Annotated in this window: 865 protein-coding genes, 9 tRNA genes, 1 other RNA gene, 5 pseudogenes and 2 riboswitches (2 of these 882 cut by a window edge); of the genes and pseudogenes, 360 read left to right on the top strand and 520 right to left on the bottom strand. The window is 67.1% G+C overall.

What is annotated here, in order from left to right; translation table 11 throughout:
• Nucleotides 1-894: the 5' portion of an MFS transporter gene (locus tag ACV7NN_RS18660; RefSeq protein WP_463351048.1), read on the bottom strand. 666 nt of this gene lie to the left of the window's left edge; only the first 894 of its 1,560 coding nucleotides appear in the window; the start codon lies at nt 892-894; its stop codon lies beyond the left edge, outside the window.
• Between the two features lie 91 nt (nt 895-985).
• On the opposite strand from ACV7NN_RS18660, the gene ACV7NN_RS18655 reads away from it, so the two are divergent.
• Nucleotides 986-1,534: a TetR/AcrR family transcriptional regulator gene (locus ACV7NN_RS18655; RefSeq protein WP_463351047.1), complete on the top strand. Its 549-nt coding sequence runs from the start codon at nt 986-988 to the stop codon at nt 1,532-1,534.
• A 1-nt stretch (nt 1,535) separates the two neighbouring features.
• Here the strand turns inward: ACV7NN_RS18655 and ACV7NN_RS18650 are convergent, their stop codons facing one another.
• From ACV7NN_RS18650 to ilvD, 8 genes are all read right to left on the bottom strand, one after another.
• Nucleotides 1,536-2,771, bottom strand: coding sequence for an RNA polymerase sigma factor (locus tag ACV7NN_RS18650; protein ID WP_463351046.1), 1,236 nt, complete (start codon nt 2,769-2,771; stop codon nt 1,536-1,538).
• 55 nt (nt 2,772-2,826) lie between these two features.
• The gene (locus ACV7NN_RS18645; RefSeq protein ID WP_463351045.1) at nt 2,827-3,195 is read right to left on the bottom strand and encodes a YciI family protein; all 369 of its coding nucleotides are present in this window, start codon (nt 3,193-3,195) and stop codon (nt 2,827-2,829) included.
• Nucleotides 3,196-3,379: 184 nt separating this feature from the next.
• Nucleotides 3,380-4,972 (bottom strand): phosphoglycerate dehydrogenase, encoded by a 1,593-nt coding sequence (gene serA, locus ACV7NN_RS18640; RefSeq protein WP_463351044.1) that lies wholly within the window; start codon nt 4,970-4,972, stop codon nt 3,380-3,382.
• Nucleotides 4,973-5,095: 123 nt separating this feature from the next.
• Entirely contained in the window at nt 5,096-5,848 is a 753-nt protein-coding gene (locus tag ACV7NN_RS18635; RefSeq protein WP_463351043.1) for a copper homeostasis protein CutC, read from the bottom strand.
• A gap of 79 nt (nt 5,849-5,927) precedes the next feature.
• Nucleotides 5,928-6,956 (bottom strand): ketol-acid reductoisomerase, encoded by a 1,029-nt coding sequence (ilvC, locus tag ACV7NN_RS18630; RefSeq protein ID WP_463351042.1) that lies wholly within the window; start codon nt 6,954-6,956, stop codon nt 5,928-5,930.
• Between the two features lie 34 nt (nt 6,957-6,990).
• Entirely contained in the window at nt 6,991-7,500 is a 510-nt protein-coding gene (gene ilvN / locus ACV7NN_RS18625; protein WP_463351041.1) for an acetolactate synthase small subunit, read from the bottom strand.
• Between the two features lie 3 nt (nt 7,501-7,503).
• Nucleotides 7,504-9,309 (bottom strand): acetolactate synthase large subunit, encoded by a 1,806-nt coding sequence (locus tag ACV7NN_RS18620; RefSeq protein ID WP_463351040.1) that lies wholly within the window; start codon nt 9,307-9,309, stop codon nt 7,504-7,506.
• A 45-nt stretch (nt 9,310-9,354) separates the two neighbouring features.
• Nucleotides 9,355-11,049, bottom strand: coding sequence for a dihydroxy-acid dehydratase (gene ilvD, locus ACV7NN_RS18615; RefSeq protein ID WP_463351039.1), 1,695 nt, complete (start codon nt 11,047-11,049; stop codon nt 9,355-9,357).
• 111 nt (nt 11,050-11,160) lie between these two features.
• Here ilvD and ACV7NN_RS18610 point away from each other — a divergent pair, with 111 nt between their 5' ends.
• Nucleotides 11,161-12,129 (top strand): magnesium transporter CorA family protein, encoded by a 969-nt coding sequence (locus tag ACV7NN_RS18610; protein ID WP_463351038.1) that lies wholly within the window; start codon nt 11,161-11,163, stop codon nt 12,127-12,129.
• Nucleotides 12,130-12,139: 10 nt separating this feature from the next.
• Here the strand turns inward: ACV7NN_RS18610 and otsB are convergent, their stop codons facing one another.
• Nucleotides 12,140-12,964 carry a trehalose-phosphatase gene (gene otsB / locus ACV7NN_RS18605; protein WP_463351037.1) on the bottom strand — a complete coding sequence of 275 codons (825 nt, stop codon included), beginning with the start codon at nt 12,962-12,964 and terminating at the stop codon, nt 12,140-12,142.
• Between the two features lie 11 nt (nt 12,965-12,975).
• Entirely contained in the window at nt 12,976-14,508 is a 1,533-nt protein-coding gene (gene otsA, locus ACV7NN_RS18600; protein ID WP_463351325.1) for an alpha,alpha-trehalose-phosphate synthase (UDP-forming), read from the bottom strand.
• A 131-nt stretch (nt 14,509-14,639) separates the two neighbouring features.
• On the opposite strand from otsA, the gene ACV7NN_RS18595 reads away from it, so the two are divergent.
• Entirely contained in the window at nt 14,640-15,494 is an 855-nt protein-coding gene (locus ACV7NN_RS18595) for a sugar phosphate isomerase/epimerase family protein (RefSeq protein ID WP_463351036.1), read from the top strand.
• Between the two features lie 24 nt (nt 15,495-15,518).
• Here ACV7NN_RS18595 and ACV7NN_RS18590 read toward each other — a convergent pair whose 3' ends face one another.
• Both ACV7NN_RS18590 and ACV7NN_RS18585 read right to left on the bottom strand, forming a co-directional pair.
• Nucleotides 15,519-16,412 carry an SGNH/GDSL hydrolase family protein gene (locus tag ACV7NN_RS18590; RefSeq protein WP_463351035.1) on the bottom strand — a complete coding sequence of 298 codons (894 nt, stop codon included), beginning with the start codon at nt 16,410-16,412 and terminating at the stop codon, nt 15,519-15,521.
• Between the two features lie 46 nt (nt 16,413-16,458).
• Entirely contained in the window at nt 16,459-17,127 is a 669-nt protein-coding gene (locus tag ACV7NN_RS18585) for a TetR/AcrR family transcriptional regulator (protein WP_463351034.1), read from the bottom strand.
• Between the two features lie 110 nt (nt 17,128-17,237).
• Here ACV7NN_RS18585 and ACV7NN_RS18580 point away from each other — a divergent pair, with 110 nt between their 5' ends.
• Both ACV7NN_RS18580 and ACV7NN_RS18575 read left to right on the top strand, forming a co-directional pair.
• Nucleotides 17,238-20,192 carry an MMPL family transporter gene (locus ACV7NN_RS18580; protein ID WP_463351033.1) on the top strand — a complete coding sequence of 985 codons (2,955 nt, stop codon included), beginning with the start codon at nt 17,238-17,240 and terminating at the stop codon, nt 20,190-20,192.
• A 2-nt stretch (nt 20,193-20,194) separates the two neighbouring features.
• On the top strand, nt 20,195-22,060 hold the full coding sequence (locus ACV7NN_RS18575) for a YhgE/Pip domain-containing protein (RefSeq protein WP_463351032.1): 1,866 nt from the start codon (nt 20,195-20,197) through the stop codon (nt 22,058-22,060).
• Nucleotides 22,061-22,081: 21 nt separating this feature from the next.
• On the opposite strand, the gene ACV7NN_RS18570 is transcribed toward ACV7NN_RS18575, so the two are convergent.
• A complete protein-coding gene (locus ACV7NN_RS18570) occupies nt 22,082-23,236 on the bottom strand; it encodes an SLC13 family permease (RefSeq protein WP_463351031.1) in 1,155 nt (384 codons plus the stop codon).
• Between the two features lie 99 nt (nt 23,237-23,335).
• On the opposite strand from ACV7NN_RS18570, the gene ACV7NN_RS18565 reads away from it, so the two are divergent.
• Both ACV7NN_RS18565 and ACV7NN_RS18560 read left to right on the top strand, forming a co-directional pair.
• Nucleotides 23,336-23,527, top strand: a complete 192-nt coding sequence (locus ACV7NN_RS18565) for a hypothetical protein (RefSeq protein ID WP_463351030.1) — start codon at nt 23,336-23,338, stop codon at nt 23,525-23,527.
• Between the two features lie 143 nt (nt 23,528-23,670).
• Nucleotides 23,671-24,093 (top strand): hypothetical protein, encoded by a 423-nt coding sequence (locus tag ACV7NN_RS18560; protein WP_463351029.1) that lies wholly within the window; start codon nt 23,671-23,673, stop codon nt 24,091-24,093.
• A 91-nt stretch (nt 24,094-24,184) separates the two neighbouring features.
• On the opposite strand, the gene ACV7NN_RS18555 is transcribed toward ACV7NN_RS18560, so the two are convergent.
• Nucleotides 24,185-25,561 carry a glucose-6-phosphate dehydrogenase gene (locus tag ACV7NN_RS18555; RefSeq protein ID WP_463351028.1) on the bottom strand — a complete coding sequence of 459 codons (1,377 nt, stop codon included), beginning with the start codon at nt 25,559-25,561 and terminating at the stop codon, nt 24,185-24,187.
• Nucleotides 25,562-25,590: 29 nt separating this feature from the next.
• Between ACV7NN_RS18555 and ACV7NN_RS18550 the strand changes: the two genes are divergently transcribed.
• The 4 genes from ACV7NN_RS18550 to ACV7NN_RS18535 are packed head-to-tail and all read left to right on the top strand — an operon-like array spanning nt 25,591 to nt 29,365.
• On the top strand, nt 25,591-27,369 hold the full coding sequence (locus ACV7NN_RS18550; protein WP_463351027.1) for a glycoside hydrolase family 15 protein: 1,779 nt from the start codon (nt 25,591-25,593) through the stop codon (nt 27,367-27,369).
• Between the two features lie 18 nt (nt 27,370-27,387).
• Nucleotides 27,388-27,699, top strand: a complete 312-nt coding sequence (gene clpS, locus ACV7NN_RS18545) for an ATP-dependent Clp protease adapter ClpS (protein WP_463351026.1) — start codon at nt 27,388-27,390, stop codon at nt 27,697-27,699.
• Nucleotides 27,696-28,208, top strand: coding sequence for a DUF2017 family protein (locus ACV7NN_RS18540; protein ID WP_463351025.1), 513 nt, complete (start codon nt 27,696-27,698; stop codon nt 28,206-28,208). Before clpS ends, ACV7NN_RS18540 begins: the two co-directional genes overlap by 4 nt.
• A complete protein-coding gene (locus tag ACV7NN_RS18535; RefSeq protein ID WP_463351024.1) occupies nt 28,205-29,365 on the top strand; it encodes a cation:proton antiporter in 1,161 nt (386 codons plus the stop codon). Before ACV7NN_RS18540 ends, ACV7NN_RS18535 begins: the two co-directional genes overlap by 4 nt.
• A 19-nt stretch (nt 29,366-29,384) precedes the next feature.
• On the opposite strand, the gene ACV7NN_RS18530 is transcribed toward ACV7NN_RS18535, so the two are convergent.
• The 3 genes from ACV7NN_RS18530 to ACV7NN_RS18520 all read right to left on the bottom strand — a co-directional run bounded on the left by ACV7NN_RS18530 (nt 29,385) and on the right by ACV7NN_RS18520 (nt 32,855).
• The gene (locus tag ACV7NN_RS18530; protein WP_463351023.1) at nt 29,385-30,512 is read right to left on the bottom strand and encodes a baeRF11 domain-containing protein; all 1,128 of its coding nucleotides are present in this window, start codon (nt 30,510-30,512) and stop codon (nt 29,385-29,387) included.
• A 391-nt stretch (nt 30,513-30,903) separates the two neighbouring features.
• Complete coding sequence (locus ACV7NN_RS18525) at nt 30,904-32,067, bottom strand: DUF222 domain-containing protein (RefSeq protein ID WP_463351022.1); 1,164 nt, start codon at nt 32,065-32,067, stop codon at nt 30,904-30,906.
• A 23-nt stretch (nt 32,068-32,090) separates the two neighbouring features.
• The gene (locus ACV7NN_RS18520; protein ID WP_463351021.1) at nt 32,091-32,855 is read right to left on the bottom strand and encodes a hypothetical protein; all 765 of its coding nucleotides are present in this window, start codon (nt 32,853-32,855) and stop codon (nt 32,091-32,093) included.
• Nucleotides 32,856-33,067: 212 nt separating this feature from the next.
• On the opposite strand from ACV7NN_RS18520, the gene ACV7NN_RS18515 reads away from it, so the two are divergent.
• The 4 genes from ACV7NN_RS18515 (at nt 33,068) to ACV7NN_RS18500 (ending at nt 36,358) form a co-directional block, all read left to right on the top strand.
• Nucleotides 33,068-33,862, top strand: a complete 795-nt coding sequence (locus ACV7NN_RS18515; protein ID WP_463351020.1) for an oxidoreductase — start codon at nt 33,068-33,070, stop codon at nt 33,860-33,862.
• 103 nt (nt 33,863-33,965) lie between these two features.
• Entirely contained in the window at nt 33,966-34,313 is a 348-nt protein-coding gene (locus ACV7NN_RS18510; protein ID WP_463351019.1) for a YciI family protein, read from the top strand.
• A gap of 23 nt (nt 34,314-34,336) precedes the next feature.
• Nucleotides 34,337-35,617: an RNA polymerase sigma factor gene (locus tag ACV7NN_RS18505; RefSeq protein ID WP_463351018.1), complete on the top strand. Its 1,281-nt coding sequence runs from the start codon at nt 34,337-34,339 to the stop codon at nt 35,615-35,617.
• A gap of 51 nt (nt 35,618-35,668) precedes the next feature.
• Complete coding sequence (locus ACV7NN_RS18500) at nt 35,669-36,358, top strand: YoaK family protein (RefSeq protein WP_463351017.1); 690 nt, start codon at nt 35,669-35,671, stop codon at nt 36,356-36,358.
• Nucleotides 36,359-36,457: 99 nt separating this feature from the next.
• On the opposite strand, the gene ACV7NN_RS18495 is transcribed toward ACV7NN_RS18500, so the two are convergent.
• Nucleotides 36,458-36,533 (bottom strand) — tRNA-Lys (locus ACV7NN_RS18495).
• 180 nt (nt 36,534-36,713) lie between these two features.
• Here ACV7NN_RS18495 and hisN point away from each other — a divergent pair.
• The 5 genes from hisN to ACV7NN_RS18470 all read left to right on the top strand — a co-directional run bounded on the left by hisN (nt 36,714) and on the right by ACV7NN_RS18470 (nt 41,328).
• Complete coding sequence (gene hisN / locus ACV7NN_RS18490; protein WP_463351016.1) at nt 36,714-37,502, top strand: histidinol-phosphatase; 789 nt, start codon at nt 36,714-36,716, stop codon at nt 37,500-37,502.
• Nucleotides 37,499-38,083: a septum formation family protein gene (locus ACV7NN_RS18485; RefSeq protein WP_463351015.1), complete on the top strand. Its 585-nt coding sequence runs from the start codon at nt 37,499-37,501 to the stop codon at nt 38,081-38,083. Before hisN ends, ACV7NN_RS18485 begins: the two co-directional genes overlap by 4 nt.
• Before the next feature lie 92 nt (nt 38,084-38,175).
• On the top strand, nt 38,176-39,054 hold the full coding sequence (locus ACV7NN_RS18480) for an ABC transporter ATP-binding protein (RefSeq protein WP_463351324.1): 879 nt from the start codon (nt 38,176-38,178) through the stop codon (nt 39,052-39,054).
• Nucleotides 39,054-40,298, top strand: coding sequence for an ABC transporter permease (locus tag ACV7NN_RS18475; RefSeq protein ID WP_463351014.1), 1,245 nt, complete (start codon nt 39,054-39,056; stop codon nt 40,296-40,298). Before ACV7NN_RS18480 ends, ACV7NN_RS18475 begins: the two co-directional genes overlap by 1 nt.
• Before the next feature lie 52 nt (nt 40,299-40,350).
• On the top strand, nt 40,351-41,328 hold the full coding sequence (locus ACV7NN_RS18470) for an NAD(P)H-quinone oxidoreductase (protein ID WP_463351013.1): 978 nt from the start codon (nt 40,351-40,353) through the stop codon (nt 41,326-41,328).
• 9 nt (nt 41,329-41,337) lie between these two features.
• Here ACV7NN_RS18470 and ACV7NN_RS18465 read toward each other — a convergent pair whose 3' ends face one another.
• A complete protein-coding gene (locus ACV7NN_RS18465) occupies nt 41,338-41,817 on the bottom strand; it encodes an ATP-dependent zinc protease family protein (RefSeq protein WP_463351012.1) in 480 nt (159 codons plus the stop codon).
• A 25-nt stretch (nt 41,818-41,842) separates the two neighbouring features.
• On the opposite strand from ACV7NN_RS18465, the gene rimK reads away from it, so the two are divergent.
• Nucleotides 41,843-43,051 (top strand): 30S ribosomal protein S6--L-glutamate ligase, encoded by a 1,209-nt coding sequence (rimK, locus tag ACV7NN_RS18460; RefSeq protein WP_463351011.1) that lies wholly within the window; start codon nt 41,843-41,845, stop codon nt 43,049-43,051.
• A gap of 18 nt (nt 43,052-43,069) precedes the next feature.
• On the opposite strand, the gene ACV7NN_RS18455 is transcribed toward rimK, so the two are convergent.
• Nucleotides 43,070-43,957 (bottom strand): SDR family oxidoreductase, encoded by an 888-nt coding sequence (locus ACV7NN_RS18455; RefSeq protein ID WP_463351010.1) that lies wholly within the window; start codon nt 43,955-43,957, stop codon nt 43,070-43,072.
• Between the two features lie 87 nt (nt 43,958-44,044).
• On the opposite strand from ACV7NN_RS18455, the gene ACV7NN_RS18450 reads away from it, so the two are divergent.
• Nucleotides 44,045-44,656 (top strand): TetR family transcriptional regulator, encoded by a 612-nt coding sequence (locus ACV7NN_RS18450; protein ID WP_463351009.1) that lies wholly within the window; start codon nt 44,045-44,047, stop codon nt 44,654-44,656.
• A 6-nt stretch (nt 44,657-44,662) separates the two neighbouring features.
• Here ACV7NN_RS18450 and ACV7NN_RS18445 read toward each other — a convergent pair whose 3' ends face one another.
• The gene (locus ACV7NN_RS18445; protein ID WP_463351008.1) at nt 44,663-45,325 is read right to left on the bottom strand and encodes an NAD(P)-dependent oxidoreductase; all 663 of its coding nucleotides are present in this window, start codon (nt 45,323-45,325) and stop codon (nt 44,663-44,665) included.
• 3 nt (nt 45,326-45,328) lie between these two features.
• Nucleotides 45,329-45,784, bottom strand: a complete 456-nt coding sequence (locus tag ACV7NN_RS18440; protein ID WP_463351007.1) for a MarR family winged helix-turn-helix transcriptional regulator — start codon at nt 45,782-45,784, stop codon at nt 45,329-45,331.
• A gap of 65 nt (nt 45,785-45,849) precedes the next feature.
• On the opposite strand from ACV7NN_RS18440, the gene ACV7NN_RS18435 reads away from it, so the two are divergent.
• Nucleotides 45,850-46,662, top strand: coding sequence for an alpha/beta fold hydrolase (locus tag ACV7NN_RS18435; RefSeq protein WP_463351006.1), 813 nt, complete (start codon nt 45,850-45,852; stop codon nt 46,660-46,662).
• A 49-nt stretch (nt 46,663-46,711) separates the two neighbouring features.
• Here the strand turns inward: ACV7NN_RS18435 and ACV7NN_RS18430 are convergent, their stop codons facing one another.
• The 4 genes from ACV7NN_RS18430 to ACV7NN_RS18415 all read right to left on the bottom strand — a co-directional run bounded on the left by ACV7NN_RS18430 (nt 46,712) and on the right by ACV7NN_RS18415 (nt 50,066).
• Nucleotides 46,712-46,999 carry a putative quinol monooxygenase gene (locus ACV7NN_RS18430; protein WP_463351005.1) on the bottom strand — a complete coding sequence of 96 codons (288 nt, stop codon included), beginning with the start codon at nt 46,997-46,999 and terminating at the stop codon, nt 46,712-46,714.
• Between the two features lie 3 nt (nt 47,000-47,002).
• Entirely contained in the window at nt 47,003-47,818 is an 816-nt protein-coding gene (locus tag ACV7NN_RS18425; RefSeq protein WP_463351004.1) for an ATP-binding cassette domain-containing protein, read from the bottom strand.
• Complete coding sequence (locus ACV7NN_RS18420) at nt 47,815-48,861, bottom strand: ABC transporter permease (RefSeq protein WP_463351003.1); 1,047 nt, start codon at nt 48,859-48,861, stop codon at nt 47,815-47,817. Before ACV7NN_RS18420 ends, ACV7NN_RS18425 begins: the two co-directional genes overlap by 4 nt.
• A gap of 119 nt (nt 48,862-48,980) precedes the next feature.
• A complete protein-coding gene (locus ACV7NN_RS18415) occupies nt 48,981-50,066 on the bottom strand; it encodes a substrate-binding domain-containing protein (protein ID WP_463351002.1) in 1,086 nt (361 codons plus the stop codon).
• A gap of 163 nt (nt 50,067-50,229) precedes the next feature.
• On the opposite strand from ACV7NN_RS18415, the gene ACV7NN_RS18410 reads away from it, so the two are divergent.
• Nucleotides 50,230-51,228 carry a LacI family DNA-binding transcriptional regulator gene (locus tag ACV7NN_RS18410; protein ID WP_463351001.1) on the top strand — a complete coding sequence of 333 codons (999 nt, stop codon included), beginning with the start codon at nt 50,230-50,232 and terminating at the stop codon, nt 51,226-51,228.
• The gene (locus tag ACV7NN_RS18405; protein ID WP_463351000.1) at nt 51,215-52,114 is read left to right on the top strand and encodes a PfkB family carbohydrate kinase; all 900 of its coding nucleotides are present in this window, start codon (nt 51,215-51,217) and stop codon (nt 52,112-52,114) included. Before ACV7NN_RS18410 ends, ACV7NN_RS18405 begins: the two co-directional genes overlap by 14 nt.
• Before the next feature lie 311 nt (nt 52,115-52,425).
• On the opposite strand, the gene ACV7NN_RS18400 is transcribed toward ACV7NN_RS18405, so the two are convergent.
• A complete protein-coding gene (locus ACV7NN_RS18400) occupies nt 52,426-52,872 on the bottom strand; it encodes a hypothetical protein (RefSeq protein ID WP_463350999.1) in 447 nt (148 codons plus the stop codon).
• Nucleotides 52,873-53,248: 376 nt separating this feature from the next.
• Here ACV7NN_RS18400 and ACV7NN_RS18395 point away from each other — a divergent pair, with 376 nt between their 5' ends.
• Together ACV7NN_RS18395 and ACV7NN_RS18390 are read left to right on the top strand one after the other, a co-directional pair.
• Nucleotides 53,249-53,650: a hypothetical protein gene (locus ACV7NN_RS18395; RefSeq protein WP_463350998.1), complete on the top strand. Its 402-nt coding sequence runs from the start codon at nt 53,249-53,251 to the stop codon at nt 53,648-53,650.
• A 223-nt stretch (nt 53,651-53,873) separates the two neighbouring features.
• Nucleotides 53,874-55,052: a tyrosine-type recombinase/integrase gene (locus ACV7NN_RS18390; RefSeq protein ID WP_463350997.1), complete on the top strand. Its 1,179-nt coding sequence runs from the start codon at nt 53,874-53,876 to the stop codon at nt 55,050-55,052.
• Between the two features lie 187 nt (nt 55,053-55,239).
• Here ACV7NN_RS18390 and ssrA read toward each other — a convergent pair.
• Nucleotides 55,240-55,635: a transfer-messenger RNA gene (gene ssrA, locus ACV7NN_RS18385) on the bottom strand.
• 124 nt (nt 55,636-55,759) lie between these two features.
• Between ssrA and ACV7NN_RS18380 the strand changes: the two genes are divergently transcribed.
• A complete protein-coding gene (locus ACV7NN_RS18380; protein WP_463350996.1) occupies nt 55,760-56,425 on the top strand; it encodes an SIMPL domain-containing protein in 666 nt (221 codons plus the stop codon).
• A 78-nt stretch (nt 56,426-56,503) separates the two neighbouring features.
• On the opposite strand, the gene ACV7NN_RS18375 is transcribed toward ACV7NN_RS18380, so the two are convergent.
• Entirely contained in the window at nt 56,504-57,115 is a 612-nt protein-coding gene (locus tag ACV7NN_RS18375; RefSeq protein ID WP_463350995.1) for a hypothetical protein, read from the bottom strand.
• A gap of 269 nt (nt 57,116-57,384) precedes the next feature.
• Entirely contained in the window at nt 57,385-57,570 is a 186-nt protein-coding gene (locus ACV7NN_RS18370; RefSeq protein ID WP_463350994.1) for a hypothetical protein, read from the bottom strand.
• On the opposite strand from ACV7NN_RS18370, the gene ACV7NN_RS18365 reads away from it, so the two are divergent.
• Nucleotides 57,554-58,273 (top strand): DUF1996 domain-containing protein, encoded by a 720-nt coding sequence (locus tag ACV7NN_RS18365; protein WP_463350993.1) that lies wholly within the window; start codon nt 57,554-57,556, stop codon nt 58,271-58,273. The two genes, ACV7NN_RS18370 and ACV7NN_RS18365, sit on opposite strands and share 17 nt — an antisense overlap.
• A gap of 1 nt (nt 58,274) precedes the next feature.
• On the opposite strand, the gene ACV7NN_RS18360 is transcribed toward ACV7NN_RS18365, so the two are convergent.
• From ACV7NN_RS18360 to prfB, 5 genes are all read right to left on the bottom strand, one after another.
• On the bottom strand, nt 58,275-59,012 hold the full coding sequence (locus ACV7NN_RS18360; protein WP_463350992.1) for a tyrosine-protein phosphatase: 738 nt from the start codon (nt 59,010-59,012) through the stop codon (nt 58,275-58,277).
• Between the two features lie 39 nt (nt 59,013-59,051).
• On the bottom strand, nt 59,052-59,528 hold the full coding sequence (gene smpB, locus ACV7NN_RS18355; protein WP_463350991.1) for an SsrA-binding protein SmpB: 477 nt from the start codon (nt 59,526-59,528) through the stop codon (nt 59,052-59,054).
• Nucleotides 59,529-59,593: 65 nt separating this feature from the next.
• Nucleotides 59,594-60,499, bottom strand: coding sequence for a permease-like cell division protein FtsX (gene ftsX, locus ACV7NN_RS18350; protein WP_463350990.1), 906 nt, complete (start codon nt 60,497-60,499; stop codon nt 59,594-59,596).
• Nucleotides 60,496-61,611 carry a cell division ATP-binding protein FtsE gene (gene ftsE, locus ACV7NN_RS18345; RefSeq protein ID WP_463350989.1) on the bottom strand — a complete coding sequence of 372 codons (1,116 nt, stop codon included), beginning with the start codon at nt 61,609-61,611 and terminating at the stop codon, nt 60,496-60,498. Before ftsE ends, ftsX begins: the two co-directional genes overlap by 4 nt.
• Before the next feature lie 66 nt (nt 61,612-61,677).
• Complete coding sequence (gene prfB / locus ACV7NN_RS18340) at nt 61,678-62,793, bottom strand: peptide chain release factor 2 (protein WP_463350988.1); 1,116 nt, start codon at nt 62,791-62,793, stop codon at nt 61,678-61,680.
• 76 nt (nt 62,794-62,869) lie between these two features.
• Between prfB and ACV7NN_RS18335 the strand changes: the two genes are divergently transcribed.
• From ACV7NN_RS18335 to ACV7NN_RS18320, 4 genes are all read left to right on the top strand, one after another.
• On the top strand, nt 62,870-64,141 hold the full coding sequence (locus ACV7NN_RS18335) for an MFS transporter (RefSeq protein ID WP_463350987.1): 1,272 nt from the start codon (nt 62,870-62,872) through the stop codon (nt 64,139-64,141).
• 71 nt (nt 64,142-64,212) lie between these two features.
• Complete coding sequence (locus ACV7NN_RS18330; RefSeq protein ID WP_463351323.1) at nt 64,213-65,250, top strand: LLM class flavin-dependent oxidoreductase; 1,038 nt, start codon at nt 64,213-64,215, stop codon at nt 65,248-65,250.
• 23 nt (nt 65,251-65,273) lie between these two features.
• Nucleotides 65,274-65,355: transfer RNA gene (locus tag ACV7NN_RS18325), tRNA-Leu, on the top strand.
• A gap of 1,332 nt (nt 65,356-66,687) precedes the next feature.
• On the top strand, nt 66,688-67,434 hold the full coding sequence (locus tag ACV7NN_RS18320; RefSeq protein WP_463350986.1) for a DedA family protein: 747 nt from the start codon (nt 66,688-66,690) through the stop codon (nt 67,432-67,434).
• A gap of 19 nt (nt 67,435-67,453) precedes the next feature.
• Here the strand turns inward: ACV7NN_RS18320 and ACV7NN_RS18315 are convergent, their stop codons facing one another.
• From ACV7NN_RS18315 to murI, 4 genes are all read right to left on the bottom strand, one after another.
• Nucleotides 67,454-68,359, bottom strand: a complete 906-nt coding sequence (locus ACV7NN_RS18315; protein WP_463350985.1) for a cation diffusion facilitator family transporter — start codon at nt 68,357-68,359, stop codon at nt 67,454-67,456.
• Between the two features lie 74 nt (nt 68,360-68,433).
• Entirely contained in the window at nt 68,434-69,030 is a 597-nt protein-coding gene (gene rdgB, locus ACV7NN_RS18310) for an RdgB/HAM1 family non-canonical purine NTP pyrophosphatase (protein ID WP_463350984.1), read from the bottom strand.
• Nucleotides 69,027-69,767, bottom strand: coding sequence for a ribonuclease PH (gene rph, locus ACV7NN_RS18305; protein ID WP_463350983.1), 741 nt, complete (start codon nt 69,765-69,767; stop codon nt 69,027-69,029). Before rph ends, rdgB begins: the two co-directional genes overlap by 4 nt.
• A gap of 4 nt (nt 69,768-69,771) precedes the next feature.
• On the bottom strand, nt 69,772-70,620 hold the full coding sequence (gene murI / locus ACV7NN_RS18300; protein ID WP_463350982.1) for a glutamate racemase: 849 nt from the start codon (nt 70,618-70,620) through the stop codon (nt 69,772-69,774).
• Nucleotides 70,621-70,664: 44 nt separating this feature from the next.
• Between murI and ACV7NN_RS18295 the strand changes: the two genes are divergently transcribed.
• Nucleotides 70,665-71,975, top strand: coding sequence for a nicotinate phosphoribosyltransferase (locus tag ACV7NN_RS18295; RefSeq protein WP_463350981.1), 1,311 nt, complete (start codon nt 70,665-70,667; stop codon nt 71,973-71,975).
• Nucleotides 71,976-71,985: 10 nt separating this feature from the next.
• Here ACV7NN_RS18295 and ACV7NN_RS18290 read toward each other — a convergent pair whose 3' ends face one another.
• From ACV7NN_RS18290 to ACV7NN_RS18280, 3 genes are read right to left on the bottom strand one after another with little or no spacing between them, the layout of a single operon-like run.
• Nucleotides 71,986-72,270: a DUF3039 domain-containing protein gene (locus tag ACV7NN_RS18290; RefSeq protein WP_463350980.1), complete on the bottom strand. Its 285-nt coding sequence runs from the start codon at nt 72,268-72,270 to the stop codon at nt 71,986-71,988.
• A 25-nt stretch (nt 72,271-72,295) separates the two neighbouring features.
• Nucleotides 72,296-73,837, bottom strand: coding sequence for a hypothetical protein (locus ACV7NN_RS18285; RefSeq protein ID WP_463350979.1), 1,542 nt, complete (start codon nt 73,835-73,837; stop codon nt 72,296-72,298).
• 11 nt (nt 73,838-73,848) lie between these two features.
• Nucleotides 73,849-75,609, bottom strand: coding sequence for an ABC transporter ATP-binding protein (locus ACV7NN_RS18280; protein ID WP_463350978.1), 1,761 nt, complete (start codon nt 75,607-75,609; stop codon nt 73,849-73,851).
• A 367-nt stretch (nt 75,610-75,976) separates the two neighbouring features.
• Between ACV7NN_RS18280 and ACV7NN_RS18275 the strand changes: the two genes are divergently transcribed.
• The 4 genes from ACV7NN_RS18275 to ACV7NN_RS18260 all read left to right on the top strand — a co-directional run bounded on the left by ACV7NN_RS18275 (nt 75,977) and on the right by ACV7NN_RS18260 (nt 78,775).
• On the top strand, nt 75,977-76,669 hold the full coding sequence (locus ACV7NN_RS18275) for a phosphocholine cytidylyltransferase family protein (RefSeq protein WP_463350977.1): 693 nt from the start codon (nt 75,977-75,979) through the stop codon (nt 76,667-76,669).
• Nucleotides 76,670-76,733: 64 nt separating this feature from the next.
• A complete protein-coding gene (locus ACV7NN_RS18270; RefSeq protein WP_463350976.1) occupies nt 76,734-77,603 on the top strand; it encodes an ABC transporter permease in 870 nt (289 codons plus the stop codon).
• Entirely contained in the window at nt 77,603-78,340 is a 738-nt protein-coding gene (locus ACV7NN_RS18265) for an ABC transporter ATP-binding protein (protein WP_463350975.1), read from the top strand. The genes ACV7NN_RS18270 and ACV7NN_RS18265 overlap by 1 nt, the downstream gene beginning before the upstream one ends.
• 120 nt (nt 78,341-78,460) lie before the next feature.
• Complete coding sequence (locus tag ACV7NN_RS18260; protein WP_463350974.1) at nt 78,461-78,775, top strand: hypothetical protein; 315 nt, start codon at nt 78,461-78,463, stop codon at nt 78,773-78,775.
• A gap of 7 nt (nt 78,776-78,782) precedes the next feature.
• Here ACV7NN_RS18260 and ACV7NN_RS18255 read toward each other — a convergent pair whose 3' ends face one another.
• Complete coding sequence (locus ACV7NN_RS18255) at nt 78,783-79,094, bottom strand: helix-turn-helix domain-containing protein (protein WP_463350973.1); 312 nt, start codon at nt 79,092-79,094, stop codon at nt 78,783-78,785.
• 120 nt (nt 79,095-79,214) lie between these two features.
• On the opposite strand from ACV7NN_RS18255, the gene ACV7NN_RS18250 reads away from it, so the two are divergent.
• Entirely contained in the window at nt 79,215-80,120 is a 906-nt protein-coding gene (locus tag ACV7NN_RS18250) for a hypothetical protein (protein WP_463350972.1), read from the top strand.
• A 9-nt stretch (nt 80,121-80,129) separates the two neighbouring features.
• On the opposite strand, the gene ACV7NN_RS18245 is transcribed toward ACV7NN_RS18250, so the two are convergent.
• The 4 genes from ACV7NN_RS18245 to ACV7NN_RS18230 form a co-directional block, all read right to left on the bottom strand.
• The gene (locus tag ACV7NN_RS18245) at nt 80,130-81,020 is read right to left on the bottom strand and encodes a glycosyltransferase family 2 protein (protein ID WP_463350971.1); all 891 of its coding nucleotides are present in this window, start codon (nt 81,018-81,020) and stop codon (nt 80,130-80,132) included.
• Complete coding sequence (locus ACV7NN_RS18240; protein ID WP_463350970.1) at nt 81,007-81,825, bottom strand: CDP-alcohol phosphatidyltransferase family protein; 819 nt, start codon at nt 81,823-81,825, stop codon at nt 81,007-81,009. The genes ACV7NN_RS18245 and ACV7NN_RS18240 overlap by 14 nt, the downstream gene beginning before the upstream one ends.
• Before the next feature lie 2 nt (nt 81,826-81,827).
• Nucleotides 81,828-82,874 (bottom strand): glycosyltransferase family 2 protein, encoded by a 1,047-nt coding sequence (locus tag ACV7NN_RS18235; RefSeq protein ID WP_463350969.1) that lies wholly within the window; start codon nt 82,872-82,874, stop codon nt 81,828-81,830.
• 125 nt (nt 82,875-82,999) lie between these two features.
• Nucleotides 83,000-84,634, bottom strand: coding sequence for a S1C family serine protease (locus tag ACV7NN_RS18230; RefSeq protein WP_463350968.1), 1,635 nt, complete (start codon nt 84,632-84,634; stop codon nt 83,000-83,002).
• A gap of 181 nt (nt 84,635-84,815) precedes the next feature.
• Between ACV7NN_RS18230 and ACV7NN_RS18225 the strand changes: the two genes are divergently transcribed.
• Nucleotides 84,816-86,027, top strand: coding sequence for an aminotransferase class I/II-fold pyridoxal phosphate-dependent enzyme (locus ACV7NN_RS18225; protein ID WP_463350967.1), 1,212 nt, complete (start codon nt 84,816-84,818; stop codon nt 86,025-86,027).
• Here ACV7NN_RS18225 and ACV7NN_RS18220 read toward each other — a convergent pair.
• From ACV7NN_RS18220 to ACV7NN_RS18185, 8 genes are read right to left on the bottom strand one after another with little or no spacing between them, the layout of a single operon-like run.
• The gene (locus ACV7NN_RS18220) at nt 86,006-86,812 is read right to left on the bottom strand and encodes a carbon-nitrogen hydrolase family protein (RefSeq protein ID WP_463350966.1); all 807 of its coding nucleotides are present in this window, start codon (nt 86,810-86,812) and stop codon (nt 86,006-86,008) included. The two genes, ACV7NN_RS18225 and ACV7NN_RS18220, sit on opposite strands and share 22 nt — an antisense overlap.
• Nucleotides 86,802-88,556 carry an ATP-binding protein gene (locus tag ACV7NN_RS18215; RefSeq protein ID WP_463350965.1) on the bottom strand — a complete coding sequence of 585 codons (1,755 nt, stop codon included), beginning with the start codon at nt 88,554-88,556 and terminating at the stop codon, nt 86,802-86,804. Before ACV7NN_RS18215 ends, ACV7NN_RS18220 begins: the two co-directional genes overlap by 11 nt.
• Complete coding sequence (locus ACV7NN_RS18210) at nt 88,553-88,951, bottom strand: response regulator (RefSeq protein WP_463350964.1); 399 nt, start codon at nt 88,949-88,951, stop codon at nt 88,553-88,555. Before ACV7NN_RS18210 ends, ACV7NN_RS18215 begins: the two co-directional genes overlap by 4 nt.
• Nucleotides 88,948-89,088, bottom strand: a complete 141-nt coding sequence (locus ACV7NN_RS18205; RefSeq protein WP_463350963.1) for a hypothetical protein — start codon at nt 89,086-89,088, stop codon at nt 88,948-88,950. Before ACV7NN_RS18205 ends, ACV7NN_RS18210 begins: the two co-directional genes overlap by 4 nt.
• Nucleotides 89,085-90,569, bottom strand: coding sequence for a glycosyltransferase family 2 protein (locus ACV7NN_RS18200; protein ID WP_463350962.1), 1,485 nt, complete (start codon nt 90,567-90,569; stop codon nt 89,085-89,087). The genes ACV7NN_RS18205 and ACV7NN_RS18200 overlap by 4 nt, the downstream gene beginning before the upstream one ends.
• Complete coding sequence (locus ACV7NN_RS18195) at nt 90,566-91,297, bottom strand: PHP domain-containing protein (protein WP_463350961.1); 732 nt, start codon at nt 91,295-91,297, stop codon at nt 90,566-90,568. The genes ACV7NN_RS18200 and ACV7NN_RS18195 overlap by 4 nt, the downstream gene beginning before the upstream one ends.
• Entirely contained in the window at nt 91,297-92,295 is a 999-nt protein-coding gene (locus tag ACV7NN_RS18190) for an ATP-grasp domain-containing protein (RefSeq protein WP_463350960.1), read from the bottom strand. The genes ACV7NN_RS18195 and ACV7NN_RS18190 overlap by 1 nt, the downstream gene beginning before the upstream one ends.
• Complete coding sequence (locus ACV7NN_RS18185; RefSeq protein WP_463350959.1) at nt 92,292-93,359, bottom strand: PIG-L deacetylase family protein; 1,068 nt, start codon at nt 93,357-93,359, stop codon at nt 92,292-92,294. The genes ACV7NN_RS18190 and ACV7NN_RS18185 overlap by 4 nt, the downstream gene beginning before the upstream one ends.
• A 138-nt stretch (nt 93,360-93,497) precedes the next feature.
• Between ACV7NN_RS18185 and ACV7NN_RS18180 the strand changes: the two genes are divergently transcribed.
• Nucleotides 93,498-93,571: transfer RNA gene (locus ACV7NN_RS18180), tRNA-Met, on the top strand.
• Between the two features lie 91 nt (nt 93,572-93,662).
• Nucleotides 93,663-94,328 carry an NUDIX domain-containing protein gene (locus ACV7NN_RS18175; protein WP_463350958.1) on the top strand — a complete coding sequence of 222 codons (666 nt, stop codon included), beginning with the start codon at nt 93,663-93,665 and terminating at the stop codon, nt 94,326-94,328.
• On the opposite strand, the gene ACV7NN_RS18170 is transcribed toward ACV7NN_RS18175, so the two are convergent.
• A complete protein-coding gene (locus ACV7NN_RS18170; protein ID WP_463350957.1) occupies nt 94,312-94,884 on the bottom strand; it encodes a PASTA domain-containing protein in 573 nt (190 codons plus the stop codon). The two genes, ACV7NN_RS18175 and ACV7NN_RS18170, sit on opposite strands and share 17 nt — an antisense overlap.
• A gap of 207 nt (nt 94,885-95,091) precedes the next feature.
• Between ACV7NN_RS18170 and ACV7NN_RS18165 the strand changes: the two genes are divergently transcribed.
• The gene (locus ACV7NN_RS18165) at nt 95,092-95,496 is read left to right on the top strand and encodes an SHOCT domain-containing protein (RefSeq protein WP_463350956.1); all 405 of its coding nucleotides are present in this window, start codon (nt 95,092-95,094) and stop codon (nt 95,494-95,496) included.
• 158 nt (nt 95,497-95,654) lie between these two features.
• A complete protein-coding gene (locus ACV7NN_RS18160; RefSeq protein ID WP_463350955.1) occupies nt 95,655-96,797 on the top strand; it encodes an ROK family transcriptional regulator in 1,143 nt (380 codons plus the stop codon).
• Nucleotides 96,798-96,846: 49 nt separating this feature from the next.
• On the opposite strand, the gene ACV7NN_RS18155 is transcribed toward ACV7NN_RS18160, so the two are convergent.
• The 4 genes from ACV7NN_RS18155 to ACV7NN_RS18140 form a co-directional block, all read right to left on the bottom strand.
• Nucleotides 96,847-97,377 carry a hypothetical protein gene (locus ACV7NN_RS18155; protein WP_463350954.1) on the bottom strand — a complete coding sequence of 177 codons (531 nt, stop codon included), beginning with the start codon at nt 97,375-97,377 and terminating at the stop codon, nt 96,847-96,849.
• Entirely contained in the window at nt 97,377-98,507 is a 1,131-nt protein-coding gene (locus ACV7NN_RS18150) for an ROK family transcriptional regulator (protein ID WP_463350953.1), read from the bottom strand. Before ACV7NN_RS18150 ends, ACV7NN_RS18155 begins: the two co-directional genes overlap by 1 nt.
• 308 nt (nt 98,508-98,815) lie before the next feature.
• Nucleotides 98,816-101,755: a UPF0182 family membrane protein gene (locus tag ACV7NN_RS18145; RefSeq protein WP_463350952.1), complete on the bottom strand. Its 2,940-nt coding sequence runs from the start codon at nt 101,753-101,755 to the stop codon at nt 98,816-98,818.
• Nucleotides 101,756-101,850: 95 nt separating this feature from the next.
• Nucleotides 101,851-102,990, bottom strand: coding sequence for a YlbL family protein (locus ACV7NN_RS18140; RefSeq protein ID WP_463350951.1), 1,140 nt, complete (start codon nt 102,988-102,990; stop codon nt 101,851-101,853).
• Between the two features lie 135 nt (nt 102,991-103,125).
• On the opposite strand from ACV7NN_RS18140, the gene ACV7NN_RS18135 reads away from it, so the two are divergent.
• Nucleotides 103,126-104,469: a zinc-dependent metalloprotease gene (locus ACV7NN_RS18135; protein ID WP_463350950.1), complete on the top strand. Its 1,344-nt coding sequence runs from the start codon at nt 103,126-103,128 to the stop codon at nt 104,467-104,469.
• A 61-nt stretch (nt 104,470-104,530) separates the two neighbouring features.
• Nucleotides 104,531-105,367, top strand: a complete 837-nt coding sequence (locus ACV7NN_RS18130) for a TOMM precursor leader peptide-binding protein (protein ID WP_463350949.1) — start codon at nt 104,531-104,533, stop codon at nt 105,365-105,367.
• Here ACV7NN_RS18130 and ACV7NN_RS18125 read toward each other — a convergent pair.
• Nucleotides 105,258-106,997, bottom strand: a complete 1,740-nt coding sequence (locus tag ACV7NN_RS18125) for an ATP-dependent helicase (RefSeq protein ID WP_463350948.1) — start codon at nt 106,995-106,997, stop codon at nt 105,258-105,260. The two genes, ACV7NN_RS18130 and ACV7NN_RS18125, sit on opposite strands and share 110 nt — an antisense overlap.
• Nucleotides 106,994-108,019, bottom strand: a complete 1,026-nt coding sequence (nudC, locus tag ACV7NN_RS18120; RefSeq protein WP_463350947.1) for an NAD(+) diphosphatase — start codon at nt 108,017-108,019, stop codon at nt 106,994-106,996. Before nudC ends, ACV7NN_RS18125 begins: the two co-directional genes overlap by 4 nt.
• A gap of 104 nt (nt 108,020-108,123) precedes the next feature.
• Here nudC and ACV7NN_RS18115 point away from each other — a divergent pair, with 104 nt between their 5' ends.
• Nucleotides 108,124-109,200 carry a phosphotransferase gene (locus ACV7NN_RS18115; protein ID WP_463350946.1) on the top strand — a complete coding sequence of 359 codons (1,077 nt, stop codon included), beginning with the start codon at nt 108,124-108,126 and terminating at the stop codon, nt 109,198-109,200.
• Here the strand turns inward: ACV7NN_RS18115 and ACV7NN_RS18110 are convergent.
• Together ACV7NN_RS18110 and ACV7NN_RS18105 are read right to left on the bottom strand one after the other, a co-directional pair.
• Complete coding sequence (locus ACV7NN_RS18110) at nt 109,137-112,400, bottom strand: UvrD-helicase domain-containing protein (RefSeq protein ID WP_463351322.1); 3,264 nt, start codon at nt 112,398-112,400, stop codon at nt 109,137-109,139. The two genes, ACV7NN_RS18115 and ACV7NN_RS18110, sit on opposite strands and share 64 nt — an antisense overlap.
• A gap of 59 nt (nt 112,401-112,459) precedes the next feature.
• Nucleotides 112,460-115,573, bottom strand: coding sequence for an ATP-dependent helicase (locus ACV7NN_RS18105; protein ID WP_463350945.1), 3,114 nt, complete (start codon nt 115,571-115,573; stop codon nt 112,460-112,462).
• Nucleotides 115,574-115,681: 108 nt separating this feature from the next.
• Here ACV7NN_RS18105 and ACV7NN_RS18100 point away from each other — a divergent pair, with 108 nt between their 5' ends.
• Together ACV7NN_RS18100 and ACV7NN_RS18095 are read left to right on the top strand one after the other, a co-directional pair.
• On the top strand, nt 115,682-115,906 hold the full coding sequence (locus ACV7NN_RS18100; RefSeq protein WP_463350944.1) for a DUF3107 domain-containing protein: 225 nt from the start codon (nt 115,682-115,684) through the stop codon (nt 115,904-115,906).
• Between the two features lie 16 nt (nt 115,907-115,922).
• The gene (locus ACV7NN_RS18095) at nt 115,923-116,231 is read left to right on the top strand and encodes a hypothetical protein (RefSeq protein WP_463350943.1); all 309 of its coding nucleotides are present in this window, start codon (nt 115,923-115,925) and stop codon (nt 116,229-116,231) included.
• A 43-nt stretch (nt 116,232-116,274) separates the two neighbouring features.
• Here ACV7NN_RS18095 and ACV7NN_RS18090 read toward each other — a convergent pair whose 3' ends face one another.
• Entirely contained in the window at nt 116,275-116,991 is a 717-nt protein-coding gene (locus ACV7NN_RS18090; RefSeq protein ID WP_463350942.1) for a ferritin-like fold-containing protein, read from the bottom strand.
• A gap of 179 nt (nt 116,992-117,170) precedes the next feature.
• Here ACV7NN_RS18090 and ACV7NN_RS18085 point away from each other — a divergent pair, with 179 nt between their 5' ends.
• A complete protein-coding gene (locus ACV7NN_RS18085; protein ID WP_463350941.1) occupies nt 117,171-118,670 on the top strand; it encodes a DEAD/DEAH box helicase in 1,500 nt (499 codons plus the stop codon).
• 97 nt (nt 118,671-118,767) lie between these two features.
• Here ACV7NN_RS18085 and ACV7NN_RS18080 read toward each other — a convergent pair whose 3' ends face one another.
• Entirely contained in the window at nt 118,768-119,898 is a 1,131-nt protein-coding gene (locus tag ACV7NN_RS18080; protein ID WP_463350940.1) for an aggregation-promoting factor C-terminal-like domain-containing protein, read from the bottom strand.
• Between the two features lie 47 nt (nt 119,899-119,945).
• Entirely contained in the window at nt 119,946-120,818 is an 873-nt protein-coding gene (locus ACV7NN_RS18075; RefSeq protein WP_463350939.1) for a PHP domain-containing protein, read from the bottom strand.
• Between the two features lie 69 nt (nt 120,819-120,887).
• Here ACV7NN_RS18075 and ACV7NN_RS18070 point away from each other — a divergent pair, with 69 nt between their 5' ends.
• Nucleotides 120,888-122,408: an aminopeptidase P family protein gene (locus tag ACV7NN_RS18070; protein ID WP_463350938.1), complete on the top strand. Its 1,521-nt coding sequence runs from the start codon at nt 120,888-120,890 to the stop codon at nt 122,406-122,408.
• Nucleotides 122,409-122,411: 3 nt separating this feature from the next.
• On the opposite strand, the gene ACV7NN_RS18065 is transcribed toward ACV7NN_RS18070, so the two are convergent.
• Nucleotides 122,412-123,053 carry a YflT domain-containing protein gene (locus ACV7NN_RS18065; protein ID WP_463350937.1) on the bottom strand — a complete coding sequence of 214 codons (642 nt, stop codon included), beginning with the start codon at nt 123,051-123,053 and terminating at the stop codon, nt 122,412-122,414.
• Between the two features lie 57 nt (nt 123,054-123,110).
• Here ACV7NN_RS18065 and ACV7NN_RS18060 point away from each other — a divergent pair, with 57 nt between their 5' ends.
• From ACV7NN_RS18060 to ACV7NN_RS18050, 3 genes are read left to right on the top strand one after another with little or no spacing between them, the layout of a single operon-like run.
• Complete coding sequence (locus ACV7NN_RS18060) at nt 123,111-124,436, top strand: magnesium transporter MgtE N-terminal domain-containing protein (protein ID WP_463350936.1); 1,326 nt, start codon at nt 123,111-123,113, stop codon at nt 124,434-124,436.
• A complete protein-coding gene (locus tag ACV7NN_RS18055; protein ID WP_463350935.1) occupies nt 124,423-124,947 on the top strand; it encodes a DUF1003 domain-containing protein in 525 nt (174 codons plus the stop codon). The genes ACV7NN_RS18060 and ACV7NN_RS18055 overlap by 14 nt, the downstream gene beginning before the upstream one ends.
• Complete coding sequence (locus tag ACV7NN_RS18050; protein ID WP_463350934.1) at nt 124,940-126,106, top strand: Mrp/NBP35 family ATP-binding protein; 1,167 nt, start codon at nt 124,940-124,942, stop codon at nt 126,104-126,106. The genes ACV7NN_RS18055 and ACV7NN_RS18050 overlap by 8 nt, the downstream gene beginning before the upstream one ends.
• Before the next feature lie 21 nt (nt 126,107-126,127).
• Here the strand turns inward: ACV7NN_RS18050 and ACV7NN_RS18045 are convergent, their stop codons facing one another.
• Genes ACV7NN_RS18045 through ACV7NN_RS18035 form a run of 3 tightly spaced genes read right to left on the bottom strand, consistent with a single transcriptional unit; the run spans nt 126,128 to nt 129,387 of the window.
• The gene (locus ACV7NN_RS18045) at nt 126,128-127,621 is read right to left on the bottom strand and encodes a pyridoxal phosphate-dependent decarboxylase family protein (protein ID WP_463350933.1); all 1,494 of its coding nucleotides are present in this window, start codon (nt 127,619-127,621) and stop codon (nt 126,128-126,130) included.
• On the bottom strand, nt 127,608-128,987 hold the full coding sequence (locus ACV7NN_RS18040) for an MFS transporter (protein ID WP_463350932.1): 1,380 nt from the start codon (nt 128,985-128,987) through the stop codon (nt 127,608-127,610). Before ACV7NN_RS18040 ends, ACV7NN_RS18045 begins: the two co-directional genes overlap by 14 nt.
• A 43-nt stretch (nt 128,988-129,030) precedes the next feature.
• Nucleotides 129,031-129,387 carry a sec-independent translocase gene (locus tag ACV7NN_RS18035; protein ID WP_463350931.1) on the bottom strand — a complete coding sequence of 119 codons (357 nt, stop codon included), beginning with the start codon at nt 129,385-129,387 and terminating at the stop codon, nt 129,031-129,033.
• Between the two features lie 82 nt (nt 129,388-129,469).
• On the opposite strand from ACV7NN_RS18035, the gene ACV7NN_RS18030 reads away from it, so the two are divergent.
• Entirely contained in the window at nt 129,470-130,102 is a 633-nt protein-coding gene (locus ACV7NN_RS18030) for an O-methyltransferase (RefSeq protein WP_463350930.1), read from the top strand.
• A gap of 25 nt (nt 130,103-130,127) precedes the next feature.
• Here the strand turns inward: ACV7NN_RS18030 and ACV7NN_RS18025 are convergent, their stop codons facing one another.
• The 3 genes from ACV7NN_RS18025 to dapE form a co-directional block, all read right to left on the bottom strand.
• Nucleotides 130,128-130,301: a DUF3117 domain-containing protein gene (locus tag ACV7NN_RS18025; RefSeq protein ID WP_271178167.1), complete on the bottom strand. Its 174-nt coding sequence runs from the start codon at nt 130,299-130,301 to the stop codon at nt 130,128-130,130.
• Between the two features lie 81 nt (nt 130,302-130,382).
• A complete protein-coding gene (locus ACV7NN_RS18020; RefSeq protein WP_463350929.1) occupies nt 130,383-131,648 on the bottom strand; it encodes a hypothetical protein in 1,266 nt (421 codons plus the stop codon).
• Nucleotides 131,614-132,699, bottom strand: a complete 1,086-nt coding sequence (dapE, locus tag ACV7NN_RS18015; protein ID WP_463350928.1) for a succinyl-diaminopimelate desuccinylase — start codon at nt 132,697-132,699, stop codon at nt 131,614-131,616. The genes ACV7NN_RS18020 and dapE overlap by 35 nt, the downstream gene beginning before the upstream one ends.
• A 17-nt stretch (nt 132,700-132,716) precedes the next feature.
• Here dapE and dapD point away from each other — a divergent pair, with 17 nt between their 5' ends.
• Nucleotides 132,717-133,712, top strand: coding sequence for a 2,3,4,5-tetrahydropyridine-2,6-dicarboxylate N-succinyltransferase (dapD, locus tag ACV7NN_RS18010; protein WP_463350927.1), 996 nt, complete (start codon nt 132,717-132,719; stop codon nt 133,710-133,712).
• Between the two features lie 57 nt (nt 133,713-133,769).
• Nucleotides 133,770-136,346, top strand: a complete 2,577-nt coding sequence (locus ACV7NN_RS18005; RefSeq protein WP_463350926.1) for a penicillin acylase family protein — start codon at nt 133,770-133,772, stop codon at nt 136,344-136,346.
• A gap of 24 nt (nt 136,347-136,370) precedes the next feature.
• Here the strand turns inward: ACV7NN_RS18005 and ACV7NN_RS18000 are convergent, their stop codons facing one another.
• The 4 genes from ACV7NN_RS18000 to ACV7NN_RS17985 all read right to left on the bottom strand — a co-directional run bounded on the left by ACV7NN_RS18000 (nt 136,371) and on the right by ACV7NN_RS17985 (nt 139,683).
• The gene (locus ACV7NN_RS18000; protein WP_463350925.1) at nt 136,371-137,684 is read right to left on the bottom strand and encodes a citrate synthase; all 1,314 of its coding nucleotides are present in this window, start codon (nt 137,682-137,684) and stop codon (nt 136,371-136,373) included.
• A 129-nt stretch (nt 137,685-137,813) separates the two neighbouring features.
• Entirely contained in the window at nt 137,814-138,932 is a 1,119-nt protein-coding gene (dapC, locus tag ACV7NN_RS17995) for a succinyldiaminopimelate transaminase (protein WP_463350924.1), read from the bottom strand.
• Between the two features lie 6 nt (nt 138,933-138,938).
• Nucleotides 138,939-139,262, bottom strand: coding sequence for a ferredoxin (gene fdxA, locus ACV7NN_RS17990; RefSeq protein WP_345764088.1), 324 nt, complete (start codon nt 139,260-139,262; stop codon nt 138,939-138,941).
• Between the two features lie 34 nt (nt 139,263-139,296).
• A complete protein-coding gene (locus ACV7NN_RS17985; protein WP_463350923.1) occupies nt 139,297-139,683 on the bottom strand; it encodes a hypothetical protein in 387 nt (128 codons plus the stop codon).
• 101 nt (nt 139,684-139,784) lie between these two features.
• Between ACV7NN_RS17985 and efeU the strand changes: the two genes are divergently transcribed.
• Genes efeU through efeB form a run of 3 tightly spaced genes read left to right on the top strand, consistent with a single transcriptional unit; the run spans nt 139,785 to nt 143,134 of the window.
• On the top strand, nt 139,785-140,642 hold the full coding sequence (gene efeU / locus ACV7NN_RS17980) for an iron uptake transporter permease EfeU (RefSeq protein ID WP_463350922.1): 858 nt from the start codon (nt 139,785-139,787) through the stop codon (nt 140,640-140,642).
• A 17-nt stretch (nt 140,643-140,659) separates the two neighbouring features.
• On the top strand, nt 140,660-141,826 hold the full coding sequence (efeO, locus tag ACV7NN_RS17975) for an iron uptake system protein EfeO (protein ID WP_463350921.1): 1,167 nt from the start codon (nt 140,660-140,662) through the stop codon (nt 141,824-141,826).
• A 9-nt stretch (nt 141,827-141,835) separates the two neighbouring features.
• A complete protein-coding gene (gene efeB, locus ACV7NN_RS17970) occupies nt 141,836-143,134 on the top strand; it encodes an iron uptake transporter deferrochelatase/peroxidase subunit (RefSeq protein ID WP_463350920.1) in 1,299 nt (432 codons plus the stop codon).
• Nucleotides 143,135-143,278: 144 nt separating this feature from the next.
• Here the strand turns inward: efeB and ACV7NN_RS17965 are convergent, their stop codons facing one another.
• From ACV7NN_RS17965 to ACV7NN_RS17955, 3 genes are all read right to left on the bottom strand, one after another.
• Complete coding sequence (locus ACV7NN_RS17965) at nt 143,279-143,749, bottom strand: hypothetical protein (RefSeq protein ID WP_463350919.1); 471 nt, start codon at nt 143,747-143,749, stop codon at nt 143,279-143,281.
• Between the two features lie 93 nt (nt 143,750-143,842).
• Complete coding sequence (gene typA, locus ACV7NN_RS17960) at nt 143,843-145,765, bottom strand: translational GTPase TypA (RefSeq protein ID WP_463350918.1); 1,923 nt, start codon at nt 145,763-145,765, stop codon at nt 143,843-143,845.
• A 94-nt stretch (nt 145,766-145,859) separates the two neighbouring features.
• Entirely contained in the window at nt 145,860-147,704 is a 1,845-nt protein-coding gene (locus ACV7NN_RS17955) for an ABC transporter ATP-binding protein (RefSeq protein WP_463350917.1), read from the bottom strand.
• 89 nt (nt 147,705-147,793) lie between these two features.
• Between ACV7NN_RS17955 and ACV7NN_RS17950 the strand changes: the two genes are divergently transcribed.
• Nucleotides 147,794-148,420: a PH domain-containing protein gene (locus ACV7NN_RS17950; RefSeq protein WP_463350916.1), complete on the top strand. Its 627-nt coding sequence runs from the start codon at nt 147,794-147,796 to the stop codon at nt 148,418-148,420.
• A gap of 29 nt (nt 148,421-148,449) precedes the next feature.
• On the opposite strand, the gene ACV7NN_RS17945 is transcribed toward ACV7NN_RS17950, so the two are convergent.
• The 3 genes from ACV7NN_RS17945 to ACV7NN_RS17935 all read right to left on the bottom strand — a co-directional run bounded on the left by ACV7NN_RS17945 (nt 148,450) and on the right by ACV7NN_RS17935 (nt 152,954).
• The gene (locus ACV7NN_RS17945; protein WP_463350915.1) at nt 148,450-149,424 is read right to left on the bottom strand and encodes an ABC transporter permease; all 975 of its coding nucleotides are present in this window, start codon (nt 149,422-149,424) and stop codon (nt 148,450-148,452) included.
• Nucleotides 149,424-150,956 (bottom strand): ABC transporter permease, encoded by a 1,533-nt coding sequence (locus ACV7NN_RS17940; RefSeq protein WP_463350914.1) that lies wholly within the window; start codon nt 150,954-150,956, stop codon nt 149,424-149,426. The genes ACV7NN_RS17945 and ACV7NN_RS17940 overlap by 1 nt, the downstream gene beginning before the upstream one ends.
• Nucleotides 150,957-151,157: 201 nt before the next feature.
• Entirely contained in the window at nt 151,158-152,954 is a 1,797-nt protein-coding gene (locus ACV7NN_RS17935; RefSeq protein WP_463350913.1) for an ABC transporter family substrate-binding protein, read from the bottom strand.
• A gap of 251 nt (nt 152,955-153,205) precedes the next feature.
• Between ACV7NN_RS17935 and ACV7NN_RS17930 the strand changes: the two genes are divergently transcribed.
• Nucleotides 153,206-154,009 carry a CPBP family intramembrane glutamic endopeptidase gene (locus tag ACV7NN_RS17930; RefSeq protein ID WP_463350912.1) on the top strand — a complete coding sequence of 268 codons (804 nt, stop codon included), beginning with the start codon at nt 153,206-153,208 and terminating at the stop codon, nt 154,007-154,009.
• Nucleotides 154,010-154,036: 27 nt separating this feature from the next.
• On the opposite strand, the gene gcvP is transcribed toward ACV7NN_RS17930, so the two are convergent.
• From gcvP to gcvT, 3 genes are read right to left on the bottom strand one after another with little or no spacing between them, the layout of a single operon-like run.
• Nucleotides 154,037-156,931 carry an aminomethyl-transferring glycine dehydrogenase gene (gcvP, locus tag ACV7NN_RS17925; protein ID WP_463350911.1) on the bottom strand — a complete coding sequence of 965 codons (2,895 nt, stop codon included), beginning with the start codon at nt 156,929-156,931 and terminating at the stop codon, nt 154,037-154,039.
• Nucleotides 156,932-156,945: 14 nt separating this feature from the next.
• On the bottom strand, nt 156,946-157,317 hold the full coding sequence (gcvH, locus tag ACV7NN_RS17920; protein ID WP_463350910.1) for a glycine cleavage system protein GcvH: 372 nt from the start codon (nt 157,315-157,317) through the stop codon (nt 156,946-156,948).
• A 2-nt stretch (nt 157,318-157,319) separates the two neighbouring features.
• On the bottom strand, nt 157,320-158,534 hold the full coding sequence (gene gcvT / locus ACV7NN_RS17915; RefSeq protein WP_463350909.1) for a glycine cleavage system aminomethyltransferase GcvT: 1,215 nt from the start codon (nt 158,532-158,534) through the stop codon (nt 157,320-157,322).
• 187 nt (nt 158,535-158,721) lie between these two features.
• Nucleotides 158,722-158,822, bottom strand: a riboswitch (glycine riboswitch).
• 288 nt (nt 158,823-159,110) lie between these two features.
• Between gcvT and ACV7NN_RS17910 the strand changes: the two genes are divergently transcribed.
• From ACV7NN_RS17910 to ACV7NN_RS17880, 7 genes are all read left to right on the top strand, one after another.
• On the top strand, nt 159,111-159,881 hold the full coding sequence (locus tag ACV7NN_RS17910) for an NUDIX hydrolase (RefSeq protein WP_463350908.1): 771 nt from the start codon (nt 159,111-159,113) through the stop codon (nt 159,879-159,881).
• A 5-nt stretch (nt 159,882-159,886) separates the two neighbouring features.
• Complete coding sequence (gene nadA / locus ACV7NN_RS17905; RefSeq protein ID WP_463351321.1) at nt 159,887-161,176, top strand: quinolinate synthase NadA; 1,290 nt, start codon at nt 159,887-159,889, stop codon at nt 161,174-161,176.
• A gap of 1 nt (nt 161,177) precedes the next feature.
• Nucleotides 161,178-162,785, top strand: coding sequence for an L-aspartate oxidase (nadB, locus tag ACV7NN_RS17900; RefSeq protein ID WP_463350907.1), 1,608 nt, complete (start codon nt 161,178-161,180; stop codon nt 162,783-162,785).
• Nucleotides 162,779-163,636: a carboxylating nicotinate-nucleotide diphosphorylase gene (gene nadC, locus ACV7NN_RS17895; protein ID WP_463350906.1), complete on the top strand. Its 858-nt coding sequence runs from the start codon at nt 162,779-162,781 to the stop codon at nt 163,634-163,636. Before nadB ends, nadC begins: the two co-directional genes overlap by 7 nt.
• The gene (locus ACV7NN_RS17890; protein ID WP_463350905.1) at nt 163,633-164,775 is read left to right on the top strand and encodes a cysteine desulfurase family protein; all 1,143 of its coding nucleotides are present in this window, start codon (nt 163,633-163,635) and stop codon (nt 164,773-164,775) included. Before nadC ends, ACV7NN_RS17890 begins: the two co-directional genes overlap by 4 nt.
• Before the next feature lie 67 nt (nt 164,776-164,842).
• Nucleotides 164,843-166,342 carry a DHA2 family efflux MFS transporter permease subunit gene (locus ACV7NN_RS17885; RefSeq protein ID WP_463350904.1) on the top strand — a complete coding sequence of 500 codons (1,500 nt, stop codon included), beginning with the start codon at nt 164,843-164,845 and terminating at the stop codon, nt 166,340-166,342.
• 33 nt (nt 166,343-166,375) lie between these two features.
• Nucleotides 166,376-166,753 carry an iron chaperone gene (locus ACV7NN_RS17880; protein WP_463350903.1) on the top strand — a complete coding sequence of 126 codons (378 nt, stop codon included), beginning with the start codon at nt 166,376-166,378 and terminating at the stop codon, nt 166,751-166,753.
• Nucleotides 166,754-166,881: 128 nt separating this feature from the next.
• Here ACV7NN_RS17880 and ACV7NN_RS17875 read toward each other — a convergent pair whose 3' ends face one another.
• The 7 genes from ACV7NN_RS17875 to ACV7NN_RS17845 all read right to left on the bottom strand — a co-directional run bounded on the left by ACV7NN_RS17875 (nt 166,882) and on the right by ACV7NN_RS17845 (nt 175,425).
• Nucleotides 166,882-169,134: a glycoside hydrolase family 31 protein gene (locus ACV7NN_RS17875; protein WP_463350902.1), complete on the bottom strand. Its 2,253-nt coding sequence runs from the start codon at nt 169,132-169,134 to the stop codon at nt 166,882-166,884.
• Nucleotides 169,131-170,366 (bottom strand): glycoside hydrolase family 15 protein, encoded by a 1,236-nt coding sequence (locus ACV7NN_RS17870; protein WP_463350901.1) that lies wholly within the window; start codon nt 170,364-170,366, stop codon nt 169,131-169,133. The genes ACV7NN_RS17875 and ACV7NN_RS17870 overlap by 4 nt, the downstream gene beginning before the upstream one ends.
• 86 nt (nt 170,367-170,452) lie before the next feature.
• Nucleotides 170,453-171,694: an ABC transporter substrate-binding protein gene (locus ACV7NN_RS17865; RefSeq protein ID WP_463350900.1), complete on the bottom strand. Its 1,242-nt coding sequence runs from the start codon at nt 171,692-171,694 to the stop codon at nt 170,453-170,455.
• A gap of 58 nt (nt 171,695-171,752) precedes the next feature.
• Complete coding sequence (locus tag ACV7NN_RS17860; protein WP_463350899.1) at nt 171,753-172,565, bottom strand: carbohydrate ABC transporter permease; 813 nt, start codon at nt 172,563-172,565, stop codon at nt 171,753-171,755.
• Complete coding sequence (locus tag ACV7NN_RS17855; RefSeq protein ID WP_463350898.1) at nt 172,558-173,523, bottom strand: carbohydrate ABC transporter permease; 966 nt, start codon at nt 173,521-173,523, stop codon at nt 172,558-172,560. Before ACV7NN_RS17855 ends, ACV7NN_RS17860 begins: the two co-directional genes overlap by 8 nt.
• Entirely contained in the window at nt 173,520-174,743 is a 1,224-nt protein-coding gene (locus ACV7NN_RS17850; protein WP_463350897.1) for an ROK family protein, read from the bottom strand. Before ACV7NN_RS17850 ends, ACV7NN_RS17855 begins: the two co-directional genes overlap by 4 nt.
• 190 nt (nt 174,744-174,933) lie before the next feature.
• The gene (locus ACV7NN_RS17845; RefSeq protein ID WP_463350896.1) at nt 174,934-175,425 is read right to left on the bottom strand and encodes a nucleoside deaminase; all 492 of its coding nucleotides are present in this window, start codon (nt 175,423-175,425) and stop codon (nt 174,934-174,936) included.
• 177 nt (nt 175,426-175,602) lie between these two features.
• Here ACV7NN_RS17845 and ACV7NN_RS17840 point away from each other — a divergent pair, with 177 nt between their 5' ends.
• Nucleotides 175,603-176,172, top strand: coding sequence for a carboxymuconolactone decarboxylase family protein (locus tag ACV7NN_RS17840; protein ID WP_463350895.1), 570 nt, complete (start codon nt 175,603-175,605; stop codon nt 176,170-176,172).
• Nucleotides 176,173-176,231: 59 nt separating this feature from the next.
• Here the strand turns inward: ACV7NN_RS17840 and ACV7NN_RS17835 are convergent, their stop codons facing one another.
• The gene (locus ACV7NN_RS17835; RefSeq protein WP_463350894.1) at nt 176,232-178,394 is read right to left on the bottom strand and encodes an alkaline phosphatase family protein; all 2,163 of its coding nucleotides are present in this window, start codon (nt 178,392-178,394) and stop codon (nt 176,232-176,234) included.
• 77 nt (nt 178,395-178,471) lie between these two features.
• Between ACV7NN_RS17835 and ACV7NN_RS17830 the strand changes: the two genes are divergently transcribed.
• Both ACV7NN_RS17830 and ACV7NN_RS17825 read left to right on the top strand, forming a co-directional pair.
• The gene (locus ACV7NN_RS17830; protein WP_463350893.1) at nt 178,472-179,194 is read left to right on the top strand and encodes an alpha/beta hydrolase family protein; all 723 of its coding nucleotides are present in this window, start codon (nt 178,472-178,474) and stop codon (nt 179,192-179,194) included.
• 59 nt (nt 179,195-179,253) lie between these two features.
• Nucleotides 179,254-179,796, top strand: a complete 543-nt coding sequence (locus ACV7NN_RS17825) for a sugar O-acetyltransferase (protein WP_463350892.1) — start codon at nt 179,254-179,256, stop codon at nt 179,794-179,796.
• On the opposite strand, the gene ACV7NN_RS17820 is transcribed toward ACV7NN_RS17825, so the two are convergent.
• Nucleotides 179,797-180,261, bottom strand: coding sequence for a phage tail protein (locus tag ACV7NN_RS17820; RefSeq protein WP_463350891.1), 465 nt, complete (start codon nt 180,259-180,261; stop codon nt 179,797-179,799).
• Between the two features lie 130 nt (nt 180,262-180,391).
• Here ACV7NN_RS17820 and ACV7NN_RS17815 point away from each other — a divergent pair, with 130 nt between their 5' ends.
• From ACV7NN_RS17815 to ACV7NN_RS17800, 4 genes are all read left to right on the top strand, one after another.
• Nucleotides 180,392-180,826 (top strand): hypothetical protein, encoded by a 435-nt coding sequence (locus ACV7NN_RS17815; protein ID WP_463350890.1) that lies wholly within the window; start codon nt 180,392-180,394, stop codon nt 180,824-180,826.
• Between the two features lie 9 nt (nt 180,827-180,835).
• Nucleotides 180,836-181,939: a sensor histidine kinase gene (locus ACV7NN_RS17810; protein WP_463350889.1), complete on the top strand. Its 1,104-nt coding sequence runs from the start codon at nt 180,836-180,838 to the stop codon at nt 181,937-181,939.
• Complete coding sequence (locus ACV7NN_RS17805) at nt 181,936-182,562, top strand: response regulator (protein WP_463350888.1); 627 nt, start codon at nt 181,936-181,938, stop codon at nt 182,560-182,562. Before ACV7NN_RS17810 ends, ACV7NN_RS17805 begins: the two co-directional genes overlap by 4 nt.
• Before the next feature lie 91 nt (nt 182,563-182,653).
• The gene (locus tag ACV7NN_RS17800) at nt 182,654-183,439 is read left to right on the top strand and encodes a patatin-like phospholipase family protein (RefSeq protein ID WP_463350887.1); all 786 of its coding nucleotides are present in this window, start codon (nt 182,654-182,656) and stop codon (nt 183,437-183,439) included.
• Between the two features lie 21 nt (nt 183,440-183,460).
• On the opposite strand, the gene ychF is transcribed toward ACV7NN_RS17800, so the two are convergent.
• The 3 genes from ychF to ACV7NN_RS17785 all read right to left on the bottom strand — a co-directional run bounded on the left by ychF (nt 183,461) and on the right by ACV7NN_RS17785 (nt 185,768).
• Nucleotides 183,461-184,534 (bottom strand): redox-regulated ATPase YchF, encoded by a 1,074-nt coding sequence (gene ychF, locus ACV7NN_RS17795; protein ID WP_463350886.1) that lies wholly within the window; start codon nt 184,532-184,534, stop codon nt 183,461-183,463.
• Between the two features lie 63 nt (nt 184,535-184,597).
• Nucleotides 184,598-184,987 carry a VOC family protein gene (locus ACV7NN_RS17790; protein ID WP_463350885.1) on the bottom strand — a complete coding sequence of 130 codons (390 nt, stop codon included), beginning with the start codon at nt 184,985-184,987 and terminating at the stop codon, nt 184,598-184,600.
• A gap of 25 nt (nt 184,988-185,012) precedes the next feature.
• Nucleotides 185,013-185,768 carry a class I SAM-dependent methyltransferase gene (locus tag ACV7NN_RS17785; RefSeq protein WP_463350884.1) on the bottom strand — a complete coding sequence of 252 codons (756 nt, stop codon included), beginning with the start codon at nt 185,766-185,768 and terminating at the stop codon, nt 185,013-185,015.
• 113 nt (nt 185,769-185,881) lie between these two features.
• Between ACV7NN_RS17785 and ACV7NN_RS17780 the strand changes: the two genes are divergently transcribed.
• Together ACV7NN_RS17780 and ACV7NN_RS17775 are read left to right on the top strand one after the other, a co-directional pair.
• Nucleotides 185,882-186,463: an exonuclease domain-containing protein gene (locus ACV7NN_RS17780; RefSeq protein WP_463350883.1), complete on the top strand. Its 582-nt coding sequence runs from the start codon at nt 185,882-185,884 to the stop codon at nt 186,461-186,463.
• Nucleotides 186,464-186,543: 80 nt separating this feature from the next.
• Nucleotides 186,544-187,890 (top strand): DNA recombination protein RmuC, encoded by a 1,347-nt coding sequence (locus tag ACV7NN_RS17775; RefSeq protein ID WP_463350882.1) that lies wholly within the window; start codon nt 186,544-186,546, stop codon nt 187,888-187,890.
• A gap of 9 nt (nt 187,891-187,899) precedes the next feature.
• Here ACV7NN_RS17775 and glpX read toward each other — a convergent pair whose 3' ends face one another.
• Nucleotides 187,900-188,856 carry a class II fructose-bisphosphatase gene (gene glpX / locus ACV7NN_RS17770; protein WP_463351320.1) on the bottom strand — a complete coding sequence of 319 codons (957 nt, stop codon included), beginning with the start codon at nt 188,854-188,856 and terminating at the stop codon, nt 187,900-187,902.
• A 202-nt stretch (nt 188,857-189,058) separates the two neighbouring features.
• Here glpX and fbaA point away from each other — a divergent pair, with 202 nt between their 5' ends.
• Complete coding sequence (gene fbaA, locus ACV7NN_RS17765; RefSeq protein WP_463350881.1) at nt 189,059-190,084, top strand: class II fructose-bisphosphate aldolase; 1,026 nt, start codon at nt 189,059-189,061, stop codon at nt 190,082-190,084.
• Nucleotides 190,085-190,103: 19 nt separating this feature from the next.
• Nucleotides 190,104-190,679 (top strand): DUF6264 family protein, encoded by a 576-nt coding sequence (locus ACV7NN_RS17760; RefSeq protein WP_463350880.1) that lies wholly within the window; start codon nt 190,104-190,106, stop codon nt 190,677-190,679.
• 32 nt (nt 190,680-190,711) lie between these two features.
• Here the strand turns inward: ACV7NN_RS17760 and ACV7NN_RS17755 are convergent, their stop codons facing one another.
• Nucleotides 190,712-191,569, bottom strand: coding sequence for an SDR family oxidoreductase (locus ACV7NN_RS17755; RefSeq protein ID WP_463350879.1), 858 nt, complete (start codon nt 191,567-191,569; stop codon nt 190,712-190,714).
• Nucleotides 191,570-191,640: 71 nt separating this feature from the next.
• On the bottom strand, nt 191,641-192,672 hold the full coding sequence (locus tag ACV7NN_RS17750) for a 4-hydroxy-3-methylbut-2-enyl diphosphate reductase (protein WP_463351319.1): 1,032 nt from the start codon (nt 192,670-192,672) through the stop codon (nt 191,641-191,643).
• Nucleotides 192,673-192,741: 69 nt separating this feature from the next.
• On the opposite strand from ACV7NN_RS17750, the gene xseA reads away from it, so the two are divergent.
• Nucleotides 192,742-193,998, top strand: a complete 1,257-nt coding sequence (gene xseA, locus ACV7NN_RS17745) for an exodeoxyribonuclease VII large subunit (protein ID WP_463350878.1) — start codon at nt 192,742-192,744, stop codon at nt 193,996-193,998.
• A gap of 66 nt (nt 193,999-194,064) precedes the next feature.
• Here the strand turns inward: xseA and ACV7NN_RS17740 are convergent, their stop codons facing one another.
• Nucleotides 194,065-194,703, bottom strand: coding sequence for a class I SAM-dependent methyltransferase (locus tag ACV7NN_RS17740; RefSeq protein ID WP_463350877.1), 639 nt, complete (start codon nt 194,701-194,703; stop codon nt 194,065-194,067).
• 104 nt (nt 194,704-194,807) lie between these two features.
• On the opposite strand from ACV7NN_RS17740, the gene ACV7NN_RS17735 reads away from it, so the two are divergent.
• The 4 genes from ACV7NN_RS17735 (at nt 194,808) to ACV7NN_RS17720 (ending at nt 197,822) form a co-directional block, all read left to right on the top strand.
• A complete protein-coding gene (locus ACV7NN_RS17735) occupies nt 194,808-195,050 on the top strand; it encodes an exodeoxyribonuclease VII small subunit (RefSeq protein WP_463350876.1) in 243 nt (80 codons plus the stop codon).
• Nucleotides 195,047-195,703: a DUF4245 domain-containing protein gene (locus ACV7NN_RS17730; RefSeq protein ID WP_463350875.1), complete on the top strand. Its 657-nt coding sequence runs from the start codon at nt 195,047-195,049 to the stop codon at nt 195,701-195,703. The genes ACV7NN_RS17735 and ACV7NN_RS17730 overlap by 4 nt, the downstream gene beginning before the upstream one ends.
• Nucleotides 195,700-196,338 (top strand): carbonic anhydrase, encoded by a 639-nt coding sequence (locus ACV7NN_RS17725; RefSeq protein ID WP_463350874.1) that lies wholly within the window; start codon nt 195,700-195,702, stop codon nt 196,336-196,338. Before ACV7NN_RS17730 ends, ACV7NN_RS17725 begins: the two co-directional genes overlap by 4 nt.
• A gap of 77 nt (nt 196,339-196,415) precedes the next feature.
• The gene (locus ACV7NN_RS17720; RefSeq protein ID WP_463350873.1) at nt 196,416-197,822 is read left to right on the top strand and encodes a class II fumarate hydratase; all 1,407 of its coding nucleotides are present in this window, start codon (nt 196,416-196,418) and stop codon (nt 197,820-197,822) included.
• Nucleotides 197,823-197,915: 93 nt separating this feature from the next.
• Here the strand turns inward: ACV7NN_RS17720 and ACV7NN_RS17715 are convergent, their stop codons facing one another.
• The 4 genes from ACV7NN_RS17715 to ACV7NN_RS17700 form a co-directional block, all read right to left on the bottom strand.
• Nucleotides 197,916-198,446 (bottom strand): prepilin peptidase, encoded by a 531-nt coding sequence (locus ACV7NN_RS17715; protein ID WP_463350872.1) that lies wholly within the window; start codon nt 198,444-198,446, stop codon nt 197,916-197,918.
• A gap of 248 nt (nt 198,447-198,694) precedes the next feature.
• Entirely contained in the window at nt 198,695-199,993 is a 1,299-nt protein-coding gene (locus tag ACV7NN_RS17710) for a PhoH family protein (RefSeq protein WP_463351318.1), read from the bottom strand.
• A gap of 316 nt (nt 199,994-200,309) precedes the next feature.
• Nucleotides 200,310-201,425, bottom strand: a complete 1,116-nt coding sequence (locus tag ACV7NN_RS17705; protein WP_463350871.1) for an aminotransferase class V-fold PLP-dependent enzyme — start codon at nt 201,423-201,425, stop codon at nt 200,310-200,312.
• A 60-nt stretch (nt 201,426-201,485) separates the two neighbouring features.
• Nucleotides 201,486-202,271 carry an isoprenyl transferase gene (locus ACV7NN_RS17700; RefSeq protein WP_463350870.1) on the bottom strand — a complete coding sequence of 262 codons (786 nt, stop codon included), beginning with the start codon at nt 202,269-202,271 and terminating at the stop codon, nt 201,486-201,488.
• Nucleotides 202,272-202,346: 75 nt separating this feature from the next.
• On the opposite strand from ACV7NN_RS17700, the gene trhA reads away from it, so the two are divergent.
• Entirely contained in the window at nt 202,347-203,153 is an 807-nt protein-coding gene (trhA, locus tag ACV7NN_RS17695; RefSeq protein ID WP_463350869.1) for a PAQR family membrane homeostasis protein TrhA, read from the top strand.
• An 83-nt stretch (nt 203,154-203,236) separates the two neighbouring features.
• On the opposite strand, the gene ACV7NN_RS17690 is transcribed toward trhA, so the two are convergent.
• Nucleotides 203,237-203,539, bottom strand: coding sequence for a hypothetical protein (locus ACV7NN_RS17690; RefSeq protein ID WP_463350868.1), 303 nt, complete (start codon nt 203,537-203,539; stop codon nt 203,237-203,239).
• A 179-nt stretch (nt 203,540-203,718) separates the two neighbouring features.
• Between ACV7NN_RS17690 and ACV7NN_RS17685 the strand changes: the two genes are divergently transcribed.
• Nucleotides 203,719-204,114, top strand: coding sequence for a DUF4307 domain-containing protein (locus ACV7NN_RS17685; protein ID WP_463350867.1), 396 nt, complete (start codon nt 203,719-203,721; stop codon nt 204,112-204,114).
• Nucleotides 204,115-204,229: 115 nt separating this feature from the next.
• Nucleotides 204,230-204,721 (top strand): transcription elongation factor GreA, encoded by a 492-nt coding sequence (greA, locus tag ACV7NN_RS17680; RefSeq protein WP_463350866.1) that lies wholly within the window; start codon nt 204,230-204,232, stop codon nt 204,719-204,721.
• Between the two features lie 57 nt (nt 204,722-204,778).
• On the opposite strand, the gene ilvA is transcribed toward greA, so the two are convergent.
• From ilvA to ACV7NN_RS17665, 3 genes are read right to left on the bottom strand one after another with little or no spacing between them, the layout of a single operon-like run.
• Complete coding sequence (gene ilvA / locus ACV7NN_RS17675; RefSeq protein ID WP_463350865.1) at nt 204,779-206,038, bottom strand: threonine ammonia-lyase; 1,260 nt, start codon at nt 206,036-206,038, stop codon at nt 204,779-204,781.
• A gap of 50 nt (nt 206,039-206,088) precedes the next feature.
• Nucleotides 206,089-207,327 (bottom strand): AI-2E family transporter, encoded by a 1,239-nt coding sequence (locus tag ACV7NN_RS17670; RefSeq protein ID WP_463350864.1) that lies wholly within the window; start codon nt 207,325-207,327, stop codon nt 206,089-206,091.
• A 39-nt stretch (nt 207,328-207,366) separates the two neighbouring features.
• Nucleotides 207,367-207,957 carry a hypothetical protein gene (locus ACV7NN_RS17665; protein WP_463350863.1) on the bottom strand — a complete coding sequence of 197 codons (591 nt, stop codon included), beginning with the start codon at nt 207,955-207,957 and terminating at the stop codon, nt 207,367-207,369.
• Nucleotides 207,958-208,030: 73 nt separating this feature from the next.
• On the opposite strand from ACV7NN_RS17665, the gene ACV7NN_RS17660 reads away from it, so the two are divergent.
• Nucleotides 208,031-209,236 (top strand): winged helix-turn-helix domain-containing protein, encoded by a 1,206-nt coding sequence (locus ACV7NN_RS17660; RefSeq protein WP_463350862.1) that lies wholly within the window; start codon nt 208,031-208,033, stop codon nt 209,234-209,236.
• 76 nt (nt 209,237-209,312) lie between these two features.
• Here the strand turns inward: ACV7NN_RS17660 and ACV7NN_RS17655 are convergent, their stop codons facing one another.
• Together ACV7NN_RS17655 and ACV7NN_RS17650 are read right to left on the bottom strand one after the other, a co-directional pair.
• Nucleotides 209,313-210,206: a M48 family metalloprotease gene (locus tag ACV7NN_RS17655; RefSeq protein ID WP_463350861.1), complete on the bottom strand. Its 894-nt coding sequence runs from the start codon at nt 210,204-210,206 to the stop codon at nt 209,313-209,315.
• Between the two features lie 12 nt (nt 210,207-210,218).
• Complete coding sequence (locus ACV7NN_RS17650) at nt 210,219-210,785, bottom strand: LemA family protein (RefSeq protein WP_463350860.1); 567 nt, start codon at nt 210,783-210,785, stop codon at nt 210,219-210,221.
• Between the two features lie 172 nt (nt 210,786-210,957).
• Between ACV7NN_RS17650 and ACV7NN_RS17645 the strand changes: the two genes are divergently transcribed.
• Complete coding sequence (locus ACV7NN_RS17645; protein ID WP_463350859.1) at nt 210,958-211,707, top strand: ABC transporter ATP-binding protein; 750 nt, start codon at nt 210,958-210,960, stop codon at nt 211,705-211,707.
• Complete coding sequence (locus tag ACV7NN_RS17640; protein ID WP_463350858.1) at nt 211,704-212,438, top strand: ABC transporter permease; 735 nt, start codon at nt 211,704-211,706, stop codon at nt 212,436-212,438. The genes ACV7NN_RS17645 and ACV7NN_RS17640 overlap by 4 nt, the downstream gene beginning before the upstream one ends.
• 201 nt (nt 212,439-212,639) lie before the next feature.
• On the opposite strand, the gene ACV7NN_RS17635 is transcribed toward ACV7NN_RS17640, so the two are convergent.
• From ACV7NN_RS17635 to ACV7NN_RS17610, 6 genes are all read right to left on the bottom strand, one after another.
• The gene (locus ACV7NN_RS17635; protein ID WP_463350857.1) at nt 212,640-213,341 is read right to left on the bottom strand and encodes a hypothetical protein; all 702 of its coding nucleotides are present in this window, start codon (nt 213,339-213,341) and stop codon (nt 212,640-212,642) included.
• A gap of 294 nt (nt 213,342-213,635) precedes the next feature.
• Nucleotides 213,636-215,081 carry a GH1 family beta-glucosidase gene (locus ACV7NN_RS17630; RefSeq protein ID WP_463350856.1) on the bottom strand — a complete coding sequence of 482 codons (1,446 nt, stop codon included), beginning with the start codon at nt 215,079-215,081 and terminating at the stop codon, nt 213,636-213,638.
• Nucleotides 215,078-216,391: a D-arabinono-1,4-lactone oxidase gene (locus tag ACV7NN_RS17625; RefSeq protein WP_463350855.1), complete on the bottom strand. Its 1,314-nt coding sequence runs from the start codon at nt 216,389-216,391 to the stop codon at nt 215,078-215,080. Before ACV7NN_RS17625 ends, ACV7NN_RS17630 begins: the two co-directional genes overlap by 4 nt.
• A complete protein-coding gene (locus tag ACV7NN_RS17620) occupies nt 216,388-217,647 on the bottom strand; it encodes an alanine racemase (RefSeq protein ID WP_463350854.1) in 1,260 nt (419 codons plus the stop codon). Before ACV7NN_RS17620 ends, ACV7NN_RS17625 begins: the two co-directional genes overlap by 4 nt.
• On the bottom strand, nt 217,647-218,903 hold the full coding sequence (locus ACV7NN_RS17615; protein WP_463350853.1) for an MFS transporter: 1,257 nt from the start codon (nt 218,901-218,903) through the stop codon (nt 217,647-217,649). The genes ACV7NN_RS17620 and ACV7NN_RS17615 overlap by 1 nt, the downstream gene beginning before the upstream one ends.
• The gene (locus ACV7NN_RS17610) at nt 218,900-219,523 is read right to left on the bottom strand and encodes a TetR/AcrR family transcriptional regulator (protein ID WP_463350852.1); all 624 of its coding nucleotides are present in this window, start codon (nt 219,521-219,523) and stop codon (nt 218,900-218,902) included. The genes ACV7NN_RS17615 and ACV7NN_RS17610 overlap by 4 nt, the downstream gene beginning before the upstream one ends.
• Nucleotides 219,524-219,774: 251 nt before the next feature.
• On the opposite strand from ACV7NN_RS17610, the gene ACV7NN_RS17605 reads away from it, so the two are divergent.
• Nucleotides 219,775-221,829: an Ig-like domain-containing protein gene (locus ACV7NN_RS17605; protein WP_463350851.1), complete on the top strand. Its 2,055-nt coding sequence runs from the start codon at nt 219,775-219,777 to the stop codon at nt 221,827-221,829.
• Here ACV7NN_RS17605 and ACV7NN_RS17600 read toward each other — a convergent pair.
• Both ACV7NN_RS17600 and ACV7NN_RS17595 read right to left on the bottom strand, forming a co-directional pair.
• The gene (locus tag ACV7NN_RS17600) at nt 221,826-222,221 is read right to left on the bottom strand and encodes a YchJ family protein (protein ID WP_463351317.1); all 396 of its coding nucleotides are present in this window, start codon (nt 222,219-222,221) and stop codon (nt 221,826-221,828) included. The two genes, ACV7NN_RS17605 and ACV7NN_RS17600, sit on opposite strands and share 4 nt — an antisense overlap.
• Before the next feature lie 357 nt (nt 222,222-222,578).
• Nucleotides 222,579-223,196 carry a hypothetical protein gene (locus ACV7NN_RS17595; protein WP_463350850.1) on the bottom strand — a complete coding sequence of 206 codons (618 nt, stop codon included), beginning with the start codon at nt 223,194-223,196 and terminating at the stop codon, nt 222,579-222,581.
• A 65-nt stretch (nt 223,197-223,261) separates the two neighbouring features.
• On the opposite strand from ACV7NN_RS17595, the gene ACV7NN_RS17590 reads away from it, so the two are divergent.
• Nucleotides 223,262-223,561, top strand: coding sequence for a hypothetical protein (locus tag ACV7NN_RS17590; protein ID WP_463350849.1), 300 nt, complete (start codon nt 223,262-223,264; stop codon nt 223,559-223,561).
• A 24-nt stretch (nt 223,562-223,585) separates the two neighbouring features.
• Here the strand turns inward: ACV7NN_RS17590 and ACV7NN_RS17585 are convergent, their stop codons facing one another.
• The 3 genes and pseudogenes from ACV7NN_RS17585 to ACV7NN_RS17575 form a co-directional block, all read right to left on the bottom strand.
• Nucleotides 223,586-223,945, bottom strand: coding sequence for a peptidoglycan-binding domain-containing protein (locus ACV7NN_RS17585; protein WP_463351316.1), 360 nt, complete (start codon nt 223,943-223,945; stop codon nt 223,586-223,588).
• Between the two features lie 51 nt (nt 223,946-223,996).
• A pseudogene (locus ACV7NN_RS17580) lies at nt 223,997-224,083 on the bottom strand (hypothetical protein); the annotation flags it as partial.
• Between the two features lie 100 nt (nt 224,084-224,183).
• Nucleotides 224,184-225,161 (bottom strand): alpha/beta hydrolase family protein, encoded by a 978-nt coding sequence (locus tag ACV7NN_RS17575; RefSeq protein ID WP_463350848.1) that lies wholly within the window; start codon nt 225,159-225,161, stop codon nt 224,184-224,186.
• A 109-nt stretch (nt 225,162-225,270) separates the two neighbouring features.
• On the opposite strand from ACV7NN_RS17575, the gene ACV7NN_RS17570 reads away from it, so the two are divergent.
• Nucleotides 225,271-225,741: an SRPBCC family protein gene (locus ACV7NN_RS17570; RefSeq protein WP_463350847.1), complete on the top strand. Its 471-nt coding sequence runs from the start codon at nt 225,271-225,273 to the stop codon at nt 225,739-225,741.
• On the top strand, nt 225,738-226,433 hold the full coding sequence (locus tag ACV7NN_RS17565) for a class I SAM-dependent methyltransferase (protein WP_463350846.1): 696 nt from the start codon (nt 225,738-225,740) through the stop codon (nt 226,431-226,433). Before ACV7NN_RS17570 ends, ACV7NN_RS17565 begins: the two co-directional genes overlap by 4 nt.
• 58 nt (nt 226,434-226,491) lie before the next feature.
• Here ACV7NN_RS17565 and ACV7NN_RS17560 read toward each other — a convergent pair.
• The 7 genes from ACV7NN_RS17560 to hisS all read right to left on the bottom strand — a co-directional run bounded on the left by ACV7NN_RS17560 (nt 226,492) and on the right by hisS (nt 233,344).
• Nucleotides 226,492-226,565 (bottom strand) — tRNA-Leu (locus tag ACV7NN_RS17560).
• 97 nt (nt 226,566-226,662) lie between these two features.
• Nucleotides 226,663-228,081, bottom strand: coding sequence for an NAD(P)/FAD-dependent oxidoreductase (locus ACV7NN_RS17555; protein WP_463350845.1), 1,419 nt, complete (start codon nt 228,079-228,081; stop codon nt 226,663-226,665).
• A gap of 38 nt (nt 228,082-228,119) precedes the next feature.
• Nucleotides 228,120-229,376: a S8 family serine peptidase gene (locus ACV7NN_RS17550; RefSeq protein WP_463350844.1), complete on the bottom strand. Its 1,257-nt coding sequence runs from the start codon at nt 229,374-229,376 to the stop codon at nt 228,120-228,122.
• Nucleotides 229,376-229,888 carry a DUF501 domain-containing protein gene (locus tag ACV7NN_RS17545; protein WP_463350843.1) on the bottom strand — a complete coding sequence of 171 codons (513 nt, stop codon included), beginning with the start codon at nt 229,886-229,888 and terminating at the stop codon, nt 229,376-229,378. Before ACV7NN_RS17545 ends, ACV7NN_RS17550 begins: the two co-directional genes overlap by 1 nt.
• A gap of 3 nt (nt 229,889-229,891) precedes the next feature.
• Nucleotides 229,892-230,422, bottom strand: coding sequence for an FtsB family cell division protein (locus tag ACV7NN_RS17540; protein WP_463350842.1), 531 nt, complete (start codon nt 230,420-230,422; stop codon nt 229,892-229,894).
• Between the two features lie 249 nt (nt 230,423-230,671).
• Nucleotides 230,672-231,952, bottom strand: a complete 1,281-nt coding sequence (gene eno, locus ACV7NN_RS17535) for a phosphopyruvate hydratase (RefSeq protein ID WP_463350841.1) — start codon at nt 231,950-231,952, stop codon at nt 230,672-230,674.
• Nucleotides 231,953-232,051: 99 nt separating this feature from the next.
• The gene (gene hisS / locus ACV7NN_RS17530; RefSeq protein ID WP_463350840.1) at nt 232,052-233,344 is read right to left on the bottom strand and encodes a histidine--tRNA ligase; all 1,293 of its coding nucleotides are present in this window, start codon (nt 233,342-233,344) and stop codon (nt 232,052-232,054) included.
• A 37-nt stretch (nt 233,345-233,381) separates the two neighbouring features.
• Between hisS and ACV7NN_RS17525 the strand changes: the two genes are divergently transcribed.
• Together ACV7NN_RS17525 and ACV7NN_RS17520 are read left to right on the top strand one after the other, a co-directional pair.
• On the top strand, nt 233,382-234,128 hold the full coding sequence (locus ACV7NN_RS17525; protein ID WP_463350839.1) for an epoxide hydrolase family protein: 747 nt from the start codon (nt 233,382-233,384) through the stop codon (nt 234,126-234,128).
• A gap of 51 nt (nt 234,129-234,179) precedes the next feature.
• Nucleotides 234,180-234,509, top strand: a complete 330-nt coding sequence (locus ACV7NN_RS17520) for an alpha/beta fold hydrolase (RefSeq protein WP_463350838.1) — start codon at nt 234,180-234,182, stop codon at nt 234,507-234,509.
• Between the two features lie 260 nt (nt 234,510-234,769).
• On the opposite strand, the gene ACV7NN_RS17515 is transcribed toward ACV7NN_RS17520, so the two are convergent.
• Nucleotides 234,770-235,492, bottom strand: a complete 723-nt coding sequence (locus tag ACV7NN_RS17515) for a nucleoside triphosphate pyrophosphohydrolase (protein ID WP_463350837.1) — start codon at nt 235,490-235,492, stop codon at nt 234,770-234,772.
• A 70-nt stretch (nt 235,493-235,562) separates the two neighbouring features.
• Between ACV7NN_RS17515 and ACV7NN_RS17510 the strand changes: the two genes are divergently transcribed.
• The 4 genes from ACV7NN_RS17510 (at nt 235,563) to ACV7NN_RS17495 (ending at nt 238,730) form a co-directional block, all read left to right on the top strand.
• Nucleotides 235,563-235,925 (top strand): VOC family protein, encoded by a 363-nt coding sequence (locus tag ACV7NN_RS17510; protein WP_463350836.1) that lies wholly within the window; start codon nt 235,563-235,565, stop codon nt 235,923-235,925.
• A complete protein-coding gene (gene nhaA, locus ACV7NN_RS17505; RefSeq protein WP_463350835.1) occupies nt 235,922-237,079 on the top strand; it encodes a Na+/H+ antiporter NhaA in 1,158 nt (385 codons plus the stop codon). The genes ACV7NN_RS17510 and nhaA overlap by 4 nt, the downstream gene beginning before the upstream one ends.
• 80 nt (nt 237,080-237,159) lie before the next feature.
• Nucleotides 237,160-237,582 (top strand): GntR family transcriptional regulator, encoded by a 423-nt coding sequence (locus tag ACV7NN_RS17500; RefSeq protein WP_463350834.1) that lies wholly within the window; start codon nt 237,160-237,162, stop codon nt 237,580-237,582.
• A complete protein-coding gene (locus tag ACV7NN_RS17495) occupies nt 237,579-238,730 on the top strand; it encodes a DUF1648 domain-containing protein (protein ID WP_463350833.1) in 1,152 nt (383 codons plus the stop codon). The genes ACV7NN_RS17500 and ACV7NN_RS17495 overlap by 4 nt, the downstream gene beginning before the upstream one ends.
• Before the next feature lie 75 nt (nt 238,731-238,805).
• Here the strand turns inward: ACV7NN_RS17495 and mfd are convergent, their stop codons facing one another.
• Both mfd and ACV7NN_RS17485 read right to left on the bottom strand, forming a co-directional pair.
• Nucleotides 238,806-242,438: a transcription-repair coupling factor gene (gene mfd, locus ACV7NN_RS17490; protein ID WP_463350832.1), complete on the bottom strand. Its 3,633-nt coding sequence runs from the start codon at nt 242,436-242,438 to the stop codon at nt 238,806-238,808.
• A gap of 43 nt (nt 242,439-242,481) precedes the next feature.
• Nucleotides 242,482-243,183: an alpha/beta fold hydrolase gene (locus ACV7NN_RS17485; protein WP_463350831.1), complete on the bottom strand. Its 702-nt coding sequence runs from the start codon at nt 243,181-243,183 to the stop codon at nt 242,482-242,484.
• A gap of 169 nt (nt 243,184-243,352) precedes the next feature.
• On the opposite strand from ACV7NN_RS17485, the gene ACV7NN_RS17480 reads away from it, so the two are divergent.
• Nucleotides 243,353-244,045: a hypothetical protein gene (locus ACV7NN_RS17480; RefSeq protein ID WP_463350830.1), complete on the top strand. Its 693-nt coding sequence runs from the start codon at nt 243,353-243,355 to the stop codon at nt 244,043-244,045.
• Between the two features lie 57 nt (nt 244,046-244,102).
• On the opposite strand, the gene pth is transcribed toward ACV7NN_RS17480, so the two are convergent.
• The 11 genes and pseudogenes from pth to ACV7NN_RS17425 all read right to left on the bottom strand — a co-directional run bounded on the left by pth (nt 244,103) and on the right by ACV7NN_RS17425 (nt 254,795).
• Nucleotides 244,103-244,693, bottom strand: coding sequence for an aminoacyl-tRNA hydrolase (pth, locus tag ACV7NN_RS17475; RefSeq protein ID WP_463350829.1), 591 nt, complete (start codon nt 244,691-244,693; stop codon nt 244,103-244,105).
• Between the two features lie 53 nt (nt 244,694-244,746).
• Entirely contained in the window at nt 244,747-245,367 is a 621-nt protein-coding gene (locus ACV7NN_RS17470) for a 50S ribosomal protein L25/general stress protein Ctc (protein ID WP_463350828.1), read from the bottom strand.
• Nucleotides 245,368-245,562: 195 nt separating this feature from the next.
• Nucleotides 245,563-246,081 carry a gluconokinase gene (locus ACV7NN_RS17465; protein WP_463350827.1) on the bottom strand — a complete coding sequence of 173 codons (519 nt, stop codon included), beginning with the start codon at nt 246,079-246,081 and terminating at the stop codon, nt 245,563-245,565.
• An 18-nt stretch (nt 246,082-246,099) separates the two neighbouring features.
• A complete protein-coding gene (gene manD, locus ACV7NN_RS17460; RefSeq protein ID WP_463350826.1) occupies nt 246,100-247,350 on the bottom strand; it encodes a D-mannonate dehydratase ManD in 1,251 nt (416 codons plus the stop codon).
• A gap of 1 nt (nt 247,351) precedes the next feature.
• Complete coding sequence (locus ACV7NN_RS17455) at nt 247,352-248,704, bottom strand: mannitol dehydrogenase family protein (RefSeq protein WP_463350825.1); 1,353 nt, start codon at nt 248,702-248,704, stop codon at nt 247,352-247,354.
• Nucleotides 248,701-249,576 (bottom strand): sugar phosphate isomerase/epimerase family protein, encoded by an 876-nt coding sequence (locus tag ACV7NN_RS17450; protein WP_463350824.1) that lies wholly within the window; start codon nt 249,574-249,576, stop codon nt 248,701-248,703. The genes ACV7NN_RS17455 and ACV7NN_RS17450 overlap by 4 nt, the downstream gene beginning before the upstream one ends.
• The gene (locus ACV7NN_RS17445; RefSeq protein ID WP_463350823.1) at nt 249,573-250,754 is read right to left on the bottom strand and encodes a Gfo/Idh/MocA family protein; all 1,182 of its coding nucleotides are present in this window, start codon (nt 250,752-250,754) and stop codon (nt 249,573-249,575) included. Before ACV7NN_RS17445 ends, ACV7NN_RS17450 begins: the two co-directional genes overlap by 4 nt.
• Nucleotides 250,751-251,593, bottom strand: a complete 843-nt coding sequence (locus ACV7NN_RS17440; RefSeq protein WP_463350822.1) for a sugar phosphate isomerase/epimerase family protein — start codon at nt 251,591-251,593, stop codon at nt 250,751-250,753. The genes ACV7NN_RS17445 and ACV7NN_RS17440 overlap by 4 nt, the downstream gene beginning before the upstream one ends.
• A pseudogene (locus tag ACV7NN_RS17435) lies at nt 251,590-252,434 on the bottom strand (carbohydrate ABC transporter permease). The gene ACV7NN_RS17440 and the pseudogene ACV7NN_RS17435 overlap by 4 nt, the downstream one beginning before the upstream one ends.
• Complete coding sequence (locus ACV7NN_RS17430) at nt 252,431-253,426, bottom strand: carbohydrate ABC transporter permease (RefSeq protein WP_463350821.1); 996 nt, start codon at nt 253,424-253,426, stop codon at nt 252,431-252,433. Before ACV7NN_RS17430 ends, ACV7NN_RS17435 begins: the two are co-directional and overlap by 4 nt.
• A gap of 13 nt (nt 253,427-253,439) precedes the next feature.
• Nucleotides 253,440-254,795 (bottom strand): ABC transporter substrate-binding protein, encoded by a 1,356-nt coding sequence (locus tag ACV7NN_RS17425; protein WP_463350820.1) that lies wholly within the window; start codon nt 254,793-254,795, stop codon nt 253,440-253,442.
• A 143-nt stretch (nt 254,796-254,938) separates the two neighbouring features.
• On the opposite strand from ACV7NN_RS17425, the gene ACV7NN_RS17420 reads away from it, so the two are divergent.
• From ACV7NN_RS17420 to ACV7NN_RS17395, 6 genes are all read left to right on the top strand, one after another.
• Nucleotides 254,939-255,973: a LacI family DNA-binding transcriptional regulator gene (locus ACV7NN_RS17420; RefSeq protein ID WP_463350819.1), complete on the top strand. Its 1,035-nt coding sequence runs from the start codon at nt 254,939-254,941 to the stop codon at nt 255,971-255,973.
• On the top strand, nt 255,970-257,385 hold the full coding sequence (gene uxaC, locus ACV7NN_RS17415; RefSeq protein WP_463350818.1) for a glucuronate isomerase: 1,416 nt from the start codon (nt 255,970-255,972) through the stop codon (nt 257,383-257,385). Before ACV7NN_RS17420 ends, uxaC begins: the two co-directional genes overlap by 4 nt.
• Nucleotides 257,386-257,490: 105 nt before the next feature.
• Entirely contained in the window at nt 257,491-258,948 is a 1,458-nt protein-coding gene (gene gndA / locus ACV7NN_RS17410; protein ID WP_463350817.1) for an NADP-dependent phosphogluconate dehydrogenase, read from the top strand.
• Entirely contained in the window at nt 258,948-259,301 is a 354-nt protein-coding gene (locus ACV7NN_RS17405; protein ID WP_463350816.1) for a YidH family protein, read from the top strand. Before gndA ends, ACV7NN_RS17405 begins: the two co-directional genes overlap by 1 nt.
• A 2-nt stretch (nt 259,302-259,303) precedes the next feature.
• Nucleotides 259,304-259,651: a DUF202 domain-containing protein gene (locus tag ACV7NN_RS17400; protein WP_463350815.1), complete on the top strand. Its 348-nt coding sequence runs from the start codon at nt 259,304-259,306 to the stop codon at nt 259,649-259,651.
• Nucleotides 259,652-259,661: 10 nt separating this feature from the next.
• Nucleotides 259,662-260,024, top strand: coding sequence for a hypothetical protein (locus ACV7NN_RS17395; RefSeq protein WP_463350814.1), 363 nt, complete (start codon nt 259,662-259,664; stop codon nt 260,022-260,024).
• A gap of 173 nt (nt 260,025-260,197) precedes the next feature.
• On the opposite strand, the gene ACV7NN_RS17390 is transcribed toward ACV7NN_RS17395, so the two are convergent.
• The 3 genes from ACV7NN_RS17390 to ACV7NN_RS17380 form a co-directional block, all read right to left on the bottom strand.
• Nucleotides 260,198-261,175, bottom strand: a complete 978-nt coding sequence (locus tag ACV7NN_RS17390; RefSeq protein WP_463350813.1) for a ribose-phosphate diphosphokinase — start codon at nt 261,173-261,175, stop codon at nt 260,198-260,200.
• Entirely contained in the window at nt 261,176-262,600 is a 1,425-nt protein-coding gene (gene glmU, locus ACV7NN_RS17385) for a bifunctional UDP-N-acetylglucosamine diphosphorylase/glucosamine-1-phosphate N-acetyltransferase GlmU (protein WP_463350812.1), read from the bottom strand.
• A gap of 52 nt (nt 262,601-262,652) precedes the next feature.
• Nucleotides 262,653-262,724: transfer RNA gene (locus ACV7NN_RS17380), tRNA-Gln, on the bottom strand.
• Nucleotides 262,725-262,846: 122 nt separating this feature from the next.
• Between ACV7NN_RS17380 and ACV7NN_RS17375 the strand changes: the two genes are divergently transcribed.
• Nucleotides 262,847-263,341, top strand: coding sequence for a MarR family winged helix-turn-helix transcriptional regulator (locus ACV7NN_RS17375; RefSeq protein ID WP_463350811.1), 495 nt, complete (start codon nt 262,847-262,849; stop codon nt 263,339-263,341).
• A 28-nt stretch (nt 263,342-263,369) separates the two neighbouring features.
• Here the strand turns inward: ACV7NN_RS17375 and ACV7NN_RS17370 are convergent, their stop codons facing one another.
• Complete coding sequence (locus ACV7NN_RS17370) at nt 263,370-264,950, bottom strand: delta-60 repeat domain-containing protein (protein WP_463350810.1); 1,581 nt, start codon at nt 264,948-264,950, stop codon at nt 263,370-263,372.
• Between the two features lie 165 nt (nt 264,951-265,115).
• Between ACV7NN_RS17370 and ACV7NN_RS17365 the strand changes: the two genes are divergently transcribed.
• On the top strand, nt 265,116-267,629 hold the full coding sequence (locus tag ACV7NN_RS17365; protein WP_463350809.1) for a CDP-glycerol glycerophosphotransferase family protein: 2,514 nt from the start codon (nt 265,116-265,118) through the stop codon (nt 267,627-267,629).
• A gap of 96 nt (nt 267,630-267,725) precedes the next feature.
• Here the strand turns inward: ACV7NN_RS17365 and ACV7NN_RS17360 are convergent, their stop codons facing one another.
• The gene (locus tag ACV7NN_RS17360) at nt 267,726-269,342 is read right to left on the bottom strand and encodes an acyl-CoA dehydrogenase family protein (RefSeq protein ID WP_463350808.1); all 1,617 of its coding nucleotides are present in this window, start codon (nt 269,340-269,342) and stop codon (nt 267,726-267,728) included.
• An 11-nt stretch (nt 269,343-269,353) separates the two neighbouring features.
• Nucleotides 269,354-271,159, bottom strand: a complete 1,806-nt coding sequence (locus ACV7NN_RS17355) for an ABC-F family ATP-binding cassette domain-containing protein (protein ID WP_463350807.1) — start codon at nt 271,157-271,159, stop codon at nt 269,354-269,356.
• Between the two features lie 133 nt (nt 271,160-271,292).
• Between ACV7NN_RS17355 and ACV7NN_RS17350 the strand changes: the two genes are divergently transcribed.
• The gene (locus ACV7NN_RS17350) at nt 271,293-274,136 is read left to right on the top strand and encodes a helix-turn-helix transcriptional regulator (RefSeq protein WP_463350806.1); all 2,844 of its coding nucleotides are present in this window, start codon (nt 271,293-271,295) and stop codon (nt 274,134-274,136) included.
• A 174-nt stretch (nt 274,137-274,310) separates the two neighbouring features.
• On the opposite strand, the gene ACV7NN_RS17345 is transcribed toward ACV7NN_RS17350, so the two are convergent.
• Together ACV7NN_RS17345 and ACV7NN_RS17340 are read right to left on the bottom strand one after the other, a co-directional pair.
• Nucleotides 274,311-275,537, bottom strand: coding sequence for an RNA polymerase sigma factor (locus ACV7NN_RS17345; RefSeq protein ID WP_463350805.1), 1,227 nt, complete (start codon nt 275,535-275,537; stop codon nt 274,311-274,313).
• Complete coding sequence (locus ACV7NN_RS17340) at nt 275,534-275,905, bottom strand: YciI family protein (RefSeq protein WP_463350804.1); 372 nt, start codon at nt 275,903-275,905, stop codon at nt 275,534-275,536. Before ACV7NN_RS17340 ends, ACV7NN_RS17345 begins: the two co-directional genes overlap by 4 nt.
• Nucleotides 275,906-276,014: 109 nt before the next feature.
• Between ACV7NN_RS17340 and ACV7NN_RS17335 the strand changes: the two genes are divergently transcribed.
• Nucleotides 276,015-276,461: a YybH family protein gene (locus tag ACV7NN_RS17335; protein ID WP_463350803.1), complete on the top strand. Its 447-nt coding sequence runs from the start codon at nt 276,015-276,017 to the stop codon at nt 276,459-276,461.
• 160 nt (nt 276,462-276,621) lie between these two features.
• Nucleotides 276,622-277,809: a metallophosphoesterase family protein gene (locus tag ACV7NN_RS17330; RefSeq protein ID WP_463350802.1), complete on the top strand. Its 1,188-nt coding sequence runs from the start codon at nt 276,622-276,624 to the stop codon at nt 277,807-277,809.
• A gap of 40 nt (nt 277,810-277,849) precedes the next feature.
• On the opposite strand, the gene ACV7NN_RS17325 is transcribed toward ACV7NN_RS17330, so the two are convergent.
• The 5 genes from ACV7NN_RS17325 to rsmI are packed head-to-tail and all read right to left on the bottom strand — an operon-like array spanning nt 277,850 to nt 283,012.
• Nucleotides 277,850-278,785, bottom strand: a complete 936-nt coding sequence (locus ACV7NN_RS17325; RefSeq protein WP_463350801.1) for a 4-(cytidine 5'-diphospho)-2-C-methyl-D-erythritol kinase — start codon at nt 278,783-278,785, stop codon at nt 277,850-277,852.
• A 20-nt stretch (nt 278,786-278,805) separates the two neighbouring features.
• Nucleotides 278,806-279,657: a 16S rRNA (adenine(1518)-N(6)/adenine(1519)-N(6))-dimethyltransferase RsmA gene (rsmA, locus tag ACV7NN_RS17320; RefSeq protein WP_463350800.1), complete on the bottom strand. Its 852-nt coding sequence runs from the start codon at nt 279,655-279,657 to the stop codon at nt 278,806-278,808.
• On the bottom strand, nt 279,654-280,580 hold the full coding sequence (locus tag ACV7NN_RS17315; protein WP_463350799.1) for a TatD family hydrolase: 927 nt from the start codon (nt 280,578-280,580) through the stop codon (nt 279,654-279,656). Before ACV7NN_RS17315 ends, rsmA begins: the two co-directional genes overlap by 4 nt.
• Complete coding sequence (gene metG / locus ACV7NN_RS17310; RefSeq protein ID WP_463350798.1) at nt 280,573-282,153, bottom strand: methionine--tRNA ligase; 1,581 nt, start codon at nt 282,151-282,153, stop codon at nt 280,573-280,575. Before metG ends, ACV7NN_RS17315 begins: the two co-directional genes overlap by 8 nt.
• 10 nt (nt 282,154-282,163) lie before the next feature.
• On the bottom strand, nt 282,164-283,012 hold the full coding sequence (rsmI, locus tag ACV7NN_RS17305) for a 16S rRNA (cytidine(1402)-2'-O)-methyltransferase (RefSeq protein ID WP_463350797.1): 849 nt from the start codon (nt 283,010-283,012) through the stop codon (nt 282,164-282,166).
• Between the two features lie 39 nt (nt 283,013-283,051).
• On the opposite strand from rsmI, the gene ACV7NN_RS17300 reads away from it, so the two are divergent.
• The 5 genes from ACV7NN_RS17300 (at nt 283,052) to ACV7NN_RS17280 (ending at nt 289,363) form a co-directional block, all read left to right on the top strand.
• The gene (locus ACV7NN_RS17300; RefSeq protein ID WP_463350796.1) at nt 283,052-284,659 is read left to right on the top strand and encodes a dolichyl-phosphate-mannose--protein mannosyltransferase; all 1,608 of its coding nucleotides are present in this window, start codon (nt 283,052-283,054) and stop codon (nt 284,657-284,659) included.
• Between the two features lie 47 nt (nt 284,660-284,706).
• Nucleotides 284,707-286,275 carry a S53 family peptidase gene (locus ACV7NN_RS17295; RefSeq protein WP_463350795.1) on the top strand — a complete coding sequence of 523 codons (1,569 nt, stop codon included), beginning with the start codon at nt 284,707-284,709 and terminating at the stop codon, nt 286,273-286,275.
• 110 nt (nt 286,276-286,385) lie between these two features.
• The gene (locus ACV7NN_RS17290; protein ID WP_463350794.1) at nt 286,386-287,393 is read left to right on the top strand and encodes a YeiH family protein; all 1,008 of its coding nucleotides are present in this window, start codon (nt 286,386-286,388) and stop codon (nt 287,391-287,393) included.
• An 81-nt stretch (nt 287,394-287,474) separates the two neighbouring features.
• Entirely contained in the window at nt 287,475-288,767 is a 1,293-nt protein-coding gene (locus tag ACV7NN_RS17285) for an O-acetylhomoserine aminocarboxypropyltransferase/cysteine synthase family protein (RefSeq protein WP_463350793.1), read from the top strand.
• Nucleotides 288,767-289,363, top strand: coding sequence for a CoA-binding protein (locus ACV7NN_RS17280; protein ID WP_463350792.1), 597 nt, complete (start codon nt 288,767-288,769; stop codon nt 289,361-289,363). The genes ACV7NN_RS17285 and ACV7NN_RS17280 overlap by 1 nt, the downstream gene beginning before the upstream one ends.
• 63 nt (nt 289,364-289,426) lie before the next feature.
• Here the strand turns inward: ACV7NN_RS17280 and ACV7NN_RS17275 are convergent, their stop codons facing one another.
• Complete coding sequence (locus tag ACV7NN_RS17275; RefSeq protein WP_463350791.1) at nt 289,427-290,056, bottom strand: class I SAM-dependent methyltransferase; 630 nt, start codon at nt 290,054-290,056, stop codon at nt 289,427-289,429.
• An 88-nt stretch (nt 290,057-290,144) separates the two neighbouring features.
• Here ACV7NN_RS17275 and ACV7NN_RS17270 point away from each other — a divergent pair, with 88 nt between their 5' ends.
• Nucleotides 290,145-293,429: an ATP-binding protein gene (locus ACV7NN_RS17270; protein WP_463350790.1), complete on the top strand. Its 3,285-nt coding sequence runs from the start codon at nt 290,145-290,147 to the stop codon at nt 293,427-293,429.
• Between the two features lie 51 nt (nt 293,430-293,480).
• On the opposite strand, the gene ACV7NN_RS17265 is transcribed toward ACV7NN_RS17270, so the two are convergent.
• The 4 genes from ACV7NN_RS17265 to ACV7NN_RS17250 all read right to left on the bottom strand — a co-directional run bounded on the left by ACV7NN_RS17265 (nt 293,481) and on the right by ACV7NN_RS17250 (nt 296,123).
• Complete coding sequence (locus ACV7NN_RS17265; RefSeq protein ID WP_463350789.1) at nt 293,481-294,296, bottom strand: ABC transporter permease; 816 nt, start codon at nt 294,294-294,296, stop codon at nt 293,481-293,483.
• The gene (locus ACV7NN_RS17260; RefSeq protein WP_463350788.1) at nt 294,293-295,297 is read right to left on the bottom strand and encodes an ATP-binding cassette domain-containing protein; all 1,005 of its coding nucleotides are present in this window, start codon (nt 295,295-295,297) and stop codon (nt 294,293-294,295) included. Before ACV7NN_RS17260 ends, ACV7NN_RS17265 begins: the two co-directional genes overlap by 4 nt.
• Nucleotides 295,298-295,420: 123 nt before the next feature.
• A complete protein-coding gene (locus ACV7NN_RS17255) occupies nt 295,421-295,894 on the bottom strand; it encodes a Clp protease N-terminal domain-containing protein (RefSeq protein ID WP_463350787.1) in 474 nt (157 codons plus the stop codon).
• On the bottom strand, nt 295,887-296,123 hold the full coding sequence (locus ACV7NN_RS17250; RefSeq protein ID WP_463350786.1) for a helix-turn-helix domain-containing protein: 237 nt from the start codon (nt 296,121-296,123) through the stop codon (nt 295,887-295,889). The genes ACV7NN_RS17255 and ACV7NN_RS17250 overlap by 8 nt, the downstream gene beginning before the upstream one ends.
• Before the next feature lie 127 nt (nt 296,124-296,250).
• Between ACV7NN_RS17250 and ACV7NN_RS17245 the strand changes: the two genes are divergently transcribed.
• Nucleotides 296,251-297,636 carry an L-serine ammonia-lyase gene (locus tag ACV7NN_RS17245; protein ID WP_463350785.1) on the top strand — a complete coding sequence of 462 codons (1,386 nt, stop codon included), beginning with the start codon at nt 296,251-296,253 and terminating at the stop codon, nt 297,634-297,636.
• Between the two features lie 71 nt (nt 297,637-297,707).
• Nucleotides 297,708-298,631, top strand: a complete 924-nt coding sequence (locus tag ACV7NN_RS17240) for a sulfurtransferase (RefSeq protein ID WP_463350784.1) — start codon at nt 297,708-297,710, stop codon at nt 298,629-298,631.
• Between the two features lie 10 nt (nt 298,632-298,641).
• Here ACV7NN_RS17240 and ACV7NN_RS17235 read toward each other — a convergent pair whose 3' ends face one another.
• Nucleotides 298,642-299,688 (bottom strand): NADP-dependent oxidoreductase, encoded by a 1,047-nt coding sequence (locus tag ACV7NN_RS17235; protein WP_463350783.1) that lies wholly within the window; start codon nt 299,686-299,688, stop codon nt 298,642-298,644.
• A gap of 186 nt (nt 299,689-299,874) precedes the next feature.
• Between ACV7NN_RS17235 and ACV7NN_RS17230 the strand changes: the two genes are divergently transcribed.
• The 6 genes from ACV7NN_RS17230 (at nt 299,875) to ACV7NN_RS17205 (ending at nt 303,453) form a co-directional block, all read left to right on the top strand.
• Nucleotides 299,875-300,702, top strand: a complete 828-nt coding sequence (locus tag ACV7NN_RS17230) for a hypothetical protein (protein WP_463350782.1) — start codon at nt 299,875-299,877, stop codon at nt 300,700-300,702.
• Between the two features lie 97 nt (nt 300,703-300,799).
• On the top strand, nt 300,800-301,276 hold the full coding sequence (locus tag ACV7NN_RS17225; protein ID WP_463350781.1) for a hypothetical protein: 477 nt from the start codon (nt 300,800-300,802) through the stop codon (nt 301,274-301,276).
• Complete coding sequence (locus tag ACV7NN_RS17220) at nt 301,264-301,656, top strand: L,D-transpeptidase (RefSeq protein WP_463350780.1); 393 nt, start codon at nt 301,264-301,266, stop codon at nt 301,654-301,656. The genes ACV7NN_RS17225 and ACV7NN_RS17220 overlap by 13 nt, the downstream gene beginning before the upstream one ends.
• Before the next feature lie 91 nt (nt 301,657-301,747).
• Nucleotides 301,748-302,233 carry a glutathione peroxidase gene (locus tag ACV7NN_RS17215; protein WP_463350779.1) on the top strand — a complete coding sequence of 162 codons (486 nt, stop codon included), beginning with the start codon at nt 301,748-301,750 and terminating at the stop codon, nt 302,231-302,233.
• Between the two features lie 84 nt (nt 302,234-302,317).
• Nucleotides 302,318-302,392, top strand: coding sequence for a TraR/DksA C4-type zinc finger protein (locus ACV7NN_RS17210; protein WP_463351315.1), 75 nt, complete (start codon nt 302,318-302,320; stop codon nt 302,390-302,392).
• Nucleotides 302,393-302,553: 161 nt separating this feature from the next.
• Nucleotides 302,554-303,453, top strand: coding sequence for a DUF2510 domain-containing protein (locus tag ACV7NN_RS17205; protein WP_463350778.1), 900 nt, complete (start codon nt 302,554-302,556; stop codon nt 303,451-303,453).
• Between the two features lie 25 nt (nt 303,454-303,478).
• On the opposite strand, the gene ACV7NN_RS17200 is transcribed toward ACV7NN_RS17205, so the two are convergent.
• Together ACV7NN_RS17200 and ACV7NN_RS17195 are read right to left on the bottom strand one after the other, a co-directional pair.
• Nucleotides 303,479-306,373: a helix-turn-helix transcriptional regulator gene (locus tag ACV7NN_RS17200; protein WP_463350777.1), complete on the bottom strand. Its 2,895-nt coding sequence runs from the start codon at nt 306,371-306,373 to the stop codon at nt 303,479-303,481.
• A gap of 74 nt (nt 306,374-306,447) precedes the next feature.
• Nucleotides 306,448-306,723, bottom strand: coding sequence for a hypothetical protein (locus tag ACV7NN_RS17195; RefSeq protein WP_463350776.1), 276 nt, complete (start codon nt 306,721-306,723; stop codon nt 306,448-306,450).
• A 123-nt stretch (nt 306,724-306,846) separates the two neighbouring features.
• On the opposite strand from ACV7NN_RS17195, the gene ACV7NN_RS17190 reads away from it, so the two are divergent.
• Nucleotides 306,847-307,446 carry an NADPH-dependent FMN reductase gene (locus ACV7NN_RS17190; protein WP_463350775.1) on the top strand — a complete coding sequence of 200 codons (600 nt, stop codon included), beginning with the start codon at nt 306,847-306,849 and terminating at the stop codon, nt 307,444-307,446.
• A gap of 36 nt (nt 307,447-307,482) precedes the next feature.
• On the opposite strand, the gene ACV7NN_RS17185 is transcribed toward ACV7NN_RS17190, so the two are convergent.
• Complete coding sequence (locus ACV7NN_RS17185; protein WP_463350774.1) at nt 307,483-308,514, bottom strand: aldo/keto reductase; 1,032 nt, start codon at nt 308,512-308,514, stop codon at nt 307,483-307,485.
• A 162-nt stretch (nt 308,515-308,676) separates the two neighbouring features.
• On the opposite strand from ACV7NN_RS17185, the gene ACV7NN_RS17180 reads away from it, so the two are divergent.
• Entirely contained in the window at nt 308,677-309,189 is a 513-nt protein-coding gene (locus ACV7NN_RS17180) for a metallophosphoesterase family protein (RefSeq protein ID WP_463350773.1), read from the top strand.
• 32 nt (nt 309,190-309,221) lie between these two features.
• On the opposite strand, the gene ACV7NN_RS17175 is transcribed toward ACV7NN_RS17180, so the two are convergent.
• Nucleotides 309,222-310,754 (bottom strand): DUF7059 domain-containing protein, encoded by a 1,533-nt coding sequence (locus ACV7NN_RS17175; RefSeq protein ID WP_463350772.1) that lies wholly within the window; start codon nt 310,752-310,754, stop codon nt 309,222-309,224.
• Between the two features lie 62 nt (nt 310,755-310,816).
• Between ACV7NN_RS17175 and ACV7NN_RS17170 the strand changes: the two genes are divergently transcribed.
• From ACV7NN_RS17170 to ACV7NN_RS17160, 3 genes are all read left to right on the top strand, one after another.
• A complete protein-coding gene (locus tag ACV7NN_RS17170; RefSeq protein ID WP_463350771.1) occupies nt 310,817-311,092 on the top strand; it encodes an acylphosphatase in 276 nt (91 codons plus the stop codon).
• Nucleotides 311,093-311,096: 4 nt separating this feature from the next.
• On the top strand, nt 311,097-311,990 hold the full coding sequence (locus tag ACV7NN_RS17165) for an aminodeoxychorismate lyase (RefSeq protein WP_463350770.1): 894 nt from the start codon (nt 311,097-311,099) through the stop codon (nt 311,988-311,990).
• Nucleotides 311,991-312,098: 108 nt separating this feature from the next.
• On the top strand, nt 312,099-312,434 hold the full coding sequence (locus ACV7NN_RS17160; protein WP_463350769.1) for a hypothetical protein: 336 nt from the start codon (nt 312,099-312,101) through the stop codon (nt 312,432-312,434).
• Nucleotides 312,435-312,443: 9 nt separating this feature from the next.
• Here the strand turns inward: ACV7NN_RS17160 and ACV7NN_RS17155 are convergent, their stop codons facing one another.
• From ACV7NN_RS17155 to msuE, 3 genes are read right to left on the bottom strand one after another with little or no spacing between them, the layout of a single operon-like run.
• Nucleotides 312,444-314,300, bottom strand: a complete 1,857-nt coding sequence (locus ACV7NN_RS17155; protein WP_463350768.1) for a thioredoxin domain-containing protein — start codon at nt 314,298-314,300, stop codon at nt 312,444-312,446.
• 13 nt (nt 314,301-314,313) lie between these two features.
• Nucleotides 314,314-315,636: an aminotransferase class V-fold PLP-dependent enzyme gene (locus ACV7NN_RS17150; RefSeq protein WP_463350767.1), complete on the bottom strand. Its 1,323-nt coding sequence runs from the start codon at nt 315,634-315,636 to the stop codon at nt 314,314-314,316.
• On the bottom strand, nt 315,633-316,229 hold the full coding sequence (msuE, locus tag ACV7NN_RS17145) for an FMN reductase (RefSeq protein ID WP_463350766.1): 597 nt from the start codon (nt 316,227-316,229) through the stop codon (nt 315,633-315,635). Before msuE ends, ACV7NN_RS17150 begins: the two co-directional genes overlap by 4 nt.
• Nucleotides 316,230-316,461: 232 nt before the next feature.
• Here msuE and ACV7NN_RS17140 point away from each other — a divergent pair, with 232 nt between their 5' ends.
• Nucleotides 316,462-317,454, top strand: a complete 993-nt coding sequence (locus ACV7NN_RS17140; protein WP_463350765.1) for a type IV toxin-antitoxin system AbiEi family antitoxin domain-containing protein — start codon at nt 316,462-316,464, stop codon at nt 317,452-317,454.
• 88 nt (nt 317,455-317,542) lie between these two features.
• Here ACV7NN_RS17140 and ACV7NN_RS17135 read toward each other — a convergent pair whose 3' ends face one another.
• From ACV7NN_RS17135 to ACV7NN_RS17125, 3 genes are read right to left on the bottom strand one after another with little or no spacing between them, the layout of a single operon-like run.
• The gene (locus ACV7NN_RS17135; RefSeq protein ID WP_463350764.1) at nt 317,543-317,953 is read right to left on the bottom strand and encodes a hypothetical protein; all 411 of its coding nucleotides are present in this window, start codon (nt 317,951-317,953) and stop codon (nt 317,543-317,545) included.
• A gap of 58 nt (nt 317,954-318,011) precedes the next feature.
• On the bottom strand, nt 318,012-318,854 hold the full coding sequence (locus ACV7NN_RS17130) for an aldo/keto reductase (protein WP_463350763.1): 843 nt from the start codon (nt 318,852-318,854) through the stop codon (nt 318,012-318,014).
• Nucleotides 318,855-318,863: 9 nt separating this feature from the next.
• Nucleotides 318,864-320,423, bottom strand: coding sequence for a long-chain-fatty-acid--CoA ligase (locus ACV7NN_RS17125; RefSeq protein ID WP_463350762.1), 1,560 nt, complete (start codon nt 320,421-320,423; stop codon nt 318,864-318,866).
• 124 nt (nt 320,424-320,547) lie between these two features.
• Between ACV7NN_RS17125 and hrpA the strand changes: the two genes are divergently transcribed.
• Complete coding sequence (gene hrpA / locus ACV7NN_RS17120; RefSeq protein ID WP_463350761.1) at nt 320,548-324,423, top strand: ATP-dependent RNA helicase HrpA; 3,876 nt, start codon at nt 320,548-320,550, stop codon at nt 324,421-324,423.
• 126 nt (nt 324,424-324,549) lie between these two features.
• On the opposite strand, the gene ACV7NN_RS17115 is transcribed toward hrpA, so the two are convergent.
• From ACV7NN_RS17115 to ACV7NN_RS17105, 3 genes are read right to left on the bottom strand one after another with little or no spacing between them, the layout of a single operon-like run.
• Nucleotides 324,550-325,317 (bottom strand): amino acid ABC transporter ATP-binding protein, encoded by a 768-nt coding sequence (locus ACV7NN_RS17115; protein WP_463350760.1) that lies wholly within the window; start codon nt 325,315-325,317, stop codon nt 324,550-324,552.
• The gene (locus ACV7NN_RS17110; protein ID WP_463350759.1) at nt 325,314-326,291 is read right to left on the bottom strand and encodes an amino acid ABC transporter permease; all 978 of its coding nucleotides are present in this window, start codon (nt 326,289-326,291) and stop codon (nt 325,314-325,316) included. Before ACV7NN_RS17110 ends, ACV7NN_RS17115 begins: the two co-directional genes overlap by 4 nt.
• Nucleotides 326,292-326,297: 6 nt before the next feature.
• Entirely contained in the window at nt 326,298-327,200 is a 903-nt protein-coding gene (locus ACV7NN_RS17105) for an ABC transporter substrate-binding protein (RefSeq protein ID WP_463350758.1), read from the bottom strand.
• Nucleotides 327,201-327,423: 223 nt separating this feature from the next.
• Between ACV7NN_RS17105 and ACV7NN_RS17100 the strand changes: the two genes are divergently transcribed.
• Nucleotides 327,424-327,945, top strand: a complete 522-nt coding sequence (locus ACV7NN_RS17100) for a GNAT family N-acetyltransferase (protein ID WP_463350757.1) — start codon at nt 327,424-327,426, stop codon at nt 327,943-327,945.
• A 28-nt stretch (nt 327,946-327,973) separates the two neighbouring features.
• On the opposite strand, the gene ACV7NN_RS17095 is transcribed toward ACV7NN_RS17100, so the two are convergent.
• Genes ACV7NN_RS17095 through ACV7NN_RS17080 form a run of 4 tightly spaced genes read right to left on the bottom strand, consistent with a single transcriptional unit; the run spans nt 327,974 to nt 332,740 of the window.
• Nucleotides 327,974-329,455 (bottom strand): aromatic amino acid ammonia-lyase, encoded by a 1,482-nt coding sequence (locus ACV7NN_RS17095; protein ID WP_463350756.1) that lies wholly within the window; start codon nt 329,453-329,455, stop codon nt 327,974-327,976.
• Nucleotides 329,456-329,457: 2 nt separating this feature from the next.
• Nucleotides 329,458-330,759 carry an NtaA/DmoA family FMN-dependent monooxygenase gene (locus ACV7NN_RS17090; protein ID WP_463350755.1) on the bottom strand — a complete coding sequence of 434 codons (1,302 nt, stop codon included), beginning with the start codon at nt 330,757-330,759 and terminating at the stop codon, nt 329,458-329,460.
• A gap of 19 nt (nt 330,760-330,778) precedes the next feature.
• Complete coding sequence (locus tag ACV7NN_RS17085; RefSeq protein WP_463350754.1) at nt 330,779-331,846, bottom strand: PLP-dependent cysteine synthase family protein; 1,068 nt, start codon at nt 331,844-331,846, stop codon at nt 330,779-330,781.
• A 51-nt stretch (nt 331,847-331,897) separates the two neighbouring features.
• Complete coding sequence (locus tag ACV7NN_RS17080; protein ID WP_463350753.1) at nt 331,898-332,740, bottom strand: sulfurtransferase; 843 nt, start codon at nt 332,738-332,740, stop codon at nt 331,898-331,900.
• A gap of 153 nt (nt 332,741-332,893) precedes the next feature.
• Between ACV7NN_RS17080 and ACV7NN_RS17075 the strand changes: the two genes are divergently transcribed.
• Together ACV7NN_RS17075 and ACV7NN_RS17070 are read left to right on the top strand one after the other, a co-directional pair.
• Complete coding sequence (locus ACV7NN_RS17075) at nt 332,894-333,472, top strand: TetR/AcrR family transcriptional regulator (RefSeq protein WP_463350752.1); 579 nt, start codon at nt 332,894-332,896, stop codon at nt 333,470-333,472.
• Nucleotides 333,473-333,565: 93 nt separating this feature from the next.
• Nucleotides 333,566-335,116: an MFS transporter gene (locus ACV7NN_RS17070; RefSeq protein WP_463350751.1), complete on the top strand. Its 1,551-nt coding sequence runs from the start codon at nt 333,566-333,568 to the stop codon at nt 335,114-335,116.
• Between the two features lie 103 nt (nt 335,117-335,219).
• Here the strand turns inward: ACV7NN_RS17070 and ACV7NN_RS17065 are convergent, their stop codons facing one another.
• Nucleotides 335,220-336,212 (bottom strand): ribonucleotide-diphosphate reductase subunit beta, encoded by a 993-nt coding sequence (locus ACV7NN_RS17065; protein WP_463350750.1) that lies wholly within the window; start codon nt 336,210-336,212, stop codon nt 335,220-335,222.
• 127 nt (nt 336,213-336,339) lie between these two features.
• Nucleotides 336,340-338,811: a ribonucleoside-diphosphate reductase subunit alpha gene (locus tag ACV7NN_RS17060; RefSeq protein ID WP_463350749.1), complete on the bottom strand. Its 2,472-nt coding sequence runs from the start codon at nt 338,809-338,811 to the stop codon at nt 336,340-336,342.
• Between the two features lie 285 nt (nt 338,812-339,096).
• Here ACV7NN_RS17060 and ACV7NN_RS17055 point away from each other — a divergent pair, with 285 nt between their 5' ends.
• Both ACV7NN_RS17055 and ACV7NN_RS17050 read left to right on the top strand, forming a co-directional pair.
• Nucleotides 339,097-340,308 carry an MFS transporter gene (locus tag ACV7NN_RS17055; protein ID WP_463350748.1) on the top strand — a complete coding sequence of 404 codons (1,212 nt, stop codon included), beginning with the start codon at nt 339,097-339,099 and terminating at the stop codon, nt 340,306-340,308.
• Nucleotides 340,309-340,432: 124 nt separating this feature from the next.
• Nucleotides 340,433-341,338: a hypothetical protein gene (locus ACV7NN_RS17050; RefSeq protein ID WP_463350747.1), complete on the top strand. Its 906-nt coding sequence runs from the start codon at nt 340,433-340,435 to the stop codon at nt 341,336-341,338.
• 61 nt (nt 341,339-341,399) lie between these two features.
• On the opposite strand, the gene ACV7NN_RS17045 is transcribed toward ACV7NN_RS17050, so the two are convergent.
• Nucleotides 341,400-342,383: an aldo/keto reductase gene (locus tag ACV7NN_RS17045; RefSeq protein WP_463350746.1), complete on the bottom strand. Its 984-nt coding sequence runs from the start codon at nt 342,381-342,383 to the stop codon at nt 341,400-341,402.
• 9 nt (nt 342,384-342,392) lie between these two features.
• A complete protein-coding gene (locus ACV7NN_RS17040; protein WP_463350745.1) occupies nt 342,393-343,502 on the bottom strand; it encodes an ABC transporter permease in 1,110 nt (369 codons plus the stop codon).
• Between the two features lie 93 nt (nt 343,503-343,595).
• Between ACV7NN_RS17040 and ACV7NN_RS17035 the strand changes: the two genes are divergently transcribed.
• Complete coding sequence (locus ACV7NN_RS17035; protein ID WP_463350744.1) at nt 343,596-344,225, top strand: TetR/AcrR family transcriptional regulator; 630 nt, start codon at nt 343,596-343,598, stop codon at nt 344,223-344,225.
• Between the two features lie 9 nt (nt 344,226-344,234).
• Here the strand turns inward: ACV7NN_RS17035 and ACV7NN_RS17030 are convergent, their stop codons facing one another.
• Nucleotides 344,235-345,029: an alpha/beta fold hydrolase gene (locus ACV7NN_RS17030; protein ID WP_463350743.1), complete on the bottom strand. Its 795-nt coding sequence runs from the start codon at nt 345,027-345,029 to the stop codon at nt 344,235-344,237.
• A gap of 96 nt (nt 345,030-345,125) precedes the next feature.
• On the opposite strand from ACV7NN_RS17030, the gene ACV7NN_RS17025 reads away from it, so the two are divergent.
• From ACV7NN_RS17025 to ACV7NN_RS17015, 3 genes are read left to right on the top strand one after another with little or no spacing between them, the layout of a single operon-like run.
• The gene (locus tag ACV7NN_RS17025) at nt 345,126-345,992 is read left to right on the top strand and encodes a DUF4349 domain-containing protein (protein ID WP_463350742.1); all 867 of its coding nucleotides are present in this window, start codon (nt 345,126-345,128) and stop codon (nt 345,990-345,992) included.
• Nucleotides 345,993-346,001: 9 nt separating this feature from the next.
• A complete protein-coding gene (locus ACV7NN_RS17020; RefSeq protein ID WP_463350741.1) occupies nt 346,002-347,183 on the top strand; it encodes an acyl-CoA dehydrogenase family protein in 1,182 nt (393 codons plus the stop codon).
• Between the two features lie 34 nt (nt 347,184-347,217).
• On the top strand, nt 347,218-348,330 hold the full coding sequence (locus tag ACV7NN_RS17015) for a M24 family metallopeptidase (protein ID WP_463350740.1): 1,113 nt from the start codon (nt 347,218-347,220) through the stop codon (nt 348,328-348,330).
• A 30-nt stretch (nt 348,331-348,360) separates the two neighbouring features.
• Here ACV7NN_RS17015 and ACV7NN_RS17010 read toward each other — a convergent pair whose 3' ends face one another.
• Nucleotides 348,361-348,732 carry a DUF3054 domain-containing protein gene (locus ACV7NN_RS17010; protein WP_463350739.1) on the bottom strand — a complete coding sequence of 124 codons (372 nt, stop codon included), beginning with the start codon at nt 348,730-348,732 and terminating at the stop codon, nt 348,361-348,363.
• Nucleotides 348,733-348,805: 73 nt separating this feature from the next.
• Nucleotides 348,806-349,699, bottom strand: coding sequence for an SDR family oxidoreductase (locus ACV7NN_RS17005; RefSeq protein ID WP_463350738.1), 894 nt, complete (start codon nt 349,697-349,699; stop codon nt 348,806-348,808).
• A gap of 95 nt (nt 349,700-349,794) precedes the next feature.
• Between ACV7NN_RS17005 and ACV7NN_RS17000 the strand changes: the two genes are divergently transcribed.
• Entirely contained in the window at nt 349,795-352,707 is a 2,913-nt protein-coding gene (locus tag ACV7NN_RS17000; RefSeq protein ID WP_463350737.1) for an aminotransferase, read from the top strand.
• A 21-nt stretch (nt 352,708-352,728) separates the two neighbouring features.
• Nucleotides 352,729-353,352, top strand: a complete 624-nt coding sequence (locus ACV7NN_RS16995; protein ID WP_463350736.1) for a LysE/ArgO family amino acid transporter — start codon at nt 352,729-352,731, stop codon at nt 353,350-353,352.
• A gap of 47 nt (nt 353,353-353,399) precedes the next feature.
• Here ACV7NN_RS16995 and ACV7NN_RS16990 read toward each other — a convergent pair whose 3' ends face one another.
• Entirely contained in the window at nt 353,400-356,270 is a 2,871-nt protein-coding gene (locus tag ACV7NN_RS16990; RefSeq protein ID WP_463350735.1) for an ATP-binding protein, read from the bottom strand.
• Between the two features lie 129 nt (nt 356,271-356,399).
• On the opposite strand from ACV7NN_RS16990, the gene ACV7NN_RS16985 reads away from it, so the two are divergent.
• From ACV7NN_RS16985 to ACV7NN_RS16975, 3 genes are read left to right on the top strand one after another with little or no spacing between them, the layout of a single operon-like run.
• A complete protein-coding gene (locus ACV7NN_RS16985) occupies nt 356,400-356,648 on the top strand; it encodes an SCO4226 family nickel-binding protein (RefSeq protein WP_463350734.1) in 249 nt (82 codons plus the stop codon).
• 42 nt (nt 356,649-356,690) lie between these two features.
• Nucleotides 356,691-357,551, top strand: a complete 861-nt coding sequence (locus ACV7NN_RS16980; protein ID WP_463350733.1) for a DNA-formamidopyrimidine glycosylase family protein — start codon at nt 356,691-356,693, stop codon at nt 357,549-357,551.
• 58 nt (nt 357,552-357,609) lie between these two features.
• Nucleotides 357,610-358,737, top strand: coding sequence for a glycosyltransferase family protein (locus ACV7NN_RS16975; RefSeq protein WP_463350732.1), 1,128 nt, complete (start codon nt 357,610-357,612; stop codon nt 358,735-358,737).
• A gap of 27 nt (nt 358,738-358,764) precedes the next feature.
• On the opposite strand, the gene ACV7NN_RS16970 is transcribed toward ACV7NN_RS16975, so the two are convergent.
• From ACV7NN_RS16970 to galU, 9 genes are all read right to left on the bottom strand, one after another.
• Nucleotides 358,765-359,847 (bottom strand): glycosyltransferase family 2 protein, encoded by a 1,083-nt coding sequence (locus ACV7NN_RS16970; protein WP_463350731.1) that lies wholly within the window; start codon nt 359,845-359,847, stop codon nt 358,765-358,767.
• A gap of 5 nt (nt 359,848-359,852) precedes the next feature.
• On the bottom strand, nt 359,853-361,640 hold the full coding sequence (locus ACV7NN_RS16965; RefSeq protein WP_463350730.1) for an ABC transporter ATP-binding protein: 1,788 nt from the start codon (nt 361,638-361,640) through the stop codon (nt 359,853-359,855).
• A gap of 102 nt (nt 361,641-361,742) precedes the next feature.
• A complete protein-coding gene (locus tag ACV7NN_RS16960; RefSeq protein WP_463350729.1) occupies nt 361,743-362,915 on the bottom strand; it encodes a TDP-N-acetylfucosamine:lipid II N-acetylfucosaminyltransferase family protein in 1,173 nt (390 codons plus the stop codon).
• Between the two features lies 1 nt (nt 362,916).
• Nucleotides 362,917-363,576 carry an acetyltransferase gene (locus tag ACV7NN_RS16955; RefSeq protein WP_463350728.1) on the bottom strand — a complete coding sequence of 220 codons (660 nt, stop codon included), beginning with the start codon at nt 363,574-363,576 and terminating at the stop codon, nt 362,917-362,919.
• The gene (locus ACV7NN_RS16950; RefSeq protein WP_463350727.1) at nt 363,566-364,744 is read right to left on the bottom strand and encodes a DegT/DnrJ/EryC1/StrS family aminotransferase; all 1,179 of its coding nucleotides are present in this window, start codon (nt 364,742-364,744) and stop codon (nt 363,566-363,568) included. Before ACV7NN_RS16950 ends, ACV7NN_RS16955 begins: the two co-directional genes overlap by 11 nt.
• A gap of 145 nt (nt 364,745-364,889) precedes the next feature.
• Nucleotides 364,890-364,965: transfer RNA gene (locus ACV7NN_RS16945), tRNA-Ala, on the bottom strand.
• A 55-nt stretch (nt 364,966-365,020) separates the two neighbouring features.
• Nucleotides 365,021-366,073 carry a hypothetical protein gene (locus ACV7NN_RS16940; RefSeq protein WP_463350726.1) on the bottom strand — a complete coding sequence of 351 codons (1,053 nt, stop codon included), beginning with the start codon at nt 366,071-366,073 and terminating at the stop codon, nt 365,021-365,023.
• A gap of 52 nt (nt 366,074-366,125) precedes the next feature.
• Nucleotides 366,126-366,788: a GNAT family N-acetyltransferase gene (locus tag ACV7NN_RS16935; protein ID WP_463350725.1), complete on the bottom strand. Its 663-nt coding sequence runs from the start codon at nt 366,786-366,788 to the stop codon at nt 366,126-366,128.
• A gap of 28 nt (nt 366,789-366,816) precedes the next feature.
• The gene (gene galU / locus ACV7NN_RS16930) at nt 366,817-367,782 is read right to left on the bottom strand and encodes a UTP--glucose-1-phosphate uridylyltransferase GalU (protein WP_463350724.1); all 966 of its coding nucleotides are present in this window, start codon (nt 367,780-367,782) and stop codon (nt 366,817-366,819) included.
• Between the two features lie 34 nt (nt 367,783-367,816).
• Between galU and ACV7NN_RS16925 the strand changes: the two genes are divergently transcribed.
• The 3 genes from ACV7NN_RS16925 to mscL are packed head-to-tail and all read left to right on the top strand — an operon-like array spanning nt 367,817 to nt 369,262.
• A complete protein-coding gene (locus tag ACV7NN_RS16925) occupies nt 367,817-368,398 on the top strand; it encodes a 5-formyltetrahydrofolate cyclo-ligase (protein ID WP_463350723.1) in 582 nt (193 codons plus the stop codon).
• Nucleotides 368,399-368,457: 59 nt separating this feature from the next.
• Entirely contained in the window at nt 368,458-368,814 is a 357-nt protein-coding gene (locus ACV7NN_RS16920) for an FmdB family zinc ribbon protein (protein ID WP_463350722.1), read from the top strand.
• Between the two features lie 19 nt (nt 368,815-368,833).
• The gene (mscL, locus tag ACV7NN_RS16915; RefSeq protein ID WP_463350721.1) at nt 368,834-369,262 is read left to right on the top strand and encodes a large conductance mechanosensitive channel protein MscL; all 429 of its coding nucleotides are present in this window, start codon (nt 368,834-368,836) and stop codon (nt 369,260-369,262) included.
• 86 nt (nt 369,263-369,348) lie between these two features.
• Here mscL and ACV7NN_RS16910 read toward each other — a convergent pair whose 3' ends face one another.
• The 4 genes from ACV7NN_RS16910 to ACV7NN_RS16895 all read right to left on the bottom strand — a co-directional run bounded on the left by ACV7NN_RS16910 (nt 369,349) and on the right by ACV7NN_RS16895 (nt 375,547).
• The gene (locus ACV7NN_RS16910; protein ID WP_463350720.1) at nt 369,349-369,546 is read right to left on the bottom strand and encodes a hypothetical protein; all 198 of its coding nucleotides are present in this window, start codon (nt 369,544-369,546) and stop codon (nt 369,349-369,351) included.
• A 248-nt stretch (nt 369,547-369,794) separates the two neighbouring features.
• Complete coding sequence (locus ACV7NN_RS16905) at nt 369,795-373,547, bottom strand: AAA family ATPase (protein ID WP_463350719.1); 3,753 nt, start codon at nt 373,545-373,547, stop codon at nt 369,795-369,797.
• A gap of 57 nt (nt 373,548-373,604) precedes the next feature.
• Entirely contained in the window at nt 373,605-374,882 is a 1,278-nt protein-coding gene (locus tag ACV7NN_RS16900; protein WP_463350718.1) for an MFS transporter, read from the bottom strand.
• On the bottom strand, nt 374,879-375,547 hold the full coding sequence (locus tag ACV7NN_RS16895; protein ID WP_463350717.1) for an ArsR/SmtB family transcription factor: 669 nt from the start codon (nt 375,545-375,547) through the stop codon (nt 374,879-374,881). The genes ACV7NN_RS16900 and ACV7NN_RS16895 overlap by 4 nt, the downstream gene beginning before the upstream one ends.
• 190 nt (nt 375,548-375,737) lie before the next feature.
• On the opposite strand from ACV7NN_RS16895, the gene ACV7NN_RS16890 reads away from it, so the two are divergent.
• The 6 genes and pseudogenes from ACV7NN_RS16890 to ACV7NN_RS16865 all read left to right on the top strand — a co-directional run bounded on the left by ACV7NN_RS16890 (nt 375,738) and on the right by ACV7NN_RS16865 (nt 383,572).
• Nucleotides 375,738-377,195 carry an MDR family MFS transporter gene (locus ACV7NN_RS16890; protein ID WP_463350716.1) on the top strand — a complete coding sequence of 486 codons (1,458 nt, stop codon included), beginning with the start codon at nt 375,738-375,740 and terminating at the stop codon, nt 377,193-377,195.
• Between the two features lie 125 nt (nt 377,196-377,320).
• Nucleotides 377,321-378,094 carry a FadR/GntR family transcriptional regulator gene (locus tag ACV7NN_RS16885; RefSeq protein ID WP_463350715.1) on the top strand — a complete coding sequence of 258 codons (774 nt, stop codon included), beginning with the start codon at nt 377,321-377,323 and terminating at the stop codon, nt 378,092-378,094.
• A pseudogene (locus ACV7NN_RS16880) lies at nt 378,087-379,328 on the top strand (alpha-hydroxy acid oxidase); the annotation flags it as partial. The gene ACV7NN_RS16885 and the pseudogene ACV7NN_RS16880, both read left to right, overlap by 8 nt.
• 319 nt (nt 379,329-379,647) lie before the next feature.
• A complete protein-coding gene (locus ACV7NN_RS16875) occupies nt 379,648-380,595 on the top strand; it encodes a GlxA family transcriptional regulator (RefSeq protein WP_463350714.1) in 948 nt (315 codons plus the stop codon).
• 173 nt (nt 380,596-380,768) lie between these two features.
• On the top strand, nt 380,769-381,764 hold the full coding sequence (gene gap, locus ACV7NN_RS16870) for a type I glyceraldehyde-3-phosphate dehydrogenase (RefSeq protein ID WP_463350713.1): 996 nt from the start codon (nt 380,769-380,771) through the stop codon (nt 381,762-381,764).
• A 146-nt stretch (nt 381,765-381,910) separates the two neighbouring features.
• The gene (locus ACV7NN_RS16865) at nt 381,911-383,572 is read left to right on the top strand and encodes a DUF222 domain-containing protein (protein ID WP_463350712.1); all 1,662 of its coding nucleotides are present in this window, start codon (nt 381,911-381,913) and stop codon (nt 383,570-383,572) included.
• Between the two features lie 68 nt (nt 383,573-383,640).
• Here ACV7NN_RS16865 and ACV7NN_RS16860 read toward each other — a convergent pair whose 3' ends face one another.
• Both ACV7NN_RS16860 and ACV7NN_RS16855 read right to left on the bottom strand, forming a co-directional pair.
• Nucleotides 383,641-384,612 (bottom strand): Dyp-type peroxidase, encoded by a 972-nt coding sequence (locus ACV7NN_RS16860; protein WP_463350711.1) that lies wholly within the window; start codon nt 384,610-384,612, stop codon nt 383,641-383,643.
• Between the two features lie 59 nt (nt 384,613-384,671).
• Nucleotides 384,672-386,537 carry a gamma-glutamyltransferase family protein gene (locus ACV7NN_RS16855; RefSeq protein ID WP_463350710.1) on the bottom strand — a complete coding sequence of 622 codons (1,866 nt, stop codon included), beginning with the start codon at nt 386,535-386,537 and terminating at the stop codon, nt 384,672-384,674.
• A gap of 124 nt (nt 386,538-386,661) precedes the next feature.
• Here ACV7NN_RS16855 and ACV7NN_RS16850 point away from each other — a divergent pair, with 124 nt between their 5' ends.
• The 5 genes from ACV7NN_RS16850 to ACV7NN_RS16830 all read left to right on the top strand — a co-directional run bounded on the left by ACV7NN_RS16850 (nt 386,662) and on the right by ACV7NN_RS16830 (nt 390,767).
• Complete coding sequence (locus tag ACV7NN_RS16850) at nt 386,662-387,594, top strand: alpha/beta fold hydrolase (protein WP_463350709.1); 933 nt, start codon at nt 386,662-386,664, stop codon at nt 387,592-387,594.
• Between the two features lie 88 nt (nt 387,595-387,682).
• Entirely contained in the window at nt 387,683-388,042 is a 360-nt protein-coding gene (locus ACV7NN_RS16845; RefSeq protein WP_463350708.1) for a YciI family protein, read from the top strand.
• Nucleotides 388,043-388,051: 9 nt separating this feature from the next.
• Nucleotides 388,052-389,272: an RNA polymerase sigma factor gene (locus ACV7NN_RS16840; protein ID WP_463350707.1), complete on the top strand. Its 1,221-nt coding sequence runs from the start codon at nt 388,052-388,054 to the stop codon at nt 389,270-389,272.
• Between the two features lie 131 nt (nt 389,273-389,403).
• A complete protein-coding gene (locus ACV7NN_RS16835; RefSeq protein ID WP_463350706.1) occupies nt 389,404-390,315 on the top strand; it encodes a DsbA family protein in 912 nt (303 codons plus the stop codon).
• Between the two features lie 155 nt (nt 390,316-390,470).
• On the top strand, nt 390,471-390,767 hold the full coding sequence (locus tag ACV7NN_RS16830; protein ID WP_463350705.1) for a hypothetical protein: 297 nt from the start codon (nt 390,471-390,473) through the stop codon (nt 390,765-390,767).
• Between the two features lies 1 nt (nt 390,768).
• On the opposite strand, the gene ACV7NN_RS16825 is transcribed toward ACV7NN_RS16830, so the two are convergent.
• The 5 genes from ACV7NN_RS16825 to ACV7NN_RS16805 all read right to left on the bottom strand — a co-directional run bounded on the left by ACV7NN_RS16825 (nt 390,769) and on the right by ACV7NN_RS16805 (nt 393,204).
• Nucleotides 390,769-390,813 carry a hypothetical protein gene (locus ACV7NN_RS16825; protein ID WP_463351314.1) on the bottom strand — a complete coding sequence of 15 codons (45 nt, stop codon included), beginning with the start codon at nt 390,811-390,813 and terminating at the stop codon, nt 390,769-390,771.
• Nucleotides 390,814-390,829: 16 nt separating this feature from the next.
• Nucleotides 390,830-391,237 carry a VOC family protein gene (locus ACV7NN_RS16820; protein ID WP_463350704.1) on the bottom strand — a complete coding sequence of 136 codons (408 nt, stop codon included), beginning with the start codon at nt 391,235-391,237 and terminating at the stop codon, nt 390,830-390,832.
• A gap of 10 nt (nt 391,238-391,247) precedes the next feature.
• Complete coding sequence (locus ACV7NN_RS16815; protein WP_463350703.1) at nt 391,248-391,688, bottom strand: helix-turn-helix transcriptional regulator; 441 nt, start codon at nt 391,686-391,688, stop codon at nt 391,248-391,250.
• Nucleotides 391,689-391,762: 74 nt separating this feature from the next.
• The gene (locus tag ACV7NN_RS16810; protein WP_463350702.1) at nt 391,763-392,461 is read right to left on the bottom strand and encodes a hypothetical protein; all 699 of its coding nucleotides are present in this window, start codon (nt 392,459-392,461) and stop codon (nt 391,763-391,765) included.
• A gap of 29 nt (nt 392,462-392,490) precedes the next feature.
• A complete protein-coding gene (locus ACV7NN_RS16805; RefSeq protein ID WP_463350701.1) occupies nt 392,491-393,204 on the bottom strand; it encodes a group II truncated hemoglobin in 714 nt (237 codons plus the stop codon).
• 11 nt (nt 393,205-393,215) lie between these two features.
• Here ACV7NN_RS16805 and ACV7NN_RS16800 point away from each other — a divergent pair, with 11 nt between their 5' ends.
• Entirely contained in the window at nt 393,216-395,297 is a 2,082-nt protein-coding gene (locus tag ACV7NN_RS16800) for a hypothetical protein (RefSeq protein ID WP_463350700.1), read from the top strand.
• Between the two features lie 95 nt (nt 395,298-395,392).
• Here ACV7NN_RS16800 and ACV7NN_RS16795 read toward each other — a convergent pair whose 3' ends face one another.
• The 8 genes from ACV7NN_RS16795 to ACV7NN_RS16760 all read right to left on the bottom strand — a co-directional run bounded on the left by ACV7NN_RS16795 (nt 395,393) and on the right by ACV7NN_RS16760 (nt 399,596).
• Nucleotides 395,393-395,929, bottom strand: a complete 537-nt coding sequence (locus tag ACV7NN_RS16795) for a DUF6036 family nucleotidyltransferase (RefSeq protein ID WP_463350699.1) — start codon at nt 395,927-395,929, stop codon at nt 395,393-395,395.
• A 35-nt stretch (nt 395,930-395,964) separates the two neighbouring features.
• A complete protein-coding gene (locus tag ACV7NN_RS16790; RefSeq protein WP_463350698.1) occupies nt 395,965-396,546 on the bottom strand; it encodes a helix-turn-helix domain-containing protein in 582 nt (193 codons plus the stop codon).
• Nucleotides 396,547-396,621: 75 nt separating this feature from the next.
• A complete protein-coding gene (locus ACV7NN_RS16785; RefSeq protein WP_463350697.1) occupies nt 396,622-397,011 on the bottom strand; it encodes a hypothetical protein in 390 nt (129 codons plus the stop codon).
• A gap of 84 nt (nt 397,012-397,095) precedes the next feature.
• Nucleotides 397,096-397,512 carry a hypothetical protein gene (locus ACV7NN_RS16780; RefSeq protein WP_463350696.1) on the bottom strand — a complete coding sequence of 139 codons (417 nt, stop codon included), beginning with the start codon at nt 397,510-397,512 and terminating at the stop codon, nt 397,096-397,098.
• 72 nt (nt 397,513-397,584) lie between these two features.
• Nucleotides 397,585-398,007 (bottom strand): (deoxy)nucleoside triphosphate pyrophosphohydrolase, encoded by a 423-nt coding sequence (locus ACV7NN_RS16775; protein WP_463350695.1) that lies wholly within the window; start codon nt 398,005-398,007, stop codon nt 397,585-397,587.
• A gap of 20 nt (nt 398,008-398,027) precedes the next feature.
• Nucleotides 398,028-398,417 (bottom strand): nitroreductase/quinone reductase family protein, encoded by a 390-nt coding sequence (locus ACV7NN_RS16770; protein WP_463350694.1) that lies wholly within the window; start codon nt 398,415-398,417, stop codon nt 398,028-398,030.
• 83 nt (nt 398,418-398,500) lie between these two features.
• Complete coding sequence (locus ACV7NN_RS16765; protein WP_463350693.1) at nt 398,501-398,923, bottom strand: nitroreductase/quinone reductase family protein; 423 nt, start codon at nt 398,921-398,923, stop codon at nt 398,501-398,503.
• 67 nt (nt 398,924-398,990) lie between these two features.
• On the bottom strand, nt 398,991-399,596 hold the full coding sequence (locus ACV7NN_RS16760) for a TetR/AcrR family transcriptional regulator (RefSeq protein WP_463350692.1): 606 nt from the start codon (nt 399,594-399,596) through the stop codon (nt 398,991-398,993).
• A 154-nt stretch (nt 399,597-399,750) separates the two neighbouring features.
• Here ACV7NN_RS16760 and ACV7NN_RS16755 point away from each other — a divergent pair, with 154 nt between their 5' ends.
• The 5 genes from ACV7NN_RS16755 to ACV7NN_RS16735 all read left to right on the top strand — a co-directional run bounded on the left by ACV7NN_RS16755 (nt 399,751) and on the right by ACV7NN_RS16735 (nt 402,584).
• On the top strand, nt 399,751-400,347 hold the full coding sequence (locus ACV7NN_RS16755) for a DUF6230 family protein (RefSeq protein ID WP_463350691.1): 597 nt from the start codon (nt 399,751-399,753) through the stop codon (nt 400,345-400,347).
• Between the two features lie 29 nt (nt 400,348-400,376).
• Nucleotides 400,377-400,835 carry a DUF6114 domain-containing protein gene (locus tag ACV7NN_RS16750; protein WP_463350690.1) on the top strand — a complete coding sequence of 153 codons (459 nt, stop codon included), beginning with the start codon at nt 400,377-400,379 and terminating at the stop codon, nt 400,833-400,835.
• A 68-nt stretch (nt 400,836-400,903) separates the two neighbouring features.
• Entirely contained in the window at nt 400,904-401,560 is a 657-nt protein-coding gene (locus ACV7NN_RS16745) for a hypothetical protein (RefSeq protein ID WP_463350689.1), read from the top strand.
• A gap of 130 nt (nt 401,561-401,690) precedes the next feature.
• Nucleotides 401,691-402,104, top strand: a complete 414-nt coding sequence (locus ACV7NN_RS16740) for a hypothetical protein (RefSeq protein WP_463350688.1) — start codon at nt 401,691-401,693, stop codon at nt 402,102-402,104.
• Between the two features lie 42 nt (nt 402,105-402,146).
• Entirely contained in the window at nt 402,147-402,584 is a 438-nt protein-coding gene (locus ACV7NN_RS16735; RefSeq protein ID WP_463350687.1) for a VOC family protein, read from the top strand.
• A 130-nt stretch (nt 402,585-402,714) separates the two neighbouring features.
• Here ACV7NN_RS16735 and ACV7NN_RS16730 read toward each other — a convergent pair whose 3' ends face one another.
• On the bottom strand, nt 402,715-404,550 hold the full coding sequence (locus tag ACV7NN_RS16730) for a cytochrome c biogenesis protein DipZ (protein ID WP_463350686.1): 1,836 nt from the start codon (nt 404,548-404,550) through the stop codon (nt 402,715-402,717).
• A 146-nt stretch (nt 404,551-404,696) separates the two neighbouring features.
• On the opposite strand from ACV7NN_RS16730, the gene ACV7NN_RS16725 reads away from it, so the two are divergent.
• The gene (locus ACV7NN_RS16725) at nt 404,697-405,353 is read left to right on the top strand and encodes a fasciclin domain-containing protein (protein ID WP_463350685.1); all 657 of its coding nucleotides are present in this window, start codon (nt 404,697-404,699) and stop codon (nt 405,351-405,353) included.
• Nucleotides 405,354-406,372: 1,019 nt separating this feature from the next.
• Nucleotides 406,373-407,491, top strand: a complete 1,119-nt coding sequence (locus ACV7NN_RS16720; RefSeq protein WP_463350684.1) for a chitinase — start codon at nt 406,373-406,375, stop codon at nt 407,489-407,491.
• 44 nt (nt 407,492-407,535) lie between these two features.
• On the opposite strand, the gene ACV7NN_RS16715 is transcribed toward ACV7NN_RS16720, so the two are convergent.
• From ACV7NN_RS16715 to ACV7NN_RS16705, 3 genes are all read right to left on the bottom strand, one after another.
• Nucleotides 407,536-409,071: a glycosyltransferase family 39 protein gene (locus tag ACV7NN_RS16715; RefSeq protein WP_463350683.1), complete on the bottom strand. Its 1,536-nt coding sequence runs from the start codon at nt 409,069-409,071 to the stop codon at nt 407,536-407,538.
• Nucleotides 409,072-409,143: 72 nt separating this feature from the next.
• On the bottom strand, nt 409,144-409,941 hold the full coding sequence (locus ACV7NN_RS16710) for a lysostaphin resistance A-like protein (RefSeq protein ID WP_463350682.1): 798 nt from the start codon (nt 409,939-409,941) through the stop codon (nt 409,144-409,146).
• A 77-nt stretch (nt 409,942-410,018) separates the two neighbouring features.
• Complete coding sequence (locus ACV7NN_RS16705) at nt 410,019-410,657, bottom strand: LysE family translocator (RefSeq protein ID WP_463350681.1); 639 nt, start codon at nt 410,655-410,657, stop codon at nt 410,019-410,021.
• Nucleotides 410,658-410,754: 97 nt separating this feature from the next.
• Between ACV7NN_RS16705 and ACV7NN_RS16700 the strand changes: the two genes are divergently transcribed.
• On the top strand, nt 410,755-411,213 hold the full coding sequence (locus tag ACV7NN_RS16700; protein ID WP_463350680.1) for an Lrp/AsnC family transcriptional regulator: 459 nt from the start codon (nt 410,755-410,757) through the stop codon (nt 411,211-411,213).
• A 58-nt stretch (nt 411,214-411,271) separates the two neighbouring features.
• Nucleotides 411,272-411,703: a VOC family protein gene (locus ACV7NN_RS16695; protein WP_463350679.1), complete on the top strand. Its 432-nt coding sequence runs from the start codon at nt 411,272-411,274 to the stop codon at nt 411,701-411,703.
• Between the two features lie 35 nt (nt 411,704-411,738).
• Here the strand turns inward: ACV7NN_RS16695 and ACV7NN_RS16690 are convergent, their stop codons facing one another.
• Entirely contained in the window at nt 411,739-413,112 is a 1,374-nt protein-coding gene (locus tag ACV7NN_RS16690; RefSeq protein ID WP_463350678.1) for an FAD-binding oxidoreductase, read from the bottom strand.
• Nucleotides 413,113-413,334: 222 nt separating this feature from the next.
• Entirely contained in the window at nt 413,335-414,276 is a 942-nt protein-coding gene (locus tag ACV7NN_RS16685; protein ID WP_463350677.1) for an NADP-dependent oxidoreductase, read from the bottom strand.
• A 228-nt stretch (nt 414,277-414,504) separates the two neighbouring features.
• On the opposite strand from ACV7NN_RS16685, the gene ACV7NN_RS16680 reads away from it, so the two are divergent.
• Nucleotides 414,505-416,325, top strand: coding sequence for an alkaline phosphatase family protein (locus ACV7NN_RS16680; protein ID WP_463350676.1), 1,821 nt, complete (start codon nt 414,505-414,507; stop codon nt 416,323-416,325).
• A gap of 179 nt (nt 416,326-416,504) precedes the next feature.
• Here ACV7NN_RS16680 and ACV7NN_RS16675 read toward each other — a convergent pair whose 3' ends face one another.
• The gene (locus ACV7NN_RS16675; protein WP_463350675.1) at nt 416,505-416,906 is read right to left on the bottom strand and encodes a nuclear transport factor 2 family protein; all 402 of its coding nucleotides are present in this window, start codon (nt 416,904-416,906) and stop codon (nt 416,505-416,507) included.
• Nucleotides 416,907-417,093: 187 nt separating this feature from the next.
• Nucleotides 417,094-418,044 carry an NAD(P)-dependent alcohol dehydrogenase gene (locus ACV7NN_RS16670; protein ID WP_463350674.1) on the bottom strand — a complete coding sequence of 317 codons (951 nt, stop codon included), beginning with the start codon at nt 418,042-418,044 and terminating at the stop codon, nt 417,094-417,096.
• Between the two features lie 321 nt (nt 418,045-418,365).
• Between ACV7NN_RS16670 and ACV7NN_RS16665 the strand changes: the two genes are divergently transcribed.
• From ACV7NN_RS16665 to ACV7NN_RS16655, 3 genes are all read left to right on the top strand, one after another.
• Nucleotides 418,366-419,631 carry an acyltransferase family protein gene (locus tag ACV7NN_RS16665; RefSeq protein ID WP_463350673.1) on the top strand — a complete coding sequence of 422 codons (1,266 nt, stop codon included), beginning with the start codon at nt 418,366-418,368 and terminating at the stop codon, nt 419,629-419,631.
• 119 nt (nt 419,632-419,750) lie between these two features.
• Nucleotides 419,751-420,620, top strand: coding sequence for an alpha/beta fold hydrolase (locus ACV7NN_RS16660; protein ID WP_463350672.1), 870 nt, complete (start codon nt 419,751-419,753; stop codon nt 420,618-420,620).
• A 48-nt stretch (nt 420,621-420,668) separates the two neighbouring features.
• On the top strand, nt 420,669-421,241 hold the full coding sequence (locus ACV7NN_RS16655) for a putative immunity protein (RefSeq protein ID WP_463350671.1): 573 nt from the start codon (nt 420,669-420,671) through the stop codon (nt 421,239-421,241).
• Nucleotides 421,242-421,248: 7 nt separating this feature from the next.
• On the opposite strand, the gene ACV7NN_RS16650 is transcribed toward ACV7NN_RS16655, so the two are convergent.
• A complete protein-coding gene (locus ACV7NN_RS16650; protein ID WP_463350670.1) occupies nt 421,249-421,788 on the bottom strand; it encodes a hypothetical protein in 540 nt (179 codons plus the stop codon).
• Between the two features lie 190 nt (nt 421,789-421,978).
• Between ACV7NN_RS16650 and ACV7NN_RS16645 the strand changes: the two genes are divergently transcribed.
• Nucleotides 421,979-422,197 (top strand): dodecin, encoded by a 219-nt coding sequence (locus ACV7NN_RS16645; protein ID WP_463350669.1) that lies wholly within the window; start codon nt 421,979-421,981, stop codon nt 422,195-422,197.
• Nucleotides 422,198-422,225: 28 nt separating this feature from the next.
• On the opposite strand, the gene ACV7NN_RS16640 is transcribed toward ACV7NN_RS16645, so the two are convergent.
• The gene (locus tag ACV7NN_RS16640; RefSeq protein WP_463350668.1) at nt 422,226-422,465 is read right to left on the bottom strand and encodes a hypothetical protein; all 240 of its coding nucleotides are present in this window, start codon (nt 422,463-422,465) and stop codon (nt 422,226-422,228) included.
• A gap of 133 nt (nt 422,466-422,598) precedes the next feature.
• Nucleotides 422,599-423,585, bottom strand: a complete 987-nt coding sequence (locus ACV7NN_RS16635) for an endo-1,4-beta-xylanase (RefSeq protein WP_463351313.1) — start codon at nt 423,583-423,585, stop codon at nt 422,599-422,601.
• On the opposite strand from ACV7NN_RS16635, the gene ACV7NN_RS16630 reads away from it, so the two are divergent.
• On the top strand, nt 423,512-423,667 hold the full coding sequence (locus ACV7NN_RS16630) for a hypothetical protein (protein ID WP_463351339.1): 156 nt from the start codon (nt 423,512-423,514) through the stop codon (nt 423,665-423,667). The genes ACV7NN_RS16635 and ACV7NN_RS16630 overlap by 74 nt on opposite strands.
• A gap of 280 nt (nt 423,668-423,947) precedes the next feature.
• Here the strand turns inward: ACV7NN_RS16630 and ACV7NN_RS16625 are convergent, their stop codons facing one another.
• The 3 genes from ACV7NN_RS16625 to ACV7NN_RS16615 all read right to left on the bottom strand — a co-directional run bounded on the left by ACV7NN_RS16625 (nt 423,948) and on the right by ACV7NN_RS16615 (nt 425,570).
• Nucleotides 423,948-424,349 (bottom strand): MarR family winged helix-turn-helix transcriptional regulator, encoded by a 402-nt coding sequence (locus ACV7NN_RS16625; protein WP_463350667.1) that lies wholly within the window; start codon nt 424,347-424,349, stop codon nt 423,948-423,950.
• Nucleotides 424,350-424,411: 62 nt separating this feature from the next.
• Nucleotides 424,412-425,284 carry an N-acyl homoserine lactonase family protein gene (locus tag ACV7NN_RS16620; RefSeq protein ID WP_463350666.1) on the bottom strand — a complete coding sequence of 291 codons (873 nt, stop codon included), beginning with the start codon at nt 425,282-425,284 and terminating at the stop codon, nt 424,412-424,414.
• Nucleotides 425,285-425,411: 127 nt separating this feature from the next.
• Nucleotides 425,412-425,570: a hypothetical protein gene (locus ACV7NN_RS16615; RefSeq protein WP_463351338.1), complete on the bottom strand. Its 159-nt coding sequence runs from the start codon at nt 425,568-425,570 to the stop codon at nt 425,412-425,414.
• On the opposite strand from ACV7NN_RS16615, the gene ACV7NN_RS16610 reads away from it, so the two are divergent.
• The gene (locus ACV7NN_RS16610; protein ID WP_463351312.1) at nt 425,508-426,494 is read left to right on the top strand and encodes a DNA glycosylase AlkZ-like family protein; all 987 of its coding nucleotides are present in this window, start codon (nt 425,508-425,510) and stop codon (nt 426,492-426,494) included. The genes ACV7NN_RS16615 and ACV7NN_RS16610 overlap by 63 nt on opposite strands.
• 30 nt (nt 426,495-426,524) lie before the next feature.
• On the opposite strand, the gene ACV7NN_RS16605 is transcribed toward ACV7NN_RS16610, so the two are convergent.
• Nucleotides 426,525-427,433 carry a hypothetical protein gene (locus tag ACV7NN_RS16605; RefSeq protein ID WP_463350665.1) on the bottom strand — a complete coding sequence of 303 codons (909 nt, stop codon included), beginning with the start codon at nt 427,431-427,433 and terminating at the stop codon, nt 426,525-426,527.
• A 171-nt stretch (nt 427,434-427,604) separates the two neighbouring features.
• On the opposite strand from ACV7NN_RS16605, the gene dinB reads away from it, so the two are divergent.
• Nucleotides 427,605-428,801, top strand: coding sequence for a DNA polymerase IV (gene dinB, locus ACV7NN_RS16600; RefSeq protein ID WP_463350664.1), 1,197 nt, complete (start codon nt 427,605-427,607; stop codon nt 428,799-428,801).
• A 33-nt stretch (nt 428,802-428,834) separates the two neighbouring features.
• On the opposite strand, the gene ACV7NN_RS16595 is transcribed toward dinB, so the two are convergent.
• Nucleotides 428,835-429,332, bottom strand: coding sequence for a hypothetical protein (locus ACV7NN_RS16595; RefSeq protein ID WP_463350663.1), 498 nt, complete (start codon nt 429,330-429,332; stop codon nt 428,835-428,837).
• 56 nt (nt 429,333-429,388) lie between these two features.
• Complete coding sequence (locus tag ACV7NN_RS16590; RefSeq protein ID WP_463350662.1) at nt 429,389-429,820, bottom strand: pyridoxamine 5'-phosphate oxidase family protein; 432 nt, start codon at nt 429,818-429,820, stop codon at nt 429,389-429,391.
• A gap of 212 nt (nt 429,821-430,032) precedes the next feature.
• Here ACV7NN_RS16590 and ACV7NN_RS16585 point away from each other — a divergent pair, with 212 nt between their 5' ends.
• From ACV7NN_RS16585 to ACV7NN_RS16575, 3 genes are all read left to right on the top strand, one after another.
• Nucleotides 430,033-431,673 (top strand): MFS transporter, encoded by a 1,641-nt coding sequence (locus ACV7NN_RS16585; RefSeq protein ID WP_463350661.1) that lies wholly within the window; start codon nt 430,033-430,035, stop codon nt 431,671-431,673.
• A gap of 116 nt (nt 431,674-431,789) precedes the next feature.
• Nucleotides 431,790-432,143: an SPW repeat protein gene (locus ACV7NN_RS16580; RefSeq protein WP_463350660.1), complete on the top strand. Its 354-nt coding sequence runs from the start codon at nt 431,790-431,792 to the stop codon at nt 432,141-432,143.
• A gap of 45 nt (nt 432,144-432,188) precedes the next feature.
• Complete coding sequence (locus tag ACV7NN_RS16575) at nt 432,189-432,800, top strand: TetR/AcrR family transcriptional regulator (protein WP_463350659.1); 612 nt, start codon at nt 432,189-432,191, stop codon at nt 432,798-432,800.
• 17 nt (nt 432,801-432,817) lie between these two features.
• On the opposite strand, the gene ACV7NN_RS16570 is transcribed toward ACV7NN_RS16575, so the two are convergent.
• Nucleotides 432,818-433,423: a dihydrofolate reductase family protein gene (locus ACV7NN_RS16570; protein WP_463350658.1), complete on the bottom strand. Its 606-nt coding sequence runs from the start codon at nt 433,421-433,423 to the stop codon at nt 432,818-432,820.
• A 10-nt stretch (nt 433,424-433,433) separates the two neighbouring features.
• Nucleotides 433,434-434,951 carry a hypothetical protein gene (locus ACV7NN_RS16565; RefSeq protein ID WP_463350657.1) on the bottom strand — a complete coding sequence of 506 codons (1,518 nt, stop codon included), beginning with the start codon at nt 434,949-434,951 and terminating at the stop codon, nt 433,434-433,436.
• Nucleotides 434,952-435,126: 175 nt separating this feature from the next.
• Here ACV7NN_RS16565 and ACV7NN_RS16560 point away from each other — a divergent pair, with 175 nt between their 5' ends.
• Nucleotides 435,127-436,038, top strand: a complete 912-nt coding sequence (locus ACV7NN_RS16560; RefSeq protein ID WP_463350656.1) for an aldo/keto reductase — start codon at nt 435,127-435,129, stop codon at nt 436,036-436,038.
• Between the two features lie 30 nt (nt 436,039-436,068).
• On the opposite strand, the gene ACV7NN_RS16555 is transcribed toward ACV7NN_RS16560, so the two are convergent.
• Nucleotides 436,069-437,055, bottom strand: coding sequence for an aldo/keto reductase (locus ACV7NN_RS16555; RefSeq protein ID WP_463350655.1), 987 nt, complete (start codon nt 437,053-437,055; stop codon nt 436,069-436,071).
• Nucleotides 437,056-437,058: 3 nt separating this feature from the next.
• The gene (locus tag ACV7NN_RS16550) at nt 437,059-437,400 is read right to left on the bottom strand and encodes a carboxymuconolactone decarboxylase family protein (protein ID WP_463350654.1); all 342 of its coding nucleotides are present in this window, start codon (nt 437,398-437,400) and stop codon (nt 437,059-437,061) included.
• A gap of 114 nt (nt 437,401-437,514) precedes the next feature.
• Here ACV7NN_RS16550 and ACV7NN_RS16545 point away from each other — a divergent pair, with 114 nt between their 5' ends.
• The gene (locus ACV7NN_RS16545) at nt 437,515-437,937 is read left to right on the top strand and encodes a (R)-mandelonitrile lyase (RefSeq protein ID WP_463350653.1); all 423 of its coding nucleotides are present in this window, start codon (nt 437,515-437,517) and stop codon (nt 437,935-437,937) included.
• A gap of 11 nt (nt 437,938-437,948) precedes the next feature.
• On the opposite strand, the gene ACV7NN_RS16540 is transcribed toward ACV7NN_RS16545, so the two are convergent.
• The 4 genes from ACV7NN_RS16540 to ACV7NN_RS16525 form a co-directional block, all read right to left on the bottom strand.
• The gene (locus ACV7NN_RS16540; protein ID WP_463350652.1) at nt 437,949-438,293 is read right to left on the bottom strand and encodes a LysR family transcriptional regulator; all 345 of its coding nucleotides are present in this window, start codon (nt 438,291-438,293) and stop codon (nt 437,949-437,951) included.
• A complete protein-coding gene (locus ACV7NN_RS16535) occupies nt 438,290-439,195 on the bottom strand; it encodes an arylamine N-acetyltransferase family protein (protein ID WP_463350651.1) in 906 nt (301 codons plus the stop codon). The genes ACV7NN_RS16540 and ACV7NN_RS16535 overlap by 4 nt, the downstream gene beginning before the upstream one ends.
• 94 nt (nt 439,196-439,289) lie before the next feature.
• Entirely contained in the window at nt 439,290-439,520 is a 231-nt protein-coding gene (locus ACV7NN_RS16530; protein ID WP_463350650.1) for a Fic family protein, read from the bottom strand.
• Between the two features lie 24 nt (nt 439,521-439,544).
• A complete protein-coding gene (locus tag ACV7NN_RS16525) occupies nt 439,545-439,748 on the bottom strand; it encodes a hypothetical protein (protein ID WP_463350649.1) in 204 nt (67 codons plus the stop codon).
• Between the two features lie 148 nt (nt 439,749-439,896).
• Between ACV7NN_RS16525 and ACV7NN_RS16520 the strand changes: the two genes are divergently transcribed.
• The gene (locus tag ACV7NN_RS16520; RefSeq protein WP_463350648.1) at nt 439,897-440,223 is read left to right on the top strand and encodes a hypothetical protein; all 327 of its coding nucleotides are present in this window, start codon (nt 439,897-439,899) and stop codon (nt 440,221-440,223) included.
• A gap of 67 nt (nt 440,224-440,290) precedes the next feature.
• On the opposite strand, the gene ACV7NN_RS16515 is transcribed toward ACV7NN_RS16520, so the two are convergent.
• Entirely contained in the window at nt 440,291-441,049 is a 759-nt protein-coding gene (locus ACV7NN_RS16515; protein WP_463350647.1) for an SDR family NAD(P)-dependent oxidoreductase, read from the bottom strand.
• Nucleotides 441,050-441,132: 83 nt separating this feature from the next.
• On the opposite strand from ACV7NN_RS16515, the gene ACV7NN_RS16510 reads away from it, so the two are divergent.
• Nucleotides 441,133-441,735, top strand: a complete 603-nt coding sequence (locus tag ACV7NN_RS16510) for a TetR family transcriptional regulator (protein WP_463350646.1) — start codon at nt 441,133-441,135, stop codon at nt 441,733-441,735.
• Nucleotides 441,736-441,780: 45 nt separating this feature from the next.
• Here the strand turns inward: ACV7NN_RS16510 and ACV7NN_RS16505 are convergent, their stop codons facing one another.
• Complete coding sequence (locus ACV7NN_RS16505; RefSeq protein ID WP_463350645.1) at nt 441,781-442,557, bottom strand: alpha/beta fold hydrolase; 777 nt, start codon at nt 442,555-442,557, stop codon at nt 441,781-441,783.
• Nucleotides 442,558-442,608: 51 nt separating this feature from the next.
• Here ACV7NN_RS16505 and ACV7NN_RS16500 point away from each other — a divergent pair, with 51 nt between their 5' ends.
• Together ACV7NN_RS16500 and ACV7NN_RS16495 are read left to right on the top strand one after the other, a co-directional pair.
• A complete protein-coding gene (locus ACV7NN_RS16500) occupies nt 442,609-443,031 on the top strand; it encodes a MarR family winged helix-turn-helix transcriptional regulator (protein WP_463350644.1) in 423 nt (140 codons plus the stop codon).
• Entirely contained in the window at nt 443,028-443,927 is a 900-nt protein-coding gene (locus tag ACV7NN_RS16495) for an aminoglycoside phosphotransferase family protein (RefSeq protein WP_463350643.1), read from the top strand. The genes ACV7NN_RS16500 and ACV7NN_RS16495 overlap by 4 nt, the downstream gene beginning before the upstream one ends.
• Nucleotides 443,928-443,938: 11 nt before the next feature.
• On the opposite strand, the gene rox is transcribed toward ACV7NN_RS16495, so the two are convergent.
• Nucleotides 443,939-445,369 carry a rifampin monooxygenase gene (rox, locus tag ACV7NN_RS16490; RefSeq protein ID WP_463350642.1) on the bottom strand — a complete coding sequence of 477 codons (1,431 nt, stop codon included), beginning with the start codon at nt 445,367-445,369 and terminating at the stop codon, nt 443,939-443,941.
• Nucleotides 445,370-445,468: 99 nt separating this feature from the next.
• Here rox and ACV7NN_RS16485 point away from each other — a divergent pair, with 99 nt between their 5' ends.
• The 3 genes from ACV7NN_RS16485 (at nt 445,469) to ACV7NN_RS16475 (ending at nt 448,439) form a co-directional block, all read left to right on the top strand.
• On the top strand, nt 445,469-447,013 hold the full coding sequence (locus ACV7NN_RS16485; RefSeq protein ID WP_463350641.1) for an alpha/beta hydrolase: 1,545 nt from the start codon (nt 445,469-445,471) through the stop codon (nt 447,011-447,013).
• A gap of 41 nt (nt 447,014-447,054) precedes the next feature.
• On the top strand, nt 447,055-447,876 hold the full coding sequence (locus ACV7NN_RS16480) for a phosphotransferase (RefSeq protein ID WP_463350640.1): 822 nt from the start codon (nt 447,055-447,057) through the stop codon (nt 447,874-447,876).
• Nucleotides 447,877-447,938: 62 nt separating this feature from the next.
• Nucleotides 447,939-448,439 (top strand): SixA phosphatase family protein, encoded by a 501-nt coding sequence (locus ACV7NN_RS16475; RefSeq protein WP_463350639.1) that lies wholly within the window; start codon nt 447,939-447,941, stop codon nt 448,437-448,439.
• A 52-nt stretch (nt 448,440-448,491) separates the two neighbouring features.
• On the opposite strand, the gene ACV7NN_RS16470 is transcribed toward ACV7NN_RS16475, so the two are convergent.
• The 5 genes from ACV7NN_RS16470 to ACV7NN_RS16450 form a co-directional block, all read right to left on the bottom strand.
• Complete coding sequence (locus tag ACV7NN_RS16470; RefSeq protein ID WP_463350638.1) at nt 448,492-448,848, bottom strand: PRC-barrel domain-containing protein; 357 nt, start codon at nt 448,846-448,848, stop codon at nt 448,492-448,494.
• Between the two features lie 182 nt (nt 448,849-449,030).
• Entirely contained in the window at nt 449,031-449,417 is a 387-nt protein-coding gene (locus ACV7NN_RS16465) for a toxin-antitoxin system YwqK family antitoxin (protein WP_463350637.1), read from the bottom strand.
• Nucleotides 449,414-449,806, bottom strand: coding sequence for a VOC family protein (locus ACV7NN_RS16460; protein ID WP_463350636.1), 393 nt, complete (start codon nt 449,804-449,806; stop codon nt 449,414-449,416). Before ACV7NN_RS16460 ends, ACV7NN_RS16465 begins: the two co-directional genes overlap by 4 nt.
• On the bottom strand, nt 449,803-450,084 hold the full coding sequence (locus ACV7NN_RS16455) for an ArsR/SmtB family transcription factor (RefSeq protein ID WP_463350635.1): 282 nt from the start codon (nt 450,082-450,084) through the stop codon (nt 449,803-449,805). Before ACV7NN_RS16455 ends, ACV7NN_RS16460 begins: the two co-directional genes overlap by 4 nt.
• Before the next feature lie 95 nt (nt 450,085-450,179).
• A complete protein-coding gene (locus ACV7NN_RS16450) occupies nt 450,180-450,407 on the bottom strand; it encodes an RNA-binding S4 domain-containing protein (protein ID WP_463350634.1) in 228 nt (75 codons plus the stop codon).
• 68 nt (nt 450,408-450,475) lie between these two features.
• On the opposite strand from ACV7NN_RS16450, the gene arfB reads away from it, so the two are divergent.
• Complete coding sequence (gene arfB / locus ACV7NN_RS16445; RefSeq protein WP_463350633.1) at nt 450,476-450,913, top strand: alternative ribosome rescue aminoacyl-tRNA hydrolase ArfB; 438 nt, start codon at nt 450,476-450,478, stop codon at nt 450,911-450,913.
• A 52-nt stretch (nt 450,914-450,965) separates the two neighbouring features.
• A complete protein-coding gene (locus ACV7NN_RS16440) occupies nt 450,966-451,526 on the top strand; it encodes a dihydrofolate reductase family protein (protein ID WP_463350632.1) in 561 nt (186 codons plus the stop codon).
• A gap of 411 nt (nt 451,527-451,937) precedes the next feature.
• On the opposite strand, the gene ACV7NN_RS16435 is transcribed toward ACV7NN_RS16440, so the two are convergent.
• The 9 genes from ACV7NN_RS16435 to ACV7NN_RS16395 form a co-directional block, all read right to left on the bottom strand.
• On the bottom strand, nt 451,938-453,149 hold the full coding sequence (locus tag ACV7NN_RS16435) for an integrase core domain-containing protein (protein WP_463350631.1): 1,212 nt from the start codon (nt 453,147-453,149) through the stop codon (nt 451,938-451,940).
• A gap of 1,209 nt (nt 453,150-454,358) precedes the next feature.
• Nucleotides 454,359-455,117: a DISARM system phospholipase D-like protein DrmC gene (drmC, locus tag ACV7NN_RS16430; protein ID WP_463350630.1), complete on the bottom strand. Its 759-nt coding sequence runs from the start codon at nt 455,115-455,117 to the stop codon at nt 454,359-454,361.
• The gene (gene drmB / locus ACV7NN_RS16425; protein ID WP_463350629.1) at nt 455,101-457,128 is read right to left on the bottom strand and encodes a DrmB family protein; all 2,028 of its coding nucleotides are present in this window, start codon (nt 457,126-457,128) and stop codon (nt 455,101-455,103) included. Before drmB ends, drmC begins: the two co-directional genes overlap by 17 nt.
• Nucleotides 457,121-460,891 (bottom strand): DISARM system helicase DrmA, encoded by a 3,771-nt coding sequence (drmA, locus tag ACV7NN_RS16420; protein WP_463350628.1) that lies wholly within the window; start codon nt 460,889-460,891, stop codon nt 457,121-457,123. The genes drmB and drmA overlap by 8 nt, the downstream gene beginning before the upstream one ends.
• A complete protein-coding gene (locus ACV7NN_RS16415) occupies nt 460,888-464,808 on the bottom strand; it encodes an Eco57I restriction-modification methylase domain-containing protein (RefSeq protein ID WP_463350627.1) in 3,921 nt (1,306 codons plus the stop codon). The genes drmA and ACV7NN_RS16415 overlap by 4 nt, the downstream gene beginning before the upstream one ends.
• 137 nt (nt 464,809-464,945) lie before the next feature.
• On the bottom strand, nt 464,946-468,143 hold the full coding sequence (gene drmD / locus ACV7NN_RS16410; RefSeq protein ID WP_463350626.1) for a DISARM system SNF2-like helicase DrmD: 3,198 nt from the start codon (nt 468,141-468,143) through the stop codon (nt 464,946-464,948).
• Between the two features lie 324 nt (nt 468,144-468,467).
• Nucleotides 468,468-469,340, bottom strand: coding sequence for a hypothetical protein (locus ACV7NN_RS16405; RefSeq protein WP_463350625.1), 873 nt, complete (start codon nt 469,338-469,340; stop codon nt 468,468-468,470).
• A 4-nt stretch (nt 469,341-469,344) separates the two neighbouring features.
• Nucleotides 469,345-470,763 (bottom strand): AAA family ATPase, encoded by a 1,419-nt coding sequence (locus tag ACV7NN_RS16400; RefSeq protein ID WP_463350624.1) that lies wholly within the window; start codon nt 470,761-470,763, stop codon nt 469,345-469,347.
• Between the two features lie 239 nt (nt 470,764-471,002).
• Nucleotides 471,003-472,004 (bottom strand): hypothetical protein, encoded by a 1,002-nt coding sequence (locus tag ACV7NN_RS16395; protein ID WP_463350623.1) that lies wholly within the window; start codon nt 472,002-472,004, stop codon nt 471,003-471,005.
• Between the two features lie 442 nt (nt 472,005-472,446).
• Between ACV7NN_RS16395 and ACV7NN_RS16390 the strand changes: the two genes are divergently transcribed.
• The 4 genes from ACV7NN_RS16390 (at nt 472,447) to ACV7NN_RS16375 (ending at nt 477,270) form a co-directional block, all read left to right on the top strand.
• Nucleotides 472,447-475,128, top strand: coding sequence for an AAA family ATPase (locus tag ACV7NN_RS16390; RefSeq protein WP_463350622.1), 2,682 nt, complete (start codon nt 472,447-472,449; stop codon nt 475,126-475,128).
• A 691-nt stretch (nt 475,129-475,819) separates the two neighbouring features.
• Entirely contained in the window at nt 475,820-476,116 is a 297-nt protein-coding gene (locus ACV7NN_RS16385) for a hypothetical protein (protein WP_463350621.1), read from the top strand.
• Nucleotides 476,103-476,678 carry a helix-turn-helix domain-containing protein gene (locus tag ACV7NN_RS16380; RefSeq protein WP_463350620.1) on the top strand — a complete coding sequence of 192 codons (576 nt, stop codon included), beginning with the start codon at nt 476,103-476,105 and terminating at the stop codon, nt 476,676-476,678. Before ACV7NN_RS16385 ends, ACV7NN_RS16380 begins: the two co-directional genes overlap by 14 nt.
• Nucleotides 476,671-477,270, top strand: a complete 600-nt coding sequence (locus ACV7NN_RS16375) for a hypothetical protein (RefSeq protein ID WP_463350619.1) — start codon at nt 476,671-476,673, stop codon at nt 477,268-477,270. The genes ACV7NN_RS16380 and ACV7NN_RS16375 overlap by 8 nt, the downstream gene beginning before the upstream one ends.
• A 50-nt stretch (nt 477,271-477,320) precedes the next feature.
• On the opposite strand, the gene ACV7NN_RS16370 is transcribed toward ACV7NN_RS16375, so the two are convergent.
• A complete protein-coding gene (locus ACV7NN_RS16370) occupies nt 477,321-477,629 on the bottom strand; it encodes a DUF2399 domain-containing protein (RefSeq protein WP_463350618.1) in 309 nt (102 codons plus the stop codon).
• A gap of 166 nt (nt 477,630-477,795) precedes the next feature.
• On the opposite strand from ACV7NN_RS16370, the gene ACV7NN_RS16365 reads away from it, so the two are divergent.
• Together ACV7NN_RS16365 and ACV7NN_RS16360 are read left to right on the top strand one after the other, a co-directional pair.
• On the top strand, nt 477,796-478,203 hold the full coding sequence (locus tag ACV7NN_RS16365; protein WP_463350617.1) for a VOC family protein: 408 nt from the start codon (nt 477,796-477,798) through the stop codon (nt 478,201-478,203).
• 165 nt (nt 478,204-478,368) lie between these two features.
• On the top strand, nt 478,369-478,584 hold the full coding sequence (locus tag ACV7NN_RS16360) for a hypothetical protein (protein WP_463350616.1): 216 nt from the start codon (nt 478,369-478,371) through the stop codon (nt 478,582-478,584).
• Between the two features lie 8 nt (nt 478,585-478,592).
• Here the strand turns inward: ACV7NN_RS16360 and ACV7NN_RS16355 are convergent, their stop codons facing one another.
• Entirely contained in the window at nt 478,593-479,147 is a 555-nt protein-coding gene (locus ACV7NN_RS16355; protein WP_463350615.1) for a nuclease-related domain-containing protein, read from the bottom strand.
• Between the two features lie 500 nt (nt 479,148-479,647).
• Between ACV7NN_RS16355 and ACV7NN_RS16350 the strand changes: the two genes are divergently transcribed.
• The 3 genes from ACV7NN_RS16350 (at nt 479,648) to ACV7NN_RS16340 (ending at nt 482,482) form a co-directional block, all read left to right on the top strand.
• Nucleotides 479,648-480,547 carry a hypothetical protein gene (locus ACV7NN_RS16350; RefSeq protein WP_463350614.1) on the top strand — a complete coding sequence of 300 codons (900 nt, stop codon included), beginning with the start codon at nt 479,648-479,650 and terminating at the stop codon, nt 480,545-480,547.
• Between the two features lie 349 nt (nt 480,548-480,896).
• Nucleotides 480,897-481,727, top strand: coding sequence for a potassium channel family protein (locus ACV7NN_RS16345; RefSeq protein WP_463350613.1), 831 nt, complete (start codon nt 480,897-480,899; stop codon nt 481,725-481,727).
• Between the two features lie 50 nt (nt 481,728-481,777).
• Nucleotides 481,778-482,482, top strand: a complete 705-nt coding sequence (locus ACV7NN_RS16340; protein WP_463350612.1) for a hypothetical protein — start codon at nt 481,778-481,780, stop codon at nt 482,480-482,482.
• Nucleotides 482,483-482,649: 167 nt separating this feature from the next.
• On the opposite strand, the gene ACV7NN_RS16335 is transcribed toward ACV7NN_RS16340, so the two are convergent.
• Nucleotides 482,650-483,477 carry a hypothetical protein gene (locus ACV7NN_RS16335; RefSeq protein WP_463350611.1) on the bottom strand — a complete coding sequence of 276 codons (828 nt, stop codon included), beginning with the start codon at nt 483,475-483,477 and terminating at the stop codon, nt 482,650-482,652.
• Between the two features lie 1,402 nt (nt 483,478-484,879).
• Between ACV7NN_RS16335 and ACV7NN_RS16330 the strand changes: the two genes are divergently transcribed.
• Nucleotides 484,880-485,881 (top strand): hypothetical protein, encoded by a 1,002-nt coding sequence (locus tag ACV7NN_RS16330; RefSeq protein ID WP_463350610.1) that lies wholly within the window; start codon nt 484,880-484,882, stop codon nt 485,879-485,881.
• A 208-nt stretch (nt 485,882-486,089) separates the two neighbouring features.
• A complete protein-coding gene (locus ACV7NN_RS16325; RefSeq protein ID WP_463350609.1) occupies nt 486,090-487,292 on the top strand; it encodes a tyrosine-type recombinase/integrase in 1,203 nt (400 codons plus the stop codon).
• A gap of 26 nt (nt 487,293-487,318) precedes the next feature.
• Here the strand turns inward: ACV7NN_RS16325 and ACV7NN_RS16320 are convergent.
• Nucleotides 487,319-487,390 (bottom strand) — tRNA-Arg (locus tag ACV7NN_RS16320).
• Between the two features lie 57 nt (nt 487,391-487,447).
• On the opposite strand from ACV7NN_RS16320, the gene ACV7NN_RS16315 reads away from it, so the two are divergent.
• The gene (locus ACV7NN_RS16315) at nt 487,448-487,624 is read left to right on the top strand and encodes a hypothetical protein (RefSeq protein WP_463350608.1); all 177 of its coding nucleotides are present in this window, start codon (nt 487,448-487,450) and stop codon (nt 487,622-487,624) included.
• Here the strand turns inward: ACV7NN_RS16315 and ACV7NN_RS16310 are convergent.
• Nucleotides 487,600-487,851: a hypothetical protein gene (locus ACV7NN_RS16310; protein WP_463350607.1), complete on the bottom strand. Its 252-nt coding sequence runs from the start codon at nt 487,849-487,851 to the stop codon at nt 487,600-487,602. The two genes, ACV7NN_RS16315 and ACV7NN_RS16310, sit on opposite strands and share 25 nt — an antisense overlap.
• Before the next feature lie 20 nt (nt 487,852-487,871).
• Between ACV7NN_RS16310 and ACV7NN_RS16305 the strand changes: the two genes are divergently transcribed.
• A complete protein-coding gene (locus ACV7NN_RS16305; RefSeq protein WP_463350606.1) occupies nt 487,872-488,276 on the top strand; it encodes a hypothetical protein in 405 nt (134 codons plus the stop codon).
• 12 nt (nt 488,277-488,288) lie between these two features.
• Here ACV7NN_RS16305 and ACV7NN_RS16300 read toward each other — a convergent pair whose 3' ends face one another.
• From ACV7NN_RS16300 to ACV7NN_RS16290, 3 genes are all read right to left on the bottom strand, one after another.
• Nucleotides 488,289-488,786, bottom strand: coding sequence for an HNH endonuclease (locus ACV7NN_RS16300; protein WP_463350605.1), 498 nt, complete (start codon nt 488,784-488,786; stop codon nt 488,289-488,291).
• 362 nt (nt 488,787-489,148) lie between these two features.
• Entirely contained in the window at nt 489,149-489,808 is a 660-nt protein-coding gene (locus ACV7NN_RS16295) for a C40 family peptidase (protein ID WP_463350604.1), read from the bottom strand.
• A 508-nt stretch (nt 489,809-490,316) separates the two neighbouring features.
• On the bottom strand, nt 490,317-491,012 hold the full coding sequence (locus tag ACV7NN_RS16290; RefSeq protein WP_463350603.1) for a metal-dependent transcriptional regulator: 696 nt from the start codon (nt 491,010-491,012) through the stop codon (nt 490,317-490,319).
• A 112-nt stretch (nt 491,013-491,124) separates the two neighbouring features.
• Between ACV7NN_RS16290 and serC the strand changes: the two genes are divergently transcribed.
• A complete protein-coding gene (serC, locus tag ACV7NN_RS16285; RefSeq protein ID WP_463350602.1) occupies nt 491,125-492,240 on the top strand; it encodes a phosphoserine transaminase in 1,116 nt (371 codons plus the stop codon).
• A gap of 30 nt (nt 492,241-492,270) precedes the next feature.
• A pseudogene (locus ACV7NN_RS16280) lies at nt 492,271-492,441 on the top strand (DUF2530 domain-containing protein); the annotation flags it as partial.
• Here the strand turns inward: ACV7NN_RS16280 and ACV7NN_RS16275 are convergent.
• The gene (locus ACV7NN_RS16275) at nt 492,382-493,242 is read right to left on the bottom strand and encodes a DUF3027 domain-containing protein (RefSeq protein WP_463350601.1); all 861 of its coding nucleotides are present in this window, start codon (nt 493,240-493,242) and stop codon (nt 492,382-492,384) included. The pseudogene ACV7NN_RS16280 and the gene ACV7NN_RS16275 sit on opposite strands and share 60 nt — an antisense overlap.
• On the bottom strand, nt 493,235-493,615 hold the full coding sequence (locus ACV7NN_RS16270; RefSeq protein WP_345761711.1) for a cold-shock protein: 381 nt from the start codon (nt 493,613-493,615) through the stop codon (nt 493,235-493,237). The genes ACV7NN_RS16275 and ACV7NN_RS16270 overlap by 8 nt, the downstream gene beginning before the upstream one ends.
• A gap of 55 nt (nt 493,616-493,670) precedes the next feature.
• On the opposite strand from ACV7NN_RS16270, the gene ACV7NN_RS16265 reads away from it, so the two are divergent.
• The 3 genes from ACV7NN_RS16265 (at nt 493,671) to ACV7NN_RS16255 (ending at nt 497,666) form a co-directional block, all read left to right on the top strand.
• Entirely contained in the window at nt 493,671-493,946 is a 276-nt protein-coding gene (locus ACV7NN_RS16265; RefSeq protein ID WP_463350600.1) for a hypothetical protein, read from the top strand.
• Nucleotides 493,947-493,985: 39 nt separating this feature from the next.
• Complete coding sequence (locus tag ACV7NN_RS16260; protein WP_463350599.1) at nt 493,986-495,884, top strand: helicase-associated domain-containing protein; 1,899 nt, start codon at nt 493,986-493,988, stop codon at nt 495,882-495,884.
• Between the two features lie 141 nt (nt 495,885-496,025).
• Nucleotides 496,026-497,666, top strand: coding sequence for a DNA repair helicase XPB (locus tag ACV7NN_RS16255; RefSeq protein WP_463350598.1), 1,641 nt, complete (start codon nt 496,026-496,028; stop codon nt 497,664-497,666).
• Nucleotides 497,667-497,679: 13 nt separating this feature from the next.
• Here the strand turns inward: ACV7NN_RS16255 and ACV7NN_RS16250 are convergent, their stop codons facing one another.
• Genes ACV7NN_RS16250 through ACV7NN_RS16240 form a run of 3 tightly spaced genes read right to left on the bottom strand, consistent with a single transcriptional unit; the run spans nt 497,680 to nt 500,588 of the window.
• Nucleotides 497,680-498,432, bottom strand: coding sequence for a pyrimidine reductase family protein (locus tag ACV7NN_RS16250; protein ID WP_463350597.1), 753 nt, complete (start codon nt 498,430-498,432; stop codon nt 497,680-497,682).
• Complete coding sequence (gene folP / locus ACV7NN_RS16245) at nt 498,425-499,378, bottom strand: dihydropteroate synthase (protein WP_463350596.1); 954 nt, start codon at nt 499,376-499,378, stop codon at nt 498,425-498,427. The genes ACV7NN_RS16250 and folP overlap by 8 nt, the downstream gene beginning before the upstream one ends.
• Nucleotides 499,365-500,588 carry an NAD(P)/FAD-dependent oxidoreductase gene (locus tag ACV7NN_RS16240; protein ID WP_463350595.1) on the bottom strand — a complete coding sequence of 408 codons (1,224 nt, stop codon included), beginning with the start codon at nt 500,586-500,588 and terminating at the stop codon, nt 499,365-499,367. Before ACV7NN_RS16240 ends, folP begins: the two co-directional genes overlap by 14 nt.
• A gap of 213 nt (nt 500,589-500,801) precedes the next feature.
• Between ACV7NN_RS16240 and ACV7NN_RS16235 the strand changes: the two genes are divergently transcribed.
• Together ACV7NN_RS16235 and ACV7NN_RS16230 are read left to right on the top strand one after the other, a co-directional pair.
• The gene (locus tag ACV7NN_RS16235) at nt 500,802-501,494 is read left to right on the top strand and encodes a response regulator transcription factor (RefSeq protein ID WP_055895214.1); all 693 of its coding nucleotides are present in this window, start codon (nt 500,802-500,804) and stop codon (nt 501,492-501,494) included.
• Between the two features lie 46 nt (nt 501,495-501,540).
• Nucleotides 501,541-503,250 (top strand): sensor histidine kinase, encoded by a 1,710-nt coding sequence (locus ACV7NN_RS16230; protein WP_463350594.1) that lies wholly within the window; start codon nt 501,541-501,543, stop codon nt 503,248-503,250.
• 90 nt (nt 503,251-503,340) lie between these two features.
• Here ACV7NN_RS16230 and ACV7NN_RS16225 read toward each other — a convergent pair whose 3' ends face one another.
• The 7 genes from ACV7NN_RS16225 to ACV7NN_RS16195 all read right to left on the bottom strand — a co-directional run bounded on the left by ACV7NN_RS16225 (nt 503,341) and on the right by ACV7NN_RS16195 (nt 508,348).
• Complete coding sequence (locus tag ACV7NN_RS16225) at nt 503,341-503,505, bottom strand: hypothetical protein (protein WP_463350593.1); 165 nt, start codon at nt 503,503-503,505, stop codon at nt 503,341-503,343.
• An 11-nt stretch (nt 503,506-503,516) separates the two neighbouring features.
• The gene (locus ACV7NN_RS16220; RefSeq protein ID WP_463350592.1) at nt 503,517-504,635 is read right to left on the bottom strand and encodes a hypothetical protein; all 1,119 of its coding nucleotides are present in this window, start codon (nt 504,633-504,635) and stop codon (nt 503,517-503,519) included.
• 258 nt (nt 504,636-504,893) lie between these two features.
• Nucleotides 504,894-505,058, bottom strand: coding sequence for a hypothetical protein (locus ACV7NN_RS16215; protein ID WP_463350591.1), 165 nt, complete (start codon nt 505,056-505,058; stop codon nt 504,894-504,896).
• A 191-nt stretch (nt 505,059-505,249) separates the two neighbouring features.
• Nucleotides 505,250-506,869, bottom strand: a complete 1,620-nt coding sequence (gene groL / locus ACV7NN_RS16210) for a chaperonin GroEL (RefSeq protein ID WP_463350590.1) — start codon at nt 506,867-506,869, stop codon at nt 505,250-505,252.
• A gap of 222 nt (nt 506,870-507,091) precedes the next feature.
• Nucleotides 507,092-507,295 carry a cold-shock protein gene (locus ACV7NN_RS16205; RefSeq protein ID WP_463350589.1) on the bottom strand — a complete coding sequence of 68 codons (204 nt, stop codon included), beginning with the start codon at nt 507,293-507,295 and terminating at the stop codon, nt 507,092-507,094.
• Nucleotides 507,296-507,480: 185 nt separating this feature from the next.
• Nucleotides 507,481-508,035, bottom strand: a complete 555-nt coding sequence (locus ACV7NN_RS16200) for a LytR C-terminal domain-containing protein (protein ID WP_463350588.1) — start codon at nt 508,033-508,035, stop codon at nt 507,481-507,483.
• 16 nt (nt 508,036-508,051) lie between these two features.
• Nucleotides 508,052-508,348 (bottom strand): DUF3263 domain-containing protein, encoded by a 297-nt coding sequence (locus ACV7NN_RS16195; protein ID WP_463350587.1) that lies wholly within the window; start codon nt 508,346-508,348, stop codon nt 508,052-508,054.
• Nucleotides 508,349-508,502: 154 nt separating this feature from the next.
• On the opposite strand from ACV7NN_RS16195, the gene msrB (ACV7NN_RS16190) reads away from it, so the two are divergent.
• Nucleotides 508,503-508,904, top strand: coding sequence for a peptide-methionine (R)-S-oxide reductase MsrB (gene msrB / locus ACV7NN_RS16190; protein WP_463350586.1), 402 nt, complete (start codon nt 508,503-508,505; stop codon nt 508,902-508,904).
• 4 nt (nt 508,905-508,908) lie between these two features.
• Complete coding sequence (locus ACV7NN_RS16185; RefSeq protein ID WP_463350585.1) at nt 508,909-509,460, top strand: nitroreductase family protein; 552 nt, start codon at nt 508,909-508,911, stop codon at nt 509,458-509,460.
• On the opposite strand, the gene ACV7NN_RS16180 is transcribed toward ACV7NN_RS16185, so the two are convergent.
• The 4 genes from ACV7NN_RS16180 to pdhA all read right to left on the bottom strand — a co-directional run bounded on the left by ACV7NN_RS16180 (nt 509,444) and on the right by pdhA (nt 514,339).
• The gene (locus ACV7NN_RS16180) at nt 509,444-510,421 is read right to left on the bottom strand and encodes a DMT family transporter (RefSeq protein WP_463350584.1); all 978 of its coding nucleotides are present in this window, start codon (nt 510,419-510,421) and stop codon (nt 509,444-509,446) included. The two genes, ACV7NN_RS16185 and ACV7NN_RS16180, sit on opposite strands and share 17 nt — an antisense overlap.
• A 251-nt stretch (nt 510,422-510,672) precedes the next feature.
• Nucleotides 510,673-512,190, bottom strand: a complete 1,518-nt coding sequence (locus ACV7NN_RS16175; RefSeq protein WP_463350583.1) for a dihydrolipoamide acetyltransferase family protein — start codon at nt 512,188-512,190, stop codon at nt 510,673-510,675.
• The gene (locus ACV7NN_RS16170) at nt 512,187-513,224 is read right to left on the bottom strand and encodes an alpha-ketoacid dehydrogenase subunit beta (RefSeq protein ID WP_463350582.1); all 1,038 of its coding nucleotides are present in this window, start codon (nt 513,222-513,224) and stop codon (nt 512,187-512,189) included. Before ACV7NN_RS16170 ends, ACV7NN_RS16175 begins: the two co-directional genes overlap by 4 nt.
• Entirely contained in the window at nt 513,221-514,339 is a 1,119-nt protein-coding gene (gene pdhA / locus ACV7NN_RS16165) for a pyruvate dehydrogenase (acetyl-transferring) E1 component subunit alpha (RefSeq protein WP_463350581.1), read from the bottom strand. Before pdhA ends, ACV7NN_RS16170 begins: the two co-directional genes overlap by 4 nt.
• A gap of 124 nt (nt 514,340-514,463) precedes the next feature.
• Between pdhA and ACV7NN_RS16160 the strand changes: the two genes are divergently transcribed.
• From ACV7NN_RS16160 to ACV7NN_RS16145, 4 genes are all read left to right on the top strand, one after another.
• Nucleotides 514,464-514,937, top strand: coding sequence for an Lrp/AsnC family transcriptional regulator (locus ACV7NN_RS16160; RefSeq protein WP_463350580.1), 474 nt, complete (start codon nt 514,464-514,466; stop codon nt 514,935-514,937).
• A gap of 134 nt (nt 514,938-515,071) precedes the next feature.
• Nucleotides 515,072-516,259, top strand: a complete 1,188-nt coding sequence (locus ACV7NN_RS16155) for a thiolase family protein (RefSeq protein WP_463350579.1) — start codon at nt 515,072-515,074, stop codon at nt 516,257-516,259.
• Nucleotides 516,256-516,990, top strand: coding sequence for an enoyl-CoA hydratase/isomerase family protein (locus ACV7NN_RS16150; RefSeq protein WP_463350578.1), 735 nt, complete (start codon nt 516,256-516,258; stop codon nt 516,988-516,990). Before ACV7NN_RS16155 ends, ACV7NN_RS16150 begins: the two co-directional genes overlap by 4 nt.
• On the top strand, nt 516,987-517,844 hold the full coding sequence (locus ACV7NN_RS16145; RefSeq protein WP_463350577.1) for a 3-hydroxyacyl-CoA dehydrogenase family protein: 858 nt from the start codon (nt 516,987-516,989) through the stop codon (nt 517,842-517,844). The genes ACV7NN_RS16150 and ACV7NN_RS16145 overlap by 4 nt, the downstream gene beginning before the upstream one ends.
• An 11-nt stretch (nt 517,845-517,855) precedes the next feature.
• Here the strand turns inward: ACV7NN_RS16145 and ACV7NN_RS16140 are convergent, their stop codons facing one another.
• Nucleotides 517,856-518,257: a hotdog fold thioesterase gene (locus ACV7NN_RS16140; RefSeq protein WP_463350576.1), complete on the bottom strand. Its 402-nt coding sequence runs from the start codon at nt 518,255-518,257 to the stop codon at nt 517,856-517,858.
• An 83-nt stretch (nt 518,258-518,340) separates the two neighbouring features.
• Between ACV7NN_RS16140 and paaZ the strand changes: the two genes are divergently transcribed.
• The gene (gene paaZ / locus ACV7NN_RS16135) at nt 518,341-520,416 is read left to right on the top strand and encodes a phenylacetic acid degradation bifunctional protein PaaZ (protein ID WP_463350575.1); all 2,076 of its coding nucleotides are present in this window, start codon (nt 518,341-518,343) and stop codon (nt 520,414-520,416) included.
• Between the two features lie 105 nt (nt 520,417-520,521).
• Here paaZ and ACV7NN_RS16130 read toward each other — a convergent pair whose 3' ends face one another.
• The 3 genes from ACV7NN_RS16130 to paaI form a co-directional block, all read right to left on the bottom strand.
• Nucleotides 520,522-521,115, bottom strand: coding sequence for a TetR/AcrR family transcriptional regulator (locus ACV7NN_RS16130; protein WP_463350574.1), 594 nt, complete (start codon nt 521,113-521,115; stop codon nt 520,522-520,524).
• A gap of 87 nt (nt 521,116-521,202) precedes the next feature.
• Complete coding sequence (gene paaK, locus ACV7NN_RS16125; protein ID WP_463350573.1) at nt 521,203-522,519, bottom strand: phenylacetate--CoA ligase PaaK; 1,317 nt, start codon at nt 522,517-522,519, stop codon at nt 521,203-521,205.
• Nucleotides 522,516-522,926, bottom strand: coding sequence for a hydroxyphenylacetyl-CoA thioesterase PaaI (gene paaI / locus ACV7NN_RS16120; RefSeq protein ID WP_463350572.1), 411 nt, complete (start codon nt 522,924-522,926; stop codon nt 522,516-522,518). The genes paaK and paaI overlap by 4 nt, the downstream gene beginning before the upstream one ends.
• A 134-nt stretch (nt 522,927-523,060) precedes the next feature.
• On the opposite strand from paaI, the gene paaA reads away from it, so the two are divergent.
• Genes paaA through ACV7NN_RS16090 form a run of 6 tightly spaced genes read left to right on the top strand, consistent with a single transcriptional unit; the run spans nt 523,061 to nt 527,664 of the window.
• Entirely contained in the window at nt 523,061-524,053 is a 993-nt protein-coding gene (gene paaA, locus ACV7NN_RS16115) for a 1,2-phenylacetyl-CoA epoxidase subunit PaaA (RefSeq protein WP_463350571.1), read from the top strand.
• Nucleotides 524,050-524,388 carry a 1,2-phenylacetyl-CoA epoxidase subunit PaaB gene (gene paaB / locus ACV7NN_RS16110; protein WP_463350570.1) on the top strand — a complete coding sequence of 113 codons (339 nt, stop codon included), beginning with the start codon at nt 524,050-524,052 and terminating at the stop codon, nt 524,386-524,388. The genes paaA and paaB overlap by 4 nt, the downstream gene beginning before the upstream one ends.
• On the top strand, nt 524,385-525,191 hold the full coding sequence (paaC, locus tag ACV7NN_RS16105) for a 1,2-phenylacetyl-CoA epoxidase subunit PaaC (protein ID WP_463350569.1): 807 nt from the start codon (nt 524,385-524,387) through the stop codon (nt 525,189-525,191). Before paaB ends, paaC begins: the two co-directional genes overlap by 4 nt.
• 11 nt (nt 525,192-525,202) lie before the next feature.
• On the top strand, nt 525,203-525,757 hold the full coding sequence (gene paaD / locus ACV7NN_RS16100; RefSeq protein WP_463350568.1) for a 1,2-phenylacetyl-CoA epoxidase subunit PaaD: 555 nt from the start codon (nt 525,203-525,205) through the stop codon (nt 525,755-525,757).
• A gap of 1 nt (nt 525,758) precedes the next feature.
• The gene (gene paaE / locus ACV7NN_RS16095) at nt 525,759-526,871 is read left to right on the top strand and encodes a 1,2-phenylacetyl-CoA epoxidase subunit PaaE (protein WP_463350567.1); all 1,113 of its coding nucleotides are present in this window, start codon (nt 525,759-525,761) and stop codon (nt 526,869-526,871) included.
• Nucleotides 526,872-526,893: 22 nt separating this feature from the next.
• Nucleotides 526,894-527,664: an enoyl-CoA hydratase/isomerase family protein gene (locus ACV7NN_RS16090; protein WP_463350566.1), complete on the top strand. Its 771-nt coding sequence runs from the start codon at nt 526,894-526,896 to the stop codon at nt 527,662-527,664.
• 11 nt (nt 527,665-527,675) lie between these two features.
• On the opposite strand, the gene ACV7NN_RS16085 is transcribed toward ACV7NN_RS16090, so the two are convergent.
• The 3 genes from ACV7NN_RS16085 to ACV7NN_RS16075 all read right to left on the bottom strand — a co-directional run bounded on the left by ACV7NN_RS16085 (nt 527,676) and on the right by ACV7NN_RS16075 (nt 529,690).
• On the bottom strand, nt 527,676-528,011 hold the full coding sequence (locus ACV7NN_RS16085) for an SHOCT domain-containing protein (RefSeq protein ID WP_463350565.1): 336 nt from the start codon (nt 528,009-528,011) through the stop codon (nt 527,676-527,678).
• A 3-nt stretch (nt 528,012-528,014) separates the two neighbouring features.
• On the bottom strand, nt 528,015-528,467 hold the full coding sequence (locus ACV7NN_RS16080) for a hypothetical protein (RefSeq protein ID WP_463350564.1): 453 nt from the start codon (nt 528,465-528,467) through the stop codon (nt 528,015-528,017).
• 86 nt (nt 528,468-528,553) lie between these two features.
• Nucleotides 528,554-529,690 (bottom strand): DUF998 domain-containing protein, encoded by a 1,137-nt coding sequence (locus ACV7NN_RS16075; RefSeq protein ID WP_463350563.1) that lies wholly within the window; start codon nt 529,688-529,690, stop codon nt 528,554-528,556.
• A gap of 165 nt (nt 529,691-529,855) precedes the next feature.
• Between ACV7NN_RS16075 and ACV7NN_RS16070 the strand changes: the two genes are divergently transcribed.
• Both ACV7NN_RS16070 and ACV7NN_RS16065 read left to right on the top strand, forming a co-directional pair.
• Nucleotides 529,856-530,239 (top strand): SHOCT domain-containing protein, encoded by a 384-nt coding sequence (locus ACV7NN_RS16070; protein ID WP_463350562.1) that lies wholly within the window; start codon nt 529,856-529,858, stop codon nt 530,237-530,239.
• A gap of 44 nt (nt 530,240-530,283) precedes the next feature.
• On the top strand, nt 530,284-530,655 hold the full coding sequence (locus ACV7NN_RS16065) for a PLDc N-terminal domain-containing protein (RefSeq protein ID WP_463350561.1): 372 nt from the start codon (nt 530,284-530,286) through the stop codon (nt 530,653-530,655).
• Between the two features lie 60 nt (nt 530,656-530,715).
• Here the strand turns inward: ACV7NN_RS16065 and ACV7NN_RS16060 are convergent, their stop codons facing one another.
• Nucleotides 530,716-531,240 carry a hypothetical protein gene (locus tag ACV7NN_RS16060; RefSeq protein ID WP_463350560.1) on the bottom strand — a complete coding sequence of 175 codons (525 nt, stop codon included), beginning with the start codon at nt 531,238-531,240 and terminating at the stop codon, nt 530,716-530,718.
• Between the two features lie 65 nt (nt 531,241-531,305).
• On the opposite strand from ACV7NN_RS16060, the gene ACV7NN_RS16055 reads away from it, so the two are divergent.
• The 4 genes from ACV7NN_RS16055 (at nt 531,306) to ACV7NN_RS16040 (ending at nt 534,978) form a co-directional block, all read left to right on the top strand.
• The gene (locus ACV7NN_RS16055; protein WP_463350559.1) at nt 531,306-533,153 is read left to right on the top strand and encodes a glycoside hydrolase family 15 protein; all 1,848 of its coding nucleotides are present in this window, start codon (nt 531,306-531,308) and stop codon (nt 533,151-533,153) included.
• 64 nt (nt 533,154-533,217) lie between these two features.
• Entirely contained in the window at nt 533,218-533,619 is a 402-nt protein-coding gene (locus tag ACV7NN_RS16050; RefSeq protein WP_463350558.1) for a DUF7144 family membrane protein, read from the top strand.
• A gap of 117 nt (nt 533,620-533,736) precedes the next feature.
• Entirely contained in the window at nt 533,737-534,570 is an 834-nt protein-coding gene (ppk2, locus tag ACV7NN_RS16045) for a polyphosphate kinase 2 (RefSeq protein ID WP_463350557.1), read from the top strand.
• A gap of 36 nt (nt 534,571-534,606) precedes the next feature.
• A complete protein-coding gene (locus tag ACV7NN_RS16040) occupies nt 534,607-534,978 on the top strand; it encodes a VOC family protein (protein ID WP_463350556.1) in 372 nt (123 codons plus the stop codon).
• 74 nt (nt 534,979-535,052) lie between these two features.
• Here ACV7NN_RS16040 and ACV7NN_RS16035 read toward each other — a convergent pair whose 3' ends face one another.
• The 4 genes from ACV7NN_RS16035 to ACV7NN_RS16020 all read right to left on the bottom strand — a co-directional run bounded on the left by ACV7NN_RS16035 (nt 535,053) and on the right by ACV7NN_RS16020 (nt 537,871).
• Entirely contained in the window at nt 535,053-535,826 is a 774-nt protein-coding gene (locus ACV7NN_RS16035) for a hypothetical protein (RefSeq protein WP_463350555.1), read from the bottom strand.
• 212 nt (nt 535,827-536,038) lie between these two features.
• Nucleotides 536,039-536,455, bottom strand: coding sequence for a hypothetical protein (locus ACV7NN_RS16030; RefSeq protein WP_463350554.1), 417 nt, complete (start codon nt 536,453-536,455; stop codon nt 536,039-536,041).
• 379 nt (nt 536,456-536,834) lie between these two features.
• A tRNA-Thr gene (locus ACV7NN_RS16025) sits at nt 536,835-536,907 on the bottom strand.
• A 58-nt stretch (nt 536,908-536,965) separates the two neighbouring features.
• Entirely contained in the window at nt 536,966-537,871 is a 906-nt protein-coding gene (locus ACV7NN_RS16020) for a DsbA family protein (RefSeq protein WP_463350553.1), read from the bottom strand.
• Between the two features lie 256 nt (nt 537,872-538,127).
• Here ACV7NN_RS16020 and ACV7NN_RS16015 point away from each other — a divergent pair, with 256 nt between their 5' ends.
• Together ACV7NN_RS16015 and ACV7NN_RS16010 are read left to right on the top strand one after the other, a co-directional pair.
• Nucleotides 538,128-539,222, top strand: coding sequence for an ABC transporter ATP-binding protein (locus tag ACV7NN_RS16015; protein ID WP_463350552.1), 1,095 nt, complete (start codon nt 538,128-538,130; stop codon nt 539,220-539,222).
• Between the two features lie 100 nt (nt 539,223-539,322).
• The gene (locus tag ACV7NN_RS16010; protein ID WP_463350551.1) at nt 539,323-540,624 is read left to right on the top strand and encodes a DUF4032 domain-containing protein; all 1,302 of its coding nucleotides are present in this window, start codon (nt 539,323-539,325) and stop codon (nt 540,622-540,624) included.
• A gap of 8 nt (nt 540,625-540,632) precedes the next feature.
• On the opposite strand, the gene rlmB is transcribed toward ACV7NN_RS16010, so the two are convergent.
• From rlmB to ACV7NN_RS15990, 4 genes are all read right to left on the bottom strand, one after another.
• The gene (gene rlmB, locus ACV7NN_RS16005; protein WP_463350550.1) at nt 540,633-541,661 is read right to left on the bottom strand and encodes a 23S rRNA (guanosine(2251)-2'-O)-methyltransferase RlmB; all 1,029 of its coding nucleotides are present in this window, start codon (nt 541,659-541,661) and stop codon (nt 540,633-540,635) included.
• Complete coding sequence (gene cysS, locus ACV7NN_RS16000) at nt 541,658-543,091, bottom strand: cysteine--tRNA ligase (protein WP_463350549.1); 1,434 nt, start codon at nt 543,089-543,091, stop codon at nt 541,658-541,660. The genes rlmB and cysS overlap by 4 nt, the downstream gene beginning before the upstream one ends.
• A gap of 68 nt (nt 543,092-543,159) precedes the next feature.
• Nucleotides 543,160-544,335 (bottom strand): 2-C-methyl-D-erythritol 4-phosphate cytidylyltransferase, encoded by a 1,176-nt coding sequence (gene ispD, locus ACV7NN_RS15995; RefSeq protein ID WP_463350548.1) that lies wholly within the window; start codon nt 544,333-544,335, stop codon nt 543,160-543,162.
• A gap of 129 nt (nt 544,336-544,464) precedes the next feature.
• On the bottom strand, nt 544,465-544,947 hold the full coding sequence (locus ACV7NN_RS15990; protein ID WP_163287471.1) for a CarD family transcriptional regulator: 483 nt from the start codon (nt 544,945-544,947) through the stop codon (nt 544,465-544,467).
• A 161-nt stretch (nt 544,948-545,108) separates the two neighbouring features.
• Here ACV7NN_RS15990 and ACV7NN_RS15985 point away from each other — a divergent pair, with 161 nt between their 5' ends.
• On the top strand, nt 545,109-545,639 hold the full coding sequence (locus tag ACV7NN_RS15985) for a hypothetical protein (RefSeq protein WP_463350547.1): 531 nt from the start codon (nt 545,109-545,111) through the stop codon (nt 545,637-545,639).
• Between the two features lie 31 nt (nt 545,640-545,670).
• Here ACV7NN_RS15985 and ACV7NN_RS15980 read toward each other — a convergent pair whose 3' ends face one another.
• Nucleotides 545,671-546,354 carry a winged helix-turn-helix domain-containing protein gene (locus ACV7NN_RS15980; protein ID WP_463350546.1) on the bottom strand — a complete coding sequence of 228 codons (684 nt, stop codon included), beginning with the start codon at nt 546,352-546,354 and terminating at the stop codon, nt 545,671-545,673.
• Entirely contained in the window at nt 546,351-547,511 is a 1,161-nt protein-coding gene (locus tag ACV7NN_RS15975) for a sensor histidine kinase (RefSeq protein ID WP_463350545.1), read from the bottom strand. Before ACV7NN_RS15975 ends, ACV7NN_RS15980 begins: the two co-directional genes overlap by 4 nt.
• A gap of 181 nt (nt 547,512-547,692) precedes the next feature.
• Here ACV7NN_RS15975 and phoU point away from each other — a divergent pair, with 181 nt between their 5' ends.
• The gene (gene phoU, locus ACV7NN_RS15970; RefSeq protein ID WP_463350544.1) at nt 547,693-548,349 is read left to right on the top strand and encodes a phosphate signaling complex protein PhoU; all 657 of its coding nucleotides are present in this window, start codon (nt 547,693-547,695) and stop codon (nt 548,347-548,349) included.
• Between the two features lie 104 nt (nt 548,350-548,453).
• Nucleotides 548,454-549,551, top strand: a complete 1,098-nt coding sequence (locus ACV7NN_RS15965) for a PrsW family glutamic-type intramembrane protease (protein WP_463350543.1) — start codon at nt 548,454-548,456, stop codon at nt 549,549-549,551.
• A 160-nt stretch (nt 549,552-549,711) separates the two neighbouring features.
• Here ACV7NN_RS15965 and ACV7NN_RS15960 read toward each other — a convergent pair whose 3' ends face one another.
• On the bottom strand, nt 549,712-550,461 hold the full coding sequence (locus tag ACV7NN_RS15960; protein ID WP_463350542.1) for a phosphoglyceromutase: 750 nt from the start codon (nt 550,459-550,461) through the stop codon (nt 549,712-549,714).
• Between the two features lie 153 nt (nt 550,462-550,614).
• Between ACV7NN_RS15960 and ACV7NN_RS15955 the strand changes: the two genes are divergently transcribed.
• Nucleotides 550,615-551,457 (top strand): class I SAM-dependent methyltransferase, encoded by an 843-nt coding sequence (locus ACV7NN_RS15955; RefSeq protein ID WP_463350541.1) that lies wholly within the window; start codon nt 550,615-550,617, stop codon nt 551,455-551,457.
• Between the two features lie 21 nt (nt 551,458-551,478).
• Here ACV7NN_RS15955 and ygfZ read toward each other — a convergent pair whose 3' ends face one another.
• The 3 genes from ygfZ to ACV7NN_RS15940 form a co-directional block, all read right to left on the bottom strand.
• Entirely contained in the window at nt 551,479-552,609 is a 1,131-nt protein-coding gene (ygfZ, locus tag ACV7NN_RS15950; RefSeq protein ID WP_463351311.1) for a CAF17-like 4Fe-4S cluster assembly/insertion protein YgfZ, read from the bottom strand.
• A 5-nt stretch (nt 552,610-552,614) separates the two neighbouring features.
• Nucleotides 552,615-553,211: a nitrobindin family protein gene (locus tag ACV7NN_RS15945; RefSeq protein ID WP_463350540.1), complete on the bottom strand. Its 597-nt coding sequence runs from the start codon at nt 553,209-553,211 to the stop codon at nt 552,615-552,617.
• A gap of 155 nt (nt 553,212-553,366) precedes the next feature.
• Nucleotides 553,367-553,657 (bottom strand): hypothetical protein, encoded by a 291-nt coding sequence (locus ACV7NN_RS15940; RefSeq protein ID WP_463350539.1) that lies wholly within the window; start codon nt 553,655-553,657, stop codon nt 553,367-553,369.
• A 127-nt stretch (nt 553,658-553,784) separates the two neighbouring features.
• Between ACV7NN_RS15940 and ACV7NN_RS15935 the strand changes: the two genes are divergently transcribed.
• The 8 genes from ACV7NN_RS15935 (at nt 553,785) to pstB (ending at nt 562,715) form a co-directional block, all read left to right on the top strand.
• A complete protein-coding gene (locus ACV7NN_RS15935; protein WP_463350538.1) occupies nt 553,785-554,477 on the top strand; it encodes a response regulator transcription factor in 693 nt (230 codons plus the stop codon).
• Nucleotides 554,446-555,378, top strand: coding sequence for a mycothiol synthase (gene mshD / locus ACV7NN_RS15930; protein WP_463350537.1), 933 nt, complete (start codon nt 554,446-554,448; stop codon nt 555,376-555,378). The genes ACV7NN_RS15935 and mshD overlap by 32 nt, the downstream gene beginning before the upstream one ends.
• Before the next feature lie 45 nt (nt 555,379-555,423).
• Nucleotides 555,424-557,601, top strand: coding sequence for an RNA degradosome polyphosphate kinase (locus ACV7NN_RS15925; protein ID WP_463350536.1), 2,178 nt, complete (start codon nt 555,424-555,426; stop codon nt 557,599-557,601).
• Nucleotides 557,598-558,533 carry an NUDIX hydrolase gene (locus tag ACV7NN_RS15920; protein ID WP_463350535.1) on the top strand — a complete coding sequence of 312 codons (936 nt, stop codon included), beginning with the start codon at nt 557,598-557,600 and terminating at the stop codon, nt 558,531-558,533. Before ACV7NN_RS15925 ends, ACV7NN_RS15920 begins: the two co-directional genes overlap by 4 nt.
• 157 nt (nt 558,534-558,690) lie before the next feature.
• Nucleotides 558,691-559,788: a phosphate ABC transporter substrate-binding protein PstS gene (gene pstS, locus ACV7NN_RS15915; protein WP_463350534.1), complete on the top strand. Its 1,098-nt coding sequence runs from the start codon at nt 558,691-558,693 to the stop codon at nt 559,786-559,788.
• A gap of 94 nt (nt 559,789-559,882) precedes the next feature.
• The gene (gene pstC / locus ACV7NN_RS15910) at nt 559,883-560,824 is read left to right on the top strand and encodes a phosphate ABC transporter permease subunit PstC (RefSeq protein ID WP_463350533.1); all 942 of its coding nucleotides are present in this window, start codon (nt 559,883-559,885) and stop codon (nt 560,822-560,824) included.
• On the top strand, nt 560,824-561,909 hold the full coding sequence (gene pstA, locus ACV7NN_RS15905; protein WP_463350532.1) for a phosphate ABC transporter permease PstA: 1,086 nt from the start codon (nt 560,824-560,826) through the stop codon (nt 561,907-561,909). Before pstC ends, pstA begins: the two co-directional genes overlap by 1 nt.
• A 26-nt stretch (nt 561,910-561,935) precedes the next feature.
• A complete protein-coding gene (pstB, locus tag ACV7NN_RS15900) occupies nt 561,936-562,715 on the top strand; it encodes a phosphate ABC transporter ATP-binding protein PstB (RefSeq protein WP_463350531.1) in 780 nt (259 codons plus the stop codon).
• 51 nt (nt 562,716-562,766) lie between these two features.
• Here pstB and ACV7NN_RS15895 read toward each other — a convergent pair whose 3' ends face one another.
• The 3 genes from ACV7NN_RS15895 to ACV7NN_RS15885 form a co-directional block, all read right to left on the bottom strand.
• Nucleotides 562,767-563,531, bottom strand: a complete 765-nt coding sequence (locus ACV7NN_RS15895) for an anti-sigma factor (protein ID WP_463350530.1) — start codon at nt 563,529-563,531, stop codon at nt 562,767-562,769.
• Nucleotides 563,528-564,127, bottom strand: coding sequence for an ECF RNA polymerase sigma factor SigK (gene sigK / locus ACV7NN_RS15890; RefSeq protein ID WP_463350529.1), 600 nt, complete (start codon nt 564,125-564,127; stop codon nt 563,528-563,530). Before sigK ends, ACV7NN_RS15895 begins: the two co-directional genes overlap by 4 nt.
• A gap of 188 nt (nt 564,128-564,315) precedes the next feature.
• Nucleotides 564,316-564,945 carry a DNA-directed RNA polymerase subunit beta gene (locus ACV7NN_RS15885; protein WP_463350528.1) on the bottom strand — a complete coding sequence of 210 codons (630 nt, stop codon included), beginning with the start codon at nt 564,943-564,945 and terminating at the stop codon, nt 564,316-564,318.
• Between the two features lie 80 nt (nt 564,946-565,025).
• Here ACV7NN_RS15885 and ACV7NN_RS15880 point away from each other — a divergent pair.
• Nucleotides 565,026-565,098, top strand: a tRNA-Lys gene (locus ACV7NN_RS15880).
• Nucleotides 565,099-565,285: 187 nt separating this feature from the next.
• Here the strand turns inward: ACV7NN_RS15880 and ACV7NN_RS15875 are convergent.
• From ACV7NN_RS15875 to ACV7NN_RS15860, 4 genes are all read right to left on the bottom strand, one after another.
• Complete coding sequence (locus ACV7NN_RS15875; protein ID WP_463350527.1) at nt 565,286-565,768, bottom strand: FBP domain-containing protein; 483 nt, start codon at nt 565,766-565,768, stop codon at nt 565,286-565,288.
• 1,457 nt (nt 565,769-567,225) lie between these two features.
• The gene (locus ACV7NN_RS15870; RefSeq protein ID WP_463350526.1) at nt 567,226-567,822 is read right to left on the bottom strand and encodes a hypothetical protein; all 597 of its coding nucleotides are present in this window, start codon (nt 567,820-567,822) and stop codon (nt 567,226-567,228) included.
• A gap of 148 nt (nt 567,823-567,970) precedes the next feature.
• Nucleotides 567,971-568,783 (bottom strand): polyphosphate kinase 2, encoded by an 813-nt coding sequence (gene ppk2 / locus ACV7NN_RS15865; protein WP_463350525.1) that lies wholly within the window; start codon nt 568,781-568,783, stop codon nt 567,971-567,973.
• A 92-nt stretch (nt 568,784-568,875) separates the two neighbouring features.
• Complete coding sequence (locus tag ACV7NN_RS15860) at nt 568,876-569,844, bottom strand: diacylglycerol/lipid kinase family protein (protein WP_463350524.1); 969 nt, start codon at nt 569,842-569,844, stop codon at nt 568,876-568,878.
• Nucleotides 569,845-569,902: 58 nt separating this feature from the next.
• Between ACV7NN_RS15860 and ACV7NN_RS15855 the strand changes: the two genes are divergently transcribed.
• Entirely contained in the window at nt 569,903-570,715 is an 813-nt protein-coding gene (locus ACV7NN_RS15855) for a DUF1206 domain-containing protein (protein WP_463350523.1), read from the top strand.
• A 63-nt stretch (nt 570,716-570,778) separates the two neighbouring features.
• Here the strand turns inward: ACV7NN_RS15855 and ACV7NN_RS15850 are convergent, their stop codons facing one another.
• Both ACV7NN_RS15850 and ACV7NN_RS15845 read right to left on the bottom strand, forming a co-directional pair.
• Complete coding sequence (locus ACV7NN_RS15850) at nt 570,779-572,098, bottom strand: S1C family serine protease (RefSeq protein ID WP_463350522.1); 1,320 nt, start codon at nt 572,096-572,098, stop codon at nt 570,779-570,781.
• A 166-nt stretch (nt 572,099-572,264) separates the two neighbouring features.
• A complete protein-coding gene (locus tag ACV7NN_RS15845) occupies nt 572,265-572,993 on the bottom strand; it encodes a CDP-alcohol phosphatidyltransferase family protein (protein WP_463350521.1) in 729 nt (242 codons plus the stop codon).
• An 81-nt stretch (nt 572,994-573,074) separates the two neighbouring features.
• Between ACV7NN_RS15845 and ACV7NN_RS15840 the strand changes: the two genes are divergently transcribed.
• The 7 genes from ACV7NN_RS15840 to ACV7NN_RS15810 are packed head-to-tail and all read left to right on the top strand — an operon-like array spanning nt 573,075 to nt 579,671.
• On the top strand, nt 573,075-574,052 hold the full coding sequence (locus tag ACV7NN_RS15840; protein ID WP_463350520.1) for a zinc-dependent alcohol dehydrogenase: 978 nt from the start codon (nt 573,075-573,077) through the stop codon (nt 574,050-574,052).
• Nucleotides 574,052-574,450, top strand: a complete 399-nt coding sequence (locus tag ACV7NN_RS15835; RefSeq protein ID WP_463350519.1) for a 6-pyruvoyl trahydropterin synthase family protein — start codon at nt 574,052-574,054, stop codon at nt 574,448-574,450. The genes ACV7NN_RS15840 and ACV7NN_RS15835 overlap by 1 nt, the downstream gene beginning before the upstream one ends.
• Nucleotides 574,447-575,508 carry a glycosyltransferase family 4 protein gene (locus ACV7NN_RS15830; protein ID WP_463350518.1) on the top strand — a complete coding sequence of 354 codons (1,062 nt, stop codon included), beginning with the start codon at nt 574,447-574,449 and terminating at the stop codon, nt 575,506-575,508. The genes ACV7NN_RS15835 and ACV7NN_RS15830 overlap by 4 nt, the downstream gene beginning before the upstream one ends.
• Nucleotides 575,505-576,323: an SAM-dependent methyltransferase gene (locus ACV7NN_RS15825; protein WP_463350517.1), complete on the top strand. Its 819-nt coding sequence runs from the start codon at nt 575,505-575,507 to the stop codon at nt 576,321-576,323. The genes ACV7NN_RS15830 and ACV7NN_RS15825 overlap by 4 nt, the downstream gene beginning before the upstream one ends.
• Nucleotides 576,320-577,273: a lysylphosphatidylglycerol synthase transmembrane domain-containing protein gene (locus ACV7NN_RS15820; protein WP_463350516.1), complete on the top strand. Its 954-nt coding sequence runs from the start codon at nt 576,320-576,322 to the stop codon at nt 577,271-577,273. Before ACV7NN_RS15825 ends, ACV7NN_RS15820 begins: the two co-directional genes overlap by 4 nt.
• Nucleotides 577,270-578,049, top strand: a complete 780-nt coding sequence (locus ACV7NN_RS15815; protein ID WP_463350515.1) for a RibD family protein — start codon at nt 577,270-577,272, stop codon at nt 578,047-578,049. The genes ACV7NN_RS15820 and ACV7NN_RS15815 overlap by 4 nt, the downstream gene beginning before the upstream one ends.
• Nucleotides 578,037-579,671 (top strand): alkaline phosphatase family protein, encoded by a 1,635-nt coding sequence (locus ACV7NN_RS15810; RefSeq protein WP_463350514.1) that lies wholly within the window; start codon nt 578,037-578,039, stop codon nt 579,669-579,671. The genes ACV7NN_RS15815 and ACV7NN_RS15810 overlap by 13 nt, the downstream gene beginning before the upstream one ends.
• An 18-nt stretch (nt 579,672-579,689) precedes the next feature.
• On the opposite strand, the gene ACV7NN_RS15805 is transcribed toward ACV7NN_RS15810, so the two are convergent.
• The gene (locus tag ACV7NN_RS15805) at nt 579,690-580,355 is read right to left on the bottom strand and encodes a M23 family metallopeptidase (RefSeq protein WP_463350513.1); all 666 of its coding nucleotides are present in this window, start codon (nt 580,353-580,355) and stop codon (nt 579,690-579,692) included.
• Between the two features lie 171 nt (nt 580,356-580,526).
• Here ACV7NN_RS15805 and ACV7NN_RS15800 point away from each other — a divergent pair, with 171 nt between their 5' ends.
• Complete coding sequence (locus ACV7NN_RS15800; RefSeq protein ID WP_463350512.1) at nt 580,527-581,558, top strand: SDR family oxidoreductase; 1,032 nt, start codon at nt 580,527-580,529, stop codon at nt 581,556-581,558.
• An 87-nt stretch (nt 581,559-581,645) separates the two neighbouring features.
• The gene (locus ACV7NN_RS15795; RefSeq protein WP_463350511.1) at nt 581,646-581,792 is read left to right on the top strand and encodes a hypothetical protein; all 147 of its coding nucleotides are present in this window, start codon (nt 581,646-581,648) and stop codon (nt 581,790-581,792) included.
• Nucleotides 581,793-581,819: 27 nt separating this feature from the next.
• On the opposite strand, the gene ACV7NN_RS15790 is transcribed toward ACV7NN_RS15795, so the two are convergent.
• Genes ACV7NN_RS15790 through ACV7NN_RS15765 form a run of 6 tightly spaced genes read right to left on the bottom strand, consistent with a single transcriptional unit; the run spans nt 581,820 to nt 591,166 of the window.
• Nucleotides 581,820-582,566: an ABC transporter ATP-binding protein gene (locus ACV7NN_RS15790; protein WP_463350510.1), complete on the bottom strand. Its 747-nt coding sequence runs from the start codon at nt 582,564-582,566 to the stop codon at nt 581,820-581,822.
• Nucleotides 582,563-583,510, bottom strand: a complete 948-nt coding sequence (locus tag ACV7NN_RS15785; RefSeq protein ID WP_463350509.1) for an ABC transporter ATP-binding protein — start codon at nt 583,508-583,510, stop codon at nt 582,563-582,565. The genes ACV7NN_RS15790 and ACV7NN_RS15785 overlap by 4 nt, the downstream gene beginning before the upstream one ends.
• On the bottom strand, nt 583,510-586,212 hold the full coding sequence (locus ACV7NN_RS15780; RefSeq protein WP_463350508.1) for an FtsX-like permease family protein: 2,703 nt from the start codon (nt 586,210-586,212) through the stop codon (nt 583,510-583,512). Before ACV7NN_RS15780 ends, ACV7NN_RS15785 begins: the two co-directional genes overlap by 1 nt.
• Nucleotides 586,209-589,376, bottom strand: coding sequence for an FtsX-like permease family protein (locus ACV7NN_RS15775; RefSeq protein WP_463350507.1), 3,168 nt, complete (start codon nt 589,374-589,376; stop codon nt 586,209-586,211). Before ACV7NN_RS15775 ends, ACV7NN_RS15780 begins: the two co-directional genes overlap by 4 nt.
• Nucleotides 589,377-589,430: 54 nt before the next feature.
• On the bottom strand, nt 589,431-590,357 hold the full coding sequence (locus ACV7NN_RS15770; protein WP_463350506.1) for an aldose 1-epimerase family protein: 927 nt from the start codon (nt 590,355-590,357) through the stop codon (nt 589,431-589,433).
• Between the two features lie 5 nt (nt 590,358-590,362).
• Nucleotides 590,363-591,166, bottom strand: a complete 804-nt coding sequence (locus ACV7NN_RS15765; protein WP_463350505.1) for a DeoR/GlpR family DNA-binding transcription regulator — start codon at nt 591,164-591,166, stop codon at nt 590,363-590,365.
• 115 nt (nt 591,167-591,281) lie between these two features.
• Here ACV7NN_RS15765 and galT point away from each other — a divergent pair, with 115 nt between their 5' ends.
• The 5 genes from galT to ACV7NN_RS15740 are packed head-to-tail and all read left to right on the top strand — an operon-like array spanning nt 591,282 to nt 594,936.
• On the top strand, nt 591,282-592,430 hold the full coding sequence (gene galT, locus ACV7NN_RS15760) for a galactose-1-phosphate uridylyltransferase (protein WP_463350504.1): 1,149 nt from the start codon (nt 591,282-591,284) through the stop codon (nt 592,428-592,430).
• Complete coding sequence (gene galK / locus ACV7NN_RS15755) at nt 592,427-593,587, top strand: galactokinase (RefSeq protein ID WP_463350503.1); 1,161 nt, start codon at nt 592,427-592,429, stop codon at nt 593,585-593,587. The genes galT and galK overlap by 4 nt, the downstream gene beginning before the upstream one ends.
• Before the next feature lie 7 nt (nt 593,588-593,594).
• Nucleotides 593,595-594,185: an MBL fold metallo-hydrolase gene (locus tag ACV7NN_RS15750; protein WP_463350502.1), complete on the top strand. Its 591-nt coding sequence runs from the start codon at nt 593,595-593,597 to the stop codon at nt 594,183-594,185.
• Between the two features lie 26 nt (nt 594,186-594,211).
• On the top strand, nt 594,212-594,385 hold the full coding sequence (locus ACV7NN_RS15745; RefSeq protein ID WP_463350501.1) for a hypothetical protein: 174 nt from the start codon (nt 594,212-594,214) through the stop codon (nt 594,383-594,385).
• 20 nt (nt 594,386-594,405) lie between these two features.
• Entirely contained in the window at nt 594,406-594,936 is a 531-nt protein-coding gene (locus tag ACV7NN_RS15740; protein ID WP_463350500.1) for a gamma carbonic anhydrase family protein, read from the top strand.
• Between the two features lie 82 nt (nt 594,937-595,018).
• Here the strand turns inward: ACV7NN_RS15740 and ACV7NN_RS15735 are convergent, their stop codons facing one another.
• From ACV7NN_RS15735 to glyA, 4 genes are all read right to left on the bottom strand, one after another.
• The gene (locus ACV7NN_RS15735; RefSeq protein WP_463350499.1) at nt 595,019-595,516 is read right to left on the bottom strand and encodes a GNAT family N-acetyltransferase; all 498 of its coding nucleotides are present in this window, start codon (nt 595,514-595,516) and stop codon (nt 595,019-595,021) included.
• A 134-nt stretch (nt 595,517-595,650) separates the two neighbouring features.
• Nucleotides 595,651-596,130, bottom strand: a complete 480-nt coding sequence (locus ACV7NN_RS15730) for a YbaK/EbsC family protein (RefSeq protein ID WP_463350498.1) — start codon at nt 596,128-596,130, stop codon at nt 595,651-595,653.
• Complete coding sequence (locus ACV7NN_RS15725; RefSeq protein WP_463350497.1) at nt 596,127-597,017, bottom strand: bifunctional methylenetetrahydrofolate dehydrogenase/methenyltetrahydrofolate cyclohydrolase; 891 nt, start codon at nt 597,015-597,017, stop codon at nt 596,127-596,129. Before ACV7NN_RS15725 ends, ACV7NN_RS15730 begins: the two co-directional genes overlap by 4 nt.
• A gap of 166 nt (nt 597,018-597,183) precedes the next feature.
• A complete protein-coding gene (gene glyA, locus ACV7NN_RS15720) occupies nt 597,184-598,524 on the bottom strand; it encodes a serine hydroxymethyltransferase (protein WP_463350496.1) in 1,341 nt (446 codons plus the stop codon).
• A gap of 24 nt (nt 598,525-598,548) precedes the next feature.
• Nucleotides 598,549-598,645, bottom strand: a riboswitch (ZMP/ZTP riboswitch).
• 121 nt (nt 598,646-598,766) lie between these two features.
• On the opposite strand from glyA, the gene ACV7NN_RS15715 reads away from it, so the two are divergent.
• Nucleotides 598,767-600,332: a family 20 glycosylhydrolase gene (locus ACV7NN_RS15715; protein WP_463350495.1), complete on the top strand. Its 1,566-nt coding sequence runs from the start codon at nt 598,767-598,769 to the stop codon at nt 600,330-600,332.
• A 30-nt stretch (nt 600,333-600,362) separates the two neighbouring features.
• Here the strand turns inward: ACV7NN_RS15715 and ACV7NN_RS15710 are convergent, their stop codons facing one another.
• The 4 genes from ACV7NN_RS15710 to ACV7NN_RS15695 all read right to left on the bottom strand — a co-directional run bounded on the left by ACV7NN_RS15710 (nt 600,363) and on the right by ACV7NN_RS15695 (nt 604,835).
• Nucleotides 600,363-601,601 (bottom strand): mannosyltransferase family protein, encoded by a 1,239-nt coding sequence (locus ACV7NN_RS15710; RefSeq protein WP_463350494.1) that lies wholly within the window; start codon nt 601,599-601,601, stop codon nt 600,363-600,365.
• A 96-nt stretch (nt 601,602-601,697) separates the two neighbouring features.
• Entirely contained in the window at nt 601,698-602,600 is a 903-nt protein-coding gene (locus ACV7NN_RS15705) for a carbohydrate ABC transporter permease (protein ID WP_463350493.1), read from the bottom strand.
• Nucleotides 602,597-603,583: a carbohydrate ABC transporter permease gene (locus tag ACV7NN_RS15700; protein ID WP_463350492.1), complete on the bottom strand. Its 987-nt coding sequence runs from the start codon at nt 603,581-603,583 to the stop codon at nt 602,597-602,599. Before ACV7NN_RS15700 ends, ACV7NN_RS15705 begins: the two co-directional genes overlap by 4 nt.
• Before the next feature lie 10 nt (nt 603,584-603,593).
• Nucleotides 603,594-604,835: an extracellular solute-binding protein gene (locus ACV7NN_RS15695; protein WP_463350491.1), complete on the bottom strand. Its 1,242-nt coding sequence runs from the start codon at nt 604,833-604,835 to the stop codon at nt 603,594-603,596.
• A 268-nt stretch (nt 604,836-605,103) separates the two neighbouring features.
• Here ACV7NN_RS15695 and ACV7NN_RS15690 point away from each other — a divergent pair, with 268 nt between their 5' ends.
• Genes ACV7NN_RS15690 through nagA (ACV7NN_RS15665) form a run of 6 tightly spaced genes read left to right on the top strand, consistent with a single transcriptional unit; the run spans nt 605,104 to nt 610,805 of the window.
• The gene (locus tag ACV7NN_RS15690; protein WP_463350490.1) at nt 605,104-606,021 is read left to right on the top strand and encodes an SIS domain-containing protein; all 918 of its coding nucleotides are present in this window, start codon (nt 605,104-605,106) and stop codon (nt 606,019-606,021) included.
• The gene (locus ACV7NN_RS15685; protein ID WP_463350489.1) at nt 606,018-606,998 is read left to right on the top strand and encodes an ROK family protein; all 981 of its coding nucleotides are present in this window, start codon (nt 606,018-606,020) and stop codon (nt 606,996-606,998) included. The genes ACV7NN_RS15690 and ACV7NN_RS15685 overlap by 4 nt, the downstream gene beginning before the upstream one ends.
• Nucleotides 606,995-607,918: a 1-phosphofructokinase family hexose kinase gene (locus tag ACV7NN_RS15680; RefSeq protein WP_463350488.1), complete on the top strand. Its 924-nt coding sequence runs from the start codon at nt 606,995-606,997 to the stop codon at nt 607,916-607,918. Before ACV7NN_RS15685 ends, ACV7NN_RS15680 begins: the two co-directional genes overlap by 4 nt.
• Before the next feature lie 24 nt (nt 607,919-607,942).
• Entirely contained in the window at nt 607,943-608,812 is an 870-nt protein-coding gene (locus tag ACV7NN_RS15675; RefSeq protein WP_463350487.1) for a class II fructose-bisphosphate aldolase, read from the top strand.
• Nucleotides 608,809-609,594 (top strand): DeoR/GlpR family DNA-binding transcription regulator, encoded by a 786-nt coding sequence (locus ACV7NN_RS15670; protein ID WP_463350486.1) that lies wholly within the window; start codon nt 608,809-608,811, stop codon nt 609,592-609,594. The genes ACV7NN_RS15675 and ACV7NN_RS15670 overlap by 4 nt, the downstream gene beginning before the upstream one ends.
• The gene (gene nagA, locus ACV7NN_RS15665; protein ID WP_463350485.1) at nt 609,594-610,805 is read left to right on the top strand and encodes an N-acetylglucosamine-6-phosphate deacetylase; all 1,212 of its coding nucleotides are present in this window, start codon (nt 609,594-609,596) and stop codon (nt 610,803-610,805) included. Before ACV7NN_RS15670 ends, nagA (ACV7NN_RS15665) begins: the two co-directional genes overlap by 1 nt.
• A gap of 146 nt (nt 610,806-610,951) precedes the next feature.
• Here the strand turns inward: nagA (ACV7NN_RS15665) and ACV7NN_RS15660 are convergent.
• Both ACV7NN_RS15660 and ACV7NN_RS15655 read right to left on the bottom strand, forming a co-directional pair.
• Nucleotides 610,952-611,941, bottom strand: a pseudogene (locus ACV7NN_RS15660) (MFS transporter); the annotation flags it as partial.
• Between the two features lie 148 nt (nt 611,942-612,089).
• Complete coding sequence (locus ACV7NN_RS15655; protein ID WP_463350484.1) at nt 612,090-613,631, bottom strand: purine-cytosine permease family protein; 1,542 nt, start codon at nt 613,629-613,631, stop codon at nt 612,090-612,092.
• 113 nt (nt 613,632-613,744) lie between these two features.
• On the opposite strand from ACV7NN_RS15655, the gene purU reads away from it, so the two are divergent.
• Genes purU through nagA (ACV7NN_RS15640) form a run of 3 tightly spaced genes read left to right on the top strand, consistent with a single transcriptional unit; the run spans nt 613,745 to nt 616,182 of the window.
• Entirely contained in the window at nt 613,745-614,617 is an 873-nt protein-coding gene (purU, locus tag ACV7NN_RS15650) for a formyltetrahydrofolate deformylase (RefSeq protein ID WP_463350483.1), read from the top strand.
• A 54-nt stretch (nt 614,618-614,671) separates the two neighbouring features.
• Nucleotides 614,672-615,025: a YrdB family protein gene (locus ACV7NN_RS15645; RefSeq protein WP_463350482.1), complete on the top strand. Its 354-nt coding sequence runs from the start codon at nt 614,672-614,674 to the stop codon at nt 615,023-615,025.
• Nucleotides 615,022-616,182 carry an N-acetylglucosamine-6-phosphate deacetylase gene (gene nagA / locus ACV7NN_RS15640; RefSeq protein WP_463350481.1) on the top strand — a complete coding sequence of 387 codons (1,161 nt, stop codon included), beginning with the start codon at nt 615,022-615,024 and terminating at the stop codon, nt 616,180-616,182. The genes ACV7NN_RS15645 and nagA (ACV7NN_RS15640) overlap by 4 nt, the downstream gene beginning before the upstream one ends.
• Before the next feature lie 72 nt (nt 616,183-616,254).
• Here the strand turns inward: nagA (ACV7NN_RS15640) and nagB are convergent, their stop codons facing one another.
• From nagB to ACV7NN_RS15600, 8 genes are all read right to left on the bottom strand, one after another.
• On the bottom strand, nt 616,255-617,040 hold the full coding sequence (gene nagB / locus ACV7NN_RS15635; RefSeq protein WP_463350480.1) for a glucosamine-6-phosphate deaminase: 786 nt from the start codon (nt 617,038-617,040) through the stop codon (nt 616,255-616,257).
• Entirely contained in the window at nt 617,041-617,937 is an 897-nt protein-coding gene (locus ACV7NN_RS15630; protein WP_463350479.1) for an ROK family protein, read from the bottom strand.
• The gene (gene nagZ, locus ACV7NN_RS15625; RefSeq protein ID WP_463350478.1) at nt 617,934-619,490 is read right to left on the bottom strand and encodes a beta-N-acetylhexosaminidase; all 1,557 of its coding nucleotides are present in this window, start codon (nt 619,488-619,490) and stop codon (nt 617,934-617,936) included. Before nagZ ends, ACV7NN_RS15630 begins: the two co-directional genes overlap by 4 nt.
• Nucleotides 619,487-620,410, bottom strand: coding sequence for a carbohydrate ABC transporter permease (locus ACV7NN_RS15620; protein ID WP_463350477.1), 924 nt, complete (start codon nt 620,408-620,410; stop codon nt 619,487-619,489). Before ACV7NN_RS15620 ends, nagZ begins: the two co-directional genes overlap by 4 nt.
• A complete protein-coding gene (locus ACV7NN_RS15615) occupies nt 620,407-621,354 on the bottom strand; it encodes a carbohydrate ABC transporter permease (protein WP_463350476.1) in 948 nt (315 codons plus the stop codon). Before ACV7NN_RS15615 ends, ACV7NN_RS15620 begins: the two co-directional genes overlap by 4 nt.
• 95 nt (nt 621,355-621,449) lie before the next feature.
• Nucleotides 621,450-622,790 (bottom strand): extracellular solute-binding protein, encoded by a 1,341-nt coding sequence (locus ACV7NN_RS15610; RefSeq protein ID WP_463350475.1) that lies wholly within the window; start codon nt 622,788-622,790, stop codon nt 621,450-621,452.
• Nucleotides 622,791-622,887: 97 nt separating this feature from the next.
• Nucleotides 622,888-624,078 carry an ROK family protein gene (locus ACV7NN_RS15605; RefSeq protein ID WP_463350474.1) on the bottom strand — a complete coding sequence of 397 codons (1,191 nt, stop codon included), beginning with the start codon at nt 624,076-624,078 and terminating at the stop codon, nt 622,888-622,890.
• Nucleotides 624,079-624,247: 169 nt separating this feature from the next.
• The gene (locus ACV7NN_RS15600; RefSeq protein ID WP_463350473.1) at nt 624,248-625,462 is read right to left on the bottom strand and encodes an NADP-dependent isocitrate dehydrogenase; all 1,215 of its coding nucleotides are present in this window, start codon (nt 625,460-625,462) and stop codon (nt 624,248-624,250) included.
• A 180-nt stretch (nt 625,463-625,642) separates the two neighbouring features.
• On the opposite strand from ACV7NN_RS15600, the gene ACV7NN_RS15595 reads away from it, so the two are divergent.
• The 3 genes from ACV7NN_RS15595 (at nt 625,643) to ACV7NN_RS15585 (ending at nt 626,951) form a co-directional block, all read left to right on the top strand.
• Entirely contained in the window at nt 625,643-626,095 is a 453-nt protein-coding gene (locus tag ACV7NN_RS15595) for a GNAT family N-acetyltransferase (protein ID WP_463350472.1), read from the top strand.
• A 20-nt stretch (nt 626,096-626,115) separates the two neighbouring features.
• On the top strand, nt 626,116-626,430 hold the full coding sequence (locus ACV7NN_RS15590) for an MGMT family protein (RefSeq protein WP_463350471.1): 315 nt from the start codon (nt 626,116-626,118) through the stop codon (nt 626,428-626,430).
• A gap of 98 nt (nt 626,431-626,528) precedes the next feature.
• Nucleotides 626,529-626,951, top strand: a complete 423-nt coding sequence (locus ACV7NN_RS15585; protein ID WP_463350470.1) for a hypothetical protein — start codon at nt 626,529-626,531, stop codon at nt 626,949-626,951.
• Nucleotides 626,952-626,960: 9 nt separating this feature from the next.
• Here the strand turns inward: ACV7NN_RS15585 and ACV7NN_RS15580 are convergent, their stop codons facing one another.
• Genes ACV7NN_RS15580 through ACV7NN_RS15570 form a run of 3 tightly spaced genes read right to left on the bottom strand, consistent with a single transcriptional unit; the run spans nt 626,961 to nt 629,801 of the window.
• The gene (locus ACV7NN_RS15580; protein ID WP_463350469.1) at nt 626,961-628,751 is read right to left on the bottom strand and encodes a sensor histidine kinase; all 1,791 of its coding nucleotides are present in this window, start codon (nt 628,749-628,751) and stop codon (nt 626,961-626,963) included.
• Between the two features lie 10 nt (nt 628,752-628,761).
• Complete coding sequence (locus ACV7NN_RS15575; RefSeq protein ID WP_463350468.1) at nt 628,762-629,424, bottom strand: LuxR C-terminal-related transcriptional regulator; 663 nt, start codon at nt 629,422-629,424, stop codon at nt 628,762-628,764.
• A gap of 29 nt (nt 629,425-629,453) precedes the next feature.
• Nucleotides 629,454-629,801, bottom strand: coding sequence for a response regulator (locus ACV7NN_RS15570; RefSeq protein ID WP_463350467.1), 348 nt, complete (start codon nt 629,799-629,801; stop codon nt 629,454-629,456).
• Between the two features lie 196 nt (nt 629,802-629,997).
• Here ACV7NN_RS15570 and ACV7NN_RS15565 point away from each other — a divergent pair, with 196 nt between their 5' ends.
• On the top strand, nt 629,998-631,020 hold the full coding sequence (locus ACV7NN_RS15565; protein WP_463350466.1) for a type III PLP-dependent enzyme domain-containing protein: 1,023 nt from the start codon (nt 629,998-630,000) through the stop codon (nt 631,018-631,020).
• A 165-nt stretch (nt 631,021-631,185) separates the two neighbouring features.
• Here the strand turns inward: ACV7NN_RS15565 and ACV7NN_RS15560 are convergent, their stop codons facing one another.
• From ACV7NN_RS15560 to ACV7NN_RS15545, 4 genes are all read right to left on the bottom strand, one after another.
• The gene (locus ACV7NN_RS15560; protein WP_463350465.1) at nt 631,186-632,994 is read right to left on the bottom strand and encodes an ABC transporter ATP-binding protein; all 1,809 of its coding nucleotides are present in this window, start codon (nt 632,992-632,994) and stop codon (nt 631,186-631,188) included.
• Nucleotides 632,991-634,832, bottom strand: coding sequence for an ABC transporter ATP-binding protein (locus tag ACV7NN_RS15555; RefSeq protein WP_463350464.1), 1,842 nt, complete (start codon nt 634,830-634,832; stop codon nt 632,991-632,993). The genes ACV7NN_RS15560 and ACV7NN_RS15555 overlap by 4 nt, the downstream gene beginning before the upstream one ends.
• A 407-nt stretch (nt 634,833-635,239) precedes the next feature.
• The gene (gene ddaH, locus ACV7NN_RS15550) at nt 635,240-636,466 is read right to left on the bottom strand and encodes a dimethylargininase (RefSeq protein WP_463350463.1); all 1,227 of its coding nucleotides are present in this window, start codon (nt 636,464-636,466) and stop codon (nt 635,240-635,242) included.
• Nucleotides 636,467-636,491: 25 nt separating this feature from the next.
• Complete coding sequence (locus tag ACV7NN_RS15545) at nt 636,492-637,571, bottom strand: Glu/Leu/Phe/Val dehydrogenase family protein (RefSeq protein WP_463350462.1); 1,080 nt, start codon at nt 637,569-637,571, stop codon at nt 636,492-636,494.
• A gap of 195 nt (nt 637,572-637,766) precedes the next feature.
• Here ACV7NN_RS15545 and ACV7NN_RS15540 point away from each other — a divergent pair, with 195 nt between their 5' ends.
• Nucleotides 637,767-638,906: a glycosyltransferase family 4 protein gene (locus ACV7NN_RS15540; RefSeq protein ID WP_463350461.1), complete on the top strand. Its 1,140-nt coding sequence runs from the start codon at nt 637,767-637,769 to the stop codon at nt 638,904-638,906.
• 24 nt (nt 638,907-638,930) lie between these two features.
• The gene (locus ACV7NN_RS15535) at nt 638,931-640,253 is read left to right on the top strand and encodes a rhamnosyltransferase WsaF family glycosyltransferase (RefSeq protein WP_463350460.1); all 1,323 of its coding nucleotides are present in this window, start codon (nt 638,931-638,933) and stop codon (nt 640,251-640,253) included.
• On the opposite strand, the gene ACV7NN_RS15530 is transcribed toward ACV7NN_RS15535, so the two are convergent.
• A complete protein-coding gene (locus tag ACV7NN_RS15530) occupies nt 640,250-641,074 on the bottom strand; it encodes an ABC transporter ATP-binding protein (protein WP_463350459.1) in 825 nt (274 codons plus the stop codon). The two genes, ACV7NN_RS15535 and ACV7NN_RS15530, sit on opposite strands and share 4 nt — an antisense overlap.
• Complete coding sequence (locus ACV7NN_RS15525; protein WP_463350458.1) at nt 640,987-641,754, bottom strand: ABC transporter permease; 768 nt, start codon at nt 641,752-641,754, stop codon at nt 640,987-640,989. Before ACV7NN_RS15525 ends, ACV7NN_RS15530 begins: the two co-directional genes overlap by 88 nt.
• Nucleotides 641,755-641,925: 171 nt before the next feature.
• Here ACV7NN_RS15525 and ACV7NN_RS15520 point away from each other — a divergent pair, with 171 nt between their 5' ends.
• Together ACV7NN_RS15520 and ACV7NN_RS15515 are read left to right on the top strand one after the other, a co-directional pair.
• Nucleotides 641,926-643,281 carry a glycosyltransferase family 4 protein gene (locus ACV7NN_RS15520; protein WP_463350457.1) on the top strand — a complete coding sequence of 452 codons (1,356 nt, stop codon included), beginning with the start codon at nt 641,926-641,928 and terminating at the stop codon, nt 643,279-643,281.
• Nucleotides 643,278-644,666 (top strand): glycosyltransferase family 2 protein, encoded by a 1,389-nt coding sequence (locus ACV7NN_RS15515; protein WP_463350456.1) that lies wholly within the window; start codon nt 643,278-643,280, stop codon nt 644,664-644,666. Before ACV7NN_RS15520 ends, ACV7NN_RS15515 begins: the two co-directional genes overlap by 4 nt.
• Here ACV7NN_RS15515 and ACV7NN_RS15510 read toward each other — a convergent pair.
• Nucleotides 644,663-645,715: a glycosyltransferase family 2 protein gene (locus ACV7NN_RS15510; protein ID WP_463350455.1), complete on the bottom strand. Its 1,053-nt coding sequence runs from the start codon at nt 645,713-645,715 to the stop codon at nt 644,663-644,665. The genes ACV7NN_RS15515 and ACV7NN_RS15510 overlap by 4 nt on opposite strands.
• Before the next feature lie 55 nt (nt 645,716-645,770).
• Nucleotides 645,771-647,255: a glycosyltransferase family 2 protein gene (locus ACV7NN_RS15505; RefSeq protein WP_463350454.1), complete on the bottom strand. Its 1,485-nt coding sequence runs from the start codon at nt 647,253-647,255 to the stop codon at nt 645,771-645,773.
• A 98-nt stretch (nt 647,256-647,353) separates the two neighbouring features.
• Here ACV7NN_RS15505 and ACV7NN_RS15500 point away from each other — a divergent pair, with 98 nt between their 5' ends.
• Entirely contained in the window at nt 647,354-650,563 is a 3,210-nt protein-coding gene (locus ACV7NN_RS15500) for a glycosyltransferase (protein ID WP_463350453.1), read from the top strand.
• Entirely contained in the window at nt 650,560-652,668 is a 2,109-nt protein-coding gene (locus ACV7NN_RS15495) for an acyltransferase family protein (RefSeq protein ID WP_463350452.1), read from the top strand. The genes ACV7NN_RS15500 and ACV7NN_RS15495 overlap by 4 nt, the downstream gene beginning before the upstream one ends.
• A 16-nt stretch (nt 652,669-652,684) precedes the next feature.
• On the opposite strand, the gene purH is transcribed toward ACV7NN_RS15495, so the two are convergent.
• The 6 genes from purH to sucC all read right to left on the bottom strand — a co-directional run bounded on the left by purH (nt 652,685) and on the right by sucC (nt 659,811).
• Nucleotides 652,685-654,265 carry a bifunctional phosphoribosylaminoimidazolecarboxamide formyltransferase/IMP cyclohydrolase gene (gene purH / locus ACV7NN_RS15490; protein ID WP_463350451.1) on the bottom strand — a complete coding sequence of 527 codons (1,581 nt, stop codon included), beginning with the start codon at nt 654,263-654,265 and terminating at the stop codon, nt 652,685-652,687.
• A complete protein-coding gene (gene purN, locus ACV7NN_RS15485) occupies nt 654,262-654,855 on the bottom strand; it encodes a phosphoribosylglycinamide formyltransferase (RefSeq protein WP_463350450.1) in 594 nt (197 codons plus the stop codon). The genes purH and purN overlap by 4 nt, the downstream gene beginning before the upstream one ends.
• 42 nt (nt 654,856-654,897) lie before the next feature.
• Nucleotides 654,898-656,151 carry a cell division protein PerM gene (locus ACV7NN_RS15480; RefSeq protein ID WP_463350449.1) on the bottom strand — a complete coding sequence of 418 codons (1,254 nt, stop codon included), beginning with the start codon at nt 656,149-656,151 and terminating at the stop codon, nt 654,898-654,900.
• Nucleotides 656,152-656,256: 105 nt separating this feature from the next.
• Nucleotides 656,257-657,639 (bottom strand): hypothetical protein, encoded by a 1,383-nt coding sequence (locus ACV7NN_RS15475; RefSeq protein WP_463350448.1) that lies wholly within the window; start codon nt 657,637-657,639, stop codon nt 656,257-656,259.
• Nucleotides 657,640-657,747: 108 nt separating this feature from the next.
• Nucleotides 657,748-658,635, bottom strand: a complete 888-nt coding sequence (gene sucD / locus ACV7NN_RS15470) for a succinate--CoA ligase subunit alpha (RefSeq protein WP_463350447.1) — start codon at nt 658,633-658,635, stop codon at nt 657,748-657,750.
• A gap of 12 nt (nt 658,636-658,647) precedes the next feature.
• Complete coding sequence (sucC, locus tag ACV7NN_RS15465) at nt 658,648-659,811, bottom strand: ADP-forming succinate--CoA ligase subunit beta (RefSeq protein WP_463350446.1); 1,164 nt, start codon at nt 659,809-659,811, stop codon at nt 658,648-658,650.
• Nucleotides 659,812-660,058: 247 nt separating this feature from the next.
• On the opposite strand from sucC, the gene ACV7NN_RS15460 reads away from it, so the two are divergent.
• Nucleotides 660,059-661,516, top strand: a complete 1,458-nt coding sequence (locus tag ACV7NN_RS15460; protein WP_463350445.1) for a hypothetical protein — start codon at nt 660,059-660,061, stop codon at nt 661,514-661,516.
• 42 nt (nt 661,517-661,558) lie between these two features.
• Entirely contained in the window at nt 661,559-662,356 is a 798-nt protein-coding gene (locus tag ACV7NN_RS15455; protein ID WP_463350444.1) for an oxygenase MpaB family protein, read from the top strand.
• A gap of 27 nt (nt 662,357-662,383) precedes the next feature.
• Here ACV7NN_RS15455 and ACV7NN_RS15450 read toward each other — a convergent pair whose 3' ends face one another.
• Complete coding sequence (locus tag ACV7NN_RS15450; protein WP_463350443.1) at nt 662,384-664,828, bottom strand: ATP-dependent helicase; 2,445 nt, start codon at nt 664,826-664,828, stop codon at nt 662,384-662,386.
• A 67-nt stretch (nt 664,829-664,895) separates the two neighbouring features.
• On the bottom strand, nt 664,896-665,927 hold the full coding sequence (locus tag ACV7NN_RS15445) for a glycerophosphodiester phosphodiesterase family protein (RefSeq protein ID WP_463350442.1): 1,032 nt from the start codon (nt 665,925-665,927) through the stop codon (nt 664,896-664,898).
• A gap of 62 nt (nt 665,928-665,989) precedes the next feature.
• Here ACV7NN_RS15445 and ACV7NN_RS15440 point away from each other — a divergent pair, with 62 nt between their 5' ends.
• Entirely contained in the window at nt 665,990-666,553 is a 564-nt protein-coding gene (locus ACV7NN_RS15440; protein ID WP_463350441.1) for a hypothetical protein, read from the top strand.
• Between the two features lie 58 nt (nt 666,554-666,611).
• Nucleotides 666,612-667,415 carry a Bax inhibitor-1/YccA family protein gene (locus ACV7NN_RS15435; RefSeq protein ID WP_463350440.1) on the top strand — a complete coding sequence of 268 codons (804 nt, stop codon included), beginning with the start codon at nt 666,612-666,614 and terminating at the stop codon, nt 667,413-667,415.
• A 68-nt stretch (nt 667,416-667,483) separates the two neighbouring features.
• Here the strand turns inward: ACV7NN_RS15435 and guaA are convergent, their stop codons facing one another.
• From guaA to groES, 10 genes are all read right to left on the bottom strand, one after another.
• The gene (guaA, locus tag ACV7NN_RS15430) at nt 667,484-669,070 is read right to left on the bottom strand and encodes a glutamine-hydrolyzing GMP synthase (RefSeq protein ID WP_463350439.1); all 1,587 of its coding nucleotides are present in this window, start codon (nt 669,068-669,070) and stop codon (nt 667,484-667,486) included.
• 22 nt (nt 669,071-669,092) lie between these two features.
• Nucleotides 669,093-669,551, bottom strand: coding sequence for a DUF3817 domain-containing protein (locus tag ACV7NN_RS15425; RefSeq protein ID WP_345761880.1), 459 nt, complete (start codon nt 669,549-669,551; stop codon nt 669,093-669,095).
• 4 nt (nt 669,552-669,555) lie between these two features.
• A complete protein-coding gene (locus ACV7NN_RS15420) occupies nt 669,556-670,416 on the bottom strand; it encodes an SURF1 family cytochrome oxidase biogenesis protein (RefSeq protein ID WP_463350438.1) in 861 nt (286 codons plus the stop codon).
• Nucleotides 670,413-671,765, bottom strand: coding sequence for a cation:proton antiporter (locus ACV7NN_RS15415; RefSeq protein WP_463350437.1), 1,353 nt, complete (start codon nt 671,763-671,765; stop codon nt 670,413-670,415). The genes ACV7NN_RS15420 and ACV7NN_RS15415 overlap by 4 nt, the downstream gene beginning before the upstream one ends.
• A 3-nt stretch (nt 671,766-671,768) precedes the next feature.
• Nucleotides 671,769-672,305, bottom strand: a complete 537-nt coding sequence (locus ACV7NN_RS15410; protein WP_463350436.1) for a cation:proton antiporter regulatory subunit — start codon at nt 672,303-672,305, stop codon at nt 671,769-671,771.
• Nucleotides 672,306-672,358: 53 nt separating this feature from the next.
• Entirely contained in the window at nt 672,359-674,098 is a 1,740-nt protein-coding gene (locus ACV7NN_RS15405) for a glycerol-3-phosphate dehydrogenase/oxidase (RefSeq protein WP_463350435.1), read from the bottom strand.
• A 33-nt stretch (nt 674,099-674,131) separates the two neighbouring features.
• Complete coding sequence (locus tag ACV7NN_RS15400; RefSeq protein WP_463351310.1) at nt 674,132-675,250, bottom strand: GuaB3 family IMP dehydrogenase-related protein; 1,119 nt, start codon at nt 675,248-675,250, stop codon at nt 674,132-674,134.
• Nucleotides 675,251-675,353: 103 nt separating this feature from the next.
• Complete coding sequence (gene guaB / locus ACV7NN_RS15395; protein WP_463350434.1) at nt 675,354-676,856, bottom strand: IMP dehydrogenase; 1,503 nt, start codon at nt 676,854-676,856, stop codon at nt 675,354-675,356.
• Between the two features lie 91 nt (nt 676,857-676,947).
• Nucleotides 676,948-677,862, bottom strand: coding sequence for an EamA family transporter RarD (gene rarD, locus ACV7NN_RS15390; protein WP_463351309.1), 915 nt, complete (start codon nt 677,860-677,862; stop codon nt 676,948-676,950).
• A 128-nt stretch (nt 677,863-677,990) separates the two neighbouring features.
• Nucleotides 677,991-678,287, bottom strand: a complete 297-nt coding sequence (groES, locus tag ACV7NN_RS15385) for a co-chaperone GroES (protein WP_345761888.1) — start codon at nt 678,285-678,287, stop codon at nt 677,991-677,993.
• A gap of 131 nt (nt 678,288-678,418) precedes the next feature.
• Here groES and ACV7NN_RS15380 point away from each other — a divergent pair, with 131 nt between their 5' ends.
• The gene (locus tag ACV7NN_RS15380; protein WP_463350433.1) at nt 678,419-679,609 is read left to right on the top strand and encodes a class I SAM-dependent methyltransferase; all 1,191 of its coding nucleotides are present in this window, start codon (nt 678,419-678,421) and stop codon (nt 679,607-679,609) included.
• A gap of 175 nt (nt 679,610-679,784) precedes the next feature.
• On the opposite strand, the gene ACV7NN_RS15375 is transcribed toward ACV7NN_RS15380, so the two are convergent.
• The 9 genes from ACV7NN_RS15375 to glmS form a co-directional block, all read right to left on the bottom strand.
• Complete coding sequence (locus tag ACV7NN_RS15375; RefSeq protein WP_463350432.1) at nt 679,785-680,375, bottom strand: DUF4190 domain-containing protein; 591 nt, start codon at nt 680,373-680,375, stop codon at nt 679,785-679,787.
• A 54-nt stretch (nt 680,376-680,429) separates the two neighbouring features.
• Nucleotides 680,430-680,792 (bottom strand): DUF4190 domain-containing protein, encoded by a 363-nt coding sequence (locus tag ACV7NN_RS15370; protein WP_463350431.1) that lies wholly within the window; start codon nt 680,790-680,792, stop codon nt 680,430-680,432.
• Between the two features lie 78 nt (nt 680,793-680,870).
• Complete coding sequence (gene tsaD, locus ACV7NN_RS15365) at nt 680,871-681,941, bottom strand: tRNA (adenosine(37)-N6)-threonylcarbamoyltransferase complex transferase subunit TsaD (protein WP_463350430.1); 1,071 nt, start codon at nt 681,939-681,941, stop codon at nt 680,871-680,873.
• Complete coding sequence (rimI, locus tag ACV7NN_RS15360; RefSeq protein ID WP_463350429.1) at nt 681,938-682,456, bottom strand: ribosomal protein S18-alanine N-acetyltransferase; 519 nt, start codon at nt 682,454-682,456, stop codon at nt 681,938-681,940. Before rimI ends, tsaD begins: the two co-directional genes overlap by 4 nt.
• Nucleotides 682,456-683,076 carry a tRNA (adenosine(37)-N6)-threonylcarbamoyltransferase complex dimerization subunit type 1 TsaB gene (gene tsaB, locus ACV7NN_RS15355; RefSeq protein WP_463350428.1) on the bottom strand — a complete coding sequence of 207 codons (621 nt, stop codon included), beginning with the start codon at nt 683,074-683,076 and terminating at the stop codon, nt 682,456-682,458. The genes rimI and tsaB overlap by 1 nt, the downstream gene beginning before the upstream one ends.
• A gap of 9 nt (nt 683,077-683,085) precedes the next feature.
• Nucleotides 683,086-683,589: a tRNA (adenosine(37)-N6)-threonylcarbamoyltransferase complex ATPase subunit type 1 TsaE gene (tsaE, locus tag ACV7NN_RS15350; protein ID WP_463351308.1), complete on the bottom strand. Its 504-nt coding sequence runs from the start codon at nt 683,587-683,589 to the stop codon at nt 683,086-683,088.
• A 60-nt stretch (nt 683,590-683,649) separates the two neighbouring features.
• Entirely contained in the window at nt 683,650-684,792 is a 1,143-nt protein-coding gene (alr, locus tag ACV7NN_RS15345; RefSeq protein WP_463350427.1) for an alanine racemase, read from the bottom strand.
• A complete protein-coding gene (locus tag ACV7NN_RS15340; protein WP_463350426.1) occupies nt 684,789-685,145 on the bottom strand; it encodes a holo-ACP synthase in 357 nt (118 codons plus the stop codon). Before ACV7NN_RS15340 ends, alr begins: the two co-directional genes overlap by 4 nt.
• Nucleotides 685,146-685,152: 7 nt before the next feature.
• Nucleotides 685,153-687,003, bottom strand: a complete 1,851-nt coding sequence (glmS, locus tag ACV7NN_RS15335; protein WP_463350425.1) for a glutamine--fructose-6-phosphate transaminase (isomerizing) — start codon at nt 687,001-687,003, stop codon at nt 685,153-685,155.
• Between the two features lie 43 nt (nt 687,004-687,046).
• On the opposite strand from glmS, the gene coaA reads away from it, so the two are divergent.
• Complete coding sequence (gene coaA, locus ACV7NN_RS15330; RefSeq protein WP_463350424.1) at nt 687,047-688,000, top strand: type I pantothenate kinase; 954 nt, start codon at nt 687,047-687,049, stop codon at nt 687,998-688,000.
• A 39-nt stretch (nt 688,001-688,039) separates the two neighbouring features.
• On the opposite strand, the gene ACV7NN_RS15325 is transcribed toward coaA, so the two are convergent.
• From ACV7NN_RS15325 to ACV7NN_RS15290, 8 genes are all read right to left on the bottom strand, one after another.
• Complete coding sequence (locus ACV7NN_RS15325; protein WP_463350423.1) at nt 688,040-689,005, bottom strand: hypothetical protein; 966 nt, start codon at nt 689,003-689,005, stop codon at nt 688,040-688,042.
• A gap of 280 nt (nt 689,006-689,285) precedes the next feature.
• Nucleotides 689,286-690,101 (bottom strand): peptidoglycan-binding domain-containing protein, encoded by an 816-nt coding sequence (locus ACV7NN_RS15320; RefSeq protein ID WP_463350422.1) that lies wholly within the window; start codon nt 690,099-690,101, stop codon nt 689,286-689,288.
• A gap of 278 nt (nt 690,102-690,379) precedes the next feature.
• Nucleotides 690,380-690,970 carry a hypothetical protein gene (locus ACV7NN_RS15315; RefSeq protein WP_463350421.1) on the bottom strand — a complete coding sequence of 197 codons (591 nt, stop codon included), beginning with the start codon at nt 690,968-690,970 and terminating at the stop codon, nt 690,380-690,382.
• On the bottom strand, nt 690,955-691,281 hold the full coding sequence (locus tag ACV7NN_RS15310) for a lactococcin 972 family bacteriocin (RefSeq protein WP_463350420.1): 327 nt from the start codon (nt 691,279-691,281) through the stop codon (nt 690,955-690,957). The genes ACV7NN_RS15315 and ACV7NN_RS15310 overlap by 16 nt, the downstream gene beginning before the upstream one ends.
• 255 nt (nt 691,282-691,536) lie before the next feature.
• Nucleotides 691,537-692,901 carry a phosphoglucosamine mutase gene (glmM, locus tag ACV7NN_RS15305; RefSeq protein WP_463350419.1) on the bottom strand — a complete coding sequence of 455 codons (1,365 nt, stop codon included), beginning with the start codon at nt 692,899-692,901 and terminating at the stop codon, nt 691,537-691,539.
• A 27-nt stretch (nt 692,902-692,928) separates the two neighbouring features.
• Nucleotides 692,929-693,426, bottom strand: coding sequence for a 30S ribosomal protein S9 (gene rpsI / locus ACV7NN_RS15300; protein WP_163287578.1), 498 nt, complete (start codon nt 693,424-693,426; stop codon nt 692,929-692,931).
• Nucleotides 693,427-693,475: 49 nt separating this feature from the next.
• The gene (gene rplM / locus ACV7NN_RS15295) at nt 693,476-693,922 is read right to left on the bottom strand and encodes a 50S ribosomal protein L13 (protein ID WP_463350418.1); all 447 of its coding nucleotides are present in this window, start codon (nt 693,920-693,922) and stop codon (nt 693,476-693,478) included.
• Nucleotides 693,923-694,138: 216 nt separating this feature from the next.
• Complete coding sequence (locus ACV7NN_RS15290) at nt 694,139-695,026, bottom strand: tRNA pseudouridine synthase A (protein ID WP_463350417.1); 888 nt, start codon at nt 695,024-695,026, stop codon at nt 694,139-694,141.
• Between the two features lie 66 nt (nt 695,027-695,092).
• On the opposite strand from ACV7NN_RS15290, the gene ACV7NN_RS15285 reads away from it, so the two are divergent.
• Nucleotides 695,093-697,042 carry an acyltransferase family protein gene (locus tag ACV7NN_RS15285; RefSeq protein ID WP_463350416.1) on the top strand — a complete coding sequence of 650 codons (1,950 nt, stop codon included), beginning with the start codon at nt 695,093-695,095 and terminating at the stop codon, nt 697,040-697,042.
• Between the two features lie 30 nt (nt 697,043-697,072).
• Here ACV7NN_RS15285 and ACV7NN_RS15280 read toward each other — a convergent pair whose 3' ends face one another.
• The 31 genes from ACV7NN_RS15280 to ACV7NN_RS15130 all read right to left on the bottom strand — a co-directional run bounded on the left by ACV7NN_RS15280 (nt 697,073) and on the right by ACV7NN_RS15130 (nt 717,201).
• Nucleotides 697,073-698,122: a GNAT family N-acetyltransferase gene (locus ACV7NN_RS15280; protein WP_463350415.1), complete on the bottom strand. Its 1,050-nt coding sequence runs from the start codon at nt 698,120-698,122 to the stop codon at nt 697,073-697,075.
• Between the two features lie 119 nt (nt 698,123-698,241).
• Entirely contained in the window at nt 698,242-698,814 is a 573-nt protein-coding gene (rplQ, locus tag ACV7NN_RS15275; protein WP_463350414.1) for a 50S ribosomal protein L17, read from the bottom strand.
• A gap of 53 nt (nt 698,815-698,867) precedes the next feature.
• Entirely contained in the window at nt 698,868-699,860 is a 993-nt protein-coding gene (locus tag ACV7NN_RS15270) for a DNA-directed RNA polymerase subunit alpha (RefSeq protein WP_163287584.1), read from the bottom strand.
• Between the two features lie 118 nt (nt 699,861-699,978).
• Nucleotides 699,979-700,377 carry a 30S ribosomal protein S11 gene (gene rpsK / locus ACV7NN_RS15265; protein ID WP_055821293.1) on the bottom strand — a complete coding sequence of 133 codons (399 nt, stop codon included), beginning with the start codon at nt 700,375-700,377 and terminating at the stop codon, nt 699,979-699,981.
• Nucleotides 700,378-700,421: 44 nt separating this feature from the next.
• Nucleotides 700,422-700,796, bottom strand: a complete 375-nt coding sequence (rpsM, locus tag ACV7NN_RS15260; RefSeq protein WP_463350413.1) for a 30S ribosomal protein S13 — start codon at nt 700,794-700,796, stop codon at nt 700,422-700,424.
• 144 nt (nt 700,797-700,940) lie between these two features.
• Nucleotides 700,941-701,054, bottom strand: coding sequence for a 50S ribosomal protein L36 (gene rpmJ, locus ACV7NN_RS15255; RefSeq protein WP_018191946.1), 114 nt, complete (start codon nt 701,052-701,054; stop codon nt 700,941-700,943).
• 79 nt (nt 701,055-701,133) lie between these two features.
• Nucleotides 701,134-701,355 (bottom strand): translation initiation factor IF-1, encoded by a 222-nt coding sequence (gene infA / locus ACV7NN_RS15250; RefSeq protein ID WP_021759551.1) that lies wholly within the window; start codon nt 701,353-701,355, stop codon nt 701,134-701,136.
• Nucleotides 701,356-701,538: 183 nt separating this feature from the next.
• Nucleotides 701,539-702,369, bottom strand: coding sequence for a type I methionyl aminopeptidase (gene map / locus ACV7NN_RS15245; protein WP_463350412.1), 831 nt, complete (start codon nt 702,367-702,369; stop codon nt 701,539-701,541).
• Between the two features lie 12 nt (nt 702,370-702,381).
• Complete coding sequence (locus ACV7NN_RS15240) at nt 702,382-703,029, bottom strand: adenylate kinase (RefSeq protein WP_463350411.1); 648 nt, start codon at nt 703,027-703,029, stop codon at nt 702,382-702,384.
• Nucleotides 703,026-704,348, bottom strand: coding sequence for a preprotein translocase subunit SecY (gene secY / locus ACV7NN_RS15235; protein WP_463350410.1), 1,323 nt, complete (start codon nt 704,346-704,348; stop codon nt 703,026-703,028). Before secY ends, ACV7NN_RS15240 begins: the two co-directional genes overlap by 4 nt.
• A 112-nt stretch (nt 704,349-704,460) precedes the next feature.
• Nucleotides 704,461-705,186, bottom strand: a complete 726-nt coding sequence (gene rplO / locus ACV7NN_RS15230; RefSeq protein WP_463350409.1) for a 50S ribosomal protein L15 — start codon at nt 705,184-705,186, stop codon at nt 704,461-704,463.
• Nucleotides 705,186-705,371 carry a 50S ribosomal protein L30 gene (gene rpmD, locus ACV7NN_RS15225; protein WP_163289005.1) on the bottom strand — a complete coding sequence of 62 codons (186 nt, stop codon included), beginning with the start codon at nt 705,369-705,371 and terminating at the stop codon, nt 705,186-705,188. Before rpmD ends, rplO begins: the two co-directional genes overlap by 1 nt.
• Nucleotides 705,371-706,072, bottom strand: a complete 702-nt coding sequence (gene rpsE, locus ACV7NN_RS15220) for a 30S ribosomal protein S5 (RefSeq protein ID WP_463350408.1) — start codon at nt 706,070-706,072, stop codon at nt 705,371-705,373. Before rpsE ends, rpmD begins: the two co-directional genes overlap by 1 nt.
• A complete protein-coding gene (gene rplR, locus ACV7NN_RS15215) occupies nt 706,069-706,440 on the bottom strand; it encodes a 50S ribosomal protein L18 (RefSeq protein ID WP_463350407.1) in 372 nt (123 codons plus the stop codon). Before rplR ends, rpsE begins: the two co-directional genes overlap by 4 nt.
• 2 nt (nt 706,441-706,442) lie before the next feature.
• Nucleotides 706,443-706,979: a 50S ribosomal protein L6 gene (gene rplF / locus ACV7NN_RS15210; protein WP_463350406.1), complete on the bottom strand. Its 537-nt coding sequence runs from the start codon at nt 706,977-706,979 to the stop codon at nt 706,443-706,445.
• A gap of 6 nt (nt 706,980-706,985) precedes the next feature.
• Complete coding sequence (gene rpsH / locus ACV7NN_RS15205; RefSeq protein WP_345761917.1) at nt 706,986-707,384, bottom strand: 30S ribosomal protein S8; 399 nt, start codon at nt 707,382-707,384, stop codon at nt 706,986-706,988.
• A gap of 101 nt (nt 707,385-707,485) precedes the next feature.
• Entirely contained in the window at nt 707,486-708,073 is a 588-nt protein-coding gene (gene rplE / locus ACV7NN_RS15200) for a 50S ribosomal protein L5 (protein ID WP_463350405.1), read from the bottom strand.
• On the bottom strand, nt 708,073-708,435 hold the full coding sequence (gene rplX, locus ACV7NN_RS15195) for a 50S ribosomal protein L24 (protein WP_463350404.1): 363 nt from the start codon (nt 708,433-708,435) through the stop codon (nt 708,073-708,075). The genes rplE and rplX overlap by 1 nt, the downstream gene beginning before the upstream one ends.
• Nucleotides 708,436-708,438: 3 nt before the next feature.
• On the bottom strand, nt 708,439-708,807 hold the full coding sequence (gene rplN / locus ACV7NN_RS15190; RefSeq protein WP_163287596.1) for a 50S ribosomal protein L14: 369 nt from the start codon (nt 708,805-708,807) through the stop codon (nt 708,439-708,441).
• Nucleotides 708,804-709,109, bottom strand: coding sequence for a 30S ribosomal protein S17 (gene rpsQ, locus ACV7NN_RS15185; protein WP_463350403.1), 306 nt, complete (start codon nt 709,107-709,109; stop codon nt 708,804-708,806). Before rpsQ ends, rplN begins: the two co-directional genes overlap by 4 nt.
• Nucleotides 709,109-709,435 (bottom strand): 50S ribosomal protein L29, encoded by a 327-nt coding sequence (gene rpmC / locus ACV7NN_RS15180; protein WP_463350402.1) that lies wholly within the window; start codon nt 709,433-709,435, stop codon nt 709,109-709,111. Before rpmC ends, rpsQ begins: the two co-directional genes overlap by 1 nt.
• On the bottom strand, nt 709,435-709,854 hold the full coding sequence (rplP, locus tag ACV7NN_RS15175; protein ID WP_022897965.1) for a 50S ribosomal protein L16: 420 nt from the start codon (nt 709,852-709,854) through the stop codon (nt 709,435-709,437). The genes rpmC and rplP overlap by 1 nt, the downstream gene beginning before the upstream one ends.
• 2 nt (nt 709,855-709,856) lie before the next feature.
• Nucleotides 709,857-710,624 carry a 30S ribosomal protein S3 gene (rpsC, locus tag ACV7NN_RS15170; RefSeq protein WP_463350401.1) on the bottom strand — a complete coding sequence of 256 codons (768 nt, stop codon included), beginning with the start codon at nt 710,622-710,624 and terminating at the stop codon, nt 709,857-709,859.
• Nucleotides 710,624-711,034, bottom strand: coding sequence for a 50S ribosomal protein L22 (gene rplV, locus ACV7NN_RS15165; protein WP_463350400.1), 411 nt, complete (start codon nt 711,032-711,034; stop codon nt 710,624-710,626). The genes rpsC and rplV overlap by 1 nt, the downstream gene beginning before the upstream one ends.
• Nucleotides 711,035-711,058: 24 nt before the next feature.
• Nucleotides 711,059-711,340, bottom strand: coding sequence for a 30S ribosomal protein S19 (gene rpsS, locus ACV7NN_RS15160; protein ID WP_163287602.1), 282 nt, complete (start codon nt 711,338-711,340; stop codon nt 711,059-711,061).
• Nucleotides 711,341-711,352: 12 nt separating this feature from the next.
• Entirely contained in the window at nt 711,353-712,192 is an 840-nt protein-coding gene (gene rplB, locus ACV7NN_RS15155) for a 50S ribosomal protein L2 (protein WP_463350399.1), read from the bottom strand.
• A gap of 26 nt (nt 712,193-712,218) precedes the next feature.
• Nucleotides 712,219-712,518 carry a 50S ribosomal protein L23 gene (gene rplW / locus ACV7NN_RS15150; RefSeq protein ID WP_463350398.1) on the bottom strand — a complete coding sequence of 100 codons (300 nt, stop codon included), beginning with the start codon at nt 712,516-712,518 and terminating at the stop codon, nt 712,219-712,221.
• The gene (rplD, locus tag ACV7NN_RS15145; RefSeq protein WP_463350397.1) at nt 712,515-713,201 is read right to left on the bottom strand and encodes a 50S ribosomal protein L4; all 687 of its coding nucleotides are present in this window, start codon (nt 713,199-713,201) and stop codon (nt 712,515-712,517) included. The genes rplW and rplD overlap by 4 nt, the downstream gene beginning before the upstream one ends.
• A gap of 4 nt (nt 713,202-713,205) precedes the next feature.
• Nucleotides 713,206-713,865: a 50S ribosomal protein L3 gene (gene rplC, locus ACV7NN_RS15140; RefSeq protein ID WP_463350396.1), complete on the bottom strand. Its 660-nt coding sequence runs from the start codon at nt 713,863-713,865 to the stop codon at nt 713,206-713,208.
• Nucleotides 713,866-713,888: 23 nt separating this feature from the next.
• Nucleotides 713,889-714,197, bottom strand: a complete 309-nt coding sequence (rpsJ, locus tag ACV7NN_RS15135; RefSeq protein WP_005050520.1) for a 30S ribosomal protein S10 — start codon at nt 714,195-714,197, stop codon at nt 713,889-713,891.
• 838 nt (nt 714,198-715,035) lie between these two features.
• Nucleotides 715,036-717,201 carry a DUF7927 domain-containing protein gene (locus ACV7NN_RS15130; protein WP_463350395.1) on the bottom strand — a complete coding sequence of 722 codons (2,166 nt, stop codon included), beginning with the start codon at nt 717,199-717,201 and terminating at the stop codon, nt 715,036-715,038.
• Here ACV7NN_RS15130 and ACV7NN_RS15125 point away from each other — a divergent pair.
• Nucleotides 717,182-717,763, top strand: coding sequence for a hypothetical protein (locus ACV7NN_RS15125; protein WP_463350394.1), 582 nt, complete (start codon nt 717,182-717,184; stop codon nt 717,761-717,763). The two genes, ACV7NN_RS15130 and ACV7NN_RS15125, sit on opposite strands and share 20 nt — an antisense overlap.
• Nucleotides 717,764-717,981: 218 nt before the next feature.
• On the opposite strand, the gene tuf is transcribed toward ACV7NN_RS15125, so the two are convergent.
• The 23 genes from tuf to ACV7NN_RS15010 form a co-directional block, all read right to left on the bottom strand.
• The gene (gene tuf / locus ACV7NN_RS15120) at nt 717,982-719,175 is read right to left on the bottom strand and encodes an elongation factor Tu (protein WP_463350393.1); all 1,194 of its coding nucleotides are present in this window, start codon (nt 719,173-719,175) and stop codon (nt 717,982-717,984) included.
• 145 nt (nt 719,176-719,320) lie between these two features.
• Entirely contained in the window at nt 719,321-721,435 is a 2,115-nt protein-coding gene (gene fusA / locus ACV7NN_RS15115) for an elongation factor G (RefSeq protein WP_463350392.1), read from the bottom strand.
• 87 nt (nt 721,436-721,522) lie between these two features.
• A complete protein-coding gene (gene rpsG / locus ACV7NN_RS15110; RefSeq protein ID WP_163287610.1) occupies nt 721,523-721,993 on the bottom strand; it encodes a 30S ribosomal protein S7 in 471 nt (156 codons plus the stop codon).
• Nucleotides 721,993-722,367 carry a 30S ribosomal protein S12 gene (gene rpsL / locus ACV7NN_RS15105; RefSeq protein ID WP_055811472.1) on the bottom strand — a complete coding sequence of 125 codons (375 nt, stop codon included), beginning with the start codon at nt 722,365-722,367 and terminating at the stop codon, nt 721,993-721,995. The genes rpsG and rpsL overlap by 1 nt, the downstream gene beginning before the upstream one ends.
• A 353-nt stretch (nt 722,368-722,720) precedes the next feature.
• Nucleotides 722,721-723,212 carry a DUF6121 family protein gene (locus ACV7NN_RS15100; protein ID WP_463350391.1) on the bottom strand — a complete coding sequence of 164 codons (492 nt, stop codon included), beginning with the start codon at nt 723,210-723,212 and terminating at the stop codon, nt 722,721-722,723.
• Between the two features lie 20 nt (nt 723,213-723,232).
• A complete protein-coding gene (locus tag ACV7NN_RS15095; RefSeq protein ID WP_463350390.1) occupies nt 723,233-724,324 on the bottom strand; it encodes an Asp23/Gls24 family envelope stress response protein in 1,092 nt (363 codons plus the stop codon).
• Between the two features lie 107 nt (nt 724,325-724,431).
• On the bottom strand, nt 724,432-725,151 hold the full coding sequence (locus ACV7NN_RS15090; protein ID WP_463350389.1) for a hypothetical protein: 720 nt from the start codon (nt 725,149-725,151) through the stop codon (nt 724,432-724,434).
• Between the two features lie 2 nt (nt 725,152-725,153).
• Nucleotides 725,154-725,930 (bottom strand): hypothetical protein, encoded by a 777-nt coding sequence (locus ACV7NN_RS15085; protein WP_463350388.1) that lies wholly within the window; start codon nt 725,928-725,930, stop codon nt 725,154-725,156.
• The gene (pilM, locus tag ACV7NN_RS15080; RefSeq protein ID WP_463350387.1) at nt 725,927-726,976 is read right to left on the bottom strand and encodes a type IV pilus assembly protein PilM; all 1,050 of its coding nucleotides are present in this window, start codon (nt 726,974-726,976) and stop codon (nt 725,927-725,929) included. The genes ACV7NN_RS15085 and pilM overlap by 4 nt, the downstream gene beginning before the upstream one ends.
• Before the next feature lie 29 nt (nt 726,977-727,005).
• Complete coding sequence (locus ACV7NN_RS15075) at nt 727,006-727,809, bottom strand: prepilin peptidase (protein WP_463351307.1); 804 nt, start codon at nt 727,807-727,809, stop codon at nt 727,006-727,008.
• Between the two features lie 23 nt (nt 727,810-727,832).
• Complete coding sequence (locus ACV7NN_RS15070; RefSeq protein WP_463350386.1) at nt 727,833-729,590, bottom strand: hypothetical protein; 1,758 nt, start codon at nt 729,588-729,590, stop codon at nt 727,833-727,835.
• Complete coding sequence (locus ACV7NN_RS15065) at nt 729,590-730,312, bottom strand: PilW family protein (RefSeq protein ID WP_463350385.1); 723 nt, start codon at nt 730,310-730,312, stop codon at nt 729,590-729,592. The genes ACV7NN_RS15070 and ACV7NN_RS15065 overlap by 1 nt, the downstream gene beginning before the upstream one ends.
• Nucleotides 730,312-731,736 carry a prepilin-type N-terminal cleavage/methylation domain-containing protein gene (locus ACV7NN_RS15060; RefSeq protein ID WP_463350384.1) on the bottom strand — a complete coding sequence of 475 codons (1,425 nt, stop codon included), beginning with the start codon at nt 731,734-731,736 and terminating at the stop codon, nt 730,312-730,314. The genes ACV7NN_RS15065 and ACV7NN_RS15060 overlap by 1 nt, the downstream gene beginning before the upstream one ends.
• Before the next feature lie 122 nt (nt 731,737-731,858).
• Nucleotides 731,859-732,320: a type II secretion system protein gene (locus ACV7NN_RS15055; RefSeq protein WP_463350383.1), complete on the bottom strand. Its 462-nt coding sequence runs from the start codon at nt 732,318-732,320 to the stop codon at nt 731,859-731,861.
• 182 nt (nt 732,321-732,502) lie between these two features.
• Entirely contained in the window at nt 732,503-733,729 is a 1,227-nt protein-coding gene (locus ACV7NN_RS15050; protein ID WP_463350382.1) for a type II secretion system F family protein, read from the bottom strand.
• Complete coding sequence (locus ACV7NN_RS15045; protein WP_463350381.1) at nt 733,729-735,741, bottom strand: type IV pilus twitching motility protein PilT; 2,013 nt, start codon at nt 735,739-735,741, stop codon at nt 733,729-733,731. The genes ACV7NN_RS15050 and ACV7NN_RS15045 overlap by 1 nt, the downstream gene beginning before the upstream one ends.
• Nucleotides 735,742-735,790: 49 nt before the next feature.
• Nucleotides 735,791-737,461, bottom strand: a complete 1,671-nt coding sequence (locus ACV7NN_RS15040; RefSeq protein ID WP_463350380.1) for a GspE/PulE family protein — start codon at nt 737,459-737,461, stop codon at nt 735,791-735,793.
• Nucleotides 737,462-737,681: 220 nt separating this feature from the next.
• Nucleotides 737,682-737,912 (bottom strand): hypothetical protein, encoded by a 231-nt coding sequence (locus ACV7NN_RS15035; protein ID WP_463350379.1) that lies wholly within the window; start codon nt 737,910-737,912, stop codon nt 737,682-737,684.
• Nucleotides 737,913-738,072: 160 nt separating this feature from the next.
• Nucleotides 738,073-741,948 (bottom strand): DNA-directed RNA polymerase subunit beta', encoded by a 3,876-nt coding sequence (locus ACV7NN_RS15030; protein ID WP_463350378.1) that lies wholly within the window; start codon nt 741,946-741,948, stop codon nt 738,073-738,075.
• A 52-nt stretch (nt 741,949-742,000) separates the two neighbouring features.
• Entirely contained in the window at nt 742,001-745,498 is a 3,498-nt protein-coding gene (gene rpoB, locus ACV7NN_RS15025) for a DNA-directed RNA polymerase subunit beta (RefSeq protein WP_463350377.1), read from the bottom strand.
• 323 nt (nt 745,499-745,821) lie between these two features.
• Complete coding sequence (locus tag ACV7NN_RS15020; protein ID WP_463350376.1) at nt 745,822-746,511, bottom strand: response regulator; 690 nt, start codon at nt 746,509-746,511, stop codon at nt 745,822-745,824.
• Nucleotides 746,508-747,716: a sensor histidine kinase gene (locus ACV7NN_RS15015; RefSeq protein WP_463350375.1), complete on the bottom strand. Its 1,209-nt coding sequence runs from the start codon at nt 747,714-747,716 to the stop codon at nt 746,508-746,510. Before ACV7NN_RS15015 ends, ACV7NN_RS15020 begins: the two co-directional genes overlap by 4 nt.
• A 7-nt stretch (nt 747,717-747,723) precedes the next feature.
• Nucleotides 747,724-748,284 carry a hypothetical protein gene (locus tag ACV7NN_RS15010; protein WP_463350374.1) on the bottom strand — a complete coding sequence of 187 codons (561 nt, stop codon included), beginning with the start codon at nt 748,282-748,284 and terminating at the stop codon, nt 747,724-747,726.
• Between the two features lie 171 nt (nt 748,285-748,455).
• Here ACV7NN_RS15010 and ACV7NN_RS15005 point away from each other — a divergent pair, with 171 nt between their 5' ends.
• The gene (locus ACV7NN_RS15005; RefSeq protein ID WP_463350373.1) at nt 748,456-749,322 is read left to right on the top strand and encodes a spermidine synthase; all 867 of its coding nucleotides are present in this window, start codon (nt 748,456-748,458) and stop codon (nt 749,320-749,322) included.
• Nucleotides 749,323-749,409: 87 nt separating this feature from the next.
• Here ACV7NN_RS15005 and ACV7NN_RS15000 read toward each other — a convergent pair whose 3' ends face one another.
• The 3 genes from ACV7NN_RS15000 to ACV7NN_RS14990 are packed head-to-tail and all read right to left on the bottom strand — an operon-like array spanning nt 749,410 to nt 751,711.
• A complete protein-coding gene (locus ACV7NN_RS15000) occupies nt 749,410-750,309 on the bottom strand; it encodes a 5-oxoprolinase subunit C family protein (protein WP_463351306.1) in 900 nt (299 codons plus the stop codon).
• Nucleotides 750,310-750,314: 5 nt separating this feature from the next.
• A complete protein-coding gene (gene pxpB, locus ACV7NN_RS14995) occupies nt 750,315-750,962 on the bottom strand; it encodes a 5-oxoprolinase subunit PxpB (RefSeq protein ID WP_463350372.1) in 648 nt (215 codons plus the stop codon).
• Nucleotides 750,959-751,711: a LamB/YcsF family protein gene (locus tag ACV7NN_RS14990; protein ID WP_463351305.1), complete on the bottom strand. Its 753-nt coding sequence runs from the start codon at nt 751,709-751,711 to the stop codon at nt 750,959-750,961. The genes pxpB and ACV7NN_RS14990 overlap by 4 nt, the downstream gene beginning before the upstream one ends.
• A gap of 84 nt (nt 751,712-751,795) precedes the next feature.
• Here ACV7NN_RS14990 and ACV7NN_RS14985 point away from each other — a divergent pair, with 84 nt between their 5' ends.
• From ACV7NN_RS14985 to ACV7NN_RS14970, 4 genes are all read left to right on the top strand, one after another.
• Nucleotides 751,796-753,031, top strand: a complete 1,236-nt coding sequence (locus ACV7NN_RS14985; RefSeq protein WP_463350371.1) for a PQQ-dependent sugar dehydrogenase — start codon at nt 751,796-751,798, stop codon at nt 753,029-753,031.
• A gap of 197 nt (nt 753,032-753,228) precedes the next feature.
• Entirely contained in the window at nt 753,229-753,657 is a 429-nt protein-coding gene (locus ACV7NN_RS14980) for a hypothetical protein (protein WP_463350370.1), read from the top strand.
• A 173-nt stretch (nt 753,658-753,830) separates the two neighbouring features.
• Nucleotides 753,831-754,337 carry a SprT-like domain-containing protein gene (locus ACV7NN_RS14975; protein ID WP_463350369.1) on the top strand — a complete coding sequence of 169 codons (507 nt, stop codon included), beginning with the start codon at nt 753,831-753,833 and terminating at the stop codon, nt 754,335-754,337.
• Nucleotides 754,338-754,575: 238 nt separating this feature from the next.
• Nucleotides 754,576-755,175: a CGNR zinc finger domain-containing protein gene (locus ACV7NN_RS14970; RefSeq protein ID WP_463350368.1), complete on the top strand. Its 600-nt coding sequence runs from the start codon at nt 754,576-754,578 to the stop codon at nt 755,173-755,175.
• 117 nt (nt 755,176-755,292) lie between these two features.
• Here the strand turns inward: ACV7NN_RS14970 and ACV7NN_RS14965 are convergent, their stop codons facing one another.
• Genes ACV7NN_RS14965 through ACV7NN_RS14955 form a run of 3 tightly spaced genes read right to left on the bottom strand, consistent with a single transcriptional unit; the run spans nt 755,293 to nt 756,722 of the window.
• Nucleotides 755,293-755,598 (bottom strand): DUF427 domain-containing protein, encoded by a 306-nt coding sequence (locus tag ACV7NN_RS14965; RefSeq protein WP_463350367.1) that lies wholly within the window; start codon nt 755,596-755,598, stop codon nt 755,293-755,295.
• Nucleotides 755,599-755,640: 42 nt separating this feature from the next.
• Nucleotides 755,641-756,237, bottom strand: coding sequence for a 2-phosphosulfolactate phosphatase (locus ACV7NN_RS14960; protein ID WP_463350366.1), 597 nt, complete (start codon nt 756,235-756,237; stop codon nt 755,641-755,643).
• Nucleotides 756,234-756,722 (bottom strand): EVE domain-containing protein, encoded by a 489-nt coding sequence (locus ACV7NN_RS14955; RefSeq protein WP_463350365.1) that lies wholly within the window; start codon nt 756,720-756,722, stop codon nt 756,234-756,236. Before ACV7NN_RS14955 ends, ACV7NN_RS14960 begins: the two co-directional genes overlap by 4 nt.
• Before the next feature lie 158 nt (nt 756,723-756,880).
• On the opposite strand from ACV7NN_RS14955, the gene ACV7NN_RS14950 reads away from it, so the two are divergent.
• The 4 genes from ACV7NN_RS14950 to ACV7NN_RS14935 all read left to right on the top strand — a co-directional run bounded on the left by ACV7NN_RS14950 (nt 756,881) and on the right by ACV7NN_RS14935 (nt 759,856).
• The gene (locus tag ACV7NN_RS14950) at nt 756,881-757,297 is read left to right on the top strand and encodes a YciI family protein (protein WP_463350364.1); all 417 of its coding nucleotides are present in this window, start codon (nt 756,881-756,883) and stop codon (nt 757,295-757,297) included.
• Nucleotides 757,298-757,307: 10 nt separating this feature from the next.
• On the top strand, nt 757,308-758,579 hold the full coding sequence (locus tag ACV7NN_RS14945) for an RNA polymerase sigma factor (protein WP_463350363.1): 1,272 nt from the start codon (nt 757,308-757,310) through the stop codon (nt 758,577-758,579).
• An 84-nt stretch (nt 758,580-758,663) separates the two neighbouring features.
• Nucleotides 758,664-759,173: a hypothetical protein gene (locus tag ACV7NN_RS14940; RefSeq protein WP_463350362.1), complete on the top strand. Its 510-nt coding sequence runs from the start codon at nt 758,664-758,666 to the stop codon at nt 759,171-759,173.
• Nucleotides 759,170-759,856, top strand: coding sequence for a DUF1684 domain-containing protein (locus ACV7NN_RS14935; protein ID WP_463350361.1), 687 nt, complete (start codon nt 759,170-759,172; stop codon nt 759,854-759,856). The genes ACV7NN_RS14940 and ACV7NN_RS14935 overlap by 4 nt, the downstream gene beginning before the upstream one ends.
• Before the next feature lie 18 nt (nt 759,857-759,874).
• On the opposite strand, the gene ACV7NN_RS14930 is transcribed toward ACV7NN_RS14935, so the two are convergent.
• The gene (locus ACV7NN_RS14930) at nt 759,875-762,154 is read right to left on the bottom strand and encodes a HelD family protein (protein WP_463350360.1); all 2,280 of its coding nucleotides are present in this window, start codon (nt 762,152-762,154) and stop codon (nt 759,875-759,877) included.
• Between the two features lie 121 nt (nt 762,155-762,275).
• Here ACV7NN_RS14930 and ACV7NN_RS14925 point away from each other — a divergent pair, with 121 nt between their 5' ends.
• Both ACV7NN_RS14925 and ACV7NN_RS14920 read left to right on the top strand, forming a co-directional pair.
• The gene (locus ACV7NN_RS14925; protein WP_463350359.1) at nt 762,276-763,118 is read left to right on the top strand and encodes an SDR family NAD(P)-dependent oxidoreductase; all 843 of its coding nucleotides are present in this window, start codon (nt 762,276-762,278) and stop codon (nt 763,116-763,118) included.
• Nucleotides 763,119-763,344: 226 nt separating this feature from the next.
• Nucleotides 763,345-765,012: a DEAD/DEAH box helicase gene (locus ACV7NN_RS14920; protein WP_463350358.1), complete on the top strand. Its 1,668-nt coding sequence runs from the start codon at nt 763,345-763,347 to the stop codon at nt 765,010-765,012.
• A 9-nt stretch (nt 765,013-765,021) separates the two neighbouring features.
• Here ACV7NN_RS14920 and ACV7NN_RS14915 read toward each other — a convergent pair whose 3' ends face one another.
• On the bottom strand, nt 765,022-765,678 hold the full coding sequence (locus ACV7NN_RS14915; RefSeq protein WP_463350357.1) for a TetR/AcrR family transcriptional regulator: 657 nt from the start codon (nt 765,676-765,678) through the stop codon (nt 765,022-765,024).
• A complete protein-coding gene (locus ACV7NN_RS14910) occupies nt 765,671-766,588 on the bottom strand; it encodes an alpha/beta fold hydrolase (protein ID WP_463350356.1) in 918 nt (305 codons plus the stop codon). Before ACV7NN_RS14910 ends, ACV7NN_RS14915 begins: the two co-directional genes overlap by 8 nt.
• Nucleotides 766,589-766,765: 177 nt before the next feature.
• Here ACV7NN_RS14910 and ACV7NN_RS14905 point away from each other — a divergent pair, with 177 nt between their 5' ends.
• Nucleotides 766,766-767,764, top strand: a complete 999-nt coding sequence (locus ACV7NN_RS14905) for an acyl-CoA thioesterase (protein ID WP_463350355.1) — start codon at nt 766,766-766,768, stop codon at nt 767,762-767,764.
• Between the two features lie 34 nt (nt 767,765-767,798).
• Nucleotides 767,799-768,080 carry a DUF6457 domain-containing protein gene (locus tag ACV7NN_RS14900; RefSeq protein ID WP_463350354.1) on the top strand — a complete coding sequence of 94 codons (282 nt, stop codon included), beginning with the start codon at nt 767,799-767,801 and terminating at the stop codon, nt 768,078-768,080.
• A gap of 7 nt (nt 768,081-768,087) precedes the next feature.
• On the opposite strand, the gene ACV7NN_RS14895 is transcribed toward ACV7NN_RS14900, so the two are convergent.
• The 3 genes from ACV7NN_RS14895 to ACV7NN_RS14885 form a co-directional block, all read right to left on the bottom strand.
• Nucleotides 768,088-770,427, bottom strand: a complete 2,340-nt coding sequence (locus ACV7NN_RS14895; protein ID WP_463350353.1) for an FdhF/YdeP family oxidoreductase — start codon at nt 770,425-770,427, stop codon at nt 768,088-768,090.
• Nucleotides 770,424-771,335, bottom strand: a complete 912-nt coding sequence (gene fdhD / locus ACV7NN_RS14890; RefSeq protein WP_463350352.1) for a formate dehydrogenase accessory sulfurtransferase FdhD — start codon at nt 771,333-771,335, stop codon at nt 770,424-770,426. Before fdhD ends, ACV7NN_RS14895 begins: the two co-directional genes overlap by 4 nt.
• A 93-nt stretch (nt 771,336-771,428) precedes the next feature.
• Complete coding sequence (locus ACV7NN_RS14885) at nt 771,429-772,001, bottom strand: NUDIX hydrolase family protein (protein WP_463350351.1); 573 nt, start codon at nt 771,999-772,001, stop codon at nt 771,429-771,431.
• A gap of 138 nt (nt 772,002-772,139) precedes the next feature.
• Here ACV7NN_RS14885 and ACV7NN_RS14880 point away from each other — a divergent pair, with 138 nt between their 5' ends.
• The 3 genes from ACV7NN_RS14880 to ACV7NN_RS14870 all read left to right on the top strand — a co-directional run bounded on the left by ACV7NN_RS14880 (nt 772,140) and on the right by ACV7NN_RS14870 (nt 778,498).
• The gene (locus ACV7NN_RS14880) at nt 772,140-772,787 is read left to right on the top strand and encodes an alpha/beta hydrolase (RefSeq protein ID WP_463350350.1); all 648 of its coding nucleotides are present in this window, start codon (nt 772,140-772,142) and stop codon (nt 772,785-772,787) included.
• Nucleotides 772,788-772,852: 65 nt separating this feature from the next.
• Nucleotides 772,853-777,523, top strand: coding sequence for an ATP-dependent helicase (locus tag ACV7NN_RS14875; RefSeq protein ID WP_463350349.1), 4,671 nt, complete (start codon nt 772,853-772,855; stop codon nt 777,521-777,523).
• Nucleotides 777,524-777,721: 198 nt separating this feature from the next.
• On the top strand, nt 777,722-778,498 hold the full coding sequence (locus ACV7NN_RS14870; RefSeq protein ID WP_463350348.1) for a DNA-formamidopyrimidine glycosylase family protein: 777 nt from the start codon (nt 777,722-777,724) through the stop codon (nt 778,496-778,498).
• A gap of 217 nt (nt 778,499-778,715) precedes the next feature.
• Here ACV7NN_RS14870 and ACV7NN_RS14865 read toward each other — a convergent pair whose 3' ends face one another.
• The 10 genes from ACV7NN_RS14865 to ACV7NN_RS14820 all read right to left on the bottom strand — a co-directional run bounded on the left by ACV7NN_RS14865 (nt 778,716) and on the right by ACV7NN_RS14820 (nt 786,807).
• Nucleotides 778,716-780,662: a DUF222 domain-containing protein gene (locus tag ACV7NN_RS14865; RefSeq protein ID WP_463350347.1), complete on the bottom strand. Its 1,947-nt coding sequence runs from the start codon at nt 780,660-780,662 to the stop codon at nt 778,716-778,718.
• A gap of 131 nt (nt 780,663-780,793) precedes the next feature.
• Nucleotides 780,794-781,447, bottom strand: coding sequence for an SDR family oxidoreductase (locus ACV7NN_RS14860; protein ID WP_463350346.1), 654 nt, complete (start codon nt 781,445-781,447; stop codon nt 780,794-780,796).
• Complete coding sequence (locus ACV7NN_RS14855; RefSeq protein WP_463350345.1) at nt 781,441-781,698, bottom strand: hypothetical protein; 258 nt, start codon at nt 781,696-781,698, stop codon at nt 781,441-781,443. The genes ACV7NN_RS14860 and ACV7NN_RS14855 overlap by 7 nt, the downstream gene beginning before the upstream one ends.
• 27 nt (nt 781,699-781,725) lie before the next feature.
• On the bottom strand, nt 781,726-782,670 hold the full coding sequence (locus ACV7NN_RS14850; RefSeq protein ID WP_463350344.1) for a sigma factor-like helix-turn-helix DNA-binding protein: 945 nt from the start codon (nt 782,668-782,670) through the stop codon (nt 781,726-781,728).
• 129 nt (nt 782,671-782,799) lie between these two features.
• On the bottom strand, nt 782,800-783,096 hold the full coding sequence (locus tag ACV7NN_RS14845) for a hypothetical protein (protein ID WP_463350343.1): 297 nt from the start codon (nt 783,094-783,096) through the stop codon (nt 782,800-782,802).
• 114 nt (nt 783,097-783,210) lie between these two features.
• A complete protein-coding gene (locus tag ACV7NN_RS14840; protein ID WP_463350342.1) occupies nt 783,211-784,395 on the bottom strand; it encodes a cation:proton antiporter in 1,185 nt (394 codons plus the stop codon).
• A gap of 13 nt (nt 784,396-784,408) precedes the next feature.
• Nucleotides 784,409-784,903 carry a cation:proton antiporter regulatory subunit gene (locus ACV7NN_RS14835; RefSeq protein ID WP_463350341.1) on the bottom strand — a complete coding sequence of 165 codons (495 nt, stop codon included), beginning with the start codon at nt 784,901-784,903 and terminating at the stop codon, nt 784,409-784,411.
• Between the two features lie 126 nt (nt 784,904-785,029).
• On the bottom strand, nt 785,030-785,551 hold the full coding sequence (gene msrA, locus ACV7NN_RS14830; protein WP_463350340.1) for a peptide-methionine (S)-S-oxide reductase MsrA: 522 nt from the start codon (nt 785,549-785,551) through the stop codon (nt 785,030-785,032).
• On the bottom strand, nt 785,548-786,027 hold the full coding sequence (msrB, locus tag ACV7NN_RS14825; RefSeq protein WP_463350339.1) for a peptide-methionine (R)-S-oxide reductase MsrB: 480 nt from the start codon (nt 786,025-786,027) through the stop codon (nt 785,548-785,550). Before msrB (ACV7NN_RS14825) ends, msrA begins: the two co-directional genes overlap by 4 nt.
• Nucleotides 786,028-786,093: 66 nt before the next feature.
• A complete protein-coding gene (locus ACV7NN_RS14820) occupies nt 786,094-786,807 on the bottom strand; it encodes a DNA-3-methyladenine glycosylase family protein (protein WP_463350338.1) in 714 nt (237 codons plus the stop codon).
• 91 nt (nt 786,808-786,898) lie between these two features.
• On the opposite strand from ACV7NN_RS14820, the gene ACV7NN_RS14815 reads away from it, so the two are divergent.
• The 3 genes from ACV7NN_RS14815 to ACV7NN_RS14805 all read left to right on the top strand — a co-directional run bounded on the left by ACV7NN_RS14815 (nt 786,899) and on the right by ACV7NN_RS14805 (nt 789,659).
• The gene (locus ACV7NN_RS14815) at nt 786,899-787,291 is read left to right on the top strand and encodes a DUF1801 domain-containing protein (RefSeq protein ID WP_463350337.1); all 393 of its coding nucleotides are present in this window, start codon (nt 786,899-786,901) and stop codon (nt 787,289-787,291) included.
• A gap of 170 nt (nt 787,292-787,461) precedes the next feature.
• The gene (locus ACV7NN_RS14810) at nt 787,462-788,961 is read left to right on the top strand and encodes an APC family permease (protein WP_463350336.1); all 1,500 of its coding nucleotides are present in this window, start codon (nt 787,462-787,464) and stop codon (nt 788,959-788,961) included.
• Nucleotides 788,962-789,098: 137 nt separating this feature from the next.
• Entirely contained in the window at nt 789,099-789,659 is a 561-nt protein-coding gene (locus tag ACV7NN_RS14805) for a cysteine hydrolase family protein (RefSeq protein ID WP_463350335.1), read from the top strand.
• Between the two features lie 177 nt (nt 789,660-789,836).
• On the opposite strand, the gene ACV7NN_RS14800 is transcribed toward ACV7NN_RS14805, so the two are convergent.
• Complete coding sequence (locus ACV7NN_RS14800) at nt 789,837-790,400, bottom strand: ArsR/SmtB family transcription factor (protein WP_463350334.1); 564 nt, start codon at nt 790,398-790,400, stop codon at nt 789,837-789,839.
• Nucleotides 790,401-790,471: 71 nt separating this feature from the next.
• Here ACV7NN_RS14800 and ACV7NN_RS14795 point away from each other — a divergent pair, with 71 nt between their 5' ends.
• Nucleotides 790,472-791,851, top strand: a complete 1,380-nt coding sequence (locus ACV7NN_RS14795) for an MFS transporter (protein WP_463350333.1) — start codon at nt 790,472-790,474, stop codon at nt 791,849-791,851.
• A gap of 18 nt (nt 791,852-791,869) precedes the next feature.
• On the opposite strand, the gene ACV7NN_RS14790 is transcribed toward ACV7NN_RS14795, so the two are convergent.
• From ACV7NN_RS14790 to ACV7NN_RS14765, 6 genes are all read right to left on the bottom strand, one after another.
• A complete protein-coding gene (locus tag ACV7NN_RS14790; RefSeq protein WP_463350332.1) occupies nt 791,870-792,397 on the bottom strand; it encodes a DUF4231 domain-containing protein in 528 nt (175 codons plus the stop codon).
• Nucleotides 792,398-792,682: 285 nt separating this feature from the next.
• Entirely contained in the window at nt 792,683-794,104 is a 1,422-nt protein-coding gene (locus ACV7NN_RS14785) for a protein kinase domain-containing protein (protein ID WP_463350331.1), read from the bottom strand.
• Nucleotides 794,105-794,182: 78 nt separating this feature from the next.
• The gene (locus ACV7NN_RS14780; RefSeq protein WP_463350330.1) at nt 794,183-794,941 is read right to left on the bottom strand and encodes a DUF899 domain-containing protein; all 759 of its coding nucleotides are present in this window, start codon (nt 794,939-794,941) and stop codon (nt 794,183-794,185) included.
• 25 nt (nt 794,942-794,966) lie between these two features.
• Nucleotides 794,967-795,617 carry a copper chaperone gene (locus tag ACV7NN_RS14775; protein WP_463350329.1) on the bottom strand — a complete coding sequence of 217 codons (651 nt, stop codon included), beginning with the start codon at nt 795,615-795,617 and terminating at the stop codon, nt 794,967-794,969.
• Nucleotides 795,618-795,636: 19 nt separating this feature from the next.
• The gene (locus ACV7NN_RS14770) at nt 795,637-796,095 is read right to left on the bottom strand and encodes an SRPBCC family protein (protein WP_463350328.1); all 459 of its coding nucleotides are present in this window, start codon (nt 796,093-796,095) and stop codon (nt 795,637-795,639) included.
• Entirely contained in the window at nt 796,092-796,580 is a 489-nt protein-coding gene (locus ACV7NN_RS14765; protein WP_463350327.1) for an ArsR/SmtB family transcription factor, read from the bottom strand. The genes ACV7NN_RS14770 and ACV7NN_RS14765 overlap by 4 nt, the downstream gene beginning before the upstream one ends.
• Before the next feature lie 62 nt (nt 796,581-796,642).
• Between ACV7NN_RS14765 and ACV7NN_RS14760 the strand changes: the two genes are divergently transcribed.
• A complete protein-coding gene (locus ACV7NN_RS14760; protein WP_463350326.1) occupies nt 796,643-796,888 on the top strand; it encodes a TM2 domain-containing protein in 246 nt (81 codons plus the stop codon).
• Nucleotides 796,889-796,985: 97 nt separating this feature from the next.
• Here ACV7NN_RS14760 and ACV7NN_RS14755 read toward each other — a convergent pair whose 3' ends face one another.
• Nucleotides 796,986-797,684: an ABC transporter ATP-binding protein gene (locus ACV7NN_RS14755; RefSeq protein WP_463350325.1), complete on the bottom strand. Its 699-nt coding sequence runs from the start codon at nt 797,682-797,684 to the stop codon at nt 796,986-796,988.
• Nucleotides 797,681-798,787 carry an FtsX-like permease family protein gene (locus ACV7NN_RS14750; protein ID WP_463350324.1) on the bottom strand — a complete coding sequence of 369 codons (1,107 nt, stop codon included), beginning with the start codon at nt 798,785-798,787 and terminating at the stop codon, nt 797,681-797,683. The genes ACV7NN_RS14755 and ACV7NN_RS14750 overlap by 4 nt, the downstream gene beginning before the upstream one ends.
• Nucleotides 798,788-798,950: 163 nt before the next feature.
• Between ACV7NN_RS14750 and ACV7NN_RS14745 the strand changes: the two genes are divergently transcribed.
• From ACV7NN_RS14745 to ACV7NN_RS14675, 15 genes are all read left to right on the top strand, one after another.
• On the top strand, nt 798,951-800,132 hold the full coding sequence (locus tag ACV7NN_RS14745) for a sensor histidine kinase (protein WP_463350323.1): 1,182 nt from the start codon (nt 798,951-798,953) through the stop codon (nt 800,130-800,132).
• Nucleotides 800,129-800,749 carry a response regulator gene (locus ACV7NN_RS14740; protein WP_463350322.1) on the top strand — a complete coding sequence of 207 codons (621 nt, stop codon included), beginning with the start codon at nt 800,129-800,131 and terminating at the stop codon, nt 800,747-800,749. The genes ACV7NN_RS14745 and ACV7NN_RS14740 overlap by 4 nt, the downstream gene beginning before the upstream one ends.
• Before the next feature lie 135 nt (nt 800,750-800,884).
• Nucleotides 800,885-801,322, top strand: coding sequence for an SRPBCC family protein (locus ACV7NN_RS14735; RefSeq protein WP_463350321.1), 438 nt, complete (start codon nt 800,885-800,887; stop codon nt 801,320-801,322).
• A gap of 279 nt (nt 801,323-801,601) precedes the next feature.
• Nucleotides 801,602-803,323: a nitrite/sulfite reductase gene (locus ACV7NN_RS14730; protein WP_463350320.1), complete on the top strand. Its 1,722-nt coding sequence runs from the start codon at nt 801,602-801,604 to the stop codon at nt 803,321-803,323.
• The gene (locus ACV7NN_RS14725) at nt 803,320-804,042 is read left to right on the top strand and encodes a phosphoadenylyl-sulfate reductase (protein WP_463350319.1); all 723 of its coding nucleotides are present in this window, start codon (nt 803,320-803,322) and stop codon (nt 804,040-804,042) included. Before ACV7NN_RS14730 ends, ACV7NN_RS14725 begins: the two co-directional genes overlap by 4 nt.
• On the top strand, nt 804,039-804,965 hold the full coding sequence (gene cysD / locus ACV7NN_RS14720; RefSeq protein WP_463350318.1) for a sulfate adenylyltransferase subunit CysD: 927 nt from the start codon (nt 804,039-804,041) through the stop codon (nt 804,963-804,965). Before ACV7NN_RS14725 ends, cysD begins: the two co-directional genes overlap by 4 nt.
• Nucleotides 804,965-806,320, top strand: a complete 1,356-nt coding sequence (locus tag ACV7NN_RS14715) for a sulfate adenylyltransferase subunit 1 (RefSeq protein ID WP_463350317.1) — start codon at nt 804,965-804,967, stop codon at nt 806,318-806,320. The genes cysD and ACV7NN_RS14715 overlap by 1 nt, the downstream gene beginning before the upstream one ends.
• Nucleotides 806,317-807,429 (top strand): ABC transporter substrate-binding protein, encoded by a 1,113-nt coding sequence (locus tag ACV7NN_RS14710; protein ID WP_463350316.1) that lies wholly within the window; start codon nt 806,317-806,319, stop codon nt 807,427-807,429. The genes ACV7NN_RS14715 and ACV7NN_RS14710 overlap by 4 nt, the downstream gene beginning before the upstream one ends.
• A gap of 3 nt (nt 807,430-807,432) precedes the next feature.
• Entirely contained in the window at nt 807,433-808,179 is a 747-nt protein-coding gene (locus tag ACV7NN_RS14705; protein ID WP_463350315.1) for an ABC transporter ATP-binding protein, read from the top strand.
• The gene (locus ACV7NN_RS14700) at nt 808,169-809,095 is read left to right on the top strand and encodes an ABC transporter permease (protein ID WP_463350314.1); all 927 of its coding nucleotides are present in this window, start codon (nt 808,169-808,171) and stop codon (nt 809,093-809,095) included. The genes ACV7NN_RS14705 and ACV7NN_RS14700 overlap by 11 nt, the downstream gene beginning before the upstream one ends.
• Nucleotides 809,092-810,405 (top strand): uroporphyrinogen-III C-methyltransferase, encoded by a 1,314-nt coding sequence (cobA, locus tag ACV7NN_RS14695; protein ID WP_463350313.1) that lies wholly within the window; start codon nt 809,092-809,094, stop codon nt 810,403-810,405. The genes ACV7NN_RS14700 and cobA overlap by 4 nt, the downstream gene beginning before the upstream one ends.
• On the top strand, nt 810,406-811,785 hold the full coding sequence (locus tag ACV7NN_RS14690; RefSeq protein ID WP_463350312.1) for an FAD-dependent oxidoreductase: 1,380 nt from the start codon (nt 810,406-810,408) through the stop codon (nt 811,783-811,785).
• Nucleotides 811,782-812,111: a ferredoxin gene (fdxA, locus tag ACV7NN_RS14685; RefSeq protein ID WP_463350311.1), complete on the top strand. Its 330-nt coding sequence runs from the start codon at nt 811,782-811,784 to the stop codon at nt 812,109-812,111. The genes ACV7NN_RS14690 and fdxA (ACV7NN_RS14685) overlap by 4 nt, the downstream gene beginning before the upstream one ends.
• Complete coding sequence (locus tag ACV7NN_RS14680) at nt 812,104-813,264, top strand: NAD(P)/FAD-dependent oxidoreductase (RefSeq protein WP_463350310.1); 1,161 nt, start codon at nt 812,104-812,106, stop codon at nt 813,262-813,264. Before fdxA (ACV7NN_RS14685) ends, ACV7NN_RS14680 begins: the two co-directional genes overlap by 8 nt.
• Nucleotides 813,261-814,004, top strand: coding sequence for a sirohydrochlorin chelatase (locus ACV7NN_RS14675; RefSeq protein ID WP_463350309.1), 744 nt, complete (start codon nt 813,261-813,263; stop codon nt 814,002-814,004). The genes ACV7NN_RS14680 and ACV7NN_RS14675 overlap by 4 nt, the downstream gene beginning before the upstream one ends.
• Here the strand turns inward: ACV7NN_RS14675 and ACV7NN_RS14670 are convergent.
• Complete coding sequence (locus ACV7NN_RS14670) at nt 813,937-814,542, bottom strand: hypothetical protein (protein WP_463350308.1); 606 nt, start codon at nt 814,540-814,542, stop codon at nt 813,937-813,939. The two genes, ACV7NN_RS14675 and ACV7NN_RS14670, sit on opposite strands and share 68 nt — an antisense overlap.
• A gap of 211 nt (nt 814,543-814,753) precedes the next feature.
• The gene (locus tag ACV7NN_RS14665) at nt 814,754-815,689 is read right to left on the bottom strand and encodes a ribokinase (protein WP_463350307.1); all 936 of its coding nucleotides are present in this window, start codon (nt 815,687-815,689) and stop codon (nt 814,754-814,756) included.
• Nucleotides 815,690-815,948: 259 nt separating this feature from the next.
• Between ACV7NN_RS14665 and ACV7NN_RS14660 the strand changes: the two genes are divergently transcribed.
• The 6 genes from ACV7NN_RS14660 to ACV7NN_RS14635 all read left to right on the top strand — a co-directional run bounded on the left by ACV7NN_RS14660 (nt 815,949) and on the right by ACV7NN_RS14635 (nt 822,678).
• On the top strand, nt 815,949-816,683 hold the full coding sequence (locus tag ACV7NN_RS14660; RefSeq protein ID WP_463350306.1) for a cation:proton antiporter domain-containing protein: 735 nt from the start codon (nt 815,949-815,951) through the stop codon (nt 816,681-816,683).
• Nucleotides 816,647-817,558: a hypothetical protein gene (locus tag ACV7NN_RS14655; RefSeq protein ID WP_463350305.1), complete on the top strand. Its 912-nt coding sequence runs from the start codon at nt 816,647-816,649 to the stop codon at nt 817,556-817,558. The genes ACV7NN_RS14660 and ACV7NN_RS14655 overlap by 37 nt, the downstream gene beginning before the upstream one ends.
• Nucleotides 817,559-817,657: 99 nt before the next feature.
• The gene (locus ACV7NN_RS14650; RefSeq protein ID WP_463350304.1) at nt 817,658-819,673 is read left to right on the top strand and encodes a cell wall-binding repeat-containing protein; all 2,016 of its coding nucleotides are present in this window, start codon (nt 817,658-817,660) and stop codon (nt 819,671-819,673) included.
• Between the two features lie 58 nt (nt 819,674-819,731).
• The gene (locus ACV7NN_RS14645) at nt 819,732-820,949 is read left to right on the top strand and encodes an NAD(P) transhydrogenase subunit alpha (RefSeq protein ID WP_463350303.1); all 1,218 of its coding nucleotides are present in this window, start codon (nt 819,732-819,734) and stop codon (nt 820,947-820,949) included.
• Entirely contained in the window at nt 820,946-821,266 is a 321-nt protein-coding gene (locus ACV7NN_RS14640; RefSeq protein ID WP_463350302.1) for an NAD(P) transhydrogenase subunit alpha part 2, read from the top strand. The genes ACV7NN_RS14645 and ACV7NN_RS14640 overlap by 4 nt, the downstream gene beginning before the upstream one ends.
• Nucleotides 821,263-822,678: an NAD(P)(+) transhydrogenase (Re/Si-specific) subunit beta gene (locus ACV7NN_RS14635; protein WP_463350301.1), complete on the top strand. Its 1,416-nt coding sequence runs from the start codon at nt 821,263-821,265 to the stop codon at nt 822,676-822,678. Before ACV7NN_RS14640 ends, ACV7NN_RS14635 begins: the two co-directional genes overlap by 4 nt.
• 102 nt (nt 822,679-822,780) lie before the next feature.
• On the opposite strand, the gene ACV7NN_RS14630 is transcribed toward ACV7NN_RS14635, so the two are convergent.
• The 3 genes from ACV7NN_RS14630 to ACV7NN_RS14620 all read right to left on the bottom strand — a co-directional run bounded on the left by ACV7NN_RS14630 (nt 822,781) and on the right by ACV7NN_RS14620 (nt 825,847).
• Nucleotides 822,781-824,598, bottom strand: a complete 1,818-nt coding sequence (locus ACV7NN_RS14630) for a molybdopterin-binding protein (protein WP_463350300.1) — start codon at nt 824,596-824,598, stop codon at nt 822,781-822,783.
• A gap of 90 nt (nt 824,599-824,688) precedes the next feature.
• Nucleotides 824,689-825,030 (bottom strand): DUF488 domain-containing protein, encoded by a 342-nt coding sequence (locus tag ACV7NN_RS14625; protein ID WP_463350299.1) that lies wholly within the window; start codon nt 825,028-825,030, stop codon nt 824,689-824,691.
• A 37-nt stretch (nt 825,031-825,067) separates the two neighbouring features.
• On the bottom strand, nt 825,068-825,847 hold the full coding sequence (locus tag ACV7NN_RS14620) for a phosphatase PAP2 family protein (RefSeq protein WP_463350298.1): 780 nt from the start codon (nt 825,845-825,847) through the stop codon (nt 825,068-825,070).
• An 81-nt stretch (nt 825,848-825,928) separates the two neighbouring features.
• Between ACV7NN_RS14620 and ACV7NN_RS14615 the strand changes: the two genes are divergently transcribed.
• Both ACV7NN_RS14615 and ACV7NN_RS14610 read left to right on the top strand, forming a co-directional pair.
• Nucleotides 825,929-826,735 (top strand): TIGR02569 family protein, encoded by an 807-nt coding sequence (locus ACV7NN_RS14615; protein ID WP_463350297.1) that lies wholly within the window; start codon nt 825,929-825,931, stop codon nt 826,733-826,735.
• The gene (locus tag ACV7NN_RS14610; RefSeq protein WP_463350296.1) at nt 826,719-826,973 is read left to right on the top strand and encodes a Smr/MutS family protein; all 255 of its coding nucleotides are present in this window, start codon (nt 826,719-826,721) and stop codon (nt 826,971-826,973) included. The genes ACV7NN_RS14615 and ACV7NN_RS14610 overlap by 17 nt, the downstream gene beginning before the upstream one ends.
• Nucleotides 826,974-826,993: 20 nt before the next feature.
• Here ACV7NN_RS14610 and ACV7NN_RS14605 read toward each other — a convergent pair whose 3' ends face one another.
• Nucleotides 826,994-828,175 carry an MFS transporter gene (locus ACV7NN_RS14605; RefSeq protein WP_463350295.1) on the bottom strand — a complete coding sequence of 394 codons (1,182 nt, stop codon included), beginning with the start codon at nt 828,173-828,175 and terminating at the stop codon, nt 826,994-826,996.
• Between the two features lie 178 nt (nt 828,176-828,353).
• Here ACV7NN_RS14605 and ACV7NN_RS14600 point away from each other — a divergent pair, with 178 nt between their 5' ends.
• The 3 genes from ACV7NN_RS14600 to glsA all read left to right on the top strand — a co-directional run bounded on the left by ACV7NN_RS14600 (nt 828,354) and on the right by glsA (nt 830,914).
• Nucleotides 828,354-828,734 (top strand): ArsR/SmtB family transcription factor, encoded by a 381-nt coding sequence (locus tag ACV7NN_RS14600; RefSeq protein WP_463350294.1) that lies wholly within the window; start codon nt 828,354-828,356, stop codon nt 828,732-828,734.
• A gap of 62 nt (nt 828,735-828,796) precedes the next feature.
• The gene (locus ACV7NN_RS14595; RefSeq protein ID WP_463351304.1) at nt 828,797-829,789 is read left to right on the top strand and encodes a cation diffusion facilitator family transporter; all 993 of its coding nucleotides are present in this window, start codon (nt 828,797-828,799) and stop codon (nt 829,787-829,789) included.
• Nucleotides 829,790-829,906: 117 nt separating this feature from the next.
• A complete protein-coding gene (gene glsA / locus ACV7NN_RS14590; protein WP_463351303.1) occupies nt 829,907-830,914 on the top strand; it encodes a glutaminase A in 1,008 nt (335 codons plus the stop codon).
• 11 nt (nt 830,915-830,925) lie between these two features.
• Here the strand turns inward: glsA and ACV7NN_RS14585 are convergent, their stop codons facing one another.
• Genes ACV7NN_RS14585 through ACV7NN_RS14575 form a run of 3 tightly spaced genes read right to left on the bottom strand, consistent with a single transcriptional unit; the run spans nt 830,926 to nt 832,650 of the window.
• Nucleotides 830,926-831,441 carry a VOC family protein gene (locus tag ACV7NN_RS14585; RefSeq protein ID WP_463350293.1) on the bottom strand — a complete coding sequence of 172 codons (516 nt, stop codon included), beginning with the start codon at nt 831,439-831,441 and terminating at the stop codon, nt 830,926-830,928.
• Nucleotides 831,442-831,484: 43 nt separating this feature from the next.
• Nucleotides 831,485-832,135 (bottom strand): dihydrofolate reductase family protein, encoded by a 651-nt coding sequence (locus ACV7NN_RS14580; protein ID WP_463350292.1) that lies wholly within the window; start codon nt 832,133-832,135, stop codon nt 831,485-831,487.
• Complete coding sequence (locus ACV7NN_RS14575) at nt 832,135-832,650, bottom strand: DUF1801 domain-containing protein (RefSeq protein ID WP_463350291.1); 516 nt, start codon at nt 832,648-832,650, stop codon at nt 832,135-832,137. Before ACV7NN_RS14575 ends, ACV7NN_RS14580 begins: the two co-directional genes overlap by 1 nt.
• Before the next feature lie 135 nt (nt 832,651-832,785).
• On the opposite strand from ACV7NN_RS14575, the gene ACV7NN_RS14570 reads away from it, so the two are divergent.
• A complete protein-coding gene (locus tag ACV7NN_RS14570; RefSeq protein ID WP_463350290.1) occupies nt 832,786-833,607 on the top strand; it encodes a MerR family transcriptional regulator in 822 nt (273 codons plus the stop codon).
• Nucleotides 833,608-833,627: 20 nt separating this feature from the next.
• Here the strand turns inward: ACV7NN_RS14570 and ACV7NN_RS14565 are convergent, their stop codons facing one another.
• Nucleotides 833,628-834,509 (bottom strand): helix-turn-helix transcriptional regulator, encoded by an 882-nt coding sequence (locus ACV7NN_RS14565; RefSeq protein WP_463350289.1) that lies wholly within the window; start codon nt 834,507-834,509, stop codon nt 833,628-833,630.
• A gap of 100 nt (nt 834,510-834,609) precedes the next feature.
• Here ACV7NN_RS14565 and ACV7NN_RS14560 point away from each other — a divergent pair, with 100 nt between their 5' ends.
• Nucleotides 834,610-835,869 carry a multidrug effflux MFS transporter gene (locus ACV7NN_RS14560; protein ID WP_463350288.1) on the top strand — a complete coding sequence of 420 codons (1,260 nt, stop codon included), beginning with the start codon at nt 834,610-834,612 and terminating at the stop codon, nt 835,867-835,869.
• A gap of 14 nt (nt 835,870-835,883) precedes the next feature.
• Nucleotides 835,884-836,903 (top strand): zinc-dependent alcohol dehydrogenase family protein, encoded by a 1,020-nt coding sequence (locus ACV7NN_RS14555; protein WP_463350287.1) that lies wholly within the window; start codon nt 835,884-835,886, stop codon nt 836,901-836,903.
• On the opposite strand, the gene ACV7NN_RS14550 is transcribed toward ACV7NN_RS14555, so the two are convergent.
• The 6 genes from ACV7NN_RS14550 to chvE form a co-directional block, all read right to left on the bottom strand.
• Nucleotides 836,893-838,782 carry a heavy metal translocating P-type ATPase gene (locus tag ACV7NN_RS14550; protein WP_463350286.1) on the bottom strand — a complete coding sequence of 630 codons (1,890 nt, stop codon included), beginning with the start codon at nt 838,780-838,782 and terminating at the stop codon, nt 836,893-836,895. The two genes, ACV7NN_RS14555 and ACV7NN_RS14550, sit on opposite strands and share 11 nt — an antisense overlap.
• 198 nt (nt 838,783-838,980) lie before the next feature.
• Complete coding sequence (locus ACV7NN_RS14545; protein ID WP_463351302.1) at nt 838,981-839,313, bottom strand: alpha/beta hydrolase; 333 nt, start codon at nt 839,311-839,313, stop codon at nt 838,981-838,983.
• Between the two features lie 14 nt (nt 839,314-839,327).
• The gene (locus tag ACV7NN_RS14540) at nt 839,328-839,501 is read right to left on the bottom strand and encodes a hypothetical protein (RefSeq protein ID WP_463350285.1); all 174 of its coding nucleotides are present in this window, start codon (nt 839,499-839,501) and stop codon (nt 839,328-839,330) included.
• A 67-nt stretch (nt 839,502-839,568) separates the two neighbouring features.
• Nucleotides 839,569-840,744: a multiple monosaccharide ABC transporter permease gene (gene mmsB, locus ACV7NN_RS14535; RefSeq protein WP_463350284.1), complete on the bottom strand. Its 1,176-nt coding sequence runs from the start codon at nt 840,742-840,744 to the stop codon at nt 839,569-839,571.
• Nucleotides 840,741-842,285, bottom strand: coding sequence for a multiple monosaccharide ABC transporter ATP-binding protein (mmsA, locus tag ACV7NN_RS14530; RefSeq protein WP_463350283.1), 1,545 nt, complete (start codon nt 842,283-842,285; stop codon nt 840,741-840,743). Before mmsA ends, mmsB begins: the two co-directional genes overlap by 4 nt.
• A 75-nt stretch (nt 842,286-842,360) precedes the next feature.
• Nucleotides 842,361-843,488 carry a multiple monosaccharide ABC transporter substrate-binding protein gene (gene chvE / locus ACV7NN_RS14525; RefSeq protein WP_463350281.1) on the bottom strand — a complete coding sequence of 376 codons (1,128 nt, stop codon included), beginning with the start codon at nt 843,486-843,488 and terminating at the stop codon, nt 842,361-842,363.
• Between the two features lie 350 nt (nt 843,489-843,838).
• On the opposite strand from chvE, the gene ACV7NN_RS14520 reads away from it, so the two are divergent.
• A complete protein-coding gene (locus ACV7NN_RS14520) occupies nt 843,839-844,909 on the top strand; it encodes a LacI family DNA-binding transcriptional regulator (RefSeq protein ID WP_463350280.1) in 1,071 nt (356 codons plus the stop codon).
• Between the two features lie 632 nt (nt 844,910-845,541).
• Entirely contained in the window at nt 845,542-846,810 is a 1,269-nt protein-coding gene (locus ACV7NN_RS14515; RefSeq protein ID WP_463350279.1) for an alpha-galactosidase, read from the top strand.
• Between the two features lie 404 nt (nt 846,811-847,214).
• Here the strand turns inward: ACV7NN_RS14515 and ACV7NN_RS14510 are convergent, their stop codons facing one another.
• Together ACV7NN_RS14510 and ACV7NN_RS14505 are read right to left on the bottom strand one after the other, a co-directional pair.
• Entirely contained in the window at nt 847,215-848,156 is a 942-nt protein-coding gene (locus ACV7NN_RS14510) for a glycoside hydrolase family 43 protein (protein ID WP_463350278.1), read from the bottom strand.
• Nucleotides 848,153-849,127: a family 43 glycosylhydrolase gene (locus ACV7NN_RS14505; protein WP_463350277.1), complete on the bottom strand. Its 975-nt coding sequence runs from the start codon at nt 849,125-849,127 to the stop codon at nt 848,153-848,155. Before ACV7NN_RS14505 ends, ACV7NN_RS14510 begins: the two co-directional genes overlap by 4 nt.
• A 110-nt stretch (nt 849,128-849,237) precedes the next feature.
• Between ACV7NN_RS14505 and ACV7NN_RS14500 the strand changes: the two genes are divergently transcribed.
• Nucleotides 849,238-850,242, top strand: coding sequence for a LacI family DNA-binding transcriptional regulator (locus tag ACV7NN_RS14500; RefSeq protein ID WP_463350276.1), 1,005 nt, complete (start codon nt 849,238-849,240; stop codon nt 850,240-850,242).
• Nucleotides 850,243-850,271: 29 nt separating this feature from the next.
• Here the strand turns inward: ACV7NN_RS14500 and ACV7NN_RS14495 are convergent, their stop codons facing one another.
• The 7 genes from ACV7NN_RS14495 to ACV7NN_RS14465 all read right to left on the bottom strand — a co-directional run bounded on the left by ACV7NN_RS14495 (nt 850,272) and on the right by ACV7NN_RS14465 (nt 857,322).
• Nucleotides 850,272-851,090, bottom strand: a complete 819-nt coding sequence (locus tag ACV7NN_RS14495; protein ID WP_463350275.1) for a carbohydrate ABC transporter permease — start codon at nt 851,088-851,090, stop codon at nt 850,272-850,274.
• A complete protein-coding gene (locus ACV7NN_RS14490; protein ID WP_463350274.1) occupies nt 851,087-852,043 on the bottom strand; it encodes a carbohydrate ABC transporter permease in 957 nt (318 codons plus the stop codon). Before ACV7NN_RS14490 ends, ACV7NN_RS14495 begins: the two co-directional genes overlap by 4 nt.
• Nucleotides 852,044-852,110: 67 nt before the next feature.
• Nucleotides 852,111-853,343, bottom strand: a complete 1,233-nt coding sequence (locus tag ACV7NN_RS14485) for an ABC transporter substrate-binding protein (protein ID WP_463350273.1) — start codon at nt 853,341-853,343, stop codon at nt 852,111-852,113.
• A 55-nt stretch (nt 853,344-853,398) separates the two neighbouring features.
• Nucleotides 853,399-854,295, bottom strand: a complete 897-nt coding sequence (locus ACV7NN_RS14480) for a family 43 glycosylhydrolase (protein ID WP_463350272.1) — start codon at nt 854,293-854,295, stop codon at nt 853,399-853,401.
• Nucleotides 854,296-854,588: 293 nt separating this feature from the next.
• A complete protein-coding gene (locus tag ACV7NN_RS14475) occupies nt 854,589-855,602 on the bottom strand; it encodes a zinc-dependent alcohol dehydrogenase (protein ID WP_463350271.1) in 1,014 nt (337 codons plus the stop codon).
• A gap of 5 nt (nt 855,603-855,607) precedes the next feature.
• Nucleotides 855,608-856,468, bottom strand: a complete 861-nt coding sequence (locus tag ACV7NN_RS14470) for a fumarylacetoacetate hydrolase family protein (RefSeq protein WP_463350270.1) — start codon at nt 856,466-856,468, stop codon at nt 855,608-855,610.
• A gap of 59 nt (nt 856,469-856,527) precedes the next feature.
• Complete coding sequence (locus tag ACV7NN_RS14465) at nt 856,528-857,322, bottom strand: IclR family transcriptional regulator (RefSeq protein ID WP_463350269.1); 795 nt, start codon at nt 857,320-857,322, stop codon at nt 856,528-856,530.
• A gap of 45 nt (nt 857,323-857,367) precedes the next feature.
• On the opposite strand from ACV7NN_RS14465, the gene ACV7NN_RS14460 reads away from it, so the two are divergent.
• The 3 genes from ACV7NN_RS14460 to ACV7NN_RS14450 are packed head-to-tail and all read left to right on the top strand — an operon-like array spanning nt 857,368 to nt 862,614.
• Nucleotides 857,368-859,086 carry a dihydroxy-acid dehydratase gene (locus ACV7NN_RS14460; protein WP_463350268.1) on the top strand — a complete coding sequence of 573 codons (1,719 nt, stop codon included), beginning with the start codon at nt 857,368-857,370 and terminating at the stop codon, nt 859,084-859,086.
• Nucleotides 859,073-861,943, top strand: a complete 2,871-nt coding sequence (locus tag ACV7NN_RS14455) for an FAD-binding and (Fe-S)-binding domain-containing protein (protein WP_463350267.1) — start codon at nt 859,073-859,075, stop codon at nt 861,941-861,943. The genes ACV7NN_RS14460 and ACV7NN_RS14455 overlap by 14 nt, the downstream gene beginning before the upstream one ends.
• Nucleotides 861,940-862,614 (top strand): SDR family NAD(P)-dependent oxidoreductase, encoded by a 675-nt coding sequence (locus ACV7NN_RS14450; RefSeq protein ID WP_463350266.1) that lies wholly within the window; start codon nt 861,940-861,942, stop codon nt 862,612-862,614. Before ACV7NN_RS14455 ends, ACV7NN_RS14450 begins: the two co-directional genes overlap by 4 nt.
• Before the next feature lie 15 nt (nt 862,615-862,629).
• Here the strand turns inward: ACV7NN_RS14450 and ACV7NN_RS14445 are convergent, their stop codons facing one another.
• The 8 genes from ACV7NN_RS14445 to ACV7NN_RS14410 form a co-directional block, all read right to left on the bottom strand.
• Nucleotides 862,630-865,110: a glycoside hydrolase family 3 N-terminal domain-containing protein gene (locus tag ACV7NN_RS14445; RefSeq protein ID WP_463350265.1), complete on the bottom strand. Its 2,481-nt coding sequence runs from the start codon at nt 865,108-865,110 to the stop codon at nt 862,630-862,632.
• A 217-nt stretch (nt 865,111-865,327) separates the two neighbouring features.
• Nucleotides 865,328-868,021, bottom strand: coding sequence for a GH116 family glycosyl-hydrolase (locus ACV7NN_RS14440; RefSeq protein ID WP_463350264.1), 2,694 nt, complete (start codon nt 868,019-868,021; stop codon nt 865,328-865,330).
• A 208-nt stretch (nt 868,022-868,229) separates the two neighbouring features.
• Nucleotides 868,230-870,659, bottom strand: coding sequence for a glycoside hydrolase family 2 TIM barrel-domain containing protein (locus tag ACV7NN_RS14435; protein ID WP_463350263.1), 2,430 nt, complete (start codon nt 870,657-870,659; stop codon nt 868,230-868,232).
• A 45-nt stretch (nt 870,660-870,704) separates the two neighbouring features.
• Nucleotides 870,705-871,550: an ATP-binding cassette domain-containing protein gene (locus tag ACV7NN_RS14430; protein ID WP_463350262.1), complete on the bottom strand. Its 846-nt coding sequence runs from the start codon at nt 871,548-871,550 to the stop codon at nt 870,705-870,707.
• Entirely contained in the window at nt 871,550-873,319 is a 1,770-nt protein-coding gene (locus tag ACV7NN_RS14425) for a dipeptide/oligopeptide/nickel ABC transporter permease/ATP-binding protein (protein ID WP_463350261.1), read from the bottom strand. The genes ACV7NN_RS14430 and ACV7NN_RS14425 overlap by 1 nt, the downstream gene beginning before the upstream one ends.
• Nucleotides 873,316-874,257: an ABC transporter permease gene (locus tag ACV7NN_RS14420; protein ID WP_463350260.1), complete on the bottom strand. Its 942-nt coding sequence runs from the start codon at nt 874,255-874,257 to the stop codon at nt 873,316-873,318. Before ACV7NN_RS14420 ends, ACV7NN_RS14425 begins: the two co-directional genes overlap by 4 nt.
• Nucleotides 874,258-874,270: 13 nt before the next feature.
• The gene (locus ACV7NN_RS14415) at nt 874,271-875,803 is read right to left on the bottom strand and encodes an ABC transporter substrate-binding protein (protein WP_463350259.1); all 1,533 of its coding nucleotides are present in this window, start codon (nt 875,801-875,803) and stop codon (nt 874,271-874,273) included.
• A gap of 120 nt (nt 875,804-875,923) precedes the next feature.
• Complete coding sequence (locus ACV7NN_RS14410; protein WP_463350258.1) at nt 875,924-877,435, bottom strand: glycoside hydrolase family 43 protein; 1,512 nt, start codon at nt 877,433-877,435, stop codon at nt 875,924-875,926.
• 228 nt (nt 877,436-877,663) lie between these two features.
• On the opposite strand from ACV7NN_RS14410, the gene ACV7NN_RS14405 reads away from it, so the two are divergent.
• The gene (locus ACV7NN_RS14405; protein WP_463350257.1) at nt 877,664-878,710 is read left to right on the top strand and encodes a LacI family DNA-binding transcriptional regulator; all 1,047 of its coding nucleotides are present in this window, start codon (nt 877,664-877,666) and stop codon (nt 878,708-878,710) included.
• A 61-nt stretch (nt 878,711-878,771) separates the two neighbouring features.
• On the opposite strand, the gene ACV7NN_RS14400 is transcribed toward ACV7NN_RS14405, so the two are convergent.
• Entirely contained in the window at nt 878,772-880,343 is a 1,572-nt protein-coding gene (locus ACV7NN_RS14400) for an apiosidase-like domain-containing protein (protein WP_463350256.1), read from the bottom strand.
• 163 nt (nt 880,344-880,506) lie between these two features.
• Between ACV7NN_RS14400 and ACV7NN_RS14395 the strand changes: the two genes are divergently transcribed.
• The 6 genes from ACV7NN_RS14395 to ACV7NN_RS14370 all read left to right on the top strand — a co-directional run bounded on the left by ACV7NN_RS14395 (nt 880,507) and on the right by ACV7NN_RS14370 (nt 889,137).
• Nucleotides 880,507-882,246 carry a DUF5605 domain-containing protein gene (locus ACV7NN_RS14395; RefSeq protein ID WP_463350255.1) on the top strand — a complete coding sequence of 580 codons (1,740 nt, stop codon included), beginning with the start codon at nt 880,507-880,509 and terminating at the stop codon, nt 882,244-882,246.
• Nucleotides 882,247-882,306: 60 nt separating this feature from the next.
• Nucleotides 882,307-882,648 (top strand): Dabb family protein, encoded by a 342-nt coding sequence (locus ACV7NN_RS14390; RefSeq protein WP_463350254.1) that lies wholly within the window; start codon nt 882,307-882,309, stop codon nt 882,646-882,648.
• Between the two features lie 225 nt (nt 882,649-882,873).
• Nucleotides 882,874-885,207, top strand: a complete 2,334-nt coding sequence (locus tag ACV7NN_RS14385; protein WP_463350253.1) for a beta-glucosidase — start codon at nt 882,874-882,876, stop codon at nt 885,205-885,207.
• Between the two features lie 34 nt (nt 885,208-885,241).
• On the top strand, nt 885,242-887,224 hold the full coding sequence (locus ACV7NN_RS14380; protein ID WP_463350252.1) for a beta-galactosidase: 1,983 nt from the start codon (nt 885,242-885,244) through the stop codon (nt 887,222-887,224).
• 137 nt (nt 887,225-887,361) lie between these two features.
• A complete protein-coding gene (locus tag ACV7NN_RS14375; RefSeq protein ID WP_463350251.1) occupies nt 887,362-888,132 on the top strand; it encodes an IS30 family transposase in 771 nt (256 codons plus the stop codon).
• Nucleotides 888,133-888,585: 453 nt separating this feature from the next.
• Nucleotides 888,586-889,137: an SHOCT domain-containing protein gene (locus ACV7NN_RS14370; RefSeq protein ID WP_463350250.1), complete on the top strand. Its 552-nt coding sequence runs from the start codon at nt 888,586-888,588 to the stop codon at nt 889,135-889,137.
• Between the two features lie 164 nt (nt 889,138-889,301).
• On the opposite strand, the gene ACV7NN_RS14365 is transcribed toward ACV7NN_RS14370, so the two are convergent.
• From ACV7NN_RS14365 to ACV7NN_RS14350, 4 genes are all read right to left on the bottom strand, one after another.
• The gene (locus tag ACV7NN_RS14365) at nt 889,302-889,601 is read right to left on the bottom strand and encodes a hypothetical protein (RefSeq protein WP_463350249.1); all 300 of its coding nucleotides are present in this window, start codon (nt 889,599-889,601) and stop codon (nt 889,302-889,304) included.
• 503 nt (nt 889,602-890,104) lie between these two features.
• Nucleotides 890,105-890,422 (bottom strand): hypothetical protein, encoded by a 318-nt coding sequence (locus ACV7NN_RS14360; protein WP_463350248.1) that lies wholly within the window; start codon nt 890,420-890,422, stop codon nt 890,105-890,107.
• 80 nt (nt 890,423-890,502) lie between these two features.
• Entirely contained in the window at nt 890,503-890,844 is a 342-nt protein-coding gene (locus ACV7NN_RS14355; protein ID WP_463350247.1) for a hypothetical protein, read from the bottom strand.
• A 207-nt stretch (nt 890,845-891,051) separates the two neighbouring features.
• Nucleotides 891,052-892,032 (bottom strand): helix-turn-helix transcriptional regulator, encoded by a 981-nt coding sequence (locus tag ACV7NN_RS14350; protein ID WP_463350246.1) that lies wholly within the window; start codon nt 892,030-892,032, stop codon nt 891,052-891,054.
• A 64-nt stretch (nt 892,033-892,096) separates the two neighbouring features.
• Between ACV7NN_RS14350 and ACV7NN_RS14345 the strand changes: the two genes are divergently transcribed.
• Together ACV7NN_RS14345 and ACV7NN_RS14340 are read left to right on the top strand one after the other, a co-directional pair.
• Nucleotides 892,097-893,239 (top strand): epoxide hydrolase family protein, encoded by a 1,143-nt coding sequence (locus ACV7NN_RS14345; protein ID WP_463350245.1) that lies wholly within the window; start codon nt 892,097-892,099, stop codon nt 893,237-893,239.
• Nucleotides 893,240-893,273: 34 nt separating this feature from the next.
• Nucleotides 893,274-894,398: a saccharopine dehydrogenase NADP-binding domain-containing protein gene (locus ACV7NN_RS14340; protein ID WP_463350244.1), complete on the top strand. Its 1,125-nt coding sequence runs from the start codon at nt 893,274-893,276 to the stop codon at nt 894,396-894,398.
• Here ACV7NN_RS14340 and ACV7NN_RS14335 read toward each other — a convergent pair.
• The 6 genes from ACV7NN_RS14335 to ACV7NN_RS14310 form a co-directional block, all read right to left on the bottom strand.
• Nucleotides 894,395-895,276, bottom strand: coding sequence for a hypothetical protein (locus ACV7NN_RS14335; protein ID WP_463350243.1), 882 nt, complete (start codon nt 895,274-895,276; stop codon nt 894,395-894,397). The two genes, ACV7NN_RS14340 and ACV7NN_RS14335, sit on opposite strands and share 4 nt — an antisense overlap.
• Before the next feature lie 262 nt (nt 895,277-895,538).
• The gene (locus tag ACV7NN_RS14330; protein ID WP_463350242.1) at nt 895,539-896,192 is read right to left on the bottom strand and encodes a GNAT family N-acetyltransferase; all 654 of its coding nucleotides are present in this window, start codon (nt 896,190-896,192) and stop codon (nt 895,539-895,541) included.
• Between the two features lie 161 nt (nt 896,193-896,353).
• Nucleotides 896,354-896,827: an NUDIX domain-containing protein gene (locus tag ACV7NN_RS14325; RefSeq protein WP_463350241.1), complete on the bottom strand. Its 474-nt coding sequence runs from the start codon at nt 896,825-896,827 to the stop codon at nt 896,354-896,356.
• A 26-nt stretch (nt 896,828-896,853) separates the two neighbouring features.
• Nucleotides 896,854-897,372 carry a P-loop nucleotide/nucleoside kinase family protein gene (locus tag ACV7NN_RS14320; protein ID WP_463350240.1) on the bottom strand — a complete coding sequence of 173 codons (519 nt, stop codon included), beginning with the start codon at nt 897,370-897,372 and terminating at the stop codon, nt 896,854-896,856.
• Between the two features lie 505 nt (nt 897,373-897,877).
• Nucleotides 897,878-898,699: a phosphotransferase family protein gene (locus tag ACV7NN_RS14315; RefSeq protein WP_463350239.1), complete on the bottom strand. Its 822-nt coding sequence runs from the start codon at nt 898,697-898,699 to the stop codon at nt 897,878-897,880.
• Between the two features lie 134 nt (nt 898,700-898,833).
• A complete protein-coding gene (locus ACV7NN_RS14310; protein WP_463350238.1) occupies nt 898,834-899,346 on the bottom strand; it encodes an ATP-binding protein in 513 nt (170 codons plus the stop codon).
• 696 nt (nt 899,347-900,042) lie between these two features.
• Between ACV7NN_RS14310 and ACV7NN_RS14305 the strand changes: the two genes are divergently transcribed.
• The 4 genes from ACV7NN_RS14305 to ACV7NN_RS14290 all read left to right on the top strand — a co-directional run bounded on the left by ACV7NN_RS14305 (nt 900,043) and on the right by ACV7NN_RS14290 (nt 904,900).
• On the top strand, nt 900,043-900,318 hold the full coding sequence (locus ACV7NN_RS14305; protein WP_463350237.1) for a hypothetical protein: 276 nt from the start codon (nt 900,043-900,045) through the stop codon (nt 900,316-900,318).
• A 278-nt stretch (nt 900,319-900,596) separates the two neighbouring features.
• Nucleotides 900,597-903,242 carry an AAA family ATPase gene (locus ACV7NN_RS14300; RefSeq protein ID WP_463350236.1) on the top strand — a complete coding sequence of 882 codons (2,646 nt, stop codon included), beginning with the start codon at nt 900,597-900,599 and terminating at the stop codon, nt 903,240-903,242.
• Nucleotides 903,239-903,790: a hypothetical protein gene (locus ACV7NN_RS14295; RefSeq protein ID WP_463350235.1), complete on the top strand. Its 552-nt coding sequence runs from the start codon at nt 903,239-903,241 to the stop codon at nt 903,788-903,790. Before ACV7NN_RS14300 ends, ACV7NN_RS14295 begins: the two co-directional genes overlap by 4 nt.
• 3 nt (nt 903,791-903,793) lie before the next feature.
• Nucleotides 903,794-904,900: a tyrosine-type recombinase/integrase gene (locus ACV7NN_RS14290; RefSeq protein WP_463350234.1), complete on the top strand. Its 1,107-nt coding sequence runs from the start codon at nt 903,794-903,796 to the stop codon at nt 904,898-904,900.
• A 509-nt stretch (nt 904,901-905,409) separates the two neighbouring features.
• On the opposite strand, the gene ACV7NN_RS14285 is transcribed toward ACV7NN_RS14290, so the two are convergent.
• The 5 genes from ACV7NN_RS14285 to ACV7NN_RS14265 all read right to left on the bottom strand — a co-directional run.
• Nucleotides 905,410-906,105 carry a hypothetical protein gene (locus ACV7NN_RS14285; protein ID WP_463350233.1) on the bottom strand — a complete coding sequence of 232 codons (696 nt, stop codon included), beginning with the start codon at nt 906,103-906,105 and terminating at the stop codon, nt 905,410-905,412.
• Between the two features lie 241 nt (nt 906,106-906,346).
• Complete coding sequence (locus ACV7NN_RS14280; protein ID WP_463350232.1) at nt 906,347-906,598, bottom strand: hypothetical protein; 252 nt, start codon at nt 906,596-906,598, stop codon at nt 906,347-906,349.
• Between the two features lie 448 nt (nt 906,599-907,046).
• Nucleotides 907,047-907,613 carry a hypothetical protein gene (locus tag ACV7NN_RS14275; protein WP_463350231.1) on the bottom strand — a complete coding sequence of 189 codons (567 nt, stop codon included), beginning with the start codon at nt 907,611-907,613 and terminating at the stop codon, nt 907,047-907,049.
• Nucleotides 907,614-907,671: 58 nt separating this feature from the next.
• The gene (locus ACV7NN_RS14270) at nt 907,672-908,247 is read right to left on the bottom strand and encodes an HK97 family phage prohead protease (protein WP_463350230.1); all 576 of its coding nucleotides are present in this window, start codon (nt 908,245-908,247) and stop codon (nt 907,672-907,674) included.
• Nucleotides 908,244-908,506 carry the 3' portion of a phage major capsid protein gene (locus ACV7NN_RS14265; RefSeq protein WP_463350229.1) on the bottom strand. 871 nt of this gene lie beyond the right edge of the window, so 263 of the gene's 1,134 nt are visible here — the last part of the coding sequence; its start codon lies off the right edge, out of view; the stop codon is at nt 908,244-908,246. The genes ACV7NN_RS14270 and ACV7NN_RS14265 overlap by 4 nt, the downstream gene beginning before the upstream one ends.

The following is a 908,506-nucleotide window of genomic DNA, read 5'->3' as shown; positions in this document are numbered from 1 at the left end:
GATGACGCTCAGGAGGTTCACGACGACCGCGCCGCTGAACGCCCGGTTGTGGAACAGGCGCATGTCGAGCATCGGGATCGGTCGCCGCAGTTGGCGCCGAACGAAGAGGAGACCTGAGCCGACACCGACCACGATGGCGACCACCGCGATCGCGTTCGCCCCGTCGGCAGCGATCGACTTGATTCCGTAGACGATCGGCGCCATGGTCGCGAGCGACAGCAGGATGCTCACGAGATCGACAGGACCCGGGTGCGGATCGCGCGACTCGGGGATCAGGATCGGCGCGAACACCAGCAGCGGGATGAGCACGGGTACGGCCAGCAGGAAGACAGCGCCCCACCAGTAGTGCTCGATGAGCACTGCCCCGACGATCGGCCCGAGCGCTGCACCGGCGGCGAAGCCGGAAGCCCAGACCGCGATCGCCAGGCGGCGCTGGTCGCGGTCGACGAAGACGCTGCGCAGCAGCGACAGCGTGGACGGCATCAGCATCGCCCCGAAGAAGCCGAGCGCCGCACGGGATGCGATCAGCCACTCGGTCGTCGGGGCGAAAGCCGCGACGACGGACACGGCCGCGAACCCGACCGAGCCGGTGAGGAGGAGGCGTCGACGTCCGATCCGGTCACCGAGGCTGCCCATCGCCACCAGCAGTCCGGCGAGGACGAGTGGGTACGCGTCGATGATCCAGAGCATTCCGGTGCCGCTCGGCTCGAGCGCTTTCGAGATGGAGGGCAAAGCGAAGCTCAGGACGGTGTTGTCCACCGACACCAGGAGCACCGGCAGCATGAGCACGACGAGGGCGGCCCACCGACGCACCCCGGCCCGTTGCGGGACCGAAGTCGTCACACGCGTGCGAACCGCGTCGACAGACGTGGATGCGCTGGTCGGGCCGGTCATGAGCTCGCTCTTCCGTTCGCGGTGTGCGGGATGATTCCACTATACCGTCCAGCCGGTACAGTATCCAGCCCGCGACCGCTACGATTGCCCCATGGCCGCAACCCCGTCCGCGCGCGATCGCATCCTCGACGCCTTCGAGGAACTCCTGATCGAGCACGGCGAGCGTGCGTCGACCCTCGACGCCGTCGCCCGCGGTGCCGGCGTTTCCAAGGGCGGCCTCCTCTATCATTTCGCGTCGAAGGACGCCCTTGTCGAAGGCGTCCTCAGCAGGCTCGACGCACAGGTCGCCGTCGACCTCGAGCGCATGCGCACATCCCCCGCCGGACCGGTCGACTACTTCATCCGGACCTCCGTGTCGGCCCAGAGCCCACTCGACCGCACCATCATCGCTGTGGCGCGCCTCGCCCAGGGCGCGAACCCGCGTGCGAGGCAATCCCTCCAGCGCATGCAGGCCGACTGGCTCGCGATCATCGAAGAGACCGTCCACGACCCGGCGGTCGCCCGGGCAGTGATGCTGCTCGGGGACGGCATGTACTACAACTCGGCGTTGTTGCCCAGCGCCGGCGCGGTGATCGCCTCCGACGAGGACATGAACCAGCTCCTGGCCGTCGTCGCCGATCTGATCGAACGCCGATCCTGACTCACGCGTCCAGTTCGTCGACTCGCCGTTCGAGGAATCGGCGAACCCGATCGTTCGGCTCGAGTTCGATGGCCTCCCGGTAGGCGGAGGCGGCTGCGCTCCGCGAGCCGGAACGCCGCAGAAGGTCTCCCCGGACGGCTGCGGCCTGACCGCGCAAGGCCGGGCCGAGTTCAGTGCCGAGCGCGTCGAGTTCCGCCAGCGCCACCTCCGGTCCGACGTCGTCCGAGTAGCCCCTGGCGACGATGCGGCTGAGCTGGGCCGACGGCGACGGCCAGACCTCCACGAGCCTGTCGTACAGTCGCGCGACCATCGTCCAGTCCGTCGAGCGCCACGTCGGTGCGAGTGCATGCAGGCCTGCAATGCCCGCCTGGAGTGCGAAGCGTCCGCGCCCCGGAAGCGAGCGCGTCGCCAGTTCCACTCCCTCGTCGATCGCAGGCCTGTCCCACTGAGTGCGGTCGGCCTCCTCCAGCGACCGGAGTTCGCCATCGGCATCGAACCGCGTGCCCTGGCGCGCCTCGGTGAGAAGCAGCAGCGCGAGAAGGCCCGATGCCTCCGGGTCGGACGGGGCGAGTCGGACCAGATCGCGCGCCAGGGCGATCGCATCCCGCCGGAACTCGATCGTCGCCAGCGGACTCCCCGCCGGCGCGGCGTGACCGACCGTGTACAGCAGGTAAAGCGTTGTGAGGGCATCCGGGACGCGAGCGGCGACCGCCGCCTCGTCGTCGAAGGCGAAGCGGCTCTGCGAGTCGTGGATGCGCTTCTTCGCGCGCGTGAGCCGGGCGGCCATCGTGGGCTCCGAGACGAGGAACGCTGCTGCGATGTCGTGGGTGCTCAGTCCGCAGACGAACCGGAGCGCCATCGCGACGCGCGCCTCCTCGGCGAGGTCGGGATGGCAGACGAGCAGGATCAGTTCCAGTCGCTCGTCGCCGGTGAAGGTGAACGGTTCGTCGGGCATGGTGGTGTCGTTCGCTCGCATTGCGTCCGCAGCGAGGGCTGGCAGCGTACGCGCCAGCGTCTGCCCTTTGCGGATGCTGTCGATCGCGATGCGGCGCGCCACAGTGGTGATCCAGGCCGACGGATTCGTGACCGCCGCTCCCTCGGCATCCGACGCCAGAGCGCGGACGAACGCCTCCTGCACGGAGTCCTCTGCCAGCTGAAGGTCGCCGGTATAGCGGACCACAGCGCCGAGGATGATCGGCCAATCCTGGCGGAACGCGATCTCGAGCGGGGTGGTCACACCTCATTCAACCGCGAAACACGCAGTGAAGCGGGTGCGACCACCACGCGCTGAGTCACTGCATCGCGTTGGTGTCCATGACGGGGACCAGTTCCACCCAGCCCCCGGTCGGCACCAGTGCCGCCAGCTCGCGCGCCTGTGCCGCATCCCGGACACCGATCTTGTAGTACCCGGTGACGACCTCGCGCGTCTCGCCGAACGGACCATCCGTGAAGACGGCCGGCGCACCGTCGCGCCCCGGCGTGATCTTGACGGCTGTCGCCTGCGGCATCAGCGCATCGCCGCCCAGGATCTGGGCACCCGCCTCCGCCACGGCCTGGGCGAACGCCGCATGGGCCGCTGTTTCGGCCTTCCAGTCCTCTTCTGACACCTTCGACGGGTCCCACTCCGGTTCACGGATCAGGACAATGTACTCCTCGGCCATCATCACTCCTCGGTCTTGGTCGGTTGACATCCATACGACGTGCGAGACCCCGCGAAATCGACAGGAAGCAACGGATTCCCTGTCCAGAGTGCGCAGTTCGTACGCTACCGCGACGTGACCGCGACGGCTACGGCCCGACCAGGGCCGATCCATGCTTCCGAGTGACCGCTACTGCTCGGTGACCCTACTGCTCGGTGATGTCGATCTCGTGCATGAGGTCGGCGTCGATCGCAATGCGCACGGTCTCGAGCAGACCCTCCGGCACGCGCGAGTCGACGGTCAGCACGCTGAGCGCCTTGCCGCCGGCGGACGTGCGGGCGATCTGCATGCCGGCGATGTTGATGTTCGCCTGGCCGAACTCATGCCCGTAGATCGCGACGATTCCGGGACGGTCGTCGTAGATCATGACGATCAGGTGCTCGGCGAGCGGGACCTCGACGTCGTAGCCGTTGATCTCGGTGAGCTTCTCCGTCTGCTTGGTGCCGGTCAGCGTGCCGGAGACCGAGATCTGCGAGCCGTCGCTCAGCGCGCCACGGAGCGTGAGCAGGTTGCGGTACTCCTCGCTGACCGAGTCGGTGATGAGGCGCACCTCGATCCCGCGCTGCTCGGCGAGGATCGGCGCGTTCACATAGGAGACGTTCTCGCTGACGATGTTGGTGAAGATGCCTTTGAGCGCGGCCAGCTTGAGCACGCTCACGTCGAACTCCACGAGCTCGCCGCGCACCTCCACGTCCACGCTGGTGAGCGGGCTGTGCGCGAGGCCGGAGAAGACCTGGCCGAGCTTCTCGATCAGGGGGATGCCGGGGCGCACGTACGGGTCGATGACCCCGCCGGCGACGTTCACCGCATCCGGTACCAGCTCGCCGGAGAGCGCCAGTCGCACGGACTTGGCGACAGAGACTCCCGCCTTCTCCTGCGCTTCGTCGGTGGAGGCACCGAGGTGCGGGGTCACGACGACGTTCGGAAGGTCGAGGAGCGGCGACTCCGCGGGAGGCTCGCTCACGAACACGTCCAGCCCGGCACCCGCGATGGCCTTGGCCGTGAGCGCGCGATAGAGAGCGTCTTCGTCGATGAGGCCGCCACGGGCGACGTTCACGATGAACGCAGTGGGCTTCATCAGAGCGAACTGGTCGTCGCTGATCATGCCTGTCGTCTCCGGCGTCTTCGGCATGTGGATGGTGATGAAGTCCGCCTGAGCGAGCAACTCGTCGAGGGTCACCAGCTGGACCCCCAGCTGCTGCGCGCGCGCCGAGGTCACATACGGGTCGTATGCGATCACGGTGACACCGAACGCCTGGAGACGGGCCGTGATGAGCGCGCCGATCCGGCCGAGGCCGATGATGCCGACCGTCTTCTCGTAGAGCTCGACGCCGGTGTACTTCGAGCGCTTCCACTGGCCCTGGGCGAGCGAGCTGTGGGCAGCAGGGATGTGGCGTGCGAGGCTCAGGATGTGACCGACGGTCAGCTCGGCGGCCGAGATGATGTTCGAGGTAGGCGCGTTCACGACCATGACGCCGGCGTTGGTCGCCGCCTTGATGTCCACGTTGTCGAGACCGACACCGGCGCGGGCGATGACACGCAGCTTCGGAGCGGCCGCGATGGCTTCTTCGTCGACCTTCGTCGCAGAGCGCACCAGCACCGCTTCCGCGTCTGCGAGCGCTGCCAGCAGCGCCGGCCGGTCCGTACCGTCGACGGACCGGATCTCGAAGTCCGGCCCGAGGGCATCGACGGTGGCGGGCGAAAGTTCTTCGGCGATCAGGACGACCGGCTTTGTCACGTGGCAGTTCCTTCGATTGGAGCAGGCTTGGGATGCTGGCGCCACAGTCATCGGGGCGCGGTCACCATAACTTTACCGGCAGGCGCATGGCCGGTTTCGCCCCGTTACGCCGGTGCGGAGATGTCAGAGGGCGCGCACTGCAGCGACCGCAGCACGCGCGAGCCCGGCGTCCGTCACGTCATAGGACGACTCGCCTCCGCCGGGCCCGGTTGGCGGTCCGGTGACTGTCATACGCGCAGAGAGGTGCACGGCGTCGACACCCGCAGCGGCCAGTGCGGGGATGTCGGCGACGGACACGCCACCGCCCGCCATCACCTGGATGCGGCCAGAGGCTCGCTTAACGAGTGCGGCGAGGGTCTGGGCGCCGTCGACGCTGCGGGGAGCAGCCCCGGAAGTCAGGACACGTGCCACCCCCAACTCGATGAGCGCGTCGAGCGTCGTGAGCGGGTCGACGGCGGCGTCCACCGCGCGGTGGAAGGTCACCTCCAGAGGACCGGCGACAGCGACGAGTGCTTCGACGGCCGCACGATCGACTCCGCCCGAGGCGTCGAGCGCACCGACAACGACTCCGGCGGCCCCTGCCTCGCGGGCGGCGATGACGTCCGCGACGGTGAGTCCGAGCTCGTCGTCGTCGTAGACGAATCCCCCTCCTCTCGGTCGCACGAGCACGTGCACGAAACGCTCACGCCCTGCCGCACGCGCTGCGGCGACGGCGGTGGCGATCATCCCGGCCGACGGCGTCAGCCCTCCGACGCTCAATGCCGAGCACAGTTCGATCCGATCGGCTCCGGCGGCGATGGCGATGCGCACACCAGCCGGATCCTGCACCGCGATCTCTACGGCGACATCACGCACCGTGCTCTCCCTCCCGGACATGAGTCGAGTCGTCACCAACTCCCCGACCCTGCCATGCGGAGGCAGTGGGGCGTTCGTGACGACTCGACGGAGATTCAGCTCAGCGAGCGACTTCGCCGTCGACGTAGTCGTCGTCGTTCGACGCGTTCCACGCGAACAGCTTGCGGAGCTCGCGCCCGGTCGCCTCGATCGGGTGAGCCTCGCCCTTGGCGCGGAGTTCGAAGAACTCGGGGGCCCCGGCGTCCTGGTCGGCGATGAAGCGCTTCGCGAACGTGCCGTCCTGGATGTCGGCGAGCACGGCCTGCATGTTCTCCTTGACGTGCGGGTCGATCACGCGCGGGCCGGAGACGTAGTCGCCGTACTCGGCCGTGTCGGAGACGCTCCAGCGCTGCTTGGCGATGCCGCCCTCCCACATGAGGTCGACGATGAGCTTGAGCTCGTGCAGCACCTCGAAGTAGGCCACCTGCGGCTGGTAGCCGGCCTCGGTGAGGGTCTCGAAGCCATACTGGACCAGCTGCGAGACGCCGCCGCAGAGCACGGCCTGCTCGCCGAAGAGGTCGGTCTCGGTCTCTTCGGTGAAGGTCGTCTTGATGCCGCCGGCGCGGAGGCCGCCGATGCCCTTGGCGTAGCTCAGCACGAGCGGCCACGCGTTGCCGGTCGCGTCCTTCTCGACCGCGACGATCACGGGAACACCGCGACCGGCCTCGTACTCACGGCGAACCGTGTGGCCCGGGCCCTTCGGTGCGACCATGATGACGTCGACGCCCTCGGGTGCCTCGATGTAGCCGAACCGGATGTTGAAGCCGTGACCGAAGACGAGCGCGTTGCCCTCGGACAGGTTCGGCTGGATGTCGTCGGCGTACAGGTGCCGCTGCACCTGGTCGGGTGCGAGGATGACGATGACGTCCGCCCACTTGGCGGCGTCGGCCGCGCTCAGGACCTGGAAGCCGGCCTCCTCGGCCTTGGGCTTCGACTTCGAGCCCTCCTTCAGGCCGATGACGACCTCGACGCCCGAGTCGCGAAGGTTCTGCGCGTGCGCGTGTCCCTGCGAGCCGTAGCCGATGACGGCGACCTTCTTGCCCTGGATGATCGACAGATCGGCGTCGTTGTCGTAATAGATCTCAGCCACGAGTGGTTTCTCCTTAGTGATGTGGTTCGGTGAGCTAGTTCTTGAAAACGCGTTCGGTGATGGACTTCGAGCCGCGGCCGATCGCGAGGAGCCCGGACTGGGCCATCTCTTTGATCCCGTACGGCTCGAGCACTTTCAGCAGCGCCTGGGTCTTCCCGCTGTCGCCGGTCACCTCGATCACCAGCGCGTCCGTGGCCACGTCGACGACGCGGGCACGGAACAGGTTGACGGCCTCCAGCACCTGCGATCGCGTCGAGTTGTCGACGCGCACCTTGATGAGCAGATGCTCGCGCTGCACGGACTGCGCCGGGTCGAGTTCGACGATCTTGATCACGTTGATCAGCTTGTTGAGCTGCTTGGTCACCTGCTCGAGGGGAAGGTCCTCGACATCGACCACGACGGTGATGCGGGAGAGGCCCTCGACCTCGCTCGTGCCGACCGCGAGGCTCTCGATGTTGAACCCACGACGGGCGAACAGCCCGGCGACACGGGTCAGCAGACCCGGTTTGTCCTCGACGAGGAGTGACAGGACGTGTGTGCTCATGGGTTACGCCTCCTCGTCGAACGCGGGGCTGTGCTCTCGTGCGTACTGCACGTAGCTGTTGCTGACGCCCTGCGGCACCATCGGCCACACCATCGCATCCGCACTGACGACGAAGTCGATGACGACGGGCCGGTCGTTGGTCTCGAGCGCGAGCTTCACCGCCGCATCCACGTCCTCCTCTTTCGTGACCCGGATGCCGAGGGCGCCGTACGCCTCGGCGAGCTTGACGAAGTCGGGGATGCGCATGGTGTCGTGCCCGGTGTTGAGGTCGGTGTTCGAGTAGCGGCCGTTGTAGAAGAGCGTCTGCCACTGCCGCACCATGCCGAGTGACGAGTTGTTGATGATCGCCACCTTGATCGGGATGTTGTTGATCGTGCAGGTGGCGAGCTCCTGGTTGGTCATCTGGAAACAGCCGTCGCCGTCGATCGCCCAGACGACACGCTCGGGTTCGGCGACCTTCGCACCCATCGCTGCGGGGACCGAGTAGCCCATCGTGCCGGCTCCCCCGGAGTTCAGCCAGGAATTCGGACGCTGGTACTTGATGAACTGCGCGGCCCACATCTGGTGCTGGCCCACGCCAGCCGCGAAGATGCCTTCCGGCCCCGTCAGCTCGCCGATGCGCTTGATGACATACTGCGGCGCCATCAGCCCGTCGGTCGTCGGCGCGTACCCGAGCGGGAATTCCTCGCGGAGCCCGTTCAGGTACGTCCACCACTCGACCAGGTCGGGCGCATTGTCTTTCGTCGCGTCGCGGAACGCGGACGTGAGATCGACGATGACGTCCTTGGCATCGCCGACGATCGGGACGTCGGCCGTGCGGATCTTGGAGATCTCCGCGGGGTCGACGTCGACATGGACGATCTTCGCGTTCGGTGCGAAGAGCGCGGTCTTGCCCGTGACGCGGTCGTCGAACCGCGCTCCGAGGGACACGATGAGGTCGGCCTCCTGCAGGCCGAGGACGGCGGGCACCGTTCCGTGCATGCCCGGCATGCCGAGGTGCTGCGCGTGGGAGTCCGGGAACGCACCGCGCGCCATCAGCGTCGTGGTGACGGGGGCCCCCGTCGCCTCTGCGAGTGCCAGGAGCTCCTCGGATGCACGGGCACGGATCACGCCGCCGCCCACGTAGAGGATCGGCTTCTTCGCTTCGGCGAGGAGCTGGGCGGCGGCGAGGATCTGCTTGCCGTGCGCCTTCGTCACCGGCCGGTAGCCCGGCAGGTCGATCTTCGGCGGCCAGACGAACGGGACCGTCTCCTGCTGGGCATCTTTGGTGATGTCGACGAGCACGGGTCCCGGGCGCCCCGTCCCTGCGATGTGGTAGGCGGCGGCGATCGTCGATGGGATGTCCGCTGCGCTCTTCACGAGGAAGGAGTGCTTGGTGATCGGCATCGTGATGCCGACGATGTCGGCCTCCTGGAACGCGTCCGTGCCCATCAGCGTGGAGAAGACCTGGCCGGTGATGAACAGGGTCGGGACCGAGTCCATGTGCGCGTCCATGATCGCGGTGACCAGGTTGGTCGCTCCGGGGCCGCTCGTCGCCATCGCGACGCCGACCTTGCCGGTCGCGGCGGCGTAGCCTTCTGCGGCGTGGCCGCCGCCCTGTTCGTGGCGGACCAGGATGTGGCGTATCTTCTTCGAATCCATGAGCGGGTCATAGATGGGAAGGATGGCGCCGCCCGGGAGGCCGAAGACGACATCGATTCCGAGCAGCTCGAGAGTGCGCACGACCGACTCGGCTCCGGTGAGCTGCTCGGGTGCGGCCCTGCCGAGCTGCGGTGTGGGTAACACGGTCGTTGGTGGTTCCGTGGACATGAGTGAGCGAATCCCTACGTACGAAACGGATGATGAGAGCGCAAGCTACCCGGTGATCGCGCCCTCCGCGGCGGAGTGCACGAGCTTCGAATACTTTGCGAGAACGCCACGGGTATAGCGCGGAGGAAGCGGTGCCCAGCCTTCACGGCGGGCGGCAAGCTCGGAATCGTCGACAAGTAGGTCGAGGGAGCGAGCTGCGATATCGACCCGTATCAGATCACCATCGCGCACGAATGCGATCGGACCTGCGTCCACCGCTTCGGGTGCTATGTGGCCGATACACAGTCCGGTTGTGCCGCCTGAGAATCGTCCGTCTGTCAATAGTAGTACATCCTTGCCGAGCCCTGCGCCCTTGATGGCCGCGGTGATGGCCAGCATCTCGCGCATCCCCGGACCGCCCTTCGGGCCCTCGTAGCGGATGATGACCACGTCGCCCGCGTTGATCGAGCCCTCGGTGAGCGCATCCATCGCCGCGCGCTCGCGTTCGAACACGCGGGCCGGCCCCTCGAACACGTCGGCGTCGAAGCCGGCCGTCTTGACGACGGCGCCCTCCGGTGCGAACGAGCCTTTGAGGATGGTGATGCCACCGGTCTTGTGAATCGGGTTGTCGAGTGTGCGCATCACCTCGCCGTCCGGGGCAGGAGGGTTGATCTCGGCCAGGTTCTCGGCGACCGTCTTGCCGGTCACGGTCAGGCAGTCCCCGTGGATCAGCCCCGCGTCCAGGAGCGCCTTCATGACGACGGGCACGCCGCCGTGGCGGTCGACGTCGTTCATCACATACTTGCCGAACGGCTTCAGGTCGCCGATGTGCGGGATCTTGTCGCCGATGCGGTTGAAGTCGTCGATGGTGAGGTCGACCTCCGCCTCGCGGGCGATGGCGAGCAGGTGGAGGACGACGTTGGTCGATCCGCCGAACGCCATGGCGACGGCGATGGCGTTCTCGAACGCCTCCTTGGTGAGGATGTCGCGTGCGGTGATGCCGAGCTTGAGAAGGTTGACGACGGCCTCACCGCTGCGGTGCGCGAAGTAGTCGCGGCGGCGGTCCGCCGAGGGCGGCGCTGCCGAGCCGGGAAGGCTCATACCGAGCGCTTCGGCGACGGAGGCCATGGTGTTCGCCGTGTACATCCCACCGCACGCGCCTTCGCCCGGCGCGATCGCGCACTCGATGCGCTTGAGGTCTTCCTCGCTCATCTTGCCCGCCTTGCAGGCTCCGACCGCCTCGAACGAGTCGATGATGGTCACGTCTTTCTCCGTGCCGTCGGAGAGCTTGACCCAGCCGGGAGCGATCGATCCCGCGTAGAGGAACACGGCTGCCAGGTCGAGGCGTGCCGCGGCCATCAGCATGCCGGGCAGCGACTTGTCGCAGCCGGCGAGGAGGACGGTGCCGTCGAGTCGTTCGGCCATCATGACCGTCTCGACCGAGTCGGCGATCACTTCACGCGAGACGAGCGAGAAGTGCATGCCCTCGTGGCCCATCGAGATGCCGTCGGAGACGGAGATCGTGCCGAACTGGAGCGGATAGCCTCCACCGGAGTGCACGCCCTCCTTCGCGCCCTGGGCGAGCCTGTCGAGGGAGAGGTTGCAGGGGGTGATCTCGTTCCACGAGCTCGCAATACCGATCTGGGGCTTCTCCCAGTCGGCGTCGCCCATCCCGACCGCACGGAGCATTCCGCGGCTGGTGGTGGCTTCGATCCCGTCAGTGACGACCCGCGAACGCGGTTTCCAGTCGATTTCAGGCATGTGACGAGTCTAGAACGACCGTGGCCCCGGATTTTCACACAGCGCCCGTCCCCGGAGACGACACGAGCCGGGCGCGGCGGGCGGCCGCGCGGGCAGGCCTAGCATGAGCGCATGATCCGCACGCGCCTCTATCGCAACGGCATCGTCGAGCTCGAGGACTTCCCGCTCGCCGACGTCTCCGACCACATCGTCGACCCGACGGCGACCGTCTGGGTCGACTTCACGAACCCCACGAGGAAGGACCTCATGGCGCTCGAGGAAGAGCTGGGCCTGCACCGGCTGGCCGTCGAGGACGCCATCAACGATTTCGAACGGCCGAAGCTCGACCGGTACGAGACGCACCTCTTCCTCGCTGCATACGCGGTCGGCCTCGACAAGAAGTCCGGAACCCTCTCGACCCATGCGATCAAAGCGTTCATCACGCAGCGGGCGCTGGTCACGGTCCATAAGCAGTCATTCGACATCTCGGATGTCGTCCAGCGCTGGGACGACGAGCCCGACCTCGCCGTCCACGGTGTCACCTTCCTGCTGTGGGGTCTCCTCGACTCCGTCGTCGACGGTCACTTCGAAGCCGTTCAGGACCTCGATGCGGAGATCGAAGGCCTCGAGGATTCGCTGTTCGACCCGAAGCCGAGATCGCCGGAAGTGCAGCGCCGGTCGTTCGAACTCCGCAAGAGCCTCGTGCTGCTCAGGCGTGTCATCCTGCCGATGCGCGAAGTGGTCAACACGCTGATGCGGCGCGACCTCGAAGCGATCGACACCTCCATGGCACCGTACTTCCAGGACGTCTACGACCACGTACTGCGGGCGACCGAGTGGACGGAGTCGTTGCGCGACCTCGTGAACACCATCCTCGAGACGAACATCAGCCTCCAGGGGAACCGCATGAACCTGATCATGAAGAAGGTGACGAGCTGGGCCGCGATCATCGCGGTGCCGACGGCTATCACCGGCTTCTACGGCCAGAACCTCCCCTACCCTGGGTTCGCCACCGAGGCCGGGTTCATCGTCTCGAGCGCGCTCATCGTCGTCATCTCAGTCGGCCTCTACTTCGCGTTCAAACGCAACGACTGGCTCTAGCGCCAACGGTTCAGCTACGCGTTGAGCGCTGGGCGGCCCAGGCTTCGCGTGCGTCTGCGAGCATCCCCAGAAGGATCGCGATGGTCTCCGGATCAGCGACGCGAAACTGTGCGGCCGTGTCGCCTTCGCCGACCTTGATTCCGACGTCGCCCTTCTGAAGCACCGCGAAGCCGTCTTCATCGGTCACGTCGTCGCCGGCGAACAGCACCGTCGTCGCTCCCACGTGGTCGCGCAGCCGAGCGATGCCGTCGCCCTTGTCCGCTCCGCGTACGGAGAACTCGAGGATGTCCTTGCCGTCGCGGACCGTCAGCTCGCCACCGACCTGTGCGGCGGCCGCGTAGGCTGCGGCGTTGGTGCCGGCAGCGGCCTCCGCGTCGAGGTTGCGGGTGTGGACGCCGAAACCGACGGGCTTGACCTCGAGCCTCGTGCCGGGTGTCGCATCCACGATGTCACCGAGGAGTTCGCCGAGGCGCGCGAGCGTCGCCTTCTCTGTGTCCGTCAGATCGAGCGAGTCGCCGTCGCGGCCGAACCGCAGCTCGACGCCGTGGGACCCGATCAGCAGCGCATCCGCATCCGCTTCGGTCACCTCTTCCAGGCTCGCGAGCGGTCGCCCCGACACGTAGGCCACCCACGTGTCCGGCACACGCTCGAGCCGGTCGAGGGCGGCCTTCGCCGCAGGCAGGGCCCTGGCGCTGCGGGGCTTGTCGACGAACGGTGCGAGCGTTCCGTCGAAGTCCAGAGCGAGCAGGAGCCGTTCGGTCGCGGCGGCCCGCTTCAGTGCTTCGGCGAGCGCGAGAGCGGAGTCGGCGCGGCTGGGTGGTGCTGTGTTCGTCATCGTGGTTCGGTTCATCCCCGGTTGGTGGGCGGATTCTGCAGCGGGTGGTCGCCGTGGGCACTGCGGGTCAGTGCGTCGAGGAACGAGGCAGACCACCGGGCGACATCGTTCGTGATCACGCGCTTGCGGAGCGCGCGCATGCGGCGGGCGCGCTCGCGTCGCGGCATGGCGATCGCGGCCATCATCGTCTCTTTGAGTCCCTCGATGTCGTGCGGATTGATCAGCAGCGCCTGACGCAGCTCGTCGCTCGCTCCGGCGAACTCGCTGAGCACGAGCACTCCGTCTTCATCGACGCGGCTCGCGACGTACTCCTTCGCGACCAGGTTCATCCCGTCGCGAAGGGCTGTGACGAGCATCACGTCGGCCGCGAGATACAGAGCGACCATCTCTTCGCGCGGGTACCCGTGGTGCAGGTAGGCGATCGCCGTGTGGCTGATGCTGCTGTAGTCGCCGTTGATCCGCCCGACGGTCAGCTCGATCTCGTCGCGCAACAGGCGGTATGTCTCCACGCGCTCGCGGCTCGGGCTGGCGACCTGGACGAGCGTGACGTCATCCACCTGGATCCTGCCCTCGGCGAGCAGTTCGCCGAATGCCTTAAGGCGGTGCCCGATGCCCTTCGTGTAGTCGAGCCGGTCGACGCCGAGCATGATCGTGGTCGGGTTGCCGAGATCCTCGCGGATCTGTCGCGCCCGCTCCTGGATCTCGGGACGGTTCGCGAGATCCTGGTACTTCTGGGTGTCGATCGAGATCGGGAACTGGCGGGCGAGCACCGTGCGCACGAGGGCGCCGTGGCGGTTCGTGGTCACGTGGCGATGCGACCCGGAGGACGGATCATCCGACTCGATCGGCACCTCGATGATCGGGCCGCGGGTCTCGAAGCCCTTGAGCCTGCGCACAGCGCGCGAGAAGTTGCCCGCGTCGGCCAGCCGCTGGAAGCCGATCACGTCGGCGCCCAGCAGGCCGTCGATGATCTGGCGCCGCCACGGAAGCTGCGAGTAGATCCCATAAGGAGGGAACGGGATGTGGTTGAAGAATCCGATCACCAGGTCGGGTCGTGCCTCGCGGAGCATCGCCGGTACGAGCTGGAGCTGGTAGTCGTGGACCCACACGACGGCGCCCGGTGCGGAAACCCGGGCCGCTGCATCCGCGAACCGGTGGTTGACGCGCAGGTACGCATCCCACCACTCCCGATGGAAGCTCGGCGGGGCGATGACGTCATGGTAGAGCGGCCACAGGGTGTCGTTGGAGAAGCCCTCGTAGTACTCCTCGATCTCCTGGTCGCTCAGGGGAATCGGGATGATGCTGATGCCGTCGGCCTCGAAGGGTTCGATCACCTCGTCGGCCACGCCGGCCCAGCCGATCCAGACGCCGTCCTCCTGCCGCATCACGGGCTCGAGTGCCGCCACGAGGCCGCCGGGCGACGGCCTCCATGACGCCGATCCGTCGTCACCGGTCACACGGTCGACAGGCAGGCGGTTCGAGACGATGACCAGGTCATAGGTCGGGTCCGTATGACTGTCGTCGTGTCCGTTGTGAGCTGAGATGGTGAGTCCTGTCCGTCGTCGTCCGCCGGTTTACGCACTCCATTTAGGCTACCAGCGTGCCGGCGAGGAGGTCCCCGGCGGTTCGTCAGAAGGACATCCGGTGTTCAGGTCGGCTGGCTAAACTGCCCGTGATGCTACGAATCGGCATGAGCACCTCCTGCGTGTATCCGTTATCGACGGAGCACGGCTTCCGCTTCGCGCGGCTTGCCGGATACGACGGCGTCGAAGTCATGGTCACGAACGACGAGACCACCCAGTACGCCGGCCCGCTGCTGGCCCTGTCGGCCAAATACGACATGCCCATCCTGTCGATCCACGCGCCGGTGCTGCTGCTCACCCACTTCGTGTGGGGTCGCGACCCCATGGTGAAGCTCGAGCGCTCGGCCCACCTCGCGCGGTCCGTCGGCGCTTCGACCGTGGTCGTGCATCCGCCGTTCCGCTGGCAGGCAGGGTACGCCGACAACTTCCTGCAGATCGTGCGCGAAACACAGGAGCACTACGGGGTGGACATCGCGGTCGAGAACATGTTCCCGTGGAAGGTCGCGGGCAGGAGCCTCAAGGCGTATTCGCCGGGCTGGGATCCGCGCACGATGGACTGCGACTCCGTCACGCTCGACTTCTCGCATGCGGCACTCAGCGGACAGGACGGGCTGCAGCTCGCGCGCGAGTTCGGCGAGCGCCTGCGCCACGTGCACCTGTGCGATGGCTCCGGGGCACTCGACGAAGGTCGTGTCTTCGATGAGCACCTGCTGCCTGGCTACGGGAGCCAGCCGGTCGCCGAAGTGCTCGAACTGCTCGGTTCGCAGCGGTGGACGGGCAACATCGTCGCCGAGGTCAACACCCGCAAAGCGCGCACCGACCAGGAGCGGCTCGACCTGCTCGTGGAGACACTCGACTTCGCCCGCCTGCATGGGACGGTGCCGCGTCGGCCGCGCTTCTCCCGATCTCGCAAGGCGCTCGCCGCGATGATGCCGGGGGCGCGCTGAGCGATCGCGTGTCCGTGATCGCGGTCAGTGCCGGCCGGCCAGCGCCGCCTCGAAGGCGTGTGCATACGCGCGGTAGCCGGCCGCGGTCGGGTGGTATGCAGCGGGGCCTTTCGTGTTGACCCAGGGCTTGGCGCTTCCGACTCCGTGATTCGTGAAGCTCACGGGCACGTACCAGATCTTCACCCCGCGCCCCTGCTGGCGGACTACCGCTGATTCGGCATCCGCGTTGAGGGCCGCGGTCGCCGTGTTCACCGCAGCGGTCGTCGCGAACTCCGGATTGCTGGTCGCCGGCAGTTCGAACAGCAACGGATAGCCCGTGACGACGATCCGCGCGTTCGGCGCGGCCTCGGCGATGGCCTGGTACGTCGTCTCCAGACGATCGGTCAGCTTTCCGATGAGGTCGACGGCGGCGGCGAAGTCGTTCTTGCAGTCCGCGCTCGGGCCCGCGGAGCAGGCCGCGGCCAGCGCGGCGACGCCGAGGTCGTTTCCGCCGATGCTGACGGTGACCAGGTCGACGTCGCCGTTGAGCGCCCAGAGCTGCCTGTTCACCAGATCGTCCGTCGTGGCGCCACTGCAGGCCGCATTGTGCAGCAGGCGGACTCCCGTGTCCTCGGCGAAAACGGCGGGGTAGCTCGACTCAGCACTCCGCACGCAGCCGCCGTGCTCATCCCCCGCTCCCATCCCGGCGGCGAACGAGTCGCCGAGCGCGACGTACCGCGTGTCGCCGGTGAGGGTCATGGGCGGCATGTTCTCCGCCTTGGGGATGGGTGTCGCCACCGGGCTCTTCACGGCGATCGCGTGACCCGGGACCGGCCCGGTGACCGGGGTCGTCGACGCGCCGATCGCCCACGCGCCCGCGCCGAGCGCAAGCACCCCCGCCACTGCTGCAGTGGTGATCAGGAGAGTACGTCGACGCATCCGATCGACGCTACCCGTCCGGGAGAACGTCGGCAAAACTCTTCAGCTACTTCGAGGAAATCTTCTCGGTCAAAGCCAGCACGACGGCGGGCATGGTCTCCGACACGCGCTCGGACAGCGGCCGCTGGTCCCCGGCCAGGATGGCGTTCTGCTCGGCGCTCGCACAGAGCTCGGCGATGATCCGGACCGCTTCGAGCGGGTCGATCACGAAGCGCCGCGAGACCGAGTCCAGAGCGTCGACCACGATGGTGGTCAGTTCGACGAAGAAGCTGTTCTGGAAGTCGAGATAGGAGCGCGCCACTTCTTCGTCGCGCATCGCGAGCAGCAGGAATTCGTTCTGGACCAGGCACCAGCGACGGTCGTCGGACTGCAGTTCGAGCACCTTCGCGATGACCGTGCCGACAAGCTCGTCCCGGATGCCCTCGCCCTGCTCCGCGAACGGCCCGAGGAACTCGCTGACACCCACCTGGAGCTGCTCGATCCTGAGGGCGTTCTCACGTTCCATGAGGGCGAAGAAGAGCTCTTCCTTCGTCGAGAAATTGGAGTAGAACGCACCGCGGGTGAACCCCGCGGCCTCGGTGATCATCTCGACCGACGAGGCGTGCACGCCCTTCTCGGCGAAGATCTCGAAGGCCGCGTCGAGCAGCCGGGCGCGCGTCTTCTGTCGCCGCGCCGACTCGGAGGGCGCGTCATCGATCAGTGCTGAAGAGACCAAGCTGAAACCTTCCTGAATCCGCTTTTGAATACACGAGTGTATTCGATACATTCAAGTATCGGATACGTCGCTGTATCGAACTTCACAATACCTTCTGCGTAGGAGAACGCGTGTCCTCTCTGCTTTATTCGATCGGCCGCTGGGCGTTCCGCAGCCGAAAGCTCGTGGTCTCCCTGTGGCTCATCCTTCTTGTGGCGATCGGCGGCGGCGCGGTCCTCCTCAACCAGGGCACCGACAACTCCTTCAGTATCCCCGGCACCGAATCGCAGCAAGCCCTCGACACCCTCAGCCGCAACTTCCCCCAGGTGAGCGGCACCTCCGCCCAGGTGGTGGTGGTCGCACCCGACGGCAGCACCGTCCGCGCATCCGACATCACGACACCGGTCACCGACGCGGTGAAATCGATCGAGGGCATCTCCGGGGTCGCCGGCGTCACCTCTCCCTACAGCGACCTCGTGAAGAACACGATCTCCTCCGACGGTTCGGCCGCCGTGATCACCGTGCAGCTGAAGGGCCAGCAGAGCACGGTCGGCGCGGACACGAAGAGCGCAATCCAGGCCGCCGGGAAAGACCTCAAGGCCGCGCTTCCGGCCGGCTCGCAGGTCGCCGTGGGCGGGCAGGTCTTCTCGCAGAGCCTGCCGACGATCAGCGCCACCGAGCTCATCGGCGTCGGCGTGGCTCTCGTCGTGCTCATCCTGACGTTCGGCTCGTTCATCGCCGCCGGCATGCCGCTGCTCACCGCGCTTCTCGGCGTCCTGCTGTCTGTCTCGCTGATCTTCATCGCGACCCTGTTCGGGCCGATCTCGTCGACGACTCCCCTGCTGGCGCTGATGCTGGGTCTGGCGGTCGGAATCGACTACTCGCTGTTCGTCATCTCCCGACATCAGAGCCAGCTGAAGATGGGGGTGGACCCGGAGGAGTCGACGGCCCGGGCCGTGGCGACCGCCGGTTCCGCTGTGCTGTTCGCCGGGATCACCGTCATCATCGCGCTGGTCGGGCTCTCCGTCGCCGGCATCCCCTTCCTGACGACGATGGGCATCGCCGCCTCCGTGGCCGTCGCCATCGCTGTGCTGATCTCGCTGACGCTGACGCCTGCCCTGGTCGGATTCGCAGGAAAGCGGATCACGCCCGGCTACCGTGCGGCGCGCCGTCGCGAGCGGGCAGCCGCCCGCGCGGCGGTGACGAATGCCTCGGCATCGGATGCGGGTGCCGGTGCGGCGAGCGCGCGCGGTCTCGCCGGCGACGCATCCACCATTCCGTCGCGCGGCACGCTCGCTCCTGCTCCTGCCCCGGCCCAGGGCACCTCGCTCGCCCACGCGGCGAAAGCGGAGGTTCCGCCCGGGTTCTTCCGCGGCTGGGTCCGCTCGGTCACGAGGTACCCGATCGTGACCATCGTCGCCGTGATCGTCGCGCTCGGGATCGCCGCGATCCCCGCGGCCCAGCTGCGCCTCGCCCTGCCCGACGCAGGATCGCATGCCGCCGGTGATCCCGCGCGCGTGACCTACGACCTCGTCTCGGAGCATTTCGGTCCCGGCTACAACGGACCGCTCATCGTCACCGGGTCGATCGTCTCGAGCACCGACCCGGTCGGCCTGATGACGAAGATCGGCGACGAGATCGCCGCGATGCCCGGCGTCGCGGCCGTGCCCGTCGCGACCCCGAACCAGACGGCGGACACCGGGATCATCCAGGTCATCCCCACCACCGCCCCCGACTCGCCCGCGACCGCGCAACTCGTCGCGGACATCCGCGCGAAGCACCAGCACTTCCTCGACACCTACCATGTCGACCTCGCGGTGACCGGCGCGACTGCGGTGCAGATCGACGTGTCCGATCGGCTCGGCGGCGCGCTGCTGCCGTTCGGCATCCTCGTCGTCGGCCTGTCGCTCGTGCTGCTGACGATGGTCTTCCGTTCGATCGCCGTGCCGATCAAGGCGGCCCTCGGCTACCTCCTCTCCGTGGGCGCCGCCTTCGGTGCGGTCGCCGCCGTCTTCGGATGGGGATGGTTCGGCAACATCCTCAACGTCGCCAAAGAGGGTCCGGTGATCAGCTTCATGCCGATCATCCTGATGGGCGTGCTCTTCGGGCTCGCGATGGACTACGAGGTCTTCCTGGTCAGCCGGATCCGCGAAGACTACGTGCACGGCGGCGACGCGCGCCGGGCCGTGCAGAGCGGCTTCGTCGGCTCCGCGAAGGTCGTCACGGCAGCGGCGATCATCATGATCTCCGTGTTCGCCGCCTTCGTGCCGGAGGGCGACGCCTCGATCAAGCCGATCGCGCTCGGCCTCGCGGTCGGCGTGTTCGTCGACGCCTTCATCGTGAGGATGACGCTGGTGCCCGCCGTGCTCCAACTCCTCGGCGACAAAGCCTGGTGGATGCCGCGCTGGCTCGACCGGGTGCTCCCCTCGTTCGACATCGAGGGCGACGGCCTGCAGAAGGAGATCGAGTTGGCCGACTGGCCGGAACCCGGCTCGACGGCGCTGGCAGCAGCGGAGGGGCTCCGCGTCTCGCTCCGCGACGAGCCCGTGTTCTCGGATGTGTCGTTCCGCGTGGACGACGGGGCCATTCTCGTCGTCGGCGGCGGCCACCACGCCGGCAAGTCCGCCCTGCTGCTCACCATCGCCGGTCGTCTCGCGTCCGACGGCGGCAAGCTCAAGGTGGCCGGCTTCGTCCTGCCGACGCGGCGCTCCGCCGTGCGTTCGCGAGTGGCCGTCGCGCGGCTCGCCGTCAGCACGACCCCCGTCGACGATGTGCGACGCGCGCTGGAGGGTTCGCCGCAGATCCTCGCCATCGACGACATCGACCGCGTCGACGACCCGGCCGAGCGACGCCGCCTGCGATTCGAGCTGAGCGACGCATTCTCCCGCGCCCGCATCGACGGACGCCCGTTCGCCCTCGTCGTGAGCGCGGCCGACCTCGCCGCCGTCGACGATGTGCTCCCGACCGACGCGCACGCCGAATCCATCACCCTCGACCGCGCGGCGACCGACCACGCAGAAGCGCACGAGTCCGGCCCGACCGGCGCGCCCCGCCACACCGCCGACCGCATCCCACAGAAAGCCTGACCATGTCGTTCTTCACCATCGAACGCGCCCGCAGCCGCAAGCGCGTCACCTGGCTCACCGTGGTCGGCATCCTGCTCGTCCCGCTCGCCATCGGCGGTCTGCTCGTCTGGGCGCTCTGGAACCCCACCGAACGTCTCGGGGACGTGAAAGCTGCGGTCGTCAATCTCGACCAGCCGGTGAAGATCAACGGCCAGCTCATCCCGCTCGGACGCGAGCTCTCGGCCGGGCTCGTCGACGGCAAGACCACGCAGAACTACAGCTGGGTCCTGACGGACCGGAAGGATGCCGCAGCCGGGCTGGCGAACGGAAGCTACGTCACCGTCGTCACCATTCCGAAGGGCTTCTCCAAAGCAGCCACCTCGTACTCCGGCGCGGCAGGCGATGCCCGGCAGGCGACGATCGACGTCCAGACGAGCGCGAAGTCGAAACTGGTGGACTCGGCGATCAGCCAGGCGGTGACCACGACGGCGACATCCGTGCTCAACAAGCAGCTGACCTCGACGTACCTGGAGAACATCTACGTCGGGTTCAACACGGTCCACGACCAGCTGTCGAAGGCAGCAGATGGCGCGGGTTCCCTCGCATCCGGTGTCTCGAAGCTCGCAAGCGGTACGCATTCGCTCGCCTCAGCATCCGCGTCGATCGCCGGCGGCGTGTCGACCATGAGTGCGGGCCTGCAGAACCTGTCGGCAGCCACCTCGGGGCTCGCCGGAGGGCTCGGCCAGCTCCAGTCCAACACGGCCCAGCTGCCGGCGCAGGCATCGCAGCTCGCCGGCGGGGTGCAGGGCATCGCCGATGGCACCAAGAAGCTGGGAACGGCGCTGACCGGACTCGCCGCCATGTGCGCCAGCCACGGCGGCGACGCTGTCCTCTGCGGGTCCCTGGACGGCGTGGCCGCCTCGGTCACCACCGGTTCGGCCACGGCCCCCGGGCTGGCTCCGTCCGCCCAGAAGGTCGCCGACGGCGCGAAAGGGTTCGCCGGGGGGATGCCAGCGCTCAGTTCCGGGATCGCGCAGAGCGCATCCGGTGCCTCGCAACTCGCCGGGGGTGTCGCGCAGACGGCATCCGGTGCCGACTCGCTCGCCAGCGGCGCCGTCACCGTCAGTGACGGGATCACAGGGCTCGCGGCCGGCGCGGACAAGACCAGTGCGGGTGCCGCGTCGCTCGCGACCGGCCTCTCCACCGCCGTCTCGAAGCTACCGACCTATTCGTCGTCGGACCGGTCGAACCTCGCGACCGTCGTCGCCCAGCCGGTCGCGACGAAGGCCGGTACGGGCTCGCTGTTCGGCACCTCGAGCATTCCCCTCTTCGCCGTCGTTGCGCTCTGGCTCGGCGCCCTCGCCACTTTCCTCGTGCTCCAGGCCGTGTCGGCCAGAGCGCTGCTCACCACGCGCTCCTCCACGCGGATCGCACTCGGCGGCTTCCTGCCTGCCGTGGCGATCGGTGTCGCCCAAGGGCTCCTCGTAGCCGGGATCATGCAAGTAGCCCTCCAGCTCGACGCCGGCCACTGGTTCGCCTTCGCAGGCGTAGCCGCCCTCACCGGCATCGCGTTCGCCGCCGTGAACCAGGGCCTCACGGCGCTGCTCGGCGGGATCGGGCGCTTCATCTCGATGCTGGTCGTCGTGATCACTCTCGCCTCGGGGATCATCTCCACCGTGCCCGGCTTCTTCGACGCGTCCGTCACCTGGCTGCCGACGTCGGCCGCGATCAGTGCCATGCAGGGCGTCATCGACGGTACCGCCGGCGGGTGGCGCGGTGTCGGCGCGCTCCTGCTCTGGACGGTTCTCGGTCTCGGGATGGCCGTGGTGGCGGTGGGGCGACGGCGAACGGTTCGCATCGGCCAGCTCGCCGCACTCGACCAGGCGTAGCCGGAAGCTACGGAACGTGCGCTAGACGGTCGCCGCCAGCGCGAGCGTCGCCAGTACCACCGTCACCGGCGCGACCACGAGCCCCAGCAGCACGTAGCGCCGCCACGGGATCTCCACCTCCAGCGCAGTCAGCCGCTGGTGCCAGAGGAGAGTGGCCAGCGACGCCCACGGCGTGATGAGCGGACCCGCGTTGACACCGATCAGGAGAGCGACCAACCGCACCGGCGACCCCGCGGCCGGCTCGAGCACGAGATACGCGGGGAGGTTGTCGAGAACGTTCGCCGCGAGCATCCCGCTGACCGAGATCCGGAGGAGCTCCAGGGGCGACTCGCCGGAGCCGGAGACGGCGGTCAGCGCCGAACTCAGCCCGATGGACTGCAGCACCCCGATGAACAGGAACAGCCCGGATGCGAGTGTCACGAGCTGCCACGGCAGGATCGAGAAACGGATGGCCGACCGGCGCCTGAACAGGAAGACGACGAGCAGGACCACGGCGCCGGCCGATGCCGGGATCCACACGGCGATGCCGGAGACAAGGGCAGGGATGAGAGCACCGACCACGGCGGCGGAGAACCAGAACAGGACCTTGTCCTCGATCGGTTCCCGATCATCCGGCTGATAGGCCTGGAACAGGAACTTTCGCGCAACGACGAAGACCGCGACCGTCGGCACCACGATCGCGACCACCGCTGGAGCGGCGGTCAGGGCGGCGAACTCGATCGGACTCGGGCTGCCCATCGAATGCTGGGCGAGAAGGTTCGTCAGGTTCGACACCGGCAGCAGCAGCGAGGCCGTGTTCGCCAGCCAGACCGTGGTCAGTGCGAACGGCAGCGGACTCAGCCCGACATGACGGGCCAGCACGACGACGACGGGCGTGAGAAGGACGGCCGTTGTGTCAAGGGACAGGAAGATCGTGCTCACCGTCGCCAGCAGGACCACCAGGAGCCACAGCACCCACGCGCGCCCTCTCCCCCACCGTGCAGCCTGCTCGGCGATCGCGCGGAAGAGCCCTGCGCGCGCTGCGAGCTCTGTGACGACCGTTATCGCGATGACGAAGAGCAGGATTGGCCACACCCGCTCCCACAACACGCTCACCTCGCTGGGCGGAACGATCCCGTACACGATCGCATCGATGCCGAGGAAGAGGAGGACTCCACCGACGATCGCTGTTGTCACCGGGCCTCCTGAGCGCGCTCCGCCTGCAGGGAGCGGACGCCGCACCACTGTACCCCGCGGTCCACTGCGACTAGCGTTGGGGCGAACGGAGAGGGCCGCATGCGCAAGTACATGTTCAACGGGGCCGTGCTGAGCGCGGCACTCAGCATCTGGACGACCGTCCGCCGCACCAAGGACGGCGCACACGACTGGAAAGTCATCCTCCTCTGGATCAGTTCCGCGATCTCCCTCGCGATCGCCATCGGAACCGTCATCGAGGAGTCCCGCGAACTCAGGGGCGATCGCGAGTGATGGCATCCGCCATCAGACCGGGTGCAAAGTAGCGCAGACCAGCCGAAATCGGTGACGCGCCGCGCGGCGTGTCCGCCGGATACCGGGTCGGGATTCGGGGACACTTATACCAGTTGATTTGCTGACCTGGAAGGGGTTCCGCGATGTTCGGTCGCAGGCGTCATGTCGCTGCAGTCCCGGCTGCCCCCGTTCCGCAGTTGAGCGAGGCGCAGATCCTCGAGCTCGTCCACGAGAAACTGGCCGAATTCGTCGGCGAGCACGGTGAATGGACCGTGAGCCGTCGCGCCGACTCCGACACGGACGCCATCTTCCACACGATCCTCGCCCGCTCCGTCGCTGTCGGGATCACCGCAGCGATCATGGATGCGAAGCGCAAGCTCGAAGCCGGCGAACCTACGGAGCAGGCCGAGTCCGGGCTTCACGTCGCCGAGGAGCCTGCCGCAGAAGAGTGGGTCGAGGAGCCCGCGGCCTTCGGCTGGGAGCCCGCACCGATCACCGTGTGGACCGACCTGCGCAAGCCCGTCACCGGCGAGATCCCCGCGATCACCGAGCGCACCGCGGCCTGACCGCAGCGCATCCCCGTTCCGACGAGGGTCAGCCGACCGGGCCGTCAGCCGACCGGGCCGCGAGCCGACCGAACCTTCGGCGCCCGGAACCTCAGCCGATCGGTAGCCAGCCGGACGGGCCCTTCGAGCCTGCGCGGTATGCGTCGAGCGGCACCTTGTCCTCCGCCCACTCCTTCAGCACCGGGGCGACGATGCGCCAGCACTGCACCGCGGTGTCATCCCGGACGGACAGCGACGGGTCGCCGTCGAGCACCCCGGCGAGCACCTCACCGTAGGCGAGCAGCTGGCCCGGGCCGAATTGCGCGCTCAACGCAGCCCGGTCTATGACGTGCGGATCGCCCGGTCCGTTCACGTTCAGTTCGAGCGACATGCCATCAGGAGCGAGAAGGATTCGCAGCTTCGTCGGCTCGTGCGATCCGTGGAGCCCCTTCGGTACGTGCTGCGCAGGACGGAACGCGATGACGATCTCCCGTCGGCGCTCCCCGAGCGCTTTGCCCGAGCGCAGCGTGAACGGCACGCCCGCCCAGCGCCACGTGTCGATCTGGAACGTCGCCTCCGCGAGCGTCTCGGTCCCCCGCGTGGCGTCGACACCCGGCTCGTCGACATACGACGGGACCTTCGCATCGCCGACCGTTCCGGCCGTGTACCTGGCCCGCCGGCTCGACTCGAGCGGGCTGTCGCCCCATACCCGCGTCGCCCGCAGCACGGCACCCTTCGCATCCCTCAGATCCCGTGCGTCGAGCGTCGACGGAGCGTCCATCGCGAGGATCGCGAGCACCTGCAGAAGATGGCTCTGGATCATGTCGGTCAGCGCGCCCGCCTTGTCGTAGTAGCGCGCACGTCCCTCGAGGGCCAGCGTCTCGTCATAGATCACGTCCACACGGGCGATATGGTCCGAGTTCCACAGCGGTTCGAAGATCCGGTTCGCGAAACGCAGCCCGAGCAGGTTGAACACGGTCGAATTGCCCAGGAAATGGTCGACCCGGTGCACTTGGTCCTCGGGGACGAGCTTCGCGAGCTGCGCGTTCAGCGCGATCGCCGAACGACGGTCCGTACCGAACGGCTTCTCCAAGGCGAGCGTCGTCTTCGGCGGCAACTGCACCTTCTCGAGCGCACGGCAGGCCGCCGCTGCGATGGCAGGCGGCAGGGCGAAATAGATCGCCGGCGTCCCCTCGCACGCGTCGAGCAGACGTGCCAGGTCGTCTGCTTTCGTCACATCAGCGCTGACGTAGTGCGTGTTCTTCAGCAGGTCGTCGACCGCCGCGCCCTTCGCCTTCATCGTCGAGAACGACGCACGCACGACACGGCGCCAGTGCGCATCCGTCCAGTCCTCGCTGCCCGCGCCCACCAGCTTCAGCCGCCGGTCGGGCTCGTTCGTGAGCAGTTGCCCCAGTGCCGGGAGGAGGAGTCTGGACGCGAGGTCTCCGCTCGCCCCCAGAATCAGAAGAGTCGTCACAGACTGGGCCATGCCTTTCACAGTACGGCCATACTGAAGATATGTCCCTCCCCATCGAGGATTACGCCCTGATCAGCGATTGCTACACCGGAGCACTGGTGGGGCGCGACGGCAGCATCGACTGGCTGTGCCTCCCTCGCTTCGACTCCCCCTCCATGTTCGGGGCACTCCTCGGCTCCGAGGATCACGGGCGCTGGCTCGTCGCACCCGTCGACGCGACCGCGCGTTCGACCCGCCATTACGAGGGCGACACGATGATCCTGATCACCCGTTGGGTCACCCCGGACGGCGAAGTCGAAGTCACCGACTTCATGCCATACGGCGACCACCGGGCGGACGTTCTGAGGCGTGTCCGCGGTGTGCGCGGGACGGTCAAGATGCGGCAGGATGTGCGCATCCGGCTCGGCTACGCGTCGACAGTGCCGTGGGTGCGTCAGGAGACTTCGGAGCGTCCGAGTGCGCTGGTCGCCGTGTCCGGTCCCGATGGCCTCGTCATCCGGGGCACGACGCTGCGCGCATCCGGCCACAGTCACGTCGGACAGTTCGACGTCAAAGCCGGACAGGTCGTGGACCTCAGCCTCACCTGGTTCAAGTCGTACAAATCGACTCCGCCGCCGCCGGATGTCGAAGCCGCCCTCGACCAGGCGCGCCAGTGGTGGCTGGACTGGGCGAATGGATGCAGCCACGACGGCCCGTACCGCAAGGAAGTCGTACGCTCGCTCCTGCTGCTGCGGGCGCTGACGCACCTGCGCACGGGCGGCATCGTCGCTGCGGCGACCACCTCCCTTCCCGAGAGCTTCGGCGGGGACCGCAACTGGGATTACCGGTACGTCTGGCTGCGGGATGCGTCGCTGACCATCTCCGTTCTTCTCGCGCACGGCTACAGCGACTTCATCGACCACTGGCGTGACTGGCTGCTGCGCGCCGTCGCGGGCGACCCGGCCGACGTGCAGATCATGTACGGGTTGTCCGGCGAGCGCAACCTCGAGGAGCGCGTCCTGACCTCGCTGCCCGGGTATCAGGGCGCCTCGCCGGTCCGGGTCGGCAATGCCGCATCCTCGCAGTTCCAGGCGGATGTGATCGGCGAAGTGATGCTGGCGCTCGACAAAGGCCGACGCGCCGGCGTCCAGGAGACCCGCTTCTCCTGGGCGCTGCAGCGCGCGCTGCTCGGCTACCTCGAAGAGCACTGGCGACGGCCGGACCATGGGATCTGGGAGATCCGCGGCGAACCCCGCCACTTCACGCACTCCCGTGTCATGGTCTGGGCGGCGTTCGACCGCGCCATCACGGCCGTCGAGGAGTTCGGACTCGACGGGCCCGTCAAGCGGTGGCGCACCATCCGCGACGAGGTCAGGGCCGACATCGAAGCGAATGGGTACGACAGGCAACGCCGCACCTATGTCCAGTACTTCGGCTCCACCGAGGTCGACGCCTCGCTGCTGCAACTCGCCCAGACGGGCTACTGCGACTACGACGACCCGCGGATGCTCGGAACCGTCGCAGCGATCGAGAGCGACCTCATGATCCACGGTCTGCCTTTACGCTACCGGACCGAGACCGGCGTCGACGGTCTCGCGCCGGGTGAGCATCCGTTCCTCGCCTGCTCGTTCTGGCTCGTCGAGCAGTACGCCAACTCAGCCAGGCTTCCGGATGCCCGCGCGCTCATGAACCGTCTCCTCGGGTTCGCGAACGATGTCGGCATGCTCAGCGAGGAATACGACGTGGTCGGCCGTTCACAGGCCGGCAACACCCCGCAGGCGCTCAGCCATCTCGCACTCGTCCGTGCTGCGGATGCGATAACAGCCGCCGAACGGGCCTGAAGCTGGGATGATGCAGGGATGACCTCTGCATCGGGTGCGACGATCGCACCGGGAACCCGGGAGGACCTCGGCACGGACAGCGTGACCGAGCTCGGCTCCCCCTGGGTCACCATCGTCTGGAACGACCCCGTCAACCTGATGTCCTACGTCACGTACGTCTTCCAGACTTATTTCGGGTTTCCGCGAACGGAGGCCGAACGCCTCATGCTCCTCGTGCACAACGAAGGTCGGGCCGTCGTATCCACCGGCCCGCGGGAAGAGATGGAACGTCACGTCGAGGCCATGCACGACTACGGCCTGTGGGCGACGCTGACGAAGGCGGATGCATGAACGGATTCCACGCCGGCGCGGACGGCTGCGCGATCGCCTCATTCGCACCGGAAGAGGCCGCACTGCTCGTCCAGCTCGCCGGAGAGAGTGCCGAACTGGTCGACCGCGCGCGTCACAGCGACGAAGCGCGCACCGATCCCGCCGTCATCAGGTTGCTGCCGGATGCGTACCCTGACGACCCGGCCGCCTCCGCCGAGTTCCGCCGGTTCACCACCGATGGTCTCGCCCAGCGGAAGATCCTGAACGCGCGGATCGTCGTGGAGATGCTCGCCGGCTCCGACGGCAGCGACCCCATCGTCGTCCGTGTCGACGACGTCGCCGCGCCGGCGTGGCTGCGAACCATCACCGACATCCGTCTCATCCTCGGTGCCAGGCTCGGAATCGTCCAGGACGACGACGAGGGCGATATCCACGACGACGAGACCGCGTTGCTGAGGGCGCTCTTCGACTGGCTGGCGTTCCTCCAGGAGACGCTCATCGACGTGCTCGACGCGTCGCTGGGACAATGACCTTCGTCACGCTCGCGATTGTCTCGGTCGCAGCGCTCGCCGGTCCGCTCCTGGCCCTGAAGAAGAACTGGCACATCCCCATCGTCGTCGGGGAACTGTTCGTGGGCATCCTGCTCGGCGCCACCGGGTTCCACGTCATCGATGCCCACGACCCGATACTGAAGTTCCTCGCAGAACTCGGTTTCGCACTGGTCATGTTCGTGGCAGGGTCACGTGTGCCCGTACGGGATGCTGCAGTGCGTTCCGCTGTCGGTTCCGGTCTCATCCGGCTCGTCGTCGTCGCCGGCATCTCCACAGCCATCGGTGTGCTCGTCGCGACCGTGTTCGGGAACTCGCACGCACCGTTGTACGCCGTCCTCATGGCCTCCTCGTCGGCCGCCCTGATCCTGCCGATCGTCGGAGGTCTCGGACTCGGCGGGCGACGTGTCCTGCAGATGACCGCTCAAGTCGCCATCGCCGATGTCGCCTGCATCGTCGCCGTCCCGCTCGTCGTCGATCCCGCGCATGCCGGACGGGCCGCTGTCGGCTCACTCGCGGTGATCGTCTGCTCCGTCGCGCTCTTCGTCGTTCTCAACGCGGCTGAGCGCTCCGGATTGCGTCATCGACTTCACAAACTCTCCGAGCAGCGACAATTCGCGCTCGAACTGCGGATCGACCTGATCATCCTTTTCGCCCTCGCCGCACTGGCGGTCTTCGCGGGCATCTCCGTGATGCTCGCCGGGTTCGCTCTCGGTCTGGTCATCGCCGGCGTCGGTGTGCCACGACGTCTGGCACGCCAGGTCTTCGCCATCACCGAAGGTTTCCTCGGCCCGCTGTTCTTCGTCTGGCTGGGTGCCTCGCTGGATCTGACCGGGCTGTGGGCGGAGCCGCGTTACCTGCTGCTCGGATTCGTGCTGGGCGCCGGCGCCCTGATCGCGCATCTGGCGACCCGGTTGGTGCGTCAGCCGGTGTCGCTCGGGTTGCTGTCTGGCGCGCAACTGGGCGTTCCGGTCGCCGCTGTGACGGTCGGAACGCAGACCGGGATGCTCTCCTCTGCGGAAGCGGGCGCCGTGATCGTCGGGGCACTCGTGACTGTCGTCGTTGCGACGATTGCGGGCGGTTCCGCCTCGCGCGCAGGATTCGTCGCGAAGCCCGCGGAGGAGGTCGAGAAGGCCTGACGCGGGCGACCGATGCCGGTCAGATCGGGAAGCGCACCGCGGCGGCCGACGCGCCCCCGCCCGGAACGTCCTCCGCGCGGACGGCGAAGACTTTCGCTTTCGAGGTCAGCGACCGGCGCAGAATCTCGTCGATCACGCCATAGTTCGATGTCTCGTTCCCATCATCTTCGTCGAACGTGATCACCCCGGTCTCATCGTCGATCGTTCCCGGGACCCGGCTGTCGATGTCGAAGACCAGTGTTTCGACCGCCCCGTATGTGGCCGCTCGCGCGATGTCGCTCAGGTCTCCCGTGGCCGTTCCAGCAGCCATCCTCGCCTCGAAGTCATCTTTGAGTTCAGCCGTCTTCGCTGCGTACACATCGTCGAGGATCGCTCGGGCCGCCGTCGCCAGTTCTTCATCACTTCGCTCTTCCGGGTTGCCCGTTATCGCGGCCTCGATCAGTCTCGGGTAGTCGCAGACACCGCGATAGATGCCGAGCAGCGGCTCAGCGGCGGCGATGATCAGCGGTTCGGTCGAGTTCGCGAGCATCGGGCGCAAGGCTCGGTCGATCGCTTGCGAGTATTCGAGCATCCGGACTTTCTGTCCCTCGGATCCGCGCACACGTCCAGCGGAGCTGCGGTCGTCGATCGTGGTTCGTCCGACCAGGCTCGCCAGGTCGCGGGGCAGACCTTCGACCTCGACGACTTCGGCTGGCGCCTCCGGCGAGATCTTCACCAGACGGACGGAGTTCTGGGCGAGGGCGAGGATGTAGCCGGACTGCGGGAACGTCACCGTTCGCAGAAGTGGTTTGATGTAGAACCGGTCGGCGACGTCGCACGACGACGAAAGCCGGTTAGGCAGTCGGAACGTCTCGCTGACCTCGCCGTTGAGGAACACTGCCAGGCTGCGGGACTGGTACCGCCAGAAGTCCCTGTTCTCGACGATAACGTTGCCCTCGGCCGCGATTGCGGCGATCTGGGCTTTGGGCGTCTTGTTCGCTTCGAGTTCGCGGATCGCCTGTGCGAGATGGTTCTTGAGTTCGATTCGCGCCACGTCGGCGTCTGCGGGAAGCGGTCCAGAGCGAAGGTAGATCGACACGCTTCCGGGTTCCCGGATGGCTGCGATTCGTTCGATGTCGGCTCTGGTCGGGATGTCTTTGTAGTCCATGCGAACGTCCCCCTCTAGGTCGTGCACTGGTTCGACCCGGGTTGTCGCGGACAGCCGCGACGTCGGGCCTGCACTGGTCGCCAGTCTAGAAGCGGGCACCCGTGGGCGAAAGGGCGGGGTTGGTATTTGGTGAGCAGAGGGTGAGTCGCTGGATGTTTGCAGGGTCGTGTCACTCCCACGAGCGGACGCGGCCGGAGGCCGTCTCGGCGCAGTCGATCGTGATGCTGCGGCCGATCGTGGTCCTGCAGTCGATCGTGGTGGCGCTCGTGGTGCTGCGGCTGGTCGTCGTGCGCTCATTCTGCTGCAGTCGATCGTGGTGGCGCTCATGGTGCTGTGGCTGGTCGTGGTGGCGTGCGTGGTCGTGGTGGCGCTCATGGTTCTGGGGTTGGGTTCATTGTGGTGGTTCGGGGAGTTGTATTCGTCCGCCGCGGCGGGGGGTTTGGGTGGGGTCGTGGTGTTGGGGTGGGGTGAACCAGGGGACGTTGTCGTGGATGTGAATGTTCCAGCCGTCGTCGTGGATCCGGTGGTGGTGGTGGGAGCAGAGGAGGATGCCGTTGGTGAGGTTGGTGGGGCCGGTGTCGCGGTCCCACCAGTGCAGGTGGTGGGCGTGGGTGTAGGCGGGTGGGTGTGGGCAGCCGGTCCAGGCGCAGCCGCCGTCGCGTTCGGCGAGGGCGTGTTTTTGGGCGGTGCTGAACAGGCGTTGGCTGCGGCCGAGGTCGAGGACTTGACTGTGGCCGCCGAGGATGGCGGGGATCAGGTGGGCGTCGGCGGCGAGTCGGCGGGCGGTGGCTGCGCTGACCGGGGTGGGGGTGCCGTCGATCTCGGCGGCCCCGGTGCCGGTGCGGAGGGCGGCCAGGGGGATCCGGATGATCATCGTCACCGGTGGCCGGGTGGCCGCGTGGGTGCAGCCGGCGCGGTGCCGGAACACCTCGACCGCCCCGTCCGACCGCAGCTGCGCCAGCGTCCGGGTCTCCGGCATGGTGGGGTCCGGCCCGGACGGGTCGGCTCCGGACTCGTCGGCTCCGGACTCGTCGGCTCCGGTGGGGTCGGCTCCGGACTGGTCGGATCCGGACTGGTCGGATCCGGACCGGTCGGGGCTGGAGTGGTGGGATCCGGTTGGGTCGGGGCCGGCTGGGGCGGACTGCGCTGGGAACCGGACCCGGCCGGCCGGGTCCGTGGCTGAGACGGTAGCGTCGATCCCCGGATGGTCTGGGTCACCGGGATCGGCGCTCGTGCGCTGCTCGGCGCGGGCGCCGTGCTGGTCGCCTGGGCGGGTCCCGGCGGGGCCGCCGTGGCGGTCGCGGTTGCCGTGACCGTCGGAGTCGTGGTGGTGGTTGTGGGTGGTGTGGTAGTCCTGGGTGACGTAGGCGTGGATCTGGGGCAGGACGTGGCCGGCGGATTCGGCATCCAACCACCAGTCGATGTGGGTCATCCCGTCCGGGCTGGTGGTGATGCGCAACGACCGGCGCCGCCGGTGCAGCTGTTCGCGGGGTTCGATCCCGTCCGCATCCAACCGGTCCCGCACCTGGATCGCGAGCCGGCGTAACTGTTCCACGGTCAGGGCGGGGGCGTGCTGGATCAGCGCCCGCTCCCCGCACCCCGGTTCTCCAGGGTGCAGCCGGGACCGGTCTTGCCCAGTTCCCGGATGATCACCGCCGCCTGCTCCACCGACACCACCGCCCCCGACGCTGGTCCATCGTCGCCGGAACCGCCAGGATCGTGTTCGGTGTCAGGGCCGGCAGCCGGATCGGGGTCGTCGCCGCCCGGCACCGGACCAAGCAGAGCGTGGGCGAGGTCGGGGAACTCGGCCGGCAGTTCCTCGCCGAGCAGGCTGTGCCGGGGCGCCACCGCGGTGGCGACCGCACACAACTGCCGGGCCGCCGGCAACGCCGTCTTCCACAGTTCAGCCAGCAACGACCCGATGTCCCGGTGCCCGGCCGCCCGGACCGGATCCGAATCCGGGTCCGGGTCCACCCGGCAGGCCCGGTCCAGGGCGCCGATCCGGGACAGAGCCACCCGGTCCACCGCCGCCCGCACCGCACCGAGCGCCGCCAACGACCGCACCAGCACCTGCGCCTCCGACAAGCCCTGCGTGTCGGTTGCAGCATTCGGGCATCGGCCACCGAAGTCACCGACCGGATCCGCGAACGCGCCGACCCCACGGCCGGGATCTGCGCCCGAATTCGCATCCGCACCCGCAGCATCCGCGCCCGCAACAGGCGCGCCCGCAGCAACCGGACCCGCGACCGCACCGGCGTCCGGCACCGCATCCGTCTCGAGCACGCGCAGCGCGTCGAGCGCGGCAGCGACCGCGTCGAGGTCGGACACCGGTGGGAAGGTCATGTTCCCACCCTGCCAGACACCACCGACATCCGAACGGTTATAAACAGCCTCTGATCAGGAACTTACCTGTGGACAACTCTCGAAGTCCATCGTCTGTGGAGGGATCGATGATCTTGCTCCGACCGGGACTTTCGCCCCGCTATGAGAACGGCGAGCATGTGCGGCGACCCGAATCCTTGACACTGCGACAACGCGCCGCATACGGTCGGCCCATGGATCTGAACCTGACAGGAAAAGTCGCAGTCGTCACAGGCGCGAGCAAGGGCATCGGCTTGGCGATCACGCGCGCTCTCGTCGATGAGGGGGCATCCGTGGTCGCAGGTGCGCGAGACGTCGGAGGCGAACTGACCGACCTCGAGGCGACAGCGAAGGTCCTCGCGGTTCCGGTGGACCTGTCGACGCCGACTGGCCCGTCGGAGTTGATCGCGCGAAGTGCCCATTTCGGCGGTCTCGACATCCTGGTCAACAACGTCGGGGCCCTCAGTCCACGAATCGACGGTTTCCTCTCGATCGGCGATGAGGACTGGCTCGCGTCACTCAATCTGACCCTCCTCGCAGCCGTCCGCACGACACGCGCTGCGATCCCGCTCCTTCTGGAACGGGGAGGCGGAAATGTTGTGACCGTCGCATCCGTGAATGCCTATCTTCCCGACCCGGGCGTCCTCGACTACTCCGCCGCGAAGGCAGCACTGTGGAACGTCTCGAAATCCTTGTCGAAGGAGTACGGCCCTCAGGGGCTCCGTTTCAATACGGTCAGTCCGGGTCCGGTGGAGACACCTCTGTGGCTGGGCGAGCACGGAGTGGCCGCGACCATCGCTGCGGCGACGGGCACGGACTTCGAGACCGCGAAGGCGAACACGGTAGCGGCGCAGGGTGGATTCACCACGGGGCGTTTCACGAGGCCGGAGGAGGTCGCCGATCTCGTGATCCTGCTCGCAAGCGACCGCGCCGGAAACGTGAACGGTTCCGATTTCATGATCGACGGAGGACTGGTCAAAGGACTGTAGTCATCGGATGCGGTCTACTTCGTCGATCGTGTCGATTTCGGCGCGCCTGGCTCGTATAGAGGGTGACAGTCGGCACCGTGCCGACGACGAATCTGGAGGAATCATGACCCAGTACCTGCTCAGCGTCTACTACCCCGAAGGCGGCACAATGCCCGACCCCGAGACGCTCTCCCAGATCACTGCGAACCTCGAAGCGGTGAACTCCGACCTTCGCGAGGCCGGCGCGTGGGTGTTCGCCGGAGGTCTCTACCCACCGAGCACGGCGACAGTCCTCACACCGAAAGCGGGTGACGTGCTCGTGACCGACGGTCCCTACGTCGAGAGCAAGGAAGTGCTCGGAGGCTTTTCGATCATCGAGGCGCCCGACCTCGATGCAGCCCTCGGCTGGGGCCGCCGGATGGCCGAAGCGATCGGAGTGCCGATCGAGGTACGACCAGTCCAGAGCGAGTGATCCCGCGAGGAGCGACGAGAAACATGCCGGCCCAGACCCCAGCTCCGATCCCGACTCCGGCGACCGAGACGGCGATCGGGTCGGTGTTCCGCACCGAGTACGGGCGATCAGTGGCCATCCTCTGCCGCGTCTTCGGCGACATCGACATCGCCGAAGACGCGGTGCAGGATGCGTTCGAGATCGCGGTGAAGCGGTGGCCTGCCTCGGGCATCCCGCCCAGCCCCGCAGGCTGGATCATCACCACAGCACGCAACCGGGCGATCGACCGGCTCCGTCGCGACGCGACGCGAAATGACCGCCATGCGGAAGCGGCCTTGATCCACGCGCAATCCGCACCGATCGAGGAGGGTCCTGTGCACGACGAACGCCTTCGTCTGATCTTCGCGTGCTGCCATCCTGCACTGGGACGACAGGCACAGGTCGCACTGACCCTCCGCCTTCTCGGAGGACTCACGACACCGGAGATCGCCAGCGCTTTCCTGGTCTCCGAGGCGACCATGGCACAGCGCCTCGTCCGGGCGAAGGGAAAGATCCGGGACGCCCGGATCCCGTTCCGCATCCCACGCGATGCCGATCTGCCCGACCGGCTGGCCGCGGTCCTCGCCGTGATCTACCTCATCTTCAACGAGGGGTACTCCGCGCATTCCGGTGACGACCTGACCCGCGACGAACTCTGCAGCGAGGCGATCCGCCTCGGAAGGCTCCTGGCAGAACTGATGCCCGACGAACCGGAAGTCCTCGGGCTGCTCGCTCTCATGCTGCTCATCCAGGCCCGCCGACCGGCACGCGTGACGGCCGATGGCGATCTCGTCCTCCTACCGGAGCAGGACCGTTCGACCTGGGACGCGGCGCTGATCGTCGAGGGCCACGAACTCGTGCGGCGGTGCCTGCGCCGCAACCGGCCAGGCCCCTATCAACTCCAGGCAGCGATCAACGCCGTGCACACCGACGCCGGTTCGCCCGCCGACACGGACTGGCTCCAGATCCTGCGACTGTACGACCAGCTCCTCGAGGTCTCGCCCACACCGATCGTCGCTCTGAATCGCGCCGTCGCGGTCGCGCAGGTCGACGGTCCGGATGCTGCCCTCAGAGCGATCGAAAGCCTCGACCTCACCGACGTCACGGCTTTCCATCTTGTGAAGGCCGATCTGCTCCGCAGAACGGGCCGGATCCGCGAGGCACGCGCGGAATACACCGCCGCGATCGCTGTCGCAGCGAACACTGCCGAACGGACGCACTTCGAACGCACCCGGGATGCACTCCCGGAAGACCCGCCAGATGGGCTCGATGGCCCGACCGGATAAGATTTCGCGGTCGGGTTCAGCACGCTGCGCTCCCGCACGACGAGGAGAACCATGACGTCCGCCACCCCTGCAGACCACGAAAGACTCCACCTGATCCTCATGCTGGCGCTCACGTTCTCGACCGGCATGATCGACGCGGTCGGCTACCTCGGGCTCGATCGCGTCTTCACCGGGAACATGACCGGAAACGTGGTCATCCTCGGAATGGGCCTTCTCGGCGCGGATCATCTCCCCGTACTCGGGCCCGTCGTCGCGCTGGTCCTGTTCATGGGCGGTGCGGCGATCGCGGGCCGCGTGCTGCGACCGATTCCGTCCGGCTGGACACATCGTTCCACGACCTTGTTCGCGGTCGTCGGCGGCATCCTCGCAGCGGCCGCGATCGTTCTCGCCCCGTTCGGCGGTGCAGTCCCGATCTCACTCCAGTACATCGCGACCGGTGCGCTTGGCCTGGCGATGGGGATGCAGGCGGCAGCCGCACGCCACATCGCCGTCAAAGACGTCACCACCGTCGTCGTCACTTCCACGCTCACAGGCCTCGCGGCGGATTCCGTCCTCGGCGCGAAGACGGGTCAGGCGTGGAAACGCCGTGCCGGCGCTGTCGTCCTGATCGGTCTGGGAGCCCTCGTCGGCGCGGCAGCGCTCCACGTGCAGATCGCCCTGGGGCTGGCCGTCGCCGCGCTCATCGTGATCTCGGTCGCAACGATCGGCCACGTGAGAAAGCCGTCACCCGAGCTGTCCTGAGGGTTGCGTGCGCTACGCGACCGGCCAGCACGAGACGGCCGCGATCGTTTGGTCGCCCGACAAAGATATCCCCGGCCAGACGAATCTGACCGGGGATGGTGGTGCACCCCCAGGGACTTGAACCCTGAACCCACTGATTAAGAGTCAGTTGCTCTGCCGATTGAGCTAGAGGTGCAGTCGGTGTCGAATCGGAACCCGAACCGAGGGATAACACTAGCATCCGTCGCGGGCCGGATGCCAACTGAGCATCGCTCGGCGTCCGACTCGCGGCCGGGAGCCGGGTCGGGATGCGGATACGCGAGCCGAACCGACAGGGAGCCCACCGCATCCGCCACTCCCTCACTATCCTGAGACGGTGACCACGGATGCTTCGTTCGACGACGACCTCGCCCTCGCCCTCCGCCTGGCAGACGCTGCGGATCGCATCTCGAGCGATCGCTTCCGTTCGCTCGATCTGAAGATCACGACCAAGCCGGACCGCACTCCGGTGACGGATGCCGACCAGAGCGTCGAGCGCGCGATCCGCGAGCTCGTCGCCGCCGAGCGACCGGCCGACGGCATCCTCGGCGAGGAATACGGAACGGAAGGCGACTCGAGTCGCCGGTGGATCATCGACCCGATCGACGGCACGGCGAACTTCCTCCGGGGCGTCCCGGTGTGGGGCACACTGATCGCGCTGGTCGTCGACGGAGTCCCGCAGATCGGCGTCGTGAGCTCCCCCGCCCTCGGGAAACGCTGGTGGGCGGCCCGGGACCGGGGTGCGTGGCTCGCCGAAGACGGCGGGGCGCCCCGACGAATCCGCGTGTCCGGCGTTACCGAACTGGCCGACGCATCCATCAGCTTCCAGAGCATCGCGCAATGGGATGGTGCCGGCTACCTCGACCGTCTGATCGCTCTCACGCGCCGCGTGTGGCGCGACCGCGCCTACGGCGACATGTGGTCGTACATGCTCCTGGCGGAAGGTCTCATCGACGCAGCAGGCGAGTTCGGCGTGAAGTCGTACGATGTGGCCGCACTGATCCCGATCGTCGAAGAGGCTGGCGGCCGCTTCACCACGGTCACCGGCGGCCGCGACCTCGACGAGGGCAGCTCCCTCGCCAGCAACGGTCACCTGCACGATGCGCTCCTGGAGGCCCTCGCGTGACCGTGAGCGCATCGACGCGCCGCCTCCTCCGTCCGATCATCCTCACCGTGATCCTGGCGATCGCGGCACCCGCTCTCACCGCCTGCGTGCCGCCACCGGTGGCCGACGAATTCCGCAGGGTCGCGCAGCATTTCCTGGGCAAGGCCCAGTCGACGCCGACGCCCACGTCGACCGATCGCGTCTATCGCGGCAACACCGACTTCGCCGATCTGCAGGTCGGTGACTGCGTGAACGACCTGGTGGCCCTCGACTACACAGTCATCCTCGGACTGAACGTAGTGAGTTGCGCATCCGCCCACGACAGCGAGATCTACGCACTCCCGTCCCTGTCGGGCGCGGCGGTCTACCCGGGCGACGACACGGTTCAGAGCCTCGCCGACGACGCCTGCCACGCTGCGTTCGCGCCGTATGTCGGCATCGCGGTCGAGAAGTCTGACCTCCATTTCGACTTCTACACGCCGACCGAAACGGGGTGGAACCGCGATGGCGACCGCACTGCGACGTGCGTCGTGTTCCACGACGACGTCCAGACCACAGGCAGCGTGAAAGGTACCGCCGAGACGAGTGTCAGCTCGTCGTAGCGAATACCGCGCGGATGTCGCAGGGCGCAGATAGGTTAGATCCAGTGAGCACATCTTCAGGCGCACCCCTCGTGCACATCGATCGATTCCGAATGGACTTCGGCAAGACGACGGTCATCCGTGATCTCTCGTTCGACATCCAGCGTGGGGAGACCTTCGGTTTCCTCGGCAGTAACGGCTCGGGCAAGACGACGACGATTCGCGCGCTCCTCGGCATCTACCAGCCGACGGCCGGCGTACTGCACATCGACGGTCGGCCGTTCAGCCCCGACACCGGCGAACGGCTGGGCTACCTGCCCGAGGAGCGCGGACTCTACAAGAAGGAGTCCGTCATCGACGTGATGGTCTACTTCGGCAAGCTCAAGGGGCTCGGCCGCGACGAGGCGCGTCGCTGGTCCCAGAACTACCTCGAGCGGGTCGGAATCGCCGATAAAGAGAAGGTGCGGCTCGACAGGTTGTCCGGCGGGCAGCAGCAGAAGGTGCAGCTGGGCGTGACCATCATGAACGATCCCGAGCTCCTCATCCTCGACGAACCCACCAAGGGTTTCGACCCGGTCAACCGGCGCCTGCTCATGGACATCATCGACGACCAGAAGAAGGCCGGCTCGACGGTGATGATGGTGACGCACCAGATGGAGGAGGTCGAACGGCTCTGCGATCGCGTCATCCTGTTGAAGGACGGGGTCTCGCGGGCCTACGGCACCGTCGAGCAGGTGCAGGACCAGTTCGGCGGAACCGTGGTCCACGTCGATCATGACGGCGCGATCCCGCCCTCACCGCACTACGTCGTCGCCTCGGATGAGGACGGCCACGCCCAACTCGAAGTCACCGACGGCGCGGATCCTAGCGAGATTCTGCGGACGATCGTCGATTCCGGCATCAGCGTGCGCCGGTTCGCACCCACCCGGAAATCCCTCGACGACATCTTCGTCGAGGTCTACGGCGCTGAGAACGCAGGAGTGATCGACTGATGGCGCGACACAACCTCGGCACGGTGGTGCGGTTCGAGTTCATCCGCACGATCGCGAAGCGCCGCTTCTGGGTGGCGACGCTGTTCGTACCCGTACTCCTCATCATCGTGTTCGTGCTCGTGTTCGTGTCGAACAGCTCGACCCAGACGTCCGCAGAGGCGCAGAAGAACGCCCACTTCTCGTTCCAGTACACGGACGATTCCGGACTGGTGAGTCCGGCGATCGTCAGCAGTGCGGGCGGCACTCTGGCATCCAGTCCGGAAGCCGGGCTCGCGGCCGTGAAGGCGGGTGACGTGGAGGCATACTTCCACTACCCCGAGGACCCGGCGAAGCAGACCATCCAGGTGTTCGGGCAGGACAACGGGATCTTCGCGAACGGCAAGTACGCGTCGGTCGCACAGTCGATCCTGCAGTCGAGCGTGGAGCAGAAGGTCGATTCGCCGCAGACGACCGCGATCCTGCAGGGATCGGTGAACACGAACACGATCACCTTCAAAGACGGCTCAGTCTCCGGCGGGTTCAATGCGGTGCTGCCGGCGCTGTTCTTCCTGGTGATCTTCTACATCGTGATCCTGCTGCTCGGCAACCAGATGCTGAACTCCACTCTCGAAGAGAAGGAGAACCGGGTCACCGAGATGATCCTGACGACGATCAACCCGACCAGCCTGATCATCGGCAAGGTGATCTCGCTGTTCATGATCGGACTCGTCCAGATGCTCGTCTTCGCGATACCGACGGTGCTGGCCTACCTGTTCTTCCGCCAGCAGCTCGACATCCCCGAACTCGACCTCTCGCAGTTCGTCTTCGATCCGCAGACGATGATCATCGGGGTGCTGATCCTCCTCGGCGGGTTCTCCCTGTTCACCGGTACTCTCGTGGCGCTCGGTGCTGTGATGCCGACCGCCAAGGACGCCGGGCCGATCTTCGGGGCCCTGATGATCCTGATCTTCATCCCCTTCTACACGGTCACCCTGGTCGTCAGCGACCCGAACGCGTTCATCGTCCAGGTCTTCACGTTCTTCCCGTACTCGGCGCCCGTCACGGCCCTCCTGCGCAACGCGTTCGGCACCCTCCCGCTGTGGCAGGCGATCTTCGTGATCGTCGAACTGTTCGTGCTCTCGGCCATCGTTCTGCGGCTGGCGGTTCGTCTGTTCCGCTACGGATCGATCGAATACACCCGCAAGGTGTCGATCCGCGACGTTCTCGCACGGCGCCCGATCACAGAGACGGAACCCAGCCGTTGAGGCGGCAACACGAGTCACACGCGGCGGCCGGCTGGTCGACGGAGGCCGGCGGATGCGCGCGATAACCGTTCCGGCTCCGGGCGGACCCGATGCGATGGTCCTCGCCGACGTGGCCGAGCCGAGCGTCGGCGACCGCGACGTCCTGATCAGGATCACGGCGGCCGGCGTGAACGGCGCCGATCTGTCCCAGCGACGCGGCCACTACAACCCACCACCGGGAGCGCCCGAATGGCTGGGCCTCGAGGTCTCCGGCGAGGTCGCCGCGGTCGGATCCGCCGTGTTCGAGTGGACGCCCGGTGACCGGGTCTGTGCGCTCCTGGCGGGCGGCGGCTACGCGGAGTTCGTCGCGGTCGACGCGGGCCTCGTGCTCCCGGTGCCGCCCGATGTCGACCTCGTCGAAGCCGCCGGTCTTCCCGAAGTCGCAGCCACGGTCTGGTCCAATGTCTACGGACACGCCCATCTCGGCGCCGGGGAGGTTCTCCTCGTCCACGGCGGTTCCAGCGGCATCGGATCGATGGCCATCCAGCTCGGCGTCGCCACCGGCGCCCGGGTGATCACCACCGTCGGCTCGTCCGAGAAAGCGGCGTTCTGTCGTCGTCTCGGCGCCGAGGTCGCCGTCGACTACACCCAGCAGGACTTCGTGCAGGCGGTGGTCGACGCGACCGACGGACACGGGGCGGATGTCGTTCTCGACATCATCGGCGGCGACTATCTCGAGCGCAACATCCACGCGCTCGCTCGCGAGGGCCGCATCATGGAGATCGCGAGCCGCCGCGGCCCGTCGACGTTCGACATCAACCACCTGATGATGAAGCGCGGTCTCATCTGGGCGACGACCCTGCGCGCCAGGCCTCTCGCGGAGAAGGTCGCGATCATCGCCGAGGTCCGCGAACACGTGTGGCCGTTGCTCGAGTCCGGCCAGATCCGTCCGATCGTGGACTCCGTGTTTCCGCTCGAAGATGCGGTCCAGGCCCACATCCGCATGGAGTCGTCGAAGCACATCGGCAAGATCCTGCTCCAGGTACGGTGACCGGCGGCCTTACTCCCTCCCGCGGTTGCGGCGACGGACGAGGCGGGGAGCCCGGCCTCCGAGGAACGACTCCCCCGGGTCGACGACGAAGCCCTGCCGGAGCGCCTCGCGCCCGATGAGCATGCGGAACCCCATCTGGTCGCGATTGCTCAGCGTGGTCTCTGCGACAACCGTGCGTCCGAAGAGTTCCACCTCGATGAGGACCACGATGCGTTCCTCGCTGTGGCCGGACGAACTCCGCACCAGCCGGCGGTCGTGCACGGGGCATTCGACCTCGACGGAGTCGCGCTCCGATTTCTGCCATGGCCGCACGTGGAACCGCACACGGTCGCCGTCCTCTCCGGCGATCTCTTCGATGTCGAACGCGTGCAGGGCCGAGCTGCGGGCACCGGTGTCGAGTTTCGCTTTGATCCACGGAACTCCGATGCCGGGCAGGCTCACCCATTCGCGCCAGCCCGCGATGGTGCTTGAATGGAAGTCTGTTTGCACTCCACCATCTTTGCAGGGGCACACGATGAAACTGGCGATCCTCTCGCGCGCCCCGCAGGCGTATTCCACTCAGCGACTCCGAGCGGCCGCGCAGCAACGCGGCCATCAGGTCAAGGTGCTCGACACCTTGCGTTTCGCGATCGACCTGTCCGGGCACGAGCCCGACCTCCAGTACCGGGGTCGCCTGCTGTCGGATTACGACGCCGTCCTGCCTCGCATCGGCAACTCGATCACCTACTTCGGCACCGCTGTCGTGCGCCAGTTCGAGCAGATGGATGTCTATACGCCGAACACCGCGAACGGCATCACGAACTCCCGGGACAAGCTGCGCGCGACGCAGATCCTGTCGCGGCACAACATCGGGATGCCGGCGACAGCATTCGTGCACAGCAGGGCGGATGTGCGACTCGCCATCGAGCGCGTCGGGGGCGCCCCTGTGGTGATCAAGCTCCTCGAGGGCACCCAGGGGATCGGCGTCATCCTCGCCCCCGAGGTGAAGATCGCCGAAGCGATCATCGAGACGTTGCACTCGACCAAGCAGAACGTCCTCATCCAGAGCTTCATCTCGGAGAGCCGCGGGCGCGACATCCGCGCGCTGGTCGTCGGTGACCGCGTGGTCGCCGCAATGCGCCGCGTCGCGAGCGGTGACGAATTCCGATCCAACGTGCACCGTGGCGGCACCGTCGAGCCCGTCGAGCTGACTCCGGCCTATGAGCAGGCCGCCGTGCGTTCGGCGCAGATCATGGGCCTGCGGGTCGCCGGTGTCGACATGCTCGAAGGCAACGACGGCCCGCTCGTCATGGAGGTCAACTCGTCGCCCGGCCTCGAAGGAATCGAGCGGGCGACCAGCCTCGACGTCGCCGGAGCGATCATCGACTTCATCGCGAACCAGGTGGCCTTCCCCGAGATCGACGTGCGCCAGCGACTGAGCGTCTCGACCGGCTACGGCGTCGCCGAACTGCTCGTGCACGGCAACGCCGACCTGGTCGGCAAGACGATCCGCGATTCCGGGCTGGGCGACCGGGACATCACTGTCCTGACCCTGCATCGCGGCGCCACCGTCATACCGAACCCGCGCGGCGGCGTCGAACTCGAGGCCGGCGATCGGCTGCTCTGCTTCGGCAAACTCGAGGAGATGCGGTCGATGATCCCTGAGCGGCGCCGTCGGCGGGCGAAGGTGCGCAAGCTCCCGAAGGAGCCGATCCCCGAGGTCGCAACCGTCAGCGCACCCTAGCGAACCGGTCGGCGCACCTCAGCGGGCTTGGAAGTAGTGCCCCTGCTCGAGGTCCGCAAGAAGTTTCGGATGCGTCGGAGTCCAGCCGAGCAGGTCCCGCGTGATCGCGCTGGATGCGGGGCTGTCGATCCCGAGCGGCCTGCCGAGCCAGCCGAAGTGCTCCACCGCGTCATCCGGTGCCACGCTGACGAGGGGCACGTCGAGGTGACGCCCGATCACTTCGGCGATGTCGCGCATCCGCACGCCCTCATCGTCGATCGCGTGGAGCACCGAGCCGGCCTGCGCCTTGTCGAGTGCGAGGCAGAACAGGTGCGCCGCGTCGAGGCGGTGCACGGCGGGCCAGCGGTTGCTCCCGTCCCCGATGTACCCCGAGCTGCCCTTCTGCCGATCGACCCCGATCAGTACCGCCAGAAATCCGTGGTCACTGTCGCCGTGGACGGTCGGAGCGAGCCTCACGGCAGCCGAGCGGATACCCCGGTCCGCGAAACGAAGCAGGGTCTCTTCGGTCGCGCGGCGCGGCGAACCGGCGGTCGCGGGGTCGGGCCGGTCGGTTTCCACCGAACCCCCGCCCAGCACGCCTGAGGCGATCACCAGGGGGCGATCAGTGCCCTCGAGCAGGTCCCCGAACAGCTGGACCGCGGCGAAGTCGACCGCGGCCGCGTTCTCGTGGGCGGTGAAGTCGTGGATGAACGCCGTGTGGATGACGCCGTCGACGCCTTCCATGCCCGCACGCAGGCTGTCGAGGTCGGTGATGTCGCCCCGCCTGATCTCGGCTCCCGCCGCCGCGATCTTCTCCGCGGACGCGTCCGACCGCGCGAGGCCCACGACCTGGTGGCCGGTTGCCAGGAGTTCGGCTGTCACGGCTGAACCGATCCAGCCGGATGCACCGGTGACGAAAACACGCATGAGGAGTCCTCCGAGTTCGAGTGATGTCAGTTGCTGTCATCAACGCTACACCCGATGTCAGCCGCTGTCATCGGCTACCATCGGAACATGAGCAGATGGCAGCCCGACGCCCGCGGACGCCTCGTGCTCGCCGCGATGGAACTCTTCCTCGAGCGGGGCTTCGACCAGACGACCGTCGCAGACATCTCCGAGCGTGCGGGCCTCACCGAACGCACCTTCTTCCGTCACTTCGCCGATAAGCGCGAAGTGCTCTTCCAGGGTCAGGACGACCTCCTCGACCTGTTCGTGTCGGCCGTCGCGGGCGCCCCGGCCGACGCATCCCCCCTCGACGCGGTCTCCGCCGCGCTCCAGGTCGTCGCCGCGGACTTCGAACCACGGCACGAGTTCGCGCAGCGGCGCGGCCGCGTCATCCGGGCCAATCCGCCGCTTCAGGAGCGCGAATTGATCAAACTCGCGCGGATGTCCACGGCGATCGCCGACGCGCTGCGGGGGCGCGGCGTGAGCGAACCGTCAGCGAGCCTCGCCGCGCAATCCGGCATCGCCGTCTTCCACGTCGGCTTCGCCGAATGGATCGACGAGAGCAACACGCACACGTTCGCTGCGATCATCGCGGACGCACTGAGCGCGTTGAAGGCCGTCACCGCCGAGAGTGAGACTCCTGCATCCTGCGGCTCCTGCGAAGCGAGTGTTCTGCCATAGCGGCCATCACGCCCGCTCTGAAGCACTCACGAACGGTAGAGCACGAACGTACCGGGTGTCGTCTACCTGGGCGATGATGAAGTCGGCAACGTCATCCCGGCTGATCTGATTCCCCGCATCGACGCCGACCCAGCCGACACGATACGAACCTGTGCCCTGCCGCTCGGTCAGCCGAGCGGCACGCACGAGCGTCCAGTCACGGTCGCTGGCACGGAGTGCGACGAAGTGCGTCCGCGCATCGGTAAGAACCGCCCCGTCCAACACCTTCAGCAGGCGCGTGAAGAGGCGATCCATCGTCTTCGGCCGATCGTGAGGATCCCCGACCCCGGCGCCCGCCAGACTGATGACCCGTCGAACGTCGTTGGCGACCATCTGCTCGATGATGATGCGGATGGCATCGGTCTGCAGGGTGGGCGGCGAGCCGTTGACGTGCCCCAGCGTCGTCACGACCGCATCCGCACCGGCGATCGTCGCCCTGACGGCGAGGGGGTCGAGGGCGTCTCCCTCGATGACCGTCAGGCGCGGATGACTGGTGGCGAGCTTAGCCGGAGTCCGAGTCAGCGCGCACACGCTGAAGCCGTGCGCGAGCGCGCGGTCCAGAACCCTGCGTCCCGTCCGGCCACTCGCCCCGAACAGCGCGATCGTCCGCACCTCGTCATGCGCTTCCACGACCTATGCCTCCCCACTCGTCGCGGTGAGGATGTCCTGAAGGGTAGAGCAGGCCGCTTCGAACCGCTCGGCGCCCACGAGCTCGCCCCACGCCTGCTCGATCTCCGCGACCCTGTTTCTCGCGTCGGCGAGCAGGCGTCTGCCTCGCTCGGTCGGAGCGATCAGCTTGGCGCGCCCATCATGCGGATCCGGTTTGCGCTCGACGTATCCAAGGCTGGCGATGTTGTCGACCATCTCGGAGGTCGCTGCCAGGCTCAGTTGGCTGCGCGAGGCGAGGTCGGTCAGCCGCACGCCCCGGAACGGAATGTTCCCAAGGATCAAGAGGTGCGATTGGCGCAGGTCCGGGTAGCCTGCCTGCGCGGCGGGTTCGAACAGTTCGGAGCGGAACTCGCCGAGGAGCCGTCCGAGGAGCTGACCGATCGGCAGACGGTCGTGGGGAAGATCGCTTGCAGTCGCCATAATTGAAGAGCATACTTCGGATACCGAAGCATTTCATTCGGGATCCGAAGAAATGGAATGTTGTGATGAGTTTGACATCGAGCAGCGTGGAAAGGGCAGCCACTCGCGTCGGAAGGATCGCGTACCGGCGATACGGAAATGGGCCGCATGCGGTGCTCTGGCACTCGCTCTTCGTCGACGGGCACAGCTGGGACCGCACGATCGAAGCGCTCTCCAAGGATCGTACGTTGATCGTCGTTGACGGCCCAGGCTACGGAGACAGTGATGCGTTGCATCACCGCAGTTCGATAGCCGAAGCAACAGGCGCTGCCGCCGACCTCATCGACGCGATCACGCACGAACCCGTCGACTTCGTCGGCAACGCGTGGGGTGGGTCGATCGGAACAGCGCTCGCTGCAACACATCCGGCGAAGGTGAGGAGTCTTGTCACGGTCTGCTCACCTACCAGACCTATCTCTCCCCAGACGCGGCGGGAGGTCAACTCCCTCCTGCCTGTGCTCCTGCTCCTCGGCGCGGTTGCTCCCATCCGGGCCGCGGTCCTCAAAGGACTTCTCACCGACGCGAACCGTACCAAGACCGACATTGTGGCCAACGTCGAGAACGCGCTGCGCAAGCCAGGGCGACGGAGCCTGGCAAACACGCTCCGCTCCTTCATGCTCGACCGGACCGACAGCGCGCACGTTCTGCCCGGGGTCTCGTGTCCCGCCCTGCTCATCTCCGGCGACGACTGGGCAGAATGCACTCCCGAGGGCATGTTCGAGGCGGCGCGCACGATGCCGGATGCCCGGAGCGTTGTCGTACCCGGCACCCGCGCCCTGGCGCCACTCGAGCAGCCGGATGCCGTCGTCGAGGCTGTCCGCGCGTTCTGGTCCCGCTGAACCACCGTCTGGCCCCGTTCAGGGTGTCGGCGCGAAGGTTCGCTCGACCTCACACAGGTGTCAGCCGGGTCAACTGCGAGCCGTCTTCCACGATCAGCTCGGCGAGCGCGGCGTTGAAGTCGCGACCCGGCTGAGCGGTCAGGTGTGCGTGAAACGCTGCCTCGTCTTCGTAGATCTCATAGACGAAGAAGGCCTTGGCGTTGTCCTGTTTCTGATGGGGGTTGAAAAGGACGTTCCCGGGCTCGGCGCGCACTTGTTTCGCGAAGTCGGTCAGGAGGGCTGCTAGCGCACCCTCCTGGCCGACTCGTGCGGTGAATTCGGCGTACAGGCTGACCATCGTTCACGCTTCAGAGGAGCCGACACGTTGGGCGCCGGTCATGATTGCGACCGCCTCCGTCATCGTGTGTGACTTCGGGGTGATGGTGGCCGCACGCTTGCCGAGGCGCTGGATGTGGATGCGGTCGGCCACCTCGAAGACGTGCGGCATGTTGTGGCTGATCAGAATCACCGGAATGCCGCGGTCTCGCAGGTTCTTGATGAGTTCGAGGACCTGGTTCGATTCGCGGACCCCGAGCGCAGCCGTCGGCTCGTCAAGGACAACCACTTTTGAGCCGAATGCAGCCGCGCGGGCCACTGCGACGGCCTGCCGCTGTCCACCGGAGAGGTTCTCGACCGGCACCGTCACATCCTGAAGGGTGGTGATGCCCAATGCGGTGAGCTCTGCCTTGGCCTTCTTGCGCATGCCCTTCGTGTCCATGATCCTGAACACCGACCCGAGGATGCCCTTCCTGCGTTCTTCGCGCCCCAGGAAGAGGTTGGAGGCAACGTCGAGGGCGGGTGAGACAGCGAGGTTCTGGTAGACAGTTTCGATACCTGCCACGCGGGCATCCTGTGGCCGCTTGAAATGTGTCGGCTTCTCGTCGAGGAAGATCTCGCCCTCGTCAGGGGTCTCGGCGCCCGTCAGGCATTTGATCAGGGTCGACTTGCCTGCACCATTGTCGCCGATGATGGCGAGCACTTCGCCGGGATAGAGTTCGAGGCTCACCCCGTCGAGGCCGACCACCCGGCCGAAGGTTTTCACGAGGCGACGGGCCCGGAGCACCGGGGTGCGGGTCTCGACCGGCTCGGGTACCGGGTTTTCAGTCGTGAGTGTCATTTGCGTACCTTTCGAATCCACTGGTCGACGGCAACGGCGACGATGACGAGGATGCCGACGGCGAGCACCTGGTAGAGCACGTCAAGGCCGGCGACAGCGAGGCCTTCTTCGAAGACGCCGACGATGAGGGCGCCGAGCAGGGTTCCCCAGACGGTGCCGCGCCCGCCGAACAGGCTCGTCCCGCCGATCACGACGGCGGTTATCGACTCGAGGTTGATGGTGGTTCCGTCGTTGGGTCCGATTCCGTCGACGCGGCCGATCAGCACCCAGGCGCCGACCGCGAGGATTGCGCCGGCCGCGAGATAGACGCTGAGGAGCACGCGCTGCACTCGGATGCCCGCAAGGCGCGCAGCCTCGGGGTCATCGCCGACCGCGTACACGTGACGGCCCCACGCGGTGCGGCCGAGAATCGCGGCCACGATTGCGTAGAGGACGATCATCACCACAACGCCGTAGGTGATCTGGATCCCGAACACGTTGAAGGTGTTGCCGAGGGAGGTGATGAGTGGCGGGAGGTCCTGCCCCTGCACCGAGGCGCTGTTCGAGTAGAGCAAGAGGATCGCGGTGAAGATGCTGAGTGTACCGAGGGTCACGATGAACGGGGGCAGTTTCAACCGGGTGACCAGGAGCCCGTTGAGTAGTCCTGTGGCGAGTCCGACGACGAGGCCGAGCAGCAGGCTCAGCAGAGGCGGAACGTGGTTGTGCTCCGCGGTCTGGGCGATCACGAGACCCGCGAGCGTCGCCGCGGCACCCACGGAGAGGTCGATCCCCCCGGTGAGGACGATCAGCGTCTGCGCGATGCCGATGGTTCCAACGACGGCGACCTGCTGAGTGATCAGCGACAGGTTCGCCGGGTTGAGGAATCGTGGATTGATGATGCCGAAGACGATGATCGAGATCAGCAGGACGATAGCCGGGCTGAGTGCGGGATACCGATGGAGGAGGCTCCGAAGCCTGCTGAGCGGCGTTGTCTTCTGCAGGAATTCCTGCGCGAGGTCGATCTCCGCGGTGGGCGGGCTCGATTGTGTTGCTGGTTGAGTCACGATTGCTACTCCTGAACTTCTCTGTTCGATGACGCGAGGGCGTTCGATGGTGGTGTCGATCGGATGTTCCCGGGCCGGTCAGGCCGGTAGTGGAAAACCGGCCCGGGTCCGATCGATGCTTACTTGCCCCAGCAGATCTTCAAGCCTTGATCCGGGGTGATGCTTGTCACACCGGCGACAGGCGTCTTGGTGATCAGGCGCGATCCCGTGTTATAGAAGTCGAGGCCCGGAGTGACCTTCGGCTTCGCGCCCGTCTTCGCGAGCTTCACGATCGACTCCATACCGAGGGCCGCCATCTTCGAAGGATACTGCTGGCTGGTGGCCCCGATGATGCCGGATTGGACCTGGCCGACGCCGGTGCAGCCGCCGTCGATCGAGACGAGGATGGTCGACTTGTCTTTGCCCGCGGCCTTGAGCGCCTGGTACGCACCGTATGCTGCCGGTTCGTTGATCGTGTAGACAACGTTCACGTTCGGGTCCTTGGCGAGGATGGTCTCCATCGCCGTGCGTCCATCGGCCGCGTCACCGTTCGTGGCCTGGTGACCGGCGATGGTATAGGTGCCGCCCTTGCCGCCGGTGTAGTTGCCGCTCTTCGCCTCGCTTCCATTCTTGGCCGAGTCGGGAACGGTGATCCCCATGCCTTTCAGGAAGCCCTGGTCCCGGTTGAGGTCGACCGAGACGACCTGCGTGTTGAAGAGGTCGAGCATGGCGATGTCGGCCGACTTGCCGTCGAGTTGCGATGCAGCCCACTTCCCGATGTCTTCGCCGGCGGTGAAGTTGTCGGTGGCGAAAGTGATGTCGACGGATGACGGCGGTGTGGGGACCGTGTCGAGTGCGATCACGAAGAGACCGGCCTTGCGCGCCTTGTCGATCTCGTTCTGTACTCCCGGGCCGTTCGGCGTGATCAGAATTCCTTTGTCACCACGGGCGATGGATGCCTCGATCGCCTGGACCTGGGTGGCGACGTCGCCGTCCTGTTTGCCTGCCGCGAGGGTGAGATTGACGCCCGCTTTGGCCGCGTCGGCCTTGGCGGCATCTTCCATGGCGACGAAGTACGGGTTCGTCGTCGTCTTCACGATGAGCGCTACACCGACTTTGTCTGAGCCGGAGGATCCGGAACAGCCGGTGAAAGCGAGTCCTGCGATTGCCGCGAGAGATCCCGCGGCCAGGAGGCGCTTAGTGCGTGAGGTGCTGCGATTCAACATTGAACTTCCTCTGGTTTGGGGGATGCTGTATCCCTTGACAACGATGTCACATACTAGGTCTAGATCAAGAATGCTATATAGTCAAGCGCAATCGAACATTTGGAGCCCAACCGTGACATCGGTGTCAAACGGAATGCAACCCCCTCCCGGCCGGCGGTCGACCATGCGAGACGTGGCCACACTTGCTGGTGTCGGCATCAAGACGGTGTCCCGCGTCATCAACCGTGAGCCCAATGTCTCGAGTGCGACGATCGAACGTGTGCAGGCGGCCGCCGCGCGACTGGACTACCATCCCGACATCCAGGCAGGCAACCTCCGCCGCAGCGATCGAAGGACCCAGACCCTCGGACTCCTCGTCGGCAGTGTGGCCAACCCCTTCTCCGGGGCCGTGCATCGCGCCGTCGAAGACGCCGCGATGGCCCGCGGCGTGGCCGTCTTCGCGTCGAGTCTCGACGACGACCCCGCCCGGGAGCGGGTCGCCGTATCGGCGTTCCTGCGCCGCCGGGTGGACGGCCTGATCCTCACCACGGTGACCAAGAGTCAGGGCTATCTCCTTCCCGAACAGGAACGAGGTACACCCCTGGTCTTCGTCGACCGTGAGCCGGCCGGCATCGACGCGGATGCGATCGTCAGCGACAACGCGAAGGGCGCCGCGCTCGCAACGCGCCACCTTCTCGAACGCGGACATCGTCGACTCGCCTTCCTCGGCGACCGTCATCACATCCAGACGGCCCGCGAACGTCGGCGCGGATTCCTCGAAGAGCTCGGCAGGGCGGGAATACCGACGGGCGACGCCTGGGTCATCGAAGACCTCCACGACGAGAATGCCGCGCGTGCAGCCATCGCAGCGCTGTTCGAGAATGACGCGAGGCCCACAGCGATCTTCAGCGCGCAGAACCTCATCACGATGGGCGCCATCCGGGGTCTTCGCGAGCGCGAGCTCCAGCACTCGGTGGCGCTCGTCGGCTTCGACGACGTCCAGCTGGGCGACCTGCTCGACCCCGGGGTCACGGTAATCGCGCAGAATCCCGACCGCATCGGCCATCTCGCTGCGGAACGGATCTTCGCGCGCCTCGACGGCGATTCGACCCCGGTGGCGACCCAGGTCGTCTCCACGACGCTGATCGAACGCGGTTCAGGAGAGATTCATGCCAGCACCTGAGCCTCTCGTCGCGGTGATCGGTGACGCTCTCATCGACGAGCTGCAATCGCCAATCGCCGACGAGGAGCATGTCGGCGGTGCTGGTCTCAACGTCGCCGTCGGTCTTCGCGTTCTCGGCGTCGATACGACCCTCGTGGCGATGGTCGGAGCGGACGAAGCCGGCGAACAGATCACCCGATACCTGAGCACATGGGGAGTCGGACTCTGCGCGACTGTGACACCTGTTTCGTCCCGCGCGATCTCCGACCGCACCGAAGGAGAGCCCCGGTACCGTTTCAACGAGGCGGCCCGGAACCGGCACCTCGACTTCGATGCACGCCAATGTGCTCTTTTGACCGACGCCGACCTCATCGTTGTCAGTTGCTTTCCGTTCGACGACCAGGAACAGTTCGATCTTCTCGTTGAGGCGATAGGGACCGGCGGGCGCGTGCTTGTGGACCCGAACCCCCGAGCAGGGATGATGAAGGATCCCGCGCTCTTCGTGCGCAACTTCGAGATTCTGGCTTCGGTCAGCATGCTGACCAAGATCGGAGACGAGGACTCCGAGCTGCTCTATGGCCAACCGCTCGCTACCGTCGCCGAGCACATCCTCGAACTGGGGGCCTCAGCTGTTCTCGCCACCGCCGGCGCGCGCGGCGCCTCCTTGGCCACGTCGGAGCTGAGTTGCGCTGTCGACATCGCCACCATGGCGGGACCGATCGTCGACACGATGGGAGCAGGTGACGCCACCCTGGCATCGGTCGCCGCATCCATCGCCTTCAGAGGAATTCCCGACAGCGTGGCCCGCGCCGAGAAGATGCTCCGCGATGCCATGGGGATAGCCGCAGCGACCTGCCGCCACCCCGGCGCCCTGCTGCACGTGCCCGAGCCAAACGCCACCGTCTGATCACAGCGCCGGCACTTTGCCCTGGACTCTCCCGAACCCGGAAGAGTGCCCAACGTCAGCGTGCCCCAGCGGATCTCAAACAACGTGTGACCGCGACCTGATGGTGGAGATGGGGGGAATTGAACCCCCGCCGACGGCCTTTACTGACGCCAAATGGCGTCCAGATCCGCGTAATTCCGGGGCTTTTGCCTTCCATGTGATCACAGTAATTTCGTGCCATCTCAGAAAAGTGTGGGCAAAGTGTGGGCACGGGCATCAGGCGCCGAGGCTTCAGTTGCGGGATGTCTCAAGACATCGGTAACGAAACTGCCTCAGGCCTGATCAGCCATTCGCATCGACTGGGCGCGACGAAATTGCACGAAATACGCGATTCCGTAAAACCCTCCTGTTATGAGCGAAAACGTCAGTATCGAGAACGACAGTGGGAAGAGCGAGAGAAGTCCGCACAGAGCTGCCGTCGAGACGACAAAGGCTGTAAGCCCGTAACTGACGCTCTGAGTGGCAACATCGGTTCGAAAACGGAGCATCCACCAGACCAGAACAACCAAGCCGAACACGAGCGCGCCAAAAGCAACACCCACGGGGAGCCCGACAGCGACGAACTCTCCCAAAGCGAACGGGACCTGCCATGGCTGCGCGTAGTCGACCCCAGTGCTGAATACCGCAAGCATTGCGGCCGCTCCAAGTCCAAGGCTTGGCCAAAGCCAGCCCAGCAACAGACGTTTAGGCGCGGCCTTGCCGTGTGATTCTCGGGCCACAGTCCTCGTGCCTTTCCGGTGTTGGTCTTCTCTGCGAGAGCCTAGCGGCCCCTTGAGCACGCCGCCCGCACCGAATGACAGCGCAAATAGCTGCGCCGCTCCAGCTACCGCGACTCCTCGACAAAGCACCGGCGGCCAGACGCCGTGAAACGTGGTTGTGTCGGCGGCAAGACGCGATGGCAAAGCCAACAAGCCAAGGCATGGAGTAAAGGAACCAGAAATGGGATGAAGCAGAGAGAACAGGACTCCAGTGATGGGCAAGGACAAACAGACGGGGACAAGGGTATGAACGGCTAAGAGCAATGCACGTAGGCACTTTAAGTGGACCGCTCTCGCCGCCCAATGAATGACAGGGGTTCGGTGTAAACCTGGTTGCATGGCAAATCGGGGGATTTCGAGCAAGACCGGACGACGTGAAGCGGCGTACTCAAGGCAACGTGAAGCGCACGATTCGGCCACGATCCGTCACGCTGAGCAGCGCGCACGCGAACTAGAACAGCGGCACGCCGACGACGCGTTGTTGGATCTCGAGGCTAAATGGGGCACGCGCGTCGACGCCCTCAAACGACTGGCCCAGCTATCGCAAACCCTTGAACAGCTCCGGCACGAACAGGACGTCTCGCTCGACCAACGCGACGAGCTGATCACCCGGCTCCGAAGCGCGGGCGAGAGTTGGAACTCACTTGCCGCCCGACTTGGGCTGAGCCGTCAGGCCCTCGCCAAGAGAACTCAAGCGGCAACCGATCGGTACGAACCATCGAAACTCGATCCACAATGACGCAGATCCCTGTTCGTTGTCGGTCACCATTGGCTGGCCGTCCCCATTGAGGCATTCTCGCGCGTTCAGAGGCCATCCTCTGTGATCGGGACGGTCAGAGAAACTGCGGAGCTATCCTGCTGGGATCTGAGGTCCGCGTTTGCGCGCTTTTAACTCACAAATTCGGCAACTTGTAAGTGAAGGGCGTTGAAGAGCACAGCCCTGGCCGACAGAGGAGGTCACGATGGGGAGCATCACTCCGTACGAGACAGTTGCGGGCCGCCGATGGCGCGTTCGCTACCGCACACCCGAGCACGCGCAGACGGACAAGCGCGGCTTCACAACGAAACGTGAAGCCGAGCTGTACCTCGCCAATATCGAGATCTCGAAGGCGACTGGTGCGTTCGTTTCCGCCGCTGCCGCGCGAGTGACGGTCGGCGAGTTGGCCGTCGAATGGCTGGCGAACAAGCAGCAAGCGCTCAAGCCCTCGAGCTACCACTCCATCGCTGTCTCCTGGCGCGTCTACGTTGGCCCACGTTGGGCTTCGACGTCTGTAGGGGCCATCCGCCCGAGTGCCGTCGAGCAGTGGATCCGAGAACTCGGCCAAGGAACTGCGATCACCCACAAGAGTGGCGGAAAAAGCATTCCTGCTGCGGACGCTCGACCGCGGTCCGCCACTGTTGTCCTTCGTTCACTCGGCGTCCTAGCCGGAATTCTCGATATGGCGCTCAAGGACGGCCGCGTGCCCAAGAATGTCGCACGACGCACCGAGGGCGCACCTCGCAAGGTCTCGAACAAGCCGCGTCGCTATCTGAGCCACGCCGAGGTTGCTCGTTTTGCGTCAGCGGCATCAACCCCCACACAACGCACGATGATCGTCCTGCTGGCCTACTGCGGGCTGCGTTGGGGAGAAGCCGTTGGGCTGCGTGTGCGCGATCTGAACATGCTGAGGAGCCGGCTTCAGATCAGCCACACCGCCACAGAGGTCGACGGCAAGATCGTCGTCGGCGCGCCCAAATCATGGGAGAAGCGCGCAGTCCCGTTCCCCAGCGTCTTGAAAGAGCCGCTGGCGCGACTTTGCGAAGGCAAGTCCCCAGATGATCTGGTCTTCGCTGACCGCTTCGGGCAGTTCCTCCGCCGGCCGAAGACGAGCGCCGGCACCTCGTCGTGGTTCCTCGACGCCTTGACATGGTCCGGCACCGAACGGCTCACCCCCCACGACCTGCGACACACCGCGGCAAGCCTGGCGGTCAGCTCAGGCGCGAATGTGAAAGCGGTGCAACGCATGCTCGGCCACAAGTCGGCCGCGATGACGCTCGACACCTACGCGGACCTGTTTGAGGATGACCTCGACCAGGTCGCCGAGAGGCTCGACCAGGGGGCTCGCGGTGCCAACATTCAGGACGTTTGGTCCCAGCTCTGAGGGGAGTCTCGTTCAAGCCAGCGTGATCACAATCGCGCCTGTTGGGCACTTCTAAATCACTCTGAGCTCAAAAAAGTGTGGGCAAAGTGTGGGCACGAAACAAAACTGGGGCCTCCTCCGAAACCGGAAGAGGCCCCAACTTCCGCGTGATTCCGCGGATCTCAAGCAACGCGTGACAGCGACCGAATGGTGGAGATGGGGGGAATTGAACCCCCGTCCACTGCTGTGGTCATGTGCCTTCTACGGGTGTATCCAATGGAAGCGTTCTACTCGGCTCTGGAATTTGCCATTGGCAGCTAAACCAACGAGCCCAGTCTCAGTTGAAGTCCCTCTGTGCCCTCAGACGAAACACAGAAGCAATCTCTCTAGCTAACGCCAGGGTCCGGGTAGAGAGCATTCCCGGTCTGACGGTCTCTATAAGTTGCCGGAGGGAAACTTACGCCGCGAGGGCGAAGTCTGCCTTGGCAGAGACAGTGCTGTTTGAATTGGCACTTATTTTTTGCAGAGATCGTTTACGAGATAACCCTGCATCCTCGACCCGCTTCTCACAATTGCGCAGGCAATGTCGAAACCGATCATCCCCATGCGTCGGCTTGTTCAAGCCGGGTCACTGTCACGCGCTGTTGAGTTGTCGAACTGCGATCGCCTTCAGGCGAGCTCATCAGCATACAACATTCCGCGGGCCCGTTCTATGCCACGATCGCTTCATGACGGAGACGATCATCACGGTGCAGGGCGAATACGAACTGAAGCACGCGGCCGAACGGGGTTGCGTGCGCCTCACCATCGGCTACGACGGGCCCGATCGCGATGAAGTACTCGCCCACACGACAGAACGGCAGACGTCGCTGACGACTGAACTGCGGGAGCTGCACAACCCGCAGACCGGTCCCGTCACCTCGTGGAGTTCGGACAACCTGCGCGTCTGGGGCGATCGCCCGTGGAGCCAGACCGGCGAACAGTTGCCGATCGTGTTCCACGCCGAGCTTGGCCTCGAGGTCACCTTCAGTGATCTCGCCGCTCTCTCCGACTGGGTCGGGACGGTCTCGCTCCTCGGCGGCGTGACAGTTTCCGGAGTGACGTGGAGCCTCACGGATGCCCGCCGCCAGACACTGGTACAGGAGGCCCGCAGGCGCGCGGTCGAGAACGCGGTGGCCAAGGCGACCGTCTACGCGACCAGTCTCGGCCTCAGCACGGTTCGCCCGGTCGCTCTCAGCGATCCGGGGATGCTCGGTGACGGCTCTGCCCCAGTCCAGCCGCCGCAGCCCCTGTTCGCGCGCGCCGCATCGGATACGTCGAACGTATCTCTCACCCTCAAACCCGAGGAGATCGTCATCCAGGTCCAGGTTCACGCGCGCTTCGCCGCGTCGTGAGGCTCGTCACCTGGCTGTCCGCCTGATCGGGCCGCTGGACCGCTAGGCCCGGCGGGCCGCTTGGCCGCTTGGCCAGCGCTACGCGCCGGCCGACGGCATCGGGCTCATCGTCGGCCCGGGAGTCGGCTCCGACCTTCCCTTGGCCGCCGCGATGCGCGTCGCATGGATGCCATCAGCAGCGCGGCTCCCCGCGACCACGATCGTCTCGCCCACGGAGAAATCGCTCGCGCCCGCAGGCGCCTGACGCGTTCCGTACCTCGTCGCAGAGCAGACGATCACCTGCACGCTTCGTCCATGCTGGGTCGCGATCGTCCACGTCGAGCCCGCGATTCCGGTGATCCGGCCCTTCGCCGCTCGCATCGTCCGGGCCGTCCCGTGGCGCAGCGAACTGCCGCTGCCCTTGCCGTGACCGTTGCCGCTCAGCGGAGCGGATGCAGCCCCCTGCCCGGATGCGCTCGTCGCGGCCGTCACAGCGAAGGCGGTCAACCCCGAGACCAGCACGGCCGCGAGAACGGCGGCGGCAATCGCAAACGCGACACCGTGCCTCCGGATCCACGCACCGGAACCCTCGCGAGGGGCGCGTTCGGATCCGGGATACCCGCTTTCGGCTCCGACATCGCCTCCGAGCTCCGCCAAAGGCTCCGTCGCGCCGGACGGGATGGGCTGCGTCGGGTTCAGATCTTCACTCATGACCGCGAGTCCACCATCCGTTTGTCAGCGAGCCGCACGGATCGTGTTCGGACAATGTAAGGGCACGGTCCGGACGTGTCGGATGCGCATACGCTGCTCCTGCCGCCGCCCGTACCGCGGCAGATCGGAGCCGACATGTCCTTGCATCCTGCGCATCCTGGAAAGCCCCGATCGCGCCGGGGCTGGTGGATAGCCCTCGGCGCTGTCAGCGTCGCCGCGCTGTGTGCCGGTACGGCTGCCGCGACCGCAGCTATCACGACGGTAGTCACTCATCCGGTCCCATCATCGGCCGCCGGGAAGTCCTCGACGTCCTCCGCGGACACCGTCGACGGCGTCTCGATCGCGGGCTTCCCGTCGGGCGGTCGCAATCCCGGCATCTTCACCGACACGTGCGCCCGGACCCGCACGGCAGACGACGACCCGATCATGATGCCGGGGATGACCGGGATGTCCATGGGCCACGACTTCTTCGGCAACGAGCGGCCGACCGCGTCGAGCACCACAGCTTCACTCGTCGGCGGCAGCACATCCTGTTCCACCTCCGCGGACGCATCCGCTTACTGGACACCGGTGCTTCGCCAGAACGGAGCCGTGCTCACACCGGACCGCGCGCTGATCTATTGGAGGGCGCCCGCGGCCACCGCCCGCGGCGTCCACACGATGCCCGCCGGTCTCACGATGATCGCAGGCGACGAACTCGCTACCGCTCCACAGGACCCGAAGCACATCGACTGGACCTGTACCGGCGCGGCGGGTCAGCGCGGCGCGAAGGCGAGCGCCCTCCCCCACGACTGCGCGACGGGCCGGCTGCGGCTGATCGCGACGTTCCCCAACTGCTGGGATGGCCGCACGCTCGACGGCCACGCTCGGACGAACGTGGTCTACACGGATGCGTCGGGCGCGTGCCCGGCGTCGCATCCGGTGCAGATCCCGCAGATCGTGTTCCATGTCGCGTACCCGACCAGCACGGCGGCCGGCCTCACGTTGTCGACCGGTCCGTCGACGACAGGCCCGATGGTCACCGGTCACGTCGATTTCATGAACGGCTGGACGCAGTCCGTGATCGACAGGGACGTCGCTGCCTGCATCGACACCCAGACGCGCTGCGGACCGACCTCGGGCGCGCAGGCGACGCCACGCGGCGGGCGGCAGCGCTGACTCAGCTGGGCTCGACGAGCACGGAGCGGAGGGATGCGAGGTCTAGCTCGCTGAGACCCGTCTCCAGCAGGTACTGGCGCACGCTGCCGTGCTCCTTCACGATCGCGGTGATCGCGCTGCGGAGTGCCTCCGGAGGGCTGCCGCCGAGGAGGACCCGCAGCGACGGCGTGACCTCGACGTCGTGGCTCCGGATCAGCTCGACCATGGACTCCAGCCAGGGACCGCTGAGATTCGCCTCCGATTCGGCGTAGTCGGCGATGACCGTCTCGCGGTCGACTCCCACCGCGAGGAGGGCGAGCGCGACGACGATGCCGGTGCGGTCCTTGCCCGCGGTGCAGTGGACCAGAACGGCGTCGTCGCCCGAGTGGGCGATCTCGCGCAGGGCCGTGATCACCGAATCCGCGTGGAGTGTGAGGATGCGCTCGTACAGCGCCTCCAGACTGATGCCGACGGTCTCCTGAGACGCGCCCGAGCCTTCGAAGACCGGAAGCCGCACCAGCTGCACGTCGAGTCCGCCGAGATCATCGGGCATCGCCTCGGCTTCGAAATCGTCGCGGAGGTCGATGACGACGCCGATCCCGAACTCGCGAAGCACCTGCTTGCCCGATTCGCCGAGGGCGTGGATTCCGTCGGAGCGGAACAGCTTGCCTGATCGGATGGTGCCACCGCTCACCGGATAGCCGCCGACATCGCGGAAATTGTAGGTGCCGGGAACGGGGATGCGTCGTGCCGTCTTCATCCCGTCCACTCTGGCGTGGATTCCGTCGGCGGGCAACGCCTACTCCCCCAGGTGGCGCCTGCTGGACATCGCGCGGTCCGCTTCGCGCTTGTCCTGGCGCTCCCGCAGTGCCTGTCGCTTGTCGTATTCGCGCTTGCCCTTCGCGACAGCGATCTCGACTTTCGCACGGCCGTCGCTGAAATAGATCGACAGCGGAACCAGGGTGTAGCCGCCCTCTTTGATCTTGTTGTGGATCTTGAGGATCTGCGCCTTGTGCAGGAGCAGCTTGCGCTTACGGCGGGGCGCGTGGTTGTTCCAGGTGCCGTCGGCGTACTCGGGGATGTGCACGGCATCGAGCCACGCTTCACCGCCGTCGACGAACGCGTAGCCGTCCACCAGAGATGCACGACCGGCCCGCAACGACTTCACCTCGGTTCCCGTAAGGACCAGGCCGGCCTCATAGGTGTCTTCGATGGTGTAGTCGTGGCGGGCTTTGCGATTGGTGGCCACGACCTTCTGGCCACGCTCTCTGGGCACAGCTCACTCCTGAACGAACTCGATGGGTGCTCGCGTATTTTCGCGAGCCAGACAGTCTATCGCGTCTAGACCTTGAGGTAGCGCGTGATGGCGAAGTTGGCGGAGACCGCTGCGAGCACGACTCCCACGAGCAGCAGAATCGGCACGACGACCAGCGCATCGTTGTCGCCCACGAAGTTGATCGAGATGATGCGCTGCGCGAGGAAGCCGCGGACGAAGAAGTGCACGATCGCGAACACCGCCCCTGCGGCCAGCACCGATCCGATGAGGGCGGCGAACACCCCCTCGAGCACGAATGGCGTCTGGATGAACCGGTTGGAGGCGCCGACGAGCCGCATGATCCCGAGTTCCCTGCGTCTCGAGAAGGCGGAGAGACGGATGGTCGTGGCTATCAGCAGGGCGGCCGCGACCAGCATCAGTGCTGCTATTCCGATCGCCGTGTAACTGGCGGCGCTGAGGATGGAGAAGATCTGGTCCAGATAGCTGCGTTGATCGACGACGCTCTGCACTCCCGCGAGCGACGACAGGGTCTCGGTGAGCACGTCGGATTGCGACGGGTTCTTGAGGTTCACCCAGAATGTCTGCGGAATCAGGTCAGGGGTTACGAAGTCGGCGACGGGGTTGCCTTTGAACTGTTGTTTGAACTGCTCGTAGCCGGCCTGGTGGTCTTGGAAGTAGAACTTCTGGATGTACGGGGTCAGAGTGGCGGACCGGAGCTGCGTCTTGACGGCCGCGATCTGTTCGGCGGACGCCTCGCCGCCCGGACACGCGTCCGTCGCCGTGCACATGTAGACCGCGACCTGCGCCCGGTCGTACCAGTACGTCTTCATCTGGCCGATCTGCATCTGCAGCAGCACGGCTGCGCCGACGAAGGTCAGCGAGATGAACGTCACGAGGATGACCGAGATCACCATCGACATGTTGCGCCGGAGGCCGCTCACGACCTCGGACCAGATCAGTCCGAACCTCATTTGGTCGGCCCCACATTCTGCTCGCCGGGATCGTCATCGCCGCCGGGTGCTCTCAGGCCGAGCTTCTCGGCAAGGCTCAGCTGCTCGGGGAGCTCGTGGTCGGTGAGCCGCGGCCGGATGATCGGCTGGGTGGGAGGAGCCGCGAAATGTGCGCTCACCTGCCCGGTGTTCGTCGCGGCGGCGGATGCTGTGGCCGGCTCGAACTCGGGCGCCGGCGCGAACGCCGGGGCCGGCTCCTGCTCGGCGACGGGCTCGCTCGGCGCTTCCTCGTAGCGGGGCACGGGGTCGATGAAGGTCTGCGCCGCGGCGACCGGCGGCTCCACGGATTCGGGCGCCTGGTGGGCGGGGATGCGCGTCGGAGCCGTGTTGCGGGTGACAGCGTCGGCCGGCTCGTCCGGGACGGCGATGTGAGCCGTCGGGATGGCGGCTGTGAAGCCGTAGCCGCCGTGCCGCTCGTCACGGACGATCTGACCGTTCACGAGCTCGATCACGCGACGCTTCATCTGGTCGACGATCCCGGCTTCGTGGGTCGCCATGAGCACGGTCGTGCCGCCGGCGTTGATCCGCTCGAGCACCGCCATGATGCCGGCGCTCGTCGCGGGGTCGAGGTTTCCGGTCGGCTCGTCGGCGAGGAGCACCTGGGGCTTGTTCACGACCGCGCGCGCGATCGCGACGCGCTGCTGCTCACCACCCGAGAGCTCGTGCGGGCGACGGGCGGCCTTCCCGTCGAGACCGACCATCTTGAGCACGTCGGGCACAGCCTCCTGGATGAAACCACGGGACTTGCCGATGACCTGGAGCGTGAAGGCGACGTTCTCGAAGACCGTCTTGTTCGGCAGCAGCCGGAAATCCTGGAAGACGACGCCGATGTTGCGCCGGAAGTACGGCACCTTGCGGTTGGAGATCGTTCCCAGGTCCTGACCGAGGACATGGATCTTGCCCTTTGTCGGTTTCTCCTCTTTGAGGATCAGCCGCAGGCAACTCGATTTGCCCGAGCCGGACGCACCGACGAGGAAGACGAACTCTCCGCGCAGCACTTCGAGGTTGATGGCATTGAGCGCAGGGCGCGTTGTGCCCGAGTACTGCTTGGATACGTGATCGAACCGAATCATGACCCCTTGAGCCTAAGCAGAGCCGGCTCCAAATGCAGCAGCGACACACAAACTGCGAAGGCTGTTCTAAGCGACGGCCTTCGCTCCTGCGCGCCACCTGATCCCGGCGGCGATGAACCCGTCCAGGTCGCCGTCGAAGACGTTCGAGGGGTTGTTGACCTCGAACTCGGTGCGCAGGTCTTTGACCATCTGGTAGGGCGCGAGCACGTAGCTGCGCATCTGGTCGCCCCAGCTCGCCGTGATCACACCGGCGAGCTCCTTCTTCGTCGCGGCCTCCTGCTCCCGCTGGAGCAGCAGCAGGCGCGACTGGAGCACGCGCATCGCCGCGGCCCGGTTCTGGATCTGGCTCTTCTCGTTCTGGCAGCTCACGACGATGCCGGTCGGCAGGTGGGTGATGCGCACAGCGGAGTCGGTCGTGTTGACCGACTGTCCGCCGGGGCCCGACGAGCGGAAGACGTCGACACGGATGTCGTTGTCGGGGATGTCGATGGACTCCGTCTGCTCGATCAGCGGAACGACCTCTACGGCGGCGAAGCTCGTCTGCCGTTTGCCCGCAGAGTTGAACGGGCTCATCCGCACCAGCCGGTGGGTGCCTGCCTCGACGGACATCGTGCCGAACGCGTACGGCGCGTCCACTTCGAAGGTCGCCGACTTGATTCCCGCCTCTTCGGCGTAGCTGGTGTCGAGCACCGTCGTCGGGTAGTTGTGGTGCTCCGCCCATCGCAAGTACATCCGCAGGAGCATCTCGGCGAAGTCGGCAGCATCCACGCCTCCGGCACCTGCGCGGATGGTGACCACGGCGGCGCGCGGATCGTACTCACCGCTCAGCAGCGTCTGCACTTCGAGGTCGCCGAGCGTCTTCTGCAGCGACTCCAGCTCCGCGCGTGCCTCGTCGGCCGACTCGGCGTCGCCTTCGCCCTCGGTCGCCAGTTCGACGAGGACCTCGAGGTCGTCGAGGCGCTGCTCGATGCTCGTGATCCGGGCCAGCTCGGTCTGGCGGTGGCTGAGTGCGCTGGTCACCTGCTGGGCGTGCTCGGTGTCGTCCCACAGGTCGGGTGCGCCTGCTTCTTCGCTCAGGCGGGCGATCTCGGCGGTGAGCTTGTCGACATCGACGACGGCTCGGATGTCGCCGAAGGTGGAGCGCAGCTCGGCGATCTGCTGCGAGAGATCAAGTTCAATCATGGCGGTCCCAGCCTACCGTTCCGCGTCCGGCGGCCGACCCGTGGCGGAGCGCTCGATAGTTGTAGTCTGATAAGCAATGGCTACCGAAGAGCGCGCGTTCAGCTTCCGATCCGTCGCTCTGGCCGCCTTCCTGCCGACGCTGCTCTTCTCGATCGGCGAAGGCGCGATCATTCCGATCATCCCCATCGCCGCGAACAACCTCGGTGCTAGCCTCGCGCTCGCCGGCTTCATCGCCTCGATGATCATGGTGGGCGAACTGGTCGGCGACATCCCGAGCGGGTGGGTGGTCAGCCGCTTCGGCGAGCGCACATCCATGATCTGGGCAGCCATGCTGGCGATCGCCGGCGTGATCGTGTGCCTGGTCGCACCCGACCCGCTGGTCCTCACCGTCGGAATCTTCGTCGTCGGCCTCGCGACCGCGGTGTTCGCGCTGGCCCGCCACGCGTTCATGACCACCTACGTGCCGGTGCGCTACCGTGCGCGGGCGCTGTCCACCCTCGGCGGCATCTTCCGGGCCGGCTGGTTCGTGGGTCCCCTCATCGCGTCCGTCGTCATCCAGCTGACCGGGAGCACCCAGTCCGTCTTCTGGATCTTCATCGTCAGCTGCCTCGGTTCGGTCATCGTGCTCATCGCGCTCCCCGACCCGGAGACCATGTTCGGCCCTCCGGCGACGGAGGTCGGCGCCGACGGCGTGCGCAGGAGCGAAGGAGAAGAGGATGCGGCGGAGCGCACGCAGGGACTCTTCCGCACCATCTGGTCGTTCCGCGCTGTGTTGGCACGGATGGGCACGGGCATCGCTCTGATCGCCGCGCTCCGCTCCGCACGTACGGTGCTCATGCCGCTCTGGGCGGTCAGCATCGGCATCAGCGAGAGCAACACCGCACTCATCATCGGGATCGCGGGGGCGATCGACTTCGCCCTCTTCTACTCGAGCGGTCAGATCATGGACCGGTTCGGGCGGATGTGGAGCGCGATCCCGTCGATGGTCGGGCTCGGCCTCGGCTTCTTCGTCCTCGCCTTCACCCACGACCTGCCCACGAACGTCGGCTGGTACATCGCGGTCTCGATGTTCCTCTCCCTCGCCAACGGCGTCGGCAGCGGCATCCTCATGACACTCGGCGCCGACCTCGCACCCAAGGAGCAGCCGGCTCCGTTCCTCGGAGCCTGGCGCTTCTCGGGCGATGCTGGATCGGCCGTCGCGCCCCTCGTCGTATCGCTGCTCACGGCCGTCGTCTCGATCGCGTTCGCGAGCGGGGTCCTGGGGATCGTCGGGCTCGCAGGCGCCGTCCTGCTCACCCGCTACATCCCCCGCTACGTGCCGAAAGCCCGCCACCCGCGCACCGAATAGCCTGAGCGGAATAGTCGCGCATCCACACCGGTTGTGATGCATGCAAACGCATACATAGAGACGGGACTGCGATCATGGCCACACTCGAACTCGGCATCGACACCTTCGGCGACGTGACCGAAGGATCCGACAGTCAGCCGCTCAGCTACGGGCAGGTGCTGCGCAACGTGGTCGACGAGGGGGTGCTGGCCGACCAGGTAGGACTCGACTTCATCGGGATCGGCGAACACCACCGCAAAGACTTCGCGGTGTCCGCGCCGGAGGTGGTGCTCGGCGCGATCGCCGGGCGCACGACGAACATCCACCTCGGCACGGCAGTCACCGTGCTCAGCTCCGACGACCCGGTCCGTGTGTTCGAACGCTTCGCGACGCTCGACGGTGTCTCCGGCGGACGCGCGGAGGTCATCCTCGGTCGCGGCTCCTTCATCGAGTCGTTCCCGCTCTTCGGATACGACCTCGCGCAATACGAAGAGCTGTTCGAAGAGAAGCTGAACCTGTTCGCGGAGCTGCGCAAGGAAGAGCCTGTCACCTGGACCGGTGGGCTGCGTGCCTCACTCGACAACCAGTCCATCTATCCGAAACTCGAACACGGTCCCCTCACGACGTGGGTCGGTGTCGGCGGCAGCCCGGAGTCCGTGGTCAGGGCTGCGCACTACGGCCTTCCGCTCATGCTCGCCATCATCGGCGGCGGGCCCATGCGCTTCCAGCCGCTCACCGAGCTCTACCAGCGCGCACTCGAGCAGTTCGGTCGCGAACCCGGCCTGCCGATCGGCGTGCACTCCCCCGGCTTCATCGCCGAGACGGACGACGAGGCCAAGGAGATCCTGTGGCCGCACTACGAGGCCATGACGAACCGGATCGGTCGCGAGCGCGGCTGGCCGCCGGCGACGCGAGCCCGTTTCGAGCACGAGGCCGGCGAAGACGGCGCACTGGTCGTCGGCTCACCGGAGACGGTCGCCCGCAAGATCGCATACGCAGCCAAGGGACTCGGACTGTCGCGATTCGATCTCAAGATCAGCAACGGAACGCTCAGCCACGACCACCTGATGAAGGCGATCGAGCTCTACGGAACCCGCGTACGGCCCATCGTCGAAGACCTGCTGGCGTGACACGGTAACCTGTTACCGCGTCAGCGGGAGTGGTGAAATTGGCAGACACGCAGGATTTAGGTTCCTGTGCTTTCGAGCGTGAGGGTTCAAGTCCCTTCTCCCGCACTTTCTAGACTCCGAGGGTTCACGTCCCTTCTCCCGCACTTTCTAGACTCCGAGGGTTCACGTCCCTTCTCCCGCACTTTCTAGACTCCGAGGGTTCACGTCCCTTCTCCCGCACTTTCTAGACTCCGAGGGTTCACGTCCCTTCTCCCGCACTTTCTAGACTCCGAGGGTTCACGTCCCTTCTCCCGCACTTTCTAGACTCCGAGGGTTCACGTCCCTTCTCCCGCACTTTCTAGACTCCGAGGGTTCACGTCCCTTCTCCCGCACTTTCTAGACTCCGAGGGTTCACGTCCCTTCTCCCGCACTTTCTAGACTCCGAGGGTTCACGTCCCTTCTCCCGCACTTTCTAGACTCCGAGGGTTCACGTCCCTTCTCCCGCACTTTCTAGACTCCGAGGGTTCACGTCCCTTCTCCCGCACTTTCTAGACTCCGAGGGTTCACGTCCCTTCTCCCGCACTTTCTAGACTCCGAGGGTTCACGTCCCTTCTCCCGCACTTTCTAGACTCCGAGGGTTCACGTCCCTTCTCCCGCACTTTCTAGACTCCGAGGGTTCACGTCCCTTCTCCCGCACTTTCTAGACTCCGAGGGTTCACGTCCCTTCTCCCGCACTTTCTAGACTCCGAGGGTTCACGTCCCTTCTCCCGCACTTTCTAGACTCCGAGGGTTCACGTCCCTTCTCCCGCACTTTCTAGACTCCGAGGGTTCACGTCCCTTCTCCCGCACTTTCTAGACTCCGAGGGTTCACGTCCCTTCTCCCGCACTTTCTAGACTCCGAGGGTTCACGTCCCTTCTCCCGCACTTTCTAGACTCCGAGGGTTCACGTCCCTTCTCCCGCACTTTCTAGACTCCGAGGGTTCACGTCCCTTCTCCCGCACTTTCTAGACTCCGAGGGTTCACGTCCCTTCTCCCGCACTTTCTAGACTCCGAGGGTTCACGTCCCTTCTCCCGCACTTTCTAGACTCCGAGGGTTCACGTCCCTTCTCCCGCACTTTCTAGACTCCGAGGGTTCACGTCCCTTCTCCCGCACTTTCTAGACTCCGAGGGTTCACGTCCCTTCTCCCGCACCCCGTCTCCAGCGCCGGTGCTTCAGCAATTCAGGAGACATCCGTCGCTGATGCGGTACGCGCGAGCTGTCACAGGACCAAACTCCTGGTCGGATGCGCCACCAGCACCCCGGCCCTCCCTGCTTTCCTGAATTCTTCGAGGCCTTCCGTCGCAGTGCGACCTCAGGATGATCTTTCGGGCGCCGCATAGGATTCGCATCGATTCCGCAGGTGCGCGCAGCTAAACTCTGAGCATTCCCTCGACCCGAGAAATCACCCCTGGAGAATTTTGATCCATCACGCTGCACTCATTCCGTGGCTGGACCCGAATGTGATCATCCACTCGGCCGGCCCATGGGCGCTGGTCGTGGTCTCCGCGATCGTCTTCGCTGAGACGGGTCTTCTGGTCGGGTTCCTGCTTCCCGGCGACACGCTGCTGGTGATCTCCGGCCTGCTCACCCACACGTCGCTCGTCTTCGGTGTCGACATCTGGTGGGTGGGACTCGCCATCGCCGTCGGGGCGTTCCTCGGCGGTGAAGTCGGCTACCTGATCGGGCACAAGTTCGGTCCGAGCGTCTTCGAACGCAAAGAGACCGGACTGTTCAGCATGGAGAACGTGCGCCGCACCAACGCGTTCTTCGAACGGTTCGGCGCACTCGCCGTCATCCTCGCCCGTTTCGTCCCGATCGTTCGCACCTTCGCACCCGTGGCCGCCGGTGTCGGGCACATGAACTACAAGAAGTACTCGATCTACAACGCGATCGGCGCCGTCCTGTGGGGCGCAGGCCTCACCTACTTCGGTTTCGCCATCGGATACATCCCACCGGTCGCGGATTTCGTGCAGAAGTACATCGACGTCATCCTGCTCGGCGCCGTCGTCGCCACCCTGGTTCCGACCCTGTGGCACTACATCCAGTCCACGCGCAAAGCCAAGAAGGCGGCCCTCCAGAAGGCCGCCGACGCACAAGCGCTCCCCACGGACGCCGACGTCACCCTCGACCCGGCCGTCTTCGAGAAGAAGCCGTCCGAACGCTGACCTGCCCCCGAGCGGACTGTCAGCGGTGCAGTTCGTCCTCGTGGGCGGCGTGCTCGGCGGGTTCCAGCTGGAACGTCGAATGCTCCACATCGAAATGACTCGACAGGCACTCTGACAGATCGTCGAGCAGTTTTCCGGTCGCACCCGAACGGAACACCTGCGCGTCGACCACCACGTGGGCCGTGAACACCGGTGCTCCTGAGGTGATCGCCCAGACGTGCACGTCGTGAACATCCACCACGCCCGCTGTGCCGAGGATGTGCTCGCGGATCTGGGCGACATCCGTGTCCGCTGGGGCCGACTCGCTGAGCACGCGAACGACATCGCGCAACAAGACGAAAGCGCGGGGAAGGATGAGCGCGGCGATCACCAGCGACGCGATCGCATCCGCCGGGACGAAGCCCGTGAACATGATGACGAGCGCCGCCACGATCACGAGGAGCGACCCGACCAGGTCGCCGAAGACCTCCAGGTACGCGCCGCGCATGTTGATCGAGTGGCCTGCCGCCGGGCGGAGCAGCACCAGTGCGACGGAGTTCGCCACCAGCCCGATGATCGCGACGATGAGCATCGGGGTGCTCTGCACCTCCGGATGGCCCGCCGCGAGCAGGCGCCCGATCGCGCCGATCGTCACGAAGACCGCGACCCCCACGAGGATCAGCCCGTTGATGAGTGCGCCGAAGACCTCAGCGCGCCGGTAGCCGAACGTCTGCCGATCGCTCGCGGGCCGTGCGGCGACGATCGTCGCCATGAGGGCGATGATCAGGCCGGTGAGATCGCTGAGCATGTGACCGGCGTCGGCGAGCAGGGCGAGCGAGCCGCTGATCCAGGCACCGACGGCCTGGACGACCAGCACGAAACCGACGATCCCGATCGCGATCAGGAGTCGGTTGCGGTTGGCGGAATGCCCGTGATCATGACCCATGGTGATTCAACGGTATGCGCGCGGCGGCCCCGCCACCAGAGGCTGAGCACAGTTGGGAATGAGTGCCGTTCTCATCAGGAATTCAGGAGGGCGCGGATGACCGGCACCAGCTTCGCGAACGCCCGTGCCCGGTGGCTCTCCGCGTTCTTCACCGCCGGTGCGAGCTCCGCCACGGTGAGGTCGTAGCCCTCCGGGATGAACACGGGATCGTAACCGAACCCATGCTCGCCGCTCTCGCTCATGGCGAGCGCTCCCGGCCACACGCCCTCCACCACGGTCTCCACGCCGGAGGGCAGGACGAGAGCGATCGTCGCCGTGAAATGCGCTGCCCGCTTGCCCTCACCGAGGTCGGAGAGCTGATCGAGCAGCAGCCTCCTGTTGGCGACCGCGTCGCCGTGTCGTCCGGCCCAGCGCGCAGAGAAGATGCCGGGTGCGCCACCCATGACATCGACGCAGATCCCGGAGTCGTCGGCGAGCGCCGCAAGGCCCGTGTCCGCAGAAGCGACGCGCGCCTTGATGAGCGCGTTCTCGGCGAACGTCACACCGTCTTCGACCGGCTCAGGGCCGCCGTACGCGACGATCTCGAGCTCAGGAGCCGATGCCCCGAGAATGTGCTGGAATTCTTCGACCTTGTGGGCGTTGTGGGTCGCCAGCACCACCCGCAGGGTCAACGCGTCTCGGCGATCGCTGCGGCCTGGATGCCCGCAAGCGTCGTGGTGCCGGAGAGCGCGAGGTCGAGGAGCGAATCGAGTTCGCGGCGATCGAACGGCGCGCCCTCGGCGGTGCCCTGCACCTCGACGAAGAGTCCGCGCCCGGTCACGACCACATTCATGTCGGTCTCGGCGCGCACATCCTCCACGTACGCGAGGTCGAGCATCGGTTCGCCGTCGATGATGCCGACCGACACCGCCGCCACCGAGTCGAGAAGCGGCGTCGCCTTCTGCCCGATGAAGCGGTGTTCACGGCCCCACTCGAGCGCGTCGGCGAGCGCGACATAGGCACCGGTGATCGCTGCGGTGCGGGTTCCGCCGTCGGCCTGGAGCACGTCGCAGTCGAGGACGATCGTGTTCTCGCCGAGGGCTTTCATGTCGACGACGGCACGCAGGCTCCGCCCGATGAGGCGGCTGATCTCGTGGGTCCGGCCGCCGATCCTGCCTTTGACCGATTCACGGTCCATGCGGTCGTTCGTCGAGCGCGGGAGCATGGCGTATTCCGCGGTGACCCAGCCCTTGCCCTTGCCGGCCATCCACCGCGGCACGCCGTTCGTGAACGAGGCGGTGCAGAGGACGCGCGTGTCCCCGAACGAGATGAGGGCCGAGCCTTCGGCCTGGCGGCTCCATCCGCGTTCGATGGTGATCGGGCGCAACTGGTCGGTGGTGCGCCCGTCGGCGCGGATGATTTCGTTCACCGGGTCAGACTATCTTCCCGCTGGAGTGCGCGGCGATCGCGCCGAGGTCGAGCGTGCCGGTGCGCACCAGGTCGACACTCGCCACCTCCGGTCCGATGAACCGGTGCGCGAGGCGGAGGAAGTCTTCCGCATCCACTCCAGTCGCTTCGTAGCGGATGCTCGGAGTACCGGGCGCAGTCCGCTCCAGCCCCCGCCCCACCAGGATGCGGTAGACGTCGTTGGCCGTCTCCGTGTCGCTCGAGACCAGCGTCACGCCCTCGCCCATGACATAGGAGATCGCTCCCTTGAGGAACGGATAGTGGGTGCAGCCGAGCACGAGCGTGTCGACCTGCGCATCCCGGAGAGGCTGCAGGTACTCGGCCGTGACCGCGAGCAGTTCGTTCCCGCTGGTCACCCCCGCTTCGACGAATTCGACGAATCGCGGGCACGCCTGGCTGAAGAGCTGGAGGTCGGGGGCGGCGGCGAAGGCGTCCTCGTAGGCGCGCGAGTTGATGGTCCCCGTGGTTCCGATCACACCGACCCTGCCGGTCTTCGTCGCGGCGACCGCGCGTCGCACTGCAGGCTGGATCACCTCGACGACGGGCACGTCGTACCGCTCGCGGGCATCCCGCAGCATGGCGGACGAGGCGGTGTTGCACGCGATGACGAGGAGCTTGACGCCCTGATCGACGAGGAAGTCGAGGACTTCGAGCGAGTATCGCCGCACCTCGGCGATCGGCTTGGGCCCGTACGGCGAGTGGGCCGTGTCACCGACGTAGAGGATGGACTCCCCCGGGAGCTGGTCGCGAACTGCGCGGGCGACGGTCAGCCCGCCCACACCGGAGTCGAAGATTCCAATCGGTGCATCGGTCACAAGAAGCCAGCCTATTGGATCGACCCGCTCGCTAGGCTTGCCCCGTGTCCGGTTCATCCGCCCTCCTCACCGACCGCTATGAACTCACGATGCTGGATGCCGCGCTGCTGGCCGGAACCCACGATCGCGAGTGCGTGTTCGAAGCCTTCACCCGACACCTGCCGCCCGGCCGCCGGTACGGCATCATCGGCGGAACGGGTCGCCTGCTCGAGCTCATCGAACAGTTCCGCTTCGGCGACGAAGAGCTGGAGTGGCTGCGGAGCGCGCGGGTGGTCAGGGATGCGACGATCGACTGGCTCGCCGACTACCGCTTCACCGGTTCGATCAGCGGTTACCGTGAGGGCGAGGTCTACTTTCCCGGTTCACCGTTCCTCGTGGTCGACGCGCCTTTCGCCGAGGGGGTGATCCTCGAGACCCTGATCCTCAGCGTCTTCAACTTCGATTCGGCCGTTGCGAGTGCCGCCGCGAGGATGGTGACGGCGGCGGCGGGCCGGCCGATCGCGGAGATGGGCTCGCGCCGCGCGAACGAACGCGCGGCCGTTGCCGCTGCGCGCGCCGCCTTCATCGCCGGGTTCAGCGCGACCTCGAACCTGGAAGCCGGGCGCACGTGGGGCGTTCCGACGATGGGAACGGCGGCGCATGCATTCACCCTCCTCCATGATTCGGAAGAGGATGCTTTCCGTGCCCAGGTGGCGGCGCTGGGCCCCGGCACGACTCTGCTCGTCGACACGTTCGATGTCGAGCGGGCCATCGAACGCGCGGTGCGTGTCGCCGGTCCCGAACTCGGTGCCGTGAGGCTCGACTCCGGCGACCTGCCCTCGCTGGTCCGCAAGGTCCGCGCTCAGCTGGACGCGCTCGGCGCGACCGGGACCCGGATCACCGTCACGAACGATCTCGACGAATTCACGATCGCGGCGCTTTCATCCGCCCCCGTCGATTCGTACGGCGTCGGAACGTCCGTCGTCACCGGCTCCGGTTTCCCCGCTTCGGGAATGGTCTACAAACTGGTGGCCCATCGTCCGCGCGGACACGTCGGCGACTGGATTCCTGTCGCCAAGAAGTCTGAAGGCAAAGTGAGCGTCGCGGGGCGGAAGCATCCGGTGCGCAGGCTCGACGAGTCGGGCCGTGCTGTCGCCGAGGCGATCCATATCATCGGTGACGGTGACGAGGTGTCCGATCGCGGCCGCGACCTCCTGGTTCCGTTGATCGCGGATGGCGTCATCGATCGCCGCTATGTCGGTGCGGACGGCGTCTCACGCGCGCGGGAGCATCGTGCTGCTGCGATGGCGGAACTCCCCGAGCAGGCTTTCCGGCTCGGACGGGGCGACCCGGTGCTGCCGACGATCTTCGTCTAGCGGCAGGCTGTCAAGCGTCGTTCAGCTTCTCGTAGATCTCTTTGCAGGTCGGGCAGACCGGAAACTTCTGCGGGTCGCGACCGGGCGTCCACATCTTTCCGCACAGCGCTTTGACGGGCTTGCCTGTCATCGCCGACTCGAGGATCTGCTCCTTCTTCACGTAGTGCGAGAACCGCTCGTGGTCTCCGGGCTCGATGTTCTCCTGCTGGATCAGTTCCTCGAGCTCGCGGTCGAGGGTGGTCGTACCGCCCCCGTCGGGGATGCCACCGGGTTCGGAAATGCTCGCGTCGTACATGCTTCCAGTGTAGGTCGGCCCGCGCTCAGTCGTTCCGGGTGGCGAACGCCATCAGCTCGGTGCCTCGACGGTCGAAGATCCTTCCGCCGGCGTAGAGCCCTCCGAAGAGTGCCCCGAAACCGATGAGCACGGCCACGACCGGCGACACCATGATCCAGAACTGCGCAACGACCAGGCCGAGCACGAACGTCGCGATGATCGGTGCCGCCAGGAGGATGATCGCGAAGAAGCTGAGCGACTGGACCAGGGCGGCTGAGGCGCCGGAGGTCTGAGGCTGTGCGAAAGCGCTGTCGCCGGGCTTTGTGGCCGGGTACGGGAACATCGCGGAGGCGACGCTGGAGAGACCGATTCCGATCAGGAGCAGGGCGCCGCTCAACGCGGCTACCGCGGGCAGCACCACCCAGTCTCCGAAGACGGCCGCTGTCACCACGGAACCGATCGCGATCAGGGGGATGCCGATGAGCACGACAGGGAAGATCCGCCCGACCCGATCGGCGAGCCCGCGGGTGCCGGAGACGATGTGCAGCCAGATCGCCGTGTTGTCGAAGGCGATGTCGTTGTGGATCGTCCAGCCGAGGAAGAGGCACATGATCGGCAGTGGCAGGAGCGCTGTGTAGTGCGGCGGGATACCGGCGACGGTCAGCGCGACGACGATGAAGACAGGGAAGATCGGGATCATCACGAGAGCGATCCAGTACCGCGCGTCACGGCCCCAATAGGTGATCGAGCGTGCCGCGATGGCGGCGGTCGGTCCCCCGGGGAGGCGATCGAACCATCCGAGCCCTGCGTAGGCCTTGGCCTGGGCCTCGCGCTGCGGGGTCACGAGCATCCGCGCCACCAGTGCCGCCCAGGCGAGCCAGAGGAGACCGAGCGTCGCGGCTGCGATGAGCACCTGGAGCACCGCTGCGCCCCAGTCGCCCTGGGCCGCAGCCCCCGGCGCCGACCAGACCGCGCCGAGCGGCGTCCAGGCGAGCCAGCCGGCGAACCCGTTGAGCACGCGCATGCCGTCGCGGCCCCAGTCGATCGTCAGGAGCAGGATGACAACGGGCGAGATGAGGACGACGATCAGGACGCCGACGAGGCCGCCGAATTCACGCGATCTCCTCGTCGCGAGAAGGAACGATGCGACCGAGGTCGAGATCCGTGACGCCAGCACGCAGGTGAGGACGGCGAGCGCCGCACAGACCAGCGCCACGAACGCCGAGCCGGGATCGCGCGACCAGGTGATCACTGTGGAAAACGAGCAGATCGTGAGCACGAGTGACGGGATGCCGATGAGAGCCGCGAGCGCGAGCCCGGTTGCGAGCTGCCGGCTCTGGATGCCGAACAGCGAGAACTTGCGGGGGTCGAGCGTGTCGTCGACTCCGAAGACGAGCGGAAGCAGGATGAATCCCACGACCACGACCGATCCGATCACTGTCAGCACGGTGTGCACGATTGCGACGTCCGACGACAGCCGCGCACCTGCCAGCGAGAGCACGACCACGATGGTGATGATCAGGCCATAGGTCAGTCCGATCACGAGGCCGAAGACCTGCCACGGGCTGCGCCGGAAAGCGTTCGCCATCAGGCGGAGCTTCAATCCGAGAAACTGTGCAACCACTCCATGCCTTCCGCAGCTTTGCGCCCGCCCGCCAACTCGACGAAGCGCTCTTCGAGCGTCTCCTCACCGCGGACCTCGTCGACCGTCCCTGCGGCGAGCACCCGGCCCCGCACGATGATCGCCACGCTGTCACAGACCCGCTGGATGAGGTCCATGCCGTGGCTGGAGAGCACCACGGTTCCACCGGCGGAGACATAACGCTGGAGGATGTCGATCACGTTCGCCGCCGACACGGGGTCGACCGATTCGAACGGCTCGTCGAGCACGAGGAGCCGCGGCGAGTGGATCATGGCGGCCGCGAGAGCGATCTTCTTCGTCATGCCGGCTGAGTAGTCGGCGACGAGCCGGTTGAGCGCATCCTCGATGCCGAGCGCTCTCGCGAGGTCGGCGGAGCGTGACCGGACGACGTCGTTCTTGAGCCCGCGCAGCGTCCCTGAGTAGTAGAGGAGCTGCGCTCCGGTGAGCCGGTCGAAGAGCCTGAGCTTGTCCGGCAGCACTCCGATCGTGCGCTTGGCCTTGACCGGGTCGGCCCAGGCGTCGACACCGTGAACGAGAACGCGGCCGGCGTCGGGCCGGAGCAGTCCGGTGACCATGGAGAGCGTGGTCGTCTTGCCCGCGCCGTTCGGTCCGACGATTCCGTAGAAGGAACCACGACGCACATCGAGGGAGACTCCGTCGACCGCGACGTTGTCCCCGAACCGCTTCACAAGGCCGGACAACGAGAGCACGATCGGGGCGGTGGTCGCATCGGGAGCGACCGGGGTCTCGGTCGTCGCGGCGACGACAGCAGACGATGAAGCGAGCTCGGCGAGCTCCTCGTCGACCGTCGATTCACCCTCCACCAGGACAGTGCCCTCGTCGACCGCCGGAGCCTCGTCCACGACCGGGGACGCGTCGACGCGCGCGGGCTCGACAGCGACGACGGCGTCCTCGACGATCGGCACGTCCTCGACGATCGGCACGTCCGCTACGACCGGCACGTCCGCTACAACCAGCGCCTCGCCGGACGGTGCCGCCACGACAGCCGGTGCTTCGACAACCGGCGCCTCGGCGACAGCCGCCTCCTCGACGACCGGAGTCCTCTCGACGACCGGAGTCCTCTCGACGACCGGAGTCTCCTCGACGCGAGCAGTCTCGACGACAGCCGCCTCCGCCGGCTCCTCCCGGACGACCGGCACCACCGCGGGCGCCATGTCGACAGCCGGTTCGACGCTCATCGCCGGAGCGGGGGCGGCCTCCACGGGCTTGGTGGTTCGTGTGCGGGACGCGGCCGGCTTCTGCTGGGACGCCGGGGCGGCGGCGCGGGTCCGCGAGGCGGCCGGCTTGCGAACGGGTGTCTTCACCGGTGGCTGCTCGGCAGCTTCGGACGTCGTGGATCGGGCGGCCGGCGCCCCTGCGTTCGTCGTTCGCGTCGTCGACCGCGCAGCGGGCTTGCGAGTCGCCGGCTTGCGCGATCGAGCCGCCGGCGCAGCAGGCGACTCCGCGACGTTCGCGGCGGCGTCGGCCTGCGCGGCCGGCTCCGCGGATTTCGGCGATGACTCGGCGACGACCGTCGATTCGACTGCGGCCTCGTCGGATTCATCCCGCTTCCGGTCCGCGGGAGTACGGGTGGATGTGCGTCGAGCGGCCGGGGTCGCACGCTTCGACGGAGTGGTTGCGGGAGCCTTCGCCGGCGTGCTCGTCGATCGGGACGAACTCGCCCGGCGTGTGGACGCCCGCGGAGCGCTCGCCTTCATTTCCGGCGTCTCGGAGGACTCGGGGCTGTCAGAAGGTGGGCGCTCGAAACTCACTCCGCTAACGTACCAAGCCGGTCTCCCATCCGCGTCCCATACGCACGAAGTTGTGCAGTTCTGCACCCCCGGAAATGCGTCGTTACCCGCGAAATGGCACCTAGGAAAGTCCTGTGAGGAATATCACGAGTGCGCAACGACCTCGACTACCCCTGCCCCTCGAAGGGGTGCATCGGTAAACTGGCGACGGCATAAAGGGGTGTCGATACGCGTAAGTGCGGATTAACGCCGGGTGAACGCTCCTCTGGGGGATGCGGTTCGCGTGGCCGACGCTGGCGAAGCCAGGGGTCGCACGGAACACAAGGAGACGATTATGACCACGCAGGTAGTGATTCTGGCGGCCGGAATGGGCAGCCGGCTCGGCCGAACCCTCCCGAAGCCCCTCACCGAGCTGAGTGATGGCCGCACGATCATGCAGCAGCAGTTCGACAACATCCACCACGCCTTCGGCAAGGCCGCCAAGGTGACGATCGTCGTCGGCTACAAGCTCGAGCACATCATCGAGGCGTTCCCCGACGCATCCTTCGTCTACAACGAGATGTACGACCAGACCAACACCTCCAAGAGCCTCATGCGCGCCCTCCAGGCATCGACCGCCGGCGGCGTGCTCTGGATGAACGGCGACGTCGTCTTCGACCCCACCGTGCTCGACCGCGCGGCCGCGATGGTCGCACGAGACCAGACTTTCGTGACGGTCAACACCTCGTCCGTTGCTGACGAAGAGGTCAAGTACACGACCGGCGCTGAGGGCTACATCGAAGAGCTCTCGAAGACCGTCAAGAACGGACTGGGCGAGGCCGTCGGCATCAACTACGTGTCGAGCGGCGACAAGGCAGCCCTCCTCCGCCAGCTCCAGCGCGTCGGAGACCAGGACTACTTCGAGCGCGGCATCGAGCTCGCGATCGAGCAGGACCGCATGCTCGTCGAGCCGGTCGATATCTCCGACCTGTACGCGGTCGAGGTCGACTTCGCGGAAGACCTCGAGAGGGCGAATCTGTTCGTATAGTCGTATGGTCGCCGATGCGTGCTGCGCCCTTCCTTGCGCAGCCTGACCAATACGATGGGTTTTCGTGAGTACATACGCTGAAGTGCGCCCCGGCCAGCGGACGCGTTCTGCTCGCTATCGCCACTCGCTGTGGCTCCTGACCAAGCGCGATCTTCGTGTCCGCTACTCGACGAGCGCTCTCGGCTACTTCTGGTCGATCCTCGATCCCCTGGTGATGAGCGCGATCTACTGGTTCGTCTTCACCCAGATCTTCAAACGCTCCGTCGGCGAGGACCCGTACATCGTGTTCCTCCTGGCAGCGCTCCTGCCCTGGATGTGGTTCAACGGTGCCATCTCGGACTGCACGAGAGCCTTCCTGCGGGAGGCGAAGCTGATCCGCTCGACGACGATCCCTCGTACCATCTGGGTCAATCGCCTCGTGCTGTCGAAGGGGATCGAGTTCCTCGCGTCGCTGCCCGTGATCGCACTTTTCGCGATCGTGAGTCACGCATCCCTCAACTGGAACATCCTGTTCTTCCCGCTCGCCGTGCTGATCCAGACGATCCTGACGGTCGGGGTGGGCATGATCGTGGCACCGCTCGTCGTGTTCTTCCGCGACCTCGAACGGGCGGTGAAGCTGTTCCTCCGGTTCCTCTTCTATGCCTCCCCGATCATCTACAGCGCGCGGGATCTCCCGGGCGGCTGCACCACGGCCGTGGCCGCGAAACACTGCGCATCCTCCGTCGGCCAGCAGGCGGACACGCTGTTCAGCTGGCACTTCTGGGCCGCGTTCAATCCCCTCACCGGAATCTTCAGCCTGTACCGGTCCGCGTTCTTCCCCCAGGAGCTCGACTGGTTCCTCGTCGGGGTGGCGGCCTTCGTGTCGCTGCTCCTCCTCGCCCTCGGCTTCTTCGTCTTCAAGCGCTGCGAACGCGCTGTGCTGAAGGAGATCTGATGAGTGCACCGGTGATCGAGGCGCGATCGATCGGCATCCGCTTCCGTCGCAATCGCGGCGGGCGACGACTGTTCAAGGACCTCTTCTCGTCGAGCAACCGCCGCAGCAAGCCCGATGAGTTCTGGGCGCTGCGCAACCTGAGCTTCACGGTGCAGGCCGGTGAGGCGATCGGCGTGGTCGGCCGCAACGGTCAGGGCAAGTCGACGCTGCTGAAGCTCGTGGCAGGCGTCGTCCTTCCCGACGAAGGCGCAGTCGTCGTGGCCGAGGGCGTCGCCCCGTTGATCGAGATCACCGGTGGATTCGTCGACGACCTCACGGTCCGCGACAACGTCTACCTGACCGCCGGCCTCCACGGGATGACCCGGAGCCAGATCGACGACCGTTTCGCGGACATCATCGGGTTCGCTGAGATCGAGGATTTCGTCGACACGCCGTACAAGCACCTGTCGAGCGGAATGAAGGTGCGGATCGCCTTCTCGGTGATCTCGCGGCTCGAGGAGCCGATCATCCTGGTCGACGAGGTGCTCGCGGTTGGCGACCGCGGGTTCAGGGAGAAGTGCTACGCCCGTATCGAAGAGCTTCTCGAGGGCGGCCGCACGCTGTTCTTCGTCTCGCACAACGAGAAGGACCTGCGCCGGTTCTGCTCTCGCGGCCTCTATCTCGACAAAGGCAAGCTGGTGCTCGACGGTCCGATCGACGACGTCCTCGCGCTGTACAACACCGACTACGGCGTCTGAGCCGGCTTTCTCGTCGTCGTCTCCTCCACAGCGGACGAGTTCTTCGCCGTGTCCCCAGAAATCGTCGACGGCGACGGCGCGACCGGTGAGATGGTCGGATGCCGGACATAGCGTGGCCGCATGATCCGACGCAGAACTCCGCGCATCCCCACACCGTTCCGACACCGACCGGCCGCCTACCGCGTCCCCTGGCAAGTGGAACGAGAGGCCACACCCCACTACCGCATCCGGAACATCGCCGACCACGCGCTCCGGGGTGTGACGGTCAGCGTCTGCGGGAGGTCGCGGCTGAAGGTCGCGGCACCCTCTGTCGTGCATCCGGGTGGCGTGATCCGAGCGACGGTCGGCGGTCCCGACCCGGCCCATGACACGATCGTCGTCATCCGCTGGTTCGCTCCCGACGGCGGTGAGTACCTGTGGCAGGTGAGCTTCTGACGGACTGTCAGCCCGCAGTGCCCGCCCGGAGGTTCCGTTCGCGCATGTACTCGGCGGCGGTGAGCGCGTGCATCCGCACGGGCAGGTCACCCTGACCGAGACCGCCGACGAGGGTCGCGGGGTCCACGCCCAGCACCGCCGCGATCCGCACGATCGTGTGGAGGCTGGGGTTGGCGACACCGCGTTCGATCTTGCCGAAATTGGTGACGTGCATCTCGGCGAGGTCGGCGATGCTCTCCTGGCTGAGGCCGAGCGCCAGCCGGGCGTCTCGGACACGTTCACCGAACAGGCGGGCGGCTTGCGAATGTGGTTCAGGCATACATCATGACTATTCGTCCCAAGCCTGGGAGACCAGAGCGCATCCGCCTCTACTGTTCATGCCACAAGTACACAATGCTGACAATACATGTATTCGGGGTGCGACGTAGACTCGGGTTCGATGGCACGCACACCGAAACCGATCGTCTCGTCCACAGGGGGAACGCCGCGCGGGGGTCAGACGCCCCCCGTACTCAACCGCGGAATCGATCGGTTCCTCGCGATCCAGCGCCCCGTCGTGCTCGCACACTTGAGATCGATTCGTCGCCGGAACCCCGGAGCCACGCCGGCACACCTCGCCACGATCCTCGAGCGCCGCTACCTGGCGGCGGTCACCACCGGTGGAGCCGCCGTCGGCGTGACCGCCGTTGTCCCCAGCATCGGCACCGGCATCACGTTGGCCCTGTCCGGACTCGAGACCGCCGGGTTCCTCGAAGCGACTGCCCTGTACGCCCAATCGCTCAGCGAGCTCCACGGGATTGCGGTCGACGAACCCGACAGGGCCCGAGCGCTCGTGCTCACGATGATGCTCGGGCGCGAAGGCTCAGAGCTCGTGCGCCAGCTCGCCGGGCAACTCGACGGCACGGCTGCGCCACGAACCGCATACTGGGGCGAACTCATCGCCTCCAATCTCCCCCGCTCCGTCGTCGGCCCGCTCGCCGACCGACTCAAGCGGGTGTTCGTCCGCCAGTTCGCCGCGCGCGGCGGAGCGAGCATCATAGGCCGGGCGATTCCGTTCGGCATCGGTGCTGTCGTCGGTGGCACCGGCAACAACCTGCTCGGCCGGCGTATCGTGCAGAACTCCCGTCTCGCGTTCGGACCGGCCCCGGCAGACTACGTCGCAGCGCTCGACCTTCCCCCACTCGTCATCCGCTCGCGTCCGACGATCCTGACGTCGACGGGCACCGGACTGAGACGTGTCGGGAGTGCCGCAAACGGGGCGGCCATTGGAGCAGGTCGTATGGCGCGTCGAGCACTGCCGTGGCCCCGGTCCGGGGCACGACCCGAACCCACGCACGAGGACTGAGGTCCGGTCTCAGACGACCGGCGGCCGTCCGCCGCGCGTCATGCGCCAGACGGTTCGCCAGGACACGGGTCTGCGCTCGCCCGGATCCGTCTTCCAGCCCTCCACCCATCCCTCGAACCATGCCGCGAGCGCGGCCGGCCGGCGGAACCAGCGGAGAAGCTGGATGCCCGTCCAGGCGCCCACGTAGATCGGGATGAGCACCGCCGGCAGGTTGCGCCGCGCGAGCCACACTCGGTTGCGTGCGTTGAGCCGGTAGTAGTACGAGTGCCGGGTGGGCTCGATCGCCGGATGGTTCGCGACGAGATCGCCGGCGTACCAGGCGCACCTGCCCTGGTCCCAGACACGCCAGGCGAGCTCGATCCCTTCATGCGCGTAGAAGAACGGGTCCGCCCAGCCCCCGGTCGCCTCGAAGACATCACGAGGGATGACGACGGCACCCTCCCAGACGGAGAACACGACGCTCGACTGGTCGGCCTCACCCTTGCGGATTCGCGGCACCCAGCGCCGCGGTGCCGTCGTCCCGGAAGGGTCGACGACGCGAGGCTGGATCATCCCGATCGCCGGGTCCCGGATGAGGTGGGCCGCGGCGTCGGCAAGGAAGTCGGGCGACGGGACGCACGCGTCGTCGTCGAGAAAGAAGAGCAGCTCGCCCGACACGCACGGCACGCCGCGGTTCCGACCGGCGGGGATCCCCAGGTTCTCGTCGAGCGCGAGCGTAGCGACGCCATCGGGAAGCGGTGGTTCCGCGGTCGCGGGATCCCAGCCGTTTCCGACGACGACGATGTCGAGGCTCACACCGCGCTGCGCGAGGACGGATTCGATACCGCGCCTCAGGTCATCAGGTCGCTTGCCCTGGGTCAGGACGACGATTCCGAAGGTCGTCGCCTTAGGAGCGGACACGCTTCGACGCCATGATCGCAACGAAATGCCCGATGAGCGCGAGCAGCGACAGCGGCACCAGGACGACGACGAGGATGCGGTTCGCGAGCTCGTCGCCGATGAAGAGGCCGACGACAGCGGCCAGCAGAGCGAGCATCGTGAGTTCGACCGAGTGGTAGAGGCGGTGGAACGGTACGAAGCGTGCTGCACGCCGAAGGGTCGAGACGAGCCCGTGGGTTGGGGCGGACTCGCCGTGCGTGTCCGCGAGCTTCGCAAGCCCGGCGTTGGCGCGGGCGACATGCACCATGTCGTTGAGTGCCTTGTTCAGCACGATGATCAGGGCGAGCGTCACGCCGAGGGTCGTCCAGAGATAGTCTTCCGGCGCCTGGAACGGGAAGCCGGCGGCGCGGATGCCCAGCACGACGGGGATAAGCGCCTCCGTCGTGTAGTGCCCGACCTTGTCGAGGAAGACGCCGGCGGGCGACGACGTTCCCCGCCACCGCGCGACCTCCCCGTCGCAGCAGTCGACCAGCATCTGGAGCTGCCCCAGGATGAGCGCGAGGACGGCCCCCCAGATCCCGGGGATCAGAAGGGCGGCGGCCGTCGACCATCCGACCAGGATCATGAGCCCGGTCACGCCGTTCGCCGAGATGCTCGTCTTCAGCAGGAGCCACGTGAGGTACGGGGAGAGATTGCGAAGGTAGAGCGAGGCGGTCCAGTGTTCAGCGTTCCGGCGGCCGCGCACTTCGGGCGGCTGCGCCACGGCGCGGAGTTCGGCGATCGAAGTCGGATGGGCGCCGTGGGACCCGGTTGCAGAGGCGTCCATGCCTACCTTCCCGTGTGTGCTGTGATGTTGCGGGTGAGCGAGAGGAAGCCCAGCACGAAGCCGATCCCCCAGCAGAAGTGGATGCAGGGCAAGACTACGAGAAACCAGAGTGTGGCGCGAAAGCCGTCGGAGCGCGTGAGCGCGACCGCAGCGACGATGACACTGAGCAGGTAGACGGCTGGGATCGCGAAGCCGAGAAGCAGCCACGGGGTCGCCCCGACGGCCACCTGGACGATCCCGGCGATGCCGAGAAGGAAGCCGAGCGTCACAGCGACCACCATCGCAGGAGGGACGAAATACCGGATGCCGTTGGCGGCCGGAAAGCGTCGGGCGAGCTCGCCGCGCCACACGCCGGTCGAGACGAACTGGCGCGCGAGCCTGTCCAGGTTCGGCCGTGGCCGATAGGTCACCTTGAGGCGCGGGGTGAACCAGACCGTGCCGCCGGATGCCCGCAGGCGCCGGTTGAGCTCCCAGTCCTGACCCCGTTTGATGCCCTCGTCGAAGAGGCCGACGTCGAGCAGCCGCTGCCGTTGGAAGACACCGAGATAGACGGTCTCCGCCGGACCTTCGTCGCCGCCGACATGGAGTTTGGTGCCGCCGAGACCGATCCTGCTGCCGTAGGCGCGCGCGACCGCACGCTCGAACGGCGTGATGCCCTGCGCATCCATGATGCCGCCGACGTTGTCGGCACCGGTCGCCTGGATGGTCTCGACCGCGATCCTCGTGTACTCGACGGGGAGCACGGAGTGCGCGTCGACGCGCACGACGATCGGGTAGATCGATGCCTCGATCGCCAGGTTCAGCCCGGACGGCGTCGAGCCGATCTCGTTGCCGACGATCTTGATGCGCGGGTCAGCCGCTGAGAGCTCAGCGACGAGCTCGGTCGTGCCGTCGATGCTCGGTCCGAGCGCGAGGGTGACCTCGAACGGCCCTGCGTAATCCTGGGCGAGCAGACTGTCGACCGCGGCCCTGACGTGGGTTACCTCGTTGAGCACGGGCATGACGTAGGACACACCTGGGAGGGTGCGCTCTGGTGCCTGTTCCGCCATCTGTTCCATTCGCCGTTCGGGTCGGTTGAGCTTATCAGCAGTGGTGAATCGCTCTCTGGCGGCGCACACAGGAAGCCGCCCCCGTGGCTAGTACACGGGGGCGGCCGGACGATCGCGGAGGCGATCTATTTGGTGCTGAGGGTTCCGAGGGTCACGGTCGTGGTCTTCGTCGCGCCACCGCGCACGTAGGTGACGTCCACCTTCGAGCCGCCGGCCACCGCTCGCACCTGAGCGGTCAGGTCCGTCGCGCTCGTGATGGGGAGCCCGTTGAAGTTGGTGATGATGTCACCGGACTGGAGGCCGCCCTTGTCGGCTGCGCCACCGCTGGTGACGTCCTTGATCTCCGCGCCGACGGTCGTGCTCTTCGTGTCGTCCGTCGCGGACGACACGGACGCCCCGAGGAGGCCGTGGCTTGCCTTTCCGTCCTTGATGAGCTCCTCGGCGATGCGGTGGGCCAGGTTCGCCGGGATGGCGAAGCCGACACCGATGCTGCCCGACTGGCCGCCGGTGCCCGAGGTGCTGCTCGCGCTGGCGATCGCAACGTTGACACCGATGATCTCGGCCTTGTCGTTGAGGAGCGCACCACCCGAGTTGCCGGGGTTGATCGCCGCGTCGGTCTGGATCACCGGGAGCGAGATGGTCGCGGTAGCCGTCGTCTGGCCCTGGCTTCCGCTGCCGCTTCCGCCCTGGCCGGGGAGGTCGAAGTTCCACAGGTTGAAGGGACCGCCGCTGCCGTTGCCGTTGCCCTGCGTGCTGTCGCCGCTGCTGGGCGCCGCCGACGACGCGATGCTGATGCTGCGGTTGAGCGCGGAGACGATGCCGTTGGTGACGGTTCCCGAGAGGCCGAGCGGTGCGCCGATGGCCACCGCGGTGTCGCCGACGTTCAGCTTGGCGGAGTCGGCGAAGGTCGCCGGGGTGAGCCCGCTCGCGCCGTTGAGCTTGATGACCGCCAGGTCGGTGGTCGGGTCGGTGCCGATGATCTTGGCGCTGTACAGCTTGCCGTCGTTGTCCTGCACCTGGACCGTCACGTTGGAGGCCTGGCCGTCGAGGGTGACGACGTGCGTGTTGGTGAGCACGTAGCCGTCGGACGAAAGGATGATGCCCGATCCGGTTCCGCCTGAGCTTCCGCCGGTCACCGAGATGGTGACGACGCTGGGCGATGCCTTGGCGGCGACCGCCGTGACGACCGTCGCGTCGTTCGGATTGTTGACCGTGATATTGGTCGCGCCGGCTGCGTTGCTCGACTTGACCGTGGTGTTCTGCGATGCAGCGTAGATTCCTACGACGCCGCCACCGGCGACACCGCCGATCAGAGCGCCGATGGCGAGGGCGGCGACGATCAGCCCGGTGTTGCGCTTCTTGGCCGGCTTCGCGGCTCCGGGAGCAAGCGGAGCGGTCGGCTGGGTCGCGTAGCCCTGGGGCGCCCCGTAGGGGGCGTAGACGGGCGCGGCGGGCTGGCCGAAGGCGCCGTGTCCGTAGTTCGGCTGCGGGACGGTCGGCTGCGGGACAGTCGGCTGCGCGGCCGCCGGCGCTGCGATCGGCGTCTGCGGCACGGTCGGCTGCGTGTCGGCAGCAGTCGCCGCGGGAGCAGGAACCTCGGCTGCAGGCGCGGCCTGAACCTCAGCGGTCGCGGGCGTCTCGGCGCCGGAAATCTCAGGTGTGGATGCAGCGGGCTCGACGACCGACTCGGTGCGGTCGATTTCAGGCTGCGCCTTGGCGGACTCCGGTGTGATCTCAGAGCCGTTCGTGTTGTCGGTCATGGTGTTGCTCCTTCCAAGCACTCACAGCATCCGCCTCGTACCTGAGCATTCTATTTGGACGCCCTGTGAGCGACCTTCCGCCTGTCGATGACTCTCCCGAGGCCCAACCACCCCGGCGAACCTGTGAAGCCGTAGGTTGGAGTCGGATGCCCCGCACACGTTCGGGCACGAAGGGAGCAGCATGGTCGTTGCAGGATCGTGGCAGCGTGCTGCACGCGGCGCGGGCCTCCTCTCCCCCGACGGACGAAGCGCGCCGACCATCTTCGCTGAGATGAGCGCGCTCGCGAGCAGGACCGGCGCCATCAACCTCGGACAGGGCTTCCCCGACGAGGACGGTCCGGCCGCCGTCCTCGATGCCGCGGTCGACGCGATCCGCTCCGGGCAGAACCAGTACCCACCGGGGATCGGGATCGCCGACCTGCGCCTGGCGATCACCGAGCATCAGGAGCGCTTCTACGGCATCCGCCTCGACCCGGACAGGGAGGTGCTGGTCACGGCCGGCGCGACGGAGGCGATCGCCGCGACGCTCCTGGCCCTCCTCGAGCCCGGTGACGAGGTCGTGACCTTCGAGCCCTTCTACGATGCCTACGGCGCGCTCATCGCGCTCGCCGACGGAATCCACCGCACCGTCCCTCTGATCGGACCGGACTTCCTTCCCGACCCGGACGCGCTCCGGTCGGCGGTGACCGATCGCACCAGGGTCATCCTCGTGAACAGCCCGCACAACCCGACCGGCTCGGTCCTGCCGCTTGAGATCCTCGAACTGATCGTCGATTTGGCGCACCGCCACGACGCAGTGATCGTGACGGACGAGGTGTACGAGCACCTGACCTTCGGCGTCGACCACATCCCGATCGCATCGCTGCCCGGCGCGCGGGAGCGCACGGTCAGCATCTCGTCAGGAGGAAAGACGTTCAGCACAACGGGCTGGAAGGTCGGCTGGGTCATGGCGCCGGCCGAACTGGTGACGGCGATCCTGGCCGTCAAGCAGTTCCTCACGTACGTCAACGCCGCGCCGCTCCAGCCGGCGATCGCGACGGGCCTGCGCCTCGGCGACGCGTACTTCACTGGCATCGCCACCGAGCTCCGGGCGAAACGCGACGTGCTCTCCGCCGGCTTGCGCAGCGCCGGATTCGAGGTCTCCGAGCCGCGCGGCACGTATTTCGTCGTGGCAGATGCAGCGCCCCTCGGCTTTCCCGATGCCGTCGAATTCTGTCGCAGGCTCCCGGAGCTCGCCGGTGTGGTCGCGATCCCGCTCTCGGCCTTCTGCCGCGGCGATTACGCGGCCGGCACGGCGTCGCTTGTGCGATTCGCCTTCTGCAAACGAGTCGACGTACTCGAGCGCGCCGCCGCCCAGCTCGCCGGGCTGCGTCAGCGTTCGACGACGCGGTAACGACGGAGCGAGAGCGACGGATTCGCACGACGCACGGCGTCGAGCCGTTCGCGGGAGAGGGTGGCGGTGGCCAGACCGGACGTCTCGCCGAGTGCCGCGAGCGTGACGCCCATCGGATCGAGGATCGCGCTTGCGCCGACACCGATCGGGGGGGTCTGGTCTGCCGCGGCGACGAACACCGTGTTCTCGATCGCCCTGGCTGCGAGCAGCGTCGACCAGTGCTGCTCTTTGAGCGGGCCGCGCACCCATTCAGCAGGAACGAGCACGATGTCGGCACCGGCGTCGACGAGACGCCGCGTCACCTCGGGGAACCGGATGTCGTAGCAGGTCTGCATCCCGACCCGGAAGCCGTCCAGGTCGAACGTCTGTGGCTCCTCGAGGCCGCCGGGGACGACCCAGGTCGACTCCGACGCTCCGAAAGCGTCATAGAGGTGCTGCTTGCGGTATGTCGCCTCCAGCGCACCATCCGGCCCGACGGCGACGAGGGTGTTGGAGAAGCGCTGCGGGTCGTCGACCCGTTCGACCAGGCCGGCGACGATGTGGATGCGGTGCGCCGCGGCAAGGCGCTCCAGGTGGGCGACGAACGGCCCGTTCAGCGGCTCGGCCGCCTCGACGAAGGAGTGCCCCAGCGGATGCACGAAGTACGACGAATATTCGGGGAACAGCACGAGCCGGGAACCGCCGCCCGCGGCACGCTGCACGAAGGCGGCGATCGTCTCGCGATTCGCGACGACATCGTCGCCCGGTGCGAACTGCGCGACCGAGACCTGCGTGTCAGGAGACATCGTCGCCCCGTCCTTCGAGCGGAATCCGCACGGTGAACGACGTGCCGAGACCCTCTTCGCTCGCGATGCTCATCCTGCCGCCGTGGGCGGTCACGATCGCTTTGGTGATGGTGAGGCCGAGGCCTACGCCGGGAACTGCGTTGCGCGTGGCAGTGGATGCGCGGAAGAACCGCGTGGAGAGCTGTCCGAGCTCGACCGCGGGAATCCCCATCCCGGTGTCGCTGACGGTGATGCACGCATCCGCACCGTCGCGCCCCAGGCCGACGGTGACCGTTCCGCCGGGCGGCGTGAACTTGATCGCGTTCGAGATCAGATTGTCCACGGCCTGCCCGACCCGCTGCGCGTCGCCCCTGACCAGCAGAGGACCGTCGTCGATGCGCGCGACGAGCGCGATCGCCGCAGTGGAGGCCGCGGGGCGTGCGGATTCGATCGACGTGCCGATCACTTCGGAGAGGTCGAGTTCGCGCAGGTCGAGCGGGAACTGCCCGGACTCGACCTGGGCTGTGAAGAGGAGGTCGCCGACGAGCCGGAGGAGGCGGTGGGCGTTGCGCTCCGCGACGCCCAGGTACTGCAGCTGCTCGGCCGAGAGCGGGGACTCCTCGTCGTCGCGCATCAGCTCCAGGTAGCCGAGGATCGAGCTCAGCGGCGTGCGGAGCTCGTGCGAGATCAGCCCGACGAACTCGTCCTTCAAGCGCGAGAACTCCCTGGCCTTCGTCATGTCCGTCGCGACGAAGATGAAACCGATGCGGTGACCGTTCTCGTCGAGGCGTGGCGTGGCCGTGACCTGGACGGGAACATGCTTTCCGTCGGCCCGGACATAGGTCCAGTCGCGCGCATCGGCGTAACCCGCCCGCACGGCGTCGACGAGCGCCGAGAAGTCGTCCGGACTCGAGATGGTCACGTTGCGTGCATCCAGCTCGTGCAGGCGCTCTTCGAGTTCCGAGTGCAGATGGAAATCGACGACGTGCCTGCCCGCGGAGGTCACCTGGTCCGCTGTCAGGCCGAGCATCTTCTCAGCGCCGGGGTTCCAGACGTCGATCAGGCCGTCGAGGTCGGTCCCGATCACCGACTGCTCGGTGACCGCGTTCCAGATGCTGAGGATGAGACGGTTGGCCGTCTTGAGTCGCGCTTCATTCAGTTTCAACTCATCGCTCGCACGCACGGCACTGTCGAGGAGCTCCATGCGTTGTTCAGCGGCCGCCTTCGCTGCGGCGAGCTGCTGCCGCACCCGGTGTGCGATCTCGTTGATCACGAATGCCACGACGAGGTAGATGATCGGCGCGTAGAAGGCGCGGACCAGGTCAGTGGCCGTCGACACCCGGCCGTCGAAGAGGATGGGCGCCAGCAGCACCAGGAACGTACCGACGGCCGCGATCAGCGCGTTGATCCTGCCCTCTTCGGTCGCGATCCATACGAACGGCAGAAGCAGGATGGACCCGAACGGCGAGATGACCCCGCCCGTTCCCAACCGGAAGAAGCCGACGGCGATGAGCGAGGCCGCGGGAACGAGGATCGCCGCCTCTGTCGAGAAGCGCGACCAGGGCATGATGGCAGCGAGCACGCTCGCCAGCGCCACCAGCACGACGCCGATGACGAAAGCCGTGAAGTTGGTGATCACAGCGACGGGACCAGGCACGAAGAGCAGCACGATCGCGACGGCGAACGCGAAGATCGTCGGCAGCTGCTTGATCAGCGGTGACGGCGAATCGAGGGAGATCCTCGCCAGAAGGCGGTCGAAGGTCACGCGGCGTCCGATCCGTCGAGCATCTCGGTGATGGTGGCCGCCAATTGGCGCGGACTGAACGGCTTGACGATGAACCGGTCGGATCGGACTTCGACCGAAGCCTGATCGGTGAGCATCTGCACGGAGGCGGAGACGATCAGGATGAGCGTGGAGTCGTACCGCGCGTCGGCGCGCATGTGGTCGGCGACCTCGATGCCGCTCATCACCGGCATGGATATGTCGAGCACGATCAGGTCGACTCCTCCCCCGTCGATGGCGTCGAGTGCGGACCGCCCGTTGTCGACGGCCGCGACGATCTCGACGCCGGCGCGTTCGGCGGCGATGACCATCAGGCGGCGGATGTCCGGGTCGTCGTCGGCGATGACCACACGCCGAACGGCGTCGCTCGCGCTCATGAGAAGAACACCACCCGGATGACCACCAGCACGGCGACGACCAGAAGTGCGATCAGCGCCTTCGGTATCAGCGCGAACTCGGCCCGCCGGTCGGCGTCGATCTCGGCCTGGAGTGCGGCCTCCTCATCGTGGTTCATCCGAGAACCCTCCCCGTCTTCTCCGTCTTGTCCCAGGTCCGAGCGGCTCCGCGCCATTCCTTGATGTATGAATCGACCGTCACAGCGCACAGGATGGGTCCGTAGCCGACGATGTAGGTCAGCAGCGGCGAGAAGATCCGTCCGATCCTGGTGGAGTCTGCGAGCTTGACCAGCCAGGCCGCGACCATCGACAGTGTGATCCACGCATACACGAACAGCGTCCATGCCGCCTCGGCCTCCGGCGAGAGGTGAACACCGAACCACCCGAGGAGGACCATGTCGAGCAGTCCGGGGAAGAATGCCGAGACGAGCACGACGATCGAGATGAGTCCAGGGAAGAGGATCGCTTCGCGCCAGCTGCTCCGGCCCGTCCGCGGGTCGAGTTGGACGCCGAAGACCATCGCGAAGACATAGGTGCAGGTCGCCAGTGCCCAGGTCGATCGGAAGACGGCAGCGGCCAGGTCGCTCTGCAGCAGGAAGAGCCCCACGAGCCCGACCGTCGAGAGCACCATCGCGACCGGAAGGAGGAAGATGCTGAACCAGAACACCCCGAACGAGATGCTCCCCAGTCGGTGCGTGCGCGATGGGCGGAACCAGAGCTTGCGGTACATCTTCGTGACCTGAACATTGCCGCGCGCCCAGCGGAGCCGCTGCTTCCAGAGCGCGGCGATGCGATGCGGTTCCTCCGCGAGCACGACCGCGTGCGGCTCGAAGACCACCCGGCGGCCGCCGACCTGCGTGCGGAACGTGGTGACCGTGTCCTCGGCGAGCGTCGTCGTGTCGATCGCTCCACCGATCGCCTCGAGGTTCTCGCGCGAATGCAGCTGCGCTCCCCCGGCGAGGCAGGCGATCGCGCCGAGAACATTCTGGGCGCGTCGCGAGGCGGACTGCGCGAGCACGTATTCGAGTCCGACGAACCGGGTGAGGAAGTTGCGGTCGGAGCTGCCTTCCCTGATGTAGGCCGTGACGGCTCCGACCTCGTCGTCGGCGAGATGGCGCGTCATGCGGCGCAGTGAATCCGGGAGGTAGATGACGTCGGCGTCCATGATCAGGAGCGCCTCCATCCAGTCCTCGGCCAGAACGGCGCGGATGCCGTGGTTCAGCGTGTGCGCCTTGCCCTCGCCGCCCTTCTCCCGTCGCAGGTGGAACACCCGCCCGGGGTGACGGGCCGCCATACCGAGCACGACATCCGCCGTGTCGTCGGTGCTGGCGTCGTCGACGACATAGACACGCAGCGCGTCCTGGGGGTAGTCGAGGGCCAGGAGGCGCTGGATCGATGCACCGATCACAGCGCCTTCGTTCCAGGCGGGGACGATGACCGCGACCCGCGGAAGGTACGGGGCGGCGCGACCGTAGTGGTTGATGAACGCGTGGAACGGAATGATGATGAACTGGTAGGCCATCGCGACGATCGGAACCGCACCGATCGCGACGAAGATCAGCAGGATCGTCGTGAGGACGACCAGCCAGAAATCGCTCACGGGTGCTCCTCGGAGCTCGCGTCCGTGAGGATGGAGGCAACCCGTTCGTAGCGGCCCACCGTGTCGGCAGAATGGCTGTCGGTCGACGCCACGATCCGGGCTCCGGCGTTCAGGGCGGCCCGGACCGCTCGCGGCCCCGGGCATCCCCATTTCTCATTGATCTCGATGATCGTCCCGGTGCGAGCGGCAGTGAGCGCCCATTCCCGGAGATGGTCGGCGCCCAGCTGGTCCTCGGAGAGCCCCACTTTGGGCAGGATCGAGAACCAGTGCGCGAGCTGCGCGTTCGCCGTCGCTTCCATCGCCCGATTGCCGGCGGCGATGAAGAGATCGAGCGCATCGGAGGCGGCGAGCCCGTTCTCCAGCCGCTCCCGCGTCTGCGAGGGAGACCATGGGCCGCCGATGCCAGGGAACTGGTGGTCGCCGATGACGATGGCATCGAGTCCGCCCGTCCCCGCCACGAGGCCCGGAGGGACATCGACCGCGCCCGAAGCGTCCAGCAGTTTCGCTTCGACGCCCGTCAGGACCGTGAGCGACGGATCGTGCGCTTCGGCCCCCACCGCCGCAAGGAACTCCGGAACCCAGGTCGTCGACTGCCGCACGTGATCGGTCAGCCGGATCTCGCGCAACCCGACCGCTGCCGCCGCCGCAAGGTTCTGGGCCAGCGAGCTTTCGGCGTCGTCCGAGAAAGTCGAGTGGACGTGATGGTCGCCGAGGAGCACGTCCGCCACTACTCGCCCGGCCCCTCTGCGTGGGCCGCATTCTCGGAGACGAGAACGGTCGAGGGATCGAGGAACACGTCTTCGAGGAAGCGCACGTTCGCGAGCTCGACGAAATCGACGCGCTGCGGAACCTCCCGCCCGATCACCAGATCGTGGAGCAGTGACGGCATGTCGACACCGGAGGCGATCGTGAGCGGCATCGCTCCCGGGAATCGCGGGTTCACCTCGAGAAGCGCGGGAACGCCGTCGGATCGGTATCGCAGCTGCACATTGGCCACTCCGGACAGCCCGATCGCGCGAGCGACCGCAGCGGCCGTGTCGGATAGTTCGGCCCTGCGCACGGTGCGGCCGGCGATCGAGACGCCGGAGTCGACGCGTTCCCGTGACCGTGGCACCGCGGCGATCACCGAGCCGTCGAGCCCGGCGAGCACATCGACCGAGAACTCCTCGCCGGGCAGGTGCTCCTGGATGATATTGCTCTCGTCGTCGCCGAGTGCATCGAGTGCAGCACGATCGGCGACGAGCCGGACCCCGCGCGACCCTGCGCCACTGCGCGGTTTGACGATCACAGGGAACGTCCAGTCGAAGGCGCGGCCGTGCTCGTTGAGCAACCGGGTCACCGGAACCGGAACCGTCGGGCTGCACCGCTCGGCGAGCAGGAACTTGTCGAGACAGACGGCGAGGGTCTCCGCGCTGGGAGCTGCCAAGCGTGCTCCGACCGCGAGCAGATCATCCCGGCGCGCTGCCAGCCCGGGCAGCTCGACATCGACAGTGGAGAAGAGCACGTCGATCCCGTCGGCCCGGCACAGATCGATCACATCGTCGACGAACCTGTCGGCACGCCCTGGAGGAACGATCCTCCGACGGTCTGCTCCGACGAGGTAGAGCCCGCTCGCCCAGCCGTCCATGTCGGCGGCGAAGACCTCGACGTCTTCGCGCTTGAGGAGCGAGCGGAGCACGGCGACGCCTGCGGGTCCGCCGACACCGGTCACGAGAACGCGGGTCATGAGGTCTCACTCTCCCGCCGCGCAGCGGTCGAAATCGAGGATGCCGGCACGGAGATGTCGGCCGTGTCCTTGACGACCTCGAGCGGTTCGCAGCTCGTCCCGCCTCCGAACCGCGACCAGTAACGTGCCGTCGCGAGCACGAAATCGGGTTCGAGGTACGTGCGCACCTCGGTCTGGGACTGGAAGCAGCTGATGAGCGCGAGCTTGGCCTCGGTGAAGCCGTCGATGGGTACGAAACGCGTCGGGCGGAAATCGATGGTCGCCGACGGGCTCTGATAGCAGCAGACCGTGCGCACGGACCTGGTCGCGACGAGCGTCGCCGCGTGGACGGCCCGATGGTCCTGGTGGCGCTCGTGCGCGCTGTGCGTGTAGACGATGTCGGGCCGCACTTCTGCGACCACCCGCTCGATGATGCCCACGGTGGGATCGGCCGCCGAGATCTGCGTGTCCTCGAGGTCCTCCATGAAAAGTCGCGCCCCGAGCAGCTCTGCCGCAGCGAGGGACTCGTGCTGGCGGTCGTCGGCGTCGCCGCCCCTCGCACCGCGTGACATGGTCAGGATGACCACGCGATTGCCCGCGGCCCGGTGCGCCGCCAGGATCCCGCCGACACCGATCTCCACATCGTCGGGATGCGCGCCGATCGCGAGCACGACCTGCGGTTCCTGCGCCGTCTTCGTGAGTCGCCCCTTCGACGCCAGGCGCGTGACGATGGAGACGAGGTCGGCCGAGGCGATGGGCTTCGTCAGGAATTCGTCGGCCTGGCTCCGCAATGCGGAGACGGCATACTCGATCGAGACGTGAGCGGTCATCACGACGACGGGCATCCCGGGATATTTCCGGCGCAGCTCCTTGAGCAGGTCGAGGCCGCTGATCCCCGGCATCTCGATGTCCGTGATGACCATGTCGGGTTCGAAATCCGCGATGCCGTCGAGCGCGAGAGCAGGATTCGTGATGGCCAGGACGACGGCGTCCGCACGCTTCTCGAGCACGGTCTTCATGAAGAGCGCGACGTCCGGATCGTCTTCGATCACGCAGACCCGGTACTTCTGCAGCACGTTCGCCATCGGCTCCCCCTCTAGGGGTCAACTCTATTGGCCGACGCACGAAATTCCATGACACCCGGCGGTGGACGCGCGACGATGGTGCTGCCACCACCCGGGTTCGGAGAGCTCGCGATGTCGTGCTAGAGTAAATTCTTGTGCCGCGGGGTGGAGCAGCTCGGTAGCTCGCTGGGCTCATAACCCAGAGGTCGCAGGTTCAAATCCTGTCCCCGCAACAAAAACGCAGGTTCTGCTGCGAGAGAAAGCCCGGATTCTTCGGAATCCGGGCTTTCTGCTTTCTCGCATTCCGATCGAAAGGGGCACCGGATGCGCGGCACCGACGAACCGGATGCGCGCGGCCGCGTCCAACTGGACCGCACCGGCCTCGACCTCAGCCGCAATCCGCGCGTGGTCGTCACTGAGGTGCGACTCCTCGCCTCCGACTGGCACGTGCTCCGGACGACGACCCTGCAGTATCAACATGCGGACGGCCACTGGTCGACCGAGCATCGCGAGACGTACGACCGCGGGAACGGCGCGACCGTGCTCCTCTACGACCTCGACAAACGGACCGTTCTTCTCACACGGCAGTTCCGGTACCCGGCATACGTCAACGACCATCCGGACGGCATGCTCGTGGAGACCGCGGCCGGCCTTCTGGACGACGACGACCCAGACACCGCGATCCGGCGCGAGGCGATGGAGGAGACGGGCTACGACATCGGCGATCCAGAGCGCGTCTTCGACGTGTACATGAGCCCGGGATCAGTGACCGAGAAGCTGCATTTCTATGCGGCGCCGTACCGCGCATCCGACCGCGTCTCGGCCGGCGGCGGCATAGCCGACGAGGGCGAGGACATCGATGTCGTCGAGTTGTCCTTCGACGCAGCACTCGCGGCGATCGGAGACACCATCGTGGACGCGAAGACGATCATGCTTCTTCAGTGGGCCGCACTGACCGGGCCGTTCGCGCCGGTCACGAACCGAGCGTGACGGTGACGGTCTTGTCCTTCACGGTGGACGGCCCGGGCAGCGGGACCTGACCCACGATGTTGCCCAGCGTGCCCTGGGTGATCGCCGTGGGGTCGACGACCAGCCTCAACTCGAGGCTGCCCAGCGCGAGGAGTGCGTCGGTGACCGACTTGCCCAGAAGGTCCGGGACGACGACCGGGCGGCCCGGCGCTCCCCCCGTGGCTGTCGTCAGTTTCTCCTGGGCCTGCTCGGAGGCCTTCGTCGAGAAGTAGTAGGCGATCGCGCTTCCGACCGAGGCGGTGAGGCCACCGATCAGGGCGCTCGTGGTCGTCGCGTTGTTTCCCGCGATCTCTGCAGCGGTGAGCACGAGCAACCCGACCACGAGGCTGACGGCGATCCAGCTGCGGACCACGCTGCGGTCCGCGCTGTTCGATGCGGTGGCAGCTCTGGGCCAGCCGTTGACAACGAGGAGCACACCGACCACGACCACCACCAGGATGATCGCGCCCGTAAGTGCCCAGGGCGGCAGGCTCCCGAGTGTCGTCGAGGCGGTGGATTCCGCCGCTGTTCCTTTCATGGCCCCTCCCAGGTGGTGCACTCCAGAGCATCGTCCCGTCAGCGGGTCCGCGCATCGGAGTGCTCTCCGATTTCGGGTGCGTGGCCGCACGGACCCCGTCAGCGGCAGGCGGAGGTCCGCGAAGCGCGAATGCTGGCCGTCACTGGCGTCTGGCCGCTAGATTCTGAACTGGGGCACGGAGCCCCACCAGAAAGGGGCACACGAAACATGGACTTTTGGAACAACTTCTGGAACATCATCTGGATCTTCTTCTGGAGCTTCGCGTTCATCGCGTACCTGTTCGCACTCTTCGCGATCATCGGCGACCTGTTCCGCGACCACAAGCTGAACGGATGGTGGAAGGCGGTCTGGATCATCTTCCTGGTCTTCGTTCCGTTCCTGACCGCGCTGGTCTACCTGATCGCGCGCGGGGCCGGCATGGCCCAGCGCAGCCAGAGGGAGGCGCAGGAGGTCCAGGTGGCTACCGACACCTACATCCAGCAGGTCGCAGGCTCCGGCTCCAGCCCGGCGGACGAGATCGCGAAGGCGAAGGCCCTCCTCGACGCCGGCACGATCACACAGGCGGAGTTCGACCACCTCAAGGCGCGGGCGCTGACCCAGACCGGCGCATAGCGTTTCACCCGGGAGGCCGCGGGATCGACTGTCGGTCCCGCGGCTTTCCGCGTGCTCGCCGCACCGTGCGCCGCGTGTCCGGGGCGACCGGCCGACATTCGAATCGGCATTCGCTAGGGTCGAGTGCGGGATGATCGCCCCGCATCGAGGAGCAGACAGTGGCAGAGGATCACGGCAAGGCGACGCAGGCCGCCGTTCGTGAACGGAATCTCACGAGCGCGCTGCAGTTGGTGCTGTCCGGTAACGGGTCGGCCACTCGGGCGGGCATCGCCAGACGCACGGGCCTGACATCGGCCACCGTCTCATCCTTGCTGAACGGGCTGATCTCCGAGGGCCTCGTCATCGAAGGGAACCGCGCCGAGAGTACGGGCGGCAAGCGGGCGACGACGCTCCAGATCGATGCGGTCCGTCACGTGCTCCTGTCGGTCATCGTCCAGCCCGGTCTCGTCCGGGGGGCGGTCGTCAACCTGCTCGGCGACGAGGTCTCCACCGTCTCCGAGCGTACGCACACCGCGGGTGAGATCTCGGATGTCCAGACAGTGGTGCGAAAGCTCGTCGCGTCGACGACACACGCGAGCGTTGTCGCCATCGGCGTGCAGGTCCCCGGCATCGCCGACGGTCCTCTGATCCGCGAGAGCGTGCAGCTGAACTGGACGGACGTCAATCTGGGCGATGCCCTCGCCGGGATCATCGACGCTCCGGTCTTCCTGATCAACGACGCCGACGCCGAGGCGCTGGCCGACTACTCGAACTCCGACCAGTTCGGCGCCAACCAGATGTTCGTCTCCCTGAGCACCGGGGTGGGCGCCGCCTTCATCATCGACGGCACGCTGCTGCGCGGCGCCGCACACCGTGCGGGAGAGATCGGGCACGTTCCCGTTCTTTTCGGTCCGGATGCCCCACCATGCGCCTGCGGAAATCGCGGCTGTCTCGAGGAGGTCGTCTCTGTGACGTCGCTGCTCGGCCTGCCGCACGGAGCCGACCTCGAATCATTCGATCTGGGCGCGCTGGCCCAGCAACCGGAGTCGCGCGACCGGATCGCTTTCGGGGCACGGGTGCTGGCACGCGCACTCCTCCTCGTCGGTGCGGCCCTCGACGTGCCCAACGTCGTGCTGGGCGGCGCGTCCCCGCGACTGGGCGACGAATTCATCAGCCACGTCCGGGCGGAGGCCGCCCGCCACACCGTACGAGCAGCGATGCCGCTCAGCTTCCGCTACGCCAGGACAGGGGCGACCCAGCCGTTCCGGGGTGCGGCGCAGCATGCGCTACACAGTGCGCTCGGCATCTCGTGGGCGATCTGAACGGATCCTGAACGCTGCCGCGCTGCCCGGCCTGACGGGTCGGCGCGGGTCACGCCGCAGGGGTTCCGCCCAGCAGAAAGTCGACGAGCGCCGCACCGCGTGCCTGGTCGTGCCCGAACGTCGCGATGTCCGCGTACCGGAGGTCCGGCAGCGTCAGGCCCATGTCGACCACAAGTACTCTCCCGCAGGTCGAACGCACGTGATCGATCACCGCACGTGCGAAGGCGTGCCGGTGGTTGTCGATGCCGAAGATCACAACCGGAGCGCCCGTGGCGAGCACGAGACGAGGGTCATCATCCTCCCCGACCTGGATCACCGGGTTGTCCTGCCACGGCCGCGCCGACGGCATCCCCGGGCGCGCCCACACCTCGGTGAAGGATACCCAGCGCGCGACACCGAGCGCGTCGTTGTCGATCGTGTCCAGTTGGATGACGGTACAGCGACACCGGAACACGGAGGTCTGCCGCTTCGCTTCGGATGTGTACGCGAACGAACGGGCGAGCTCCGTGCCGCCGCCACCGTCCGGCGGGATGCGGTCTGGGATGGTGGCCCGCTCCCGGGAGCCCAGAACCAAGGTCATCAGGACACCCCGAGCTGACCGGACAGGACCAGGACAGCCGAGCCGCGCACCACGATGTCCCGGCCGAGCGCTGTCATGCGCAGCGTCGCATCCGAGTGGAAGCCGGCCATCGTGCGGTTCCGGATCGTCTCGCCGACCGCCTCGATCAACGGACCGTCGAGCAGTTCGGTCGGGCCGCTCAGCACGACTTCCGAGAGGTTGAGGGCGCCGATGATGGGGGCGAGTGCGACGCCGAGCCGCTGCCCCGCCTCGCGGAGCACGGGGGCGATGGGCTCCCCCGCGACGGCGGCAGCCGCGATGCGCGACTCGAGACGCGGCACGGCGAGCCAGGCCTCCAGGCATTTCTCGCGGTCGTAGGGAGCCTCCGCGCCGTCGTCCGTTCCGACCATGACCTGGCCGATCTCACCCGCAGCGAAGCGGCTGCCGAAGACGAGGGCGCCGGCGACGAGCAACCCTGAACCCACACCGTGCCCGACCTTGACGAGCATCATGTCGCCGTCGGCGTTGCCGAATCCGTGCTCAGCGAGCACAGCGACGTTCGCGTCGTTGGCGACGAACACCGGGAGCCCTGTGCGTTCGGCGATCATGCGCTGCAACTCGAGCTCGATCCACCCGAGGTTGGGGGCTGTGATCACGACACCGTTGGGGTCGACGATGCCCGGAGAGCCGAGGCCGATTCCGAGAACCGGCGCGGTTGCACGAGCTACGAGACGGTCGACCAGCTCGAGCACTTTCGCGGCCGCTTCGTCTCCGCGGCTTCCGGCGAGCGGCACCTCGGCGCTGGCCAGGATCACCCCGTCGATGTCGAGGACCGCGCCCCGGAACACCGTGTGCTCGCTGAGGTCCACCCCGATGATCTGGGTGGCGGCGCGATTCATGTCGAGGAGGACGGCAGGCTTTCCCGGGCGGGCATCGTCGCGCTGACCGAGCTCGACGACGAGTCCTTCGGCGATCAGGCCGGCAACGAGATCTGAGATCGTGACGCGTGTCAGCCCCGTCTCACGGGCGATGTCGGCACGGCTCACCCGGCCGGTCCGGTACAGGGTCTGGAGCACGAGGGACCGATTATGGGTACGCGCGTGTTCCGGGAGCACTTTGGTCTTCGGGCGCAGGGCCCGCCCAGGGGCCATTCCGCGATCCAGGGGGATGGGGCCTGTGTCGTTCAGCGACGAACGTTGTCCGTGATCGACCAACTGCATGTTTGTTAGTAAAGTCGACAACTAAAGTTTTTGCAAGCATTTCTTTTGGGGTCTTCCTGCGAGGCTGCGCCACCTCGCCGACATCCCGCTGGTGTGGCGCCTGAGCGAGGAAGTATGGACGTTTTCAGGGGTCCCCGGCTCGTACGGGCCTGTCGAGCGCCGGCGCCCACTTTGTACAGGCGGTGAACGAAAGCGGGGCGCAGCGCTTCGCGCTGGCCCCGCTTCTCGTCGCGTTCCCGCTACTTCGACGGCGTGGGGGTCGGTGTCGGAGTAGAGGTCGGCGCCGGTTTCGGTGCCGTCTGGGCTTCGGCAGCGAGCGCCTGCGCGATCGCCTTCTTCAGGTTGGCGTCGGCGATGCCGTAGGCCGCCCAGTTCCCCGCCTTCAGGGCTGCGTCGCGATCGAGCAGCGCCTGGCGCGCATCGACCAGTGCAGCCTCCAGGGCGGCGTTTCCCGTCGTCCCGGTGCCGGGCGTCGTCGTGCTCGTTCCACCTCCGCCTCCGGCGTTGGTGTCCCCTGCGGTCGCGCCGGAGTTGCCTCCGAACAGGACGTCGAGGGCACCGTCAAGCGTGTCCTGGAAGGCGATCTTGTCGCCGAACGCAACGAGCACCTTCTGCAGCAGCGGATAACTCGTCTCGCCGGTGGACTTGACGTAGACCGGTTGCACGTACAGCAGTCCCCCGCCGACCGGAAGCGTCAGCAGGTTGCCGCTGATGACGTCGGTCTTGCCCTGCCGCAACAGGTTCAGCTGTTGCGAGACTCCTGGATCGGAGTTGAAATTGTTCTGCACCTGGCCTGGCCCTGGCACAGTGTCGCTCGACGGCAGCGTGAGCAACCGGAGTTTGCCGTAGCCGGACGCCTTCTGACCCGTCGTACCGCCCGCGTCCGCATCGACCGCGAGGTAGCCCTTGAGGACGGACCTGCTCGATTCCGTCGTCGCCAGGGGCACGAAGGTGGAGTAGAGCGAGAAGGACGGCGTGGTCTGGCCCGGCATCTGCATCGTCAGGTAGTACGGCGGCTGCAGCGTGGGGTTGCTCGCCGGCGACACGGGGTCGTTCGGTGTCGTCCAGGCGTCGTCGCGGGAGTAGAAGGAACCCGCGTCCGTCACGTGGTACTGGCCGAGAACCGAGCGCTGCACCTTGAAGAGGTCGGCCGGGTAGCGCACGTGGCTCAGGAGCGCGCCGCTCATGTCGCTCATCGGCTTCACCGTGGCCGGGAAGATCTTCTCCCACGTCTTGAGGATCGGATCGCTCGAGTCCCACGCGTAGAGGGTGACCTTTCCGTCGTACGCGTCGACAGTCGCCTTGACCGAGTTGCGGATGTAGTTGATGTTGTCGAACGGGTAGGCCGGCTTCGGGGTCTCCGTGTCGGCGATGGCGTCGCTCAGGCTGCCCACGTGCGAGTACGGGTACTGGTCGCTCGTCGTGTACCCGTCGATGATCCACTTGACGCGCCCGTCGATGACCGCCGGGTATGCCTGGGAGTCGAGGGTCAGGTAGGGCGCGACCTTCTGCACGCGCTGGATCGGGTCGCGGTCGTAGAGGATCTGCGAGTTGCTGTTGACAGCGTCCGAAAGGACGATCTGCTCGTCCTGGAACTTGAGCGCATAGATCAGCCGCTTGAAGACGTTGTCGAGCTTCGGACCGGCGTTGCCGGTGAACGTGGTATACGTCTGCTGGACGTTGTTCGAACCGCCCGGATAGTCGAGCTCGACCGACTTCTGGCTGCTCGGCGCACCGACGATCGAGTACTTCGGCGACTGCTGGCCGAAGTAGATGCGCGGCTCATAGGTGCCGAGCGATCCGGTGGTCGGGATGCCCGATTCGAGGAACACGGGCTGGCCGTCGGTCGACCGCTGGTTTCCGTAGGCGGCGACGACACCGTAGCCGTGGGTGTAGACGATCGTGTCGTTGTACCAGTTCTGCGCGGAGCCCAGGCCGGACTGCTGGAGCTCGCGAACGGCGACCACCGCATCCTGCTCCTTGCCGTCGATCGTGTAGCGATCGACCGCGAGGTTGTCGGGGAACGCGTAGTACTGGCGGAACTGCTCGAGCTGACGGAAGGACGGGCTCACCTGTGCAGGGTCGATGATGCGGATCTGGGCCGTCGTCTGGGCGTCCTCGCGGAGCTGGCCCTGCTCGGCCGTCGTCTTGGCGTTGTACGGGATCACGTCGATGTTCGACAACCCGTACGCATCACGCGTGCTGTCGATGCTGCGTTGGATGTACGGCGTCTCGAGCGTCTTCTGGCTCGGGTCGACCTGGAACCGCTGCACGATCCACGGGTAGATCGCACCCACGACCAGGGCCGCGATGATGAGCAGCGCTGTGCCGACGAGCGGGAACCGCCAGCGTCCGATGAACGCCGTCACGATGAAGAGGGCCGCGACGAAGATGGCGATGCCGGCCAGGATGGCGCGGCCGGGAATGGTCGCGTTCACGTCGGTGTATGCAGCGCCGTTGACCATGTCGTTGACGTTGGAGTCCGTCACCGTCGCGTACCGGTCGAGCCAGATGCTCACGCCCTGCAGGAGCAGGTAGAGCGCCGAGATTACTGAGATCTGGATGCGCGCGGCCTTCGAGATGCGCACCTCTCGCCCGCTGACGCGCAGCGATCCATAGAGGTAGCAGGTCGCCAGCGTGGCGAAGAGCGAGATGATGACGACCGCGGACGCGAAGCCGACCAGGCCCCGGTAGAACGGCAGATCGAACAGGTAGAAGGAGATGTCGAGGTGGAACTGCGGATCGGTCTTGCCGGAGGCCGTTCCATTGACCCACATCAGCGCCGTCTGCCAACGGCTACCCGTGGAGACGCCCGCGAAGATGCCGAAGACGACAGGGATTCCGTACATCGCCAGACGGCGCAGCGGTTCGATCACCTGCTGGTAGCGGTCGAGTTGGCTGTTCAGCTTCGCGTAGACCGGCCGCAGGCGGTATGCAAGCTGGATCGACAGCCAGAGCGGAACGGCCATACCGAGGAAGCCGATGAAGAAGAGGACCGCCGCGGCGAGCCACTGGGTCGTCAGGACGTTGAGGAATCCCAGCTGCTGGTACCAGAGGATGTCGGCGTACAGCCCGGCGAACACGAAGAACGCGATGACGAGGGCGACGACCACCCCCAGCGTGATCCAGATCGCTGCCCGTCGGCGCCCGGCCGGTCGCCCTGCTGCTGTTGAACTCACGTGCGGCCCTCTTGCTCTGCGTTGAAAGGTCAGAAGCCCATCCTAGGCGCGGGACGCTTGGAGAAAGCTGCGCCTCGCGCGGCCTGTGGAGAGGGCTAGGATGCCGGGCAGGTGGGGAGGCTTGCCGTGCTGGAATGGGTGCTGAGCGCCTTCATCACGGCGAGCGAGTCGTCGAGCGTCTTCACCGAGAACACCTTCAGCCCGGACGGAATGTGACCGGTCACCTCGTCGCAGTTCGACCGGGGCGCGAGGAACCAGCTGCTTCCGGCATCCTTGGCCGCGAACATCTTCTGCCGGATGCCGCCGATCGGGCCGACGTTCCCCTCGTTGTCGATCGTTCCGGTGCCTGCGACATGCGCACCCCCGTTGAGCTTTCCCGGGGTGAGCTTGTCCATGATGCCGAGCGCGAACATCTGCCCGGCGCTCGGGCCACCGACGTTGTTCAGCTGGATGTTCACGTCGAACGGGAATGTGTAGTGCATCCCTGCTCCGATGCCGACGATGACGGTCGGGCCACTCTTCTCCGGGGTGATCTCGACCGTGCTGGCGGCGCCGTCGCGGACGATGCCGATCTTCGCCGGCTTCCCCGCACCGTTGGCCTTCAGCAGGTCGCGGAGCGTCTGCACGCCGGTGACGTGCACACCGTTGACCGTGATGATCTCATCGTGGACCTTGAGCACGCCGTCGGCCGGCGAGCCCTTGATGATCTGCTTGACGACGACTTCCTGCGGGTAGGTGTAGCCGAGCTCGTTGAGTGCGGCCGCGATCGCGTCCTGCTGCGAGTCGACCATCAACTGCGTGTTCTCCTTGTCGCTCTGCTGCGTCGTCGTGCCAGGCGGGAACACGTCGTCGACCGGCAGCACGGCCTTGCTCGGGGTGAACCAGGCGGAGGCGACCTCGATCCAGCTGGGAAGCGAATCGGGGTTTCCGACGAGCGAGACGGTGAGCAGGTTGAGCGAACCCGCGGTCGGGTACGTGGTCTCGCTCGGGATGGTGATGAGCGGCCTCGCATCCTTCGACGGTGCGCTGCCGACCGGCTGGTCGGTTCCGAGCGTGTTGAAGACCGGTCCGGGCTGCTCGATCACATACGGCGCGGGGACCAGGGCGAGGACGAGGGTGAGCACGAGCGCCGCGCCGACGAACGACCAGCCGATGATGACGCTGCGCTTCGGCCGGATGCGCTCCGGCTGATCGCCCGGCTCCGGCCTGAGATCGTCGTCGGTGAAGAGTGCCACGCCTGTGCCTTCCTGATGTTCGCGACGGGCGGACACCCAACCCCTGAGCCTAGGCCAATTCCCATCCTGCTCCGAAGAATCACGGGCTAGCGTAGATTCTGCGCCTGAAAGGTTGCCAATACGAAAGGCGAGACGATGGCCGATGATCCCGACAAGGACCAGGACGACGAATTCCGCGACATGCTGCGCGAATTCCTTTCCGGCAACTCGTCGATCGACCCCAGCCAGCTCGCGGGCGCGGCGGGGCTTCCGAACGATCCGGCCAGCATGGCGCAGCTGCTCGGGCAGCTCCAGAACGCCATCCGCAGCAACGGAGACGGCATCAACTGGGACCTTGCGCTCGAGCAGGCACGAACGCTCGCCGGTGCGGATGCGCGGGCGACGGAGCCTGCGGAACGCGCAGCCCTGGAGCAGGCGTTCCACGTCGCCGCCCTGTGGCTAGACGGCGTCACCAGCGTGTCGGAGCTGACGACGCAGCCGCAACTCATCGGGCGCGTGGAGTGGACCCGGCAGACCATGCCGTTGTGGACCCAATTGGCCGAGCCGGTGGCTCTCAGCATCTCGGATGCGCTCACCCGCGTGCTCAAGGAGCAGGCACCGGAGGAGATGCAGGGGATGCTCGCGAACGCCGGCCAGATCATGCGCTCGATCGGCGGCGCGCTCTTCGCGATGCAGCTCGGCCAGGTGGTCGGCCAGCTCGCGAAGGAGGTCGTATCGGGGGGCGACATCGGTATCCCTCTGCTCGAGGACGGTCATGCCGCACTCCTGCCGCAGAACGTCGCTGAATTCGGTGAGGGTCTCGACATCCCCGACGACCAAGTGCAGCTGTATCTGGCCGTCCGCGAACTCGCCCACGCTCGGTTGTTCCGTCACGCGAAATGGCTTCGCCTCCAGCTGATCACCTCGATCACGGAGTTCGCGAAAGGCATCACCATCGACACCGGCCGGCTCGAGGAGCTCGCCGAGAGCTTCGACCCCTCGAACCCGGAAGAACTCCGCGAAGCGATGGTCAGCGGTGCACTGATTCCGCCCAAATCAGAAGCGCAGCAGGCCGCGCTCGCCCGCCTCGAGACCGTCCTCGCACTCGTCGAGGGCTGGGTCGATGTCGTCACTGCGGAGGCGACGAAACTGCTTCCGAAGGCCGATGCCATCGCCGAGACGGTGCGCAGGCGTCGCGCATCCGGTGGTCCTGCCGAGTCGGCATTCGCCACCCTCGTCGGCCTGGAACTGAGGCCGCGGCGCCTGCGGGAGGCCGCTGCGATGTGGAAGGCGGTGAGCGAGGCGGCAGGCCCCGACGGGCGCGACCGGCTGTGGTCGCATCCCGACCTGATGCCGACCGGGGCCGACCTCGACGACCCGTCGGCACTGGTCGCGCGTCTCACCGCGGAAGCGAGTGGCGAGGAACCGGAGTACGACGCGGTCGACCAGGCACTGGAGGACTTGCTGCGCGGCGACACCGAGCGCCCGACAGAGGAGTAGTCGTCCGCCACCCTGTGGACAGATTCTGCGGCGTACCTGGCGCGCGCGGAATGATTCAGGGGTGACCTTCCAGCTCGATCCCCGGATCCCCCGGGTGTGGCGCACGCCTACGGACATCCAGTTCGGCATCGACCGGTGTCTGCTGTTACTTCGCAACGTGACGGCGGACGAAGAGCGGATGCTCGCCGACCTCGAACGCGGCGTGACGCGTGACGGGCTCATCGCGCTCGCGCGGTCGGCCCGCGCATCCGCCGAGGTCGAGTCCCTTCTGGCGCGCCTGCGGCCCGTGCTCCGCCCACCCGCACCGTCGACTCCCCCGGCGTGCCGCAGCGTCGCCGTCGACGGAGGCGGGTCCACAGCGGGCCGCATCACGAACATCCTCCGCAGTTCCGGCTTCGCGGTGACCCACGACATCGCTGATGTCGACCGCGTCGAAGCCGCGGTGATCGTCGGCCATTTCGCGATCGCCCCCGAGCGTCACGCCCGCTGGCTGAGGCGGGACGTCCCGCACCTCGCCGTCGTCTTCGGAGATCGCTCCGTCACGGTCGGTCCGCTCGTGGAGCCCGGGCGGGGACCGTGCCTGACGTGTCAGGAACGACGGCGCCTGGACGACGACCCTGCGTGGGCGGCACTGGCGACGCAGCTGGCCGTGCGCACGTCAGCACTCGAGAACGAGCTGGTCGGCACCGCCGTCGCCGCGTTGGCCTCACGGATCGTCCTGGCCCGGCTGACACGCGGCTCGCGCCGATTCGCGGCCGCGAGCATCCGCTACGACGGGTCGACCGGTGCTACGGACGTCGTCCCGGCACTGCCGCACGCGGAGTGCGGGTGCCGAGCTCTGCCAGGAAGCGGGAGGGCTGACGCGGCCCGCGTTGCTGGCCGCCCTCCGCCCAGCTGAGGTGCAGCCGGCGCCGCGCCCTGGTGATCCCCACGTAGAGCAGCCGCCGCTCCTCGTCGATCTGCTCGAAGGTCTTCGCATAGCTGATCGGAACCAGTCCTTCGCTGAGGCCGACCAGGTAGACCGTATCCCACTCGAGACCCTTCGCCGAATGCAGCGTCGCGAGCGTCACCGCAGCGACCGTCGGCTCGTGCTGACCGGCCTGGCGTTCCATCAGCTCGTCGGTGAACGCCCGGAACGTGGTGCCCTCCGGTTGCTGGTCGACGAGGCCCATGATCGCATTGAGGGACTCCCAGCGGTCCCGGACCGCTCCGCGCGCTTCCGGGGCGTCCTGGCTCCAGCCGAGCGACCGCAGCACATCGCTCACCGACTTGAACAGCGGTTCGCCGGTGACCGAGACGGAAGCCGCACGCAGGGACATCACGGCCTGGCGCACCTCGGGAAGGTCGAAGAACCGTTTCGCTCCCCTGATCTGATAGCTGACGCCCGCGTCGGCGAGCGCGGTTTCGAGCACTGCCGCCTGGACGTTCACCCGGTAGAGCACAGCAATGTCCTCTGGGCGGCCGCCTGCTTCGAGCTGCGCCGCGATCGCCTGCGCGACGCCGCGCGCCTCGGCGAGGTCGGATGGGTAGGCCGTCGGATCCGGCGTGCCGGGTTCTCCACCCCCGCGGTTCGCGCCGCCGGCCCCGTGCTCGGTGGCAGCATGAAGGGTGAGCGCGCCGGGGCGGCCTCGCATCAGCCGGTTGGCAGCGTCGACGACGTCGGGCGTCGAGCGGTAGTTCTGTTCGAGGCGCACCACCGTCGCGTCGTCGTACCGTCGTTCGAAGTCGAGCAGGAACTCGCTGCGTGCGCCCGCGAACGAGTAGATCGTCTGGCTCGCGTCCCCGACGACGCAGAGGTCGCGGCGGCCTCCCAGCCACAGGTCGAGGAGCTGCTGCTGCAGCGGGGAGACGTCCTGGTACTCGTCGACGACGAAGAAGCGGTACTGCTCCCGCACCTGCATCGCCACGGAAGGTTCGCTCTCGATCATCCCGGCGCACGCAAGCAGCACGTCTTCGAAATCGAACTGGCGTCGTTCGTCTTTGAGGTCCTCATACGCCTGCTGCACGAGGACGGACTGCTCCGCGGTCAGGCTGCCCGGGAGCGGGCGCGAGGCGATCCGGTGGGCGTACTGGTCGATGCTGAGACCCGAGACCTTGCGCCACTCGATCTCCGCAGCGACATCGCGCAGCGTCGCGGTGTCGAGCTTGAGCCGCAACCGCTCGGCGGCGTGGCCGAGAAGCCGGGCCTTGCCCTCCAGCAGGGACGGCAGCTGCCCGCCGACCACCTGCGGCCAGAAGAAGTTGAGCTGGCTGAGCGCCGAGGAGTGGAAAGTCCTCGCCGAGACGCCCCCGGCACCGAGCTGCCGAAGCCTGCCGCGCAGTTCGGAGGCTGCACGATTGGTGAAGGTGAGCGCCATCACCCGGTTGGGTGCGTAGGCGCCGGTCGCGACCCCGTACGCGATCCGGTGGGTGATGGCCCGCGTCTTGCCCGTGCCCGCGCCGGCGAGGATGCAGACCGGACCGAGGAGCGCCTCGGCGGCGACGCGCTGCTGGTCGTCGAGCCCCGCGAGCACCTGCTCGGGCGTCATCGTTCCTCGGCGCCTCGGGGAACCGGAGGTTCGCCGAGGGGGCCGCCGTACCAGTCCTCGATGATCGCGCGCGCGATCGACGTGCGGCCGGGAAGAATGACGACCTCGTTGTTCGTCCAGACCTCGTCGCGGGTGAACCACCGCAGTTCGAGGATCTCGGTCCCGTCTGGGTTGAGCGCCGCGGGGTCCTGGTCGTCGGCGAGCCGCGCCGTGAATCCCACCATCACCGAGGCGGGGAACGGCCATGGCTGCGATCCCAGGTACACGGGATCGACCACACGGACGCCGGCCTCTTCGAAGATCTCGCGCTCCACGGCCGCCTCGAACGACTCACCCGGCTCGACGAATCCGGCGAGCAGCGAGTAGCGGTTGTGCTCCCACATCGCATTGGAGCCGAGCAGCAGGCGGCCGTCCCGGTCCACGACACTGACGATCACCGCAGGGTCGGTGCGCGGAAAGATCTCGGTCTCGTCTGCCAGGCAGCGACGGACCCAGCCGCCCTGCTCGACGACGGTCGGTTCGCCGCACCGCGGGCAGTGCAGGTGCGAGTCGTGCCAGTTCGCAATTCCGAGGGCTTCCGTGAACAGACCGCTGTCGCGGTCGCTGAGGGCGGTTCCGACCGTGCGTAGGTTCGCCCACCTCGAGTCATCGGGTTCGAGTTCGGTGGCCGCGGCGTCGGTGAGAACGCTCAGTACGATCGCCGACCCGATCGGTACATCGGGGGTGGCGACGAGGGTGCGACCCAGGTAGACGCGAACGAGGGCCGAGGTCACCTGTGCCGCAGGGAGGAGTTCGAGAGCGGCAGACGTATCGTCTCGCCCGGCGCCCCAGCCATCCGACCCTGGCGTTGCGGCCGGGATACTTGCCGCTGTTACGAGCGCACGTCCTTTCCACAGCGGAAGAATCCGCGTGTCAGGCTCGGCCAGGAGCTCGTCGAAGAGAGCGGGGCGCGACCTGGCCTCGTGATCGCGGTCGACGGCACTGCGCGACAAGGGAAGGTCGCGAAGGGCGGAGCGCGACATCGGGGTCCTCTCACGGTTGTCTGATCGCTGTCGTTTTCGACGCGAACGGCTGGGAAGGCGTGGCGATCAACGGGTGCCGGGGATGTCCACTTAACCTAGGTGCTATGGCCAGATCCCATCTCACTCTAGCCGCGCTGGCCACCTCGGCCGTTCCCGGGCTGGAGGTGTCGGGCGCCCGCAGTTACACGGCCGGTGGCGCGGGCGACTTCGATTCTGCACTCCTGAGCGGACGCGACGGCAGCACCAGCATCATCCGTGTCCCGACGTCGCAGACAGCCGAATCGGAGCAGAGCGCCGATCTCGTCGCCCTCCGCGCCCTCACGACGGGAATCCGGAGCAGACTGCCGTTCGACGTTCCCACCTTCCTCGGCCAGACCCCGGTCGGAGGAACCCGCGCGATCGTCTACGGGTTCCTCCCCGGCAGCCACATCGACGTGGACGACGTGCCGCCCGGAGACGGCCTGGCCGGCGCGATCGGCCACGCCATCGCAGCCATCCACACCCTTCCGACCGCCTTCGTCGGCGAGGCCGGCCTGCCGGTGCTCAGCGCACCGGAATGCCACACGTCGACGACATCGCTGATCGAGTCGGCGGCCGCCACCGGGCTCCTTCCGAGCGCTCTGCGCGACCGGTGGCGCGATGCATCGGCCGACAGCGCCCTCTGGCAGTTCCAGCCCACGGTCATCAACGGCGCCATGACCGCCGACTCGTTCCTCGTCGATGGCGAGTCGATCTCGGCCGTCCTCGGCTGGTCGGCCCTCCGGGTCGGCGACCCCGCCCGCGACCTGCACTGGCTGCTCGCGATGAATCCGGATGCGGCGGAGAGCGCCCTGGGCGCTTACGGTGCGGCGCGCCAGGTCACGACCGACCGGCAGTTCACGCAGCGGGCGATGCTGTACGCGGAACTCGAGGTGGCGCGCTGGCTGCTTCACGGTCGTGAGGTGCGCAACCAGTCGATCGTCGACGATGCCGTGGAGATGCTCGACGGTCTGGTCGACCGCGTTCACACGAACGCCGCGAACCCGCTGTCGACCGCGACCGGGCCGATCATGGCCATCTCCGACGTAGAGGCGATGCTCGATCGCACACCGGGTGACCGGTCAGCCGATGACTATGGTCACGCTGGCGGGATGAAACCGGTGACCGACGACCAGAGCGACCGCAGCTCCTCCTCGGAGTAGAGGCGCTCGGGCCGGATGACGGCGTCGTCTGCGACGAAGTAGAACACGGCGTCGATCCGCTCAGGAGCGATGCCCTTCCATCGGGCGAAGGCGAGACGGTACAGCGCGAGCTGCAACTGCTTGCGTTCGAGGTCGCCGGCATCGCGGGGAGCCCTGCCGGTCTTCCAGTCGACGATCTGGTAGTCGTGGATTCCGTCGTCGGCACGGTAGACCGCGTCGAGCTTGCAGACGACCACCTGGCCGGCGAGCACCACGTGGAGCTCGATCTCGACCTCCTCCGGGCGCCGATCGGCCCAGGTGCTGGCCGCGAAAGTTCGCTGCAGCTCGTCGAGTTTCGCAGCATCGACGGCCTCGCCTCCCGGATCGTCCAGCTCCAGTGCCGACGCGTCGATGACCTCCGACGCACCGGCGGTGGTGCCGTAGCGCTGCTCGACCCAGCCGTGGAAGAGCGTGCCGAGACGCGTCTGACGGTACGGGCGTTCCGGCATCGGTCGACGGAGCGCTGCAGCCACCGCGGCCGGGTCGGTGACGAAGTCTTTGAAACGCGAGGCGGGGATGCGGGCCGGGAGCTCGACCCTTTCGCCGCGGGACCGGTTCGCCCGCTCGGCGAGCAGCAGGTCGATGTCCTCTGCGTACACGCCGCCGCGTCCGCCGCCGCGGGCGAGGCTGTCGCGCACCGCCTCGGCTGCGTGGAAGACGCGCGGCCGACGCGCCCCCAGCGGGTCCAGCGGCCACGTGACGGCCTGGGTGGCGAGCGCGTACGGATTCTCGTCGGCTTCGTCGATGTCGGGGAAGGCGTCGGCGGCCAGCAGTCCTGCGTTCTGGAGTTCGCGGAGGAACAGTCCTGGCCCGCGCGGACGCGTCTGCGTCGACCAGTACGAGCCTGTGAGCAGCAGACTGTCGCGTGCGCGTGTGACGGCGACGTAGGCCAGACGGCGCTGTTCGGCGGCGTGACGACGGGCGTTCTCGTCCTCGAACGCGCCGAGGGCGTCGTCGAACTCCTTCTGCGTCTGCGCGGACCGCCAGCCGAGCACCGGCAGTTCGCTCGAGTCCCCACGGAACTCGTACGGCAGCGCACCGAACTCCAGCCAGCCCTTCTTGCTGCGCGGGGCACCCGGGAGCTCGCCGTCGACCATTCGCGGCACCGCCACGATGTCCCACTCGAGCCCTTTGGATCCGTGGATCGTCAGGATCTGGACCGTGCCGGGCTCGGGCTCCTCACTGCGCGGCGCCAGGTTGTCGCGCTGCTCGGCCTCGGCGAGCCACGCCAGGAACGAGCCGAGGGTCGCCTGTTCGTCGCTGGCCAGGTACGAGGCGACTTGTTCCGCGAACGCGTCGAGGCTCGCCTGCCCGAGGTGCGCCGTCTCGTTGGCCGCGACTTCGATGTCGAGCATCAGTTCCTGCTGCACGAGTGTCACCAGGTCGAGGAGGTCGAGACCCGACCGGGAACGCAGGTAGGCGAGCTCGCGCCCGGCCTCGCGCATCCGCTCGAGGCCGGTGGGGCTGAAGCCTGACAGCTGGGAGTGGGACTCCGGCGCTTCGACGACGAAGTCGAGGGCGTCGACGAGGGATGCCGATTCCTCGCCCGCCACGGACTGGCGAAGACGCTCGCGAACGGGCGCATCGAGTTCGCGGAACCGGTGGTCGCGCGCCGCGAGCCACGAAGCGACAGAGCGGAGCACGGCGATGTCCTTGGGTGCGATACGCCAACGCGCCCCGGTCAGCACACGGATGAGCTCGGAACCCGCGGTCGGATCGTGCATCACCCGCATAGCGCTGAGCAGGTCGGCGATCACCGGTTGCTCGAGGAGGCCGCCGAGGCCGAGCACGTGGTACGGCACGCCGCGACGGTCGAGGGCACCGGTGAAGACGTCGATCTTCTTCAGCGACCGGCAGAGCATCGCGGCGCTCGGCGGACGGCCCTGGTCGTCGCGCCGGGTCAGCCGGCTGGCCAGCCACTCCGCCACCGTTTCCGCCTCGTCGGCGACGGTCTGCTCGAACCGCACATCCAGTTCGCCCGCCTCGGCGCCCGGCCGCGCCGCGAGCCTCTGGACCTGGACGGGAGAGTCGGCGGTCAGCGGTTCGACGAGTACATTGGCGGCATCGAGCACGCGGGTGGGATTGCGCCACGACGTCGAGAGCGCATACTCGGCCGCGCCACCGCGCGCGATCCCGGGCTTGTTGCCGGTGAAATCGAGGGAGAACCGACCCAGGTTCGCGGCGCTCGCACCACGCCATCCGTAGATCGACTGGTGGGGGTCGCCGACCGCCATCACGGCCTGGCCTCCGAACAGTCGCGACAGGAGTCGGGTCTGCACGACCGAGGTGTCCTGGTACTCATCGAGCAGCACGACCCGGTAGCGCATCCGGTAGTCCTCGACGACCGAGGGAAGCCGATCGCAGACCTGGAGGGCCAGCGAGACCTGGTCCGAGTACTCGACGAAGCCCCGCCGCGTCTTCTCCTCCGCGAAGCGTGCGGCGAGATCCAGGATCGGGGGCAGCGCGCCGACGACGCCGATCGCTGTGCGGACCGACGCATACATGTCCTTGACCCGCCCGCTCCCGGTCGGGAGCTCGGCCACCGCAGCGAACTTCGCCGTCATCGCCTCGACGTCGGCGCCGTCCACCACGTTCTCGCTGATGGCACGGCTCAGCGCGATGACCGCACTGGTGACGACATCGACGCTCCGCTCGAGTTCGACGAGCCGGTCATCGGTGCTGGTGACGACGAGGCGGCGTGCGAGCTGCCATGCCGACGCTTCGCTCAGGACGGCAGACTCCGGCTCTCGTCCGATGAGCAGGGCGTTCTCGCGGAAGATCGCATTCGCGAACGAGTTGTAGGTGGCGACCATGGGCGCCTCGAACGGGTCCGCGTCGATCTCGACGAGTCCGGACGACGACAGCTGGTCGATGCGACGCCGGATGCGCAGGGCGAGTTCGCCTGCCGCCTTGCGGGTGAAGGTGAGCCCCAGGATCTCGGGCACCCGGACGTGGCCGTTCGCGAGGAGCCAGACCACGCGGTTCGCCATGGTCTCGGTCTTGCCGCTGCCCGCGCCGGCAACCACGATCGCCGGCGCGAGCGGCGCCTCGATCACCGCCTGCTGCTGCGGGGTCGGGGTCGGCAGCCCGAGCGCCTCTGCGATCTCGGCAGAGCTCAGGCGGCGGCGGGATCGCGCATCCTCGACGAGGGCGAGCTCCACGAGGTCGAGGGGCGAATCGTCGACCTCCCAGTCGAGCAGCCCGTCGAGATTCTCGTCGTTCACGCGCTCACCGCCGGGACGAGGTGGATGCGGTACTCGAAGCGGGCGTGCGGGTCCCGTTCGTCGAGGTTGACGACGCCGACGAAGGAGCCCGCCGCCATCCCGTCCGCCGCCGCCGCGATCCGTTCACGGAGGTGGTCGAGCGCCTCGGCGTCGGGCGGACCCTGGACGGCCTCGCGATAGCTGCTGCCGCGGACGCCGGTCGCCACATAGACGAGTTTGGCACCTCCGGACGGCAGTCCTGCGGCCTGTTCGATGACACCCTGCTCCTGCGCGAGCTGGTACGCCCCGAGCTGGGCGTGCTCGGCGACCTTCGCGGCGCTCGGCACGGTCTTGCCGGTCTTCAGGTCGACGATGACGATCGTTCCCTCCGGGGTCTGTTCGATGCGGTCGATGGTGCCGCTGACGACCGCGCGGCCGACGGCGAGTTCGAACGACCCCTCCGATCCCAGAAGCGTGCCGCCGTTCCGTTCGAAGTCGCGCAGGTAACCGGCGAGGCCGTCGGCGAGGCGACGGGTCCGCCGCCTCTCCTTCTCTTCCAGCCAGGGCGATTCGAACTGCAGTTCGGACCAGCGTTCCTCGATACCGGCCCAGATGCGCTCGACGCTCACATCGCCGGACCCGTCGGTGCTCACCTGTTCCATGACTGCGTGCACCACAGTTCCGATGCCCGCAGCGAGACCGCTCGGAGACGACGCCATCGCGTCGACGAACCACGCGAGCGGCGATTTCTCGAACGTCTCCAGTCGTGACGGAGAAACGCGCACGTGCGCTTCAGGATCCGAGAGGTCGACCAGGGGTGCATCCGTCGACGGCTCGCGCAAGCCGTACCAGTCGACCGGGTCGGCACCGGGCACATCGGCCGCTGCGAGCCGCGCCAAGGCGTCGACGGCATCCGGCGTTCCGCTGGTCGCAGCACGACGGCGAAGTCTCCCGACCATCCCGCGCAGCGAGAGCGGATGCGTCGCATCGTCGTCGGCGTCGTGGGCCAGGTCGCCGGCCAGCCGGAGAAGAGGCGACGGCTGCTCCTCGTCGTTCGCCGTCGCCGTGAGGATGACCTGGCGGCGTGCCCGCGAGACCGCGAGCGCGAACATCCGCAGCTCGTCTCCCATGACCTGGGCGCGTTCGTCGACCGTCGTCGACTCGATTCCGGCGACGGCGTCCGCGAGCTTCTGCGGGTGCAGCAGCGAACCGCGCAGTCGCAGGTTCGGCCAGACGCTCTCCTGGAGGCCCGCGACCGCGACGACCTCGTATTCGGCGCCGATCGTCGCGCTCGGGGTTCCGACGAGTACAGCATCCGCAGTGGTCTGCGCCGCGAGCGTGTCCTCCGGCACCTCCGCTCCGAGCAGCTCTTCGACGAAGACCGAAGCCGGGCTCTCCGGGTAGCGCTCCACGAACCTCCGCGCGGCGGTGAAGAGAGCGACGATGCCGTCGAGGTGCCGGTTCGCCTCGTCGGCGACGATCCCGCTGCGCTCGGACTGCTCGAGCCAGCGTTTTGCTAGCCCGCTCCGCTCCCACGCATGCCAGAGCAGCTCTTCGATCGTGGCGCCGTCGCCGGCGCGGAGGCGGCCGGCCGCGATCGTCTCGGCGAGCCGGGCCGCCCTGCGCGCCGGGGCCGAGTCGATGGTGGCGAAGCGGCCGGGTGCGCTCAGCGCCTCGACGAGGAGCTCGTCGCCCGGGCGGTTGCCCTCACCCGCGAGCTCCTCCTGACGCAGCGCGAGGCGGAGCCGCCGCAGGCTCACACCGTCGAGACCGCCGAATGGCCCGAGCAGCAGTTCCGTGGCCACCGGGGCGGTCAGCTCGAGGGAGCCCAGCTCGACGCCGGCCACGGTGAGCAGTTGTCGTGCCGCGAACTCGTCGCGCAGGGCGCGACCGGCCACAGACGTGCGGGTCGGCACCTCCGCGACGGCCAGCGCGCGTGCCAGCGCTGGGACGAGCGCGCCGGAACGCACCACGACCGCCATCTGGTTCCACGGCACGCCGTCGAACAGGTGATGCTCGCGCAGCCTGCGCGCGAGGCGAGCGGCCTCGGCGGGCGCCGACGACGCCTCGATCCGGACGATCGCCGACGCGGTGCCCGCCGGCCGGCCGGAGCCCGCGAGCCGCTGGATGCCCGCCGCCGCCGTACCGATGCGCTCGGTGATCCTCGACGTCAGTTCGCGCAGAGCTGGAGGCTGGCGGTGCGCGGTCGTCAGGACGAGCCGGGTGACCGGGATGCCGAGGGTGGCATCCAGGCGCCCGAGCGCCGACGGCTCGGCTCCGCGGAAGGTCGTCGAGGCGACATCGGGGTCCCCGAAGGCCACGATCGCCACGCCACGGGCTGCGAACGCGCGCAGCAGCGACAGGGTGGCGACGGTCGCCTCCTGGAGGTCGTCGACGAGGATCAGCCGAAGCGCCGCGAGCGCGCCGCCCTCGGCGACGACGGAGACCGCTTCGGCGATGAGCTCGGCCGAGTCGACGAAGTTGCCCCGGTAGCTGTCGACCACCTGCTGGTACTCGACGATGAACTCTGCAGCGGCCCGCCATTCGTCGCGACCCGTTTCGGCCGCCAGCCGGACGAGCCGCTCCGGGCTCACCCCGTGTTCGACGCAGCGCGCCATCAGCTCCCGGAGCTCGGTGCGGAAGCCGCGAAGCGCGCGCACGTCGTCGACGAGCGGCTCGGGCCACGCCGGCCCCGCGCCGTCTTCGAGATGGCCGGCGAGGAGCTCGGCGATGATCTGGTCCTGCTCGCCGCCGGTGAGCAGGCGGGGAGGGTCGACGGCGGCCAGCCTGGCGCGGTCGCCGACGAGCTGGAAGGCGAGGGAGGTCGCTGTGCGGGCGAGCGGGCCGTTGGTGGGCACGTCGAGCCGGAGGGCGATGCGATCGCGAAGCCGGGTCGCGGAAGCGCGCGATGCCGTGAGGGCGAGTACTTCCCCCGGCGCGTAACCGCGCCCGAGCACCCGGTCGGCCACCGCCTCGACCAGCGTCAGGGTCTTCCCCGTGCCCGGAGCGCCGAGCACGGCTGCCGATTCGCCGTCCGCGAGTGCCATCACCGCGGCCTGGGAATCGTCGAGCAGGAGATCGCCGATTCCGGTGCCCAGGGGGGCCGTCGATCGGAAACCTCGTGTCGCCATGCCATGAACGGTACCGGCGTCCGCCGACAGAGAACGTGACGCAGCGCCGTCTTCCGAGTGTCGTAGTCTGAACTCACATCCGCCGGTCAGATTCGAAAGGCACCACTCGTGGAAATCCGCATCGGAATCCTCAACGCCCCCCGCGAACTCAGCTTCGAGTCCTCGCACACGGCCGACGAGATCGCAGAGCAGGTCTCGTCCGCACTGACCAGCGGCACCGGGTTCCTTCGGCTCAGCGACGACAAGGGCAAGGTCTACCTGATCCCGACATCGGGCATCGCCTACGTCGAGATCGGCACGGAAGAGTCCCGTCGCATCGGCTTCGTGGGCTGAGGCGGAGGCTGTAGCGATGGAGCTGCTGTTCATCACGCTCGCCGGGGCGATCATCGGCCTGGCCGGGCGCTACCTTCTCCCCAATCGTCACACGCACGGGGCGGCTCTCATGCCGGCCATCGGCGTCATCGTCTCGGCGATCCTCTGGGTGGGCCTCACCTGGGCGGGCCTCAAGTGGGACGGCGGCTGGATCTGGGTGATCACCCTGCTCGGCACTGGGGCGATCGTCGTGGTCGTCGACCTCATCATCGGCCGGGTGCGTACGACGCACGACGCCAACCTGCTCGCGACCCTGTCGAAGGCGTCGCCGGTTCCCGCGCGCTGACCACCGTCACCCAGCCGCCTCGGCTCACGCCGAGGTAAAACCGTCAGGCGGTGAGTCCCAGTGCGTCCATGCGCCGGGTGTGTGCTGCGATCAGTTCGGTGAAGATGGGCTCGGTGCGCTCGTCGTCAGTCCTGGCATTGCCGGACAGGTGAAGCGCCGACCGGCACACCAGGAGCGTGTCTCCCACGAGTCGCCTCCCCCACATCGCCAGCCGCGAGGCCAGCTGAGGGTCCGCAGCGATCTCGGCCCGGAGGATGCGCACCACCTGGTCCTGTCCGGAGTCCTGTCCGAGCAGCTGCGCCGCCCGCGGACCGAAATCGCCGGGCAGACCGGCGGACAGGCGGATGAAGAAGTCGTCCAGGAGCCCTGCCGTCAGGTGCGCGCCGAGGAGCGTCTCCTGCCAGTCGGCGCCGGTCGTGATCAGACTGAACCCGTCGATGGCGTCCGCGAACGGCTGCATCGCGTACGACGGGTCGTCGCCGCGCCTCCGGATCTCGGCCACGAGGCCCTGGTGCTTCGCGAGAGCGAACCCGGCAGCCTTGCCGATGCTCTCCTTCGCCTCGAGGTCAGGCACCTCGCCGACCACGCGCGAGAGGGTCTGGAACGACTCGAGCTGCAGGTAGGCCGCCTGACCGAGGTAGGGCAGGAGCTCCGGTGCGATCTCGTGCAGGTCCACCCGAGTCGCGGGCGGCTGCGCCGAGCGCGGCTTGAGCCGAGGGAGCTCGACCAGGGGCCGGCGACGGGAGAACCAGGTTGACACGTACGCCAGTGTAGCGAGGGCGGATGCGCGACCTGGCTGCCCTCCGACGACGTCCGCTTAAGGCCGTCTGTTCAGGAGCATCAAGTAGGCTGTGAGCGCCGTCGGCATGGGATCGACGGCCCTACGCCTGTGAAAAAGACGGCGTAGACCTTCGTGACCTAACCGACAGGCATCATTTCGTGACTTTCTCCGAACTCAATATCGACCAGGACATGGTCGACGCGCTGGCAGAGAAGGGGATCATCGAACCGTTCCCCATCCAGGCCCAGACCATCCCCCTCGCTCTCGACGGGCAGGACATCATCGGCCAGGCCAAGACGGGCACTGGCAAGACGTTCGGCTTCGGCCTCCCCCTCATCCAGCGCCTCGGGCTCGACCCTGCCCCTGGCGTCCAGGCACTCGTCGTCGTCCCCACTCGCGAACTCTGCGTCCAGGTGTTCGAAGACCTGTCGCAGGCCGCGGAGAACCGCGCGACCCAGGTCGTGGCGATCTACGGCGGCAAGGCCTATGAGGGCCAGATCGAGCAGCTCAAGGCCGGCGCGCAGATTGTGGTCGGCACCCCCGGCCGCCTCCTCGACCTCGCCAGCCAGCGGCTCCTCAGCCTCGCCAACGTGCGCGAGATGGTGCTCGACGAGGCGGACAAGATGCTCGACCTCGGCTTCCTCGCCGACATCGAGAAGCTGTTCGCGCAGACGCCGGCCACCCGCCACACCATGCTGTTCTCGGCGACCATGCCCGGCCCGATCGTGGCCCTCGCCCGTCGTTTCATGACGCGCCCCATCCACATCCGTGCCACCGACCCCGACGAGGGCCAGGTCCAGGCGAACATCAAGCACCTCATCTACCGGGCCCACTCCCTCGACAAGGACGAGGTGGTCGCTCGCATCCTCCAGGCCGAGGGGCGTGGCAAGACGGTGGTCTTCACACGCACGAAGCGTGCTGCGGCGAAACTGGTCGAGGAGCTGGGCGACCGCGGGTTCAACGCCGCAGCCGTCCACGGCGACCTCAACCAGGAGCAGCGCGAGCGAGCCATGGCTGCCTTCAAGGCGGGCAAGAAGGACATCCTCATCGCCACGGACGTCGCAGCGCGCGGAATCGATGTCGACGATGTGACGCACGTGATCAACCACACGATCCCCGAAGACGAGAAGACGTATCTCCACCGTGCCGGCCGCACTGGTCGTGCAGGCAAGACCGGCATCGCGGTTACCTTCGTCGACTGGGACGACCTGCACAAATGGGCACTGATCAACCGCGCGCTCGAGTTCGGTCAGCCGGAGCCCGTCGAGACCTACTCGTCCTCGCCGCACCTCTACTCCGACCTCGACATCCCGGCCGGAGCGAAGGGACGACTGAAGTCGACCCCCGCGGTCAAGACTGAATCGACCGGTCCGTCACGCGGTGGCCGTGAGTCGGACAGCGCACGCGGCGGCCGCGAGTCCGACGGCGCACGCACCGAGGGCGGTGCGAGCCGGAGCCGGTCGCGTTCGCGCACCCGTGGTGGCCGTCCCGCGTCCGCGGCCTCCTCGCACGACGGCCAGGCGCCGTCGGAGCACGCGGCATCGGGCACGCACGACGGCGGCGGTTCCCAGCACCATGACGGCAACAGCGCCCCGCGCCGCCGGAACAGAACGCGTCGTCGCAGCGGAGGCTCCGCCCCCGCGACGCCCGCGAGCTAGACCACGGGTTCGTCGAGTCCGGGAGAAGTCCGCTCGATTCGGAAGAATCGGCGGCTTTTTCCCGGACTCGACTCGTGTGGAAGGCAAGCCGCGCGGGTCAGTACCAGTTGTAGCCGACCTCGTGGCTCCAGGCTCCGCACGGTGAGCCGTAGGACCGGGAGATGTACGCAAGGCCCCAATTGATCTGGGTTCGAGCGTTGGTCTGCCAGTCCGGGCCCGCTGTCGACATCTTGCTGGCGGGCAGCGACTGCGGGATCCCGTACGCCCCGCTCGACGTGTTGTAGGCGTCGGCGCGCCATCCGGACTCCTGGTTCCAGAGGCGAACCAGGCAGGACATCTGGTCGCCGCCCCATCCGTAGGACGGCAGGACGCTCTGGGCGTAGGCCTGCGCGCCGGCCGGATCCACGACGACTCCGCCGAGTGGGGGCGCGAAACCATCCGCCCCTCCGCCCGCACTTGCCTGCTGCTGGGCGAGTGCAGCACGGGCGGCCACACCGGCCGCGTATTTCTGCTCGACCTGCGCGGTCGTGCGCTTGAGGGATGCGAGCTGCGCGTACATCACCTTCGCGCGCGCCTGCTGCGCGGCGAGCGCAGCGTTCGCGGCCTCCTGCGCCGCTTTGGCGGCGGCGAGTGCTTTCTGCGCCTGCACGGCGAGAGCTGCCCGCGCGTCCTCCGCCGACTTCGCATCCGTGCTCAGCGACACCGCGAGATTCTGCTGCTGCTGGGCTTTGGTGAAAAGGTCGCCGGCGCGGCTCGTGAGGCCGGCCATCGCGCCGAGCTGGTACAGCAGGTCGGTGGAGCCCGAGGGGCGGGACCCGTCGAGGAAGAGGTGGATCGTAAGGTCGGCTCCGCTCATCCGCGACAGCTGCTCGGTGAGCGCCCCGCTCTCGGTCTTGAGGGTGCGGGCGGATGCTGCCGCGGCCGCCGCGCTCGTGGCGAGCTTCGACGCCTTGTCGGTGGCGGCGGCGAGATCGGCCTGCGCCTTGGCGTACAGCGCCGCGCGTCGGATCGCGAGGTCCGCAGCGGCGTTGGCCGCCTGCTGCAGGCCCCCGAGGAGTGTGTCGATCTTGGTGACCTCGGCCTGCGTCGCCGCCTGGCTCGCTTTGGCCGCCTGCACGTCGCCCCAGGTCGGGTAGCTCGTGTCCGCGGTGGCAGCGGGCACGGCGCCACCGACGGCGAGAAGGGCAGCGACGAGAAGACCGACGGCAACCCGGGATCGTCCCTTCACCTGTGTCCTCCGCTCGCTCGCACCCCGTTCAGGGTACGACGCGTTTCTCAGGACGCGTAGAAGGGCGCCGCGCCTGTCGCTTGTTCGATGATGAGATCGAGAACCCGGGGGTCGGTGGTGTTCTCGCCGAACCGGTTCGGCTTGCCGGAGCCGTGGTAGTCGCTCGATCCCGTGATCTGGAGGCCGAACTTCTTCGCCAGCTCGTGCAGACGCTCCCTGCCGTCCGCGGTGTTCTCGCGGTGGTCGATCTCGAGCCCGAAGAGCCCCGCATCCACGAGCCGCGCGAGTCGGTGCGACGGAACGACCCGCTCGCGACCGCGCGTCCCCGGATGCGCGAGCACAGGAACACCGCCCGCCTCCCGGATGAGACGCACCCCGGTGAGCGGGTCCGGAGCGTAGTGCGGCTGGTAGTAGCCGGCGCGCCAGTGGAGGATGCCCGCGAACGCCGCACTGCGGTCCGGTGCGAGCCCGCGGGCGACGAGCGCATCCGCGATGTGGGGGCGCCCGACCGTCGCGCCCTCGGTGGTCTGCGCCACGACGTCGGCCCAGGTGATCTCGTAGTCCTCGGAGATGCGCTGGACCATCTCCTCCGCACGGCGACGGCGGCCGACGCGGATGCGTTCCGTCTCGGCGGCGAGCGCCTCGTCGAGCGGATCGAACAGGTAGCCGAGCATGTGGACGCTCGCGAACTCGATGCGCGTGCTCAGCTCCATGCCCGGGATGAGGGTGACCCCGGCTTCGGGGACGGCGGAAGCCGCATCCGCCCATCCTGCCGTCGAGTCGTGGTCGGTCAGCGCGACCGTCCCCAGCCCTGCCGTCGCAGCAGCGCGCACGAGTTCGGCGGGGGTCTCGGTCCCGTCGGAGACGCTCGAGTGGGTATGGAGGTCGATGGGACCACGGAAGCGTCGCACATCACCCATGCACTCATCGTACGGGCGCGGAGATGTCCGGCGCCGACAGCAGCCCGCGGTCGGTGGAAGAATGGTGCAATGTCGTCTTCCACCGAATCGTCCCAGCAGACCGCGACCAGCGAGCCGAAGCCCCGCGCCACGTCGAATCGTTCGACGACGCCGGGCTCCGACGGGTTCAAGGAGTACATCGGCAGCGGATGGGGGGATCGGCCGGATGTGCTTCCCGGCGCCCGCGAGCAGGCCGCGTTCGCCGCCGAGCGCCGCACACGCGTGTCGCGCCTGCACCCTGGCAAGCGCATCGTCATCCCCGCCGGCCGCCTCAAGCAGCGTTCGAACGACACGGACTTCGCCTTCCGCGCGCACTCGGCCTTCGCACACCTCACCGGATGGGGTTCCGATTCCGAGCCCGGAAGCGTGCTGGTCCTGGAACCCACTGCCGACGGCCACGAAGCGACCCTCTTTTTCCGCGAGCGCGCTGGTCGCGATTCCGACGAGTTCTATGCGAACCCCGAGATCGGCGAGTTCTGGATCGGCCCCCGGCCGTCGCTCGCACAGGTCGCGAGCGATCTGGCTCTTGCCACCCGCGGAATCGCGGAGCTCGACGCCGTCCTCGAGGCGACGGACGAGAACACCCTGGTCGTGCGCGAAGCCGACCCCGCGCTCACCGACCAGATCGACGGCCTGCGGCTGCTCAACCTCGACGACCGCATCGCTGACGTCGAGGCGCACGAAGGCGATGACGAGCTCGCGCGCGACCTTTCAGAGCTCCGCCTCGTGAAGGACGCCTACGAGATCGGCGAGCTGCGTGCGGCCGTCGACGCCACCGGGCGCGGTTTCGACGATGTGATCGCCGACCTCCCGCGGATCACCGCCCATCACCGCGGCGAGCGCCTGGTCGAAGGTGTCTTCAACGGGCGGGCTCGCGCGGACGGGAACGCGGTGGGATACGACACCATCGCTGCGAGCGGACCGCACGCCTGCATCCTGCACTGGACCCGCAACGACGGGCCCGTGGTCCCCGGCGACCTCATCCTGCTCGACGCGGGCGTCGAGGTCGACAGCTACTACACCGCCGACATCACCCGCACCTTCCCGATCAGCGGACGTTTCAGCGACACGCAGCGCCTCGTCTACGAAGCGGTGCGCGAAGCCGCAGATGCCGCCTTCGCGATCGTGCGCCCCGGCATCCGGTTCCGGGAGATCCACCAGACGGCGATGGCCGTGATCGCCAGGCGCACTGCGGAATGGGGTCTCCTGCCGGTCAGTGCCGAGGAGGCGCTCGAAGCCGACAACCAGCACCACCGTCGCTACATGGTGCACGGGACGAGCCATCACCTCGGCCTGGACGTGCACGACTGCGCCCAGGCGCGCCGCGACCTGTATCTCGACGGCGTGCTCGAGGCCGGCATGGTCTTCACGATCGAGCCCGGACTCTACTTCCAGCCGGACGACCTGACCGTCCCTGAGCATTTCCGGGGCATCGGCGTGCGCATCGAGGACAACATCCTCGTGACGGCGGATGGCGCGGAGAACCTGTCGATCGCGATCCCGCGGACGGCCGATGACGTCGAAGCCTGGGTTCAGGGCGCCGCGAGCTAACGGCTATCCCGCTGTCGGCGGGCCCTGCGGCGGATCCGACGGACGTGCGGGCGGCCCATCGACGGGCGGCCCGGGCGGCGCCGGCTCCACGGGCGGCGCGGGCGGCGGGTCCGACGGGTGCTGGGCGGCCGGGAACGGCGGCGCCGCGGGCTCCGGCTGGAAGCCGCCGGAGATCAGGTTGCGGGCGCGGTTGACCAGCTCCGGGTCGACGATGACGGAATAGCTCGACGCGATGATCTGGGCGACCGACGTGTAGTCACGACGACGGCGGTTCACCGCGTACGAGACGATGCCGAAGAGCATTCCGAACCCGGCGCCGATCAACACGGCTGCGATCACGAACCCGTAGCTGGTGGCCGGGCTGAAGATCACCAGCAGCAGCCCGATGAAGATGCCGAACCAGGCTCCGGACGCGGCGCCGGCGATCGCGACACGGCCCCAGCTCAGCTTGCCGGTCACCCGCTCGACACTCTTCAGGTCGCTGCCCACGATGAACAGTTTGTCGACCGGGAAGTCGGCCCGCGCGAGGAGATCGACGGCCTGCTGCGCCTCCGGATAGGTCTCGTAGGTCGCAATGGTCTCGCCGCGCGGCAGGGTCGGGAAGACGATCCTGCTACGGCCTCCGAACGGGCTCTGATTGGTCACCGGACCATTCTTTCACCCAGCGCCGTTGAGCCGCTTCGAGGGCATAAGTTATTACCTGTGAGTGCCTCCAGAGTTTTCGTCGCCCGCCTCGCCGGGTGCACGGTCTTCGACCCCGCGGGCGACCGCGTGGGCAAGGTGCGCGACGTCCTGGTGGTCTACCGCAAAAGCGATCCGCCGCGCGTGGTCGGGCTCATCGTCGAGATCCCCGGCAAGCGCAGGGTCTTCGTCTCGATCGGCCGTGTCACCAGCATCGGCAGCGGCCAGATCATCACGACCGGACTGATCAACGTCCGCCGGTTCGAGCAGCGCGGCGGCGAGGTCCGCGTGATCGCCGAAATGCTCGGGCGTCGCGTGGTCTTCTCCGACGGCTCAGGCGAGGCGACCATCGAAGATGTCGCCATCGAATCGTCCGGACAGGGCGACTGGGCGATCGGGCAACTCTTCGTCCGGCGCCCGAAGACCGGTTCGTCGCCGTTCGGCAAAGGGCCGACGGCCTTCGTCTCCTGGTCGGAGGTGCTCGAGAAGACGAGCGCCGGCCAGGCCCAGTCGGCCGAACAGCTCATCGCCACCTATTCCGAATTGAAGCCCGCCGACCTCGCGAACACGCTCCTCGACCTGCCGCAGCAACGGATGCTCGAAGTCGCGGGAGAGCTGCCTGACGACCGCCTCGCCGATGTCCTCGAGGAGATGCCGGAGAGCGAGCAGGTGCAGATCCTCGGCCAGCTCGACGACGACCGTGCCGCCGACGTCCTCGACCAGATGGAGCCGGACGATGCTGCCGACCTCATCGCGCAGTTGTCCGACGAACGCGGTGAGCACCTCCTCGAGCTGATGCAGCCGGAGGAGGCGGAGGACGTGCGCATGCTGCTGACCTACGCGCCCGACACGGCCGGTGGCCTGATGACCACCGAGCCCATCATCGTCTCGGCTGATGCAACGGTGGCCGAGGGCCTCGCCCTGATCCGCCGTCACGAGCTCGCTCCCGCCCTGGGAGCCGCGGTGTGCGTCACCCTCCCGCCCTACGAAGCACCCACCGGCCGCTTCCTCGGAATGGTGCATTTCCAGCGCATGCTGCGCTACCCGCCGCATGTGCGCCTCGGCACCCTGCTCGACCCGAGCCTCGAGCCGGTGACCGCCGACACGTCGGCCGCCGAGGTCTCGCGCATCCTCGCCAGCTACAACCTGGTCTCCGTACCGGTCGTGGACGAGAACCATCGCCTGGTCGGGGTGGTGACCATTGACGACATCCTCGACTTCCTGCTCCCCGACGACTGGCGAAGTCGCGACGACGAAGACGACGTGCTGAAACGCCCGGCGCCCTCGGACAGCACAGGCAGTATCCCCATCGCGAACGGAAGGAGGGTCGGAAATGGCACGAGCTAGCCGGTCGGATTCCCGCCTGGACGCCCCGAAGGGGCTGCGCACGACCGTCCTCCCCCGCCGGCCCGTCAACGACCGGGACCGGTTCGGTCGGTTCACCGAGTGGATCGCCCGCAACATGGGTACCCCGTGGTTCATCGTCGGACTCACGATCTTCGTCGTGTTCTGGATGGGCTGGAACATCTTCGCCCCGTCCGCGCTGCGCTTCGACTCCTCAGCACTCGGTTTCATCGCGCTGACGCTCGTCCTCTCGCTCCAGGCCTCGTACGCCGCCCCTCTCATCCTGCTCGCCCAGAACCGGCAGGATGACCGCGACCGGGTCCAGATCGAGCAGGACCGGCAGCGCGCCGAGCGCAATCTCGCCGACACCGAGTACCTCGCCCGCGAGGTCGTCGCGCTCCGTCTCGCCGTGCGCGACATGGCCACGAAGGACTTCATCCGTGCGGAGCTGCGCTCCCTGCTCGAAGACCTGGACAGCCGCGCGGAGGCGGAAGCCGAGCAGTCCGGTGCCTGACCAGACGGACGGCCCCAACGCCGGGCTCGCGGATGCGGTGCGCTCAGCGCTTTCGCACGTTCTGGACCCGGAGATCCGCCGGCCGATCACCGAGCTCGACATGGTCGGTGACGTCTCGGTCGATGCGGCGGGCGTCGCGACCGTCGGCATCAAGCTGACGATCGTCGGATGCCCGGCCGCGGACACCATCGAACGCGACGTCCGCGCCGCCACGGCCGCCGTCTCCGGCGTCACCGGCGCGGTCATCGACGTGTCGGTGATGACCCCCGCCGAACGCGCGGCGCTGACGGAACGGCTCCGCGGATCGCGGGCCGCACGCAGGCCGCAGTTCGGTCCGGATTCGCTCACCCAGGTCTATGCGGTCACCAGCGGCAAGGGCGGGGTCGGCAAGTCCACGCTCACCGCCAACCTCGCGGTCGCGCTCGCCCGCCGCGGGCTCGCCGTCGGTATCCTCGACGCCGACGTCTACGGCTTCTCGATCCCCGGCATCCTCGGGCTGGTCGACGCCTCCGGTTCTGCGCCGCGCCCGACCAGGGTCGACGACATGATCCTGCCGCCGGTCGCGCACGACGTGAAGGTCATCTCGATCGGGATGTTCGTCGATTCGCCGTCGGCGGCCGTCGCGTGGCGGGGGCCGATGCTCCACCGCACGATCCAGCAGTTCCTGACCGACGTCTACTGGGGCGACCTCGACGTTCTGCTGCTCGACCTTCCGCCGGGGACCGGAGATGTCGCCATCACCGTCGGCCAGCTCCTCTCGCACGCGGAGGTCATCGTCGTGACCACACCGCAGCCCGCCGCGGCCGACGTCGCCGAGCGCAGCGGAACGGTGGCCCGCCAGACCGGGCAGCGCGTCATCGGGGTGATCGAGAACATGGCAGGGCTCGTCCAGCCCGACGGCACCATCCTCGAACTCTTCGGGAGCGGCGGCGGCGCAGAGGTGGCTGAGCGGCTCTCTGCCGGCCAGGACGACGTCGTCCCCCTGCTCGCCTCCATCCCGTTGAGCGTCGCCCTGCGTGCGGGCGGCGACGCGGGCATGCCGATCGTCCTGAGTCAGCCGGAGGACCCGGCCGCACAAGCGATCACCGGCGTCGCGGCCCGGCTCGCAACGCGCGGGCGGTCGCTTGCGGGGCGCAGGCTCGGCGTCACGATCGCCTAGCCCCGGCGCCGACCGGTCGGCTCAGCGCGGTTCGACGATCCTCGCCAGCAGCTCGACCAGCAGCCGTTCGGTGAGCTCGTGCGGGAGTGCCTCGATCAGTGCCAGGAAGGGCGCCATCCGCTCGGGCAGCCGCGCGGACGCAGCCCCGTCATCGGCCTCGATTCCGACGAGCCCGATCTGCTTGAGCACCTGAAGTGCTCCATCCGAGTCGAGCGGTCCCTGACCCACGCCGTCGGGCAGCGCCGCGAGCAGGTCTGCCGGCGCGACCGCGGGAACCCCGCGCACCTCGGCGGCGGATCCGCGCAGCGCGGCCTCGAGCTCGTCGATCCGTTCCTCCGTCACCGGCGTCACCGTGAGGTGTGTGGTGTGCGGCAGGCGCGTCCCGTCCGGCTGCACGAGACCTGGCTGGAGCTGCAGCAGCCATCCCCTGGCGCGAGCCTGGTCGGCCCAGTGGTGGGGGTCGACCTGCGTGGCCGTGGGAACCGACGTGTCCGTCGCGACGGCGAGCAGTGGGCCGACGGGGTCGCCGACCACGCGCAGGCCCTCGATATCCCCGATGACATCGACGAGTGCACGCGTCGCCCGGAGGCAGGACAGGGCGAGCTCGGAGAACCCATCGGTGCCCAGCGCCTCGACGATGGCCCAGGAAGCCGCAAGCGCCCCCGCGGATTTCGAACCCAGGATCGTCGGGTTGACCACAGGATACCCGGGCCACCGTGTCGTGGCGAAGTACTGCTGGCGCTGGCGGTCGCGGTCGCGGTGGAGGAGCACGCTGGCGCCCTTCGGCGCGTAGCCGAACTTGTGCAGGTCTGCCGAGATGCTCGTCACGCCGCGCGCGGCGAAGTCCCAGGGCGGAACCGGAGCGCCATCGGGCCCGCTCCAGAACGGGAGGACCAGGCCGCCGATGCACGCGTCGACGTGGCAGGCGATCCCGGCGTCGTCGCACTGGGCGGCCACCTCGGAGACGGGATCGAGCGAGGCGAACGGATACGACGGAGCCGACACCACGACGAGCGCGACATCCGATCCCAGGCGCTGCGCCATCCGGTCGGCGTCGACCCTGCCGGTTTCGAGATCGACCGGCACGAGGTCGAGCACGAGGTCGAAGTAGTGCGCCGCCTTCTGGAAGGCGGCGTGCACCGTCGTCGGGGCGACGAGCCGCGCACGGCCCGTGCCTCCGGCCGCCCGCCAGCCATCCCGCGCCGTCTTCACGGCGAGGAGGCACGACTCGGTGCCGCCGGTCGTGACCGAACCGACGACGTCGTCGTCGCCGTGCAGAAGGCCACGCGTGAAGGCGATGAGGTCGCGCTCCATGACCGCGACCGAGGTGAAGGTCGTCGGGTCGAGGCCGTTGACCGGCTGCACCATCCGGATGGCGTCCGCGGCGAGAAGGTCGATCTCTGGCACACCCGAGTCGTAGACGTACGAGAGCACACGGCCGCCGTGCGTCGGAGCATCCCCTTCGCGGAGAGCGGCGAGGCGGCCCAGGATCTCCGCCGAGTCAAACTGCACCATCGATGTCCTCCTTGCGAAGACGGTAGCGTCCGAGCGGGATCAGGCTGAACGCGATGATCGCCGCCGGAACGACACTGAAGCTGAGAACGATGCCGACCACCGCACTCGCCGGCTGGGTCTCGCCTGCTGCTGCTGCCAACGTGGCCGTGTGGGCGACATAGCCGGTGAGCGCGAGGACAACGGTCAGCACGGTCGCACCGAGCGCCATCCCTGTGGTCTCCCCCGCGGTCCACATTCCGCCGAAGGTTCCCGCACGCCCCGGACCGTTGCGTTTCGCGTCGTGCGAGATCACGTCGGGCAGCATCGCCATCGGCAGCGACTGCATGCCCGCGTAGCCGGCACCGACGAGCGCGACCGGGAGATAGACCCAGGTGCCGGGAAACCACACCAGCATGATCATCGACAGCGCGGCGAGACCGAACAGGATGCTCGCCGCCAGGAAGCCGCGCTCCTTGCCGATCCGGCGCGACACGACCGCCCACAGGGGTGTCACCACAAGTGCCGGCCCGATGAGGGCGACGAAGAGGAACGTGACCGCATCCTCCGAGTGCAGCACCCAGGTCGCGACATAGTTGGCGCCCGCCAGCATGGCCCCGGTCGCGAGTCCCTGGAGGAGGAAGGTGAGCAGGAGCGCGCGGAACGGCTGGCTGTCGCGCAGCGCACCGATTCCGTGCGCATAGTTGGTGCGGATCGTGGTGAGGACCCCGGCCGTGCGCTCACCGACGGTTTCGGACGGGACGCCCTTCGGTGCCACGAAACTCGACACGAGCATCCCCCCGCCGATCACCAGACCGGCGACGACCGCCATCAGAAGGTAGCCGGCGTGCTTGTCGGCGCCGCCGAGGGCCCGGAGAGCCGGCCCGCCCGCACCGAAGAGCAGGATGGCGAACGTCAGCACCACGACGCGCCAGGTCAGCAGGCGCGTGCGCTGGTCGTACCCGGATGCGAGCTCCGCCGGCAGCGCGATATACGGCACCTGGAAGAGACTGAACGAGGTCGCTGTGAGCAGGAAGGCGATCAACACCCACACAGCGGCGGGAACGGCAGCGACCCCGGCGGGGACCGCGAACGTGACGATGAAGAAGATCGGGAGGGTCACGGCGCCGAGGATCATCATTCCGCGCCGGGTGCCACGATGCGCGAGCATGCGGTCGCTGCGCGAACCGAGCACGGGATCGATGATCACATCCCACACTTTGGCGAGCGTGACGACGAGGCCGGCGGCGATCGCAGCAACGCCGAGCGTGTCCGTGAGGTAGTAGACGAGCACGAGGCCGGGCAGCGTCGCGAACCCGCCGGTGCCCAGGGAACCGATGGCGTAGCGCGCGATCGTGCGCCGTTCGAGCAACTGCTCTGTTGCGATCATTCGAGAATGATATAGCCCCGCGAACAGGCGGAATGACAGCCGGTCAGGTGGCCTCTGTGTCGAACGGCGGAACCGATCCGGCCTGGAGCTTGCGCTGCCGCTGCGCGTAGGCGGACTCCGTCACCGGCTTGATGGTCGGAGCCGGCTCCTCCTCGAGAAGAGCCTCGCGGATGATCCGCCTCGGGTCGTACTGGCGGGGATCGAGCTTCTTCCAGTCGACCTCTTCGAACTCGGGGCCCATCTCCTCGCGCATGCGGTCCTTGGCACCGTTGGCCATATCGCGGAGGGTGCGCGTGAACTGGCCGAGCTTGGCCGCATACGTCGGGAGGCGCTCCGGACCGAGCAGGAAGACAGCGATCACCCCGATGATGAGCAGCTTCTCGAAGGTCAATCCGAACACCAGATCAGACTAACGCGTGCGGCCTGCACGAATGCTGCCAGTACGGGCCGTATTCTGGTGCCGGTAGACCCCTGGGAGCGCTGTGTCAGACAAAGAATCCAACTGGAAGTTCGCCGACGAGATCATCGTCGAGCCCGACGTGATCGCACGGGCGCGCCAGCTGTCCCTCGAACTCGGGATCGAGCCGATCGCCGCATCGGTCGGAGCCCAGACGGCGGTTGTCGCCGCGGCGACCGATGCAGCGAGCATCGTCGAGATCGGCACGGGCGTCGGCGTCTCCGGCCTGTGGCTGCTCACCGGCGGCACGCATGCGACCCTGACCTCGATCGACTCGGAACTCGACCACCAGCAGCATGCGCGCACCTTCTTCACCGAGGCGGGCATCCCGTCGAACCGCGTGCGCCTCATCACCGGGCGCGCGCTCGACGTTCTGCCCCGCATGAACGAGAGCTCCTACGACATCGTCTTCATCGACGCCGACCCGCAGTCGGTCATCGAGTATGTCGAGCACGGCCTCCGGCTGGCGCGACCGGGAGGCACGGTCCTGGTCGCTCACGCGCTCTGGAAGGGGCGGGTCTCCGACCCGGCTCAGCGCGACGACATAGCGACCGGATTCCGCACCCTCGTCACCGAGACCGCGGCATCCGGTGCTGTCGTCAGTGCGCTCTCACCGGTCGGTGACGGTCTGCTTCAGATCACCAAACTGAGCGAATAGGGCTCCCTTTCGGGAGCCCCGTTCGTCAGGACGGTGCGACGACGCTCGCAAGCGCGTCGTGAAGCTCCTTGGCTTCCGCGTCGTTGACTGAGACGACAAGACGGCCGCCACCCTCGAGCGGAACACGCACGATGATGAGCCGACCCTCCTTTACAGCCTCCATTGGCCCGTCTCCGGTCCTCGGCTTCATGGCCGCCATGCAGCTCCCCTTTCGTGGATGTCCTTCTATTATCTGTCATTCGAGAGGCCGGAGAAAATCGCGCGTCTACCCCAGTCACGGTTACGGCGGCGTCCAGTCGAGCCCGTCGACGTCCCAGCAGATCAGCAACCAACCCCATTGGAGGGCCAGGAAGACGACGATGAGGGCGATGCGGTAGACCCGGCTCCGCGGCAGGGCGAGCGCGCCGAGGAGGGGGAACATCGGCATCAGGATGCGGAACGTGCTCGACTGCGGGAAGAACACCGCGAGAACGTAGACGCCGTAGGCGGCCAGCCAGAAGCGCAGATCGACGCCGAGCCGCTTCACGGGAGGGCTGAAGAGGAGGAGCGCGTAGACGGCGATGAGCAGCACGACGGTGACGTTTCCGAGCCAGGCGGGGAGCCCAAGCGCAAAGGTGAACCACCAGTCGGCGCCCTCGAACCACGACGAGAAGGGCACCAGGTGGGTGAATCCGATGTACTGGGCGCGCCAGGACAGCTCCGTATCCGTGTACGCGGTCAGTGATCCGGTCGCGATCGCCGCGATCGCAGGCCACGCGAGGCCGGCCAGTCCGCTGTACACGGTCACGGCGACGGAGGCCACCCGGTCGGCGGGCAAGAACGGGTCGCGTGCCCTGACCACGAACCGGTGGATGACATGCATCCCCAGTGCGAGCGCGAACGCCAGACCGCTCGGCCGCGTGAACGCCATGACGGTGACCACCGGTATCAGCCACCAGTAGCGGCGCAGCATCAGCAGGTAGAGGGCGAGCGCCAGGAGGAAGATGTACATCGACTCGGCGTACGCCACCTGGAACAACGGCGACACGGGGGCTACGCAGAACAGCGCGACGGCGTACAGGCTGGTCGAGACCGACAGCCGCAGCCGCAGGAGGCGGTAGAAGACCAGGGATGCGCCCAGGCCGAACGCGACGGAGGCGACGACGGCCGCGACGGGCCAGGGTGTCCTGGTGACGAAGGCGATGACATCCACGACCGCCGGATAACCCGGCATGAACGCCCACGCGTTCTGGTTCACATGGCCGTCGAGCAGCGGCAGCGACGACGGGTAGCCGGCGATCGAGACGATGTTGTACCAGCGGCCGTCCCAGATCGCGGCGAAATCGAAGTATCCCGGGTGCGCCCCGGTCCACGGGTTGGGGCCCTGCACGCTCGCGAGCACGAGGAGCATGACCGTCGTGACGACGCGGCTCACGATGAAGATCAGGATGACGTTCAGCCACCACGGAAAGCGCCGCCACCGTCCCGCGACTGTGTCGGCGCCGGCGTGCGGCTCGACCGCGGGTACGGCGTCAGTGGACGGCGACGGCGCCGGTGAGCCAGGCACGCAATCCCGTTTCGCACGAACTGATCTGGTCGACGGCGACGCGCTCGTCGTCGGCATGGGCCTTCAACGGATCGCCCGGACCGAAGTTGACCGCCGGGATGCCGAGAGCCGAGAACCGAGCCACATCGGTCCATCCGTACTTCGGCTTCGCCTCTGCACCGACAGCGGCCAGGAACTCCTGTGCGAGTGGGGCGTCGAGGCCCGGACGCGCGCCGTCGGCGCGGTCGACAACGGTGACCTGGTAGTCGCCGAAGAGCTCGCGCATGTGCTCGATCGCCTCGTCGGAGCTGCGGCTGGGCGCGAAACGGTAGTTGATGTGCACCATGCACTCGTCGGGGATGATGTTGCCGGCGACCCCGCCGCTGATCCCGACAGCGTTCAGTCCCTCCCGATACACGAGCCCGTCGACCTCGACGTTGCGCGCCTCGTAGCCGGCGAGGATATCGAGGATCGGTGCCGCCTTGTGGATGGCGTTGTCGCCGACCCAGCCGCGTGCCGAATGGGCGCGCAGCCCGAACGTGCGCACTTCGACGCGGAGGTTGCCGTTGCAGCCGCCCTCGACCACGCCGTTGCTCGGCTCCCCCAGGATGGCGAAGTCACCGACGAACAGGTCGGGGCGGTGGCGGGCGAGCCGGCCCAGACCGTTCAGTTCGTTCGAGACCTCCTCGTGGTCGTACCACATCCACGTCACGTCGATCGCAGGGTCGGTGAGCTCGGCGGCCAGCTTCAGTTGAACCGCCGTGCCACCCTTCATGTCGACGGTCCCCCGCCCCCAGAGGTACTCCACGCCGTCGATCGTCTCGTACCGCGTGGGCAGATTGTCGTTCAGCGGGACCGTGTCGATGTGGCCGGCGATGATGACCCGACGGGGGCGGCCGAGGTCCGTGCGCGCGACGATCGTGTCCCCGTCGCGGATGATCTCCAGATGGTCGAGCCCGGAGAGCGCAGCCTCCATCTCGTCGGCGAGCGTCTTCTCGTTCCCGGAGACGGATTCGATGTCGCAGAGCTGCCGGGTGAGGTCGGTCGAGGTCGCAGTCAGGTCGAGGGGCACCCTACTAATCTAGAGCCATGCCCTCTGACGTCGCCCACGAAACAGCTGTGCCCGCATCCGGTTCCTCCCGGCTCGCCTGGGGCTACGGTCTCGCGACCATCGCCGGCGACGGCACCGTGCTCGACACCTGGTTCCCCGAGCCGATGCTCGGGGCGCTGCCCGCCGGGCGCGATCGCTGGATCGCCCCCGCCGAACTCGAGGCTCTCGCCGGTGACGACCCGCGCAGGAACGTCCGCGTCGACATCGTCACGGTCGACATCGACCTCGACGCCCCTCCGTCGACCACCCCGGACGCCTACCTGCGCCTGCACCTCCTCTCCCACCTTCTCGTGAAGCCGAACACGATCAATCTCGACGGCATCTTCGCGCAGCTCCCGATCGTCGCGTGGACGAACGCAGGCCCCGTTCTCCCCGACGACCTCACGCGGCTGCGTCCGAGGCTGCAGCGAGCGGGCATCCACGTCACCGGGATCGACAAGTTCCCGCCACTGCTCGACTACGTGACACCCGACCGTGTCCGCATCGCCGATGCGTCCAGGGTCAGGCTCGGCGCACACCTGGCGCCCGGGACCACCGTGATGCACGAAGGGTTCGTCAACTTCAACGCGGGAACCCTCGGATCGTCGATGGTCGAAGGCCGGATCTCCCAGGGGGTCGTCGTCGGGGACGGGTCCGACATCGGGGGCGGCGCCTCGATCATGGGCACGCTCTCGGGCGGCGGAACGCAGCGCGTCTCGATCGGCGAACGCGCGCTCCTCGGCGCCAACTCGGGCATCGGCATCTCGATCGGCGACAACTCGGTGGTCGAGGCCGGGCTCTACGTCACGGCCGGAACGAAGGTCGTGCTGGCCGGGGCCGCACCGACGGCGGACGGGAAGCCGCAGACCGTCAAGGCCGTCGAACTGTCCGGCGTGGCCGACCTGCTCTTCCGCCGCAACTCGATCAGCGGGGCCGTCGAGGTGCTCCAGCGGGGTGGCAGTGGCATCGAACTGAACGCGGCTCTGCACGCCTGAGATTCCGCCGGGATGGGTTAGTGTCTGAAGACGGCAACCCGACCCGAAGGAGTAGCGGTGGGGGACGATCTGCCGCGCCTGAAGCGGCGCCATCCGATACTGAGGGTCCTCGGTGTGATCCTCGCCGTCGTGGTCGCCCTTGCGATCATCGTCGCCGGGATCGGGATCTGGACCGTCACCCGATCGTTCCCGCAGACCTCCGGCACGATCGAGCTCCCCGGCCTGTCCGCACCGGTCTCGGTGTCCCGCGACGACGCGGGCATTCCCCAGATCGTGGCGACGACGGCGGACGACCTGTTCGAGGCACAAGGCTACGTGCACGCGCAGGACCGGTTCTGGGAGATGGATTTCCGTCGCCATGTCACCGCCGGCCGGCTCTCGGAGATGTTCGGTGCGAGCCAGGTCGCGACCGACACGTTCATCCGCACGCTCGGCTGGCGGACGGTCGCCGAACAGGAGGTCAAAGCTCTGGACCCGACGTCGCTGCGCTACTACCAGGACTACGCAGACGGTGTGAACGCCTACCTCCGCGGGCACTCGGGAGCCGCCCTCTCGCTCGAGTACGCCGTGCTCGGCCTCCAGAATCCGGGCTACTCCCCCGAACCCTGGACCCCGGCCGACTCGATCTCGTGGCTGAAAGCGATGGCCTGGGACCTCCGTTCCAACCTCGACGACGAGATCGACCGCGCGCTCCTGCTGACCAGGCTGACACCGCAGCAGGTCGCACAGTTGCACCCGACCTATCCGTTCGCGAAGCATCCGACGATCACCGCCCTCGGCGACGGAGACACGTCGCGGACCGAACCGGCCGTCGCCCCGGCCTCGACGAGCGCCCCGCCGGCCACTCCGGGAGTCGTCGAGGCGTTGCAGCAGCTCCAGGGCTCCCTCTCCGGCATGCCGACATTGATGGGTCCGGCGGGCACCGACATCGGGTCGAACTCCTGGGTGGTCTCCGGCGCCCACACGACCACCGGCAAGCCCCTGCTCGCCAACGACCCCCACCTCGGCGCAGTCGAGCCGTCCGTCTGGTACCAGGTCGGGCTGCACTGTCGCACCATCACCGCTGCATGCCCCTTCGACGTCGCGGGATTCAGTTTCTCCGGCCTGCCCGGCGTGATCATCGGGCACAACGACCGCATTGGCTGGGGTTTCACCAACCTCGGGCCCGACGTTGCGGACCTGTACGAAGAGAAGGTCACCGGGAACACGTTCGAATACGACGGAAAGCAACTCCCGCTGGCAACCAGGAAGGAGACGATCAAGGTCGCCGGAGGCGATCCTGTGACGATCACGGTGCGCTCGACCCTTCACGGACCGATCGTGACCGGCCTGACGCCCGCCTACGCTGCGATCGCCAAGGACCAGGCGAAGCGGATGGGCGTCCCGACCACCAAATACCAGCTCTCGCTGCAGTGGACAGCCCTGCAACCGGGGCGTACCGCGTCGGCGATCTTCGCCCTGGACGCCGCACGCGGATGGGCGGACTTCCGCGCGGCCGCGGCGAAGTTCGACGTCCCCGCGCAGAACCTCCTCTACGCGGACGTGGACGGCAACATCGGATACCAGGCCCCCGGCCGCATCCCGGTCCGGGCCACCGGCGACGGAACGCTGCCGGTGCCCGGTTGGTCGAGCCACTACCGCTGGACGGGATACATCCCCTTCGACCAGCTCCCGTCGGTCTTCAATCCGCCCAGCGGCTTCATCGTCACCGCGAACAACTCGGCGGTCGGTCCGAACTATCCGTCGATGATCACCCGCGACTGGGACTACGGCTATCGTGCAGACGAGATCACAGACCGGCTCGGAAAACTGCTGACGAGCGGAAAGAAACTGACCGCGGCTGATTTCGCGGCGATCCAGGCCGACACGTACGACGCGAACGCGGCGCAGCTCTCGCCGATCCTGACCTCGGGCACGCTTCGATCGACGCTGACGGCCGGCGCGGCGAAGGGCGTCGCACTCCTGGCGAACTGGAACTTCCACGACGACGCCGACAGCGCTGCCGCCGCCTACTTCAACATCTTCTGGCGCAACCTGCTCGCCGACGCGTTCGGCCGCAAACTGCCTCCGAGCGCGCCGCCGGTCGGTGGTGACCGCTGGTTCGCGGTCGTCGGCGATCTCGTGACGCAGCCGGACTCACCGTGGTGGACGGACAAGAAGCTGGGCGTCTCCGGACGGGACGAGATGCTCGCGCACGCGGCCGATCAGGCATGGGATGAGGCGGTCGGCCTGATGGGAAACGATCCGTCCACCTGGCGGTGGGACCGCATCCACTCGTTGGAACTCACCAACGCGAGCCTCGGAAAATCAGGGGTCGCTCCGATCGAGTGGCTCTTCAACCGCGGGCCGTACCCCGTCGCCGGGTCGTCGTCGGTCGTGGACGCCGTCGGCTGGGATGCGTCGGTCGGCTATCAGGTCGACCGCGTGCCCTCGATGAGGCTGGTACTCGACCTGTCGGACTTCGACAAGTCGACCTGGGTGAATCTGACCGGCGAATCCGGCCACGCCTTCCATCCGAATTACGTCGACCAGACGCCGCTCTGGCAGGACCACAAGACGCGGCCCTGGCCGTTCACGCCGGCCGCCGTACGCAAGGCGGCCACGCAGACGCTGACCCTCGAGCCGTCCGCCTGAGTTGCCGGACGCCGGCGTGGCGGGTCAGCGGGCCTCGGGCCAGGAGCGCTCTGGCGAGCCCACGTAGAGTTGCTGCGGGCGGCCGATCTTCGTCGCCGGGTCGGAGTTCATCTCGCGCCAGTGCGCGATCCAGCCAGGGAGACGCCCGATGGCGAACAGCACGGTGAACATGCGCGTCGGGAAGCCCATCGCCTTGTAGATGACGCCGGTGTAGAAGTCGACGTTGGGATACAGTTTGCGCTCGATGAAGTAGTCGTCCGCGAGGGCGACCTCTTCGAGCTCCTTGGCGATGTCGAGCAGCGGATCGTGCACGCCGAGCGCGGCGAGCACCTCATCGGCGCTCTCCTTGACCAGGCGGGCACGCGGGTCGAAGTTCTTGTAGACGCGGTGCCCGAAGCCCATGAGCTTCACGCCCTCGTCTTTGCGCTTCACGCGTTCGACGTACGTCTGCACGCTCTCACCGGAGTCCCTGATCGACCCGAGCATGTCGAGCACTGCTTCGTTCGCGCCGCCGTGGAGCGGCCCGTAGAGGGCGTTGATGCCTGCCGACACCGAGGCGAAGAGGTTCGCCTGGGTCGAGCCGACGAGACGGACGGTCGATGTCGACGCGTTCTGCTCGTGGTCCTCGTGCAGGATGAGCAGGCGTTCGAGCGCCTTGCTCACGACCGGGTTCACCTCGTACGGCTCGGCGAGCGTTCCGAAGTTGAGGCGGAGGAAGTTGTCGACGAAGCTCAGCGAGTTGTCGGGGTACAGGAAGGCCTGCCCGACGCTCTTCTTGTGCGCGTACGCCGCGATGACCGGCAGCTTCGCGAGCAGGCGGATGGTCGACAGCTCGATCTGCTCGGGGTCGTGCACGCTGAGCGAGTCCTGGTAGAAGGTCGACAGCGCTGAGACGGCGCTCGAAAGCACCGACATGGGGTGCGCGTCGTGCGGGAGGGCGCTGAAGAAGCGCTTCAGGTCTTCGTGGAGCAGGGTGTGCCTGCGGATCTTCTCGTCGAAGTCGGACAGTTCGCTCGCAGACGGCAACTCGCCGTGGATGAGCAGCCATGCGACCTCGAGGAATGTCGAGTTCTGCGCGACCTGCTCGATCGGGTAGCCGCGATAGCGGAGAATTCCGGCGTCGCCGTCGATGTAGGTGATCGCCGAGCGCGTCGCAGCGGTGTTGACGAAGCCGTAGTCGAGCGAGGTGTGACCGGTCGCGCGGGTGAGGCTGGAGAAGTCGATGCTCGAGGCGCCGCTCGCGCTCGGCAGGATCGGGAAGTCGGCCGTTCCGCTGGGGGTGCTCAGGGTGGCTTTCTGCGCCTGGCCCCCTGCCTGTCCGGTGCCGATTCCGCTCACAACGCCTCCTGGGTCTGCCTGCTTAAGAGCGCGGTCGCCGGTCGTGGCAGCGCCGCAAAGAGTCCTGCGATTACAGCCTATTGGCAAAGCGGGACAACTGTTACATCGTCCAAGCGGGGCCGAATCTGATTAGAGGGAGTCTCCAAAAGCGCGCAGTCTGGCCGCTGCCGAGGCGATTCTTTCATCCGTCGCCGTCAGCGAGAGACGCACGTGCTCCGGGAAATGGTCGCCGTAGAAGACGCCGGGACCGGCGAGGATTCCGATGTCGGCCAGGCGTCCGATGCTCTCCCAGGCGCCCCGTCCCTCCGTCGCCCAGAGGTAAAGGCCGGCCTCGCTCCTGTCGATCCGGAAGCCCGCGCTCTCGAGTGCCGGCTTGAGCACATCGCGTCGACCGCGGTATCGTTCGCGCTGCTCGTTCACGTGCTCGTCGTCGCCGAGCGCGACCGCCATCGCGGCCTGCAGAGGCGCCGGAACCATGAGTCCCGCGTGTTTGCGGACGGTGACGAGCCGTTCGACCAGAGTGCTGCATCCCGCCACGAACGCGGCGCGGTACCCAGCGAGGTTCGACTGCTTGCTGAGCGAGTAGACCGCGAGCACGTCGCGTCGGTCGCCGCCGGTCACGCGAGGGTCGAGGATGCTCGGGATGCGCTCGTGATGCCACGGCTCGTCCCACCCGAGCTCGGCGTAGCATTCGTCGCTGGCGATGACCGCGCCCAGTTCGCGGGCACGAGCGACCATCCTGCGCAGCTCGTCGACACCGAGCACCCGACCATCGGGATTGCCCGGAGAGTTGACCCAGACGAGGCGTGTCGTCTCCGGCCACTCGTCGGGGTCGTCGGATGCGAACGCTGCGGCACCGGCGAACGCGGCGCCGATGGCATACGTCGGATACGCGGCTCGCGGGTGCACCACGACATCGCCCTCGCCGAGCCCCAGCATGAACGGCAGGAAGGCGACGAGTTCCTTCGACCCGATGGTCGGAAGCACGTTGGCGACGGACAGGTCGGTCACACCGCGCCGGCGGGCGAACCACGCGACGATCGCCTCGCGCAGTGCAGGGGTTCCGATCGTCTGAGGGTACGCGTGTGCGTCGGTGGCTCGCGAGAGCGCGTTCCGGATGAGCGCAGGTGTCGGATCGACCGGGGAGCCGATCGAGAGGTCGACGATTCCCTCAGCGTGCGCGCAAGCGCGAGCCGCGAACGGAACCATCTGGTCCCACGGGTAGTCGGGAAGCGGACCGAGTGCCACGACGGATCAGGCGTGGGCCTGCGGCGGGAGCGCCGAGATGAGCGGGTGATCCTTGGCGATCACACCCACCTTCGCAGCTCCCCCTGGCGAGCCGATGTCGTCGAAGAACTCGACGTTGGCCTTGTAGTAGTCGGACCACTGCTCGGGCAGGTCGTCTTCGTAGTAGATGGCCTCGACGGGGCAGACCGGCTCGCAGGCACCGCAGTCGACGCACTCGTCGGGGTGGATGTAGAGGGACCGTTCGCCTTCGTAGATGCAGTCGACCGGGCACTCGTCGATGCAGGCGCGGTCTTTGACGTCCACGCAGGGCAAGGCGATGACGTAGGTCACAGTGGTCGGAGTCCCTTCACGCTTCAGTTGCCTTCTAGCTTAGGCCGTTTTGCGGAGCCGCTCGGCGCTGCGGCAACCGCGGCCAGGCGATCACGACGGCCGCGATGAGGATCGGTGCGACGACCCAGATCTTGCCGAGGAGGTTGTCGGGAATGAGGACGGAGCCGCCGATGCCCTTGATCGAGAACACGAAGGTCATCGCGATGGTACCGAGCGCGGCGGCGAGCGCAGGGGCTCGTCCGGCGTTCAGCAGGCGCAGCCCGACGAGGAGGAGCGTGTAGGCGAGGAGCGCGACGGTGATCCCCCACGGGACGGGGACGCCGGCGACGGTCGCCGTCGACTGGTGCGCGACCGTTCCGACAGCGCCCAGCAGGGCCCCCGCGATGAAGAGCAGGACGAGATTCAGGATCCGAACGGCCATGCCGCAATCCTAACTAGACAGTTCCGGCCACGGCCGTCTAGAGTCGAATGAGTAAGGTTAGCCTTACCAACATTTCCCCTACTCGATCCGAGAAGACAGCTGTGCTCGCAAACTACCTGATCGGCCTTCGCGAAGGCCTCGAAGCCGCCCTCGTCGTCGGCATCCTCGTCGCCTACATCGTGAAAGTCGAACGCAGGGATGTGCTGCGCAACCTCTGGTTCGGCGTCGGAATCGCCATCGTCGTCCCCCTCGGCATCGGAGCACTGCTCACCTGGGGCCCGTACGGAATGAGCTTTCAGGCACAAGAGATCGTCGGCGGCAGCCTCTCGATCGTCGCGGTCGGGTTCGTCACCTGGATGGTCTTCTGGATGGGCAAGACCGCTCGCACCCTCAAGAGCACCCTGCACTCCCGCCTCGACAGCGCCCTCCTCGGGGCCGGCTGGGGCATCATCATCCTCGCCGCGCTCAGTGTCGGGCGGGAGGGAGTCGAGACATCGCTCTTCGTCTGGGCGACCGTCGCATCCGTCGGCGGCAGCTGGATCCCTGCGGCGGGAGCCCTCCTCGGCATCCTCACCGCAGTGGTCATCGAGATCTTCATCTACCGGGGCTTCGTCAAGATCAACCTCGGAAAGTTCTTCACCTGGACCGGCGTCTTTCTCATCGTCGTCGCGGCCGGAGTCCTCGCCTACGGCGTCGGCGACCTGCAGGAGGCGGGCGTGCTGCCCGGCGCGAGCCACCACGCCTACGACATCAGCTCGGTCATCCCGGCGAGCAGCTGGTACGGCACCGTGCTGCAGGGCATCGTGAACTTCAATCCCTCCCCGACCTGGCTGCAGGTGGGCGTCTGGCTCGCCTACCTGGCCGTCGTCGGAACCTTCTACTACCGCCAGCACCGAGCCGCCACACCAAGCACGGCGACATCGTCAGCACGCGTTGCGACGCAGACCGCCGCGTCCTAAGAGGAGAAGCACGACACATGAAGACCCGATACTTCGGCGCGCTCGCGGGCGCCGCCGCCGTCGCGATCGCACTGACGGGATGCGTACCCAATCGCGCATCCGCCGACGCGGAAGCCATCGCCGTCGCCATGACCGACGACACCTGCACGGTGTCGGCGAACACGGCCCCTGCCGGCCCGGTGACGTTCCAGGTGACCAACGACGGCAACGACGTCAACGAGTTCGAGATCCTCGCCTCCGACAAGTTGCGGATCGCCGGCGAGAAGGAGAACATCGGGCCGGGGACGACGGTCAACTATGTGATCCAGCTCGCCGAGGGCAGCTACTACACGGCGTGCAAGAAAGGCATGGTCGGCGATCCGAGCGGCCTGAAGAAGTTCACCGTCACGACGGGCACGAAGGCCGCGACGAGCCAGAGCCAGAGCAAGCAGATCGCAGGGGCCGTCACCAACTACATCTCGTACATCAAGGACCAGAGCGGCCGGCTCCTCGCTGCGACGCAGGCGTTCGCCGCAGCCTACGAGGCCGGAGACGACGCGGCCGCCCGCTCCCAGTACGCGGCTGCGCGCATGTGCTACGAGCGGATCGAGCCCACCGCCGAGCAGTTCGGCGACATCGACCCCGCGCTCGACCTCCGCGAGGCCGACCTGGAGCCCGGCCAGACCTGGACCGGCTGGCACCGCATCGAAAAGGACCTCTGGGCTCCGGCCGGCTACACCGCCGCGACGGCCGCCGAACGCACCCAGCTGGCCGCGCGGCTCATCGCGGACACGCAGCGTCTCCACGATCTGGTCTCGGCGACGACCTTCACCCTGACGATCGACCAGATCTCGAACGGCGCCATCGGGCTGATGGAAGAAGTGTCCCGCAGCAAGATCACCGGCGAAGAGGAGATCTTCTCCCACACCGACCTGTGGGACTTCCAGGCGAACGTCGAAGGCGCCAACGTGGCCTACGGGATCGTCCGCGACATCGCGGCTGCGAAGGGAGTCGACGGCAAGAACGTCGTGAAGCAGCTCGACACCGAGTTCGCAGCGATCACGGCGCTGCTCGACAAGCACAAGAGCGGCAGCGGCTACGTCTCGTACACGACGCTCTCCACCGCGCAGGTCAAAGAGCTCTCCGACGAGGTGAACGCCCTGAGCGAGCCGCTCAGCAAACTCACCTCCGTCATCGTCAAATAGGGGCGCCGCGTGGCTGACAACACCAGCGAACCCGTCGAGCCCGGGCTGTCCCGTCGTGGACTTCTCGGGCTCGCGGGTGCGACCGTGGGCGCAGGACTCCTCGGGGTCGGCGCCGGGATCGCACTCGACCGCACCGTCCTCGCCACCGCGGGAGCAGGCTCCGGCTCGACGGCGGTGTACGCCTTCCACGGCGACCACCAGGCCGGGATCACCACCGCCGCCCAGGACCGCCTCCATTTCGCATCCTTCGATACGGCCCCCGGCCTCGACCGCGCAGGCCTGATCGAACTGCTCAAGGACTGGACCGTCGCTGCTGCGCGCATGACACAGGGAAAATCTGCGGGCGCCCATGACCCCGCCGGCGGGCCGCTCGACGCGCCACCCGACGACACCGGTGAGGCCCTCGATCTCCCGGCAGCCGGGCTGACGCTGACCTTCGGCTTCGGCCCGACGCTGTTCCGCACGAGTGCCGGCGTCGACCGGTTCGGCCTGGCGTCCCGTCGTCCGGCCGCCCTCGTCGACCTCCCCCACTTCCCGGGCGATGCGCTCGTCGACTCACTCAGCGGCGGAGACCTCTGCATCCAGGCGTGCAGTGACGACCCGCAGGTGGCGGTGCACGCCATACGCAACCTGTCGAGGATCGCGTTCGGACGCGCATCCATCCGCTGGTCCCAGCTCGGGTTCGGGCGCACGTCGGCGACGACCCGCACGCAGGTCACGCCGCGCAACCTGTTCGGGTTCAAGGACGGAACGGCGAACGTCAAGGCGGAGGACACGAAGGCCGTCAACGACCAGGTGTGGGCTGCAGGCGCCGACGGTGCGAGCTGGATGGCCGGTGGGTCCTACCTGGTCACCCGCAAGATCCGGATGGTCATCGAGACCTGGGACCGCCAGCAGCTCGGCGAGCAGCAGCGCATCATCGGCCGGGACAAGGGCGAAGGTGCCCCGCTGTCAGGCGGAACGGAGTTCACGGAGCCGAACTTCCTCGCGGTCTCTGCCGACGGGGGAACCAAGATCGACCCGGATTCGCACGTTCGGCTCGCGCATCCCAGCACCAACAACGGGGCGCAACTGCTGCGCCGCGGCTACAACTTCGTCGACGGGAACGACGAACTCGGGCGGCTGAACGCCGGCCTGTTCTTCATCGCGTTCCAGCGGGATCCTCGCACGCAGTTCATCCCGATCCAGCAGCAGCTGGCGCGCAGCGACGCGATGAACGAGTACCTCAAGCACGTCGGGTCGGCGATCTTCGCCGTTCCCCCGGGCGTGCGACCGGGCAGCTATGTCGGGGCCGGGCTCTTCGTGTAATTCCGCTGTCACTTATTCAGGAATGCGTGGGGCTGGAGTGACAGGTGTCCAGCGGATGTGCATCCCCGGCGCCGCAGCCGTCGCATCTGTCACAGAGGTTCCCGAATTCCTGACGCCGTAGCCAGGCGAATGCGGGTCGGAGCGCTACGGAGTGGGTGTCGGACTCGGGCTGGCCACGTCGCTCGTCACTGTGTAGTTGGCGACCCAGCCGTTCTTGCCTGCGCTCGTGACGACGACGAGGACCCCGTAAGCATCCGAGGAGAAGGTGCCGGTGACGGCGTCGCCGTCCGACCCCTTGAATCCCCCGGTGAAACCGGCATCCGTGAGCTGCTTCGCGATATCGTCCGACGCCTTCGCATCCGGGACCTTGACGGTGACGTTCCAGACCTTCTTGCCGTCGCCGCCGGCCGAAGCCGCGAAGACGACGTCGTCCTTGTAGAGAGGAACGGCCGACGGGAAGTCGCTCGGAACTTTGTTGCCGCCGATGTCGACGTGACCACCGGTCACATTCTTCACGATGCCTTCGACGTTCGCGCAGCCGCTCATCGCGGGTGCAAGACCGAGCGCGACCAGGATCGCAAGCGGCACCGCGAGGCGCCTCCGGACGGTGTACATGATGCACGCTCCCCAGGCCGGCTCACTCGGGAACCCGCCTAGGGCGTAGCGTACTCCGGCGCCGATGCGCGTTCAACGAACGCAGATCGGCGGTCAGGCGTTCTGGTCCTGTTTCTTCAAACGGGAGGTCGCACGGGCGCGCGCCGACTGGTCGAGCTCCACCTTGCGGATGCGCACAGCGGCCGGGGTGACCTCGACGCACTCGTCTTCGCGAGCGAATTCGAGGCACTCCTCCAAGGTCAGCTGACGCGACGGAGTCATCGACTCGAAGTTGTCGGCCGTCGACTGACGCATGTTCGTCAGTTTCTTCTCCTTGGTGATGTTGACATCCATGTCGTCGGCGCGCGAGTTCTCGCCGATCACCATGCCCTCGTAGACCTCTTCGGTCGGATTGACGAAGAACGTCATACGCTCCTGCAGAGCGATGATGGCGAACGGAGTGACGACGCCGGCGCGGTCGGCGACGATCGAGCCGTTGCTGCGCGTGACGATCTGGCCCGCCCACTCGTCATAGCCGTGCGAGATGGCGTTGGCGATACCGGTACCGCGGGTGATCGTGAGGAACTCGGTGCGGAAACCGATGAGGCCGCGCGACGGCACGATGAACTCCATGCGGACCCAGCCGGTGCCGTGGTTCGACATGTTCTCCATGCGACCCTTGCGGGCTGCGAGCAGCTGGGTGATCGCACCGAGGTACTCCTCGGGCACGTCGATCGTCAGGTGCTCGAACGGCTCGTGCGTCTTGCCGTCGACCTTCTTCGTGACCACCTGCGGCTTGCCGACGGTGAGCTCGTAGCCTTCGCGACGCATCTGCTCGACGAGGATGGCGAGCGCGAGCTCACCGCGGCCCTGGACCTCCCAGGCGTCGGGCCGGCCGATGTCGAGCACGCGCAGCGAGACGTTGCCGACGAGTTCGCGATCGAGGCGGTCCTTGACCATGCGCGCCGTGAGCTTGTGGCCCTTGACCTTGCCGACGAGCGGCGAGGTGTTCGTGCCGATCGTCATCGAGATCGCTGGGTCGTCGACGTGGATGAGCGGAAGCGGACGGATGTCATCGGGGTCGGCCAGCGTGTCGCCGATCATGATGTCGGCGAAGCCCGCGACGGCGACGATGTCACCCGGTCCGGCGCTCTCCGCCGGGTAGCGGTCGAGCGCCTTCGTGATCATCAGCTCGGTGACTCGTACATTGTGGACGTCACCGTCGTGACGCACCCAGGCCACGGTCTGGCCCTTCTTGAGCGTGCCGTTGAAGATGCGGAGCAGCGCGAGGCGGCCGAGGAACGGCGAGGCGTCGAGGTTGGTGACGTGCGCCTGCAGCGGCGCCTCCGGGTCGTAGGTCGGAGCCGGGATGTGCTCGAGGATCGCCTCGAACAGAGGTTCCAGGTCTGCGTTGTCTGGCAGCTCGCCGTTCTCAGGCTTGTTGAGGCTCGCGGCCCCGTTGCGGCCGGACGCGTAGACGACGGGCACATCGAGGATGGCGTCGAGGTCGAGGTCGGGGACGTCGTCGGCGAGGTCGCTCGCGAGGCCGAGGAGGAGGTCCTGGCTCTCGTGGACGACGGCGTCGATGCGCGCATCCGGGCGGTCGGTCTTGTTGACGAGCAGGATGACGGGCAGCTTGGCCTCGAGCGCCTTGCGCAGCACGAAGCGGGTCTGCGGGAGCGGGCCCTCGCTCGCGTCGACCAGCAGCACGACGCCGTCGACCATGGACAGACCGCGCTCGACCTCGCCACCGAAGTCGGCATGGCCGGGGGTGTCGATCACGTTGATGGTGATCGGACCGTCGGTGGCGTGCTTGCCTGCATACGAGATCGCCGTGTTCTTGGCGAGGATCGTGATGCCCTTCTCACGCTCGAGCTCGTTCGAGTCCATGGCGCGCTCTTCGACGTGCTCGTGCGAAGAGAACGAGTTCGTCTGCCGGAGCATGGCGTCGACAAGGGTGGTCTTGCCGTGGTCGACGTGGGCGACGATCGCGACGTTTCGCAGATCGCCGCGGTGTGCGACGGCGGTTTCAGACATGCGTGCAGGCTCGACTCTCGGTCAGAAGATTTGGGGGGTAACGGTCAATTTTACCCCACAAACGCCGTGACCCGTCGCGCCTGCACGCAACCTGTCAGAACTGGGCCGACGGCGGGACGTTCGGCTCCGGGTCCTCCAGCGGTGCCGCGACGTGCGGGCCTTCGTCGGAGCCGGCCGCCAGGATCTCCCTGCGGAGGTCGCGACGCTCGCGCTGCAGCTTCGGATCAGGGAGCGGAACGGCCGCGAGGAGGCGCTGCGTGTACGCCTCCTTGGGGTAGCGCAGGATCTCGTCGCGCGTGCCCGTCTCCACCAGGTTGCCGTGGTGCATGACCGCGATGCGCTCGGCGAGCACGTCGATGACCGCCAGGTCGTGCGTGACGAACAGGCAGGCGAAGTTCATCTCCTTCTGCAGCTGCTGCATCAGCTCGAGCACCCGGGCCTGGACGGACACGTCGAGCGCGCTCGTCGGCTCGTCGGCGATCAGCACCTGCGGCTTGAGCGAGAGTGCGCGGGCGATGCCGACGCGCTGCTTCTGGCCGCCGGAGAGTTCGTGCGGGTACCGGGTCCGGTACGAGCGCGGGAGTTCGACGCTGTCGAGCAGCCGCTCCACCTCTTTGTTGAGGGCTGCGCCCTTCAGTCCCTTGGCCAGCAGCAACGGTTCACCGATGCTGTCGCCGATGGGAAGGCGCGGGTTGAGCGACGACGCCGGGTCCTGGAACACGATTCCGACGTTCTTGTGCAGCGAGCGGATCTCGTCGCGCGCCGCGTGGGAGATGTCCTGGCCGGCGACGACGAGCTTGCCCTCGGCGATCGGCAGGAGTCCGATCGCGGCCCGCCCCAGCGTCGTCTTGCCCGAGCCGGACTCACCCACGAGGCCGAGCACTTCGCCCTCACGGATCTGGAGGTTGATCTTGTCCGCGGCACGGAACGCCGGCACACGCCCGCGCTTCGGGTACTCGATCGCGACGTTCTCGAAGTCGACGACCACCTTGCGGGTGTCGCGCTCGGCGAGCAGCGCGGCTTCCTCTGCGAGACGTTCGTTGACCGCGATGCGCTCGGCGAACTCCGCGGCCTGCGCACTCTCGGACCCGGTCGCGAGCGCCGCGGTCGTGTCGATCTCTTCGTCGCCGCGCTGGCCGAGGTGCGGAACCGCCTCGAGCAGAGCGATCGTGTATGGATGCCGCGGGTTGGCGAAGACCTCTTCGACGGTTCCCGTCTCGACGATGTCGCCCTTGCGCATGACGGCGATGTTGTCGGCGAGGTCGGCGACGACACCCATGTCGTGGGTGATCAGCAGGATGGCGCTGTCGAGCCGGTCGCGCAGGCTGCGCAGCAGGTCGAGGATCTCGGCCTGGACGGTGACGTCGAGCGCGGTGGTCGGCTCATCGGCGATGAGGAGCTTCGGGTCGCACGAGATCGACTGCGCGATCATGGCGCGCTGACGCTGGCCGCCGGACAGCTGGTGCGGGTACGAGTTGTACGCCTTCAGCGGGTCGGGCAACTCCACCATTTCAAGCAGTTCGAGTGCGCGCTCCCGGGCCTCGTGCGGCGACATGCCGTAGTGGATGCGCAGCGTCTCCACGATCTGGGATCCGATCGTGTAGACGGGGTTGAGGGCGGTCATCGGCTCCTGGAAGATCACCGCGATCTGCGCGCCGCGGACCTTGCGCATCTGCTGCGGCTTGAGGCCGGTGAGCTCGCGCCCGTCGAGCTTGATGCTTCCCCGGATCCGGCTGTTCTCCGGCAGGAGGTCGAGGATCGCCATCGAACTCGCACTCTTGCCGGAGCCGGACTCGCCCACCAGGGCGAGGACTTCGCCCGGCTTGATCGCGTAGTTCAGCTTCTTGGCCGCGGGAACCCACATTCCCTCGACACCGAAGTCGACGCTGAGGTCGGTGACCTCGAGAACGGGGGTCTGCCCGGTCATCGTGTCGGTCATGAAATCCTGTTTCCTTCCAGGGCGACTGTGGTCGCCGTCGAGTTCGTGTTGCGTTGGACGGCCGATGCGGATGCTGTCAGCATGGACCCATGCCCACCGAAGCTCCCTCCGGACGCGACGTCTACGCGTCGCGTTTCAACCGCATCCTCGCCGTCGTCATCTGGGTGCTCGCCGCCTTCATGACGGGGAGCCTGCTGTTCGTCGCGCCGGGCATCCGACTGCTGTACGTGATGCCCGCGGCGTTCGTCGCCCTGTTCGCGTGGGAGGCCCTGTGGAGACCGAGCGTCGAGGTCGACGACGAGGGCGTTCGCCTGCGCAACGTGCTGCGCACGGTGTTCGTGCCGTGGCCGGCCCTGATCCACGTGGACACCAAGTACGCGCTGACCCTCTACACGCCCGGGCACAACTACGCCGCGTGGGCTGCACCCGCTCCCGGCCGTGCCTCCAGCTACCGCGCCACCAAGTCGAGGAACGAGAACTCCGGCAGCCGTGCGCCGCTCCATGGCGACGCAGCGCGACCCGGCGACCTGCTCGGCACGGAGTCGGGCGAAGCGGCGTACCTCGTGCGCAGTCGCTGGGACAGCCTGCGCGAGCGCGGAGCGTTCGAGACGGGCGTCGCCGACACGACGAAGGTCACGGTGTCGACGCACTGGGCGACCGCCATCGCACTCGTCGTCCTCGCGGCGGGTTCTGTCGTCGCGATCCTCGTCGGCTAGTACCCCGCCGGCCGGGCTCACGAGGAGCGTCATGCCCGATCGTCCGCGGATTCGGGAATTTCTTCCTGCATCTGGCGCAGCTTGAACCGGCGGTGGCGCGGGTCGAACGCATCCCGCAGTCCGTCGCCGATGAAGTTCACCAGCAGGGCCAGAGAGACGATGAAGAGCCCGGGCCACCAGAACAGCCACGGGCGGGTCTGGAAGGCCGACTCGTTCTGGCTGATCAGCAGGCCGAGGGACACATCGGGGGCCTTGATGCCGTAGCCGAGGAAGCTCAGCGCGGTCTCCAGCAGGATGGCGGACGCCATGATGAGGGTCGACGAGACGATCACGACACCCGCGGCGTTCGGCAGGATGTGCTTGAAGATGATGCGACGGTCCGATGCGCCGGCGACACGCGCCGCCTCGACGAACTCGCGCTCACGCAGCGAGAGGAACTCGCCGCGGACCAGTCGGGCGATACCCATCCACGAGAAGAACCCGAGCATGATCGCCAGCAGCGGGGCGCCGAGCCCACCGGCCCAGTGTCCCACCACGGAACCGATGACGAGAGCCGGGATGACGATGAAGACGTCCGTGATGCGCATCAGGATCGCGTCGGTGATCCCGCGGTAGTAGCCCGCGATCGCGCCGACGACGACGCCGACGACGCTGGCGATTCCGCCGAGCACGATCATCACGATGAACGAGTTCTGGATGCCGCGCATGACCAGTGCGAAATAGTCCTTGCCGATGCGGTCCTGGCCGAACGGGTGCTCGAGCGACGGAGCGCCCTGGTTCACCTGGGGGTTCAGCTCCTGGTAGGTGTACTTCCACCAGCCGTGGATCGGTCCGACGCCGATGGCCGAGATCGAGAACAGGATGATGAAGACGACGAGGATGATGCTCGTCACGGCCATCCGGTTGCCCACGAAGCGGCGGAAGATGATCCGCCCCTGGCTCTCCGGAGCCTTGGACTCGACGGTCGGTTCGTCGGTGAGGACTGGTTCGTTGTTGATGGTCATTATCGGACCCTCACCCTCGGGTCGAGGCTTGCATAGGCCAGGTCGGCCAGGAAATTGAACAGGATGGCCATGATCGCGATCACGACGAAGTAGCCCATCACCGGGTTGAGGTCACCACTACTGAGACCCGCGCTGAAGAGGAAGCCCATGCCGGGGATGGCGAAGACCCTCTCCGTGATGATCGCGCCACCGAGGAGCGCGCCGACGTCGAATGCGACCAGGGTCGTGATCGGGATGAGCACGTTTCGGAAGGCGTGGCGGACGATCACCGTGCGCTCGGGGAGCCCCTTGGCGCGTGCGGTGCGGATGTAGTCCTGGTTGAGCACTTCGAGCATCCCGGCGCGCGAATACCGCGTGTAGCTCGCGAACGAGATCAGCAGCAGCGCGATCGTCGGCAGCAGCAGGTGCGTGAAGGTGTCCAGACCGGTGACCCAGATGTCGCCGTCGAGGTTCGGAGTGGAGGAGCCAACCGTCGCGATCGGGCGGCCGTTCGTGTCCTGGAGGTACTGCGGCCACGCCTGCATGAAGCGGTCGACCAGGATGAGCGCCGCCGACAGCACGGCCGTCACAGCTCCCACCCGCATGTTCTGGCCGCGGTCGTAACCGCCGACCAGCCATCCGCTGACGAGCCCGACTGCGAGGGTGACGATCGCCAGGATCGCGATGGTGGCGACACTGGAGATGTTCAGCAGCGGCTGGATCGCGAAGTAGGCGACGATGCCGATCGCACCGTTGATGCCGGCCGTGATCAGCGCCTTGCGGTTCTGAAGACCCGCCATCAGCGCCGTCGCGCCGAGCGCGATGCCCGCGATGAGGATGATCATCGCCACCGGACCGAGCCCGGGAGTGAGGAACCAGCCGGTCGCCGACATCAGCCAGAGCAGGAGGAAGGTTGCACCACCCACCGCTGCGAACACGATTAGTCTCCGTCGACGATCGCCTCCCACCAGTGATTGGAAGACCGCGCCCATGACAACACCGATGATCACGAGCCAGTACCAGCTGATCACGGGGTCTTGAAGGAAGTTGTTGAAGCCGAGTGCGATGAACTCCTTGAGGAGAACCGCAACGAGGAACGCCGGCAACGAGTACAGGAAGAAGCTGATGAACGTCATCGTGTTATCGAGGCCGCTGTACTGGCGGAGCGCGGTGATGATACCGATCGAGATACCCAGCACGACCGCGAGGACAAGCGCGAGCGTCACGAGCTGGATTGTAGATCCGAGTGCCTGCGGCAGAATGTCGGTCACCTGCGCGTTGGAGATCGTCGAACCGAGGTCGCAGGCGTTCGCGAAGGGGATGAGGCACTTCGCCGCGCCGCCGAGCCACAGTGCCCACCGCAGGGGTGGGGCGACATCGAGGTGGAGTAGCTGGATACGCGCTGTGATCAGCGCTGCCTTGTTCGGGTTGTTGCTGGAGCGGAGATCCGCGAGCGGATCGACCGAATACGCCACAAGCATGTACATCAGGAACGATGCGGCGATGAGGATGAGAATCGAGACGAGAATTCGTCTCAGAATAAAGCTCACCATTGAATGACTACCTATCTGGAACGGCACCACGATCCGCTGAATGGACCTGACCATCCCGGGGTCGGGGACGGGCACCTGACATTGTATTCGCGGGTCACGCGAACGTATTCATGGTACGGGGCGCTGAAGCTTTTCGCTTCAGCGCCCCGAGTGGAGTTTGGTCCCCGGAGCCGAGGCCCCGGGGACCGGATCAGGCGAAGGCTACTTCTTGGAAGCCTTGACCGACCACTGCCAGAAGTTCCAGAACGGACCGCTCTGGCCACCGTTGTACTTCACGCCGTCCACGCGGGTGCTGACACCGAAGATGCCAGGCAGCTGGAACAGCGGCAGACCGTAAGCGTCGCTGAAGGTCTGCTTGTCGATCTTGTTCTCGGTCTGGACCAGTTCGTTCTTGTCCGTCATGGTCTGGGTCGAGTTGGCAAGGTCGCCCGTGCCGGCGTAGTTGTTGTAGTTACCACCCGAGCCGACAGGACCGAATACCTGGGTCAGCTGCTGGGTGCCTGCACCGGGCGAGATCCAGCCGAACAGCACGGCGTCATACGAGCCGTCGCCCAGCTTAGTGGACCAGTTGGGATTGCCCGCGTCGACGATCTTGAATCCGGCCTTCGTGGCAGATGCCTGGATGGCCTGGAACTCGTCGACACGGTTCGGGTTGTTGGTGTTGTACATGATGCTCACGGTGGGGGTCTTGCCCGCGAGGAGCGTCTTGGCGCCTGCGATGTCGACCTTGCTGTAAGCGTCAGAACCGTTCTGCTTGACCGAATCCGCGTACTCCGACTGGTTGGGGAGGAAGATCTGCGAGTTCAGGACCTTGGCCTTCGGGTTCACCGGGGTGACGATCGAGTCCAGGATCTGCTGGCGCGGGATCGTCAGCAAGAACGCCTTGCGGACATTCGGATCCGAGAAGACTCCGGACTTGCTGAAGGTCAGGTCGAGGTGGTCGTACGACGCCTGGTCGCCTGCGAGCACCTTTGCCGTGGTGTTCTTCAGGGCGGTCAGAGTGTCAGCCGACGCCTGCGGGTTGATGACGTCGACCTCACCGTTCTGGAGAGCGGTGACCTGGGCGCTTGCGTCGCCGATGAAGCGGAACACGATCTTGTCCACGTTCGGCTTGAGGCCGCCCGCGTAGTACTTGTTCTGCACCATGGTGAGCGACTGGCCGGGGGTCCACGACGAGACGACGAACGGGCCGCTGGAGACCAGCAGGTCCTTGTCGGTCGGGAAGGCGGTGACGTCATAGCCGGTGTTGACGAAGTCAGCAGCCTTCTTGAGCGTCGCATCCGGAGCGGCCGGGTTGGCGGTGTCGCCGTGGGGCAGGTTCTTCAGCAGCTTCGTCAGGTCAGCAGCGGAGCTGAGTCCGGCCTTCTTGGCGACGATGTGAGCGGGCTGCGCCATCGGGTCGACGAGTTCCCAGTCCACGTACGGCTTCGCGTACGTGAGGGTGATCGACGTGTTGTTGTCACCGATCGTCGGGAACGCGGTCTGGTCGAGGCCGACGGTGCTGCCCGCGTACTGGAAGTACCGGGTGCCCTTGGTGACCTTGCCACTGGCCTGGTCGATCGTGGCGGAGTCGTAGTAGCCGGACTGGATCGCCCAGCCCAGCACCATGTCGTCAGCCGTCACAGGCTGTCCGTCGGACCACTTGTCGTCCTTGTTCAGGGTGTACTTGACGGTCAGCGGGTCGTTCTTGACCTTCTCGAACTTGCCGAACTTGTCGTCGTGGACGATCTTGAAGTTGTTGTCGATGTACTGGAAGCCCGTGCCGTACGAACCATCCAGATACCCGACCTGACCGTTCGTGTCCACGTTGCCCTGCGGCGTCTGGGAGTTGAACGACGTGAACGGGTTCACGACCGCAACGGTTACGGTGCCACCCTGTGCGGCTGACGACTGCCCTGAACTGCCCGACGTGGTGCAAGCCGTGAGCGCAACTGCTGCGACGCCGACAATGGCGATGGCGCTGGCTGCGTGCCTGACCTTTCTTCCTTGGATCTGCAATGTTCCTCCTGTGCGAAGTGTGCGACGGCATGGGCGCGCGAGTCACCCGCACCGCGCTGGATAAGATTGACCATAGGTACGGTTGGCTGGGAATGCAAAACCGGGCACGAAAACGTTACACAGTGGTAACTCAGTCGCCGGTTTCTTGCATCGGGCACACGAAACCTGCACAAGGCCTGCGCATCATGCAAGAAATTGCACTTGCGCAGGGTGTTCCCAGTGGTATGTGCCGAACTGGCAGTATTCAGATCATGGAAGTAGCGAAGACGCCGACACCCTGGCGGTCGGAGACGGTCGTGGGACGGGAGGACCGGCCCCGCCTGTGGTGGGAGGTCGCGATCGTCCTCGGGCTCTCGCTCGGGGCATCCGCCGTCTACTCCGTCGTCAACATCATCGCCCGGCTGACCGCAGGCACCCCGCTGTCCGACCAGTCGGCAACGATCAACGGCTCCCAGTCCACCCGCGAGTGGCTCGACTTCACATACCAGTTCCTGGCGATCTTCTTCGACCTCTTCGCCGTAGCGCTGGTCATCTACCTGCTCTGGCGCCCGGGCCGCAGCACCTTCACGCGGATCGGACTCGACTTCACCCGCCCAGGAAGGGATGTGCTGGGCGGTCTCGCCCTCGTCGCCGTGATCGGTGTCCCCGGCCTCGTCCTCTATTTCGTCGGTCGGGCACTCGGGCTGACGGTGAACGTCATCCCGGCGCCCATCGACAGTCACTGGTGGACGGTGCCCATCCTCATCCTCGCCGCGCTCCGGGCAGCGCTCCAGGAGGAGGTCATCGTCGTCGGCTACCTGTTCACCCGGCTCCGGCAGCTCGGATGGTCGCGCTGGGCGATCATCCTCGGCGCGGCGACGCTGCGTGGCAGCTATCACCTCTACCAGGGCATCGGGCCGTTCTTCGGCAACTTCGCCATGGGGGTGGTGTTCGGGTGGTGCTACACCCGCTGGGGCCGCGTGATGCCGCTGGTGATCGCACACTGGATCATCGACATCGCGTCGTTCGTCGGCTATCCACTCGCCGTCACCTGGTGGCCAGCGCTGTTCCGCTGACCACCGAGCGTCGGCGTCCGCCGCGAACTAGGCGAACGCCTCGGGGGGCGGGCAGGCGCAGAAGAGGTTGCGGTCCCCCCAGGCCTGGTCGATCCGGCGCACCGGCGGCCAGTACTTCGAGCGCACGAGCCCGGGAACGGGGTACACCGCCTGCTCGCGGCTGTACGGGTGCTCCCACTCGCCGACGACGACGGACTCGGCGGTGTGCGGCGCGCCGCGGAGCGGGTTGTCGTCCACCGGCCAGGCGCCGGCCTTCACCGCGTCCGCTTCGGCCTTGATCGAGATCATGGCCGTCACGAAGCGGTCGAGCTCGGCCAGGTCTTCGCTCTCGGTCGGCTCCACCATGAGCGTGCCCGCGACGGGGAAGCTCATGGTGGGAGCGTGGAAACCGTAGTCGATCAGGCGTTTCGCAACATCGTCGACGGTTACGCCCGTCGCTTCCGTGAGCGGGCGCAGGTCGAGGATGCACTCGTGGGCGACCAGGCCGTTGTCGCCGGAGTACAGCACCGGGTAGTGGTCGCGCAGGCGCGCAGCGATGTAGTTCGCCGCGAGCACGGCGGCTCCCGTCGCCTGGGTGAGCCCCTGCTCCCCCATCATCCGGACGTACGCCCAGCTGATCGGCAGGATGCTCGGGCTGCCGTACGGCGCCGACGAGACCGGGCCGCCGGCGTGCACGGCGCGGTCGCCGCCACCGAGGTAGTGGTCGGCGCGCTGGGCGAGCGGGTGTCCGGGCAGGAACGGTGCGAGGTGCGCCTTCGCGGCGACCGGACCGACACCGGGTCCACCGCCGCCGTGCGGGATGCAGAAGGTCTTGTGCAGGTTCAGGTGACTGACGTCCCCGCCGAAGTCGCCGAACCGGGCGAAACCGAGGAGCGCGTTGAGGTTCGCACCGTCGACGTAGACCTGTCCCCCCGCGTCGTGGACCGCCTGCGTGATGGCTGCGATCTCGTGCTCGTACACCCCGTGCGTCGACGGGTACGTCACCATGAGGGCGGCGAGCGCATCGGCGTTCGCGTCGATCTTCGCGCGCAGATCGTCGAGGTCGACGTTGCCCAGTTCGTCGCATGCGACGACGACGACAGACATCCCGGCGAGGACCGCGGATGCGGCGTTCGTGCCGTGCGCGCTCTGCGGGATCAGGCAGACGGTGCGGTCCAGGTCGCCGCGCGAACGGTGGTAGCCACGGATCGCCAGCAGTCCGGCGAGCTCGCCCTGGCTGCCCGCGTTCGGCTGCAGCGAGACCGAGTCGTAGCCGGTGACGTCGGCGAGCCAGGTCTCCAGCTGGTCGATCAGCTCGAGGTAGCCCTCGACGTCGGATGCGGGCGCGAACGGATGGACGGCCGCGAACTCCGGCCAGGTGACCGCCTCCATCTCGGTGGCCGCGTTGAGCTTCATCGTGCACGAACCGAGCGGGATCATGCCGCGGTCGAGCGCGTAGTCCTTGTCGGCCAGGTACTTGAGATAGCGCATCATCGCCGTCTCGGAGTGGTGCGTGTTGAAGACCGGATGCGTCAGGTAGGCGGATGCGCGCTCGAGCGAGCCGTCGAAGGAACGGAGGCCCGCATCCACCGACGTGCCGGAGACCGTCGCACCGGGAGCGAACACCTCGACGAGGTCGGCGAGCAGCGATCCTTCGCGGATGTCGTCGGCGGACGGCTCGTCGATGCTGAACCAGACCGTGGATGCATCGACGGCGTGGAGAAGGATGCCCGCCTCGTGTGCGCGGCGGACCGTCGCTTCCGCATCGCCGACCGCTACTTCGAGCGTGTCGAAGTACGACTCGGAGCGCACGTCGACGCCGACGGCGCGCAGGGCTGCGGCCACGGCGCCGGTCGCGGAGTGCACGGATCGTCCGATCGCCTTGAGCCCGCGCGGGCCGTGGTACACACCGTACATTCCGGCCATGACGGCGAGGAGGACCTGCGCAGTGCAGATGTTCGAGGTGGCCTTCTCGCGACGGATGTGCTGCTCGCGCGTCTGCAGGGTGAGCCGGTAGGCGGGCTTGCCCACCGCATCCTGCGAGACGCCGACGAGGCGACCGGGCAGCTGGCGCTCGAGCCCCGAACGCACGGCCATGTAGCCGGCGTGCGGACCGCCGAAGCCGAGCGGGACGCCGAAGCGCTGGCTGGTGCCGACGGCCACATCCACGCCCAGTTCGCCCGGCGAGGTCAGTAGGGTCAGGGCGAGCAGGTCGGCGGCTGCGACGGCCACTGCACCGGAGGACTTCGCCGTCGCGATCACGGCGGCGGGGTTCCAGACCCGGCCGGAGGCGCCGGGATACTGGATGAAGATGCCGAACGCGTCCGCCAGTTCGGGCGACGCGGCGTCGATGCTGCGCAGGTCGAGGACGGCGAGGTCGATGCCCACCGCATCCGCCCGGTTGCGCAGCAGCGCGAGTGTCTGCGGGAACGTGTCGGAGTCGACGATGAAGCGCTTGGACGCGGCCTTGGATGCGCGGCGTGCCAGCAGCATCCCCTCGACGACCGCGGTTCCCTCATCGAGCATCGAGGCGTTCGCCGTGTCGAGGCCGGTCAGGTCGGCGACCATCGTCTGGAAGTTGATCAGCGCCTCGAGACGGCCCTGGGAGATCTCCGGCTGGTACGGGGTGTAAGCGGTGTACCAGCTCGGGTTCTCGAGGACGTTCCGCTTGATGACGGCCGGCGTGACCGTGCCGTAGTAGCCGAGGCCGATCAGCGGTCGGTTGACCGTGTTGCGGGCTGCGATCGCGCGCAGCTCGCGGAGGGCCGACCGCTCGCTCGCCGGCGCCGGGAGGGCCGAGACCCGCGACTCGTCGAGCTGGATCGAGGTCGGAACGGCGGCTTTGACGAGCTCGTCGACGTTGTCGTAACCGAGCAGGTCGAGCATGGTCGACTGCGCGTCGTCATCCGTTCCGATGTGACGCGTGGAGAACAGTTCTGTCATTGGGGTGGTGAGCCTCACTCGCCGATGATGGCGGAGTATTCCGAGTAGCTGAGGAGTTCGGGCAGGGCGGAGAAGGTGACCTTGACCAGCCATCCCTCGCCGAAAGGATCGCTGTTGACGAGCTCGGGGGCTGCGACGACGGCGTCGTTGACGGCAGCGACCGTGCCGTTCACGGGCGCGAACAGCTCGCCGACCGACTTGGTGGACTCGATCTCGCCCACGACCTTGCCCTCGGCGATGTCGCTGCCGACGGCGGGAAGCTCGACGAACACGACGTCGCCCAGCTTCTCGGCCGCATAGGCGGTGATACCCACGGTCGCGGTGTCGCCGTCGACGAGGATCCACTCATGCTCGGCGGTGTACTGGAGGTCCTGCGGAGCGGCCATGGTCAGTTCTTCTTTCTGCTGTAGAAGGGGAGGGCGGTGACGGTGAACCCGAGGCGGGTGCCGCGGATGTCGACGTGGAGTTCGGTGCCGGGTCGTGCGAACGCGGGGGCGACATACGCCATCGCGATCGGCACGCCGATGGTCGGGGACAGCGCACCGCTCGTGACGACGCCGACGGTCTCGTCCGCGTCGGTCGCTGCATCCGTGGCGTAGACGGGGTAGCCGGCGCGGGCTGCACGCTTGCCGTGACCCATCAGGCCGACGAGAACCGGCGCGGTCGCATCCGGACCGACCTCGCTTGCGGCGCGACCGACGAAATCGGTCTCCTTGGCCAGGTTGACCACACGGCCGAGGCCCGCCTGCGCAGGGAAGGTGCCGAGGTCGAGCTCGTGGCCGTAGAGCGGCATGCCCGCCTCCAGGCGGAGCGTGTCGCGGCTGGCGAGACCTGCGGGAACGAGACCCTGCTCGGAGCCTGCTTCGAGCAGCGCATCCCAAACCGTACGGGCGATATCGGGCGAGACGTAGAGCTCGAAGCCGTCCTCGCCGGTGTAGCCGGTGCGTGCGATGAGCACGGGATGCTGGTCGAACGTGGCAGGGAACGACCAGTAGTACTTGAGGGTGTCGAGCTTCTCGGCGAAACCGCCGCCGTCGAGCGCGCCTCCCTCGACCGCGAATTCGCGCACCGCGGCGAGGATCGACAGGGCAGCAGGACCCTGCACGGCGATGAGGGCGATCTCGTCGCTCTCATCGAACACGTCCGCTTCGAAGGGGGCGGTGCGGTCACGGAGCTCCTCGGCGACGATCGCGCGATTCGACGCGTTCGCGACGACCATGTACCGGTCGTCACCGGTGCGGTAGACGACGAGATCGTCGACGATCCCGCCGGAGCGGGAGAGCAGGAGGCTGTACTTCGCCTGGTCGACCGCGATGGCGGAGAGCTTGCCGGCTAGCGCATAGTCGAGGGCGGCCGCGGCCTCCGGGCCGACGACGTAGATCTCCCCCATGTGCGACAGGTCGAAGAGGCCCGCGGCCGTGCGGACCGCGTGATGCTCGGCCAGGTCGCTCGAATACCGGACCGGCATCTGCCAGCCCGCGAAATCGGTGAACGAGGCGCCTGCGTCGACGTGCGCGTCATGGAGAGGGGACAGACGGTCGGCGTCGGTGCCCCCGGCGTCGGTGTCGTTGGCGTCGGTGTCGTTGGCGTCGTGCGAGGTCATGAGTTCTCCGGTCTTCGCCGGCCGGGGCCGAATCGAGAGTGCGGCAGCCCGGGGTCGCGGGACTGCATAAGAACTCCCCCTCTGTCATCCGGCCTGAGAGTTTCACCGCGCCCTCGCGGGTCGCGACTTTCACCGTGGGCGAGGACTGTCGCGCCCGCGGGCGCGCAGTTCTGCTTTTCAGAGTGGCCAGTCCGATGCGGTACGCGTACCTGAGAGATTGTCGGGGAGGATTGCTCCTTCGGTGCCGGTCGCGCACTCGCGTGCATCCGGCTCTCCCGCATCGACCTCGATGGCCCAGTGTTCAGTTTTCGCAACGCCCGCGCTCATTCGCGCAGACGCCCTGCCAGCATACCGCGCGGTGTTGCCCTCATCCGCATCCTCGCGTCGCGCATCCCTCGCCCACGCTCAGTCGACTTGGCAGAAGTTGCCACTATCCGCGCGCGGATAACAGCAATTACCGCCAGGTGACGCATTCCTACGGACTCGATTCGCACTTCGGGTCAGGTTGACACTAAGATGAAGCAACACTTAGAGTCAGTATGACTCTTACGTGGAACCTACGGCGAAGGACCCGACATGGTCTCGAACGAGCAGCGGATGCCCGGGCACGCGAGCGCGACGATCGCGGTCTCGACGGTGATCTTCGCGCTCCGGCGCGAGGACGAATCCGACCTCGCGACGGTGTGGCTGCCGCTGGTGCGCCGCATCCGCGAGCCCTACAAGGGCAGCTGGGCGCTGCCCGGCGGTCCCCTGCGCAGCGATGAGGACCTCGCCGTCGCCGCCGCGCGCACGCTGAACGAGACCACCGGGCTCACCCCGCGCTACCTCGAGCAGCTGTACGCGTTCGGCGACGTCGGGCGTTCAGCCGGTGGCCGCGTCGTCTCGATCGTCTACTGGGCGCTCGTGCGCAGCGATGAGGCCGAGCAGGCCAGCGTCGGCGAGAACGTCCAGTGGTTCCCCGCGGACGATCTGCCGCCCCTCGCCTTCGACCACAACCTGATCGTCGAGTACGCCCTCTGGCGCCTGCGCAACAAGATGGAGTACAGCCGCATCGCCCACGCTTTCCTCGGCGAGACGTTCACCCTTGCACAGCTGCGCGAAGTGCACGAAGCGGTGCTCGGCCGCGCTCTCGACCCGGCGAACTTCCGGCGCGGGATCGAGGCGTCGAACGCCGTCGTGGCCACAGACGAGGTGCTGATGGGCACCCGCCACCGGCCGCCGCGGCTCTACCGCTACAACTCCGCGATCGACCTCGCCGACCAGGGACCGCTCCCCCGGCTGAACGAACGCCCCCTGGTCCCAGCAGAGATTTCCGAGAATCAGAACGACGAAGGACAGTACGCATGAGCACCATCGCATCGGTCGACACGACCATCCAGCTGATCACGCGCGGCGCGGCCGAGGGCGAGACATGCAGCCCCGACCTCGCGGACGGCCCGTGGGTGTTCGACCTGCAGGCACCGGGCTACGGTCCGGGCGCGTCGATGGCCGACCCCATCCCCGCCGCTGCTCCCCGGCAGGGCGAGCTGCCCGAGGAGTACCGCACGGCGACCGCCGACGAGCTGCACCAGCGCATCCTCGCCGCCAAAGCGACGCTCGGCGACCGCGTCGTGACGCTCGGCCACTTCTACCAGCGCGACGAGGTCGTGCAGTACGCGGACTTCGTCGGCGACTCGTTCCAGCTCGCGAACGCGGCGAAATCGAAGCCGGACGCCGAGGCGATCGTGTTCTGCGGCGTGCATTTCATGGCCGAGACCGCCGACATGCTCTCGCGCCCCGACCAGTCCGTCATCCTTCCCAACCTCGCGGCAGGATGCTCGATGGCCGACATGGCCGACATCGATTCGGTCGCCGAATGCTGGGAGCAGCTGGAGGAGCTGTACGGAACCGAACCGGATGCGGACGGCCGCGTGCCGGTCATCCCGGTCACCTACATGAACTCGTCGGCCGCGCTCAAGGGGTTCTGCGGCGAGCACGGCGGGATCGTCTGCACCTCGTCGAACGCCGACACCGTCCTGAAGTGGGCGTTCGAGCGCGGCCAGCGCGTGCTGTTCTTCCCCGACCAGCACCTGGGGCGCAACACCGCCAAGGCGATGGGCGTTCCGCTCGAGCAGATGCCGCTGTGGAATCCGCGCAAGGCGCTCGGCGGAAACGATGCGGAGTCGATGCAGGATGCGCGGGTCATCCTCTGGCACGGCTTCTGCTCGGTGCACAAGCGCTTCACCGTCGGCCAGATCGAAGCAGCCAGGGCGCAGTATCCGGATGTGCGGGTCATCGTGCACCCGGAGTGCCCGATGCCCGTCGTGGATGCGGCCGACGAGTACGGTTCGACCGATTACATCGTGAAGGCGATCGCGGCGGCCCCGGCCGGCTCGACGTTCGCGATCGGCACCGAGATCAACCTCGTACAGCGCCTTGCCGCCGAGTACCCGCAGCACACGATCTTCTGCCTGGACTCGGTCGTCTGCCCGTGCTCGACGATGTACCGCATCCACCCCGGCTACCTCGCCTGGGTGCTCGAAGGCCTCGTTCGCGGGGAGGTCCTCAACCGGATCACCGTCACCGACGAGGTGGCGGTTCCGGCCCGCGTGGCGCTCGAGCGGATGCTCGCCGCCAAGCCGAACACGACGATGGCGGCCTGACATGTCCCGCGTGGTCGTCGTCGGAAGCGGCGTCGCGGGGCTGATCGCAGCCCTCGAAGCGAGCCGGTTCCACGAGGTGATCGTCGTGACGAAGGCGGAGCTCGCCGAGAGCAACACGGCGTACGCCCAGGGCGGTATCGCGGCCGTTGTCTTCCCCGACGACACGGTCGCCGAGCACGTCGCAGACACCCTCGCGGCCGGCGCCGGTCTCGGGAATGCAGAAGCAGTCGAGGTGCTGTGCGGTGAGGCACCCGCGCGCATCCGCGACCTGCTCGAGCTCGGCGTGCGGTTCGACACCGACGGGGCGTCCCTCGCCCGCGGTCTCGAAGCCGCCCACTCGCACGCCCGGGTGCTCCACGCGGGCGGCGACGCGACCGGCGCCGAGATCGAGCGGGCGCTCGTGCGGGCGGTGCGCGCATCCGCCGCCCGGGTGCTCGAGCACACGTTCCTGACCGACATCCTCGTCGACGACGGCCGCGCGGCGGGCGTCGCCGTACTGCTCGAAGACGGGACGGCGCTGACCATCGAAGCGGATGCCGTGGTGCTCGCCAGCGGAGGGGCCGGGCAGCTCTTCCTCCACACGACGAACCCTGCCGTGACGACCGGGGACGGCGTCGCGGCCGCCTGGCGGGCGGGCGCCGAGCTCGCCGATCTGGAGTTCTACCAGTTCCACCCGACCGCACTGGCGACCGGGGGCTCCTTCCTCGTGTCCGAGGCAGTGCGGGGCGAGGGCGCCGTGCTGCGGAACGCCGCCGGCGAGCGGTTCATGCTCGACGTGCACCCCGCAGCAGAACTCGCGCCGCGCGACGTGGTCGCCAGGGGCATCGCCGTCGAGATGGCGGCCCAGCACGGCGAGCCGGTACTGCTGGACGCGACGGGACTCGGGGCGGACTTCCTGGCCCGGCGCTTCCCCACGATCGATGCAGCGTGCCGCCGGGCCGGATTCGATTGGTCCCGGACGCCGATCCCCGTCACTCCAGCGGCGCACTACTGGATGGGCGGAGTCGCGACGGACACGCGCGGCCGCTCGACCGTGCCAGGCCTGTATGCGGTCGGCGAAGTGGCCTGCACGGGGGCGCACGGCGCCAACCGGCTCGCGTCGAACTCCCTGCTGGAGAGCATCGTGTTCGCCCATCGCGCGGCGCGCGACCTGGCGGGAGGCGTACCGGCCGCGTGGGAGTGGCGGAGCGAGCGCGGCGATCGTGCGAGCGGGACCGCGGTGACCGCGCATCGTCTGGGCGACGACGAGCCGGATCGCGCGTGGGCGACCACGGTCGTCGACCGCGAGCAGCTGCAATCACTTCTGTGGTCGGCGGCCGGGGTCCACCGTTCGCGCGAAGGCCTCGAAGCCGCAGCTCACATCCTCGCCGGCTGGCGCGCGAGCGACGCGGCCACGCCCTCCCGGCGCGAACGCGAGGATGCGAACCTGCTGCAGCTCGCGCGCATCCTCGTCTCAGCCGCCCTCGAGCGCGAAGAGTCGCGGGGCGCCCACTTCCGCTCGGACTTCCCCGCGCCCTCCGACGCTTCCACCCACCAGCTCGTCCACCAGTCCGTCCCCCAGCTCGTCCACCAGTTCGCCAACGCCGGAGAGGTGACCGTCCCGTGCTGACCCCCCAGATCATCGACACCGTCGTCAGGGCCGCCCTGCTCGAGGACGCCCCGTGGGGCGACCTCACCTCGGAGCTGCTCATTCCCGCAACGGCCCACGCGACGGCCAGGCTGGTCGCCCGCGAGGCCGGGGTGTTCAGCGGCGGCGCCGTGTTCGAAGCGACGATGACGGCGACCGATCCGAGCATCCGTACCGAGCTGCACGTGGCGGACGGCGAGCGGTTCGGGGCCGGAGCGGTCCTCGCGACCGTCTCCGGCTCCGCCCGGGCGGTGCTGCAGGCCGAGCGCGTTGCCCTCAACCTCGTGCAGCGGATGAGCGGGATCGCGACCCTGACCGCCCAGTACGTGAGCGAGGTGGCACACACCAGCGCCCGCATCGTGGACACCCGCAAGACGACTCCCGGCCTGCGCGCGTTCGAACGGCACGCTGTGCGTTCCGGCGGGGGGCACAACCACCGTTTCTCGCTCTCGGACGCCGTGATGGCCAAGGACAACCACCTGGCCGTTCTGACCTCGCAGAGCGGGCTCAGCGTGACGGATGCACTCCGTGCGGTGCGCGCGCAGCTCTCGCACACGACGCATCTCGAAGTCGAGGTGGATCGCATCGACCAGATCGAGCCTGTGCTGGACGCCGGGGTCGACACGATCATGCTCGACAACTTCAGCGTCGACGAACTGCGGGAGGGCGTCGCGATCGTCGCAGGGCGCGCGATCGTCGAGGCGAGCGGCAATGTCAATCTCACGACCGTCCGCGCGATCGCGGAGACCGGCGTGGATGTCATCTCTGTCGGGGCGCTCACCCACAGCGTGCGGTCGCTGGACCTCGGTCTGGACGTCGCGGTGAAGCCATGATGTACCTGGATGCGGCGGCGACCTCCGCTGTGCGGCGTGAGGTCCTCGAAGCGATGTGGCCGTACCTGACCGGCGACTTCGGCAATCCGTCGAGCCACCACACCGTGGGCGAGTCGGCCGCGCGGGCGCTGGCGGACGCGCGCGCGACCGTCGCAGCCGGCCTCGGCTCCCGGCCGTCGGACATCGTCTTCACGTCGGGCGGCACCGAGGCCGACAATCTGGCCGTGAAGGGGATCGCACTGGCTGCGCCGCGCGGTCGGCACATCGTCACGACCCCGATCGAGCACGAGGCAGTGCTCGAATCGGTCGACTACCTGACGCGCATCCACGGGTTCGCGGTGACCTTCGTCGACGTGGACTCGACCGGCCTCGTGGACCCGGCCGAGTTCGCCTCCGCACTCCGCGACGACACGACACTCGCGACCGTGATGCTCGCCAACAACGAGGTGGGAACGGTTCAGCCGGTCGCCGAGCTGGCCGCACTCGCGCGCGGGCGCGGCATCCCCTTCCACACGGACGCGGTGCAGGCGGCAGGGTGGCTCGACCTCGATGTGTCGACGCTCGGGATCGACGCGCTCAGCATCTCGGGTCACAAGCTGGGTGCCCCGAAAGGCATCGGCGCGCTGTTCGTGCGGGGGCGCATCCCGTTGGAGCCGGTCATCTCGGGCGGCGGCCAGGAGCGCGGTCGGCGCTCGGGCACCGAGAACGTGGCCGGCGCGGTCGGGCTGGCCACGGCCATCCGTCTGGGCGAGTCGGGCCGGCAGGCTCGATCCGATGCGGCCGCGATGGCCAGGGACGGGTTCGTCGCCGCTGTGCTCGCCCAGGTTCCGGATGCCAGGCTGACCGGACATCCTGTCCGTCGGCTTCCGGCTTCGGCATCGTTCGTCTTTCCGGGCACCAGCGGCGAGAGCGTCCTGCTGGAGCTGGAGCGGCGCGGGATCGTCAGTTCGAGCGGGTCCGCCTGCGCGGCGGGGAGCGACGAGGCGTCGCACGTGCTGCTCGCGCTCGGCTACGAGGAGGAGATCGCGCAGACGGCGGTGCGGTTCTCGTGGGGTCCCGAGGTCGGCGCGCCGGAGCTCGCCGCGGTGGCGGATGCCGTGGCCGAGGCCGTGGAGACCGTCGCGTCGATTACGCAGTGAGTGAACACGGCGAGAGTTAACCTGCAGGCAACGATCGGTGTCGGCGGCTCTCGATACTGTGGAACGCGTGACTGAGAAAGAGGCTCCCCCCGTCGATGTCATCGACGACGTGCAGGCTGCGGCACCCGATCACACAGCGCGAAACTCCCGAGTGATCTGGCTGCTGCTCGCCGCGACGTTCGTGGTCATCCTCAACGAGACGATCATGAGCGTCGCCATCCGCAAGCTGATGGTCGACCTGCAGATCACGGCGATCGCGGCACAATGGCTGTCCACGGCGTTCATGCTGACGATGGCGGTGGTGATCCCGATCACCGGGTTCCTGCTGCAGCGGTTCAACACGCGGCCGATCTTCATCGCCGCGATGTCGCTTTTCTCCCTCGGCACCCTGACGGCGGCGCTGGCGCCGGGCTTCGGTATCCTGCTCGTCGCTCGCGTGATCCAGGCGTCGGGCACCGCCATCATGCTGCCGCTCCTGATGACGACGCTGATGACGCTCGTCCCGGCCGCCCAGCGGGGGCGCACGATGGGCAACGTCTCGATCGTCATCTCGGTGGCTCCGGCGATCGGCCCGACCATCGCCGGTCTCATCCTCAACTCGCTGTCGTGGCGCTGGATCTTCATCATCGTCCTGCCGATCGCGCTCGTCATGCTGCTCATCGGCATCCGCCGGGTCGAGAACGTCAGCGAACCCAGGAAAGTGCCGATCGACGTCTTCTCGGTCATCCTCTCCGCCTTCGGATTCGGCGGACTCGTCTACGGACTGACCCAGATCGGCCAGGTCGGGGCCGTTCCCGGCGAGATCGGTGGCGTCAACGTGCCGATGTGGGTCTCGCTCGGCGTCGGCGTGATCGCACTCGCCTCCTTCATCGCCCGGCAAATCCTCCTCCAGCGCAAGGATCGTGCTCTTCTCGACCTCCGCACCTTCCGTTTCCCGATCTTCACGGTGGCGATCGTGCTGATGGCGATCAGCACGGCTTCGCTCTTCGGCACGATCATCATCCTGCCGATCTACCTCCAGGAGGTCCTGCACCTCGAGCCGCTCGCGACGGGCCTGCTCCTTCTCCCCGGCGGACTCATCATGGGCCTGCTCGCGCCGTTCGTCGGCCGCATGTACGACCGGTTCGGACCGACGGTACTCGTGGTGCCGGGTTCGATCCTGGTGAGCGCCGTGATGTGGACGCTCACGATGGTGACCGAGAACACTTCGCCGTTCCTGCTGCTCGCTGCGCACATCGTCCTCAGCATCGGGCTCGCCCTGATGTTCACTCCGCTGTTCACCGCCGGGCTCGGCGCGGTCACACCGCACCTGTACTCGCACGCGAGCGCGCTCGTCGGTACGATCCAGCAGGTCGCCGGTGCCGCGGGGACGGCGCTCTTCGTTGCGATCATGTCGGCGCAGACGGCTGCGCTCGTCGCTGGGGGCGCATCCGCGGACGCGGCCGCTGCTGGCGGGGTCCGGATGGCGTTCCTGGCCGGCGCGATCATCTCAGTGTTCGGAGTGGTGGGCTCGTTCTTCATCCGCAAGCCGGCGGACGTGCCCGTGGACCTGGCGTTCGCTCACTAGCCCTATCCAGTGCGGTCGGGCCAGACTGGTGCGATGGCGCACGGAGTCGAAGCAGCAACCGTCGATGAGTATCTCGAGCGGATGCCCGAACCGTTCAGCGCCGCGCTGCGGATCGTTCGCCGCCGTCTTGTGTCGGCCATCCCTGACGTCGAGCAGGTGATCAGCTACCGCGTCCCGATCTTCAAATACCGGGGAAAGGGACTCGTCGGGCTGAGCGCCACCTCGAAGGAGTGCAGCCTGCTGCTCATGAGCCCTCCGGCCGCCAAGGCTCTCGCGGGGACCCTGGCCGAGGGCTCCGTGACCGGAGCAACCCTCCATTTCGACCCCGCGCGTCCGCTCAGCGAAGCGACAATCCGCCGCATCGTCGACCTGCGCATCCGGGAGGTCGACGCCGCGCTCGGCGCCAGCTGACGGTCGGCGCGGGGTCGCCGCGTCGATCACTTGCCAAAAGATCGCGAACCCGCGCACTTGGTTGCCAATCTTTTGGCAAGCAATCGTTCTCTCGGCAGCCAATCGACCACCGAACCGTGGGTCAGCGGTCAGCGGCCGAAGACGGCGCGCAACCGGGATGCGGCCTCCGCCCGGATGAACACGGGTATGCGGTCGATCGGCGTCTCGACGTCGACCGGTACGCCACCCTCGACAACCTCGCCGGTCCAGGCGTCCACCCACGTACCGGGCGGAACGAACACCGGCCATGACGACGCACCCGCCTCCAGGACGGGGGCGACAAGCAGGTCATCGCCGAGCATCCACTGCGGCTGCGTCTCCCAGACCTCGGCGAGCGCCGGGTGATCGAAGTACAGCGGCCGCATCAGTGGCCGAGCCGTGGCGATCGTGTTCGCCGCCTGCTCGGCCAGGTACGGGACGAGCCGCTCGCGCAGTTCCGCGAAGACCCGGAAGACGTCCAGCACACGAGGATCGCCACTGCGCTCCGCGATGTTCCACGGGGTGCGGTCACGCGACGGCAGCCGATGGTGGTTGAACTCCGAGTGGTACTGCATGATCGGGACGAACGCGGACGCCGCGGCCGCGCGCAGGTACAGCTCGGCATCGGGGACATCGCCGGAGAAGCCTGCAAGGTCCCAGCCCCAGTAGACGATCCCGCTAGCCGCAGCGGACAGCCCGGCCAGCATCGACCAGCGGAATGCCTCCCACGTCGAGTTCTCGTCGCCTGCCCAGAACGCTCCGTGCGCCTGGGACCCGGTGAAGCCCGCGCGGCTGAAGGTCACCGGAGCTTTGCCCGCCGACTCGAGGAGGTCGCCGTACGCCTTCGCATACGCGACGGGGAAGGTGTTGTTCTTCTCGTCTCCGCGACGACCGTCGAGGTAGACCAGGTCGCTCCCCCACGCGTGTTCTCCGCCATCGGTCTTGAAGCCGTCGATCCCGACCTCGTCGACGAGGTAGCGACGCTTGTCCGTCCACCAGCGTGCCGCACGCTCATCCGTGAGGTCCGGCATGAGCCCGAGCGGGAACCACCAGCCCCGGTTGCGGTACGGTCGCAGTCCTCCGTCCGGTGCGAGTTCCCTGATCAGCGCGTTCTCGCGAATCGCACCCTTCGCGTCCGCCTTCGCCTGCCCCACCGGGTGCGGCCGCATCTTGATCAGGGGGATCTGCCAGAGGTGGACCCGGATGTCGCGATCGTGCAGCGCGTCGACCATCGCCTTCGGGTCCGGCCATGCGCCGTCGACCGGGAAGTCGAAGTCACCGAGCTGGTGCGGGGTGCCGTCCTCATTCACGGCGTAGCGCGCATCGCGGAAGGCGGTGAACGTGGTCTCGTCGCTCCACGCCTCGATCACCACGGAACCCACAGGGATGCGGTGCTCGCGATGCAGATCCATCTGGCGGAGGACCTCGGTCTGCGTGTTCCACTCGTTGCCACTCGCCCACAGCCGGAACACCCAGTCGGGCAGCTCCTGCGGCGAGCCCGCATCGGCGAGGAAACCCTTCAGCACCGTCGTCGGATCGCCGTCGAAGAAGCGCACCCCGATCAGGTCGTCGCAGTGTTCGCGATCGACCGCTGAGTCGAGTTCTGCTTCGACGACGATCACATCGGCGTCCGACTGCCCGAAATCGAACCAGACCCGGCGCGAGGTCTGCACGTGGAAACCCCAGCCGTCGCCGCCCACCACGTGCGCGAACGGCATCGGGAGGTAGGTCTTGCGTTCGGCGCCCTGGTTCTTGTACTGCTCGAAGACGACGGAGTCGACCTGCGCACCCCTATGATCGAGCGCATCGAAGCGTTCACCGAGTCCGGTGATGTGCTCGGCCGCGTCGAGCGGCATCCTGAATCGAACGCGTACCGCACGCTCGCCGTCGTGCAGGACGGAGACCGAGCCGGGGATGACGCGCGAGCGTCCGACCGGGGTGACCGCAGCATCCGCCGCGTGCCACTGCGCCGTACGGACCGTGAACCATCGTGTCCGCTCCGCACCACCGTCGGCGCGAACGGCGCTGAAGCGGTAGCGATAGCGACCGTTCGCCCGAGCATCCGGCACCGTCACCTGCCAGCCCCCAGCGGCGCGGGCGAGCCGGGCCTGTGCGGAGGCCAGATGACCGCCGTCCACGGTCTGGCCGCGTGATGAGCGCACGACGGGATCGAGATCGAGCGTCTCGACGATTTCGAGGCCGTCGTCGCCGAGCCAGCGAAGCTCGCACGATACGGAAGCGATCGCTCCTCCGGTGCGCACGCCGAGGGTGAACCCTGCTCCCACTTCCGGTACGGCGGGCGAACGCTGCTCCGTGTCGGTCGAGTACGGGTGGCCGGAGCCGTGCGGGCGGTGGCGGATCATCGTGCGGTTCCTTCGTTGGTCTCGTCGTGGGGGGCGTACGGGTCGTGCGGGTGAAGCGGGTCGAGTGCGTCGAGCGCGTCCAGGTCGTCACCGGGGCGATCGGCGGCCAGTTCGACCCCCAGGCGGATGATCATCGCGTGGCTCCAGAGGAGCGGTGTGGCGACGGGACCCCAGCGGTCGATCCACTCCTGGCGCATTCCCGGTGCGATGAGGTGATGGTCGACCTGCTCCGGCACCTCGGACCGCTCGTTCGCGGTCGCCGCCGCCCAGGCGAGCAGCTCCCCCGCACGTCCGCGATCGCCGGCGGCCGCGTGCGCGAGCCCCAGCAAGCAGCTCAGCAGCGGCCACTGGCCTCCGCCGAAGAACGTGTCGCCGAGGTAGCGGTGCACGCCGCCGTCGACGGTGAGCCGGCGTTCGATCGCATCGATGGTGCGAGTCGCGAGTCCCGACCTCGCGTCGATCACCGCGAGCGGTGCGATGGCGGACGCGAGGCTTCCGTCGACCGTCTCGACGTCGAGCCATTTGACGAGGTGGCCGTCGCGGACGCCCCGCGTGCCGATCAGGTCGCGGATGTCGTGGACGGCCTTCGCGATCGCCGCGACCCGGGAGCCATCCGTGAGCCCCGCATCCGCCACCGCCTGAAGTCCGGCAGCGATGCAGGCGAGCGTGGACACATGCACGGCCTCGCTGTGCTCCTCCCACCAGTCGTAGCAGGGCCGGGACCACGAAGCGAGAAGGTAGTCGACGGTGAGCTCCACCGCCATGCGCCACCTCGACGGGTCGACCTCGTGGCGTCGCAGGTGCTGCTCGAGCGCCCACAGCCAGGTTCCGTACCCGTCCAGCTGGAAGTCCCACCACTCGTCGGTCCCGTCTCCACCCGCGAAAGTGAAGCGCGCAGGAAGCATGTGCTCGCCGGCTGGCGGCTGTCCCGCTCGGGTCTCGTCCACAATCCAGAGGATGTGGTCCCGGCGTCCGACGATCGCCCGGGAGCACCAGTCGAAGAACGCGTCCGCCGATCCGACGTCGCCGTAGGCGGAGACCGCATCCGCGATGAACGACCCGTCCCGGAACCAGCAGTAGCCCTCGTACGCCGAGAACGTCGGGCTCGCCGGATACGCGCCCTCCGGTGTCTGGAGGCGGACGATCAGGCTGTGGCCGGCGTGGACGAGGCCGGCGACGTCGGGATGGAGCGCCGTCAGGTCGGGCGCCCGCGAGGTGGAGACGGAGGACATCGGGGTCTTTCTTGAAGAGGGGGAAGGTGCCCGTGGCCCGGCGGGAAGGCCGGGCCACGGACGGATTCGGATGCGGGACCGCTGTACTACTTGAGCAGTCCGTCCACTGTCGAGGACGACGACTTCAGCGCGTCGTCGGCGGACTGGCGTCCGGCAGCGACCTCACCGAGAGCGTTGGTGATCGTGTCCTGGATCTTCTGCGAGTTCGGGCCGAGCTGCGGTGCGGTGGCGACCTGCTTGAGCGAGTCGAACACTGCCTGCCGGTTCGCCGGCGCGCCTGCGGTCAGGTACGGCTTGAGCTGTGCATCGTCAGCGACGGTGGGCAGTTCCCAGCCCGCCTTGAGCCGGACATCGACCGTGGTCTTCGAGCTCGCCAGGTAGTCGGCGAACTTCTGGGCTGCAGCCTTCTGCTTGGAGTCGTTCGACACGACGACGGCGTTCGAGAACGTCGCGCTCGCCTTCTGCGTGTCACCGGGCTCGACTGCGACGTCCCAGCCGAACGGCAGCGTGCCGAGCGAGCTGAACATCCAGATTCCGGTGTGCCACATCGCGAGCTTGCCCGCCTTGAAGAGGCCCGAGTCGAAGTCCGGGGTGTTCGCGCCCGCAGCGGCGGTCGGCATCGTGACGCCGCTCTTGCCCGCCAGCCAGTCGACTGCACGCTTGCCGGCGTCGTCGTTGAACGCGGACTTCTTTCCGTCCTTGGTGAGGAACGAGCCGCCTGTCTGCTGGATCACCTTCGAGAATTCGTTGTAGGTGATCGGCTGGAAATCACCCCAGACGCCCGCCGCTTTGTCGGTGAGCTTCTTCGCCGCGGCTTCCTCATCGGCCCAGGTCCACGAATCGGTCGGGTAGGAGACGCCCGCCTTGTCGAACAGCGCCTTGTTGTAGAACAGGACGACGTTCGAGAACGAGGTCGGCAGACCGTACTGCTTGCCGTCCGTCTTGTAGGTGTCGAGCAGCGATGCCCGGTACTTCGCGGCGTCGACGCCCGAGAGCGGGGCGAGCACGCCATCCGCCTGGAGGTTCGCGTAGCTGCCGGTGTCGACATCGAAGACGTCCGCCTGTGTCCCGGCCGCGAGGTCTGTCTGGAGCTTCGTGAAGTAGTTCGCGTAGTCCGACGTGGTCACCTTCACGGTGATGTTCGGGTTGGCCTTCTCGAACGCGTCGACGATCGTCGTCAGGTTCTTCTCGTTGCCCCCGTTCGAGATGAAGTTGGAGTAGGTGATGGTGGCCTTGCCGCCGTCCGATCCTGAGGACGAACTGCAGCCGGTCATCCCGATTGCTGCGAATGCCGCGACGGCTACTGCCGCGACGAGCTGCTTCTTCATGTGAGTGCTATCTCCTTCGATATGTGGTGCTGGGTGGTGTTGGGGAACGGCTCGGTCATCATTTGAGACCGGTGCCTGCGACGCCTTGGACGATGTATTTCTGGGCGAAGACGTAGAGGGCGAACATCGGGATGATGCTGACGACGGATCCCGCCATGAGCACGTCCCATTGCGTCGAGTACTGGCCCTGCAGGCTCGAGAGCGCGACGGGCAGCGTCTGCATCACGGGGTCGCGCAGGATGATGAGCGGCCAGAGGAAGCTGTTCCAGGTGTTGAGGAATGCGAAGACGGCGAGGGTCGCAAGGGCGGGCCGGATGAGCGGAAGCATGATCTGGAAGAACACCCGGAAATGCCCGGCGCCGTCGAGCGTCGCCGCCTGGTCGAGCTCGTACGGCACGGTACTCATCGCCTGACGGAGCAGGAAGACGCCGAACGCCGACGCGATCGTCGGGAGGATCGCACCCGCGTACGTATTGATCAGTCCGAGCGTCTTCATCTCGACGAACAACGGGACGATCAGCACCTGGAACGGGATCATCATCGTGGCCAGGTAGACCACGAAGATCCCTCCCCTGCCCCGGAAGGGCATCCGGGCGAAGACGTAGGCGGCGAGCGCGCTGGTCACCAGCTGCAGCACGGTACCCGCGACCGCGATGATGATGCTGTTCACGATCACCTGGCCGAACGGAACGCGCTGGAAGAGCTCGGCGTAGGGCGAGAGCGAAGGATGCGCGGGCAGCTGCGGCGTGGTCGTCAGGCTGGCGCCCGGGCTGACCGAGGTGATGACGGTCCACACGAACGGGAAGAGCATGAACAGCGCCCCGACCGTGATGACGACGTACAGGCTGATCCTGCCGAAACGCTTACGCATAGTTCACCCACTTCTTCTGCCCGCGGAACTGGATGAGCGTGATGATCAGGATGACGATGAACAGCAGCCAGGACAGTGCGGATGCCATGCCCGCCTGGCCGTAGCGGAACGTCAGGTCGTAGACCTCCTGGACGACCACCCGGCTCGAGTTGTTCGGGCCCCCGCCCGTCATCACGTACACCTGGTCGAAGACCTGGAACCCGTTGATCAGGGACAGGACGATGACGAAGAACGTGGACGGCGAGAGCATCGGCAGCGTGATGCTGAAGAGCCGGCGCCACCAGCCCGCGCCGTCGATCTCGGCCGCTTCGTAGAGGTCGGGGTTGATCGTCTGCAGGCCCGCCAGCAGGATGACCATGACGAAGCCGAGGTCCTTCCACGCGGAGGCGAGGATGATCGACGGCATCGACCACGCCGGGTCGGTGTACCAGCCGGGACCGTGAATGCCGATCAGGCTCAGCGCCCAGTTGACGACGCCGACGCTGGGGTTCAGGAGCCAGCGCCAGACGAGGGCGACCACGACCCAGCTCGTCACCACCGGGAGGAAGTACACGCCCCGCAGGAGCGCTCGTCCTTTGAGGCGCGTGTTCAGTGCCAGCGCCAGAGCGAGGCCGCCGATGTACACGAGCGGCAGGTAGCCGACGATGTAGTACACGGTGTGCAGGAACGCCTGCTGCGTGCCCGGGTCGGTGACCAGGGTCGCGTAGTTGTCGAGCCCGACCCATTTCATCGGACCGATCAGGTTCCACGAGTGCAGGCTGGTCCAGGCCGCCGCGATCATGGGCCCGATGATGAACGCGAGCAGCGGGATGAGGCTCGGCAGCAGGAACAGGGCGATCGTGAGGGCGTATGTGACGCGCTGCTTCGTCGAGCGCTTGCGCGGCGATCGCGCGACAGCCTTCTCGGTCGGCGACGGCGCCTCTTCGGATGCCGCGACTCGAGCGGCTGACAGTGTCATCGCGACGCACCCTGGGGGATGCGCGAATTCGCGACCAGTCGTTCGCGGACGAGGCGGCCCTGCTCGCCGGCGACACCGTCGGAGTCGAACGGGGTCGCCAGCACGAGGGCGGCCGCCCCTTGAGCCCAACGATCGTCCTGCCAGGTCTCGACGGCGATCTCGACACCGCGCTTGCCGGGGACGAGGGATGCACGCAGCGCCGATTCGAAGGCCGGCGCCCAGAACTGCCACGCGGCGACACCCTCACCGAGTACCACGACGAGTTCTGGATCGAGGACGTTGACGACTCCCGCGAGCGTGCGGCCCAGCAGGTGGCCGGCCTCAGCGAAGATCTCGCGGGCGCGTGCATCCCCGTCGACCGCTGCGCGCGTGACCGCGGCGATCGACGCATCCGGTGCGACCACGCCGAGCTCGGCGGCACGGGCGATGAGGGCGCTCTCGCCGACGAACGCTTCGAGGCATCCGTGGTTGCCGCACTGGCAGAGCGGGCCGCCGTCGGTCACGGGGATGTGACCGACATCGCCGGCCCCACCCGAGCGACCCCGCAGAACCGATCCGCCGGAGATGATGCCGGCGCCGACGCCGGTTCCGATGGTGACGACGAGGAAATCGGGGCACGAGCGGCCCTGGCCGAACAGGCGCTCCGCCATGCTCAACGCGTTGACGTTGTTGTCGACGACAACGGGAAGGCCGAGCGATCGACGGAGGGCCGCACCGAGTGGAACCTGGTTCCAGCCGAGCTGGGTCGAGTCGATGACGCCGATGCCCTGCTCGTCGACGGTTCCGGGGATGCCGACACCGATCCCGAGGACCGGCCGGTCGCCGCCACCCTCGATGAACTTGCGTGCGAGGTCGACGAGAGTGCTCGTGGCCAGCGACGAGAGTGCGTCGAACGGCTCGGTTGCGCTGCGGATCACTCCGCCATCGATGCCTACCTCGACGAAGGCGACATGATCGGAGACGACCTTGACACCGATGGCGCGGGCCGTGTCGGCGGTCACTCCGAGCATCCGGGCCGGCCGGCCTCCCTGCGACGGCGAGTGGTCGAGCTCCTGGATGAGGCCATCGGCGAGCAGGTCCTTGGTCAGCTGCGTCACCAGGGCCGGCGAGACGCCGAGCATGCGCGCGAGGTCTGCACGGGACGCGGGACCCTGGGCACCGAGGTGCGCGAGGATCGCCGACCGGTTGACGTCTGTACGAGACGGGGATGTGAGCGCCATTGCCTACCTTTTGTTTAGGACTAAATAAACCATAAAAGATAGTTCTGACATTCGTCAAGTGCGGAAGTCGCGCGCGGGCTCGATTGGTTGCCAAAAGTTCGCGAACCAACGCGCTTCGTCGCCAAAGTTTTGGCAAGCAATCACAGATCGGGCACGGCGATCGTGCCCACGACGAACAGGGCGGGGCTTGCTACCCCTGGCGCAGGGCGCGGACCGCCTGCTGCTCGAAGAGATCGCGCAGCACGGCCTCGAACTGCGGGACGGGCCCGTCGACCGGTATGCCCGGCGCGACGACAGAGATCGGCAGACTCTCGACCGGACCTGCCGGGAGTCCGCGGGCGGCACGCCATCCGCTGGTCTGCGCCGCCGAGGCGGCGTACACGATGCGCCCGAGTCCCACCCACGCGTGCGCCGCCGAGCACATCGGGCAATGCTCGCCCGAGGTGTAGACCGTCGCCAGCGCGCGATCGTCCGCTGTCATGTGCCGCGCCGCCCAGCGCGCCAGCTGGAACTCCGGATGCAGCGTCTCGTCGCCGTTGCCGACGCGGTTGCGGTCCTCGCGAAGCACGCGACCCCCAGCGTCGACGAGTACAGAGCCGAACGGCTCATCGCCGGCGTCGAGCGCTTCCCGCGCCAGGTCGACCGTGCGGGCAAGGAAACTCAGGTCGTTTTCGTCGATCATGGTCGGTAATCGCGGGCCGGCGTCGGCTTCGGCCCCTCCTGCGCCGACTCTACGCCGCGCGCTGGGTCCAGTCGTCAGTAGGTCACCGAAAATCGCCGGTTGTGTCGGGCGGTGACGGCTCGACTCACGGCGTCGGCGGTGAGACGATGAATCACCCAATAGATCCGAGGTATTCTCATGTCGATCATCGCAGTCGTGCCCGAGGACGAAGTCGACGAACGCGTCGCCGAGTTCTACGCCGGCGACATCCGTGAGCAGGGATACGTGGCCAGCCACACCCGGGTACTCACGGTGAATCCCGAGGCTTTCGCGGCCTGGAAGGACCTGATGCGCGCCATCGGCGGTCCGATGGACAAACGGAGGTTCGAACTCGCAACGCTGGCCGCGGCGCTCGGCACGCGCTCCGTCCACTGCAGGCTCGCCCACGGCAGGAAGTCGCTGGCCTACATCGATGAGGACGAGCTCGAGCGCATCGCCCGCGACTACCACGACGCCGGCCTGTCCGAGCAGGAGGTCGCGATCATGGAGTTCTCCGAGAAGGTGAGCCGAGCATCCGACACTATGACGGACGCAGACAGCCAGCGCCTCCGCGATCTCGGCCTGAGCGACCGGGAGATCGTCGATGTGGCCCTCGCCGCCGCCGCTCGCAACTACTACAGCCGCGCCATCCAGGCCCTCGCCATCCCGGTCGACGACTTCCCTGAACTCAGCGACAGCCTGAAGGATGCGCTCCTCGCGCCACTCTGAACGAGCGCGCCTGGGCTGTCGGGCCGGCGATCGAGACCGCCGGCCCGACAGCATCAACCTCAGAGAGCCCGGGCTTCCGCCAGAAGCAGCCGAGCCGCGACGAGCTGCACGGCAGCCGCACGCTCGTCGACCGCGGTGTGCCCGAAGGCTGCGCCGAGCAGTTGCGAACGGATGGCGTCAGCGAGCCTGTCGCGCTGCGCATCGAGCCGCACCAGCGAATTCTCGATTCGCGTGTAGGTGCGGTCGTCTGCCGAACTCCCGCTGGCAAGCGCCCGCGTCGAGGCTGCGAGAGTCGCGGCGGCGAACTGTCCGTTCGTGGCCAGGATCTGCTTGTACGCCTGCCCCAGCCTGGCAACGGTCTCGTGGTGAGCGCGCAGGGACGATGGCAGCGCAGACGGTGACGCGATCTCCACGAGCACGCGCCCATCGACCGGGTAGTCGTCGTGAAGTCCGGTCAGCGCCAGCAGCGTCGGCCGGGCGTCGACCTGGTCGGTCCAGGTCGACGCATCCACACCTCGCGCCTTGACGCCGGGTCCGGCGTAGGCGGCCCAGATGTCCTGCATGTCGGGAAGCAGGCCACCGTGGTTGTACGCGAAGCGCGACGAGGTGAAGCTGCACGGACTCGAGCAGTTCGTCGGTCCGCTCGTGATGAAGTCGTCCTCACCGGAGAACGCGGTAAAGGTCGGTGTCCGCGCCGGGTCCGAACTCACGAAGTGCAGGATCTTCTCCTCCACAGGATCGGCGAGCTGGTTGGCAACCTTGTCTGTGCCGCCCGCCAGGGGGTTCGTGAAGCTCAGCGACGAGAGATCACGTCCGAGCTGGCGCACCGAGGCGCTCGTCCGCGACGGGTTGCCGGTGACCCAGATCGCCGGGGCAGGATCGCTGTGGATGGCGAACGGTGTCGTATTGCCGGTCTGCGTGGCCAGCAGTCCGGGCAGGTTCACGTTCACTTCGGACTTGGTCGCGTAGGAGCAGTAGTTGCCCGCAGCGCCGGTGCATCCGGCGGGTACCGGCTGGCTTCCCGAGAAATGGTCACCCTCATCCGTCGTCACCACGAACTCGGTGTTGGACGCGTTGATTTCGTCCTTCGCCAGACGATCGAAGAACTGCCCGAACGCCTTGTCATACGCCTGGAGCTGTTGCTCGTAGGTCTGCTCGCCCGGGCCGAGGTCACCGGTGTTGGCGCTGGTGTGGTCCGTGTGCGCATCCGATACGTAGATATTCGTGATCGGCACGCCGTTCTCGAGCATCTGGGCCGCGTAGCCGAGCGAGTTCGTGGGTGTCTCGGAATCGAATCCGGGGAATCCCGCGTTGCCTTTCGCATCCGCAATGACGGAGCCGTCGAGCGCTCTCACCGCTCCCGACGGGCTGATGGCGGGCTGGATCTCGGCATTCCCGAAGAGCGCCTTGTATCCCGCATAGCCGCCGGGCTCGTCGGGCAGTGCGTCGGTCTGCCCGGTGGCGCATAAGGATGCTCCGCTGGCACAGTGGACCGCGAAGCCGACATAGTCTGCCGCGGCCTTCGTCGGGTTCGCGGCGGCCTGCGTCGCCTGAGGTGAGCCCGCGCCGAAGACGGTCGTGATGTCCAGGCCTGTGTTCTCGAGGACGGTGTTCGACATCCCGACTTCGCCGACATTGCAGCCGGCTCGCGTGTACGGCACCCAGGGAGCCGGAGCGTTGACATCCGTGGCGTTCGGAACGTCCTGGCGATCTGCGGCGTACTGCACGTTGTAGTTAGCGTCGGCCGGATGTCCGCTCGCGTCCACGAGGCGATCGGTCCAATACGAGAACGAGAGTCCCGTGTGGGTTCCGCCCGCCTGGTCGTAGTAGCTGAAGCTGTTGGACTGGGTGATCGCATTGCGGTCCGGGTACAGGCCGGTCTGGTTGGCGACGAAGTTGGTCGCGGTGTGCGACAGAACGTCGTGTGTGTTGGTCAGCAGCACGCCGTTGGTGGTGAGGAAATTCCTCAGCGTGGGCAGCTGCTCGAGGTCGCTCGGAACGTTCGGCTGGTTGCGCAGCCGGTCGACGTTGTCGAACTGGATCTGCACGACGTGTTTGACGTTGTTGGCCAGCTGACAGGTTGCAGCGGACTGCGACGCCCCGGCGCGCGCGGGGTTGGCTGTCGCAGCAGACGCCGGTCCAACGGTTCCGGCCAACGCCCCGGCCACTGCGAGCAGGCCGACCACGAAGGCGCCTGTGGCGCGCTTCAGATTGTTACTCATGTTCCCCTCCTGAGTTGAAGTCCTTCGTCCTTCACAGCCATCGGACTCCCCGATTCCAACCATTGGGTGAACACAGAGTGACCGTCGGCGATCGCGACGGCGATCTTCGCGAACGGTACGCCTGGGCGGCCGGCGGCGGTACCGTCGGACACATGGATGTCGATGTGCCCACCTCGCTCGGCCCCGGCCGTCTGGTCGTAGATGCGGCGGAGACCCCGCGGGCGGTGCTGTGGTTGGGTCACGGGGCCGGAGGTGGAATCGGTGCCGTTGACCTTGTGGCACTGGCACGGACCTTGCCGGGTTTGGGAATCACGATTGCTCGCTACGAACAGCCCTGGCGTGTCGCCGGTCGGAGTGTGGCCGCCCGGCCGCCCACGCTGGACGTCGCCTGGCTCGAAACAGCCCCGGCTCTGAGGCAGCTCGCCTCGGGTCTTCCTGTGCTGGTCGGCGGGCGCAGCGCGGGAGCGCGCGTAGCCTGCAGGACCGCCGCCGAGGTCGGCGCCGTGGGAGTCGTGTGCCTCGCGTTTCCGCTCCATCCGCCGGGCAGCCCGGACAAGTCACGGCTCAGCGAACTGCTCACGCCGACCGTGCCCGTTCTGGTGCTGCAGGGCGAGCGTGACACGTTCGGAACAGCGGCGACACTCGCATCCGAGGTGGGCGACAGCTCAAACATCCGGATCGTCCCTGTCCCTGCAGCGGACCATGGGATGAGGGTGGCCGCCTCCGCGCAGCTCAACGCACGCGGGGTCGCGGAGCTGGTAACCGCATCCGTTGCCGCGTTCGTCGACGAGGTCATCTGACGGGTGCTCGTCGCGCGTGTCTGCTGTGCCACCCCGTCGGCCGGTGTGAGGATCGTGAGGTGCCCAGCGAACTTCTCATCCGCATCCACAGTCCGGAGTTCCAGGCCATGTCCGAGCGGGTCCTGGAGGCGACCCAACTCACGTCCCGGCTGAACGTACTCCCCTTCGACGACGAAGCCAGCAAGGCGGAGTTGTTCGAACGCATCCTCGGCCGGCCCCTGCCGCAGCGCGTCACGATCTACCCGCCGTTCTACACCGACCACGGCCTGCACCTGGACCTCGCCGAGCGAGTGTTCATCAACCAGAACTGCACGTTCCTCGACTACGCGGGCATCCGGCTCCGTGAGCGCGTCATGGTCGGCCCCAAGGTCACGTTCATCACCGTCGGGCATCCGGTCGACACCGACGACCGGCGGATCTGGCTGACGGGCGGACCGATCGATGTCGCCGAGAACGTCTGGATCGGCGCAGGGGCGACGATCCTGCCCGGGGTCAGCATCGGGCGGGATGCGGTCATCGCGGCCGGTTCGATCGTCGCCGACGATGTGCCGGCCGGAACCCTCGTCGCCGGGCCGAAAGCGACTGCGCGCCGCCAGTGGTGACTAGTACTCGCCCTTGATCACGAAGAACGAACCGCGGATCACGCCGGCCAGCTTCGACTTCTGGCGAGCGAACTTGAAGCGGGACGCAAGCTCCTCGGGAATCTCCATCCCCTCGGAGAGCTTGAACCCGACGGCCCGCTTCCCCGCGTCGTCGATCGTGTACATCGCGTTGATCGAGAGTCCCGACTCGTAGAACACATAGGCCATACGGATGCCAACGACCTCGAACGCGGTCACCTCGAGAGGGCGGGACTCGATCACGAGATCGCGTTCCTCCTTGAGGATGCGGGTGATCCAGTCGAGCGCTTCCGGCGCCTCGCTCGCCGGGCTGACCGTGAAGTCGTGGTCGTACTTGTTCTTGAAGTAGCGCGCTTCGTTGGCGCGCAAGCCTGCGAGGGCCTCGGCCACCGGCGACGATTCCAGTCCGACGGTGGAAACGTTCACGAAGTCGACGGTGTACGGCATGGGCCTCCATGATCAGGAACGTTGCACCCCACCGTAGCGCGAGTGCGCCTGAGCGGAAGTCCACCGTTCGGTTGGGAACTCCGGCCGACCGGTGGATTCGCGACGGGACCGGGTTCGCGACGCTTGAGCTATGACAAACAGATTCGCTTCCGCCGCCCAGGCAAGCACCGACGACGCACGCCGCGCGGCCTTCCGCCCTTCCCTTCTCCTGCTCGCCGGATTCCTCATCCTCAGCACGGCGATGCTGGCCCTGCTCCTCGCCTTGTCCCTGACCGGCACCTCGGTGGCGATCGCGATCTGGATCCGATGCTCGCTCGTGCTAGGCAGCGCGGTCATCCTGTTCCTGATCGGACTCAGCGCGGCCCGCGGTTCGCGGCAGGCCTGGGTGCGCCTCCGGATCATCAGCCCCATCGTCGTCGCAGCCGTCATCGTCATCGTCTCGATCCCCGGCTTCCTCCCCGACTGGGTGCGCATCGAGCAGGCTGTCTGCGGGCTTCTCGTGCTGCCGGTGGCGATCATGGTCAACCGCCCCCGCATGCGGGCGATCTTCCCGAAGGGCGTGTAGGGTCGCCTCGTGATCCATCCGCGCTGGCGGACCGTGCTCACGGTCACGCCCTATCTGGTGCTCGCGATGCTGACGGTGTTCGCCGTCGTCTCGGGCTGGGGCGACTGGGCGCGGCTCGTCCCTGAGCTGCTGCTCTGCGCTGCGTACGGGGCGTGGGTGCCGGTGATGCGTCGCCTGCTCCGTCGGCGCGAGAGCCCGGTAGCGGTCGCCGTCTTTATGACCGGCCTGATCGCGATCAACCTGCTCCTCGTCTTCCTCGACAGCTGGTTCGCCTTCCTCACGATCGCCACCTTCACCTTCGCCTATTCGATCGTTCCGTGGCCGTGGGAGCTGCTGGCGGTCGGCGCGACCGCCGTCGTGGCGGGGCTTGCCCAGGCCTCCGCGCTCAGCACGGGAGCGACGGGCACGGGTGAGAGGATCGTCGTGGTGGCGCTCAACGTCATCGTCATGTGCGGGCTGTCCTGGGGCCTGCGTCTCGCGGAGCAGCAGCTTCAACGGGGGGCCACCGAGGCCGAGCGTGCGCGGCTCGCCCGCGAGATCCACGACACCCTGGCGCAGGGTTTCGCCGGAATCGTGACGCAATTGCAGGCGGCGAAAGAGGCGCCGACCGCGCCGGCCCGCGATCGGCACACCGAGGCCGCGCTCACTCTTGCGCGCGACGGGCTCGCGGAGGCACGGCGCTCGGTGCAGGCCTTGCGCCCGGCCGCCCTCGAAGCGGATCGGCTGCCGGAGGCGATCGCGCAGACAGCGCGCCGCTGGTCGGAACGGACCGGCATTCCTGTCGATGTGCGCGCATCCGCCGTCGGCCCGACCCTGTCGACGGATGCCGAAGTAGCGCTCCTGCGTGCGGCGCAGGAAGCGCTCGCAAACGTCGAAAGACATGCGGACGCGCACCAGGTCACGCTGATCTTCCGTCGCGATGCCCGGGGTGCACACCTCGAAGTGCGGGACGACGGACGCGGGTTCGACCCCGGGTCGCAGCCTGGCGCGACCACCGCTGGAGGTTTCGGCCTCGTTGCCATGCGGGAACGGATCGCCGCGCTCGCCGGCGATCTCGTGGTCGAATCCAGTCCCGGAAGGGGAACAGCCGTTCGCGTCGAGGTGCCCGGATGAGCCCCGTACGCCTGCTCGTCGTCGACGACCATCCCGTCGTCCGCGACGGAATCGTCGGGATGGTCTCTTCCGACCCGGACATCGAAGTGGTGGGCGAAGCATCGGATGGGGCCGCGGCGGTCAGCCTCGCGAGAGCGCTCAATCCGGATGTCGTGCTCATGGATCTGCGGATGCCCGGCACCGACGGCGTCACCGCGATCCGCGAACTCGTCCGTCTCGGACTGCCCACCCGGGTCGTCGTTCTGACCACCTACGACGCGGACTCCGATGTCCTGCCGGCCATCGAGGCCGGCGCCACCGGCTACCTGCTCAAGGATGCGCCGCGCGACGACCTGCTGCGCGCCGTGCACGACGCCGCGAAGGGGCGCACCTCCCTCGCGCCGTCCGTGGCGTCGCGGCTCGTGGATCGGGTGCGCACACCGGAAACCAGCCTGCTCAGTCCGCGCGAACTCCAGGTACTGGCGCTGCTCGCGGACGGTGCGACCAACCGCGACGCCGGTGCGCGTCTGCACGTCAGCGAAGGGACTGTGAAGACCCACCTGCTCAGAATCTACGCGAAGCTCGGCGTCGGCGACCGGGCGGCGGCTGTCGCCGAGGGATTCCGTCGCGGGCTCCTGGGATAGCGGACACCCAGTTCTCATCCGGCCTACGCACAGAAATCTCCCACCCGTCCGATGGTAAATTTCTCCGACCACTCAAGGACTGGAGGACGCCGTGCGCGATGATCGCACCCTGGGTCTGACGCTCGGCGGCGGCGGTGCGTTCGGCGCGGCTCACGTGGGCGTTCTTCAGGTGCTCGAGGAGCGCGGCATCCGCCCGGGGATCGTCACCGGCACCAGCTCTGGCGCCCTGGTGGCCGCAGCCTATGCGGCCGGCTTCGAGCCGTCGGCGATCGAGCGAGCAGCACGCTCGTTCCGCTGGAGCGCGATCGCGCGGTGGTCGCTGACGCCGCGGTGGGGCCTGCTCGACACGACCGCGGTCACCGAGTCCGTTCGCCGCGTACTTGGCGCCGATCCACTGATCGAGCACCTTCCCCGCAGGTTCGCTGCCGTCGCCACGGACCTCCGGACCCGCCGGGCCGTGACGATCGCCAAGGGCCCATTGGGCGCCGCACTGCGGTCGACCATCGCCGTGCCCGGGCTGCTCCCGCCGGTGCGCGACGGCGTGATGCTGCTGGCGGATGGCGGCATCATCGACAACGTTCCGGTCGAGGCCACGCGGGCGCTCGGCGCATCCCGCGTCATCGTGGTGCGGTTGCACGCGAAGTGGGAGAACGTGCGGATGATGCGCATGGTCACACGCACCGCAGACCTCGCTCAGGACCCGTCCGTGGTGCTCATCCAGCCCGAGATGGAGGGCATGGCGCAGTGGCGGATGTCCGACGTGCCGCGACTCATCGCCGAGGGACGGCGGGTCGCGGTCGCGGCCCTCGACGCGGCAGGCCTCACCGGGCCGATCGAGACGTCAGTAACCGACCGAAAAGCCGACGCTATCGGGTAGTTAGCGCCGACTCGACATCACCTAGACATTGAAGCGGAACTCGACCACGTCGCCGTCCTGCATGACGTAGTCCTTGCCCTCCATGCGCGCCTTGCCCTTCGCGCGCGCCTCGTGCACCGAGCCCGTCTCGACCAGGTCGTCGAATGAGATGACCTCCGCCTTGATGAACCCTTTTTCGAAGTCGGTGTGGATGACGCCGGCGGCCTGTGGAGCCTTCCAGCCCTTGTGGATGGTCCACGCGCGCGACTCCTTGGGGCCGGCCGTGAGGTAGGTCTGCAGGCCGAGGGTGTCGAAGCCGATTCGGGCGAGCTGGTCGAGGCCGCTCTCCTCCTGGCCGGTCGACGCCAGCAACTCGGCGGCGTCCTCGGCATCGAGGTCGATCAGTTCGGACTCGAGCTTGGCATCGAGGAACACCGCCTGGGCGGGCGCGACGAGTTCGGCGAGCCCTGCGCGCTTCGCGTCGTCGGTCAGCACGGCCTCGTCCACGTTGAAGACATAGATGAACGGCTTCGCCGTCAGCAGGCCAAGTTCGCGGATCGGGGTCAGGTCGAGGGATGCGCTCGAGAGCGGCTTGCCCTCATCGAGGATCGCCCGGGCAGCGCGAGCAGTCTCGAGCACGATCGGCTCCAGCTTGCGGCCCTTGACCTCCTTCTCGTAGCGCGCCTCGGCCTTCTCGAGGGTCTGGAGGTCGGCGAGGATGAGCTCGGTGTTGATGGTCTCCATGTCGCTCGCCGCGTCGACCTTTCCGTCGACGTGCACGACATCCGGGTCGTCGAAGCCGCGCACGACCTGGGCGATCGCGTCGGCCTCGCGGATGTTCGCCAGGAACTTGTTGCCGAGCCCTTCGCCCTCGCTCGCGCCTTTGACGATGCCGGCGATGTCGACGAACGACACCGGTGCCGGCAGGATGCGCTCGCTGTTGAAGATCTCGGCCAGCGTGTTCAGGCGCGAGTCAGGCAGGCTGACGACACCGACGTTGGGCTCGATCGTGGCGAAGGGATAGTTCGCTGCGAGGACCGTGTTCTTGGTGAGGGCGTTGAAAAGGGTCGATTTGCCCACATTGGGGAGTCCGACGATCGCGATAGTGAGAGCCACGGGGGTCCAGTCTACCGGCGGTCCCGGAGCGCGCCGCCCGCGTCCGCCGACCCTCCCCCGACTTCAGCGCCCGGTGCCGCCTCCGGCCTCGACGGGTGGAGGCGTCGCTTCGAACACCGGGTTCTCGATCAGCCCGATGAGGTCGCCTGCCGGGCTGCGGAACATGCCCAACTTAATGCCTTCACCGACCTCGGTGACGGGTTCGACGACGACCGCGCCGGCAGCGACGAGCTTTGCGGCCTCGGCCTCGACGTCGCGGACGCCCCAGTACGTTCGCGGCCCGATCGACGGATCAGCCGCCGGGTCGAGTCCCAGTTCGTAGCCGCCGGGATTGAAACCGACGTAGAACGGCTCGTCGAAGTAAGGGGGCACCCCGAGCACCCCCGACCACCAGGTTCTGCTGGCGTCGAGGTCAGGGGCGGGATAGACAATGGTGCGGAGTCCGAGAAACACGATGATCCTTTCATTCCGTGCTGCTTCAGCCGGCGTCGAGCGGCAGGCGGGTTCGGTAGCACTCTGTGATGTACGGCATGACGATGGTGTCGCGACCGGCGAGCGCGGGATGCTCCGCGGCCAGCCGCCGCACGGAGTCGAGAACCGCCGCCTGCTCCTCGGGCGTCTTGACGATGAGGTAGCTGCGCGACCGCACGAGGTCGAGCAGGCCGTCGATCGTGAGCTCCTGCGTCCAGTGCATCGTGGCGGTCTCGAGCGGGCCGAACGGCGGTCCGACACGTGGCGGAGTGTTCGCGGGGGCGTAGACGACGTCGCCTCCGATGAGGCTGCCCAATTCGGCGACCCAGTCGACCGTCTCATCGCGCGAGTTCCAGACGAGTCCAAGCGTTCCCCCGGGCCTCAGCACACGGGCGACCTCCGGGACGGCGCGCACTGGATCGACCCAGTGCCAGGCCTGCCCGGACACCACGGCGTCCATGCTCGAGTCGCCGAGCGGGATGTCCTCCCCCGTGCCGATGTGCGTCGGGATGCCGTGGAGCGACCGCTCGAGCACGCCCAGCATCTGTGCGGACGGGTCGACGGCGACGATGTCGAGACCCCTGTCGAGGAGCAGCCTGGTCAGCTTGCCCGTTCCCGCCCCGAGGTCGAGCACCCGCTTCGCCTCCGGCGGCACGAGCCAGTCGACAGCCTCGCGCGGATAGCTCGGCCGCGACGCCTCGTAAACGTCGGCCGCCCGATCGAAGGCCCGAGCGTGTGCGGTCACGTCGTTTCTTTCGCGCATGCTTCGAGTCTAGGCAGGGCCGCCGACGTCGTCGCGGCCGATTGTGGAGAGCGGATATGCGGCACACGGCGATCCTCCGCAGCGACGTCGGCCGTGCGTGCGACCATGACACCGTGCCACTGGATTTCACCGCAATCGACTTCGAAACCGCGAACTCCAGCAGTGCGTCCGCTTGTTCGGTCGGGCTGATCAAGGTCCGCGCAGGTCGCGTCGTGGATCGCACCGGATGGCTGATCCAGCCCCCGCTCGGGCACGACGAATTCCTCGAATGGAATACGCGCATCCATGGTCTCCGTGCATCGGATGTGGTGGGGGCCGCAGGCTGGGCCGACCAGCTGCCCGACCTGGTCGACTTCGCCGAGGGCGACCACCTCGTCGCACACAATGCCGGCTTCGACATGGGTGTGATCCGCGGCGCGTGCGCAGCGACAGGGCTGGCCTGCCCCGATTTCTCCTACCTCTGCAGCCTCCAGGTCGCACGCAAGACCTACAACCTCGACTCGTACCGGCTGCCGGTCGCGGCCATGGCCGCGGGCTTCGAAGACTTCCACCACCACGATGCTCTGGCCGACGCGGAGGCGTGCGCGGCGATCATCATCCACGCCGCCCGGCGGCACGACGCATCCTCGATCTCCGAACTGGCTGCGGCAACCGCCGCACGGGTGGGGCGCATCGGCACACCCGTCGCCGCGTAGAGCCGCGCGATCAGAACCCGATTTCGCGGTTCACGGCGCTTGAGACGGGCGCTGTCGGGGGCCGCTGTCACACTGGTGCCATGGACCCCATTCTCGCGTTGATCCTCGGACTCGTCGGCGGAGCAATCCTCGGCGGGTTCGCCACCATGCTCGTGCTGCGCAACCGCGCGGAGGCCGCTCCGGCGGCGCCCGTCGACGCCCCGGCGGTGCTGGTCGCGCGTCACGAGGTGGAGCTCGCGCAGGTCCGGGCGTCCGAGGCGGAGATCCAGGCTGAGATCCGTTCCGACCTGGCTGCGGCCGAGGCGCGGGTGGATGCGCTCCGCGAGCAGGTGGGCGGCCTGCAGGACCAGTATCGCGAGCTCGTCGAGCGCCACCGCACAGAGCAGCAGGCGCGCGAAGAGCGTGAACGGTCCGAGAGCAAGGTGCTCCAGGCGCTCGCCCCTGTGCGCGAGAGTCTCCAGGACATGCAGAAGAAGGTCACCGAGCTCGAAGCCCAGCGGAGCCACCAGCACGGCGAGCTGACACAGCAGTTGAAGTCGGCGACGGAGAGCGAGGAGCGTCTGCGGAGCACGGCGGAAGCGCTCGCGTCCGCCCTGCGGTCGAACAGCACCCGCGGAGTGTGGGGCGAGACGCAGCTCCGCAGCGTGGTCGAGGCCGCGGGCCTGCTCGAGCGTGTCGATTTCTCGGTGCAGTCGAGCATCCACTCCGATTCTGGCGCGGGCCGGCCCGACATGATCGTGCACCTTCCGGGTGGAAAGAGCATCGCGCTCGACGCCAAGGTGCCGTTCAACGCCTACCTGGAGGCCAGCCAGATCCCGGCGACTGCGACAGGCGTCGAGGCGGCGCAGCGCGAGGCGCTCCTCAAGCAGCATGTTAAGGCTGTCCGCGACCACATCACGACGCTCGGCAGCAAGACGTACTGGGCGGGGCTGGAGGCCTCCCCCGAACTCGTCATCGCCTTCATCCCGAGTGAGTCGCTCGTGTCGTCCGCGATGGAAGCCGACCCGACGATCATGGAGTTCGCGTTCAGCAAGCGCGTTGCCCTCGCGTCCCCGGTCACGCTCTGGTCGGTGCTCAAGACGGTCGCGTTCAGCTGGCAGCAGGATGTGCTCACCCACGACGCGAAGGTGCTCTTCGACCTGAGCCGCGAGCTGTATTCGCGGCTGTCGACGACCGCCTCGCACATCGAAAAGCTCGGCCGGTCGATCGAACGCACGGTCAAGGACTACAACGGCTTCGTCGGCTCCCTCGAGCGCCAGGTGCTGCCGACCGCCCGCAAGCTCAACGCGCTCGACGAGTCCAAAGTGATCGGCGTGCTCGACGGCATCGAGGAGGCTCCGCGCGAACTCACCGCCTTCGAGCTCGTGAGTGAACTCGCTCCGCTCGAGCTCGCCGGTCGCGACGAGCACGAGCGCAAGAGCGCGTAGCGAGGCGCGCTACAGCCACTTCTCTGCAAGGTGGTCGGCGACGATCCGACGGATGGTGCCGGAGCGGCTCCGCAGCACGATCGACTCTGTGCGGATGATCGGTCCCTTGCGTCGTACGCCCTCGACGAGCCCACCGTCGGTGACACCGGTCGCCACGAAGAACGTGTTGTCGCCCTTGACCATCTCGTCCGCCTCCATGATCACGCCGTAGTCGAGGCCCGCTGCGCGCGCCTTCTCCCGTTCCGCGTCATCCCGCGGGGCCAGCTGCCCCTGCATGAAACCGCCGATCGCCTTGATCGCGCACGCCGTCGTGATCCCTTCCGGGCTCCCACCGATCCCCACGCACATGTCGATCCGCGACTCGTAGCGCGCAGCATTGATGCCGCCCGCGACATCGCCGTCGAGCATCAGCCGGGTACCGGCGCCCGCCGACCGGATCTCGTCGATCAGACCCTCGTGGCGCGGCCGATCGAGCACGGCGACCCGGATCTCGCCGACATCCTTCTTCTTGACCTTCGCCAGCTCTCGGATGTTGTCCCCGATCGACTGTGACAGGTCCACGACACCGCGGCCCTCGGCCCCGGTGACGATCTTGTTCATGTAGAAGACGCTCGACGCGTCGAGCATCGTGCCCCGATCGGACACCGCGATCACCGACAGGGCGTTCTGACGGCCCGCTGCGGTCAGCGAGGTTCCGTCGATCGGGTCGACCGCGATGTCGCAGGCAGGACCTCGACCGTTCCCGACGTGCTCGCCATTGAACAGCATCGGTGCGTTGTCCTTTTCGCCCTCGCCGATGACGATGACGCCGTCGAAGTTGACGGTGCCCAGGAAGGCGCGCATCGCATCCACTGCGGCGCCGTCGGCGGCGTTCTTGTCTCCGCGCCCGATGAACGGCGTCGCACGGATCGCCGCCGCTTCCGTCGCCCTCACCAGCTCGAGCGCGAGGTTCCGATCGGGGTGCATGTAGAGCGTTGCGGTGTCGGTGCTGTTCACGGTGGGTCCTCCCGGACGGATTGTTCGACGACGATGGCGACCGCCCCGACCGGTGCCTTCGCACGTTCCGGGCGACCCTGCCAGTTTATCGAGCGGCCGAACAGCATTCGGCGCAAATGCTGCTCGGTATGATGTGAACAACCCGCCAAAACACCACCGTCGAGGAGACGCAATGCCCATCGCCACACCGGATCAGTACGCCGAGATGCTCGACAAGGCGAAGGCCGGCGGATTCGCCTACCCCGCTTTCAACGTCTCCTCGTCGCAGACGATCAACGCGGTGCTGCAGGGTCTCACCGAGGCGGGCAGCGACGGCATCATCCAGGTGACCACCGGTGGCGCCGACTACTTCGCCGGCCAGACCGTGAAGAACCGTGCCGCGGGCGCCATCGCTTTCGCCAAGTTCGCCACTGAGGTCGCCAAGAACTACCCGATCACGGTCGCCCTGCACACCGACCACTGCCCGAAGGACGCCCTCGACGGCTTCGTCCTTCCCCTCATCGCTGCGAGCGAAGAAGAGGTCAAGGCCGGTCGCAACCCGATCTTCCAGTCCCACATGTGGGACGGCTCGGCGGTTCCCCTCACGGAGAACCTCGACATGGCGAAGGACATGATCAAGCGCACCAAGGCGATCAACGCGATCCTCGAGGTCGAGATCGGCGTCGTCGGCGGGGAAGAAGACGGCGTCAGTCACGACATCAACGAGCACCTCTACACGACTCTCGACGACGCGATCGCCACGGTGGAGGCCCTCGGTCTCGGCGAGAACGGCCGCTACATGGCCGCCCTCACGTTCGGCAACGTCCACGGCGTCTACAAGCCCGGAAACGTGAAGCTGCGCCCGGAGCTGCTGAAGACCATCCAGGACGGCCTCGCCGCGAAATACGGCACCGGTCCGAAGCCGCTCGACCTGGTCTTCCACGGCGGTTCCGGCTCGACCGACGCTGAGATCGCGGAAGCGGTCGCCAACGGCGTCGTGAAGATGAACATCGACACGGACACGCAGTATGCGTTCACCCGCTCGATCGCCGGCTACATGTTCTCGAACTACGACGGCGTGCTGAAGATCGACGGCGAAGTCGGAAACAAGAAGGCGTACGACCCGCGCGCCTGGGGCAAGGTCGCCGAGACCGCGATGGCGGCGCGCGTCGTCGAGGCGACCCAGCAGCTCGGCTCCGCGGGCCACTCCGGCAAGTAACAGGAGGGGCGGCCGCGCCATGGCCGACGACAAGAAGGACCCGGACGAGCGCCCTCGCCCGCAGTTCGGCGAGCTCGCCCCGGAAGGCTGGGTGTGGCATCCACCGAAGGATGCGGACCGGCTCGACACCGCGCACCCAGCGCCGGATGCTCACCCTGAACGTTCGGCGACCCCGGCGCGCTCCCACGAAGAGGAGCTGCTCGCGCAAGCCGCGGGCGAGCATCCGGTGCCCGCGTGGAACCAGCCGGTGACGATCCTGCTTCTGATCGCAGGAATCTTCGGCATGTTCCTGTCGATCGGGACGATCGCAGCCGCGCCCACGTCGATTCAGCAGTTCTACGCGACCGAGAGCCTGGGAACCTACAAGCCGGCCGCGTCGGTCTCGTTGATCATGCTCGTGGGCGAGATCTCGATGGTGGGAATCTGGGTGCTCTCAGCGGTGCTCTCGGTCCTGCGGCTGACCCGGCACAAGCTCGCGTTCTACATCCCCATCATCGGCGGGGTCCTCGCCTTCATCGCACTGTTCGTGTGCTTCACCGCGATCATCGCGAGCGACCCCACCCTGCTCGACTTCTACAGTCACCTCTCGGGCTGACCCCGCCTCTCGGGCTGAGCCCCGGCCATCTGCTACGCGACGGCGGCGCGCAGGCCGTCGACGAGCGTGGTCGTCGGGCGGCCGATGAGTGCGCGCAGGTCGCCCGTCACGTCGGCGAGCGCACCGTTGCGGATGTTCTGGTCGAGAGCGACGACGAATCCGGCTGTTCCTTCATCCAGCCCCGCGGCCAGGAGGATGCCCACGTACTCGTCGGGTTCGACGGGGGTGTAGACCACATCCGATCCGATGATCTCGCCGATCGCCTCTGCCAGGTCAGCGAACGACCACGCGGTGTCACCGCTGAGTTCATAGATCTTTCCCTCGTGCCCCGGTGTCGACAGCACGACGGCGGCAGCATCCGCGTAGTCGTTGCGGGTCGCGCTGGCGACCCGGCCGTCGCCGACGCTCGCCACGACCTTCCCGGTCCCGCGCGCCTGCTCGAGCGTGACGACGTAGTTCTCGGTGTACCAGTTGTTGCGTAGGAAGGTGAACGGAAGACCGGATGCTTGGATCAGCTCCTCGGTCGCCTTGTGCTCAGGCGCGACGGCGAGCTCCGTCGCGTCCGCGCGCGGTGCACTCGTGTAGACGATCCGCCCGACACCGGCCGCGGCCGCCGCATCGATGGCGTTCGTGTGCTGCGGCATCCGCTTTCCGACCTCGCTCCCGGAGACCAGCAGGAGCGCATCCGCACCCGTGAACGCCGGGATGAGCGTGGCCGGGTCCTCGAAGTCGATGACAGCGGTCGAGACGCCAAGCCCCGCCAGCGCCTCGAGTTTCGCGGCATTGCGGCCGGCGGCGCGGATCTCGGACGGATCCACCCCGCGAGCGAGGAGATTGTCGATGACGAGGCGGCCCAGGTGGCCGGTTGCTCCGGTGACGACGATGGTCATGAGGAGGTTCCTTTCGGTTGACTGTCGTGGTCAACCGAGAGTGCGGTCGGATGCTTCCATCCGGCGCCGAATCAGTTGCTGCGGCCCCCGAGTGCACGCGCATCCGCCTTGCCGGAGAGGTCTTTGCGGAGCTCCTTCGGCAGCGAGAACATCAGGTCTTCTTCGGCGGTCTTGACCTCCTGGACGTCGCCGTAGCCTGCGCCCGCCAGGTCGTCGAGCACTTCCTGTACGAGGACTTCCGGAACCGACGCGCCACTGGTGACGCCGACGGTCTCGACACCGTCGAGCCATTCCTGTTTGATCTCGCTGGCGTAGTCGACGCGGTAGGCCGCTTTCGCGCCGTACTCGAGCGCCACCTCGACAAGACGGACCGAGTTCGACGAGTTCGCCGAACCGACGACGATCACCAGGTCGGCATTTTCGGCGACCTTCTTGATCGCGACCTGGCGGTTCTGGGTGGCGTAGCAGATGTCGTCGCTGGGCGGGTCCTGCAGGTTCGGGAACCGCTCGCGGAGCCGGCGCACGGTCTCCATCGTCTCGTCGACCGAGAGCGTGGTCTGCGAGAGCCACACGACCTTGTTCGGGTCCTTGACCTGGATGTTCGGAACGTCGTCCGGACTGTTCACCAGCGTGACGTGCTCCGGGGCCTCGCCCGCGGTGCCCTCGACTTCTTCGTGTCCTTCGTGGCCGATCAGGAGGATTTCGAAATCGTCGCGAGCGAAGCGCACCGCCTCCCGATGCACTTTGGTGACGAGCGGGCAGGTGGCGTCGATCGCCTGCAGACCGCGATCGGATGCTGCACGCACCACGGCGGGCGACACACCGTGCGCGCTGAAGACGACGTGCGCTCCTTCAGGGACTTCGTCGACCTCGTCGACGAAGATCGCGCCCTGCTGTTCGAGGGTCGATACGACGTGCACGTTGTGGACGATCTGCTTGCGGACGTACACCGGGGCGCCGTAATGCTCCAGCGCCTTCTCGACGGCGATCACCGCTCTGTCCACACCCGCGCAGTATCCACGGGGTGCCGCCAGGAGGACCCGCTTGTGTCCGACGACCGGGGTATCCTTGAGCCTGCCGCGCACGCCGGGGATTCTCGGCATGGGCAGGCTGATCGTTGCGTCGCTCACCCGTCAAGTCTAGGTGAGGGCGCTGGAGACCGGATGGGAAGGATGGACGTGACAGACGCCCCTCCTGCGGCGACGAGCGCGCCGGCGCCGGCCGGGCTTCCGACCGCTGACGAACCGTGGCCGGTCGCGACGCTGTCGGCCAAGATCCGCGGGTACATCGAGCGGCTCGGAACCGCATGGGTCGAGGGTGAGATCACCCAGTGGGGAATCTCGGGCGGCAACGTCTACGGCAAGCTCAAAGACCTCAGCGAAGACGCGACCGTCAGCTTCACGATCTGGTCGTCGGTGCGCACGCGCATCCCAGCCGACCTGAAGCAGGGCGATCACGTGGTCGCCCTCATCAAGCCCAACTACTGGGTCAAGGGCGGCACCCTGACCATGCAGGTGTTCGACATGAAGCATGTCGGGCTCGGCGACCTCCTCGAACGCCTCGAACGACTTCGGCGGCAGCTCGCGGGCGAGGGGCTCTTCGACGCCGACCGCAAGAAGAAGCTGCCGTTCCTGCCGCACTGCATCGGCCTGATCACCGGCCGTGACTCCGACGCCGAGAAGGATGTGCTGCGCAACGCGCAACTGCGCTGGCCGGCGGTGCGGTTCCGCACCATCCACACCGCTGTACAGGGTGAACGCGTCGTGCCCGACGTGTCCGCCGCGATCCGCGCCCTCGACGCCGACCCCGAGGTGGATGTGATCATCGTCGCGCGCGGCGGCGGAGACTTCCAGAACCTCCTCGGCTTCAGCGACGAGCGCGTGGTGCGGGCTGCAGCGGAATGCTCGACACCCTTGGTGAGTGCGATCGGCCACGAGGCGGACCGGCCGCTCCTCGACGAGGTGGCCGACCTGCGCGCATCCACGCCGACGGATGCGGCGAAGCGCGTCGTGCCCGACGTCGCCGAAGAGATCGTGCGTGTGCACCAGGCCCGCGCTCGGCTCAGCATGCGGCTCACTCACCTCGTGACGGCGGAGATCGACCGCATCGGGCATCTTCGCTCCCGGCCGTCGATGGTGTCGCCGTCGTGGATCGTCGACACGCGAGCCGAGGAGCTCACCCGCTACGTCGCCCGCGGCGCCGAACTCGCGCTGAGGCTCGTCGACCGCGAGACCACACGCACGGGCGAGCTGCGCTCGCAGCTGCGCGCGCTCTCTCCCCAGGGGACCCTCGATCGCGGCTATGCGATCGTGCAACTCCCGGACGGCTCGGTCGCCCGCGCCGCCGACGAGGCACCGCCCGGCACCGAACTCGCGATCACGCTGGCGGAGGGACGTATCGGCGCCGTCTCATCCGGTCACGGCGGGTAACGGCCAAAGACCCGGAGACGCGCGCCTACTGGGACCGGCGAGTGGCTGAGGGCATGACGCCGCGCTCTATGTGGCTGCGTGCGCGAGGAGTATGAGCGACGGCGCCTTCGATGCTGGATCGAGTGTTGCTTGCACATCGATTACGAGGCCGTGCGCCTCGATGAGTTCGGCGAAGGTTTCTAGCGGACGCTTCGCCATGTGGACGTTCATCGGCAGACCTCCGTAGCCCTCGGTCTTCGTATGCGTCGATGTGCCGAGATGGCCGCCGATAAGCAGATAACCGCCCGGCTGCAGCTTCTCGGCGAACTGTGTCAGCACGGTGCCGAGGTCGGCATCCGGAACATGATGCAGTACCCACCAACAGATGATTCCAGCAAGGCTCTGGGCTGCGACCGGAAGGTCGGTGATCGACCCGACCTTGAACTCGATATCGGTGTGATTGGCCCGGGCGATTTCGATGAGCCGTGGTGACAGGTCGATGCCGCTGATCTCGAGACCCTTGTTCCGCAAATACGCGGTTACCCACCCTGGGCCACACCCGGCATCCAGGACTTGCCCTTGCGCGGCTACCAGCCTCGAGAAGAGATCCAGAAACGATTCAGCGATGGGCAAGTGGCCTACCGCGTTCCCGGTGAACTCGGTGTAGTTCTCTGCAACCGTGTCGTACGACTCCCGAGTGCTCTCGATCCAATCAATGTCGGTCACAGCAGCTACGTTATCGGGCGCACCCGACCGCGTGCCCCGCGATTCCGGCCGTGGCTGTGGAAACTCGCAGCGGACCGATCGTGGCTCGAACTAGACTGGATGACATGGCGCAATCCCCCACCGAAGTCGCGACGCTCAGCTATGAAGAGGCCCGCGACGAACTGGTCAGGGTCGTCTCCGAGCTCGAGCAGGGCTCGACCTCGCTCGAGGATTCGATCGCGCTCTGGGAGCGCGGCGAAGCGCTCGCCCGGCGTTGCGAGGAATGGCTGATCGGCGCGAAGGCCCGGCTCGACGCCGCCCGCGCTGGCGCCACCCCGACCACGACAGGAGTCGTTGACGACGAATGAGTCCGTCGAAACGGCCCCCCGCAGTCGTGGCAGAGCTCGGGCGACCGGAAACACCCGAAGAGACCGCTGAGCGCAAAGCCCAGAACTCACGCAACCACCGCAACCGGCAGACGGTGAACAACCTCGTCCTGTCGTTGGTCGCGACCGTTGCTGTCGTTGCGCTGATCGTCCTGTTCGTCCCGCGCGGGCAGGCGCCCACCTCGCCCGCCGTCGACTACGCCTCGATCGCCGCCCAGGCGAAGGGCGCGGAGCCCGATTCACTGCTCACGCCGAAACTCCCCAGCGGCTGGACGTCCAACTCCGCCGAACTGCGCACGAAGACGCCCGACGGCGTCGACGCCTGGTACATCGGACTCATCACCCCCTCGAAGGAGTACATCGGTATCATGCAGGGCTTCAATGCCAACGACAGTTGGCTCGCCACACAGGTGAACCGCACGCTCGTCTCGTCGACGAAGACCAGCTGCGGCCACCAGTGGGACGTCTACGACAACCGCAATTCCGGCCAGGACAACGGCAACGTCGACTATGCGCTCGCGACCAAGGCGGGTGCGAGCACCGTCGTCGTGTTCGGCACCGCGCAGGACGCGGAGTTCGGCACGGTGACCGACGCCCTGTGCGGCCAGCTCAGCGCGCTCGGAGCAGCCAAATGACCCCGCCGAGACCGTCGCGGGTCTGGGAAGCCATGCTGCGCGGCAACGAGCGGTTCGTCACCGGCGAGCCCGAGCATCCGAGGCAGGACGTCGAGCGACGCGAGACCCTCGCTGCGTCCCAGTCCCCTCTTGCCGCGATCTTCGGCTGCAGCGATTCGAGGCTGGCAGCAGAGATCATCTTCGACCTCGGCCTCGGCGACGCGTTCGTCGTGCGCAACGCCGGCCAGGTCATGTCGGAATCGGTGCTCGGCTCCCTCGAATACGCGGTCGAGGTGCTCCACGTTCCGCTCATCCTCGTGCTCGGGCACGATGAATGCGGTGCCGTACGGGCCGCGATCGAGTCCCAGTCGACGGATGCGCAGCCGCTTCCCCCGCACATCGCCAACCTGATCGCACCGATCGTTCCGGCGGTGCGGCGCGTCACGCACGCGACGCCCGAGCACCCGATCGAGGTCGCAGACGTCGACGCGAGCGAGGTGGGCCGCGAGCATCTGCGCGACACGGTCGCCGAACTCCTGCAGAGCTCCGAGCTGATCAGCTCTGCCGTCGCGGAGGGAAGGTTGGCTATCGTTGGTGCCAACTACCGCCTCCAGGAAGGTCGGGCCGTTCCCGACATCGTCGTCGGACTGGCCTGAGACCAGCCGGCTCAAAACACGCGCCTCGCGCTGGCGAACCCGCACAGCGCGCGACGCCCCAGAAAGGAAAACACACCGTGGTGGACACCCCGGCTCATGCCGAGTACCGCATCGAACACGACACGATGGGCGAGGTCCGCGTTCCGGCCGAAGCCCTCTACGGCGCCCAGACGCAGCGTGCAGTCGAGAACTTCCCGATCTCCGGGTCCGTTCTCGAGCCCGCCCAGATCGCCGCACTCGCCCGCATCAAGAAGTCGGCCGCCCTGGCCAACGCCCGCCTCGGCGTGCTCGACCAGGCGATCGCCGATGCGATCGCGGCCTCCGCTGACGAAGTGGTCACCGGAGCGCACGACAGCGAATTCCCGATCGACGTGTACCAGACCGGTAGCGGCACGTCGTCGAACATGAACATGAACGAGGTACTCGCGACGCTGGCGAGCCGACGACTCGGCAGCCCCGTGCATCCGAACGACCACGTGAACGCGTCGCAGTCGTCCAACGACGTCTTCCCGACATCGGTGCACGTCGCCGTGACGGGCGCGCTCATCGACGACCTCATCCCGGCGCTCGACCACCTCGCGGTGGCCCTCGAGGAGAAAGCCACGCTCTGGGCGACGGTCGTGAAGTCGGGTCGCACCCATCTGATGGATGCGACACCCGTCACCCTCGGGCAGGAATTCGGCGGATACGCGGCGCAGGTCCGCCTCGGCATCGAACGCATCCAGTCGGCACTTCACCGTGTCGCCGAAGTCCCCCTCGGTGGCACCGCCGTCGGAACGGGCATCAACACGCCGCTCGGCTTCCCGCAGCTCGTGATCGAACTGCTCACTCAGGAGACCGAGCTTCCGATCACCGAAGCGCGCAACCACTTCGAGGCGCAGGCCAACCGCGACGCCCTCGTCGAGACGTCCGGCGCGCTGCGTGTCATCGCCGTCAGTCTCACGAAGATCTGCAACGACCTGCGCTGGATGGGGTCCGGCCCGAACACCGGACTCGGCGAGCTCAGCATCCCCGACCTTCAGCCCGGCTCGTCCATCATGCCCGGCAAGGTCAACCCGGTAATCCCCGAAGCCGTGCTCATGGTCTGCTCGCGCGTCATCGGCAACGACGCCTCCATCGCCTGGAGCGGCGCATCGGGCAGCTTCGAGCTCAACGTCGCCATCCCGGTGATGGGCACCGCGCTGCTCGAGTCCATCCGCCTGCTCTCGCAAGGGTCCCGCGTGCTCGCCGACAAGACCATCATCGGGCTCGAGGCCAACGTCGACCGCGCCCGGGCGTTCGCCGAGTCGTCGCCGTCGATCGTCACCCCGTTGAACCGTGTGATCGGCTACGAGGCCGCCGCCAAGGTCGCCAAGCACGCGGTCGCGAAAGGCATGACCATCCGCGAAGCCGTCATCGACCTCGGCTTCGTGGAGCGCGGAGAGGTGACACTCGAACAGCTCGACACCGCTCTCGATGTGCTGAGCATGACGCACCCGGGCTGACCCCGGTCGCCCTTCGCTTCATCCGCGGCGGCTCGGTACGTGTACGCACGTCCCGGGCCGCCGCAGCCTTGACACGCAGCAGCCGGCCGTTCGTCACAGGACCGGCGCGAGCGCCAGTGCGCCCCAGAACCCGCCGAGCATGAACGGCCCGAAGGCCAGCTCGTCGCCGCGTCGCGCGCCTCCGACGACGACCGTCACGAGAGCGACGCCACCTGCGGTGACGAATGCCGCGAGCGCCCCGAGCACAGCGACTGCGGGACCGATCGAACCGAGCGCCACGCCGAGCAGGGCGGCCAGCTTCACATCGCCCATCCCGGCCCCTCCGAACAGCGCGGGCATCAGCAGCACGGTCGCGTAGCCGGCCCCCCAGGCCAGCGACGCAGACGGATCACGACCCGTCACCGCAGCCCAGACGACGCCGACGCCCGCACAAGCGAGGCCGGGCACCACGAGCGCGTTCGGCAAGCGCAGCTCCGCAAGGTCGATGCGGCACAACTCGCCGGTCACAGCAGCGAGATACGCGAGCGGCACCATGGCCGGCAGCTGTCCCTCCGCCGCGCGCCAGCCCACGACGAGCAGACAGGCTGCGAGCTCGACCTGCACGGCCGCGTCGACCCCATCCATCGCATGCGCCGTCCGACCCCGCGGCGTAGCCCGCCGCCCCCGCATCCCCCAGATCCCCCAGATCGCCCGCATCCCCCAGTTCGCCCTCATCCCCCAAATGCCCCGCATCCCCCAACTCGCCCGCATCCCGAAACGCTATCCGCAAGCCTCCGCGCTCCGCAGAATCCGTCCACAGGCACGACCTAGCGAACCGCCCCCGGTCCCGGGGGAACGAGGGCGGTTCGCTGCAACAGCCGCAGGCGGCGGGCTCAGGCCAGTTCGTTGCCCTCCAGCATCTCGGTGACCAGCGCTGCGATCGCCGAGCGCTCCGACCGGGTCAGCGTGATGTGGGCGAACAGCGGATGCCCCTTGAGCGTCTCGATGACGGATGCGACACCGTCGTGCCGGCCGACCCGCAGGTTGTCGCGCTGGGCCACATCGTGGGTGAGGACGACCCGCGAGTTCGTACCGACACGGCTCAGCACGGTCAGAAGGACGTTGCGCTCCAGCGACTGGGCCTCGTCGACGATCACGAAGGCGTCGTGCAGCGAGCGGCCGCGGATGTGCGTGAGCGGGAGCACTTCGAGGATCCCGCGGTCCAGCACCTCGTCGAGGACGTTCTGCGAGACCAGGGCGCCCAACGTGTCGAACACCGCCTGCCCCCACGGGTTCATCTTCTCGCCCTGGTCTCCGGGCAGGTAGCCGAGTTCCTGCCCGCCGACCGCGTAGAGCGGCCTGAACACCATGATCTTCTTGTGCTGGTTGCGTTCGAGCACCGCCTCGAGGCCTGCACAGAGAGCGAGCGCGGACTTCCCCGTTCCGGCTCGACCTCCCAGCGAAAGGATCCCGATCTCGGGGTCGAGCAGCATGTCGATCGCGAGCCGCTGTTCCGCCGACCGTCCGTGCAGCCCGAACACGTCACGGTCGCCACGGACCAACTTGAACGTGCGCTCCCCCGTCACCCGGCCGAGCGCGGACCCACGATCCGAGTGGATGATGAGCCCGGTGTTCACCGGCAGCTCGGCGACGAGAGGCGAGCGGGCCGTCTCCTGGTCGTAGAGGTCGGCCATCGCGTCCGAACCCAGCGTGATCTCGGCCAGCCCCGTCCATCCGGAGTCGACCGCGAGTTCGGCGCGATATTCCTCCGCCGCGAGGCCGATCGAGGCGGCCTTCACGCGCAGCGGGAGGTCTTTCGAGACCACCGTCACGGCCAGCCCGTCGTTCGACAGGTTGAGGGCGACAGCGAGGATGCGCGAATCGTTGTCCCCCAGCTGCAGACCGCTCGGCAGGACCGACATGTTGGAGTGGTTCAGCTCGACCCGCAGGGAGCCGCCGTCGCCGACCGGGATCGGGAAGTCGAGCCGCTCGTGCTTGATTCGGAGTTCGTCGAGGTTGCGCAGAGCCTGGCGGGCGAAATAGCCGATCTCAGGGTCGTTGCGTTTGCCCTCCAGCTCGCTGATCACCACAACCGGAATGACGACGGCGTGCTCGGCGAACCGGAAGATCGCCTTCGGGTCAGACAGCAAGACCGAGGTATCCAGGACATAGGTACGCTCGGTCTGATCGATCTGTTCAGTCGTCTCTTTCGAGTCCCGCCGTTCTGTTCCGTTCTCCTGGTTTCCAGCTGGCTGTCGGGTTTCTAGTTCGGCCACAACCACTCCCACCCCGACCGCCGCGAGTGCGATCGGATTCAGTTGGCGAGTCGGCCGGTCTGTTTCGAAACGAACGTGCGTGGCCGTCTCGATCGGGCGCCGTGCCCGATAGTCAGAAGGTACGTCCGGTCGGCGCAACGGCGGGTCAGACACGCCTGATCTTCACGTTACGAGCAGATGAAATGTGACCCCAGTTGAGGGCCTTGTGCGGCTTCCCGCAACGTGGGCCGACCTAGTAGGCGCTCGCGTACGAGGTGAACGCAGCGCGCAGCATCTCGAGGGTCTCCTCGCCGGTGCCCGCATGGATGCTGAGGCGGATGCTCTGCCCGCGGCCCGTCGCGGTGATGCCGTGGTTGAAAAGTGAGGCGGCGAGCACGGTCAGCTGCTCCGGCTGCGGTTCCAGCACGACGATTCCGGCCCGCTCGTCTGCGCTCCGCGATGACCCGACGGGGATCGCGAAGTCGTCCGCAAGGTCGAGCACGCTCTCCACCCGATCCGAGATCGCCGCGTTGATGGCCGGTACTCCGATGTCGGCGATCTCTTCGAGTCCCGCCGCGAACCGGGCCTCCGCGATCGGGTCCGGATTGCTGACACTGAACGCCTTCGCGGTGGCGCTGGGATCGACCACCTCGTCCCACGACTCGGTCACGTCCGTACCGGTGAAGCCGCTGAAGACCGGGGTGAGGTGGTCGAGGGCGCGCTCGCTCAGCGCGAGAAAACCGGTTCCCCATCCCGCACGCACCCATTTCTGGCCGCCGGAGACGACAACATCGGCCACTTCGTACGGCGCATCGACGACCCCGAAACCTTGGATCGCATCCACGATCAGCAGGCGATCGCCGATGACCTGACGGATGCCGTCGATGTCGGTCAGGTAGCCGGTGCGCGAGTCCACAAGACTCACGGCGACGGCAGCGACGCCCGGCGTGAGCTGCTCTTTGATCTGGCCGGGGGTGACCCGCCCGTGATCGGTCTCCAGCCAGGTCGGGCTCACCACGTGCAGTGCCTGCGACGCGCGAACGGCGGCGAACGTGACACTCGGGAACTCGCCGGCCGAGAGGAGAACACGCCCGGTCATCCCGAACATCGCGTGCATGAGCCCTGTGCTCGTGTTCGGCTGGAAGACCACTTGTTCGGCGTCGAACCCGGTCAGGGCCGACACGGCGTCGCGCAGGCGCTGGTCCTCCCGGCGCATCCCTTCGACGCTGCCGAACCGTGCTTTGGCGAGGATCTCGTTCTGCCCGGTCGCCTCGGCCAGTACGGACGCAGACAGCGGCCCGACCCGGCCGTAGTCCAGGTAGCCGGGCTCCTCGCGGAACCCCGCGGCGAACTCTTCCACAGTGGTCATCGTTTCCTCCGCGCCCCATTCTGGCAGTCCTGCGGCGCGAGGGATGCTCAATCGAGCCGGTCAGCCACCATAACGGCGCTGCCTGCGCGAGTAGTCGCGCACGGCGCGCAGGAAGTCGACCTCGCGCAGGTCGGGCCCGAGCGCCTCCACGAAGTAGAACTCGCTGTGCGCACTCTGCCACAGCATGAAGTCGCTCAGCCGCTGCTCACCGGACGTGCGGATGACGAGGTCGGGGTCGGGCTGGCCGCCGGTGTAGAGGTGCTCACCGATCAGGTCCGGGGTGAGCAGATCGGCGAGGGTCTCCAGACTGCCTCCCTCGGCGTGGTGGGCCGCGACGATGCTGCGCATCGCATCAGTGATCTCCTTGCGGCCGCCGTAGCCGACCGCAAGGTTGATGTGGAGCCCGGTGTTGTTCGCGGAGCGCTTCTCCGCCGCGGCCAGCGCCTGCACGAGCTGTTCCGGGAGGCCGGCGGTCGAGCCGACGTGCTGCACCCGCCAGTTGCGATAGTGCGACAGGTCCTCGGCCAGCTGGGAGATGATCACGATCAGGTCGGAGAGCTCTTCGGTCTCGCGATTGGTGAGGTTGTCCGACGACAGGAGGTACAGGGTGACGACGGAGATGCCCAGATCGTCGCACCATTCGAGGAATTCGCGCATCTTCGCGGCACCCGCACGATGCCCGTGCGCGACCGTCTCATGCCCTGCGAGGCGGGCCCAGCGCCGATTGCCGTCGATGATCATCGCGACGTGGCCCGGAACGACATCCTTGGTGAGTCCTCTGCGCAGCCGATTCTGGTAGAGACCGTAGAGCAGGCCGCGCCCCAGGGATGTCCGCTGCTTCGTCACACCTGTACGTTACCGCGAGCGAGCGCTCCGCCGACTCACAGGGTCGGAGGCGCGGGCGTCCCGTATTCTTGCACCATGAATCCCCGCAAGGCCAACGAGTCCGAGGACGTCGCCGAGCTCCTTTCCGAGCCGGCCTCCGCTCTCGGGCCGGCCGATGCCGCGGTCAAAGAAGACGAGGAGCACGGGCCGGATCTTCCGAACATCCCGCTCCTCGACGCGTCGGTCGCGAACGTCGCCGACATCAAACCGACCTGGCGTGGCTGGATCCACGCGGTGACCTTCCCGGTCGCCGTTGCGGCCGGAATCGTGCTCATCACGCTGGCCCACGGCGCACCTGCGAAATGGTCCTCGGCCGTGTTCGTGCTGACGTCGATGCTGCTCTTCGGGAACTCGGCCCTCTACCATCGCTTCGACTGGAAACCGCGCACCAAGATCATCCTGAAGCGCATCGACCACGCGAACATCTTCCTGCTGATCGCGGGGACGTACACGCCTCTCGCCGTCCTCGCGCTTCCGCCCTCGAAGGGCGTCCTGCTGCTCACACTCGTGTGGGCCGGCGCTCTCCTCGGCATCGGATTCCGCGTGTTCTGGATCACCGCCCCGCGCTGGTTGTACGTGCCGATCTACCTCGCCCTCGGCTGGGCGGCCATGATGTACATCGTCGACCTGCTCGACGCGAACGTGGCGATGATGGTGCTGGTGATCGTCGGCGGTCTGCTCTACACGGCCGGAGCGATCATCTACGGGCTCAAGAAGCCCAACCCGTGGCCGGGCGTCTTCGGGTTCCACGAGATCTTCCACTCGCTCACGGTGCTGGCGTTCCTCTGCCACTGGACCGCCGTGCTGCTGATCGCGATGCACCCCGTCTACAACGTCGGCTGAGCGGCCCGGGCTTCGAGCACAGGAAAAGGCACCTCCTCCGCACGGAATGAGGTGCCTTTTCCTGTGCTCGACGGGGCGATGCCTCAGCGCTTGGGCGCGTCGGGGCCCTGGTCGGGGTCGGTCTCGTCCTTGGGCTCCGGGTCGACGTCCTGGTCGAGCTCGCGCAGCTGCTCCTTGTCGAGGAGCTGACGGATCTCGTCGCGGTAACGCACGCGACGGATGCGACGGACCATGTCGATGATGAGCAGCACGACGACGACCGCGATCAGGAACGTGATGATGAAGCCCACGAAGCCGGGTGTGACCGTGTCCGGGTTGAAGTCGGCGGGCGTCGTCGGCGTGGGGGACGGCGTCGACGCTGCCGTCCGCAGAAAGGCTGCGATCACGCGATGTTCTCGATTCCGGCGAACGGGTCGGTCTCAGGCATTTCCGTCTTCACTTCTCGCGGGCCCTTCGTGGAGCGGCCGTGGTTCTCAGGAATCTCTCCTAGTCTTGAACTCAAGCCTAACCGTTCGGAACGGCGCACCATTTTCACGGGAGTATCAGTGCTGGGAGAAGCATGGCTGTGACTGAGCAGCTTGCCGAACGGTATGGCCGTACACGCAATCGATCGCGGCGTGACCGCTGGTGGATCGTCGGCATCGCACTCGCCTTCGTCGCCGTCTTCACGGCCTGGGTCCTCTGGGCCGGGCTGGACGGCTCGTCCGGAAACCTCGAGGCGACCGACACCGCCCACACGATCGTCGATGACCACACGATCAGTGTGACCTTCGCCATCAACACCCCGCCGGGGACGCCGGTGACCTGCGCGGTTCAGGCGCTCGACCAGAACTTCGCCATCGTCGGGTGGCGAATCATCTCCTACCCGGCCGCCTCGCAGCGTGTTACGAGTCATACTGAGATCATCAGGACGACCGAGTTGAGCAACACCGGTTTGATTTCGAGCTGCTGGCTGACTTAAGCTCTTCTGAACGCCCTGACGGATACGTCGGGGCGTCGACTTTATGTCGGAAGCTACAACCCGACCGTCCATCACATCCGGGAGAGATCCGCGGATGGCGCAAAAGGAGTTCAGCATGTCTCAGGAGACTCAGGTCACCTTCTTGACCCAGGATGCTTACGACCGCCTCGCGGCCGAGCTCGAGGAGCTGAGCATCAACGGCCGAAACGAGATCGCCAAACGTATCGAGGCCGCTCGCGAAGAGGGAGACCTCAAGGAGAACGGCGGGTACCACGCCGCGAAGGACGAGCAGGGCAAGATCGAGGCCCGCATCGTGACACTCACCCAGCTGCTGCGCCACGCGACGGTCGGGGCTGCGCCGGAGAGTCACGGCGTGGTGGAGCCGGGCACGGTCATCACCGCCGACATCGCGGGCGACGAGAGCGTGTTCCTCATCGGCAACCGCGAGATGGCCTCGGGAAGCGACCTCTCCGTCTACAGCGAGCAGAGCCCGCTGGGCGCGGCCATTCTCGGACTCAAGGTCGGCGACTCGACGAGCTACACCGCGCCCAACGGACGGGTGATCGCGGTGACGATCACCAAGGTGGAGACGTACACGGGCCAGTAGCCGGCCGCGATGCGCGGCCTGCCCGCTGCGGCGGGTCGGCCGGGCTATTCGTACGCGCTATTCGTAGTCGACGACCGGGTCGTATCCGGCGGTGCGCAGCGCCTCGATGACGAGTTGCCTGTGCTCGGTACCGCGGGTCTCGACGCTCACGTCGAGTTCGACCTGGGTGAGCTGCAGGTCGTGCCCATGCCGGGTGTGCAGCACCTCCACGACGTTGGCGTTCGCCTCGGCGAGGAGCTCGGCGATGCGCGCGAGCTGGCCGGGACGGTCCGGAAGCATGATCGTGAGCTTCAGGTAGCGATCGGATGCGGCGAGCCCGTGACCGATGACGCGCTGCATGAGCAGAGGGTCGATGTTGCCGCCGCTGAGGATCGCGACGGTCGGCCCGGTGGGCGCGATCTTGCCCGCGAGGATCGCGGCGACCGACACCGCTCCCGCCGGCTCGACGACCATCTTGGCGCGCTCCAGCAGCACGAGCATCGCCCGGGCGATGTCGTCCTCGCTGACTGTCACGACCTCGTCGACCGTGTCGCGGATGATCTCGAAGTTCAGGACTCCCGGCTTGCTGACCGCGATGCCGTCGGCGATGGTCGCGACCGACGAGATCTCGGTGGGCTCCCCTGCCGCCAGTGACGGCGGATATGCGGCCGCGTTGGCCGCCTGCACTCCGATCACGCGGATCTCCCGACCCTCCTTGGCCGCACGCAGCTTGACCGCGGTCGCGACACCGGAGATGAGTCCGCCCCCGCCGATGGGCACGACGACCGTCGCCACGTCCGGAACGTCGTCGAGGATCTCGAGGCCCAGCGTGCCCTGTCCGGTCACGACGTCTTTGTGGTCGAACGGCGGGATGAGCACGGCGCCGGTCTCGGAGGCGAATTGCGCGGCAGCACGCAGCGGCTCCTCCACCGTGTCGCCGCGGAGCACGACATCCGCCCCGTAGTCCCGGGTGGCCTGCAGCTTCGGGATGGCGACTCCGCGCGGCATGAAGATCGTGGCGGCGATCCCGAGGTTGCGCGCGGCGAAGGCAACGCCCTGGGCGTGGTTGCCGGCGGAAGCCGCCACCACGCCGCGCTCGCGCTCCTCGGGGGAGAGCTGCGCCAGCCGGTTGTAGGCGCCGCGGATCTTGTAGGACCCGGTGCGCTGCAGGTTCTCGCATTTGAGGTGGACGGGCGCTCCGAGGACCTCCGCGAGGTAGCGCGACGTCTCCATCGGAGTGTGTTCGGCGACTCGTGAGACGACGTCACGAGCGGCCTCGATCTCATCGAGAGTCGGGCCTGCGAATGGTGTGCGCGTCGTTCCGGTCAGGGTAGCCACCGGTTCAGTCTATTGGCGTTCATATTCCTGGGAAGGCATGGCGAAACGGGTCAGCGCGGCCTGCGCGCCGGTCGCGGAACGGTCTCCCAGAGCACAGGGATGGGCTGGATGAGGGATGGGTCACTGGGCGGTCCGGTGCGCCAGACACCACTCGAGACGTACTGCACCATGACGTTGAGCACCGCGGCGAGCGGAACCGCGAACAGCGCACCGGGGATCCCCGCGAGGAGCGAGCCGGCCGCCACCACCAGGACGACGGCGAGCGGGTGCACCTTGACGGCGGTACCCATGATGAACGGCTGCAGCACGTGCCCTTCGAGTTGCTGGACGCCGAGGACGATCAGCAGCATGATCAGGGCGAACACCCATCCCTTGAAGATCAGGGCGATGAAGACGGCGAGAGCGCCGGTCAGCACGGCGCCGACGATCGGGATGAACGAGCCGAGGAACACGAGCACGGTGATCGGGATGACCAGTGGGAGCCCGAGGATGAACGCGCCGAGACCGATACCGACGGCATCGATCGTCGCCACGAGGATCTGGACCTTCGCGAAGCTCGTGAGCGTGAGCCAGCCCGCTCGCCCGGCCCCGTCGACGGCCGCGCGCGCCGTGCGCGGGAAGATGTGCACGATCCAGTTCCAGATGCCCTTGCCGTCGATCAGGATGAAGATCAGGCTGAACGCCGTCAGGAGAACGCCGGTGAGCACGTGGCCGAGTGTGGACCCGATCGAGAGCGCGCCCGAGATGAAGATCTGGCTGTCCTGCTGGATGGCGTCGCCCAGTTGCTTCAGGTAGCCGTCGATCTGGGAGGGGGTCAGGCCGAGCGGTCCGGTGGTGAGCCAGTCGCGGAACTGGTGGTACGCAGCGACACTCTGGACGCTCAACGACGAGGCTTCGCGCGTGACCTGCCAGATCGCGAGGTAGAACAGTCCCCCGACGACGACGATCAGGGTGAGCATCGCCGTCACGATGGCGACCCAGCGGGGCCAGTGATGCCGGTGGAGGAACGCCGAGAACGGCACGAGGAGGGCGGCGATCAGCACGGCGATCAGGAGCGGGATGACGATGAGCCGCAGCTGGACGATCAGGAAGATCGCGACGGCGATCACGGCTCCGATCACCAGCAGCCGCCACGACCATGCCCCGGCGACGCGGACGCCGCGAGGCAGCGACTCCTCGATCGGTGCGGGCACCGCCACGGTCGGCGCCCCCCGCCTGAGTCCGGCGAAGAGCCCCCCGCGCGGCCTATCCGGTGTGCGTCCTGCGTCAGTTCCGTCTGTCGTAGCCACCCGGCAAGTCTACGGGGAGGCGCGTCCCAGGGGCCGGGTTCAGGGCTCCAGACCGCCGATCTGGATGATGAGCGGCGGGTATTCGATGCTTGTCGAGTACCAGGTCCAGGAGCCGCCCGGGCTCGACTGCTGGATGTACGCGTTGACCTGTCCGTTCGCGGGCACGTCGCTGAGAACGACGGAGAACGCCCTCTTGCCGACGAGGGTCTTGGCGCCGGTTCCCCCGAGCGTCCCGCCCGCCGCATAGCCGCCTGCCACCAGCGAGACCGCGCTCGAGGATTCGAGGAGGAACGCGATGACATACGTCGCCGGGGTGGTGATGCCGTAGGCGGCCGGTTCGAAATGGACGGAGACGAACGGGCCGCCCGCCGGCGTCTGGCGGTAGCTGAGGCTCGCATACGGCGTCGCCGCATCGGTCTGCAGGATGTCCGGCGCACCGAGGGTGAGGTTGGTCCGGCCCTTGCCGATGGTCTTGATCGGACTGATGACGTCGATGGGCGGAGGGAACCAGGGGTGGATCCGGCGAATCCTCGTCCAGTCCTCGAGGGTCAGATCCTTTTCGAAGGCGGTGAGATCGACCCTCGTGTCATCGAACCGGGCAGCCGCGATCTCATAGCTTTCCTCAGACATGAGGAAAATTCTACTCCCGGCTGTCCACCCCCTCGCTGAGCCGGTGTCGGACGCGGCCACTAGGGTCGAGTCGATGGTTGAGAAGATTTCGTCCGCGAGCGCCCGACGCATCGCCCTCGCCGCCCAGGGATTCGGGCGGCCGCGCCCGGCGATCGTCGGCACCCGGCAGCTCAACGGCCTGATGGACCGGTTGAACCTGCTTCAGATCGACTCGGTGAACGTCTTCGAGCGCAGCCACTACCTGCCCGTCTTCGCGCGGGTCGGCGCCTACGACAAAGCACTCCTCGACAGGCTCACGTTCGAGGCCAAAGCGCCGCACACCGAGTACTGGGCGCACGAGGCCGCCCTGATCCGGCGCGAGGACTGGTCGCTGTTCCGCTGGAGGATGGCCGACTACCGCCGAAAGCTCGGAGACCCCGCAGACGGCTGGTTCCAGAGCAACCGGTCGACGGTCGACTGGCTGCGGGCCGAACTCGCGGCCAGCGGACCGCTCGCTGCCGGGGAGATCGAGCATGACGCCAACAAGCGCAACGGGCCGTGGTGGGGCTGGTCCGATGTGAAACGGGCGCTCGAGCTCATGTTCTACTTCGGTGAGGTGGCGATCGCGGGGCGCACACGGTTCCAGCGGCGATACGCCCTCGTCCAGAACGTGATCCCCTCCGAGATCCTCGCTCGGGAAGTCGACGAGGCCGACGCGGTCCGCGAACTCGTGCGACGCTCGGCCGTCGCCCACGGAATCGGCACCCTCGGCGACCTCGCCGACTACTACCGCATCAAGCGTGCCCCCGCAGCTGTCGCGGTCCGCGAGCTGGAGGAGGCCGGCGAGCTGGTGCCCGTCACAGTGCACGGGTGGGAACGCAACGGCAGGCCCGAGCAGGCGTGGGTGCACCGGGACGCACGTCGACCGAGGCGACTCGAGGCGAGCGCGTTCCTCTCCCCCTTCGACCCCGTCGTCTGGTATCGCGACCGGGGCCTGCGCATGTTCGACTTCCACTACCGCATCGAGATCTACACGCCGGAGCCCAAGCGGGTCTACGGCTACTACGTGCTGCCGATCCTGCTCGACGACAGGATCGTCGGCCGCATCGACCTCAAGAACGACCGGCAGGCGGGCGTCCTGCGCGTGCAGGCGGCGTGGACGGAACCGGATGCGCCCGCCGACACCGCCGAGCGAGTCGCGGCCCTGCTCCAGGAGACAGCGGCCTGGCAGGGCCTCGGCGAGGTGGTCGTCGCCGGTCGCGGCGACCTTGCTCCTGCGCTCGCGAGCGCGCTCGGGTGACCGAGAATCGCCGGTCGCGCCGAGTCTCGCCGCCGTGCGGGGTCAGCTCGGCCCCAGGGGCGACTCTCGGGCAGCCCTAGAAGCTGCTGCCCATCTTCTCGAGGCGGTCGACGCGCTCAGGGATCGGCGGATGAGTGCTGAACAAGCGACTCATCAGGCTCGGCTTCAGAGGCTCCGCGATCCACAGATGTGCCATCGACGAATTCTGGCGGCGCATCGGCCGGCCGTAGTCCTGCAGCTTCAGCAGGGCGCTCGCCAGCGCATCCGGGTGCCGCGTCGTCATAGCGCCCGTCGCATCCGCCAGGTATTCCCGCTGGCGTGACACGGCGAGCTGCACGAGCGTGGCGACCAGCGGCGCGATGATCATCGCGACCAGGCCGAAGATGAACACGACCGGGTTTCCGCCTCCCCCGCCGCTGTTGTTGTTGTTGCGGCCGCCACCGAAGAAGGCCATCCGCAGGAACATGTCCGCGATGAACCCGACGGCGACGGTGAGACCGAACACGATCATCGACAGGCGGATGTCGTAGTTTCGCACGTGCCCGAGCTCGTGGGCCATGACCCCCTCGAGTTCCGGGTCGGTCATGATGTCCAGGAGCCCGGTGGTCGCCGCGACAGCAGCGTGCTGCGGGTCACGGCCCGTCGCGAAAGCGTTCGGGGCCGGGTCGTTGACGATGTAGACCTTGGGCATGGGGGTGCCCGTGGTGATCGAGAGGTTCTCGACCACGTTCCACAGGCGCGGGTTGTCGGCCTTCTGGATCTCGATCGCGCCGGCCATGCTCAGTGCCTGGCTGCTGGCCAGGTAGTACTGGAAGACCGCGTAGAGAGTCGCCACCACCAGCGTGATGATGACGATCGTCGTGTTCTGGTAGATGTATGCCGCGAGCCAGCCGAGACCGCCGATGATCAACAGGAACAGCAAGATGGTGATGACCGTGTTGCGCTTGTTCCTGGCAATTGCTCTATACATTGCCGCCCGCCGCTAGAACTGCACGCGGGGCGGTTCGGCGATCGCCGCGAGGTCTCCGACTTCGAAGAAGTCGCGCGCGCTGAAGCCGAGTCGCTTGGCGAAGATGCTGTTCGGGAACACCTTGATCTTGGTGTTCAGTTCACGGACACCACCGTTGTAGAACCGGCGCGACGCCTGGATCTTGTCCTCGGTGTCGACCAGGTCGGCCTGCAGTCGCAGGAAGTTCTGACTCGCCTGGAGTTGCGGATAGGCCTCCGCGACCGCGAAGATGCTGCGCAGCGCCGCCTGGATGTGGTTCTCCGCCACGGACGCCTCGGCCGGCCCCGTAGCCGAAAGCGTCTCCGCACGCGCCTTGGTCACGGATTCGAAGACCCCCCGCTCGTGAGCGGCATAGCCCTTGACCGTCTCGATCAGGTTCGGGATGAGGTCGGCACGCCGTTTCAGCTGCACCGTGATGTCACTCCACGCCTCGTCGACGCGAACGTTCAGGGTGACGAGGGAGTTGTACGTCGCCCAGAGGTAGATCCCGATGATCGCGACTATTACGACGACGATGATGACCGGGATAAGCCAATCCATGGCACGAACTCCTTGACTGTGGGGGCGCATTCAGCACGCGAACTCATCATATCTTCGGTGCACCGGGCTCCCACGGGCTTCCCACCACACTCAAAGCAAGTGCTGCGTGAACCGGCGGTACTACGCTCTGTCTCATGGACGTCGTTCCGTCGCAGCCGATCGGACCCACCTCATGGTGAATCTGTCGGAGGCGGCCGTGGTCATCGAGAACCTCCGCGTTCGACGCGGCAGGCAGATGGTGCTCGACGGACTTTCTCTCACCATCCCGCGCGGGCAGGTCATCGGCCTCCTCGGGCCGAGCGGTTGCGGCAAGACCACCCTGATGCGATCGATCGTGGGCGTCCAGAAGATCTCCAGCGGAACGGTGACGGTGCTCGGCGATGTGGCCGGGTCCCCATCCCTTCGCCACCGCGTCGGCTACGTCACACAGTCGGCGAGCGTCTACGACGACCTCACCGTCAGGCAGAACCTGCACTACTTCAGGAGCGTCCTCGGCGCACCGAAGGACGACGTCGAGCGTGTCATCGACGCGACCGACCTCGGAGCGAGCGCATCCCAGCTCGTATCGACGCTGTCGGGAGGCCAGCTCAGCCGTGTCTCGCTCGCGGCGGCGCTCCTCGGCTCGCCCGAGGTGCTCATCCTGGACGAGCCGACCGTCGGCCTCGACCCCCTGCTGCGCGTCGACCTGTGGAACTTGTTCCACCGGCTCGCAAGCGTCGGGACGAGCCTGCTCGTCTCCAGCCACGTGATGGACGAGGCGACGCGGTGCGACCGGCTCCTCCTGATGCGGGAGGGCGAGATCCTGGCGGACGAGACGCCGGCCGGCCTGCTTGCACGGACGGGCGCCGGGGACGCCGAGAACGCGTTCCTCGCGCTGATCCGGCACCATCCGAAGCACCTCGAAGAGGGAGGGGAACGATGACCTTCTCGCGCACGTTCGCCACCGCAGGCCGTGTCCTCTCGCAGATCCGCCACGACCCGCGGACGATCGGGTTGCTCATCGTCGTCCCCAGCCTTCTCATCGGGCTGGTCGCCTGGATCTTCACCGACACGGACACGTTCCAGACGATCGGCCCGGCCATGCTCGCGCTGTTCCCCTTCATCGTGATGTTCCTCGTCACGAGCATCACGACGCTGCGGGAGCGCCGCACCGGCACACTCGAACGGCTGCTGTCGATGCCGATGGGAAAAGGCGACTTCATCCTCGGATACACCCTGGCGTTCGGTTCGCTCGCCATCGTCCAGTCGGTCGTCGCCGTGGGGTTCGCGGTGTGGGTCTGCGGTCTCACGATCAAGGGCAGCGTCTGGCTGCTCCTCGCCGTCGCCCTCGCGGATGCCATTCTCGGGACCACTCTCGGCCTGTTCGCGAGCGCGTTCGCCCGCACTGAGTTCCAGGTCGTGCAGTTCATGCCGCTCATCGTGTTCCCGCAGATCCTGCTCGGCGGGATCTTCATCCCGCGCGACCAGCTGCCGCAGGGACTGGAGATCATCAGTGACTGGCTGCCGCTGTCGCACGCGATCGATGCGCTCAACGCAGTGGCGACCGATTCGCACGATGCCGCCTACATCGGGGGCGAGCTTCTCATCATCGGCGCATTCGCGGTGGCCGCGATCATCGTGGGCTCGCTGACGCTGCAGCGCCGCACGGCCTGACCCGCCTGCGCGCGGCGGCCGAACGCCGTTCGGTCGCCAGAATGCCCGCACCCAGCACGATTGCCCGCCAAACTTTTGGCGAGCTGAACCCCGAGAACGACGCTGTGGCGTCGACCTCCTGAGTGCCCGACACCAGGAGGCTCGACGCCACAGTCGTTCGCTGCTGTCACCCGCGGTCGGTCGGATGGCAGCAGAGCTTCGCTACGGGCAGCCCCAGTATCCCGACGGGGTGAGCACGAGCGTTGCGCCGGGGCAGGGTCCGCACCCGGAGTTGTCCGGTCGTGTCGAGGACACTCCGGGCGCATAGTGAGCGACGGTGACGGCGTGCGTCGTCACGCCACCGCCACCGCCCGCAGAGTCAGCACTCGCCGTGTCGCGGCGTGCAGAGTATTCGGCAGCCGCGAGGACGGCCGACTGTGCAGCCGCTGCCGCCGCGAGTCGCTTCTGTTCGGCGCGCTCCCACGCCGCGACCGAATCGGTCACGGCCTTTTCGGCTTCGCGCAGGTGCATGACGGCGCCGGTCAGCAGGTAGGCGTTCGAACCGCTGAGCGCGGTGACGGATGCAATGGCGGCAGCGAGCGCGGTACGTCCGGCCGGTGCGGCTTTGCCCGCACTCGCGGCGAGGATGTGCCTCGCCCGGACGACGTCGGACTGGGCGACGCCGACGGCGTCCGCGAGCCGCGTCTCGGCGACTGCCGAGCGCAGGCCGGCAGCGGTCTGGATGTGCACCGTTCCAAGGGAGGTGATGGCTGCGGACCGGGCCGCATCCCGAGCGTCGACGACGCGAGACGAGATCGCTCCGGACGTCGCGGTCACCACCAGCGCGGCCACCACGGTCGCGGCGAGCACTGCGACGGCGCGCCGTGCCGGCGTTGCCAGTTGGTGCATCGTGCGGTCGGTCATCCGGCCCTCTCCCAAAGTTGAAGAAACCTCGAATTATTCCCAGTCGGTTCACAGCTAGTGGGGAGTGTTCCAGCCGAACTGAGCAGTTGTCAAGATTCACACGAGTCACACTGATCCCACCCGATGGGCGGAAATCCGCAGAATTCCGCGGATTTCCGAGGGTTTCTCAGCGAATCCGGGCACGCCCGTCTCACCCGGATTGGGGGTGGATTGCAGGGCTGCAGAGACGCGGATTCGCGCGCTCCGCGCATCCGGAACAACCGGAACTCGCTCCGTGGCGAGCCGGAAACGCGGTCAGCCGCGCGAGGCGAGCACCTCGCGAAGCCAGCCGAAGGAGCGCTTGGGCGTCCGGTCCTGGGTGTCGAAATCGACGTGGACGATGCCGAATCGCTGCGTATAGCCGGCAGCCCATTCGAAGTTGTCGAGCAGCGACCACACGTGGTAGCCCTGCAGGTCGACACCGTTCGCCACCCCATCCGGAGCCACTGCTTCGAGCACTGCAGCGAGGTGGTCGCCGAGGTACTCGATGCGGGCTTCGTCGTCGACGGGCTCGCTCGCACGGGCATCCGCAACAGCAGTCGGGAAACTCGCTCCGCCCTCCGTGATCACGACGGGAGGCAGCGCATCCGCGTACCGGTCACGCAGCTCGGCGAGCGCGACCCCGAGGTACCGGGGCGCGATCGGCCAGCCGAACCCTGTGCGATCGAACTCCGGCCACTCTTCGAGGTGGAACGGAAGCGATCGCATCGCTGCGGCCTCGCCGTCCGGCGAAGCGCCCGCCCCGGCGCCGGCCGCGATCCGGGAGGGGAAATAATAGTTGAGACCGTAGAAGTCGAGCGGCGCCGAGATGATCGCAAGGTCGTCGGAGTCGACCGCGTCGAACACGCCGAACAGCTCCCGGAACGGCTCCGGTGCTTCGGGGTAGCGTCCGAGCAGCACGGGGTCGGCGAAGATCCGGTTGTGGATGACGTCGAAGAGAGCTGCGAAGGCCGCGTCCTCCTCGCCGTCGCTCGCCGGCTCGACCGGGGAATGCACGTTGGTGATGCCGATGCGCCCGGCGACACCCGCGTCCCGCAGCGCGCCGACCGCCAGTCCGTGACCGAGGAGCTGGTGATGAGCAGCCGGAAGGGCGTCGAACAGCAGAGCGTGTCCGGGCGCGTGCAGGCCGAGCGCGTAGCCGTTGAGCGTGACAGTGGCAGGCTCGTTGATGGTCACCCAGGAGTCGACGCGGTCGCCGAACGCTTCGGCTGCGAGGAACGCATAATCGGCGAAGCGCCGCGCCGTGTCGCGGGACAACCATCCTTCGCGCAGTTCGAGAGGCGTGTCCCAGTGGTAGAGGGTGGCCATCGGGCGGATGCCCGCGGCCAGCAGCTGGTCGATCAGCCGGTCGTAGAACGCGATCCCTTCACGGTTGCCGCCTCCGCGGCCGCCCGGCTGGATGCGCGGCCACGAGAGCGAGAACCGGTACGAGTCGACGCCCAGGTCGGCCATGAGCCGGACATCCTCGGTCAGCCGGTGGTAGTGGTCGCACGCAACATCGGCGGTCGTGCCGTCGAGGATGCGGCCCGGCTGGTGCGTGAACGCATCCCAGACCGACTCTCCCCGGCCGCCTTCATGCGTGGCTCCCTCGATCTGGAACGCTGCCGTGGCGACGCCGACCCGGAAATCGGCGGGTATGAGCTCCCCGAGCTCGCGGGCACGCTCGCGCCAGCGCGCGTCGGCCGACCTGCGCGCGCTCACGCGCCGAGCACCCGCGCGAGGTAGGCGTTCGCGAACCTGCGCTCCGGGTCGAGCCGGTCGCGCACGGCGAGGAAGTCGTCGAAACGCGGATACGTGGCCCGCAGCGAGTCGGCATCGCGGTAGTGCATCTTTCCCCAGTGGGGGCGGCCGTCGTGCGCCATCATGATCTCCTCGACTGAGCGGAAGTACTGCTCCGGATTCTCCCGGAAGTAACGGTGCACCGCGATGTAGCCGGTCTCACGACCGTGCGCCGTGGACAGCCAGTTCTCGTCCGCCGCCGCCGAGCGCACTTCGATCGGGAACGAGATCCGCCATCCGCGGCGTTCGATGAGCGCTTTGACCTCGCTCAACGCGTCCGGCACGGCCTCGCGCGGAATCGCGTACTCCATCTCGCGGAACCGCACGGTGCGGTTGGTGACGAACACCCGCGGCGAGTGGTCGGTGAAGTCACGGTTGCCGGTGAGCCGCTGGGCCAGGCGGCTGAACGGAGGGACGATTGCGGGCATCGCGGTGCCGACCGCGCAGACACCTCGGTAGAGGCCGTTCGCGAGCAGTTCGTCGTCGACCCAGCGGCCGACGGCGCCGAGCGGCTTGCGCCCCGCCTCCACCGGGAGCCGCGTGTTCGTCTTCGTCAGGGCGGTCTCCGTGTGCGGGAACCAGTAGAACTCGAAGTGGTCAGCCGACGCCGACCGGTCCAGGTACGAGTCGAGGGTCGCTTCGAGCGGCTCAGGCCGCTCAACCGCCTCGAGGAGGAACGCAGGGACGCACTGGATGGTGATCTCGACGATCACGCCGAGGGCACCGAGCCCGAGGCGGGCGGCCGGGAGCAGTTCGGCGTTCTCGGTCTCGCTGATGGTGAGCACATCGCCGGTGCCGGTCACCAGTGTGAGCGCGACGATCTGGGTCGCAAGTCCCCCGAAGCCGCCGCCGGTGCCGTGGGTTCCGGTCGAGGTGGCACCGGCGATGGTCTGCCGGTCGATATCGCCCATGTTCTGGAGCGCGAGCCCGTACGGCCGCAGCAGCTCGGGAAGCTGGTACAGGTTGGTGCCGGCGGCGAGCGTGACGCGTCCCCGCGCCTCATCGACGGCGATCACGCCGCGCAGGTCGCCGAGATCGAGCTGCACACCGGGCGCGACGGCGATGCCGGTGAAACTGTGACCGGCGCCGACGGCCTTGATGCGCATCCCCTGCTGTGCGGCCGCCGCGACAGCGCGCTGGACCGCCTCCGCAGTCGCGGGACGCTCCACCCGTGCAGGCCGGACTTTCTCGCTCCTGCCCCAGTTCTGCCAGGTGGCTCCCGTCGCTGTCACAGGAAGGCCTTCCCTTCGCCGCGGTAGGTGAGGGACGTTCCGACGACGGTGTCGCCTTCCACGAGGTGGAATTCGTTGACGTGCTCGCTGAGTTCGCCCGACTTGGTGTGACGCAGCCAGACCCGATCGCCGGCCCGGAGGAGCGCCGCTGCCGCTCCGGTCACGGGCGTCTGCACTTCACCGGCCATCTCCCTCGGAACCATCTCGAGTCCGGTGGGCCAGGTGATGCGGGGCAGCCGGTCGTCGCCTGCGGGCCCGGATGCGACCCATCCGCCGCCGAGGAGTGTCGCCGTCTCCGGCGTGGGCTTGCGCACGACCGAGAGTGCGAACGCCGCCGCCGGTGCCGGGTGGAACGACCGGTAGTTGTCGAACAGGTGACCGCCGAAGAGACCACTGCCTGCCGCGATCTCGGTGACCGACGCATCCGACGATGTGAACTCGAGCGATCCGGTGCCGCCGCCGTTCACGAACTCGAGGTCGGCGAGCTCGCGCACCGCCGCCACGGCGGCCGCCCGTCGTTCTGCGAGTTCGGCCTTCGAGTTCTTCTGCATCCACCGCACCGTGGCACCCCACGCTGCGCGACCGGCCGGCTTGTCGCCCTGACCGGCGATCTGCGCCTCATAACCCATGATCCCGACGAGCGTGAATCCCGGGCGGCTGGCGACCTTCGCAGCGAGCCCGCGGGCATCCGCGGCGGTGTAGACCGGCGACCGCCAGACGCCGATGTGACCGAGAAGCGAGTTCTGCCACGACGAGTCGAGCTCGATGCACACACGGATCGTCTCGCGCACCGACGCAGGGAAGACACTGTCAATGAGCTCGAGCTGCGCGACCGAGTCGACCATGATCGTGACCCGCGCTGCCAGCTCCGGCGACTGCGCGAGCTCGGCGATCGCCGCGCGGTCGGCCGTCGGATACCCGACGACGACATCCTCGATCGGCGGATGCCCGTCACCGCCCTTGGCCAGCCACAGCGCCTCCGCGAGCGTGTACGCGAGCACGCCGTGATAGCCGGGCAGCGCCAGTACGGCGTCGAGCACGTCGCGCACGCGCACCGACTTGGACGCGACACGGATCGGCTTGCCCGCGGCACGCCGCAGCATGTCGTGGGTGTTGTGGCGGAGCGCATCCAGCTGCAGGACGGCGAGCGCCGGGTCGAGCTGCGAGGTCGCCGCCGAGAGCGCGGGCCAGTAGACGCCGGGACGGGTCCACGTGCGGGCGGATGCGGCGGGCGCGACGGACAGGTCGATGGTCACTAGCGGACTGCTTTCACTCGGGCGACCGCGAGAGCGCCCGCGAACGCGAAGACACCGGACATGATGAACAGGCCCATGAACCCGCCCATCATCGCGACGACGGCGGCGCCGATCAGTGGTGCGATCGCCTGCGGAACGGCGGTCGCGATGTTCATGATGCCGAGATCCTTGCCCCGCGACTCGGGGTCCGGGAGCACCTGGGTGGCCAGCGCCTGGTCGACGGACAGGAAGCATCCGTAGCCGAGCCCGAGCAGGCCGGCGGCGACCATCGCGACGGTGAGGTCGGGGAAGAAGGCGAGCAGGAGCGCCGCGACGCCCTGCAACGCCGACGAGACGAAGACGAACGCCTTGCGCCTGCCGAGCCGGTCGGAGAGACGGCCGAGCACCAGCGACGCGATGATCACGAAGATCATGTAGATCAGGATGAGGGTGAGCAGGTCGTCGTCGGCGTGCTTGTCGTTCAGGCCGAACTGCAGGAAGTAGAGCAGCATCGTCGTGCCGAACGCGTTGCCGAAGTTGACCAGCACGCGGCTGAGCAGGGTCCAGCCGAAGTCGGGGTGCTCGCGCGGGCTGATCCACAGGCTCTGCACCACCCCGCGTGCCGTCATCTTCTCTTTGAGCTCGACGGGAAGCACCTCGTCGGGAAGGAAGAGGAACGGCGTCACGAGAACCACGAGGAACACCGCCATCGCCGTGTAGCCGAGGAGCGTCCCGACGAAGACGTAGGTCACGAGCATGACGCCGAGGATGATGCCGATCGCCTGCGGAGCGCTCAGCCAGCCGGACACATACCCCCGCTGGTTGACCGGGACCTGGTCGCTGATCGTGGCGGTGAGCGCGGCCGTGAGGATGCAGAACCCGGTGAGCGCCAGCGACCAGAACACGCCGATGCCGACGATCGTGGTCTGAGCGCCGAGCAGGATGAGCGAGACCGCGAACACGATGGTCCCGATCAGGATCCACGGCCGGCGTCGCCCGAAACGGCTCGTCGTGCGGTCGGAGAGCGCGCCGGTAAGCGGGTAGGCGATGATCGCGCACACGCCGGAGATGCCCGAGATGATGCCGAAGGCGACCACGTTGTCGACCCAGTAGGTCGTCTTGAGCTGTTCGGTGATCTGCTCGGGCAGAAGCTTCTGGATGGGGGCGAGCTGCGCCATCCAGATCCCGAGCCACGCGATCGCGAAGAAGGCGATCCAGCGGCCGGTGACCTTGCGTGTGGGTTCGGCGAAGACGGCCGTCGTCTGGGTTTCGGTCATGATGTCCTCGCGGTGGTAGGGAGTGTTGCAAGGCGCGCGATGGTGTCGGCGGCGAAATCCAGGATGGATTCGGCCGCCGCGTCATCGCGGTTGACGAGCCAGGAGATGGTGAGGCCGTCCGTGAGGACGACCAGGAGGGTGGCGATCTCGCGGATCGGCCGGTCCCAGCGCGCGCCAGTCAGGTCGGACGCGACGGACAGGGCGCTCTCGGCGAGCGCGTAGTAGCTGGCGTACTGCAGTTGCGCGAGGCGCTCCAGCTCGGGCGAGCGCATCGCGTAGTGCGTGAGCTCGAACATCGCCTTCTCGCGCTGGGGGTCGGAGCGCACGACGTCGAAGTAGGTCTGCAGGCCGGCCCTGACGGCGGCGCGCAGTTCGACGGGAGCTTGGTCGGGCATCAGGACGGGCGCGAGGGCGCGTTCCTGCTGGTCGACGACGTAGGTCACGAGTTCGCTCATCAGTTCGTCGCGCGAAGTGAAGACGTAGTGGAAGCTGGCGAGCGACATGCCCGCCTCGGCGACGATCGCCCGCGTGGTCGCGGCCTGGACGCCGTGCTGCGCGACAACGCGGAGGGCCGCTTGGATGAGGGCCGCGCGTCGGTCGGTGGCCGCGATGCGCGTCATAAAACGTCACCTTTGCAAGGCGCGGCGGAGGTCGCTTCTGTCGGGTGAAGCGACGTCGGATGCTGCACTGGCGGTTCTCCTGCTCGGCGCTGGGCAAGAACTGGGACGATTGACCCACTCGCAAGTATGCACGAAAGACCGCCCGTCGGTTTGACAACGGGATTGTTGACACCTGAAATGGGGGTAGAGTGCGCAGGTTTCCAAGTATTTCTTCTCCACCCGTCCGGTCGGCACTGGCGACCGGACTCGTTGTGAGCGCCGTGATCCTCGGAGTCCTCGCCGGCCGTGCCGCTCCCGCCTCCGCTGCTCCCGCATCCGCCGAGACCGCACCCGCCACCTCCACCCCCACCCCCACGCCGGCCGCACCGACGATCACGTCGCCGGCCGCAGGCACCCTCGTGACGACCGGAAGCATCGACGTCGGGGGCGCTGGAAGCCCCGGCGACCGCATCCAGGTCTTCGTGGATGCGCACGGACCCGTCTGCCAGGCCACGGTCGACGCCGCCTCCGCCTGGTCGTGCACCATTCCGTCGCTTCCCGACGGCCCCGACGTCATCATCAGCGCTGTCGTGGCAGGCGATTCCGACCTCGCCGACAGCGTGCGTGTGTCCGCCCTGTCTCCACCGACCGTCGCCGGCGGCTCGAACGGCTTCCTCTCGAGCGGAGGAGTTCACGGCACCGGGTACCCCGGCGCGACGGTGACCGTCACCGCCTCGGGAGGCGCGACCTGCTCGTTCCCCGTCGACTCGAGCGGATCGTGGGCGTGCGTGCTGAGCGGACCGCCCGCCTCAGGAACCTACGCGGTCTCGGCGACCCAGACCGCACCCTTCGCGACAGCGACCTCCCGGTCGAGTACACCGGTCGACCTCACCATCGACACCTCCGCGCCGGCACGACCGGGACTCTTCGTGTCGGCACCGGGTGACTCTGTGCCGCGTGGAGCCGCGGGGATGTTCCGCGGAACCGGAGAGGACGGCGCCCAGGTCACCGTCTACGGTGCCGACGACGCGGGCTCGGCCGTGATCTGTCGCGCTGTCGTCGCGCACGGCGCGTGGACCTGCAGCGGGATGCTCGCTCCGGGCCGCTACACCGTCTCAGCGCTGCAGAGCGATCCGGCGGGGAACGTCAGCCCGGCGAGCGAAGCGATCACGATGACGTTCGCCGCCGCTGCACCGCCGTCGCCGAGCACACAGCCGTCGCCCTCGCATTCGACATCGGGCGCCGCCGGTCCCGCTGTTCCGCCTGCGCCCGCGCCGTCGACCTCGACGCCTACACCATCCACTCGTGCACCCCACGCCACCCACGGCGGGGTCGAGACCTGGTCGGGCTCCTCCCAGTTCACCAGCGCCGCTCCCCCAGCGATCTCACCCGACGCGGTCCCCGGCTGGCTCCGCTCCCTCCTGCTGGCGGCGGCAGCCCTGCTCCTGCTCGCCCTGCCCGCCCGCCTGCTCGGCAGCACGCTCGCGCGGGCACGCGCCGAGCATCCCGGCGCGTCGCACCTCCGCATCTTCGGCCGGAACGCACCCCACGCCGTGGTCGACGCGGACGATGCGGATGCGCATCCCGCCGGCCTCGCCCAGCGCCGGCTGCTCGCGGGCGCGGCCTCCCTCGCGGCTGCCGCGCTCGTCACTCTCTCCAGCCCGATCGGCGACGTGGGCACGTATCTGCGCGTGCTTCTCGCTGTAGTGATCGCGCTGGTCGTCGTGAACGGCGCCTGGATCGTCGTGCCGTGGATCGCATCCGGACATCTGACAGGCGCCCGCCCACGGCTCGAGCTGTTGCCGCGGAACCTTCTCCTCGTCGCCGCAACCGCGATCGGCTCCCGCCTGCTCGGGCTGCATCCGGCACTGCTTTTCGGGCTGCTCGTCGGGGCTGTCGTCGCGCCGGGGCTGTCACGGATCGCGAACGGGCGACTGGCCGCCGCCCAGGTGGCCGGGCTCGCCGGAGTCGGAGTGCTCGCATGGCTCGCGCTCGGGCCACTCCCCGATCCGTCGAACCCGCTCACCGCCTTCGGCACCGAGTTGGCCGAGGCCATAACCCTGCTGGGCATCGGCTCCGCCGCGATCAGCCTGCTCCCCATCGGCAGCCTGGCCGGGCGCGCGATCTTCCTCTGGTCCCGGCGCGTCTGGGGAGCACTCAGCCTCGCCGTCTACACGGTGCTCTTCGCGCTCCTGCTCCCCGTCGCATCCCTCTGGAACGCGGGGACGGCATCGCTCCTGCTGATCGGCGGGGTTGTCGCGTTCGCTGCTCTGAGCGTCGCCGTCTGGCTGTGGGAGCGTTTCGTCGAGCCGGCCCGCCAGTCCTAGCCGTCCGCCCGGACGCCGTCGAGATAGAACCAGCGTCGCCCTTCACGGACGAACCGGCTGTCCTCCTCCTGGACGCCGACCGCATCCCCCTTGTAGTAGGCGCGGAATCGAACCGTGCCGACCGTGTCGAGCATGCCGCCGCCGGTCGTCCCGACGATGTCGAGCCGGTACCAGCGGAGGCCCGTGTCCAGTTCGAGCGTCGCCGGCCGTGTCGAGGGATGCCAGGAGTCGAGCAGATAACCGGCGTCACCGAGCGCGAACGCCGAGAACCGCGACCGCATCAGGCGCTCAGCAGTGGGCGCCTCGGCCGTCCGCCGATGGATGGGGCCGCAGCAGGCGTCGTAGGTGTCGCCGCTGAGGCACGGGCACTGCGGAGGTCTGGCGTCGGGCATGGTCACCAGACGACCCTAGCCCTGGCGGACGTGGCCCGTCGCCCGACATGGAACACCCCGGTCGCGACGACCGTCGGGGGATCGTTGGGGGTCGCGACCGGGGCTGTGGACACCGCTGCATTCTGGCGTCAGAAAAGTTGTACCGCGCGCGTGTGAGAGCCGGCTTCGGCCTTGCTGAACAAGCTCACAGACGGTTCTCGAGACAGCGGCACCGCCGGGTGTACGTTGTGCACATGGAAGGTTGGCTGGAAGCGTTCATCTGGTTGGTTATCCTGGGCGGCGGAACCCTCGCGATCGCCTGCCTCGTCGCGCTCATCAGGGCCCCCTACCGCAAGTAGGCGCATCGGCGTTCGAGGGTCAGTCGCGGTCGGGAAGCAGGAAGACCGTCTTGGCGATCGGCGATGCCAGGCGCTCCGGAGTGTAATACCGATCGAGCAGCGCGGTGTCGAGCAGGTCGGGATTCGCGTCGATGAACGCGTCGAAGTCGGTCTGCGGATGCGCGGCAAGGCGCTCGGCGATCACCGCGAGGAAAGCGCCGGTGACCGTCTGGCTGAACTTCTCCGGTCGACCCGCGTGCACCGCGAGCCGCCGGATGCCCTCGGAGAAGCGTTCGAACGCGACAGCGAAAGAATCCCTGTTCAGCGACAGGAACGCCATGCGCAGATGATCGCGGTGCGGAAAGCCGGACGTGCGGATGCGGCCCGCGTAGAACTCCTCCACCTCATCGTCCGTGGTCGTCTCGTCGAGGTGGTGCGCGTCGGCGCTCGTGAGGTCGAGGTCGTAGACAGATTTCAGCGCTGCGATCTTGACGATGGTGGCGTCGCTGAACGGCGTCTTGCCCTCGAAGGAATGCAGCAGCACGCCCTCGAGCAGTTCGCCGAGTGGAATGTCGAGCGCCTCGGCGAGAGCCTTCGCGGTCTTGAGGATCCTGCGCTCGATGCGCACACCCGTCTGGACACGATCGATTGTTACCATGTTACCAAGGTACCCCTGTGCGCAACCGTCTGGCACGACTGGTCGCTGGCCCTAAACTGTGTTCTATGGCCGCAACGACGACTGACCTGCACCCGACCGACGCATCCGAAACCGATGCCGTTCCCGCGGCACCCGCGGGGCCGCTCACCGGCGGGCTCAGCACGGCCAGCACCCTCATGGCCATCCTCAGCGTCTTCGTTCCGCTGTTCGGCATGATCGGGGCTGCCCTGGTCGCCAAGCGCGCACGCGCGATCGGCAGCTCGACCCGGTTCCCCGACCTCGTCATCTTCTGGGCAGGGGTCCTCTTCTACTTCGAGACGCTCTACGTCTTCTGGTTCAGCCTCAGCGCGCTCGGCCACCACTAAGTCGCGGCTGGCGTTTCGTCGGCGTCACCCGATGACGTACTGCAACCCCACCGCCGATTCGAGGTCCGCCGACGCCGCGTGGAGCGAGACGTCCCACGTCTGGTCGCCGACGATCCCGTCGACCGTGACGTGTCCCCATCCCTGGAACGCTTCGACGGCCGCTTTGGTGTGTGGACCGAAGATCCCGTCGATCCCCTGAGGCGTCACACCACCCCACTGCGCAGCGCCGTTCGTGAGCACTGTCTGAAGGCTTGAGACGACGGGACCTGACGAGCCCTGCTGGAGAACCGGCATCGGTCCCCCGTCCGGCAGCGCGGCCCACGTGTGCGGCCCCACGATTCCGTCGACCACCAGCGGCGGGTTCCCCTGTTGGAATTCGATCACCGCCGTATGAGTCGCGGGCCCGAAGACGCCGTCGACCACGATCGAAAGATTCGGTGTCCTCCTAAGCGCCCGCTGCAGCCGTTTGACGGCGTCACCGGTCGATCCCTGCTGGATTGTCGGTTGCCCTGGATTTGCCACGATCCCCACCCGCTTCCCTCTGCGGACGCGGCCGACTGTCGCGTCGTCGCGGGACAAACCCTACTCGCCGGTCTACCCCCGCGACAATGGCTGTGCGACTCTAGTCGACGACCGATCGCAGCCAGGTGAGGATCGTGTCCAGGCTCTCCGCATCGAGCTGGGCGTCCGGTGAGTTGTAGCCGTTCCCCGGCGTCGCAGCGACCTCCTCCGGGGACCGCGTGTCGTTCTTGAACACGTGATTCGCGTGAGGCGGGAACGCGAATGTGACGTTGGGCATCCCCTCTGCGGCGCGCTGGAGAGGATCCCCGTCGGCGTGCGCGTCGATCTGCACGTCGCTGCCGCCAATCAGTACAAGGGTCGGGATACGCACCAGTGGGAGCGCATCGCACGCGGACTCCACCCACAGCTCACGGGCGAACGGCAGATTGGCCGGCGCCTCGAAGCTCGCGAGCACCATCTTCACACTGTCGGGCAGGCTGGGATCGGGGTTCATCGGCTCGCCCGCCGCATAGCGCGCGACAGCTTCCTCGACCATCGGCATCAGCTGTTCGCCGCCGGGGGTTTGTGCGGCCTGGAGGGCCAGCTGAGACAGCAGCACCGTCTGGATCGGACGCCCGGGCGGGGCAGCGAGGACGATTACTGCGAACGGAACGTCCTGCTCGCTGGTGACGTAGTGGAGCACGTGCAGTGTGCCCTCGCTGTTGCCCAGTCCGACGATCCGCGACGGGTCGACGAACTCCTGCCCGGCCAGCACTGCGACAGCGGAGACCAGCTCGTCCAGGTGAGACCGCATGCTCATCTTTCCGATCATCTTCGGCACGTTCTCCATCGCATGCGGACCGGATGCCCGCTTGTCGTAGCGAATGGATGCAATGCCGGCGGCGGCGAACGCTTCGGCGAAGAGACGGCCGCTTCCGTTATCGCCCGGAAGCAGCGGCGAACACCAATCCCGGTCCGTCGGCCCGCTGCCGGCGACGAGGACGACCGCCGGAAACGGCCCAGCGCCGTCCGGTCGCACCACGGTGCCACCCACTGTCATTCCGTCCAGTTCCCACGACACGTCGACAGAGTTCGCCATGGTCCAATCAGTACCACACGGTGTTCGAGCGCGGGATGACGCAGCCTGAAACTCGGGGCGGTTTGAACCAGGTGTGCCTCCGGCTCGTTTAAAGCTCAGAGGAGCCGCTATGACAATCAGAACCGAGAGTCGGATCACGGTCGCGGGGAATGTCAACGCCGTGTGGGACTACCTGTGCGACGTTGGACGCTGGGCGGAGTGGGCGCCGACGGTGCTCGAATGCCGCATCCGCGGAGGTGGTGCGATGCAACCCGGCGCCTGGGTCGAACAGCGGGCGAAGGATCTGGGCTTCAACCACAGGCGGATCGAGCGGGTGACAGCCGTCGACCCGCCGCGGTCCATGGCGTTCGCCGGCACGATGGGAACGTCCGTGGCCCGCTGGGGAATGGAATTCGAGCCGGAAGACGATGCGCACACGGACGCGATGATGTGGGTCGAGGTCGACGTCGCCAACGTCATGCGGGTGATCCCCGGCGGCCGCGGCCTCCAGAGGCAGATCCAGCGCGTGAGCAACATCGAGATGGCTGCGATCAAAGCCGCCGTCGAGGCCGACGTGCAGGCGGGCGCGGAGTCACCGTGAGTGAGGCCGATCGAACCCGAGAGCGCCTGATCGAGACCTACCGCAAGAAGGCCAGGCACTACGACGTGACCTCCCGGCTCTACCCGGCGCCCGGCTACCCGCAGCGCTCACAGCGCAGGCGCGCAGTCCAGGCGCTCCACCTCCGCCCGGGTGCGACGGTGATCGACATCGCCTGCGGTACGGGACTCAACTTTCTGCTGCTCGAGGAGGCGATCGGTCCCGGCGGCCGGATCGTCGGCGTCGATCTGACGGATGCGATGCTCGCCCGCGCCTCGAATCGGGTCGAGGCGCATGGCTGGGGCAACGTCAGCCTTGCGCAGTCCGACGCGGCCGCCTTCGACTTCCCGGCCGAGGTCGACGCGATCGTGTCCACCTACGCCCTGACGCAGGTGCCGGGAGCCCGACAGGTCATCGCGAACGGCGCAGCGGCGCTCTCCCCCGGCGGTCGCTGGGCAGTGCTTGATCTCAAGATCCCCGACCGCACGCCTGCGTGGCTCTCGCGGTTCGGGATCGCCGTCGTTCAGACCTCCGCCTCCCTCGACGAGTGGGTCGCGCGTCGGCCCTGGGAGGCGATCCGCGCGGCAACGGAGGAGACCCTGGTCGAACCGTCCTGGACCGAACTGTGTTTCGGGACGGCCTTCCTCGCGGCCGGCTCCGGACGCGGACCGTCTGCAGGGGACCGCGGGCACTGAGGAGCCGATGAGGCTCTGTGGACGCGGCCGCCAACCGGAAACGTGGCCTCGCGCGAAGTACCCCCAGTGGGACTCGAACCCACACTCGGGCGATTTTAAGTCGCCTGCCTCTGCCAATTGGGCTATGGGGGCCCGCCGTCCATGCTACCGAGCGGCGGGAGAGCGCCACGCGACCGACGGGAACGCCAAAGGCCCGGGCGAACGTGTCGACCCGGGCCTTCGCGTGAGACTACTTGGCGGTAACCTCTGCAGGCTGGGGCGCCTTGGCCCGCGAACGGGCCGGCGCCTTGACGGCCTTCGGCTCGGCTACGGGCGCGGCCTCGACGGCCGGGCGGGGACGGGCTGCGAACTCTTCGAATGCAGCGCGCGGGTGCTGCGCCGCCGCCAGCGAAACGATGTCGCGGCCGAGGAAGAAGTTGTTCACCCAGCCCAAGAACACGCGGATCTTGCGCTCCCAGCTGGGCATGGCCAGACCGTGGTAGCCGCGGTGCATCAGCCAGGCGAGGAAGCCCTTGACCGCGAGCTTGCCGGACTGAAACACTCCGACGCCGAGGCCGAGGCCGGCGACTGCGCCGGCGTTCTTGTGGAAGTACTGCTTCGGCAGCTCACCGCGCAGGTCGGCGACGAGGTTCTTCGCGAGCAGCTTGCCCTGGCGCACAGCGTGCTGCGCGTTCGGGACGGTGTAGCCGCCGACGCCGCCACCGGTGAGGTCGGGCACGGCGCAGATGTCACCGGCGCCCCAGGCGTCTTTGACGATGTCGTCTTCAGTGCCGACGCGGAGGTCCGCTCGCACCTGGAGGCGGCCGCGCTCCTCGATGGGGAGGTCGGTGTGACGCACGACGCCCGGGTTCGCCATGACACCGGCGGTCCAGACGATCAGGTCGGTCTCGAACTTCTCGCCGGTGGAGAGCTCGATGACGCCGTCGACGGCGCTCGACAACTGGGTGTCGAGGTGGATCTCCGCACCGCGCTGGGCGAGGTTCTTGATCACCCAGTGGCTGGTCTTCAGCGACACCTCGGGCATGATGCGCCCCATGGCCTCGATGAGATGGAAATGCGTGTCGTCGAACGAGAGCTGCGGGTAGAACTTGATCAGTGCCGACGCGAACGAGCGGAGCTCGGCGAACACCTCGATGCCCGCGAAGCCGCCACCGACGACGACGAACGTGAGGAGGCGTTCGCGCTCGGGACCGGCAGGCAGGTTGGCCGCCTTGGCGAAGTTGGTGAGGACACGGTCGCGGATCGCGATCGCCTCTTCGATGTTCTTGAGGCCGATCGCCTGGTCAGCAACGCCCGGGATCGGGAAGGTGCGCGACACGGCACCGGCAGTCACGACGATGATGTCGTACTCCTGCTGCCACGGCTCGCCCACGGGCGGCTCGATCGTCGCGGTCTTGTTCGCGTGGTCGATGTAGGTGACCTTGGCGGTGACGACGTTCGTCCGCTTGAGGTGACGGCGGTGCGCGACGACCGCGTGGCGCGGCTCGATCGACCCGACGGCGACCTCTGGGAGGAACGGCTGGTACGTCATGTACGGGAGCGGGTCGACCATGGTGACCTCGGCCTCGCCCTTGCGCAGCCACTTCTCGAGCTTCCATGCGGTGTAGAACCCGGCATAGCCGCCGCCGACGATCAGGATTTTGGGCACAGTGAACGGTCTCCTCAAGACGAAAGTATGGAGACAATCTACCCCCTGCGACCCGCCCGCCTGAAATGCAGGACCGCTCCTGTTACGCCCAGCGCAACAAGAACGAGGAATCCGACGAGGAGTGTGAATGGAATCCAGAAGAGGGTGAGCGCATCCCACCGGGGTATCACGAGCTGTCCGATCGCGATGGTCCGGTCGGGGGCGAGCGACCGCGGGGTGCTCGTCGGAACGGGAGCCTGTCCCCCCTGCGACGGGGTGGTCGAGTCGGCCCGGCGGTGGATGTGGATCCACTGGCCGAGGTCCCCCATGGGGTTCGCGACGACGGGTGCGACGTTCGCCGTCACGGCCGCATACGCATTCAGCAGGCCATATCCGTAGATCGGGCTGGGAACGGTGCCGACCGGTCGCGCCGTACGGACGATCCGGTTGATCACGTTCGCAGCGTTGAGCTCCGGATGTGCGGCCCTGACGAGCGCGACCGCGCCGGCCACCAGCGGCGCCGCTCCGCTCGTGCCTTCCCACTGCACGTACCCTCCGCCGGGATTCGCACCGACGAGCTGCTCGCTGGGCGCGGACACCCCGATGGTGATGCCCTGCGACGACGCATCGAAGCTGGCCTTTCCGTTGCGGTCGACGCCGGCGACGGTGAGCACTCCGGGGATGGTCGCCGGTGCGCCGACCTCGGTCGTTCCGCTTCCCCGGTTTCCGGCCGCCGCGACGACCACGACGTCGTGGGCGAACGCGTACTGGAATGCCGTGTCCCAGGATTCGGGCCAGTCGAGCGTGTTGCGTGTGAGTGACATGTTGATGACCGTGGCGCCGTGGTCGACCGCCCAGCGCACCCCATCCGCGATCTGGTCGTCGCTGCTGACCGTCGACGGCGACGACCCGAGTGCGACGGAGACGGTGAGGATGGATGCGTCGGGCGCGACACCGATCACACCGTTGCCGTCTCCGGTCCCCCGCCCGGCGAGCAGCGAAGCGACCCAGGTCCCGTGCCCGGACTCGTCACTGGCGCCCAGTGGTTTCTGGCCGTCCGCTGACCCGATGCCCGACACATCCGTGCCGCCGACGACGGCGCCGTGCAGGTCGGGAACGCTTCCGTCGACACCCGTATCGATGATGGCGACCTTCACACCGGCACCGCGGCTGGTCCCCCAGGCCTGGGAGACGCCGTAGTCGTTCAGCCAGTATTCGAGGCTGCGCACCTGGTCGGCGTGCGCGGCGGTTGCGCCGCCCAGAGCGAGGACGACACCGATTGCCAGCGCGACGAGGGCGCGCCCTGCCCGGACCATCAGACGCTGTAGTCGAGGCACTCGCAGACGGCGGGCGACCAGTTCGCGCGCTCCAGGGCGAGATCGCCGATCGGGTTGACTCCGGGGCCGGCCGCGAGCGCGTGGCCGCCGAGTGCGTGCAGGCATTTGACGCGAGCGGGCATGCCGCCGGCGGAGATGCCTGCGATCTCCGGTACGACGGCGATGCTCTCCCGGTCCGCGAGGTACGCGACGTGCGCATCGGCGTAGTGCGCCCGAAGCTCTTCGTCGTTCTCGAGCAGTTCGTTGAACTCGTTCATCACCTGCGTGGCTTCGAGGTACGACAACGCGGCCGTCGCTGCGGGGTGGCTCAGGTAGTAGAGCGTCGGGAACGGCGTGCCGTCGTCGAGGCGCGGCGCCGTCGCGACCACTGTCGGCGCACCGCACACGCAGCGGGCGGCGATGCCGACGACGTTGCGCGCCGGCCTGCCGAGCTGCGCGGAGACGATGGCGATGTCCCGCTCACTGGCGGGGTCGAATGGTGGGGTTGTCATGCGTTACTTGCCTGGTGTCGGAGTGGGAGTGGCTGCCGGTGTCCCGCCGCTCCCGGAAAGCTGTGCGGGCGTCGCGTCGCTCAGCCCGGCCGTCATGAACGAGCCGAACAACGAGCCTACCCAATCGGTCTTCGTCGCCTGGATCTTGGTGCTGACCGGTCCTTGCTCCCTGGCCTTCGCGGCGGGCGGCCGGTCGTCGATCACGAGGTAGCTGACCTCGCCGGGCATGACGTAGTAGAGCCGGTCGCGGGCCTGGGCGCGGATGTAGCTGGGATCATTCCACCGCGCTCGCTGCGATTTGAGGTCGCTGACCTGCGATTTCAGCTGGTCGACGGTGGCCTGCTGGTCGGCGATCTGCTGGCGCTGCTCGATGAGCGAGCGCAACGTCGGCGCAAGGATGACGACCGCGACGATCAGGAGCCCCATCATCACGAGGGAGAATCCCGAGAAGCGGATGCCCCTCAGCCAGCTGCCCGCGCCGGACTGCCCTGCCGACATCGCGACGGGCACGCGGCGGGTGCGGGGCTTGGCCACATGACCTCCAAAGCGTGCGGCACTCTCGTGCCGGGCAACAAGCTGCTGCCGAATCATTATCGGCGACCCGGGCTGAATTTCGGATGCGCGTGCGGCGCGCGCCACGAAGCCGGCCGGGATCCCCTCGAGTTGACAGCTGTTGTCGTCTCCAGGTCCCGTACAACAGCAACAAGTGCCAAGTCGGCAACCCGTCCGCATGGGCGCACACGAAGGGCCCCCGTCTTCCGACGAGGGCCCTTGCGTGAAGCGCTACGCCGTGAAGCGCGGGAACGCGCTGCGGCCGGCGTAGACGGCTGCCTCGCCCAGCTCCTCTTCGATGCGGAGCAACTGGTTGTACTTGGCGACGCGCTCGGAGCGGGCCGGCGCGCCCGTCTTGATCTGGCCGGAGTCGGTCGCGACCGCGAGGTCGGCGATCGTCGTGTCCTCGGTCTCACCGGAGCGGTGCGAGAGCACGGCGGTCATGCCGTTGCGCTGGGCCAGGGCCACAGCATCCAGCGTCTCGGTCAGCGTGCCGATCTGGTTCACCTTGACGAGGATGCTGTTGGCCGCGTGCGCGGCGATGCCCTGGGCGAGACGCTTCGGGTTGGTGACGAAGAGGTCGTCGCCGACGAGCTGCAGCTTCGAGCCGATCTCTGAGTTGAGGAGCGTCCAGCCCTCCCAGTCGTCCTCGGCGAGCGGGTCCTCGATGGAGACCAGCGGGTAGTTGGCGGCGAGCGTCGCATAGTAGCTCGACATCTCGGCCGCGGTGCGGTCCTGGCCTTCGAAGCGGTAGACGCCGTTCTCGAAGAACTCGGTGGATGCGACGTCGAGACCGAGAGCGATGTCGGTGCCGACTGTGAACCCGGCGAGCTGGATCGCCTCCGAGATCAGGTCGAGCGCGGCGACATTGTGCTCGAGCTCCGGAGCGAAACCGCCCTCGTCGCCGAGACCGGTGTTGAGCCCCTTTTTCTTGAGGAGCGACTTGAGCGAGTGGTAGGTCTCGACGCCCCAGCGGAGTGCCTCGGAGAAGCTCTCTGCACCGATGGGCAGGACCATGAACTCCTGGATGTCGACACCGGTGTCTGCGTGCGCGCCACCGTTGATGATGTTCATCATGGGCACCGGCAGCGTGTGCGCGTTCGGGCCGCCGAGGTAGCGGAAGAGGGGAAGGTCGGCGGAGTCGGCCGCGGCCTTCGCGACGGCCAGGCTGACGCCGAGGATCGCGTTGGCGCCGAGACGCTTCTTGTTGTCGGTTCCGTCGAGTTCGATCATCGCCGAGTCGACGAGGCGCTGGTCCGCTGCCTCGAAGCCTTCGATCGCCGGGCCGATCTCGTCGAGCACGGCGTCGACCGCCTTGAGCACGCCCTTGCCCAGGTAGCGGTCCTTGTCTCCGTCGCGAAGCTCGTACGCCTCGAATGCGCCGGTCGATGCGCCGGACGGCACTGCTGCACGGCTGACCGTGCCATCTTCGAGCAGGATCTCGACCTCAACGGTCGGGTTTCCACGCGAATCCAGAATCTCGCGAGCGCCTACAGCCTCGATTTGAGCCACAACTGTCTCCTTGTTTCACGGTGTGGTGGGGGTGGGTGAAATCTCCGTTGATCCGCTGGCCAGTCTAGTGACCTCGCGGAACGCCCTCGCGGGCGCGGGCTACGCGAGCGGCTTGAACTCGAGTGCCGCGACACCGTCGGTGTCGTCGGTCACGAAGGCGAAGGATGCGAACCCTGCCGCCGCCGACCGGTCGAGCAGCGCCTTCAGGTTCTTGGTCCGCCGCTCCAGGCGCACGCGCCGTCCCGCTGCGACGAGTTCGGTCTTGAGCGTGAGGAGACGGGACAGCGCGACGGTCGGATCGAAGACGAGGACGACCGCATCCGCCCCGTCCTCCTCAGGGAGCTCGATGAGGTCGACGACCCGCTCGAACCCGATCGAGAACCCGCACGCCGGCACCTCGGTGCCGAGGAAACGCCCGATCATCCCGTCGTAGCGACCACCGCCGCCGACGGAACTGCCCGACCCGGGGTGCGAGATCTCGAAGATGGTGCCGGTGTAGTAGCCCATTCCGCGCACGAGCGTCGGGTCGAAGCGCAGCTTCACGCCGGGCGGCAGCGAGCTGAGCGCGTGCGCGAGCGCTTCGAGTTGCGCCACCGCGTCGGTGTCGATCCCATCGGGAAGGATGGAGGTGATGGCCTCGACCGTCAGCTCCACTCCCCCGTCGGCGAGGTGCGGCTCGAGCGTCTCCAATACGCCGCCGAGCACCGCGGCCGAGTCCGCGCCGTTGTCGCTCAGCTCGGCGACGACGCCGTCGGCGCCGATCTTGTCCAGCTTGTCGATCGAGATCAGCACCTGGGGCCACCGCGATTCCTCGAACCCGCAGAATTCGAGGAGCCCGTTCAGGATGCGGCGGTCATTGATGCGGATGGTGCAGCCTTCGAGACCCAGGGCTTCGAGGGCGGCGGCGGTCGCCGTGATCAGCTCGACCTCCGCGAGCTGGCCGGCCTCGCCGATGATGTCGATGTCGCACTGCACGAACTGGCGGTAGCGGCCCTTCTGCGGACGCTCCGCCCGCCACACGGGCGCGATCTGGATCGCGCGGAACACCGGCGGCAGTTCGGCGCGGTGGGTCGCATAGAACCGGGCGAGCGGGACGGTGAGGTCGAACCGCAGGCCCAGGTCGGCCAGGCTCGTCACATCGCCGTGCTCGATCGCGGCCGTGAGGTCCTCGGTGTCGAGTCCACGGCGCAGCACGCTGAATGCGAGCTTCTCGTTGTCACCGCCGAGGCCCGAGTGGAGCCGTGCGACATCTTCGACGACCGGCGTCTCGATCTCGTCGAACCCGTGGGCGGCGAAGCTCTTCCGGATGACCCCGAGGGCGTGCTCGCGGCGCGCCTTGTCAGCGGGAAGGAAGTCGCGCATGCCACGGGGCGGAGTGATCGGAGAAGCCATGGTGACGATTCTTCCATGGGCGGGTACGGTGGCTGCGATGACAATCGAACCGTTCCGCATCCACGTGTCCGACGATGTGCTCGACGACCTGCGGGGCCGACTCGAGAGGACGCACTACGTCCCGCCACTCGGACACGCACCGTGGGAGGGAGGGATGGATCCCGCGGCCCTTCGCGAGCTCGTCGCGACATGGGCCGCGTTCGACTGGCGCGCGATCGAGGACCGGCTGAACGCGTACGAGCAGTTCGTCGCCGAGGTGCGCGGTCATCGCATCCACTTCGTCCGCATCCCCGCCGCCGGTTCCGCGGACCTGCGGGTGCCGCTGCTCCTGCTCCACGGCTGGCCGAGTGCGTTCACCGAGTACCTTCCGCTGGGCGACAGGCTCGCCAACCCGGCGGCGTCCGGTTCGGATGCGCGCATCGCCTTCGACGTCATCATCCCGTCGCTGCCCGGCTTCGTGTTCTCCGAGCTCGGCGACCGCCCCCTCACCCGCCGGGAGATCGCCGAAGACCTGCACGAACTCATGACGGGCGTGCTCGGCTACGACCGGTATGCGGCGTTCGGCGGCGACATCGGCGGCGGCGCGGCGACCTGGCTGGGCGTCGACCACGCCGACCGGCTCATCGGCATCCAGCTCCTGAATGCTCCGTTCCCGTCCGACGGAGAGGCCACGAGCGAGGAGGAGCGCGTCTTCCTCGAGGCGGTCGACCGCTACGACCGGGCGGACGGCGGATACAGCGAGATCATGCTGACGCGCCCGGACACCATCGCCGCCGCCCTGTGAGACTCCCCCGCCGGCCTGCTCGCCTGGATCGCCGACAAATGGCACGACTGGGTGGATGGCGAACTCGATCGGGTGATCGATGCGGAGGTGCTGCTGACGATCGCCACGCTCTACTGGGCGACCGACAGCATCGGAACCTCCTTCGCGCAGTACTTCGACTACCCGGCCAATCCGCCCCGCCCACCGATCGAGGCGCCCGTCGGCGTCTACCTGAGCCGGGAGCCGGTGATGGACGGATTTCCGCGCTCGCTCGCGGAGCGGGCGGCGAACGATGTGCGCGAATTCGTCGTCGCACCGCGTGGCGGCCATTTCGCCGGGATCGAGCATCCGGAAGACGCCGCGGACGCCATCCGCGCGTTCTTCAGCCGCCTGCTCGGATGAGCGCAATTCGTCTCGCGCGCCAGCCGAACCGGTCGTAAAATACCCGTGTTGCCACCCTGATGGCCGGACCCGTCCGGCTTCGGTGGTGTCCCAGAGGACCTGGCATGAGTCGCATCCGTACCCGACCACGGGCGGTGCTCGCTGTCAGACACAGGACGACGACACGGTCGCCGGACACCAGGAGTGCGTTCCGCTCTCACCCGAATGGTCGAGGGTGCCCACCCGGCGGTCGCGTCGTCGGCCATCACCGACCCGGTCGGTCAGGCCTCCGGCAGGGGCAGGCCGATGATCCCGGCGTCCGCGACCCCGGCCTCGTGCTCGCGGATCTCCTCCTGAAGCCCGCGCAGCGTCGTCCTCAGAGCGCGCTCCGCATCCAGCCCGTTCGACTTCGCGGAGGCGACGATCGCGAGCAGCAGTGCGCCCAGCTCATCCTCCGACCCGACGTTCACACCGCCCGCGCCCTCGAGCTCGAGAAGGCCGACCTTCTCGGCGCGTCCGAGGAGCTTGTCGGCGAGCGCCAGGGAGGGCATCGCCTGGGGGATGCCGTCGAGCACGCTGGTGCGGCCGGGCTTCTCGCGTCGTTTGAGGTCCTCCCAGAACTCCATCACCGCATCCGGTGTCTCGGCGACGCGGTCACCGAAGACGTGCGGGTGGCGTCCTACCATCTTCGCCGTCATCTGCGCCGCGACGTCCTGGATGTCGAAATCCTCGCCGGGGGTGTGCGCGGCGATGTCGGCGTGGAACAACACCTGGTAGAGCACGTCGCCCAGCTCTTCGAGCATGTCGTCGCGATCGCCCGTCTCGATCGCCTCGATGAGCTCGTAGGTCTCCTCGATCAGGTACTGCACCAGCGACTCGTGCGTCTGGTCGGCATCCCACGGACACCCGCCCGGCCCGCGGAGCCTGGTCATCACCGCGACCAGTTCGTCGAGTTCCGTCGGCACCCCGGTCGCTGCGGAGGATGAGAAGCTGAGGTCGGTCATGAGCCCTCCAATACGTGCATTGCCATCCTCTCACCGTCGGCCGGGAACCCCGGACGACTAGCCTGATCTCATGGGAACCCGCATCGCACGAATCACCGTTTCGGTGGAAGAACTCGCCCGTGCCCTCGAGCTCTACGAAGGCGTGCTCGGCCTCACCCGGCGCTACGCCGTCGAGGGCCTGGTGATGCTCGCCACGGACAACGAACCCGTCGGCAGCGCCGTGGAGGTCCTGCTGCACGAACGCATCCCCACGTCCGGCGACGCCGGAGTAGCCCCCAGCTTCGTGGTGGCGGACGTGGATGCGGCTACGGCGGCCGCCGTGGAGGCCGGCGCCACGCTGGTGGACGAGCCCGCGGACCAGGAGTGGGGAGAACGACAGTCGGTCATCAGGGACGCCGACGGTCACGTCCTCTGCCTGGTCGCCCCGCTGTGAGCCTCATCCGCTCGGAGCGGACAGCGGCCGGGCTGCTTCTCGGCGCTGCGGCTCTCGGGCTGCTGCTCGCCAACACCGCCGTCGGGCCCACGCTCGCCGACCTGCAGCACACCAAGCTCGGCTGGCCGGGCACCCAGCTCACCGTCGGTCACTGGATCAGCGACGGCCTCCTCGCGATCTTCTTCTTCATCGTGGCCGTCGAGCTGAAGCACGAACTCGTCGTCGGCGAGCTCAACAGCCTGCAGAAAGCCATCCACCCCGCCATCGCAGCCATCGGCGGCGTCGTCGTGCCCGCCGGCGTCTACCTGCTGATCGCTGGATCGAGCGGGTACGGACAGGGATGGCCGATCCCGACCGCGACGGACATCGCCTTCGCGCTCGGCGTGCTCGCCGTCTTCGGGCGGGGTCTCCCGAACCGGCTTCGCGTGTTCCTCCTGGCTCTCGCCGTGCTCGACGACCTGATCGCGATCCTCATCATCGCGGTGTTCTTCACCACGAACCCGAACCTCGTCGAACTTCTGCTCGCCGCAGTGACAGTCGCGCTGTTCGGGCTGCTCAGCCGCTACCTGCGTGGCCCGATGCGGATTCCGATCGGCGTCCTGATGGTGCTGCTGGCCTGCCTGAGCTGGTGGCTCGTGCAGGACTCGGGCGTGCACGCCACGATCGCCGGCGTGGCACTGGGGCTGGTCATGGCCCGCCGGCCGGCCGGCCGCGTCACACATCATCTCGAACCCTGGTCGAACGGGCTCATCCTCCCGCTCTTCGCTTTCTCCGCGGCCTTGGTGCCGATCCCCCAGGTCGCCCCCTCGCAGCTCGCGCCGGCGTTCTGGGGCATCCTCATCGCCCTTCCTGTCGGCAAGCTGATCGGGATCACCCTGGGCGGCTGGCTGGGCTCGTTCACCAAACGGGGTGCGGATCGCCGGAAGATCTCGTTGGCGGGGCTGCTGATGATCTCGGCGCTGGGCGGCATCGGCTTCACCGTGTCGCTGCTCATGAACGAACTCGCGTTCGCGGCCCACCCGGAAGTACGCGATGAAGGGACCATCGCGGTGCTGCTCGGGTCCGGCATCTCGATCGTCGTCGCGTCGCTGCTCGTGAGCCGCCTGGCCCGTCGGTACCGGCGCGAGCATCCGCACCCCTCCCCTGCCAGCTGACGTCCGCCGCTCCGTCGGTAGTGTCTGTGTATCTGTACCATCTGTTATAGTACAGATGGAGCAGATAGGAGGACCATGCCGTGCAGATAGAGATCGATCCACAGGTGGCCACACCCATCTACCAGCAGATCCGGGATCGCGTCGTCGAAGCGGTCGCCCGGGGCGAGCTGACGGCCGGCGAGCAGCTGGCCTCGGTCAGGCAGCTGGCGGTGGACTTCGGCATCAACGTCGCCACGGTCGCCAAGGCCTACGACCTGCTGCGCAATGAAGGCATCATCCGCACCAACCACAAGTCCGGCTCCGTGATCGCTCGCGGTCCAGGTAGCGAGCCGGCCGACGAGAAGTTCATCGGCGAATGGTCCGCTCGGCTCGCGACCCTCCTCGCCGAAGCCGTCGCGCAAGGACTCGCCGACGACGACATCGTCGGGCGCAGCACCGCCATCGTCGAAGACTTCACCCTGCAGCGGTCGCTCGCAGAACAACCGGAAGGCCCACGCTCATGAACTGGATCGTGACCATCGTCATCCTGCTGATCGTCGTCCTGGTCGGCGCGATGCTCTTTGTCATGCCGTCACTGACGCGACCGACGATCCCGCTCGGGGTCAGCATCCCGAGCACCCGCGTCGGCGATCCGGTCGTTCGTCGGGCTGTGCGCCTCTACCGCGTCGGAGTTGCAGCCGTCACGGCGTTCTCCGTCGTCATGAGCGTTCTCGGTGCGGTGCTCACACCCTTGGTCGGAGCGCTGCTCCCCATCGTCGCCCTGCTCGTCGGAACGCTCCTCGTGTACGTCTTGAGCCGGCAGATCATCCAGCGCGCGAAGCGCGACGGCGGCTGGTACGACGAGGTGCCGGTGCGGCTGACCGCCACCATCACCACGGCGGACCGGCCGCGTGTGGCACCCGCGATCGGCTGGTATGTGGCCGGCATCGTCGTTCTCATGGCCGCCGTCATCATCGGCGCGGCCCTCTACGACAGCCTGCCCGATCCGCTTCCCGTGCACTGGAACGCCGGCGGTGTGCCCGACCGGTTCGCGGCGAAGGACCTCTGGTCGGTGTTCGGGCCGATCCTGCTGGGGATCGGCCTCGTGGCGTTCATGTTCGTCCTGGCCGTCTTCCTGCCGAGGTGGCCGACGCGAGCCAGTGCATCCGACTCCCCCGAGGTGTCCGCGCGGGTGGCGCTCGCGCAGGGACAGCTCATGCAGGGGCTGCTCGGCCAGATCGCCTTCCTGATCGCACTCGAGTTCGCGTGCGTCGCCGTCGTCGGATGGCTGGCCCCTGTCTCGCCGACCGTGGTCGTCGTCTCGACGCTCACCATCCCTGTGCTGATTTTCGGGGTGGTCGCACTCTTCATCGGGCGCTACCTCCACGCGACGGCGGCTTCGCGTGCCGGTTCGCCTGTCGCGGCGGGCGCGTCGGCGCGCGCGATCGGGACGGGGACCTCGCCCACCGCAGAAGCTCCCGACGACGACCGGTTTTGGAAGGCCGGTTCGGTATACGTCAACCGAGCCGATCCAGCCCTTTTTGTTCCCAAGCGGTTCGGTGTGGGCTGGACGGTGAACCTCGGCAACCCGGTGGGGATCACCATTGCGGTGATCCTTCTCGTGCTCGTCGTGGGCACGATCGTGGTCGGCGTCGCGGCGGGGTCGCATTAGGCGCTCGTGCCCACCTTCTGAACACGCGCACAGGGTGCGCCGTGTGCACGGGTTCAGAACCTGTGCGCTGCGGACTCAGTTCGCCGACGCGGCGGCCGCCGCGGGTGCGGCCGGCTCCGGCACCGGGAAGATCGCCCCGAGGAGCGTGGCGACCCAGTCGATCAGGTCGGCATCATCGGGCGCCTCGCCGTTCACACGCAGCAGCGGGACAGTGACGACCTTGGGCGCCGCGTGGTACTTCGACCCCGGATACATCCGCTGGAGCCGCACCTGCAGGGAATCGGGAAGGATTGCGGGCGCGATGCGCAGGTTGGAGCCCATCGCGACGACCTCGCCGAGTCCGGCACGCTGCGCTGCGCGACGGAGCCGCGACACCGCGATGAGGTTCTGCACCTGCAGGGGCGGTTCGCCGTACCGGTCGACGAGCTCCTCGAGCACCATGCCGATCTGGTCGTCCTTGACCGCCGGCGAGCTCGCCGTCGACAGCTTCTGGTAGGCCTCGAGGCGCAGCCGCTCGCTGTCCACATAGTCTTCGGGGATGTGGGCGTCGACCGGCAGTTCGAGGCGCAGCTCGGTCTGCCCCTCCGCGACCTCGCCGCGGAAGGTGCTGACGGCCTCGCCGATCATCCGCAGGTAGAGGTCGAACCCGACGCCGGCGATGTGACCGGACTGCTCGCCGCCGAGCAGGTTGCCGGCGCCGCGGATCTCGAGGTCTTTCAGTGCGACCTGCATGCCGCTCCCGAGATCGTTGTTCGCCGCGATGGTCGACAAGCGGTCGTGGGCGGTCTCGGTCAGCGGCTTGTTCTCGTCCCAGAGGAAGTACGCGTAGGCCCGCTCGCGGCCTCGGCCGACGCGGCCGCGCAACTGGTGCAGCTGGCTCAGCCCGTATTTGTCCGCCCGGTCGATGATGATCGTGTTCGCGTTGGCGATGTCCAGCCCGGTCTCGATGATGGTGGTGGAGACGAGCACGTCGAACTTGCGCTCCCAGAAGTCGACCACGACCTGCTCGAGGACGTGCTCGGGGAGCTGCCCGTGGGCGACGGCGATGCGCGCTTCGGGCACGAGTTCCGCCAGTTTCGCCGCGGCCCGCGAAATGCTCCCGACGCGGTTGTGGACGAAGAACACCTGGCCTTCCCGGAGAAGCTCGCGCCGGATGGCGGCGGCCACTTGGCGCTCCGAGTACGGCCCGACGAAGGTGAGGATCGGGTGACGGTCTTCCGGCGGCGTGGCGAGCGTCGACATCTCGCGGATGCCGGTGACCGCCATCTCGAGCGTCCGCGGGATGGGCGTCGCACTCATCGCCAGGATGTCGACGTTCGTCTTCAGCTTCTTGAGCGCATCCTTGTGCTCGACACCGAACCGCTGCTCCTCGTCGATGATCACGAGCCCGAGGTCTTTGACCGTGACGCCGTCGGCGAGCAGGCGGTGCGTTCCGATGACGACGTCGACCGTGCCGTCGGCGAGCCCGCGCAGCGTCTCGGCGGCCTCCCGATCCGTCTGGAACCGGCTGAGCGCGCGCAGGTGGATGGGGAACCCGGCGAACCGTTCCTGGAAGGTCTCGAAATGCTGGCGGACGAGGAGCGTCGTCGGCACGAGCATCACGACCTGCTTGCCGTCCTGGACGGCCTTGAACGCCGCACGCACGGCGATCTCGGTCTTGCCGAAGCCGACGTCGCCCGAGATGAGCCGGTCCATCGGGATCGGCCGTTCCATGTCGGCTTTGACCTCGTCGATCGTCTGCAGCTGGTCGGGGGTCTCCGCGAACGGGAACGCCTCCTCCAGCTCGCGCTGCCAGGGCGTGTCGGGCCCGAACGCGTGGCCCTTGCTCGCCATGCGCGCCGAGTAGAGCTTGACCAGTTCGACGGCGATGTCGCGCACCGCCTTGCGTGCACGGCCCTTCGCTGCCGACCAGTCGCTGCCGCCCATCTTGCTGAGCGCCGGGGCCTCCCCGCCGACGTAGCGGGTCAGCAGGTCGAGCTGGTCCGTCGGCACGTAGAGCTTGTCGCCGGGGTAACCGCGTTTGGATGGCGCGTATTCGAGCACCAGGTATTCGCGCTTCGACTTCACCGCATTGCGCCCGCCGCTGGAGACTTCGCGCTGCGTGAGTTCGACGAACCGGCCGATGCCGTGCGTCTGGTGCACGACGTAGTCGCCCGGTTTCAGCTGCAGTGGATCGACCACGTTCTTGCGGCGGGTCGCGAGCTTCTTCACCTGGCGCGAGTCGTATCCGGCGGTCCTGCCGTAGAACTCGCTCTCGCTCATCAGCACGAGCTTCGCTTCTTCGAGCTCGAAGCCGTGCTCGACGGCCGCCTTCAGCAGGTACGCGACCCCCGGCTCCGGGTCGGCCGGGTACTCCTCCACCAGTCGCGCAGGCAGCTCCTGCTCGGCGAGGACGTCGGCGGCGCGCTCGACGAGACCGGCGCCCTCGGCGACGACGGCCACTTTCCACCCGGCGCGGAGCCGCTCGGCGACATGCTCGATGGCGCCGTTGACGTTGCCCTGGAAGCTCGGCACGGCCTCGGCGTCGATGCGAACCGTGAGGTACTCCTCGACGTCGCGCTGTTCGGGCAGCAGCTCGCCCGCGTTGAAATTGCTGAAGGTCCACCAGGGGTGATCGGGTGAGCGCTCACCGGGCGCGGAGAACTGCACGCTCTGGCGCAGCCTCTCGAGCGTCATGAAGTCGCCCGCGGCGAGGTCGATCGGTGCGGCGGCGCCGACCGTCGCGGCACTCCACGCGGCCGAGAGGAACTCCCGGTTCGTCTCGGCGAGGCTGATGGCGCGGCCGGCCACCCGCTCGGGTGAGAGCACGGCGACGGCGGCACCGTCCGGCAGGTAGTGGGTGACCGGCACGAGGCGGTCCACGAGAGCGGGAGCCAGCGACTCCATCCCCTCGACCGGGATTCCTTCGGCGATCTTCGCCAGCATCCCTGCGAGGCTCGGGAACTCGTGTTCCATCTCCCGCGCCCGCTGGCGCACGGAGTCGCTGAGGAGGAGCTCGCGGCTCGGCGGGAGGGTCACGGATGCGATCGCATCGGGAAGCGAGCGCTGGTCTGCCACCGAGAACGGCCGGATCTGCTCGACCTCGTCGCCGAAGAAATCCACCCGGTACGGATGCTCGGCTGTCGCCGGGAACACGTCGAGAATGCCACCGCGGACAGCGAATTCACCGCGCCGTGTCACCATGTCGACACGCGAGTAGGCCAGGTCGACCAGCTGCACGGCGAGCGCGCCCAGGTCGAAGCCCCGGCCGGCGGCCGCCAGTTCGATCGGCTCGTAGTCGGTGAGGTTGTCGGCCACCGGCTGCAACGCAGCCCGCACGGATGCGACGACGATGATCGGCGTCGACCGGTCGCCACCCTGCCAGTCGGCGAGGCGACGAAGTGCCAGCAGACGTTTGCCCACGATCTCGGCGCTCGGGCTCAGACGCTCGTGCGGCAGCGTCTCCCACGCCGGGAATTCGATGATCTCCGCGTTCGGCACCACACTGGCCAGTGCACTGCGGACGGACTCGGATTCGCGGCCTGTCGCCGTGATCACGAGCAGCGCCTGGGGCAGTCCCGACTGCGCCCGCCGGTCGAGGAGCCCGGCCAGCAGCGGCGCACGGAGTCCGTCGGTCAGGGAGAAGTCGGCGTTGCGCGACGCGAAAACAAGGGCGTCATCGAACGTGGAGGCGCGCGAAAGCGCTGCGATTAAGCCCTGGAGGATCACCGGACAAGTCTACGGAGTACCACCGACGTATCGACCGGACGCGTCAGATCCAGCCGTCGAGCGCCCGCATGAAGCCCGCGAAGTCGTCCCGGCTCACCGTGTGCCCCGCGCCTTCGACGACGCGCACCTCGAAACCGCGCTCGCGCAGACGTTCGGCGAGCTCGTCCGTGACGAGGTGCGAGTTGTCGGCGAGCACGACCAGCGAGGGCACATGCATCTCGTCCGGAGCACGCAGCGCACCCGGGGTGAGCAGCACGGGGATCACCGCACGGTCGTACGTCTTCATCGTCTCCACTTCGATCGCGACATCGGCCGGGTCCCAGCGCGGGTTGCGTCGCGCGATCGCCGCAGCGGATGCCCAGGCGAGGCTGCGCAGGAAGGCCGGCGCCAGCACACGCTGCCACCGGGGAAGCTCCGGGCCGAAGGCGGGATCGACGTAGACCACGCGGTCGGGCTGCAGCCGCTCGACGGCGAGGCTGACCGTCAGACCGCCCAGCGAGTGGCCCATGACCAGTTCAGGATGCGGCGCGACGGTGTCGAGCACATCCTGCGCGAGCAGTTCGGCCGTGTACTCGTCCGCCCGCGGGCTGTGACCGTGCCCGCGCAGGTCGACGGCGGTGACGCGATACCCCTTCGCAGCGAGCGCTGGACCGACCGTGCGCCATCCCCGCGAGTCCGACATGACTCCGTGGACGAGAACTGCGTGGCGGTCTCCCGTACCCCACTCACGCGTGTACAACCTCATGCCGGGAACTGTAGATGCCGAGGCTCGAAATGAGCAGGGAAACGTGGCCCGTCAACCCCGGAGGATCACTCGGAAGGGGACATTGCCGGACGCGACCGATACCAATAGCCTCAGGTCAGACGCGTCATTCGGCGCCGTCGACCACCGAGCAGCCAGGGGCAGCACACGCATGACCGATTTTCCGCCGCCGGAGCCGAACCGCCCGTCCGGTCCACCGACCGAGTCCGCGTCGAACGGTGAGCAGCAGGCTCCGCCCGCGCCGCCCGCTCCCCCGGCTCCTCCTGCACCTCCCGTTCCCCCAGCGGCGCCCGTCGAGGAGCCGCCCGCGTACGGTGAACGGATCCCGGGCTACGTGCAGCAGCCGCCGGCCTACCAGCAGCCCCCCGCCTACGGACACCAGCCGACGGTGTACCAGCAGCCGCCCGTCTACGGTCAGCCTGCCCCCGGGTACGCGCAGCCCCTGTACGGCGAGCAGGTCGCTGTCCCCCGATCGAAGACCCTCGGGCTCGTCGCGATGATCATCGGGATCGTCGTCTTCGTCGTGAGCCTCGTAGTGTTCATCGATCTCGGCGCGATGCTCGGGCCCTACGCGACGCGCACCTCGAGCAGCTTCACCCTCGACCAGAGCACCGCATCGGCCGCGGAACTGCGCGCCATCGGAGGCCTGGGCCTCGGCCTCGTCGCGATCGTCCTGTTCGGAACAGCGTTCGGACTGTGGTCGCTGATCCAGGGCATCGTCGCCACGGCGAAGAACCGGGGTCGCACCTACGGGATCGTCGCGATCGTCGTCTCGGTTCTCGCGCCGATCGTCTCGTTCGTCGCCTTCAGCGTCGCGATCAGCGCAACACTGCCGGGGGCCTGAGGAAACCGGCCCGGGCCGGCGCGCGCCGGGCGGCTCGTCACCTGACGGGCGCCCGGCTCAGGCGGATGTGTGGAACCGCAGCTGGGCCGCGGTGAGTCCGTCTGTCGCGATCTGCTCGACCGCATCCGCCGCATCCGCTATCACGTTCGGGAGAACCTTGCGCTCGGCCGAACCGAACTCACGGAGCACGTGGTCCGCAGCGCCCTGCTGGCCGGGCGGTCGCCCGACGCCCACCCGGACGCGGGTGAAGTCGCCGGTGCCGATGGCGGCGATCACGTCGCGGACACCGTTGTGGCCGCCGTGTCCACCGCCGAACTTGAGCTTCATCGTGTCGAAGGGGATGTCGAGCTCGTCGTGGACGACGATCAGGCGCGACGGCTCGAGCGAGTAGAAGCGCATCAGCTGGGACACCGGGCTGCCGGACACGTTCATGAACGTGTTGGGCTTCGCCAGGATGTAGCGCGGACCGCCGGGGACGATACGGCCTTCGGCGACGGTGGAGTTCGTCTTGTGCGTCTTGAATTTCATGCTGCCGCGCGACGCGAGTTCGGCGAGCACCATCTGCCCCACATTGTGGCGCGTGGCCGCGTAGCCGGGCCCGGGGTTACCGAGCCCGACTACGAGCCAGGGCGTTTCAGCGGAGTCCACAGGATGTGATCTCAGAAACGGAATGCTTGGTCTCAGGCAGGTTGACCCCGCGACTACTCTGCGTCCGCAGCAGCGGCCTCGGTGGCCTCGGTGGCCGACTCTTCGCCCTCTTCCTCATCTTCGGCACGAGCCGCGGCGGGCACGATCACGTTGAGGATGAGCAGGTCGGGCTCGTCGAGCAGGGTCGAGCCCGAGGGGAGCACGAGGTCCTTGGCGTGGTACTGGGTGCCCTCTTCTGCGCCTTCGACATCGAGGACGATGCGCTCGGGGATGTGGGTCGCCTCGGCCTCGAGACGCAGGGTCGTGACCTCGAGAACGGCGATGGTGCCCGAGAAGGACTCGCCTTCGACGTGCACGGGAACCTCGACGTGCACCTTCTCGCCGCGGCGGACGACGATGAGGTCGAGGTGCTCGATGATCTGGAGCACGGGGTCCTTCTGGACGTCCTTCACCAGCGCGAGCTGGTCCGTGCCCTCGATGTCGAGCTCGAGCACGGCGTTCGCCTTGCGCAGCAGCAGGCCGACCTGGTGCGCGGGAAGGGTCACGTGCTGGGGGTCGGTGCCGTGTCCGTAGATGACGGCGGGGATCTTGCCTACGGCGCGGATCTTGCGCGCAGCGCCCTTGCCGAAGCTGGTGCGCAGTTCTGCGGCGACCTTGTTGCTCTCATCAGCCATGAGTTTTCTCCTTGCCGGGCGTGCCGGCTGTCAGGCGAGCTGTGCTCGCAGTGTCTGGTGTTGTGTCGACTCGAACGCATCGTTCAGATGAAAGACGTGTGAGGAAAGACTGCGAAGCCTGCTCCACCGCGTCGATAACGGATGTCCGCCCGAAAGCCCGGGTGAGCATCCCTCGCCGAAGTTCAGTGAGTCAGTCTACCCGATGCCGAGTGCGGCCACGGAACGGGCGACGACGACGGCCTCCGGGCCGTCGTTGCGGATGCGGACCCCGGGTTCGTCGGCCGCCAACGGCTCCAGCGTCGCCAGTTGGGAGGCCAGCAGGCTCGGCGGCATGAAGTGGCCCGGCCGCACCATGCGTGCGGCGAGCAGCTCGGGTGACGTGTCCAGCTCCACGAACCGCGCGGACGGAGCCTGGGCGCGGATCGCATCCCGGTAGACGCGCTTCAGTGCGGAGCACGCGACGACCAGCCCGTGCGGCCCCGCGCCCGCCAGCGCGCGGCCGACCGCGGCGAGCCAGGGCCACCGATCCTCGTCGTCGAGCGGGATGCCGGCCGCCATCTTCGCGACGTTCGCCGGTGGATGCAGGTCGTCGCCGTCCGTGAACGGCGCACCCAACGCCGCGGCGAGCAGTGCGCCGACGGTGCTCTTGCCCGATCCGGACACACCCATGACGACGACGAGCGGACGCTCCGGCTGCGGCTGGGGGTCTGTCATCGCGGTTCGTCCTGCTCTCTACCAGTCGTGCATGGAGCCGTCGAGGAGTCTGTTCACCGGCAGGTATGCCGCTTCGTACGGGTACGACCCTGCGACGACCTCGTCGTAGTCGACTCCCAGGCCGGGATCGTCGCTCGGCTTCAGCATCCCACCCTCGAAAATGTAGCTGGTGCGGAAGACCTCGTGCGTCGCCGGGCTGTGCCGCATGTACTCCTGGATCCCGAAGTTCGGGATGGCGATGCCGAGGTGGATGGCCGCGGCCAGGCCGACCGGCGAGACATCGGTCGGTCCGTGCACGCCCGATTTGATCTGGTACACCGCCGCGTAGTCGAAGATCCGGCGCAGGCCGGTGATCCCGCCCGCGTGGGTGACCGGCGACCGCACATAGTCGATCAGCTGCTCCTCGAAGAGTTCGCGGTAGTCCCAGATCGTGTTGAACACCTCGCCGATCGCGAGCGGAGTCGTCGTGTGCTCCCGCACCCGGCGCAGGGCCGCCTGGTTCTCCGCGGGTGTGACGTCTTCAAGCCAGAACAGGTCGTAGGGTTCGAGGGACTTGCCGAGCTTCGCCGCCTGGATCGGCGTCAGCCGGTGGTGCGCGTCGTGCAGCAGCGGGAGCTCGGGGCCGAACTCGTTCCTGACCGCCTCGAACACCGTCGGCGCGTGGCGGAGGTACGCCCGGGTGTCCCAGCTCTCTTCGACCGGGACCGCGCTGCGTCTGGCAGGTTCGTAGTCGTACCGGGCGTCGCTGCCGCTGTCTGCTCCGGCCGACGCGTTGCGGCTGGACGCCACCCCGTAGACCGAGGGCAGGCCGGGGATGCCCGTCTGCACCCGCACTGCGCGATACCCCTCCTCCAGATGCTCGTGGATCGACTCGAACAGCTCGGGCAGCTCGGCACCCGACGCGTGGCCGTAGACCAGGAGTCCGTCGCGGCTGCGCCCGCCCAGCAGCTGGTACAGCGGCAACCCCGCGACCTTCGCCTTGATGTCCCAGAGAGCGGTGTCCACCGCCGCGATCGACGCCATCGTCACCGGTCCGCGCCGCCAGTATGCACCCCGGTACAGGTACTGCCAGGTGTCCTCGATGCGGTGGGCATCCCGTCCGATCAGCAGCGGAACCACGTGCTCGCTCAGGTAAGCCGCGACGGCCAGCTCCCGGCCGTTGAGCGTCGCATCCCCCAGACCGGTGAACCCGTCGTCGGTCGTGATGCGCAGTGTGACGAAGTTGCGGCCCGGGCTGGAGACCAGGACTTCAGCGGATGTGATTCGCATGTCAGCGAGCTCCTTGCCGTTCGGGGGTGGGGGTGTCGTGCGGTCGCAGCGCGACCAGCTGCCGGGCGACCTCGGCGGCGAACGCCGGGCCGACCAGGGAAGAGGAAGGGTCGAGAACGGCCAGCGCTTCGCGTACGGCGCCCTCGGCATCGAGGGGACCGATCCGCGCTGCCAGCGGCTCAGCGGCCGGGTCGCGAACGGCGTCGGTCGTGAGGTGGATGATCCAGGCGGCGATGACCCTGGCCCCGGCTGCTCCGACCGGCAGACCTGCATCCGCCCGGGCGCGCGCGACATCGAGGATGCGCGGCGGAAGCTTCTGCGACCCGTCCTGGGCGATCTGGACGAGGCTGTGCTCGATCCGGGCGTTCCCGAAGCGCGAGCGGAGTGCGGCGAGTTGCGCATCCAATTCCGCGTCATCGAACGGGAGGACCGGGCGCGCCTCCGACCAGAGGGCCTCGAGCGTCTGCCTGCACGCCGCGTCCGCCAGAGCGTCCGCGATGGTCCGAAGGCCGCGGTGGAGGCCGAGGTAGGCGAGTGCGGAGTGCCCGGCGTTCAACAGCCACAGCTTGCGTCGCTCGAAGGGCTCGACGTCGTCGACGAACCGCGCGCCGGCTGCCTCCCAGGCGGGCCGGCCGGAGGGGAAGGCGCCGCTCAGCACCCACTCGCTGAACGGTTCGGTGACGACAGGTGCTGCATCCCGGAACCCGGTGAGCTCGAGAGCGACCGCCAGGTCGTGCGGGACCGTCGCAGGGGTGATCCGGTCGACCATCGTCGAGACGAACGAGACGTTGCCGTCGATCCAGTGGGCGAGCTCTGGGTCATCGGAGGCGATATTTCGTACGAGATCACCGACGACACGGCCGTTGTCCGGCAGGTTGTCGCAACTCACGACGGCGATCGGTGGTGCCTCCGCGGCCCTGCGGGCTCGCAGCCCGTCGACCAGACGCGCGCCGGCGGACTCCGGCCCCGTCGCACGGTAGCCCGCCTCCGTGATCGTCAGCGTGACGACGGCGACAGCGGGGTCGGCGAGGGCCGCGCGCCAGCGATCGCCGTCCGCACCGTCGATCGCCGCGCTGATGCTCTCGATCAGTCGTGCCCCATCGCCCGACGCGCTGCGTTCGATGAGCGTGTAGACCGCATCCTGCGCCGCGAGCACGACTGCCGCATCCGGCGACCGACCGGTGAACGCCGCGATGCCCCAGCCGTCATCGACCGCCAGGTCGTTCGCCGCCTGCGTGTACCAGGCCTGGTGCGCACGGTGGAACGCCCCCAGCCCCAGGTGGACGATCCGCACGGGGTGGCGCGTCGTACGCGGCGAGGACGAATCCTCGCCCGCCGGATCGTCCGAGCTCATCGTGTCTCCTCACCGGCGCTTCCGCGCGTGCGGGCTGCGACGGCCCGCAGGTATTCGAGATTGTCTCGCGTCCGCTCCTCGAGCGGAAGATCGGTGGAGAAATCCTCCGAGGTCACCCAGCCGTCGTAGCCGAACGCGGCCAGCGCATCGAAGTACGCCGCGACATCCGCCTGCCCGGTGCGCAGCGGCGCCCACTCGTCGCGCCAGCGCAGGGTGCCGTCGGCGTCCGGCTCGCTGGACGGCACCCACCGAACGTTCTTGACATGGACATGGGCGAGGTAAGGGCCGAGCAGCTGGAACGCCGCGAGGTGATCCTCCTGCCCTTCGATGACGAGGTTGCCGAGGTCGTGGATCACGCCGACGTGGGCGGGCTCGAGTCCCTCGACGAGCCGGAAGGCCGCGGAGGCGGACGGCGTGATCGTCGTGTGATGGAGTTCGACCAGCGCCTTCACGCCCAGGTCCGCCGCACGCTCCGCCGCCCACTCGAGATCGGCACGCGTCGCGGAGAACAGCTCACGGTAGTCGCCGAGCCGCACCTGGGGCATCGTCACCCGCACCTGGCGAGCGCCGAGCGCCGCCGTCGCTGCGAGCATCCGGTCGACGTTCTCGCGGTCGTGGGCGCGCGCGTACCCGCCGATCCCCGAGAACGCGAGTCCTGCCTCCCTGGTGATCCTCGCGATGTCGTCGAGGGAGCCTTCGAGGCCTTCGAGCGGCCAGGTGGCGCGGTTGCCGGCCCAGAATCCGGGCGGATCCGCCGGTTGCTGGTCTGTGACGCGCCACTCGATGCCGTCCCAGCCCTGGGCGGCGAGGATGCGCGCGGCCTCCTCGGGCGTCCACTCGGGAGTCGACGCGGTGAAGACGGAGAATCTCATGCGCCCGCTCCCGTCGCCACGGTGATCGCGTCGAGCGAACCGGAGAGCACGTCGTCCAGGGCGACCGAACGTCCGAGGGTCGCAGAGAGATAGATCGCGCGCACGACGGCGAGCGAGAGGAGAGCATCCTGGACCCGCACACCGGGTTCGCGGCCTTCCGTGATCGCATCGACGACATCCTCGTACTGCCGGAGATGACCGGTGATGAACACGTCGGGTCCCCGGTCTCCGCCGCGGACCTCCCCTGCCGGCACGAGCTCGGCGGCCCGATTGCGGATCGACGACCCGCTCGCGTCGAAGTCGCCCTCGGGCGCCGCAGCGAAGTATTCGAGCTGGTCGTCGTCGATGATCGCGGACCCCCGGTCGCCGTGCACCTGGACGCGCACCGACAGTCCGGGATATGCGGCGGTGGTCGCGTGGATGACGCCGAGCGCGCCGGACTCGAACCGGATCGTCGCGACGGCGACATCCTCGACCTCCACGCGGTCGTGGGCGAGCAGCGCCGTGTGGGCGTGGACGTCAACCGGGCGGCCGAGGAACCAGACCAACAAGTCGACCGTGTGCACGCCCTGGTTCATGACGGCTCCCCCGCCGTCGAGCTCCCAGGTCCCGCGCCACTGGCCCGAATCGTAGTAGTCCTGGCTCCTCCACCAGGCGACGGATGCGATCCCGCTGGTCACCCGTCCGAACCGCCCGTCGTGGACGGCCCGCGCGACGACGACCGACGAGGGATCGAACCGGTGCTGGCTGATCACCGAGACGACGAGCCCCCGTGTCGCGGCCTCGTCCGCGAGGCGGGCGATCTCCCTGGCCCGCGCCATCGACACGTCGAGCGGCTTCTCGATCACGACGTGCGTTCCCGCGGCCAGCGCCTCCTCGGCGAGCCTGACGTGCAGGCCGCTGGGCGTGCACACGACGACGAGGTCGATCCGGCTCCCGGCGAGCGCCTCCCCCAGAGTCTCGTACGCGGTGGGCCGGCCGATTCCCAGCTCGGACACGACCTGGTCGGCGAGCGCTGTCGCCGCGGCAGGAACGGCGTCGACAAGGGCCGTGATCGTCAGGCGCGGGTGCCGGGCGATCGCCCTGGCGTGGTTCAGGCCGATGATCCCGCAGCCGACGATGGCGACGGAGAGGATGGCCGGGTCGGCGATGTCGGTGGTGGTGGTCGCGTCGCTCATCCGAGGCGCACTCCAATCTGGTCGGTGAGGGCACGGAAGGCGCGGCCGGCCCGGCCGAACGCTTCCGGGCCCGAGAATCCGCCGAGGGCGTTCACGTCGGTGAGGTGGGGTTCGAGCGAGGCGAACCCCGTGTAGCCGTCGTCGCGAAGCGCGGTCAGGGTTTCGAGGAGCTGCCCGTCGCCTTCACCGGCGGCGCGCACCTCTCCCGTTGCGGAGACCGCATCCTTCACCTGCAGGTATTCGAGGTGAGGGCGCAGCATCGCGTAGCCCTGGTCGAAGGGCCGGGCCACACCGACCTGCACGAAGTTCGCGCTGTCCCAGGCGACCCGGAGCCGGTCGGACCCGACCGACTCGATGACGTCGAGCACCCGCTCAGGTGTGTCGCCGTAGATGTCCTTCTCGTTCTCGTGGAGGAGCACGACGTCGGAGCGCTCGGCCAGGTCTGCCAGGGCGCGCATCCGCAGGAGCACGTCGTCGCGGATGCTCTCGATCGCGACGCCGTCGCCCCGGAAGAACGAGAAGATCCGGATGTAGCGGGTGCCGAGCCGGCGCGCTGCGGCGATCGCGCGACCGAGCCGGTCGAGCTCGTGCTCGACGGGCAGCGCGACGTCGACCTTGCCGATCGGCGATGCGACGGCCGACACCCCGACGGAGCGCTCGTGCAGCAGGCCGGCGAGCCGGTCCAGGGAGTCGTCGTCGAGGTCGACGACGTTCACCCCCCAGGCGCTCCTCACTTCGATGTGTCGCGCGCCCAGCGCCTGCAGCACGGCGACCTGCACGACCGGGTCGGCGTCGATCTCGTCGCCGAACCCGGAAAGGGTCCATTCGGTCCGGGTCATTTGACTCCTCCTGAGGTGAGGCCACCGACGAGGTAGCGCTGGAAGACGAGGTACAGCACGACCACGGGCACGGCGCAGATGAGAGATGCCGCCATCATCTGCCCGTAGAGCGGTATCGCGCCACCCTCCTGGGTCGCTCCGAACACCTGCAGTGCCACGGCGGCCGTTCGGGTGTCCGGACTGGTGAGGACGGATGCGAAGAGCACGTCGTTCCAGCCGAGCAGGAACGCGAAGATCGCCGAGACGACGATGCCCGGCCAGCTCAGCGGGACGACGATCCTGGTGAGGATCCGCCATGATGAGGCGCCGTCGATGCGTGCGGCCTCTTCGAGCTCGCGCGGCAGGCCGCGCAGGTAGGTGACCATGACCCAGGTCGAGAACGGCAGAGCGAAGGTCAGGTAGGTGATGAACAGTGCCCATCGTGTGCCGATGATCTGGATGCCGAGCAGTGTCGCGGTGCTGGCGAACAGCACGAACACGGGCAACAGCATCAACGTGCCGGGAATCGACTGCAGTCCGAGGAGCCCGCGCAGGAACGCGAGGCGCCCACGGAATGCGAATCGTACGAGCACGTAGGCGGTCGAGATCGCGAGGAACGCGCACACGACGGCGACGGCGCCGCGCTGTTCGTCAGCCCCAGGCCGAGGTCGACGGTCGACCACACCTTGAGGTAGTTGTCGAGGTGGAGCTCTGCCGGGAAGAACGCGCCGGATGCCACGGAGACATCCGAGTTGACGGACGAGAAGAGCATGTACAGCACGGGGCCGAGCACGACGATCAGCAGGATGGTGATGATCGCGACCAGCAGAGGTCTCGGAAGCAGCCTGGTGACATCGGTCATGGTCGGCGCCCTTCCTCTCCGGTGTCGAGTCTGACGGCGCGCAGGTAGGCGAAGAGCGGGATGGCGATGAGCACGAGTGACAGGATCGCCATCGCGGCGCTCAGCCCGAAGCGGAAGCTCTGGAAGCTCGTGACGTAGGTCAGCACCGGGAGCACCTCGACATCCTGCGGGGCGGGGACGCCGAACAACACGAACGGCAGCGTGAAGGCGTTGATGTTGTGGAGGAACGCGATGATCAGTGCGAGCGTCACCGGGCCCTTCAGGTAGGGGAAGATCACGTATCGCAGCTTGGTCCACCAGAGGGCGCCGTCGAGAGCCGCCGCTTCGTGCACTTCGTGGTCGACGGACTGGAGGCCCGCGAGGACCAGCAGGTAGAAGAACGGCCACGATGTCCAGATCTGCACGATGATCAGGGACCAGTAGCTCTGCGGCCCGTTCAGCCACAGGCCGGCGTGGATGCCGAGCCCGCCGAGGACGGAGTCGACCACACCGCCCGGCTGCAGCATCGTGCGCCAGAGCGTGCCGACGACGAACGCCGGCAGCACGTACGGGATGAGGAACAGCGACCGGACGAGACCCCGGCCCCGGAAGCGGTTCTGCGTCGCAAGGGCGGCCGCGACTCCGATCGGAAGAGTGACGACGGCTGCGATGACGGCGAAGGAGACGCTGATCCAGATCGAGTGGAGGAACGACGACTTCGTCACCGCCTCGACGTAGTTCTGGAGCCCGATGAACGGAGCCTGCAGCCAGCTCTGGAGGGTGTACTGGTCGAGGTCGAGCATCGACATGACGACCGCTACGACGAGCGGGACGACGATGACCAGCACCATCAGGATTCCGCCGGGAAGCAGCAGCCAGAGCGGCCGGTTGCGTTCCTGGACGGTCTTCGGGCGCCGGCGCGCGAGGCGCCCGCCCGCAGGGCCGGGCCCCGCGAGCGGAACGCCCGGCTCACCGGTGACGCGCTCCGGCGCCACCACGGTTGTCTCAGACATTCGTCGGAACCTGCTACTTCGCCTTGTCCAGCGATGCCTGCGCGGTCGCCTCCGCGGTCTTCAGCCTCGACTCGAGCTCGGAGGAGCTGACCGAGCCGCTCGACAGTGACGGGATCGACTGCACCACGACGTTCACGAGCGCGAGCTGGGTGTCTCCCCATGCACCGGAGAACGGAGTTCCGACCGCCTTCGACCCCGACTCGAGGATCGGCGCGAGCGAGCTGTTGCCCTGCTCGATCTGCTTGGCGGCGTCCGCGTTGGTCGGAAGGTCGCCGAAGGTCTTCGTGTACTTCACCTGGTTCTCCGTGCTGGTGAGCATCTTGACCAGGGCGAAGGTGAGGTCCTGATTCTTCGAGTACTTCGCCACGACCATGTTGTCGCCCGAGATGATGCTCGAGGCGGGCTTGCCGCCGTTCGGGTTCGAGGGCTCCCCCGGCGGCACGGTCGGCATCACGGCATAGGCGTACTTGCCGGCGACGGCGGACTTGTCGAGGGTCACCTGCGACGACGAGGAGACCATCGGAAGGAAGGCCGCCCTGCCGTTCGCGAACGAGGCGATCGCCTGGGCGTTCTTCCAGCCGATCGCGGCGGGGTCGACGACTTTGTCCTTGGTCAGCCAGTCGAAGTAGGTCTGGTAGGCCTTCTTGGTCACCGGGTCGTCGAGCTGCGCCTTCTTCGCGTCGAGGTCGAGGATCGGGTTGCCGGCCTGGATCGACATCGCCCAGACGAACTTCCACGGGTCGAACGAGTCCGCGTACGCGATCGCCATGCCGTGGACGTCGCCGCGGGTCAGCTTCTTCGCCTGGTCGGTGAGCCCGTCCCACGTGGTTGCGGGTTTCTCGATGCCGGCCGCTGCCAGCAGATCCTTGTTGTACGCCATCACGAACGGCCGGCTGAGGAACGGGATGCCGACCTCGTTCTTCTCGTCCGGGCCCGAGATGCCGAGCGTGGCCGGAACGAAACGGTCACGGCCGCCCACCTTCGCCCAGTCGGCAGCGGTGAGCTTGACGAAGGCGCCCGTCGAATAGGCCGTGGGTGTGAACGTGGTACCGAGGTCATAGAGGTCCGGGCCCTGGCCGGACAGCACGGACGTCTGGATCTTGGTGAGCTCGTCGTTCGCGGAGGCGAATGTCTCGAACGCGACCTTGGCTCCCGTCTCCTTCTCGAAGTGGTCGGAGACCTGCTGGAACCACTGCTTCTGGTCCGTCGGATAGATGGTGTTGGCGGCGATCATGACAGTGATCGTCTTGCCTTTGCCATCGAGGTTCGACGACCCCGAACCGGCCGTGCCGTTGGACGAACAACCCTGCAGCGCCAGGCCGATGACGGCCAGGCCCGCGACCGCGGCCAGCGCGTTGCGTGCTTTCATTCGGAACTCTCCTTTGAGTGAGGACGGGCGGGTGCCACCCCAGGTCTCGCCGTTGCGAAGGCGGCTGGAACAGACCATAGGGAAGGTGAAAATGCTTGTGCAACCGTTTGCCATAATTTGCCAAACTATGGTTTGCTTCCCTCATGGAACCTCTCGCCGGAGCGGGGTCGCGGCGCCCGGCCACGCTGGCAGACGTCGCCGCGGCGAGCGGCGTCGCCACCTCCACCGTCTCGCGCGCCCTCTCGAACCCGGCCAGGGTCAACATCGTGACCAGGGAACGGATCGAACGCGCCGCACGTGAACTCGACTACGTCCCGAACTCGCAGGCGCGCGCACTCACCTCCGGCCGGACGCGGGCGATCGCCGTGCTCGTCTCCGACGTGACCAACCCGTTCTATTTCGGGATCATCCGGGGAACGCAGCAGCAGCTGAAAGCGGCCGGCTACACGCAGCTCCTCGTCGACACCGAGGAGTCCGACGAGTTCGAGGACGAGATGCTGCACAAGCTGCGGCGGTCGTTCGACGGCGCCATCCTCTCCGCCTCGCGCCTCACCGACCGGCGGCTCACGACGCTGGCCGGCGAACTCCCGCTCGTCGCCATCAACCGCCAGACGAAGGGCGTGCCCAGCGTCTTCATCGACACTCCGAGCGGAATGGAACAGGCGCTCGGTCACCTGGTCTCCCTCGGGCACCGCGACATCGCGTACGTCTCCGGGCCGGAGACATCGTGGCCGAACGAAGGCCGCTGGCGTGCACTCGTGCGTGCCAGCGGCACCCACGGCGTCACGATGCGACGCATCGGGCCGTTCACGCCGAAAAAGAACGCCGGGGCAGCGGCAGCAGACGCCGTGCTCAACGCCGGGGTCACCGCGTGCATCGCATTCAACGACCTCCTCGCGATCGGCATGCTGATGCGCTTCAGGGAACGCGGCGTGCGGGTGCCGGACGAGATCAGCATCGTCGGCTGCGACGACATCTTCGGAGCCGACTTCTGCAGCCCTCCGCTCACGACCTTGACCGCCCCGATCGAGCAGGCCGGACGGACCGCGGTGTCCATGCTCCTCGGCCGCCTCGAGGCCGAACCGATCGTCGCGGCCCGCCGGAGCACGACGCTTCCCACCCATCTCACGGTCCGCTCGTCGACCGGGCCGGCACCGCACGCGAAAGGACGACCATGACCGCACTCGCCCCGCATCCCGACCGGCTTTTTCCCATCGAGCCGATCGAACGCGATCTCGCTCGGCGGCTCCACGCATCCGTCGCGCACGCCCCGATCTACTCGCCGCACGGCCACATCGACGCGGCCATGCTCGCGGAGGACACGCCGTTCCCCGACCCTGCCGCGCTGCTGATCACGCCCGACCACTACGTTCTCCGGATGCTCCACGCGGTGGGCGTACCGCTCGATGAGCTCGGTGTGGCGCGGGCAGGGTTCCCCGTTACCGCATCCGGACGGTCCATCTGGCGCCGGCTCTGCGAGCACTGGGATGCGTTTCTCGGGACACCTGTCAGGTACTGGTTCGAAACCGAGCTGAACGAGGTCTTCGGCCTCACCGAACAGCCGTCCGCAGCCAACGCGGACGATCTGTACGACCAACTCGCGGAGACACTGGCGCGCGAGGAGTTCCGGCCCCGGGCGCTCCTCGACCGGTTCCGGATCGCCGTGCTCGCGACCACGGACGACCCTGCGGACGACCTCGCCGCCCACCGGGCCCTCCGCGACGATCCGACGTTCACCGCGAGCGTCATCCCGACCTTCCGAGCCGACCGGTACATGCATCCGGATGAGCCCACCTGGACGGGCAGGCTCGACCTTCTCTCCGCGCGGTCCGGCGTCGACTGCTCGACCTACAGCGGCCTCCTCGATGCTCTCCGCACGCGCCGCCAGGCGTTCATCGCCGCTGGCGGGACCGCGACGGACACCGGCGTCCTGGACGCCGGTTCCGAGCCCCTCGAGGCAGCCGATGCCGAGCGCATCCACCGCTCCGCCCTCATGGGTCCGCTTCCACCGGCCGAGGCGACCGCCTACCGTCGCAACATGCTCTACCAGCTGGCGGCCATGTCCAGCGAAGACGGGCTCGTGATGCAGCTGCACCCCGGCGTCATCCGGAACCACCACCGCCCCACCTTCGACGCGTTCGGCCCGGACACCGGCCACGACCTGCCCGACGCGGGTTCCTTCACGCGCCCTCTCACGCCCATCCTGCGCGACTTCGGGACGAACCCGACGTTCCGGCTGGTGCTGTTCACCGTCGACGAGACCACCTTCTCGCGCGAGATCGCACCGCTCGCGGGCTTCTACCCGTCGGTCTACGCGGGCGCTCCGTGGTGGTTCCTCGACACGCCCGCGGCGATCCTGCGCTACCGCCAGGCGATCACGGACAGCGCGGGGTTCACCAAGACCAGCGGCTTCATCGACGACACCCGCGCGTTCTGCTCGATCCCCGCACGGCACGACATGTCGCGGCGCGTCGATGCCGCCTACCTGTCCTCCCTCGTCGCCACCCACCAGCTCAGCGAGGACGACGCCTTCGTGCTGGCCCAGCGGCTGGTCTCCGACATCCCGCGCGCGACCTTCCGGCTGCCCTGACCGGCGCGCGTCAACAGCGCACGTCAAGCGGCGTAACCGAGCCGATCGCGTGTCCGGGCGCCCGCTACGCTGGAAACACTGTCCATCCCTCTGAAGGAGCCGATCGTGCCCGAGTCCACCGCCGGAAAAGCCAACATCGGAGTCGTCGGTCTGGCGGTGATGGGCTCCAACCTCGCCCGCAACCTGGCCTCCCGCGAAGGGAACACGGTCGCCGTCTACAACCGCACCTTCGCGCGCACGGAGACCCTGACCGGGGAGCACCCGGAGGCCGGCTTCGTCGCGAGCGAGGCCATCGACGACTTCGTCGCCTCGCTGAAGAAACCGCGGACAGCGATCATCATGGTCCAGGCCGGTGCGGGCACCGATGCCGTCATCGACGAGCTGGTGGAGCGCTTCGAACCGGGCGACATCATCGTCGACGGCGGAAACGCCAACTTCCACGACACCATCGCCCGCGAGAAGCGCATCAGCCCTACGGGCATCCACTTCGTCGGGGCCGGCATCTCCGGCGGCGAAGAGGGTGCGCTGAAGGGCCCGTCGATCATGCCGGGCGGGTCCGCGGAGTCCTACGAGACGCTCGGTCCCATCCTCGCCTCCATCGCGGCGATCGCCGAAGGAGAGCCGTGCGTGACTCACGTCGGCACCGACGGCGCGGGCCACTTCGTGAAGATGATCCACAACGGCATCGAATACGCCGACATGCAGCTGATCGCCGAAGCCTACGACCTGCTCCGCACGGTCGGAGGACTCGAACCGGCCGCCATCGCCGACGTCTTCAGCGAATGGAACAAGGGCTACCTCGAGTCCTACCTGATCGAGATCACCGCCGAGGTCCTGCGTCAGGTCGATGCGAAGACCGGAAAGCCGTTCGTCGACGTCGTGCTCGACGAGGCGGGGTCCAAGGGCACCGGCGTCTGGACTGTGCAGAACGCCCTCGACCTGGGCATCCCGGTCGGCGGCATCGCCGAGGCCGTGTTCGCCCGCGCGGTCTCGTCGAAGCCCCGTCAGCGCGCAGCGGTCCAGTCCGTGGTCTCCGGTCGCCCGGAGGTGCAGAAGGTGGATGCGTCGTTCGCCGACGACGTGTCGAAGGCGCTCTACGCATCCAAGGTGGTCGCCTACGCCCAGGGGTTCGACGCGATCATCGCGGGTGCCGAGAAGTACGGCTGGAATATCAACAAGGACAAGATCGCGAAGATCTGGCGCGGCGGCTGCATCATCCGCGCCCAGTTCCTCAACCGGATCGCCGACGCCTACGACGAGAACCCGGACATCGCGACGCTGCTCGAAGCGCCGTACTTCGCCGACGCCGTCGCCGAGGGCGAAGCGGCATGGCGCCGGGTCGTCGCGACCGCCGCCCTTTCGGGCGTCCCCGTCCCGGGATTCGGTGCGGCGCTCAACTACTACGACTCGCTCGCCTCGAAGCGGCTGCCTGCAGCCCTCGTGCAGGGCCAGCGGGACTTCTTCGGCGCGCACACCTACAAGCGCGTCGATGAGGACGGCGTCTTCCACACCCTCTGGTCCGGCGACCGGAGCGAGATCTCGACGGTGGGTTCATCGCACTGATGCGTGAGCCCCGCTGGCGGCAGGAAGGCGAAGAACCGGACTACCGGTTCTCGCTCGCGAACGAACGCACCTTCCTCGCCTGGGTCCGCACCGCGCTCGCGCTGCTTGCCGGCGGTGTGGTCCTCGAGCAGTTCTCCACGCAGATCGGGCCTCACGCGGTCATCGTCATCCTGGCTGTCGCACTCAGTGTCATCTCAGCGGCGCTGAGCGCGATCGCCTTCGTGCGCTGGCGGGCGAACGAGATCGCGATGCGCCACGGCAGGAGGCTGCCGACCACCATCGCGATCCCATTGCTGTCGTCGGTCGTGCTCGCCGTCGCGGCCGTGATCGCGATCCTCCTGGTGGTGCACTGACGATGTCCGCAGGGCTGCCCCCCGCCGAGGAAGGGCGTGATCCGGGCCTCCAGGGTGAACGCACGGCCCTCTCGTGGACACGCACGGCCCTGGTGATCACGGTCAACGCACTTCTCGCCCTGCGGAGCGGCCTCGTCTACGGTCAGCTGAGCCTGACCCTCGTCGGTGTCCTGCTCGTCCTCGCTGCCATCGGGGCCGTGGTGTACGGAAACCTGCGCGGACGGGCGCTCGCGGGCCACTCCGGACATCACGTTCCACCGCCCGCACCGACCGTCGCGATCGCTGCGCTCGGAGCGGTGACACTGATCGCCTGCGCCGCAGGGGTTGCGTCAGTGCTCGTACGGCACTGAGACTCGAAGCATGACGTTCGACGACCACCCCGAGCTCGCAGGGTACGAGCCGCTCGGCCAACCCCTGCACGGGCGCCGGAGGAAGAGCATGACCCGGGTGGTCGTCGTGCTGGGACTGGTCGCGCTCATCCTGCCCGGCGTGCTGACGACCGTGTCAGTGGCCTCAGCGACGGCCGAGAGCACCTGCTCGGTCTATGTGCGGCAGTACGCCCCGAGTGCGCAGAGCTCAGCAGCACGATTCGAGCTCTTCTCACGGTTCGGTCCGGGCTGGCAGTGCTACGCACTCAATACGGAAGGCGATGCCACCTTCGTCGCGCCGCTCGGGCTCATCCCGACGACGCCGCGGCCGCCGCGGCCGGCGACGAACAGCTGACGGTGCTCTCGCGCCTCGGAACTCGTCCTGTGTGGCAGGAATTCAGGAATTCCTGTCACACAGATGACCGAAAGTGCAGTGGATGGTGCGGTTCACGCCTAATCGCGCGCATCCCGCCGCACACATTCCTGAATTCCTCACGCGCGAACTACAGATGACCGACGAACTGAGGGTCAGGCGGCGCCGTCGAACATCGAGGTGACCGATCCCTCGGTGAACACCTGCTGGATCGCGCGGGCGAGCAGTGGCGCGATCGGGAGGATCGTGAGCTTCTCGAACTGCTTGTGCTCGGGCAGCGGAAGCGTGTCGGTCACGACCACCGAGTCGATGGCACCGTTCTGCAGGAGCTCTGTGGCCGGGTCGCTGAACACAGCATGCGTCGCCGCGACGACGACGCCGATCGCGCCGTTCGCCTTCAGCGCCTCGGCTGCCTTGACGATTGTGCGACCGGTGTCGATCAGGTCGTCGACCAGCAGGCAGACGCGCCCGGCGACGTCACCGACGATCTCGTGCACGGACACCTGGTTGGGAACCAGCGGGTCGCGGCGCTTGTGGATGATCGCCAGGGGGACGCCGAGCCGGTCGCTCCAGACATCCGCCACGCGCACACGGCCCATGTCGGGTGAGACGACCGTGAGAGTCGCGGGGTCGAGCTCTTTGCGCATGTGCTCGAGGAGCACAGGCATGGCGAACAGGTGGTCGACCGGGCCGTCGAAGAAGCCCTGGATCTGCGCGGCGTGCAGGTCGACGGACATGATGCGGTCGGCACCTGCGACCTTGAAGAGGTCGGCGATCAGGCGGGCTGAGATCGGCTCGCGGCCGCGGCCCTTCTTGTCCTGCCGCGCGTATGGGTAGAAGGGAGCCACGACGGTGATGCGCTTGGCGGAGGCGCGCTTGAGCGCATCCACCATGATCAGCTGTTCCATCAGCCATTCGTTGATCGGCGAGGTGTGGGACTGGATGACGAACGCATCCGACCCGCGGACGCTCTCGTCGAAGCGCGCATAGATCTCGCCATTGGCGAAGGTGCGGGCATCGGTCGGAACCAGGTCGCTGCCGAGTTCATCGGCGATCTGCTGTGCAAGAGCAGGATGTGCACGCCCCGAGATCAGAACCAAACGTTTCTGCCCGGTGGCCGTGATTCCTGACACCTATTCCCCGCTCTCTTCCGCAGCTCGTGCGGCGTCGGTGCCAGGGCGTTTCGTGGCGACCCAGCCCTCGATATTCCGTTGTGGAGCCACCGTGATGGCGAGCGCGCCCGGTGGGACGTCTTTTCGAACGACCGTGCCTGCGCCGGTGTAGGCTCCGTCCCCCATCCTAACGGGAGCGACGAAGACGGTATTCGTGCTCACCCTGACGTGGGAGCCGATCTCGGTGCGGTGCTTGTTCACCCCGTCGTAGTTGGCGGTGATGACGCCTGCCCCGAGATTGGACTGCTCGCCGACCTCGGCGTCGCCGACATAGTTGAAGTGCGCGAGCTTCGTTCCGGAGCCGATGCGGGCGTTCTTGGTCTCGACGAAGGTGCCGATCTTGCCGGACGCCCCCAGATAGGTGCCAGGGCGCAGGTAGGCGAACGGACCGACGGTGCCGCTCGCTTCGATGACCGACAGCGTCGCATCCGTCCGGTTGACGCGGGCGTTCTCGCCGATCTCGCAATCGAGCAGGGTGGTGTCCGGGCCGACGACAGCGCCCCGTGCGATCGTCGTCGCACCGAGGATCTGGGTGCCGGGCAGCAGCGTGACATCTTCCGCAAGCGTCGCCTTGAGGTCGATCCAGGTCGTCGCCGGGTCCTGCACGGTGACCCCCGCTAGCTGCCAGCCGCGAACGAGGAGCGCGTTCAGCTTCGCCGCGGCCTCGCTGAGCTGCGCGCGATCGTTGATCCCCTCGACCAGCCACGATTCCGCGACGGGAAGCGCATCCACTTCGGAGCCTGCGCGACGCAGCAGCTCGATCACATCGGTCAGGTACTTCTCCCCCTGCGCGTTGTCCGTCGTCAGCGAGGCCAGCTGATCGCGGAGGGCCGAGAGCCCGAACAGGTAGATGCCCGCGTTGATCTCGCCGATCGCGCGTTCGGCATCCGTTGCATCCTTGTGCTCGACGATGCGGTCTAAGTGCCCCTCCGGGGTGCGCACGATCCGTCCGTAGCCGGCCGCGTCGGCGGGGAAGCTGGAGAGGATGGTCGCCGCCGCATGTCCCGAACGGTGCTTCTCGATCAGCCCGGCCAGTGTCTGCGCGTCCAGCAGCGGCACATCGCCGTTGACGACCAGCACGTCACCGTCGAAGTCCGCGGGGAGCGCCGCGACGGCGAGCTCGACGGCGCGGCCCGTGCCAGGCACCTCGTCCTGGTCGACGATCGCGCTCTCGGGCATGTCGGCTTCGATGACCTCCACCAGCCGGTCGCGCTCGTGCCGGACAACCGTGATCACGTGAGCCGCGTCGAGGGTGCGCGCCGTGGCGAGCACGTGGCCGACGATCGGGACGCCGGCGAGCGGGTGCAGGAGTTTCGGGGTGGCGGACTTCATCCGTGTGCCCTGGCCGGCGGCCAGGATGACGATGGCGAGACGGGAATCGGTCATGCGCGCTCACTTCCTCTCAGCCGCGGCGAGGATCCGCCACGGGTTCACGTAGCTCCGCCTCCAGGACTCGAACCTGGACCTAACAGCTCCAAAGGCTGTCGTGCTGCCATTACACCAAGGCGGAACGCGACCACCGTGAGCGATCGCATCCCCCAGTTTGCCAGACCTGCGGTGGTGCAACGGGACGCGCGAGGTCACGGGACGGGCCGGCGACGAAACCGGAGCATGACGAAATAGCATGGAGAAATGCCTGACGCCAGCGACGAAGTCGACCGCATCGTGGACTCGTGGCTCCGCGAACGCCCTGACCTCGACTTCTCCCCCCTCCAAGTGCTGTCGCGCGTCGCACGGCTCTCGAAGCACCTCGACCGGGCGCGCAGGACGGCATTCACCCGGTCGGAACTCGACTCCTGGGAGTTCGACGTGCTGTCCGCGCTGCGGCGCGCGGGGGCGCCGTACCAGCTCAGCCCGAAGGCGCTCCTGCAGCAGACGCTCGTGTCGAGCGGGACCATGACGAACCGGATCGACCGGCTCGTCGAGCGCGGCCTGGTCGAACGCCGCACCGACCCCAACGACGGCCGGGGAATCCTGGTGCACATGACGGCGCAGGGTCTGGCTCGGGTCGACGCGGCCATCACCCGGCTGGTCGACGCCGAGGCGGAACTGCTGTCGTCGCTGTCGGCCACCGACCAGGAGCGATTGGCCGCCCTGCTGCGGCGGCTGTCTCTCGGTTTCGACTGAGCGCTGCGCCGCTGCGCCGCTGGGCGGCCTAGCTGCGCTTCGGCCGCCGGCGACAGCTGAGGGAGGATGCGGCGGCGAGAGCCGCGCCGACAACGAGGATGCCGGCGCCGACCAGAGCGGGAGCCGTCACGTCCGATCCGGTGTGAGCAAGCTTCCCTGACGGCTCTATCGGTCGCGCTCCCGCGGTGGCGTCCTGTGGCACGCTCGCGTGTGACGGCGCGACTTCGGTTCCGGGAGTCTCTGCAGCGGAATCGGGCGTCTGTGCACCGGAATCGGGCGTCTCTGCGCCGGAATCGGGCGTCTCCGGAACGCCCGGCTCCACCTCATCCACGGGCGCGAGCCGCAGAAGTCGGCCGGCCGGAGTCCCGTCGAACTGGGTGAACCAGCCGCCGATCACGTATCGCCCGCTGGACTCGGCCGTCACCGTGTGCACGTAGTTGTTCGGTCCGGCCCCGAGCCCTGCGTTGAAGGCGGTGTCGGGTGTGCCGTCCGAATTCAATCGCATCAGGTATTTCGCCGGTGAACCGTTGAACGTACTGAAGTCGCCGCCGACGAGGTAGCCGCCGGCCGGGTCGACGACGACCGAGTACACCGTGCCATTGAATCCGGTTCCGAGGTTCGCAGTGAAGGCGGAGTCGGGAGTGCCGTCGTCGTTCAATCGGACGAGACCGCTCGCGGGCTCACCGTTCAGTGTGGCGTACTGTCCGCCGACGAGGTACCGGCCGGCTGCATCCACCGCGATCGTTCGCACGGTCTCGGTCGCCCGGGTTCCGACACTCACCGCGAAGGACGCGTCCTCAGTTCCGTCCGGATTCAACCGGACCAGACGGTCGTCGAATACTCCGTCGTCCGAGAAGTCGCTTCCGCCGACGACATGGCGGCCGGCCGGATCGATGGCGATCGCCACCACTTGCCCACCGGCGAACCGGGCGCCGACGTTCGCATTGAAGTCCGCGTCCGGGGTGCCGTCCGGATTCAGAGCGACCAGATTCCCATGGGGAGCGCCGTTGAGGATGTCGAAGATCCCGCCGACGAGAAGCCTGCGGGAGCCATCGACAGCGATGGCGTCGACGGGGGCCGCCCACTGCGGCCCCCGGTTCACCTCGAACCCCGTCCCGAGGTTCGCAGCGAAATCAGCGTCTCGTGTGCCGTCCTCGGCCAGCCGAGCCAGGCTTCTGCCAGTGTGTCCGTCCAGCGTGCTGAAGTAGCCGCCGACGAGATAGCCTCCGTCAGGGTCGACTGCGACCGACGTCACCTCGGTCGAGTCGAATCCCGCGCCGAGGTTGGCGTTGAACGCGTCGTCCAGGGTTCCGTCGACGTTGAGCCGCGCGACGCGGCCCACAGTCACGCCGTCGACGGATGAGAAAAACCCGCCGACCAGGTATCGGCCCTCGGAGTCGACAGCGACCGAGTCCACGATGTAGCTGAAGCCGGAACCGAGGTTGGCGCTGAAGGCCACATCAGGGGCGAGAGAAGCATCGGATGCGCTCGCGCTGAACGCGCCGCCGGCGACGACTCCTGCACAGACGAAAGCGGCAAGGCCGGTTCGTACGATGCGCGAGATCAGTGGGCGGACGTGCGCGCGTGGGGCGGGAGTCAAGGCTGACACAAGCGAGAAGGCTACGGCCGCGCACGACCACGTGCGTGACTTTCCGCCGCTTCTACGGGGCGGCCGGACTGCGATTAAGCGTTCCCCGCAGCCTGACGCTGTGGTGGATGTCCCCATAGGCGGCTCACAGGAGACCGTTATCCCGAATCAATACAATTGCCTGCGATGAGACTGTCACGCCTGAAACGACTGCCCTCCCGTGTCAAGCGCGCCGCCCGCTTCGAGATCCACGCGTACTGGCGTCGCCAGCCGATCGTGCCGGGGTCGGTCCTCTACGAGTCCTTCTCCGGCAACGGCATGCTCTGCAACCCCGAAGCGATCTTCCGCAAGCTCCTCGCCTCTCCCGACCTCGGGCACCTCACCCACACCTGGGTCCTCTCCGATTTCGACACGTACCGGTCGACGATCGCCGAGTTCGCCGGCCGGTCCGACGTGTCGTTCGTGCGGTATGGGTCGCCTGCCTATTTTCGTGCGCTCGCGACCAGCAACTATCTCGTCAACAACGCGACCTTTCCGCCCGACTTCAGTAAGCGCGAGGGCCAGGTCTACCTGAACACGTGGCACGGCACGCCGCTCAAGCGGATGGGATACGACATCGAAGACGGGGCTCTGGCGACGGCCAACATCGTCCGCAACTTCGTCGCCGCCGACTACCTGCTGGCGGCGAACGCGTTCATGGCGGACCAGATGTACGAGACGGCGTACAAGCTGCGCGGGATCTACCGCGGGACGATCATCGAGGAGGGCTACCCGCGCATCGACCGGCAGCGCCTCGACGACGCCGGCCTCGCTGATATCCGGGCCAGGCTCGCCGAGACGGGCATCCCGCTCGGCGACCGCAAGGTCATCCTGTATGCGCCGACGTGGAAGGGCACATCCTTCTCGCGGCCGAACGACGACATCGAGGAACTGCTCGCGCACATCTCGGCTGTCGAGAGCCGCATCGACACCAGCCGCTACATCGTGCTGCTGAAGACGCACCAGATCGTCCACAGCCTCGCGCACACGAGGCCGGAACTGAAACGGATGCTCGTGCCGAACGAGCTGCCGACGAACGTGATCCTCGGTGCGACGGACATCCTCATCACGGACTACTCCAGCATCTTCTTCGACTTCCTCGAGACCGGACGACCCATCGCGTTCTTCGCTCCCGACCTCGCCGACTACTCCGACACGCGCGGCCTGTACCTGGAGCCCGCGCAGTGGCCCGGCCCCGTCGCGGTCACCGCGCACGAGCTGGGCGACACCTTGAACGCGATCGCGGCCGACGGCGACGCGATCCCCGCCTCGCACCGGGAACGCTACCGGGAAATGCAGCAGGAGTTCTGCGCGTTCGACGACGGCCGCGCCGCCGACCGCGTGGTCGACATCGTGTTCCGCGGCAACACCGACGGCTACCGGCTGCGCACCGACCATTCGGACGGCCGCACGTCGATCCTGCTCTACCTCGGCGGGATGCGCCCCAACGGCATCACGACATCGGTCCTCAACCTCCTGAACAACATCGACCACGAGAAGTACGACGTCTCGGCGTTCTTCGCGCAGAGCACGTCCCAGGCGGCCATCGGAAAGCAGAAGGCGATCAACCCGGCAGTGCGGCAGTTCCCGCGGGTCGGCGGAATGAACGGGCCCAAACTGCGGCACCTCGCCCGCCACCTGCATTTCCGGCGTGGGCGCATCGCCGAGCATCGGGACGACCCCATCCAGGACGAGCTCTGGAACGACGAGTGGACCCGCTGCTTCGGCGACAGCGTGTTCGATTACGTCGTCGATTTCAGCGGCTACGGCCCGTTCTGGGCCGCTCTCCTTCTGCACTCGCCCGATGCGGTCCGGTCGATCTGGCTGCACAACGACCTCGCGTCGGATGCCCACCGCAAGGTCGACGGCCAGAAGAAGATGCTGCACAGCCTCACCCAGATCTTCACGCTCTACGAGCAGTACGACCACCTGGTGTCCGTGTCGCCGACGCTCTCCGACATCAACCGCACCGAACTGGCCGAGTTCGCCGACGGGCACAAGTTCATCTCGGCCCTGAACACGGTCGACGCAGACCACATCCTGGAGTACGCCGCGGCCGACCTGCGCGCCGCGAGCTTCGACGAGGAGACGGGCCGGGTGCCCGAGTGGGCTGAAGCGCTGCTGACACCCGACGACGACGTGACAACGTTCGTCACCGTCGGGCGGCTCTCGCCCGAGAAGAACCAGGGACGCCTCATCCGCGCCTTCGCGCAGGTCCACGAAGCCCATCCGCGGACGCGTCTGATCATCGTGGGCTCCGGCCCGCTCGAAGACGACCTGAAAGCCCTGATCTCCCAGCTGGGCCTCACGGGGGCGGTCTTCCTGACTGGAATGCAGCGCAACCCGCACGTCATCATGGCCCGCTCGGACTGCTTCGTGCTGTCGAGCGACTACGAGGGCCAGCCGATGGTCATCCTCGAAGCGCTGGTGCTGGGGCTGCCGATCGTGACCGTGGAGTTCGCGTCGGCGAAGAACGCGCTTCCGACGGGGTCGGGCCTGGTCGTGCCACAGACCGACGAAGGCGTCGCCGACGGCATGATCGCGTTCCTCGGCGGCGACGTACCCGCCAGCGTCTTCGACTATCACGCCTACAACCGCAAGGCCGTCGAGCAGTTCTACCGCGCGATCGGCGCCACCGCCGACGAGCCTCAGCCCGTCTGACGCTCGCGCCCGCCTTTCCGCCGAGAATCGCCCACACGGCCGACAACCGCCCGTCTGCCGGGTCGGCTCGGCGGCAGCGGCGACTCTCGCCAGTGGTCAGGCGCGGGCGAGGATGGCGGCGAGGTCCGTTCCGGGGTCGAGTTCGCCGTACAGGGCGGACCTGTTCGGGCCGAGGCGTGCCGCCACGAACGCGTCCGCGACCGCCGCAGGCGCTGTGCGCAGCAGGAGTGACGCCTGCAGGCCGACCGCCATCGCCCCCACCAGCCGGCGCGCCTGGGCCGGCGCGGAATCGCTTGCGGCGAGCGATCGCGCGAGGCGCCTGGTCGTCTCGACGTGCTCGTCGAACACCGGATGCGCGCCCAGGGCCGACGAGACCTCGGCGTCGAACGCGTCGAGCGTCTCCGGCTCCCGGCCGATCGCCCGGAGCACGTCGAGGGCGATCACGTTACCCGACCCCTCCCAGATGGCCATGACCGGCTGCTCGCGGTACCGGCGAGCGAGCGGGAACGCCTCGGTGTAGCCGTTGCCGCCGAGACATTCGAGCGCTTCGTAGGCGTGTCCTGGCCCTCGCTTGCACACCCAGTACTTGGTCACCGCGGTTGCGAGCCTCCGGAACGCCCGGTCGACATCCGGGGCATCGTCGTCGTGGGCGCGGGCGAGACGCAAAGAGACGGCCGTGGCCGCCTCCGATTCGAGGGCGAGGTCTGCGACCACCGCCGTCATCGCCGGCTGGTCGACCAGCAGGGCGCCGAAGGCACGGCGATGCCGCACGTGCCACAGCGCTTCGGCCACCGCCTGCCGCATTCCGGCCGCGCTTCCGAAGACGCAGTCGAGCCGGGTGCGGTTGACCATCTCGATGATCGTGCGCACGCCTCGCCCCTCCTCTCCGACGAGGAAGCCGACCGTGCGGTCGAGCTCGATCTCGCTCGACGCGTTCGAGCGGTTGCCCAGCTTGTCCTTCAGCCGCTGGATCAGGAAGACGTTGCGAGTTCCATCGTCGAGCACCCGCGGGACGAGGAAGCAGCCGAGCCCTGCATCCGTCTGCGCGAGCACGAGGAAGCCGTCGGACATCGGAGCGCTGCAGAACCATTTATGGCCGGTGAGGAGCCAGCTGCCGTCACCGGCGTCGACGGCGCGCGTCGTGTTGGCGCGCACATCCGACCCGCCCTGCTTCTCGGTCATCGCCATCCCGAAGAGCGCGGACGCCTTGCCGGGGCGGAGCGTCCCGTCGTAGTCGCGGCTCAGTAGCCGCGGCGTCCAGGTCTCCGCGAGCTCCGGGCTCGCGGCGAGCGCGGGGACCGCGGCGTGGGTCATCGAGATCGGGCAGGCGTGCCCCGGCTCGATCTGCGCGAAGAGCATGAAGGTCGCCGCCCGGGCGACGTTTGCCCCGGGTCGCGGATCCGCCCACGCGGCGGTGTGGGCTCCCGCGCGCGCGGCTTCGGCGATGATGCGGTGATAGGACGGGTCGTATTCGACCTCGTCGACCCTGTTGCCGGTGCGGTCATAGGTGACGAGGCGGGGCTCGAAGGTGTTCGCGCGCTCGGCGTCGCGCTGGAACTCCTCGGTGCCGACCAGTGCGCCGACCCGCTCGAGCTCGCCCTCGGCCCACGCCGCGTCGTAGAGCCGCACGCCTTCGACGAGGGGGGTGTTCGCACGGAACTCGTCCACGCCCGTTCGTGCCGGAACCTGGTTGGTGACCTCGTGCGTTGCCATCTGCGGACGCCTTACTCCAGTCGTTCCGACAGTTCCAGCCAGCGCGTCTCGAGGTCGGCGACGTCGTCCTCGAGGGCGCGCAGTTCGTCGGTGAGTGCACCGAGCCCCTGGTAGTCGCTCTGGTCGTGCTCGGCGAGCCGCTCGTGGGTGCTCGCGACCTTGTCGGCGAGCTTCGCCAGCCTGCGGTCGATCGATGCGACCTCTTTCTGCGCGTTGCGGAGGTCGGCGCCGGCGAGGGCCGGGGCCGTCGTGACGGACGCTGACGCCGCTGCTGCCCCTGTCGCACCCTGGCCCGCCTCCCTGGGAGAAGCGGACTCCGTACGGCGCAGCGCGAGGAACTGTTCGACGCCGCCCGGAAGATGCCGCAGCGCCGCATCCATCACCGCGTACTGGTTGTCGGTGATCCGCTCGATCAGGTAACGGTCGTGCGAGACGACGATGAGGGTGCCCGGCCACGAGTCGAGGAGGTCCTCCATCGCCGCGAGCATGTCGGTGTCCAGGTCGTTGGTCGGCTCGTCGAGGATGAGGACGTTCGGCTCGTCGAGCAGGATCAGCAGCAGCTGCAGACGGCGCTTCTGCCCGCCGGAGAGATCTTTGACCGGTGTCGACAGCTGGGCACTCGTGAAGCCGAGCCGTTCCAGCATCTGCCCGGGTGTCATCTCTTTGCCGCCGGCGAGGTACGTGGTGCGCTTGCCCGCGATCACGGCGCTGACGCGCTCGTCGAGGATGTCGTCGAGTTCGCCGAGCTGCTGGGTGAGCGTCGCGATCTTCACCGTCTTGCCCCGCTTGACCCTGCCGCTCGTCGGGAGCACGGTTCCTGCGATGAGGCCGAGCAGTGTCGACTTGCCCGCGCCGTTGACGCCGAGGATGCCGGTGCGCTCCCCGGGTGCGATGCGCCACTCGATGTCCCGCAGCACGGTCTTCGGCGGATAGACGACGGTCGCGTCGAGGAGGTCGACGACGTCTTTGCCGAGCCGCGCCATCGCCATCTGGCTGAGAGCGACGGTGTCGCGGGGTGGCGGCTCGTTCTCGATCAGCTCGTAGGCCGCGTCCATGCGGAACTTCGGCTTGGAGGTGCGGGCAGGCGCTCCCCTGCGCAGCCACGCCAGTTCTTTGCGCAGCAGGTTCTGCCGCTTCGATTCGCTCGCCGCGGCCATCCGGTCACGCTCCACGCGCTGCAGGATGTACGCCGCGTAGCCGCCCTCGAACGGCTCGATGATGCGGTCGTGCACCTCCCAGGTCGCCGTCGAGACCTCGTCGAGGAACCACCGGTCGTGCGTGACGATCAGAAGACCGCCCGCGTTCGCCGGCCAGCGGGACTTCAGGTGCTTCGCGAGCCACGCGACACCCTCGATGTCGAGGTGGTTGGTCGGCTCGTCGAGGAAGAGCACATCGAGGTCCTGCACGAGAAGCGCGGCCAGGGCCACGCGGCGCCGCTGGCCGCCGGAGAGGTCGCCCACGAGCGCATCCCAGCGGATGTCGGCGACGAGTCCCGCGAGCACGTCGCGGACCCGCGCATCCCCCGCCCAGACGTGTTCGTCGAGCTCGCCGACGATGGTCTTGCCGACCGTGAGCGCAGGGCCGAGCTCGTCGCCCTGGTCGAGCACGCCGACGGTGACGTCGCGGCGACGGGTGACGCGACCCGAATCGGGCTGGAGCCGGTCGGACAGCAGGGAGAGCAGCGTCGATTTTCCGTCGCCGTTGCGGCCGACGACGCCGATGCGGTCGCCCTCGTTGATTCCGACGGTCACGCTGTCGAAGATGATGCGGGTCGGGTACTCGAGGTGGAGCGCTTCCGCGCCGAGGAGGTGTGCCATGTAGCGCTCAGTTTAGCCGCGCACGAGGCCGCACCCGAATGGGTGCTGCCGCCCACCTGTGCACGCGTGAAAGACTCGAACCGACCGGCGCATCCGACCCGACCTGGACGCGCTGCCGTCGTGGGGGGATGACATGGGAATCGTCGGCCGCGACCTGCCTCGGAACTCCATCCTCGCTGTCGCCGACCGAGCTCGGACCGACGGCGGGATCGTGCTCGTCACCGGGGATGCTGGACTCGGCAAGACCACGCTGCTGTCGGACATCGCGGAGCGGCTCGACGGCTGGGCGGTCGTCAGGGTGAGCGCCGATTCGTTCGAGTCCGACCTGAGTTACGCGACCGCGGAGACCCTGGTGCGCGGCCTGAACGCGCGCACGCCGTCGCGCGTGCGGAATCCGGAGCCGAGCGACAGCGCCATCGTCGTCGGACGCCTTCTCCTCGACGCCGTGGACAGCGTGGGCGCGCCGGTCTGCCTCATGGTCGACGATGGGCACTGGGTCGATGAGGCGTCGGCCCGGGCGCTGCGCTTCGCGGTGCGCCGTCTCATCGGTCAGCCGTTCCTCGTCATCGTCGCGACCCGCCCGAACCCCGCCGGAGTGCCGCCTGTGTTCGACGGGCTGGCCGGCGCCCTGCCGAACACCGCCCGGATCGAGCTCGCCCCGTTGACCGCCGATGACACGCAGGAGCTCGCCGCGGACATCCTGGGGCACGCGGTATCGCGGCGCACGGCCACACGCCTGACCGCGGCGACGCAGGGGTCGCCGCTCCTGCTGACTGTGCTGCTGGCCCGACTGAAGGAGACTTTCGCCGAGGCCCTGCATCCGGCGGGCTGGGAGATCCCGGCGGATGCCGCGGTCCCGCTGTCGGGCGCCGTCACGGCGGCCCTGGAGGGAGCGGCTCCCTCCGCCCGCGCCGCGGCCGAGGTCGTCGCCGTACTCCGCGATCCCGTTCCCAGGCCGCTCGTCGGCACCATCGCCGACCGTGTGGGAACGGATATCGACATCGACGCTGCGATCGGTCGCGGCCTGGTCGCATCGCGGGTCCGCGACGGAGTCGTCTGGCTGGAGCCCGCGCACGCCATCCTCGCCGACGCGCTCACGGCGGACCTCCCGGTGACTCGACGCGCCGGAATACACCGCGCTGCCGCGGACGTTCTGACCGGTCACCGCGCCCTGCGGCACCGGGTCGAGGCGGCCGATCACGCCGACCCGACACTCGTGGCGGAGCTCATGGCGGCCAGTCGCGACGCCGCCGGGCTGGGACGGACCAGCGAAGCGATGAGCTACGCCAGGAGCGCCGTCCATCTCTCCGCGGCCGGCGACGAGCACGAACGGGCACTCATCGAGCTCGGCATGCTCGCGCTCCGCTTCCGGCTGCACGAGCGCATCTTCGACCTCGCGCCCGCGATCGAAGCGCTCCCGTCGTCCCGCGCGCGCGACGCGATCCTGGTCGAGCTGCGCACGCTCACCGGAAACATCGCCGGTGCGCTGGCGCTCGGCCTGGCAGTGCAGGCGGCTCCCGCAACCACCGCGGAGGAGCGCGTGCTGCGCGCACATGTCTCGTGCACGCTTCCGATGGTCCAGATGGCCACGCGCGACTTCGGTTCGGTTCTCGGGCAGATCGAGATCGCGCGCCGGTTCCTGGCGGACTCGCCGACGCATCGGGACGAGGTCGCCGACCCGTCCATCAGCTGGCTGGTCCAGCCGCGCGACGAGCTTCTGCGACTTCTCGGCTGGCTCATCACGGCGGCGGCCCACATGGGGCAGACCGCCCTGCTGGCGGCGGCAGTCGCCGAACTCGACACCCTCCTCGACGCACCGGGTTCACCCGCCGTCGTCGACGCCCTGGTCTCCCGCGCGCGCGTCTTCATCCTCGTCGGCGACCTCGATCGCGCCCGCGACGACCTCGAACGGGCGCACGAGCTCATCCGGGAGTTCCCGTCGAGCTGGACGGCCGGCCACGGGCGCTCGATTTACGCACACGCGCTCTTCCTTCTCGGCGAATGGGACGAGTCCGTCACGGTCGCCGACACGGCGGTCGCCCTCGCGCTCGACGAGACTGACCTGTCGGCATGGCCGATCGCTCTCACCGTCTCCGCCCTCGTGCGGGCAGGTCGCGGAGAGAGCGGGCCGGTCGACGAGCGACTCGCGTCGGCGGCCGATGCGAGACCCGGGATCGGCGGCTCCTACGACACCGACCTGCCGTTCATCGCACGTGCCGAGCTGGCGCGGGCCGTCGGCGACCGGGGGCGCCAGCTCGCGGCGACCGACCAGGCGGCGCGGGAAGCATTCCCCGCGTCGACCCTCGGCTGGCTGACCTACCGGATCGACGCGCTGGCTGCGCTCGGCCGCGCCGAGGAGGCCAGGGCCGAACTGGCCGTCTGCGCCGACGCGTCCCGGCTCTGGCGGCCGTACTACGGCTCGCTGGACTGGCTGGAGGGTCGCGTACTGGAGGCGGAAGGCGACGCGGATGCGGCGATCACCGCCTACCTGCGGGCCACGGAGTCGCCCGCGGCAGCCCGTTTCCCGTTTCCCCACGCCGTGACCATGCTGGACGCGGGCCGGCTGCTCGCCGCCGCGGGACGGCATGCGGAGGCGCCGGAGCTGCTCGAGCGCGCTGCAGACGTGTTCCGGCGGCTCGGGGCCGCGGACTACCTCGCCCGCTGCACGGACATGCTCGGGGAGTTGACGAAGGCCGGTACCGATTCCGCCCTCGCGGCCACGGGGCACGACCCGTTCGCCGACCTCACCACCCGCGAGCGGCAGGTCGCCCACGCTCTGGCGGCAGGGATGACGAACAAGGAGATCGCCGAACACCTCTACGTCTCGGTGACGACCGTCAACTTCCACGTGCGGAACATCCTGGCCAAGTTGCGGCTCACCTCGCGGCGCGACCTGCGCAGCCTCGTGCGCACGGCCCGCGACCGGTCGAACCGGTCGCGCAGGCCGGGCCGCGGCACCGACCCCGTCAAGAATTGACGGTTTTCCGCTCCGGGATTGGTGCGTCGGCGAAAGCGTCGATAGCGTGAATTCCACCCTGGGATGCCCGACCGTCCCGGCGAATCGCGTGGACACGTTTCTCGAACGGATCGTCTCAACACCCGACATGCGCTCTGCCGTGACGGTCGGCATCCCTGGGGCCAGCGTGCGCCCTCACTGGCTTTCCGTGAGCCGGATCGCCTGCTGTTCGAGGTAACGCTGCTCCGGCGTGCTGAGCGTGCGCCGCGCAGCCGTGCGGAAAGCCTCACGTGCCGCGTCCCGGTCGCCGGCCTCTTCGAGAAGGTGGGCGCGGACGACATCCACCCGGTAATGCCCGGCGAGACCCGCGCCGTCCGCGACGGACGCGAGCTCGGCGAGGGCGACGACCGGGCCGTCGACCTGCGCGAGCGCGACGATCCGGTTCAGCGTCACCATCGGCCCAGGCTCCAGACGGTCGAGCAGGTCGTAGAGCCCGAGGATCTCGTCCCAGTCGGTCTCGGATGCGGTCCTCGCTTCGTCGTGCACCGCCGCGATCGCCGCCTGCACCTGGTAAGGCCCGACCGGCGTCTCCCTGAGGGTGCGGGTGATGAGTGCGACGCCCTCGTCGATCGCCGCAGCATCCCACAACGACCGGTCCTGGGCGGCCAGAGGGATGAGAGCGCCGTCGCGACCGGTGCGTGCCGGGCGCCGAGCGTCGGTGAGGAGCATGAGGGCGAGCAGCCCGGCCACCTCCCCTTCGTCCGGCATCAGTGCGCGCAGCATCCGAGCGAGCCGGATGGCCTCGGCGGCCAGTTCGACCCGCGTCGCATCCGGACCCGAACTCGCGGTGTGTCCCTCGGTGAAGATCAGGTACAGCACCCTCAGCACACTCGCGAGCCTCGACGTCCGGTGCGCGTCATCCGGCATCGTGAACGTCGCACCGGACTCGCGGATGCGCTGCTTGGCCCGGCTGACCCGTTGCGCGATCGTCGCTTCCGGCACGAGGAACGCCCGGGCGATCTCCGCCGTGGTCAGGCCGCCGACCGCACGCAGCGTCAGCGCCACCTGGGACGACGGCGTGAGCGCCGGGTGGCAGCAGAGCATCACCAGCGTGAGGCTGTCGTCGATGGAACTCGTCGCCGGCGCAGCCGTTTCATCGAGCCCCGCGACCGTCTCCTCACGACGCCGCCGGGCCGCATCCGACCGCCACAGCTCGATGCGGCGGCGCGACGCCACCGTGATGAGCCAACCCCGCGGACTGCCGGGGGTGCCGTCGACCGGCCAGGTCTGCGCCGCGCTCAGCAGGGCCTCCTGCACGGCGTCCTCGCACAGGTCGAAGTCGCCGTAGCGCCGGGTGAGCGCTGCGACGACCTGCGGCGCGAGTTCGCGCAACAGGCCTTCGATCTCGCTCGGTCTGCTCACACGTCGGACCCGCCCAACCGGAGTACGGGACGGACCTCCACGAGTCCGAACCGCGCCTCGGGGAACCCTTCGGCGATCTCGACCGCCCGGTCGAGGCTCTCGCAGTCGACGAGATAGAACCCGTTCAGCTGCTCCTTCACTTCGGCAAAGGGACCGTCCGTGGCGATCATGCTGGTATCGCGTGGCGGGATGCGCACACCGAGCGACGGGTCGGTGAGAGCCTCGGCCGCGACAAGCTCTCCGGACGCGCGCAGCTGTTCGTGCAGCTGCGCGTACAGCTCGTAGCCCTCCGCGCGCTGCTCGTCGGTGAAGGACTCCCAGACGGCGCGGGACTGCGGGTTGCCGTTGATGAGTATGAGGTATTTCATCGGTGTCTCCATCCCTGCGGAAATCTTCTCACCCGATACGTCGAGACAGGGGCGTCTGCTTCGACGTCCCCAGTGGAAGTCCGATCGAAGACGAACAAAGGAGAAGATCATGACTGCCACGACGACAACGGCCGACACGGAGATCCGGGCGGTCCTGGCCGAACGGGAGCGCGGGATGCGGGCTCGCGACGCGGACGCCCTCGGAGAGCTGTTCACCGACGACCTCGTCAGCTTCTCGCTGGCGCCGCCTCTCGCATCCGAGGGCCGCGATGTTGAAGGACTGCGGGCGTGGCTGGCGACCTTCGACGGCCCGATCGAGTTCGAGATCACCCAGGTCGCGGTGGAGGCCGACGGGGACGTCGGGTTCGCCCGGAGCATCAACCGCCTGACGGCGACACCGCTGGGGCGGGACACCCCGTTCACCCTGTGGTTCCGTTCGACGGTCGGGCTGCGCCGGGTGGACGGCCGATGGCTGATCGCGCACGACCACGCGTCGACGCCGTTCTATATGGAACCGAGCGCAGGATTCCGGGCGGCGATCGATCTCGCGCCGTGAGGTGATGTGAGGTGAGGAGCCCGCGGTGAACGCACACCGTCATCGTTGGGCTCCCATTCACCTGCCCGTCAGCGAACGTTCATCATGGCGGCCGGAGGTCCTCAGTAGCCTCTTAGCTGGCATGATGGGCCACCCGGTCCGGCCGTCCAGGAGGATCGCAATGCGCTCACGCTCACGCAAGCTCGCTCTCATCGTCGCGGGGATCGCTGCTGCGACACTGTTCGGCACCGCTGCCGCCGTCGCCGCACCCAGTATCGGCACCCGCTGGCCGTATGACAAGGGTCCCGCGGCCGACGCCGGCAGGACCTTCACTCTCGCCGCCGTCGGCGACATCGCGTGCGAACCCGCCGACGCGGACAACGTCGCGACCCCCTCCTCGCTCAAATGCGGCAGCGCGAGCCTCGGCGGCTATGACGCGGAGTACGCCACGGCGAAGCAGGCGGACCAGATGCAGCCGGATGCCGTGGCTCTCCTGGGCGACGAACAGTACGAAGTCGGCAAGCTGAGCGACTTCGAGGGCTCCTTCGAGCAGGCGTGGGGTGGCCTCAAGTTCCTCGAGCGTCCGGCTCCCGGCAACCACGAGTACTACGCGTACACGAAGAAGGGCGACAATGAGTCGGCCCAGAACGGCAACGGCTATTTCGCCTATTTCAATGGTCACGACCAGACCGGCACACCGAACACGTCGGGTCAGGCCGGTGCCGACACCGGTGAAGGGCAAGGCTGGTATTCGTACAACCTGGGCAACTGGCACATCATCTCACTGAACGTCGAATGCAACTCGGCGGCGTTCTCGAACGACTGCTCGACCACCGACCAGGGGCTGCTTGCGCAGGAGACCCAGTGGCTGGCCGCCGACCTGAAGAGCAATCACAGGCAGTGCACGGTCGCGTACTGGCACCAGCCGACATTCAGTGCGACCACGGCATCCACGGCGACGGTCGCGGCCTCCGCGCCGGGCGCGGGCGGACAGGAGGGCCTGGTCGCCGACGACTGGTGGAAGCTGCTGTATGCGAACCACGCCACCCTCGTCCTCAACGGTCACGAGCACGCCTACGCCCGATTCCGGCCGATGGACCCGGCAGGGGCATCCGACCCCAAGAAGGGCATCCCGGAATTCATCATCGGCACCGGTGGTGAGGCACTCGACACACTCGCCCGGAACGCGGACGGAAGCTTTGCGAACCCGAACGTCGTGACCGGATACGACCAGGGCTACGGAACCATGAAATTCACCCTCAAGCCGCACGGCTACTCGTTCTCGTACGCCCCGGCGCTCCAGGGCGCAGGGTTCCCGGTATCGGCACTCGACTACTCCGACTCCGGCTCCGGCACCTGCCGCGGCTGAACGCGGCCCGTCCGGTCGATCGTCGAGGCACGCGCGGGCGCTACTCCGAAAGGAGGCGCGCGCCGTGCACCGGCCCGGTCGCCCGCACGGCCGTGTGGCGGGATGCGCTGAGTGCGATCTGCAGGTCGAGCGCACTGTCGAGATCCGCGGTCAGGAACGCCACGGTCGGGCCGGAGCCGGAGACGATCCCGGCGAGAGCGCCGTTCATCTCGCCGAACTCGATGATCTCGCCGATGTGCGGCGCGAGGTGGATCGCCGGGGCCTGAAGGTCGTTGACCAGGCACTCGGCGAGCATGTGCGGATCGCCGGCACGCAGCGCCTGCAGGACGTTCGCGTCGACGGTCGGCTGCTTCTGCGCCGGGAAGATGTCCTGCGAGTGACGCTCGCGGTGCCGGTCGAGCTCCCTGTACACCTCGGGGGTGCTCATCCCCTCTTCGGCAAGCACAAGCACCCAGTGGAACTGCCCTTTGGCGAGCGCGGGGCTGAGGCGGTCGCCACGACCGGTGCCGATCGCCGTGCCCCCGATGAGCGCGAAGGGCACGTCGGCGCCGAGACGGGAGGCGAGGGCGAGCAACTCGTCTTTGGTGCAATCGGTGCCCCAGAGCGCGTCGCAGGCGAGCAGAGTCGCCGCAGCGTCGGCGGACCCGCCGCCCATCCCTCCGGCGATCGGAACATGCTTGTCGATCTCGAGGTGCACGCCACCGCGATAGTCGGTCTTGCGCGCGAGCATCCTGGCCGCCTTGATGGCCAGGTTGTCACCGTCCGTCGGCAGGCCCGAGCAGTCGATCGTGCCACCGAAGGTGACCGAGAAATCGTCGGCCGGATAGGCGCGTACATCCTCATACAGCGAGACCGCCTGATAGGCCGTCGCCACGTCGTGGTACCCGTCGGACATGACAGCTCCGACCCGCAGGAACACGTTGATCTTGCCCGGCGCCCTGGCGTGCACCATGTGGAGCGAGGCCTCGGAGGTCATGCATCCAACCTACAGCGCTCTTACGGCTGAGCCGCGCGTGCGATCGCGATGAAGTCGTCGACCGTCAGTTGTTCGCCGCGTTCGGTCGGCTCGACGCCCGCTTTCTCGAGGATCGCGGATGCCGTGGCCGAGTCCCCGAACAGCGCCGAGAGCGACTGGCGCAGCATCTTGCGCCGCTGCTGGAATGCGGCGTCGACGATGGCGAAGGTCCGGGAGCGGAGGTCCTCGTCCCCCGGCTCGCTCTCGTGGCGTTCGAACGCCACGAGGATCGAGTCCACGTTGGGCACCGGCCAGAACACCTGGCGGCTGACGTTGCCCGCGGTGCGCCAGCGTCCGTACCAGGCGGCTTTCACGCTCGGCGACCCGTACACCTTCGAACCGGGTTCGGCGGCGACGCGCTGGCCGACCTCGGCCTGCACCATCACGACGCCGGTTCGGATGCTCGCGAAGTGCTCGAGGAAGTGCAGCAGCACGGGGACGGACACGTTGTACGGCAGGTTGGCCACCAGCCGGCTCGGCTCACCGGAGAGTTCGGTCACGGCGAGCGCGTCGCGGTGCACGACGCTCAGCCTCTCCACGGCGGACGGCGCAAGGGTGCCGATCGTCACGGGCAGCTGACGGGCGAGCCGTCCGTCGATCTCGACCGCCACCACCGATGCTCCGGTCTCGAGCAGGCCGAGGGTCAGCGATCCGAGCCCGGGCCCCACCTCGACGACGCTGTCGCCCGCCTCTACACCTGCGACCCGGACGATCCGGCGCACCGTGTTCGCGTCGATCACGAAGTTCTGGCCGAGTTTCTTCGTCGGCGTCACATCCAGGAGTTCGGCCAGGTCGCGGATCTCCGCCGGCCCCAGGAGCCGCACCTCGTTCACGCGACCGACCCGATCGGAGCCGTCGGCGGCGCCGCGACGGGCTCGGAGTCCCAGCGCCCGTAGACGAGCTCGGTGTTGGACGAGATCTGGGCGGCGAGCATCGACGCGTCCGTCCCCAGGTGGTCGGCCATCGCTCGCAGCGTGTGCGGGATGAGGTAGGGAGCGTTCGGCCGGCCCCGGTACGGCATCGGGGTGAGGAACGGCGCATCCGTCTCGACCAGCAGGAGCGCGCGCGGCGCGACCTCCATGGCCTCGCGGAGCTGGCCGGCGTTCTTGAACGTCACATTGCCGGCGAACGACATGTACCACCCGTTGTCCGCGCAGAGCTGTGCGAGCTCGGCGTCGCCGGAGAAGCAGTGGAACACGGTGCGCTCGGGGGCGCCGACCCGTTTCAGGGTGCGGACGACGTCGGCGTGCGCATCCCTGTCGTGGATCTGCAGGGCGATGTCGTTCTGCTTGGCGATCTCGATGTGCGCCTCGAACGAACGGAACTGGGCGGCGCGTCCGGACTCGTCGGTGCGGAAGAAGTCGAGTCCGGTCTCGCCGACCGCACGCACGCGCGGGCGTCCGGCGAGCTCGGCGATCACCTGCAGCGCATCGTCGAGTTCCCCCCGCGCGTCGTAGACGGGCGCGTCGTTCGGGTGGATGGCAACCGCTGCGAGCATCCGGGGTTCGATCGCCGCCATGTCGGCCGACCAGCGCGACGTCTCGACATCGTTGCCCACCTGGACGACACCGCGGACGCCGACACTCGATGCGCGGTCGAGCTGCTCCCGGTAGTCGAGCGGATCGTCGCCGTCCGAGATCTCGAGGTGGGTGTGGTTGTCGTAGACGCCCACTACGAGCGCCTCCGGAAGCGGCGGATAGTTCAGATCGCGACCTTCCGCTGCATGCCGGTGACGGATGTGCGACTCGTCAGGCAACGGTCGCTTCGATTCGGGGGAACAGCGCTTCGAGGCCGTTGACTGTGGTGCCCGCCGCCAACTGGCCCCAGCGTCCAGCATCGCGGATCGGCTGCGCCTCCAGCGGGCCGAGCTCCTGACCTGCTCCGAGCGACTCCCAGAGCCGTGCTGTCGCAGCCGGGACGACCGGCGACAGCAGGACCGCGAGAGCACGAAGGCCCTCCGCGGCCGTGTAGAGCACGGTTCCGAGCCGCTCGCGCTGGGTCTCGTCCTTCGCGATCGACCAGGGCTCCTGGGTCGTGATGTACCCGTTGAGCTCGTCGACGACCGTCCAGATCGCCGCCAGGGCATCATGGATCGCGAGGCTGCCGATCGCAGCGTCCGCATCCGCGACCGCCCTGGCCACCACATCCTGCACGACCAGGTCGGCGGGGTCGTAGTCGCCCGCGGGCGGCACGATGCCGTCGAAGTACCGCGAGACCATTGCGATCACGCGGGAGGCCAGGTTGCCGAAACCGTTCGCGAGCTCGGACTGGTAGCGCGCGGCCAGGTCCTCCCAGCTGAACGAGCCGTCCTGGCCGAAGCTGATCGCACGCATGAAGTAGTAGCGGAAGGCGTCGGAACCGAAGGTCGCAGTGATCTGGGTCGGGGCGATGCCGGTGAGCTTCGACTTCGACATCTTCTCGCCGCCGACCAGCAGCCAGCCGTGGCCGAAGACCTGATGCGGCACGTCGAGCCCCGCGGCCATCAGCATCGCCGGCCAGATGACCGCGTGGAACCGGAGGATGTCCTTGCCGACGATGTGCGTCGCCGGCCAGCGGCGGGCGAACTGCTCCTCGTCATGGCCATAACCCACGGCCGTCACGTAGTTGAGCAGCGCGTCGAACCAGACGTAGACGACGTGCGACTCGTCCCACGGCACCTTGATGCCCCAGTCGAAGCTCGAGCGAGAGATCGAGAGGTCGGACAGGCCCTGGCGCACGAACGAGACGACCTCGTTGCGGGCGGCTTCGGGCTGCACGAAATCGGGTCGGGCGTCGTAGAGGTCGAGGAGCTTCTGGGCGAAGTCGCTCATGCGGAAGAAGTAGTTCTTCTCCTGCAGCAGTTCGAGCGGCTTCGAATGGATGGCGCACACCTTCTGGCCGGCGTACTCGCCCGTACCGTCGACGATCTCGCTCTGCGGCTTGAACTCCTCGCAGCCGACGCAGTAGAGGGCCTCGTACTCGCCTGCGTAGATGAAGCCGTCGTCGTAGAGCTTCTGCAGGAACAGCTGCACGTTCTTCTCGTGCCGCTCGTCCGTCGTGCGGATGAAGTCGTCGTTCGCGATGGAGATCGTCTCCAGCAGCGGCAGCCACTCGTCGTGCACGAGGCGGTCGGCCCACTCCTTCGGAGTCGTGCCGTTCGCGGTCGCCGTGCGCAGGATCTTCTGTCCGTGCTCGTCGGTGCCTGTCAGCAGCCAGGTGTCGTCGCCCGCCTGACGGTGCCACCGGGCGAGCACATCGGCCGCGACCTCGGTGTACGCGTGCCCGATGTGGGGAACATCGTTCACGTAGAAGATCGGCGTGGTGATGTAGAACGAAGAGCCGTCGGACATGCTGACTATCCTACGGGCGCGCGGGAGGGGCTTCGGCGGGTGTTACGCGGGCCGCCAGGGCGGCCTGGTAGAGGTCGCGCTTGCCGAGGCCCGTCACCTCGGCGACCTCGGCGGCGGCGTCCTTCAGCCGGCCGCCGGCGGCGACCAGCGAGAGCACCTGGGCGACGGCCGAACCCAGGTCGGCGACGGTCTCCGCCGCGCCCTCGACAACGATGCAGATCTCGCCGCGGACGCCATCCGCCGCCCACGTCGCGAGCTCGGACGCCGAGCCGCGACGGACCTCCTCGAACAGCTTCGTCAGCTCACGGCACACCACGACGCGACGGTCGTCGCCCAGCACCGCCGCGAGGTCGGCGAGCGAAGCAGCGAGCCGGTTCGGGGACTCGAAGAAGACCATGGTGCGGCGCTCGCCGGCGAGAGCACGGAAGGTCGCCGTCCGCTCCCCCTGCTTGCGGGGGAGGAAGCCCTCGAAGGTGAACCGGTCGGTGGGCAGGCCGGACACGGCGAGCGCCGTGATGACCGCCGACGGACCGGGCAGCGCCGTGACGCCGACGCCGGCCGCGGCCGCCGCCTCGACCAGGTGGAAACCCGGGTCGGACACGGTCGGCATGCCCGCGTCGCTCAGGACCAGCACATCCGCCTCGCGCGCGAGCTCGACGAGCTCTGCCGAACGGTCCCGCTCGTTGTGGTCATGGAGTGCGATCAGGCGCGGCCGGTTCTCGACGCCGAGGCCCGCCAGCAGGCGCTGAGTCACCCGGGTGTCCTCGGCCGCGACGACGCCGACGGTGCCGAGCGTCTCGACGAGCCGCGCCGACGCATCCTTCAGATTCCCTATGGGTGTCGCGGCCAGGATGATCATCCGCCCAGTCTGACAGGCCCACGTCACTAACATTGCAGCGTGACCAGGACTCCCACGATCGGCTTCGACGCCGCAATCGCCGAACCGACAGGCAGCCGCCTCGACGACTGGTGGGCGCGCACCCTGAGGACGCCGCTGCGCATGAGGCTCTGGTACTGGGGCGGTCCTCTGGCGGTGACGCTGCTGGCGTCCGTGCTGCGCCTCTGGGACCTGGCCAACCCGCACAGTCTCGTGTTCGACGAGACGTTCTACGTGAAGGACGCGTGGACCCTCATGCACCTCGGCTACGAGGGCAGCTGGCCGGACAAGGCCGACCAGAGCTTCAACGACGGCATCACGAACATCTTCGGTACCCAGCCCTCGTTCGTGGCGCATCCGCCGCTCGGAAAATGGATCATCGCGCTCGGGCTCGCGGCCTACGGTGCCGGCAACAGCTTCGGCTGGCGGGTGAGCACGGCGGTCGTCGGCATCCTCGCCGTCGTGGTGCTCATGCTGATCACCCGCAAACTTTTCCGGTCGACCCTCCTCGCCGTGACCGCCGGATTCCTGATGGCCATCGACGGCCACGCCATCGTGATGAGCCGGGTGGCGATCCTCGACAACTCGGTGATGTTCTTCGCCCTGCTCGCCTTCTGGTGCATCCTGCTCGACCGCGACTGGCACGCGACGAGGCTCGCGGCCAAGGTCGCCGACGCGCGGAAGAACGGCCGCGACCCGTCCTGGGGGCCGGCGCTCTGGTGGCGGCCGTGGCTGATCGCTGCGGGCATCCTCTGCGGGCTGTGCGCCGGCGTCAAATGGACCGGGCTGTACTTTCTCGCATTCTTCGCGATCTACACGGTGATCGTGGATGCGGTGGCGCGGCGCCGCGTCGGCGTGCCGTTCTGGATCACGGGCAGCATCCTCAAGCAGGCGCCTGCGACGTTCGTGGTGATGGTCCCGATCGCACTGGTGAGCTACGTCGCCGCCTGGTCCGGCTGGATCTTCACGAAGGGCGGCTACGACAGGTCCTGGGCGACCACCGTCGGAACGCCGTGGAGCGGCGCGTTCGCGTGGGTCCCGCACTGGGTCCAGAACCTCTGGCACTACCAGACCGAGATGTACGGCTACAGCATCAACCTGCACGTGCCGCACCCGTACCAGGCGAACCCGCTGACCTGGCTCTTCATGATCCGGCCGACGAGCATGTACTACGAGGGCACCGTGCTCGGACAGAACGGCTGCACCGCGTCCGCGTGCTCCTCGGCGATCACCTCGGTCGGCAATCCCCTGATCTGGTGGGCGGCCGCCGCCGCGATGTTCTACCTGCTCTACCGGCTCATCCGCTACCGGGAATGGCGGGTCGGGCTCATCCTCACCGGTGTCGCGGCCGGCTACCTGCCGTGGCTGCTCTACATCAACCGCACCGTCTTCCAGTTCTATACGATCGCGTTCGAGCCGTATCTGATCCTCGCTCTGACGTTCGTCATCGCGCTCATCCTCGGCAGACGGTCGGATGCGGCATGGCGGCGCAAACGCGGCATCCTCACCGTCGTCGTCTACCTCGTCATCACGTCGGCCGTCAGCGTGTTCTTCTACTCGATCTGGACGGCGCAGCAGGTCCCGTTCTGGTTCTGGCAGCTGCACATCTGGCTGCCGAGCTGGCGGTGACGGGCAGCAGCCTTCCGCCTGTCGGTCCGTGGTGGTAGACCGGGGCCATGGCCCCAGCTGACACGAACGAACCACTCGACCTCACACCGCTGCCCGGAAGCGAGCGCACGGCGGCTCCCGGGCTGACCGCCTCCGCGGCCCTCGACCCGCAGACGCCGATCGAGGCGACGCTCTTCCTGCGCCGCCGCGCGGAAGTCCCCGAGGATGTGCTCACGAACCCGGTCCCGGCCGAAGAGTTCGTGGCGAAGTACGGCGCCGATCCGGCCGATGTTGCGCTCGTCACGTCGACGCTCGAGGCGCTCGGCGTCACCGTGGTCGACAGCAGCCTGGCCGACCGGCGCGTGCGCGTGTCGGGTACGGCTGCCGTCCTCGGGCGGGTCTTCGGCACGGATCTCGGGCAGGCCACGAGCCTCGACGCGAACGACAACCCGGTCCAGCACCGTCATCGCACCGGCGGTCTCAGCGTGCCGTCTGCGCTCAACGGGGTCGTCACCGCCGTGCTCGGCCTCGACGACCGGCCGCAGGCACGGACGCAGTACCGGGTCGCCCTTCCGGCCGCCGTGGCCACGAGCTACACGCCCCCGGAGCTCGGCGCCATCTACTCGTTCCCGCCGAACACCGACGGCTCCGGCACCACGATCGCGATCATCGAACTCGGCGGCGGTTTCGCGCAGAGCGACCTCGACACCTACTTCAGCGGCCTGGGGATCACACCTCCGACCGTGACCGCGGTCGGAGTCGACGGAGCGACGAACGTTCCGGGCCAGGACCCGAACGGTGCGGATGGCGAAGTGCTCCTGGACATCGAGGTCGCCGGTGCGCTCGCCCCCGGCGCACACATCGTCGTGTATTTCGCACCGAACACCGACGCCGGCTTCATCGACGCCGTCACGACCGCGGCGCACGCCACTCCGACGCCCGCCGCGATCAGCATCAGCTGGGGCCAGAGCGAGGACCAGTGGACCGCACAGGCTCGCACAGCCTTCGACCAGGCGCTCGTCGACGCGGCAGCACTCGGGGTCACCACCACCGCCGCCTCGGGCGACGACGGGAGCTCGGACCGCGTCACCGACGGCCGCGCGCACGTCGACTTCCCTGCATCCAGCCCGCACGCGCTCGCCTGCGGCGGAACGCGGCTGGCGGCCGATCCGTCCACGGCGACCGTGCAGTCGGAGGTGGTGTGGAACAACGGTCCGGGCCGTGGCGCGACCGGTGGCGGCGTGAGCGACACGTTCCCCCGACCGACGTGGCAGGCGAACGTCGGGGTGCCGTCGTCCCCGCAGGCGTCGGGGCGCGGCGTGCCGGATGTGTCGGCCGTCGCGGACCCGCAGACCGGTTACCGCATCCTCGTCGACGGCAAGGAGATCGTGATCGGCGGGACCAGCGCCGTCGCACCCCTGTGGGCTGCGCTCGTGGCCCGGCTGGTGCAGTCGACGGGCACGCCGCTCGGCCTCGCGCAGCCGAAACTCTACGACACGATCGCCGCAGGCCAGGTCGCCCCCGGCTTCCGCGACATCACGTCCGGCAACAACGGCGCGTTCGCCGCCGGCCCCGGCTGGGATGCGTGCACGGGCCTCGGCGTCCCGAACGGGACCGCGCTCCTCGCGAGCCTTTGACCGTCGTCGAGCACAGGAGAACCGGGCCCACGCGCAAGCGATCGGCCCGGTTTTCCTGTGCTCGACGGGCGTGGCGACCGTGAGCGCGGAGCGCGGCCAGAATAGAGGCGATGAACGCCGCTCCACGCCCCACCATCGTCGCGCTGCCCGGGCTGGCCGCCGCGGCGCTCGCAGCAGCAGCCGCGTGGGGCGTCCACTGGCTCGTTCCGGCGATTCCACTGCTGACCGCGGCCGTCGCGCTCGGGATCATCGTCGGCCAGCTCCCGTTCGCTCGCCCGGCGCTCACGGGGTCGCTCGCGCCCGGTCTCGCCGTTGCATCGCGACGACTGATGCGGCTGGGTGTCGTGCTCCTCGGCCTCAAGCTGAGTCTCGTCGACATCGTCCACCTCGGCTGGGTGACGATCCTCACCACAGTGGCCATCGTGCTGCTCACGTTCGTCGGCACGATCGGTCTCGGGCGTCTCTTCCGGCTTCCCGGCCACCAGCCGTTGCTGATCGCCACCGGATTCTCGATCTGCGGTGCGTCCGCGATCGGGGCGATGAGCGGTGTGGTGCGAGCGAAGGATGAGGACACGGCGACACCGGTCGCGCTCGTCACGCTCTGCGGCACCCTGGCGATCTTCGTCCTTCCGGTCTTCTGGCATCCGTTCGGCCTCTCCAGCCTGCAGTTCGGGCACTGGGTGGGCGCTGGAGTCCACGACGTCGGACAGGTCGTCGCGACCGCGCAGATCGCCGGCCCCGCTGCCCTCGCGGTCGCCCTCGTCGTCAAGCTCACCCGGGTGCTCATGCTCGCGCCGATGGTCGCGATCACCTCGGCCGTCGAGCGCCGCCGTCACGTCGACCCCGACCCGACGGCGAAGCGGCCGCCGATCGTCCCGCTCTTCGTCGCGGGCTTCATCGCCGCCATGCTGGTGCGAACCTTCATCCCGCTGCCGCCTGTCGTGCTGAGCAGTGCCGACACGCTGCAGACGATCCTGCTGGCCATGGCACTCTTCGGCCTCGGCTCGGCCGTGCGCCTGCGCACCCTGCTCGGAACCGGATGGCGGGCCCTGATCGTGGGCCTGCTCTCGTGGGTACTGATCGCGGCCCTCGCCCTGGGCGCGGTCGAACTCTCCTGAGGAAGCCCTGGCCGGCGTACCCGGTTGCAGACTGTTACACCGCGGAACGGGAGCACGATCGCGCTCGGGTAGCGTGAGCCCATGGCAGATCGCGAATACGGCTTCCGCACGCGTGCGATTCACGCGGGCAACATCCCCGACCCCGTGACGGGAGCGCGTGCGCTTCCGATCTACCAGACCAGCGCTTTCGTCTTCGACGACACGGCGGATGCTGCGGCCCGGTTCGCCCTTCAGAAGTACGGGAACATCTACTCCCGTCTCGCCAACCCCACGGTCGCCGCGTTCGAAGAGCGCATCGCGAGCCTGGAAGGCGGACTCGGAGCCGTCGCGACAGCGAGTGGCCTGAGCGCGCAGTACATCACGTTCGCGTCGCTGGCCGGAGCCGGTGACCACATCGTCGCCTCGGCGAACCTGTACGGCGGATCGATCACCCAGCTCGACGTGACACTGCGCCGCTTCGGCGTGGAGACCACCTTCATCCAGAGCTCGGACCCCGCCGACTACGCGGCTGCGATCACCGACCGGACGAAGCTGGTCTTCGCCGAGACCGTGGCCAATCCGTCGGGCGAGATCGCCGACATCGAGGGCCTCGCGGCTGTGGCGCACGCTGCGGGCATCCCTCTCGTCATCGATTCCACGATCGCCACCCCGTATCTGAACCGGCCGTTCGAGTGGGGCGCGGACATCGTGATCCACTCGGCCACGAAGTTCCTCGGCGGCCACGGCACGACCCTCGGCGGCGTCGTCGTCGAGAGCGGCCGCTTCGACTGGCACACCGAGAAGTTCCCGCTCTTCGGTCAGCCCGTTCCGTCGTACGGCGGGCTCCAGTGGTCGGGCAACTTCGGCGAGTACGCGTTCCTCACCCGCCTGCGCGCGGAGCAGCTGCGAGACATCGGCCCGACGCTCGCACCGCACTCGGCGTTCCTCCTCGCGCAGGGCGTGGAGACGCTCCCCTACCGCATCCAGGCCCACATCGACAACGCCCGCGCGGTCGCGGAATGGCTCGACGCCGACCCCCGCATCGAATCGGTGCTCTGGGCAGGTCTGCCCGCGCATCCGCACCACGATCGCGCACTCAAGTACCTGCCCAAGGGGCCGGGCAGCGTGTTCAGCTTCGAGGTCAAGGGCGGTCGCGCGGCCGGCCAGACGTTCATCGAATCGGTGAACCTCGCCAGCCACCTCGCGAACATCGGCGACGCCAAGACGCTCGTCATCCACCCCGCATCCACGACCCACGCGCAGCTCAGCGAACAGCAGCTCGTCGACGCCGGGGTGCTGCCGGGCGTCGTAAGGATTAGCGTTGGTATCGAGGACGTCGATGACATCATCTACGACCTCGACCAGGCACTCGACCTGGCTGTGAAGGAGAACTGATGACCCTCACCGACAACGCTCCGGCAGCGTCCGCTGACCTCGCGGAGGTCCAGCTGGCCAACGGCCTGAGCTGCGAACTGCCCGCCGACTCGCCGCTCGCCAAGCTCCTCAGGTCGCAGCGCACCTGGGTCGGCCCCGATGCGAAGGAACGACTGAAGATCCTGCGCGCCGCCAAATCCGTCGCGATCGTCGGTGCGTCGCCCAACCCGGCCCGTTCCAGCTACTTCGTGGGCACATACCTGCAGCAGTCGAGCGACTACCGCGTCTACTTCGTGAACCCCAACGCCGATGAGATCCTCGGCCAGAAGGCGTACCCAGACCTCGCTTCGCTGCCCGAGGTTCCGGACATCGTCGACGTCTTCCGCAAGGGCAGCGATATCCCGAGCGTGATCGACGAGGTCGTCGCGATCGGCGCGCCGACGATCTGGGTCCAGCTCGGCATCTGGAACCAGGATGCGGCGGAGTACGGCGAGTCGAAAGGCCTGACGGTCGTGATGGACCGCTGCATCAAGATCGAGCACGCGCGCTTCCACGGCGGGCTGCACCTTCTCGGGTTCGACACTGGGCAGATCACCGCGCGCAAGACCATCCGCTGAGTCCTCGCGACGCGCGAGCAGTGCGAGCACGGCTCGCATCCCGCGACAGGTGTATCGCTGGAGTTACGCGTTCCGCGCGACCACGTGGAAGACGTGCCAGTGCTTGGGGCCCTCGAACGACAGGCCGTCACGGTTGTCCTCGACGATCCGCACGATGTCGAGCCCCGCGAGCATCCGTTCGACACCGGCGCTGTCATGGAAATTCATCCCGGGGCGACCGAACCAGTCGTCGTCGGGTCCGAAGAATTCCCCGGCGAACACCGCGTCGGGCAGCAGCGCCTCCCGGATGTCCGCCCACAGGTACGGGAAATGCGACGCATCGCAGAACGGCAGCGCGAAACCGGCGTAGACGAAATCCGCCTCCGGTAGCCCGGTGAGCGACTCGAACGACCGCTGCCAGATCTCGACGGGCGGCCCATCGTCCGTGTCGCCGATCGTCGCGCGCACCCGCGCCTCGACGCCGTCGTCCGAATCGATCGCGAGCACCCGCCAGCCCCGGTCGAGCAATTCACGGGTCTCGATGCCGTCCCCGCAGCCGAGGTCGATCGCCCGCCCGGGCGGAAGTCCGTCCCGGGCTTCCAGCCCCGCGACGAAGGTCGGGCGGGCACCACGGCCCGCCTGCGCCGTGTAGAACTCCGACCAATCGCTCGCCATCTGCGCCTCCCGGAGCGTGATGCGCTTTTCCTCCGGCACCACTCCTCGCTGCAGCCTATCCCCGCCGTCGGCCCCGCTGGCCGGGCACGGTCCGATTCGTGTCCCGTCCGCTCGCTAAACTCGGCGAGTGGACTCCTCGAACCGGCCGCGACCCCGTGTCGCCGTCCTCGGCCCTGTACTGGTCGAGGATCGTTCCGGCACGCTCGCCGAGCCCACCGGCACGCTGGGCAAGAGCCTCATCGTGTCGCTCGTACTGGCGCACGGCTCGGTCAGCGTCCCCATGCTCGTCGAGGACCTCTGGGATGACGCGCCACCGCGTCAGGAACGCGCCGCACTGCAGACTCTCGTCTCGCGCGTCCGCACAGCCAGCGCGGACGGCATCCTCGAGTCCACCGCAGGCGGCTACGCCCTCGCCCTGCCCCCGGAGCACACCGACCTCGGTCTGGCGCGCGCCCTCCTCGACCGGGCGAAGGCCGCCGCACTCGAGAACGATCCAGCGCGCGCCGCGAACGATGCAACACGCGCACTGGCGTTGTGGCGCGGCGAACCCGGCTCCGAGCTCGGGGAGACCCCGCTCGCGTCTGAACTGGAGCGCGCTGCGGGCGCGCTCAAGGCCGAGCTCCTCCTCCTCCGCGCACGTGCCCGCCGGATCGAGGGCGACACCACCGCCGCCCTCGCCGACCTCGAACCGCTCCTCCACGCATCCCCGCTGGACGAGACGCTCCAGCGGGAACTCCTGCTGGCGCTCGATGCCGCGGGTCGACGCAACGACGCGCTCCGCGCATTCGACGACTTCCGCACGCGGCTGCGCGAGACGCTCGGCGCGCGACCCGGTCCCGAACTCGTGGCTCTCAACGCAGCGCTCCTGGTCGAAGAGACGCCGACCGCACCCGCCGAATCCGGCCCCGTCCGGATCGGGCTCCGCGCCGCACCCAACGCACTCATCGGCCGCGAATACGACCTGCAGGCCGTCGAAGACCTCGTCGCCACCGGGCGCCTGACGACCATCCTCGGCGTCGGCGGCCTCGGCAAGACGCGCCTCGCACAGGAGATCGGCGCCCGCGCGGTCCTGACGCCTGCGGTCGTCATGCTCGAACTCGCCAGCGTGCGCACCGGCGACGACGTCGGCCTCGCGCTCGCCTCGACGCTGGGCATCAGGGAGGCGCGCACGACGCGACCGGGGTCGGCCGATCCGGCGGCGCACATGGACCTGCGCACGCGCATCCTCGGCCAGCTCGGGGAGCGCGAGACGCTCCTCATCGTCGACAACTGCGAGCACATCATCGACGCGGCGGCGTTCTGGATCTCGGACATCCTCGAGTCGACGGCCAACGTGCGCGTCCTCGCGACGAGTCGCGCGCCTCTCGCGATCAGCGCAGAACGGGTCTACCCGCTCGACTCCCTCTCCAGCGGCATCTCCCCCACCGAACTCGTGCCCTCGATCCCGGTCCCGGCCGACGCCTCGTCATACGGGCCGGCGGTCGCCCTGTTCGTCGAGCGCGCGCGTGCGGCCCGGCCTTCTGCGGTCCTTCCGCTCGACGTCGTCGTGCGCCTCTGCGACCGGCTCGACGGACTGCCTCTGGCCATCGAGCTGGCCGCAGCGCGCATCCGGTCGATGTCCGTGGAGGAGGTCGAGCGCCGCCTCGAGAACCGGTTCACCCTGCTGACCGGCGGCGAGCGCACCGCACCCGAACGGCACCGGACACTGCTGGCGGTCATCGACTGGAGCTGGAACCTGCTGACGACCTCGCAGCGCGTGCTCCTGCGCAGGCTGTCGCGATTCCCCGACGGGTTCAGCTCGGAGGCGGCCGAGACCGTCGCCGACTCGGCGAGCCCCGATATCCTCGACGACCTCGATGCGCTCGTCGGCCAGTCCCTCGTCTCGGTCGCCGAGGATGCCGCGACGGGCATCCTGCGCTACCGGATGCTCGAGACGGTTCGCGAATTCGGCGACCTCGCCCTGACAGAGGCGGGTGAGGCCGAGCTGGTGCGCGACGGGATGTATCGGTGGGCCAGGGCGTTCTGCCGCGACGCGCTCGCGCACCTGCACGGGGCGGAGCAGGTCCACCGGTTCCAGCTCGTCACCGCCGAGCAGGACAACCTCGTCGCCGTGCTGCGTTCCGCGCTCGACGAACCGCGCCCCGACGTCGTCGCCTCCGTCTTCGCGGCCCTCGCCTACTACTGGTCGCTGCGGAGCGCCCATTCGGAGGTGCTCGCCTTCGGCGGTCCGGTCGTGGATGCGCTGCGCGGGTACATCCCCGGCCCGGACGAGCGCTCGGAGACGGCGGCGACGTACGCCGTCATCGGGGCGACCTTCCTCTATATGGATGCGCACATCGCGGGCCGCGCCCTGGCCCGCCTCAGGCAGGTCAAACGCGGCATCGTCCTCCCCGACGGACGTCTCGAGTCGCTCACCAACCTCATCATGGCTGCAACACGTCCGGCCGAGGGCGTCGCGCTCCTCACCGAGTACAAGGCGTCCTCAGACCCAGATACAGCGGCGATGGGCAACCTGATCTCGGCCCAGTTCAAGGAGAACGCGGGCGAGCTCGACGAATCGATCGCCGAGGCCTCGCGCGGCTACGAGCTCGCAGTGCAGCTCGAGGACACGTGGACCCAGGCGACAGCGGCCCAGGCGCTCACCCACCTCCACAGCCAGCTGGCGAACCACGTCGAGGCGATGGAGTGGGGCACGCGGGCGATGGCCGGCTTCGCAGCGTTGCGGGCCGACAGCGACCTGCGCCAGCTGGAATGGATGATCGCGACGAGCTCGGTCGCGACGGGCGACATCGAGCGCGCACGCCGCATCTTCGCCCACCTCGCGACCGAGGACGAGGAGGCGCTCGGCTTCGACTTCCTCGACCTGCGGGCGATCGGGCACAGCGGTCTCGCCGAGATCGATCTCGTCACCGGCAACGTCGAGGCCGGCCTGGCGCGCTACGCGGATGCCGTGGACGTGTTCACTTCTGCGGGACCCGCTCCCGCGCCGTGGCTCAACATCGTCGCCGCCGCCGCCATCCTCGCCCACATCCGGATGGGGTCCGGCAACCACGACCGGGTCGACAGGCTGGCTACGGGGCTCCGGGCGCGCACGCTGGCGCACCTGCGCGCGCAGCCCTCGTTTGTCGACAAACCGGTGTTGGGAGCCAGCGTCGCGGGCCTCGCTGCATGGTACGTCTGGGAGCGCGGCGACTCCGAGCCCGGACCCCGCGATGTCGCGACCGGCCTCGAACTGTTCGGCCTTGCGGCACGGCTCAACTCGCGACAGGACCTCCGGTCGCTGGAACGAGCCACCCTCGAACGCGAGCTGAGGGATGCGTGGGGTGACGAGGCGGTCGAAACCGCGTTGTCATCCGCCGCATCCCTCACTCGCGACGAGGCCGTCGCCCGCGTGGTCGAGCTGCTGGGCTAGCCTCGGCCGCTCGCCCGGGCCCGCCCGGCTCGGCTGAACCTGCCCGGTCGGTCAGGCCTTGCGCATGTAGGCGCGCACGGTGAGTGGCGCGAACACCAGCACGATCACAGCCGCGCCGAGGAGCGCCCACCAGCCGTCGGCCCCGAAGGTCCCGTTGTTCGCCAGATCGCGGACCGCGGTGACCAGGTGCGATACCGGGTTGATGTTGACGAACCACTGCAGAATGTCCGGCAGCGTGTCGACCGGGACGAACGCGTTCGAGAGGAACGTCAGCGGGAACAGGATCAGGAACGAGATGCCCTGGACCGAACTCGCCGTGCGGGCGATGACGCCGAAGAAGGCGAAGATCCAGCTGATCGCCCATGATGAGACGATCACGAGCATCCCGGCGAGGACGACGAAACCGAAGCCCGCTTTGGGGTGGTAGCCCATGAGGTAGCCGACCGAGAAGGTGATCGTCGTCGCGATCGCATAGCGGATGGTGTCGGCCAACAACGCGCCGGCAAGCGGTGCGATCCGCGCGATCGGCAGCGACTTGAAGCGGTCGAACACGCCCTTGTCCATGTCTTCGCGCAACTGCACGCCGGTGACGACCGAGGTCGTGATCACGGTCTGCACGAGGATGCCGGGGATGAGCGCCGGCAGGTAATTCTGCACGTCTCCGGCGATCGCGCCGCCGAAGAGGTAGGCGAACATCACGGTGAAGATGATCGGCTGCAGCGTGACGTCGAACAGCTGTTCGGGCGTCCGCTTGATCTTGAGCACACCGCGGTACGCCATCGTGAACGAGTTCGCGAACGACTGCCGCACGCCCACATGATTGCGGAGGTTCCGCTCCGACGGCGGGGTGATGGTGATCGCGCTCATGCGTCGACTCTCTCTGCTTCGGCGGCGTCCTCGTCGGAGCCGGTCTTCTCGTCGTCGACACCGTGGCCCGTCAGCGTCAGGAACACCTCATCGAGCGTGGGCTTCTGCACCGAGAGCTCGGTCAGGTGGATGCCCGCCTCGCGGAAGGTCACCAGCAGGTCCGCCACGGTGTCCGGGTTGCGCATCGGGGCTGTGACACGGGTGCCCTCGGGCGAGACGATCGTGTCGACGCCGAGCACGGCGGTGATCGCGCGGCGCGCATCCTCGATGTCGCCGGGGTCGGCGAGGCGCAGCTGCAGCGACGATTCGCCCACGGAGGCCTTCAACTCGTCCGAGGTTCCCTCGGCGACCACCCGGCCACGGTCGATCACTGCGATCCGGTCGGCGAGCTGGTCCGCCTCATCGAGGTACTGCGTGGTGAGCAGCACCGTCGAGCCGGTCGCGACCAGGCGACGGATGGTGTCCCACATCTGTGCGCGCGTCCGCGGGTCGAGGCCGGTGGTCGGCTCGTCGAGGAAGATGAGCGGCGGCTGCGCGATGAGGCTGGCCGCCAGGTCGAGCCGGCGGCGCATCCCGCCGGAGAACTTGCTCAGCGGGCGCTTCGCGGCGTCGGTCAGCCCGAACTCTTCGAGCAGCTCCGCGCTCTTGCGCTTCGCGTCCGAGCGGCTGAGGCCGAGGAGCCGGGAGAAGATGACGAGGTTCTCGGTGGCAGAGAGCCGCTCGTCGACGGACGCGAACTGCGCGGTCACGCCGATGAGCTGACGGACGACCTGCTGCTCGCGGCGCACGTCGTGGCCGAAGATGGTCGCCGTTCCGCCGTCGGGCTTGAGCAGGGTGGCGAGCATGCTGATGGTCGTCGTCTTGCCTGCGCCGTTCGGGCCGAGCACGCCGTAGACGGTTCCGGCGCGGACGCTGAGGTCGACGCCGTCGACTGCTCGGTTGTCGCCGAAGACCTTGACGAGCCCGTGGGCTTCGACGGCCCAGTCTGAGCTGGTGGTCATGAAGAACCTTTCTGTGGATTCGTGGTGCGATGTCCATGGTGGGGCAGCCCGCTTACACGCGGCTTACGCACCGCTTACAGGGCGGACTGAAGCGTGAAAGGGGGTTCCGGATGCCCGGGCAGGTCAGTCGGACAAGGCCTCGACGAGCGCCTGCCTGTCGATCCCGGCCAGGACGAGCGCTCGCGGAACCGTGCCGAGCGGCAGGTCGAGGAGGGCGACGGCGAGGTCCTTCTCGGCCATGCGCCGCTGGCGATCCGCGCCCGCCCGCCGATGGGATGCCGCGACCAGCGTCTGCCGGGCGGATGCGCCCCAGCGGGGGCGGGTGACGCGCACGGTCGAGACGAGCCGTTCATCCACAACCGGTGCGACGCCCGCCGCCGCGAGGCTGGCGGCGCGCTCGGCACGCAGGATCCGGATGACGCCGGCGTGGTCGAGGCCGGCCGCGGCGAGCGTGGCGGCCGGCTCCCTCTCGCTGTCGTCGGCGAGCGCGAGGAGCAGGTGCTCCGCCTCGACAGCGCTGTCACCGCGTCGCTGCGCTTCGCTCACAGCGCGGGCGATGATGGGCCGGAGGGTCCGCGGGAAGGAGGTCTCATCCATTTCGTCTCCTGAGGTCGATGCCTGCGTCGGCGATGCGGCGCAGGTGCTTCTTGTGGACCGCCTGCCGCGACACCCCGAGCGCTTCGGCGACCTGGGTCCACGACCAGCCTTCGCGCAGGGCGCGTTCGACTTCGGCGTCTTCGAGCCGGTCGGCGAGTTCGCGGAGTGCGACGACCGAGGCCAGTCCGTCCGCGACTCCCCCGACGGGTTCCGGTGTGATGGGAGGCATACAAGCAACTTAGGTTGCTAATCGGAATTTGTCAACCTCAGTTGCTTATTCGGGTCACGCCGCATTCGTGCGCGCACCTGCTCATCCGCGCACGAATCGTGCGCGAACGGGAACGTAGACTGGAAATGTGACAGCGTACGTCTCGGCCTTCGACCTCTTCTCGATCGGCATCGGCCCGTCGAGTTCCCACACCGTCGGCCCGATGCGCGCGGCCCGTGCCTTCGCCGCCGGACTGGCCGACGTCGGGATCCTCGACCAGGTGAGCCACGTCACCTGCACGCTCTACGGCTCCCTCGGCGCGACGGGAATCGGCCACGGAACGCCAGACGCGATCGTCGCGGGCCTCGCCGATGTCGCGCCGGAGACCTGCGACCCGGCGGAGGTCCGCGGCTCCTGGGCAGCGCTCGGAGCAGACTCGACGATCCTGCTCGCCGGCACCCACCGCATCCCCATCTCCAAGGACGACATCTCGTTCGAGCCGCGGACCCGCCTGCCCGGTCACCCCAACGCACTCACCCTGAGCGCGTGGGGCCAGGGGCCGGATGGGACGACGGACGTGCTCCCCCTCGTCGAGGAGACCTACTACTCCATCGGCGGCGGCTTCATCCGGCGCGATGGCGAAGAGGCCGAACTGGCCGCGCGCGCCGCGCATCCACTGCCGTACCACACGTCCGCACAGCTCATCGGGATCTGCGACGACCTCGAGATCCCGATCTGCGAGGTCGCTCGGCTCAACGAGTTCGCGCTCCACGGCGAACAGCAGACCATCGAACGCCTCGACCTGATCTGGTCGGCCATGGCCGACTGCGTGGCGAACGGGCTCGCCGGCGGCGGCACCCTCCCGGGCGGACTCGGCGTGCGTCGACGCGCCGCAGCCCTGCGTGAACACCTCGAGGCCGCCGATCTCGTCCCGCAGCGCGACACGTCCATCGAGTGGCTCCACGCCTTCGCGCTCGCGGTGAACGAGGAGAACGCATCCGGCGGCCGCGTCGTGACCGCACCGACGAACGGTGCTGCAGGCATCGTTCCTGCGGTGGCCCATTACTACATGCGGTTCGTCCCCGGAGCATCCCAGGACGGCATCCGCAGGTACCTGCTGACCGCCACCGCGATCGGGTCGCTCTTCAAGGCGAACGCATCGATCTCCGGTGCCGAGGGCGGATGCCAGGCCGAAGTCGGCTCCGCCTGCGCAATGGCCGCCGGTGCGCTCTGCGCGGTGCTCGGAGGGACGCCGCGCCAGGTCGAGAACGCCGCGGAGATCGCGATGGAGCACCACCTCGGGCTCACCTGCGACCCGGTCGGCGGTCTGGTGCAAATCCCGTGCATCGAACGCAACGCCATCGCGTCGTCGACCGCCGTGTCGGCAGCGCGCCTCGCCCTCCACGGAGACGGCACGCACCTGGTCTCGCTCGACACGGTGATCGAGACGATGCGCCAGACCGGGCTGGATATGTCCACCAAATACAAGGAGACGAGCGAAGGCGGTCTCGCGGTCAACGTCATCGAGTGCTGACCCTGCCACCGCATTACGACGTGTTGCAGGCGTGAGAGCACCTCACGACCGCACTGGCTAACGTTGAGGCCGTGACCAGTTCATCCGCATCCTCCGCCGAAACGACCGCGCCGATCGTCGGTGCCGCCCTCGACGGGCCGACCGTGTCGACCCAGTGGCTCGCCGATCACCTCGGCTCCGACGGCCTCGTCATCCTGGATGCGACGGTGCTGCAGGTCCCCCACCCGCACGGTGGCCTGGCCTGGCTGAGCGGCCTCGACCAGTACCTCGTGGACGGCCACATCCCCGGTGCGGTGTTCGCGGACCTCCTCGAGATCTTCAGCGACCCCGAGGGCGCCTACCCCTTCAGCCGCCCGTCCGCCGACCTGTTCGCCGAAGCCGCCGCCTCCGTCGGCGTCGACAACCAGACGACCGTGATCGTCTACGACACGGCCGTCGGAACCTGGGCCTCCCGCATCTGGTGGCTGTTCCGCGCGTTCGGTTACGACCGTGTCGCCATCCTCGACGGCGGATTGACCAAGTGGAAGGCCGAAGGGCGAGCCATCGACACCGGCCACGTCGAGTCACGCACCGTCGGTGGCTTCGCCACGGCGGAACGCCCGGGTCACTGGGTGGAGAAATCCTTCGTAGAAGCGGTCGTCGACGGGGAGGAGAAGGCCACACTGGTCTGCGCCGTCCCGCCGAAGGAGTTCGCCGGCGAGGCCGGGCAGCGCGGTCGCCTCGGCCACATTCCGGGAAGCGTGAGCGCCCCCGCCGGCCGCCTCGTCTCGCGCGAGACGAACGCGCTGCTGCCTCTCGAGGCCCTGCGCACGATCTTCGCGGATGTGCTCGCCTCTCCCGACCCGATCGTCACCTATTGCGCCGGCGGCATCGCCGCATCCGCCGATGCGCTCGTTCTCGCGCTGCTGGGGCGGACGGACGTCGCGCTCTATGACGGCTCGCTCAACGAGTGGGCCGACGACGAGGACGCCCCGCTGGCGCAGGTCGCCGCCTGACCTCCCGCCCTCAGTCGATCCGCACGACCATCTTGCCCGTGTTCTCGCCGCGCATCAGGCCGAAGAACGCCTCGAGCGCATTCTCGATGCCGTCGACGACGGTCTCGTCGTAGACGATCTCTCCCGACGCGACCTTCGGTGCGATCTCAGCGGCGAAATCGGCCGCGTGGTGCTGGTAGTTGCCGATCGTGAATCCGCGCAGGGTCAGCCCCTTGGTGGTGATCATCGACAGGTTGCGTGGACCAGGCTCGGCGGTCTCGGCGTTGTAGCCGGAGATGGCGCCGCAGAGAGCGGCCCGGCCGCCATCCTTGAACGCGAAGATCGCGGCTTCGAGGTGCTCGCCCCCGACGTTGTCGAAATAGACGTCGATACCGTCCGGAGCGGCCGCCTGCAACTGCCGTGAGATGTGGCCGTTGCGGTAGTTGAAGGCTGCGTCGAAGCCGTAGCGCTCGGTGAGCATGGCGACCTTCTCATCCGATCCGGCACTGCCGATCACCCGGGCAGCACCCCGCAGCCGGGCGATCTGCCCGACCGCCGAGCCGACCGCCCCCGCCGCACCGGACACGAACACCGTGTCGCCCGGTCGCATCTCGGCGATAACGAGCAGCCCGACCCATGCGGTGAGACTCGTCATGCCGATGGCGCTGAGATACGCCGACGAGGGCACCCCGGGTACCTCTGCGACGGTGCGGAAGTGGGCTGCCGGACCCTGGGCGACGTCGCGCCAACCCTGGAAGTGCTGCACGAGGTCGCCGACAGCGTGGTGCGCCGAACGGGAGGCGATGACGCGGCCGACAGCCCCGCCCACCATGGTCTCGCCGAGCGGGTACGGAGGCGAATACGACTTGACGTCGTTCATCCGGCCGCGCATGTACGGGTCGACCGAGACGAACTCGTTGCGCACCCGGATCTCGTCGTCGGCGAGGCCGGGGAGCTCGACCGTGACGAACCGGAAGTCGTCGTCGACGGGCCAGCTGACGGGTCGTCGCACCAGCTGCCACTGGTGGCTCAGTGCGGTCTGGTCGGCCTGCGCCGCGGGGTCGTCGGTATGCGTCATGGGGGGCTCCTCGTATCCGGTGGTGGATCGTCCGTCACAATCCTCCACCCTGGCCGATCACTCTGCGTAGCAAACGTCTGACATTTTGGATTTCTTTCTGAAATGTGAAGTTTGTATCCGGAGTTTCGGATGCCATACGGTGGATCGGGTCCTGTTCAGGAAACCCATCACAAACAGAGGAAATTCATGACAACTTCTGCACGTAATCGAATCGGCGCACTCGCCGGTGTCGCCGTCGTAACCGCAGGGCTGTTCGCAGCCGCGCCCGCGAGCGCGGTGACCATCCCGACCATCACGGTCAGCAACCCGACCTTCACCGCAGGCGACTGGGGCACTGGGCTCGCAATCACCGGCGAGGGCTTCGAGTCCGACTCGTCAGTCACGATCACTGTCTCCGAGACCGACGGCACCGCCGTGTCCGCGGAGTACGCCAGCGAGGACGTCGCCACCGACGGAAACGGCACGTTCTCGCTCGACGTGACACCCGAGATCGCTCCGGCCCTCCCAGCCGCCGGCTCAGACGTCGTGGTTGCGGCAACAACCGCGCAGGGCTTCACTGTGAGCAGTGTCGAGCTGACGATCCTCGCACCTGCAGGTATCACGTCGAACACCGACACCATCAGCACGGTCGACCTCGCCAACCCCGACGTCGGCGTCACCATCACCGCCGCGGGCTTCACGCCCCATGAGACCGTCACCGGAACCGCTGTCTACAACGGGGTCCCCATCAGCGCCGCGTCGATCGGTGGCACCGCCGCGCGCGATGGCTCGCTCACGAGGAAGCTCTGGCTGATGGGGATCGCCAAGGCCGGCACCATCGTCTTCACCTTCACGGGCGAGGACAGCAAGCACGTCGAGACGATCACCATCACGGTGACCGGTCCGGATGCCGGCAACGGCGAAAGCGCGGGCAACGACGGGAGCGCCGGAAACAGCACGCAGGCGCCCAGCCTCGGCGGCGGGTCGACCGCGCCGGCCAAGGCCGCGTCGAAGCTGCCCGTCGTCAGCGGCTGACCAACTGCACGATCCGCTCCGCGTGGGTGGGTCCGGTATCGCGCCGGGCCCACCCTCGCGGCGTCTCGACCTCCCGTCCCCGAACCCAGGAACCACGATGAACCGCACCAGCCTCTCCGCAGCCGCCGTCCTCCTCATCGTGGGCGCCCTGACCGCGTGCTCGGGTACCACGACCGGCACGCCCACCACGGCCGTCTCGACTCCGGCACGGACCGCCGGCCCTGCGCTTCCGGCCGCTCTCTCGACCTCGCAGATCGCGGCACTCCCCGCTGCGACCTATGACGCCGTCATTCCCGACCTCATACCTGCGCCGGCGGACGCGTCCTTCACGTCCGCATTCACTCTGGCCTTCGACACCCCCGTCTACGGCGCGGACCGGCGCACTCCCGTCGCGCGCATCCCCGCCGCGAACTTCCTGGAGCGCGACACCGTGGTCGTACCGGTGAAGACCGAGGGTTCGTGGTCGCTCGTTCTCACCCCGAGCCGGCAGGTCCTCCCTCCGCAGCCCCTTCGGGCACCGTCGCTCCTGCCCAGACGGCCGCGTGGCTCCCGACGTCTTCGTTGCGTCCGCTGAACGGCATCCCGAAGCGCATCGTCGTGTCCGCGTCGAAGCAGACCCTGACGATCACGGATTCGAAAGGCACGACGCTCCAGACCTTCGCGGTCGGCGTCGGCACAGCCGAGACTCCGACGCCGACGGGCGTCACCGGCTATCTGCAGGCGCGCTATCTCGACCCCGCGCAGGGCCAGTCGGAGCACCCGATCCAGCTCACTTCCCTGCACGCGACAGGGGCGGATGAGCCGTACGGCGGGTCGGACGGCGGCCTCATCGGCATCCACTACCAGAGCGTGTCGACCGGCGCTGTCTCCCACGGGTGCATCCGCCTGCCGAAGGACGGGATCGCGGCCGTCAACAAGCTCGCGCTGGGCACGCCGGTCACCATCGTCCAGTAGCGCCTGGCGTCGCTGGCGCGAACCTGACTCTTCGCTGGGTCATTCGCATCCATGCGTACGAATACTTGCAGTGAATGCATAAACTCACATCATGAGTCTCACCGACATTCCTCTCACGACCATCGACGGCGAGCCGACCTCGCTCGCCGCGTTCGACGGAAAGGTCATCCTCGTCGTCAACGTGGCTTCGCGCTGTGGGCTCTCTCCGCAGTATGAGAAGCTCGAGAAATTGCAGGAAACCTACGGTGACCGGGGATTCACCGTCATCGGTTTTCCGAGCAACCAGTTCCTTCAGGAGTTGAGCTCGACAGACGCGATCAAGGAGTACTGCTCCACGACGTGGGGCGTCACCTTCCCGATGATGGACAAGGTGCGCGTGAACGGGCGTTCGCAGCACCCGCTCTACACCGAGCTGACCAAGACGCCGGATGCGAGCGGTACGGCCGGCAAAGTGAAGTGGAACTTCGAGAAGTTCGTCATCACGCCCGCAGGCGACGTGCACCGTTTCCGGCCGCAGGTCGAGCCCGACGCGCCGGAGATCCTCCAGCTGATCGAGGCGTCGCTTCCCGTCTCCTGACGACGGAGACGAAGCGACGGACGCCGATGCGCGCGTCAGGGCTTTCCTCACCGACACTCGCCCGGTTCGAGCGGATGCCGGCCGATCGGAATCGATCGCCTGAACGCCCGCCCGACGGCCGAACTCTGCATCGAGTGCGCGCGGGCGTCGGGCGTCTGAAGGGCCGCCCGGTCGTCGGAACCCTTCCCTCGGATTGGGGTAGCCGAAACGCCGTCTGTTCCCTCGCTTTGGGGTAACCGTGCCAGCACGTCGCCTGCCTAGACTCGCGGTATCCCGCCCTGGAACGTCCGGAGCGGTAGTGCGTACGAGGAGGTCAGACGATGAGCACACAGATGACGGCAACGGTTCCTGCTGCCGGCTGGTACGAAGATCCTCTGTCCTCGTCCGCTGTGCGGTGGTGGAACGGCCGGGGCTGGACCGAACACACCCAGAAGCCGCCCGCTGCGGTCTCCGAGGTCGCCGCAAACCGCTCCGCGTTCGTCTCGAGCACCGCGATCGATCCGGCTCCCGCGGCCCCCGTGGCATCGGGCCGGAACGAGTACATCCCGATGCGCGGTCACGCCTCCGGCATCGACCGCACAGTGAAAACGTCCGCCGATCGGGGCTGGCTGCGTCCGACGCATTGGAGCACCCCTGCCGTCTGGGCGATGAGTTTCACTCCCTGGATCTCCGCTGCGGTCGCTATCGTGGTCGCTGTTCTCGCCGCGGTCGGCGCCCGCTGGTATGTGCTGCTCGCAGCCGTCGCCCTCGTTCCGCTGTTCGCGATCGCTTTTGCGGTCCGGGACCGTCGCCGGCTCCTCGAACTGGGATACGACAAGCGCGCGTCGTGGGCGTGGGTGCTGCTCAGCCCGCTCGCCTACCTGATCGCCCGCGGTGTGCGTGTGCACCGTGCGTCGGGCCGCGGATGGGCGCCGTTGTGGGTCCTGCTGGCGAACACCGTGGTCGTCGGCGGCGCTGTCGTGGGCGTGCCCGCGCTCGTCCAGGCGGCCGTGCTGCCGCAGCAGATCCATTCGCTCGAGACGATGATCGCCGACGAGTACGCCAGTCATGGGGTCGCTGCGACGGTGACCTGCCCGACGTCGGGCGTCAGCCTCCAGCCGGGATCGTCGTTCCAGTGCACCGCCGCGGACGCGGTCGGCCGGACGCAGTCGATCGCTGTCAGCGTCTCCGCGGTGGGCAGGGTCTCCTACGCGCCCGCCACGGCCACACCGGGCTTCTGACCCCCTCGGCGTGGGCCGACCGCTGCTACCGCACGCTGTGCGCCGCGCGATAGACCGCCTCAGTACGTGACGCCGCTCCGACTTTTCTGAGGATGCTGGAGACGTGCACGCTCGCCGTCTTGGCGCTGATATAGAGCTGTTCACCGATCTGGCGGTTGCTGAGGCCCTGCTCGATGAGCGCCAGGACCTGCTGCTCGCGCTCGGTCAGTCGTGCCGGATCGACATCGGCCCGTGACCGTCTGGCCATGTCGTCGAGGTCGAGGCCGGCGTGCGCTGCGAAGTCGTCGACCCATCGGGTGATGAGCCCGAGCCCGAGGCGCTCGCCGTCGCTACGGGCGGCCCGAGCCGCAGTCTCCGCCTCCGCTCTGTCTCCTCGCCCAGCGAGAGCCTGAGCGAGGCGGAACCGTGTGTACGGGCGAAGGTGCGCCGGTGCCGTCTGGACCTCGACCGCTCGGCTCGCCGCCTCCCAGGCCGCCACAGCTGAACCATCGTGCGCGGCGCCACCGAGTTCGGCCTCGAAGACCGCGCGCCATTCCGGTGCGGTGGGCCAGTCGTCGAGCTCCGCCATGACCGCTCGTAGCCGGGCCTCTTCACCCGATGCATCGATCGTCGGGTCGACTTTCGCCAACGCCACGAGGATGCGTGCCGCGATCACGAGGAGCGGAAGGTCGTAGGCGGGCATCCTTCGTCGTTCGGGGGCTGTGATCGCCCCTGCATCGCTCCAGGCCCGCTGCAGGTCGCCACGGGCGAAGGCGGTCTCCGCGGCGACGCGCGCGAAGCCGAGGCGGGACTGCATTTCGAGCTCGGCCTGGACGAGCATCCCGGCGCGCCAGCCGCGCAGGAGCTCGTCGGCTCGTGCCGGATCACCGCGCCAGAGCGTCAGCCAGAGCTTCATGCGCTGGAGGTGCACGCGGAAGGCGGGCGGGGGCTCGAGCGCGAGGGCCGGATCGAGGAGGGACTCGGCCGTGTCGAGGCGGCCGGCCGCCAGCAGGGGCTCCACCGTGTTCGACGACAGCATCACACCCGACGTGCGTTCGACGCCGCGTTCCCTCGCCTGCTCGGCTCCGGTCTGGGCGACCACGATCGCGTCCTCGTACCGGCCGAGAAGATTCAGCACGTCGGATGCATTCACGAAATAGCGCAGCAGGGACCCGCCATCGTCTCCGGCCAGCGATTTCGCGTTCTCGAGATCGGCGAGCCCGAGTTCGATCGCACCGTTGCCGATCCTGGCGACGCCACGGATCGTCGCTGCGATCGACATGCGATCGGTCGCCCCGCCGGCACTCGCCTTCTCGTAAGCGAGCGTCGCGGTCTCGATCGCTTCGTCGTACCGCGCTTCGAGCATCAAGCGGCTCGCGAACTCGCCCAGCAGCTGGGCACGGAGTTCATCGTCCGAACCGTCGGGAAGCAACGCGAGCGCCTCCTGCAGCAGCTGGGCGGAACCGGGACGGCTCAGGTTGGCCACGTACTGGGCCTTGTCGCGGAGCAGCCGCGCGTAGCGCGCCCCGGCAGCACGCGGACTCTCCGCGATAGCCACGTTCACCATCGCCAGGGCACGATCGCTCTCTCCCGCGTTGCGCAGGGCCGAGGCGGTCTGCGCGAGCAGCTCGACCCGGCTTCTGCCGGCCAGCTGTTCCGCGTCAGCGACCCTGTCCCACAGTTCGATCGCGCGCTCGCCCATCGCCGCGGCGGCGCCGTACGCGTAGGAGACGCGTGCCTCCTCCATCGCCTCGAGGGCCGTGATGAACGCGCGACCCACGTCGTGCGCCGCCATCCAGTGGTAGGAGATCTCGCTCGCCGAGCGCGGACCACCCCGCCCAGCCTCGAGCGCTTCGGCGTACCGCGTGTGGAATCGGGCACGCTCCCCCGGCAGGAGGTCGGCGTGGATCGCTTCGCGCACCAGCGCATGGCGGAACGAGTACTCGCTGTCGTCGGTGGTGAGCACGTTCGCCGTCACGGCCTCGCGGGCCGCGGCATCCAGTTCGTCTGGCGTGCCCGTGAAGACGGCGGCGAGGAGTTCGTGATCGACGCACCCGCCGCCCGCCGAGATGAGGCGCAGCACATGCTGCGTGGGCTCGCTGAGCCGCTCGTAGCGCGCGAGCAGGAGCTCCCGCAGGGTCTCCGGCAGATCGTCGCCGGTGCCGAGATGGTCGATGCCGATCAGTTCTTCGACGAAGAAGGGAACGCCCTCGCTGAGCTGGAAGACCCTGTCGACGGTGGCGGCGTCGGCCGGGCAGCCGAGGATCTGTTCGCACTGCGCAGCGACCTGACCGCGGTCGAGGCGGCCGAGCTCCCAGCGCACGACGCGCCTGGTGCGCTCGAGCTCCGGCAGGTAGGAGCGCAGTGGATGCCCGCGAAGGACCTCGTCGCTGCGGTAGCTGAGGACGATCAGGATTCTGCCGCCGGCGAGCATGCGGATGAGGAACCGCACGAGTTCGAGGGTGGCGGCGTCCGCCCAGTGGATGTCTTCGAGGAGGATGACGAGCGGGTGGTCGCGCGAGACGTTCTCGAGCAGCACGGCGACCAGCTCGTAGAGACGTTCGACGCCGGTGCGGGCAGGCAACCCCTCGATCATCTCCAGCTCGGGAAGGAGCACGGCGAGGACACTGCGACCCGGACCTGCGGCGTCGAGAAGCGCCTCGGTTCCGATCTGGTCTGCGAGCTGGCGCAGGATGGCGGTGAATGGAGCGTACGGGGCTCCGTCTGAGCCCAGATCGACGCTGCGCCCGGTGAGGACGAGCGCCGAACGCGACGCCTCGGCCCGGAACTCGTCGAGCAGGCGGGTCTTGCCGATCCCGGCCTCGCCCCCGACGATGACGGCGCGAGGGACACCCTCCGAACTCTGCGCGAGCTGGTCGCGCAGCAGCTCGAGATCGGGCTCCCGGCCGATCATCGAAGGGCTCGCCGCCGGTGACTTCATAGCTTCATCGTGCCACGAGCCACCGACGTTCGGAGGGGGTGCGACCACCCCTTCCGCCGAGGGCGGAATCGCCGTCATCGAACCATCGCGTGGAGCTCCTTGCGCGCGTCGGACCCGCCCTCCGGCGCCGATGCCAGGATGGCCTCGACGGTCACCGTCTCGGGGAAGGCCTGCGCCTCGGGCGCCGCGACGACGCCCGTCGTGCGGCGCGCCCCTCGGTCGGCCGAGCGCTGCTCCTTCGCGAGAGCTTTCCGCTCGGCGATGACGCGTCGAAGCTCGATCTCACGTGCGCGCTCGGCCTCCGCGTATGCGTTGAGCCTGTGTGCGGTGAACTCTTCGGCGAACTGCATGATCTCTCCCCTGTCTCAGCTTCCCTGTTACCTCAATGCTGGTTTCTAAGGCGGGTGCCCGGCATCGGGAGGATGCCCTATTTATCCCTCGACAGCAGGCCAGACCGGGAGAAGGCTGGGATCATGGCCACCATCATCGAGCACACCCCGCCGTACGCCGTCGGCTACTTCATCGGAAGCCTGGCGAAGGACTCCATCAACCGCGCGCTGTCCAGGGCGCTCATCCGTCTCGCGCCACGCGAACTCGAGTTCACCGAGATGGTGATCCGGGATCTCCCGCTCTACAATCGCGACCTGGACGGCCACTTCCCTCAGGTCGTGATCGACTTCAAAGCCGCGATCGCCCGGCAGGACGCACTGCTCTTCATCACCCCCGAGTACAACCGCTCGATCCCCGGCGCGCTCAAGAACGCGATCGACTGGGCGAGCCGTCCGTATGGTGAGAACGTGATCGCGCGCAAGGCCACCGCAGTGATCGGAGCATCGCCAGGAGCAATCGGCACAGCGGTCGCCCAGCAGGGCCTCCGCAGCGTCCTCAGCTTCTTGAACGCACCCCAGATGAACGCTCCTGAGGCCTACATCTCGGCGCGCCCCGGCCTCCTCACGCCCGAGGGCGAGGTCACCGATCCGGGCACGGAGGAGTTCCTCCGCGCCTACATGGTCTCCTTCTACGAATACATCGAACGGGTGCTCACCGTCGTGCCCAGCCCGGCCAGGAGCTGACCGCGCCTGCCGGGCGCAGCCGGCACCGGATGCTCGTCAGCGCCCACCGGTGAGCTTGCGGTTGCGCTGCTCGACGGCCGGCACCCCGTACGGGTAGTCCTCCGTGCGCGGACTGCTCACCTCGTCGAGCATCCGTATCTCGTCGGCGGTGAGCTCCACCTCCCCTGCCGCGAGGTTGTCGACGAGCTGGTCGACGGTGCGTGCACCGAGGATGACCGAGGTCACCGCCGGCCGGCCGAGCAGCCAGGCGAGTGCGACCTGCGACGACGAGACGCCGTGAGCCGCAGCCACGCGTGCGACGGCATCGATCACATCCCAAGTGCGCGGATCGGCATTGCGCTTGTCCCACGCCTCCATGCCGCGCTTCGGGTTCTCGCCGAGCCGCGTCGCCCCGGTCGGCGCCTGGTCGCGCACGTATTTGCCGCTCAGCCATCCGCCGCCGAGCGGCGACCACGGAAGGAGTCCGAGGCCCGCATCGATCGCGGCAGGGACCACCTCGTGCTCGATGCCGCGCACCAGCAGGTTGTACTGGGGCTGCAGGGTCACCGGGGGCGCCCATCCGTTCGAGCGGGCGACGTGCGCGGCCTTGCTGACCTGCCAGCCCAGATAGTTCGAGAACCCGTAGTAGCCGATGTGGCCTGCGGTCACGGCATCGTCGAGGAACCGGAGCGTCTCTTCGATCGGTGTCACCGCATCCCAGGCGTGCATCTGGTAGAGGTCGATGTGGTCGACACCGAGCCTGCGCAGGGATGCTTCGAGCGCGCGCCGCAGATGAGTGCGGGACAGGCCCAGGTCGTTCGGCCCCTCGCCGGTCGGGAAGCGTCCCTTCGTCGCCAGGACGAGGCGATCGGCAGCACCCGGATGCACGGCCAGCCAGTGACCGATCATCGTCTCCGAGACGCCCCTGTTGTAGACGTCTGCAGTATCGACGAACGTGCCGCCGGCATCGACGAACGCATCGAGGATGGCGTGGGAGGTCGACTCGTCGGCCTCCGCCCCGAAGGTCATCGTCCCCAGTGCGAAATCTGATACGACGGTCCCGCTGTTTCCCAGTTTTCGATAGTCCATCCCTCGACGCTAGACCCACACGCGTGGTCGAGTCCGGGAAAAGTCCGGCCGAATCTTCGAATTCGGCGGACTTTTCGCGGACTCGACGGCTAGCCTGCGGCGTCGTAGGCGGCGCGGAGCCAGGCGGGCAGGGAAGACACGAGAGTGCCTAGGCTGGGCCTCATGGTCCCTGGAGCGGCGCTTCGCCTGGTCGCGATGTCCGACACCCACATCCCGGTGCGCGCGCGAGCGCTGCCGGGCACGCTGTGGCGGGCGGTGGACGAGGCGGATGTCGTCATCCACGCCGGCGACTGGGTGGACGTCGCCACCCTGGACGCACTGCAGGCGCGGTCGCGCCGCTTCATCGGCGTCTTCGGCAACAACGACGGAGCCGACCTGCGTCGGCGGCTGCCCGAGATCGCTCGGGCCGACGTGGGCGGCCTGCGGTTCGCCGTGATCCACGAGACGGGCGCCGCGGCCGGCCGCGAGGCTCGGATGGAGGCCGCTTTCCCCGACACGGACGTCCTGGTGTTCGGGCACAGCCACATTCCGTGGGACACCACGACTCCCGGCGGCCTGCGCCTGCTCAACCCCGGCTCCCCCACCGATCGCCGGCGCGAGCCCCGGCGCACCTTCCTCACCGCCACCGTGGAGGACGGGGAACTCCGGAACCTCGAGTTCCCGACCGCTGACTGAGCGGACGGCGGCCCGTCAGGCCCGACAAGCCATCAGACGACGGGCAGCAGGAACCCGTCCGCGATGAGGCCGCGGACCGACGGCAGGAGCTCGGCCGTCAGTTCGTCTGCGTCGACATCGAGGAGCTCGGCGATGGCCGCTGCGATCGCGCCGACCGTCAGGTCGCCGTCGCACGCACCCACCAGCGCGATCAGCGCAGTACCCGCCTGCACCGTGCGGCCGAACCCCCCGCCCTGGCGCAACAGCATGGCCGTCGGTCCTTCGTCGCCGGGCCACGAGTGGCGCTCCTCGGTCACATCCGGCGCCACAACGAGGCGCGACGCGGCGAGTGCTGCATCGGAGCGTCCGGCCTGCCAGTCCTGGGCGGCGAGGGAAGCACCGAGGTGCACGCCGAGCCCGGCCTCGTTCCCGCCGAGCGATCCGTGCAACCGCTCCAGCCTGCGGAGAGTCGGCGCGCCTGTCTGCGGCCGGCGCAGAAGAACGTAACCGAAGCCGACGGAGGTCACCTCCCGCGCCGTGAAATCGTCCAGCCACGCAGTGAGGAGCTCATCGAACTCCTCGGTGCCGGCCCGGGTTCCGCCGTCGCGGATCCAGGTCTCCGCGTATTCGGCGGCATCCTGCGCTTCGCGCTCGATCACCCACGCGTCGAGTTCTGCGGCGTTACCGGTGTCGAGCCACGCGCCGACCCGGTCGAACGCATCGCCGGCGCCGCGATACTCCCAATTCGCGAGAAGCTGGGCGACCCCGCCCGGCGCAAGGACGTCGGCGGCGCTCTCGATGACGGCCTGGACCAGAGCATCCCCGATCATCCCGCCGTCCCGGTACTCGTATTCGGGAACGCCGTCGCGCCGCGGGGTGATGACGAAAGGCGGATTGGTGACGATGTGGTCGAACCGCTCGCCCGAAACCGGCTCGAACAGGCTCCCCCGGCGGAACTCGATGTTCTCGACGCCGTTGAGTCGTGCGTTGAACGCGGCCAGTTCCAGCGCACGCGCCGAGATGTCCGTCGCGACGACGCGGTCCGCGTGGCGTGAAGCGTGCAGCGCCTGGATCCCGCATCCGGTGCCGAGATCGAGGGCGGACGCGACAGGCGACTGGAGCATCAGCCCGCTGAGCGTCATCGACGCGCCGCCGACCCCGAGCACGTGGTCTTCCGGGAGGGCGTGCCCGAGCGCCAGCTCGCCGAGGTCGGATGCGATCCACCAGGCGCCCGCGCCGCGCGCATCCACGAAACTGTACGGCCGCAGGTCGACACGTGGGACCGCCGTTCCGTTCTCCAGAGCGACCAGTCGGAGATCGACGGCTCCGTCCGCGGTGAGTTCGGGCAACGCACTGTCGAGCGCGTCGTGCGGAACCGGGGTGCCCAGCACGAAGAGCCTGGCAAGCGTTGCGAGGCCGCGCGGCGCATCCGACCGCTGCGCGTCGAGCGCACGCAGAGCCGGAATGCGCTGCCCCCGATACAGCGCTGCGGCGGCGACCGCGCCCCACAGCTCGCCGAGAGCGCCGACCTCGAACCGTGCGGCGGACAGATCGGCGCGGAGGCGGTCGACGAGGGATGCGGTCATCGCACCATTCAACTCCATCCGTTCGCCCGCGCTGCGAGCCCTGCGTCGGCGACAATGGTTCGATGATCCGCAAACGCGTCGTGGTCACCGGGGTCGTGCAGGGAGTCGGCTTCCGTTGGAGCGCGCGCGAGGCCGCCCAGCGGCTCGGGGTGGCCGGGTTCGCATTCAACCGGGCGGACGGCTCGGTCGAGGTGGAAGCGGAGGGCGAGCCCGCGGCGGTCGAACGGATGCTCACCTGGCTCGCCGACGGTCCGCCGGGCTCACGCGTGACCGGCCTCGACGTGACCGACCTCGACCCGGCCGGCGAGAGCGATTTCCGCATCCTCGCGAGACAATAGCCTGATGAACACTGCGACGCTGTTCCTCCTCACCCGCCCGGCCACCAGCTCGGCGCCCACCGACGACAACGGTTTTCTCGAAGTGAGCGCCACCGCGCCGCAGGTGAACGTCATGGACCTCGGCATCACGCGCGGTGACGGATTCTTCGAGACGATCAGCGTCGTCGACGGGCACCCGCAGGCCCTGGAGCCCCACCTGGCCCGCCTCAAGCACTCGGCGGAGCTCATGGACATGCCGGAGCCGGACACCGATGTCTGGCGCTCGGCCGTGCTCGCGGGGATCGAAGCCCACCAGCTCGGTCACGGCGTGCAGCGCGAGCTCTTCGCGAAACTGATCATGACGCGCGGGATCGAAGGAACGGGGAAGCCGACCGGCTGGGTCTACGTGGACACCGGAGAGGACTTCACGACGGCCAGGAAGGGCATCCGCGTCGTCAGCCTCGACCGCGGCTACCGGCACGACGTCGCCGAGACCTCGCCGTGGCTGCTGCAGGGCGCGAAGACCCTCTCGTACGCGACGAACCGGGCTGCGCTCCGGGAGGCGGTTCGGCGCGGCGCGGACGATGTCATCTTCGTCAGCTCCGACGGCTACGCGCTCGAGGGCCCGACCTCGAACGTGATCGTGCTCAACGGCGACCGTGTGCGGACCCCGCAGACCGACCAGGGCATCCTCGCGGGCACGACGCAGGCGAGCGTCTTCGAATTCTTCGAGGCGCGCGGGTTCCAGACCTCCTACGAACGCATCCCGGCGACCGAGCTCGCCGAGGCCGACGAACTCTGGCTCGTCTCGAGCGTGCGACAGGCCGCCCCGATCACGAACCTGGACGGCAAGGACTTCCGCGTGGATGCGGCACTCGCCGAAGAGCTCAACACCTACCTTCTCTCCAGGACGCACTGACGCGGCCCTCTGCGCCCGCTCTCGTCCATCGCAGGGGTTGCCGTGTCGGCCCAGCCACGTAGGCTGTACGGACTGACGAACTGCGATCGCGTACCGAGGAGGACGACCGTGTCGGAGCACGTGCCCATCAGCCTCGAAGTGCTGCGCCAGCAGGCGCGCGACGAGCTGTCGGCCGTGATCGAGTACCGGTGCAGGCAGGGCGACGATCCGTGGGAGTTCATCCCCGATCTGCCCAGCGTCGACGAGCAGGTCGTGCACACGCTCCGAGAAGAAGCCGTGGAGGCCTACGGGCTCGGCGAGGAACGGGCCAGAGCGCACCACCCGACGGCGAGCCGGACGACCCTCGTGCGGTTCGAATACCAGCTGCTCCGCCAGATCGCGCTCGACCATCCCGAGCTGAGCACGGCCGTCTGGGGAATGCTCGACCGGCTGGAGACCAGGTAACGGGCTGCGTCAGGCGAGCGTTGCGGGTTCGAGCGCTGCCGGGTCCTGCACGGGCAGGCGGCAGACGAAATCGTGACACGCGTACGCGGTCGGATGCGCATCCACCGCCACCCGGCCCGCGAACAGCTCGAACCCTTCCGCGGCGAACGCCTTGGCCTGCGCCCCGGTGGCCACCGCCACCAGGCCGGGCCGGCGCCGCACAGCCGCCACGAGCCCGGACTCGTCGTCGCCCTCCGTCACGACCACCAGCTGTCCGGGTTCGTCGGCGAGCACCGACATGAGCTCCAGCGCGGAGCCGAACGCCGTCGGATTCTCAACGGCCTGCGCTGCCACGACCCGCATCCCGGCCCGCGCTGCGCGCTCGTACCGGCGTTCCCCGGTGAGCAGGTACAGCGTGTGGGCGGCGGCTGCGATCGAGGTCAGGCCCGACGGGTATGCGCCCTCCGACGGATCGGCGCGGATCGCCATCCCATTGCCTTCGAGCACCGGATCGGATCCGCCCGGAACGCCGAAGGGCTCGTCGCCCACTGGACCTGCGGAGATCGCCAGATCGACGAGATCGCGGGCGGCGACGGCGAAGCCGGTCTCGCCGGTGCTGGTGGCGAGCGCGAGCAGGGCGCCCGCGAGGCCGCCGTAGTCTTCGAGGGTCGAGAACGCATCCGAGGTCCGGTCGCCCAGGGAAGCGCGCACCAGGGTCCCGTCGGAGCGCCGGTGGCGGTCGAGCAGGAACTCCGCTGCCCGGCGTGCCGCAGCGGACCAGTCGGGACGGTCGAAGGCGAAACCGGCGCGGGCGAGGGCTGCGATGGCGAGGCCGTTCCACCCGGTCAGCACCTTGCCGTCGACCGGGGGCGGCTCGAGCATCCGTCGTTCGGCGGCCGTCGCGGCGTAGTAGCGCCCCTCGACGCGCTCGCCGTCGATGACGGACTCCGAGTCCTGGGCGGATGCGAACCCTCCGCCGTCACGCCGCATCACCGTCAGGAGGAATCCGGCGATCCCCTCGGCCGTCCTCGCGGCCGATTCGGCGCCCGTCCGCTGCCAGGCCCGGGTGTAGGCGTCGAGCAGCAACGCGTTGTCGTAGAGCATCCGTTCGTAATGGGGGTCCCCCCAGTCGCGCCGTGTCGCGTACCGGAAGAAGCCGCCCTCGACCGGGTCGCGAAGCGGAGACGCCGCCATCCGCTCGAGTGTCCGGATGCCCAGGCCGACGCCGCGCTCCCGGGTGAGGAGGAAGAGCAGTGCCGGTGCGATCGGGAACTTCGGTGCGGCGCCGAAACCCCCGAACTCCGCATCCTCGAAGCCGGCCAGCAGGTCCACGGCGGCATCCAGGCGGGCGGGCGTCGGGAGTTCCGAGGTCGCCGTCGCGGCGGCCGACGATGCGCGGATCGCCTCCACGACCTTCGCGGCGTTGTCCTCGACCTCCGCGCGGCGCAAGGTCCACGCCTCCGAGACGGCTTCGAGCACCTGGCGGAACGAGGCACGATCGCCCACCGGCGCCGGCGGGAAATAGGTTCCGGCGAAGAACGCGCGGCCGCGCGTCGTGGTGAACACGGTCAGCGGCCAGCCCAGGTTGCCGGTGAAGGCGCTGGCGGCGGTCAGATAGCTCGCGTCCACCTCAGGATGCTCCTCGCGGTCGACCTTGATCGCGACGAAGTTCTCATTGAGGAAGGACGCGAGGACCGGGTCGCTGAAACTCTCGCGCGCCATGACATGGCACCAGTGGCACGTCGCGTAGCCGATCGAGATGAGCACGGGGACATCGCGGCGCTCGGCCTCGGCGAAAGCCTCGCCGCCCCACGGGAACCAGTCGACGGGATTGTCGGCGTGCGAGCGGAGATAGGGGCTGATCGCGTCGGCGAGCCGGTTTGCCATGCGCTAAGCGTAGTCACGCGGCGCAACCGTAGTAGCCCTGGTCCGCCTCGAGTTCGGGAGCCCAGTCGGGGCGCGGACGGGCGTCGTCGATGGCCACCCAGTGACCGTCGAGCAGCTCGTACGTCCAGCGCGGACCGTCCGCGAGGAAACGCGACAGCTCCGCGATCAGGATGTCCACATCCGCCGCCTTCGAGCCGACGCCGAAGCTCGCCCGAACGGCCGGGCCCGTGACGCCGAGACGCTCCAGCAGCGGATGCGCACAGAACTTTCCGTCGCGCACGCCGATCCCTGCTTCCGCCGACAGTGCGGTCGCCAGCAGCCGGGAGTCGACCCCGTCGACCGAGAAGCTGACGACGCCGACCCTATCCGTCGCGTCGGGGAAGATGCTGTGGATGCGCGCGCCCGGCAGGCCTGCGATTCCGGCGACGAGACGGTCGCGCAGTGCGCGCTCGTGCGCCTCCCACTCGTGGACGTCGAGCGTGGCCAGCTCCTGGACGGCGCGGGCGAGCGCCGTGACGCCGATGACGTTCGGGGACCCCGCCTCGTGGCGCGCCGGGCCGGTGCGCCAGGTGGCCGACTCGAGGCTGACCTGCGTCACGGCCCCGCCGCCGCGCAGGTACGGCTCACCGAAATCCAGCCAGTCGCGGCGACCGACCAGCACGCCTGCGCCGAACGGCGCATACGTCTTGTGCCCGGAGAAGGCGAGGTAGTCGACCCCGTCGAAGGCGATCGAGACGCGACGGTGCGGAACCAGCTGAGCACCATCCACAGCGAGCCGGGCGCCGCGACGGTGGGCGATCGTCGCCAGTCGCCGGAGCGGAAGGGTCTCCCCCGTGACGTTGCTCGCGCCGGAGACCGCGAGAAGGGCGGCGGGCCGGGAGGCGAGTTCCGCATCCACCCGCTTCAGCGTCTCCTCGATCGTGTCCGCCGCCGTGACGATGCGGGCGTTCGCGTTCACCCAGGGAAGCAGGTTCGCGTGATGCTCGATGTCGAGCACGACCGTGTCGCCCGGCACGATCGATGCGAGCAGGTTGATCGAGTCTGTGGTGTTGCGGGTGAAGATGACGAGGTCGTCCTGGCGCGCGCCCACGAAATCGCCGACCACGCGACGGGCGTGCTCGTACGCCGCGGTCGAGATCTGGGATGCGTACCCCGCCCCCCGGTGCACGCTCGCGTACAGCGGCAGGACATCCGACACGTGCCTGGCGACCACGTCGAGAGCGGGCGAACTCGCCGCGTAGTCGAGGTTCACATAGCGCGTCTCGCTCCCGTCGACGAGCGGAACCTGGAGGTCGCCGCCGATCACCGGGAGCAGCGGACAATCGGCGGCGCTCATCGTCCGCCCAGGTAGCGTGCGATGGACTCCGTCTCGGCGACCGACAGTCGGATGAGCGGCAGCGCACGCGCGACGGCCAGATCGATCCGCTCGTGGAGGTCGAGGCTCGAGACCTGGTAGTTGGTGAAATCGGAGTCGTTGGCGTAGACGCCGATCGGGAGGGTCAGCGCCTGGAAGAACCCGAAGAGCGGCCGGAACTGGTGCTCGATGATCAGCGCGTGGCGGTCGGAGCCGCCAGTCGCCGCAAGCAGCACGGGCTTGTCCACCAGTGCGTACTGGCCGACGAAATCGAAGAGGTGTTTGAACAGGCCGGTGAAGGATGCGCGGTAGACAGGGCTGGCCACGATCAGGAGGTCCGCGTTCTCGATGCGGTGCAGTTCGGCCTCGACGGAGTCGGGGAGCTGGTCGCGCCGCAGGGCGCCTGCGAATTCGGCGCCGATCTCGGTGACCTCGATGAGGTGCGCGTCTATCTGGAGTTCACGACCGAAGGCCGCGATGATCTCCTTGACGAGCGCGGTCGTCTTGGATGGTGTGTGCAGGCTGCCGGAGACGGCAACGACGCGGAGCGGTCGGGCGGTCGATGGCTGGGACATGAGTAGACGGTAGACCGGGCCCCGGATGCGTGCCACCCCACCCGACACACAACGTAATCGCGTGGGCGCCTGCGGGCACGCGAGCCCTGCCCAGCTCGTTCGCGCTGCACACGTTGTGAACGCGTGCCCTCGTTGCACCGTGGGCACTGGTTCACAAGTTGGGCGCTGGGTCGGCTGTCCACAGCTCCCGGTCCGCGCACCCGGCCGGGCGGCAGCTTTGCGAACGTAGAACATGACCGAAATCAGTGACATCGTCGATGCGAGCCCGAACCTCATCCGCACAACTGAACTCCTGGAGAACGGCCTGTCGACCCGCATGATCGACGACGCCGTGCGCAGCGGCGTCCTCACGCGCGTCTACCGGGGCTTCTATGTAAGCTCGGCACTTTGGAACCGCCTTTCTCCCGATGGGAGGTACGCCCAGTTCGTGCGCGCGACATCCGCGGCATCGAGGTCGCCCGTCGTCTTCTCCCATCATTCGGCTGCCGTACTTCACGGCCTCCCGCTCGTGTCTCCGTGGCCGGATGTCGCTCACATACTGACTCCGACCGCACGGGGAGGCAGTTCGAGACGGCTCGTACGCTCCCATACCGGCCCCGCTGACGAAACCGCCACGACCATCGACGGGGTGCGCGTCACCGGCTTGGAACGTACAGTGATCGACCTTGCGGCGATCAGCGAATTCTCCGACGGCGTCGCGCTAGTCGATACGGCACTCCGCCGGGCCGCTTGCGACGGATCGGGGGCTGAAGCGCCGAAGGACGAGCGGGAGGAACTTCTGCGGGTGCTCGAAGAAGTCGCGCCGGTCCGGGGGCATAAGCGAGCCCGACGTGCGATCGCGTTCGGCGATCCACGATCCGAGAGCGTCGGCGAATCACTCAGCAGAGCGCGGGTCGCCGAGCTCGGCTTCGAGGTCCCCGAGTTGCAGGTCGGCTTTGCGACCGGGTCCGGAGACTACGTCGTGGACTTCTACTGGCGTTCGGCGCACCTCATCGGCGAGTTCGACGGGCGAGCGAAGTATTCCAGGACCGACCTGACAGCCGGTCGACCGGCCGAGGATGTCGTCTGGAGGGAGAAGAGGCGGGAGGACAGCATCCGAACCTCGTGGCAAGCCAGGTTCCTCAGGTGGACCTGGCGGGCTGCACTCGTCCACAGAGAGTTCGCCCGTCTTCTGGAGTCAGCCGGAGTGCCGCGCTCCCCGTCCAGTCGGGCGCACAGGTTCTGAACGTGTGATCACGTTGCACGATGGGCGGTCGTTCAGAAAGTGGGCGGTCGTTCAGAAAGTGGGCGGCGCCGCGGCGCGGGCGCCCGCGCTACTCGGGCTGGTCGAGGGAGCGCAGGCGGAAGGAGGAGTTGAGGTAGTAGGCGGCGAGGAGCGTCCAGCCGACGCAGACGACGGCGGCGATGCCGGACTGCTCCGGGGACGACGCGAGCGCGCCGAGCAACGAGATCAGCGCGAGCACGCAGGCGATGCCTCCGATGATGAGGCCCGCGAGCGGCCGGGCGGTCGCCCGCCACCAGGCCCGCGGAGCGGCGACGTCCTCGCCCGGCCCGCGGAACGTTCGCACCCCGATGAACACGTACAGGAAGTTGAGCACGAACACGACGACCAGGTCGATCACCGGCGGAACGAGGTTGTAGATGACCAGTGAGTTCAGCGCGAGGAGGATCCCCTCGCCGGCGAGGATGTAGATGACCTTGTTGATGGTCGACGTTATGCGCACGCCGCGAGCCTATCGCCGCTGTACGTCGCGGGCAGGGAACGCCCGACGGCGCCGGCCGTCAGTTCACCTCGTTCGGATGCGCGCTCACGCGCCCCTCCCGCTCGAGCGACGTGATCGCAGCGACCTCGTCGGCGGTGAGCTCGAAGTCGAAGACGTCGACGTTCTCGGCCATCCGCTCGCGCCGGTTCGACTTGGGGAACACGATGTTCCCGGTCTGCAGATGCCAGCGGATGACGACCTGGGCGGGGGTCTTCCCGTGCGCTGCGGCAGGCGCCGTCACCTCGGGCAGGTCGAACAGCGGGTATTTGCCCTGGCCGAGCGGGCCCCACGCCTCGATGTGGATGCCGTGCTCGCGCGCGAACGCACTGACCGCCGGCTGCTGGTGCGCCGGGTGCAGTTCGATCTGGTTGACGGCCGGCACGACGTCGGTCTCCGCGAGCAGCTTCTCGAGGTGCGGCACGAGGAAGTTGGACACGCCGATCGCCTTCGCGCGACCGGTGGCTGCGATGGTCTCGAGCGACTTCCACGCATGCACGAAGGTGCCGCGCTGCGGTGTCGGCCAGTGGATGAGGTACAGGTCCACATAGTCGAGCCCCAGCTTCTCAAGGCTCTCGTCGAACGCCGCCTGCGCATCCAGCTGGCGGTCGTTCCACAGCTTCGTGGTGATGAACAGTTCGTCGCGCGGAATGGCGGCCGACGCGAGGGCCTCCCCGACACCCTTCTCGTTGCCGTAGATCGCGGCGGTGTCGATGTGGCGGTAACCGACCTCGAGCGCATCCGTCACGATCCGGGTCGTCTCCTCGGGGTCGACGCGGAACACGCCGAAGCCGAGCTGCGGAATGGTGGTTCCGTTGTTGAGGGTGACGGTGGGGACGACGGAGGGGATGCTGTCAGCGGTCATGCGTCAACGCTAAGCGCTCTCGAAGCGAGCCACCAACTCGCGCTTGAGCACCTTGCCACTCGGACCGAGCGGCAGCGTCTCGAGGACCTCGATCCTCCGGGGATACTTGTAGGCCGCGACCAGTTCCTGCGTGAAGGCGATGAGGTCGGCGGTGTCGACGCTCTGGCCGGGCATCAGTGTCACCACCGCCATGATCTCCTGGCCGTGCGTCTCGTGGCTGACACCGAAGACCGCGACCATCGCGACCGCCGGATGCGTGGAGAGCACCTCTTCGACCTCGCGCGGATACACGTTGTAGCCGTTGCGCACGATCATGTCCTTCTTGCGGTCGACGATCGTCACGTAGTCGTCGTCGCTCTTGGTGCCGAGGTCGCCGCTGCGGAACCAGCCGTCCACGATGGCTTCGGCGTTCGCCTCCGGAAGGTGGAGGTACCCCTTCATCAGGTTGTGCCCGCGGATGACGATCTCGCCCAGTTCCCCGCGCGGAAGCAGTTCGATGTGGTCGTCGATCTCCGCATCCGCGATCTCGACGTCGACGCCCCAGATCGGCTGGCCGACCGTCCCCACCCTGGTCTGCTTTCCCCGGTGATTGAATGTCGCGACCGGCGAGGTCTCGGTGAGCCCGTAACCCTCGTGGACGTCGATCCCGTAGACCTCCTTCATCCGCTCGATGACCGCGACGGGGATGGCCGCGCCTCCGGACATCCCGTACCGCAGCGGCGGCCGCTCCGGGTTCGACTTCGCCGCCTCGAGCAGGGCGATGTACATGGTCGGCACCCCGGTCATGACCGTGCACTGGTGGGCGTTGAGCAGAGCGAGCGCCGTCGCCCCGTCGAACTTCGGCACGAGCACGATGGCCGCGCCGACGCGGAAGCCGAGGTTCATGACGCAGGTCTGCCCGAAGGTGTGGAAGAGCGGGAGGCAACCGAGGATGCGGTCCTCAGCCTTCACGTCCAGGGCCCCCGCCGCGAGCGTGTTGACCTGCTCGACGAGCGAGAAGTGGCAGCCCTCGGCGCCTTTCGGCTTGCCCGTGGTCCCACTCGTGTAGAGGATCGTCGCTGTGTCGAACGGGCTGCGCGGCACGTAGGCATCGATCGGTTCCGCGGCGCGCGCCTCGTCTTCCAGCCGGGCGAACGGGGCCTGGGCGAGCATCTCATCCGGAACCAGCACGGACAGGGTCTCGATGCCTGCGAGCGCCGCGCCTTTCGCGCCCTCGCCGAGCAGGGGCGCCGCGCAGATCAGCAGTTTCGCACCGCTGTCGCGCAGCACGTAGGCGATCTCCTCGGCTTTCAGAAGCGCGTGCACCGGGACGACGACGGCACCGAGCGCGAGGACACCGTAGTACGCCCGCGGAAAGTCCGGCACGTTCGGGATGAGCAGCGCGACCGCGTCGCCCGGGCCGATGCCGCGATCGCGGAGGGCCCCTGCGTAGCCGAGGGTCTGGTCCCAGAGGTCGGCGTAGCTGATCTTCTGCTCTCCGAAGATCAGCGCGACATTGTCGGGCATCCGTCTGGCCGTCTCGGCGAGGATCGACGCGACCGACATCGTCGCATATCCCGTATTCGTCATATTCTCATGTCTCCATTGACTCGAGCGCGCGTGGCGTGTGGATGAACGCTACGCTCCGCGTGCGGCTTCGGCAATTCCCTCGTCCGCGGCACGCCGCCCTCCCAGCAAATAGAATGGAAGGCTCATGTCTTCCCTGGTCTCCCCCGCCCGCCTGCATTTCCCTCCCGAGCTTCCGGTCAGCCAGAAGCGGGAGGACATCGCGCGCGCCATCCGCGACCACCAGGTCGTGATCGTGGCGGGCGAGACCGGCTCGGGGAAAACCACGCAGCTGCCGAAGATCTGCCTCGAACTCGGGCGGGAGAGCATCGGTCACACCCAGCCCCGGCGCATCGCCGCACGCACGATCGCGGAGCGCATCGCCGAGGAGCTCGGCGAGGACGTCGGCGGTCTGGTCGGCTACCAGGTGAGGTTCACCGACCGCGTCGGGGCGTCCACCCGCATCAAGCTGATGACCGACGGCATCCTGCTGAACGAGATGCACCGCGACCGGATGCTGCGCAAGTACGACACGATCATCATCGATGAGGCGCACGAGCGCAGCCTGAACATCGACTTCCTTCTCGGCTACCTGCGTGAGCTGCTGCCGAAACGCCCCGACCTGAAGGTGATCGTCACCTCGGCGACGATCGACCCGGAGAGCTTCGCTCGCCATTTCGCGTCGGCGGATGGAACGCCGGCGCCCGTGATCGAGGTCTCGGGCCGCACCTACCCCGTCGAGGTCCGCTACCGCCCGCTCGTCGGCGAGATCGAGGAGGACGAGGACGGCGAGACGGTCGAGTCGAGCGATCGGGACTACCTGCAGGGCATCAACGACGCGCTCGACGAGCTCGCCCGCGAGTCGAGCGGGGATGTGCTGGTCTTTCTCTCCGGGGAGAACGAGATCCGGGATGCGGCGGATGCGGTGCGCGGTCGCAACCTGCCCTTCACCGAGGTTCTCCCTCTGTACGGCCGCCTGTCGAGCGCCGAACAGCACCGCGTCTTCCAGCCGTCGCAGGTGCCGGGCATCCGGCGACGGATCGTGCTCGCGACGAACGTCGCCGAGACGAGCCTCACCGTGCCCGGCATCAAATACGTGGTGGATGCGGGCACGGCTCGCATCAGCCGCTACAGCGTGCGCGCCAAGGTCCAGCGCCTGCCGATCGAGGCGATCTCGCAGGCGTCGGCGAACCAACGATCCGGACGTTCCGGGCGCACCAGCGACGGCATCGCCATCCGCCTCTATTCGCAGGAGGATTTCGAGAAGCGCCCCGAATTCACCGAGCCGGAGATCCTGCGCACCAACCTCGCCGCCGTCATCCTCCAGATGATCTCGCTCGGCCTCGGCGACATCGCCGCTTTCCCGTTCCTCACCCCGCCCGATTCGCGCGGGATCAAAGACGGTCTCGACCTTCTCACCGAGCTGAACGCGATCGCGACATCGAAAACGGGCGACCCCGTCCTGACCCGCATCGGACGCCAGCTGGCGCAGTTGCCGATCGACCCGCGGTTCGCCCGGATGGTAGTGGAGTCGAAGCGTCACGGCACGAGCCGCGAGGTGATGGCGATCGTGGCCGGGCTGACCATTCAGGACCCGCGCGAGCGTCCGGTCGAACGCCGCGGGACAGCCGACGAGTTCCACGCCCGGTTCGCCGACCCGACCAGCGACTTCCTCACCCTGCTCAACCTCTGGAACTACCTCGAGGAGAAGCAGCGCGAGCTGTCGTCGAGCGCGTTCCGCCGTCTGTGCAAGGCGGAGTTCCTGAACTTCCTGCGTGTGCGCGAATGGCAGGACGTCTACCGGCAGCTGCGGCAGCTCGCGAAGCCGCTCGGGCTGACGATCGGGGATCCGAGTGTGAACCCCGACGGCATCCACAAGTCCCTCCTCGCCGGTCTGCTGTCGCACATCGGCATCAAGGATGCGACGGGCGGTGCTGCGCGATCCGGCGGGCAGAAGCCGCCATCCGCCCGCGCGGCACGGGGAGCGGAGTACATCGGCGCCCGGCAGGCCAAATTCGTGATCTTCCCCGGTTCCACGCTCGCGAAGCGCCAGCCGAACGCTGTCATGAGCGCCGAGCTCGTCGAGACCAGCCGCCTGTTCGCACGGATGAACGCGGCCATCGACCCGGCCTGGGCCGAACCGATCGCCGGCGACCTGTGCAAGCGCTCCTACAGCGAACCGCACTGGGAGAAGAGCCAGGGCGCTGTCGTCGCGTACGAGCGCGTCACCCTGTTCGGGGTGCCGATCATCCCCCGGCGTCGGGTGCAGTACGCGCGGATCGACCAGGAGCTCTCCCGCGAGCTCTTCATCCGTCACGCGCTCGTCGAGGGCGAATGGGATTCGAAGCAGGCCTTCGACCGGGCGAACCGGGCGCTGCGGGCCGAACTGCGCGAACTCGAGGAGCGCACCCGTCGCCGCGACATCCTGAACGACGACGAAGCCGTGTTCGACTTCTACGACCGGCGCATCCCCGCCGACGTCGTCTCCACCCGCAGTTTCGAGGGCTGGTGGCGCACGGCCCGGACCGAGACGCCCGACCTGCTGACGATGACGCAGGAGTCACTGCTGGCCGAGGATGCCGCGCCGGTCGACGATGAGGCGTTCCCGCCGGTCTGGCGGCAGGGCGACCAGCGGCTGACGCTCCGCTACCGCTTCGAGCCGGGCGCCGAGGACGACGGGGTGACGGTGCAGGTTCCCCTCGCGCTGCTCGCCGGTCTGCGGTCCGAGGGCTTCGACTGGCAGGTCCCCGGCCTGCGGCACGACCTGGTGACCGCCCTCATCAAGTCGCTCCCCAAGGCCATCCGGCGACACGTCGTGCCCGCCGCCGACTGGGCGCGTCGCCTCCTCGGCGAGCTCGCCGACACCTCCGGGATGCGTGCCCAGGACGGTGAGCGGCCCGTGGCATCCCTTCCGGACACGCTCGCGGCGGTCATCAGCCGCCTGACCGGCTCCCGCGTCTCCGGAACCGACTTCGACCTCACCCGCGTGCCCGGCCACCTCCGGCCGACCTTCGACGTGATCGGCGAGCGTGGCCGCGTCGTCGCCTCGGGTAAGGACCTGCCGGAGCTGCAGGAACGGCTCCGCTCCCGCGCCCGGGAATCCGTGGTCAGGGTCGCTGAGGCCCGCACGCCGAACGCGCTCGAGCGCAGCGGCCTCACCACGTGGGACCTCGAGGAGCTCCCCCGCTTCCTCGACACGGAGCAGAAAGGTCCGGGCGGGAGCGTGAACGTGATCCGCGCCTACCCGGCGCTCGTCGACGACGGCGCGAGTGTGAGCATCCGCCTGATGGGCACGCCGGCCGACCAGGCAGCCGCGATGCCCGGCGGCGTGCGGCGGCTCCTGCTCGCCGCGGTGCCGTCACCGGTCGCCTACGTGCAGCAGCACCTGACCTCGACCGAGAAGCTCACACTCGCCGCGAGCCCATACCCGAACACGAAGGCGCTCTTCGACGACTGCCTGCTCGCGGTCGTCGACAGTGTGCTCTACCGGATGAAGCCCGACGGCCAGCTCTTCATGCGCGCCGAGTTCGAGGCGGTGCGCGACCGTGTCTCCGCGATCGTGATGGATTCGATGTTCGAGACGGTCGCGCTGGTGACACGCATACTCACCGCCGCGCGCGCAGCCGACAAGGCGATCTCGGGTGCGACGAGCCTGACGTTCCTCTCAGCGCTGAACGACGCGAAGGGGCAACTCGCCGGGCTCGTCTACCCGGGTTTCGTCTCCGCCACGGGCCTCGAGCAGCTGCGGCACCTGCCGCGCTACCTGAACGGCATCGGCCAGCGCATGGCCGCTCTCCCGACGAATCCGGCCCGCGACCGCGCCTGGATGACACAGGTCGAGACGGCGACCGCGATGTACACGGATGCCGGCGGGCGCATCCCGTCGGCTCCGCACGCGCCCCCGGCGCTGGTGCACGCGCGCTGGATGCTCGAAGAGTTCCGGGTGAGCCTGTTCGCGCAGTCGCTCGGTACCGCCGAGACCGTCTCCGTGCAACGCATCCGCAAGGTCCTCGACGCCCGCTGACGCCCGCTGACACCCGCTGACGCTTGACGCCGAGAGTCGCCGTTCGCGCCGAGAGGCGCCCCTCTGCAGGGCTATCTCGGTGCGAACGGCGACTCTCGAGCGGGCGCGCGGGCGCGCGGGGCGTGCCTAGAGCACTTTGGAGAGGAAGGCTTGGGTGCGCTGGTGCTGCGGATTCGCGAGCACTTCGCGCGGGTCGCCCGACTCGACGACCACGCCGCCGTCCATGAAGACGAGCGAGTCCGCCACCTCGCGGGCGAAGCCCATCTCGTGCGTGACCACGATCATGGTCATGCCCGACTTCGCGAGCCCCTTCATCACATCCAGCACTTCCCCGACCAGTTCGGGGTCGAGCGCAGAAGTCGGCTCGTCGAACAGCATCAGCTTCGGCTCCATGGCGAGAGCGCGCGCGATCGCGACCCGCTGCTGCTGGCCACCGGAGAGGTGCGCCGGATAGTGGTCGCCTTTGGTGCCGAGCCCCACGCGCGTGAGCAGTTCCTCGGCCCGCGCGACGGCCTGCGCCTTCGGCACGCCCTTCACGTGGATGGGCGCCTCGATCACGTTCTCGAGCGCCGTCATGTGCGGGAACAGGTTGAACCGCTGGAACACCATCCCGATGTCGCGCCGCTGCCGTGCGGCCTCCTTCGGCTTCAGCTCGTACAGCTTGTCGCCGCGCTGCTGGTAGCCGACCAACTGGCCGTCGACCGAGAGCCGGCCGGCGTCGACGCGCTCGAGGTGGTTGATGCAGCGCAGGAAGGTCGACTTGCCCGAGCCGCTCGGTCCGACGATGCAGAGCACTTCACCGGGCTCCACCGACAGCGAGATGCTCTTGAGCACCTCGTTCGAACCGAAGCTCTTCGAGACGCCCTCTGCGAGAACCATGGGCGTGCCGCTCATCCTTTTCCTCCAACGTCGTTGCCGTCGATGACGGGTGTCGCGCCCGTGAGCGCGATGCCGTCGTTCTTGTCCGCTCGACGTGCGCCGACACCGCGCGAGAACCGCTTCTCGAGGAAGTACTGGCCCACCATCAGGATGGAGGTGAAGAACAGGTACCAGAGCGACGCGACGATCAGCAGCGGGACCGGAGTGAACGTCACCGCCGAGATGTCGCGTGCCACACCGTAGAGGTCGGTGGTGAGCGGGATCGCCGCCACCAGCGACGTCGTCTTCAGCATCGAGATGACCTCGTTGCCGGTCGGCGGGATGATGATGCGCATCGACTGCGGCACCACGATGCGCCGCATGGTCAGCCCCCACGACATGCCGAGGGCGATCGCCGCCTCCTCCTGGCCGCTGTCGACCGAGAGGAGTCCGGCGCGCACGATCTCGGCCATGTACGCCGCCTCGTTGAGCGACAGGCCGATGATCGCGATCACGAAGGTGTTCAGTGCGAAGTTGTCCATCAGCACGATCGGATCGTGGAGGATGCCGCGACCCAGCTCGATCGTCGGGTAGATCAGTGCGATGAGGCCCCAGAACACGAGCTGGACGTAGATCGGTGTTCCGCGGAAGAGCCAGAGGTAGAGCCACGCGACCGACTTGACCACCGGGTTCGGCGACAGGCGCATGATCGCGAGGAGCAGGCCGAGGATGATCGCGATGATCATCGAGATCACGGTCAGCTCGAGGGTGACGAGCGCAGCGGCACTGATGCGCTTGTCGAAGAGGTATTTGCCGACGGTCGGCCAGCCGTAGGCCTCCCGGTTGGCGGCGTCGAGCACGAAGAGCACGACGATGACGATCAGCGCGACGGCGACGAGGGTGCGCCACGGGTGGCGCAGCTTGATCGCCTTGATGGGCTGTGAATCGTGGCCGCCGCCCGGCGACGGCACAGTGGCCGTCACCGGACGGTCCTGGTCACCCAGGGACATTATCGATCAGCCTTTCGACGCGGCGTTGAAGTCGATGGTCTTCACGCCACCGTCGGCAACACCCCACTTGTCGAGGATCTTGCCGTACGTGCCGTCATCGACGAGCGCCTGGACGGTCTTCTGCAGGACCGGGCCGAAGTCCGAACCCTTGGCGACCGGGATGCCGTAGGGCGCGACGTCGAACGTCTTGCCCGCGGTCTGGAGCTTGCCACCGGTCTGCGCGATCGCGTAGAGGGTGACGGGCGAGTCGGCGCTCATCGCGTCGACCTGACCGAGGACGACCGCGTTGGTCGCCTGGTCCTGGGCGTCGAAACGGAAGACCTGGATGGCCGGCTTGCCCTTGTCGGTGCAGGCCTTGGACTTCGCAGGCACCTCGTCGGTGTCTTCGAAGGTGGTCGACTGGACGGCGACCTTCATTCCGCAGGCGTTGTCGGGATCGACCGTCTTGCCCTTGGCGGAGGCCCACTGGATACCGGCCGAGTAGTAGTTGATGAAGTCGACCTGCTTCTCGCGCTCGGTCGTGTCGGTGAACGACGACATGCCCATGTCGTCCTTGCCGCCGGTGATGCTCGGGATGATGTTGTCGAACTTCGCGATCGCGTAGTTGATCTTGACGCCGAGCTTGTCGCCGATGGCGTTGGTCAGGTCGACTTCCCAACCGGCGGGGTTGCCGTTGTCGTCCTTGTACTCGTTGGGGGCGTACGTGTCGTCCATGCCCACTGTGATGGCACCGGCGGTCTTGATCTTGCTGGGGAGCGATGCCGCGAGCGTCGCATCCTTCGTCACGCCGTAGGCGTTGCCGCTGGTCGACGGGGAATTGCTGCTCGACGGGGTCGAGTTGTCGACGCAGCCGGTCAGCGCGAGCGCTGCGATTGCGAGCAGCGCAGGGGCTGCATAACGGGTTCGCATATGTGTGTATTCCTTCTCTTGGTTGCAGGTTCGGGAGAATCGCGGTGAGTGGAGCCTACCTCAGCGCTGGCGCCGACAATCAACCTAATTCACGCGTGCAACGCAGCTTTTCGCAGAGATTTCCGGCAGATTTCGCGATTAGTTGCATTCAGGTGCCGCAGGGCGTGACGAAGTGTGAAGTTTTCTTGTTGTGACGCGCACGTGCCCGGCATATCGTCGGTGGGTGCCCGTTTTGCCTAACGATTTCGCATCGACGGCGACCGTCATCCACTCGAGTCCGGACGACCCGCTGGCTGCTCCGCTCGTGGAGGAGCTGTCGCGCGAATACGACGAGCGCTACGGCTTCAATGACGGCATCCCGTCGTCGGCGGAACTGTCCCGGTATCCGGCCGAGCGATTCCACGAATCGACGGGCGGCGTCTTCCTTCTCCTCCTCGTCGACGGCGCTCCCGTGGCCGGCGGCGCCTTCATGCGCATCGACGACGAGACGGTCGAGGTCAAGCGGGTGTGGACCCATTCCGGCCACCGCCGCAAAGGCCTGGCGCGACGGGTGATGGCCGAGCTCGAGGCTGAGGCCGTGTCCAGGGGGGTCCGGCGGATCGAGCTCACGACCGGCGCCCGGCAGCCGGAAGCGGTGGCGCTCTACCTCTCCCTCGGCTACCGCCCGCTCTTCGATCTGGATGCGGACTACGAGGCGATCGGCTACCTCACGTTCGAGAAGGACCTGCCGGTGACCGCCCGCTGAGGCGGCGCCACGGCTCAGGCATCACGGCTCAGGCGCGCGACGGGAGCGGTGCGATCGTGGCGACGACTGCCGGCACGAGCTCGGCTGCTGCGAGGCCCGAGTTCACGGCCTCGTCGACGCGGGCGAACAGGGGCCCGGTCCCGGCGCCGCTCGGCCGCGCATCCGTCACACGAAGGAGGTCCGCCGCATGGAGGGCTTCGATCGCCACGAGTTCGTCGACGAGCGCGGCCGAACGCTCAAGGAGCTGGAGGGCCAGCGGGGCGAGGGATGCGTGGTCCTCGACACCGGAGAGCGTCGTCACCCCGAGCGTCGCGGGAGCCGCGAGCTGCCGCACCTCGGCGAGCGCGGCCGCGGCGGAATACGCGAGCAACCCGGGCACCCGAGTCGTCCCCAACCGCCGCGCCGGGGTGAGCGTGCCGGAGAGCGCGGAGATGCGCCGCTCCGTCGCCGAGGCGACATGTGCGAGCGCCAGCCGGACGTTCTCGAGGGCGAGCGCCAGCGGAACCGCCTGGAAATTGCCGCCCGAGACCATCCGCCCGGTGACTGCGTCGACAAGGGGGTTGTCGGATCGGGCGGCCAGTTCGAGATCGATCTCCGCCAAGGCGCGGTCGACGGCTTCGCGCAGCGCGCCGTGGATCTGGGGAACCGTGCGGAACGCGATCGGGTCCTGCACGGTGACCGTTCGACCGGATGCGGTGAGGGCACTGCCCTCGAGTGCGGACCGGACGCCCTCGGCCGACGCACGCTGACCGGCGCCGCCGCGCGCATCCGCTATCTCCGCGCTGAACGCACTCAGGTTGCCGGCGGGACCCGCCGCGCCCACCGCCTCGAGCGACAGCGCGACGACCGAATCCCAGGGGCTGACGCGATGCGCGAGCGCCGACAGTACGAGGGCGCCCACGCCGACGCTGTAGGCGTTCGAGCTCAGCACGGCGAGACCCTCGTGTGGGGCGAGGACCACGGGCTCGAGCCCAGCGGCCGCCAGCGCCTCCTCGCCGGAGACGACGACGCCGTCGATGAAGGCGCGTCCGCTCCCGGTCACAACAGCGGCCACCTCGGCAAGGTGGGTGAGGTCGGCGGCCCCGACCGATCCGCGGGCAGGAACGACGGGATGGACGTGCGCGTTGAGGAGGTCGGCGTACGCCTGTGCGAGTTCGACGCGCACCCCGGATCCGCCTCGTGTGAAACCGATGAGGCGGGCGGCGATCAGGGCACGGGTCTGCCGCTCCCCGAGTGCGTCGCCGACCCCGCCGCGATGGTTCGCGATGACCACGCGCTGGTAGTCGAGCAACTCGTCATCACCGACCCGGTCGTCCCGGCCCGCGCCGAGCCGGGTGTTGAGCCCATAGACCGGGCGTCCGTCCGCGATGGCCGCCTCGACGACGGCGCGGGACGCCTGGATCGCCTGGAGCGCATCCGCACCGAGCTCGACCCGAGCACCGCCTGCTATCGCGACGAGGTCGGCGGTGGTCGGAGCGTCGGCACCCAGCGTGACGGTCTCCGCGGGCACTGCTAGAACTCCAGCAGGTTGGCCCGGAGTCCTGAGCCGCCGAACCCGGTGCGGATCAGGCCACGGCGCCGCAGAGCGGGCACGAGCGGGTCGAGGGTTCGGTGCACGTGCGCCGGATGCACCTGGCCGGTGAACAGGAACCCGTCGCCGCCGACCGCCTCGCCCAGCTCGCCCAGGTGGTCGGCGATCTCGTCGGCGGTCCCGACGATCGCCAGGCCGTCTTTGCGCGCGCGCAGCTGGAGGATCTCGCGCAGGGTCGAGCCCGCGGGAGCCGAGTTCACGAAGTTGTCGAGTGTGCCCTGGTTGCTGTTCGTCGTCACCGCGGGCAGGGGTGCATCGAGATCGAACGTCTTGAAGTCGACGCCGGACAGGTACGAGATCGACTGAAGCGCCTCGTCGATCGCCGACTGGGTCAGCTCCGCGCGGGCGGCCTTCACGGTCGCGGTCTCCTCGGCGTTCGCCGTGACGACCGGGTTGACCACGAAGAGCACCTTCACCGCGTCCGGATCCCGTCCGTTCGCCGCGGCGACCTCGCGGATGGAGTCGCGGTAGTCGCGCATCCGTTCGGGAGTGGAGGCGAGGGCCAGAATGACGTCGGAGTTCTTGCCCGCGAAGTCCCGACCACGACCGGAGGCCCCGGCCTGCACCATGACCGGCTCCTCCACCGGTGGCACGGTGTTGAGCGGACCGCGCACGCGGAAGAACCTGCCATCGTGGTTGATCGGCCGCACTTTGGTGAAGTCGGCATAGACGCCGCGCTCGGTGTCTTCGAGGACCGCATCCGCATCCCAGCTGCGCCAGAGGCGGCGGACCACGTCGACCCACTCGTCGGCGCGGTCGTAGCGGAGGTCGTGCTCGACCTGCTTGTCGAGCCCGTAGTTCTGGGCGGCGAGATCCGATCCGCTGGTGACGACGTTGAAGCCCAGGCGGCCGCCCGCGAAATGCTGGAGGGTCGCCAGCAGCCGGGCCGCGGTGAACGGTTCGTAGAAGCTGGCGCTGAGGGTCGGCACGATGCCGAGGTCGCTGGTCGCCCCCAGCAGGTAGGGGACGAGCGGCAGCGGGTCGTGCTTCGGGACGAAGCGGGCATTGGCCAGGTTGACCTCCGCGGTGCCGCCGTAGGTGTCGGGAACCGCGACGCCGTCTTCGATGATGAACAGGTCGAACCCGCTCGCTTCGAACAAGCGCGCGGCGTCCTGGTAGACCTGCGGCTGCTTCCAGTCGTAGCCGATGCCGTAGGTGGGGTCGCCCCAGCCCTGGACGCCGAAACCGGCGCCGAGGAACCAGCCGAAATGCAGAAGGGTCATGGTCTGAAAGTACTCGCCGTCATTCGATGGATGGGGTGAGCCCGGCTTTCGCGAGCCACTCCGGGTTGTACGCCTTGGTCAGGTAGTTGATGCCGCCGTCCGGTGCGATCGCGACGACCACGGAACCCGGTTCGGCCACTGCCGCCTGCTCGAGCGCGACGGCGACGGCCAGCCCTGACGACGGGCCGAGCAGCAGCGCCTCCTCGGCCGCGAGCCGGTGGATCGTCGCGTAGACGGTGCGGTCGTCGACGGTCCGCACGTCGTCGACGAGCTCACGGTCGAACGTCGTCGGCCAGTATTCGCGCGGCCACGCCGTACCGACGCCGTCGACGACGATCTGCCCGGCAGGGTCGCCTGCGTAGGTGGAGCCTGCCGGGTTCGCGCCGATGACGCGGACGGCACCCGCGCTCACATCTTTGAGGAAGCGTCCGGCACCGCTGACCGTGCCGCCGGTTCCGATGGAGGCGACGAAGTGGGTGACGGCGCCGGCGGTCTGGCGCCAGATCTCGGGCCCCGTGGACTGGTAGTGGGCGTGCGGGTTGGCGAGGTTCTCGAACTGCGACGAGCGCCAGGCACCCGGCGTCTCGGCCGCGATGCGGTCGGCGACGGCGCGCGGGTTGGCGGGGTCGCCCGGTGCGGCTTCCCAGTCCGCTTGGACGAGGCGGGCGCCGTACGCGGTGAGCACGGCGCGCTTCTCGGCGGAGATGTCTGCGCTGTGCACGATCACCACAGGATGCCCGGTGAGGCGGCCGACGAGAGCGAGGCCGATGCCCGTGTTGCCGGAGGTCGCCTCGACGATCGTGCCCCCTGGCAGGAGGACGCCGGTCGCCTCGGCCGTGCGGATCATGTTCAGCGCTACACGGTCCTTCGACGACCCGCCCGGGTTGCGGCACTCGAGCTTGACGAGGACCCGTCCCGGCAGTCCGCGGGTCAGGGCGTGGAGCTCGACGACAGGCGTGTTGCCGATGAGCGCTGTCGCCGAATCGAGGATCCCGTCCGTTGCGCTCACCACCTCCGGCTTGCGGACATCACCGGACGCGAACAGGCCGGCCGGCCGCTCGCTCAGGTGCGTGTCCACTGTGGTCATGCGTCGACATTAGGCGTGCTCTCCGGTGCGTCCAAGGGCTGTTGCCCCGTGTTACACCTGCCCGGTCGCACCGGTCTCCACCGGACGGTCCGGATCGTTCGACCACGCCGACCAGGATCCCGGGTAGACGACACCGTCGAAGCCGGCGAGTTCGAGCGCGAGCACTTCGTGCGCGGCGGTGACGCCGGAGCCGCAGTAGGCACCGACCGGCGCATCCGTGCGCACCCCGAGGGACGCGAACCGGGCCGCGAGCCGGTCGGGCGGCAGGAAGCGGCCGTCGGATCCCAGGTTCTCGGTGGTCGGTGCACTGACCGCGCCCGGGATGTGGCCTGCTCGCGGATCCATCGGTTCGACCTCGCCCCGGTAGCGTTCGCCCGCTCGGGCGTCGAGCAGTACGCCGTCGCGGGCGACGGCGGCGGCCTCATCCGCGTTGAGCGCCGGCAGGTGGCCGTACGTCAGTCGGATGCTCCCCGGTTCCGCGGCGACGGCGCCCGTTTCGAGCGGGAGACCCCCTGCGACCCAGGATGCCAGGCCGCCGTCGAGCACCCGGACGGTCTCGACACCCGCGTGGCGAAGCAGCCACCAGGCTCGGGCTGCAGACATCGCCGAGAGGTCGTCGTAGACGACGACGGAGTCGCCCGGGTTAAGGCCCCAGCCCCTGGCGGCCGCTTGGAGCACCGCGATGTCGGGCAGCGGATGCCGCCCGTCCGTCGGGGCCCCGTGGCCGGCCAGTTCCGTGTCGAGGTCGACGTAGACGGCGCCCGGGATGTGGCCCGCCTCGTAGAGCGGACGTCCGGGCGGCCCGCCGAGCTTCCAGCGGACATCGAGGAGTCGAGGAGGTGTGGATGCAGCGAGCGCGGCGGCGAGCTTGTCCGCCTGGATCAGTGTGGGCACCCTTCTATCCTCTCGCGGCTTGCGCGCTCCTGCTCAGTGCCGCCCTCCGCTCTCCTACGCGCGACGAGGGGCGCGTCGCGGATACCGGGCGTGTCGGCTCCGTACCCCCTCCCTTGTTGCGCAAACCAAATTGGTGAGTGTACAGTCACTCACATGCCAACCGCCACTCGCACCCGAACCCCCCTCTCGACCGCCGATGCTCGGCGCGACACGGTCATCACGAGTGCGATCCAGGTCTTCGCGTCCGGCGGTTACCTCGGAACTCCGATCGCAGCGGTCGCCGAGCACGCGCGTATCTCCCCCGCTTATGTGTTCAAGCTCTTCCCCGGCAAGGAGTCCCTCTTCGTCGCGGCCCTCGACCGGTGCTTCGAACTCATCGAGGAGTCTTTGGCCCGTGGTGCCGAAGAATCTACCGGTCAGAGCCCATCTGAGATCCTTTCCGCTATGGGTGGGGCCTATGCAGAACTCATCGAGGATCGCTCGCTCCTCCTCCTCCAGGTCCACGCACAGTCCGCGGCCGAGATCCCGGAGATCGGCGACTCCCTCAGACGCGGACTCGCGGGGGTGACCCGCTTCGCACTCGACCGCTCGGGTGCGACCGATCGCGAAGTGCAGCGATTCATGGCCTTCGGGCAGCTCTGCCACTTGATCGTGACGGCCGGCCTCGAAACCATCCCTGAGGATTGGGCGCAGATCCTCACCGAGGGAATCCGTCACCCCACCCGGCACTGAATTCGCGGTCCATCAGGCCTCGCGCCAGCGAGGCCACTTCTTTCCCCTATAGAGTGACTGACCAGTCACTCACCAATCGAAAGGTCGCACCACATGTCCTCCTCCCCCGCCGACACACCCGACACTGCAACCGCCACGGCTGACCGGGCCGCAACCGCCACGGCCGACCTGCCCAGCACCGCAACTGCTTCCGTCGACACGACCCGCATCGCATCTGCCGCGGCGGCGGCTGCGGCAGCGCCCGCGGCAGAGCGACCGCGCAGCGGACACCGCTGGTGGGCGCTCACGGTTCTCGCGCTCGCACAGTTCCTCGTCGTACTTGATGCGTCCATCGTCAATATCGCGCTGCCGTCCGTCGGAAGCCAACTCCACCTCGACACCGCCGCCCTCGGCTGGATCATCACGGCCTACGTGCTTCCTTTCGGCGGCCTGCTGCTGCTTGGCGGGCGCCTGGCCGACCGGCTCGGACACCGGCGCGTCTTCCTTATCGGAGTCGCCGGATTCATTGCAGCATCGGCCATCGCCGGCCTGTCGGCCAGCGGCGGGGTGCTGTTGGGCGCCCGCGCGCTCCAGGGAGCCTCCGCCGCACTGCTGGCACCCGCATCCCTCGCGCTCGTCACCCACCTGTTCGAAGGCCGGGATCGCGCCAAAGCTCTCGGAATCTGGGGCGCCGTCGCCGGAATCGGAAGCGCAGCGGGCGTCCTCCTCGGCGGCGTGCTCACCGCCGCCTTCGGATGGCAGGCCGTGTTCTTCGTCAACGTGCCGGTCGGCATCCTCGTGATCGCCATCATCCCCGGTCTCGTCACCCGCGACCCCCGCCGCACACCCGAACGCCTCGACGTCGCAGGAGCAGCAACCGTCACCGCCGGGCTCACAGCACTCGTCGCCGCGCTCACGCAGTCCGCCCACGTCGGATGGCTGCACCCGATCACCCTCGGGCTCGCCGCGGCGGCCATCGCCCTGTTCACCGCCTTCGTCATCATCGAACGCCGAACCGCGAAGCCGCTCGTTCCTTTCACCTTCTTCCGCAACCGCGAATCCTCAGCCGGAAACCTCGTGATGCTGCTCGTCGGCGGCGCGACGACCGCCCTGTTCTTCGCCCTGTCGGTCTACCTGCAGGACGTCCTTCACTACACCGCCCTCAGCGCGGGCCTCAGCCAACTGCCCCTCGCCGGATCCCTCGTCGTCATCGCCGGAATCGTACCCGCCCTCATCAACCGCATCGGACTCCGCCCGACCCTGATCGGAGCTCTCGTCGCGCTCGCCGGCGGACTCGTCTGGCTTGCGGCGGCCGGTCCGAACGCGACGTTCCTGACCGGGCTTCTCGCTCCGAGCATCCTCATCGGAACCGGGCTCGGCGCCACCTTCGTGACCGCCACGCAACTCGCCGTGACCGGCGTCGCCCTCGGCGACTCAGGCCTCGCCAGCGGACTGGTCAACACCAGCCAGCAGATCGGGGGCGCGATCGGACTCGCGACCCTCAGCGCCCTCGCCACGGATCAGACCGCCCGGATGCTCGCTGCAGGCACCGCCCTCGACACCGCACTCGCCGACGGATTCACCTGGGTGTTCCTGGGCGCAGCCGCGTTCGCCGGGGTCGCGGCCGCGCTCACCGCAGTCGTCCGCGGCCGCGCCATCCGCTGACCGGCGCCGCGCACAGCCGCACGAAAGCCCGCCACCCCGATCCATCCCATCCCGTTCGCGCGGGTGGGGACATACCGAGGTGGCGGGCTTACGCCGTGACGGGCTACCGGCTTCCGGTCGACGCCTTCGCGTTCGACTCGTACGACGTGTTCGTCGACTCGAAGAAGTTGACCAGCTCGAGCGTGTCGTTCGCCGTCGCCATCCACTTCGCCGGGTTCGACACCTTGTACTCGGGCTCGAAACCGAGCTCCTCCAGGCGACGATCCGCCAGGTACTTGACGTACTGGTTGATGTAGTTCGCGTTGAGCCCCAGGATGCCGTTCGGCAGGAGGTCGCGGTTGTACTCCTCCTCCATCTCGACGGCGTCGAGGATCATCTGGCGGATCTCCGCTGCGAACTCGGGCGTCTGCAGGTCGGGGTTCTCCTCCAGCACCGTCAGGATCAGGTTGATGCCGAACTTGAGGTGCAGCGATTCGTCGCGCACGACCCAGTCCATGAGCGAGCCGAAGTTGCGCAGCAGGTTGCGCTGGCGGAACGACAGCGCGACCATGAAGCCCGAGTAGAACCAGATCCCCTCGAGGATCACGTTGTACGCGACGAGGTTGCGGATGAAATCCTGCTTGCCCGCCGTCGTCGTGATGTCGAGCGTCTCCTCGGTCATCCGCTTGATGAAGCGGATCTCGAACTCTTCCTTGCGCGCCATCGACGGCACGTCGATGTGGGAGTTGTATGCCGCGGCACGGTCGATCGGGAACGTCTCGAGGACGTACTCGAACGACATGCAATGGTTCGCCTCCTCCCACATCTGCTTCGCGAGGTAGAGATGCGCCTCCGCCGCGTTCAGGTACGGGTACACGCCGAACGCGAGCGCCTTGTTCACGAGGAGCTCGTTCGGGTTGAAGTAGCTCATGAGGAACGTGATCGCGTGACGTTCCTCATCCGTCATCTTCTTGAAGTCGGCGATGTCCTCGCCGAGCTGGATCTCGTTCGGGAACCAGGTGTTCGCAACCGCCTGGTCGTACAGGTCCATCGCCCACTTGTAGGTGACCGGCTTGAGAAGCAATCCTTCCTGGATTCCCGTTCCCAAAATCGCCATGGTGTTTCTCTCTCTTCTCGCTCGTTCGGGTCAGCGCCTGGACGCGACTACTGGCACGACTCGCACTGGAGTTCGTCCATCGGATCGACCGGAACGTAGTACTCCTCGACCTTGGTGCTGTTGCTCATCACTTGTCACCACCCGTCGCGAGACCTCCGAAGCCGAAACCGCGGCGGGCCGGAGCCGGAGCGGCGGCCGGTGCGGCATCCGCACCCTCGCCGGCGCCGACGGATGCGAAGCCCTTGCGAGCGGCACCGCCTGCGATCTCCTCGGCCTTGTTGACCTTGACGGTCGACTGCTCCGCCTGGTGACGCGGCTTCATGTGCAGGTAGTACGTGGTCTTCACTCCACGCTCCCACGCGGCGTAGTAGATGTCCATCATGTCGCCGAGATCGCGCGTCTCGAGGTACATGTTGCGGCTGATCGCCTGGTCGATCCACTTCTGGGCACGGGCCGCGACCTCGATGAACGAGTACGGCGAGAGCTGGAAGCTGGTCTTGTAGGTCGACTTGATGGCATCCGGGATCTCGGCGATGCCCTGGATGTCGCCCTGGCTACGCAGGATCGACTCGCGCACCTTCTCCCACAGGCCTTCCGCCTGCAGGGCGGCCACCAGGTTGCGGTTGACCTCGAGGAACTTGCCAGAGGAGGTCGACCGGCTGAAGATCTGCGAGAACTGCGGGTCGAAGCCGGGCGTGGTGCCCGCGACGAGGCCAATGGATGCGGTGGGCGCGATCGCCATCAGCGTCGCGTTCCGCATGCCGCCCTTGACCTTCGCGCGCAGGGCGTCCCAGTCGAGACGGGTCGTGCGGTTGACCTTGATCGGCACGCCGCGGTCCTGCTCGGTGAGGGCGATGCTGTCGAACGGCACCAGGCCCTGCGACCACCGCGAACCGTCGAAGTTCGGATACGACCCGCGCTCCTTCGCGAGCTCCGCGCTCTCATCGATCGCCGCATACGAGACGTGCTCCATGATCTCGTCGATCAGGTCGTATGCCTCTTCGCTCTCGTAGCTGAGGCCGAGCTTCTCGACGACGTCGGTGAAGCCCATCACCCCGAGGCCGATCGCGCGGTTCTGGGTGTTCGAGAAGTCGGCTTCGTCGACGCTCGAGATGGTGATGTCGATCAGGTTGTCGAGCTGGCGCACCGCGCTGCGCGCGCTCTCCTCGATGCGCGCCCAGTCGAACACGCCGTTCTCGAGGTGGCGCGTCAGGTTGATCGACGCGAGGTTGCAGACCGAGACGTTGTCGCGGTCCTGCGGGAGGCAGATCTCCGTGCAGAGGTTCGACAGGTGGATGGTGCCGGTGTTGTTGTTGAGGGCACGGTTGTTGATCGTGTCCTTCCAGGTCAGCCACGGGTGGCTCGTGGTCTGCAGGCTCATCAGGATCGCCTTGAACTGCTCGCGCGCGGTGATCTTCTTGAACATGTGGAGGCGACCGGCTTCGGCCTCCTCGACGTAGTGGGCGTAACGCTCGGAGAACGCCTTGCCGTACAGCTCGTTGAGGTCGGCGACCTCCAGCGGGTCGAAGAGGTACCAGGCCTCGTCGTTCTGGACGCGCTTCATGAACTCGTCGCTGATCCAGACCGCGGTGTTCGCCGTGCGGGTGCGGCGGTACGGGTCGCCGGAGTTCTGGCGCAGGTCGAGGAACTCGGGGAAGTCGAGGTGCCAGTTCTCCATGTAGAAGCAGAGAGCGCCGAACTTCTTGCCGCCGCGGCTGACCGCGCGCAGCACCGAGTCGATCGTGTGCATGAACGGGATCGGCCCGGTCGAGGTCGTGTTGTTCGAGCGGATGGGCGAACCCTGCGCACGCAGCTTGGTCACGGATAGCCCGATGCCGCCGGTGCCCTTGGTCAGCCACATGACATCGCGCACCGACTTGGCGATGTGCTCGATGTCATCCTGCATCTCCATGACGAAGCAGTTGGAGAGCTGCGGATACGCGGTACCGGCGTTGACGAGGGTCGAGCCGGCGGCCAGGTACTCCAGCTTCGACATCTTGGCGTAGAACTCGAGGGCGTGACGGGTCGGGTCGGCCTCGTTGAGCGCGAGGCCCATCGCGATGCGCATCCAGAAGAACTGCGGGACCTCGAGGGTCTCGCCGTTGCGCGCCTTGATGCCGTAGCGGTTGTTGAGGGTGACGACGCCGATGTACTTGAGCAGTTCGTCGCGGTCGGGCTCGAGGGCGGCGGCAAGACGGTCGAGGTCGTACAGCGAGGTGAAGCGCGGGTCGAGCAGCTGCTCGGAGACGCCGCGATCGATGTATCCGCGGAAGTGGCTTCGGTGCAGCGACTTGAGCTCGTCCGCCGTCTCATAGTCGCCGAGGACGCGCTTGTAGATCGTCTTGAGCAGGAGGCGCGCGGCGACGATGTCGAACGCGGGGTCGTCCTTGACGTTCTGGAGCGCCACCTGGATGACGGCTTCGTCGAGCTGCTGGGTCGTGATGCCGTCGAACAGGGTGAGTTCCAGTTCGCTCGCGATCTGGGTGACCCAGGTGATGTTCTCGTCGAGCCCCTGCGAGGCGTGCTCGATCGCCAGGTTGATCTTGTTCGCGTCGTACGGCTCACGCTGGCCGTTCCGCTTGACGACGGTGATTGCCACTTTTCTCCTCTTCCCTGCCGTTCTCTGCGAACGGCGAAACCTCACCGGATGACCCGGTCTGCTGACGCCTTCTAATCCCCTGAAATCGCTCTGTCATGCCCCAATCGTGGGGGCATTTTCCCTAGCTGCGTATCGGCGTGTGACCACTATATAGCGGGGTCTCGCGACACGCGTAACCCCACATCTAGTGGGCGTGTCATCCACAGATGTGCATAACTTCTCCGACTTATGCACACCCTACGACGCCCTACCGACAGGGGTGCCGACCGATAGACTGAGCCTCTTGTGAGCAGCTATACGAGCCTTCTGAAGACGCCCGGCGTCGCTCGTATCATCGCTGCCCAGCTCACGGCCCGCTTCCCGTTCGGCATGCTTTCGCTCGCCTTCCTGCTCCACATCGAGCGGGTGCACCACTCCTATGGCGCGGCGGGCCTCGTGCTCGGCGCGATGAGCATCGGGCAGGCGATCGCGGGACCCATGACGAGCCGTCTCATGGGCGTGCTCGGCATGAGGGCCGTCCTCTGGACGACGCTCGCGTTCTGCTCCGCTGCGATCGCCACCATCGGAATCTTCGTGCTGCCCATCCCGATCACGATGGGCATCGCGTTCTTCGCGGGGCTAAGTATGCCCCCGATCCAGCCGGCCGTCCGCACCATCTACCCGAAGATGGTCAACTCGCGCCAGCTCACCCCGCTTTTCTCCCTCGACGCGTCGGCGCAGGAGATCATCTGGATCGCAGGCCCGGTAGCGATCACCTTCGTCGCCACCCAGATCGGCACCGTCGAGGGCATCCTGATGTCGGTCGCGATCATGCTCGCGGGCGGGACCTGGTTCATCTCCTCCCCCGAGGTCGGCCGGGTGCGCATCCCCCGCAGCAAGCGGCGCTTCGGATCAGTCCTGCAGCGACCACCTGTGCTGCTCGCCACCGTGGTCGGGTTCCTGCTGATCGGGTCGTGCGCAGCGATCGAGGCCGGCGTCGTCGCGAACTTCGGCGACCAGGGCCCGGAGGCCGGCGTGGTGCTGGCGATCTGGTCGCTCGGCTCCCTCGTGGGCGGCCTCGCGTTCGGTCACGTGCCGATCGGTCCGTGGGCGACTGCGCGCCGGATGCTGCTCGTGTTCGTCGGCGTGACGATCTCGATGTTCGCGCTGGCGACGTGGTGGGGCCTCTCGCTGACGCTGATCATCGCCGGACTCGGCATCGCACCCGCCCTCGCGGTGCTCTTCTCGATCGTGTCGGCGAGCGTCAAGTTCAGCGACACGGCGGAAGCATACGGCTGGGTCGGCACGGGTCAGCTCATCGGCGCGGCCCTCGGGTCGGCGCTCGCGGGATTCCTCATCGACGCGAACGGTCCGATCGGCGCATTCTGGGCTGCGAGCGCCTTCGCGTTCGTCGGCTTCCTGGTGCCCGCGCTCGCCCACCGCTGGCATCCGGACCTGCGGGGCCGCGATGCGAGCCCCATCCCCGACACCGAGCCGGTACCCGTCCAGCCGTCCTGACCGACAGCGCCGAAATGTGACTTACGGGTTCAGTCCTGCCGCGTGTTGAGGCGAAAGCTCACCACTCGGTAGCGCCTGTGGAGAGCTCCGGACGTCGTTCTTCGGAACGCGGCAGGATGATCGAATGCCGGAACGGAAACCACTCCCCGAGAATCTCAGAGGAGGACCGTTTCAGGTCCGGGAGGCACGACAACGTGGCCTGGGGCGCACCCGCCTGCGCCAACCAGACCTTCAGCGCCCGTTTCGCGGCGTCCGCTCTCCATTGCTGGAGCCCCTCAGCCTGCGTGAGATCTGTCGTGCATCCAGGACTCACGCCACGCTGGAGTCGGCATTCAGCCATACGACCGCGGCAGAGCTCTACGGCATCCCGGTGCCATGGCGACATCAATTCCAGCCAGGGCGCGACATCCATGTCACGGTTCCGCATCCGCACCGAGCACCGCAGATGAACGGTGTGGTCGGGCATCAGCTACGCGGGCTCGAGGTGGCTTACATCGACGGTCTGCCGGTGACGACCGTCGAACAGACCTGGATCGACCTTGCCGCGTGCCTCACCCGGCGGAACTGGTCGCCGCCGGCGATTTCCCCATCTCCGGGCATTCACCCCTGGCGGCGCCGACGTCACTTCGAGAGACTGTCGCAGCACGGGCCGGGAGACGCGGATCAGCGCTCGCACGGGAGTGCCTGGTGCTCCTCCGAGCCGGAGTCGACTCGCCCCAGGAGTCCGCACTTCGACTGGCGATCATCGACGCGGGGCCTACCCGAGCCTGAGGTGAACCACGTGATCCGGACACCTTCTGGTCGATTCGTCGCCCGGGTCGACCTCGCCTTTCCCGTGGAGCGCATCGCCATCGAGTATGAGGGCGATGTCCACCGACTGGACGCGCGCCAGTTTCGGAAGGACATCACCCGGCGCGAACGCGTTGAAGATGTGTGGCACCGCATGATCCGTGTCACTCACGACGACCTCGGCCGTCCGGAGCTGATCGAGCGCATCGGTCGAGCATTGATGCGCGCGAACGGGCTGTGAGTTGTGCACCCGACACGCCGGGCACGAGGGTGCAGAACTCTCAGCTCGAGGGCGCGGCGGGTTACCAGCGCGGGTGGATCGCGGCGCGAAGGCGCCGGTCGTAGAGCGCCGCGACAGCCCCGTCGAACACAGCGCCGAGCGGACCGACGGAACCCGCCGCAGCGTTCTTCCGCGCCTGCTCGACGGACCGCGCGCCCGGGATGACGGCGCTCACACCATCCTGTTCGGCGACCCAGGCGATCGCCGCCTCCGCGGGCGTGAGCCCGGCGGGGACGAGGGTCGCGAATTCCTGGGCAGCGGCCACACCCGTCTCGAAGTCGACGCCCGAGAAGGTCTCGCCCACGTCGAACGCCTCGCCGTGCCGGTTGTACGACCGGTGATCGTCGGGCGAGAACGTGGTCGAAGCCGTGTATCTTCCACTGAGCAGCCCGGACGCGAGCGGCACCCGCGCGATGATGCCGACACCCGCATCCCGTGCAGCCGGCAGCACAGCGTCGAGCGGCTTCAGGCGGAACGCGTTGAAGATGATCTGCACGGTGGCGGTGCCGGGTCGCGCGATCGCGGTCAGCGCCTCCTCGCAGGTCTCGACGCTCACGCCGTAGGCGGCGATCGCTCCGTCGGCGACGAGCGTGTCGAGCGCGTCGTAGACGGCGTCCGTCGAGTAGACCGGCGTCGGCGGGCAGTGCAGCTGCACGAGGTCGAGCGTGTCGACCCCGAGGTTGCGGCGCGACCGGTCGGTCCACTCGCGGAACTTCGCCAGCGTGAAGTTCGACGGATCCTGCGCCTCGCGCCGCCCCATCTTGGTGGCGACGGTGACGGCGCTGCCGGGATGCGCGGACAGGAATTTGCCGATCATCTGCTCGCTGCGCCCGTCGCCGTAGACGTCCGCCGTGTCGAAGAAGGTCACGCCGGCGTCGGCGGCCGCCTCGAGCACCGCGAGCGCATCGGCCTCCGACACGTCACCCCAGTCCGCGCCGAGCTGCCACGTGCCGAGTCCGATGACGGAGACCGTGCGTCCGGTGCGTCCGAGTGTCCTGGTCTGCATCCCCCCAGCCTAGGCGGGCTGGAGCGCGCCGTCCTTCTCGGTCTCGCCGGCCGGCTTCTCCAGCGCGTCCTCGAGGTGCACGACCTCCTGGTTGCGGAAGTGCCCCGCGACCATCGCGATCATGCCCAGCAGGGTCCAGCCGGCGAGCACGAGCCACGGGAAGGTCGCGTTCGCGTCGGGGAAGTACGACAGGTCACGGACGAGGGTGGCGGATGCGCCGGGCACGAACCACTGCCCGATCGCGCCCCACGGCGCCACGGTGAACTGGATGGGCTGGGCAGCAGACGACAGCGGGTTGCCGATCAGCATCGTGATGATCGCACCGACCGCGATGCCGGCGCGGCCGATGAGGGCGTTCATCCCGACGATGAGCGAGACGGTCGCGGCCATGGCGAGGGAGACGGCCAGCCCGTTGATCCAGAAGTCGCCCTGCAGCACTCCGAACCACCCCTGCATGATCCCGACCACGGAGAAGCCCGCGACCACACCGTAGACGACGACGCTCACGAGCCGGCGCCACGATCCGGTGACCAGGAGGGAGATGAGCACGCCACCGATGATTCCGCCGAGCACGAGCGGGAACGATGCAGCAGTGAGCCCGATGCCTCGCGGGTCGCCCGGGCTCAGCGGCACGACATCGGTGACCTTCACCGTGATGGTGGGCGGCACGGTCCCTGCCGGCGCCCGTCCCGCGGCGATCGCCTGCTGGACCGCGGCGGCCGCCTGCTGGTTCGACTGCGCCTGGAGTTGTCCCGCGAGCTGCCCGAGGAGCTGGCTCACCGCCGCGTTCCCCGCGGAGGCCGTCAGTACTTCCGGCTCCTGGCCGAGGACGATCGCTCCGTACACATCCCTCGTCTTGATGAGGTCGACCGCGGCGGCACGGTCGGCGACCGGGGTGACCGCGAAGGCGCCCTTCGATTTCGTTTCGAGGGCTGTGGTCACGGCGGCGACCTGCTCCGCGGTGCCCGCAACGGCGATCGGCACGTCTTTGACCGCCGAAGTGATGATCGGCCAGACGAAGGCGAGCAGGATGGCGACCACGACGACGGCGCCCGCGATCGCTATGCCGATGGCGCGGCCCCAGGTCGTGTGGGGCTGGCGTGCGGTGATGTTCGACATGATCTTCTCCCATATAAAAAGAATGTTCGTTCTTTATGGTGTTACGCTGAGTGCCACTTGTCAAGAACGAACGTTCTTTTTTAAGGTGGGAGCATGCCCAAGGTCACGGAGGCCCATCGTGAGGCCCGCCGCCACGAGATCGCGCGAGCCGCGCTCCGCTGTTTCGCGCGCAAAGGGTTCGCCGCGACATCCATCGCCGACATCATCGCCGAGAGCGGACTGTCCGCCGGCGCGATCTACGGCAACTACAAGAACAAGGACGAGCTGATCACCCTCGCGATCGGGGAGGTCCTCGACGTCCAGTTCGGCGAGATCGAAGCCGCACAGGCCCAGCGGCCGATGCCCTCCCCCGGCGAGATCGTCCGGGTCGTGGTGAACGGACTCCAGCACGAGATCGGCGACCTGGGCCTCCTTGTTCAGGTCTGGGCGCACGCTGCGGTCGAACCCGCGGTCGGAACGACTCTCGCCACGATCGGCGAGAGGGTGAAGAGCATCTTCTCCGACTACGTCCGCAGCTGGTACCTCGAAGATGTCGGGGCCTCCGCAGAAGACGCCGAGCGCGCCGCCGAACTCTACTCGTGGGTCTACGTCGGCGTCGTCCAGGGCTACATCGTGCAGTCGTCGATCTTCCTCCACTTCGACGGCGACACCTACCTGAACGCGATCGCGGCGATGACGCCCACCTTCGGGCGCTCACCCGCCGGCTCGCAGCATCCGCTCTAGGCGCGCCCGTCAGCCGATTGCGGCGGCTACGACCCTGGCCAGGCGCTTGCGGATGATGTGGTCGTTCCCGTCGACCCGGTGAATCTCCACATGGCGCATCGCCTCGATGACCGAGAGACTCCCTGGCGCGATGAACGCGTCCAGCGATCCGTAGACCACCTCGACCGGAACACGAACGCGGGCCAGGTCGCTGACGATCGTCTGTGATTCGATGCAGTTCTCCAGCGATTTCACGAACGGGTCCCAGTTCTTCTCCGTGATCTCGAAGACGCCCTTGATGGGCAGCATCCTGGCCAGCACCGACGCGTTGAAGATCGTGAAGTCCTTGTTCGCGCGCAGGTATTCGTACGCGCGGAGGTACGCGCTCACCCGGTTGCGCACGCGCCGGTCGCCGATCTCGTTCGGCGACCCGTACACCGGCGGACCGACCAGGACCAGCCGGGTGATGCCCGCCGGGTGGACGGCGGCGTACCGCCCGACGATCATGCTGCCGAGGGAGTGCCCCACCAGTACGAAGTCCCGCAGCCGGAGCGAGCGGAGGGTGGCGTGCAGGGAGGCGACGTGCTCTTCGATCGTGTACTGCGCATTCGGCGGCGCCGGCGACCGCCCGAAGCCCAGGATGTCGATCGAGATCACGCGGTGCGTCGGCTCCAGCAACGGCACGAGATTCTGGAAGGTCACCGAGGACGAGGCGATTCCGTGGACGAGGACGACGGCCGGACCGTCGCCCTCGTCGCCTGCAACGTGGAGGATGGGAGCGCCGCGACCGACGAGCGCACATGTCCGCTCGGCCAGCCACCCCATCCCCTCATTATGCCGTCGCGCAGCGATACCGTTTCGTGATCGGATCGTCGCCGGACCGTGACCCTGCCTGACCGGGCACGCTCCTACTCTTATGCCATGAAGCGCATATGGGGTGGCGCGGCAGTGCTGGCGGTCGCCGCACTGCTGCTGGCGGGATGCACAGGAGGCAGCGGAGCGTCGGATTCGGGCGGCTCGGGCGGCTCGGGCGGCTCGGCGCAGTCGAAACCACAGGATACGTCCGGCGCCGTCGCCGATCCCGCGGCGAAGAGCGACACCGTCATCTCACCGAACAGGGATGTGGTCACCACCGGCTCCGTGTCGCTGACCGTCACGGACCCCATCGCAGCCGCCGGCCGCGCCACCGCGATCGTCCTCGGAGCAGGAGGCCGCGTCGACAACAGCTCGGAGCAGCCCGGTACCGACACGCAGAAGCCGACGGCGACACTCGTGCTGCGCATCCCGTCGTCCGTCCTGGATGCCACCCTCGCCGACCTCAAGCGTCTCGGCACCGTCGAGTCGGTCACGCTGAACGCGACGGACGTCACAGCGCAGTCGAAGGACATCGACGGCCGCATCACCGCACTGCAGACGTCGGTCGACCGGCTGCTGGCCCTGATGGCCAAAGCCACGACCACCGCGGATCTCATCACGATCGAGTCGACCCTTTCCGACCGGCAGGGGCAGCTCGACAGCCTGCGCGCGCAGCAGAAAGCCCTGGCAGACCAGGTCGCGATGTCGACGATCACCATCGACTTCCATGCGAAGGGCGCAGTGCCCGCCGTGTCGCCGACCACGTTCTGGAGCGGACTGACCGCCGGCTGGAACGCTCTCGTCGCCACCGTCAACGGGCTCCTGGTGGCCCTGGGGGCTGTGCTCCCGTGGCTGGTGGTGCTCGGAATCCTCGGCGGAATCGCGTGGTGGATCGTCCGCTGGATCGGGCGCAAGCGCGGCGCTGCTGCGTAGGCTTGGGACGTGACCGAAAGCGCGCACCCTGCCGAACCGCTGCTGACCGACGAGCTGATCGAGCGCATCCGATCGCGCGCCGCCGGTTTCGACCGGGAGAACACGTTCTTCGACGACGACCTGGCCGAACTGGTCGAGCTCGGCTACCTGAAGGCCCTCGTCCCCGTCGAGTTCGGCGGCCTCGGACTGAGCCTCGAGCGCACCGCGCGCGAGCAGGTCCGGCTGGCGTCGGCGGCCCCGGCGACGGCGCTCGCCGTGAACATGCACCTGGTCTGGACCGGGGTTGCCAAGGTTCTCCACGACCGCGGCGACGAGTCCCTCGATTTCGTCCTGCGTGAGGCCGGCTCCGGCGAGATCTTCGCGTTCGGGCTGAGCGAGGCGGGCAACGATCTGGTGCTGTTCGGGTCGACGACGGATGCGCGGCCCGAGCCCGACGGCGGCTACCGCTTCTTCGGCACCAAGATCTTCACCTCCCTCTCCCCCGCCTGGACGCGCCTCGGCACAATGGGGCTCGACACGACCAGCGCCGACGCCCCCAAGATCGTCTACGGGTTCCTCACACGCGCAGGCGGCGGGTTCGAGGTCAGGGAGGACTGGGACACCATCGGCATGCGGGCGAGCCAGAGCAACACCACCGTGCTCGACGGCGCGCTCGCACCGGCCGACCGGATCGTTCGCAGGCTCGACCCAGGGCCGAACCCCGATTCTCTCGTCTTCGCGATCTTCGCGAGCTTCGAGATCCTGCTCGCCGCCGTCTACACAGGCATCGGTGCCCGCGCGCTGGAACTTGCCGTCGCGGCCGCCCGCCGCCGAACCTCTCTCAAGAACGAAGGACGCACCTACGCACAGGACCCGGACATCCGGTGGCGGGTCGCGGATGCTGCGATCGCGCAGGACGCACTGTATCCGCAGCTGGACTCGTTGGCTCGCGATGTCGATGAGCGCGTCGACCATGGCAGCCTGTGGTTCCCCCGGCTCGTCGGCCTGAAGATCCGCGCGACGGAGACGGCCAGGCACGTCGTCGACCAGGCCGTCCGGGTCAGCGGGGGCTCCACCTATTTCGCGAGCAGCGAGCTGGGCCGCCTGTACCGCGACGTGCTCGCCGGGATCTTCCACCCGTCGGATGCCGAGTCCGCGCACTCGACCGTGGCCAACGCGTACCTCGGTCCGCTCGACGACCCGCGCGATTAAGAGGCACACCCGCTCGAAGACGAGGAGCATCACCATGCGACAGTTCACCGCCGACGACTACGTCGCCCGCCTGGAGCGCGGGGCCGCGCACGCGAAGGAGGCCGGGTTCGACGGTCTGCTGATCGCGCCCGGGCCCGATCTCGCCTACTTTCTCGACTACCTGCCGGTCGCGACGACCGAGCGGATCACGCTTCTCGTCATTCCTGCCGACGGGGCGCCGAGCATGGTGGTGCCGATCCTCGAGCACGACAGCGCCGCCGCGGCGCTCGGGGCGCAGGCGGTTCGCCTCGTCGACTGGTCGGACGGCACGGACGAATACGTTCCCACTGCCGGGCTGCTGTCCGAGGACGGACGCTATGCGATCTCGGACTCCACCTGGGCGATGCACCTCCTCGGCCTCCAGCAGAAGCTCCCCCGCGCCGACTTCACCGCGATGACCAACGCGCTCCCCATGCTGCGCGCGGTCAAAGGCGACGACGAGATCGAACGGCTGGCCGGCGCGGGCGCCGCGGCGGATGCGACGTTCGAGCAGATCCTCGGCGTCCGTTTCGCCGGGCGCACCGAGAACCAGGTCGCCGCCGATCTTGCCGCACTCCTGCGCGAGCACGGGCACTCCCAGGTCGACTTCACGGTCGTCGGCTCCGGCCCGAACGGCGCCAACCCGCACCACGAGGCCGGCGAGCGTGTCATCGAAGACGGCGACATGGTGGTGCTCGACTTCGGCGGTCTGAAGGACGGCTACGGTTCCGACACCACCCGCACGGTCCACGTCGGCGAGCCGACCGCCGAGGAGCGCGACGTCTACGGGATCGTCCGGCAGGCGCACCAGGAGGCGTTCGAGGCGGTCGCGGTCGGCGTCCCCTGCCAGGAGATCGACCGGGTCGCGCGGCGGGTCATCACGGATGCGGGGTACGGCGACCGCTTCATCCATCGCGTCGGCCACGGCATCGGCCTCACGACGCACGAGCCGCCGTACATGGTCGAGGGCGAGGAGCATCCGATCGAGGCGGGCATGTGCTTCTCGATCGAGCCGGGGATCTATCTTCCGGAACGCTTCGGGGTGCGGATCGAGGACATCGTCGTCGCGACCGCCGAGGGCGCCCGCAGGCTCAACAACACCACCCACGACCTGCAGCTCGTCGACTAGGCCGGCGGCGACCCGGACCGGCTGCGACGGTCAGGCGACCCTGCGACGGGCGATCGGCATGGCGATCACGCGCCACCCGACCAGGAAGAGGCCGAGGAACACGGTCGCGACGATCACGAACGCGACGTCGACGCCCTGACCGGCCGACGCACGGAACAGCATCCCGGCCGCAACGGTGATGATCCAGATGGCCATCCCCGGCCAGAGGATCGCGAGCGGACGCAGCCACGCGAACGTCAGCACCCAACCGAGCGCGAGCCCGGCCAGGAACGGCCACAGCGTTTCGAGGGTACCGATGGTGTTCAGGTCCTCGGAGTGGCTCGACCGCCCGATCAGGACGAAGAGGACGACCCCGGCGATGTCGATCACAGCCGCGAGCGCGACTGTCCCCGGGTTCCTCACAGAGTGATCATAGGCACTCCAGGCCGAGCGTTGGCTGGCAACCCCGCACCGTCGCGAAACGGATGTTCCGCCGTCAGAGCCGGAATCCGCCGTCGCTTGTGATCACTTGGCCGACCACCCAGCGACCCTCGTCGGTGGCGAGCCACCCGATCAACCTGGCCGGATCCTCCGGTGCCCCGAAGCGTCCGAACGGGAGCTCTCGGAGGCGCTCCTGCAGGTCGCCCAGCGGCCTGTCCGTCGTCTCTGGGTCGAGGTAGCCCGTGTTGACCGGTCCCGGGTTGATCGTGTTCAGCAGGATCCCGCGGGTGAGCAGCTCGCTGGCCACCGTGGCGGTGAGCCCGGCGAGCGCTGCTTTGCTCGCGGCGTACGCGACCTCTCCCGGCATCGGGCCGTCCTGCTGGCCCGACGTCATCCAGAACACCCGTCCCGTGCGGAACTCGTCGAACGGTCCGGCGGTCTCCTGCCGGACACCGGGCGCTGTCGGCTCGGACCTCTCGCGTCCGTCGGCCACCCCGGCGCCCGAGAACTGCTCGGCGAAGGCGCGGGTGAGCAGCAGCGTCGCTCGCGTGTTGACCGACCAGTGGCCGTCGAGGCGCTCGGCCGTCATGTCGAAGATCGAACCGTCGCCACCGCTGCGCGCGTGGTTGCACACGAGGATGCGCGGGCTGCCGACCGCATCCGTCGCCGCCCTCACGATCGCAGCCGCCGAGTCCGCCACGGCCAGGTCGGCGTTCAGCTGCCCGAATGTGGCCTCCGGATGCTGCGCCGCACGGAGTTCGGCGAACACGGCGTCGAGGTCGTCGGCGCCCCACGGCAGGGCGCTGTCGTGTGCCGAGTAGTGATGGACGAACAGGTCGGCGCCCAGCTCGGCGAGGCGCCGGGCGATCGCGAAGCCGATGCCGCGGCGGCGCGAGACGCCGGTGACGATCGCCGCCCGCCCGCGCAGCGGAAGTGTCTGTTCTGTCATCGCGGCCCCCAGGCGGTGCGTGTGGATGGACGTACAGGAGGTAGATCATACTGGTCGGACACCAGCGTGCCCCACCCCGAAGACGAGAGAGAACCGTGCCGAATTTCGATTTCCTCGCCCAGCGATCCGACCTGCCGCGGCCGTCGGTGACCGCGAGCGAGGCGCTCGCCATCGCCACCGAACGCTTCGGCGTGACGGGCGATGTCGCCGAGCTGGGGAGCCAGCAGGATCGCAACTTCCGCATCGCCAACGCCGACGGCCGCTTCGTCCTCAAGATCGCCAACCCGGTCTTCTCCCCCGACGAGCTCGCCGCGCAGAACCTGGCCATGGGAGTCCTCCACGAGCGCGAGGTGATCGCACCGCGCGCCCTTCCCGGGCTGGACGGGGCCGACCTGCAGGTCGTCGAGCTCGGCGGCCAGTCGCTGATCGCGCGGCTTCTCACCTATGTCGAGGGCGAACCCCTGACCGGCGAGGGCGACCTGTCGGATGCGCAACTCCGCGCCCTCGGGGATATCGCCGGGCGCGTCGCCGCAGGGCTGATGGAGTTCGATCACGCCGGCACGGAGCGGTCGACCCAGTGGGACCTGCGGATCGCCGGGCAGGTCGTCGAGCACCTGGCCGAGCATGTCGCGCAGCCGGCACGACGCCGGATGGTCCAGGAGACGGCGCTGGCCGCCCTCGACCGTCTCGAACCGTTGCGCGAAACCCTGCGGACTGCTGTCATCCACGGTGACGTGACCGACGACAACATCGTCGTCGATCCGCGGAATCCGGATGCGCCCGCCGGCGTGATCGACTTCGGCGACGTGTCCCGCAGCTGGGTCGTCGCTGAACTCGCCGTCGCCGTCGCATCCGCGCTGCACCATGTGCCGACCGACCCGCTGCGCGCCCTGGAGACGATCGACGCCTTCGCAGCGCACGTCCCGCTGACGGACCCCGAGATCGCGGCGCTCTGGCCGCTCGTGGTCCTCCGGGCCGCCGTCCTCGTCGTCAGCGGCGAGCAGCAGGTCGCCGTGGATGCGTTGAACACCTACGCCGACGAGAACCGCGCCCACGAATGGCTGGTCTTCACCGTCGCCCGCCGCGTCGACCCCGACGAGGCGGAGTCCCTCATCCGGTGGCGACTGCAGCGCACGAACTCTGCTCCCGCACCGGAGGCCGCACGGATGTTCCGCCTCGACCTGCGCGCCGACAATGTGCTCGACCTCTCGGTGACCAGCAACCTTCTCGAGGACGGCCGCTGGCTGGAGCCGGGCATCGAGGGCGAACTGCTGGAGAGCACGCATCGCTCCACCGGTGCCGCTGTCACCCGCTACGGAGAGTACCGACTCTCGCACTCCGTCCTGCAGTCCTCCCTCCCCGCCCCGACGTTCGCACTGGCCGTCACGGCGCGCGTCCCCGAGGGGACCGTGGTGCACGCACCCGTCGCAGGGCTTCTCCGCCCCCACGGCGATTCCTTGGTCATCGAGGGCGCAGGCGTCGACGTCTGGATCGACGGGCTGGCCCGCGGCGCCGAGACCCGGGGCGGCGAGACCAGGGGCGACGCACCCCGCGAGGTCGGAGCGGGCGACCCGATCGGCACGACCGCGCAGTTGACGGTCCAGCTCTCACGCCTCCCCGGGCATCGGCCCCCCGCGTTCGTGCGGCCCGGCGCCGAACGTGCGTGGCGGCAGGTCAGCCCCGACCCCTCCACGCTGTTCGGAATCGAGCCGGCGGCCCCGAGTGCCGACCCGGAGGCCCTGCTCGAACTCCGCGACGCGACGTTCGCGCGTGTGCAGGAGCACTACTACGCGCATCCGCCGCAGATCGAACGCGGCTGGCGCCACCACCTCATCGACACCCGCGGCCAGACCTACCTGGACATGGTGAACAACGTGACCGCTGTGGGCCACGCGCACCCGCGACTCGTCAGAGCCGTGCGCGACCAGTGGGCGTTGCTCAACACGAACTCGCGGTTCCATTACGCGGAGCTCTCCGCCTTCACATCGCGGCTCGCCGACCTCGCCCCCGACCCGCTCGACACCGTCTTCCTGGTGAACAGCGGCAGCGAGGCGGTCGACCTGGCGCTCCGTCTCGCGCAGACCGTCACCGGGCAACGCACGATCCTGGCCGTGCGCGAGGCGTACCACGGCTGGACCGTGGGTGCGGATGCCGTCTCCTCGTCGATCGGCGACAACCCGCGCGCGCTCGAGACCCGTCCGGACTGGGTGCGGCTCGTCGAGCCGCCGCACAGCTACCGCGGAAAGTATCGCGGACCCGATGCCGCTGCCGGCTACCTGGCCGACCTCGCACGCGACCTCGAAGAGCTCGACCGCGACGGTGCCGGACTCGCCGGATTCATCGCCGAACCCGTCTTCGGCAACGCCGGCGGGGTGATGCTCCCCGACGGGTACCTGGCCGGTGCGTTCGAACTGGTCCGCCGCCGCGGAGGGGTCTGCATCGCCGACGAAGTGCAGGTCGGCTACGGCCGGCTGGGCGAATATTTCTGGGGCAGCGAGCAGCAGGGCGTGGTCCCCGACATCATCACCGTCGCGAAGGCGATGGGCAACGGTCATCCGCTCGGTGCAGTTCTCACGACGCGTGCGATCGCCGAGCGCTTCGCCGCCGAGGGCAGTTTCTTCTCGTCCGCCGGCGGCAGCCCGGTCAGCGCAACGGTCGGACTCACCGTGCTGGACATCATGCGCGACGAAGACCTGCAGGAGAACGCGCGGATCGTCGGTGCGCACCTCGCCCGGCGCTTGCGGGAGCTCGCCATCCGTTTCCCGCTCATCGGCGCCGTCCACGGGCTCGGCCTCTATCTCGGTGTCGAACTCGTGCGGGACCCCGTGACCCTCGAGCCGGCGGGCGCCGAGGCGGCGCGCATCTGCGACGCCCTGCTTGCCGAAGGATGCATCGTGCAGCCGACCGGCGACCACAAGAACGTGCTGAAGATCAAGCCGCCGCTCTGCCTCACGATCGACGCCGCGGACTTCTTCGCCGACGCCCTCGAGCGGGTGCTGGCGGACTGACCGTCAGCTAGCGTCGAGTACATGCCGTCTGCTGCCATCATCGCGACCGTCCTCGCGGGCCTCGCGGCCGGGGCATCGCTGATCATCGCAATCGGGGCGCAGAACGCCTTCGTGCTGCGGCAGGGCCTGCGTCGGGAGCATGTGCTCCCCATCGTCCTCATCTGCATCGTCAGCGACGGCATCCTCATCGCTCTCGGGATCGCCGGCATCGGCGGACTCGTGACTGCAGCACCCGCCGCACTCGAGGTCGTGCGCTGGGTCGGCTTCGCCTTCCTCGTCTTCTACGGCATCCTCGCGGCCCGCCGGGCGTTCCGCCCCGAGCGGCTCGACACGGGCGGGAGCACCGTGCGTACCTCCCTCGCCTCCGCTGTCCTCACCTGCGTCGCGCTCACCTGGCTCAACCCCCATGTCTATCTGGACACGGTCGTACTGCTCGGGTCGCTGGCGACCCCGCACGGCGACCCCGGACGCTGGTTCTTCGGTCTCGGCGCGCTCCTCGCCAGCACGATCTGGTTCGCGGCGCTCGGGTTCGGGGCACGGTTCCTCGCCCCGCTCTTCGCCCGCCCGATCGCCTGGCGCATCCTCGATGCGGGCGTCGCCGTGCTGATGGTGACACTCGCCGTGCTCCTCGTCGTCCCGGCCTGACCGCGGCGCCGGGCTCCCGCCCAGCCGTAGCGACCTAGGTGTACTGCCTAGCGCGCGTCGACCCGGTGCTCGGCCACCCAGGCGGCGATCTCCGAGCGCCTCGCCGCGTCGAGTTTGGCCAGGATGTGCTCGACATGGGCGCCCACCGTCTTGGGGGCGATCGTCAGGCTGGCCGCGATCTCCTTGTTGGTGGCTCCGGCGGCGATCAGTCCGGCGACCTCGAACTCGCGCTCGGACAACGGGGCGATACCCGGTGCGGCGGCGGGGCGCACATTCATCGCGTCGGCTCTCAGTTCGAGAGCCCGCGCGCCGGCGTTCCGGGCGAGCAGGCGGCCCCGCTCGAGTGCCGCGGTCGCCTCTCTCCCCCGCCGGGAACGGTTCAGCGCCGTCGCGAGATCGATGGATGCCTCCGCCGACTCCCAGAACCGGTCACGCGCCTCCCAGCCGGAGCGGGCCGCCTCCAGGCGATCGCGCGCCTGGACCCAGTGGGCCGCACCCAGCGCCAGCAGCCCGTGGGCGTGATCGAGAGCGGGCAGGGTCCCCGGGATGCCGCGAGCGGTGAGAAGTTTCTCGCAGCGCGCGATCCAGTCCCGGGCAGCGGTCACTTCGTGGAGCGCGAGGTGGGCGCGGACGCCGGTGACCAGGAACGGGAACAGGTAGGCGGCGTCGCCGACGCGCTCGGAACCGGCGAGGGCCCGCTCGCACAGTTCGACCGCATCCTGGGCACGCCCCTCCTGGACCGCGAGTTCAGCGAGTCCCCACAACGCAGGCGAGAGTCGCTGGAGTTCGTTCATGTGCTCGCCGATCGCACGGGCCTCGTCGAGGACCGTATGAGCTGCCGCACGGTCGCCGCGCCCGACGGCCAGATAGCCGAGCACGATCAGTGCGGTCACGCGAGTCGTGATCCCCCCGCGGCCGTCGGCCAGCGCCCGCCGCGCCTCGTGGTCTGCGCGCGGCCAATCACCGCGGGCCCAGCAGACATGAGCGAGGTGCGAGACCAGGTAATGGTGGTCGTTCCATCGCTCCGTCCGCTCCGTGTACTCCAGCCCCTCCTCCAGCCACCGTTCGGCGCGGTCGTATTCGACGAGGACCGAGGCGCTCGACCCCAGCATCCGGAACGCGCGCGCGGTCTCCGCCTCGACCCCGGCCTTCCGCCCCGTGGTGATCGCCTTCTCAAGGAGGCGCCATCCTTCCTCCATCCGTCCGGCGAAGACGAGGACGGATCCCAGCGTCGCATCGAGGTTCACACGCGCAGCGATCGTTGCGACGTCGTCCGGATCGAGCGGGAGGCGGATGGCGGCCGCGTTCGTGCCGTACTCGATCGCCGTGTAGAGCCGCCGGTCGAGCATGTAGGCCGCTGCGAGCGCTGCGAACAGCTCGAACCGTACGAGCGGAGGCACGGTCTCCTGGTCGACGGATTCGCCGTTCAGCCGGGCGAGCGCGTCCAGTGCCAGCCTGGTGCGCGTCTCGAGCGGATCGCCGACGAGGTGCCTCGCCGACATCAACCGGGGAACGAGTCGGGCCGCAGCGGCCTCGTCACCCGCCGAACGGAAGAGATCGATCGCCGTCGCGAACGCCGCAGCGGCCTCCTCGTTCTCATCGACGGCGGCGAGCTCGGTCGCCAGCTGCGCGTGAAGGTCGGCCCGCTCCGCCGTCGGGAGTCCGGATGGCGCAGTGCGGCGGGCGCGCTCGTACAGCGTGGCCGCCTCCCGGTGCGCCGAGACCCGGGCGGCGTCGGCCGCGGCGAAGAGCGCGTGCCCGTAGGCGATGTCCGGCAGGTTCGCCCGCTCGTAGTGGTCGGAGACGTCGGCGTAGCAGTACTGTGCGACGATCGCGGCCACGCCCGCTGCCTCGTGAAGGCGGCGCCTCCTGCTGGGCGGGATGCTCTCATAGATCGTGTCGCGGATCATCGCGTGGCGGAAGTCGAAGTTCGTCCCGTCGCCCGTCGAGACGATGACGTGGCGATCGAGCAGCTCGGTGAGGCCCCCGTCGAGGTCGTCTACCGACTCGCCGACGGTTCCGGCGAGCACGTCGATGTCGAACGAGCGCCCGATGACGGCCGCCGCGTCGACGAGCGTGCGGGCATGCGGGCTGAGGGCGCCGCGGCCGAGCAGCACGGCCTCGGCGACCGAGCCGGGCACGCGGCTGACCGCGCCGGCCGCGATCAGCTCTTCCACATGCAGGGGGATGCCGTCGCTGCGCGCGTAGAGCTGGTCCACGTACACGGACGGGAGAACGGTGCCTGTGATCGCCTCGGCGAGCTGGGCCGTCGTCGCACGGTCGAGGCGCCGCACGTGCGCCTCCTCCGCGAGGCGCTGCCCGACGAGACGGTCGCGCCACTGGCGCAGCGGCGTACCGGGGAACAGTTCCTCGGTGCGATAGGTCGCGACCACGAGTGCGGAGGTCTCCCGGAGCGAGACGGCAACCCGCTCGAGCACGTCGAGGCTCAGCTCGTCGGCCCAGTGCAGGTCCTCGAACCGCAGCAGTGCTGGTCCACTGGTATCGAGGAATTCGCTGACGATGTCGGCGAGCTCGGTCACCAGCACGCGGCGCCGGCGGGCCGTGTCGCCGCCTTCCGCACCCGCGAAGATGAGCGTGCGCAGACGATCGGAGACGTCCGCCTCCTTCGCACGTCGCAGGTCGGCAGCAAGTTCGAGCAGGACCCCGCCCACGATCTCCGTTCCGCGCCGGAACGCCGACGCGTCGAAGCGTCGGGCGCTTCCTGGGATGCGGTCCGCGATGTCGTCGAGGAGCCGCGACTTGCCGATCCCGGCTTCGCCGGCGAGCAGCAGGAGATGGCCCGTTCCGGAGGCCGCCGCCGCCCAGCGACGGTCGGCGAGCGCCAACAGGTCGTCCCGCCCCACGGGGACGGGTGAGATTCGGATCTGCTCCGCAGCTGAGATTCCCTCAGTGGGCATGCCACATGGTACCGCCGCCTGGTCCGCGGATGATCGGTCGGATGACCGATGTCCGGGCATCCGACCGGATCGACACTGGGAACACGCGCCGGGACCGGCCGCAGCACCACTCACCGAAAGGATCCACCGATGTCAACGTTCATGGATGTGCACGAAGGCTTCGTCGGCGTCACCGCCGACGAGCTCGCAGAAGCGCACGCGGCCGACCTCGCGATCGAGGGCGACGAAGGCGTCCACTTCATCAAGGCCTGGCTCGATCCGGAGGCCGGCAAAGCGTTCTGCCTCTCGGAGGGGCCGACGAAGGAAGCGGTGATGCGCATCCACGAGCGCACCGGCCACCCGACCGCCGAAGTGTACGAGATCGCCGTCGAGGTCTGACGGTTCCGCCGTCGTGTCGGCGGCATGGCGCAGAATGGGATGGTGCCTGAGCTTCCCGAGGTCAACGCGCTTGCCGCCGATCTCGGCACGCGCCTGTCCGGGCGCATCCTCGATCGTTTCGACGTGGTCTCGTTCGCCGTCCTGAAGACGTTCGATCCACCCGTCTCCGCACTCTCCGGGCAGACGATCCGCGGGGTCAGCCGGCACGGCAAATTCCTCGACATCGCGGTCGGCGACCTTCACCTGGTGATGCACCTCGCGCGGGCGGGCTGGATCCGCTGGCGCGAGAACGCGCCAGCGCCGATGAAGGGGCTGGGTCGCGGACCGCTCGCCGCCCGGCTGGTACTCGACGACGGGTCTGGCATCGACATCACCGAGGCCGGCACCAAGAAGAGCCTCGCGGTCTACGTGGTGCGCGATCCCTCCGACGTTCCCGGAATCGCCCGGCTCGGTCCTGATCCGCTCTCCGACGATTTCACCGAGGCGGCGTTCGCCGCGATCCTCGCGGCAGCCGGACGGGCCCAGATCAAGGGCGTACTGCGCAACCAGGGCATCATCGCAGGCATCGGCAACGCGTACTCCGACGAGATCCTGCACACCGCGAAGATGTCGCCGTTCAAGCCCGCTACCATGAGCGACGACGAGGTGTCCCGTCTCTACGCCGCGATGCAGTCGACGCTGCGCGAGGCGATCGCGCGGGCCGACGGGCTCGCGGCCTCTGAGCTGAAGCGCGAGAAGAAGTCCGGCCTGCAGGTCCACGGCCGGTTCGGCGAGCCCTGCCCGGTCTGTGGCGACACGGTGCGGCAGGTGATCTTCCACGATTCGACGCTGCAGTACTGCCCGACCTGCCAGACCGGCGGCAAGCCGCTCGCCGACCGGGTGCTCTCAAGGCTGCTCAAATAGGTGCACTCCCCGGTCCCGCCGACGACGAGCGGGCGCCGGGAAATGGGAGGATCGTCGTATGTCGAGTCGCCCCTCCCTGCTGATCCTGTCGTTCTCGCCGATCCGATCCGATCCGAGGGTGCTGAAGCAGGTCCAATTGTTCACACCGCACTACGACGTGACCACGTGCGGTTTCGGTGAAGCTCCCGAGGGCGTCGTCGAACACATCGAGGTTCCCGGAGATGCGCGCGCGTGGGTGGATGACAGGGTTGCCGTCGCCACCCGGCGCTTCGAACGCGCCTATTGGAACATCAAGGCGGTTGCGGCGGCGAAGCCCCTGCTCGCCGGCCGGAGCTTCGACGGCATCCTCGCCAACGACCTCAACGCCATCCCTCTCGCCCTGTCCCTGGCACCGACGTTCGGCGTCCACGGCGACCTGCACGAGTTCGCCCCGAAGGAGAAGGACGACGACCTCCGCTGGCGGCTCACGGTCGCACCGTTCATGCGGTGGCTCTGCCGCACCTATCTGAAAGACCTGGCTTCGGCGACGACGGTCGCCCGGGGCATCGCGGACCGGTACGAAGCGGACTACGGAGTGCGGATGGGCGTGGTCACGAATGCCGCGCCGTACTCGGACCGCACTCCGAAGCCGGTCCACGCGCCCATCCGGTTGATCCATTCGGCCGCCGGCCAGCGCTACCGCCGCCTCGAGAACTTCATCGAGGCCATGAAGGACGCCCCGGAGAACGTGACCCTCGACATGATCGTCATGCCGCACGAGCCCGACTACGTGGCGGAGCTGAAGACCCGGGCCGAAGGCGTCCCGGCACTCCGGTTCCGCGAACCCGTGCCGTATGCCCAGCTGGTCGACACGCTCGCGGAGTACGACGTGTCGCTGACCTTCCTTCCGCCGACCAACTTCAACCTGGCGCACGCCCTGCCGAACAAGTTCTTCGAGGCGGTCCAGGCCAGGCTCGGCCTCATCATCGGTCCCTCGCCCGAGATGGTTTCGATCCTCGAGCAGTACGGTCTCGGCCAGGTCGTCCCGGACTTCAGTGTCGAGTCGCTCCGTTCGGTGATCCGGGGGCTCACACCGGAGAGGGTCGCGTCCTGGAAGCAGGCGGCGGACGCCGCGGCGAAAGATCTCTCCGCGGAGTCGCAGCAGGCCGCGTGGGTCTCGGCGATCGGGGCGCTCCTGCACGAGTGAGCTCGGAACAGCTGCGCGCCGACGTCCTCACATCAGGGCGGACGCCGCGATGAACCGGAGGGGCGCGTCGGCGCTCAGCTGCGTCGTCAGGTGCTTCGTGAAGAGCGCGGCCGGGCGCCCGAAGCGGCGTCGTGCCCGCAGCAGCGACGCGATCCGTTCGGACCCGGAGTCGACGGCCGCCACGGCGTCGATGGCCCGGACATCCGCGATCGAGAGAGTCCGCTCGAATCCCGGAGCAGCTTCGCGCATCCGCCCGATGAGCCCCGCGACGAACGCATGCTCCTGGGCGTCCCACTGGTCGTTCTCGATGCGCGTGAGGACGGCCGAGAAGAGGTGGACCCGAGCGATCTTGACCGCCAGGGCTCTGTGGATGGTCGCCGACTGGCCGGCGAACCACGGATCGGCCAGCAGGTGGTCGACGAACGCCAGGTCCTGCTCCATCGGCCGGTAGGTGAGGCTCACCCGCGTGTCGGCGTCTGCCCCGACGAGGTATCGCGGGGCTCGTGCCGCATAGCGGACGCCGCGCGATCCGGCCCACAGGCGTGCACTGAAGTTCTGGTCCTCCCCCGAGGCCAGCCCCTCGGTGAGGGCGAGCTGCAGGCGCTCCAGCACGGATGTCCGGATCAGCCCGAGCGGTGCGGTGCGATAGAAGAGGCGGTCCTTCACGGCGTCGCGGGCGCCCCGGCGGAACCGGCGTACCGGCGGAGTCCTGACGATGGACCCGTCCGCGTGCGCTTGCGGCGCGATGACCGCGTCGACCGATTCGCCGGCCAGCTCGTGCCACGCCGCGAGAGCGCCGGGCTCGAGGGTGTCGTCCGATCCCATGATCGAGACGAAACGGCCGGAGGCTGCCGCCAGTCCCGCGTTGAAGGGTCCGGCAGGGCTGTGGATGCCGTCGCGGAGTTCGAGGAGCCGCACCTGACCGGCAAGCTCCTCCCCCAGGACCCCTGCGATGGTTCCCGCCTCGAGGTTGTGGCAGACGACGGTGATGCGGAGCCCACCGTTGCCGGAGAGCCGGACACCCGACGCGATCACCGAGCGGACCGCGCGTGCGATGGGCCGCCCCGGGTCGTGGATGGCGATCACCATGTCGATCAGGGGATCGGCCATCCGGGTCAGCCTGTCATTCCGGCGAGCGCCGCCTGCTCGGCGAACTCGGGGACCGCGCGGATGAGTTCGTCGAACGTCCCGCTCGCTGCCACGGCGCCGCCGGACATGAAGAAGATCTGGTCGGCGTGCCGGATGGTCGACAACCGGTGTGCGACGAGGATGACGGTGACCTTGCCGTGCAGGTCGCGGATCGCCTGGGCGACGGCCGCTTCTGTGGCGGTGTCCAGGGCGCTGGTCGCTTCATCCATGACCAGGACGTACGGGTCGACGTAGAGCGCGCGGGCGATGCCGAGGCGCTGCCGCTGGCCGCCGGAGAGGGACAGCCCGCGTTCCCCGATCTGGCTGTTGAGGCCGCCCTCGCGACTGTCGATGATGTCCCAGAGCTGCGCACGCTGCAGCGCGTTCTTCGCACGCTCCTCGTCGATGTCGTTCGACCAGGTCAGCGCAACGTTCTGTGCGACCGATGCGTCGAAGAGCGACACATCCTGCGGTACGTAGCCCACCCGCGAATGCCAGGCCGAGGAGACCTGGCGCAGTGGCGTGCCGTCGATCGCGATCGTTCCGCTCGTCGGCTCGACGAGCCCCAGGATGAGGTCGACCAGCGTCGACTTGCCGGCGCCGGACGACCCGACGAAGGCGACGGTCGATCCGAAGGGGATGGTGAGGGAGACGTCCCGCAGAGCAGGGGGCGCATCCGGCGCATAGCTGAACCCGACATCGCGGAGCTCGAGTTTCGACGGATGCTCGGCGAGAGTCCCGGTGTCGAGGCCCTCCTGGCTGCTGAGCTGGAACTTCTCCATGTTCTGGATGTCGTCGATCACATTGCGGGCGTGCGGGAGGTTGGCGGCTGTGACCGCCACGATCGCCTGGAAGCGCGTGATGGACGGGACCATGCGGAACCCGGCGAGGCTGAAGACGGAGACGGCCGTCACCGCGCCGACGATGCCGCCGGTCGTCAGGTACCCGACGACACCGACCAGGACGAACCCGCCGATGAGCGCCGTCTCGAGGACGTAGCGGGGAACGATCCCGAAGAACTGGATGTTCGCGCGCGCGCGCGAGGTGCGGATCCGGTTCGCGTGGACGACCGAGGCGACCTCACCCGCTTTGTTGCGCAGGGTGATCTCTTTGAGCGCGCCCATCATCTCCGTCAGCAGGCGTGACACCGTGAACGAGTAGTCCCGGTTGACCCTCCCCGCGATCTGCGAGTTGCGCGACACCCAGAAGTAGAGCACCACACCCACCAGCCCCAGGTAGACCAGCGCCGTCAGCGCGATGGCCGGCTGCGCGACGACGAGCACGGCGAGCACCACGATGAACGTCATGGCCTCGCCGACGAGCGTCGCAGCAGGCAGCAGGACACCAGCGATGGTGTTCGCGATGCCGTAGTCGGCGATGCGGACGACGTCGGCGGAATTGCGCTTGAGCCGTTCGACCCAGGGGGCGGCGAGGTATCCCTCGAGCAGGCGGTCGCCGATCTCGAGTTCGTACGACGCGAACCGTCGGGTCGCGTAGAACTGCAGCAGCGAGGCGAGGACGCCCTTCAGCACCACAACCGCGCAGATGATCACGAGGAGCCAGATGAGGCCGGTCGTCGAGACCGTGCCGATGCCGGGAAGGGTCAGCGCGTGGCCGGACACCAGCGGCGAGATGACGATGGCGAGCAGCCCGAGGGAGAACGCATCGAGGAGGGCGAGCAGGCCGAGCATCACCGCGTAGAACTTGAGGAAGCGCCGCCCCGACTTCGGAAGGAGCGGCATCAGTTCGCGGAGGATTCCGACGAGCGCCTTCATGCCGCGCTCCGACCGTGGAGGCCCTGCCTGAGCATGTCTCCTGACTGGATCATCACTTCCCGACTCCGCACTACGTCAATGGCTTTCGTTTGCTGGGCCAGTCTAGGCGTCCGTGTTCGGGAGTCTGCTCAGGAGGTCTTCCACGTTGACGCGTTCCCGATCCGATCCCCAGAACGATTCGAGGAACGCCCGGGTGGATGCGCGCTCCCGCTCCTCGGGCGGCCGGAACAACGGACCGCCCGTTCGCAGTTCCTCCGTCGAGCGCACCGATGCCCCACCGCGCTGCAGGAACTCGTACACCGGATTCGCCGGGTCGAGGAAGACGTTCGCGTCGTGGAGGAGCCCGACGCCGATGTTGCCGAGCGCCTGCTGCCTGCGCTGGTTCATGATGATCACGTCGCAGTCGGCGACCAGGTCGTTGTACTCGTCCAGGGGCATGCGATCGATCAGCGGCACGAACGCAGCCCCGAACGCCTGCCTGCCGCGCTCCGCGACCGCATCACGGTACGCGGGGTCTCCGTAGCTCAGGGGCACGATCACCCGGCGACCCTCGAGGTCGCGGCCGGCGAGGAGGTCGAATGCTTCGAGGTGGTTGTTCGTCGGAGATGCCGAGTTGCCGATCAGGATGCCGCCCCGCCGCGGCACATCCGCGTGGTCTCTTCCCGCGGCGAGCGTCTCGGCGAGGCTCGCGTAGTTGAGCTGGCAGTATCCGCCGTGGAACTGCGGATACCGCATCCGGAAGACCGCCTCGTCGGTCGGCACCGGGGCCGAGAAGTAGTCCGCTCGCGCCGCGGCCCTGCGGGTCATGACCCGTACGACCCGGGACCACCCCCCGTTCACAGCACGCCGCAGCGAGGGCTTCCCCGCGCTCTCCTGTTCCAGTTCGGCAGAGAGCTCGCGCGTCAGCGGGCCTTGCAGGTCGCGATCACCCGCTGCATCGCTTCCGTAGTAGTCGAACCCCCACCCGCTCCAGACCGCGACCGTCCCTGGGCGGGCTCGGCCGAACGCCGCCGCGGCGTGAGCCGTCATCGAGTGGGCGATGATGAGGTTGCAGTCGCGGGAATGCCGCGACGCCCTGAGCACCCCCCGCCAGTCGCCCGGGACGACCTCGACCGGACCCTCTGCGATCGGGTTACGGAGTTCGTCCCGGCCCGGATCGCCGATGACGATGTAGCGGTTCGCCGACGGGGCGACCGACTCGAACACCTCCGCGGCGAACTGGACGAATTGCGAATCCGGACCGATGTGGAGGATTTGGACCGCAGGGCTGGGCATGTCAGCGCTTCCTCACGGCCGGGACGCCCGCGACGAGGCTTCCGGGCTCGACGGGGCGGATGACGCAGGCACCCGCAGCGATGACGGCACCGTCCCCGATGAGGAGAGGGGCTTCGGCGGAGCCGTTGATGAGGTTCGCCCCGACTCCGACGAAGACGTCGTCGCCGATGTGCACGTTGCCGGCCACATGCACGCCCGGGGACAGCGTCGCGAAATCGCCGATGCGCACATCGTGGGAGATCGTGCAGGCCGCGTTGACGTGCGCATGGCTGCCGACCGTGACACCGGTCGTGATCACGCTCCCCGGGAAGACGACGGCTCCGGGTCCGATGGTCACCCGCTCCGACATCACCGCGCCGGGGTGCACGAGCGTCGTCGCCTCGGCGCCACGCGCCTCCATCGAACCCGCGATCCTGCGACGTGCGTGAGGGTCGCCGACCGCGACCACGAAACGGGAATCCCCCGCCAGGTCGACGTCGTCGAGCATCCGGACCGGCGGGCCGTCGATCGGACCGGCCGCAAACCGGTGGTCGTCGACCAGGAACACGATCTCCGGAACCTCTCGCCATGCCGTGCTCGCGAGCCAGGCGATCTCGCGGCCGTGGCCGCCCGCGCCGAAGATGTACAGCGTGGAGAACTCCAGGGCGGCGTCAGAGGGCATGGCCACCGACGAGGACCCGGATCATCTCAGCGATGGATGCGATCATCTGCGCGTCGACGGCGGCCCCGGTGGGCAGCACGATCAGCCGCCCTGCGACGCTCTCGGTGTTCGGAAGGTGCTTCCCGGCATCCGGGAACAGCTCGCGGTATGGCTGCATCCGGTGGCAACCCGGCCAGAAGTATTTGCGGGCGAGCACGTTCTTCGAGGTGAGCCCGGCGACGATGTCGTCGCGGCCCACCGTGCCGCCCTCCACCTCGATGGTGATGTACTGGAAGTTGCCCTTCTCGCTCTCGTCGAACTCCGTGAGGCGGATGCCGGGGATGTCCGCGAGGGCGGTCCGGTACGCGAGGTAGTTTCGGTGGTTCGTCTCGATGGTCGCGGCCACGCCCGCGAGGTTCGTCAGGCCCATCGCCGCCGCGATCTCCGTCATCTTCGCGTTGGTGCCGGTCGAGACGACGTTGTCCTGCCCGGCGAACCCGAAGTTGCGCATCAGGCGGACCGACTCCGCGAGATCGTCGTCGTTCGTCAGGATCGCTCCGCCCTCGAACGTGTTGAAGAACTTGGTCGCGTGAAAGCTGAACACCTCGAGACGGCCGAAGCCGCCGATCATCGTTCCGTCGAGCGAGCATCCGAACGCGTGCGCGGCGTCGAACATGAGCTGGAGACCGTGCTCGTCCGCGATCTGCTGCAGCTCGCGGACCGGCGCGGGCCTGCCCCACAGGTGCACGCCGACGATCCCCGTCGTGCGCGGAGTGATCAGGCGGCGAACCGAGTCCGGGTCCAGGTTGTGGGTCTGCGGGTCGATGTCGGCGAAGACGGGGGTGATCCCCTGCCAGTGCAGGGCGTGCGCGGTTGCGACGAACGTGTACGACGGCACGATGACCTCGCCGCTGAGCCCGAGCGCCCGGACGGCGATCTCGAGCGCCGCCGTTCCGTTGGTGAGCGCGACGCAGTGCTTCACGCCCGTGTAGTCCGCGATGCGGCTCTCGAACTCCCGCACCAGAGGACCGTCGTTCGAGAGCCAGCGCCGCTCGAAGATCTGGTCGACGTAGGCGTCGAAGGTCGCGCGGTCGCCGATGTTCGGCTGTCCGACATGCAGCGGCTGCTCGAAGGCAGGGATCGCTCGCCAGGCGGCCGACTCGTCAGCCGCACGGTGATCCGACGCCATCGTGCCTCCTCGCTCATGTCCGGCACGCGTGTTGCGTGATCGGTGACCCAGCTTACTTGACGGGCGGATGCGACGGGCGGCGACAGCACTCAGCGGCGCGCCTGAACAGGCTGGGACGAGAACGCCCACCTGCAGGTGATGGATGTGGTGGAGCTAAGGAGATTCGAACTCCTGACCTCTTCGATGCGAACGAAGCGCGCTACCAACTGCGCCATAGCCCCGGGAACTGCTTAGCTACGATAGCACCCGACCGGCACGAATTCGAACTGAGGAAAACTAACCGGCCGCGCGGCGTCGGCGAAGGGCTGCGTCGAGGTCGATGGACGAAACGTGCACATCGTCGACGAGCCCCATCGCGGCGAAACGCGGGTCTGCGGCGGGTGCGGATGTTGCCGGCGCCGAAGCAGCAGCGGGCCGGTCGGCGGGGGCGGTGAGTGGTGCCGCGGGCCGCAGCGGCGTGACGTCGGGAGCGAGCCGAGCAGCCCGCTCCTCCAGTTCTGCGCGTGCCGCGGCACGTCGTAGCTCGGTCGCCGCATCGATCGATGCCATCGCACTGGCGGCGATGGTGCCACGGGAGAGGTGCAGCGGCTTCGGCAACGGCTGCGGGGTCCAGGTCGGGCGCGCCTCGGGCACGACCTCGTCGTGAGCGTGGTCGTAGAGCTCGGCGGAGACCGGAGCCGTCGTGACCGGACGGGCGACGGGCGCCTGGCGACGAGTACGGGCGAGCCTGCCGAGCATCCCGATGCTGGCGACAGCAGCGGCGGCGGATACTGCGAGCAGCACCCACGTCCCTCCGGTCGCGAGCAGCGCTGCTCCCCCGATCATCCCGAGAAGTGCGGTGAGGAGCAGGACCGACGTGGCGGCCCGAGCGCGGCGGAGCCGGCGTCGGGCGGCGGAACTCAGCCGCGGCGCGGTGAACTCCCGGCGCGCTGCCTGGGCCACAGCCGCACGGGATGCACGTTCGACCTCGATCGCGGCGAGGGCCGCCCTCTCCGCTTCTTCGGCGGCGGCTCGTTCAGCTTCGGCGATCGCTCGCTGGCGCCGGGCATCCGCTTCCGCCGCGGCGCGCGCATCCGCTTTCACACGCTCCTCCGCGCGGCGCAGGATGCGCTGCTGCTCGGCCACGGTCCGGGCCGTCGCTTCATAGCGCACGGCGTCAGGGAGCTCCGACGTCTCTGCGAGGATCCGGAGCGTCTGCTGGAGCCGGACCGCGTTGCGCTCGGTCGCGAGGTACTCGCGTCGTCGCAGCCAGACGGGGATGAGGTAGGCCAGCCAGAGGGCAGCAGCGAGTGCGACAACGACCCCACCGCCAAGCACGTCCCCGCTCATGGTCTAACGGTAGGGGGAACGGTCGGTCTCCGGCTCATTCAGGAGGGGTGTGTCACCGATCGCGGGTCGTCGGCAGCGGGGTGGCCGCAGCGGCGCGGTCCTCCGCCGAGATCGTGGCGGCGTCCTGCGGAGCCTGCCCGTCCAGCCAGCGGCGCAGCACACCCTGGGTGAGCTCCTCGGAGACGAGGCCGAAGCAGAAGTGGTCCCGCCAATCGCCGTTGATGTGGATGTAACGGCGCCGCAGGCCTTCGTAGCGGAATCCCAGCTTCTCGACGACACGCAGGCTCGGCGCATTCTCCGGGCGGATGCAGATCTCCATGCGGTGCAGGCCGAGCTGGTAGAAGCAGTAGTCCGTTGCGAGCGCGACCGCCGTCGGAGTGATGTTGCGGCCGGCGAACTGCTCGGCGACCCAGTAGCCGATCGTCGCGGACGACAACGACCCGTACGTGATCGAGGACACGTTCAACTGACCGGCGAGCTCGCCGTCGTACTCGATGATGAACGGGAGACCGTGACCGGAGCGCGCGTTGTTCTGCAGCGAACGGATGCTCGACCTCGTGTCGAAGGCCATCGGCGCGTACGGGCTGGTCGCCTCCCACTGGCGGAGCCAGCTGCGGTTGTCGAGCAGCGAGCGCTCGAGCGCGCGGGCGTCACGCAGGCGGATCGGCCGCAGCCCCACCGGACCCTCACGAAGGGTCGGAACAACGATCGACACTGACGGGCCTCTCCTGATCTGCGGTCGCTCAGCGACCCGTGTCCGTGCCGTCACCGACGGTGACAGGCATCTCCTCGACAAGGTCGTCGCGGGTCGGCTCGTCGTCGAGGTCGTCGACGAACGTGCGCAGCCACGGACGGAGTGCGGGCCCGAGGTCCTCCCGGTCGACCGCCAGCTGAACGATGGCCTTGATGTAGTCGAGACGGTCGCCGGTGTCGTAGCGGCGGCCGCGGAAGACGACGCCGTACACGCCGCCGGTCCATTCGGGGGCCGCGGCCATCTTCTGCAGCGCATCCGTCAGCTGGATCTCGCCGCCCTTGCCCGGGTCCGTCTTCTCGAGTACGTCGAAGACCTCGGGGCGCAGTACGTAACGGCCGATGATCGCGTAGTTCGACGGTGCGTTCTCGCGGTCGGGCTTCTCGACGAGGCCGGTGATCCGCACGACGTCATCCTCGTCTGTCGCTTCGACGGCGGCGGCACCGTACAGGTGGATCTGGTCGGGGTCCACTTCGAGGAGCGCGATGACCGTCGCGTTGCGCTCCTCCTGCACCTCGAGCATCCGTTTCAGCAGAACATCGCGGCTGTCGATGATGTCGTCGCCGAGGAGTACAGCGAAGGGCTCCCGTCCGACATGCATCTTGGCGCGGAGAACTGCATGACCGAGACCCTTGGGGTCGCCCTGGCGCACGTAATGCATGTCGGCGAGGTCGGTCGAGTACATCACCTTCTGCAGGCGGGCGGTGTCGCCCTTCTTCTCCAGCAGTGCCTCGAGCTCGGTGGCCCGGTCGAAATGATTCTCGAGCGCGTTCTTGTTGCGGCCCGTCACCAGCAGCACATCGTGGAGGCCCGCGTCCACCGCCTCCTCGACGACGTACTGGATGGCCGGCTTGTCGACGACCGGGAGCATCTCCTTCGGCATGGCCTTGGTCGCGGGCAGGAATCTGGTGCCCAGCCCCGCTGCAGGAATTACCGCCTTGGTCACTTTGATTGCCATAGCGGACAGGTTATCGGCATTTAGGATGACGTACATGGACTCGGACGCAGGCAACCGAAAGCGCGCACTGCGTGCCGAACTCCGCGAGCGACGACGGAATCTGACCGGCCCTGAACGGGACGCGGCCACCGCGGGCGTCACCAGGAATCTCGTCGATCTGACCACCGATCTCTCCGTACGCTCGGTCGCCTGCTACCTGTCGACCTCGGTCGAACCGAACACCCGGCCGTTCCTCAACTGGGCGCGCCGGCAAGGGATCAGGGTGCTCCTGCCGATCACCCGCGAGGACGGCCTCCTCGACTGGACGACCGGCGACGGCGAGTCCGAGACCGAAGGCCTGTACGGCATGCCCGAGGCCGTCGGCGAGTTGCTCGGTCCGATCGCGATCAACGACGTCGACCTCATCGTCATTCCGGCCGCAGCCGTCGACTCGACGGGCATGCGCATGGGGTGGGGCCGGGGCTATTTCGACAAAACCCTCGGCAGCATGGAAAAATGTCCCCCTGTATACGCCGTGGTTTTCGACAGCGAACTCGTGGACGACGTTCCCCGGGAGAAGCACGACCAACCCGTCGACGGCGCGGTCACCCCGACCAGGATCGTCCAGTTCTCGTAGCGGAAGCGCTGCGCGAGCGCAGCGACGTCCAGCGATATCCCCTGAAAGCTGAGGCGAAAGTGCCCACCTACTCCTACAAGTGCCCGACCTGCGGTCACGCGTTCGACATCCAGCAGTCCTTCACCGACGACTCGCTCACCGACTGCCCGAACTGCGGCGGTGCGCTGCGCAAAATCTTCAGCGCGGTCGGTGTGACCTTCAACGGCTCCGGCTTCTACCGCACGGACTCCCGCTCGGGCGGCGCGTCGAAGGAGGGCGGGTCCGGCTCGTCGGGCTCCGGCTCGTCGGAATCCGGCTCCTCCGGAGCGGCCCCGGCCACCACATCCACCGCCTCCGCGCCCAGCGCATCCGGATCCGCGTCCTCCTCGAAACCATCCGCCTCCTCCGCACCCGCAAGCACCACCTCCGCGTCCTGATTCGACGAAAGGAGCTCTCATGCTCAAAGGTTTCCGGGAGTTCATCCTCCGTGGCAATGTCATCGACCTCGCGGTCGCCGTGGTCATCGGCGCTGCCTTCACCGGCGTGGTCAATGCGATCGTCAACGGGATCTTCAACCCGCTGATCGGCGCGATCTTCAAGGCGGACAGCCTCAACAGCGTTGCCCTCGTCCAGATCGGCGACGCGAAGATCCTCCTCGGGTCGGTACTGGGCGCGATCATCCAGTTCCTGATCGTCGCCGTCGTCGTGTATTTCGTCTTCGTGTATCCCATCAACCTGGCGAAGGAGCATGCGCAGAAGCGGCGGGACACGGGCGTCGTGGATGCGGAGGCTCCGGTCACCGAGCTCGACCTCCTCACCGAGATCCGCGACCTGCTCGCGAAGGACCAGGCCCCCGCCGGCGGCAGGCACACCCCCGACGCGTAGCGCCCGACCGCCCGACCTGCTCGTCGAGTCGTCACCAACTGCCCCACTAGGTCCGCCGGAAGGTCAGTTACCGACCACTCGATGCGTCACCAGTGGGGCGGCACGTCCCGCTTGAGACGGTCGTCGTTGGAGTCCGAAGCGTCGCCCCAGGCGCGATCGATGTCCTCGCCGGCGCGTGTCGGAGCATCCGCCTCCGCCTGCACCGCCTGCGGGGTCGTGTCGGTGCCCGGCACCGCGGGCAGTTGCGCCCTGCGGGGTCCGCGTCGCACCGGCTTCTGGCTCATCCTTCCAGCGTAGCCGCGCTCAGCAGCACGATAAGTGTCAAGAACCATCAGTGCCGCGGTCGCTCACCCACATTTCCTGACCCTTGTGGTCTCGCCAGGCGCGGGGGCGCGGACGCGAGAATCCGCAGAATCGACACGCTCGGACGCAGGGAAGCGACCGGCCTCGGGCGACCGGCCTCGGGCAACCGGCATCGGGCGACCGGCATCGAGTGCCGGAGGTGCCGGAGGCGCAGGCGGCCGCCCGGGTCTCAGACGGCGACAGGGATGTGGATGGGCGCTGTCTCGGTGCTCATGTCGGTGACGCCGATGAGGCGGGCGATCCGCGCGGCCACCGCATCCGGGTCCGCGAAGAGTTCGAAGCTGTGCACCCGCAGGTAGTGCCAGCCGAGGCGGCGAAGCACTTCCGGACGCAGGCGGAGCGATTCGCGCAGGCTGCCCTGGTTGACGACCGCATCCGTCTCGATCGCGACCGCGCGTCCCTGGTGCGATGCGACCAGCGCCAGCTTGCCCCGGTAGCCGAGGCGCACGGTCAATCCCCGTCGCTCGAGGCGCTTGGCGAGATCGACGAGCATGGGCTCGCTCTCCTCGACCATGTATTCGGCGGACTGGATCGCATCCGCCTCGCTGAGCACCTGGGCGAGCGCCACGATCCCGTGCCGCATCCTCGAGTCGTCGATGTCGTCGGGGGCGAAGCACGAGACGATGTCCATCGAGCGGCGCGCACGGGTCATGCCGACCGCGAGCAGGCGTTCGCCGCCCGGCTCGGCGAGCGCCCCGAAGTTCGAGAGCAGACGACCGTGCGGGGTGCGCCCATAGCCGATCGAGAAGATGACGCGGTCGCGGCTCTGCGCTACGGACTGCTCGAGAGTCACGACAGTGAACGGCTCCGCGCGGTCCTTCAGGATGAAGTCCGCCAGGTCGCTCCGGGAGGCGAACGCCGCGAGGACCGCCTGGTGCACCCGCACCGCGTGGCGGGCACTCGCGGTGATGACCATGAGCGATTCGCGCGGACGGTTCAGCGCGTGGTCGAGGACGAGGTCGACGACCTTCGAGACCTCGGCGTCGACGCTCTCGACGGCGCCGCTGTCCGCATCCGGCATGCCATGACCGCCCTCGACATAGTTGAGGGTGAGGCTGCCGTGCCCGAGGAATGTCCCCGCCCACGGCAGGGAGTCGATCCTGCCGCCGTAGAAGCGCCGATTGACGAGGTCGGCGAGATCTTCGCCGCCGGCCCGGTAGCTGCGGGTGAGCGTGAACACGGGGAGCAGTTCGCTCAGCTGGGCGAGCGCGGAGTCCGCGTGCAGCCCGTCCACGTCGAGGTCCGCCGGTTCTTCGGCGACGTCGTGCAGCCCGATCTCGAAGGGCGACGGCGTCTGGGTGACCGGGTCGCCGAACGCGACGATCTGCCGGGCGCGACGGACGACCCCGACGTTCTCCGCCAGGCTCGATGCGCCTGCATCCACGATGAAGACCGCGTCGAAGGCGAGATCGGGGGTGATGGCGGGAACCTCGTACGGCGAGGCCAGCCACACGGGCGCGAGGGCGCGGGCGAGGTGAGGAGCAACGGTGTTGAGGGTCTCGGCCGTCGTGCGTTCGCCCTTCAGCACGCGGCGCAGGGCGCCGGCCTCCTCCGGCCAGTCGACGACGCCGATCTTCCAGGTCTCGGCGAGCATCCAGGCCAGCTGCTGCCCGGTGGCCGATGCGTGGGCCTCGTCGACGAGACGGAAGTCCGCTTCGAGCCTGTCGAGCACGCCGGTGTTGGCGTTGAGCAGTGCACGGTCGCCGGCGAGCAGGGTCTCGAGCACCGACTGCCACCACGCGAGTTCGAGTTCGGCGCTCACCTGGCTCTCTGGCACGTGGCGCTCTGACAGGTCGGCCAGCAGCGGGTCGAGGTTGCGGTCGCGCAGCGACGCGAGCAGCGCCGTGCGCTCCTGCAGGTTGGCGAGCACTTCGGAGTCGGCCGCGAGACCCGCGAGCTGCGACGTCAGCTGCGCGATCGGGAGCACGGTCAGCGAGTACGGCGTGCCCACGCGGCGGAGCGGGATGTCGAGCCTGGCCAGGTCTTCGGCGACGCGCTGGTAGGCGACCATCACATCCGCGATCCCGACCGGGACCTCCGGAACGACACCGGCGGCGGCGAAACGCTGCCACAGGATGCGCTGCTGCTGGATGCGGCGCAGCGACTCGTTGAGGTCGGTGACGTGGACGCCCGGGCGGACGTACTCGAGGGCCAGCTTGCGCAACCGGCGCCGGTTCGCGCCCGACATGTTCGGCGCATCCCGCCGGTTCGACGTGGCCGCGATCAGTTCGGCGAGCGACCGGTCGTAGACCGAGGGCTGGAACTTGTCGAGCGTTTCGCGGACATCGAGGAGGAGCCTCAGGTAGACGCCCAGTTCGGCGATCGACTCGAACGGGCGCATGCGCGTCTGCCCGATCAGCGTGTTCGCCCGGTCGAGCAGACGGGGAAGCTCCGCGCGGTTCAGCTTCTTCGCGAGCTCGTGCGCAGCGTTGCCTTCCGCGGTCGTGACGAAGGATGCCCCGTACCAGGGCGAGTCATTGGGGCCATAGCGGAACTCGCCGAGCCTCGCCGCCTTGATAAGAGCATCCGCCGCATCCGACCGGTCGGTCGCCAGCAACTCGATCGAGACCCGGTCGAGGCGTGCTGTCGTCGACGGCGGTGTGGGCAGGAGCGCGAGGCGAGAGAGCTCGTGGATGGCGTCGAGAACGGAGACGCCGAGGGCCGGGTCGCGGCGCACGAGGGCGGAGCGGTAGTCGAGCAGGACCTTGCGAAGCCGCACCAGTGCGTCGTCGACCTCGGTGACCCTCGGCTGAGTGGCCTTCTCGTTGCGGCCGATCGACTGGATGAGGTCGCGTCGCAGCGTGCGCGGAGTGGCGGCCAGGCCCGGAAGGCCGACCTGTGTCAGGCGGTGCGCGATGTCGTCCAGGCTCGAGCGTCGCGGGCTGACCACGAGGACGCGCTTGTGCTGGGCGACGAGCACACCGATCGCGTTGACGATCGTCTGGGTTCCGCCGGTTCCGGGGAGCGTCTTGACGACGAGGGAGTTGCCCGCGCCGATCTGCGCGACGACAGCCTCCTGCTCCTCGTCGGCGTCGAGCAGCAGCGTGTCGGTCGCGGGCGGACGCTCGTCCTGTCCGATCGTCTCGACAGGCCGGTACGCCTCCTCGATCGTGCGACGGGCCGACGGGTTGCCGGCGAGGGCGTCGAGGACCGGGCTGCCGAGGTCGCCGGCGTCCGCGAGCATCCCGCTCGCCACATCCGCGAACGACGACACGACGAGGCGCGGCAGCACATTGAACCACGCGAGGTGGGAGGTCAACCCGCGCAGCCGGTCGATGACGGGCTGCGGCTTGAAGACGCCATTGGTGAGGGCGAGCGCGACGAACGCCTCGGCGTCGAGCGTGATCTGGAACTGCTCGGACAGAGCGCGAGCCAGCTCCGGGTTGAGGAACGGCTGGCCTTTGAGCTTCAGTTCGAAGTCACGTCCATAGCGACGGATCGCGAGCGGACGCAGCAGGATCGGCGCCATGAACTCGTCGCCGCCATGCCTCCACTGGGCGAGGCCGACCGCCAGGTGGACCGACTCGATGCCGCGGACGGAGCGCAGCTCGATGCCCTTCGACGTGATCGCGTTCGCTGCGAGCCGCGCGTTGCGCAGCGCGAGCTCGTCACGGATCAGGCTGGACAGGAGGGTGCTCTGGCCGGTGATGAACTGCGGGAGACCGCCCGGATGCGTCGAACTCAGCTCGATGCGCGTGCGGGCGCTGTCGTCGAAGTGGAGGAGCGGCGACCGCCCCCCGATGCTCGCGAGTTCCTCCCGCCAGCGCCGCCACACCGGTTCGGCGATATTGCCCGCGGTCACGGTCGGATCGCCGAGAGTCAGTTTATGAGGCTCGGTGGAGTTCTGGGGGTTGAGGGCGTCGCCTGTCCGGGAATCCGACGTCACGTCGTCGTCCTCATGCTTTCTGTCGAGTCGCCACACACGGCCACCATACGTGCCCGGCAGCGGAAATCCCGGGCAATCAGGGCGAGTTTCGCGCTACTGGGCGGCTTTGCGCCCCGTTACCGTGTCGTCGCGGGCACCGGCGCGGCCGAGGAAGATCAGACCGATCACTCCGCACAGGATGTAGATGGTCGCCTGACCGTTCAGTATCGCCACCACATCCAGGTGCTCGACGAGGAGCCCGGCCGCGAGCAGCCCGAGCCCCTGCGCCGCTCCTCCGAGCGTTTCGAAGCTGGCGACCACCCGACCGAGGGCATCCGCCGGCGTGACGCGCTGCACGATGGTGATCGTGCCGGCCGAGGTCGCGACCGCCGGGATGCCGACCACGATGAACAGTCCGACGTAGACCCAGATGGCCGTCGTGACCGAATACAGGTTCCAGGTGAGCATGGAGATCGCGCCGAAGACGACGTAGCCCCAGCCGACCAGCGCCTGCGGCGGGAACCTGCGGATGAGCACGCCGACGAGAAGTCCGCCCGCCACTCCCCCGATCGCCTGGACCCCGCGCAACAATCCGACCGCGGTGTCGCCCGCACCGAGCTGCTGCACGACGTAGACGATGAACAGCACCAGGAAGATGCCTTGCGAGAACTGCCCCAGCAGCGTGATCACGGAGATCGCGCCGAGGGGACGGGTGCGGCGGATCGTTGCGAGGCCGTCCACCCACTGGCGGAGGAAGTGGACGCGCGGCAGTGGACCGTCGGCGTGCTCGTCCCGCCGAGGGAGTGGCCGGCTCAGGGCCACGAGGATGGCGCTGACGACGTAGGTGGCCGCATCCACGATCACCACCCCGGGCAGGCCGACCGTCGCGAAGGCGAGGCCGCCGAGCGGAGAGCCGATCAAACGCGCGAGATTCTCGCTCACGGCCATCAGGGAGTTCCCGGTGCCGAGCTGCTCAGGACCGACGAGTTGCGGCACGAGCGCCTGCTTCGCGGGGTTGACGAGGGCGGCGAGGCACGCCTCGACCGCGGCGACGATGTAGACGATCCAGATGTGCTCCGCGCTCGCGAAGAGAAGGGGAAGGAGGAACGCGCCCTGCACCAGGTTCACGACGATCATCGTGCGGCGGTGGTCCCAGCGGTCGACGAGCACCCCGAGGAAGCTGCCGAGCAGGAGCATCGGGATGAGCTCGGCGAGGAAGACCGTGGATGCGCCCAGCGCCGAGCCGGTGACAGCGAACGCGAAGAGCGGCAGCGCGATCATCAGCAGCCAGTCTCCGGTGTCGGAGACGAGACCGCTGGCCCAGACGAGGCCGAAGTTGCGCTGCCTCAGCGGCGAGCGCAGGCGAGGAGCCGGAACGAGGGTGTCGGTCATCGGTCGTCGTCCTTCGCGATGTGCTGCCCCGGTTCGCGGGTGCGGCGCGCGGCCGCCGTTCGCAGGGCATCCGGGTGCAGGTAGGCGTTCAGTCGCAGCTCGACCACATCGCTGCCCTCGGGGGCGTCCGCCCGGGTCAGGCCGATGTACGGGCGGATGAGCGCATCCAACTGCTCGCCGAGCGCTGTGAGCTCCTGCGGTGTCATGCGCAGCGCGTACCCGGAGAGCATGGTCGCGTCGCGCCACTCGGGCGGGAGCTCGTCGCGCTGTGCCACGGCGCGACGGGTCAGGTTCGCCTCGTCGTCGATCTGCTTCTCGATGAGTACGCGCTCGGCCGAGTCCATGCCGAGCGCCGTCGCCCGGTCGTCGGTCGCGCCGAACTGCAGCCCCGTCGCCGTGCTGCGCCAGGGGCGTTCGCGCCCGTCCACCGGATCCACCGACTCGACGAGCCCGAACCGGGCGAGGGAGCGCAGATGGTAGCTGCAGTTCGAGGCCGTCGAGCCCACGACTTCTGCGCACTGGCTGGCCGTCTGCGCGCCGAACGACATCAGGTGGTTGAGCAGTGCGAGACGGAGTGGATGTGCGAGGGCGCGGAGCGCGCGCACGTCGGTGACCTCGCGGCGCACCTCCTGGCGGCCCAGCTCCGAATCCGATGTGAAAGACATGTTTCACATTATGCCCGCCCGTGCGGAGGGGCACAAGCGAGTCGCTTTGCTCACGGTGCTTCACAGTGCGCATCTCCACAGCGCCCATCTCTCCACAGCGCACATCTCTCCACAGGCGTCACGGGAATGCTCGCGGAACGCGTACGTTGTTGGAAGAGTCGTCGTTCGCCAGCATTCACGCAGGAGGCCCATGTCCACCGCAGTACACCAAGGGGTCGGGTTCCGTTCGGAGCGCGGACCGGTGCTGATCGCGCTCATGCTCACGACCGGGCTCGTGGCGATCGACGCGACGATCCTCGCGACCGCCGTGCCGTCGATCGTCGCCGATCTCGGCGGGTTCTCCCAGTTCCCCTGGCTGTTCTCGGTGTACCTGCTCGCCCAGGCCGCTTCGGTTCCCGTCTACGCGAAGCTCGCCGACACGCTCGGTCGCAAGCCGATCATCCTGGTCGGGATCTCCCTCTTCCTGCTCGGCTCGATCCTGTGCGGCTTCGCCTGGAGCATGCCGGCACTGATCGCGTTCCGCGTCGTGCAGGGCCTGGGGGCCGGTGCGGTGCAGCCGATGGCGGTCACGATCGCGGGCGACATCTACACCGTCGCCGAGCGCGCGAAGGTCCAGGGCTACCTCGCCAGCGTCTGGGCGATCTCATCCGTCGTCGGTCCGACGCTCGGCGGCGTGTTCTCGCAGTTCACGTCCTGGCGGTGGATCTTCTTCGTCAACATCCCGTTGTGCTTCATCGCCGCCTGGATGATCATCCGCAACTTCCACGAGAGCATCGAGCCCCGCCGTCACCGCATCGACTACGCGGGCGCGGTGCTGCTCACGGCAGGGATGAGCCTGCTCATCCTCGCCGTGCTCGAAGGCGGCCAGGCGTGGGCGTGGAATTCGGTGCAGAGCATCGGCGCCTTCGCGCTCAGCGCCATCCTTCTGATCGCCTTCGTCCTGGTCGAGCGGAAAGCGGCGGAGCCCATCCTTCCGCTCTGGATCTTCTCCAGACGCCTCCTCGTCACGACCACACTCATCTCTCTCGGCGTCGGCGCGATGCTCATCGGGCTCACCTCCTACGTACCGACGTACCTGGAGGGGTCGATCGGCGCCGTCCCGGTCGTCGCGGGGCTCGCCGTCGCGGCGCTCACGCTCGGATGGCCGATCAGCGCATCCCTGTCCGGTCGCTTCTACCTGCGGATCGGCTTCCGCAACACCGCGCTTCTCGGGATGGGTGTAGCGGTCATCGGAGCCGTCAGCCTCTTTCTCACGTCCTCGCATCCGAGCGTGGCGGTCGTCGCGATCAGCTGCTTCGTCGTCGGGCTGGGGATGGGACTGGTCGCGACCCCGACGCTGATCGCGGCGCAGTCGAGCGTTCCGTGGAACGAACGCGGCGTCGTCACCGGCACGAACCTGTTCGCCCGCTCGATCGGAAGTTCGGTCGGTGTGGCGATCTTCGGCGCGATCGCCAATGCGATCATCTCGGCGTCTGCGCAGGGCGAGCACGATCCGGAAACGGTCGAAGCCGCAGCCGGCGCCGTGTTCCTCGCGGTCGCGATCGCGGCGGTCCTGACGATCACGGCCGGTCTGGCCATGCCGAAGGGACGCGTCGAGGACATCGAGCTGGCACGGCCGGCGGTGCGGCCCGACGAAGAGACGGCCTGACAGCGCTCGCACCGGCCTTCACGGACGAGCACCCCACACGAGTGGCCGCACGTCCGACAGTGCGCTATTCTGTGGTCGGACCACATGTGGTCTGACCACAGATCCGATTCGCGAGAGGGGGCCTCATGACCGTCGCCGACCGTCGCGCCTGGGAACTGGTCCTCTCCCACATCGAGACCCAGCTCGTCGAAGGCCGCCTCCAGCCGGGCGACCACCTTCCCCCCGAGCGAGCGCTCGCGGGCGAACTCGATGTCGGGCGTTCGAGCGTGCGCGAAGCAGTTCGCGTGCTCGAGGTCATGGGCCTCATCCGCACCCAGACCGGCTCCGGACCGAACTCCGGAGCGATCATCGTCGCCCGGCCCAACGGCGGAATGCAGGCACTCATGCGACTGCAGGTCGCAGCGAGCGGCTTTCCCGTCGCCGATGTCGTCCGTACGCGACTCCTGCTCGAGACCGCGGTCGTCGGCGAACTCTCCGAGCTCGCGCCCGCGACGGAAGGCGGCGACACGGCCGTCGATCTGGCAGAGGCCCTCGAACTCCTCGATGCCATGGACGCGCCCGCACTGACCCGGCAGGATTTCCTGGCCCTCGACGCGCAGTTCCATCTCGCACTTGCCGTCGCCGCCGACAACCAGGTCGTCTCGGCGATGATGGCCGGGCTGCGCAGCTCCATCGAAGGCTATGTCCAGGCCGGAGCGGAGCGGCTCCCCGACTGGGACGGCATGGCCACCCGCCTGCGCGACGAGCATCGCCGCATCCTGTCCGCCATCCACGCCGGACATGCCGACCTCGCCCGAACCCTCGTCCACGACCACATCAGCGGCTACTACCGGGACTCCCAGCTGACACCGGGCCCGACGACCCCCTCGAATACAGACAGGAACACGCACCATGGTTGAACGCCGAATCCCCCGTCCGCGCGACCTCGCGCCGCTCATGAAGTTCAAGAAGCCGGAACTCGACAGCAAGAAGCGGCGACTGGATGCGGCCCTCACCATCGGCGACCTGCGCGCGATCGCGAAGCGCCGGACCCCCAAGGCCGCCTTCGACTACACGGAAGGGGCGGCAGAAGCCGAGATCTCGCTCGCCCGCGCCCGCCAGGCCTTCGAGGACATCCAGTTCAACCCGGCCATCCTGCGCGACGTATCGACCGTCGACACCTCCCGCGAGGTCCTCGGAGCGCCCGTCGCCCTCCCGTTCGGTATCGCACCGACCGGCTTCACCCGCATGATGCAGACCGAAGGCGAGCGGGCCGGTGCCGCCGCTGCGGGCGCCGCGGGCATCCCCTTCTCCCTCTCCACCATGGGCACCGCCTCGATCGAAGACGTCAAGGCCGCGAACCCCGACGGTCGCAACTGGTTCCAGCTGTACATGTGGAAGGACCGGGAGCGTTCGATGGCGCTCGTCGAGCGTGCCGCCGCCGCCGGTTTCGACACGCTCCTCGTGACGGTCGACGTCCCCGTCGCCGGCCAGCGCCTCCGCGACACGCGCAACGGCATGACCATCCCGCCCACCCTCACTCCGAAGACGGTCGTCAACGCCATCCCGCGTCCGGCCTGGTGGATCAACTTCCTCACCACCGAGCCGCTCGCCTTCGCCTCGCTCGACCGCTGGTCCGGAACCGTCGCGGCCCTGCTCGACTCGATGTTCGACCCGACCGTCACCTTCGAGGACCTCGCCTGGATCAAAGAGCAGTGGCCCGGCAAGCTCGTCGTCAAGGGTGTGCAGAACCTCGAGGATGCGAAAAAGCTCGCGTCGATGGGCGTGGACGGCATCACCCTCTCGAACCACGGAGGTCGCCAGCTGGACCGTGCGCCCATCCCCTTCCACCTCCTCCCGGATGTCGTTCGCGAGGTAGGGCGGGACACGGAAGTGCACCTCGACACGGGGATCATGTCGGGTGCGGACATCGTCGCGGCGATCGCCCTCGGGGCCCGGTTCACGATGATCGGCCGCGCCTACCTCTACGGCCTGATGGCCGGTGGCCGCGAGGGCGTCGACCGCACCATCGCGATCCTCTCCGGTCAGATCACACGCACCATGCGGCTCCTCGGTGTCGCATCGCTCGATGAACTGAACCCCGGGCACGTGACGCAGCTCGCACGCCTCACGCCGCTAGCGCGGTCGACGGCGGATGCAGCGGCTGTCGTGGATGCGGCACCCCGTGCATCCGTGCGGCGCGCCCCGGCGAAAGCGACTGCACCCGCCGCCGCACCGGGTCGCGCGGCCAGCGGTCCCGCGTCGACGTCGTCGGCCACCGCTGCGGCGGCCGGCGCTCGCAGCACGACGAAAGCCCCGACCACGGCGAAAACGTCGTCGTCAGCGAAAGCGCGGACTGTTCCGAAACCGCGCACGGGTACAGAATAGGCCCGGACCCGCCTGGGAGCGCATCAGCGGCGTCGAGCAGCGGTTGCGCCCAGCTCTTACGAGCTTTCGAGTCGAAGGAGACCCGATGAGTCGGACAAACCACCACGTCGCCGTGCTTGTGCTCGCAGGTGCGAAGCCACTCGATGTCGGCATCCCAGCGCAGGTTTTCTCCAATCGTCCGAGCATGCCGTACGACGTGCGCGTGTGCGGGGCGGAGCCGGGTCTCGTCAGCGGCGGGGATGGCCTCTCGTATCACGTCGCCGACGGGCTCGAAGCGTTCGAGCTCGCGGACACCATCTTCATCCCGGGCTACCGGGACCCCGCGTCGGCGGAACCGCCTGCATCGGTCGTCAGCGCGCTCACGGCCGCCCACGAACGCGGGACCCGCCTCGCGGCGATCTCCACCGGAGCGTTCGCACTGGCGGCCACCGGGCTCCTCGACGGCAAACGGGCGACCACGCACTGGCACTATGCCAAGGCGCTCGCTGCGAAACATCCGCTCATCCACGTCGACGAGAACGTCCTGTTCGTCGACGAGGGCGACGTGCTCACCTCCGCGGGCGCCGCATCCGGAATCGACCTGTGCCTGCATCTGGTGCGGCGCGACCACGGAGTCGGTCTCTCCAACCACGTCGCACGACGGCTCGTGGCGGCACCGTATCGCAGCGGAGGACAGGCGCAGTACGTGCCCAGGAGCATGCCGGAACCCCTCGGCGATGTGTTCGCGAGCACGCGGGAGTGGGCGCTCGCGCATCTCTCGGAGCCGCTGACCCTCGAAGCCCTGGCCCGGAACGCCCGTGTGTCTTCGCGCACCTTCTCGCGGCGGTTCATCGAAGACACCGGATACACACCGATGCAGTGGGTGCTGCGCGCGCGACTGGATCTCGCGCGTGAGCTCCTCGAACGCACCGACCTCGGTGTCGAGCAGGTCGCCGATCGTGTCGGTCTGGGAACCGGGGCGAACCTCCGGATGCATTTCCAGCGCATCCTCGGCACCTCGCCGACCGAATACCGGCACACGTTCTCGGCCTGAGAGCCCCGCTGTCGGCGTTGTCGTCCCACTGCCGGCCCTGCCGTCCCACTGGCGCGAATCTTGTGGTGACTGTCTGAATAGGTGGCGCCTTTCTTGCGCATGCTGTCGTTCAGGCCACTGGTCGCGAGGGCCTTGGCGGGTGAGCATGGACGGCAGAAGGAAAGGAACCATCAATGACCCGCATCGCCGTCAACGGATTCGGCCGCATCGGACGCAACACCCTGCGTGCACTCCTCGAGCGCGACAGCGACCTCGAAGTCGTCGCCGTCAACGACCTCACCGCCCCCGAGACCCTCGCCCACCTGCTCAAATACGACAGCTCCATCGGTCGCCTCGGTCGCTCCGTCGAGGTCGATGGCACGGACCTCATCGTCGACGGGCGACGCATCATCGTTCTCGCCGAACGCGAGCCTGCCAACCTGCCGTGGGGCGAACTCGGTGTGGACATCGTGCTCGAATCCACCGGCCGCTTCACCTCGGCGGATGCCGCCCGTGCCCACCTCGACGCCGGCGCCAAGCGCGTGCTCGTGAGCGCCCCGTCAGACGGCGCCGACGTCACCCTGGCCTATGGGGTCAACACCGATGCGTACGACCCGGCGGCGCACGTGATCGTCTCGAACGCCTCGTGCACCACGAACGCATTGGCGCCCCTCGCCGCTGTCCTAGACGACCTCGCCGGCATCGAACACGGATTCATGACCACCATCCACGCGTACACGCAGGAGCAGAACCTGCAGGATGGGCCGCATCGCGACCTGCGCCGCGCACGTGCCGCCGGGGTGAACATCGTCCCGACGACGACCGGTGCAGCCAAGGCGATCGGGCTCGTGCTTCCAGGGCTGGATGGAAAGCTGTCCGGCGACTCCATCCGCGTACCCGTGCCTGTCGGCTCGATCGTCGAGTTGAACACGACGGTTTCCCGTGACGTGACACGCGACGAGGTCCTCGCTGCCTACCGTGCGGCCTCGGATGGTCGACTCAAGGGGATCCTCGACTACGCGGACGAGCCTTTGGTGTCGAGCGACATCACCGGACAGCCCGCGTCCTCGATCTTCGATGCAGCTCTCACGCGGGTCGATGGCAGGCATGTCAAGGTCGTCGCCTGGTACGACAACGAATGGGGCTTCTCCAACCGCGTGGTGGACACACTGGAGTTGCTCGCGCGCTAAGCGGATGCTTCGATCGGTGTCTCTGCTCGGGGCTTTCGTCGTGTCGTTCACAGGTGGTGGTCTTCGGATGCTGTCCACAGGTAAATTCCTGATCAGAGGCTGTTTATAACCGGCTGGATGTCGGTGGTGTCTGGCAGGGTTGGTACATGACTTTCCCACCGGTGTCCGACCTCGATACGGTCGCTGCGGCGCTCGACGCGCTGCGCGTGCTCGAGGCGGATGCGGTGCCGGACGCCACTCCGAATGCCGAGTCTGAGTCATCCGGCTTGTCGGAGGCGCAGCTGCTGGTCCGGTCGTTGGCCGCGCTTGGTGCGGTCCGGGCGGCGGTGGACCGGGTCGCCGTCTCCCGGATCGCCGCCCTGGACCGGGCCTGCCGGGTGGACCCGGATTCGGATCCGGTCCGCGCGGCCGGGCACCGGGACATCGGGTCGCTGCTGGCCGAACTGTGGAAGACGGCGTTGCCGGCGGCCCGGCAGTTGTGTGCGGTCGCCACCGCGGTGGCGCCCCGGCACAGCCTGCTCGGCGGCGAGCTGCCGGCCGAGTTCCCCGACCTCGCGCACGCTCTGCTGGGTCCGGTGCCGGCCGGCGACGACCGTCGAGCCGACCCGGGCGCCGACGACGGCTGCGCTGAAGCCGGTTCCGGTGAAGACGGGCGAACGTCGGGGTGGTCGGTGTCTGTGGAGCAGGCGGCGGTGATCATCCGGGAACTGGGCAAGACCGGTCCCGGCTGCACCCTGGAGAACCGGGGTGTCGGGGAGCGGGCGCTGATCCAGCACGCCCCCGCCCTGACCGTGGAACAGTTACGCCGGCTGGCGATCCAGGTGCGGGACCGGTTGGATGCGGACGGGATCGAACCCCGCGAACACCTGCACCGGCGGCGCCGGTCGTTGCGCATCACCACCAGCCCGGACGGGATGACCCACATCGACTGGTGGTTGGATGCCGAATCCGCCGGCCACGTCCTGCCCCAGATCCACGCCTACGTCACCCAGGACTACCACACCACCCACAACCACCACCGCGGCTCCGACGGTCACGGCAACGGCGAATCCAGTGCTGAAGACCGTAAGGGCTCCAGCGGCACGTGGACAGGCGGCGGAGACCCGTCAGCCACGGACCCGGCCGGCCGGGTCCGGTTCCCAGCGCAGTCCGACCCCACCGGAGCCGACGAGTCCGGAGCCGACGAGTCCGGAGCCGACCCGTCCGGGCGTGACATGGGGATGCCGGAGACCCGGACGCTGGCGCAGCTGCGGTCGGACGGGGCGGTCGAGGTGTTCCGGCACCGCGCCGGTTGCACCCACGCGGCCACCCGGCCACCGGTGACGATGATCATCCGGATCCCCCTGGCCGCCCTCCGCACCGGCACCGGGGCCGCCGAGATCGACGGCACCCCCACCCCGGTCAGCGCAGCCACCGCCCGCCGACTCGCCGCCGACGCCCACCTGATCCCCGCCATCCTCGGCGGCCACAGCGAAGTCCTCGACCTCGGCCGCAGCCAACGCCTGTTCAGCACCGCCCAAAAACACGCCCTCGCCGAACGCGACGGCGGCTGCGCCTGGACCGGCTGCCCACACCCACCCGCCTACACCCACGCCCACCACCTGCACTGGTGGGACCGCGACACCGGCCCCACCAACCTCACCAACGGCATCCTCCTCTGCTCCCACCACCACCACCGGATCCACGACGACGGCTGGAACATTCACATCCACAACAACGTGCCCTGGTTCACCCCACCCCAACACCACGACCCCACCCAAACCCCCCGCCGCGGCGGACGAATACAACTCCCCGAACCACCACCATGAACCCAACCACCACCATGGGGCACGAGCCACAGCTGCGGCCGACACCAGTCCCTCGCGCAACGCGACTGTCAGCCCAGCGACTCCAGAAGGTCGTTCGACGGCACGAAGAATGTCGTTCCGGTTGCCGCCGTCGAGAAGTCGAGAATGCGGTCGTACGATCCGAGCGGGTCGCCCATGAACATCCGCCGCAGCATCTGCTCGATCACCCACAGGTCCCGCGAATAGCCGATGAAGTAGGTCCCGAATTCGCCACTGCCCGGACGCCCGAACGGCATGTTGTCCCGGAGAATGTCGTGCTCGACGCCGTTCGCGTCTGTGATCGTGGCGAGCGTCTTGTGCGAGGGACGCAGCTCGGTGTCGCCATCGAGTTCGACATTGTCGGCCTTGGTCCGCCCGATGACGCGTTCCTGCTCGTCGGTCGACAGCGCGGCCCAGGCGTCCAGATCGTGAAGGTATTTCTGCACAACAACGTAGCTGCCACCCACGAACTCCGGATCCTCGTCGCCGATCAACGATGACATCCACATGGAGTCGCCGGTCGGGTTCTCGGTGCCGTCCACGAACCCCAGCAGGTCACGCGCATCGAAGTAGCGGAACCCGCTGACCTCGTCGACGACCGTGACGGCGTCGCCCAGCGCATCCAGCAGTAACCGTTCGAGCTCGAAACACATGTCGCTGCGCTCACTCCGAATATGGAACAGCAGGTCCCCCGGTGTCGACACGGCAGTGTGACGACTCCCGTCCGGACGTTCGGCCCCGACGATCCGAGGAAATACATGCAGCTGGGCTGGACGCGAGGACTGCCCGAACCGATCCCACGCTTCGCGTCCGATACCGACATTGCAGGAAAGGCGCCCGTTCAGGTCCCGGAAGCCGACGGCCCGCACGAGCGCACCCATGTCCGCGATCACGGAACGAGCGGTCGCGAGTGCCTTCTCCGAATCCCCGATAGTGACCACGAGGAAGATCGCGGATGCGGACAGCGGAGCATTGACGCTCTGCGGCTCGATCGGTACGCGGTTCCAGCTTCCGTCTGACATCCGGTCCTCCCCTGCTCCTTCGAGCAGGTTAGCGTGCGCGAAGGCCGTTGCACAGAGGCTCAGCGCCCGACTGCGTACCCCTGCATGCCCCGCGGATTCGCGGCTGCACGAACGATGCCATCCAACCAGGACACGGCGGACAACCGACCGAGCGCCCAGGGTCCGCTCACGTCGATCCGGTGCCCAAGCCGACGCAGTTCTTCGATGACCTCATCCCCCAGTCGGCTCTCGACGACGAGACCGGCAGGTTCCCAGTCGCGAGGCCAGAACGAACTCACGAGCGAGGTGGTGTGGAAGCTGGGTGCGTCGATCGCGGCCTGCAGGCTGTAGCCGCCGACGACATGCCGGATCAGGAACGGCAACTGCCACTGCTCCTGCTGGTCCCCGCCGGGCGAGCCGAACGCGGCATACGCACGTCCGTCCTTCACGAGCACGGTCGGGGTCAGGGTGGTGCGCGGCCGCAGCCCCGGCGTGAGCGTCGTCGGGAGTCCGGGTTCGAGCCTGGTCATCTGCAGGCGCGTCCCGAGCGCGAACCCGACAGAGGGGATGTAGGGAGACGACTGCAACCAGCCACCGGACGGGGTTGCAGCGACCAGGTTGCCCCAGCGGTCGACGACATCGATGTGGCAGGTGTCGCCGCGTGCTTCGCCGCGGACGCCCAGGGTCGGTTCGCCGGATGCTGCACTCGCGACGCGTGCTTCGCCGCGGACGCCCAGGGTCGGTTCGCCGGATGCTGCACTCGTGACGGGCGCTTCGGTCGCGTCGACGGGCGCGGACCCGGCGACGGGGTGATCGCCGAGCGAGCGATCGCCGTACCCCGGAACAGAACCGGGACGCAGCTCGGCCGAGGCGCTCGACTCGATGAGCGCACGGCGCTCGGCAGCGTATTCGGCCGAGAGCAGGTGCTCGACCGGGACATCGACGCCGTCCCCGTAGTACGCGTCACGGTCGGCGAAGGCGAGCTTCTGTGCTTCGACGATGCGGTGGATGCCCGCAGCCGTCGAGGGGTCGAGCTCGTCGTCCTCGTAACCGTCGAGGATCGCGAGTGCCTGGAGGAACGCGGGACCCTGCGACCACGGCCCGGCCTTCAGGACGGTTCGTCCACGGAAGGTTCCGGAAACCGGCGCCTCCCAGCTCGCCCGGAACCCGGCGAAGTCGCTCGCGGCGATCACGCCGGCATGCCGCTCGCCGGACGAGTCGAGGGCTGGAGTCGCGACGAACTCCTCCACCTTCTCGCCGACGACCGCGCCCGCCCAGGCTGCGCGTGCGGCGTCGATCCGTTCCTCGCGCGTCGCCGCAGCATCCGCCCCAGCGAGAAGCTGCTGCAACGTGGCCGCCCACGCTTTATTGCGCACGACCGAGCCCGTGGCCGGTGCGACACCATCGACCAGCCACTGGTCGGCGGAGGTCGGCCACTCGGTGCGGAACAACTCCGCGACGGCGCCGATGGTTTTCACGACGCCGGGAGCGACAGGATGTCCATCGCGCGCGTACCCGATCGCGTACTCCCAGACATCCGCGAGTTCCCACGTACCGCGGTCGCGCAGCAGCAGCAGCCAGGCATCCACGGATCCGGGAATCGCTGCGGCCAGGAAACCGGAGCCCGGCACGAGACCGAGACCGAGCTCGCGGTAGGCGGCGGCAGACGCTCCCGCCGGCGCCGGACCCTGCCCCATGAGCACCTGCGGCTCTTCACCGGTCGGCGCGACGATCGCGACGAGGTCGCCGCCCGGTCCATTCAGGTGCGGCTCGACGACATGCAGGACGAACGCCCCGGCGACCGCGGCGTCGAACGCGTTCCCACCGCGCTCCAGCACGGATTGCGCGCTCTGGCTCGCCAGCCAGTGGGTCGACGCGGCCATGCCGAATGTGCCCTCGAGGGTGGGCCGAGTCGTGAAGGCATCCGGCTGGGTGAAGGGGGCCATCGATGATCCTTTCGCGTACGGGCGCTCTCGCCACGTCTGCTTCCACCGTATAGAGTGACGCACGAATCCCGGGACCGCACGGTGAGGTGCGCCTCCCGAAACGATGCGGCGAAGGGTGGTTCGCATGCCAGGCATCCTGCTGAACGACGGTTCCACGATCGATGCGGTGATCGAGGGAACCGGTCCGGCCATCCTGCTCCCCGTCGACCCGGTGCCGGTCGACGGCGACCGGGCCGATGAGCTCCGCAGGTGGGGTGTCGATCCGGCTCTCGGACGCCGACTCGTCGACGGTCTGAGCGACCGGTTCCGCGTCGTCGCGTTCGACTACGAGGGGCACCTGGCCGAGCATCCGAAACCCGACACCCTCACGCCGGACAACGTCGCTTTCGATTTCCTGACGGTCGCGGATGCGGTGGGCGCCGAGCGGTTCGCCTTCTACGGCTATTCCTGGCTTGCTCTCGCAGGACTCCAGCTCGCGTTGCGCACCGACCGGCTCTCGGCGCTGGTGATGGGCGGCTACCCGCCGCTCGACGGGCCCTACGAGGAGATGCTCGCGGTGACCGAGGCCGGCCACGACCGGGCGATCGAAGCGGCCGAGCGCCGGGCGGCCGGTGCGGAGGGCGATGCAGAGGGCGGAGCTGAGGGCGGTGACGCATCCGACACCGCCAGCGCATCCGACGCCGCCGCATCCGACGCCGCCGACTTCGATCCCGCCGACTTCGATTGGTCGTCCGTCGAGATCACGCTGACCGAGGAGCAGACCCGCCAGTACCTCACCCTCTACCGAGAGCTGCAGGGCTTCGACGACCGCTCGATCCAGGACCGTCTCACGATTCCGCGCCTGTGCTTCGCCGGCTCAGCGGACACGATCGACTACGGCGAGACCTGGGGTGACGTGACGGTGGATCTCGCGGGTCCGCTCGTGCGCGAACGCGACACGCTCGAGAGACTCGGTTGGCAGGTGAACGTGCTCGAAGGCCTCGACCACACGGGCGCGATGCAGCCGGATGCGGTGCTCCCGATCATCCGTCCGTGGTTGTCCGACAGGCTGCTCTGATTCCGCCCGGTGCGGATGTCGAGAAACGCGCATCCGCTCCGACTCACCTGTGACGCGTCCAGCAGGGCGCCCGATCCCCGGAGGAACCATGAAGTACATGATCATGATGTTCGGCAGCGCCGAGTCGATGATGGAGACGCGGACACCCGAGTGGGTGCGCGAGATGATCGGCGCGATGATCCAACTCGACAAGGACCTGACCGACGCGGGTGAGATGGTCTTCAACGAAGGGCTCGCCGATCCGAGCACAGCGAAGACGGTCCGCCTGGTCGACGGCGCGGTCACAACGACCGATGGTCCGTTCGCGGAGGCCAAGGAGTCCGTCATCGGTTTCTGGATCGTCGACGTCGAGAGCGAGGCGCGGCTGCTCGAGATCACCGAGAGCATCGTGAAGTGGTCGAACGTGGTCGAAGTGCGCCCGATCCCGGGCGGGCCGCCGGAAGTCTGAGGCCGACGGGTGCGTTTCGAGGAGGCGCTGCGCGATGCCGCGCCGTACGCGCTCGGCACGCTCGTGCGCCGGTACGGCCAGTTCGACGCGTGCGAGGATGCGGTCCAGGAGGCGCTGATCGCCGCAGCCGCGACCTGGCCGGTTGACGGCATCCCCGACAGCCCGCGCGCCTGGCTGACGACGGTCGCCGACCGCAGGCTCACGGACGCCTGGCGCAGTGAGAGTGCTCGTCGGAGGCGGGAACAGACCGTGCTGGAGTCCGAACCGCCGGGAGAAGCCGAGGTGAGCGACGACGACGACACGTTGCGTCTGATCTTCCTCTGCTGCCATCCAGCGCTCTCGGGACCATCGCAGCTCGCACTGACCCTGCGGGCGGTGGGCGGGCTGACGACGGCAGAGATCGCGAGTGCGTTCCTCGTGCCTGAGACGACGATGGCACAACGGATCAGTCGGGCCAAGCAGAGCATCCGTGCGGCCGGTGCCCGCTTCATCCTGCCCGATGCGACCGAGCGGGCCTCTCGGCTCCGTGTCGTACTCCAGGTGCTCTACCTCATCTTCAACGAGGGCTATGCGGCCCGGTCGGGTGACTCCCTGCAGCGCTCCGACCTCACGGCCGAGGCGATCCGCATCACGCGGATGCTGCAGGGGCTGCAGCCCGAGGAGGGCGAGGTCAACGGCCTGCTGGCGCTGATGCTGCTGACGGATGCGCGGAGTGCGGCACGCGAGACCAAGGACGGCCGGCTGGTCCCGCTGGCCGAGCAGCGACGGGAGCTGTGGGATCGCGCGACGATCGACGAGGGGGTCGCCCTGCTGACGCGCACACTCGGTCGCGGTGTCGTCGGCCCGTATCAGCTCCAGGCGGCGATCGCGGCGGTGCACGACGAGGCTCCGAGCGATGACGAGACGGACTGGCGGCAGATCCTCGCCCTGTACGACGTGCTCGACCGTGTCGCGCCGTCCCCGGTGGTCACCCTGAACCGGGCGGTGGCGCTCGCCCGCGTCGACGGACCGCGCGCCGGCCTCGCGCTGCTCGGGACGCTCGACGGGGATGACCGGATCACCACCAGCCACCGCCTCGACGCGGTGCGAGCCCACCTTCTCGAGCGGGCCGGCGACCTTCCCTCGGCCGCGGAGGCCTACGGCCGGGCCGCCCGCGCCGCTCTCAACAGTCAGGAGCGCGACTACCTCCGCTCCCAGGCGGCGCGGGTCGGGGCATCCCTGCGCGGATGATCGGCCGGGGCCAACGAACAACGCTTCGAGACATGTGAGGACATCGTCGGCCACGCCACAGCCGACTCAAAGGTACGGACCCCTAGCATCGACACGGTACGTGTCAAGAATCGTCGATGGGATGAATCCGGATGGCAACAGGCAAGGGCGCGAACGGTCCGTCGAAGCGCGACCGTCGCGAGGAGGCCCGCGAGCACGCGCGTCAGATGCGCGAAGAGGCTCGCAAGCGTGCCGCACGCCGCAAAGCGTGGCTCCAGGGGTCCATCGGCGTCGCTGTGATCGCGATCCTCGCCATCGTCGGACTCTTCGTCTACAACGGCGTCTCCGCGTCGGCGAACGTTGCCAACCCCAAGAACATGGTCAGCAACGGCATCCTGCTCACGAGCACGACCAAGGCGGTCACCACCCCGGCGATCGCCAAGGGCGAGAACCCGACGCCGACGACCCAGACGAACGACGCGGGCAAGGCGAACATCACGATGTACGTCGACTACCAGTGCCCGTACTGCAGCGAGTTCGAGACCGCGAACGCGACCCAGATCGGCCAGTGGCTCAACGGCGGTATCGCGACCGTCGAGATCCACCCGATCGCCATCCTCGACAACTCGTCGAGCGGCACCAAGTACTCGACCCGCGCGGCCAACGCCGCCGCGTGTGTGGCGAACTACGACCCGAACAAGTACTACGCAGTGAACAGTGCCCTGTTCGCGAACCAGCCGGCCGAGGGCAGCACGGGACTGACGGATGAGAAGATCCTGTCCGTGCTGAAGGGAGCGGGCGCGAGTTCGTCCGCGATCACCAAGTGCGTGAACGACCAGACCTTCAAGGACTGGGTCAGTTCGGCGACGAACCGCGTGCTCACGAAACCGCTGCCGAACTCGACGATGGCGAAGCTGACGGGTACGCCGACGGTGATCGTCAACGGCCAGCAGTACAAGGGTTCGCTGACCGACGCCAACGCGTTCCTGCAGTTCGTCGGCTCGGCTGTGCAGTCCGCATCGAAGGGTTCGACGGCGACACCGACACCGACGCCGAGCAAGTAGCCAACCGCAGGAGCCGGGCGGGCGGAGCAGCGCTTCCCCGTCCGGCGCACGGTGGCCGAGCACTCGGAGCCCGGTGCTCCCGAGGCAGCCGCTTCGTCATACTCCGGCGGCCCCAGCGCATTGACGCTCGGGCCTGCCGGAGTAGCGTTCACCCCATGAGTAACGAGAACATCACCCCGCAGTTCGACGCGGACGGACACGATGCGCTGGGGTACGACAAAGACGGCGACAAGGACTACGCGCTCGACGACACGATCGGCGACGACGACTTCGCCGACCACCTGGTGACGAACGACGCCGTCGCCGGTGAGACCGTGTGGTCCGGTGCCGGCGACGGCAACGATGGGCCGACGGGCGGTTCGCCCGGCGAGGCGTCACCGACCTACGACGAGCACAACAGGCAGGACGACCCGTTCGACGCGATCCCCAACGACGACGACTTCGTCGAATAGGTCAGGCGCCGGGCAGGTCAGCGCCCGGCAGGTCAGCGCCCGGCAGGTCAGCGCCGGGCAGGTCAGACCGAGGCCTGCGTGATCCGGATCATGTTGCCCGACGGGTCGCGGAAGGCGCAATCGCGGGGACCCCACGGCTGGTCGATGGGCTCCTGGAGCACCTCCGCCCCGGCTGCGCGCAACGTCTCGAACGTTGCGTCCAGGTCGTCGGTCCAGAAGACGATCGGGCCGAGCGCGCCCTTGGTGACCAGCTCCTGAAGCGTGTCGCCGTCGGCCTGCGAACGCCCGGCGTGCGGCTCCGAGAGCACGATGCCCAGTTCGGGCTGCTCGTCGCTGCCGAGGGTCACCCAGCGGTGCCCGCCGCTGGCCACATCGTTGCGAACCGCGAGGCCGAGTGCGTCGCGATAGAAGGCGACCGACTCGTCGACGTCGTTGACGGTGATGTTCGTGTACTGAAGTGAGATTGTCATACCGACAACGCTAGGCAGCGCTGTCGTCTGCGGCTTCTCGAATCCTGCTCGTCTTGGTGCGCGTCGGACGCGTTCGCGCCTTTGCTTCGCACGGCGGCATCGCGGTCACCGCGTGGTGCTCCCGCTGGCGGTACGCGGTGGGTGTCTCGCCCATGATCTCGGTGAAGCGGGAGCTGAACGAGCCGAGCGAGGTACAGCCGACGGTCATGCACGCGTCGGTGACGCTCATCCCCTCGCGCAGCAGCGCCATGGCACGTTCGATGCGACGGGTCATCAGGTAGGCGTAAGGCGTCTCGCCGTAGGCCGCACGGAACTGGCGCGAGAAATGCGCCGGCGACATCAGCGCACGCGAGGCGAGGGTCGGCACGTCGAGCGGCCGGGCGTACTCCCGGTCGATGAAGTCACGTGCCCGGCGCAGGTGCGCGAGGTTGGCGAGCTCCTGAGGCGTCATGAGACGAGGCTACTACCGGCGTGCGACACGTCAACCCGCTGGCACGGACATCCGTTTCACGACCTGTCGCCGACTCAGTGCCGGGGAGTCGCGTCGAAGAGGGCCGACGGATCCGCCGACCGGTACGGCACCGCGAAGAAGCCGAAGAACTCCGCCTCGTTGCCCGAATAGCCGAACGTTGTGCCCCGCTCCGGATGCGCCGTGCTGAACGTGATCGTCACCTCGGTGTCCGGCACATTGCTGTCGTAGACCGAGACCGTCGTCGTGCTGCCGCTGTCCTGGTAGGCGTAAGCCAGCACCTGGTGGTTCTTGCCGAGGTCCGCCGGATTGGTCGAGTTGACCAGGATCAGCCCAAGCGGGCACGGCTTGCCTGCGTCGATCGCGCGTCGCACCTTCGGAAGCTCCTCCTCGACCGTGCGATAGGAGGTTCCGTGGATGACCAGGCCGAGGCCGACATCCTCGCGGCCCAGCACCATCCATTCGTAGTATTCGGCGACGCCCGCCGGGATGTTGAAGCTGTCGATCAGGCGGCGCACGATGTAGTCGAAGGCGGGCGAGTCGGCGGGAGGATTCTGGTCCGACTCGGGAGGCAGCCGCTTTGCGACGAACAGGTCGGCTGCAGCGAACGCCATGCCGCCGCAGAGACCGTTGGACGCGTCGCCGATCGGGATGGATCCGAACGGTGTGGCGATCTTCACGTCCGGTTCGGACGGCCACGAGTTCGGGTAGTGCAGACCGTTGGTGCTCGGTGCGAATCCTGTCAGCGTTCCCATCGTCGATCCCCTCCTGCTCGATGGTCTTCCTAGCTCGCGGCGACGAGCCCGTCCCACGACCAGCGCGGAACCGGCAGGTCATCCGGAACGTCGTCCGGCCCCTCCGGATGGCTCGCCATCGAGGTGGTCGTCGCCCAGGCGAAGTAGTCGTGAAGAATTCCGCGAAGGCGATCGTCGGCGTCGAGTCCGACATCCGCGAGCGCGACGTCGAAGCACGCGATCGCACGGTCGTCCATGTCATGGTGTTCGCCGTTGCCGCTGTGCAGACGCACGACGCTCGTCTCGGTGCCGTAGCGATCCGTGTAGTCGGCCGGGCCGCCGAGAGCCTCACCCCAGTAGGCCGCGAGGCGCTGGGCGTGATCCGGGCGGACGCCGTGGTGGAATGCGTGGGCGACCACCTCATCCGCCATCACCCGCTCGTGCCATGCGGCGGCCAGGCGCAGCAGTCCCTCCGCACCACCGGCCGCCTCGAACACCGTCTGCATGATGCCAAGGCTGCCACGTTCCGCGGCGGCGGGGTAGAGGGACTGCGTTGCCGCCTGCGTCAGCGCCTGCCATCCGCGGCCCCAGTTGACTTTGCGGATGAACGCGCCTACCGTCCGCCTAAACCGGTTTAGATCTCGCAATACCGGCCTGAGGAAAAGGAACCGCAACGATGCGACCACCCCACACACCAGCACCACGCAGATCAGCACCACGCAGATCAGCACCACGCACATCACCAGCACCACGCAGCTCAGCACTGCGGCGCGGCTTGGCGATAGCCACCGTCGCCGCCACCGCCACAGCGATCGCGATCGCGGGCCAGCTGCCCGCCTCCGCAGCGCCATCGACCGCCGCTGCCTCCGCATCCGCCACCAGAACCCCGGCATCCCATCCCTCCCCGACGACGACCCCCAGGCTCACCAACCTCGCGCACCTCGACTGGCTGCTCGACTCCGTGCCGCTCCTGGCGAACGTCCCCGGTCACACCACGTACCGGCAAGCAACCGAGCCGACCGCGACAGCGCCGTGGGTGTACGCGAACCGCAACGCCGACGGGACGTTCACGCACGTCGGCGGCGGCCCGATCACGGATCCGGTCAAGGGCTACTACTCGCAGGGTTCGTTCGACGCCGACGACATCTCCCGCTCGGCCGTGGTCTACCTGCGCGACTGGGCGCAGAACCACACCCCGTCGAGCAAGCAGCACGCGTATGAGCTGTTGCGCGAACTGACCTACCTGCAGACCTCGAGCGGCCCGAACGCGGGCAACGTGGTGCTGTGGCAGCAGCACGACGGCACGCTCAACCCGAGCGCGATCCCCGTGGAGCTGCCGAACCCGAGCGACTCGGCAGAGTCCTTCTGGCTGGCCCGCACGGTCTGGGCTCTCGGCGAAGGCTACGCCGGCTTCAAGACCGCGGACCCGGCGTTCGCCGACTTCCTGCAACAGCGCATGACTCTCGCTCTCGACGCCCTCGGCAAGCAGTCGCTCGCCAAGTACGGCACGACCGAGATCGCGAACGGCGTGAAGGTTCCCGGCTGGCTGATCGTCGATAGTGCAAGTGCTACCTCCGAAGCGGTGCTCGGCCTCAGCGCCTACGTCAGGGCGGCACCGGGCGACCAGACCGCGGCGACCACACTGGCCCGCTACGCCGACGGAATCAACCGGATGGCGAGCGGCGGCATCGGAAAGTGGCCGTTCGGCGCCATCCTGCCCGAAGAGAACTCGCCGACCTTCTGGCACGCCTGGGGAGGGATGGAGCCGGCGGCGCTCTCGACGGCCGCATCCGTTCTGCACAGGGCTGACTACCAGCGGACCGCAGCGGTCGACACCGCCCAGTTCACCGCGCAGCTGCTCGCGACCGGCGGACCGGGCAACGGCTGGACTCCGACGCCCGCCGACCAGACGCAGATCGCGTACGGTGTCGACTCGCGGGTCGAAGGCCTGCTCGCCGTCGCGGATGCGACCCACGCGGGCGGACTCGACCAGCTGGCGGGCGCCCAGGCGGCCTGGTACTTCGGTGCCAACCCCGCCGGCGTTCCGGTCTACGACCCGGCAACAGGAGTGTGCGTAGACGGAATCAACTCCGACACGACGATCAACCACAACTGCGGCGCCGAGTCGACCATCCACACCGAGCTGTCGATGCTGGCACTGGATGCGCATCCGGACGTCGCCCGGATCGCCACGTCGCTGAACCGCACCACCGCGACCGACGGTCTGACCGTCGTCGAAGCCGAGAGCGGAACGCTCACCGGCTCCGCGACGATCATCACTCCCCCGTCGGCCTGGACCGGTTCGGCCAACTGGTCGGGCGGCAAGTTCGTGCAGGCGAACGCCGGTGACACGCTGACGCTGACGCTTCCGCAGCTGGCGGGCGCGCACCGCATCCTGCCGATCGCGGACCTCGGCAACCCATCGGGAACCGGGTCGACCAGTTGGATGGCGACGGCCCGCTCACGGATGACCAACCTCGGCACGAGCTCGAACTCGACGCACGCGCCGCAGGGGATCGCACCGACTACGGTCTACCTGCAGCCCCAGACGCTGCCGGGCACGGCACCCGCAGGCACGACGACACTCACCGCCCGGATGGGCGGCGCCGTCTCGCTGGATGCGGTGATGCTTCAGCCGGTCGTCTCGCACCTCGGCCAGGCGGGACCGAGCACGAGTCGTGACATCTACGTCAACGGCACGGATGCTCGGACCTGGCAGAAACTGAGCGCGAGCGGGCCGGTCATGGTTCAGCGTTACGACCGGTACGGCCAGGCGGTCGGCGGACCGTCGAAGCTCGGATCGCACGCGAACGTCACAGTGGAAGCCGGCGGGTTCACGGTGGTGAGCTCGCGCTGACGGGAGCGTGAAGGGAGGGGCCCCGCCTCGTGGTCGCGGTTTGCGCGGTTGCGGGGCGGGGCCCCTCGTGTGTGGTTGAGGAGTCTCGTCCCTCCCTACTCACTGCGACGTCGGGGGCGTTTCTTCGCGTGCTGGAGTGCTTGCTCGGCTATCAGCAGGTAGTCGTGACGCGACTCGGTCAGGACCAGCGAATCCTCACCGTACGCGTCGAACGCGATATCGACGAGTTGCTCAGCCCGTGTGATTCCAGCATGTCGCGCCAGAATCCCCAGATCGTGAAGATCCTGTTCGCGAGCAGCGGCCAACTTCATGGCAATCAGATCGTTCGTTGTGGCAACCGTGAGCGTCACCCCCTCGCCGGCGACGTCGGGCGATAGCCAGCCGGGTGGGATGAACGGCGTGCTGTTGGCGTTCAGCCACGAGAGCGGAAGGTCCCGCTCTCGCGCCATCTTCGCAACGACACTGAGAACGTCGTCGCGAGGGCGGAATGCAGCGTCCACATCCTGTGTCGTTCGAATGTCACTGTCGTTCGGATATAACAAGGCCATCGCCGAGCCGCCCACGATATGGATCCGGGCGCTCACGCCAGTGGCTTCAAGTCGCTCCTTCAACTCGTCAAGCAGCTCACGCACCCCAGCTGGGTCCATCTGGTGCTCGCTGTGCGCCATCAAGCCCTCGACAGACTGCGCTCATCGATGAAGATGTTCAGCCGGCGCAAGTAGTCGGGTGTTGAGGTCTTCGCACGCTCCCGAAGGACCGGGAACTGCGAGACGAACCAAGGCTCAGCCAGCTTTCTGGCCTTCGTCCACTCCGGGCGTCGCGATCCCGCGAGCGCGTGGGCGTAGCTTGCGCGCATGAGGGTGTCCCATTTGGGGTCCGGAAGCGGCGTCGGAGCGATGTCTAGTTCCGAACGGTCCATCGCGGCGAGATTGCTCGCGAGCTCCTGCGTTCCCTGGGTGAGCAGTCTCAGTGCGAAGGTGGGATCCCGATCAGTAACGAGTGCATCCGCCATGGACGCCGCGACACGGTACGGCGCATACCTGGACAGAGGGCTCTCTGGTCCCGCCGTCAATCGCAGGCCGGCACCCATCGCTGCCAGCGCGTCCCTGAGCGACTTGAGCTTGATCGTTCCTTCGTTCTCGGAACGCTCGAGCTGCGAAATCGCGCTCGGAGTCACGTGAAGGCGGCGCGCAAGCTCGTTCACGCTGATGCCCTGGGCGAGCCGCGTCGCCTTGATCGTCGATGCCAATGCCCCTCCTTCATGTTGAGAATATGTAGCTATAGCTACAATTGTCAACCGCGTGGGGGCCTTGGGAATTCCTCGCTACCTGTCGACGATGTACGCAATATCCCAGAGCTCGATTTCGAGCTGGGCCTTCAGCTCTCGTTCGCGCAGGCACCACTCATCTCGCGCGGCAACGGAAGACCATTCCCCGTCGAGGTTCACGTGCGCTTGCCAGAAGGCGGCCCAGTCAAGGAGTCCGGTCGCCAGTCTGTCGCTTATGTCCAAAGATGATTCCTCGGCCAAACCGTGGCTGACGTGCCAGACGGGCCATGCGACTCCATGCTCGGGCCGCACCCGCAAGCCGACCAGCTCGCCTGCCCTCTGACGTTCAGCGCGCTTGATCGCACGCTCCGGCGCAATCCCAGGTGGCACCCGCAACTCGATCTGCGTGACCGGATCGACGATCCAGGTGTCGTTGCCAGAAGTCACCCCTTGAGCTTATGGGCGTGACCGCCTGCTCTTCTCGCGCATCATTCAGCCTGCCCCGCGGCCCGGCCGCGGGCCCGCGTGCGATCAGGCCGTCCGCGGAGCGCGCAGCACGACCGCGGACGTAATGCCGAGCACCACGATGCCGATCGCCTCGACGATGACCGTCTCGGGCACGAGCGTGAAGCTCCACACCTCGTGGATACCGAAGAGCCCGACCGTCAGCGCGATGAGCAGCGCGAGAAGGCTCGCGATCACGAACAGCAGGCTCAGCACTGCGGCGATCGCAAAAAGCCTGCCGCGCAGGGCGAGCATCCCGATCGCCAGCACGACAGCCGCGACCACGTTGAGGATGAAGAGCACGCCGAGCAGTCCGCCGACGCCGTCGAAGACCAGGAAGAGGTGGATGCCGGCGATCGCAAGAAGCACGATCGCGCTCAGGACCCGCATGGTCGTCAGAAGACCGTTGCTGCGTCCCGTCAACTGGATATCCGTGTCAGCCATGTGAAGCTCGCTTTCGATTCTGTCCCCCGGCGGAGACCGTCACAGAAGACACGAGGGGGCGGGCGAAAGGGTTCAATCCGGCTGGATGCGGAATGCCGGCGCGGCGAGCTTCTCGACCGTCGGGATGTCCGGCTCAGCCCAGTCCAGTTCGCCGAGTTCGCGCGGCTCGAGCCACCGGAGCCGGTCATGGTCTGTGCTCCGAGTCGGCCGCTCCCCCTCCAGTTCGGCGCGAAAACATCGCAGACGGATGAGCACGGCATCGACCGTCACCGACGTGTCCTCGAGAAGCGACCCGACCCAGATGTCGACGTCGAGTTCTTCACGGATCTCCCGCGCCAGCGCCGCTTCCGGCGATTCCCCGTGGTCGATCTTGCCGCCCGGGAACTCCCACTTGCCCGCGGCATCCTTGCCCGGCGCGCGCCGGCACGCGAGGATGCGCCCACCATCCACGATCACAGCCGCTACGACATCGAGCGCCCGGGACGCTGCGGGCACGGCGCGACTCTGCGGAACCGTCACGCCTGCGCTGCGCGCTCGGACAATCGGATGACCGGGATGCGCCGATCCGTCACCGTCTCGTACTTGGCGAACTGGGGCGCCGCCGCCACGATCTGGCGCCACGCCTCAGCGCGTTCGGCACCGTGGAGCTGCACCGCGCTCACCTCGACGACACGGCCGGCCACGGTGATCCGAACGCGGTCGGGGTGGGCCGCAATGTTGTAGTACCAGGCGGGATTCCGGGCGCCCCCACCCGCGGATGCCACAATGATCCAGCTGCCGTCGTCGCCCGGAAACCAGGCAACGGGGTTCGACCGCTCGAGTCCGCTCTTCTTGCCGACACTCGTGACGACGAGCGCGTTCGTCCCTCCGAAGCCGCGACCGCTGCGCGCGACCCGCTTTGCCATCCGCGTGTTCATCCAGTGCATCAAGCGACCGGGACGCGGTTGCCTCGCGCCATAGGTGCCGTTGCGGGCGTCGAAGGTGCCCGTCATCGCCGGTGCAGCTTCAGCACCGGGATCAAGCGCGTCGTGCGCGCCTCGTAGCTCTGGAACCCGGGGCTCGCCGCTTTGAACTTCTCCCAGCCGGCGTCGCGTTCGGCGCCCTTGAGCTCCTCCACGTGCACGGCGACTTCGCCTTCGCCCGGCAGCTCGACCATGACGTCGGGGTGCGCGAGGAGGTTGAAGTACCAGGCGGGATGGTCATCCGCACCCGCTTTGGATGCTGCGACGAGCCAGCCGTCGCCATCCTCGATCTTCATCACCGGCGTCACGCGTTCGACGCCGCTCTTCGCGCCGATGTGGTGCAGCAGCACGAGGCTGCGGCCGAAGCCGCGTGAGTTGACCGTGCCGTCATTGGCGCGGAACTCCGCGATGATCGGTTCGTTCCAGTTGGTGTGACCAGATTCCGACATGAGACCGCCTTTGCTTTCGTGTTTCGATTATCAGGCGCTCCGCTCGTTGCGCATAGTGCGGCAGGCATCACATCGGTGGCGGCGGATGCCCGACCGACTCCACGACAGCCCGCACGCTCCGCTCCAGGAACGCAGTGACCTCATCCGCCGCCAGATCCGCGTCGATCACACTCTCGACGAGGGCCTCCTCCGCAAACGCCACCCACGACCGGAGCGCGATCCGCAGCAGCACCGAGTCCTCGAATCCGAGTTCGAGGAAGACGGCCACCACCCGCGCGGCCTGGAGTTCGCGCGCCTGCTCGACGACCTCGCGCACCTCCTGGTCACCGCTGGCCACACCGCGCACGAGCGAGTAGAACGTCCCCCGGTGGTCGCGCACGAACTGCACGATCCGCCCCAACGTGTCGCGCAGCCGCTCCAGCGGAGGCAGCTCGGCGACAGGCTCCGTGGCCCGCAGCATGCTGTCGCGAGCGGTGCGGACGACCTCGCGGTGGAGCCCCTGCTTGGACCCGAAATAGTGGAACAGGAGCGCCCGAGACACGCCCGCCTGCTCGGACAGTTTCTCGATCGTCAACTCCTCGAGGGGATGGTCGGCGAGCGAAGCCACCCCGAGGGCGACGAGCTGGGCTCGACGCTCGTCGGGGGTCAGCCGGGTTCGCCGATCCTCCTGCATGGTGCGAGCCTAGCCGCCGCATCCGCGCCGCGACCCTCCGAGCATCCGCCTATTGACTTTTCGTCAATAGCGAATAGAGTCCCTAAGCGAAGCCGAATGACACCCGGATGGGGGTCGTGCGACTCCCCCGTTGAACGAAGATCGAGGAGGATCTGTGAAGTTCCGCAAGCTCACCGGCACGCACACCGGGCGCATCATTCTCGCCGCCGTCCCTGTCGCCGTCGTCTCGACGCTCCTCATGGCCGGCGTCGCCAACGGAGCCGTTCCGGTCTCCTTCTCGGTATCGGGCAGCCAGTTCCAGATCAGCGCATCCAAACTCGACGGAACATCCTTCTCCCAGTACGCCGGAGTCGCGCCCGACACGGCCGGCAAACCGCACCAGGTCGCGATCGCGAACATCGGTTCGGCCAGCCTCTCCGACCTCTGCCAGTCCGTCGTCACGGACACTCCTCTCGGCAAGGTCGGCCTGCTGATCACCGCGGGCGGCGGCGGCAAGCCGGCGACCGCGACCGACCTGCAGATCGGCATGACCGACCTCAAGGGCGAATCGACGTTCAAGAACATCCGGATCGGCGTTGATGCGTCCACCGTCAACACCAGCCACAAAGGCAGCGCGGGCGACTTCGCACAGGATGCGGACTCGGTCACGATCAGGAACCTGCAGCAGACGGCGTGGAGCACCCAGGCGTCAGTGTTCACGCTGACCGGGATGCACGTTCAGCTCACCGACGGCTCGCACGGATGCTTCTGATGGTGGACGCGCGCGAAGGAACTTCCCGCATGACGACCGGACGCTGGGCCCGGTTCGGCGCGTGGCGCCGCGAACGCCCGTTCGTCGGCGGGATACTCGCCGCCCTCGCCGGCGTCGAACTGTTCTTCTCCGGGCAGCTCGATCTGGGCAAGATCCACGTGCAGCTCGGCATCGAAGGCCTGCAGGCGACCATCGTCCCCGTGCTCCTCGTCCTGCTGGGCGTGCTCGTCATCACGATGCCCGCACACCGCATCTTCTACGGCGTCATCGCCCTCGCGGTGTCCGTCTATTCGCTCGTCGGCGTGAACCTCGGCGGATTCTTCGTCGGGATGCTCCTGGGCGTCGTCGGCGGCATCCTCACGGTCTCGTGGATGCCTCGGTCGGCGGATGCGGATGCCCGCGACGGCGAGCCGGTCACCCCTTCGCTCGCGGATGCGCCCGCCGAGTCGCGAGCAGAGGCCGCGCACGTTGCTCGGAGTCGATCCTGAGCCGGCGGTCACGCATCCGGAACCGCAGCCGTGCCCCGCTGGGGGTCGGCGCGACAGGTCTCGCGCTGGTGCTTGCGGCGACCGGGATCGGTGCGTCGTGGGCGCCGGAAGGCGCCCGTGCCGACCTGTGCATCCCGATCATCGCGCCGTGTGGTGCGTCGCCTTCGCCGTCACCATCCCCGTCGCCGTCGCCGTCGCCGACGATCCCGCTGCCCATCGCACCGATCCCGGGCATCGGCACGAGCCCTGTGCCGGGTGTGCCGGGCACGCCATCCCCGACCGCTCCGCCGACTGCGGTCCGTGACCCGGGCGCGCCGATCTTCACGCAACCGGCAGCGCAACTCACCGGATCATCCATCACCTTCACCGGCCTGCACTCGGTCACCCTCGTCACCGTCCCGCTCGCCGACGGTCGCCGAGTGCCGGTGCTGAAGCTCACGGCCGACGACATCGTGATCAAGGACTTCCACCTGAACGTGCGCAAGCAGACGGGCCCCGCCCTGATTTCGGATGCGCGAACGATGGAGCTGCGCGGAAACGTGCAGGTCTACGTCGACTCAGCGACGGCGACCCTGCTCGATGGGGCGCCTTTCACGCTCGGAGCGGCGACACCTCCGCCGGACAGCGGGGTCCCTCCCACGCTGCTGCGCGTGAACCTCGGGCTCGTCGGCGTGACTGCGGCGTCGATCAGTCTGATCCCGTCGCACCAGGCGCTTCACGGGTAGCGGGGTCGTCGGTGGGAGGCGTTGGTGGCTGCTGCCGAGCCCGGCGACCGATGTGATCGAGCAGAATTCGAGAAGCGGTGGTCGCGCGCCGACCTTAGATTGGTCTCAGAACAGACACAGGGAGGACACCATGACCACCATCTTCAGCAAAGAAGAAAAGGCCGCGATGCGGGCAACCGTCGCGGAGAAGAAGGCCGCCCAGCAGGGCGCGGACGCTGCCGCAGCGTGCGATGAAGCTATCGCCGCACTGACCGGCACCGACAAGGAACTCGCCGAGGCCTTCCACCAGCTGGTCGCCGAGAACACGTCGCTCGCAGCGAAGACCTGGTACGGGATGCCCGCCTACGCCGATGCCGAGGGCAGGGTCGTCGTCGCCTTCAAGCCTGGTTCGAAGTTCAAGATCCGCTACGCGACCCTCGAGTTCCAGCAGGCGGCGGTCTTCGACGACGGCAACGTGTGGCCGGTCGGGTTCGCGGTGACGAAGATGGATGCTGCGGACAAGAAGCGGATCGCGGAGATTCTGCGGGCGGCTGTCGGGGCGTGACGGCGCCCGGATGGCCTTCGCACCGCGGGTAGTATGCGGCGCATGGCCATCAAACTTGAGAATGTCGGCATAGCCGTTCGCGACCTAGAAGAGACGATCTCCTTCTTCACGGACCTCGGTCTCACCGTCGTCGGCCGTGACACGATCAGCGGCGAGTGGGCCGACACCGCGGTCGACCTCGATGGCAACCACGCCAAGATCGCGATGCTCCAGACGCCAGACGGTCACGGCCAACTCGAGCTTTTCGAATACATCCACCCTGATGCGATCGAGACGGAGCAGACGCGTCCGAACGAGATCGGGATGCATCGGGTGGCCTTCTCAGTCGATGACATCGATGAGGCGCTTGCGATTGCGGCGAAGCATGGTTGTTACCCGCTTCGTGGGGTGGCCACGTATGAGGACATCTACAAGCTGACCTACATCAACGGCCCGAGCGGGATCATCGTGATGCTCGCACAGGAGTTGAAGAAGGGCTAAGCGCGTGTCGCCGATGCGCCTTGGAGGGACCCAAAACTACGTGCAGGATTTAGGTACCGTCCAAATTGCCGCCGCACCTGTGCCGGGAGTCAGCTTGTTGGCGCGGCCGTCAGGGGGGTGAGGGGAACCTTTACCCGAACGTGAACGAGTAGGCCTGCACGCCCTTCGGGATCCGTACGGTCAGCGTCCCCGCGCCCGACGACCCGTCGGACACGAGGGTGCGCGCGTTCGGTACTCCATCCACGTGAACAGTGGTGGCCTTCCCATCCCGCTCGATCTGCACATCCCCCGTGCCCGAGAGCACGATCTGGACCACCTTCGCGGTGAAGTCCAGCCGGATGCTCGCAGCATCCGCCGACGGAGTGATCGACTGGGTCCCGACATCCCACCCCCCCTGCAGCGCGAAGGAATTCGCTGGCTGTTCGGCCGGCAGCGAAAACTCCGCGGCGCCGGACGAGTACGGCACTCCCCCGCCGAAATTCGCCGCCTTCGTGTAGCCGAGGTACGTCTCTTGCGTAATCTTCGAGGTCGGCGGCGTCGTGTCGGCCAGGTCAGTCGAGGCCGGAAGGGTCGCGGACGGGTTGGCCTGCTGCAACAGCTGGCGGATCAGCCCCTCGGTCTGGGCGTAGTTGCCCTCGCCGAACTGGATGTTGCGCACAGCGCCGCTCGCATCGATCAGGTAGTGCGCGGGCCAGTAGCGGTTGCGGTAGTTCGTCCAGGTCGACAGGGTGTTGTCGATCGCGACCGGGTACGTGATCCCGAACCCCTTCGCCGCCGACTCGACGTTGGCCGGCACCCTCTCGAACGCATACTCCGGGGCGTGGATGCCGATGACCTCGAGTCCCGCATCCTTGTACGTCTTGTCCCACGCGACGACGTGCGGGAGTGAGCGCTGGCAGTTGATGCAGGAGTACGCCCAGAAGTCGACCAGGACGACCTTGCCGTGCAGCTGGTTCAGGGCGACCGGCTTGTCACCCGGTGTGTTGAACCACTGCTGGATGCCCGTGATCTCCGGCGCGGTCCCGCAGCTCTCCAGCGTGGACGCATTGTTGGAGCACTTCGAGAGGTCCTTGTTCTCGGCGTTCACGAGGCCCCCGAAGTTCAGGGCCTTGGACACCTGGCCCGAGTTGGAGAACTGGTCCTGCAGCGTGGAGGTGTAGTCAGGGATGAGCTGCTGCAGCATCTGAGGGAGGTTGAACAGGAGGCCCACCGCGAGGACGATCATCAGGATTCCACCCGTCATCCGGATGCGCTTCTGGTGCTTGCGGAACGACTTCACCCGCTCGGCGACGCGGCGCCCGGCGAGAGCGAAGATGAGAAGGGGGATGGCGGCGCCGATCGCGAAGGAGAGGGTGAGGATGATCGTCTCGATCCCGATCCGCCCGGTCGAGCCGGCGACCGTGATCGCGGCGAGTACCGGCCCGGCGCAGGGCACGTAGACCGCGCCGAGCGCGATCCCGAGGACGAAACCGCCGCGGTCGGTGCCGACGTTGCGCTGCGGGATCCACGAGAACGGCTTCTCGAGCAGTTCCTCGAAGCGCGGGACGATCAGGCCGATGCCGAGCAGCAGCAGGACGACGATGCCCGCGTAGCGGAGGACGTCCTGCGGGAGGTGCAGCACCGCGAGCAGCAGTGAGCCGAGCAGCGTGAACACGCTGAAGGAGACGACCAGGCCGAGGATCACCTGGTACGGCCGCCACTTGGAGACGGTGCGCTCCGGCTCCGGCGCGGTCGCCGTGTCCTCTCTGTTCAGGGTGGCGGTGGATGCGCGGCCACCTACCGACGAGGCCGCGTTCGAGTCGCCCCCGGCAGTCGTGGCCGCCGCAGCGCCACGCGTCCGCGTTGAAGACCGGGCGCTCTGCGCGCCGCCGGAGAAGAAGATGACGGGCAGTACGGGGAGGATGCACGGCGAGATGCCGGTGATGAGGCCGCCGAGGAATCCGATCAGCGCGAGGGTCAGGTACATGCTCCGCATTCGGAACGCCGGGCCGCTGCGGATTGCCGGGGGACCGCATCCGACCGGTTTCGATCTCATTCCAATCCGTTCACGACCGTCGTTCCGAACGCCCGGCAGAACGACGAACACCGTCATCCACCAAAGGAGCCTTACTCATGCGCAGTTCCAAGATCTCCCTCGCGGCAGCCAGCGTCGTTGCCCTCGCCGCGCTCTCGCTCACCGCCTGCTCGTCCGGGACCGGCTCGGCATCGGGCACGGGCTCTTCGATGAGCTCGTCCAGCCCATCCGCATCCGCCACCATGGATCCGGCCGCCGACCTCGTCGGTCCCGGATGCGCCGCCTACGCGAAGCAGGTGCCGAGCGGCTCCGGCTCGGTCGCGGGCATGGCGCAGGACCCGGTCGCGACCGCGGCGAGCAACAACCCGCTGCTGACCACCCTGGTGGCGGCCGTCTCCGGCAAGATCAACTCGAAGGTGAACCTGGTCAGCACGCTCGACGGCAGCGAGTTCACCGTCTTCGCTCCGGTCGACGACGCGTTCAAGAAGATACCCGCAGCGACCATCGACACGCTCAAGACGGATGCGGGCGCCCCGACGTTGAGCAGCATCCTGACCTACCATGTGGTCGCCGGCCAGATCGCGCCGAAGGACATCGTCGGCACGCACAAGACCGTTGAGGGCAGCGATGTGACCGTAACCGGTTCCGGGGACAACCTGAAGGTCAACGACGCGAACGTCATCTGCGGCGGCGTGCACACCGCGAACGCCACGGTGTACCTCATCGACTCGGTGCTGATGCCTCCGGCGAAGTAATTGCATAATCCCTCTGGGCCGCTGGATGCATCGATTGCATCCGGCGGCCCAGAGTTTTTCCTGATTCTGATCCGCTCGCCTCGGCGAGATGGGTCGTCGTGCTCGCGGTTAGGGTAAATGTGTGAGAGACCGCCGATCGCAAAGGCGCGCCGACCTATCGTCCGGTGCGGAGCCTGCGGGGCTGTCGCGGCGCGGTTGGATTCTGTTCGCCGGTTCCACAGGCGTTGTGGCTGTCGCGCTGTTGGTCGTCGCAGCCCTCGCTATCGGAGTTCCGGCCGGGGAGGCTCGAGCACACACTTCGCCCACGCCCGAGGGGGTGTCGCCGCAGATCCCGGAAGCGCCCACGGATCCGCCTCCCCTGGGTCTGCCTCCGCGGCCGACCCCGACGGAGATCGCCACCGTTCCCGCCCGACCGGTGGACTCACTCAAAACGGGCGACTGCCTTCAGATCTATCCTTCGTCGTCGGCGGACAGTTATCCGGTGGTCAACTGCGCCGAGCCGCACATCGCGCAGCTACTTTCTCGGGGCGTTCTGCCTCAGCCTGCTGGTGCAGCCTTCCCTGGAATGCAAGCGCTGGATAGCCAAGCCACCAACCTCTGCGTGGCTCCAGGCCTCTTGAACTGGGATTGGGTCGCGGTTTGGAACGAAGACGTCCAGATCGACGTGCGCTACCCCAAGACTGCTGCCGAGTGGGTATCAGGGGCGCGTTCGTATTACTGCTTCGTCTACACATTCTCACGCCATGAACTCACCGGTAGTGCGGTCCCCGTCCACTGACCGGGCTCGGCTTCCTGTCGCGCGTTTGCCAAAGCGCAGCCCGTCGCGAAGGGGGCAAGGCATTCTCGAAGCTCATGCGCGCGATCGACTGGATCCGTTGGACGCCTTGTCCCCCTCTTGTGGGGCAGCACCACTGCTGCTACATTCACGTTTGTTAGTTTGCTTTACTAACTAACGTGATATTCGCTCAACGGGTGCGCGGACGAGCCGTTGCACTCGAACGTCAACGAGGGAGTCCTACATGAAGCGTGCCATCTACACACTCGCCGCCGGAACGCTCGGGGCCGCGCTCTGCGTCGCGGCCGCCGCCCTACCGGCCGCCGCGGCCTCCGTGCCGGGGGCCGGGCCAGCCGGCGCGCCCGCGAGCACCGGCTCGGTCGGTGCAACCCATTCGCCGTTCATCGTTCCCGCCCTCCCCTTGCCGCCGCATTTCTCGGCTCCCTACGTCGACGTCACCTCGGTGAGCGATCTCGCGGACCTCTCGAAGGAGTCGGGTTCCAGAGTGATGTCACTGGCGTTCCTTCAGACCGAGGCCGCCGGATCATGCACCGTGTACTGGGCAGGCAATACTGCCACCCCGGTCGATGCGAGCACCTTCGGCGCCGCGATCGATCGCATCCGCTTGCGCGGCGGCGACGTCATCCCGTCGTTCGGCGGATACTCGGCCGACACCACGAACACCGAGATCGCCGACAGCTGCACAGACGTTCACAAGATCGCTCTGGCCTACGAGAAGGTCATCACGACCTACAAAGTGCAGCGCCTCGACTTCGATATCGAGGCCGATTCGCTCAGCAACCTGGCGGGCATCGACCGCCGCAACCAGGCGATCGCCGAGGTGAAGGGCTGGGCGGCGGCGCAGCACCGTCGTCTTTCCGTCGCCTACACCCTGCCGTCGACCCCGCAGGGGCTGGGAGCCACGGGCGTCGCCCTCCTCCAGTCGGCAGCGAAATACCACGCGCCGATCGATGGGGTCAACATCATGACCTTCGACTACTGGGATGGAGTGACCCACGACATGCTGGCCGACGCGCAGACCGCAGCCGCCGGTCTGGTCGCGCAACTGCGGGCGACGATCGCCCCGAACGCTTCGGACGCGGCCCTCTGGCACAAGGTCGGCATCATTCAGATGAACGGAATCGACGACTTCGGACCACAGGAGACGTTCACCGTCGCGCAGGCGTCGCCGCTGGTCGACTGGGCCGCCTCCAAACGCATCAATGAGCTGAGCTTCTGGGCCCTGCAGCGCGACAACGGTTCGTGCCCCGGAGTGAAAGGTTCGAACAACTGCTCCGGCGTGGTCCAGGCGCCGTGGGCATTCTCGAAGGCATTCGCTCGGTTCGCCAGCTGGTGGTATTGAGTTGAACCGCCGCGGCGGCGGGGGGCCGCCGCGGCCATCACGCCTCAGCCGTAGTGCACCAACTCGGGCCACAGCGCTGCCCACGGCTTCACCGGGCCGGAACACAGCTGCACCGCATCCCCCTGTTCGTCGTTGTTGAGATCTGACCCATTGTCAACGTGGGTCACGACGTGGCAACCCGAGAAATACCGGGCAAGCGCTGGGCCGCCCGGCAGCCCGACGACGACCACTGGACCGCGCGTCGTCGGCGGCCCCCAGACGGCGAAACCGTTGTGGCCGCTGAAAGCCTCGGGTAATCCCAGCGCGCCACCGTACCTGTCGATGGCGCCGGCCTCCCCGTAGTTGCCGGTGAAGATCACCGCGGTCGAGCGCTGCCCTGGAGGAATCGCATCGAATGCAGTCGCAACGGAGGCGGTGAACTGCTGCCAACCCACCTGCTCGCCCGCATCCGGATTGATCCTCTCAATTCCTGTGGGGGTGAGCAGTCGCACCGGCAGAAGGGCAAGACCGAGGGCCGCGTCAATGACGAATGCAAGGCCGAGTGCTGTCACGACGAGACCCAGACGCCGGCCGCTGCGCCTCCGACGCACCCATTCATCGGTCGCTATGGCACCGGATGCCACCAGTACCGGCAGAAGGCCGCCTGCGTAGTACGCCTTACCGCTGGCGACGATGATGGCCACGAGGACGACGAGATAGGCGACCGCGAACGCCCGAGCGATCCGTGCGTGCGGGTTGCGAAGCAATCGCACGATGCCTGCGATCCACAGCGGAGCGAGCAGTGGCGAAACGAGCAGGAACTGAAACGGGATGACACCTATCCGGCCGCCTTCCGCACCGCTTCCCGCGATGCTGTGGGCGAGTGCGATTTGGGGCCATCCGTTCATCGACTGCCAGATCAGGTACGGAGCGGCGCCGAGCAACGCCAGGGCAGCGCCGATGAGCGCGGACCGGGAAAACAGCATCCGGCGCGGACCCACAGCAAGAAGCGAGGCGCACACCACGGCGATGACGAATCCCACGGTCAGTTTGTTCAGCAGCCCGAAGCCGAGCACGGCGCCGGCCGCGATCATCCAGCGTCCTGAATTGACGGTGATCGCCTGCAGAAGACAGCTGCAGACGGCAACCGTCGCGAGGATGTCGAACGTCGTCGTATCGACGAAATGCCCCGTGACCAGACTGATCGCTCCGACCGCCCACGCGGTCGCCGCGATCGCACGTGCGCGCGGAGTCGCGCCGAGCTGGCCGGCCACAATGCCTGTGAGCAGGGCGGTTGCTGCACTCGCTGCGGCCGACGCAAGACGCACCACGACGAGAGAGCCGTGCCCGAGCGAGTTCATCGCGGCAGTGAGAAGCGGCGTCAGGACGGGCTGATCCGGGTAGCCCCAGGCCGGATGCTCCCCCGCGACAACGAAGTACAACTCGTCGCGATGCCAGCCGTACTGGGAACTGGTAGCCACCAAGACGATGAAGAGGGCGACGGCGACGATCAGTTCGGGATGGGCGCGGAGGAAGCCGGCGGCGCGACGGGGTGTGGTGGGCGCAGTGTTGCCGGTCAGCTCAGATATCGAGTCGCTCATCACGCTCCCTGGCACTCCAGAAACAACAATCGGTTAGCACACACGTTGCTTACAGCAGGCCGGCTCCCGCCGTCAACGGCGGCGGAGTCGTGGCACGAGGATGACGACAGCGATCGCAGCGACCAGGTAGAGGAACGCGATGATCCAGCCGCCTTCCTGCGAGCCGACCAGTTCCGGAGCCGCGAAGTCGATCGCCAGGTTGTGTCCCGCGTGCGCCACCATCACAACCGCGAGGCCTGCGCCCGACCTGTCGTAGAGCCAGGCGTAAACCACTGCGGTCGCGACGAGCCGCACGAATGTCTGCAGGACGTCGGCAACGCTGGTGTCGGCGCGGCCGGCCGCGGTGAGGAGGGGCCAGAGATGCCAGACACTCCAGATGAGGCCGACGATCACGGCGGCGGAAACCATCCGGAACCGCTTCTGCAGGTGCGGCTGCGCGAAGCCGCGCCAGCCAGGCTCCTCGCCGATCGAACCGGCGATGACAGGACCCACAAGAACACCGATACCGGCCGCCGACGGCACGACGAGCCAGTGAGCCGGAGGGTGGCCGCCGAAGGCGACGAAGAGCGCCGTCGCCAGCAGTACCAGCACGAACGGTCCGAGGAGTGCGAGGGCGTACCAGCGGATGCCGGTGCGCCAGTGAAGGAACTGGCGGAGGATCGAGCGGAAACCTCCGGCACCCGGCAGGAACCCGGCGACGGCGAGCGCCACGAGTCCAGGCGAGTACGCGATGAGCAGGATGGCCGGGGAGAAGTCGTGGTAGCTGGCGCCGGTCGCGTTCAGCCAGAGTGCGCCGAGCGCCGTGACCGCCAGAAGGGCGATCGCCCACACGATGACAGCGCGCGTGTCCCTGCTCGCCGGGCGCTTCATAGCTGCTCTTCTCTCGAGTCTGTCGAGTGCCGATCTCCCAGCCGGAGGGGCGCGCTGGGCTGGTGTGGCCTGCTGAATCAATTGTGGCCGCTCACTGCTGTCGCGCGCTCGGCGATGAGGGCAGCGCCGATGAGGATCATGGCGATCCCGGCGACGCGCGAGACCAGCCGGGTGAGCTTCGGCCTCGAGCGAAGTACGCGGTTGGCAACAAATCCGAGCACCAGATAGAAGAGCCCGCAAACGACAACGAAGACCGAGCCGAGGACGGCCAGCTGGATCGCGAGCGGCCACGGCGCATCCGCCCTCGCGAACTGCGGAAGGATCGCGAGGAAGACGAGCAGCCCTTTCGGGTTCAGGGTGCTCACGCCGAATCCGCGGGCGACAAACGCGCCCCGCGCCGGCCCGCTCTCCGCTTCACCGCCGCCTTCAGCCAACGCTGGTGGCCGTCGGAGCGTCAGGATCCCTAAGTAGATGAGGTAGGCGGCGCCCGCGAACGTCAGCGCGGTGAGCACCCACGGGACGGCTGCCACCAGCGGGCCGACCCCCATCGCCACGATCACCGTGAGCAGAAGGTAGCCGAGCATCAGCCCGCCGACGGCCGGCACGACCACGTGGTGGCGCAGACCCGACGCCAGGATGAACGCCCAGTCCGGTCCGGGAACGACGATCAAGGTTGCTGCGATGCCCGCGAAGGCCAGCAGAAGATAGGGTTCCATCGCTGCACCTCCTCTCAGAAGGAAACTACGAGATAATCGGGAGGAAGTGCTTGCAACTAATTCCACGATCGGGCCGCGTGGGAGGAAGAAGATGGCAATGGATCGTCTTGATCGCAAGATTCTTGTCGAGCTGCAACTCGACGGGAGGCAGAGCATCACCGAATTGTCAGAGCGGGTCGGCCTGACCGTCTCCCCCGCTCATCGACGCGTGCGCGACCTCGAGCGGTCCGGCGCGATCCTCGGCTACCGGGCCGTGGTCGACCCGACCGCGCTCGGCCTCCACTTCGAGGCGCTCGTGTTCGTCACGATGCGCCAGGAAGACCGCGACACTCTGATCGCGTTCGAGAAGGCGGTGGCCGAGATCCCGAATGTGCTTCTCGCACAACGCCTCTTCGGCGACCCTGACTATCTGTTGCGGGTGCGGACCACGGATCTCAACGCCTACGCCCAACTCGAAGACGACCTGCTCGCCACGCTGCCCGGGGTGCAACGCTTCAACTCGACACTCGTCATGAAGAACATCGTCGTCGATCGGCCGTACCCCGCAGACCTTTAGTCGAACGTGACCCCGGGCAGCGCTGTCGTACGACACTCGAGGTCTATATCCTCGCCCTATGACCGTGCGCATCGCCAATGTCACCTTTCATGCCGAAGACCCCGCGGGGCTGGCCCGATTCTGGTCCGCCGTCATGGGTTATCCGGAACGGGTCGGCTGGGCGCCGGAAGAAGAGGCCGAGCTGCGGGAGGCGGGACTGAGCGACGACGACATCTCGGCCCGCGCGGAGGCGTGGGACGACGCTCCCAACCATCAGCGTTTCTACTTCACTCGCTACCATCGTGAGCGCCGGGAGCGGAACCGCATGCACATCGATATCACCCCGTTCGAGGATCGTCGCGCGTCGCGAGAGGAGTTGGAGGTCGAACGCGATCGTCTTGTCGCACTTGGCGCATCCGTGGAAAAGACGCTCAGCGGGTCGTGGGGGCCATACGAGGAGTTCGCGATCATGATGCGGGACCCGGAGGGGAACGAGTTCTGCCTGCAGTGAAGCACCCGACGGGCGCCCTCTTTGGCGCCTGAGGGTCAGGCGGGCTTGATGTTCTGGTTCACGTGGAAGAGGTTTCCTGGATCGTATTTGCTCTTGACGGCCACCAACCGTTCGTAGTTGACCCCGTAGTTCTCCCGGACCCTGCCTTCGTCGTCACCGTCCATGAAGTTGATGTAACCGCCCGGTGATGAGTACGGGCGCAAGGCCGCGGTATAGCTGCGGACCCAGTCGATGTTCGCGGCGTTGTCCGCCGGGTCATCCCACATGCAGGCGATCACGGGAGAGAACTTGACGTCGCGGTTGACGAAGGCGGTGTCTGTCTTCCCCACCCGCTGAACGGCACCGTCGATCGGGTAGATGTGGACGGACGTCTGCACGCTGGGTACCTTGCTGCCGTACTCGAGGTGGGCGGCGATGGCGCCGTCGTTGAGCTCGGCGAGGAAATTCGCCTTCCAGTAGGCCTGCATCCCCTTGGGCAGAAGAGGATCGAAGGCAGAGTTGAGGGCCGGGTACGGCATGGGGCCCACCATCGAACCTGCCACGGGCGCCACATCCAGGAACGGCTGCCAGCGAGCCTCGCCCTCTGCAGGATCGCCGGTCCACATGCCGATGATCACGCAGACCGGCTTGCCGTGCCATTCCTCCGGCAGGAACGGCACGGGCGGTCCCTGGTGGAAGCCCATGAAGGTCCCGAATTCCTCGGGGGCGTCGGCGATGTAGTCGCGGTAGAACCTGGCCACGGTTTCGGCATGCTCGATGCCGTAGATGATGATCGCGGCATGGACCATGTCCACGGGGTGCAGCGTGTACTCCAGTGATGTCACCACGCCGAAGTTGCCGCCGCCTCCCCTCAGGGCCCAGAACAGGTCCTCGTTCTGGGTTTCGCTCGCCGTCAGAAACGCGCCTTCTGCAGTGACCACGTCTGCCGAGATCAGATTGTCGCAGGTCAGCCCGTATTTGCGAGAGAGGTAGCCGATGCCGCCACCCAAGGTCAGGCCAGAAATCCCGGTGGACCCCACAATGCCACCCGTGGTGGCCAAACCGAACGCGTGGGTCGCGTGATTGAAGTCTGCCCAGGTGGTTCCTGCCTCGGCACGAGCAGTGCGCGCCTCTGGGTCGACACGGACTCCAGTGCGATTGACGAAATCGATGATCAGGGCATCATCCCAGGTGCCGAATCCGGGTGCACTGTGGCCGCCGCCACGAATCGCCAGGGGCAGGGAGTGATCCCGCGCGAAGTTCACGCAGGCGATGACGTCCGCCACCTGCGCCACCCGGACGACACCGGCCGGGTGCTTGTCGATCATCCCGTTGTAGACAGCGCGGGCGGAGTCATATTCAGGATCACTTGGTGTGATCAGTTGCCCGCGGAGCTGTTCACGCAGTCCGTCGAGCGGTGTTCCGTTCATGGGTGTTAGCCGCGATTCTCTTTATGAGACCGGATACGTTCCACCCGCCACATCCCCACCAGTATTGACGGCCGGGGTTACGTCGCTAGGCCTACACCCAAGCCGCCGCACGGTCAAGAGGACTGAACGCGGACCCCGTCGATGGAGGGTCGGATGAGCGCGAAGGCACTGCTCGCGACGATCGCCCAGATCCGCAATGGACGCACAGACATAACGCGGCCGCTACCCGCCAGCGACCAGGAGCACGGTCTTGCCGGGGCGACGGAGCTTCGGCCCTTCCTCGAATGCACGCCGGCCTTCCGAGAGCGCGAAGGTCGCTGCGATCAGGATGCGGATGCTGCCGTCGTCTGCGAATCCGGCCAGCCGTTCCAGCTGCGCACGGGACGCCTCCACCACAAAGAATTTGGCAGCGATGTCGCGTCCGGTCAGCAGCTCCGGAGCGACCGGACCGGCGAGAGAGACCAGTCGTCCACCATCCCGCGTGAAACGGACGGCCGCGGCGTCGTCGGTTCCGCCCGCGTCGATGACGAGATCCGCCTGTTCGAGTGCGTTCGCGAGATCGGGGCTGCGGTAGTCGACCACCCGTTCGGCTCCGAGGGACCTGACGAGATCGAGATCGCCCGCCCGTGCCGTCGCGCTCACGCGCGCTCCCAGCATCCGCGCGAGCTGGACTGCGAAGGAGCCGACGCCGCCGGAGCCCCCGAGAACCAGCACATGTTCGCCCGGCTGCACCTCCCCATGATCCTGGAGAGCCTGTAATGCCGTCAGTCCAGCGAGCGGGAGCGCGGCGGACTCGATGTGGGCGAGGGTGTGCGGCCGTTTGGCGAGATTTGCTTCGGGCACTGCGACGAACTCGGCAGCCGCACCGTCACTGGTGAAGTCGACCAGGCCGTAGACACCCTCTCCGATCTCGAAAGACCGTGCACGGGAGCCACGGGCGCTCACCACACCGGATACCTCATGCGAGGGAATCGTCGGCGCACGGTCACGCCCGTCGGCGTCGGTCCAGGTCGCATCCCAGCTGAGTTCAGCGAAGGTGATCGACGCGGCATGGACCTTGACGAGCACCTCCGTCTCCCCCACCTCTGGGATCGGCGCCTCCTCGAACGTCAGTTTCTCCGGGCCGCCGCGCTCGTGGGCGCGTGAAGCCATCATCGTCGCCATGGTGTCTCCCTCCGCCACCTATCGTGGCACCGAGGCGGCCTGACCAGCTAGGGGCGTCCGGGAGTGGTGACATGGTTACCTGAGAGAACTCGAAGACCGCGTTTGTTGGGCGGCCATCCGCCGGTCGACGCGAATTCACTTTGCGTTTCTACCCTCCTCAGGGGGTCAGGTGATTACTGCGCGTCAACGAAATGACGCCGTCACGTGGGCCCATGACGGAGGAGTCCGATGAGATTCAGATCAAAACTTGGGGCGACAGTTGCGGCAACGAGTGCCGCAGCACTCGCTGCCGTTGCTTTCGGGGGCGTTGGTACGGCGACGAGCGCCTCGGCCGCGGTTTCGTCGCAAGCTCACGGCCGGTCGGGGCACGTGCTGCTGATTTCTGTTGATGGAATGCACCAGAGCGACCTGAATTGGTACGTCGCGACCCATCCGTCCTCGACGCTCGCGAAGCTGACCCACGACGGCAGTCAGTACACCGATGCGTCGACATCCAACCCTTCGGACTCAGACCCGGGCGGCACGGCGCTGATGACCGGTGGCAACCCCAAGACCACCGGTGTGTTCTACGACGTCGAGTACAGCCACACGGTCGATGAGGCGGGCGCCGCGTGCACTCCTGGCCAGCCGGCCACGGGCGGCGACGTCATCTACGACTCGCCGGATGACGCTCTGGCGCAGGTGAACGACTTCGTCAACCCCGCGAACGGCACCTTCCCGTCGTTCGATGAGAACGGGTCGATCTACCCGGCCGGCGTCGACACCGACCCCGCCGCGATCATGAACCTGAAGTTCAACGCGAAGACCTCTCTCAACCCGGCCACGTTCCCGGTGGACCCGAAGACGTGCAAGCCGATCACCCCGTGGGATTACCTCGGCGACAACACGATCTTCCAGGTCATTCACGACGCCGGCCTTCGTACGGCCTGGTCCGATAAGCACGAGGTTTACGCGTCGTTCAACGGTCCGGGATCGAACGGCCAGAGCATCGACGATCTCTTCGCGCCCGAGATCGACTCCCAGGCGGTGATGCCGAACGGCGTCCCGTACCCGCAGGACGACGACTGGGCGCACATCGACGCCGCCACCAAGCAGTACGACGGCTACAAAGTCCAGGCCGTGTTGAACGAGATCAATGGTTTGGACCACTCCGGCAAGACCAAGGCCGGCACTCCTGCGATCTTCGGCATGAACTTCCAGGCCGTCTCTGTCGCGGAGAAGATCACGTCGACCCCGACGACGCTGATCGGCCCGGACGCGAACGGCAACTACACCACGAGCGCACCGCAAGCGGGCGGCTACCGATGGGCTAACGGCAAGCTCGTGCCCGGCCCCGTGCTCTCCAGTGCTCTCGACTTCGTTGACGCTCAGCTCGGCCGGATGGTCGCCACCATCCACAAAGAAGGTCTGACTGGCAACACAACGCTCATCGTCACGGCAAAGCACGGCCAGTCGCCTCAGGACCCGACCAAGCTCGTCACAGTCAAGGATGGTCCGATCGTCAGCGCGATCAACACGGCCTGGTCGCAGACGCACCCGAGCAACCCGAAACTCATCGTCGCCGGGACCAACGACGACCTGTGGCAGTCCTACCTATCGGACCGCTCGCAGGCCGCCGCCGACTTCGTCAAGAGCTATCTGCGGAATCACACGGCTTCCGGATTCGACAGCAACGGCAATCCCGTCACCGTCCAGCATTCGGGTCTCGCCCAGATCTGGGCCGGTAAGGACTCCGCGAAGTTCTTCGGAGTCTCCGCCGACAACGGTCACTACCCCGATGTCTTCGGCAAAGTTCAGGAGGGCGTTGTGTACTCGGGGCCGACGAAACTCGCCGAACACGGCGGCATGAACACCGGCGACCGCCACGTCCTCATGCTCGTGGATGGTCCTGGAGTGCCTGCTCAGGTCATCTCTGCACCCGTCGAAACCACCCAGGTCGCGCCGACGATCCTCGCCGCGCTCCGACTCGACCCCACTGCGCTGACGGCCGTCCGAACCGAAGGCACCCAGGTACTTCCGGGACTGGGCCACCTGCGACACGGACACTGACCCGGACGGCAGCACGCTAGCCGAACGCAGTCCTGAACACGAGGCCGGGAGTCATCCTCCCGGCCTCGTGCGATACGGCAGACCGGAGCGCAGGGGCATCCACCGCTCGTCATGAAGGGTGCGCGGCCGATTGGCAAGATCGACGCGGTATGAAACCCTCCTCATTTCCGCCAGGATCGCTACTCGACTGCCCACAGACGCGGCGCGGGACCGATCTGATCCGTGAGCGCGAGCAGGTCGAGATAAGTCTCTTTGCGCGACACGAGTCCATCGTGCACCGCAATGATGTCAACGCCGTCGCAGACGAATGCCGAACCCGAATATGTGCCCGACATGTCGTATTCGAGCACGAGATGGTCGGCACCGAGGTAGGAACGTTTCGGCGTGAAACTCACATCAGGCACGGCCTGCAGGAGTGAGACGATCAGGTCTTCGACGGCTGAGCGACCGGCTGCGGCGTCGGTCAGTCCGTGGATCTGGAACACAGAATTGTCGGAGTGCAAGGCGACGATGATGTCCGGGTCGCGCGCCAGCCAGGCCAGGTGATAGTCCCGGGCGAGTTCGGGGATACTCAAGCTCACGATGGCCTCTTTCCGCGCAGGAGTGGCTGCGGCTCACTGTATACCGCGCCGCCGCCCTAGGCGCTGGCCCCTCGTTCGTCAGTCGACGGAGCCGGCCGTCTCCGGAGCGCTCTCGGTCGAAGCACGCTCACGCGCATCCTCTAAGACCCGGAAATTTCTGCCTTCGTCGGCCAGTCGTCGGGTGTTCTCAAGGTGTGACGACCAGCTTGCCGAGCGCGCGCCCCTCACCGACGAGGGCAAGTGCCTCCGGCACCTCATCGAGCGCGAACATGCGGTCGATGTGGATGCGAAGATCACCCGCGATGCAGCGCTCGGCGACGGGCTCGAAGTAAGCGGGCCCCGACCTTGCAATGAGGAGCCCCAGCCGCCGGCCGGTGAGCAGTCCGAGCGTTGCCCCTACTGTGACGACCCGCAACAGCGACCGCACGGTTCCGCCGACTAAGAGGTACCGGCCGCCGCGAGCCAGTGCCCGCCGGTAGGCGAACATGGATCGGTGCGCGACGAGATCGAGCACGAGGTCGTACGGCCCGAGCCTGGTGAAGTCCTCGCTGCGATAGTCGATCACTTCGTCGGCGCCCAGCTCGCGCATGAAGTCGAGCTTGCCCGCGTTGTCGACGCCGGTCACGTGCGCGCCGGTAAGCGCTGCGAGCTGGAGCGCGAACGAGCCGGACCCTCCGCCAGCCCCGTTTATGAGTATCCGCTGTCCGGGGCCCGCACTGGCGGTTCCTTGGAGCGCGATCGAACCCGCCTGGGGCAACGTCGAGGCCTCGGCGAATGACAACTCCGGAGGCTTGGCTGCTAGCGCCGCTTCGGGCGCCACCGCGTACTCGGCGAAACCGCCCATGAGGCCAAGGTTGTCCCCATACACCTCGTCGCCGAGGCGAAACCGGGTGACGTCGGAGCCGACGGCTGTGACGCGCCCGGCGATGTCGGAGCCGAGCACCCGTCGCGACGGGGCACGCAGCCCCCCGTTCCGGGCGTACGCCGGAGACCCCGTCAGCCCCTCCCAGTCCGAGAGATTGATGGATGTCGCGGCGACCTCGACCAGCACCTGGTTCGGGCCCGGCGACGGAACCGCGACCTCCTCGAGCCTCAGACCGTCGGGTGGGCCATACCGGTCGTAGACGACTGCCCTCATGAGGAGCGGCGTTCACCCGTGGGACGTGCAGAGGTGGACATGCGAGTGAGTGTACTCGGACCGCGCATCTGGGATGATGCCGCCGTGACCGATCAACGCGAGCGCCGGGTTCTCCTCGATACCGCGGCACTGCACCTCGTGGTGCGCCATGGAACTCGCCTCTTCTCGTCGTTCGGCGGTCCATCACAGGAGATCGGTGGGACACTGAGATGCACCGCACTTCACCCCTCGCGGAGGTGAGAGTTGAGCAAGTCGAACGCTGGCAAGGAAACCGCTCATGCGGTAGGGGCAGCCGCCGTGCCGATTCTCCGCGATCCCGTAATGGACCTTGCAAGGGTGTGCTGCCTCGCTCTCGTCGTCGTCGGCCACCTCCTGATGCTCGGCGCATCTGTGGATGTCAACGGCAAGCTCGTTCTCGACCGCACGCTCGGCCGTCAGCCGTGGTTCACGCCGACGACGTGGATCGCTCTCATTGTTCCGTTGTTCTTTGTGATCGGTGGACTGGTCGGTGCGCAAGCGTGGCGGAGAACGGCGGCGCGGGGTGGAACGGCGGCCGAGTTCATCCGCGAACGGTTCCAACGCCTCGCACGGCCAGCCATACCACTCTTCGCCTGCCTGTCGGTCGCCATCCTCGTCATGCGATTGGCCGGCCTGGACATGGATACCGCCGACACAATCGCGACCGGTGTTGCCTTGCCCTTGTGGTTTCTCGCCGCCTACACGTTTTGTCAGGCTTTCCTACCCGGGATGACCGCTCTGCACGACCGCGCACCGATACTGACCCTCGGTGCCCTCGCCCTCGCCGCGATCACCTTCGATGTCGTTCGCAACACCACGGGGATACAAGAGCTCGGCCTGCTCAACATGATCTTCGTCTGGCTGTTCATCCAGCAGCTCGGACTCTGGGCTGCGGACGGCTGGTTTGCCGCGCACGCTCGTGGAAGGCTCGTCCTCCTCGCCGCCGCCAGCTATGCCACGCTCGGCCTACTCACCACTGTCGGCCGATACCCGGCGAACATTCTCGACAACCTCAACCCGCCGACGGTTGTGGTCGCGGTGCTCGCCATCGCCCAGTTCTCGCTGCTGATGCTGCTGCATCCGCTTCTGACCCGGGCTATGCGCGGCCGGGCGATTCGGCTGATCGTCTCCGCGGTCGGAGGCCGATTGATGACGGTGTATCTGTGGCACCTGCCGATACTGGCGCTGATCGTTGGGTTGCTGCTCCTCACCCCGCTCCCGTCACCGGTTCCGGGCAGCGGGATGTGGTGGGCGACGCGTCCTGTCATCCTTCTGACGGGCATCCTCGTACTGATCGTCGTCGCGCGCGTGCTCGGCCGATTCGAACGACCGGTTCTGTCATATCGATGGTTCGGGTTCCGCGTGAGCGACTGGAGCATCGGCATTTCCACGTCGCTTCTGATGATTCCACTGTTCACCGCCATGCTGTTCGGCCTCAACCTCACCGTCGCGACAACCGGCACGTTACTCCTCATGGTGGCCGTGTTCCTGCAGCGGCCGACCCGCAACACGGTACAGACTCGCCCTGCTAAGTGGTCGCACCCGACCCTGCACGAACCCGCGAAGTAGAGAACGAACAAGGACTCGCATCGGAACCCGCCCGTCAGACCTTTGAACCCGCCCGTTCAGACCGGGGAAGCGCGTACCATCCATTGCGGAAATCGATCGCCGACGGAGACGAGTCAGACATGGAAACGTACAGCATCGACACGGGCGGCGCGGAGATCGTCTACGACATCGCCGACGCACAGCAAGAAGCGGATGGGCATCCACCGCTGGTCATGATCGGACAGCCGATGGATGCGAGCGGCTTTCGAGCGCTGGCGTCATACCTGCCCGACCGCACAGTGGTCACGTACGACCCACGCGGCCTGGGCCGGAGCACGCGCAGCGACGGCGAGGTCACCAACACCCCGACCGTGCAGGCCGAGGATGTGCATGCGATCATCACGGCGCTCGGCGCCGGACCGGTGGACATGTTCGCGAGTAGCGGCGGAGCAGTGACCGCGCTGGCGTTAGTGGCCGCCCACCCCGATGACGTGCGAACCCTTGTCGCCCATGAGCCACCGCTGCCGGGCATCCTTCCCGACTCGGAGGGCGCCGAGCGTGCGCTGGCGGCTGTCCACGAGGCATACGCCTCCCGCGGATTCGGGGCCGGCATGGCCGCCTTCATCGCGATGACTTCGTGGCGCGGAGAGTTCACCGACGACTACTTCGCCCTCCCGGCGCCCGACCCCGCAATGTTCGGGATGCCGTCAGCTGACGACGGCACACGTGACGACCCGCTGCTGTCGGAACGTTCGATCGCGATCACCGGTTACCGGCCCGACATCGACGCCCTCAAGGCCGCGTCGACGCGCATCGTGATCGGAGTCGGCGAAGAGTCCGAAGGCATCTTCACGGGCCGCACATCCGCCGCGATCGCACGCCTGCTCGGACTGGAAGCGGTCGTGTTCCCGAGCCACCACGGCGGTTTCGCCGCCGAAGACTCCGGATATCCGGGGAAACCCGAGGCGTTCGCACGCCGGCTCCGCGAGGTCCTTGACGAGCGTGAGTAACCCAGCGCCGCCGGGTTCGGGGATGCGACGGGGTGCGACAATGCTGGCATGCCGTCCTCCCAAACGCTGAGCGAAGCTGATCGCCGCCTCGTCGCGAGGTGGGCGGCGGACTGTGCTGAGCGAGTGCTGGTCTTGTTCGAGACAGAGGCTCCGACCGACGGGAGACCGCGGGATGCCATCGCCCGTGCTCGCGCGTTTGCTCAGGGTGAACTCGATGCGGCCGGTGAGATTCGCCGGCGGTTCGTCGCCGGTCGGGCCGCGCACGCCGTGAACTCTCCCGCCGCTGTGGCGGCTGCGCGAGCGGCGGCACAAGCGTCTGGTGTCGCCCACATGGGCGCGCACGCTCTCGGCGCAGCCGCCTACGCCGCGAAGGCGGCCGGACTGGCTGCCCCTGACCGGCCCTCAGCCGTCTCAGACGAGATCGCGTGGCAACTCCAGCACATGAACGCTCGAGTGAAGGCCGCCCTTCAACAGTTGCCGCCACTCGGCGAAGACTCCGCGGGCCCGCTCGGTCCCGGACTACTCGCGTCGGGCATCCTGGGATCGACCATTCGCACGATTCAGAGCGCCGTCGGCACCAGCCCTCGACAGGAGGACCAGTACGCCACCGGCGAAGGGTGACGGCTGCTTACGGCTCGGTGGTTGGTCGCGGGTACGTGATGTTCGTGCGGAGCCAGATCCAGCTACCGTTCCTGCTGTTCCTGACGAGGTCGGCGCGCACTGTCTCGTGCGGTTCGACCGGTCCGGTGGCGATGCGAAGCGTCCGTACCGCGAATTCGTCCAGCGTCCAACTTTCAGCGATGGTCCCAGCATTCGACGACACCTCAAGAGTCAGCTCGGCGCCGAGCTCGAGGAAGAAGGGCACAACGACCCATTCGAACTCGAACGAGCGCGCCTCGCTGATGCCGAAATCCGACGGAGTGAAACGGACCGAGACCCGAAACCAATCGAGTGGCTGCTCGGGACGGACATCCCACGAGTAGAAGAACGCGGGATTGAGGGTCGGGGCGAAGGCGACATCACCGGTGGCGACGCCGGACGGCAACGCCAGGTTCGCCCCAGTGCCGAGACTGTAGAAGAGGCGTCCAGCATCGATCGAGACGATCGTGCCTGGATGAAGTCCGGAGCCGACCCCGATCTCACGGAGTCTCTGAGAGAACTCGGCCAACTCCGAAGGGTCGGGTCGCCGGGGCGCGTTCGGAGAGTTGGAAATGTGGTTCATAGTGCCGCACAATACGCCGGGCACTTCTCCGCAGCAACGCAATCACGCGCACCGGTGCCCGTACTATAGCGGCCGCGGCCGGCCAGAGGGCAGACTGATTGCAGCTGGACGCGGATCGAGTGTTGGGAGCGTAGTCGTGACTAATCGCACATACCGAGTGATCGAGATCGTGGGCACCTCGCCCGATGGAACCGATGCGGCGATACGCAACGGGATCGAGCGAGCGTCGAAGACGATGCGCAACATCGATTGGTTTGAAGTGACCGGCACCCGGGGGGAGGTCGAGGGCGGACACGTCGCGCACTTCCAAGTCACCCTGAAGGTGGGATTCCGGCTCGAAGAGGCCGCCGACTAGCGGCCGGCTATCTGGCCGCCTTGCTCACTCACTGACGGAGGGCGACCAGTGTGCGGACGTCGACCTGCTCCAGAAAGGGATCCGTACCGGCCAAGGCGTGGCCCACCTCGGCAGCGAATCGCGCTCGATCGTTCCTGTTCGGGATCCGTTCGGACATCGCCGAGAAGACGCCACCCACGATCTGGTCGAGGGTGAGAGTGTCGGTGTAGGTGACACGAACCCGGTCGACGTCGTAGCCGATTGCCGTCAGCTCACGTCGATATGTCACGACCGATTCTCTGCTGTTTCAGCGAGGGAACCGTGAAATCATTCGGTCGGCGAACACCGGAAGCAAACGGTGCTACGCGTGGGCAATGTCGCCCACGCGTAGCACCGCGAATCACTCGCAGTCGTTCTTGTGTCTAGCGGCGATCGCCGTCGTTGTGTCCGTGCCCGTTGTCGGGACGGTGCGGTGCGCCGGTGGCCAACGCGAGCGTCTGCTGGAGTGCGGTGTACTCGGGCTTCGGCTGGAGGTTGGCATCGTAGATGTCGGCCGCGCCTTCACCCGCGAAGACGCCGGGGACCCACGAGTAGGCGTCCCCGAATCCCCAGACCGTGTATGAGATGCACTGCCTGACAGCGAGGCATGCCTGAAGCGTCGAGGTGTATCCCGCCACCTGGGCATTCTGCTCGAGAGCGGTCACCGGAAGCGTCGTACGCACGTCGACTTCCGTCTCGGCGACGTCAAGACCCAGTTTGGCGAATCGCTGCAGGTTGTTCTCGAGGTCGGGCAAACCGTACTGCGTGTCGAGGTGCGTCTGGAATCCGACCCCGTCGATGGGGACGCCCTGCGACTTCAACTGGGAGACGAACGCGTAGACCGCGTTGCTCTTCGGGCCTGTGTACTCGATGTTGTAGTCGTTGTAGAACAGCTTCGCCTTCGGGTCGGCTGCGTGAGCCCAGCGGAACGCGTCGGCGATGTATCCGGAACCGAGCTTCTGCAGCCAGATCGAGTCGCGGAGCGTGCCGTCGTCGTTGAACGCTTCGTTGACCACGTCCCACTGCCAGATCTTGCCCTTGAAGTGAGTGACCTCATCGGTGATGTGCTTCTTCAGCAGCGCCCGCAGCTGGTCGGCGCTCAGGGAAGGCGCCTGCGCAGTGAGCCACGACGGCAGCTGGTTGTGCCACACAAGGGTGTGTCCCCGCACAAGCTGACCGTGGGCTTCGGCGGAGGCGACGAGTGCGTCGGCCGGCGCCCAGTTGTACGTGCCCTGCGTTGGCTCGACTGCGTCCCACTTCATCACGTTCTCCGGCGTCACCGTAGAGAATTGGCTGTTGAGAACGGATGTGTATGCCGGGTTGCTCGCGAGTTGGTCGGTGTTGACCGCGGTCCCGATGCGCAAACCCACCGGAGCGGCCAACGCCCGCAGAGAATCGGGCGGGGATGTCGGGCTCGGATGGGACGGCTGGCTGGCGAAGGCGGCACCCTGACTGAACAGGACAACGCTGACACCTACCACAGCCGTGGCGATGAGGGCAGAATGACGAGATTTCACGTGACTCCTTTGTACGAATCTCATTGGGTTAGAAATCGATTTCGCACCTGACGAAAAGATCGATCTCTATTTGTTGTTTCGTCAGACTAATTCGCCCACTTTGCCCTGTCAATGGGGCTAGACGAATGTGTCTAATGCATGCATTTCAGATCGCCGACAGAGCGGTTTCCTACACCCGGCGCGGATGGCGCCACGAGGCGGCGGGTTGGCCCTTTCTACGGGGACTCTTCTGCTGCGAGTCGTTTGTCGAGAGCGGCCCCAGCCGGCGAATCGCGTGTGAGCACCCGAAGAACGCGGAGGACGGTTTGGGCGTCGTCCGGCGTCACGGCACTGTCGATCACGTCGTAGAGCTGGTCTTCGATGCCTCGAACGCGCGTCGCCCTGTCTTCGCCTTTCGGGGTGAGGGTCAGGCGGATCTGTCGCCGATCGTGCTCGCCGGCATCCCGCTGTACCAATCCAGCGGCGACGAGTCGGTCGACGATTCGGCTCGGACTTGCGCCGCTGTCGCAGACGAGCATGTCGCCCAGTTGCTTGAGCGCAAGTGGGCCGTGGTCAGCAATGATGCGCAGTGCCTCCGACTGCGCAGGTGTGAGGTCTATCTCGGACAGGAACGTCATAAGGCGACGGTTACCCTCTCGTTGCGCCGCGAGGATCAGGTAGCGAAGGTGCTCGGCAGTTCTCAACGGTCACTCCCCCGCTGCGACAGCGCAGACTCGAGCAGACGGGCGGCTCCCGGGTCGTGGGCTGCAAGAATCGGCATCTCGGGGAAGTGCGATGCCAGCTGATTGATCCGCCGTGTCGTCTCGTGGAGCCCGGCGGTATCGCCAACTCCCGGAACGCGGTCGGCAGCCAGTAGTTCTGCGTCGTAGGTGACGTCACCGACGAAGAGCATGCTGGGGAGCCCCTCGCTTCGAAGCAGCAGCGACATCGAACCAGGCGTGTGACCAGGTGTCGGAAGCAGAAGCAGAGAGCCATCACCCATGACGTCATGGGCGTCGGTGAACGGCGCAATCGATTCATCCTCGACAGGTTTCGGGGTGATCGGAAGCCAGTCGATGCCGGCGAGCTGGATGTGATCCCGCATCAGGCCGTTGAGAACAGCGAACCGCTTATCCACCTCGGCCAGTTCAATACCACTGACCAAGACCCGTGCTGACGTCGGCAGCTCCCGCAGCCCTCCGATGTGATCCTGGTGCAGATGCGACAGGATGGCCACCCGCACGTCGGAGATGTCGTAGCCCTCGGCACTCAGCTGGTCGGTGAGCGTGGCACCCGCCGGAATCTCGAACATGGCGAGGCGACGGTAGAAGTGCCCGACCACGCCGCCAGGAAAGTAGTTCGGGTCGGTGACCGAACGTCGGTCCTGCCCTGTGTCGAAGAGCACCAGACCCCGCTCGTGCTCGATCACGTAGACGTTGATCGGACGAGGGCCGGTCCAACGGCGAGACGTGTTGAGCCACCACAACATCGGCGTGCCGTTGGTCTCGACGTGCTCTGGACGGATCTGCACGGTTCCGGTGCTGATGACCGAAACCCTCTTGACAGGCTTCACGATACTCCAATTAGGTGTCACAACATGTATGTCGTGACACCTATTCAATGGGATGGACGCTGGATTGTCAAGAAGGCGGGTCGACCGTCGGTCCGGACACGTGCGATCGATTCGGGAGCGCCATACGCTATGACCCGTGCATCAGCTCACCCGCGACCAGGCCCGACGCATCGCGGTGCAGGCGCAGCTCCTCGAAGCCGATCGCCCCGACGATGTCGTCGGGATCGCCGAGCAACTCGGCGCCGTCAAGATCGACCCGACCGCCACCATCGCGCCGGCGGAGCACACAATCCTCTGGTCGCGGATCGGCTCGACGTACGACAGGGCACAGCTTTCGAAGGCCGTCGAATCGGACCGATTGCTGTTCGAGTTCGACGGAGCCTTCCGTCCCATGAGCCTCTTGCCGTTGATGATGCCCGCCATGCAGCGCTGGCCGCGCCGGGAGAGCAGCCGGCAGTGGTTGGAGGCGAACGACCATTTCCGGACCGAAGTCCTCGCGCGATTGCGGGCGGAAGGCCCGCTCCTGGCCAGCGAAATTCCGGATACCGCGAATGTGGTTCGGCCGCCCGATGGCTGGTATGGGCCCAACCAGGTCGTGCACATGCTCGATTTCCTCCTGCGGCAAGGGGAGATCGCAGTCGTGGGGCGTGAGGGACGCCATCGGCGTTGGGATCTGGCCGAGCGCGTTTACCCGCATGACCTGCCCGAATACGACTACGACGAGGCCGAGCGGTTACTCAACGAACGCAGGCTGCAGGCGGCCGGCATCGCCAAGCAGAAATCGCCCTGGACTCCGGTGGGGGACGCAGGCGAGCCCGTAGTGATCGAGGGGATGCGCCAGAAATGGCGCATAGACCCCGAGGCGCTCACGGCGCTCGAGAATGACGAAGCCGGCCGGGCCGCTTTTCTCAGCCCGTACGACGGCATGCTCTTCGATCGTCCCCGGCTGCGCGAACTCTTCGAATTCGACTACGTGCTCGAGCAGTTCAAGCCGAAGCCGCAGCGAAAGTTCGGATACTTCGCGCATCCGATACTGATGGGCGATCGATTCATGGGGATGCTCGACGCGGAAGTCGACAACGAGCGCGACGAACTGAGAGTCACCGCAGTTCATGAGTTCCTGCCCTTCGACGAATTCGAGCACGACATGGTCCACGCTGAGATCGCGGACCTCGGTAGGTGGTTGGGCGTCGAGGTCCCGGAGTGGTGATGCTTCATGCGAGAGACCAGCGTGCCGCCTCTAAGGCGCGAACGACTGCTCCTGCGCGTCGAGGTGCTTCATCTCGGCCGCATCCGGCGTCTCGAAAAGCGTGCACGGCCCGTTCGCCGCATTACCCGCCGAGTCGAGGACGTCGGGAAACGTGCAGTCGTAGTTGACACCGTCGGACGCCGGGGTCAACGTCAAGTGCACACCGCCATGCCCCGGCACGAACAAGGGCCCCGACTTCGTCAGCGTCGTCGGCCACGATCGGCCGTTCCCATTTCTGAGCGTGGCGGCGAGGTTTACTGTGGAATCCTTCGCCTCCGCGCTCAGGGTGACCACGAAACTGATCGTCTCACCGGGATCCAGGGTGAAGGTCGGAGCGCCGAGGCTTTTCTGCACCTGACCGCTGCCCGGGTCGACATAGTGAAGTGACATCGACGAATCGAGGTCTGCGCCCAGCGTCGCCTCTGCCGAGGTGCCCGCTGAAGGGCAGAAGAGCGTGGTCGAGTCAGCCGCGGGCGAAGACTTCACGACCACGGCATGCACATCCTCGAGATACAGTTTGCCGGCGCCGCCCTTCGAGAAATTGTTCGTGAGGGTCACAGTGAATTGGGGCGCAAAGCGGTGGGCGTGTTTCTTCAACACGTCGACAAGCGCGCTCGAACAAAAGCCGTCCTGATTGAAGGCCGGAATTGCCACATGGCTTGGAACGATATACAGGCCCTCGTCTCCAACAGGCGAGTCCGCGACCTTTGCGAGCAGATTGGTGTTGTCGGCATACGACGGTGCTGTCGCGTCCTGCACTGCACCGAAGATTCCGAAGCCGCCGCTGATGGCTCCGATGGCCGTCGCTGCACCCCCGAGGAACACCCAGAGTGGGCGCCACTTCGACTTCTGTTTTGCAGGACCGGGGTCTGCGGGAGAATCCGGTGATCCGGATGTCATGACACCACGATAGACCGGCGCCACCGTCCCGTACTCGGTGCCAGCACCGAAATTCGACGGGCGATGTCAGCTGCAGAACAGCGGCAACACATGGAGTGACCGACCGCGCCGAGGGCAGTGTCCGCGGTCCGTGCGACCATCCACTTGAGGCTTGATCGATCGGAGGGCGCGATGCGGGGCGAGGCGACCGTGTTGCACGCGGATCTCGACGCGTTCTACGCCTCGGTCGAGCAGCGCGACGCACCCGAGCTGCGCGGTCGGCCCGTCATCGTCGGCGGCGGCGTCGTGCTGGCGGCAAGCTACGAGGCGAAGGCCCGGGGAGTGCGCACCGCGATGGGCGGTCGGCAGGCTCGCGACCTGTGCCCCGAGGCCGTGGTCGTACCGCCGCGTATGGACGCCTATTCCACGGCAAGCAAAGACGTCTTCGCGATCTTCCGCGACACGACCCCGCTCGTCGAGGGACTGTCGATCGACGAGGCGTTCCTGGAAGTCGGGGGCCTCAGGCGCATCGCAGGCACACCCGAAGAGATCGCTACACGGCTGCGGGAGCGGGTTCGCGCAGACGTCGGCCTTCCCATCTCGGTCGGGATCGCGCGGACCAAGTTCCTCGCCAAAGTCGCCAGCGCGGTGAGCAAACCCGACGGGCTGCTCGTGGTCGAACCCGAGCGGGAACAGGAATTCCTGCTGCCCCTCCCGGTGGAACGGCTCTGGGGTGTCGGCGCCGTGACCGCAGAGAAGCTGCACCGACTCGGCATCCGCACCGTCGGCCAACTGGCCGAGCTCGAAGAGGCTACGGCAGAGAAGTTGCTCGGCAGGGCGACCGGCGCGCATCTGCACGCGCTGGCTCGGCTGCGGGATCCGCGCCCGGTCGACACCACGCGACGACGCGGGTCCATCGGTTCCCAGCGCGCACTCGGTACACATCCACGCGCGGCCGAGGAACTCGATGTCATCCTCACTCAGATCGTGGATCGGCTCGCTCGCCGGCTCCGCGACGGCGACCGCACCTGCCGCACGATCGTGCTGCGGCTCCGCTACGGCGACTTCGCCAAAGCCACCCGGTCGCGCACTGTCGGCTTCCCGACCGACCGGACCGCCGTACTGCTCGCCATCGCCCGAGGCCTCCTTGCCGCCGCCCAGCCGGAGCTCACGGAACGCGGCATCACTCTCATCGGCGTCTCGCTGTCACAGTTGGGACGGGCTGACAGTTTCCAGCCCGAACTGCCTATCGACTGGGATGACGGGGCGCGACTCGATACCGCCCTCGATGCAGTTCGCGATCGTTTCGGGGCTGCATCGGTCTCTCGTGCGGCGCAACTCGGCCGCGACCCAGGCTGGTCTACACCGTTGCTGCCGGAACACGAATGACGCGAGCGACGGGCTGAGAACGCGCAGCCCCGACTACTCGCAACCGCTTTGAATCCCGTGAGCCGTCTGGCGCACCACGAACGCCTGGCTGCTCACAGTGCAGACAGCCGACACTCCAAGAAGCGAAACGGTCTTTCCATTGGTGAAGTTGCCGTTGTGCCCCGGGGCGTTGAGCAGAATCGAGTCTGCGGTTCCCGGGGTGATCTTGCCCCAGAACGGAGGGAATTCGGCCGGGCCGAAAACGGCCGTCAGACTTGGCAGCCACACCCAGCCTCCTTGCACCAGCGGCGCCGAGTAGGTTGTCGCGGGCGTCCATCCCTGCGGGGCGGGTCGGCTGACGTTCGCGCAGGAGTCGGCCATAGCCGGCGCGGCGGCGACTCCCATGAGCGACACCGTCGCTGCAATGGTGAAAAGGATGCGCCGGCCAAGGGGCATTCCTTCCTTCTTCTTCGACTTCGATCCTTCGTGCATGGTGACTCCGTCGGCATCCATTGGTTCGATCGTCACGTGACTCATCGGGTTAATGAGCATCTCTCAGGTTACGCGTCGCGCTGGCCATGTCAAGGTGATTCTGCGGCCCAACCCGCCTACCAGGCCTGCAGCCGTTCGGGGGTGAAGACGATGACAGTGCTGTACTGTGCGGCTATCCCGGCGATCGGCATGCCGTAGTCGACGATGGCCGGGGCGTACTTGGCCGCGAAACGCTCGCCTATCTCGGCCAACCACTCAGCTGTGCTCCGGTCGGAGATCGTTGCCGAACCGTGCACGATGACGACATCGTTCCCGAACTCACCCGCCTCCAGATGCATCAGCACCGGCGACCCGCGCCGGATGTGGGCCACCTTGCCCGCGTTCGGCTCGCTCACGACCAGGATTCGCCCGTCGTCCCAGAAGAACCAGACCGGCACCGCGCGGGGTGTGCCATCCTTGCCGATCGTGGTGATCCAGGCAATGAGGTCGTGCTCCAGTTTGCGCAACGCCTTCACATGGGCGGGATTCTCCGGGTCCAGGATCGTCATGACGGCGATGCTACTCCCGGGTGAAGGTGGCGTTCCGAGAGGTTGTACCCGGCCCACCCCGCACCGCGCAGTGTGGCCTGAAGCAACTACCGCTCGCCACAGAATCGCAAGTCTGGCTTGTATCTCACTTGGCTAGCTAAAATGGCATTTCGACCGTAGACTCGCGCTTGACGAATCGCAGGGCCTGCACCTGCTGACTCCGGGGAGGAGCAATGCCGAACGTGACGAAGCGCCGCTGGGTCGGGCTGGTCTTCATCAGTATCGCCGTGTCGTTGATCATCGTCGACTCCACGATCGTCAACGTCGCAATCCCCTCGATCGTCAAGGACCTCGGCATCACCTCGACCCAGGTCCAGTGGGTGCAGGAGTCGTACACCCTCGTCTTCGCGGCGTTCCTCCTGGTCTTCGGCACCCTCGCCGACCGCTTCGGCCGCCGCAGAATGCTGATTCTCGGGGTGGGCTTCTTCGTGCTCGCCTCGATTGCTGCCGCGCTTGCGCCCACGGGCGGCTTTCTCATCGGCGCGCGCCTCGTGCAAGGCCTCGGCGGCGCCATGGTTCTGCCGACCACGCTCTCTCTCATCAACGCCAACTTCCGTGGGCGCGAACGCGGCATCGCGTTCGCCGTGTGGGGGTCGACCATCGGCGGCATGACCGCCCTCGGACCCCTGCTCGGCGGATGGCTGACGACCGACTTCTCCTGGCGGTGGGCGTTCGGAATCAACGTGCCACTGGGAATCGCGGTGATCGTCGGCATCCTTCTCACGGTTCAGGAGTCACGCGACAACGGCGTGCCGAAGCGCGTCGACGTCGTCGGCGCCGTGCTTTCCATCGTCGGCAGCGCCTCCCTCGTCTTCGCCCTGATCGAGGGAAGGACCTACGGTTGGTGGCTGGTCGAAAAGAAGCCTGTCATCGGTGACTGGACCTGGCCGTTCGAGCTTTCACCGATTCCGATCGCGTTCGCAATAGCCCTCCTGAGCATCATCGGCTTCGTCGTGTGGGGCCGGCATCGGCAGCGCATCGGAAAGAGCACGATGCTCGCTTTCGACCTGTTCGCGATCCCCTCGTTTCGAAACGGCAACGTCGCGGCGATGATCGTCTCGCTCGGGGAGTTCGGCATCATCCTGTCGTTGCCCATCTGGCTGCAGAACGTGATCGGTTTCGACGCACTCCAGACCGGCTTCATACTCCTCGCTCTGGCGATCGGGTCTTTCGCGGCGAGCGGATTCGCCGGCGCCTTCAGCAATCGGGTCTCGGCCGTGCTGATCGTGCGTGTGGGGATCGCTGCCGAGATCGCCGGTGTGGCCGGACTCGGTATCGTGATCGGACCGAGCACACCGTGGGGGCTGCTCCTGCCGTTCCTCTTCATCTACGGTTTCGGTGTCGGTCTGGCGACAGCGCAACTGACCGGCGTCGTCCTCCGGGACGTGCCAGTCGACCAGAGCGGACAAGGGTCGGGCACCCAGAGCACCGCTCGTCAGATCGGGTCGGCTCTCGGCATCGCGATCCTCGGTACCGTCCTCTTCACCTCGGCCGGCGCGGCCCTCGGAGCCTCGCTCGACGCGCGAGGCCTTCCACAGCCACAGCGGGACAATGTCGTCTCGGCCGTCGTCGACAGCTCGGGCGCGGCGATCGCCGGGCTCGCGGCCCATCCGGCTACAGCACCGATCGCCGAGGATGCGAAGAAGGCGTTCTCAGACGGAACCCGTTACGCCGCGTTCACGGCCGCGGGCTTCCTCGTGGTCGGTTTCATCGCCACACTCTCGCTCGGTGACCGCCCCTCCGGCGTCTCGTCCGGGTCAGTCAATGTCGCGCGCCGACGACGTCTCGAGCCTTCCGAACCCGAAATGCGTTGAGTCCTGGAGCGGATGAATACCCGGCGCGGAAACATTATTTGACCGGTCGGTCAATCAAGATAGAATCGAGGGTGACCCCCAGATCGGGAGCCAACCGACGAAGGAGGTTGGTGTCGATGAAGAAATGGACTCGCTGGCAGGACTGGGTGGTGGTTGCAGCCGGTCTCTACGTGGCATTGTCGACGCTCTGGACGACCCAGATGGGCGCATCCATGTCGTTCATGCTTGTTCTCGGTGTCTTGATGGTCGGCGCGGGAGTGTGGAGTCTGGCGATGCCGGGCCTCGTCGCAATGGAGTGGATCCATGTCGCTCTCGGCGCCCTGCTCATCATCTCGCCGTGGGTGGGCAACTACGCGACGAGCGCCGGAGCCGCCTGGACCTCCTGGATCGCTGGAGTCGTCGTCCTGGCCGCCGGCCTCCTGGCCGTGCAGCCGGCAATGAAGATCCATCACCCGCAACCAACTCACTAGAACAACCCGAACGCGAGGGGCCGGCCACCGGCCCCTCGCACACGAATGAAGCGGCAGCAGACAGTGGAAAACGTAGGAGAAGCGCGCACACGGATACTCGACGCGGCCGAAAGCCTCTTCGCCCAACACGGCTTCGATGCGACGGCGACGTCAGCCATCGCCAATGAAGCAGCTGTTCCCAAGGGCCTCTTGTTCTACTACTTCCCTTCCAAGAAGGACATCCTCAAGTCCCTTGTCAGCGAAAGGCTCGGGCCGGGCAGGATCGACCCGGACCCACTGATCGAACCGGGCAACCCCGTGAGGTCCCTGCTGAACCTGAGCCAGAAGCTCTTTCGGGTGCAGGCAGACTCCGATGTGATCCGCGTGATCGTGTGGCGCGAGCAGCATTCCCACCCCGAGGTCAAAGCCAGACTCGCCGCGCACCGGCGGGCGTTGTACGCGACGATTGAAAAGGTTCTGGCCGGCAGCCTCCACATTCCGGTCGGCAGCAAACGACTCCGCGCAGCTGCACTCGCGTGGGGCGCAATCGTCACGACTCCCCCGCTCGAGGACCAGTCGATCGAGAGCACGTCGCGAGAGCAGATGGACGACCCGCTCGAACACCTCACCTCACTTGCCGAGCTTCTCTGCGCCGGCTTGCAAGACGGTTCCGAGTGACGGCGCACGGATTCCGCCTAGTGATCGACGACGTCGTAGGTCACGTGCGTCGCCCGCGGAGACTGGATGACCTCGCGTTGCGCGAGCGTCTTCCTTCCCGCGACAGTGAAGAGCCGAGTGCCGCCGCCCATCAGCAGCGGTGAGAAGTGGATGTGGAGCTCGTCGACCAGCCCGGCCGCGAGACACTGATCGATGACGTTCGCACCGCCCATGACGACGACGTCCTTGTCGCCGGCCGCCTCTCCGGCCAGCCGGACGGCCTCGGAAACGCCGTCGGTGACGAACCGGAAGCGCGAGGCCAGACGTACCTTTTCCGGCGGTTCGTGGGTGACGACGAAACAGGGAGGTGCGACCGACTGGTCTTGATCGTAACCGTAGCCGATGTCGTCGTTCCAGCCATCCGGCCCGTCCACGACGTCGAACACCCGGCGACCGAGGACGACCGCGCCTGTGCCTGTGAAAGCGCGGGCGAGCACCTCGTCATCGATCGGCGATCGGGGTTGTTCGAGCACCCACGCGTGGACGCCCTCTCCATCGATGCCGAGTGGGTGGGCCGGGCCGGCGTCGGGTCCCGTGATGTAGCCGTCGATCGACATGGAGATGTCGGCGATCACTCTGCTCATGATGTTCCTCCTACTTCTCAACGCTCGACAGGTACAGCAACGCTGGCCCGTTCGCGACCGGTGAGGTGAACTCGACCACACCCGCCTCCCCGTCCACGGTCACGTCGTCCGCGACGAGGGTCTCGCGACGGTCGATTCCGAACCACTCCGCCTCGTACGTACCCGGGCTGAGCTCGATCGTGAACGCTCCCTGGTCGCTGTCCGCCTGGAGGACGAGGTACTCGACGCCCGGGTTGACCAGCGCGAAGCCGGCGGGACCGACATCCGTCAGCGGCCGCATGTCGACCAGTCCGACGCGCGCAGCGAACCGGCGGGTGTCCCCCATCGCCCAACGCGCGGGCTCGTACGCTTCGAACGGCGGCACACCGGTGTCAGCAGGTGCATCTCCCGTCGGTTCGAATCCGGCGATCAGGCCGTAGTCCATCAGGATCGGGTGGTGACCGCGAAGGAACGTCTTCCACGCCCAGAGAGCATCGCCCTGTCCTGGCGCGTAGTGGTCGGTGTCGCTGATGACGACCTTCGCTCCGTCGGCGACAGGAGGGTCGACGTACCAGTGCGAGGGCGGAGCTCCTGGCGCCATGGGATGCCCCCCGTCGGCGAAGATCTCATCGTCGTACCCGGGTGAGATCCACTCGGCGCGGCTTGCGAGCAGTGGTTCATTGACAGCGGTCTGCACCGCGACAGGGAACTGCATCGTCATGCCGATGGGATGCGCGTCGTAGCCGCGCGCCTGCTCGTGTTGTTTGACGATGTCGATCACCCGGTACTGCCATTCGGTTGTGTCTCCCCACTCCGGGGCCGTGGCCAGTCCGAGGAAGCCTGCGAACTCGTCGGTGACCGTTCCACCGCCGGAGGACTCGTTGGCCACCTCCCACAGCACATTGGGGAGGTCGTGGAGGGTGTCGACGACCCTGCGGATGTACGCATCCTGAATCGACTGCACGTGCGGGTCGAGGGGCAGTACCTGCAGGTCGTCGATCGATGCGGCGTCGACGCCGTTCACGTTGTTATTCACATGAAACGGGTGTCCTTCGATGTGGTCCGGCGCAGGACTGAGGTGGAGGGCCCATCCGTCGAAGAGCATGATCCCGACGTAGATACCGGCTGCTTCGGCCGCGACGACACGGTCGCGAAGCCGCTGGAAGTAGGTGTCGTCCATCCGGTCCAGGTCGAAGCGCGGCGTGCCGTCCTTCGCAAGGCCCGGACCGGTACGGAGCCACGGCTGCGGGCTCATGTTCAAGTGATAGTTCCCACCGGCGGCCTGCGACCGGAACTGCTCCCAGCGCCACAGCCTGATGAAGTTGTGGCCACGTTCGTTCAGAAATTCCAGGTAGGCGTCGTAGTCGAACCTCTCCGGTTCGTCCGGTCCTTCTCGCCCGGGGCCCATTCCATCGTGCAGGTTGTTCCAGATGTGGGATCCCGTGAGGTAGACCGCACGCCCGGTGCCCGGACCGGATGCAGTCGTGAAGTACCTCGGGTTTCGCTCTGAGACGACGAGTGGTCCCGTTGCCGTCCGTGTGTCCGTCATGGCCGTGTGCTCCGTTCGTCCGATGAGTCACTGTGGAACAAGTCTGGTGAGAACTGCCCGCGCGAACATAGGCCCCCTGGCCCATCCGCGCAAGAGGGTGGCTGACGCGGCGCTCCCCGTCCCGGGCGGACGCGGCCCGAGTCTGTGTGAAACTGACCACCTCAAGGAAATCCGGATGGAGACGATGGTGGGCAGCACGCAGACGAAGCAACAGACGCAGAATCCTGCGGGAACCTGGAAACTGGGCGGCACGAGCGTCAATCGGATGGGCTTCGGTGCAATGCGCCTTGCTTCCGCATCCGCGTTCGGAACCGGCCCCAGCCGCGACCGGGCGGAGTCGATCGCCGTTCTTCGACGTGCACGCGAGCTGGGCGTCAACCACTTCGACACGGCAGCCTTCTATTTCTCACCGAGGCTCTCGGCGAACGAGCTGCTCAATGCGGCGTTCCCGAACCATGACGACGACATCGTCATCGCGACGAAGGTCGGGCCCGCGCGGACTCCGTCAGGCGAATGGGCCGACCCCGCGACACCCGATGAGTTACGCGGCCAGGTCGAGGAGAATCTGCGCCAGCTCGGTCGTGACCGTCTGGAGCTCGTCTATCTTCGCGTCTTCGGGAACGGATCGATCGCAGAACACGTCAGCGCTCTCGCCGACCTGCAAGCCGAAGGCCTGATCGGCAGCCTCGGCGTATCGAACGTGTCAGTGGGGCAGCTGATCGAAGCGGCCGCCCTCACAACGGTCGTCAGCGTGCAGAACCGGTTCGGACTCGATGAGCGCTCATCCGCGCCCGTGCTTGCCGAGGCATCAATGCGGGGGATCGCATTCGTTCCCTACTTCGCACTGGCCGGAAGCGGTCGAGAACGCGGCAGAACGACCGAGGAACGCCACGACGTGGTCCGACTGGCTGACGCCCACGGTGTGACCGCAACGCAGATCCGTCTCGCATGGACCCTGCACCAAGCACCGAACGTTCTCGCGATTCCGGGCACCGGCGATCTGAGTCATCTCGAACAGAACGTCGCGGCGGCCGCCATCCGCCTCAGTGACGAAGACGTGCGGATGCTCGACCTCGATGCTGCGTAGTCGAGGCACACTCTCCGCGAACATCCACAGTCACCTGTTGACGTAGCCCATGTGCTGCGTGTTGTAGCGCTCCCCTTGGACGCCGATGCGTTGTGCGAGACCGTCGAGGTCGGAGCGCTCGTCCGCCGAGAGTGCCACCGTGGTGGCGTCGGCGTTCTCCTGGATGCGCGCGGTGCGGCGGGTGCCCGGGATCGGGACGATCCACGGCTGCTGCGCCAGCAGCCACGCCAGAGCGATCTGCCCCGGTGTGACAGCTTTGGTCGCGGCGAGCTCTTTCACATGGTCGACCAACGCCTCGTTCGCGGCGAGGTTCTGCTCTTCGAAGCGGGGCACCCGGCGACGGATGTCGTCGTCCGCGAATGCGGTGGAGGTGTCGACGGTTCCGGTGAGGAATCCTTTTCCGAGTGGGCTGAACGGCACGAACCCGATCCCCAGCTCTGCCAGGGTCGGCAGCACGTCGGCTTCGGGGTCGCGGGTCCACAGCGAGTACTCGCTCTGCACCGCGGTGACCGGGTGGACAGCGTGCGCTGTGCGGATCGTGGATGCCGATGCTTCGGAGAGTCCGAAGTGTCGCACCTTCCCCTCCGCGACCAGCTCGCCCACCGTGCCAGCGACATCCTCGATCGGCACCTCGGGGTCCACCCGGTGCTGGTAGAAGAGGTCGATCACATCGCTTCGCAACCGCTTCAGCGATGCGTCCGCGACTCGCCGGATCTGCTCGGGCCGGCTGTCGAGCCCGACGCTGGATCCGTCCTTGATGTTCCAGCCGAACTTCGTAGCGATCACGACCTGGTCGCGCAACGGCTCCAGCGCTTCGCCCACGAGTTCTTCATTGACGTACGGTCCGTACACCTCTGCGGTGTCGAAGAACGTCACGCCCAGCTCGAGCGCTGAACGGAGCACAGCGATCATGTCCTCGCGGCTTCCGGGGTTCGGACCGTAGCTCTGGGACATGCCCATGCAGCCCAGCCCGATCGCAGAAACCTGGAGGCCTTGCCCGAGTGTGCGTGTGTGCATGCGTTACTCCTGATTGTCGTCGGTAGCGAAGAGGCTCTTCGCGACGGTCATCGCGGACATGGCCTTGGGCCAGCCCACATAGAAGGCGAGGTGCGTGATCGCTTCGATCAGCTCCTCCTCAGTGGCACCGTTCTGCTTCGCGAACGCGAGGTGGAAGTTCAGCTGCTCTGTGTTGCCGCCGGAGGTGAGGGCGGCGACGGTGACGAGGCTGCGGTCGCGCTTGGACAACTGCGGCCGCTCCCAGACCTCATCGAAGAGAACAGCGTCGGTGTAGTGAACCAGCGCCGGAGCGAAATCTCCGAACGCACGCTTTCCGCCGGTCCAGCCGGTCGTGTCATCAGTCATGCCATCCAGTGAACGCCAACTCCCGCGCACGTGGGAGTCCCTGAGAGAGACTCCCACCCAGTCGGATGCAGACGTAACGTGGGCGGCGACCGAAGCATCCACCAAGGAGAACGCATGAACATCGAACCCCGCATCCCGACCTCCAAGAATCCGCCCGAACAGTTCGCCGGCGACGTCTGGCTCGACCCGATCGCCCTCCCCCACGACGGAGACCAGCGGATGATCGTGTCCACGGTGCGGTTCGCACCCGGCGCACGGACGGCGTGGCACTCTCACGCGCGCGGCCAGTACCTGCGTGTCACCCAAGGGATCGGCAGATTCGGGACACGCGATGGACAGATCATCGAGGTTCATCCCGGCCAGACCCTCTACACGCCACCCGGTCAGGAGCACTGGCACGCCGCCGCACCCGGATGCTTCATGGAACACATCGCAATGCTCGAAAACGCCGATGATCCTGCCGATACCACCGCCTGGCTCGAGCACATCACCGACGACGACTACAACGGCACCGCCAACGCCAACGCCAACGCGTAGAGCTTTCCCTGCTAGCGGCCCTGGCGCTTCTTGAACGGCTTCGGCTGTCCCTTCACGGCCGGGGCGCGACCCTTGCCCTTCGAGGCTTTGGCTTTGCCGCCGGCCGGAACGACAGGCTTCACCTGGGCAGGCGCCGCGGCGATCTCCTCCCGCGCTGTGGCAAGAAAGAGGACTCCGGCCTCGGTCAGCTGAGTTCTCGTGGCGTCACGGACGAAGAGCGGAGTTCCCACTTCCTTTTCCAGCTTCGAAATCGACGAGTAAAGGGAAGCGAGCGGGATGTTGAGTGCCTTCGCTGCGCGTGGAAAATGCAGTTCCTCGGCCACGGCGACGAACCGGACGAGCAGGGTGATGCTCACAGAGGCCCCTCCTGCATCGCCGCCTGCCGCGCCCGCCAAGCCTCCTCTGCGCGCTGCATGCGATCGAACAGCGCAGCACGGTCGTCGTCGCCGATGGCCGACAGATCTAGTTGGAACACATCCTCCGCGACTGTGAACCACTCCTCGGTGGACGTCAGGATGCGTGTGGAACGTCCGCTCGCATCGTCACGGGTCAACTCATCGTTGAGGATGAAGTCGGTCCCGAGCGCGTCGCGCCGGAAGACCTCGCAGGTCTGGACGAACGGGGACTGCGGCGACGTCGAGAGGTCAGCGTGATAGCCGCGGAAGTCCTCCCACACGGCCGGTGCAAGCGTGAAATCCATGCTGTGGAACGTCGTCTGCACGGGGTCGGTGAAGAACCGCCAGGCATCCGGTGCGATGTCCGGCAGTGCCTGCAACCGGAAGGTGAAGGGGCCCTGGACGTGAACGCCCTCCCGCAACGGGATCGGCTCGTGGTGCGAGTTGGCCAGGCCGACGTCGATCGACCACAGCTCGCCATCGATCACGACGGTGAGCGCCATGTGGGTGCCGTACTCGTCGGGGGTCGTTTTCGCACGCTCGACGCTGCCGTTGACCTGCCCTCGGTGCAGCGTGACGTCATACCCGAGAGCGGTCAGCAATGCGGCGAACGCATTGTTCAGATTGAAGCAGTAGCCGCCTCGGCCCGCGAGGATTCGGGCTATGGACTCCTCCGGGCCGATGCCTTGAGGGCGTCCGAGCTGGATGTCGATGTTCTCGAACGCGATCCGCTCGACGTGGGCGCGGTGCAGCCTGCGCAGAGTGTCGAGCGCCGGCGCCCCGAGGGACTCCGAGATGTCGACGCCGAGCCTGGTCAGGTAAGGCGCGACCCACTCGGGGTGGCTGGACGTCTCTGGATTCATGGCCCCCGAAGACTAGCGCCTCCGAGTGCCTGCACCCAAAGTTTCGCGTGGATGGTCCTGCAGACCCGAAAGCGAAGGTCCCATCTGAACGGAATCAGCTGAGTTCGTTGGAGTGGCTTTCGATCCAGCCGACAACGTCGGCGAAATCAATTCGATTGTCCGCAACCGCGCGCACGAACTCGTCGCCATCATGCACACTTTTAGCCGCGAGATGGTGCCCGTTGAGCGCAAGAAAGCCTTTCGCAACGAGCCAGGACAGTCGTTTGTTGCCGTCGGACAGCGGATGATCACGGTTGATCGCCACCAGCAATGCACAAATCTTCAACGTCGGCAGGATCCAAATACTCGATCATTGAGAGAGCGCGTCAAGCCGGGCGGCATCCTCATCCATAATGCGCTCAAAAATCGCACGGGTCCGCGCGCTCTTATCCGCTTTCGCGGCTCGCTCTTCAATCGCCAACTTCACGATCTCCGTCTTCGTGCGATGCTCTTCCTTCGAAAGCGCATCCAGCAGCTGCTCGTGCGCAGCGTCGAGACGCAAGTTCATTGCCATTGATCCTCCTCACATCGTCGTCAAGTGTACCAACAGGTGCCATCTGGTACCACTGTTGCGGGCCGGACAATCGAGACACATCAGCGATTCGTAGTGAAGCCTTTCGGCGCCGTGCAGCGATAGCGTCAAAGCCAACAGAGGAGGTCCGGTGCGAGCTGAATGGGATGAGTCGTACTTCGACGCGCAACAGGACGATGCGTCGGTCTATTGGGTCTGCTTCTGGACAGGGGATGACATCGACCAAGCTGCACGACACGACCCGCAACGAATCACCCAAGCCTCCACGATCGAAGAGGTCCTCGCTTGGCTGCACGCCACGAAGGGCGAGCGGCGGTTCGAGCTTTTCGTAGAGATCACCGACCACGCCGAAACGCGCGAGTCCGGCTGGACGTCTTTCCGCAAACTGATCCGCGTTGCCGGCGACTTCCGGCCAGGGGGAACCTCGAGCACGATCCGCTTCACCCGTCCAGACTGACAATCGGCAGCCTCTGCGCGACGACCGACGACGTGGCAGTCGCATAGCCAACGCGCCCTCGCGGCGGCTACCAGGGGACGCGTCTGCCATCCCAGGACCAGAGTGCGCCCGTTGGGCCGTCGTCGGGAAGGAACGCAAGGCGGACCGCGCCCGTGGCGGCCTCGGCCGGGTCGCCGCCGACGGACATGCCGGGGACCAGATTCGTGCGGCGCAGGCCTGGCGCAAGCGCATTGACCTTGAAGTGCGCGTCGAGGGCTTGAGCGGTGAGTAGGGTGACAGCATTGACCGCCGTCTTGGAGCTTCGGTAGGCGAGACCGCCACCGTGAACCCGTTCCCAATCGAACTGTGGGTTGGGTCCACTGGCCCAGGTCAGCGATCCCGTACCGCTGGACAGATTCACGATGCGAGGGTGCGCCGACCGGCTCAATGCTGGAAGGAAGCCTTGCGTGACGGCGATGAGACCGAAGACATTGGTCTCATAGGCGATTCGCAGTTGCTCGATCTGCGTGCCGGTGATGTCTTCGCCACCAGGGTTCGCCCCAGCGTTATTGACCAGGATGTCCAGCTCGCCGACCCGTTCGACCGCTGCGGCAACGGATGCGGAATCGGTGACATCCAGCTGCACAGGGTGCACCGAAGACCCCAATTCTTCGGCGGCCCGCTGTCCTGTGGCGAAGTCGCGCGCGCCGAGCCACACCGTGACATCCTGATCCGCCAACTGCCGCGCAATCTCGAACCCGATTCCACTGTTGCCTCCGGTGACCATGGCGACAGCTCCGGATGCGGGTGGCTGGATCTGAGAAGGAAGACGATCCGGTTGATTCATGATTACTCCAACTCCAACGATGTAGTTGGAATTGTAGCGCGCCTTCGCATCATCTCCAACTCGACTGTTGGTATTCTCGAGCCATGGCTTGGGATACAGAGGAGACGCGTCGGCGCCTCCGCGATGCGGCACTCGTGGAATTCGCGGCTCGAGGGTTCGACGGCACCACCATCGGCTCGATTTCTGCCCGTGCCGGCGTGAACAGAGAACGGATCTACAGCTACTACGGCGACAAGAAAGCCCTGTGGGAGCTTGTGCTTTCAACCGAACTGGAGCGTCTTGCCTCAGCTGTGACACTCTCCGGCGCCGGACTGGACGACATCGGCGAGTTCGCCGGGGCAACCTTCGACTATCACGCGGCACACCCCGAACTCGCCCGCCTGCTGCAGTGGGAGGGGCTGCAAGACGATCAGGCTGCCGATGTCGTCAGACGCACCGCGCACTACCGGGAGAAAGTGGAACGTTTCGCCACTGCCCAGAGCGACGGGTTGCTCGATCGGGGCCTGAATCCCGCTCACCTCGTGTTCACGCTCATCGCCCTGGCTGCATGGTGGCAAACGGTGCCACAGCTAGCAGAGATGATCACCGGAGCCGGCCCCGATGACCTGCGGGAACGCGCTCGCCGGCGCACGTTCGTCGTCGAAGCAGCGCGGCGGATCGCGACGCCATCGACGAGTGAAAAATAACCTATTCGTCTCTTCAGAATTCCTGCGTCGCGGGCGCCGATCGTGTCAGTCTCGCGCCAGGAACGAGTCGATCGCCGCCCATGTTGCTTCCGGGGCTTCGAGGTGGGGCAGATGCCCGGCTTCGGGGATCTCGACGAACTGCGCACCGGGAACAGCGCGTGCCACCGCCCGCCCGTAGGCCGGGGTCGCGATCCGGTCGCTTTCACCCCACACGACCAGGACCGGGACCTGCACGGCGCCGAGCCGGCCGAGCAGGGCTGGGTCGCTCATGCCCGCACCGGTGATTGCGGCCATTGTGCGACCGTTCGCCTGCTGGTTGGCGCGCTGCGCGTCGGTCAGTCTTGCAGGGTCCTGGTAGCCGCGCTCCGGGTCGTGCCAGGCGACCTCGGCGAGACCACGTGCGTCGAGGGCGAAGAAGTCTGCGATCGGCTCACCTTCGACGACCACCCCCACACCGTCGATGTCGACGACGGCGCCGATCAGTCCGGCGTACCGCTCATCGGCAGACGCCCGCACCGCCATTTCGAGTGCGATCCATCCGCCTATCGAGGATCCGATCAGAACGACGTCGTGTTCTCCATCGTCGAGCAAGCGGTTGAGGTAGCCGGAAGCGAGATCTGCGACCGACGCGATCGCATCGGGACGCGGCGTCCCATCCCAGCCCGGATGGGTCGGTGCGAGTACGTGCATGGTCGAGGCGAGGTGACCGACGATAGGCGCAACGGTCTGCGGGCCGCCACCGCCGTGAAGCACGAGTACCGTTCGCGATGCCGGGTCACCGGCTTGAACGACGGGGAGATCTGGGGGAAGGGTGATGCTCACGATTTCTCCTAACTCAACATGTTTATATACGGGTGTTGATACGCTAGCACCATGACCACGGACTTGGAAGGGCTCGGGCTGGCGATCAAACGTGCGCAGTACCGGAACCACCGCACTATGGATGCTGCGCTGCGCGACGCAGGGATCAGCCTCGTGCAATGGGATGCATTGCGTGCCATCGAGCGAATGCCCGGAGCGTCCGGGCACGACCTCGCCACAGCGACGTTCCAGAGCGACCAGTCGTTCGGCACCCTCGCGACCCGACTCGTCGATCGTGGGCTGATCACCCGATCAGCAGGACGGGGACGCCGGCTCGAGTACACGCTGACAGAATCAGGGCGCACCGCTCTTGAGGAGGGCCACGGGGTGGCACACCGGGTCTTGCCCGAGCTTTTTGCGCCGCTCGACAAAGATCAACGCGCGGCGCTGTACCAGGCACTCCTGGTTCTCACCGCAGAAGTGTCGTCCTCGTGAGCCAGTCGGACATACAGATCGATGCTGACCTAGCGAAACGGCTGGTCTCCGCCCAATTTCAGCAATGGGCTGACCTGCCGGTGTCGTCCGTCGAGTTCGACGGCTGGGACAACCGCACCTTCCGTCTCGGCGACCGGTTGAGCATCCGCATGCCGAGCGCCGCCGGCTACGCCGCCCAGGTCGAGAAGGAGCACCGCTGGCTGCCCGCACTCGCGCCGCAGCTGCCTCTGCCGATCCCGGTGCCTGTCGCGCAGGGTGCGCCGACCGAGGAGTACCCGTGGGCGTGGTCGGTGTACCGCTGGCTCGATGGCGAGATCGCGACGCGGGCGAGCATCCGTGACCTGGCCGAGTTCGCAACAGCGCTGGCCGCGTTTCTCGGCGCGCTTCAGGCTGCGGATGCGGTCGGCGGGCCAGCTGCCGGCCCCCACAACTTCTTTCGCGGCGGCGCGCTGAGCGTGTACGACGCCGAGACCCGGCGAGCGATCGACGTGCTCGGGGACCGCATCGACGGAGCTGCCGCGACCGAGGTGTGGGATGCCGCCCTCGCCACCACCTGGACGGCCGCGCCGGTCTGGGTGCATGGTGACATCAGCTCCGGCAACCTGCTCGTGCGCGACGGCCGATTGAGCGCGGTCATCGATTTTGGTTCGTCAGGCGTCGGTGACCCTGCCTGCGACCTGGCGATCACGTGGGTGTTCCTCGAGGGGGCGAGCCGCGAGGCGTTCCGGGCGGCTGTCGGCCTCGATGCCGCGACCTGGGCGCGCGGCCGCGGCTGGACCATCTGGAAGGCTCTCATCGTCGCGGCGGATATGGCCGGCAGCGACTCGGTGGACGCCGCCGGGCACGCCTTGCGCATCATCGGCGACGTGATCGCCGACCACCGTCGGTTCGGGTGAGCTCAGGACATTCACTCGCCTGCGGCTCCGAACCACGTCGGCACGTGCTGGAGCAGGTCGTCCTGGTCATCGCCGATCCACGCGACGTGGCCGTCTGGCCTGAGCAGCATCGCCGACACGTCGAGCTCAGGGCTCAGCTCTGAGACGTAGTCGATTCGGTCGGCCCATCCCCCGGCTGAGAGCGTGCCGGTCTGGTCGAGGAGCAGCCCGCGACCGCCGCGCATCAGTTCATACAGTCGCCCCTGCGACAACGGGACGTCGCGCATCCGCTTGCCCACCAGCTCCGGCCCGTCCCCGAAGTCGTACCGGATCCCGGTCCCGCTGACCTTTTCGGCGAAGAACCGGGCCACATCGTCGAAGTCCATCAGTTCGGTCAGCAGCCGCCGCACAGACTGCGGGCCGGGCTCCGCCGAGGTGAGCTCGCTCTGCGCACGGGTGATGGTCAGAACGTCCTCGGCGACTGGTCGACGCTCGGTGGAGTACGTGTCCAGCAGCCCGCCAGGCGCCCAGCCGTCGACCTCCGCGGCCAGCTTCCAAGCGAGGTTGAAGGCATCCTGGATGCCGAGATTCAGGCCCTGCCCACCCAGCGGCGGATGCACGTGCGCCGCATCGCCCGCGACCAGAACGCGACCGACGCGAAAGCGGTCCGCGAGCCGGGTCGAGTCGGTGAAACGGGTCAGCGAGCGCGGCGAGTGAGCGCCGAAATCCGTGCCGGCGTACGCGACGAGCTGTGCGCGGAACTCCTCCATCGTCGGCGGCACCGTGCGATCCGCGGTCACCGTCGCCGCAGGTACGACCGCCCGAAAGAGTCGACCGCCGGCGGGGCCGATGCCGAACCCTTTGTGTGTCGTGCGCACCTGCTCCGAGACCGCAGCCACCTCATCCGCCGCCATCGTCACCTCGACTTCGCCAAGCAACCATTCGGTCGTCGCCGGCTCTCCCACAAAGTCGATGCCGAGCCGGCGACGCACAAGACTGCGCCCGCCGTCGCATCCGACCAGCCACCGCGAGCGCAGCGACGTGCCGTCGGCGAGCGCGACCGTGACGCCGTCTTGGTCCTGCCCGACATCCGTCACCTCGTGACCTCGGCGGATGTCCGCGCCGAGTTCGGCGGCACGTTCGGCGAGCAGACGGTCGGTGACCGGCTGAGGGATGCCGAGGATGTAGGCGTGGGACGTGTCCAGCTCCACGGGTCGCGGGCTCGCGATCCCGGCAAAGCGCCCGACACCGCCGGGGTACCGCCTCCCGTGTTCGAGGAACCGTTCGAGCAGCCCCCGCATGTCGAGGATCTCGATGCTGCGAGGGTGCAGACCGAGCGAGCGCACGAGCGGGATCGGCTCCAGGTCTCTCTCGAGCACGACCACGTCGACATCGTGCAGCCGCAGCTCGCTGGCCAGCATCATGCCCGTCGGGCCGCCACCACTGATGATCACGTCGAACATGTCTGTCCCATCCAGAACTCGGTCCGCAGGTATCTTCCCACTCTGGGGTCTGTGCCGGCACGGTGGTGCAACGGTCAGGCGCGGTGCCACAATTGCGCCGTGGGGCCACGGATCGCAAGGATCTCGCGCAGGCGCACCGACGTCAGCCGGAGGTCGATCGCGGTCGTCGCCCTGGTCGTGCTGGCTCTCGCCGGGTGTACGTCCGCCCCACCGCAGCCCGACACGACGAACAGCACCAGCCGCTTCTACGACCAGGTCGTGCACTGGAAGACCTGCAGCGCCATTCTGCAGTGCGCCACGGCGATCGTGCCGCTCGACTGGGCGCATCCGTCGGGGCCGACCATCTCGATCGCCATGGCGAAGCAGCGCGCGGTCAGCGGCAAGCCCACAGGCACCATCCTGTTCGACCCGGGTGGACCGGGGGCGTCCGGGGTCGACTTCGTCGAAGCGTACGGGGGTCAGATGATGGACGAGAGCGTCCGCGACGCCTACGACGTCGTCGGCTTCGACCCCCGCGGCGTCGGCCACTCCACCCCGATTCGGTGTTACAGCTCCGCCCAGCTCGAGCACTATTACTACGACGTTCTCCCCGGCACGATCGGCAGCGATCAGTGGCTGGCGGCAGACCTCAAGGCCCAGGATGCGCTCGCCAAGGCGTGCGCGAAGAACACCGGCCCGCTGCTCGCGCACGTCGACACGAACAGTGCGGCACGCGATATGGATGTGCTGCGAGCCGTGTTCGGTGACAAGAAGCTGGACTACTACGGCGGATCGTACGGCACCGATCTCGGGCTCGAGTATGCGCGGCTGTTCCCGAAGAAGGTCGGTCGCTTTCTGCTGGACAGCGTCGAGTCGCCCGACGCGAGCGGCGAACAGCTCGACATCGGCCAGGCCCAGGGCTTCGAGACCGAACTGCAGCAGGACCTCGCGGCGTGCGTGCCCGACCAGTCGACCTGCCCGTTCTCCGGGAGCGTCGCCGACGCGGATGCCCAGCTGACGTCTCTCTTCGCGACCCTGAACGCGCATCCGATCGCCAACGCCGACGGGCGATCCCTCAACAGCACCAACCTGGCCATCGCCATCACCTCGGCCCTCTACTCGCCACAGTTGTGGTCTGACCTGTCGAGCGCACTGAAGGCGGCTAAGACCGGCTCGGCCGGCGCCGCCTTCGACCTCGCCGACCGGTATTTCGAGCGCAGCGATTCGGGCCAGTACCCGAACCTCATCGAGGCCTACTATGCGGTGGGATGCCTGGACCGGGCCTCACCGGACACCGCGACGGCGATGCGGAGCGAGGCTGCTGACATCGCGAAAGTCGCGCCCGTGCTGGGCAGGTATCTCGGCTACTCGAACGCCGTATGCGGCGTGTGGCCGTACCCGCCGGCGGCGACTCCCCCGCCGGTCGTGGCCGCCGGCAGCGACCCGATCCTGCTGGTCAACGCGACGAACGACCCCGCTACTCCGTATGCGCAGGCGCAGGAGGTCGCCTCGCATCTCGCCAACGGGCACCTGGTCACACGAGTCGGCGACGGCCACGGGTCGTACGAGCAGGGCTACCCGTGCATCGACGACGTCGTCGACCGGTACTTTCTCACCGGCGCCGTTCCCGCATCCGACCCGATGTGTCCGAGCACGGGCTCGTAGCCGGCAACGTGGTGGAGGATTACGGGATGGAGCATCGGCGGATGGAGTGGCATTCCGCCGCTCCCGAGGAGCTCCTCGCAGGCGGTGACGTCACCGACGGGGTTGCCCGGTCCGGCGACACGGTCCGTCGGCCGCACAGTGCCTCATCCGAGCGGGTGGAGGCGTTGCTCACCCACCTCGAACGGGTGGACTTCGCTGGCGCGCCGCGCTATCTCGGAGTCGATGATCGCGGCCGGGATGTCCTGACCTTCGTTGACGGCGAGGTGGCCGGACGCCCCGCCCCGGAGTGGGTTTCGTCGGACGACCGAGCCGTGAGCGTCGCCCTCCTCCTGCGCTCCTACCACGACGCGATCGCCCCGTTCGGTGTGCCGGAGGTTTTCGACGACGCATCCTCGACGCAACCGGAGGGTTCGCCGAAGCCGTTTCCCGTCCCTCGTGAACTGATCGGCCATCGCGATGTGACGTTGGAGAACGTCGTGTTCCGCGATGGTGTCGCGTGCGCTCTGATCGACTTCGACCTCGCCCGCCCATCGGCTCGGGTCGACGACGTCTGCAACATGCTGCAGTGGTGGGCCCCCTGGCAGCCCGTCGAGGACCGACCCGAAGCGCTGGCGCCTGTGGATGCGTACGCTCGTGCAGCCCTGATGGTCAATGCCTATGGCCTGGACGCGCACTCGCGGTCGGTGCTCGTGCCGTTGGCGCAGCACACGGCGGAGCGCACCTGGTACACGATGAGGCTCCGGGCGGAGCGCGATGGCGGCGGCTGGCGCCGAATGTGGGACGCAGGCGTCGGCGACGCTATTCGACGTCGACAGGCATGGCTGCACGAAAACGGTGACGCCCTGATCGAAGCGGTCACGTAGACGGTCGGTGGTTCGTCGGGCAACAGCTACCGAGCGGTCCCATCCTGCGGCACACTGGCAGCGTGACGAACATCGAGCGCACTCTCATCCTGCTGCGGCATGCCAAGTCGGACTGGTCGGGGTCCGAGGCAGACGTCGACCGCCCGCTGGCCGAGCGTGGCCGGGCCCAGGCCCCACTCGCCGGGCGATGGCTTGCGAGCAACGCCGGCCGGATCGACCTGGCCATCGTGTCGCCCGCGCAGCGTGCCCGCGAGACCTGGGAGCTCGTGTCGGCCGAGTTCGCGGCTGCGCCTCCAGCCCTCGTCGACGACCGCGTGTATGCGGCTTCCGCGGACCGACTCCTCGACGTCGTGCGTGGCCTGCCTGACGACGTCCACACGGTGATCATGGTCGGCCACAATCCGGGTATGGAGGAGCTTGCGTGGCTGCTCGCCGGGGAGGATGTGACCATGCGCACCTGCGGCATCGCCGAGTTCAGCGTCGAGGGGCCGTGGTCCGAAATCGATGCCGCGTCGGCTGTGCTCCGCGTCTTCGGGCGCTCGGACGGCCATGCCCTGAGCTGATCGCGCCCCAGAGGGAACGCAACACCCGGGGTTCCTGGTCTGGCTTGAGGTACTACCGTCGACCGAGGCGCCGTTCTCCACCCGAACCCGTCTCGTACGGAAGTTCATAGTATGCGTAGATCGCGGGTTCGCTCGCTGCGTCCAACTCCCCATCAACAGCGATGGAAGGCGCCTTGCTGACCTGCTTCTTCTCATATGCGACTTTGATGTGCTTCGGCGACACGAGCGCTCCAGTGAGAGGAACGAAAACCAGTTTCGCCCCGCTCAGGATGCCGACGCGAACTGTCCCGAAGGCGGGCAGATCGCTCGCGGTATCGAAGTAGACGGACTCGAGCGTGCCGATCTTGTTCTCGCCTGGATCAACAACGCTCAGTCCAACCCAATCGTGCAGATTCTCGGCCTCGAACATTGTGATCCCGTCCCGCCAGGACTCCGCTGACGCACTTTTGCGCAGCTGGGGTGGCGCTCATCGCATCACCGTACTCCGTCGCCTTGCGGTTGTCGCTACCCGACTGTGCGTGCCGTGAGCGGCGGCGGTTAGGAGTCCACGGCAAACCATCAACGGAGATGGTCAGTCATGGAGCGCTTTCGTCACGAAGCGGGTCGATGGTTCGTGGTCTTCTTGATGCTCCCGTCAGCTGCGTAATACGTCCATGACCCGGTCTTGGCGCCGTGATCGAACTCGCCTTCGTCGATGAGGGTTCCGCGGTCCGTCCAGCGTTTCCAGAGACCATGCTTCTCACCGTTGAGAAACCCGCCCTGCTGGCGCAGCTCACCCGACGGTCGGAACCAGGAGCACTCCCCCGCGAGCTCCCCGTCCACGTAGTGGAATTCCGATCGGACACCGCCATCGCGAAAAAGGTGGCGCCACCGACCGGTGCGCTGACCATCCCTGTACTCACCGGCGACGACGCCGCCGTGCGGGTCGGGTTCCTCCCAGGGACCCGTCTTCAATCCTGCAGCGTCGAGTTCATTCACGCCATGCTCGCGATCTGGATCAGGTTGCCGCAGGTGTCGTCCAGCACCGCCGTGGTCACAGGCCCCATGGTCATCGGCGGCTGCGTGAATCGCACGCCCAGTGCGGACAGGCGGTCATACTCGACCGCCGCATCCCCGACGCCGAAGCTCGTGAACGGAATCCCGTCTTCGACGAGCGCCGCCTTGAAAACCTTGGCCGCCGGATGCTCGTCAGGTTCGAGGAGTAGCTGGACGCCGTCCTGCGCGTCGGGGCCCACAACAGTCAACCAACGGAACTCACCGGCGGGCATATCGGTCTTCTTCACAAAACCGAGCGTGTTCGTGTAGAAGTCCAGGGCCTTGGCTTGATCGTCGACCAGAACGGACGTCGTCGTGATCGTGATGTTCATGAGAGCTCCTTGGTGATGTGAGCGAGTTGTGCCTGCGCATCGACAAGCAGCGTCGGTTCGAGGTGATGGATGGTGGTGCGGCCGCTCGCAGTCAGCTGCACCAGCCCGGCATCCCGCAGCACAGCAACATGTTTCGCCACTGCTTGCCGGCTCAGGCTGTGGCCTCGATTGATCAGGCGCACGCACAACTCGAACAGAGTCTGATCGTTTCGTCGCGCCAGCTCATCGACCAGAGCGAGACGGACCGGATCGCCCAACGCTCGGAAGACCGCATCCACTGTGCCAGATTAGCAACCTTTCGGTTGCCAATCAAGGAACCTGCGACAGCACAGTTCCTGCGGTATCCGGCTCTCTCTAAGGACTGGAATCACACTCACGGGCTGACGCGGACTCTGCGTCCCTCGAATGCGACGATGTCGCCGAACTGCAGCTGCCGTCCACGGCGGCGATCAACCTCGCCGTTCACGGTCACGTCGCCGTCGGCGATGGCCTCTTTCACCTGTGCACCGGAGTCGAGGACCCCAGCGAACTTGAGGAACTGCCCGAGGCGAATGGCGTCGCCGCCGATCGGGACATCCTCGATCGGAGCGGCGTTGTTCATTCCGAAATGCTAGCCCACCCCTTGTCGGCCGCTGCCCCGTATTTCCCGCGCAAGAGGATGATGGACCCATGCGCGCGGTTCACCATCCCGGCCTTCGGGTCGACTCCGGACTCGTAATCCCCGAGTCCGAGTTGTCCTGGCGGTTCTCGCGGTCATCCGGCCCGGGCGGGCAAGGCGTGAACACTGCCGACTCTCGGGCGGAACTCGTCTGGGATGTTGCAGGCTCCGCCGTTCTCTCACCTTTTCAGCGGGAGCGACTCCTCGAGCGTCTGGGGAGCCGAATCGTCGACGGAATGCTGACGATCGCCGCATCCGAGCACCGCGCGCAATTGCGCAACAGGGAAGCGGCCCGCGCTCGGCTGGCCGAAATCGTGGCCGATGCCCTCCTGCCTCCAGCACCACCGCGACGACCGACGAGGCCGAGTCGCGGTGCGAAGCAACGACGCTTGGAAGCGAAGAAGAGGCGCACCGATGTCAAGCGACTGCGTCGCCCTCCTTCAGATTGAGCACTGAGCATCGACTGAGCACTGAGCATCGACGCTCAGGAAAAGGAACGAGATGAGACCGCTTCGCTACTCCATCAATGTCACGCTCGACGGCTGCTGCCATCACGAGGCAGGGTTTCCTCCCGACGAGGAGTCGATGCGTTTCTGGACCGCCGAGCTGGAGCGAGCCGATGCCCTGATCTTCGGGCGTGTGACCTACGAGATGATGGAGTCGGCATGGCGGCGGCCGGCCACGGGTGCGTGGCCCGAGTGGATGGATGAGTGGCAGCTCCCGTTCGCCGAGGCCATCGACGGGGCGAAGAAGCACGTCGTGTCGAGCACGCTGACCGGGGTCGACTGGAATGCCGACCTGCTGCGCGGCGACCTGCGGCACGCGGTCGAGCGGCTCAAGCAGGAGCCGGGCGAGGGTCTGTTCGTGGGTGGGGTCACGCTTCCACTCGCGTTGGCAGATCTGGGGCTGATCGACGAATACGTGTTCGTTGTGCAGCCGGTCCTTGCCGGCCACGGTCCGACATTGCTCGCTGGTCTTCGCGAGCGCATCCAGCTCGAACTCGTGGATCGCCGTGAGTTCCGGTCCGGGGTGACTGCGCTGCGCTATCGGCCCAGGGAATAGGGCACGATGTGATTCTTAGCGTTTTCAGCGTTCCGGTTGGCAGATTGTGGGCCTATCTAGGAATCGAGGCATTTAGGTGCCCCGAAAATATCCCATGACGAGCATCACGTACGTGAAGTGCCCCTGGAGGGACTCGAAAACTAGCGCAGGTCTTTAATGGCCGTTTCGGCGAAGCAAAATCCGCGGAATTCCGGGCTTTTTGAACGAATAGAGACCGTTGTGATCTCATTGGATCTTCCCCAAGTGTGGGCAAAATGTGGGCAAACTCAAGAATTGCGGAAAGGTGTGATGTATCAGGACATGCCTGACGAAACTGCATCAGGACATCCCTGACAGTTCTGCATCAGGACATCCCTGACACTTCTGTCTCAGGACATCGGTGACAGTTCTGCATCAGGACATCGGTGACAGTTAGAGGGTTCTGGGTTGTCGTCCGCGGGGTCGGCCGGAGCCGACGTATTTGGTGCCGGGTTTGGGCCAGCGGTATTTCATGATTTGGGTGCCTTGGTCGTCGAAGACGAGCAGGTGCTGGTCGGTTTCGACGAGATAGACCTGGTGGCCGGCGAGGAGCCGGGTGACGTGGAACCGGGTCTGGCGAACTTGGACGATCCCGTTGCGGGCGACGGTGGTGCGACGAATCCCGTCCCAACCGACCGGTCTCTGTTGGTTCCGGGGCCGCGGCGGGTCCGCTTTCGGTGTTGCGTCCCACGCTTGCAACGGGGTGATCCGGCCGGGCAGGCCCTGGTGGGGACGCTCGGTGTTATAGATCCGATCGAACTGATCGACCTGCTCCTGCAGCTCCTCGAGGGTGACGGCGAGGGGTTGTTTGTCGAGCCAGCGAAACAGGGTCTGGTGGAAACGTTCATTCTTGCCCTGCGTGGTGGGTTTATAGGGCTTCCCGGTGATCGGTTCAACACCGAGCCGGCTGACGAAGGTCACGAGCTGACCGACAGCTCCGCGGCGGGTGGGGTTCAGGGCGGCCCCGTTATCGGTCAGGAGTCGCTGCGGAACCCCATGCGCTGCGATCCCTTTCTTCACGACCGCGATCGCCCCCTCGGAGGTTTCGCCCCAGGCGACGTGGGTTGCGACCGCGAGCCGGGAGTGGTCATCAATCAGTTGGAAGATCACGCACTTCCTGCCGCCAGTGAGGACGTATTCGGTGGCGTCGAGCTGCCAGCACGCGTTCGGCGCCGGATAGACGAACCGGCGGAACGACGCCCGCGGTTTCTTCCGCGGCTCCGCCCGTGCGACGCCGGCGTCGCGGAAGATCCGCGACAGGGCAGCCGTCGACGGGACCGGGGCCATCCCGAGCGCCTTCATTTTCTCGTGAACACTGATCGGCCCATGATCAAGCCCCGACTGCTCCAATGCCGCGCGAACTCCGATCGCTTGCCGCTTCACCTCATGCGCGGTCCGGTTCGGGCTCGACCGCGGTCTTCGCGTTCGCGGCTCCAACGCCGCTGCCTGACCCTCCTCGGCAGCCCGTCGTTTGATCGCATAGAACGTCTCCCTAGAGATCCCATGCTCGGCGCAGAACGTGCTCACCGCGCCCCGCGGCGCGTCAGGCGGCCACTGCGTAATCGCGAGACGGACACGAGGATCAACAGGCTCGACAGGACTCATGCCTCAAACAATGAGGGGAAGTGTCAGGACCAAGAACGACCGAATGGTCAGAGATCTATCGATGCAGAACTGTCAGAGATGTCCTGATACATAACAGAATTGCGGAAAGGCGCACGCCGTGACGACGCTCCTATTGCCTGTCAAGCCGTGAGGAGCGTCATCACAGAAAGGCGCACGCTCGGCGGCGTAAGCTGCGTCAATAGTCAAGGGGCGGGGCTCATAACCGCGTAGCTCTGTATGGCGTCGTCGAGTTCCCCCACACAGGCGCGAAGTTCTCGCTTTAGAAGGCTGATGTCAGCGTCAAGTAGTCTAACTAGCGGCCGCCTAAGAACCATTCCCCACGACGCGTGGTTGCCGAAAGTACTCAGCCTGCGTACGAGTGGCGCGACCTCGACGCCTCCACGATATGGTGCGAGTGAGGTGATCCTAATCTCGCAGTCGCTTACGAACTCGCGACCTGCCAGCTCTAGCGGCTTTCCTAAGGGCCGGACGGGACTGGTCACACTTGCGGTGCCAATTACTCGAGTCCGATCCCGTGTGGGGCTATGAAATGCGCCCCGCGTGGTAAGCAAAAAAAGTTCATCGCCCTCGCTGAGAGCTGCCACTTCTCGCCTTGGCGTCACCGGAAAAGCCATGCGCCGATTTTGCACAACCCATCGGATCGCCTCACGCTCACCGAGCACAAGTAAGTACGCGGAGCCGGGAGTCATCTATCGCCTTTTCGATCGAGGAATCGAAACCTATCGGGTCGAATTGCACCGCAAACACTATCTGATTCCGGGGCGATCATCTCGATGGAGATGCAGCAATAGCAATTCAATTCGGATATCCAGCAGGACCAACGATTGGAAGCCGAGGGACCGACCAAGTTCGACCGGCAGTTCAGTTTCTGCCGCATTCAAACCTCCCGGTGCCCACGGTCGAAACAGTCAACGCTCTCATCGCACCTAGGCTACGCATGTTTGCGGGCCGCATCATCCGGCGAGCGCATCAATGCCCAACATAAATATCCGGCGAATTCGCGACGTCGTTTTGCGAAACGTCGTCGACGGTTGAGCGTTCCTAGTCTGGGCAGGATTGGGCACGCGAGCCTTAGTGCCACGAGATTTGCGTGCCGTCAGTCAAGAAATTCTCAAGTCCGAAGAAGGCGGCCCGACCCACAACAGCCTCAGGACAAATTAGCCGAACCTTCTGATTATGTCGTGCGCTTCAATTCGGCTTGACCAGCTCATAAACAGAGCCGCTCACCTCGCTGAGCTCTCGCTCGACTTGATCGGCCAGGGTTGCATGATCAAGGCGGATGCCGAGCTCGATGTTGCCGTACTCAGCACTCCATGAAAGGTTTGCACTGGTGATAACCAGGGTACGGTGATCGATCACGAGGTATTTCGCGTGATTGCGCACTGGGCTACCGTCGATCACACTTGTGCGAAAAACCTGGGCGGGCGCGAGGTGTTGAGCGATATCCTCTGCGGACGGACCGCTGCCTCCATACGTAGCCGAAGCATCGACAAAGACGCTTACCGCGACTTCGGTTCGGCGTGCCGCCCGTTGCAGCGCATCCCATAAGCCCGAGGTTTTCTGGAAATTGAATGTCGAGCAAGTCACCGCAACACGAGCATCGTCCACGAGTGCGACTAGCGAGGTGGTAAGGGCTCCTGATTTGGCAAGGTGGCCGGGCATCGTCCAGAGAAGGTCAATGGCGGGTGCATCTGATCGGGCACCCTCGATGCCGAGCAGCGCACCGAGCAGCGCATCAGGAATCTCTCGAAGGCCGGCCTCGCTAATGACGGTGCTCACCGCTCGCTTCGTAGCCGGCGCCAATGAGGCGAGCGCCCCCGTAACGCTTTCTCCGGCCTCGAGGCCGGACACGATAATCCGTGCGTCCGTCCATGTGAGCAGCTTGCCCAGCTCGCGCAGCGCGCCGGCTCTTATTGCCGACACGTCCGGATCATACAAAGAAGCCATAGCCGGCGGCTCCGGGTAGGTCTACAAGAAAGCGGCGGTCTAAGAACCGATTGGCGCGCTCACACGAGGTTTCGGACGCCATTACGCACGTGTGGCAGGCAGCGCCGTGGAGGAAGTCCTCCGGATCCTTCGGAGTCCGTTGCGCGCAAACCGGATCGGAGGAGCATCTCTGAGCTCGCTCGAGCGCTCGACCCATTACCCGCTTGAGGTCGTCGTGCCGCGAGAGTTGGACCAAACCGCCAAGTGTGCCGTCAGAATCCGAAGCAGTCGTAGTGATAAGGATGCCTGCGGCCGCAGTCCGACCATCCGTCGCAGGCCACGCGTAAATGCGTTCCGAGATGCTGGCCGCGGAATAGCCGGAGTACATGGCCATCTCACGAATAAGGACATGCGCGAGGGTGTGGAGTAGCCAATACCGGGGCGGCTTGAGTCGTGATTCAGGGTCGACGTCTTTCGCAGAGTCCGAGAATCGCGCGTTGAAGTTGCGTCCGTGAGCTGAAACGTGCGCCTTCCAGATAGCAGTGTGTTCGACGAGCGATTCCCAGTCGGCGACACGCGCCTCATCAAGCTGGATGAATAGACCTTCACCGCGGTCCTCCGTCGCGACGGTCCATGTGGGCCGGTTGGTGCGAGTAAGGGGCACGAGGCGGTGGGCAAGGTCGGCCGCTCGCTCCATTTCGTCGATGCGGGTGAATCCCAGAAGGGCGTTCACCTTGCGCAGCTTATCGACGGCGTGCACACGAATGACTCCGAGGTTTTCGAGTTCGAGATGGATACCGCCGACTGGGCGGGAGAGTACAAGGCCGCTTTCCGCGTCGGCCACGGTCTCGCTGGTGAGGTTCCTGTCAAGGTAAGTCCACTCGGGCGTCAGGAGACTTAGCGGGTCAAAGGCTTCGATGGCCTCCGCACGATCGTCTTCGTCCAGCTCTTCTAGAACGGACGCAATAGACGCGGCAAGCTCCTCGGGCGAGAGGGCTGCGAGTGGCGACTCGGAGTCTTCGAGTTCATCGTGGATCCGATCTAAGTCTTTGTGATATTTGTCGAACCTCTTTTGACCAATAGCCGTAACGATTTCCGCGCCCCAGATCGCTGGAGTGGGTGGTTCCTTGCCGGGCATCACGACGACGGATTGGGTCGCCGGGAACCAGAGATTCGAAGCGCCAAGGAGCATCACGCGGGTCTCTTTGGCGCACCCGCTCTTGGCGAACTGGCCGAGGTGCGGGTGCCGGCCCCGACAGCGTGGAAGCTTCGCGCGTCCGGACTCGCCCTGCGCCTCGTTCATCGGCCGCTTCTTGCCGCAAGACTTGCACTCGATCGTCGCCGAGGCGCCCTTGCCGACGGTGCGCTCGTGCATGGCGAGCGCGGCGATCTGCACTCCCGGTGTCGGGCAGAGCAGACCCTCGTGGACCCACCATTCGTATGGGAACTCGTCGACGTGCCCGTCCTCGCACACCAAGAGAAATCGCGCCGGAACGGTCGTCGAGCGACGTACCTTCCCGGTCCCATTGCCCCGCCCCGTTTGGCCCGGGCAGTTTACATGCTGAAATTGGGCCCGATCTGGCCGATAGGGGTTCGTGTTGGTGTACTCGAATTGAGTGACTTGGCCGAGCATGTCACAGCCCGGGCAGCGCATCCACTGCGGAAATACGCGAGCTGGAACGCCGAGGTCGGTGCCGCCGGTGTCGCCCCATCCGCGCTTCGGCGCCCAAGGAAAAGGTCGAAGCTGGGTGACGCTGGGGCCAAGGAATGTGCGCACCGCGTCCAGCAGCCGGGGTGCATGGATTGTCGGGATGCTCGCGCGGCGTTCCCAGATCCGGTTCCAGTCGTCCAGTCCCGCCGGCATGACGGTGAACTGTGGCAGATCCATAACCGCGCCGGGACCGTAGGTGTACATAAGTGACGACGGTCGCGCCGATCCTACTCGGGCACGGTTCCTAAATGTCTTCTGATTTGTGGTGGCCTCTTCGTCGCCCAACGGGTCGAGGTCCGGGCCAATGATGTGCTCAGTCATCGCTGCCTCCCGTCGCTGGGGCTATAGCCCAGGGCGGAGCGCCGTCACGCAACTCCCAGGCGAAGAGCTTCTCGGGGTCGGGCGAAACAAGAAGATTGACCTCTGGCTGCACCTCGCGCATCGAGTTCGCAATAGCGAATGGCGCCGAACTCTTACTTGCTAGGTCGGTTTCGGAGTCCTCAAGAGAAACCATCAGTGCCGCCTGGTCGGCCGGTTTGCTCGCACGTTCGTACACGAGGGATTTGCGCTCGAGGTTGGCGAACGCACGACGCTTTTTCCATTGACCCAAACGGTTAGCCAACCGTTGCCGCACCGTGTCGCCGGCAATATCGCCGCCAGCCATTCGCGCCCGATCCACGAGCCGCTCAATAAGTGACTCCATCCGATCGGTAGCCTTATCGATCCGCCAGGCGGAGCCCTCCGGAGACAACCCTTCGGCCAGCGGCGCGTCCATGACCCTGGCTGCGGCCACCAGGACTCCGGCGATGGCCCGGTCGAGAGAAGTAACCGAGAACGGCGTGACCGAAAGCGGTTCGACCTGCGAATAGAAGGTTTCGTGATAGTGGCGGAACTGCTCGAAGTGCGCCAGGTCCCGCGGCCGGGCCCAATTCCCCAAGGTCACCACTAATCCCGGCCGATCGGCATCGCGTCCAACGCGTGAGGAGGCCTGAATATACTCTGCCGTGTTCTTCGGCTGCCCGACGATTAGCATCAGCCCCAACCGTGTGACGTCGACACCCACCTGAAGCATCGAGGTCGCAAGCACAACGTCGAACGGACTGGTCTCCCGATGGACGAGTTTCCTCCCCGCTTTGGTCGACGCACCACGCCCCCGGCGGCCAACGGTTGAGTCGTAACCGGCATCGAATCCAACGGCCATCTGGTCTAGGGTCGAAGTGATCTCCGAACTCGCGACCCTTGACGTCAGCTCCGCCACGTTGAGACGCTGGTAGTCAGTCCCGAAGCGCTGCGGGAAATACTTCCCCGCGCGTCGCTTCTGTATCGCAGTCTGTACGTCGTCCGCCAGGTATCGGGCCATGCCCGCCAACTCACGAGTCGCGTTGTAGTAGCCCACAAGCGTCAAGTAAGGATCTGTGCTTATGACGGAACCGTCATCTGGCGGGGTGGCCTGGTCAAGGAGCAGCTGCCCGGTCGACAAAAGTGTGGTTGACACTGCGATCTCAGCGGCTGTCAGTCGCACCCCCGTTGTAGATACACCGATGTAGCGACGCCCGGGGTTCTCTTTGGAGACCGGAAGCTCGCTCGAGAAAAACGTGTCCGCGACATCCATAACCTGGGGCGGGAAGATCGATACCTTCCGCCCATACAGGGCACGAATCTGCTCGGCCGCGTTGCGCACCGTCGCCGTCGACGCCACAACCAACGGTCGCACTTGTCTTCCCTCACCGACCTGCCAGGTGCAGAGAATGTCGATCGCGAGTTCGAACGCTCCGACCGCAGTGCCGAGAGCTCCGGTTATCAGGTGGAGTTCATCCTGGATGATCAGGTCCGGTGGCCTCAGCCTTTCGGCGCGCTGTTTACCCACCGCGGAGAATCCTGGCACCGCAGGATGTTTCCCGGTGAGACCAATCGTGCACGACTTGGAGTCGTCGTGCACGAACCCATGGCGGCCGCATTTATATTGCACATACCCGAATAGCGATGCCGCCTCCCCTTCCCTCGCTAACCGGGCGAACTTGTCGACCGTCGCGATCACGAATGCTGGGACGAGCCGGTAGATCTCCTCGTCGACAGTAAGAACGGGCAGTCCTTCCAAGGCGCTTCCGCCCTCCGAAAACGGACATTCGGCGAACGGGTCGCCGCAATAGACACGAATGCGACGCTCATTGTCGCTCCCCTTGATGTTTTTAGGCTCGATTTGCGTTCCACACCACGGACAGCGCTGCAACTGCAGCACGGTCAAGCCATACTTGCGACCTTCGCTCGCATCTTCAAGCTGTTTCTTGGCCTCCTCGTATCCCTTCGGCGATACGGCGGTCCCCACCCAGAGCCCAATGCGGAACGGCTCAGTCCCCCAAGTGCTCGGGTCTTTCCGGCGAGCCACCTCCGCAGCACAGATAAGAGCCGTGGCACGCTGGAACTGCTGGGCGGTCAGCAAGCGGAGGGTGTATCGCATGAGCACAGCGACCCCCTGTTCCCCGTGCAGCTTTCCGTTGGGGGTCTCGACGACGCCCTGACGCCGACGAATTGCGAAGGTGTAGGCCGCTAGCCCCAGGTAAGCCTCTGTCTTGCCGCCACCTGTCGGAAAGAACAATAGTTCCGCCCGCGCAATCTCGCCCGACCGTCGGTCGAGGTCTGGTCGAGCGATAGCTTCGAGCTGCATTAGCACGAACGCGAGCTGGAAAGTACGCCACGAGTGCGCCCGCGGTCCGGAATTGAGGACGGCATCTCGCGTCTCTTCCAGTCCGACGGTGGGATCCGCTTTGCGAGCCTCTGCGACTTGGGATTGGATGCGCTGGTCTGCCATGACCCGGTTCATGAAAGCGAAGCACCGCAGCGCCTCCTCGTCTGATATCAGGAACGACAGGCCGTCGGCGAGGCGCTTCGCGATGAGACGGGCGTCTGCTACAGCCTCAAAAGCAACCTCCCGCAGGCTCCCTGGGAGCGAAGCAGCCTGCGCCTCCTGGCCGTCGAGCCAGGTGGAGTACTGGTCGACGATCGGCCGGAGTCCCGCCGCGAGCTCATCCGCACGCTCGGGAGTGGAGACTTCATCCAGCGCACGCATGTTCAGGAGAGCGCCATCGATCTCATGGGCCCGGGTCTGCGGGGTCTCGCTGATCGGCAGCCACGTGGTAAAGACCCTTGTGGTTCGGCGCTCGGGCGTCATCGGAGCCCAGTCGACCGAGCACGTGCGTCCAACGGCGAATTCGAGACGGTTGCGGTATTGCAGGTCCAGGCGTGCGAGCTCAGGGTCGGAGTCCACATCGTCTGAGGCCAATGCGTCGCGGATGGGAAGGAAGACCGCGCCCGCCTCGGCCTCAACATGGAGCTGGGTCTGGTATAGCCACGCGTCCACGGGGATCCGACGAGGAGTCTCGCGGTCGTTGCACAGCGCGAGCTCCACGATCCGCACGTCGCCCTGGTCCATGACGTCGACTCGCAGCACAATCATCTCTTCCAGCGAGACAGTTACTGTGTCGCCCTGGACGTAGGAAGCGAGCGCGAGGACTTTTGAATACTCATGCGGTATGCGGCGATAAAGTCGGCGTGGTCGCGCCCCGATAGGCGTTCCGTCGGCGCCGGACTCCACATCCGGCGAGGTTTCCGGGTGATATGTGCCCCACGATGCACGGACCGTGACCGACTCCTGGTCGCGTGGGACCTGAAACCGCAAACCCATCGACGAAGGAATCATTAGTCCTCGACGAAGCGGCACGTCCTCCGCGCCGTCGTCGTCGATTCCTGCCGTGTCTTCGTCCACCGTCCCGACGGGCACGCCGCGCCCCAGGCGCGCTTCCAAGGCCGGGATGATTTCCTCATCGGCGTCTTCGGCTTCCGACTGGGTGACCGGCTCGTCCGAGTTGAGCAGCTTTGCCGGCGCGATCCGTCCGACCAAATACAGGCCGTCTGGCTGGGCTTCCAGCACCTCGTCCGCGCCGTGCGCCGGGCCGAGTAGATCACGCTCAAGGATGTCGGTAAGGTTCTCGCGATCGGTCCATGAAAGCCCGTCCGGCGCGTGGGTGAGTTCAAGCAAGCGTTCCGGGTGGGTATCGCCAACAATTGGCGTTGGTGTGGTTGTCACTCATCCCCCTCAAGCTCCGCCTCATTCTCGAGGCTATCCTGCGCCTCAGACACCGGGCCTTGCTTCGCGGCGCGACGATAATTCTCCTCGAGCAATCGGTCCAAAATCTCAACGCGAGCCGCAGGGGATACAGTCCACCGCTCCATCTGCCGATAGGTGTGAAAATCGTGACCAAGCTCAATGTCTTGCCACCCATACGCGCCGATCATTGCTTGATCGAGCTCCACGTGTACGCGACGGAGCCGTGCCACATCAGAATCTGACGCCGCGGAAACAGATCGTTCGTTGACTAGGTTGTATAGCTTCGTAAGGCCGAGGTTTCGGCTACCCATAATCTCTCGCCGTGCCTCTTCCAGCCTGGCTCCCATGCGCTCTAGCTCCGGTGTTCGCGCAGGACACGGAAACGTTTCGAAGACATCTGACGGCGTATAGCGCACGCGCGTTTCCAGAGTCGACCCGTATGTGATCGCCCACAATTGATGCGGGCTCGATGACAACACAGCCTGAGACGCAAAATCGTCTGTCGCAAAAATCCCAAGTGCATGACTGAAGACCTGACCTGATGGAACTCGCACTGGCATCACCGACTTACTGACAAGCGCAATCGTCAATACCTCATCCAGGGTCGCTATCGCACGACGCATGCCTAGGGCCTGCTCAGCGAACAGCCACCACCGATCACGACGCGCTGGTCGGTTATTTTTTGCTCGTTCAGGCTTGACCTCGCGAAGCACGCGCGAAAAGGGGCCGGCGTACTTGGCAGCGTCGGACTCAGCGAGGCCAGTGAAATCGATGACCCATCGCCGGGCCGAGGAATCGGCATGCGAGTTGAGATCTTCTCCGTTGAGATATGGAAACAGGACCTCAGAGTTGGATTCATCCTCATCGATCCACTCCTGCACCTGTGAGGAGTCTACGATGAAACCTTTGCCGAGCACGATGCATCCTTGGAAGGCGATGCCAGCGTTCTCTGCCAGTGGAAAAGGTGTGCCTACGACGCGCCCGGCGGCCTCCAAGAGCGACGAGATTCTTCGAGCTGGTACACCATCGGAAACCCTGACGACGTCCTCACGCACCGGCAAAAGAGTTCCCCAAACCGCCGCGTACTCTAGATTCGCACTCGTGGCGGGCCAGGCACGGGACTGCACAGATCGAGTGATTGTGAAGCCCCGGGCAACCATTTGATCAAGACCGACCTCACGCGTGTCTCCCTGCGCAAGTGTGTTCGTCGCAATGAGGCCGATGGTGCCAGACGCGGTGAGGAGGCTGGCCGCCCTTAGAAAGAAATAGGCGACGAGGTCTGCGGACCCGCGTTTACCGCCGGCGAGCGTGTGAACGAACCAGTCGCGCACGTTGGTACCCATCGCTCCGGTCAGCCTCTGACCCCCGAGAAACGGGGGGTTCCCCACGACGGCGTCGAAGCCGCCGTGTTCCATGACGTCCGGAACGGCGAGAATCCAGTGAAGAGGCTTCCAACGTTCGTAGTCTGTCTCAACTGTCGGGGTTAGGCCCGCCTCGATGATGGTGTTCAGGTAATCCACATCGTGGCCGCCGTCATTTCCATAGGCGCGATCAACCGCTATCCCAAGATTCTCGTACGCCTCGTCGAGAGCCCTGCCGGGCTTACCTCCAAGGCGAAGGCCCGCTGCAACGACTCCGTCGGCCACGTGGCTAAGCGTCGACACTGTCTCTTCGTATTCGCGCCACAATCGCTGCTTGGTGCGGTTTGCGCGCTGAGGATCGGAGTCGTCGACCGGGGAAGCTAGGCGACGGCGCAGATCCGCGGCATGGTGGAGAACCTCGCCAACGTCGAATGGGCTAATAAATGACCCATCTCGCCAACCGGCGAACAGGCCCGATCGGGTCTTCGCGACAGTGGCCAGGGTCGGATCAACGTGAAGGGCTTCGAGTTGAGCGGAGGTAGTGAGTCCGAGGAGGGAGTTTCCGCACAGGACCTTGTCGTCGACGAATGAGAAGGGCAAGTACGGGTCGAGCGAGAGGAGCCAGAGACTGATCTTGCACATCTCGACGGCCATTGGATTGATGTCGGCCCCGTATAGGCAGTGCGCGACGACCTCGCGAAGCGCACGCGTGCGCTGCTCCAGCTGAGTTCCTCTCGCCACCCCTTCGCGTTGCCAGGCTTCGACGAGATGGTCGGCGAGGTACTCGCCGGCGGAGACTACGAACGCTCCCGAGCCGCAGGCGATGTCGGCGACCTTGAGAGAAAGGATGTCGTCGGATGAGATCGGTACCCATTCGCTCGTGTCTGCCGTCTGGTGAGGACCGGGCGAGTAAACGAGTGGCTCGAGGGCGTGCCGTACCACCTCCTGAGCCAGACCCTTGGGAGTGTAGTGAGCGCCAGCGGTGGCTCGGGACGGCGTCTCGACCACCACGAGTCCGCCCGGTTCGATGACGACAAGGCGGCCCCGCAGATCACGTCGAATAGCGCCGAGGTACCTCCGCAGGCGCTCTCGGAGGGCCGGGTCGTTGCTGGCCGCCCGCAAGAGTTGCTCGGCTTCCGGTGCTCCGGCGTCACTTAGCGTCTTCAGAAGGGCGGCCCGGCTCGGGGCCTTCGCTGCGGGCTGGTCCTCTCCGACCCACCTGATGATCGCAGCCGCAAGACTGGCTTCGCTGGCGTTCTGCTCGGCAAGGTTGTCCAGGACATCCAGCGGGATCTCGGGCTCGACCCCGGCGGCGCCTACGAGCCCGACCGTAACAGTGGCGACATCTTGGCACGAATAGCCAAGCAGACCTTCGTAGATGTATCCGATCTGCTCGACGTCGACGTCCCGGAAGGAGATCCGGCGTTTCTCGCTTCCGATTTCGGCGTACTGGACGGCCCTAAGGACCTCGAGCATGACCCGGTCCGACACGGTTACGACGAGTCCGCTCTCGTCTTGGGCGAGCAAGAAGCCGAACCGTTCGGGATCGAATAGAGAGCCACCATACGACGGAAGGCGCATGTCCTCAGCTCCCACACCGTTATAGAGGGCCTGGGATGTAGCTAGCAAACGGTGCCAGGTACGACTGGTGGCGTCTAGGGACTCCCCTCCTTCGTCGGCGAGGCGCTGCTCAAGATCCTCTAATCGCCCGGCAATTCCGTAGCCTTCTGTGTAAAGGGAGGAGGCTGGCATGAGGTCGCGCTCTTCGGCAAAAAGAAGGAACACCACCCGCATAAGTACGGTCACGACGGCTTGATAGACATCGTCCCGATGGGTGGGAAGCGGGTCGGGTCGACCGCGCTCCCGGGCGCGAACTGCAGTCTCGGAGAAAGAGGCGACGAGAAGCTCGACAGCGCGTCGCACCTGAGTTCCAAGGCTCTCGGTGATCTCTTCCGCAGCTGCGACGGACTGCCGAAACAGGGCCGATAGGCGATCGTCTTCCTTACCCCCCGCCAGCCTCTGTGGCTCTACCAGTGCCAAGAAGGCGTCGCGGACCTCGACCTCTTCGATCCAGCTCTGCGCGTCCACCATTCCGGAGGCGACCATTACACCCTCAGGGGCCGAAACGATGCCCCACCAGCGTCCGTCAGTGACAATGCCGATCGGGACAGCTGCCGCGCGGAGAAGTAGTTCGAGCCGGTCGATCGAGCTTGCTGACCAGCCACCAACCCCGGGGTCACGCAGGGATACGACAGGGTCGACAACAAGCACGAGTGCGTATGGAATGCCGTGACGCACAAAAGCGCCGGTGGCGGTCACGGTGTGGCGCCCGTCTGGGGACTTTGCCGACGGCAGACCGTTCGGAATGCTGGTGAGGTCGAATTCGAGGAATTTGTTCCACCCGGCGATATCGGCCAAGACTGTGACGACCCAAGCGTCCCGGACCGTTCTGTACACATTGAGCGCCGCATCGTCGGCGGGAGCTTTGTTCCAGTCGTCCCACGCGCGGTCGAATGAGGGTTTGGCGTCGCGCACGGATGCTCGAGATTCGGCGCTCGAGGCGGGCATTCCTTGGGGCCAGACCCGTTTGAGAGCCGGGATAGCGACGAATGGACCGTCTCGGTCGATGAGCTCGAGCCAGGCCCAGTGGTCTGTTCGACGTCGCTGGTGCATCAAGCAAGCACCCCCTTCGCGGCGTCAGCCGGGGTTAGAGCGAAAACAACTGCGGCGGCGGACACGAATGGGCGTACGTCTCGATACCGATCGTGGATCGCCGCGAGTTCGGCTGTCTGTTCAACGTCGAGGTTCGCCAATCTCTCTGTCATCGCGTCAATGTCACGACGGAACTGCCGCGAGGCGTCCGGATCGAGGGAGAACAACATTCCCTGCTCCTGTTCCCAAAGAGTCCGCATTCGGTCGCGGGATTCCGTGAGGTTGCGGCGGAATGCGGAATAGATCACTTGTGCCCTGGAGGTGTCAGCTTCCTCTCTGCGGGCGAGATCCTCCTGGACAGCGTCGCGTCGCTTGGTCGCCTTGAGTTCGACAGCGACTTCGAGACGATGGCGCAGCGCGCCTGCATCGGTATCCCATACCCGGGCCAAATCTGCCCGAACTGCCTCGCTTGCTAGGGGGATGTCGTCATCCAGCGCTGTCTCGAGAAGTCGCTCGACCCGTTCCTCAGCGAGCTGTCGCCCTCGCAACCGGACACCGGCGATAAACACCTCCTCATGCAGGCGAACGCCCCCGCGTCCGACCAAGACGAGGCGGCAGACCGCGGCGACCGAAGACTGATCGACATCCTCGAGTGTCACGGCGGTGACGCGGTGCAAATGGTGGCGGGCGTCGAAGAGGGAGGCCCGTAGCGTACGGGCAGCCTTCTGCAAGAGCGGATGTCCCAAGTGGACATGCACCAGCTCTCCATCTGCGACGTCGCGAGCAGCGTCGGCATCGAATGTGATTGGCCGTTTGATATCCGGATGCAGCAGGGTACGAAGGGCCTCGGTAGCGTGTCGCCACTCCCGTCCCAACTCGGGTACTTCGAACACGCGCGCGTCGACTTCCTCGTTGCCGACCTCGACGAGGGGCGGCTGGTCGGAAAGTTCCAGTGCTATGGACAAGACTCGCTCGGCGTTCTTCGGGGAGAGGTGTAACCGTTCCTGCTGGGCCTCGAACGTGTTCGCGAGTGCGGTCAGCTGACGGTTGATCTCCGCGCCGCCGGCGAGAGTTTGGTTGATGATCGCGGCACCCTCGTCGATGACGGCCTTCCGTGCGTTCACCTTCACTGCCCCGAAGTGGTTCTGAATCTCGGCATCGATCACGAGATTCACTGATCCGAGGTCCGTTGCTACTTGGGCCACCTTCTCCGCGATTCGGCGCATGAAGTCCATGTCTGCGGCATAGGTGCTCGCCGTTTGCTCGGGGAGAAACTGGAAAATCTCTGGCGCATGAGTCTGCCCGTACCGGTCGATGCGGCCGATTCGTTGCTCCAATCGTGACGGATTAAACGGCACGTCGAAGTTCACCAACCGGTAGCAATACGTCTGCAGGTCGATGCCTTCACCTGCAGAGTCTGTCGCCACAAGTACACGGATCGGTTCTTCGGCGGGGCCGGTGGTGAAGCGGGCACGGATCCTCTCCCGCTCCTCCGCGTCTGTCGAGCCCTGAATAACACCGAGCCGAGTCGCGTCGTAGCCGCGCTGTCGCAGATTCTCCACGATCCAAGTCAACGTGGTCGCATACTCGGTGAAGATCACTACTCGTTGGTTGGACCAATGGCCACTGGGACGACAGATTGCGTCCAGCCACGTGATCAGGGCGCCGAGGCGGGAATCGGGTCTGGCTTGGTAGCCACGACCCCAGCCCACCAGCATCGCGATTTCGCGAGGTGTCGCGGCGCTTAGCGGATCTGTGTTCTTCGAGTGGCGGAGCGCGTCGAATTCCGGCTGCTCGATCGCGCCCTCCTCGAGATCACTCTGGTCCGAGCCAAGAACCTCCGTGTAGAACTCGTCCTCCTCCGACTGGTCGCTCCACGCTCGGGGGCCGCTCGCGTCGTCGTACAAACTCAAGGTGGTGGAGAATGCCCACGGGGACGACAAGAAGCGCTTTTTTAGAAGCATCGAGACAATGTCACCCGAGCGTTTCTGCCCGTTCTTCTTGGCGCTGGCCGTCAGAATGCGGTCTAGCGTCTCGAAGGCCTCGGCCTCGTCTGCGCTCGGGGCGAAGAAGATCGATTTGAGCTGCCTCGCTTTGAAACCTTTCTCCGGGATGTCCCGTTTCAGCCTGCGCACAGTTACGTCACGAAGGGCTTCGGCGTCCACGGTTGCTCCGCGGGAGAAACGACGGTTGTCAATCATCTCCAACAACGCTGTGAAGGACTCGGAATGCCCATTGTGAGGGGTCGCGCTCAGAAACAATCGGTGCTCACATACCCTCGAAAGGTCACGCACTGCCGTTGTGCGCTGTGAGTCGACCGCGTAACCAGCCGACTGCCCGATGCGGGACGGGCTGGACGGCGAAACATGGTGGGCTTCGTCCACGACTAGGACGTCAAATGCATACCTCTGAGCTGAGTTCTTCTGATTCACCCTGGCCGTTACATCCCTAAGGAGGCGTTGCGCGCGGAGCCCCGGCAGCCACGCCATGCTCACAATCACGCGCGGGAAGATCCTCAGAGGGTTTGCGTTCAACCCGTGAGTTCGACGCACCTGGGTCATGAGCTCTGAGTTCACAACCACAAACTCCAGACCGAATTTCTCCAGCATCTCATCGCGCCATTTCATCTGCAGGCTTGGAGGGCAAACGATGATGACACTCCGTGCACGGTGACGAAGGAGAAGTTCTTGGATTACCAGACCAGCCTCGATCGTCTTGCCCAGACCGACGTCATCCGCGAGGAGAAGGTTAGCGCGGGGCGCCTCCAGCGCACGGCGTAGGGGCTCCAGTTGGTATGGCTCGACATTCGCGCCCGAGCGGAATGGGGCCTGAAAGGCGCCCGGATCTGCGGTCGTCACCGCCCCCCACCGCACCGCGTCGACGAAGGCTGCAAGCTTTCTCGGCTCATCGAAACCCTCGGCGGTCAGCGTCTCGGGGAGGCCCTGATCGGGAGCCACGCTGTGGCCGACCTCGAGTTCCCAGACCACCGTCAGCTCCTCGCCCAGCCGATCCTCGGCGAGCGACTGGAGAGTGATGATGTGATTGATGCGCGGCTCGCCATCGTCGGCGGGGCTGCGCGGCAGACCCTGCTCACGGACGTCAGTAGCAGCCCACAGCATCCCGCGAACGTTTACGACTTCCCCAGGGTTGGGCACTCTTGGACTGGACAAATGCGCTGGTGGAACAGCGGTGCTATGCGTATCAACGGCGATAGTCATGAACCATGGACTCCAAGGCTGAGGGGCAACGAAGAGTCTATGAGGCTGATTGCGCCCTCGGTCAGCGTTCATATGACATGAAGTCGCGTGTCGCGGATACTCGTGCTGGGCGTACGATCTGTGACAATCGCCGCTGGGGAACTCTGTCAGATGCAGTAGCCGAACAAAGCGCTCGTGCGCCGATCGTTTGGTCGTGAATTTCGCGGAACAATGAACTGGCTCCTAAGGCCGGCACCGCAACGCGACCAGGTTCTTAACCGGCCAAATCCTTTGTGCCGTTGCACATCGCAATTGCCGCTCGGTGAGAATTCATGTCGCCTTGGTCTACGGTGCCGTCCTCGCACGGATACCTTGAAAGAGGTCTGTACCGTCCAGGTCCGCCTCGATGAGGCATAACATCAGCATCTTTTCGATCATCTCCGGGTTCGCCATCGAATTCTTTAGACCAAGAAACCTGATGAGGACTGGTGCAATGTCGTGGCCGCGGATTCCCTGAAGGGTTTCCATTGGAATTTCGTTCACGTATCTTTCATGGAGATCGAGCAGATCCCTTAGACGTTCCTTCGTTTCTGACGTCGCCGACAGACGAAGTAGCTCTTTTGCCTCCATGATGATTTGGCCGGAATCGTCTAAACATTTCTCCGCAAACCGATTTACTAATCGCAATCCATCCGTATGGCAATGAAGCACATACCTGAGTGCATAGATTGTTGTCCAGATCGGCTTTAGAAAGGAAACAATTTCAGTCGCCGACAATTCGCTCTTCGCGACTTGTGCGAGGAACTTTGCGAGCGGCCGTTCCTGCAACGCGTAGACCTCCATGGCCGCATAGTCCGTTCGAAGCAATCCGTCTGGATGGGCGACCCTATCGGCTTCCAACGAGTCGAAGTCGGAATCAATCACGCATGTGAGGGAGGTCTGGCTCAACATCCATGTGGCGCCAACTTCCGCCAACGAAATGACGCGCCCTCGCGCGTTTATCTCCGAGTAGTACGTCTCCACAATTTCAGACGGCACGTGAGCCCGATCATCTATCGCGTAGACCTTGACGTTCGGGTGGTTGATGCTAGCCAAATACCACTTCAACAATGCCGCGTCGTCGCGGCCCTCGACGATGACGTCTCGAAAGTCCGGGTGAAGCCTGTAAGTAGTTTCTAGTTCGTTCAAACTCTTTTGGATAGCCGTTGGACCAGGCATTCTGCTAACTCTTCAATTGAACGAGCGAATCTGGATGACCACTTATGATCTCAATCGAGTGAGTAGCGACGATGAATTGAACGTCCGATGACTCAGTGAGGGCGAGAAGCGCATCTAGGATCGCGCGCTGCCATTCGACTCCGAGGCTTAGCTCGGGCTCGTCAATAATGAAGAGCTTTGTCTCTACGCGAGCCAAGAGCGTCGTGCACAGGATCATCAGAAGTTGACGTTCGCCCGAGGAGAGCGAGACCACTGGTAGGACATCGCCATTCTCCGCGACGATGCGTAACCCGTGTCTGGGGGAGAACGTCAATTCCTTCTCATTCAAGAAGCGGTTGATCGTCGGTACCAACGCACGAAGCAATGTCTGCGCGCTCTTGAGCGCCTCGTAACGCGCCTGCAAGCTCGAGAGGTAGGGCGACACGACTCGGTCGGCGAGTAACCGGCGGTCATTGGACTCTATCGAGCGAAATAGTTTACGGAATTCGTCGGCGTCGAACTTTGGAACTAGCTCAAACTCCTCAAACTTGGGAGAGGTCGACTCTATGTCGTCAAGGAGCGCCTCGGTCGAGAAGGCCTGGTCTACACCCGCCTCAGATCCGCTTGAAGTAGCAGCCAACTCACGAAGAACGTTGGCATAGATGGAGTTGCTGTTAGCCGAACCATCATTTTGACCGCCGATCGTGAGGCTCCGAAGGTAGTCATTAACGCGCCTCATGGTGACCTGAAGTTCAACAAAGACCAACCGCGACAATCGGTCTTGCGGAGAGCGATCGCTATCTTCGCGACGAATTATCTGGTCTCGTGTCCTATGAATGTCTTGATCATCGGAATAGAGACTTCGATCGTCGGCCAAGAACAGCGGATCTCCAACTTCCGTTGACAAAAAGGTGAGGTACTCGGCCTCTCCCGCTTCCTCTATTTCCAGCTCATCGAGTCTTTTCCGCCATTCGACAAAAGGGGCGCCTCCGATCTCACTGTCGGGTCCGGGTCGATCGAAGTAGTAGAACTCGCCTCCCAGAGTGCGCAATCGCGACCGGTCCTTGACAACGGAATCACTGTCCGCTTCGAAGGTCGTACGGATATCGGGCTTGCCGGGCTGAACGACAATCAGATCAAACGTTCCGAGAAGACCGGACTTTTTTCGGACGGAGATGAAACGCTCGCCAGAGAGGCCGATTGTGAGCGATTCAAACGGAGTTTGGGCTATTGACGTGCGATGGCCGCTCTTGACCGCAGAACTTAGCGTGTTCCACACCAACTTCAGCAAGGTTGTTTTGCCCGAGCCGTTCTCGCCGTGAAGAAGTACGAGCCGACCGGAAGAATCGCTCACTCTCGGAACTAACAACTTGTAGTCACGACGACCAAAGAGCTTCGTAACTTCGATCGATCGTATGAGCGGATCGGGCGGTTTAGAACTCATTCGGAAAGCATGGCACAGCGAAGGAATGAACTGACGCTCCCTGACGGGAATTACCTATGCTCTGCGGAACGTGTACTGCCCCGACGACCAGGTGAGGCACCGGTCCGCCCGGCAACATTTGCTAATGCGTCTTGTAGGCGCCGTATTCGGCTGAGCCGCTCAACCGAGCTGCCACTCTGCGATTCTCGCGAGGCGACACGGGTGAGCCTCCTTCCAGAGGCAAGCTTCTCATTTGGACCCTAACGGCGGTACCGTTCGTCGACGATTTCGATTCGATCAATTGAGAAATCCCATTCATCGAGGTTCTCCGCGTCCGCAGAGATGTAGGCAATGGCCTCTACGTCGTACTCTTCGTCCACATCCGATTCGACCGATTCGGTGAGATAGTCCCACCGCACATATTCAACCGCCATGTCCAGCGTGATATCCGCGACTGCGGTGGCCGACTTCTCGCGTAGGGAGAGTTCGACCTCGGCAACGTCGCGGACCTCGCTGATACGCGTGACCGACGCTTCTGGGATGTACGTCAGGTCGCGCCTGGGATTGAACAACATGCTTTCGCCTGAAAGCTCGGCATCGACTAGGAGACCAATGTTGTTGTCTTCATGCCTAAGGGCCTCGTGAATCGTCCGTTGAAGAGACTCGGCGGCGAGATCCGACCCCTTCTTGAGCTTGATCAGCTCAGTCTTGACACTCCAAAGGTCGCGCAAAACAATCGGAGATGGTTTCCCCGAGAAATGCGCGTGGACATCCTTGTCACCAGACACCAACACCACCTGATCGATAAACCCGTCGGCAGCCCGCTCGATCAGTCTGAAGGAAGCACTATCTGAAGCGCCCGTCTTTATGGACGTACCGCTCTGACTCTTGGTTCGTCCCGCCCCTTGCCGCAAGATCTGGTCCCTGAGCGCTTTCACTGCCACTTGGGGTGCCTGAGACAGTTCCAGGACAAGCACCGCTTCATCGCCATTTTCGGTGACGATATCCCGGAGCGATTCCTCAATCGCACTAACGACCTCGTAGATGCTGAGGTCGAATTGAGGTTCTGCGTCGAACCCGTTTATGCCTGCTTCTTGTAACGGCTTACGTCGACGCAGGTAGTCATCCCGAGCCTTCACGGCAGTCTCGTGTGCGTGTTCCGACCATTCCCATAGAACCGGCTCCGGCACCCATATCTCGACGCTCAATTCCTGCGCGTCGATGGTGGCAACGAGCTCCTCGATCTGATCAATGCTGAACATCCCTCTCGAGCCGACGTTTGTGTCCAAAGCAATTGCTCGCACGTTGTTCGGGATGGAGCCGCGTCTATTCTCAGATTCACCATAACGTCCGTCCAAGCCGCCAATGTCGTTGGAACCTCAACCCTTTCGGAGGGCCGCTGGTCTTTCATTGCCGAGACCAGACGCGCGGTGTGGGCCACAGAGGCGCAACGACCTTGGGCAATAGGAGACAAGTGAGGGAAAAAAGAGGCGAGGCACGGGTCACGGAGAGTGACCTGAAAGGGACGAGACGCACGATTCGGAAACAAGTTATCAGGCGGATCGACAGGAAGGTGAGAACCAATGCACGCAGGCACTCTTGGAGTGAATTCACGATTTGCGCGCCAAAACGGCCGCGCGCCGCAAATGTATAAGTGTGAGAGGTGGCATTGCTCGGTGGAAGCGTGGGCAGGCTTCGCAAGGGGTGAAGCAGGCGATCGCGTACGCCTTCGGCGGGGTCTGTGACTCGACGCTGACTGCCAAGACTGCCGACGGCGTGCTGGCGGCCGCCGGCTATGCGGACGCTGTAATGACACGCTACGTCGTGGAAAACGGGGCCATCCGCGACGACCTGCTCACCCGCACCCAGTTGAAGGCATGGGTTGCCGGGGTTGACCCGCTAACCCGCGAGCGGCGGGGATACGACCTCGAATCGCCCGCGGCGGATCTGATTCTGGACGCAACGGTTAACGCGCCGAAGTCATACTCGATCGCCGCACTGCTCGATCCGGAGTTGGCGGTCGCCTACGAGGATCTGCAGGACCGCCTGCGGGACCGGATAATCAAGCTCTGGCAGACGGAACTGAACGCCAGGCGGGGCAAAGGCGGCTCGATCCGCGAAGACCTTGCCCGGATCGAGGTGGTGGAGTTGCGGCACGAGCGGTCGCGGTCGTTGGACCCGCACAAGCACCGCCACCTCTGGTTGAACGTCAAAGTCCAAGGTGTCGACGGGAAGTGGTCGAACGTCGATAGCCGGGTTGCGTTGCGGTTCCAGAACGTGATCAACGCCGAAGGCGACCTTGCGTCCCGCACCGACCCTGCCTGGGTCACCGCCCTCGCGGCGAAGGGATTCACACTCAACGCGGATGGTGAGATCACCCAGCTTCAGCGTTTGGTCGCACCGTTGTCCAAGCGGTCCGCGCAGATCGAAGTCAACAAAGCCAATCGCACGGCGTGGTGGAAGGAACAGCACCCTGGCCAGGAACCGTCCCGGGATGTGCTGAGTCAGATCGACCGATGGGCGTGGGCGGCCGGACGGCCCGATAAGCCAGGCAACTTCAACGAAGACGGGTGGGCCGCACGTATCCAGGGCGAGCTTGAGGCCGCAGATCCGCGGCTCGGTCAAGCGCGCCCAGCGATCTCGGTCGGCTCTGTTCCAATTGCCGGTCTTGACCTTGAGCTTCTGGCGGCCAGGGCAATCGTGGATGCCGACGCAAGGTCGACAGGGACAGGGGGACGGTTCAGCGTGATGGACGTGCGCGCGGGCGCGATCCGAGCCATCGCTGGATCTGGTGTGATCGCTAATCGGCGCGCACTGGACTCAGTGCTCAATGCGGTCACACGCATGGCGCTCAGCTCGCACACGGTGACGTTGGTGTCCGAGCCGGACATCCCCGACCACGTGAAGCATCTGATGGCGACCTCCACTGCTGCCCTCAAGACAATTGTGGCTCGCCGAGTAGCAGCGCTCGCCGCGCCAGGCAACGCCTTGAGTGCTGACACCGTTGCCGCTATCGCGAGCGCCCTTGACCCGCACCGCACCTTGGATCCCGGGCAAAGTGATGGAGCAGCTGCTATCGCAGGGACCGCGTCGATCGTGGCGATCACCGGTGCCGCAGGTACCGGGAAAACGACAATGCTCCGGGTCGCCGGTGCGGCACTCCGACGGAGCGGTCGGAACATGATCATCGTGGCACCGACGAAGAAAGCGGCCTCAGTCGCGGGACGGGAAACCGACAGCGCTTCCTCTTCGTTGCACCAACTTCTCCACGACCAGGGATGGCGTTGGGCCAGCAACGCGGCCGGAGGTACGGACTGGACACGACTACACGTCGGTGACACCGACCCGAACACCGGTCACGCATACAACGGCCCCAAAACACTCATCAACCCGGGAGACCGGATTGTGGTCGACGAGGCAGGAATGCTCGACCTGGAAAGCGCCAACGCCCTACTCGACGTCATCGGCCGCACCCAAGCCAGCCTCGCCGTCGTCGGGGACGACTATCAAGCGTTGCCCGTCGGCCACTCGGGCGCAATGGCCCTGTTCCGCCGAGAGGCCTTCGCGAAAGTTGAACTGACACAAATCCACCGCTTCCACGATCCGCGGTGGGCTGACTTCACCACGCGACTGCGGCTAGCAAAAGGTGGGAGCGAGAGCCAGGAAATCTCCGAGGAGCTAATCCGAGGCGGGCACGTCACTCGGGTGAACAACCTCGAGGAGGCGCGCCAGGCCATGGTCGATGCTTGGTTCGATGCGTCTCGGCATGGACAAAGCATCGCTCTCGTGACCGCAACGCACGCGGAGGCTCAACAAATCAACGAGGCAATCCAAACCCGAAGGATCCAGGCTAGCTCCGTGCAGCCCACTCAATTCGTCTCGGGCCAAAATGAACAGGCTATCTTTGCCGGTGACATCGTCCAGACTCGACGCAACGACAGCACAACTGACGTCGAGAACCGGCAAAGCTGGATCGTGAAGACCGTCACGGCCGAGCACGTGGTCTTAGCGTCCAACTCCGACTCCTCCAATGTGCGGCGCGTGACACACAAATACGCCAACTCTTATCTCCATCTTGGCTACGCGAGCACGGTATACGGGGTCCAAGGTGAGACGACCGACCGGGCCCTCGTCGGCCCCGACGTCGACGCCGCCGGACTCTATGTCGGCCTCACCCGCGGGCGGCGACGCAACGACCTCGTTGTCGTGGCGGCAACATCAGCTTCCGCGCACTCCGAGCTCGTGGCCATGATGCGGCGTCAGCCGACTGAGGAGACGATGGCGAAGTCGAGAGCAGCTGCGCAACAAGAACTCGACCGCGCGTCGCGCGTTGCCATAGCGACCCGGGCGGCGACGGATCCTCATCAGCTTTCAGCACTCCTCTAGCTGAAACCGCGAGCCTAGCCCGCTACCAGCCCCGCAGCGCAGACGTCGAACCCGAGCCGGCTCCCCCCGCCAAGTGACCCGTCGCGAGCGTGATACCAGAGGATCGCGACGCCAAGCGCGTCCGCCCGTTCCTGCGCAACCGGTCGCACACCGCCTTGGACGAAGATTAGCGCTCTTCGGCCATCGGAGGCTGCGAGCGTTGCGGCTGTATCTACTTGCTGAACGTCCAGGTTGCCTCGATCGTTGTCCACCCATGCGAGGTAACGGGCGCTGTACAAATCACAAAGCTGACTCGCCGCCCCGCTTGCAACAACAGTGTCCGGCGCGCCGAGATAGATCATCCATTCACGGCACAACTCAACGGCTTCCTCATCGGAAACCCCGAACGACCTCGGCGACGGCGGATCAATCCTCACAACCTCAGTCTGCAACAGACAACCGAGCTTCAGGACGCAAACAGAAACGCAAGAGACTTGCGTCAAGTCGCGGAGGCAAAGTCTGTTGCCTTTCCGCCTGCCGACCCATAGGTCGCTCCCGACGCTAACCGTGCCGCGCTTTCGCGGCATAGCCTCACTCCGCTCCGCTCCCCTCCGTTATTCCACGACCCGGCACTCCCGCGCCATCCGCTCCACTATCGATCCCCTGTCGAAAAGACAACCAAACCGAACCACAGAACAGAGGAGCAGGGACAATGCAAACACACATCATCAACGGTGGCGGCTACGGAGAAGTGGGCAAGCGCGGGATCGTCGCAGTGACCGGATCCGTTAGGCCCGGCGCCGAAGAGAAGATCGAATGCGTCGAGACCGTCATCAAACTCGGCGACGACGGCTGGGCCATCGCAGCCGACCTCACCACGCCCATCGGGAAACTGACCCGACGCGCAGCCGACGCCATCAACGCACCATTCATCGACCTGCGCCAAGACATCCTGGGTTATACTGAATCGAGTATAAACGGGAGAGGTGAGGGTGATGGCATTCTCTGATCTACTGCGGGCTGCCCGGCGGGCTGCCGGTTTCAGTCAGGCGGAGCTCGCTGACCGTGCGGACACCTACCAGCCGATCGTTTCCGGTGTGGAACGCGGCAAACGGGATACCGGGGTCGCCTCCGCGGCACATCTTGCCCGCGCCGCCCAACACCGCCTCCTCCTCATCCCGACCACGCATCTGAGCGCCGTAGAAACCGGGGCGCGGATTGCAGCAGCGCTCCGCGACGGCAGCCGGGACGGGGCGTTTCGAGCTCTACTCGACCTCTCCGACGGGCTCGCCAATGAAACCCCGCTAGTCGTTGCGGCGCTCGTCGTCGCGCAACCCGAGGACACCGGCAGCCGCGACTGGGACGCCGCATTGTCCGGCACTGTCGCCTATCGGCTTCGCGTAGCCGGCCTGCCCACCGCGGACTGGACCAGGCTCGCGATTGCCGACACTCAGGAGCTGAGAGCGCCGCACCTGCACGCGCTCGACGACGCCCCGGACGTCTCCCAGGTGCCGCCCGAGTTCATAGAGCGCGGAATCCTGATCGAAGAGGGAACACTCGCCAGTGTCTGACCAGCAACCGGGCCTCGACCGTGGCACTCTCATCGACGGGCTCAACGACCTCATCGAACGCGTCCGCGCCGCCGGGATCCGCCCGGTGCGGATCAGCATCGTCGGCGGTGCTGCTCTTGCGTTCTCCCACATCGACCGGCGACGCACCGTTGATGTCGACGCGCGCTTGGATCCCCACGACCCGCTCGTGAGCATCGCGGAGCGGATCGCTGTCGACCGGGACTGGCCCGCCGACTGGCTGAACTCCAACGCCACCCAGTTCTTCCCCGATTGGGGCAAAACCGTGGACTGGAAGCCGCTGTACGACCACGACGGCATCCTCGTCGAAGTGGCGCCCGCGGACGCGCTCCTCGCGATGAAACTTCGCGCCGCCATGAGCCGCCCCGGACGTGACACGGCCGACATTGTCAGCCTCGTCGCCGAGCTCGACCTCCAAAGCGCCGAAGATGCCGAATCGATCTTCTCCGCCTACTACCCCGGTGACGGGTTAAACGAACGGGTCTACGCGCTCGTGGAACGCGCCGTCGCGAATCGCGGAGAGTTCCAGGTCACCGTGCTCCCGGACGTGCATCTGAACCCGAAGCCACACTGACCGCGTCCCCTCTCGGGCGGAGAAAACCGGCGGTCACGGAAGAAGCTGAGTCACCGCGTCTCGAGGTCACGCAGGAGCTCGGGAAGCACTGATTCCTCTTCAACCCGAAGCCGGAGCTCCTCCATGGCGACTGCCAGACCCAGATCCCAGGGAGTCTCCCCCACCATGCCCGTGAACGTTGCCAAAGATGCTCCAGCGGCGCAGGCCGCACGGTAATGACGCTCGTCGAAACGCCACGGCGACCAGGGAACACGACTAGCCAGGATGCGGGACGATGGCATGCCGCCTGCGTCGAAGTCGCCGTGATATCGAAGGTGTCCGTTGAGCGCAAGAAAGCCCTTAGCTACTACCCAGGACAACCGTTTGTTGCCATCCGAAAGCGGAGTAGACCCTCAAAAATCTAGAGGAGCCACCTCAGATCGCACCTCTAGATTCCAAAGGAGATGAGCGGCCCGGGTGAAGGCTAGCCCCGAGCCCTACCATCCAAACCGTACGCAAGAATAGGATCAGATTGGAAGGATCCTGATGGCAGAATTCCCTGCTCCACGCGAAGGCATCGTTCTCACCCATTTCGTCGTCTCAGCGGACGTCGACCGTTCAGCGCGGTTCTACTCCGAGGTTCTGGGAGGAGAGATTGTGATGAGTGGCGGACCGACGGTGGTTCAGCTCGCAAACTCGTGGATCATCATCAACGGCGGCGGCGGTCCAACCGAGGACAAACCAACCGTCACCCTCCAGGCCCCCACCGACCCGGATCTAGTCAATGCCTTCCTCAACATTCGCGTCGCCGACGTGCAGACCATCTACGAAACCTGGACCGCTCGGGGCGCGCAATTCCTCACGCCGCCCATCGATCGCGGCGCCGAGATCCGCTGCTACCTGCGCGATCCCGACGGACACCTGATCGAGGTTGGACAAGCAGTCAATCGCTAGCACCTTCGCAAACAAAGGGACGTGAAACGACTCATGAGTCTGACGTCGCGAGTCCGAAATGGGAAGGGAGGCTGCGCGCGCACTCGTTCACGTCGCAGCGCGGACCGGTGCCGCATCGTCGACGGGAGCAGCTACGGAGAGGTGGGCAAGCGCGGGATCGTCGCAGTGACCGGGTCCGATCGGCCCACCGCCGAAGAGAAGATCGAATGCGTCGAAACCGTCATCAAACTCGGCGACGACGGATGGGCAATCGCCGCCCACCCCACCACACCCATCGGGAAACTAACCAGACGCGCAGCCGACGCCATGAACGCACCCTTCATCGACCTGCACTCATCTGCGATGCCGGCACTTTTGGCTGGGAACCCACCTTCATCCTGAAGGATCAGCTACGCGACTGGAAACGCTTCGGCAAGCGCGCGATGAGACCTGTGTACGGCTTCCGTTGGGAGCGATCCCGGTCTCGTGATCTCGCCGACTGCCTTCTTCGGCCAGAGCACCCGAATGCCCGAGATTGTGAAGTCCCCACCAATAAGCGGCCAGTCTGCTTCTACGAAACAGAGCATGCCGCCGACCGGGACTTCGCCGAGATTCGCCTTGTCCAGCGCGGCGCGCACCTTGCTGATCTGGCCTTTGATACCGGCGACAAGCTTCGTCTGATCGCGTGACCCGACCATGAGCTTCTCGACTCGAGGCCGGAGAAAGCCGCCTTCGATTCGAAGACTGGGCCGGCCAGTGTATTTCTTCGCGTCGATCACGAAAACACCCAACGAGGAGACAACGATGTGATCGATATTCGCTTTCGTCGGAGGGATCCGCCGGTCGTGGAGCACGAACGTTGTTTCGTTGACGAGTCCATCGAGTCGATGGCCGAGAGCGACCTCGCCGGCCGCGCCAGTCGCCCAGGCTTTTGTGCTTTGAGGCTCATCGGTGATGGCGAGCAAGAAGCCGCCGATGTGAGGGTGCGCCTTACGGACTCGCTTCTCGCGCTTGTTCTTACGACGCTCATACTCCCGCCGAGCGGACGCGCCGGCCGATCCCGAGTCGAAGGCGACACTTGCGGTGTGCCCATCCGGACTCGCTGGATCCGCGAGGGGCACTACTTGCGAGTGGTTGGTAGGCGAAGGCGGAGTTTCCCAGAGAGCCGTAGCTGCGCAGGAAAGGCACTGAACAGTTTTCGAATCTCGAAAGAACATGGCTCGCGTTCCAGCGGGGAGCTCACCCCCACAAATGCCGCATTGGCCTGCGTAGCGAAGCGACATCATCTTGGATGTGGTGACTGGATCCGAATTCATCATCTCCCTATCGCAGACGGCCGGCTTAGGTCGACGCTATTGGAGAAATAGATACCGGATTAGTCCCAGTTCGGGCTACCTTGAGCTGCGCCAATGACACCCCTGCTGGGACCTGCGCCCAGCGGTCTTCGTCGATACGGTCGTTCTCAATGAGTATTCAAGAGCACAACGTACAGACCGCTTCGTTGCCGTTCCGAGCGGCGCGGACCCGGAATGAGGTCTGGGCTTGCGACAACGCCGCAGCCTTCGGCATTGCCTTTGGTGAAGCCTGCCCTAACATATGGGCGCCCATCGCCGACTGGACACCCATGATTCAAAATGCCGCGGCCGGCGAAGCCCGCAAACTCGTCAAGCAGATCAGCACCGAGACCCGCCAGTGGGTCTTCTACCTCGGATTGGCTGCCGCGATCGGGGCGGTGCTGCTTGTCTTTGCGTCGATCTCGCGCGAGAGCTCAACAGGGTTAGGGTTTCTGGCGGTGTGGTTCGTGTGGACCGTGCTTTGGCTGATTGCCTATCTGGTCAGCCGCGCGCGGGATCGTCGCGTGAAGCAGATTCAGGAAGAGCGGTTTCAATGGCTCGTTCAGGTCGTGTGGACGATGGCAACGAGCCAGATCGTCAACATGAGGTCGAGAGCCTCTCAATATGCCCCGGCAGCCGATTCAACGTTTGTCCCTTCAAGCGCACCACCGGCCCCAGCGGCGTTCGGCGCGTCTGACGCCGGTGCTCTTGACCTCGTTGCAAGTTGGATGCAGTACCTCGGTGAGGCCGACGCCAAGCCGCTCGACTCGTTGACCGTAAGCTCACTGCACTACCTAGCTGCCGTCTACAACGCTCCCGAGGCTATGGTTCCAGGCCAGCTTTACGCGCTCGTTGGCCGAGCGGCAGCGGACGGCCGGAAGCCGCTCGCATTCACGGCGACGGAATGTGCTGATGAGGCGATCGCCTATGCCAACGCCGTTGCTCTCCCCGTGTTTGAATACGACGCGGTAAAAGGAACGCTCGCGGCGCGAACACAAGCTGCGGCCGCGTTGTTCAAGACCGGACTCTGAGCGGCGACCTTTCTAAAAGACCGGTCTCAGAACGGTCCCTTTTCGCTATTAAGGGGTGCAGCCGCACTCTTCGGTAGATCATTTAGATCAGCCACAGATCTGCAGTGATATGCAGGACCCGTAAATCACGCAGAAGGCTATCTACTTCAAAAGACCACGATTGATTTAGCAAACATCAAGTGGCTCACGTTAGCGCGCCTCCCTGTTGTGGGGGAAGAGGCATCCCGATTTCCGGCTATATGTTGGAAGCACAGACACGCCCTTACGGAGGTGCTGGATACCATCGAAGGGCTCCGATGACTGAAGCAATATTCCTCCTCGCCGTGGCAACGACGAGGAGGGCGAGTCGATGACGGACGAGCTGGCACCCGATACCCGCTCTGTTCGCGTGTTTCCATCTTTGACGCAAACCCGTTGGCAGAAACTGACTGAATGGCCATTGCTCGCGGCAGCTGCGGTCTTTCTCGCCGCGTACTCGGTCCAGGTGATCGGGAACCTTTCCGACCGTAACGCTGCCCTCCTGAACGGGATCATCTGGCTGACCTGGGGCCTATTCATCGTCGACTATCTGGCGCAGCTCGTGTTAGCTCCGCAGCGCGGGCGCTGGTTCTTCCGCAATCTGCATGAGGTAGTCATCCTTGCGCTGCCGGCGCTTCGGCCGTTGCGCCTCCTGCGACTGGTCACCGTTGTCCGTGTCCTCCAACGATTCGCCGGGTCCACCCTGCGCGACAGGGTCCTTTCCTACGTGTTGGGCTCTGCGATTCTTCTCACTTATGTCGGCGCACTGGCCGTGTTGGATGCAGAGGAGAACGCACCTGGCGCGAACATCAAGAACTTTGGGGATGCGCTGTGGTGGGCAGTAGTCACCATCACCACCGTCGGGTACGGTGACCACTACCCGATCACGGCCGTCGGCAGACTGGTAGCAGTCGGCCTGATGGTCGGCGGTATCGCCGTCATCGGCGTCGTCACAGCATCCGTCGCATCCTGGCTCGTTGAACAGGTCCGGACAACGACGGCGAAAGAGGCTAAGACGGCGGACGCCGGCGTCGAGGCCCAGCTAGCGGAGATCCTGGCGCTCCTAAAGGAACAAAAGGCAGCCAACGAGAACGATGACGCAGTCAGGATTCTAGGAGCGGTCCCAAACCGGGTTCTGGAAACGGATACCACCTCACGATGACGACAACCCCTCGGAGACGCTGGCCTTTCATCCTGCTCAGTGCTGTCGGCGTGTTCGTCGTCTTCCTGGTCATCATCGGACTCGCCTCCAACGGAACCTCTCCGACCAGCGCGACTTCCACGCCAGCAGCGGCGGAGAGGGTGCCTTCGACGACTGCAGCATCCAGCGACCCGAAAGCGACTCCCAGCCCGACACAGGTCGCGAAACCCGCCATTTCGGCGCCGCTGCTGGCCTCGAAGCCTGCGCCCGAGGGGCTCCGCCAGGATCACACCGTGAAAACCGAAACGGTCGACATTAGCCTTAGCCCTGGTCAGTGCCACGTCCGTACCGTCAACGCCGCCGCCGGCGACTTCCTCCCCGATCCATCCTGCACTCCCGGCGCGATCGACCCGGCAGTCACAGAAGCGACGATCGGCTCAACGATCTGTGTCTCGGGGTATACGACAACTGTCCGGCCCTCGACGTCCGTGACCGGGCCAGCGAAGACGGCATCCCTTGCCGACTACGCTATGACGGCGAGCCGAACAACCGAATACGACCACCTCGTACCGTTGGAGCTCGGCGGGGCGTCAACAGTGTCTAACCTGTGGCCCGAACCGAACGACTCCACCGCTACCAGCATCAACAACCCGAAGGACGCCGTCGAAACCGCGTTGAAGAAAGCCGTCTGCGCTCACAGGGTCCAACTGGCTGCCGCCCAGAACGGGATGGCGGCCAACTGGGTTACGGCAGAGAGCGCGCTCGGGATCGGTTGACCGGGACGACATAACGTGGCCCTTCAGCTGGCGGCCTAATCAACCTGGGTTCGCACCGAGCGCTAGGCTGAGCGCTTCCTCGCTATCTTTGAGCTGCCCAAAGGGCGGCTGACCGGGATCCCAGGGATTCAGACGGATAGATCGAAGAGCGGCAAGGAAGAGGCTCATCAGGCGAACTCATTGCCCCAGGGTGTATCGCGGTGCGCCACGTCATGCTGCGCCTCCAAGTAGCTGGTCCAGCCTGTTGTCGCCGCCGCAAGAACCGATCCCACCGTGACGATCGGCAACGCCCAGACAACAGGGTTCGCCCACTCGCCGTCAGTGAAAGCGATTCCGAATGCGTTCCAAACCAGTACGCCGCAGACAAGGAGCCCCCAGGCCCACAGCACTCCCCTGGCTGTCTCGGTCGCCTTCGCATAGGTCACTCTGTTGGCCCCTCGAATCCTGAAGGCCCACCATGTCAAGACGACCGCGGCACCCGTTGCCGGAACGAACAACGCAACAGCGACCGCTGCATGAGTTGGGTTCGACCAGTGTGGCGCCAACGTCTGCAACATCAAGCCGTCCAAACCGATCGGGATAAGAAACAGCCCAGGAATGTTGTCTCCAGTTGGATAGAACTCCGTCAGCCCGATTTGGAGGAGTGCCAGAGCACCAGCAAGCAGCACCAGTCCGAGACCGCCTTCCGTGGGAGCCCAACCAACGACGGCAACGGCCAACGCCGCAGCAAAGAGGATTACCGACGCTACGAGGAGCCACACACGAAGCTTCCGACTAGTTCTACGCGTTCCGCGACGGTGCAGAAATGGCTGAAACTGGTAGCCGATCCCTATCGCGAATCCAGCAACGATCGATAGAACCGGCGGGAGAAACGGAATTGCAGCCGTGAGTGGTACCGCGATGATTAGTCCGACTGCCAACGCAAATAGCGCCCACCCCAACGTGGATGCCCATGGACCGCCTCGCACAGAGGAGAGCGAGTCAACGATTGCCATCTGGTCAGCATAGAAGGGACACCGAACCCTCCCCAGTCCTAAAACGGGGGCGCCCTCGGGTGTTCCAGAACGTCGGCGGGGCAATAAATAGGCCCGCGCCTGCGCGCCCGGCGCCTACCCAACTCCGGCAGCTCCGCCAGGCCTCGGACCAACTGCGATGGGTGAGTGGTCAAACGTGCCCACATGAGCCAAAAGTATCCCTACTACGCAACAGACCATGAAAATTCGCGGCGGACTAGCACCTTATTTATGCTGTATTCCATTCTGGAAGCCGCTCGATCCATTCGTGGTGAGGAGGAAGCCCCACGCGAGATGAGAGGGCTAACTCCCTGTAATGCGCGGGCAGGAGGACCGGAGCAACGCTCTGGTCTTTCTCGAGGAGGTCCCAGCGGTTTTCGTATCGGCCAAACACGCTTGCCAAGACACGAGCACGCTCGACTGGCGCGTTCCGCTGGCCGCTTGGAATTCCCGGCTCGGTTAGCCAATTCATGTGAGAAATCCAAGCCGCAGCAGCGACATGCAAGCGGGGCACAACAAAATCTCGGGGCGACGCGCTGGGGTCCTCTGGCACAGCGACCAGCACAAAATACTCTCGTTCGTGCATGCTCGGCCCTTGGGATTTCGGCCCAATGGGCCAGCTGACGAGGCTTGGGTTCAGGCCGCGGGCAGTCTTAACCTGAATCTCAACAAGTCGCCGGTCTTCACCCTTTGTCAGTACTGCGAGAATGTCCGTGCGCTCCAAACCGTCGCGCGTAAGGGCAGGTGCCCATCCGCGGCGCGCAAGCTCCGAGGCCACATGATGCTCGCCGATAGTCTTCGTCTGCTTAGTGTCTGTCACGAGATTGAGGTTAGCCGCGAACGACTTGGAGTAAGTGGCACCGTAGTCCGGATTCCGCTACCCTCCACGAGGTGGTCAAGAGGGTGAGGAACATGAAGGCCGTCTGCCAGTATTCGCAGGTGACGGATTTGGAGATCCGAACCCTACTCAGTGAATCCCTGCGAGCACCGATTGCAAGATGATCCCCATGTGACTCGCACCGGCGACGACGGCGACGCCGATCAGGAGCAGGCCGCGCACCACTAAAACGACGAGGAGCCGGCCTGTGGGTCCCCACCCCGACTGAACCGCCACTGTGATCGCCGACCACATGCCCGCCCTGCGGTCGTACTTAGACCTCCGACTTTTCGATGCCATGGTCGATCACCTCCTTGATGCCTGCCCGTGGGGACTCGCGCCGCCTTCTGGCGCTTCCTTGACCAGTAATCCATAAAAGGCGAGAACGATCCACTATGATAGAACCACGCTTTAACCAGCCAGACACTAAGCATTCTTTCAGAGCTACGAGAAGGTTTCTGGCCGGTTAAAGCGTTCAGAACGATTCGACATAGTCGGGAGTGTCCTTTGGTCATAACCGCTGATTTCACCCGCGCTCCGACAGGGAAGGAGCGGTCGAAGCTTGAGGCACGACTCCACCGACTCGATCGACAAGATCATCTCCAACAGATCGATCGGATCTACGAGTCGATGCGCGGTGACCTTCCCTCGACCGGGCTGATTGTTCGTTCCGGTTTCTCATTCCGCGAGAAGGACATCGGTACTGGTGCGTCAGATCGAAAGGCCCCTCCTCACGATCAGCGGCCATCCGCCACACGACTCATGACCAGCCGAGGCGCCGCGCTTCGGTTTGCCCTCACGCTTCTCGCCCTCGTGCAGACGAAGCGTAGGCCAGGCGCAAAGGCGCGGCTGGGCGACCTAGGCATCCAAGTTGTTGGCAACTCGAAAGAGCTCGGATGGACCGACTTAATCGCGGCTGATGCAACCGACAGCAAACACGGCGTCAACTATTTGACAGCGCGCGACAAGCGTGCGCGCACCGTGCGAAGCGCGCTCACGACCTTGAAGGCCGCGGGGATCGTCTCAATCCAGGGAACCCCCGGCACGCGCAATCGCTTCGAGGATTTCGACCTTCTCAACGAGCGCGGAATCGAAGCCGTTGGGGAATCCGAAGAGTACCGGGTGCCCATTCGTAATGAGCCGACATTCACAATGCCTACAGGTTTTGTGTCAAACGGCTGGTTGCACGTCCTGGAAGATTCCGAGATCGTCCTTCTCCTTATGGTCGCGTGCGGAAGAGGTGGGTGGCCCGAAAACGGGCTTCTTGCGCTTCCCGCCGAAGTGCGGTTGATGCAATACGGAATTCATCGAGACGCATACTCATCGGCAAGAAAGACGCTGGAATGGTTCGGTCTCTTAGAAGTTGAGGAGCTGGGACGGCACGGCGACGGCAGAGCGGAAAATTCCGAACTTCGCGTCCACAGGCTCGGACTGGTATTAGCTGGGTTCGAAGTGCCAGCGGCGCCGATAGTGATCGACGCCCTTCGAACTCAAATCGCCCGCACTTAGAGCGCCACCCAGCTCCGGCAGTCGTATCTGGATTCTCGGCAGTCGTCTAGCAGAGGTATCGGCATAGGGCGGACTCAATTACGGCCGATCGCCCCTTCCGTTGCCCCTGAAAACGTGACCTCAGGCGGCAACGTATTTCGGGGTCATCCGTCGGTGGCAGTGTTTAGGATCGATACCATAGGTATGAGATTCGCCTTCGGGGGTACGAATGGGCTCAGTTACCGCATACGAAACCTCGGCCGGAAAGCGCTACCGAGTTCGCTACCGAAAGCCCGATCACTCCCAAACGGACAAGCGTGGCTTTCGGACAAAGCGCGAGGCAGAGCTCTTCCTCGCCACTGTGGAACTGTCGAAGGCGCAAGGCTCGTACCTAGACCCGGTCGAGGCGCGAATCACGGTCGGAGAGCTTGGCGCCGAATGGCTCGCGAACAAGGAGCAAGCGCTCAAACCATCAAGCTACTCACCACTCTCGACGGCTTGGCGCGTCTACGTCGCTCCACGTTGGGCAGGAACATCCATTGGCCGAATCCGTCCTTCGATGGTCGAGCAATGGGTCCGGGAGCTCGGTCAAGGTAAAGCGCCGACTGTGCGTGCTCGTGGCGAGCATTCCAACAAGCCGCGATCCTCGAGCGTTGTCATCCGGGCCGTCGGGATTCTCGCCGGCATTCTTGATGTGGCCGTGCGAGACGGTCGCCTCGCGCGAAACCCTGCACGCGGGCTGTCGAATCTGCCGCGAAAGGTGACGAAGAAGCAGCGCCGGTATCTGACAGACAACGAGGTCTTCCGGTTTGCGGAATCCGTCCACGATCCAATGCGAAGCACACTGATTCTCACCCTCGCCTACACGGGGATCCGGTGGGGCGAAGCCGTTGCTCTCCGCTGCGCGGATATCGATCTCGATCGCCACCGTATTCGGGTCCGAGAGTCTGCGACGGAGGTCGAGGGCTACATTCACGTCGGACCACCGAAGAGCTGGGAAGCCCGAACCGTACCCTTTCCCGCGTTCTTAGACTCTTCGCTCGCACAGCTATGCGCGGACAAGCCTCCCAACGCTCTGGTCTTTGCCGGCCCGCTGAACGGTTACCTCATGCGACCGGACACCAGCGAGAGCCGACAGTCCTGGTGGCTGACCGCCCTCCGAGATGCCGGAATCGATCGGCTGACGCCTCACGACCTGAAACATACTGCCGCGAGCCTTGCGGTCAGCGCCGGCGCGAACGTCAAAGCACTCCAGCGGATGCTCGGGCACAAGTCCGCGGCGATGACCTTGGACACCTACGCCGATCTCTTCGACGATGACCTGGGCGATGTAGCAGAGCGTTTGAATGACCGAGTCATGTCCAAGAATGTGGGCAAAATGTGGGCACGGGTTCAAATCGAAGAGGAAAAATCGTCCAAATCTACCGTCTGATCAGCACTTTCTTTTGGACCCAAAAGTGCCCCTGGAGGGACTCGAACCCCCAACCCTTTCCTTAGGACGGAACTGCTCTTCCATTGAGCTACAGAGGCTGACCACCCGAGTTTACCGGAGCGTGACCTGCGGTTCGGCTCCAACGGGTCACCCGCATGGTTGAATCAGCCATGCGCTCGGTCATCGTCCACGCCTCGTGCGCGACGGCGCCCGGATGCGAAGACACCTTCACGACCTTCGACATCCCCCAATGGGCCGTCATCATCGTGATCGCCGTCGGCCTCGCACTCATTGTCGGCACAGCCGTCTACTTCACCCGCCGTGGTCGCTGAGCCTCAACCCTCCGATACGCCTCCAACGTATCCCGCAGCGCCTGCTCCACCGGCGTAGCCGTCACGCCGAGGCGGGAGGCGATCGCCGTGCTCTCGACGATGAATGGCTCCTCGAACAGGTAGTCCATCTCGACAAGGTCGCGCACGGTGGGGTTGAAGATCCCGACGGTCCGCAGCAGCAGCGGCGAGATCCGGATGCGCGTCGAGCACAGCGGCGCGGGAGCCAACGCGGGGTTACGCTTGCCAGATGAGCGACGACGCATTGCGAGCCACCAGAAACACCTTGGACGAACTGCTTTTGACCGAGTCCGACCTCATCGGCGGGGACCGGATCGCTCGCCGGTTCGCTGAGCTTCGGGCGAACATCGCGGCGATCTCCGACGATGAGCCGTGGCTGAAGACGTGGCTCGAGGAGGAGTGCAGCAGAGGCGGCGCGATGTTCGTCACCGCGAAAGAGGATCGCGGCAGGAACGGCTCGCTGGATGCGCCCGCCAGCGATGCGAATTCGCGCACCTCGATCATCCGCCGTTTCAACGCATGGAGCGAAGAGGTCGTCGCCCACATCGATGCCTACAGGAAGCCCGGACGCACCGAAAGCCACCTCCGAGCGGTGCTCGTCGACGCGACGCCTTCCGCGCCCAGCGTCGCTTGACCTAGGCCTGACTTAGGCCGCAGGCGCCAAGTACCCTTCCCACTTCGGTTGCGTGCTCTCCACCCCGCGCACCACCCACGACACGTCGTGCGGCATCCGCGGATCCGACCGCAGCGACCAGCCCATCTCGGACGGCGTGCGGTCGCTCTTCAGGTTGTTGCAGCGCAGGCAGCACGCGACCAGGTTCTCCCAGCTGTCCGCTCCCCCGCGCGACCGCGGCATGACGTGGTCGATCGTGGTCGCCGTCTTACCGCAGTAGGCGCAGCGGTGACCGTCGCGCCGGAGCACTCCCCGTCGGCTCACTGGCACGGATCGTCCGCGCGGGATGCGCACATAACGCGTCAACAGGATGACCGCCGGCCGATCGTAGCTGCCGGAGGTTCCCCACACCGGGTGGTCTTCGTCGATCTCGACGACCGTGGCTTTCTGATTCATCACGAGCACGAGAGCCCGCTTGAAGGACACGACGGCGAGCGGCTCGTAGCCGGCATTGAGGACCAGTGTGCGCATATCAACCCTTTCTGAACCGGCTGGATGGCTTCCAGACGTTCGGCGGAATGACAGCGGTCGGGATGCGGGTGCAGGCAAACAAAAAGGGCACTGTCACACGGACAGCGCCCATCGAAGCCACGGAATGGTGGCGGCAGGTTTGACTGCTGTGCCGTAGGTAGAAAAGGCCGCGCGCGTCCGCGGTGTGGACGCTGCACGACGTAACCATGTGGCACTCCCGGGATCTCTCACGGTGTCAGGGCATCAGGCTAACGCAGAATCGGCGCGCCACATATTCGAGGCGCGCCGATTCCGTGCTGTGAAACACACTGTTCACACAGTGTTGCCGGCCCGTTCGGGTCAGCGGGGAGACTGCAGGTGGATCAGATTCCGAGACGCACGACGTAGTAGCCAGAGGTCCAGATCGGGCGGATCGAGATCTCGCGACCAGAGTCGGGTGCGTCCATGATGTTGCCGTTGCCGGCGTAGAAACCGATGTGGCCGGGCATGACGATCAGGTCGCCGGGAACCGCATCCGCGATCGAGATGGTCTTGCCTCGTGCTGCTTCGCCCGACACGGAGTGCGGGAGCGAGATGCCGAACTGCGCGTAGACGAACATCACGTAACCGGAGCAGTCGAACCCGGCAGGGGTCGCGCCGCCGAAGACGTATGGGGTGCCGATGTACTGTTCGGCGACCTTGAACACCTGGGCGAGGCTGAAGTTCGGGTACGGCGGGTGGGCGAGGAAATCGCTGACCGACGGGCCGGAGTACGCCTTGCTGTAGGCGGCGAACTGCACAGCGACCCGCTGGCGCTCGGCTTCGGCCTTCTGGTTCGCGAGTGCCGCTTCGGTTGTGGCGCTGGCCGCATCGCGGGTGACGGCAGCCGTGGTGACGGACTGCGAGACCTCCACGCTCTGCGGCTGCGCCTTCTTCATGCCGTTGATCGCCGACGTCTTGAACTGCGCGCTCTCGGCGGTGGCCGGGTTGAACGCGTAGGCGGGGATGGCCATCGTGGCGATCAGGCCGGCCGCGAGGGTCATGACTGCGACGTTGATGACGCTGCCTTTGACGCGTTTACGCGATGCGGGCTTCTTCGGCGCCACAGCGGGAACGGCGACGGATGCGCGGGGAGCGGATGAGCGCGAGGCGACATTCGAGGCTTTCGCCGGCTGAACTGCCGGAAGGGCCGCCTTCGCGGTGCGATCCCTGGACGAGGACTCGGCAGCCCTGAGCGACCTGCGCGTGGCGAAGTCGTTCGAGGGTGTTGCGTTAGGGGTCGTCGGATCAGGCTCGGGAGGATTCTTCTCAGAATCGGGTGTACCTAATGGGGCCAAGGTATAAACCTCCTGCGCTCCAACAGCACTAGGTAGCTGCCCCGTCCGTGATGCTTATAGCTTCGGCTTCGCGAAAAAGGAGACGGTATTGGGGGTGGGAGCGTCCTCTTCCGGGTCCAGCGGCCGGCTTCTGGCCTGTGAACTCGTTCGACAATACGGGGTTCTGCACGGTTTGTCACATCCCCCAAAGGGGTTTTTAACAAACTGGTAACAGTTATGCCGCGTCTGCGAAGATGTGTGCCGCGAGTTCGTTGGGCAGTTCGAGGCCGGCTTCGTACCCGTCGATCTGCACGAGAACGTACGAACCGGCGGCAGAGAATGTGCCGGTCGAGCCCGGAAAGACACCGGCCTGCTTGAGCTGGAGGAGGAGTTCGGGATCGACCTGGGCCGGTTCGCCGAGGCGACGGATGCTGGCAGTCACCCCGGAATTCTGCCCCGCCACGAGATCGACGAGGTTCAGGAGACCCTGGGTCGACCGCGGGTCGGGCACGTCGCCCAACTCGTCGAGGCCGGGGATGGGGTTGCCGTACGGCGATTCGGTGGGGTGCCCGAGCATTGTGAGCAGCTTGCGCTCGACCTGCTCGCTCATCACGTGCTCCCAGCGGCATGCCTCTTCGTGCACGTACTCCCACTCGAGCTCGATCACATCGCTGAGCAGACGCTCGGCGAGGCGGTGCTTGCGCATGACGTGCACGGCCTTGCGCCGGCCGTCGCCGGTGAGTTCGAGGTGCCGGTCGCCGGAGACGACGACGAGGGCGTCGCGCTCCATGCGCCCGACGGTCTGCGAAACGGTCGGACCGGAGTGGCCGAGGCGCTCCGAGATGCGCGCGCGCAGCGGCACGATGTTGTCTTCTTCGAGCTCGAGGATGGTGCGCAGATACATCTCCGTCGTATCAATCAGATCGGTCATCGCCACCTCCGCCTCAGCGCCCAGAATTCAGGCGTAAACACCGGTATAGAGCCTACTGGCTGGGCATGACAGCCTGGCCCCACCTATCCACAAGTGCCAATAGACTCGCTTTATGCCGGATGTGACCATTCCTTCTGAACTGCTGCCCGCCGACGGTCGATTCGGCGCTGGGCCGTCCAAGGTCCGCAGGGAGCAGGTGGAGTACCTCGCGGGCGCCGGAGCGTCGCTGCTGGGCACCTCGCACCGGCAGGCACCTGTCAAGGATCTGGTCGGTCGCACCCGCACCGGTCTCGCCGAGCTGTTCCGCATCCCTGACGGCTACGAAGTGGTGCTCGGCAACGGCGGCTCGACCGCGTTCTGGGATGCTGCCGCGTTCGGCCTGATCGAGAAGCGCAGCGAGAACCTCGTCTTCGGCGAGTTCAGTAGCAAGTTCGCCGCGGCGTCGAAGGCTCCGTGGCTCGAAGCGCCGCACGTGATCGAGGCTCCGGCCGGCTCGCGTGCAGAGGCCCAACCGGTCGAGGGCGTGGATGTCTACGCGTGGCCGCACAACGAGACGTCCACAGGCGTGATGGCGCCCATCCGCCGTGTGAACGGGGACGCAGGAGCCCTGACCGTCATCGACGCGACCAGCGCGGCAGGCGGCGTCGACTTCAACGCATCCGAGACGGATGTCTACTACTTCGCGCCGCAGAAGAACTTCGCGTCGGATGGCGGGCTCTGGTTCGCGCTCTTCTCCCCCGCCGCGATCGAGCGGGTCGAGCGCATCGCAGCGAGCGACCGCTACATCCCCGAGTTCCTCAGCATCAAGAACGCGATCGACAACTCGCGCCTCAACCAGACCCTCAACACGCCGGCGATCGCGACGCTCCTCCTGCTGGAGAACCAGGTGGAGTGGATGAACGCGAACGGCGGCCTCGCCTGGTCGTCCGCGCGCACGGCCGAGTCCTCGGGCGCACTCTACGACTGGGCCGAGCGCGTCGACTACGCGACACCGTTCGTCGCGAACCCGGAGCACCGCTCGCAGGTCATCGTGACCATCGACTTCGACGACGCGATCGACGCGTCCGCCATCGCGAAGACGCTCCGTGCCAACGGGATCGTCGACACGGAGCCTTACCGCAAGCTCGGCCGCAACCAACTGCGCGTCGCGACGTTCGCCGCGATCGAGCCAGATGACGTCCGCGCGCTCATCTCGTCGATCGAGTACGTCGTGGAACGCCTCGGCTGAGCCGGATGCGCACCACCGGATGAGCGGACGATGAGACTCTGGCTGCGTGACAGCGAGCGCCGGCCCGATCCGGTGCCGGTGGCGACGGACGACCGGAAGGCCATTGCGACGGGCCTGGTGCTGTGGCTCGTCGCACTGGTGCTAGTCCTGGTCTTCGCCGTTCCGCTCGCTGCCGCCGGCAACGGCTGGTGGCTCTGGACCGTCGTCATCGGCGTCGGTCTCGGCGTCGTCGGACTCGTCTACGTCAGCATCAAGCGCCGCTGACTCCTCGGCCTCGAGGTCGAGCGCGGTGTCGATGTCTGCATCGTCGTCGAGTTCGGAATCGTCGAAGTCGATGTCGATGTCGACACCGTCGATGTCGCCGCTGTGCAGGACGGGAACAACATCGCCGTCCTCATCATCGTCGTCATCGTCGTCGTCCTCATCGAGATCGTCCGCGTCGTCCTCCGACTCGTCGCCCTCGTCGTCGTCCTCATCCTCGTCGTCCGACACGGCTTCGGCGGCAAGCGCCTCCTGGGAGGCCTGGTAATCGGCGAGGCGCTCCGACCACGGCACCCAGTCCGGGGCGAGAAGCGATGTCTCGCCGGGCATGAGCTCTGTCTCGAGCACGACCGGCTCCGCCTCGCCGTCGACACGCGAGATCGTCACAGACCAGCGCCAGCCGGGATAACCGGGCAGCGCGGCGTCGAAGAGCAGGGTGAGCACGTGCGGTGCCTCGACGATGTGGCCGACCACCGGGCCGACCGTCTCCGCCGGGGTGGCGTCGAGCAGCGCGGCCCTCGCGAGGTCGACGGAGTCGAGCAGTTCGGCGTCGGCGTCGAGCGGCTCCGCGGCGGCGATCGGCTCAGCGTCAACGATCGGCTCAGCGTCGGCGTCAGCGATCGGCTCAGCGTCAGCCGCCGGCTCGACGTCGGCTGCGTCCGCTTCGACGTCAGCAGACGTCGCCGCCGCGTCGGCGGAGGTCAGTGCTTCGTCGGCAGGATTCTGCTGGTCGTCAGGCATCCAGGTCGTCCGCAACCCGGCGGAGCACGGCCGCGATCTTCGCGCCGTGCGCTTTGTCGGGGTACTTGCCGCGCTTGAGGTTGGACCCGATGCCGTCGAGCAGCTTCACGAGGTCTTCGACGATGATCGCCATGTCGTCGGCCGACTTGCGGCTCATCTTCACGAGGCTGGGGGGCGCATCCAGAACGCGCACCGAGAGTGCCTGCGCGCCGCGCTTGCCGTCGGCGATGCCGAACTCGAGCCGTGTGCCCGATTTGACCACGGTGCCGGCGGGCAAAGCCGAGGCGTGCAGGAAGACCTCCTGGCCGTCATCGGAGCTGATGAAGCCGAAGCCCTTCTCGTCGTCGTAGAACTTGACCTTGCCGGTAGGCATGGGAACCTCTTTCACATGGGGAATCTTGTGACCAACCTCAATTATCCTTGATTTCGTGACCCAACAGACCCCGCCGGCTCCGAGCCGACTCCAGCGCACCCTTGCGTTCATCATCGCCGGCCTCTTCATCCTGTCTGTGCTCGCCATCGTGGCGATCATCGCGGGCACGGCCATGGGCGCGTTCGCAGCTCAGGGTTCGGGGAGCGGGATCTGGCCCACCATCTTCTTCATCCCCCTGATCGGGCTGCCGATCGCCTTCGTTCTCCTCATCGTGGTGCTCATCGATAGTTTCCGGCAGAGGAGCCGAGCGAATCGCGATTCGCAGCGCTGACGCCGGGCTGACTGACGTGCACGGGCGATGGAGCCTCCGATGACGAGTGCACTGTCCCTCGCCGCCCGCCTGCGTGCGCTCGACGATGATGCGCTCATCGCCATCATCCAGCAGCGCGGCACCCCCCGCTACGGCGTGTCCGATTTCTTCGATCTCGCCGATTCGCTTCTCGATCGCGAGTCGGTGCAGCGCGCGGTCACAGCCTTCGACCGGCCGACGCTGGCCGTCCTGGCGGCGCTGACCGCATCCGCGCCCCTGACCCCCACAGCTGTCGCAGCCGCACTCGAGGACGGCGGCGCGGTTCCGGTGCAGTCGACGGATGCGGTCCGCACGCGACTCGAGACCCTCGCATCCGCGCTGCTCATCTTCTCCGACGGCGACCTCTACGCACCCTACGATTCGGTGAGCGCGCAACTCGCGGCCTGGCCGACCATCGGGTTGCCCGGTCCTGCCGCGCTCATCCAGGCTCCCCCTCCGCCGGCGCTGGCGCCCGTGCCCGATACGGAGCAGCGCTTCACCGACCGTCTCGCCTCCGAACGAGCGTTCACCGCCGTCTCGACGGTCACCGAACTCATCGCCGAACTGACACGCGAGGGCGCCCGCGAACTGCAGAAGGGCGGCCTTGCGCTGCCCGCCACCAAACGCGTCGCGGCCGCGCTCGCGGTCGATGTGTCCGATGTGCCGGCCGTCGTCTCCGTGGCCGCACGGGCCGGCCTGATCGCGCAGGAGAGCGCGACCTGGCTGCCCACCGACGCGGGGTCGGAGTGGCAGTATGCGCCGACCGCAGAGCGCTGGGAGGGCCTCGCGGTCGCCTGGCGCGATGCCCTGCCGGCCGACCTGCGTGGCGTGCTCGCCGAACGCACGCACGCCGCGTGGGGCGACAACCTGCGGGAATTCATCGGATGGGCGTATCCAGCGGGCGGCGCAGCGCTGCAACTGCGCGTGGCGGCCTACACGCGCGACGCGGAATGGCTCGGGATCACGGCACGCCACGTGCCGAGCTCGGCGGGAACCCTCCTCCTCGAAGCACGGCCGGATGATGCGGCCGCGTCGATCGGGTCGCTGTTCCCTCCCGAGGTGAACCGCGTCTACCTGCAGCACGACCTGTCGGTCGTCTCGCCCGGTCCCCTGGTGCCGGCGGTGGATGCGCGTCTGCGCACGATCGCCGACGTGGAGAGCCGTGCCCTCGCATCCACCTACCGGGTGTCTGCCGGCAGTCTCGGTCGCGCGATCGCGGCCGGCGAGACGGCGGACACCATTCGGTCGTTCCTCGCGGAGATCTCGCTGACCGGGGTCCCGCAGCCGCTCGACTACCTGATCACGGACGCGGCCGAACGGTACGGTCGCGTGCGGATCGGCGACCTCGAAGCGGTTCGCGCCGCGGGCGGTGTGACCTATGACACCGAGAACGGCGCCCGAACGGTCGTCCACTCGGAGGACCGTGAACTGCTGAAGACGATCGAGGTCGATCAGGCCCTCAGGGCGATCGCCCTCATCCGCACGAGTGCGACCCGGCTCGTCAGCAGGTTCGCGCGGGATGTCGTCTTCTGGGCCCTCAGCGACGCCCGCTATCCGGTGGCCGCCGAGGATGCCGATGGCACGATCGTCGGGCTGCACCGGCACCGGGTCGCCCGGCAGGCCGAGGTCGCGGAGGCGAACCCGGCTGCGGCGCTGGTCGCCCGGCTGCGCGTTGCGGAGTTGGAGGAGGAGTCCGACACCAGCGAGCAGTGGCTGGCCCGCCAGATCTCCAGCGCGATCCGGGGCAAGACCCCGATCGCGGTGAGCGTGGCGATGCCGGACGGCCGTGTGGTCGAGTACCTGCTCGAGCCGACCGGGATCGGCGGCGGCCGGTTGCGCGGCCGGGACCGCGAGGCGGACATCGAGCGCACGCTTCCCTTGTCGAGCATCCAGGGCCTGCGGGAGGGCGACGCGTTGTAGCCGCGCGGCCCGAGCGGGCCGTGCGCACCGGGCCGGCCGGACCGACCTGGCCGGACCCTCCGGACCAGCCGGACCTGACCCGACGATCCGGACCGGCCGGATCCAGAAGGCGTTCGTCCGCCGGGCGTAGACTTCCTCCTTATGTCCGACGGCCCACTGATCGTCCAGAGCGACCGCACCGTTCTCCTCGAGGTGGCGCATCCCGCTGCTGAAGACGCGCGCCACGACCTCGCCATCTTCGCCGAGCTGGAACGCGCGCCCGAGCACATCCACACCTACCGGATCACCCGGCTCGGCCTGTGGAATGCGCGGGCTGCAGGCCACACCGCCGAGGACATGCTCGCGACGCTCGAGAAGTACTCGAAGTTCCCGATTCCGCAGACGGTCTCCGTCGACATGGGCGAGACGGTCGCGCGCTACGGACGGCTCATCATCGATCGCGCCGACGACGGCACCCTGGTGCTCCGGTCCACCGATCTCGCGGTCCTGACGGAGATCGCCGGCGCCAAACGGGTCGCTCCCCTCCTCGTCGAGCGCCTCGACGACACGACGTTCGCGGTCGCCGCCTGGGCGCGCGGGCAGCTCAAGCAGGAGCTCGTGAAGCTCGGCTGGCCCGCCGAGGACCTCGCCGGCTACACGCCGGGGACGCCGCATCCGATCGACCTCGTCGAAGACGGCTGGCACCTGCGCGACTACCAGAACAAGGCGGTCTCCAGTTTCTTCGACGGCGGCTCCGGCGTTGTCGTGCTCCCCTGCGGCGCAGGCAAGACCCTGGTCGGCGCGGGCGCGATGGCGACGTCGAAGACGACCACGCTCATCCTCGTCACCAACACGGTGTCTGCGCGCCAGTGGCGTTCAGAGCTCCTGCGCCGCACCACGCTCACGGAGGCCGAGATCGGCGAGTACTCCGGCCAGGTGAAGGAGATCAGGCCGGTCACGATCGCGACCTACCAGATCCTCACGGCGAAGCGGAAGGGCGAGTACGCGCACCTCGCCCTGCTCGACGCGCTCGACTGGGGACTCGTCGTCTACGACGAAGTGCACCTGCTCCCCGCGCCCGTCTTCAAGCTGACCGCTGAGCTCCAGGCCCGCCGCCGCCTCGGCCTGACCGCGACCCTGGTGCGGGAGGACGGCCGCGAGGGCGACGTCTTCAGCCTCATCGGCCCCAAGCGGTTCGATGCTCCGTGGAAGGAGATCGAGGCGCAGGGCTTCATCTCCCCCGCGGCCTGCTACGAGGTGCGCATCGACCTGCCCCAGTCGGAGCGGCTCTCCTACGCCGCCGCGGCCGACGAGGAGCGGTACCGGCTGGCTGCGACCGCTCCGGCGAAACTGGATGTGGTGCGCCGCCTCGTCGCCCGGCACGACGGCGAGCGCATCCTCGTCATCGGGCAGTACCTCGACCAGATCGACGAGCTTGCGGATGCACTGGATGCGCCGCGACTGACCGGCGCGACGCCGATCGACGAGCGCGAACGCCTCTACCAGGAGTTCCGCGAGGGCATCACGCCGGTCCTGGTGGTCAGCAAGGTGGCGAACTTCTCGGTCGACCTGCCCGAGGCGACCGTGGCCATCCAGGTCTCCGGATCGTTCGGCTCGCGACAGGAGGAGGCGCAGCGGCTCGGACGGCTGCTGCGCCCGAAGGAGTCCGGCCTGTCGGCGAACTTCTACACGCTCGTGGCCCGCGACACCGTCGACCAGGACTTCGCACAGAACCGCCAGCGCTTCCTGGCGGAGCAGGGGTACAGCTACACGATCCTGGACGCGCACTCCCTGGCCGCGTGACGACCGGCGCGCCCTACGCGCGCAGGTAGCGCAGCAGCAGCGTGTCGCCCGCCACGAGCGTGTGGGCCAGCCGCAGCCCCACCGGCGCGATGGGCGACGCCCCGGTCGCGATGCGCGTCGACACCCCGGCCTCGAGCCGTGGGCTCACCGTGAGGCACAGCTCGTCGAGCACCCCCGCGGCGATCAGGCCGCCGAATAGATGCGGGCCGCCTTCGCAGTGGATGCGCGCGAGCCCGCGCTCCGTGAGTGCCCGCACCAGGGCATCCGCCTGGACTCGCTCGTGCCCGCAGACCATGACATCCGCCACCGTCTCGAGCGTGGCACGTTGGCTCCTGTGCGAGAGTTCGGTGGTCAGGATGAGCGGACGCACCGGCGCGTCCGCGAAGATCGGACTCGACGGGTCGAGGTCGAGGCTGGCCGAGACGATCGCGAAGACCGGATGCGGTGCGAGCCTGGCAGCGATGCGCGCCCGCTCCCCGGCGTCGTTGACCCGCATTGCGCCGTACCCCTCGGCTCGCACAGTGCCCGCGCCGACGACGACGACGTCGCAGAGCCGCCGCAGCAGGTCGAACACCCGGTGGTCAGCCGGGTCCGAAAGGCCACCCGACAAGCCCTGGTGCGTCGCAGCGCCGTCGACGCTGGAGACGAAGTTGGCCCGCACCCACGGCTCGGCGACGCCGTCGGAGTAAAGCCGTGTGATGTCGTCGTCGCTGAGCGCGTCGACGACCGGAACCGGAAACACCCGCGTGATCGGGGTCTCACTCATTCGCGTCGCCCATGTTGTGGCGGAGGCCCTGCGGCGTCCACAGGCCGAGGATGGCCTCGGTCATCCGGGTCGCCGCGACGGAGGCGGCGACGTTGTGCATCCGGATGATGCGGGCACCGTTCATGATCGAGACGACGGCCGCGGCGATCGAACCTTCTAGCCGCGCCGCTCGGTCGGCCTGCAGGGTCTCGCCGATGAAGTCCTTGTTCGATACCGCGGCGAGCGTCGGAAAGCCGAGGTCCGCGATCTCGGACAGCCGTCGAGTGAGCTCGAGCGACTGCAGGGTGTTCTTGTTGAGGTCGTGGCCAGGATCGACCACGATCCGCTCCTCGGGCACTCCGGCCGCGAGCGCACGATCGACCCGCTCCGACAGGTAGCGTGCGATGTCCGCGGCGACGTCGTCGTAGTGGGGCCGCGGATACTGTGTGCGCGGGGCCGCGAGGCTGTGGGTGATGACGAGGGTCGCCTCACTGTCGGCGACGACCGCGAGCAGACCAGGGTCGCTGAGGCCGGTCGTGTCGTTGACGACCGTGGCCCCGGCGCGGATGGCGTCGCGCGCGACCTGCGCATGGAACGTGTCCACCGAGATCACCACATCCGACCCCGCCCGCAGTTCGGCGATGACGGGGATGACGCGCTCCGCCTCGTCGACGGCCGGGACCGGGGCGCCGGGCGCGAAGGGCGCACCGCCGATGTCGACCCAGTCGGCTCCGCCCTCGACGGCCGCGAACGATGCGGCGACGGCGGCGTCGAGCGCGAACGTGCGGCCCTTGTCGTAGAACGAGTCCGGTGTGCGGTTCACCACGGCCATCACCGCGACCTGGCGGGAGAAGTCGAAGGCGCGCGCGCCGATCCGGCGGATGGGGATGCGCAGCGGCGGCAGGTACGGTCTGCGGGCGCCGGCGGATGCGGCGGCTGCGGCGGCGAGGCCGTCAGAGAGTGTCAAGGGGTACGTCCTCATCGGTGAGCCGGTCGAGATCGACCTGCGCGCCCGACCGGATCAGTCGCTGCACCTGGTCGTTGACGTCCCAGACGTTCACGTTCATCCCGGCGACCACGCGGCCGTCGCGAATCCAGAAGGAGATGAACTCGCGGGACTCCGGGTCTCCGCGATACACGACCTCCGCGCCGCGGGCGAGCGGCGCGTACCCCGAATACTCCATCCCCAGATCGTATTGGTCGGTATAGAAGTACGGGATGTCGTCGTAGGCGGCGTTTTCACCGAGCATCGCGCGGGCGGCCACCGTGCCGCCGGCGATCGCGTTCGCCCAGTGCTCGTTGCGCAAGTGCTGCCCGATCGCGGGGAGGAACGGGTCGGCGACGTCGCCGGCGGCGTAGACGTCTGGGGCACTCGTCAGCATCGCGGCACTCGTGGTGACGCCGTTGCCGAGCGCCAGTCCGGCGGCTTCGGCGAGACCCGTGTTGGGTGCCGCGCCGATCCCAGCGATCACGAGATCCGCGGGGAGCCGCTCGCCCCCATCCGTCGTCACCTGGACGACCCGTCCGGCCGAGCCGTGCAGTTCGGCCGGTGCGGTGCCCATCCGGAACTCGACGCCGTGCTCCCGGTGGAGCAACTCGAAGACCGAGCCGAGCTCTGCGCCGAGCGCGTAGCGCAACGGGATGGCGTCGTGGCCGACGACCGTGACCTCGTTGCCGTACTGGCGCGCGGACGCCGCTACCTCGAGGCCGATCCAGCCCGAACCGGCGATCACGACCCGGCGGCCCCCACCCGACAACTCCTCCCGCAGAGCGTCGCTGTCCTCGAGGGTGCGCAGTGTGTGCACGCCGTCGAGGTCCGCCCCGGGAACGGCCAGCCTACGGGCGGTCGCTCCGGTCGCCAGCAGGAGGCTCGCGTATCCGAGGCGGCCCCCGTCCTCGAGAACGACTTCGTGCGCGCCGGGGTCGATCGACGTGACCGTCGTCTCGAGCACCAGGTCGACCGCATTGTCCGCGTACCACTGCGATGGATGCACGAACACGTCGTCGCGGTCGCCGCCGTTCAGGTACTCCTTCGACAGCGGTGGGCGGATGTACGGACGATGCGCCTCGGCGCCCACCAGCGTGATGGGCCCCTCATAGCCCTTCTCGCGGAGCGTCGTGGCCGCAGTCGCCCCCGCGAGACCTCCGCCGACGATGACGATCGTGCGCTCGGTCATGGGTGGTTCCTTCCGTCGCTGCCTGTGCCGAAGCTAAGGTGCGGTGACGGGTTCGTCAAGGGCGCGCATCCGACTCGCGGCGGTTTCGCGGAGCGCTCGCGGGCTGTTCGCACGCCGTTCGCGGGGCGGTCACACGCCGGACACACGCCCGGCACCGAGTGCACACCGCGCCCTCTCAGCCAAGTCTCAGTCAACGCGCAGATACTAGTTCCCATGAACGCCGGACCACGCATTCTCATCGTCGACGACGAGCCCAACATCCGCGATCTTCTCACCACCAGCCTCCGCTTCGCCGGCTTCGCCGTGCGAGCTGTCGGCAACGGTGCCCAGGCGATCTCCGCGGTCCTCGAAGAGGAACCCGACCTCATCATCCTCGACGTCATGCTCCCCGATATGAACGGCTTCGGCGTCACAAAACGCCTGCGCGGCGCCGGCTACACGGCCCCCATCCTGTTCCTCACCGCGAAAGACGACACCGAGGACAAGATCACCGGCCTCACCGTCGGCGGCGACGACTACGTCACCAAGCCGTTCAGCCTCGACGAGATCGTCGCACGCATCAAAGCGATCCTGCGCCGCACCATGCAGGCCGATGAAGACGCGGTCATCCGCGCCGGCGAACTCACGATGGACCAGGACACCCACGAGGTCTTCGTCGGCGACACGGCGATCGAGCTCAGCCCCACCGAGTTCAAGCTGCTGCGCTACCTGATGCTCAATCCCAACCGCGTGCTGAGCAAAGCGCAGATCCTCGACCACGTGTGGGAGTACGACTTCAACGGCGACGCCGGCATCGTCGAGTCCTACATCTCCTACCTGCGACGCAAGGTCGACGCGCATTCGAGCGAGCCGCTCATCCAGACCAAACGCGGTTTCGGCTACATGCTCAAGGCGGCGAAAGTCTAGCCCCACTCACTATTGGCCCAGCTTCGCTGCATAAACTGGCGGCCTCATGCACGAATCACTCCTGGATCGATGGAACGCGATCTCGCTCCGTACCAAGATCACGGGCGTGACCGTCCTGATGTTGACGCTCGGCCTGCTCGTCTCGGGCATCGGCACGATGGCGATGCTCAAGCCGGTGCTTCTGGCGCAGCTCGACGCGCAGCTGAACGCGGCCTCGCAGCCGAACAACCTCAACTCGTACCTCGCGTCGCGCACCAGCAACAGTGACAAGATCGCCTCCGATGGGAGCGCATCCGACTACTTCGTCGCCCTCTACAACGCCGACGGCAACCTGATCGACTACAACTGGAAGAACGAGCCGACGGCTGAACGCCCCGTCGTCCCGGCAACGGTCAACCTCACCAAGGGCCGCGAGATGAGCCAGAACGGGTTCTACCTCAACAGCCGCGACAAGCACACGCTCTACCGCGCGAGCGCGTCGCTCGTGACCTTCACGTCGCCGGCCGGCGCGTACGGAACCGCGATCGTCGCCGCATCCACCCACCAGATCGATACGATCATGGCCAGCTACCTGGCCATCTTCCTCGGCTTCGGGGTGATCGTCGTGATCGTCGGAGCCGGGCTCACGCGGATGCTCGTCACGACGACGTTCGCGCCCTTGCGCGAGGTGGAGCAGACGGCCGCCGCGATCGCCGACGGCGACTTCAGCCAGCGCCTCGGCGGGGCCACCCCGAACACCGAGGTCGGCCGCCTCAACCGCTCGCTCAACACCATGCTCAACCGCATCGACCGGGCCTTCAACGACCGCGCCCGCACGATCGAACAGATGCGCCGCTTCGTGGGCGACGCCAGCCACGAACTGCGCACACCGCTCGTGTCGGTGCGGGGCTACGCCGAGTTGTACCGGATGGGCGCCCTCCAGTCCCCCGAAGAAGTCGCCCAGGCCATGGACCGCATCGAGAAAGAGGCGATCCGGATGGGCGGACTCGTCGAAGACCTCCTCGAACTGGCCCGCCTCGACGAGACCAAGCCGCTCGATCTCAAGCCCGTCGACCTCGTGCCGATCGCGCGCGACGCGGCGCTGGACGCGAAGGCGTCGTCGCCCGGCCGGGTGGTCACTGTGCTCACCCCCGAGCCCGTGCTGCGCAGCCACGACATCCCCACTGAGCCGATCGAGGCGGTCGGCGCGGGAGCGATCAACCGGGCGCAGACCACCGCGAACACGGCGACCGGTCCTATCGCATTCGCCGGCGCGACCCTGGCCCGCCTGCGGAGCCGGCGTCCGCGACGGACGACGGGCGGAGTCGTCGTCATCGCCGAGCCCGAGGTGTCGCTGCCCTGGCCGCCGCCGAGCGATCCGGCGATCGTGATGGCCGAAGAGAACAAGATCCGCCAGGTGGTCACCAACCTGATGGGCAATGCGATGCGCTTCACGCAGAACGACAGCCCGATCGAGATCCTCGTTCAGGTGAACCACCAGACCGACCGGGCGATCCTCGAGGTCATCGACCACGGCGAGGGGATCCCCCCGCAGATCCGGGAGAAGATCTTCCAGCGCTTCTGGCGTGCGGACACGTCACGCGCCCGCGAGACCGGCGGCAGCGGGCTCGGCCTCGCGATCGTGTCGTCGATCGTCGCGGCCCACAACGGCACCGTCGAAGTCATCGAGACCGACGGCGGAGGAGCGACTTTCCGTGTGGCGCTGCCCCTGGCGGGCTCCCCCGCCGCCCCGCAGCCGATCGCGCCCGCCGCGTAGGTCTATCGGCCCGTTGAGCCCGGGAAAAGTACGCCCGGTTCGGCGTTTTCGGGCGGACCTTTCCCGGACTCGACGCCGGCGGGAGCGCGATCAGTCCTTCGGACCGGAATCGGGATCGCGCGGCTTGTCGGGGCGTCCCGAGAGGGTGAAGCGCACCATCCAACGGACGAGCAGGTAGGCGACCACGGCCAGTACGGCGAGGATGGCCAGGATGATGGCGAGCACGATCATGCTGTGTACGAAGTCGAGATCCATGCTCTTCGCGCCTAGCTCTTGGCGCTGTCGCTCGGCCTGTTCGCCACGACCCACTTCGCGAAAGACAGCGTGCCCCCGGCCGGATCGGGGAACACGTTCGTACTCGAGACCGACAGCCAGTCCCCGTCCGACACGAGGTCGACCGACGTCGTCTCCCACTCGACGCCAGGCAGGGTGTGCTGGATCGCGCTGTAGGTCGTCCCGCCCGACGTGAACGACACGTCGCGAATCGTGACGCCCCGCGCCGCAAGTTGCTCACGGTACTGGCCGAACGCGGCGGCCCCATCGGTTATCACGGTCAGACTGGCCAGCACGCCGCCTGATCCATCTGTGCTCGGCTGGTACATGCAGAATTCGGCGTTCGGCACCAAGGCCACTGCAGCCTGGATGCGGAACACCTCCTCCGGCGCCAGATACGAAGCCACAGGGACTCCGAAACTCGACGCGGCTGCCTCGGCGTACGCGTCGTCCATGCATGACGGATGCGGCGCAGGCGGAAGAACTCCCCTCGCCGTCCCGGCAATCGGCGCCACCGCGTCGACCGCGTGCTGCATCAGCGAGTGGAAGTCCGCCTCGCTGATCGTGGGGCGCTGCGGGGAACTGGCCTCTGCAGCGATCCACACATCACCGACGAGGATGTTCGTGTGGCAGTAGTTCTGGCTGCAGTCCCCGCCGCGCGACGGGTGACCGTTGTAGTCCGCCCCCGGGGTCGCCGTCGACGCATACCAGGCCGCCAGCTGCTGCCAGGCGCCGTCGGCCTTCGGCAGGACGTCGATCGTGAGGCGGGCGCTCGACTTCTCGACGTCGTCCGCGCCCGCGCTGCCCCAGAGGCAGGATCCGCCGCCCGCCGCGGCCAACTGCCCGTGCGTGCGGGTGGCGTCGGACACCGCCCGGGCGCCGGCATCCATCCGGGTGACAGTGACGCCGAGGAGTGTCGACACCGTCGATTCGTCGGTCAGTGCAGCGCAGTCGAGCGCGAGCGACGGCGCAGCTGCGGAGGGTGTCACGGTCGGGCTGGGTGTGCCCGGGTCGGTGCCGGGATCCTCCGCGCCCTGGGGCGCGCATCCGCTCAAGGTGAGAGCGACCATGACGCCCACCCCGAGGGCCGCCCTGTATGCCTGATTCTTCATATGTTCCCCCGGCTCCCCAGTGAACACATCGTAGCGATGCGCAGCCAGGCCCCGTCAGGAGACGATCGTCTCAAATCCACAACGATCGCCCGCGCATCCGGCGAGGGATGCTGAAAGTGCGTTTCAGCGATGCGAAGGGCGACCTATCGCACCCTCGCCAACTTATGGGTCTATCGGCCCCGACGAGTCCGGGAAAAGTCCGACGAAGCCGCCGAATTGCGCGGACTTTTCCCGGACTCGACGCCGGCTGGGACGCGATCAGTCCTCCGGACCGGGACCGGGCTCGCGGGGCCTGTCGGGTCGTCCCGAGAGGGTGAACCGCACCATCCAACGGATGAGCACGTAGGCGACCACGGTCAGCCCGGCGAGCATGGCCAGGATGATGGCGAGCACGATCATGCTGTGTACGAAGCCGAGATCCATGCTCCCCAGCGTACGGCCCGCCCGTCGCCGTCATGCCGGCCCGTGCGGCTCAGCGCGCCCGCGCTGTCGAGTGGTCGGTAACCGACCGAAAAGCCGCACGGGATGGGCGGTTAGCGACGACTCGACGGGCCGGACAAGAAAGAGGGCGCCTCCCAGATGGGAGACGCCCTCTTCGAGGTGTTGCGACGGACTTAGAAGTCCATGCCACCGGTCGGGTCGCCGACGGGTGCCGGGTTCTTCTCCGGCTTGTCGGCGACGACGGCCTCGGTGGTGAGGAACAGGCCCGCGATGGACGCTGCGTTCTGCAGCGCGGAACGGGTGACCTTCACCGGGTCGTTGATGCCGGCGGCCAGCATGTCGACGTACTCGCCGGTCGCGGCGTTGAGGCCGTGTCCGACGGGCAGGTTGCGCACCTTCTCGACGACGACGCCGGGCTCGAGGCCCGCGTTGATCGCGATCTGCTTGAGCGGAGCCTCGATGGCGACGCGCACGATGTTCGCGCCGGTCGCCTCGTCACCGGTCAGCTCGAGCTTCGCGAACGCGTTCTTGCCGGCCTGGATGAGCGCCACGCCACCACCGGCGACGATGCCCTCTTCGACGGCCGCCTTCGCGTTGCGCACGGCGTCTTCGATGCGGTGCTTGCGCTCCTTGAGCTCGACCTCGGTCGCGGCACCCGCCTTGATGACGGCGACGCCGCCGGCGAGCTTCGCGAGACGCTCCTGGAGCTTCTCACGGTCGTAGTCGCTGTCCGTGTTCTCGATCTCGTTGCGGATCTGGGCGACGCGGCCCGCGATCTGCTCGGGGTCTCCGCCGCCTTCGACGATCGTGGTCTCGTCCTTGGTGATGACGACCTTGCGGGCCGTACCGAGCAGGTCGAGGGTGACGTTCTCGAGCTTGAGGCCGACCTCTTCGGAGATGACCTGGCCGCCGGTGAGGATCGCGATGTCCTGCAGCATGGCCTTGCGGCGGTCGCCGAAGCCCGGAGCCTTGACGGCGACGGACTTGAAGATGCCACGGATCTTGTTCACGACGAGCGTGGCCAGGGCCTCGCCGTCGACGTCCTCAGCGATGATGAGGAGCTGCTTGCCGGCCTGGATCACCTTGTCGACGACGGGCAGAAGGTCCTTGATGTTCGAGATCTTCTGGTTCGCGATCAGGATGTACGGGTCTTCGAACACCGCTTCCTGGCGGTCGGGGTCGGTGACGAAGTACTGCGACAGGAAGCCCTTGTCGAAGCGCATGCCCTCGGTCAGCTCGAGCTCGGTGCCGAAGGTGTTCGACTCCTCGACGGTGACGACGCCCTCTTTGCCGACCTTGTCGATCGCCTCGGCGATGATCTCACCGATGGTGGTGTCGCCGGCCGAGATGGATGCGGTGGCCGCGATCTCCGCTTTGGTCTCGACCTCTTTGGCAGAGGCGATGAGTTCGGCGGTGACAGCCTCGACGGCCTTCTCGATGCCACGCTTCAGCGTGATGGGGTCTGCGCCGGCGGCGACGTTGCGGAGGCCTTCCTTGACCAGAGCCTGGGCGAGGACGGTTGCGGTGGTGGTGCCGTCACCTGCGACGTCGTCGGTCTTCTTGGCGACCTCCTTGACGAGCTCGGCACCGATCTTCTCGTACGGGTCGTCGAGTTCGATCTCCTTGGCGATGGAGACACCATCGTTGGTGATCGTGGGAGCGCCCCACTTCTTCTCGAGCACGACGTTGCGACCGCGCGGGCCAAGCGTCACCTTCACGGTGTCGGCCAGAATGTTCAGGCCACGCTCGAGTCCGCGGCGCGCGTCCTCGTTGAAAGCAATGATCTTTGCCATGGTTGTTTCTCGTCCCTCCCGGACGTCTGCGAAAGATACGGAACTTCGGGCGAATGCCCGTGTTCATTGTTAGCACTCGAACGCGTCGAGTGCTAGAACGATTCTGGCACTCGGGGGCCGCGAGTGCAAGTGAACGCAGAGTGCCCGCTGACAGGGGGCGCCGAACGCGAGCGAACGCCGCCCGGCGGACCGGACGGCGTTCGAATCAGTAGTCGTGCTGTGCTACGCCAGACGCACCGACTCGGCCTGGGGGCCCTTGTTGCCGGTACCGACCTCGAATACGACCTGCTGGCCCTCTTCGAGGACCTTGTAGCCGCTCATGTCGATTGCGGAGTAGTGAACGAAAACGTCCTGTCCCCCATCATCGACAGTAATGAAGCCGTAGCCTTTCTCAGCGTTGAACCACTTCACGGTTCCGTTCGCCATCTATTACTCCCATTGCTGTGTTTCGTCCGCGCGTAGCACATTCACCAGCGCGTTGAAACCAGATACTAATGCTTTCGAAGGCGGCAATGGACGACCATCAGGACAATAGGTCGTGAAATTACCTGAAATGGGCATGAATTAAACACGCCTGAAACATCGGCGACCGTAATGCCCGGTGAGAAGCGCTATCCCGTCGGAGCTTTGTAGTCGCTGCCGACGACCACCGTCAGGTCCGCGCCGGTCTCGGCGAAGTCCTGCGTCAGCATGACGGTCGATCCGGGCAGGGACTGGGCCAGACCGAGGGCGGCGGCCTCATTCTTCGGGTTCGAGTAGTAGACGACGGTACTCGTGATGTTCGACTGGCTGGCGTTGGCGCGGGACTGCACCTTCCATCCCTTCGCCACGAGCGCGTCGCCCACCTGGTTCGCGAGACCGGCGGTCGTCGTGCCGTTCAGCACGGTCACGTTGAGCGCAGGGTTGACGGTCGGGGTGATGGTCGGCGTCGGGGTCGACGTGACCGACGGCGAGGGCGTGCCTGAGGGCGAACCGTTGAAGGCGATGCTGCCGTTGATGAGGTAGAGCCCGAACACGCCGACGCCGATCAGGAGGATCGTGGCGACCACGGCCCAGGCGAAACCGATCCAGCCGCGCCCCTTCTGGTGAGGAGCTCGGTGGGCGCCGACGCGCTGAATATCGTCGGGGATCGCGTCGAAGCGATCCTTCGGGTATTTCTCTGCCATCTGTTCGGGGTGATCCTCAGTCGTGGGGGGTCAGCGCTCGCGCGTTCCGGGCGGCCGTTCGGGCGTCGCGGAGGCGTTGCAGCCTCTTGACGAGCATAGGGTCGTGAGCGAGTGCGGCCGGCGAATCGATCAAGGCGCCGAGCAGCTGATAGTACCGCGCGGCCGAAAGGCCGAAGTCCTGGCGGATCGCCTGCTCCTTCGCACCCGCATGGCGCCACCACTGCCGTTCGAAGGCGAGGATCGCCTCGTCGCGCTCGGTGAGCTCATCCGGAACCGCTGAGGAGTGGGTGCGATCCTTGGATGCTTCCGCCATCGCTCTCCCTTTCCCGCTGACCCCTGACTTGCGCTTCATACTATTTGCGGGTGTCTGAGTGTTCGCCCAAGCGGGCGGGCACGTCGTGTGATGGCGTTTAGGGTTGGAACGGACCTTTATCAGGCCGGATCGACGCAGGAAGGACGCCTCGTCCATGGAGTACAACGTCACGAAGAGCGACGACGAATGGCGCAACGAGTTGAGCGCCGACCAGTACGCGGTGCTGCGCGAGGCCGCCACCGAGCGCCCCTGGACGGGCGAACTGCTCGATGAGGAGCGCGCCGGCCTCTACACCTGTGCTGCCTGCGGTTCCGAGCTGTTCAAGAGCGGCACGAAGTTCGACTCCGGCTGCGGCTGGCCGAGCTTCTACGAGTCGGTGCGACCGGAGGCGGTGGAACTCATCGAGGACAGGAGCCTCGGGACCGTCCGCACCGAGGTCCGCTGCGCGCGCTGCGGCTCGCACCTCGGCCATGTCTTCGACGACGGGTTCGGCACGCCGACCGGCGACCGGTACTGCATGAACTCGATCTCCCTCAACTTCACGCCCGCCGAGTAGCCGCGTGACGAACCTGGTCGAAGCCGTCGCCGGCAGGCGCTCGTACTCGCGCGTCACCGACGAGGCTCCGACGCACGCCGAGCTGCTTCCGCTCATCGCTGCAGCAGGCCGCGTCGCCGACCACAGCTCGCTGCGTCCGTGGCGCGTGATCGAGCTGCGCGGGGATGCGCGCGACCGGCTGGGCCGGGCATTCGTGAAGGATGCGGGGGCGCACGGCCCCGAGGCGGAAAAGCTCGCCCAGAAGCCGCTGCGGGCGCCTCTCCTGCTCGCGATCGTCTCCGTGCGCCAGAAGAGCGAGAAGGTGCCGGGCTGGGAACAGGATGCGGTCGCCTCCGGTGTCGCGCACACCCTGAGCCTGCTGCTCCACGATGCCGGCTGGGGCGTCTTCTGGCGCACCGGCACGCACACCCGCTCGAAGGCCGTGCACAAGACCCACTCCCTGGCGAAGAACGAGCGGCTCCTCGGCTGGCTCTATGTCGGAGGCGTGCCGGACGGCGCACGCGACGGCCACCGCATCACGATCGATCCGGAGCGTTACCTCAGCGTGCTCGGCTGACCCTGGGTGCCGACCGCCAGCGAATGCTCGCGATCGCCACGGCGACGAGTGCGAGCGCCGTTCCCGCGACCGTCGTCCAGGCGATCGGATGCGCCGAGCTGGGCAGGATGAGGTCGAGGGCCAGCGCGGTCAGCAGCTGGCCGGCGACGGTCGCGAGTCCCAGGACGAGCACGCCGGTGACCTTGACGAGCAGGGAGGTGCCTGCGATGAACACGCAGCCGATCGCGCCGCCGAGGTACAGCCACCATTCGGTGGGGAGTGCGGAGGGCCAGCCGACGAACGAGGCATGGACGACCATCGCGATGACGAGCACGGTGGTGCCGACCACGAAGTTGATGAACGTCGCGCTGAGCGCGCTGGACGCGACGACGCGGACCTGACCGTTGACGGCCTGCTGCCACCCGATCCCGAGGCCGGCAAGCAGGGGCAGGATGAGCATCCAGATCGGAACACTGGTCGTGAGCTCCGCGGACACCGACCAGGTGACCGCGAGCAGAGCGAGCACGGCACCTGTCACGCGGGCCGGCGTGAGGGGACGGCGACCGCCGGGCCCGAGGCCGATCCGGTCGAGCACCAGACCGCTCACCGTCTGCCCGGCGACGATCGCCACCGTGAAGAGCGCGACGCCCAGCACAGCCGCCGTGAGGCCCTGCGACAGGACGAGGAAGGCGCCCGCGCTGCCGCCGAGCACGTACCACCAGGGCAGCGTGCGGGACCGGAGGGCGGTGCGAACGCGGCCGAGCCCCCGACGGCCCCCCGGTGCGATCGTGAGTGCGACCAGGAGGATCACCAGTCCGGTGCCGAACGAGATCGTCGCCGCGACGAAGCCGTCGCCCAGCCGCTGGCCGAGCTCGCCGTTGATGCGCGACTGCACGGCGACACCCGCGCCGCAGAGCAGCGCGAACACGATCGCGAGCCACACGGGCATAGCCGTACGCCGGGGTTTCGTCTCGTGGGGCACCGTCCCAGCCTATGGCCGGGACCGAATCCCGTTTCGCCGCGGTCGACCCGGCGAGTTGGCACACGTTGCCGTTTAGGCGCTCGGCATAACGGCAACTTCTGCCAACTGGATGGCGGCGGCGGGGGTTGCCGCGCGATTCCGCGTCGGCCGGCCCTCGAGTTGGCACCTTTTGCGGGTACTGCGTTCGGCGCACCCGCGATTTCTGCCAGGTCGAGGGGCGCCGGCCGGGAGAGCCGGGCCGGGCTGCCGTGTCAGACGGCGGGCGGGGCGTCGGCGAGCAGGTCGAAGGGATGCTCGATCGAGTCGGCGACGGCCCGCAGCATCCCGGCAGCGACTCCCCCATCGCACACGCGGTGGTCGAAGACGAGGCTGAGTTGCACGATCCGGCGCGGAACGATCGCTCCACCGACGACCCACGGCCGTTCGATGAACCGCCCGACGCCGAGGATCGCGACTTCGGGATGGTTGATGATCGCCGCGCTGCCGTCGACGCCGAGGCTGCCGTAGTTGTTGATCGTGAAGGTCGAGCCGGCGAGATCCACTGACGCTGCCCGCCCTTCGCGCGCGGCCCCGGTGAGCCGGTCGAACTCCCTGTTGAGCTCGCGCAGAGTGAGGGTCTCCGCGTGACGCACGACGGGGACGACCAGGCCACGAGGGGTGTCGACAGCGAACCCGAGGTTGACCCCGTCGAACTCTTCGATCGCGGTGGCGTCGGCGGTGAGACGGCCGGCGAGCACCGGATACTGCGCGAGCGCCGAGAGCGTGAAGCGGGCGATGAAGGAGAGGAGAGAGGGATGCCGGTCGCCGAGCCGCATGCGCGAGCGCAGCTCCCAGAGATCCGTCGCGTCCACATCCACCCAGACGGTCGCCTCGGGGATCTCGCTACGGCTGCGCGTCATGTTCGCGGCGACGGTGCGACGGAAGATGCCGAGCGGTGTCGTCGAGCGGATGGCGAGGCCGGTGCGTGCATCCGCTTCACCGGCGGCCGCGGCGGGCGCAGCGCGGCGGGCGTCGCCACCTGCAGCACCGCCGACCGGGGCGTTCTCGACATCGCGTCGCGTGATCAGTCCGTCCGGCCCGGAACCCGCGAGAGCGTCGAGGTCGAGGCCGCGGGTCTTCGCGAGCTGGCGGACCACCGGCGAGATCACCGGGTGGTGCGGATTCCGCGTCGCTGGTGCGCCAGCGGGAGCCGCGACCGGTGCGGCAGCGAGTGCGGCGTCCGGTACCGTGGTGGCCGGCTGCTCTGCGCCGCGCGTCGCCCTGGCGACCGGCTGCTCTGCGCCGCGCGTCGCCCTGGCGACCGGCTGCTCAGCGCCGAGCGTCGACGTTGCGGCCGGCTGCTCGGCGACGCGAGTCGGTGCGCCGACGAGCGTCGCACGACGACGTCGGCCCGTGTGCCGGGTCTCGGTCGTGCCGTAGCCGACCAGTACGTTGCCCGAGCCCTCTGCGACCGCCTCGACCGGAGCCTCGACCTGCGCGCCGGCCGGAGCTTCCACCGACGTCGGCGCGACCGCACCCGCGGGGCCGCCCACAGCATCCACTTCGATCAGCGGCGCCCCGACGCGGAGGTCCTCCCCCTCTTCGCCGTGGAGCGCGCTGATGATACCGCCGAACGGCGACGGCACCTCGACGACCGACTTCGCCGTCTCCACCTCGGCGACGGGCTGGTCCACGACGACCTCTTCACCGACGCTGACGAGCCAGCGCACGAGCGCCGCCTCGGTGAGGCCTTCGCCGAGGTCGGGAAGCCGGAAGATCTGCGCGGTCATGCGCCCTCCGCCTCGTCGTCCCACTGCAGGCGATCGACCGCGTCGAGGAGCCGGTCGACGCTGGGCAGGTAGAACTCCTCCAGCTTCGGCGGCGCGAACGGGGTGTCGAAGCCGGTGACACGCAGCACGGGCGCCTCGAGGTAGTGGAAGCAGCGCTCGGAGACCCGCGCGGCGATCTCGGATGCGACACTGGCGAACCCGGGCGCCTCCGCCACCACCACAGCGCGCCCGGTGGAGCGCACGGCCGCGGTCACGGTCTCGTCGTCGAACGGCACGATGCTGCGCACATCGATGACCTGGAGGCTGCGGCCTTCTTCCGCCGCGGCCTCGGCAGCCTTGAGCGCCACAGGCACGGACGGACCGTAGGCGATGATCGTGGCGTCGGTGCCCTCGCGGATGACCTGTGCGCGCCCCAGTTCCGGCAGCGGCGCGGTCGTGTCGACCGGCCCGCTCGTCCAGTACAGCTTCTTGGGTTCGAGGAAGACGACGGGGTCCGGATGCGCGATCGCGGCACGCAGCAGACCGTACGCATCCTGCGGGGTCGACGGAGTCACGACCGTGAGCCCGGGCGTGTGGGCGTAGTACGCCTCCGACGAGTCGGAGTGGTGCTCGACCCCGCCGATGCCGCCGGCGAACGGGATGCGGATGACCAGCGGGAGCCGCACGGCCCCGCGCGTTCGGTTGCCCATCTTGGCGACGTGGTCGACGATCTGCTCGAACGCCGGGTAGGCGAACGCGTCGAACTGCATCTCGACGACGGGGCGCATCCCGTTCATGGCGAGCCCGACGGCGCTGCCGACGATGCCGGCCTCCGCGAGCGGGGTGTCGAAGCAGCGGTCCTCGCCGAACCGGGCGGTGAGGCCGTCGGTGATGCGGAACACGCCGCCGAGCGGGCCGACGTCTTCTCCGAAGACGAGCACGGACGGGTCGGCGGCGAGCGCGTCGGCGAGCGCACGGTTCAGTGCCTGGGCCATCGTCATGGTCGGTGTCAGAGTGGTCTCCGACCGCAGGTCGGCGTCGTGCATGAGCGTCATCGGAGTCCGTCCTTCCCAACGGCGTCGTCGGCCGCGATCTCGGCCGCCAGCATCGCCGCCTGCTCCTGCAGCTGCGGTGTCTGCGTCGCGTAGACGTACGCGAAGAGGTCGGATGGGTCGGGCGCGGTCTCCGCGTTCATCCCGTCGCGCAGGGTACTGGCCACCCGCTCCGCCTGGCTGTGGATCTCGGCTTCGTCGCCGTCGCCGAGTTCGCCGAGTCCGCGCAGGTACGAACGCATGCGCAGCAGCGGATCCTTCTCCCGCCACGGCGCGACCTCGTCGTCGGTGCGGTAGCGGGTGGCGTCGTCGGCGTTCGTGTGGGACTCGATGCGGTAGGTGACGGCCTCGATGAGTCGCGGCCCGCCACCGGAGCGGGCGCCTGCCACCGCATCCGACAGCACCGACAGCAGCGCGGCGAGGTCGTTGCCGTCGACACGCTGGCCGGGCATCCCGTAGCCGATCGCCTTGTGGGCGATCGAGGGCGCCGCGAGCTGTCTGCGCAGGGGCACGGAGATCGCGTAGCCGTTGTTCTGCACGAAGAAGACGACGGGCAGGTGGAAGACCGCGGCGAAGTTCAGCGCTTCATGGAAGTCGCCTTCGCTGGTGGCCCCGTCGCCGCAGATGGCGAGCACGACCGTGTCCTCGCCGCGGAGCTTCGCGGCATGGGCGAACCCGACGGCGTGGAGCAGCTGCGTGGCGAGCGGCGTCGACTGGGGTGCGACGTTGTGGCGGTGCGGGTCGTAGCCGGAGTGCCAGTCGCCGCGCAGCAGCGAGAACGCCTCCACAGGGTCGACGCCCCGGGTCAGCACAGCGACGGTGTCGCGGTAGGTCGGGAACAGCCAGTCCTGGTCGCCGAGCACGAGGGCGGCCGCGACCTCGCAGGCCTCCTGGCCGTGCGACGACGGATAGACGGCGAGCCGGCCCTGCCGGACGAGCGCGCTGGCCTGGTCGTTGACGCGGCGCCCGATGACGAGGTGGCGGTAGCCCTCGACGAGTCGGTCACGGGCCGGAAGCGCGTACGTCTCGTCGGGCACGACAGCGCCCGATGGGTCGATCAGCTGCACGGGATCGCGGCGTGGAAGCAGGCTCTCGGGCAGCACTGTGTCGGGGAGCATCCGTTCTCCTTTGAAAGACGTCTCTTCCCCTCAGAGTGGGCCTTTCGGCCGCGTGGCGCCAGTTCAGCAGCATTTTCGAGACGAAGCAGGGCTATCGTGCCGAATCTGCGTCATACTGTCCATCATGGGAACGGATGGTGGCGGTCGGCTGGACGGAATGCGCTCGCCCGCCGACGACGTGGATCTGCGCATCGTCCAGGAGCTGCGCCGCGACGGGCGTTCATCCATCTCTGCGGTGGCAGAGGCCGCCCACATCTCGCGGGCGAACGCCTACGCGCGGCTCTCCCGCCTGCTCGACGACGGAGTGATCACGGGCTTCACGGCGAAGGTGAACCCTGTTCTCGTCGGGCGGGGATCGTCGGCCTACGTCACCATGCGTGTCGACCAGGCGTCGTGGCAGGAGTTGCGCGATCAGCTCGGGCGCATCCCCGAGGTGGAGCACATTGCGCTCGTCGGCGGCGACTTCGACGTGATCCTGCTGGTGCGCGCCCGCGACAACGAGGACCTGCGGCGCATTGTGCTCGAGGAGCTGACGGCCATCCCGTCCGTGCGGGACACGAAGACGGCGCTGATCTTCGAGGATCACGACACGCGCTGAGGGCCGGATGCCCCGCGGGTTGCCGGGCGCAGGGCGATCTGCAAGAATTACTTTCCGAACGATCGGTCACTAATTATCGATCCGGCGCCTGGTCCCCGCATCGGGACCCGAAGACAACGCAGTCGGGAGAGAGCATGGCAGAGGCCTACCTCGTCGGAGGCGTGCGCACGGCAGTCGGTCGCTACGGAGGCGCCCTCTCCGGGGTGCGCCCCGACGATCTCGCCGCCCTCGTCGTCCGCGAAGCGCTGGCGCGGTCGGGCGCGGACCCGGCCGCCGTCGACGACGTCATTCTGGGAGCCGCCATCCAGGCCGGCGAAGACAACCGCAACGTCGCGCGCATGTCGGTGCTGCTGGCAGGGCTCCCGGATGCGGTACCCGGCATCACCGTCAACCGGCTCTGCGCATCCGGGCTCTCCGCCATCACACTGGCCGCGCAGGCCGTGCGCGCCGGCGACGCCGACCTGATCATCGCCGGCGGGGTCGAGTCGATGACCCGGGCCCCCTGGGTGCAGGCGAAGCCGGAGCGCGCCTTCGCCAAGCCGGGACCGCAGTTCGACACCTCCATCGGCTGGCGGTTCACCAACCCGCGACTCCTCGCACGCGACAAGGCGACGTACTCGATGCCGGAGACGGCCGAAGAGGTGGCCCGCGTCGACAGCATCTCGCGGGAGGACTCCGACGCGTTCGCGCTGCGCAGTCACCAGCGCGCAGCAGCCGCGGTGGATGCCGGACGATTCGACAACGAGATCGTGGCCGTCGAGACCCCGAAGGGTCCGGTCACCGTCGACGAGAGTATCCGGCGCGACACCACCCTGGACGCGCTCGCAGCGCTGCGGCCGGTCGTCGCCGGAGGGTCCGTGGTCACGGCCGGCAATGCCAGCCCGCTCAACGACGGGGCATCCGCGATCGTGGTGGCCAGCGAAGCCGCGGTGAAGCGTTTCGGACTCGTCCCGCGCGCTCGCGTGGTCGTGGGGACCAGCGTCGGCCTCGCGCCGGAGATCATGGGCCTCGGGCCGGTTCCCGCCACAGAGCGGGCACTCGCGCGCAGCGGTCTGGCGCTCGACGACCTCGGCTCGGTCGAGCTGAACGAAGCGTTCGCCAGCCAGTCGATCGCGTGCATCCGCCGCCTCGGACTCGACGAGGCACGCGTCAACGCTGACGGCGGCGCGATCGCCCTGGGGCACGCACTCGGCTCCAGCGGGTCGCGCCTCGTGGTCACGCTGCTCGGACGGATGGAGCGCGAAGACACCCGGTACGGGATGGCGACCATGTGCATCGGGGTCGGCCAGGGCGCGGCGCTGATCGTGGAGCGCATCCGATGACGTCCCTCGCCATCGAACGGCGACCCGACCGCGTGATCGTCCGGCTCGATCGGCCGGAGACGCGGAACGCCATCAACCAGGAGATGGTCGACGAACTCCACGCGGTGTGCGCGGAACTCGAGACCGAGCCGCGCATCCTGATCCTGATCGGGAGCAACGGCGTGTTCGCCTCCGGCGCCGACATCGCGGAGCTGCGCGAGCGACGGGCGGCGGATGCGCACCGCGGCATCAACTCCGCCCTCTTCGTGCGCATCGCGGCCCTCCCGATGCCCGTCATCGCGGCCCTCGACGGGTACGCGCTCGGCGGAGGGGCGGAACTCGCCTATGCGGCGGACTTCCGCATCGGAACGCCCTCGCTGAAGATCGGGAACCCGGAGACCGGGCTCGGCATCATCGCGGCCGCGGGCGCCCTGTGGCGGCTCCGTGAGCTCGTCGGCGAGCCGCTCGCGAAGGAGATCCTGCTGGCAGGCCGCATCCTGGGTGCCGACGAGGCGCTGGCCGCGCGGCTCGTGACCGAGGTCCATCCGCCGAGTGGGCTCGAGGCCGCCGCGAACGCGCTCGCTGACCGGATCGCGGCCAACGATCCGCTCGCGACGCAGTACACGAAAGCCGTCTTCCACGCGGGCGACGACGAGCATCCGCGCGCCGACCAGGACGCCCAGGCCGTCCTCTTCGAATCGCCGGAGAAGATCCGGCGCATGACCGAGTTTTTGGAGAGGAGACGCCGGTGAACACCGTTCCCGATCGTGTCGGAGTGCTCGGCGGCGGGCGCATGGGCGCCGGCATCGCGCACGCCTTCCTGCTCGCTGGAGCCGAGGCCGCTGTCGTCGAGCGCGACCGGGCGACCGCGGACGCCGCGCGGGCCCGCATCCTCCGCGCGGTCGAAGCGAGCATAGAACGCGGAACGACGACGCTGGCCCTCGAGACGCTCGCCCCGCGGCTTCACGTCGGAGACGACCTGGCCGTGTTCGCGCATGTCGGCCTGGCCATCGAGGCGGTGCCGGAAGACCTGGCGATGAAGCACGAATCGCTGGCCGCCGTCGAGGCCCGGCTCTCCGCCGGCGCCGTGCTCGCGAGCAACACGTCGTCACTGTCGATCGACGACCTCGCCGTCGTTCTCACGCGACCGGAACGGTTCCTCGGCCTGCACTTCTTCAACCCGGTCCCGGCATCCTCCCTCGTCGAGATCGTGACCGGCACGGCCACGGACTCCGCTCTCGTCGGGCAGGCGCAGGACTGGGTGCGCGCGCTCGGCAAGACGCCCGTCACCGTCTCGGATGCTCCGGGATTCGCATCCTCACGGCTCGGGGTCGCGCTCGGCCTCGAAGCGATCCGGATGCTCGAGGACGGCGTCGCTTCGGCCGACGACATCGACGCGGCCATGGTGCTCGGCTACAAACACCCGATGGGACCGCTGCGGCTCACCGACGTGGTCGGGCTGGATGTGCGCCTCGGCATCGCGGAATACCTCGCCGAGCGGCTGGGCCCGCGCTTCGAGCCGCCGGAGCTGCTCCGCCGGCTGGTCGCCGAAGGGAAGCTCGGCCGCAAAACCGGACAGGGTTTCTACACCTGGGACGACGCCTGATGGTCCTGCTGTCAGTCGGCGGCCTCGTCGAGGATGAGGTTCGTGATGCGGGCCGTGCAGACGCGCTTGCCCTCCTCATCCGTCACCACGACCTCGTGCGAGGCGATCTTGCGCCCCAGCCGGATCGCGGTCGCGACTCCGGTGACCGTCCCCGACCGCACGGCGCGGTGATGCGTCACGTTGAGGTCGACACCGACCGCCGTGCGTCCCTCGCCGGCATGCAGGACCGCAGCCCACGAGCCGAGCATCTCGGCGAACGCGGCGGACGCACCCCCGTGCAGCAGGCCGAAACCCTGACGATTGCCCTCCACGGGCATCGTCGCCACCATCCGCTCGGGCGACTGCTCGAGAAGCACGATCCCGAGTTTGACGTCGAGTTCACCCAGTTCGATGGTCCAGTCCCGGTGTGCCATGGCCCGCATCCTTTCATCCAGCGCTGCTCCGGCGCTCAGTGTACCCATCCACCGACCCGTCCGATTTCGAAGAGAGCACACCCATGACGAGCATCCTCCCCAGCTATGTGAACGGCGTCTGGTGGACCCCGGCGGATCCGGCGGCCGAGGCCGACGCCGCACTCGTGCGCGACGCGTCGACCGGTGAGGTCGTCACGGCGGTCAGCACGGCCGGACTCGACCTCGCCGGCGCCCTCGACTTCGCGAGGACCATCGGCCAGGAGTCACTCGGACGCCTGACCTTCCACCAGCGCGCCATGCTGCTCAAGCAGTTCGCGCAGGCGCTCACCGAACGCAAGGACGAGCTCTACGCGCTCTCCAGCCGCACCGGGGCGACGAAGTCGGACTCGTGGATCGACATCGACGGCGGCATCGGCGTGCTCTTCACCTACTCGTCGAAGGGCCGCCGCGAGCTGCCGAACGGCACGGTGTACGTCGACGGGCCGGCCGAGCAGCTGTCGAAGGACGGCTCGTTCCTCGGCCAGCATATCTACACCCGGCTGCCCGGCGTGGCGGTGCAGATCAACGCCTTCAACTTCCCCGTCTGGGGTGCGCTCGAGAAGTTCGCGCCCGCGTTCCTGGCCGGGGTCCCCAGCCTGATCAAGCCGGCGACACCGACCGGCTACCTCGCCGAGGCGTTCGTGCGCATCCTCGTCGAGACCGGGCTGGTCCCCGACGGGTCGCTGCAGCTCGTCTCTGGCGCAGTGCCCGGACTGTTCGACGCGCTGAAGCTCGGCGACCTGGTCGGCTTCACCGGTTCGGCGTCGACCGCTGAGCGGCTGCGCGCCCACGACTCTGTGCAGACGGGCGGCGTGCGGTTCACCAGCGAGACCGACTCGATCAACGCGTCCGTGCTCGGTCCGGATGCGGTGGCCGGCACCCCCGAGTTCGATGCCTACGTCAAGCAGCTGGTCGCCGAGCTCACCGCGAAGTCGGGCCAGAAGTGCACGGCCATCCGCCGCGCCATCGTGCCGAACGCCTCCGTCGACGACCTGGTCGCCGCCGTGCAGGCGCGGATCGACGAACGGGTCGTGATCGGCGACCCCCGCGTCGACGGCGTCACGATGGGACCGCTCGCATCGCTGGAGCAGCGGGATGAAGTGCTCCGGCAGGTGGCACGACTGCGCGACGGCGGCGGCGAGGTCGTCATCGGTTCGACCGATGCGCCGAGCGTGCGCCGGGCCGACGGCTCTGTCGGGGAAGACCCGGCGGGCGCGTACGTCGCGCCGATCCTGCTCCGGTTCGCGGACAACACGGCGAGCGCGGCGCACACGATCGAAGCGTTCGGTCCGGTGGCGAGCATCCTCGGCTACGGTTCGACCGCCGAGGCGATCGCGACGGTCGCCCGCGGCGACGGTTCGCTCGTCACGAGCATCGCGACCCACGACCCGCAAGTCGCGGTGGAGCTCATGGGCGGGATCGCCGCCCTCAACGGCCGCGTGCTGATCCTCGACCGGGATGACGCCCGCACGTCGACGGGACACGGCTCGCCGGTCCCGCACCTCGTGCACGGAGGCCCGGGGCGCGCCGGCGGCGGTGAAGAGCTCGGCGGCATCCGGGCGGTGCTGCACCACATGCAGCGCACGGCCGTGCAGGGATCGCCCGACATGCTCACCGCGATCACGGGGGTCTGGCACACCGGCGCGGCCGTGGCGACCGAGGGAGCGCATCCGTTCCGCAAGTCGCTCGCCGAACTGCGGATCGGCGACAGTGTCCACTCCGGCAGGCGCACCGTGACCCTCGAGGACATCGAGCAGTTCGCCCACTTCACCGGCGACACGTTCTACGCGCACATGGACGAGGAGGCCGCCGCCGCGAACCCGTTCTTCCCCGGACGCGTGGCGCACGGCTACCTTCTGGTCTCGTGGGCGGCCGGACTCTTCGTCGACCCGGCGCCCGGGCCGGTGCTCGCGAACTACGGACTGGAGAACCTGCGGTTCATGACACCGGTGTCGCCCGGGGACAGCATCCGCATCGACCTCACGGCGAAGCAGATCTCACCGCGCGAGACCGACGAGTACGGCGAGGTGCGGTGGGATGCGGTCATCCGCAACCAGAACGACGAGACCGTGGCGACCTACGACGTCCTGACCCTCGTCGCGAAGGAGCTCGCCGCCTGAGTCGCGCCGCCCGGCCGCTTCTCCTGCCCCGAGTTGTGAGTTGAGCACCCAAAATAGGCCCGAAAAGGCGCTCTTCTCACAACTCGCGGGACGAAAGGGAGGGGATCAGACGCGGAGACCGTCGAACGCGACGGTCAGCACATCCTCGGCCAGCTGGTCCGCGCCCTCTGCGCCTCCGGGGCGGTACCACTCCACGATCGAGTTGATCATGCCGAACAGCAGGCGTGTGGCCACCCCGGGGTCGACGTCGCTGCGCAGCGACCCCTCATCGCGGGCTTCCACGACGAGTGCGGCCACGGCGCGGTCGAAGGCACGGCGCCGGGCGAGCGCTCGGCGTTCGACCTCGGTGTTCCCGCGCACCCGCAGCAGGAGCGTCACATACGGCAGCCTGTCGGTGAGCACCCGCACGGCGCCGCGCAGGACGTGCGCGAGCCGGTCGGCGGCAGCCCCGGTGCGCGCAGCATCCTCGAGGAGCACGCCTTCGAGACCGTCGAGCGCCTGGCCGAGCGCGAGTTCGAGGAGCTCGTCCTTCGACGCGACGTGGTGGTAGATCGCCGACTTCGACAGGCCCAGCCGCGCGGCGAGAACACCCATCGAGGTGGCGTCGTAGCCGAACTCGTTGAACGCCGCGACCGCGACCTCCAGGATCCCCTGCTGGTCGTATCCCGGACGCCCGCGCCGCACACCCGTCACTGTCATGTGCCAACCCTCCCGCGATCGGTCTCCAATTGTCGCCATGGCGTGCCGCGGGCGGCGAAAGTCGCCCGATCGCGGCGCCGACCGGCGCTACGCGTTGCGCAGGTCGTAAACCCGCTTCAGCTTGCCGGCGCTTCGTTCGAGGGTGCCGGGCTCGACCAGGGCGACCGTGACGGTCGACCCGATGCGGTCCTTGACGCGCTCGACGAGCAGGTCGCACGCACGCGCGCCGGCCGACGCATCCGCATCCTCCGTCGGCTCGATGCGAACCGTGAGCTCGTCCATGCGGTTCGGACGCGTCAGCTCCAGGACGAAGTGCGGCGACAAGGCGTCGATGCCGAGCACGATCTCCTCGATCTGCGTCGGGAACAGGTTCACCCCGCGCAGGATGATCATGTCGTCGTCGCGACCGGTGATCTTCTCCATCCGCCGCATGCCAGGACGCGCGCTCCCCGGCAGCAGTCTGGTCAGGTCGCGGGTGCGATAGCGGATGACCGGGAACGCCTCCTTCGTGAGCGTCGTGAACACCAGTTCGCCGATCTCGCCTTCGCTGCGCACGTGCGTCGTCTCCGGGTCGATCACTTCGGGCAGGAAGTGGTCCTCCCAGAGGTGCGGGCCGTCCTTCGACTCGATGCACTCGTTTCCGACGCCCGGACCCATGACTTCGCTCAGTCCGTAGATGTCGACGGCGTCGATGTCGAGACGCTCTTCGAGTTCGGCGCGCATCGCGTTGGTCCAGGGCTCCGCGCCCAGGATGCCGACCTTCAGGCTGGATGCGCGCGGGTCGAGCCCTGCCTCGGCCATCGCGTCCGCGATCGTCAGCAGGTAGCTGGGCGTGCACATGATCACGTCCGGTTCGAAGTCGTGGATGAGTTGCACCTGACGGCTGGTCTGGCCGCCCGACATCGGGATGACCGTCGCCCCGAGCGCCTCGATTCCCGCGTGTGCGCCGAGACCGCCGGTGAACAGGCCGTAGCCGTACGCATTGTGCACGCGCATGCCCGGGCGCACTCCGGACGCTCGCAGGCTGCGTGCCACGAGGGACGCCCAGTTGCGCAGGTCGGTGCTGGTGTAGCCGACGACGGTCGGCCGCCCGGTGGTCCCCGAGGAGGCGTGGATGCGCGCCACCTGTTCCATGGGCACCGCGAACATCCCGAAGGGGTACGTCTGACGAAGATCCTCTTTGGTGGTGAATGGCAGGTGGGCCACGTCGTCGAGGGTGCGGATGTCGTCGGGATGCACGCCCGCCTCGTCGAACTTGCGCCGGTAGAGCGGGACGTTCTGGTACGCGTGCCGCACGGTCCATTTCAGCCGCTCGAGTTGGAGGGCCTGCAGTTCGTCCCGCGACAGGCGCTCCTCGGGGTCGAGTTCGTCCAGCGCCGGCGCGTGGAGCCGTTCACCGCTCATCGCTGCCTGCTCGTGGTGTGGCTGCGACCGCGGAACTCGGCGACGGGCTCGCCGGCCTCGTCCGTGACACTGACGTCGTAGAGTCCGGTCCGTCCGCTCCTGGCGCGGATACTCGCCGTCGCCGTCAGGGTCTGCCCGGCGGTCGTCGGCTTGAGGAAGGTGATGTCCGCCCCTGCCGCGAGGGTGATCTGCTCGTCTTCATTGCAGGCGATCGCGAAGGCCGTGTCGGCGAGCGCGAAGACGAGTCCGCCGTGCGTCACGTCGAAGCCGTTGAGCATGTCCTCGCGGATGCGCATGGTCACGACGGCGTCGCCAGGCGAACTCCGGAGAACCTGCATACCGAGGGCCGCGGATGCGCGGTCTCTCTCGATCATGGCCACGGCGGCGCTCACGGTCGGGTCGGTCATCCGTCCTCCTCGTCGAGTTACGGCTGGTTCGGCTGATTGCCGGTCAGTGACCTAGACTATATACTAACCGAACGATCAGTAAGTAATGTGGTTGCCCATGAGGCGATCCGTTGAGCGCGATCCAGGAGTCGACGATGACCACGCCAGCAGAACTGCTTCCCGACGCTTCCAGCGATACGGTGGCCGAGCCGACCCTCGAGGAGCGCCGGTTCACCGAACTCATCGAGGCGGACTCCCGGGTCGAACCGCGCGACTGGATGCCCGCGGCCTACCGCAAGACGCTCATCCGCCAGATGTCCCAGCACGCGCACTCGGAGATCATCGGCATGCAGCCGGAGTCCAACTGGATCACCCGGGCGCCGAGCCTGAAGCGCAAGGCGATCCTGATGGCGAAGGTGCAGGATGAGGCCGGTCACGGCCTGTACCTCTACTCGGCCACCCAGACGCTCGGCATCACCCGCGACGAGATGACGGAGCAGCTCATCGCCGGTAAGGCGCGCTACTCGTCGATCTTCAACTACCCGACTCCGACCTGGGCAGACATGGGGGCCATCGGCTGGCTGGTCGACGGCGCGGCGATCTGCAACCAGGTGCCGCTCTGCCGCGCCTCCTACGCGCCGTACGGCCGGGCGATGGTCCGGATCTGCAAAGAGGAGTCGTTCCACCAGCGCCAGGGCTTCGAGATCCTGCTCGAGCTCATGCAGGGCACCGACGCCCAGAAGAAGATGGCGCAGAACGCGGTCGACCGCTGGTACTGGCCGTCGCTGATGATGTTCGGGCCGCCCGACGACGACTCCCCCAACTCCGCGCAGTCGATGGCATGGAAGATCAAGCGATTCTCCAACGACGAACTGCGCCAGCGCTTCGTCTCGATGCTCGTGCCCCAGGCGGAGGTGCTCGGCGTGACGCTCCCCGACCCGGACCTGCGCTGGAACGAGGAGCGCAGCGCGTACGACCTCGGCGAGATCGACTGGACCGAGTTCCACGAGGTGCTCGCCGGCCGCGGCCCGTGCAACGCACAGCGCCTGCAGCGTCGGCGCGACGCCCACGAGGAGGGCCGCTGGGTGCGCGAAGCAGCAGCCGCCTACGCGAAACGCCAGGCCGAACCGCAGGCGGTGGCCTCGTGACGACGACGCCGACGCCCGCACCCGCATCCGAACCGACGCAGGAGCCCGGCCACACCGAGGCCTGGCCGCTCTGGGAGGTGTTCGTGCGCTCCAGCCGCGGGCTCAGCCACGTGCACGTCGGATCGCTGACCGCACCCGACGAGATCATGGCCGTGCGCAACGCCCGCGACCTGTACACCCGCCGCAACGAGGGCGTCTCGATCTGGGTCGTCCCGTCGGAGGCGATCACGGCCAGCGATCCGGATGCGAAGGGCGCCTTCTTCGAGTCCCCGGCCGGCAAGAACTACCGTCACGCGGTCTACTACACGAAGAGCGAGGGGGTGAAGCACCTGTGAACCAGCGCATCACCGTCGACGGTCTGGACCTCGCGAGCGAGGTCATCGACTCCGGCTCCGCGACCACGGAGGACATCGCCGAATACGCCCTCTGGCTCGGCGACGACTCCCTCGTGCTCGCCCAGCACCTCGGCGACTGGATCTCGCGGGCTCCGGAGCTCGAAGAGGATGTCGCGCTCGCCAACATCGCGCTCGACCTGCTCGGCCACGCGCGGTCGCTGCTGCATCACGCGGGCACCGCATCCGGAAAGACCGAGGACGACCTCGCCTACTGGAGGGATGAGGCCGAGTTCCGCAGCGCCCACCTCTTCGAACTGCCGAACGGTGACTTCGCACACACGATCGCTCGCCAGCTGGTCGCCTCGCACTACCTGTTCGAGCTGTACGACCGGTTGCGCGCATCCGCCGACCCGACGCTCGCCGCGATCGCGGCCAAAGCGGTCAAGGAGGTCGACTACCACCGCGACCACTCCGCCCAGTGGGTCCTGCGCCTCGCGCTCGGCACCGCGGAGTCGCGCCGTCGCATGACGGTCGCGCTCTCCGATGTCTGGCCCTACGTGGACGAGCTGTTCGTCGACGAGCCGCTGTATGACCGGCTCGAGGGCATCGCTCCGCTTCCGTCGTCGCTCCGTCCCGCCTTCGACGCGGCCGTCGCTCCGGTGCTGGCCGAGGCCGAACTGGACATCCCGCGCGGATTCGTCTCGAGCGGGGGCGGCCGACGCGGCGCGCACACTGAGCACCTCGGTCCGCTGCTGGCGGAGATGCAGGTGCTCGCCCGGCAGCACCCCGGAGCGACCTGGTGAAGGCGGCGACGATGATCGACACGATGCCCGCCGCGCCTCTGCTCACCTCGGCACCTGCGGCCCCCGCCCCGCGCAATCGCGGCGTGCTCGCCCAGCAGGCGTGGGCGATCGCAGCTGAGGTCGCCGACCCTGAAGTGCCGGTGCTCACCATCGACGACCTGGGCGTGCTGCGCTCGGTCAGGGTCGGAACCGACGAGGTCACCGTCGAGATCACGCCCACGTACAGCGGATGCCCGGCGCTGGAGGCGATCCGCGACGACGTGGTGACCGCGCTGACGGCGGCCGGCTATGAGAACGTCGTCGTGAACATCACGCTCTCGCCCGCCTGGACCACCGACTGGATCTCGGAGGCGGGCCGGGCGAAGCTCGAAGAGTTCGGCATCGCGGCCCCCAGCGGCCGGTCGAGTGTCGCCGGCGGACCGGTGCGGATGCGGATGTCCGTGAAATGCCCGCAGTGCCAGTCGCTGAACACGCGCGAGCTCTCCCACTTCGGCTCGACCTCCTGCAAGGCGCTGTACCAGTGCCTCGACTGCCTGGAGCCCTTCGACTACTTCAAGGTGCTCTGACGTGGCGGCAACGAACCTGGGCACGAGGAAGCGCGCGAGGTTCCACACCCTGACCGTCGCCGATATCCGCCCGCTCACGAGCGCGAGCGTGGAGGTGACGTTCGAGGTGCCCGAGCAGCTGCACGGCGCCTACGACTACGCGCCCGGGCAGCATGTCGCGTTGCGCGCGACGATCGACGGCCACGAACTGCGGCGCAGCTACTCGATCTGCCGGCCGCCGACACCGGGCTCGATCAGTGTGGCGATCAAGCGCGATCTGGGCGGGGCGTTCTCCACCTGGGCCAACGAAGAGCTGCGCGCCGGCGACCGGATCGACGTGATGAGCCCGCAGGGGACGTTCACGACCGACCTGGAAGACCTCGACGACAAGCACATCGTCGGCATCGCGGCGGGCTCGGGCATCACGCCGCTGATGTCGCTCGCACACACGGTGCTCGCGCGCAGCGAGACCTCGCGCTTCACCCTCGTCTACACGAACCGCACGGCCGTCGATGTGATGTTCCTCGAAGAGCTCTCCGACCTGAAGGACCGCTATCCGGCACGGCTCGCCCTGCACCACGTGCTGTCGCGCGAGCAGCGCTCGGCGCCCTTGCTGTCCGGCCGCATCGACGAAGAGCGGCTTCGACGGATGCTGGAGACGATCATCCATCCGGCCGCCGTCGACGAGTGGTTCCTGTGCGGACCGTTCGAGCTGGTGCAGCTCTGCCGCGACACGCTCGAGAGTGTGGGCGTCGACCGGGCGCACATCCGCTTCGAGTTGTTCACGACCGGCGACCCTGTGCAGGTGGCCGGGGATGTGGGGCGGCCGGTGCTCGTGCATCCCGGCGAGAAGTCGTTCGAGATCGAGTTCACCCTCGACGGGCAGACGGCGACCGTCACGACGCCGGTCGACGCGAACGAGTCGGTCCTGAACGCCGCCCTGCGCGTGCGCCCCGACGTGCCGTTCGCCTGCGCGGGCGGGGTCTGCGGCACGTGCCGCGCCCGCCTCGTCTCCGGCGACGTGCGGATGACCGAGAACTACGCGCTCGAACCCGAGGAGCTCGAACGCGGCTACGTTCTGACCTGCCAGTCGCATCCGCTCACCGACAAGGTCGCCGTCGACTACGACGTGTGACCGCCGACGAAAGGACTCCCCTGTGATCGACCTGACCATCGCCGACGGCGTCGCCCGGATCGTCCTGAACGCACCCGAGAAGCTGAACGCCCTCGACGCGGGGGCGCTGGGCGAACTGGCGGACGCGTACGACCGGGCGGAGGCGGCCGAAGTCCGCGCGCTGGTCCTGCGCGGGGAGGGGCGGGCCTTCTGCGCCGGCCGGGACATCTCGGCGGTCGACCCGCGGACCGACGACGTGTCCGGCTACCTCGACGGGCTGGTCACACCCCTGCTCGAGCGGATGAGCGCCTTCCCTGCCCCGACGTTCGCCGCAGCCCACGGCGCCTGCCTCGGCGTCGGGCTGGGGCTCCTCATCGCGACCGACGTGGTCTACGTCGCCGACACCGCGAAGATCGGCTCACCGTTCGCGGCGCTCGGGGCTACGCTCGACTCCGGAGGCCACGCCCTCTTCTTCGAACGCCTCGGCGCGCACAAGACCCTCGACCTGATCTACACGGGCCGTCTGATGTCCGGCACCGAGGCCGTGCAGTCCGGACTGTTCAGCCGCGTCTTCCCCGCCGACGAGCTGGCGGATGCGGTCGGGGCCGCCGCGACCACAGCCGCGTCGGGGGCGACCGCGGCCTTCCTCGCGAGCAAGGAGCTCATCCGTGCGCTGCGCGACCAGCGCCTGGGCCTCTGGGAGTCGATGAGCGCCGAGAACGCCGCGCAGGCCGCCCTGTGCGACACCGACGACTACCGGGAAGGTTTCGCCGCCTTCCAGCAGAAGCGCACGCCGACCTTCGCCGGCCGCTAGCCCGGCACCGGTCAGCGCGCAGCCCCGAGCACCCGCGCCTTCTGCTCGTCGAACTCCGCGTCGGTGAGGATGCCCGCGTCGCGCAACTCGCCCAGCTGGCGGAGCTCGTCGATCATGCTGAGGCCTCCGGGTACGCCTGCAGGCCCGGGAGGCCGGACGGGCGCAGCGGCCGCGGGCGCAACCGCTGCTGGCGGGAAAGGCTCGGGTGCGGCGGGCGCGTACGCAGGCATCGGATGTCCGGCGGCCGCCGCATCCTGCTGCGCCCATCGCGTCTGCTGCCTGCGCTGGATCCTGCCGTGGACACTGCTCGCGACGGCCACCGTCGCGACCGTCTTCAGAATCCCCATCGGTCAGCCCTCCTGGCCGTCAGTGCGGTCCAGGGCCGCTTCGAGGTCGTCGGGAAGGATGGGTCCCTCCGCGACGACGCTCGCACCGTCGCGTTCCCAGCTCTCGACGGCGGCCATCAGCGAGCGGTCCTCGTAGACGACGACCGCACCGAGGCTTCCGGGTCGCATCCGCGACGCGACCTCCGCGATGTCGTCGTCCTCGAGGAGACCGGAACTCGCTCCGGAGAAGTAGGTGAGCGCCGCATCCGGGTCGAATACGACATCCTCAGCATCGATCGAACGCGAGTGCCCTCCGTCGTCGACCGAGATGAATTCGACGTCCAGGATCAGCACGGTTCCGCGTTCGGCAGCATCGCGCAGGGCGGCGAAGCCGCTGTCGACGATGCGGCCCTCCGGAAACTCCACCACGACGAAATTCAACGGCCCGGTCGATTGCGCATACGTCACATCAGCCACAAGCACGCGCCTCCAAGCCCCCGATGAGCCACAGGCTACGCCCGCGACACGGTGGCGTCCACTACGTGCCGCGCGCCATCCGGCGATCAGGTGTGCTGCGGCACATCGACTTCCGGTCCTGCTGCATCGACGATGCGAGCATCCTCTTGCTGCGACGGCCCCGTTCCGCCCGTGTTGCGCAACAGCACGATCAGCCAGCTGAAGATGAGCGTGAACGCGACGAGTTCGACGGCGGTCAGGTTGTAGTAGCCCGAGATGAAGAAGACGGCCAGCACGACGATCACGCCGACGTAGACGTAGCCGAGGATGACGAACACCCGGGGGATGGACGGGACGAGCCACGGGAAGGCGATCACCAGGACCACGTAGACCACCGCCATCCCGCTCGCCGAGGAGTTGTGCACCGCCTCGTTGCGGTCGAGCGGGAAGGCGCCGACGCACGCGAGGAGGATCCCCATGACCATCAGGGCCACCCGCGCCAGCGTGCGTCCGCGTGCCTCGGCCCGCGTCGAAGCCGGGAGCGGGGCCGTCGCGTAGTGGGCGATCGTCGTGACCATCACGCCGGCGATGATGAGCGTCACATTGAAGGTGAGCGATGAGATGTCGTTGCCGATCCCGAGAGTGCTCAGGTTCTTCTGCCACCACAGCGGATCGGTCGCACTCATCATGGCCGTGATCGCGCCGCTCACGATGAATGCGGCCAGGACGAGCGACAGCAGCATCGGGCTCAAGTGGACCGACGACAGGAAGACCACGTAGGCGGTGAGCGCAACCGCCACACCGGCCAGGATGACCGCCGAGAAGCTGAAGACGACGGCCCCCTTGAAGCTGACGGCCATAAGGGCGGCGAGTCCGGTCCAGGCGAGCAGGGCGATGACCCCGTGGGCGAGTGCGAGGGCGCCGACATCGAACCAGCGCAGACGCACGCCGGCCGAGTCGTATTCGGCATTGTCGAGGCTGCCGAGCCGCGATCTGCGGGTGCGGAGGACCATCCGGGCGAACACGAACACGACGAACGCGGTGATGCCGCCCGTGATGGCGACGAACTGACCGAGAGAACCGTGGCCGGAGATCGGCAGGTCCTTCCCGCTGAACGTGATGGCCGCGATGATCGCGGCGACCACGAAGACGGCGGCCCCGACGACCAGGGCCGCGGACTCCAGGGTCTGCCTGCTCTCCGCGGGATGACGGAACACCCGCCCGAGCGTCTGCGGCTTGCTCATCGCGCCCTCTCCGATCCACCGAGACGGGCCTCGGCAGGCACAGTATGCCTTTCGGGGCGCACGAGCTACATCATCCGGTTCGGATGATGTAGTGCCGCCGAGCCGCGGCATACATTCGTCCCAATGGTGCTCCCGCCGGGCGCGCCCCTACCGAAGGGCCCTCCGATGAACTTCTGGGATTTCCTCTGGCTATTCTTCTGGACCTACATCTTCATCTCGTTCATCATCATCCTGTTCCAGATGTTCGCCGACCTCTTCCGCGACAAGAACCTCAACGGGTGGGCGAAAGCGCTGTGGATCATCTTCCTGGTCTTCATACCGTTCCTCGGCGCGCTGATCTACCTGGTCGTCCGCGGACGCGGGATGGCCGAACGGCAGGCGGCACGCATGATGGTGGCCCAGTCGGAGAACGACGCGTACATCCGCACCGTCGCAGCCTCCTCGGGCCCGTCGCCGACCGATGACATCGCCAAAGCGAAGGCGCTGCTCGACTCCGGCGCTATCAGCCAGGCGGAGTATGACGCCCTGAAGGCACGCGCCATCGGCTGACCTGCCGTAACCACGCTGAAACCGACGAGAGAAAGGACGATCGCATGTTCTGGGGATTCATGGGCTACCTCTTCTGGACCTTCGTCTTCGTCGCCTACCTGATGGTGCTCTTCTGGATCATCGCGGACCTCTTCCGCGACGACTCGGTGAATGGCTGGGGCAAGGCGATCTGGATCATCTTCCTGGTGTTCGTGCCGTTCCTGACCGCGCTCGTCTACTTCATCGCGCGCGGATCCGGGATGGAGGCCCGCCGGTCCGGTGATTTCGCGTCCGCCCGATCCGAGACAGACGCCTACGTCAGGAAGGTCGTGACCACACCGGCCGCCGACCAGATAGCCCAGGCGAAACAGCTGCTCGACGACGGCACGATCAGCGCCGCCGAATTCGAGGTGCTGAAGGCGCGAGCGCTGTCCTGACGTACGCCTGAACCGCCTATCGTCCCGCCCGAGCCCGGCACCCGAGCCCGGGCGGGACGTTCAGTGGATGACCGCCTTGAGCAGGATCATCGCCACACCGAACAGCGCAGTGCCGAGGGCGCCGAGGATGCGCACGAGCCAGGAATCGCCACGCAGGGAGAACACGATGAATCCCAGGACTGCGAGAATGATGACGCCCAGCCACAGTGCCGCCCAGATCGCCGTCTTGTCGTCGACGGCCTGCGTCGCGCCGAGCAGCAGCACGATCGACGGGGGCAGGGCGGACGTCAGGAAGCCGACCGAACGCCGGAGCGCACGCCGGAACGCCGTCAGGAGTGAATCGTCTCCCTCCAGCTCCCCCTCGATACCGTGGCCCGCGATCGTACCGGCATAGACATGCGCGGCCCAGAACACCACGACCGTCCCGAAGACGCTCAGGAAGACCTGCCAGCTCGTCGCGCCGTACGACCCCGCCACGACGATCATGCCGCTCACCAGTACCGTGCCGTAGACGGATTCTTCCGTGATGTAGTCCAAGCGCGCACGGCGAAGCGCGCCGGAGGACAGCCTGCTGGTCTGCGTCATTTCTCCCCGATCTCACGACACGCCTAAGTATCGCCCGCACACCCGTTGCATCGGAAGAGGACCACATGAACGAGTATCCGCTCATCGCTGAACACGGCCTCATCGGAGACCTCCAGACGGCCGCCTTGGTCGCCACCGACGGAACCATCGACTGGTTCTGCTCCCCGCGATTCGACTCGCCGAGCATCTTCGCATCCCTGCTGGATGCGGAGCGCGGCGGCCACTTCAGCATTCGGCCCTCGACCGAGACGTTCCAGGCGAAGCAGCTCTACTTCCCGGACACGGCCATCCTCGTCACCCGATTCCTGACGGAGAAGGGAGTGGGCGAGCTCGTCGACTTCATGCCGACGACCGACGAAGCGGCCAGCGAACGGCACCGGCTCGTGCGCGTCCTGCGCTGCGTCAGGGGAGAGATGGAGTTCGACGTCGAGGTCGCCCCGCGTTTCGACTATGGGCGCCGGAGCCACCAGGTCACTGTGGGCGACGGTGTGGCCACGTTCACCTCGGATGCGACGGTGCTGACCGTCAGCCTCGTCCGCGACCCGGGAGACGAAAGGCTCGCAGAGATCGACCCGTCACCGGAAGGGGACCTCCGCGCCAGCGTGCGGCTCGTCGAAGGCCAGATGCGTGGGATCATCCTCGAGACCTCTCCGACCGGCGCTCCGGCCGTCGTCCCCGTCGCGGAAGCGAAACGGCTCTTCGACGACACGGCGAAATTCTGGCAGGACTGGATCGACCGGTCGACCTACACCGGACGGTGGCGCGAAGAGGTGGAGCGTTCTGCGATCACCCTGAAGCTGCTCACGTACGCTCCGACCGGCGGACTCGTCGCTGCGCCGACCGCCGGCCTCCCTGAGCAGGTCGGCGGCGAGCGCAACTGGGACTACCGCTTCACCTGGGTGCGCGACGCGTCCTTCTCTGTGCGCACGCTGGTGCGGCTCGGCTACCTCGAGGAGGCCGCCGCCTTCGGCGTCTGGCTGCGCGACCGCGTCACGGAGCAGGCAGGAAGCGCAACCGGCCCGCTGAACATCATGTACCGGGTCGACGGAGATCCGGAGCTCTCCGAGGAGACCATCGACGGATGGGAAGGCTACCGCGGCTCCTTCCCGGTGAGGATCGGAAACGGTGCCGCGGGCCAGCTGCAGCTCGACATCTACGGAGAGGCCCTCGACGCCGTCTACCAGGTCGACCGCAGCGGGATCGAGATCGGCCAGCCCGGATGGCAGGCGATCACCCGCCTGCTCGACTGGCTCGCCGACAACTGGGACCAGCCCGAGGAAGGCATCTGGGAGACGCGTGGGGGCCGGAAGGACTTCACGTACGGCCGCCTCATGTGCTGGGTCGCGTTCGATCGCGGCATCCGGCTGGCCACCTCCCACGGCCGCCCAGCACCTCTCAAGCGGTGGCGGTCGGCTCGTGACGCGATCTACAACCAGATCATGGAGAAAGGATGGAACGAAGAGCGCCGCGCTTTTGTGCAGCAGTACGGCGAGACGGTGCTCGACGCCTCCCTGCTGAAGATGGCCCAGGTCGGCTTCATCTCGCCGCAGGACCCGATGTGGCTGGATACGCTTCGCGCGATGGAAGAGGAACTCGTCTCCGACAGTCTCGTCTACCGGTACGACCCCAGCGCCTCCCCCGACGGCCTCCGTGGCTCGGAGGGGACCTTCTCGCTGTGCACATTCCTGTACGTGGATGCGCTGGCACGCGCCGGCAAGCTGGCCGAAGCGCGCCTCACCTTCGAGAAGATGCTCACCTATGCCAACCACCTCTCCCTGTTCTCGGAGGAGATCGCTCTGACCGGTGACCAGCTCGGCAACTTCCCGCAGGCCTTCACCCATCTCGCACTGATCGACGCTGCGCTGACGCTGAACGAGCGGCTCGACGGACATCATCCCGATCGGGTGATGTGAGCATCCGTTCGCTCGCGATAGCTTCCGAACACGATGCACCACAAAGCATTCAGGAGGGGTAATCATGAGCACTACGAAAACAACCGGCTGGCTCGGGTGGGGGCTGTTCGCGGGTGCGATCATCCTCATCAGCGGAGTCTTCAGCGTGATCCAGGGGTTCGTCGGCCTGATCGCGCCTGACACCTACTACGTCAAGACCACTGGCAGCCTCTTCATGTTCGACGTGCAGGGCTGGGCCTGGTGGACGCTCATCATCGGCATCCTGCTGGTGCTGGTCGCCCTCGCGCTGTTCGCCGGGCAGATGTGGGCGCGGGTCATCGCGGTGATCCTCGCATCGCTGAGCGCCATCGGCAACCTGCTCCTGGTACCCGCGCAGCCGTGGTGGTCGCTGATCCTCATCGGCGTCGACATCCTCATCATCTACGCCCTGACAGCGCACGGGCACGAGCTCGGACGCCGCGAGTAGTTCGCGTTCCGCCCCGCCGCACTACTTCCGTCCCGGCGCACGTGATCCGTCTCGTGCGCCGGGACGAAACACGTGCGGGAGCAGCCCGAGACAGCAATGACCGTCGGGAGTTGCATCATGGCCACGAAAGACTCGGCACGACCGCCACGCATCAAGCGGTCCGTCTACGAAGCGGAACTGAGCCGCCTGCAGGCCGAACTCGTCACGGCGCAGGAGTGGGTCAGGGCGACCGGCGCCCGCGTCCTCGTCATCTTCGAGGGGCGGGATGCGGCGGGCAAGGGGTCCGCTGTCAAACGTGTCACCGAGTACCTCAACCCTCGCGTCGCCCGCATCGTGGCGCTTCCGATCCCTACCGACCGGGAACGGGGCCAGTGGTACTACCAGCGCTACATCCAGCACCTGCCGACGAAAGGCGAGATCGTGCTGTTCGACCGGTCCTGGTACAACCGGGCCGGAGTGGAGAGGGTGATGGGCTACTGCACGCCGGAGGAGTACAGGCGATTCCTTCACCAGACGCCGATCTTCGAACGGCTTCTCGTCGAAGACGGGATCATCCTGCTCAAGTACTGGTTCTCGGTGTCCGACCGCGAACAGGAGGCGCGGTTCCGGTCGAGGATGAGTGACCCCATGCGGCGCTGGAAGCTGTCCCAGACAGATCTGCTCTCGATCACGAAATGGGTCGAATATTCGAAGGCGAAGGACGAGATGTTCGTGCACTGCGACATCTCCGAGGCGCCGTGGTGGACGGTCGAGAGCGAGGACAAGCGAGCCTCCAGGCTGAACATGATCAGCCACCTGCTCTCGCAGATCCCCTACCAACATGTCGAGCCTCCGCACGTCAACTTCCCCCCACGCCCGCCGGCGGCCGACTACGAGCGACCGCCGTTGTCACTCACGCGCTACGTGCCCGACATCACGTCCGCGCTGCATCGCCGCCGCGGGTCCGAGTGATCGTGCCCAAGGTGGCGCCCGGCTAGCGTGGACTTCATGGCTACTCCCACACTCGTCATCCAGACCGTAACGATCCCCGTCGCCGACCAGGAGCGCTCACTCGCGTTCTACCGCGACGTCCTCGGCTTCGAGGTGACGGCCGACAGCTCCTACGGGGATGCGCGCTGGCTCTCCGTCGCCCCCGCGGGCAGCTCCGTCGACTTCACGCTGCACCTGCCGTTCACCGGTCAGGCCGGACCCGGCTGGCAGCAGGGCATCGTGCTCCACACCGACGACATCGCGTCGGTGGTCGCAACGCTGCGCGCAGCGGGCGTCGAGGTGTCCGAGCCCGAGGCGGAGGGCTGGGGCACGCAGTCGCAGTTCGCCGACCCCGACGGGAACGGGTTCGTACTGCTCCAGCAGGGCTGAGGCGCCCGACGGCGGTCACCGGATGCGACAGGGGGCCCCGCCATCGGCCGGACCCCCTGCGTACCCATCGGACTCTAGAGACCCGAGAGCACCTGCTGCTCGATCTGGTCGGCGACCTGCTTGACCTGCGAGCCGTAGCCGCCCTGCAGCGCGGTGGTGGCGATGCTCTGCACATCGCCATCCCGTGCCGAGGCGGGAGCCGTGGCCAGCTTCGAGAGGTCGTTGCGCAGCGAGTCCGGCAGCTTGGACGCGAGTTCGGAGTCGCCGGTCACGGCCTTCGCGACCTGCGCGCCCTCCGCGCCGAGCTGCGTGCCCGTGAAGACGGAGCCGCCGAGAAGCTGCTTCGCCAGGTCGGGCAGATTCGGCGCGAGTCGGGACTCGTGGAGACCCGTTGCTTTCAGATTCTTCGCGAGCGACCGGATCGCCGTGCCGTAGTCTCCGGCGAGCGCCGAGGACGGGATCTTCCGCGCCTCAGCGGTGCGGTGATGCACCGACGCGTCCTTCAGCGCGGTGAGGTCCCCCTGCAGTTCGCTCGGCAGGAGCGAGAAGACCGCGTGGTCGGAGACGATGGCACGTGCGACCGCCTGGGCCTTCGCACCGTTCACGTCACCGTGCGCGGAGAACAGGCCGTGCAGGTCGATGCTGTCGTGGCCCGCGGATGCTGTGGCCGAGACGGAACCCGAGCCGACGGCCGGGTCCGTGGTGGCAGCGAACGCTCCCTGCGCTCCCGCACACACCAGTGCTCCCGCCGCGAGCACGGAGGCCGCGCCGACGGCGAACCGCCGGGGGCCGAACGCGCCGCGGGTGGCGGTGGAGATGTTCTCGGAGGTGTTCGTTTCGTTCTTCACGTGGATCCTTTCCGTTGCCCCCGACCGGTGTGGCCGAGGGCATCCGGAGACACTACGAGACCTGTCTGGACCGCGTGTCAGTATCCCCTTCGAGTTCGCCAAGGGCACTGGAGGATGCGCGCCGACCGCGGTAGAAGGAGCGGATCCGGCTCCCACGACCGTGTCTCCACCAGAGCGGACCCTGTCGACGCAGGACGTCGCCGACTCACGACTCAGGCCGCGTGCAACTCGCGGATGTTCCGCGCTTCGACGTGGGCGTCGATGTAAGCGTGCACAGCCTTGTCGAGGTGATACTGCGTGTGACCGAGGCGGGTGGCGTGCGAGGCGACGACCTGTCGAGCGGCGGCCCTGCGAGCCCGAACGCGGACCAGTGACACCAGAGCGCCGACCAGAACGGCAACCGTGAGCCCCGCCGCGAGCCACAGGACGATGGTCATCCAGCCTGCGGGGATGCCGGCCATCGACGCGGCCCAGTAGCCACCGGCGATCGCCGCCAGCGCGAGGACAGTCACCTGCGGCGTCCTGCCCGCGAGCGCGAGCGGCTTCGCCTCGAGCACTCGGCGGGCGTCCTCGATCTCCCGCTCGTGCTGCCGGCGGCGATCCTTCGCCCACCGGAGGTCTCGCTCCATACGACGGACGAGGAGTTGCGCACTGTCATGCGTGTGATTATGAACCTGATACACAGACGTTGTCCTTCGGGTTGACGTTGCTGTTACCCGTCAGCATGCCAGTAGACCTGCCCGTGCGCTAGACACATCTGTCTGTCCACGCCGAAATGCGCCGCGAACTGGGGGTAGGACGACGCATCGCGCTGTCCACAAGGGGGCTTCGAGCCCGGGGATAGCTCTCACAAGAGCCGGATTCGGCGGCGTGCACGACGAATCCGGCCGCGCGCCGCAGGGACGGCGGCGCGCGGTACCAGCACAGAGCCGGCCACGGGACTCGAACCCGACAACGCATCGCGTTGTCAACAAGGGGATTTCGAGCCCCGGGGATGGCTCTCACAAGAGCCGGCCACGGGACTCGAACCCGTAACCCCCGCTTTACAAGAGCGGTGCGCTACCAATTGCGCCAGGCCGGCCTGAGACGGCTCGCCCGTCTCGCCTGTCAATACTAAAGGGAGCGACGGCCTCTCGACGTCACTTGGACGGTGACGGACTGGGCGTCGCCGTCGAGTACGCGTCGCCCTGGGCCTGCAGCACGAATGCTTTGAAGTCGTCCGGGCTGGTCAGCGAGCCGGTGTACTGCTTGCCGTTGACGATCACCAGCGGAGTACCGGTCAGCTTGCTGACGTTGGAGTTCGGGATGGGCCCTGCCAGCGCCCGGTCCGTCGCGTTGGCCACCCACGTCGTGTAGGTGCCGTCGTCGATGCATTTCTCGATCGAACTGACGTTCTTGGCGCCCGCAGAGCTCACGTACCCCTTGAGTTGCGCATCCGTCAGCCCCGCGCTGCCTTCCTTCGGCTGGTTCGCGAACAGCAGGCGGTGGAAGTTCCAGAACTGGTCGCCCGAGTAGTTGGCGACGCAGGCTGCAGCGTTGGCTGCACGGAGCGAATACTTCGTCCCAGAGGAGTGACTGGTGAGAATGGCGATCGGGTGCACTTCGACGGTCGCGGCGCCGGACTTGGCCCACTCTTCGAGTTGGTCCCCGTTGGTCTTCTCAAACTCACCGCAGAACGGGCACAGGTAGTCGATGTAGAGACGGATGCTCACCACGCTTCCCGACGGGTCCGGTGTCGAGGCGATCGGGGATGCGTCCGCCGCGAGCGACTCCGTCGGAACGACCTTCAGGCCCGTGCCGACTACGACCCCGTCGCTGGCCATGTTCGCCGGTCCCGGAACGGGCGGGCGGATGGCGCTGACGATGATCAGAACGACGACTGCAACGACCGCAAGGACGCCGACGATGATCCCCGACTGCAGGAAGACCCGGTTGCGCCGATCGCGCTTCTTCTGGTCCTCACGGAGCTGGCGAGCCTTCTCCCTGGCCGCCTCGCGCCGATCGTTTCTCGAGGGACGGCTGTCGGTCGGTCCGCCGTGGGTCATTGATTTTCGCTCCGGGGGTTTGGATGGGGCAGTTCACAGTTCATGCAAACGCAAGGGAGATAGTAGTTCGGCAGTCTGGGAAACGACCAAACGGCTCCTGAACCTGAGCGGTGGGCCCCATGAGAGAGCGTGTAACCGGCATCGCCGCCCATGACATACTATGGGTCGTGGTCGCTGTAGCCCATATGGGGCAGCACCATATCCATTCACTACGGATCGTCCGGCACGTACCTGCCGGTGAAGGAGTCAGTACAACATGGCGTCAGTAACGTATGACAAGGCAACCCGCCTCTACCCGGGTTCCAATCGCCCCGCGGTCGACGAGCTCGACCTGCAGATCGCTGATGGCGAGTTCCTCGTCCTCGTCGGTCCCTCCGGCTGTGGAAAGTCCACCTCCCTGCGCATGCTCGCGGGCCTCGAAGAGGTCAACGACGGCAACATCTTCATCGGTGAGCGCAATGTGACGGATGTTCCGCCGAAGGACCGCGACATCGCGATGGTGTTCCAGAACTACGCTCTCTACCCGCACATGACCGTCGCTGAGAACATGGGCTTCGCCCTGAAGATCGCCGGCGTCAACAAGGATGAGCGCGCCGCCCGCGTCCTCGAGGCCGCGAAGCTGCTCGACCTCGAGCCGTACCTCGCCCGCAAGCCGAAGGCCCTCTCGGGTGGTCAGCGTCAGCGTGTCGCGATGGGCCGTGCGATCGTCCGCAGCCCTCAGGTGTTCCTCATGGACGAGCCGCTGTCGAACCTCGACGCCAAGCTCCGCGTTCAGACCCGCACCCAGATCGCGTCGCTGACGCGTCGTCTCGGTGTCACCACCGTCTACGTCACGCACGACCAGACGGAGGCTCTGACCATGGGCGACCGCATCGCGGTCCTCAAGGACGGCGTCCTCCAGCAGGTCGGCACCCCGCGCGACCTGTATGCGCAGCCGAACAACGTGTTCGTCGCCGGCTTCATCGGAAGCCCGGCCATGAACCTGTTCTCGGCTGACGTGGTCGACGGCGGCGTCAAGTTCGGCACCACGGTCGTCCCGGTCGAGCGCGAGACGCTGGCCGGCGCCGGCACCGCAGTCACCATCGGTGTCCGTCCCGAAGACGTGGTCGTCTCGACCACGGAGAACTCGGGCCTGAAGGTCGCGGTCGACCTCGTCGAGGAACTCGGCGCCGACGGCTACCTGTACGGACACTCCGAGATCGAAGGCAAGCGCACCGACATCGTCGGTCGTGTCGACGGTCGCATCCACCCCAACGCGGGCGACGTCGTCTACATCACGCCGAAGCCGGGCCACGTGCACGTCTTCAACGCGGAGTCGGGCGAGCGCCTCGGCGGGGCAGTCATCGACTGATCCGTTCCATCTGTTCCACGCGCGGTGCCGCGACTCCTTCACGGGGTCGCGGCACTACGCATTTTGCGGGCTTCCCAGCCCCGTCCGATAGGTTTCTTGCATGAGCGGCTCACTCAACATCACCGCGGCCACAGTGGATCCGGCCCTCCTCGATCTTCCGTGGAACGTGCCGCTCGACGAGTGGTCGAACGACCACATCGCCATCCTGCCGAAGGGCATCTCCCGCCACCTGGTGCGATTCGCCAACCTGTCCGGTTATGTCATCGCCATCAAAGAGACGTCGGCGGAGCTCGCGAAGCGCGAGTACGAGATGCTCCGCACGCTGCAGCGTGTCGACATCCCCTGCGTCGACCCGGTCGCCGTCATCAACAACCGCACGGATGACGAGGGCGAGCCGCTGAAGGCGGCTCTCGTCACTCGTCACCTCAAGTTCTCGCTCCCCTACCGGGCCCTCTTCTCGCAGACGCTCCGGCCCGACACCGCGACGCGCCTGGTGGATGCGCTGGCCGTATTGCTGGTGCGCCTGCACATCGTCGGCTTCTTCTGGGGCGACGTCTCACTGTCGAACACCCTCTTCCGCCGCGACGCCGGCGCGTTCGCCGCGTACCTGGTGGATGCGGAGACCGGCCAGCTCTACGACGGCGGCCTCTCGAACGGGCAGCGCGAGAACGACCTCGAAATCGCCCGAGTCAACATCGCCGGTGAACTGATGGACCTCGAAGCAGGCGGTCGGGTCGATGAGGAACTGGACCCGATCAAGGTGTCGAACGGTATCGTCGCCGCGTACCGGTCGCTCTGGAAGGAGCTCACCGGCAGCGAGTCGTTCGCTTCGTCGGAGCGCTGGCGCATCAGCAAACGGGTCGACCGGCTGAACGAGCTCGGTTTCGACATCGAGGAACTGGCGATCAAGACGGATGAGAAGGGCACGACAGTCCGCATCCAGCCGAAGGTCGTGGATGCCGGACACCACCAGCGTCGGCTTCTCCGGCTGACCGGGCTGGACGCGCAGGAGAACCAGGCGCGGCGTCTGTTGAACGACCTCGACTCGTACGCCGCCACTCTCGGCAAGGCTGGACTCGACGAGGAGGCGATGGCGCACGAGTGGCTGATGCGTGTCTTCGAGCCGATCGTTCGGGCGATTCCTTCCGACCTGAAGGGCAAGCTGGAGCCGGCGGAGGTCTTCCACCAGCTTCTCGAGCACCGCTGGTTCATGTCACAGGATGAGGACCGCGACGTTCCGCTCGCCGAGGCACTCAGTTCGTACATCAAGGATGTGCTGCGTCACCGCCGCGATGAGGCGACCGTGATCGGTCCGCCCACCGAGACGCTGAGCATCCCGGTCATAACGGGCGCGATCGGCACGATCACCGACGACGAGGACGACTGGCGCGCGAAGGTTTGAGCACGGGGCTACTTCTTGGCGCCGGACCGGAGGCGTGAGATCTCGTAGAGCGTGACGCTCGCCGCGATTCCGGCGTTGAGCGACTCGGTCGCGGCACTGATCGGAATCGAGACGATCGCGTCGCAGGTCTCGGTGACGAGCCGCGAGAGGCCCTTGCCTTCGCTGCCGACGACGATGACGACGGGACGATCTGCAAGCTCGAGACCCGGCAGCGAAACGTCCCCTCCACCGTCGAGACCGAGCACGAAGACCCCGCGCTCTTTCATCGCCTTGAGTGTTTGCGTCAGGTTGCTCGCCATAGCGACAGGTGTACGCGCCGCCGCTCCCGCAGACGTCTTCCACGCCGAGGCCGTCATACCTACCGAGCGGCGCTGGGGCACGACGACTCCGTGGCCGCCGAACGCAGCGGTGGACCGGATGATCGCGCCCAGGTTGCGGGGGTCGGTGATGCCGTCGAGGGCGACGAACAATGGCTTCTGGCCGCGGCTGATCGTCAGGTCGAGAAGCTCCATCGGGTGCGCGTACTCGTACGGCGGGACCTTGAGCGCGACACCCTGGTGTACCGAGTCACGCCCGGCGATGCGGTCGAGCTCGGGACGCATGACTTCGAGGATCGGGACACCCCGGCCGGTGGCGATCGAGAGGATCTCCTTGACGCGGTCGTCGACCACGATGCGTGAGGCGATGTAGAGCGTCGACGTGGGGATCTTGGCCCGCAGTGCCTCGAGCACCGAGTTGCGGCCCGTCACGACCTCGCTCTCGTCGGCGGCTTTGGGCCGGCGCGTCTGCGTTCGGGGGGCCGACTCGGTCCGCCCGTTCCGCGTCTGCTGGCCGGGCTTGCCCTTGCCACCGGCGGCCGCATACCGATCGCGGGCCGCCTTCGCTTTGCCGGCGGGGTGGTAGGGGCGGTCCTCCGCCTTCGGGGTCGGACCTTTGCCTTCGAGCGCCTGGCGACCCTGGCCGCCTGATCCGACCTGGGGGCCGCGTCGTGCTTTGCGCACCGCACCCGCGCGGGGCTTTCCGCCACTGTTCTTCACTGTTCAACACTCCAATGCGCACCCGTCGGGGTGTCTTCGATGGTGATTCCGGCGCCCACGAGTTCGTCGCGGATCCGGTCGGCTGCCGCGAAATCGCGATCCGCTCGCGCAGCCTGCCGGTCGTCGAGCAGGCGCTCGACGAGCGCGCTCAACGCCGAGCGTGCGACCGAGTCTCCCGCGGTGTTCCATTGCGGGGCGAGCGGGTTGATGCCCAGCACGTCTGTCATCGCGAGGACCTGCCCGCGTGCGATCGCTGCCGCCTCCAAGTCTTCCGCATCCAGTGCCGCGTTTCCTGAACGCACGGTGTCGTGCAGGACCGCGAGCGCCTGGGGCACGGCCAGGTCGTCGTCCATCGCTTCGGCGAAGGCCGCGGGGACGACCGGCGCGCCCGACCCAGCGAACCGCGTCGATGCCAGCCGTCGGTCGACGCGTTCGAAGAAGCCGGCGATCCGCTCGAGCGCGGCCTCGGCCTCGGCGAGCGATCCATCCTGGTAATCGATGGTCGACCGGTAGTGCGCCGCCCCCAGGTAGTAGCGGATGACCAGTGGCCTGGCCTGGCCGAGCAGATCGGACGCGTAGAGCGAATTGCCGAGGGACTTGCTCATCTTCTGACCGTTGACGTTCACAAGCCCGTTGTGCACCCAGTAGTTGGCGAAACCGTGGCCCACCGCCGTCGACTGGGCGAGCTCGTTCTCATGATGCGGGAACCGAAGGTCGAGGCCTCCCCCGTGGATGTCGAAATTCGTGCCGAGGTAACGCTCCGACATCGCCGAGCATTCGATGTGCCAGCCGGGCCGGCCGGAGCCCCAAGGACTCGGCCAGGACGCCGACTCCGGCTCATCCTCTTTGCGCCCCTTCCACAGGGCGAAATCCCGAGCGTCGCGTTTGGCCCGCGGGTCAGCGTCGGCCGCGGCCTCCATGTTGTCGATGCTCTGCCGGGTGAGCTCCCCGTAGGAAGGCCAGCTTTTCACGTCGAAATAGACGTCGCCCGATCCGTCGTCTGCGACGTAGGCATGACCGACGTCGATGAGTCGGCGGATGATGTCCTGCATCTGCGGGATGCTCGCCGTGGCCCGCGGCTCGTAGGTCGGTGGGAGCACGCCGAGCGCCGTGTAGCCGGCGGTGAACTCCAGTTCGAACCGGTAGGCGAGCGCCCACCACTGCTCGGCACTCCCCTCGGACTGCGCCGCAGCGGAGTTGACGAGGATCTTGTCGTCGATGTCGGTGACGTTGCGCACCAGCGTCACGTCGTAGCCGCGGTGGGTGAACCACCGACGCAGAATGTCGTAGACGAGCGCCGAACGCAGGTGCCCGATATGCGGCGACGACTGAACGGTCGGTCCGCAGAGGTACATACCGACGGCGCCATCCCTGATCGGGTGGAAGTCGCGGAGCGCCTGGGCCCGGGTGTCGTAGAGTCGCACAGTCACGCGTCTAGCCTACGGGCACGGCTTCGTCGTCGCGGCGCCGCTGGTTTTCTGTGACGAACGCTCCGCGCTCACGGGTTGTGGAGGAGAAGTGCGGTCGCGATGACGGCGACGCCTTCGCCACGCCCGGTGAAGCCGAGACCATCGGTCGTGGTCGCGCTGATCGACACCGGCGCCCCGACGAACTCGCTCAAGAGCGCCTCCGCCTCGCGACGCCGGGCTGCGAACCGCGGACGGTTCCCGATCACCTGGACGGCGACATTGCCGACCCGGAACCCCGCGTTCTCGACCAGCCGTCGAGCCTCGCGCACGAAGACCTCTCCGTGCGCATCCTGGAACCGCGGGTCATCGGTTCCGAACGTTCCGCCGATGTCGCCCAGTCCGGCCGCCGAGAGCAGCGCATCCGTGATCGCATGCGATACCGCATCCCCGTCGCTGTGGCCGGCGAGTCCGGCTTCACCCGGCCAGTGCAGGCCGGCGAGCCAGAGTTCTGCCCCCGGATCGAACCCGTGGGTGTCTGTGCCCACGCCGATGCGCGGGCTGCCGTCGCGGCGGGAGACGAGCTCCTCGGCTCGCCGCAGATCCCACGGGGTCGTGATCTTGAATGCGAGCGGATCCCCGGGAACGACACTGACGCCGTGACCGGATGCGCTCACCAGCGCAGCATCGTCCGTCGCCTCGTCCGTCGCCCGCGCATATGCCTCGAAGAGGTCGCTCCTCGGGAAGCCCTGCGGGGTCTGGACGGCGGAGAGCGCCGACCGGTCGACGGTTTCGACGATGTCGTGGCGTGCATCCACGCGTTTGACGGTGTCGCTCACCGGAAGCCCGGGCACGATGCCGTGTCCGCGCGCATCGACCTCCGCGACGACCCGATCGAAGAGGGTGCTCGGGGTGAGCGCGCGTGCGGCATCGTGGACGAGCACGACCCGGGCCGAGTCCTGAACCATCCCCAGGCCTGCGCGCACCGATTGCTGGCGCGTCTCGCCGCCGGCGACGACCGTGACGGATGCGGCGGCCACTCCTGCGACATCGGAAGCGATCAGCTCCGCGTCCGCGACGAATTCTGCGGGCGCGACGACGATGACCTGCGCCGGCTCGCCCATTCCCAGGACGGAATGCAGCGCCCGCGCCAGCAGTGTGACACCGCCGACGGGAACGAATGCTTTCGGTGTCGAGGCTCCCAGCCGCGTGCCGCTGCCTGCGGCGACGACGATCACAGCGATTCGCGGCCCGCTCGATTCGGTCATGCGTTCGAGCGTACGCGATCGCACCCGAGGTGGGCGTGCCGAAGACGAACGTGACCGTTCCGGACCCGCGTGGCAGTTCTACCTGTCACGCTCGACCGGAACGGTCACGTTCGATACCTGAGGCAGAGCCTAGGAAGCAAGCACCTCGTCGAGCAGGCTGGACGCCTTCTCGTCGTCGGTCTTCTCAGCGAGCGCGAGCTCGGAGATCAGGATCTGACGTGCCTTGGCAAGCATGCGCTTCTCACCGGCGGAGAGGCCGCGGTCCTGGTCGCGGCGCCACAGGTCGCGAACGACCTCGGAAACCTTGATCACATCGCCGGAGGCGAGCTTCTCGAGGTTCGCCTTGTAGCGGCGGGACCAGTTGGTGGGTTCCTCGGTGAACGGTGCACGAAGAACCTCGAACACGCGGTCGAGCCCCTCTTTGCCGATCACATCGCGGACGCCGACGAGGTCGACGTTTTCGGCCGGAACCTCGATTGTCAGGTCGCCCTGAGTCACATTGAGCTTGAGGTACAGCTTCTCTTCACCCTTAATGGTTCTCTTCTTGACTTCGGTGATTGTCGCGGCTCCGTGGTGCGGGTATACGACGGTTTCGCCAACCTCGAAAAGCATAGATTGATGTCCCTTCAGCAACCTCTAGGATACCACAGAGACCCGGTGGTAAGGTTCGCGCTGGCTGCCCCGGTGGCCACCGACCGATAGGCTAAACTCGAAGCGCATTCCGCGCACCGACGGCCGATTTCGAGGCCATGCGGAACGACTTGGAGGGTCTTGTGAGAGCTCGCATCGCGGCATCCATCGTCTTGGCGATCGCGGTCACGTTCGGTACCGCAGGGTGCGGCTTCCTTGCGCCGCAGTCGACCACGAGACACTATGACGCGAGCGACGGCGTGAGCGGCAACGTCGGCGACATCGCGGTGCGCAACGCACTCATCGTGACCGGCGACGGCACCGTGGGCAACCTCGTCGTGACCCTGGTCAACAGCGGCCATGTGGCGCACCGCGTGCAGATCGAGCGCGGGACCACGGGAGAATCGCAGTCCGTCACCGTGAACCCGGGTGAGACCAAGGAACTCGGCGCCGCGGGCGACACGATCATCGTCTTCCGTCAGCTCAACTCGATCCCGGGCAGCCTCTACCCGCTCTACTTCCAGTACGGAGCGCAGACCGGTCTCCCGCTGCGGGTGCCGGTGCTCGACGGCGGCCTCCCCGAGTACGCCGACCTGACGCCGGCTCGCGTGGCCCAAGACCTGCTGGCAACGCCCTCGCCTGCTCCGGCCTCGACGTCGACGCCGTCCCCGTAGGTCGCCGGCTCCGTAGCTCGCCGGCTCCGCGTCACGCGTTGAAGCGGTACCCCAGCCCGCGTACCGTCACGAGCATGGACGGCTCCGACGGGTTCTCCTCGATCCGCGACCGGATGCGCTTGATGTGCACGTCGAGCGTCTTCGTGTCGCCGAAATAGTCGCTCCCCCACACCCGGTCGATCAGCTGGCCGCGCGTGAGCACACGTCCGGCATTCCTCAGCAGCAGTTCGAGCAGTTCGAATTCCTTGAGCGGCATAGGGATCTCGCTGCCTCCGACAGCGACCGTGTGCCGGTCGACATCCATCCGCACCGTCCCGGCTTCCAGGATGCCGTTGTCCTCGAACTCGTCGTTCTCGATCCGTCGCCGGAGCACAGCACGGATGCGCGCGAGCAGCTCCCGCGTTGAGTAAGGCTTCGTGACGTAGTCGTCCGCCCCGAGCTCCAGGCCCACGACGATGTCGACCTCCGAGTCCTTCGCCGTCAGCATGATGATCGGAACGGTCGATCTCACCCGGATCTCGCGGCACACCTCGGTCCCCGGAATCCCCGGGAGCATCAAGTCGAGGAGGATGAGGTCCGCTCCGACGCGATCGAACTCGGAGAGCGCGGTCGGGCCGTCATCCGCGACGGTCACGTCGTAGCCTTCGCGCTTGAGCAGGAACGCGAGCGGCTCGCTGAGGGCTGCTTCATCCTCGACAAGAAGGATGTGGGTCACGTGGTTTCTCCTATCGCGGGACGCACGGCGGCGTCGTGGGATGCCTCAGGCAGGCGGATGGTGAAGGTCGAGCCACGTCCGGGCTGCGACCAGACACGGATCTCCCCGCCGTGGTTCTGCACGGCGTGCTTCACGATGGCGAGTCCGAGACCGGTGCCACCGGTGTGGCGGGAACGGGCCTGGTCGACCCGGAAGAAGCGCTCGAACACCCGGTCGAGATCGTCCTCCGGAATGCCCTCGCCCTGATCGGTCACCGCGATCTCGACGACGCCGTCGATCGTGCGGACACCGATCCCGACCCGCGAACCGCTCGGGGAATACTGGATGGCGTTGGAGATCAGGTTGTGCACCGCGGTGACCAGCAGGGTCTCGTCGCCGAACACTTCGGCCTTCTTGTCTCCGCGCATCGCGAGTTCGATTCCGCGCAACTCCGCGGCGACGCGGTTCTGGTCGACGGCCGAGCTGATGACCTGGGAGACAGGGATGACCTCCGCATCCGTGAGCGCATCCGCTGCCTGGAGCCGTGACAGTTCGATGATGTCCTGCGTGATGCGTGCGAGGCGCTGCGACTCCTCGGTGAGCCGGTGGGCGAACCGCCGGACCTGCTCTGGATCGTCCGACGCACTGTCCAGCGCCTCGGCGAGGAGGCCCACCGCACCGATCGGGGTCTTGAGCTCGTGGCTGATGTTCGCGACGAAGTCGCGCCGCACGTTCTCGAGGCGGAACGACTCCGTCCGGTCCTCGGCGAGTAGGAGGATGTAGCGCGCGCCGAGGCGGGCCACCCGCACGCTGAGATGGATGTTCGCGTCCCCGAACGGACCGCGGGCGAGCTCGCACTCCTCGGTGATGGGTTCTCCGGTACGGCGCACGCGGTCGACGAGGTCACCGAGATGCGGATGCACGAGCGCCTGGTTCCAGACCAGACCGATCGACAGCGCGCCCGGCGATGCTTTGATGACATTGTTCGACGGATCGAGCACGACCCCCGCCGATTCGAGCGCATCGATGACCTGGTCGACCCCATCGGGCACAGCGGGACTCGCGACCTCGGCGGCGCGCGCGCCGCGGCGTGCGGCGACGTGAAGGATGGCCACGAATCCAGCGCCGACCACAAGGCCGAGTGCCAGAGACAGCAGCACCAACCAGGTGGAGTCCATAATTGCAAGCGTAGTGACCAGCACAGGGGCCGAGGCGCGGGATCGGCGTGCGGACGGCGGTACTTTAGACAGTGTTCAGGCTCTCGGCACCATTCGTTAACCTGATCTGGACATCATGAATCCGGGGCCAAAGGGCTCCGGCATCTGCGCGCGCTTCGCGCCAGGAAGGACCAGGAAACCGATGCGTGAAGTATTCCAGCAGGAGCTGCGTGAAGTTCAGGATCGCCTCGTCGAGATCGCTGAGCTCGTCGTCATCTCCATCAAGAATGCGACGCAGGCGTTCAATGACTCCGACGTGACGCTTGCCGAGACGGTCATCGCCGACGATTCGAAGATCGACGAGCTCACCGTCATCCTCGACGAGCTCTCGATCCAGATCCTGGCTCGCCAGCAGCCGGTCGCGCGCGACCTGCGCATCGTCGTCAGCGCCCTGCGCATCAGCGCCTCGCTCGAGCGCATGGGCGACATGGCCGAGCACATCGCGCAGCTCGCCCGCTACCGTTTCCCCGACAAGGTCGTCCCGAAGAGCCTCCGCGGCACGTTCGCCGAGATGGGCCGGCTCGATGTCGTCATCGCTGAGAAGCTCGCGGAGCTTCTGCGCACCCAGGACCTGGAGCTCGCCGACGAGATCCGCAACGAGGACGACCGCATCGACGAACTGCACGTCAGCGTCTTCGACAAGGTGCTCGGCGAGACCTGGAAGGGTCAGGCGGTGGACACAGTGGATGCGACCCTCGCCTCCCGCTATCACGAGCGTTTTGCCGACCACGCCGTGTCGATCGCCAAGAAGGTGCACTACCTGGGCACCGGCGACTGGGCGCCCGAACTCGCGAGCTGAACCGCGCGTCGCTCCGGTCCCGGCGGATCGAGCCGACCCGCTCCGACTGATGACCCGAAGACGTGGGTATCGACGGCGCGCGCGTCGCCCGCGATAATCCGACTATGACCGACGGACCACGCGTACTGCCCTCCGCCGGATGGTTCCACGATCCCCATCCGCAACCGCAGTTCCGCTGGTGGGACGGCCAGGCCTGGACCGACTACGTCGTGCGCCCCTCTGAGGCTCCGGCCCCTGCCCTCGCCCCGACTGCGGTCACCGGGTCCGGCTACGGCTACGGCCAGCCGCCTGCGCGCACGGCACCGAAGCGCAAGTGGCTCGGCCGGTGGGGCGGCCCGATCATCGTCGGCGCCTGCATCGGCATCTGGCTCTGGATCTTCGGCACGAGCTTGGCGCTCCGCGCGCTCAACCCGCATCCTTCGGTGGCCGGCGAGCATCTCACCTCGCTGCCATCGATGCTGGTGCTCACCGGCAGCTGCGCAGTCGCGGCCGCCTTCCTCTACACGATGGCGTACCACCTTCAGCCGTTCGACCGGCTGCGGCCGTCGTTCCTGGTTCTGGCGGCTGTTGTCGGCGGCAGCGCGGCGACCCTTCTCGCGGGACCGGCGAATGGCCTGGTGAGCGTGCTGACCGGATCCGCGAGCGTGCGCACGAGCCCGGTCGCCCTCGCCACCGCCGGAGTCATTGAAGAGTTCCTCAAGATCGCACTGGTGGTCGTGCTCGCGTGGCGCCTGCCGGTCAAGAACGCCCGCACCGGCCTCTTCGTCGGCGGAGCGGTGGGCTTCGGCTTCAGCGCCTTCGAGAACATGGACTATCTGCAGCTCGCCAACGACCTCGGCCAGGCGAACCACGCGTCACTGCCGCAGGTCATCGTCACGATGCTCGTCCGGGAGTTCACCGGACCATTCCTGCACCCTCTGTTCACCGCGCTCCTCGCATCCGCCCTGTTCGCGGCCTCGCGGAACGGACGGTTCCGCGTGACGTCGGGCGTCGTCGGTGCCTACCTCGGGGTGGCGGCGGCGCACGGCCTCTACGATTCAGCGGGCACGATCTCGGCTCTCATCACGCCGAACCGTGTCGCGGCGGGCGCGCTCGCCTTCGTCATCTGCATTCTCGTGATGCTCGGCGCTGGGCTCGTGTGGCTCCGCGTCGTCCGCCGGGCGCGCGCATCCGCGATCGCCGCCGCTGCGGCCACCGGATAATCGTGACCCCGCGTGTGTTGGGGCTCGGCGCACGCGATGCGTCTCGGCGCACGTGTTGCCTCTCGGCGCACGCGTTGCGTCTCGGCGCACGCGTTGCCTCTCGGCGCACTACACACAGCTCGTGCGGCAACGAGTTACACGTGCGGCGAGCAGGCGTGGGTTACTTGCGGCCCTGTGCCGCCACCGCGGCAGCGCCGGCAGCGGCGGCTTCGGGGTCGAGGTACTCGCCGGGTCCGAGCGGGGCGAAGTTCTCGTCGAGCCGGTAGACGAGGGGGATTCCCGTGGGGATGTTCAGTTCGGCGATGTCGTCGTCGGAGATGCCGTCGAGATGCTTGACGAGCGCGCGCAGGGAGTTGCCGTGCGCCGTCACGAGAACGGTCTTGCCGGTGGCGACCTCGGCCGTGATGTCGGACTCCCAGTACGGGAGCATGCGGTCGATGACATCTTTGAGGCACTCGGTGCGCGGCAGGTCGTCACCCAGCCCTGCGTATCGCGGGTCGTTCGCCTGCGACCACTCGCTGTCGTCGGCGAGCACCGGCGGCGGCACGTCGAACGACCGGCGCCACAGCTGGAACTGCTCCGGCCCGTACTTCTCGAGCGTCTCGGCCTTGTCGAGCCCCTGGAGCGCGCCGTAGTGCCTCTCGTTGAGCCGCCACGAGCGCTTCACGTCGATCCACAGCCGGTCCGCGACCTCGAGCGCGTAGTTCGCGGTCTGGATGGCCCGCGTCAGCACCGAGGTGAACTGGATGTCGGGGAGCAGGCCGGACTCGGCCAGCAGTTCGCCCGCGCGCTTCGCCTCGGCGATTCCCTGCTCGCTCAGCCGGACGTCGACCCAGCCGGTGAAGAGGTTCTTCTGGTTCCACTCGCTCTGACCGTGGCGGAGGAGGATCAAGGTGTGAGGCGCAGACATGCTTCTAATGTACCGGCGCTCCCGATCGGCGCCGAACCGGCTGCAGCCGAGTGCGATCGAAACGTGAGAAGGGCGTCCTGACACGCCCGCGAGCCGTACACTCCTCACGTTTCGCGACCCGGGTGCGGGGGCGGATGCGCGAGACTGGGACGCATGGCGACGCGCGGATTGATCGGGACGGTCACGCGCGGCACGACGAATACGAATCGGCTTCGCCGCGTCGACCGCTGGATCGCAACCCTGCCGGTCCTGCGACGCACGGACGATCCGCTCGTCGTCGACCTCGGCTACGGTGCCAGCGGTGTGACAGCGTTGGAGCTGCAGCAGCGTCTCGCGCACGCGCGTCCGGATGTGGAGGTGTTGGGCCTCGAGATCGAGCCCGGTCGGGTGCGGACCGCCCTCGACCAGCTGGCGCAGGTGCGCGCCGGCTCGACGGCCTTCGCAGCGGATGCGCGGGTCGGCTTCGCGCTCGGCGGCTTCGAAGTGCCCGTCCCCGGTGGCCGGCGGCCCGTCGTCGTCCGTGCCTTCAACGTCCTCCGCCAGTACGACGAGGCCGAGGTCGCGGCAGCGTGGCACCGGATGGTCGATCGGCTCCAGCCGGACGGCGTGCTCGTCGAAGGGACGTGCGACGAGATCGGCCGGGTCTCCAGCTGGATCGATGTCGCTGAGGAAGGCCCGAGGAACCTGTCGATCTCCTTGCGGCTCGACGGACTCGAGGCGCCGTCGATCGTGGCCGAGCGCCTCCCCAAGGTGCTCATCCACCGAAACATTCCGGGCGAGCGCGTGCACGACCTGCTGGCCGAACTGGACCGGCAGTGGCGTCACGCCTCCCCGCTCGCGGCCTACGGCCCCACTCAGCGCTGGATCGCTTCGGTCGAAGGGATGCGGGCCGCCGGCTGGCCGGTCCGTGCGGGCCGCACACGCTGGAAGCTCGGTGAACTGACCGTGGACTGGTCGGCGGTGGAACCACGCGGGTTCGCGTGGACCAAGCGCTAACCTGTCAGCCGACCGCGGACGTCAGCGCGGAGGACGCGTGACAGCACCGAGCCGCGGCAGACGCGGCACGTGCGCCTCCGCTCCCGCGCTGGGCGGCACCACGATGACCTGCGCTGCCGCGACCGTCAGCTCATCCGTCGTGACCAGCAGGGTCGCATCCGGATCCGTCGACCGTTTCACGACGGCCAGCGCAATCGGCCCGAGCTCGTGGTGCAGGGCGCTCGACGTCACCAGGCCGACCTCACGGCGCTCCCCCGCGACGTCGACGGAGACCGCGCTTCCCCGCGCGGGGAGCACCCCTTCGGATCCGTCGAGGTGCAGCATCACCAGCCGGCGCGGCGGATGCCCGAGGTTGTGGACCTTCGCCACCGTCTCCTGCCCGCGATAGCAGCCCTTCGTCAGATGGACCGCCGTGCGCAGCCAGTCCAGTTCGTGCGGGATCGTCTTCTCGTCGACCTCCGTCGCGAAGCGCGGTCGCCACGCAGCGATACGCAGGGCTTCGACGGCGAGCAGGCCGGCAACACGGAACTCGCCGTTACCGACCCGCGTCACGACCGAGGGCAGCGCGTCCCGCGGGACCAGCGACTCGCTCCACGTCCATCCCGAGCCCGGATGCTCCCCGACGGCGTATTGGTGCCCGCCCGGCGCCACAGCGCGCCACGGGTCGTTCCACACCAGGGGAGCACCGTTCGGTGCGGCGATCGGAAGCGCGGGCGAGCCGAGGGACCCGATCGTGGCGAGTTCGGCCGTGCGGTCGGCGAGCTCGACCCGCAGCATGAATCGCATGCTCTGAAGCCAGGCGAGCAGCCCATCCGCTTCATCGTGCTCGACGAGCAGCCACAGCGTCTCGCCGTCCTCGATGAGTCTCACCGCGTATTCGAGGCGTCCGGTCGCGTCCAGCAACAGCGTCTCGGACGATTCGCCCGCGGCCAGCCCCAGCAGGTTCTGACTGGTGATCGAGTTGAGCCAGCTCAGGCGGTCCGGTCCGGTGATCGACAGCACCGACCGGTTCGAGAGGTCGACGATCGCGCGACCGGCCTCCAGCTCGCGCTGTTCGACCACCGGATTGCCATAGTGCGCAGCGACTCCGGCGTCGCGGCCGTCCGAGTCGACGGCGCCGGGCAGTTCCAGGAAGGGGGATGCGTCGGTCACGTCGCTCACTCGGCCTTCGCCAGTCGGCCGGACGCGTGCGAGGCGAGCTCCTGGCCGAGGGCCGCGATGTCCCAGGCCCACAGGAGGTGGTTCTCCACGAGTCCGTAGAGCCGGGTCGCAGCCGCATACTCCTTAGCGGATGCAGTGCGCATCACGGCATCCGTCGCCAGATCGATGCGCGGCCCCTTCACCTGGCCCAGGTAGATCTCACTGACGCCGTCGGGATGCACGATCGCGACCTCGAGGTCGAATCCGCCCGCGGAGTTGCGGAGCGTCTCGACGGACTGGGCGGTCGTGAACGGCTGTGCGCCGACTCCCGGCAGCATCGCGGGGCCCGGATCGCCCTCGATGAGCAGGCGGCTGAGACGCCAGTAGCCCGTCTCGGCGACCAGCGGCGTGCGATCCTCATCGATCAACCACGAGTACGAGTTGTAGTTGAGGTACGGCAGGCCGTCGTGGCTGAAGCTGATGCGCTGACCGAATTCGACCTGCACGTGCTCGTCGCCCGCGGTGTAGTCGAGGACGCCTGAGCCCTCCCAGACTCCGATGAGCCAGGAGAGCGGAACGAGTTCGGCCGGAACGTCGGTGGGGATCTCGATCATGGCTGGAGGCCTCGCAAGCGTCTAGCGCTGACCCCGGAAGAGGTTGTAGACGACCACGACGGAGACGCCGGCTATCGCAAGGGTGGCCAGCCCGAGAAGGCCGACGAAAAGGAGTTCGAGGGTCACCAGCATGGTTCGAGTCTAACGGTTCCCGTTCACCGGACCGCCGCCACGAGGGCGAGCACCGCGCCGGCGAGTCCGAGGATGACGAACGACCCGGCCACGCTTGCTGCGAGACGGTCGACGAACCCTTCTTTGCGCTGTGTGGCGAGCTGAGCGATCAAGGCTCCGGTCACGCATCCGGCGAGCGCCAGTGCCAGCCAGGCGGCGTACTCGTCCGGGACGGAGACAACGCCGATCACGACGGCGAAGACGACCGCGGCCACCCATACCGTCAGGATGCTCGTCCAGCGCAGCGTCGGGGCCAGGTTCTCGGACTCGGTCACGTTCCTATTCTGCCCCGCGAAGCCGCACATCCGTATCCGCCGCGTCGCGACCGGGGGCTCCGGACGAGGCGGGGCGGCCGAATGCAACTCCGCTAGGATTGCCGCACAGCACGTACAGGAGGTCTGGGTGGCGCAGTTGTTGATCCTCACCTCTGCGCCCGACGCGGAGGTGCTGCCGTCGCTTGCGCTCCTCAGCCACCGCACGCGGCAGATCCCCGCCGAGCCGGCTGCGCTCGTGAACGCGCCGAGCTGCGACCTGATCTTCGTCGACGCGCGCCGGGACCTGGCGAGTGCGAAATCGCTCTGCAAGATCCTGACGACCACCGGCATCAACGTGCCCCTCCTGCTCGTGCTGACCGAAGGCGGCCTCACCGCGGTGAGCGCGGACTGGGGCGTCAACGACGTCGTGCTCGAGAGCGCGGGACCGGCTGAAGTGGATGCGCGCATCCGCCTCGCGATCGGCCGCCAGACCCAGGAGCACTCCCAGACGAAGATCCAGGCCTCCGGGGTGACCATCGACGAGGCGAGCTACTCGGCCAAAGCGCACGGACGCCAGCTCGATCTGACCTTCAAGGAATTCGAACTGCTCCGCTTCTTCGCGACGCACCCGTCGCGGGTCTTCACGCGCGAGCAGCTGCTGAGCGAAGTCTGGGGCTACGACTACTTCGGCGGAACACGCACCGTCGATGTGCACGTCCGGCGGTTGCGCGCCAAGCTCGGCGACCTCGAATCGCTGATCGGCACCGTTCGGAACGTGGGGTACCGGTTCAACGTGTACGAAGAGGACAATGAGCGACTCCCTTCGCCTCTCCGTCCCTGACCTGTCCGACCCGGATCAGTCGACCGGGTTCTACCGGGTGGCGGATGCTGCGATCGATGTCGACGGCTACGACCCGTTCAACGAGCAGGCGCGCCTCGACGTCCACTCCGGCCGCCGCACGCCGATCGTCGCCACCGTCTGGTCCGAGGCGGAGCACACCAGGCCCATCGGTGCCGCGATCGTGGGCCGCGGCGAGCTCGACCTCGTGATCGATCCGTTGTTCCGGGGCAAGGGCTACGGCTCGGTCGCGCTGCGGGGGCTCCTCGCGACCGCTCGGGGCAACCTCACGGCGTGGTCGCACGGCGACCATCCTGCCGCCCGCGTCCTGGCCGATCATCACGGGTTCCTTCCCGTGCGTCGCCTCCTCCAGCTGCGGTCGGGAGAACTGAGCGCGCCCCTCGCGCCGGGGGGATCGCTGGACGCGCGTCCGCGCGACGGCGTGACGATCTCCCCGTTCCGCTCCGGCGACGAGGCCGAGTGGGTCGAGCTGAACGCACGGATCTTCGAATCGCATCCCGAGCAGGGAAGGCTCACCGTCGACGACCTGCGCGCCCGGCAGGCCGAACCGTGGTACGAGGCGGGAGACTTCCTGGTCGCACGGGATGCGCATGGCCGCATCGTCGGTTACGACTGGGTCAAGGCAGAGCCGGATGCCGCGGTCGGCGAGATCTACGTTCTCGGGGTCGACCCGGTGCACGCTGGGCGGGGAACAGGACGTGCCCTCCTGATCGCGGGACTCGAACGACTGGCCGAGCGGGGACGCTCCGCGGCGACGGTGTCGGTCGATGCCGACGACTCCGCTGCGGTGAGTCTCTACCACCAGCTCGGGTTCATCGAACACACCGTCGACGTCCAATACCGGCGCAGGATCGGCTCCGACGGAGCGTTTTCCACACATTAACCTTGCGCGGCACCACAGGGAGCGCTCCGGTGCAATGATGTTGGGATGGACGGCGAGAACATCCTCCTCGATACAGGGCTCGGCAGCGACTTCGACGACGACTTCGCACCCTTTGTCTACGAGCCCGATCCGAGCCTGCCCGAAGACCGCTACCTCGACCGCGAGCTCAGCTGGCTCGCGTTCAACCAGCGCGTCCTCGAACTCGCCGAAGACCCCGACCTGCCCGTGCTCGAGCGTGCGAACTTCCTGGCGATCTTCGCCAGCAACCTCGACGAGTTCTTCATGGTCCGCGTCGCCGGGCTGAAGCGGCGCATCCTCACCGGGCTCGCGGTGCCGACCAACGTCGGGCGCGCCCCGCACGACGTGCTCGCCGACGTCTCAGAGAAGGCGCACGAACTGCAGGTCAGGCACGCAGCCTGCTATGCCGAGCTCGTGCTCCCCGCGCTCGAGGAGTCCGGCATCACGGTCGTCAACTGGGACAGCCTCGACGTCGCCGACAAGGTTCAGATGCGCGACGTGTTCTCGCAGCAGATCTTCCCGGTGCTGACCCCGCTCGCCGTCGACCCCGCGCACCCGTTCCCCTACATCTCTGGCCTGTCGCTCAACCTCTCGGTTCGCGTTCGCAACTCCCGCACGGGCAAGGAGCAGTTCGCCCGGCTCAAGGTGCCGCAGATGCTGCCGCGCTTCGTGCGCATCGACCAGCGCGAGAGCGTCGACCAGCTCCGCTTCATCCCTCTGGAAGACCTGATCGCCAACCATCTCGGCGACCTCTTCCCCGGCATGGAGATCCTCGACCACCACATCTTCAGGGTCACCAGGAACGAAGACGTCGAGGTCGATGAAGACGAGACCGAGAACCTCATCCAGGCGCTCGAGAAGGAGCTCCTGCGGCGCCGGTTCGGCCCGCCCATCCGCCTCGAGGTCACCGACGACATGGATCCGGTCACGCTCGGCCTCCTCGTCCGGGAGCTCGACGTCACCGAGCAGGAGGTGTATCGGCTTCCCTCGCCGCTCGACCTGGGCGGGCTCTTCGACCTCGCCAAGATCGACCGTCCCGACCTGCACTATCCGAACCACGTTCCGACGACGGCGCCGCAGTTGATGCCGCGCGAGCCCAACGCGCAGCCCGACGTGTTCGCGTCGGTAGCGCGGCAGGACATCCTGCTGCACCACCCGTACGAGTCCTTCGCGACGAGCGTCCAGGCCTTCCTCGAGCAGGCCGCGACCGACCCGCACGTGCTCGCCATCAAGCAGACGCTCTACCGCACGTCCGGCGACAGCCCGATCGTCGAAGCGCTCATCGATGCCGCCGAATCCGGCAAACAGGTCCTTGCCCTGGTCGAGATCAAGGCGCGGTTCGACGAGCAGAACAACATCTCGTGGGCACGCAAGCTCGAGAAGGCCGGCGTGCACGTGGTGTACGGCCTGGTCGGACTCAAGACGCACTGCAAGCTCGCGCTCGTGGTCCGCCAGGAGAAGGGCGTGCTCAAGCACTACAGCCACATCGGCACGGGCAACTACAACCCGAAGACCAGCCGCATCTACGAAGATTTCGGTCTGCTGACGGCCGACGACCAGGTCGGCAAAGACCTCACCCGGCTCTTCAACGAGCTGTCGGGCTATGCGATCGAGAAGAAGTTCAAGCGGCTGCTGGTGGCTCCCCTGCACCTGCGCAAGGGACTCTTGAAGCGCATCCAGGTCGAGACCGAGAACGCCCAGGCCGGCAGGCCGTCGGGGATTCGCATCAAGCTGAACTCCATCGTCGACGAAGCGATCATCGACGCGCTCTACCGAGCGAGCGAGGCCGGCGTACCGGTCGACCTCTGGGTCCGCGGCATCTGCGGGCTCCGGCCGGGTGAGCCCGGGCTCTCGTCGAACGTTCGAGTGCGATCCATCCTCGGCCGCTACCTCGAGCACTCCCGCATCTTCTCGTTCGTCAACGATGGCGACCCCCAGGTCTATATCGGGAGCGCCGACATGATGCATCGCAACCTCGACCGCCGCGTGGAAGCGCTTGTCAGGCTCACTGACCCCGCACACATCTCCGAACTCGACGCGCTCTTCAACCGCGCGTTCGACGAACGCACGTCGGCCTGGACCCTCGACTCGGAGGGCGTCTGGACACGGCATCACCTCGACGAACGGGGCGAACCGCTCGAAGACCTGCAGAACAAGCTGATGCAGCAGATCGCCCACCGGCCGCGCGCGGGGTCGAGGCGGTGACGGCAGCGATCTACGCTGCGGGGGCCGTCTGCTGGCGTGTCGTCGACGGCAAGACGGTGATCCTTGTCGTCCATCGCACGAAATACGGCGATGTGACGATTCCCAAGGGCAAGGTCGATCCGGGCGAGACTCTTCCGCAGACAGCGGTCAGAGAGATCCAGGAGGAGACCGGGCTCATCGTCGCCCTGGGGGTACCGCTCGGCGTCTCGACGTATCCCCTCTCCAGCGGTCGCGACAAGATCGTCCACTACTGGGCGGCCGAAGTCAGTGACGCCGCGATCGCCCGGTCGACCTTCGTGCCGAACGGCGAGATCGCGGCACTGGAGTGGGTGACCATCAAGAAGGCGCGCACCTACCTCACGTACGAGCGCGATGTCGAAATCCTCGACACGTTCGCCAAACTGCTCGCCGAAGGGGTCAGCACCACCTTCGCGCTCATCGCGCTGCGTCACGGAAAGGCCACCCCACCACAGACCTGGCGCGGGCCGGACAGCACGCGTCCGCTGACCGAACGGGGAGTCCAGCAGGCCGCGAGCGACGTACCCACCATCGAGGCATGGCAGCCGCGCAAGATCGTGACCAGCCCGGCCGTGCGGTGCGTGGCCACGGTAGCGCCGCTGGCCGCATCCACGGGACTGGTCCCCAAGCACGAGAAGCGCATCAGCCAGGACGCCTACGAGAACGGCGACGCCGCCGTCCGCGATGTCGTCGGAAAACGGGTGCGGTCGCGCAAGAGCGCCGTCCTCTGCAGTCACGGCCCGGTGCTGCCCGAGATCCTGAGAGAGATCGCGCTCGCCACGGGCACCCTCCCCGGTTCGTATCTCAGCAGTGCGGCCGACCTCGAGACGGGCGGTTTCTCCGTCGTGCATCTCTCATCCACGAACCCCAGTTCGGGCATCATCGCCATCGAGACGTACTCCCCCGCGGTCTGAGACCGGCGTCGGCGCCACCCCTGCCGCAGCCAAGTACACACCGCTCGTTAACCTTCCGTTTACCACTACGGGGGACGCTCGTAAGGCACCGGGAATAGCGTCGCTGGCGGGTCAGCACCGACCCGCGTCCTGTCAATGATCCCCGGAAGGGACAACTGTGAAACTCAAGCGTTATGGCGCTCCTCTGGCCATCCTGGCCGCCGCCGCCATCTCCCTCACTGCGTGCGCGTCGAACGAAGGCGGCAGCACGGCGTCGACCACCTCGAAGGCCCCCTCCAACCTGTCCGGCACGCTCAACGGCATCGGCTCCTCCGCGCAGGGCACCGCGCAGACCACCTGGATCGCTGGCTTCCAGACGGACAACCCGAAGGTCACCATCAACTACGACCCGCAGGGCTCCGGCGCCGGCCGCACGAGCTTCATCTCCGGCGCATCCGACTTCGCCGGCTCCGACGCCTACCTCAAGGACGCCGAGCTCACGATGGAGTTCAAGGGGTGCGCTGCCGGCACCAAGGGCATCGACCTCCCCGTCTACATCTCGCCGATCGCCATCGCCTACAACGTCGACGGCCTGACCGACCTCAAGCTCGACGCTGCCACGATCGCGGGCATCTTCAACGGGTCGATCAAGACCTGGAACGACCCGAAGATCGCCGCGCTCAACTCGGGCGCCACCCTCCCGTCGGCAGCGATCACGGTCGTGCACCGCTCGGACGACTCGGGCACCACGCAGAACTTCACCGACTACCTCGCCCAGAACGCACCGACGGTGTGGACCAAACCGGCGAGCCAGACCTTCCCCTACACGGTCGGTGACGCCGCCAAGGGCACGTCCGGTGTAGCAGACGCCACGAAGAACGCGAAGAACAGCATCACCTACATCGACGAGTCCGGTTCGGCCGGCCTCAGCATCGCGCAGCTCAAGGTGGGCAGCGCGTTCAACAAGATCAGCGCATCCGGTGCCGCTGACGTCGTCGCGAAGTCGCCGCTGGCGACCGGCCGTCCCGCCAACGACCTCGCTATCAAGATCGACCGCACGAACACCGACCAGGGTGCCTGGCCTCTGGTCCTGGTCAGCTACGTCATCGCTTGCCAGCAGTACACCGACTCGGCCAAGGCCGGTCTGGTGAAGGCCTACGTCGACTACGTCGCCAGCGACGCAGCGCAGCAGGCCGCCTCACAGCAGGCCGGTTCGGCCCCGCTGTCGAAGGATCTGGCCGCCAAGGTCAGCGCCTCGGTCGCTACCATCAAGTAACACCCAAGGCGTTCGGCCTGGGCGCGCCAGCGTCCAGGCCGAACCGCTGGGGTCAACGGCCCCAGGACCTCAACCCGATGAGAGAAAGCCAGGAATGACCACCGGAACCGCAGGTGCCATCAGAGCCAAAGTCCGCCCTGGCGATCGCGTCTTCTCCACCAGCACCGTCGTCGCCGGGTCGATCATCCTGGCCACGCTCGCCGCGGTCGCGATCTTCCTGATCCTCCAGAGCATCCCCGCCCTCACGGCACCGGCCGGCACACTGCCGAACGACGCACCCAACTTCTGGGTGTACGTCTGGCCCCTCGTCTTCGGAACGATCTGGGCCGCACTGCTCGCCCTGATCATCGCGACGCCCCTCTCCATCGGGATCGCGCTCTTCATCTCGCACTACGCACCACGCCGCGTCGCCCAGACGCTGGGCTACATCATCGACCTGCTGGCCGCGGTCCCCTCCGTCGTCTACGGACTCTGGGGCATCGCCACCCTCGCGACCTTCGTCCAGCCCTTCTACGCCTGGCTCGGCACCTACCTCGGCTGGTTCCCGCTCTTCGCTCCGCCTGTCTCCGGCACCGGCCGCACCATCCTGACCGCGTCCATCGTGCTGGCCGTGATGGTCATCCCGATCATGACGGCCATCTGCCGCGAAGTTTTCCTGCAGACCCCGCGCCTCCACGAGGAGGCCGCTCTCGCTCTCGGTGCAACGCGCTGGGAGATGGTCCGCATAGCCGTCCTGCCTTTCGCGCGCTCCGGCATCATCTCCGCCATCATGCTCGGACTCGGACGCGCGCTCGGCGAGACTCTCGCGATCGCGATGGTGCTCTCCCCGGCCATCGTCGTGAAGATCGCGGTCCTCCAGGCCCAGAGCCCGAACACCATCGCCGCGAACATCGCCTTGCAGTTCCCCGAGGCGACTGGGGTCGCGACCAACGCGCTCATCGCATCCGGCCTCGTGCTGTTCGTCGTCACGCTGCTGATCAACATGCTCGCGCGCTACATCATCAATCGCCGCAAGGCCTTCTCTGGAGCGAACTGATGACCACAGCCACCCTCAACCGGCCGATGGGCAACTCCCTCACCGCGGGCAAGCTCCCCCGCGGCTCGGCCTGGATGCTCCTCGCCGGCAGCTGGATCATCTTCGGCGCGATCTTCGCCATCCTGGCGGCCGCCGGAGTGACCAAAGACTTCAACATCGTCGGCGCGATCTTCTTCGGAACCGTGCTGTTCGACATCGTGATCTACCTCACGTCGCTCCTGGTCGAAGGCGCCCGCAAGGCCACCGACCGCCTGATCACCTCGCTCGTGGCGACGGCCTTCATCATCGCGCTGCTGCCGCTCGTCTCCCTGGCGTGGACCGTGCTCGTCAACGGTCTCGCCCGTTTCGACATCACGTTCTTCAATGAGTCGATGCGCAACGTCATCGGCGACGGTGGCGGCGCCCTGCATGCCATCGTCGGCACCCTGCTCGTCACGGCGATGGCTGCGCTGATCTCGGTGCCCATCGGGATCCTCACCTCCATCTACCTCGTGGAGTACGGCCGTGGTGCGCTCGCCCGCGGCATCACGTTCTTCGTCGACGTGATGACCGGCATCCCCTCGATCGTCGCGGGCCTGTTCGCCTACGCGCTGTTCGCGCTCATCTTCGGACCGGCCATCCGCAACGGCTTCATGGGTTCCATCGCCCTGTCCGTGCTCATGATCCCGGTCGTCGTGCGATCGAGCGAAGAGATCCTGCGCCTCGTCCCCAACGAACTCCGCGAAGCGTCGTACGCACTCGGCGTGCCGAAATGGCTGACGGTGCTCAAGATCGTCCTGCCCACCTCGATCGCAGGGCTCACGACCGGAATCATGCTCGCCATCGCCCGAGTCATCGGTGAGACAGCACCGCTCCTCATCGTCTGCGGCTTCACGACGAGCATGAACTACGACCTCTTCAGCGAACGGATGATGACCTTGCCCGTCTTCGTCTACACCCAGTACACGCAGGCATCCGGCCTTCACGCGCAGGCGTCGATCGACCGCGCGTGGACGGGCGCACTCACCCTCATCATTATCGTGATGCTGCTCAACCTCATCGCCCGCATCATCGCCAAAGCCTTCGCCCCCAAGTACGGCCGCTGAGCGACCACCCGACCCATAGGAACACCGTGTCCAAGCGCATCGAAGTCAACGACCTCAACGTCTACTACAGCAGCTTCCTCGCTGTCGAAGGCGTCTCCCTCACCATCGAACCCCGCTCGGTGACCGCGTTCATCGGCCCGTCCGGATGCGGAAAGTCGACGTTCCTCCGCACGCTCAACCGGATGCACGAGGTCATCCCGGGCGCCCGTGTCGAGGGCGACGTGCTGATCGACGGCAACAACCTCTACGGCCCCGGCGTCGACCCGGTGCTGGTGCGCCGCCAGGTCGGGATGGTCTTCCAGCGGCCGAACCCGTTCCCCACGATGTCGATCCGCGACAACGTGCTCGCGGGCGTCAAGCTCAACAACCGCCGGATGAGCAAGAGCGAGTCCGACGAGCTGGTCGAGCAATCGTTGCAGGGCGCGAACCTCTGGAACGAGGTCAAGGACCGCCTGCAGCTTCCCGGGTCGGGCCTGTCCGGTGGCCAGCAGCAGCGTCTCTGCATCGCACGCGCGATCGCCGTGTCGCCGGATGTGCTGCTGATGGACGAGCCGTGCTCCGCCCTCGACCCGATCTCGACGCTTGCGATCGAAGACCTCATCGAAGAGCTGAAGAACGACTACACGATCGTGATCGTCACGCACAACATGCAGCAGGCGTCGCGTGTCTCCGACCGCACCGCATTCTTCAACATCGCAGGCACAGGCAAACCGGGCAAGCTGATCGAGTACAACGACACGAACATGATCTTCTCGAACCCGAGCGTCCAGGCGACCGAGGACTACGTCTCCGGCCGCTTCGGCTAAGCCGTCAGCTGGGCTCGATGCTGATGCGGCGTCCGGTTCCCGGGCGCCGCATCAGCTTTGGATGGCGACGATCGGCTTCGTGGTCGGCTCCTTCGAGCCGCCGGCCGGTTCGACGGTGACGCCGACCGCATCGCCCGCTGCCATGGTGCCCTCGAGCACCCGCCAGGTGGCGCCGTTCCCTGTCGGGGTCATCGTGCCGGCGGGTGTCGCCTCGGTTCCGCTCATGTACCAGAGCTCGTACGTCTTGTCGTCGGGCAACGGCGGCAGCCCTGTCGTGACGAGCGCCGACTTGCCGAGTTCCGCCGACCAGACGAGCGTCGCGGAACCGCCGCCGGCGACCGGGCTGGTCGCGTGCTGCACATCCGACGCCGAGTTGATGGCGGCGAGCGAGGCTGCCTGCTGCGCCTGGAACGAGTTCTGGCCGGAAATCGCGCTACCCACCACCACACCGCCCACGAAGAGCACGAGCGCCGCCACGGCCGCTACGACGATCGCGATCGGCCGTGTGAACCAGCGGGCGCGTGCGCGGGACTCTGCGTGGCCCGGGGTCTCCGGAACATGGGTAACCCCATCCGGCTCGTCCACCGCATCCGACTCGTCGACCGCATCCGCGACCAGCGGATCCTCGGGCGCCAGCTGCGGGGTCGTGGCCAGCTTCGCCAGGATGCCCGCCTTCAGCGACGGGGGCGGCTCCACCGGGTCAGCGGCCAAGCCCAGCTGGGTGGCCACCTCAGCGAACTCTGCGGCCTCCTCGGGCGTCTCCGCGCCCATCCGGTAACCGGCCTCGAGAGGCGACCGGCTTTCGCGATCGGTCACGACGTCACCCCCAGCTCATCTCTCAGTCGAATCATGCCATCACGCAACCGTGTTTTCACTGTGCCGAGAGGGATGCCCAGCCGGTCCGCGATCTCCGTCTGCGTGAGACCGCCGTAGTAGGCGAGCACGACCGCTTCGCGCTGCGCCTCCGACAACCGCGCCATCGCTCCCTCCACCCTCCGATGCTCGATGCTCACTTCCGCTGCCTCGGCAACCTGGTCGTATTCGCGCGGCAGGTCACGGATGCCGACCCGGACATCCCTGTCCCGGCTCGCCTGCGCCGCACGGATGCGGTCGACCGCACGCCGGTGCGCGATCGTCATGATCCAGCCGATCGCTCGACCCTTATTCGGATCGAAACGGGTCGCGGATTGCCACACCTCGAGAAAGACCTCCTGTGCGACCTCTTCGGACTGCGAACGGTCGACGACCAGGCGCCGGATCAACCCGAGCACCCGCGGCGCCAGCCGGTCGTAGAGCTCACCGAACGCCGTCTGGTCACCCGTCGCCGTGCGCACGAGGAGGTCGTCGATCGCGGGCTCGACGATGTCCTCGTCGATGTCGCTCCCGGTCGCTGATGGCACATCCACCAGCATTGCAGGTCGAACGGAGGAACGTCGTGCACACGCTGCGGGGACAGAAGAGGCCGGGCCGCAGAACGCCTCTCGGCGCGAGGCCGCTCGGAGCGGCGAATATTGGAGCCCGGGGTTACTGCGGCCCGGCCGACAACAAGTTTACCCGAGCCCGGGCGCCGAAAAACGCGTCTGCGTTCGCGAGGAGTGAACTACTCGAGCGATTCGTGGCGCCACAGGCGGGCACAACTCGTGAGCTCCTCCGCGGTCTTGATGAACCGGAGTGCGCGTGTGGTGAGCTCGCTGGCCCGCTCCGGCTCGGTCGCATCCACATCGTCGGCGACGCTGGTGCAGCCGGCCGCCGTGACCCGGCAGAAGGCGGCTGCCCTTTCGAGCGCGACCGCGAAATCGCCTTCGAAGACGCCACGCAGGATGCGGTCTGCCAGTTCGATGATCTCGGTCGGCCCCGTCGGCATGGATGCTCCGGCCACGACAGGATCGATGGTCGCGATCACCTCGGTGCCGCGCTGGAACAGGAAGGCGGTGCCTTCGGGGTCCTGGCGGATGAGGAGGCGGAGCAGGTAGATGCGCCACAGCGCGCCGGGCAGGCTCTTCGGGTTGGCCCTCGCCCACAGCTCGGCGATCGCGTCGATGCCGTTCTCGTCGGTGAAAGTGACGAGGCGGTCGAGGACTTCTGGGTCAGGGTCGTTGCGCACCCGGGCGAGCAGTGCGTTCGCCGTCTCGTGGGCGACCCTGCTGATGTGGGCAGGATCCTCGCCGCCCTTGAAAGACTCGAACTTGCTCCCGGAGAACTTCGTCGGCTTGTGGAAATCGTCACTCATTCGGTCGTGTCCTCCCTCGAACCTGTCGCTCCCGCGCGCGTGCGCGAGTGGTTCCAATCCACGGTAGATTAGTCCGGTACGGGCCTGTAGCTCAGTTGGTAGAGCATCGGACTTTTAATCCGCGGGTCGTGGGTTCGAGCCCCACCGGGCCCACCCTTACAATCATTGGCATCCCAGGCCATTGGCGGTCTATTCAGACCCAGCAATTTCGGGATTTGCCCACGGTTGCCCAAAACTTCTGGAGATCCAACGCGACTCAACGCGTCTCCAATGGCATCCAGGTCATCGTCGAAGAGGTCGATGCTGAGCTGTGCGATTGTGACTCAGGCACGAGGTGAGATCAGACCTCCGCGGCGAAGGACGCCGCGCGGAGCTGAAGATCCTCGATCCGCCTCAGGCGTGCCGCTTCGACGTCGTAGCCCTCGTACGCGAGCGGCGGCGTCTTTCGGACGTTCCGAGAGCACTGGAAGTCCTCGCAGACGAGCGCGCCGATAGTGTTGCCGTTCCGCCCGGCCTGGCCGGATCGCTTCGCACTGTAGAACACGACGTCGTTCGGGAGCTTGACGTCCTGGCACCACGAGCACTGGGCACGGGAGCGCGGCGACGCGGCGGCCTGCTGGAACAGGATGCCGATGAGGTCGCCCTCGAGTGTCGGCACGACGGCGTACGCGCGCCGGCCCTTCTTCGCATCATGCCAGCCGAGGTAGTCGAGCTGATCCCAGTCGATCGTGTCGAACCCGGCAGGCAGGGTGAGCTCGCCGACCTCTTTGCGGGAGGCGTTGACGAAGGATGTGCGGAGGGTCTTCTCCGTGATAGGGAGCATTGTGTTCGCTTTCGATAACACCCGGGTCGCACCGAAGCGCGCCGCGCGGGCGGAAGATTTTCAGGATCGACTGAGGCGGTCGCGCCGAAGGGCGCGACCAAAGGCGTCACGCCCTGATGCCGGCGATTCGGGCGCCGACCACCTCCTGAAAGCTCACCGCAGTAGTCTACGCGGATAACGAGCTGACGAAATGGGGGCACACCAGACGCAGGGTCAGATCGTCACGTTCGAGTGATACAGCACGCTGAAGAACGCGAACGCGAAGCCGCACAGCGGCACGCCGCCGACGCTTTGGTGGCTCTCGAGGCCAGACCGAATGACGCAGCAGACAATGCCACCGCCGTGGGTCTACCGAGCAGTGCAACGGCAGCCGCAAATGGGCTCCTCGCGCCCTTCGTTAGGCGAGTCGTCTCCATGACGCCACCGGTGGTCTCATCGATGACGATCTGGATCTCGCCGATAACGGGAATCTTGATTCCTGGGGCACCAAGGTAGCCGGTCTGGACGACGTTGTCCGTACACGTCACGAGGAGGAAATCGTGAGCCATCACCTCGGGGGTCGTTCCGATCGTCGTCACATCGGGCGCTACCGCATTCCAGATCGCCACTCCGGGTCCACGTATGACATTCACGACCGATCCTGGGGTTGTTGCGAGTCGTGAGCCCAGCGCATCCACCAGCTTGAGGTCAGCGGAAGTCAGCGCCGTTGGGGCGGGTGTCGTCGACCCGGATGGAACCGGCGCGGGCTGAGCGCGAGCCGGCGTCGCTTGGCTCGGCGGTTCTGGCGTTGGCGCGGAAGGCGATCCAACCGCTGGCATGACGGCGACGAGTGCCACCGCCGCAACCGCAACAATGCACGCGAACGCGCCGGCAACGACCCGTAGGTGAGATTTCGGCATTCCTCAGAGTCCTCCGACGGTCGAGTTCCGATCGCAACACTACGGGTCGCCCGCGCTTCTGAACATCCTTATCGACGGTTCCGGTCGGCGACGGGTAGCCCCAACAACGATCCCGAGGATCCCCACGGCTGCGATCCCATAAGTGGCCGCTGTCAGCACCTCGTCACCCACGTATGACCGGACGGACCCGGAGCCGTCGATGCGCGCCCAATCGCAGACCCTCCCGATCGGCCACAAGCTGCGTGTCTCTTGCACGGAGCCTCCGGCGTCCAACAACCTGGCCTCGGCGGGCTCAGGGCCGAATCGCGCGCACGAGTTCTTCCAGGCGTAGCCCAGCTGAATCGCCCCCATGAGGCCGGCGACGAGGAGTAGAGCGAGCCCGGTCGCAATGAGTGCGCCTTTCACGTGGCACCAATAGTGTGGCCGCGTCTCATTCGCATACGGTATCCACCGCCATCGCTGTCGAGCATCCATCCGGGGGATGAACTCGGCTCGGTCGGCCGAGAGACTCGCCTCAACAGTTCATGCCGCATGCAAGCCGCACCGGTAGCCGACCACTCAGTGGAATTCGCTGAGTGCTGCACTGTAGCCCTCCCGGTCGCCATGGGTTTCGGCGGTGACGAGGAGAGCGTGCGGTCCGAGAATCCGCGTGAAGGTGCCTCTGCAGGGGATCTGCACGATCTTCGTCAGACCGGATTGCCAGGCGCGGATCAGCGCGTCGAGTGCCGCATGCTCGGGCTGTTCCTCCACGTTTTGCAGCGTGCGCTCCGTGCGCTGCCGGAACAGGGAGTGCCTCCACTGCTCCGCCTCTTCTGGCATCGCATCGGAGCCGAAGTGTTCGCTCCACGACGGACCGAAAAGTTCGCGGAGGAGGCGAGCACGTTCGTCAGAACCGACCTCGGAACCGTGCAGACGATCGAAGGTGTCCTGGCTCAGCGGGGTGCCGGCGTGCCGCAGAGCCGCCGCCCAGATGCCGGGCCACGCATCCTGCCACTCGACGATCGGCACTGCCGATCGCTGCGACGCGTCCACCAAGGCGGGCGTATCAACGAGTTCGGGCGGCAGATCGACGCCCTCGGGATGCAGTTGCCACGCCTCGCGGATCCACAGCAACTCCAGCAGCGTTTGCGAATCGTCCTCGACGGTGATCACCATGTCGTGCGGCCACGGGTTGCCGGGGAGCGGGACGGATGAGCGCACAACGCCTCCCCTCACTCGACCGTTCCCATCATGGTCGCGCAGCCCGCGGAAGGATAGTCCGCGGATGTGACCGGTGACCGGGGCCCCAAGCTCGACGCACGGGCTACGGCGTGAGCGTGGCCGCGTGGTCGGGCACGTAGTTGTTGGTCTTTCGAGGCGGACGGTCGAGGTCCGTGGCCTTCGGCCTGTCAGGAAAGTCGATCTTCTCCGGAAGCAGATACTTGTACGGCAGTTGCTCGAGCAGATGGTGGATCGTGTTGATGCGCGCGGAACGTTTATCGTCGCTCTCGATCGTCCACCACGGAGTCTCGAGCAGGTCTGTCGCCGCGAACATTTCGTCCTTCGCGCGGGAGTAGTCCTCCCACCGCGTGATCGAATACAAGTCGGTCTCGGACAGTTTCCATCGTCGCATCGGGTCGTGGAGCCGCGAACGAAGCCGCTTTTCCTGCTCCTTGTCAGAAACGGAGAACCACAACTTGATCAGGATGATGCCGTCTTCCACGAGCATCCGTTCCACGAGTGGTGCCTGTTCGAGAAACAGCTCGAGCTGCGCGTCGGTGCAATAGCCCAACACCCGCTCGACTCCTGCGCGGTTGTACCAGGAGCGGTCCATGAGCACGATCTCGCCTTTTGTCGGGAGGTGCTTGATGTATCTCTGGAAATACCACTGGCCCTTTTCCTTCTCGCTCGGCGTCGGGAGCGCGACGACGCGAGCCGACCGAGGGTTCAGGTACTGGACGATTCGCTTGATGGCGCCGCCTTTGCCTGCGGCATCGCGACCCTCGAAGATCACGAGGACCCGCGCCCCCGTCTCGATCACCCACTGCTGCATCCCGACGAGCTCGACCTGGAGCCGCTCGAGCTCCTGCTCATACAGACCCTTGGCCAACCGTTTGGTCTTCTTCGACTTCGACATACTGCTTCTCCCCCCGGCCGGACTCCGACCATTCCTCGGCGCCATCGTCTGCGGCACGCACTCCACCCATTAGAACCTGACGAGCGCGCAAATCAAGGGACCGGCTGTTCCCGCGGCATCCGGATGGCCAGGCTGCTGCCGTCGATGCCCACCCGGATCGCGGTCACCTCGCCGAAGGCGTCGCCATCGAGTTCGATCTTCTCCGGCCGCCCGAAGGTCGCTTCCAGGCTCTCGGCTGTCTCATACACGAGGGGGCGGATGGGTTTCGAATCGCCCAGCAGGCGCCGACCGGTTCGCGTGCGCCGAAGGATCCCGTTCTCCCACGCCACCCGGAGCCAGATCCGCAGCCACCCGAGGGCTCCCTCCGGACGGAGCATCACGACGTCGAGGAGGCCGTCGTCGACCTGCGCGTCGGGCATGAGCATCATGTTCGCCGGAAGCGACCCGCAGTTGCCCACGATGAACGAGTGGACCGTCGCCCGACGAGCCGGGTTGGAGCCGAGGCGGAACCGCGAATGGAGCTCGTTGCCGTCACGAAGCGACCGGATGATCGAACTGACATAGGCGAGCCAGCCTGCGCGCTTCTTCAGGTCGGGATCGGTGTTCTCGATCATCTGGGCATCGATCCCCAACCCCGCCATGACGACGAACGCGCGGCGATCCACCGATGAGTCCGGCCGCCGAAGATCGATGAGGCCCACGTCGATCAGCCTGTCAGCGCCGGTGAAAGCTGTCTCCAGCGCGCCTTCCAGGTCGTCGAGGGCCAGCTCCAGGTTGCGTGCGAGCAGGTTGCCGGTTCCCGAAGGAAGAAGGGCAAGAGGGATGCCCGAGCCGTGCAGACCCTCCGCGACGGCACGAACGGTGCCGTCGCCACCGGCGGCGATGACGACGTCCGCAGACTGCTCGATCGCCTCCCCCGCCTGACCGGCACCGGGATCCTCTTCCGTTGTCTTGATCCACAGCGACTCATCCCAGCCGTACTGCTTCTCGGCCTGCGTGGTCGCGGCCCGCAGGGTCTCGAGGTCGACTTTGATCGGGTTGTAGATGATTGCAGCTCGCATGGACCCACCTTAGGGTCACCCGATGGAAAGCCCCCGTTCCGTCGCTATGCTGAGCGCGATGAGCTCTTCAGCGAAGCAGGCGGCTCGGACGGCCAAGAACAGCACGGCTATGCATGCCTTGGCTCGTGCGGGCTTCGTCGCGAGCGGGCTTCTCCACATCCTCATCGGCTTCATCGCGATCGCCCTCGCGACAGGGACGGGAGGCGGCCAGGAAGCCGACCAGTCCGGAGCCCTCGCCGAGCTCACCCAGGCTCCGGGCGGCCTGTTCCTGTTGTGGGCAGCGGCGATCTGCTTTGCCGCACTCGGCCTCTGGCTGCTGCTGAGCGCGTTCCTCGACCATACGTGGGAGGGCAAGCGTTCGCGGGCCGCCCACATCGTGCAGAGTCTCGCCAAAGCGATCATCTATCTCGTTCTCGCCTTCACCGCCTTCGTCTTCGCGATGGGCGGAACTGCGAGCTCCGCCCAATCGACGAGCCAGTTGGGGGCGAACCTCCTGGCAACTCCGGGGGGTGTCTTCGCGGTCGTCGCGATCGGTGTCGCTCTGCTCGGAGTCGCCGGCTACATGGTGTTCAAGGGCGTCACCAAGCGCTTCGAAAGGGACATCGTTGTTCCCTCAGGCGTCCCCGGCACTGCGGTGAGAGTTCTCGGAATCGTCGGCTACGTGGCTCGCGGCGTGGCACTCGCTGCGGTCGGTGTGCTCTTCATCGTCGGTGCTGCGACGAACGATCCCAGCAAGACGACCGGACCGGATGGCGCACTCAAGTCCTTCTTGAGCGTGCCATTCGGCGTCTTCGTTTTGATCGCCATCGGAATCGGGTGGATCGCATACGGCATCTACGCCTTCTTTCGGGCCCGTCTCGCGCGACTCTGAACGGGTTCACGCCACCGACGCGGTTTTGGAGCCGGCGGCGGCGCTTGCGCAGGTTCCTGAGTCCTAGGCGACGGGCCCGCGCGCGAGGGTGACCGTCGCGGTGTGGGATGCGCCCGAGGTGTCGGTCCAACTGATGCTGACATGCTGGCCCGGGGTGTGTGAAGCGAGGGCGGAGGTGAGTGACTGCGCCGACGCGATCGCGCTGCCGTTCACCGCCGTGATCGTGTCGCCTGCCTCGAGTCCGGCCGTTGCGGCGGGGCCCCCGTCGATGACGCCGGCGATCGGGGCTCCCGTGATCGCCGCGCCGGAGCCACTGTCGAAACCGGACGCTGCATCGGTCGACGAGCCGACCTCCACTCCGAGGAAGGCCGGGTAGCCGATGGTCACGGTGGACGAGGCGTCGCCCGCCTCGATCTCTCCGGCGATGGTGAGGGCGTTCGCGATCGGGATGGCGTAGCCGGTCGTCGTCGAGCCGCCCGCCGCCGCTGCAGTGTCGATACCGATCACTTGATCAGCGGAGTTGAAGAGAGGACCACCGGAATCGCCCGCCTGGATGTCGGCGTCGGTCTCGATGAGCCCGTTCAGCGTCTCGGAAGCAGCCGAGCCCTCGCTTTGGGTGGTGATGGTCTGGTCGAGCGCCGTCACCGTCCCGGGCGACGCGGAGGGTGTGCCGCCCGTGCCTCCTGCGTTGCCGACGCCCGTGACGGCGTCACCGACGGCCGCATCCGATGACGTGTCGAGATGGGCGGTGCTGAGGCCCGAGGCGTTACTCAGCTGAAGGACTGCGATGTCGTCGGTCGCATCGGTGCCGACTACGCTGGCCGTGTATTCCGCTCCGGTCGCAACAACGGTGACGCTGATGCTGGTCGCCCCCTCCACGACGTGGTTGTTCGTGAGGATCTCGCCGTTGGACGACAGCACGAGGCCCGTACCAGCACTCTCGGCCTGGTCGTACGTGAGCTGGGACGTGATGTCGACGACGCCGACTTCCTCCGCGGCCGTTGCGCTCGCCAGAGCGCCGGTGCCGGTGGAGTCGGACGAGGTGCCACCGCCGCCGTACGCGTTGCCGCCGTACCCGCTTCCATAGCCGCCATAGCCGTACCCGTCGCCGTAGCCATAGCCGTTGCCGTTGCCGGCTTGTCCGAGCGCGTTGTGGATGTCCGCAGCGGACACGCTCGAGGCCGACGCCCCGGTGGAGGAACTGGGCCGTGGGACCGTCGCGGCGATCCCGAACGCGGAGCCGACCACCACGGCCGCTGCGACCGTCGTCGACAGGGCGACAACGCGCCGACGCCGGCTGCGCCGGATTCCTCCGTGCGCTCCCACTGGCTGCACGTCACTCTGCTCGCTCTCCGTTGCGGGAGCCCCATTTCCGGTGTCCATGCTCTTCGTCCTCTCGACTTCACGCTCGATGTCGACAGCACACCCCAGCCGGGTGGAAGGGCGCCATGGGCTGCTTATGCTCTGGCCGTGAGAAACCCAACGTTTCGCCGTGAACAGCGGTCGCGAAGGAGCGTCGCAGCGAGCCGGCGAAACCAATCGCCGGCCCCTAGACCTCCTGCACCGCCGCAGGCACGTCCGGGACGGCGCCCAGCGCGTGCGCCCGCCGCCGCACGAGCCAGACCACGTCGCGACCGAACGACTCGACAAGCAGGGCCAGCCCGACCGCGACGAGCACCGCATCCACCCCGGGCAGCAGGCCCGTCGCCGCGATCGCAAGTGCGATTCCCTGGACCGCCGTCACTGCCTTGCGCCAATAGCGCGGCGGAAGCTGCCGGTTGAACCATGGGAGGACCCAGCCGACCGCCACGAACGCGTAACGCATGAGACCGATCGCCAGGACCCAGCCGCCGAGGGTCTGCGCGACGTACGCACTCAGCACCAGGAGCAGGAACGCATCCACTTCCATGTCGAAGCGGGCGCCGAGTTCACTCGTCGTTCCGGTGCGCCGAGCGACCCAGCCGTCCACCGCATCCAGCAGCAGAGCGGGCACGACCAAGCCGACAAGGAGCACGACGGGGACATCGGTCAGAAAGGACACCGCGACCACGCCGGTGATGACGCCGACCAAGGTCGACCGGACCACGGTCACCAGGTTCGCGGCACCGAACCTCGTCGCCTGGCTGAGGCGGAGTCCACGGATGAGGAGCATGTTCGAGACGACGAGGTAGGCGAGTCCGGCGAGCCAGCCGGCACTCGGCTCGATCACCCAGAGCCCCGCGACCACCACCGCGCCGAGTCCGCCGGCGACGATGGGTGCGCTTTGAACTCTTTTCACGTCCGCCTCGTGTTTGTCATACAGAACCTATTTCCGTTAACACGGCGACCGTGTGCCATTGGTTCACGAAGAGGAGTGGACGTGCGCGAGGCAACAGCCTTCTGGGTGGACGAGCCGGGCGTCGGTGTGCTGCGCACGGAACAGCTCCCCCGTCCCAGTGACCGGGACGTCCTGGTTCGCACGCTGTTCAGCGGCGTAAGCCGCGGCACCGAGACGACGGTCTTCACCGGACGGGTCCCGGCCGGCGAACGCGAACGGATGCGCGCCCCGTTCCAGTCCGGCGACTTCCCCGGCCCTGTCAAATACGGCTACCTCAACGTCGGGGTCGTGGAGGACGGGCCCGAGCCGTTGCACGGGCAGATCGTCTTCACGCTCTTCCCCCACCAGTCGGCTTTCGTGGTTCCCGCCGACGCGGTCGTGCGGGTTCCGGATGGCGTGCCTCCGCGCCGAGCCGTGCTCGCGGGCGCCGTCGAGACCGCGATCAATGTGCTGTGGGATGCGGCTCCGCTCGTCGGAGACCGGGTGACGGTGGTCGGCGCCGGGATGATCGGATGCTGCATCGCGCGACTCCTGCACGGCATCCCCGGGGTGGATGTCGTCCTGGTCGACGTCGACCCGTCGCGCCGCGAGGTGGCCGAGCGCCTGGACGTGGGCTTCGCACTCAGCGCAGACGCACCCAGGGATCGCGACCTCGTCATCAACACGAGCGGATCGGATGCGGGACTCCAGCTCGCCCTCGAAACCGTCGTGACCGAAGGCGAGGTGATCGAGGCCAGCTGGTACGGGGATCGCCCTGCGACGCTCATGCTCGGTGCCGATTTCCATTCGCGCAGGCTGACCATCCGCTCGAGCCAGGTGGGAATGGTCGCCACGCGGCGGCGCGGCAGCAGGACGACGGGCGACCGTCTGGCGCTCGCGCTGGAGCTCCTGCACGACGCCGCCTTTGACGCCCTGCTGACAGCGGAGTCGTCGTGGCGCGACCTTCCCGCAGTGATGGGACGGCTCGCCGACGGCTCGAACACGGACCTCTGCCACACGATCGATTGGGGAGACGCCTGATGCCGTACTCGGTGACGGTCCGCGATCACATCATGATCGCCCACAGCTTCACGGGCGAGGACTTCGGTCCCGCGCAACGCCTGCACGGCGCCACCTTTCTCGTCGACGCGACGTTCGGCGCTGACGACCTCGACGCGGATGGGGTCGTCGTCGACATCGGACGCGCCGCCGCAGTGCTGTCGCAGATCACCGAGTCGCTGACGTACCGCAACCTCGACGACGACCCCGCGTTCGCCGGGATGAACACCACGACCGAGCGACTCTGCCAGGTGATCGCCGACCGGCTCGCCGAGAGCGCGGCCGCCGGAGGCCTCGGCGGCAGCAACCGGGTGACATCGATCACGGTCACGCTCCACGAGTCCCACATCGCCTGGGCGAGCTATTCGAGGCCGCTGTGAACGAGGCGGCGGCGGCGCCCGTCTTCTTCCTGGTGCCGGACTCGATCGACGACCCGGACCAGGTCAGCGGGGGCAATGTCTACGACCAGCACCTGCGTGACCAGTTGGTGAGCGGTGGCCGCGAGGTCACGATGATACCGATCGCCGACGGGCGACCCGGATGGGCGGCGGAGGTGCTCGCGGGCCTGCCCGACGGCGCGCTCGCGCTCATCGACGGACTCGTCGTCGTGCGCGATCCCGGCGCGCTGGTCGAGCATCCGACCAGCGCGCGCGCGCTGGTCCTCGCGCACACTGCAGACTTCGAGGAGGGTTCGCTCCGCACCGCAGCGCGGGTCATCGCCACGAGCCACTGGACCCGTGCCGAACTGATCGAGCGCGACGCGGCCGACCCGCACCGCATCGTCGTGGCCCAGCCCGGCACCGACCGGGCTCCCGCGACGGCTGCCTCTCCGACCGGCGGACGGCTGCTCTGCGTGGGCGCGGTCGCGCCGCACAAGGGCCAGGATCTGCTCATCAGTGCGCTGACCGGTCTCGCAGGTGTCGAGGGCTGGACGTGCTCGCTCGTCGGCTCGCTCGCCATCGACCCCGGCTACGTGACCGAACTCCGGCACACCATCGCATCCGCCGGGCTGACGAACCGGATCACATTCACCGGCGTGCTCACCGGCCGGCCTCTCGAGGCCGCGTACCGCCACGCGGACTTGCTGGTCGTGCCGTCGCGGGCGGAGAGCTTCGGGATGGTCGTGACCGAAGCGCTCGCGCGCGGCATCCCCGTGCTGGCCACGGGAACCGGAGGACTCCCGGAGGCGATCGGCGACAGCGGCGCAGGGGTCATCGTGCCGCCGGACGATCCGTGGGCGCTGGGTGTCGTGCTCCGCCAATGGTGGTCGAGCCCGGACAGACGCCAGGCGCTGAAGACCGAGGCTCTGCATGCTCGCAGGGCCCTCCGCGGTTGGACCACGACAGCAGCGATCGTCGCGTCAGCGCTCGACGATGTCGATCCGGCGGCGACGGCGCCACCCACACCACTCGGACTTCTGGGAACAGGGAAATCATGACCGGGATCGTCGACGTCAGCACCGATTGGCTCGCCCTCCGCGAGGAGGAGGACTCCCGCTCCCGATCGACGGAGCTGGCCCTCTCCGCCGCGGAATTGCTGCCCGCGGGCCCGGTCGTCGTGCACGACCTGGGCAGCGGCACGGGTTCGATGATGCGCTGGCTCGCGCCGCTGCTACCCGGCCCGCAGCAATGGGTGCTCCACGACTGGAACCCACGCCTGACCGATCGTGCGATCGAGGACGAGCCCCCACGCGATCGAGAAGGCAGACCCGTCGCCGTGACCAGGCGCGTCGGTGACCTGGCCCGGCTCCGCGCATCCGACCTTTACGGAGCGACGCTGGTCACCGCATCCGCGCTGCTCGACGTGCTGACCGCGCACGAGTTGCACGCCATCGTCGACGCCTGCGTGGGCATCGGATCGCCTGCGCTCTTCGCACTGAGTGTGACGGGGGACGTCGACCTGACACCCGGCGATCCGCGCGACACGCTCATCCAGCACGCGTTCAATGCCCACCAGCGGCGCGTGGCAGACGACCGTAGGCTGCTCGGCCGGTACGGCGCCCCGATCGCACGTGGCCTCTTCACGGTGGCCGGCTGGCGCGTCCAGTCGAGGACGACGACGTGGGAACTGGACGCCGAGCAACCCCGCCTCCTCGCCGAGTGGTTCGACGGATGGGTCGACGCTGCGGTCGAACAGGCTCCCGAGCTCTGCGAGACGAGCGAGCCGTACCGCAGCCTGCGATCGTCCCAGCTGGCACGCGGCGAACTCTCCGCGTCCGTCCGTCACCTCGACCTGTTGGCGTGGCCGCGATGAGCACCGCAGTCGCGCCCAGCCGGACAGCCGTGGTCGTGAGATCGCGGCGTTTCCGGCTCGTCACCCAGCTGATGCTCGGCGGGGCCGTGCTCGGCGCCCTCGTGCTCAAAGTCGGCACGGGTCCCTTCCTGCACGGGCTGGCGAGTCTCGACGGCCGGTCGATCGCAGCGGCCGTGTTGCTCGGCGCGATCGCCGCCGCAGCCGCAGCCTGGCGCTGGCAGCTGATCGCCGGCCGGCTCGGCCTCAGCCTGCGGTGGCCGCTGGCGGTCACCATGTACTACCGCTCGCTCTTCCTCAACAGCGTGCTGCCGGGTGGCGTGCTCGGGGATGCGCACCGTGCCGTCGTCCACGGACGCGGAGTCGACAGCATCAGCCGCGCATCGCGTGCCGTCGTCATCGAGCGCAGCGCCGGGCAGGCGGTCCAGCTGGTGCTCGCGATCGTCGTCCTGGCGCTCTTCGGCACCGAGTTCGAGGGACTCGTTCTGGCAGCGATCGGGATCGGGTTCGCGGTTCTCGTCGTCGGGCTGGCCGTCGCACTCGCGGCGAGCGCACGGGTGCGCCGCGCGCTCCGCCACGAATGGGATGAGCTCCGCGCCGGTATCGGCTCCCCGTCGGCTTTCGCACGCGTCGCGTTCGCCTCGGTGATCGTCGTCGCCTGCCATGTCGGCACCATCGCCGTGGCGACCAACGCGGTCGGTGCGAACGTGGCGCCACCGCGGATGCTGGCCATCGCCCTCGTCATCCTGCTCGCTGCATCCATCCCTGTGAACGTGGGCGGATGGGGTCCCCGCGAAGGGATCGCCGGATGGGCGTTCGCGCTGGCCGGATTCGGCGCGGCCGCCGGCGTCGCGGCGTCGACCCTCTTCGGCGTTCTCAGCCTGATCGCGGTCACCCCCGGCGCGATCGTGGCGCTGATGTCCACCGCTCGCCACCAGAAGGAGCCATCGTGATCGACGATCCCTATGTCACCCTGAGCTGCGCCATCTCGCTGGACGGCTATCTCGACACGGCCAACCCGCCCCGGCTCGCGCTGTCGAACGCGGCCGACTTCGACCGGGTCGACGAGGTGCGCGCCGCCAGTGACGCCATCCTCGTCGGGGCGCGGACAGTCCGGCGCGACAACCCGCGGCTTCTGGTGCGCAGCGCTGCACGCCAGGATAGCCGGAAGGCGGCCGGGCGATCCCGCTCGCCGTGGAAGGTGACGGTGACCGCATCCGGTGACCTCGATCCCAACGCCCTTTTCTTCGCCGAGGACGAGACGACCAAGCTCGTCTACTGTCCCTCCTCGAAGGCGACCCGGATCCGGCGGCACCTCGGCGCTGCAGCGATCGTCGTCGGGCTGGGCGACGACGTGACGATGGCCGACCTGGTCGCCGATCTGGGTGCTCGCGGGGTTGGGCGACTCATGGTCGAGGGAGGAGGCACGATCCTCACCCAGTTCCTGGCCTCGGACCTCGTCGACGAGCTCCACCTCGCCATCGCACCGATCTTCGTCGGCGACCGTCGTGCGCCGAGATTCGTCGGCGATGGGGCGTTCCCGTGGAAGAACGGGCGGCGCGCAACGCCCGCGGAGGTGCGGATGCTCGGCGATGTCGTGGTGCTGCGTTACGCCCTCTCCGACCGTTTCGATCGGGATGCGGTCGACAGCGCCCGCACGGCTGCAGCCACCGACGCCGCGACCCCCGCGGCATCGCTCCTCCGGACGATGGCGCCGTGGAGGTCGTGAGCCGGCCCGAACGCCGCGCCGTCGGCCGGAATCTCGCGACGGCCCTGGCGGTCGTCGTGCTGTTCGTCGCGTCGCTCGCGCCCGGTCTGGTCGACTCCGGATCCGCGCTGGCCTTCGTGCGCATCCCGATCGAGGCGGCTCTCGCACTGATCGTTCTTGCACTGCTGCCATGGCGGGCGGCACGCCGGACCGTCGCGGCACTCTTCGCCGTCGTCTTCGTCGCCGCGACGCTCGACGCCGCGCTCGACCGCGCCTTCACGACCACCGTCAGCATCCCGTTCAACGTGGTGACGGGCTGGCCCGAACTGGTGGACGGTTTCGGTGTCGTGCGGGACGCCATCGGGCCCGTCGCGGTGTCCGCCATCCTCGTGGTGCTCCTGGTCCTCACTGTCGCGAGCGTGGTCGCCATCGCGTGGTCGCTGCTGCACCTGGACGCCGTCATCCGCCGGCACCGCCGGACAGCCCTGATCGGGGCGACGGCGGTCGCCGCCGGCTGGGTCGTCCTCGCACTCGTCGGCGTCCAGCTGGTGCCCGGTGACCCGGTCGCTGCGGCAGACGAGATCCGCGCCGGGGCCTCGAGTGTCGACCAGGTGATCGCGGCCGCCCGCGACCAGGCCGCCTTCGAGCGGGCGCGGGCGAGCGATCCGTATTCGGTCGTGCCGGCCACGTCGTTGCTGACCGGCCTGAAGGGCAAGGACGTCATCATCGCCTTCGTCGAGAGCTACGGCCAGGTGGCGGTGCAGGGCACGTCCTTCTCGCCGGGGGTGGACCGCGTTCTCCGCCAAGGGAATGTGCAGCTCGCCGCCAGCGGCTACAGCGAGCGCAGCGCCTTCCTCACCTCGTCGACCTTCGGCGGAATCAGCTGGCTGGCGCATTCGACCCTGCAGACCGGACTGTGGATCGACTCGCAGCAGAACTACGACAAGATCACCAAGACCAACCGCCTCACACTGACCGACGCCTTCCGGAAGGCAGGCTGGCGGACCGTCAGCGACGTTCCGTCCGACACGAAACCCTGGTCGATCGGCAGCGACTTCTATCACTTCGGCACGGAACTCAACGCGCAGAACGTCGGCTACCAGGGGCCGCCGTTCAGCTATGCGCGCATCCCCGACCAGTACACGTGGGCGTACTTCCAGCAGCACGAGCTCGCCCGGCCGCACAAGCCTCTCATGGCCGAGATCGACCTCGTCTCGTCGCACACGCCGTGGACACCGCTGCCGCACCTGGTGCCCTGGTCGTCCATCGGCGACGGCGCAGTCTTCGGTCCACAGCCGGCGCAGGGTCCGACGCCCGCCGTCGTCTGGCAGGACCCACACCACGTCCAGCAGGTCTACGGGCAGTCCGTCCAGTACACGATGAGCGCACTCTTCTCGTTCCTGACCACCTTCGACGATCCGAATCTCGTGCTCGTGGTTCTCGGCGATCACCAGCCAGCGGCCGTGGTCAGCGGAGCGACCGCGAACCACGACGTGCCGATCAGCATCATCTCGAAGGATCCGAAGGTCATCGACAGGATCTCAGGCTGGGACTGGGATGAGGGAATGCTGCCGTCGTCGTCGGCTCCCGTGTGGCGGATGGATGCGTTCAGAAACCGCTTCCTGTCGGCGTACAGCCGATGAGCGCCGCGGCGCTCCCCCTCATCCGTGTCCGATGCGGGACGAGATCGACTCGAGCTTGGTCCAGATCAGCGTGTCGGGGAGCTGGATCATCTCATCGACCTTCGCGAGTCCGACCGCTTCGATCGACCGCACCTCATCCATGTCGTTCAGCCTCGTGAGGCGCCCGTCCGGGCTGACGTAGCCGATCGTTCCGTTGGGAAGCCGAATGAATTTGCCCATCTCTTCCTCCTGTTCGAGAAGCATCGCCCGCGTCGCTGCGCTCTGCGCCCCGCCCGCGCTCGCGTGGAGCATGAAGTCGGAGTTGACGCCGCCGAGGTAGAGCGAGACATGGCAGTGCGGGGCGACCCCGTGATCGTCGTCGAAGGCCGACCCCCCGGAGAGCGCGATCTGCTGTTGCGTCGCCACCTTCTGGCCGGCGGCGACATCGACCCTCGACAGGTGCAGGTACTGGGTCTGGCTTCCGTCGGCGTGGTCGATGTAGACGACCCGGCCGCCGCTGCCCGACGGGCTCGGATCCGCGGTGTTCACCGTGCCCGCTTTCGCCGCGGCGACGATCGAGCCGTACGCGCATCCGAAGTCGACCCCAGGGTTGACGCTCGGCGGGTGCCGGTCCTTGTGCCCCTGCCATGAGCCGTCCTGGTCCACGGGCTCGTGCCTGTTGGTGGGAAAGATGAACTCTGGCATCGGGATGCTCCAGCCGGGTGGTCCCCAGTGTAGAACGCAGTAGGACACTCGGTCTAGGTAATAATGAGCAATCCTCCGTCCTACTGCTGGTTCCGGCGGCCGGGTCGGGCTCGCCCGCGCGACCTGTCTGACGCATGATTGGACGCAGGGTGCGCGAACGAAGGAGGAGCCGTGAGCGGTGAACTGGTACTCGTGACAGGCGGGTCGGGCTTCGTCGGCGCCCACTGCATCCTGAAGCTGCTGGACGCCGGGTACCGGGTGCGCACGACCCTGCGATCGCTCAGCCGCGAAGCAGACGTGCGCGCGATGCTCACGGTCGGCGGGGCGGAGCCCGGAGACGCGCTGTCGTTCGCGGCGGCCGACCTGCTCTCCGACGACGGCTGGCCCGAGGCGGTCGCCGGGTGCGACTTCGTCCTCCATGTCGCGTCGCCGTTCCCCGTGATGATGCCGCGCGACGAGAACGAGCTCATCCGCCCCGCGCGCGAAGGAGCGTTGCGAGCACTGCGGGCCGCGAGGGATGCGGGCGTCAAGCGGGTCGTGCTGACCTCGTCGTTCGCGGCGATCGGCTACGGGCCTCCCCACGCCGACGGCAGCCCCTTCACGGAAGAGGACTGGACCGACCCGGACGGCCGGGTGTCGGCCTACGTGAAGTCGAAGACGCTCGCGGAGCGCACTGCCTGGGACTTCATCGAACGCGAAGGCGGCGGTCTCGAGCTCGCCGTCGTGAACCCGGTTGGCATCTTCGGGCCCGTTCTCGGCAAGGACGTGTCGAGTTCGATCGAGCTCGTTCGCCGGATGCTCAACGGCAGCCTTCCCGCACTCCCCCGCATGTACTTCGGCGTCGTGGATGTGCGCGATGTGGCCGACCTGCACCTGCTCGCGATGACCGACCCTGCGGCGGCGGGCAACCGGTTCCTCGCGATCGCCGGAGAACCGCTGACACTGCCCCAGATGGCGGCCATCCTGCGCGAACGCCTGGGAGCGGCGGCGCGACGCGTTCCGAAACGGGCGATGCCGGATGGGGTCCTGAAGTCGATCGCTCTCGTCGTGCCGTCCCTGCGGCAGATCGTGCCGGAGCTCGGCCGGGCGAAACCGGCGTCGAGCGCTAAAGCACGCCGGGTCCTCGGCTGGGACCCGCGATCGAACGAGGACGCGCTCACCGCCACGGGCGAGAGCCTCATCCGCATCGGCGCGGTGCGCTGACTGCACCCGTTCGCGCCGTTGCCGGGTGACGGCGATCGGACGAGACTGGGATGCACGGAAAGCAGGCGACGAGACGAGGGAGCGGACATGGCCCAACACAAATCGGGAGACTACGAGTATCCGGACGAGGCCGGCTACCCCGACGGAACGGGGACGCTCGACGAGGGGACGGCGGGAGCGCCGGACGTCGAAGAAGTCGAGCAGTTCGCCGAGTCCGACGAAGAGGACATCTAGCCGGTCCGGAAAAGATGCACTGACCGTTCAGGCGGAGTGCCGCCCGCGCCGGGAGTGGTCGGCGATGCGGCCGTCGTGCAGTTCGAGGACCCGGTCCGCGCGTGACATCAGCAGGGGGTCGTGGGTGGTGACGACGGCCGCGACGCCTTTGCGGTGGACGAGGTCGACGAGCAGTTCCATCATCGATGCGCCGGTGACGCTATCGAGTTGTCCGGTGGGCTCATCCGCGAAGAGGACCTCCGGATCGCACGCCAGCGCCCGGGCGATCCCGACCCGCTGCTGCTGACCGCCGGACAGTTCCGCTGGGCGCTGCCGCGCGTGCCCGGCGAGGCCGACGAGCCCGAGGAGCTCCGCGACCCGCTCCTCCCGCTCCGGCGGGGCGACGTCGAGGAGCCGGAGCGGCACTTCGACATTTTCAGCCGCCGACAGCACCGGGATGAGTCCGAATGCTTGGAAGATGAACCCGATCCGGGAGCGCCGGATCTCGACGAGCTCGGACTCGGGGGCATCCGTCAGGTCCCGGTCGCCGAGCCACACCCGACCGCTCGTGGGCCGGTCGAGTCCTCCAAGCATGTTGAGGAGGGTCGTCTTACCGCTGCCCGAGCGGCCACGGATGACGACCAGCTCACCAGGATGGACGACCAACGACACATCGGACACGGCGGTGACCGTCCCGCCCGCGGTCTCGAAAACGCGGGTGAGCGCATCCGCACGGAGGATCGGTTCGGGCGGACTGTCGGTATCCCCCACGGATGACACCTCAGCGATACTCATTCGTGAGCCTCCTCGACGACAGGGCGAGGTTCGGGTTCGTGCGGCCAGACCCCGACATGATCGGCTTCGAGTGCGAGCCGCACGCGATCGCGCATGCGGAGGCTGGTGAGATATTCGGGTGGAAGCTGCAGCCGGCCGACACGGTCGAGCACGGCGAACTCCTCTGCAATCGTACGCTCGGCACCGCCCTCGTCCACGCCGGCGCGACGAAGCACCTCCGTCGACGTGCGTCCGTCCCGGATCTGCACGGTGCGGAGGACGTGCTCCGACACGGCAGGATCGTGCGTGACGATGAGCGTGGTGACACCGAGTTCGCGGTTGACGCCCCGCATCGCCTCGAGCACATCCGCCGAGGTGGCCTCGTCCAGCTCGCCTGTCGGCTCGTCTGCGAGGAGCACGCGAGGCTGGTTGGCGAGCGCGACGGCGATCGCGGTCCGCTGCTGCTCACCGCCCGACATCTCCGCGGGCCGTCGATCGGCGCAGCGCGCCACCTCCAGTAGATCGAGGAGTTCGAGCGAGCGCTGTTCCCGACCGGGAGTCCGGGCGAGCGACATGGCGAGCGCGATGTTCTCACGCGCGGTCAGGTACGGAATCAGGTTGCGCGACGTCTGCTGCCAGACGAACCCGACGGCATGGCGCCGGTAGTCGACGCGCTGCCTGCCCGTCATCGAGAGCAGGTCGCGCCCCGCCACCCTGGCGGAGCCGGCGGTCGGCTTGTCCAGCCCGGAGAGGATCCCGAGGAGGGTCGACTTTCCCGAGCCGGACGCGCCGACGATGGCCACCAGCTCTCCGTCCGTCACCGTCAGGTTGAGGCCCTGCAGTGCCTGCACTTCGACGCCCTCAGCGGTGAAGATGCGCACCAGGTCGGAGCAGACGATGCCGGCGTCGGTCCGCTCCGGCAGGGATACTGCGTCCCGGTTCGTGTCCCTGATCGTGGTGGTCATCAGTCTCCTCCGGCTCTCAGAACGGTCGCCGGCGCGCGCAGCCGCGCAGCGGCGAGCGCAGCCAGGGTGGCTGCGACGGTGACCGCGATGAACCCGATGACGCCGAGCGCCAGCAGGACCGGATCGATCGTGACGGCGGGCGCGGTCGGCCCCCCGGTGAAACCGCTGAGATCGATCGGAGCCAGCACGATCGCCGGAAGCGCCAACCCGACCGCCAGCCCGGCGACGAGCCCGGCGACGACGATCGGACCGAGCTCCCACCCGATCAACCCGCCGGCCTGGCGCGCGCTGAAACCGATCGTTCGCAGAGTGGCGATGAGCCGCGTGCGGGCGGCGGCGTTCATGACGAGGGTAAGCAGGAGGGCGGCGATGCACATGAGGGCCGAGAGGACGATCGAAGCCAGCGCCACCAGTTCCAGGCCTGAGGTGAGTGGGGCCTCCTGCAACACCCGCGCCTCCTCCTCCGCATCGCCGATCGTCGCGCCCTTGCCGCCGATCGTTGCCAGCGCGGCGTGTACGGACGCACTGTCCGCGCCAGGGCTCAGGGCGACGAGGACGGTCGACGGTGTCCCGGTGATCTGCGCGCCCGGGGAGAGCGCAGTCTTGTCGAGGAAGATCCACTGAGCGTCCCACAGGTAGACGCCCGGTTTGTAGTCGAATGAGGCGACGTGCAGGTGAAGGCTGGTGCCCGCGACCAGGACGGCACTCGTCGCCGTGATCGTGGTGTTCCATCCGCCGACGACGGCGGCCGTGCGACCGAACGGCGGATGCTCGAGCGCCTGGGAGATGCGGGCTGACTCCGGAAGGGATGATTCCACGGCCGCCAGCGCGTGCGGGTCGACCAGGTAGCCCGACATCAGGTCCGTCTCCCCGGAATGGTCGATACTGAGGCCACCCGCCCAGTAGACGGTAGCCGTGTGAGCGACACCGGGGACCGCCTTCACCCGTGCGAGCTGGTCTGCGGTGAGAGCAGCTGCGGTGAGACTCAGGTCTGCGCCGACCCTGGACCGGGCCCCATCCATGATGCCTCCGCGCTCGGTCGAGAGCACGCTCACCGAGAAGACGGTGATGCTCACGCCCACGACGACTGCGAAGACCGGCCAGAGTCCCCCCGCGCGCGAACGCATCGATGTGGTGACTCCGATGTACGCGACAGCCCCGCGCCTGCGCCGCAGCACGTCGGCGAGCCAGGCGAGCGGGAGGGGATAGACGCGGAGCGCGACGATGCAGGCCGCGAGCGCGACGAGGATCGGAGTGACGGCCAGGAGAGGATCGACGCTGAACCCTGTGCCGGGTGGCGTCAGGGCGCGCTGGAAGAGGGCGACGACGGCGAGGGCGGCCAGCCCCACGACGATCACCTCGACGACCCAGCCCCAGCGGCGTCGTGCCGACCGTTCCGCGCCGACATCGTCGCGCGGTCCGAGGGAACCCGCGACGATGGCGAGGATGACGGGCGGCGCCAGGGCGCAGAGTGCACCGCACGCGAGCGGAAGACCGACGAGTTCGCTCGCGGGCGTGAGGGCGAACGCGACGACGACGCCGAGGGCGGCGGCCGGAATCGATACGATCGCCCCTTCGAGAGCGAGCCCGGAGCGGAGTCTGAGCGGCGAGGCTCCCCGGGCCGCCATGAGAGCGAGCGCCTCCCGCCTTCGCCCGAGCGCGAGCCTCACACCGAGCACCAGCACGGCCAGTGCGACGCCGATCGGGCCGGCGACAAGGATGGCGAACAGGGTGTTCGCCGGTTGCGCCCTGGTGAGGAAATCGTCGAGCGCCCCCGTGAGGCTGGTGGCGAATCGCAGCCCCAGGCCCTGGCTGCCTGCCTGCGTGTGGATGGGCACCGCAAGGAAGTGCTCGAGCTGGGACTGGGTGTCTTGGAGGGTTCCGGCGGAGAACGCGTTCGCCTTCATCCCGAACCATCCGACCGTGGTGACCGGGAGGACGGTCGATGTCATCGACGGCCAGCTCGCGGGGTCGACCCAGGCGACCGCCGCGAATTCCTTGCCCTGGTCACCGTGGTCGGCGAAGAGGCCGGCCGCCCTCAGCCGGTCGAGCTGCCAGAAGCTGTCGGTCGTATTGCGCGGGTGCACCGTGCCGACGAGCACGACGCGCTGGTCCGTCCCGCCGAGCGCGATGTCCCTCGCCTCGCCGATCGTCCACCGGAACAGTGCGGCCACCGGCGAGGAAAGCACGATCTGGACGGGCGCGGTGGATGCGATCGCCGACGCGCCCGGCCACGCGCCCGCGTCGAGCACCGCCGCTTCGCGCAGGCGCGGGTAGCCCTCGAGTTGAAGACTGTAGCGGTTGTCGCGCTCCGCACCCGCCGGCGGGGCCACCGGGAGCATCGAACCACGTGAGCTGAAGTCTCCGCCGGTGGTCACCATCCTCAGGGCGGGTTTCATCGACGCACGGGCCGTCGCGAGCGCTCCGGGCATGGCACGCCAGACGTCCGCCGCACGATCCGGCCCGTATGCGTAGAAGTCCGTGACGCCGACCGACGTGATCAGATCGGTGTTGACCGGGCCGGCCTGCTCGACGCGGTAGTGCAGGTCAGCTGTGAGCAGTGCGTCCGCGAATCGTGGCCAGGCGCTCACCGCAGCGGACGCGACGAACGCTACGACCCCGAGCATGATGAGTCCGCCCCGGAAGGCCGAGATGCCCCGAGCAGCGAGACCGGGCGCCGAGAACGCAGACCTGCGACTCATCGGATCTCCTCACGGTACGCCGTGTCCGCCGCCTGTCGGCGCACGCCGCGGCCGTACTGCCAGACGACGACACCGACGGCGAGCACGAGCGCTCCGAGCCCGGCGGCGAGAGCGGGCAGGTCGAAACTCCCGCGCACCGAGAGCGTGCTCGGGGCGGTCACCACGGAGAGGCGGGCCAGCGCGTTCCCCGCGAGAACAACGATCAGGATGCCCCCGGCCAGTCCGAAGACGAATGACGCGGCCACGACGCCGACCACCTCAGCACGCCTGCTCCGCGCCTGTTCGCGGCCGCTCATCCCGATCGCCCGCAGCACCACGACCTCCGACCGCCTGCGCCGCAGCAGCGCAGACGCGGCGGCTCCGACTGCGACCAGCGCGAGCAGTGCGCAGCCGGCGCTCCCCAGCCAGAGGCTCTGCACAGCGCTCGCCATGAAGCGCGAGACGAAGGTGCCGGACGCCGTGGTGACGACAGCATCCGGACCGGTCAGCGCGGCGACCTCGGAGGCGACGGCCTCACGATCGTGCGCCGCGACCCAGACCTGGTTCATGCGGGGTGCCTCCGGCGCCGTGCGGAGCACCTCGTCGTCGAACGCACGCAGGTCCACGATTCCGGCGCGCTCGTCCGAGACTCCAGGGACGGCCGGAACGATCCCCGCGACGACTCCGGTGAGACTCGACCAGGCACCGTCGAGCGTGACCTGGTCGCCGACGTGGAAATCGCTCTGGGCTGCCGCGGCCGCGGTGATCACGATGGGCACGTGTGCGCCGCCTGACGGCAGGAACCGTACCGAGGTATCACGGCCCGAGGGCACGAGCGGGGCGTCGAAGCCGAAATATGGCCCCGTCGTGGCCTTCAGGGTCACAGACGGGCCGAACGGCTTGGTCGTGGGCACCCAGTGTTGTCCCGTCGGGATGGCGAGCTTGTCGCTCGCAGCGCCGGATCTGGTGCCGAGAGAGTCGACGCTGAGAGCGATCGGCGTGGCCGCATCCCCTGTGCCCACGGTCGCGTCGACGGCCACGAGCATCCACGGCGCGCCAGCCGGCAGTGGAGCCGTGAATGCCTGGGTGTCCGTCCCACGGCGGTCTGCGACGCCGCGGACCGGCACCAGCTCGCCGTGTCGATCCGCCAGCCAAACCGTGACCGTGAGCTGTGGACTGGCGGATCCCGGCGCAGTGGGGTCCACGGGAGGCACGGTGAGCCGCGTACCGATCTGCACGGTGTCGGCGCTCGAGGGAATCGGGATCCCCCGGAGTGCGCCTGCGCCGGCGCCGAGATTCTGCTCGAGCCGGCCGACGTCGAGCATGTATGGCCCCACGGTAACCAGTCCCGGTAGCGACCGGGCATCGACGGCGACGAACGACAGCGCCACCTGACCCGCGTTGTAGGTCGAGCCGAGCACGGGAACACTTGCGCCGGCGCCGGTCAGCCGGTCGAACCGCGAGGCGCCGATCGCATCCCTCGCACCACCGGTGCTGCCCTCCACCCCGAGCACCGCTCGGACATCCGCGCCGTTCACGAGCTGGGATGAGTCACGAAGGAACGTGTTCCAGGTTCCCACGTACCCGGCGGAGAAGGTCGCGGCACCGACGGCCAGCACGATCAGCGCAACGGGTGCCGCGAAGAGGCCCGGGCCGCGGCCGACCTGCCGGGCCGGAAGGATCGCCGACACTCCGCGGTCGCGGCCGGCGAGACGTTCGACGCCTGCCGCTGCCGGGCCGAAGAGCAGCAGGCCGAGCATCGCAACGGCGCAGAGCACGGCGGCCGGCGCGACGACTCCGACCGGGTCGACGACTCCGCCCTTCCCGATCGGGGAACCGTACGCGAGAAAACGCCACAGCGTTACGGCGGCCGCGACGATGGCGAGAACGGCCAGGCCGACCGAGACGACCGCACGGCCTCTGCCCGCTTCGATCGCGATCGGTGCGTCGATCGCTGCGCGAGCCGACTGCCCGGTGACGATGAGCACGACGGCGATGGATACAGCGAGCACGACCAGGGGCGGCATCACGACTTCGACGGGGCCCGTCGGCGCACCTACCTGCGAGCCGAGCCAGAGCTGTGCGATGACGGCGCCCACGGTGACGGCCGCCAGCGAGATCGCCCCCGTCTCGACCGCACCGGCACGGACGAGCTCGTCGACCGTGGCCCCCCGCGCACGCAGGAGGCGCGTCTCGGCGCGACGCGCTCCCATGAGAAGCTGCGAGAGCAGGACCAGGGCGATCACCGAGCAGACCGCGAGTACGGCCAGTCCCACGGGGACGACAGCTCCAAGTGCGCCGATCGACTGCTGCATCGCAGCGATGGCGTCAGTCGCACGGCCGAGCGATGCGAACGGCGAGGCGCTCGCGGTCTGGTCCGCCGTGAGCCGGTCGGTTATCCGTGAGAACCCGCGATCGAGCGCGTTCAGCTGCTGCGGCCCGGTGCGCTCCGGGTCGGGAGCGACCACCCACTGGACGCCCGGCGTCGATGAGAGCAGTTGCACGGTGGCTGCAGACATCACGACACGCCCAACCGTGCCGCCGCTTCCGGGAGCGAGACCCAGCCACGCGGGATCAGCGGCGTTCCTCGCGCGCCACACGCCGACGATGCGAGCACTGACCGGGCCGTTCTCGCCCACGATGGTGAAGTCACTGCCCACAGCCAGGTCAAGGGTTGCTGCGGTGTCCCGGTCGACAGTCACGGGCGCCTGGCGTGATGCCGTCCGGGACGGCCAGCTGCCCTCCGTCAGGACCGCCCTCGCTCGCAGGGCCGCGTCGTCGGCCAGCGCGAGGACTGCCCCGCCGGGCGTCCCGGCCGTCGGTGCGATGGCCGCTCGTGCGATGTACGCCGTTCGTGAGACCGACAGGGCAGCATCGGAGAAGGCGTGGGCCACGACCGCCCGCACCGCAGAATCCTGGGCGCCGGCGTCGCCGGAGAGGGATGTCTGCAGGGCGAGCGAATAGTCTGCGGCCGGTCCCGCGGCGATGCTCTCCTTCACGGCGACCGCCGGCGAGCGAGCGGCCAGGCCGACCATCACGCTGGCGAGGAAGCTCACGACCAGGACGGTCGCCGCTGCGGCGACCAGGATACCGAGCTGCGCCCGCCCGCGACTCAGCCAGAACGGACGGATGCGACTGGCCGCCTCCTCGCCGCGGGTCCCTGCGGCGCGCCCTGACGCACGCATTCCCTCACCGTATCGCCGCGCGTCGCTCGTCTCGTGCACGCGGCCCCGGGCGCGTCAGAATCCGGACGGGTGGATGCCCCAGGATGCGGACCACGATTCGCCGGGGGCGAGCCAGCGCAGGCCGCGGCCCGTGTTGAGCGCGTTCGCGGGGGCGGTCATCGGCTCGACCGCGAGCGTGACGTCCGACGACGTCTCGGTCGCGAAGCTCCGCGAGGTGTACACCTGCACGTAGCCGAAGTCCGCGTCGGCCCAGAGGGTGACCGCACGGCCGTCGGGCGCCGACACGGTGTGCGCTACCCGGCCATCCCGGATCGTCACGTCGGCGAACCCGTCGTCGAGGTCGAGGTCGGCGACCCGGCGCCCGGCGCGCAGGTCGAAACGCGTCCCGTCCACCGCGGACTCTCCGACCACGTTGAGCCGGTCGTCCACGTCGAGGTGCGTCGCCGCCCGCACCGTCACGGTCAGGTCGCCCGTCGGAACCCCGCCGATCTTCAGGTACGGATGCGCGCCGATCGCGACCGGCGCGGGCGCGTTCCCCGCGTTCACGATGGTGTGCGTCACGGTCAGCCCATGCTCGGTCAGCTCGTGCCGCACGGCGGTCTCGAGCTGGAAGGGATACCCGAGCTCGGGGAAGACGTCGGCGGAGAGCGTGACGCTTGCGGCGTCCCACTGGGTCACGACATAGGGCCGGTACCGCAGCAACCCGTGGATCGCGTTGCCACGCGCCGGCTCGGTCAACGCCAGCCTGCGCGTCTGCCCGTCGTGCTCCCACGTGCCGTCCTTGACGCGGTTCGGCCACGGCACGAGCACGATCCCGCAGCCGGACGGTGGGGTCGCGTCGAGCGGGAAGGGCTCCGTGATGTCGATGCCGTCGATGCGGAGTTCGCGGATGCCCGCAGCGACCTGCGTGATCGTCGCGGTCAGCTCGTGGCCGCCCGTGCTGAGTGAGAGTTCGTACTGGTCACCGGTGGGTGCGCGCATGCCCTCTACTCAACCACAGCCACATCCAGGCCGCGCTCGCGGAGCGCAGTCACGACTCCGGCATCGGCCGACCTCCCCGTGATCAGCGTGTCGACCTCGTCGATCGCCGCCACCCGGCCGAGGTGGGTGCGACCGATCTTCGAGCCGTCGGCCACGATGACCGACCGCTCGGCGGCCTCGACCATCACCCGTTTGAGATCGGCTTCCGGCAGGTTGATGTTGGTGACGCCATTCAGGGGATGCACGCCGTTGCAGCCGATGAAGGCGAGATCGGCGTGGAGCCCACGGAGCACCGTCGTCGCCAGCGGTTCGACGAGCGAGTGCTGAAGCGGCCGGAGCGTCCCCCCGGTCACGATCACCTGGAACCGCGGGATCGCCTTCTCGAGTTCGAGCGCGATGCTGAGCCCGTTGGTGATCACCGTGACGTCGGACAGGTCCTCGCGCGCCACGAGAGCGGATGCGATCGCGGCCGTCGTGCTGCCGACGTCGAGGATCACACTGCTGCCGGGCTGCACGATCGCCGCCGCCGCGCGGGCGATGCTGCTCTTCTCCGCGGCAGAGGTGCCGACCGATTCCTCGAACGACGCCTCCCGGGGCTCACCGGCACCACGGAGCACCGCACCGCCGTGCACGCGCCGGACGGCCCGCTGCTCGTCGAGCAGGTCGAGGTCGCTGCGGACGGTCACCTCGGAGACCCGGAACGCCTCGCCGAGATCGCTCACGCGCGCGAAGCCTTCGCGGCCGATCAGTTCGAGCATCCTCTGCCGGCGCACGGGTGCGGAGAGAGGGTCTCCGGGTGCAGTGGCCATGCGGTTCATCGTGCTCGACCGATCGTCCCTTGTCAATGCGAAACCCGGATGGCGGAGAACCTGCGATTTCGATACCCTTGCTTTCGTATTCGAAACCTCTGCGAAAGGCGTCCGCATGCCCTCGATCACCAAGCGCGTGCATACGCTCGCCGACGGCCGCGAGCTGATCTACTTCGACGACGCCGACACAACGCTCGCGCCGGACCGCGCGGCCGACCTGCGTCATGCTGAGCCGCGCCCCGCCACGGCGACCATGCGCCAGGACCCCCTCACCGGCGAATGGGTCTCGATCGCCGCCGCACGCCAGAACCGCGTCTTCCTGCCGCCTGCCGAGCTCGATCCCCTCGCTCCGGCCACGCCCTCGAACCCCTCGGAGGTCCCGAGCAACTACGACGTCGCGGTCTTCGAGAACAAGTCGCCGTCGTTCGGCCCGGCCATCACCGACACGGATGCGCCCCAGGGTCTCGACGACCTCGCGGCGATCGGCATCGCCCGGTCACGGACCTCCGTCGGGCGTTGCGAGGTCGTCTGCTTCAGTCCGGAGCACGAGGGCTCGTTCGGCAGCCTCACGCCGTCGCGCGCGCGCACCGTCATCGAAGCGTGGGCGGATCGCACGGCAGCCCTGTCCGCCCTGCCGAACGTGCAGCAGGTGTTCCCGTTCGAGAACCGGGGCGAGGCGATCGGCGTCACGCTGCGTCACCCTCACGGCCAGATCTACGCCTACCCGTACATCACGCCGCGCACCTCGCGGCTCATCGCCTCCGTCGAGCAGTACGGGCCGACGCTCTTTCCCGACATCCTCGAGAGCGAAAGCGCGTCGGGGCGCGTCGTGTTGTCCGGGCAGCACTGGACGGCGTTCGTGCCGTTCGCCGCCCGCTGGCCGATCGAGGTGCACCTGCTCCCCCATCGCCAGGTCGCCGACTTCGCGGAGACGACCGACGACGAGCGCGATGAACTGGCGACGCTCTACCTGCGGCTGCTGCGCGGCGTCGATGCGCTGTACGACACTCCGACGCCGTACATCGCGGCTTGGCACCAGGCGCCCGTCGCGGCCCATCGCGACGACATCCGCCTCATGCTGCAGCTGACGTCGCCGCGCCGGGCGGCGGATAAGCTGAAATACCTTGCCGGCTCAGAGGCCGCGATGGGCGCATGGATCGGCGATGTCCCGCCGGAGCGCGCGGCAGAGCTCGTGCGTGAGGGCATCTCCCGCGCCGACCGGGAGAACCCCGTGCACCCGACCCCTGGAGAGGAAGAACGATGACTGACCTGCGCGAGGGCGTCCTCGACACGTTCGCCGAGGTGTTCGGCCGGCCCGCGGACGGCCTGTGGTCGGCGCCCGGCCGGGTCAACCTCATCGGCGAGCACACCGACTACAACGAGGGTTTCGTCCTTCCGCTGGCGATCAACCGACGCACGATCGCGGCCGTCGGCGTCCGCGATGACACGAAAGCACGTGTCGGCAGCTCGTTCGCCGACGAGCTCGTCGAGATCGACCTCGCCGAGCTGGATCCGGATGCTCTGAGCGGCTGGGCCGCGTATCCACTCGGGGTCGCGTGGGCACTCGGGCGGTCGGGCGCGGACCTCGGCGCAGTGCCCGGGTTCGACATCCTCCTCGAGTCCACGGTGCCGGTCGGCGCCGGACTGTCCTCGTCCGCCGCCATCGAAGGGTCGGTCGCACTGGCGCTCAACGACATCTGGCACCTCGGGCTCAGCCGGGCAGACCTCGCCAGGGTCGGCCAGCTCGCCGAGAACGTGGCGGTCGGCGCCCCCACCGGGATCATGGACCAGTCGGCGTCGATGCTCGGTCGCCGCGATGCGGCGGTGTTCCTCGACTGCCGCACCTTAGACGCCGAGATCGTCCCGCTCGGTTTCGAGGCGGCGGGCCTCGAACTCCTGGTCATCGACACCGGGGTGAGCCACGCCCACGCGACCGGCGGATACGCCGCGCGCCGCGCATCCTGCGAGGCCGGTGCGAAGGCGCTCGGCGTCGCCTCCCTGCGCGACCTCGACATCGAGGACCTGCCTCGCGCCCGCGAGCTGCTCGACGACGAGACCTTCCGTCGCGTCCGGCACGTGGTCACCGAGAACCAACGCGTTCTCGACACGGTGCGCACGCTGCGCGAGCAGGGCCCGACAGCGATCGGCGACCTGCTCGACGCCTCGCACCGCTCGATGCGAGACGACTTCGAGATCTCGGTGCCCGAACTCGACCTCGCCGTCGAGACCGCACAGAACTACGGCGCCGTCGGGGCGCGGATGACCGGCGGCGGCTTCGGCGGGTCAGCGATCGCCCTGGTCCCCACCGAGCTGATCTCGCGTGTACTGGTGGCCGTCGACGGTGCGTTCGCCGAACACGGATTCGCCCAGCCGGACATGTTCACGGTGACCGCCGCCGACGGCGCGATGCGAGAGGGGTGAGAACGCGATGAGCTTCCCACTCGAGATCACTCGCCTCAGCCCCACGACCATCCAGCTCCGCCAGCCGAAGGCTGCGCACTGGGAGGCGCCGTTCCTCTTCCTGCTCTTCGGCAGCGATCGCGCGCTCCTCCTCGACACCGGAGCGTCCGCCGACGCGGAACACCTCCCGCTCCGGGAGACCGTCGACGGTCTGGTCGAGGAATGGCTCACCGCGCATCCGCACACCGGCTACGAGCTCGTCGTCGCCCACACCCACGCCCACGGCGACCACATCGCAGCCGATGGGCAGTTCGCCGGGCGACCCCGCACGACCGTGGTGGGCACGCACGTCGACGATGTGGTCGCATTCTTCGGGTTCGACGAGTGGCCCGCGCAGCCGGCCGTGCTCGACCTCGGAGGCCGCATCATCGATACCATCCCCGGTCCCGGCCACGAACCCTCAGCCGTCGTCTACTTCGACCGCGAGACCGGCACCCTCTTCACCGGCGACACGGTGTGTCCGGGGCGTCTCTACATCCGCGACCGCGTCGCGTTCACGGCGACCATCGAACGCCTGGTCGCTTTCCGTGACGCGAGCGACGCGCCGACACCCCCGTGAGCGTCGTGCGCGGCTCCCATGTCGAGATGTCCACGACGCCCGGGGTGGACTATCCGGCCGGAACAGTCGACCAGCCCGACGAGCTGCCGCTGGACCTGCAGCCGTCCGTTCTCGACGAGGTGCGACAGGCTCTCGACGCTCCGATCGATCCGTCGGGCACGGTCGTGCGCGACACATTCGTCCTCAGCTACAAGGACTGAATCCCGTCTACCCTGAGGGAATGACGGTTGACGACGGCGCACGACTCATCTCCCTTTCCGACGGCCGCACCCCGACGGTGGCGGACACCGCCTGGGTCGCGCCCGGCGCCGTGCTGGCCGGGGCGGTCACCCTGCGGGACGGCGCCAGCGTCTGGTACAACGCCGTGCTCCGTGCCGAACATGAGCCGATCGTGATCGGCGAGGGATCGAATCTGCAGGACACCGTCGCCTGCCACGTCGACCACGGCTTTCCGCTCACGGTCGGGTCCGGCGTCTCCGTCGGGCACGGCGCGGTGCTGCACGGCTGCACGATCGGCGACGACGTGCTGGTCGGGATGAGCGCCACGGTGATGAACGGCGCCGTCGTCGGTGACGGCTCGCTGCTCGCCGCCGGTACCGTGGTGCTCGAGGGCGCGGTCATCCCGCCGGGTTCGCTCGTCGCCGGTGTGCCCGGCAAGGTCAGGCGCGAGCTGACGGCGGAAGAGCAGGCGGGCGTGCGGGCGAACGCCGCAGCGTACCTGGAGCACGTGGCGGAGCATCGCGGGGCGTGAACCGGCGCTGGCCGCACGGGGTGCGACCGGGTTCCGTCAGCCGCGTCACGCGCGTCGCACGCGTCTGACCCCAAGTCCAACGTCAGGCGGGCGTCAGCGAGAGTTCGTACCGCCACGTGTCGCCGGCTGAGGCGGTGCGCGGCATCCCGACGTTGCGCAGCGTGCGCTGCGAGGCGATGTTCGTCGCGCCCGTCTCAGCGATGACGCGCAGGGCGCCGTTGGCGCGGGCAACGGCGATGATGCCGCGGAGCGCCTCCGCGGCGTAGCCCTTGCCACGCGCATCGGGGATGAGCCCGTAGCCGACCTCGACGGTACCGGATGCGTCGGGCGGCCCCGCGAATCCGATCCCGCCGATCGCGAGCCCGTCTTCGCGCCGCTGCACCTGGTAATACCCCCACGGGCGCTGGTCGCCGCCCGCGATCGTGGCAGCAAGGAAGCCGCCGACGGCCTCGAGGTCGCCCTCGAACGGGTAGCCGGGCGCCCACGCGTCGAGCGCCGTGGGCACGCCGCCAAGGATGCGCTCCGCCTCGATTTCGTCGATCGGGTGCAGCACCAGTCGATTCGTCATCGTGTCGGCCACGTACGGCATGGTACGCCAGAGCGCGGACGACACGCGTGCATCCGCCGGCAACCGCGATCGGGATCGGACGCGGACGGGGACGCCGGCGCCGATGCCGATGCCGGCGCCGACCCGGAACGTAAGGACGGCGACCGTCAGCCGGGCGCGACCGGTCCCGGCTCGCCTCCCGTGATGCGCACGAGTTCGTCGAACGTGGTCGCGAACACGGTGTGCGCGTGCCCCGCCGCCGCCCACACCTCCGGATAGTCCGCGAGGGCGGTGTCGACGATGGTCCGGATCGGCTCCGGGTGACCGACCGGAGCGACGCCGCCGATCGTCTGCCCGGTGGCCGTCTTGACCGTCTCCGCTTCAGCCCGGCGGATCGTGCCACCCAGCCGCGCGCCCAGCCAGGCGGTGTCGACCCGATGCGCACCCGAAGTCATCACGAGAAGCGGTTCGCCGTCGATCGTGAACACGAGCGAGTTGGCGATCGCTCCGACCTCGACGCCGAGTTCCGCCGCCGCGGAGACCGCCGTCGGCGTCGCCGACTCGAACCACCTCGTGCGCGGCTCGACTCCGCTGGCCTTCAGTGCTTCCTCGACCCGGTCGACAGCGGGATGCGTCCGGTCGCTCACGGTGCGACCTGCAGCGATCGTTCCGCGCTCTCCACCACGTTCTGCAGGAGCAGCGCGCGCGTCATCGGCCCCACGCCGCCCGGGTTGGGCGAGATCCAGGACGCCACCTCGGCGACATCGGCAGCCACGTCGCCGGCGACGCGGCTCTTGCCGGTCTCGGGGTCGATCACCCGGCTCACGCCCACGTCGAGCACCACGGCACCCGGCTTCACGTTGGCGGCGGTCACGAGGTCGGGAACACCCGCCGCCGACACGATGACATCCGCGCGCCGCAGGTGCTCGTCGAGGTCCACCGTGCCGGTGTGGGTGAGGGTGACCGTCGCATTGACATCACGGCGGGTGAGCAGGGAGCCGATCGCGCGGCCGACCGTCACTCCTCGCCCGATGACGACGACGTGCTTGCCGCGCAGGTCGATGCCGTGACGCCCGATCAGCTCGATCACTCCCCGCGGCGTGCAGGGCAGCGGGGTCGAGATCGGACGGCTGACGTTGAGCACGAGCCGACCGAGGTTCGTCGGGTGCAGTCCGTCCGCATCCTTCGCCGGGTCGACCAGCTCAAGGATCGCATCCGTGTCGATGTGCGACGGGAGCGGGAGCTGCACGATGAACCCGGTGCACGCCGGGTCGTCGTTGAGCTCCTCGATCACGGCCTCGAGTTCGGCCTGCGAGATCGTCGCGGGCAGGTCGCGCCGGATGGACGCGATGCCGACTTCGGCGCAGTCCCGGTGCTTGCCCGCGACGTACCACTGCGAGCCGGGGTCGTCGCCGACCAGGATCGTGCCGAGGCCGGGAACCACTCCGTGCGCACGCAGTGCGTCGACGCGCCCGGTCAGTTCGGCTTTGATCTCGGAGGCCGTGGCCTTGCCGTCAAGAATTCGTGCGGTCATGCCGTTCCTTTCGTTCGTCGCCCACGTCGTTCGCCCGGCCCACGCCGTTCGTCGAGCCCACCCCGTTCGTCGAGCCCACCCCGTTCGTCGAGAACAGGGTTAAGCACGCTAAGGGAGCCCGATAACGTGCAAAACCCTGTGCTCGACCTCATGTCGACGGGGTCGGTCAGATCGACGAAGGCAGCTCGACCGCGATCGACTCCTGGCCGGAAGCGTTGAGCCCGGGGTACAGGGGGAACGCGTCGGTCAGCGTCCGCACACGCGACCGCAGCGATGCCACGTCGGCCTGCGGCTTGAGAGCTGCGGCGATGATGTCGGCGACCTCGGTGAACTCGGCGTCGCCGAATCCGCGCGTGGCGAGCGCGGGCGTTCCGATGCGCAGGCCGCTCGTCACCATCGGCGGGCGCGGGTCGAACGGGACCGCGTTGCGGTTGACCGTGATGCCGACCTCATGCAGCACGTCTTCAGCCTGCTGGCCGTCGAGCGGCGAGTTGCGCAGGTCGGCGAGCACGAGGTGCACGTCGGTGCCCCCGGTGAGCACGTCGACGCCGCCCGCCTTCGAGTCCTCGGCGGTGAGACGGTCGGCGAGGATCTGGGCGCCGCGGATGGTGCGCTCCTGACGGTCCCGGAACTCAGGCGTGCCGGCCAGCTTGAACGCGGTCGCCTTCGCTGCGATCACGTGCATCAGCGGACCGCCCTGCTGGCCGGGGAAGACGTTCGAGTTCAGCTTCTTGGCGAGCTCGGTGTCGCGGCTGAGGATGAAACCGGAGCGCGGGCCGCCGATGGTCTTGTGCACGGTCGAGCTGACGACGTCGGCGTGCGGGACCGGCGACGGGTGCAGGCCCGCGGCCACGAGTCCGGCGAAATGAGCCATGTCGACCCAGAGCTTCGCGCCGACCTCGTCGGCGATCGCGCGGAACGCGGCGAAGTCGAGGTGCCGGGGGTATGCCGACCAGCCGGCGATGATGACCGTCGGCTTGTGCTCGAGCGCCTTGTCGCGCACGACATCCATGTCGACGAGGAACGACTCCGGGTCGACCCCGTACGAGACGGCGTTGTAGAGCTTGCCCGAGAAGTTGAGCTTCATGCCGTGGGTGAGGTGGCCGCCGTGCGCCAGCTCGAGGCCGAGAATGGTGTCGCCGGGCGTGGCGATCGCTCCGAGCACTGCGGCGTTCGCTGTCGCACCGGAGTGCGGCTGGACGTTCGCGTACTCGGCGCCGAAGAGACTCTTCGCCCGGTCGATCGCCAGCTGCTCGGCGATGTCGACGTATTCGCAGCCGCCGTAGTAGCGGCGGCCCGGGTAGCCTTCGGCGTACTTGTTGGTGAGGACGGACCCCTGGGATTCGAGGACGGCACGCGGAACGAAGTTCTCGCTCGCGATCATCTCGAGGTAATCGCGCTGACGGCCGAGCTCCTGCTCGAGAACGGCGGCGATCTCCGGGTCGACCTCGGAGAGCGGTGCGGTGAACGTGGAGGGTAGTGCGTCGGACAAAGCTGGCTCCTTCATGACAGGGTTTGGACAGGTGTCATCCGTATCGACCCAGGCGCGCGGCCGAATCCGCCCATGTAATCAAGGCACATGTCGCTTCCCAATGGTGACCATTTGAACGCCAGTTGCGACGACAGCAGCATAGCAGCAGCCGGGAGCCGGCCTCGCCCCTTGCCCTTATGTAAGGGGTCCTGCGATACTCGCGGAGGTGTCGGCTTTCCGGGGTGGGGCGGGCCGACCGCCGATGAAGGGAAAACCCTGTGCCCCAGATCCCCGTTGTCCCGGTGATTCCGCGCCCTGTCTCCGTCGAGCCGATCGACGCCGCGCCGTTCACTCTCGCACCGGATGCGCGCATCAGCGTCGCGGGCCCCGGTGCGGATGCGGTGGCCGGGGTCCTGTCGGCGGCGCTGGCCGGTGACTGCGGCCGGCATCCCGCAATCGTCCACGAGCCACCCGCATTCGGGGACCTCGCCATCGTCATCGCCGAGGGCGAGGCGCCGGAGGGCCACGCCGCCGAGGGCTACACCGTCACGGTCACGGCCGAGGGCGTCCGCGTCGGCGCGGACACCGAGGTCGGAGCGTTCCTCGGGGTGCAGACGGTCCGCCAGCTGATCCCGGTCTTCTGCGGGAACGGCCCACTGTCGATTCCTGCCGTGACCATCCGCGACCATCCCCGGTACGCCTACCGCGGCGCGATGCTCGACGTCGCACGCCACTTCTTCACGGTCGACGAGGTCGAGCGCTTCATCGACGCGATCGTTCCTCTCAAGCTCAATCACCTGCACCTGCATCTCACCGACGACCAGGGCTGGCGGATCGACATCGAGAGCTGGCCGAATCTCGCCAGGCACGGCGGATCGACCGGCAGCGACGGCTCGCGCGGGGGCTACTACACGCGAGACGACTTCCGCCGTCTCGTCGCCTACGCGGCAGCGCGCCACATCACGATCGTGCCCGAGATCGACATGCCGGGCCACACGAATGCCGCGCTCGCCTCGTATCCGCAACTGAACCCATCCGGTGTCGCCCCGGCGCTGTACACCGGCTCCGAGGTCGGCTTCAGCACCCTCGACGCCGACAGCATGACCACCTACGAGTTCCTCGACGACGTGATCCGCGAGGTGAGCGCCCTGACGCCGGGGCCGTACCTGCACATCGGCGGGGACGAATGCCTGAGCACGCCGCCCGAGCAGTTCCTGCGTTTCATCGCACGCGCGTCGGCGGTCGCAGCCTCCCACGGCAAGACCCTCATCGGCTGGCACGAGATGGGGGCGAGCGACCGGCTCCCGCCGGGAACGATCGGGCAGTACTGGGACTTCCTCGAACCGCGCGGCGAAGCGGCGGACGACGCGCTCTCGTTCGTGCGGCAGGGCGGATCGGTGATCATGTCCCCGGCGGACGTGGCCTACCTCGACATCGTCTACGAGGACGGCGACCGGCTCGGCCAGGACTGGGCGGACGGGCCGACGACCATCCGGGGCTCCTACGTGTGGGATCCGGCGCGCATCGTGCCCGGACTCGGGGATGCGCACATCCTCGGCGTCGAGGCGCCGGTGTGGACCGAGACGCTCGCGACCATCGAGGACGTGGAGTCGATGGTCTTCCCGCGGATCGCCGCCGTCGCCGAGATCGGCTGGTCGGCGGCCCCGGCCGACACCGCCGAGGTCGAGTCCGTGCGTGATTTCGAGGAGTTCGCACAGCGAGTGGCCGCCCTCGGCGAGCGCTGGGAGCTCGCGGGGACGGCGTTCCGGCGCGTGCCCGAGGTGCCGTGGGCGCCGGGGACCGCCCAGTTTGCAGAAATGACGAGTGCCGCAACGGACGACTAGCCGTTTCTGCACAATCGCAGCGCCGGCGGCTCAGGGATAGCCGAGGAACCAGAGCAGGACGATCGCGACCGGCTGGAGGGCGATCCCCGCCCCCAGCACGATGCTCCTGGCCCTGCGCGAGTGCGTGAGCCCGTGTGCGCCGAGGAGCGGCGACAGCGGGAGCAGCAGCCGGAACAGGCTCTGCTGCGGCAGGAACACCGCGAAAAGGTAGAGCGCATAGCTGGCGGCGTAGGCGACCACCTCGGTTCCGAGGGCGCGCACGGATGGGCGGGTGAGCATCCAGACGAACCCGACGATGGCGGCGAACACCAGGAGCGCACCGAAGACGCTCGCGTACTTCACGGTGAACAGGAACCACGGGGTGAGCGGGATGAACGCCACACGGCCCACGAATCCGGTCCACCACGACAACTCGGTCTGCAGGTAGGCGCCGGGGAACCCGGTGACGGCGGATGCGATGAGCGGCCACGCGAGACCGGCGACGGCCGTCGACACACCGGCCGCCACCATCGCGAACCGCTCACGCCGCGGGAACGCCTCGGCCTCGGGGTTCCTCCGGCGCTGGAACAACCGCACCACGAAGACGATCGCCAGCATGAGCGGGATGGCCAGCGCTCCCGGTTTCGTGAACGCCGCCAGGACGCCGAACGGGATCACCAGCCAGTACCTTCGCGCCATCGCCGCCCACAGCCCGGCGAACAGCAGTGCAAAGAACAGGCTCTCCGCGTACGCGATCTGCAGCACGAACGAGAGCGGCCCGAAGCAGAACAGGATGCTCGCCCACAGTCCGGATGTCGCACCGGCCCTCGACGCCACCAGCCGGTAGAGCACCAGGGCTGCCACAGCGCCGAAGACGACAGCGACGATCACTCCCGCCGGGTAGAACCCGAGCCCGGTCACCACCATCACGAAACGCGCGATCAGCGGATAGAGCGGAAGGAAGGCCCACGCGTTCTGCTCGACGTTGCCGTCGGTGTCGGTCGGGATCGAGGTCGGGTAGCCCTGCGTCGCGATCTGCTTGTAGTACGACGCATCCCACGAGCCGGAGAAGGTGAAGAAGTCGGGGTGGGCGCGCGGGCTGGCGAAGGTCCAGTGCTCGGCAGTGGCGACGACGAACAGCGTGACCATGAAGATCGTCGTCAGGATGCGCGACGCGACATAGACGCTGAGCACCACCACCCACCACGGATAGGAGCGACCGGCGATGCCGATCCGCGTTGTCGCAGCGGTGTCCGTGCGCTCCGGTACGAACACGTCCCGAAGTCCCATCCCTTAAGTATGCCGCCGCGGTCGAGCACAGGAAAAAGCACCCTGAGCGGCGCTCTTGGGGTGCTTTTTCCTGTGCTCGACCGTGCGGGTGGTGGGCTACTTCACGCTGCCGGCGGTGAGGCCGCCGACGAGGCGCTTCTCGATCAGCATGAACAGCACGACCACCGGGATCACCGCGACGATCGAGACCGCGAAGACGTACTGCCACGCGGCGTCGTACTGGCCGACGAACTTGGTGAGCGCGACCGACAGCGGCTGGTTCGCATCCGTCGACAGGATGACCAGGCTCGCCGCGAACTCGTTCCAGGAGGCCACGAACGTGTAGATGATCGCGGTGACGATGCCCGGCCAGACCAGCGGCAGCTGCACCCGGAAGAGCACGGTCCATTTGCCCGCCCCGTCGAGCTGCGCCGCCTCGTCGATCTCCACGGGGACGCCCGCGAAGAAGTTGTGCATGATCCAGATCGCGAAGGCGAGGTTGAACGCCGCGTTGACGAGGATCATCGCGAGCCAGGTGTCTGCGATGCCGATCGACACCATCTCCTTGAAGAGACCTGTCGCCAGCACCGTCGGCTGCAGCATCTGCGTGACGATCACCAGGAAGAGGAAGATGCCGCGGCCGGGGAATCTGAACCGGGCCGTGTAGTACGCCGCCGGCACGCAGACCACGAGCACCAGCACGGTCGCGAACACGGAGATCACGATCGTGGAGATCAGGTTCTGGGGCAGCGGCGTCTCCGGCGTCGACCACATCGTGATGTAGTTCTCCGGATGCCAGGTCGTCGGCAGGTAGGTCGGCGGGACGGCCAGGATATTGAACCGGCTCTTGAACGACCCGACCAGCATGATCAGGTACGGCGCGATGAACACGAGGGCGATCACGAGGCCCGCGATCATCCGGCCGACGATGCGGCCGGAGAAGCGTCGCTCGCTCGAGCGCCGGCGCGGGGCCGCTGTGCGCGGTTCCCCGGCGACCATGGCGGGGGCGGGGGCTGTCATTTCACATCCTTCATCGGCTTGACGATCCACAGGTAGAGCGCGACGATCACGAGCACGATGGCGAAGTTGATCACGCTGAGCGCGCTCGACAGGTCGATCCGCTGCTCGCCCTGCAGGAGCTTGAACACGTAGGTCGTGGTGGTGTCGGCCTTGTAGCCGGGGATCGACCCGGTCATCAGCTTCAGGATCGGCAGCGAGTTGAACACGTTGATGATGTTGATCAGGCTGGCGAGCGCGATCGCGTTGCGCAGGTTGGGGAGGATCACACCGAAGTAGGTGCGTGTGGCGCCTGCTCCATCCATCTTCGCCGCCTCGAGCATGTCCCCGGGGATGCCGGCGAGGCCGGCGAGGATCGTGTAGGTGGTGAACGGCAGCGACACGAACACCGCGATGCAGATCGACGAAAGGAACGCCGGCAGCGGCTGCTGGGTGAATCCGAACGGTGCGTTCAGCACGTGGATGTCGACCAGGAACTTGTTGATGATGCCGTAGTACGGGTCGAGCCCGTAGACGAAGACCGTCGTGGTCATCACGACGCTGGCCGCCCACGGGATGAGGATCGCCATGCGCACCCACTGGCGGCCGGGGAAGTTCTTGTTGAGGAACTGCGCGAGCGCCAGGGAGATGACGACGGTCAGCGCTACGACGACGACCACCCACACGAGTGTGTTGAGGAGGATCTGCGGCAGCTCCGGCCTGCTGAGGACCGTGACATAGTTCTGCAGGCCGACGGAGCCGTGGTCGACGCCGGCGACCGAGATCTTGCGGGTGGAGTTGTAGATCATGTAGCCGGCGGGGAAGAGCACCACGCCGAAGATCAGGATGAGCGCCGGCACCGTCCAGGGCACGGCGTGCCACAGGTCGGAGGCGCCGGCGGTCGACCGGCCGGGCGGGCGCGGCTTCGCGCCGTCCGCCCCGCGGCGGGGGCGGCCTGTCGTGGCCGCCCCCGCCGGGGTCGATGGTGCATCGATGGACTGGCTCATCTGTCCGGTTCTACTGCCCGACGGCCTTCGCCTGGATCGCCTTCAGCAGGTCCGCGGGCTTGGCGCCCTGGGCGAGCTGGCCGATCTGGCTCTGGAGCGCGCCCTGGGCCGCCGTCCAGTTGGGGTTGGTCGACGGGTAGAACTGCGCGTTGGGGAGCAGGTCGAGGAACGGCTTGATGGTCGCGTTCGAGGCCATCTCCGTCGCGCCGGACTTCGTCGTCGGAAGGAAGCCCTCCGTGCTGACCCACTTCGTGTAGACCGGAGCGGTGTAGAAGTAGTCGAGGAACTTCTTGATCGACGCGGTCTTGTCCGTCTTGTTCTTGAAGGCCATCAGGTGGTCGGCGACACCGAGCGTGAACGGGGAGCCGTCCTTCGTCGGGATCGGGGCGATCCCGTAGTTGAGGCTCGCGTTCTTGTCCTTGATCTGCCCGACGGTCGGCGGGAGGCCGACCTGCATGCCGATCTTGCCCTGGATGAACACATTGAGCAGCGGCGTACGGTCGGTCGAGCCGGCGTTCGGCTCGGTGACCCCGGCGTTGATCAGCTTCTGCATCTCCGTCGCGCCGGTGACGTTCTCCGGCGAGTCGATGGTCAGCGTCTTGGAGTCGCCGTATCCGCCGCCCGCTCCGTAGAACCAGATGGCGGTCTCGGCCTGCGCCTCTTCACTGCCGAGCGGCATGCCATAGCCGATGCTGCCCGCAGCCTTGATCTTCGCCGCGTCGGCCTCGAGGTCCGCCCACGTCGTCGGCGGTGCGGAGATGCCGGCTTTCTGGAAGATGTCCTTGTTGTAGAACAGGGCGCGGGCGGATGCGATGAACGGCAGGCCCCACTGCGTTCCGTCGATGCTCGCGTTCTTCACGAACGAAGGCTGGAAGTCGTCGAGGGTCTTCGCCGAGACGATGTCCTTGGCCGGGTAGAGCAGCTTGTCGGAGGCGAATCCGGCGAACGAGTCGATGTTCAGGATGTCGGGCTGCTTGCCCGCCTGGATCTTGGTCTTAATCACATCGTTGATCGCGGTCCACGACTGCACATCAAGGCTGACCTTGATGTCCTTGTTCTTGGCCTCGAAATCCTTGATGATCTGCTGCCACTCCGCCTTGGTGCCGTCGGAGTAGCTGGCGACCATCAGGTTGAGCGTTTTCGCGTCGCCGGACGAGGAGCTTGAGCCGCCCCCGAATCCGCAGGACGCCAGCGTCAGGGTCGCGACCGTCGCCGTGGCGATGATTGCTCCCAGTCGCAGAGACTTCTTCATTGACTTCCTCACTCTCGAATGCAAGCGGTGATGATTTATGAACAATTCAGAGATCAAACGATCATGTTCATTCATTCAGTGATCAGATTCAAGCCTTCATTAGCCGGAAGGTCAAGGTCTACCCCCGGATTCGTTACCCAGCGTTAATAGAACGCGGCTCGATTCAGCTTCCACCTCCGCTTGAGCGACGTAACATGATTACTAGACAGACCTAACGATCATTTGCAATCATTGTGAAACGGCACGCGCGAAGGGAACCTCAGACGTCATGACCGAAGCACGGCACCCCGCCGGGGAGACCACGCCGGGAATCCACATGGAGGCAGAGCTCTCCTCGCAGCCCGACACCTGGGCGCGCGCCGCGGACCTGCGCGCTGAGCAGTCCCTCCTTCCGGCCCGCGGCGAGCGGATCGCCGTCGTCGGCTGCGGCACGTCCTGGTTCATGGCGCAGTCCTACGCCGTGCTGCGCGAGTCGTCCGGCCAGGGGATCACCGACGCTTTCGCCGCATCCGAGGCCTTCGTCGACCGCGGCTACGACGCGATCGTCGCGATCACCCGCTCAGGCACCACCACCGAGGTGCTCGAACTCCTCGACGGCGTGCAGGGCCCGACGCGCACGGTGGGCATCCTGGGAACCCCGGACACTCCCCTCGTCGACCTGGTCGACGACGTCATCGCGCTCCCCTTCGCCGACGAGGCCTCCGTCGTGCAGACCCGCTTCGCCACCACCGCCCTCGCTCTGCTGCGCGCATCCCTCGGCGAGAACCTCGACGCGGCGATCGTCGATGCGGCCTACGCCGTCTCCGCCGATCTGGACGAACTGCTCCTCACCGCCGACCAGTACTCGTTCCTCGGGGCAGGCTGGACCGTCGGCCTGGCCCACGAGGCAGCGCTCAAGATGCGTGAAGCGAGCCAGTCGTGGACCGAGTCCTACCCGGCGAAGGAATACCGCCACGGACCGATCGCCATCGCAGCGCCCGGGCGCGTCACCTGGATGTTCGGGGACGCACCGACGGGCCTCCTCGACGACGTCGCCGAGACCGGCGCCCACTTCGAGCACCGGACGATCGACGGCATGGCCGACCTGATCCGCGCCCAGCGCGTGGCCCTCGAGCGTGCTCGATCGTTCGGACTCGACCCCGACGCGCCCCGCAACCTCACCCGCTCCGTCATACTCGACTCGTGACCGATCCGTCGTCGCCCCCAGCAGTGAGGACGAGCGGTGTCGCGCTCGGGTCCGGCAGCGCTGTGCTCGCCTTCGATGTCGGGGGCACGGACATGAAGGCCGCTCTCATCGACGGCGAAGGGGTCATCCGCGCTTTGGAGCGCATCCCCACGCCGCATGACGGCGAACAGACCGCGGACGCCGTGGTCACCACGCTCGCGGACGTCGCCGCGCGCTTCGGCGCTGCGCATCCCGACGTCGTCCCGCTAGCGGCGGGGCTCCTCGTCCCCGGGCACGTCGACGACGAGGCCGGCGTCGGAATCTTCTCTGAGAACCTGCACTGGCGCGACGTGCCGTTCCGTGACCGGCTCGAAGCGTTGATCGGCATCCCGGTGTCGTTCAGCCACGACGTCCGCGGCGCGGGAGAGGCCGAACACCGGCTCGGCGCCGCGGCTCCCTTCTCCGACGTCGTCGTCATGGTGATCGGCACCGGGATCGCCGGGGCGCTCTTCATCGGCGGCGCGCTCCATATCGGCGGGGGCCTCGCAGGGGAGATGGGCCATTCCCGGGTCGCCGATGGTCCGGCGTGCGCGTGCGGGGGCAACGGATGCCTCGAAGCTGTGGCATCCGCCGGCGCGATCGCGCGTCGCTACAACGCACGCACCGGGGCCGACCTCACCGGTGCGAAAGAAGTGATCGAGCGGGCACAGAACGGCGACGCGGATGCGGCCTGGGTCTGGGAGACCGCCCTCGACGCGCTGGCCCTCGACCTCTCGCACACCGTCGCGCTGCTCGCGCCCGAAGCCATCGTGATCGGCGGAGGGCTGTCGCAGGCGGGTCCCGTGCTCTTCGAACCGCTCGCCGAGCGCCTCGACGCCATCCTGACCTTCCACCGGCGCCCGCAGTTGCTCCGGGCGAGCATCGGCGAGGACGCGGGTGTCATCGGCGCGGCTCTTCGGGCGCGCGACGTGATCGCAGCGAGGGAGCTGGCCGGATGATCCTGACCGTCACACCCAACCCGGCACTCGACGTGACCTATCGGGTCCGCTCGCTGGAGCCTGGCGAGAGCCATCGCGTCGAGGCGCCGGTGACCCGCGCAGGCGGCAAGGGCATCAACGTCGCCCGCGTCATCGCACAGACCGGCGGCCACGCCCTCGCACTCGCGACGGCGGGCGGGGTGAACGGATCACGTCTCGCCGCCGACCTCCTCGCCAGCGGCCTCCTTCACGAACTCGTGCCTGTCGCGGCGGAGACACGCACCAGCATCGCGATCGTCGACGAGACCGAATCGCACGCCACCATGCTCAACGAGGCGGGGCATCCGCTGACCGTCGAGGAGTGGGAGCACCTCGGTGAGGCGGCGGACCGCCTGAGCATCCCCGCCCAGTGCCTGGTGGCCTCTGGGAGCCTGCCCGCTGACGCGCCCGAAGGTTTCTTCGCATCCCTGGTCGCCATTGCACGCGACCGCGGCATCCCGAGCATCGTCGACACGACCGGACCGGGCCTCGTGCTCGCGGCCCGTGCGGGGGCGAACGTGCTGAAGCCGAACCGGCGCGAGCTCGCCGAGACCACCGGTGAGAGCGATCCGCTCGACGGTGCTGCCCAGCTGATCGGCCTCGGCGCCGGCCTCGTCTTCGTCTCGCTCGGCGAGAAGGGGATGCTGGCCCTCAGCGCCTCCGACCCGTCTCGGCCCGTCCTCGCCCGGCTCGACACGCCGCTCCGGGGGAACGCGACCGGCGCTGGCGATGCCGCGGTCGCCGCGATGGCGGCATGCCTGGTCGAAGGCGAACACGATCCTTCTGCCATCCTCTCCCGCGCCGTCGCTTGGTCGGCCGCCGCCGTGCTCGCCCCCATCGCCGGCGAACTCGACCCGGGCTACGACGAGTTGCGGCGCAGGGTCGTCGTCTCCCCCGCCTGACCCGAACGCCATCCCAGGAGTCCCATGCCACTCGTTCCGACCAAGGAGATCGTCCTCACCGCCGCAGCAAGGCGGACAGGCATCGGCGCGTTCAACGTCATCCACCTCGAGACGGCGGAGGCGCTCGTCAGAGCTGCCGAGCAGGCCGGTGCGCCGGTCGTCCTCCAGATCTCGCAGAACTGCGTCACCTACCACGGGGGGCTGGAGCCGATCGCACGCGCTGTCCTGGCCGCCGCCCACGCCTCGTCGGCGCACGTGGCCGTCCACCTCGATCACGCCGACGACGAGGACCTCGCCCGGCAGGCCGTCGACCTCGGCTTCGGCTCGGTCATGTTCGACGGGTCGGTTCTCGACTACGAACGGAACGTCGAAGCGACCATCCGGGTCGTCGAGTACGCCCACGCGAACGACGTCTTCGTCGAGGCCGAGCTGGGTGCCATCGGCGGCAAGAACGGCGCGCATTCTCCCGGCGTGCGCACCGACCCGCGCGAGGCGCGACGATTCGTCGAGGAGACCGGGGTCGACGCTCTCGCCGTCGCGGTCGGCTCGTCGCACGCGATGGTGGAGCGGACGGCCGCGATCGACCTCGACCTCGTCGCCCGCATCCACGCCGCGGTCCACGTTCCCCTCGTGTTGCACGGGTCGTCCGGGGTCGCGGATGAGACGATCGTCGAGGCGATCCGCGCCGGCATGACCAAGATCAACGTCTCCACCCACCTCAACGGATTCTTCACCAACGCGGTTCGCGCTTACCTGGCCGCGCATCCCGAGGTGGTCGACTCGCGCACGTACCTCGGCGCGGGCCGCGAGGCGCTGGCTGCCGAAGCGGCACGCCTGATCACTGTGTTCTCTTCCGGACCCCGCGCCGGAGCACCCGAGGGAGTCCCCGTATGAACAGGGCCGAGCGGCTGAACGCTGTGCTCGATCTTCTCGCCGAGACCGGCCAGGTCGAGGTGGACGACATCATCACCAAGCTCGACGTGTCCGCAGCGACCGCGCGGCGCGACCTCGACACCCTCGCCAGCCAGCAGCTCCTCACCCGGACCCGCGGCGGCGCGATCGGCCAGTCGGTCGCCTACGACCTCCCCATCCGCTACAAGCGCGAACAGCACGCACCGGAGAAGCTGCGGATCGCGCAGGCGGCGAGTGCACTCGTGCCGCGCGGCGCGGTCGTCGGGCTGTGCGGGGGGACGACCAGCACGGCCGTGGCGAGCGTCCTCGGATCGCGCGCCGACCTGATGGAGCCCTCGCCGCATCCGAACCTGACCGTCGTCACCAACGCGATCAACATCGCCGCCCAGCTCGTCATGCGCCCCCAGATCAAGACGGTCGTCACCGGCGGAGTCGTGCACGCCAGGTCCTACGAGCTCGTCGGTCCTTACAGCGACGTGGTCCTCGAGAAGATCACGATGGACATCGCGTTCATCGGCGTGAACGGCATCGATCCCATCGTCGGCGCCACCGTTCACGACGAGGGCGAGGCGAGCGTCAACTCGCTGATGGCGAGGCGTGCGACCCGCGCCGTGATCGTCGCGGACTCGAGCAAGATCGGCCGGACGGCCTTCGCCACGCTCAGCGGGCCGCGGGTGCTGAACACGCTCATCACCGACAGCGGCATCACCGACGAACAGCGCGCGGCCTTCGCCGAGCACGGCATCGAAGTCATCGTCGCCTGATGGGCGGCCTCGCGACACTCATCCATTCCGCGCGCGTCGTGAGCGCCGGAATCGTCGTCGACGACGGCTGGGTGCTCTTCGACGGCTCGCGGATCGCCGCGACGGGCTCGGGCGGTACGTGGCGCGATGCCATCGCCGCCGCACCCTCGCGTACGAAGGTCGTGGATGCGCGGGGCGCCTGGCTGACCCCCGGGTTCGTCGACATCCACAACCACGGGGGCGCCGGGGTCTCGTTCGACGACGGCGCCGACGCGATCAGCGCGGCCATGGCGATGCACAGTGCTCACGGCACCACCCGCTTCGTGCTCTCCCTCGTGACCGCGCCACTGGCCAGCCTCGAACGCGAGCTCGAGGCCGTCGCTTCCATCGCGCGCACGAACCCGCTCGTGCTAGGCAGCCACCTGGAGGGTCCTTTCCTCGATCATGCGCACAAGGGCGCCCACGACCCCGCCCTGCTCGTGCCCGCCGAGCCCGGATCGGTCGACCGGCTCCTCACCGCCGCCGACGGCACGCTACGTCAGATCACCCTCGCGCCCGAGCTCGACGGCGGAATGGATGCGGTCCGCCGGTTCACCGCGGCCGGCACCGCCGTCGCCGTCGGGCACACCGGCGCGGACTACGCCCAGACGCTGGCGGCGTTCGACGCCGGGGCGAGCATCCTGACCCATGCCTTCAACGGCATGGACGGCATCCACCACCGCGCCCCGGGGCCTGTCGCCGCTGCGACGCGCACGCCGGGGGTCACGATCGAGATCATCAACGACGGCATCCACGTGCATCCCGAGGTCGTTCGCCTGGCGTTCGCCGGGGCGCCGGGTCGCGTCGCGCTGATCTCGGATGCGATGGCCGCGGCCGGATCGGGCGACGGCGACTACGTGCTCGGCTCGCTCGCCGTCACTGTACGAGACGGCGTGGCCCGACTAACCGTCGGCGACTCGATCGCCGGCTCCACACTCACGCTCGACGACGCGCTGCGCCGTGCGGTCCTCGAGGTCGGGATCCCGGTGGGCGAGGCTGTGCGCGCGCTGACCGAGACTCCCGCGCGGGCCGTCGGGCGCGGCGACGACCTCGGCCGGCTCGCTGCCGGCTACGCGGCGGACGCGGTGCTGCTCGACGACACCTTCGGTGTGCTCGCGGTGTGGGCGGATGGGCGGGTCATCCGCCCGACGACCAGCACGAGCACGAACGACACGACCAGGATGCCGACGTAGACGAGCGGCAACTCCGTCACGCCGCCGAGATCGAAGATCCATGCCCCGACCAGGGCGCCGCCGCCGATACCGATGTTGAACGCCGTCGTGTAGAGGGCGCTCGCGGTGTCGCGGAAGGACGCGGATGACGTGTGCAGCAGGCGGGTCTGGAGCAGCGGCGGCAGGGTCCCGAATGCCAGACCCCAGAGCACGAACGCGCCGATCGCGACGATCGGCTGTCCGGCGAACACCGAGAGCACGGAGACCGACACGGCCGTCACGACGATGGCGATGACGAGCCCGGCCTGGGGGTGGGGGCCGAGGACGGAGCCCGCGAGCACCAGGCCCACCGCGCCCGCGATGCCGTAGGCGAAGAGCAGGGCGCTCACGTTGCCGGCGGGCACGCCCATCACCTCGGTCATGAACGGCACCACGAACGTGTAGAAGCTGTAGTGGCCGATCATCGTGACGGCGGCGATCGCGCACACCATGACGACAGCGGGAACCGTCCGGTCGCGCGGTCGCCGTGGCGCACCCCGCTCCCGTTTCGGCGGCGCATCGTCACGCTCGACGGCGGGAAGGAACTTCCAGACCAGCAGCGCACCCACCACCATGAGACCGGCGAGGATGCCGAACGACAGCCGCCAGCCGAACGCGTGCCCCGCGAAAGTCCCCAGGGGGACGCCGAAGACGAATGCGAGGGTCCCACCCCCGAGCGTGATCGAGACGGCGCGCCCGATCTGGTCCTTAGGCACGAGGTGGCCGGCGTAGGCTCCGACGATCGCCCAGAACATGCCGTGCGCGACACCGCCGAGCACGCGCGACCCGACGACGAATCCGTAGTTCGGCGCGATCGCCGTGAGGGCGTTGCTGACGGCGAGCACCAGGATGATCCCGACGATCATCCCGTGCCGCGGCAGCTTGCGGGTGAGAGCGGTCAGCGGCGTGCTCGTGAGCACGACGGTGAACGCGAAGACCGTCACGAGGAGCCCGATCTGGGCCTCGGACACGCCGAGCGACTGGCTCATATCGGGGAGCAGCCCGGTGGGCATCATCTCGCTGGTGACCGACAGGAAGACGGCCCCGGCGAGCACGATGAGACCTACCCAGGGAAAGGGTGTGGTAATTCTGGACGGTGTTCTCTGGGTGACAGACATGACGTTACTGGCTCACGAATGGCGTTCCCCGCACGATGCGGCGCTGCCGATTGCAGATCGCCGATGCGGGTCGACTGCGCGCCGATGTGCGCGCCCAGGGCCGAACGGGAACCGCCGACCATCGCCTAGTTTAGCGGATGCGCAACGTTCATGCTCCGTCGGGCGCCGTCGCCGTCGAGTTCTGAGCCGCGGCGATCGAGCCGGGATCGGTCGCCGTCGGCAGTTCCTCCTGCCGGCGGATGGCGCGACGCCCGAAGATCACGACCCCCAGGTACCCGATGACCAGCGCGACCAGCACGCCGAGGTTGGCGAAGGCCCAGTCGCCCTCCTTGCCGCCCAGGCCGAGCGGCCCGAGCAGGTATCCCTGCCACCCCAGCCAGCTCGCGTACGTGTTGGTCACCAGTCCCCATCCGATCGCGGTGCCGAGGACGATGAGCGAGATCGGCAGCCACCGCACGCTGCCGTACCGGCCACGGCTGTCGTACAACTCCTTCTCCGCGTAGTCGCGGCGGCGCAGGCTGATGTCGGCGATGAAGGCGCCGCACCACGCGGCGATCGGCACGCCGAGGGTGATGAGGAAGCCCTGGAACGGGCCGATGAAGTCGCTGGCGAAGAACACGACGTAGATCGCGCCGAGCGTCATCAGGATACCGTCGATTCCCGCCGCGACGAACCGGGGCACGCGCACGCCCGTGCTCAGCAGCGCGAGCCCGGACGAGTAGATGTCGAGCACGGCGCCGCCGACGAGGCCGAGCACCGCCACGATGACGAACGGGACCAGGAACCAGATCGGCAGGATGGACGCGAGCGCACCGATGGGGTCCCTGCCGATTGCGGTGCTCAGCTTCTCCGACGATCCGGCCAGCAGGATTCCGAAGATGAGCAGGATGACCGGGGCCAGCGACGAGCCGAACGTCGTCCAGCCGACGACGCCTGAACTCTTCGCCGTGCGCGGCAGATAGCGCGAATAGTCCGCCGCCGCATTCACCCAGCCCAGTCCGAATCCGGTCAGCATGAACACGAAGCCCCCGATGACCTGGGGCGTGGTCCCTGCCGGAAGCGCGGCGACGGCGCCGAGGTCGATGTGCCCCAGGACCAGGATGATGTAGACCACGGTCAGCACGCCGGTCACGATCGTGATCACCATCTGCATGCGCATGATCAGCGTGAAACCGATCACGCCGCCCGCGATGATCAGCGCCGCGACGACGATGAGCGCGACGACCTTGGTCGCCACTCCGCCTTCCCAGCCCAGCTGCGTGAACACGGTAGCGGTGGCCAGCACGGCGAGCGCCGTCAGCACTGTCTCCCAGCCGACAGTGAGGAGCCAGGACAGCGCGGACACGAGCCGGTTGCCGTTCACGCCGAACACCGCGCGGCTGAGCACCATCGTCGGCGCCGATCCCCGTTTGCCCGCCAGCGCGATGAATCCGCAGAGCAGGAAGGAGATGACGATGCCCACCACACCGACGATCGTCGCCTGCCAGAAGGAGATGCCGAAGCCGAGCAGGAACGATCCGTAGCTGAGACCGAACACCGACACGTTCGCGCCGAACCACGGCCAGAACAGGTCGCGGGGCCGCCCCCTGCGCTCGCTCTCGTGGATCGTATTGAGCCCGTTCAGCTCGACGCCGAAGCTCTGGGCCGCAGCCCCGGCCACATCGGGGCGGTCCTCGTCCAGTGCGGTCATGATCGCATCACCTCTCCCACGCGCCGGGACCCACAGAAGTCCCGATGAACGCGATCATATTGCCGCCCGCGCCCCGGATCGAGGGCGAGGCCCAAAGCCGGTACCCTGAGCGGGTGAGCTCTGCGACCTCCTCCACGCTGCCCAACCACTGGGTGCTGACGCTGATCTGCGCTGATCGCCCCGGCATCGTGCACGCGATCAGCGGTGCGATCGTCGCTGCGCGCGGCAACATCACCGAGAGCCAGCAGTTCGCGAGCCTCGACACCGGCCGGTTCTTCATGCGGCTTCAGGTGGAATCGGATGCGACGAGGGCGGAATTCGAGCGGGCGCTCGACCCGGTCATCGACAGCTACGGGATGGTCGCCCGGCTCGACAACGTCGGCCGCCCCCTGCGCACCCTGGTCCTCGTCTCGACCGCCGCGCACTGCCTCAACGACCTGCTCTTCCGGCAGCGCGCCGGCCAGCTCCCGGTGGAGATCCCGCTGGTGCTGTCGAACCACGGCACCCTCCGCGACCTCGCGGGGTTCTACGGCACACCCTTCGAGTCCCTCCCGGTGACGGATGCCGCGGGCAAGGACGCGTTCGAGGCACGGGTCCTCGAGGCGGTCGAGGAGCACGACATCGAACTCGTCGTCCTCGCCCGGTACATGCAGATCCTGTCCCCGGAGCTCTGCGAGAAGCTCACCGGACGGGCGATCAACATCCACCACTCGTTCCTGCCCGGTTTCAAGGGTGCGAACCCGTACCGCCAGGCGCACGCCCGCGGTGTCAAGCTCATCGGCGCGACGGCGCACTTCGTCACCAGCGACCTCGACGAGGGACCGATCATCGAGCAGAACGTCGTGCGTGTCGACCACTCGCGCAGCGTCGCGGAGCTCGTCGCGATCGGCCAGGACGAGGAGAGCCGCACGCTCACGCAGGCCGTCAAATGGTTCGCGGAGGCTCGGGTGCTCCTCGACGGAGCGCGCACGATCATCTTCCGCTGACCTTCCCCCTCCATGCTCGGATGGGAATCGGCATGCTCGCCGTAGAATTGGCGCGTGACTGACGTGCGCCCTGAAGTGAAGATCGGCCCCAACGACGTCCTGAGGTTCCTGCTCGAGCTGTTCGCTGTGTTCTCGCTCGCGTTCTGGGGCTTCGTCGCGTGGCCCCTGCCGTGGAACATCGTCGTCGGAATCCTCGCGCCGCTGGTCGCCATGGTGCTGTGGGCGCTCTTCCGGTCGCCGAAGGCCGTCTTCGCGATCGACCCGTTCGGACGTGCTGTCGTCGAGATCGTCGTCATGGCCAGTGCCGCCCTCGCGTGGCTGGGGCTCGGCCAACCCATCGTCGCCGTCGTCTTCGCTGTGATCGCGACCGTGAGCGGGGTCATCAACGGCCGTAAGGAGTTCCGATGAGTCCTGAGAGCATCCGGCCGCAGCTGATCCACAGTGCGCGCAAACTCGACGCCGACGGTCTCGTCGACGACTTCTGGATGCTCACCGAGGGCGATGCGATCGCCCTCACCGGCAAGGGCACCGGCTGGCGCCCCTACGTCGATGGCGCAGACGTCGTCGACGCGGGCGGCCACTGGCTGACGCCCGGCTTCATCGACCTGCACTGCCACGGTGGCGGAGGACACCCGTTCGACGACGGCCCGGAGGAGATGCTCGAAGGCCTCGCCGCCCACCGTGCGCATGGAACGACCCGCTCGCTGGTGAGCCATGTCGCCAATCCGCTCGCCCAGCTGCGCGAGAGCCTGTCCATCGTCGCCGACCTCACCGCCGTCGATCCCCTCGTGCTCGGCTCGCACCTCGAAGGACCGTTCCTGGCCGTCGAACGGCGCGGAGCCCACGACGCGGCCTTCCTCCGGGACCCGGGCCCCGAGATGCTCGAAGAGCTCGTCGGCGCGGCACGCGGCACACTGCGTCAGTTCACGATCGCACCCGAACTCCCCAACGCGCTCGAATCGATCGGTGTGCTGCTCGAAGCCGGAGTGGTGGTCTCGATCGGCCACACCGCGGCCGACTACGAGCAGGCCAAGCGCGCCTTCGAAGTCGGGGCGCGCATCCTCACCCACACCTTCAATGCCATGAACGGCATCCATCACCGCCAGCCGGGGCCGATCATCGCCGCCTTCGAGGACGAGAGCGTCATGCTCGAACTGATCCTCGACGGGCTGCACGTGCATCCGCGCGTCGCCGACCTCGTCTTCACTGCCGCACCCGGCCGGGTCGCCCTCATCACCGATGCGATGCCGGCCGCCGGCGCAATGGACGGCAATTACCGCCTGGGCTCGCTGAACGTCACCGTCGACCACGGGCTCGCAGTGCTCTCCGGCACCTCCACGATCGCGGGTTCCACACTCACCCTCGACGTGGCGCTCCGCAATGCGGTCACCATGGTCGGGCTCGATCCGCGCGTCGCCGTCGAGGCCCTCACGCTCACCCCCGCCCGCGCCCTCGGTCTCGAGCACCGGCTCGGGCGCCTGCACACCGGCTACGCCGCCGACGCCGTCATCCTCGACCACGAGTGGACGGTCCGCCGCGTCTGGGGCGCAGGCGCCCCGCTCTAGTCCGTCGAGCACAGGAAAACCGGGCTCATCGCGCCAGCAGAAGCCCGGTTTCCCTGTGCTCGACGGCGCCTGTCAGAGGTGCTGCCAGGCGGGTTTGTTCAGCCACGCGTAGCGGTAGTAGTCGAGGTTGCGCAGGCCCGACGCGGCGGCGGCGTCGATCAGCACGGTGGTGTGCGGGTGCAGCTGGATGGCCGAGCCCGGGTTGCTCGTGGAGACCGGGCCCTCGACCGCGCCGGCCACCGCATCCGCCTTGCCGGCGCCGAAGGCGAGCAGGATGAGGTGACGGGCCCGCAGGATCGTCCCGAGTCCTTGGGTGATGCAGTGCACGGGCACATCCGCTTCGGACGGAAAGAACCGCGCGTTGTCGCGCCGGGTCTGCTCCGTCAGGGTCTTCACCCGGGTCAGGGAGGCGAACGACGAGCCGGGCTCGTTGAAGCCGATGTGCCCGTCTGTGCCGATCCCGAGGATCTGCACGTCGACCCCGCCTGCGGCGACGATCGCCTTCTCGTAGTCCGCTCCGGCGTGCTCGATGCCGTCGAGCGAACCGTTCGGGACGTGGATGCGCTGCGGGTCGAGACCGAGCGGCTCCACCACTTCGCGTGTGATCACCGAGCGGTAGCTCTCGGGATGCCCGGCCGGCAGCCCGACGTACTCGTCGAGGGCGAACCCGCGCACCTGCGAGACGTCGACTCCTTCAGCGGCCACCGACGTCGCGAGCGCGCGGTACAGAGCGAGCGGGGTCGAGCCGGTCGCCAGACCGAGCACAGCGTCGGGGGTCGAACGGATGAGCCGGAGGATGCTCTGCGCGGCGAGTTCGCCGGCCGCATCCTGGTCTTCGACGACGACGACTTCAGCCACTCACACCACTCCCACCAGGGCCGCGCCGACGGCGGCAGCCGGAAAGCCTTCCGGGACCAGGCGCACCCGGTCGGGGAGTTCGAGCGACGCCAGGAACGGCGACGATCCACCCCACGCCTCGAGAACGTCGTGCACATCGGAGAGGAGGCGATCGCCGAGGTGGCTGAGGCCGCCCCCGATGACGACAGACTCGACGTCGGCCGTGAGCACCAGGACCCGCACCGCGGATGCGATGCCTGACGCAAGCCTAGCCTTGATGGCCTTCGCTTCGGGGTCGCCCTCGGCCGCCGCTGTGAACAGTGCGCGAACGGGAAGGGGATCGTCGGTGCGCCACTGCCGGGCGACGCCCGATCCGGACGCTACGGTCTCGAGGCAACCGCGCTGCCCGCACGCGCAGACCACTCCGTTCGGGTCGACGGGGATGTGCCCGATCTCCCCCGCGATGCCCCGTGCCCCGCGCCACAGCCGACCGTCGACGACGATGCCCGCAGCCAGTCCGGTGCCGAGGTTGAGGTACGCCATCGACCCGGTGAGGCCCATCAGGTGATACGCGCCGAGGGCTGCGGCCTTCACATCGTTCTCCACGCGCACGCCGACCCCGAGCCGGCCGGCCAGCTCACCCCCGAGCTCCAGACCGTCGAACCCGAGGTTAACCGCGTGCCGGACCCGCCCGGATGCGCTGTCGACGAGACCGGGGATGCCGATGCCGATCGAGTCGAACCCGCCCGCGCTGAGCCCGGTGAGCTCCGCGATCCGTGCCACGGCGTTCACCGCGGTCTCGACGACCGCGATCGACCCGAACCCGGTGGCGAGACGGACGCGCTCGGTCAGCAGGCCGCCCTCATCGATGGCGACCGCATCCGTCTTCGTCCCACCGATGTCTATCCCGAGTCTCACGACCCTGATCCGGCCAGGTAGTGCATGAGTGCCCGGCCGACCAGGCGGGATGCGCCGAAGGTCGCGATGTCGGCATAGGTCCGGTCGTCGGAGGGCCAGCCCATGTCGACAACGAGGACCGCGTCGCGTTCGGCGCGCAACCGGTCGATCGCTTCGCGGGCGAACGCGTGGCGATGGTTGTCCTTGCCGATCACGAGGACGGGCGACTGCGCGGCGAGCACGAGATCGGGGTCGTCGCCCTCGGTGAACACGACGACGGGGTTCGCCGAGAACGCCTGGGCCGCGGACGAGTCGGGGTGGGCGACGAGTTCCGCGAACGGCCCCCACGGCGCGATTCCGACGGCGATGTTCGCGATGGTGTCGATGCGCACGACCGAGCACGGGCCGGTGTGGCTCTCGACCCACTGCCTGGCGCGATCCGATACGTCGAATGCGGCGATGGCACGGGCGAGCTCCAGCTGGGGTTCGTCCTCGGCCGTCACGTATTCCGGGATTGTGATCTCCGCGCGGTCGGCCGCCAGCTCCCCCGCCAGGCCGAGGACCCGACCGGATGCTTCGCTCACGCGGGCAGGATCGAGACGACCGGCGACGATCGCCTCGAGGATGCGCGTCTCGATGTCCGCGAGCTGTGCATCCGTGTTCTCCGTCCCGATGCACAGCAGGTCGCAGCCGGCCGCCAGCGCGCGCACCGCCGCCTCGGGGATGCCGAGATCGCCGCTCGCGCCCTTCATGTCGAGCGCGTCGCTGACGATCACGCCGTCGAAGCCGAGCTCGTCGCGCAGGAGGCCCTGGAGGACCGCGGCGCTCAACGTGGCCGGGTTGTCCGGGTCGATCTGCGGCAGGAGGATGTGCGAGGTCATGACGGTCCGGGCGCCTGCAGCGATCACAGCAGCGAACGGCTTCAGTTCGCGTTCGCGCAGTTCGTCGATGCTCACGTCGACGACCGGGAGTGCGAGGTGGGAGTCCTGTGCCGTGTCCCCGTGCCCGGGGAAGTGCTTCGCGCTCACCGCGATCCCCGCCGACTGCAGGCCGCGCGTCCAGGCCGCGCTGTGCTCGGCGACGATCTCCGGGGATGAGCCGAAGCTACGCACGCCGATGACGGGATTGTCCGCGTTCGAGTTGATGTCCACATCCGGAGCGAAATTCAGGTTGCAGCCCGCGAGACGGAGTTCCCAGCCGACGAGGCGGCCGACGAACTCGGTGTACGACAGGTCGCCCAGGCGACCCAGTACAGCGTTGCCCGGATAGGGTGACCCCGTGTCGTAGTAGAGGCGGGTGACGTCTCCCCCTTCCTCGTCGATCGCGATGATCGCGTCGGGGTTGGCCGCGTAGATCGAATCCGTCAGTTCTCGCAGCTGCGCCCGCGAGATGATGTTCGGTCCGAAGATGCAGACACCGCCCAGTCCCTTGCGGAGACGCTCGGCCAGCCAGTCCGGAAGCGTGGTGCCGACGAAGCCGGGCAGAAGCGTCGCCGCCACCTGCCGGCGGAGGCGGTCCGTTCGTTCAGGAGAATCTGGGGTCTGGAGCAGTTCGGCGACGGTCGGCCCGCTCACCCCTTCACCGCCCCGCTGACGAGCCCGCTGGTCATCCGGCCCTGCACGAACAGGAAGAAGATGATGACCGGCACGGCGACGAGGGTCGACGCGGCCATGACCTGGCCCCAGTCGATGGCGTGACTCGAACTCTGCTGGATGAACCCGCGCAGCCACAGCGGAAGGGTCTGGCTGGCGTTGTCCGGGAGGATGACCAGGGCGACCGTGAACTCGTTCCACGCCTGGAGGAAGGCGTACACGCCGGAGGCGACCAGACCGGGCGCGAGGAGCGGGAAGGTGATCCGCATGAACGCCTGCGTGCGGCTGAGACCGTCGACCATGGCCGCCTCTTCGAGGTCTGCGGGGATCCCCGCGACGAAGCCGCGCAGCATCCAGATCGTGAACGGGACCACGGCGGCGATGTACAGGATGCTGACGCCGACGACCGTGTTCAGGAGATTCAGGTTGCTCATCAGCTTGTACTGGGCGATGAACATGCCCTCCGCTGGCAGCATCTGGATCAGGAGCACCGCGAGCACGAAACCCGTGCGCCCGCGGAATTTGAACCGGCTGATCGCGAGCGCCGCGAGGAAGGCGAAGAGGAGACAGAAGACGACGGTGATGAGCGCGATCGCGAGGCTCATCCCCAGCGCGGGCAAGAACGTCCCGCCCTGGAACACGGCAGTGAAGTTGTCGAAGTTGCCGCCGAACGGGAGGAACTGCGGTGTCGTGTTCTGCAGCACGACGTTGGACAGCAGCGAGGAGTTCACCATCCAGTAGACCGGGAAGATCCAGATCAGCGAGATGACGACGCCCAGGATGCCGAGGAGCACCTTCGATGGCTTGAAGCGGCGCGAGCCGCTGCGCGCTTTGCGCGCGGCGGCGTGCTGGCTACCAGCTTCCAAGGTCTCGGGCTTCGCCTCGACCGTCGCTGATGTCATGACTGGTCCTCCTTGAGCATGTTCCGCACGTAGAACCAGCTGAGGGCGATGGTCAGCGCGAGCACGAAGATCGAGACGGCGCTCGCCATCGCGAAGTCGCTCGAGCCGACGCCGAGCTGATAGATGTACGTTCCGAGCAGATTGGTCTCACTGGCGATCGAGCCCTTGTCCTGCAGCAGCTTGATCTGGGTGAACACCCGCAGGTCCCAGATGATCTGCAGCAGCATGACGATGCCGAGCACCGGCCGGATCATGGGAAGGATGATGAACCGCAGGCGCTGGAATCCGCGCGCCCCGTCCATCTGGGCGGCCTCCAGCACCTCGCTCGAGACCTGCGTCAGGCCGGCGAAGACGGAGAAGGCGACGAACGGCACGCTCATCCAGACGATGATGATCATCGCGACGAAGAAGAAGGACAGCGGGTCCTGGAGCCAGTTGTGGTTGGTGTAGTCGAAGCCGGCGGCAGTGAGCAGCCAGTTGACGACGCCGCGGCGCCAGTCGAACAGCCAGTTCCAGACGGTCATCGCCGCGACGACGGGCATCGCCCAGGCGAGCAGCAGGCTGATCTGGATGATGATGCGCACGACCCGGTTGACGGCGTTCATCAAGAGCGCCATCCCCATACCGATGACGACGGTGACGGATGCGGTGACCAGGCAGAACGCGATGGATCGGGCGACGACGGTCCAGGTATAGGGGTCCGAGAACAGGGTGATGTAGTTCTGGAACCAGACGAAGGGGGCGGGCCGGCCGAACTGCTGGGCCAGGCCGAAGCTCTGAGTCGAGGTGACGAGCTGCCACACGAGCGGGTAGCCGAGGGCGAGCACGAGGATCGCGACGGAGGGGACCAGCAGCCAGTATGCGGTGAGGCTGCGCTTACGACGCGGCGGCTTCGCCTGCGGCCGTGCGACCTTGCCGGTCACGGCGTTCTGTGTGGTTGTCACGTCTGTCCTCCTTCCAGGTGTTTCGGGGGTGTTCAGGGTTTGGGAGCGCGGGGGTCCGCGCTCCCAAACCTACTGAGGGGGTCGATGCGGAACGACTACTTCTTGTTCAGCATCGGGGTGATCTTCGCGTCGTACTCCTGGGCCAGGGCCTTGAGGTCGGACGCGTCACGGATCTTGGAGAAGAACTCCTCCATCACGTTGCCGGCTTCGACGGCTGCCCAACCGGGAGCGGCGGGGGTCAGCTTCGAGTTCGAGGAGGACTCGATGAGAGCCTTCGCGAACTGGTCGGTCCCGAGGGAGTCGACGTACTTGCTGTTCGCCGGTCCGAGGCCGTTCTTGCCGAGCATCTCCTGGTAGGCCTTCGAGAAGATGATCTTCAGGAGGGTCTTGGACAGGCCAGGGTTCTTGCTCTTGGCCGAGATACCGATGTTCGAGCCACCGGCGAAGACCGGGGCCGGCTTGCCGTCGTTGCCCGGGAGCACGAAGGTTCCGAAGGTGTTGTCGTTCCACGTGCGAACGGTCTTGCCGTCCTTCGTGGATGCGTCACCGATGGACCAGTGCGCCCAGCCCGGAGCCATGATCGTGGCAGCCGAGAGCGACGTGGGCGTGGTGCTGTTGTCAGCGTTAGTGGACACGTCGGTGTCGTTCAGGTAGACGTACTGGTTGCTGTCCTTGGCGTCGTTCGGAGCCTTGGATGCGTTCTTGTACAGGTCCTGCAGCTGCTGGAGACCCTTGAGCGACTTGTCGGACTCGAGCGTGGCGGTCCATTTGCCGTTCTTCTCGGTCGCGATGTCACCGCCGTTGGCGAAGATCCAGGAGATGCCGTCGCGCCAGTCCTGGCCACCGAGGTAGAAGCCCGAGAAGTCCTTGATGGCCTTCGGGTTCTTCTGCGCGATGGTGGCGACGTCCTGGTTGAACTCGTCGAGCGTGGTGGGAACCGTCACGCCCGCAGCGGCCCAGACGTCCTTGCGGTAGAACGCGTAGCGCGAACCGAAGTAGTACGGCAGCGTGTAGTTCTTGCCGTCGACCTTGCCGGCGTCGACGAACGACTGCAGCAGGTCGGATCCACCCAGGTCCTTGTACATGTCGGAGACGTCGAGGAACGCACCGACGTTGGTGAACGTCGGGGACTGCGTGTTGCCCATCTCGGTCACGTCAGGCGTGTTGTTGGCGTCGGGCAGCGACGTGGTCAGCTTGGTGACGATGTCGCTCCAGTCCTGCTGCTCGATCTTGAGGGTGGCGCCGGTCTCCTTCTTGAACTCGTCCTTCAGGTAGTTACGGAGAGGGTCCGGGGTGTCGCTTCCGACGAGCCACAGGGTGACCGTCTTGCCCTTGCCGTCCGTGCTCGGTGCGCCTCCGGGAGCGGCGGAGCATCCTACGAGCACGAGAGCGGAAGCTGTTGCCACAGCGGCGAGGCCAACGAGCTTTCTCTTCATTGCTTTTCCTTTCTTGGGTGGTCGATGTGTGCGTTTGCAACATCGCTGGTGCTAGGGGTCGGTCCTGGCTGTGTTCCGATTTCTGGGCGTTGCTGTGTTACGAGACCCCGAGTTGTCCTGAGAGGACGAGAACGGCCGCGCCGCGCAGGACGATGTCCTGCCCCTGCGTGGTCATCCGCAGCCTGAGATTGCCGTGGAATTCGGCCATCGTCCTGTTGCGGAGCGTTTCGATGGTCGCCTGTGCGAGCGGTCCATCAAGCAGTTCGGTCGGTCCGCTCAACACGATCTCGGAGAGATTGAGAGCGCCGACGACGGGTGCGAGGGCGATGCCGAGGCGCTGCCCCGCCTCCCGGAGAACGGGTCCGGCCGAGCCGCCTGCGGCTTCGGCTTCGCGGATGCGCTGCTCCAGCAGCGGTACGGCCAGCCAGTGTTCGAGGACCTGGTCGCGGTTGTAGGTGACTTCGAGTCCGAGGTCGGTGCCCACCATGACCTGGCCGATCTCGCCCGCGGCGAAGCGGCTTCCATAGACGAGTGCTCCTGCCACCAGGAGCCCCGCGCCGACACCGTGACCGATCGTCACGAGCATCATGTCGCCGGCGGCGTCGCCGTAGCCGTGCTCGGCGAGGACTGCGACGTTGGCGTCGTTGGCCACGACCACCGGAAGCCCGGTGCTGGCGTGCAGCGTGTCCTGCAGGCGTTCGTCGACCCAGCCGAGGTTGGCCGCGGTGAGCACCGTGCCGGAGAGGTCCACGACACCGGGCGATCCCACACCGATGCCGAGGATGGGGGCGGTCGCCAGCGCGACGAGGCTTTCGGTGAGCGCGACCACCTTCGCGGTGGCCTCGGCACCGGTGCTCCCGGCCAGCGGGACCTCGGCGCGTTCCAGGATCTCGCCGTCCAGGTCGAGCACTGCGCCCCGGAAGGTGGTGTGCTCGCTGAGGTCGATGCCGATGATCTGGTAGGCGCTGCGGTTGATGTCGAGCAGCACGGCCGGCTTGCCCGGGCGGGCGGACTCGCGCTGGCCCAGTTCGACGACGAGGCCCTCGTTCAGGAGTTCCGCAACGAGGTCGGATATCGTCACGCGTGTGAGGCCGGTCTCGCGGGCGATGTCCGCCCGGCTTCGCTCGCCGGCGCGGTACAGCGTCTGGAGTACCAGTGACCGATTGTGGCTCCTGGCGTGCTCCGGCAGGACCTTGACCTTGGGACGCAACGCCCGGCCCGGCGCCATGCCGGTGGCCGGTTGCGCGTGGGGGGACTCCAGTGCGGTCCCTCGCTCCGATGCGGTCATGTTTGTTAGTAAAGCTTACGAACAAACTATTCGCAAGCTCTTCCTCGCCACTTTCACTGAGTTTTACCAATCCGTAACATCCGCACACGCATCGAGCCCGGGGAAAGTCCGCGGGATTCGCGAGAATCAGCGGACTTTCCCCGGGCTCGATCGCCGGGCTCGTGGAGGACTAGCCCAGGCGCGCCTTCAAGTTCTCAGCCAGCGACGCGAGGAACTCCTCGGTCGTCTGGTACGGCTGCTCCGGTCCGACGAGCAGGGCGAGGTCCTTCGTCATCTTGCCGGACTCGACGGTCGTGATCACGACGTCTTCGAGGGTGTGCGTGAAGTCGATCAGGTCCTGGTTGCCGTCGAGCTGTCCGCGGTGAGCGAGCCCACGCGTCCACGCGTAGATCGACGCGATCGGGTTCGTCGACGTCGGCTTGCCCGCCTGGTGCTGGCGGTAGTGGCGCGTCACGGTGCCGTGCGCAGCCTCGGCCTCGACGACCTTTCCGTCCGGCGTGGTCAGAACGCTGGTCATCAGGCCCAGCGAGCCGAAGCCCTGCGCTACGGTGTCCGACTGCACATCGCCGTCGTAGTTCTTGCAGGCCCAGACGTAGCCGCCCTCCCACTTGAGGCTGGAGGCGACCATGTCATCGATGAGGCGGTGCTCGTAGGTGAGTCCCGCGTCCGCGAACTTCGCAGCGTACTCGGCGTCGAAGACCTCCTGGAACAGGTCCTTGAAGCGGCCGTCGTAGGCCTTGAGGATCGTGTTCTTGGTGGACAGGTAGACGGGGTAGTTGCGGTCGAGACCGTAATTGAACGACGCCCGCGCGAAATCGCGGATCGACGCGTCCTGGTTGTACATGGCGAGCGCCACGCCGGCGCCCGGAGCCTGATACACCTCGAACGACTTCGCTTCTCCGCCGTCGGACGGCTGGAAGCTGATCGAGAGCGTGCCTGGGCCGTCGAAGGTGAAGTCGGTGGCACGGTACTGGTCGCCGAACGCGTGACGGCCGATGACGATCGGCTTGTTCCAGCCCGGGACCAGGCGCGGGATGTTCGAGATGATGATCGGCTCGCGGAACACCACGCCGCCGAGGATGTTGCGGATGGTCCCGTTCGGGCTCTTCCACATCTTCTTCAGGCCGAACTCCTCGACACGCGCCTCATCGGGCGTGATGGTTGCGCATTTCACGCCGACGCCGTGCCTCTGGATGGCGTGTGCCGCGTCGATCGTGATCTGGTCGTCGGTCTCGTCGCGCTTCTGGATCGAGAGGTCGTAGTACTCGAGGTTCACGTCGAGGTACGGGTGGATGAGCGAATCTTTGATGGCCTGCCAGATGATGCGCGTCATCTCGTCGCCGTCGAGTTCGACGACGGTGCCTTCAACCTTGATCTTTGCCAATGGGTCTCCTCAAGTCTGTGCCGTGTTTTGGCCACGAACAGCTTACCCGAGCCGAGCAACTATCTTGACGTCGAGACAAATCACCGGCGAGATAGGCGTTCGCCCTGAGGGAGGAATGCATCCGCTGTCAGCGGAACTGCCGACTATGCCGGGATCGGCCGCGCACGTTACCCTTTCGATATGGCTGAGTTAAGACTTGAAGAGCTGAGTGCGTCGAACATCGTCGCGGCCAACGCATTGAGCCTGAAGCCCGGTCAGGAGCAGTTCATTACTCCTGTCTCATACTCGGCCGCGGCCGCGGTGAACGACCCGGCGACGACCTGGCAGCGTGTGGTGAGCGACGGCGACGAGGTCGTCGGGTTCGTCATGGGCAGTTTCGACCCCAACGCCGAGCACGAGGAGTTCACCTCCATCCTCTGGCGCATCAACGTCGACGCCGACGACCAGGGCCGCGGGATCGGCACCTTCGCCGTTCAGGCCCTGGCCGACGAGGCGCGCGCCCGGGGCAAGGAGCGGCTCTTCGTGATCTGGGAGCAGGGCGAGCTCGGCCCGGAGGCGTTCTTCGTGCGCAGCGGTTTCAAGCCGATCGGCGAGACGCAGTACGGCGAGACCATCGGCGCGCTCGACCTCTGACGGGTCACGGTCGCCCGGCGATGGCACAACCCGACGAGTCCTTCGCCGAGCACGTGCTCTCGATCGTCGACAGCATCCCGCCCGGCCGGGTGATGACCTACGGCGACGTCGCCGCGGCCCTCGGATCGCGCGCGGCACGGGTGGTCGGTCAGGTGATGGCCTACTACGGAGCAGACGTGCCGTGGTGGCGGGTCATCCGGGCGAGCGGGCATCCCCCGGTCGGCCACGAGCACATCGCACTCGAGTACTACCGCGCCGAGTCGACGCCCCTGCTCGGGGTCGGTTCGGGCGCGCCATACCGTGTCGACCTCCGTGTCGCGCGCTGGAGCCCGTGACCGATGTCATCCCGTAGGTTGGGAAGATCGATACCGCAGGCTGATGTTCCCCGCAGCCGCGGCCACGAGACTGGAGTACCGACCTTTCAGGAGCCTCAGTGAAACCAGCCAGGATCGCCAGCGCATCCGTTGCGGGCGCGCTGCTCGTCGCATCCCTCGGCGGATGCGCAGCACTCCAGTCGCTCTCCCCCAACGTGTCGAGCGACATCTTCGCCGCGAAGAGCGATTTCACACCTGCTGCGACGTCGGGGTTCGGCTCCCCCTCCTGGCTTCCCGACGACGCGACGGTGATCCGCGTCGACTTCCAGACCAACGGTCCCGCCGCCATCCTGACCTACACCTCGAAGAAGCACTTCGCACCGGGAACCTGCACGGCGAGCGCCGCGGTTCCGAGGCCGCCGATCGAGGACTCGTGGTGGCCGGTCGACACAGCCGCGAAGACGGCCGTGTCCTGCAGGGGCGGCTGGAGCGCGTTCGTCCTCGGCGACCAGGTGTACGCAGCGAAGGGACAGTCGTCCTGACGTCCGCCCTCACCGGTCCGCGACGGGAACCGGTGCGTCGGAGTGCACCGGGATGGTGAGCTCGATGATGGTGCCGAGACCTGCGACGGACTGCATCTCGAAGTGACCGTCCACGGCCTCGATGCGGTCGCGCACCCCGCCCAGGCCGCCTCCCGCCGTGACGACGGCGCCCCCGTGCCCGTCGTCCTTCACGACGACCGACACCGTCCGGCCTGACAGCGCCACCGTCACGCTGCAGTTGCGCGCATCCGCGTGTTTGGCCGTGTTCGTCAGGCATTCGGCGACCACGAAATAGATGGTCTCCTCGACCACCTCCGGCAGGCGTTCGTCGAACGCGACGGTCACCGCGACGGGCACGTGGCTCCGCAACGCCAGTTCCGACAGCGCCGATCGCAGGTCGCCGTCGGTCAGGACCGTGGGATGGATGCCCCTGGCCAGTTCGCGGAGCTCCCGGAGGGCCTCCGCCAGCTGGGCGGACGAGCGCTCCAGATCCTCGACCACCTCCGCATTCCCCGCTTCCTGCGCTTTGGAGGTCGCGATCCGCAGCCCGATCGCGAGGGAGACGAGCAACTGCTGCGATCCATCGTGGAGATCGCGCTCGAGCCGTCTCCTGGCGTTGTAGCCCTCCTCGACGATGCGCAGTCGCGACTCTCGCACCTCCTGCAGTGTCCGTTCCAGGCGGGCGCGCAGCCGATCGTTGTCGACCGACAGCAGCAGGGCGCTCGACACGGCGTCGAGAAGCCGGGTGTCCTCGCTGAGTGCCACATCGTGCTCGATCAGCGCGATCGGGTCGTCCTCCGGTCCGATTGCGAGCGTCGACCGGCCGGGTCGGGCCACGGGCAGGTCGTGCGGCATCGGCTCGCCGTCGGAGGTCTCGTAGCCGCGGGTGTGCTCATCCCACCAGTAGACGCGCAGCGATGTGTCACGCAGCGAGTCGGCGAGGCTCTTCTCCCAGAGCTCGCGGTCGACTTTGTCGCGCGCGACGATGACGAGGTCGGCGACCCGTGAGCGGAGGCCCCGCGTGTACATGACGCCGGCGATGAAGCTGATCGGCACCAGCGCGATCGCGAAAGGAGGGATGAACTCGAAGGGCTCCGGCACCTGCAGGCCGAAGATGTAGCCGATCGCGTCCTGCACCGAGGCGTACGCCCACAGCAGCAGGGCCACCGGCATGATGAACGCGACCCGGCGGGCGGGCAGTGTGCTGCCGAACCAGCGGATCGCCAGCCGCACGGCCACCGTCACGATCAACGACACTCCGATGAGCCGCCAGGCCGCACCGAGCACGCGGTCGACATCAGCGCTGGGAAAGACGGCGAAGAAGTTCGGGACGCATCCGCAGTCGCTCGCCGCCGGCGCATAGACCAGGAGGATCCCGACGAAACGGATGGTGAACAGTCCGAGCGCCGCGATCGCGATCCCACGGTCGAACCGGGATGCGAGCCTGCCTGACGGATAGCACAGGGCGAGGATGCCGACCAGCACCGCCCACAGGTCCGTCACGCCGGATACGACCGGCCACACCCATCCGACCGACCGCGCCATCGGCCCCCACGAGCCCGCCGACCAGAAGATCGAGGCGCCGACCATCAACCAGCCCGGAGATGGCCGCGGGACGATCCGCCACGCGATCGGCGCGCAGACGGCGTAGACGAGGCCGACGACGACGAAGGTCACATCCCAGCCGACGCCGTGCTGGCGGTCGCCGTAGTCGTTGATGATCAGGCCGGTGAGCTGCCCGCCGACGTTGCCGACGACAGCGATCGCGACCGCGATCCCGCGGAGCCAGTGACGCGCCATCCGCCTCTCCTCAGGCCCCGTGGCCGAGATAGCGCAGTACCGCGAGAACCCGCCGGTGGCCTTCGGCCGAGTCCTCCACGTCGAGCTTCGACATGATGTGCCCGATGTGGGTCTCAACCGTGCGCAGGCTCAGATGGAGCGCGGATGCGATCCCCTGGTTCGATCGCCCCTCGGCCATCAGGGTGAGCACGTCGCGCTCGCGTTCCGAGAGCGCGTCCAGGGCGTTACCCGACACCCGGCCCGCGACCAGCGCCGCAACGACCTCGCTGTCCACGACCGATCCCCCCGCAGCAACCGTGCGCACGGCACGGACCAGTGTGTCGGCGTCGGCGACCCGGTCCTTCAGGAGGTAGCCGGTGCCGCTTCCCACACTCATGGCCCGGATCGCGTACGCCGCCGTCGTGTACATCGACAGGAGCAGCACGCCGACGGTCGAGCCGCGGCGACGCAACTCCTCGAGGGCGCGCAGGCCCTCGTCGGTGTGCGTCGGCGGCATCTTGATGTCCAGGACCACCGCATCCAGCGAGTCGTCCACCTCGGTGAGAGCGAGCAGTTCCTCTGCTGACCCGACCGAGGCCACGACCTCGATGCCGCCGGACCGGAGGATCTGGCCGATCCCCTCCCGCAGCAGCACGGCGTCGTCAGCGATCGCCACCCTCACGACGTCGGTCACCCGGACCCCCTTCGCGGCACCACCATCGGTCACCCCAGAACGCTGCGTATCGCCTCGCCGGTGAGCTCCTCTTTGTTGATGAACCCCTCGGCCCCGCTGTCCTCCACCCGTGTCCCATAGTCGCGCATCGCCCGGCTCGACGTGAGCACGACGGCGACGCCCGACGCCTGGAGCGCAGGAACGAGGTCGAATCCGATCGTATCGGGAAGTCCGATGTCGAGGAGTACGAAATCCGGGTTGAGTGTGCGAGCGAGTTCCAGACCGCCGAGCCCTGTCGCCGCAGCCCCCACGACCGTGAACTTCTCGAGCTGGAGGAGCTCCCTCGCCTGCTCGCGGAAGCGCGCGTGGTCGTCGACGATCACTACACGCAGGTTCATGACATCGATTCTCGTCAACGGCACGGACAGCGCGCATCCGAGCTAGCACGCATTGCAATGGGGTGACCACTCCGATGCCCGGCTGCGCCGGCAGGAGCAGCATCGATAGTGCGCCGACCAGGAACCCGAGGGATCCACTGCGTGACCCGACACGCCGGATCCCCCTGGTCGCACGACGAGTGGAGAGCGAGTCCAGATGTACGCCGAGGCACGACGAACCGGCAGGTCCGGCGCGCACACGCGAACAGAGCCAGACAGACTGGACGGACTGGCAGGCCGATTCGGCACCCCGCTCCTCGTGCTCGACCCGAACCGGGCGCGCATCCGATATCGCGAACTGCAGGCGGCGTTCCCGTATGTGCGGTTCCACTACGACGCGAGCGCGCTCGCCCATCCTGCCGTGATCACGGCGATCGCCGAGTGCGATGGATTCTTCGAGGTCTCCGAAGAGGGCGCGCTCGCGGCGGTCCTCGCCTCCCGGGTCGATCCAGTGCGGGTCGTCCACACGCACCCGGTGAAGCATCCGCACGATCTCCTCGCCGCCTACAACGCCGGCGTGCGCCTGTTCGTGGTCGATTCGCAGGCCGAGCTCGAGAAGTTCATCGGCTACCCGGACGACACCGTGCTGATCCTGCGCCTGCGCTTTCCCGACCCGCACGAAACCCGGGTTCCAGCGATCCCCCGCGGGGTCGGAATCGACGAAGCGGCGAGTACGGTGCGGTTCGCGGACAGCCTCGGCGTGCGGATCGACGGATTCAGCCTGCATCTCGACGGCCGGCGCGGCCCGCAGCCGTACGCAGCGGCCATCGCCCGCACACTTGGCCTGATGGTCGAGCTCGAGACCGCTCTCGGTTGCCGGTTCCAGGTGCTCGACCTCGGCGTCGATTTTCCTTCTTCGACCCACGGCTCAGCCGTCGAACTCGCAGAGATGGCGCGCGCCGTGCGCACTCTGCTCCTCCCCATGAAGGACCGGCTGACGCTGCTGGCCGAACCCGGCCGTCTGGTCGCGGGCCGGTGCCTGACCCTCGTGACCGAGACGTCCCGCGGCACGATCGACCCGACGGCCGCGAGCGAGTCGATCGACGCGGGCGCAAGCCTCGTGATCGCCGACAGCCGTAAGGACGAGCCAGGAGCGTTCTTCCGGGTGCTCGCCGACACCGGGCACCGCATCTTCCACCCCGGCAGACAGACCCTCGAGACCCGGGCGGCGGCGGGCTGACTCAACCCCACCCTCCGCAGCCTTGGTGGCGGGAGCACCTGGTCCCACCGCTCCACGCCAGCACCTCACGCAACGCGAGTTGCGAAACGGAACGCCCTTCCCAGGCTTCGGGAAGGGCGTTCTGTCGTGCATATGGCGCCGGCGGGCCGACCGCACGGCGGAAGGTCAGACCAGCGAGTCCCTCCACGCCGCGTGCAGCTGGGCGAACCGACCCGTGCCGCCGATCAGGTCGCCGGGTGTGCCGTCCTCGACGATCCGGCCGTGCTCCATCACGAGCACCCGGTCGGCGATGGCGACGGTCGACAGCCGGTGGGCGATGATCACCGCGGTCCGGTCGGCGAGCAGGGTCTGGAGTGCCTGCTGCACGAGGCGCTCGCTCGGGATGTCGAGCGAGCTCGTCGCCTCGTCCAGGATCAGCACGGACGGGTTCGCGAGGAACGCACGCGCGAACGAGATCAACTGGCGCTGGCCGGCCGATACCCGCCCTCCTCGCTTGTTCACATCGGTGTCGTACCCGTTCGGGAGTCCGCGGATGAAGTCATCCGCACCGACGGCCGCTGCGGCCTCGATGATCTCCTCCCGCGTCGCGTCCGGCTTGCCGAGCGCGATGTTGTCCGCGACCGACCCGCTGAACAGGTAGGCCTCCTGGGTCACCATCACGATCGCTCGGCGCAGGTCCTTCGGGTGAAGGTCGCGCAGGTCGACGTCGTCGAGGCGGACGGTGCCGCTCGACGGGTCGTAGAACCGCGAGATGAGCTTCGCCAGCGTGGACTTGCCCGCACCGGTCGATCCCACGAGGGCGATCGTCTGCCCCGCCGGGATGTCGAGCGTGAAGTCGGGAAGGATGACGCGGTCCTTCTTGTACGCGAAGCGCACGTCGTCGAAGAACACGTGACCGCGCGACTCCCAGAGGTCCACCGGCCGGGCCGGGTCGGGAACGGTCGGCGCCTCCTCGAGGACGCCCGAGATCTTCTCGAGCGCAGCAGCAGCCGACTGGTAGGAGTTGTAGAACATGGCCATCTCCTCCATCGGGTCGAAGAAACGCCGCGTGTACAGCAACGCCGCGAGCAGCGCACCGATCGCCATCTGCCCATCGGCGACCCGGAAGCCGCCGACGAGCAGCACGATGCCGACCGTCACGTTGCCGATCATCACGAGCCCGGGGTCGAAGATCCCGAACAGCTGGATGACCCGCGCGTTCACGTCGCGGTACTCCTCGACGAGGCCGCCGAACTCCTTCTCGTTGCGCTTCTCCTTGCGGAACGCCTTGACGGCGCGGATGCCGGTCATCGTCTCGACGAAATGCACGATCAGCTTCGCCGACGCGACCCGCGAGATGCGGAACAGCTTCTGCGAACGCACTTGGAACCAACGTGTCAGCAGGTACAGCGGAAGCAACGAGCACACCAGCACGACGCCGCTCACCCAGTCGAGCGTGAAGAGCGCGATCGCGATGAACAGCATGTACAGGAAGCCCTGGACGAGCTGGTTGATGCCCGAGTCCAGCAGCTCGCGGATCGAGTCGAGGTCGCTCGTCTGGCGCGAGATGATCCGGCCAGACGTGTACGACTCGTGGAACTCGAGGCTCAGCCTCTGGGTGTGCAGGAAGACGCGCTTGCGCAGGTCGATCAGGATCGCCTGGCTGATGCGCGCGCTCAGCACGGTGTACCAGGCGATCAGGGTCGCCCCGATCACGCCCGTGAAGAGGTAGGCCAGGCCTGCCAGAGCGACCGGGTACCAATTGTTGTCGATCAGCGCGGGCAGGCCGTTGTCGATGCCGAACGCGATGATCGCAGGTCCCGCGACCTGCGCGGCCGTGCTGACGACGACCACGATCGCCGTCAGCACGAGGCGCATGCGCAGGGGATGCAGCAACGAGCCCAGCAGACGCAGGGAGCGCTGCCGGATCTGCCGGCTCTCGGTCTTCGTGAAGTCGTTGCGTTCTTCGCCTTCGACTCCGAGTACGGTCGTCACAGGTTCACCTCCTGGAGAATCTCTTCGGTCTCTTCGTCCTCGAGGCTCGAGATGACGAATCGGTAGTGCTCGCTGGTCGCGAGCAGGTCGTGATGGGTGCCGACGGCCGTGATGCGCCCGCCTTCGAGGAGCGCGACACGGTCCGCCAGCATGACGGTCGACGGGCGGTGGGCGACCACGAGAGCGGTCGTCGCCGCGAGGACCCGCCGCAACGCTGCCTCGACGAGCGCCTCGGTGTCGACGTCGAGCGCTGAGAGCGGGTCGTCGAGCACCAGCACGGACGGCTTGGCCGCGACCGCACGAGCGAGCGCGAGCCGCTGGCGCTGCCCGCCCGACAGGCTGAGCCCTTCTTCACCGACCTTCGTCTCGGTTCCGTCAGGGAGGTCGTAGACGAAGCCCGCCTGCGCGATCTCGAGCGCCTCCGTCAGCTGCGCATCCGCTTCCACCGAGTGCACGTCGAGGTCGTCCCTGCCCAGCAGCACGTTCTCGCGCACGGACGCGGAGAACAGTGTCGCATCCTCGAACGCCATCGCGAGATGGCGGCGCAGGTCGTAGCGGGTGAGGTCACGGACATCCACGCCGTCGATCCGGATGCTTCCACCGGTCACGTCGTAGAGGCGTGTGGTGAGCGCGGTCAGGGTCGACTTGCCGGACCCGGTCAGCCCGACGAGCGCCATGGTCTCGCCCGGCTCGACCCGCAGGTCGATGCCGTCGAGCAGGTCGGGGAAGCGTTCCGGCGAATCCTGGTAGCGGAAGTGGACATCGTCGAAGACGAGCTCACCGTGGGGTTCCGCGATCGTCTTCGGGTTCTCCGGGTCGGTGATCGTGTTGACGGTGTCCATCACGTCGAAGAACCGGTCCGCCGCCGTGCGGGTGTCGAAGGTCATCGACAGCAGGAAGCCGATCGACTCGACCGGGAACCGCAGCACGGTCGCCGTCGCGAAGAAGGCGACAAGCTCGCCGACGGTCAGCTCGCCCTGGGCGGCCAGCCAGACGCCGACCACAAGGCACAGCCCGAACGCGATGTCCGGAACCAGCAGCAGCCACAGCCAGATGCCGGCGATGGCCTTCGCCTTCTCGATCTCGGTGCCGCGGAGCTGCTCCGCCTGCGACTCGAAGTTCTTCAGCGCGTGCTTGCCGCGACCGAACGCCTTCAGCACGCGGATTCCGTGCACCGACTCCTCGACGGCGGTCGCGAGGTCACCGGCCTGGTCCTGGCTGCGACGGGCGATCGTCGAGTACTTGCCCTCGAAGATGAACCCGTAGATCCACAGCGGGATCGAGCAGACCAGGAAGATCAGGCCGAGCAGCCAGTTCCAGACGATCAGGATGCCGAAACCGACCACGATGGTGATGACGTTCACAACGAGAAGCACGAGGCCGAACGAGATCCAGCGGCGGATGAGATTCAGGTCGCTCACGGCGCGCGACAGCAGCTGGCCGCTCGGCCAGCGGTCGTGGAAGCCGACGGGCAGGTCCTGGAGCTGGGCGTAGAGGCCGTTGCGCATCTTCGCCTCGACGTGGGTGCCAGGGGTGAGGACGAACCAGCGACGCAGTGAGATGAAGACCGCTTCGGCGGCGCCGAGGCCGACGACGAGCAGAGCGGCCGGCCACACCTGCGAGGCGTCCCCGGTGGCGAGCGGGCCGTCGACGAGCCAGCGCAGCACCTGGGGGATGCACAGCGCGACGAGGCTTGCGAGAAGCGCTGCGACCATCCCGAGCACGATCCGCGGCAGCGCGGACTTCGCGAACGGGAAGATGCGCATGATGGTGCGGAAGGTGCTCAGGGTGGGCGCGGATTCTCGCGGTGGATGCTGGTGACCAGCTGGTGCGGACATGGGAGACCGGTTCCTTGCGGTTGGGGTGGAAGCTGTGTGAGGTACGTGAGGTCGGCGAAGCGCCGAAGAGCGCGCTGAGGCGCTGGCCGTGGGGTGCGGTGCTGGCAGGTCCGTCGCGGACCCGGTTCGATCGCCGGCCTGGGGCCGGAAGAGCGGTGGTCTCTGGGAGTTACCGGGCCGCTTCGAGTGCCGGGCGGATGGACGGACGCTGCCGGAGGGCGCGAGTGACAGCACCCTCGAACACGACCGCGGTCGGTGTGGTGGTGATCTCTGTCTTCATGGCGTCCTCCTGAGCCCGTATGTTGTTCACGTCGGTGGCCGCGGAGGGTCGTTTCCGACCCGAAGCAGCCTTACAGCTTATAACTGCAAGGCCGCTGAGTGCAAGGTCGAATTCCGGAGGGAATTCGTCAGCCGCGGATGCGGATGGACAGGCAGGTGACGCAACCCTCGAGCTTCTCGAACTCGCTGATGTCGACGGTGATGACCGTGTAGCCGAGGTCCGCGACGAGGGCCGCCGACTGCGGTGCGGACGCCGACATGAGCACCGTGTCGTCGGAGAGCACCACGACGGCTGTCCCGTGCGCCTCGGGCACCGCGAGGAACCGGCCGAAGACCGACGGGTCGTCGACGAGCGGTGCATAGCCGATAACGGTGCCGTCCGGCAGCGCCGTGACGGCGGTCTTCAGGTGCAGCGCTTTCGTGACGGGGACCGCGACCACGGCATAGCCGAGCGGCGTGACGATCGCCCGCAACTGCCGGATGCCCTCCGCGTTCGTGCGGCCTCCACGACCGACGAAGACGGTCGATCCGACCTTCAGCACATCGCCGCCGTCGAGGGTGCCCGGCTCCTGGATGCGCTCGATGGCGAGCCCCTGGGCCTGCAGCGCCGCTTCGGTTCCCGTGATCTCATCCCGCCTCGAGTCGGCGCCCGGACGCGTGATCACGGCCGTGTCACCGAACACGACCGCCGTGTCCTCGACGAAGACGGAGTCCGCGAGCGCATCCGCCGGCGCAACCTCGACGGTCTCCCATCCGGCCGCCGCGAGGGCGGCGACGTAGCCGTCCCACTGCTGGTCGGCGAGCTCCGGGTTCACCGGCTCGCGGTCGATGTGGGTGGTGAGTCCGTCGACCAGGTTGGAGGCCGGGATGCGCACCAGGGCGATCCGCTCTCCCACACGGCTGCGTCCCGAGTAGTCGATGACGGCCCTGTACAGCCACAAGCCCAACGTCGAGGTGAGGACCGCGACCAGCGCGATGACGATGAGGTTCGCTCCCGTGAGCGTGCCGAATGCGAACGTGAGCAGCTCGCCCGAGAATTTGCCTCCGTTCGAGAGACCCTGAATCGCCGTATTGAGATACGGCGCCAGGATCCCCACGACCACACCCGCGATCACGGCCGTCCACCACCGGCTGAACGCACCGATCACGCCCGCGACGGTGAGCAGGACGAAGACGAACACGCTTGCCAGCGAGTAGAAGTTGCTCACTGCCTTCACGAGCTCGAACGAGGGCCCGTTCGTGGAACCGAGGTACCCGATCGTGTACGCCAGGATCACCGCTCCGTGCACGACAAGGGCGACGACGAAGGCGGACAGGGCGGAAGCGACGAGCCTGCGGCCCAGCGAGTTGGTCATGAGGATCAACCCTAGCGGAGCATTTCTATGCGTTGGCTGGTTCGCGCAGTCGCGCGAGCGCGATGTCGTCCGCTGCCTCGAGCGTCGTGATTCCACGCTCACGCGCGACGGCGAACACGTGCGAGACGATGTCACCGATGGCGTCGACCCGCTCGCGCGTGGCCTCGGCCGACGGCTCGTCCTCGTTCATCATCGAGAGGAAGATCACGCCGCCCGCGTTGACCACGAAGTCCGGGGCCCAGATGATCCCCCGCGCACGGAGCCGCTCGGCACCGCTGCGGGCAGCGAGCTGGTTATTGGCGGGACCGACGACGGCCTTCACCCGGAGTTCGTCGATCACCTCGTCTGTGAGAACACCGCCGACGCCGGCAGGCACGAAGAGGTCGCCTTCGACCCGGTGCGCCGCCTCCGGCTCCACCCAGGTCGCGCCGAGGGTCTCGGCCAGCGCGCGCTTGACCGGGTTCACGTCGGTGACGGTGAGCACCGCTCCGTCGGCGGCGAGGCGCATCGCGAGGATCGAGCCGACATGGCCGAGCCCGAGGATCGTGATGCGACGGCCTGCCACCTCGCGGCTTCCGAACGCTTCTTCGAGGGTGGCGAGCAGCCCGGCGTAGACGCCCGCCGCGGTCGCATCGCTGGGCTCGCCGACGCCGCCCTCCGACGACGGGAGTCCGCAGACGTTGCGGGTGCGCGTCGCGACCACGGCCATGTCCTCGGCGGACGTGCCGACATCCTCGGCGGTCATGTAGGCGCCGCCCAGGCTCTCGATCGCGTCACCGAGATCGAGCATGGCGTCGCGTCGCTGTTCGGCGGTGAGCACGGTCCCACGGGGAACGTAGATCACCGTCTTGCCGCCGCCGCGATTGAGCCCCGCGGCAGCGTTCTTCATCGTCATCCCCTCGGCGAGGCGCAGCGAGTCGTTGAACGCCTCCACCCAGTTGTCGTACGTCCAGACACGGCATCCGCCCAGCGCCTGCCCGAGAACGGTCGAATGAACCGCGATGCTGATGGTGAGACCGCTCCGTTCGCCTTTGACGACGAGCACCCGCTCGTGGGGAAGGTCGGCGCCGGTCGTGGCGGTCAGGTCGATGGGCATGGCGGACATCATTGTCTCCTCGTGGGATCGTGACAGTGCAGTGGACGGCCTGGTGGGCCGAGTTCCATTTTGCCATCTTCCACGCGAAGCCGGGAACTGCCCGACAAAGGTGTGCTGAGTTTGAAGCCTGAGTATTAACTGCGTAGATTGAGGAGGTTCACATCATTGCCATAAGGCAACTAATCGCTCCCTGAGAGGAACCCGTTGCCCGTCCGCGTGCTGATCGACGCAACCGCGATCCCCGCAGATCACGGCGGCGTTGCCCGGTACATCTACGGCGTGCTCCAGGGGTTCTCCGAGCAGTCGATCGAACTCCTCGTCGCGTGCCAGCGCTCTGACGCCCCCACCATCGAGGCGATCGTGCCGTGGGCCACGATCATCCCCGCGTCCCCGGCCGTGCATGCCCGGCCGATCCGGATGCTGTGGGAACAGTTCTCGCTCCCTGCGATCGCCCGTCGTCATCGCGTCGACATGGTCCACTCGCCGCATTACAGCTTTCCCGTCGGCTGGCGGGGACACCGGATCGTCACGCTCCACGACGCCACGTTCTTCAGCCATCCCCTCGTCCACACGACCCTGAAGCGCGTCTACTTCCGGAGCTGGATGCGAATGGCCTGGAAGTCTGCGGACGCCGTCGTCGTGCCCAGCGCCGTCACCGCGAGCGAACTCGCGCGATTCCTCGGCGAACCGAAGGGATTCGTCTCCGTCGCGCATCTCGGCGTCGACAGTTCGCGCTTCCACCCGCCGACACCCGAGCAGCTCGACGAGTTCCGCGACGCCCACGACATCCCCGACGGCCAGGAGTGGTTCGCCTTCCTCGGAACGATCGAGCCGCGCAAGAACGTGAGCGCTCTGCTCGACGCCTACGAATCCCTGCGCAGCGAGCTCGGCGCGAATGCGCCACGCCTCCTCATCGCAGGAGCACGAGGGTGGGACGTCCAGGCTCTCGCGCGCCTCGACCGGCTCACCCCCGCGTCCGGCGTCCACCGCCTGGGGTACGTCGACATGGAACATCTCGCTGCACTGCTGGGCGGAGCACTCGCCGTCGTCTATCCGAGCTTCGGCGAAGGATTCGGGCTTCCAGTGGTCGAGGCGATGTCGTGCGGCGCGACCGTCATCACCACCAGGCACCTCGCGATCCCAGAAGTCGGCGGCGACGCCGTGGTCTACAGCGAGGCCGACTCCGCGTCGCTCGAAGAGACGATGCGTGCAGTGCTTGCCGACGAAGCCGTGCGGACGGACATGTCGGCGCGCGCGATCGTCCGGGCGTCCCAGTTCGACTGGAACTCCACGGCTCTTGCGCACCTGACCGCCTATGCGAGCGCGCGCGGCGACCTCGCCTGACCGTCCGGTACTCTCGGTCGTATCGTGAACCTCAAGCACCTGACCGCCGTAGCGACTGATCTCCTTCAGGCGAATCGCGCTTTCCTGACGAGCGGAGCGCAGCGTGCGCGACTGCGCGAGGCTCTGAAGGTCGACGGGTTCGATCGGCGGCGGGATGCCCTCGTGCGCGACGACGAGGTTGCCGCTCCCCCGATTGCTGCGCCGTACGCGCGACTGGCGGAGACGAGTCTTGCCCTCACCGGCATCCGTCTCGACGAGTCGACCCCGCGCGCGCTCAACGTCGTGGTCGGCGAGGTCCGCACGGCCGGGGTCTTCGCAGGCATCCACACCGCGCTCACTGCCGCGGCAGGACTCGCCGAGGCCTTGGGCGTCGACATCCGCCTGGTCATGCTCGACCCGACGTCGACGGACAATTCCCGGGCGGCGGCCACCGGGGCAGCGCAGAAGATCGTCGGCTCCATCCCCGTCTCCGTCGTCACGCGCGAGTCCATCAGGTCGCAGCCGTACGGCGCCGCGGACTACTGGCTCGCCACGCATTCCAAGACGGCGCACGCCCTCCAGGTGGCGTGCGAGATCGGAGTCATCGATCGTCGCCGGGTGGCCTACCTGATCCAGGACTACGAGCCAGGGTTCAGCGCCTGGTCGACGGAATCGGTGCTCGCCGAAGCGACCTACCGCGCCGGCTTCGTGCCGATCGTGAACTCGACGCCCCTGTGGAACTACCTGACACACCATGCGGGCATGAGCATTCCCGCCGATCTGGTCTTTGCGCCGCATTTCGAAACCGAGCGCCTCAAGGAGGCCGCTTCAAAACGCGTCAGGACTCCGAGTGCTCGCGTGCTCTTCTACGGGCGACGCACAAAACAGCGCAACCTCTTCGAGCTTGGCGTGTCCGCGGTGCGGGCAGCAGCACTAGAACTCGGCGCTGACATGAGGCGGGTCGAGTTCTTCTCACTCGGCGAATCGCACGACGACGTACCCCTCGCCGGAGGCGGCGTTCTCACCAGCAAGGGCAGACTTCCTTGGGAGGACTATTTCAAATTCCTCCCGACAGTCGATGTTGCCCTCTCCCTTCAGCAGAGTCCTCACCCCAGCCATCCCCCGTTCGATGCGGCGATTTCGGGGGCTGAAGCGATCACAAACGACTTTGCGGCCGACAGGAATGGACTTCATCCCCGGATACGTGCAGTGCCGACCGACACTGCAAGCATTGCGAAGGCCCTGGTCGCTGCCGTGCGTACATCGTGGAACGCTGAACCGGCGGAATATCTCCCGGTCGCGGACGGGCTGATGGGCGCGCCGCTTGAGCAGGTCATGGTCCGCGCTGCAGAGCGGCTTGAGGCTTAGTTCTGCGCGATCGAAGCCTCGTACGCGGCGATGACCGATTCGGCGTCTCCGACCGTCTTGAGTTCGCCCATATCGAGCCACGCAGCCGTATCACACATGTCACTGAGCATCGCCATCGAGTGAGTAACGAGAATCACCGTTCGACCATTCGCCTTGAGGTCGCGGAACTTCTGAGCGCACTTCTCGCGGAAAGCCGCGTCGCCAACGGCGAGCACCTCGTCGACGACCAGGATGTCGGGATCGACGTTGATCGCGATTGCGAACCCGAGCCGTACGTACATACCCGACGAATAGTTCTTGACCGGCTGATCGATGAACTTCTCGATACCGGAGAACTCTACGATCTCGTCGAACTTGCGCGCGATCGCTTTCCTGCTCATTCCGAGAATGGAGCCGTTCAGAAAAACGTTCTCGCGGCCCGTGAGTTCGGGATGAAAGCCTGAACCAAGTTCTAGCAGTGCCGCCATTCGTCCGTTCGCCGTGAACCCGCCCTTGTCGGGGTAAAGGATTCGCGACAGGCATTTGAGAAGTGTCGACTTGCCGGAACCGTTCTGCCCGATGAGGCCGAAGGTCGTTCCCGCCGGGACGTCGAACGTCACGTCCCTGAGCGCCCAGAAATCTTCGTAGATTGCTTTACGTCCACGAAGCAGCGCTGTCTTTATCGAGTTGTTTCGCTCTCGGTAAAGCCGGTATTTGAGTGAGAGGTTCTCTACCGAAACGGCAACATCTGAGCTCACAACAACACCGCCAATCGTTTCTCGTTCCTCGCGAACACCAAGCTGCCGATCGCGAACATCCCCACCGCCCAGACCACGCACCACATTGAATCATCGAGCGGTGGCCAGCGGTTGTCGTACAACAGGTCACGGAATACGCTCACAAAGCGCTCCATCGGATTAAGACGATAGATCACCAAGAGGTAATGGCCGTGGGTGCGGGCCGCTTCCTCCACGAGCGCGAGCGGGTAGATGATCGGCGTCAGATACAGCCACATCTGCAGAGCGATCGTCGTGAAATGCTGTATGTCGCGGAAATGCACCGTGACGATTGCCAACGCCATTGCCACGCCTGTGGCGAAGAGGGCGAGCAGGATCATGAAGAAGACGACAAAGGGCAACCATGGAAGGACCCCGCCGCCGCCGAAAATCAAGAGCGCGACGGTGAGAAGTGCCATCTCATTGAGCCAGGTGAACCCGGTTGATCCCGTAACTGCGAACGGGAGGTTCATTCGCGGAAAGTAGACCTTTTTGATCAGCTGCGCGTTCGAGGTGATTGACGCTAATCCGTGATTGACGACGCGGGCGAAGAAGGTCCACGGAAGCAGCCCGCACATCAGCCAAAGCGGGTAGATGTCCAGACCGCTTGGATGCCCGACAGCAGGTCGAGCGCGAAGGATTATTGAGTAGACAAGGGTATAGACCAGCATGGTCGCCAGCGGGTTGATGAGCGACCAAAGCTGCCCCAGAGCTGTTCGCCGGTATTTGCCCTTCACGTCGCGCATGACCAGATTCGCCAGAAGCTCGCGGGATGCCCATAGCTCACTCACATAATTCACAGGCGCGGACTTTCACTCAGGGGGATCGTTGCCATACGGGGCAAACCAACCCAGCATACGCGCCCGGTTCTGGGCATCGGCTGAGTGCCATCGGCCGGGCGGCTAGACTCGAAGACCGTGCTGGTCTACTTCGTCAACCATTCGACCGCGCCCGTCAACCTCGGGGGCGCGGAACGATCGCTGATCACCTTAGTGCAGGACTGGTACGCAAGCGACCCCGATTTCGAAGCTGTGTTCATCACCAAGGCGCCGCGAGGCAAGTTCGTCGACGCAATCGAGCAGCGAGGTTGGGAGTATCGCTCTTTCCGCTATCGCGGCTGGACGATTCCGGCGCCCAACCCGCCTTCAAGCGAGGTGATGTATTTCGCCAATGACGACTACCGTTCCACACTGGAGATCATTGCAATGATGGAGGAGCGTCGTCCCGACTTGGTTGTCACCAACACGGTCGTGGCTCCTTGGGGCGCTTTCGCTGCCGCAACTCTCGGAATCCCGCACGCTTGGTTCATTCGCGAGTACGGGGATCTGGACCACGGGCTGACGTTCCAAAACGGGCGGAGGAATACCTTCGAGGACATCGCTCTCCTGTCGCAGGCAGTTTTCACCAACTCGCTTGCCCTTCGAGACCACGTCGGTCAGTACATCGACGCGTCGGCCATCAATGTCGTGTACCCGCGGATCGACCTCGAGGAGGTCGCGTCCCGGTCCAAGGCCGATCCCGCTGTCATGCCCTTCGGTGCGAACCCCGGCCTAGCTATTACAGTGGTCGGGCGGCTAGCCGAGTCCAAGGGCCAGTGGCGAGTTATCGATGCCCTGGGCATACTTGCCCAACGCGGCGTCCGCGCGAGCCTGTGCCTGGTCGGCGGGCAGGAGCAACCTGACTACGACATGAAACTCCGGGAACGTGCGTCGGCGCTTGGCGTCGCCGACATGCTCGTGATCGCCGGCGAGCAGGCCGAACCCTTCCCTTATATCGCCGCGGCGGATATCTGCGTCACACCTTCTGGGATCGAGGCATTCGGGCGGACCACGCTTGAGTACATGGCAAGTGGTAAGCCGACCATCGCTTCTGAGGGTGGCGGAAGTGCCGAATTACTTGAACCGGGAGTAACTGGCTATCTCTTCAATCCTGCCGACACAACGCAGCTTGCCGACCTCCTCGAACTGTATGCTCGCGATCGTGCTTTGATCCGTGCACACGGTGACGCCGCCGCCGCACGGGCCACGACGCTACTGACGCATGAGTTCAGTAATCAGGCCGCTATTGCGCGCTTGGTCGAAACCGCCTCCGCCACCCCTTATCGCCTCCCTAATGCCGCACGGTATTGGTTCTCGCTGCCGGAAGTTTATTTTGCTTCCTCTGGCAGACGGCGACGTATAACGCTCGAGTTCATCCGCACCCGGCTCCCTGGCAGACTCAGAGCGATTGCGATAAGACCTGCGGCAGCGATACGGAGAAGATTCGCGCGATGACCCATCCCGTTACCGTTATCGTCCCCGTCTACGGTGACCTCGAATCCCTAACGACGTGCGTCGCTTCGCTAATTGCAAACGTCGACCAGACTGTGCACCGTGTCCTTCTCGTCAACGACAACGGGCCGGACGCCGATGCGATCGAAGTCGCGCTCCAATCGCAGATCACAGGCCAGCCCGGCTTTCGTTACGAACGCAATCCGTCCAACCTCGGTTTTGTCGGCAATTGCAACCGAGCAGTCTTCGAACTGGACCAGACGAGCAACGACATCCTGTTACTGAATAGTGACACCCTCACGACTTCAGGCTTCGTGGACGACCTCGCAGAGGTTCTCCACGCATCAGACCAGAACGGGGCCGTCTGCCCACGAAGCAACAACGCCACCATCGCGAGTCTGCCCTTCGCTCTCCGCGATCCCGCCGTCGGCCGCACAGTCGAGCGCACAGCCGAGGTACATGCCGCGATTAGTCCAATGCTCCCAAGCTGCGGCGTATCGCCGGTGGCCATGGGATTCTGCATTCTTATTCGGAGGGATCTGATCAGGCGGTTCGGATTGTTCGACGAAGTGTTCGCGCCTGGCTATGGCGAGGAGAACGATTTCTGCCTGCGTGTGGGCAAGCAAGGTTATCGTTCCTTGATTGCCCACGGCGTTGTCGTATTTCACCTCGGCGGGAGGAGCTTTCAGGGCGCGCGACGGGAGGCATTACGGTCGGCGCACGAAAAGATTGTTGTGTCGAGATATCCCGATTACACGGATTCGGTCCAACGCTATATCCACATCGAGCGCGATCCTGTCGACGTATTTGCTGATGCTCTGCTCCCGGGCGATGCTCTCGCGCGCGTTCTCATCGACGTTGGAGACCAAGCGCCGAGAAAGTTGACGGATCAGACGCGGATACTCCTCGAGACCGCCCAGCATTGGTCGCAAGCAGTGCGCATCACCGCAATCGCTCCAGCGCCAGCAATTCGTCGGCTGTCGCGTGCATACCCCGGGTTGACTTGGCGCCGCGCGGAACATATCAACGGAATCTGGGATGCAGCACTCATCTGCGGTGCGGCTGACGGCTCTCGCGTGCCACGGCTAAACCGAACCTGTCTACGGTGGGTAAGCGTGGACGCACTATCTGTTCCTCACCTGGACAACTACCTTGGCCGCGTCCCCGACGAAGACGAGGTGATTCAGTTCAGCCGTGAATGGGTGGATGTTGAGGCTCTGCGCTCGCGCTGGCGAGCCGTGACATCACAACCCGGCTATCTGGATGACGCGGGCAGTCCGCGCGAGCCGTGGCACCGTCGCATCGTGCGTCGCGCGGAGACTGTCGCGCCGCAGCCGGTAGGTTGGTCGAAGGCGATCGTGAGACGTGTTCTGCCCAGGCGCCACTAATTCGAGGTCCTCGTTTTGGACTTCTGGGTATACGGAACCCAGTTGAGGAAACCCACGACCTCGTCAACGCCGACAAACCGAACTCCTGCTGCAAGCATTCGGCGTGCGAGATTCCAGTCTCCGGGTTCGTCAACCAGCCAGCTCTCCTGGTCGTACTGGAAGAATCGCATACCACTGTGAACCAGCGCGCCCTGGAAGCTGAATCCTCCCCGCTCAGGCGGGTAACTGTAGATGTGGGCCTCGGATCCGTCGACGAGATTCCGCTGCGTCAGCGCGCCATACGCAACTTCGGAGTGCGACTCGCGCGCCAGCTTGAGGAGCCTTTCGATATGGTCCGGCTCGAATGCATCATCTTCATCGAGCGGCGCAACCCAAAGTCCAGTGGACCGACGAATGCCCTCGTTCATCCCGGGCGAGCCCGCGACGAACCATCGATGTGCGCGCGACTCGGGATAGATGGTGCGATGAGGGGTTTCAATGTAGATCACTCGAGGGTCCCCGAGCCTGCGCAACGCCTCAGCCGTTTCCGGATTGGGGCCATCGTTGACGATCACCACCTCGAGGTTGGAATGCGTCTGAGCGAGGACCGAGGGAAGCGAGATCGACATGAGCTCGGCCGTGCGCTGATACGTTGCGATCCGAACACTCACCAGTGGGTCGTCCGTTGTCCAAGGCAGTTCGTATTCGCCCTGCGCGCGGGCCGAAGCGAGCCTCTCGGCCGCGAGGGCGGTCCCATCGCGAGCGGACTTCGAAAGCAGAAGTGATCGTTCGGCCGTTTTATCCAATGCTGTGACAGTGTCGTTCAGCGCTTCCAAACGCGAGACAGCCATCGTTTCGAGTGCCTCGGACTGTGCAGATAGCCGCCGGACACCCTCGTCGAGATGGTGGTCGACGCCCCGCAACTCGCCGATGACCGTGGACTGGATGAGCTCTGCGAGCGCCCGGACCTGGGCGCGCAGCTCTTCTTGCTCTGCAATGATCTGGTTTAGTTGATCGCGCACACGCAGGCGTCGGCCGCCCGGGGTCGATGGATTCGTTTCATTCACCACGGATAGACCATACCGGTACGAGATCAAACCCTTCGTTCCAACGTGTGACGCGATCCTAGATCGAGGCGTTGCGGCGCTGGCGATCGAGGTAAAGCTCTACCGCAGTGAAATGGGACCATCGCTGTTCCAGACGAGCGATGAGAGCGGGATCGATATCGGCCCTGGTCGCAGCGAAAATCGCGTCGGGCAGGGCACTCGGATCCTGTGCGGGCGACGGCAACTGAGTTGGAGCGGTTCCGGAAAGCGAAGCGCGGCGAACGGGATCGCCGCGATGCGCGCCGCCCAGCTCGATCCACCAATCAGCGAACGTGAAGAGTTCGTGGGAGGCTACACGGCTTTCGCCGATCCCCATCTCCCGTGACCACGCGATCGATGTAGTCTCCAGAACCGAGACGCCCACCGTTCTGAGGTGACGGCGATTCGACTCGACAAGTCGCGCCCCGTGCAGACCATCGGCCACAACGATGCCTACATCGAAGATCTCGACCGGATCGGGAGTCGCGCTGACAATCCGCGCGACCGACGGATCGAGACCGAGCAGGACGGCGTCCTCCGGATCGGCGACGACTTGAACGGAAAACTGCTCGAGCAATGGCGGGACAAGGGTTTCACGGATGCGGATGAGCGCTTCCGCACGCGGACCCGTCTGCGGGATTGCTTCGCTTAGGCCACGAAGCTCAATCTCAACTTTGGGCGTTCCAGTTCGCGGAACGACGAGGTCGGCGAACCACTCGACTGCGGACACACAGAAGTAGTTGTAAAAACGCACTGCGCGACGATAGTACGGGTACTTGGAGTCGAGGAGCTTCTCGTGTGCGTCACGAAGCTCGTTTCGGCCAACGCTCACGAAGCTCTTCGATCCCTCGTGGAACACAAGAGCCGTATTTGCGATGACAGAAAGATAGCCGGCCTTATTAAGCCGCAGGCAATAGTCGTTCTCCTCGCCATATCCGGGCGCGAACTCCTGTGCGAACAACCCATATCGACGTATGAGTTCGCGCCGGGTGAGGAAACAGAATCCCATCGCCACGGGAGCGACCGTAAAGGGAGGCAACAGGGTGGCCACGGCGTCATACACGGCTTGCGTACGCTCGAAGGTTCGAGAGGCAGACGGGTCCGCGAGCCGGTACGGAATGCTGGCAATCGTCGCGCTATTGCTCCGGGCTGTCACTACACCATGGCGCTCATCCGCGTACAACACGGCCTCCATGGCGTCCACGAAGCCGTTGGTAGTCACGGTGTCGCTGTTGAGAAGCAGGATGTCGCGATCGCTGTCGTCGAGTTCGAGGGCCGCTCGGTTGCACGTACCGACGAACCCGAGATTTCTTGAATTCCGATGGTAAGCGAAACCATGCTCACCATCGATCGCCTCCAGGACTGCTCTCTCTATCGCATCCGCGTCAGGTCCGACATCGTTGACCAGCATGACGCTATGGCGCGAAAAATCGACTGTCGACTTCAGCGATTCGATGCACTCGAGAAGGGACGGTAGATCGCCGTAGATGGGTACCACCACGGTTACACCTGGGTTTGCGTTCACTGAGTTCTCCTCCAGGCAGACACGACAGTAGGACGCTCTGCCAGCGCCAATCGCCGCCCAAGCATATCCGAACCCCAAACTCCGGCTAATGTCGTTGCGTGCGCGTTCTCCTTCTCTGTCATAGCCCCGCCTACGAAGTACTCGGTGGCGCCGAGAAGTCTGCAATGGCGATCGCGTCTCGCTGGCGACAACTCGATCCGTCTGTCGAGATCGTATTCGTGCTCCCGGCAACCGACGGCTTGCTCGCTCCCGCGCTCACTGCGCGAGGTTTCATGGTTCGTGGAATCCCATCGTTCCCATGGGTGCTTCGTTCAGTTCCTACCGACGCAGAACGAATCCTCCGCTACCAGAAACAGAACGCAAGTGCCGTCGAGCGCCTCGTTGAATTGATCCAACGCGAGAAGTTCGATCTTGTCGTCACGAACTCGATCGTGAACCCGTGGGGAGCTGTTGCCTCGTCCATCGCAGGCCGCCCGCACGTGTGGCTTGTGAGGGAATACGGCGATCTTGATCACGGCCTCCAGTTCCAGTTCGGGGCAGAATCCACTTGGCGGGACATCGCCTCTCTATCCGATCTGGTCGTGGCGAATTCAGAAGCGATTCGCAATCACGTCCACTCCTTCGCGCCTAGCGCCAACACGATCGTGTCTTATCCACCCGTGGCCGTCCCGGAGGTGGATCCATCCCAGCTGGTCCCGGACCCGAATGCCGAACGGCTTTCGATCATCTGTGTCGGAACGATGTCCGAATCGAAAGGGCAGGCGACTGCTGTGGCCGCCGTGGCCCGGCTCGCAAGCAGCGATATCGACGTCAGTCTCACACTTGTCGGTGCTGACGCTCCGGCCGGCTACCGCGACGAGTTGAGTGCGCTGGCCATTCGGCTTGGTGTCGAGGACCGAGTTAGCATTCTCCCACCTAGCGATGACGTGCAGAACCTTATCCAGCAGGCTCACATTGCAGTTACTCCTTCCGTCATGGAGGCCTTCGGACGTGTGACGCTCGAATACATGCTTCTCGGCAAGCCAGTGGTGGGTGCGCGCTCGGGCGGAACTGCCGAACTCATCGATTCGGGCCGCTCCGGCTACCTTGTGACTCCGGGCAATGCCGATGACATGGCTGTAGCCATCGCGTCCTATGCCCATGATCGGGATCTCATTGCCCGGCACGGGACGACCAGTCGCGAGCGAGCGCTCGAATTCACTAGTGGTGACCGCACGGTTGACGCATTGATCGAACGATTGGTTGCCCTAGGGTCCAGCCGACGCGCCTCCGCGGCCACGCCCAGACTTGTGGCCGCCACTATGGGCGAGGCCGGACGAGCCCTCGATTGGGTCCGCGCGTCGAACGAGAAGCGGAAACAGACGTCCGAGTTTCGGATCGGGGCAAAGATCGTCGCGCCGGCCCGGAAGGCTCGTGCGATCGTGCGACGCGCGAAGCGAGGAGTTGCCCACGTGGCGTCGGCGCGCCCCGACAAGACGAATCGCTCATCGCTCGCGCGCCGCAGCTTCGATGCATCGAGTGCCGTTGCTCGCGGCGCGGCGAAGCAGAAGCGTGGACTGCGGACCGCGGTCAAAGACCAGGCCGTCGCACTCGCCCTCGTGCGCCGTGGCTTAGTCGACCGGGATTTCTACGGCACACTTGCCGGCAGACGATTCGCTACCGAACTGAGCGCGGCTCGCCACTTCCTTTCCACAGGCTTAGCTGCCGGTCTTGCACCTTCAATGAACTTCGAGCCTGCCTGGGCCGCCGCCGTCTCAGGAAAGCCCGTACCTGTTGTCGTTCGCTACGTAGCAGGGCACGGTGGAAGGGACCTCGGTACGGTCTGGACCGTACCGATGAGGGAGTCGTCCACCGAGTTGGTCCCGTCGACGTCGGTCGCCGCTGAAGCGCTCCTCGCCCCGCCCATCAACGGTGATTCCTTTACCGATCCGCGTCGGCTCTACGACCGTGTCGGACGCTTCGAGTCGGTAGAGCTCTCACGACAGCCGAGTAACGCAGTGACAAGCATCCACTGGAACGACGAGCTGGCCGCGTGCGCGCAGCGGTCCGACGAGCTGGTCTCAATCCTCATGCTCACCTACAACGACTGGCGCAGAACGGTCGTTGCCATTGATGCGATTCTCGCTGCCGAGACAAGTGTCCCGTTCGAAGTGATCCTGGTCGATAATGGGTCGAAACCCGAGGTACGGCGCATCTTGCGTGCGCTCTACGATGGCAATCCGGTGGTCGACGTCGCAGTCTCGCCAGTCAACCTAAACTTCGCGGGTGGGTGCAATTTGGCATTCACTCGGTCCCGAGGGTCTCGCATCGTCTTTCTTAACAACGACACAGAGGTCGAAGACGGATGGCTCGAGCCATTGATCGCGCCCCTCGCTGACCCGATGGTCGCCGGAACGCAACCTTTACTGATCTACGCCCGTGGAACAATCCAGACGGCGGGGACAGTGTTCGACGGCCCGACGGTGTTGCCGCGTCATTTCCTCACTGATCACGCAATCGAAGATGCTCTGGCGCTAGCACCGGAGACCTTGGACGGCTTCAACGCGGTCACTGCTGCCTGCCTTGCTCTTCGAGCCCGCGACTTTGCTCGTGTTCAAGGTTTCGATGAACTGTTTGCGAACGGAATGGAGGACGTTGACCTCTGTCTGCGTCTTGTCGAAGAGTTGCACAGCACGTTCCGGGTAGTCACAGGATCACGCGTGATGCACTACGAGAGCCTCACCGAGGGCCGTGGCGCACGCACGGTCGCCAATCGCGTTCGCTTCTGGCAACGCTGGGCCGGAGCGCTACCGCAATCTGACACATGGCGATACACCGAGCTGGGATTGGCGACAGTGTCTTTTGCGCCCCGTGGAACGAAACCTGGTGAAACTGGCCTCACTCACGGAACCGAAGCGTTGACGATCCGAGTACGAGAACCAAACCAGACGCGCCGTCGCGTGGCCGTCCGGCGCCCGTATCTGTCACTCACCGACGGACGCACCTCAGCCCGCGCAGCATTGGTCGAGGCGGTTGTAGAGGCAGTCGCCGAGAGCGATGCCCTGGTGATCGTCGACTCAGCATCGACCCGCTATCGCAGGTCACGCTCGTTGGACGACATTGTGGTGCACTTCGCTTTCGACGCCCAGCCTGATATCCAGCCTGGTGTGCGAAACATCGTGATCGCCGCTGGCGATGATATCGACGGCCAGTTTGCGCGTTTCGGCGATCTCGTCATCCGACTGCCCGAACCGACTACGGATGATTCAGGCCTCGTTTTCACTTTCGATGAGGTCGCACATCGCGAGCTCCTTGCTGCTATCTCGTGAGCGTAAGTACCTCGGCGCAGGAGGCACCTCAGACAGTACGCCGAACCGGACGGACCTTTCCCGAGATCCAGGCCCTGCGCGCGATCGCAGTCACCGGGGTCGTGGTGTACCACTTGTTCCCCGGCGTTCTCCGGGGCGGGTACGCGGGCGTCGATGTCTTCTTCGTCATCTCCGGTTTCCTGATCACTTCGCATCTGCTCCGGGAGCTCGACTCCACGGGGCGCATACGCTTCGGCGCCTTCTACGCCCGACGTGCGCGACGCCTCTTGCCGGCAACCTTCGTGGTGCTGGCGGTGACCGGCATTCTGACTCTCCTACTGCTCCCCCAACGCGACTGGGCGCAGGTCTTGCAGGAGATCGGCGCGTCCGCGGCATACGTGGAGAACTGGGTCCTCGCCGCGAATTCTGTCGACTATCTCGCCCAGAACATAGCCATCGCCAGCCCGACCCAGCACTTCTGGTCGCTCTCGGTCGAGGAGCAGTTCTACCTCATCTGGCCCCTGCTGCTGGTTCTGGGCTGGTGGATCGGATCGAGGGCGCTCAGAATGCGCACGCGATCGATCCTCACGGTTGCGCTCGGGATCGTGTTCGTCGGCTCCCTCGCTGCGAGCATCGGGCAGACCGCCTGGAACCCTGGCCCGGCATACTTCGCAACGCAGACGCGAGCCTGGGAGTTCGCGGTCGGCGGCATCCTCGCGCTCTTCGTCTCGCGATCCGGACGATTCCCTGCCGCGAGAGCGGCGCTCGCCTGGCTGGGGCTGGCAGCGATCGCCTTCACATTCGTCGTCTACACGGGCGCAACGCCCTTCCCCGGTGCGGCCGCTCTCGTCCCCGTCCTCGGCACAGCGGCTGTCATTGCGGCCGGCGAGTCGGCGACGGCCTGGGCACCGCGGCGACTGATGGAATTGCGACCCGTACAAGCAGTCGGCGATGTCTCCTACAGTCTGTATCTGTGGCATTGGCCGTTGGCCGTCTTCGCTACGGCACTGCTCGTCAGGCCGGGTGCCGGCGGACACGTGGCCGTCGCCATCCTCGCGTTCGTTCTTGCCGTCGCGACGAAGCGCTTCGTCGAGGATCCCGCACGGTCCGCCCGCTGGCTCACGGGGCGACGCCCGCGCTTCACCCTCGTGCTGACTGCAGCCGCAATGGCTGTGACCCTTGCCATCACGGGCGTCGGGGTAGCGCTTGTGACACAACGCATCCAGGGCGATCACAGCCATGCGCTCAAGCTCCTTGCCGCGGACGGTCGATGCCTCGGGGCCGGAGTCCTCGACAATCCATCCTGCCCGCCCGGGACGCTTCCGACGTCCCTCATTCCCGGAGTCGATGCAGCGCCTACGGACGACGTCAACTCGATCGACTGCTGGAGCAGGAACGGGGACGACACCCTCAAAGTCTGCTCCGAAGGCCCGACAACCGGCGCCGCCTTGAATGTCGCCCTCGTCGGAGACTCCCACAGCAACCAATACCTCGCCGCTCTCAAAGACCTCGCCCAGCGCAACCGCTGGCATTTCGACGTCTACGGGAAGACCGGATGCATCTGGACGAGCGCGACTCAGGTCCAGACTGTGGCCTGGGTGCAGAGTTGCGAGAGTTGGAAACAGAAACTCGAGCACCGACTTATGACGATTCCCCCGTATGACGTCATCATCACTAGCTACTCCGCCACATCGGACGTCCGGCCCGCCCCGGGCAAGACCCTCCAGCAGACCATCGTCGACGGTTTCATCGATGTCTGGAAGCCGATCACCGCTCGGGGCACCCGGCTCGTCGCGATCAAAGACAATCCACGGCCGCGCGTCGACTACCTCACGTGCATCTCAGACCATCCGTCGACGGCTTCCACTGCATGCGACAACAACGAGGACACTGCATTCCACTACTTCGACGGCCAGCCGAAGGCCGTGGCCCAGGTGCCCGGTGCTGCCCTCCTCGACCTCACCCGCTACTTCTGCCGTGATCGACTGTGCCCTGCTGTCATCGGCGACGTGATCGTCTACCGTGACCCGAATCACCTCACGTCCAGCTATACCCGGACTCTCGCGCCGTTTGTGCGCGAAGGTGTGCTTCAGGTCACTGGCTTGAAGGAGAAGCCTTCCTCGTAGGCGGCTCCCCTCCACCTCAGTGGAAGAAGTGCCGCTCCCCGGTGAAGTACATCGTCACGCCCGCCTCTTTCGCCGCTGCGATGACTTCTTCGTCGCGGATCGAACCCCCGGGCTGCACGATCGCGCTGACTCCGGCCTCGATCAGGATGGCGGGGCCGTCGGCGAACGGGAAGAACGCATCGGATGCGGCGACGGCTCCCGCAGCGCGGTCACCCGCGCGCGCCACGGCCAGGTTGCACGAGTCGACCCGGTTCACCTGTCCCATGCCGACGCCGACGGATGCGCCGCCGTGCGCGAGGAGGATCGCGTTCGACTTGACCGCGCGGCAGGCCTTCCAGGCGAACTCGAGGTCGGCGCGGGTCGCCGCGTCGGCTTCGGCGCCCGCTACGAGCTGCCAGCCCTCGGACGAGAACTCGTCGAAGCGATCCGAATCCTGGACCAGCACGCCGCCCGAGATCTGCCGGAACTCGGTCACCGACCGCGCATAGCCTTGGGGCAGCTTGAGCAGCCGCAGGTTCTTCTTCGTCTGCAGCAGTTCGAGCGCTTCCGCCTCGAAGTCGGGCGCGATCAGCACCTCGGTGAAGATGTCCTTCACGGCCTGCGCCATGGCCAGGCTCACGGTGCGGTTCGCGGCGATGACGCCGCCGTACGCGGACACCGGGTCGCACGCGTGGGCTTTGGCGTGCGCATCCGCCACATCCGCCCCGACCGCGATCCCGCAGGGATTGGCGTGCTTGATGATGGCGACGGCGGGCTCCGCGAAGTCGTAGGCGCTGCGCAGGGCCGCATCCGCGTCGACGTAGTTGTTGTACGACATCTCCTTGCCACCGAGCTGCGTGGCCTGGGCGATGCCGCGGCCGGCCGGGTCGACGTAGAGGGCTGCGGCCTGGTGGGAGTTCTCCCCGTAGCGCAGGGTCGTCTTCAGCTCGGCTTCGACCTCGAAACGCTCGTGCCAGTCGTCGGTCGACGGCGTCTCGCCCGAGAACCAGGCCGCGACGGCGGAATCGTAGGCAGCAGTGTGGGCGAACGCCTTGACCGCGAGTTCGCGACGCAGGCCGAAGGTCGTGCCGCCACTGGCGATCGCCTCGAGGATGCGCGGATAGTCGGCCGGCGACACGACGATGGCGACATTCGCGTGGTTCTTCGCCGATGCACGGACCATTGCGGGCCCCCCGATGTCGATCTGCTCGACGACGTCGTCGCCCGCGGCGCCGGAGGCGACCGTTTCGACGAACGGGTACAGGTTGGAGACGACGAGCTCGAACGGTTTGATGCCCAGGTCGGCCAGTTCGGCTTCGTGCGAGGCCAGACGGAGATCGGCGAGGAGCCCCGAATGGATGCCGGGGTGCAGCGTGCGCACCCTTCCGTCGAGGTGTTCGGGGAACCCGGTCACGCTTGCGACGTCGGTAACCGGATGGCCGGCCTCGCGGATACGGGTCGCTGTCGTGCCCGTCGCGACGATCTCGACGCCGGCTGCGACGAGCGAAGCGGCGAGTTCGAGGAGGCCGGTCTTGTCGCTGACCGAGACGAGTGCTCGACGCACCGGCACGAGGTCGCGTTCGCGGTACAGGCTCGGGTCGTGACGGGGTCCGCTCATGCTCGGGCAAGCTCCTTGAGGTCGATGTATCCGTTGGCGATATCGAGCACGGCCTGGACCAGCAGGCGGCGTTCGACGGGCTTGATTCGTTCGTGCAGGCTCGTCTCGGTGTCACCGGGCAGCACGGCGACGCGTTCCTGGCTGATGATCGGGCCCGCGTCGACACCGTTGTCGACGACGATCAGGCTCGCTCCGGTCTCGGTCGCACCGGCGGCGAGAGCATCGCGCACTCCGTGGGCGCCGGGGAACTCGGGAAGGAAAGCAGGATGCGTGTTGATCAGGCGCGGCGAGAGCGCAGCGACCACCCGCGGCGGCACAAGGCGCATGAACCCGGAGAGGATCACTAGGTCAGGTCCCCACTGCAGGATCTGCTCGAGCAGCGCATCCCCCCACTCCTCCCGGTTCTCGAACGACGAGAAAGGAACGGTGAACGACGGGATGCCGAACTCCTCGGCGAGTGCAAGACCCTCGGCGTCGCGGTCGGCACCGATGGCCACGACGCGCGCCGGGAATTCGGCGTCTTCTGACGCCTCAAGCAGTGCGCGCAGGTTCGACCCGCCGCCGGAGATCAGGACCACGAGCGAAAGCACGCTCCCAGCCTACCGGTCGCCGAAGACGGGCAGAGACGGCCTTCAGCGGCGTATCCGGCCGCCTGCGAGCATCCCGATGCCGGCGGCGACGGCGATCTCGGCGGCTGCCAGGAGGCCGACCATCCACGGGTCCGGGCCGACATCGTGGAGGCGTCCAGGACCCAGCGAGCCCGACGACCACCAGGTGAGCAGACCGAGCTCGACCCCCGCGACGACCCCGACGCCGAGCGCCGTGAGGACGACCCAGCCCGGGCCGTGGACCGCAGCCGACCGGTTCACGTGGGAGCGGAGCAGGATCGCGGCCAGGAAGCCGGCCAGGAGCGGCACGAGCAGCCCCACGAATCCGAGAGCGAGACCGCCGGTGGGCAGCACCCCGAACAGCGGAACGGCCGGGATGGGCCCCAGCTGGGTGGCGACGGGTCCGACGGAGGAGCCGGTGCCGATCGCGAAACCAGGCCCGATCAGCCAGGCTGCGGTCCAGATGACGAAGTTGGGTATGAACGCCGCCTGTGCCACCGTCAGCGCAGCACCGCCGAGCGCACCGCTCTGCAGGCGCTCGTAGAGGCCGACCACGGCGCCGAAGTCGACCACGACGAGGACGGTGAGCACGAGCGCTGCGCCCGCGATCACGAGAGCGGCGGCGGCGGTTCCACCGCGGGCCGCGGCTGCAGCACCGGAGCGCAATGCGGGAGGCAGTGCATCCACGCGCATCCGGAGCGCGGATGCGACGCGGCCGGCGCGCGGAACCGGTGCGGTCTCGGAGAGTGCCGCACGACGGATCCGCTCGCGCCGGGCCTGCCCTGCACCGATCCCGATCGCGATCCCCACCCCGAAGACGAAGGGCGGCAGCAGGATCCCCTGCAACGGCGACGGGTGGACGAGCACGCTCGAGGACGTCAGCGTCACGATGGCCGAGAGGCCTGCGAACACGACGAGCGCCGTGACGATACCGGTCGCCCGGTACGCGGTCTCGGATGCGCGGAGCCCCGTGCGGACTCCGAACGCTGCGGTGAACAGCGCGAAGCCGAGGGCGGCGATCGTGATCTGGAACGGCACGGCGGCCCCGGGCAGGCCGAGCGTCGCCGCAGTCACCGGATCGAGGGCGATCGTGAGGTTCACACCGTGTCCGACCAGCCAGATATCGCCGGCCGCCCGCCAGAAGATGAACCAGTCGACAGCGAGGTGGTACTGCGCGGCCCAGAGGATCGTGAGCGGAACCAGGGCGATGCCGAGGCCGACCGCTGCGACGATGACTGCCTCGAGGGCTGCGAGCAGGGCGACGGTTGTGCGATTCATCTCCGCTGGAGCCTACCCGCGCTCGGGCGGCGCGCCCGGCAGACACTTCGCACGGTCGGCGACCTCGAGGATCGCGCGACCTGAGAGCCGGTCGTCAGCCGGCCGTCAGCCGGTGATCACGACCGGAGTGTCCTCATCCGCATCCTTCGGCACGGTCGCCACCGGACGCTGCACGAGTTCCAGGATCCCGATGACCACAACAGCGATGACCAGCGTCCAGATCGTCAGCGAGGGGGTGATGGGTCTCACGAAGAGCACGATCGCCGAAGCGATCACGGCGATGATGACCCGCAGGAGCACGCGCTGTGCATAGATCCACTCCCCCACGCGTCCGGTGGTGATCCCGTGCTCTTCTGCCACCGTCCGAAGCCGGGTCGCGCCGGCCTCATAGAACCCGCGGAGCCTGCGCGGCACCTCGAAGGGGCCGGCGAACCACGCGACGATCGCAACCACGATCGCGAGGACGAGTACGGCGACGGTGGTCTCCTGCATGGCGGCCACGACGGTGTCGAACAGGGTGCGGGCCACATTCGACGGCAGTAGCGCTGGAGATGCGGAGGCGATGAACACGATCCGGCCGATCGCGAACCCTGTGGCCGTGATGATCATCGAGAGCGCCAGCGCGATGGCCGCCCAGACCAGCGCGACCGCGCGTCGGCGCGCGACGAGCACGCCTGCAGCGAGGAAGAGGATGGCGACCCACGGCAACCACGCGCCGGCGACAAGTGCGACGTTGTAGGCCAGCTGAATGGTGGGGATCGCGTCGGACTGGGCGACCGTGATCGTCCGGTCGATGGTCGGGATCTGCGAGGCGAACGTGATGCCCTTGGCGACGAGAGTGGACTTGACCTGTTCCATGATCGGTGCGAGCTGGATGCCGATCGAGCCGTCGGAGCCGATCGCGATCGCTGCCTTCGGATCGTTCTGCATCGTCGCGACGAGCTGCGAATGGCTGAGCTTCAGTGCTGCTTTCCAGACGTCGGCGAACGCGTTCGAGGTCACGAAATTGTTGACCGCGGTGTGGATGAGCGACTGGATTCCCTGCGCTGCCGGCCCCTTCAACGCTTCGAGCGCCTTCGTCGCCGCGGGTCCCGTGCCCAGCGAGGTGATCCCGTCGATGACGTCGCTGGTCAACTGCTTGACATCGACCTGCTGGTTGATGACATCGACGACCTGATTCGTGATGTAGGCCTGGACGGCCGGATCCTTCGCCAATGGTGCGTAGGTCGCGACGAAGCTGTCGGTATCGGTGAGTTCGACTTTCGCCCACGAAGCGACGACTGCAACCGGCGCGAGGATCGCTCCGATCAGGATGAGCACGGTCGCCAGGACCGTCCAGCCCCATCCGCGGCCTTTCTTGGTCGGCGTCACCGGCAGCGGTTCGAGCGGGACTGTGGCCGTTCCGTCTTCGCGCATCCGGAGCGCTGCGTTCTCGGCCTCGAGTTCGCCGATGCGCTTCAGCAGGTCTGCGTTGGTCTGTCGAGCCATGTCGATACCCCTTCACCCCGGTGATGCTCACTGTAGCGCTGGGTTGCGCTCCACGGCACGAAAAAGGGCCCGGCGGATCTCCACCGGGCCCTCGTTCGTATCGAAGCGTCAGAGCGCTGCGTACACCTCGCGGAGGAGCGCTGCCGTCTCGCTCGGAGTCTTGCCGACCTTGACGCCGGCGGCCTCGAGGGCCTCCTTCTTCGCCTGCGCGGTGCCCGCGGAGCCGGAGACGATCGCGCCGGCGTGGCCCATCGTCTTGCCCTCGGGGGCGGTGAAGCCGGCGACGTAGCCGACGACCGGCTTCGTCACGTTCGCCTTGATGAAGTCGGCTGCCCGCTCCTCAGCGTCGCCACCGATCTCGCCGATCATGACGATCGCCTTGGTCTCGGGGTCGGCCTCGAACGCGGCGAGCGCGTCGATGTGCGTGGTGCCGATGATCGGGTCGCCGCCGATGCCGATCGCGCTCGAGAACCCGAGGTCGCGAAGCTCGTACATCATCTGGTAGGTCAGGGTGCCCGACTTCGACACGAGGCCGATCGGGCCCTTGCCGGTGATGTTCGCCGGGGTGATGCCGACGAGCGATTCTCCGGGGGTGATGATGCCGGGGCAGTTCGGGCCGATGATGCGGGTCTTGTTGCCCTTGACCTTCGCGTAGGCCCAGAACTCCGCCGAGTCCTGCACCGGGATGCCCTCGGTGATGACCACGACGAGCGGGATCTCGGCGTCGATGGCCTCGACGACTGCGTCCTTCGCGAACGCCGGCGGAACGAAGACGATCGAGACGTCGGCGCCGGTCTTCTCGATGGCCTCGACGACGGTGCCGAATACGGGGAGCTCGATGTCGCCGTGGGCGACGGTGGTGCCGGCCTTGCGGGCGTTGACACCACCGACGACCTGGGTGCCGGCCTTCAGCATGAGGGCTGTGTGCTTGGTGCCCTCACCGCCGGTGATGCCCTGGACGATGACCTTGGAATCCTTGTTGAGGAAGATTGACATTCTCTTCGTCCTTTACTTTGAAGCCAGTTCGGCGGCCATGTCGGCGCCTTCGTCCATGGTGAGCGCGAGGGTGACCAGCGGGTGGGCCGCCTCGGTGAGGATGCGGCGGCCCTCATCGACGTTGTTGCCGTCGAGGCGCACGACGAGCGGCTTGTTCGCCTCGTCGCCGAGGATCTCGAGCGCCTTGACGATGCCGTTCGCGACCGCGTCGCAGGCGGTGATGCCGCCGAAGACGTTCACGAACACGCTTTTGACCTGCGGGTCGTTGAGGATGACGTCGAGACCGGCAGCCATGACCTCTGCAGATGCGCCACCTCCGATGTCGAGGAAGTTGGCGGGTTTCACGCCGCCGTGGTTCTCACCGGCGTAGGCGACGACGTCGAGCGTGCTCATCACGAGTCCTGCTCCGTTGCCGATGATGCCGACCTCGCCGTCGAGCTTCACGTAGTTCAGGTCGCTGGCTTTGGCCTTCGCCTCCAGCGGGTCGGCGGCCGCCTTGTCCTCGAGTGCACCGTGATAGAGGTGACGGAACCCGGCGTTCTCGTCGAGCGTGACCTTGCCGTCGAGGGCGATGATGTCGCCCTCCTCGGTCAGGACGAGCGGGTTGACCTCGACGAGAGTGGCATCTTCGCCCTTGTACACGTCGTAGAGCTTGACGAAGACATCGGCCACCTTCTCGACGAGCTCGTCAGGGAAGCCTGCGGCGGTCGCGATGGCGACAGCCTTGTCGTGGTCGATGCCGACGATCGGGTCGACCTCGATGCGAGCGAGAGCCTCCGGCTTCTCGACCGCGAGCTGCTCGATCTCCATGCCGCCCTCGACGCTGGTCAGCGACAGGTAGGAGCGGTTCGCGCGGTCGAGGAGCACCGAGAAGTAGAACTCCTGGGCGATGCGTGCGCCGCCGGCGACCATCACGCGGCGGACCACGTGGCCCTTGATGTCGAGACCGAGGATCGCCTTCGCGGCCGCCTCCGCCTCATCCGGGTTCTTGGCGACCTTCACACCGCCGGCCTTGCCGCGGCCTCCGACCTTGACCTGGGCTTTGACGACCACCACACCACCGAGCTTCTCGGCTGCTGCGCGCACCTCCTCCGGAGTATCCGCGACGATGCCCGGAAGAACCGGAACCCCGTACTGTTCGAACAGGTCTCTGGCCTGGTACTCGTAAAGATCCACGGTTATCCAATCCGCTGGTGCCGGCGCGCGCTCGTGGCGCCATCATTGTCCGTATTTTCGGCGAACTCCGGCCGAGATAGCTCGACGCCGAGACAAATTCGCCACTGAGAACTCTATCCTCTCCGACTGGACCCTCGCGCACCGCCTGTGGAAGCCCTCTCCTCCACAACATGGCATGTCCTCGCCGCTGTCCACATTTGTCGTGCGGACGTCGCCGGGCGCTGCCCGGTCAGCAGACGCTGGGGGCATGTCCAAACGAATCTCACTCCTCGCCACCGCTTTTGCGGTGATCGGCTTCCTGTTGTTCTCACTCGCAGTCAGCTCCCTGAGCGCCAGGGCACTGTCAGCGACCGGAGACGCTGTGGGCTATTGGTCGTCCGACCACTACTGGCTCGGCTCCTACCAGCTCGACGACGGCACCCGCGGCTTCTGTCTCGAAGCGGGCAAGACCTGGCCCGTCGGGCACGACACCGAACTCGTCGACGGCGCAACACTCGGCTGGTTCAGTCCCGCCGACGCCGCGCGACTCGCATACATCTCACGCACCTGGGCGACCTCCGACGACCGCGTCACGGCCGCCGGCGGACAGCTGGCGACCTGGATCATCGCCGGTCTCGGCGGTCACACACAGGAGGAACTCGCCTCCCGCGCCGGAGCCGACGGAGACGCGGTGCTCGCCCGGGCACGGGCGATGGTCGGCGAGGCGACACGCGAAGCCACCTCGGCGGTTACCGCCAGCGCGGTACTAGAACTCGCAGACTCCGGCCCGGGAAGACTCCGGGTCGAGCTGACGACCGAGAAGCTCGATGGCACCCGTCCGAACGTTCCCGGCGGACAGCACCGTGGAACCATCGAGCTCACCGGCGCCGCCTTCGCCGACGGATCGACCTCGGCAGAGCTCCCGAACGGCACCGATCTCGAAATCTTCCCGGACTCGGCGGAGCCGACCGTCGAAGTGACGGCCAACGCAGAGTTCACGGATCTCCCGTTCGGTGACAGGCTCCTCGTCGGCAGATCCGGCGACGACGTGCAGGCTCTCCTGATCTCCACCCCGGCGTCGGCCACGGCATCGGCGACGGCCTCGAGCGTCGGTGTCTCACCCCGCCCCATGCAACCGGTGGTCAGCACGCGCACCAGCGATCCGATTGCTGAGCCGGGCGCTCGGATCAGTGATCTTCTCGAGGTGGACGTTCTCCAGGGCGATGGCCTGCTTCCGACGTGGGGGGTCTTCGATGACGGCAACGGGATGTCTCCGATCGTCGTGACGGTGGAGAGCTCGCTCCTCGGCCCGTTCGACGCTCCCATCGAGCAATCGCCCGACATCCCCGCTGGCGCTCCGGTCCTCTGCACCGTCTCCACGCAGGTGTCCGGTCCCGGGGAGTACCGGACACCCGAGTGCACGCTCGAAAAGGCGGGTCACTATGTCTGGGTCGAACGCATCGACCCAGGATCGCTGCCTGCCGAACACGGCGGTTCCCGTATCCGGCCCTGGCAATCGGCCTTCGGTGTCGCCTCCGAGGCGACCACCGTCGAGAGCCCCGCGGTGGCTCCCGCCGTGGCTCCCGCCGTGCTCGCGGACACGGGGAGCCGGACCGACATCGCCGCCCCTCTGGTAGCCGTGTTGACGATAGCGCTCGGCCTCGACCTCGTCGCGCTCAGCGTTGTTCGGAGACGTCGCCGGTCGGCTCGCAGCATCCTCGGATGATTCCGCTGGCATGATTGACCGCACCAGCGGAGGAGGTGTGCGATGGTCAGGCCGCTCGGAGCCCGCGATGTCGGCGCAGAAGCAGTGCTCGTCGCCGGTGGCGGGCGAGCGATCCTGCTCCAGATCGCTCATCCCGCAGTCGGTCGCGGTGTGGTCGACCACAGCGACTTCGCGTCGGATCCGCTTCGTCGCCTGCGCGCAACACTCACGTTCGCATACGCCGCGGTCTACGGCTCATCCGACGAGCTCGCGGCCGTCCAGCGTGCGGTCAATCATGCCCACGTCCCGGTGCGCTCCGCCGAGGCCTCGCCCGATGGACCCGCCTACAACGCTTTCGATCCGCAGCTCCAGCTCTGGGTCGCGGCAACGTTGTACGACTCAGCGGTCACCGTCTACGAACACATCTTCGGTCCACTCGATGCCGCATCCGCCGATCGCATCTACCGCGAGTACTCCGTACTCGGCACGGCGCTCCAAGTTCCGCCCGAGTTGTGGCCGGCCGACCGTCGAGCGTTCGCTGCGTACTGGGACGCCACCCTCCCCACCCTTGCCGTCACTCCGGCGACACGGGCCGTTGCCTACCAGCTTCTTCACTCCCGCACCCTTCCGCTCTGGCTGCGATCAGTGATGCCGGTGGCCCGGCTCGTGACGGCGGGCCTGCTGCCGACGCAATTGCGCGTCGATTTCGGGCTGCCCTGGAACGAACACCGGCAACGGTGGTTCGAATTCGTCATGCGGCTGACTGCCCTCGTCTATCCGTACCTGCCCGGCTGGCTCCGTCATCGCCCGCGCAACGTCCTGCTCGGGCGACTCCGGCGCTCCATCCAGGCTGCAAGCTGAAAGCAGAAGGCTCGCTCGAGCGATCCGTCAGAGCTTCTCGATCGGCGCGATCTTGATGAGGAGCTTCTTGGTGCCGGCCTTCTCGAACTGGACGTGCGCGACTCGCTTCGTCCCCTCGCCGGTCACCGCCGTGACCCGGCCATCGCCGAAGTCGGTGTGGCGGATGCGGTCCCCGGCGGCCAGTTCGAGGTCGCCGTTGTCGCGAACCGTCGCCGTGATCCGGTTGGGCCACTCGGCCTTCGGGCGCTCCAGCGCCGGCGACGAGAAGTTCCGCTGCCCGGTCTCCTCGCTCCACCGCGAACCCGGGCGACGGGCGTTCAGTGCGCGCGGCTGCGTGCCACCACGGCTCGTCGCGCTACCCGGCGACTGCTTCCAATCGATGAGGTCGGCCGGGATCTCCTGGAGATACCGGCTCGGCATCGCGACCGCCGTCTCACCGAACTGCGCGCGGGTCATGGCCAGCGAGAGGAAGAGCCGCTTCTTCGCACGGGTGATTCCGACATAGAAGAGCCTGCGCTCCTCGGCGGGCCCGCCCGGTTCGCCGGCGGACATGCGGTGAGGGAGTAGATCCTCCTCGACTCCGGTCAAGAAGACGGCGTCGTACTCGAGCCCCTTCGCGGTGTGCAGCGTCATCAGTGAGACGGTGCCACTCGAGTCGTCGATCTCGTCGGCCGCCGCGACCAGAGAGACCTCGGTGAGGAAGTCGATCAGGCCACCGTCGGGATTGTTGCGCGCGAACTCCCTGGTCACGGCAACGAGCTCCTCGACGTTCTCGGCGCGCGCTTCGTCCTGCGGATCGCGACTCGATCGCAGGGACTCGAGATAGCCGCTCTGGTCGAGCAGGAACGTCAGCACGTCTGCCACCGGCGAAGCCCCGGCCGGGGTGTTCGGGTCGGCCTTCGCCGCGGCCTCGTCAAGAAGCGCAGACAGCTGCAGGATCGCGTTGGTCACTTTGGGCCCGAGCCCGAGCGACGCAGCATCGCGCATCGCGTCACGGAAGGTGATGCCGTTGTCGCCCGCATAGCTGGCGAGCTGTGTCTCGGTCGCCGGCCCGATGCCCCGCTTCGGCGTGTTCAGGATGCGGCGCAGGGCGAGCATGTCGTCGGGGTTCGCGACGGCGATCAGGTAGGCCATCGAGTCCTTGATCTCAGCCCGCTCGTAGAACTTCGTGCCGCCCATGATCCGGTACGGCAGCGCCGACCGGATGAAGATCTCTTCCAGCGCACGGGTCTGGGCGTTCGTGCGGTAGAACACCGCGATGTCGCGATAGTCCATGCCGTTGGAATGGAGCTTCTCGATCTCGTCGGCGACGAACTGGGCCTCGTCGTGCCCCGAGTATCCGGTGAACCCGATGATCTTCTCGCCGTCTCCGACCGCGGTCCACAGCTTCTTGTCCTTGCGGTCGAAGTTGTTCGCGATGACCGCGTTGGCCGCGCTGAGGATGTTCTGGGTCGACCGGTAGTTCTGTTCGAGGAGCACCACCTTCGCTCCCGGGAAATCCCGTTCGAACTCGACGATGTTGCGGATGTCCGCCCCGCGGAAAGCGTAGATGGACTGGTCGGAGTCGCCGACCACGGTCAGCGAGGCGCCCGGGATGACGCCCACCGCATCCTGCAGCGCCTTCACGTGGAGTCCCTGCTGCTCGAGGTCGTCGGCGATCGCGGGCGCGATCGGCATCGCGAGCTCGCGGATCAGCGAGTACTGGGCGTGGTTCGTGTCCTGGTACTCGTCGACGAGGATGTGGCGGAAACGCCGCTGGTAGAGCGCGGCCACCCGGGGGAACGCGCGGAAAAGGAAGACGGTCTCGCTGATGAGATCGTCGAAGTCGAAGGCGTTCGCCGAACGGAGGGCGCGTGTGTACTGACGGAAGATCTCGAGGAACATCACCTCGGTCGGATCGCTGAGGTTCGCAGAACGCGCATAGCTCTCGATGTCGGAGAGCTCGTTCTTCAGTTTCGAGATCTTGTTCGCGACACCGGCGACCGTGAAACCGAGCGTGTCGGCCTCGAGCTCTTTGACGATGCGCTTCAGGAGTGCGCGGGTGTCGCCGGAGTCGTAGATGGTGAAGCTCGCCGTCTTGCCGATGGCCTCGGCCTCGCGGCGGAGGATGCGCACGCACGCCGAGTGGAAGGTCGAGATCCACATCCCGTCTGCACTGCCGCCCAGCAACGCCTGCACGCGCTCCCGCATCTCAGTGGCGGCCTTGTTCGTGAAGGTGATCGCGAGGATCTGGCTCGGCCACGCCTCGCGACGGTCGATGAGGCTCGCGATGCGGCGTGTGAGCACACTCGTCTTGCCCGAGCCGGCACCGGCGACGATCAGCAGTGCCGACCCGCGGTACTCGACGGCGATGCGCTGCTGCGGGTTCAGACCAGCGAGAAGCGCGTCATCCGCCGTCGGCCCGGAGTGCCCGTCGAGGATGATGGGGGCTGCGGATGGGGCGGAAGGGTCCGAATCGAAAAGGCTCGTCATGTCTTCAACGATTTTAGTCGCCACCGCTGTCATCGGCGTCCGCGCGCTGGCGGGTCAGGGCGAGGACTCAGCGGCCGTCCCTGACCGCCACCGCGAGGTCGGGCTGGTCGGCGAAGACGCCGTCGACTCCCGAGTGCACGATGAGCGAGAACTCCGTTCGCCAGTCGCCCCAGGCCGAGTCCGACTCACCCCGTCGGAAGGCCTCAGGAAGGAAGTGGTTCTCCGGCCGGAGGGTCCAGCAGAAGACGCGGAGGCCGGCGGCGTGCGCCACGTCCACGAGTTCGGAGGTCGGGTCGCCGTCCTCGTCCACCAGCTCCGGGGTGAGCACCCGCGAGAGGTCGACGCTCACGCCCTCGACACGGTTCGCGGCCTCCGCGGCGCCGAGCCCGTACAGTCCGACGGCCGTGACGTCCTGGTCGTAGCCGACGGCGTCGGACCCCTGGGAGGCGACGCGGTCGGCTGGCGCCCCGGAGGACTCGACGAGGTAGAACCGGCGGCCGCGATATCCGCGGTGGTAGAGCTTCGAGAGCACCGTCTTCTCGAAGCTCTCGACGATCAACTCCGGATTGTCGCCCCAGCCCGTCTCCGACAGCTCGGCATCCAGAAGCTCGTCGAGCGGCAGACCGACCGATTCGAAGTAGGTGGCGTGCTTCACCTCGGCCACGATGCCGAGCAGCCGGGCGGCATCGTCGGATGCGCGGTCGATGATGTCGATGAGGTCGCGGAACCGCAGAAGCGGGTAGCGGCCGTCGAAGCTGGCGCTCGTCTGCCGCAGAAACGGCACCCGTTCCCTCGCGCGGAGCGTGGACAGCTCGGCCCACGTGAAGTCCTCGGTGAACCAGCCCGTCCGTGCGACCCCGTCGATCTCCTTCGTCGCGCGGCGGGCGGAGAACTCGGGATGCGACGCCACGTCGGTCGTCTCCGAGATGTCGTTCTCGTGGCGCAGCACAAGGACGCCGTCGCGCGTGGCGACGAGATCGGGCTCGACCGCATCCGCCCCCAGGGCGAACGCGAGCTCGTAGGCCGCCCTCGTGTGCTCCGGACGATAGCCCGACGCACCCCTGTGCCCGACGACGAGCGGAGATGAATGCGCGAGCATGGACAGATAATAGCTGCGGTATCCAGCGCTTCACCTGCTCATCCGAGTGCCAGAATCGATTCGTGTCCGAGACCGAACCCCCGTCTTCGCGGTGGCGCGAGCCCGCATCCCTGCTTCCCCTGCACTGGGGCGCCTACCGGCCCCGTCTCGTGTCCGGGCTCGCCGCCGTCATTCTCGGCACCGCGTGTATCCAGCTGACCAGCGCGTACAGCCTGGTCTTCCTGCTCGCCGGGTCCCTCATCCAGCCCGCAGGCTGGGCCGTGCTGCCCGCCCCGATCGGACGCCGCGTCGCCGTCGTCATTCCCGCTCTCGGTTTCACGTGGCTCATGCTCGGAGGGGCATCATTCGCCTGGTGCTATGTCGTACTTCTCGCGGCCTGGCTCCTGGTGCGGCTCCGCCCGGCCATCTCCTACGTGGTCCTTGTGCTTCCGATCGGGTGCGGCGTCCTGCTCTCGAGCGTTATCGCCGACTACAGCGGCTCCTGGCTCTCGTTCACTGCGGGCGGCCTGGTCACCGTTGCGGCGGCGTGGCTGGCTCGCGGCATCGCGATCCGGTGGTCGCTGCGCGCGCCGCGGAAAGCGGGATCACGGCAATCTGTCAGCCCCGGCGATGGCGGACTCGACTAGATTTGAGGTCACAGCCGTACAACGGCCGTTCCGGTCCCACGACGTGAGCAGAGGAACCATGGCACTCGACAACCCCGCATTCTCGCGGAACCCCGCATTCTCCTCCGAGGCGAAAGCGCCCGCGTCGGCCACGCCGAGCGCTGAGACACTCCAGCAGCTGTACGAATCCCCCGCCGCCTCGTCGCAGGACACCGGCCGCATGACGGTCGAAGACACCATCGTGAAGACGGCGATCTGCTTCGTCCTGCTCGTGGCAGGTGGAGCGGTCGGATGGGCCTTCCCATCACCGGCCGTGTGGGTGCCGGCCGCGCTCGTCGGCTTCGTGCTCGCCCTGGTCAACATCTTCAAGAAGAAGCCGTCCGCACCGCTGGTGCTGGCCTACTCGCTCGTCGAGGGCGTCTTCGTCGGGGCGCTCTCCAGCTTCTTCGAACAGCAGTGGCCGGGCATCGTCATCCAGGCGGTCCTCGCGACGATCGCCGTCATCGCAGTGACGCTTGCGTTGTTCGCGAGCGGCAAGATCCGCGCATCCGCACGAGCGACCAAGGTCTTCCTGATCGCCATGATCGGCTACCTGCTCTTCTCGGTCTTCAACCTCATCCTGATGTGGACCGGAGCGAACACGAACCCGTTCGGCCTGCGCGGCTCGGTTGAGATCTTCGGGATCCCGCTGGGCGTGGTGCTCGGCGTTCTCGTCGTCATCATGGCCGCATACTCGCTCGTGCTCGACTTCGACTACGTCAAGCGCGGCGTGGCCAACCGCGCGCCGCGGGAGTACGGCTGGAGCGGGGCGTTCGGCATCATGGTCACCGTCATCTGGCTCTACCTCGAGATCCTCCGCATGTTCGCCATCGCGAGGAACTAGCACCCAGCGCCCACAACGAAGAAAGAAGGCCGGCACGGATTCGATCCGCGCCGGCCTTCTTTCTTCGCCTACTCCCACTCGATGGTGCCCGGGGGCTTCGAGGTCACATCCAGAACGACCCGGTTGACGCCGGCCACCTCGTTGGTGATGCGGTTGGAGATCTTCGCGAGGACGTCGTAGGGCAGTCGCGTCCAGTCGGCGGTCATCGCGTCTTCGCTGGAGACCGGGCGCAGCACGATCGGGTGCCCATACGTGCGCCCGTCGCCCTGAACACCCACGGAGCGCACGTCGGCGAGAAGCACCACCGGGCACTGCCAGATCTCGGTGTCGAGGCCGGCCGCCGTCAGTTCGGCGCGCACGATGGCGTCGGCGTCGCGCAGGAGATCGAGTCGCTCGGACGTGACCTCGCCGACGATCCGGATTCCGAGACCGGGGCCGGGGAACGGCTGGCGACCGACGATGACCTCCGGGAGCCCGAGTTCACGGCCGATTGCACGGACCTCGTCTTTGAAGAGAGTGCGGAGCGGCTCCACCAGTTCGAACTGGAGGTCTTCCGGGAGGCCCCCGACGTTGTGATGGCTTTTGATGTTAGCCGTGCCGGTGCCGCCGCCGGATTCGACCACATCCGGGTAGAGCGTGCCCTGCACGAGGAAACGGATGGGGTCGCCGTCCGCCGCGGACTCGGCGACGAGGTCGGCCTGCGCCTTCTCGAAGGTCCGGATGAACTCGCGCCCGATGATCTTGCGCTTGGTCTCCGGGTCGCTCACGCCGGCGAGCGCCGTGAGGAACTGCTCCTCGGCGTCGATCGTGACCAGGCGCACGCCGGTCGCCGCGACGTAGTCCTCTTCGACCTGGCGGCGCTCATCCTTGCGGAGCAGGCCGTGGTCGACGAACACGCAGACGAGCTGGTCGCCGACGGCCTTGTGGACGAGGGCTGCCGCGACGGCCGAGTCGACGCCACCGCTCAGTGCGCAGATCACCTTGCCGCCGCCGACCTGGGCGCGGATGGACGCGACCTGGTCCGCGATGACGTTGCCGCTGTTCCAATCGGCCGGGATCCCCGCCGCTCGGTGCAGGAAGTTCTCGAGCACGCGCTGGCCGTATGCCGAGTGCTTGACCTCCGGGTGCCACTGCACGCCGTAGAGCTTCTTCTCGTCGCTGGCGAACGCGGCCACGGGGGTCGACGCCGTGGAGGCGAGCACCGCGAAGCCTTCCGGCGCCTTGGAGACGGAGTCGCCGTGGCTCATCCACGCCGTCTGCTCGTGCGGCTGGCCGTCGAGCAGGATTCCGGCGTCACTCACCGTGACATCGGTCGAGCCGTACTCGCGCTGGCCCGTGTGGGCGACTTCGCCGCCCAGGGCGGTCGCCATCACCTGGAAGCCGTAGCAGATGCCGAGAACCGGCACACCGAGCTCGAAGATCTCGCTGTCGAGCTGCGGGGCGCCCTCTTCGTAGACGCTCGAGGGGCCACCGGAGAGCACGATCCCCGACGGGCGCTTCGCCACCACCTCTGCTGCCGTGATCGTGTGCGGGACGATCTCGGAGTAGACGCTCGCCTCCCGCACCCGCCGTGCGATCAGCTGGGCGTATTGGGCCCCGAAGTCGACGACGAGCACAGGTCCCGTGTGGTTGGCGCTGTCTGCGCCGGTGAGCATGTCGGTGAATGCCGCGTCGCTGCTAATGGGATGCCTCCACGAGGTTCGCTTCTTCGGCCTCGCGGCCGGCCAGGTAGGTTCGCACCTGCTTCGTGATGATCGCCTCGACGAAGAAGGAGAGGAAGGGGATGACACCGCCGAGCGCGATCTGCACGAACTTCGCGAAGTTCCAGCGCATCAGGCTCCACAGCCGGAAGTCGGAGAAGAGGTAGACGACATAGAGCCAGCCGTGGGCGATCAGGATGCCCGTGCTGAGATTGATGCCGGTTGCAACGGGCAGGGTGCCGCTCGGGTCCCAGGGGACGAAAGCGAGCACGCCGTGGTCTCCGAACGCGTACAGCTCGTAGTGGAAGCCGTATTTGACGATCATTTCGCTTACCAGGAGGAGCAGCATGATCCCGGTGATGTAGGCGAAGACCTGATAGAACTTCAGCGCCCCGCGGATCTTCGGAAAGTCCTGGGGTTTGGGTGCGAGGGCCATGCGTCTAGTTTACGTTCCTGCTGCCTGCGCTCTCGCCGGGAGCGGTCTGCTCCGCGAGCGCCTGCTCACGCTCCTCGTCCTCTTTCTCCTTGGCGTCTTTCACGAGCCGGTACCAGAAGAAGATGGCGAAGCCGGCGAAGATGATCCATTCCGCCGCATAGAAGATGTTGAGCCAGTTCAGTGTCTGCTGCTGGATGGGCGGCGGCGAGTCGATCGCGTCGAGACCGGAGGGCGGAGTGCGCTCGACCACGTAGGCCTCGTACACGTCGACACCGTCCACGCCGGTCCACAGGTTGTAGAGGGCCGCGACCGACATCGTCTTCATCACCGTCGGGTCGCCCTTGGGGTCGGGAACTTCCGGCGCTTCGGTCGGCAGCAGGCGGCCGACGACCTCCTGTTGCGTCGCGGTTTCGTTCGCCAGGCGCGCGGCCACCGACTCCGCCGTCGCCTTATCGGGGGCCCATCCGCGCGCGATCGCCAGCGCCACCGGAGCACCTGCCGGGTCAGCAGGGGCCAGGCTGAAATGAGCGACGACCCACCAGCCGGCTTTCCCGTGATTGAGGCGCCCCTCGAGCAGTTGGTAGTCCGTCGGGACGAACGCCCCGCTGAATCGCACGAGCTGACCGGTGGCGACGTCGGTGATCGGACCGCCCGGCTTCGCCACCGTGGCAAGGGGGAGCACCGTCTCGCTGGGCGCGTCGATGACCTTGCCGGAGTCGATCGCCCGCTCGAGCTGCCACTGGCCGAGCCAGGCGAACCCGGCTGCGAGTGCGAGCGCGAGCACGAGGGCTCCGATCCAGCGCGGGCGCAGCATCATCTGCAACAGCGTCGTCTCTGCGCTGCCTGTCGTCTTGCTGATGGTCAATCCCGCTTCCGGTCCCCGGTGGTGTCCTGTTGCTGCATCGCCTGCTCGACGACGCGATCGACCGCCTGCCTGGTACCCGTGTCCGTGGTCGACGCCGCGTCGAGGTCGGCGGTCGCCGCCTCGACGAGCGCGATCTCCTCATCGAGCATTGGATCGCGTTTCGGTCGTGACCTCTTCTTCGAGGAGCCGGTCCGCAAAATCATCCCACCGATCTTCTCGGAGTTTGCTGCGAGCAGCGGTCCGATGACGGCCATGATGAGCACGTAGAGCCCTGCGAACGGCTGGATGCGCGGATCGAGTCCCGCACTGACCGACAGGGTCGCGAGGATGAGCGCGAACTCTCCCCTGTTCTGCAGGACCACCGTGGTGTTGATTCCGGCCTGCGGCCCGAGGCCGTTGATCCACGCGACGAACTGTCCGGCCGCGATGTTCAGGACCAGCGTCATGCCGACCGCCGCGAGGACCGGGACGATCACCGAGGGGAATTTCGCCGGATCGAGCGCGAGTCCGAAGTTGAGGAAGAAGAACGCCGCGAAGACGTCTCGCAGCGGGATCGCGATGTGCTCGATCTTGTTGCGGTACTTCGTCGCGCCGAGGACGAGCCCGATCAGGAATGCGCCGATCGCGTCGGTCACGCCGAGGACCTCGCCGATGCCGGCGAAGAGGACCGCGAGCCCGAAGAAGAGGATCGTGAAGAGCTCGTCGTCCTTCGTCCGGAAGAATCGCGAGACCACCTTGCCTCCCCAGCGGGCGAGGGAGAACATCACGACGAGGAATGTGAAGGCGATCGCGAGTTTGGCGACGATGGGCCAGAAGTCGGTCTCTCCGCTCAGGACGACGGAGACGATGGCGAGGTAGATCGCGATGAAGATGTCCTCGACCACGGTGACGCCCAGGATCATCGGGGTCTCGCGATTGGCGAGGCGGTTGAGTTCGATGAGGAGCTTCGTCACGATCGCGCTCGACGACGTCGCCGTCATGCCCGCGATGATCAGGGCCTCGCGCGTGCCCCAGCCCACCATGAAGCCGAAGATGAGCCCGACGCCCATGTTGATGACGACGTAGGAGCCGCCCGAGACGATGAGTTTGCCGAAGTTGCCGAAGAACTCGTCCTGGTCGAATTCCAGCCCCAGATTGAACAGCAGGAGGATCAGCCCGAAGACGGCGATCAGTTGGATGTAGTCCGACTCGAAGTTGAGGGGGAACCAGCCCGTGTGCGGACTGGCCAGCAGCCCGACGATCATGTAGATGGGTATCGCGGGGAGGCCCACCAGTTTGCCGAGACGCCCCAGCACGTAAGCCACGAGCAGGAGCAGGCCGAGAACGATGAGGTCTTCGCCGAGATGCATCGGCTACCCCCCGGGCGGTGCGTCGGCGGCGTCTACCGCGCGGGCGGGCATCTCACCGGACCGGAAGAACGCGAACGCTTTCGCGACCTTCTCGGGCGACCCGGCGACGACCAGCGTGTCGCCGGGGAAGACCTTGAAGTCGGGAGCCGGGGCCGGGTTCGCGGACTCGCCGCGCACCACGGCGACGACGGTCAGCCCGACGATGCCTCGCGCGCCCGGCGTGCCCAGGTGCTGGCCGGCGATGTGGTCTTCGTAGTCGACGGTGAACCAGTCGATGCTGAGCCCGGGGATCTGGTCGAGCGCAGTGAGCGACTCGGTGATCTGCGTTCCGCCCAGAAGTTCTGCAAGCGTGTGCGCTTCGTCTTCGCTGAGCCGCAGAGAGACTTTCGTCACATCGGCACCGTCCTCGTCATCCGAGAACGTGATCAGGTCGCTGTGGCCGGAACGGTGGGCGATGACGCCGACCTTGCCACCGTCGTCTGTAACGAAGGTGTGGAGCACACCGACCCCGGGCAGTTTGACCCGTCGAACGTCAACCATGGTTACGTCTCCAGAAACTTGGGGGCAGTACCTCCAAGCCTACCGGAGGGGTCTCAGGCGCTAACGATGTCGGGGGCCTCCAGGCGGATCGCCTCAGCCGACTCGTCGTCCGGTTGCAACTGGCTCGCGCGCTCGGCAGCGACCCGTTGCAGGTACACCTGGACTTCGTGCTCTTCGCGCCCTGCATCCCATCCGAGCACGCCCGCCATGAGCTTCGCCGCGACGGGCGCCGCGGATACGCCGCGGTCCCAGGCCTCGATGGAGATGCGGGTGCGCCTGGCGAGGACGTCCTCCAGATGGAGCGCCCCTTCGTTCGACGCCGCGTATACGACCTCGGCGCCGACGTAGTCGTCCGCCCCCGGCAGCGGCTCGGCGAGCGAGGGATCCGTGCGGATCAGCTCCAGGAGCTCTTCGGCCATCGTTCCGTAGCGGTTCAGCAGATGTTCGATCCTGGCGATGTGCAGACCGGACTTCGACGCGATCCTGGCCCTGGCGTTCCAGGCGGCCTGGTACCCCTCAGCGCCGACCAGCGCGATCTCCTGCGTGGTGCTCTGCGGGATCTTGCCGTCGAGGGCGTCGACGGCCGCATCGATCGCATCCTTCGCCATGATGCGGTACGTGGTCCATTTGCCCCCGGCGATGACGACGAGGCCCGGCACGGAGTGCGCCACAAGGTGCTCGCGGGAGAGCTTGGAGGTCTCCTCCGACTCCCCGGCCAGGAGCGGACGCAGCCCGGCATAGACGCCTTCGACGTCTTCCCGCGTGAGCGGAACGCCGACCACGGCGTTGACGTGCTCGAGCAGGTAGTCGATGTCCGCGGCGGTCGCGGCCGGATGCGCCTTGTCGAGGTGCCAGTCGGTGTCGGTCGTGCCGATCAGCCAGTGCCTGCCCCACGGGATCACGAACAGCACGCTCTTCTCCGTGCGCAGCAGGAGGCCCATCTTGGACTGGAACCGGTCGCGCGGCACGACCAGGTGGATGCCCTTGGACGCGCGCACCTTGAACTGTCCCCGCTCGCCGACCATGGCTTGCGTGTCGTCGGTCCAGACGCCTGTCGCGTTGACGACCTGCTTGGCCCGGATCTCGAACCGCTCATCGTTCTCGAGGTCGTGCGCGCGCACACCGACGACACGCTCGCCGACCTTGATGAAGCCTTCGACGCGCACCCGGCTGGCCACGTGCGCACCGTAGTGCGCAGCAGTCCGCGCGAGGTTGGCCACATAGCGCGCGTCGTCGACCTGGGCGTCGTAGTAGGTGATGCCGCCCACCAGCGCGTTGCTGGCGAGGCTCGGGATGGCCCGCATCACCTGTCGCTTCGAGAGGTGGCGGTGGTGCGGGACGCCGGGCGGTCTGAGGCCCGTGTACGAGAAGATGTCGTACAGCATCATGCCCGCGCCCACGTAGGCGCGCTCGATCACCCGCTTCTTCAGGGGGTAGAGGAACCGTACCGGCTTGACGAGGTGGGGAGCGATGCGCTGGAGGAGGAGCCCGCGCTCGATGAGCGCCTCCCGGACCAGGCGGAAGTCGAGCTGCTCGAGGTAGCGGATCCCGCCGTGCACGAGCTTGGACGACCTGCTCGAAGTTCCGGATGCGAAGTCGCGGGCTTCGACGAGCCCGACTGTCAGACCGCGGGTGACGGCATCCACGGCGCTGCCGGTTCCGACGATCCCACCGCCGACGACGAGGATGTCGAGTTCGGTGTCCTTCAGGGCTCGGATGGCTTCCGCCCGTTCCGCCGGGCCGAGCTTCGACGGGCTGGACACTGTCTGGCCGGGCTGATCCTCCTTGACCATGTCATTCCCTTCCCCGGCCGGACGGCCGTGTATCTAGTGCGCGTGATACGGCGCGACGACGACTTCGACGCGCTGGAACTCCTTCAGGTCCGAGTACCCGGTGGTCGCCATGGACCGTCGGAGTGCTCCGACCAGGTTCGCTGTGCCCTCCGCGACCGGTGCTGGGCCGTAGAGGATCTCCTCCAGCGGAGCGACCTGGCCGACCTCGACCCGGTTGCCACGCGGAAGCTGTGAGTGGTACGCCTCGGTACCCCAGTGGAGGCCGCCGCCCGGCGCATCCGTCGCGCGGGCGAGAGCGGTGCCGAGCATGACCGCGTCAGCTCCGCAGGCGATCGCCTTCACGATGTCGCCGGACGTGCCGAGGCCGCCATCGGCGATGACGTGGACATAGCGACCACCGGACTCGTCCATGTAGTCGCGCCGCGCGCCGGCGACGTCGGCGACCGCCGTCGCCATCGGGGCGTGGATGCCGAGGGTCGCCCGGGTCGTGGACGCCGCGCCTCCCCCGAAGCCCACGAGCACGCCCGCAGCGCCCGTGCGCATCAGGTGGAGCGCAGCGGTGTAGGTCGCCGCGCCGCCTACGACGACCGGGACATCGAGTTCGTAGATGAACTTCTTCAGGTTGAGCGGCTCGACGTTCTTCGACACGTGCTCGGCGGACACCGTCGTGCCCCGGATGACGAAGAGGTCGACGCCGGCCTCGACGACCGTCTTGTACAGCTCCTGCGTGCGCTGGGGCGAGAGCGCACCCGCCACGACCACACCGCCGGCCCGGATCTCGGCCAGCCGCTGGGTCACGAGACCGGGCTTGATCGGTTCGGAGTAGATCTCCTGCATCCGCGCGGTCGCCTTGTCGGCGGGAAGCTGCCGGATCTCGGCGAGCAGCGGCTCAGGATCGTCGTAGCGGGTCCAGACGCCTTCGAGGTCGAGCACGCCGAGGCCCCCGAGCTGGCCCATCATGATGGCGGTCGTCGGCGAGACGACCGAGTCCATCGGAGCCGCCAGGAACGGGATCGCGAACTGGTACGCATCGATCGACCAGGAGACCGAGACATCCTCTGGATCCCGGGTGCGACGGCTGGGCACCACCGCGACGTCGTCGAAGGCGTATACGCGGCGGGCACGCTTGGCGCGCCCGATCTCAATCTCCATGCTCACGGATTCAGTCTATGGCGCGGCCGGGATCGAGGGTCCAGATTCCACAGCACCCGGCCAGCGCCGGAGTTCGACGCTGGCGCTGCGCTGCTGACGCGACCTACCGGCGGTAGTTGGGAGCCTCGACGACCATCTGGATGTCGTGGGGGTGCGACTCCTTGAGGCCGGCCGCCGTGATCCGCACGAACTTGCCGCGCTCCTTGAGCTCCGGGATGGTGCGGCCGCCGACGTAGAACATCGACTGGCGCAGTCCGCCCAGCAGCTGGTAGACGACCGACGACACCGGGCCGCGGTACGGAACCTGGCCCTCGATGCCCTCGGCGATCAACTGCTCGTCGCTCGGGACATCGGCCTGGAAGTACCGGTCGCGTGAGTACGAGGTCTTCTTGCCGCGGGTCTGGAGTGCGCCGAGCGAGCCCATGCCGCGGTAGTTCTTGAACTGCTTGCCGTTGACGAAGACGAGGTCGCCAGGGCTCTCATCCGTGCCGGCGAGCAACGAGCCGAGCATCACGGTCTCCGCTCCGGCGACGAGTGCTTTGGCGATGTCGCCCGAGTACTGGAGGCCTCCGTCGGCGATGACCGGCACGCCGGCGATGCGCGCGGCGAGAGACGCTTCGTACACCGCCGTGACCTGGGGCACGCCGACACCTGCGACGACGCGGGTCGTGCAGATGGAGCCCGGGCCGACGCCGACCTTGATCGCGTCGGCTCCCGCGTCGATGAGCGCCTGCGCACCGCTGCGGGTGGCGACGTTTCCGCCGATGATGTCGACGTGGGAGGCAGCGCGCTCGCTCTTCAGGCGGCGGATGATGTCGAGTACACCGGCGCTGTCTCCGTTCGCGGTGTCGACGACGATCACATCGACACCGGCGTCGATGAGTGTCATGGCCCGCTCCCACGCGTCGCCGAAGAAGCCGATGGCCGCACCGACCCGCAGGCGGCCTTCCTCGTCCTTGGTGGCGTTCGGGTACTTCTCGCTCTTGTCGAAGTCCTTGACCGTGATCAGGCCACGGAGACGGCCCGCCGCGTCGACCAGCGGAAGCTTCTCGATCTTGTGCTGGGCGAAGATCGCGACCGCGGAGTCGGGGTCGATGCCCTCGGGAGCGGTGATGAGCGGCTGGCGCGTCATCACGTCGCGCACCAGCGTGGTGCTCTTCTCGAAGGGCGAGACGAAACGCATGTCACGGTTGGTGATGATGCCGACCAGCGTTCCGTCGCCCTCGACCACGGGGAGGCCGCTCACGCGGAACTGGCCGCACAGCGCATCCACCTCGGCGACGGTCGCATCCGGTGTCGTGGTCACAGGGTTCGTGATCATGCCGGACTCGGATCGCTTGACCTTGTCGACGTGCGCCGCCTGGTCTTCGATCGAGAGATTGCGGTGCAGGATGCCGATGCCGCCCTGACGTGCCATGGCGACGGCCATGCGCGACTCGGTGACGGTGTCCATCGCGGACGACAGGAGCGGAGCGGATACCGTGATGCGCTTGGTGAGTCGAGATGACGTGTCCGCCTCGCTCGGGATGACGTCGGTGTGCCCTGGGAGGAGCATCACGTCGTCGTAGGTCAGTCCGATGAAACCGAAAGGATCCGTCTGATCCATTTCACCCCTTTATTGTCGTCGCTGGTAATCCATGTTAACGGCTCGAAGCTGAGGGTATTCCGCGCTGGAGGCCTACCTCGCGCGGAAGGCTTCAGGTGAGTTCCGGAACCCGCGACTGCCGCCCGGCGACCACCGCATCCACGGTGAGGATCACGAGCGCGAGCCAGACGATGCCGAAGCCGATCCAGCGCTCGGGCGGCATCGCCTCGTGCAGGATCACGACGCCGACGAGGAACTGGATGAACGGGGCGAAGTACTGGATGAAGCCCATGTAGACGAGTGGCAGCCGTCGCGACGCCGCTGCGAAGAAAAGCAGAGGGATGGCCGTGATGACGCCCAGGCCGACGAGCAGGACGGTGTGCCAGGCGCTGACCGTGCCGAAGGTGAGGCCGGCCATCGCCGAGACGACGACGAGTTGGATGATGGCGACCGGGGTCAGCCACATGGTTTCGAGGGTCAGTCCGCCGACGGCGTCGACCTGGCCGCCGACGCGCTTCTTGATCAGTCCGTAGAGGCCGAACGAGAACGCGAGGATGAGCGCGATCCACGGCAGCGACCCGTAGCCGATCCCGAGCACGATCACCGCGACGATGCTCACTCCGACCGCCACCCACTGGGCCGGACGGAGCCGCTCACGCTGCACGACGACACCGAGGAACACGGTCACGATCGGATTGATGAAGTAGCCGAGCGCAGCCTCGACGACGTGGCCGCTGACCGTGGCGAGCACGTAGGTCTGCCAGTTCACGTAGATCAGCGCGCCGGCGACCCCCATCGTCAGGACGACGCGTCGGTTGCGCAGGAGCGCGCCGAACGGTCGCCAGGCCCGCGTCGCGGTGAGCAGGATGGCGCAGAAGACCAGTGAGAAGACCACGCGCCAGGCGACGATCTCGAAGGCGTTCGCGGGTGCCAATGCGAGGAAGTAGATGGGGAGGAAGCCCCAGAGAACGTAGGCCGAGATCGCGTACACGAGGCCGGACCGGCGATGGCTCGACAGGGGTTTCACCGCGTCAGCGTGACTCTCTTCGGCGTTCGAGGTCGACTCGAGTTCGGGGCTGGACACTCCAGCGATATTACGCCGAAACGGAAAGGGCCCGGACGCTGTCGCATCCGGGCCCTTTCGACGTGGGATCGTCAGCGGACGACCACTGCGAGAACGTCGCGAGCGGAGAGGACGAGGTAGTCCTCACCGGCGAACTTGACCTCGGTTCCGCCGTACTTCGAGTAGATCACCTTGTCGCCGACGGCGACGTCGAGCGGGATGCGGTTGCCGTTGTCATCGATGCGGCCGGGGCCCACTGCAACGACCTCGCCCTCCTGCGGCTTCTCCTTGGCGGTGTCGGGAATGACGAGACCCGAAGCAGTCATCTGCTCAGCCTCGACCTGCTTGATAACGATGCGATCCTCGAGCGGCTTGATGGAGACCGACACGGTTGACCTCTTTCTTGAACTAAGACTGGAGTTAGCACACTCACACCGAGAGTGCTAAACCGAGTCTAGATGCTGAGTTAGCAGTCACGCAACGTGAGTGCCAAACAGCGGGACCTGCGTACGCTGGGTTCATGGAGAGGTCCGAACTCGTCGAACTGCTGTCGCCGGAGGGGCTCCGGCTACTCGATTCGCTGCCTCCCTATAACTCGAACAGCGATGTCGTGCGGATGGTCAGCGACCTCCGCAAGGCCGGCCATCCGCCCGCGCTCGTCGCCGCTGTCCTCACCCAGGCGCGCCTCCGCTCGAAGGCTGCGGGCAAGTTCGGCCCATTCGCCGACCGGATGCTCTTTACCGAGGCGGGGCTCGAGCAGGCGACGCGGCTCTCCGTCGCCGCCCTCCACGCCGGGCGCTTCGCATCCTCCGGACTCTCGCGGGTCGTCGACCTCGGCTGCGGGATCGGCGGGGATGCGATGGCGATGGCCGCCATCGACCTCGAGGTCACGGCGGTCGACGCCGACGAGATCACCGCCGCGATCGCGAGCTACAACCTGGCTCCGTTCGCGAACGCTTCGGTGCTCAATGAGCGGGCGGAAGACGTCGACCTGCGCGGCTTCGACGGCCTCTACCTCGATCCGGCGCGTCGGACGGCGGGCCACGGCCAGACGACTCGTCTCACCGACCCCGACGACTATTCACCGTCGCTGAACTTCGCGTTCGAACTCGCGACCGGCCGCTCCGTCGGGGTGAAGCTCGGCCCCGGGTTCGATCGCGACCTCATCCCGACGACCGCCGAGGCGCAGTGGATCTCCGTCGACGGCCAGCTGGTCGAGATGGGACTGTGGTTCGGAGCGCTGGCCAGGCCGCGCATCCGCCGCTCCGCGCTGGTGATCGACGCGACCGGCTCCCACGAGCTCACCGCCCCGGAGGACAGCGTCGACGTGGACACGGGCGAGCTCGGCGACTACCTGTACGAGCCGGACGGGGCGGTCATCCGTGCCCGGCTGATCGGCGACCTTGCACGGTCGCTCGGCGCACGCGTGCTCAGCGACGGGATCGCCTACCTCACGTCGAGCACGCTGGTCCGGACACCGTTCGCTTCCGCTTTCCGCGTTCTGGAGACGCTGCCCTTCGCCGAGCGCGACCTGAGGCGCGGGCTGCGCGAACGCGGCATCGGCACGCTCGAGATCAAGAAGCGCGGGGTGGATGTGGACCCGGCTGCGCTGCGGAAGAGGCTTTCGCTGAGCGGACGGGAGAGCGCCACGCTCGTGCTCACCCGGATCGCGGGCCGTCACACGGCGCTGCTCGTGGATCGCCTGGGCTGAGGCTGCGCGAAGGCCGGTGAGACCCGGTTTGCGCTCGGCGCACTATTTCCGTCTCACCGCAGGTGCCAGACCTCGTGCGCCGAGACGGAAGTAGTGCGACGACCGTCCGGCGCAAGGCACAACATGGCTCAGGGCCGGACCGCACGAAGCGATCCGGCCCTTGCGCCGTTGCGGGTCAGTAGTTCAGGTTCTGGTTGTTGACCACGCTGAAGATACTGACCGCCAGGATGATGCCACCGATGATCGTGATGGCGATCCCGATAAAACCGGTGATCAGTCCGGTGAGCCAGAAGCCCCTCGCTGCGGGCTCCTTGTTGCGCCCGAGGAAGCCGAGCACGATCGCGCCGATCGAGAAGATGAACCCCCAGCCGAAGGTCACGATCCCGAGGATGCCCGCGATCATCGAGATGATACTGAGGACCGGCGACTTCGTCGCCGGAGCGGGTGCGCCGTACGGCTGTGCGTACGGCTGGGCGGGCTGGCCGTATCCGGGCTGACCGTAGCCGGGCTGACCGTAGCCCGGTTGGCCGTAGCCGGGCTGACCGTAGCCGGGAGCCGGCTGGCCGTACGCAGGCGGCGCGGGCGGCGGGACCGCCCCGGGCTGGTAGGCGGGTGGCGCCGGCTGGGCCGCCGGCGGGACGGGAGCCGCAGGGGGAACCGGAGGAGCGGGTGGAAGCGGCGGGTTGTCTTCCGGCGCGGCGGGCGGCACGACGGCCGGCGGCACGTTCGGCTCCGCCGGTTCGCCTGGAGTGTTCGGATCGGACATGAGCCGATCTCCTTTCGATTGGGGCGGCGCGCCTCAGCGGCGATCCGCCGGCGCTCAGGATGTCTGCGTGGAGAATCCGGCATTCGCGAGGACGATCGCGAAGACGATGGCGATGATGATGCCGAGCACGATCGAGATCGCGCCGATCCAGATGCCGGCCAGGGCCAGCCCTCGGCCCTTCTCTCCGGTCTTCTTGATCTGGCTGAGGCCGACGGCGCCGAGGATGATCGCGATCACGTTGAAGCCGAGGATCGAGATCACGAGCGAGATGATCGCAAGGACGTTCGTCGTCGGGGCGGGCGCATATCCGGTCGGTGGTACGGTCTGGCCGTAGGGGGCGGGCGGCACGGGCTGGCCGTATATGGCGGGCGCGACGGGCTGTTCGGGCACTGCGGGCGGCGGCGGGGCGTCACTCATGGGCCTGGCTCCTTGATAGCTGAACAAACGCTGTACAGCAATCGTGACAGCCCTTGGAGGAGGGTGTCAACGGATGCGTCAGACCGTGACCTGGATCTCGGTCACCGGGAGCGTCGAATCCGCGCCGAACGACAAGGCGGACGGCTCATGGCCTGCCATGATCAGCTGGGCCCCGAGAGCCGCGATCATCGCCCCGTTGTCGGTGCAGAGCGACAGCGCCGGGATGCGGAGGGCGACGCCGGCGCGCGACGCCCTCTCCGCAGCGACCTCCCGCACGCGGGCGTTCGCGACGACACCGCCGCCCAACAGGAGGCGCGGAACGCCGAAGTCTGTGCAGGCGGCGATCGCTTTCGAAATCAGAACGTCGACGACGGCCTCGCGGAAGCTCGCGGCCACATCCGCGACCGGGATCTCCTCGCCCGCATCCTGTCGCTGCTCGACCCAGCGCGCGACGGCGGTCTTCAGTCCGGAGAACGAGAAGTCGTACCGGTGCTTCTCCATGTCCTTCGGCTGGCTCAGCCCCCGCGGGAAGCGGATTGCTTTCGGGTCGCCGAACGCCGCGACCCGGTCGATCTGGGGGCCGCCCGGATACGGAAGCCCGAGCACTCTGGCCACTTTGTCGAACGCCTCTCCGGCGGCGTCATCGATCGTCTCGCCGAGGAGTTCGACGTCGGAGACGAGGTCGCGCACGAGCAGCAGGGATGTGTGGCCGCCGGAGACCAGCAGTGCGATCGTGGGCAGTTCGACGGCGTGACCAGGGCCGCCCGCCGCGTCCAACAGGTCGGCACCGACGTGTCCGACCAGGTGATTGACGGCATAGATCGGCTTGCCGAGCGAAACGGCGAGCGCCTTCGCGGCGCCCACGCCGACCATGAGGGCGCCGGCGAGGCCGGGTCCGCTCGTGACGGCGATCGCATCCAGCTCGTCCAGCCGGATGCCCGCATCCGCCACCGCTGCCCTGAGCGCAGGAGTCAGGGCCTCGAGGTGAGCCCGGGCGGCGACCTCGGGAACGACGCCGCCGTAGCGGGCGTGCTCGTCCATCGACGACGCGATCGTATTCGAGAGCAGCCGGGAACCGCGCACGATTCCGATCCCGGTCTCATCGCACGAGGTCTCGATGCCCAGGACCAGCGGCTCCGCGCGGTTCATTTCTCTCCTCCTTCGGCGAGCGCAGGATCCGTGGCCCACTCGGTCTGTGCCGGTGTGATCTCGAGACGCATGACGATCGCATCCACGTCGTCCGGCTGGTAGTAGTGGGGACGCACACCGATCTCGTCGAACCCGAGCCTCCGGTACAGCGCCTGAGCGCCCGGGTTGTCCGCCCGAACCTCGAGGAAGACCGCTGTGACACCGCGGCGCCGTGCCTCTCCCAGCAAGGTCAGCATGAGAGCGCGGCCGAGTCCCTGGCGGCGCGCGTCGGGTGCGACCGCGATCGTCTGGATGTCGCCGTCGCTCGATCCGGCGGGCGCGAGCAGCCCGGCATAGCCGGCGATCGCATCCGGGCTCTCCGGGCGGAAGGCCACGAGGTAGTAGCAGTGCTCGCTGGAGACCTCGTGGCGCATTGCGTGCTCGGACCAGGCGTCGTTCACGAACGTGGCTCGTTCGAGCAGCATGATGGCTGGGACATCCGCCTCGGCCGCCCGACGGAACTGCCAGGCCTCCACTACGCGCTCACCCGCTTGGGTCCGTTCGAGAGCGTCACGTCGGGCGAACGCAGGTAGAGGGGCTCGTCGGCCGCGAACGGGCGCCGATGCAGGTAGAGGAGCTCGGCGAGCATCCCCAGGGCGCCCGCGGAGACGGATGCGGCGTCGAAGCGCGCGAGGGCCCGGTGCGGGAGCTGGTCGGGCTTGCCGAGGCCGGGGCCGTCTTCACGGATGGGAAGGCCGGCCTCGTCGGCCCCGACGAACGCCGACCAGTACAGTTCACGCCGTCGCGCATCCGTCACGACGAGAAGACCTCCGGTGTGGCCGTCGCGGTAGCGCTCGAACGCGATCGCGTCATGACTGACCACGGGAACGACGGGCTTGCCCGCGCCGAAGGCGAAAGCGCGGGCAGCCGCGATACCGACACGCAGCCCCGTGAACGGACCGGGGCCCATCCCGACAGCGACCGCTGAGAGAGCATCGACCGGCACGGCGGCCTGGGCCAGGACAGCCGCGATCTGGTCCCCGACGACCTCGGCATGGCGCATCGTGTCGAGTTCGCTGCGTTCGGCCAGGATGCCGCCGTCACGGTCGACGACGGCGACGGACGTGCCCGCAGAGGTGTCGATCGCGAGAAGCATGACTCCAGCCTAGGCTGATCCGGCGGCACCCCATCGCGGGCCGAAGCCGCGGACGGTGACGACACGGGGCTCATCGCCGTCGAGCTCCGGCGGGCGATCGGATCCCGACCCCGTGCCGGCGGCGCCAGCGCGCCCGTCGGCGGTGTCCGCGGCGACCGCGGCGCCGGTCGGACGCGCGATATCGACCTCCAGCCACGACTCGGCGACGCCGTCGAGCATCCCGCTCCCCCACTCGACGACGACGACCGAGCGAGCGAAATCGATGTCGAGATCGTCGAGTTCGAGGGCGCTCGACAGGCGGTACGCATCCACGTGGACGAGCGGGCTGCCCCCGACCAGGCTGGGATGCGTGCGGGCGAGGACGAAGGTCGGGCTCGTGACCGGTCCCCGCACGTCGAGGCCCTCGCCGAGGCCTCGGGTCAGCGTGGTCTTGCCCGCGCCGAGCGGCCCGCTCAGCACGATGAGGTCGCCGGGGCCGACGATGCGCGCGAGGCCGACGCCCAGAGCGTGCATGTCGTCAGCGGTCTCGATCACCAGTTCGGAAGGCACTGCGATGTTCGTCACGCGCAGCGGTCACCTCCGGCCGAGGAACGTGCGCTGCACGCGCGGACCGATGCGCGTCACGATCTCGTAGTTGATGGTGCCGGCGGCCTCCGCCCAATCGTCGGCACTCGGGAAGCCTGCGGCCGGGTCGCCGAACAGGACGACCTCGTCGCCGACGCCCACCGGCTGGTCGTCGACATCGACAACGAACTGGTCCATCGCCACGCGGCCGCTGACCGGGAAGACCCGGCCCGCGATGCTGACCGTGGCGCGGTTCGACGCGTGCCGCGGGATGCCCTCCGCGTAACCGAGCGGCACGAGGGCCAGCGTCGTCTCGTTCGGGGTGCGGTACGTGTAATCGTAGGAGACGCCCTTGCCCGCCGGCACGCGGCGGACGGCAGCGACCCGACCGCGCAAGGTCATCACCGGCGAGAGGCCGAGTTCAGCGCTCGACTGGTCCTCGAACGGCGACAGCCCGTAAATGCTGATGCCGAGGCGCACGAGGTTGAAACGCGCATCCGGAATCCTGAGCGCAGCGGCGGACGCCGCGATGTGCCGCAGCTCCGGGTGCAGCCCCGCTGCCTCGGCCCTGTCGAGTCCCGTGCGGTAGAGCGCGATCGCGGCCGCATCGTCGTCGGGCGACGCGTTCGACACGTGACTGAAGACGCCGCGTACGACGATGTCGCCTGCGTGCTCCAACTCTCGCGCGAGGGCGAACGTCTCATCCCACTCGTGCTGGGCGATGCCGTTGCGGCTCAGCCCGGTCTCCAGTTTCAGCTGCACCAGGGCCTGACCATGGAGGCGCCCCTGGGCGACGAGAGCGCGACGTGCTGCGGCGACCGCCTCCAGCTGGTCCTTCGACGACAACCCGAGGTCGATGCCTGCCTCGATGGCCGGTGCGAAGTCGGTGTCCGGGTCGTGCAGCCAGGCGAGGATCGGGGCGGCGATTCCGGCATCCCGCAGCCCCAGAGCCTCCGTCAGATCGGCGACGCCCAGCCAGTCGGCTCCCCCGTCGAGGGCGGCGCGAGCGCACTCGACGGCACCGTGTCCGTAGGCGTTCGCTTTCACCACGGCCATGACGTGCTCCGTGCCTACCACCCGGCGCAGGTGTGCGACGTTGCGGGAGAGTGCGTCGAGGTCGATGACTGCCTCGCGGAAGACGGCGTCGCTCATACGGCGGCCTCCGCGACGACGAACGCGCAGGCGACGCCGGCGTCGTGGGTCATCGAGAGGTGCAGCAAGCCGATCCCGCGACGGGCAGCGATCGCGGCTGCGACGCCGGAGAGCACGAACCCGGGGTTGCCCTCAGCATCGGAAACGATCTCCATGTCGTGCCAGCGGACGCCTTCGGTGTCGCCGAGCGCTTTCATCAGCGCTTCCTTGGCAGCGAAACGCGCCGCGAGCGAGTGCACGGGCAGGTCGCGTTCGTGGGGTGTGAACAGGCGGGTCACCAGGCGCGGGGTGCGCCCGACCGCCCGGGTGAAGCGGGCGAGGTCGACGACGTCGACTCCGATTCCGACGATCATGTCACCGCTATTCGACCGTGACGGACTTCGCCAGGTTGCGTGGCTGGTCGACGTCGAGCCCCTTCGCGGCCGACAGCTCCATCGCGAAGATCTGCAGCGGGATGACCGCGAGCAGCGGCTCGAACAGCGGCGCGGCAAGCGGGATCGGGATGACCTCGTCGGCGAACGGGAGCACCGCCGCGTCCCCCTGCTCGGCGATGGCGATCACGCGGGCCCCACGGGCGCGGATCTCCTGGATGTTCGAGACGACCTTCTTGTGCATCTCGTCGGAGCCGCGCGGGCTGGGAACGACGACGAAGACCGGCTGGCCGGGCTCGATGAGCGCGATCGGACCGTGCTTGAGCTCGCCGGCCGCGAAGCCCTCCGCGTGAATGTACGCGAGCTCCTTGAGCTTGAGAGCGCCCTCCAGCGCGATCGGGAAGCCGACATGGCGGCCGAGGAAGAGGACGGCGCGCGTGTCGGCCATCCACTTGGCGAGCTGTGCGATGCTGGCGTGCGACTCGAGGACCTTCGCGAGCTTCGCGGGGATCGCTACGAGCTCGTCGAGCTGGTGTGCCTGCTCCTGGGGCGTGAGAGTTCCGCGGATCCGCGCGAGGTGCAGGCCGAAGAGGTAGAGCGCGGTGATCTGGGCGACGAAGGCTTTGGTCGACGCCACCGCGACCTCCGGGCCCGCGTGGGTGTAGATCACAGCGTCGGACTCGCGTGGAATGGTCGCGCCCTGCGTGTTGCAGACCGAGATCACCGTCGCTCCGGCCTCGCGGGCGAACTTGACGGCCATGAGAGTGTCCATCGTCTCGCCGGACTGGCTGATCGAGATGACCAGCGTCTTCGGCGTGATCACCGGATCGCGGTAGCGGAACTCGTGGCTCAGTTCGACGTCGACGGGCACACGAGCCCACTTCTCGATGGCGTAGCTGCCGACCTGGCCGGCATACGCGGCGGTTCCGCAGGCGATGATCGTGATGCGCTCGATGCCTGCGAGCACGTCGTCGCCGAGGGCTTCGAGCTCGGGAATGACTACCTGGCCGTCGTGGTGCCGCGCACGCAGGGTGTTGGCGACCGCATCCGGCTCTTCGCTGATCTCTTTCGCCATGAAGCTCGACCAGCCGCCCTTCTCGGAGGCCGATGCATCCCAGGCCACCTCGAACGGCTCGACCTCGACGCTCGCCCCGAGGAAGTCGGTGACGGAGACCGAGTCAGGAGTGATCGTCACGATCTGGTCCTGGCCGATCGCGACGGCGTTGCGGGTGTGCTCCACGAAGGCTGCCACGTCGGAGCCGAGGAAGTTCTCGCCTTCGCCGAGACCGATGACGAGCGGCGAGTTGCGGCGGGCGCCGACGACGACGCCGGGTTCGTCCTGGTGGAGTGCGAGGAGGGTGAAGGCGCCCTCGAGGCGGCTCACCACGGCGCGAAACGCCTCCTGAAGGCTGCCCGTGGCACGGTATTCACGACCGAGAAGAACGGCGGCGACCTCGGTGTCCGTCTCACTCGTGAAGGCGAAGCCCTCAGCGAGCAGCTCGTCTTTCAGGGCGGCGAAGTTCTCGATGATCCCGTTGTGGATGACCGCCAGACGGCCGTCGTCTCCGAGGTGCGGATGCGCGTTGCGGTCGGTCGGTCCGCCGTGCGTCGCCCAGCGGGTATGGCCGATGCCGGTGCGGCCGTTGCCGATCGGGTGGGCCTTGAGATCGTCGGTGAGCACCGAGAGCTTTCCAGCACGCTTGGCCATGTGCAGATCACCGTTGTCGTCGATGATCGCGACCCCGGCGGAGTCGTAGCCCCGGTATTCCAACCTCTTCAAACCACCGAGGAGTACCTCGAGACTCTTGTCAGTACCGACGTACCCCACGATTCCACACATGCACCCGATTTTAGCCTGACGCAAACCTCTAAACTGGTCGCCTATGGCTGAAACAGGCGCAGGCACAGGTAACGGCCAGACATCCCCGTTCGTCGAACTCGACCGGGCCGATTGGGCCGAACTGGCCGAATCCACTCCCCTGCCGCTGAAGGAAACCGAGATCGTGCAGCTGCGCGGGCTGGGTGATCCACTCGACATGCGCGAGGTCCAGGAGGTCTACCTTCCGCTCAGCCGTCTCCTGAATCTCTACGTCGCGGGCACCAAACAACTGCATCGTGTGACGAACGAATTCCTGGGCGAGCGGGCGCAGAGCACGCCCTTCGTGATCGGCGTCGCGGGCTCCGTGGCCGTGGGCAAATCGACGATCGCGCGCCTCCTGCGGGAGTTGCTGTCGCGGTGGGCGGACACCCCGCGGGTCGAGCTCGTGACGACCGACGGATTCCTGCTGCCCAACGCCGAACTCGAGCGCCGTGGCCTCATGGAACGCAAGGGCTTCCCCGAGTCCTATGACCGCCGGGCCCTCCTCCGCTTCGTCACGGAGGTGAAGAGCGGGGCGCCGGAGGTGCGCGCTCCGTTCTATTCGCACCTCAGCTACGACATCGTCCCCGGCGCCCAGATCGTCGTGCGCCGGCCGGACGTGCTCATCGTCGAAGGACTGAACGTGCTTCAGCCAGCGGGGGGCGGAAACCGGCTCGCGGTCAGCGACCTCTTCGATTTCAGCGTCTACGTCGACGCGCGCACCCGCGACATCGCGACCTGGTACGAGGAGCGGTTCCTGAAGCTCCAGCGCGGGGCGTTCGCGAACCCGCAGTCGTACTTCCACCGATATTCGTCGCTCACGGAAGACGAGGCACGGGCGCGCGCCAGCATGATCTGGGCCGGCATCAACGAACCGAACCTGCTGCAGAACATTCGTCCGACGCGCTCGCGGGCGAAGCTGGTGCTGCGCAAAGACGCGGACCACACTGTGAGTTCGGTGCTGCTCCGCAAGCTGTAGTCAGTACCGCCGACACGAAGACTTCGCTCGGTTGAGCGCTCATCTGGCTTTGAAATAGCGGAACAGCTGGTTCTCCCTGATCACGGCGAAGGCCGCGCATGCTCCCGCGAATCCGCCGAGAACTGCTGCGACTGCTATCTGCAGCGATGAATGCGCAAGCGTCGTTCTGAGATCGACGTCCAGCTGTCTCGACGCGAGCAGTCCCGCCGAGAGGCTGACGATGCCCGATACTGTGAGCCAGAGTCCTGACTCGATCAGGAATATCGCCATGAGCGCACGCCGGGATACACCGGAGTGGAGCGCGGATGCCAGTTCGAGCCGCCGGCCGAATCCACCGCAGAACCCGATGACCGCCCCCAGGCCTGACGCGGCGAGCGCCGAGACCCTCGTTGCTCGCTCACGCAAAGCAGACGAGGCGTCGAATGAGGTTCCCATCGTTGTATTCAGCTGGGAGAGTTCCGTCGGATTCGAGGGATCTCGGCTTGGTAGTGCGGTGGTGAACAGAAGTTGCGTGAGGCGGCTGTTTCCAGGCCAGATGTCCGCCCAGCATTCGTCAAAGGCGCCGGTCGCGGGCACCGGGACCATCAGGGCATAGCGAAGGCCCCCGCGTCGTCCATCATCGGGATAGTCGTAGGCACCGCCGACGGACACAGTGCCATTCACGGTGGGCAACTCCCTCCCATCGACCAGGTCTAACTGGCCGACCACCTCGGGTCCGGCCAGAACGCCCATGCCGTGCCGGGTTCCCCCGAGGAGCTTGGTCAGTCCGGGCGAACCCGCAGCTGTCGGAATCGGAGTGCCTGGCAGCGCCGCGGCGAACACCTTGTCGTCGGAGTAGCGCAGTGCTCCGGCCGCGCGAACGCCAGGGAGCCTCGCCAGCTCGTCGCATGCGGCGCCGTCGATTCTCTTGTCGGCAGCGACAACCTGGATCGACGCCCCGCTGCGGTGAAATGCTTCGGCGCGCTGCACTATCTGCTGAATCGAAAGAAGGTCGGCAAGGACCAACCCGGATGCCACGCACACCAATGCAAGGCTGAGAAGGGCGGCACGGGTTGTTCCGGAGGTGACGTTCCGCGCGACCTCCCGGAGGATCGAAGCCCACCTCATGCCGGCTCCGCCAGCGGCCAAGCTTCGTTTCGCAGGTCGATATGGTCAGTGCAAACCCCTCTGGTCTCCTCGTTTACCAGACGCAGCCCTGGCTTTGCGGCGATCCCTCGAGCCAGCATCAAACGTTGGGCTTCTCCACCGGAAAGGCTCGCGAATGTGTGCCCGACTCGGGTGAGCGTCAGGGACACGAGCGTTCCGAGGGCTGAAGTCGGATGCGAGGCGGCGACGTGCCCGCGTCGAATTGCACGAAGGTCTGGCCCAATTGTGATCCGACAATCTGGACCCCAAGCATCTCGCGGTTGCTCTCAACGCAGCCATGTGCCCCATGGATGGCGACGATCGCAGAGGGAGGCACGCTGCTGATCTGGACCGGTTCAGCGAGCGACAGCGTGCCGGGGATCGTACCGTGATCGGAAGCGTCACCTGCGGGAGTCGTCTCGTGGGGCGCTATGTCCAGGTGGAAGGAGAGCGGGCCCGATCTTCCTGCAGCGTCGACGGGAATTGCATGGCTCCCGATCATCAGAACCCTCGGACCTGGGACGAGGTCGTCCGGGAGATTTTCGACCGCTATCGACTGACCCCCGACGTCGAAAGTCGCGAGTGGGTCGCCGTCGGCAACGCGCGCGCCCAACTCCGACGCGCAGGCGCGGACCGAGGCCTTCGATGCTGGCAGCCAGACGGTCTGGGAAACGAAAAACGTCGATCCGCTCCACTGAATTCCCGCCGCAGTCAGTGCCTGGCGAGCCGCTCGGAGCGTCGCCTGGCCGATGGTTCCATCGACCGTGAGGTTGTGCCCTAAGTTGTTGAGTTCGGCTTGCAGGGAGCGAACATCGGCACCCGTGTCTCCGATCGCCAGGTCTCGCCAGAGCGGCACATCGGTGGCAAGGGCGACGACAGGCTGTCCGTCGAGGGCGAAAGGCGAGCTGCCGGACGCGACTTCCGCACCGACCGTGCAGCCGTAAGCGGTCAGCACGCCGGAACCGGGCGCTGCCATTGTCGCTGTGCTGCGTGGGCTGACGGTGATCTCAACAGGACGTTCGTCGCTGAAGGGATGGGCTGATATCGAGATCTCTTGTGGGGCGGGAGCGCTCTGAAGCGAGCTCGGAAGCTCGAGCTGCACGAGCGCGACTGCGATCGCGCCAAGTCCGGCGACGCCCGCAAGGGCGAGCGCGCCGAGTGCGAAACGGCTTCGCCTGATGCGATTACGGTGCACGATGATTCACCTCAGAGGTGGGAGGGGGTGTTGGCGCCGGATGGTTCCGGCGCCAACACCTACTTGCCCAGGCCGTAATGCAATGGGTCGGCATTGCATTTATCGAACTCAGAGCTGTTGATGAATTTGTCCAGGTCAACGCCGTTAGCCAGCATCGACGGCGTGTAGCCCGGATCGACAGCCTTCACTCGCTTCAGGCAATTGACGACAATGGTGTCCGCGTCCAATTCCTGCGGATTGCGATCCATCGCGTCGCGGAGGACGATCAGGGCGAGGCCGTTCTCCTTGTCGCACGTGTCCACAGCCGAATTGGGAACGCCGTCTGGTCGTGTGTACTCCAGGGAGTGATCGCTCGACCAGCTCCCCACAACGCCTATCTTGCTCAGGCATTTCAGGATCAGCTGCTGAAAATACGCATACTCGGCGTCCGAGATCTTGCCGTCTGCGAGGGCTTCGCGCTCGGCCGGAGTGCGGGCGTCGGCCTGGGCCGCCTTGATCGCGTCGGCCCACGGCTTATCCGGGGCCGCGGAAACGACGGTCTCAGATGCCGAGTCACCGGCATCAGAGGATGCGCATCCCGTCAGCCCGACAGCCACGACGAGCAGCGCAGCAAATCCCAGCGATCTGCTCGCGCTCAGAGCGTGTTCCAATACGCAGTGTTTCCGCCGTTCGACTTGTAGGTCGACGCCTTGGCCCAGGAGCCCTTGACCGCAGCCACCTGCTTACAGGTGTGCGCCGCCGAGCCATCGCAGGCGGTAGCGGTGTGGTTCTTCGTCGCGTGGTGGTAATTGGAATAGACGTGCCCGACCAACCCGTCCTCGACGCCGTACTGCCACAGTCCGCCGCCCGCGTTCGTCGAGGTACTGCTTGCGTTGGCGGCCGTAACGGGCAAGGCCACCGTGGTCAGCCCCAGCGCGAGCGCACCCGCCCCCACAATGCTGAGCACTTTCTTCTTCGTCACATCGTCTCCTTTTCTTTGTCGAACGACGATCGAATACCAACCGTCATTTCATACAAGAATATAGAGAATCGGACATATATACCTCACGCCCGCAGGAGCCTGTGGAGAAAGCCGGAAATAGGGCACACGGGAAGGGACGGAGAGCATCCGCCGGCTACGTCCGCGGCGAATCGACGGCCCTGACGAGGCGGGCCGCGGCTGTCCACCACGGGCCGCATCCGGCCGCTTTCGCGCTCCGTGTCTCCGCGACGGCGGCTAGAGGCTGAGGCGCTCGCGGACGACGTCGGCCAGGCCGTGGGCCAGGCGGTCGGCGGTGTGCTGGTCGGCCGCTTCGACCATGACGCGCACGAGCGGCTCGGTGCCCGACGGGCGCAGCAGAACCCGGCCTGTGGACCCGAGCTCGGCTTCCGCCGCGCGCACAGCCTCGGCGAGGGCTTCGTCAGTGTGCACCCCGTGGTGGTCGACGTTCTTCACGTTGACCATGATCTGCGGGTAGACCGTCATCGCCTGGGCGAGCTCGGCCAGTGACTTGCGCTGGCGGGCCATCTCGCTCAGAAGGTGGAGGCCGGTGAGGATGCCGTCGCCGGTCGTCGCGAACTGGCTCATGATCACGTGCCCGGACTGTTCGCCACCGAGCGAGAACTTGTGCTCGTTCATCTCTTCGAGCACGTAGCGATCGCCGACGCGCGTTTCGACGACCGTGATGCCGGCCTCACGCATCGCGATCTTGAGACCGAGGTTGCTCATCACGGTCGCAACGAGGGTGCGCTCGCGGAGCACGTTCCGTTCGGCCATTCCGAGCGCCAGGATCGCCATGATCTGGTCGCCGTCGACGACCTTGCCGTTGGCATCGATCGCTAGGCAGCGGTCGGCATCGCCGTCGTGCGCGACCCCCACATCGGCGCCGGCCGCCACGACCGCCCTGGCGAGCTGGTCGAGGTGGGTCGAGCCCACACCGTCGTTGATGTTGATGCCATCGGGCGAGTCGCCGATGACGGTCACCTTCGCGCCGGCGTCGTGGAAGACTTCGGGCGAGACCCCGGCGGCCGCGCCGTTCGCGCAGTCGAGCACGACATGGATGCCGTCGAGGCGGTGCGGGAGGCTGGCCAGGAGGTGGACGACGTAGCGGTCTTCTGCATCCGCGAACCGGCGGATGCGCCCCACACCGGCTCCGGTCGGAGCGAGCTTCGGACCCGTCGTCATCGCGGCCTCGATGCGATCCTCGACGATGTCGGGCAGCTTCGTGCCGCCACGAGCGAAGATCTTGATGCCGTTGTCGGGCGCCGGGTTGTGCGAGGCCGACACCATGACGCCGAAGTCGGAGTCCTTGTCGGCGATCAGGAACGCGAGCGCCGGGGTCGGAATCACACCTGCGTCGAGCACGTCGATGCCAGAGCTTGCAAGCCCGGCCATGACCGCTGCGGCGATGAACTCGCCGGAAACGCGGGGATCGCGCGCGACGATCGCAACGGGACGCTTGCCGGCAGCACGCCGCGCCTCGGCGCTCCGGCCTTGCGTCAGGACTGCAGCAGCAGCCTGGGCAAGACCGAGCGCGAGGTCGGCAGTGAGGTCACCGTTCGCGAGGCCGCGAACACCATCGGTTCCGAAAAGGCGGGGCATAAACCGCAGCCTAAGCGTTCGCGACGATTAGCGCTTGGAGAACTGCGGAGCCTTGCGGGCCTTCTTGAGACCAGCCTTCTTGCGCTCCTTGACGCGAGCGTCGCGGCTGAGGAAGCCGGCCTTCTTGAGCGTCGGCCGGTTGTTCTCCTGGTCGATCTCGTTGAGGGCGCGCGCGATGCCGAGGCGCAGGGCGCCGGCCTGGCCGGAGGGGCCACCGCCGGTGATGCGAGCGATCACGTCGTAGCTGCCGAGCAGGTCGAGAACCTTGAACGGGTCGTTGATGAGCTGCTGGTGGAGCTTGTTCGGGAAGTAGTCCGCGAACGCACGGCCGTTGACCGTGATGGTGCCGGAGCCGGGGACGAGGCGCACGCGGGCGATGGCCTGCTTGCGACGGCCCACAGCTGCGCCGGGAACGTTCAGGACGGCGCGAGGGGCCTTGGGGGCCGACTCCGCGGGGGTCTCGGTCGAGTAGCTCTCGACGTTCTCGGCCGCTGCCGAGTCGATGGTGTCTGCGATCTTCGCCACGATGATGTGAATCCTTTGTCTTAGAGTCGAAAAGTCTGTCGCCGGGCGCTTACTGCGCGACCTGGCCGAGGGTGTACGGCTTCGGCTGCTGCGCAGCGTGCGGGTGCTCGCTGCCCGTGTAGACCTTCAGCTTGCGGAGCTGGGCGCGACCGATCGAGTTCTTCGGAAGCATTCCGCGGATCGCCTTCTCGACGGCGCGGACGGGGTTCTTCTCGAGCAGCTCGGAGTACGTGACCGCCGAGAGACCGCCCGGGTAGCCCGAGTGGCGGTATGCCTTCTTCTGCGCGGCCTTCGCGCCGGTGAGGGCGACCTTGTCCGCGTTCACGATGATGACGAAGTCGCCGCTGTCGATGTGCGGGGCGAACGTCGGCTTGTGCTTGCCGCGCAGGAGCGTGGCGGCGTGGCTGGCGAGACGGCCGAGAACGACGTCGGTCGCATCGATGACGACCCAGTCGCGCTGGATCTCATTGGCCTTCGGAGTGTAAGTGCGCGTCACAGTAGTGGCTGCTTTCTTGTCGGAGTTGGGTGTTCGTGAATCCCGCTCCGTTGGGAGTTCGCACGCACTTTCACGAGAACTGTCTCGGACGAGTGCGGTGGAACGCCGCAGGTGGAGGGCTCAACTTCGGATGCCGTGCGCGGGGGCGCGGACACCAAACATCAACTCTATTTCATCGGCCACTCGCGCGTCAAACCGAGTTCCGCATCCGCTCGGTCAGTCACTCTCCAGGTCCAAGGTCCTGACAGCACGCGTCTGTTCGGCGCGCAGCGCGAGCTCGGCCTCGTGCGGATACCCGACCTCGAGCAACGTCAGGCCGCGCGCGGGCATCACTTTGAAAGCGCTCGACCGGCTGCCGAGGTCGCGCAGCAGCACCGCATCCGTCACCGCCAACTTGCCCTCGCCGACGCCGACGCACGCGCCGACGAGGGCGCGCACCATGCTGTGGCAGAACGCATCCGCCTGCACGTCGCCGACGAGCACGCCGTCGTCGTCGCGCATCCAGCCGAAGGCCTGAAGCGTGCGGATGGTGGTCGCACCCTCCCGAGGACGGCAGTACGCAGCGAAATCGTGCAAGCCGACCAGACTGGCCGCTGCAGCATCCATCGCATCCGCATCGAGCGCGACGGGGACCCAGGCAGTGCGGTGCCGCTGCAGCGGATCGCGCGCCGAGAGCTGGTCGGCGACGCGGTAGCGGTAGCGGCGCCAGATCGCGGAGAAGCGGGCGTCGAAGCCGGCCGGTGCGAGCGCGCAGCGGGCGACCACGATGTCGGGGACCGGACCGAGGATGCCGTTCACACGGCGGGCGAGCGCCGCCCCCGCGTCGTCGGTGCGGGGCGTCTTGCCGCGTGCACGGAGCAGGGCGCCGACCTGTCCATCCGTCAGATCGATGTGCGCCACCTGCCCGGATGCGTGGACGCCGGCGTCGGTGCGGCCCGCCACCGTCAGGGTGGGCGCCGGACCGTGCCGGCGGAAGATCGTGGCGAGCGCAGCCTCCAGCTCCCCCTGCACCGTGCGCAGCCCCGGCTGTTTCGTCCAGCCGTTGAAATCCGTCCCCTGGTAGGCGATGTCGAGCCGGAACCGGGTCGTCGCCTCGTTTTCCACGACGGCCAGTCTAGGGTCAGCGGAGCTTGTTAGGGTTAAGGCCGCTCTCCGCGACCCGACATCGCTATGACATCAACCACCACTGCTTCCACCCACGGCACAGCCCTGTCCGAAACCGCCGACGCCCGCGAGCGCGCGGCGCGCTCGGCCCGTTTCCCCGGGCTCGACGGACTCCGCGCACTGGCTGTCCTGGCCGTCATCGTCTACCACCTCTTCCCCGGATTCCTCCCCGGCGGCTTCATCGGGGTGGACGTGTTCTTCGTCATCAGCGGCTTCCTCATTACGAGCCTGTTGATCCGCGAACGCACGGCATCCGGGCGCATCGACCTGCGGAAGTTCTGGGTCAGGCGCGCCAGGCGGCTCCTTCCCGCTCTCGTCGCCGTTGTGCTCGCCGGCGCGACGGCTGCAGCAGTGATCGGCGGTTCCGTGCTGGCCGGGATCGGCAGGCAGCTCATCGGCGCCGCCACGTTCAGCAGCAACTGGCTCGACATCGCCTCGGGCAGCAGCTACTTCGCGCGAGACACGCCCGAGATCTTCCGCAACCTGTGGTCGCTCGCCGTCGAAGAGCAGTTCTACGTGGTCTGGCCGGTGCTGCTGCTCGCGATTGCGCTGGTCCGGCACTGGGGTGTGCGCGTCGCCCTCGTCTCGGCGATCGCGATCGCATCGGCCCTCTCGATGGCGCTTCTCTGGGCGGCCGGCGGAGACGCGACCCGGGTCTACTTCGGCTCGGACACCCACAGCTTCGGACTGGCCCTGGGCGCGGTGCTCGCGCTCGTCGTCGGCCGCATCAAGCCGATCGATCTCGACGCGGGTGAGAACGCGATGCAGTGGTTCGTCCGTCGCATACTCCCGGGTATCGGAGTCGGTTCGCTCATGGCGCTCGGGTTCGCTGCGTGGTGGATGCACGACGACAGCGCGTTCACCTACCGCGGAGGCCTCGCGCTCGTCAGTCTGCTCGCAGCGCTCGTCGTCTGGGCGGCAGTGTCCTCCCGGTCCCGATTCGGGCGAGCCCTCGACGCGGCTCCCCTGCGCTACCTGGGCACGCGCTCGTACGGGCTGTACCTCTGGCACTGGCCGGTCTTCGTGCTCGTGACCGCCGTGGTCGCACAGCAGCGGCTTCCGGCTCCCGCATGGCAGGCAGGGATACTCGCCTTCGCGATCACAGTCGTCGCGTCGCTGCTGTCGTACCGCTTCCTCGAGACCCCCATCCGCCGGGCCGGTCTGCGCGGAAGCGCCCGGATTGCCCTGCGTCGGATGCGCGTCTCGAAGCACCCGCGCGCCCTCGCGGTCGGCGCAGTCGCCCTCGCGACCGTCCTGGTCGGCGGCACCGTGGCCGCCGTCGTCACCGCTCCCCAGCGGACGGATGCGGAAGCCTTCATCGAGCGCGGACAGCAGGCGCTCGCGAAGCCGGCGACTCCGGGCGCCGGCGAGCCGACGAGCCCGCCCACTCCGCGCGGCGCGCCCGATCCCCATCCGGTCGCGACCGGCGACCAGATCCTCGCGATCGGCGACTCGGTCATGCTCGCTTCGGCGCCGTCGCTGCAGGAGTCCTTCCCCGGCATCCGGATCGACGCGGTCGTGTCGCGGCAGATGCACGCGGCACCAGGCATCCTCCAGGCCGCAAAGAACGCGGGCACGCTGAGGCCCGTCGTACTGATCGGACTCGGGACGAACGGCTCGATCTCAGAGTCCACCCTCGACGAACTACAGCGGATCGCGGGCTCCGGACACCAGTTCGTGTTCGTCACCGTCCAGGCGCCGCGAGGGTGGACGGACGGAGTGAACACCGAGCTCGAAACCTACGCAGGAGCCCACCAGAAGACGGTCGCGCTCGCGGAATGGAAGAGCGCGATCACGCCGCACCTCGACCTGCTGGCAGGCGACCACATCCACCCCGGCGGCCGTGGCGGCCACATCTACGCCGAGACCGTCGATGACGCGCTGCACCGCCTCGCCGAGCGGTCGCCGATCAAGCCGTACACGGTCTGGGGCGACGACGGGCCCCGCCCTCAGTGAGGGCCTGTGCCCGCCGACGCCGCGTCGGGGTCAGTAGACGCGTCGCAGTGACATCTCCGAATTCGTCCGGGTGAACCCCATCCGCGTGTAGAGCCCGAGCGCCCCGGTCGGATTCTCGGCGTCCACATCGAGAGTGGCCCGCTCCCAGCCTCGCGCTGCGCACGCTGCCAGGGTGCGCGACAGAAGGGCGGTCGCTATTCGCTTGCCGCGGTATGCACGAGTCGTGCCGACCATCCCGATGTAGGCGCCCGAGAAACCCTGCGACGTCCAGTCGTCCTCGTTCACCTGGCACAGGACGAAACCGACGACCTCGTCGGCTGCGCCGTCTTCGCCGTCGACGACCGCGAGGAACGAGACCTCGGGTTCGAAGGTGCCACCGAGCCACGCCTGCCACTGCTCTTCGCTCAACGGCTGGCTGCCCCAGTGGTCGCGGAACGAGTCCGTGCGGGCCACCAGAGTGCGGTCCGCGAGGTCGGCGGTGAACGTTACGATCCGGATCCGCTCCGCGGGCTCGACGAGCTGGATCGGTGCGGTGAGGTCGCGGTCGAGGGCGACGAAGTAACGCGCGGGCTCGAACCCCGCGCGTCGGAACAGCCGTTGCGTCTGCGGCGCCCGCTCATCGGCGTGGCCGATGATCCACGCGGGCAGCGCCTTCTCCGACGCGGCCAACTGCTGTTCGCCCCGCGCGAGCTGCCAGGCGAGCAGCTCGCGGCCGATCCCCTGTCCGCGGAACTCCGGATGAACGCCACCGTTCAGGAACGTTCGAACGATGGTCTCCTGCACTGGCGGCATGACGACCGTGCCGGCAGCGACGAGACGACCGTCGCCGGTGAACCCCAGAATCGTGTCGGCGTCGAGATCGACGAAGGAGTAGCCGAACTCCTCCTCGATCTCTTCACGAGTGGCCAGGTAGTTCGGATGGTCGGCTGCGTCGAGCGCCTGCGCGAGCCGCCAGGCGACGTCGACGTCGGCGGAGGTGGCTGAGCGCCACTCGGCGATGAGCGGATGCACGGGATGATGTGTCGGCGGCGCGGTCATCCGGTCCCGAACCGGCGTGAGGTCGTCGGTCGTCTCAGCCATCCGTCCACAGTAGCGAGTCGGTCCCTCGGCGGCGAGCCTGCCTGGCCGGCCGCGGAGCCCGAAACGACGAAGGCCCCCACCGTTGAAGAACGGTGGGGGCCTTCGGATGCGTCAGGACGTCAGGCCTTTTCGGCCTCAGCCTCTGCAGTGGTCTCCTCAGCCTCGGTGGCCTCGGCGTCGCCGGTGGCCTCCTCAGCGACCTCGGTCTCGACGACCTCGGTCTCCTCAGCTGCGGTCTCGTCGGCCGCGGTCTCCTCGACCGGAGCCTCTTCGACCTTCGCGGCCTTCGGGGTTGCCTTGGTCGACGACTTGGTCGACTTCACCTTGGGGGTGACGGGCTCGAGGACGAGCTCGATCTGCGCCATCGGGGCGTTGTCGCCCTTGCGGTAGCCGAGCTTCGTGATGCGGGTGTAGCCGCCTTCGCGCTCTGCGACGAGCGGTGCGATCTCCGTGAAGAGCTCGTGGACGACAGCCTTGTCACCGATCACGCCGAGCACGCGACGGCGCGCGTGCAGGTCGCCGCGCTTGGCGAACGTGATCAGGCGCTCGGCGAGCGGACGCAGGCGCTTGGCCTTGGTCTCGGTCGTCTTGATGCTCTTGTGGGTGAACAGGGCAGCAGCCAGGTTGGCGAGCAGCAGGCGCTCGTGAGCCGGGCCGCCTCCGAGGCGGGGGCCCTTGGTTGGCTTAGGCATTATCGGTTATCTCCAGTGTTGAAAGTCGAAAGGCGTAGTCGAGACGACAGGCCTTAGATGTTCTCGTCGTCTTCGTAGCCGCTGTAGAAGTGGGCACCGTCGAACCCGGGAACCGAGTCCTTCAGCGACAGCCCCATCTCAACGAGCTTGTCCTTGACCTCATCCACCGACTTCTGACCGAAGTTGCGGATGTTCATGAGCTGGGTCTCCGAAAGCGAGACGAGCTCGCTGACGGTGTTGATGCCCTCACGCTTGAGGCAGTTGTACGAGCGGACCGACAGGTCCAGGTCCTCGATCGGCATCGACAGCTCGGAGCTGAGCACCTGGTCGACCGGCGCGGGGCCGATCTCGATGCCCTCAGCCGCGCTGTTGAGTTCGCGGGCGAGACCGAACAACTCGGTGAGCGTACGACCGGCGGATGCGATCGCGTCGCGCGGGCTGATCGCCGGCTTGGTCTCGACGTCGACCACGAGGCGGTCGAAGTCGGTGCGCTCACCGGCACGCGTCGCCTCGACGCGGTAGGTGACCTTGAGCACGGGCGAGTAGATCGAGTCGATCGGGATCTGGCCCGCTTCGCTGTACTCGTTGCGGTTCTGGGTGGCCGAGACGTAACCGCGGCCACGCTCGATGGTCAACTCGACCTCGAACTTCGCCTTGTCGTTGAGTGTGGCGATGACGAGCTCGGGGTTGTGGATCTCCACGCCTGCGGGTGCCGAGATGTCCGCAGCGGTGACCTGGCCGGCGCCCGTCTTGCGGAGGTAGGCCGTGATCGGCTCGTCGTGCTCGCTGGAGACGACGAGGCCCTTGATGTTGAGGATGATCTCGGTGACGTCTTCTTTCACACCGGGGACGGTGCTGAACTCGTGGAGGACGCCATCGATGCGGATGCTGGTGACAGCAGCGCCGGGGATCGAAGAGAGCAGCGTGCGGCGAAGCGAGTTTCCGAGGGTGTAACCGAAGCCCGGCTCGAGGGGCTCGATGACGAACCGCGAACGGAACTCCGAGATGTTTTCTTCGGCGAGCGTGGGACGCTGTGCAATGAGCACTGTTGTTTCCTTTCGGCGAAGTGTCCGCTATATGACACTTGCGTTAGATCGCGCGCAAGGGACGACGACGGCTGTGCCGCCGCCGCCCCCGTGCGTTCGCGAAGATGAGTACAGCTACTTAGACGCGGCGGCGCTTGGGCGGACGGCAACCGTTGTGCGCCTGCGGCGTCACATCGTTGATCGACCCGACCTCGAGGCCGGCGGCCTGCAGGGAACGTATCGCGGTTTCGCGACCCGAGCCCGGTCCCTTGACGAAGACGTCAACCTTCTTCATGCCGTGCTCCTGCGCCTGGCGCGCAGCCGACTCGGCGGCGAGCTGAGCGGCGAACGGGGTCGACTTGCGCGAACCCTTGAAGCCGACGCCACCCGAGGATGCCCAGCTGATGACCGCACCGGTGGTGTCGGTGATCGAGACGATGGTGTTGTTGAACGTGCTCTTGATGTGGGCCTGGCCCACAGCGATGTTCTTCTTTTCTTTCTTGCGCGGCTTCCGAACGGCCGACTTGGGTGCTGCCATGATTTCTCCTGAATCCTTAAGGCGCGTGACTCGCGGGCCGGGGCCTAGCGAGCCTTCTTCTTGCCGGCGACGGTGCGCTTCGGACCCTTACGGGTGCGCGCATTGGTCTTGGTGCGCTGACCGCGGACCGGGAGGCCCTTGCGGTGGCGGATGCCCTCGTAGCTGCCGATCTCGACCTTGCGTCGGATGTCGGCGGCGACCTCACGACGAAGGTCACCTTCAACCTTGAAGTTGCCTTCGATGTAGTCGCGGAGGGCGACGAGCTGGTCGTCGGTCAGATCCTTGACGCGGATGTTCCCGTCGATTTCGGTGTCGGCGAGGGTCTTGAGTGCCCTCGTACGGCCAACACCGTAGATGTAAGTCAGTGCTACTTCCACGCGCTTTTCGCGCGGAATGTCAACGCCGGCTAGACGTGCCATAGTGGCTTCTCCTGTGAGTGAGTGGAGGTCTGAAGCAGCTCCGGTGCCCCGGCCTCCAACCGGGGGTGTCCCCTGCTCGCGCAGGTTCTGGTGCTGCCTTATTCGTTATTGAGTTTTCAGTCGGTGCGAGTCGTGCGGGGACGATCAGCCCTGGCGCTGCTTGTGACGCGGGTTCTCGCAGATGACCATGACCCGGCCGTTACGACGGATGACCTTGCACTTGTCGCAGATCCTCTTGACGGAGGGGTTGACCTTCATAGTTCTTGTACCTTTTGTTCGCTGTCCTCGTACCGCGCCCGGGGCTACCCGTGGGCGCGGCCGTTACTTACAGCAGCCGTTACTTGTAGCGGTAGACGATACGGCCGCGGGTCAGGTCGTAAGGACTCAGCTCCACGATCACGCGGTCCTCCGGGAGGATGCGGATGTAGTGCTGACGCATCTTGCCCGAGATATGGGCAAGCACTTTGTGCCCGTTGGTCAGCTCAACGCGGAACATCGCGTTGGGCAGAGCTTCGACCACGGATCCTTCGATCTCGATGACGCCGTCTTTTTTGGCCATAGCCTCACTGTCGCTAAAAGTATTGTTTGCTGGTCGTGCGTTGGATTGTGGTGCTCTGCGACCCGAGGAACGGATGCTGCAGGCACACGAAAACGTGTGCAAAACACCAAGGATCAATCTTATGCGATTCCCGCGCGTTTCGCGAATCGCGGAGTATGATCGGCGTTCGCCTGTGGAGATCGGTCAACGAATGGGCACCGGCGTGATGCCGAAGGAGGCGAGCCCCGCCGCTCCGCCGTCCGACGCTGTCAGCACCCAGATGCCATCCGCGTGTACCGCGACGCTGTGCTCCCAGTGCGCCGCTGCCGAGCCGTCTTCGGTCGCCACGGTCCATCCGTCATCGCGAACGTAAGTCTCCGGGTCGCCCAAAACGACCATGGGCTCGATCGCGACGACGAGGCCCGGCTTGACCTCGGGACCCTTCGCACTGACCCGGTAGTTGAACACCGGAGGTGCCTCATGCATGCTGCGCCCGATGCCGTGGCCGACGTAGTCGGTCAGGATGCCGTAGTCACCCTGCGAGACGATGTAGTCCTCGATCGCCTCGCCGACCTCATTGAGGTGCCTGGCCGTCACCAGCCGGGCGATTCCGCGCCAGAGGGACTGCTCCGTGACCTCCGAGAGCGTCAGTCGCTCATCGAACGCGGCCGACCGTGTCGGGTCCGGCAGGACGAACGTGCGGGCCGCATCCCCGTTCCATCCGTTGAGGACGGCACCGCTGTCGACGGACACGATGTCACCGGGTTCGAGGATGCGATCGCCGGGGATCCCGTGCACGACGTCATCGTTCACCGACGCGCAGATGGTGTGGTCGTAGCCCTGCTCGAGTTTGAAGTTGGGCCGCGCCCCCCGCTCGACGATCGCGCGTTCCGCCAGCGCATCGAGGGTGAGTGTGCTGATGCCGGGCGCGATCGCCGCTGCCACGGCATCGAGCGACGCGGCGGTCGCGAGACCGGGCTCCACCATCAGCCTGAGCTGGGCGGGCGACTTGTAGATCGACCGTCGGAATACCATCGGGGGCGCTGGCTACGCGACCGATTCGGAGTCGCGGTCCGCCGCCGGCAGGATTCCGCGGTCGGACAGGGCCTGGCTGATGCGCGACGCCACCTCATCGATGTCGCCGAGGCCGTCGACCTCGATCAGCAGCCCCCGGTCGCGATAGACCTCGATCAAGGGCGAGGTCTCGCGGAGGTAGACCTCCTGGCGGTGGCGGATCGCTGCCTCGGAGTCGTCGACACGACCCTGCTCCTGCGCACGCTTGGTCAGCCGCGCGACGACCTCATCCCGGTCGGCGACGAGCTGGATGACGCCGACGAGGCTCTGGTCCTTGTCCGCGAGAAGCCGGTCGAGGTAGGTGACCTGCTCGAGCGTGCGGGGATACCCATCGAGGAGGAAGCCGTTGCGTGCGTCATCCTCCTCGAGGCGCTCCGTCACGAGGGCATTGGTGAGGCTGTCGGGAACGTAGTCGCCCGCGTCGACGATCTCCTTGACCTGCACCCCGAGCGGCGTGCCGTTCTTGATGTTGTAGCGGAAGATGTCGCCCGTTGAGACGTCCGGGATGCCGTAGACCGAGCTGATCCGTGCCGCCTGGGTTCCTTTGCCGGAGCCGGGCGGGCCCACGATGAGCAGGCGTGCCCCCTTCTGCGCAGAGGAGTCGTTGGCGATACGGGTCATCGAAGCAGCCCTTCGTAGTGGCGCTGCTGGAGCTGGGAGTCGATCTGCTTGACCGTCTCCAGGCCGACGCCGACGATGATCAGGATGGACGTTCCGCCGAACATGAAGTTCTGGCTCGCGCCCAGCACCGAGAACGCGATCAGCGGGATGAGCGCGATCAGTCCGAGGTAGATCGAGCCGGGAAGGGTCACGCGGGTCAGCACGTAGTCGAGGTACTCCGCGGTCGGACGACCTGCCCGGATGCCGGGGATGAACCCGCCGTACTTCTTCATGTTGTCGGCGACCTCTTCAGGGTTGAAGGTGATCGCGACATAGAAGTAGGTGAATCCGACGATGAGCAGGAAGTACAGCAGCATGTAGAGCGGGTGGTCGCCCTTGGTGAGGTAGTTCGTGATCCACGTCACCCACGGAGCGGCCGCCTGGCCCGCCTTGGGTTGGTTGAACTGCGCGATGAGGGCCGGCAGGTACAACAGCGACGAAGCGAAGATGACGGGCACGACGCCGGCCATGTTCACCTTGATCGGGATGTACGTGTTGTTGCCGCCGTATGTGCGCCGGCCGACCATCCGCTTCGCGTACTGGACAGGGATGCGCCTCTGCGACTGCTCGACGAACACCACGGCCGCGACGATCAGCAACCCGATCGCAAGGACCACGATCAGGGTCTCGACGTTCTGCGTCTGGGCGATCGCGATGAGCGACGGCGGGAATTGAGCGGCGATGGAGGTGAAGATCAGCAGCGACATGCCGTTGCCGATTCCGCGCTCGGTGACGAGTTCGCCCATCCACATGATGAGGCCGGTACCGGCGGTCATGGTCAGGACCATGAGCAGGATCGCGTACCAGGAGTCATCCGTGATGAGCTGCGTGCACTGGGAGACGCTGGTGGTGCCGAACAGGGCGCCGCTGCGGGCGACGGTGATCAGCGTCGTCGACTGGAGCACGCCGAGCGCGATCGTCAGGTAGCGGGTGTACTGCGTCAGCTTGCTCTGGCCGGCCTGGCCCTCTTTGTACAGCGTTTCGAAGTGAGGGATGACCACGCGCAGAAGCTGCACGATGATCGACGCGGTGATGTACGGCATGATGCCGAGCGCGAAGATCGAGAGTTTGAGGAGCGCGCCACCACTGAAGAGGTTGACGAGCGAGTAGAGGCCGGACGTGTCCTGATTGGCCGCGAGACAGGTCTGCACGTTCCCGAAGTCCACGAAGGGCGCCGGAATGAACGAGCCCAACCGGAAGAGGGCGATGATGCCCAGGGTGAAGGCGATCTTCTTGCGAAGGTCTGGCGTGCGGAAGATCCGCGCGACGGCGCTAAACAAAGTGCGTCCTGCTTTCCTGTAAGGAGTCAGCCGGGTGATCAGGAAAACCGATCACCCGACTGCACTACTTTACGGGGTCGACCCGAACCTGTGGTGCGGGCGATCCGGATGACTACTTGACGGAGCCACCAGCGGCGACGATCTTCTGCTCGGCAGAGCCGGAGACCTTGTCGACCGCAACGTTCAGCTTAACCGCAATGTCACCATTGCCGAGAACCTTGACCTTCTCGTTCTTGCGAACGGCGCCCTTGGCCACGAGGTCGGTGATGGTCACATCGCCGCCCGACGGGTAGAGCTCGGCGAGCTTCTCGAGGTTCACGACCTGGTACTCAACGCGGAACGGGTTCTTGAAGCCGCGAAGCTTCGGAGCCCGCATGTGGAAGGGCAGCTGGCCACCCTGGAAGCCGGGGCGGACCTGGTAGCGAGCCTTCGTACCCTTGGTACCGCGGCCTGCCGTCTTACCCTTCGAACCCTCACCGCGTCCGACGCGGGTCTTGTCCTTCTTGGCACCGGCGGCCGGGCGCAGGTGGTGGACCTTGAGCACGTGCTCGCGGTTCTCCGTCTGCGCTGCCTTGGCAGCGGGCTTCTCGGCCTTCGCGGCGGCGGTGTCGGTGGAGGCAGCAGCCTTCGACGACGCAGCCTTCGCAGGGGCCTTCTTCTCAGCGGCCGGCTTCTCAGCGGCCGGCTTCTCAGCCTTGGTCGCAGCCTTGGCAGGCGCCTTCTTGGCGTCCGCCTTCTTGGCGTCCGCCTTAGGGGCGGCAGCCTTCTTCTCAGCGGCGGGCTTGTCAGCAGCCTTGGCGGCCTTCGCGGCCGTGGTTGCTTCCTTCTCGTCAGCCATTAGTCAATCTCCTCGACCTTCACCAGGTGAGCGACAGTGTTGACGTACCCGCGGTTCTGCGGGGTGTCCTCACGGACGACGACGTCACCAATGCGCTTCAGACCCAGACTGCGAAGCGTGTCGCGCTGGTTCTGCTTTTCACTTACTTTGGACTTGATCTGGGTAACTTTCAGACGCGCGGCCATCATGCACCTGCCTTGGCGGTTGCAGCGGCCTCAGCGAGCGCTGCCTCTGTGCGAAGCAGGCGAGCCGGGGCCACCTGGTCGTAGTCCAGCCCGCGACGGGCTGCGACGGCGCGCGGCTCCTCGAGCTGCTGCAGCGCCTCGACGGTCGCGTGCACGATGTTGATCGTGTTCGACGAACCGAGCGACTTGCTGAGCACATCGTGGATGCCGGCGCACTCGAGGACGGCGCGGACCGGGCCACCGGCGATAACACCGGTACCGGCGGCAGCCGGGCGCAGCAGGACGACGCCTGCGGCGGCCTCACCCTGGACGGGGTGCGGAATGGTGTTGCCGACACGCGGGACACGGAAGAAGTTCTTCTTCGCCTCCTCGACGCCCTTCGAGATCGCCAGCGGGACCTCGCGCGCCTTGCCGTAGCCGACACCGACGAGACCGTTGCCGTCACCGACGACGACGAGCGCGGTGAAGCTGAAGCGACGTCCGCCCTTGACGACCTTCGAGACGCGGTTGATGGTCACAACGCGCTCGAGGAACTGGCTCTTCTCGGAGTCGCGGCTTCCGCGATCACGGTTGGGGTTGCGCTCACGACCACCACGACGCGCCTCGCGAGGCTCGTTCTGGGTGGAGTTCGTGGATGCGGCGGTTTCCACCGGCGCCTCTGCGGCCACGGTCTGCTCCTTGTTGGTTTCTGCTTCGCTCACAGGTTCAATCCACCCTCTCGAGCTCCCTCGGCGACAGCTGCGACGCGTCCTGCGTACTTGCTCCCGCCACGGTCGAATACGACGGCTTCGATACCGGCGGTCTTTGCACGCTCGGCGACGAGTTCGCCGACCTTGCGGGCCTTCGCGGTCTTGTCGCCGTCGAAGGTGCGCAGGTCAGCCTCGAGGGTCGATGCCGACGCGAGGGTGTAACCCTTGCTGTCGTCGACGACCTGCACGAAGACGTGACGTGCGGAACGGGTGACCACCAGGCGCGGACGGACCGCGGTTCCCTCGATCTTCTTGCGAAGACGAGTGTGGCGGCGGTCACGCGCTGCGGACTTGCTCTTTCCTCTGGTTCCGAGAGCCATGGTTACTTACCAGCCTTTCCGGCCTTGCGGCGGACAACCTCGCCGGCGTAACGCACACCCTTGCCCTTGTAGGGCTCGGGCTTGCGAATCTTGCGGATGTTGGCGGCGACCTCGCCGACGGCCTGCTTGTCGATGCCGGTGACCGTGAGCTTGTTGTTGCCCTCGACCGTCAGGCTGATGCCCGCCGGCGGCTCGACCGTGACCGGGTGCGAGAAGCCGAGCGCGAACTCGACCGCGCTGCCCTTCTGCGCGACGCGGTAACCGGTACCGACGATCTCGAGTCCCTTGGAGTAACCCTGGGTGACGCCGATGATCTGGTTGTTGATCAGAGTTCGGGTCAGGCCGTGGAGCGAACGCGAGCTGCGCTCGTCGTCGGGACGGGTGACGAGCACCTGGCCCTCTTCCAGCTTGACCTCGATGGGGTTCGCGACGGTGAGCGAGAGCTCACCCTTCGGACCCTTGACGGTGACGGCCTGGCCGTCGATCTTCACATCGACCCCGGCAGGGATGTCGATGGGCAGTCTTCCAATACGCGACATGTCGAACTACCACACGTAGGCGAGGACTTCCCCACCCACGCCCTTCTTCTCGGCCTGGCGGTCAGTCAGCAGACCGGAGGAGGTGGACAGGATGGCGACGCCGAGCCCTCCGAGAACCTTCGGGATCTCCGTGGACTTCGCGTAGACGCGAAGACCGGGCTTCGAGACGCGCTTGATGCCGGCGATGGAACGCTCGCGGTTCGGTCCGAACTTGAGGCTCAGGGTCAGCGTCTGGCCGACGCGTGCATCCGTGACCTCCCAGCCGGAGATGTAACCCTCGGCCTTGAGAATGTCGGCGATGTGCGCCTTGAGCTTCGAGTGCGGCATCGACACGGTGTCGTGGTGCGCCGAGTTCGCGTTGCGCAGTCTGGTCAGCATGTCTGCGACCGGATCTGTCATTGTCATTGCGGTGTTTCCTTTGTTCACCAGGTTTCGTTCAGCCGTTACACGACTGACGACCTGTGGTGGTCGCGGTCCCTCCAGATCGGAGGAACCATCGGGTGGAGCTAGTTCGAGGCCTCGTTGGAACGGAACGGGAAGCCGAGCTGCTTGAGCAGCGCGCGGCCCTCGTCGTCGTTCTTCGCGGTGGTCACCACAGTGATGTCCATGCCGCGGACGCGGTCGATCTTGTCCTGGTCGATCTCGTGGAACATCGACTGCTCCGTGAGGCCGAACGTGTAGTTGCCGCTGCCGTCGAACTGCTTGTCCGAGAGACCGCGGAAGTCGCGGATGCGGGGAAGCGCCAGCGAGAGCAGACGATCCAGGAACTCCCACATGCGGTCGCCACGAAGCGTGACGTGGGCGCCGATGGGCTGTCCCTCACGCAGCTTGAACTGCGCGATGGACTTGCGTGCCTTGGTGACCTGCGGCTTCTGACCGGTGATCTTGGTCAGGTCCGCGACAGCGCCATCGATGATCTTGCCATCGCGTGCCGCTTCGCCGACGCCCATGTTGACGACGATCTTCACGAGACCCGGCACCTGGTGCGGGTTGGTGAAGCCGAGGTCCTTGGTCAGCGTCGCAGAGATCTCGTTCTTGTACTTCTCTTTGAGACGCGGCTGGATTTTGCCAGCCACCGCTGTGGTGTCGCTCATTACAGGTCCTTACCTGACTTCTTGGCGTAACGAACACGGACCGTCTTTGAGACGCCGTCCTTCGTCACGGTTTCGCTGCGGAAGCCGACGCGCGTCGGCTTCTTGGTCTCGGGGTCGACGAGCGCCACGTTCGAGACATGGATCGGAGCCTCGTGCGTCTCGATGCCGCCGGTCTTCGTGCCACGCTGCGTCTGGCCGACGCGCACGTGCTTGGTGACGAAGTTGACGCCTTCGACGATGACGCGGTTCTTCTCGACCTGCACCTCGATGACGCGACCCTGCTTGCCCTTGTCGCCTCCACGAGCCTGGCTCGCGCCGGAGATGACCTGGACCAGGTCGCCCTTCTTGATGTTCTTCGCCATGACTTAGATAACCTCCGGTGCCAGCGAGATGATCTTCATGAACTTCTTGTCGCGGAGTTCGCGACCGACCGGTCCGAAGATACGGGTGCCGCGGGGGTCACCGTCGTTCTTCAGGATCACTGCAGCGTTCTCATCGAACTTGATGTACGAGCCGTCCGCACGGCGGGTCTGCTTGACCACGCGCACGATGACGGCCTTGACGACGTCGCCCTTCTTGACGTTGCCGCCGGGGATCGCGTCCTTGACCGTGGCGACGATGACGTCGCCCAGGCCGGCGTAACGACGACCAGAACCACCCAGCACGCGGATGGTCAGCAGCTCCTTGGCGCCCGTGTTGTCGGCGACCTTGAGCCGGGACTCCTGCTGAATCACTTGGCCTTCTCCAAAATCTCAACGAGGCGCCAACGCTTCGAGGCGCTCAGGGGACGGGTCTCGCTGATCAGGACGAGGTCGCCGATTCCGGCGGCGTTCGCCTCATCGTGCGCCTTCACCTTCGAGGTGCGGCGGATGACCTTGCCGTACAGCGGGTGCTTCACGCGGTCTTCGACCTCTACGACGATGGTCTTGTCCATCTTGTCGCTGACGACGTAACCGCGACGGGCCTTGCGGTAGCCGCGGACGAGAGCCTCGGCGGCCACCGTCTCGTCGGCCTTGGCCTTGGTGGTCTGTGCCATTAGTTGGCCTCCTCGGTTTCAGCGGCCTCGGCAGCCGCCGGAGCAGCTTCCTTCTTGGCCTTGGTCTTCTTGTCGGCCTTCGCGACGACCTCGACCGGGGTCGGGGTCGCGCGGATGCCGAGCTCACGCTCACGAATGACCGTGTAGATGCGGGCGATGTCGCGCTTGACGGCACGAAGACGGCCGTGGCTCTCGAGCTGGCCGGTGGCCGACTGGAAGCGCAGGTTGAACAGCTCTTCCTTGGCCTTCTTCAGCTCGTCGACGAGTCGCTCGTCTTCAAAGGTGTCGAGCTCGGTGGATGCGAGCTCCTTGGATCCGATCGCCATTATGCGTCGCCCTCCTCGCGCTTGATGATGCGTGCCTTGAGGGGCAGCTTGTGGATTGCACGGGTCAACGCCTCACGGGCGATGGTCTCGTTGACACCGCTCAGCTCGAAGAGCACGCGACCCGGCTTGACGTTTGCGACCCACCACTCCGGCGAACCCTTACCGGAACCCATGCGGGTTTCGGCCGGCTTCTTCGTGAGCGGACGGTCGGGGTAGATGTTGATCCACACCTTTCCGCCACGCTTGATGTGACGCGTCATGGCGATACGAGCGGACTCGATCTGACGGTTGGTCACGTACGCGGGCGTAAGGGCCTGGATGCCGTACTCGCCGAAGGAGACCTTCGTGCCACCCGTCGCCTGGCCGCTACGGCCGGGGTGGTGCTGCTTACGGTGCTTGACTCTGCGTGGGATCAACATGGTTATGCCTCAACTCCTGCTGCGACGGGCGCGGCCTCGGGCGCGTTGGTACGCGCACCGCGACGCGGACGGTCGCTGTTCCGCTCGGGGCGGACCGACTTGGTGTTGGCCTGCTCGCGAGCGAGTTCCTTGTTCGTGATGTCGCCCTTGTAGATCCACACCTTGACGCCGATACGGCCGAAGGTGGTCTTCGCCTCGTAGAAGCCGTAGTCGATGTTCGCGCGGAGCGTGTGCAGCGGCACACGACCCTCGCGGTAGAACTCAGAGCGGCTCATCTCGGCGCCGCCGAGGCGGCCGGAGACCTGGATGCGGACACCCTTGGCGCCCGCACGCTGCGCACCCTGCAGGCCCTTGCGCATCGCGCGGCGGAAGGCCACACGTGCGGAGAGCTGCTCGGCGATGCCCTGGGCGACGAGCTGTGCGTCGGCCTCCGGGTTCTTCACCTCGAGGATGTTCAGCTGGATCTGCTTGCCCGTGAGCTTCTCGAGGTCGGCGCGGATGCGCTCGGCCTCGGCGCCACGACGACCGATCACGATGCCCGGACGGGCGGTGTGGATGTCGACGCGGACGCGGTCACGGGTGCGCTCGATCTCGATGCGCGAAACACCCGCGCGGTCGAGCGACGTCTGCAGCAGACGACGGATCTTGACGTCCTCGGCGACGTAGTCGCTGTAACGCTGGCCCGGCTTGGTGCTGTCCGAGAACCAACGCGACACGTGGTCCGTGGTGATTCCCAGACGGAAGCCGTATGGATTGACTTTCTGACCCATTACTTGCTCGCCTTCTTCGCGGTGCCGGCCGTCTTGGCAGGCTTTGCGGCTTCGACCTCGTCCGGCGTCGCGAGGACGACCGTGATGTGGCTGGTGCGCTTGTTGATACGGAAGGCCCGGCCCTGCGCACGTGGCTGGAAACGCTTGAGGGTCGTGCCCTCATCCACGAATGCACGGCTCACGTACAGGTCCTGCTCGTCCAGGTAGGTGTTCGAAGCGTCGGCCTTGACACGCGCATTGGCGATCGCCGAGGCGACGAGCTTGTACACCGGCTCGCTCGCACCCTGGGGTGCGAACTTCAGGATGGCCAGGGCCTCCTGTGCCTGCTTGCCGCGGATCAGGTTGACGACGCGACGAGCCTTCTGGGGGGTCACGCGGATGTGACGCACGCGTGCGATCGACTCCACCATTTCTCTCCTCCTTTACGCCCCCGCTTAGCGGCGGCGACCCTTCTTGTCGTCCTTCACGTGTCCACGGAAGGTGCGGGTGGGTGCAAACTCTCCGAGCTTGTGCCCGACCATGGTCTCGGTGACGAACACCGGGATGTGCTTGCGACCGTCGTGGACCGCGATGGTGTGACCCAGCATGGCCGGGATGATCATCGAACGGCGCGACCAGGTCTTGATGACGTTCTTGCTGTTGGCTTCGTTCGCCGAGACAACCTTGCGGAGCAGGTGGTCGTCAACGAAGGGGCCCTTCTTGAGACTGCGTGGCATCTTCTACAACTCCTACTTACGCTTCTTGCCGGCGGTACGGCGACGAACGATGAGCTTGTCGCTTTCCTTGTTTGGATGACGCGTGCGGCCTTCTTTCTGGCCCCACGGGCTGACCGGGTGACGTCCACCGGAGGTCTTGCCCTCACCACCACCGTGCGGGTGGTCGATCGGGTTCATTGCGACACCACGCACGGTCGGGCGGACGCCCTTCCAGCGCATGCGGCCGGCCTTGCCCCAGTTGATGTTCGACTGCTCGGCGTTGCCGACCTCACCCACTGTCGCGCGGCAGCGCGCGTCCACGTTGCGGATCTCGCCCGAGGGGAGACGCAGCTGGGCGTAGGGGCCGTCCTTGGCGACGAGGCGGACCGAGACACCGGCGGAGCGGGCCAGCTTGGCGCCGCCGCCCGGCTTGAGCTCGATCGCGTGCACGACGGTACCGGTCGGGATGTTGCGCAGCGGCAGGTTGTTGCCCGGCTTGATGTCCGCGCCTGCACCCGACTCGATGATGTCGCCCTGCGACAGCTTGTTCGGCGCCAGGATGTAGCGCTTCGTGCCGTCGACGTAGTGCAGGAGCGCGATGCGCGCCGTGCGGTTGGGGTCGTACTCGATGTGGGCGACCTTGGCGTTGACGCCGTCTTTGTCGTTGCGACGGAAGTCGATCACGCGGTACTGGCGCTTGTGGCCACCACCGATGTGACGGGTCGTGATGCGACCCTGGTTGTTGCGGCCTCCGGTCTTGGAGAGCGGACGCAGCAGCGACTTCTCGGGGGTCGAGCGCGTGATCTCCGCGAAGTCCGCGACGCTCGATCCACGACGACCAGGGGTCGTGGGCTTGTACTTACGAATAGCCATTGTCTGTTTTCCTCTAGATCCCGGCCTTAGCCAACTGCCGTGAAGATGTCGATGGAACCGGACTTGAGCGTGACGATCGCACGCTTCGTGTCCTTGCGCTTGCCGAGCCCGAACTTGGTGCGGCGCGTCTTGCCCGTACGGTTCAGGGTGTTGATCGAAGCGACCTCGACCTTGAAGATCTTCTCGATGGCGAGCTTGATCTCGGTCTTGTTCGAACGCGGGTCGACGATGAAGGTGTATTTGCCCTCATCGATCAGGCCGTAGCTCTTCTCGGAGACGACGGGGGCGATGATGATGTCGCGCGGGTCCTTGTTGACAGCGGTCATGCGCTGACCTCCTCGTTCTCGTTGGATGCGACGGCTGCGCTTTCCTGCTTCGTCGTCTGCTTCGCCGCGACGAACGAATCGAAAGCGCCCTTGGTGAAGACGATGTCGTCGGAGACGAGTACGTCGTAGGCGTTCAGCTGGTCGTAGGGCAGCACGTGAACGGTCGGGATGTTGCGGACGCTCTTGAGGCTGACCTCGTCGTTGCGCTCGAGGACGACCAGGACGTGCTTCGACGATGCGATGCCCGAAAGCAGCTCGACGACGGCCTTGGTCGACGGAGCATCGCCCAGGGCGAGCGACTCGACGACGTGCAGGCGGTCACCGCGAGCGCGGTCGGAGAGGGCACCACGGAGAGCCGCGGCGATCATCTTCTTGGGAGTGCGCTGAGCGTAGTCGCGCGGGGTCGGTCCGTGGACGATGCCACCACCGGTCATCTGGGGCGCGCGGATCGAGCCCTGACGAGCGCGACCGGTTCCCTTCTGCTTGAACGGCTTGCGGCCTGCGCCGGAAACCTCGCCACGACCCTTGGTCTTGTGCGTGCCCTGGCGCGCTGCTGCGAGCTGGGCGACGACGACCTGGTGGATCAGCGGGATGTTGGTCTGGACGTCGAACAGGTCGGCGGGCAGCTCGACGGAGCCGGCCTTCTTACCCTTCACATCGACGACGTCAATCGAGGTAGCCATAGGACTAGGCCCCCTTCACTGCGTTGCGAACGAATACGATGCGGCCGCGTGCGCCGGGAACGGCGCCCTTGACCAGCAGCAGGCCCTTCTCGGCGTCGACGGCCTGGACCTTGAGGTTCAGGACGGTGACGCGCTCGCCACCCATGCGACCGGCCATGCGCATGCCCTTGAAGACACGGCTCGGGGTCGAGGAGGCGCCGATGGAGCCCGGCTTGCGGTGGTTGCGGTGCGAACCGTGCGAAGAAGAGACACCCTTGAAGTTGTGGCGCTTCATGACACCCGCGAAGCCCTTGCCCTTCGAGGTCCCGACGACGTCGACCAGCTGGCCCGCCTCGAAGGTCCCATCGATGGTGAGCTCCTGGCCGGCGCTGAAGTCAGCGGCATCGGCGGTGCGGATCTCGGTGAGGTGACGGCGGGGCGTGACGCCTGCCTTGTCGAAGTGGCCGGCGGCCGGCTTGTTCACCTTGCGGGGGTCGATCTGGCCGTACGCGATCTGAACAGCGTTGTAGCCGTCGACCTCGGGGGTGCGGATCTGCGTCACGACGTTGGGCGTGATCTCGATGACGGTGACGGGGATGAGCTTGTTGTTCTCGTCCCACACCTGGGTCATGCCGAGCTTCTTGCCCAGCAGTCCCTTCACGGTCTTGGTCTCAGTGTTAGACATGGAGTTCTTCGTCCCTATCCAGCTCAGAGCTTGATCTCGATGTTGACGTCTGCCGGCAGGTCGAGTCGCATGAGCGAGTCGACGGCCTTGGGCGTCGGGTCGATGATGTCGATCAGACGCTTGTGGGTGCGCATTTCGAAGTGCTCCCGGCTGTCCTTGTACTTGTGGGGCGAACGGATGACGCACACCACGTTCTTCTCGGTCGGAAGCGGCACCGGGCCGACGACGGTCGCGCCCGCACGGGTCACGGTGTCGACGATCTTGCGCGCCGACGTGTCGATGACCTCGTGGTCGTATGACTTAAGCCGAATGCGGATCTTCTGTCCCGCCATGTCTGACTCACTCTCTTTCAAGGCGTCTTACGACCTTTCGGTCGCATTGGACGCGGTTGCGTACGAAAACGCTGGGCACTACTTCCGCGGCACCACTGTTCTTCTGTCAATTCCCCCGGGGCGACGAGGAACCCTGCGGTTTCGCGTCTCTCCAGGAGACCGACCCCCGCGCTCGGGCGTGTCGCCGAACCGAAGACATGGATCATCCATGTCTTCGTTGGAGGTCGATTAAGCTTTGTCCTGCTGCCCGCGGCCTAACCTTCTCCCGCCGATCGAATGAACGACCTTGCGAGGGGCTATGCACTGCCTGGCAGTGATCCGTTCGGAGCGCACGTTGGCACACCCGTCACGAAATGTTGAACTAGACGAGTTTGCCACAGTATCGCCCTATCTGCAACCCGGGCGTGTCGCGCCCGGCGTGTCGTCGCTGGCCCGTCTTTCAGCGTGCTTCGCGCGCATCCCTTGGTGGGCAATGCGGCCCAGCAGGCACGAAGAACGGGGCCGGGCTCAGTGCCCGACCCCGTCAGCTCCAGCGACCCCTCGCGCGGCCGCGAGCATTTTGATTGGTTGCCGACAGACTCACGAACCTTCGTAAGCGCAATCGAACAAGGGTCTTCGAACAGGTGCCGATAGACCTAGTTCCGGGCGCCCGACGCGGCGTCGAGGGATGTACCGCTCGTACTCTCCGCGCTCTCGCTCATGAAGTCTTTGGCCTGGTTTGCGAGGTGATGGATACCCATACGCACTCCTCTCGTCGGCGGTACCGTTCGAATGAGACGGTCCTTTCATTGTGAAGCCATCCACCCGCCGGGTAAAGGCTTCCGACGAAGTCTCAGCTTCATTCGGCGTGTCCGGGGCGGCGACGGCGCACCAGCATCAGCATCGCAGCGCCGAGGCTGAGCAGCAGTCCCCCGGTGATCAGCGGGCCCGTGATGTCCGATCCTGTCGAGGCCAGCGTGTTGCCGGCCGTCGTCGTCGGAGGCGTCGCGTTCGTGGGCGTGCAGTGCGTCGAGGGCGGCGGGTACGCGACGGTGGATGCTGTCGTCGGGTTGATCCTCACCTCGACGACTGCTCCGTTGCGGATGTTGTAGAAGGGTGCGGCTGGGTCGAGGACCCACGTCCCGTCGGAGAGCTGCCGCCAGCCGGGCCACGCGTCACCGCGTCCGGATGCGTCAACGCCGGCTCCCGGCCACAGCTGCGTTCCGGAGATGGTCTGGCCGTTCACCCACCCGGATGGTACGGGGATGTAGTCGACCTGGGATGCCCCGTCGGCGAGCAGTGCCGCCTGGTCAGCCGCGGCGATGGACGTGTCACGGTGCGCGTACGCATCCGCCGTCCACCAGATGAGGGCGATCGTCGGCGTTCCGCTCACATGGTTCGGGGTGACCGAGTATGAGACGAGCGGCGCGTCGTTCACGCACAGGGACTGGACGTTCACGGCGATCGACTTGACGGGCGTCTTGTCGGTCGAGCAGTTGTTCGTTAGGTCGGAGTCGTGCTCCGTCGCTGTGACGCACGTCGAGTTCACGATGTCGGGGAACGGCACGGTCGGACCGGAGCGGTCGAGGACGCCGACGGTCACCTGGAACGTGATCGCGGCGGTGGCACCCGAGGCGAACGCCGTCGGGTGGTGCGCCGTCACGACACCGTTGGTGACGTCGACCGTCCAGCCGGCGGGCATGACCGCCGAACCGGAGACGAAAGTCAGTCCAGCTGGGATGGTGTCAGTGACGACGACGCTTGTTGCAGCATCCGGGCCCGCGTTGCCCACCGTGAGCGTGTAGGTGAGGATGTCCCCCTTGCCGGAGTCCACGACACCGCCCTCAGCGCTTGTGTGGGTCTTCACGATGCTCAGGTCGATCTCGGGCACATGGTGCGTCGTCGTGCACGATGCGCCCTCTGTGTCGACAGGCGGGCAGCTTCCTCCACTACCCGGGATGGCGACGTTGTCGATGGAGACGTTCGCCGCATCCGCATCGACCTTCACGGAGAAGGTGACGGACGCCGAAGCGCCGGGTGCGAGCGTGGGGATGGTCCAGGTCAGCGACGTTCCGGATGCGTCGAGCACGAGGCCCGGAGGCAGCGACCCGGTGAGCGCGGCGTGGTTCAGCACGTTCGTCAGGTCGTCGCTCGCAGTGGCTCCGATGACAGTGACGGTGGAGTCGTTCGTCGCGGTCAGGGTGTATGCGATCGTCTGCCCGGGATCGACCACCGAACCGCTGACCGGGTCGGAGGTCTTCGTCAGGATCCAGTGCGGAACCTCACGCGGCTGGTTGACCCGCAGCGTGCTCATGCACGTCGTAGGCGGTCCATTGGATCCCCCGTTGCCCGACGAATCGACAAGACACGACCCACCTGCGCCGGGCGTGATGACATTCGTCAGCGTCAGCCCGGCCGAGTTCGCTCCCACCACGACGGTGTAGCTCACAGTCGCCGTGGCTCCCGGCGCAAGGTCGGGGATCGCCCAGGTCAGCCTGTCGGTGATCGGGTTGAAGGTGTCGCCGACGGGGAGCGGCGTCACGAGGGTGGCCGCACCGAGCACGCCCGTCAGGTTGTCGACCGCGGTCGCGCCGCTCATGAGAGCCTGCGAGTTGTTGTGGGCGGTCAGCGTGTAAGTGACGGTCTGGCCCGGGTCGACGGTCGATCCGCTCGCGGGGTCCGAGGACTTCTGCAGAGTGAAATGCGGCGTGTAGTTGTCGGTCGTGCAGGTCGAGACACAGGTGCCGCCCGTCGGGACGACGAGGACGTTGTGGATGTCGGCGTTGAACGCGTTCTGGTCGACGATCAGCGAGTACTTAAGCGTCTGCGGGCCTGCGAACGACGAAAGCGTCCAGACGAGGTCGGTGCCCACGAAGGACGCCGAGCCCGTGGAGGCATCCAGCGTGCCCGTGAACGCGGCGTGGGTGAAGGCCTGGTTGAGGTGGTCCGTGATGGTGAGCGAGCTCGGCAGGGTTCCGCCGGTGTTCGTGACCGTGATCACGTAGTTGATCGTCTGGCCGGGCATCACTGCAGAACCGCTGGGCGGGTCACTGGTCTTCGAAACGTCCCAGGTCGGCGGCGTCGTCGGCGCCAGCGGCGCGGTGACCGCAGCGTGGGCGGCGGGTGCCGGCGGGGCCACGGGCGGATCCGACGGTGGTGTTGAGTCCGACTGGGTCGTCGCCGGCTGCGGGGCCGGGCTCGAGGTGGGAGCGGACGAGCTCGGCGCAGTGTCAGTAGCTGCCGGTGCCGGGGCAGGCGGCGCAGGCGCCGGCGGTGTCACGGCAGGCGGATCCGCGGGCGGCGTCGGATCGGCGGGTGCGGGGGCCGGCTGCGTGCTGGAATCGGCGGGCGGTGTAGCGGAGTCGGTGGGCGGCGTTGCCGCCGGTGCGCTCGTTGCGGCGGGGTCCGTGGTCGGCGTGGCCTCATCCGCGTTGGCCGGCGACGAGACCCCGGCGAACATGAGGGCGACGACGACGAGCGGGACGCCGAGACGGGCTGTCCAGGATGCGAACGGATTGGTGCCGGCGAACAACCGGCTACGAGCACGCTTCTTCGACGGTTCTGATGGCGCGGTTGTGATGCGCTGACTTCGCATGGTCGGGACCCCCTTGGCGGTACGCGATGTCACCCCTCAAATGTTGAGGTTTTATCAGTTTACGCCCGAGTTATTGCCAAAGTCGGTGTTTATTGAGATTCTTTCATCTTTTTTCGAGTCCCACTCCGAGTGATCCCCGATCGGGTGGCTCCGGACAACGAAAGAGGGGCCGAGCCTTTCGGCTCGACCCCTCCGGATCAGTAAGCGGACTTACTTGACGATCTTCGTCACCGTACCGGCGCCGACCGTGCGGCCACCCTCGCGGATCGCGAAGCCGAGGCCCTCTTCGAGAGCGATCGGCTGGATGAGCGCCACAGTCATGTCCGTGGTGTCGCCGGGCATGACCATCTCGGTGCCCTCAGGCAGCGTGATGACGCCGGTGACGTCCGTGGTGCGGAAGTAGAACTGCGGACGGTAGTTCGCGTAGAACGGGTTGTGACGGCCACCCTCATCCTTGGACAGGATGTAGGCGGTGCCCTCGAAGTCGGTGTGCGGCGTGACCGAACCCGGCTTCACGACGACCTGGCCGCGCTCGACGTCTTCGCGCTTGGTGCCACGGAGAAGCAGACCACAGTTCTCGCCGGCCCATGCCTCGTCGAGCTGCTTGTGGAACATCTCGATACCGGTGACCGTGGTCTTCTGCGTCGGGCGGATGCCGACGATCTCGACCTCGGAGTTGATGGCGAGGGTTCCACGCTCGGCGCGGCCCGTGACGACGGTTCCACGACCGGTGATCGTGAAGACGTCCTCGATCGGCATCAGGAACGGCTTGTCCTTGTCGCGGATCGGGTCGGGGATGGACTCGTCGACGGCCTCCATGAGGTCGAGGATGCTCTGGGTCCACTTCTCGTCGCCCTCGAGAGCCTTGAGGCCCGAGACGCGCACGACAGGAGCGTTGTCACCGTCGAAGTCCTGGCTGGAGAGCAGCTCGCGGACCTCGAGCTCGACGAGCTCCAGGATCTCCTCGTCGTCGACCATGTCGGCCTTGTTCAGCGCGACGAGCAGGTAGGGGACGCCGACCTGCTTGGCGAGCAGAACGTGCTCACGGGTCTGGGCCATCGGGCCGTCGGTGGCGGCGACAACGAGGATCGCGCCGTCCATCTGTGCGGCACCGGTGATCATGTTCTTGATGTAGTCGGCGTGCCCAGGGGCGTCAACGTGCGCGTAGTGGCGCTTCGGGGTCTCGTACTCGACGTGCGAGATGTTGATCGTGATACCGCGCTGGCGCTCTTCGGGAGCGGAGTCGATCGACGCGAAGTCGCGCTGCACATTGGTCGCCGACGGGTACTTGTCAGCAAGCACCTTCGAGATCGCCGCGGTGAGCGTGGTCTTTCCGTGGTCGACGTGACCGATCGTTCCGATGTTGACGTGCGGCTTGGTCCGCTCGAACTTGGCCTTAGCCACTGGGTCCTCCTCAGGACTCTCATGTAGAAACCCCGGTCGACGGTTTTCGACCGGCAGCGCTACGGGATTGTTTACCTATGTTACTTGGTCGACTTGAGGTTTCGGTACGCGAGCAAACTCGCGTACCGAACCCCAGGTCAGCAGGCTATTCGCCCTTGTTCTTCTGGACGATCTCGTCGGCCACAGCCTTCGGGACCTCCGCGTAGCTCTCGAACGTCATCGAGTACACGGCGCGGCCCGAGGTCTTCGACCTCAGGTCACCGATGTAGCCGAACATCTCCGACAGCGGGACGTGAGCGCGGATCACCTTGACACCGCTCGCATCCTCCATGGACTGGATCTGACCGCGACGCGAGTTCAGGTCGCCGATGACATCACCCATGTATTCCTCAGGGGTGCGGACCTCGACGGACATGAGCGGCTCGAGCAGAACCGGGTTCGCCTTGCGAGCGGCCTCCTTGAAGCCCATCGATCCAGCGATCTTGAACGCCATCTCCGAAGAGTCGACGTCGTGCGCAGCACCGTCGAGCAGGGTGGCCTTGACGCCCACCATCGGGTAGCCCGCGAGGACACCCACCTGGAGCGCATCCTGGATGCCCGCGTCGACCGACGGGATGTACTCGCGAGGAACGCGACCACCGGTCACCTTGTTCTCGAACTCGTACGACTTCTCGGCCGTGACCTCCATCGGTTCGATGGAGATCTGGATCTTCGCGAACTGGCCGGATCCACCCGTCTGCTTCTTGTGCGTGTAGTCGTGCTTCTCGACCGTGCGGCGGATCGTCTCGCGGTAAGCCACCTGCGGCTTACCGACGTTCGCCTCGACGTTGAATTCACGCTTCATGCGGTCGACCAGGATGTCGAGGTGGAGCTCGCCCATTCCCTTGATGACCGTCTGACCGGTCTCCTGGTTCTGCTCAGTGCGGAACGTCGGGTCCTCTTCGGCCAGCTTCTGGATCGCGGTGCCCAGCTTCTCCTGGTCGGCCTTGGTCTTCGGCTCGATCGCGACCTCGATGACGGGCTCGGGGAACGTCATCGACTCGAGGACGACCTGGTTGTTCGGGTCGCACAGGGTGTCACCCGTGGTCGTGTCCTTGAGGCCGATGACCGCGTAGATGTGGCCGGCGGTCACGGACTCGACCGGGTTCTCCTTGTTGGCGTGCATCTGGAAGATCTTGCCGATGCGCTCCTTCTTGCCCTTGGTCGAGTTGATGACCTGGGCTCCAGAGTCGAGGTGACCCGAGTAGACGCGCACGTAGGTGAGGCGACCGAAGAAGGGGTGGACCGCGACCTTGAACGCCAGGGCCGCGAACGGCTCGGTGGCGTCGGCGTGACGGAGGATGATCTTCTCCTCGTCGCGGACGTCGTGCGCCTCGATGGCGGGGACGTCGAGCGGCGACGGCAGGTAGTCGATGACCGCGTCGAGCATCGGCTGGACGCCACGGTTCTTGAACGCGGAACCGCAGAGCACCGGGTAGAGCTCGCTGTTGACCGTCATCTTGCGGATGGCGCCCTTGATCTCTGCGACCGTGAGCTCCTCGCCGGAGAAGTACTTCTCGAGCAGGGCGTCGTCGGACTCGGCGACGGTCTCGAGCAGCTTGTGGCGGTACTCCTCAGCCTTTTCGAGCATGTCGGCCGGGATCTCTTCGATCTCGTACTTGGCGCCCATCTGGACGTCACCCTTTGAGTCACCGCGCCAGGTGAGTGCGCGCATCTCGACCAGGTCGACGACGCCCTCGAACGACGACTCGGCGCCGATCGGGAGCTGGATGACCAGCGGCTTCGCGCCGAGGCGGTTGACGATGGTGTCGACGGTGAAGTAGAAGTCGGCGCCCAGCTTGTCCATCTTGTTGACGAAGCAGATGCGGGGAACGTCGTACTTGTCGGCCTGACGCCAGACGGTCTCGGACTGGGGCTCGACGCCCTCCTTGCCGTCGAAGACGGCGACGGCACCGTCGAGCACGCGGAGCGAACGCTCCACCTCGACCGTGAAGTCGACGTGACCCGGGGTGTCGATGATGTTGATCTGGTTCTTGTTCCAGAAACATGTCGTCGCGGCCGACGTGATCGTGATGCCGCGCTCCTGCTCCTGCGCCATCCAGTCCATCGTCGCAGCGCCGTCGTGGACTTCACCGATCTTGTGGGTGATACCCGTGTAGAACAGGATGCGCTCTGTCGTGGTGGTCTTGCCGGCATCGATGTGCGCCATGATGCCGATGTTGCGGACCTTGTTCAGGTCGGTGAGCACGTCCTGTGCCACAGGTTTCCTCCGAAATATAGATATTGGTACATGGCCGGCCGGATGGTGCAGAGCGACTGCTCCACACCATCCGATCGGTACGGGCTGTTACCAGCGGTAGTGCGCGAACGCCTTGTTCGACTCGGCCATCTTGTGCGTGTCTTCACGACGCTTCACGGCCGCACCGAGACCGTTGGACGCATCCAGGATCTCGTTGGTGAGGCGCTCGGTCATCGTCTTCTCACGACGGCCCTTGGCGTAGCTGGTCAGCCAGCGGAGCGCGAGGGTGTTGGCACGGTGAGGCTTGACCTCGACCGGAACCTGGTAGGTCGAACCGCCGACGCGGCGGCTGCGGACCTCGAGCGTGGGGCGCACGTTGTCGAGCGCCTTCTTGAGCGTGGCGACGGCATCCTGGCCGTTCTTGGCAGCGACGCCTTCGAGCGCGTCGTAGACGATGCGCTCAGCGAGGCCCTTCTTGCCGTCGAGCAGGATCTTGTTGACGAGCTGGCTGACGATCGGTGCACCGTAGACGGGGTCGGCGACAACGGGACGCTTCGGGGCTGGACCCTTGCGAGGCATTACTTCTTCTCCATCTTCGCGCCGTAACGGCTGCGAGCCTGCTTGCGGTTCTTGACGGCCTGGGTGTCCAGTGCGCCACGGACGATCTTGTAACGAACACCCGGGAGGTCCTTGACACGACCGCCGCGGACGAGCACCATCGAGTGCTCCTGCAGGTTGTGGCCCTCGCCCGGGATGTAGGCGGTGACCTCGGTGCCGTTGGACAGCTTCACACGAGCGACCTTGCGCAGAGCCGAGTTCGGCTTCTTCGGGGTGGTCGTGTAGACGCGGGTGCACACGCCGCGCTGCTGGGGGTTGGACTTCAGGGCGGGAGCCTTGGTCTTCGTGACCTTGGGGCTGCGGCCCTTCCGAACCAACTGCTGAATGGTTGGCACTGAACTTCTCCTTGTAAATGAACTGCACGGTGACAGGTGCTGCTTCTGCTTCGAACGACTTCACGCCGGTGATCTGGCGTGTCGGGGTTCTGGGCTGACCAACCGGCGGCGCAGAATGAATTCTGATTCGTGGTTGATATGCCGTGGGGGCTTGATGAACGCCCAACATGGATGGGTACGAGCCAACCGCTCGGGGTTTCCGCCTCAGCCGGTTCAGGACCGGATGTTTTCGGGCACCACACGAGCGCGTGACAAAGCACACACCCGAAAAATACTAGCTTGCGGGGTGGTTCCCGGTCAAATGAACCGCACCTCTGAGCACAACGCACAGGGGTCTCCCGGCATTCCCCCGCCTATTCGTCGTCGTCGTGCTCCCAGGGCCAGCGCGGCCTGCCCTTCTGCTGGAACCGGCCGACCAGCACCAACTGGTAGACGAACGCGACGAGAGCGCCGGCGATTCCCGTCGCCACCGAGAACCACGATGCGAACATGTGGAAGGAGAAGGTGAGGAAGCCGAGGGGCTCGCCGCCACCGACCGCGTATGCGATCCCGCCGCCGAGGACGAAGACCACGTAGGCGATGACACCGACGAGGAGCGCGGAGAGCGGGGCGATCCGCTGCTCGTCCGCGGGCACGCTGCGACCCCTGACAACGAGGCAGATGAGGACGGCGAGTGTCGCGCATCCGACCATCACGGGACCGACGAGCGGTCCCGCATCCGCGACGTCGATGACCTCGATGTTCCAGTAGAGGCTGATCAGGCCGAACGCCGCGACGAGGACGGCGAGGTACAGGAACGCGGCGAAGAAGGCGACGACGGTCGCGTAGTTCCGGTCCTCACGCATGGCGCGCCGACATCAGTTGCCTAGGCTCCCGCTGCGTAGCCGTTCTGGGTCGCGCGCGGACCGGCAGCGATCGCGCGGTCGTACTCGGCCTGGGCCTCGAGGTTCTTCGCCTTGAGCCTGCGACCGCGCACCGCGAGCCACAGTCCGGTCCAGATCGAGACCTCGCGGGCGACGACGGCGGCCCAGATCGCGGGGGCGCTGTACCAGACGACGTTCAGCAGGGTTCCGACCTCCTGCGGTGTGTGCTCCCAGGCCTTGACCTGGAGGAGCACGCCGCCCACATAACCGAAGTAGGTCACCGCTGCGACGACGAAGCCGCCGATGATGTACGCCCACCAGCCGGCCCGGTTCAGGATCTGGACCAGGAGGACCATGGCGACGAAGAAGAAGATGACGGGGATCCAGAACCGCCACGTGGCGATGAACGAGTTGACCAGTTCGTCGACCACGTGCGACGCCGGGTAGCCCGTCGCTGCGATGATGGCGGCGACGCCCGCGTAGACGAGGGCGAAGACCACGGTTCCCGCGAGGGCGATCAGGATGCCGAACCCGCGGTTGCTCTTCTTCTTGGGCCGTACGGGGGCCGTTACGTAGATCGGTGTGGCGGTGGCTGCATAGGCGGCCGGTGCAGCGGAGCCTGCAACTGCGGAGCCGGCGACAGCGTCGCCCGCGACGGCCGGCGGCTCGGGCGCCCAGGTCGGTTCGGCGGAAGGGGTCGCCGCGTAGGCGGTGGTGACGGCGGTGTCGTCGTAGGCGGCGACACGCTCGTCTGCGACGTCGCCGGTGTCTGCGGTCGAACGGGCGACGGCAGCGGCGACGTCCTCGTCGCTCGCGGCGGCTGCAGGTTCGGGCGCGGCTACCGGGGCCGGAGTGGATGCGGCGACGGGTGCGGCAGACGCGTCGGGTGCGGCGGCGGTGACCGGCTCGCTCGCAGCGGGCTCGTCCGCCTCCGTCGCGGCTGCGGCCGACTCCGGAGCGTTCACGTGACCGCGCGCCGACACGGGACTCGACGGCGGGTTCGCGACGTCCGCGTCGCTCACGGACGAACCGGCCTCGACATCCTCATCCTTCGGTGCGGCAGGGTTCGGTGACTCAGGGGTCGTGTTGCTCATGGTGTCACTCCTCGATCAGCCCACCCGGGCATCCGTCACTCTGGTGCAACCATAGCAACGGGGTGCCCGGATGGGCCGGAGGGCGTACCGGGGTGTGGGGGCGACGCCTACTTCGTGGCGGAGGCGTCTGTCGCCGGGACGAGGCTGTAGATGAGGCCCGCGATCTTGCCGTCGACCCCCGGTACCGCGGGCGACGTGGAGGTCGAGAGGCTCGTCACGAGGAACAGCCGGTCGCCGGTCTGGACGCCCTTCACGAAGGCGAGCACGTTCGCGTACGGACCAACCACATCCACCCCTACCGGGATCGCGGCGAAGTTGTCCGCCGTGATCAGCGGGTTGGTCACCGGCGGCACACCGGCCACGGGCGCGCCGGGCGCGGTGGGAGCCGGGGTCGCTCCCGCGGCAGGCGTGGGCGTCGGAGTGGGGGTCGCGCCGGATCCCGCCGCCGGGGCCGGCGTCTGCACCACGGGGGGCGCCACCGGCTTGTACGCCTGTGCGTCCGAGACCGTGATCCCGACGAGCGTCACACCATGCGCAGCTGCCAGAGCGTTGAGCTCAGTGACAAGGGCGGGCATCTGCCCGTCCGTCGGGATGGACTTGCTGAGTCCCGCGAGCTGGTCCTGGAGGTCGGGCAGCTTGGCATAATCACGCTTCAGCGCGGCGAGCGTCGCCATGTTCGTCGCATTTGTCGCGTCGACGGTCGCCCGCTGCTGGTCGGACGCGGCGGCGGCGTCGAGCTGCGGCTGCACGCCGACGACCCAACCGAGTGCGGCGATCGCGATCATGACGACCGCGGCGCCGATGATCCAGAGCCTGTTCCTGTCCATGATCACTTCTCCTTGGGGCCGAAGCGGTGGTCGTATGCCGCGTCGTTGATGTGCATGGTGATGTTCACCGTGTAGATGTTCGTGGTCGTGTCGAGCGTGACCGAGCCGGGGACCGCATCCGCGAATCCTGGCAGCGTGGCCAGCGCCGTGAGCCATGCCGGGACCTGGGGAAGCGTCGGGCTCTTCGCCGCGAAGCTGATTGTCGCCACCCGCGCGCCCTGGAGGGGTGCCGTCGACTGCTCGAACAGGGCGATCGGCGACGCGGAGTCGACCGTCACGGTGTCGATGGTGACGTTCGCCGGCAGAGTGGCCTGGACCTTCGTGAGGTAAGCCTGCCAGTCGATCTCGGTGGACGCACCCACCTGCTGCCCGGCCTGCGTGAGAACGACTTGGTCCTGCACCTGGCGGACCTGCACGTACTGCTTCTGCTGGGCCAGGATCGAGCCGGTCTCCGCCTGGGCAGTGAGCAAAGCGTTCTGCGAGTTGACTGCGAGTGCGGCAGCGCCGGCGATCGCGCCCGCGACGATCACGACGACGCCGAGGATGGCGAATCCGAGACGGCGTCGGGTTCCCTTCGCCTTGCGCTGTGCCCGGACCTCGGGCGGGAGGAGATCGACCCGCGGCTCGCCGCCGACGACGAGTGACTCGTGGACCCGGGGGCGAGTGTCCTTCGGCCCCCGCGTCTTGTCGCCCGCCTTCGGCTTCGACTTCTTCGCCGACGGGTCCGGCGCCTCCAGTTCGTCCTCGATCGAGATGGGACGCTTCAGTGTGAGGCTCATGCTGCACTCCCCAGGGCGAGGCCGAGCGCTACTGCGAGCGCCGAGCGGTTGAGACGGAGGTTGTCCGCGCTCAGGCTGCGCGAGAGCGCGACCGTCGCGAACGGGTCGCCGAAGACGACGGGCAGGCGAGACATCTCGCTCAGCGCATCCGTCAGTCCCGGAAGGAACGCGCCACCGCCGGTAGCGACGATCTCGAGAACCGGCTCGTCCGGCCGGGTGTTCACGAAGTAGTTGATGGTGTTGCGCAGGCTGGTGAGGAGTTCGCTCGTCACCTGGTAGATGATCTCCACCGCGCGCTGCTCTTCGAGCGAGTTGACCTGGCGCGCGAGCCCGATCGACCGTTTCATGCTCTCCGCCTGCTCGAACTCGATCTCGAGGCCGGTGCGGAGCGCCTGCGTCAGGTCGGCGCCACCGGTCGGGATGATGCGGACGAACTGCGGCACTCCGTTCTTGGCGATCACGACGCTGGTGGTGTTCGCCCCGATGTCGATCAGTGCCACCGTGCCCGCGAGCTTCGGCCGGCCGACGAGCACCCGGCTCAGCGCGAAGGGGATGAGGTCGACGTCGACCGTGGTGAGTCCCGCGAGCTGCGTGGCGCGGACGTTGCCGAGGACGACATCCTTGACTGCCGCGACGAGAAGGCCGTGGACCATCGGGCCGGTCTCTGTCACCGTCTCCGAGACGGGATAGAAGTCTAGGAGGGCGTCCGCGACGGGGACCGGGAGCATGTCCTGGACATGGAAGGGGAGCGTTTCGCGGATGCGCTCGCGCGACATCTTGGGAACGCTCAGGTCGCGGGCGAGGACACGCTGGTTGCCCATCCCGAGCACGACGTTCTTGCTCTTGAAACCTCCCTGCGACCAGAGATGCTTGAGCGACGACGCCACGGTGTTCGGTTCCAGCACCTCTCCGCGGCTGACGGCCCCTTCGGGCAGGGGAACCTCGTAATGACGGATGAGCGTGGGGCGCGCCTTGTTGGCTCCCTCCACCTCGACCGCCCGCAGGGTCGCGCTGCCGATGTCGATTCCTACGACGCTCGATGCCATGTCTGTTCTCCTTTGTTCCCGCGTGCCTGTCAGCCCAGCCCGAAGAGCGCCAGGTACGCGCTCCCGACCGCCGTGCCGAAGAAGATCCCGATCCACGCGCCCCCGAGCATCCACGGGCCGAAGGGTATGCCCGACTTGCGGCCGGCCCTGCGCGCGATGACGAGTGCGATCGCGTACAGGCCGCCCAGAAGGAAGGCCGCGAACGCTCCGACGATGAGCTGTCCCCATCCGAGGTATCCCAGGAAGAGGCCCAGCACGCCGGCGAGCTTGACGTCGCCGAAACCCATTCCACCGGGATAGGCGAAGGCCAGGACGAAATAGAGCGCGAAGAGCGCGGCGCCGCCGATCGCTGCGCCGACCAGCGCATCCGAAGAGCCGGACAGGATGCCCGCGGCGCCCAGCAGCGCGATGCCGACACCGTAGGCGGGAAGGACGATCGCGTTGGGGAGGGTGTGCGTGTCGATGTCGATCAGGGCGAGCACCACGCTGATGGCGGCGAGATAGAGGAATGCGACGAGTTCGATGATGCCCGCGGCCGACAGGCCGGGCCAGAACTTCCACGCGACGACGCCGAAGAAGAGCCCGGTGGCGGCTTCGACGAGCGGGTACCTCAGCGAGATCGGCTCACGGCACCCTCGGCACTTGCCGCGGAGCACCAGCCAGGACAGCACCGGGATGTTGTCGTACGGCTTGATCTCGCTTCCGCAGTTCGGGCAGGCGCTCGGCGGCGAGACGATCGAGCGACCGGCGGGCACGCGGTACGCGACGACGTTGAGGAAGGAGCCGATCAGCAGTCCGAAGGCACCGGAGACGATGATGACGAACGTCGCCATCCACAGGGCGGAGTCGGCGGCGATCACGGCAGGGCCGTCCCGTCGTACTTGAAGGCGGTCTTGACCTCGACGAGCACGCTGACGCCGTAGGTCGTCGACACCGGAGAGAGGAACTTGGGCGGCGCCAGGTAGCGGAACCGCTGGTCGTAGACGTAGTTCTTCAGGTAGCCCACGCCGCCTGTGAGGCCTACGGGACCGCGGAACTTCTGGGCGATCGCCCCGTTGATCGTGAGTGTGCCGCGATCGCCGCCGATGCTGTAGTTCTGCACCTGGAACGTGTGCGCCACGGACAGGATCGCGGCGTCGATGCGCCGGTTCTTCGCCGAGTAGATCGGATTCTTCGAGGAGTTCATCGGGTTCCAGACCCAGACCGCGTTCGTCGCGACGAGACCGAGGATGTCCACGTTGGGGTTCTGATACGCGATGTCACCGGTCACGTAGATGTAGTTCTCCGACGCGATCGTGACAGCCGCGTGTTCCTGGCCCTGGACGAACGCGTCGCCGTTGGCGTAGCCGTAGGAGGTCGACGTCGGGGCGAGCTCGTTGTTCACCGGGTACCCGATCCCGTTGCCCGACGTCACGCCGTCGCCCCCGTAGCAGGTGACCTTGCCGGACTTCAGTGCGCAGGCGAGGCTCGCGGGGAAGGTGCCCGGCGCCCAGTAGTTGGGGTCGGTGGAGACCGACGGGATGTTCTGCACGTAGATGAGGTTCTGCGCGGGCACTGTCAGGTTCTTGACGCCGGTCGCCGACTGCAGTTGGGCGATCGACCCGCACGTCGCCGGGGCGGTCCCCGACGTCGCGGGCGATCCCGCGATCTGGGTGGCCTTGGTCCACGGCGACCGCACGTTCATCGTGCCGTCCGAGTTGAACGTGATGGTCGTCGGGCCGGTGTAGAGGCAGCCGGGGCGCGGCACATCCGTGGCGGTGAGGTCCGACCGGACTTCCTTCTTCATCAGGGTGTTCGTGGGCGGCATGCTCACCTGCGGGCTGTACTTCGGGTACCCGGGCACCGCGAACGTCGTCAGCGGAGTGCAGAGGTCGTTGATGGGTGAGCCGATGTTGTCCGCCGTCGTCACCGTTCCGTTGAAGGTCGCGCTGCAGGAGCGGATCGTGTCGTTCGAGTGCACCGGTCCGTTCACGACGTCACCGGGAGCGAACTGGATGTCGCCGCAGTTCGACGTCGGCCGGCCGGCCCAGGCGTACTTGGTGCAGGCGACCGCGTCGTCGCCGCTGATCACCGGGTCCTGGATCTCGTAGTCGGTGAAGTAGAGGAAGTCGATGAACCCCTGCTGTTTCAGGTTCGCCACGACGGTACGCGTCTCCGAGCCGACCCGCCCGGTCGACCGGATGCGCAGCACGCCGGTCGATCCGTACTTCGAGTTGTCGACTTCATAGCGGAAACTGCCGAGCTGGGTCTTGCCCGGGCCCACCGGCACGGTCGCCCACGTACCCGACTTTCCCAGGCCGAACGCCGGATTGGTCTGCGCGCCGGTCGGCAGGGTCAGGGTGCTTCCCGCGCTGAAGGCAGAGGCGGAGTTGCCGTATTGCTGGTACGTGTTGTCGTTCGAGAGCCTGCTCTCGTACTCCTCGACGCCGGCGTAGGCGGCCGCCATCGCACCGTTCCAGTCCTGGTCGGTGCGCGCCTTGACGACGCCGCTCAGCGAGAAGGTGATCGCGGTCGTGGTGAGCAGGATCATCACGGCGCCGAGCGCGACGACCGTGGCGATCGCCATCCCGTCCTCGCCCGTGCCGAATCGGGTCTTCAGGAATGCGTAGAACATCAGGACCCTCCTGACTTGGTGAGACCCAGGTTGGGGATGCCGACCGTGTTCTGGAGGGTCACGGAGCGGGTCGCGTCGGTGACGCTGGTCTGGATCTTGAGCGTCACTTTGACCGAGGCGATCGTCCGCAGCTGGGTCGCCGTGAACCCACCCGCCGGGACCGTCAGCGGCGTGCCGTCGCTCAACTGGTACGTGAAGAGCCAGGGAACGGCGCTGTTGGGCGCGACATACGATGCGAGGACGCGGGATGTCGAGGGTGCGACCGAACAGGTCGTCGCCGAGGAGCAGGTCGGGAAGCTCCAGTTGCCGTTCGCCAGGGCGGTCGCCGGCCAGCGGCTCTCGACCAGCTGGCGCGCGGTGTTGAGCGACAGCCGGATCATCACCGGCTGCTGTGCGGCCGAGTCCAGGTTGATGTAGGCGTAGATGACCACGGCCTCGTTCGTGGCGATCACGAACGCCGGGTCGTTCAGCGACTGGCCGGCGACGGGGTTGTCGGTCCCGGCGCGGATCACGCGCGCGATCTCGTTCATCCCGTTGGCCGCCTGCTTGGCGTTCTGGCTGAGGTTCCGGGCGATCGTGATGCCCTTGGTCGTACTGACGAACAGGCCGCCGATCATGGTGAGCATCAGGCCGACGAGGACCATGGCCACGATCAGCTCGACGATCGTGAGTCCGCTCGAGTCCGACCGGAACGTTCCCCGTGCCCGCGTAGTCCGCGTCATCACGGCACCACCACTCGTGGGTCGAAGGTCACGACGTTGGTCGCGGGGATCGCGGGACCGCGGGTCTTCAGGGTGATCGCCGACGCCGGCACATTGTTCGTCGTGCCCGTGGCCGTCGTGCTCGTGTAGAACTTCCACGACCCGAACGGCAGGGCCACGACATAGGTGTTGGACGCGGTCGTCGACATGACCGTGCCGAAGGTGTAGGTCACCGGCAGCCCGCATCCGGGGTCGCCGGTTCCAGGCGCGGATGCCTGCGACACCGCATTCAGGTAGGTACCGCTCGGGCTCTTGAATGTGATGCTGGCGACGCCCATCGCGACCGTGCCACTCGCGGACTGGCCCGGAAGCGGTGCAACCGGATTCCCGCGCTGGCCGGAGTAGTTGATACCGGAGACCTGGGTGTCGGGCCACTGCTCCGGGTCGACCGAGTTGCAGAAGAGGGTCGGAGTCTTGGGGTCGGCGTACTTGCCGGCGATGAGCTGATACCCCGCCAGGTAGGGGTGGAGCTGGATGGGATTCGTCGAGGCCGGCGCCACGTAGTTCAGGTACGTGTTCGAGTAGGTCGTGTCCATGTTCGTCGGGATGTGGGAGGTCCCGACGAAGTTGGTGGCGTACACGGCGGTGTACGAGCCTGCCTGGTCGAACTGGAAACCGGCGGTCGCCGCGGCGCCCGCGCCGACGGAGACCGTGTACTTGGTCGCGTTCGTCAGCTGCTCGTCGTCGGAGATATAGCCGGCCTTCGAGATCGTCACGTCGTAGATGCCCGGTGTCACCTTGAGGATGTAGCTGCAGCCCTGGGCGTCCGTGGGCGACGGCGTTACGGTCAAAGCCTTCGCCGTGTTTGGAGTGACGCCGGAGATCGTTGCGGTGACGGCGACATTCGGTGTCCCGCTGCCGGCGACACCGTTCACTCGGACGAGGATCGATCCCAGGGTGGGGTCGTTGAGGCGTCCACTGGGGGCGAGGAGCGTGTCCTGCTGGACCGGCGGTGTGGTGGCGCGCATCCCATCCCAGGTCACCGTCACATTGACACGCTTGTACTGGAGGGTTCCGCCGGAGGCGTCAGCGCCGCACTGGGCGGTCGAGCTCGTGCTGGTCACCCAGTTCGTGGTGCGCCAGACGTAGAAGTTGAGGCCGTTGACCTTGGTCGCCGGAGGCTTGGTCGCCGGGGCCACGGGGATGTCCTGCACCGTGAACACGTCGGCGACGGCGCGGTCCGAGTCGATGTCGGAGGCCGCGAGGTTGGCGGCGACCTCCCGCGCGCTCGCGTCGCGGGTCAGCACGAGGGACGAGGTGAGCGAGAAGGCGATGCCGACGGCGAGGAGGGCGAAGATGAACATCGCCACCATCACCTCGATGAGGGTGAGCCCCTGGTCAGCGCTCGCCGGGATGAGGCGAAGACGCGCCCGGAGTGCTTTCATGGGTCGCTTCCCTCCTTTCGGCCACTGGCGGCGCTGGTGCAGGTGGTGCGGGTGACACGGGTGATGATGCACCTGAGTGGGACACCACCGGATGGTGTCCCACTCAGGTTGGAGAGCCGGCCTTACGGCTTGGGCGTGAAGACTCCAGCTGCGCAGGTGCCTTCAGCGACACCGGAGAGGTCGCTGGCGCCGAACGTCTTGCCCGTCACGCTGGTGGCGCAGACGGCGAAGCCGGTGGCCGGCGAGCCCGCGACGGTCAGCGAAGCGACCGTGCCGTAGTTCGGGTTGGTGCCCGCGGGAACCGTGTAGCCGTAGGAGGAGAGAGCCGTCAGGTCGGCGGGAAGAGCACCGTTCTTGTCGGTCTGGTACGCGACGACAGCGGTCTTCGCGTTCGCAACGTCGGACTTGACGGCGCTGTCCTTGGCGTTGTTCTGGATCCCGATGTACACCGGGATGGCGATGGCGGCGAGGATGCCGATGATGATGACCACGACGAGGAGCTCGATCAGGGTGAAGCCCTTTTCGCCCTCTTCGAGGAGGCCCTGGCGGCGGCGGTTCAGCTTGCCCATGGTGCGGAAGTACATTGCAGTGTCCATTCGGTCGGGTGGTTCTCGGTCGGTTCGAACGGTTGCGAGTTTCCGTCCGGTGCTTGATGGTATTTGCCAGCAGATTCTCGGCAGAATCCCACGAGTGGGGGGTATTTCGTTCAGTTACTACCCCAGTAGTGGGGAGGCAACTATCGACATACCCCCAGCTTTGGGGACAGTTATTTGACGAGCGTCGCGATCTGGAAAATGGGGAGGTAGAGCGCGACGACCATGCCGCCGACCACGACGCCCAGGAAGGCGATCATGAGCGGTTCGATGAGCGCGGTGAGCTGCTCGGTCGTCGCTTCGACCTCCTGCTCATAGAAGTCGGCGATCTTGTCCAGCATCGTCTCGAGCGAGCCTGAGTCCTCACCCACCGCGATCATCTGGGTGACCATGGCCGGGAACACCGGCTGGGTCGTCAGGGGGCCGGCGATCGTCTCGCCCTGTCTCACGGACTCCCGGACCTCCACGAGGGCATTCTCGATCACCCAGTTGCCGCTTGTCTCTCCGACGATCTGAAGGGCCTGGAGGATGGGTACGCCCGCCCCGATCATGTTCGAGAAGTTGCGCGCGAACCGCGCGACGGCGATCTTCTTCATCAGTGGGCCGAAGACCGGGAGGCGAAGCTTCCACGGGTCGACGAACTTTCGCACGCCCTCATTGTTCTTGTTCTTCCCCCACCAGATGACGAAGGCGATGATCGACACGATGAGCAGGGGTGCGATCCACACCATCTGATGGGAGAGGATGACGAGGATCTCCGTGGGCAGAGGCAGGGTGCCGCCGAGACCGGCGAACATGTTCTCGAACACCGGGACGATGAACAGAAGCATCGCCGTGACGGCGACGAGCGACATGATGAGCACGATCACCGGGTAGGTGAGCGCGGACTTGATCGTCGCGCGAAGCTTGACTTCCTTCTCGAAGTTGGTCGCGATCGACTCGAGCGAGCTGTCCAGGAACCCGCCGGTCTCACCCGCGCGCACCATGTTCACCATCAGAGGCGGGAACGCGTCGCCGTGCTTGCGCATCGCGTCCGAGATCGATACACCCGTCTCGACATCGTCACGGATGTTGCCGAGGATGCGCGCGAGCTTCTTGTTCTCCGTCTGGTCAGCGAGGATGTTCAAAGTGCGCAGCAGGGACAGGCCCGCGCCGATCATGGTCGCCATCTGTCGGCTCATGATGGCCAGATCCTTCAGCTTCACCCCGCTGCCGAAACTCAGGCTGAGTTCACGGTTGAGGCCGGTGCCCTCGGGTGCCTCCTCGATCGCGATCGGTGAGAGACCCATCGTCCGCAGCCTGGCGGCGACCTGCGACTCCCCCGATGCGTCGACGCGACCCTTGACGATCTTGCCGTCGGCGTCGCGTCCCTTGTACGCGTAGGCGGTCGTGGAAGCCATCACTTCACCGTCCCGGAGTAGCTGTCACCGAAGTCCGGACCGCTCGCGGCGATGGCGCGGGCGGATGCTTCGGTCGGCGATTCGACACGTTGGATGAGCCGGTTGATGCCCTCCACGTCGTGCGCCTTCTCCAGGGCCGCCTTGCGGGTGATCTGTCCGGCGTTCACCAGGTCGGCGAGGTGCTGGTCCATGGTGTGCATCCCGGAGTCGCGGCCGGCCTGCATCATCGAGGCGATCTGGTAGGTCTTGCCCTCGCGGATGAGGTTGGCGATGGCCGGGGTCATCATGAGCACCTCGGTGGCGACGACGCGGCCGCGGCCGTTCGCGCGCTTCACGAGGGTCTGGCAGACGACACCCTGGAGGGTCGCGGCGAGCTGGGCACGCACCTGGTCCTGCGCGTGCGGCGGGAAGACGTCGATGACACGGTCGATGGTCTGGGGCGCATCCTGCGTGTGCAGTGTGGCGAAGACGAGGTGACCGGTCTCTGCGGCAGTCAGCGCGACCGAGATCGTCTCCAGGTCCCGGAGCTCACCGATGAGGATGACGTCGGGATCCTGGCGGAGAACGTGCTTGAGGGCGGCGCCGAAGCTGTGCGTGTCGTGGCCGACCTCGCGCTGGTTGACGATCGACTTCTTGTGGCGGTGCATGAACTCGATCGGGTCCTCGACCGTGACGATGTGGTCCGCACGGGTGCTGTTGACCAGGTCGATCATTGCAGCGAGAGTCGTGGACTTGCCGGAACCGGTCGGCCCGGTGACGAGCACGAGGCCACGCGGAAGCTGGGAGAAGCCGCCGACGCTCTCGGGGACACCCAGCTCCTTCAGTTGCTTGATCTCGGTCGGGATGAGACGGAAGGCCGCACCGATCGAGCCGCGCTGCTGGTACAGGTTCACGCGGAAACGGGAGTTCGCCGAGATCGTGAACGCGAAGTCGAGTTCGAGCTCGCGGTCGAAGATCTCCTGCTGGTGCGGAGTGAGGAGGCTCGAGAGCGCCGCGCGGGTGCGGGCACTGTCCCAGATCTCATCGCTGCCGACCGGGCGGAGGCTGCCGTCGACACGCACCATCGGGGCGGAGCCCACGGTGACATGAAGGTCGGAAGCACGCTGGAAGACGACCTCGTGCAAGGCGGCGACGAGGTCGGGGTCCGCTTGCTTCAGAGCGTCGCGCTCGACCTCGGTGAGCGTCTCGTCGATCTCGACGACCGTCGGCCGCGGAGCGCGCAGTTCGGTGGGAGCATCCACGACGGTCTGTTCGGCCGCCCGGCGACCCTCAGGAACGAGCCGCGGGAGGTGATCGACCGGAGCGGTCGAGGGGGGCGCCAACTCTCCGAGCGGAGCGGTCGCGACCGGCGGCGCGGCGATCGGTGCGACGGAGGGCGGCGGCAATTCCCCGAGCGGAGCCGACGCGACCTGCGGCGGTGGCGCAGAGATCAGCGGGTTGGTCGGCGGCGGGGCCGCGATGACCGGCGAATCCTGGGGCGGCGGCGCGGCGATCACCGGGGTCGAAGGCGGCGGCGCGGCGATCACCGGGGTCGAAGGCGGCGGAGCGAAGACATCCGCTGGCGCGGGCGGCGCGAAGAGATCTGCAGGCACCGGCGCGAACGCGTCGGCTGTGGCGGGCGGGGGCGCCTGGAAGATCGACTCCCCGGCGGGCGCAGTCGCCGGTGCGGTCGTGAAGGCGGGCTGGGACGCGGGGAACGCCGGTGGTTCGACCGGCGGGACGGCGTGGAGAAGGGATGAGATCAGCGGCCGGTCCTGCGACGGCGACCCGACAGGCGGCGAAAGCGGGGGCGCCGACTGAAGCGGCGGAACCGCCTGCACCGGTGGCACCGAGCCGACCGGTGCACCGGCGGGCGCCGGAGGCGGCGTGAGCAGCGAGTCGAACGAGGGCGCCGCAGCGGCAGGCGCGGGCGACGACTCGGATCCGGCCAGCGGCACAGGGGCGCCGGGCTTCCATCCGTCGGCGTCCGAGCCCGGTGGCGTCACCGGGATCTCGTAGATCGGCTGGCTCATACGATCTCCCTACTCTGGTTGGGGTCAGGCACTGTCTTCGACGGATGCATCAGGCGACGACCCGCAGGATCTCTTCGACCGAGGTGAGGCCGAGCTTGGCTTTCTCCCAGCCGTCCTGGCGCAGGGTGAGCATCCCCTGCTCCTGCGCGACGCGGCCGATCTCGGCGCTCGAGGAGCGGGCGACGGCGAGCCGCTCGATCTCCTCGGTCACCGTCATCACTTCGTGGACGGCGATGCGCCCGCGATAGCCGGTGTTCGAGCAGCTGGCGCACCCGACGGGCGCGAACACCTGCGGAAGCCCGGCCTCGCGGTCGACCCGGAACTTCAGCCGCTCGAGCTCCTCGACCGAGTACTGCGCGGGCTGCTTGCAGCGCTCGCAGAGGCGACGCGCGAGCCGCTGGGCGACTACGCAGTCCAGTGCCGAACCGACGAGGAACGGTTCGATGTCCATCTCGGTGAGGCGGGTGACGGCGCTCGGGGCGTCGTTGGTGTGCAGGGTCGACAGCACGAGGTGGCCGGTCAGCGAGGCCTCGATGGCGATCTGGGCGGTCTCATGGTCGCGGATCTCGCCCAGCAGCACCACATCCGGGTCGCTTCGCAGGATGGACCGAAGGGCGCTCGCGAAGGTCAGACCGGCCTTCGGGTTGACCTGCACCTGGTTGATGCCGGCCATGCGGTACTCGACCGGGTCCTCGACGGTGATCACGTTGATCTCGGGCCGCGCGACGGCGCCGAGCGTCGTGTAGAGCGTCGTGGACTTGCCGGAACCGGTGGGGCCGGTGACCAGGATCATGCCGTACGGCTTGGAGTACGAGGTCTTGTATGCCTCGAAGTTGTAGTCGAGCAGTGCGAGGTCGCGCACGTTGAGGCTCGTGTTCGAGTTGTCGAGGATACGCATGACGACCTTCTCGCCCCACACGGTGGGAAGGGTCGCGACACGGAGGTCGATCTGGCGCCCGCCGTGGTTGACCGACATGCGGCCGTCCTGCGGCTTGCGCCGCTCGGCGATGTCGATGTCGCTCATGATCTTGAGGCGGGAGATGACACCGTTCTGGATGCTCTTCGGCGCGCTCTGCATGGCGTGGAGCACGCCGTCGATGCGGTACCGCACCTTCACGTCGTGCTCCGCGGGCTCGATGTGGATGTCGGAGGCGTGGTCCTGGATGGCCTGGCTGACCAGAAGGTTCACGAACCGCACGATCGGTGCGTCGTCGTCGCCGGACTCGCCGATGCTGAGCGTGCCCGTGTCCTCGGGCTGGTTCTCCTCTTCGAGCGTGATGGTGAGGTCGCTCAGCTCGTCGTCGGCGCGGATGTAGCGGTCGATCGCTACGAGCAGGTCGTTGCGCTCCGCGACCGCCGGCTGCACCTGCATGTGCGCTGCGGCGCGCACGTCGTCGATGGCGAACACGTTGCCCGGGTCGGCCATCGCCAGTATGACGCTGCCGTTCTCGAGGGCGATCGGCAGCACGGAGTGCCGTCGGCAGATCGCACCGCTGACGAGCGAGACGGCGGTGCGGTCGACGGGATAGTCGAGCAGTTCGACGAAAGGCACGTTCGCCTGGGCCGCGCGGGCGCGGGCGAGCTGCACTTCGCTGATCGCACCGCGGGCGAGCAGGTCGTGAACGGCGATCTCGTCGGCGGCGGGCTCGGAGGTCACGCTGTCGAGGTACTCGATGGGCAGATGGCCGTGAAGGATCAGGATCTCTGTCATGGACGCCACGTGTACCTCCTTAAGAAGGACGATGCCGAGCGGGTCGGGGTCTCGGCAGGGTGCGGGCGGGTTCGCGAGGGTAGAGCTTTGTCACCTTATTCGCCGCGCCGACACGCACAACAGCCCCGCGATATGGGGGTAGTGGGACGCGTGTGACTCGGGAGGCGAGCGGGCTCGCGGATGTGGCCGTCAGACCGATGCGCGGATCGCCCCGAACTGGGGGCGGGGCTCAGCGGTGCTTCTGGTCGACGCGGCGGCTCGCGCCGTAGACGAGCAGGCCGGCGAGCACGGCGCAGACCATCGTCGTGATCCAGAACGGGAGGGTGGTGGATGCGTAACCGGTGGATGCGCGGACCACCCCGTACACGAACGACACCACCGCGACCGCGAGCAGGGTTCCTGCGACGGCGACCATGGTGCGGCCGAGCTGGTCGGTGTGTTCGAGGAGTTGGCGCCACATGCTGTCTAGCGTACTTGCGCCGAGATGACCCGTTCGCGCCGAGGTGCCCCGGTGGAACGGGCAGTCTCGGCGCGAACGGCGATTCTCGGCGGAAAGGGGGAAACGGAGTACGAGAAGGGCCCCCGACGCGATGCGTCGGGGGCCCTTCTCGTACGGAACCTTAGTTGTAGGTGCCGGGGGTGTAGTCGTCCGAGCTGAAGCTGTCGAAGTCGACGAAGCTCAGGTCGTTCTCGCTGAACGCCGAGTCGTCGGCGAAGATGCGGTTCGGGTAACGCTCCGCCTTCGCCGCCTCGGTCGCCTCGACCGTGACGTTGCGGTAGCGAGCCAGACCGGTACCGGCCGGGATCAGCTTTCCGATGATCACGTTCTCCTTGAGGCCGATCAGCGGGTCGGACTTGCCTTCCATGGCCGCCTGGGTGAGAACCCGGGTGGTCTCCTGGAACGACGCGGCCGACAGCCACGACTCGGTTGCGAGCGAGGCCTTGGTGATACCCATGACCTCCTGGCGAGCGGACGCCGTCTTCTTGCCGGCGGTGAGCGCGGCACGGTTCAGCTCGTTGTACTTCGACCGGTCGACGAGCTCACCGGGCAGCAGGTCGGTGTCGCCGTGCTCGACGACGGTGACCTTGCGCAGCATCTGCCGCACGATGACCTCGATGTGCTTGTCGTGGATCGGAACACCCTGCGAGCGGTAGACGCCCTGCACACCACCGACGAGGTGCTTCTGCACCTCACGGACGCCCTTGACGCGAAGAACTTCCTTCGGGTCGACGGTGCCGACGATGATCTGCTGGCCGAGCTCGACGTGCTGACCGTCCTCGACGAGGAGGGTCGAACGCTTGAGCACGGGGTAGATGTGAGCCTCGTCGCCGCTGTCCGGGGTCAGGATGACCTTACGGCTGCGATCCGTGTCCTCGATGGTGATGCGTCCGGCGGCCTCGGCGATCGGGGACGCACCCTTGGGGGTACGGGCCTCGAACAGCTCCTGCACGCGGGGAAGACCCTGCGTGATGTCGTCAGCGGATGCGGAACCACCGGTGTGGAACGTACGCATGGTCAGCTGGGTTCCCGGCTCACCGATCGACTGGGCCGCGATGATGCCGACGGCCTCGCCGATGTCGACGAGCTTTCCGGTCGCGAGCGAGCGGCCGTAGCAGGCAGCACACACACCGACGGCCGACTCGCAGGTGAGCACGGAGCGCACCTTGATGTCGGTGACGCCTGCGGCGACCAGCTTGTCGATGAGCACGTCTCCGACGTCGTCTCCGGCCTTCGCCACGACCGTGCCCTCAGGGGACACAGCGTCGGCGGCGAGGGTACGGGCGAACACCGAGTTCTCGACGTTGGCGTCGCGGACGAGCACGCCGTCGGCACCCGGGGCTGCGATCGGGAGATCGAGGCCCTTGGTGGTGCCGCAGTCGTCCTCACGGATGATGACATCCTGCGACACGTCGACGAGACGACGGGTCAGGTACCCCGAGTCGGCCGTACGGAGAGCCGTGTCGGCCAGACCCTTGCGGGCACCGTGCGTCGCGATGAAGTACTCCGCCACCGACAGTCCCTCGCGGTACGAGGAGATGATCGGACGAGGGATGATCTCACCCTTCGGGTTGTTCACCAGACCACGCATACCGGCGATGTTGCGGACCTGCAGCCAGTTACCACGGGCGCCCGACGTGACCATACGGTTGATGGTGTTGTCGGCCGGGAAGTTGGCGCGCATGGCCTCGGCGACCTCGTTGGTCGCTTCGGTCCAGATCTTCACCAGTTCCTGACGACGCTCGAGGTCGGTCGTGAGACCCTTCTCGAACTCGGCGGTGACCTTGGCGGCCTTCTTCTCGTAGCCGGCCACGATCTGCGGCTTGTTCGGCGGGGTCAGGATGTCGCTCAGCGCCACCGTGACACCGGAACGCGTGGCCCAGTAGAAGCCGGCGTCCTTGATGCGGTCGAGTGCTGCTGCGACCTCCACCTTCGGGTACCGCTCCGCCAGGGCGTTGACGATGCCAGAGATGACACCCTTGTCGGCCACTTCTTCCACATAGGGATAGTCGGCCGGGAGGGTCTCGTTGAACAGCGCGCGACCCAGCGTCGTCTCGACGATGGCCGTCACACCGACGACGCCCTTGTCTGCAGCGTCGCTCGGAACGTAGTCGTTGAGACGGATGCGGACCTTGGCGTTCAGGTCGAGCGAGTGCTGGTCCTTCGCGAGGATCGCCTCGGCGACGGACGAGAACGCGCGGCCTTCGCCGACAGCGCCTTCCTTGAGCGTGGTCAGGTGGTGCAGACCGATGATCATGTCCTGTGAGGGCAGGGTCACCGGGCGGCCGTCCGACGGCTTCAGGATGTTGTTCGAGGCGAGCATCAGGATGCGGGCCTCGGCCTGGGCCTCGACCGACAGCGGAAGGTGCACGGCCATCTGGTCACCGTCGAAGTCGGCGTTGAACGCCGCACACACGAGCGGGTGGAGCTGGATGGCCTTGCCCTCGACGAGCTGCGGCTCGAAGGCCTGGATGCCGAGGCGGTGCAGCGTCGGTGCGCGGTTCAGCAGCACGGGGCGCTCGCGGATGATCTCCTCGAGCACGTCCCAGACCTGCGGACGGCTGCGCTCGACCATGCGCTTCGCGGCCTTGATGTTCTGAGCGTGGCTCAGGTCGATCAGGCGCTTGATCACGAACGGCTTGAACAGCTCCAGCGCCATCTGCTTGGGCAGACCGCACTGGTGCAGCTTCAGCTGCGGACCGACGATGATGACCGAACGGCCCGAGTAGTCGACGCGCTTTCCGAGCAGGTTCTGGCGGAAACGACCCTGCTTTCCCTTGAGCATGTCGCTCAGGGACTTCAGGGCGCGGTTGCCGGTACCGGTGACGGGACGACCGCGGCGGCCGTTGTCGAACAGTGCGTCGACGGCCTCCTGCAGCATGCGCTTCTCGTTGTTCACGATGATCTCGGGAGCACCGAGGTCGAGCAGGCGACGCAGGCGGTTGTTGCGGTTGATGACGCGGCGGTACAGGTCGTTCAGGTCGCTGGTGGCGAAACGGCCACCGTCGAGCTGGACCATCGGGCGCAGCTCCGGCGGGATCACCGGGACGACGTCGAGGACCATCGCGGCAGGCGAGTTGCCGGTCGCGAGGAACGAGCTGACCACGCGCAGGCGCTTGATCGCACGGATCTTCTTCTGGCCCTTGCCGTTGGCGATCTGGTCGCGCAGCAGCTCGGCCTCTGCGGCCAGGTCGAACGCCAGCAGGCGACGCTTGATCGCCTCAGCGCCCATGTAGGCCTCGAAGTACAGACCGAAGCGGTCCATGAGCTCGTTGAAGTCGGCGTCCTCGGGCTTGAGGTCACCCACCTTGAGGTTGCGGAAGCTGTCCCACACGCGCTCCAGACGAGCGATGTCCTCGTCGTAGCCCTTGCGGATCTGGCCCATCTCCTTCTCGGCGGTGTCCTTGACGCGACGCTTCTGGTCGGCCTTGGCACCCTCCTCCTCCAGCGCGGCGAGGTCGACCTCGAGGCGCTGCAGGCGGTCGGCGATGCGCGAGTCGCGCTGGTCCGACAGGGTCTTGATCTCGAGGCGGAGCTCGTTCTCGAGTCCGGGCATGTCGGCGTGACGGCCCTCTTCGTCGACCTCGATCACCATGTAGGCGGCGAAGTAGATGACCTTCTCGAGGTCCTTCGGAGCCATGTCGAGCAGGTAGCCGAGACGGCTCGGGACACCCTTGAAGTACCAGATGTGGGTGACGGGAGCGGCGAGCTCGATGTGGCCCATGCGCTCACGGCGCACGGACGACTTCGTCACCTCGACACCACAGCGCTCACACACGATGCCCTTGAAGCGGACACGCTTGTACTTGCCGCACGAGCATTCCCAGTCACGGCTCGGGCCGAAGATCTGCTCACCGAACAGACCGTCCTTCTCGGGCTTCAGGGTGCGGTAGTTGATGGTCTCGGGCTTCTTGACCTCACCATGCGACCAGCGACGGATGTCGTCGGCGGTGGCCAGGCCAATGCGCAGCTCGTCAAAAGTTGTTACGTCGAGCAATTTTCCTTCTCTCCTGGAAAAAGTGTTTCGTCAGTTGGGTCTTGGCCGGCTTCTAGATCTCGTCGATCGACGAAGATTCGAAGCGGGAGGAAATGTTGATGCCGAGCTCTTCAGCGGCACGGAACGCTTCGTCGTCCGTGTCGCGCAGGCTGACCGCCGTGCCGTCGGCCGAGAGCACCTCGACGTTCAGGCAGAGCGACTGCATTTCCTTGATGAGGACCTTGAAGGACTCCGGGATGCCCGGCTCCTGGATGTTCTCACCCTTGACGATGGCCTCGTAGACCTTGACGCGGCCGAGGATGTCATCCGACTTGATGGTCAGGAGCTCCTGCAGGGCGTACGCAGCACCGTATGCCTCGAGCGCCCACACCTCCATCTCACCGAAACGCTGTCCACCGAACTGCGCCTTACCACCGAGCGGCTGCTGGGTGATCATCGAGTACGGTCCGGTCGAACGCGCGTGGATCTTGTCGTCGACCAGGTGGTGCAGCTTCAGGATGTACATGTAGCCGACCGACACGGGCTCCGGGTACGGCTCGCCGGAGCGGCCGTCGAAGAGCTGCGTCTTGCCCGACGAACCGATCAGGCGGTCGCCGTCGCGCGTCGGAGTCGTCGAGTCGAGCAGACCCGCGATCTCCTCTTCGGCGGCACCGTCGAACACCGGGGTCGCGACCTTGGTGTTCGGTGCGGCGCTGTGCGCTGCCTCAGGAAGGCGTGCGGCCCACTTCGGCTTGCCCTTGACCTCCCAGCCCTGCTTGGCGATCCACCCGAGGTGGGTCTCCAGCACCTGGCCGAAGTTCATTCGACCGGGGATGCCGAGCGGGTTGAGGATGATGTCGACCGGAGTTCCGTCGGCGAGGAACGGCATGTCCTCGACCGGCAGGATCTTCGAGATGACGCCCTTGTTGCCGTGACGGCCGGCGAGCTTGTCACCTTCGGTGATCTTGCGGCGCTGGGCGATGAAGACCACGACGCGCTGGTTGACGCCAGAGCCGAGCTCGTCGTCGCCGTCCTGCGAGTCGAACACCTTGACGCCGATGATCGTTCCCTCTTCACCGTGGGGCACCTTGAGGCTGGTGTCGCGCACCTCGCGGCTCTTCTCGTTGAAGATCGCGCGGAGCAGGCGCTCCTCGGCCGAGAGCTCGGTCTCGCCCTTCGGCGTGACCTTTCCGACGAGGATGTCGCCGGGGCGCACCTCGGCGCCGATGCGGATGATTCCGCGCTCGTCGAGGTCGGCCAGGAGGTCCGGGCTGACGTTCGGCAGGTCGCGGGTGATCTCTTCTTTACCCAGCTTGGTGTCGCGGGCGTCGACCTCGTACTCCTCGATGTGGATCGAGGAGAGCACGTCGTCCTTCACCAGGTTCTGGCTGAGGATGATCGCGTCTTCGAAGTTGTGGCCCTCCCACGGCATGAACGCGACGAGCAGGTTCTTGCCGAGCGCGAGCTCGCCGTTCTCGGTGGCGGGGCCGTCGGCGATGACCTCGCCGGCTTCGATCCGCTCGCCCTCGTTGACGATGACGCGGTGGTTGTACGACGTGCCCTGGTTGGAGCGGTCGAACTTGCGCAGGTAGTAGGTCTGCGTTCCACCCTCGTCGAGCTGGATGGTCACGGCGTCCGCGGACACCTCGGAGACCACACCGGCCTTGTCGTTGATGAGCACGTCACCGGCGTCGATGGCTGCGTAGCCCTCCATACCGGTTCCGACGAGCGGGCTCTCGCTGCGGACGAGCGGCACCGCCTGGCGCTGCATGTTCGCACCCATGAGCGCGCGGTTCGCGTCATCGTGCTCGAGGAAGGGGATGAGCGACGTCGCGACCGACACCATCTGGCGCGGGGAGACATCCATGTAGCCGATCTCGTCGGCGGGGATCAGGTCGACCTCGCCGCCCTTCTTACGCGCGAGGACGCGGTCCTCGGCGAAGTGGGAGTCGGCGGTCAGCGGAGCGTTCGCCTGGGCGACGATGAAGTCGTCCTCTTCGCTCGCGGTGAGGTAGTCGATGGTCTCGGTGACCTTGCCGTTGACGACGCGACGGTAGGGGGTCTCGATGAAACCGAACGAGTTGATCCGCGCGAACGATGCGAGGGAACCGATCAGGCCGATGTTCGGGCCTTCCGGGGTCTCGATCGGGCACATGCGGCCGTAGTGCGACGGGTGGACGTCGCGGACCTCGACGCCTGCACGCTCACGCGACAGACCACCGGGGCCGAGGGCCGACAGGCGGCGCTTGTGGGTCAGGCCCGCGAGCGGGTTGTTCTGGTCCATGAACTGCGACAGCTGGCTCGTTCCGAAGAACTCCTTGATCGCGGCGACGACGGGGCGCACGTTGATCAGGGTCTGCGGGGTGATCGCCTCGATGTCCTGCGTGGTCATGCGCTCGCGGACGACGCGCTCCATGCGGGAGAGACCGGTGCGGACCTGGTTCTGGATGAGCTCGCCGACAGCGCGGATGCGACGGTTGCCGAAGTGGTCGATGTCGTCGACGTCGAGACGGATCTCGACGGGCTTGCCGTCACGCACGCCGTTGAACGTCGTCTGGTTGTCGTGGAGGGCGACCAGGTACTTGATCGTGGCGATGATGTCCTGGACGGTGAGCACCGAGTCGGACAGCGGAGCGTCGATACCGAGCTTGCGGTTGATCTTGTAACGACCGACCTTGGCCAGGTCGTAGCGCTTCGGGTTGAAGTAGAAGTTGTCGAGGAGCGCACGCGCGGCCTCGGCGGCGACCTGCTCGCCCGGGCGCAGCTTGCGGTAGATGTCCTTGAGGGCCTCCTCCTTGGTGAGGATGGCGTCCTTCTCGAGCGTCAGCTCGATGGACTGGTACCCCTTGAACTCCGAGAGGATCTCTTCGCTGCTGAGGCCGAGGGCCTTCAGGAAGACCGTGACCGACTGCTTGCGCTTGCGGTCGATGCGGACACCGACCTGATCGCGCTTGTCGATCTCGAACTCGAGCCATGCACCACGGCTCGGGATGACGCGCGCCGAGTAGATGTCCTTGTCGGACGTCTTCTCCTGCGCACGCTCGAAGTACACGCCGGGGGAGCGCACGAGCTGCGACACGACGACACGCTCGGTGCCGTTGATGACGAAGGTGCCCTTCTCGGTCATGAGGGGGAAGTCGCCCATGAAGACGGTCTGCGTCTTGATCTCACCGGTGAGGTGGTTCATGAACTCGGCCTCGACATAGAGAGGAGCGGAGTAGGTCTTGCCCTTCTCCTTGCACTCGTCGATCGAGTACTTCTTCTCTTCGAGGAAGGGGTTCGTGAACGAGAGCTGCATGGTCTCGCCGAGGTCTTCGATCGGGGAGATCTCTTCGAAGATCTCCTCGAGACCGGTGTGGCTGGGCAGATCCTGTCGACCCTGCGCCTCAGCTTCGGCGACGCGCGCCTTCCACGCGTCGTTTCCGACGAGCCAGTCGAAGCTCTCGGTCTGCAGTGCCAGCAGGTCCGGGACAGTCAGGGTGTCTGTGATCTTTGCGAACGAGAGACGAGATGCGTTTCGTCCGTTCTTGGGTGATGAATTCGTGGTGGTTGCGTTGCGCGCAGCAGCCAAGGAAATAACCTCCGTGGGCCCCGTCGGGCCTCAGTTACTGTCGGTCAGGTGTGTGATGTTGTGGACGAGTACTCCCAGGACATCTGTATGCTGGTGCCGATATCTGACCTGTCGTGACAAGCCCGGGCACACGCAGAAAATGCAGAGCCGACCGCAATATGAAGGCAGATTTCCGTCTGGGAGCGCAAAGAACAACTATATGTCAATTTGACGCGCCGTGTCCACTTAATTCTTGACCGGGTGTCGATTCTCCGGTATAACCCCAGGCGCGTACTTGATGTAACACCCCGCGCATCCCTGTATTCCCGCGGATCCGCCCGGTTTCAGGAGCGCACGAGAGCGATCGCCTGGGCCCGGTCGCGCACGGCGATTTTGGCGAAGATCGCGTTGATGTGCGTTTTCACGGTCGCGACGCTGACGAACAGGCGGGCGGCGATCTCGCCGTTGCTGAGACCTTCCGCGATCAAGGCGAGGACCTCGGCCTCGCGACGCGTGAGGGCCGGAAAACGGGCGAGCAGCCCTTCCGCCGACGCAGGGTCGCCGCCTACCGACGCGGACGGCGCCGTTCCGGTCAGCGAGCTCACGAGCAGCGCGCCCACCGCGGGAGCGAACGTCGACTGCCCGCGGGCGACAGCGCGGATGGCGGCCGCCACCTCAGCGCGGCCCGCGTCCTTCGTCAGGTAGCCCTTCGCTCCCGCGCGCAGGGCGCCGAGGATCGAGTCGTCGTCGGCGAAGGTGGTCAGCACGAGGATCGCCGACCCCGGTGCCTCCCGCACGATCCGCTCGGTCGCACCCACTCCGTCGAGCACCGGCATCCGGAGATCCATGAGCACGACGTCCGGCCGCGCCTCGACGGCGAGGCGGACCGCCTCTTCGCCGTCGGCGGCTTCACCGACGACCTCGACGTCGGGCAGGAGGGACAGCACGGTCACGAGCCCGTCGCGGATGATCGCCTGGTCGTCGGCGACAAGCACGCGGATGGTGTCCGGTGACTGCTGCGAGCCGCCGCTCACGAGAGGCTCGCCTCCACCGTCACGATGAAGCGGCCGGCGTCGACCCCGGCCGTCGCGCGGCCACCGTTGGGGAGGGCGGCGAATCGTTCGCGCATCCCTTGCAATCCGCGGTTTCCGCCCGACCGGGCGAGCATCCCGGCACCGCCGTCGGACGCACGATCCGGGTCGTCGCCCAGCGGGTTCGACACGGTGAGCCGCACGTCGTCGTCCGACCAGGCGAGCAACGCCTCGACCGGCTCCCCCGGCGCGTGCTTTCGGGCGTTGCTCAGCGCCTCCTGGAGCGCGCGCTGCAGGGCGGCGGCCAGGTCGGGACCGAGCGGGCGCGGGGATCCCGTCGTTGTCAATTCGACCGCGCCGCCGAGAGAGCGGTGGGCGGCGAGCAGATCGGAGATCGCGGCGTCGAAGGAGGCGCCATCCGCTCGCTGCGACGGATCCTGCTCGGCCGGGTGCGCATCCGGATCGCGGAGCGCACCGACGGCACGGCGGGCCTCCCCCAGACCGGATGCGGCGAGCGCGCGAGCGTCGGAGACACGCGACCGCGCGCCATCGAGATCGCCCGACTCCAGCAGCGCCTCCACGGCATCGAGCTGGATGACGAGGCCGCCCAGGCTGTGGGCGAGCACGTCGTGGATGTCGCGGGCGACGCTCTGCCGCTGGGCGAGCAGCTCGATCTGCGCCTTCTCTTCGCGCAGGGTGAGCTCGCGTTCTCGCAGAAGTTCGGCCTGCGCCTCCGACTCGCGGAACTGGCGGCGGCTGATGCCGACCAGGACGGCGACCGCGATTCCACCGATCAGGGCGAGCACGGTGAGGAGCGGTGTGCCGAACGGGACGGAGCCGATCGCGACGAGGACGACGCTGATGAAAGCGATTCCGAGCCCGACGAGGATCGGCCGCGCCGGGTCTGCGACCACCATCATCACCGCCACCACGACAGGCACGATCCCGATGCCGTTCGTCGCGGCCGCGACCACGGACCCGGCGAACGCCATCACCATCGCGAGCACCAGGCCGACCGCCGACGGGACGGACCGGAAAGCCAGGATCAGACGCACCAGCCACGCGGCGAGCGCTGCCAGCCCGAGCACCAGGACCCAGGTCGGCCTGGTCGCGGTGTGCGTGGTCAGGATGGAATAGGTGACGACGAGGATGCCGAACAGGTTGAGCCCGAAGCTCAGCCAGGTCGGCTGCCTCACTGTATCCGTCACGAGACCATCATGCTGCGACAGCGGGCATCCGATCGAGACGGTAGGCGAACACGGCGGTTCGCGCTGCACGGTTCGCGGCCACCAGAAGCACGATGATGCCGGTCGAGGCGGCCAGGTGGGAGCCCGCCTGGGCGGCGAGCACGTCGACGCCGACACGGATGACGATGACCAGCACCCAGAGGGCGAGGCCCCACCAACCGGTGCGGGATTCCACGCTGGAGCTCTGGAGGATCGCATCGCGATCCCGCGACGCCAGCGCCGGGCGGGCTGCGCTCGCGCGGGGATCGTCTTGCGGGCGACTCAGCGGACGGAACACCGCGATGGCGCCCATCCACGCGCCGATCCCGAGCGAGACGCCGATCTCCACCAGCAGCACGGCGAGGTCGAGGGGCGTGATGGCGGTCGCATCCGTCGTCCGCGCCAGCAGTGCCACGCCGACGACCGCCATGATCAGGGGCAGCCGCCACATGCGGGCGATGGAGACCGGCCGCCAGGAGAGCTGGCGGAAGCCCATCCAGCCGATGAGGACGACGATGAGGAGTACGTTTCCGATGGCCTGGAGTGTCATGGTTCCAGCGTGGCGTTGGTCGGGTCTCCGGGGCACCATCCGTGGGTGGAGGTCCGGGTGGAGATCGTTACGCCAGGGGTCTACCTCGCGAGCGCGGCTCGCTCGGCGCTGGCGTCGCCCGATCGCATGCGATCGCCACAGCTCCAGCGCGGGTGGAACTAGGGTGGACTCGTGCCCGAGAACCCCTCTGTGACCCTCAAGGAGAGCGGCTACCGGGCGGTCATCGAAGCGGACCGGTTCGTGCCGGGCTCCTATCAACTCGTCGTCGACGGGACTCCGCAGTCGCACGTCAACCTCGACGACCCCAGCCAGCTCTTCTTCGAATACGTCCAGCGGATGGGCAACGTCATCGATCTGATCGGCGAACCCGGACAGCCGATCACCGCCGTGCACCTCGGCGCGGGTGCGCTGACGCTCCCCCGGTACATCGCGTACACCCGCCCGGGCTCGCGGCAGCAGGTCGTCGAGCTCGAGAGCAACCTGGTCGACCTGGTTCGCGAGCACCTTCCGCTGCCGCGGTACGCCCAGATCCGGGTGCGGCACGGCGACGCCCGCGAAGTCGTCGCCAAGTTTCCGGCCGGACTGCGGGGTTCGGTGGACCTGCTGGTGATCGACATCTTCAGCGGTGCCCGCACTCCTGCGCACGTCACCAGCCTCGAGTTCTACAGCTCGGCGGTCGAGCTTCTCGCGCCGGACGGCATCGTTCTCGTGAACGTCGCTGACGGGCCGCCGCTCGCGTTCGCGCGCAGCCAGGTCGCGACGCTGAGCGCTGCCGTGCAGAATGTGGCGGCGCTGGCCGAGACGCAGGTGCTCAAGGGCCGCCGCTTCGGCAACGTCGTGCTCGTCGGGTCGAACGCGCCGCTGCCCATGGACTGGCTGCCGCGCCTGCTCGCGAGCGGCCCGCATCCCGCCAAGGCTGTCGCCGGCGCCGAGCTCACGGCCTTCGCCGCCGGAGCGTCCGTGGTCACGGATGCGACCAGCGTGCCGTCCCCGCCGCCGGCGCGCAGCATCTTCCAGACGGGCACGCGCCGCGACTGACGCGCACGCGTGGCCGCGATCGGCCACCTTGTGCCGCTTGCGGCGGCGTGACGCGACAGCAGATGCCCGATCGCGCGGCGACGGGCGTCACGCGTGGCGGAACTGGATGCGCTGGCCGGGCCGCAACTGCGCGAACAGGTCGAGCGAGCGTTCGGCGACGACCGCGATGACGGGGTATCCGCCGGTCACCGGATGGTCGGCGAGCAGCACCGTCGGCAGGCCGTCGGGCGAGACCTGCACCGCCCCAGCCACCATGGGTTCGCTCGGCAACTCACCGTCGATGCGCCGTTCGAGCACGATCGATGGTTCGGATGGCCGCCCGGCGACATGGGCCGGGCCCCGCACGAGCTCGAGCCGCGTTCCGATGCGGTTGGAGGCCGCGCTCACCGACCACTCCCGGTCGAAGAACGCGTCGATCGCGTCGTGGGTGAACCAGTCGGCACGGGGTCCCGGATGCGCGCGCACGGTGACGAGCGCGTCGTCCGGTGGCACGACCGGGACGAAATCGAGGAGGGGGACCGGGCGGCCGGGTTCCTCGCCGAGCGGAAGCCTGTCGCCCGACACGACGGGCGGGGGGCCCAGCGACGAGATCAGATCGGTCGACCGGGAGCCGAGCACCGCGTCCACGGAGACGCCGCCGCGCACCGCCAGGTAGAAGCGCACGCCGCGGACGGCCGAGCCGATCCGCAGCACGGAACCCGCTCGCGCCGCCGTGGCGAGGTCCGGGTCGATCGCCGCGCCGTCGAGCGCGAGGTCGCCGCGAGCTCCCACGACCGCGAACCAGGTGGCCGCCGAGAACCGGGCCGTGAAGCCGCCAAACAGGATCTCCAGTCCTGCGGCCTCCTCGTCGTTTCCCACGAGCCGGTTGGCGAGGCGCAGTGCTCCGCGGTCGAGGGCGCCACTCGACGTGACACCGAGGTGGGCGTTCCCCGGGCGGCCGAGGTCCTCGACGAGCGTCAGAGGTCCGGCCTCCAGCACCTCCAGCATCCCGGTCACCGTTCCTCCACGAACCGCACCCGCGTGCCAGGGGCGAGCAGCGCAGGAGGCGAGGCCGACGGATCCCACAACGCAGCATCCGTCGACCCGATCAGCTGCCAGCCACCTGGGCTGGACCGCGGATAGACGCCGCTGAACTCACCCGCCAGCCCGACCGACCCCGCGGGGACCGACGGGCGCGGGCTCGCACGCCGCGGCACCCGCAGCCGGTCGTGGTCTGTCACCAGGTAGGCGAAACCCGGGGCGAACCCGCAGAAGGCGACGCGCCAGTCGGATGCCGTGTGCAGCGCGATCACGTCGGCCGCCGTCACGCCGAGGAGGCCGGCGACGTCGTCGAGGTCCGCGCCGTCGTAACGGACAGCGAGCTCGACCGTGTCGGCCGCGGCTCCCCTGAGGTCTGCCGGTGCCGTCTGGGCAGCCCACGCCATGGCGACAGAGAGAAGGAGCACCGAGGGATCGACCGTGACCCCGATCGTTCGCGCTGCGGGCACCAGGTCGACGACACCGGGCGGCCGGGACGCAACCAGCGCGGCATAGAGGGCGATCACGTCATCGAGGGTGTCCAGTTCGAGCAGGAACCCGCGGTCGCCGAGCGGAAGCACGCGCCTGGCGGAGGTCCGTGCGCCCGACACCGCTCCGTTCATCGCGTGAACGCCTCGATCCGGATGCCCGCAGCGGTCAGCGCCGACCGCACGGCCCGCGCCATCCCGACGGCTCCCGGGGTGTCGCCGTGCACGCAGAGCGAGTCGACCTGCACGTCGATGACGGTGCCGTCGGCTGCTGCGACACGACCCGACACGACGAGCTCCACGGCGCGGGCGGCGATCGCCTCGTCGCCGGAGAGCAGGTCCCCTGGCCGGCCGCGCGGAACGAGCGAGCCGTCTGTGAGGTACCCGCGGTCGACGAAAGCCTCGTTCACGAAGGCGAGATCGCGCTCGCGTGCCCTGGCGGAGATCGACGACCCGGCGAGGCCCAGCAGGGGAAGGCGCGGGTCGAAATCCGCGACCGCGCGGGCGACGGCATCCGCCTGCACGTCGTCGGAGACGATCCGGTTGTACAGAGCGCCGTGCGGCTTGACATAGGCGACGCGGGTCCCAGCGACCCTGGCGATGCCGTCGAGGGCAGCGAGCTGGTAGAGCACGTCGGCGGAGAGCTCGGCCGACGGGACGTCCATCGCCCTGCGCCCGAAGCCCGCGAGATCGCGATACGACACGTGGGCGCCCACCGCGACCCCGTTGCGGGCGGCCGTGGTGCACGCCGCGAGCATGACGGATGCATCCCCCGCGTGGAAACCGCACGCGATGTTCGCACTCGAGACGACGCCGAGCATCGCGTCGTCATCCCCCATGCGCCACGCCCCGAAAGACTCGCCCAGGTCGCTGTTCAGGTCGATCGAACGATTCACGTTCCCCATTGTCGCGTCGGAACGGCGGCGGGCATAGCGCCGTGCGCGGCGAACCTGCACACTGGAAGGGACATGGGGGTTGGAGCGGTGACGCCGGAAGGGCGCGACCGGTCGCCGGGAAGGGCGAGACGGCGACGCGCCCGCTTCGTCATGGCCGTCGCCGTCGCGTCGGCCGCAGCACTGCTGGCCGGATGCACGCTCATCACCCCGTTGCCCCCGAGCACCGGTTCGCCGACGCGGACAGCCGGCTCCTCGGCGACAGCGACACGTCCGCCGTCGACCGGGGACACCATCCCGTGGCAGCCGAAGAGCACGTCGGTGCTCGAGACGGGGCTCCAGGTGCCGTGGTCGGTCGTTCCGCTCCCCAGCGGGTCCGCGCTCATCAGCGAGCGCGACACGGCGACGGTCCTCGAGCGACTGCCCGACGGGAGGCTCCGAACCCTCGGACCCGTGCCGGGTGTCGCATCCGGCGGCGAAGGCGGACTCCTCGGTCTCGCCGTGCCCGAACAACCGGCGTCCGCCTTCAGCTGGCTGTACGTCTACCTGACGACCAGCACGGACAACCGCGTCATCCGGATGCCGCTCAACGGCGTGAGCGGCCGCTACAGCCTCGGCGAACCCCAGAAGGTGATCATCGGGATCCCCAAGGCGTCGAACCACGACGGTGGACGGCTCGCGTTCGGACCGGACGGGATGCTGTACATCAGCACCGGGGACGCGACAAACGGCGCCAACGCCCAGAACCTCTCGTCCCTCGGCGGCAAGATCCTGCGGATCACGCGCGACGGCGACATCCCGGCCGACAACCCGTTCCCGGGTTCCCCCGTCTACTCGTACGGGCACCGCAATGTGCAGGGCCTCGCCTGGGACTCCCACGGCACCATGTGGGCGAGCGAGTTCGGGGAGAACACCTGGGACGAGCTCAACATCATCAAACCCGGTGCGGACTACGGGTGGCCCGTCGTCGAGGGCACCGCCCACGACTCCCGGTTCGTCGACCCCGTGTACCAGTGGCACACCGACCAGGCCAGCCCGAGCGGCATCGCGATCGTCGGGGACACCATCTTCATGGCCGGCCTGCGCGGTGAACGCCTCTGGGCGATCTGGTCGACCGACGGCCACGGGCCCGTCACTGTCGCGCCGTTCTTCGTCGGGACGTTCGGCCGGCTGCGCGCCGTCGTCGCCGTCGCCGACGGGCTGTGGATGCTCACCAACAACACCGACGGACGCGGCACCCCGCGCACCGGCGACGACAAACTGATCGCGGTCACCCTCGTGCCTGCCGTCGGAAACAATCGACCGGGTTAGTCTGGAACGGTCACACGGTCTGGAGCAGCATCCTGAGCATCATCCTCGGTTACGACCCCTCTACCCTGCGCGAGCGCGTCGACCTGCTCGCGGCGGGGGCACGTCTCGATGAACTGGGCGAACTCCGGAGCCTCAGCGCGCTGAACGAGAAAGTCGTTCTGCTGCGGCTGGTCGGCCGGCTCGACGAAGCGTGGCAGGTGGCCAACGAAGCCCTGCGGCAGGCACGATTCACCGGTGACCGGGAGCAGGTGCTCGGCGCGCGCATCCGCCGCGCCCAAGTGCTGCAATTCCAGGGCAAGCTCGACGAAGCCGTGACCGAGCTGTCCGGGTGCGTGGACGAGGCGAGGACCCACGAGTGGACCGCACTCGAAGGGTTCGCGGTGCAGAACCGCGGCAAGACGTACTTCGACCAGAAGGACTACGCGGCGGCACTCGCGGACTTCACGGCGGCGGTGTTCCTGCGCGAGAAGCTGGGCGCATCCAAGGCCGACCTCGAGAGCTCGCTCATCGCGGTGGCCGTCGCCGAGTCATTCCTCGACGAGCAGCGTGGTGTGCGTGGCGAGGAGCGCGGTGCCGGGGGCGAGCGGCCCGGTGAGTCCGGTGAGCCCGGAAATGCTGTGGATTGATCTGGATGCGCGTCAGCGGCCTCGCGTAGGATTCGGGTCATGAAAGTGCGGGCTGGCCATACGGAGCGGTCCCGCACGGGGTCGTGGCCCGCCTCGCCGATCCCCTCGGCACCGGCACCCGCTTCGGGGGAGAGCTTGCCAAACGTCGGACTTCAGCCGCCCGGGCGCCGCTGATGGCCGATCTCGACCGCGTGCGCCGCTGGGCCAACGCCCTCATCGTGCTCCACCTCGACCCTGCCGTGTGGTCGTTCGACTTCGACAATGCGAAGACCCGCGCTGGGCTGTGCAACTACACGGCCAAACGGATCACGGTCTCGCGCTACCTCGCCTCGCGGTACGACGACGACGAGATCCACCAGATCCTTCTGCACGAGGTCGCGCACGCAATGGCCGGTTCGCGGGCCGGGCACGGTCCCCGGTGGAGGAACATCGCCGTCGGCCTCGGTTACGAGGGCAAGCGGCTGCACGGCGGCGCGATCGCCGACGACCTCGCTCCCTGGGTGGGCACGTGCCCCAAGGGGCACACGCACTACCGGTACCGCAAGCCCTCCCGTGCGCTGGCGTGCGGCGCTTGCTCGCGGCGGTTCGACGCGGCCAACCTGATCAGCTGGCAGCACCGGGAGGTCACGACGGCGCAGCGGCGCATGGCAGCCTCTGCGGCGCGCGAGATCGCGGACTGAGCCGGGCGGCGAGCGCCCGCGTTCTGTCCGACCGCGCTCGGGTCGGACGGGTGGGTGCCTCTCGCACTGGTTACGTCTCGCCGCACGAGGTAGAACACGTGCGGTGAGACGGAACACGTGCGGTGAGCGGGATCGGCCGCGTGGGCACGTGTCGCAGGTGTACGAGGGGGACACTGTAACCGGATACTTTGGTTACGTGGCGACGCAGGCGATACTCCCCCGGGCTACCGGGCAATGGATGGACTCCGACGACGGATTGCACTGGTGGTTCGACTCGGGCTCGCTGGCCCTCGATTTCGCCTGCACCGGCGACCTCGGCTCCGGCGATGGGCGATCCGGTGCGACCGCGCACACGCGAACCCCCAGGGAGACCCTGCTCACCGCGGCCGATCTCTCCGAGTGGCTCGTCGACCGGTTCCCGGAGGTGGCGCCGAGCGCTGGCCCCCGCGAACTCACGGATGCGCGCGCCCTCCGCGACGCGATCACCCGGCTCGCGCTCGCGGCTCGGGGCGACGCGGCGCTCCCCGCAGACGAGATCGACACGGTGAACCTCTTCGCGGCGACCCCGGACATTCCGCCGTCGCTCGGCGGAGGGTCGCGGCAGGCCGGGCGCAGCAACGCGCGTCCGACCCAGGCGCTCTCGACCATCGCGCGCGACGCCGTCCGGTTGTTCGGCCCGGAAGCCGGCGGCCGCATCCGGGAATGTTCCGCCGACGACTGCGCCTACATCTATCTCGACACCTCCCGCAGCGCCAACCGCCGCTGGTGTTCGATGCAGCGCTGCGGCAACCGCTCGAAGGTGCGCGCCCATCGGGCTCGCGCATCCGCTACGCCCTAGACGTCGAGTCCGGGAAAAGTCCGCCGATTCGGCAGAATCCGCGCACTTTTCCCGGGCTCAACCGCGCGAGGCGGGAAGGCCCGGCCGGGCGCGGCCGGCCGGGGCGCGAGGCGGCGATCAGTCGTCGACGACCTGGACGTCCTTCCAGAACGCCACGTAGTTGCTGTAGTCCTTGCCGACCCGGTCGAACGAACTCGGGTACGGGGTCGGGTAGCTCCACGCACGGTCCTGCAGCAGGCCGTCGCCGTTCTTGACGCTGAAGTACTGGCACTCGCCCTTCCACGGGCACGTGTACGGTGTGTCGCTCGCCACCAGGTGCTCACTGTTCACGCTCGCCGGCGGGAAATACCAGTTGCCTTCGATGCGGACGAGGTCGGCCTCGTTGGCCTGTGCGATGACGGTGCCGTTCAGAACTGCTTTCACGATAATTCCTCCTGCACGGGGGCAACGTTGCAGCAGTGCAGATCATTCCGCCGCGGGAGCCGACCTCAGGACCAGCACGGTTTCGGCCGCGTCGAGGCGTCCCGCGGCCGCGATCCCGGCCCCGTCAGCGCCCGCCGCGAGCGCGGCCTGACCGGATGCGGATGCGGTGAGCAGGTGCGCGACAGCCCCTCGCAACCCGGTGAAGGCTGCGCACGCTGCCGCAGCCTCGGGCGACGTGTGGTCGATACCGAGCGAGCCCAGCGCGTCGATGACCGCGCCGGCGGCGAGCAGGTCTTCGACGGCGAACCGCGTGCCTCCCCCTGCGCGCGGCTCCCCCGCCGCGATGATCGAGACCATCGCGCGGCGGCCGAGCCGCACCTGCTCGTCGAGGATCCAGCGCGCCGTCGCGGTCGCGTTCACCATTCCGCCGCTGACGATGGCGGCTCCCGCGGCGACGGATGCGGCGAGCGCGGTGGCGACGGACGGCTGGTCCTCCGCCGGAGCGGCGAGCTGCGGCACGGCATCCACCCACACGACCACGTCGGCGTCCGAGGCGACCGCACGGGCACCCGCAAGCCCCCAGTCGAAGCGGAGCTGGTATTTGGCCTGCGCGAACGGATCGGATGCGGTCTCGGTCACCGGGATATCGTAGCCCGGGCCCGGCGCGGCTCGTCGGGCGACGGCCGGCGCATCTGGGTGCGGATGACCTCGAAATCGTGGCGGGACAGCTCGATCAGCCCGCGCCGCAGCTGGTAACCCCAGTTCGGGTTCTGGCGGGTGAACTCGAGCACCGGCAGCAGCGGGCGGATGGGTGCGGAGACGGCGGCATGGTCGAAGTCGACCCGCCGGCGCCACGGCCGGAAGTCACCGTTCTGGCCGGTCATCATCGGGCCATCCGGTGCCTGGTAGATGTCGCCGTCGGCGATGCGCCCGATCGCGGTGAACGCTTTGAGCGGCTCGCCGTCGGGGTACGACTCGCGTGGCGAGTAGTAGACGAACCCGTCGGCTTCGTTCATCCGCACCAGAGGGGCTTTCGCCCCGTGGTTGACCTGCGCGATCCCCATGGCGACCCCGCGCAGTGCGTGGTCGCGCTGCACGACACCAAGCCAGAAGCGGATCGCCATGGTCTCAGTTGTAGCGCATCCCCATGACAGGAGGGGCAGACTGGACGCGTGGATGCTTCGTGCCACGATCCCGGGCCGCCATGTCGATTCCGGGACCCGCTGTTCGACGTGTTGGTGAAGGGCATTCCCGCCCGGCCACGACAAGGAGACGAACGACCATGAAGTACATGATGATCCTGAACTCGGACCCCCAGACGGAGTCGACGGCGATGCCGGACGAGGACGACCTGAACGCTATGGGCCGGTACAACGACGAGCTGATCAAAGCAGGCGTCCTGCTCGCCGGCGAGGGCCTGCACCCGAGCTCGGAGGGTTCGCGCGTCGAGTACTCGGAAGACGAGCGCACCGTCGTCGACGGTCCGTTCACCGAGACGAAGGAGCTGATCGCGGGATTCTGGATCATCCAGGCCGCGAGCAAGGCGGAGGCGCTCGAGTGGGCGCGCCGTATCCCGCTGAAGAAGGGCCGGGTCGAGGTGCGACGGGTCTTCGAGGTGTCGGAGTTCCCCCAGGACAACGAGTACGTGCAGAAGGAAGTGCAGTGGCGCGACGAGCACGGCGAATCACGCACGGCATGAGGCGGCCGCGATGACCGAGGTCGCTGACGCACGCCGCGCCGAGGAGGCCCGCCGCGCCGTCGACGCGGTCTGGCGCATCGAGTCGGCGAAGCTCATCGCCGTGCTCGCGCGGATGGTGGGCGACGTCGGCGTCGCCGAGGAACTCGCACAGGATGCGTTGGTGGCCGCCCTCGAGCAGTGGCCGGCCGGCGGCATCCCCCGCAACCCGGCCGCGTGGCTCACCTCGGTGGCCAAGCGTCGCGCTATCGACGGCTGGCGCAGGCAGGAGCGGCTGGGCGACAAGTACGCGCAGCTCGCGCGCGACCTGGAGACCGCGGACGACACGGACGACCCCGCCCAGCTCGCCGAGGCGGTCATCGAGGACGACCTGCTGCGGCTGGTCTTCATCGCCTGCCACCCGGTGCTCACCAAGCCGTCCCGCGTCGCGCTGACCCTCAAACTGCTCGGCGGCCTCTCGACGGATGAGATCGCGCGTGCCTTCCTGGCTCCGAGCTCGACGATCGCCCAGCGCATCGTGCGGGCGAAACGCACCCTGACGGCTGCGCGGGTTCCGTTCGAGGTGCCGGACCCGAGCGAGTTCCCGCAACGACTCGGGTCGGTACTCGAAGTGATCTACCTGATCTTCAACGAGGGCTATTCGGCGACGCTCGGCGACGACTGGATGCGTCCCTCGCTCTGCTTCGAGGCTTTGCGGCTGGGCCGCGTGCTCGCCGAGCTCACGCCCAGGGAGCCCGAGGTCCACGGGCTCGTGGCCCTCATGGAGTTCCAGGCCTCGCGGCTCGGCGCGCGCACCACGCCGGCGGGAGAGCCGGTGCTCCTGCAGGACCAGGACCGGGCGCGCTGGGACCGCATCCTGATCAGCCGCGGCGTCGCCGCCCTGGACCGCGCGGAGAAGCTGGCACGCGGTCGCGGACCGTACGCTCTGCAGGCCGCGATCGCCGCCTGCCACGCGACCGCTCCGGCCGCCGGGGACACGGATTGGGAGGAGATCGTCGCGCTCTACGATGCGCTGGCCGAGCTCTCCCCGTCCGCTGTCATCGAGCTCAACCGGGCGGTGGCCCTCTCGATGGCGTACGGCCCGGAGGCCGCCCTGGAGGTCGTCGACCGCCTCGCCGCAGAGGGGTCGCTCGCGTCGTACCACCTGCTGCCGAGCGTGCGTGCCGACCTGCTGTCCCGGCTCGGCCGCGGCGCAGAGGCGAGCCGCGAGTTCGCGCGCGCCGCGAGCCTCACCGGCAACGAACGCGAGCGCGCTCTGCTGCTGGAGCGGGCCGCGCAGCAGTAGTCGCGTGCGCCGACCGACCGGGCGCCACCTTCCGGTGCGCTGCGAATCGTGGCCGGCGCGCGAAGGTCGGGTCAGACTGGGTGGATGCGCGTGCTGTTGAAGTTCCTCCTCGACTGCGATCCCGACGCCGCCTGGCGCGCTCTGCAGAGCCCGACAGCGTTCCGCGAGGTTTCGTTCCCGTGGGCGGACTTCTCCTCCCTCGAGCCCGGCGGTTTCCCCACCGTCTGGGGCGAAGGTGCGCATCCGGTGCAGGTGCGGGCGCTGCGCGCCGTGAGCGTCGGCGAGCAGGAGATCGACATCAGCTTCCCTGGCACGCGGGTTCCGGGCGTGCGCATGCTTCGCGACTCCGGCGGCGGTCGCAGCGGAATCCTCGGCCTCGTGCCCGAGCTGGACCATCGGATGGCCGTCTCGGCCGACCCCGCCGGCCCCGACGCGGAGGGCCGCATCCGCACCCTCTACCGCGACCAGCTGATCGTCCGGGCGGGTGTTCTCACCCCGGCCGTCTGGTACTCGTTGTGGGCGTTCTGGCAGTGGCGCGGCCTGCGCCTGCGCCAACTCGCGCCCACCTGGGCGTACGATCCGGAAGCATCATGAGCGAATCAGCGATCGCCTCCAACGGGCTCAGCGACCCGGAACCCCGTCCCTCCGCCCGGGCGGTCACGGCCGTGCAGATCGCGGACTGGCGCAGCCGCGTGTTCGCGATGTATGCCTCGGTGAGACGCATCGCCGCCACCGACCCTGCCGCAGCGCACAGCTACTGGCGGTCCACCCGCGACGAGCTGTTCGGCTCGCATCCGGCCACGCCCCTCCTGCCGGAGTACCGCGCGGACTTCACCGGGCTGCCGGTCACCGGCTACGACCCGGAGTGGCGCTTCGACCTGGAGATCCATCCAGCGGCGGAACCGCGGAGGATGGATGTGGAGACCGGCACGGACGGGATCGTTCCGTTCGAGCTGCTCGGCACAGTCCGCGTTCCGTTCGCGGGATCGCTGGACGTCTGGCGTCTCGCGTCCTACGGCGGCGGGCTGTTCGTGCCCGTGAAGGACGCGCTGGCCGGCCGGCCGGGCGGAACCTATGGGGGCGGCCGCTACCTGATCGACACGATCAAGGGTGCGGATCTGGGCTCTGACGCGTCGGATGGCGAAGCCACCCTGGTGCTCGACTTCAATTTCGCCTACAACCCGAGTTGCGCGTACGACCCGGAGTGGGCGTGCCCGCTCGCGCAGGCGGGCAACACACTCGCGGCCGAGGTCCCCGTCGGGGAGCGGTACCCGTAGCGGCCGCTCTACTGCGCGCTAGCCGACGACCGCGGCCGGCCGGACCATGGTGAGCCGCTGCGTCGGACGGGTCATCGCGACGTACAGCGCCGCCGCGCCGCGCGGTGACTCGGAGACCAGCCCGTCCGGGTCGGCGAGCACGACCGCATCGAACTCGAGCCCCTTCGCCTCGAACGCGGTGAGCACAGCGATCGGCTTGAGCAGGCCGGCAGCGCCGCGTCCTGCAAAACCGTCGAAACGTCTCGTGAGCTCGGCGGACACAGCCTCGACGATCGCTGTGGGCGCGATGACAGCGAGCGTTCCCGACGCGATCAGCTCACGGTCGGAAGCCACGGCATCCGCAGCCGCTTCGGCGAGCGCACGCACCGCATCCGACGGCCGGCCCGGGGCTTCCACGGTCAGGATCGGCCAGTCGCCCTCGCGCACGGCGCGCGCCGGCGTGATGGGCAGGCCGTGCTCGACGGCGAACCGCTCGGCCTCGCGGGCGATCTGGGCCGGCGTGCGGTAGTTCACGGTGAGCTCCTCCAGACGCCAGTTCTCGCGGAAGTACGGCGTGAGGGCGGATTCCCAGCTCGTCGCCCCCGCCGCCGACGCGACCTGCGCGATGTCGCCGACGATGGTGAACGACCGCATCGGGCAGCGGCGCACCAGCAGGCGCCACTGCATCGGCGACAGTTCCTGCGCCTCGTCCACGACGACATGGCCGTAGACCCAGGTGCGGTCTGATGCGGCGCGTTCCGCGGTGGTCCCGCGGTCCTCCTGCTCGGCGAACCCGTCGGCGAGCTGCTCCGCGGTGACCAGGCCCTCGACGCCCATGTTGCGGATGGCGGCACGCGCGTTCTCGAGGTCGCGCTTGCGCTGGCGGTCCCGTTCGCGGGCACCGGCGTCCGGCTTTCCGGGGAACGCTCCGAGCAGCTCGGCCGCTTCGTCGAGGAGGGGGACATCGCTGACCGTGAACGGCGCCGTGCGCTCGCGGAGCAGCAGCGCGCGCTGGGGCGCGGTCCAGCGTGTCGTCAGCTCGGCGAGCCAGGCCGGGCGTGCGAACAGGTCCTGGAGGAGTTTCTCGGGGGTCAGCGGAAGCCACGCGGTGTTCAGCAGCACGCGCACGTCGTACGAAGTGCGGAGATCTTCACGGAGGGACTTCACGTCGTCGTCGTCGATCGTCGACCCGGTCGCACGGAGCTGTGCGACGAGCCGCTCGGTGAGCTCCCCGAGCGCGTGCTTGACGAATGTCACACGCGCGACGTTGTGGGGTTTGCCCGTGCGCTGCGCACGGGAGATCGCGCGGGCGATCAGCTCGGGCTGCACCTCGAGCTTCACGCCGTCGACGTCGACGGTCTGCACCGCCTCGGGAACGCGCTGGCGGGAACGGACCGCGCGCGACAGCAGCCGCGCCATCGAAGCGGAGCCCTTCAGCCGGGCGACCTCCGGGACGTCGTCGTCGACCGCTTCCACGCCCGGGTAGAGCTCCCCCAGGCTCTGCATCACCACGCCGGTCTCACCGAGCGACGGGAGCACCGCCTCGATGTAGCGCAGGAACGCCGTCGACGGCCCGACCACGAGCACGCCGGCCGAGCTGAGCCGCTGCCGGTTCGTGTAGAGCAGGTAGGCGGCGCGGTGCAGGGCCACCGCCGTCTTGCCGGTACCGGGGCCGCCCTGGACGACGAGCGCACCACGCAGGTCGGAGCGGATGATGCGATCCTGTTCCGCCTGGATGGTCGCGACGATGTCGTGCATCCGGCCGGTGCGCTGGGCCGTCAGGGCCGCGAGCAGAGCGCCCTCGCCCTGCACGACCTCGCCGTCGGCCACGGCGGCTCCGCCGGTCGACGCGCTCGCCTCCAGCAGGGTCTCGTCGAACACTTCGTCGTCGATGCGCAGCACCTCGCGCTGCCGCATCGTGAGGTGCCTGCGCGCGCGGACGCCGAGCGGAGCGGCCGCCGTCGCCTGGTAGAACGCGCTCGCCTGCGGTGCGCGCCAGTCGATCAGGAGCGAACGCTGGTCGTCGTCGCGCAGGCCGATGCGGCCGATGTACCGGTGGGCAGGGTCGTCGACCGAACCGGATCCGTGCAGGAGGAGCCTGCCGAAGACGAGCCGCGCATCCACCTCGCGCAGCTGCGCCAGCTGGTCCTCGTAGAGTGCCGCGAAGGCGTCGCGTTCGCTGCGCGCCTGGTGGTTGCCGCCGACGCTCTCACGGCGGACGTCGGCGAGCCGGCGGCCGGTCTCCGCACGCAGTTCGTCGAGACGTTCGTAGAGCGCCGTGACGATCGCACGCTCACGTTCGAGTTCCGATTCCTGCACGCACACCCCTATCGATACGGGCCGACAGTCTACGACTTCCAGCCGTGGCTGAACCGTGAGCCACGCGGCGTAGGATGCTGCGATCGCACTCCGCAGCGGAGCGCCCGAGGGGAGCCAACGCATGGTCCAGCCGATTCTGCTCATCACAGGAACCTCCACCGGGATCGGCCTGGCGACCGCGGTCGCCGCGGCAGGCGCGGGCTTCCGCGTGGTCGCCACGATGCGCGACACGGCGAAAGGCGGTCTCCTGCACGCCGCTGCGCGCGAGGCAGGGGTCGAGGTGGACATCCGTACCCTCGACGTCACCGACGGCGCCGCCGTCACGTCCTGCGTCGACGCGGTGATGGCGCAGTACGGCCGGCTGGATGCGGTCATCAACAACGCCGGATCCGGGCACCTCGGCACGATCGAGGGCGAGACGATCGACGACGTCCGGGCGGTCATGGAGGTGAACTTCTTCGGCGTCGTCGCAGTGACGAAGGCCGTGCTGCCGCACCTGCGGGAGACCGGAGGCAGGCTCGTGACCGTCAGCAGTGTGGGCGGGGTCGTCGGCCAGCCGTTCAACGAGGCGTACTGCGCGGCCAAATTCGCCGTCGAAGGGTTCATGGAAGCGCTCACCCCGGTGGCCGCCACGGTCGGCGTGCCGGTCACGGTCGTCGAGCCAGGAGCGGTGAGCACGGAGTTCGTCGCCAACGTCGGAGTCGACCTGCCGGCGATGCTCGAAGCGGTGGGTCCATTCGCGCCGGCACTCGAGGCGTACCTCGCGCGCACGGCGGCCGCGTTCGACCCGTCGCGTGCGCAGACCCCGGATGCGGTAGCCGCCGTGATCGTCGACCTGCTGCTCTCGGAGCGTCCGCCCGCGCGCCTCCAGACCTCCGAAACGGCGCGTCAGTTCGTCGGTGCGAAGCTGTCCGACCTGGACGGATCGGCTGTGCAGTCAGTGACAGCCGGCTGGGTCCGCTAGACTGTAACCACTTGCGGGTCCATCGCTGGACCCCCTGCGTCGTAGAACGCACCTCTTCACGTTGGCGCCGGGCCGAAAAACGGTCCCGCTTCCTGTTGAAACTTTCTTACGGCGAACGATCGTGCCGCCGGCACCTTCGCCAATGATCCCCCGAAGACGACCTTCAGCGCTGTCCGCAGTCGTGATATGCGTCTCGCGGGGAATCCGATGCCCGAAAGGCACCACTGTGACCAACCCAACATTCGCTTCGCTCGGCGTGCCCGCGCCCCTCGTCGCCGCGCTCACCGCGGACGGCAAGACCGAGCCGTTCCCCATCCAGGTCGACACCCTCCCCGACACCCTCGCCGGACGCGACGTGCTCGGGCGGGGAAAGACCGGCTCGGGCAAGACCCTCGCCTTCGCCCTGCCGATGGTCGCCCGCCTCGGCGGTGCGCTCGCCGGCGGTCGTCGCCGTGCGGGCCGGCCCCTCGGCCTCGTGCTCGCACCGACCCGCGAGCTCGCCACCCAGATCTCCGCGACCCTCAGCCCGCTCGCCGAGGCGTACGGCCTCAAGACGACCACCATCTTCGGCGGCGTCTCGCAGCAGCGCCAGGTCGCCGCGCTCAAAGACGGCGTCGACATCGTCGTCGCCTGTCCCGGCCGCCTCGAAGACCTGATGAAGCAGGGCTTCGTCACGCTCGACGCCGTCGAGATCACCGTGCTCGACGAGGCCGACCACATGGCCGACCTCGGCTTCCTGCCCGTCGTCACGCGCATCCTCGACAAGACTCCGAACAGCGGCCAGCGCCTGCTGTTCTCGGCGACCCTCGACAACGGTGTGGACAAGATCGTCAAGCGATTCCTCCACAACGAGGTGCTGCACTCCGTCGACGAGGTCACCAGCCACGTCGAAGCCATGACCCACCACGTGTTCGAGGTTGACGGCATGGAAGCCAAGCGCGTTCTCGTGCAGAAGCTCGCCTCCGGCACCGGACGCCGCATCCTGTTCATGCGCACCAAGCACCACGCGAAGAAGCTCGCCAAGCAGCTGACGGATGCGGGCATCCCCTCCGTCGACCTGCACGGCAACCTCTCCCAGGTGGCGCGCGACCGCAACCTCGCCGCGTTCGGCGCAGGGGACGTGCGCGTGCTCGTCGCGACCGATGTCGCAGCGCGCGGGGTGCACGTGGACAACGTCGAACTCGTCGTGCACGTCGACCCGCCCATGGAGCACAAGGCGTACCTGCACCGCTCCGGGCGCACCGCTCGCGCGGGCAGCGCCGGAGATGTCGTGACGGTCGTGCTGCCGACGCAGCGCTCGGACGTGAAGGTCCTGCTCCGCAAGGCCGCGATCAGCGCAACACCGCAGGTCGTGGATGCCGAGTCGGCAGCGGTCAACGCTCTGGTCGGCGAGGTCGCGGCGTACGTCAAGCCGCTTCCCCGCGAAGCCCAGCCGCAGCGCGGGCAGTCGCAGGGCGGGCGCTCGCAGGGCGCGAACGCGCAGCGCAAGCGCGCGGCGCGGGATGGTCGGGACGGGCAGTCGCGTGACGGTCAGTCGCGTGACGGCCAGCGCCGCGATGGCGGTCGTGGCCAGGGCCGCGACGGACAGGCGCGCGATGGCCAGGGCCGCGATGGCCAGCTGCGCGACGGCCAGGCGCGCGACGGCGGGCGCGGTCAGGGCCGTGGCCAGCAGTCGCGTGGCGGATCGTCGGATGCGGTGAGCGGCGGCGCACGTCGCGACCGTTCCGGTCGCCCGGCCTCGCACGGCAGCGCAGGCTCGCAGCGTTCCGGCTCGTCCACGGGTGGCGCCTCGCAGGGCGGTGCACGCTCCGGCGCTCGCCAGGGCCTGCAGGTCGGCAGCCTCGTCGGCGGAAGCACCGGCCGCGGGCAGGGTTCCCGCCGCGCACGCGGCTAGGGCACAGACTCAGCCGAGCACAGGAAAAGCGGCCTTATCCTTCGCGGATCGGGCCGCTTTTCCTGTGTTCGGCGCCCCGTCGACGGGCGTCAGGCGGGCGATGCCGGCGATGAGGACGTCGGTCAGCACCGCGAAACTCCGGTCGAGGTCGTCGGGAAGCCCGAAGCCGCCGCCCAGTTCGAGGATGACGAACCCGTGGATGCCGCTGCGCAGCACGCGGATCGCATCCGTCGTCAGGTCCTCGGGAAGGTCGAACCCGCGGAGCGCTCCGGCGAGCACGGCGACCGTCTCGGCGGCCCGCGCGGCGAGTTCCGCATCCGCAGGATCCGCGAGGTGGGGCGCGACCTGTGCCGCGGCGTAGCGACCCGGATGCGTGTGCGCGAAGCCGCGGAGAGCATCCGCCGCCGCGCGGAGCGCATCCGCCCCCGCCCGGCCGATCGTCGCCTCCGCGAGCACCCGCGTCAGCTCCGCGACCGACTCGGTCGCGACGAGGCGTCGAAGGTCGGCGAGCGACCCGACGTGCTTGTACAGGCTCGGGACGGCGACCCCCGCCCTGGATGCGACCGCAGCGAGGGTGAGCGTGTCGAACCCGGCAGGGCCGCCGGCATCCACCAGTTCGAGGGCGACGTCCGTGACAGCGGACCGGCTCAGGCCCGCTCTAGGCACGCGCGGCCCACGCTTCCACGGTGGATGCGGGTGCCGGGCCGGACGCCGCAGCGCCGTTCACGACGCCTGTAGCGACATCGCCGCGGCGGAGCCGTTCGACGAACGCGATCGTTCCGGGAACCGTGATGTCCGGGCGCTGCGCCTGCGTGTAGTGACCCGCATCCGGAACGAGCACGGTGTCGGCACCCAGGCTAGCTATCCACTGGCGTTCGGCCTCGGGGTCTGCGAAGTCCGGATCCTGGTCGCCGACGAAAGCGAGCATCGGCGTGCGGAGCTCGGGCAGGCGCGCCTCGACAGGTGCGTGCGTCAGCTGGACCGTCAGCCGGCGGAACGACCGCAGCCGGCCGGGCTCAGCGAGGTTCGTGCGGATGGCCGTCGCGTGTTCGTCGAGCCAGGGCGCCTTCGTCGCCTTGTTCAGGCCCTTGTAGTACGACGCCCAGAGGCCCGCGCCCCACGGCTTGACGAAGAGGAGACGGTAGAGCCCGTGAAGGGATACGGTCGCGAACGCCGACGCCTTCGGGTTGCGCAGGAAGCCGCCGTAGAGAACGACCCCGGCGATCGCGTCCGGCCGCTCGGCCGCGGCCCATGCCGCGGCGCCACCGCCCATCGAGTTGCCGAGAACCACGGCCGGGCCGCCGAGCTCGTCGATGAGTGCGAGAAGATCCTGGCCGGTGACGACGTCACCGTGGGTGCGGAACGTCGTGTCACTGTCGCCGTGTCCGCGCAGGTCCATGAGCGCCACGCGGTAGCCCGCGTCGACGAGCGGAGCGACCATCTCGCGGAAGGTCGTGCGGAGGTCGCCCATTCCGGGGACGGCGACGACGAGCGGTCCGGAACCCTGGACCGTGTATGCGATGCGTCCCTCGGGGCGCTGGATGAAGCGGACATCCTGAGCAATGGAAGTGTTCATAGCCCTAAAGCTAATGCCATTAGCCAAAGAGCGCAAGAGACAATTCTCCGGCCGTTCCCGGCTGCGAGCCCGGCGCACTGCACCGGACGCAACTCAACTTTCCGATGCCGAAAGAATCAGGGATCTTGCGGCCGTCATCTGAGGTAACGCGGGCCGCTCATACGAGATCGTGGAAACATGACGATTTTTGCGCCTGCCACGCCTCGGACGAGCGATGAGTCCTCCGACCGCGTCACGCTCCGGTTCCTCGTGACGCCGTCCGACATGGATGCGTCCGGGGAATCCGTCCAGGCCGGTCGCGTGCTCGAATGGATCGACAGAGCGGGCTACGCCTGCGCTGTCGGCTGGAGCGCCGCATACTGCGTGACCGCCTACGTGGGCGACGTGCACTTCGGCCGGCCGATCCGGGCCGGGTCGATCGTCCAGGCGCACGCGCGGATCATCCACACGGGCCGGACGAGCATTCACGTGTTCGTCTCGATCGAGACGTCGGATGCGCGCGACCGCAGCTTCGTCAGCGCGACCCACTGCATCCTGGTCTTCGTCGCCGTCGACGAGGCAGGCAAGCCCAGGGAAGTCCCCGCGTGGGAACCATGGGGCGACGGCGAACGCACGCTGCAGGAGCGCGCGGCCGCGCGCATCGAACCACGGAAGCGCATCCAGGCCGCGATGCTCGACGCGTCGTACACCGACGCCGGCACGACGCCGCGGACCGTCTTCCGCTTCCTCGCCAGCCCGGGCGACACGAACTGGGGAGGCAACGCCCACGGCGGTACGGTCATGCGCTGGATCGACGAGACGGCGTTCGCCTGCGCGGCGAGCTGGAGTTCGAATGCGGCTGCCGCGGTGTACTCGGGCGGCATCCATTTCTACCGGCCCATCCCGATCGGCGACCTGGTGGAGGTGGATGCACGGCTCATCCACACCGGCGACCACAGCATGCACATCAGCGTGCGGGTACGCACGGGAAGCCCGATGACGCCGCGCGACCTGCACCTGGCCACCCAGTGCCTCACCGTGTTCGTGGAGCGCGCCGAGGACGGCCGTGCCGCCGCGATCCGGGCACTCGACCTGATCTCGGATGAGGACCGGCGACTGGACGCCCACGCCATCGAACTCATCGCCCTGCGCGACGAGATGGCGGTGATCCCCCACGGACTCGCGCGCTTCGCGTAACGTGCGAGGCACCGGGTGAACAGGAGGAGGCGTCATGGCCGATCGGGATGATGAGACTGCGACCCTCGAGGAGTGGGCGGCCCAGGTGGTCGAGGCGCTCGGGATCACGGGTCTCGCCGTGGATATCAACGCCGTGCTGGGCCTCGCGGGGCGTGCGGCCCATGCGGTGCTGCGGCCTGCGGCGCCAGTGACCACGTTCCTCGTGGGCTACGCGGCGGGGCAGGCTGCTGCCGGGTCCTCCGTCGACGCAACCGATGCCGTGCAGGCGGCGACCGAGACGGCCCTCCGGCTCTGCCGCGAACGCGACGCCGGCTAGAGGAGCGTCACGCCGGCCCCGATGCGGCCGGCCGTTCCACCGACGCGGGCGCGTTCTCGGCGACCAGTTCCAGCCGCACGACGATCGACTTGGACACGGGGGTGCCGCTCGTCTCGGCGACGTGGTCCAGGGGCACGAGGCTGTTCGCCTCCGGAAAATAGGTGGCGACGCATCCGTGGGCCGTCGGATACGAGATGATCCGGTATTTCGGCGCGACACGATCGACCCCGTCGGTCCACTCGCTGTGGATGTCGACCAGATCGCCGTCGGCGAGGCCCAGCGAGGCCAGATCGTCGGGATTTACGAACAGCACATGCCGACCGCCTTTCACGCCGCGATACCGGTCGTTGAGGCTGTAGATGGTGGTGTTGAACTGGTCGTGCGAGCGAATCGACTGCAGCAGCAACCGTCCCTCAGGCACCTCGACGGCCTCGAGCTCGTTGACCGTGATCATGGCCTTGCCCGTCGCGGTCGGGAACGTGCGCGAGTCGCGCGGACCGTGTGGCAGATCGAATCCGCCGGGCTGGCGGATTCGAGTGTTGAAGTCCTCGAATCCGGGGACGACGTGGGCGATGTGCTCGCGGATGCTGTCGTAGTTGTGCTCGAAGTGCGCCCAGTCGACAGGAACCTTCGTACCGAGCACCGCGCGTGCCAGACGCGTGACGATCGATATCTCGGAAAGGATGTTGGACGAGACCGGCACCAGGTTGCCCGTCGACGCATGCACGGCGGCGACGGTATCCTCCACGGTCACGAACTGCTGGCCGGAAGCCTGCATGTCGACCTCGCTGCGTCCCATGGTGGGGAGGATCATCGCGGACTCGCCGACGACAGCATGGGAGCGGTTCAGTTTCGTGGAGATCTGAACGGTCAGCCGCGTGCTCTGCATCGCCTTCTCGGCGACCTGTGTGTCCGAGACGGCGGCCACCAGGTTGCCGCCCAGGGCGATCCACACTTTGATGGCACCGTCGCGCATCCCTCGGATGGCGTTGACCGCGTCGACACCGACCTCGCGCGGGACCTCGAAGCGGAATTCCTTCTCCAGGGCGTCCAGGAAGGCAGGTGGCATCTTCTCCCAGATGCCCATCGTGCGGTCGCCCTGCACATTGCTGTGCCCGCGGATCGGCGAAGCTCCGGCCCCCGGTCGGCCGATGTTCCCCCGCAACAGCAGCAGGTTGATGATCTCCTTGATGGTCGGCACGGCCTTCTTGTGCTGGGTCAGGCCCATCGCCCACGTGATGATCACGCGGTCCGCCGCGATGTAGCGTTGCGCCAGTTCGTCGATCTCGACGCCCGTCAGCCCTGTCGCCTTCCGGACCTCGGCCTCGTCCAGATGCGAGAGGTGCTCCCGGAACTCCTCGAAACCTTCGCAGTACGTGTCGAGGAATTCGTGATCGAGCACCTGGCCCGGCCGGGCGTTCTCGGAATCCAGCACGCGCTTCGAGACCGCCTGCAGCAACGCCATGTCCCCTGCCATGCGGATCTGGAGGAACTGGTCGGCCAGTTCGGTGCCATGGCCCACGATGCCGCGAACCGTCTGCGGGTTCTTGTAGCGCTTGAGGCCGGCCTCGGGCAGCGGGTTGACCGCGACGATCGTCGCACCCGCCTCCTTGGCCTCCTCGAGCGCCGTCAGCATGCGGGGGTGGTTGGTGCCGGGGTTCTGGCCCATGATGATGATCAGGTCCGCCTTGGCGAAGTCGTCGTAGCGGATGGTCGACTTGCCCACACCGATCGTCTCGCCCATGGCCGCGCCGGTCGACTCGTGGCACATGTTGGAACAGTCGGGCAGGTTGTTGGTGCCGAACGCGCGCACGAACAACTGGTACACGAATGCGGTCTCATTGGCGGTGCGCCCGCTGGTGTAGAACGCAGCCTCATCCGGCGAGTCGAGTGCGTCCAGCTCGTCGGCGATGATCTCGAAGGCCCGCTCCCAGCTGATCGGCTCGTAGTGATCCTTGCCGGCCGGCTTGTAGACCGGGTCGGTGAGCCTTCCCTGCATACCCAGCCAGTAGTCGGTCTTCTGCAGCAGATCGTCGATGGAATGCTCTGCCCAGAAAGTCTCCGGTACCAGCACAGGGGTAGCTTCCCAGGTGAGCGCCTTGGCGCCGTTCTCGCAGAACTCGAACGTCTTGCGCCTGTCCGGGTCTTCCCAGGCACAGCTCATGCAGTCGAAGCCGTCCTTCTGGTTCATCGCCAGAAGACCCTTCATGCTGCGGCCGACTCCCATCCCCTCGAAGGCCGGCCCGAGCGCGTGGACGATCCCGGGCACCCCCGCGGCCCACGTCTTCGGCTTCTCCACGGTGAGCTTGTCGTCGGTGACGTCCTGCACAGGAGGCTTCTTCGTCATAGCGCGCTCTCTTCGACCTTCTGGCTCGGAGGTTTCGTGGTTCCGGATGCAACGGCATCGTCTCTGCGGATCTCATTGCGAATCCGCTCGGCGCCCGAATACACGACCATGGTGCTTCCGCGGAGGAAGCCGACGAGCGTCATACCCGCCTCGGCAGCTAGTTCGGCTGCGAGCGAGGACGGGGCTGAGACAGCGGCCAGCAGCGGGATGCCCGCCATCGAGGCCTTCTGGGTCAGCTCGAAACTCCCCCGCCCCGACACCATGAGCACGGTGCCGCGCAGGGGCAGCCGGCCCTCGGTGAGCGCCCACCCGACGACCTTGTCCACGGCATTGTGGCGGCCGACGTCCTCGCGCAAGACCAGCAGCTTGCCCGTTGTCCCGTCGAACAGTGCCGCGGCATGCAGGCCACCTGTCTTGTCGAAGACGTCCTGGCCGGCGCGCAGAGCATCCGGGAAGCCCGCAAGCATCGCAGCGTCGATGCGGAGCGGGTCGTCCGCGACGTCGTAGGCCGACTTCGTGCGCACCGCTTCGATGCTGGCCTTGCCGCAGAGACCGCAGGAACTGGTGGTGTAGAAAGCACGTGCCAGGTCCGGGCTGGGGGGCGCGACACCCGGCGCGAGCGTGACGTCGAGGATGTTGTAGGTGTTGAGACCATCGACGGTTCCGTCGGCGCCGGCGCAGTAGCGCGCTGCGCCGAAGTGGGCGCGGCTGCTGATCACTCCCTCGGAAACGAGGAAGCCCGCCGCGAGCTCGATGTCGTGGCCCGGTGTCCGCATGGTGATCGCGAGCGATCGGCCTCCGACCCGGATCTCGAGCGGCTCCTCCACTGCCAGCACGTCCTCCCGGAGGCGGGTGCTGTCAGCCACGCTGATTCGAGTGATTCGACGCCGAACCGTGATGCGACCCATGGCTCAGGTTTAACACCTGCGATCAGTGGCGTACAAGTGCCGTCGACGCCTCGTCAGCGTTCTGAGGCACGGTGCCATGTCCGCCCGGCACGGCTAGGGGAGCCGCCCCACCGACGCGAGCGCCGCACGGACCAGTGTGCCGCGGCCGCCCTCCATCTCTTCGGACACCGCGATGGATGCCGCCTCCTCCGGCGTCATCCAGGTCAGCTCGAGTGCGTCCTGGCGCGGCTCGCACGTTCCGGTCACTGGCACGACGTAGGCCAGCGACACCGCATGCTGCCGGTCATCGGTGAACGGCGTGACCCCGGGCATGGGGAAATACTCGGCCACCTGGAACGGCACCGGGCTCGCCGGGAGCTGTGGGAAGGCCATCGGCCCCAGGTCCTTCTCGAGATGACGGAAGAGCGCCTCGCGCAGCGTCTCCCCGTACATGACACGGCCGGACACGAGCGTGCGGGTCATCTCGCCCACAGCATTCGCGCGCAGCAGCACGCCGACCTCGATGACCTGGCCGATCCCATCCACCCGCACCGGCACCGCCTCGACGTACAGGAGAGGCAGGCGTCGGCGGATCTGCTCAAGCTCGATGTCGGACAGCCACGCCGGCCCGCCCGACGGGTCATCGGGCAACGGCTCCGGGGTCGGGTCGGGGGTTCTGACGCTCATGACATGATCCTACGGACACCGCAATCCGCCGGGCGCAGAACTCGGTGATCTGTGGACACGATTTCCGCCACAGCGGATGTGGAGGGAATTTCCATCGTTCTCGCGAGAAGATGATGGTCCGCCCACTAGGAGGAACCCGTGCCCGCATCCCCGCCCGTCCTCACGATCGATCGCGAGGCCGTGCTCTGGTCCGCCTCCGAACGCGACCGTGCCGACCGGCCCCTGCTGATCCTCCTCCACGGCTACGGCTCCGACGAAGGCGACCTCTTCGGCATCTCGGCCTATCTTCCGCTCGAACCGGTCATCGCATCCGTTCGCGCGCCGATCCCGGAAGGACCAGGATTCGCCTGGTTCTCCCGTTTCTCCAACTCGGAGGCCAATCCTTCGCAGTCCAATGCGAACGCCGCCGCGACCGCGGTCCTGGACTGGCTCGACGACCAGCCCGCTCCGCCCTCGATCGGGCTTCTCGGGTTCTCGCAGGGTGGGGCGCTCGCGCTCCAGATGCTGCGCCTGGCCCCCGAGCGCTTCGGCTACGCCGTGCAGCTCTCCGGCTTCGCGATCGCGGGAGAACAACCCGGGGATGTCCAGCTCGCGATGAACCGGCCGCCCGTCTTCTGGGGGCGGGGCAGCATCGACGACACGGTCCCGGCCGCAGCCATCGCTCGCACGAACGACTGGCTGCCCTCCCATTCCACTCTCGACTCCCGGGTCTACGAAGGCCTCAACCACGCGATCTCGCCGCGCGAACTCACCGACGTCTCCGGCTTCATCCGCCAGGGCCTCTAGACCCCGACGCCGCGGTCTGGGCATCCGCTCACCACACTGTCGGTCGTGTGCGTAAGGATGGACGGATGAGCAACGTGCTCGACCGGTTCTCCCCCGCCACGCGCGAGTGGTTCAGTGGCGCGTTCCCCGAACCGACGACCGCACAGTCCGGCGCGTGGGATGCGATCAGTCGCGGCTCGCACGCGCTCGTCGTCGCGCCGACCGGTTCCGGTAAGACCCTGGCCGCGTTCCTGTGGGCGATCGACCGGCTCGCCGCCGAGGACCGCGACCACGAGCGTCCGCCGGGCACGCGCGTCCTCTACATCTCACCGCTGAAAGCGCTCGGCGTCGACGTCGAACGCAACCTCCGGGCACCGCTCGTCGGCATCACCCAGACCGCGAAACGGCTCGGCGCGGAGCCCCCGCATGTCAGCGTCGGGGTCCGGTCCGGCGACACGACGTCAGCCGATCGCCGAGCGCTCGTCACCAACCCGCCGGACATCCTGATCACCACGCCGGAGTCGCTGTTCCTGATGCTCACCTCGGCCGCGCGGGAGACCCTCGCGTCGGTCGAGACGATCATCGTCGACGAAGTGCACGCCGTCGCCGCGACGAAACGCGGTGCACATCTCGCGCTGTCGCTCGAGCGACTCGATGCGATGCTCGCGAAGCCGGCCCAGCGGATCGGCCTCTCCGCGACCGTGCGTCCGGCAGAGGAGGTCGCTCGGTTCCTCGGGGGCCGGGCTCCTGTGGAGATCGTCTCCCCGGCCTCCGGCAAGCGGTTCGACCTGCGGGTGGTCGTGCCCGTCGCAGACATGAGCGAGCTGGGCACCTCCACCTGGAACGACGAAGGGGATACGCGCGCGCCCCAGACCGGGTCGATCTGGCCGCACGTCGAAGAAGCGATCGTCGACCGTGTGCTCGAACACCGGTCGTCGATCGTCTTCGCCAACTCGCGCAGGCTGGCCGAACGGCTGACCGCGCGCCTCAACGAGATCTACGAAGAGCGGCTCCTCGGCGGAGAATCCGGGCTCGTGGCCGCGGGTGGGCCGCTTCCGGAACCCGGTGCCGTGACCGGAGCGCGGGCACCGGCCGAGCTGATGGGCGCATCCGGCCAGACGAAAGGCTCCGCGCTCGCCGGCGCCGATCCGGACACACTCGTGCTCGCCCGGGCCCACCACGGCTCCGTGAGCAAAGAGCAGCGCGCCATCATCGAGGACGACCTCAAGTCCGGCCGCCTGCGCTGCGTCGTGGCCACGTCCAGCCTGGAGCTGGGAATCGACATGGGTGCTGTCGACCTCGTCGTGCAGGTGGAGTCCCCGCCCTCCGTCGCGAGCGGGCTCCAGCGGGTCGGTCGTGCCGGTCACCAGGTGGGCGAGGTGTCGCGGGGCATCATGTTCCCGAAGCACCGGGCCGACCTGATCCACACGGCCGTCGCCGCAGAACGAATGACCTCCGGGCTCATCGAGGCCCTGCGGGTGCCCACGAATCCGCTCGACATCCTCGCCCAGCAGACGGTCGCCGCGGTCGCCCTCGAACCCATCGACGTCGACGACTGGTTCGACACCGTGCGGCGATGCGCCCCGTTCGCCACCCTCCCGAGGAGCGCGTACGACGCCACCCTCGACCTGCTTGCCGGTCGCTATCCGTCCGACGAGTTCGCCGAGCTGCGACCGCGCATCGTATGGGACCGCGACTCGGGTGCGCTGACCGGTCGGCCCGGCGCCCAGCGCCTGGCCGTCACCAGTGGCGGCACCATCCCCGATCGCGGCCTCTTCGGCGTCTACATGGTCGGCGAGAAAGCCAGCCGGGTCGGGGAACTCGACGAAGAGATGGTGTACGAGTCCCGGGTCGGCGACGTCTTCGCGCTCGGATCGACCAGTTGGCGCATCCAGGAGATCACCCACGACCGCGTGCTCGTCACGCCCGCGTTCGGCGAGCCCGGACGCCTGCCGTTCTGGAAAGGCGATGGGCTGGGTCGTCCCGCCGAGCTGGGGCGTGCGGTCGGAGCTTTCGTGCGCGAGGTGAGTGGAGCATCCGACACCGACGCCGAGCTGCGCTGCGTCGAAGCAGGCCTCGACCAGTGGGCCACCGGCAACCTGCTCTCCTTCCTGAAGGAGCAGCGCACGGCTACCGGCCACCTCCCGACCGACCGGACCCTCGTCGTCGAACGGTTCCGCGACGAGCTCGGCGACTGGCGGGTCGTGATGCATTCCCCGTACGGCATGCAGGTCCACGCACCGTGGGCACTCGCCGTCGGTGCACGGGTTCGGGAGCGCTTCGGCATCGAAGGCGCCTGCATGGCGGCCGACGACGGCATCATCGTGCGCATCCCCGACACCGAATCCCAGCCGCCGGGGGCCGAGCTCTTCGTCTTCGAGCCCGCAGAGCTCGACGAGCTCGTGACCACCGAAGTCGGCGGATCGGCCCTGTTCGCCGCGCGGTTCCGTGAGTGCGCGGCCCGCGCCCTGCTGCTGCCGAAATACAACCCGGGCAAACGTTCGCCGCTGTGGCAGCAGCGGCAAAAGGCGTCGCAGCTGCTGGATGTCGCGCGCAAGTATCCGACCTTTCCGATCATCCTCGAGACCGTGCGCGAATGCCTGCAGGACGTCTACGACCTGCCCGCGCTCGACGCTCTGGCCAAGCAGCTGGGCGAACGCAGCGTGCGCATCGTCGAGACCACCACCGCGTCAGCTTCGCCGTTCGCCCGGGCCCTGCTCTTCGGTTACGTCGCTGCCTTCATGTACGAAGGCGACAGCCCGCTTGCGGAGCGGCGCGCTGCTGCGCTGTCCCTGGATGCCGGACTCCTCGCCGAGCTGCTGGGGCGTGCGGAACTGCGCGAACTGCTCGATCCCGCCGTCATCGAACGGGTCGAGCGGGAGGTTCAGCGCCTCGCACCGGATCGGCGCGCACGCGGGCTCGAAGGTGCGGCAGACCTCATCCGGATGCTCGGGCCGCTCACCGCGGACGAAGCCGGTGAACGTCTCCAGGGCGACGGCGACGGCGACGGTCCTGCGGGCCGGGCTGTCGCGCTCGGATTCCTCACCGAGCTCGTCGATGCGCGACGGGCGCTGACGGTCACGATCGCCGGGTCGGAACGGTTCGTCGCGATCGAAGATGCAAGTCGACTCCGTGACGCGCTCGGCGTTCCTCTCCCGATCGGAGTGCCGGTCGCGTTCATCGAACCGGTCGACGACCCGCTCGGCGACCTGGTCAGCCGGTATGCACGCACCCACGGTCCGTTCACCACCGCGGATGTAGCAGCCCACCTTGGACTCGGCAGTGCCGTCGTCAACGACGCCCTGCGGCGGCTCGCGCACGATCGACGGATCGTCGAAGGCGAGTTCCGGCCCCAGGCGTTCGGTGCCGAATGGTGCGATGCGGAGATCCTCCGGCGCCTCCGCCGGCTGTCACTGGCAGCGCTGCGCCACGAAGTCGAGCCGGTAGACCCGCAGACGTTCGCCCGGTTCCTGCCGGATTGGCAGCACGTCGGTGGCGTCCTTCGCGGAGTGGATGCAGTGGCATCCGTCATCGAACAGCTCGCCGGTGCACGTATTCCCGCATCGGCATGGGAGTCGCTCATTCTGCCTTCTCGGGTGTCTGACTACAGTCCAGCGATGCTGGATGAACTGACCGCGACCGGCGAAGTCGTGTGGGCCGGTGGCGGGTCGTTGCCGGGCAACGACGGGTGGGTGAGCCTTCATCTCGCCGAAGCCGCACCGGTCACCCTGCCCCTGCCGATCGATTTCGAACCGGATGCGCTCCAGCGCGACATCCTCGACGCGCTCGGGCGCGGTGGCGGGTTCTTCTTCCGGCAGTTGTCGGATGCGATCAACGCCGAACGGGTGAGCCGCGAGTCCGGGCTATCCGGAGCCGCGTTCGAACCCGTCGATGACAACACACTCGTGACCGCCATCTGGGATCTCGTGTGGGCGGGACTTCTCACGAACGACACCCTCGCTCCCCTGCGGACCCTGACCGGCAGTTCCGGCGCTCACAAGCGGCCGAAGACGGCGCCACGATCGCGGCTCTATCGCGGCCGATCGATGGGTCGCTCTGCGCTCGTCACCCGGGTCGGTCCGCCGATCGCTGGTGGGCGGTGGTCGGTTCTTCCCCCTGCCGACCCGGATGCGACCCTTCGAGCACATGCCCTCGCCGAGACCCTGCTCGACCGGTACGGTGTCGTCACGCGCGGATCCGTGATGAACGAAGGCGCACCGGGCGGATTCGCTCTCGCATACAAAGTGCTCAGCGGATTCGAGGAGTCGGGCCGTGCCCGTCGCGGGTACTTCGTCGAGACGCTCGGTGCTGCCCAATTCGCGACCGGTGCGACTGTGGATCGGCTGCGGTCTTTCACGCTCGACCACACGCAGGACCCCCCGCTCGGTGCTGTCGCCCTTGCCGCGACCGATCCAGCGAACCCGTACGGTGCCGCGCTTCCCTGGCCGGCAACACCGGAGGATGCCGGCACCGGTCACCGGCCCGGCCGCAAAGCCGGTGCGCTCGTCGTTCTCGTCGATGGTGCTCTGACCCTCTATGTCGAACGAGGCGGGAAGAGTCTTCTCTCGTTCAGCGACGATCCGCGTGTGCTCGAGGTCACCGCTCGGGCGCTCGGGAGCTTGATCACTCGCGGTCGGGTGGACAAGCTCGCGATCGAAACGGTCAACGGCGGTTTCGTTCTCGGAACGCCGTTGGGGGATGCGTTGTCTGCTGCTGGATTCCTTGCCACACCGCGTGGCCTGCGGCTGCGGTCGTGAGCAATTGGGGTGACTGCGGCGGGGCCCGGAGTGCACGCAGGACGCAGGGTGCACGCGGGACGCCGCGTATACACAGGACGCAGGGTGCACGCGGGACGCAGCGTGCACACGGGACGCAGCGTGCGCGCGAGGCTGAGTGCATGCGAGGTGGGATGCCGCGCGGGGGTACGCAGCATCCCCGGATAGTGATGTGCACATATGCCTGAAGGCGACACGGTCTACCGCACCGCTCGGTTGTTGCGCAACGCGCTCGAGGGCGAAGTGCTCACTCGGAGTGATTTCCGGGTGCCCGCTTTCGCGACGCTCGACCTGGCAGGCGAACGGGTCGATTCTGTCGTCAGTCGTGGCAAGCACCTGCTGATTCGGGTCGGTGGGGTGAGCATCCACAGCCATCTGAAGATGGAGGGGTCGTGGGAGGTGTACGCCGTCGGTGCTCGCTGGCGGCATCCGGGGTTTCAGGTCCGCGTGGTCCTGTCGACTGCGGATGTCGTCGCCGTCGGCTTTCAGCTCGGAATCCTCGAAGTCGTGCCGCGGGACGCGGAAGAACAGGTCGTCGGGTATCTCGGACCCGACCTGCTGGGACCGGACTGGGATGCGGGGGAGGCCGTGCGTCGGCTCTCCGTGCATCCCGATCAACCGATCGCCGTGTCTCTGCTCGATCAACGGAATCTCGCCGGAATCGGCAACGCGTACGCCAACGAGGTCTGTTTCGTACGCGGGATGCTGCCCACACGCCCCACGAAGGATGCCGACCTTCCCGCGACGGTTGCGCTGGCGCATCGGATGATGGTCGCCAACCGCGATCGGGCTCAACGGGTGACCACCGGGAGCATGCGCCGCGGCGAAAGCAGCTGGGTTTACGGGCGGGATGGTCGACCGTGTCTGCGGTGCGGGACGCTCATCGAACGGGGTGAGCTCGGTCGGACGGAGCTCGAACAGCGGGTGACATACTTCTGTCCGCGTTGTCAGAGCTGAAGCTCCCGGATCGACTGCCGCGCGGCTGGTAGTGGTGGCGCGGCTGGTCGTGATGGCTGGTTCATGGTGCTGCTGCTGGTCGTGGTGCGCTCATTCTGTGCGGCTGGTCGTCGTGCGCTCATTCTGCTGCAGTCGATCGTGGTGGCGCTCATGGTGCTGTGGCTGGTCGTGGTGGCGTGCGTGGTCGTGGTGGCGCTCATGGTTCTGGGGGTTGGGTTCATTGTGGTGGTTCGGGGAGTTGTATTCGTCCGCCGCGGCGGGGGGTTTGGGTGGGGTCGTGGTGTTGGGGTGGGGTGAACCAGGGGACGTTGTCGTGGATGTGAATGTTCCAGCCGTCGTCGTGGATCCGGTGGTGGTGGTGGGAGCAGAGGAGGATGCCGTTGGTGAGGTTGGTGGGGCCGGTGTCGCGGTCCCACCAGTGCAGGTGGTGGGCGTGGGTGTAGGCGGGTGGGTGTGGGCAGCCGGTCCAGGCGCAGCCGCCGTCCCTCTCGGCGAGGGCGTGTTTTTGGGCGGTGCTGAACAGGCGTTGGCTGCGGCCGAGGTCGAGGACTTCACTGCGGCCGCCGAGGACGGCGGGGATCAGGTGGGCGTCGGCGGCGAGTCGGCGGGCGGTGGCCGCGCTGACCGGGGTGGGGGTGCCGTCGATCTCGGCGGCCCCGGTGCCGGTGCGGAGGGCGGCCAGGGGGATCCGGATGATCATCGTCACCGGTGGCCGGGTGGCCGCGTGGGTGCAACCGGCGCGGTGCCGGAACACCTCGACCGCCCCGTCCGACCGCAGCTGCGCCAGCGTCCGGGTCTCCGGCATCCCCATGTCACGCCCGGACGGGTCGGCTCCGGACTCGTCGGCTCCGGACTCGTCGGCTCCGGTGGGGTCGGCGCCGGACTGGTCGGATCCGGACTGGTCGGATCCGGACCGGTCGGGGCTGGAGTGGTGGGATCCGGTTGGGTCGGGGCCGGCTGGGTCGGACTGCGCTGGGAACCGGACCCGGCCGGCCGGGTCCGTGGCTGAGACGGTAGCGTCGATCCCCGGATGGTCTGGGTCACCGGGATCGGCGCTCGTGCGCTGCTCGGCGCGGGCGCCGTGCTGGTCGCCTGGGCGGGTCCCGGCGGGGCCGCCGTGGCGGTCGCGGTTGCCGTGACCGTCGGAGTCGTGGTGGTGGTTGTGGGTGGTGTGGTAGTCCTGGGTGACGTAGGCGTGGATCTGGGGCAGGACGTGGCCGGCGGATTCGGCATCCAGCCACCAGTCGATGTGGGTCATCCCGTCCGGGCTGGTGGTGATGCGCAACGACCGGCGCCGCCGGTGCAGCTGTTCGCGGGGTTCGATCCCGTCCGCATCCAACCGGTCCCGCACCTGGATCGCGAGCCGGCGTAACTGTTCCACGGTCAGGGCGGGGGCGTGCTGGATCAGCGCCCGCTCCCCGACACCCCGGTTCTCCAGGGTGCAGCCGGGACCGGTCTTGCCCAGTTCCCGGATGATCACCGCCGCCTGCTCCACCGACACCACCGCCCCCGACGCTGGTCCATCGTCGCCGGAACCGCCAGGATCGTGTTCGGTGTCAGGGCCGGCAGCCGGATCGGGGTCGTCGCCGCCCGGCACCGGACCAAGCAGAGCGTGGGCGAGGTCGGGGAACTCGGCCGGCAGCTCGCCGCCGAGCAGGCTGTGCCGGGGCGCCACCGCGGTGGCGACCGCACACAACTGCCGGGCCGCCGGCAACGCCGTCTTCCACAGTTCGGCCAGCAACGACCCGATGTCCCGGTGCCCGGCCGCCCGGACCGGATCCGAATCCGGGTCCACCCGGCAGGCCCGGTCCAGGGCGCCGATCCGGGACAGAGCCACCCGGTCCACCGCCGCCCGCACCGCACCGAGCGCCGCCAACGACCGCACCAGCAACTGCGCCTCCGACAAGCCCTGCGTGTCGGTTGCAGCATCCGGGCATCGGCCACCGAAGTCACCGACCGGATCCGCGAACGCGCCGACCCCACGGCCGGGATCTGCGCCCGAATTCGCATCCGCACCCGCAGCATCCGCGCCCGCAACAGGCGCGCCCGCAGCAACCGGACCCGCGACCGCACCGGCGTCCGGGACCGCATCCGCCTCGAGCACGCGCAGCGCGTCGAGCGCAGCAGCGACCGCGTCGAGATCGGACACCGGTGGGAAAGTCATGTTCCCACCCTGCCAGACACCACCGACATCCGGCCGGTTATAAACAGCCTCTGATCAGGAATTTACCTGTGGACAACTCTCAAAGAACCCCACCTGTGAACGACACGACGAAAGCCCTGATCGCACGCAGGTCAGCGCGGACGCGACGCAAGGAACTCGCTGAACGTGACGACGCCGTAGGGCTCGCCCTCCGCCAGGTTGCTCCCCGCGGCCAATGCACGAAAAGCAGCCCCCGGCGCCCTGACCGGCCACACAGGACGCCGCGACCGGCGATAGCTCTTCCACTCGTCGGCGAGCTGCCTTCCGGTCAACCGTTCGGGGCCGCCGATATCGGCCACGCGCCCGGCAGGCGTGCCGTTCACAAGCTCGACGAGCCGAGCCCCGACCTCCTCCACAGCGATCGGCTGGATCCGGATCGACGGCGCGAAGAGCACGGGCGAAAACCGCTGGAACGCGAACAAGGTCGCGACGAGATTGTGGACCTGGGTCGCCCGCAGGGTGGTATGCGGCACAGCCGAATCCGCCACCAACTCTTCGCACGCGAGCTTCTCCTTGTAATAGCCGAGGGCGATCTTGTCGATGCCGACGATCGAGACGTACACGATGTGCGTGACACCGGCGGTCTTCGCTGCGTCGAGAAGATTCCGCGTCATGCGCGAATCGCCGCCACCGAACGAGGTCGCGAGATGCAGAACGGTCGTCACTCCGGCGAGCGCATCGCGGAGCCCGTTCCCAGTTTTGAGATCACCCACATAATGTCCCGGGCCCGCATGCCGGCTCAGCACCCGGACATCCCGGGCTCCGTCAGCTCCATCGCTTCCGTTGGGCCCCGCAAGCCCTTCACGACCACCCGCCGGACGAGCGCCGCGAAGAAGCGCCACGGCCGGCGCCCCCAGCGTGCCCGTACCGCCCGTGACGAGGACGACGCCCGCGCCAGCACCACCCGCGCCAGCGCCACCACCGGCCGCACCAGCACCACCCGCGCCAGCACCACCCGCGCCGACACCCGCGCCACCACCGCCACCAGCACCGCCACTGGCCCCAGCGCCCGCCGACTCACCCATCACAGCCCCGCCGGGTCGGCCACGCGCGAGAGCTGCCCCTGCGCGAAGGCCAGCTTCTGCGGATTCACCACCATGTCGAGTCCCGTCACGTGATCCCTGTCGGCATGAACGAACCACACGGCAGCGATCTCGTCGCCCGCAAGCACAACGACCGCCTGCTCGCCGTTGACCTGCGCCGTGAACGGATCCACTCCGCCGCTGAATCGCGCAACGGCGCCGACGAGGTAGCGCGCGACCGCCTCGCGACCGACAATCGGCTCCCGCGCTGCGCTGACCAGGCCACCACCGTCGACGCGCGCGACAACGTCCTCCCCTAGCACCTGCTCGAGCGCCCCGGCATCTCCGTCGCGCGCCGCGGCGAACAGTCGGTCGACGAGTCCCTGCCACCGCTCTGGTTCGATCGGCGGGACCCGCGGCCACTCGATGTTACGGCGAGCGTGAGCGTGCAGTTCGCGGGCGTTCGCCTCCGTGGTGCCGAGCAGATCGGCGACCTCGCGATGGCTGTACTCGAAGCCGTCACGCAGGACACAGGACGCACGCTCGGGTGGAGTGAGCCGTTCCAGCAGGCTCAGCAACGGGAACGAGACACTTCGACGCTGGGCGGCGATGTCGAGCGGTCCGAGCACGCCGGTGGTCCCTTCGGGCCCGTCGAACGCGGATGCGGTGAGCACCGGTTCCGGAAGCCACGGACCGTCGTACGACTCGCGTTGCGCCCGAGCCGATTCGAGACGGGTCAGGCACAGGGCCGTGACGATGCGCGCGAGTTCGCTGCCGACATCCGCGGGCCCCGCATCCCCTCGACTGCTCCAGCGGAGCCAGGCGTCCTGCACGATGCCTTCCGCATCCGAGGCGGTCCCGAGCATCTGGTACGCGATCGCGAACATGCGCCATCGCTGGGCCGGGAATCGGTCCAGGGCCTCGGTGCCGCCGGTCGTGCCTGTCACGCCCTCATTCTGTCAACGTGGCGGATGCGCGGGAAGGAGTGCAGCAGGATTCGCAGATCCGGCACCTCCGCAACCCACGCACGGGTGGGACCGGGCCACGGAACCCGCGCCCGGTCCACACCCTGCGTGCTACATGTCGATGGTCTCGTGGACCTCGATGCGACCGCCGGCGGCGAGGTGCGGGTGGCCCTTGAGCAGGCCTTCCACCTCGCCGGACGACCCGGCCTGGACGACCGTGTATCCGTTGACGCCGCTCGCGGGGAGGTCCGCCCCTTCGGCCGTCGACCCGCCGAATGCGTTGCCGGCATCGAGGATGGCGTCACCGGCCGAGCCGAACCATTCCATCCACGCTTTGGTCACCTTCTCGCCCTCTTCGGGGCTCTGGGGTGCTGCGCCGCCCTGGTACAGCAGAACGTATTTCGCCATTTCCGTACTCCTCGTGTCGTGCTGCCGGTCGGCAGCGGTGGTGTTCATCCCTACGACGGGTGCGAGGTCACGAAATCGACAGGCCCGACAAAGAATCCGGCGGTCAGGTCCGGCTCATCCGTCGAGCGCAGCACGACGCCGCGACCGGGTCGCGGCTTTGAACCATCCGGTGTCGGGGATGCGCGCCAGCAGCGGTCCGGTGATCACGGTGATCAGCACATAACCGGTCGCGAGCGGCGCGAGACCGGGCTGGATTCCGCTGCTCACGGCGAGCCCGGCGATGACGATCGAGAATTCGCCGCGCGGGGTGAGTGCCAGCCCGGCGCGCCATCGGCCAGGCACTCCGATCCCGGCACGCCGGGCGGCGATGTAGCCGGTGGCGACCTTGGTGGCCATGGTGACCACGGAGAGCACGAACGCGGGCCCGAGCATGACGAGCAGCTCCGCGGCATCCGTCGCGAGTCCGAAGAACACGAAGAACACCGCAGCGAAGAGGTCGCGCAGCGGGGTCAGCACCTGGCTCGCCCGCTGGGCCACCCGGCCGGAGAGCGCGATGCCGACCAGGAAGGCACCGACGGCGGTCGAGACGTTGACCTGCTGGGCCACACCGGCAACGAGCATGGTGAGTCCGAGCACACCCAGCAAGAGCGGCTCAGGATGTTCGGGCGAGAAGATGCGCGAGATGACCGAGCCGTACCGGAGGGCGACGAACAGGATGGCCGACACGACAGCCACGGCGACGGCGACGGCCAGGGCGCCCTCGAGGATGCTGACCCCGACGAGCAGCGCGGCGAGCACAGGCAGGTAGAAGGCCATGGCAAGGTCCTCCAGCACGAGGATCGCCAGCACCGTGGGCGTCTCCCGGTTGCCGAGTCGCCCGAGATCGCGGAGCATCTTCGCGACCACGCCCGAGGACGATACCCAGGTGATGCCGCCGAGCGCGACGGCCGCGATCGGCCCCCACCCCAGGACGAGTGCGAGCACAGCGCCGGGGACGGCGTTCAGGACGCCATCCAGCGCGCCGTTCGCCGGCGAGCGCCGCAGCGTGGTGAGGAGTTCGCTTGCGGTGTACTCGAGCCCGAGCAGGGCGAGCAGCAGGATGACGCCGATCTCGGCACCGACCTGGAAGAAGCTCGCGCTCGCATCCAGCGGGAGGAAACCGCCTTCGCCGAACAGGAGTCCGATGAGCAGGTAGAACGGGATGGGCGAGATCCCGATGCGGATGGCGAACCGTCCGACGAGGCTCATCCCGAGCAGCAGAGCGCCGATCTCGATCAGTATCAGCGTCGTCTCCTGCATGGCGCGACCGGTTTCAGTCCGACCCGTCGGCGATCAGGCGGGCGAGGGCGTCCAGGCCGTGCCTCGTGCCCACGGCGATGAGGATGTCACCGGGCCGCAGGAGATCCGCCGGCGTCGGGGAGGGGATCACCTCATGGCCGCGCACGACGGCGACGATGGAGACGCGTGTGCGGGTCCGCGCCCCGGTGTCACCGAGCGGACGGTTGAGATAGGGCGAATCGGTCGGAAGCTGCAGCTGTTCGGTGAACAGCCCAGCCGTGTCGCCGGTCAGGCTGGTCAGCCGGCTGAGCGTCACGGAACTGCCGAGCAGGTCGGCGAGCGCGGCAGCCTCTTCGTCGTTCAGCGGAATCGACAAGCTGCTCGCATCCGGGTCGTCCAGGCTGAACAGGGCGAGGTCGCGGTCGCCGTCCCGATGCGAGACGACACTCAGCCTCCGCCCGCTCTCGGTGACCAGGTCGTGGCGGACCCCGATGCCCGGCAGGTCGAATTTCTCGATTCGTACGCCCACACGGCCACGCTAGCAGGGCATCCGAACCGATCGGCGGAAACGAAAGAGGGGAGCCGAAGCTCCCCTCCCCGTCACTGCGACGGCTGCGCTACTGTGCTACTGCGCTTCTGCGCTTCTGCTGCGCGACTACTGCGCGACGGCCTGCTCGCGGCGCGGCAGCTTCCAGTCCGGGCGCACGTAGTGGCAGGTGTAGCCCCACGGGATGCGCTCCAGGTAGTCCTGGTGCTCGGGCTCGGCCTCCCAGAACGGACCGGCTGCCGTGACCTCGGTCACGACCTTGCCGGGCCAGAGACCGGATGCATCGACATCCGCGATGGTGTCCTCCGCCACGCGCTTCTGCTCCTCGCTCGTATAGAAGATCGCGGAACGGTAGCTGGTGCCGACGTCGTTGCCCTGACGGTTCTTCGTCGACGGATCGTGGATCTGGAAGAAGAACTCCAGCAGGTCGCGGTAGCTGATCTTCTCCGGGTCGAAGATGATCTCGATCGCCTCGGCGTGGTTGCCGTGGTTGCGGTAGGTGGCGTTCGGAACGTCACCGCCGCTGTAGCCGACGCGCGTGGAGATGACGCCGGGACGCTTGCGGATCAGGTCCTGGACTCCCCAGAAACATCCTCCGGCGAGGATGGCCTTCTCAGTGGTTGCGGTCATCGTGCGGTCTCCTCTGTCGTTGCGGTCGTTGCGGTCGTGAACAGGCTGCGGTAGTCGCCGTAACCCTCGGACTCCAGGTCGGCCACTGGGATGAACCGGAGTGCTGCTGAATTGATGCAATAGCGCAGGCCGCCCTGGTCTGCTGGCCCGTCGTCGAAGACGTGGCCGAGGTGGCTGTCCCCGTGAGCGGAGCGGACCTCCGTGCGCACCATCCCATACGTGCGGTCCTGGTTGAGGACCACGTTGGCCGGGTCGATGGGCACGGTGAAGCTGGGCCAGCCGGAGCGGCTGTCGTACTTGTTGACGGATGCGAACAACGGCTCGCCTGAGACGATGTCCACGTAGATGCCCTGCTCGTGGTTGTCCCAGAACTCGTTGCGGAAGGCAGGCTCCGTCGCTGCTTCCTGGGTGACGCGATACTGCTCGGTGGTGAGCCGGGAAATGGCCTCCGGGTCCTTGCGGTACTCGTGTGACACTGTGCTTTCTCCTTCGCTTCGGGTCACTGCTGGCTGCAGCGCCTCAGTAGGTAGAACGAGGTACGGTCACAGGCTGTTCCTCCCAAGCTGTGTGTTAGCTGTGGCTTTGGACGACTCAGTCGGCGGATCGGCGGCACCGGTCGTGACGACGCTTGCGCGGGCGCCGGCGTACAGCTCGGTCGCCCGCCAGCAGTACCAGGCGACGATGCTGCGGAACGGATGGTACGGCTCACCGAGCAGGTCGAGCTGCTTCACCGTCGGCGTCTCGATCCGCCAGGCGAGGCCGAACCCTTTGCGCACCCCCAGGTCGCCGGTCGGCCAGATGTCGAGCCGCCGGAGCTGGAACATGAGGAACATCTCGGCCGACCACTTCCCGATCCCGCGCACCTCGGTGAGGCGGGCGACCACGTCGTCGTCGCTCAGCCGCGCGAGCCGTCGCGAATCGAGCACGACGGTGCCGTCGAGCACTTTGGTCGACAGGTCGAGGAGCGAAGCGAGCTTGTTCATCGAGAGCCCGGCCGCGCGCAGCACCTCAGGCGGGGTGGCCAGGACCCGTTCGGATGTGACGTCACCGAGAAGGGCCGCGATGAGCCGTCCGTGGATGGCCCGGGCGGCGGGACCGGCGAGCTGCTGGTACGTGATCGCCTGCACGAGCTGGGCGAAATGGCTCTGCGTCGGAGCGGGGAACCGCGGAAGGCCGCCCTCGGCCACGAGGCGCGCGATCACGGGATCCTGTTCGGCCAGGATGCGCGCCGCCTGCCGATGCGTGACCGTCGCCATGCGTACAGCCTTCCACGTCGCGCGCTTCCACGTCGCGCGCTTCCACGTCGCGCGCTTCCACGTCGCGCGCCCGCCTCGTAGAGTGTGCGCCATGGGAAAGCGCGACCCGCGCGTCGACGACTACATCGACGGTCTGGACGACTGGCAGCAGGAGATCTGCCGCACGGTGCGCGAGATCGTGCACGCGGCGGAGCCCGACATCGAGGAGACGATCAAGCGGACGAACCGCCCCTACTTCGTGCTCGACGGCAACGTCTGCGCGCTGCTCGCCGCCAAGGACCACGTGAACGTGTTCGTCTATGACGGGGCGATCGTCCCCGACCCGGACGGGATCATCACGGCGGGCCACGACAATACGACAGCGCGGACCGTGGGCATCACGCGCGGCGGGACCGTGAACGCCGAGGCTCTCGCGGTGATGATCCGGCAGATCGCGGACAACAACCGCGCAGGCGGCTGGCGGGCGCTCAAAGCCCGGGGCTGACGTCCACCGCCCGATCCTCAGGCAACGGATTCCATCGGGTATTTCAGTTACCTCGACGGATCGCGTGGCCCGTATTGCAGAATGCGACAGATTCCGTCGAAATTCGCGTTGTCCTGTCTCCCCAACACTGCTAATGTCAGCGCAGGTATTGCAACGAAGCAGGAGAACCAATGACCCGGACAGACGCAACGACGCGACCGTCACAAGACGGCCCGTCGGGCGACCACAAGCACGAACTCCAGGCCGACGGCGTCAGCGCCGCAGGCTCGATCGTCATGGCGGTCGCGGGCAGCGCCCCCGCCTACTCGATCGCCGCCACGACAGCGACCCTCGTCGCCGCGGCCGGACTCGCCAGCCCCGCCGCCCTCCTCTGGTGCGGCCTCCCCATGCTCGGCATCGCCTGGGCCTTCATGTACCTGGGCCGGGCGGATGTGAACGCCGGCGCTGCGTACTCGTGGGTCGGCCGCGCACTCCACCCCATCCTCGGCTTCTTCTCCGGCTGGGCACTGGTCGTCTCGGCGACGATCTTCATGGTCGCCGGAGCCCTGCCGGCCGGTGTGATGACCGTGACGCTCTTCGCGCCGGACCAGCAGAACAACGTCGGGCTCGTGACCGCGATCGGTGCCCTCTGGTTCCTGGTGATGGCAGCCTGCGTGCTCTTCGGCGTGACGATCACCGCCCGTGCGCAGTGGATCATGTCGGTCATCGAGGTCGCCATCCTGGTCGTCTTCGCCGTCTGGGCGATCATCAGCGCAGCGACGAGTGCCCACGCGGGGCCGTCGTTCTCATGGGACTGGCTCAGCTTCGCGCACTTCACCGGGCCCGGCGCATTCATCGCCGCAGCCCTCATCGCCGCGTTCTACTACTGGGGCTGGGATGTCAGCGCCAACCTCAATGAGGAGACCAAGAACGGCCACAAGAGTGCCGGCTTCGGCGGCATCATCGGCGTGATCATCGTTTTCGTCCTCTTCGAGATCTTCACCATCGCCACCCTGGTGATGCTCCCGGCGAAGACGATCGAAGCCAACAGCGGCAACATCCTCAGCGTGCTCGGCGACGTGATCTGGCCCGGCGTCGGCGGCAAGATCCTGGTCATCGCGGTCGTGCTGTCCACCATCGCCACGCTCGAGACCACGCTCATCCAGGTCACGCGCACGCTGTTCGCCATGGGCCGCGACAACACCATCCCCGCGGCCTTCGGCCGCACGCACCGCAAGTGGAAGACCCCGGCCTTCGCAACACTCGTGGTCGTCGGCGTGTCCCTCGTACTGTTCATCGGCTCGAACTTCCTCGGAAGTGTCGGCGACATCCTCAGCAACGCGATCAGCTCCATCGGCCTCCAGATCGCGTTCTACTACGCGCTCGCCGGTATCGCCGTCGTCGTCGCCTACCGAAAGATCATCTTCAAGTCGGTCAAGAACTTCATCTTCATCGGGCTGTGGCCCGCGCTCGGCGCGATCTTCATGATCTGGATCTTCGGTGCATCGATCCCCAGCCTCGACACCGTCGTGATCTGGATCGGCCTCGGAGCTCTCGCCATCGGTGTCGTGCCGATCATCATCTACTGGCGCAAGGGGGCGGCATACTTCCAGCGCCGCCCGCTCGAGCTGCCCGACGAGCTCGACGAGAAGGCGCCCGAGAATATCGACGAGCGACCGCCTGTGGTGTGAAACCCAGCCGTGCGAACCGGAAGTGGCCCCAGAATCGTTCCGGGGCCACTTCCGGTTTGTGCGGCCCTTCGCCGGCGGAGACCTGAACGACACGAAGACCCGAGCGACACGAGTACCTGAACGACAAGGAGCGAGCGGTGACCCGACTACTGGTGATCGTCGACATCCAGAACGACTACTTCCCCGGCGGGGCATACCCGCTGGTCGGCACAGAGGCGGCTGCGGAACGCGCCGGGGAGCTGCTCGCGCAGTTCCGCGCGAGTGGGGAACCGATCGTGCACGTGCAGCACGTGTGGGATGCGCCGGATGCGACATTCATGCGCCCCGGGACCCCGGGCGTGGAGATCAACGAAGCCGTCGCCCCCCTCGCGGACGAGCCGGTCCTTCTCAAGGCGTCGCCCAACGCGTTCCTCGGCACGGATCTCGAGCGCCGCATCCGCGATGCCGCGGTCGACGATGTCGTCATCGTCGGCATGATGACGAGCATGTGCCTGGACTCCACCGTGCGCGCCGCCGCGGACCTCGGGTTCACGGTCACGGTCGCCGCCGACGCCTGCGCCGCACCCGACCTCGAGTTCGGGGGCAGGCTCATCCCCGGCGACGTAGTGCACGCCGCGTTCCTCGCCGCCCTCGGCGACAGCTTCGCGACGGTCACGACCGTCGCCGACCTGACCGCGCACGCGCCCTCGAGCGCGTAGCGCCGCGCTGGCGAGCTGCCGAGCGCCGCTCCGTCGAGTGTCCCTCCGCCGCGCGCCGCTCCGCGGTGCGTGCTGGCGAGAGCGCCCGTTCCGGCCGAGCGTGCCCAGTAGAACGGGCACTCTCGGCCGTAGGTGTCCATCTCGGCCACGGGTAGCTCGCGGCGGGGCGGGCGGGAGCTACTCGGCGAGGCGGTGGAGCACGAACAGACCGCCGTGCATCGGCTGGTCCATCCGCTCGTGCTCCGTGAGCACGTATTCGTCGAGGATCGCGACGATGCGCAGGTCGAGCTCCTCCAGCTGCGCGGGTGAGAGGTGCAGCGCGAACCGCTCGAACGTTTCGACTGCACCGGGACCGGCCTCGCGCAGTTCCTCCTGGAACGCTTCGATCGGCGGCAGGTAGCGATCCTCCCCGTTGCCGCCCAGCGGATCGCTCAGCCACCACGACTGGCCGCTCGACCGGTACGGTTTCTCCAGCGCACCGCTCGGCCCGGTGCGGACCGGCGCGGGCCGCAGCAGGCCGGCATCCACGAGTTTGCGCACGTGGTAGAGCACCGTGCCCGGGTCCTGGCCGAGCCGGTCGGCGAGCTCTTTGTTGGTCAGTTCGTGCTGGGCGCAGAGGCGCAGTATGCGGGCACGCAGCGGATGCGAGAGCGCTTTGGCCTCGCTGACGGTCGCCTCCCGCCGGCGGTCGCGCGGGTCGACCTCCAGTCCGGATGGCGTCGACTTCTGAGTGTCCGTCACGTGCTCATGATAGCCAATGATCGAGATTCTTCCATCACCTTGAATTTTCTCAATCGATGTGCAATTCTCCAATGGTGACCAGTTCTACCCCGTCCGCAGACGCCGCCGGCGGTGCGGGCACAGCCGCCGGTGCTGGCACGGACAGCGGCGCGGTACCGGGTCGTGGCCCAGACCCGGCCGGCCAGGCGAAAGCGGACGACGCAGGGACCGCTGCCGACCCGAATGCCGCGGCCGCGAAGCTCGGCGGCTCCTTCTGGCGACTCTGGTCGGCCGACGCTCTCTCCAACCTCGCCGACGGCATCCTCAAGGTCGCTCTTCCGCTGATCGCCCTCGAGTTCACCCGCAGCCCCACCTTGATCGCCGGACTCGCCTTCGCGTTCACGCTCCCCTGGCTGCTCTTCGCACTTCCGGCCGGCGCCCTCGCCGACCGGATCGACCGCCGCCGCGCGATGCTCGGGGCGAACATCGCGCGGGCCACGATCGTCGGAGTGATCGCCGCCGGTGCGGCATTCGGCTTCGGCTCGATCTGGATCCTCTACGTCGGCGCGTTCACCGTCGGTATGGCCGAAACCATCTACGACACCTCGGCCCAGTCGATCCTTCCCCAGGTCGTCAAACGCGACCTGCTGCCGCGCGCCAACTCACGCCTGTACGTCGCCGAGACCGTGACCAACCAGTTCATCGGGCCCCCGCTCGGCGGTGTCCTCGCGGCCGTCGGCGCGGCAGCCGCTCTCGCCACCCCGGCCGGCCTGTGGCTCGTCGCGGTCGGCGCACTGCTGCTGATGCGCGGATCGTTCAAGGTCGAACGCCACGGCCGCACCACCATCCGCGCCGATATCGCCGAGGGCCTGCGGTTCCTCTGGCGGCACACCGTGCTCCGCTCGCTCGCGATCATGACCGGCGTGTTCAACCTCGCCTCCAATGCGGCCTTCGCCGTCTTCGTGCTCTACGCCGTGGGTCCCGGGTCGACCATGGGGCTGACCGAGCCACAGTACGGCATCCTGCTGACGAGCCTCGCCATCGGCAGTGTCCTGGGATCCTTCCTCGCCGTCCCGCTCGAACGGCGGATCGGGCGCGCGCGCACGATCGCCCTCTCGATGGTCGGCCCCGCACTCACGGTCGGCGTGCCCGCGCTGACCGGCAACGCCTACGCCATCGGTGCGGCGTTCTTCGTCGGCGGCCTCGGTGTCATGACCTGGAACATCATCGTCGTCTCGTTCCGCCAGCGGGCAACGCCCGACCGCCTGCTCGGCCGCGTCAACAGCGCTTACCGCCTCGTCGCCTGGGGCACGATGCCCGTCGGCGCCGCGATCGGAGGCGGGCTCGCTCAGTGGCTCGGCGTGACAGCGGTGTTCGGCATCATGACCGCGGTGGACCTGCTGATGTTCTTCTTCCTCTTCGTGGTGACGGACGCGCGGATGAACGCGGCGGAGGCGCATCCGACCGACTGAGCGCAGGCGCGCATCCGATCACGCCTGGTGCGCACCGCCCCCAGGCTGACCACTCTCGCTGGCCTGCGACGACTTCGCCCAGGAGGTCGTCTCGCTGGTCGCGAGCGCCTCGACCCGTTCGACCAGCAGCGGTATCGGATCGGTCGTCGCGTAATCCCCGGCCCGGGCGGCGAACAGGCTGCGCTGCGAGGCGATCGAACTGGCGGTGATCCGGTAGCGGATCCAGTTGTCATGCCACTGGAACAGCTGCTGGGCGCCCTCCAGCACGACGATCGCCGCGCCCAGGCTGGCCGTCAGCCACATCGGCGCGCCCACCGCGACCGCGACCGGGACCCCGGCGGCCAGCACCAGCTGCACGACCTTGACCGAGAGATACCAGACGCGCGAATAGCCGGCGTGACGCTGGTACCAGGCGAGCTGCGCGGTGATGCGCTCCTCGACGGGCGACGAGGGTGCGATTTCCTGCGTCTCAGGGGGAACTCCGACCCCGGTCGACGCGGCCGCCGCCGGCGCCAGCGGGATGATCGGGGGTTCGGTTGCAGCCATGAGACATCCTCCGTCCGAGCCGCCGGACCTGGGGACGCGCATCCGTGCGGATGGCGAAACCCTAGTGTCCTGCGGGTCGCGGCCGCAATGGTCCAGCGCTCCGTGGGAGGCGCCGCGGCCCCCGCACGTCTTCCGTCCGAGCGCACACGGTGGAACGTGGGCGCTCGAACAGAACGTGGGCGGTGGCTGCTGGTGCGCGCGGACGTGGCCCCGTCGTGCCCGACAGTACTCGCCGCACTACTTCTGTCTCGGCGCACCTGCTGGAGCACGTGCGGCGAGACGAGACTAGTGCGCCGCAGCAGCCACGGACGCCGGCACCGGTGTCGGGATGCTCCCGCTGCTCTCGCTCGCCCAGCGCAGCCCTTCACGCCGCAGCTCGAGTTGGGCGACGATGATCGCGGCCAGGTCCTGCAGGTTGTCGATCTCGGCCCGGGACGCTGTCCCCGGCTTGAAGTCCAGCACCGACAGTGTCCCGATCACCTGGCCGTCCTGCCGCTTCAGAGGGACGCCCACGTAGAACCGGAGTGCCAGGGGACCTTCGACGAGCGGACTGCCCTGTGCGCGGGGGTCGTTGCGCGCATCCTCGATCACGACCGGCTCCGGCTGCGGAACCGCCGCTCGCGAGAGGTCGACCTCCCGGGCGATGCGTGCCACGTCCGACCCGTAGTGCGAGGTGAACCAGGTGCGGTCGTGGTCGACGACGCTCACGATCGAGATCGGGGCATCGAGGAGTCGCGCAGCCATGGCGGTGGCCCGCTGCAGCGCCTCGGTGGGCAGCGTATCGAGCGCGGTGGCGTCCGCGACCTCGCCGAGGGACATACCCGCAGGGAAGAGCGTCTCGGTGTCCTTGTGGCGCCCGCTCTCGGCGATCACGATCTGCTTCAAGGTCGAGACGAGTTCCCTGCCCTGCGGCCGCTCGGCAGGTGTGCGGCTCGTCATCGCGCGCAGCAGGCTCCGCCACCGCTCCGGCAGGTCGTCCGGGATGCGCGGGTCGCGCCCCAGCCGAGCCACCGCGGACTCGACCATGCCACCCGGGAATTCCTTGCGCAGGGTGAAGCATTCGAGCAGTACGAGCCCGAGCGAGTAGATGTCACTGGCCGCGGTCACGTCGCCGCCACTCGCCTGTTCGGGGCTGAGGTACGCGGCCGTCCCGGTGGTCAGGCCCTCCGCGGTCATCCGTTCGACGTCCTCGGAGAGAGCGATGCCGAAGTCGGCGAGTTTCGCCCTCGCTCTCGTCGCCCCGTTGCCGTAGTCGACGAGAAGGATGTTCGATGGCTTGATGTCCCGGTGGATCACGCGCTTCGCGTGCACGTATTCGAGTACTTCGGCCATGTCATAGCCGATCTCGCCGATGTGCCTGGCCGAGATCGGTGCCTCGAAGAGCCTGGTCTGCAGGTTGACCCCGGTGACGAGCGGCATCACGATGAAGCGCCGCGGGCGACCGGCCGAGTCCTGTGCCGTCCCTGCATCGATCATGCTCACAAGACCGTGGTGGTCGAGGCTCGCGAGCACGACGAACTCGCTTTCGTGTCCGACCTCATTCACCGAGGTGTGGAAGAGCTTGACTGCGACCCTCCGCCCGAGCGCTTCGTCGTAGGCGCCGTAGACCGTCGCCATCCCGCCCCGCCCGACCACGGAGTCCAGCCGATAGCGGTCAGCGAACACCCGGCCAATCGGATCATCGGCACCCTCATGGTGTGCGGACATCGTCACCTGCTCTCTGTCCACATTCTCACGGACTGCAGGCCATTCTCCTAAGCGAGATCTGGGGGTTGACCTCGGACTCTATTGAGAGTATTCGTCGTGACGACGCCACCAGAACCCGGGCTCATTGCGGCCGAACGGCGCGCGGTCGAGCCACTGGTACATCCCCCAGAGCGCGTCGACGCCGCGTTCGTACGTCGAGTATGTGTGGTAGACGACGCCGTCCTCGAGCACGAAGGCGCTCATCCCCGGTCCCTCCCGACGATAGCCCTCCCAGTCGGTGCCGACCTTCGCGGCGAGCTCGTCGTACCAGGCGCGCCCATCCTCCGGCGGCCGCAGATCGACGGAGCGGTAGTTGTAGTCCACGGCTCCGGCCCGCCACTCCTCCTCGGTGTGCGAGGTGTGGAAATCGAAATTGAACTCGCTCCCGAACGATGACGCCCACGGGAACGTCCAGCCCATCCGCTGCTTGAACGCCTGCAGCTTCGGCAGCGGCGCCCGCGAGACCGCGAAGAACGACACATCGTGATTCTCGAGATGCACGACGGAGCCGTTGAACCCGTCGGCGATCGCCGAGCACGACGGACAGCCGGCGTCGTAGTCCGGGCCGAACATGAAGTGGTAGACGATCAGTTGCGAGCGTCCGCGGAACAGGTCGGCGAGGGATGCGGTCCCGTCGTCGGTCTCGAACCGGTACTCCTTGTCGATGCGCACCCACGGCAGAGCCTGGCGACGTCGCGCCACCTCATCGCCGCGGCGGGTGAGCTCCTTCTCGTCGGCGAGCAGTTCCAGGCGTGCGGCGAGCCACTCGTCGCGCGTTCCGGTCGCGTGGTCGGTCATCGTCTTCTCCTTCGTTCAGCGTTGTTCACATCGGCGGCACGAGGCCGGGCACCTCGGTGGGCGCGACGACGATCAGGATGCCGAGCCCGATGATCGCCACAGCGACCGGGATGTCGATCGCCGCTCTCGCCGGCATGAGTTTTTGCGCGATCACGACGACCGCGACCAGGACCATCCACGGGATGCTCATCACGCTCAGCGTCACCAGCAGCAGCATGAGCCCGATGCTCGACCCGACGCAGTACAGCCCGAACACGAAGCCCGAGCGGATGCCGTCCCTGCACCGCGCGCGGAACCGTCGCTTCAGCGGTGTCAGTTCGTACACGCCGGCTGCGATCGCCACGACACCGGCGACCACCGGGGCGTGCGGACGGTAGAGCGCGTAGACGGCGAGGCCGACGAGCGTCCACACGGCGAGGTACGCGGCGATGAAGGCGGGCACAGCGCGTGCGCGGCCGCTCGCCTGGGCGTTCCGCACGACGGCCGGCGCTGCCCCCGGAAGCATCATCGCGGCCATCATCGCGATCCAGAGTGGTACGAAGAAGGCGAGCGGTCCCAGTCGCGTCGCAGCGCCCATGTCCATGCCGTTCGCCTGCCAGAGCGTGACCGCCCAGGCGGCGGCCGCGAGGCCGAGCGTCGCGGTGACGGCGGTGATGCGGAGTCGTGTGGCGTTCATCCCATCCTCCGGCGGTTGCTCAGGCGCGCGGGCCGACGGTGCGTGCGACGGCGAGCCGGTCGAGGGCTTCGAGGCAGGCGGCCCAGCCTCCGGAATGGGACTCCCAGGCGTGGCGGCTGACCAGGCCCTCGTGCGTCACCGCGACCTCGGTGCCGGCGCCGACCGGGGTGAAGTCGACGGTCACAGTGGTCTCGCGGTCGTCGGTGTTCGGCGACCACCAGGTGAACGACAACCGGCGCGGACGGTCGATGACGAGATACGTGCCTCGATGCGGGAGCGACTGCGACGGGGTGTGCACGAGGACGGAGAACTCGCCGCCGACCCGCGGATCCGTCGTGGCCTCGGCTGCCGTGACCGGGCCGGCCGTCATCCAGGTCGCGAAACTGTCGGCGTCGGTCCACGCGTCGAAGATCACGTCGGCGGGGGCGGCGATGACCCGCTTGACGACGAGCACTTCGGTCGGGGTGTGGAGAGTCATGCGGATGCTCCCTCGGTAGTCGGGTCGGTGTCGGATCGGGTGGTGCCGGATCGGGTGGTGCCGGATGTCGTGGTGCCGGATGCGGCGGGCTCGGATGCGGTCGGTTCGGATGCGGCGGCGTCGGATGCGGCGGGCTCGGATGCTGCGGGCTCGGATGCAAGCCTGCCGGTGACGAAACGGTCGAGCGCGGCGAGACGGTCCGTCCAGAGCACGCGGTAGTACTCGATCCAGTCGGCGGCCTCGGCCATCGGCGCCGCGTTCAGCGACAGCACGTGGTTACGGCCCTGCACGGAGCGGGTCACGAGGCCGGCCTGTTCGAGCACGCGTACGTGCTTCGAGACCGAGTTGAGCGAGATCGAGAAGTGACGCGCCACATCCGTGACCCGTTCATCCGACGCCGAGAGCCGGGTCAGGATCTCGCGCCTCGTCGGATCCGAGATCGCGCCGAACACCCGGTCGAGGGTCTGCGTCTGATATTCACCCATACGGGTGAATATACCCTTTCTGCGCCGGATGCACCAGAGTTAGTACCCGAGGAGGACTACCCATGACCATCAACCTCGTCTCCGTCGCCCCGCTCCGGTCGAAATCCGTCGGCGCGGCGTACTTCTTCATGCTCTTCACGCTGATCGGCCTGGCCGGCATGCAGCACTTCTACCTCGGCAAGTACGGCCGCGGCGTGCTCTGGCTGCTGACCTGGGGTCTGTTCGGGTTCGGGTCCTTCGTCGACATCTTCACGCTGCGCTCGCAGACGAAGACGATCAACGCGCGCCGGGCCGTCGGCATCCACTGAGCCGGCCTCCCCCTCGCCTCCCCTGCACACCTTCTGCACCAGCGCCCACGTTGCACCCTGTGCGCTCGCGCAGAACCTGTGCGCCGACGACAATGCGTCACACAGCGAGCGCGTCCACCGGCGAGCCGAGCCGCCCGTCGACCATGTGCACCACGGCGTGCATCCGCGGCAGGTGCACGAGGTCGTGCGTGACCAGAAGGGTCGACGTGTCGAGTTCGCCGGTGAGCCGCAGGATGAGCTCGATGATCTGCGCGCCTCGCTCCTGGTCGAGCGCGCTCGTCGGCTCGTCGACGAGCAGCACGCTCGGGTCGTTCATCAGGGCGCGTGCAATGTTCACACGCTGCCGCTGACCGCCGGAGAGCTGGTGCGACCGCTTGTCGCGGTGGTCCCCCAGGCCGACCGCATCCAGCAGCTCGTCCGCGCGACGGGCGACCGCCGCACGCCGCGACCGCGAGCCGGTGCGTCCGAGTTCGTTCATCACGGTCAGCTGCTCGCGCGCGGTGAGCGACGGCAACAGGTTGGACTGCTGGAACACGATCCCGACACGGTCGCGCCGCAGGTCGCTCGCATCCCTCGCTCCCAGCTGCGCCGCATCCACGCTGTCGATGAGCACCCGCCCGGAGTCGGGGCGGATGAGCGTGGCAGCGACTGCGAGGAGGCTTGACTTTCCGGAGCCGCTGGGCCCGGTGATGCCGGTGACGGTCCCGGGATGCGCGGTGAGCGACACGTGGTCGACGGCCGTGACGCGGCTGTCCCCGTCGGGGAAGGTGAGGGTGATGGTGTCGAGCTGGATCATCGGTTGCTCCCGAGTGCGGTGAGGGGGTCTGCGGAGGTGACGGAACGCAGCGCGAACGCCGCGCCGGCGAGCCCGAGCGCGATGAGGAGCGCGGCGGGTAGGAGAGTCGTGTAGGGGTTCAGGATGAACGGGAGCGCTGCCCCGGCGAGGCTTCCGAGCAGGGCGACGACACCGATCCCGACGCCGACGCCGACGAGGAGGACGACGAAAGCTTGTCCGAGCGCGTCGCGCACGAGCGAGCGGGTGGATGCGCCGAGCGCCTTGAGCACAGCGATGTCGCCCTTGCGCTGCATCGTCCAGACCGTGAAGAAGGCTCCGATGACGAGCGCCGAGATGCCGAAGAGCAGGGCGACCATCAGCAGCAGCGAGCCGATCTCGGACTTGAACGCACCGATCGCCGTCAGCGAGCCGAGCGGGGTTTGGCTCGTCGTGCCGGCGGCGGCGTTCTCGGCCGCCCAGTTCGGAGAGCCGGTCACGGCGATCACCGTGGCGTAGGCGCCGGGGTTGCCGGTGGCGGCGGAGTACGCCTGCCAGTCGTGGAGGGTCAGGTAGACGACCGGGGTGTGGCTGTACCAGGCGTCACCGCCGACGGACTCGACGGTGAACTCCGTCCCTGCGATCGTGACTGCATCCCCGGAGGCGACCCCGAGGGCGGTCGCGGCGCCCTTCGAGAGGACGAGTCGCCCATCCGTCGCCGGGTGATCGCCGGCGAAGCCCGTGCCGACACCGAAGAGGGCGACGGATGCCTGCGTGCCGCTCGTGTTGCTCTGCCCGGCCGCGGCCGCGGTGCCCGCCTGCGCCCGGGTCTGCGAGATCCCGATCGGCACCGAGGTCGACTCGTCCCCGGCGGTCGACCAGGAATCGGCCTGCGCCCTCGTGATCGCGGAGTCGGCGAAGCTCGGTCCGGTGGACGCGTCGGTCTGCGGCTGCGAGAAGACGATCTGGTCGGCCGGGAGGTCGAGCACGGCGGACACGTTCTGCGACGCGAGGCCACCGGTCAGTCCGCTGAGGAATCCGACGAGAAGGGTGATGAGGGCGACGACCGACCCGATGAGGGTGAACCGTCCTTTGGCAAAGCGAAGATCTCGCCAGGCGACGAACATGGGGGTCCTTTCCTGCCGCTGTCTGAGCGACCCTTCAAGCCTCGTTTCCGGGGGGCGCCGCGTCATCGCCTGTAGGGACGGATTCCCGACGACGAATGGTGGGCGCTCGGTTCGAACTTTTGATGGATGGCACCGCGGCGCCCCGCCCGTATCCTGAAGTGACATGACTCACACCGCGTTGACCCCTGTGTTCGTCGGTCTTCGCACCGGCCTGCACGTGCTCTTCGTCGCCCTCACGGCGCTCGTCATCGTTCGCGCCGTCGTCGCACCGACACCGGCGAGCGGCGTTGTGATCGGACTCTGCGTCTTCCTGCTCGCGACGTATGCGCTCGGCTGGCTCGTCGCGCGCAGTTCCTTCCGCGGTGCCGGCTACCTCTGGCTGCTGGCGCTCTCCGTCGAGTGGATCGCCCTCGTCTGGCTCATACCCGAAGCGGCATATCTCGTCTTCCCGCTGTTCTTCCTCTATCTGCACCTGCTTCCGGGATGGTGGGGCCCCCTTGCCGTGCTCGCGGCGACGGCCCTCGCGATCGTCGCCCTCGGGCTGCACGGCGGATGGACGGTCGGCGGCATCGTCGGCCCGCTCGTGGGCGCCGGGGTGGCCATCCTGATCGGACTCGGCTACCGCTCGCTCGCCCGCGAATCCCAGGAGCGGGAACAGCTGATGGCCGAGCTCATCGCCACACGCGACCAGCTCGCCGAGACCGAGCACGAATCCGGCGTGCTCGCCGAGCGTGCGCGGCTGGCGCGCGAAATCCACGACACGGTGGCGCAGGGCCTGTCGAGCATCCAGATGCTCCTGCACGCAGCGGAACGCGAGTCGCCGGACGGGCCGGGTGTCGAGTACGTCCGCCTCGCCCGTGAGACAGCGGCCACCAACCTCGTCGACGCGCGCCGGTTCGTGCGCGAGCTGACGCCTGCCGCCCTCGTCGACCAGGGGATCGGCGCGGCGCTGCGCCGGCTCGCCGAGACGCAGTGGAGCAGCGAGTCGCTCGCCGTGCACGTGCGGGTGTCGGATGCGATCGAGCTGCCCATCGGTGTGCAGACGGCCCTGTTGCGGATCGCGCAGGGCGCCATGGCGAACGTGGTGCAGCACGCGGATGCGCGCACGGCGACCATCACGATCGATCGCGACGCCGACACCGTGCGGCTCAGCATCAGCGACGACGGGCGCGGTTTCGACCCCGCAGCCGTGGCCGTCGACCGCGCCACGGGCGCATCGGACTCGTTCGGACTCACCGCCGCGCGGGAGCGCGTCGACCAGCTCGGTGGAACGCTCACGATCGACGCGGAGCCCGGGCGCGGTTCGACGATCTCGGTCGAGCTGAAGGTGGAGGGCGACGGATGATCCGCCTCGTGATCGCCGACGACCATCCTGTCGTGCGGGCGGGCCTTCGCGCCCTGCTCGACCACGAGGAGGGAATCACCGTCGTCGGCGAGGCGTCCACGCCCTACGAGGCGGTGGAACTCGCCCGGCGCGAGAACCCCGACCTCGTGCTCATGGATCTGCAGTTCGGCGCGGAGGCGACCGGCGCTGAGGCGACCCGGCGCATCCGGGACCTCGAAGCACCGCCGTATGTACTGGTGCTGACCAACTACGACACCGACGGCGACATTCTGAGTGCCGTCGAGGCCGGCGCGAGCGGCTACCTGCTCAAGGACGCGCCGCCTGCCGAACTGATCGCCGCGGTCCGCGCTGCCGCGTCTGGCGAGAGCGCGCTCGCGCCGGCGATCGCGGGCCGGCTCCTGAACCGGATGCGCGCCCCGCAGATCAGCCTCAGCCGCCGCGAGATCGAGGTGCTCGACCAGGTGGCCGCCGGCCGCTCCAACAGCGAGATCGCTGCAGCTCTGGTCGTCAGCGAGACGACCGTGAAGTCGCATCTCGTGCACATCTTCTCGAAGCTCGACGTGTCATCGCGCACCGCGGCCGTCTCGGTCGCCCGGCAGCTGGGCATCCTGCGGTAGCCGTGTGGCCGGAGGGCTCGCCGCACGAGTTCCGTGCGACCGCACGCGTTACAACACGTGCGGTCGGACAGAAATGGTGCGGTGGCGCCACGGCAGCCGATGCGCGAGCCACGTGCTGGGTGTAAGACAGGTATCGTGCCGCAGCTCACGAACACGATCGACATCGACGCAACGCCCAAGACCGTCTATGCGGCCCTCCGGGCGCTCGACGGCTATCCGAGCTGGCTGAAGCACTCCATCGTGTATCGCGGGACGACAGTAGGCGCACCGATGCCGAGCACGTCGCTCACCTACACAGACAGCACGATGGTCGGCCGGATGCGCGGCGAACTCATCGACGACCTCCCCGATCACGCGCTCGAATTCCACCAGAGCAAGCCGTCCGGCACCCTCGATGCGCGCATCCGCTACAGCGTGGACTCCGCGGGGACGGGAACGCGCCTCACACGCGTGGGCCAGATGACGACCCACGGGATGCTCCGCATCGTGCAGCCCATCCTTCTGCGGATGGCGTCCGCCGAGAGCGACCGCACGATGAGGGCGCTGAAGGCCCACATGGAGAACGGGCGCTGATCCGCGCGCTCATCCACACCGCCGGTTGCCGCACCCAGCCTCGCCGCACGCGTTTCATCTGATCGCACGAGTTGGAGCACGTGCGGCGAGACGCACGTAGTGCGGTGGCACCAGCGCGCGCCACGCATCCGCCCCCACGCCTGTCAACAGCGTCCCGTCACATGACACCCCCTGTTGCCCCACGTTGCGTCATGTTGCGCTGGGCCTCGCTTTCGCAAGAAGCGCTGGGCTAGCTTTCGGAGCCAGATCGAATCCGAGCGCCAGCCGAGGAGTTCCGCAATGCAAGACAGCGCCGCAAGCGCGCCGACCGTGGTCGCACCCCGCCGACCGTTGAGCGGCGGAACCCAGCGCAGCAACGGGCAGTGGAAGGTCGACGGCACGACCCCGCTGAACGGCAACGAAGCGTGGAAGCAGGATGACGGCGGCCTGAGCGTGCGCGAACGGATCGAGTCCACATACTCCCGCCTCGGGTTCGACAGCATCGACCCGACGGACTTGCACGGCCGGTTCCGGTGGTGGGGCCTGTACACCCAGCGCAAGCCCGGGATCGACGGCGGCAAGACCGCCACGCTCGAGCCCGAAGAGCTGGAGGACAAGTACTTCATGCTGCGCGTCCGCATCGACGGCGGGCAGCTGTCGACCGAGCAGCTTCGCGTCATCGGCGGAATCTCGACCGAGTTCGCGCGCGACTCGGCGGACCTGACCGACCGCCAGAACATCCAGCTGCACTGGATCCGCGTCGAGGACGTGCCCGAGATCTGGCGCCGCCTCGAGAGCGTCGGCTTGGGCACGACCGAGGCGTGCGGCGACGTTCCGCGCGTCGTTCTCGGCTCCCCGGTGGCCGGAATCGCCGCGGACGAGCTGATCGATCCGACCCCGGCGATCGCCGAGATCACCGAGCGCTACATCGGCGACCCGGAGCTGGCGAACCTGCCGCGCAAATTCAAGACGGCCCTGACCGGGCATCCGAGCCAGGACGTGGTCCACGAGATCAACGACGTCGCGTTCGTCGCCGTGGAGCATCCGGCTCTCGGCGTCGGTTACGACCTCTGGGTCGGCGGCGGGTTGTCGACGGCACCGCGTCTGGCCGAACGGCTCGGCGTGTTCGTCGAGCCCGACCGCGTGGCCGAGACGTGGTACGGCGTGACCGCGATCTTCCGCGACTACGGCTACCGCCGCCTGCGTAACAAGGCGCGCCTCAAGTTCCTGCTCGCCGACTGGGGCACCGAGAAGTTCCGCCAGGTGCTCGAAGACGAATACCTCGAGGCCCCGCTGCCGGACGGGCCGGCCGCGCCCACCCCGACGACGCCCGGCGACCACATCGGCGTGCACCGCCAGAAGGACGGCGCGTTCTACATCGGCGTCACGCCGATCGTGGGCCGCATCTCGGGCTCGGGGCTGATCCGGCTGGCCGAGATCCTCGAAGCGAACGGGTCGCGCCGGCTGCGCACGACGCCGCACCAGAAGCTGGTGCTGCTCGACATCCCCGAGGACCGCGTCGAAGCCGTGATCGCGGCGGTCGACGACATCGGGCTCTCCGCGCGTCCGAGCGCGTTCCGCCGCTCCACCATTGCCTGCACGGGCCTCGAGTTCTGCAAACTCGCGATCGTCGAGACGAAGGCCGCCGCCGCTCGCGCGGTCGGCGAGCTCGAGAAGCGGCTCGCGTCGGTCGAGCTGCCCGCGCCGATCTCGCTCCACGTCAACGGATGCCCGAACTCGTGCGCGCGCATCCAGACCGCGGACATCGGGCTCAAAGGACAGCTGCTGCCCGACGGCAACGGCGGCCAGACCCCCGGTTTCCAGGTTCACCTGGGTGGGGGCCTGGCGTCGAGCGACCGCGCGGAACCCGGGCTCGGCCGCACCATCCGCGGCCTCAAGGTGACCACGACCGACCTACCCGACTACGTCGAGCGTCTCGTGCACCGCTTCCTGGAGGACAGGGAGAACGAGGAGACGTTCGCCGAGTGGGCCCACCGCGCGGATGAGGAGGCACTGAAGTGAGCATCACCACCGGCACCCCGGTGCGCCGTTCGAACGACGAACTGCGCGAGCTGGCCGAACGCGGCGCCCGCGAGCTGGGTGACGCACCCGCCGACGCGGTCGTCGCCTGGGTCGCGCGCAACGTCGACACCAGCCTCGCGACCGTCGCGTGCTCGATGGCCGATGCCGTGCTCCCCCACCTCGTCTCGCAGTACCTCCCCGGCGTCGACGTGCTCTTCCTCGACACCGGTTACCACTTCCCCGAGACGTATGCGACCCGCGACACCGTCGCCAGGGAGCTGTCGGTGCGTGTCGTCGATGTGCTGCCGAAGCGGACGGTCGCCGAGCAGGATGCGGAACACGGCAAGGATCTTTTCGCACGCGACCCCAATCTCTGCTGCGCCCTGCGCAAGGTCGAGCCGCTCGGCCGTTCGCTCGGGCCGTACGAGCTCTGGTTCACCGGCGTGCGCCGCGAGGAGGCCCCGACCCGCACGGCGACGCCGGTTCTCGCCTGGGACGCCAAGAACGGCCTCATCAAGGTCAACCCGCTTGCCGCCTGGACCTTCGACCAGCTCCTCGACTACGCCTCGGCCTTCTCGGTACCGGTGAACCCCCTGATGGCGGACGGCTACCCGTCGATCGGATGCGCGCCGTGCACGGCCAGGGTCGCTCCCGGCGCCGACCCCCGGTCCGGCCGCTGGGCCGGACTCGGCAAGACGGAATGCGGGCTGCACGAATGACGATCGGGGCCACGACATCCGCTGCGCCGCGCACCGGCGACATCCTCGACGTGCTCGAGAGCGAGGCCATCCACATCATCCGTGAGGTGGTGGCCGAGTTCGAGCGCCCAGTCCTGCTGTTCTCCGGCGGGAAGGATTCCGTCGTCGTGCTGCACCTGGCGGCGAAAGCGTTCTGGCCGGGCCGCGTGCCGTTCCCCGTGCTGCACGTGGACACCGGGCACAACTTTCCCGAGGTCCTCGCCTTCCGCGATGCCACCGTCGAGAAGCTCGGCGTGCGGTTGAACGTCGCTCGCGTGCAGGACTACATCGACGACGGGCGGCTCGAAGAACGCACCGACGGCACCCGCAACCCGCTGCAGACCCTCCCCCTGCTCGACGCCATCGCGGCCGGTCGCCACGACGCCGTCTTCGGCGGGGCGCGCCGGGATGAGGACAAGGCCCGCGCGAAGGAACGCATCATCTCTCTGCGCGACAGCTTCGGCCAGTGGGATCCGCGCAACCAGCGCCCCGAACTCTGGAACCTCTACAACGGACGCCACCGTCCCGGCGAGCACGTGCGCGCCTTCCCGATCAGCAACTGGACCGAGCTCGACATCTGGCGCTACATCGAGCGCGAAGCGATCGAGCTGCCCTCCCTGTATTACGCCCACGAGCGCGACGTCTACCGCCGCGACGGCATGTGGCGCGCGGTCGGCCCGGTCTCCGAGCCGCTGCCGCACGAGCTGGTGCAGCGCGTGCAGGTCCGGTACCGCACCGTCGGCGACATGAGCTGCACAGGCGCCGTCGAATCGGGTGCGCGCTCCGTCGGCGACGTCGTGCGCGAGGTCGCCGCGTCCACCATCACCGAACGCGGCGCCACGCGCGCCGACGACCGGATCTCCGAGGCCGCCATGGAGGACCGCAAGCGAGAGGGCTACTTCTGATGACGCTGACCACGGAGTACCCCCAGACCGTCGCCGCACCCGCCACCACCGGCACCCTCTTCCGCTTCGCCACCGCCGGCTCCGTCGACGACGGCAAGTCGACCCTCGTCGGGCGCCTGCTGCACGACAGCAAGTCGATCCTCGTCGACCAGCTCGAGGCGGTCACCCGCACGTCGATCGAGCGCGGCTTCGGCGGCGACAGCGGCGCCATCGACCTGGCGCTCTTCACCGACGGGCTGCGCGCCGAGCGCGAGCAGGGCATCACGATCGACGTCGCCCACCGCTACTTCACCACCGGGCGCCGGTCGTTCATCCTGGCCGACTGCCCCGGGCACGTGCAGTACACGCGCAACATGGTCACCGGTGCCACCACGGCGGATGCGGTGGTCGTGCTGGTGGATGCGCGCAACGGCGTCGTCGAGCAGACGCGCCGCCACCTGTCGGTGCTTGCGCTCCTGCGGGTGCCGCACGTGATCGTCGCGGTGAACAAGATCGACCTGCTGGGTTTCGCGGAAGAGCCGGTCGCCCGTCTGACCGCCGACCTGCTCGCCGTCACCGACGAGCTCGGGCTGCAGGATGTTCGGGTCGTTCCGGTCTCGGCACTCGACGGCGACAACGTGGTCGAGCGCAGCGAGCGCACGCCGTGGTACACCGGCGAGACACTGCTCGACCTGCTCGAGACCCTTCCGACGACAGATGACCACGAGGGCGTGAGTGCCGACTTCCGCCTTCCGGTCCAGCTGGTCCTCCGTCCGCAGGGTGCCGTGTCGCCGACCGTCGCGGAGCCGGAGGCCTTCCGCGACTACCGCGCGTACGCCGGCCAGCTGTCCAACGGCACGGTGCGTGTGGGCGATGTCGTCGATGTGCATCCAGGCGGAGCTTCGACCGTCGTCCGCTCGATCACCGTCGCGGGCCGCCACGTCCCGGAGGCATCCGCCCCGCAGTCGGTCGCCGTGGAGTTGGAGCACGACCTCGACCTTGCCCGGGGCGCGCTCATCGGCTCGGCGGGAAGCCTGCCCGAGAGCACGACGGCGTTCGAGGCCGAGCTCTTCTGGCTCGGACACCGTCCGCTGAACGTGGGCGACCGGCTCCTGGTCAAGTCGGGCACCTCGGTCGTCCAGGCCCGGCTGACCTCGCTGGAGGGTCGCCGCGACCTCGGCACCTTCGGCCTGGAGCCCGCAGACCGTCTCGAACTGAACGACATCGGCCTCGCCCGCATCGACACAGGGAGCCCGCTCGCGCTCGACGAGTTCGCCAGCCACCGGCGCTCCGGCGCCTTCCTCCTGATCCACCCCCAGGATGGCAGCACACTCGCTGCCGGAATCGTCCGTTCCATCGAAAGGCTCGTCTCATGACCCGCACTGATCGCAGGGACCGCTCCATCCGTCACGCCGTCGCCGGCGCAGCCCGCCCCGCACGTCGCATCGCCGCCGCCGCCACGGTCGCGATCGCGGCCGCCGCGCTGCTCGCCGCCTGCTCGTCCGCAGACGCAGCGACGCCATCCGCAGGTCCTGCGAAGACCCTCCGCCTCGGCTACTTCGACAACATCACCCACGCCCCCGCGCTCGTCGGCCTCCAGACCGGCTCCCTCCAGAAGGCCCTCGGCTCCACCAGGCTCTCCAAGCAGATCTTCAACGCCGGACCCGCCGAGATCGAGGCGCTGAGCGCCGGTGCGATCGACGCCGCGTACATCGGCCCGAGCCCGGCCATCAACTCGTACCTCAAGAGCCACGGCCAGTCGCTGAAGATCGTCGCGGGCGCGACGAACGGCGGCGCCTCGCTCGTCGTCGCCCCCTCGATCACCTCGGCGAGCGACCTCAAGGGCAAGACCCTGGCCACGCCGCAGCTCGGCAACACGCAGGATGTGGCACTCCGCTTCTGGCTGACGTCGAAGGGCTACAAGACGCAGGTCTCCGGCTCGGGCGATGTGACCATCAACCCGACCGACAACGCCCAGACGCTCGCCCTCTTCAAGACCGGCAAGCTCGACGGCGCGTGGCTTCCCGAGCCCTGGGCCTCCACGCTGGTCGTCGACGCGGGCGCCAAGGTGCTGGTGAACGAGGCGTCGCTGTGGCCGCACAAGGCGTTCCCGACCACGGTGCTCGTGGTGTCGCAGCAGTTCCTGTCCGCGCATCCGTCGACCGTCGCCGCGCTCGTCAAGGGCAACGCGGATGCGATCGCCTGGCTGAACGCGAACACGTCCAAGGCCGCGGACCTCCTGAACGCGCAGCTGAAGGCCGACACCGGCAAGTCCCTCGCCTCCGCGGTGCTCGACCGCGCGCTCGGCAACGTGACCTTCTCGAACGACCCGGTCGCGTCGGCCTACCCGACTCTCGTCTCGCACGCCGTCGCGGTCGGCATCGGCAAATCCGGATCGATCTCGGGTCTCCTGGACCTCACCGCCCTGAACGCCCAGCGCGCGAAGGCCGGACTGGCCGTCATCAAGGTTTCGGGCGGTGAGTGACGCATGACCGTCGAGACCGCGATCCGGATCGACCGCCTGTCCAAACGGTACGGGGCGGCAGGTCCCCTGGTGCTCGAGGACATCAGCCTCGACATCCCGGCGGGCGAGTTCGTGTGCCTCGTCGGCGCATCCGGATGCGGCAAGTCGACGCTTCTGAACATCGTGGCCGGGCTCGAGCCGGCAAGCGCCGGGACGGTCGACGTGGCCGGGGGACAGGCCGCGATGATGTTCCAGGAGTCGGCACTCCTGCCGTGGCTGACCGCCAGTCGCAACGTCGAGTTCGCGCTCGAACTGCGCGGGGTCGCCGCCGCCGACCGGCGCTCACAGGCCCTGGAACTCCTCGACCTCGTCAACCTGGCTCCGGCCGCCGACAAGCGCCCGCACCAGCTCTCCGGCGGCATGCGCCAGCGGGTCGCCCTGGCCCGCGCGCTCGCGCAGGATCGGCCGGTGCTGCTGATGGACGAGCCGTTCGCCGCCGTCGACGCGATCACGCGCGACCTGCTCCACGCGGAGCTCGAACGCGTCTGGCTCGAGACGGGCCGCACGATCGTGTTCGTCACCCACAACGTCGGCGAGGCGATCCGGCTCGGCGACCGCATCATCCTGCTCGGCTCGCGCCCCGGGCGCATCGCGGCCGAATGGTCGATCGACCGGGCGACCCGCGCGACCATGACCGCCGACGACCTCGCAGACCTGCAGTCCGACATCACCGGCCGCCTGCGCCAAGGAATCCGAGCCAATGCTGCCTGACACTGTGAAGCTGACCGTGCCCGTGACGGTGCGCGACCGGGTCGCGCCCGCCGACGACGACCTGCGGAGCGTCGAATCGGGCCTGGACGCGCTGCAGGCGGTGGATGCGCACCCGCGCAGGACCACCCGTCGCGTCCTCCGGGCCGCCCTTCCGACCGTCGCCCTGCTGGTCGCGCTCGTCGCGGCCTGGCAGGTGTTCATCGTGGTCGCGCATCCGCGCCCAGACATCGTGCCCGGCCCTGCCGACGTCGCCGCAGCCTTCGCGGCCGCCTGGAACACCGGACAGCTGCAGCTGGCGGTGACGACGAGCCTCACCCGGGGAGCGACCGGCTTCGTCATCGCGATCGTCGTCGCCACCCCGATCGGCCTGCTCCTCGCCGAGGTCGCACCGCTTCGCCGCGCGTTCGGGCCGATCATCTCCGGCCTGCAGGTGCTGCCGTCGGTCGCGTGGGTTCCCGCCGCCATCCTGTGGTTCGGACTCGGCGACGGCACGGTCTACTTCGTCGTGCTGATGGGGGCGATCCCCTCGATCGTGAACGGCCTGCTCGCCGGTGTGGACCAGGTGCCGCCCTCGCTCCGCCGCGTCGGGCTGGTGCTCGGCGCGTCCCGCCGCCAGCTGTCGACGAAGGTCATGCTGCCCGCAGCGCTCCCCGGCTACTTCGGCGGGCTCAAGCAGGGCTGGGCGTTCTCCTGGCGCTCGCTCATGGCCGCAGAGATCATCGCGATCGGCGGGTCGATGGGCTTCGGCCTCGGTTCCCTCCTGCAGCAGAGCCGCGACCTCGCCGACATCGCGACGGTGCTCGCCACTGTGCTGACGATCCTGGTGATCGGCGTCGTCGTCGAACTCCTGGTCTTCGCCCCCATCGAGCGCGGCCTGCTGAGCCGTCGCGGACTCCGACCGACGGGACACCGATGAACGCCGAACAGCCCCTCTACCCCCTCACGCTCCGTCTCGCCGGACGCGGCGTCCTCGTCGTCGGCGGCGGCCCGGTCGCCGCACGCCGCGCATCCGGGCTGATCGTCGCCGACGCGATCGTGACCGTCGTCGCCCCCGCGGTGTGCGACGAGCTCGCCGACCTCATCCGGTCGGGCGCCGTCACCTGGATCGAGCGCGGCTACCGCCCGGGCGACCTCGACGGCGCGTGGCTGGTGCACACCGCGACCGGCGACCCCGCGGTCGACGCGGCGGTTCTCGCGGACGCGGAAGCCGCCCGCGTCTGGTGCGTGGACGCATCCGACCACGAAGCCTCGGCGGCGTGGGTGCCCGCCGTGACCCGGCGCCAGGGCGTCACCGTCGCCGTTTCGGCGGGGGGCGACCCGCGCAGGGCTACGGCGGTCCGGGATGGGGTGGCCTCGGCACTCGACGACGGCACGGTCGCGCCGTTCGCGCAGGTCCCGCCGGCCTCAGCGCTCCCCCGCCGCGTCGACTTCCCCGCGGGCTCCGTCGCCCTCGTCGGCGGCGGCCCCGGCGACCCAGACCTCATCACCGTGCGCGGCCGCGATCTGCTCGCCCAGGCGGATGTGGTGGTCGCCGACCGACTCGGCCCGCGCATCCTTCTCGCCGGGCTCTCCGATCGCGTGACCGTGATCGATGTCGGCAAACTGCCCGGCCACCACCCGGTGCCGCAGGACGAGATCAACGCGATCCTCGTCCGCTACGCGCAGGCGGGCAAACGCGTGCTCCGGCTGAAAGGCGGCGATCCGTATGTGCTCGGCCGCGGCGGCGAGGAGCTCGCGTTCTGCCGCCACGCCGGCGTGCCCGTGCAGGTCGTGCCCGGCGTGACGAGCGCCATCTCCGCTCCCGCCGTCGCGGGTATCCCTGTCACCCACCGCGGCGTCGCCGCCGGCTTCACTGTGGTGACCGGCCACGACCAGCTCGCGGACCTGCCCGGCGGACGCAACCACACGGTGGTACTGCTCATGGGCGTCTCCGGCCTCGCTCGCTCCGCTGCCGTGCTCGCGGCCGGACAGCGCGGCGGAGGATGCCCGGTGGCGATCATCGAGGATGCGTACGGCTCCGGCGAGCGCGTCACCGTCGGCACCCTCGCCGACATCGCCCGTCGCGCCGAGTCGACCGGGGTCCGGTCGCCCGCCGTCGTCATCGTCGGCGACGTGGTCGGGCTCGGCCACCACGCGCATCCGACCGCTGCACACTCCGATGCCTCGCATCCCCACCCTGTCGCCGCCCGCCCCGAACTCCTCGACACCCTCACGAAAGGCCTCTGAATGAACCGACCGATCCGCGTCGCAATCGTCGGCGCAGGACCCGCCGGAATCTACGCCGGGAGCATCCTCGCCAACCGGGTCCCCGGGGTCGCGATCGACCTCTTCGAGTCGCTCCCCGCGCCGTACGGGCTGATCCGCTACGGCGTCGCGCCCGACCACCCCCGCATCAAGGGCATCGTCACGTCGCTCCACGAGATGCTGGACGGCGGCGCCATCCGGCTGATCGCGAACGTCGAGGTGGGCGCCGACCTCAGCGTCGACGACCTGCGGGCCCACTACCACGCGGTCATCTTCGCGACAGGCGCCATCCGCGACGCCGACCTGGACATCCCGGGCGTCGAGCTCGCGGGCTCGTACGGGGCTGCCGACTTCGTCTCCTGGTACGACGGGCACCCGGATGTCCCGCGCGACTGGACGCTGGACGCGGGCCAGGTGGCGGTGATCGGCAACGGCAACGTCGCGCTCGATGTCGCGCGCATCCTCGCGAAGCACCCGGCGGACCTGCTGACCACCGAGATCCCGGACAACGTGGTCGCCGGCCTCACGGCGTCGGCGGTCACCGACGTGCACGTCTTCGGTCGCCGCGGGCCCTCCGACGTCAAGTTCACGCCCATCGAGCTGCGCGAGCTCGGTGAGCTGCGCGACGTCGACATCATCCTCGACGACGCGGACTTCGCGGAGGACACCGTCGTCGCCCCCGTCGTCGGCGCGAAGCCGACCAACCAGTCGAAGGTGATCGCACGGATCTTCTCGAGCTGGCGCGAGCGCGAAGTCGGCGCAGCCAGCCGCCGCCTGCACCTCCACTTCTTCCACAAGCCGCTCGAGGTCGTCGGAGAGGAGCGCGTGGAGGGCCTCCGGTTCGAGCGCACCGTCATCGACGCTGACGGTCGCGTGACCGGCACCGGTACGGTGCTCGAGTACCCGATCGACGCGGTCTACCGGGCGGTCGGCTACTACGGCTCTCCCGTCAACGACGTGCCGTTCGCCGCCGCCACCGGCACCATTCCGAACCAGGGCGGCCGCGTCGTCGACACCGACGGCAGCAGCATCCCCGGCCTCTACGCGACCGGCTGGATCAAGCGCGGACCGGTCGGCCTCATCGGCCACACCAAGAGCGACGCCACCGAGACCATCGACAATCTGGTCGACGACCTCGACGCACTGCTCGCCGCATCCGAACCGTCGGACCGCGACATCCTCGGCCTGCTCACTTCGCGGGAGGTGCCGTTCACCACGTGGGAGGGCTGGCTGCGGCTCGATGCGCACGAGCGGTTCCTGGGGAGCACCACGCCCCTCGCAGTGGAACGCGAACGCGTGAAGGTCGTTCCGCGCAACGAGCAGGTCGCGATCTCGCGCGACGAGGCGCTGGCCCTGTCATGACCTATGTCATCGCGCTGCCCTGCGTGGACGTCAAAGACCGCGCCTGCATCGACGAGTGCCCGGTCGACTGCATCTACGAAGGCGAACGGTCCCTCTACATCCACCCCGACGAGTGCGTCGACTGCGGTGCCTGCGAGCCGGTCTGCCCCGTCGAGGCCATCTACTACGAAGACGACCTGCCCGAACAATGGTCCGACTACTACAAGGCCAACGTCGAGTTCTTCGACGACATCGGCTCACCAGGCGGAGCGGCGAAGATCGGCGTCACGCCCAAGGACCACCCACTCATCGCCGCCCTGCCCGTGACGGAAGGCGCGCATGACTGAGACCCCGCCCGACGACATCGTCGACTGCGTGGTGATCGGCGGCGGCCCAGCCGGGCTGTCCGCGGCGCTGAACCTCGCGCGAGCGGTGGCGACCGTGGCCCTGGTCGACACCGGCCGCCCGCGCAATGCTGCGACCCTGCGCTCGCACGGCTACCTCAGCCGTGACGGCATCCCTCCCCACGAACTGCGCAAGCTCGGTGTCGCGGAGCTTCGCGCGTATCCGCATGTCCGCATCCATGAACGGGCCACAGCGACGCGAGTCGTGCGCGATGCCGAGGGGTCGCATCCGTTCTCCGTTGAGGTAGCGTCGCGGGCACCCGGCGGTCCGACGCGCCTGGCGGCCCGCACGGTGCTGCTGGCGACGGGGTTGCGGGAGACGCTGCCCGAGGTCGACGGCCTGCGCTCCTTCTACGGGATGAGCGTGTTCAGCTGCGTCGCGTGCGACGGCTGGGAGCTCCGGGATCGTCCGCTCGCCCTGATCGGCGAGACGGCGGATCTCGGTGCGCGCGCACTCCACCTGTCGCGCTGGACGGATGCGCTCACCGTGTTCACGAACGGCGTCGCTGACCTGGCGGCCGACACCGAGGCGCGGCTTGCTGCTCGTGGCATCGGCGTCGTGCGCACGCCGATCGCTGCGCTCGAAGGACACCGGGGGCAACTGACGTCGGTGCGGCTCGCCGACGGGACATCGGTGCCGGTCGACGGCGGTTTCGTGCGGCCGACCTGGGAGGCGCCGCTCGGGTTCCTCGGGGATGCGGCGCCTGCGGTCGACGGGGACGGCTTCGTGCTCGCAGACGCCGAAGGGCGCACCGGGGTCGCCGGGCTGTATGCGGCCGGGGACCTGGTCGCGCCGGGTCCGCAGCAGCTGATCATCGCTGCCGGGGCGGGTGCGCGGGTCGCCGCGGCGGTGGTCGCGGAGTTCGACGCGGGCTGGGCGCCGGCCGAGGCGGCGGCTGGGGCACCGGCCCACGCGGCCGCTACCGAGGCTGCAGCCCAGGCCACGGCGAGAGTGCCCGTTGCGGCCGAGAACGCCCCGCACACCAGGCACTCTCGGCCGGAAGAGGCACTCTCGGCCAGCCGGCCAACCGGGCGTCCGGCCAACCGGGCGTCCGGCCACGCGGCCGGACGGCACGAAGATAGGGTGACCGTGTGACGTCCGCCGACTCCGTCCTGGTCCTCCCCTCCCACGGCACCGCCGACGAGTCCGGCCAGGTCGCGATCCGCGCGCTGGTCGACGCCGTCGCGGACCGGCTCGACGCACCGGTGCTCGACTGCTTCGTCGACGTGCAGGAGCCGGATGTGCCCACCACCCTCGCGCACGCCCCCGGCACGTCACCCCTCGTCATCGTGCCCCTGCTGCTCTCCACCGGCTACCACGTGCGGGTCGACATCGCCGAGGCCGCCCAGAGCGTCGCCCCGCGGCAGACCGTCGTCACGTCGGCGCTCGGCCCGGACGACCGGCTCATCGACCTGCTCGTCTTGCGCCTGCAGCACGCTGGACTGCGCGACGACGACGTTGTCGTGCTGGCCGCTGCAGGATCCAGCGATCCGGATGCGGTCGCCGACTGCGAAGCCGTTGCGGCATCCCTCGGCCGGCGTCTCGGGATCGAGGTTCCGGTCGGCTATCTGGCGTCGGCGCAGCCACGCCTCGATGAAGCCATCTCGGCGGCGCGGGATGCGCATCCGGGACGACGCGTCGCCGTCGCCACCTACCTGCTGGCGCCCGGGTACTTCGCACGTCTCGCCGCTGCCGCGGACGCCGACCTGGTCACCGAGCCCGTGCTTCAGGCGGGACTTCCGCCGGCGGAGCAGGTGGTCGACCTCGTCATCGACCGCTATTCGCAGGCGGCTCAGGCGCTGTCGCAGCAGCGTTCGGAGCAGGACGCTCGATAGTCCACCAGTGCCGCGCGTCACTGCGGCACTCGGCGGCGGGCCGTCGCGCGTCGACCACTGTGTGCCGGCCGGCCTCATCCGGTTCGACGTGCCAGCGCACCGGCCGGTTGTAGAAACGCAGCTTCGCTCCGCATTCCGGGCAGTCCCCCGCATACTTCTCGATCACGAGGCGTCCACCGTCCTCGACCACGGCCGGCAGGATGGGTGACGTGGGAACCCACCGGCCGTCACGGGTGACGCCCCGCCACAGCCGCCAGGTCGCCGCGACGACGACCGCCCCGAGCGCGAGGGCGAGCAGCAGCGCGATCCGCAGACCGTCGACAGTCGTGGGCGTCGCCGCGCCGGAAAGGGCGCCCGCCGGGGAGGCCGTGCCGTACGAGACGGCGAGCGCGGTCGCGGCGACGACCACCACAAGAAGCGCGAGAAGTCCGAGCACGACGTTCGCCGTGGCACCCGCGCGCAGCCCGAACGACCATCGCCGCTCGAAGCTCAGTTGGCTCGTCAGCGGCGGCTCCGTTCCCAACCCGTTCGCGCCCATCCCGGGATGATAGGTCGCGCCCGCGTCCGGCGAACAGCCCCGCCGACCCACAACGTCACATCCGTGCCCCGGCGGCCGGTTGCGCCCGTCGCTCGCGCCACTCGCGCCCGTCGCGCCTGTTGCGGCCGTCGTATCCGCCGCAACCGCCGTCGAGTGGTCGCTAACCGCCCGAAACGCGCCGCCGGAAGGGGAGTTCGTGACGACTCGATCGTCAGAGGTGCTCACCGAACGCCCGAATTTCCGCGAGAGCGGGAATGGACGGCACCGCCCCAGGTCGCTGCACGGAAAGGGCAGCGGCTACCGTCGCGAACTCGGCGCAGTGCACGAGCATGGCCAGGCCGAGGGCGGACGCACGGGAGCGCTCGAGTTCGGCGACGAACGCGCCGCAGAACGTGTCGCCCGCGCCCGTCGTGTCCACCGCGTCGACGGGCAAGCCTTCGACGGACGCAGTGCCCTCACCCGGAACACTCACGACGGCACCGCGTGCTCCGAGCGTGATGATCACGGCGAATCCGTCTTCACCGAGCGCCTCGGCCAGCTCGGTCTCGCCGACTCCGGCAGGGTCCTTGTCGTGAAGGTCCTCGAAGAGCAGTGCGGCCTCGTGCTCGTTCACCACCAGCACGTCGATCGATTCGAGGAGCACCGGGGGCAGAGTTCGGATCGGAGCAGCATTGAGCACCACGATCGCGCCGGACGCGTGTCCGATCGCGGCGGCAGTGACGACGGTTTCGAGCGGAGTCTCCAGCTGAAGGAGCAGGACCTCCCCATCCGCGATGACGGCGCGCTCCTCGTCCGTCAGATCCTTCAATGTCCTGTTCGCGCCGGAATCGACGACGATCGCGTTCTCGGCTCGATCATCGACGAAGATGACCGCGGTGCCGGTGGGCGCATCCGTTCGGCGTAACAGAAGATCGACACCGCTCGCGACGAGATTCGCGACCAGGAGATTGCCGGCAGCATCCGCCCCGAGCGCGGCGATGAAGCACGCGTCGGCACCAGCTCGTGCCGCCGCGGTCACTTGGTTGTTCCCTTTTCCGCCTGGAGCGGAGTCGAACCCCGTCGCGAGGACAGTCTCTCCCGCCGCCGGAATGCGCCCCACCCGGTAGACGAGATCGAGGTTGGCACTCCCGACGACGACGACGCTCACTGGGTCACCATACAGCGAGTCGGGCGGCGTTAACGGGTTGCCGCCCGCACCGGATCGAGCCCGCCGTTCCTGACTGCGCCCGCTCAGGGCGGGGCGAACCTAGGATGGAGGCGGTTGGGAGAGCCGGAGCGCGAGCTCACGGGCAGGCGGGGAGGGACCGATCGAAGCGCTGAGCATCGCCGTCGCGGGACTGCTGGTCGTTTCGGCTGCAGCCGCCCTCGCGCCGCGCCTGCGCATCGCCGCCCCGATCATCCTCGTCGTGCTCGGCATCGCGATCAGCCTTCTGCCGTTCGTGCCGCCCCTGCACATCAGCTCGGAGCTGATCCTCGCCGGCATCCTGCCGCCGCTCCTCTACTCCGCATCCGTCCAGATGCCGGCCATGAACTTCCGCCGCGAGTTCAACGCGATCGGCGGGCTCTCGGTCGCTCTCGTGGTGGTCTCGTCGATCCTGCTCGGCTTCTTCTTCGCGTGGGTGATCCCCGGCATCACCATCTGGTGGGGTATCGCTCTGGGCGCGATCGTCAGCCCGACGGATGCGGTGGCCACCTCGATCGTGAAACGCATCGGCATCCGTGGGCGGGTGGTCTCCGTGCTCGAGGGCGAGAGCCTCCTCAACGACGCGACCGCGCTCGTCCTCCTGCGCACGGCCGTAGCGGCGACCGCCGCGGCCATCTCGTTCTGGGGCGTGCTCGGCAGTTTCCTCTACGCCGTCGCCGTCGCCGTTATCCTCGGGTTCGTCGTCGGCCGCCTGAACCTGTGGGTGCGTTCGAAGGTTCCGGATGCGACGGTCAACACGGTCATCTCGTTCACCGTGCCGTTCCTCGCCTCGATCCCTGCCGAGTTGCTCGGAGCATCCGGACTGGTCGCCGCCGTCGTCGCGGGACTGGTCACCGGGCACGGCGCCGCCCGCCGCCTCCCCCGCAGCATCGTCTCTCGGACAGCCAGAACTGGCGGGCGGTGGAGCTCGTCTTCGAGGGAGCGATCTTCCTGCTGATGGGCCTCGAGCTCTTCGGCATCATCAACGAGGTCCAGTACACGAACTACGGACTCGGGCCGGCGTTCGTGGTCGCTCTCGGCGCCTTCGTGCTGACCCTCGTCGTGCGCGCCGCATACATCGCCGTCCTCCTGGCCGGTGCACGCCGACGCGCCAGGCGAAGCGAGAAGGTGAAGCCGCAGCTCGACGTGATCCAGCAGCGGCTGGACAACCCGGATGCGCTGCTCACGAGGCCGACCCTGCCCGGTTCATCGCGGCCCGGCCCGCCACATCCCGGACCGGGGCCCGAGCAGCTCGAGCGAGCCAAGACCCGCACCCGCCGCGTGATCGCCGACATCGACTATCTGCTCGCGACCCCGCTCGGCTGGCGCGAAGGCGGCGTGCAGGTGTGGGCGGGGATGCGCGGTGCGGTCACGGTGGCCGCCGCGCAGACCCTGCCGCCCGACACTCCGGACCGCGCCTTCCTCATCCTGGTCGCATTCGTCGTCGCCGCCTCGTCCCTGCTCATCCAGGGCGGCACGCTCGGTCCTGTCGTGCGCTGGCTGAAGCCCGCCGGCCCTGACGAGAAGGCCGAACGGGAGGAGCGCGGGCGGATGCTCGCGATGCTGACCACCATCGAGCGCGACATCAGGGCCGCGAACCCACCCGTGGTCGAGCTGCCGACCGATACAGCGGTGGACGCCGCCCTCCCGACACCGGACAGTTTCGCCGCCCTCAAAAAGCTGACGGTCCAGATCATCGAAGCCCAGCGGACGGCCCTGCTGGATGCGCGCGACGAGGGCGCGTTCAGCGCCGAGATCCTGAACAGGGCGCTCGACAACCTCGACGCCGACCAGATCAGCATCGAGCTGAAGGGCGCACCGGTCGAGCCCTGAACCGCCTGACCGGCTCCCCAGCACCGTGACAGGACGTTTCGTATAGAGTCTCCGACGGGTGCGTCTGTCGCCCACTGGTGAAGCGGGGGAATCCACGACATGCGTAGTCGCGCAATGCTGGCGTGCTCCGTCGCCCTCGCGCTGGTGCTGTCCATTGGTGTCGCCGTACCGTTCGCCGTCGGGGCCGCGCCCGCATCCGCCGTGACCGCGGACCCCACCGTGACGCCGTTTCCGGCCGGCGTGACCCGCCTGAGCGGAGCGACCCGGTTCGAAACCGCGGTCGCCGTCTCCCAGCGCTTCGCCCCTGGCGTCCCGGTCGCGTTCGTCGCCTCCGGCCTCGATTTCCCCGATGGGCTGGGGGCCGCGGCGGCGGCGGCCCAGCTCGGCGGCCCGCTGCTGCTGACTCAGCCGACGCAACTGCCGGGTGCGGTCAGCGCCGAGCTGAAGCGCCTGAAGCCCGCGAAGATCTTCATCGCCGGTGGCACCGGTGTGGTGAGCGCGAACGTCGCGACGGCGTTGGCCGGCATTGCGAGCACCGAACGCCTCGCCGGCGCGAACCGGTATGCGACCGCGGATGCCGTCGTGCAAAAGGCCTTCACCAGCGCGGACCATGCGATCATCGCAACGGGTCGCGGGTTCGCTGACGCCTTGAGCGCGACGGGAGCGGCAGGATCGCGCCACGCCCCCCTCGTCCTGGTCGACGGCCTGCTGCCCGCCCTTCCACAGAGCACGATGCACCGGCTCTCCGCGTTGGGCGTGACCTCGGTCTCCATCGCCGGGGGCGCCTCCGTCGTCTCGTCCGGCATCCAGGCGCAGCTCACGAGGGCCGGGATGACGGTCACGCGTTACGGCGGAGCGACCCGTTTCGAGACCTCGGCCCTTCTCAACACCGCGTACTTCCCCGCGGGCTCGTCGTCGACGTCGTTCGTTGCGAGTGGCCTCGATTTCGCCGACGCGCTCGCGGCCGGCGCGCTGGCGGGGCGGCTCGCAGCGCCGTTGGAACTCAGCGCACGCACCTGCGTCGACCCGACCGTGGGCGACCATCTCTCCGCGCTGGCTGCGACGAGCAGTGTCGTGTTGGGCGGCACGGCGGTGGTCTCACAGGCCGCAGCCCTCGGCACCCGGTGCGTGTACCCGCTGGTGACCGGTCAGCTTGCCGGATGGGCGACGTCGGGGTGGACCCTGTCGCCGGATGCCGCGCTCCCGTACTCGGACCGGCCGCCGGTCGACGTCACCAACCCGTCCATCAAACTCGATTCGACCGGCCTGGTCATCTACCTCCGCCATGACACCGGCACGCGCGCCGACCATCCCGTCGCGTACGCGCAGTACGGCATCTCGGCGCTCCTCCAATACGAGGCGACCGGCGACCGCATCTGGCTCGACCGCGCCATCCGGCAGGGGCAGCAGCTTCTCGCAATCCACACCGAGAGCAACGGCGCCTGGTGGTTCCCGTACCGCTTTCCGTGGACCTACTACCAGCGCACCCTGACGGCGCCCTGGTACTCGGGCATGGCGCAGGGCCAAGTGCTCTCCCTCTTCGTGCGCCTCGCCGAGGCGACCGGGGACAGCACCTGGGACAACGCCGCCGCGCACACGATGACGAGCTTCACCGTCCAGCATTCCGCGACCGCTCCCTGGATGAGCCTGGCGATCGACAAGCACCTCTATTTCGAGGAGTACGCCGGCAACCAGCCGCCACTTCTCGTTCTGAACGGGCACATCTTCGCGATGTTCGGCCTCTACGATTATTGGCGCCACACCGGTGACGCCACGGCGGCCCGGTACTTCGATGGCGCCGCGACGACGGTTCTCCAACGGATGCTCCCCGCGGTGCGCGTGGTGGGCGGCGTCTCCTACTACTGCGTCCAGGCCGACTACTGCCAGAGCCCCCTCTGGCAGAACCAGGGCTACCACCCGATACATTCGTGGCAGCTGGACACCCTGGCGCGCCTCACGGGGGAGCCGCAGTTCGCGACGTGGGCCGACCTCTTGCGCAGCGACTGGTCACCGGCCGTCGCGCCGTTCTCACTGAGGAGCGTACCGACGCCGCCGCTCGAGCCGCAGCCCCAGCCGCAGAACCCGCCCGACCTCGGCACCTGGGTGGGCCAGTAGCAGCAGCCGCGGTCGGCGCTTCCGCGACGAAAACGGATGCGCGACCTATGCTGCTCGTATGACGTCGCTGTCACCCAACCCGCCCGGCGACCAGCGGGCTGCCCTGTCGATCGGCGTTCTGCGGGAGACCGCACCCGGTGAGCGCCGTGTGGCCGTCGATCCCGACGTGGCCGCCGAGTTCGTCCGGAGCGGTCACCGCGTCCTTCTCGAGACCGGTGCAGCCGAGCCGGCGGGATGGGCGGATGCCCCGTATGTCGCGGCCGGGGCGACCATCGCGTCGCGCGAGGCCGTGATCGGGGAAGCGGATGTGCTCGCCGCCCTCCGGCTGCCACCGGCCCAGGTCACCTCAGCACTGCGCGAAGGCCAGGGTCTCGTCGGGCTGCTCGATCCCCTGCAGAACCTCGACCTCATGGACGAGTTGTGCCGCCGGGGCGTCACCGTCGCCGCTTTCGAGCTGCTGCCGCGCACACTCAGTCGCGCGCAGTCGATGGATGCTCTGAGCTCGCAGTCCGCGGCCGCGGGCTATCGTGCGGCGATCGAAGCCGCCGAGGCGTTCGGCGGCTTCTTCCCGATGATGATCACGGCTGCCGGCACCGCACGTCCGGCCCGCGTGCTCGTCATCGGCGCCGGCGTCGCAGGGCTCCAGGCCCTGAGTACCGCGCGGCGGCTCGGCGCCGTGGTGACCGGCTACGACGTGCGGCCGGCCTCCCGCGGTGAGGTCGAATCGGTGGGCGCATCCTTCGCCACGTCGTCGGTGGCCGAGGGAGCGGGGTCCGGCGGCTACGCCCGCGCGATGACCGCCGATGAACTGGCCGCCCAGCAGCAGGAGCTCTCCCAGTTGATCACCCGGTTCGACGTGGTGATCACGACGGCGAAGGTCCCCGGCAGGCGCCCGCCTGTGCTCGTGCCGCAGGAGACGCTCAACGCGATGGTCCGCGGCTCCGTTTGCGTGGACCTCGCGTGCGGCCCGTTCGGCGGGAACGTCCACGGTTCGGCCGACGGTCAGCGCATCGTCACCGCGAACGGTGTCATCGTGATCGGCAGCGGCGACCTCGCCACGACGATCCCCACCGCGGCCTCCCGGATGTTCGCGAAGAACGTGCACGCGCTGGTCACCACGCTCACCCACGACGGCAGGTTCGCGCCCGACCTCGCCGATGAGCTGCAGAGGAGTGTCGTGGTGTGCAGTGACAGGGAGATCGTGAGTCCCGCAGTTCGGACGGCACTGGGCCTGGGCGACGCCGCCGCAGCCCGATCGGAGGAGGTGCGCTCGTGAGTACGGAGCTCTTCACGGGAATCACCGTGTTCGTCCTGGCCCTCCTCGTGGGGTTCGAGGTGATCAGCAAGATCCCGTCGACGCTGCACACCCCGATGATGTCGGGGGCCAACGCCATCCACGGTGTCGTGATCGTCGGCGCCATCCTCACCGCGATCTCTGCGGACACCCCCATCGGCTACCTGCTCGCCGGGATCGCCTGCGCGTTCGCCGCGGCCAACGTGGTCGGCGGCTACCTCGTGACGGACAGGATGCTGCGGATGTTCCGTGCTCCGAAGAGCCGGCGCGCTGAAGAGACGAAGGAGCCGGTGAAGTGACACCCCTGGAGCTCGGCACCGGCCTCGCCTACCTCGCAGCGGCGGTGGCGTTCGTCGTCGGTTTGCACCTCATGCGCACCCCGTCCACGGCCCGGCGCGGGAACCTCCTCTCCGCGTGCGGCATGGCCGTGGCCATCATCGCCACCCTGGTCCTCGCGATCGCCGGCACCGGATCCCCCACGGGCTGGATCGTACTCGCCGTCGGTGTCGCCGTCGGCAGCATCGCGGGTGTCCTCGGAGCCACCCGCGTCAAGATGACGGCGATCCCGCAGCTGGTGAGCCTCTTCAATGCAGTCGGCGGAGGCGCGGCAGCGGCGATCGCCCTGGCCGAGATCCTGAAAGCGCCGACGACCGGGACGCTCGACCTGAGCGTGTCCATCCCGATCGTGCTCGACGTGCTGATCGGGTCGGTGACGTTCTCCGGGTCGCTGATCGCAGCCGGAAAGCTGCAGGGCATCGTGTCGGGGCGGAGCATCCGCTTCTTCGGCTCCCGCCTTCTCAACGTGCTCGCGATCGTGGTGGCCCTCGCCGCGGCGCTTGCGATCATCCTGCTGCCGCCGGGGCCGCTGGCCGTCGTCGGCCTGCTCATCGCAGCGCTCGCGTTCGGTGTGCTGATGGTCCTGCCGATCGGAGGCGCGGATGCTCCTGTCGTCGTCTCGCTGCTCAACGCGTTCACCGGCCTCGCCGTCGCGATGGCCGGGTTCGTGATCGGAAACGAGGCCATGATCATCGCGGGTGCGCTCGTGGGAGCGGCGGGCACCATCCTGACCCTGCAGATGGCCGCGGCGATGAACCGATCGGTGGCGAACATCCTCATCGGCGGGTTCGGGGCCGGATCCGGTGGGTCGGGCGCGGACACGGGCGCAGAGTCGGCCGACGTCCGCAGTCTCAGCGCCGACGACGTCGCCATCCAGCTCGCCTACGCGCAGCACGTCATCATCGTGCCCGGCTACGGGCTGGCGGCCGCCCAGGCGCAGCACGAGGTCGCCGAGCTCGCGGAGCTGCTCGGGCAGCACGGGGTCGACGTGAAATACGCCATCCACCCGGTCGCGGGCCGGATGCCGGGCCACATGAACGTGCTCCTCGCCGAGGTCGCCGTCCCCTACGACGACCTTCTGCAACTCGAAGACGCCAACCGCGCCTTCGAGAACTGCGACGTGGCGCTCGTCGTCGGCGCGAACGACGTGACCAATCCGGCGGCCAGGCGCTCCGGCAACCCGGTCTCGGGGATGCCCATCCTCGACGTCGACCACGCCAAGGCGGTGGTCGTGCTCAAGCGGTCGATGTCGCCCGGCTACGCCGGCATCGCCAACGAGCTGTTCGGACTGCCCAAGACGGGGATGTACTTCGCGGAGGCGAAGCAGGGTCTCGCCCAGCTCGTCTCCGCCGTCAAGCAGTACGTCACGAGCTGACGCCTGCTGGCGCGCTCGTCGGCGACGAGTTGGCAGTACGTGCGGTTTTGCGCGCGCGCAGAACGACAACGAGTGCCAACTCGTCGCCCGGACCTGCGCCATTCATGCCCAGGGCAGGTCGAGAGCATCCACGAGGCCGTCGACGCGTGCACCGCCCGCCGGCACGACGGCGACCGTGTCGGCGAGCGCGAGGCCCCGGAGCATCCCGGAGTCCGTCCACCCGGCCGGGACCGCGGACCCCCCGGCCGTCATCCGGCACGGTACCAGCAGCGCTGCGGGGCGGGGATTGGGGATGTCCGCACCAAGCCGGACGGTCGGCATCGCGGGAAGCGGCCGCCCGAGCATCCCCTCGACCAGCGGGCGCAGCAGCACCAGCGCCGCGAGGACAGCGGCGAGCGGGTTGCCCGGAAGGCAGACCGCCACGCTCCCGGTGTCGAGGTGCGCGACCAGCGCGGGCCGCCCGGGGCGCGAGGCGACCCCGTCGATCAGCAGGCGGGCGCCGAGCCCATGGAGGACAGCCCGGGTGTGGTCCGCGGCGCCCATCGACGTGCCGCCGGTGACCACGATCAGATCTGCCGTACTGCGCTCGATCGTCGCTTCGATCTTCCGCGCGTCGTCGCCGACCCGGACGACACCGGCCACGCGAGCGCCGATGCTTCCGAACAGTGGCACGAGCTGCGGAGTGAGCGCATCCCGGATCCTGCCGTGGCCCGAACGTCCGGAGCCGACGAGCTCGTCGCCCACCACCACGAGGTCCACGGTCGGTGCGTCGCGGACCATCACGTCGTCCGCTCCGCAGGCTGCGGCGAGTCCGAGGCGAGGAGGCGTCAGGACCTGGCCGCGGCGCAGCACGACCTCGGCCGCCGCCGCTTCCTCCCCCGCCGGCCGGATGTGGTGCCCCTCCCGGGGTCGCCCGAGGCCCTCTTTCAGAGAGAGCTCGAGTGCGCCATCGGCCGCCGGGGCGACGACGCCGTCCTCCAGGCGCACGACCGCCCACGTGCAGGGCGGCACTTCGGCGCCCGTCATGATCTGTTGCGCATTGCCCTGCTCCAGCGGCGATTCGTCGATGTCGTCGCCGGCATGGATCGGCTCGCCCACCCGCCACGGACCGGGGCCGCTGACCGCCCAGCCGTCCATCGCCGAATTGCTGAAGGCGGGCACCGGCGTCATGGCGACGACATCCTCTGCGAGGGTCAGTCCGACGGCGGACTCCACGGCGACCCTCCGGTGGGCTGTCAGGCGGTCCGCGCCGAGCTCGTGGGCCCTCTGCAGCGCTTCCGCGACCGTCGGCGCCGCCAGCACGTCCGGTCTGCCGGGCGGCAACGCGATGCCGAGCGCACGCGCCTGTTCCGGCGTGTCGACGTCGGCGGAGATACCGGGGCCGACCGCGACCTCGACCAGGCGAACACCGTCGAGAAGCCGCTTCATCGAGCTGTCGGCCACCGAACCGAGCGCGTCGCGGGCGGCCAGCAACGCCGAGACGCGGTACAGCCCGACGAGGAACTGGCGGTGCGCCGCTTCGTCGATCGGCACGATCCCGTCAGTGTCCGGATGCTCGCCGGCCGCGGCCACCAGCATCCCGGTGAGTTCGGCGGAACGCACCACGTCGCAGGCCAGCACGAGCACCCAGGTCGCCGTCGACCCGGTGTCAAGCAAGGCGTCGACCCCGGCCATCACCGCGCTCGCGGGCCCCGAATAGACCGGCTCCTCCCGGGCGACGAGGACGCCGGCGGGCACGCTCGCCGGGTCGGGATCGCCGACGACGACGCGCCGCGCCGCGCCCTCCGCTGCCGCGAGTGCACGCGCGAGGAGCGTGCGCCCCTCGTAGACGAGCGCCCCCTTGTCGCGGCCCCCCAGCCGCCGGGCTCGCCCGCCCGCGAGGATGACCGCATCCACATCGGTTTCCGCGAGCGCTACCACGACGGCGTCGGCTTCCTGGTCATGTTCCGGTCATTGTTCGGCAAACCTGCCCACATCCAATCCTCAGCACTCGGCCGAGGCGAGCCCGGGCTAAGCGAGATAGTCGGCGAGCACGATCGCATGATTGTGCACGCCATCCTTCGCTCCATAGACGAGCGTGACGACGGGATGCTCGCCGATCACGTCACGCAGCTCGCGGACGGCGTCGTTCTCGTCGAGCTCGGCGAGGTAGCGGATGCGGAACTCGTCGAAACGCGCCGGATCGTGACCGAACCACGTGCGGAGCCCGGGTGTCGGTGCCACATCCTTCGCCCACAGGTCGATGGCCGCGAGGGTCTTGGACACGCCGCGCGGCCACAGCCGGTCGACGAGAACCCGGAAACCGTCGGCCGGGTCCGCCGGCGCGTAGGCCCGCTTGAGCTGAATCGTCACGGCTCCACGTTAGCGAAGACGACGGGACGAGCGGAGGTCAGGTTCCTTCGGTCTGCGGCTTCGAGTACTCCCCCGTCACTTCCTCGCCGGGGATGCGCACGGTGCGCCAGGTGTCGATTGCGATCACGATTCCGACGATGATCATCGACAACGCGATCGAGGCCATCGTGTCGGTGAACCAGTGGTAGCCGAGGTAGAGGCGGCTGATGACCTGCCCCACGATCATCACGATCGCCACGATCAGGGCCGTGACGGTGAACCAGCGGCGCTGGATGCGGCTGGCGAGCAGGAACGCCAGAAGCAGGAAGAAGTCCGACACGCCGAGCACATGCCCCGACGGGAACGAGTACGTGTGGTCGGGGCCGAACAGCATCAGTCCGATCGGGGGCCGGGGATGCTTGACGATCGGGGCGAGCACCAGCGCCGTGATCACTCCGGTGAGCATCGCGGCCGACAGAAGGAGAGGCCGCCAGATGTGCCGGGAGGCGATGATCCACACGACCACGACGACGAAGATGATGATCGGCAGGGCGATCGGGCCGAACACGATCGCCAGCGCGATCATGAAGGTCGTCGCCGGAGCCGAGCGCTGGGCGTCGAACCACTGTTCGATCGGCGCATCCAGCCGCTGGACGCCGGTGTGCGTGAGGACGCCGACGAGGAGGATGGTGAAGGCCACTGCGCCGACGATCACGAGAACGACGGAGAGCACGTAGAAGCGCCGCCGCACCTCGGGTTCGACGAAACGCTCCTCGACGACGAACTTCTGATGCCAGCCGGCCCAGCCGCGGGTCGGTTTGTCGGCGATGTCGGTCATGTGCACCTTCCGTCGATAATGCTCGACCGTCCACAGTAGTCGCGAAGCGCGATTTTGCAAGGCGGAGTAGCGTTGCTGATCGTGAAGCCGTCGCGTGAGGTGCTCGCCGCGTTCGGCGCATCCGAGCCTCCGGTGCCCCTGGCAGGCGGTCGCGGAACGTCGTGGCGGAGCGGATCGATCGTCCTCAAGCCGATCGATACTCCTCGCGAAGCGCTGCAGTGGATGGACGACGAGTTGCGCCCCCATCCCGACCGGCGACTGCGCCTCGCGCTTCCTGTGCGGAACTCCCGCGGCACCTTAGTTGCGGACGGATGGACGGCGTTCCGGTTTCTCGAAGGATCGCATCCTGTCGGCGACTGGGAGTGGCGAGCTGAGGTCGCGCGGGCGTTCGCTTTGGCGCTCTCCGGTGTGCCCCGGCCGTCGTTCATGGATGCGCCGAATACGCAACCATGGGCGCGGGCCGATCGCATGGCATGGCAGGAAGAGCCACTGAATTGCGGGACCCCGTTCGGTGATGCGCTGGCCGCGTTGTCGGATGAGCGGCGCCCGGTCGCCGGTCTGGACACGCTCATCCACGGAGACATCAGCGGCAACGTGCTGATCGCACCTGGTCGCCCTCCCGCAGTGATCGACCTGACCCTGTACTGGCGCCCGGTCGAGTACTCGGTCGCCGTCCTGGCGGTGGATGCCGTCTGCTTCGAGGGCGCGCCGCTCACACTTCTCGACACGATCGACCCGCATCCCGACTTCGACCAGTACCTGATCAGAGCGCTGATCTTTCGCATGGCAACGGACTCGCTGATGCACGTCGCAGACACGGGGAAGTATCGCGAAGCCGTCGCTCGCGTTCTCGAAAAGGCAGGGAGCCGCGGTGAAGCTGAAACTTGACCTGCACGAGATCTACAACAAGGGCGGCGAGATCGACCGCGCCCTCCGGGCGATCATCGACGAGGCGGTCGCGAAGAAGGCGCCGCTGGTCGAGATCATCCCCGGCAAAGGGTCCGGCCAGCTCAAGAAGCGGGTGCTCCGCTTTCTCGACCAGAAGGAGATCAAGGCCCTGTACCACCGCGTCGAGAAGGATTCGGACAACTTCGGGCGGATCTTCGTGCACTTTCGCTGGAAGTGACCTTCGTCGGGTCTACGGGGCTACGGCGCCGACGGGAACGACCTTCGGGCCACGAAGACCGTGACCAGGCCGAGGAGCACTAGGGCTGCGCCCGTGAACGGCAGCCAGCCGAGACCGGGGCCGGCCAGCACGGCGGCGCCGATCGCCGCTCCCCCGCCGATGCCGATGTTCGCTGTCGAATTGACGAGCGCGCCGATCACTTCCGGCGAAGCGCCGCGCGTGCGGATCGCGGCGGTCTGGAACACCGAGGCCACGCCGCCGAAGCCCGCACCCCAGAGTGCTGAGGCCGCCACCACGCCTCCCAGGGTCGGGAATGCCACGCCCACTGCGATCAGCCCGACCACCACGGCACTCAGCAGGATGAACACCGCAGCACGCGGGCGCCGGTCCAGATTCGCCCCGGCGAACCAGGTGCCGAGCAGCCCGACCGCGCCCATCCCGAGGAGGACGGGGCCGACGCCGGCCGCGGACAGACCGGCCGTCAGGAGAAGAACAGAGATGTACGTGTACACCGTGAACTGGCCGAGGTAGACGACCGCGTTCGTCGTCGAAACGATGCCCAGGCGCATCCGCCTGGCTCCGACGCCCGCGCCCATATGGCCTGTGCCGCCTCCGGGAACGGGTGGCAGGAGCAGTGCCACGAACAGCACGGTGAGCGCGCAGACCCCGGCCAGGACGCCGAATGCGGCGCGCCATCCCAGCGCTATACCCAGCGAGGTCGACAGCGGCACTCCGAGCACGAAACCAGCGGATGCTCCGGCCGTGACCAGCGCAAGGGCGCGGCCGGTGTATGCAGGCTGCACCAGGCGCGACGCGTATCCGATGCTGACCGAGAAGAACAGCGCGTGGGCGATGCCGCCGAATGCGCGACCGGCCGCGAGCACCCCGAAATTCGGGGCGATGGCCACGACGGCGTTGCTCAGGGTGTAGGCGACCAGAGTGGCCAGCAGCAGGCCCTTGCGGGAGAACCGGGCGGTGGAGAGGGTCAGCGGCACGGCGAGGACGGCGACCATGACCGCGTACACGGTGACGAGAAGGCCCGTCACCGAGTCGGAGACGCCGACCTCGGCGCCGATCGGCCGCAGGAGCCCGACCGGAAGCATCTCGGTCGTCACGGCGAGGAAGGTGGCCACCGTGAGCGCGACGAGGCCTCCGGCGGCCGAGCGAACGGTTCCGGGTCGCCAGACCGGCGCGACAGGCATGAAGCGATGCTAGCGCGCAGGCCGCGTCGCCTCGCCGCACCCGCGCCCGCCCCCGCAGCCCGCAGAGGTGCCAACTTCTGCTAGTCGGGGCGGGTGGCACTCACCGAAGTTGACCATTGTGCGCTCGCAATCCACTCGGCGGTTTGCAATGCTGTTGTGATTCTGCTTGTATCTGCGTATGGATGCAGATAAGCCGATATGCGGACGTCTCCCCGACAGCCAGTTCGTCGAACTCGCCGTCGAAGTGTTCGGGATGCTCGCCGACGCCACGCGCGTCCGCATCGTCCTCGCACTGAGGGACGCGGGCGAGCTGTCCGTGAACCATCTGGCCGACACCCTCGACAAACAGCCGGCGTCCGTCTCGCAGCACCTCGCGAAGCTGCGCCTGGCACGGATCGTTTCGACCCGCCAGGACGGCCAGCGCGTGTTCTACCGGCTGGAGAACGAGCACGCGAGCCGACTCGTCACCGATGCGATCTTCCAGGCGGAGCATTCGCTCGGGGGGACGCCGCGCCACCACCACGCCGAGGCCGCTGCGTCAGAGGCGGCGACCGCGTGAGCGCGACGCACACCGACGAGCACGACGGGCACGGGCACGACGGTCACGCCCACGACGAGCATATGCGCGAGCACCACGACCACGAGCACCACCACCACCACCCGACGGGGTTCAAGGGCTTCCTCTACGGCCTCTTCGTCCCGCACTCGCATGACGCGGCCGATTCCATCGACGACGCCCTGGAGGCCAGCACCGAGGGCGTGCGCGCCCTCAAGATCAGCCTGTTCGTGCTGCTCGGCACCACCGCCCTGCAGGCGATCGTCGTCGGCCTCAGCGGCTCGGTCGCTCTGCTCGCGGATACCGTCCACAATTTCTCCGACGCGCTCACCGCCGTCCCCCTGTGGATCGCATTCGTCCTCGGACGCCGTGTCGCATCCCGTCGCTACACCTACGGTTACGGTCGCGCCGAAGACCTCGCCGGACTCTTCATCATCGCGGTGGTCGCATTGTCCGCCGTCGTCGCCGCGTGGCAGTCGATCGACCGCCTCTTCCACCCGCACCCATTGGAGAACCTCGGCTGGGTGATGGTCGCCGGCGTGATCGGCTTCGCCGGCAACGAGGCGGTGGCCATCTACCGCATCCGGGTCGGCCGGCGCATCGGCTCCGCCGCACTCGTCGCCGACGGTGTCCACGCCCGCATCGACGGGTTCACGTCGCTCGCCGTCGTGGTCGGCGCGCTCGGCGTCATGCTCGGTTTCCCGCTCGCCGACCCGATCGTCGGCATCCTGATCTCCGCTGCGATCATCGTCCTGCTCTGGGGCACGGTCCGCAGTATCGGACGACGCCTCCTCGACGGCATCGAACCCGAACTGGTCGACCGGCTCGAGCACGCACTCAACGAGACCGCGGGCGTGACCGCCGTTCCGCGCGTACAGTTGCGCTGGATCGGTCACCGCCTGCACGGCAGCGCGCGAATCGTCGTGGACGCGACGACGGTGGCTGACGCCACCCGCATCGTCGAGGATGCGCGGGCCCACGCCACAGCGCACCTCGGAAACCTCGACGAGCTGCACATCGAGCTGGCTCGGGGGCTCGGCGACACCGGCATCCGCTGAACCAGGATTGTTTACGCCGCGATAACCCGATCACGCTAGGGTGCGAAGAGGGGGTCGCCTGCGCGGCGGCCGCCTGGTCGCACGACTGGGATGCGGTTCGATGCTGAGGTGGCAGAGATGATCGACGTCGACGTAGCAGGTGTCGAGCAGGCGGTTTCGACGGGGAACCTGCCGCCGTGGGATGCGGTCGACGCGCTGGTCGCGGAGGCTTACGAACACGCACTGGCAAGCACCGAAGGAAAAGTCGCCGACTACATTCCGGTGCTCGGCGCCGTCGATCCGGATCTTTTCGGGATCAGCGTCGTCGGGGTCGCCGGACGCGTGCACACCGCCGGAGACGCCGACGTCGAGTTCTCGATCCAGTCGATCTCGAAGGCCTTCGTCTACGCACTGGTGTGCGAGTCGCTCGGCCACCGGGTGGTCGGCGACCGGGTCGGCGTGAACAACACGGGCCTGCCGTTCAATTCGGTGGTGGCCATCGAACTGAACCAGGGCAGCCCGATGAATCCGATGGTGAACGCCGGTGCGATCGCGACGACCGCGCTCATCCCGGGGGCAACGCGCGCGGACCAATGGGATGCCGTCCACCGCGGGCTTTCGGCGTTCGCGGGGCGCACGCTGGAGCTCGACGATGAGGTCTACCGGTCGGAAGCGCAGACGAACCAGCGCAACCAGGCCATCGCGCGCCTGCTTCAGAGCTATGGACGACTCGATCTCGACCCGCTGGAGATCGTCGACGTCTACACGAAGCAGTGCTCATTGCGGGTGAGCGCGCGCGATCTGGCCGTGATGGGCGCCACCCTCGCCGACGGTGGCGTCAACCCGGTCACCGGTGAGAGGGTCGTCTCCCCCGAGGTCTGCCAGGACACGCTTTCCGTGCTCGCGGCCAACGGCCTCTATGAGCGTTCAGGCGAATGGCTCTTCGAGATCGGCCTTCCCGGCAAGTCGGGCGTGGCCGGCGGGATCGTGGCGGTCGCCCCCGGCAAAGGCGCGGTCGGGTCATTCTCGCCCCGCCTCGATTCGGCGGGCAACAGCGTTCGCGGGCAGCGCGCCGCCGCCTACCTCTCCCGCGCGCTGGGCCTCAACATCTTCGCGTCGGCGGTGTACACGCCGGCCTCGACCTGAGGCCCCGCCCCTCAGCGGACCGGCGCGCTGCTCCATCCGCTCGCACCCCCGGTCAACTCTGCGTCGAGCGTCTCCTGCGCGACCCTCATCTGCTCGGCGTACCGCGGCTCCGCCAGACGTCGCCACATCTCATCCTCAGGGACGTCTTCGACCTGGGTGATGACCCACCAGATGTTGCCGAACGGGTCGCGCACGCGCCCACCGCGCTGCCCGAACGCGGAGTCGGAGGGCGGTGTCACCACGACGCCTCCCGCCGCGACGGCCCGGTCGATGGCGGCGTCGGCATCGGGGACCCAGACGCGGAGGAGGGATGGCATGACGGGCCATCCAGGGCGGCGGTCGAAAGCGAGCACAGTGGTGTCGCCGATCCGTATCTCCGCATGCCCGATGGATCCGTCTTCGACGGCGACGCGGGCGAGCTCGGTTCCGCCGAACGCGCTCGTCACGAAGTCGAGGAAGGCGCCGGTGTCGTCGGTTACGACCCACGGAGCAACGGATGTGTGATCGGCGGGCTGATACGAGGTCATAGTTCGACGGTAATCGGCCTTGCGGTCAGAAAGTGTCCGCAATTCACGAAACGGTTGGGGATTCTCCCCGACTCTTCCGCTCGCGGACCGCGTAGGTCAGGTGTGTCGCCCGCTCGGTCGGGTCCGCTCGAAGCAAATCCAGGGCCACGCGGCTCGCATCCACCCCCTCGAACAGACGCACGCCTTTACCGAACAGCACCGGCGAGAGCGCGATCGTGAACTCGTCGACCAGGCCGGCGTTCACATACTCGACGATCGTCGCACCACCGCCCGAAATGCGGATGTCGCGGTCGCCCGCGACCGCGCGGGCCTGCTCGAGCGCGGACTCGATTCCGTCGTTGACGAAGTAGAACGTCGTCCCGCCCAGCCGCTCCCAGGGGTCGCGCTTCTCATGGGTGACGACGAACACCGGTGTGTGGAACGGCGCGTCCTCAGGCCAGGCGTGCTCCCCGGCATCGAACATCTTCTTGCCCATGACACTCACGCCGGTGCGCTCGAAAGTCCCGCGCGCGATGTCGTTGTCGAGCCCCTCCTCGCCGCCCGCACCGAGCCCCAGGCTCTCCCGCATGAACCGCGTCGGAAACAGCCAGCGCTGCAGCTCCATCCACTGCTGCCCCATCAGTTCCTCGGGGGACTCGGGCGCGATGTACCCGTCCAGCGACATCGAAACACTGAAGAACACTTTCCCCGCCATCAGCTCTCCTTCTCCTCTTTCCGACGCTTCGCGCCGCCGACGCCCGGGACGGACGTCACCTGTTTCATCCACGCGGCGATCTGGCTTTCGTCGATGTCATCCACGGACTCGAGCTCGACGCCCCGCGTCGCTCTGCCCATCCCCACCGGTGTAACCGGCGGAACCGGATCCAGCGTCACGCCATTGATGAACATGACCTTCACGTGGCCGGCGAAGCCTCCGCAACAGAAGCACCACCCGTCGCCCACACCGTAGTACGACATCCCCCACTTGACCGAGCGCTCGAGACCCGGCAGGGTCGAGGCCGCCAGCGCATCGACCGCTTCGGCGATGCTGCGCTGCGGCTGCGGCAGGCCGGCGATGTACGCGAAGACCGGCTTGTCTCCGACCGCAGCTTTCGCAGGGCTCGCCCGGCCGGTCATGGCTTCCGGCAGCGTGATGGCCGCATCGGTTTCTGCGGAAGTTCGCGTCGCCGGCGTCCGGGATTCGTCCTTACCGCCGTCGGTGCGGGGCATGCCGGAATCCTATCCCTCACCTGTCGCGGAGGGGGCGGCCCACTGAGTGAATTCAATGCCCGCTTGACCGCGCCCTTGGGGCGAGGGCGATCCTTAAGCACGAAGGTTGGATGAAGGTCATCCGGAGGAAAGAAGATGAGCGATACGTGGTTGAGCCCTGGTGCTTTTTCTCGACGGTGCGGGCTGTCGGCGAAAGCCCTCCGGCTATACGCCGAGAACGGGATTCTGGTGCCGGCGTCGATCGATGCCGAAACCGGCTACCGCCACTACGCGTTGGATCAATTGCAGGATGCTCGGCTGGTACGTCTTCTGCGGGGCGCAGGCATGTCGCTCGCCGCCGTCGGCGAGGTGTTGCGCACTCCGCGCGCAGACCGGTCAGCTCTCGTGGAGCAATACGCCGAGCAGACCCAGGCCGACCTCAGTCGGCGCTTGCAACTGCTTGCTCATCTTTCGCGCACCTTCACAGGAGGAAAGGATACCTATCTCATGAACGCAGTCGAGACCCGGGCGGTGCCCGACCAGACAGTACTCACCGAACAGGCGTACGTGAGCGCCACCGAGTTGCCGGCCTGGATCGCACGGACCGGGATGCGTCAACTCGAGCTCGCGGCCACGGTCGGCGGCCAAGTGGGCTCTTCGATGGTGATCTATCACGGGGATGTCAGTGAGGACAGCGATGGACCCGTCGAATCCTGCATTCCCGTGGACAGCGACAAGGCGGATCCCGCAAAGCTGCCCACTCGGGTGGAACCCGCTCACACCGAGGCTTTCATCACCGTGACCCGCGGACAGGTGCGGTACCCCGATCTGCTCTTGGCGTACGACGCATTACACGAATGGGTACAAGCGAACAGTGCCACCATCGTCGGTTCGCCTCGCGAGGTCTACTTCGCGGACCCGTCTTCGGGACCCGACGAGGAACCCATCGCCGACGTCGCCATTCCGATCGCGCGCTGAATGCTCGCCCGTCGTACCCTTCAGTCCACCGCTTCACGGTCGAGGGACTTCTGCTCGGCGGCCCAGGAGCCGAGCAGTCGGAGACGTTCGGCCGAATCCGAACCGGGCTCCGCCGCATAGATCAGCATCACGTTTCCGGTCTCTGCGGTGACGGCGAACTCCTCGTACGCGAGCACGAGCTCACCGACGACCGGGTGCACGAAGCGTTTCGTGCCCGCCCCGTGGGTCCGGACGTCGTGGGCCGCCCAGAGCCGGCGGAACGTCTCACTGCGGGTCGAGAGCTCGCCGACGAGATCCTGGAGCGCCTTGTCGTGGGGATCCCGCCCGGCCTCTGCGCGGATGATCGCGACGCACATCTCCGCGAAGCGGTCCCAGTCCGGATAGAAGTCGCGCGCAACCGGGTCGAGAAACTGGAATCGGGCCAGATTGGGGATGCGCCCACCGTCGCCGATGACCGGTGAGTAGAAGGCGCGGCCGAGCTCGTTCGTGGCGAGAAGGTTCTGCCTGGGATCGCGCACGAACGCGACCGCGTCGGTGATCGAGTCGAGCGCCCACTGCAGTGCCGGGCGCGGGCCGGTCACCTTGACGCCACGACGTCGCGCGCGGCTGCTGGAGGAGACGCCGTCTGCCGCGCGCGCGAGATCGAGCAGGTGCGCACGTTCCGTGTCGTCCAGCTGCAGAGCGTTCGCTAGGGAATCCAGCACGGATGCGGAGGCACCGGCGATCGCGCCGCGCTCCAGCTTGGCGTAGTACTCCACGCTCACTCCGGCCAACTCGGCCACCTCGCTGCGCCGAAGACCCGCGACGCGCCGATTGCCGCCCGCGCTGAGCCCTGCCGCCGCAGGCGTGACCCGTGCGCGGCGACTCATAAGGAAGTCGCGGATCTCGGCTCGGTTGTCCATGAGGAAAGGCTAGGCCGATGCCGTGCTGGGAGGGAGTCCCTCGCGGTACACCCCTTGTCAGAGACTCCCACTGCGGCGACGTGCCGGGGAAGCTGTTGGTATGTTCACTCCGCCCCAGCCGACCGCCCGGACGTTCGGCCGACTCTTTTCGACCCTGCTGCTGGTGCTGACCGTCTTCGGACCGATCTCGATGGACCTGTACCTGCCGGCGCTGCCCGCGCTGACGAGGGAGCTCGGCGCGGCGACCTCGATCGCACAGCTGACGGTCACCGCATGTTTGATCGGCCTGGCCGCCGGTCAGCTCATCGCAGGCCCGCTCTCCGACCGACTCGGACGACGGGGCATCCTGCTGATCGGCATCTGCGCCTACATCGTCGTCTCTGCACTCTGCGCAGCGAGCCCGACCGTCGAGTTCCTCATCGTCGCGCGTCTGGTGCAAGGACTTGCGGGGGGCGTGGGGATCGTGATCGCACAGGCTGCGGGCAGGGACGTCTACGCCGGGGGCGAACTGATCCGCTTCTACGGGCGGCTCACCGTCGTGGGCGGACTGGCCGCCATCGTCGGCCCGCTCCTGGGTGGACTTCTCACCACCTTCCTCGACTGGCGCGGACTGTTCATCGGCCTCGCCGTGATCGGCGCCGCCATCCTCGCCACGACCCTCGCTCTGTTTCGCGAGACCCTGCCCCCCGCCGAGCGAACCTCCGGCGGCTGGGCGACCACCCTCCGGGACTTCCGGACGCTGGTCGCCGACCGGGTCTTCCTCGGTGCGGTCCTGAACCAGGGCTTCCTCTACGCTGCGCTCTTCGCCTACCTCGCGGGGGCGACCTTCGTCCTCCAGGACATCTACGGCCTCTCCCCGCAGTCCTACGCTCTTGCGTTCGGCCTCAACTCGGCGGGCTTCATGGTGTTCGGCTATCTGGCGGGTCGCAGCGCCGAGAAGTGGAGCATCCAGGGGACCCTCGTCGTGGGTGTCGTGGTCGCGGGAGTCGGTGCGGCAATGCTGCTGGTATCGGGCCTGGCGACGATGCCTCTGTGGTTCGTGCTCATCGCTCTCTTCGCGTTGGCGAGCGGTGTGGCGATCTCCTCTCCGCCCGCCACGACCCTGGCTCTTGGCGGATATCCACGGATCGCCGGCACCGCGTCGTCCCTGCTCGGGATGGTCCGGTTCGGCTTCGGAGGCATCGCCGCTCCGCTGGTCGGTATCGCGGGCGCCGCCAGCGTTCTTCCCCTCGGCGTCGTCACCCTCGTCGGCGTGCTTCTTGCGGCCGGCGCACTGGTGCTGTCTGCCCGCCGCACCTCGCCCACCACTCACCCCGCGGATCGCGCACCGATCCGCACCCCCTCGACCATCACCAACTGAAGGAGAACCACACAATGCGTGGAGTCATCATGTACGCCCCCGGCGACGTGCGCGTCGAAGAGCGGGAGAACCCGACCATCATCGAACCCACCGACGCGATCATCCGCCTGACCGCATCCTGTATCTGCGGGTCCGACCTCTGGCCGTACCGCGGCCTCGAGCCCGCCGACCACACGCCGATGGGCCACGAGTACGTCGGCGTGGTCACCGAGATCGGCACGGCCGTGAAGAACATCGCGGTCGGCGACTTCGTCGTCGGCTCCTTCTTCGCCTCCGACAACACCTGCGAAATCTGCCAGGCCGGGTACCAGTCCCGCTGCGTGCACGCCGAGCCCATCGGCGCCATCGGCACCCAGGCCGAATACGCCCGCATCCCCCTCGCCGACGGCACACTCGTGGCCACCCCGGGTCAGCCATCCCCCGACCTGATCCCTTCCCTTCTGGCTGCATCGGACGTGCTCGGCACCGGGTGGTTCGCCGCCGTGGCCGCAGAGGCCGGACCCGGCAAGACCGTCGCCGTGGTCGGCGACGGGGCGGTCGGACTGCTCGGAATCCTTGCCGCCAAGCAGCTGGGGGCCGAGCGAATCATCGCCATGTCACGCCACGCTGACCGTCAAGCGCTCGCCCGCGAGTTCGGCGCCACAGACATCGTCGAGGAGCGCGGCGATGCCGGCGTCGCGAGGATCAAGGAACTCACCGACGGACTCGGCGCGCACTCGGTGATCGAGGCGGTCGGCACGCAGGAGTCGATGATGCAGGCCATCCGCTCGACACGCCCCGGTGGCCACGTCGGCTACGTCGGGGTCTCCCACGACGTCGAACTGGCCGGCGACGAGCTGTTCTTCACCGCCGTACACCTGCACGGCGGACCGGCGCCCGTTCGCCGCTTCCTGCCCGACCTCATCCAGCGAATCTGGGACCGCGAGATCGATCCCGGAACCGTGTTCGACCTCACCCTTCCCCTCGAGGAGGCGGCCGAGGGTTATCGTGCGATGGACGAGCGCCGCGCCACCAAAGTGCTGCTCACCGTCTAGAGCGCCCGTTGGCACGCAGGGCCGCGAGGATGGTCGCCAGGTCGACACCTTCCTGGAGCAGGGCGCCGATCGTGGCCGGGATCACACCGAAAGCCGCGATCACCATCAGCACGACGGAGGCGGCGATACCGATCCAGATGCTCTGCACGGCGATGCGGACGGTGTCACGCCCGATGGTCACCGCGCTCGCGACGCCGCCGATCTCATCGATGAGCAGAACGACGTCAGCCGACTCGCTCGCCGCCGTCGCCCCTCTCGCACCCATCGCAATTCCGACATCTGCGCGGGCCAGTACGGGAGCATCGTTGACACCGTCGCCGACCATCACGACGGGCCGCTCCTGGATCGCCGCAACATGTTGCACCTTGTCGGCAGGGAGGCACTCCGCGCGGAAACGGTCGATGCCGAGATCGGCCGCGATCGCTGCCGCGGTCTCCGTCGTGTCGCCGGTGAGGAGTTCGAGATGACGGATGCCCTGTCCGCGCAGACGATCCAAGGTCTCGACCGCATCGGCGCGGGGCGAATCGCGTTCGATCAGTGCGCCCGCATACACGCCGTCGACTCCGACATAGATGGCGAGCTCACCGACGGCCGTCTTCTCCTCGCTCGCGTCGGGTGCGTGGACTTTCACGAAGCGAAGCTTGCCGACGGCGACCTGCCGGCCGTCCACATCGGCGTACACCCCATCCGTCGCCCGTTCCTGCGCCGACTCCGTCGGCCTGAGCGGAACGGACCGGTCTCTCGCCGCTTGGACGACTGACGCGGCAAGGACGTGCGACGAGTACTGTTCCGCGCTCGCCGTCAAGGCGAGGAGCTCATCGTCTGTGAAACCGGGCGCGGGGCGCAGCCCGCGCAGCACAGGGTGCCCCGAGGTCAGTGTTCCCGTCTTGTCGAATACCACCGTCTGCGCATTCGACAGGCGCTCGAAGACGCCTCCGTTGCGCACGATGATTCCTTCCCGTGCCGCCCGACTCATACCGCCGATGAATGCGACAGGCGCCGCGATGAGGAGCGGGCATGGCGTCGCGAGCACGAGGACCTCCGCGAACCGCACGGGGTCGCCGCTGACGAACCAGGCGACGCCGGCAAGAAGGACCGAGAAGATCGTGAACGGCACGGCGTAACGATCAGCGAGCCGCACGACGTGAGCTTTGCTTCGCGCCGCACCCGCGACGAGGGCCACGATCTGCTGGTACTGGCTGTCGGCGGCGACAGCCGTCGCTCGCACGCGGATCGCCACCGGGCCGTTGATCGAGCCGCTGAGAATCTCATCTCCTTCCTGCTTCTCCGCCGGAATGCTCTCGCCGGTGATCGGCGACAGGTCCAGTGCGGCCTCCTCTGTGACGAGCACTCCATCGACGGGCACGACCTCGGATGGTCGCACGAGCAGTTCATCGCCGATTCCCACGCCGTCGATCGGGACATCGACGACCGCGTCGTCCTCGTAACGGTGGGCGACCCGTGGATCGCGTTCGAGGAGCGCGTCGATCTCATGGCGCGCCCGCCGGGTGGCGAAGTCCTCGAGCGCCGTCCCTCCGCTCATCATCAGCACCACGATGAGCGCTGCGACGACCTCCCCCACGAGAACGGTGGCAACGATCGCCATCACCGCCAGGATGTCGATGCCGAACCTTCCGGCCGCCAATGACCGGATCATCCGGATGGCGTAACCGGCTGCCGCGGCGAGCGCGTATCCGCCGGCGATCCAGGCCGCGACCGTGGTGTATCCGAGGAGAGCGAACACACCACAGATCAGACCGACCACGAGGGTGAGCGAGATCACCCAGTAGCGCAGGGCGAGGCGGACGATGCCGCCCTTACGCGGCCGGATCCGGGCGGCGCGGCTGGTCACGCCGTCGCCCCGGTCGACGCGTCGCACGAGTGAATACTCGTGACGTGATGTGTCACGGTGGGCTCCGATCGTTTCAACCTGACTCGCCCACGGTGTCAGGGACGGCACAGCCGGGCAAGTGCCGAAAGTCCTCCGTCTCGCACGATGTCGAGCATCAGACCGGTTCGAATAGACGCGCCATGGCCCCGAATAAGCAATGGCAGGTGCGGCGTTGCCAGGATGGACTCACGGGAGGGGTTCCTCCTCTGTTGTGCGAAGCCATTGCGAAGCCGCTGAGGTGCCGGCGGAGAACGAGGGATGCTTCGGCCTGTCGAAGAAGCCGTGGGTGGAATCGCGGATCACGACGTGCGTAGTGGGCACCTCGGCATTTCGAAGCTCCCTGGCGAAGGCGCTGCCGGAGGCTCGCAGCGTGTCCCTGTCCGCATCCAGGATGAGCGTCCTCGGGAAGGCCTCTAGCGAGTGGCCGCCAGGGAAGGCACGAGGATCGGCCATGCGCTCGGAAGAGCCCGCGTAGTTCCGGTTCATGCGGAAGACTGTCTTGGGCCGGAATTGTGTCAGGCCGCTGGCTGCGTTCAGGCATCACAGGGGTTGTCGCATACAACGACGACGTGGCTGCGATAGTCGTCGGCGCCGCATTGCGATCCGGTGCCCGAGTACCAGCTGACCTCGCCGGCCCGGCCGCTGGTCCAGAGACCCAGGCGGAACTTGTTGTGCGTGAGTCCGCCTGACCTCTGTTGGTCTTCCATCAGAGCAACCGACCACCGAGAGCGAAATCCATGCGACCGGGTGGATGTGGTCCACGGCTTCGGGCTATCAGCGACCTAATGACCTCCGCTTGTTGAAGACATCGAAGGCGACGGCCGCAAGCAGCACCAGGCCCTTGATCAGTTGCTGGACATCGCTGTCGATGCCGAGGATGGACATGCCGTTGTTGAGCACGCCGATGATCAGGCCGCCGATGATCGCTCCAGGAACCGTTCCGATGCCCCCGGTAACCGCCGCTCCACCGATGAAGACGGCGGAGATGGCGTCCAGCTCGAATCCATTGCCTGCACTGGGGCTGGCAAGGTTGAGCCCGGCGGTGAAGACGAGTCCGGCGATCGCAGAGATCACGCCCATGTTGATGAACAGCAGGAACGTCACTCGCTTGGTCTTGACGCCGGAGAGAGCCGCGGCGGCGAGGTTTCCGCCGATCGCGTAGATGTGACGCCCGAACACCGAACGGTTCATCAACGCCGTGTAGCCGACGACAAGCACTCCGAGGATGATGAGCACGATCGGCGTTCCGTTGTAGCTGGCCAGCAGCAGCGTGACTGTGAGCACCAGGCCGACGAGGAAGACCAGCTTCAGGAGGAACCACCAGAGCGGCTCGTCCTCCAAGTCGTACTTGCGGCGCAGAAACCGCTGCCGGGCCGACGTCGCAACGATGGCGATCGACGCCAGTACCCCGAGGATGAGGGTGAGCGGCTCGTAGCCGGAGGTCCCGAAGGCCGGCAGGAAGCCTGAGCCGAGCGCGCGGAACTCCTTCGGAAAGAAGGAGATCTGCTGGTTGCCCAGGGCGATCTGAGCGGCACCGCGGAAGACGAGCATGCCGGCGAGGGTGACGATGAAGGCGGGAATGCCGAAGTAGGCGACCCAGTATCCCTGCCACGCTCCGACCAGGGCGCCGAGGACCAGGCAGAGGATGACGGCCAACGGCCACGGCAGATGCCACTGCGAGATCATCACTCCCGCCATCGCGCCGATGAACGCGACCACGCTGCCGACCGAGAGGTCGATGTGTCCGGCGATGATGACCATGACCATGCCGACTGCCAGGATCAGGATGTAGCTGTTCTGGACGATGAGGTTGGTGACGTTGATCGGCGCGAGAGTGATGCCTGCCGTCGTGATCTGGAAGAACAGCACGATCACGATCAGCGCGATGAAAAGGCCGATCTGTCGGAGCTGGCCCGTCAGGTAGTTGAAGGCGTTCGTGAGCGATTTCATTCTGTGGTCTTCTCGCGTTCCTGGGTCATGAATTGCATGAGGTATTCGGCGGTTGCCTCCTCGCGGGGGACGTCGGCGGTGATCCGTCCCTCGCTCAGGGTGTAGATGCGGTCGCAGATGCCGAGCAGCTCGGGCAGCTCGGAGGAGATCACGATGATGCCTTTACCGGCGTCGGCGAGGCGGTCGATGATCGTGTAGATCTCGTATTTCGCCCCGACATCGATCCCGCGGGTCGGCTCGTCGAGGATCAGCACATCCGGGTCGGCGTACATCCACTTCGAGAGCACGACCTTCTGCTGGTTGCCGCCGGAGAGCTTGCCGGTGAGCGTCGAGACGCTGGGCGTCTTGATGTTCATCGTCTTGCGGTAGCCCTCGGCGACGATCCGCTCCTTGTGATCGTTGACGAACTTGAGCCAGTCCACGAGCTTGTCGAGCGCGGCGATCGAGACGTTGCGCTGGATGTCGTCGATCAGGTTGAGGCCGTAGTGCTTGCGGTCTTCGGTCGAATACGCGATGCCGTGCTCGATGGCCTTGGAGACGGTGTTGACGGAGATCGGCTGGCCGCGTTTGTAGACCTGACCGCTGATGTCGACGCCGTAGCTGCGACCGAAGACGCTCATCGCCAACTCGGTGCGGCCCGCGCCCATCAGCCCGGCGATGCCGACGATCTCGCCGGCCCGCACGTTCAGGTTTGCGCCGTCGACCACCTTTCGGCTGCGGTCGAGCGGGTGGTGCACGGTCCAGTCCTCGATGCGCAGCAGCTCCTCGCCGATGTGCGGCACGTGATCCGGGAACCGGCTGGCGACGTCGCGGCCGACCATTCCCTTGATGATGCGGTCCTCACTGGTCGCCTCCCCGCGCATCTCGAGCGTCTCGATGGTGCGTCCGTCGCGGATGATCGTGACGCGGTCGGCGATCGCCTTGATCTCGTTGAGCTTGTGGCTGATGATGATCGACGTGATGCCGTGGCTCTGGAGCTGGCGGATCAGGTCGAGCAGGTGCGCCGAGTCGTCGTCGTTGAGGGCGGCCGTCGGCTCGTCGAGGATGAGGATCTTCACCTCCTTGGAGAGTGCCTTCGCGATCTCCACCAGCTGCTGCTTGCCGACGCCGATGTCTTTGATCTTCGTGATGGGGTTGTCGTGCAACCCCACTCGGGCGAGCAGTCTTCCGGCTTCGAGGTTGGTTTCGTTCCAGTCGATCCAGCCACTGTGCTGGCGCTCGTTGCCGAGGTAGATGTTCTCGGCGATCGACAGATACGGCGAGAGCGCCAGCTCCTGGTGGATGATCACGATGCCTGCGGCCTCGGAGTCATTGATCGACCGGAACTCCACGGGTTCACCGCCGAGTACGATCTCACCGTCGAAGGTGCCGTGCGGGTAGACGCCCGAGAGGACTTTCATCAGCGTGGACTTGCCTGCACCGTTCTCGCCGCAGATGGCGTGGACCGAGCCCTCCTCGATGGAGATCGAGACATCCTGCAGAGCCTTGACCCCGGGGAACGTCTTCGAGATGTTGCGCATCTCGAGAATCGTGTTGGACATTGTCTCCCTTGCTTCGTCGCGGGCGGGGCGGGCACGTCGTACGCGTGCCCGCCCCGCCTCAGCGGCCGGATCGGACTACTGGAGGTCGGACGCCTTGTAGTAGCCGCTGTCGACGAGCACCTTCTGGTAGTTGTCCTTGGTCACGACAACGGGCTGGAAGAGGTAGCTCGGCACGACCTTGGTCTTGTTGTCATAGCTCTTTGTGTCGTTGACCTCGGGCTTCGTGCCGGTGAGGACGTCGTTCGCCATCTTGGCCGCCTCGTTGGCGAGCTTGCGGGTGTCCTTGTAGACCGTCGAGTACTGGGTTCCCGCGATGATCTGCTTGACACTGGCGACCTCGGCGTCCTGCCCGGTGATGATCGGCAGCTTCTTGCCGCTGGAGCCGTAGCCGGCGCCCTCGAGCGCGCTCAGGATGCCGTCGGACAGGCCGTCGTACGGCGAGAGCACGCCCTGCACCGCCGCGCTGCCGGAGTAGGACTTGGCGATCAGGTTCTGCATCCGGGCCTTCGCGGTCGCCGGGTCCCAGCGCAGGATAGCGACCTGGTTGAAGTCGGTCTGCCCGCTCTTGACGACGAGCGTGCCGTCGGCGATGTAGGGCTTGAGGGTGTCCATCGCGCCGTTGTAGAAGAAAGTCGCGTTGTTGTCGTCGGGGCTGCCCGCGAACACCTCGATGTTGAACGGCCCCTTGGCCCCGGTCTTCTTCCCGTCGGCGTCGAGGACGCCGAGACCGGTCAGCAGCGAGTTCGCCTGGTAGACGCCGACCTTGTAGTTGTCGAAGGAGACGTAGTAATCGACGTTCTTGTCGCCGGTCAGGAGGCGGTCGTACGAGATGACCTTGATGCCGGACTTGGCGGCGGCGTCGAGCTGGTCCGTGAGGGAGCCGCCATCGATGGAAGCGACGATCAGCACCTTGGCGCCCTTGGTGATCATGGTGTTGATCTGCTGGACCTGGGTGGGGATGTCGTTATTGGCGTACTCGAGGTCGACCTTGTAGCCGTCCTTCTCGAGGTCCGACTTGACGGCATTGCCGTCGGCGATCCACCGCTCCGACACCTTGGTCGGCATGGCGACGCCCACGAGCGCGCCCTTGTTGTCGGTCGGGCCGGCCTCCGTGCCGCTACCGGCTCGGCCGCCGGAGCAGGCAGCGAGCGTTACGGCGACACCGAGGGCGATCGCTCCGAACGCGATTCTCTTCAACTTCACTGTGATTCCCTTCGAGGGTGGGGCGGTCTGCACGCGGAGTGCGTGCGGGTACCAGGGAACTGAGTGACGGTCACTGGGCGAGCGATCGAGTCTGCGCGAGAGGAGAACCGGAGATGCTGCTTCGCACCGCGCTGTCCTCCTTCTGCGACGTCCTCGTCGTCCGCTAGGCTGTCCGATATATGTGACCGGTCCCAGAACGGGTATGACGTTATGCCTCATCCAGCCTTCAAGTCAAGCTACGTGCCGAAAATTGTTCGTTCGCCCGCTCTCGGTGGCCAGCCATCCGGGCCTAGGATCAGCAGAGCACCACGATTCGCGGCGGGGCCGCACTGTCCGAACCCGGAGCGAGCATGACGGACAAGGTCGACAGCGGGTCAGACAAACGTCTCTCGATCCGCGATGTGGCGCGCATCGCCGGAGTGTCTCGCCAGACAGTGTCTCGCGTGCTGAACGGCGAGCGGTACATCAAGCCCTCGACCGAGGAGCACGTCCGAAAGGTCATCGAAGAGCTCTCCTGGCGGCCCAACAGTGCCGCCAGGGCGCTGGCGACCTCCCGTTCGAAGGCGATCGGGCTTCTTGTCTCGGCCCGGTCGCATTACGGCCCGTTCAGTGCGGCGGCCGCGGTCGACGAGGCTGCCCGGGCGCGCGGCTACGCGATCGTCACAGCGACCCTGGCGCACGAGGACGAGACCAGTCTGACGGAAGCGCTCGACGCCTTCCTCGCCCAGGGCGTGGACGGGGTGGTCGTGATCGCGCCGCAGCAGCGCGCGCACGACGCGCTGCGGAAGGTGTCCATCCGGGTGCCGTTCATCAGCCTGCAGTGGCCGGACACACCCGGCGACCGGGCGGTCGCGTTCGACCAGCGGGCGGGCGCGCGTCTGGCGACCCGACATCTGATCGACCTCGGTCACACGCGCATCGTTCATATCGCCGGTCCGCAGGACTGGAACGAGGCCGAGGAGCGCATGCACGGCTACCTCGAGGAGATGTCCGCAGGCGATCTCCCGACGATTCCACCAGTCCTCGGCGACTGGACTGCCGACACGGGCTATGACCTCGGCACGAGATTGCTCGGTACACGGGAGTTCACGGCGGTCTTCGCATCGAACGACCAGATGGCGTTGGGTCTCATGCACGCCGCTGCGGATCTCGGGTTGTCACTCCCGGAAGATCTCAGCATCGTGGGCTTCGACGACATCCCCGAGGCGAAGCATTTCACACCACCGTTGACCACCGTCCGCCAGGACTTCGCACAACTCGGCGCCAGCGCAATCGAGCGATTGATTGCCGACATCGAAGGACGCGATCTCATACCTCCGAAGAACTTCGCGGCGCCGGAGTTGATCATCCGCCAGAGCACCAAGCTCGCCCCGCACATCGTCGAGCCGGCGTCGCGACCCACTCGGCACGATCGTCCCTGACCGGCGCGACCCCTCCTCCTGCCCACCGGGCTCCTCTTCCTGATGACTTGGCGAGGCGGGCGTGGCAGTATTGCGCAACCGTCGGCGACGCTGTGGGGATCCGGGAAGAAAACACTTCGCCGCACAGCGCGCTCAATGCGAAGGAGCCCCGGTCGCCCACCCTTGGGGCAGGACCGGCGACCGGGGACGGTGCAGGTGCTCCGGCGTAGCGACTCGGGGGAAATCGTGCGACCGGAAGCGCCAGAGTATCGACTGTCTCGCCGGCGTGGAAGGTGTCTGAGAGAACTCGAAGGGTAGCGCGAGAAGACTACGAGTCGGCGGTTCGATAGCCCCGGCTCCACGCCGGATGGGCCAACGAAGACCTCGACTTGATCCGGGAAACGCCCAACCGCTACCCACACGCTTCGAAACGACACGAACGCGCGCGCCCGATCTAGAATCCGACTCCTCCGGGCGCGGCCTGAGCGATTTCGGCCTCTCGTTCGATCAGTGCGTTCGCTCGGCCGAATCGGCACCCACCGGCAAGACACGATTAATCCCAAGAAACCTGTATCGTTACACACTGGCTCCCGTTTTGTTTTTCGACTCCAGTTTGAGATGTTCGATTTCTCGGTCCCGAAAGGCGGCACCGCATGACTAACTCCTCCCGCCCACAAGTCCCACCCCGAGGTTGGAACAGCTGGGACTCGTTTGGCACCAACATCTCCGAAGAAGAGGTGATGGCCAACGCGCGGTTCATGTCCGAGCATCTGCTGCAGTTCGGCTGGGACACGATCGTGGTCGATGCGCAATGGTTCGAACCGAATGCCCGGGCTGGCGGATACAACGAAAATGCCGATCTAGTACTCGACGAATTTGGGCGCCCTCAGCCAACCCTGAATCGATTCCCGTCGGCGGCGGGCGGCAAGGGATTTAAACCCCTCGCCGATGCAATCCACGATCTCGGCCTGAAGTTCGGCCTTCACGTGATGCGGGGGGTCCCGCGCCGGGCAGCTGCCGGCAGGTTGCCGGTAGAAGGCACGTCGTCCACCGCCGCCGACATCGCGAACTATGACAGCCCATGCCATTGGAACACTGACTACTGGGGCATCGACATGAGTCACCCCGACGGTGCCGCTTACTACCAATCAGTCGCCCGAATGTTCGCCGGCTGGGGCGTCGATTTCGTCAAGGCGGATGACCTGCTGTGGCCGTACCATACCGCCGAGATCACCGCGATTTCGGCGGCATTGCGAAAAGCAAATCCAGCCATCGTCCTGAGCCTCTCGCCAGGAGAGGACGTCTCGACGAATTTTGTGGATCACCTCCGAGACAGCGCAACCATGTGGCGGATCTCGAACGATGTCTGGGACCGCTGGCAGGACGTTCTCGACCAGTTCCAGCGAATGGCCCGCTGGGCACCGCTCTCTCAGGTCGGAGCATGGCCGGACGCTGACATGCTCCCACTGGGTCACATCGGGCTCCGCGCCGAACGGGGTGCCGACAGGCAGTCACTGCTGAGCCTCCAGGAGCAGCGAACGCTCCTGTCACTGTGGGCAATTGGCGGCTCACCTCTATTCATGGGGGGTGATCTGCCGACAAGCTCTGCCGAGACGATCCGTATGCTCTCGAATCCCCTGATGCTCGATGTCAACTCGCGACGCGAGAACCAGAAGGAAGTGCTTCGGGAACTCGACTACGTCGTGTGGACGGCGGTCCTGGACGGCGATGACATCGTGGCCATATTCAACATCGGCGAGGTTCCACTGTCCCGAGTCATCCGGCTGGACGCACTTGGACTCGATGGGGACTTTGACGTTTTGGAGGGCTGGACAGGCGAAACCAGTCGGACGGGCGACGCGATTCCCGTCGCCCTCGATCCACATGACTCCATGCTTGTGAGGCTCCGTCGACGCGCATGAGCACCTCGCGGCTGATGTGGGTCTGGTCGAGGACACGGGGCAGGGCGTCGCTGCGTCGGCGAGCTGGAGCACGGTGAGGTGGCCGCGCAGCTGCTGATAGACGCTTGCCGGAGTGGCCGCCGTTGAGGTCGTGGCGAGCTGGAACTGGCCGGTCGTCGTGGCGACGTCGGCGAGTGCAGCCTGTCTGAGGTAGCCGGCGGGAGTGACTCCGTTGACCGGTCGGGACCAGAAGGGTGCGTCGTCGCGGCCGTCGGGCTCGACGGGTACCGCGCCAAGGTGGCGGCACGCTGCTTGTCGAGGAAGATCTGGAACTCGCGCATCGGAATCGAGATCCCGTTCACCGTGGCGACCTGCTGACGCTGTGCCCTCTTTCCTCATCCAGTCTGCGCCCGATTCACGCGAATTCAGCGGCCGATCAACCGCGCGCGCTCGGCTGCGGTGATCGGGATCACCGAGCCGTGGCGGGCACCCTCGGGAAGACGTGCCGCAGCCCGATGTTCCCAGAGGCCATCGAGTGGTTCGGCACTGCGGTAGAGCTGGTAGCCGCGGAGCTCGAACTCGTCCAGAAGCAGGTATGCCGCCTGACCGTCGATCCCCGCGAAGACGGCCGGCCCTTCCGCACGGGCCTGGGTCGCCGACCCGAGCTCACGAGCGACCAGGCGGAAGTCCGCGGAGAAGTACTCTCCCCCGCGTTCCTGAGAAACGAACGGGGAACGCGTCTCCGGGTCGTCGGTGAGCGAGTCGGCCGTGAACCGGGCGAGCTCTCCCTGCCATTCCAGAAAGGTCGCGTCGATGACGTCATGGCCCGGGTCGAGGTAGCAGCGAGCCGGGCTGAAGTGCTGGAAGTCCGGCGTCTCGGTCACGAGGATCTGCTGGTGCTCCTGCACGACGCGATCCGATCCCGGCTCGTACAATGCAGCGGCGAAGAAGACCAGCCAGGTGTTGTCGGCCTCGGACCAGAACGCTTTGGGCGCCCAGGCGTTGCCGGCTTCTGCGGGCGCGATCTGGGCGAGGCGGGGCTGTGTCCAGGTGAGGAGGTCGTCGCTCTGCCAGATGACGATGGAACGGCTTCCGTGACGAACCGCCCGCGTCCAGTCCCCGTCCGGAAAGGTGCGCAGGTCGGTAGCGATCAGCACGAACGAGCCGGTCCTCGGGTCGCGGGCCAGGAAGGGGTCTCGCACCCCCTTCTCGCCGACGTCCGAACGGAGCACGGGACGGCCGTCGGCGATCGTCACCCACTCGTTCGGTTCGCGGCCTGTGGTGACTGCGAAGCGGATCTGCTCGCAGTCCGGGCCGTTCCCGTTCTGGAAGTAGGCCAGGAGGAATCCGTCGAAGCTCGGGCTCATATCGTCCTTTCCGCTGAGGTCGTGCCTTCTGCTGCAGCCTCCGGGAGCAGGTGCTGCGGAACAGGGATGTCGCGTTCGGCAAGCAGCTGCCCGTCCCGCACAGTGAGCCGGGCGGCGTGCACGGTGCTGGTGCGTGACGCGATCCAGTTCGGATCGTCGCGTCGAGGGTGGGTGAAGTAGAAGAGGATCGCAGACTCCGCGCGTCCGGCTGCCGCGGGGACGACCACGGCATCTGCATGATGGCCGACTTCGAGGTCGTCCGGATGACTGCCCGGTGTGTCCAGGATGAGTCCGCCGTTGACCTCTTGGCGATGCCAGACCCGGGCGTCGTGAGAGCGGTGGACGCCGAGGCCGCGCCACTCGTCGGTGATCATCCAATACCAGCCGCCGAGGCGGAAGACGTTCGGGCCCTCATGCGGCGGGGTCGCCGGCACGGCTCGCCCTTCGACCCGCCAGCTGCTCAGGTCCCGGCTGACGGCAGACCACGTCGAGGAGCCGTCGTGCTCGTTCTTGTACCAGAGGCGCCAGTTTGCGTCTCCGCACAGCGCGACCGCCGCGTCGATCACCCGGTCGGAGCCGAGGTCGATCTCGGCCACCCGAGTCCAGTTCAGGAGATCCTCGCTGACGAACTCGACGATGTGGGACTCCGCACCCGTCCAGGAGTCCGGGACACCGTCGACCACCGTCAGATACATCCGGTACCGGCCCCCGGCGGCGATGACCTCGGGGGCCCAGAGCGTGTCCCCACGGCCCAGGCCTTCCGCGGTTCCGAGGTAGTGCCAGGTGGCTCCTTCGTCCGACGACGTCGCGATTCCGATCGAGGTGCCGTGGATCCAGCGCGCGCCGTCGGCCGGATCGGTGGTACGTCGCTGGGTGTAGAACATCCACCAGTCGCCGGTCCGGCTGTTCCTGACGACGGTCGGGTCGGTCGGCCCGTCGTAGACCGGGTCCCGGAAGATCGGCGCACTCATCGCACACTCCGCACACGCGGTCGGATGCCCGGACGTAGGCCCCGCGTTAGATGTAACGTTATACAACACGTAAGAACACCGCCCGATCTCGGGCCGGAAGGGGAGACAGCATGGTGACGATCCGCGACATCGCGAAGGCCGCGGGAGTCTCGCCGATGACGGTCTCGAACGTCCTCAACAGCAGGCCGCACGTCAAGGACTCGACGCGGGCGCGCGTCCTGCAGACGATCGACGACTTGGACTACCGGGTGAACATCGCCGCACGCAATCTGCGCCGCGGGAGGACGCACACCATCGGTCTGGCCGTGCCGGAAGTCGATCGCCCGTATTTCGGCGAGCTGGGTGCCGCGATCATCGAGAACGGCCGGCGTCACGACCTCAATGTGGTGATCGAACAGACCGAGCGGTCGCGTGAGAACGAGCTGACCGCGCTGGCCCTGTCGCGTCTGCGCATGTACGACGGGCTCATCCTCAGCGCGGTCGGGCTGGGCGAGTCCGATGTGGACTTGCTCCGCGTCGACTTCCCCGTCGTGATCCTGGGCGAGCGCATCTTCAGTGGTCCACTCGATCATGTCGCGATGCCGAATGATGACGGCGCCTACGCCGCGGTCCGGCACCTGATCGAGCGCGGGTGCACCCGTATCGTCGCGGTGCACGGCCCGCTGAGCGACGACACCGACGTCTCGAGCCTGCGCCACGCCGGATACCGCCGTGCGCTCGCCGAGGCCGGAATCGAAGAGGACCCTCGGTTGACGCTGACCCTGGATGTGTTCTCGCCAGAAGCGGCCTCGGCGGCCGTTCACCAGGCGGTTGATGGGGGCCTGGCCTTCGACGGCGTCTTCTGCGTGACCGATTACGTCGCCCTCGGCGTCCTGCGGGCCCTGGCCGATCTCGGCATCGTGGTCCCCGACGACGTGAAGGTGATCGGCTTCGACGATGTCGAGAGCAGCCGGTTCCTGACCCCCTCTCTGTCGAGTGTGAATCCGTCGAAGGATCTGATCGCCGCCAAGGCCGTCGACCTTCTGGTGGACCGGATCAATGGCGAGAGCGGGGAAGCTGTCGAGTTCGTGAGCCCGTACACCCTCGTCGCGCGCGAGTCGACCGCGGTCCGCTGAGAACGCGTCCGAACCGCTGCGGCCTTGACTCATCCTTTGACGCTGCCGCTGACCAGCCCGCTCACGATCTGGCGCTGCGCGACGATGAAGAAGATCACCATCGGGACGAGGACGATGACGCTCAAGGTCATGAACGCCGGCCAGTTCGTCGTGAACTGCCCGACCGCGGTGTAGACCTGCAGCACGAGGGTCTGCTTCTCGGGCGAGTTGATGAACACGTTCGGCGTGATGAAGTCGTTCCACACCCACATCGTCTGGAAGACCCCGACCGTCACGAGGATGGGACGGATCAGGGGCAGCGCGACCGACCAGTACACGCGGAAGGCTCCGGCGCCGTCGATCTTCGCCGCCTCGAACAGCTCCGTCGGCAAGGTGCGCATGTATCCGACGATGAGGAAGTAGCAGAAGATCGAACCGCAGGTGTACATGACGATCAGCCCGTTGAGGGAGTCCACGAGCCCCACGCCGGCGAGCATCCGGTACAGCGGGATCAGCGTCGCCTGACCGGGAACGAGGAACGCGATCACGAGGACGATGCCGACGATGGACGCGAATCTGCCCTTGCCGATCAGCACACCGAACGCCGCCATCGAGCCGATCAGCAGCATGAGCACGATCGAGATCACGGTCACGTAAAGCGTGTTCAGGAAGGCCTGCACCACCGGCGTCGTCTCGAAGACCTGGAGGTAGTTGCCGACGAAGAGGTGCGTCGGCAGCGCGAGCGGGTTGGCCGCCGTCTCCGGCTGCGTTTTCAGCGTGTTGACGAGGATGTAGTAGAAGGGGATGGCGACGACGCACGCGATGGGGATCATCACGATGCTGAGGACGATTCCGCGTGACTGTTTCATGAGTAGCGCTCCTCGAGACGGCGGGAGAGGGCGAGCTGGCCCACGATGATCAGCCCGACGACGATCAGGAAGAGCACGCTGAGCGCGGACGCCTTCCCGACGTCGGACTGGGCGATGCCGTTCTCGATGATCGACTGGGTGAGCGTCCGGGTGGCGAATCCCGGACCACCGTGCGTGAGGGTGAACGGTAGATCGTAGACCTTGAGTCCGTTCGTGAGCAGGAGGAGCTGGCTGACGGTGATGGCCGGAATGAGCAGCGGCAGCGTGAGGTTCTTGAACTCCTGCCAGCGGTTGGCGCCGTCGATCTTGGCCGCCTCGAAGATATCGGAGGGCAGCGCCTGGAGGTAGGCCAGATAGAGCATCGCGTGCCAACCGGTCTGCGACCACACGGCAACGATGATCACACTCACTTGAGCGAGCGTCTCGTTCGAGAGCCACGGGATCGGGGCCACTCCGAGCTGTCCGATGATCGAGTTGATCACGCCGGAGCCGAGGGGGCTGAGGATGAAGGCCCACACCAGTCCGAGGATCGCGACACTCGGTACGGCTGGGAAGAAAAAGACCGAGCGGACGAATCCACGGCCCACAAATCGACGGTTGAGCGCCAATGCCAGCGGGATCGCGAGGACGGTCACGATGACGGTGGTCGCGACCGCGTAGAAGAGCGTGAAGCCGAACGCCGACACCATCGAGGAGTCTTTCCAGATAGTGAGGTAGTTCTTGAAGCCCACGAAAGCGGGGGTGCTGACGTACCCGTTGTAGTCGGTGAAGCTGTAATAGATGGACTGGGCCATCGGGATCAGGTACAGCACGACGAAGACGATGAGGATGGGGACGACGAACCAGTAGGCTGCGAATCCCTCTCGAGCGCGTGCGAAACGCGATCGCGTTCGAACCGCGGCTTGCAGGTTTCGAAAGACCGTGGGGCGTTCCGCGGTTGTTGCGTGGGCCATGTCCTTGTGCTCCCTGGGATGTCTCGAGAGGTGGCGCCTGGGGGCGGCGCCACCTCTCGAGAGTCTCCTACTTGACCGAGTCGAGTTTCGTGTCGAGCCCCTTGGCGAACTGCTCCGGGGTGATGCTGCCCGAGATCATCTGCTGCAGCAGAGCGGTGGCTTCGGTGCTCATCTGGTCACTGTGCGTGGGCCAGTTCACCGCGGGCAGGTAGAACTTGCCGGCGCGTACCGCACTGGACATGTCGGACAGCGACGGATCGAGCGTCGGGGTGAAGTCCGTGGTCGTCGTGATGGACTGGGTCTGCTTCTGGTAGACCTCGACGCCCTGCTTGCTCTGAAGGAACTGCACGAACTTCTCGGCGGCCTGCGGATCCTTGGCCTTCGCGTTGATCGCGTAGCCCGGGGAGACCGCACCGCACCAGTAGGTCTGGCCGTCGGTGCTGGGAACGGCGAGGTATTGCAGCTTCAGGCTCGGCGCCGCCTGCTGGATGCCGCCGAGCGCCCAGGAACCCGTCCCGATCATCGCGACCTTGCCCTGCTCGAACTGCTGCGTCACCTGGTCGCCGGTGAGGCCGGCAACCAGGCGAGGCTCAACGCCTTGCGTGAACAGCTGGTCCCAGGTCTTCAGCGCGTCGGTCCAGGTTTTCTGGAAGGTGGTCTTGCCGGCCCAGATCTGCTGGTCCATGGTGCCGCCCAGGCTCTCGTTCTCCAGGCCGAGAAGCGCGGCGAGGCTGACCGGGATGCCATCGCCGGCCTCATAGAAGGGCGTGATCCCGGCGGTCTTGAGCTTCTTGCCGAGGTCCAGGAAGTCCTGCCAAGTCTTGGGCGCGTCCGTAAAGCCCACCTTGGCGAGGAGGTCCTTGTTGATCAGGATGCCTCCACCCCAGGAGGCCGTCGCGGCGCCGTAGACCTTGCCGTTCTGGGTGTAGGTGGCCTTGGCGGCCGGCGAGATGTTGGAGATCCAGGACTCGCTGCTCAGGTCCTTGGCGAAGCCGCCGCTCATGATCTGCGCCTTGTTCTCGGCGGTGATGATGAAGACGTCGGGGGCGGTGCCGGAGCCGAGCAGCGTCTGCAGCTTCTGGATGTACTGCGGGACCGGCGGGGCGTAGGAGGCCTTGACGGTGTAGCCCGGGTTCTCCTTCTCGAACTCGGCGAACACGGGCTTCATGGTCTGCTCGTTGTCCCAGGAGAGGAAGGTGACGGTCTTGGAGCCTCCGGAGACGCCGCTGCCGGCGGAGCATCCGGTGAGCGCGATCGCCGCGGCGGCGATCGCCGAGACTGCGATGAGTGTCCTCTTCATGCCGCGGCCGCGCGGCGAGGAGCTTGGGTGAAGCGACATTGCTCTCTGCTTTCTCTTATGTGTCGAGGGTTTCGGGTAATGCAGGCTGTGTCAAACGGATTGAGTCAGCGCTTGTTCGCACCGGTGCTAGGTCACCGGACGGCAAGTGGGTGAGTTCGTCGATGACGATCTCACGATGGAAGCCGTCCCCATCCGGGACGGCGAATCGGTGGTAGGCGATGAGCCACTCGTCCGTGCCGGGAACGCGAAGGATCGAGTGGTGGCCGGTGGCGAAGATCCCCTCTGCCGGCGACTGTTCGAGCAGGACGCCCTGTTGGGTCCACGGGCCGAACGGGCTCTCGCCCGTCGCCCAGCGGACGCGGTATGCCGGGTCGCGGGTGTCGTTCTCGGACCAGGTCAGGTAGTAGATGTCGCCGCGGCGGTGGATGTGCGCGGCCTCCCGGAAGGTGGGGTGCTCCCATGCCGTCACCGAGTCCCGGTCGATGGACACCATGTCGTTGTTGAGCCGTGCGACGTGGGCGACGGTGTTCCCCCAGATCAGGTACGACGTTCCGTCGTCGTCGACGAACACCGCCGGATCGATCGCGCGGCCCGCGAACTCGCCGCGCGAGACGATGGGCGCGCCCGAGTCGAGGAACGGGCCCGTCGGCGAGGTCGCCACCGCGACGCCGATGTTGTCGTCGGCGGTGAAGTAGAAGTAGTAGAGACCGTTGCGGTATGCCGCCGCCGGCGCCCAGGCGTTCCGGTCGGCCCAAGGCACGTCGCGGCCGAGCCGGAGCACCTCCCCCAGATCGGTCCACTCGCGCAGGTCGCGCGATCCGAGGACCCGGAAGTTGTCCGAGTCCCAGTTCTCGTTGCCGTCGGTCGTCGGATAGAGGTAGAAGCTGTCTCCGAATGCGACCAGCGCGGGGTCGGCGAAGTAGGGCCCCGTCTGTGGCGTCAAGCGGTTCACGTCGTTGTCTCCATTCGTCTCCGCGGTCTTCGCCGAGTCCAGTCTGTATCGATACAGGATCGATGGAATGTATCGTTACACACCGGCGCACGATTTGCAACCACCAGATCATTTCGACATCCGGAAGTGATAGGGAGTTTTTGGCTCAACGTCATCGTCCCGACCATCTGGTTCCGCGCATTCCTGGAAGGGTCAGACGCTGTGAACGAAAACGGAGCCCGTTCGACTGACACCCGTCGATTCACCATGGCCGCCCGATCAGCGTTTGTCTGCGACGAACAATGAAGTGAGTGTCAGACGCTCGGATCTACGTGCATTTTGGGGCCGGCTCCCGCTCCCACGAAGGTTTGCCCGGCGAGTATCGCACCGACGTGGTCCAAGCCGACGGTGGCGGCGACGAGAGGCCTAGGGTCGACTTGGCCAGATGCATAGAGCTCAATCGTGCCGTCCAAGCCAGCCGAACCGCTGAGGATCCCGACGGCGGTCACGTCCCTGAGCGCCATGGTTCTGGTGTCAATAAGACTCGGGCTGCCGGCGAGGCCGACGTAGACAACGCGTTTGGCGGGTTCGACAAGTTCGAGAGCCTTGGCCGGCAGGCTCGGGGCATTGGAGGCGTCGATTACGGCGTCCCAAGGCAGGTCGGGCAGATCGGACTGGGTCCACACGGCTTCGAAGCCGAGAGACCGGGCGAACTCGAGCGATTTGGGTGATCGACCGAATAGATGGACCTCGGCGCCTTGCGCGGCCGCAATTAGGCCCACAAGCAACCCGATTGTGCCGGCACCCAGCACCAACAGTCGGTCGCCTGGCGAGAGTTGGGCCGCCCACACGGATCTGATGGCATTCGCCCCCGGCTCGACGAGAGCCCCCATCGTGTCGTCGATCGTGTGCGGCAGCTCGTGAAGCGCCCGCACCGGCATTCCGATCTTCTCGGCGAGGGCCCCGGCAAACCCGCCCCGAACACCTACTTCGAACCTGAACTCGCAGACATGCTGATTTCCTTGCAGACATCGCCTGCACACTCCGCACCCCAGCATGGTGTCTCCAGTCACTCGTCGCCCGATCCAAGCGGGGTCGACACCATCGCCGACGGACGCGACGGTACCCATCCATTCGTGACCGAGACGCATCGGGTACTCGGCAAACCCGTCGTGCAGGTATTGCATTTCGCCTGTGAAGAACTCGACGTCCGTGCCGCAGACACCGACACGCTGAACGTCGACCACCACGCCGTCGCTCGTCGCAACGGGCGGCGCCACGTCCTGGACTTCGAACGTCCGGGCGCCGGTCAGAACAAATGCTCGCATCGCGATCAGCGGGGTGGGAGGACGGACTGACGCTGCGAACCGAGGCCCTCGATGCCGAGCTCCATAACGTCGCCCGGCTGCAGCCAGACCGGCGGCTTGAGTCCCATTCCCACCCCGGGCGGCGTGCCTGTGTTGATCAGATCGCCCGGTTCGAGGACAAGGAATTGCGAGAGGTAATGGACGATGAAGTACGGGTCGAAGATCATGGTCGATGTCGACCCCGTCTGCCGGCGTATGCCATTGATGTCGAGCCACATGTCGAGAGCCAGTACGTCGTCGATCTCATCGGGAGTTACGAGCCAGGGGCCAGCCGGGTTGAACGTCTCGGCCGACTTGCCTTTCGACCACTGCCCGTTGCGTTCCAGCTGGAACGCCCGCTCGCTCACATCGTTGACGACCGTGTACCCGGCGATGACATCGCGGGCGTCGTCGACAGAGTCGAGGTAGCTCACGCGTTCGCCGATGACGATGCCGAGTTCGACCTCCCAGTCCGGTTTGGTCGACCCGCGGGGGATGCGAACATCGTCATCTGGGCCGATCAGGGTGTTCGGGGACTTGGTGAAGAGGATCGGCTCGGCCGGAACCGCCTGCCCGGTCTCGGCCGCGTGGTCGCTGTAGTTCAGCCCGATGCAGAGGATCTGGTGCGGGCGTGCGAACGGCGCCCCGACTCGCTCACCCGCGAAACGCGAAACGGTGCCGGCCGCGACCCGGTCTGCAACCACCGACGGCAGCGCGCTGAGGCCGTCACTCGCGAAGAATGCCTCGTTGAAGTCAGGGACGACGTCCGAAAGGTCGACATAGGTGTCGGCATCGATTCGGGCTACGGGCTTTTCGGCGCCGACAGCGCCGAGTCGCATCAGATACATCCTTGTTCGTCCTTCGTGTTGGGTTTCGGTGGCCTGGGCGCGGTGGCTGGGGCTAGGTGCTACTCGTCGACCCTGCCGGCGATGATGTTGCGGATGCTCGGAAGCTCAGCAATGAGATCCTGCAAGGAGGTCCGATAGGCGAGAGCACTGATGCTGATCGCGCCGCTCGGTGAGGTCGGTGAGGTCAGATAGATCGGCAATGCGATGCAGTTGACACCCGGCTCGTTCTCCTGGTCGTCCATGCTGTAACCGCGCTCTCGGATCGCCTCGAGCTCCTCATGGAGTTCGTCGGCGGTCCCTGCGGTTCGCGCTGTGGGGCGGGCAAGCTGACGGTCCCCCACCCATTGCTCAACCGCGTCGCGGTCACGAAGTTTGAGTGCGAGAAGCATTTTGCCGACACCGGTAGCGTGGGCGGGGTTGCGCCCGCCGATGGTGGACGTGAGGCGCATCGCGCCGACTGCTGGATCGACCTTGGCGCGGTAGACGATGTCGGGACCGTCGAGCACCGCGTAGTGGGCAGTCTCGCCATATCGCTCCGCGAGTCGCTCGAGGATCGGTTGCACTCGCAGGTGATCGGGTCGCAGTTCATGGTTGGTGAAGGCCATGCGGAGGAACTCGTCGCCGAGTAGGTATCGTCCGCGACCGTCTTTGCCGGCCAGCCCGGCTCGACACAGCGATGCGAGCGCGCGATGCACGGTCGGCTTGGCGCTGCTGACGGCGCGTGCGATCTCATCGAGGCTGGCACCGTCAGGGTGCTTGGCCAGTTCGATGAGGACTGCAAGGACTCTGTCGGAGCCGACTACCCGACCGTCGGATGCGGCTTCCGCTTCAGCACGGTCGGATGTATCGTTCATGTTGTTCCATATAGTAGAGTGATTTTTCGATAAACGGAAGAAGACGTGGTGGCAGAGCACCGTAGCTCCGAGTGGTACGCCGGTACCGATCGAAACTCCTACATTCACCGAGCCTGGATGCGACGAGGGCTCCCCGAGAGTGCCTTCGACGGTCGACCCCACATCGCGATCGCGAACTCGGCCTCAGACCTGACACCCTGTAACTCGCATCTCGATGAGGTGATGGAGAGCGTCAAAGCCGGCATCTACGAGGCTGGCGGCATTCCGCTCAACCTGCCTGTTGTCTCCCTCGGCGAGACCCAGGTGCGTCCAACGGCGATGCTCTGGCGAAACATGGCGGCGATGGCGACAGAGGAGATGCTCCGAGCGAATCCGATCGATGGGGTGGTCCTGCTCGGCGGCTGCGACAAGACCATCCCCTCCCTCCTGATGGCCGCAGCATCCGTCGACCTCCCGGCCATCGTCGTCCCGGGCGGCCCGATGAAGACAGGAACGTTCCAGGGTGTCGCACTGGGCTGTGGCACTGACGTCTGGCGCCTCAGCGAAGAGGTCCGCAGCGGCACGCTCAGCGAGAAGGAGTTCCTGAAGAGCGAATCGTCGATGATCTCGAGCAAAGGCCACTGCAACACCATGGGCACCGCATCGACGATGGCGCTGGTCTCCGAGGCGCTCGGCATGATCATCCCCGGCCTCGCCGGCACCCCAGCGGTCGACAGCCGCCTGCTCGAGAACTCGCACGAGACAGGCCGCCTGATCGTCGAGCTCATCGAGGCCGACCGCCGACCGAGCACGTTCCTGACCAAGGGGTCGTTCAATAACGCAATCGTCGCGCTGGCCGCCATCGGCGGTTCCACCAACGCCGTCGTGCACCTGCTGGCGATCGCCGGACGACTCGGCATCGACCTGACCCTCGACGACTTCGACGCGATCGGCTCGGGCGTACCCTTGCTGGTCAATCTCCAGCCGGCCGGCCGTTTCTTGATGGATGACTTCCAACGGGCCGGAGGGCTCTTGTCGGTACTTCGCGAAGTGAAGGATCTACTCGACCCCACCGCGCTGACTGTGACAGGGAAGCCGCTGGTCGACTACCTGGAGGATGCGCAGATCTGGGACCGCGACGTCATCAGCATGCGCGAGACGCCGCTCATCCCGGACGCAGGAATCGCAGTGCTCCGCGGCAACCTCGCGCCCGGCGGCGCCATCATCAAACCGGCCGCCGCATCCCCCCACCTCCTCACCCACCGCGGCAGAGCCGTTGTGTTCGACACCGTCGAGGACATGCACGCCCGCATCGATGACCCCGACCTCGACGTGGACGTCGACTCCGTCCTTGTGTTGCGCGGGTGCGGCCCGAAGGGCTACCCGGGCATGCCTGAGGTCGCGAACATGCCCCTGCCCAAGAAGCTCCTCGAGCAGGGTGTCCGCGACATGGTCCGAATCTGCGATGGCCGAATGAGCGGCACCGCCTATGGCACCGTCGTACTGCACGTCACCCCGGAGGCCGCAGCCGGGGGCGCTCTGGGAATCGTCGAAACCGGTGACTGGATCATGCTCGACGTCCCCAACCGACGGCTCACCCTCGATGTGGCGCAGGATGAGCTGAACCGACGCAGCCCCAACCAGGCGACCGTCGACGGCTTCGCCAAGCCCAAGCGCGGCTGGGAGCGCCTCTACGTCGACCACGTGCTGGGTGCAGACACCGGCGCCGACCTCGACTTCCTGCAAGGATCGAGCGGCGACAAGGTCTCCCGTGAGTCGCACTAGTCTCACCCTCGGAACCACAAGTCGCCTGCCCCAGGTTGACCCGTCACTGCTGCGCGCGCTCGAAGATGCGGTACCGGACGGCTTGCATGCGAGGCCCTCGGATCGCCTCGGGCACGCGCACGACGCGTCGCACTACCTCCTGACGCCGCAGGCGGTGGTGACGCCGACCGGTACCGACCAGATCGCCGCGCTTCTGCGCGCGAGCGCCGCCCAGGGCGTCCCGCTGACCTTCCGTTCCGGGGGGACGAGCCTGAGCGGCCAGGCCTCCACATCCGGCGTGCTGGTGGACACCCGACGCAACTTCCGCGACGTCGAGGTGCTGGACGGCGGCCGGCGGGTTCGGGTTCAGCCGGGCGCGACGGTGCGGGCGGTCAACGCCAGGCTGGCACCCTATAAACGCAAGCTCGGGCCGGATCCGGCGAGCGAGGGTGCCTGCACGATCGGCGGGGTCGTCGCCAACAACTCCTCCGGTATGGTCTGCGGCACTGAGTTCAACACCTACCGCACCCTGGAATCCGCGATCCTGGTCCTGCCGAGCGGGACAGTGATCGATACGAGCGAATCGGATGCGGATGCCCGACTGCGTGCACTCGAACCCGAGCTGCACCACGGCCTCCTGCGTCTCCGTGACCGGGTGCGCGCGAACAGAGCGTCGGTGTCGACGATCGCGACGCTGTACTCGATCAAGAACACCATGGGGTACGGGCTCAACTCGTTCGTCGACCACGACACCGCGATCGACATCCTGCTGCATCTGGTCATCGGCAGCGAGGGAACACTCGCGTTCGTCGCCGAGGCGACCTTTCGCACCCTGCCCGCGCTCTCGCACCTTGCGACCGGCTTCCTGATCTTCGACGACCTCGACCGCGCGACCGCCGCTTTGCCCGAACTCGTCGCCTCCGGCTTCGCTGCGATCGAACTGCTGGATGCGACATCGTTGCGCGTTGCCCAACGCGACCCGCAGGCTCTCGGAAGCCTCCTGAACCTCAACGTGGACGCCCACGCGGCGCTTCTGGTCGAGCACCAGACAGACTCGGAGGAGCTCCTGCACGAGCGCGTCGAGCTCAGCCGCACCCTTCTTGCGACCCTTCCCCTGACGGCGCCGGCCGAACTCAGCCCGGATTCGAAGACCAGGGCGGTCCTCTGGCACATCCGCAAGGGGCTCTACGCTACCGTCGCCGGAAACCGCCCGTCGGGCACGACCGCTCTCCTGGAAGACATCGCCGTCCCGGTGCCGGCGCTCCTGGACACCTGTAACCGACTGGTCCGTCTTTTCGATCGCCATGGGTACGAGGACAGCGTCATCTTCGGCCACGCCAAAGACGGCAACATTCACTTCCTGCTCAACGAGCGGTTCAGCGACACTTCATCGCTCGATCGCTACATCGCCTTCACCGAGGACATGGTCGATCTCGTCCTCAGCCACGACGGCACCCTGAAAGCCGAACATGGAACGGGCCGCATCATGGCCCCGTTCGTGCGACGCCAATACGGCGATGAGCTCTTCGGCGTCATGCAGGAGATCAAACGCCTTGCCGACCCGGCCGGTCTACTGAACCCGGGCGTCCTCCTCAACGAGGATCCAACCTCGCACATCGACAACCTCAAAGTGGCCCCAACCGTCGAGAAGGAAGTCGACCGCTGCGTCGAGTGCGGCTACTGCGAACCCGTCTGCCCGAGCAAAGACCTCACCCTCACCCCACGGCTGCGCATCGTGCTCCGACGCGAGCTGGCCGACGCGACGGCCGCCGGCGATAGCGAACTCGTGAAGAGCCTGGAAGCGGACTACCAGTACGACGGGATCGACACCTGCGCGGTCGACGGGATGTGCGCTACCGCCTGCCCGGTGCTCATCGATACCGGAGATCTGGTGCGCAGGCTCCGCAACGAGAATCGCAATCGCGTCGAGCAGACGGCCTGGAAGGCGGCCGCGAAACATTGGGAGGGCACCACCACCCTCGGCGGATTCGTCATGGACACGGTCAAGAAGCTGCCCGCCCCGCTCGTCACGGGTGCGACCGCGGCCGCCCGGATGATCCTCGGGGACGAAACGGTGCCGCTCTGGGAGAAGGACCTGCCAGGCGGCGGCGTGCGACGCGTTCCGGTGCGAGACGACGACCCCGAGATCGTCTACTTCGCCGCTTGCATCGGCACAATGTTCGGGCCGGCCGAAGGCGCGCCGGGCGTGACCCGGGCGTTCCTCGACCTCTGCGAACGCGCCGGCGTGAAGCTTCGGACACCCGACGGGATCGCAAGCATGTGCTGCGGCACACCGTGGAAATCCAAAGGCCTGAACGATGGCTACCGGGAGATGCGCGAACGCGTCCTCCCTGCCCTCTGGGAAGCATCCGATCACGGCCGGATCCCCGTCGTCTGCGACGCCGCATCCTGCACCGAGGGCGTCGAAAAACTCATCGGCTCAAACGACGACCGCTTTCCGGGCCTTCGGATCATCGACGCCGTCAAGTTCGTCGACGAACGACTGATGGGCGCTCTGACCGTCACGTCCCCGATCCACTCCCTCGCCCTGCACCCAACCTGCTCGTCAACGCACCTCGGCACCACCGATGCACTCTCCCGGATCGCCTCGGCTATTTCCGCCGACGTCGTCATCCCCGACGGCTGGGGATGCTGCGCGTTCGCCGGAGATCGCGGGATGCTGCATCCGGAACTCACCGCATCCGCAACCGCCCGCGAAGCGGCATCCGTAACTGCCCGCGACTTCGATGCCTACGCGTCGACGAACCGCACCTGCGAACTCGGTCTCACCCGCGCAACCGGCCACCAATACGAGCACCTGCTCGAAACACTCGAACGGGCGACGCGCCCGGCGACGAACGAAGGACGACTGAGATGAGAACAGCACTGGTAACCGGCGGCGCACGAGGCCTTGGAGCCGCGACCGCCGAACGACTCCGCACCGACGGTCTCCGCGTCGTAACCCTCGACCTCGTAGGCGATGTGGACGTCGTGGTCGACATCACAGACGAGGCCGCCTTCGCCGAGGCGGCAGAGGGCATCGGGCCGGTGGACATCCTCATCAACTCGGCCGGAATCGTGGGCCCCGGTCTCCCCCTGGTCGAGACGAACTCAGACGACTGGCGTGCCGTCCTCGAGGTCAACGTGCTCGGGGTCGTCGCGACAATGCGCGCCTTTGTGCCCGGCATGGTCGAGCGACGATGGGGTCGCGTCGTCAACTTCGCGAGCATGGCTGGCAAGGACGGGAACCCCAACCTCTCGATCTACTCGGCGTCAAAAGCAGCCGTCATTGCCCTCACCAAATCGGCGGGCAAGGAGCTCGCGACCACCGGAGTGCTCGTGAACGCGATCGCACCGGCCGTCATCGCGACACCGATGAACGACAACACGGCACCCGATGTTCTCGCACATATCACCAGCCTCATCCCCATGAAGCGCGTAGGCCGCGCTGGAGAGGTGGCTGAGCTGGTCGCCTGGCTCGCGTCTGACAAGGTCAGCTTCTCAACCGGTGCCGTCTACGACATCAGTGGAGGGCGCGCGACCTATTAAGCACAGACTGGCCAGTCATCGCATCACCCCTATCTCCCGAGGCGTGCCAGAGCGTATCCACGATCCAGAGTAGAAGGCCCTCGACGCCCCATCGACGAATCCATCTGAGGTGATCGTGAACGTGTCCGTCAGTCGATGATCATCCGAGGACGTCCCGACAAAAACATCGACCTCGCCCGCCTCGACGCGCCACGCGAGACCGGCGTCGAGGAACGCTAGCTGACTCATCGAGAACGAGAATGAGACATCGGCGCTTTCGCCCGGCTCGAGCTGGACCCGGCGGAAACCCGCCAGCTCGAGAACCGGACGGGACAGCGAGGCGTAGCGGTCGCAGACGTAGAACTGGACGACCTCGGTCCCCGCCCGCTCCCCCGTGTTGGTAAGTGTGAATTGCACATCGACGAAACCGGATGCGGCGACCTCCCGCTGCGACAGCCTCAGGGCCGAGTACTCAAACGTCGTGTACGTCAGCCCGTACCCGAACGCATATCGCGGGGTGTGCGGCGAATCGACGTACTCCGGGAAGCCGATACTGGCTCCCTGGTGCCAGCTCGATCCGTACGGGTGTGCATAGTAGATCGGCACCTGCCCCGCATTGCGGGCGACACTGACAGGCAGCCGTCCGCTCGGGTTGTACGTTCCGGTCAGGACATCGACGATCGCCTCGGCTCCGTACTCGGCCGGACTCCACGCTTCGATCAGCGCGCTGAGGTGCGCGTCGGCCGCGTCGCTCGAAATCGGCCGGCCGTCCAGATGAACACCGACCAGCGGCATCCGCAGTTCAGCCAGCTCGCGAATCAACTCGTCCTGGCATGGCGGGAGGTTGACGTCGGTGGCATCGATGCCCTCTCCCATCGAGGCGATCGAGGCGGTTCCGTGCTTCCCCCCGAGCGTGAGCACGACGATGTCGGCCTCTCGGGCCAGGGCGATCGCCTCCGCATGTCCGGAGGCGTCGCCACCGGCGATCGGGTAACCGTACGACCACGAGATCTCGGCGGCGGGCAAGCGCATGCGCAACTCATCGAGGAGCGAACGGATGCCCGGCTTCTGCTGTTGCAGCAACGCCTCGTACTCGGGACCGCCCGACGCTTCGATCCCGGTTCCTGGAACGGTGGCGCCGATCTCCCGGCCACCATCGTTCCCCGCCAGACCCGCCATCGATGAGTGCACGGCAAGCTTGCCTTCGGCCATCGAGTAGTGGGTGTACCCGCCGAAAAAGAATCGCGCGCTCACGGCGTGACAACCGATCACTGCGATCTTGCGTACGGTTCGCGCAAGAGGAAGTATTCCGTCGTTCCGCAGGAGCACAAGGGATTCGCGAGCCGACTGCTGCGAGACCCGACTGTCTGAAGCGACCGCGTATCGAGCGTCTCGCTCGGCGCTCTCCGGCGCGAACGGATGCTCGAAAAGGCCCATCCGGAACTTCGTGGTGAGAACCGCCTTGACGGCGCGATCGAGGAGCGCCACGTCCGCGCGACCCTCCGCGAACCAGTCACGGAGCTCTGGGCCGAACCCCTGCGGCACGTGCAGTTCGACGTCGACACCGGCGCGCAAGGCTGCGAGGCCCGCCTCCGGCGCCGATCCGGCCACATGCTGGACCTCATGCAGATTGCCGATGGCTCCGTAGTCGGACACGACCAGACCCTGGAAGCCCATCCGCTCCCGCAGTAGCGTCGTGAGCAGCGGCGCCGATGCGGACACGGGCTGGCCACCCACTGAGTTGTACGACGGCATCATGCCGAGCAGACCCGCTTCGGTGATGGCCGCTTGGAAGGGCTTGCCGTAAACCTCTTGCAGCAGGCGGTCGGGGATGTCGCAGTGGGCGCCATGAATTCCGCCCTCCGTGTGATGCGACCCGATGAAGTGCTTAGCGACCGCCTCGGTGCGCCGGCCTTCGGGATCGGGGCGCTGCAGCCCGCGTACGGCCGCGACCCCGAGGGCGGCCGCGAGAGTGGGGTCTTCGCTGTAACTCTCTCCATGCCGCCCCATTCGCGGATCGCGAGAGACGTCGAGGACCGGCGCGAGGGTGTGCGTGATTCCGAGTGCTCGCTCCTGTCGGCCCACGATCCCGGCGATCTCGCATTCCAGGTCGGCGTCCCAACTGGCGCCCCGCCCGAGCCCGGACGGGAAGCTCGTCGCCCCAGGCAGGAAGGCGCCGCACATTCCCTCCATGTGGAAGATGGCGGGAATGCCCAGGCGCGACCCCTCCATGGCCTGGGTCTGGACGCGTCGCTGGAACGCCGCCACCTCGTCGAGCGTCCGCGCGGACCGCGTCTCCAGGCACGCCACCTCGCCGACCCCGTACGGGAATCTTTCTGTGAAGTCCGCCGTGTCGTTGATGTCGACGGGGAAGTAGCAGGAGACCTGCGCCATTTTCTCGTCGAGGGTCAGTTCGGCGAGAAGCAGTTCGGCCCGTTGGGCGGGAGCGAGGTGAGGGTTGCTCCATGATGACGATTCAGCCGTGGCGACCCTCGTGCGTATTTCTTGATTCGCCATTCGTGGTGCCCTTCCGAGAAGGCTCCGTTCGCTCTGAACCGGAACCGGAGTCGAACGTATTCCACGATGATGTGTCGATCTGGAATCACTTCCAGTATCCGGAGCGGAAGCCGGAACGACGCAACCGGCATGTGGCTTTTGCGCAACTCTTCACATCGATCATCCACAGAACTGCACCTCGCCCATTCACGATGACGAGGTGCAGTTCTGTAGCAACTTATCCGGCCTTGAGCGACGCCGCCGCCGGCATGCCAGGCCGGTTCAGCACGTCGATCAACTGCCAGATGGACAGGTTGTTCTCGAAGCTCGGGTAGACCCACGAGCTCGGGGTGTGCGAGCTGTACAGAAATGGGGTGTCGAACGCGTATCCGTTGGCGGGTGTATCCCACAGCTGTTTGACGACGGCACTTGTCATCGACAACCCTTGCTGGATGAGCTCGCGGTTATGCGACTGCACGCCGGCGTCAACGTAGTTCGCAGCCGCCGAATAGACAGCCCCGGGCAATACGTTGGGCTCGTACACGTGTCCCTGCGGGCCGGTGAACGGGTACGTCGTGCCGCCTCCGGGCAGACCCACCAGTTTCGGTCCGTTCGGGCCGGCGACGAGCGGGTACATGGTCCGAAGGTGACGCTCGTAGTGAGCGGTGTCGACGATGTCGGGCAGACCTGCCGTCTCGGCGAGGTATTGCGGGAGCAGCGTGTTCAGCATGACCTCGTCCACGCCGTTCTGCGGCAGCGTGTAGCGGTAGTACCCTCCTGCGTCGTTCCAGAACACCGCTTCATACTTCGCCTTCGCAGTCTCCAGTTGTGCCTTCCAGGTGGCGATTTGACTCGCCGGCCCACCCAGCTTCTGACCTGACGCGATCATCGTCTCCAATGTCAGCAGGTAGAGGCCCGAGGTGTAGGAGTCGAAGCGATCAGTCGGCATCGCGTTGTAGAGGTTCGCCATCTGCTGCGCGTTGCCCGGCTGCGGCCGCGACTGCGACGTCGGCTCAGGCAGTACCGAGTCCGAGGGGATCGTCTTCTGCAGCAATGCCAGCGCCTGCTTCATCGCGGGGAAGGCGAATCGGAGAAAGGCGATGTCGTGGTTGCGTTGGGCATAGTCGTACATCCGGAACACGTTGTCCGAGACACGGTCGAGGAACGACATCGTTCCTGGCGCGGGCGTGAGTCCTCCTCCCGGCGCGGAGTTGTTCGAGCTCTGGTTATGAGGGTTCCAGGTGATGAACGGGTCGCCGTCGACGCCGTAGACCGCGGGATCCGTCGACCCCGTCACCGAGAAGTCCTGCGGGTCACCGTCGTCGGACACCGGGATCTGCTCGGCCTTCGCGCGCATTCGGTCGCGCTCGATGAAGGGAAAGAGCCGCGAGTAGACGTTGTAGCTGTAGATGCCGATCTCGCCGCCTTGGCCCTGGGTCGAGACGCCGCCGGCTATCGAATCAGTGCCGAAGTAGTTGTGCGTTTCCGGGACGGCAGCGCCTATCCTCTGGCCACCCTTCGTGACCGGCACCGAATTTCGAACCAGCCCGTTCTCCCACAGATCAGTGTGGAACGTCACGTTCGCCAGCTGATTCATGGCTGCCGCTCCGATCTCGCCGGGAACCTTGGGCGATTCGACGATCGGCTTCCACCAGGCGAGCACATCCTTCAGCGCGGCGGAGCGACCCTCGAGTGCATCCTTGGCGATGTTGTAGCTCTGGTGGAACGGGTAGCTTCCGGGAACGTAGTCGTTCTTCGCGCTCGTGTGGGCTCCGTAGTACTGCGTGTAGCGCCGCATCCACACGGTGTTGTTGTTAGCAAAGCCGACCTCCGGGAAGTCCCAGGTCAGTGCGAACGGGATGACCGTGGTCTGACCAGGCTTGAGCTTTGCCGAGACCGCAATGGCCCCGGCGGATGCGGACGAGTCGAGCGACGAATCGCTGAGCGTCCCGTCGGCGGCGAACTGCTTGTAGACGTCGGAGCCGTCGCCGTTCGCGTTCCACGACGTCACGTAGCTGAACTTCTCGTCTTTGTTGACGTCAGCCGCGATCGTCCACTCGGACTTGTAAGCGTCCGGGGTATTCGAATCGGAGTCGGACGAAAGCGTCACGGCGTGAATGCCGGTCGCCGGATCCACCCGGTACTGGCTGCTCAGACCCTCCCGGACGGTGGCAGGCTGGCGGCCCTCGTGGCCCGGAACGTTCGGCATCGTGAACATCGTGGAGATGTTGGCGGTCTTACCCGTGGTATTCGCGATGCGCACGTCGAAGTAGGCCACAGGGAGAGATGTCCGCTTCTCCTCTCCGGCGACGATCGGAGAGTAGAACCGCATCGACACGTCGGTGTCGAAGACACTGTGCCCGTAGGTCATCCATCCGAACGGGTAGAGCGCCGCATAGCTTGCATCCCCCTTCTTCAGTGTGTTCCACGCCGGCAGGGGGTCGGCCCAGGAACGGATCGAGGGCAGGGTGGCATCCTTGGGCCCGTCGGTTGCAAGCGTCCTCGTGGTAGCCGGCTCGTCTCCGATCTGCTCACGCACGTGGAATGCCGCCTGCGGCAGCGAACGAACCTCGTAGGACGTCCCTTGAGATCCGCCGAAATTCCACGGCCCGAAAGTGCCGGACTGATTGATCATGAACGAGCCCGCACCGATGCCGCCGAGCGGGACGCCCAGGCCCGGGGTCGTGTACGGCAGGAATCGGCCGATGGCCGAATTGCACACCGGCACGACGACACCCTGACAGCTGCCGGCCGGGATGTCGCCGAGCGATCGCACGACGGCGGATGACGGGATGTCGAACGCATCCGCGTTCGACGTGCCCCCGTCGGGCGCCGCAAGTGCCGGCGCGACGCTGAGAGACGTCGCCGCCAGGGCCAACGCGATCGCAGCGACGAGCGACTTCGGACCGACGGATCGGTGCCGTAGCCTCACCGCTCGTAATGATTTCTGATGGGCAGCGATTCTGCGCAGCATTCTGACTCCAATGTCCGTATGCGAGGGGCACGGCGCCACCGCTGCTGCGGGGAAGCCGGGCGAGGCCGTCAACGCACGCTAGTCACGTGGGCCTCACCCGTTCAATCGATGGACCCTCCTTTGCGCAAAGCATCACGGTGTGATGGCGCGCGGGCCGAGAGCCGTGTTAGTCGTGGGATCCGAGAACCAGCTCGGTGTCGAGCTCGGGCGATCCCTCGACCCGCAACCTCAGGGTCGCTCGCTCCCCCTGGAGCCGGACGATGGCTTGAGCACGGCCTTCGAACGTCGTGCACCATCCAGAATCGAAACGCTCCGCCGTCGAGGGGCGCGCCGTTCCGAGCGCGATGAGCTCTGACTTGTCGGTTGCCTCCGCTGACAACTTCAGTTCTGCGGTGGGCGCGACGATGCCGTCCTCGTCCGTCAGCTCGATCGACACGAACGCGACCTTCCCACCGTCCTCAAGCAGCGGGTATTCCGCCACGGCGCGCACAGCGCGGACATCGCCGGCTGTTCGAATCGAAGAGGCGTCCTCAACGTCGCCCTGCCGGCGTGCGATTGCTTTCAACTCGCCCTCCGCATAGGGAATCCGGAAGGTCGCAGTGAATCGCTTGTCGGGCCCGCAGGGTCCGACACCGACGGATGTGCCGTTCAGCAGCAGCTCCACCTCATCCGCATCGGAATAGACGTCGACCGTCATGGGGGTGCCTGGCAGGACATCCCAGGTCCAGGACGAAAGCGAGTCCGGCCACGCCCAATCAAGGCCGACAGAGTTCACACCGGGCTCGACTGGTCGATGCACGCTGATGTAGGGCTGCTTCCGAAGCCCGAACACGATCTCGCGAAAATATGATGACGGGCGCCGATGTCCGGTGATGTCGATGTCCCCGCAATAGGCGGTGAGCGCCGGGTAGCGGTCCCCCTCCCAGCCCTGGTTATTCGACGAATAAGTGCTGACACCGAGGCCGGCCTCCCCCAGGTAGTCCCAGCCCGTCCACGTGAAGTCACCGACCACATGAGGCAACGTCTCCACGAGTCGCCAGTTCACGTCGATGTCTCGCGCGAGCGTTTCAGTTCCGACGACGACGCGGTTGGGGAATCGGGCTGTTTCCGCCTCATACCGCCACGCCGCGTAGTTGTGACCGACGACGTCGACGACGGAATTCGACTCCGCGGTGGCATCGGTAACGAATTGAGAGCGCCCCACCCGCTCCACCAGCTCTTTTCCGACGCCGTCGACGTCGTTGATCCCCCCGGGTACGCCCTCCAGCTCGTTCTGAATCATCGGAATGGTGTCCGATAGCGTCGCAACGAACCCGCTGATGCCGTTCGTGAGGAATCGGGTGGAGTCGATCGCACGCACTTTCTGTGCCAGCTGCCGCCCGATCCTTGCTCCGAGCGGCTTACCGGCGTCCAGGATCTCATTGCCGATCGAATACATGATGACGCTGGGATGGTTGAAGTCCCGAGTGACCATCGCTTCGATATCGCGCTCCCACCACTCCGGGAAAGCCAGCGAATAGTCGAAAGGCTGCTTGCCTTCCGTCCACATGTCGAAGGCTTCGTCCATCACCAGCATGCCGAGCCGGTCACACGCATCCAGGAGCGCCGGACTGATCGGATTGTGAGCCGACCGGATGGCGTTGAATCCCGCCTCCTTCAGTATTCGCATACGACGGAATTCCGCTTCGGGGATGGAGACGGCGCCCAGCAGCCCGTTGTCGTGATGGATGCACGCGCCGCGCAGCTTCACGGTCTCGCCGTTGATCCGAAGACCGGAGCGAGGGTCGAGTTGCAGTCGACGAACCCCGATGTGGTTCTCCGCATTGTCGGTCACGTCGTCCCCGTCGAGCAGCCGGGTCTCGACCCGATAAAGCCGCGGTTGCTCGACACTCCACAACTCGGGAGCCTCGAGGTACAGACGCTGGTCGACCACCTCGCAGCCTCCGCCACGGATGGTGACCGGCGAGGCTTCGCTGGCGACCACGCGGCCCCCGGCGTCGAATACGGTCGTCGTCACCCGACGCGTCGCGAGCGGGCGGCCGGCATTGACCACTTCGGTCCGCGCCAGCACCACGGCCCGCTTGTCGTCGATGTCGGGCGTGCTGAGCTGTATGCCGTTCGGGCGCAGGTGAACCTCACTCATCACCAGAAGATCGACATCACGGTAGATTCCCATTCCCGAGTACCAGCGGGAGTCCCGGTATGCACGCGCATCCACACGCAGACGATTGGTCTCGCCGTACCGGAGTGCATCGTCCAGTCGCGCCCGGAACGGCAGGTAGCCGTTCGGCCGGTGAGCGACGAGCACGCCGTTGAGATAGACCATGGCGTCCCGGTAGACGCCGTGGAACTCGAGCTCGACGACGGACGACTCCCACTCCTGCGGTGCGAGGAACGACTTGCGGTAACTCACCGCGCCGCCTTCGAAGTATCCGCTCGAGGAGCCTTCGGGAGAGTTCGCGGATCGCGCACCGTCGAGCATCGCATCGTGCGGCAACGTCACCGACCTCGAGTCCGTGGCACCGCCGGTGATCTCCGAGAAGACGCTGACATTGGGTCCGACGGTCCAGCCATCGTTGAATCGGCTACGGGACACGAGCACTCACTCCTAGTTGTTCACGCGACAGGCTCCAGGCGGGTCTCACACGAGATGCAGAGCGTCGTTATCGTTTTCGACCGCGTTCAGCGCAGCCAGCCTGCGTTCGCGACGCTCGCGCTGCCTGGCGGGGTCGGCGATCGGCGCCGCCAGCTGCAAACGCTGGGTGTAGGGGTGCTTCGGACGCATGGTGACCTCGTCCGCCGTCCCGATCTCCACGATCTTCCCCTGGAGCAGGACAGCGATCCGGTCGCTCACCTCGTGCACGACACCCAGGTCGTGACTGATGAAGAGGTATGCGACACCCGTGCGCTCCTGAATCTCTTTCAGCAGCGTCAAGACGGTCGCCTGGGTAGTCACGTCCAGCGCGCTCGTCGGCTCGTCGCAGATGATCAGCGACGGCTCAAGAGCGAGCGCGCGCGCGATCGCGATCCGCTGCCGCTGGCCGCCCGAGAACTCCCGCGCGTACCGTGACCCGGCATCCGATGGCAGCCCGACCGCATCCAGCAGCTCGTGCACTCGTTTGCGTCCGGCCTCCGCACCCGCGGCAGCGATCGGCTCGACGAGGATGCTCTCGACCGTCATCGCCGGATTGAGCGACGAGTACGGGTCCTGGAAGACCACCTGGATGTCGCGCGCGACACGCCGGCGCTCGGAGCGCGGGATGTTGCTGATCACCTTGTCGCGGAACGTCACCGTCCCGCCCGTGACCGGGGCCAGGCCGAGAATGGCACGGCCGATCGTCGTCTTGCCGGAGCCGGACTCACCGACCAGACTGAGGGTCTCGCCCGGACTGATGTCGAACGACACGTGGTCGATCACATCCTTGCCGCCTCGTCGGCCGCCGAATCGGACCACCAGGTCTTCGACACTCAGGATCGGTGAACTCATCAGGCCACCTCCTCGATCTCGACCCGGCGCGAGGACGCCAGGAGCTGCTGCGTGTACGCCTCACGCGGGTTCTCGAACAGGATGTCGACGTCCTGACGTTCGACGATCTGCCCGTCCTTCATCACGCTCACCGTGTCGCAGATGTCTGCGACGACGCCGAGGTTGTGGGTGACCAGGATCATGGAGAGTCCCCGCTCGTCACGCAGGCCACGGAGGAGTTCGAGCACCTCGGCCTGCACGGTGACGTCGAGCGCGGTCGTCGGCTCGTCCGCGACGATCACGTCAGGATCGGTTGCCACAGCGCCGCAGATGAGAACTCGCTGTGCCATGCCGCCCGAGATCTCATGCGGGTAGGACTTGAACACCCGCTCTGCGTCGGCGATCCCGACCCGTCGCAGGAGCTGGAGCAGATGCGTCTGCGCAGCGTCCTTCGACATCGGCTTGATCGCACGCAGCCCCTGCATCAGTTGCGATCCGATGGTGAAGCTCGGATCCAGGTTCGACATGGGCTCCTGCGGGATGTACGCGATGCGTCGTCCCCTGGCGTTCTGCATGGCCCGCTCGTCCGCGAGCAGGTCCTCGCCGTCGAGCACGATCGAGCCTCCGAGGATGACCGCCTCCCGCGGGAGGATGCCGAGGATGGAGAAGGCGATCTGCGACTTACCGGAACCGGACTCGCCGACGAGCCCGTGGATCTCGCCCTTGCGAACGTCGAGATCGACACCGTGGACGACTTCGCGAACACCATCCGTCCCATCCGGGTAGGCGATTCGCAGACCCCGGATGGAGAGCCGGACGTCGTAGCTCGGCGGTGGGAACGCACCGCCGGTCGGCTCCGGGTCGCCGAACCGCTCGTGCATCGACCTGAGTTCCGACCGCGACAACGTCTTGACGCGGGTGTTGGCCTGCAACACGTCCGTGAGCGCATTCCCCAGGAGCACCAGCGCCAGCACGGTGAGACCGATGAGGAGGGATGGCCAAAGCACCGATATCGGGTTGTTGTAGATGTTGTTGAAGGACTGCTGCAGCACGCTTCCCCAGGACGGCTGCGAGGGGTTGCCGAGGCCAAGGAAGTCCACGCCGGCTTCGATACCGATGCCGGCGGCCAGGATGAATGCGCTGGAGATTATGACGGGTCCGCGCACAGCCCAGAGGACGTGGCGCCCGACGATGCGGAAGTCGGACAGACCGACCACCTTCGCCGCATCGACATAGAGCTCGTTGCGAACTCCGACGACGATGCCGCGGACCAGCCGGAAGAAGCTGGGAGCGACGATCACGCCGAAGACGGCCATGGCCACCGGGATGTTCGGACCGGTCAGCGTGTAGAGCGCGATCAGGAGCAGCACGCCCGGCAGCGCGATTATCACATCCGAGACGAAGTTGCTGACGGACTCGAAACGACCGCGGTAGTAACCGGCGATGAGTCCCGTCGTCACCCCGAGCGTCACAGAGACGACCAGGATGATCACGCAGGCGATCAGTGTCTCCTGCGTCCCCCACATCAGCCGGGACAGGATGTCCCGGCCGTTGGCGTCCGCGCCGAGCAGGTGAGCGCCGAACGGCTGTGCGTTGACAGCGACCAGGTCCGTGTGATTCGGGCTCTCCGGCGCAAGCCACGGGCTCGAGAGCCCGAAGGCCACGACGAGGACCAGGAACGCGATGCACCCGACAGCGACGGGGTTGCGGACGAGCCGGTGTAGCACCGACTTGCGGCGGAGCCCGACCGGTGCACGCACCGCGTCTGGAAGAGGAGCGGCGGCGGTCATGCCTTCCTCGCTTTCGGATTCAGCGCTGAGCCGGCCAGGTCGGCGAGCAGGTTGACGACAAGGACGATCACGATGATCGCGAGCACAGCACCCATGACCATCGGCACGTCGCCCTGCTGCGCGGAGGTGTTGGTCAGCTCCCCCATCCCGGGAAGCGCGAAGACGAGTTCGATCACCACGGCGCCGCCGATCAGGTAGATCACCTGCAGGCTCAGCACGATCAGGCCGGGGCCGGCGGCATTACGCAAAACGTGCCCGTAGATAACGGAGCGCTCCCGGATACCCCGGGCCCGGAGGGTCCGCACGTAGTCCCTGCCGAGGACGTCGGCAACGGCGCTGCGGAACTGCGAGGCTGCCCCGGCGACCGAGCCGATCAACAAGGCGATCACTGGAAGGGTGATCGAACCCAGCCACCCAGTCACACTCTGCGATGGTGGGACGTACCCGGTGGCCGGGAACCACCGAACCGCCAGCGCGAAGGCGAAGATCAGTCCGATCGCGATGATGAAGGACGGGATGGCGGTGCCGAGCACGGAGAGGAACTGGAGCACCCGGTCGGTCCAGCCGCCCCGCACCGCCGCCGTGACGCCGAGGACGATGCTGATGATCACCGTCAACAGCAGCGTGATGAGGACGACCGATAGGGTGACCGGCAGACGGGTGGAGAGAGCTTCGGAGACCGACTGCCCGGTGAAGAACGAGTGGCCCAGGTCGCCGGTCAGAACTCCACCGAGCCACTTGACGTACTGCACGAGCAGCGGTTGATCGAGTCCGAGGTGGACGACCTCCCGCTGAACGTCGATTGGAGTGGCGTTGAGGCCGAGAACGGCCCGGGCGATACCCGGACCGTTCCCGAACATCAGGCTGAAGGTCACGAAGGTGACGATCAGGAGAACGGCCACCGCGCGGATCAGCTTCAGCGAGACCGCGAGGATCATGAGGGTGGTTCCTTTACTTGAAGTCCCACAGCATCGGCTGGAGGCCGGAGAAGTCCGTGGACTCCTTGATCGTGACGCTGGAGCTGTGCGCGTAGAAGTTGTCCGGGTACACCATCGGCACGAACCATGCCTGTTCGGTGACGTACTTGTTGATCTCCTGCTCGGCCTGCTTCACGTCCTTCCCGGCGGTGATCTGCGCCCAGAGCTTATCGATCGTCGCGTCGGGCTGGTGCTCGACGTTCCAGATGCCCTGGTGCGTGATGTAGTCCTGGATGTCCTGCAGCGACTCACCATAGTTGCCCAGCTGCCATAGCGGCACGGGGTACTTGCCGCCGAGGAGCTCCGAGTACATGTTAGGACCGGACAGCGTGACCGGGTCGACCTTGATGTTCAGCAGTGCCAGCTGCTGCGTCACGTACGGCAGCATGAGATCGATGCCGTTCCCGCCGTTCTCGATCACGGGGATCTGGAGGCTGAACCCGCCGGCGTAGCCGGCCTGAGCCATCAGCTGCTTCGCCTTGGCCACGTCGTACGGATAAGGGTTGCCCAGGTCGCTGAGGTATGCGTCGCTCCCCGGCCGGAAGATCTGATTGGCCGGCACAGCATGGCCCTGATACAGGTTCTTCGCGATCGACGTGCGATCGAACACCATGTTCATGGCGCGGCGCACATCGACATTGCCGAGCGCGGGGACGATCTTGCCCAGGTGGTCGGTAATGAGCAGACGCGTCGTGTTCGGGGCCTTGAGCGTCAGGATGTCGACGTTCGCCGAGCTCTTGGCCTCGTTCAGCGTCGTGGACGAGACCAGCGTGCCGTCGATCTGCCCGGTCTTCAGCGCGTTCACCGCCGCAGTGTCGCTCTTCAGCACCTTGAGGACCAGCTTCTTGTACGGGAACGTCTTGGAGTCCCAGTACGCGTCGTTCTTCTCGAATGTGTAGACAGATCCTGCCGTCGTAGCCGACTTGTCGAGAGTGTACGGTCCGGAACCGACGGGTGCGCTCCACGTCTTGGACGCCGCTCCGGCTTCCACCGACTTCGGGCTCGGGATCGACTGGTAGCACATCAGCAGCTTGAACGTGGCGGTCGGGGCGGGGAGGGTGATGACCGCAGTGAGCGCCTCCGGGGTCTCGACCTTGAGCCCGGCCAAACGGCTGTTGTTCTGGTTCGCCCCATACTCGAGCGCGGTCTTGACCGCCTTCGCGTCGACGGGCTCGCCGTCGGTGAACTTCATGCCGGGGCGGATGTGGACCGTCAAGGTCTTGTTGTCGCTGCCGAAGTCGAAACTCTTGGCGATGTCGGGCTGCGGTTGACCGTGAGCGTCGCACCGGAAGAGCTGGTCCCAGACAGCCATGGCGTTCCAGCCTTGGTAGCTCGGCTGGACCGCCGGATCCCAACCGCTGATGTCGGCGGTCATGCCCAGGGTCAGAGTGTCTTTGGCTGCTGCGGTGCCACCCGTCTGCCCGGTGCATCCGGTGAGTGCCGCAAGGGCGGTGGCGGCCGCGACAGCGGCGACCACAAGAGCCCTTCGTGAACGGACGTGCCTCATTTTCATACTCCTTTGTAATCGGGTCTTGTCGTGAGTGTCGCTGCAGGCTTTCTCAGTAGCGCCACTGTAGGTCGCGAAATAGTGGATCCAAACAGATGACTCCCTTTTTGCGCAACAGGATCAAGCTCGGATCGGCCGATACGAAAAGCTCGCGATACGACCCTCGGTCGTGGGGGCACCGACGCCGAGGACGCGGCCTGTGAATCCCGCCGCCACCTCGGTTGAGAAGTATCGTCCATCGAGCCGCGCCAGTTGTGTGAACTCGCCGTCGACTCCGACGGAGAGGGTGATCTCGTCGGGCCCCGCGTAACCGAACGGGAGCGGGGCGATCTCCGGATCCGCTGCCTCGAGCCGTAGCGTGACCGAGTCCGCGGCGACGGGAATCGGCGCTGCCTCCTGGAGGATGTCTCCGATCTGCACGACCACGCGGGCAGTGCGGTCACGGAATTCGATGCCGCACCAATGCCGATCATCCAGGCGCAGGCTCAATCGGCCGGCTCGTTCCACGACGACATCGGCGGTCCACTCGAAATCCTCGACGCGGGCGCATACGAGGGCCCGAGACCAGTCGTCCGAGGCGAACCGCAGACCACCGGCAGGGTCGAGGTTGGCGATCGACGCCAGCTCCGCGCTCGGTACGACCCAGCGGGCATTCAACTCCGTCCCGCGGAAATCGTCCGAGAACCCGGTATCCGGCACGGGCACGAGGAACCGGTTCGAATCGAATACCGGCCACGCATCGACCCAGTCCACGCCGGCGATGAAGGTCTCCCGGCCGAGCACATGGAAGCCGGGGGTCGAACCTCGCGGTCGAGCGCCCAGGTACACCGCCGCCCACCGTCCGTCCGGCGCCTGAACGAGATCCGCGTGCCCGACACTCTGCACAGGATGCATGGTGCTGCGGTGCGTGAACACCGGATTCCACGGACAGGGTTCGAACGGGCCGCGCGGACTCGCTCCTCGCGCGACGGTCACGACGTGCCCGCGCTCGGTACCGCCCTCCGCAAGCACGATGTACCAGTGGCCATCGATCTTGAACAGGTGCGGACCTTCAGCGGCCGGCAGCCCGCTTCCTTGCCACACCCGGTACGACTCCTCGAGGAGTCTGCCGGTCGCCAGGTCGACCGGCGCTTGCCGGATCTCCTGCCCGCCGACGGTGAAGTCGAGGACATGCCAGGTCAGATAGGGCTGGCCGTCGTCGTCCCAGCAGAGGTCGGGATCGATACCGATCGCCTCTGATACCCAGACCGGTTCGCTCCAGGGGCCGGCGGGATCCGTCGCCGAGACGATGACCTGTCCTGAATCGAAGTCGCTGACGTTCGTCGTGACGAACCAGAACCTGCCGTTGTGGTGCCTCAGAGTCGAGCCATAGACGCCGGTCGACGGGCCAGGGGTGCCTTCGCGGAACTGATCCCGGCGGGTGAGGATATTGCCGATCTGCTTCCAGGACACCAAGTCGGTGCTGTGGAAGATCGGCGCTCCAGGGAAGTATTCGAAGCTCGACGTCGCCAGGTAATAGTCGTCGCCCACACGGCAGATCGTGGGGTCCGGATGGAATCCCGGAATGATCGGTTGGATGTCTCCGCGCTTGACATCGACGTGAGGGTCGCGCGCGATTGCGGTCTCGGTCATCAGAAAGTCGAAGTCCTCTCACTCGGCTCCACGGCGTTGGGGGCCTGAGCTGCCAACTCCCCACTCCGCTCGCGTCGCCGGGATCGTCCTCATGCGACCGTAGGTTTGGCGCGGCCGAGCGGCAATTCGCCGTAGGTTTATTGCGCAAGTCGCGGTGAAGCATTTGGTCGCGGGGGTATCTTGGAGTCGAAGTTTCTTGCGCAAATATCAAGGGAGAGGGCGCTTGGCATGGCTGAACGTGCGGTCACGCTTCGCGATGTCGCTGAAGCGGCCGGCGTATCCGTCGCATCGGCTTCGCGCGCACTCGCCGGTCGCGGAGAACTGACCCGCGGCACACGCGAACGGGTCGCGGACGCTGCACAGCGGCTCGGGTACGACCGGTCCTCCATCGCTCGAGGACGTCCGACGTCTCTCGACTCACGACTCATCGAGATCGTCCTCGGCAGCTTCAACGATGCGTGGACCAACACGATCACCTCCGGCGCACGCGAAGCGGCGTTCCGACTCGGATACGATCTGGTCCTCACCTTGGAGCGCCCTGACCCCGACGACGATTGGCCGACCCGAGTCGCGACTCGTCGGCCCTCCGGGGTGATCCTGGGGATCATCAAGCCCACGACGCGTCAGCTGGATGAGATCCACGGGCTGCGCATCCCGATCGTGCTGCTGGAGCCGAGGTCGGATCCAGAGGGAGCTCTGGCGAGCGTGGGCACGACCGACCGGCAGGGAGGCTACGACGCGGGCGCTCATCTCGCGGCAGGCGGCTACCGGAGATTCGTCGTCGTCACCGGACAGCCACCGTATCGGTTCGGTCGTGCACGGGAGGAGGGGTTCCGGCAGGCCATCGCCGAGTTCCGTCCCGAAGCATCGATCACCAGGGTGAGCTCGGAATGGACCGACGCGCCGTTGACCGAGTCGCTGTTGCGCGCGATCTCCGAGGATCGCAGCCCCGTCGGCGTCTTCGCATGCAACGACGAGATGGCCCTCGTCGTCTATCGGGCTGCCGCCCAGCTCGGGCGTCGCATCCCGGAGGACATCGGAGTCGTGGGATTCAATGACGAGTCCCGGGCAGGCATGGCGCAACCCCCGTTGACCTCGGTTCGGCAGCCGTTGCGGGCCATGGCCGCCAGAGCGGTGGAACTCGTCACCGAGCTCCGTCGCCACGACGAGCCGTCCTACCAGCGCGTCGAGCTGCCCAGCGAGCTGATCGTCCGGTCCTCTACGCTGCCTGCAGCCCCCCTCCCGGGCGCGGACGATCCCGACGAAATTTCCTGATCAGTCCCGTGCGAGCGGGTCAGCTTGACTCTGGGCGCGAAACCGTTGCGTAAAAGGCTCGTTAGATCGCCTGAGCGGTCAGTACCCAATCTCCTTGGCCGGGAGCCGGGGGGACGAAGAGCTCACCTCCATCCGGCACTGCCGCAGTGGCGACGCTAGTGCGCTCGCCGGAGCGGGGGTCGAACCAATCGATCCTGTAGACGGTGGACGGAAGACCTCGGAGCGTGCCCGCTCCTTCTTCGAATCGGTAGGTCTCGGCGAAGTAGATCACAATCGTTCGCCCCTCGTCGTCTGCCGAGACCGCCGGCCGATAGAAGAGTTCGTTCTCGCCGTTCGACGTCGCGAAAAAGCGCGGCGCGGGACGCAGGTCGGTCCAATAAAGGGACTCGTAGAGCCGTCGAAGATGCCCCATCTGAACGGCGCCCGCAAGGTCGACGCCCTCGTACCAGGGAAGCGACCCCCACGACATCCGTGCTTCCTCGGCGTCCCACGCACCGTTCCAGCAGCCTTGGGCCCCATAGCTGTAGCCGGCGCACCCGGACTGGATCGCCCGGTAGGCGACCTGCCGGACCATGAGGTCGGTCACGACACGTCGTCCTGTGTATTCGACGCTGTTGAGTCCTTCGTAGAGGCTCTCTCCCTCGATCATGGGTCGACCTGGATACTCCGCGAGATGCTCGCCCCAATACCGGGCGTCCATGTCGAGATCGCCGTGGCCCAGCTGATTGAGCGTGAACGAGAGCCATTCTTCGTCCTGGTAATAGGACGCGACGGGTCTCTCATTGGTCAGGTGGGCCGTGATCGGATGACCGTAGGCATCTGCATCCTGAATGGCCAGAGCCACGTCGCGCCACGCGTTGAGTCGGTCCGTACGACGTGCGGGATCGTAGCCTGCCACCTCGCCGCCGAGCGTCCAGACGATCGGGTAGGAGCCGTACCGCGCGACCACATAGCGCGCTAGCCGCACCAACCCGGCGGGATCCTTGTCTATGGAGTGATACCAGGCCAATCCGAGTGCGTGGATCAGTCCGGAGTCGGCGATGTACGCCATCCTCGGGTCGATCACGGTGCGGAAGTAGTCCGGGTCGATGGACGAGTAGTCCTCGCCCGCGTTCCAGAACTCGGGCGGCGACCAGGAGAACATGTTCCCCTGATAGACGCTGAAGCCCTGCTTCACACGCAGATCGACTGTCTCCCGGAACTGCGACGTCCAACCTGGCTTGTTGGCCTCATCCCACCGCTCCCAGGCGAATCGCCAATGCGTGTCACCAAGCCAGAAGAACGGTGTTCCGTCTGCGTGCTGAAGGTGTCTGCCGCCCGGTGCGACCTCGAGATAACCGTGGCGTTTGGCCGGGTGGTCTCCGTGGTACTCCAGCGCTTCGAAGGAGCCGCCCGCACCGTGGAGACCGGGTAGCTCGCGCGCTTCTCGGGTGCGATACGTCCAATCGCCAGCCGTCGGTGGCGCGAATCGCAGCCTCCAGGTGCGCCCCCCGTCCCAGAAGGCAGGGCAAGACAGGACGAGACCGTCCGGTCCGCTGAAATCCGCCGTGACCTCGGCATCGAGGTACGGGCGTGCAAGCGTGGTCTCGCTGGTCACTGTGAACTCGGCTGTGTCCCGCACTTCGACCCGCACCGCTACTCCTTCGACGTTACTCGCCTTCGATGCTGTCGCATTCCGAATCGATCGCTAGCGTCGTTGCGCAAAATCGGAGGTGCTTAGGCCTCGCCCTGCTAGGCGTGCGAGCCTATTTGAGCTGTCCTCCTGGACGGCGAAACCTTTGACTCAAGGAGCCGCAATGGCGCGTACTTTCGACCGCTACAGCGCCGTAGGCGACGTTCTGGACAATCCGGAGGCGCGCGGTGTTCTGGAACGATCCGTGCCGGGGATCTTCAGTTCATCGCTGGGCGCGGCGCTGCGCGGATTCCCGCTCGGTGGATTCCTGACGTTCTCGCTCGAACCGGACACGGCCAAGGTCGGGGAAGTACTCGCCGAGCTGGCGACTATCGAGGACACGACGCCCATCCCCGTCGAAAACAAGCCGATCGAGCCGAGCCCGCACTACGAGGACGAGACTGTCGATCGCGCCAGCGCCGCTGTCCATCTGCCCGACACCGCCACACAGTACGAGACGCTCGAGGTCGTCATCGACGGGCCCTCCCACGGCAACCCCTTCGTCGACGTCGAACTGACCGCCGATTTCACGTCCGACACCCAGCGCGTCAGGGTCGGCGGTTTCTACGACGAAGAAGGTCGCCATGTCCTGCGCTTCCTGCCGCCGACCGCCGGGACCTGGGCGTTCACCACGACATCGAATGCGCGATCGCTGGACGGACTTTCGGGGACGATCGTCGTCGCATCCGCACGTAGAGCGGGGCCCGTGCGGGTGGCCGACACGTTCGGATTCGCCTTCGTCGACGGAACACCGTTCGTGCCCGTCGGCACCACTGCCTACGTGTGGACGCACCAGCCCGACGCCCTCCAAGAGCAGACCCTCAAAAGCCTCGCCGACGCCCCGTTCAACAAGATCCGCATGGGCCTGTTCCCTAAAGACTTCCGGTACAACTCGAACGAGCCCGACGACTACGTGTTCCCACGGCACGAGGATGGCTCCTTCGACCACGAACGGTTCGACATCAGCTTCTTCCGCCGGCTCGAGCGACGGATCCGACAGCTCGACGAGCTGGGTGTCCAGGCGGACCTCATCCTGTTCCACCCGTATGACCGGTGGGGCTTCGCGCGGCTCGGCAAAACGGTGGACGAGCGCTACATCCGGTATGTGACGCGCCGCCTGGCCGCCTTCCCGAACGTGTGGTGGTCGATGGCCAACGAATACGATCTCGTCACCGCCAAACGCCCCGAGGATTGGGATCGCCTCGCCCGCGTGGTCCAGTCCGAGGATCACGCGGGCCACCTGCTCTCAATCCACAATTGGGTCGAGTTGTTCGACTACTCCGCCGACTGGGCGACCCACACGAGCATCCAGGGTGGCGGCGCCGAAATCGGCAAGCGGGTAGACGAGTGGCGGCACAAGTGGGGCAAGCCCGTCGTCGTCGACGAGTTCGGCTACGACGGAGATCTAGACCAGGGATGGGGCAATCTCACCAGCGAGACCGTGGTGGACCGCTTCTGGGCAGGCACCCTCCGCGGCGGCTACCTCACTCACGGCGAGACCTTCTACTCAGAGGATGAGGTGATCTTCTGGGCGAAGGGCGGCACGCTCCGAGGTGAGAGCGTGCCGCGCATCCGCTTCCTCAAGGACATCATCGCCGCCTCGCCGAGCGGTCGAATCGACCCTCTTCCCTCGGACTTCGATGCCGCGTACGGCGGAGTGGCCGGCAAGTATGTGCTCATCTACTTCGGCACACACCGGCCCCGTTTCCGCAACCTCATCGTCCCCGAAGGCATGCGCGCTCGAATCGAGATCATCGACACGTGGCAGATGACGATCCGCAAGCTCCCCGGCACCCACGAGGGCACCGTCCGCGTGGACTTGCCTGCACGCTCTCAGATCGCACTTCGCCTGACTCCTGCCTGAATAGGCAGAACTCGATGCTCCCGCAACCGATCGAGAGCGGAAGCGCGAGATAGTTATTTGATGACGACGAACACCGCGGGCGTTACTCACACCGTTCTGGTCAGCTGGAGCACCGACTCGCGGCACCGCTCCCAGTGGGCAAGCGAACTGGTCGAAACCCACCTGAACGCGATAGACGGGTTGACGGCCATCGATCACGGCATCAGCATCAGCACGGAAGGCCTCGAACGCGGCTTCGACTGGATGCTTGTCATCCGCTTTCGAGATCAAGGCGCCCTCGACTCGTACCTCCCGCATCCCGAGCACCTCGTCCTCGCGAACTACCTCCGCACCAACTCCGACGACATTGTCGTCTTCGACATCAATCAAAACGTGCCGACGCGGACAGACGCGACACTGTAACGCGCTCCGCCAGCTGCCGTTTGCAGCCCAGGGGTGCGCGGCACGCTTGACTGCCGCCTTTTGCGCAATGAATCGCGCCCACTGCGTGCCGCATGAAACGCTGGCGGAGCCGCGCTCGCCATGCACGGCCTTCGCGCCTCAGAGAAGACGATGACAATGAAGCCCACTCACCACCTTGATCCTCGAAAGACCGCGGACGAGCGGACGAGCCTCCTACTGGAGCAGATGACACTGCGAGAGAAGTGCTACCAGCTCACTTCGGTCCCGCCGTGGTACTTCGTGCAGCCTGATTTGAGCGCCCCGGCGGTCCGAACAGAATGGCTTGAGAAGGCGCCCGGCCACATCTCGAACTTCGGGATCGACGACCCCCGCGCATTCGCGAACGTCGTCGCAGAGATGCAACGTGTCGTCGTCGGCGAAACCCGGCTCGGCATCCCACTGCTCATCCACAGCGAGGCTCTGAGCGGGTTCATGAGCGGTGGCCACATGGTGTTCCCGACCGCGATAGGACTCGCCGCGACCTGGAGTCCTGAACTCGTGCAGGACATGGCGAAGGTCATCAGTCGACAGATGCGACGACTCGGGTCCCGCCAAGCCCTCTCGCCCAACATGGACGTCGCGGTCGACCCACGGTGGGGTCGCGTCCACGAAACCTACGGAGAAGACCCTTACCTCGTCGCAGCCAACAGTGTTGCCTATACACGCGGGCTGCAGGGGCACGATCTCACCGAGGGCGTCATCGCAACGTCCAAGCACTTCGTCGGTTACTCCAAGCCCGAGGCCGGGATTAATCTTTCCGCGTACGAAGGCGGCCGTCGACTCACCCGGGATCTCTTCGCCTACCCGTTCGAGGCGGCGATCCAGCTTGCAGGGTTGGCTTCGGTGATGAACAGCTACGCCGACCTGGACTCGTCCCCCGTCGCAGCCTCCCGTGAAGTCCTGACCGATCTACTTCGCGGGACCCTCGGGTTCACGGGCTTTGTGTCGGCGGATTACATGACGCTGGAGCACATGGTCAATCGACAGCGCGCCGCCTCCAGCGCCGCGGACGCGGGGCGTCTCGCAATCACTGCCGGCCTCGATGTCGAAAACCCGATCCCGTTTGGATACGGTGACACTCTGGCGGCTGAAGTCGAGCGTGGCGCGGTCGACGTCTCCTTCGTGGATACTTCCGTGCGCCGCGTCCTGACCGCGAAGTTCGCCCTTGGGCTGTTCGAGAACCCCTACCCTCAAGAACGCATCGACCTGCCGGAAATCGTTGCCGAAGGGCGCGAATTATCCTACGAGTTGGCGCGACGATCGGTCGTTCTGCTGAAGAATGACGATGAGCTGCTTCCGTTGAAGGCGGGGGCGCACTCGATTGCGATCATCGGACCGCACGCAGACGCGCTCAAGCTCCAGTTCCCCACGTACACGTACCCGGCGTTCCGCGAGATGACACGGTTCATGTCCGGTGGCGGCATGGGAAACATGGTCGGCGTGGACCCCGGCATGGCCGCTTGGAACAACGCATTGCTCCCGGAGACGACGACGGAGGACTACGTACGCGAGATCTTCGGCGCGACCACGCTGGCCGAGGAGATCGCGAAGCGCGCCACCAGTTCGACATCTAATCCGGGCAGCACCCTCACGCGGGATCTCGACGAACGAGAGCTCGAGCGCGCAGAGTCCGCGGCGGCCGAGGCGGACATCGTTGTGCTCGCGCTCGGTGGCGCGAGCCTCTGGTTCAACGGCGAGCGCACAGAAGGCGAGGGCAGCGACTCTGCGAACATCGATCTCCCGGCCGCACAGCGCAGACTAGCCGAAAAGATCGTCGCACTGGGAAAGCCGGTGGTTGTCGTCCTCTTCCAGGGCCGCGCATACGCGTTGCCAGACGCCGTCCGCGATTCCGCTGCGGTGGTAGTCGCTCCTTACGGGGGTCCCTACGGCCCCGCTTCCGTTGCAGAAGTCATATTCGGAGAGATGAACCCGAGCGGAAAACTCCCGTACAGCATCCCCCGGCACAGCGGTCAACTCCCGATCCACCACCACCAGAGATGGGGCTCCGGCCATCGGAACCCGCTTCCACCGGACGTCGACACGCTCTACCTCGACATGGATGCATCACCTCAGTACACGTTCGGTGAGGGCGAGAGCTTTACGACGTTCGAGCTGTCCCACCTGCGTGCCGAAGACGTGGTCCCTTCGGATGGCGAGTGGGTCGTCGCAACAACGATCCGTAACACGGGTTCCCGCAGCGGTGCGGCAACGCCACAGCTCTACCTGAGCCTCGCGGGCTTCGGCGTGACGCGTCCATCACAACAGCTCGCCGGCTTCACCCGGGTGGAGCTCCAACCCGGCGAGGCCAAGCAGATCACCATCAGGGTCTCCGCCGCTCAACTGGGCTACACGGCGCTGGATCGGCGCTTCGTCGTCGAGCCCGGACCGGTTGAGTTCTTCCTCGGCTTCAACTCGGCCGACCGCCGCCAGTCGGGTCGCTTCACCATCACCGGCGAGCGGCGAGAGCTCCGTTCTCGCGACAGGTCATTCCTGTCGGTCGTCGACGTCACCGAGGCCTGAACGGTGTTTGTGAGATCTCAGCAAGGAGTAGACCATGCACTACGGCGGCGACTATAACCCGGAGCAGTGGCCCGAGGAGGTCTGGCCCGAGGACGTCCGATTGATGCAGGAGGCCGGCGTCACCATGGTGAGCATCGGGATCTTCTCCTGGTCGCGAATCCAGCCGGAGGAGGGTGTCTTCGTCTGGGATTGGCTCGATCGGATCATCGATCTGCTGCACGAGGGCGGAATCGCGGTCGATTTGGCAACCGCGACCGCTTCGCCTCCGCCATGGGCGACGATCGAATACCCCCGGATCCTCCCGCAGGACGAAACGGGGACGATCCTCGCACCGGGCAGCCGCCAGCACTACGCGCCGACGTCGCCGGACTATCGGCGTCTGGCAGCCGAGCTCTGCCGCACCATCGTTCAGCGATACAAGGACCATCCCGCAGTGGTGATGTGGCACGTCAACAATGAGTATGGATGCCACGTTTCGCGCGACTATTCCGACAACGCACGTGACGCCTACAGGATTTGGCTCGCCGAGAAGTACGGCACTGTCGAAGCGCTCAACCAAGCTTGGAACACCGCCTTCTGGTCGCAGCTGTACCAATCCTTCGACCAGATTCTTCCTCCGTCGAAGGCGCCTGCGTTCCAAAACCCCGGTAGCCTCCTCGACTTCAACCGGTTCTCATCCGACGCGCTCCTTTCGCTTTTCACGATGGAGCGAGACATCATCCGTGCGAGCGGTGCAACCCAGCCGATCACGACCAACTTCATGGGCAGTGCCCCCGTCGCCGACTACTGGAAATGGGCGAAGGAGGTCGACCTGATCAGCAATGACTCGTATCCCGACCCAAATGATCCAGAGATGTTCCGGTACTCGGCTTGGGGATTCGACTTGATGCGCTCCCTCAAGCCGGAGAAGCCCTGGCTTCTCATGGAACAGGCTTCGAACGCTGTTCAGTGGCGACAGAGCAATGCACCCAAAGCGCCCGGCGAGATGGCCGCGCTGTCGATGCAGGCTGTCGGTCGTGGCGCCGACGGCATTCTATTCTTTCAGTGGCGACAGTCCCGCGCTGGCGCCGAAAAGTTCCATTCCGCCATGCTGCCGCACGCGGGTACTACCACACGCACGTGGCGAGAGGTCAGCCGTTTGGGTTCCGACATCGCAGCCTTACCGCCCCTCACTGGAGGTTCTGGCGCACACGTCGCGCTCGTGTTCGACTGGGAGAACCTCTGGGCGCTGAACGGGGGCCCCTTCCTTACCGCCCTTGATTACAACGCATTGGTGCAGCGCTGGTACGTCGCCCTTCATCGACTGCACGTCGCCGTCGACATCGTGCCGCCGACGGCCGATCTCAGTGCGTACCGCGTGGTGGTAGCGCCGCAGCTCTACCTCCTGACGGATGCGGGCGCGGCCAACCTGTCCGCGTTCGTCGAAGGAGGTGGCCACCTCTTCGTCTCAGCGTTCACCGACCTGGTCGATGAAACGGATACGTTCCGCGCGGGCGGATACCTGCAGGGGTTGGGGACGACTCTCGGAATCCGGATGGAGGAGTACACCGCCCTTGTCCCACCGGGCGCCGACGGGCCGGGCCAAGCCGTCGCGACCGTATCCCTGCCGGGGGCGCTCCTGCGAGGCGAGTATCTCGCGGAGGAGATACTCGCCGTCGAAGCCGAGGTGCTCGGCAACTTCGTGGACGGACGTCTGCGAGGTCGGGCCGCATTCACCATGCGCGATGACGGTGGCGATGCCGGCCGAGCGTACTATCTGGCAACAATCCCGGATGATGACGGGATGCGAGAGGTGATGACCTACATCCTCGGACAGGCGAGTGTTGAGCCGGTACTTCCGGGGCTCGGCAAGAGGGTGGAGGCTGTCCGACGTGGCGATCATGTGATCATAACGAACTACGACTGTACGGACGTGACCCTCTCGGTGAGCGGGACAGACGCCATGACCGGCGACGCCCTGGACAAGGTCGTACTGGCTCCCTTCGCGTGGACAATAGCTCACGCTCCGCTCCTTTAGGCCGTCCAAATCATTACGAGGTTCGCTCGGCGGGCGCCGCAAGAGCGCGAGAAGTCGATCCATCCGCGGCTTCACTCCGCCGAGTACCAAACCCCGTATGCGCACCGGCTGCCGCACTCGCAGAACAGCAAGCGAAGTTGGCGGCGTTGCCGACGTTGAGGGCCGTCGTCGAGGAGAAGCTCGAACTGCGGTGGTCCCCGCAGCAGATCTCGATGTGGTTATCTCGGCATTACCAGAACGATCCGGAGATGCGGGTGAGTCACGAGACGATCTATATGTCGCTTTTCGTCCAGGGGCGCGGCGCTTTGCGGCGCGAACTCCACGAGGCGCTCCGGTCCGGTCGCGCGACGCGACGCGCGAAAACGGAGTTACCGGTCGGCCGGGGGAAGATCCCGGGCATGGTGATGATCTCCGAACGCCCTGCTGAGGTGGCCGACCGGGCCGTGCCTGGGCACTGGGAGGGCGACCTCATCATGGGCAGACGGAAGACCTCGATCGGCACGCTCGTGGAGCGGACCACCCGCTACGTGATGCTCCTCAGGCTCGAACGCTACAGCGCGGACGAGGTCCGTGAGGCGATGGCGAAGAAGATCCTGACGCTGCCTGAAGCGCTGCGTCGCTCGGTCACCTGGGACCAAGGCAAGGAAATGGCCTCACACGCCCGCTTCACCATCGATACCGGAGTGCAGGTCTACTTCTGCGATCCGAGGAGCCCTTGGCAGCGCGGGACGAACGAGAGCACGAACGGCCTGCTCCGTCAGTACTTCCCGAAAGGCTCAGACCTCTCAGCCCATACCGAGGCCGAGCTGGACGAAGTTGCCCGACTCCTCAACGAACGCCCTCGACAAACCCTCGGCTGGATGACACCATCAGCGCAATTCACCCAGCTCGTTGCAACCACCGGCTGAATCCGCCCCTGACACATAACAATTCCCAAGCAAGTGAAAACCCCCGGATCCCTTGTAAACACTGGGATCGCGGGGGCTTGCGCGTGGCGGTACCGGTGGGATTTGAACTCTAATTCGACCCCTCATAACTCAACGGAGTTAGCCAACTTCCGCGGAAAATCAAGGGATTTGGGTCCCCGATGATCTCATTGGATCGAGTTGGATCTTCCTCAGTTGTAGTCAAAATGTAGTCAAGCCAGCATTCCCGAGGGGGTCTGCTGCTGTGATGTATCAGGACATGCCTGACGAAACTGCATCAGGACATGCCTGACGAAACTGCATCAGGACATCCCTGACACTTGGTGTATCAGGACATCCCTGACTGTGCAACTGACGGAGGCCGTCGCAAGCGCGTAGCGTCGATGAGCCGTCGCCCGTACTCTGGTTTGAGGTCAGACCACGACAGGGGACAAGATGCGGCAAGACACCGAGGTAGCCCTAAAGCGGTTTGACGTCAGTACATTCGGGCGGTCCGGCATCATCGAAAAGCTGGAAGAGAAGATCACCGCCGACGAGACGGTGATCTACATCGCGCCGACGAACGCGACGGTCACGACGACGGCCACCCGCAAGACCGAGAAGCTACCGGGCGGAATTGCATTGACGTCCAAGCGGATCCTCTTCACGTATAAGGTGCTGTTCGAGCACAAGACGATCTCGGTAGACCTCGCTCAGGTCCAGAGCGTGAACAGCCGCGGGAACTCGATGACGGGTGGTCATGTTGAGGTACTAACGATGGTCAACACGATCGAGTTCCTCGTGAAGTACAAAAAAGAAACCATCGCGGCAATTCAGCAGGCGTTCGAGACGGCCGTCGCTGCCACGAAGACCCCGCATGTGACCACCCAACCTGCCGAGCCGGACGTGCTGGCACAAATTCAGAAGATGGCGGAGCTGCAAGCCGCCGGCATCTTGACCGAAGCCGAATTTGCACAAAAGAAGGCCGAGCTGCTCGGGCGGCTCTAGTGCGTGGACCAAACACGAGTGAATGGATTGCATGTGCAGGATCCGGAGGTGCGGGCAGCGGAGGCAACGGCGCTACCTCCGCGCGGGATGCTCGATAGGGGATCGTGATTTGCACCGTGCGGGCAGCAGCATCGGCACTCAACGTTCACGAGTGCTGCGGCTACTCAGCGGGTCTGAGGTAGGAGGCTACCCTCCGGAAGTCCTGCGGCGCTGTCGAATGCGTTTTGGAAGTCGCTGAAACTAGTGGAGCCAATCTGCGATGCGCCGATCTTGCCATTGTCGATCGACTGGCATCCCGTCGTCTTCCACCAGAGGCTGACGTCGGGGTGATGCGGGTAGGAGAAGGCGAGAATGGCGAAGGCGCCCGTGTCGTTGGGGCAACTGACTGAGCCAGTGGGCTGCTTGAGGGACAGATGTATGAGGGCGTGGGCGACGCGTCGTGCCTCGCTGGCGTTCAGTGTCATCGCCAGGTGTTTGCTCGACGGATTGAGACTCCCGCTGTAGGCGCAGACCAGTCCGGCATCCGGCGAGATACCGGCGGGTAAGAGACTCGAGTCGCCGGGGTCGGTATTCGCAACATCCCGGGCCTTTGTCACAGCAGGCGGGCAACCATCTGCAGCTGTGAGGCTGATTGTCGGGGTACGTGGAGTGTCCCAAGAACCGTCGTCACCGCAGCCTGTCAACACCAGGCAGGCGCCGAAAATTGACAGGGCAGCGATCGTGATCCGTCCTCGCCGCATTTCCCTCCGATCGTCGTGGTGTACCCGATGGCCTGACCGTACCGCACTCAAAATGATGGAGTCGAGTAAATCGACCGCCCCGACGGGACGCTCGCACCGGGGGGGACAGTGCCAGCGTTCGCGACAATGAGCCCGCACGGCGAATTCGCCAACCTAACGGCATCAACGCTCGTGGGTGCCGCGCACAAAAGGCACGCTAGCGGATCCGCCTGCGGACAGATTCATGTCTAGCGATCCGCGGCCGCGGCCATTCGCTTCGAAATCTGCCACATAGATTCGATGAGCACATCGCGGCGCATTTCTGCTTCTTCGCCCGAAATTCCAGACGATGGCTTGGGGTCAACTACCTCAAGAGGCCGGCCCATCCCCGCACCGGAAGCAGCGAGCAGTTTTGCTGTGGCCAGATGACTCCCGTCGAAATCAGGGGCTGTCAAGATGCGATCCTTTTCGCGGAACCAGTCTGCAGACTCGGGATATCCACACACCTCGAGGAGTTCGATAGCGGCTGCCACGTCGCGGCGAAGTTCGTCAACATCAACAGTCACGCCCTCATTCTCCTAGAACGGATCAACTGCGCCTATCGAGGATAACGATTCAGCCAGTGTGAAGCCCCCAAGTCAATCCATCACCGGACATCGACCGACGGCTGAATTCGATCGATCGGAGGTAACCCAGTTGGTGGCTGTTCGGTAATCCAGTAGTACTCGAGTGCCGAGAGCCGGCCGTCCCCGATCCACAGCATCATTCCTCCGACGGTGCTGCCGCTAGCGTCGACCACATCGACGCCGCTGTTCTGCGCTGGGTAGCGGCCGTCTGACATGTGCAAGGTAGGCGTGCTCGATGGGATGTCGAGCTCAAGCATCGTGATTGGCCCGTGGACCGCACGCAGAGCCGTGATCTGCGACTGCTCCACCGCAGTGAGGGTGCCGCGCTCGACTTCGAGAACCCGTGCGATTGTCGCGCGCACTTCGCTCAGGCTAGGCGCTTCCATGAGCAGATCATGCCATGCGCTAGGCGGCACGTGTGCGGATCCCTGAGCGGGGCGTCCAGCTTCACGGAGGTCATGTCCTCGACGCTACCGACCTAGCGAACATCTATAGTGACAGACCTCTGGGAACAAGCTTGCGTCGCGCGCGGAATCTGAACGGACCGTTACCCTCTGCGAACTGGTCTGTCAGTGTGTGTCAGGGAATGCGTCGGCGGACCTTGCGACCGCTCGGGCGTAGCGCTCGGAAAGCAGCTGGAGCCGGGGTAGAAGTTCGGTGGGGGATTCGACGGTGAAGTCCATCATCAGCATCCCGATGTAGGCGGCGACTGTGTCCAGGCTGTCCGCGCCGGTAACCAGGACGCAGGACTCCTCGTCGATGGGCTCGACGACACCGACGGTCGGGTTGATGCGGTCGAGCACGGACTGGGCGGGTGCGGCGATCCGCAGACGCGCGTGCACCGCCCACCCGCTGGCGGCGATCGTCCGCATCGCGAACTCGGTGTAGTCCCCGCCCGGAAGCGGTTGCGGTTCGAAGCGGCGGCGGGTGGGCAGCCGCAGGGACATCCAATCGACCCGGTAAGTCGCCCACTCACCGAGCGCCGGATCCCGCGCCACCAGGTGCCATCGCCGCTGCCAGCTGAGCAGACGGTATGGCTCGACGAGGCAACGCGCATCCTGGTAGTCGAACCGTAGCCATTCGATATCGCGGATCGCCGCGGCCACGGCGCCCAGGACCGCCGGGTCCACCTCGGGGTCGGGGGCGTCCGTGCCGATGTTCTCCTGGCCCCGCTCGATGGTCGAGCCGAGAGCATCGACCATCGGACGCAGGCGCGATGGAAGCACCTGCTCGATCTTGGCGCGCGCGCGTGCGCCGGCCTCCGCGATCCCGGTCACGCCTGCTGCAACCTGAAGCCCGACGGTCACCGCGACCGCTTCCTCATCGTCCAGGAGCAGTGGGGGGAGTCTTCCTCCTGCGCCGAGTCGGTAGCCGCCGACGGGGCCGCGGGCCGCGTCGACCGGGTATCCGAGTCCGCGAAGCCGTTCGATGTCGGCGCGCACCGTCCGCCCGCTCACGTGAAGCCGCTCCGCGAGCTCGGCGCCGGTGCGCGCCGAGCCGGTCTGAAGCAGGGAGAGGAGGGTAAGCAACCGGGCAGAGGGACTGGACATCGGACCTTCCCGGGTTGGATTATTAGGCGCAAATCCAGCCTAATAGCTCCGTAATGTGGAGGCCATGAACACCACGACTGATAGCTGCATCCGCCCCTTCACCGTCTCCGTCAGCGATCACGAGATCGCCGACCTGCGCGACCGACTTGCGCGCACCCGCCTCCCGCAGCCGGCTCCGACCGACGACTGGACGACCGGCACTCCGAACTCCTACCTCCGTGAGGCGATCGACGCCTGGCGTGCTTTCGACTGGCGTGAGGCGGAGGCGCGGATCAACGCCTTCCCGCATTTCGTCGCGGAGATCGACGGCCAGAACATCCACTTCATCCACGTCCGCTCGGCTTACCCGGGAGCGACGCCTCTGCTGCTGGCGCACACGTATCCCGGGTCTTCGGTCGACTACCTTGACCTGATCGAACTCCTCGTCGACCCGGTGGCCCACGGCGGTCGGGTCGAGGATGCATTCGACGTGGTCATCCCGGACGCGCCCGGATACGGCTTCTCGCAGCCGGTCATCGAGGGCCGCTGGACTGCCGCCCGCGTTGCGAAGGCGTATGACGCACTCATGCGCGGACTCGACTACGACGCATACGGCATCCACGGATCCGACAACGGTGCGATGGTCGCCCGCGAGCTCGGGCTCCTGAACCCCGAGGGATTCCTCGGCCTGCACGTCCTGCAGCTGTTCTCGTTCCCCTCCGGGGACCCGTCAGAGTTCGAGCGACTCGAACCGGCGGACTACGCGGGCCTCGAGCACATGCAGTGGTTCCAGTCCGTCGGCGGATACAACACGATGAACGCCTCGCGTCCACAGACGGTCTCAGTCGGGCTCAGCGATTCACCGATCGGGCTTCTCGCATACAGCGAACTGTTCAACAGCTTCGGCAACGGCACATCGCTCGTGCCGATGGAGAAGATCCTGCTTGAGGTCAGCGTGAACTGGTTCGCCAACGCCGCGAGCGGCATGAGCCGCAGCTACTTCGACAACGCGCAGGCGCAGCCGGACCCGCAGATCAACCACGCTCCCACCGGGGTCGCCGTCTTCAAGGACGACTTCCAGACCATCCGCGTCTTCGCCGAGCGTGACAACGACAACATCGTGCACTGGAGTCGTGTCGAGGAAGGGGGTCACTTCGCGGCGCTGGAACGTCCGGCGCTCCTTGCCGACGACATCCGCTCCTTCTTCGACAGGCGACGCAACGGCTGACAGGTCCTTTCTGGGACGATCCCCCGGAACCTTCATGGTTTCGGGGGATCTCATCGCTGCGGCCAACGGGCGATGGAGACGTCTCGCTCTGGTCTCCGCCAAGGCGCTGTCTTCGTTGCCTCGACGGGTGGCCGGCCGATTGTTTGGGATGATGTGCCCTATGCAGACGCCTGCGTACAGAGGGAACGATACCGACATTGACCCAGCGCCGGAGGTGGTGGTGTACGGCGCGTACGGTCACACCGGCCGATTCGTGGTGTCAGAACTCGCCTCTCGCGGACTCATTCCTGTTGTCGCGGGCCGCGACCGCCAGAAGCTCGAAATCCTCAGTCGGGAGATTCCGGGGGTGGAGGCTCGGGTGGCGGAGGTCGACGATCCTGGCACGCTCGATCGGGCTCTGGAGGGTGCGGCGGCGGTCGTGAACTGCGCAGGTCCGTTCGCGGCAACGTCCGGTCCGCTTATCGAGGCCGCACTGCGCGCCCGGCTCCCTTATGTCGATGTTGCGGCCGAGATCGAGGCGAACGACGACACGTTCACCGTGTTCGGTGAACGTGCGGCTGCTGAGGGCGCCATCGTGGTGCCGGCCATGGCGTTCTACGGCGGTCTCGGTGATCTGCTCGCCACGGCTGCGATGGGTGACTGGGCGGAGGCCGACGAGGTCCATGTGGCTTACGGGCTGAGCGGATGGCATCCGACGGCGGGCACTCGAGCGGCCGGTGCAGTTTCACGCCAACGCCGCGGCGGTCGACACGTGTCGTTCCACGACGGCACGCTGCGATACAGCGGTGACGAGTCCGTTCTGACAACGTGGCGGTTTCCTGCGCCGCTGGGCGAACGGGATGTCCGCACCGAGTTCTCGATGGCAGACATCGTCACGATTCCCCGGCACCTGTCCGTTCCCGACGTCTTCAGTTACATGACTGTCACCGCTGCCACCGAACTGGCGGCGGATAACACCCCCGCCCCCGTCCCGGTCGACGCGAGCGGGAAATCCGACCAGACCTTCACCGTCGACGTGATCGTGCATCGCGGGGCCGAGAAGCGACGGGCGAGCGCGACCGGTCGACGCAGCTTCGCGTGCGGGGGCAGCACGATTCGGTCTCCACCAGCGTCACATCAAGGCCGGAGCGGAGCGGCAGGCCAACTGCTGGCGCGCTAGGTGCCAGCAAACCCCGCCGTGTAGGATGCGGCTTTCTCGGACTTGCGGGGTGGCGCGTGGTACGCGCGATGATCCAACGCGATGTTGTCGCCGCTCGGGTTGTTGATTCGGACGAGCATCCTCCGTCGTAGGTGCGTGGCTTTGAGCTCGGATTCGTAGTCAATACCGAAATGATCGCCGAAGGACTTGGTGAGCGCATCCGCGATCGTCAGCATTGTGAGAACGCATGCGGCGTATGTGTCCGGGAGCGGAGTGCCCGAATTTGGATCGTTCACGCCGAAGATCGATCCGATGAACCATCCCCTTGAATGAGCCGCGCCGGAGAGGACCCCGTACATATAGGGCGCGTTCGGGAGGTATCGTTTTGCGGCAGCGGTGACATCAAATTCGAGGCTGACTCGGTCGACACCAATCCTCACACTTTGGGTCTGTCGAGCGCCGGGGGATTTCGTTACGCGCTCGATTCCGCTCTTCCCGAGCCATGCATGGATACCGTCGACCGCTTCTGAGTGGGCTTTTAGACGTGCGGCACCGTCCCGCTGCGACGAAAATAACCGGGCCATCTGCTCGCCGCCCTCGACGGAGGCGAGCTGGAATGCTGCGGCGCGGAGCATAGTGGTGGGAGGTGAAAGATGCGGATCGAGAATGAAGCAGATCTGCAAAGCCGCCTCGAGCAGCCCACGAACGAGAGTGTTCGGGCTAAGCGATAGACCGCGTCCGCTTTCGAGGCAGAGAGCCAGTCCCTCGGCGTGATCGAGCGCGCTTCCCGTCAGATGAAGCACATTCTCGAAGCCCTGGTCGACGATCGCATGCGCCGCCGCCTCAAACCGTTTCTGCGACTGGTTCTTTTGCGGGAGATCACGCAGCCACTGGTTCATGCGAGCACGCCCCGATCCTTCTTGGGGTGCGGCCTCGATTGAATCGCCGATTGCGACCATGAACGCTTTGCTATCTCTCAACTGCAGCCCTAGGGCTTTCCGCGATGCTCTCAAGACCGGATGCTCTACCACGTCAGATCCCGCCCTTCATCAGATGGGTAGAGAGTAGCGCCCGAGGCGGCCGCGCGAGGTACACCCGGGCCCTATGGGCAGGCGTTCGCGGAGCGCCTGGCAGACGACGAAGATTTAGCCCCGATCTCGTTCAAGACGATCGGACACCCAGTTGGGCAAAGACACTCTCGGGACAATCCGTTTCCAGCGGCCAGGACGGCCGAATAAACCCATCGCGATGCACCCGAAGTCGCACTTCATTGACGACCTCGCCAGGACGAGCATGAACCCGACCCACGCCGTTGGGAAGATAACCCAGCTTCTCCGACACGGTCAGCGACGACCGGTTCCACTCCATCGCGGCGGATTCGGCCCACTCCGCATCCAGGTAATCAAAAGCGAAGAGGAGCAACCCGGCACGCATCTCGGTTCCTAACCCGTGACCTTGCGCAGCGGAGGTGAGCCACGATCCGCTCTCAACGGTTCGGCGTGCGAAGAAATGTGTCGCATCCAACTGCTGAACCCCGATCGGGCGCCCATCGTGAAGGACTGTGAAACTCACCGCCCATTTTTCAGGTTTCATGTTCGCCCGTAGACCCCACTGGAATTGCGCGAAACCGGGACCCATGTCCTTCGGATCGGCATCCGTCCACGGGACACTGAACGGGGTACGTGACGACTCATGAATGCCTGCAAGGGCCGCCTCAACAAGTCCGGGTATATCCTCATCCCGCGTAGGACGAAGCTCAAGCCGCGGTGTCCGCAACGAGAGAGCGAACAGCGGCCACAGCTGTGCGAGATCCATGCCCAAATCCTAGAAGACGACGAACGACAGACGCGTCGGCTGCGGATCGTCTACCGGGCACTCGAGCGGGGCACGACGAGATATTGGTTTCGCCCGTTGGGTAATGCTCTGATGCGCCGACAACTGAGGCGCGGAAGGCATCGCAAAGAAAGCAAAAGGTCCTATGGGCGGGCAACGATCGAAGACCCGACCGCGTCGTCAAGGACCCGGTCGATCCACGAATGTCGGGGAAAATCAGCGATCGAATGTCTGTCCAACCAGGCAACTTCGATAAGTTCCCGAGCCTCTATCGTGAGCTCTGCACTCGGAAGCGTGCACTCGTACGCCACGGTGACGTAGCTGACTTCGTCGCCGTTCGGGTACACGTTCGACAAGCCCTGTCCTCCGTAAGCGCCGATGATACGACCCACCGTCGGCGACACACCGAGCTCCTCGATCACTTCGCGCACAAGGGCCGCTCGCGGTTCTTCCTCCGGCTCCACGCCACCCCCGACAAGACTCCACAAATGCGAATCCCGCTGCCTTGCCAACAGGAACTTGTCGCCCTCGCGAATCACCGCGGTTACGCCCGGTAAGAGCACCAAAGCATGACCGACCTTCTCGCGAAGGCCCAGAACGTATGGCGAAACTGGCATCCCTGCGCCCCTCCTGCAACGGGCCCTTACCCCAAATACTCGCGGACTCTAAGTGCCAGTGAGTTCAGGGCCACCCGCTCTTCTGTGTTTACACGCAATAGTGGCAGCTCTGAGATCGGCTGAGCAGTGAGCGCGAAGGTGGACCACTCGTCAAGCCGATCAGCATCAGAATGGGCGTGATGGCGCGGACGGGTCCGGAACCTGGTTCGCATCGTGTCCACGGCCGCCTCACACCACAGCTCAACACCGCTACTGACACCCCCAACCACGAGACCATCCTGGAAGAAGCGGTCGTCGCGACCAGATAGCCAGAACGACTCAACGATCGACGGGCCCCGGATGAGGCCGACCATCGACCACATCACATCCGACGCGATCGCGCCGAGCCGTGAGGTTGGAAGCCCCACAGAAACCACATCAGCCAACGCTTCTTTGATCGCATCCTTGCTCACTAGCGGAATTCCGAGCTCTCGAGCCAACGGGATAGCCAACGTGGTCTTCCCCGACCCCGGCAAACCGTTCACAATCACCACGCAAGCGCTCACGCCCTGACCCTAACCGAACCCGGCCCCTTCAAGGGAAGCAAACACTTCCACCTGGCGATCGCGTTGCTAACTCGAAGACGCCGACGCCTATGCACGCCCAACCCACGAGGAGTTTAGTGTGGGGAGCGCACCCGAGCGGGCGGCGTGGCGAGGATCAATTGGTTCAACCACGAGCTCGAGCTCGAGAATTTGTGAGTCTCGCGCTGAACTACCCGCACGCTGGCGCCGAACGATTTGTCTTGGCTGAGTCGTTGAACAGCGCGTTGAGGTCTCCCGATATGTTGAAGCTCTTGGATCGAGTGTGATCTGCGTCTGCAGGCTCGTGACGAGGCCCGATGTACTGGAGACGCGTCTCAATCAGCGTCACGCCAGTGATCCGGCTCGTCTGAAGGGGCATCGTGCCCGGGTGGGTGAGTTCGCCGACATCGTCCGCCGAGCCGCAGCTGGGCCTACCGGCGCTGATTCGCACCTGACGCGAGGACGAGGCTCGCAGTCATGGCCGCGATCAGAGCAGTTCGGCGAGCCACTCGATCGAGGGGAACGCCTGGGCGCGCTGGAACGCGCGCAGGTTGGGGATACCTGGCGGCGGCGGTCGAAGCGAGCTAGCGACGAAATAGCCGGCAACTCCTGCCACGAAGGTGAGAAGGTCGTCAGCTGCAGCCTCGGCCGCGAGCGGGTGTGAATCGAACAGGTCCGCGGCCCGAAGTGGGCCGTTGACGCCTCCGGCCATCGCGACACTAGGGAGGAACCCTGCGAGGTCGAGCCAGGGTGCGCCAGTGCCGGCATGTGGCCAATCGAGGATCCACACCCGCTTTGCGGCGTCGATGAGCATGTTGTCGGCGCGCAGGTCGAAATGTACGACCGCAGAGCCCTGGGTTGCCTCCAACACTCGGTCACCTTCCAGGGCGGCAAGGCGACCAACTTCTTTTGACAGCCAGTCGGGGTAGCCCAAAAGCGGATTACGGGCATCTCTCAACGCCGACCATCCGCGGAACGTCTCGACGGTCGACGGCCCGATCGGCTCGAGCCCAGACCGAACGCCGGAGTGGGCGCGGGCTAGCACATCGAGCGCGGCGAAGACCGCGTCACGGTCACTTTCAATCCAAGGGGTGAAGGGGTGGCGCCCATCGACGACGTCGAATGCGAGAACGATCCAATCATCGTGGGCGAAGCTCCATAGCAGCCGAGGTGCCGGGATGGCCGGATTCAAGCCTGCAGCAACGGTCGCTTCACGCCGATGAAATCGTACGACGTCCGGGTTCGTTGCTGAGGAAGCGGCCTTGACGAACACCCGGTCGCCTGCGGCTGTGGTGAGGAGGGACGCCATACCGGGGCTGAATCCAGTGTCGGCGCTCGAAGCAGTGATTACTCGCGCACCGAGTCTCGTTTCGACGGCGCGACGGACGTCGTCAGGAAGCTGACCCCACAGGAGGCGCGAGCCGCCGCTTGCCGCCCCTGCACTCATGACGACATCTTCTCAGACGAAGCGTTGCACCATGACGGCGAAGATAGTTCGCGTGATTGGCCGAGGGACGATGGGATCTTGGCCGCGTCTGAGATCGCCGACGCGGCCCGAGAAAGCGTGAATGCGGTGGTGTCGATCACGTCAGCTTCGTCGCGCAGCCACTCGCGGAACGCCTGGTCGTACGGGGCGAGGTAGCCCAGGCGGAACCAGGACGGCCCCATAACTCTGTCTCCCATGATGCGTTGGCGAAGTGTCTCCTGCTCGGCGTGAAGCACGAAGAGCCGAACCGGAATTCCGTAGCCGGCCAGGCCGTCACTGATCTCCCGCCAGTACGACTCGACCAGAACCGGCATCGGCATGATCAGCGTGCCGCCGGTGTAGTCAAGGATGCGACGAGCCGTCTCGACCACGACTGGGCGCCACGGGGACCACTGCTGGAAGTTGTCGGTCTCGAGTAGACCAGGGCGAACGTCCATCAACGTCTCGCCGACCCTATCGGCATCGAACACGCGTGATTATGGAATCAATTGCTGTACGAGGTCGGCCGTGGTCGTCTTTCCGACGCCATGAGTACCGTTCAGCCACAGGATCATCGGCCCATGCTAGCGACCTGCGCGGTTACCGTTAGCGGCGCCCGGCCCGGAAGTGGGACCAAATGGGCCGCCCCGAGGCGGGAAGGCGACGCCTGCCTCCTGCACACCCCCTTGACGACCAATCAACGCCAATCGATACGGCCCGATGGACCGGCAGCGTCGACCCGCGCTAACGGCGAGCGAAGGGGTTGGGAAACTCATCAGCTAGATATCGAAACACAATGACTGAACGAAGGCTGCTACAACGGATCCCTCGAGCAAGAGCAAACGGAATGAGAAACGAATCGGAAGGCGATAAAAGCAATTGAAAGCAATGCACGTAGGCACTTAAGTGGAAGGGCCTTCGAATTGCTCGGCCGCGGGGCGTTGATCTAGTCCTGGTTGCACCCGCTTGTGGACCCGCGCGCGGCACTGTGTATGCCGGGGTTTGGGTGTCTTTTCGTCCCCCGATCGTGGCTCCCTCCCGGTGCTCCGTGCCGGGCTTTCGCGGCATATCCTCCCTCCGCTGCGCTCCCGTGCGGTATTCCACAGACCCGGCGCTGCGCCCCTCCCGGTCGCTCTCGATCACTCGCCGGAAAGGCACTCAAAACGATCGACCAGGGAGTGATTGGGATGCGGGTATTCATCATCGACACCGGAACCATGGCACCGGAATTGCACGGCGGACTTCTCGGGGAGGAGGGCTCATTGACCCCGACTGCGGCGGAGAAGCAGGAGTGTGTTGAGGCGGTCAGCGAGTACGTGATGGAGGGCTGGGCGATCGCCGCTGACCCCCACACCCCGATCGGCTGGCTAGCCGCGCTCACCGCCGAGGCCGCCTGCGTCCCGTTCGTCAACCTCGACCGGCTTGCCAAATCGGCACCGGAAGTGCTGGCGGCACCTCTCTGAATGCTCCGATCTTGGGTTTGCGCGCCGCCAGCGCGCATTTGGTCTCGCGAAAACGCAATGTACAAGTGAGGGCGGTCTCTAAGGCCGGAAAGGCATGAAACGGGGGGCCATGACGCCCACGCTGGCAGATCAGAGTCGGGCTCCTAGCGTGACCCGTGGTGCGGCGCGAGGAAGTGAACGGAACGGGAGGTGAAGGTATGCGAGGTGGGGTAGCTCGGTGGAAACGTGGGCAAAATTCCCACGGGGTCAAGCAAGCGGTCAACTATGCCTTCGGCGGTGTGTGCGACGCCACCCTGACAGCCAAAACCGCCAACGGGGTGGTCGCTGCCGCCGGTTACGCCGACGCGGTCATGACCCGGTACATCGTCGAGAATGGTGCCATCCGTGACGACCTGCTCACCCGCGCCCAGCTCAAGGACTGGGTCGACGGGATCGACCCCCTCACCCGTGAGCGACGCGGCAAGGACCTCGAGTCGCCGGCAGCGGATCTCATCCTGGATGCGACGATCAACGCCCCGAAGTCGTACTCGATCGCCGCCATGCTCGACCCCGAACTTGCTGCCGCCTACGAAGACCTCCAAGACCGGTTGCGGGATCGGATCATCAAACTCTGGCAGTCCGAACTCAACGCCCGCCGCGGCCGAGGCGGCACCACCCGCGAAGACCTCGCCCGGATCGAAGTTGTCGAGCTCCGCCATGAACGCTCCCGGTCCCTGGATCCGCACAAGCATCGGCACCTCTGGCTCAACGTCAAAGTCCAAGGACAAGACGGGAAGTGGTCGAACGTTGACACCCGGGTGGCGTTGCGGTTCCAGAACGTGATCAATGCCGAAGGCGACCTCGCTTCCCGCACGGACCCCCGCTGGATCTACGCGCTCGCAGCCAAAGGCTTCAGCTTGAACTCGGACGGGGAGATCACCCAACTGCAGCACCTCGTGCGACCGCTCTCCAAGCGGTCCGCGCAGATCGAAGCCAACAAAGCCATCCGCATTGCCTGGTGGAAGCAGCAACACCCCGGCCGGGAGCCCTCCCACGACGTGCTCAGTCAGATCGATCATTGGGCGTGGGCCGTCGGCAGACCGAACAAGCCGCGCGAGCTCGACGAAGATGGATGGGCCGCGCTAATTCGTGAAGAGCTCTCTACTGCGGACCCGGCGCTCGGCCTGGCACGTTCACCGGTGCTGGCGCCCACTGTCGCCGTCGAGGATCTCGACCTCGAGTTGCTGGCCGCCAAGGCCATTGTGGACGCGGATGCCCGTTCGACCGGCAGCGGTGGACGGTTCAGCATGATGGACGTGCGGGCCGGGGCGCTCCGCGCGATCGCAGCAACAGGCGTTGTCGCTGACCGGGACGTCCTTGCGACGCTCGCCGAGGAGGTTGTGGCGTGCTCGCGCACGGTGACACTGATCTCCGAACCGGACGCCCCGAAGCACGTCAAACACCTCATGGCGATTTCCACCGCCAAGCTGAAGGCAACTCTCGCCTACCAAGTTGACGCCCTTTCCGCGCCAGGGAGGATGCTCAGCACGGCGGAAGTGGCCGCCGTCGGTCATGCAGTAGACGCCGAACGAATCCTGGACAATGGCCAGCTCACCGGCGCTGCGGCGCTCGGTGGCACAACGCGCAACGTGGTGATCTCGGGGCCGGCCGGTACGGGAAAGACCACGATGCTCAAGGTCGCGGCAGCTGCCCTGCTGCGACGTGGCCACAAGATGATCATTGTTGCCCCAACCAAAAAGGCGTCGGCCGTGGCGGGGCGCGAGACGACGAGCGCATCGTCATCGCTCCACCAACTCCTTCACGAGTTCGGATGGCGCTGGGCGACCGACGAGTCCGGCGCAACCGCATGGACGAAGCTTTCGAACGGCGAGATTGATCCGACTTCAGGATTCATCTATAGCGGCCCTCGGATCAGCATCAACCCTGGTGATCGCATCGTCGTCGATGAGGCCGGCATGCTGGATCTCGAGGCCGCGTCAGCCCTCGTGGATGTCGTCGAGCGCACCGGCGCGGGAATCGCCCTCGTCGGCGATGAACTGCAAGCGTTGCCTGTCGGACATTCGGGCGCGATGGCCCTCTTCTGGCGCCGCTCATCTGACCGTGTGGAACTCACAACTACACACCGCTTCAAGGATCCCGAGTGGGCAGATCTCACCCTTCGTCTGCGCGATCCTCAGGACCTGGACGCTATGCGTGATGTGGCAGACGAGCTGGTCCGAACTGGCCATGTAGTGATGACCGATAACGACGTCACAGCGCGCCAGGCCATGGTCGACGCCTGGCTTGACGCTGTTGGGCGGCGAGAGACGATCTCGTTGGTGACGGCTACTCACGCAGAAGCCCAGGAAATCAGCGAAGCGATCCAAGCCCGACGAATCGGATCTGGCTCGATTTCCATCGGACGTTCGATCGCCGGGCAATCGGGCCAGGCAATTTTCGTTGGTGATGTGGTTCAGACCCGGCGCAACGACAGCGCCGCCGACGTCCAGAACCGCCAGAACTGGATCGTTAGGACCATTGGCAAGGACCACGTGGTGCTTGCCGCGAGCGCCGACACGACCGATCTGAAGAAAGTCAGCCTCGCTTACGCTGAATCACACATTCACCTCGCATACGCGACAACCGTTTACGGAGTCCAGGGCGAGACCACCGATCGCTCGCTTGTCGGACCCGGAGTCGACGCCGCAGGACTTTATGTGGGTCTCACTCGCGGCAAGGGAAAAAACGCGGCAGTGCTCGTGGCTCCGACTGAGGATTCCGCGAGGTCCCAGTTGGTCGAGATGATGCAACGCCAAACACTGGAAGAGACGATGGAGAAGTCGCGAGCGGCAGCGCAGGCCGAACTCCGGCGAGCTGCCCAGTCCCCCTCCGGCCCGATCGTCGCGGAACCGGTTCGTCACCGAACTTCAGTCGGGCTCGAATGATCAAACCGATCGTTCTACTTGGTCAGACCGGCTGCGCAGAACTCCCGGCCGAGCAAGTTGACCCCATCCAGAGTTCCACCGCGGGGATCGAATCCGAAGATGGCGACCCGGAGCTCATCGGCTCTCTCACGAGCATCCGGAAGCACCCCGTGGCGGACAAAGATCAAGGCTCGACGTCCGTCTGCCGTCGAGACCCTTGCCGCTCGTTCCACATGATCAATTTCGAGATTGCCACGCTGATTTTCGACCCATGCCAGATATCCCGAACTGTAGAGATCGCACGCATGAAGCGTCGCCCCAGAAGCCACGACGGTATCCGCTGCGCCGAGATATGCCATCCATTCGCGGCACAAATTGACTGCTTCATTGTCCGAAGTTCCCCAGGGCTTCGGCTCCGGATGCTCCCGTTCCACCTAATCAGTTTGTCGGAGACTGCAGACTTCCGTGAAGGAAAAGCCACACCGGAGAACGAAATGTCGGCGCCCGAACGTAGCCTGACGCTGCTCACTTCATCGCGGTGCAATGCCACGATCAGCGATCGGGGCTGAGAAATGGGAAGCATTCACGCTTACGAGACGGCGGGTGGCCGGCGGTACCGCGTGCAGTATCGAACGCCCGAGCGCGACCTAACCGGCAAGCGCGGATTCCGCACCAAGCGCGACGCCGAACTCTTCCTCGCTTCCCTCGAAGTCGCGAAAGCTCGAGGCGAATTCATGGACGTGCGAGCCTCGCGTTCGACGATCAGCACACTCGGTGGCGAGTGGCTGGCAAACCAGCACCACTTGAAGCCCTCATCGCTAAAGCCAGTCGAGATCGCTTGGCGAGTTCACGTCGAGCCCAAGTGGGGAAGCCGCCGCGTCGGCGAAATCCGGCATTCGGAAGTGCAGAACTGGATCACGGCTTTCACAAAGGGCGACGGAAAGCCGCGTTCCGCGACGACCGTCCTTCGCGCTTACGGCGTCCTGGCCAGCATTCTCGACACCGCGGTAATGGACCGCCGTATTCCGTCCAACCCAGCCCGCGGCGTCAACCTCCCCCGCAAGCTGAAGGGGAAGCACACCTACCTGAATCACGCGCAAGTGGATCTGCTCGCCGACAACGCGAAGAAGCACCGGACGCTCGTACTCTTTCTCGCATACACCGGACTCCGTTGGGGAGAGGCCACTGCACTGCACATTGGAGACGTCGACTTCGTCCGCCGTCGGGTGGATGTTCACGAGAACGCCGTCGAGGTCTCCGGCACCATTCACGTTGGAACGCCGAAAACAGGCGAATCCCGGAGCGTCCCGTTCCCACCATTCCTCGCGCCCTTGCTCGCAGCATCGGCGGAAGGCAAAGGGTCATCGCAGCTTCTCTTCGGTGATGGAGACAGCCATCTTCATCAGCCCGACCGACGTCGTGGCTGGTACGTTGGCGCGATCTCCAGATCGCAAGCGCTCGATTCCGACTTCCCGCGCGTCACAATCCATGATCTCCGGCACACCGCTGCAAGCCTCGCGATCAGCGCCGGCGCCAACGTGAAGGCGGTGCAACGGATGCTTGGACACTCGTCCGCCGCCATGACCCTTGACACGTACGCCGACCTTTTCGATGACGACTTGGACGCTGTGGCGCTGGCGCTCGACTTGGCCCGGGCAAGTGGAATCACGGCCCGCTGACCCCTCCATCGTCGGCGAGCAGGGAGCACTGCAAAGACTGACGAAGCCGCGGGGCCGAACTGACCGGACCGACGATCGCCAGATGCAGCCTTATTTGAGCTGCGTGATCACAGTCAAGCGATTTCAGATGTAGTCAAAATGTAGTCAAACGGCTTTGCGCGCACATGAGAAAAGCCCCGGATCCCTGTGTTTTCAAGGGATTCCGGGGCTTGCAATTGGCGGTACCGGTGGGATTTGAACCTAAAAGGGCGGCCCTGTCATTCTGCGGAAATCTGCCTACATCCCAGTGTTTGCAAGGGATTTATGGGGTGGATGGGGTGCGATGGTTTGGGATAAATCTCGCTGAAATGGGGGGCAAATGGGGGGCTAACCGGTCGGGAGCACACGATCCGGCTACCCTACGCGCCTCGTACAGGCGGGATTTCGTCCCCCTCCGATGACCTAGCACCAGGTGGGCGGGTTGAGCGCCTGTGGCTGGCGTGTACGGTGCCGCAGGGGCCGGTTCGCAGCTAGGGCAGAACGCGCCCGTTGTAGTCATGCGTGCAGAGAAAGGCGTGGCGTTCATGCAGGACCTTCATCAAATCGAACGCCAACAGTGCCAGCGAAGCGGCCATATCCACCCGCATCGTCAGATTCATGCCGATGCTGCCGTTCTCATCGGCCTCCCCGATTGGTCGCCGTTCGCTGAGGTTGTAGACGACCGGGCGGCTTCCGTGCGACACCCCACTGCAGAGCTTCCATCCATTGAGCGCGTTGAAATGTCGTTCCTTCTGCCTGAACGTTTGCCCGACCACGCGCAGCATGTCACTGGTAGTCGGCGGGTGGTGGAGTTCCTTCTGCAACCGCGCTCCATCAGCGATTTCTTGGAGTCGTTCGATGCGGCCTTCCGCAGGCCACGTCATTCCGAGGCTTCGCATGGTTTCCTCGAAGTCCTCGGCGTGCCCGAAGGTTACGGTGAGCGCTCGGTAAAGCCGGACGGCCTTCCTTTCGCTGACGACAAGCCAGTAAGCCCATGCCGCAGCTTCGATGCTCGCGCGGAGTTGGCCATACAAGGCGAAAGCTGGCAGCGGCGGGTGTTGAGTTTCGTCGACCGGTGCGGCGACCCGCATGACAGCCAGAAGGTTGTCGAACGCGATGGCGTTGAAGAACGCGACGAGGTGTCCGGTGGATTCGTAGGGATTGAGTCGATTCTCGTTCGCTAGCACTGATCCGGGCAAAGCCTCGGGGGTGGATTCGTACCCAGCGAGATGCTCCCGAATTATTCTCAGGGCTGCAAGGCCTGCAGCGACGGCTTCGGGTGTCTCAAGGCTCTCTCCGTACCTCACATGCTGACGCTATCGGGGACTTCGAGGGCGAGGTCGCTGCGACAGGCCGGACGCAAAAGCCCCCCGCCCGAAAGGACGAGGGGCTGCGGGTGCTAGTTCTAGCACCCTGCACTGGCAGGTGCTACTCCTTGACGGGCACCAGGTCGATGTACCGTCCACGCACCCCCATTGGGGACATGCCCAGGTCCTTCGCGATGGCCGCCCAGGACTCGCCTGCGGCCCGACGCTTCACGACGAGCCTGCGCTCCGCCTTCCGTTCGGGCGTGGTGGCCGGGTCAACCTTCGGCGCCTTCACCGCAGGTGCCTTCGCGGCGGGTGCCGTCCTGGCGGGGGTCGTCTTCGTGGGGGTGCTGGTCGTGGTGGTGTTCGTCATGCGGTGCCTCCTGGTGGCATTCCGGCCCCGGTGGTGGGGCGCTTCGTTCGGTGTGGACACGACTTTCCCGTCCAAGACTGGCTAGAACCTGTCCGTCCCGCAGCGCGCAGCAGCGACCGCGCTCACCCTGGTCGCTGGTGGGAAGCGCAACGGTGGACGCTGGGCTCGCGGCTCGGTGGCTACTGCGGGATCGCGCACTAACGAAGATCGCGGCTGGCAGTGGTCACTCAGGCTGGCCTGGTGCTCGACCTGCTGGGCCCCGACGCGCTCGCCCCGAAAAGCTAGTTCTAGCATTTCCGGCCATTCCCATAACGCGTGTAAGGGGGGGTGCCGATTTTGCGGGGGTACCGGCACACTACCGGGAAGAGTGGTTCAGGTTGGAGCACCTGGCGATCTCGACTCCCCTTCCCTCGCGACAGTCACGCAGGCTGGACGGGGATGTCGGAGTTCAGCCGCCACCTTGCTCCTTCGTGTGGCTCCGCCATTCACGAAAACTAGCCGCCGCCTCGTCGCAGCGCTTGAGCACGTCGGCGATGCTGGTCTCCCCGGATCGCCACGTCGCGATGATCCCTGTCACATCGCTAACAAGAACGAGCCGTTCAGGGATCTGGGAAGGGAAGTACTCGCGGAGCAGATTCTGAAGGGCTTTCACCACCTGGAGGTCCGTGTCGCGCGCGATAAGCCGTGTGGCGAGGAGGGTCGTCAGAAGACCGTGGGGGTTCGGCGGTAGCTCGGATGCAGGCGTATCCCGCTTCTCGGGCGTGTTCAATGGCTCCAGTTCTTGGAACGTGTCTTGGGCCGCATAGAGAACGCGTACGAGCGCATCATCGATGCGAGTCTTGTATTGCTCTCGTTTCTGACCTTGGTAGATGAGCCAGGCGATGAAACCTGAGACGAGGACACCGGCGAGGGTGGCGAGGAATGTGACCCCGAACGAGTTCCAGTCCCAACCGGGTTGAACGGCGTCGGCGATCTTTTGCAGTTCGCAGATCAGCTGACTCTGAGTGCAGGGCATGCTGCATGGTAGCGAAGCGCCGCTACCCCGCTAGACATGCCACAGCGCTCGCCCAAAATTAGGGACGCTGGGCCTCCGCCAGGCGGAGGCGGAGTTCCAGGTCGGCGCGTAGGACCCTCTTCGTGTCCCGGGCCTGCTTGACGGCGACAACACTGGTGTCCTGGTTAGCCCCGACGGGGACCAGGCTCACTTCGTAGAGGCGGACCTCCCGGAGTTCGTTGATCTTGTCGTCCCCCGCCGCCTTCACCGGGGCGGAGTCCACCACGTCGTAGGCGAAGGAGAGCTGGGACAGGCGGCGTCCTTTCACCAGGTCGTACACCTGCTGGGCGGTGGGTGTCTGGTCGAACTTACCGTGCACCTTCAGCCCGTGGTCGTCTTCGGCAAGGTCGAGCGCTGCCCCGATGTTCATGTTGGGATCGTCGGAGCGGTGCCCGTAGAGGATGGGTACCACGTTGCCGCTGGCTTCCCAGTCTTTGATCGTCTGGGCGAACGCGCCTTGTTTCACCACGTCCCCGTAGGCATCGGGCGTGCGGGTCCAGGTGCTGGCGTAGGCGACGAACTCGCCGTCCCCGAGCCCATCGGCCGGCCCCGCTTTCAGGCCGGTCATCGCTGCGATCTTGGTGCGCATGGTCATGATCCGGTGATGCTGACTTTGACGACACCGACAGGACGAAGAGCGTCGAGGTTCGCCCTGGTCTCCGAGCGCATCACGATCTGGTTCATTTCGAAGGCCGTGCCAGGCATGCCCCATTCGCTCATCAGGCGTCCGTCGCTGGACAACTGGACGGAACCCTGACCGAGCGCCCAGGCGGTTCCTGCGGGGATGCTGGGGACGGTGACAATGGGCACCGACCAAGCCTGCTGACGCCCGGCATCGATCGGCGCGCCGTCGA

Source organism: Leifsonia sp. Ger2509 (genome assembly GCF_055231915.1).
Note: the sequence above shows the minus strand (reverse complement) of the source record. Positions and strands in the feature narration are given on the sequence as shown.

Excerpts from the sequence above, each read along its gene's own strand:
- ACV7NN_RS18655 (WP_463351047.1), top strand. The coding sequence starts at position 986 with ATGGCCGCAACCCCGTCCGCGCGCGATCGCATCCTCGACGCCTTCGAG.
- ACV7NN_RS18645 (WP_463351045.1), bottom strand. The coding sequence starts at position 3,195 with ATGGCCGAGGAGTACATTGTCCTGATCCGTGAACCGGAGTGGGACCCG.
- ACV7NN_RS18635 (WP_463351043.1), bottom strand. The coding sequence starts at position 5,848 with ATGTCCGGGAGGGAGAGCACGGTGCGTGATGTCGCCGTAGAGATCGCG.
- ilvN (WP_463351041.1), bottom strand. The coding sequence starts at position 7,500 with ATGAGCACACACGTCCTGTCACTCCTCGTCGAGGACAAACCGGGTCTG.
- ACV7NN_RS18620 (WP_463351040.1), bottom strand. The coding sequence starts at position 9,309 with ATGTCCACGGAACCACCAACGACCGTGTTACCCACACCGCAGCTCGGC.
- ilvD (WP_463351039.1), bottom strand. The coding sequence starts at position 11,049 with ATGCCTGAAATCGACTGGAAACCGCGTTCGCGGGTCGTCACTGACGGG.
- ACV7NN_RS18610 (WP_463351038.1), top strand. The coding sequence starts at position 11,161 with ATGATCCGCACGCGCCTCTATCGCAACGGCATCGTCGAGCTCGAGGAC.
- otsB (WP_463351037.1), bottom strand. The coding sequence starts at position 12,964 with ATGACGAACACAGCACCACCCAGCCGCGCCGACTCCGCTCTCGCGCTC.
- ACV7NN_RS18595 (WP_463351036.1), top strand. The coding sequence starts at position 14,640 with ATGCTACGAATCGGCATGAGCACCTCCTGCGTGTATCCGTTATCGACG.
- ACV7NN_RS18590 (WP_463351035.1), bottom strand. The coding sequence starts at position 16,412 with ATGCGTCGACGTACTCTCCTGATCACCACTGCAGCAGTGGCGGGGGTG.
- ACV7NN_RS18575 (WP_463351032.1), top strand. The coding sequence starts at position 20,195 with ATGTCGTTCTTCACCATCGAACGCGCCCGCAGCCGCAAGCGCGTCACC.
- ACV7NN_RS18565 (WP_463351030.1), top strand. The coding sequence starts at position 23,336 with ATGCGCAAGTACATGTTCAACGGGGCCGTGCTGAGCGCGGCACTCAGC.
- ACV7NN_RS18560 (WP_463351029.1), top strand. The coding sequence starts at position 23,671 with ATGTTCGGTCGCAGGCGTCATGTCGCTGCAGTCCCGGCTGCCCCCGTT.
- ACV7NN_RS18555 (WP_463351028.1), bottom strand. The coding sequence starts at position 25,561 with ATGGCCCAGTCTGTGACGACTCTTCTGATTCTGGGGGCGAGCGGAGAC.
- ACV7NN_RS18550 (WP_463351027.1), top strand. The coding sequence starts at position 25,591 with ATGTCCCTCCCCATCGAGGATTACGCCCTGATCAGCGATTGCTACACC.
- clpS (WP_463351026.1), top strand. The coding sequence starts at position 27,388 with ATGACCTCTGCATCGGGTGCGACGATCGCACCGGGAACCCGGGAGGAC.
- ACV7NN_RS18540 (WP_463351025.1), top strand. The coding sequence starts at position 27,696 with ATGAACGGATTCCACGCCGGCGCGGACGGCTGCGCGATCGCCTCATTC.
- ACV7NN_RS18535 (WP_463351024.1), top strand. The coding sequence starts at position 28,205 with ATGACCTTCGTCACGCTCGCGATTGTCTCGGTCGCAGCGCTCGCCGGT.
- ACV7NN_RS18530 (WP_463351023.1), bottom strand. The coding sequence starts at position 30,512 with ATGGACTACAAAGACATCCCGACCAGAGCCGACATCGAACGAATCGCA.
- ACV7NN_RS18520 (WP_463351021.1), bottom strand. The coding sequence starts at position 32,855 with ATGACCTTCCCACCGGTGTCCGACCTCGACGCGGTCGCTGCCGCGCTC.
- ACV7NN_RS18515 (WP_463351020.1), top strand. The coding sequence starts at position 33,068 with ATGGATCTGAACCTGACAGGAAAAGTCGCAGTCGTCACAGGCGCGAGC.
- ACV7NN_RS18510 (WP_463351019.1), top strand. The coding sequence starts at position 33,966 with ATGACCCAGTACCTGCTCAGCGTCTACTACCCCGAAGGCGGCACAATG.
- ACV7NN_RS18505 (WP_463351018.1), top strand. The coding sequence starts at position 34,337 with ATGCCGGCCCAGACCCCAGCTCCGATCCCGACTCCGGCGACCGAGACG.
- ACV7NN_RS18500 (WP_463351017.1), top strand. The coding sequence starts at position 35,669 with ATGACGTCCGCCACCCCTGCAGACCACGAAAGACTCCACCTGATCCTC.
- ACV7NN_RS18480 (WP_463351324.1), top strand. The coding sequence starts at position 38,176 with ATGGACTTCGGCAAGACGACGGTCATCCGTGATCTCTCGTTCGACATC.
- ACV7NN_RS18475 (WP_463351014.1), top strand. The coding sequence starts at position 39,054 with ATGGCGCGACACAACCTCGGCACGGTGGTGCGGTTCGAGTTCATCCGC.
- ACV7NN_RS18470 (WP_463351013.1), top strand. The coding sequence starts at position 40,351 with ATGCGCGCGATAACCGTTCCGGCTCCGGGCGGACCCGATGCGATGGTC.
- rimK (WP_463351011.1), top strand. The coding sequence starts at position 41,843 with ATGAAACTGGCGATCCTCTCGCGCGCCCCGCAGGCGTATTCCACTCAG.
- ACV7NN_RS18455 (WP_463351010.1), bottom strand. The coding sequence starts at position 43,957 with ATGCGTGTTTTCGTCACCGGTGCATCCGGCTGGATCGGTTCAGCCGTG.
- ACV7NN_RS18450 (WP_463351009.1), top strand. The coding sequence starts at position 44,045 with ATGAGCAGATGGCAGCCCGACGCCCGCGGACGCCTCGTGCTCGCCGCG.
- ACV7NN_RS18440 (WP_463351007.1), bottom strand. The coding sequence starts at position 45,784 with ATGGCGACTGCAAGCGATCTTCCCCACGACCGTCTGCCGATCGGTCAG.
- ACV7NN_RS18435 (WP_463351006.1), top strand. The coding sequence starts at position 45,850 with ATGAGTTTGACATCGAGCAGCGTGGAAAGGGCAGCCACTCGCGTCGGA.
- ACV7NN_RS18430 (WP_463351005.1), bottom strand. The coding sequence starts at position 46,999 with ATGGTCAGCCTGTACGCCGAATTCACCGCACGAGTCGGCCAGGAGGGT.
- ACV7NN_RS18425 (WP_463351004.1), bottom strand. The coding sequence starts at position 47,818 with ATGACACTCACGACTGAAAACCCGGTACCCGAGCCGGTCGAGACCCGC.
- ACV7NN_RS18415 (WP_463351002.1), bottom strand. The coding sequence starts at position 50,066 with ATGTTGAATCGCAGCACCTCACGCACTAAGCGCCTCCTGGCCGCGGGA.
- ACV7NN_RS18410 (WP_463351001.1), top strand. The coding sequence starts at position 50,230 with ATGCGAGACGTGGCCACACTTGCTGGTGTCGGCATCAAGACGGTGTCC.
- ACV7NN_RS18405 (WP_463351000.1), top strand. The coding sequence starts at position 51,215 with ATGCCAGCACCTGAGCCTCTCGTCGCGGTGATCGGTGACGCTCTCATC.
- ACV7NN_RS18395 (WP_463350998.1), top strand. The coding sequence starts at position 53,249 with ATGGCAAATCGGGGGATTTCGAGCAAGACCGGACGACGTGAAGCGGCG.
- ACV7NN_RS18390 (WP_463350997.1), top strand. The coding sequence starts at position 53,874 with ATGGGGAGCATCACTCCGTACGAGACAGTTGCGGGCCGCCGATGGCGC.
- ACV7NN_RS18380 (WP_463350996.1), top strand. The coding sequence starts at position 55,760 with ATGACGGAGACGATCATCACGGTGCAGGGCGAATACGAACTGAAGCAC.
- ACV7NN_RS18375 (WP_463350995.1), bottom strand. The coding sequence starts at position 57,115 with ATGAGTGAAGATCTGAACCCGACGCAGCCCATCCCGTCCGGCGCGACG.
- ACV7NN_RS18365 (WP_463350993.1), top strand. The coding sequence starts at position 57,554 with ATGACCGGGATGTCCATGGGCCACGACTTCTTCGGCAACGAGCGGCCG.
- ACV7NN_RS18370 (WP_463350994.1), bottom strand. The coding sequence starts at position 57,570 with ATGGACATCCCGGTCATCCCCGGCATCATGATCGGGTCGTCGTCTGCC.
- ACV7NN_RS18360 (WP_463350992.1), bottom strand. The coding sequence starts at position 59,012 with ATGAAGACGGCACGACGCATCCCCGTTCCCGGCACCTACAATTTCCGC.
- ftsX (WP_463350990.1), bottom strand. The coding sequence starts at position 60,499 with ATGAGGTTCGGACTGATCTGGTCCGAGGTCGTGAGCGGCCTCCGGCGC.
- ftsE (WP_463350989.1), bottom strand. The coding sequence starts at position 61,611 with ATGATTCGGTTCGATCACGTATCCAAGCAGTACTCGGGCACAACGCGC.
- prfB (WP_463350988.1), bottom strand. The coding sequence starts at position 62,793 with ATGATTGAACTTGATCTCTCGCAGCAGATCGCCGAGCTGCGCTCCACC.
- ACV7NN_RS18335 (WP_463350987.1), top strand. The coding sequence starts at position 62,870 with ATGGCTACCGAAGAGCGCGCGTTCAGCTTCCGATCCGTCGCTCTGGCC.
- ACV7NN_RS18315 (WP_463350985.1), bottom strand. The coding sequence starts at position 68,359 with ATGGGTCATGATCACGGGCATTCCGCCAACCGCAACCGACTCCTGATC.
- ACV7NN_RS18290 (WP_463350980.1), bottom strand. The coding sequence starts at position 72,270 with ATGTACGACGCGAGCATTTCCGAACCCGGTGGCATCCCCGACGGGGGC.
- ACV7NN_RS18285 (WP_463350979.1), bottom strand. The coding sequence starts at position 73,837 with ATGGCGAACGCTTTCCGGCGCAGCCCGTGGCAGGTCTTCGGCCTCGTG.
- ACV7NN_RS18280 (WP_463350978.1), bottom strand. The coding sequence starts at position 75,609 with ATGAAGGCGAGCGCTCCGCGGGCGTCCACACGCCGGGCGAGTTCGTCC.
- ACV7NN_RS18275 (WP_463350977.1), top strand. The coding sequence starts at position 75,977 with ATGACCACGCAGGTAGTGATTCTGGCGGCCGGAATGGGCAGCCGGCTC.
- ACV7NN_RS18265 (WP_463350975.1), top strand. The coding sequence starts at position 77,603 with ATGAGTGCACCGGTGATCGAGGCGCGATCGATCGGCATCCGCTTCCGT.
- ACV7NN_RS18260 (WP_463350974.1), top strand. The coding sequence starts at position 78,461 with ATGATCCGACGCAGAACTCCGCGCATCCCCACACCGTTCCGACACCGA.
- ACV7NN_RS18255 (WP_463350973.1), bottom strand. The coding sequence starts at position 79,094 with ATGCCTGAACCACATTCGCAAGCCGCCCGCCTGTTCGGTGAACGTGTC.
- ACV7NN_RS18250 (WP_463350972.1), top strand. The coding sequence starts at position 79,215 with ATGGCACGCACACCGAAACCGATCGTCTCGTCCACAGGGGGAACGCCG.
- ACV7NN_RS18240 (WP_463350970.1), bottom strand. The coding sequence starts at position 81,825 with ATGGACGCCTCTGCAACCGGGTCCCACGGCGCCCATCCGACTTCGATC.
- ACV7NN_RS18235 (WP_463350969.1), bottom strand. The coding sequence starts at position 82,874 with ATGGCGGAACAGGCACCAGAGCGCACCCTCCCAGGTGTGTCCTACGTC.
- ACV7NN_RS18230 (WP_463350968.1), bottom strand. The coding sequence starts at position 84,634 with ATGACCGACAACACGAACGGCTCTGAGATCACACCGGAGTCCGCCAAG.
- ACV7NN_RS18225 (WP_463350967.1), top strand. The coding sequence starts at position 84,816 with ATGGTCGTTGCAGGATCGTGGCAGCGTGCTGCACGCGGCGCGGGCCTC.
- ACV7NN_RS18220 (WP_463350966.1), bottom strand. The coding sequence starts at position 86,812 with ATGTCTCCTGACACGCAGGTCTCGGTCGCGCAGTTCGCACCGGGCGAC.
- ACV7NN_RS18210 (WP_463350964.1), bottom strand. The coding sequence starts at position 88,951 with ATGAGCGCGAGCGACGCCGTTCGGCGTGTGGTCATCGCCGACGACGAC.
- ACV7NN_RS18205 (WP_463350963.1), bottom strand. The coding sequence starts at position 89,088 with ATGAACCACGATGAGGAGGCCGCACTCCAGGCCGAGATCGACGCCGAC.
- ACV7NN_RS18190 (WP_463350960.1), bottom strand. The coding sequence starts at position 92,295 with ATGACCCGCGTTCTCGTGACCGGTGTCGGCGGACCCGCAGGCGTCGCC.
- ACV7NN_RS18185 (WP_463350959.1), bottom strand. The coding sequence starts at position 93,359 with ATGGCGAACGTGCTGCAGAAGTACCGGGTCTGCGTGATCGAAGACGAT.
- ACV7NN_RS18175 (WP_463350958.1), top strand. The coding sequence starts at position 93,663 with ATGCGCGGCACCGACGAACCGGATGCGCGCGGCCGCGTCCAACTGGAC.
- ACV7NN_RS18170 (WP_463350957.1), bottom strand. The coding sequence starts at position 94,884 with ATGAAAGGAACAGCGGCGGAATCCACCGCCTCGACGACACTCGGGAGC.
- ACV7NN_RS18165 (WP_463350956.1), top strand. The coding sequence starts at position 95,092 with ATGGACTTTTGGAACAACTTCTGGAACATCATCTGGATCTTCTTCTGG.
- ACV7NN_RS18155 (WP_463350954.1), bottom strand. The coding sequence starts at position 97,377 with ATGACCTTGGTTCTGGGCTCCCGGGAGCGGGCCACCATCCCAGACCGC.
- ACV7NN_RS18150 (WP_463350953.1), bottom strand. The coding sequence starts at position 98,507 with ATGGCCCCTGGGCGGGCCCTGCGCCCGAAGACCAAAGTGCTCCCGGAA.
- ACV7NN_RS18135 (WP_463350950.1), top strand. The coding sequence starts at position 103,126 with ATGGCCGATGATCCCGACAAGGACCAGGACGACGAATTCCGCGACATG.
- ACV7NN_RS18125 (WP_463350948.1), bottom strand. The coding sequence starts at position 106,997 with ATGACGCCCGAGCAGGTGCTCGCGGGGCTCGACGACCAGCAGCGCGTC.
- nudC (WP_463350947.1), bottom strand. The coding sequence starts at position 108,019 with ATGTCGCGCTCCGCCCTTCGCGACCTTCCCTTGTCGCGCAGTGCCGTC.
- ACV7NN_RS18115 (WP_463350946.1), top strand. The coding sequence starts at position 108,124 with ATGGCCAGATCCCATCTCACTCTAGCCGCGCTGGCCACCTCGGCCGTT.
- ACV7NN_RS18105 (WP_463350945.1), bottom strand. The coding sequence starts at position 115,573 with ATGGCGACACGAGGTTTCCGATCGACGGCCCCCCTGGGCACCGGAATC.
- ACV7NN_RS18095 (WP_463350943.1), top strand. The coding sequence starts at position 115,923 with ATGGAGCTGCTGTTCATCACGCTCGCCGGGGCGATCATCGGCCTGGCC.
- ACV7NN_RS18075 (WP_463350939.1), bottom strand. The coding sequence starts at position 120,818 with ATGGGTGATGTGCGACGCTTCCGTGGTCCCATCGACCTCCATACCCAC.
- ACV7NN_RS18070 (WP_463350938.1), top strand. The coding sequence starts at position 120,888 with ATGTCGTCTTCCACCGAATCGTCCCAGCAGACCGCGACCAGCGAGCCG.
- ACV7NN_RS18055 (WP_463350935.1), top strand. The coding sequence starts at position 124,423 with ATGGCACGAGCTAGCCGGTCGGATTCCCGCCTGGACGCCCCGAAGGGG.
- ACV7NN_RS18045 (WP_463350933.1), bottom strand. The coding sequence starts at position 127,621 with ATGGTGCAGTTTGACTCGGCGGAGATCCTGGGCCGCCTCGCCGCTCTC.
- ACV7NN_RS18040 (WP_463350932.1), bottom strand. The coding sequence starts at position 128,987 with ATGATCGCAACAGAGCAGTTGCTCGAACGGCGCACGATCGCGCGCTAC.
- ACV7NN_RS18025 (WP_271178167.1), bottom strand. The coding sequence starts at position 130,301 with ATGGCGGCCATGAAGCCGAGGACCGGAGACGGGCCAATGGAGGCTGTA.
- dapD (WP_463350927.1), top strand. The coding sequence starts at position 132,717 with ATGCCCTCTGACGTCGCCCACGAAACAGCTGTGCCCGCATCCGGTTCC.
- ACV7NN_RS17985 (WP_463350923.1), bottom strand. The coding sequence starts at position 139,683 with ATGGCCGTTCGGATCCTGAATCTCGTCCTGCTCTTCATCGCGGGGGCC.
- efeO (WP_463350921.1), top strand. The coding sequence starts at position 140,660 with ATGAAGACCCGATACTTCGGCGCGCTCGCGGGCGCCGCCGCCGTCGCG.
- ACV7NN_RS17965 (WP_463350919.1), bottom strand. The coding sequence starts at position 143,749 with ATGTACACCGTCCGGAGGCGCCTCGCGGTGCCGCTTGCGATCCTGGTC.
- typA (WP_463350918.1), bottom strand. The coding sequence starts at position 145,765 with ATGTCTGAAACCGCCGTCGCACACCGCGGCGATCTGCGAAACGTCGCG.
- ACV7NN_RS17955 (WP_463350917.1), bottom strand. The coding sequence starts at position 147,704 with ATGACCGACACGATGACCGGGCAGACCCCCGTTCTCGAGGTCACCGAC.
- ACV7NN_RS17950 (WP_463350916.1), top strand. The coding sequence starts at position 147,794 with ATGCCCACCGAAGCTCCCTCCGGACGCGACGTCTACGCGTCGCGTTTC.
- ACV7NN_RS17945 (WP_463350915.1), bottom strand. The coding sequence starts at position 149,424 with ATGACCATCAACAACGAACCAGTCCTCACCGACGAACCGACCGTCGAG.
- ACV7NN_RS17940 (WP_463350914.1), bottom strand. The coding sequence starts at position 150,956 with ATGGTGAGCTTTATTCTGAGACGAATTCTCGTCTCGATTCTCATCCTC.
- ACV7NN_RS17930 (WP_463350912.1), top strand. The coding sequence starts at position 153,206 with ATGGAAGTAGCGAAGACGCCGACACCCTGGCGGTCGGAGACGGTCGTG.
- gcvP (WP_463350911.1), bottom strand. The coding sequence starts at position 156,931 with ATGACAGAACTGTTCTCCACGCGTCACATCGGAACGGATGACGACGCG.
- gcvH (WP_463350910.1), bottom strand. The coding sequence starts at position 157,317 with ATGGCCGCTCCGCAGGACCTCCAGTACACCGCCGAGCATGAGTGGATC.
- gcvT (WP_463350909.1), bottom strand. The coding sequence starts at position 158,534 with ATGACCTCGCACGACGCCAACGACACCGACGCCAACGACACCGACGCC.
- ACV7NN_RS17910 (WP_463350908.1), top strand. The coding sequence starts at position 159,111 with ATGGTCTCGAACGAGCAGCGGATGCCCGGGCACGCGAGCGCGACGATC.
- nadB (WP_463350907.1), top strand. The coding sequence starts at position 161,178 with ATGTCCCGCGTGGTCGTCGTCGGAAGCGGCGTCGCGGGGCTGATCGCA.
- ACV7NN_RS17890 (WP_463350905.1), top strand. The coding sequence starts at position 163,633 with ATGATGTACCTGGATGCGGCGGCGACCTCCGCTGTGCGGCGTGAGGTC.
- ACV7NN_RS17880 (WP_463350903.1), top strand. The coding sequence starts at position 166,376 with ATGGCGCACGGAGTCGAAGCAGCAACCGTCGATGAGTATCTCGAGCGG.
- ACV7NN_RS17875 (WP_463350902.1), bottom strand. The coding sequence starts at position 169,134 with ATGATCCGCCACCGCCCGCACGGCTCCGGCCACCCGTACTCGACCGAC.
- ACV7NN_RS17870 (WP_463350901.1), bottom strand. The coding sequence starts at position 170,366 with ATGTCCTCCGTCTCCACCTCGCGGGCGCCCGACCTGACGGCGCTCCAT.
- ACV7NN_RS17865 (WP_463350900.1), bottom strand. The coding sequence starts at position 171,694 with ATGAAGAAGCAGCTCGTCGCGGCAGTAGCCGTCGCGGCATTCGCAGCA.
- ACV7NN_RS17860 (WP_463350899.1), bottom strand. The coding sequence starts at position 172,565 with ATGCGTAAGCGTTTCGGCAGGATCAGCCTGTACGTCGTCATCACGGTC.
- ACV7NN_RS17855 (WP_463350898.1), bottom strand. The coding sequence starts at position 173,523 with ATGACACTGTCAGCCGCTCGAGTCGCGGCATCCGAAGAGGCGCCGTCG.
- ACV7NN_RS17850 (WP_463350897.1), bottom strand. The coding sequence starts at position 174,743 with ATGGCGCTCACATCCCCGTCTCGTACAGACGTCAACCGGTCGGCGATC.
- ACV7NN_RS17845 (WP_463350896.1), bottom strand. The coding sequence starts at position 175,425 with ATGATCGACGAAAACGACCTGAGTTTCCTTGCCCGCACGGTCGACCTG.
- ACV7NN_RS17840 (WP_463350895.1), top strand. The coding sequence starts at position 175,603 with ATGTCGATCATCGCAGTCGTGCCCGAGGACGAAGTCGACGAACGCGTC.
- ACV7NN_RS17835 (WP_463350894.1), bottom strand. The coding sequence starts at position 178,394 with ATGAGTAACAATCTGAAGCGCGCCACAGGCGCCTTCGTGGTCGGCCTG.
- ACV7NN_RS17820 (WP_463350891.1), bottom strand. The coding sequence starts at position 180,261 with ATGCCGTACACCGTCGACTTCGTGAACGTTTCCACCGTCGGACTGGAA.
- ACV7NN_RS17815 (WP_463350890.1), top strand. The coding sequence starts at position 180,392 with ATGACAAACAGATTCGCTTCCGCCGCCCAGGCAAGCACCGACGACGCA.
- ACV7NN_RS17805 (WP_463350888.1), top strand. The coding sequence starts at position 181,936 with ATGAGCCCCGTACGCCTGCTCGTCGTCGACGACCATCCCGTCGTCCGC.
- ACV7NN_RS17785 (WP_463350884.1), bottom strand. The coding sequence starts at position 185,768 with ATGCGCGAAAGAAACGACGTGACCGCACACGCTCGGGCCTTCGATCGG.
- ACV7NN_RS17775 (WP_463350882.1), top strand. The coding sequence starts at position 186,544 with ATGGACCCCATTCTCGCGTTGATCCTCGGACTCGTCGGCGGAGCAATC.
- glpX (WP_463351320.1), bottom strand. The coding sequence starts at position 188,856 with ATGCACCCCGATCGGAACCTCGCGCTCGAGCTGGTGAGGGCGACGGAA.
- fbaA (WP_463350881.1), top strand. The coding sequence starts at position 189,059 with ATGCCCATCGCCACACCGGATCAGTACGCCGAGATGCTCGACAAGGCG.
- ACV7NN_RS17760 (WP_463350880.1), top strand. The coding sequence starts at position 190,104 with ATGGCCGACGACAAGAAGGACCCGGACGAGCGCCCTCGCCCGCAGTTC.
- ACV7NN_RS17755 (WP_463350879.1), bottom strand. The coding sequence starts at position 191,569 with ATGACCATCGTCGTCACCGGAGCAACCGGCCACCTGGGCCGCCTCGTC.
- ACV7NN_RS17750 (WP_463351319.1), bottom strand. The coding sequence starts at position 192,672 with ATGCCGAGAATCCCCGGCGTGCGCGGCAGGCTCAAGGATACCCCGGTC.
- xseA (WP_463350878.1), top strand. The coding sequence starts at position 192,742 with ATGGACGTGACAGACGCCCCTCCTGCGGCGACGAGCGCGCCGGCGCCG.
- ACV7NN_RS17735 (WP_463350876.1), top strand. The coding sequence starts at position 194,808 with ATGGCGCAATCCCCCACCGAAGTCGCGACGCTCAGCTATGAAGAGGCC.
- ACV7NN_RS17730 (WP_463350875.1), top strand. The coding sequence starts at position 195,047 with ATGAGTCCGTCGAAACGGCCCCCCGCAGTCGTGGCAGAGCTCGGGCGA.
- ACV7NN_RS17725 (WP_463350874.1), top strand. The coding sequence starts at position 195,700 with ATGACCCCGCCGAGACCGTCGCGGGTCTGGGAAGCCATGCTGCGCGGC.
- ACV7NN_RS17715 (WP_463350872.1), bottom strand. The coding sequence starts at position 198,446 with ATGGATGGGGTCGACGCGGCCGTGCAGGTCGAGCTCGCAGCCTGTCTG.
- ACV7NN_RS17705 (WP_463350871.1), bottom strand. The coding sequence starts at position 201,425 with ATGACCACTGTGGAAGAGTTCGCCGCGGGGTTCCGCGAGGAGCCCGGC.
- trhA (WP_463350869.1), top strand. The coding sequence starts at position 202,347 with ATGAATCCCCGCAAGGCCAACGAGTCCGAGGACGTCGCCGAGCTCCTT.
- greA (WP_463350866.1), top strand. The coding sequence starts at position 204,230 with ATGTCTCAGGAGACTCAGGTCACCTTCTTGACCCAGGATGCTTACGAC.
- ACV7NN_RS17665 (WP_463350863.1), bottom strand. The coding sequence starts at position 207,957 with ATGTCTGAGGAAAGCTATGAGATCGCGGCTGCCCGGTTCGATGACACG.
- ACV7NN_RS17660 (WP_463350862.1), top strand. The coding sequence starts at position 208,031 with ATGGTTGAGAAGATTTCGTCCGCGAGCGCCCGACGCATCGCCCTCGCC.
- ACV7NN_RS17655 (WP_463350861.1), bottom strand. The coding sequence starts at position 210,206 with ATGTATAGAGCAATTGCCAGGAACAAGCGCAACACGGTCATCACCATC.
- ACV7NN_RS17650 (WP_463350860.1), bottom strand. The coding sequence starts at position 210,785 with ATGGATTGGCTTATCCCGGTCATCATCGTCGTCGTAATAGTCGCGATC.
- ACV7NN_RS17645 (WP_463350859.1), top strand. The coding sequence starts at position 210,958 with ATGGTGAATCTGTCGGAGGCGGCCGTGGTCATCGAGAACCTCCGCGTT.
- ACV7NN_RS17640 (WP_463350858.1), top strand. The coding sequence starts at position 211,704 with ATGACCTTCTCGCGCACGTTCGCCACCGCAGGCCGTGTCCTCTCGCAG.
- ACV7NN_RS17635 (WP_463350857.1), bottom strand. The coding sequence starts at position 213,341 with ATGACCGACCGCACGATGCACCAACTGGCAACGCCGGCACGGCGCGCC.
- ACV7NN_RS17615 (WP_463350853.1), bottom strand. The coding sequence starts at position 218,903 with ATGACCGAAACCCAGACGACGGCCGTCTTCGCCGAACCCACACGCAAG.
- ACV7NN_RS17610 (WP_463350852.1), bottom strand. The coding sequence starts at position 219,523 with ATGACGCGCATCGCGGCCACCGACCGACGCGCGGCCCTCATCCAAGCG.
- ACV7NN_RS17600 (WP_463351317.1), bottom strand. The coding sequence starts at position 222,221 with ATGCCCGACGCCAGACCTCCGCAGTGCCCGTGCCTCAGCGGCGACACC.
- ACV7NN_RS17595 (WP_463350850.1), bottom strand. The coding sequence starts at position 223,196 with ATGGTAACAATCGATCGTGTCCAGACGGGTGTGCGCATCGAGCGCAGG.
- ACV7NN_RS17590 (WP_463350849.1), top strand. The coding sequence starts at position 223,262 with ATGGCCGCAACGACGACTGACCTGCACCCGACCGACGCATCCGAAACC.
- ACV7NN_RS17575 (WP_463350848.1), bottom strand. The coding sequence starts at position 225,161 with ATGGCGAACTCTGTCGACGTGTCGTGGGAACTGGACGGAATGACAGTG.
- ACV7NN_RS17570 (WP_463350847.1), top strand. The coding sequence starts at position 225,271 with ATGACAATCAGAACCGAGAGTCGGATCACGGTCGCGGGGAATGTCAAC.
- ACV7NN_RS17550 (WP_463350844.1), bottom strand. The coding sequence starts at position 229,376 with ATGGTCCGGGCAGGGCGCGCCCTCGTCGCGCTGGCAATCGGTGTCGTC.
- ACV7NN_RS17545 (WP_463350843.1), bottom strand. The coding sequence starts at position 229,888 with ATGACAACCCCACCATTCGACCCCGCCAGTGAGCGGGACATCGCCATC.
- hisS (WP_463350840.1), bottom strand. The coding sequence starts at position 233,344 with ATGGCTTCTCCGATCACTCCGCCCCGTGGCATGCGCGACTTCCTTCCC.
- ACV7NN_RS17525 (WP_463350839.1), top strand. The coding sequence starts at position 233,382 with ATGACAATCGAACCGTTCCGCATCCACGTGTCCGACGATGTGCTCGAC.
- ACV7NN_RS17515 (WP_463350837.1), bottom strand. The coding sequence starts at position 235,492 with ATGACCGACCTCAGCTTCTCATCCTCCGCAGCGACCGGGGTGCCGACG.
- ACV7NN_RS17510 (WP_463350836.1), top strand. The coding sequence starts at position 235,563 with ATGGGAACCCGCATCGCACGAATCACCGTTTCGGTGGAAGAACTCGCC.
- ACV7NN_RS17495 (WP_463350833.1), top strand. The coding sequence starts at position 237,579 with ATGAACTGGATCGTGACCATCGTCATCCTGCTGATCGTCGTCCTGGTC.
- ACV7NN_RS17485 (WP_463350831.1), bottom strand. The coding sequence starts at position 243,183 with ATGAGGTTGTACACGCGTGAGTGGGGTACGGGAGACCGCCACGCAGTT.
- ACV7NN_RS17480 (WP_463350830.1), top strand. The coding sequence starts at position 243,353 with ATGACCGATTTTCCGCCGCCGGAGCCGAACCGCCCGTCCGGTCCACCG.
- ACV7NN_RS17470 (WP_463350828.1), bottom strand. The coding sequence starts at position 245,367 with ATGGCTGATGAGAGCAACAAGGTCGCCGCAGAACTGCGCACCAGCTTC.
- ACV7NN_RS17465 (WP_463350827.1), bottom strand. The coding sequence starts at position 246,081 with ATGACAGACCCCCAGCCGCAGCCGGAGCGTCCGCTCGTCGTCGTCATG.
- manD (WP_463350826.1), bottom strand. The coding sequence starts at position 247,350 with ATGCGAATCACATCCGCTGAAGTCCTGGTCTCCAGCCCGGGCCGCAAC.
- ACV7NN_RS17455 (WP_463350825.1), bottom strand. The coding sequence starts at position 248,704 with ATGAGCTCGGACGATCCGGCGGGCGAGGATTCGTCCTCGCCGCGTACG.
- ACV7NN_RS17450 (WP_463350824.1), bottom strand. The coding sequence starts at position 249,576 with ATGAGATTCTCCGTCTTCACCGCGTCGACTCCCGAGTGGACGCCCGAG.
- ACV7NN_RS17445 (WP_463350823.1), bottom strand. The coding sequence starts at position 250,754 with ATGAGCGACGCGACCACCACCACCGACATCGCCGACCCGGCCATCCTC.
- ACV7NN_RS17440 (WP_463350822.1), bottom strand. The coding sequence starts at position 251,593 with ATGACCCGGACCGAATGGACCCTTTCCGGGTTCGGCGACGAGATCGAC.
- ACV7NN_RS17430 (WP_463350821.1), bottom strand. The coding sequence starts at position 253,426 with ATGTCTGAGACAACCGTGGTGGCGCCGGAGCGCGTCACCGGTGAGCCG.
- ACV7NN_RS17425 (WP_463350820.1), bottom strand. The coding sequence starts at position 254,795 with ATGAAAGCACGCAACGCGCTGGCCGCGGTCGCGGGCCTGGCCGTCATC.
- ACV7NN_RS17420 (WP_463350819.1), top strand. The coding sequence starts at position 254,939 with ATGGAACCTCTCGCCGGAGCGGGGTCGCGGCGCCCGGCCACGCTGGCA.
- uxaC (WP_463350818.1), top strand. The coding sequence starts at position 255,970 with ATGACCGCACTCGCCCCGCATCCCGACCGGCTTTTTCCCATCGAGCCG.
- ACV7NN_RS17405 (WP_463350816.1), top strand. The coding sequence starts at position 258,948 with ATGCGTGAGCCCCGCTGGCGGCAGGAAGGCGAAGAACCGGACTACCGG.
- ACV7NN_RS17400 (WP_463350815.1), top strand. The coding sequence starts at position 259,304 with ATGTCCGCAGGGCTGCCCCCCGCCGAGGAAGGGCGTGATCCGGGCCTC.
- ACV7NN_RS17395 (WP_463350814.1), top strand. The coding sequence starts at position 259,662 with ATGACGTTCGACGACCACCCCGAGCTCGCAGGGTACGAGCCGCTCGGC.
- glmU (WP_463350812.1), bottom strand. The coding sequence starts at position 262,600 with ATGACCGATTCCCGTCTCGCCATCGTCATCCTGGCCGCCGGCCAGGGC.
- ACV7NN_RS17375 (WP_463350811.1), top strand. The coding sequence starts at position 262,847 with ATGCCTGACGCCAGCGACGAAGTCGACCGCATCGTGGACTCGTGGCTC.
- ACV7NN_RS17365 (WP_463350809.1), top strand. The coding sequence starts at position 265,116 with ATGAGACTGTCACGCCTGAAACGACTGCCCTCCCGTGTCAAGCGCGCC.
- ACV7NN_RS17360 (WP_463350808.1), bottom strand. The coding sequence starts at position 269,342 with ATGGCAACGCACGAGGTCACCAACCAGGTTCCGGCACGAACGGGCGTG.
- ACV7NN_RS17355 (WP_463350807.1), bottom strand. The coding sequence starts at position 271,159 with ATGGCACACCTCCTCGGCGCGGAAGCGCTCCACCTCGAGTACCCGACC.
- ACV7NN_RS17350 (WP_463350806.1), top strand. The coding sequence starts at position 271,293 with ATGGGAATCGTCGGCCGCGACCTGCCTCGGAACTCCATCCTCGCTGTC.
- ACV7NN_RS17340 (WP_463350804.1), bottom strand. The coding sequence starts at position 275,905 with ATGAAATACCTCATACTCATCAACGGCAACCCGCAGTCCCGCGCCGTC.
- ACV7NN_RS17335 (WP_463350803.1), top strand. The coding sequence starts at position 276,015 with ATGACTGCCACGACGACAACGGCCGACACGGAGATCCGGGCGGTCCTG.
- ACV7NN_RS17330 (WP_463350802.1), top strand. The coding sequence starts at position 276,622 with ATGCGCTCACGCTCACGCAAGCTCGCTCTCATCGTCGCGGGGATCGCT.
- ACV7NN_RS17325 (WP_463350801.1), bottom strand. The coding sequence starts at position 278,785 with ATGACCTCCGAGGCCTCGCTCCACATGGTGCACGCCAGGGCGCCGGGC.
- metG (WP_463350798.1), bottom strand. The coding sequence starts at position 282,153 with ATGTCCGACGGCTCTTCGTTCTACATCACCACGCCGATCTTCTACGTG.
- rsmI (WP_463350797.1), bottom strand. The coding sequence starts at position 283,012 with ATGATCATCCTGGCCGCGACACCCATAGGGAATCTGAAGGATGCGTCG.
- ACV7NN_RS17295 (WP_463350795.1), top strand. The coding sequence starts at position 284,707 with ATGGCCCCAGCTGACACGAACGAACCACTCGACCTCACACCGCTGCCC.
- ACV7NN_RS17290 (WP_463350794.1), top strand. The coding sequence starts at position 286,386 with ATGAACGCCGCTCCACGCCCCACCATCGTCGCGCTGCCCGGGCTGGCC.
- ACV7NN_RS17285 (WP_463350793.1), top strand. The coding sequence starts at position 287,475 with ATGGCAGATCGCGAATACGGCTTCCGCACGCGTGCGATTCACGCGGGC.
- ACV7NN_RS17280 (WP_463350792.1), top strand. The coding sequence starts at position 288,767 with ATGACCCTCACCGACAACGCTCCGGCAGCGTCCGCTGACCTCGCGGAG.
- ACV7NN_RS17265 (WP_463350789.1), bottom strand. The coding sequence starts at position 294,296 with ATGAGCGCGATCACCATCACCCCGCCGTCGGAGCGGAACCTCCGCAAT.
- ACV7NN_RS17260 (WP_463350788.1), bottom strand. The coding sequence starts at position 295,297 with ATGACCACCAGCTCAGACTGGGCCGTCGAAGCCCACGGGCTCGTCAAG.
- ACV7NN_RS17255 (WP_463350787.1), bottom strand. The coding sequence starts at position 295,894 with ATGGATGAGACCTCCTTCCCGCGGACCCTCCGGCCCATCATCGCCCGC.
- ACV7NN_RS17250 (WP_463350786.1), bottom strand. The coding sequence starts at position 296,123 with ATGCCTCCCATCACACCGGAACCCGTCGGGGGAGTCGCGGACGGACTG.
- ACV7NN_RS17235 (WP_463350783.1), bottom strand. The coding sequence starts at position 299,688 with ATGACGCATACCGACGACCCCGCGGCGCAGGCCGACCAGACCGCACTG.
- ACV7NN_RS17230 (WP_463350782.1), top strand. The coding sequence starts at position 299,875 with ATGACAACTTCTGCACGTAATCGAATCGGCGCACTCGCCGGTGTCGCC.
- ACV7NN_RS17225 (WP_463350781.1), top strand. The coding sequence starts at position 300,800 with ATGAACCGCACCAGCCTCTCCGCAGCCGCCGTCCTCCTCATCGTGGGC.
- ACV7NN_RS17215 (WP_463350779.1), top strand. The coding sequence starts at position 301,748 with ATGAGTCTCACCGACATTCCTCTCACGACCATCGACGGCGAGCCGACC.
- ACV7NN_RS17205 (WP_463350778.1), top strand. The coding sequence starts at position 302,554 with ATGAGCACACAGATGACGGCAACGGTTCCTGCTGCCGGCTGGTACGAA.
- ACV7NN_RS17200 (WP_463350777.1), bottom strand. The coding sequence starts at position 306,373 with ATGAAGTCACCGGCGGCGAGCCCTTCGATGATCGGCCGGGAGCCCGAT.
- ACV7NN_RS17195 (WP_463350776.1), bottom strand. The coding sequence starts at position 306,723 with ATGCAGTTCGCCGAAGAGTTCACCGCACACAGGCTCAACGCATACGCG.
- ACV7NN_RS17190 (WP_463350775.1), top strand. The coding sequence starts at position 306,847 with ATGGCCACCATCATCGAGCACACCCCGCCGTACGCCGTCGGCTACTTC.
- ACV7NN_RS17185 (WP_463350774.1), bottom strand. The coding sequence starts at position 308,514 with ATGGACTATCGAAAACTGGGAAACAGCGGGACCGTCGTATCAGATTTC.
- ACV7NN_RS17180 (WP_463350773.1), top strand. The coding sequence starts at position 308,677 with ATGGTCCCTGGAGCGGCGCTTCGCCTGGTCGCGATGTCCGACACCCAC.
- ACV7NN_RS17175 (WP_463350772.1), bottom strand. The coding sequence starts at position 310,754 with ATGACCGCATCCCTCGTCGACCGCCTCCGCGCCGATCTGTCCGCCGCA.
- ACV7NN_RS17170 (WP_463350771.1), top strand. The coding sequence starts at position 310,817 with ATGATCCGCAAACGCGTCGTGGTCACCGGGGTCGTGCAGGGAGTCGGC.
- ACV7NN_RS17165 (WP_463350770.1), top strand. The coding sequence starts at position 311,097 with ATGAACACTGCGACGCTGTTCCTCCTCACCCGCCCGGCCACCAGCTCG.
- ACV7NN_RS17155 (WP_463350768.1), bottom strand. The coding sequence starts at position 314,300 with ATGGCAAACCGGCTCGCCGACGCGATCAGCCCCTATCTCCGCTCGCAC.
- ACV7NN_RS17150 (WP_463350767.1), bottom strand. The coding sequence starts at position 315,636 with ATGAGCGCCGCCGATTGTCCGCTGCTCCCGGTGATCGGCGGCGACCTC.
- msuE (WP_463350766.1), bottom strand. The coding sequence starts at position 316,229 with ATGTCCCAGCCATCGACCGCCCGACCGCTCCGCGTCGTTGCCGTCTCC.
- ACV7NN_RS17140 (WP_463350765.1), top strand. The coding sequence starts at position 316,462 with ATGACCGAAATCAGTGACATCGTCGATGCGAGCCCGAACCTCATCCGC.
- ACV7NN_RS17130 (WP_463350763.1), bottom strand. The coding sequence starts at position 318,854 with ATGACCGCTGACAGCATCCCCTCCGTCGTCCCCACCGTCACCCTCAAC.
- ACV7NN_RS17125 (WP_463350762.1), bottom strand. The coding sequence starts at position 320,423 with ATGACGAATACGGGATATGCGACGATGTCGGTCGCGTCGATCCTCGCC.
- hrpA (WP_463350761.1), top strand. The coding sequence starts at position 320,548 with ATGTCTTCCCTGGTCTCCCCCGCCCGCCTGCATTTCCCTCCCGAGCTT.
- ACV7NN_RS17115 (WP_463350760.1), bottom strand. The coding sequence starts at position 325,317 with ATGAGCGGCACGCCCATGGTTCTCGCAGAGGGCGTCTCGAAGAGCTTC.
- ACV7NN_RS17110 (WP_463350759.1), bottom strand. The coding sequence starts at position 326,291 with ATGTCCCTGGGTGACCAGGACCGTCCGGTGACGGCCACTGTGCCGTCG.
- ACV7NN_RS17105 (WP_463350758.1), bottom strand. The coding sequence starts at position 327,200 with ATGCGAACCCGTTATGCAGCCCCTGCGCTGCTCGCAATCGCAGCGCTC.
- ACV7NN_RS17090 (WP_463350755.1), bottom strand. The coding sequence starts at position 330,759 with ATGACCCTTCTGCATTTCGGCTGGTTCCTCGGCGCCGGTTTCGGCGTC.
- ACV7NN_RS17085 (WP_463350754.1), bottom strand. The coding sequence starts at position 331,846 with ATGACCACAGTGGACACGCACCTGAGCGAGCGGCCGGCCGGCCTGTTC.
- ACV7NN_RS17075 (WP_463350752.1), top strand. The coding sequence starts at position 332,894 with ATGCCAACCGCCACTCGCACCCGAACCCCCCTCTCGACCGCCGATGCT.
- ACV7NN_RS17070 (WP_463350751.1), top strand. The coding sequence starts at position 333,566 with ATGTCCTCCTCCCCCGCCGACACACCCGACACTGCAACCGCCACGGCT.
- ACV7NN_RS17065 (WP_463350750.1), bottom strand. The coding sequence starts at position 336,212 with ATGGCGATTTTGGGAACGGGAATCCAGGAAGGATTGCTTCTCAAGCCG.
- ACV7NN_RS17050 (WP_463350747.1), top strand. The coding sequence starts at position 340,433 with ATGCCGGAACGGAAACCACTCCCCGAGAATCTCAGAGGAGGACCGTTT.
- ACV7NN_RS17045 (WP_463350746.1), bottom strand. The coding sequence starts at position 342,383 with ATGCAGACCAGGACACTCGGACGCACCGGACGCACGGTCTCCGTCATC.
- ACV7NN_RS17040 (WP_463350745.1), bottom strand. The coding sequence starts at position 343,502 with ATGTCGAACATCACCGCACGCCAGCCCCACACGACCTGGGGCCGCGCC.
- ACV7NN_RS17035 (WP_463350744.1), top strand. The coding sequence starts at position 343,596 with ATGCCCAAGGTCACGGAGGCCCATCGTGAGGCCCGCCGCCACGAGATC.
- ACV7NN_RS17030 (WP_463350743.1), bottom strand. The coding sequence starts at position 345,029 with ATGGGGTGGCTGGCCGAGCGGACATGTGCGCTCGTCGGTCGCGGCGCT.
- ACV7NN_RS17025 (WP_463350742.1), top strand. The coding sequence starts at position 345,126 with ATGAAGCGCATATGGGGTGGCGCGGCAGTGCTGGCGGTCGCCGCACTG.
- ACV7NN_RS17015 (WP_463350740.1), top strand. The coding sequence starts at position 347,218 with ATGCGACAGTTCACCGCCGACGACTACGTCGCCCGCCTGGAGCGCGGG.
- ACV7NN_RS17005 (WP_463350738.1), bottom strand. The coding sequence starts at position 349,699 with ATGACAGAACAGACACTTCCGCTGCGCGGGCGGGCGGCGATCGTCACC.
- ACV7NN_RS16995 (WP_463350736.1), top strand. The coding sequence starts at position 352,729 with ATGCCGTCTGCTGCCATCATCGCGACCGTCCTCGCGGGCCTCGCGGCC.
- ACV7NN_RS16990 (WP_463350735.1), bottom strand. The coding sequence starts at position 356,270 with ATGCCCACTGAGGGAATCTCAGCTGCGGAGCAGATCCGAATCTCACCC.
- ACV7NN_RS16985 (WP_463350734.1), top strand. The coding sequence starts at position 356,400 with ATGTCAACGTTCATGGATGTGCACGAAGGCTTCGTCGGCGTCACCGCC.
- ACV7NN_RS16975 (WP_463350732.1), top strand. The coding sequence starts at position 357,610 with ATGTCGAGTCGCCCCTCCCTGCTGATCCTGTCGTTCTCGCCGATCCGA.
- ACV7NN_RS16970 (WP_463350731.1), bottom strand. The coding sequence starts at position 359,847 with ATGGCCGATCCCCTGATCGACATGGTGATCGCCATCCACGACCCGGGG.
- ACV7NN_RS16965 (WP_463350730.1), bottom strand. The coding sequence starts at position 361,640 with ATGAAGGCGCTCGTCGGAATCCTCCGCGAACTGATGCCGCTCCTTCCG.
- ACV7NN_RS16960 (WP_463350729.1), bottom strand. The coding sequence starts at position 362,915 with ATGCCCAGCCCTGCGGTCCAAATCCTCCACATCGGTCCGGATTCGCAA.
- ACV7NN_RS16955 (WP_463350728.1), bottom strand. The coding sequence starts at position 363,576 with ATGCCCTCTGACGCCGCCCTGGAGTTCTCCACGCTGTACATCTTCGGC.
- ACV7NN_RS16950 (WP_463350727.1), bottom strand. The coding sequence starts at position 364,744 with ATGGCGTCGGATCACCGTGCGGCTGACGAGTCGGCCGCCTGGCGAGCG.
- ACV7NN_RS16940 (WP_463350726.1), bottom strand. The coding sequence starts at position 366,073 with ATGAGCGGGGACGTGCTTGGCGGTGGGGTCGTTGTCGCACTCGCTGCT.
- galU (WP_463350724.1), bottom strand. The coding sequence starts at position 367,782 with ATGGCAATCAAAGTGACCAAGGCGGTAATTCCTGCAGCGGGGCTGGGC.
- ACV7NN_RS16925 (WP_463350723.1), top strand. The coding sequence starts at position 367,817 with ATGGACTCGGACGCAGGCAACCGAAAGCGCGCACTGCGTGCCGAACTC.
- mscL (WP_463350721.1), top strand. The coding sequence starts at position 368,834 with ATGCTCAAAGGTTTCCGGGAGTTCATCCTCCGTGGCAATGTCATCGAC.
- ACV7NN_RS16910 (WP_463350720.1), bottom strand. The coding sequence starts at position 369,546 with ATGAGCCAGAAGCCGGTGCGACGCGGACCCCGCAGGGCGCAACTGCCC.
- ACV7NN_RS16900 (WP_463350718.1), bottom strand. The coding sequence starts at position 374,882 with ATGACCGACACCCTCGTTCCGGCTCCTCGCCTGCGCTCGCCGCTGAGG.
- ACV7NN_RS16895 (WP_463350717.1), bottom strand. The coding sequence starts at position 375,547 with ATGTCTTTCACATCGGATTCGGAGCTGGGCCGCCAGGAGGTGCGCCGC.
- ACV7NN_RS16890 (WP_463350716.1), top strand. The coding sequence starts at position 375,738 with ATGTCCACCGCAGTACACCAAGGGGTCGGGTTCCGTTCGGAGCGCGGA.
- ACV7NN_RS16885 (WP_463350715.1), top strand. The coding sequence starts at position 377,321 with ATGACCGTCGCCGACCGTCGCGCCTGGGAACTGGTCCTCTCCCACATC.
- ACV7NN_RS16875 (WP_463350714.1), top strand. The coding sequence starts at position 379,648 with ATGAGTCGGACAAACCACCACGTCGCCGTGCTTGTGCTCGCAGGTGCG.
- gap (WP_463350713.1), top strand. The coding sequence starts at position 380,769 with ATGACCCGCATCGCCGTCAACGGATTCGGCCGCATCGGACGCAACACC.
- ACV7NN_RS16865 (WP_463350712.1), top strand. The coding sequence starts at position 381,911 with ATGACTTTCCCACCGGTGTCCGACCTCGATACGGTCGCTGCGGCGCTC.
- ACV7NN_RS16860 (WP_463350711.1), bottom strand. The coding sequence starts at position 384,612 with ATGTCAGACGGAAGCTGGAACCGCGTACCGATCGAGCCGCAGAGCGTC.
- ACV7NN_RS16855 (WP_463350710.1), bottom strand. The coding sequence starts at position 386,537 with ATGGCCCCCTTCACCCAGCCGGATGCCTTCACGACTCGGCCCACCCTC.
- ACV7NN_RS16850 (WP_463350709.1), top strand. The coding sequence starts at position 386,662 with ATGCCAGGCATCCTGCTGAACGACGGTTCCACGATCGATGCGGTGATC.
- ACV7NN_RS16845 (WP_463350708.1), top strand. The coding sequence starts at position 387,683 with ATGAAGTACATGATCATGATGTTCGGCAGCGCCGAGTCGATGATGGAG.
- ACV7NN_RS16835 (WP_463350706.1), top strand. The coding sequence starts at position 389,404 with ATGGCAACAGGCAAGGGCGCGAACGGTCCGTCGAAGCGCGACCGTCGC.
- ACV7NN_RS16830 (WP_463350705.1), top strand. The coding sequence starts at position 390,471 with ATGAGTAACGAGAACATCACCCCGCAGTTCGACGCGGACGGACACGAT.
- ACV7NN_RS16820 (WP_463350704.1), bottom strand. The coding sequence starts at position 391,237 with ATGACAATCTCACTTCAGTACACGAACATCACCGTCAACGACGTCGAC.
- ACV7NN_RS16815 (WP_463350703.1), bottom strand. The coding sequence starts at position 391,688 with ATGACGCCTCAGGAGCTCGCCAACCTCGCGCACCTGCGCCGGGCACGT.
- ACV7NN_RS16810 (WP_463350702.1), bottom strand. The coding sequence starts at position 392,461 with ATGGGAACGCTGACAGGATTCGCACCGAGCACCAACGGTCTGCACTAC.
- ACV7NN_RS16780 (WP_463350696.1), bottom strand. The coding sequence starts at position 397,512 with ATGGCTGACACGGATATCCAGTTGACGGGACGCAGCAACGGTCTTCTG.
- ACV7NN_RS16770 (WP_463350694.1), bottom strand. The coding sequence starts at position 398,417 with ATGGCAAAGCGGGTCGCGCGCAGCGGTCGCGGCTTCGGAGGGACGAAC.
- ACV7NN_RS16765 (WP_463350693.1), bottom strand. The coding sequence starts at position 398,923 with ATGTCGGAATCTGGTCACACCAACTGGAACGAACCGATCATCGCGGAG.
- ACV7NN_RS16760 (WP_463350692.1), bottom strand. The coding sequence starts at position 399,596 with ATGCAGGAGGATCGGCGAACCCGGCTGACCCCCGACGAGCGTCGAGCC.
- ACV7NN_RS16750 (WP_463350690.1), top strand. The coding sequence starts at position 400,377 with ATGACGACCGGACGCTGGGCCCGGTTCGGCGCGTGGCGCCGCGAACGC.
- ACV7NN_RS16740 (WP_463350688.1), top strand. The coding sequence starts at position 401,691 with ATGACCACCATCTTCAGCAAAGAAGAAAAGGCCGCGATGCGGGCAACC.
- ACV7NN_RS16735 (WP_463350687.1), top strand. The coding sequence starts at position 402,147 with ATGGCCATCAAACTTGAGAATGTCGGCATAGCCGTTCGCGACCTAGAA.
- ACV7NN_RS16730 (WP_463350686.1), bottom strand. The coding sequence starts at position 404,550 with ATGTACCTGACCCTCGCGCTGATCGGATTCCTCGGCGGCCTCATCACC.
- ACV7NN_RS16725 (WP_463350685.1), top strand. The coding sequence starts at position 404,697 with ATGCGCAGTTCCAAGATCTCCCTCGCGGCAGCCAGCGTCGTTGCCCTC.
- ACV7NN_RS16720 (WP_463350684.1), top strand. The coding sequence starts at position 406,373 with ATGAAGCGTGCCATCTACACACTCGCCGCCGGAACGCTCGGGGCCGCG.
- ACV7NN_RS16715 (WP_463350683.1), bottom strand. The coding sequence starts at position 409,071 with ATGAGCGACTCGATATCTGAGCTGACCGGCAACACTGCGCCCACCACA.
- ACV7NN_RS16710 (WP_463350682.1), bottom strand. The coding sequence starts at position 409,941 with ATGAAGCGCCCGGCGAGCAGGGACACGCGCGCTGTCATCGTGTGGGCG.
- ACV7NN_RS16705 (WP_463350681.1), bottom strand. The coding sequence starts at position 410,657 with ATGGAACCCTATCTTCTGCTGGCCTTCGCGGGCATCGCAGCAACCTTG.
- ACV7NN_RS16700 (WP_463350680.1), top strand. The coding sequence starts at position 410,755 with ATGGATCGTCTTGATCGCAAGATTCTTGTCGAGCTGCAACTCGACGGG.
- ACV7NN_RS16695 (WP_463350679.1), top strand. The coding sequence starts at position 411,272 with ATGACCGTGCGCATCGCCAATGTCACCTTTCATGCCGAAGACCCCGCG.
- ACV7NN_RS16690 (WP_463350678.1), bottom strand. The coding sequence starts at position 413,112 with ATGAACGGAACACCGCTCGACGGACTGCGTGAACAGCTCCGCGGGCAA.
- ACV7NN_RS16685 (WP_463350677.1), bottom strand. The coding sequence starts at position 414,276 with ATGGCGACGATGATGGCTTCACGCGCCCACGAGCGCGGCGGCCCGGAG.
- ACV7NN_RS16680 (WP_463350676.1), top strand. The coding sequence starts at position 414,505 with ATGAGATTCAGATCAAAACTTGGGGCGACAGTTGCGGCAACGAGTGCC.
- ACV7NN_RS16670 (WP_463350674.1), bottom strand. The coding sequence starts at position 418,044 with ATGAGGGCAGTCGTCTACGACCGGTATGGCCCACCCGACGGTCTGAGG.
- ACV7NN_RS16665 (WP_463350673.1), top strand. The coding sequence starts at position 418,366 with ATGGACCTTGCAAGGGTGTGCTGCCTCGCTCTCGTCGTCGTCGGCCAC.
- ACV7NN_RS16660 (WP_463350672.1), top strand. The coding sequence starts at position 419,751 with ATGGAAACGTACAGCATCGACACGGGCGGCGCGGAGATCGTCTACGAC.
- ACV7NN_RS16655 (WP_463350671.1), top strand. The coding sequence starts at position 420,669 with ATGCCGTCCTCCCAAACGCTGAGCGAAGCTGATCGCCGCCTCGTCGCG.
- ACV7NN_RS16625 (WP_463350667.1), bottom strand. The coding sequence starts at position 424,349 with ATGACGTTCCTGTCCGAGATAGACCTCACACCTGCGCAGTCGGAGGCA.
- ACV7NN_RS16605 (WP_463350665.1), bottom strand. The coding sequence starts at position 427,433 with ATGACATCCGGATCACCGGATTCTCCCGCAGACCCCGGTCCTGCAAAA.
- dinB (WP_463350664.1), top strand. The coding sequence starts at position 427,605 with ATGCGGGGCGAGGCGACCGTGTTGCACGCGGATCTCGACGCGTTCTAC.
- ACV7NN_RS16595 (WP_463350663.1), bottom strand. The coding sequence starts at position 429,332 with ATGCTCATTAACCCGATGAGTCACGTGACGATCGAACCAATGGATGCC.
- ACV7NN_RS16590 (WP_463350662.1), bottom strand. The coding sequence starts at position 429,820 with ATGACGATCCTGGACCCGGAGAATCCCGCCCATGTGAAGGCGTTGCGC.
- ACV7NN_RS16585 (WP_463350661.1), top strand. The coding sequence starts at position 430,033 with ATGCCGAACGTGACGAAGCGCCGCTGGGTCGGGCTGGTCTTCATCAGT.
- ACV7NN_RS16580 (WP_463350660.1), top strand. The coding sequence starts at position 431,790 with ATGAAGAAATGGACTCGCTGGCAGGACTGGGTGGTGGTTGCAGCCGGT.
- ACV7NN_RS16575 (WP_463350659.1), top strand. The coding sequence starts at position 432,189 with ATGAAGCGGCAGCAGACAGTGGAAAACGTAGGAGAAGCGCGCACACGG.
- ACV7NN_RS16570 (WP_463350658.1), bottom strand. The coding sequence starts at position 433,423 with ATGAGCAGAGTGATCGCCGACATCTCCATGTCGATCGACGGCTACATC.
- ACV7NN_RS16565 (WP_463350657.1), bottom strand. The coding sequence starts at position 434,951 with ATGACGGACACACGGACGGCAACGGGACCACTCGTCGTCTCAGAGCGA.
- ACV7NN_RS16560 (WP_463350656.1), top strand. The coding sequence starts at position 435,127 with ATGGAGACGATGGTGGGCAGCACGCAGACGAAGCAACAGACGCAGAAT.
- ACV7NN_RS16555 (WP_463350655.1), bottom strand. The coding sequence starts at position 437,055 with ATGCACACACGCACACTCGGGCAAGGCCTCCAGGTTTCTGCGATCGGG.
- ACV7NN_RS16550 (WP_463350654.1), bottom strand. The coding sequence starts at position 437,400 with ATGACTGATGACACGACCGGCTGGACCGGCGGAAAGCGTGCGTTCGGA.
- ACV7NN_RS16545 (WP_463350653.1), top strand. The coding sequence starts at position 437,515 with ATGAACATCGAACCCCGCATCCCGACCTCCAAGAATCCGCCCGAACAG.
- ACV7NN_RS16535 (WP_463350651.1), bottom strand. The coding sequence starts at position 439,195 with ATGAATCCAGAGACGTCCAGCCACCCCGAGTGGGTCGCGCCTTACCTG.
- ACV7NN_RS16525 (WP_463350649.1), bottom strand. The coding sequence starts at position 439,748 with ATGGCAATGAACTTGCGTCTCGACGCTGCGCACGAGCAGCTGCTGGAT.
- ACV7NN_RS16515 (WP_463350647.1), bottom strand. The coding sequence starts at position 441,049 with ATGAATCAACCGGATCGTCTTCCTTCTCAGATCCAGCCACCCGCATCC.
- ACV7NN_RS16510 (WP_463350646.1), top strand. The coding sequence starts at position 441,133 with ATGGCTTGGGATACAGAGGAGACGCGTCGGCGCCTCCGCGATGCGGCA.
- ACV7NN_RS16500 (WP_463350644.1), top strand. The coding sequence starts at position 442,609 with ATGACCACGGACTTGGAAGGGCTCGGGCTGGCGATCAAACGTGCGCAG.
- rox (WP_463350642.1), bottom strand. The coding sequence starts at position 445,369 with ATGTTCGACGTGATCATCAGTGGTGGCGGCCCGACGGGCATGATGCTG.
- ACV7NN_RS16480 (WP_463350640.1), top strand. The coding sequence starts at position 447,055 with ATGGAGTGGCATTCCGCCGCTCCCGAGGAGCTCCTCGCAGGCGGTGAC.
- ACV7NN_RS16470 (WP_463350638.1), bottom strand. The coding sequence starts at position 448,848 with ATGTTCGAGGCCGAGAATCTGCACGATTGGGTTGGACTGAGCGTTGTT.
- ACV7NN_RS16460 (WP_463350636.1), bottom strand. The coding sequence starts at position 449,806 with ATGAACATCACGATCACGACGACGTCCGTTCTGGTCGACGATCAAGCC.
- ACV7NN_RS16450 (WP_463350634.1), bottom strand. The coding sequence starts at position 450,407 with ATGAACAACGCCGCTCCGATCGAGGATGTCCCGATCGGCGGCGACGCC.
- arfB (WP_463350633.1), top strand. The coding sequence starts at position 450,476 with ATGCGCGCGGTTCACCATCCCGGCCTTCGGGTCGACTCCGGACTCGTA.
- ACV7NN_RS16440 (WP_463350632.1), top strand. The coding sequence starts at position 450,966 with ATGAGACCGCTTCGCTACTCCATCAATGTCACGCTCGACGGCTGCTGC.
- ACV7NN_RS16435 (WP_463350631.1), bottom strand. The coding sequence starts at position 453,149 with ATGAGTCCTGTCGAGCCTGTTGATCCTCGTGTCCGTCTCGCGATTACG.
- drmC (WP_463350630.1), bottom strand. The coding sequence starts at position 455,117 with ATGGCTTCTTTGTATGATCCGGACGTGTCGGCAATAAGAGCCGGCGCG.
- drmB (WP_463350629.1), bottom strand. The coding sequence starts at position 457,128 with ATGACTGAGCACATCATTGGCCCGGACCTCGACCCGTTGGGCGACGAA.
- drmD (WP_463350626.1), bottom strand. The coding sequence starts at position 468,143 with ATGACTATCGCCGTTGATACGCATAGCACCGCTGTTCCACCAGCGCAT.
- ACV7NN_RS16405 (WP_463350625.1), bottom strand. The coding sequence starts at position 469,340 with ATGCCTGGTCCAACGGCTATCCAAAAGAGTTTGAACGAACTAGAAACT.
- ACV7NN_RS16400 (WP_463350624.1), bottom strand. The coding sequence starts at position 470,763 with ATGAGTTCTAAACCGCCCGATCCGCTCATACGATCGATCGAAGTTACG.
- ACV7NN_RS16395 (WP_463350623.1), bottom strand. The coding sequence starts at position 472,004 with ATGTTCAGCATTGATCAGATCGAGGAGCTCGTTGCCACCATCGACGCG.
- ACV7NN_RS16385 (WP_463350621.1), top strand. The coding sequence starts at position 475,820 with ATGCAAACACACATCATCAACGGTGGCGGCTACGGAGAAGTGGGCAAG.
- ACV7NN_RS16380 (WP_463350620.1), top strand. The coding sequence starts at position 476,103 with ATGGCATTCTCTGATCTACTGCGGGCTGCCCGGCGGGCTGCCGGTTTC.
- ACV7NN_RS16365 (WP_463350617.1), top strand. The coding sequence starts at position 477,796 with ATGGCAGAATTCCCTGCTCCACGCGAAGGCATCGTTCTCACCCATTTC.
- ACV7NN_RS16350 (WP_463350614.1), top strand. The coding sequence starts at position 479,648 with ATGAGTATTCAAGAGCACAACGTACAGACCGCTTCGTTGCCGTTCCGA.
- ACV7NN_RS16345 (WP_463350613.1), top strand. The coding sequence starts at position 480,897 with ATGACGGACGAGCTGGCACCCGATACCCGCTCTGTTCGCGTGTTTCCA.
- ACV7NN_RS16335 (WP_463350611.1), bottom strand. The coding sequence starts at position 483,477 with ATGGCAATCGTTGACTCGCTCTCCTCTGTGCGAGGCGGTCCATGGGCA.
- ACV7NN_RS16325 (WP_463350609.1), top strand. The coding sequence starts at position 486,090 with ATGGGCTCAGTTACCGCATACGAAACCTCGGCCGGAAAGCGCTACCGA.
- ACV7NN_RS16315 (WP_463350608.1), top strand. The coding sequence starts at position 487,448 with ATGGTTGAATCAGCCATGCGCTCGGTCATCGTCCACGCCTCGTGCGCG.
- ACV7NN_RS16305 (WP_463350606.1), top strand. The coding sequence starts at position 487,872 with ATGAGCGACGACGCATTGCGAGCCACCAGAAACACCTTGGACGAACTG.
- ACV7NN_RS16300 (WP_463350605.1), bottom strand. The coding sequence starts at position 488,786 with ATGCGCACACTGGTCCTCAATGCCGGCTACGAGCCGCTCGCCGTCGTG.
- ACV7NN_RS16295 (WP_463350604.1), bottom strand. The coding sequence starts at position 489,808 with ATGACCCTCGCGGCCGGCCTGATCGCCACGATGGCCATCCCCGCCTAC.
- ACV7NN_RS16290 (WP_463350603.1), bottom strand. The coding sequence starts at position 491,012 with ATGACCGATCTGATTGATACGACGGAGATGTATCTGCGCACCATCCTC.
- serC (WP_463350602.1), top strand. The coding sequence starts at position 491,125 with ATGCCGGATGTGACCATTCCTTCTGAACTGCTGCCCGCCGACGGTCGA.
- ACV7NN_RS16275 (WP_463350601.1), bottom strand. The coding sequence starts at position 493,242 with ATGCCTGACGACCAGCAGAATCCTGCCGACGAAGCACTGACCTCCGCC.
- ACV7NN_RS16270 (WP_345761711.1), bottom strand. The coding sequence starts at position 493,615 with ATGCCTACCGGCAAGGTCAAGTTCTACGACGACGAGAAGGGCTTCGGC.
- ACV7NN_RS16260 (WP_463350599.1), top strand. The coding sequence starts at position 493,986 with ATGACGAGTGCACTGTCCCTCGCCGCCCGCCTGCGTGCGCTCGACGAT.
- ACV7NN_RS16255 (WP_463350598.1), top strand. The coding sequence starts at position 496,026 with ATGTCCGACGGCCCACTGATCGTCCAGAGCGACCGCACCGTTCTCCTC.
- ACV7NN_RS16250 (WP_463350597.1), bottom strand. The coding sequence starts at position 498,432 with ATGAGTGAGACCCCGATCACGCGGGTGTTTCCGGTTCCGGTCGTCGAC.
- ACV7NN_RS16240 (WP_463350595.1), bottom strand. The coding sequence starts at position 500,588 with ATGACCGAGCGCACGATCGTCATCGTCGGCGGAGGTCTCGCGGGGGCG.
- ACV7NN_RS16235 (WP_055895214.1), top strand. The coding sequence starts at position 500,802 with ATGAACGCCGGACCACGCATTCTCATCGTCGACGACGAGCCCAACATC.
- ACV7NN_RS16230 (WP_463350594.1), top strand. The coding sequence starts at position 501,541 with ATGCACGAATCACTCCTGGATCGATGGAACGCGATCTCGCTCCGTACC.
- ACV7NN_RS16225 (WP_463350593.1), bottom strand. The coding sequence starts at position 503,505 with ATGGATCTCGACTTCGTACACAGCATGATCGTGCTCGCCATCATCCTG.
- ACV7NN_RS16220 (WP_463350592.1), bottom strand. The coding sequence starts at position 504,635 with ATGAAGAATCAGGCATACAGGGCGGCCCTCGGGGTGGGCGTCATGGTC.
- ACV7NN_RS16215 (WP_463350591.1), bottom strand. The coding sequence starts at position 505,058 with ATGGATCTCGGCTTCGTACACAGCATGATCGTGCTCGCCATCATCCTG.
- groL (WP_463350590.1), bottom strand. The coding sequence starts at position 506,869 with ATGGCAAAGATCATTGCTTTCAACGAGGACGCGCGCCGCGGACTCGAG.
- ACV7NN_RS16205 (WP_463350589.1), bottom strand. The coding sequence starts at position 507,295 with ATGGCGAACGGAACCGTGAAGTGGTTCAACGCTGAGAAAGGCTACGGC.
- ACV7NN_RS16200 (WP_463350588.1), bottom strand. The coding sequence starts at position 508,035 with ATGGCAGAGAAATACCCGAAGGATCGCTTCGACGCGATCCCCGACGAT.
- ACV7NN_RS16195 (WP_463350587.1), bottom strand. The coding sequence starts at position 508,348 with ATGGCGGAAGCATCCAAGGATCGCACCCACTCCTCAGCGGTTCCGGAT.
- msrB (WP_463350586.1), top strand. The coding sequence starts at position 508,503 with ATGGAGTACAACGTCACGAAGAGCGACGACGAATGGCGCAACGAGTTG.
- ACV7NN_RS16175 (WP_463350583.1), bottom strand. The coding sequence starts at position 512,190 with ATGACCGCGCAGATCTTCCGGCTTCCCGACCTCGGCGAAGGCCTCACC.
- ACV7NN_RS16170 (WP_463350582.1), bottom strand. The coding sequence starts at position 513,224 with ATGACGCTCATGCACGACGCCGACCTGCGGTCGGAGACCACTCTGACA.
- pdhA (WP_463350581.1), bottom strand. The coding sequence starts at position 514,339 with ATGCTCCCCGACACAGTGCTGCCCGAGAGCCTGCTTCCACGCCGCGAT.
- ACV7NN_RS16160 (WP_463350580.1), top strand. The coding sequence starts at position 514,464 with ATGGGAACGGATGGTGGCGGTCGGCTGGACGGAATGCGCTCGCCCGCC.
- ACV7NN_RS16155 (WP_463350579.1), top strand. The coding sequence starts at position 515,072 with ATGGCAGAGGCCTACCTCGTCGGAGGCGTGCGCACGGCAGTCGGTCGC.
- ACV7NN_RS16150 (WP_463350578.1), top strand. The coding sequence starts at position 516,256 with ATGACGTCCCTCGCCATCGAACGGCGACCCGACCGCGTGATCGTCCGG.
- ACV7NN_RS16140 (WP_463350576.1), bottom strand. The coding sequence starts at position 518,257 with ATGGCACACCGGGACTGGACCATCGAACTGGGTGAACTCGACGTCAAA.
- paaZ (WP_463350575.1), top strand. The coding sequence starts at position 518,341 with ATGACGAGCATCCTCCCCAGCTATGTGAACGGCGTCTGGTGGACCCCG.
- ACV7NN_RS16130 (WP_463350574.1), bottom strand. The coding sequence starts at position 521,115 with ATGACAGTGACGGGTGTGCGGCGCGGGCGTCCGGGATACGACCAGCAG.
- paaK (WP_463350573.1), bottom strand. The coding sequence starts at position 522,519 with ATGAGCGGTGAACGGCTCCACGCGCCGGCGCTGGACGAACTCGACCCC.
- paaI (WP_463350572.1), bottom strand. The coding sequence starts at position 522,926 with ATGACCGACCCGACCGTGAGCGCCGCCGTGGCCATGATCGAGAGAGAC.
- paaA (WP_463350571.1), top strand. The coding sequence starts at position 523,061 with ATGACCACGCCAGCAGAACTGCTTCCCGACGCTTCCAGCGATACGGTG.
- paaD (WP_463350568.1), top strand. The coding sequence starts at position 525,203 with ATGATCGACACGATGCCCGCCGCGCCTCTGCTCACCTCGGCACCTGCG.
- ACV7NN_RS16085 (WP_463350565.1), bottom strand. The coding sequence starts at position 528,011 with ATGGGGATTCTGAAGACGGTCGCGACGGTGGCCGTCGCGAGCAGTGTC.
- ACV7NN_RS16075 (WP_463350563.1), bottom strand. The coding sequence starts at position 529,690 with ATGAGCAAGCCGCAGACGCTCGGGCGGGTGTTCCGTCATCCCGCGGAG.
- ACV7NN_RS16070 (WP_463350562.1), top strand. The coding sequence starts at position 529,856 with ATGAACTTCTGGGATTTCCTCTGGCTATTCTTCTGGACCTACATCTTC.
- ACV7NN_RS16065 (WP_463350561.1), top strand. The coding sequence starts at position 530,284 with ATGTTCTGGGGATTCATGGGCTACCTCTTCTGGACCTTCGTCTTCGTC.
- ACV7NN_RS16060 (WP_463350560.1), bottom strand. The coding sequence starts at position 531,240 with ATGACGCAGACCAGCAGGCTGTCCTCCGGCGCGCTTCGCCGTGCGCGC.
- ACV7NN_RS16055 (WP_463350559.1), top strand. The coding sequence starts at position 531,306 with ATGAACGAGTATCCGCTCATCGCTGAACACGGCCTCATCGGAGACCTC.
- ACV7NN_RS16050 (WP_463350558.1), top strand. The coding sequence starts at position 533,218 with ATGAGCACTACGAAAACAACCGGCTGGCTCGGGTGGGGGCTGTTCGCG.
- ppk2 (WP_463350557.1), top strand. The coding sequence starts at position 533,737 with ATGGCCACGAAAGACTCGGCACGACCGCCACGCATCAAGCGGTCCGTC.
- ACV7NN_RS16040 (WP_463350556.1), top strand. The coding sequence starts at position 534,607 with ATGGCTACTCCCACACTCGTCATCCAGACCGTAACGATCCCCGTCGCC.
- ACV7NN_RS16030 (WP_463350554.1), bottom strand. The coding sequence starts at position 536,455 with ATGGAGCGAGACCTCCGGTGGGCGAAGGATCGCCGCCGGCAGCACGAG.
- ACV7NN_RS16020 (WP_463350553.1), bottom strand. The coding sequence starts at position 537,871 with ATGACCCACGGCGGACCGACCGACAGCCGTCCCTCGAGAAACGATCGG.
- ACV7NN_RS16015 (WP_463350552.1), top strand. The coding sequence starts at position 538,128 with ATGGCGTCAGTAACGTATGACAAGGCAACCCGCCTCTACCCGGGTTCC.
- ACV7NN_RS16010 (WP_463350551.1), top strand. The coding sequence starts at position 539,323 with ATGAGCGGCTCACTCAACATCACCGCGGCCACAGTGGATCCGGCCCTC.
- ispD (WP_463350548.1), bottom strand. The coding sequence starts at position 544,335 with ATGACCGAATCGAGCGGGCCGCGAATCGCTGTGATCGTCGTCGCCGCA.
- ACV7NN_RS15990 (WP_163287471.1), bottom strand. The coding sequence starts at position 544,947 with ATGCTTTTCGAGGTTGGCGAAACCGTCGTATACCCGCACCACGGAGCC.
- ACV7NN_RS15975 (WP_463350545.1), bottom strand. The coding sequence starts at position 547,511 with ATGGACTCCACCTGGTTGGTGCTGCTGTCTCTGGCACTCGGCCTTGTG.
- phoU (WP_463350544.1), top strand. The coding sequence starts at position 547,693 with ATGCGTGAAGTATTCCAGCAGGAGCTGCGTGAAGTTCAGGATCGCCTC.
- ACV7NN_RS15965 (WP_463350543.1), top strand. The coding sequence starts at position 548,454 with ATGACCGACGGACCACGCGTACTGCCCTCCGCCGGATGGTTCCACGAT.
- ACV7NN_RS15960 (WP_463350542.1), bottom strand. The coding sequence starts at position 550,461 with ATGTCTGCGCCTCACACCTTGATCCTCCTCCGCCACGGTCAGAGCGAG.
- ACV7NN_RS15955 (WP_463350541.1), top strand. The coding sequence starts at position 550,615 with ATGGCGACGCGCGGATTGATCGGGACGGTCACGCGCGGCACGACGAAT.
- ACV7NN_RS15945 (WP_463350540.1), bottom strand. The coding sequence starts at position 553,211 with ATGATCGAGATCCCCACCGACGTTCCGGCCGAACTCGTTCCGCTCTCC.
- mshD (WP_463350537.1), top strand. The coding sequence starts at position 554,446 with ATGAGCGACTCCCTTCGCCTCTCCGTCCCTGACCTGTCCGACCCGGAT.
- ACV7NN_RS15925 (WP_463350536.1), top strand. The coding sequence starts at position 555,424 with ATGGACGGCGAGAACATCCTCCTCGATACAGGGCTCGGCAGCGACTTC.
- pstC (WP_463350533.1), top strand. The coding sequence starts at position 559,883 with ATGACCACCGGAACCGCAGGTGCCATCAGAGCCAAAGTCCGCCCTGGC.
- pstA (WP_463350532.1), top strand. The coding sequence starts at position 560,824 with ATGACCACAGCCACCCTCAACCGGCCGATGGGCAACTCCCTCACCGCG.
- sigK (WP_463350529.1), bottom strand. The coding sequence starts at position 564,127 with ATGCTGGTGGATGTGCCATCAGCGACCGGGAGCGACATCGACGAGGAC.
- ACV7NN_RS15885 (WP_463350528.1), bottom strand. The coding sequence starts at position 564,945 with ATGAGTGACGATTTCCACAAGCCGACGAAGTTCTCCGGGAGCAAGTTC.
- ACV7NN_RS15875 (WP_463350527.1), bottom strand. The coding sequence starts at position 565,768 with ATGCTCCCTATCACGGAGAAGACCCTCCGCACATCCTTCGTCAACGCC.
- ACV7NN_RS15870 (WP_463350526.1), bottom strand. The coding sequence starts at position 567,822 with ATGGTGATCACCGTCGAGGACGATTCGCAAACGCTGCTGGAGTTGCTG.
- ppk2 (WP_463350525.1), bottom strand. The coding sequence starts at position 568,783 with ATGTCGAAGTCGAAGAAGACCAAACGGTTGGCCAAGGGTCTGTATGAG.
- ACV7NN_RS15860 (WP_463350524.1), bottom strand. The coding sequence starts at position 569,844 with ATGCGAGCTGCAATCATCTACAACCCGATCAAAGTCGACCTCGAGACC.
- ACV7NN_RS15855 (WP_463350523.1), top strand. The coding sequence starts at position 569,903 with ATGAGCTCTTCAGCGAAGCAGGCGGCTCGGACGGCCAAGAACAGCACG.
- ACV7NN_RS15850 (WP_463350522.1), bottom strand. The coding sequence starts at position 572,098 with ATGGACACCGGAAATGGGGCTCCCGCAACGGAGAGCGAGCAGAGTGAC.
- ACV7NN_RS15835 (WP_463350519.1), top strand. The coding sequence starts at position 574,052 with ATGCCGTACTCGGTGACGGTCCGCGATCACATCATGATCGCCCACAGC.
- ACV7NN_RS15825 (WP_463350517.1), top strand. The coding sequence starts at position 575,505 with ATGACCGGGATCGTCGACGTCAGCACCGATTGGCTCGCCCTCCGCGAG.
- ACV7NN_RS15820 (WP_463350516.1), top strand. The coding sequence starts at position 576,320 with ATGAGCACCGCAGTCGCGCCCAGCCGGACAGCCGTGGTCGTGAGATCG.
- ACV7NN_RS15805 (WP_463350513.1), bottom strand. The coding sequence starts at position 580,355 with ATGCCAGAGTTCATCTTTCCCACCAACAGGCACGAGCCCGTGGACCAG.
- ACV7NN_RS15795 (WP_463350511.1), top strand. The coding sequence starts at position 581,646 with ATGGCCCAACACAAATCGGGAGACTACGAGTATCCGGACGAGGCCGGC.
- ACV7NN_RS15790 (WP_463350510.1), bottom strand. The coding sequence starts at position 582,566 with ATGAGTATCGCTGAGGTGTCATCCGTGGGGGATACCGACAGTCCGCCC.
- ACV7NN_RS15785 (WP_463350509.1), bottom strand. The coding sequence starts at position 583,510 with ATGACCACCACGATCAGGGACACGAACCGGGACGCAGTATCCCTGCCG.
- ACV7NN_RS15780 (WP_463350508.1), bottom strand. The coding sequence starts at position 586,212 with ATGAGTCGCAGGTCTGCGTTCTCGGCGCCCGGTCTCGCTGCTCGGGGC.
- ACV7NN_RS15775 (WP_463350507.1), bottom strand. The coding sequence starts at position 589,376 with ATGCGTGCGTCAGGGCGCGCCGCAGGGACCCGCGGCGAGGAGGCGGCC.
- ACV7NN_RS15770 (WP_463350506.1), bottom strand. The coding sequence starts at position 590,357 with ATGCGCGCACCCACCGGTGACCAGTACGAACTCTCACTCAGCACGGGC.
- ACV7NN_RS15765 (WP_463350505.1), bottom strand. The coding sequence starts at position 591,166 with ATGGCCACTGCACCCGGAGACCCTCTCTCCGCACCCGTGCGCCGGCAG.
- galT (WP_463350504.1), top strand. The coding sequence starts at position 591,282 with ATGCCCTCGATCACCAAGCGCGTGCATACGCTCGCCGACGGCCGCGAG.
- galK (WP_463350503.1), top strand. The coding sequence starts at position 592,427 with ATGACTGACCTGCGCGAGGGCGTCCTCGACACGTTCGCCGAGGTGTTC.
- ACV7NN_RS15750 (WP_463350502.1), top strand. The coding sequence starts at position 593,595 with ATGAGCTTCCCACTCGAGATCACTCGCCTCAGCCCCACGACCATCCAG.
- ACV7NN_RS15745 (WP_463350501.1), top strand. The coding sequence starts at position 594,212 with ATGTCCACGACGCCCGGGGTGGACTATCCGGCCGGAACAGTCGACCAG.
- ACV7NN_RS15740 (WP_463350500.1), top strand. The coding sequence starts at position 594,406 with ATGACGGTTGACGACGGCGCACGACTCATCTCCCTTTCCGACGGCCGC.
- ACV7NN_RS15725 (WP_463350497.1), bottom strand. The coding sequence starts at position 597,017 with ATGACCGCACGAATTCTTGACGGCAAGGCCACGGCCTCCGAGATCAAA.
- glyA (WP_463350496.1), bottom strand. The coding sequence starts at position 598,524 with ATGAAGGAGCCAGCTTTGTCCGACGCACTACCCTCCACGTTCACCGCA.
- ACV7NN_RS15710 (WP_463350494.1), bottom strand. The coding sequence starts at position 601,601 with ATGGGACTTCGGGACGTGTTCGTACCGGAGCGCACGGACACCGCTGCG.
- ACV7NN_RS15705 (WP_463350493.1), bottom strand. The coding sequence starts at position 602,600 with ATGACAGCCCCCGCCCCCGCCATGGTCGCCGGGGAACCGCGCACAGCG.
- ACV7NN_RS15700 (WP_463350492.1), bottom strand. The coding sequence starts at position 603,583 with ATGAGCCAGTCCATCGATGCACCATCGACCCCGGCGGGGGCGGCCACG.
- ACV7NN_RS15695 (WP_463350491.1), bottom strand. The coding sequence starts at position 604,835 with ATGAAGAAGTCTCTGCGACTGGGAGCAATCATCGCCACGGCGACGGTC.
- ACV7NN_RS15690 (WP_463350490.1), top strand. The coding sequence starts at position 605,104 with ATGACCGAAGCACGGCACCCCGCCGGGGAGACCACGCCGGGAATCCAC.
- ACV7NN_RS15680 (WP_463350488.1), top strand. The coding sequence starts at position 606,995 with ATGATCCTGACCGTCACACCCAACCCGGCACTCGACGTGACCTATCGG.
- ACV7NN_RS15675 (WP_463350487.1), top strand. The coding sequence starts at position 607,943 with ATGCCACTCGTTCCGACCAAGGAGATCGTCCTCACCGCCGCAGCAAGG.
- ACV7NN_RS15670 (WP_463350486.1), top strand. The coding sequence starts at position 608,809 with ATGAACAGGGCCGAGCGGCTGAACGCTGTGCTCGATCTTCTCGCCGAG.
- nagA (WP_463350485.1), top strand. The coding sequence starts at position 609,594 with ATGGGCGGCCTCGCGACACTCATCCATTCCGCGCGCGTCGTGAGCGCC.
- ACV7NN_RS15655 (WP_463350484.1), bottom strand. The coding sequence starts at position 613,631 with ATGACCGCACTGGACGAGGACCGCCCCGATGTGGCCGGGGCTGCGGCC.
- nagA (WP_463350481.1), top strand. The coding sequence starts at position 615,022 with ATGAGTCCTGAGAGCATCCGGCCGCAGCTGATCCACAGTGCGCGCAAA.
- ACV7NN_RS15620 (WP_463350477.1), bottom strand. The coding sequence starts at position 620,410 with ATGACATCAGCGACGGTCGAGGCGAAGCCCGAGACCTTGGAAGCTGGT.
- ACV7NN_RS15610 (WP_463350475.1), bottom strand. The coding sequence starts at position 622,790 with ATGAAGAGAAAGCTCGTTGGCCTCGCCGCTGTGGCAACAGCTTCCGCT.
- ACV7NN_RS15605 (WP_463350474.1), bottom strand. The coding sequence starts at position 624,078 with ATGACCGCATCGGAGCGAGGGACCGCACTGGAGTCCCCCCACGCGCAA.
- ACV7NN_RS15595 (WP_463350472.1), top strand. The coding sequence starts at position 625,643 with ATGGCTGAGTTAAGACTTGAAGAGCTGAGTGCGTCGAACATCGTCGCG.
- ACV7NN_RS15590 (WP_463350471.1), top strand. The coding sequence starts at position 626,116 with ATGGCACAACCCGACGAGTCCTTCGCCGAGCACGTGCTCTCGATCGTC.
- ACV7NN_RS15580 (WP_463350469.1), bottom strand. The coding sequence starts at position 628,751 with ATGGCGCGTCACTGGCTCCGCGGGATCGCGGTCGCGATCGCTGTCGTC.
- ACV7NN_RS15570 (WP_463350467.1), bottom strand. The coding sequence starts at position 629,801 with ATGAACCTGCGTGTAGTGATCGTCGACGACCACGCGCGCTTCCGCGAG.
- ACV7NN_RS15565 (WP_463350466.1), top strand. The coding sequence starts at position 629,998 with ATGTACGCCGAGGCACGACGAACCGGCAGGTCCGGCGCGCACACGCGA.
- ACV7NN_RS15555 (WP_463350464.1), bottom strand. The coding sequence starts at position 634,832 with ATGTCCGCACCAGCTGGTCACCAGCATCCACCGCGAGAATCCGCGCCC.
- ddaH (WP_463350463.1), bottom strand. The coding sequence starts at position 636,466 with ATGACCAACTCGCTGGGCCGCAGGCTCGTCGCTTCCGCCCTGTCCGCC.
- ACV7NN_RS15545 (WP_463350462.1), bottom strand. The coding sequence starts at position 637,571 with ATGTCCGCCATGCCCATCGACCTGACCGCCACGACCGGCGCCGACCTT.
- ACV7NN_RS15525 (WP_463350458.1), bottom strand. The coding sequence starts at position 641,754 with ATGCGCGACGTGAAGGGCAAATACCGGCGAACAGCTCTGGGGCAGCTT.
- ACV7NN_RS15515 (WP_463350456.1), top strand. The coding sequence starts at position 643,278 with ATGACCCATCCCGTTACCGTTATCGTCCCCGTCTACGGTGACCTCGAA.
- purH (WP_463350451.1), bottom strand. The coding sequence starts at position 654,265 with ATGAGCGGACCCCGTCACGACCCGAGCCTGTACCGCGAACGCGACCTC.
- ACV7NN_RS15480 (WP_463350449.1), bottom strand. The coding sequence starts at position 656,151 with ATGAATCGCACAACCGTCGCCCTGCTCGCAGCCCTCGAGGCAGTCATC.
- ACV7NN_RS15475 (WP_463350448.1), bottom strand. The coding sequence starts at position 657,639 with ATGGCTCGACAGACCAACGCAGACCTGCTGAAGCGCATCGGCGAACTC.
- sucD (WP_463350447.1), bottom strand. The coding sequence starts at position 658,635 with ATGTCAATCTTCCTCAACAAGGATTCCAAGGTCATCGTCCAGGGCATC.
- ACV7NN_RS15460 (WP_463350445.1), top strand. The coding sequence starts at position 660,059 with ATGTCCAAACGAATCTCACTCCTCGCCACCGCTTTTGCGGTGATCGGC.
- ACV7NN_RS15455 (WP_463350444.1), top strand. The coding sequence starts at position 661,559 with ATGGTCAGGCCGCTCGGAGCCCGCGATGTCGGCGCAGAAGCAGTGCTC.
- ACV7NN_RS15450 (WP_463350443.1), bottom strand. The coding sequence starts at position 664,828 with ATGACGAGCCTTTTCGATTCGGACCCTTCCGCCCCATCCGCAGCCCCC.
- ACV7NN_RS15445 (WP_463350442.1), bottom strand. The coding sequence starts at position 665,927 with ATGCTCGCGCATTCATCTCCGCTCGTCGTCGGGCACAGGGGTGCGTCG.
- ACV7NN_RS15435 (WP_463350440.1), top strand. The coding sequence starts at position 666,612 with ATGGCACTCGACAACCCCGCATTCTCGCGGAACCCCGCATTCTCCTCC.
- guaA (WP_463350439.1), bottom strand. The coding sequence starts at position 669,070 with ATGCTCACCGGCGCAGACAGCGCCAACCACACGGGACCTGTGCTCGTC.
- ACV7NN_RS15425 (WP_345761880.1), bottom strand. The coding sequence starts at position 669,551 with ATGGCCCTCGCACCCAAACCCCAGGACTTTCCGAAGATCCGCGGGGCG.
- ACV7NN_RS15415 (WP_463350437.1), bottom strand. The coding sequence starts at position 671,765 with ATGCATCTCGGCGAAGACCTCATCGTTCTCGGCCTGCTCCTGCTCGTG.
- ACV7NN_RS15410 (WP_463350436.1), bottom strand. The coding sequence starts at position 672,305 with ATGGTTGACGTTCGACGGGTCAAACTGCCCGGGGTCGGTGTGCTCCAC.
- ACV7NN_RS15405 (WP_463350435.1), bottom strand. The coding sequence starts at position 674,098 with ATGGTCAAGGAGGATCAGCCCGGCCAGACAGTGTCCAGCCCGTCGAAG.
- ACV7NN_RS15400 (WP_463351310.1), bottom strand. The coding sequence starts at position 675,250 with ATGGAGATTGAGATCGGGCGCGCCAAGCGTGCCCGCCGCGTATACGCC.
- guaB (WP_463350434.1), bottom strand. The coding sequence starts at position 676,856 with ATGGATCAGACGGATCCTTTCGGTTTCATCGGACTGACCTACGACGAC.
- ACV7NN_RS15380 (WP_463350433.1), top strand. The coding sequence starts at position 678,419 with ATGGAGAGGTCCGAACTCGTCGAACTGCTGTCGCCGGAGGGGCTCCGG.
- ACV7NN_RS15375 (WP_463350432.1), bottom strand. The coding sequence starts at position 680,375 with ATGTCCGATCCGAACACTCCAGGCGAACCGGCGGAGCCGAACGTGCCG.
- ACV7NN_RS15370 (WP_463350431.1), bottom strand. The coding sequence starts at position 680,792 with ATGAGTGACGCCCCGCCGCCGCCCGCAGTGCCCGAACAGCCCGTCGCG.
- tsaD (WP_463350430.1), bottom strand. The coding sequence starts at position 681,941 with ATGAACCGCGCGGAGCCGCTGGTCCTGGGCATCGAGACCTCGTGCGAT.
- tsaB (WP_463350428.1), bottom strand. The coding sequence starts at position 683,076 with ATGCTTCTCGCGATCGACACCTCTGCGGGCACGTCCGTCGCCGTCGTC.
- tsaE (WP_463351308.1), bottom strand. The coding sequence starts at position 683,589 with ATGCACGCTCTGGGCGTCGGCCTCGCGCGCATCGTCGGCCCCGGCGAC.
- alr (WP_463350427.1), bottom strand. The coding sequence starts at position 684,792 with ATGAGCGACGCCGTCTTCCGCGAGGCAGTCATCGACCTCGACGCACTC.
- ACV7NN_RS15340 (WP_463350426.1), bottom strand. The coding sequence starts at position 685,145 with ATGATCGTCGGAATCGGAGTCGACGTCGTCGACCTCGCCCGCTTCACC.
- glmS (WP_463350425.1), bottom strand. The coding sequence starts at position 687,003 with ATGTGTGGAATCGTGGGGTACGTCGGTACTGACAAGAGTCTCGAGGTA.
- coaA (WP_463350424.1), top strand. The coding sequence starts at position 687,047 with ATGGCTGAAACAGGCGCAGGCACAGGTAACGGCCAGACATCCCCGTTC.
- ACV7NN_RS15320 (WP_463350422.1), bottom strand. The coding sequence starts at position 690,101 with ATGGCAGCGCCCGGTTCCGGCGTGCTGACCGCTTACGGCTGCACGGTC.
- glmM (WP_463350419.1), bottom strand. The coding sequence starts at position 692,901 with ATGCCCCGCCTTTTCGGAACCGATGGTGTTCGCGGCCTCGCGAACGGT.
- ACV7NN_RS15285 (WP_463350416.1), top strand. The coding sequence starts at position 695,093 with ATGACATCAACCACCACTGCTTCCACCCACGGCACAGCCCTGTCCGAA.
- ACV7NN_RS15280 (WP_463350415.1), bottom strand. The coding sequence starts at position 698,122 with ATGGCTGAGACGACCGACGACCTCACGCCGGTTCGGGACCGGATGACC.
- rplQ (WP_463350414.1), bottom strand. The coding sequence starts at position 698,814 with ATGCCTAAGCCAACCAAGGGCCCCCGCCTCGGAGGCGGCCCGGCTCAC.
- rpsK (WP_055821293.1), bottom strand. The coding sequence starts at position 700,377 with ATGGCAGCACCCAAGTCGGCCGTTCGGAAGCCGCGCAAGAAAGAAAAG.
- rpsM (WP_463350413.1), bottom strand. The coding sequence starts at position 700,796 with ATGGCACGTCTAGCCGGCGTTGACATTCCGCGCGAAAAGCGCGTGGAA.
- rpmJ (WP_018191946.1), bottom strand. The coding sequence starts at position 701,054 with ATGAAGGTCAACCCCTCCGTCAAGAGGATCTGCGACAAGTGCAAGGTC.
- infA (WP_021759551.1), bottom strand. The coding sequence starts at position 701,355 with ATGGCCAAAAAAGACGGCGTCATCGAGATCGAAGGATCCGTGGTCGAA.
- map (WP_463350412.1), bottom strand. The coding sequence starts at position 702,369 with ATGGTATTCCGACGGTCGATCTACAAGTCGCCCGCCCAGCTCAGGCTG.
- ACV7NN_RS15240 (WP_463350411.1), bottom strand. The coding sequence starts at position 703,029 with ATGACCCGTATCGCCAACGACTCCTCTGCGCAGAAGGGGGCACGCCTG.
- rplO (WP_463350409.1), bottom strand. The coding sequence starts at position 705,186 with ATGGCTGACGAGAAGGAAGCAACCACGGCCGCGAAGGCCGCCAAGGCT.
- rpmD (WP_163289005.1), bottom strand. The coding sequence starts at position 705,371 with ATGGCCGCGCGTCTGAAAGTTACCCAGATCAAGTCCAAAGTAAGTGAA.
- rplR (WP_463350407.1), bottom strand. The coding sequence starts at position 706,440 with ATGGCTCTCGGAACCAGAGGAAAGAGCAAGTCCGCAGCGCGTGACCGC.
- rplF (WP_463350406.1), bottom strand. The coding sequence starts at position 706,979 with ATGTCGCGTATTGGAAGACTGCCCATCGACATCCCTGCCGGGGTCGAT.
- rpsH (WP_345761917.1), bottom strand. The coding sequence starts at position 707,384 with ATGACAATGACAGATCCGGTCGCAGACATGCTGACCAGACTGCGCAAC.
- rplE (WP_463350405.1), bottom strand. The coding sequence starts at position 708,073 with ATGAGCGACACCACAGCGGTGGCTGGCAAAATCCAGCCGCGTCTCAAA.
- rplX (WP_463350404.1), bottom strand. The coding sequence starts at position 708,435 with ATGGCGAAGAACATCAAGAAGGGCGACCTGGTCCAGGTCATCTCCGGC.
- rpsQ (WP_463350403.1), bottom strand. The coding sequence starts at position 709,109 with ATGGCACAGACCACCAAGGCCAAGGCCGACGAGACGGTGGCCGCCGAG.
- rpmC (WP_463350402.1), bottom strand. The coding sequence starts at position 709,435 with ATGGCGATCGGATCCAAGGAGCTCGCATCCACCGAGCTCGACACCTTT.
- rplP (WP_022897965.1), bottom strand. The coding sequence starts at position 709,854 with ATGTTGATCCCACGCAGAGTCAAGCACCGTAAGCAGCACCACCCCGGC.
- rpsC (WP_463350401.1), bottom strand. The coding sequence starts at position 710,624 with ATGGGTCAGAAAGTCAATCCATACGGCTTCCGTCTGGGAATCACCACG.
- rplV (WP_463350400.1), bottom strand. The coding sequence starts at position 711,034 with ATGGTGGAGTCGATCGCACGCGTGCGTCACATCCGCGTGACCCCCCAG.
- rpsS (WP_163287602.1), bottom strand. The coding sequence starts at position 711,340 with ATGCCACGCAGTCTCAAGAAGGGCCCCTTCGTTGACGACCACCTGCTC.
- rplB (WP_463350399.1), bottom strand. The coding sequence starts at position 712,192 with ATGGCTATTCGTAAGTACAAGCCCACGACCCCTGGTCGTCGTGGATCG.
- rplW (WP_463350398.1), bottom strand. The coding sequence starts at position 712,518 with ATGACCGCTGTCAACAAGGACCCGCGCGACATCATCATCGCCCCCGTC.
- rplD (WP_463350397.1), bottom strand. The coding sequence starts at position 713,201 with ATGGCTACCTCGATTGACGTCGTCGATGTGAAGGGTAAGAAGGCCGGC.
- rplC (WP_463350396.1), bottom strand. The coding sequence starts at position 713,865 with ATGTCTAACACTGAGACCAAGACCGTGAAGGGACTGCTGGGCAAGAAG.
- rpsJ (WP_005050520.1), bottom strand. The coding sequence starts at position 714,197 with ATGGCGGGACAGAAGATCCGCATTCGGCTTAAGTCATACGACCACGAG.
- ACV7NN_RS15130 (WP_463350395.1), bottom strand. The coding sequence starts at position 717,201 with ATGCCCGGCCAGACGATCAACTACGTGATCACGGTCACGAACACCGGC.
- rpsG (WP_163287610.1), bottom strand. The coding sequence starts at position 721,993 with ATGCCTCGCAAGGGTCCAGCCCCGAAGCGTCCCGTTGTCGCCGACCCC.
- ACV7NN_RS15100 (WP_463350391.1), bottom strand. The coding sequence starts at position 723,212 with ATGCGTGAGGACCGGAACTACGCGACCGTCGTCGCCTTCTTCGCCGCG.
- ACV7NN_RS15095 (WP_463350390.1), bottom strand. The coding sequence starts at position 724,324 with ATGAGCAACACGACCCCTGAGTCACCGAACCCTGCCGCACCGAAGGAT.
- ACV7NN_RS15090 (WP_463350389.1), bottom strand. The coding sequence starts at position 725,151 with ATGGACAGGAACAGGCTCTGGATCATCGGCGCCGCGGTCGTCATGATC.
- ACV7NN_RS15085 (WP_463350388.1), bottom strand. The coding sequence starts at position 725,930 with ATGAGCCTCACACTGAAGCGTCCCATCTCGATCGAGGACGAACTGGAG.
- pilM (WP_463350387.1), bottom strand. The coding sequence starts at position 726,976 with ATGGCATCGAGCGTCGTAGGAATCGACATCGGCAGCGCGACCCTGCGG.
- ACV7NN_RS15075 (WP_463351307.1), bottom strand. The coding sequence starts at position 727,809 with ATGGCGACGTTCGTCATCATCGTCTCCGGTGCCTTCGGACTGCTGATC.
- ACV7NN_RS15070 (WP_463350386.1), bottom strand. The coding sequence starts at position 729,590 with ATGTTCTACGCATTCCTGAAGACCCGATTCGGCACGGGCGAGGACGGG.
- ACV7NN_RS15065 (WP_463350385.1), bottom strand. The coding sequence starts at position 730,312 with ATGACGCGGACTACGCGGGCACGGGGAACGTTCCGGTCGGACTCGAGC.
- ACV7NN_RS15060 (WP_463350384.1), bottom strand. The coding sequence starts at position 731,736 with ATGAAAGCACTCCGGGCGCGTCTTCGCCTCATCCCGGCGAGCGCTGAC.
- ACV7NN_RS15055 (WP_463350383.1), bottom strand. The coding sequence starts at position 732,320 with ATGTACTTCCGCACCATGGGCAAGCTGAACCGCCGCCGCCAGGGCCTC.
- ACV7NN_RS15050 (WP_463350382.1), bottom strand. The coding sequence starts at position 733,729 with ATGGCTTCCACGACCGCCTACGCGTACAAGGGACGCGACGCCGACGGC.
- ACV7NN_RS15045 (WP_463350381.1), bottom strand. The coding sequence starts at position 735,741 with ATGAGCCAGCCGATCTACGAGATCCCGGTGACGCCACCGGGCTCGGAC.
- ACV7NN_RS15035 (WP_463350379.1), bottom strand. The coding sequence starts at position 737,912 with ATGTGGCGCCAACTCCTCGAACACACCGACCAGCTCGGCCGCACCATG.
- ACV7NN_RS15010 (WP_463350374.1), bottom strand. The coding sequence starts at position 748,284 with ATGACACTCCAGGCCATCGGAAACGTACTCCTCATCGTCGTCCTCATC.
- ACV7NN_RS15000 (WP_463351306.1), bottom strand. The coding sequence starts at position 750,309 with ATGCTGGAGGTGCTGGAGGCCGGACCTCTGACGCTCGTCGAGGACCTC.
- pxpB (WP_463350372.1), bottom strand. The coding sequence starts at position 750,962 with ATGAACGGAGCGGTGTCGGGCGCACGGACCTCCGCCAGGCGCGTGCTT.
- ACV7NN_RS14985 (WP_463350371.1), top strand. The coding sequence starts at position 751,796 with ATGGGGGTTGGAGCGGTGACGCCGGAAGGGCGCGACCGGTCGCCGGGA.
- ACV7NN_RS14975 (WP_463350369.1), top strand. The coding sequence starts at position 753,831 with ATGGCCGATCTCGACCGCGTGCGCCGCTGGGCCAACGCCCTCATCGTG.
- ACV7NN_RS14970 (WP_463350368.1), top strand. The coding sequence starts at position 754,576 with ATGGACTCCGACGACGGATTGCACTGGTGGTTCGACTCGGGCTCGCTG.
- ACV7NN_RS14955 (WP_463350365.1), bottom strand. The coding sequence starts at position 756,722 with ATGGCGATCCGCTTCTGGCTTGGTGTCGTGCAGCGCGACCACGCACTG.
- ACV7NN_RS14950 (WP_463350364.1), top strand. The coding sequence starts at position 756,881 with ATGAAGTACATGATGATCCTGAACTCGGACCCCCAGACGGAGTCGACG.
- ACV7NN_RS14945 (WP_463350363.1), top strand. The coding sequence starts at position 757,308 with ATGACCGAGGTCGCTGACGCACGCCGCGCCGAGGAGGCCCGCCGCGCC.
- ACV7NN_RS14940 (WP_463350362.1), top strand. The coding sequence starts at position 758,664 with ATGCGCGTGCTGTTGAAGTTCCTCCTCGACTGCGATCCCGACGCCGCC.
- ACV7NN_RS14935 (WP_463350361.1), top strand. The coding sequence starts at position 759,170 with ATGAGCGAATCAGCGATCGCCTCCAACGGGCTCAGCGACCCGGAACCC.
- ACV7NN_RS14925 (WP_463350359.1), top strand. The coding sequence starts at position 762,276 with ATGGTCCAGCCGATTCTGCTCATCACAGGAACCTCCACCGGGATCGGC.
- ACV7NN_RS14910 (WP_463350356.1), bottom strand. The coding sequence starts at position 766,588 with ATGAACACTTCCATTGCTCAGGATGTCCGCTTCATCCAGCGCCCCGAG.
- ACV7NN_RS14905 (WP_463350355.1), top strand. The coding sequence starts at position 766,766 with ATGACGATTTTTGCGCCTGCCACGCCTCGGACGAGCGATGAGTCCTCC.
- ACV7NN_RS14900 (WP_463350354.1), top strand. The coding sequence starts at position 767,799 with ATGGCCGATCGGGATGATGAGACTGCGACCCTCGAGGAGTGGGCGGCC.
- ACV7NN_RS14895 (WP_463350353.1), bottom strand. The coding sequence starts at position 770,427 with ATGACGAAGAAGCCTCCTGTGCAGGACGTCACCGACGACAAGCTCACC.
- fdhD (WP_463350352.1), bottom strand. The coding sequence starts at position 771,335 with ATGGGTCGCATCACGGTTCGGCGTCGAATCACTCGAATCAGCGTGGCT.
- ACV7NN_RS14885 (WP_463350351.1), bottom strand. The coding sequence starts at position 772,001 with ATGAGCGTCAGAACCCCCGACCCGACCCCGGAGCCGTTGCCCGATGAC.
- ACV7NN_RS14875 (WP_463350349.1), top strand. The coding sequence starts at position 772,853 with ATGAGCAACGTGCTCGACCGGTTCTCCCCCGCCACGCGCGAGTGGTTC.
- ACV7NN_RS14870 (WP_463350348.1), top strand. The coding sequence starts at position 777,722 with ATGCCTGAAGGCGACACGGTCTACCGCACCGCTCGGTTGTTGCGCAAC.
- ACV7NN_RS14865 (WP_463350347.1), bottom strand. The coding sequence starts at position 780,662 with ATGACTTTCCCACCGGTGTCCGATCTCGACGCGGTCGCTGCTGCGCTC.
- ACV7NN_RS14845 (WP_463350343.1), bottom strand. The coding sequence starts at position 783,096 with ATGGCGAAATACGTTCTGCTGTACCAGGGCGGCGCAGCACCCCAGAGC.
- ACV7NN_RS14840 (WP_463350342.1), bottom strand. The coding sequence starts at position 784,395 with ATGCAGGAGACGACGCTGATACTGATCGAGATCGGCGCTCTGCTGCTC.
- msrA (WP_463350340.1), bottom strand. The coding sequence starts at position 785,551 with ATGACCGCAACCACTGAGAAGGCCATCCTCGCCGGAGGATGTTTCTGG.
- ACV7NN_RS14820 (WP_463350338.1), bottom strand. The coding sequence starts at position 786,807 with ATGGCGACGGTCACGCATCGGCAGGCGGCGCGCATCCTGGCCGAACAG.
- ACV7NN_RS14815 (WP_463350337.1), top strand. The coding sequence starts at position 786,899 with ATGGGAAAGCGCGACCCGCGCGTCGACGACTACATCGACGGTCTGGAC.
- ACV7NN_RS14810 (WP_463350336.1), top strand. The coding sequence starts at position 787,462 with ATGACCCGGACAGACGCAACGACGCGACCGTCACAAGACGGCCCGTCG.
- ACV7NN_RS14795 (WP_463350333.1), top strand. The coding sequence starts at position 790,472 with ATGGTGACCAGTTCTACCCCGTCCGCAGACGCCGCCGGCGGTGCGGGC.
- ACV7NN_RS14790 (WP_463350332.1), bottom strand. The coding sequence starts at position 792,397 with ATGGCTGCAACCGAACCCCCGATCATCCCGCTGGCGCCGGCGGCGGCC.
- ACV7NN_RS14785 (WP_463350331.1), bottom strand. The coding sequence starts at position 794,104 with ATGTCCGCACACCATGAGGGTGCCGATGATCCGATTGGCCGGGTGTTC.
- ACV7NN_RS14780 (WP_463350330.1), bottom strand. The coding sequence starts at position 794,941 with ATGACCGACCACGCGACCGGAACGCGCGACGAGTGGCTCGCCGCACGC.
- ACV7NN_RS14775 (WP_463350329.1), bottom strand. The coding sequence starts at position 795,617 with ATGAACGCCACACGACTCCGCATCACCGCCGTCACCGCGACGCTCGGC.
- ACV7NN_RS14770 (WP_463350328.1), bottom strand. The coding sequence starts at position 796,095 with ATGACTCTCCACACCCCGACCGAAGTGCTCGTCGTCAAGCGGGTCATC.
- ACV7NN_RS14765 (WP_463350327.1), bottom strand. The coding sequence starts at position 796,580 with ATGGGTGAATATCAGACGCAGACCCTCGACCGGGTGTTCGGCGCGATC.
- ACV7NN_RS14760 (WP_463350326.1), top strand. The coding sequence starts at position 796,643 with ATGACCATCAACCTCGTCTCCGTCGCCCCGCTCCGGTCGAAATCCGTC.
- ACV7NN_RS14755 (WP_463350325.1), bottom strand. The coding sequence starts at position 797,684 with ATGATCCAGCTCGACACCATCACCCTCACCTTCCCCGACGGGGACAGC.
- ACV7NN_RS14750 (WP_463350324.1), bottom strand. The coding sequence starts at position 798,787 with ATGTTCGTCGCCTGGCGAGATCTTCGCTTTGCCAAAGGACGGTTCACC.
- ACV7NN_RS14745 (WP_463350323.1), top strand. The coding sequence starts at position 798,951 with ATGACTCACACCGCGTTGACCCCTGTGTTCGTCGGTCTTCGCACCGGC.
- ACV7NN_RS14740 (WP_463350322.1), top strand. The coding sequence starts at position 800,129 with ATGATCCGCCTCGTGATCGCCGACGACCATCCTGTCGTGCGGGCGGGC.
- ACV7NN_RS14730 (WP_463350320.1), top strand. The coding sequence starts at position 801,602 with ATGCAAGACAGCGCCGCAAGCGCGCCGACCGTGGTCGCACCCCGCCGA.
- cysD (WP_463350318.1), top strand. The coding sequence starts at position 804,039 with ATGACGATCGGGGCCACGACATCCGCTGCGCCGCGCACCGGCGACATC.
- ACV7NN_RS14715 (WP_463350317.1), top strand. The coding sequence starts at position 804,965 with ATGACGCTGACCACGGAGTACCCCCAGACCGTCGCCGCACCCGCCACC.
- ACV7NN_RS14710 (WP_463350316.1), top strand. The coding sequence starts at position 806,317 with ATGACCCGCACTGATCGCAGGGACCGCTCCATCCGTCACGCCGTCGCC.
- ACV7NN_RS14705 (WP_463350315.1), top strand. The coding sequence starts at position 807,433 with ATGACCGTCGAGACCGCGATCCGGATCGACCGCCTGTCCAAACGGTAC.
- ACV7NN_RS14700 (WP_463350314.1), top strand. The coding sequence starts at position 808,169 with ATGCTGCCTGACACTGTGAAGCTGACCGTGCCCGTGACGGTGCGCGAC.
- cobA (WP_463350313.1), top strand. The coding sequence starts at position 809,092 with ATGAACGCCGAACAGCCCCTCTACCCCCTCACGCTCCGTCTCGCCGGA.
- ACV7NN_RS14690 (WP_463350312.1), top strand. The coding sequence starts at position 810,406 with ATGAACCGACCGATCCGCGTCGCAATCGTCGGCGCAGGACCCGCCGGA.
- fdxA (WP_463350311.1), top strand. The coding sequence starts at position 811,782 with ATGACCTATGTCATCGCGCTGCCCTGCGTGGACGTCAAAGACCGCGCC.
- ACV7NN_RS14680 (WP_463350310.1), top strand. The coding sequence starts at position 812,104 with ATGACTGAGACCCCGCCCGACGACATCGTCGACTGCGTGGTGATCGGC.
- ACV7NN_RS14670 (WP_463350308.1), bottom strand. The coding sequence starts at position 814,542 with ATGGGCGCGAACGGGTTGGGAACGGAGCCGCCGCTGACGAGCCAACTG.
- ACV7NN_RS14650 (WP_463350304.1), top strand. The coding sequence starts at position 817,658 with ATGCGTAGTCGCGCAATGCTGGCGTGCTCCGTCGCCCTCGCGCTGGTG.
- ACV7NN_RS14645 (WP_463350303.1), top strand. The coding sequence starts at position 819,732 with ATGACGTCGCTGTCACCCAACCCGCCCGGCGACCAGCGGGCTGCCCTG.
- ACV7NN_RS14620 (WP_463350298.1), bottom strand. The coding sequence starts at position 825,847 with ATGACCGACATCGCCGACAAACCGACCCGCGGCTGGGCCGGCTGGCAT.
- ACV7NN_RS14605 (WP_463350295.1), bottom strand. The coding sequence starts at position 828,175 with ATGCCTGTCGCGCCGGTCTGGCGACCCGGAACCGTTCGCTCGGCCGCC.
- ACV7NN_RS14600 (WP_463350294.1), top strand. The coding sequence starts at position 828,354 with ATGGATGCAGATAAGCCGATATGCGGACGTCTCCCCGACAGCCAGTTC.
- ACV7NN_RS14595 (WP_463351304.1), top strand. The coding sequence starts at position 828,797 with ATGCGCGAGCACCACGACCACGAGCACCACCACCACCACCCGACGGGG.
- glsA (WP_463351303.1), top strand. The coding sequence starts at position 829,907 with ATGATCGACGTCGACGTAGCAGGTGTCGAGCAGGCGGTTTCGACGGGG.
- ACV7NN_RS14585 (WP_463350293.1), bottom strand. The coding sequence starts at position 831,441 with ATGACCTCGTATCAGCCCGCCGATCACACATCCGTTGCTCCGTGGGTC.
- ACV7NN_RS14580 (WP_463350292.1), bottom strand. The coding sequence starts at position 832,135 with ATGGCGGGGAAAGTGTTCTTCAGTGTTTCGATGTCGCTGGACGGGTAC.
- ACV7NN_RS14575 (WP_463350291.1), bottom strand. The coding sequence starts at position 832,650 with ATGCCCCGCACCGACGGCGGTAAGGACGAATCCCGGACGCCGGCGACG.
- ACV7NN_RS14570 (WP_463350290.1), top strand. The coding sequence starts at position 832,786 with ATGAGCGATACGTGGTTGAGCCCTGGTGCTTTTTCTCGACGGTGCGGG.
- ACV7NN_RS14565 (WP_463350289.1), bottom strand. The coding sequence starts at position 834,509 with ATGGACAACCGAGCCGAGATCCGCGACTTCCTTATGAGTCGCCGCGCA.
- ACV7NN_RS14560 (WP_463350288.1), top strand. The coding sequence starts at position 834,610 with ATGTTCACTCCGCCCCAGCCGACCGCCCGGACGTTCGGCCGACTCTTT.
- ACV7NN_RS14555 (WP_463350287.1), top strand. The coding sequence starts at position 835,884 with ATGCGTGGAGTCATCATGTACGCCCCCGGCGACGTGCGCGTCGAAGAG.
- ACV7NN_RS14540 (WP_463350285.1), bottom strand. The coding sequence starts at position 839,501 with ATGGAAGACCAACAGAGGTCAGGCGGACTCACGCACAACAAGTTCCGC.
- mmsB (WP_463350284.1), bottom strand. The coding sequence starts at position 840,744 with ATGAAATCGCTCACGAACGCCTTCAACTACCTGACGGGCCAGCTCCGA.
- mmsA (WP_463350283.1), bottom strand. The coding sequence starts at position 842,285 with ATGTCCAACACGATTCTCGAGATGCGCAACATCTCGAAGACGTTCCCC.
- ACV7NN_RS14520 (WP_463350280.1), top strand. The coding sequence starts at position 843,839 with ATGACGGACAAGGTCGACAGCGGGTCAGACAAACGTCTCTCGATCCGC.
- ACV7NN_RS14515 (WP_463350279.1), top strand. The coding sequence starts at position 845,542 with ATGACTAACTCCTCCCGCCCACAAGTCCCACCCCGAGGTTGGAACAGC.
- ACV7NN_RS14510 (WP_463350278.1), bottom strand. The coding sequence starts at position 848,156 with ATGAGCCCGAGCTTCGACGGATTCCTCCTGGCCTACTTCCAGAACGGG.
- ACV7NN_RS14505 (WP_463350277.1), bottom strand. The coding sequence starts at position 849,127 with ATGAGTGCGCCGATCTTCCGGGACCCGGTCTACGACGGGCCGACCGAC.
- ACV7NN_RS14500 (WP_463350276.1), top strand. The coding sequence starts at position 849,238 with ATGGTGACGATCCGCGACATCGCGAAGGCCGCGGGAGTCTCGCCGATG.
- ACV7NN_RS14495 (WP_463350275.1), bottom strand. The coding sequence starts at position 851,090 with ATGAAACAGTCACGCGGAATCGTCCTCAGCATCGTGATGATCCCCATC.
- ACV7NN_RS14490 (WP_463350274.1), bottom strand. The coding sequence starts at position 852,043 with ATGGCCCACGCAACAACCGCGGAACGCCCCACGGTCTTTCGAAACCTG.
- ACV7NN_RS14485 (WP_463350273.1), bottom strand. The coding sequence starts at position 853,343 with ATGAAGAGGACACTCATCGCAGTCTCGGCGATCGCCGCCGCGGCGATC.
- ACV7NN_RS14475 (WP_463350271.1), bottom strand. The coding sequence starts at position 855,602 with ATGCGAGCATTTGTTCTGACCGGCGCCCGGACGTTCGAAGTCCAGGAC.
- ACV7NN_RS14470 (WP_463350270.1), bottom strand. The coding sequence starts at position 856,468 with ATGTATCTGATGCGACTCGGCGCTGTCGGCGCCGAAAAGCCCGTAGCC.
- ACV7NN_RS14465 (WP_463350269.1), bottom strand. The coding sequence starts at position 857,322 with ATGAACGATACATCCGACCGTGCTGAAGCGGAAGCCGCATCCGACGGT.
- ACV7NN_RS14450 (WP_463350266.1), top strand. The coding sequence starts at position 861,940 with ATGAGAACAGCACTGGTAACCGGCGGCGCACGAGGCCTTGGAGCCGCG.
- ACV7NN_RS14445 (WP_463350265.1), bottom strand. The coding sequence starts at position 865,110 with ATGGCGAATCAAGAAATACGCACGAGGGTCGCCACGGCTGAATCGTCA.
- ACV7NN_RS14430 (WP_463350262.1), bottom strand. The coding sequence starts at position 871,550 with ATGAGTTCACCGATCCTGAGTGTCGAAGACCTGGTGGTCCGATTCGGC.
- ACV7NN_RS14425 (WP_463350261.1), bottom strand. The coding sequence starts at position 873,319 with ATGACCGCCGCCGCTCCTCTTCCAGACGCGGTGCGTGCACCGGTCGGG.
- ACV7NN_RS14420 (WP_463350260.1), bottom strand. The coding sequence starts at position 874,257 with ATGATCCTCGCGGTCTCGCTGAAGCTGATCCGCGCGGTGGCCGTTCTC.
- ACV7NN_RS14415 (WP_463350259.1), bottom strand. The coding sequence starts at position 875,803 with ATGAGGCACGTCCGTTCACGAAGGGCTCTTGTGGTCGCCGCTGTCGCG.
- ACV7NN_RS14410 (WP_463350258.1), bottom strand. The coding sequence starts at position 877,435 with ATGACCGAGACCGCAATCGCGCGCGACCCTCACGTCGATGTCAAGCGC.
- ACV7NN_RS14405 (WP_463350257.1), top strand. The coding sequence starts at position 877,664 with ATGGCTGAACGTGCGGTCACGCTTCGCGATGTCGCTGAAGCGGCCGGC.
- ACV7NN_RS14395 (WP_463350255.1), top strand. The coding sequence starts at position 880,507 with ATGGCGCGTACTTTCGACCGCTACAGCGCCGTAGGCGACGTTCTGGAC.
- ACV7NN_RS14390 (WP_463350254.1), top strand. The coding sequence starts at position 882,307 with ATGACGACGAACACCGCGGGCGTTACTCACACCGTTCTGGTCAGCTGG.
- ACV7NN_RS14385 (WP_463350253.1), top strand. The coding sequence starts at position 882,874 with ATGACACTGCGAGAGAAGTGCTACCAGCTCACTTCGGTCCCGCCGTGG.
- ACV7NN_RS14380 (WP_463350252.1), top strand. The coding sequence starts at position 885,242 with ATGCACTACGGCGGCGACTATAACCCGGAGCAGTGGCCCGAGGAGGTC.
- ACV7NN_RS14370 (WP_463350250.1), top strand. The coding sequence starts at position 888,586 with ATGCGGCAAGACACCGAGGTAGCCCTAAAGCGGTTTGACGTCAGTACA.
- ACV7NN_RS14365 (WP_463350249.1), bottom strand. The coding sequence starts at position 889,601 with ATGACACTGAACGCCAGCGAGGCACGACGCGTCGCCCACGCCCTCATA.
- ACV7NN_RS14350 (WP_463350246.1), bottom strand. The coding sequence starts at position 892,032 with ATGTCCAGTCCCTCTGCCCGGTTGCTTACCCTCCTCTCCCTGCTTCAG.
- ACV7NN_RS14345 (WP_463350245.1), top strand. The coding sequence starts at position 892,097 with ATGAACACCACGACTGATAGCTGCATCCGCCCCTTCACCGTCTCCGTC.
- ACV7NN_RS14340 (WP_463350244.1), top strand. The coding sequence starts at position 893,274 with ATGGTTTCGGGGGATCTCATCGCTGCGGCCAACGGGCGATGGAGACGT.
- ACV7NN_RS14335 (WP_463350243.1), bottom strand. The coding sequence starts at position 895,276 with ATGAACCAGTGGCTGCGTGATCTCCCGCAAAAGAACCAGTCGCAGAAA.
- ACV7NN_RS14330 (WP_463350242.1), bottom strand. The coding sequence starts at position 896,192 with ATGGATCTCGCACAGCTGTGGCCGCTGTTCGCTCTCTCGTTGCGGACA.
- ACV7NN_RS14325 (WP_463350241.1), bottom strand. The coding sequence starts at position 896,827 with ATGCCAGTTTCGCCATACGTTCTGGGCCTTCGCGAGAAGGTCGGTCAT.
- ACV7NN_RS14315 (WP_463350239.1), bottom strand. The coding sequence starts at position 898,699 with ATGGCGTCCCTCCTCACCACAGCCGCAGGCGACCGGGTGTTCGTCAAG.
- ACV7NN_RS14305 (WP_463350237.1), top strand. The coding sequence starts at position 900,043 with ATGCGGGTATTCATCATCGACACCGGAACCATGGCACCGGAATTGCAC.
- ACV7NN_RS14295 (WP_463350235.1), top strand. The coding sequence starts at position 903,239 with ATGATCAAACCGATCGTTCTACTTGGTCAGACCGGCTGCGCAGAACTC.
- ACV7NN_RS14290 (WP_463350234.1), top strand. The coding sequence starts at position 903,794 with ATGGGAAGCATTCACGCTTACGAGACGGCGGGTGGCCGGCGGTACCGC.
- ACV7NN_RS14280 (WP_463350232.1), bottom strand. The coding sequence starts at position 906,598 with ATGACGAACACCACCACGACCAGCACCCCCACGAAGACGACCCCCGCC.
- ACV7NN_RS14275 (WP_463350231.1), bottom strand. The coding sequence starts at position 907,613 with ATGCCCTGCACTCAGAGTCAGCTGATCTGCGAACTGCAAAAGATCGCC.
- ACV7NN_RS14270 (WP_463350230.1), bottom strand. The coding sequence starts at position 908,247 with ATGACCATGCGCACCAAGATCGCAGCGATGACCGGCCTGAAAGCGGGG.